759 protein-coding genes, 7 tRNA genes, 3 rRNA genes, 12 pseudogenes and 4 riboswitches (2 of these 785 only partly in view) are annotated in these 922746 nt (G+C 61.2%); of the genes and pseudogenes, 423 read left to right on the top strand and 358 right to left on the bottom strand.

From position 1 onward, the window contains the following. From KQ661_RS05120 to KQ661_RS05075, 10 genes are all read left to right on the top strand, one after another. Positions 1 to 1977: the 3' portion of a 7TM diverse intracellular signaling domain-containing protein gene (locus tag KQ661_RS05120; protein ID WP_216679652.1), read on the top strand. The gene continues 9 nt to the left of window position 1, outside the view; 1977 of the gene's 1986 nt are visible here — the last part of the coding sequence; its start codon lies beyond the left edge, outside the window; the stop codon is at positions 1975 to 1977. A gap of 490 nt (positions 1978 to 2467) precedes the next feature. Further along, positions 2468 to 4831 carry a glycoside hydrolase family 3 N-terminal domain-containing protein gene (locus KQ661_RS05115; protein ID WP_216685831.1) on the top strand — a complete coding sequence of 788 codons (2364 nt, stop codon included), beginning with the start codon at positions 2468 to 2470 and terminating at the stop codon, positions 4829 to 4831. 60 nt (positions 4832 to 4891) lie between these two features. Continuing rightward, positions 4892 to 8035 carry a SusC/RagA family TonB-linked outer membrane protein gene (locus tag KQ661_RS05110; RefSeq protein WP_216679650.1) on the top strand — a complete coding sequence of 1048 codons (3144 nt, stop codon included), beginning with the start codon at positions 4892 to 4894 and terminating at the stop codon, positions 8033 to 8035. A 19-nt stretch (positions 8036 to 8054) separates the two neighbouring features. Then, entirely contained in the window at positions 8055 to 9545 is a 1491-nt protein-coding gene (locus KQ661_RS05105) for a RagB/SusD family nutrient uptake outer membrane protein (protein ID WP_216685830.1), read from the top strand. A gap of 68 nt (positions 9546 to 9613) precedes the next feature. Further along, positions 9614 to 10870 carry a PKD domain-containing protein gene (locus KQ661_RS05100; protein ID WP_216679648.1) on the top strand — a complete coding sequence of 419 codons (1257 nt, stop codon included), beginning with the start codon at positions 9614 to 9616 and terminating at the stop codon, positions 10868 to 10870. Between the two features lie 51 nt (positions 10871 to 10921). After that, a complete protein-coding gene (locus tag KQ661_RS05095) occupies positions 10922 to 11791 on the top strand; it encodes a glycoside hydrolase family 16 protein (protein ID WP_216685829.1) in 870 nt (289 codons plus the stop codon). A 186-nt stretch (positions 11792 to 11977) separates the two neighbouring features. After that, positions 11978 to 12811: a glycoside hydrolase family 16 protein gene (locus KQ661_RS05090; RefSeq protein ID WP_216685828.1), complete on the top strand. Its 834-nt coding sequence runs from the start codon at positions 11978 to 11980 to the stop codon at positions 12809 to 12811. Positions 12812 to 12962: 151 nt separating this feature from the next. After that, a complete protein-coding gene (locus KQ661_RS05085) occupies positions 12963 to 14405 on the top strand; it encodes a T9SS type A sorting domain-containing protein (RefSeq protein WP_216685827.1) in 1443 nt (480 codons plus the stop codon). 240 nt (positions 14406 to 14645) lie between these two features. Then, positions 14646 to 15557: a LysR substrate-binding domain-containing protein gene (locus KQ661_RS05080; RefSeq protein ID WP_216685826.1), complete on the top strand. Its 912-nt coding sequence runs from the start codon at positions 14646 to 14648 to the stop codon at positions 15555 to 15557. 83 nt (positions 15558 to 15640) lie between these two features. Next, the gene (locus KQ661_RS05075) at positions 15641 to 16684 is read left to right on the top strand and encodes a YeiH family protein (protein ID WP_216685825.1); all 1044 of its coding nucleotides are present in this window, start codon (positions 15641 to 15643) and stop codon (positions 16682 to 16684) included. Positions 16685 to 16699: 15 nt separating this feature from the next. Here the strand turns inward: KQ661_RS05075 and KQ661_RS21940 are convergent, their stop codons facing one another. The 13 genes and pseudogenes from KQ661_RS21940 to KQ661_RS05020 all read right to left on the bottom strand — a co-directional run bounded on the left by KQ661_RS21940 (position 16700) and on the right by KQ661_RS05020 (position 29740). After that, positions 16700 to 16894 carry a hypothetical protein gene (locus KQ661_RS21940; protein ID WP_317196146.1) on the bottom strand — a complete coding sequence of 65 codons (195 nt, stop codon included), beginning with the start codon at positions 16892 to 16894 and terminating at the stop codon, positions 16700 to 16702. Next, positions 16842 to 17762 (bottom strand): annotated as a pseudogene (locus KQ661_RS05070) (pyridoxal-phosphate dependent enzyme). Before KQ661_RS05070 ends, KQ661_RS21940 begins: the two are co-directional and overlap by 53 nt. After that, a complete protein-coding gene (locus KQ661_RS21935) occupies positions 17734 to 18042 on the bottom strand; it encodes a hypothetical protein (RefSeq protein WP_235726926.1) in 309 nt (102 codons plus the stop codon). Before KQ661_RS21935 ends, KQ661_RS05070 begins: the two are co-directional and overlap by 29 nt. 143 nt (positions 18043 to 18185) lie before the next feature. After that, positions 18186 to 19247: a ketol-acid reductoisomerase gene (ilvC, locus tag KQ661_RS05065; RefSeq protein WP_216679642.1), complete on the bottom strand. Its 1062-nt coding sequence runs from the start codon at positions 19245 to 19247 to the stop codon at positions 18186 to 18188. An 82-nt stretch (positions 19248 to 19329) separates the two neighbouring features. Continuing rightward, a complete protein-coding gene (ilvN, locus tag KQ661_RS05060) occupies positions 19330 to 19932 on the bottom strand; it encodes an acetolactate synthase small subunit (RefSeq protein ID WP_216679641.1) in 603 nt (200 codons plus the stop codon). A 181-nt stretch (positions 19933 to 20113) separates the two neighbouring features. Next, positions 20114 to 21904 (bottom strand): biosynthetic-type acetolactate synthase large subunit, encoded by a 1791-nt coding sequence (gene ilvB, locus KQ661_RS05055; protein ID WP_216685824.1) that lies wholly within the window; start codon positions 21902 to 21904, stop codon positions 20114 to 20116. Between the two features lie 160 nt (positions 21905 to 22064). Beyond that, positions 22065 to 23774, bottom strand: coding sequence for a dihydroxy-acid dehydratase (ilvD, locus tag KQ661_RS05050; RefSeq protein ID WP_216685823.1), 1710 nt, complete (start codon positions 23772 to 23774; stop codon positions 22065 to 22067). A gap of 146 nt (positions 23775 to 23920) precedes the next feature. Beyond that, a complete protein-coding gene (locus KQ661_RS05045; RefSeq protein WP_216679638.1) occupies positions 23921 to 24808 on the bottom strand; it encodes a branched-chain amino acid transaminase in 888 nt (295 codons plus the stop codon). A gap of 303 nt (positions 24809 to 25111) precedes the next feature. Then, positions 25112 to 26233, bottom strand: coding sequence for a 3-isopropylmalate dehydrogenase (gene leuB / locus KQ661_RS05040; RefSeq protein ID WP_226915724.1), 1122 nt, complete (start codon positions 26231 to 26233; stop codon positions 25112 to 25114). Positions 26234 to 26242: 9 nt separating this feature from the next. Continuing rightward, positions 26243 to 26839: a 3-isopropylmalate dehydratase small subunit gene (leuD, locus tag KQ661_RS05035; RefSeq protein ID WP_216679637.1), complete on the bottom strand. Its 597-nt coding sequence runs from the start codon at positions 26837 to 26839 to the stop codon at positions 26243 to 26245. A gap of 136 nt (positions 26840 to 26975) precedes the next feature. Then, positions 26976 to 28370 (bottom strand): 3-isopropylmalate dehydratase large subunit, encoded by a 1395-nt coding sequence (leuC, locus tag KQ661_RS05030; protein ID WP_216679636.1) that lies wholly within the window; start codon positions 28368 to 28370, stop codon positions 26976 to 26978. Positions 28371 to 28398: 28 nt separating this feature from the next. Beyond that, the gene (locus KQ661_RS05025; protein WP_216679635.1) at positions 28399 to 28572 is read right to left on the bottom strand and encodes a hypothetical protein; all 174 of its coding nucleotides are present in this window, start codon (positions 28570 to 28572) and stop codon (positions 28399 to 28401) included. Between the two features lies 1 nt (position 28573). Then, positions 28574 to 29740, bottom strand: a complete 1167-nt coding sequence (locus KQ661_RS05020; RefSeq protein ID WP_216679634.1) for a 2-isopropylmalate synthase — start codon at positions 29738 to 29740, stop codon at positions 28574 to 28576. A gap of 165 nt (positions 29741 to 29905) precedes the next feature. On the opposite strand from KQ661_RS05020, the gene KQ661_RS05015 reads away from it, so the two are divergent. Beyond that, positions 29906 to 31450, top strand: coding sequence for a hypothetical protein (locus tag KQ661_RS05015; RefSeq protein WP_216685822.1), 1545 nt, complete (start codon positions 29906 to 29908; stop codon positions 31448 to 31450). Positions 31451 to 31495: 45 nt separating this feature from the next. Here the strand turns inward: KQ661_RS05015 and KQ661_RS05010 are convergent, their stop codons facing one another. Beyond that, the gene (locus KQ661_RS05010; RefSeq protein ID WP_216685821.1) at positions 31496 to 32731 is read right to left on the bottom strand and encodes an ice-binding family protein; all 1236 of its coding nucleotides are present in this window, start codon (positions 32729 to 32731) and stop codon (positions 31496 to 31498) included. A 141-nt stretch (positions 32732 to 32872) separates the two neighbouring features. Then, positions 32873 to 33448: a helix-turn-helix domain-containing protein gene (locus KQ661_RS05005; RefSeq protein ID WP_216679631.1), complete on the bottom strand. Its 576-nt coding sequence runs from the start codon at positions 33446 to 33448 to the stop codon at positions 32873 to 32875. A 537-nt stretch (positions 33449 to 33985) separates the two neighbouring features. Between KQ661_RS05005 and KQ661_RS05000 the strand changes: the two genes are divergently transcribed. Next, positions 33986 to 34522: a DUF4833 domain-containing protein gene (locus KQ661_RS05000; protein ID WP_216679630.1), complete on the top strand. Its 537-nt coding sequence runs from the start codon at positions 33986 to 33988 to the stop codon at positions 34520 to 34522. 141 nt (positions 34523 to 34663) lie between these two features. Further along, positions 34664 to 37987 carry a cyclic nucleotide-binding domain-containing protein gene (locus KQ661_RS04995; RefSeq protein WP_216679629.1) on the top strand — a complete coding sequence of 1108 codons (3324 nt, stop codon included), beginning with the start codon at positions 34664 to 34666 and terminating at the stop codon, positions 37985 to 37987. 83 nt (positions 37988 to 38070) lie between these two features. Here the strand turns inward: KQ661_RS04995 and KQ661_RS04990 are convergent, their stop codons facing one another. The 9 genes from KQ661_RS04990 to KQ661_RS21915 all read right to left on the bottom strand — a co-directional run bounded on the left by KQ661_RS04990 (position 38071) and on the right by KQ661_RS21915 (position 54809). Then, the gene (locus tag KQ661_RS04990) at positions 38071 to 39117 is read right to left on the bottom strand and encodes an adenylate/guanylate cyclase domain-containing protein (RefSeq protein WP_216679628.1); all 1047 of its coding nucleotides are present in this window, start codon (positions 39115 to 39117) and stop codon (positions 38071 to 38073) included. 86 nt (positions 39118 to 39203) lie between these two features. After that, positions 39204 to 39581, bottom strand: coding sequence for a response regulator (locus KQ661_RS04985; protein ID WP_216679627.1), 378 nt, complete (start codon positions 39579 to 39581; stop codon positions 39204 to 39206). A gap of 51 nt (positions 39582 to 39632) precedes the next feature. Next, a complete protein-coding gene (locus tag KQ661_RS21930; RefSeq protein WP_317196069.1) occupies positions 39633 to 41561 on the bottom strand; it encodes a tetratricopeptide repeat-containing sensor histidine kinase in 1929 nt (642 codons plus the stop codon). Positions 41562 to 41828: 267 nt separating this feature from the next. Further along, positions 41829 to 44198 carry an ATP-binding protein gene (locus KQ661_RS21925; RefSeq protein ID WP_317196068.1) on the bottom strand — a complete coding sequence of 790 codons (2370 nt, stop codon included), beginning with the start codon at positions 44196 to 44198 and terminating at the stop codon, positions 41829 to 41831. A gap of 2 nt (positions 44199 to 44200) precedes the next feature. Further along, positions 44201 to 46462, bottom strand: coding sequence for an ATP-binding protein (locus tag KQ661_RS04970; RefSeq protein WP_317196067.1), 2262 nt, complete (start codon positions 46460 to 46462; stop codon positions 44201 to 44203). Between the two features lie 2 nt (positions 46463 to 46464). Next, positions 46465 to 48861, bottom strand: coding sequence for an ATP-binding protein (locus KQ661_RS22730; RefSeq protein WP_317196066.1), 2397 nt, complete (start codon positions 48859 to 48861; stop codon positions 46465 to 46467). 2 nt (positions 48862 to 48863) lie between these two features. Continuing rightward, positions 48864 to 50246: an ATP-binding protein gene (locus tag KQ661_RS04960; RefSeq protein ID WP_235726925.1), complete on the bottom strand. Its 1383-nt coding sequence runs from the start codon at positions 50244 to 50246 to the stop codon at positions 48864 to 48866. Positions 50247 to 50384: 138 nt separating this feature from the next. Continuing rightward, on the bottom strand, positions 50385 to 52568 hold the full coding sequence (locus KQ661_RS04955; RefSeq protein WP_216679626.1) for a tetratricopeptide repeat-containing sensor histidine kinase: 2184 nt from the start codon (positions 52566 to 52568) through the stop codon (positions 50385 to 50387). A 3-nt stretch (positions 52569 to 52571) separates the two neighbouring features. Then, complete coding sequence (locus KQ661_RS21915) at positions 52572 to 54809, bottom strand: sensor histidine kinase (protein WP_226915717.1); 2238 nt, start codon at positions 54807 to 54809, stop codon at positions 52572 to 52574. Positions 54810 to 55350: 541 nt separating this feature from the next. Between KQ661_RS21915 and KQ661_RS04945 the strand changes: the two genes are divergently transcribed. Further along, positions 55351 to 55962, top strand: a complete 612-nt coding sequence (locus tag KQ661_RS04945) for an HD domain-containing protein (protein ID WP_216679625.1) — start codon at positions 55351 to 55353, stop codon at positions 55960 to 55962. An 87-nt stretch (positions 55963 to 56049) separates the two neighbouring features. On the opposite strand, the gene moeB is transcribed toward KQ661_RS04945, so the two are convergent. Beyond that, positions 56050 to 57153 carry a molybdopterin-synthase adenylyltransferase MoeB gene (gene moeB, locus KQ661_RS04940; RefSeq protein WP_216685820.1) on the bottom strand — a complete coding sequence of 368 codons (1104 nt, stop codon included), beginning with the start codon at positions 57151 to 57153 and terminating at the stop codon, positions 56050 to 56052. Positions 57154 to 57576: 423 nt separating this feature from the next. Between moeB and KQ661_RS04935 the strand changes: the two genes are divergently transcribed. The 6 genes from KQ661_RS04935 to KQ661_RS04910 all read left to right on the top strand — a co-directional run bounded on the left by KQ661_RS04935 (position 57577) and on the right by KQ661_RS04910 (position 67410). After that, positions 57577 to 58623: an acetamidase/formamidase family protein gene (locus tag KQ661_RS04935; protein WP_216685819.1), complete on the top strand. Its 1047-nt coding sequence runs from the start codon at positions 57577 to 57579 to the stop codon at positions 58621 to 58623. Positions 58624 to 58831: 208 nt separating this feature from the next. Then, positions 58832 to 59905, top strand: a complete 1074-nt coding sequence (locus KQ661_RS04930) for a tetratricopeptide repeat protein (protein WP_216685818.1) — start codon at positions 58832 to 58834, stop codon at positions 59903 to 59905. 154 nt (positions 59906 to 60059) lie between these two features. After that, positions 60060 to 62120 carry an OmpA family protein gene (locus KQ661_RS04925; protein ID WP_216679621.1) on the top strand — a complete coding sequence of 687 codons (2061 nt, stop codon included), beginning with the start codon at positions 60060 to 60062 and terminating at the stop codon, positions 62118 to 62120. 194 nt (positions 62121 to 62314) lie between these two features. After that, positions 62315 to 65971 carry a hybrid sensor histidine kinase/response regulator gene (locus KQ661_RS04920; protein WP_216685817.1) on the top strand — a complete coding sequence of 1219 codons (3657 nt, stop codon included), beginning with the start codon at positions 62315 to 62317 and terminating at the stop codon, positions 65969 to 65971. 56 nt (positions 65972 to 66027) lie between these two features. Next, positions 66028 to 66753 carry a LytR/AlgR family response regulator transcription factor gene (locus KQ661_RS04915; protein ID WP_216685816.1) on the top strand — a complete coding sequence of 242 codons (726 nt, stop codon included), beginning with the start codon at positions 66028 to 66030 and terminating at the stop codon, positions 66751 to 66753. Between the two features lie 33 nt (positions 66754 to 66786). Next, complete coding sequence (locus KQ661_RS04910) at positions 66787 to 67410, top strand: PKD domain-containing protein (RefSeq protein WP_216685815.1); 624 nt, start codon at positions 66787 to 66789, stop codon at positions 67408 to 67410. Between the two features lie 197 nt (positions 67411 to 67607). On the opposite strand, the gene KQ661_RS04905 is transcribed toward KQ661_RS04910, so the two are convergent. Beyond that, positions 67608 to 69083: a hypothetical protein gene (locus KQ661_RS04905; protein ID WP_216685814.1), complete on the bottom strand. Its 1476-nt coding sequence runs from the start codon at positions 69081 to 69083 to the stop codon at positions 67608 to 67610. A gap of 413 nt (positions 69084 to 69496) precedes the next feature. On the opposite strand from KQ661_RS04905, the gene KQ661_RS04900 reads away from it, so the two are divergent. The 4 genes from KQ661_RS04900 to KQ661_RS04885 all read left to right on the top strand — a co-directional run bounded on the left by KQ661_RS04900 (position 69497) and on the right by KQ661_RS04885 (position 73774). Beyond that, positions 69497 to 69904, top strand: coding sequence for a hypothetical protein (locus KQ661_RS04900; protein WP_216685813.1), 408 nt, complete (start codon positions 69497 to 69499; stop codon positions 69902 to 69904). Between the two features lie 205 nt (positions 69905 to 70109). Next, positions 70110 to 71735, top strand: coding sequence for an ABC transporter substrate-binding protein (locus KQ661_RS04895; RefSeq protein ID WP_216685812.1), 1626 nt, complete (start codon positions 70110 to 70112; stop codon positions 71733 to 71735). A 3-nt stretch (positions 71736 to 71738) separates the two neighbouring features. After that, positions 71739 to 72809 (top strand): ABC transporter permease, encoded by a 1071-nt coding sequence (locus tag KQ661_RS04890; RefSeq protein WP_216685811.1) that lies wholly within the window; start codon positions 71739 to 71741, stop codon positions 72807 to 72809. Beyond that, positions 72776 to 73774 carry an ABC transporter permease gene (locus tag KQ661_RS04885; RefSeq protein ID WP_216685810.1) on the top strand — a complete coding sequence of 333 codons (999 nt, stop codon included), beginning with the start codon at positions 72776 to 72778 and terminating at the stop codon, positions 73772 to 73774. Before KQ661_RS04890 ends, KQ661_RS04885 begins: the two co-directional genes overlap by 34 nt. A 781-nt stretch (positions 73775 to 74555) precedes the next feature. On the opposite strand, the gene KQ661_RS04880 is transcribed toward KQ661_RS04885, so the two are convergent. The 7 genes from KQ661_RS04880 to KQ661_RS04850 form a co-directional block, all read right to left on the bottom strand. Beyond that, on the bottom strand, positions 74556 to 75467 hold the full coding sequence (locus KQ661_RS04880; RefSeq protein WP_216685809.1) for an SDR family oxidoreductase: 912 nt from the start codon (positions 75465 to 75467) through the stop codon (positions 74556 to 74558). A gap of 74 nt (positions 75468 to 75541) precedes the next feature. Next, on the bottom strand, positions 75542 to 76195 hold the full coding sequence (locus KQ661_RS04875; RefSeq protein ID WP_216685808.1) for a peptidylprolyl isomerase: 654 nt from the start codon (positions 76193 to 76195) through the stop codon (positions 75542 to 75544). Positions 76196 to 76285: 90 nt separating this feature from the next. Then, positions 76286 to 77212: a hydroxymethylbilane synthase gene (gene hemC / locus KQ661_RS04870; RefSeq protein ID WP_216685807.1), complete on the bottom strand. Its 927-nt coding sequence runs from the start codon at positions 77210 to 77212 to the stop codon at positions 76286 to 76288. Between the two features lie 69 nt (positions 77213 to 77281). Next, on the bottom strand, positions 77282 to 78418 hold the full coding sequence (locus tag KQ661_RS04865) for a DNA polymerase III subunit (RefSeq protein ID WP_216679609.1): 1137 nt from the start codon (positions 78416 to 78418) through the stop codon (positions 77282 to 77284). Between the two features lie 77 nt (positions 78419 to 78495). After that, on the bottom strand, positions 78496 to 78891 hold the full coding sequence (locus KQ661_RS04860; protein WP_216685806.1) for a GxxExxY protein: 396 nt from the start codon (positions 78889 to 78891) through the stop codon (positions 78496 to 78498). Between the two features lie 93 nt (positions 78892 to 78984). Further along, a complete protein-coding gene (locus KQ661_RS04855; protein ID WP_216685805.1) occupies positions 78985 to 80184 on the bottom strand; it encodes a GlmU family protein in 1200 nt (399 codons plus the stop codon). 172 nt (positions 80185 to 80356) lie between these two features. Then, positions 80357 to 80626, bottom strand: a complete 270-nt coding sequence (locus tag KQ661_RS04850) for a type B 50S ribosomal protein L31 (RefSeq protein WP_168672421.1) — start codon at positions 80624 to 80626, stop codon at positions 80357 to 80359. 202 nt (positions 80627 to 80828) lie between these two features. Here KQ661_RS04850 and KQ661_RS04845 point away from each other — a divergent pair, with 202 nt between their 5' ends. The 7 genes from KQ661_RS04845 to secDF all read left to right on the top strand — a co-directional run bounded on the left by KQ661_RS04845 (position 80829) and on the right by secDF (position 87540). Beyond that, complete coding sequence (locus tag KQ661_RS04845) at positions 80829 to 81281, top strand: hypothetical protein (RefSeq protein WP_216685804.1); 453 nt, start codon at positions 80829 to 80831, stop codon at positions 81279 to 81281. 169 nt (positions 81282 to 81450) lie between these two features. Next, positions 81451 to 82032 (top strand): RdgB/HAM1 family non-canonical purine NTP pyrophosphatase, encoded by a 582-nt coding sequence (rdgB, locus tag KQ661_RS04840; RefSeq protein ID WP_216679606.1) that lies wholly within the window; start codon positions 81451 to 81453, stop codon positions 82030 to 82032. A gap of 106 nt (positions 82033 to 82138) precedes the next feature. Continuing rightward, positions 82139 to 82759, top strand: a complete 621-nt coding sequence (locus tag KQ661_RS04835; protein ID WP_216679605.1) for a uridine kinase family protein — start codon at positions 82139 to 82141, stop codon at positions 82757 to 82759. A gap of 226 nt (positions 82760 to 82985) precedes the next feature. Next, complete coding sequence (locus tag KQ661_RS04830) at positions 82986 to 83375, top strand: hypothetical protein (protein WP_216679604.1); 390 nt, start codon at positions 82986 to 82988, stop codon at positions 83373 to 83375. Positions 83376 to 83465: 90 nt separating this feature from the next. Then, positions 83466 to 83927: a DUF4268 domain-containing protein gene (locus KQ661_RS04825; protein ID WP_216679603.1), complete on the top strand. Its 462-nt coding sequence runs from the start codon at positions 83466 to 83468 to the stop codon at positions 83925 to 83927. Positions 83928 to 84014: 87 nt separating this feature from the next. Beyond that, positions 84015 to 84392, top strand: a complete 378-nt coding sequence (locus KQ661_RS04820) for a hypothetical protein (RefSeq protein ID WP_216679602.1) — start codon at positions 84015 to 84017, stop codon at positions 84390 to 84392. Between the two features lie 160 nt (positions 84393 to 84552). Beyond that, complete coding sequence (secDF, locus tag KQ661_RS04815; RefSeq protein WP_216685803.1) at positions 84553 to 87540, top strand: protein translocase subunit SecDF; 2988 nt, start codon at positions 84553 to 84555, stop codon at positions 87538 to 87540. A 397-nt stretch (positions 87541 to 87937) separates the two neighbouring features. Here secDF and KQ661_RS04810 read toward each other — a convergent pair whose 3' ends face one another. The 3 genes from KQ661_RS04810 to KQ661_RS04800 all read right to left on the bottom strand — a co-directional run bounded on the left by KQ661_RS04810 (position 87938) and on the right by KQ661_RS04800 (position 91520). Next, positions 87938 to 88540: a NifU family protein gene (locus KQ661_RS04810; protein ID WP_216679600.1), complete on the bottom strand. Its 603-nt coding sequence runs from the start codon at positions 88538 to 88540 to the stop codon at positions 87938 to 87940. A 182-nt stretch (positions 88541 to 88722) separates the two neighbouring features. Next, entirely contained in the window at positions 88723 to 89802 is a 1080-nt protein-coding gene (aroC, locus tag KQ661_RS04805) for a chorismate synthase (RefSeq protein WP_216685802.1), read from the bottom strand. A 188-nt stretch (positions 89803 to 89990) separates the two neighbouring features. Then, positions 89991 to 91520: a BatD family protein gene (locus KQ661_RS04800; RefSeq protein ID WP_216685801.1), complete on the bottom strand. Its 1530-nt coding sequence runs from the start codon at positions 91518 to 91520 to the stop codon at positions 89991 to 89993. A gap of 269 nt (positions 91521 to 91789) precedes the next feature. On the opposite strand from KQ661_RS04800, the gene KQ661_RS04795 reads away from it, so the two are divergent. The 7 genes from KQ661_RS04795 to KQ661_RS04765 all read left to right on the top strand — a co-directional run bounded on the left by KQ661_RS04795 (position 91790) and on the right by KQ661_RS04765 (position 97659). Continuing rightward, a complete protein-coding gene (locus tag KQ661_RS04795; RefSeq protein ID WP_216685800.1) occupies positions 91790 to 92545 on the top strand; it encodes a ferritin-like domain-containing protein in 756 nt (251 codons plus the stop codon). A 34-nt stretch (positions 92546 to 92579) separates the two neighbouring features. Next, the gene (locus KQ661_RS04790) at positions 92580 to 93461 is read left to right on the top strand and encodes a ferritin-like domain-containing protein (RefSeq protein WP_216679596.1); all 882 of its coding nucleotides are present in this window, start codon (positions 92580 to 92582) and stop codon (positions 93459 to 93461) included. 266 nt (positions 93462 to 93727) lie between these two features. Next, the gene (locus KQ661_RS04785) at positions 93728 to 94480 is read left to right on the top strand and encodes a ferritin-like domain-containing protein (RefSeq protein ID WP_216679595.1); all 753 of its coding nucleotides are present in this window, start codon (positions 93728 to 93730) and stop codon (positions 94478 to 94480) included. 27 nt (positions 94481 to 94507) lie between these two features. Further along, positions 94508 to 95422: a ferritin-like domain-containing protein gene (locus tag KQ661_RS04780; RefSeq protein WP_216679594.1), complete on the top strand. Its 915-nt coding sequence runs from the start codon at positions 94508 to 94510 to the stop codon at positions 95420 to 95422. 257 nt (positions 95423 to 95679) lie between these two features. Next, a complete protein-coding gene (locus KQ661_RS04775; protein WP_216685799.1) occupies positions 95680 to 96402 on the top strand; it encodes a ferritin-like domain-containing protein in 723 nt (240 codons plus the stop codon). Then, complete coding sequence (locus KQ661_RS04770; protein ID WP_216679592.1) at positions 96399 to 97250, top strand: ferritin-like domain-containing protein; 852 nt, start codon at positions 96399 to 96401, stop codon at positions 97248 to 97250. Before KQ661_RS04775 ends, KQ661_RS04770 begins: the two co-directional genes overlap by 4 nt. Before the next feature lie 211 nt (positions 97251 to 97461). After that, on the top strand, positions 97462 to 97659 hold the full coding sequence (locus KQ661_RS04765) for a hypothetical protein (protein ID WP_216685798.1): 198 nt from the start codon (positions 97462 to 97464) through the stop codon (positions 97657 to 97659). 62 nt (positions 97660 to 97721) lie between these two features. Here the strand turns inward: KQ661_RS04765 and queG are convergent, their stop codons facing one another. From queG to KQ661_RS04745, 4 genes are all read right to left on the bottom strand, one after another. Further along, positions 97722 to 98657, bottom strand: a complete 936-nt coding sequence (gene queG / locus KQ661_RS04760; RefSeq protein WP_216685797.1) for a tRNA epoxyqueuosine(34) reductase QueG — start codon at positions 98655 to 98657, stop codon at positions 97722 to 97724. 188 nt (positions 98658 to 98845) lie between these two features. Further along, entirely contained in the window at positions 98846 to 99901 is a 1056-nt protein-coding gene (gene ruvB / locus KQ661_RS04755) for a Holliday junction branch migration DNA helicase RuvB (protein ID WP_216685796.1), read from the bottom strand. A gap of 222 nt (positions 99902 to 100123) precedes the next feature. Beyond that, the gene (locus KQ661_RS04750) at positions 100124 to 100471 is read right to left on the bottom strand and encodes an HIRAN domain-containing protein (RefSeq protein WP_216679588.1); all 348 of its coding nucleotides are present in this window, start codon (positions 100469 to 100471) and stop codon (positions 100124 to 100126) included. A 379-nt stretch (positions 100472 to 100850) separates the two neighbouring features. Beyond that, positions 100851 to 102086 carry an acyl-CoA dehydrogenase family protein gene (locus KQ661_RS04745; protein WP_226915716.1) on the bottom strand — a complete coding sequence of 412 codons (1236 nt, stop codon included), beginning with the start codon at positions 102084 to 102086 and terminating at the stop codon, positions 100851 to 100853. Between the two features lie 209 nt (positions 102087 to 102295). On the opposite strand from KQ661_RS04745, the gene KQ661_RS04740 reads away from it, so the two are divergent. Beyond that, positions 102296 to 104059: an APC family permease gene (locus KQ661_RS04740; protein ID WP_216679587.1), complete on the top strand. Its 1764-nt coding sequence runs from the start codon at positions 102296 to 102298 to the stop codon at positions 104057 to 104059. 384 nt (positions 104060 to 104443) lie between these two features. Next, positions 104444 to 105508, top strand: coding sequence for an NAD(P)-dependent alcohol dehydrogenase (locus tag KQ661_RS04735; protein ID WP_235726924.1), 1065 nt, complete (start codon positions 104444 to 104446; stop codon positions 105506 to 105508). Between the two features lie 97 nt (positions 105509 to 105605). Here the strand turns inward: KQ661_RS04735 and KQ661_RS04730 are convergent, their stop codons facing one another. Further along, on the bottom strand, positions 105606 to 108119 hold the full coding sequence (locus KQ661_RS04730; RefSeq protein WP_216685794.1) for a TonB-dependent receptor: 2514 nt from the start codon (positions 108117 to 108119) through the stop codon (positions 105606 to 105608). 60 nt (positions 108120 to 108179) lie between these two features. Beyond that, positions 108180 to 108283, bottom strand: a riboswitch (TPP riboswitch). 162 nt (positions 108284 to 108445) lie between these two features. Between KQ661_RS04730 and KQ661_RS04725 the strand changes: the two genes are divergently transcribed. The 3 genes from KQ661_RS04725 to KQ661_RS04715 all read left to right on the top strand — a co-directional run bounded on the left by KQ661_RS04725 (position 108446) and on the right by KQ661_RS04715 (position 110871). Beyond that, positions 108446 to 108670 (top strand): hypothetical protein, encoded by a 225-nt coding sequence (locus tag KQ661_RS04725; RefSeq protein ID WP_216690831.1) that lies wholly within the window; start codon positions 108446 to 108448, stop codon positions 108668 to 108670. A gap of 267 nt (positions 108671 to 108937) precedes the next feature. Continuing rightward, the gene (locus tag KQ661_RS04720; RefSeq protein WP_216679584.1) at positions 108938 to 109711 is read left to right on the top strand and encodes a bacteriorhodopsin; all 774 of its coding nucleotides are present in this window, start codon (positions 108938 to 108940) and stop codon (positions 109709 to 109711) included. Positions 109712 to 109857: 146 nt separating this feature from the next. After that, positions 109858 to 110871, top strand: coding sequence for a Brp/Blh family beta-carotene 15,15'-dioxygenase (locus KQ661_RS04715; RefSeq protein ID WP_216679583.1), 1014 nt, complete (start codon positions 109858 to 109860; stop codon positions 110869 to 110871). 67 nt (positions 110872 to 110938) lie between these two features. Here KQ661_RS04715 and KQ661_RS04710 read toward each other — a convergent pair whose 3' ends face one another. Further along, positions 110939 to 112384: an aldose epimerase family protein gene (locus KQ661_RS04710; protein ID WP_216685793.1), complete on the bottom strand. Its 1446-nt coding sequence runs from the start codon at positions 112382 to 112384 to the stop codon at positions 110939 to 110941. A 132-nt stretch (positions 112385 to 112516) separates the two neighbouring features. After that, complete coding sequence (gene pnuC / locus KQ661_RS04705) at positions 112517 to 113164, bottom strand: nicotinamide riboside transporter PnuC (protein WP_216679581.1); 648 nt, start codon at positions 113162 to 113164, stop codon at positions 112517 to 112519. A 73-nt stretch (positions 113165 to 113237) separates the two neighbouring features. Here pnuC and KQ661_RS04700 point away from each other — a divergent pair, with 73 nt between their 5' ends. From KQ661_RS04700 to hrpB, 3 genes are all read left to right on the top strand, one after another. After that, the gene (locus tag KQ661_RS04700; protein ID WP_216679580.1) at positions 113238 to 113570 is read left to right on the top strand and encodes a rhodanese-like domain-containing protein; all 333 of its coding nucleotides are present in this window, start codon (positions 113238 to 113240) and stop codon (positions 113568 to 113570) included. A gap of 62 nt (positions 113571 to 113632) precedes the next feature. Next, positions 113633 to 114421 (top strand): YqjF family protein, encoded by a 789-nt coding sequence (locus tag KQ661_RS04695; protein WP_216685792.1) that lies wholly within the window; start codon positions 113633 to 113635, stop codon positions 114419 to 114421. Positions 114422 to 114430: 9 nt separating this feature from the next. Further along, a complete protein-coding gene (gene hrpB / locus KQ661_RS04690; protein WP_317196065.1) occupies positions 114431 to 117121 on the top strand; it encodes an ATP-dependent helicase HrpB in 2691 nt (896 codons plus the stop codon). Between the two features lie 97 nt (positions 117122 to 117218). On the opposite strand, the gene KQ661_RS04685 is transcribed toward hrpB, so the two are convergent. Beyond that, positions 117219 to 118850, bottom strand: a complete 1632-nt coding sequence (locus KQ661_RS04685; RefSeq protein ID WP_216685791.1) for a GMC family oxidoreductase — start codon at positions 118848 to 118850, stop codon at positions 117219 to 117221. A gap of 523 nt (positions 118851 to 119373) precedes the next feature. Between KQ661_RS04685 and KQ661_RS04680 the strand changes: the two genes are divergently transcribed. The 3 genes and pseudogenes from KQ661_RS04680 to KQ661_RS04670 all read left to right on the top strand — a co-directional run. Beyond that, positions 119374 to 120102 carry a DUF2490 domain-containing protein gene (locus KQ661_RS04680; protein WP_216679577.1) on the top strand — a complete coding sequence of 243 codons (729 nt, stop codon included), beginning with the start codon at positions 119374 to 119376 and terminating at the stop codon, positions 120100 to 120102. Between the two features lie 97 nt (positions 120103 to 120199). After that, positions 120200 to 120727, top strand: a complete 528-nt coding sequence (locus KQ661_RS04675; protein ID WP_216685790.1) for a hypothetical protein — start codon at positions 120200 to 120202, stop codon at positions 120725 to 120727. A gap of 15 nt (positions 120728 to 120742) precedes the next feature. Then, a pseudogene (locus KQ661_RS04670) lies at positions 120743 to 121111 on the top strand (fatty acid desaturase); the annotation flags it as partial. A 9-nt stretch (positions 121112 to 121120) separates the two neighbouring features. On the opposite strand, the gene KQ661_RS04665 reads toward KQ661_RS04670, so the two are convergent. Continuing rightward, a complete protein-coding gene (locus tag KQ661_RS04665; RefSeq protein ID WP_168672469.1) occupies positions 121121 to 121960 on the bottom strand; it encodes an FRG domain-containing protein in 840 nt (279 codons plus the stop codon). Positions 121961 to 122122: 162 nt separating this feature from the next. Continuing rightward, entirely contained in the window at positions 122123 to 122974 is an 852-nt protein-coding gene (locus KQ661_RS04660) for an oxidoreductase (RefSeq protein WP_216679575.1), read from the bottom strand. Between the two features lie 140 nt (positions 122975 to 123114). On the opposite strand from KQ661_RS04660, the gene KQ661_RS04655 reads away from it, so the two are divergent. From KQ661_RS04655 to KQ661_RS04610, 10 genes are all read left to right on the top strand, one after another. Further along, positions 123115 to 124521, top strand: a complete 1407-nt coding sequence (locus tag KQ661_RS04655; protein ID WP_216679574.1) for an alpha/beta hydrolase-fold protein — start codon at positions 123115 to 123117, stop codon at positions 124519 to 124521. An 89-nt stretch (positions 124522 to 124610) separates the two neighbouring features. Then, positions 124611 to 126089, top strand: a complete 1479-nt coding sequence (gene guaB, locus KQ661_RS04650) for an IMP dehydrogenase (RefSeq protein WP_216679573.1) — start codon at positions 124611 to 124613, stop codon at positions 126087 to 126089. A gap of 199 nt (positions 126090 to 126288) precedes the next feature. Continuing rightward, on the top strand, positions 126289 to 127785 hold the full coding sequence (locus KQ661_RS22725; RefSeq protein ID WP_216679572.1) for a PP2C family protein-serine/threonine phosphatase: 1497 nt from the start codon (positions 126289 to 126291) through the stop codon (positions 127783 to 127785). Positions 127786 to 127800: 15 nt separating this feature from the next. After that, positions 127801 to 128130 (top strand): STAS domain-containing protein, encoded by a 330-nt coding sequence (locus tag KQ661_RS04640; protein ID WP_168672474.1) that lies wholly within the window; start codon positions 127801 to 127803, stop codon positions 128128 to 128130. 96 nt (positions 128131 to 128226) lie between these two features. Then, entirely contained in the window at positions 128227 to 128640 is a 414-nt protein-coding gene (locus tag KQ661_RS04635; protein WP_216679571.1) for an ATP-binding protein, read from the top strand. A 184-nt stretch (positions 128641 to 128824) separates the two neighbouring features. Then, positions 128825 to 131140 (top strand): peptidylprolyl isomerase, encoded by a 2316-nt coding sequence (locus tag KQ661_RS04630; protein ID WP_216685788.1) that lies wholly within the window; start codon positions 128825 to 128827, stop codon positions 131138 to 131140. A gap of 253 nt (positions 131141 to 131393) precedes the next feature. Beyond that, the gene (locus tag KQ661_RS04625) at positions 131394 to 132785 is read left to right on the top strand and encodes a peptidylprolyl isomerase (protein ID WP_216679569.1); all 1392 of its coding nucleotides are present in this window, start codon (positions 131394 to 131396) and stop codon (positions 132783 to 132785) included. Positions 132786 to 132954: 169 nt separating this feature from the next. Next, positions 132955 to 133920, top strand: coding sequence for an AAA family ATPase (locus tag KQ661_RS04620; protein WP_216679568.1), 966 nt, complete (start codon positions 132955 to 132957; stop codon positions 133918 to 133920). 95 nt (positions 133921 to 134015) lie between these two features. Further along, positions 134016 to 134441 (top strand): hypothetical protein, encoded by a 426-nt coding sequence (locus tag KQ661_RS04615; RefSeq protein ID WP_216685787.1) that lies wholly within the window; start codon positions 134016 to 134018, stop codon positions 134439 to 134441. Between the two features lie 68 nt (positions 134442 to 134509). Next, entirely contained in the window at positions 134510 to 135061 is a 552-nt protein-coding gene (locus KQ661_RS04610; protein WP_216685786.1) for a GNAT family N-acetyltransferase, read from the top strand. Between the two features lie 57 nt (positions 135062 to 135118). On the opposite strand, the gene KQ661_RS04605 is transcribed toward KQ661_RS04610, so the two are convergent. Further along, positions 135119 to 136189, bottom strand: coding sequence for a hypothetical protein (locus KQ661_RS04605; protein WP_216679565.1), 1071 nt, complete (start codon positions 136187 to 136189; stop codon positions 135119 to 135121). A 391-nt stretch (positions 136190 to 136580) separates the two neighbouring features. Here KQ661_RS04605 and recA point away from each other — a divergent pair, with 391 nt between their 5' ends. The 5 genes from recA to KQ661_RS04580 all read left to right on the top strand — a co-directional run bounded on the left by recA (position 136581) and on the right by KQ661_RS04580 (position 141426). After that, the gene (gene recA / locus KQ661_RS04600; RefSeq protein ID WP_235727079.1) at positions 136581 to 137612 is read left to right on the top strand and encodes a recombinase RecA; all 1032 of its coding nucleotides are present in this window, start codon (positions 136581 to 136583) and stop codon (positions 137610 to 137612) included. A gap of 147 nt (positions 137613 to 137759) precedes the next feature. After that, positions 137760 to 138578 carry a DUF3108 domain-containing protein gene (locus KQ661_RS04595; protein WP_216679564.1) on the top strand — a complete coding sequence of 273 codons (819 nt, stop codon included), beginning with the start codon at positions 137760 to 137762 and terminating at the stop codon, positions 138576 to 138578. 128 nt (positions 138579 to 138706) lie between these two features. Further along, positions 138707 to 139402, top strand: a complete 696-nt coding sequence (locus KQ661_RS04590) for a response regulator transcription factor (RefSeq protein WP_216679563.1) — start codon at positions 138707 to 138709, stop codon at positions 139400 to 139402. 108 nt (positions 139403 to 139510) lie between these two features. Further along, positions 139511 to 140566, top strand: coding sequence for a sensor histidine kinase (locus tag KQ661_RS04585; protein ID WP_216679562.1), 1056 nt, complete (start codon positions 139511 to 139513; stop codon positions 140564 to 140566). Positions 140567 to 140712: 146 nt separating this feature from the next. Beyond that, complete coding sequence (locus KQ661_RS04580; protein ID WP_168672485.1) at positions 140713 to 141426, top strand: RluA family pseudouridine synthase; 714 nt, start codon at positions 140713 to 140715, stop codon at positions 141424 to 141426. Positions 141427 to 141583: 157 nt separating this feature from the next. Here KQ661_RS04580 and KQ661_RS04575 read toward each other — a convergent pair whose 3' ends face one another. Continuing rightward, the gene (locus KQ661_RS04575) at positions 141584 to 143050 is read right to left on the bottom strand and encodes a hypothetical protein (RefSeq protein WP_216685784.1); all 1467 of its coding nucleotides are present in this window, start codon (positions 143048 to 143050) and stop codon (positions 141584 to 141586) included. 268 nt (positions 143051 to 143318) lie between these two features. Between KQ661_RS04575 and rplM the strand changes: the two genes are divergently transcribed. The 4 genes from rplM to tsf all read left to right on the top strand — a co-directional run bounded on the left by rplM (position 143319) and on the right by tsf (position 146042). Next, positions 143319 to 143771 (top strand): 50S ribosomal protein L13, encoded by a 453-nt coding sequence (gene rplM / locus KQ661_RS04570; protein WP_168672487.1) that lies wholly within the window; start codon positions 143319 to 143321, stop codon positions 143769 to 143771. A gap of 108 nt (positions 143772 to 143879) precedes the next feature. Then, complete coding sequence (rpsI, locus tag KQ661_RS04565; protein WP_035563789.1) at positions 143880 to 144266, top strand: 30S ribosomal protein S9; 387 nt, start codon at positions 143880 to 143882, stop codon at positions 144264 to 144266. 18 nt (positions 144267 to 144284) lie between these two features. After that, positions 144285 to 145052 (top strand): 30S ribosomal protein S2, encoded by a 768-nt coding sequence (rpsB, locus tag KQ661_RS04560; protein ID WP_216679560.1) that lies wholly within the window; start codon positions 144285 to 144287, stop codon positions 145050 to 145052. A 153-nt stretch (positions 145053 to 145205) separates the two neighbouring features. Then, positions 145206 to 146042, top strand: a complete 837-nt coding sequence (gene tsf / locus KQ661_RS04555; RefSeq protein WP_216679559.1) for a translation elongation factor Ts — start codon at positions 145206 to 145208, stop codon at positions 146040 to 146042. A 350-nt stretch (positions 146043 to 146392) separates the two neighbouring features. On the opposite strand, the gene KQ661_RS04550 is transcribed toward tsf, so the two are convergent. The 3 genes from KQ661_RS04550 to KQ661_RS04540 form a co-directional block, all read right to left on the bottom strand. Continuing rightward, the gene (locus tag KQ661_RS04550; RefSeq protein WP_216685783.1) at positions 146393 to 147454 is read right to left on the bottom strand and encodes a DUF3089 domain-containing protein; all 1062 of its coding nucleotides are present in this window, start codon (positions 147452 to 147454) and stop codon (positions 146393 to 146395) included. A gap of 50 nt (positions 147455 to 147504) precedes the next feature. Then, a complete protein-coding gene (locus tag KQ661_RS04545; RefSeq protein ID WP_216685782.1) occupies positions 147505 to 148521 on the bottom strand; it encodes a hypothetical protein in 1017 nt (338 codons plus the stop codon). Between the two features lie 125 nt (positions 148522 to 148646). Beyond that, positions 148647 to 149048: a hypothetical protein gene (locus tag KQ661_RS04540; protein ID WP_216679556.1), complete on the bottom strand. Its 402-nt coding sequence runs from the start codon at positions 149046 to 149048 to the stop codon at positions 148647 to 148649. A gap of 168 nt (positions 149049 to 149216) precedes the next feature. On the opposite strand from KQ661_RS04540, the gene KQ661_RS04535 reads away from it, so the two are divergent. Next, the gene (locus KQ661_RS04535) at positions 149217 to 149666 is read left to right on the top strand and encodes a hypothetical protein (protein ID WP_216685781.1); all 450 of its coding nucleotides are present in this window, start codon (positions 149217 to 149219) and stop codon (positions 149664 to 149666) included. 70 nt (positions 149667 to 149736) lie between these two features. Here the strand turns inward: KQ661_RS04535 and KQ661_RS04530 are convergent, their stop codons facing one another. After that, positions 149737 to 151296, bottom strand: a complete 1560-nt coding sequence (locus tag KQ661_RS04530; RefSeq protein WP_216685780.1) for a tetratricopeptide repeat protein — start codon at positions 151294 to 151296, stop codon at positions 149737 to 149739. A gap of 197 nt (positions 151297 to 151493) precedes the next feature. Between KQ661_RS04530 and KQ661_RS04525 the strand changes: the two genes are divergently transcribed. From KQ661_RS04525 to KQ661_RS04505, 5 genes and pseudogenes are all read left to right on the top strand, one after another. Beyond that, positions 151494 to 152279: a hypothetical protein gene (locus KQ661_RS04525; protein WP_216685779.1), complete on the top strand. Its 786-nt coding sequence runs from the start codon at positions 151494 to 151496 to the stop codon at positions 152277 to 152279. Positions 152280 to 152282: 3 nt separating this feature from the next. Continuing rightward, positions 152283 to 152921 (top strand): hypothetical protein, encoded by a 639-nt coding sequence (locus KQ661_RS04520; RefSeq protein WP_216685778.1) that lies wholly within the window; start codon positions 152283 to 152285, stop codon positions 152919 to 152921. A gap of 168 nt (positions 152922 to 153089) precedes the next feature. After that, positions 153090 to 153290 (top strand): annotated as a pseudogene (locus KQ661_RS04515) (CsbD family protein); the annotation flags it as partial. Next, positions 153270 to 153524 (top strand): CsbD family protein, encoded by a 255-nt coding sequence (locus KQ661_RS04510; protein WP_317196145.1) that lies wholly within the window; start codon positions 153270 to 153272, stop codon positions 153522 to 153524. The pseudogene KQ661_RS04515 and the gene KQ661_RS04510, both read left to right, overlap by 21 nt. A 314-nt stretch (positions 153525 to 153838) precedes the next feature. Next, complete coding sequence (locus KQ661_RS04505) at positions 153839 to 154531, top strand: DUF1206 domain-containing protein (RefSeq protein WP_394369612.1); 693 nt, start codon at positions 153839 to 153841, stop codon at positions 154529 to 154531. Here KQ661_RS04505 and KQ661_RS04500 read toward each other — a convergent pair. After that, positions 154528 to 155751: an NAD(P)-dependent oxidoreductase gene (locus tag KQ661_RS04500; RefSeq protein WP_216685776.1), complete on the bottom strand. Its 1224-nt coding sequence runs from the start codon at positions 155749 to 155751 to the stop codon at positions 154528 to 154530. The genes KQ661_RS04505 and KQ661_RS04500 overlap by 4 nt on opposite strands. A gap of 281 nt (positions 155752 to 156032) precedes the next feature. On the opposite strand from KQ661_RS04500, the gene gcvP reads away from it, so the two are divergent. Beyond that, complete coding sequence (gcvP, locus tag KQ661_RS04495; protein ID WP_216685775.1) at positions 156033 to 158951, top strand: aminomethyl-transferring glycine dehydrogenase; 2919 nt, start codon at positions 156033 to 156035, stop codon at positions 158949 to 158951. Between the two features lie 72 nt (positions 158952 to 159023). Here the strand turns inward: gcvP and KQ661_RS04490 are convergent, their stop codons facing one another. Beyond that, positions 159024 to 159353: a hypothetical protein gene (locus KQ661_RS04490; RefSeq protein WP_216679547.1), complete on the bottom strand. Its 330-nt coding sequence runs from the start codon at positions 159351 to 159353 to the stop codon at positions 159024 to 159026. 231 nt (positions 159354 to 159584) lie between these two features. Between KQ661_RS04490 and KQ661_RS04485 the strand changes: the two genes are divergently transcribed. Then, positions 159585 to 160190 carry a DUF4136 domain-containing protein gene (locus tag KQ661_RS04485; protein ID WP_216679546.1) on the top strand — a complete coding sequence of 202 codons (606 nt, stop codon included), beginning with the start codon at positions 159585 to 159587 and terminating at the stop codon, positions 160188 to 160190. 547 nt (positions 160191 to 160737) lie between these two features. Here the strand turns inward: KQ661_RS04485 and lipA are convergent. Next, on the bottom strand, positions 160738 to 161631 hold the full coding sequence (gene lipA, locus KQ661_RS04480) for a lipoyl synthase (protein ID WP_168672505.1): 894 nt from the start codon (positions 161629 to 161631) through the stop codon (positions 160738 to 160740). 190 nt (positions 161632 to 161821) lie between these two features. Next, entirely contained in the window at positions 161822 to 162715 is an 894-nt protein-coding gene (locus KQ661_RS04475; protein ID WP_216679544.1) for a hypothetical protein, read from the bottom strand. Between the two features lie 109 nt (positions 162716 to 162824). Here KQ661_RS04475 and KQ661_RS04470 point away from each other — a divergent pair, with 109 nt between their 5' ends. Further along, positions 162825 to 163232 (top strand): OsmC family protein, encoded by a 408-nt coding sequence (locus KQ661_RS04470; protein WP_216679543.1) that lies wholly within the window; start codon positions 162825 to 162827, stop codon positions 163230 to 163232. 77 nt (positions 163233 to 163309) lie between these two features. Here the strand turns inward: KQ661_RS04470 and ytxJ are convergent, their stop codons facing one another. The 4 genes from ytxJ to KQ661_RS04450 all read right to left on the bottom strand — a co-directional run bounded on the left by ytxJ (position 163310) and on the right by KQ661_RS04450 (position 166841). After that, positions 163310 to 163654 carry a bacillithiol system redox-active protein YtxJ gene (gene ytxJ, locus KQ661_RS04465; RefSeq protein ID WP_216679542.1) on the bottom strand — a complete coding sequence of 115 codons (345 nt, stop codon included), beginning with the start codon at positions 163652 to 163654 and terminating at the stop codon, positions 163310 to 163312. A 108-nt stretch (positions 163655 to 163762) separates the two neighbouring features. Continuing rightward, positions 163763 to 164203 carry a hypothetical protein gene (locus KQ661_RS04460; protein ID WP_216679541.1) on the bottom strand — a complete coding sequence of 147 codons (441 nt, stop codon included), beginning with the start codon at positions 164201 to 164203 and terminating at the stop codon, positions 163763 to 163765. Continuing rightward, complete coding sequence (locus KQ661_RS04455; RefSeq protein WP_216685774.1) at positions 164124 to 164714, bottom strand: hypothetical protein; 591 nt, start codon at positions 164712 to 164714, stop codon at positions 164124 to 164126. The genes KQ661_RS04460 and KQ661_RS04455 overlap by 80 nt, the downstream gene beginning before the upstream one ends. A gap of 102 nt (positions 164715 to 164816) precedes the next feature. Beyond that, entirely contained in the window at positions 164817 to 166841 is a 2025-nt protein-coding gene (locus tag KQ661_RS04450; protein ID WP_216685773.1) for an alpha-ketoacid dehydrogenase subunit alpha/beta, read from the bottom strand. 491 nt (positions 166842 to 167332) lie between these two features. On the opposite strand from KQ661_RS04450, the gene KQ661_RS04445 reads away from it, so the two are divergent. Then, complete coding sequence (locus KQ661_RS04445; RefSeq protein ID WP_216685772.1) at positions 167333 to 168052, top strand: LytR/AlgR family response regulator transcription factor; 720 nt, start codon at positions 167333 to 167335, stop codon at positions 168050 to 168052. On the opposite strand, the gene KQ661_RS04440 is transcribed toward KQ661_RS04445, so the two are convergent. Then, positions 168049 to 170439 carry a PAS domain-containing hybrid sensor histidine kinase/response regulator gene (locus tag KQ661_RS04440; protein ID WP_216685771.1) on the bottom strand — a complete coding sequence of 797 codons (2391 nt, stop codon included), beginning with the start codon at positions 170437 to 170439 and terminating at the stop codon, positions 168049 to 168051. The two genes, KQ661_RS04445 and KQ661_RS04440, sit on opposite strands and share 4 nt — an antisense overlap. A gap of 332 nt (positions 170440 to 170771) precedes the next feature. Between KQ661_RS04440 and KQ661_RS04435 the strand changes: the two genes are divergently transcribed. Next, positions 170772 to 172025 (top strand): M16 family metallopeptidase, encoded by a 1254-nt coding sequence (locus tag KQ661_RS04435; RefSeq protein WP_216685770.1) that lies wholly within the window; start codon positions 170772 to 170774, stop codon positions 172023 to 172025. A 159-nt stretch (positions 172026 to 172184) separates the two neighbouring features. Here KQ661_RS04435 and KQ661_RS04430 read toward each other — a convergent pair whose 3' ends face one another. The 4 genes from KQ661_RS04430 to KQ661_RS04415 all read right to left on the bottom strand — a co-directional run bounded on the left by KQ661_RS04430 (position 172185) and on the right by KQ661_RS04415 (position 174571). After that, complete coding sequence (locus KQ661_RS04430; protein WP_216685769.1) at positions 172185 to 172559, bottom strand: hypothetical protein; 375 nt, start codon at positions 172557 to 172559, stop codon at positions 172185 to 172187. Between the two features lie 181 nt (positions 172560 to 172740). Continuing rightward, positions 172741 to 173163: a hypothetical protein gene (locus tag KQ661_RS04425; protein WP_216679534.1), complete on the bottom strand. Its 423-nt coding sequence runs from the start codon at positions 173161 to 173163 to the stop codon at positions 172741 to 172743. Positions 173164 to 173338: 175 nt separating this feature from the next. After that, a complete protein-coding gene (locus tag KQ661_RS04420) occupies positions 173339 to 173668 on the bottom strand; it encodes a hypothetical protein (RefSeq protein WP_216685768.1) in 330 nt (109 codons plus the stop codon). A 267-nt stretch (positions 173669 to 173935) separates the two neighbouring features. Then, positions 173936 to 174571 (bottom strand): hypothetical protein, encoded by a 636-nt coding sequence (locus KQ661_RS04415; RefSeq protein ID WP_216685767.1) that lies wholly within the window; start codon positions 174569 to 174571, stop codon positions 173936 to 173938. A 100-nt stretch (positions 174572 to 174671) separates the two neighbouring features. On the opposite strand from KQ661_RS04415, the gene pheS reads away from it, so the two are divergent. The 5 genes from pheS (at position 174672) to KQ661_RS04390 (ending at position 180506) form a co-directional block, all read left to right on the top strand. Beyond that, the gene (gene pheS / locus KQ661_RS04410; RefSeq protein ID WP_394369640.1) at positions 174672 to 175742 is read left to right on the top strand and encodes a phenylalanine--tRNA ligase subunit alpha; all 1071 of its coding nucleotides are present in this window, start codon (positions 174672 to 174674) and stop codon (positions 175740 to 175742) included. 85 nt (positions 175743 to 175827) lie between these two features. Then, entirely contained in the window at positions 175828 to 177141 is a 1314-nt protein-coding gene (gene rimO / locus KQ661_RS04405; RefSeq protein WP_216679530.1) for a 30S ribosomal protein S12 methylthiotransferase RimO, read from the top strand. A gap of 188 nt (positions 177142 to 177329) precedes the next feature. Continuing rightward, positions 177330 to 178925 (top strand): bacillithiol biosynthesis cysteine-adding enzyme BshC, encoded by a 1596-nt coding sequence (gene bshC, locus KQ661_RS04400; RefSeq protein ID WP_216679529.1) that lies wholly within the window; start codon positions 177330 to 177332, stop codon positions 178923 to 178925. Between the two features lie 14 nt (positions 178926 to 178939). Beyond that, positions 178940 to 179527 carry a 5-formyltetrahydrofolate cyclo-ligase gene (locus KQ661_RS04395; RefSeq protein ID WP_216685765.1) on the top strand — a complete coding sequence of 196 codons (588 nt, stop codon included), beginning with the start codon at positions 178940 to 178942 and terminating at the stop codon, positions 179525 to 179527. Between the two features lie 133 nt (positions 179528 to 179660). After that, entirely contained in the window at positions 179661 to 180506 is an 846-nt protein-coding gene (locus tag KQ661_RS04390; protein ID WP_216679528.1) for an energy transducer TonB, read from the top strand. A gap of 97 nt (positions 180507 to 180603) precedes the next feature. On the opposite strand, the gene KQ661_RS04385 is transcribed toward KQ661_RS04390, so the two are convergent. Together KQ661_RS04385 and KQ661_RS04380 are read right to left on the bottom strand one after the other, a co-directional pair. Further along, complete coding sequence (locus tag KQ661_RS04385; protein ID WP_168672523.1) at positions 180604 to 181155, bottom strand: GDYXXLXY domain-containing protein; 552 nt, start codon at positions 181153 to 181155, stop codon at positions 180604 to 180606. Positions 181156 to 181317: 162 nt separating this feature from the next. Continuing rightward, positions 181318 to 182604, bottom strand: coding sequence for a DUF2157 domain-containing protein (locus KQ661_RS04380; protein WP_216685764.1), 1287 nt, complete (start codon positions 182602 to 182604; stop codon positions 181318 to 181320). A gap of 279 nt (positions 182605 to 182883) precedes the next feature. Here KQ661_RS04380 and KQ661_RS04375 point away from each other — a divergent pair, with 279 nt between their 5' ends. The 3 genes from KQ661_RS04375 (at position 182884) to KQ661_RS04365 (ending at position 186064) form a co-directional block, all read left to right on the top strand. Then, entirely contained in the window at positions 182884 to 184188 is a 1305-nt protein-coding gene (locus KQ661_RS04375; protein WP_216685763.1) for an erythromycin esterase family protein, read from the top strand. Positions 184189 to 184367: 179 nt separating this feature from the next. Then, entirely contained in the window at positions 184368 to 185288 is a 921-nt protein-coding gene (locus KQ661_RS04370; RefSeq protein WP_216685762.1) for a sensor histidine kinase, read from the top strand. Further along, complete coding sequence (locus KQ661_RS04365) at positions 185285 to 186064, top strand: LytR/AlgR family response regulator transcription factor (protein ID WP_216685761.1); 780 nt, start codon at positions 185285 to 185287, stop codon at positions 186062 to 186064. The genes KQ661_RS04370 and KQ661_RS04365 overlap by 4 nt, the downstream gene beginning before the upstream one ends. Positions 186065 to 186135: 71 nt before the next feature. Here the strand turns inward: KQ661_RS04365 and mnmD are convergent, their stop codons facing one another. Next, complete coding sequence (gene mnmD / locus KQ661_RS04360) at positions 186136 to 186843, bottom strand: tRNA (5-methylaminomethyl-2-thiouridine)(34)-methyltransferase MnmD (RefSeq protein ID WP_216685760.1); 708 nt, start codon at positions 186841 to 186843, stop codon at positions 186136 to 186138. 21 nt (positions 186844 to 186864) lie between these two features. On the opposite strand from mnmD, the gene KQ661_RS04355 reads away from it, so the two are divergent. Next, positions 186865 to 187290, top strand: a complete 426-nt coding sequence (locus KQ661_RS04355; protein WP_216685759.1) for a thioesterase family protein — start codon at positions 186865 to 186867, stop codon at positions 187288 to 187290. Between the two features lie 6 nt (positions 187291 to 187296). After that, a complete protein-coding gene (locus KQ661_RS04350; RefSeq protein ID WP_216679522.1) occupies positions 187297 to 187905 on the top strand; it encodes a thiamine phosphate synthase in 609 nt (202 codons plus the stop codon). A gap of 30 nt (positions 187906 to 187935) precedes the next feature. On the opposite strand, the gene thiH is transcribed toward KQ661_RS04350, so the two are convergent. The 6 genes from thiH to thiS form a co-directional block, all read right to left on the bottom strand. Further along, the gene (gene thiH, locus KQ661_RS04345) at positions 187936 to 189045 is read right to left on the bottom strand and encodes a 2-iminoacetate synthase ThiH (RefSeq protein ID WP_216679521.1); all 1110 of its coding nucleotides are present in this window, start codon (positions 189043 to 189045) and stop codon (positions 187936 to 187938) included. Positions 189046 to 189129: 84 nt separating this feature from the next. After that, a complete protein-coding gene (locus KQ661_RS04340; RefSeq protein ID WP_216679520.1) occupies positions 189130 to 189912 on the bottom strand; it encodes a thiazole synthase in 783 nt (260 codons plus the stop codon). Positions 189913 to 189917: 5 nt separating this feature from the next. Continuing rightward, on the bottom strand, positions 189918 to 190541 hold the full coding sequence (locus KQ661_RS04335; protein ID WP_216685758.1) for a thiamine phosphate synthase: 624 nt from the start codon (positions 190539 to 190541) through the stop codon (positions 189918 to 189920). A 6-nt stretch (positions 190542 to 190547) separates the two neighbouring features. Then, complete coding sequence (locus KQ661_RS04330) at positions 190548 to 191294, bottom strand: hydroxymethylpyrimidine/phosphomethylpyrimidine kinase (RefSeq protein ID WP_216685757.1); 747 nt, start codon at positions 191292 to 191294, stop codon at positions 190548 to 190550. 148 nt (positions 191295 to 191442) lie between these two features. Next, entirely contained in the window at positions 191443 to 193320 is a 1878-nt protein-coding gene (gene thiC, locus KQ661_RS04325; protein ID WP_216679517.1) for a phosphomethylpyrimidine synthase ThiC, read from the bottom strand. A gap of 169 nt (positions 193321 to 193489) precedes the next feature. Beyond that, positions 193490 to 193693 carry a sulfur carrier protein ThiS gene (gene thiS / locus KQ661_RS04320; protein WP_216679516.1) on the bottom strand — a complete coding sequence of 68 codons (204 nt, stop codon included), beginning with the start codon at positions 193691 to 193693 and terminating at the stop codon, positions 193490 to 193492. 80 nt (positions 193694 to 193773) lie between these two features. Beyond that, a riboswitch (TPP riboswitch) is annotated at positions 193774 to 193872 on the bottom strand. 76 nt (positions 193873 to 193948) lie between these two features. Here thiS and rlmN point away from each other — a divergent pair. Then, entirely contained in the window at positions 193949 to 195028 is a 1080-nt protein-coding gene (gene rlmN / locus KQ661_RS04315; RefSeq protein WP_216679515.1) for a 23S rRNA (adenine(2503)-C(2))-methyltransferase RlmN, read from the top strand. Between the two features lie 89 nt (positions 195029 to 195117). On the opposite strand, the gene KQ661_RS04310 is transcribed toward rlmN, so the two are convergent. Both KQ661_RS04310 and KQ661_RS04305 read right to left on the bottom strand, forming a co-directional pair. Next, a complete protein-coding gene (locus KQ661_RS04310) occupies positions 195118 to 196128 on the bottom strand; it encodes a hypothetical protein (RefSeq protein ID WP_216685756.1) in 1011 nt (336 codons plus the stop codon). A gap of 161 nt (positions 196129 to 196289) precedes the next feature. Next, the gene (locus KQ661_RS04305) at positions 196290 to 197261 is read right to left on the bottom strand and encodes a YihY/virulence factor BrkB family protein (RefSeq protein ID WP_216685755.1); all 972 of its coding nucleotides are present in this window, start codon (positions 197259 to 197261) and stop codon (positions 196290 to 196292) included. Positions 197262 to 197426: 165 nt separating this feature from the next. Between KQ661_RS04305 and KQ661_RS04300 the strand changes: the two genes are divergently transcribed. Continuing rightward, positions 197427 to 198254 carry a hypothetical protein gene (locus KQ661_RS04300; RefSeq protein WP_216679511.1) on the top strand — a complete coding sequence of 276 codons (828 nt, stop codon included), beginning with the start codon at positions 197427 to 197429 and terminating at the stop codon, positions 198252 to 198254. Here KQ661_RS04300 and KQ661_RS04295 read toward each other — a convergent pair. Then, positions 198251 to 198991: a DUF3891 family protein gene (locus KQ661_RS04295; protein WP_216685754.1), complete on the bottom strand. Its 741-nt coding sequence runs from the start codon at positions 198989 to 198991 to the stop codon at positions 198251 to 198253. The genes KQ661_RS04300 and KQ661_RS04295 overlap by 4 nt on opposite strands. 136 nt (positions 198992 to 199127) lie before the next feature. On the opposite strand from KQ661_RS04295, the gene KQ661_RS04290 reads away from it, so the two are divergent. The 3 genes from KQ661_RS04290 to KQ661_RS04280 all read left to right on the top strand — a co-directional run bounded on the left by KQ661_RS04290 (position 199128) and on the right by KQ661_RS04280 (position 202883). After that, positions 199128 to 200033 carry an alpha/beta fold hydrolase gene (locus tag KQ661_RS04290; protein WP_216685753.1) on the top strand — a complete coding sequence of 302 codons (906 nt, stop codon included), beginning with the start codon at positions 199128 to 199130 and terminating at the stop codon, positions 200031 to 200033. A 100-nt stretch (positions 200034 to 200133) separates the two neighbouring features. Next, positions 200134 to 200901 carry a DUF475 domain-containing protein gene (locus KQ661_RS04285; RefSeq protein WP_216679508.1) on the top strand — a complete coding sequence of 256 codons (768 nt, stop codon included), beginning with the start codon at positions 200134 to 200136 and terminating at the stop codon, positions 200899 to 200901. 245 nt (positions 200902 to 201146) lie between these two features. Next, on the top strand, positions 201147 to 202883 hold the full coding sequence (locus KQ661_RS04280; protein WP_216685752.1) for a T9SS type A sorting domain-containing protein: 1737 nt from the start codon (positions 201147 to 201149) through the stop codon (positions 202881 to 202883). A gap of 147 nt (positions 202884 to 203030) precedes the next feature. On the opposite strand, the gene KQ661_RS04275 is transcribed toward KQ661_RS04280, so the two are convergent. Continuing rightward, positions 203031 to 204020 carry an NAD-dependent epimerase/dehydratase family protein gene (locus tag KQ661_RS04275; protein WP_216685751.1) on the bottom strand — a complete coding sequence of 330 codons (990 nt, stop codon included), beginning with the start codon at positions 204018 to 204020 and terminating at the stop codon, positions 203031 to 203033. Between the two features lie 122 nt (positions 204021 to 204142). Here KQ661_RS04275 and KQ661_RS04270 point away from each other — a divergent pair, with 122 nt between their 5' ends. Together KQ661_RS04270 and kbl are read left to right on the top strand one after the other, a co-directional pair. Continuing rightward, positions 204143 to 205219, top strand: a complete 1077-nt coding sequence (locus tag KQ661_RS04270; RefSeq protein WP_216679505.1) for a patatin-like phospholipase family protein — start codon at positions 204143 to 204145, stop codon at positions 205217 to 205219. A gap of 129 nt (positions 205220 to 205348) precedes the next feature. Next, complete coding sequence (gene kbl, locus KQ661_RS04265) at positions 205349 to 206545, top strand: glycine C-acetyltransferase (RefSeq protein WP_216679504.1); 1197 nt, start codon at positions 205349 to 205351, stop codon at positions 206543 to 206545. A gap of 156 nt (positions 206546 to 206701) precedes the next feature. On the opposite strand, the gene KQ661_RS04260 is transcribed toward kbl, so the two are convergent. The 3 genes from KQ661_RS04260 to folP form a co-directional block, all read right to left on the bottom strand. Further along, a complete protein-coding gene (locus tag KQ661_RS04260) occupies positions 206702 to 211102 on the bottom strand; it encodes a beta strand repeat-containing protein (protein WP_216685750.1) in 4401 nt (1466 codons plus the stop codon). A 344-nt stretch (positions 211103 to 211446) separates the two neighbouring features. Then, on the bottom strand, positions 211447 to 212259 hold the full coding sequence (cdaA, locus tag KQ661_RS04255) for a diadenylate cyclase CdaA (RefSeq protein WP_216685749.1): 813 nt from the start codon (positions 212257 to 212259) through the stop codon (positions 211447 to 211449). A gap of 180 nt (positions 212260 to 212439) precedes the next feature. Further along, entirely contained in the window at positions 212440 to 213321 is an 882-nt protein-coding gene (gene folP, locus KQ661_RS04250; protein WP_216679501.1) for a dihydropteroate synthase, read from the bottom strand. Positions 213322 to 213430: 109 nt separating this feature from the next. Between folP and KQ661_RS04245 the strand changes: the two genes are divergently transcribed. From KQ661_RS04245 to KQ661_RS04225, 5 genes are all read left to right on the top strand, one after another. Next, on the top strand, positions 213431 to 213967 hold the full coding sequence (locus KQ661_RS04245) for a DUF1599 domain-containing protein (protein ID WP_216679500.1): 537 nt from the start codon (positions 213431 to 213433) through the stop codon (positions 213965 to 213967). 222 nt (positions 213968 to 214189) lie between these two features. Then, on the top strand, positions 214190 to 215347 hold the full coding sequence (locus KQ661_RS04240) for a BT_3928 family protein (RefSeq protein WP_226915712.1): 1158 nt from the start codon (positions 214190 to 214192) through the stop codon (positions 215345 to 215347). Positions 215348 to 215523: 176 nt separating this feature from the next. Next, complete coding sequence (locus KQ661_RS04235; protein ID WP_216679499.1) at positions 215524 to 216582, top strand: ABC transporter permease; 1059 nt, start codon at positions 215524 to 215526, stop codon at positions 216580 to 216582. A 149-nt stretch (positions 216583 to 216731) separates the two neighbouring features. Then, entirely contained in the window at positions 216732 to 217316 is a 585-nt protein-coding gene (locus KQ661_RS04230; RefSeq protein ID WP_216685748.1) for a shikimate kinase, read from the top strand. A gap of 36 nt (positions 217317 to 217352) precedes the next feature. Then, positions 217353 to 218027, top strand: a complete 675-nt coding sequence (locus KQ661_RS04225) for a sterol desaturase family protein (RefSeq protein WP_216685747.1) — start codon at positions 217353 to 217355, stop codon at positions 218025 to 218027. 149 nt (positions 218028 to 218176) lie between these two features. Here the strand turns inward: KQ661_RS04225 and KQ661_RS04220 are convergent, their stop codons facing one another. The 4 genes from KQ661_RS04220 to KQ661_RS04205 form a co-directional block, all read right to left on the bottom strand. Further along, complete coding sequence (locus KQ661_RS04220) at positions 218177 to 218356, bottom strand: hypothetical protein (RefSeq protein ID WP_216679496.1); 180 nt, start codon at positions 218354 to 218356, stop codon at positions 218177 to 218179. Between the two features lie 188 nt (positions 218357 to 218544). Continuing rightward, positions 218545 to 219408: a TPM domain-containing protein gene (locus KQ661_RS04215; protein WP_216685746.1), complete on the bottom strand. Its 864-nt coding sequence runs from the start codon at positions 219406 to 219408 to the stop codon at positions 218545 to 218547. Then, the gene (locus KQ661_RS04210) at positions 219405 to 219863 is read right to left on the bottom strand and encodes a TPM domain-containing protein (RefSeq protein ID WP_216679494.1); all 459 of its coding nucleotides are present in this window, start codon (positions 219861 to 219863) and stop codon (positions 219405 to 219407) included. The genes KQ661_RS04215 and KQ661_RS04210 overlap by 4 nt, the downstream gene beginning before the upstream one ends. 81 nt (positions 219864 to 219944) lie before the next feature. Continuing rightward, positions 219945 to 220523, bottom strand: coding sequence for a LemA family protein (locus tag KQ661_RS04205; protein ID WP_168672560.1), 579 nt, complete (start codon positions 220521 to 220523; stop codon positions 219945 to 219947). Between the two features lie 214 nt (positions 220524 to 220737). Between KQ661_RS04205 and KQ661_RS04200 the strand changes: the two genes are divergently transcribed. Further along, a complete protein-coding gene (locus KQ661_RS04200; protein WP_216679493.1) occupies positions 220738 to 221739 on the top strand; it encodes a sugar phosphate nucleotidyltransferase in 1002 nt (333 codons plus the stop codon). A 108-nt stretch (positions 221740 to 221847) separates the two neighbouring features. Here the strand turns inward: KQ661_RS04200 and KQ661_RS04195 are convergent, their stop codons facing one another. Together KQ661_RS04195 and KQ661_RS04190 are read right to left on the bottom strand one after the other, a co-directional pair. Continuing rightward, a complete protein-coding gene (locus tag KQ661_RS04195) occupies positions 221848 to 222636 on the bottom strand; it encodes a hypothetical protein (RefSeq protein WP_216685745.1) in 789 nt (262 codons plus the stop codon). Positions 222637 to 223356: 720 nt separating this feature from the next. Next, positions 223357 to 223830 carry a hypothetical protein gene (locus KQ661_RS04190; RefSeq protein WP_216685744.1) on the bottom strand — a complete coding sequence of 158 codons (474 nt, stop codon included), beginning with the start codon at positions 223828 to 223830 and terminating at the stop codon, positions 223357 to 223359. 382 nt (positions 223831 to 224212) lie between these two features. Between KQ661_RS04190 and KQ661_RS04185 the strand changes: the two genes are divergently transcribed. The 3 genes from KQ661_RS04185 (at position 224213) to KQ661_RS04175 (ending at position 228802) form a co-directional block, all read left to right on the top strand. Beyond that, positions 224213 to 225283 carry a hypothetical protein gene (locus tag KQ661_RS04185; RefSeq protein ID WP_216685743.1) on the top strand — a complete coding sequence of 357 codons (1071 nt, stop codon included), beginning with the start codon at positions 224213 to 224215 and terminating at the stop codon, positions 225281 to 225283. A 71-nt stretch (positions 225284 to 225354) separates the two neighbouring features. Next, a complete protein-coding gene (locus tag KQ661_RS04180) occupies positions 225355 to 227583 on the top strand; it encodes a prolyl oligopeptidase family serine peptidase (RefSeq protein ID WP_216685742.1) in 2229 nt (742 codons plus the stop codon). A 190-nt stretch (positions 227584 to 227773) separates the two neighbouring features. After that, positions 227774 to 228802, top strand: coding sequence for an LLM class flavin-dependent oxidoreductase (locus KQ661_RS04175; RefSeq protein ID WP_216679488.1), 1029 nt, complete (start codon positions 227774 to 227776; stop codon positions 228800 to 228802). A 179-nt stretch (positions 228803 to 228981) separates the two neighbouring features. Here KQ661_RS04175 and ahcY read toward each other — a convergent pair whose 3' ends face one another. After that, a complete protein-coding gene (gene ahcY / locus KQ661_RS04170) occupies positions 228982 to 230301 on the bottom strand; it encodes an adenosylhomocysteinase (protein ID WP_216679487.1) in 1320 nt (439 codons plus the stop codon). Positions 230302 to 230430: 129 nt separating this feature from the next. Further along, a complete protein-coding gene (locus KQ661_RS04165; RefSeq protein WP_216679486.1) occupies positions 230431 to 231180 on the bottom strand; it encodes a DUF4397 domain-containing protein in 750 nt (249 codons plus the stop codon). 155 nt (positions 231181 to 231335) lie between these two features. Between KQ661_RS04165 and KQ661_RS04160 the strand changes: the two genes are divergently transcribed. The 4 genes from KQ661_RS04160 to metK all read left to right on the top strand — a co-directional run bounded on the left by KQ661_RS04160 (position 231336) and on the right by metK (position 235694). Then, positions 231336 to 231947, top strand: coding sequence for a hypothetical protein (locus tag KQ661_RS04160; protein WP_216679485.1), 612 nt, complete (start codon positions 231336 to 231338; stop codon positions 231945 to 231947). Between the two features lie 29 nt (positions 231948 to 231976). Beyond that, positions 231977 to 233188 (top strand): class I SAM-dependent methyltransferase, encoded by a 1212-nt coding sequence (locus tag KQ661_RS04155; protein ID WP_216685741.1) that lies wholly within the window; start codon positions 231977 to 231979, stop codon positions 233186 to 233188. 319 nt (positions 233189 to 233507) lie between these two features. After that, complete coding sequence (locus KQ661_RS04150; protein ID WP_216679483.1) at positions 233508 to 234242, top strand: SDR family NAD(P)-dependent oxidoreductase; 735 nt, start codon at positions 233508 to 233510, stop codon at positions 234240 to 234242. Between the two features lie 186 nt (positions 234243 to 234428). Beyond that, positions 234429 to 235694 carry a methionine adenosyltransferase gene (gene metK, locus KQ661_RS04145; protein WP_216685740.1) on the top strand — a complete coding sequence of 422 codons (1266 nt, stop codon included), beginning with the start codon at positions 234429 to 234431 and terminating at the stop codon, positions 235692 to 235694. A 120-nt stretch (positions 235695 to 235814) separates the two neighbouring features. On the opposite strand, the gene hpf is transcribed toward metK, so the two are convergent. The 4 genes from hpf to KQ661_RS04125 form a co-directional block, all read right to left on the bottom strand. Beyond that, positions 235815 to 236114, bottom strand: a complete 300-nt coding sequence (gene hpf / locus KQ661_RS04140; protein ID WP_216679481.1) for a ribosome hibernation-promoting factor, HPF/YfiA family — start codon at positions 236112 to 236114, stop codon at positions 235815 to 235817. A 38-nt stretch (positions 236115 to 236152) separates the two neighbouring features. After that, positions 236153 to 237031 carry a tyrosine-type recombinase/integrase gene (locus KQ661_RS04135; RefSeq protein ID WP_216685739.1) on the bottom strand — a complete coding sequence of 293 codons (879 nt, stop codon included), beginning with the start codon at positions 237029 to 237031 and terminating at the stop codon, positions 236153 to 236155. Positions 237032 to 237196: 165 nt separating this feature from the next. Continuing rightward, a complete protein-coding gene (rpsU, locus tag KQ661_RS04130) occupies positions 237197 to 237391 on the bottom strand; it encodes a 30S ribosomal protein S21 (protein WP_216679479.1) in 195 nt (64 codons plus the stop codon). Between the two features lie 177 nt (positions 237392 to 237568). Continuing rightward, a complete protein-coding gene (locus KQ661_RS04125; protein WP_216679478.1) occupies positions 237569 to 238714 on the bottom strand; it encodes an acyl-CoA dehydrogenase family protein in 1146 nt (381 codons plus the stop codon). A 250-nt stretch (positions 238715 to 238964) separates the two neighbouring features. Between KQ661_RS04125 and KQ661_RS04120 the strand changes: the two genes are divergently transcribed. The 6 genes from KQ661_RS04120 (at position 238965) to KQ661_RS04095 (ending at position 246918) form a co-directional block, all read left to right on the top strand. Continuing rightward, on the top strand, positions 238965 to 239936 hold the full coding sequence (locus tag KQ661_RS04120) for a polysaccharide biosynthesis/export family protein (RefSeq protein ID WP_216685738.1): 972 nt from the start codon (positions 238965 to 238967) through the stop codon (positions 239934 to 239936). Between the two features lie 75 nt (positions 239937 to 240011). Continuing rightward, entirely contained in the window at positions 240012 to 242510 is a 2499-nt protein-coding gene (locus KQ661_RS04115) for a polysaccharide biosynthesis tyrosine autokinase (RefSeq protein WP_216685737.1), read from the top strand. Between the two features lie 14 nt (positions 242511 to 242524). Continuing rightward, positions 242525 to 243295, top strand: a complete 771-nt coding sequence (locus KQ661_RS04110) for a tyrosine-protein phosphatase (protein ID WP_226915710.1) — start codon at positions 242525 to 242527, stop codon at positions 243293 to 243295. A gap of 83 nt (positions 243296 to 243378) precedes the next feature. Continuing rightward, complete coding sequence (locus KQ661_RS04105; RefSeq protein ID WP_216685736.1) at positions 243379 to 244401, top strand: NAD-dependent epimerase/dehydratase family protein; 1023 nt, start codon at positions 243379 to 243381, stop codon at positions 244399 to 244401. A 164-nt stretch (positions 244402 to 244565) separates the two neighbouring features. Continuing rightward, on the top strand, positions 244566 to 245963 hold the full coding sequence (locus tag KQ661_RS04100) for a tetratricopeptide repeat protein (protein ID WP_216679474.1): 1398 nt from the start codon (positions 244566 to 244568) through the stop codon (positions 245961 to 245963). A gap of 124 nt (positions 245964 to 246087) precedes the next feature. Further along, a complete protein-coding gene (locus KQ661_RS04095) occupies positions 246088 to 246918 on the top strand; it encodes a phosphosulfolactate synthase (RefSeq protein ID WP_216679473.1) in 831 nt (276 codons plus the stop codon). A 163-nt stretch (positions 246919 to 247081) separates the two neighbouring features. On the opposite strand, the gene KQ661_RS04090 is transcribed toward KQ661_RS04095, so the two are convergent. Both KQ661_RS04090 and KQ661_RS04085 read right to left on the bottom strand, forming a co-directional pair. Further along, a complete protein-coding gene (locus KQ661_RS04090) occupies positions 247082 to 249808 on the bottom strand; it encodes a T9SS type A sorting domain-containing protein (RefSeq protein ID WP_216685735.1) in 2727 nt (908 codons plus the stop codon). Positions 249809 to 250018: 210 nt separating this feature from the next. After that, positions 250019 to 250942 carry a bestrophin family protein gene (locus tag KQ661_RS04085; protein ID WP_216685734.1) on the bottom strand — a complete coding sequence of 308 codons (924 nt, stop codon included), beginning with the start codon at positions 250940 to 250942 and terminating at the stop codon, positions 250019 to 250021. Positions 250943 to 251365: 423 nt separating this feature from the next. On the opposite strand from KQ661_RS04085, the gene KQ661_RS04080 reads away from it, so the two are divergent. The 7 genes from KQ661_RS04080 (at position 251366) to KQ661_RS04050 (ending at position 258300) form a co-directional block, all read left to right on the top strand. Continuing rightward, complete coding sequence (locus tag KQ661_RS04080) at positions 251366 to 252028, top strand: DedA family protein (protein ID WP_216679470.1); 663 nt, start codon at positions 251366 to 251368, stop codon at positions 252026 to 252028. A 124-nt stretch (positions 252029 to 252152) separates the two neighbouring features. After that, entirely contained in the window at positions 252153 to 252914 is a 762-nt protein-coding gene (locus tag KQ661_RS04075; RefSeq protein WP_216685733.1) for a shikimate dehydrogenase family protein, read from the top strand. A 173-nt stretch (positions 252915 to 253087) separates the two neighbouring features. Continuing rightward, on the top strand, positions 253088 to 253744 hold the full coding sequence (locus KQ661_RS04070; protein ID WP_216685732.1) for an RNA polymerase sigma factor: 657 nt from the start codon (positions 253088 to 253090) through the stop codon (positions 253742 to 253744). Beyond that, positions 253734 to 255392 (top strand): hypothetical protein, encoded by a 1659-nt coding sequence (locus KQ661_RS04065; RefSeq protein ID WP_216685731.1) that lies wholly within the window; start codon positions 253734 to 253736, stop codon positions 255390 to 255392. Before KQ661_RS04070 ends, KQ661_RS04065 begins: the two co-directional genes overlap by 11 nt. A gap of 251 nt (positions 255393 to 255643) precedes the next feature. Further along, on the top strand, positions 255644 to 257683 hold the full coding sequence (uvrB, locus tag KQ661_RS04060; protein WP_216679466.1) for an excinuclease ABC subunit UvrB: 2040 nt from the start codon (positions 255644 to 255646) through the stop codon (positions 257681 to 257683). A gap of 56 nt (positions 257684 to 257739) precedes the next feature. After that, positions 257740 to 257964, top strand: a complete 225-nt coding sequence (locus KQ661_RS04055; RefSeq protein ID WP_216727930.1) for a DUF433 domain-containing protein — start codon at positions 257740 to 257742, stop codon at positions 257962 to 257964. Next, on the top strand, positions 257965 to 258300 hold the full coding sequence (locus tag KQ661_RS04050) for a DUF5615 family PIN-like protein (RefSeq protein WP_216685730.1): 336 nt from the start codon (positions 257965 to 257967) through the stop codon (positions 258298 to 258300). 13 nt (positions 258301 to 258313) lie between these two features. On the opposite strand, the gene KQ661_RS04045 is transcribed toward KQ661_RS04050, so the two are convergent. From KQ661_RS04045 to KQ661_RS21905, 3 genes are all read right to left on the bottom strand, one after another. Beyond that, positions 258314 to 259660: a metal-dependent hydrolase family protein gene (locus KQ661_RS04045; protein ID WP_216685729.1), complete on the bottom strand. Its 1347-nt coding sequence runs from the start codon at positions 259658 to 259660 to the stop codon at positions 258314 to 258316. A gap of 194 nt (positions 259661 to 259854) precedes the next feature. Beyond that, positions 259855 to 260193 (bottom strand): hypothetical protein, encoded by a 339-nt coding sequence (locus tag KQ661_RS04040; protein WP_216685728.1) that lies wholly within the window; start codon positions 260191 to 260193, stop codon positions 259855 to 259857. Between the two features lie 26 nt (positions 260194 to 260219). Beyond that, on the bottom strand, positions 260220 to 260984 hold the full coding sequence (locus KQ661_RS21905) for a transposase family protein (RefSeq protein WP_235726922.1): 765 nt from the start codon (positions 260982 to 260984) through the stop codon (positions 260220 to 260222). 78 nt (positions 260985 to 261062) lie between these two features. Between KQ661_RS21905 and KQ661_RS23255 the strand changes: the two are divergent. The 9 genes and pseudogenes from KQ661_RS23255 to KQ661_RS03995 form a co-directional block, all read left to right on the top strand. Next, positions 261063 to 261231: pseudogene (locus tag KQ661_RS23255) on the top strand (IS701 family transposase); the annotation flags it as partial. A 163-nt stretch (positions 261232 to 261394) separates the two neighbouring features. Beyond that, positions 261395 to 261934: pseudogene (locus tag KQ661_RS04030) on the top strand (transposase); the annotation flags it as partial. 336 nt (positions 261935 to 262270) lie between these two features. Continuing rightward, positions 262271 to 263638 (top strand): site-specific integrase, encoded by a 1368-nt coding sequence (locus KQ661_RS04025; RefSeq protein ID WP_216685725.1) that lies wholly within the window; start codon positions 262271 to 262273, stop codon positions 263636 to 263638. Positions 263639 to 263709: 71 nt separating this feature from the next. After that, positions 263710 to 264309, top strand: coding sequence for a hypothetical protein (locus KQ661_RS04020; protein WP_216685724.1), 600 nt, complete (start codon positions 263710 to 263712; stop codon positions 264307 to 264309). A gap of 70 nt (positions 264310 to 264379) precedes the next feature. Further along, positions 264380 to 264670, top strand: coding sequence for a helix-turn-helix domain-containing protein (locus KQ661_RS04015; protein ID WP_216685723.1), 291 nt, complete (start codon positions 264380 to 264382; stop codon positions 264668 to 264670). After that, entirely contained in the window at positions 264667 to 264981 is a 315-nt protein-coding gene (locus KQ661_RS04010) for a hypothetical protein (protein WP_216685722.1), read from the top strand. Before KQ661_RS04015 ends, KQ661_RS04010 begins: the two co-directional genes overlap by 4 nt. Continuing rightward, positions 264975 to 266126: an AAA family ATPase gene (locus KQ661_RS04005; RefSeq protein WP_216685721.1), complete on the top strand. Its 1152-nt coding sequence runs from the start codon at positions 264975 to 264977 to the stop codon at positions 266124 to 266126. The genes KQ661_RS04010 and KQ661_RS04005 overlap by 7 nt, the downstream gene beginning before the upstream one ends. 161 nt (positions 266127 to 266287) lie before the next feature. Beyond that, a complete protein-coding gene (locus KQ661_RS04000) occupies positions 266288 to 267343 on the top strand; it encodes a DUF6371 domain-containing protein (RefSeq protein WP_216685720.1) in 1056 nt (351 codons plus the stop codon). A gap of 129 nt (positions 267344 to 267472) precedes the next feature. After that, positions 267473 to 267955 carry a phage terminase small subunit P27 family gene (locus tag KQ661_RS03995; RefSeq protein ID WP_216685719.1) on the top strand — a complete coding sequence of 161 codons (483 nt, stop codon included), beginning with the start codon at positions 267473 to 267475 and terminating at the stop codon, positions 267953 to 267955. A 110-nt stretch (positions 267956 to 268065) separates the two neighbouring features. On the opposite strand, the gene KQ661_RS03990 is transcribed toward KQ661_RS03995, so the two are convergent. Both KQ661_RS03990 and KQ661_RS03985 read right to left on the bottom strand, forming a co-directional pair. After that, complete coding sequence (locus KQ661_RS03990; RefSeq protein ID WP_216685718.1) at positions 268066 to 268527, bottom strand: hypothetical protein; 462 nt, start codon at positions 268525 to 268527, stop codon at positions 268066 to 268068. 174 nt (positions 268528 to 268701) lie between these two features. Next, positions 268702 to 268774, bottom strand: a tRNA-Gly gene (locus KQ661_RS03985). A gap of 105 nt (positions 268775 to 268879) precedes the next feature. On the opposite strand from KQ661_RS03985, the gene KQ661_RS03980 reads away from it, so the two are divergent. From KQ661_RS03980 to KQ661_RS03970, 3 genes are read left to right on the top strand one after another with little or no spacing between them, the layout of a single operon-like run. Beyond that, positions 268880 to 269149, top strand: a complete 270-nt coding sequence (locus KQ661_RS03980) for a hypothetical protein (protein ID WP_216679459.1) — start codon at positions 268880 to 268882, stop codon at positions 269147 to 269149. A gap of 29 nt (positions 269150 to 269178) precedes the next feature. Continuing rightward, positions 269179 to 269724, top strand: a complete 546-nt coding sequence (locus KQ661_RS03975) for a GNAT family N-acetyltransferase (RefSeq protein ID WP_216685717.1) — start codon at positions 269179 to 269181, stop codon at positions 269722 to 269724. 24 nt (positions 269725 to 269748) lie between these two features. Then, positions 269749 to 270801, top strand: coding sequence for a hypothetical protein (locus KQ661_RS03970; RefSeq protein ID WP_216685716.1), 1053 nt, complete (start codon positions 269749 to 269751; stop codon positions 270799 to 270801). Positions 270802 to 270951: 150 nt separating this feature from the next. Here KQ661_RS03970 and KQ661_RS03965 read toward each other — a convergent pair whose 3' ends face one another. The 3 genes from KQ661_RS03965 to KQ661_RS03955 all read right to left on the bottom strand — a co-directional run bounded on the left by KQ661_RS03965 (position 270952) and on the right by KQ661_RS03955 (position 275066). Next, the gene (locus tag KQ661_RS03965; RefSeq protein ID WP_216685715.1) at positions 270952 to 273261 is read right to left on the bottom strand and encodes a B12-binding domain-containing radical SAM protein; all 2310 of its coding nucleotides are present in this window, start codon (positions 273259 to 273261) and stop codon (positions 270952 to 270954) included. Between the two features lie 216 nt (positions 273262 to 273477). Next, entirely contained in the window at positions 273478 to 274050 is a 573-nt protein-coding gene (locus KQ661_RS03960) for a helix-turn-helix domain-containing protein (protein ID WP_216679455.1), read from the bottom strand. A 419-nt stretch (positions 274051 to 274469) separates the two neighbouring features. Beyond that, positions 274470 to 275066, bottom strand: coding sequence for a thioredoxin family protein (locus KQ661_RS03955; RefSeq protein WP_216679454.1), 597 nt, complete (start codon positions 275064 to 275066; stop codon positions 274470 to 274472). 173 nt (positions 275067 to 275239) lie between these two features. On the opposite strand from KQ661_RS03955, the gene KQ661_RS03950 reads away from it, so the two are divergent. Beyond that, positions 275240 to 275506 (top strand): hypothetical protein, encoded by a 267-nt coding sequence (locus KQ661_RS03950; RefSeq protein WP_216685714.1) that lies wholly within the window; start codon positions 275240 to 275242, stop codon positions 275504 to 275506. Positions 275507 to 275632: 126 nt separating this feature from the next. Here the strand turns inward: KQ661_RS03950 and KQ661_RS03945 are convergent, their stop codons facing one another. From KQ661_RS03945 to KQ661_RS03930, 4 genes are all read right to left on the bottom strand, one after another. After that, positions 275633 to 276736 carry a DUF5074 domain-containing protein gene (locus KQ661_RS03945; protein ID WP_216679452.1) on the bottom strand — a complete coding sequence of 368 codons (1104 nt, stop codon included), beginning with the start codon at positions 276734 to 276736 and terminating at the stop codon, positions 275633 to 275635. 42 nt (positions 276737 to 276778) lie between these two features. Next, positions 276779 to 278776, bottom strand: coding sequence for a TonB-dependent receptor plug domain-containing protein (locus KQ661_RS03940; protein WP_216685713.1), 1998 nt, complete (start codon positions 278774 to 278776; stop codon positions 276779 to 276781). 160 nt (positions 278777 to 278936) lie between these two features. After that, positions 278937 to 279151: riboswitch (cobalamin riboswitch) on the bottom strand. Positions 279152 to 279309: 158 nt separating this feature from the next. After that, the gene (locus KQ661_RS03935) at positions 279310 to 280191 is read right to left on the bottom strand and encodes a transporter (RefSeq protein ID WP_216685712.1); all 882 of its coding nucleotides are present in this window, start codon (positions 280189 to 280191) and stop codon (positions 279310 to 279312) included. Positions 280192 to 280302: 111 nt separating this feature from the next. Beyond that, positions 280303 to 281664 carry an Nramp family divalent metal transporter gene (locus KQ661_RS03930; protein ID WP_216685711.1) on the bottom strand — a complete coding sequence of 454 codons (1362 nt, stop codon included), beginning with the start codon at positions 281662 to 281664 and terminating at the stop codon, positions 280303 to 280305. A gap of 274 nt (positions 281665 to 281938) precedes the next feature. Between KQ661_RS03930 and KQ661_RS03925 the strand changes: the two genes are divergently transcribed. Then, positions 281939 to 282934, top strand: coding sequence for a cation diffusion facilitator family transporter (locus KQ661_RS03925; protein ID WP_216679448.1), 996 nt, complete (start codon positions 281939 to 281941; stop codon positions 282932 to 282934). A 102-nt stretch (positions 282935 to 283036) separates the two neighbouring features. On the opposite strand, the gene KQ661_RS03920 is transcribed toward KQ661_RS03925, so the two are convergent. The 3 genes from KQ661_RS03920 to KQ661_RS03910 form a co-directional block, all read right to left on the bottom strand. Further along, entirely contained in the window at positions 283037 to 285655 is a 2619-nt protein-coding gene (locus tag KQ661_RS03920) for a gliding motility-associated C-terminal domain-containing protein (RefSeq protein ID WP_216679447.1), read from the bottom strand. A 280-nt stretch (positions 285656 to 285935) separates the two neighbouring features. Beyond that, positions 285936 to 286355: a transposase family protein gene (locus KQ661_RS03915; protein WP_216680677.1), complete on the bottom strand. Its 420-nt coding sequence runs from the start codon at positions 286353 to 286355 to the stop codon at positions 285936 to 285938. After that, positions 286343 to 286834, bottom strand: a complete 492-nt coding sequence (locus tag KQ661_RS03910; protein WP_216685710.1) for a transposase family protein — start codon at positions 286832 to 286834, stop codon at positions 286343 to 286345. The genes KQ661_RS03915 and KQ661_RS03910 overlap by 13 nt, the downstream gene beginning before the upstream one ends. Positions 286835 to 287543: 709 nt before the next feature. On the opposite strand from KQ661_RS03910, the gene KQ661_RS03905 reads away from it, so the two are divergent. After that, entirely contained in the window at positions 287544 to 292277 is a 4734-nt protein-coding gene (locus KQ661_RS03905) for a beta strand repeat-containing protein (RefSeq protein ID WP_216685709.1), read from the top strand. Positions 292278 to 292476: 199 nt separating this feature from the next. Here the strand turns inward: KQ661_RS03905 and KQ661_RS03900 are convergent, their stop codons facing one another. Beyond that, the gene (locus KQ661_RS03900; protein ID WP_216685708.1) at positions 292477 to 293880 is read right to left on the bottom strand and encodes a PQQ-dependent sugar dehydrogenase; all 1404 of its coding nucleotides are present in this window, start codon (positions 293878 to 293880) and stop codon (positions 292477 to 292479) included. A gap of 136 nt (positions 293881 to 294016) precedes the next feature. On the opposite strand from KQ661_RS03900, the gene KQ661_RS03895 reads away from it, so the two are divergent. Further along, positions 294017 to 294475 (top strand): GNAT family N-acetyltransferase, encoded by a 459-nt coding sequence (locus KQ661_RS03895; RefSeq protein ID WP_216685707.1) that lies wholly within the window; start codon positions 294017 to 294019, stop codon positions 294473 to 294475. 4 nt (positions 294476 to 294479) lie between these two features. On the opposite strand, the gene KQ661_RS03890 is transcribed toward KQ661_RS03895, so the two are convergent. Continuing rightward, positions 294480 to 295088: a DNA-3-methyladenine glycosylase gene (locus tag KQ661_RS03890; RefSeq protein ID WP_216685706.1), complete on the bottom strand. Its 609-nt coding sequence runs from the start codon at positions 295086 to 295088 to the stop codon at positions 294480 to 294482. Between the two features lie 107 nt (positions 295089 to 295195). Between KQ661_RS03890 and KQ661_RS03885 the strand changes: the two genes are divergently transcribed. Continuing rightward, positions 295196 to 296323, top strand: coding sequence for an IS4 family transposase (locus KQ661_RS03885; protein WP_216685694.1), 1128 nt, complete (start codon positions 295196 to 295198; stop codon positions 296321 to 296323). Positions 296324 to 296375: 52 nt separating this feature from the next. Here the strand turns inward: KQ661_RS03885 and KQ661_RS03880 are convergent, their stop codons facing one another. Both KQ661_RS03880 and KQ661_RS03875 read right to left on the bottom strand, forming a co-directional pair. After that, a complete protein-coding gene (locus KQ661_RS03880; RefSeq protein WP_216685705.1) occupies positions 296376 to 298352 on the bottom strand; it encodes a carboxypeptidase-like regulatory domain-containing protein in 1977 nt (658 codons plus the stop codon). Between the two features lie 95 nt (positions 298353 to 298447). Next, the gene (locus tag KQ661_RS03875) at positions 298448 to 299446 is read right to left on the bottom strand and encodes an aspartate-semialdehyde dehydrogenase (protein ID WP_216679441.1); all 999 of its coding nucleotides are present in this window, start codon (positions 299444 to 299446) and stop codon (positions 298448 to 298450) included. A gap of 120 nt (positions 299447 to 299566) precedes the next feature. Between KQ661_RS03875 and KQ661_RS03870 the strand changes: the two genes are divergently transcribed. Further along, a complete protein-coding gene (locus KQ661_RS03870; RefSeq protein WP_216685704.1) occupies positions 299567 to 302164 on the top strand; it encodes a lamin tail domain-containing protein in 2598 nt (865 codons plus the stop codon). Between the two features lie 134 nt (positions 302165 to 302298). Here the strand turns inward: KQ661_RS03870 and KQ661_RS03865 are convergent, their stop codons facing one another. Further along, positions 302299 to 302502, bottom strand: a complete 204-nt coding sequence (locus KQ661_RS03865) for a hypothetical protein (protein ID WP_216679439.1) — start codon at positions 302500 to 302502, stop codon at positions 302299 to 302301. After that, complete coding sequence (locus KQ661_RS03860) at positions 302499 to 303542, bottom strand: retropepsin-like aspartic protease (protein WP_216685703.1); 1044 nt, start codon at positions 303540 to 303542, stop codon at positions 302499 to 302501. The genes KQ661_RS03865 and KQ661_RS03860 overlap by 4 nt, the downstream gene beginning before the upstream one ends. Before the next feature lie 143 nt (positions 303543 to 303685). Between KQ661_RS03860 and KQ661_RS03855 the strand changes: the two genes are divergently transcribed. Together KQ661_RS03855 and KQ661_RS03850 are read left to right on the top strand one after the other, a co-directional pair. Further along, entirely contained in the window at positions 303686 to 305257 is a 1572-nt protein-coding gene (locus KQ661_RS03855; protein ID WP_216685702.1) for a DUF1800 domain-containing protein, read from the top strand. Between the two features lie 204 nt (positions 305258 to 305461). After that, complete coding sequence (locus tag KQ661_RS03850) at positions 305462 to 306676, top strand: DUF1501 domain-containing protein (protein WP_216679436.1); 1215 nt, start codon at positions 305462 to 305464, stop codon at positions 306674 to 306676. Positions 306677 to 307136: 460 nt separating this feature from the next. Here KQ661_RS03850 and KQ661_RS03845 read toward each other — a convergent pair whose 3' ends face one another. Beyond that, a complete protein-coding gene (locus tag KQ661_RS03845; protein ID WP_216685701.1) occupies positions 307137 to 307904 on the bottom strand; it encodes an alpha/beta fold hydrolase in 768 nt (255 codons plus the stop codon). A 40-nt stretch (positions 307905 to 307944) separates the two neighbouring features. After that, positions 307945 to 308964, bottom strand: a complete 1020-nt coding sequence (locus KQ661_RS03840; RefSeq protein ID WP_216685700.1) for a LacI family DNA-binding transcriptional regulator — start codon at positions 308962 to 308964, stop codon at positions 307945 to 307947. 260 nt (positions 308965 to 309224) lie between these two features. Here KQ661_RS03840 and KQ661_RS03835 point away from each other — a divergent pair, with 260 nt between their 5' ends. The 3 genes from KQ661_RS03835 to KQ661_RS03825 all read left to right on the top strand — a co-directional run bounded on the left by KQ661_RS03835 (position 309225) and on the right by KQ661_RS03825 (position 313925). Beyond that, positions 309225 to 312047 carry a bifunctional transaldolase/phosoglucose isomerase gene (locus tag KQ661_RS03835; RefSeq protein WP_216685699.1) on the top strand — a complete coding sequence of 941 codons (2823 nt, stop codon included), beginning with the start codon at positions 309225 to 309227 and terminating at the stop codon, positions 312045 to 312047. Between the two features lie 96 nt (positions 312048 to 312143). Continuing rightward, the gene (locus KQ661_RS03830) at positions 312144 to 313355 is read left to right on the top strand and encodes an AAA family ATPase (protein ID WP_216685698.1); all 1212 of its coding nucleotides are present in this window, start codon (positions 312144 to 312146) and stop codon (positions 313353 to 313355) included. A gap of 294 nt (positions 313356 to 313649) precedes the next feature. Next, entirely contained in the window at positions 313650 to 313925 is a 276-nt protein-coding gene (locus tag KQ661_RS03825; RefSeq protein WP_216685697.1) for a hypothetical protein, read from the top strand. A 54-nt stretch (positions 313926 to 313979) separates the two neighbouring features. Here KQ661_RS03825 and dxs read toward each other — a convergent pair whose 3' ends face one another. Further along, positions 313980 to 315926 (bottom strand): 1-deoxy-D-xylulose-5-phosphate synthase, encoded by a 1947-nt coding sequence (gene dxs / locus KQ661_RS03820; protein WP_216685696.1) that lies wholly within the window; start codon positions 315924 to 315926, stop codon positions 313980 to 313982. 313 nt (positions 315927 to 316239) lie between these two features. Between dxs and KQ661_RS03815 the strand changes: the two genes are divergently transcribed. Next, entirely contained in the window at positions 316240 to 319188 is a 2949-nt protein-coding gene (locus KQ661_RS03815) for a TonB-dependent receptor domain-containing protein (RefSeq protein ID WP_216685695.1), read from the top strand. Between the two features lie 141 nt (positions 319189 to 319329). Continuing rightward, positions 319330 to 320409 (top strand): lysylphosphatidylglycerol synthase transmembrane domain-containing protein, encoded by a 1080-nt coding sequence (locus tag KQ661_RS03810; RefSeq protein ID WP_216679428.1) that lies wholly within the window; start codon positions 319330 to 319332, stop codon positions 320407 to 320409. A gap of 104 nt (positions 320410 to 320513) precedes the next feature. On the opposite strand, the gene KQ661_RS03805 is transcribed toward KQ661_RS03810, so the two are convergent. Both KQ661_RS03805 and KQ661_RS03800 read right to left on the bottom strand, forming a co-directional pair. Continuing rightward, positions 320514 to 321641 (bottom strand): IS4 family transposase, encoded by a 1128-nt coding sequence (locus tag KQ661_RS03805; protein ID WP_216685694.1) that lies wholly within the window; start codon positions 321639 to 321641, stop codon positions 320514 to 320516. Positions 321642 to 321812: 171 nt separating this feature from the next. Next, the gene (locus tag KQ661_RS03800; protein ID WP_216679427.1) at positions 321813 to 322232 is read right to left on the bottom strand and encodes a hypothetical protein; all 420 of its coding nucleotides are present in this window, start codon (positions 322230 to 322232) and stop codon (positions 321813 to 321815) included. Positions 322233 to 322415: 183 nt separating this feature from the next. Here KQ661_RS03800 and KQ661_RS03795 point away from each other — a divergent pair, with 183 nt between their 5' ends. The 5 genes from KQ661_RS03795 to KQ661_RS03775 all read left to right on the top strand — a co-directional run bounded on the left by KQ661_RS03795 (position 322416) and on the right by KQ661_RS03775 (position 328066). Further along, positions 322416 to 322697, top strand: coding sequence for a LysM peptidoglycan-binding domain-containing protein (locus tag KQ661_RS03795; RefSeq protein ID WP_216679426.1), 282 nt, complete (start codon positions 322416 to 322418; stop codon positions 322695 to 322697). 200 nt (positions 322698 to 322897) lie between these two features. Continuing rightward, positions 322898 to 323013: riboswitch (SAM riboswitch) on the top strand. A 361-nt stretch (positions 323014 to 323374) separates the two neighbouring features. Next, positions 323375 to 324040 (top strand): peroxiredoxin-like family protein, encoded by a 666-nt coding sequence (locus tag KQ661_RS03790; RefSeq protein ID WP_216685693.1) that lies wholly within the window; start codon positions 323375 to 323377, stop codon positions 324038 to 324040. A 52-nt stretch (positions 324041 to 324092) separates the two neighbouring features. After that, positions 324093 to 325472, top strand: coding sequence for an O-acetylhomoserine aminocarboxypropyltransferase/cysteine synthase family protein (locus KQ661_RS03785; protein ID WP_216685692.1), 1380 nt, complete (start codon positions 324093 to 324095; stop codon positions 325470 to 325472). Between the two features lie 150 nt (positions 325473 to 325622). Beyond that, positions 325623 to 326651, top strand: a complete 1029-nt coding sequence (locus KQ661_RS03780) for a homoserine O-acetyltransferase family protein (protein WP_216685691.1) — start codon at positions 325623 to 325625, stop codon at positions 326649 to 326651. Between the two features lie 146 nt (positions 326652 to 326797). Further along, on the top strand, positions 326798 to 328066 hold the full coding sequence (locus KQ661_RS03775; protein ID WP_216685690.1) for a homoserine dehydrogenase: 1269 nt from the start codon (positions 326798 to 326800) through the stop codon (positions 328064 to 328066). Between the two features lie 104 nt (positions 328067 to 328170). Here KQ661_RS03775 and KQ661_RS03770 read toward each other — a convergent pair whose 3' ends face one another. Beyond that, positions 328171 to 329415 carry an alpha/beta hydrolase gene (locus KQ661_RS03770; protein ID WP_216685689.1) on the bottom strand — a complete coding sequence of 415 codons (1245 nt, stop codon included), beginning with the start codon at positions 329413 to 329415 and terminating at the stop codon, positions 328171 to 328173. 154 nt (positions 329416 to 329569) lie between these two features. On the opposite strand from KQ661_RS03770, the gene KQ661_RS03765 reads away from it, so the two are divergent. Next, positions 329570 to 330472: a S66 peptidase family protein gene (locus tag KQ661_RS03765; RefSeq protein WP_216685688.1), complete on the top strand. Its 903-nt coding sequence runs from the start codon at positions 329570 to 329572 to the stop codon at positions 330470 to 330472. A gap of 32 nt (positions 330473 to 330504) precedes the next feature. On the opposite strand, the pseudogene KQ661_RS03760 reads toward KQ661_RS03765, so the two are convergent. Continuing rightward, a pseudogene (locus KQ661_RS03760) lies at positions 330505 to 330900 on the bottom strand (DUF885 family protein); the annotation flags it as partial. A gap of 375 nt (positions 330901 to 331275) precedes the next feature. Between KQ661_RS03760 and KQ661_RS03750 the strand changes: the two are divergent. After that, the gene (locus tag KQ661_RS03750; protein ID WP_216685685.1) at positions 331276 to 336051 is read left to right on the top strand and encodes a beta strand repeat-containing protein; all 4776 of its coding nucleotides are present in this window, start codon (positions 331276 to 331278) and stop codon (positions 336049 to 336051) included. Positions 336052 to 336134: 83 nt separating this feature from the next. Here KQ661_RS03750 and KQ661_RS03745 read toward each other — a convergent pair whose 3' ends face one another. The 3 genes from KQ661_RS03745 to KQ661_RS03735 all read right to left on the bottom strand — a co-directional run bounded on the left by KQ661_RS03745 (position 336135) and on the right by KQ661_RS03735 (position 340173). Beyond that, positions 336135 to 337160: a M28 family peptidase gene (locus tag KQ661_RS03745; protein ID WP_216685684.1), complete on the bottom strand. Its 1026-nt coding sequence runs from the start codon at positions 337158 to 337160 to the stop codon at positions 336135 to 336137. A 118-nt stretch (positions 337161 to 337278) separates the two neighbouring features. Next, positions 337279 to 338799, bottom strand: a complete 1521-nt coding sequence (cysS, locus tag KQ661_RS03740) for a cysteine--tRNA ligase (protein WP_216685683.1) — start codon at positions 338797 to 338799, stop codon at positions 337279 to 337281. 57 nt (positions 338800 to 338856) lie between these two features. Then, entirely contained in the window at positions 338857 to 340173 is a 1317-nt protein-coding gene (locus tag KQ661_RS03735) for an endonuclease/exonuclease/phosphatase family protein (RefSeq protein WP_216685682.1), read from the bottom strand. A gap of 107 nt (positions 340174 to 340280) precedes the next feature. Between KQ661_RS03735 and KQ661_RS03730 the strand changes: the two genes are divergently transcribed. Further along, on the top strand, positions 340281 to 343811 hold the full coding sequence (locus KQ661_RS03730) for a DUF7948 domain-containing protein (RefSeq protein WP_216685681.1): 3531 nt from the start codon (positions 340281 to 340283) through the stop codon (positions 343809 to 343811). 83 nt (positions 343812 to 343894) lie between these two features. Here KQ661_RS03730 and KQ661_RS03725 read toward each other — a convergent pair whose 3' ends face one another. Beyond that, positions 343895 to 344719 carry a cyanophycinase gene (locus tag KQ661_RS03725; protein ID WP_216679412.1) on the bottom strand — a complete coding sequence of 275 codons (825 nt, stop codon included), beginning with the start codon at positions 344717 to 344719 and terminating at the stop codon, positions 343895 to 343897. A gap of 288 nt (positions 344720 to 345007) precedes the next feature. On the opposite strand from KQ661_RS03725, the gene mgtE reads away from it, so the two are divergent. Then, a complete protein-coding gene (mgtE, locus tag KQ661_RS03720; protein ID WP_168672642.1) occupies positions 345008 to 346384 on the top strand; it encodes a magnesium transporter in 1377 nt (458 codons plus the stop codon). Positions 346385 to 346491: 107 nt separating this feature from the next. On the opposite strand, the gene arfB is transcribed toward mgtE, so the two are convergent. From arfB to KQ661_RS03700, 4 genes are all read right to left on the bottom strand, one after another. Next, complete coding sequence (gene arfB, locus KQ661_RS03715) at positions 346492 to 346896, bottom strand: alternative ribosome rescue aminoacyl-tRNA hydrolase ArfB (protein WP_216679411.1); 405 nt, start codon at positions 346894 to 346896, stop codon at positions 346492 to 346494. An 81-nt stretch (positions 346897 to 346977) separates the two neighbouring features. Further along, positions 346978 to 347928, bottom strand: a complete 951-nt coding sequence (locus tag KQ661_RS03710; protein WP_216685680.1) for a 3-oxoacyl-ACP synthase III family protein — start codon at positions 347926 to 347928, stop codon at positions 346978 to 346980. A gap of 190 nt (positions 347929 to 348118) precedes the next feature. Next, positions 348119 to 348826, bottom strand: a complete 708-nt coding sequence (locus KQ661_RS03705) for a head GIN domain-containing protein (protein WP_216685679.1) — start codon at positions 348824 to 348826, stop codon at positions 348119 to 348121. Positions 348827 to 348968: 142 nt separating this feature from the next. Continuing rightward, the gene (locus KQ661_RS03700; protein WP_235726920.1) at positions 348969 to 350411 is read right to left on the bottom strand and encodes a carbohydrate porin; all 1443 of its coding nucleotides are present in this window, start codon (positions 350409 to 350411) and stop codon (positions 348969 to 348971) included. A 60-nt stretch (positions 350412 to 350471) separates the two neighbouring features. Here KQ661_RS03700 and KQ661_RS03695 point away from each other — a divergent pair, with 60 nt between their 5' ends. Both KQ661_RS03695 and KQ661_RS03690 read left to right on the top strand, forming a co-directional pair. Continuing rightward, entirely contained in the window at positions 350472 to 351308 is an 837-nt protein-coding gene (locus KQ661_RS03695; RefSeq protein ID WP_235726919.1) for an alpha/beta fold hydrolase, read from the top strand. A 133-nt stretch (positions 351309 to 351441) separates the two neighbouring features. After that, a complete protein-coding gene (locus KQ661_RS03690) occupies positions 351442 to 352152 on the top strand; it encodes an SAM-dependent methyltransferase (protein ID WP_216685678.1) in 711 nt (236 codons plus the stop codon). Between the two features lie 117 nt (positions 352153 to 352269). Here the strand turns inward: KQ661_RS03690 and KQ661_RS03685 are convergent, their stop codons facing one another. From KQ661_RS03685 to KQ661_RS03660, 6 genes are all read right to left on the bottom strand, one after another. Next, positions 352270 to 353631 (bottom strand): ammonium transporter, encoded by a 1362-nt coding sequence (locus KQ661_RS03685; RefSeq protein ID WP_216685677.1) that lies wholly within the window; start codon positions 353629 to 353631, stop codon positions 352270 to 352272. Between the two features lie 126 nt (positions 353632 to 353757). After that, positions 353758 to 354171 carry an ATP-binding protein gene (locus KQ661_RS03680; RefSeq protein WP_216679406.1) on the bottom strand — a complete coding sequence of 138 codons (414 nt, stop codon included), beginning with the start codon at positions 354169 to 354171 and terminating at the stop codon, positions 353758 to 353760. Positions 354172 to 354424: 253 nt separating this feature from the next. After that, positions 354425 to 354874 (bottom strand): IS5 family transposase, encoded by a 450-nt coding sequence (locus tag KQ661_RS03675; protein ID WP_216685676.1) that lies wholly within the window; start codon positions 354872 to 354874, stop codon positions 354425 to 354427. 229 nt (positions 354875 to 355103) lie between these two features. Next, positions 355104 to 355292, bottom strand: coding sequence for a hypothetical protein (locus KQ661_RS03670; RefSeq protein WP_216679404.1), 189 nt, complete (start codon positions 355290 to 355292; stop codon positions 355104 to 355106). Between the two features lie 75 nt (positions 355293 to 355367). Then, positions 355368 to 357527: a ferrous iron transport protein B gene (gene feoB / locus KQ661_RS03665; RefSeq protein WP_216685675.1), complete on the bottom strand. Its 2160-nt coding sequence runs from the start codon at positions 357525 to 357527 to the stop codon at positions 355368 to 355370. A 10-nt stretch (positions 357528 to 357537) separates the two neighbouring features. Further along, a complete protein-coding gene (locus tag KQ661_RS03660) occupies positions 357538 to 357816 on the bottom strand; it encodes a FeoA family protein (protein ID WP_226915708.1) in 279 nt (92 codons plus the stop codon). Positions 357817 to 358037: 221 nt separating this feature from the next. On the opposite strand from KQ661_RS03660, the gene KQ661_RS03655 reads away from it, so the two are divergent. After that, positions 358038 to 358937, top strand: coding sequence for a carboxypeptidase-like regulatory domain-containing protein (locus tag KQ661_RS03655; RefSeq protein WP_216679402.1), 900 nt, complete (start codon positions 358038 to 358040; stop codon positions 358935 to 358937). Between the two features lie 175 nt (positions 358938 to 359112). Here the strand turns inward: KQ661_RS03655 and KQ661_RS03650 are convergent, their stop codons facing one another. Together KQ661_RS03650 and KQ661_RS03645 are read right to left on the bottom strand one after the other, a co-directional pair. After that, a complete protein-coding gene (locus KQ661_RS03650) occupies positions 359113 to 360351 on the bottom strand; it encodes an alpha/beta hydrolase family protein (protein WP_216685674.1) in 1239 nt (412 codons plus the stop codon). A gap of 735 nt (positions 360352 to 361086) precedes the next feature. Next, entirely contained in the window at positions 361087 to 361704 is a 618-nt protein-coding gene (locus tag KQ661_RS03645; protein ID WP_216679400.1) for an OmpA family protein, read from the bottom strand. A 300-nt stretch (positions 361705 to 362004) separates the two neighbouring features. Between KQ661_RS03645 and KQ661_RS03640 the strand changes: the two genes are divergently transcribed. Then, positions 362005 to 362904, top strand: coding sequence for a carboxypeptidase-like regulatory domain-containing protein (locus KQ661_RS03640; protein ID WP_216679399.1), 900 nt, complete (start codon positions 362005 to 362007; stop codon positions 362902 to 362904). A gap of 265 nt (positions 362905 to 363169) precedes the next feature. On the opposite strand, the gene KQ661_RS03635 is transcribed toward KQ661_RS03640, so the two are convergent. Then, complete coding sequence (locus tag KQ661_RS03635) at positions 363170 to 364540, bottom strand: alpha/beta hydrolase family protein (RefSeq protein WP_216685673.1); 1371 nt, start codon at positions 364538 to 364540, stop codon at positions 363170 to 363172. A 274-nt stretch (positions 364541 to 364814) separates the two neighbouring features. Beyond that, on the bottom strand, positions 364815 to 367445 hold the full coding sequence (gene alr, locus KQ661_RS03630; RefSeq protein ID WP_216685672.1) for an alanine racemase: 2631 nt from the start codon (positions 367443 to 367445) through the stop codon (positions 364815 to 364817). A 243-nt stretch (positions 367446 to 367688) separates the two neighbouring features. On the opposite strand from alr, the gene KQ661_RS03625 reads away from it, so the two are divergent. The 5 genes from KQ661_RS03625 (at position 367689) to KQ661_RS03605 (ending at position 373189) form a co-directional block, all read left to right on the top strand. Continuing rightward, positions 367689 to 369131: a M16 family metallopeptidase gene (locus KQ661_RS03625; RefSeq protein WP_216685671.1), complete on the top strand. Its 1443-nt coding sequence runs from the start codon at positions 367689 to 367691 to the stop codon at positions 369129 to 369131. Between the two features lie 22 nt (positions 369132 to 369153). Then, the gene (locus tag KQ661_RS03620; protein WP_216685670.1) at positions 369154 to 370611 is read left to right on the top strand and encodes a M16 family metallopeptidase; all 1458 of its coding nucleotides are present in this window, start codon (positions 369154 to 369156) and stop codon (positions 370609 to 370611) included. Positions 370612 to 370906: 295 nt separating this feature from the next. After that, entirely contained in the window at positions 370907 to 371833 is a 927-nt protein-coding gene (locus KQ661_RS03615) for a hydrogen peroxide-inducible genes activator (protein ID WP_216679394.1), read from the top strand. Between the two features lie 376 nt (positions 371834 to 372209). Then, the gene (locus tag KQ661_RS03610) at positions 372210 to 372494 is read left to right on the top strand and encodes a hypothetical protein (RefSeq protein ID WP_216685669.1); all 285 of its coding nucleotides are present in this window, start codon (positions 372210 to 372212) and stop codon (positions 372492 to 372494) included. Between the two features lie 161 nt (positions 372495 to 372655). Then, positions 372656 to 373189 (top strand): hypothetical protein, encoded by a 534-nt coding sequence (locus KQ661_RS03605; protein WP_216685668.1) that lies wholly within the window; start codon positions 372656 to 372658, stop codon positions 373187 to 373189. Here the strand turns inward: KQ661_RS03605 and KQ661_RS03600 are convergent. After that, complete coding sequence (locus KQ661_RS03600) at positions 373107 to 373436, bottom strand: hypothetical protein (protein ID WP_216685667.1); 330 nt, start codon at positions 373434 to 373436, stop codon at positions 373107 to 373109. The two genes, KQ661_RS03605 and KQ661_RS03600, sit on opposite strands and share 83 nt — an antisense overlap. Before the next feature lie 44 nt (positions 373437 to 373480). Here KQ661_RS03600 and KQ661_RS03595 point away from each other — a divergent pair, with 44 nt between their 5' ends. Both KQ661_RS03595 and KQ661_RS03590 read left to right on the top strand, forming a co-directional pair. After that, positions 373481 to 373999 (top strand): sensor histidine kinase, encoded by a 519-nt coding sequence (locus tag KQ661_RS03595; protein WP_216685666.1) that lies wholly within the window; start codon positions 373481 to 373483, stop codon positions 373997 to 373999. A gap of 29 nt (positions 374000 to 374028) precedes the next feature. Beyond that, complete coding sequence (locus KQ661_RS03590) at positions 374029 to 375468, top strand: amidohydrolase family protein (RefSeq protein ID WP_216679390.1); 1440 nt, start codon at positions 374029 to 374031, stop codon at positions 375466 to 375468. 181 nt (positions 375469 to 375649) lie between these two features. Here KQ661_RS03590 and KQ661_RS03585 read toward each other — a convergent pair whose 3' ends face one another. After that, on the bottom strand, positions 375650 to 378298 hold the full coding sequence (locus KQ661_RS03585) for a DUF5686 and carboxypeptidase regulatory-like domain-containing protein (protein ID WP_216679389.1): 2649 nt from the start codon (positions 378296 to 378298) through the stop codon (positions 375650 to 375652). Positions 378299 to 378489: 191 nt separating this feature from the next. Here KQ661_RS03585 and KQ661_RS03580 point away from each other — a divergent pair, with 191 nt between their 5' ends. Next, complete coding sequence (locus KQ661_RS03580; RefSeq protein WP_216679388.1) at positions 378490 to 378996, top strand: regulatory protein RecX; 507 nt, start codon at positions 378490 to 378492, stop codon at positions 378994 to 378996. 126 nt (positions 378997 to 379122) lie between these two features. On the opposite strand, the gene KQ661_RS03575 is transcribed toward KQ661_RS03580, so the two are convergent. Next, the gene (locus tag KQ661_RS03575) at positions 379123 to 379755 is read right to left on the bottom strand and encodes a DUF4230 domain-containing protein (RefSeq protein ID WP_235726918.1); all 633 of its coding nucleotides are present in this window, start codon (positions 379753 to 379755) and stop codon (positions 379123 to 379125) included. A gap of 91 nt (positions 379756 to 379846) precedes the next feature. On the opposite strand from KQ661_RS03575, the gene KQ661_RS03570 reads away from it, so the two are divergent. Beyond that, entirely contained in the window at positions 379847 to 381097 is a 1251-nt protein-coding gene (locus tag KQ661_RS03570; protein ID WP_216685665.1) for a hypothetical protein, read from the top strand. Here KQ661_RS03570 and KQ661_RS03565 read toward each other — a convergent pair. The 3 genes from KQ661_RS03565 to KQ661_RS03555 all read right to left on the bottom strand — a co-directional run bounded on the left by KQ661_RS03565 (position 381094) and on the right by KQ661_RS03555 (position 385031). Beyond that, entirely contained in the window at positions 381094 to 382014 is a 921-nt protein-coding gene (locus tag KQ661_RS03565; RefSeq protein WP_216685664.1) for a 1-aminocyclopropane-1-carboxylate deaminase/D-cysteine desulfhydrase, read from the bottom strand. The two genes, KQ661_RS03570 and KQ661_RS03565, sit on opposite strands and share 4 nt — an antisense overlap. An 83-nt stretch (positions 382015 to 382097) precedes the next feature. Continuing rightward, the gene (locus KQ661_RS03560; protein WP_216685663.1) at positions 382098 to 384638 is read right to left on the bottom strand and encodes a YfhO family protein; all 2541 of its coding nucleotides are present in this window, start codon (positions 384636 to 384638) and stop codon (positions 382098 to 382100) included. Positions 384639 to 384764: 126 nt separating this feature from the next. Beyond that, positions 384765 to 385031 (bottom strand): DUF4834 family protein, encoded by a 267-nt coding sequence (locus KQ661_RS03555; RefSeq protein WP_216679384.1) that lies wholly within the window; start codon positions 385029 to 385031, stop codon positions 384765 to 384767. Between the two features lie 302 nt (positions 385032 to 385333). On the opposite strand from KQ661_RS03555, the gene KQ661_RS03550 reads away from it, so the two are divergent. After that, positions 385334 to 385409: transfer RNA gene (locus KQ661_RS03550), tRNA-Thr, on the top strand. Positions 385410 to 385481: 72 nt separating this feature from the next. Here KQ661_RS03550 and KQ661_RS03545 read toward each other — a convergent pair. Genes KQ661_RS03545 through KQ661_RS03535 form a run of 3 tightly spaced genes read right to left on the bottom strand, consistent with a single transcriptional unit; the run spans position 385482 to position 387483 of the window. Beyond that, a complete protein-coding gene (locus tag KQ661_RS03545) occupies positions 385482 to 386267 on the bottom strand; it encodes a geranylgeranylglyceryl/heptaprenylglyceryl phosphate synthase (RefSeq protein WP_216679383.1) in 786 nt (261 codons plus the stop codon). Then, positions 386239 to 387093 (bottom strand): hypothetical protein, encoded by an 855-nt coding sequence (locus tag KQ661_RS03540; RefSeq protein WP_216685662.1) that lies wholly within the window; start codon positions 387091 to 387093, stop codon positions 386239 to 386241. Before KQ661_RS03540 ends, KQ661_RS03545 begins: the two co-directional genes overlap by 29 nt. Before the next feature lie 12 nt (positions 387094 to 387105). Beyond that, the gene (locus KQ661_RS03535) at positions 387106 to 387483 is read right to left on the bottom strand and encodes a phage holin family protein (protein ID WP_216679381.1); all 378 of its coding nucleotides are present in this window, start codon (positions 387481 to 387483) and stop codon (positions 387106 to 387108) included. Between the two features lie 147 nt (positions 387484 to 387630). On the opposite strand from KQ661_RS03535, the gene KQ661_RS03530 reads away from it, so the two are divergent. Beyond that, positions 387631 to 388770, top strand: coding sequence for a DnaJ domain-containing protein (locus KQ661_RS03530; protein WP_216685661.1), 1140 nt, complete (start codon positions 387631 to 387633; stop codon positions 388768 to 388770). Positions 388771 to 388852: 82 nt separating this feature from the next. Here the strand turns inward: KQ661_RS03530 and KQ661_RS03525 are convergent, their stop codons facing one another. Then, a complete protein-coding gene (locus KQ661_RS03525) occupies positions 388853 to 389425 on the bottom strand; it encodes a fasciclin domain-containing protein (RefSeq protein WP_216727928.1) in 573 nt (190 codons plus the stop codon). Between the two features lie 218 nt (positions 389426 to 389643). Between KQ661_RS03525 and KQ661_RS03520 the strand changes: the two are divergent. Next, positions 389644 to 390317: pseudogene (locus KQ661_RS03520) on the top strand (IS1595 family transposase). 185 nt (positions 390318 to 390502) lie between these two features. Here the strand turns inward: KQ661_RS03520 and rrf are convergent. The 6 genes from rrf to KQ661_RS03490 form a co-directional block, all read right to left on the bottom strand. After that, positions 390503 to 390614: ribosomal RNA gene (gene rrf / locus KQ661_RS03515) — 5S ribosomal RNA — on the bottom strand. A 120-nt stretch (positions 390615 to 390734) separates the two neighbouring features. Continuing rightward, positions 390735 to 393654, bottom strand: a 23S ribosomal RNA gene (locus KQ661_RS03510). 183 nt (positions 393655 to 393837) lie between these two features. Then, positions 393838 to 393911: transfer RNA gene (locus KQ661_RS03505), tRNA-Ile, on the bottom strand. A 99-nt stretch (positions 393912 to 394010) separates the two neighbouring features. Next, positions 394011 to 395526 (bottom strand): 16S ribosomal RNA (locus tag KQ661_RS03500). The 16S, 23S and 5S rRNA genes sit together here with 1 tRNA gene alongside, the layout of an rRNA operon. Before the next feature lie 982 nt (positions 395527 to 396508). Beyond that, positions 396509 to 396808, bottom strand: coding sequence for a hypothetical protein (locus tag KQ661_RS03495; RefSeq protein ID WP_216685660.1), 300 nt, complete (start codon positions 396806 to 396808; stop codon positions 396509 to 396511). Positions 396809 to 397920: 1112 nt separating this feature from the next. Next, positions 397921 to 397993 (bottom strand) — tRNA-Phe (locus KQ661_RS03490). 172 nt (positions 397994 to 398165) lie between these two features. Here KQ661_RS03490 and KQ661_RS03485 point away from each other — a divergent pair. The 4 genes from KQ661_RS03485 (at position 398166) to KQ661_RS03470 (ending at position 403302) form a co-directional block, all read left to right on the top strand. Continuing rightward, the gene (locus KQ661_RS03485) at positions 398166 to 399569 is read left to right on the top strand and encodes a (Fe-S)-binding protein (protein WP_216679378.1); all 1404 of its coding nucleotides are present in this window, start codon (positions 398166 to 398168) and stop codon (positions 399567 to 399569) included. Between the two features lie 192 nt (positions 399570 to 399761). Continuing rightward, complete coding sequence (locus KQ661_RS03480) at positions 399762 to 400613, top strand: (Fe-S)-binding protein (RefSeq protein ID WP_216690803.1); 852 nt, start codon at positions 399762 to 399764, stop codon at positions 400611 to 400613. Between the two features lie 146 nt (positions 400614 to 400759). Beyond that, positions 400760 to 401290 carry a hypothetical protein gene (locus KQ661_RS03475; RefSeq protein ID WP_216685659.1) on the top strand — a complete coding sequence of 177 codons (531 nt, stop codon included), beginning with the start codon at positions 400760 to 400762 and terminating at the stop codon, positions 401288 to 401290. Between the two features lie 164 nt (positions 401291 to 401454). Beyond that, the gene (locus KQ661_RS03470) at positions 401455 to 403302 is read left to right on the top strand and encodes an OmpA family protein (RefSeq protein ID WP_235726917.1); all 1848 of its coding nucleotides are present in this window, start codon (positions 401455 to 401457) and stop codon (positions 403300 to 403302) included. A 105-nt stretch (positions 403303 to 403407) separates the two neighbouring features. Here the strand turns inward: KQ661_RS03470 and KQ661_RS03465 are convergent, their stop codons facing one another. After that, positions 403408 to 404868 carry an IS4 family transposase gene (locus KQ661_RS03465; RefSeq protein ID WP_216685657.1) on the bottom strand — a complete coding sequence of 487 codons (1461 nt, stop codon included), beginning with the start codon at positions 404866 to 404868 and terminating at the stop codon, positions 403408 to 403410. Positions 404869 to 405044: 176 nt separating this feature from the next. On the opposite strand from KQ661_RS03465, the gene KQ661_RS03460 reads away from it, so the two are divergent. Beyond that, positions 405045 to 406070, top strand: coding sequence for a DUF4476 domain-containing protein (locus tag KQ661_RS03460; RefSeq protein ID WP_216685656.1), 1026 nt, complete (start codon positions 405045 to 405047; stop codon positions 406068 to 406070). A 112-nt stretch (positions 406071 to 406182) separates the two neighbouring features. On the opposite strand, the gene KQ661_RS03455 is transcribed toward KQ661_RS03460, so the two are convergent. Further along, positions 406183 to 406656 (bottom strand): DUF4293 family protein, encoded by a 474-nt coding sequence (locus tag KQ661_RS03455; protein WP_216679374.1) that lies wholly within the window; start codon positions 406654 to 406656, stop codon positions 406183 to 406185. Between the two features lie 90 nt (positions 406657 to 406746). Here KQ661_RS03455 and KQ661_RS03450 point away from each other — a divergent pair, with 90 nt between their 5' ends. Further along, complete coding sequence (locus KQ661_RS03450; protein WP_216679373.1) at positions 406747 to 407952, top strand: thiolase family protein; 1206 nt, start codon at positions 406747 to 406749, stop codon at positions 407950 to 407952. 132 nt (positions 407953 to 408084) lie between these two features. Then, positions 408085 to 408852 carry a tRNA pseudouridine(38-40) synthase TruA gene (truA, locus tag KQ661_RS03445; RefSeq protein ID WP_216685655.1) on the top strand — a complete coding sequence of 256 codons (768 nt, stop codon included), beginning with the start codon at positions 408085 to 408087 and terminating at the stop codon, positions 408850 to 408852. Between the two features lie 138 nt (positions 408853 to 408990). Here truA and KQ661_RS03440 read toward each other — a convergent pair. Together KQ661_RS03440 and KQ661_RS03435 are read right to left on the bottom strand one after the other, a co-directional pair. After that, positions 408991 to 409732 (bottom strand): annotated as a pseudogene (locus KQ661_RS03440) (DUF5700 domain-containing putative Zn-dependent protease); the annotation flags it as partial. 36 nt (positions 409733 to 409768) lie between these two features. After that, on the bottom strand, positions 409769 to 409924 hold the full coding sequence (locus tag KQ661_RS03435; RefSeq protein ID WP_216679371.1) for a hypothetical protein: 156 nt from the start codon (positions 409922 to 409924) through the stop codon (positions 409769 to 409771). Between the two features lie 131 nt (positions 409925 to 410055). On the opposite strand from KQ661_RS03435, the gene KQ661_RS03430 reads away from it, so the two are divergent. Beyond that, on the top strand, positions 410056 to 411834 hold the full coding sequence (locus tag KQ661_RS03430) for an ABC transporter ATP-binding protein (protein WP_216679370.1): 1779 nt from the start codon (positions 410056 to 410058) through the stop codon (positions 411832 to 411834). Between the two features lie 95 nt (positions 411835 to 411929). Continuing rightward, positions 411930 to 412448 carry a hypothetical protein gene (locus KQ661_RS03425; protein WP_216679369.1) on the top strand — a complete coding sequence of 173 codons (519 nt, stop codon included), beginning with the start codon at positions 411930 to 411932 and terminating at the stop codon, positions 412446 to 412448. A gap of 83 nt (positions 412449 to 412531) precedes the next feature. On the opposite strand, the gene KQ661_RS03420 is transcribed toward KQ661_RS03425, so the two are convergent. The 4 genes from KQ661_RS03420 to KQ661_RS03410 all read right to left on the bottom strand — a co-directional run bounded on the left by KQ661_RS03420 (position 412532) and on the right by KQ661_RS03410 (position 413578). Further along, positions 412532 to 413029 (bottom strand): autotransporter domain-containing protein, encoded by a 498-nt coding sequence (locus KQ661_RS03420; RefSeq protein WP_216685653.1) that lies wholly within the window; start codon positions 413027 to 413029, stop codon positions 412532 to 412534. A gap of 30 nt (positions 413030 to 413059) precedes the next feature. Continuing rightward, the gene (locus KQ661_RS22480; protein WP_262898291.1) at positions 413060 to 413194 is read right to left on the bottom strand and encodes a hypothetical protein; all 135 of its coding nucleotides are present in this window, start codon (positions 413192 to 413194) and stop codon (positions 413060 to 413062) included. Between the two features lie 130 nt (positions 413195 to 413324). Continuing rightward, a tRNA-Pro gene (locus KQ661_RS03415) sits at positions 413325 to 413398 on the bottom strand. Between the two features lie 106 nt (positions 413399 to 413504). Beyond that, a tRNA-Pro gene (locus tag KQ661_RS03410) sits at positions 413505 to 413578 on the bottom strand. 177 nt (positions 413579 to 413755) lie between these two features. On the opposite strand from KQ661_RS03410, the gene KQ661_RS03405 reads away from it, so the two are divergent. Further along, positions 413756 to 414229 (top strand): T9SS type A sorting domain-containing protein, encoded by a 474-nt coding sequence (locus KQ661_RS03405; RefSeq protein ID WP_216685652.1) that lies wholly within the window; start codon positions 413756 to 413758, stop codon positions 414227 to 414229. 87 nt (positions 414230 to 414316) lie between these two features. Here the strand turns inward: KQ661_RS03405 and KQ661_RS03400 are convergent, their stop codons facing one another. Then, a complete protein-coding gene (locus tag KQ661_RS03400; protein WP_216685651.1) occupies positions 414317 to 414709 on the bottom strand; it encodes a VOC family protein in 393 nt (130 codons plus the stop codon). Positions 414710 to 414781: 72 nt separating this feature from the next. After that, positions 414782 to 416566, bottom strand: coding sequence for an ABC transporter ATP-binding protein (locus tag KQ661_RS03395; protein ID WP_216685650.1), 1785 nt, complete (start codon positions 416564 to 416566; stop codon positions 414782 to 414784). Positions 416567 to 416832: 266 nt separating this feature from the next. Between KQ661_RS03395 and KQ661_RS03390 the strand changes: the two genes are divergently transcribed. From KQ661_RS03390 to coaE, 8 genes are all read left to right on the top strand, one after another. Then, on the top strand, positions 416833 to 417924 hold the full coding sequence (locus KQ661_RS03390) for a Glu/Leu/Phe/Val dehydrogenase dimerization domain-containing protein (protein ID WP_216679362.1): 1092 nt from the start codon (positions 416833 to 416835) through the stop codon (positions 417922 to 417924). 151 nt (positions 417925 to 418075) lie between these two features. After that, positions 418076 to 419272 carry a transcription antitermination factor NusB gene (gene nusB, locus KQ661_RS03385; protein WP_216679361.1) on the top strand — a complete coding sequence of 399 codons (1197 nt, stop codon included), beginning with the start codon at positions 418076 to 418078 and terminating at the stop codon, positions 419270 to 419272. Positions 419273 to 419429: 157 nt separating this feature from the next. Further along, the gene (locus KQ661_RS03380; RefSeq protein WP_216679360.1) at positions 419430 to 419741 is read left to right on the top strand and encodes a YtxH domain-containing protein; all 312 of its coding nucleotides are present in this window, start codon (positions 419430 to 419432) and stop codon (positions 419739 to 419741) included. A 129-nt stretch (positions 419742 to 419870) separates the two neighbouring features. After that, positions 419871 to 420869: an isocitrate/isopropylmalate dehydrogenase family protein gene (locus KQ661_RS03375; protein ID WP_216679359.1), complete on the top strand. Its 999-nt coding sequence runs from the start codon at positions 419871 to 419873 to the stop codon at positions 420867 to 420869. 54 nt (positions 420870 to 420923) lie between these two features. Continuing rightward, positions 420924 to 421424: a DUF1573 domain-containing protein gene (locus KQ661_RS03370; protein ID WP_216679358.1), complete on the top strand. Its 501-nt coding sequence runs from the start codon at positions 420924 to 420926 to the stop codon at positions 421422 to 421424. Positions 421425 to 421450: 26 nt separating this feature from the next. After that, a complete protein-coding gene (gene yajC / locus KQ661_RS03365; RefSeq protein ID WP_168671715.1) occupies positions 421451 to 421786 on the top strand; it encodes a preprotein translocase subunit YajC in 336 nt (111 codons plus the stop codon). A 3-nt stretch (positions 421787 to 421789) separates the two neighbouring features. After that, positions 421790 to 422482 carry a YbbR-like domain-containing protein gene (locus tag KQ661_RS03360; protein ID WP_216685649.1) on the top strand — a complete coding sequence of 231 codons (693 nt, stop codon included), beginning with the start codon at positions 421790 to 421792 and terminating at the stop codon, positions 422480 to 422482. A gap of 37 nt (positions 422483 to 422519) precedes the next feature. Continuing rightward, positions 422520 to 423128 carry a dephospho-CoA kinase gene (gene coaE, locus KQ661_RS03355; protein WP_216685648.1) on the top strand — a complete coding sequence of 203 codons (609 nt, stop codon included), beginning with the start codon at positions 422520 to 422522 and terminating at the stop codon, positions 423126 to 423128. A gap of 53 nt (positions 423129 to 423181) precedes the next feature. Here the strand turns inward: coaE and KQ661_RS03350 are convergent, their stop codons facing one another. Then, positions 423182 to 423502: an ArsR/SmtB family transcription factor gene (locus KQ661_RS03350; RefSeq protein WP_216679355.1), complete on the bottom strand. Its 321-nt coding sequence runs from the start codon at positions 423500 to 423502 to the stop codon at positions 423182 to 423184. Between the two features lie 245 nt (positions 423503 to 423747). Here KQ661_RS03350 and KQ661_RS03345 point away from each other — a divergent pair, with 245 nt between their 5' ends. The 3 genes from KQ661_RS03345 to KQ661_RS03335 all read left to right on the top strand — a co-directional run bounded on the left by KQ661_RS03345 (position 423748) and on the right by KQ661_RS03335 (position 427386). Beyond that, positions 423748 to 424977: a Glu/Leu/Phe/Val dehydrogenase dimerization domain-containing protein gene (locus tag KQ661_RS03345; RefSeq protein WP_216679354.1), complete on the top strand. Its 1230-nt coding sequence runs from the start codon at positions 423748 to 423750 to the stop codon at positions 424975 to 424977. A 310-nt stretch (positions 424978 to 425287) separates the two neighbouring features. Further along, positions 425288 to 426031, top strand: a complete 744-nt coding sequence (locus KQ661_RS03340) for an LOG family protein (RefSeq protein ID WP_226915881.1) — start codon at positions 425288 to 425290, stop codon at positions 426029 to 426031. 155 nt (positions 426032 to 426186) lie between these two features. Further along, the gene (locus tag KQ661_RS03335; protein ID WP_216685647.1) at positions 426187 to 427386 is read left to right on the top strand and encodes a lycopene cyclase family protein; all 1200 of its coding nucleotides are present in this window, start codon (positions 426187 to 426189) and stop codon (positions 427384 to 427386) included. 290 nt (positions 427387 to 427676) lie between these two features. Here KQ661_RS03335 and KQ661_RS03330 read toward each other — a convergent pair whose 3' ends face one another. The 3 genes from KQ661_RS03330 to KQ661_RS03320 form a co-directional block, all read right to left on the bottom strand. Further along, entirely contained in the window at positions 427677 to 428360 is a 684-nt protein-coding gene (locus tag KQ661_RS03330; RefSeq protein ID WP_226929785.1) for an ABC transporter ATP-binding protein, read from the bottom strand. A gap of 129 nt (positions 428361 to 428489) precedes the next feature. Beyond that, positions 428490 to 428711 (bottom strand): DUF2795 domain-containing protein, encoded by a 222-nt coding sequence (locus KQ661_RS03325; RefSeq protein ID WP_035561220.1) that lies wholly within the window; start codon positions 428709 to 428711, stop codon positions 428490 to 428492. A 99-nt stretch (positions 428712 to 428810) separates the two neighbouring features. Then, entirely contained in the window at positions 428811 to 430130 is a 1320-nt protein-coding gene (locus tag KQ661_RS03320; RefSeq protein WP_216685645.1) for a DUF349 domain-containing protein, read from the bottom strand. Between the two features lie 365 nt (positions 430131 to 430495). On the opposite strand from KQ661_RS03320, the gene ettA reads away from it, so the two are divergent. Then, positions 430496 to 432160 carry an energy-dependent translational throttle protein EttA gene (gene ettA, locus KQ661_RS03315; protein ID WP_216679349.1) on the top strand — a complete coding sequence of 555 codons (1665 nt, stop codon included), beginning with the start codon at positions 430496 to 430498 and terminating at the stop codon, positions 432158 to 432160. A gap of 104 nt (positions 432161 to 432264) precedes the next feature. Here ettA and KQ661_RS03310 read toward each other — a convergent pair whose 3' ends face one another. The 6 genes from KQ661_RS03310 to panC all read right to left on the bottom strand — a co-directional run bounded on the left by KQ661_RS03310 (position 432265) and on the right by panC (position 436889). After that, on the bottom strand, positions 432265 to 432729 hold the full coding sequence (locus KQ661_RS03310; RefSeq protein WP_216685644.1) for a LuxR C-terminal-related transcriptional regulator: 465 nt from the start codon (positions 432727 to 432729) through the stop codon (positions 432265 to 432267). Between the two features lie 392 nt (positions 432730 to 433121). Then, the gene (locus KQ661_RS03305; protein WP_216679346.1) at positions 433122 to 433799 is read right to left on the bottom strand and encodes a zinc metallopeptidase; all 678 of its coding nucleotides are present in this window, start codon (positions 433797 to 433799) and stop codon (positions 433122 to 433124) included. A 105-nt stretch (positions 433800 to 433904) separates the two neighbouring features. Continuing rightward, positions 433905 to 434384: a D-glycero-beta-D-manno-heptose 1-phosphate adenylyltransferase gene (gene rfaE2, locus KQ661_RS03300; protein ID WP_216685643.1), complete on the bottom strand. Its 480-nt coding sequence runs from the start codon at positions 434382 to 434384 to the stop codon at positions 433905 to 433907. A 108-nt stretch (positions 434385 to 434492) separates the two neighbouring features. Then, complete coding sequence (locus KQ661_RS03295) at positions 434493 to 435542, bottom strand: lysylphosphatidylglycerol synthase transmembrane domain-containing protein (RefSeq protein WP_216679344.1); 1050 nt, start codon at positions 435540 to 435542, stop codon at positions 434493 to 434495. A gap of 84 nt (positions 435543 to 435626) precedes the next feature. Further along, positions 435627 to 435971, bottom strand: a complete 345-nt coding sequence (gene panD / locus KQ661_RS03290) for an aspartate 1-decarboxylase (protein WP_168671702.1) — start codon at positions 435969 to 435971, stop codon at positions 435627 to 435629. 69 nt (positions 435972 to 436040) lie between these two features. Further along, positions 436041 to 436889, bottom strand: a complete 849-nt coding sequence (panC, locus tag KQ661_RS03285) for a pantoate--beta-alanine ligase (RefSeq protein ID WP_216685642.1) — start codon at positions 436887 to 436889, stop codon at positions 436041 to 436043. A gap of 119 nt (positions 436890 to 437008) precedes the next feature. On the opposite strand from panC, the gene KQ661_RS03280 reads away from it, so the two are divergent. The 7 genes from KQ661_RS03280 to KQ661_RS03250 all read left to right on the top strand — a co-directional run bounded on the left by KQ661_RS03280 (position 437009) and on the right by KQ661_RS03250 (position 446027). Further along, positions 437009 to 437821 (top strand): glycogen/starch synthase, encoded by an 813-nt coding sequence (locus tag KQ661_RS03280; RefSeq protein WP_216679342.1) that lies wholly within the window; start codon positions 437009 to 437011, stop codon positions 437819 to 437821. Then, on the top strand, positions 437805 to 439301 hold the full coding sequence (locus KQ661_RS03275; RefSeq protein ID WP_216685641.1) for a DUF4270 family protein: 1497 nt from the start codon (positions 437805 to 437807) through the stop codon (positions 439299 to 439301). Before KQ661_RS03280 ends, KQ661_RS03275 begins: the two co-directional genes overlap by 17 nt. 71 nt (positions 439302 to 439372) lie before the next feature. Continuing rightward, positions 439373 to 441208, top strand: coding sequence for a glutamine--fructose-6-phosphate transaminase (isomerizing) (glmS, locus tag KQ661_RS03270; RefSeq protein ID WP_216685640.1), 1836 nt, complete (start codon positions 439373 to 439375; stop codon positions 441206 to 441208). 53 nt (positions 441209 to 441261) lie between these two features. Next, on the top strand, positions 441262 to 442749 hold the full coding sequence (locus KQ661_RS03265; protein ID WP_235726914.1) for a DUF6056 family protein: 1488 nt from the start codon (positions 441262 to 441264) through the stop codon (positions 442747 to 442749). A 60-nt stretch (positions 442750 to 442809) separates the two neighbouring features. After that, positions 442810 to 443193, top strand: coding sequence for a RidA family protein (locus KQ661_RS03260; protein ID WP_216679338.1), 384 nt, complete (start codon positions 442810 to 442812; stop codon positions 443191 to 443193). Between the two features lie 418 nt (positions 443194 to 443611). Beyond that, positions 443612 to 445162 carry a glutamate--tRNA ligase gene (gltX, locus tag KQ661_RS03255; RefSeq protein ID WP_216685638.1) on the top strand — a complete coding sequence of 517 codons (1551 nt, stop codon included), beginning with the start codon at positions 443612 to 443614 and terminating at the stop codon, positions 445160 to 445162. Positions 445163 to 445427: 265 nt separating this feature from the next. After that, the gene (locus tag KQ661_RS03250; protein WP_216679335.1) at positions 445428 to 446027 is read left to right on the top strand and encodes an alpha-ketoglutarate-dependent dioxygenase AlkB family protein; all 600 of its coding nucleotides are present in this window, start codon (positions 445428 to 445430) and stop codon (positions 446025 to 446027) included. Positions 446028 to 446439: 412 nt separating this feature from the next. Here KQ661_RS03250 and KQ661_RS03245 read toward each other — a convergent pair whose 3' ends face one another. Further along, entirely contained in the window at positions 446440 to 449166 is a 2727-nt protein-coding gene (locus tag KQ661_RS03245) for a TonB-dependent receptor (protein ID WP_216685637.1), read from the bottom strand. Positions 449167 to 449744: 578 nt separating this feature from the next. Between KQ661_RS03245 and KQ661_RS03240 the strand changes: the two genes are divergently transcribed. Next, a complete protein-coding gene (locus tag KQ661_RS03240) occupies positions 449745 to 451124 on the top strand; it encodes an FAD-dependent oxidoreductase (protein WP_216685636.1) in 1380 nt (459 codons plus the stop codon). Between the two features lie 340 nt (positions 451125 to 451464). Continuing rightward, complete coding sequence (locus KQ661_RS03235; RefSeq protein ID WP_216679332.1) at positions 451465 to 452172, top strand: LytR/AlgR family response regulator transcription factor; 708 nt, start codon at positions 451465 to 451467, stop codon at positions 452170 to 452172. Here KQ661_RS03235 and KQ661_RS03230 read toward each other — a convergent pair. Continuing rightward, positions 452169 to 452804 carry a 3'-5' exonuclease gene (locus KQ661_RS03230; protein ID WP_216685635.1) on the bottom strand — a complete coding sequence of 212 codons (636 nt, stop codon included), beginning with the start codon at positions 452802 to 452804 and terminating at the stop codon, positions 452169 to 452171. The two genes, KQ661_RS03235 and KQ661_RS03230, sit on opposite strands and share 4 nt — an antisense overlap. Before the next feature lie 73 nt (positions 452805 to 452877). On the opposite strand from KQ661_RS03230, the gene polA reads away from it, so the two are divergent. The 3 genes from polA (at position 452878) to KQ661_RS03215 (ending at position 456790) form a co-directional block, all read left to right on the top strand. Further along, a complete protein-coding gene (gene polA / locus KQ661_RS03225) occupies positions 452878 to 455769 on the top strand; it encodes a DNA polymerase I (RefSeq protein WP_216679330.1) in 2892 nt (963 codons plus the stop codon). A 101-nt stretch (positions 455770 to 455870) separates the two neighbouring features. After that, complete coding sequence (locus KQ661_RS03220) at positions 455871 to 456293, top strand: DoxX family protein (protein ID WP_216679329.1); 423 nt, start codon at positions 455871 to 455873, stop codon at positions 456291 to 456293. Positions 456294 to 456307: 14 nt separating this feature from the next. Continuing rightward, entirely contained in the window at positions 456308 to 456790 is a 483-nt protein-coding gene (locus KQ661_RS03215) for a DinB family protein (protein WP_216685634.1), read from the top strand. 69 nt (positions 456791 to 456859) lie between these two features. Here the strand turns inward: KQ661_RS03215 and KQ661_RS22475 are convergent, their stop codons facing one another. Next, complete coding sequence (locus KQ661_RS22475; protein ID WP_262898290.1) at positions 456860 to 456982, bottom strand: hypothetical protein; 123 nt, start codon at positions 456980 to 456982, stop codon at positions 456860 to 456862. Between the two features lie 331 nt (positions 456983 to 457313). Between KQ661_RS22475 and KQ661_RS22720 the strand changes: the two genes are divergently transcribed. After that, positions 457314 to 458939 (top strand): OmpA family protein, encoded by a 1626-nt coding sequence (locus KQ661_RS22720; RefSeq protein WP_216679326.1) that lies wholly within the window; start codon positions 457314 to 457316, stop codon positions 458937 to 458939. Positions 458940 to 459049: 110 nt separating this feature from the next. On the opposite strand, the gene KQ661_RS03205 is transcribed toward KQ661_RS22720, so the two are convergent. After that, positions 459050 to 461224, bottom strand: coding sequence for a sigma-54-dependent Fis family transcriptional regulator (locus tag KQ661_RS03205; RefSeq protein ID WP_216679325.1), 2175 nt, complete (start codon positions 461222 to 461224; stop codon positions 459050 to 459052). A 273-nt stretch (positions 461225 to 461497) separates the two neighbouring features. On the opposite strand from KQ661_RS03205, the gene KQ661_RS03200 reads away from it, so the two are divergent. From KQ661_RS03200 to KQ661_RS03190, 3 genes are all read left to right on the top strand, one after another. Continuing rightward, complete coding sequence (locus KQ661_RS03200) at positions 461498 to 462826, top strand: TolC family protein (RefSeq protein ID WP_216679324.1); 1329 nt, start codon at positions 461498 to 461500, stop codon at positions 462824 to 462826. A gap of 260 nt (positions 462827 to 463086) precedes the next feature. Continuing rightward, on the top strand, positions 463087 to 463512 hold the full coding sequence (locus KQ661_RS03195; protein WP_216679323.1) for a universal stress protein: 426 nt from the start codon (positions 463087 to 463089) through the stop codon (positions 463510 to 463512). A 110-nt stretch (positions 463513 to 463622) separates the two neighbouring features. Next, positions 463623 to 464726: an HlyD family secretion protein gene (locus KQ661_RS03190; protein ID WP_216685633.1), complete on the top strand. Its 1104-nt coding sequence runs from the start codon at positions 463623 to 463625 to the stop codon at positions 464724 to 464726. A 118-nt stretch (positions 464727 to 464844) separates the two neighbouring features. On the opposite strand, the gene KQ661_RS03185 is transcribed toward KQ661_RS03190, so the two are convergent. Continuing rightward, a complete protein-coding gene (locus tag KQ661_RS03185; protein WP_216679321.1) occupies positions 464845 to 465171 on the bottom strand; it encodes a four helix bundle protein in 327 nt (108 codons plus the stop codon). Positions 465172 to 465393: 222 nt separating this feature from the next. On the opposite strand from KQ661_RS03185, the gene KQ661_RS03180 reads away from it, so the two are divergent. Further along, positions 465394 to 466965, top strand: coding sequence for a DHA2 family efflux MFS transporter permease subunit (locus KQ661_RS03180; protein ID WP_216685632.1), 1572 nt, complete (start codon positions 465394 to 465396; stop codon positions 466963 to 466965). Positions 466966 to 467145: 180 nt separating this feature from the next. On the opposite strand, the gene KQ661_RS03175 is transcribed toward KQ661_RS03180, so the two are convergent. The 4 genes from KQ661_RS03175 to KQ661_RS03160 form a co-directional block, all read right to left on the bottom strand. Beyond that, positions 467146 to 468180, bottom strand: coding sequence for a hypothetical protein (locus KQ661_RS03175; protein WP_226915879.1), 1035 nt, complete (start codon positions 468178 to 468180; stop codon positions 467146 to 467148). A gap of 99 nt (positions 468181 to 468279) precedes the next feature. After that, positions 468280 to 469110 carry a class I SAM-dependent methyltransferase gene (locus KQ661_RS03170; RefSeq protein ID WP_216685631.1) on the bottom strand — a complete coding sequence of 277 codons (831 nt, stop codon included), beginning with the start codon at positions 469108 to 469110 and terminating at the stop codon, positions 468280 to 468282. 214 nt (positions 469111 to 469324) lie between these two features. Beyond that, entirely contained in the window at positions 469325 to 470719 is a 1395-nt protein-coding gene (locus KQ661_RS03165) for a M56 family metallopeptidase (RefSeq protein ID WP_216685630.1), read from the bottom strand. Further along, positions 470697 to 471104: a BlaI/MecI/CopY family transcriptional regulator gene (locus KQ661_RS03160; protein ID WP_216685629.1), complete on the bottom strand. Its 408-nt coding sequence runs from the start codon at positions 471102 to 471104 to the stop codon at positions 470697 to 470699. Before KQ661_RS03160 ends, KQ661_RS03165 begins: the two co-directional genes overlap by 23 nt. Before the next feature lie 449 nt (positions 471105 to 471553). On the opposite strand from KQ661_RS03160, the gene treF reads away from it, so the two are divergent. Then, a complete protein-coding gene (gene treF / locus KQ661_RS03155; RefSeq protein ID WP_235726913.1) occupies positions 471554 to 473209 on the top strand; it encodes an alpha,alpha-trehalase TreF in 1656 nt (551 codons plus the stop codon). A 368-nt stretch (positions 473210 to 473577) separates the two neighbouring features. Continuing rightward, positions 473578 to 474396, top strand: coding sequence for a porin family protein (locus KQ661_RS03150; RefSeq protein WP_226915702.1), 819 nt, complete (start codon positions 473578 to 473580; stop codon positions 474394 to 474396). Positions 474397 to 474775: 379 nt separating this feature from the next. On the opposite strand, the gene KQ661_RS03145 is transcribed toward KQ661_RS03150, so the two are convergent. Then, positions 474776 to 475363: a YfbK domain-containing protein gene (locus KQ661_RS03145; protein ID WP_216679314.1), complete on the bottom strand. Its 588-nt coding sequence runs from the start codon at positions 475361 to 475363 to the stop codon at positions 474776 to 474778. A gap of 33 nt (positions 475364 to 475396) precedes the next feature. On the opposite strand from KQ661_RS03145, the gene KQ661_RS03140 reads away from it, so the two are divergent. Further along, positions 475397 to 475846 carry a TonB family protein gene (locus tag KQ661_RS03140; protein WP_216679313.1) on the top strand — a complete coding sequence of 150 codons (450 nt, stop codon included), beginning with the start codon at positions 475397 to 475399 and terminating at the stop codon, positions 475844 to 475846. Positions 475847 to 475907: 61 nt separating this feature from the next. Here the strand turns inward: KQ661_RS03140 and KQ661_RS03135 are convergent, their stop codons facing one another. From KQ661_RS03135 to KQ661_RS03125, 3 genes are all read right to left on the bottom strand, one after another. Further along, positions 475908 to 476993: a proline iminopeptidase-family hydrolase gene (locus KQ661_RS03135; protein ID WP_216685628.1), complete on the bottom strand. Its 1086-nt coding sequence runs from the start codon at positions 476991 to 476993 to the stop codon at positions 475908 to 475910. A gap of 92 nt (positions 476994 to 477085) precedes the next feature. After that, entirely contained in the window at positions 477086 to 479353 is a 2268-nt protein-coding gene (locus KQ661_RS03130; RefSeq protein WP_216679311.1) for a transferrin receptor-like dimerization domain-containing protein, read from the bottom strand. A gap of 153 nt (positions 479354 to 479506) precedes the next feature. Continuing rightward, a complete protein-coding gene (locus KQ661_RS03125) occupies positions 479507 to 479890 on the bottom strand; it encodes a dodecin family protein (RefSeq protein ID WP_216679310.1) in 384 nt (127 codons plus the stop codon). A gap of 198 nt (positions 479891 to 480088) precedes the next feature. On the opposite strand from KQ661_RS03125, the gene fumC reads away from it, so the two are divergent. The 6 genes from fumC to KQ661_RS03095 all read left to right on the top strand — a co-directional run bounded on the left by fumC (position 480089) and on the right by KQ661_RS03095 (position 484332). Continuing rightward, positions 480089 to 481489 (top strand): class II fumarate hydratase, encoded by a 1401-nt coding sequence (fumC, locus tag KQ661_RS03120; RefSeq protein ID WP_216679309.1) that lies wholly within the window; start codon positions 480089 to 480091, stop codon positions 481487 to 481489. A gap of 148 nt (positions 481490 to 481637) precedes the next feature. After that, positions 481638 to 482231 carry a GNAT family N-acetyltransferase gene (locus tag KQ661_RS03115; RefSeq protein WP_216679308.1) on the top strand — a complete coding sequence of 198 codons (594 nt, stop codon included), beginning with the start codon at positions 481638 to 481640 and terminating at the stop codon, positions 482229 to 482231. Further along, positions 482224 to 482625 carry a diacylglycerol kinase family protein gene (locus KQ661_RS03110; RefSeq protein ID WP_226915701.1) on the top strand — a complete coding sequence of 134 codons (402 nt, stop codon included), beginning with the start codon at positions 482224 to 482226 and terminating at the stop codon, positions 482623 to 482625. The genes KQ661_RS03115 and KQ661_RS03110 overlap by 8 nt, the downstream gene beginning before the upstream one ends. A 96-nt stretch (positions 482626 to 482721) precedes the next feature. After that, positions 482722 to 483180, top strand: a complete 459-nt coding sequence (locus KQ661_RS03105; RefSeq protein WP_216679307.1) for a DUF6970 domain-containing protein — start codon at positions 482722 to 482724, stop codon at positions 483178 to 483180. Positions 483181 to 483265: 85 nt separating this feature from the next. After that, positions 483266 to 483757, top strand: coding sequence for a DinB family protein (locus tag KQ661_RS03100; protein ID WP_216679306.1), 492 nt, complete (start codon positions 483266 to 483268; stop codon positions 483755 to 483757). A gap of 50 nt (positions 483758 to 483807) precedes the next feature. Further along, positions 483808 to 484332 (top strand): gluconokinase, encoded by a 525-nt coding sequence (locus KQ661_RS03095; protein ID WP_216685627.1) that lies wholly within the window; start codon positions 483808 to 483810, stop codon positions 484330 to 484332. Positions 484333 to 484446: 114 nt separating this feature from the next. On the opposite strand, the gene KQ661_RS03090 is transcribed toward KQ661_RS03095, so the two are convergent. The 5 genes from KQ661_RS03090 to KQ661_RS03070 all read right to left on the bottom strand — a co-directional run bounded on the left by KQ661_RS03090 (position 484447) and on the right by KQ661_RS03070 (position 492843). Then, on the bottom strand, positions 484447 to 485283 hold the full coding sequence (locus KQ661_RS03090) for a DUF4382 domain-containing protein (protein WP_216685626.1): 837 nt from the start codon (positions 485281 to 485283) through the stop codon (positions 484447 to 484449). Positions 485284 to 485542: 259 nt separating this feature from the next. After that, complete coding sequence (locus KQ661_RS03085) at positions 485543 to 487087, bottom strand: TolC family protein (protein WP_216679303.1); 1545 nt, start codon at positions 487085 to 487087, stop codon at positions 485543 to 485545. A gap of 128 nt (positions 487088 to 487215) precedes the next feature. Next, positions 487216 to 488580 carry an HlyD family secretion protein gene (locus tag KQ661_RS03080; protein WP_216685625.1) on the bottom strand — a complete coding sequence of 455 codons (1365 nt, stop codon included), beginning with the start codon at positions 488578 to 488580 and terminating at the stop codon, positions 487216 to 487218. Next, positions 488573 to 489586, bottom strand: a complete 1014-nt coding sequence (locus tag KQ661_RS03075; RefSeq protein ID WP_226915700.1) for an ABC transporter transmembrane domain-containing protein — start codon at positions 489584 to 489586, stop codon at positions 488573 to 488575. The genes KQ661_RS03080 and KQ661_RS03075 overlap by 8 nt, the downstream gene beginning before the upstream one ends. A 230-nt stretch (positions 489587 to 489816) precedes the next feature. After that, positions 489817 to 492843 (bottom strand): AsmA family protein, encoded by a 3027-nt coding sequence (locus KQ661_RS03070; protein WP_216685624.1) that lies wholly within the window; start codon positions 492841 to 492843, stop codon positions 489817 to 489819. 544 nt (positions 492844 to 493387) lie between these two features. Between KQ661_RS03070 and KQ661_RS03065 the strand changes: the two genes are divergently transcribed. From KQ661_RS03065 to KQ661_RS03055, 3 genes are all read left to right on the top strand, one after another. Next, the gene (locus KQ661_RS03065; RefSeq protein WP_216685623.1) at positions 493388 to 494599 is read left to right on the top strand and encodes an OmpA family protein; all 1212 of its coding nucleotides are present in this window, start codon (positions 493388 to 493390) and stop codon (positions 494597 to 494599) included. Positions 494600 to 494690: 91 nt separating this feature from the next. Then, positions 494691 to 495743, top strand: coding sequence for a PorP/SprF family type IX secretion system membrane protein (locus KQ661_RS03060; RefSeq protein ID WP_216679299.1), 1053 nt, complete (start codon positions 494691 to 494693; stop codon positions 495741 to 495743). A 69-nt stretch (positions 495744 to 495812) separates the two neighbouring features. Beyond that, positions 495813 to 497081, top strand: a complete 1269-nt coding sequence (locus KQ661_RS03055) for an SUMF1/EgtB/PvdO family nonheme iron enzyme (protein WP_216679298.1) — start codon at positions 495813 to 495815, stop codon at positions 497079 to 497081. A gap of 165 nt (positions 497082 to 497246) precedes the next feature. Here the strand turns inward: KQ661_RS03055 and KQ661_RS03050 are convergent, their stop codons facing one another. Next, positions 497247 to 497948, bottom strand: a complete 702-nt coding sequence (locus tag KQ661_RS03050) for a ComF family protein (protein WP_216685622.1) — start codon at positions 497946 to 497948, stop codon at positions 497247 to 497249. 221 nt (positions 497949 to 498169) lie between these two features. Between KQ661_RS03050 and KQ661_RS03045 the strand changes: the two genes are divergently transcribed. The 14 genes from KQ661_RS03045 (at position 498170) to KQ661_RS02985 (ending at position 512626) form a co-directional block, all read left to right on the top strand. Next, positions 498170 to 498583 carry a carboxymuconolactone decarboxylase family protein gene (locus KQ661_RS03045; protein WP_216679296.1) on the top strand — a complete coding sequence of 138 codons (414 nt, stop codon included), beginning with the start codon at positions 498170 to 498172 and terminating at the stop codon, positions 498581 to 498583. Then, positions 498580 to 498972, top strand: coding sequence for a hypothetical protein (locus KQ661_RS03040; RefSeq protein WP_216679295.1), 393 nt, complete (start codon positions 498580 to 498582; stop codon positions 498970 to 498972). Before KQ661_RS03045 ends, KQ661_RS03040 begins: the two co-directional genes overlap by 4 nt. Positions 498973 to 499023: 51 nt before the next feature. Next, entirely contained in the window at positions 499024 to 499794 is a 771-nt protein-coding gene (locus tag KQ661_RS03035) for an exodeoxyribonuclease III (RefSeq protein WP_216685621.1), read from the top strand. Between the two features lie 167 nt (positions 499795 to 499961). Continuing rightward, positions 499962 to 503465: a DUF4175 family protein gene (locus KQ661_RS03030; protein ID WP_235726912.1), complete on the top strand. Its 3504-nt coding sequence runs from the start codon at positions 499962 to 499964 to the stop codon at positions 503463 to 503465. 162 nt (positions 503466 to 503627) lie between these two features. Then, a complete protein-coding gene (locus tag KQ661_RS03025; RefSeq protein WP_216679293.1) occupies positions 503628 to 504074 on the top strand; it encodes an ATP-binding protein in 447 nt (148 codons plus the stop codon). Positions 504075 to 504090: 16 nt separating this feature from the next. Continuing rightward, positions 504091 to 504588: an rRNA maturation RNase YbeY gene (gene ybeY / locus KQ661_RS03020; RefSeq protein WP_216679292.1), complete on the top strand. Its 498-nt coding sequence runs from the start codon at positions 504091 to 504093 to the stop codon at positions 504586 to 504588. Positions 504589 to 504735: 147 nt separating this feature from the next. Then, entirely contained in the window at positions 504736 to 505464 is a 729-nt protein-coding gene (locus KQ661_RS03015) for a GNAT family N-acetyltransferase (RefSeq protein WP_226929788.1), read from the top strand. A gap of 281 nt (positions 505465 to 505745) precedes the next feature. Beyond that, positions 505746 to 507614: a tRNA uridine-5-carboxymethylaminomethyl(34) synthesis enzyme MnmG gene (gene mnmG / locus KQ661_RS03010; RefSeq protein WP_216685620.1), complete on the top strand. Its 1869-nt coding sequence runs from the start codon at positions 505746 to 505748 to the stop codon at positions 507612 to 507614. Between the two features lie 113 nt (positions 507615 to 507727). Further along, positions 507728 to 508633 (top strand): class I SAM-dependent methyltransferase, encoded by a 906-nt coding sequence (locus tag KQ661_RS03005; protein ID WP_216685619.1) that lies wholly within the window; start codon positions 507728 to 507730, stop codon positions 508631 to 508633. After that, a complete protein-coding gene (locus KQ661_RS03000) occupies positions 508633 to 508899 on the top strand; it encodes a hypothetical protein (protein ID WP_216679289.1) in 267 nt (88 codons plus the stop codon). Before KQ661_RS03005 ends, KQ661_RS03000 begins: the two co-directional genes overlap by 1 nt. Continuing rightward, on the top strand, positions 508883 to 510514 hold the full coding sequence (locus KQ661_RS02995) for an Ig-like domain-containing protein (protein ID WP_216679288.1): 1632 nt from the start codon (positions 508883 to 508885) through the stop codon (positions 510512 to 510514). Before KQ661_RS03000 ends, KQ661_RS02995 begins: the two co-directional genes overlap by 17 nt. Before the next feature lie 928 nt (positions 510515 to 511442). After that, complete coding sequence (locus tag KQ661_RS02990) at positions 511443 to 511838, top strand: DUF4385 domain-containing protein (protein WP_317196064.1); 396 nt, start codon at positions 511443 to 511445, stop codon at positions 511836 to 511838. Continuing rightward, entirely contained in the window at positions 511826 to 511936 is a 111-nt protein-coding gene (locus KQ661_RS22715) for a hypothetical protein (RefSeq protein WP_317196063.1), read from the top strand. Before KQ661_RS02990 ends, KQ661_RS22715 begins: the two co-directional genes overlap by 13 nt. A gap of 204 nt (positions 511937 to 512140) precedes the next feature. After that, positions 512141 to 512626: a hypothetical protein gene (locus tag KQ661_RS02985; RefSeq protein WP_210427911.1), complete on the top strand. Its 486-nt coding sequence runs from the start codon at positions 512141 to 512143 to the stop codon at positions 512624 to 512626. Positions 512627 to 512811: 185 nt separating this feature from the next. Here the strand turns inward: KQ661_RS02985 and KQ661_RS02980 are convergent, their stop codons facing one another. Beyond that, positions 512812 to 514215, bottom strand: coding sequence for an inorganic phosphate transporter (locus KQ661_RS02980; RefSeq protein ID WP_216679287.1), 1404 nt, complete (start codon positions 514213 to 514215; stop codon positions 512812 to 512814). A gap of 255 nt (positions 514216 to 514470) precedes the next feature. On the opposite strand from KQ661_RS02980, the gene KQ661_RS02975 reads away from it, so the two are divergent. The 12 genes from KQ661_RS02975 (at position 514471) to KQ661_RS02920 (ending at position 532441) form a co-directional block, all read left to right on the top strand. Further along, a complete protein-coding gene (locus KQ661_RS02975; protein ID WP_216685618.1) occupies positions 514471 to 515973 on the top strand; it encodes a glycine--tRNA ligase in 1503 nt (500 codons plus the stop codon). A gap of 174 nt (positions 515974 to 516147) precedes the next feature. Beyond that, complete coding sequence (locus KQ661_RS02970; protein WP_216685617.1) at positions 516148 to 516396, top strand: DUF433 domain-containing protein; 249 nt, start codon at positions 516148 to 516150, stop codon at positions 516394 to 516396. 3 nt (positions 516397 to 516399) lie between these two features. After that, positions 516400 to 516654 (top strand): DUF5615 family PIN-like protein, encoded by a 255-nt coding sequence (locus KQ661_RS02965; protein ID WP_216679284.1) that lies wholly within the window; start codon positions 516400 to 516402, stop codon positions 516652 to 516654. Between the two features lie 222 nt (positions 516655 to 516876). Next, complete coding sequence (locus KQ661_RS02960) at positions 516877 to 519324, top strand: efflux RND transporter permease subunit (protein WP_216685616.1); 2448 nt, start codon at positions 516877 to 516879, stop codon at positions 519322 to 519324. Positions 519325 to 519476: 152 nt separating this feature from the next. Further along, positions 519477 to 522920, top strand: a complete 3444-nt coding sequence (ileS, locus tag KQ661_RS02955; protein WP_216685615.1) for an isoleucine--tRNA ligase — start codon at positions 519477 to 519479, stop codon at positions 522918 to 522920. 269 nt (positions 522921 to 523189) lie between these two features. Beyond that, the gene (locus KQ661_RS02950; protein WP_216679281.1) at positions 523190 to 523861 is read left to right on the top strand and encodes a lipoprotein signal peptidase; all 672 of its coding nucleotides are present in this window, start codon (positions 523190 to 523192) and stop codon (positions 523859 to 523861) included. A 283-nt stretch (positions 523862 to 524144) separates the two neighbouring features. Continuing rightward, positions 524145 to 524813, top strand: a complete 669-nt coding sequence (locus KQ661_RS02945) for a lipoprotein signal peptidase (RefSeq protein ID WP_216685614.1) — start codon at positions 524145 to 524147, stop codon at positions 524811 to 524813. A gap of 563 nt (positions 524814 to 525376) precedes the next feature. Next, positions 525377 to 527380: an ABC transporter ATP-binding protein gene (locus KQ661_RS02940; RefSeq protein WP_216685613.1), complete on the top strand. Its 2004-nt coding sequence runs from the start codon at positions 525377 to 525379 to the stop codon at positions 527378 to 527380. Positions 527381 to 527636: 256 nt separating this feature from the next. Further along, on the top strand, positions 527637 to 530120 hold the full coding sequence (gene rnr / locus KQ661_RS02935; RefSeq protein WP_216685612.1) for a ribonuclease R: 2484 nt from the start codon (positions 527637 to 527639) through the stop codon (positions 530118 to 530120). A 201-nt stretch (positions 530121 to 530321) separates the two neighbouring features. Continuing rightward, positions 530322 to 531293, top strand: a complete 972-nt coding sequence (locus KQ661_RS02930) for a polyprenyl synthetase family protein (protein WP_216685611.1) — start codon at positions 530322 to 530324, stop codon at positions 531291 to 531293. 115 nt (positions 531294 to 531408) lie between these two features. After that, complete coding sequence (locus KQ661_RS02925) at positions 531409 to 532071, top strand: rhomboid family intramembrane serine protease (protein ID WP_216679275.1); 663 nt, start codon at positions 531409 to 531411, stop codon at positions 532069 to 532071. Positions 532072 to 532171: 100 nt separating this feature from the next. Further along, a complete protein-coding gene (locus tag KQ661_RS02920) occupies positions 532172 to 532441 on the top strand; it encodes a PLD nuclease N-terminal domain-containing protein (protein WP_216679274.1) in 270 nt (89 codons plus the stop codon). A gap of 82 nt (positions 532442 to 532523) precedes the next feature. Here the strand turns inward: KQ661_RS02920 and KQ661_RS02915 are convergent, their stop codons facing one another. Beyond that, the gene (locus KQ661_RS02915) at positions 532524 to 533144 is read right to left on the bottom strand and encodes a hypothetical protein (RefSeq protein ID WP_216685610.1); all 621 of its coding nucleotides are present in this window, start codon (positions 533142 to 533144) and stop codon (positions 532524 to 532526) included. Between the two features lie 131 nt (positions 533145 to 533275). On the opposite strand from KQ661_RS02915, the gene KQ661_RS02910 reads away from it, so the two are divergent. Continuing rightward, a complete protein-coding gene (locus tag KQ661_RS02910; protein ID WP_216685609.1) occupies positions 533276 to 534127 on the top strand; it encodes a glycerophosphodiester phosphodiesterase family protein in 852 nt (283 codons plus the stop codon). A 274-nt stretch (positions 534128 to 534401) separates the two neighbouring features. Beyond that, positions 534402 to 534788, top strand: coding sequence for a helix-turn-helix domain-containing protein (locus KQ661_RS02905; protein ID WP_216685608.1), 387 nt, complete (start codon positions 534402 to 534404; stop codon positions 534786 to 534788). A gap of 616 nt (positions 534789 to 535404) precedes the next feature. Here KQ661_RS02905 and KQ661_RS02900 read toward each other — a convergent pair. Next, positions 535405 to 535716, bottom strand: a complete 312-nt coding sequence (locus tag KQ661_RS02900) for a DUF721 domain-containing protein (protein WP_216685607.1) — start codon at positions 535714 to 535716, stop codon at positions 535405 to 535407. Positions 535717 to 535788: 72 nt separating this feature from the next. Next, positions 535789 to 536904 (bottom strand): DNA replication/repair protein RecF, encoded by a 1116-nt coding sequence (gene recF, locus KQ661_RS02895; RefSeq protein WP_216679270.1) that lies wholly within the window; start codon positions 536902 to 536904, stop codon positions 535789 to 535791. Positions 536905 to 537197: 293 nt separating this feature from the next. On the opposite strand from recF, the gene pdhA reads away from it, so the two are divergent. The 12 genes from pdhA (at position 537198) to recJ (ending at position 551824) form a co-directional block, all read left to right on the top strand. Continuing rightward, a complete protein-coding gene (gene pdhA / locus KQ661_RS02890; protein WP_216727925.1) occupies positions 537198 to 538160 on the top strand; it encodes a pyruvate dehydrogenase (acetyl-transferring) E1 component subunit alpha in 963 nt (320 codons plus the stop codon). 57 nt (positions 538161 to 538217) lie between these two features. Then, positions 538218 to 538994 (top strand): tetratricopeptide repeat protein, encoded by a 777-nt coding sequence (locus tag KQ661_RS02885; RefSeq protein WP_226929789.1) that lies wholly within the window; start codon positions 538218 to 538220, stop codon positions 538992 to 538994. 194 nt (positions 538995 to 539188) lie between these two features. Next, positions 539189 to 539665 (top strand): 6,7-dimethyl-8-ribityllumazine synthase, encoded by a 477-nt coding sequence (gene ribH / locus KQ661_RS02880; protein WP_216679269.1) that lies wholly within the window; start codon positions 539189 to 539191, stop codon positions 539663 to 539665. 186 nt (positions 539666 to 539851) lie between these two features. Continuing rightward, positions 539852 to 540235: a TraR/DksA family transcriptional regulator gene (locus KQ661_RS02875; RefSeq protein WP_216679268.1), complete on the top strand. Its 384-nt coding sequence runs from the start codon at positions 539852 to 539854 to the stop codon at positions 540233 to 540235. Between the two features lie 153 nt (positions 540236 to 540388). After that, complete coding sequence (locus KQ661_RS02870) at positions 540389 to 542392, top strand: pseudouridine synthase (protein WP_216685606.1); 2004 nt, start codon at positions 540389 to 540391, stop codon at positions 542390 to 542392. 74 nt (positions 542393 to 542466) lie between these two features. Further along, positions 542467 to 543207 (top strand): type III pantothenate kinase, encoded by a 741-nt coding sequence (locus KQ661_RS02865; RefSeq protein WP_216679266.1) that lies wholly within the window; start codon positions 542467 to 542469, stop codon positions 543205 to 543207. Then, positions 543194 to 544525, top strand: coding sequence for an outer membrane protein transport protein (locus tag KQ661_RS02860; protein ID WP_216685605.1), 1332 nt, complete (start codon positions 543194 to 543196; stop codon positions 544523 to 544525). The genes KQ661_RS02865 and KQ661_RS02860 overlap by 14 nt, the downstream gene beginning before the upstream one ends. 26 nt (positions 544526 to 544551) lie before the next feature. Continuing rightward, complete coding sequence (gene lptC / locus KQ661_RS02855; RefSeq protein ID WP_317196062.1) at positions 544552 to 545130, top strand: LPS export ABC transporter periplasmic protein LptC; 579 nt, start codon at positions 544552 to 544554, stop codon at positions 545128 to 545130. Between the two features lie 22 nt (positions 545131 to 545152). Beyond that, on the top strand, positions 545153 to 545416 hold the full coding sequence (locus KQ661_RS02850; protein WP_216679264.1) for a hypothetical protein: 264 nt from the start codon (positions 545153 to 545155) through the stop codon (positions 545414 to 545416). 164 nt (positions 545417 to 545580) lie between these two features. After that, positions 545581 to 547707 carry a SurA N-terminal domain-containing protein gene (locus tag KQ661_RS02845; protein WP_216685604.1) on the top strand — a complete coding sequence of 709 codons (2127 nt, stop codon included), beginning with the start codon at positions 545581 to 545583 and terminating at the stop codon, positions 547705 to 547707. Positions 547708 to 547920: 213 nt separating this feature from the next. Further along, entirely contained in the window at positions 547921 to 549747 is a 1827-nt protein-coding gene (locus KQ661_RS02840; protein WP_216685603.1) for a tetratricopeptide repeat protein, read from the top strand. A gap of 337 nt (positions 549748 to 550084) precedes the next feature. After that, positions 550085 to 551824: a single-stranded-DNA-specific exonuclease RecJ gene (recJ, locus tag KQ661_RS02835; protein WP_216679261.1), complete on the top strand. Its 1740-nt coding sequence runs from the start codon at positions 550085 to 550087 to the stop codon at positions 551822 to 551824. 186 nt (positions 551825 to 552010) lie between these two features. Here the strand turns inward: recJ and KQ661_RS02830 are convergent, their stop codons facing one another. The 3 genes from KQ661_RS02830 to KQ661_RS02820 all read right to left on the bottom strand — a co-directional run bounded on the left by KQ661_RS02830 (position 552011) and on the right by KQ661_RS02820 (position 553718). Continuing rightward, the gene (locus KQ661_RS02830; RefSeq protein ID WP_216679260.1) at positions 552011 to 552421 is read right to left on the bottom strand and encodes a DUF4332 domain-containing protein; all 411 of its coding nucleotides are present in this window, start codon (positions 552419 to 552421) and stop codon (positions 552011 to 552013) included. Between the two features lie 288 nt (positions 552422 to 552709). After that, the gene (locus tag KQ661_RS02825) at positions 552710 to 553315 is read right to left on the bottom strand and encodes a hypothetical protein (RefSeq protein WP_216685602.1); all 606 of its coding nucleotides are present in this window, start codon (positions 553313 to 553315) and stop codon (positions 552710 to 552712) included. A gap of 40 nt (positions 553316 to 553355) precedes the next feature. Then, entirely contained in the window at positions 553356 to 553718 is a 363-nt protein-coding gene (locus KQ661_RS02820) for a DoxX family protein (protein ID WP_216685601.1), read from the bottom strand. Positions 553719 to 553896: 178 nt separating this feature from the next. Between KQ661_RS02820 and KQ661_RS02815 the strand changes: the two genes are divergently transcribed. Continuing rightward, the gene (locus KQ661_RS02815) at positions 553897 to 555057 is read left to right on the top strand and encodes an acyl-CoA dehydrogenase (protein ID WP_216679257.1); all 1161 of its coding nucleotides are present in this window, start codon (positions 553897 to 553899) and stop codon (positions 555055 to 555057) included. A 158-nt stretch (positions 555058 to 555215) separates the two neighbouring features. Then, positions 555216 to 556142, top strand: a complete 927-nt coding sequence (locus tag KQ661_RS02810) for a helix-turn-helix domain-containing protein (protein WP_216679256.1) — start codon at positions 555216 to 555218, stop codon at positions 556140 to 556142. Positions 556143 to 556292: 150 nt separating this feature from the next. Here KQ661_RS02810 and KQ661_RS02805 read toward each other — a convergent pair whose 3' ends face one another. The 3 genes from KQ661_RS02805 to KQ661_RS02795 form a co-directional block, all read right to left on the bottom strand. Further along, a complete protein-coding gene (locus KQ661_RS02805; RefSeq protein ID WP_216685600.1) occupies positions 556293 to 556862 on the bottom strand; it encodes a hypothetical protein in 570 nt (189 codons plus the stop codon). A 959-nt stretch (positions 556863 to 557821) separates the two neighbouring features. Continuing rightward, entirely contained in the window at positions 557822 to 558634 is an 813-nt protein-coding gene (locus tag KQ661_RS02800) for a hypothetical protein (protein WP_216685599.1), read from the bottom strand. Between the two features lie 149 nt (positions 558635 to 558783). Continuing rightward, positions 558784 to 559131: a DUF4157 domain-containing protein gene (locus KQ661_RS02795; protein ID WP_216679253.1), complete on the bottom strand. Its 348-nt coding sequence runs from the start codon at positions 559129 to 559131 to the stop codon at positions 558784 to 558786. 333 nt (positions 559132 to 559464) lie between these two features. Between KQ661_RS02795 and KQ661_RS02790 the strand changes: the two genes are divergently transcribed. From KQ661_RS02790 to KQ661_RS02775, 4 genes are all read left to right on the top strand, one after another. Further along, positions 559465 to 560181 (top strand): C40 family peptidase, encoded by a 717-nt coding sequence (locus tag KQ661_RS02790; protein ID WP_216685598.1) that lies wholly within the window; start codon positions 559465 to 559467, stop codon positions 560179 to 560181. Positions 560182 to 560450: 269 nt separating this feature from the next. Continuing rightward, entirely contained in the window at positions 560451 to 562202 is a 1752-nt protein-coding gene (locus tag KQ661_RS02785; protein ID WP_216685597.1) for a DUF1800 domain-containing protein, read from the top strand. A gap of 101 nt (positions 562203 to 562303) precedes the next feature. Then, positions 562304 to 563881 (top strand): DUF1501 domain-containing protein, encoded by a 1578-nt coding sequence (locus KQ661_RS02780; RefSeq protein WP_216685596.1) that lies wholly within the window; start codon positions 562304 to 562306, stop codon positions 563879 to 563881. Positions 563882 to 564066: 185 nt separating this feature from the next. Further along, positions 564067 to 564306: a hypothetical protein gene (locus tag KQ661_RS02775; protein WP_216679249.1), complete on the top strand. Its 240-nt coding sequence runs from the start codon at positions 564067 to 564069 to the stop codon at positions 564304 to 564306. 327 nt (positions 564307 to 564633) lie between these two features. Here KQ661_RS02775 and KQ661_RS02770 read toward each other — a convergent pair whose 3' ends face one another. From KQ661_RS02770 to KQ661_RS02755, 4 genes are all read right to left on the bottom strand, one after another. Then, positions 564634 to 565764: an energy transducer TonB gene (locus tag KQ661_RS02770; RefSeq protein ID WP_216685595.1), complete on the bottom strand. Its 1131-nt coding sequence runs from the start codon at positions 565762 to 565764 to the stop codon at positions 564634 to 564636. Between the two features lie 53 nt (positions 565765 to 565817). Continuing rightward, positions 565818 to 566477, bottom strand: coding sequence for a TonB family protein (locus KQ661_RS02765; protein ID WP_216679247.1), 660 nt, complete (start codon positions 566475 to 566477; stop codon positions 565818 to 565820). Positions 566478 to 566703: 226 nt separating this feature from the next. Further along, a complete protein-coding gene (locus tag KQ661_RS02760; protein ID WP_216685594.1) occupies positions 566704 to 569139 on the bottom strand; it encodes a penicillin acylase family protein in 2436 nt (811 codons plus the stop codon). Between the two features lie 235 nt (positions 569140 to 569374). Then, positions 569375 to 570262: a septal ring lytic transglycosylase RlpA family protein gene (locus KQ661_RS02755; RefSeq protein ID WP_216679245.1), complete on the bottom strand. Its 888-nt coding sequence runs from the start codon at positions 570260 to 570262 to the stop codon at positions 569375 to 569377. A 346-nt stretch (positions 570263 to 570608) separates the two neighbouring features. Here KQ661_RS02755 and KQ661_RS02750 point away from each other — a divergent pair, with 346 nt between their 5' ends. Then, a complete protein-coding gene (locus KQ661_RS02750) occupies positions 570609 to 571535 on the top strand; it encodes a DUF72 domain-containing protein (protein ID WP_216679244.1) in 927 nt (308 codons plus the stop codon). A gap of 144 nt (positions 571536 to 571679) precedes the next feature. Here the strand turns inward: KQ661_RS02750 and KQ661_RS02745 are convergent, their stop codons facing one another. From KQ661_RS02745 to KQ661_RS02710, 8 genes are all read right to left on the bottom strand, one after another. Then, entirely contained in the window at positions 571680 to 572270 is a 591-nt protein-coding gene (locus KQ661_RS02745; protein ID WP_216679243.1) for an arylesterase, read from the bottom strand. Positions 572271 to 572406: 136 nt separating this feature from the next. Beyond that, positions 572407 to 572709: a DUF4286 family protein gene (locus KQ661_RS02740; protein WP_216679242.1), complete on the bottom strand. Its 303-nt coding sequence runs from the start codon at positions 572707 to 572709 to the stop codon at positions 572407 to 572409. Between the two features lie 189 nt (positions 572710 to 572898). Next, positions 572899 to 573345, bottom strand: a complete 447-nt coding sequence (locus KQ661_RS02735) for a DUF6526 family protein (protein WP_216679241.1) — start codon at positions 573343 to 573345, stop codon at positions 572899 to 572901. Between the two features lie 113 nt (positions 573346 to 573458). Further along, entirely contained in the window at positions 573459 to 573857 is a 399-nt protein-coding gene (locus KQ661_RS02730; RefSeq protein WP_216679240.1) for a hypothetical protein, read from the bottom strand. 103 nt (positions 573858 to 573960) lie between these two features. After that, the gene (locus tag KQ661_RS02725; protein ID WP_226915695.1) at positions 573961 to 575199 is read right to left on the bottom strand and encodes an MFS transporter; all 1239 of its coding nucleotides are present in this window, start codon (positions 575197 to 575199) and stop codon (positions 573961 to 573963) included. A gap of 67 nt (positions 575200 to 575266) precedes the next feature. Beyond that, entirely contained in the window at positions 575267 to 576235 is a 969-nt protein-coding gene (locus KQ661_RS02720; RefSeq protein ID WP_216679238.1) for a cation diffusion facilitator family transporter, read from the bottom strand. A gap of 177 nt (positions 576236 to 576412) precedes the next feature. Continuing rightward, positions 576413 to 578845 (bottom strand): TonB-dependent receptor, encoded by a 2433-nt coding sequence (locus tag KQ661_RS02715; protein ID WP_216685593.1) that lies wholly within the window; start codon positions 578843 to 578845, stop codon positions 576413 to 576415. Positions 578846 to 578974: 129 nt separating this feature from the next. Beyond that, entirely contained in the window at positions 578975 to 579325 is a 351-nt protein-coding gene (locus KQ661_RS02710; RefSeq protein WP_216679237.1) for a hypothetical protein, read from the bottom strand. 141 nt (positions 579326 to 579466) lie between these two features. On the opposite strand from KQ661_RS02710, the gene KQ661_RS02705 reads away from it, so the two are divergent. From KQ661_RS02705 to KQ661_RS02690, 4 genes are all read left to right on the top strand, one after another. After that, entirely contained in the window at positions 579467 to 579973 is a 507-nt protein-coding gene (locus KQ661_RS02705) for a hypothetical protein (protein ID WP_216679236.1), read from the top strand. Positions 579974 to 580099: 126 nt separating this feature from the next. After that, positions 580100 to 581920 (top strand): molecular chaperone HtpG, encoded by a 1821-nt coding sequence (htpG, locus tag KQ661_RS02700; RefSeq protein ID WP_216679235.1) that lies wholly within the window; start codon positions 580100 to 580102, stop codon positions 581918 to 581920. A 123-nt stretch (positions 581921 to 582043) separates the two neighbouring features. Beyond that, entirely contained in the window at positions 582044 to 582403 is a 360-nt protein-coding gene (locus KQ661_RS02695; protein WP_216685592.1) for an AAA family ATPase, read from the top strand. Positions 582404 to 582641: 238 nt separating this feature from the next. Further along, positions 582642 to 583130, top strand: a complete 489-nt coding sequence (locus KQ661_RS02690; protein WP_216679233.1) for an AAA family ATPase — start codon at positions 582642 to 582644, stop codon at positions 583128 to 583130. A gap of 10 nt (positions 583131 to 583140) precedes the next feature. On the opposite strand, the gene KQ661_RS02685 is transcribed toward KQ661_RS02690, so the two are convergent. Further along, complete coding sequence (locus KQ661_RS02685) at positions 583141 to 583368, bottom strand: hypothetical protein (RefSeq protein ID WP_216685591.1); 228 nt, start codon at positions 583366 to 583368, stop codon at positions 583141 to 583143. Here KQ661_RS02685 and KQ661_RS02680 point away from each other — a divergent pair. Beyond that, positions 583345 to 583713, top strand: coding sequence for a hypothetical protein (locus KQ661_RS02680; RefSeq protein WP_216685590.1), 369 nt, complete (start codon positions 583345 to 583347; stop codon positions 583711 to 583713). The genes KQ661_RS02685 and KQ661_RS02680 overlap by 24 nt on opposite strands. Before the next feature lie 9 nt (positions 583714 to 583722). Here the strand turns inward: KQ661_RS02680 and KQ661_RS02675 are convergent, their stop codons facing one another. Then, positions 583723 to 584808: a hypothetical protein gene (locus tag KQ661_RS02675; RefSeq protein ID WP_216685589.1), complete on the bottom strand. Its 1086-nt coding sequence runs from the start codon at positions 584806 to 584808 to the stop codon at positions 583723 to 583725. Between the two features lie 196 nt (positions 584809 to 585004). Between KQ661_RS02675 and KQ661_RS22710 the strand changes: the two genes are divergently transcribed. Beyond that, complete coding sequence (locus KQ661_RS22710; RefSeq protein WP_216685588.1) at positions 585005 to 587104, top strand: alkaline phosphatase; 2100 nt, start codon at positions 585005 to 585007, stop codon at positions 587102 to 587104. A 141-nt stretch (positions 587105 to 587245) separates the two neighbouring features. Here KQ661_RS22710 and KQ661_RS02665 read toward each other — a convergent pair whose 3' ends face one another. Continuing rightward, positions 587246 to 588160: a class I SAM-dependent methyltransferase gene (locus tag KQ661_RS02665; RefSeq protein ID WP_216685587.1), complete on the bottom strand. Its 915-nt coding sequence runs from the start codon at positions 588158 to 588160 to the stop codon at positions 587246 to 587248. Positions 588161 to 588265: 105 nt separating this feature from the next. Between KQ661_RS02665 and KQ661_RS02660 the strand changes: the two genes are divergently transcribed. Continuing rightward, positions 588266 to 589240, top strand: a complete 975-nt coding sequence (locus KQ661_RS02660; RefSeq protein ID WP_216679228.1) for a YpdA family putative bacillithiol disulfide reductase — start codon at positions 588266 to 588268, stop codon at positions 589238 to 589240. 81 nt (positions 589241 to 589321) lie between these two features. Here the strand turns inward: KQ661_RS02660 and KQ661_RS02655 are convergent, their stop codons facing one another. Together KQ661_RS02655 and KQ661_RS02650 are read right to left on the bottom strand one after the other, a co-directional pair. Beyond that, positions 589322 to 590773, bottom strand: coding sequence for an SGNH/GDSL hydrolase family protein (locus KQ661_RS02655; RefSeq protein WP_216685586.1), 1452 nt, complete (start codon positions 590771 to 590773; stop codon positions 589322 to 589324). A gap of 41 nt (positions 590774 to 590814) precedes the next feature. Then, on the bottom strand, positions 590815 to 592131 hold the full coding sequence (locus KQ661_RS02650) for an OmpP1/FadL family transporter (protein ID WP_216679226.1): 1317 nt from the start codon (positions 592129 to 592131) through the stop codon (positions 590815 to 590817). Between the two features lie 150 nt (positions 592132 to 592281). Here KQ661_RS02650 and lptB point away from each other — a divergent pair, with 150 nt between their 5' ends. The 3 genes from lptB (at position 592282) to KQ661_RS02635 (ending at position 595102) form a co-directional block, all read left to right on the top strand. Continuing rightward, positions 592282 to 593013, top strand: coding sequence for an LPS export ABC transporter ATP-binding protein (lptB, locus tag KQ661_RS02645; protein ID WP_216685585.1), 732 nt, complete (start codon positions 592282 to 592284; stop codon positions 593011 to 593013). Positions 593014 to 593181: 168 nt separating this feature from the next. After that, positions 593182 to 594732: a GH3 auxin-responsive promoter family protein gene (locus KQ661_RS02640; RefSeq protein WP_216685584.1), complete on the top strand. Its 1551-nt coding sequence runs from the start codon at positions 593182 to 593184 to the stop codon at positions 594730 to 594732. Between the two features lie 136 nt (positions 594733 to 594868). Beyond that, the gene (locus KQ661_RS02635) at positions 594869 to 595102 is read left to right on the top strand and encodes a hypothetical protein (protein WP_216685583.1); all 234 of its coding nucleotides are present in this window, start codon (positions 594869 to 594871) and stop codon (positions 595100 to 595102) included. 17 nt (positions 595103 to 595119) lie between these two features. On the opposite strand, the gene KQ661_RS02630 is transcribed toward KQ661_RS02635, so the two are convergent. Further along, positions 595120 to 595902 carry a TIGR00266 family protein gene (locus KQ661_RS02630; RefSeq protein ID WP_216679222.1) on the bottom strand — a complete coding sequence of 261 codons (783 nt, stop codon included), beginning with the start codon at positions 595900 to 595902 and terminating at the stop codon, positions 595120 to 595122. Between the two features lie 148 nt (positions 595903 to 596050). Here KQ661_RS02630 and KQ661_RS02625 point away from each other — a divergent pair, with 148 nt between their 5' ends. Together KQ661_RS02625 and KQ661_RS02620 are read left to right on the top strand one after the other, a co-directional pair. Further along, positions 596051 to 596659 (top strand): toxin-antitoxin system YwqK family antitoxin, encoded by a 609-nt coding sequence (locus KQ661_RS02625; RefSeq protein WP_216685582.1) that lies wholly within the window; start codon positions 596051 to 596053, stop codon positions 596657 to 596659. Between the two features lie 196 nt (positions 596660 to 596855). Then, the gene (locus KQ661_RS02620) at positions 596856 to 597968 is read left to right on the top strand and encodes an IS4 family transposase (protein ID WP_216685581.1); all 1113 of its coding nucleotides are present in this window, start codon (positions 596856 to 596858) and stop codon (positions 597966 to 597968) included. 30 nt (positions 597969 to 597998) lie between these two features. Here KQ661_RS02620 and KQ661_RS02615 read toward each other — a convergent pair whose 3' ends face one another. Continuing rightward, a complete protein-coding gene (locus KQ661_RS02615; protein WP_216679220.1) occupies positions 597999 to 598388 on the bottom strand; it encodes a hypothetical protein in 390 nt (129 codons plus the stop codon). A gap of 199 nt (positions 598389 to 598587) precedes the next feature. On the opposite strand from KQ661_RS02615, the gene KQ661_RS02610 reads away from it, so the two are divergent. Next, on the top strand, positions 598588 to 600228 hold the full coding sequence (locus tag KQ661_RS02610; protein ID WP_216685580.1) for a hypothetical protein: 1641 nt from the start codon (positions 598588 to 598590) through the stop codon (positions 600226 to 600228). Positions 600229 to 600238: 10 nt separating this feature from the next. Here KQ661_RS02610 and KQ661_RS02605 read toward each other — a convergent pair whose 3' ends face one another. The 7 genes from KQ661_RS02605 to KQ661_RS02575 form a co-directional block, all read right to left on the bottom strand. Next, complete coding sequence (locus KQ661_RS02605; protein WP_216685579.1) at positions 600239 to 600937, bottom strand: hypothetical protein; 699 nt, start codon at positions 600935 to 600937, stop codon at positions 600239 to 600241. 266 nt (positions 600938 to 601203) lie between these two features. Continuing rightward, positions 601204 to 602472 carry a kynureninase gene (gene kynU, locus KQ661_RS02600; RefSeq protein ID WP_216679217.1) on the bottom strand — a complete coding sequence of 423 codons (1269 nt, stop codon included), beginning with the start codon at positions 602470 to 602472 and terminating at the stop codon, positions 601204 to 601206. A 64-nt stretch (positions 602473 to 602536) separates the two neighbouring features. Then, positions 602537 to 604015 carry a hypothetical protein gene (locus KQ661_RS02595; protein WP_216679216.1) on the bottom strand — a complete coding sequence of 493 codons (1479 nt, stop codon included), beginning with the start codon at positions 604013 to 604015 and terminating at the stop codon, positions 602537 to 602539. Between the two features lie 208 nt (positions 604016 to 604223). Then, a complete protein-coding gene (locus KQ661_RS02590; RefSeq protein WP_216685578.1) occupies positions 604224 to 605618 on the bottom strand; it encodes a hypothetical protein in 1395 nt (464 codons plus the stop codon). A gap of 235 nt (positions 605619 to 605853) precedes the next feature. Continuing rightward, a complete protein-coding gene (locus tag KQ661_RS02585; protein ID WP_216679214.1) occupies positions 605854 to 606903 on the bottom strand; it encodes an amidohydrolase family protein in 1050 nt (349 codons plus the stop codon). Positions 606904 to 607047: 144 nt separating this feature from the next. Beyond that, the gene (locus KQ661_RS02580; RefSeq protein WP_216679213.1) at positions 607048 to 607584 is read right to left on the bottom strand and encodes a 3-hydroxyanthranilate 3,4-dioxygenase; all 537 of its coding nucleotides are present in this window, start codon (positions 607582 to 607584) and stop codon (positions 607048 to 607050) included. A 31-nt stretch (positions 607585 to 607615) separates the two neighbouring features. Then, positions 607616 to 609166, bottom strand: a complete 1551-nt coding sequence (locus KQ661_RS02575; protein WP_216685577.1) for a DUF2079 domain-containing protein — start codon at positions 609164 to 609166, stop codon at positions 607616 to 607618. A gap of 124 nt (positions 609167 to 609290) precedes the next feature. On the opposite strand from KQ661_RS02575, the gene KQ661_RS02570 reads away from it, so the two are divergent. Next, entirely contained in the window at positions 609291 to 610082 is a 792-nt protein-coding gene (locus KQ661_RS02570) for an SDR family oxidoreductase (protein WP_216679211.1), read from the top strand. Positions 610083 to 610165: 83 nt separating this feature from the next. After that, the gene (locus tag KQ661_RS02565) at positions 610166 to 610909 is read left to right on the top strand and encodes a glycosyltransferase family 2 protein (RefSeq protein ID WP_317196061.1); all 744 of its coding nucleotides are present in this window, start codon (positions 610166 to 610168) and stop codon (positions 610907 to 610909) included. A gap of 201 nt (positions 610910 to 611110) precedes the next feature. On the opposite strand, the gene KQ661_RS02560 is transcribed toward KQ661_RS02565, so the two are convergent. From KQ661_RS02560 to KQ661_RS02545, 4 genes are all read right to left on the bottom strand, one after another. Further along, the gene (locus KQ661_RS02560) at positions 611111 to 612481 is read right to left on the bottom strand and encodes a hypothetical protein (protein ID WP_216685576.1); all 1371 of its coding nucleotides are present in this window, start codon (positions 612479 to 612481) and stop codon (positions 611111 to 611113) included. 45 nt (positions 612482 to 612526) lie between these two features. Further along, the gene (locus KQ661_RS02555; RefSeq protein ID WP_216679208.1) at positions 612527 to 613084 is read right to left on the bottom strand and encodes a hypothetical protein; all 558 of its coding nucleotides are present in this window, start codon (positions 613082 to 613084) and stop codon (positions 612527 to 612529) included. Next, positions 613074 to 613625, bottom strand: coding sequence for a carbohydrate binding domain-containing protein (locus tag KQ661_RS02550; RefSeq protein WP_216679207.1), 552 nt, complete (start codon positions 613623 to 613625; stop codon positions 613074 to 613076). The genes KQ661_RS02555 and KQ661_RS02550 overlap by 11 nt, the downstream gene beginning before the upstream one ends. 210 nt (positions 613626 to 613835) lie before the next feature. Beyond that, positions 613836 to 615188: a glycoside hydrolase family 16 protein gene (locus tag KQ661_RS02545; protein ID WP_216679206.1), complete on the bottom strand. Its 1353-nt coding sequence runs from the start codon at positions 615186 to 615188 to the stop codon at positions 613836 to 613838. A 256-nt stretch (positions 615189 to 615444) separates the two neighbouring features. Between KQ661_RS02545 and KQ661_RS02540 the strand changes: the two genes are divergently transcribed. The 4 genes from KQ661_RS02540 to KQ661_RS02525 all read left to right on the top strand — a co-directional run bounded on the left by KQ661_RS02540 (position 615445) and on the right by KQ661_RS02525 (position 621759). After that, positions 615445 to 617751: a hypothetical protein gene (locus KQ661_RS02540; protein WP_216685575.1), complete on the top strand. Its 2307-nt coding sequence runs from the start codon at positions 615445 to 615447 to the stop codon at positions 617749 to 617751. Between the two features lie 137 nt (positions 617752 to 617888). Further along, a complete protein-coding gene (locus KQ661_RS02535; RefSeq protein WP_216685574.1) occupies positions 617889 to 618863 on the top strand; it encodes a glycosyltransferase family 2 protein in 975 nt (324 codons plus the stop codon). 52 nt (positions 618864 to 618915) lie between these two features. Next, positions 618916 to 620250: a hypothetical protein gene (locus KQ661_RS02530; protein ID WP_216685573.1), complete on the top strand. Its 1335-nt coding sequence runs from the start codon at positions 618916 to 618918 to the stop codon at positions 620248 to 620250. Between the two features lie 66 nt (positions 620251 to 620316). Continuing rightward, the gene (locus KQ661_RS02525) at positions 620317 to 621759 is read left to right on the top strand and encodes an aldehyde dehydrogenase (RefSeq protein ID WP_216685572.1); all 1443 of its coding nucleotides are present in this window, start codon (positions 620317 to 620319) and stop codon (positions 621757 to 621759) included. Positions 621760 to 621895: 136 nt separating this feature from the next. Here the strand turns inward: KQ661_RS02525 and KQ661_RS02520 are convergent, their stop codons facing one another. Further along, positions 621896 to 622477, bottom strand: a complete 582-nt coding sequence (locus tag KQ661_RS02520) for a Uma2 family endonuclease (protein WP_216685571.1) — start codon at positions 622475 to 622477, stop codon at positions 621896 to 621898. A 92-nt stretch (positions 622478 to 622569) separates the two neighbouring features. Here KQ661_RS02520 and KQ661_RS02515 point away from each other — a divergent pair, with 92 nt between their 5' ends. From KQ661_RS02515 to rfbA, 6 genes are all read left to right on the top strand, one after another. Then, positions 622570 to 623202 (top strand): acyltransferase, encoded by a 633-nt coding sequence (locus tag KQ661_RS02515; RefSeq protein ID WP_216685570.1) that lies wholly within the window; start codon positions 622570 to 622572, stop codon positions 623200 to 623202. 29 nt (positions 623203 to 623231) lie between these two features. Then, positions 623232 to 624527 carry a nucleotide sugar dehydrogenase gene (locus KQ661_RS02510; RefSeq protein WP_216679199.1) on the top strand — a complete coding sequence of 432 codons (1296 nt, stop codon included), beginning with the start codon at positions 623232 to 623234 and terminating at the stop codon, positions 624525 to 624527. Between the two features lie 101 nt (positions 624528 to 624628). Next, a complete protein-coding gene (gene galE / locus KQ661_RS02505) occupies positions 624629 to 625645 on the top strand; it encodes a UDP-glucose 4-epimerase GalE (RefSeq protein ID WP_216685569.1) in 1017 nt (338 codons plus the stop codon). 80 nt (positions 625646 to 625725) lie between these two features. Continuing rightward, entirely contained in the window at positions 625726 to 626781 is a 1056-nt protein-coding gene (gene rfbB, locus KQ661_RS02500) for a dTDP-glucose 4,6-dehydratase (protein ID WP_216679197.1), read from the top strand. Between the two features lie 122 nt (positions 626782 to 626903). Beyond that, complete coding sequence (locus KQ661_RS02495) at positions 626904 to 627911, top strand: SDR family oxidoreductase (protein WP_216679196.1); 1008 nt, start codon at positions 626904 to 626906, stop codon at positions 627909 to 627911. Between the two features lie 86 nt (positions 627912 to 627997). After that, entirely contained in the window at positions 627998 to 628873 is an 876-nt protein-coding gene (gene rfbA / locus KQ661_RS02490; RefSeq protein ID WP_216685568.1) for a glucose-1-phosphate thymidylyltransferase RfbA, read from the top strand. Between the two features lie 92 nt (positions 628874 to 628965). Here the strand turns inward: rfbA and KQ661_RS02485 are convergent, their stop codons facing one another. Both KQ661_RS02485 and KQ661_RS02480 read right to left on the bottom strand, forming a co-directional pair. Further along, positions 628966 to 630624: an FAD-dependent oxidoreductase gene (locus KQ661_RS02485; protein WP_216685567.1), complete on the bottom strand. Its 1659-nt coding sequence runs from the start codon at positions 630622 to 630624 to the stop codon at positions 628966 to 628968. Between the two features lie 15 nt (positions 630625 to 630639). Further along, positions 630640 to 632040: an ATP-binding protein gene (locus KQ661_RS02480; protein WP_216679193.1), complete on the bottom strand. Its 1401-nt coding sequence runs from the start codon at positions 632038 to 632040 to the stop codon at positions 630640 to 630642. A 175-nt stretch (positions 632041 to 632215) separates the two neighbouring features. Between KQ661_RS02480 and radA the strand changes: the two genes are divergently transcribed. From radA to KQ661_RS02465, 3 genes are all read left to right on the top strand, one after another. Next, the gene (gene radA, locus KQ661_RS02475; RefSeq protein ID WP_216685566.1) at positions 632216 to 633613 is read left to right on the top strand and encodes a DNA repair protein RadA; all 1398 of its coding nucleotides are present in this window, start codon (positions 632216 to 632218) and stop codon (positions 633611 to 633613) included. A 240-nt stretch (positions 633614 to 633853) separates the two neighbouring features. Then, positions 633854 to 635470 carry a TlpA family protein disulfide reductase gene (locus KQ661_RS02470; RefSeq protein ID WP_216685565.1) on the top strand — a complete coding sequence of 539 codons (1617 nt, stop codon included), beginning with the start codon at positions 633854 to 633856 and terminating at the stop codon, positions 635468 to 635470. 124 nt (positions 635471 to 635594) lie between these two features. Continuing rightward, positions 635595 to 636614: an SPASM domain-containing protein gene (locus KQ661_RS02465; protein WP_216685564.1), complete on the top strand. Its 1020-nt coding sequence runs from the start codon at positions 635595 to 635597 to the stop codon at positions 636612 to 636614. A gap of 170 nt (positions 636615 to 636784) precedes the next feature. Here KQ661_RS02465 and KQ661_RS02460 read toward each other — a convergent pair whose 3' ends face one another. The 6 genes from KQ661_RS02460 to KQ661_RS02435 all read right to left on the bottom strand — a co-directional run bounded on the left by KQ661_RS02460 (position 636785) and on the right by KQ661_RS02435 (position 641475). Next, positions 636785 to 637126, bottom strand: a complete 342-nt coding sequence (locus KQ661_RS02460) for a hypothetical protein (RefSeq protein WP_216679187.1) — start codon at positions 637124 to 637126, stop codon at positions 636785 to 636787. 142 nt (positions 637127 to 637268) lie between these two features. After that, positions 637269 to 637481: a hypothetical protein gene (locus tag KQ661_RS02455; protein ID WP_216679186.1), complete on the bottom strand. Its 213-nt coding sequence runs from the start codon at positions 637479 to 637481 to the stop codon at positions 637269 to 637271. Positions 637482 to 637517: 36 nt separating this feature from the next. After that, positions 637518 to 638321: an inositol monophosphatase family protein gene (locus tag KQ661_RS02450; protein WP_216679185.1), complete on the bottom strand. Its 804-nt coding sequence runs from the start codon at positions 638319 to 638321 to the stop codon at positions 637518 to 637520. A 221-nt stretch (positions 638322 to 638542) separates the two neighbouring features. Beyond that, positions 638543 to 640354, bottom strand: coding sequence for an apolipoprotein N-acyltransferase (gene lnt, locus KQ661_RS02445; RefSeq protein ID WP_235726910.1), 1812 nt, complete (start codon positions 640352 to 640354; stop codon positions 638543 to 638545). Further along, entirely contained in the window at positions 640236 to 641006 is a 771-nt protein-coding gene (rsmI, locus tag KQ661_RS02440; protein ID WP_216685563.1) for a 16S rRNA (cytidine(1402)-2'-O)-methyltransferase, read from the bottom strand. The genes lnt and rsmI overlap by 119 nt, the downstream gene beginning before the upstream one ends. A 220-nt stretch (positions 641007 to 641226) precedes the next feature. Then, on the bottom strand, positions 641227 to 641475 hold the full coding sequence (locus tag KQ661_RS02435) for a 4a-hydroxytetrahydrobiopterin dehydratase (protein WP_216685562.1): 249 nt from the start codon (positions 641473 to 641475) through the stop codon (positions 641227 to 641229). 120 nt (positions 641476 to 641595) lie between these two features. On the opposite strand from KQ661_RS02435, the gene KQ661_RS02430 reads away from it, so the two are divergent. From KQ661_RS02430 to KQ661_RS02420, 3 genes are all read left to right on the top strand, one after another. Then, positions 641596 to 642099: a hypothetical protein gene (locus KQ661_RS02430; RefSeq protein WP_216679182.1), complete on the top strand. Its 504-nt coding sequence runs from the start codon at positions 641596 to 641598 to the stop codon at positions 642097 to 642099. Between the two features lie 93 nt (positions 642100 to 642192). After that, the gene (locus KQ661_RS02425; protein ID WP_216685561.1) at positions 642193 to 642366 is read left to right on the top strand and encodes a hypothetical protein; all 174 of its coding nucleotides are present in this window, start codon (positions 642193 to 642195) and stop codon (positions 642364 to 642366) included. A 102-nt stretch (positions 642367 to 642468) separates the two neighbouring features. Beyond that, the gene (locus KQ661_RS02420; protein WP_216679181.1) at positions 642469 to 643167 is read left to right on the top strand and encodes a metallophosphoesterase family protein; all 699 of its coding nucleotides are present in this window, start codon (positions 642469 to 642471) and stop codon (positions 643165 to 643167) included. A 42-nt stretch (positions 643168 to 643209) separates the two neighbouring features. On the opposite strand, the gene KQ661_RS02415 is transcribed toward KQ661_RS02420, so the two are convergent. Together KQ661_RS02415 and KQ661_RS02410 are read right to left on the bottom strand one after the other, a co-directional pair. Beyond that, entirely contained in the window at positions 643210 to 644007 is a 798-nt protein-coding gene (locus KQ661_RS02415; RefSeq protein ID WP_216679180.1) for an anti-sigma factor family protein, read from the bottom strand. Between the two features lie 173 nt (positions 644008 to 644180). Further along, on the bottom strand, positions 644181 to 644702 hold the full coding sequence (locus KQ661_RS02410) for an RNA polymerase sigma factor (RefSeq protein ID WP_216679179.1): 522 nt from the start codon (positions 644700 to 644702) through the stop codon (positions 644181 to 644183). Positions 644703 to 645146: 444 nt separating this feature from the next. Here KQ661_RS02410 and KQ661_RS02405 point away from each other — a divergent pair, with 444 nt between their 5' ends. The 3 genes from KQ661_RS02405 to KQ661_RS02395 all read left to right on the top strand — a co-directional run bounded on the left by KQ661_RS02405 (position 645147) and on the right by KQ661_RS02395 (position 649695). After that, positions 645147 to 646439, top strand: a complete 1293-nt coding sequence (locus KQ661_RS02405; protein WP_216679178.1) for a serine hydroxymethyltransferase — start codon at positions 645147 to 645149, stop codon at positions 646437 to 646439. Positions 646440 to 646614: 175 nt separating this feature from the next. Further along, positions 646615 to 647493: a twin-arginine translocase subunit TatC gene (gene tatC / locus KQ661_RS02400; protein ID WP_317196060.1), complete on the top strand. Its 879-nt coding sequence runs from the start codon at positions 646615 to 646617 to the stop codon at positions 647491 to 647493. Positions 647494 to 647754: 261 nt separating this feature from the next. After that, the gene (locus KQ661_RS02395) at positions 647755 to 649695 is read left to right on the top strand and encodes an ATP-binding protein (RefSeq protein WP_216685560.1); all 1941 of its coding nucleotides are present in this window, start codon (positions 647755 to 647757) and stop codon (positions 649693 to 649695) included. A gap of 156 nt (positions 649696 to 649851) precedes the next feature. Here the strand turns inward: KQ661_RS02395 and KQ661_RS02390 are convergent, their stop codons facing one another. Together KQ661_RS02390 and KQ661_RS02385 are read right to left on the bottom strand one after the other, a co-directional pair. Then, positions 649852 to 651903 carry a M13 family metallopeptidase gene (locus KQ661_RS02390; RefSeq protein WP_216685559.1) on the bottom strand — a complete coding sequence of 684 codons (2052 nt, stop codon included), beginning with the start codon at positions 651901 to 651903 and terminating at the stop codon, positions 649852 to 649854. Between the two features lie 742 nt (positions 651904 to 652645). Further along, positions 652646 to 652936 carry a hypothetical protein gene (locus KQ661_RS02385; RefSeq protein ID WP_216685558.1) on the bottom strand — a complete coding sequence of 97 codons (291 nt, stop codon included), beginning with the start codon at positions 652934 to 652936 and terminating at the stop codon, positions 652646 to 652648. A gap of 271 nt (positions 652937 to 653207) precedes the next feature. On the opposite strand from KQ661_RS02385, the gene KQ661_RS02380 reads away from it, so the two are divergent. Beyond that, entirely contained in the window at positions 653208 to 653636 is a 429-nt protein-coding gene (locus KQ661_RS02380; RefSeq protein WP_216685557.1) for a hypothetical protein, read from the top strand. Between the two features lie 87 nt (positions 653637 to 653723). Here the strand turns inward: KQ661_RS02380 and KQ661_RS02375 are convergent, their stop codons facing one another. The 14 genes from KQ661_RS02375 to KQ661_RS02310 form a co-directional block, all read right to left on the bottom strand. After that, positions 653724 to 655445, bottom strand: a complete 1722-nt coding sequence (locus KQ661_RS02375) for a M28 family metallopeptidase (RefSeq protein WP_216679172.1) — start codon at positions 655443 to 655445, stop codon at positions 653724 to 653726. 40 nt (positions 655446 to 655485) lie between these two features. Further along, positions 655486 to 655644, bottom strand: a complete 159-nt coding sequence (locus KQ661_RS02370) for a hypothetical protein (protein ID WP_216679171.1) — start codon at positions 655642 to 655644, stop codon at positions 655486 to 655488. Continuing rightward, on the bottom strand, positions 655623 to 656084 hold the full coding sequence (locus KQ661_RS02365; protein ID WP_216679170.1) for a TetR/AcrR family transcriptional regulator: 462 nt from the start codon (positions 656082 to 656084) through the stop codon (positions 655623 to 655625). Before KQ661_RS02365 ends, KQ661_RS02370 begins: the two co-directional genes overlap by 22 nt. A gap of 94 nt (positions 656085 to 656178) precedes the next feature. Next, the gene (locus tag KQ661_RS02360) at positions 656179 to 656856 is read right to left on the bottom strand and encodes a carotenoid biosynthesis protein (RefSeq protein WP_216679169.1); all 678 of its coding nucleotides are present in this window, start codon (positions 656854 to 656856) and stop codon (positions 656179 to 656181) included. 95 nt (positions 656857 to 656951) lie between these two features. Further along, complete coding sequence (gene crtD / locus KQ661_RS02355) at positions 656952 to 658457, bottom strand: 1-hydroxycarotenoid 3,4-desaturase CrtD (RefSeq protein ID WP_317196059.1); 1506 nt, start codon at positions 658455 to 658457, stop codon at positions 656952 to 656954. Positions 658458 to 658576: 119 nt separating this feature from the next. Continuing rightward, positions 658577 to 659776, bottom strand: coding sequence for a class I SAM-dependent rRNA methyltransferase (locus KQ661_RS02350; protein WP_216685555.1), 1200 nt, complete (start codon positions 659774 to 659776; stop codon positions 658577 to 658579). Positions 659777 to 659815: 39 nt separating this feature from the next. After that, on the bottom strand, positions 659816 to 660256 hold the full coding sequence (locus tag KQ661_RS02345; protein ID WP_216685554.1) for an SRPBCC family protein: 441 nt from the start codon (positions 660254 to 660256) through the stop codon (positions 659816 to 659818). A gap of 40 nt (positions 660257 to 660296) precedes the next feature. Continuing rightward, positions 660297 to 660503 carry a TolB-like translocation protein gene (locus KQ661_RS02340; protein ID WP_216685553.1) on the bottom strand — a complete coding sequence of 69 codons (207 nt, stop codon included), beginning with the start codon at positions 660501 to 660503 and terminating at the stop codon, positions 660297 to 660299. Further along, positions 660478 to 661188, bottom strand: a complete 711-nt coding sequence (locus KQ661_RS02335) for a TolB family protein (RefSeq protein WP_216685552.1) — start codon at positions 661186 to 661188, stop codon at positions 660478 to 660480. Before KQ661_RS02335 ends, KQ661_RS02340 begins: the two co-directional genes overlap by 26 nt. Continuing rightward, positions 661154 to 661378: a hypothetical protein gene (locus tag KQ661_RS02330; protein WP_216685551.1), complete on the bottom strand. Its 225-nt coding sequence runs from the start codon at positions 661376 to 661378 to the stop codon at positions 661154 to 661156. Before KQ661_RS02330 ends, KQ661_RS02335 begins: the two co-directional genes overlap by 35 nt. A gap of 199 nt (positions 661379 to 661577) precedes the next feature. Beyond that, positions 661578 to 664556 (bottom strand): DEAD/DEAH box helicase, encoded by a 2979-nt coding sequence (locus KQ661_RS02325; protein WP_216679163.1) that lies wholly within the window; start codon positions 664554 to 664556, stop codon positions 661578 to 661580. A gap of 130 nt (positions 664557 to 664686) precedes the next feature. Next, positions 664687 to 665919 (bottom strand): ABC transporter permease, encoded by a 1233-nt coding sequence (locus KQ661_RS02320; RefSeq protein WP_216679162.1) that lies wholly within the window; start codon positions 665917 to 665919, stop codon positions 664687 to 664689. 169 nt (positions 665920 to 666088) lie between these two features. After that, complete coding sequence (locus tag KQ661_RS02315) at positions 666089 to 666898, bottom strand: class I SAM-dependent methyltransferase (RefSeq protein WP_216679161.1); 810 nt, start codon at positions 666896 to 666898, stop codon at positions 666089 to 666091. Positions 666899 to 666999: 101 nt separating this feature from the next. Continuing rightward, positions 667000 to 667398, bottom strand: coding sequence for a ribosome-binding factor A (locus tag KQ661_RS02310; protein ID WP_226915690.1), 399 nt, complete (start codon positions 667396 to 667398; stop codon positions 667000 to 667002). A gap of 211 nt (positions 667399 to 667609) precedes the next feature. On the opposite strand from KQ661_RS02310, the gene KQ661_RS02305 reads away from it, so the two are divergent. Beyond that, on the top strand, positions 667610 to 669019 hold the full coding sequence (locus tag KQ661_RS02305; RefSeq protein ID WP_216685550.1) for a hypothetical protein: 1410 nt from the start codon (positions 667610 to 667612) through the stop codon (positions 669017 to 669019). A 62-nt stretch (positions 669020 to 669081) separates the two neighbouring features. On the opposite strand, the gene KQ661_RS02300 is transcribed toward KQ661_RS02305, so the two are convergent. The 3 genes from KQ661_RS02300 to KQ661_RS02290 form a co-directional block, all read right to left on the bottom strand. Continuing rightward, positions 669082 to 669675: a hypothetical protein gene (locus KQ661_RS02300; protein ID WP_216685549.1), complete on the bottom strand. Its 594-nt coding sequence runs from the start codon at positions 669673 to 669675 to the stop codon at positions 669082 to 669084. Between the two features lie 20 nt (positions 669676 to 669695). After that, complete coding sequence (gene selD, locus KQ661_RS02295; RefSeq protein WP_216679157.1) at positions 669696 to 670733, bottom strand: selenide, water dikinase SelD; 1038 nt, start codon at positions 670731 to 670733, stop codon at positions 669696 to 669698. Positions 670734 to 670819: 86 nt separating this feature from the next. Further along, the gene (locus tag KQ661_RS02290; RefSeq protein WP_226929797.1) at positions 670820 to 671368 is read right to left on the bottom strand and encodes a DUF2911 domain-containing protein; all 549 of its coding nucleotides are present in this window, start codon (positions 671366 to 671368) and stop codon (positions 670820 to 670822) included. A 285-nt stretch (positions 671369 to 671653) separates the two neighbouring features. Between KQ661_RS02290 and KQ661_RS02285 the strand changes: the two genes are divergently transcribed. The 3 genes and pseudogenes from KQ661_RS02285 to infB all read left to right on the top strand — a co-directional run bounded on the left by KQ661_RS02285 (position 671654) and on the right by infB (position 676988). After that, entirely contained in the window at positions 671654 to 672139 is a 486-nt protein-coding gene (locus KQ661_RS02285; RefSeq protein WP_226915689.1) for an LSm family protein, read from the top strand. A 153-nt stretch (positions 672140 to 672292) separates the two neighbouring features. Further along, positions 672293 to 673525, top strand: a pseudogene (gene nusA / locus KQ661_RS02280) (transcription termination factor NusA); the annotation flags it as partial. Between the two features lie 346 nt (positions 673526 to 673871). After that, a complete protein-coding gene (infB, locus tag KQ661_RS02275) occupies positions 673872 to 676988 on the top strand; it encodes a translation initiation factor IF-2 (protein WP_216685548.1) in 3117 nt (1038 codons plus the stop codon). A 207-nt stretch (positions 676989 to 677195) separates the two neighbouring features. Here infB and KQ661_RS02270 read toward each other — a convergent pair whose 3' ends face one another. Both KQ661_RS02270 and mscL read right to left on the bottom strand, forming a co-directional pair. After that, positions 677196 to 677645 carry a hypothetical protein gene (locus KQ661_RS02270; RefSeq protein WP_216685547.1) on the bottom strand — a complete coding sequence of 150 codons (450 nt, stop codon included), beginning with the start codon at positions 677643 to 677645 and terminating at the stop codon, positions 677196 to 677198. A gap of 240 nt (positions 677646 to 677885) precedes the next feature. Beyond that, positions 677886 to 678266: a large conductance mechanosensitive channel protein MscL gene (mscL, locus tag KQ661_RS02265; protein ID WP_216685546.1), complete on the bottom strand. Its 381-nt coding sequence runs from the start codon at positions 678264 to 678266 to the stop codon at positions 677886 to 677888. A gap of 244 nt (positions 678267 to 678510) precedes the next feature. Here mscL and KQ661_RS02260 point away from each other — a divergent pair, with 244 nt between their 5' ends. The 7 genes from KQ661_RS02260 (at position 678511) to KQ661_RS02230 (ending at position 687010) form a co-directional block, all read left to right on the top strand. Further along, entirely contained in the window at positions 678511 to 679302 is a 792-nt protein-coding gene (locus KQ661_RS02260; protein ID WP_216685545.1) for an enoyl-CoA hydratase/isomerase family protein, read from the top strand. A 107-nt stretch (positions 679303 to 679409) separates the two neighbouring features. Further along, positions 679410 to 680921, top strand: coding sequence for a lipopolysaccharide biosynthesis protein (locus KQ661_RS02255; RefSeq protein ID WP_216685544.1), 1512 nt, complete (start codon positions 679410 to 679412; stop codon positions 680919 to 680921). A 57-nt stretch (positions 680922 to 680978) separates the two neighbouring features. Continuing rightward, positions 680979 to 681413, top strand: a complete 435-nt coding sequence (gene dut / locus KQ661_RS02250) for a dUTP diphosphatase (RefSeq protein ID WP_216679151.1) — start codon at positions 680979 to 680981, stop codon at positions 681411 to 681413. A gap of 126 nt (positions 681414 to 681539) precedes the next feature. Continuing rightward, positions 681540 to 682550, top strand: a complete 1011-nt coding sequence (locus tag KQ661_RS02245) for a sugar phosphate nucleotidyltransferase (RefSeq protein WP_168671501.1) — start codon at positions 681540 to 681542, stop codon at positions 682548 to 682550. A 166-nt stretch (positions 682551 to 682716) separates the two neighbouring features. Further along, positions 682717 to 684537 (top strand): tetratricopeptide repeat protein, encoded by a 1821-nt coding sequence (locus KQ661_RS02240; RefSeq protein WP_216679150.1) that lies wholly within the window; start codon positions 682717 to 682719, stop codon positions 684535 to 684537. After that, entirely contained in the window at positions 684530 to 685318 is a 789-nt protein-coding gene (locus tag KQ661_RS02235; protein WP_216679149.1) for a DUF4292 domain-containing protein, read from the top strand. Before KQ661_RS02240 ends, KQ661_RS02235 begins: the two co-directional genes overlap by 8 nt. A gap of 171 nt (positions 685319 to 685489) precedes the next feature. Beyond that, positions 685490 to 687010 (top strand): murein hydrolase activator EnvC family protein, encoded by a 1521-nt coding sequence (locus KQ661_RS02230; RefSeq protein WP_216685543.1) that lies wholly within the window; start codon positions 685490 to 685492, stop codon positions 687008 to 687010. 271 nt (positions 687011 to 687281) lie between these two features. Here KQ661_RS02230 and KQ661_RS02225 read toward each other — a convergent pair whose 3' ends face one another. Further along, on the bottom strand, positions 687282 to 688226 hold the full coding sequence (locus KQ661_RS02225) for a GAF domain-containing DNA-binding protein (RefSeq protein ID WP_216679147.1): 945 nt from the start codon (positions 688224 to 688226) through the stop codon (positions 687282 to 687284). Positions 688227 to 688496: 270 nt separating this feature from the next. On the opposite strand from KQ661_RS02225, the gene KQ661_RS22705 reads away from it, so the two are divergent. The 9 genes from KQ661_RS22705 to KQ661_RS02180 all read left to right on the top strand — a co-directional run bounded on the left by KQ661_RS22705 (position 688497) and on the right by KQ661_RS02180 (position 706662). Continuing rightward, a complete protein-coding gene (locus KQ661_RS22705; RefSeq protein WP_216685542.1) occupies positions 688497 to 688910 on the top strand; it encodes a Sec-independent protein translocase subunit TatA/TatB in 414 nt (137 codons plus the stop codon). Between the two features lie 49 nt (positions 688911 to 688959). Then, the gene (locus tag KQ661_RS22700) at positions 688960 to 689430 is read left to right on the top strand and encodes a twin-arginine translocase TatA/TatE family subunit (RefSeq protein ID WP_216679145.1); all 471 of its coding nucleotides are present in this window, start codon (positions 688960 to 688962) and stop codon (positions 689428 to 689430) included. A 34-nt stretch (positions 689431 to 689464) separates the two neighbouring features. Beyond that, positions 689465 to 690895 (top strand): Asp-tRNA(Asn)/Glu-tRNA(Gln) amidotransferase subunit GatA, encoded by a 1431-nt coding sequence (gene gatA, locus KQ661_RS02210; protein WP_216679144.1) that lies wholly within the window; start codon positions 689465 to 689467, stop codon positions 690893 to 690895. Between the two features lie 319 nt (positions 690896 to 691214). After that, complete coding sequence (locus KQ661_RS02205; protein WP_216679143.1) at positions 691215 to 693263, top strand: LysM peptidoglycan-binding domain-containing protein; 2049 nt, start codon at positions 691215 to 691217, stop codon at positions 693261 to 693263. A gap of 118 nt (positions 693264 to 693381) precedes the next feature. Next, positions 693382 to 695652: an NADP-dependent malic enzyme gene (locus KQ661_RS02200; RefSeq protein ID WP_216690787.1), complete on the top strand. Its 2271-nt coding sequence runs from the start codon at positions 693382 to 693384 to the stop codon at positions 695650 to 695652. 277 nt (positions 695653 to 695929) lie between these two features. Beyond that, entirely contained in the window at positions 695930 to 696535 is a 606-nt protein-coding gene (ruvA, locus tag KQ661_RS02195) for a Holliday junction branch migration protein RuvA (RefSeq protein ID WP_216679142.1), read from the top strand. 227 nt (positions 696536 to 696762) lie between these two features. After that, on the top strand, positions 696763 to 704259 hold the full coding sequence (gene sov / locus KQ661_RS02190) for a T9SS outer membrane translocon Sov/SprA (RefSeq protein ID WP_216679141.1): 7497 nt from the start codon (positions 696763 to 696765) through the stop codon (positions 704257 to 704259). A gap of 166 nt (positions 704260 to 704425) precedes the next feature. Beyond that, positions 704426 to 704806 (top strand): glycine cleavage system protein GcvH, encoded by a 381-nt coding sequence (gene gcvH, locus KQ661_RS02185; protein WP_168671491.1) that lies wholly within the window; start codon positions 704426 to 704428, stop codon positions 704804 to 704806. A 32-nt stretch (positions 704807 to 704838) separates the two neighbouring features. Then, complete coding sequence (locus KQ661_RS02180; RefSeq protein WP_216685541.1) at positions 704839 to 706662, top strand: VanZ family protein; 1824 nt, start codon at positions 704839 to 704841, stop codon at positions 706660 to 706662. Positions 706663 to 706716: 54 nt separating this feature from the next. Here KQ661_RS02180 and KQ661_RS02175 read toward each other — a convergent pair whose 3' ends face one another. After that, positions 706717 to 707253, bottom strand: coding sequence for a hypothetical protein (locus tag KQ661_RS02175; protein ID WP_216679139.1), 537 nt, complete (start codon positions 707251 to 707253; stop codon positions 706717 to 706719). 354 nt (positions 707254 to 707607) lie between these two features. Beyond that, entirely contained in the window at positions 707608 to 708507 is a 900-nt protein-coding gene (locus KQ661_RS02170) for a YicC/YloC family endoribonuclease (protein ID WP_216679138.1), read from the bottom strand. Positions 708508 to 708802: 295 nt separating this feature from the next. Here KQ661_RS02170 and KQ661_RS02165 point away from each other — a divergent pair, with 295 nt between their 5' ends. From KQ661_RS02165 to KQ661_RS02130, 9 genes are all read left to right on the top strand, one after another. After that, positions 708803 to 710794, top strand: coding sequence for a TonB-dependent receptor (locus KQ661_RS02165; protein WP_216685540.1), 1992 nt, complete (start codon positions 708803 to 708805; stop codon positions 710792 to 710794). Then, positions 710709 to 711596, top strand: coding sequence for a TonB-dependent receptor domain-containing protein (locus KQ661_RS02160; protein ID WP_216727922.1), 888 nt, complete (start codon positions 710709 to 710711; stop codon positions 711594 to 711596). The genes KQ661_RS02165 and KQ661_RS02160 overlap by 86 nt, the downstream gene beginning before the upstream one ends. A gap of 323 nt (positions 711597 to 711919) precedes the next feature. Continuing rightward, a complete protein-coding gene (locus KQ661_RS02155) occupies positions 711920 to 712105 on the top strand; it encodes a hypothetical protein (protein WP_216685539.1) in 186 nt (61 codons plus the stop codon). Between the two features lie 30 nt (positions 712106 to 712135). After that, positions 712136 to 713251: an IS4 family transposase gene (locus KQ661_RS02150; protein WP_216685403.1), complete on the top strand. Its 1116-nt coding sequence runs from the start codon at positions 712136 to 712138 to the stop codon at positions 713249 to 713251. A 58-nt stretch (positions 713252 to 713309) separates the two neighbouring features. Next, complete coding sequence (locus KQ661_RS21865; RefSeq protein ID WP_235726909.1) at positions 713310 to 714182, top strand: hypothetical protein; 873 nt, start codon at positions 713310 to 713312, stop codon at positions 714180 to 714182. Beyond that, positions 714182 to 714826, top strand: a complete 645-nt coding sequence (locus KQ661_RS22465; RefSeq protein ID WP_317196058.1) for a T9SS type A sorting domain-containing protein — start codon at positions 714182 to 714184, stop codon at positions 714824 to 714826. The genes KQ661_RS21865 and KQ661_RS22465 overlap by 1 nt, the downstream gene beginning before the upstream one ends. A 275-nt stretch (positions 714827 to 715101) precedes the next feature. After that, positions 715102 to 718491: a TonB-dependent receptor gene (locus KQ661_RS02140; protein WP_226915688.1), complete on the top strand. Its 3390-nt coding sequence runs from the start codon at positions 715102 to 715104 to the stop codon at positions 718489 to 718491. A gap of 143 nt (positions 718492 to 718634) precedes the next feature. Further along, on the top strand, positions 718635 to 719831 hold the full coding sequence (locus tag KQ661_RS02135; protein WP_216685538.1) for a glycosyltransferase: 1197 nt from the start codon (positions 718635 to 718637) through the stop codon (positions 719829 to 719831). Between the two features lie 87 nt (positions 719832 to 719918). Further along, a complete protein-coding gene (locus tag KQ661_RS02130; protein ID WP_216685537.1) occupies positions 719919 to 721184 on the top strand; it encodes a lipopolysaccharide biosynthesis protein in 1266 nt (421 codons plus the stop codon). Between the two features lie 73 nt (positions 721185 to 721257). On the opposite strand, the gene KQ661_RS02125 is transcribed toward KQ661_RS02130, so the two are convergent. Beyond that, positions 721258 to 724599 (bottom strand): DUF7948 domain-containing protein, encoded by a 3342-nt coding sequence (locus tag KQ661_RS02125; protein ID WP_216685536.1) that lies wholly within the window; start codon positions 724597 to 724599, stop codon positions 721258 to 721260. A gap of 200 nt (positions 724600 to 724799) precedes the next feature. Here KQ661_RS02125 and KQ661_RS02120 point away from each other — a divergent pair, with 200 nt between their 5' ends. Continuing rightward, positions 724800 to 725852, top strand: coding sequence for a toxin-antitoxin system YwqK family antitoxin (locus KQ661_RS02120; RefSeq protein ID WP_216679130.1), 1053 nt, complete (start codon positions 724800 to 724802; stop codon positions 725850 to 725852). 180 nt (positions 725853 to 726032) lie between these two features. Here the strand turns inward: KQ661_RS02120 and KQ661_RS02115 are convergent, their stop codons facing one another. Next, on the bottom strand, positions 726033 to 726392 hold the full coding sequence (locus KQ661_RS02115) for a YraN family protein (RefSeq protein WP_216685535.1): 360 nt from the start codon (positions 726390 to 726392) through the stop codon (positions 726033 to 726035). 164 nt (positions 726393 to 726556) lie between these two features. Between KQ661_RS02115 and lipB the strand changes: the two genes are divergently transcribed. From lipB to porN, 10 genes are all read left to right on the top strand, one after another. After that, positions 726557 to 727366, top strand: coding sequence for a lipoyl(octanoyl) transferase LipB (gene lipB, locus KQ661_RS02110; RefSeq protein ID WP_216685534.1), 810 nt, complete (start codon positions 726557 to 726559; stop codon positions 727364 to 727366). 41 nt (positions 727367 to 727407) lie between these two features. Next, complete coding sequence (locus KQ661_RS02105; RefSeq protein ID WP_216679127.1) at positions 727408 to 727827, top strand: hypothetical protein; 420 nt, start codon at positions 727408 to 727410, stop codon at positions 727825 to 727827. A gap of 57 nt (positions 727828 to 727884) precedes the next feature. Further along, entirely contained in the window at positions 727885 to 728964 is a 1080-nt protein-coding gene (locus KQ661_RS02100) for an MraY family glycosyltransferase (protein WP_216685533.1), read from the top strand. A 36-nt stretch (positions 728965 to 729000) separates the two neighbouring features. Next, a complete protein-coding gene (locus KQ661_RS02095) occupies positions 729001 to 730170 on the top strand; it encodes a DUF4271 domain-containing protein (protein WP_216685532.1) in 1170 nt (389 codons plus the stop codon). A 75-nt stretch (positions 730171 to 730245) separates the two neighbouring features. Next, positions 730246 to 731064, top strand: coding sequence for a uroporphyrinogen-III synthase (locus tag KQ661_RS02090; RefSeq protein WP_216679125.1), 819 nt, complete (start codon positions 730246 to 730248; stop codon positions 731062 to 731064). Between the two features lie 186 nt (positions 731065 to 731250). Beyond that, positions 731251 to 732249 (top strand): PorP/SprF family type IX secretion system membrane protein, encoded by a 999-nt coding sequence (locus KQ661_RS02085; protein ID WP_216685531.1) that lies wholly within the window; start codon positions 731251 to 731253, stop codon positions 732247 to 732249. Between the two features lie 248 nt (positions 732250 to 732497). Next, positions 732498 to 733517, top strand: a complete 1020-nt coding sequence (gene porK, locus KQ661_RS02080; protein WP_168671474.1) for a T9SS ring complex lipoprotein PorK/GldK — start codon at positions 732498 to 732500, stop codon at positions 733515 to 733517. A gap of 81 nt (positions 733518 to 733598) precedes the next feature. Beyond that, positions 733599 to 734405, top strand: a complete 807-nt coding sequence (gene porL, locus KQ661_RS02075; protein ID WP_317196057.1) for a type IX secretion system motor protein PorL/GldL — start codon at positions 733599 to 733601, stop codon at positions 734403 to 734405. A gap of 52 nt (positions 734406 to 734457) precedes the next feature. Then, positions 734458 to 736059 (top strand): type IX secretion system motor protein PorM/GldM, encoded by a 1602-nt coding sequence (porM, locus tag KQ661_RS02070; RefSeq protein WP_216679123.1) that lies wholly within the window; start codon positions 734458 to 734460, stop codon positions 736057 to 736059. A 58-nt stretch (positions 736060 to 736117) separates the two neighbouring features. Beyond that, entirely contained in the window at positions 736118 to 737098 is a 981-nt protein-coding gene (porN, locus tag KQ661_RS02065; protein ID WP_216685530.1) for a type IX secretion system ring subunit PorN/GldN, read from the top strand. Between the two features lie 112 nt (positions 737099 to 737210). Here the strand turns inward: porN and uvrC are convergent, their stop codons facing one another. The 3 genes from uvrC to porW all read right to left on the bottom strand — a co-directional run bounded on the left by uvrC (position 737211) and on the right by porW (position 745288). Beyond that, a complete protein-coding gene (gene uvrC / locus KQ661_RS02060; RefSeq protein WP_216679121.1) occupies positions 737211 to 739052 on the bottom strand; it encodes an excinuclease ABC subunit UvrC in 1842 nt (613 codons plus the stop codon). A 227-nt stretch (positions 739053 to 739279) separates the two neighbouring features. Continuing rightward, the gene (locus KQ661_RS02055) at positions 739280 to 741577 is read right to left on the bottom strand and encodes a penicillin-binding protein 1A (RefSeq protein ID WP_317196056.1); all 2298 of its coding nucleotides are present in this window, start codon (positions 741575 to 741577) and stop codon (positions 739280 to 739282) included. Positions 741578 to 741853: 276 nt separating this feature from the next. Next, positions 741854 to 745288: a type IX secretion system periplasmic lipoprotein PorW/SprE gene (porW, locus tag KQ661_RS02050; RefSeq protein ID WP_216685529.1), complete on the bottom strand. Its 3435-nt coding sequence runs from the start codon at positions 745286 to 745288 to the stop codon at positions 741854 to 741856. A 172-nt stretch (positions 745289 to 745460) separates the two neighbouring features. On the opposite strand from porW, the gene KQ661_RS02045 reads away from it, so the two are divergent. The 10 genes and pseudogenes from KQ661_RS02045 (at position 745461) to KQ661_RS02000 (ending at position 753487) form a co-directional block, all read left to right on the top strand. Further along, positions 745461 to 745694 carry an AtpZ/AtpI family protein gene (locus tag KQ661_RS02045; protein WP_216679119.1) on the top strand — a complete coding sequence of 78 codons (234 nt, stop codon included), beginning with the start codon at positions 745461 to 745463 and terminating at the stop codon, positions 745692 to 745694. Between the two features lie 139 nt (positions 745695 to 745833). Beyond that, complete coding sequence (locus tag KQ661_RS02040) at positions 745834 to 746238, top strand: hypothetical protein (protein ID WP_216679118.1); 405 nt, start codon at positions 745834 to 745836, stop codon at positions 746236 to 746238. Between the two features lie 39 nt (positions 746239 to 746277). Further along, entirely contained in the window at positions 746278 to 747342 is a 1065-nt protein-coding gene (atpB, locus tag KQ661_RS02035) for a F0F1 ATP synthase subunit A (protein WP_216679117.1), read from the top strand. 127 nt (positions 747343 to 747469) lie between these two features. Further along, on the top strand, positions 747470 to 747739 hold the full coding sequence (gene atpE, locus KQ661_RS02030) for an ATP synthase F0 subunit C (RefSeq protein WP_216679116.1): 270 nt from the start codon (positions 747470 to 747472) through the stop codon (positions 747737 to 747739). 136 nt (positions 747740 to 747875) lie between these two features. Next, positions 747876 to 748376 carry a F0F1 ATP synthase subunit B gene (atpF, locus tag KQ661_RS02025; protein WP_216679115.1) on the top strand — a complete coding sequence of 167 codons (501 nt, stop codon included), beginning with the start codon at positions 747876 to 747878 and terminating at the stop codon, positions 748374 to 748376. A gap of 120 nt (positions 748377 to 748496) precedes the next feature. Beyond that, complete coding sequence (gene atpH / locus KQ661_RS02020) at positions 748497 to 749057, top strand: ATP synthase F1 subunit delta (RefSeq protein ID WP_216679114.1); 561 nt, start codon at positions 748497 to 748499, stop codon at positions 749055 to 749057. An 84-nt stretch (positions 749058 to 749141) separates the two neighbouring features. Beyond that, positions 749142 to 750725 carry a F0F1 ATP synthase subunit alpha gene (gene atpA, locus KQ661_RS02015; protein ID WP_216679113.1) on the top strand — a complete coding sequence of 528 codons (1584 nt, stop codon included), beginning with the start codon at positions 749142 to 749144 and terminating at the stop codon, positions 750723 to 750725. Between the two features lie 93 nt (positions 750726 to 750818). Beyond that, on the top strand, positions 750819 to 751703 hold the full coding sequence (gene atpG / locus KQ661_RS02010) for an ATP synthase F1 subunit gamma (protein ID WP_216679112.1): 885 nt from the start codon (positions 750819 to 750821) through the stop codon (positions 751701 to 751703). A gap of 253 nt (positions 751704 to 751956) precedes the next feature. After that, entirely contained in the window at positions 751957 to 752310 is a 354-nt protein-coding gene (locus tag KQ661_RS02005) for a T9SS type A sorting domain-containing protein (protein WP_216679111.1), read from the top strand. Positions 752311 to 752392: 82 nt separating this feature from the next. Further along, positions 752393 to 753487 (top strand): annotated as a pseudogene (locus tag KQ661_RS02000) (DUF7149 domain-containing protein). 298 nt (positions 753488 to 753785) lie between these two features. On the opposite strand, the gene KQ661_RS01990 reads toward KQ661_RS02000, so the two are convergent. The 4 genes from KQ661_RS01990 to KQ661_RS01975 form a co-directional block, all read right to left on the bottom strand. Further along, entirely contained in the window at positions 753786 to 754259 is a 474-nt protein-coding gene (locus KQ661_RS01990) for a hypothetical protein (RefSeq protein ID WP_216679109.1), read from the bottom strand. A 146-nt stretch (positions 754260 to 754405) separates the two neighbouring features. Then, on the bottom strand, positions 754406 to 754744 hold the full coding sequence (locus KQ661_RS01985) for an HAD family hydrolase (protein ID WP_317196142.1): 339 nt from the start codon (positions 754742 to 754744) through the stop codon (positions 754406 to 754408). Between the two features lie 21 nt (positions 754745 to 754765). Continuing rightward, positions 754766 to 754933: an HAD family hydrolase gene (locus KQ661_RS01980; RefSeq protein ID WP_216679107.1), complete on the bottom strand. Its 168-nt coding sequence runs from the start codon at positions 754931 to 754933 to the stop codon at positions 754766 to 754768. 60 nt (positions 754934 to 754993) lie between these two features. Next, a complete protein-coding gene (locus KQ661_RS01975; protein ID WP_216679106.1) occupies positions 754994 to 755161 on the bottom strand; it encodes an HAD family hydrolase in 168 nt (55 codons plus the stop codon). A gap of 69 nt (positions 755162 to 755230) precedes the next feature. Between KQ661_RS01975 and pafA the strand changes: the two genes are divergently transcribed. The 3 genes from pafA (at position 755231) to KQ661_RS01960 (ending at position 758698) form a co-directional block, all read left to right on the top strand. Further along, the gene (gene pafA / locus KQ661_RS01970) at positions 755231 to 756937 is read left to right on the top strand and encodes an alkaline phosphatase PafA (RefSeq protein WP_216685525.1); all 1707 of its coding nucleotides are present in this window, start codon (positions 755231 to 755233) and stop codon (positions 756935 to 756937) included. Positions 756938 to 757069: 132 nt separating this feature from the next. After that, positions 757070 to 757621, top strand: coding sequence for an inorganic diphosphatase (locus KQ661_RS01965; RefSeq protein WP_216679104.1), 552 nt, complete (start codon positions 757070 to 757072; stop codon positions 757619 to 757621). A 192-nt stretch (positions 757622 to 757813) separates the two neighbouring features. Continuing rightward, positions 757814 to 758698, top strand: a complete 885-nt coding sequence (locus KQ661_RS01960; protein WP_216685524.1) for a UbiA prenyltransferase family protein — start codon at positions 757814 to 757816, stop codon at positions 758696 to 758698. 55 nt (positions 758699 to 758753) lie between these two features. Here KQ661_RS01960 and KQ661_RS01955 read toward each other — a convergent pair whose 3' ends face one another. Continuing rightward, positions 758754 to 760283: an NAD(P)H-hydrate dehydratase gene (locus KQ661_RS01955; protein WP_216685523.1), complete on the bottom strand. Its 1530-nt coding sequence runs from the start codon at positions 760281 to 760283 to the stop codon at positions 758754 to 758756. Between KQ661_RS01955 and KQ661_RS01950 the strand changes: the two genes are divergently transcribed. The 3 genes from KQ661_RS01950 to sdaAA all read left to right on the top strand — a co-directional run bounded on the left by KQ661_RS01950 (position 760260) and on the right by sdaAA (position 762451). Next, on the top strand, positions 760260 to 760856 hold the full coding sequence (locus tag KQ661_RS01950) for an RBBP9/YdeN family alpha/beta hydrolase (RefSeq protein WP_262898289.1): 597 nt from the start codon (positions 760260 to 760262) through the stop codon (positions 760854 to 760856). The genes KQ661_RS01955 and KQ661_RS01950 overlap by 24 nt on opposite strands. 122 nt (positions 760857 to 760978) lie before the next feature. Continuing rightward, entirely contained in the window at positions 760979 to 761446 is a 468-nt protein-coding gene (gene msrB / locus KQ661_RS01945; protein WP_216679100.1) for a peptide-methionine (R)-S-oxide reductase MsrB, read from the top strand. A 102-nt stretch (positions 761447 to 761548) separates the two neighbouring features. Continuing rightward, a complete protein-coding gene (gene sdaAA, locus KQ661_RS01940; RefSeq protein WP_216685521.1) occupies positions 761549 to 762451 on the top strand; it encodes an L-serine ammonia-lyase, iron-sulfur-dependent, subunit alpha in 903 nt (300 codons plus the stop codon). Positions 762452 to 762535: 84 nt separating this feature from the next. Here sdaAA and KQ661_RS01935 read toward each other — a convergent pair whose 3' ends face one another. The 6 genes from KQ661_RS01935 to ispF all read right to left on the bottom strand — a co-directional run bounded on the left by KQ661_RS01935 (position 762536) and on the right by ispF (position 778478). Then, complete coding sequence (locus KQ661_RS01935) at positions 762536 to 771442, bottom strand: T9SS type A sorting domain-containing protein (RefSeq protein ID WP_216685520.1); 8907 nt, start codon at positions 771440 to 771442, stop codon at positions 762536 to 762538. A gap of 297 nt (positions 771443 to 771739) precedes the next feature. Then, positions 771740 to 772795, bottom strand: a complete 1056-nt coding sequence (locus tag KQ661_RS01930) for a hypothetical protein (protein ID WP_216685519.1) — start codon at positions 772793 to 772795, stop codon at positions 771740 to 771742. Between the two features lie 61 nt (positions 772796 to 772856). Next, positions 772857 to 774254, bottom strand: coding sequence for a LutB/LldF family L-lactate oxidation iron-sulfur protein (locus KQ661_RS01925; RefSeq protein ID WP_216685518.1), 1398 nt, complete (start codon positions 774252 to 774254; stop codon positions 772857 to 772859). A gap of 12 nt (positions 774255 to 774266) precedes the next feature. Continuing rightward, positions 774267 to 775943, bottom strand: a complete 1677-nt coding sequence (locus KQ661_RS01920; RefSeq protein ID WP_216679095.1) for a M28 family peptidase — start codon at positions 775941 to 775943, stop codon at positions 774267 to 774269. 159 nt (positions 775944 to 776102) lie between these two features. Then, complete coding sequence (locus KQ661_RS01915) at positions 776103 to 777767, bottom strand: M28 family peptidase (protein WP_216679094.1); 1665 nt, start codon at positions 777765 to 777767, stop codon at positions 776103 to 776105. Positions 777768 to 777998: 231 nt separating this feature from the next. Further along, on the bottom strand, positions 777999 to 778478 hold the full coding sequence (ispF, locus tag KQ661_RS01910) for a 2-C-methyl-D-erythritol 2,4-cyclodiphosphate synthase (protein ID WP_216679093.1): 480 nt from the start codon (positions 778476 to 778478) through the stop codon (positions 777999 to 778001). 327 nt (positions 778479 to 778805) lie between these two features. Between ispF and KQ661_RS01905 the strand changes: the two genes are divergently transcribed. The 5 genes from KQ661_RS01905 (at position 778806) to KQ661_RS01885 (ending at position 786356) form a co-directional block, all read left to right on the top strand. Then, the gene (locus tag KQ661_RS01905) at positions 778806 to 779420 is read left to right on the top strand and encodes a TetR/AcrR family transcriptional regulator (RefSeq protein ID WP_216685517.1); all 615 of its coding nucleotides are present in this window, start codon (positions 778806 to 778808) and stop codon (positions 779418 to 779420) included. 40 nt (positions 779421 to 779460) lie between these two features. Beyond that, positions 779461 to 781125 carry a TolC family protein gene (locus tag KQ661_RS01900; protein ID WP_216679091.1) on the top strand — a complete coding sequence of 555 codons (1665 nt, stop codon included), beginning with the start codon at positions 779461 to 779463 and terminating at the stop codon, positions 781123 to 781125. A 112-nt stretch (positions 781126 to 781237) separates the two neighbouring features. Continuing rightward, positions 781238 to 782371 (top strand): efflux RND transporter periplasmic adaptor subunit, encoded by a 1134-nt coding sequence (locus KQ661_RS01895; RefSeq protein WP_216685516.1) that lies wholly within the window; start codon positions 781238 to 781240, stop codon positions 782369 to 782371. A gap of 54 nt (positions 782372 to 782425) precedes the next feature. Then, positions 782426 to 785953, top strand: coding sequence for an efflux RND transporter permease subunit (locus KQ661_RS01890; RefSeq protein WP_317196055.1), 3528 nt, complete (start codon positions 782426 to 782428; stop codon positions 785951 to 785953). 136 nt (positions 785954 to 786089) lie between these two features. Beyond that, positions 786090 to 786356: an acyl carrier protein gene (locus tag KQ661_RS01885; RefSeq protein WP_216679089.1), complete on the top strand. Its 267-nt coding sequence runs from the start codon at positions 786090 to 786092 to the stop codon at positions 786354 to 786356. A 556-nt stretch (positions 786357 to 786912) separates the two neighbouring features. Here KQ661_RS01885 and KQ661_RS21850 read toward each other — a convergent pair. The 3 genes and pseudogenes from KQ661_RS21850 to KQ661_RS01870 form a co-directional block, all read right to left on the bottom strand. Beyond that, a pseudogene (locus KQ661_RS21850) lies at positions 786913 to 787050 on the bottom strand (YkvA family protein); the annotation flags it as partial. Positions 787051 to 787527: 477 nt separating this feature from the next. Continuing rightward, a complete protein-coding gene (locus KQ661_RS01875; protein ID WP_216679088.1) occupies positions 787528 to 788694 on the bottom strand; it encodes a S1 family peptidase in 1167 nt (388 codons plus the stop codon). A 76-nt stretch (positions 788695 to 788770) separates the two neighbouring features. After that, complete coding sequence (locus KQ661_RS01870) at positions 788771 to 789379, bottom strand: RNA polymerase sigma factor (RefSeq protein WP_216679087.1); 609 nt, start codon at positions 789377 to 789379, stop codon at positions 788771 to 788773. A 136-nt stretch (positions 789380 to 789515) separates the two neighbouring features. On the opposite strand from KQ661_RS01870, the gene KQ661_RS01865 reads away from it, so the two are divergent. Then, positions 789516 to 789749, top strand: coding sequence for a hypothetical protein (locus KQ661_RS01865; protein ID WP_216679086.1), 234 nt, complete (start codon positions 789516 to 789518; stop codon positions 789747 to 789749). Between the two features lie 102 nt (positions 789750 to 789851). Here KQ661_RS01865 and KQ661_RS01860 read toward each other — a convergent pair whose 3' ends face one another. From KQ661_RS01860 to KQ661_RS01840, 5 genes are all read right to left on the bottom strand, one after another. Continuing rightward, positions 789852 to 790730 (bottom strand): McrC family protein, encoded by an 879-nt coding sequence (locus KQ661_RS01860; RefSeq protein ID WP_216685515.1) that lies wholly within the window; start codon positions 790728 to 790730, stop codon positions 789852 to 789854. A gap of 91 nt (positions 790731 to 790821) precedes the next feature. Next, a complete protein-coding gene (locus tag KQ661_RS01855) occupies positions 790822 to 791010 on the bottom strand; it encodes a hypothetical protein (RefSeq protein WP_216679084.1) in 189 nt (62 codons plus the stop codon). Between the two features lie 54 nt (positions 791011 to 791064). Beyond that, on the bottom strand, positions 791065 to 791424 hold the full coding sequence (locus KQ661_RS01850) for a hypothetical protein (protein ID WP_216685514.1): 360 nt from the start codon (positions 791422 to 791424) through the stop codon (positions 791065 to 791067). A 114-nt stretch (positions 791425 to 791538) separates the two neighbouring features. Then, positions 791539 to 791916 (bottom strand): 5-methylcytosine-specific restriction endonuclease subunit McrB, encoded by a 378-nt coding sequence (locus tag KQ661_RS01845; RefSeq protein ID WP_216685513.1) that lies wholly within the window; start codon positions 791914 to 791916, stop codon positions 791539 to 791541. A 221-nt stretch (positions 791917 to 792137) separates the two neighbouring features. Next, the gene (locus KQ661_RS01840; protein WP_216685512.1) at positions 792138 to 792986 is read right to left on the bottom strand and encodes a hypothetical protein; all 849 of its coding nucleotides are present in this window, start codon (positions 792984 to 792986) and stop codon (positions 792138 to 792140) included. Between the two features lie 154 nt (positions 792987 to 793140). On the opposite strand from KQ661_RS01840, the gene KQ661_RS01835 reads away from it, so the two are divergent. Both KQ661_RS01835 and chrA read left to right on the top strand, forming a co-directional pair. Next, positions 793141 to 794115 carry an isopenicillin N synthase family dioxygenase gene (locus tag KQ661_RS01835; RefSeq protein ID WP_216679079.1) on the top strand — a complete coding sequence of 325 codons (975 nt, stop codon included), beginning with the start codon at positions 793141 to 793143 and terminating at the stop codon, positions 794113 to 794115. Positions 794116 to 794254: 139 nt separating this feature from the next. Continuing rightward, positions 794255 to 795562 carry a chromate efflux transporter gene (chrA, locus tag KQ661_RS01830; RefSeq protein ID WP_216685511.1) on the top strand — a complete coding sequence of 436 codons (1308 nt, stop codon included), beginning with the start codon at positions 794255 to 794257 and terminating at the stop codon, positions 795560 to 795562. 1 nt (position 795563) lies between these two features. Here chrA and KQ661_RS01825 read toward each other — a convergent pair whose 3' ends face one another. Together KQ661_RS01825 and KQ661_RS01820 are read right to left on the bottom strand one after the other, a co-directional pair. After that, a complete protein-coding gene (locus KQ661_RS01825) occupies positions 795564 to 796925 on the bottom strand; it encodes a lysophospholipid acyltransferase family protein (protein ID WP_216679077.1) in 1362 nt (453 codons plus the stop codon). A gap of 120 nt (positions 796926 to 797045) precedes the next feature. Beyond that, entirely contained in the window at positions 797046 to 797549 is a 504-nt protein-coding gene (locus tag KQ661_RS01820; protein ID WP_216685510.1) for a DUF6799 domain-containing protein, read from the bottom strand. Positions 797550 to 797939: 390 nt separating this feature from the next. On the opposite strand from KQ661_RS01820, the gene KQ661_RS01815 reads away from it, so the two are divergent. The 3 genes from KQ661_RS01815 to KQ661_RS01805 all read left to right on the top strand — a co-directional run bounded on the left by KQ661_RS01815 (position 797940) and on the right by KQ661_RS01805 (position 800243). Further along, a complete protein-coding gene (locus KQ661_RS01815; protein ID WP_216679075.1) occupies positions 797940 to 798887 on the top strand; it encodes a DnaJ C-terminal domain-containing protein in 948 nt (315 codons plus the stop codon). 33 nt (positions 798888 to 798920) lie between these two features. After that, entirely contained in the window at positions 798921 to 799244 is a 324-nt protein-coding gene (locus tag KQ661_RS01810; RefSeq protein ID WP_216679074.1) for a hypothetical protein, read from the top strand. Positions 799245 to 799631: 387 nt separating this feature from the next. Continuing rightward, entirely contained in the window at positions 799632 to 800243 is a 612-nt protein-coding gene (locus tag KQ661_RS01805) for a hypothetical protein (RefSeq protein WP_216685509.1), read from the top strand. A 151-nt stretch (positions 800244 to 800394) separates the two neighbouring features. Here KQ661_RS01805 and KQ661_RS01800 read toward each other — a convergent pair whose 3' ends face one another. The 5 genes from KQ661_RS01800 to KQ661_RS01780 all read right to left on the bottom strand — a co-directional run bounded on the left by KQ661_RS01800 (position 800395) and on the right by KQ661_RS01780 (position 803778). Next, positions 800395 to 801141, bottom strand: coding sequence for a ZIP family metal transporter (locus KQ661_RS01800; protein ID WP_216679072.1), 747 nt, complete (start codon positions 801139 to 801141; stop codon positions 800395 to 800397). A 183-nt stretch (positions 801142 to 801324) separates the two neighbouring features. Continuing rightward, positions 801325 to 801690 carry a hypothetical protein gene (locus KQ661_RS01795; protein ID WP_216679071.1) on the bottom strand — a complete coding sequence of 122 codons (366 nt, stop codon included), beginning with the start codon at positions 801688 to 801690 and terminating at the stop codon, positions 801325 to 801327. A 27-nt stretch (positions 801691 to 801717) separates the two neighbouring features. Further along, the gene (locus KQ661_RS01790; RefSeq protein ID WP_216679070.1) at positions 801718 to 802350 is read right to left on the bottom strand and encodes a hypothetical protein; all 633 of its coding nucleotides are present in this window, start codon (positions 802348 to 802350) and stop codon (positions 801718 to 801720) included. 116 nt (positions 802351 to 802466) lie between these two features. Next, positions 802467 to 803339, bottom strand: coding sequence for a carboxylating nicotinate-nucleotide diphosphorylase (gene nadC / locus KQ661_RS01785; RefSeq protein ID WP_394369604.1), 873 nt, complete (start codon positions 803337 to 803339; stop codon positions 802467 to 802469). Between the two features lie 76 nt (positions 803340 to 803415). Beyond that, entirely contained in the window at positions 803416 to 803778 is a 363-nt protein-coding gene (locus KQ661_RS01780; RefSeq protein WP_216685508.1) for a DUF4783 domain-containing protein, read from the bottom strand. Between the two features lie 210 nt (positions 803779 to 803988). Here KQ661_RS01780 and gpmI point away from each other — a divergent pair, with 210 nt between their 5' ends. Beyond that, a complete protein-coding gene (gene gpmI, locus KQ661_RS01775; protein WP_216679069.1) occupies positions 803989 to 805533 on the top strand; it encodes a 2,3-bisphosphoglycerate-independent phosphoglycerate mutase in 1545 nt (514 codons plus the stop codon). Further along, a complete protein-coding gene (locus KQ661_RS01770) occupies positions 805526 to 806107 on the top strand; it encodes a hypothetical protein (RefSeq protein WP_216679068.1) in 582 nt (193 codons plus the stop codon). Before gpmI ends, KQ661_RS01770 begins: the two co-directional genes overlap by 8 nt. Positions 806108 to 806248: 141 nt before the next feature. On the opposite strand, the gene KQ661_RS01765 is transcribed toward KQ661_RS01770, so the two are convergent. Continuing rightward, the gene (locus KQ661_RS01765) at positions 806249 to 807805 is read right to left on the bottom strand and encodes a hypothetical protein (protein WP_216679067.1); all 1557 of its coding nucleotides are present in this window, start codon (positions 807803 to 807805) and stop codon (positions 806249 to 806251) included. Positions 807806 to 808071: 266 nt separating this feature from the next. After that, positions 808072 to 809145, bottom strand: coding sequence for a peptide chain release factor 1 (gene prfA, locus KQ661_RS01760; RefSeq protein ID WP_216679066.1), 1074 nt, complete (start codon positions 809143 to 809145; stop codon positions 808072 to 808074). Positions 809146 to 809493: 348 nt separating this feature from the next. On the opposite strand from prfA, the gene thrA reads away from it, so the two are divergent. From thrA to KQ661_RS01735, 5 genes are all read left to right on the top strand, one after another. Continuing rightward, positions 809494 to 811947: a bifunctional aspartate kinase/homoserine dehydrogenase I gene (thrA, locus tag KQ661_RS01755; protein ID WP_216679065.1), complete on the top strand. Its 2454-nt coding sequence runs from the start codon at positions 809494 to 809496 to the stop codon at positions 811945 to 811947. 94 nt (positions 811948 to 812041) lie between these two features. Continuing rightward, entirely contained in the window at positions 812042 to 812968 is a 927-nt protein-coding gene (locus KQ661_RS01750; protein ID WP_216685507.1) for a homoserine kinase, read from the top strand. Between the two features lie 182 nt (positions 812969 to 813150). Next, a complete protein-coding gene (gene thrC, locus KQ661_RS01745) occupies positions 813151 to 814446 on the top strand; it encodes a threonine synthase (RefSeq protein ID WP_216679063.1) in 1296 nt (431 codons plus the stop codon). 72 nt (positions 814447 to 814518) lie between these two features. Further along, on the top strand, positions 814519 to 815211 hold the full coding sequence (locus tag KQ661_RS01740) for a c-type heme family protein (RefSeq protein WP_216679062.1): 693 nt from the start codon (positions 814519 to 814521) through the stop codon (positions 815209 to 815211). A 285-nt stretch (positions 815212 to 815496) separates the two neighbouring features. Continuing rightward, on the top strand, positions 815497 to 816801 hold the full coding sequence (locus tag KQ661_RS01735; protein WP_216685506.1) for a protoporphyrinogen/coproporphyrinogen oxidase: 1305 nt from the start codon (positions 815497 to 815499) through the stop codon (positions 816799 to 816801). 267 nt (positions 816802 to 817068) lie between these two features. On the opposite strand, the gene KQ661_RS01730 is transcribed toward KQ661_RS01735, so the two are convergent. The 11 genes and pseudogenes from KQ661_RS01730 to KQ661_RS01680 all read right to left on the bottom strand — a co-directional run bounded on the left by KQ661_RS01730 (position 817069) and on the right by KQ661_RS01680 (position 830154). Continuing rightward, positions 817069 to 817497: a hypothetical protein gene (locus KQ661_RS01730; RefSeq protein WP_216685505.1), complete on the bottom strand. Its 429-nt coding sequence runs from the start codon at positions 817495 to 817497 to the stop codon at positions 817069 to 817071. Between the two features lie 167 nt (positions 817498 to 817664). Beyond that, the gene (locus tag KQ661_RS01725; protein WP_216685504.1) at positions 817665 to 818546 is read right to left on the bottom strand and encodes a T9SS type A sorting domain-containing protein; all 882 of its coding nucleotides are present in this window, start codon (positions 818544 to 818546) and stop codon (positions 817665 to 817667) included. A gap of 829 nt (positions 818547 to 819375) precedes the next feature. Beyond that, the gene (locus KQ661_RS01720) at positions 819376 to 820455 is read right to left on the bottom strand and encodes a lipase family protein (protein ID WP_216685503.1); all 1080 of its coding nucleotides are present in this window, start codon (positions 820453 to 820455) and stop codon (positions 819376 to 819378) included. Positions 820456 to 820493: 38 nt separating this feature from the next. After that, the gene (locus tag KQ661_RS01715) at positions 820494 to 820814 is read right to left on the bottom strand and encodes a hypothetical protein (RefSeq protein WP_216685502.1); all 321 of its coding nucleotides are present in this window, start codon (positions 820812 to 820814) and stop codon (positions 820494 to 820496) included. A 32-nt stretch (positions 820815 to 820846) separates the two neighbouring features. Then, positions 820847 to 821380 carry a DUF6252 family protein gene (locus KQ661_RS01710; RefSeq protein ID WP_216685501.1) on the bottom strand — a complete coding sequence of 178 codons (534 nt, stop codon included), beginning with the start codon at positions 821378 to 821380 and terminating at the stop codon, positions 820847 to 820849. Between the two features lie 632 nt (positions 821381 to 822012). Further along, positions 822013 to 823428 carry an MFS transporter gene (locus KQ661_RS01705; protein WP_216685500.1) on the bottom strand — a complete coding sequence of 472 codons (1416 nt, stop codon included), beginning with the start codon at positions 823426 to 823428 and terminating at the stop codon, positions 822013 to 822015. A gap of 93 nt (positions 823429 to 823521) precedes the next feature. Next, positions 823522 to 825345 carry an alpha-amylase family protein gene (locus tag KQ661_RS01700; protein WP_216685499.1) on the bottom strand — a complete coding sequence of 608 codons (1824 nt, stop codon included), beginning with the start codon at positions 825343 to 825345 and terminating at the stop codon, positions 823522 to 823524. A 115-nt stretch (positions 825346 to 825460) separates the two neighbouring features. Then, positions 825461 to 826168, bottom strand: coding sequence for an SDR family oxidoreductase (locus KQ661_RS01695; protein ID WP_216685498.1), 708 nt, complete (start codon positions 826166 to 826168; stop codon positions 825461 to 825463). 14 nt (positions 826169 to 826182) lie between these two features. Continuing rightward, a pseudogene (locus KQ661_RS01690) lies at positions 826183 to 826604 on the bottom strand (GxxExxY protein). Between the two features lie 47 nt (positions 826605 to 826651). Next, on the bottom strand, positions 826652 to 828541 hold the full coding sequence (locus KQ661_RS01685; RefSeq protein WP_216685497.1) for an alpha-amylase family glycosyl hydrolase: 1890 nt from the start codon (positions 828539 to 828541) through the stop codon (positions 826652 to 826654). A 173-nt stretch (positions 828542 to 828714) separates the two neighbouring features. Then, positions 828715 to 830154, bottom strand: coding sequence for a hydrolase (locus tag KQ661_RS01680; protein ID WP_216679055.1), 1440 nt, complete (start codon positions 830152 to 830154; stop codon positions 828715 to 828717). Positions 830155 to 830668: 514 nt separating this feature from the next. Between KQ661_RS01680 and glgP the strand changes: the two genes are divergently transcribed. The 3 genes from glgP (at position 830669) to KQ661_RS01665 (ending at position 833651) form a co-directional block, all read left to right on the top strand. Then, entirely contained in the window at positions 830669 to 832321 is a 1653-nt protein-coding gene (gene glgP / locus KQ661_RS01675; protein ID WP_216685496.1) for an alpha-glucan family phosphorylase, read from the top strand. Between the two features lie 189 nt (positions 832322 to 832510). Continuing rightward, complete coding sequence (locus KQ661_RS01670; protein WP_216685495.1) at positions 832511 to 833173, top strand: SOS response-associated peptidase; 663 nt, start codon at positions 832511 to 832513, stop codon at positions 833171 to 833173. A gap of 106 nt (positions 833174 to 833279) precedes the next feature. Then, on the top strand, positions 833280 to 833651 hold the full coding sequence (locus tag KQ661_RS01665) for a hypothetical protein (protein WP_216679052.1): 372 nt from the start codon (positions 833280 to 833282) through the stop codon (positions 833649 to 833651). An 11-nt stretch (positions 833652 to 833662) separates the two neighbouring features. On the opposite strand, the gene KQ661_RS01660 is transcribed toward KQ661_RS01665, so the two are convergent. The 3 genes from KQ661_RS01660 to KQ661_RS01650 all read right to left on the bottom strand — a co-directional run bounded on the left by KQ661_RS01660 (position 833663) and on the right by KQ661_RS01650 (position 835823). Continuing rightward, positions 833663 to 834847: an alpha/beta hydrolase family protein gene (locus tag KQ661_RS01660; RefSeq protein ID WP_216685494.1), complete on the bottom strand. Its 1185-nt coding sequence runs from the start codon at positions 834845 to 834847 to the stop codon at positions 833663 to 833665. Positions 834848 to 835167: 320 nt separating this feature from the next. After that, positions 835168 to 835365: a hypothetical protein gene (locus KQ661_RS01655; protein WP_168671402.1), complete on the bottom strand. Its 198-nt coding sequence runs from the start codon at positions 835363 to 835365 to the stop codon at positions 835168 to 835170. Between the two features lie 59 nt (positions 835366 to 835424). After that, positions 835425 to 835823, bottom strand: coding sequence for a septal ring lytic transglycosylase RlpA family protein (locus KQ661_RS01650; protein ID WP_317196054.1), 399 nt, complete (start codon positions 835821 to 835823; stop codon positions 835425 to 835427). Between the two features lie 108 nt (positions 835824 to 835931). Here KQ661_RS01650 and KQ661_RS01645 point away from each other — a divergent pair, with 108 nt between their 5' ends. Then, entirely contained in the window at positions 835932 to 836162 is a 231-nt protein-coding gene (locus KQ661_RS01645; protein WP_216679049.1) for a hypothetical protein, read from the top strand. Between the two features lie 67 nt (positions 836163 to 836229). Here the strand turns inward: KQ661_RS01645 and KQ661_RS01640 are convergent, their stop codons facing one another. Further along, positions 836230 to 837087: a glycoside hydrolase family 25 protein gene (locus tag KQ661_RS01640; RefSeq protein ID WP_216679048.1), complete on the bottom strand. Its 858-nt coding sequence runs from the start codon at positions 837085 to 837087 to the stop codon at positions 836230 to 836232. 97 nt (positions 837088 to 837184) lie between these two features. On the opposite strand from KQ661_RS01640, the gene KQ661_RS01635 reads away from it, so the two are divergent. Further along, positions 837185 to 837460: a VF530 family protein gene (locus KQ661_RS01635; RefSeq protein WP_216685493.1), complete on the top strand. Its 276-nt coding sequence runs from the start codon at positions 837185 to 837187 to the stop codon at positions 837458 to 837460. Between the two features lie 5 nt (positions 837461 to 837465). Continuing rightward, a complete protein-coding gene (locus KQ661_RS01630; protein ID WP_216679046.1) occupies positions 837466 to 837798 on the top strand; it encodes a hypothetical protein in 333 nt (110 codons plus the stop codon). Between the two features lie 344 nt (positions 837799 to 838142). Here KQ661_RS01630 and KQ661_RS01625 read toward each other — a convergent pair whose 3' ends face one another. Then, entirely contained in the window at positions 838143 to 838529 is a 387-nt protein-coding gene (locus KQ661_RS01625; protein WP_216679045.1) for an Hsp20/alpha crystallin family protein, read from the bottom strand. A gap of 211 nt (positions 838530 to 838740) precedes the next feature. Further along, complete coding sequence (locus tag KQ661_RS01620) at positions 838741 to 840597, bottom strand: BamA/TamA family outer membrane protein (protein ID WP_216685492.1); 1857 nt, start codon at positions 840595 to 840597, stop codon at positions 838741 to 838743. A 296-nt stretch (positions 840598 to 840893) separates the two neighbouring features. Between KQ661_RS01620 and hemW the strand changes: the two genes are divergently transcribed. The 5 genes from hemW (at position 840894) to KQ661_RS01595 (ending at position 845143) form a co-directional block, all read left to right on the top strand. Further along, positions 840894 to 842039, top strand: a complete 1146-nt coding sequence (gene hemW / locus KQ661_RS01615; RefSeq protein ID WP_216685491.1) for a radical SAM family heme chaperone HemW — start codon at positions 840894 to 840896, stop codon at positions 842037 to 842039. Between the two features lie 142 nt (positions 842040 to 842181). Beyond that, the gene (locus KQ661_RS01610) at positions 842182 to 842616 is read left to right on the top strand and encodes a hypothetical protein (RefSeq protein ID WP_216679042.1); all 435 of its coding nucleotides are present in this window, start codon (positions 842182 to 842184) and stop codon (positions 842614 to 842616) included. A gap of 8 nt (positions 842617 to 842624) precedes the next feature. Next, complete coding sequence (locus KQ661_RS01605; RefSeq protein WP_216685490.1) at positions 842625 to 843287, top strand: alpha/beta hydrolase; 663 nt, start codon at positions 842625 to 842627, stop codon at positions 843285 to 843287. Positions 843288 to 843432: 145 nt separating this feature from the next. After that, complete coding sequence (locus tag KQ661_RS01600) at positions 843433 to 844206, top strand: cyclase family protein (RefSeq protein ID WP_216679040.1); 774 nt, start codon at positions 843433 to 843435, stop codon at positions 844204 to 844206. A gap of 268 nt (positions 844207 to 844474) precedes the next feature. Then, positions 844475 to 845143 (top strand): hypothetical protein, encoded by a 669-nt coding sequence (locus KQ661_RS01595; RefSeq protein WP_216685489.1) that lies wholly within the window; start codon positions 844475 to 844477, stop codon positions 845141 to 845143. Between the two features lie 89 nt (positions 845144 to 845232). Here the strand turns inward: KQ661_RS01595 and rpmA are convergent, their stop codons facing one another. The 3 genes from rpmA to KQ661_RS01580 form a co-directional block, all read right to left on the bottom strand. Next, positions 845233 to 845508, bottom strand: coding sequence for a 50S ribosomal protein L27 (gene rpmA, locus KQ661_RS01590; protein ID WP_168671389.1), 276 nt, complete (start codon positions 845506 to 845508; stop codon positions 845233 to 845235). Between the two features lie 102 nt (positions 845509 to 845610). After that, the gene (rplU, locus tag KQ661_RS01585; RefSeq protein WP_168671388.1) at positions 845611 to 845916 is read right to left on the bottom strand and encodes a 50S ribosomal protein L21; all 306 of its coding nucleotides are present in this window, start codon (positions 845914 to 845916) and stop codon (positions 845611 to 845613) included. A gap of 204 nt (positions 845917 to 846120) precedes the next feature. Further along, positions 846121 to 846411, bottom strand: a complete 291-nt coding sequence (locus KQ661_RS01580; protein ID WP_216685488.1) for a hypothetical protein — start codon at positions 846409 to 846411, stop codon at positions 846121 to 846123. 14 nt (positions 846412 to 846425) lie between these two features. Here KQ661_RS01580 and KQ661_RS01575 point away from each other — a divergent pair, with 14 nt between their 5' ends. From KQ661_RS01575 to KQ661_RS01555, 5 genes are all read left to right on the top strand, one after another. Further along, on the top strand, positions 846426 to 847385 hold the full coding sequence (locus KQ661_RS01575; RefSeq protein ID WP_216679038.1) for a ribonucleoside-diphosphate reductase small subunit: 960 nt from the start codon (positions 846426 to 846428) through the stop codon (positions 847383 to 847385). A gap of 871 nt (positions 847386 to 848256) precedes the next feature. Further along, the gene (locus tag KQ661_RS01570; protein WP_216685487.1) at positions 848257 to 850638 is read left to right on the top strand and encodes a ribonucleoside-diphosphate reductase subunit alpha; all 2382 of its coding nucleotides are present in this window, start codon (positions 848257 to 848259) and stop codon (positions 850636 to 850638) included. Between the two features lie 83 nt (positions 850639 to 850721). After that, positions 850722 to 851771 carry a hypothetical protein gene (locus KQ661_RS01565; RefSeq protein ID WP_216685486.1) on the top strand — a complete coding sequence of 350 codons (1050 nt, stop codon included), beginning with the start codon at positions 850722 to 850724 and terminating at the stop codon, positions 851769 to 851771. A gap of 193 nt (positions 851772 to 851964) precedes the next feature. Further along, entirely contained in the window at positions 851965 to 852210 is a 246-nt protein-coding gene (locus tag KQ661_RS01560) for a DUF433 domain-containing protein (protein ID WP_168671382.1), read from the top strand. After that, a complete protein-coding gene (locus KQ661_RS01555) occupies positions 852207 to 852515 on the top strand; it encodes a DUF5615 family PIN-like protein (RefSeq protein ID WP_216685485.1) in 309 nt (102 codons plus the stop codon). Before KQ661_RS01560 ends, KQ661_RS01555 begins: the two co-directional genes overlap by 4 nt. Here the strand turns inward: KQ661_RS01555 and KQ661_RS01550 are convergent. Continuing rightward, positions 852508 to 853371, bottom strand: a complete 864-nt coding sequence (locus KQ661_RS01550) for an IS3 family transposase (RefSeq protein WP_216685484.1) — start codon at positions 853369 to 853371, stop codon at positions 852508 to 852510. The genes KQ661_RS01555 and KQ661_RS01550 overlap by 8 nt on opposite strands. Further along, on the bottom strand, positions 853368 to 853652 hold the full coding sequence (locus KQ661_RS01545) for a transposase (protein WP_216679462.1): 285 nt from the start codon (positions 853650 to 853652) through the stop codon (positions 853368 to 853370). Before KQ661_RS01545 ends, KQ661_RS01550 begins: the two co-directional genes overlap by 4 nt. Positions 853653 to 853711: 59 nt before the next feature. Between KQ661_RS01545 and KQ661_RS01540 the strand changes: the two genes are divergently transcribed. The 3 genes from KQ661_RS01540 to KQ661_RS01530 all read left to right on the top strand — a co-directional run bounded on the left by KQ661_RS01540 (position 853712) and on the right by KQ661_RS01530 (position 855834). Then, positions 853712 to 854206 (top strand): transposase family protein, encoded by a 495-nt coding sequence (locus KQ661_RS01540; RefSeq protein WP_216685483.1) that lies wholly within the window; start codon positions 853712 to 853714, stop codon positions 854204 to 854206. After that, positions 854203 to 854643, top strand: coding sequence for a transposase family protein (locus KQ661_RS01535; RefSeq protein ID WP_216685482.1), 441 nt, complete (start codon positions 854203 to 854205; stop codon positions 854641 to 854643). Before KQ661_RS01540 ends, KQ661_RS01535 begins: the two co-directional genes overlap by 4 nt. 63 nt (positions 854644 to 854706) lie before the next feature. Next, complete coding sequence (locus tag KQ661_RS01530) at positions 854707 to 855834, top strand: acyltransferase family protein (RefSeq protein ID WP_216685481.1); 1128 nt, start codon at positions 854707 to 854709, stop codon at positions 855832 to 855834. On the opposite strand, the gene KQ661_RS01525 is transcribed toward KQ661_RS01530, so the two are convergent. Together KQ661_RS01525 and KQ661_RS01520 are read right to left on the bottom strand one after the other, a co-directional pair. Beyond that, entirely contained in the window at positions 855827 to 856690 is an 864-nt protein-coding gene (locus KQ661_RS01525; protein WP_216685480.1) for an IS3 family transposase, read from the bottom strand. The genes KQ661_RS01530 and KQ661_RS01525 overlap by 8 nt on opposite strands. Continuing rightward, positions 856687 to 856971 carry a transposase gene (locus KQ661_RS01520; RefSeq protein WP_216678982.1) on the bottom strand — a complete coding sequence of 95 codons (285 nt, stop codon included), beginning with the start codon at positions 856969 to 856971 and terminating at the stop codon, positions 856687 to 856689. Before KQ661_RS01520 ends, KQ661_RS01525 begins: the two co-directional genes overlap by 4 nt. Positions 856972 to 857438: 467 nt before the next feature. Between KQ661_RS01520 and KQ661_RS01515 the strand changes: the two genes are divergently transcribed. Further along, complete coding sequence (locus KQ661_RS01515) at positions 857439 to 858146, top strand: hypothetical protein (protein WP_216685479.1); 708 nt, start codon at positions 857439 to 857441, stop codon at positions 858144 to 858146. A gap of 295 nt (positions 858147 to 858441) precedes the next feature. Next, the gene (locus KQ661_RS01510) at positions 858442 to 859362 is read left to right on the top strand and encodes a bestrophin family protein (RefSeq protein ID WP_216685478.1); all 921 of its coding nucleotides are present in this window, start codon (positions 858442 to 858444) and stop codon (positions 859360 to 859362) included. Between the two features lie 227 nt (positions 859363 to 859589). Here KQ661_RS01510 and KQ661_RS01505 read toward each other — a convergent pair whose 3' ends face one another. After that, entirely contained in the window at positions 859590 to 861653 is a 2064-nt protein-coding gene (locus KQ661_RS01505) for an ExeM/NucH family extracellular endonuclease (protein WP_216685477.1), read from the bottom strand. A gap of 178 nt (positions 861654 to 861831) precedes the next feature. Here KQ661_RS01505 and KQ661_RS01500 point away from each other — a divergent pair, with 178 nt between their 5' ends. The 5 genes from KQ661_RS01500 (at position 861832) to KQ661_RS01480 (ending at position 865122) form a co-directional block, all read left to right on the top strand. Then, complete coding sequence (locus KQ661_RS01500; RefSeq protein ID WP_216679031.1) at positions 861832 to 862383, top strand: GNAT family N-acetyltransferase; 552 nt, start codon at positions 861832 to 861834, stop codon at positions 862381 to 862383. A 307-nt stretch (positions 862384 to 862690) separates the two neighbouring features. After that, positions 862691 to 863242 (top strand): GNAT family N-acetyltransferase, encoded by a 552-nt coding sequence (locus KQ661_RS01495; RefSeq protein ID WP_216685476.1) that lies wholly within the window; start codon positions 862691 to 862693, stop codon positions 863240 to 863242. Between the two features lie 30 nt (positions 863243 to 863272). Further along, complete coding sequence (locus KQ661_RS01490; RefSeq protein WP_216679029.1) at positions 863273 to 864040, top strand: creatininase family protein; 768 nt, start codon at positions 863273 to 863275, stop codon at positions 864038 to 864040. A 53-nt stretch (positions 864041 to 864093) separates the two neighbouring features. After that, positions 864094 to 864732 carry an HAD family hydrolase gene (locus tag KQ661_RS01485; protein ID WP_216685475.1) on the top strand — a complete coding sequence of 213 codons (639 nt, stop codon included), beginning with the start codon at positions 864094 to 864096 and terminating at the stop codon, positions 864730 to 864732. Between the two features lie 60 nt (positions 864733 to 864792). Further along, the gene (locus KQ661_RS01480; RefSeq protein ID WP_216727920.1) at positions 864793 to 865122 is read left to right on the top strand and encodes a DUF433 domain-containing protein; all 330 of its coding nucleotides are present in this window, start codon (positions 864793 to 864795) and stop codon (positions 865120 to 865122) included. 208 nt (positions 865123 to 865330) lie between these two features. Here KQ661_RS01480 and KQ661_RS01475 read toward each other — a convergent pair whose 3' ends face one another. From KQ661_RS01475 to KQ661_RS01460, 4 genes are all read right to left on the bottom strand, one after another. Next, entirely contained in the window at positions 865331 to 866992 is a 1662-nt protein-coding gene (locus KQ661_RS01475; RefSeq protein ID WP_216679027.1) for an MFS transporter, read from the bottom strand. Between the two features lie 208 nt (positions 866993 to 867200). Beyond that, a complete protein-coding gene (locus KQ661_RS01470) occupies positions 867201 to 868238 on the bottom strand; it encodes a LacI family DNA-binding transcriptional regulator (protein ID WP_216679026.1) in 1038 nt (345 codons plus the stop codon). A 304-nt stretch (positions 868239 to 868542) separates the two neighbouring features. After that, the gene (locus KQ661_RS01465) at positions 868543 to 869151 is read right to left on the bottom strand and encodes a pentapeptide repeat-containing protein (RefSeq protein ID WP_216679025.1); all 609 of its coding nucleotides are present in this window, start codon (positions 869149 to 869151) and stop codon (positions 868543 to 868545) included. 178 nt (positions 869152 to 869329) lie between these two features. Continuing rightward, positions 869330 to 871420 carry an ExeM/NucH family extracellular endonuclease gene (locus KQ661_RS01460; RefSeq protein WP_216685474.1) on the bottom strand — a complete coding sequence of 697 codons (2091 nt, stop codon included), beginning with the start codon at positions 871418 to 871420 and terminating at the stop codon, positions 869330 to 869332. Between the two features lie 286 nt (positions 871421 to 871706). Between KQ661_RS01460 and KQ661_RS01455 the strand changes: the two genes are divergently transcribed. Next, positions 871707 to 872954 (top strand): Gfo/Idh/MocA family protein, encoded by a 1248-nt coding sequence (locus KQ661_RS01455; RefSeq protein ID WP_317196052.1) that lies wholly within the window; start codon positions 871707 to 871709, stop codon positions 872952 to 872954. A 189-nt stretch (positions 872955 to 873143) separates the two neighbouring features. Continuing rightward, on the top strand, positions 873144 to 873560 hold the full coding sequence (locus tag KQ661_RS01450; protein ID WP_216679023.1) for a hypothetical protein: 417 nt from the start codon (positions 873144 to 873146) through the stop codon (positions 873558 to 873560). A gap of 52 nt (positions 873561 to 873612) precedes the next feature. On the opposite strand, the gene lysA is transcribed toward KQ661_RS01450, so the two are convergent. Then, the gene (gene lysA, locus KQ661_RS01445; RefSeq protein WP_216685473.1) at positions 873613 to 874848 is read right to left on the bottom strand and encodes a diaminopimelate decarboxylase; all 1236 of its coding nucleotides are present in this window, start codon (positions 874846 to 874848) and stop codon (positions 873613 to 873615) included. 48 nt (positions 874849 to 874896) lie between these two features. Between lysA and KQ661_RS01440 the strand changes: the two genes are divergently transcribed. Further along, positions 874897 to 875439: a DinB family protein gene (locus KQ661_RS01440; RefSeq protein WP_216679021.1), complete on the top strand. Its 543-nt coding sequence runs from the start codon at positions 874897 to 874899 to the stop codon at positions 875437 to 875439. An 80-nt stretch (positions 875440 to 875519) separates the two neighbouring features. Here KQ661_RS01440 and KQ661_RS01435 read toward each other — a convergent pair whose 3' ends face one another. Next, positions 875520 to 876611 carry an NADH:flavin oxidoreductase/NADH oxidase gene (locus tag KQ661_RS01435; RefSeq protein WP_216685472.1) on the bottom strand — a complete coding sequence of 364 codons (1092 nt, stop codon included), beginning with the start codon at positions 876609 to 876611 and terminating at the stop codon, positions 875520 to 875522. Positions 876612 to 877065: 454 nt separating this feature from the next. On the opposite strand from KQ661_RS01435, the gene KQ661_RS01430 reads away from it, so the two are divergent. From KQ661_RS01430 to KQ661_RS01415, 4 genes are all read left to right on the top strand, one after another. Beyond that, entirely contained in the window at positions 877066 to 877986 is a 921-nt protein-coding gene (locus KQ661_RS01430; protein WP_216679019.1) for a prephenate dehydratase, read from the top strand. 143 nt (positions 877987 to 878129) lie between these two features. After that, a complete protein-coding gene (locus KQ661_RS01425) occupies positions 878130 to 879332 on the top strand; it encodes a pyridoxal phosphate-dependent aminotransferase (RefSeq protein WP_216679018.1) in 1203 nt (400 codons plus the stop codon). Between the two features lie 44 nt (positions 879333 to 879376). Further along, positions 879377 to 880222 carry a prephenate dehydrogenase gene (locus KQ661_RS01420; RefSeq protein WP_216685471.1) on the top strand — a complete coding sequence of 282 codons (846 nt, stop codon included), beginning with the start codon at positions 879377 to 879379 and terminating at the stop codon, positions 880220 to 880222. Positions 880223 to 880419: 197 nt separating this feature from the next. Then, positions 880420 to 881490, top strand: coding sequence for a chorismate mutase (locus tag KQ661_RS01415; protein WP_226915680.1), 1071 nt, complete (start codon positions 880420 to 880422; stop codon positions 881488 to 881490). A 155-nt stretch (positions 881491 to 881645) separates the two neighbouring features. Here the strand turns inward: KQ661_RS01415 and KQ661_RS01410 are convergent, their stop codons facing one another. The 6 genes from KQ661_RS01410 to KQ661_RS01385 all read right to left on the bottom strand — a co-directional run bounded on the left by KQ661_RS01410 (position 881646) and on the right by KQ661_RS01385 (position 889475). After that, a complete protein-coding gene (locus KQ661_RS01410) occupies positions 881646 to 883373 on the bottom strand; it encodes a hypothetical protein (protein ID WP_216685470.1) in 1728 nt (575 codons plus the stop codon). 252 nt (positions 883374 to 883625) lie between these two features. Next, the gene (locus tag KQ661_RS01405) at positions 883626 to 885719 is read right to left on the bottom strand and encodes a M13 family metallopeptidase (RefSeq protein WP_216685469.1); all 2094 of its coding nucleotides are present in this window, start codon (positions 885717 to 885719) and stop codon (positions 883626 to 883628) included. 134 nt (positions 885720 to 885853) lie between these two features. After that, on the bottom strand, positions 885854 to 887206 hold the full coding sequence (locus KQ661_RS01400; RefSeq protein WP_216685468.1) for a M56 family metallopeptidase: 1353 nt from the start codon (positions 887204 to 887206) through the stop codon (positions 885854 to 885856). 8 nt (positions 887207 to 887214) lie between these two features. Continuing rightward, on the bottom strand, positions 887215 to 887595 hold the full coding sequence (locus KQ661_RS01395) for a BlaI/MecI/CopY family transcriptional regulator (protein WP_216679012.1): 381 nt from the start codon (positions 887593 to 887595) through the stop codon (positions 887215 to 887217). 134 nt (positions 887596 to 887729) lie between these two features. After that, the gene (locus tag KQ661_RS01390; protein ID WP_216685467.1) at positions 887730 to 888155 is read right to left on the bottom strand and encodes a hypothetical protein; all 426 of its coding nucleotides are present in this window, start codon (positions 888153 to 888155) and stop codon (positions 887730 to 887732) included. A gap of 63 nt (positions 888156 to 888218) precedes the next feature. Then, positions 888219 to 889475 carry a TCR/Tet family MFS transporter gene (locus KQ661_RS01385; protein WP_216685466.1) on the bottom strand — a complete coding sequence of 419 codons (1257 nt, stop codon included), beginning with the start codon at positions 889473 to 889475 and terminating at the stop codon, positions 888219 to 888221. Positions 889476 to 889600: 125 nt separating this feature from the next. Between KQ661_RS01385 and KQ661_RS01380 the strand changes: the two genes are divergently transcribed. Both KQ661_RS01380 and KQ661_RS01375 read left to right on the top strand, forming a co-directional pair. Next, a complete protein-coding gene (locus KQ661_RS01380) occupies positions 889601 to 890680 on the top strand; it encodes an acyltransferase family protein (RefSeq protein ID WP_216685465.1) in 1080 nt (359 codons plus the stop codon). Positions 890681 to 890865: 185 nt separating this feature from the next. Then, positions 890866 to 890938 (top strand) — tRNA-Met (locus KQ661_RS01375). A 443-nt stretch (positions 890939 to 891381) separates the two neighbouring features. On the opposite strand, the gene KQ661_RS01370 is transcribed toward KQ661_RS01375, so the two are convergent. The 9 genes from KQ661_RS01370 to KQ661_RS01335 form a co-directional block, all read right to left on the bottom strand. Then, positions 891382 to 891855 carry a hypothetical protein gene (locus KQ661_RS01370; RefSeq protein WP_216685464.1) on the bottom strand — a complete coding sequence of 158 codons (474 nt, stop codon included), beginning with the start codon at positions 891853 to 891855 and terminating at the stop codon, positions 891382 to 891384. A 1108-nt stretch (positions 891856 to 892963) separates the two neighbouring features. After that, complete coding sequence (locus KQ661_RS23010) at positions 892964 to 893341, bottom strand: MarR family transcriptional regulator (protein WP_394369602.1); 378 nt, start codon at positions 893339 to 893341, stop codon at positions 892964 to 892966. Then, positions 893334 to 893663, bottom strand: a complete 330-nt coding sequence (locus tag KQ661_RS01365) for an HNH endonuclease (protein ID WP_216685463.1) — start codon at positions 893661 to 893663, stop codon at positions 893334 to 893336. Before KQ661_RS01365 ends, KQ661_RS23010 begins: the two co-directional genes overlap by 8 nt. A 330-nt stretch (positions 893664 to 893993) precedes the next feature. Continuing rightward, complete coding sequence (locus KQ661_RS01360; RefSeq protein WP_216685462.1) at positions 893994 to 894911, bottom strand: hypothetical protein; 918 nt, start codon at positions 894909 to 894911, stop codon at positions 893994 to 893996. Positions 894912 to 894924: 13 nt separating this feature from the next. Continuing rightward, positions 894925 to 895269: a helix-turn-helix domain-containing protein gene (locus KQ661_RS01355; protein WP_216685461.1), complete on the bottom strand. Its 345-nt coding sequence runs from the start codon at positions 895267 to 895269 to the stop codon at positions 894925 to 894927. A 123-nt stretch (positions 895270 to 895392) separates the two neighbouring features. Continuing rightward, on the bottom strand, positions 895393 to 896424 hold the full coding sequence (locus tag KQ661_RS01350) for a hypothetical protein (protein ID WP_216685460.1): 1032 nt from the start codon (positions 896422 to 896424) through the stop codon (positions 895393 to 895395). Positions 896425 to 896427: 3 nt separating this feature from the next. Next, a complete protein-coding gene (locus tag KQ661_RS01345) occupies positions 896428 to 897696 on the bottom strand; it encodes a tyrosine-type recombinase/integrase (RefSeq protein ID WP_216685459.1) in 1269 nt (422 codons plus the stop codon). A gap of 267 nt (positions 897697 to 897963) precedes the next feature. Continuing rightward, positions 897964 to 898614 (bottom strand): methyltransferase domain-containing protein, encoded by a 651-nt coding sequence (locus tag KQ661_RS01340; RefSeq protein ID WP_216679009.1) that lies wholly within the window; start codon positions 898612 to 898614, stop codon positions 897964 to 897966. Between the two features lie 38 nt (positions 898615 to 898652). Continuing rightward, entirely contained in the window at positions 898653 to 901184 is a 2532-nt protein-coding gene (locus KQ661_RS01335; RefSeq protein WP_216685458.1) for an excinuclease ABC subunit UvrA, read from the bottom strand. Between the two features lie 307 nt (positions 901185 to 901491). On the opposite strand from KQ661_RS01335, the gene KQ661_RS01330 reads away from it, so the two are divergent. From KQ661_RS01330 to KQ661_RS01315, 4 genes are all read left to right on the top strand, one after another. Further along, a complete protein-coding gene (locus tag KQ661_RS01330) occupies positions 901492 to 902256 on the top strand; it encodes a hypothetical protein (RefSeq protein ID WP_216685457.1) in 765 nt (254 codons plus the stop codon). A gap of 93 nt (positions 902257 to 902349) precedes the next feature. Next, positions 902350 to 902742 (top strand): hypothetical protein, encoded by a 393-nt coding sequence (locus KQ661_RS01325; protein WP_216685456.1) that lies wholly within the window; start codon positions 902350 to 902352, stop codon positions 902740 to 902742. Positions 902743 to 902748: 6 nt separating this feature from the next. Continuing rightward, on the top strand, positions 902749 to 903222 hold the full coding sequence (locus KQ661_RS01320; RefSeq protein WP_216685455.1) for a hypothetical protein: 474 nt from the start codon (positions 902749 to 902751) through the stop codon (positions 903220 to 903222). Beyond that, complete coding sequence (locus tag KQ661_RS01315; RefSeq protein WP_216685454.1) at positions 903192 to 903770, top strand: hypothetical protein; 579 nt, start codon at positions 903192 to 903194, stop codon at positions 903768 to 903770. The genes KQ661_RS01320 and KQ661_RS01315 overlap by 31 nt, the downstream gene beginning before the upstream one ends. A 10-nt stretch (positions 903771 to 903780) precedes the next feature. On the opposite strand, the gene KQ661_RS01310 is transcribed toward KQ661_RS01315, so the two are convergent. The 7 genes from KQ661_RS01310 to pxpB all read right to left on the bottom strand — a co-directional run bounded on the left by KQ661_RS01310 (position 903781) and on the right by pxpB (position 911610). After that, positions 903781 to 904137, bottom strand: a complete 357-nt coding sequence (locus KQ661_RS01310; RefSeq protein ID WP_216685453.1) for a hypothetical protein — start codon at positions 904135 to 904137, stop codon at positions 903781 to 903783. Between the two features lie 8 nt (positions 904138 to 904145). Further along, positions 904146 to 905666 (bottom strand): NCS1 family nucleobase:cation symporter-1, encoded by a 1521-nt coding sequence (locus tag KQ661_RS01305; RefSeq protein ID WP_216685452.1) that lies wholly within the window; start codon positions 905664 to 905666, stop codon positions 904146 to 904148. 313 nt (positions 905667 to 905979) lie between these two features. After that, on the bottom strand, positions 905980 to 907569 hold the full coding sequence (locus KQ661_RS01300) for a glycerol-3-phosphate dehydrogenase/oxidase (RefSeq protein WP_235726908.1): 1590 nt from the start codon (positions 907567 to 907569) through the stop codon (positions 905980 to 905982). Between the two features lie 186 nt (positions 907570 to 907755). Next, positions 907756 to 908952, bottom strand: coding sequence for an NRAMP family divalent metal transporter (locus KQ661_RS01295; RefSeq protein WP_216679001.1), 1197 nt, complete (start codon positions 908950 to 908952; stop codon positions 907756 to 907758). After that, positions 908949 to 909731, bottom strand: a complete 783-nt coding sequence (locus KQ661_RS01290; protein WP_216685451.1) for a LamB/YcsF family protein — start codon at positions 909729 to 909731, stop codon at positions 908949 to 908951. Before KQ661_RS01290 ends, KQ661_RS01295 begins: the two co-directional genes overlap by 4 nt. A gap of 146 nt (positions 909732 to 909877) precedes the next feature. Then, entirely contained in the window at positions 909878 to 910879 is a 1002-nt protein-coding gene (locus tag KQ661_RS01285) for a 5-oxoprolinase subunit C family protein (protein ID WP_216685450.1), read from the bottom strand. Further along, positions 910876 to 911610 carry a 5-oxoprolinase subunit PxpB gene (gene pxpB / locus KQ661_RS01280; protein WP_317196051.1) on the bottom strand — a complete coding sequence of 245 codons (735 nt, stop codon included), beginning with the start codon at positions 911608 to 911610 and terminating at the stop codon, positions 910876 to 910878. Before pxpB ends, KQ661_RS01285 begins: the two co-directional genes overlap by 4 nt. Before the next feature lie 149 nt (positions 911611 to 911759). Between pxpB and KQ661_RS01275 the strand changes: the two genes are divergently transcribed. From KQ661_RS01275 to KQ661_RS01260, 4 genes are all read left to right on the top strand, one after another. Then, positions 911760 to 914300 carry a M1 family metallopeptidase gene (locus tag KQ661_RS01275; RefSeq protein ID WP_317196050.1) on the top strand — a complete coding sequence of 847 codons (2541 nt, stop codon included), beginning with the start codon at positions 911760 to 911762 and terminating at the stop codon, positions 914298 to 914300. Between the two features lie 119 nt (positions 914301 to 914419). After that, positions 914420 to 915859: an amidohydrolase gene (locus tag KQ661_RS01270; protein ID WP_216685448.1), complete on the top strand. Its 1440-nt coding sequence runs from the start codon at positions 914420 to 914422 to the stop codon at positions 915857 to 915859. Positions 915860 to 916046: 187 nt separating this feature from the next. Further along, the gene (locus KQ661_RS01265; RefSeq protein ID WP_216685447.1) at positions 916047 to 918113 is read left to right on the top strand and encodes a S9 family peptidase; all 2067 of its coding nucleotides are present in this window, start codon (positions 916047 to 916049) and stop codon (positions 918111 to 918113) included. Positions 918114 to 918322: 209 nt separating this feature from the next. Beyond that, positions 918323 to 918811, top strand: coding sequence for a peptide deformylase (locus KQ661_RS01260; RefSeq protein WP_216685446.1), 489 nt, complete (start codon positions 918323 to 918325; stop codon positions 918809 to 918811). A gap of 7 nt (positions 918812 to 918818) precedes the next feature. On the opposite strand, the gene KQ661_RS01255 is transcribed toward KQ661_RS01260, so the two are convergent. Further along, on the bottom strand, positions 918819 to 919340 hold the full coding sequence (locus KQ661_RS01255; protein WP_216685445.1) for a GNAT family N-acetyltransferase: 522 nt from the start codon (positions 919338 to 919340) through the stop codon (positions 918819 to 918821). Positions 919341 to 919835: 495 nt separating this feature from the next. Between KQ661_RS01255 and KQ661_RS01250 the strand changes: the two genes are divergently transcribed. After that, positions 919836 to 922746: the 5' portion of an HYR domain-containing protein gene (locus KQ661_RS01250; protein ID WP_216685444.1), read on the top strand. 1769 nt of this gene lie beyond the right edge of the window; only the first 2911 of its 4680 coding nucleotides appear in the window; it begins with the start codon at positions 919836 to 919838; the stop codon falls past the right edge of the window.

Raw genomic sequence — 922746 nt, 5'->3', positions numbered from 1 at the left:
AAGTACCCGCTATTCCGACTGGCCATCTTATTCCTCGGGCTGCTGCTGCCGGCCCGTGCCCACGCCACCCCCGAAGATACCCTGGCCGTGAACCCGGCCCAGCCAGCCCTCTACCTGGAGGAAAATTACTACAGCATGCTGGAAGACCCCACGGGCCAGCTGCATCTTGCCGATGTGCAGCTGCCGGAGTGGAGCCGCCGGTTTGTGGCCATGCGGGGCTCGGGGCACCCGCCCAACATCCAGCATCCGAGCAGCATCTACTGGCTGCGCATCACGGTGCGCCAGCGCCCTACCGACAATGCGGCGTGGTACCTCGAGCTGTACGACTCCCACATCGGCAACGCGATGTTCTTCAGCCCCCAACGCGGCTCAACTACCGCCTACGACAGCGTGGCTACGGGAGCCAACCAATCGTTTGCCACGCGCCCGCACCCTTACAAGAACTTTCTGTTTGACCTGCCGCCCCGGCCCGGCGAAACCGCCACCTACTACCTGCGGCTGCACTCCGACACCCGCACCAGCTTCCGGGCCATGCTGCACAGCGGGGCTGGCCTCATCCCGGAGCTGTCGCTGCAATACTGGCTGCTGGGCATTTTCTACGGCATCCTGTTCATCATGGTGCTCTACAACCTGATTCTGTTCTTCTTCCTGAGCGAGCGCACCTACCTCTACTACGTCCTATACGTGCTCAGCGGGGCCTTGCTGTTTCTCACCGAAGATGGCCTGGGTTTTCAGTACTTATGGTCCGATTTCCCGCGCCTGAACCACTTCATTGGGGCGCTGGCCCCGGTACTGCTGCTGCTCACGTTTGCGACCTACGCGGGTGGCTTTCTTGACACGGCCTCCCGGCTGCCGGGGCTGCACCGGGCGGGGCAGTGGGTGGTGGGCATCAGCACGACCCTTCTGGTGCTCGATGCGGCGGTGGTGCATTCGGGGTTTAGCTTCTGGCTCTACCTGTTGCCTTATGGCTTGCTGTATTATGCTGGCTTACAAGCCTATCGCAGCGGCCTGCGACCAGCCCGCTACCTGTTGCTAGCCCAGGCGCTGGTAGCTATCAGCCTCACGTTTCTCATCATGCGCAAGCTGGGCATCAATTTCTACAGCAATGTGTACACGGTATATAGCCTGAATGCCGCCTTTGTGGTAGAAGTAGTGATTCTGAGCTACGCGCTGGGCGAAAAGCTGAAGGGCCTGATGGATGTCGCGCTGCTCACGCAGCACCGCCTGCTGAAGCAGCTACGCAAAAAACACCAGGCCCAGGACCGACTGGTAGTGCAAATGCGCGAAAACCAAATCCTTAAAGACCAGCTCAATACCGAGCTGGGAGGCCTGGTAGCCCTGCGCACCACCGAGCTACGCCAGCAAAATGAAACTGTGGCCGCCCAAAACCGCGAGCTACTGCAAGCCAACGGCCTGCTGGCCCTGCAATCGGCCGCCATCGAGAAGCTCAACGGCGACCTCAGCCGCGACCTGCACGCGGAGAAGGCGGCGCGCATAGAGTCGAAGGAAGTAGACTTTGGCGAATTCAGCCAGATATATCCTGATAAGGATGCCTGTCTGCGCTACCTGGCCGACCTGAAATGGGGCCACGGCAGCTACCAATGCCGCAAGTGCGGCCACGAAAAGAGCTGCGAAGCCCGCGAACCCTACGCCCAGCGCTGCACCCGCTGCCGCTACGTGGAGTCGGCCACGACGGGCACCCTCTTGCAAAAGTGCAAATTCTCAATCGTCAAGGCACTGTATGCCGTCTTCCTGCTGCACGCTCACAAAGGGAACTACTCCCCCTCCGAGCTGGCCCGGGTGCTGGACCTGCGCCCGGCCACCAGCTGGACCTTTGCCCAGAAGGTACTGCAGGCCTTGCAGCGCCGCCGCCAGGCCACCGACTACGAGGACGGCGAACCATGGACCCACGTGCTATTGGATGCCTCAATGGAGATGGAGGTGGAGGAGAACGAGCCTACCAAAACCAGTAATTGAGCGCACCCAATACTCCGGCAACGTTTGTGACTAGCAGAAATAGCTTTTCAGGTATTAATAACTGCTCTGGCCGGCATTCAGCCTGATAATTCACTACTTGGGAATTATTCCCCGTTTTTTTTCAACAATAGCCGTTTTTTTTTGTTGTTTTTTAGCCTATCAGACAGAAGACCAAAACGCTCCGGCTACCCGAATCAAGCGAGAATCAGCAATTGACGCGTGTGTGGCAAGCGTATAAACCATTTTTGAAAATACCTCAAAACCTTCAAATAAAGCGTTTCAGGGCATTTATTGAGTTGTATTAGCTCAACACACTCTACTACATTTGGTCAACTGAATACTACAGATGCCTTTATTTTCCTCCCTGATTCGCCTTCGCATACTTGCCGGTTCGGGCTTGTCATCGGCAGTCCAGCCTTCCTTATTTGGATGGCGCAATCTATTACTAGCGGTGCCACTCCTGGCGGCCTGCCAGCGCGGGGTTGTCCCCATGGCCACGGTAGCTCCGCCTACCGTGAGCATTGCGGCTGAGCTACCGGCCGCCACCTTTAGCCCGCGTGTGCAGCAGCTGCTGGCGCAGATGACGCTGGAAGAAAAAATTGGGCAGATGACCCAGTTGAATATTTCGGCGATAAATCATACTGGCGCCGGTGGTGATGTCACCCTCGATTCGGCCAAAGCAACTGCTCTGGTTCGGGATTTTCACATTGGGTCCTTCATCAACGGGGAGGCTGTACCGGCCACGCAATGGCTGCGCTACTCGGCTGCGCTGCAACGCATCGCCCTGCGCGAATCGCGGCTGCACATCCCCATGATTTATGGCATCGACCACATGCACGGGGCCAGCTACGTGAGCGGCACCGCCATCTTCCCGCACAACATCAACATCGGCGCCAGCTTCAATCCGGAGCTGGCCCGCCAGACGGCCCGCGCCACGATACTTGAATCGGCTGATTTGGGGCATCACTGGGTGTTTGCACCGGTCCTGGACCTGGGCGTGAACACTTACTGGCCCCGCTTCTACGAAACCTACGGCGAAGACCCGCTGGTTGCCGCCACGCTGGGCAGCGCCTTCGTGCGGGAGATGCAGACCAACACAGAAATCGCGCCCTACAAAGTAGCGGCTTGCGGCAAGCATTTCCTGGGCTACTCGGACCCGCGCAATGGCTGGGACCGTACCAATGCCCTCATTCCAGACCAGCGGCTGCAGGAGTTCTTCCGGCCTTCGTTCCAGGCCGCAATCGATTCCGGCCTGAAGTCAATCATGATTAACTCCGGCGAAATCAACGGCGAGCCGGTGCACGCCTCCAAGGCCATTCTGACGGACCTGCTGCGACGCCAGATGGGCTTCAAGGGCGTGGCCGTGACCGACTGGGAAGACATTATCCGGCTGGTACGCATTCAGAAAGTGGCGGCTAATGAAAAGGAAGCCACCTGGATGGCCATTGACGCGGGCGTGGACATGGCCATGACGCCTTACACTACCACCTTCTGCCGCTATGTGAAGGAGCTGGTGCAGGAGGGCCGCCTCACGCAGGCCCGCATCGACCTTTCGGCCGGCCGCGTGCTGCAGATGAAGGATGGAATCGGGTTGTTTGAAAACCCCATGCCGCGTGCCGACCGGCTGAGCCGCGTAGGCGACCCAGCCCTGCGTGCCCAGGCCGTTGGTGCCGCCCGCGAGTCGGTGGTACTGCTTAAAAATGAGCAAAATATCCTGCCCATGGCCCCGGCCAGGGTGAAGCGCCTGCTGGTAGTGGGCCCCTCGGCCGACTCCCGCGCCAACCTGTGCGGCGGCTGGACCCTGGCTTGGCAGGGCCGTCCCGAAGAGGCTTACCCCAAGGACGTGCCCACCGTGCTCGAAGCCCTGCGCCGCGAGTACCCGCAGGCCAAAGTAGAGATGCTGCCCTACCGCGACGCCAAAGGCAACCTGCTGCTGGCCAGCATTGCCCGCGCCGCCCGGCAGGCCGATGCCGTAGTACTGGCCCTGGGCGAGCGCCCGTACACCGAAGGCCTGGGCAACACCTCCGACCTGACCCTGCCCGACGACCAGCAGCAGCTGGCGCGCACGGCCCAGGCCAGCGGCAAGCCCACCATTCTGCTGATGATTGGCGGGCGGCCGGGCATCATCCGGAGCGTGGCCGAGGGCACGCCGGCCATTATCTGGGCGGGGCTGCCAGGCTACGGCGGCGGCACGGCCCTGGCCGAAATCATCAGCGGGAAGACCAATCCGAGCGGTAAGCTGCCGTTTACTTACCCGCAGTTTGCCGGCCACATCACCAACTACCACCACGACAACAACGAGAATAGTCTTGATTTGAGCGACTTCGGCGCGGGCTTTGAGCAGCGCGGGGCCAAGTACAAGAGCTCGATGCTCACCGAATTCGGCGAGGGCCTGAGCTATACTACTTACGCCTACTCGGGGCTGGCGCTGAGCGACTCGGTGCTGACCGGGCCGGCCGCCAAGCTGCGCGCCACGGTGCGCGTGGCCAACACCGGTGCCCGCGCCGGCCAGGAGGCGGTGCTCTGGTTCCTGACCGATGAGGTAGGCCGCGTGGCCCGCCCGGTACGCCTGCTGAAGCACTTCGAGAAGCAGCCCTTTGCCCCCGGCCAGAGCCGCGAGCTCACCTTCGATATTGACCCGCTGCGCGACCTGAGCTACCCCGATGGCCAGGGCCGGCCCCAGCTGGAAAACGGCTGGTACACCCTGCGCGTAGGCTCCCAGATGATGCGCTTCCGCTATGCGGGCGGCCCGGTAGCCGGCACCACGCCGACCACCAGCAACACGACCGGCGCGGTGCGGCCCTCCGGCGGCCCGCTACCCGCCGGCGCGGCTACGGCCGCAACCTCCCGATAACCCAGTTTTTTGAATACCCAGTTGCTTCTAATTCCCACTATACCATTTTCAACTCTCACCATGAAGCGAAATTATTACCTGATTGCTCTGTTGCGCCGCTCTGCGGTGCTGCTGGCTTGCGGGATGCCCATCCTAGCGCACGGAGCTCCGGCTTCGGCTTCGCGCCCGGTGATGCGGCCTGTAGCCGATGTACCCGTAAGCGGGCGCGTGACCGACGGCAGCGGCGGCGGCCTGCCCGGCGTGACGGTGCTTGTAAAGGGCACCACGATTGGCACTACGACCAACGCCGACGGCAGCTTCTCGCTGAATGCGCCCGAGCGCAGTACCTTGGTATTTAGCTACATCGGCTACCGGACGCAAGAGGCCGTCGTGAGCGCCAATGGCACGGTATCCGTGTCGATGGCCGTAGACGAGCAGAAGCTGAACGAAGTAGTGGTAGTGGGCTACGGTACCCAGCAGCGCGGCAGCGTGACGGGGGCTGTATCATCGGTAACAGCGAAGGAGATTGCCTCCCAGCCAGTGGCCGATGCTACCCAGGCCTTGCAGGGCCGGGCGGCGGGCGTTACGGTAACTTCTAACGGTGGCGCGCCGGGCGGCGCGGCGGGCACTTCGGTGCGCGTGCGGGGTATTACATCGGCCGGCAACAACAACCCGCTGTACGTAGTCGACGGCTTCCCGCTACCCGACAACGGCAGCGAGAACCAACTGAACGCCATCAGCCCCAACGACATTGAAACCATTGACATCCTGAAGGATGCCTCGGCCACGGCCATCTACGGCGTGCGGGCCGCCAACGGCGTGGTCATCATCACCACCAAGCGCGGCAAGTCCGGGCAATCCACCATCAACGTGGATGCCTACCGGGGCGTGCAGGATGTATCGCGCAAACTGAGCCTGCTCACGGCCGAGCAATACGCGGTGATTAACAACGAAAACCGCCTCGCGGCGGGCCAGCCCATTGTGGTAGACCGCCTGCGCAATCCGCAGGCCCTGGGCACGGGCACCAACTGGCAGGACGAGGTGTTCCGCCGGGCGGCTATTCAGAACTATTCGCTGTCGGCCACGGGCGGCGGCGACAAGGCACGCTTTGCAGTTTCGGCCAGCTACTTTAAGCAGGACGGTACCATTGTGGGCTCTAATTTTGAGCGGTTTACGCTGCGCGCCAACGGCGACCTGCAGATAAACAAGATTCTGAAAATCGGCAACAGCATTTCGATTACCCACCTGGAAGACCGGCAGATTACGACCAATAGCGGCGAGTATGGCACGGTGCAGCAGGCGCTGCGCATTCCGGCCATTATCCCGGTGTTCCGACCCGATGGCTACTACTATGAGCCGCGCGGTGCCCAGGACAACTTTATTGAGGAAAACCCCATTGTAGCGGCCACCCTCAACAATCAGAAATTCACCCGCAACCGGGCCCTCACCACCTTCTTTGTGGAAGTGGAGCCCCTGAAAGGCCTGCGCTTCCGCACCAACGTGGGTGCCGACCTGATTTTTGACAACTTCAATTCTTTCCGGCCCACCATTCCCGAGCTGCGGGTGGGCACTGATGTGTACAGCACCCGCTACAACCTGGCCGGTGCCACGGCTACGGCCGGCTACACGCCGAGCTACCTGATTGAGAACACGGCCACCTACGACCACCTCTTTGCCAACAAGCACCAGGTAACGCTGCTGCTGGGCCAGTCGGCGCAGGCTTTCAACTTCAGCAACGTGGAAGCCTACCGCACGGGCTATCTGCGCAACGACCTGCAGGTGATTAACACCGGCCCGCTGAACACGTCGCTGGCCAACGCGGGCATTATCAACCCCACCTCGCACCTGGCCAGCTACTTTACCCGCCTCAACTACGAGTTTGCCGGCAAGTACCTGTTCTCGGCCATTGCCCGCTACGATGGCTCGGGCAACTTCCCGCCCGGCCAGCAGTTCGGCTTCTTCCCCGGCGTATCGGCCGGCTGGCGGGTGTCGGAGGAGGCATTCCTCAAGGGCAACGCTGTTATCAGCAACCTGAAGGTGCGCGTGGGCTACGGCAAGGTGGGCAACCCCAACAACGCCGGGCGCTTCGCCTACCTCTACTCCATCAACTCGGCCATTTCGTATCCCTTCGGGCCCAGCGGCACCATTCAGACGGGTGCCGCGCCTACGCGCCTGGCCAACCCCGACCTGCGCTGGGAAACCAACAACCAGACCAACCTGGGCTTCGACTTCGGCTTCCTCGACAACCGCTTTGAGGCCACCATCGACCTCTACGACCGCACCTCGCCCAACCTGATTGCGCCGGTACCCGTGTCGCTGGTGTCGGGCACCTATGAGAGTGTGAACCGCAACGCGGCCTCGGCCTACAACCGCGGCGTGGACGTGTCGCTGACCTCGCGCAACATCCAGGGCGGCACTTCGGGCCTGACCTGGACCACCAACCTGAACTTCTCGGCTTACAAGACCAAGCTGGAATCACTGGGTGCCGGGCAGCCTTATGATGGCCTGAGCAGCCTGAGCGGCGTGATTGTGCGCTACGACCAGGGCCAGCCCTTCGGCTCGTTCTTCGGCTACGTGGCCGATGGCCTGTTCCAGACGCCGGAAGACGTAAAAAACCACGCCACCCAAACCGGCGGCACCAACTCGCAAACCAGCACCGCCCCCGGCGACATCCGCTTCAAGGACCTGAACGGCGACGGCGTGATTAATGCCTCGGACCGCACCTACATCGGCAACCCCAACCCCAAGTTCACCTACGGCGTGAACAACAGCCTGACCTTTAAGGGTATCGACCTAAATGTGTTTGTGCAGGGTTCGCAGGGCAACCAGATTTACAACCAGAACCGCTACATCCTGGAAAGCGCCCTGTATGGCAACAGCAGCGGCAGTACCCGCGTGCTGGGCCGCTGGACCGGCGAAGGCACTAGCACCGACGTGCCCCGCGCCATTGCCGGCGACCCCAACAACAACCTGCGCGTGAGCAGCTACTACATCGAAGACGGTTCCTACCTGCGCATCAAAACCCTGACGCTGGGCTACAGCCTGCCCACGGCCCTGTCCAGCCGCATTGCCGCCAAGCAGCTGCGCGTGTACGTGTCGGCCCAAAACCTGGTGACCCTGACCAAGTACACCGGCTTCGACCCCGAGGTGGGCTCGCGCGGGGTAGACCTGGGCGTATACCCACAGCCGCGCGTGTTCCTGGCCGGCCTCAACCTGGGCTTCTAATCCTTAACGACTTACGACGATGAAACTCACCATTTCTCCTAAATTCGCCAGCAGCGCGCTGCTGCTTACCCTCGGCCTGCTTTCGGCCAGCTGCGGCAAGAAGTTTCTGGACGAGTCGCCCTCCGACCAGGTGACCGACGCCAACTTCTACAAAACAACCACCGACGCCATTCAGGCCACCAACGCTATCTATAGCGAGTTGGGTAAGGGCGGGCAGTACAACTATGCCCTGTGGGGCATCGGCGACATTGGCTCCGATATTTCCTACACCGGCGGCGGCGGGGGCGGCGACGGCATTGAGCAGCAGCAGCTCGATAACTACAACATTCCGGCCACCAACCCGCTCACTTCGCGCCTGTGGGGAGGCTGCTACATCGGCATTGGCCGGGCTAACATTGTGCTCCAAAAGGTGCCGGCCATGCAGATTGACCCGGCCATTCAGGCCCGCTCCATTGGCGAGGCCGAGTTCCTGCGGGCCAAGTACTACTTCGACCTGGTGCGGGCTTTCGGCGATGTGCCCCTGCTCACCACGCCGCCCACCACGGTGGCCGAAGTGAACGTGCCCCGCACACCGGTAGCCCAGATTTACCCCGTAATTGAGAAGGACCTGCTCGACGCCATTACCAAGCTGCCGGCCTCGTATAGCGGCGATGAGCTGGGCCGCGCCACCAAGTGGGCCGCCGCCGGCCTGCTGGCCAAGGTGTACCTCACCGAGGGCAAAATGGCGGAGGCTGCCACTCAGGCGCGCACCGTCATCAACAGCAGCGGCAAGAGCCTGTGGGCCAACTACGGCGACAACTTTAAGGTAGGCAACGAGAACGGCAAGGAGTCGCTCTTTGAGGTGCAGTACGTGGCGGGCCGCAACCAGTACACGTTTGATGGCCTGGGCTTTGTGGGCAACGAGTTCTTCGGGCCCCGCGGCCAGGGCATTGTGCCCCAGGGCGGCTACGGCTTCAACATTCCCGAAGACGCCTTTGTGGCCGGCTACGAAACCGGCGACCTGCGCCGCGACGTGACCATCTGGAAGCCCGGCGACGCCTACCCCGACGGCCGCACCCAGCCGGCTTCGCTGCCGGGCTCGCCCCGCGGCTACGGCTGCAAAAAGTGGTTTATCGGCAAGGTGAATACCAACGTCTGGGACTCGGAGCTGAACATTGCGGTGCTGCGCCTGGCCGAGATGTACCTGATTATGGCCGAGGGCGTGGGCCCCACGGCCGAGGGCCTGGAGGCCATCAACAAGGTGCGCCGCCGCTCGTTTGGAGAGGCTGTTGGCACGGCTGGCCCGCACGATTTGGCCGCCGGCCTGAGCGCCACGGCCTTCAAAACCGCCGTGTGGCGCGAGCGCAAGTACGAGCTGGCGTTCGAAAACGACCGGTGGTTCGATATGAAGCGCACCGGCGAGCTGCTGCAGTACACGGCCAAGGGCGTGAAGCCCTTCAACATTGTGCTGCCCGTTCCGCAGTCGGAGCGCGACGTGAACCCCGCCCTCACGCAAAATACTGGCTATTAAATGACCGCCGGGCCGGCGGCCTCCCCGCTGCCGGCCCCAGGCATCTCACCCCTCTCCTTTGAATTCCCATGAAAAATATACTTCGTACCGCCGTGCTGGGCGTGCTGATGACGCCCCTGCTACTGACTTCCTGCAAGAAAGCCGGCGACGATAGCAAGCTCGAAGGCCCCGTGCCCACCTCCACCTTTACCTCCCAGGTCAACACCACCGAGTTTCCGACCGTGGTGTCCTTCACCAGCACCAGCACCGCCGGCTTTCTCTACCAGTGGAACTTCGGCGATAATTCCATCGCCTCGGGGCCTACCGTGATGCACACCTACCCCCGCGGCGGCTCCTACCAGGTAGAGCTGACCACGGCCGGCCGCGGCGGCACCGGCATCTCGGCCAAGCAGACCGTGACCATTGCCGACCCCTGTGCCAATGCCACCTTCAGCAAGGTGGTGAACTGCGCGGGCAGCGGCATCCGGGTATGGGCGTTTTCGAGCCAGCCCGGGGCCATTGTGCGGGAAACGGCCGGTGGCGTGCCCATTTCGACCTCCACCACGCTACCCGCCTGCCAGCTCGACGACCAGTTTTCGTTCAGCAGCGCGTTTACCATCAACTACAACAGCGCCGGCCAGACCTTCCAGAACGGAGCCTGCGGCGCTTCGCTGAACTTCGCGACCGACTTCGTGTTCCGGCCCAATGCCAGCGGCAACCCGCAGATTGTGCTGAAAGGCAAAAAGACCTTCCTGGGCCTCACGGACTCGGTGGTGAACAAAACCTACGACGTACTGGAAGCCACTGATACCCGCCTGCGCCTGCGCGGCACCAACCCCGACGGTACCCGCACCACCCTCACCTTCGCGCCCTACGATGCCACGGCCCCCTATAAGCTGCTGCTCACCGGCGGCTCTTCCAAAACGTGGCTGCTGGACAATGCCGCCGACGCCCCCATTGTGGTAGGCACCGAAGCCGCGCCCACCTCCTACTTTGCCGGCGTGCTAGCCGGGCAGCTGCCCGCCTGCCAGTCCGATGACGAGTACAAGTTCTCGAACACCAACATTTTCTCCTACGATGCCAAGGCCGAAACCTTCTCGGCCAATGGCTACTCCTGCCAGGCTCCCCAGACGGGCACCTCGCCCTTCGTGTTTGGGCCGTCGGCCGGTACGGGGCTAGCGCAGTTCACCCTCACGCGGATGGGTGCCTTCATTGGCGCTACCGATGCCTCCGTCACCGAGCGGGTGTACCGCATCCTGTCCATCGATGCCCAGCACATGGTGCTGCGCGCTGGCAGCGGCCTCAACGGCGGAACCGTATTCACCATTAAGCTGGTTGCTAAATAGCTGAATATCGGTTTTTTATTCAGATAGAACCACTTTATTACCGTATTGCTTATGTTTAAATTAACCCCAGCTAGCCGCCGCAGCTTGTACCTCAGCACCAGCCTGCTGCTGGCGCTGAGCATGGCCGCCTGCACTGAAAAAGGCAGCAGCTTTACACCGGCTCCCACTACCCCAACGACTCCGACCACCGCCGCCAACGAGGACGCCCGCGCCTACGCCGACTACACGGACCTCATCTGGAGCGACGAGTTTACCGGCGGTGCCCTCGACCAGAGCAAGTGGGCCTATGAGCTGGGCGGCGGCGGCTGGGGCAACAATGAGCTACAGACCTACACCAACTCGGCCGACAACGTGTACCAGGCAGGCGGCAGCCTCGTCATTCAGGCCCGGGGGGCGGCGGGTTCCTACACCTCGGGGCGCCTCGTGACCAAGGGCAAGCAGAGCTTCCAGTTTGGCCGCATCGATGTGCGCGCCAAGCTGCCCAAGGGCAAGGGCGTGTGGCCCGCCATCTGGATGCTGGGGGCCGATATCGACCAGAATAACTGGCCCCGCTGCGGCGAAATCGACATCATGGAGCTGCGCGGCAGCCAGCCCCAGCAGTTCCTCTCGACCATGCACTTTGGCAACAGCGTGCCCGACCACCGCTACAAAGGCACCACCCAGGTGATGAACATGGACCTGTCGGCCGATTTCCACATTTACTCCATGGTGCGCAGCAAAGACCAGATGCGCTTCTTCGTCGACGGGCAGCAGTACTATGCCTTCACCGGGGCCGACGCCAGCCCTTACCCCTTCAACTATCCATTTTTCGTGGTGCTGAACGTAGCCATTGGTGGCGATTTCGATGGCAACCCCGACGGCTCTACCGCTTTCCCGCAGCAGATGCAGGTGGACTACGTGAAGTACCTGCAATACAAGTAATTGCCTGGCCATCGACCCTGCCCCGATGGTTTCTACCCTTTACTACGGTCACTCCGGCCGGAGCTTTGGTGAGTTCTCCGCCGGACTGGGCGTTGGCTGCCGGTCCAGTGGGCTGGCGGCCAATTGGGTTTTCTTTTCCTGTGCCCGTTTTGGGCCGGGCACTTCTCCCCGCAACTTTTCAATAGCATGATTTCTACGCTATTTACCGGCCTGCTGCTATTAGGCAGCCCATCCAAAACCGGCCCGCCCACGCCCCCGGCCACGCCCCGCTACACCTTCAGCAAGCTGGCCTGGGCCGACGAGTTCAACTACAGCGGCCTGCCCGATTCCACGAAGTGGACCTACGACGTGGGCGGCTCCGGCTGGGGCAATAAGGAGCAGCAGTACTACACCAAAAAGCGCCGCGAAAACGCCCGCGTGGAAAACGGCCACCTCGTGGTGGAAGCCCGCAAGGAGGCCCTGATGCCCGGCAACGACTATACCTCCGCCCGCCTGGTATCGCGGGGCAAGGGCAGCAGCCAGCTCTACGGCCGCTTCGAGATTCGGGCCCAAATTCCCGGCGGGCGCGGCACCTGGCCCGCCATCTGGATGCTACCCGACAAGAACCCCTACGGCAACCACGGCTGGCCCGACAACGGCGAAATCGACATCATGGAGCACGTGGGCTACGACCCTAACGTGATTCACGCCACCACCCACTGTAAGGCCTACTACTTCCGCATCAACACCCAGAAAACGGGCATCACCAAGCTGCCCGATGCCACCTCGGCCTACCACGTGTACGCCATGGAGTGGACGCCCGAAACCATCACGGCCTACATCGATGGCCAAATCTATTTCGCCCACCGCAACGAGGGCACCGGCTGGGAAACCTGGCCCTGGGACCAGCCCTTTCACCTGCTGCTCAACGTGGCAGTAGGCGGCGAGTGGGGCGGCCTGAAGGGCGTGGACGAAGCCGCATTCCCCCAGCAGATGCTGGTGGATTACGTGCGGTTCTATGAGATGAAAAAGGCCTCCTGAGCATCAGCTGTCATCCGGAATGACAGCTGGCGCTCAGCATAACGGGCTATTACCAAGCAATAAGCCACTTCCTACCCATCTACCACCGCTTTCCCGGCAACGGGCTTCTCGTTTCCCAATCAATTTTTCCCACATTTTCACCAATTCTCACATGAACAGCTTTACTCGTTTGCTGAGTACCGCAGCGCTGCTGACCTGCGCCACGGCGGCTTCAGCCCAGACCCTGTACGACAACTTTGAAAATACCCGGCTGGTGAGCTACCCCATAGTGGAGGGTACGCTGGTGCAGAACGCGGCCAACCCCGGCAGCAACCCTGTGAACACCAGCAGCATCTGCGCCAGCTACGCCCGGGCCGCCGCCGCCCAATACGCGGTGCTGGTGGTGAAGCCCAACAACGCCCGCATGGACAACGTGACCGCCTATACCACCGGCGGTGCCAAGCGCATCAGCGTGAAGTTCCGCAGCCCCGCTGCGGGCGTGACGGTAGGCGTGGTGTTGCAAAACAGCCGCTTGAACACGGCCAACTACCCTACCGGTAAGTTCGGCACCGAATACACGGCTGTGACCACCGTAGCCAACGCCTGGGAGGTGCTCACCTTCACCCCCAGCCCGGCCGGCGCGGGTAACTTCGACGCCAGCGTGACGGTGACCGACATCGACCAGATGCTGTTTCAGGTGGCCCCCAACTCCAACAACTCGGCTACCTATTTTCTCGACGACATTATGGGCCCAGAGCTGCTGGCCGTGGCTCCGCCCAATAATCTGGCCGTGCGCCAGCTCTATGACAACTACGATGGTACCCGCGTCATCAAGTACATTGGTGGCTCCAAAACATCGGGTGGGCTGAAGCTGGATACGCTGAACAATTCGGTAAGCGCCGGCAACACCAGCGCCCGCGTGGCCCGCTACACGCGCTCAACCAACCAATACGACGTGCTGGTGATGCAACCCCGGGGCGCGGCCCTGGCCGACGTAACCAACTTCAAAAGCACCACCGCCACCGCTCTGCACATGACCCTGAAGGTATTTAGTGTGGCTCCAGGCGTGCTCTACCAGATTACGCTGCAGGACTCGACTGTGGCCGGTGCCACCAACTATCCGGCCGGCCGCAACTCGGAGTACACCGCCACCACCACCGTTACCAACGGCTGGGAAAACCTGAGCTTCAACTTTGTAAACGCACCCAGCGCCACGGCCAATACCAGCATAAACGAGATTGTGCTGCTGGTGGCGCCCAACACCACCACCCGCCGCAAGGTTTACCTCGACGATTTTTACGGCCCTAGCCTGGTTGGTTTCGTGCCCACCGCCACCCGCACCATCAGCACCGATTTTGCCGCTTTCGCCCCGGCCTACCCCAACCCCACCTCGGGCCTCACGCAGCTGCCCTTCAGCCTGCAGAAGCCGTCGGTAGTGAGCCTGGCCGTGTTTGACAACCTCGGCCGCCGCGTGGCCCAGCTCATCAACGGTGAGCCCCGCGCCGCCGGCCAGTTCACCGCCGAGCTGAACGCCGCCAAGCTGGCCCCCGGCCTCTACACCTGCCGCCTCACCGTGGACGGCATGAGCCTGACCCGCCCGCTGAGCGTGGAATAGGTTCGCTTGATTGCCTGAACTACAAAGCCCTCGCCGGAACCGACGAGGGCTTTTTCATGCGTTTGAAGGTAGCATAACGAGAAGAAAAGAACGTCATGCCGAGCGTAGCCGAGGCGTCTCGCGTGCTACCACTAATCCTGACGATTGGATTGCTAATGCACGCGAGATGCCTCGGCTACGCTCGGCATGACGTTCTGAGGTTGTTCATAGAACCAACGTAACCCTGGCGTACTTTGGGCTATGTCTGATTTCCGATTGCGCGTGTTCGAGGCCGTGGCCCGACACCTGAGCTTCACCAAAGCGGCCCGGGAGCTGTTCGTAACGCAGCCCGCCGTCACCAAGCACATCCACGAGCTAGAGAAGCACTACGGCCAGCGCCTGCTGGAGCGGCGCGGCAACCGCGTGGCCCTCACCGAAGCCGGCCGCCTGCTCCAGAGCCACGCCGAAGCCGTGGCCGCCGCCGACCAGCTTCTCGCCGACCAGCTCCTGACCCTGCGCGACCCCGACGAAGCCGCCGGCCGCCTGCGCCTGGGCGCCAGCACCACCCTGTGCCAGTACGTGCTGCCGGGCCTGCTGCCGGCCTTTCAGGCCCGCTACCCCAACGTGCAGCTCACCCTGGCCAACGCCAATTCCGAGCACATTGCCGAAACCCTGCTGCGCGGCGAGCTGGACCTGGCCTTCGTGGAAGGCCGCTCCCGCAGCCGCGACCTGCACTACGAGCTACTGCTCCCCGATGAGTTGGTGGCCGTGCGCCGCGCCACCCCCGCCGGCCCGCCGGCCACGCCCCTGCTCCTGGCCGAGGCGCTGGCCCACCCGCTGGTGCTGCGCGAGCGCGGCTCGGGCACGCTGGAGGTGCTGGAGTTTGCCCTGCGCGAGCTAAAAATCAAGCTCAGCACCCTGCAAGTAGCCTTTTTTTTTGATAATACCGAAGCCATCAAAGGCTACCTCGAAGCCGCACCCGATGCGCTGGGCTTCGTATCGCGCCGGGCACTTGCCCGGGAGCTCACCGCCGGCCGGCTCGAAATCGTGCCCATTGTGGGCCTGCATCTGCCCCGGCAGTTTGAGGCGGTGTGGGTGCAGGGCAAGCAGCTACCCCGCGCCGCGCAGCGGTTTCTCAGCTTCGCCCAGCAGCAGTTGAAGCAGTTGTCATAACTACTGGTAATCTGAGATTACCTTTTTCAATTACCCCTGCGACTGGCTAAGTCGTAAATTTGAGGCACCTAATCTGCTGCTTCATGGCCCCTCCCACCCTGCCACCATCTACCCCGCCTGCCCCGCCAGAAACGGCCGAGTCGGCGGTAGCCACCGGCTTTTTCCGGCACTTGCACACGCCGCATCTGGTGGCGGGCTACCCGGTTACGGGGCGGCAGGTGGTATTTGGGGTGCTACTGGTGTTCTGCCTCACGCCCTGGGCCTCGCCGCCGGTAGCGCTGGCGCTGGGCCTCGTGCTGGCCCAGACGCTGGGCAATCCCTTCGCCAGTGAGACCAAGGCGGCCACGGCCAAGCTGCTGCAATACTCGGTGGTGGGCCTGGGCTTCGGCATGAATGCTCACGCGGCGGTGCAGGCCGGGCGGACGGGCCTTTTGTTCACGGTAGTGTCCATTCTCGGCACACTCATTCTAGGGTATTTCGCGGGGCGCTGGCTGGGACTGGGCAGGCGCGTCACGCACCTTATTTCGTGCGGCACCGCCATTTGCGGGGGCTCGGCCATTGCGGCCGTGGGGCCGGTGCTGGGGGCCAAGGACGAGGAAATTTCGGTGGCGCTGGGCACAGTGTTCGTGCTCAATGCCATTGCGCTGTTTACCTTCCCGCCCATCGGCCACGCCCTGGCCATGACGCAGCAGCAGTTTGGCCTGTGGTGTGCCATTGCCATCCACGACACGTCCTCGGTGGTGGGCGCGGCCAAGGTCTACGGCGACCAGGCCCTGCAGGTAGCTACCACCGTGAAGCTGGCCCGCGCCCTCTGGATTATCCCGGTCAGCATCGGCACAGCACTTATTTTCAAGCAAAAAGGTGTCAAAATCAAGATTCCCTATTTCATCTTCGGCTTCATCGCGGCCATGCTGCTGAATACCTACGTTCCCGCATTGCACCCGCTGGGCCCGGTGCTGGTGGCGCTGGCCAAAATCGGTCTCACACTCACGCTGTTCTTCATCGGGGCGGGGCTATCGGCCAAAACGGTGCGTGCGGTGGGGGCCCGGCCCTATTTGCTGGGCGTGTTGTTGTGGGTGGTCATTTCGAGCGCGTCGCTGTATGTGATTCTGCACACGGTGGCGTAGAACGGTCATACCCGGCTACACCAGCAGCGCCAGGAAATCGGGCTGGCCGTTCAAATACTCAAAATCAAAGCCCTCTGCCCCCATGCAGGCTTTGATGGCCTCCACGTCATGGGACCGTTTCACTTCGATACCGACGAAAACGGGGCCTTTCTCCCGGTTATCTTTTTTGATGTATTGGAAGTGAATGATGTCGTCGCCCTCGGCCAGCACCTGGTTCACGAAGCAGCGCACCGGGGGCTTGGTTGAAATTCACCATGAAGTAGTGTTTCAAGCACTGGTATTTGGCGGCGCGCTCCTTGATATCCTCCATGCGGGTGATGTCGTTGTTGGAGCCGCTCACCACGCATACCACGGTTTTACCCGCGATGCGGTCGGCAAACTGGTGCAGGGCTGAGATGGTGAGCGTGCCGGCCGGCTCCAGCACGATGCCTTCCTCGTTGTACATCTTCAGCAAATCGAGGCAGACCTGGCCTTCCGGCACCAGCACTACCTCGTCGAGCAGTTCGCGGCACAGCGCATACGTGAGCTGGCCGGGGCACTTCACCGCCGCGCCGTCCACGAAGCTGTCGATGCTGGCCAGCGCCGCATGCTGCTGATTGCGGATTGCATCGTGCATGAAGGACGCGCCCAGGGGCTGCACGCCAATGAGCTTGGTACCTGGGCTCAGCAGCCGGAATACGCTGCCCACGCCCGCCGTCAGCCAGCCCCCGCCGATGGGCAGAAAATAGTAATCGATGGGTCCGGTGGTGGCTTTCAGGATTTCCAGCCCCACAGTGGCCTATCCTTCCACAATAGCCAGGTCATCGAAGGGGTGAATAAAGGTGCTGCCCCGCTCGTCGCTGAACTCCCGGGCGGCCCGGAACGAATCATCGAAGCTGGCCCTGGTGAGGATGACCTCCACGTATTCTTTGCCGAAGAGACGCACCTTGTCCACCTTCTGGGCAGGCGTTTGGGCGGGCATGAAAATGTAGCCTTTCAGGCCCAACAGCTGGCAGGCGTAGGCCACGCCCTGGGCGTGGTTGCCGGCGCTGGCGCACACAATCTCGCGCTCACCGGCAATGGGCGACAGCGTGCTCATCTTGTGGTAGGCCCCGCGAATCTTGTAGGAGCGCACCACCCTGCAAATCATCCCGCTTGAGCAGCACCGTGGCGCCGTAGAGGCGCGAGAGGCCGTGGTTTTGCAGCAGCGGCGTCTTGTAGATGACGTGCTTGAGGTTGCGCGCCGCCCGCTCCACGTTTTTGAGCAGCACGGCGGGCGGGGCGGCGGCGGCGTTGGGCATAGCAATGGAAATCGTTGGGATAAAAAAGAACGTCATGCCGAGCGCAGCCGAGGCATCTCGCGTGGGATAGTAATCCAATCATCAGGATTAGTGGTGGCACGCGAGATGCCTCGGCTGCGCTCGGCATGACGTTCTGGGGTTGTTCAGCAGAACCGTTCCAAATTGGTCGTTCTGCCGGGTCGTTCAACGACGAGACGCGAAGTGTCGCGTCTCTACCTCGCCTACGCCTCTACCTTTTCCGCCGCCTTGGAACGCAGCTGGCGCACCGTGGCACCAGTCGCCCACAGCTCCGACTCGCGCACTTCCTTCAGCTCCGCGTCCAGCTCGGCGCGGTAGTTGGGCGTGGTGCCGCGCTCGATGGTGCGGCGGGCTTCCGCGCCGCTGGCCACACTGTCGTACAGCTCGTTGAGCACCGGCAGGGTGGCTTCGCGGAAGCGGCCTTTCCAGTCCAGCGCCCCGCGTTGGGCGGTTACCGAGCAGTTGGCAAACATCCAGTCCATGCCGTTTTCGCCCACCAGCGGCACGAGGCTCTGGGTGAGCTCCTCCACGGTTTCGTTGAAGGCCTCGGAGGGCGAGTGGCCGCGCTGGCGCAGCACCTGGTACTGGGCCTCGATGATGCCGGCCAGGGCGCCCATCAGCACGCCGCGCTCGCCGGTGAGGTCGGAGTACACCTCCTTCTTGAAGTCGGTTTCAAATAAATAGCCCGAGCCCACGCCAATGCCCATAGCAATGGCCTTCTCCCAGGCCTTGCCAGTGGCGTCCTGGAACACGGCGAAGGATGAATTCAGCCCGCCGCCGGCCAGGAACAGGCGGCGCAGACTGGTGCCGCTGCCCTTGGGCGCCACCAGAATCACGTCCACATCGGCGGGCGGAATGATGTTGGTCTGGTCGTTGAAGGTGATGCCAAAGCCGTGCGAGAAGTACAGCGTTTTGCCGGGCGTGAGCTTGCTCTTGAGCATGGGCCACAGGGCAATCTGGCCGGCATCAGACAGCAGGTTGCAGATGATGGTGCCACGCTCGGCGGCTTCTTCCAGCGAAAACAGGGTTTCGCCCTCCACCCAACCGTCGCGAATGGCGCGGTCCCACGAAGGCGTGCCCTGACGCTGGCCCACAATGACGTTGAAGCCGTTGTCGCGCATGTTCAGAGCCTGGCCCGGCCCCTGCACGCCGTAGCCGATAACGGCGATGGTTTCGTCTTTGAGGTATTCCAGCGCCTTTTCAAGCGGGAATTCGTCGCGGGTGATAACGGTTTCGTCTACGCCACCGAAATTAATTTGTGCCATGGGGTTAAGGGATGTAGCGCGGACTTTTCGTCCGCGCCGGGGTTAAAAGAATATCGTTTTACTCGCGGACTGAAAGTCCGCGCTACATCGTAAACACCGCGTCGCGGCTGTTCAGGAACTCGTTTTCGGCCACGTCCTCGCTGGGCTCGCGGCGCTCGAAATCGCGCAGCTTGTGGTTGAAGCCGTCGCTGGCCTTGATGATGGCGATGCGGGCGCTGCGCACAAACTCAATGAGCCCGTACGGCTGCAAAACCTTGATTAGCGCATCGGTTTCCTCGCGGTGGCCGGTCGTTTCAAACACCGTATAATCTTTGCGAATGACCACGGCGCGGGCCCCGTTTTCGCGCAGCAGACGCTCGACGGAGGCTTTTTCGGCAATCACATCGGTAGGCACTTTATAGAGGGCCATTTCCTGCCAGATTACGTCGGCGTTGGTGTTGTAGTATACTTTCAGCACCTCCACCTGCTTTTCAATCTGGCGGGCCAGCTTGCTCACCACTTCCTCGGTTTCGGTGATGACGATGTTGAAGCGGTGGATGCCTTCGATTTCCGAGGGCGACACGTTCAGGCTCTCGATGTTGATTTTGCGGCGCGAGAAAATAATGGCAATGCGGTTGAGCAGTCCCACTTGGTTTTCGGTGTAGGCCGTGATGTTGTATTCCTGGCGGTCAGGTTGGTGAGACATGGTTTCTGGGGAAATACTGACTTAATGGAACGTCATGCAGAGCGGAGGCGCAGCCGCAGTCGAAGCATCTCGCGTGCTTCAACTAATCCAATCGATTGAATTACTACCCCAAGCGAGATGCTTCGACTGCGGCTGCGCCTCCGCTCTGCATGACGTTCTTTTTTCGTTGTTCTATCGGTTATTAACGCAGCCTTATTTCCGCCACGCTGCACCCCTGCGGCACCATCGGGAAGATGTTATTCTCCTTCGCCACCAGCACCTCCAGCAGGAAGGAGCCGGGCTGCTCCAGCATCTGCCGCAGTGCGGGTTGCAGCTCGTCGCGAATTTCCACGCGCCGCCCGGCGATGCGGTAGCCGGCCGCTACGGCCACGTAGTCGGGGCTTTGGATATCCACGAAGGAGTAGCGGCGGGAGTTGAACAGCTCCTGCCACTGCCGCACCATGCCCAAGAAGCGGTTGTTGAGGATGATGATTTTCACATCAACCCCGGTCTGCATGATGGTGCCCAGCTCCTGAATGGTCATCTGCACGCCGCCGTCGCCGATAATGGCCACCACCGGCCGCTCGGGCGCGCCGAATTTGGCCCCGATAGCGGCCGGCAGCGCAAAGCCCATTGTGCCCAGTCCGCCGCTGGTGATGTTGCTGCGGGTATGGTTGAATTTGGCGTAGCGGCAGGCCACCATCTGGTGCTGCCCTACGTCGGTCACGATGATGGCCTCGCCGCCGGTCAGCTCGTTGAGCTGTTGCAGGACCTCGCCCATGGTCAGTTCCTCGCCCGTCGGAAACAACTCGTCGTTTATCACGGCGGACACCTCCTCGGCCATGTAGTCCTGGAAGCGCTGGTGCCATTCGGGATGCGTTTTCGGCTCGATGAGGGCAGTGAGCAGCGGCAGGGTTTCCTTGCAGTCGCCCCACACGGGCACGGTAACGGCCACGTTTTTATCGATTTCGGTGGGGTCGATGTCGAGGTGAATCACCTGCGCTTGCTTGGCGTACTTATCCAAGCGGCCAGTCACGCGGTCATCGAAGCGCATGCCAATGGCGATGAGCACGTCGCACTCGTTGGTGAGCACGTTGGGACCATAGTTGCCGTGCATGCCCAGCATGCCCACGTTTAGCGGGTGGTCGGTGGGCAATGCGCCCGCGCCGAGGATGGTCCAGGCAGCCGGAATGCCACTTTTTTCGATGAAGGCTTTAAACTCTGCCTCGGCTCTCCCCAGCACCACGCCCTGGCCCCAAAGCACGAACGGCTTTTTAGCCCGGTTGATAAGCGCCGCCGCCTCGCGGATGTACTCAGGCCGCACGATGGGCACTGGCCGGTAGCTGCGAATGTGCGTGCACGGCGCGTACGGCGCAAAATGAAAGGCTTGCAGCTGGGCGTTTTTGGTGATATCAATCAGCACCGGGCCGGGCCGGCCGCTGCGCGCGATGTAGAAAGCCTTGGCCAGCGCCTCGGGAATTTCCTCGGCCTTGGTCACCTGGTAGTTCCACTTCGTGACGGGCGTGGTGATGTTGATGATGTCCGTTTCCTGAAACGCATCGGTGCCCAGCAAGTGCGCGAACACCTGCCCCGTGATGCAGACCAGCGGCGTGCTATCAATCTGCGCATCGGCCAAGCCCGTGACCAGGTTGGTCGCGCCCGGCCCGCTGGTGGCAAACACTACCCCCACCCGCCCCGAGCTGCGCGCATACCCCTGCGCCGCGTGAATACCGCCCTGCTCGTGCCGCACCAGCACGTGGTTCAGCCGGTCGTTGAAGTCGTATAGCGCGTCATAAATCGGGATGATGGCCCCGCCGGGATAGCCGAAAATGGTGTCCACGCCCTCGGCCAGCAGGATATTCAGCACCGCCTCGGCACCCGTGGAGTTAGGCGCGGTTACTTCCGGGGCGGTGAGCACGGTGGTTTCCGGCTCGGCGGTGAGCACGGTGGTTTCCGGCTCGGCGGTGGCGGTGGTGGGCTCGTTGATTAACATGGGGTTGAGCTTAAAACGGCGCGACAGGGTCACCTCACCCCCTGACCCCCTCTCCAAAAAAGAGGGAGCACCGGTCCGTGAGGACGATTTTTCGCGCGGATTTATTAGGAGCATTTCCGGTGCCCCCTCTTTTTTAGAAAGGGGCCGTGCCCGGCAGGGGTCAGGGGGTGAGGTTGACGGGGAGGACGACCTCCTCCAGCAAATCAGTGATACACCCATGGCTGGCGTCGCTCACGGTGCGGATGTATTTCAGCAGCACGCCCTGACGCACGTTGGGGCGGGGGCGCTGCCACTGGCTCCGGCGCAGCTCCAGCAGAGCGGATTCAATTTGAATATCAATGGTATTAGCGGCGGCATCGAGGATAATCCAGTCGCCGTTTTCGACCAGGGCGATAGCGCCGCCATCGTAGGCCTCGGGGCAGACGTGGCCGACCACGAAACCGTGGGTACCGCCCGAAAACCGGCCGTCCGTAATCAGGGCCACCTTATCGCCCAGCCCGGCCCCGATGATGGCCGAAGTCGGCTTCAGCATTTCGGGCATGCCCGGCCCGCCCTTCGGCCCCACGTAGCGAATCACGACCACCTGCCCGGCCTTAATACTACCCTGCGTGATGCCCTCGTTCAGTGCCTCTTCCGAGTCAAACACGTTGGCCGAGCCTTCAAAGCGTAGTCCTTCTTTGCCCGTGATTTTGGCCACCGCGCCGCGCGGGGCGAGGTTACCGTAGAGAATCTGGATATGGCCGTCGGCTTTGATGGGGTTATCCAGCGGGCGCAACAGGTCCTGCTCGGGGCCCAGGGGTTTCACGTCGGCCAGGTTTTCGGCCAGGGTTTTACCGGTTACGGTCAGCAGGTCGCCGTGCAGCAGACCGGCGTCGAGCAGGGTGCGCATCACGGCGGGCACGCCGCCCAGGGCCGAGAGGTCCTCCATGAGGTACTTGCCGCTGGGCTTGAGGTCGGCCAGCACCGGCACGCGGTTGCTCACAGCCTGGAAATCTTCCATGCTCAGCGGCACTCCGGCGGCGTGGGCAATGGCAATGAGGTGCAGCACCGCATTGGTCGAACCGCCCAGGATGGTGATGACTACCAACGCATTATCGAACGCCTCGCGCACCAGAATGTCGCGGGGCTTGATGTCGCGCTCCAGCAGCCGGCGCAGGTAGGCCCCGGCATCGAGGCATTCCTGATTTTTCTCCACGCTCACGGCGGGCAGCGACGACGAGAACGGCACGCTCATGCCCATCGCCTCGATGGCGGCAGCCATGGTGTTGGCCGTGTACATGCCGCCGCAGGCCCCCGGCCCGGGACAGGCATTGTGAATGATGCCGCTGTAGTCCTCGTCCGAAATCTCCCCCTGCAGCTTCTTGCCATAGGCCTCAAAACACGATACAATATTGAGCTGCTGCCCCTTGAACCTGCCGCCCTTGATGGTGCCGCCGTACACCATCAGGCTGGGCCGGTTGAGCCGCGCCATGGCGATGAGCGCGCCGGGCATGTTCTTGTCGCAGCCCACCACCGTGGCCAGGGCGTCGTAGTTGTGCGCGCCCGCCATGGCCTCAATGGAGTCGGCAATAATCTCGCGCGATACCAGCGAAAACCGCATGCCCGGCGTGCCGTTCGTAATGCCGTCGCTCACGCCGATGGTGTTGAAGCGCAGCCCCACCAGCCCCTGCGCCTGCACGCCGATTTTCACGCCGTCGGCCAGCGCATCCAGGTGCATGTTGCAGGTGTTGCCCTCGAAGCCCGTGGAGCAGATACCCACGAACGGCTTACGCAAATCCGCATCCGACAGCCCCGAGCCGATGAGCATGGCCTGCGAAGCCGGTAAGCTGTCGTCCTGGGTGTAGATGCGGCTGTATTTATTGAGAATCATGTTAGGGTATTGGGGAATCGTGTGTCATGCCGAGCGCAGCCGAGGCATCTCGCTTGCATCGTTCAACGATTGAGTTTCTATTGCACGCGAGATGCCTCGGCTGCGCTCGGCATGACGGTCTTTTTTGTTGTTCTGCTTTCGTTCTTCTAAGCAGTCTGCGCAACCAGCGCGCCGGTCACCAGCGCCCGGTAGCGCTCGGCCAGTTGGGCCCCCAGCGTCTCGGAAAACGGCAGGCTGAATTCCAGCTCATCAATGGCGGCGATGCCCACGACTTCGGCGGCGGTACCGGTGTAGAATGCGCCGGTGGCGCCCTGTAGCTCATCGGGGGTGAAGAATTTTTCGGTGACCGAAATGCCGGCTTCGCGGGCCAAGTCAATAATGGTGTTGCGGGTGATGCCGCGCAGGATGCTGCCCTGCGGCGCGGTGAATAACTCGCCGTTTTTCTCGAAGAAGAAGTTGGCGCCTGGGCCCTCGGCCACGTAGCCGTTCATGTCCAGCAACAGGGCTTCGTCGAAGCCACGGCCCTTGGCTTCGGAGCTGGCAATGATGGAGTTGACGTAGTGGCCCGATACTTTGGACTCGATGGGAACGGCCTTGGGGTTGGGGCGCTGGTAGGGCGAGATGCTCAGGCGCAGGCTCTGGTCGCCGAGGTACTTGCCCCAGTCCCACACGGCAATAAGCAGGTTGCTGCTGCTGGCGTGCTTCAGGGTCATGTTGGGTTCGCCGGCGTACACCAAGGGGCGGATATAAGCGTCGGCCAGGCCGTTTTTCTCCAGCAGCTGGTAGGTGATGCTGGTCAGTTCCTCCACCGAGTAGCTGAACGGCAGGCCGATGCTGCGGCAGGAGTAGTGTAGCCGCTCGTAGTGCTCCTCGGCCTTGAAAATGCGGGTGCCGGCCGGCGTGGCATACGACCGAATACCCTCGAAAACGGCATAGCCATAGTGCAGCGACTGGGCGTAGGCACTCACCCGGGCGGCTTCGGCTTTGATGAATTCGCCGTCGACAAAGGCCAGGGTATCGGGGTTAAAATACATACTTCTGAAAAACGTTTAAGAGTTAGGAAATCAATAAAAAAGCCCTTCTGAGCGCGGGGCTTAGAAAGGCTTTTGCTAGGTTGCAACAAGCTGTTCCTACGCGCCCCGCGGGCCAGGAATAATGACAGTAAAGACCAGTAGGAGGTTTTTCATAGGTGAGTTTCTGGCAAGTTGAACGTCATGCAGAGCGCAGCGAAGCATCTCGCGTGGGGTAGTAATTCAACCGTTAGAAAAGGGTTAGTGGTGGCACGCGAAATGCTTCGCTGCGCTCTGCATGACGTTTCTTTTTCCCTCCATTAACCATCAAATAATCGTGCTCACGCCGATTTCCACGTTGTTCTTGTTCCACTGCTTTTCGTTGGAATCGGCAATCCAGAAGGCGATGTAGTTGCCTACTTCCTCGGTGGTGTAGGGAGCATTTTGATTCAGCTCGGGCGTCAAAATGCCGTTGTTCAGGGCTTCGTCCACGGCCTCGCGCACCAGGGCGGCTTCTTCGGGCAGCTCGAGGTGCTCCAGCAGCAGGGCGGCCGATAGAATGGCGGCAATGGGATTGGCGATGCCCTTGCCCCTGGCCTGCGGATATGAGCCGTGAATGGGCTCGAACAGCGCCACCGCCTCGCCTACCGAAGCCGAGGGCAGCAGGCCCATGGAGCCGGCAATGACCGAAGCCTCGTCGGAGATAATATCGCCGAACATGTTCTCGGTCAGAATCACGTCGAACTGCGTGGGGTTGAGGATGACCTGCATGGCGGCGTTATCCACGAAGAGGTAATCGACCGTCACTTCAGGGTACTGGCTGGCCATGGCGCGCACTTCCTCGCGCCAGAGGCGGGAGGTTTCGAGCACGTTGGCCTTATCCACCAGCGTGAGATGCTGGCGGCGGCCGGCAGCGGCCTGAAACGCCAGGTGCGCGATGCGGCGGATTTCGGTACGGCTGTAAGTACAGTGGTCGTAAGCACCTTCGCCATCGGCAGTGCGGCCCTTATCGCCAAAATAAATCCCGCCCGTCAACTCGCGGAAGATGACCATGTCGGTGCCCTGAATACGCTCTTTTTTGAGGGGCGAATGGGCCAGCAGCACATCGTAGGCCGTAACGGGGCGGATGTTGGCGAACAGGCCCAGCTCCTTGCGCAAGCGCAGCAGGCCCTGCTCGGGGCGCACTTTGGCGCTGGGGTCGTTGTCGTACTTGGGGTCGCCGATGGCCCCGAGCAGCACGGCATCAGCGGCGCGGCAGGCGTCGAGGGTTTCGTCGGGCAAGGGGTTGCCGGTGGCGTCGATGGCGCAGGCACCCATCAGGTGCGAGCTCAGGTCGAAGTGGTGGTCGAACCGTTCGGCTACGGCTTCGAGCACCTTCACGGCTTGCCGGCACACTTCCGGGCCGATACCATCGCCGGGCAATATGGCTATTTTCTTGCTTACCATCATCCTAATTATTTACCAGTTCCAGGTTCGGGTTTGTTCGTAGGCTTCGATGGCCGGCTTCTGGCTCACCAGATAGTCGATGTCGTCGTAGCCGTTAATCAGGCATTCCTTTTTGTAGGCGTCGAGGTCGAAGTGAAAACTGTCGCCGGTGGCAGGCACGTACAGCGTCTGCTCGGGCAGGTTCACCACGAATTGCGTGTCGGCATTCTGCTCTACCAGCGCGAAAAGCTGGCTTAGCTCCTCATCGGTCACTTGCAGGGGCAGCAGGCCGGTATTCAGCGCGTTGCCGCGAAATATATCGGCGAAGTAGCTCGAAATGACTACCCGAAAACCGGCGTCGTACAGCGCCCAGGCAGCGTGCTCGCGGCTGGAGCCACAGCCGAAATTCTTGCCCGCCAGCAGTATCTGGCCGGCGTAGCGTGGGTTATTGAGCACGAAATCCGGCTTGGGCGAGCCGTCGGCATTGCGCCGCCAGTCGCAGAACAAGTTTTCGCCGAAACCATCGCGCGTGGTCGCCTTCAGGAAACGGGCCGGGATAATCTGGTCCGTATCGATGTTTTCGAGCGGCAGCGGCACGGCGGCCGAGTGCAGGGTCTGGAATTTTTCCATTATGCTTGAACCGTTGGCACGTCATGCAGAGCGCAGCGAAGCATTTTGCCCGCTTCGTTGCAATTGCATTGATTACTAATGAGGTAAAGATGCTTCGCTGCGCTCTGCATGACGGTCCTTTTAATAACGTTCTTATCTAGTTCAAATACTGCGTGATATCCACAATCCGGCCCTGCACCGCCGTAATCGCGGCCACTAGCGGACTCGCCAGCAGCGTGCGCGACCCCGGCCCCTGCCGCCCTTCGAAGTTGCGGTTCGAGGTGGCCACGCAGTAGGCCCCGGCAGGGATTTTGTCCTCGTTCATGGCCAGGCAAGCGCTACAGCCGGGCTCACGCAGCTCGAAGCCGGCATCGGCCAGAATCTTGTCGAGGCCCTCAGCAATGGCCTGCTGCTCCACCTGCTTCGAGCCGGGCACGATGATGGCCTCGACGTGGCCGGCCTTCTGCTTGCCCTGTACGTAGGCCGCCACCGCCCGCAAATCCTCGATGCGCGAGTTGGTGCAGCTGCCGATGAACACGTAGTTGATTTCCTTGCCCAGCAAGGATTCGCCACGCTTAAACCCCATGTACTGCAGCGACTTATCGAAGCTCTCAGCTTCGCTGGCGGGTACTTCGCTGGGGATGTGGCCGTTCAGGGCGATGCCCATGCCGGGGTTGGTACCGTAGGTAATCATCGGGGTGATGGTCGCCGCGTCGAAATGATGCGCAGCATCAAAAACCGTGTCGTCGTCCGAATACAGTGTTTTCCAGTAGGCCACGGCCTGGTCCCAGGCGGCTTCCTTGGGGGCATAGGGGCGGCCCTCCACGTAGGCAAACGTCGTTTCGTCGGGCGCGATGAGGCCGCCACGGGCACCCATTTCGATGCTCATGTTGCAGACCGTCATGCGGCCTTCCATGCTCAGGGCGCGCACGGCGCTGCCGGCATACTCTACGAAGTAGCCGGTAGCCCCGCCGGTGCCGAGCCTGGATATTACATAAAGAATCAAATCTTTGGCCGTTACGCCGGGCCGCAACTCGCCGTCCACGGCAATGCGCATACGCTTGGGGCGGCTCAAGAGCAGGCACTGAGTGGCCATCACCTGGGCCACCTGGCTGGTACCGATGCCGAAGGCCACCGCGCCGAATGCGCCGTGGGTGGACGTGTGACTGTCGCCGCACACGATGGTGGTGCCAGGCAGCGTGAGCCCCAGCTCCGGCCCGATGACGTGCACGATGCCCTGCCGGGCGTGGCCCAGGCCGTACAATTCCACGCCGTACTTGGCGCAATTCGCAGTCAGCTTGTCTACCTGCGAGCGGCTCAGCGGCTCCTCGATGGGCAGGTGCTGGTTGCGGGTGGGCACGTTGTGGTCGGCCGTAGCGAGGATGCGCGCCGGGCGGAACAGCGGCAGGTCGCGGGCATCGAGCTCGTCAAATGCCTGCGGGCTGGTCACCTCGTGGATGAGGTGGCGGTCGATATACACGATGTCCAGGCCGCCGGACGCAGTTTTCACTACGTGCGCATCCCAGATTTTATCGAACAAGGACTTGGCCATTGGTTGGGGGAGGAAGGAAAAAAGAGGCTTAACGAGTAGTGGATTCAGTGAAATCGGCGGTAGTGGGTGCTACTTGCTGACTCATGGCGGCGGCGTAGCTAATCCAATCGGCGCAGCGCTGGGAGTGCGCTGCCGGTTGTTCGGGTTGGTGGTTTTCGGTGGCAGGCGTGAGGCTGATGTAAGGGGTTTCGGAGATAGTCATATCAGTCAGCAGTAACGAGTTTTTCCTGTTCGACCAGCATATGCAGGTCATTATCCACCACCTCGCGCTGACGGTCGGCCAGCTCCATGAAGCGGATGTAAGCTTTGTTCAAAGCAACTTTTTCGAAATCGTAACCCAGCTTCTGGAGGCGGTAGGCCAGGGCGGCGCGGCCGGAGCGGGCGGTGAGCACGATGGACGAATCGGCCACGCCGACTTCCCGGGGGTCGATGATTTCGTAGGTTTCGCGGTGCTTGATGATGCCGTCCTGGTGGATACCGCTGCTGTGCGAGAAGGCATTGGCGCCCACAATGGCCTTGTTGGGCTGCACGGGCATGGTCATGAGGTGCGAAACCATGGCCGAGGTTTCGGCCAGCAGGCGGGTGTTGATGTTGGTGTGCAGGTTGAGGGAGGGGTGCTGGCGCAGAATCATCACTACTTCCTCCAGGGCCGTGTTGCCGGCACGCTCGCCCACGCCATTTATCGTGCATTCAATCTGGCGGGCGCCGTTCATCACGCCGGCAATGGAGTTGGCGGTGGCCAGGCCCAGGTCGTTGTGGCAGTGCGTGGAGAGGCGCACGTTGTGGATGCCCGTCACGTTCTCGTGGAGGAATTTGATTTTCGCGCCGTATTCCTGGGGAAGGCAGTAGCCGGTGGTGTCGGGGATGTTGAGGACGGTGGCCCCGGCCCGGATGGCGGCCTCGCACACGCGGGCCAGAAACTCGTTGTCGGTGCGGCCGGCATCTTCGGCGTAGAATTCCACGTCTTCCACGAAGCTTTTGGCCAGCTTCACGGCCGCAATGGCGCGGGCCAGCACGTCCTCTCGCGTGGTGCAGAGCTTGTGCTGAATGTGCACATCGGACGTGCCGATACCGGTGTGGATGCGCGGGTAGCGGGCCGGGCGCAGGGCCTCGGCGGCCACGCGAATATCGTTTTCGACGGCCCGCGACAGGCCGCAGACGGTGGCTTCGCGGGTCTGGGCGGCGATGGCCTGCACGGAGGCAAAATCGCCGGGGCTGGACACCGGGAAACCGGCCTCGATGACGTCGACGCCGAGCTGTTCGAGCTGCCGGGCAATGAGAAGCTTCTCGTCGCGGTTTAGCTTGCAGCCCGGCACCTGTTCGCCGTCGCGGAGCGTGGTATCGAATATCTGGATTTGCTGGGTTGGCATACGATAATAGCCCGAAACGAAAGGCTGTAGTGGTGAATAGGTCGGCAAGAACCGCCCTACGCTCGCGCTGCAAAATCCTGTTTTCGGAAATTATACTATTTCCAAAAGCCGGATTTCATCAAACAACCATTTATCTATCAGCTACTTGCTTTCTCATTCCATACAATGCCTACCAAAAGCCAGGAGCCCGTATTTCAGTTAATTAAGTCCCTGACGCGGACCGAAAAGCGCCATTTCCGGCTGTTTACCAACCGGGCGGGGGCTAGCGAGGACCTCAAATTCCTGCTGCTTTTCGATGCCCTCGACGCGCTGGATACGGCCGACGACGCCGCCGTGCTCGCCCAGGTTCCCAGCCTGAAGCGCGTGCAGCTGGCCAATCTCAAGGCCAACCTCTACCGCCAGATTCTGGCCAGTCTGCGCGTGTACCACGCCGGCCAGAACCCCGATATTCAGCTCCACGAGCAGCTCGACTACGCCCGCGTACTCTACAACAAGGGCTTCTATCAGCAGGCCCTGCGCATGCTGGAAAAGGTGAAGCAGGGCGCGCGCCAGGCCGAAATGCCGCACATTGTGCTGCTGGCTCTCGATTTTGAGAAGCTGATTGAAAGCCAGTACATCACCCGCAGCCTGAAGGACCGGGCCGATACCCTCACCGCCGAAGCCACCGACACCGTGGCCCACCTGGCCAATCAGCATGCGCTCAGCAATGCCTCGCTGCGGCTGTATGGGCTGTACCTGAAAGCCGGGCACGCCCGCAACCGGGCCGACCACGAGCACATCACCGCATTTTTCCGGGATAATCTGCCGCCGCAGGTGCACAGCGAGGGTGGCTTTTTCGAGAAGCTCTACTTCTACCAAGCCCACGTGTGGTACCACACGCTCGACCAGGATTTTCGGGCCGGCTACCGCTACGCCCAGAAGTGGGTGGACCTGTTTGAGGCCGCGCCGCACATGAAAGAGCTGCAAACCATGCTCTATATCAAGGGATTACACAATTTGCTGGCCTCACTGTATAACATGTTGTACTACAGCAAATTCAAGCAGGTATTGAATACCCTCGAAGAGTTTTCGGCCAACCAGACCCGCCGTAGCAGCCCCAACACCGAAATCCTGCTCTTCCAGTACCTCTACACCAACCGCATCAACGCCTACTTCCTCGAAGGCCGCCTCACCGAGGGCCTGACTATTATCCCCGACCTGCTGGAGCAGCTGGAGCGCTACAAGCCGCAGCTCGACCTGCACCGCACGCTGGTGCTGTACTACAAAATCGCGAGCCTGTATTTCGGCAGCGGCGAGTTCGGGAAGGCCATTGAATACCTGAACCTGATTATCCAGCACAAGGAACTGAGTCTGCGCGAGGACCTGCAATGCTTCGCCCGCATCCTGAACCTGATTGCCCACTACGAGGCCGGCGACGATGCCAGCCTGGACTACCAGATTCGCTCGGTGTACCACTTTCTGGGCAAGATGGACGACCAGCAGCCCATGCAGGTCGAGATTTTTCGGTTTCTGCGCACCGTGGGCAGCATTGCGCCGCATCAGGTGCGCGAGGCGTTTATCCGGCTGCGCGATAAGCTCATCGTCATCGCCGCCACGCCCTACGAGAGCCGGCCGTTTCTGTACCTCGACATCGTGTCGTGGCTCGACAGCAAGATTGAGGGCGTGCCGGTGCAGGAGGTGATGCGCCGGAAATTTAGGGGTATGAAATAACCTCCTGCTGGCGCAAGCCGCCCCTGTCCCTGCCGGGCGCGACCGCTACTCCTGCACCAGGCGCAACGCCTGATGCAGAGCACCTTGCCGGAGCTGCACCAGATAAATACCCGGGCGCAGACTGGCGGCCTCGTTCAGTACCAGCGTGGTGCTGCCCGGCACCAGCACGAGTTGGCGTTGCGCCACCATGTGGCCGCGGCAATCGTTCAGCTGCAGTATCGCGGGGCCGGCCAGGGCCACATCCAGCTGCACACTGAAACCGTTCCAGGCCGGATTTGGATATGCCCGTAACTGCAGTGGCGAGCCCGTGGCTGGTACACCAGCCACCGTGCGAACGGGTGAGTAGATAACCGCCCCGTTGCTATCCACTTGCTTCAGCCGGTAGTACACTGCCGGGGCATACTGGCCCAGGTGCGCATCGGTCCACTGGTAGGCGTAGGGGAAGGTGCTGGTACCATGGCCTGCCACTCGCCCCACCTCGGCGAACGTGCGGCCATCGGCGCTGCGCTCCACGGCGAAGTAGTCGTTATTTTTTTCCGACGCGGTGGCCCAGCTCAGCTGCGCGGCAACGCCCTGCCGCTCCGCCACAAAGCGCGTGAGCTCTACCGGCAAGGGGCCAACATAAGGCAGCTCGGTATTGCTGACCTGGTTATTGTCCAGATTGATGGCCCCTGCCTTCGATAGCGCTTTGCCCAGCAACGTCGCTCCGTCTGCAAAGCTGATGGCCCCGGCCGGCGTGGCAATTACGGTACCCCTGAAAATCGAAATACCACCGGCGAAGGATACGGCCCCGGCCATGCGCCAGTACACATTGTCCAGCGTGGCACCGTTTATCAGCAAAACCCGGTAGGGAGAAGTAGTCGTGAACGCCCCGCCCACCTTAAAAATAAACAGCGGATTAATCTGCCCTAGGCCATCGAGAATCACGTCGCCGGATAAGGATACCGCACTGGGTATATTGTATACGCCCGGCGTAATAACCAGTCCTCCCATCGTGCTTGGCAGAGCCACCGGGCTATCAACATACGCTTCTATCTGGGCAACGGCCGCATCTATATCGTCGGCTACCTGGAGCAAGGTGGCGGCATCTAATTCGTGCTGAGCGGGCTGGATTCCTACCGGAGCATTATAGACCGGGTTAAAGCCAGTATATCCGCCGGTGTGCGTACCAAGCCGGCCGGTAATGATTGATTGGGTAGTGGAGTTGTTATCGCCCATAGCACCGGTGCGGGTGAACAGGCAATAGCCAGCCGCGCTGCGCATATTGATTGTTTGGGCCAAAACGATGTTTGCAGAAAAACAGCCCGCTATGAGCAGTGCAGCTAGTAGAAGTAGTCTTCGCATGGATGCTCAAGTAGTACGTAAATTAATTATACCCATGGCAAAAGCGCTTTTTTGCATGGTGCTGAGCAATTGCGAAAATCAATTAGCAATCCAAATACTTTCCAATGCTACGAATACCAGGGAAACAATCCGCATAAATCCACTGGTTGTCAAGCCAGTAGCTTTCTTAAACTGCTTACATAAATGGGCTACGCTGCTGTAGTTCAATTTGTAGGATATCTGCGTCAGCGTGAGTTTGTCGTAGCGTAATAATTCCTTTATGCGCTGGATTTTGCGGTAAATTATAAACCGCTCAATGGTGCTACCCGTCGCAATGGCGAACGTATTGGCGAGATAGGTGTAATTGTAATTCAACCTGCTGCTGATGTAGGCGGAATTCTTTGTTTCGCGCACGGTATCATCGTCGCCGTCCACCATTTCGACGATGACTGCTTCTATCCTTTCAATCAGTGTGGCCCGCTCGTCGTCCATCAGTTCCAGCCCCAGGGCTGCCAGTGAGGCTTTTAGCTCACAGTGCTGGTCCAGGGTTATGCGTGTTGGGATTTCCGCTTGCCCCAGAACCACTACACTTCCGGACAGGCCCAACGCTCCCAATGCCGCTTCCACCATCACGATGCAGCGCGGACTGACCATGAACTTGATATGAATTCTCATTAACTGATTGCGAAGTAGGAGTAATGCCGCTGCAACCTTTTAATTGCTCTTTATCCCTAAAAGCTTCCAGTCCAGCGGCGTGTGTTACACTAAGCGCAATGTTTTCACAGATAGAAGTAGTAGCAATATCTTCATATTGTGTCTCAAAGATACTTCCATTGATAATGGCACATGTTACACAATTCACAGACTGCTAAACAAAGCAAGCATTTAACGGTATCACGGATTTATTTTATTTTGCTGACTCCCCACGTCCGGTAGTCAGCGACATGCAACGGCGCCTGCATGCCAAGGCCCACCTGTTTGCAATTGGCCTTGCACCGGCCGTGCTCCATCCAAGCCGCGTCGGAAGGTGCTGTGCGCCAGTGGGCGAAATTAGCGGGTATCGCCGCCCTCAGCCGTGCCTCGTTTGCTCTCAGGGTCACCATACCGGCCGGAGGAATCAGTCGGCCCCGTTTTTTAATAGAGGCGCTGGGGAGGTAAGATGAGCCGTTGGCCTCAATCGTACCTTTGCCGCCTCATTGAATCCCCAAAACAATGTCGGCAACGACCCTCCTGCTGTTTTTCAACCTGCTCTTCGCCCTGCCGCCCGCGCCGAAGCCAACCGTCATCTTCCCGGTGCCCAGCGGCGTGCCCAACCAACTCTTCTACCTCCAGCGCGACCCGAATACCAATACCGTTATCTACCAGTTGAACGTGGACCGCGCCGGCCACCTCATCGAGGACGAGCCCGTGAACGTGTTCTGGCTGCGCTACGATGAGCACGGCGAGCGCAAGGACCTGAACTTCATCCAACGCAAGTTTGCCTACGGCCTCACGGCCGAAAAGCTGGCGGCCGATAAATACGAGCTGAAATTTGCGGCCTACAATAAGGTCCGGTTCTTCCTTCTGAAGTCGCCGACGGATAAGGCCTTCCACGTGTACACCACCATCGGCGGCAAACAGCTGCAGCTGGAGCGCGTATTTCTGCGCATCGAGGGCGGCACGTTCTGGGTGCCGAATGTGAAGTACATCGAGTTCAAAGGAATAAATACCGCGACCCGCGAGCCGGCAGCCGAGCGGATAATGCTGTAGCGCGGACTTTTAGTCCGCGCGTTGCCTGGGAAGCTCCTTGCCACGCACGGCTTGACCATACGCGGACTTTTAGTCCACGCTACATGCCTTAGCCCTATCTTTGGCCGGAGCCGTGCCCGGTGGGGCCGGCTGCCTCCGCGCATGATTCCGGCTACCTCTCTGCAACGTCTCTTCGGCATCAAAGCCAGCGAAACCCGCACCGTGGGGCTGTTTTTGCTGCACAATTTTCTACTCGGCATCGGCTCGGTGCTGGTGTACGTGGCGGCCAATGTGCTGCTGCTGGAGCACAACCCCGAGCACAGCCTGCCGCTGGGCTACATCATGGGCGCCCTGGCCATGATGGCCGTGGGAAAAATCTACACGCATTTTGAGCACCACCTGCTGCTGAAAATGCTGGTCGTGCGCGTGCTGCTAGCCGTGGTAGCCCTCACGGGCGTGCTGGGCGTACTGGTTGTGCTGGGCCATTCGGTGGCGGCGGCAGTGGCCATTATGGCGGGCTACCGGGTTATCTATCTGCTCACTAACCTGGAGTTCTGGGGCGTGTCGGCGGTGGTGTTTGATGTGCGGCAGAGCAAGCGCCTGTTCAGCATCATCAGCTCGGGCGATATGCCGGCCAAGGCCCTGGGGGCTATCCTGGCGGCGCTTATCCACGGCGATGCCCAGTTGCCGGTGCTGCTGGGCGTGGCATTTATGGCCTATCTGGGGGCCTTGTTCACGCTGCGGGCCACCCTCAAGTCGCACGTAGTAGAAGCCACGGCGCGGCCGGTGCGGGCCGTGGCCCAGCCACCAAAGAAGCTGGTGCAGCAGCTATTTGGCGGCAGCCAGCTGGTGCTGGCCATGTGCCTGAGCCTGGTGGCCATCGCGGCCGTGATTACGGGCGTGGAGTACATGTTTTTCCTGAACGTGAAGCACAAGTTTCACGAGGCCGAGGACGTGATGCAGTCGGTGGGCTGGATACTGGCGGCCACGTACTTAGCCGCCACGTTCTTCAAGCTGCTGGTGAGCCGGCAGGCGCTGGAGCGCTACGGCGTGCAATGGTCCTTGCGGCTGCTGCCAGTGGTAGCGCTGGTGGCGCTGGCCGTGTTCGGCGGTTTCAAGGTGGCTAGCGGCTACTCGCAAACCGGGCAGCTGGCCTTCTATTGCGGGCTGTACTTGTTGCTGGAAGTGCTGCGGCGCACCGTGTTCGACCCCGTGTTTCTGGTGCTGTTTCAGCCGCTGGCCCCGCCGCAACGGCTGGCGGCGCACACGCTGGCCAAAGGTTTTTATGAGCCGCTGGGCATGGCCCTCACGGGCGGGCTGTTCTTCGGCCTGCGTTCGTCGGGCCTGCTCGATGGCGGCCTGCCCCTGGTGTGGATGGGCGCATTATTAGGGCTGGCGCTGCTGTTTTTGCGCCGCACCTACCTGAATTATCTGGCCGAATTGAAGGAGGGCCTGGGCCGCCGCTTTACCGAAACCGCCGAGCTGGCCCTGCCCGATGCCGCCCGCCACGTCGTGCTGGCCCACCTGCTCAGCCCCCACCCCACCGAGGTGCTGAATGCCGTGGCCTGGCTACGAAAGCACGAGCCAGGGTCGCTGCCCGCCCATGCCCCGCGCCTGCTCGAACATCCCGACGAGCGCGTCCGGCTGGCCCTGCTGGCCACCCCCGAGGCACAGCCGCTGCCACTCAACACTTTGGCAGGATTAGCCCAGCACGACCCGGTTCCGGCAATACGCGAATTAGCCGCCCGCGAATTAGCCACTGCTACCCCACCCGATTCAGTTAGAGCAGTTCAGAATATGCTTTTGACCGGGATTGATTTGGCTGCCCGGCAGGGTGCTATTCAGGGATGCCTGACACTGGAAACGGGCAACGTGGCTGCCCGCAAAAGTTTGCGGGCCCTGCTGACCGATACGCATCCCGGCGCGCACCAGGCGGCACTGGCACTACTACGTTTCTACCCGCTGGATGTTCAGCAGCAATTGATTGAGCGCCACCTCGCCAGCTCCGAGCCGGAGGTAGCTCAAGCCGCGCTCCGCGCCATCGGTACCGTGGGTCATCTCGAACTGGCCCACCACCTGCTCGCCGCCCTCGATGATAAGCACCGCTGGGCCGGGGCCGCCGACAGCCTTGTGGCCCTGGGCCCGGCCGTGGTGCCGCTGCTGCGCCAGGTGCTACTGCAGGAGGCCGAGCCCGCCCACCCGCAGCGCCTGGCCACCGTGCTCGAACGCCTCGATACCACCGCCAGCCGCGCCGTGCTGCTGGAGCTGGCCCGGCACCCGCACCTGTTTTCGCGCGGGCTGGCGCTGCGGGCGCTGCGCCGCTTCCCGGCCCGCACCGCCGAGCGGCCCACCTTCGAGCACCTGCTGCGCGAGGAATTCAGCCTGGCCGCGCAGCTGCTGCAAGGCGTGGTGGCCGACGGCCGCCCGGCCCTGGCCGCAACCGTCGACTACGAATTGACCCTCTTGCACCAGCGTGTGTTTGGCCTGCTGGCCCTGCTCTACGATGCCGAACTGGTAGCCACGGCCCAGCGCAACGTGGCCCACGCCGCCCGCGAGCGCCAGGCCAATGCCCTTGAAATCCTCGACAACCTCATCCCCCGACCTGTATACCAGGGCTTGCAGGCGCTGCTCGACGACTCGCCCGTGGCCGAGAAGGCGCGGCTGTTTGCCGGACTCACGGCGGTACCGACTCCGGCCGCTCATCATCACACCCTGGTGCCAATGGGCGCCGCCGCCGGCAGCGCCGTGGCCCCACCGCCGCACGTGCACCACTACGCGCCGCCGCCCACGCCCGAGCCACTGCCCACGCTGCTGCTGCGCCACGGCCACACCGCCTTCACATCCTGGACGCTAAGCCAGGCCCTGCGCCACTGGCAGCCCCTCGAAACCGACGCGACCGCCCTGCTGCGGCCCTACTGCGCCTCGCCCTACCTGCTGTTACGCGAAAGCGCCGGAGTAGCGGTCCGGGCGCTGGCTGCCCACCGTGGCGTGCCCCTCTCCGAACTTCATCTTCCCCTCGAAATGAGCCACGCCCACGCCACTTCCGACGCTCGCATTTCTGCCCTGGAGCGGGTGGTGGTGCTGAAAAGCACCGCCCTATTTGCCACCACGCCCGAAAACGTGCTCAGTAGTATCGTGCCCATTATGAAGGAGGTAACCTTTCGGGAAGGCGAGGAGATTTTTGCCAAAGGCGACATCGGTACCTCGCTGTTCATCCTGCACGATGGGCAGGTGGGCATTTTCAACGGCCCGCAGCAGCTGGCCACCTTCGGGCCGGGCGACTTTTTTGGCGAGCTGGCCCTGCTTGATGCGGAGCCGCGCTCAGCCACGGCGGCGGCCCTGAGCGAAGTACTGGCCTTCCGCATCGACCAGGAAGATTTCTACGACCTGATGGAGGAGCGCGGCGAGGTGCTGCGCAATATCCTGCGCATGCTGTGCCAGCGCATCAGGGCGCAGAACGAGAAAATGCGCGAGCTGGCGGGGTAGAGGTCTGAGTTGGGTTTTAGGGTATAAAACAACGTCATGCTTCGGCTGCGCTCAGCATGACGTGCTCTGATTAGCGCTATTCCCTACTCCATTACTTCGTAAATCTTTACCGGCAACGCCTTGTTCTTGAGTACTACCTCATCAACATACTGGCAGTGAAAGGACCCTTTCACCTTAAAATACACGGCTTCGCTGATGATAACCTGGCCGGCTTTGGCGGCCGACTGCAAGCGCTGCGACATATTCACGACGTCGCCAATCACAGTGTAATCCAGGCGTTTGAGGGAGGCGGAGCCGATGTTGCCGGATACGACTTCGCCGGTGTTCACGCCGATGCTCACTTTGGGGCGGTAGTCGAAGCCGGGGGGCAGCGGGGCCTGGCTCTGCTGGAGCGCGGTGCGGGCCGAGAGAGCCGCATCGATGGCGCGGTCGAGGTGGTGCTCGCCCCGGAACACGGCCATCACGGCATCGCCCATGAACTTATCGACGTGGCCGCCCTGGGAAATGAACTCCTTCACTACCAAGTCAAAATACGTGTTGAGCAGGCTCACCACGTCGGTGGGCGGCAGCTTTTCGGCCAGCGAGGTAAAGCCGCAGATATCGAGAAAAACCACGGTGGCTTCCACAGTTTCGGAGGCCAGGAGGCGGTTTTCGAAGTCGGGCCGCGTCATGAAATTGAGCACGGTTTCATCGACGTACATCTTCAGGATGTTGTTTTCCTGGATGGCGCGGAGCGTGTCGCGCAGTTGGCGCACCTGCTCGGCGGTTTTTTCGATGGTGAGTTCCAGGTCGGCAAAATCGACGGGTTTCACCACGAAATCGAACGCGCCCCGGTTCATGGCGATGCGCAGGTTGCCCATGTCGCCGTAGGCCGATACGATGACCGTTTTCATGGCCGGGTACTCGGTGTGGGTGTGGGTGAGCAGGGTGAGGCCATCCATCACCGGCATGTTGATGTCGGAGAGAATGACATCGGTATCCGGGTTTTCGAGGATGCGGTCGAGGGCTTCCTGGCCGTTGGTGGCGAAGACAAACTCGTAGGTACTCTCCCGGATTTTGCGCCGAAACTTCTGCTTGATAAGCAGTTCGAGGTCGGCTTCGTCATCGACCACCAGAATCTTGGTTTTCATAAGGATTGGCAGAAGGCCGAATAGTTGGACAAAAATACGTCGGAAAAGGATGGCACTTAGATTACCGCTCCCCTTTCTATGTTGGCTTAGGGCAGCAGGTGCTGAAGCTTTTCCTTGAGCACGGCAAAATCGACGGGCTTGGTCAGAAAATCGTTGGCCCCCAGGCTCATGGCCTGCTGGTAGCTGGCATTGTCACCGTAGGCCGTAATCATTATCATGGTGGTGGGCGGCATCTCAAACTCCTCCTTGACGTGGCCGAGCAGGTCGAGGCCGCTCATGCCGGGCATGTTGATGTCGGAGAGAATGATGAGCACCTCGGATTGGTGGGCGCGCAGATACGTCAGGGCTTCCTCGCCCGAAAAAGCGAAGCTGAAGCTCATCTCGCCGTTGCGGATTTCGCGGCGAAAGCGCTGCAAAAACAGGTCGCGCACATCGGTTTCATCATCAACAACCAGAATTTGCATGGGGCGGAGGCTGGAAAAGTAGTCGGGGCCAAAGGTAGGGCGCGGACCGGCTTAGGCCGGCAGGCGGATGAGGAATTCGGTGCCCTCGCCCTCGCGGGTTTCTAAGGTGAGGGTGCCGCCGTGGCCCTTAGTCACTATTTCGTGGCTCATGGACAGGCCCAGGCCCGTGCCCTCGCCCACGGGCTTGGTGGTGAAAAACGGCTGGAATATTTTGGCTTTCACCTTGTCAGACATGCCCGTGCCATTGTCGCGAATGCTGATTTCGACCTGTTCCGCCACCACCCGGCTACTCACCGTGAGGGCCGGCTGGTACCCGGGCCCAGAGTGGCGGCGCTGGCGCTGCTGCATGGCATGAAAGGCGTTGGTAAACAGGTTAATGAGAACCCGAATCAGGTCCTGCGTCACCACCGACATTGGCGGCAGGGCGGGGTCGAGCCGGGTGATAAACTCGGCGTTAAAATCTTTATCCTTCGTGCGCAGGCCCTGGTAGGCCAGGCACAGGCTTTCCTCGATGAGGGAGTTGAGGTTGGTGGGCTCGCGCTGGCCGCTGCCGGTGCGGGAGTGCTCCAGCATGCCCTTGATGATGGACGTGGCCCGCTGCCCGTGCTGGCTGATTTGCTGCAGGTTCAGCTTCAGGCCATCCAGAATTTCGCGTTCCAGGGTGATGTCGCGGGCGGAGTTGTGGGGGGCGCCGTTGATTTCGTCTACCAGCTCGGCACTTACTTCGGCGAAGTTTTTCACGAAGTTGAGCGGGTTTTGCAGCTCGTGGGCAATGCCAGCCGTGAGCTCGCCCAGAAAGGCCATTTTCTCGCGCTGCACCAGCTGGTCCTGGGCCGTTTTGAGCTCGGCCAGCGACTGCTCCAGCGCCATGCGGACGCGCCGCTGCTGGCGGCCGTGCCGGGCCAGAATCACGGCCAGCACCAGCAGGCCCACCAGCCCGGCCACTAGCGCGGCAGTGCGGTAGCGGGCCCGCAGCGCGGCATGGCTGGCGGCCACTTCCTGCGTGCGCTGCTGCTCGCGGTAGTTGAGGCTTTGCAGGCGCATCACCTTCTCCTGGCCAAACAGCGTGTCCTTCATCACCAGCATGAGGCTCTGGTACTTGAGGGCGCTGTCGGGGCGGCCGCGCTGTTTAAAATCCTTGGTAAGCAGCGTGCAGGCGTTGAGCACGCCGCGCAGAAAACCATTGTTCTGGGCCGCCTGGCAGCCCAGCCGGGCGTAGTAAATACTGGAATCGGGCTGCCCGGTTTGCTGGTACAGCTCGGCCAGGCCCACGTAGGCGAAATTGAGGCTGCGCAGGTGGTGTACCTTCTTCGACTCGGCGATGCTTTGGCGGTAGTACGTGCGGGCCTGCGCCACCTGGCCGTTCTTGCGGGCCACGTTGCCCAGGCCGTACAGAATGTAGTTGGTGGGGGTGTGCAGGCGGCGGGCCAGGGCGTAGGCGCGTTCCTGAAAAATCCGGGCCGAATCGAGCTGGCCGAACAAGTCATACGCCAGGCCAATGTTGCTCAGCTCAATCACCGTGCGGTACTCGTCGTGCAGCTGCTCGCCAATTTTCAGGGCCCGGAAGTAGTAGGCCAGGCCTTGGCGCTTGTCGCGCAAGTACACGTAGATTATGCCGATGCTGCGCAGGTTCTGGGCAATCAGGCCCTGGTCGTGGGTGGTTTCGGCAATGTGCAAGGACTGCTGAAACACCTCCAGCGAGCGCGCCAGGTTGCTCTCGCGCAGGGCGGCCCCCAGGCGGTTGAGGGCCGCGCCCTCGCCCTGCCGGTAATGGATGCGGCGGGCCAGAGCCAAGGCCTTGTTGGCGTACACGGCGGCCGAGTCGGTGTGCTGGGTCCAGAGCTGGTCGCTGATTTGGCAGAGCAGCGTCACGCGGTTGAAGTCGGTCTGGGGCAGCGTCAGCAGGTGGCGCAGGCTGTCTACGGCCACTCCCGGCGACGGGATTCCGGCCACCACCGGCTTTGGGCCGGCTACCAGCACAGCCAACCAGATGCCCAGCCAGCCAAGCCTACGGAAAGCTGAAATCCGGGAAATAATAGAAATCAACGAATTGGTTCTAAGGGGAAAAAAAGTGACTGATACCGCCGGCGCTTATTCACCAAGCCACCGGCCAAAGCCCCGCCCAAACCGCCAAATACAGCCAATGGTTCAGTAGCTTAGCAGTGAAATCCTGTGGTAGAACCAGAAAAGAGAGCAGCACAGCGGCTGGTGTGCCGAGCAAGGCCGGGCCGGAGGCATTGCCAGTAATCAGCCTGTTTGATTAATAGGCAAGCTAATCAGAAACTCGGTAAAACTGCCTTCCTCCGACGTCACGGAGAGCGTGCCGCCGTGGCCCTGCGTCACAATATCATAGCTCAGCGACAGGCCCAGGCCCGTGCCCTCGCCGGTGGGCTTGGTGGTGAAAAAAGGCTGAAATATTTTGGCCCGCACGGCCTCGGGAATGCCCTGGCCGTTGTCGCGCACCCGGATTTCCACCTTCTCACCCACCCGCCGGGTGCTGATGCCCACGGTGGGCGCGTAGCCGGCCACGCCGCGCTGCTGGCGCTGGCGCACGGCATAAAACGCGTTGCTGAGCAGGTTGAGCAGCACCCGGCCCAGGTCCTGGGCAATAACCTCGACAGGCGGCAGGACGGGGTCGAAATCGGGCTTGAGCGTGGCGTTGAAGGTTTTGTCTTTGGCGCGCAGGCCGTGGTAGGCCAGGCGCAGGTACTCGTCGGCCAGCTGGTTGAGGTTGGTGGGCGTGCGCTCGCCGGAGCTGGTGCGCGAGTGCTCCAGCATGCCCCGCACAATGCTGGCCGCCCGCCCGCCGTGCTGGCTGATTTTGAGCAGGTTCTGCTTGAGGTCGGTCAGCAGCTCGGCTTCCAGCTCCAGGTCGCGGTCGGGTTTCTGTTGCTCTTCTTCCAGCTCGGTGATGAGCTCGGCGCTGACCTCGGCAAAGTTATTAACGAAGTTCAACGGGTTCTGAATCTCGTGGGCAATGCCCGCCGTGAGCTCGCCCAAACTCGCCATCTTCTCGGCCTGAATGAGCTGGGCCTGCGTGGTGCGCAGCTCCGTCAGGGAGGCGTCGAGCTGGTCGCGCTGGGTCTGCAGGCCTTGTTTCTGATGGGTGACGGCCGCGTTGAGCTCGTTGAGCTGCTCGTTGGCGAACTGCTTTTGGCGGTTGGCGCGCCAGAGGACGAAGCCCAGGCCCGCCAGCAACGCCAGCACCGCCAGCGTGGCCCCCAGCAGCAGGCGCTGGCGGCGGGCGCGGGCGGCGTCCTGCACCTGGGCCAAGCGCAAGGCGGCGATGCGCTGCTGCTGGGCCTGCTCGGCACGCTCGGCTTCGTAGCCGGCCACGTGAAAGGCGCCTTGCTGGGTGCTGAGCGAGTCGCTCAGGGCCAAGCCGAGGCGGCCGTAGCGGCCGGCGGGTTCGGTTTGCCCACGCTGGGCGTAGAAGTCGGCCAGCGCGCGCAGGTAGGACAGCCGCAGGGGCACCAGCTTGGCTTCGCGGGCCTTGCGGTAGGCCGTGAGCCAATCGGTTTCGGCGCGGACCGGCTCGTTACGGGCGACGTAGTAGCGCGCCCAGGTGGCATCGAGCTCAAAGTAGCCGTTGGAGGAAGTGAGGCCCATCTTGAGCGAGTCGGCCAAGTGCTGCGCCCGCACCAGCAAGGGCCCGGCTTCGGCCACGCGTCTCATATCGAGCAGCACCGCGCTTTTGACCACCAAGCCGCATGCCTGAACAGCTGGAACGTAAGCCGCATAGCTGCGGGTGGTGTCGGTGGGGACACCAGCTAAGGACAGGTTGGCATAGCGCAGGGCTGCGGGATAGTTGCGCAGCTGGCGGTAGGCCTGGGCCATGGCCCAGTACGTGTAGCTCTTCCAGTCGAAGCCATTGCGCCGGGGCAAGGTTGCATCCACGGCCAACGACTGGCGCAGGAAGTACAGGGCCTTGGTCGGGTTGCCCCACTCGGCGTAGCAGCTGCCCACTACTTGAAGCTCATTTTCTTGAAACGACCGGTCGTAGGTGACGGCCAAGTCCGCCGCGCGCAGGTAGTGGCTGATGGCCCGGTTGTAATCTCCCTGTTCCAAGAAAGGGCCGCCCAGCGCATGGTAGCTGTGGGAAGTGTTTTCCCGGGCACCGCGGGCTTGGTACCGTGCCAGCTTGGCTTCGAAATAGGCTATTTGCGCCGCCCGCTGCTTGAGCCGTCGGAAATAAGACGCCACCGCTGCGAGTACGAACGGAATGGGCCGCCCCACGCGGTCGAACACTTCGACCGCCGCCCGCAGGCTGTCGAGGGCGCGCGCGGGCTCCGCCTGGGCGAGCCGCGCCGCAGCATAGCTCAGGCGGAAGGCGGGGGCATCAGGACGCTGCTGCCGGCGCGTGAGCTGCACCAACTCCCCTAATTGTGGGCCTAAAGACACGTTAAAGAGGAGGCTCGGAGTATCGTAGAGGTGCAGCAGCGTGCGCAGGCGGGCCGTGTCGGCGTGCTGGGTGGCCAGCACCCGGCGCAGCGAGTCCGGGTTGGCCTCCCAGTAGCGGCGGCTGGACTGGGCGGCCAGCGGGCCGCTGAGCAGCAGGAGGAACACCAGCGGCAGCCAGCACCGGCGGGCCGGCGGGCGTGGGGGAAAAGAGGACACGGCTAAGCGGGTAAGGAAATGGTGAAGGTGGTGCCCTGGCCGGGCTGGCTCTCGACGGTGAGCGTGCCGCCGTGGCCTTGCACTACGATATCGTGGCTGAGCGAAAGCCCCAGGCCCGTGCCCTCGCCCGTGGGCTTGGTGGTGAAAAAAGGCTGGAAGATTTTCTGCTGCACCTCGGGCGGCATGCCCGAACCGTTGTCCGTCACCCGGATTTCGACGTGGCCGTTCGCGCGCGCGGTGCCCACGCCGACGGTGGGCGCGTAGCCCGCCTCGCCCGCCTGCTGGCGCTGGCGCACGGCGTAGAAGGCGTTGGTGAACAGGTTCAGCAGCACCCGGCCCAGGTCGCCACTCACGGCATCGACCAGGGGCAGGGCCGGCGCAAAGTCGGTTTCCAGCGTGGCGTTGAACGTCTTGTCTTTAGCCCGAAGCCCGTGGTAGGCCAGGCGCAGGTACTCGTCGGCGAGCTGGTTGAGGTCGGTCGGCGCGCGCTCGCCGGTGCTGGCCCGGCTGTGCTCGAGCATGCCCCGCACGATACCGGCCGCCCGCTGCCCGTGCTGGTTGATTTTGACCAGGTTCTGGGTCAGGTCGTCAGCCAATGCCATGACTTCTTCAAAGTCGCCTGCGGCCTGGGCTTCTTTCAGCTCCGTTAGCAGCTCGGCGCTGACCTCGGCAAAGTTGTTGACGAAGTTCAACGGGTTCTGAATCTCGTGGGCAATGCCCGCCGTGAGCTCCCCCAGGCTGGCCATTTTCTCGGCCTGAATGAGCTGGGTTTGCGTGGTCTGCAAATTCTTCAGCGCCTGCGCGGTTTCGTCGCGCTGGGCTTCCAGCTGCGCGTTGGCTTGCTGCTGGCGGCGATTGCCGCGCCACAACACGAAGCCCAGGCCGGCCAGCAGGGCCAGCACGGCCAGCGCGGCGCCCAGCAGCAGGCGCTGGCGCCGCGCCCGGGCCGCGTCCTGCACCTGGGCCAGGCGCAGGCCCGCGATGCGCGCCTGCTGGGTTTGTTGAGCCTGGTCGGTTTCGTAGCGCGTTACATTCAGGGCACCTTCGGCCGCCCGCAGGGTGTCGGCCAGGCCCAGGGCCGCCAGCGCGTAGGTGGCCGCCACGGCCGGCCGGCGGTGCTGCTGGTAGAAGCGGGCCAGCTCGTGCAGATAGGCCAGGCGCCCCGAGGCGAAACCGCCCTGCCGGACCGTGCGGGAAGCAGCCAGCCAGTAGCTTTCGGCGCGGGCGTTGTCGCCCAGGGCCTCGTAATACCGCGCCCAAGTCGCCTCCAGCTCCAAAGTGCCGTAGCCGCTGCGGAAAGGCAACTGGAGCGAGTCGGCCAGGTACTGGGCCGTGCGCAGCAGCGGTCCGGCTTCGCGCGGGCGCCGCTGCGCCAGCAGCACCGCGCTTTTTAGCACCAGTGCAATGGGTTTTAACGTAGCATCGTTGGTGGTATCACGGGCTGCGGCCGCCAGGGCCCGGTCGATGGCGTGCAGCGCGGCCGGATAATTATGCACTTGCAGCTGCACCGCGGCCATCTGCAGGTTCCGGTAGCTATCGTCCGGGTTGCCTTGCCCCGCCAGGGACTGCCGCAGATAATACAGCGCCTTGTCCAGGTTGCCCCACTCGGCATACAACTGGCCAGCCGCCGCGAACTCATCGCGGGAAGTGCCCCTACTAAAAGCTCGGTACCCTTCGGCCGCTTGCAGGTAATAGCCAATGGCCTGGTTGTAGTTGCCCAGCGAGTTGTAGTAGCCGGCCAGGCCATGGTAGCAGGCCGTCATGCTGACGGCATCGCCCCGCCGGCGGTAGGTAGCCAGCTGACTTTCGTAATAGGCCCGCTTGGCTTGCGGCTGGCCCGCGGCGTTGAACAGGAAGCGGATGGAAATCAGCTGCCACGGCACCGGCCGGTGCAAGCGGTCGAGCGCGGCAATGGCCGCCTGCAGGCTATCGAGGGCGGGAACAACCGCTCGGCGTGCAGCGAGCTGTTTGCCGTGCAGCAGCAGGCGGTAGGCCCGGTGCTCGGGCCGGTGCAGGCGGCCCGATAAGGCGCTCAACTCGGCGAGGTGAGCGATATTACCCTCTCCAGTATCCACCAAATGCATCAGCGTGCGCAGGCGGGCCGTATCGGTGCGTTGGGTGGCCAGCACCCGGCGCAGCGAGTCCGGGTCGGCCTCCCAGTAGCGGCGGCTGGACTGGGCGGCCAGCGGGCCGCTGAGCAGCAGGAGGAACACCAGCGGCAGCCAGCACCGGCGGGCCGGCGGGCGTGGGGGAAAAGAGGACACGGCTAAGCGGGTAAGGAAATGGTGAAGGTGGTGCCCTGGCCGGGCTGGCTCTCGACGGTGAGGCTGCCGCCGTGGCCTTGCACTACGATATCGTGGCTGAGCGAAAGCCCCAGGCCCGTGCCCTCGCCCGTGGGCTTGGTGGTGAAAAAAGGCTGGAAAATCTTGCTTTGGATGGCTTCGCTCATGCCCGTGCCGTTATCCGTCACCTGAATCTGGACCTGCTGATTGAGCAGCACGGTGCGCACGCCGACCTGGGGCTGGTAGCCAGGCTCGCCCTGCTGCTGGCGCTGGCGCACGGCGTAAAAGGCGTTGGTGAACAGGTTCAGCAACACTCGCCCCACGTCGGCGCCCACTAGCGTGACCCGCGGCAAGTCGGCCAAGAAGTCGGTGCTGAGGGCAGCGTTGAAGGATTTGTCCTTGGCCCGCAGGCCCTGGTAGGCCAGGCGCAGGTACTCGTCGCAGAGGCGGTTCAAGTCGGTGGGCTCGCGCTCGCCAGCGGCGGAACTGGAGTGCTCCAACATGCCCTTGACGATGCTGGCCGCCCGCTGGCCGTGCTGGGTGATTTTCGCCTGGTTCTGCCCCAGGTCGGTGAGTAAGTCGGTCAGTTCGGCCTTGTCCGCGGGCGTCCACTCCTCCGTGGCCAGCAGCGCCTGCGCCTCCTGGCACAGCTCCGTGCTCACCTCCGAGAAGTTGTTGACGAAGTTCAACGGGTTCTGAATCTCGTGGGCGATGCCCGCCGTGAGCTCGCCCAAACTCGCCATCTTCTCTTTCTGAATGAGCTGGGCCTGCGTGGTGCGCAGCTCCGTCAGGGAGGCGTCGAGCTGGTCGCGCTGGGTCTGCAGGCCTTGTTTCTGATGGGTGACGGCCGCGTTGAGCTCGTTGAGCTGCTCGTTGGCGAACTGCTTTTGGCGGTTGGCGCGCCAGAGGACGAAGCCCAGGCCCGCCAGCAACGCCAGCACCGCCAGCGTGGCCCCCAGCAGCAGGCGCTGGCGGCGGGCGCGGGCGGCGTCCTGCACCTGGGCCAAGCGCAAGGCGGCGATGCGCTGCTGCTGGGCCTGCTCGGCACGCTCGGCTTCGTAGCCGGCCACGTGAAAGGCGCCTTGCTGGGTGCTGAGCGAGTCGCTCAGGGCCAAGCCGAGGCGGGCGTAACGGCCGGCGGGTTCGGTTTGCCCACGCTGGGCGTAGAAGTCGGCCAGCGCGCGCAGGTAGGACAGCCGCAGGGGCACCAGCTTGGCTTCGCGGGCCTTGCGGTAGGCCGTGAGCCAATCGGTTTCGGCGCGGACCGGCTCGTTACGGGCGACGTAGTAGCGCGCCCAGGTGGCATCGAGCTCAAAGTAGCCGTTGGAGGAAAAGAGGCCCATCTTGAGCGAATCGGCCAAGTGCTGCGCCCGCACCAGCAGGGGTCTGGCCTCGGCTACGCGGCCTATGTCGAGCAGCACCGCGCTTTCGGCCACCAGCCCATAGGCGCGCATCGGAAGCACGAAACTGGCCATGTCGCGGAGGGTGTCAGCGGGGCTATTCGCCCCCGAGAGCCGGGCGTAGCGCAGGGCAGCGGGGTAGTCGTGCAACTGGCGATAGGCCTGGGCCATGCCCCGGTAAGTGAACGCCAGGGAGGAGGTGAGCCGGTCGTACCGGGAGGGGTGTGCAGCCAGCAAGGAGCGGTGTGCAGCCAGCGACTTGCGCAGATAGTACAGGGCCTTGGCCGAGTTGCCCCATTCGGCGTAGCAGTAGCCGACCACTTTCAACTCACTTTCTTGAAACCACCGGTCGTAGGTGACGGCCAAGTCCGCCGCGCGCAGGTAGTGGCTGATGGCCCGGTTGTAATCTCCCTGTTCCAAGAAAGGGCCGCCCAGCGCATGGTAGCTGCGGGAAGTGTTTTCCCGGGCACCGCGGGCTTGGTACCGTACCAGCTTGGCTTCGAAATAGGCTGTTTGCGCCGCCCGCTGCTTGAGCCGTCGGAAATAAGACGCCACCGCTGCGAGTACGAACGGAATGGGCCGCCCCACGCGGTCGAACACTTCGACCGCCGCCCGCATGCTGTCGAGGGCGCGCGCGGGCTCCGCCTGGGCGAGCCGCACCGCAGCATAGCTCAGGCGGAAGGCGGGGGCATCAGGACGCTGCTGCCGGCGCGTGAGCTGCACCAACTCCCCTAATTGTGGGCCTAAAGGCACGTTAAAGAGGCCCACCAACAGGAGGCTCGAAGTATCGTAGAGGTGCAGCAGCGTGCGCAGGCGGGCCGTGTCGGCGTGCTGGGTGGCCAGCACCCGGCGCAGCGAGTCCGGGTTGGCCTCCCAGTAGCGGCGGCTGGACTGGGCGGCCAGCGGGCCGCTGAGCAGCAGGAGGAACACCAGCGGCAGCCAGCACCGGCGGGCCGGCGGGCGTGGGGGAAAAGAGGACACGGCTAAGCGGGTAAGGAAATGGTGAAGGTGGTGCCCTGGCCGGGCTGGCTCTCGACGGTGAGCGTGCCGCCGTGGCCTTGCACTACGATATCGTGGCTGAGCGAAAGCCCCAGGCCCGTGCCCTCGCCCGTGGGCTTGGTGGTGAAAAAAGGCTGGAAGATTTTCTGCTGCACCTCGGGCGGCATGCCCGAACCGTTGTCCGTCACCCGGATTTCGACGTGGCCGTTCGCGCGCGCGGTGCCCACGCCGACGGTGGGCGCGTAGCCCGCCTCGCCCGCCTGCTGGCGCTGGCGCACGGCGTAGAAGGCGTTGGTGAACAGGTTCAGCAGCACCCGGCCCAGGTCGCCACTCACGGCATCGACCAGGGGCAGGGCCGGCGCAAAGTCGGTTTCCAGCGTGGCGTTGAACGTCTTGTCTTTAGCCCGAAGCCCGTGGTAGGCCAGGCGCAGGTACTCGTCGGCGAGCTGGTTGAGGTCGGTCGGCGCGCGCTCGCCGGTGCTGGCCCGGCTGTGCTCGAGCATGCCCCGCACGATACCGGCCGCCCGCTGCCCGTGCTGGTTGATTTTGACCAGGTTCTGCTTGAGGTCGCCCAGCAGCTCGGCTTCCAGCTCCAGGTCGCGTACGGAGCGGGTTTGCTCTTCTTCCAGCTCCTCCACCAGCTCGGCGCTGACCTCGGCAAAGTTGTTGACGAAATTCAACGGGTTCTGAATCTCGTGGGCAATGCCCGCCGTGAGCTCCCCCAGGCTCGCCATTTTCTCGGCCTGAATGAGCTGGGCCTGCGTGGTGCGCAGCTCCACGAGGGCCCCGCTCAGCTCCTGGGCCTGCTGCGTGAGGGCGGCGGTGCGCTCGGCCACCAGGCGCTCCAGCTCCACGTTCTGAGCTTCGATGAGGCGCTTGGCTTTTTCTTCCTCTTCGCGCAGCACCCGCTCTTTTTCGAGCTGCTTTTTCTGGCTGCGGGCAATGAAAACAAACGTAATCAGCCAGATGATGACAAAGCCCTGCGTTGTACCAAGGAAGGCATCGAAGCTCTTGGGAATCTTACCGTTGGAATCTTCAATAATGATTTCGAGCACTTTGTAGACCACAAACGGGGCCGTGGCAAACAGCAGCGTACGCGCCGGGCGGTAGTGCCGCACGGCCAGCAGCACGCCCAGCAGGGCAAACAATACCAGCAGCCAGTACACATCGCCCAGCACCGGCGATTTGAGCCTGAGCGCCACCGAAATGAACACAAACGCCGCCGCCGGCACCCAGATATAATTCAGCGCCCGGTGCCAGCGGGGCAGCCGCTGCGGCAGGTCCAGAAACCGGCTCAGGCCGCGCATGATGCCATACGCCATCGGAGCCAGGTAAAAAAGGTCGCCGTAACCAGCCGAGTGAGCCATAGGGGAAGAAGCGCAGAAGCAAGAAAGTAGAGCAGAGAAACGGCGCGCGGGCCACCGCAAAGTTGGGTAGTGCGGCTGAATTTTTCCCGGGCCCGGTTTCGGGCCCGCCCAAACGGCTGAAATCTACTACCCCCGCCGTTAAGCTTTGCCGCCAGTTGGCAGACTGATGATGAATTCGGTGCCTTTGCCCTCTTCGCTTTCCACGGCCAGGGTGCCGCCGTGGCCCTTGGTCACAATCTCGTGGCTGAGCGACAGGCCCAGGCCTGTGCCCTCGCCCATCGGCTTGGTGGTGAAGAAGGGCTGAAAGATTTTTTCCCGCACCTGCGCCGGCATTCCCGTACCGTTGTCATGCACGGTAATTTCGACGGTGCCGGCGGCGGTCTGGCGCGTCCCCACCGTCACGGTGGGCTGGTAGGCCACTTCGGCTGCTTCGGCCTGCTGGCGCACGGCGTGCAGGGCATTGGTGCACAGGTTTACCAGCACGCGGGTGAGGTCGGAGGGCACCACGGCTACCAGCCCCAGATTGGGGGTAAAGTCCTGCACCAGCGTGGCATGGAAGGTGGCGTCCTGCACGCGCAGGCCCTGGTAGGCCAGCGCCAGCGCCTCGGCCACCAGGGCATTGAGCTCGGTGGGCACGCGCGGCCCCGCGCCGGTGCGGGCATGAGCCAGCATATCGGTGATGATGGCGGAAGCCCGCTGGCCCTGCTGGCTGATTTTGAGCAGGTTCTGCTTCAGGCCAGCCATAATTTCCTGTTCCAGGCCGGCGGGCTGCGCGGCGGGGCTGTGGTCGAGCAGGCCCACGCTCACATCGGCAAAGTTTTTCATGAACGCCAACGGGTTCTGCAGCTCGTGGGCAATGCCGGCCGAAAGCTCGCCCACAAAAGCCCATTTCTCGGCCGCTACCAGCTGGCTCTGGGCGGCGTGCAGCTCGTCCTGCTGGTGCTTGAGCAGGGCGTAGGCCCGCTGCTTTTCGCGATTGTTGCGCCAGAGCACGGCGCTTAGGGTGCCCACGGCCCCCAGGCCCAGCAGGGCGGCCAGCAGCAGCCAGCCCTGCTGGCGGTTCTGGGATTGAATGAGCCAGCTGTTGCTAGTGAGCCGGCCAATCTGGGCTTGCTTCTTGGCCAGCTCGGCGCGGTATTCCAGCACGGCGGCCTGGCGCTGCAGGTCGCTGCTGTTGAGGGTGTCGCGATAGGCGCCAAACAACTTTTCGTAGCGGTAGGCGGCCGCAAAATTACCGCGCCGGGCCGAGGCCTGCGCCAGTATCTGGCTGGCGTCGCGGCTATATTGCCGGGCCCCACTGCGGCGCGTGGCCTGCAAGGTGCGCAGGGCGTAAAAAATGGCGCTATCCGGGCGGCCGATGTGTAGAAAAGTACGGGCCAGCACCAGCTCTGCCCGGGGCACTTCGCCCACGGCGCGCAGGCGCAGGGCGAGCCGCAAGCTGCGGCGGGCGTTGGCAAACGCTTCGGGGTAATGGCCCTGCCGCTCTTCCATATCAGCAACGTTAATTCCCTCGAACAACAGCCCGCCCTCGTCCTTCAGCTGCCGGAATATCTTGGCATCCTGCTCGTAGTTGTACTGGGCGGTGGCCCACTGTCCCTGGGTGCGGTAGAGGTTGCCCAGCCCGGAATAGGCATGGCCGATGCCGGGCTGGTCGCCCGAGCGCCGGGCCCAGCGCAGGCCCTGCATGAGGTAGCGCCGGGCATTCTCGTACTCGCTCAGATAGGTACTGGTAATGCCCAACTGGGTGTTGAGAAAGGCCAGCCATTTGGGACTGTGGACTGCCTCGGCCAGGGCCAGGCCACGCAGGTTGGCCTGCAAGGATTTGGCGTACAGGCCCTGTTCCGAGTACACGTTCGACTGGTTGTAGAGGCTGCGGGTTTGCCCGATGCGGTCGCCCACCCGCTCAAAATCGCGCCGGGCCTGCTCCGAAAAGCTCTCGGCCAAAGGGAACTCGCTGCGGTGGCGGTGGTAAAACCCAAGGCCCAGCTCGGCCTCGGCCGCGCCGGCGGTGTAGCCCAGCAGCTGCGCCAGCTGGCGCGCCTCCTCAAACAGGCTGGCCGACTCGTCGGGTGCGTTGTTGCGCAGCTCCAGGGCCAGGGCGTTGAGGCTGTTGACGCGAGAGGCATCGGGTTGGATATTAGCCTGCACCTTGGCCCGGAGGCGGTCGGTGGCGGGGTTTTGGGCGTGCACAGAAGGGGGGGTGCTCAGCAGCACGCCAATGGCCACGGCCGCGCGCAGGCCCCAATCCAGCGCCGCGCGGCGCAGGCCCATGGCCCAGCTGGTGGTGGCGCGGCGGCCCGTCTGGTTGGCTGGCTTCTCCACAGCTCAGGCGGGCAGGGTGATGAGGAATTCGGTGCCTTCGCCCTCGCGGGTTTCTACGGTGAGGGTACCGCCGTGGCCCTTGGTCACGATGTCGTAGCTCAGCGACAAGCCCAGGCCGGTGCCCTCGCCGGGCGGCTTGGTGGTGAAGAAGGGCTGGAAGATTTTTTCCCGCACCTGCTCCGACATTCCCGTGCCGTTGTCAGAAATCAGGATTTCCACCACCGGGCTACCGGCAGCGCGGCGGGTGCGCACCGTCACGGTGGGCTGGTAGTTGGCCGGCCCGCCGGCTCCCGGCTGCGCCAGGTCGCGCTGGCGCTGGCGCACGGCGTGCAGGGCGTTGGTGCACAGGTTCAGCAGCACGCGGCCCATATCCTGCGTCACCATCACTACCTGCTCCAGGCTGGGGTCGAGCTCCTTGCTCAGGGTGGCGTAAAAGTCTTTGTCGGTGGTGCGCAGGCCCTGGTAAGCCAGCGCCAGCGAATCGGCGGCCAGCGCGTTTAGGTCGCCGGGCACGCACTCGCCGGTGCCGGAGCGCGAGTGCTCCAGCATGTCCTTAATAATGGACGATGCCCGCTGCCCGTGCTGGCTGATTTGCTGGAGGTTTTGCTTCAGGCCGGCCAGAATCTCGGTTTCCAGCACCGGCACGTGGCCATTGTGCTGCGGGTTCATGCCGTCGACGAGGTCGGTGCTGACTTCGGCGAAGTTTTTCATGAAGTTGAGCGGGTTTTGCAGCTCGTGGGCAATGCCGGCCGTGAGCTCGCCCAGGAAAGCCATTTTCTCGGCCTGCACCAGCTGGCTCTGCGTTTGGCGCAGCTGGTCCAGGGTGCGCCGGTTCACCTGCAGCTGGCGATAGATAAACACGCCCAGGGCCGACACCAGCAGCACCGTGAGCAGGGCGCCCAGCAGCAGCCACTGGCCCAGGCGCAGGCGCATGGCCTGCACCGCCTGGTCCTGTTTCAGGCTGGTAATTCGGGCGTTCTGGGTTTGCTCCAGCCGCTCGCTTTCGTACTGCGCCACATGAAAAGTGTTCTGGGCCGCATTGAGGGTATCGGTGAGGGCGATGTAGGCGTGGGAGTAGCGCTGCGCCTCGGCCGGCCGGTTGCGGTCGTCGTAGAAGGCAATGAGCTGCTTCAGGTATTCGGGCCGCAGGCGCTCAACGCGGCCGGCCGTGGCCTTGCGATAAGCCTGTAGCCAGTGCTTTTCGGCGCGGGCATCGTCGTGCCGGGCCGTGTAATACCGAGCCCAGGCGGCATCCAGCTCAAACTCGCCGGGCCTGCCCGACATGGGGATGTGCAGCGAATCGTCGAGCTGCTGCGCCTGCTGCAGGAGCTGGCCCGCCGACGCTACCCGCTGCATTTGCAGCAGCACCCGCCCCTTTTGCACCAGCGCATAGGCCTGGCTGAGCTTGCGCTCGGCGGCATCGCCGCTGTGGGTGGCCAGCACCGAATCCACCATGCGCAGGGCGGTATTGGGGTGGTTGCCCTCGGCGTAGAGGCGCGACAGCGCCAGAAAGGTAAATACCCGCTCCAGGCCCTGGATGCGCCGAAACTCCGGCAGGCGCAGGGCCTGGCCCAGGTACTGCACGGCCTTGGCGCGGTTGCCCCAGTCGGCGTACACGGCCCCGGTCACCAGCAGCTCACGCACGTAGAGCAGCCGGTCGTAGGTGCGCACCAGGTCGGCGGCGCGCAGCACGCTGTTTAGGGTGCGATTGTAGTCGCCCATGCGCCGGTAGTAGCCGCCCTGCGACACGTAGCAGGCGGCGATGTTCTCGGTGGCGTTGTGCACCCGGTAGTAGGCCAGCTTTTTCTCGTAGTAGCGCTGGCGGGAATCCATGCGGCTCAGCCGGTTGTAGAGCGTCACCAAATCAATCAGCAGCCACGGAATGGGCCGGCCCAGGCGGTCGAATTCCGTCACGGCTACCTTCATGGTATCCAGGGCGGCCGCATCGGCGCCACCTTGCTGCCACAGCACCAGGCCGTTCCGCAGGTGCCGGTAAGGGGCCGCCTCCAGCAGCTGCAGTTTCTGGTTCAGACGCAGCAGCTGGTCGAGCAGCGGCAGGGCCTGTACGTTGGTGGGGTGCAGGTCTATCAGGTGCTGCACCACCCGCAGGCGGGCCATGTCAGAAGCCTGTTGCGGCAAGGCACGGGTCAGCGAATCATAATCGGCCTCCCAGTAGTGCTGCCGGCCAACCGCCGGCCCACACATCACCCAGAAAATCAACACCGTAAGAATCCATCTCATATACAAAGCTGGGGCTTGACGGCGACGGGGAAACGCGTGCCCTGTCCGTACTGTATTGCTGGTCGCGGCCACGGTAGCCGGAACGAAAAGCAATAGGATTGGCAGGACATCATCAGGGGCAGAAGCGAGTGGGAACTGGGCGAAAATTACGGCCAGACCGCCGGGGCGGACAACACAAACAGGGCCCGACGGTGTGCCGGCCCGCGTTGGTCGCACAAAGATGAATTAATTACGCCACTCCGCTTTTAACAGACATCATTAAGTCAGTATATTATCTTCATTTTCAATATATTACTTGCTAAAAACCTGTTTGACGAAATTAATTTTCTCCTTCATAACTAGCGGGCCAAATTCGATACCTAATCAAGGTAGCGAATAATTTTGCCTTGTAATAAATCATATCTAAATTTATTGCAGCTTCTTAATTTCTCAGCAGTAGTGCATTAGTAGCCGCCATTGGGCCCGGTTTTGACTTGCCCCTGCTTTTTCAACCGGCCTGCTCCGCCTCGTTTCATCCCCTCACCGCATTCGCCCCTTCCCTATGCAAGCCTCCTCTGCCGAAGCGTTTATTGTGCGCGAGCTGCGCCGGGGCCTGGCCCCCACCCTCTACTACCACAGCCTGGCCCATACCCTCGACGTGGCGCAGGCGGCCCAGACGCTGGCCGCCGCCGAAGGCGTAACCGATGCCGAAACCCTGGCGCTGCTCCGCACGGCGGCCCTGTACCACGATGCGGGCTTCCTGCACACGTACGCGGGCCACGAAACCCGGGGCTGCGAGATGGGCCGTGCCACGCTGCCGGACTTCGGCTACTCGCCGGGCCAGATTGAGCTGATATGTGCCCTGATTATCGCCACCCAGTACCCGCAGGCCCCCCGCTGCCACCTGGCCCAAATCCTCTGCGATGCCGACCTCGACTACCTCGGCCGGCCCGATTTCGTGCCCATCTCCACCAGCCTTTTCCGCGAGCTGACGGTCCGCCAGCTTATCGCCGACGAATTTGCCTGGTTTCAGCTGCAGGAGCAGTTCCTCACGGGCCATCGGTATTGGACGGCCACGGCCCTGGCCCGGCGCAGCACGCCCAAGCAGGCCCGGCTCGCGCACATCCGGGCGCGCCTGGCGGCCTGGCCCGGCCCGCAGCAGGACGGTGCTTAAGGAAGCGTTATCAGGCGATACCACCGGTCCGACCGCCTAGGGCGGTCCGACCGGAGCAGACGATTACTGCCGCGTAACAGCAGCTACTTAATAGTCGGCCAGGCCGTTGCGCAGCGAGTACACTTCGGCAAAGCCATTGGCCAGCAGCAGCTGCGCAGCTTTTTGGCTACGCACGCCGCTGGCGCAGTGCACCACCACGGGCACGTCGGACTCAAAGCCAGCCAATTGCGCTGCCAATTGCCCCAGCGGCACCAGCTGCCCGCCAATGCTGCGGCGGGCGTGCTCATGCGGCTCGCGCACGTCCAGCAGCTGCAGCGGCCAGCCGCTGGCCTGCCAGTCCTTCAGCTCATCGGCCGATATTTCGGGGGCGCGGGCCGGGGCGGCGTCGAGGGGCGCTTCGCCACAAAAAGCCGCGTAGTCCGGGGCCAGCGCGGTGAGCTGCTGATTGGCCGCCACGGGCTGGAAGCGGATGGTCTGGAAGCGCATGCTCAGGGCATCCACCAGCAGCAGGCGGCCACTCAGCACCTCCCCTATTTCGAGGATGATTTTCAGGGCCTCATTCGCCTGCATGGTGCCGATAAGGCCGGGCAACACGCCCAGCACCCCAATTTCGGCGCAGTTGGGGGCGTCGCCGGGGGCAGGCGGCACCGGGTGCAGGCAGCGGTAGGTGGGGCCGTTTTGGTAATTGAATACCGAAACCTGTCCCTCAAACTTGAAGATGGCCCCGAACACCAGCGGCTTGCCCAGCACCACGCACGCATCGCTGACGAGGTAGCGGGTGGCGAAATTATCGGAGCAGTCTACCACCACGTCGTATTCGGCAAACAGCGCCAGCGCATTAGCCGCCGAAAGCACCACCTGGTGCGGCTGCAACACAATAAAAGGGTTTTGGGCGCGCAGCTTTTCGGCGGCGGCTACGGCCTTGGGGCGGCCCACGTCGGCGGTGGCGTAGAGGACCTGGCGTTGCAGATTGCTGTCGTCCACGGTATCAAAATCGAGCAGGCCGAGCGTGCCCACGCCGGCGGCGGCCAGGTATTGGAGCACGGGACAGCCCAGGCCGCCGCAGCCCACCACCAGCACGCGGGCGGCTTTGAGCTTCTGCTGGCCGGCCGGGCCTATTTCGGGCAGCAGCAGGTGTCGACTGTAGCGGTTGGTTTCGGCGGCGGAAAGCGGGGCGGCGGCTGGGGTCATGGTGGTAGCGGAAATTACGTGCTTCAGCACAATTGCGTCGGTCTGCTGAAACAGTTGGCTGACGCAATTGGCGCAATGCTTCTGCAAATCTCGGGTGGGAGCGGCGCACCGGCAGCCGTTGCGGTCCTGACGTTGCTTGGGCAAGCGCTACCGTAGCGCATTGCATTCGGACGGGCCTCTGCCCTAAATTTGCCGAAGCACTCAAAACTACGGGTTGGCAAAACGAAATTTTTTCATGGGCGCTTTTTATTTAAAAAAATAGTTAAATGGCTTATCAAACCTCATTCTAAGCTCATAGGCCTGTTTTTTGGCGATGCGGAAACGGACGACTTCACCCAACGGCTGGCCCGTGCCCACCACCCGCCCGACCTGCCGCCCAGGCATCCGGTTGAACAACCGCGCCCCCGGAGCGAACTTACCGGCATGAAAGCTTGTCTCCCGTTTTTCGTCCTGGCCGCGCTGCTAGGCCTGTCACCCCGCGCCCACGCCCAGAAAGCCGCCTCGCACGAGTTGCCCATCACGCCGGCCACCGCCGCCTGGGGCTATTATGATGCCGCCGCGCCGCCGGTGCTGCGCATCAAATCCGGCGAAACGGTGCGGGTGCACACGCTCATTACCTCCACGCCATCGCGGCTGGAAGGCGCGGGCCTGCCCGCCGCGCAGGTCGAGCCCAACCTGCGCGACATCACCGAGCACGTAACCAACAAAGGACCGGGCGGGCACATCCTCACCGGCCCCATCTTCGTGGAAGGCGCCGAGCCGGGCGACGTCCTGGAAGTACGCATTCAGCGCGTCGACCTGGCCATTCCCTACGCCTACAATGCTTTTGGGCCCAAAAGTGGCTTCATTCCGGAGGATTTCGGCTACGCCAAAATGCGCATTATCCCGCTCGACGCGAAGCAGATGGTGGCGCATTTCCTGCCGGGCATTGATGTGCCGCTGCGGCCGTTTTTTGGCAGCATGGGCGTGGCCCCGCCGGCCGCAGCGGGCCGCATCAACAGCGCGCCGCCCGGCATCCACGGCGGCAACCTCGATAACAAGGAGCTGGTGGCCGGCACCACGCTGTATCTGCCGGTGCACGCGGCGGGCGCGCTGTTTTTTGTGGGCGATGGCCACGCCGGGCAGGGCAACGGCGAAGTTGATATTACGGGGCTCGAAACCTCGCTCACTGGCACGCTGCAGTTCATTGTGCGCAAGGACATGCACCTCACCCTACCCCGCGCCGAAACGCCTACCGCCTACATCAGCATGGGCCTGAACGAGGATTTAACCCTCGCCGCCAAAGACGCGGTGCGCGAAATGATTACCTTCCTAGTCACCGAAAAGCACCTCACCCGCGACGATGCCTACATGCTATGCAGCGTGGCAGGCGACCTCGACGTGACGCAGGTAGTGGACGGCACGCGCGGGGCCCACATGATTTTGCCGAAGAGCATTTTTGGGAAGGTGAAGGCAGCGAAGAAGAACTAGGCATTCTGGCGAACGTCAGCGGAATTTGGCCGTCATGCCGAGCGCAGCCGAGGCATCTGGCGTGGGGTAGTAATCCTGACCTTAGGATTTACTACCCCACGCCAGATGCCTCGGCTGCGCTCGGCATGACGGTCTCTTTTATTAGCCCAAACCCCGAAAATCCAATATCTTCGATACCCAAGCTTTCCATTCGCCCCGGCATCTGGCTATGATACAAAAAAGTCTGTTTTTATTCGTGTTGCTGGGCGCGCCGCTCGCCGTGCGGGCACAGGTCGATACCGTGCGGGCCAGCACCCTGCCCGGCCCGCAGCTGGCCGAAAAAGCCTATAACAGCGGCCTGGCCAGCTTCAGCGAGCAGCGCTACCCGGCGGCGCTGGCCAGCTTCGACCAGGCCATTGCGGCCAAGCCCGATTTTGCGGCCGCCTATACCAACCGCGCCGCCACCCGCTACGAGCTGAAAGAGTACCCGCAGGCCCTGGCCGACTACGACCAGGCCCTGAAGCTGGAGCCCGGCAACTACGCCGGCTACTTCGGCCGGGGCCGTACCCACGAGGCCCAAAACCAGCGCAGCGAAGCCGAAACCGACTATTCCGAAGCCGTGAAGGCCAAGGCCGATTACGCGCCGGCCTGGTACAACCGCGCCGTGCTACGCTTTGAGAAAGGCGACTACCAGGCCGCCCGCGACGATTTCGACGGGGCCATCAAGGCCGACCCCAAGCTGGCCTATGCTTACCACGACCGCGCCAGCACCCAGCAGAAACTCGGCAACTATGCCGCTGCGGCGCTGGATTATACCCAGGCCCTGACCTTGCAGCCCGAGCTGCTCGCGGCCTTGCTGAACCGCGCCACCGCCGAGCGCCACACCGGCCAGCTGCCCCAGGCCCTGAAAGATTACGACGCCTACCTGGCCAGGAAAACCGACGACGCCCTCGCCTATAACAACCGGGGTAGTGCCCGTTTCGAGAGCAAGGACTATGCCGGCGCCATTGCCGATTTCAGTCAGGCCCTACAAATCGACCCGAAGTACGCCTACGCCTGGAACAACCGCGCCGCCGCCCACCTCAAGCTGGAGAAATACGCCGATGCCGCCGCCGATGCCAGCGCTGCCCTCAAGCTGAAGCCCGACTACGCCGAGGCCTATCTCAACCGGGGCCACGCCCGCGAAATGCTCCGCCAGGCCGACGAGGCCTGCCAGGACTGGCGCAAAGCCGCCGAGCTGGGCATTGCGGTGGGCAATAACTACGCGGCCGCCGCCGGCTGCGCGGGCGAAGCGGCGGAGTAGAGAAAAACGAGCACGGAGCTAACAATCAGAACGTCATGTCGAGCGCAGCCGAGACATCTCGCGTGCAATAGCAATCCAATCGATTCAACGGCTTCGAGCGAGATGTCTCGGCTGCGCTCGACACGACGGCCACACTTATTCCTAATTATCTGCTATGTCCTTTCCTATTCGCCTGCTATTCCTCCTTTTCCTCGCCGGCGCGGCCCTGCCCGCCGCAGCCCAAAGCATTGCCTTTACCAAAGACAATTTTGGCAACGAAAAGGACGGCCTGCGCGAAGCCAACCGCAAGCTAAAAGCCGGCGACGACGACTACCGCGCCGACCCGCCGCGCTACGCCCAGGCCCTGCCGCACTTCCTGGCGGCCCAACTGTTCAACCCCAACAATGCGGCCCTGAACGTTAAAATCGGAGACTGCTACCTGAATTCGGCCACCAAAACCGCCGCCCTGCCCTACCTGCAAAAGGCCGCTAAGCTTGATGCCACCGCCGATGCCCGCACCCACTACCTGCTGGCCCGAGCCCTGCACCTGAGCGCCAAGTGGCGCGAGGCCATGGCCGAATACCAGCTGGCCCCGCCCGTGGCCAGCAACACCCGCAACGGCGACGCCGGCACCATCACGCCCAACGACTTGCAGCGCCGCATGCAGGAGTGCCGCAACGGCCAGCAATTGATGGCCCACCCCACCCGCGTGTTCATCGACAACGCGGGGCCGGAGCTGAATTCGCCGGCCTCCGACTACGGCCCGGTGGTATCGGCCGACGAGTCGACCATCCTCATCACCTCGCGCCGGGAGGGCTCGACGGGCGGCAAGAAAGACCCGGAGGGCAACGACTTTTTCGAAGACATTTACCAGTCGACCTGGAAAGGCAAGGCCTGGAGCCGCGCCACCAACCTGGGCGCGCCCGTAAACACCGACGACCACAACGCCACCGTGGGCCTGGCCCCCGACGGCCAGCGCATGCTGGTGTACGTGGGCACCAACGGCGGCGATTTGCTCGAAACCACCCTCAGCGGCAGCACCTGGGACAAGCCCCACCGCCTCAACAGCCGCATCAACACCAACGCCCACGAAACCTCGGCCAGCTACTCGCCCGATGGCCGCTACCTCTATTTCGTGAGCGACCGGCCCGGCGGCGCGGGCAGCTCCGACATTTATAAGGTGGACCTCGATGGCAAAAACACGCCCGTGAGCCTGGGTCCGGCCATCAATACGGCGTATGGAGAAGAGGGCGCATTTATGGCCCCTGATGGCAAAACACTGTACTTTTCCTCCGAAGGCCACAACTCAATGGGCGGCTACGACATCTTTAAATCAGTATTTGAGAATAGCAAGTGGAGCACGCCCGAAAACCTGGGCTGGCCGATTAATACGCCCGACGACGACGTTTTTTTCGTGACTTCGGCCTCGGGGCGGCACGGCTACTATAGCAGCGAGCGGCCCGGCGGCCTCGGCGCGAAGGACATTTACCGCATCACCTTTCTGGGTCCCGAAAAACAGCCTTTATTGAGCGAAGAAGACCAATTACTGGCCTCGCGCCTCGCGCCCATCAAGCAAATGGTGCTGGCGCCGGCCGTAGCGGTGGCCACGGCCCAGGTCACGATTCTGAAAGGCACCGTGACCGACGAAGCCACGCACCAGCCCGTGGATGCTGCCATCGACCTGATTGACAACACCAGCGGCCAGACCATTGCCAATTTCCGCAGCAACACCACCTCGGGCCGCTACCTCGTGAGCCTGCCCTCGGGCACCAATTACGGCATCGTGGTGCGGCAGGACGGCTACCTGTTTCACTCCGAAAACTTCGACCTGCCCGCCGGCGCGGCCTTTGCCGAAGTGGTGAAGGACATTCCGCTCAAGAAGGTCGAAATTGGCACCACCATCGTTCTGCGCAACATTTTCTTCGATACCGGCAAGGCGACTCTGCGCCCCGAAAGCACCGCCGAGCTGGAACGCCTGCAAAAGCTCCTGACGGAAACGCCCGCCCTGAAACTGGAAATGGCCGGCCACACCGACGATGTGGGCGAAGCTGCCCTAAACCAGGACCTGAGCCAGCGCCGCGCCCAGGCTGTGGTCACCTACCTCACGCAGCACGGCATCGCTGCCAGCCGCCTCACGGCCGTGGGCTACGGCGAAAGCAAACCCGAAGTGCCCAATACCAGCAAAGGCAACCGCCAGCTCAACCGCCGTACCGAATTCAAGGTGACGGCCAAGTAGGCTGTAGCGCGGACTTTTAGTCCGCGTATGAGAGCTGCCATACGCGGACTAAAAGTCCGCGCTACAGTCGGGCAAAACGCCGTGTTCATCGGGTTCTGCCCTTCGATAATCGGAAAGCCGGTTCGCCGCCAAATGGCCCGTTCTACCTTGCAGCGTCTAAACCGCTGCCCAATCCGGCAGGTAGCATTTTCCGCTTGAAACTACTTCTCCGCTTTCTCTATATGCGCCGGCTGGGGCTGCTGCTACTGGCGCTGCTCGGGCTGCTGCTGTTTTGGACGCGGCCGGCCAGTGCCCAGCAGGTCTATCTGCGCCAGTTTGGCCCCACTGAAGGCTTTCGCCCAGCCTTCGTGTACGCGCTGTTGCAGGACCGGCAGGGCTACCTCTGGCTGGGCACCGGCGAAGGCCTCATTCGCTACGACGGCACGCAGTTCATCACTTTCACGAAGGAAGACGGGCTGGCCGAGGATTTTGTGGTGTCGCTGCGCGAGGAGCCCGCCACCGGCCGGCTCTGGGTGGGCCACTACCAGGGCGGCATTTCGGTAAAAAAAACGGCCGCCGGCTCATTCAGCCCTGCCAAGCGCAGCGCCGTGCCCGCCGGCCTGCGCCTGACCGCCGACGGCCCGCCCCGCGTCGACACCGCCGCCATTGGCCACTACCTGAGGCGCTACCACCTGCGCCTGCCAGTCGGCACCGAAATCACCTGTCTGCTCGAAGACCGCGAGGGCAACGCCTGGCTGGGCACCGCCGGTCAGGGCCTGCTGCGGCATTCGGACCGGCATTTGCGAATGGAACCGTACCGGGTACCGACACCAAGCGACTTCCCCGTATTGGCTACTGTGCTCACAAACGGCATTGCAGAGGCTTGGCTTACGCAGTATGGCAATAGATTTTATCAATTAAGAGCAACCACTGATGTTCCTGCTGCGACTGGCAATCCGCGGGTTCCCCCTTTGCCTGACGAGGTGAAAGTGCTGCTGCCACGCCCGGCGCGGCTGGGCGGCGGGTTTTGGGTGGGAACTTCGACGGGGCTTTACGCTACTTCTAATCCCAACCACCTTCCACAGGCTATACCGGGCTTGTCAAACAACACTAATTTCAACATCACTGCTCTGGCTTACGCGCCCGGCTCCGGCCTCTGGATAGGCACCGCCGCCGACGGCATCTACCTATTGCCCGCCGATTCTTCGCTGCGCATCCGCCATTTCACCACCGCCAACGGCCTGCTGCACAACACCACCTACGCCCTGCTGGCCGACCGCAATGGCCGCGTTTGGGTAGCCACGCACGGCACCGGCATCGCCGCCTACGACCCCGCACTGGACGAATTCGTGCATTACCGCCTCGGCTCCGTGGGCCTCGATGCCAGCAGCCTGGCCGAGGATGCCGACGGCCGCATCTGGGTGGGCACCGAGGGCCAGAGCATCTATTGCCGCCAGCGCTCCGGCCAGTGGCAGCATCTCGCCGCCGTCAGCCAGCTGCCTTCCGACTATGCCTATGGCCTGCTGCCGCTGCCCGGCCCAGCCGGGCCGCAGCTGCTGCTGGTGCATCGCCAGGGCCTCACGCTGCTCGACTGCCGCACCCGCGTCTTCACGCCCCTCGCCGCCACCGACGACCCGCTGGTGCGCGACTGCCTCGGGCCGGCTGCCCTGGCCACCAGCCCCGGTACGGGTACCATTGCGTGGCTAAGCACCCGCACCGGCCTGCTGCGCGTGGACGTGAATGCCGCCCGCCACCTCGTAGCCGCCCGCCGGCCCGGCCTGGCCATTACCGCAGTCGAAATCGACGGCGAGCCCCGCGCCCTCGATGCGCTGGGCACCTTGTCGGCCACCCGCCACCGCGTCAATTTCACCTTCCAGGGCATCAGCCTCAATGCCGGCGAAGCACTGATGTACCAGCACCGCCTGCGCGGCCTCGCCGATGAATGGAGCCACCCCGGCCCCGCCGCCGAAGCCCAGTTTCCGGGCCTCGATGCCGGCCAGTACGTGTTTGAGGCGCGGGTACGGCGTGGTGATTCCGGCCCGTGGAGCCCGGTGGTGGCCGCCACTTTTAACGTGGCTACGCCGGTTTGGCGCACCTGGTGGTTCCGCACGCTGGCGCTGCTGGCGCTGGCTGGGCTGGCTTATGGGCTGATACGCTTCCGCGAGCGCACGCTGCGCCGCACGCAGTTTGCGCTGGAGCGCGCCGTGCGCGAGCGCACCGCCGAGCTGCGCCAGCAAAAGGCGCATATCGAAGACATCAACGTCGATTTGATGGTGGCCCGCGACGCGGCCGAGGCTTCGCGCCGGGCCAAGGCGCAGTTTCTAGCCAACATGAGCCACGAAATTCGCACGCCAATGAACGCCGTCATCGGCCTCACCAACCTGCTGCAAGCCACCCGCCCCAACACCGAGCAGGCCGAATACCTCACGGCCATCGAGTCGTCGTCGCAGAACTTGCTGGTGATTATCAACGACATCCTCGACAGCTCCAAAATGGAGGCCGGTAAGCTCACGCTGGAACAGGTGCCCTTCCGCCTGCCCGAAGCCGTGCGCCGCCTGGGGGCCATGTTCAAATTTGCCACCGAGAGCAAGGGCCTGTTTTTCGCGGTGAACGTGGCCGACAACGTGCCCGCCGCCGTGCTCGGCGACCCCGTGCGCCTCAACCAAATCCTGGTGAACCTGGTGGGTAACGCCATCAAGTTTACCCGCGCCGGCGGCGTAACGGTGACGGTCGAAGTTGTGCCCGGGCCGGATTCGCAAATCCGCCAATCCACCAACCCACTCATCCGCTTCGCCGTGCGCGATACCGGGATTGGCATCCCGAATGACAAGCTGGGGGCCATTTTCGAGGATTTTTCGCAGGCCAATACTTCCACCACCCGCGAGTTTGGCGGCACTGGCCTGGGCCTGAGCATTGCCCGCAACCTCGTGCAGCTGCACGGCGGCCAGCTCGGCGTGACCAGCGAGGAAGGCCAGGGCTCCGAGTTTTTCTTCGAGCTGCCCTACGAACTGGCCGATGCCAGCGCCGCCCGCCCCGACGCCCACGCCGGCCTGCTCACGCCCTTCGAGCCCGCCTTGCGCATCCTGGTGGCCGAAGACAACGCCCTCAACCAGCTCGTGGCCCGCAAAACCCTCGAAGCCTGGAACGTACAGGTCGTCATCGCCGAAAATGGCCACCTGGCCGTGGAGGCCATCACCGGCGCAACCCAGCCCTTCGACGCCATCCTGATGGACGTGCAGATGCCCGAACTCGACGGCTACGGGGCCACCCGCGAAATTCGCCGGCATTGTCCCGATGCCGGCCAGCTGCCCATCATCGGCCTCACCGCCTCCGTGCTGCCCGAAGACCGCGCCCTGGCCCTGGCCGCCGGCATGAACGATACCCTCGCCAAACCCTTCGAGCCGGCCGTGCTCTACGCCCGTATTGCCCACTTCACGGGGCGGAGCACTGTCGGCAATGAAGCGGCCACCACCCCCAACGAAAAACATCCCCGCATCACTACCAACCCACCAACCCACCAATCCGCCAATCCACCAACGCTCAAGCCCAATTGGCACCTCCTGGAGGAGCTGGCCGGCGGCAACGAAAGCTTCCTGCGCCAAATCATCACCACCTTCCTCACCGAAGCCCCGGCCCTGGAGGCCCTGCTGGCCGCCACCTACCCCCATGACCCCGCCGCGCTGGCCAGCACCGCCCACAAGCTCAAGGGCCAGGTGGCGTACTTTGGGGTGCCGGTGCTGCACACCCAGCTCGACGAGCTGGAGCGCGCCGCCCGCCACCCGGCCCTGCCCTACTGCGAGCCGCTGCTCCACACCATCCGCCAGCAGCTGGCCGAGCTGTACCCGCAGCTGGAGGAGCGGGCCGGAACTTGAAAATTGACCGGTACGCCCTACATTCGTTACCAAAATCCCCTCAATTTTGCTTGTATATGGCTGTTTCTAATCTGCGTTGCTTAGTGGTTGATGACGACCCGCTCTCAGTTCAGGTAGTGCTCAATTGCATCAACAACACGCCATTTCTGACGGCCACCGGCAGCTTCACCAACCCCATCGAAGCCGCCGAAGCCCTGCGTACCGCCCCCGTCGACCTGCTCTTCCTCGACGTGGAAATGCCGCTGCTTTCCGGCATCGAGCTCCTGGGCATGCTCCAGCACCCGCCGCTGGTCGTGCTCATCACCAGCAGCAAAGACTACGCGGTGCAGGCTTTTGAGCACGCCGTGGTCGACTACCTGGTGAAGCCCGTGAGCTACGCCCGCTTCCTGCAAGCCTCCCAAAAAGCCCTGGAAATGGCCGAGCGCCGCGCTACCAACACTCCCGATGCCATCGAGGTGCCCGACGCCGACGCCGATTTCACCTTCGTGAAAGTCGACAACAAGCTCGTGCGCGTGGGCTTCGACGAAGTACGCTACGTGGAAGCCCTCGGCGACTACGTGCACATCGTCATGGGCCAGAGCAAGCTCATCGTGTACAGCACCATGAAGGCCGTGGAAGAGAAGTTTCCCAGCAACCGCTTCGTGCGCGTACACCGCTCATTCATTGTCAATTTCAACCGCATTCAGGCCCTTGAGGACAACTCGGTCATTGTGGAAGCCAAGCACATTCCCGTGGGCCAGACCTACCTGCGCGAGGTCATGCAGCGCCTGAACAAATTCTAGCCACCGCGCTTTCCCCCTGTCTACTTCTCTGATATGCGCTTTTCATTAGCCGTTATTTCCGCCAAAGCCTCACTGCTGGCCGCCCTGCTCATGTTGGTGGGCTTTGCCGCCCAGGCCCAGCAGGCCGGCGATACCACCAGCATAAGTTGCGGCCCGCCGCTGCCCCGCATGCTGTGCGTAGACCTCGACGGCCGCCCATCAATCGACGAGCCCGCCGGCCCCTTCACCTACCAATGGCACATGGGCGATGGTACCACCCTCACCGGCCCCACGGTGAGCTACTGCTACAAGGAGCGCAAGAACTACGTGGTCGAGCTCGACGTCATCGTGGACAAAACCGGCGAAATCCGACGTGGCCAGAAGTACATCCCCGTCAACCTCGTGCAGCAGAATATCATCGATTTCACTACCACCACCACCCGCGTGCGCGTGGGCCAGCCCGTGTCCTTCGATTCGCCCGAGGCCCAGCTCATCACCTGCCGCAACGTGCAATATGTCTGGGATTTTCGCGATGGCACCATTATGCAGGGCCGCACGGCGCAGCACAGCTTCCGCCGCCCCGGCACGTACTCGGTGCGCTTCAGCATGCGCGGCTACGGCTCGCAGGACTGCGTGGCCAGCCACTGCGTTTCGCGCGAAATCGTAGTTGAGCCCTAAGCTGAGGGGCAGATACAACTCCCTGGCGGTGCTGATACCGTGTTATACTCGTCCCGAAGTAGAGTGCGGGGTCGTACCCTACTTCGTTTTTCGCAATCCACTTCGTGACGAGTATAACTAATAGAACGTCATCCTGAGCGGAGCGAAGGATGACAAGCGCTTAGAAGCTGTATTCTGAATCAATGCTGCCGCTCGTGCTACGGCGCTTCGTTTGGTACCGGCGGGCCTTCGCGCAGCAAGTCCAGCACCAGCTCCCACAAATGCTCATACGGGATGATTTCGACCTCGGCAAAGGCCTCCCCGGGTGGCTGCGTGTCGCGCAGCTGCTGGAGCAGGGCTTTGCCGCGCTCGGCAATGCGGTCGGCATCGAAATTCTTTTCCACGATAATCGGCAGCAGACGCAGAAACAGGCGGCTCCGCAGCGTATTGGCTTCGTACAAATGGCGCTGCTGGTACTTGCGCAGGCGTTCCAGGCGTTGCATCACGGCTTCCAGGTTGCGCTCGCGCAGGAAGTGCAGCAGCTGGAGCACCAGAATGGCCACGTTGTGGCCTCGCTTGTCGCGGCTGTATTCGGGCAGCATCAGCACCCATTGGGCCAGCTGCCGCTGGCGGGCCGTGTTATTGCGAGCGGGCGGCACCACAAAATCGACGTACGACCGATATAAGTCCCACCGCTGCAAGGCCGTATCCCGCTGAATGGAATAGGCCGGGTTCTTGGCGATAATGCCCATCAGCTGCTGCGCTCGCTCGTATTGCTGGGCGTGCAAAGCCAGCAACACGTAGTGCTCCTGAAAATAAAACCAGTTGCTGGACGACGGGTGAAAATCCCGGTTGTACTCCTCGGCCAGCCGCAGGCCCTGCACCGACTGCCGGCTGCGCAGGTAGGCATACACGCTCACAAAGTGGTTGAAGCGAATATCAAAGCGCCGGTCGTTCAGCTTGCCCGCCCGCAGCCGCCGCGAGGCCAGCGCCGTCACCCGAATCATCTCCTGATAGTTGCCTTGCAGCTCCTCGTAGGCCAGCCGGGCCCGGTACACAATGTTATAGGTAGTGAAGCTGCGGGCCCGGCGGTGCAGGGCATCGAGCTGGGCAATGCGGTCGGGCAGCACGGCCAGCACGGCCCGGCGGGTTGCCACGGTTCCGCTCAGGGCCAGCTGGGTTTCGGTGTGCAGCTGCTCGGCCTCGTCCTCCCAGACCAATACCTGCTGCGCGCGCTGAAATACCTTAGCTGCTTTCTTATAAAGGATAGTTTGCTGCCGCTCGGCGTGCAGGTTGCGCAGCATGCGGGCGCACATCACCACGTATTGCGTAAACTCGCCGGCTTCGGCCAGCCGCAGGCAGCGCTGCAGCAGCCGTTCCGACAGCTTGTACTCGCGCTCGGCATACAGAATACTCACCTTGTGCAGCAGGTCCAGGCATTCCAGCTCGTAGCGCCGCGACACCAGCAACCGGGGGTCGGAGTGGTCCAGGAAGTACAGCTGGTTGAGCAGCTTGCTGCGCACCCGCGACTGCAGCTTGTGCAGGGCCCGCACATTGGCCAGCGTAGTCTTGCCATATAAGGCTTTCACCATCTGTAATTGGGTGGCTTCCGGCGACTTATTCAGGGATTCCACGAACTGGTTCTCTTTGTTCGCCTGATTGTTCCGCAAATCCAGGATTGGCAGAGAAGACAAACTACGCGATGTCACAATTCGCGCCAAATTCGCAATTTCATTCATAGAAAAGGTGCCTTACAAGCCATAAATCAGACTTTTTATAAAATTTTTCCTCTTAAAACCGATGTCTTAAAAACCAGTATACTTTCCTTTTTTAATACCAACACAACAATCACCTTTGTATTGTGACGCAATGGGGTGTTTTTGAGCGATGATGTCACAATTTGGCTTTTTTTTCCCAAAAGTTCAAATAAAAATTGTGTGACTGCCTGTATCCAATAGCTTTTTCAGAAAAAAACTTTTTTTATTTATTTAATTTATCAATATAATTTTAGTCAGTTCTAGCCCAATATAGTCCTTTTTTAGGCCCCATGGAGGCCACAAATTTGTGTCAATCAATCACCTGACGCACCTTCTAACTCCTCCATATCGTGCTGAACCTCCTCGCCATCGCCCTCTTTCAAGTTGCCAGCTTTTCTTCTGTTGGCGCACAGTCAAACGTTGCCAAACAGGCTTCGACAGCCCCGGCTATTGTGACCTCAATTTTGCCAGGCGGCACGGGCGGCTGGGGCGGCGATGTTGCTCTTGATGGCGGCATCGGCGGCTGGGGCGGTGACATCGCCATGATTAAAGACGGTGGCACGGGCGGCTGGGGCGGCGACATTGCTCTTGATGGCGGCACCGGTGGCTGGGGTGGCGATGTTGCTGTGCTTAAGGACGGCGGCACCGGCGGTTGGGGCGGCAATGTTGCCATTACCAAGGATGGCGGCACGGGCGGCTGGGGTGGTGATATCGTCCTCGACGGCGGCACGGGCGGCTGGGGCGGCGACATCGCCTAAACGGGCGGCACAATTTCATCCTTATATTGCCTATTCACCTTGGTGAAATATGTAATATTCGATGCTCGTTCCAAAGAAAAATCCCTCAGGAGTTCTGCTTTGGCTTATCTTCAGCTCGCTGCTGGCTTGTAGCTGCTCCTCAAAAGGCAGCTCGCATGAAGCCATCCGAATAAGATGGGTCCACGACCCCGAAACCATTAACCCGATGGCCCTCACCAACCAGGCCGCCATTGAGGTAAACAACCTGCTTCATCTCAGCCTGATACAGGCCGAAGTAACAAACCACCAGTACGTGCCAGCTTTGGCCGCCGCATTGCCGGAAGTCCGGCTGGTTGGCGACTCGCTGATGCACATCACTTATGAGCTGCGGCCGGTGGCCGCGTGGGACGACGGCCGCCCCATACTGGGGAGCGACGTAGCTTTCACCGTCAAGCTCATGTTTTGCCCGGGCCTGCCCAATGAAGTAGTCAGGAACCAATACCACTTTATTAAAGCGGTAATTACGGACTCGGCCACCCCGCGCCGGTTCACCATTGTGTGCCGGGGGCAGACTCCGGAATACGTAAAGGCCACCGGTGATTTTTATATCCTGCCGGCCGCCACGCTGGACCCCGCCGGCCGCCTCAGCCGCTTCACCCTGGCCGAGCTGCAACACCGCGCGCCAACTGCCCCCGCCGATACGGCCCTGCAAGCCCTGGCCCGCCAATACCAGCAAGGCTATGCCGGCCACTCGCCGGGGCAACTGCCCGGCTGCGGGCCATACGAGCTGGTGAGCTGGGAAAAAGACCGTTTCCTGTATTTGCGGCGCAAGTCCCACTGGTGGGCCGACCAGCTGCACCCCACGCCCCTGATGCTCCGGGCCAAGCCACAGCAGCTGGAATACGTCATTATTCCGGATGTGGCCACGGCCATTCTCGCCCTGCGACGCGGCGAGCTGGATGTATTTCCGCAAATGCCGGCCCGCGAGTTTGAGCGCCTGCGCACCGCCCCGGCCACGCGGGCAGCACTGCAGTTTTACACCACGGACTCCTACAATGTGGTGACGGCGGGCTTCAATACCAGCCACCCGGCCCTGGCCGATGCCGCTACCCGCCGGGCCCTGAGCCGATGCTTTGATGCCGGCCGCCTGATGAAAGCCACCCAGCTGGGGGCCGGCCAGCGCACCGTGGGCTTCATCAGTCCCTCCGACACGGCGAACTACAATCGTGCGCTGTCCCTCATCCCCTTCGACCCCATTCAGGCAGCGGCCTTATTGCGCCAGAGCGGCTGGCGGCGGGCGGCCGCGCCCACGGCCGGCTGGTTCCGGCCGGGCCCCGGTGGCACGCGCCAGCAGCTGCGCCTAACCATGCGCTACCGCGCCGGCGACCCCTTGCTTACCACCATCGCGCTGCAGTTTCAGGCAGCTACGGCCCCGCTCGATATCCCGGTTTCGCTGCTGCCCACCGAAGCGGGGTCTTTTTCGGAGGCCCTGCGCGTCGGCGATTTCGACATGTATGCCCAGGTGCTGAAAGGCAATCCGTTTATGTTCAACTTCACGTCTTTTTTGCATTCGCAGGGCATTGGGGTGGGCAATTTCACGCGGTTCAGCACCCCGGCCAGCAACCACCTCATCGAAGCCATTGCCACCGCCAGCAGCAACGCCTCCCGGCAACGGCTTCTGCGCCAGTTCCAAGCCCTGATGCAGCAGGAGATGCCGATAGTGCCGCTGTTTTTCCTCCCCAGCCGCACGGTGGCCGATAAACGCCTGAGCGGGCTGAACGTGGGCAGCCTCAAGCCGGGCTACCTGGCCACTACCATCGTGCGCACGGCCCGGGCTACTCCTGCTCCGTAGTGCATGGCCGGCTTTATTTTCTGGCGACTAGCCCGCACTTTCCTGGCAATCTGGGCATTGGCATCGGGCGTATTCCTGCTGAGCCGCCACGACCTCGACACGGCCCTGCGCCTGTCGCTGCCCGATGCCACCAGCCAAGCGGGCTCAGGCGCGGCCCTGCTACCCGAGCGCCAGCAGGCTGCTCAGCAGGCCCTGCGCCGGCGATTTGGCCTCGATTTACCCGTTTTTTACGTGAGCCGCGGGCCGGCTTCGCCCGCCGGGGTGCGGCCCTGGCATTGGCATGGCGGCCGCAACCAGTACCACCAGTGGCTGCGGGGGCTGGCGCACGGCGATTGGGGCACCTCGTTTCGGACGGGCCAGGGCGTGGCCGGCCGCCTGCGCCACGCCCTGGCTTTCACGCTGCCGCTCACGGGCACGGCGGCCTTGCTCGCGGTGCTGAGCGCGCTGGCCCTGGCGCAGCGCCTAGCCACGGCCCCATGGTGGCAGCGCCCCCTGCGGGCGGTGCTGGTGGCCGTGCACGGGCTGCCGCTGTTCGTAGTGGCCTTGGTGCTGCTGCTGGTATTTGCCAATCCCGATGTGCTGGACTGGCTGCCCACGTATGGCCTCGGCAGCCCCAATGAACTGAACACGAGCACCACCCAGCAGCTGACCGATGGTTTCCTGCATTTAATTCTGCCCGTATCAGCGCTGGTTATTACGGCCGTGCCCGAGCTCACGCTTCAGCTCACCGCAGCCCTGCAGCAGGAGCTGGGCACCGCCTACGCCACCACGGCCCGCGCCAAAGGCTTGTCGGCAGCGGCCGTGGTGCGGCACCATGCCCTGCGCAATGCCTTGCTCCCCACCCTGGCCCAAATCGCCGAGTTCCTGCCCGCCCTGGTGGCTGGGGCTGTGGTGGTAGAGGTCGTGTTTGCCCTGCCGGGTATGGGCCGCCTGCTGGCGGAGGCCTCCGCCGCCCGCGACTATCCCGTGCTGATTGGCGGCGTGCTGCTCACCGGTGCAGTTCGCCTGCTGGCCCTGCTCCTCGCCGACTTGTGTTATTTATGGGCCGACCCCCGCATCCGTTGGCAGTCCTGACCGCCTTCCGCTTCACCTGGTGGCAGCGGCTGGCATTGGGCTGGTTGGTTTTGCTGGTGCTGGTGGCGGCAGCAGCGCCCCTGCTGCCCCTGCCCTACCCGCCGGGCCTGCCCGATTTGGCCAACATGGCCGTGCCACCATTCAGCGCCGCCCGGCACTGGCTGGGCACCGACCCTCAGGGGCGCGATGTGCTGAGCATTCTGGTATATGGTGCCCGCACGGCCGTGCTGCTCACGCTGCCGGCCGCCCTGCTGGCGGCACTGGTGGGGGGCCTGGCCGGGGCCGCCGCCGGCTTTTGGGAAAATTCTGCCCGGGTGCCCCTGACCTACTGGCTGGTGGGCACGGGCGGCACGTGGTGGGTTTTGCAGCTACCGTTGCCCACGCTCGGGTTGGGGCTGATGCTTATCGGCGCACTGTTGGCGTGGCTGGCGCGCTTACAAAACCGCCCGCTCCCTACCTGGCCACTCCCGGTCGATGCCCTGGTGGTAGGCACAGCCACGGCCCTCGACACCATCCCGCGCCTGATTGTGGTGGTGGCCGTGGTGGCGAGTATCGGGCTTTCGGCCCCCGGCCTGCTGGCGGTAATGGTTCTGACCGCGTGGCCGCCAATGGCCCGTTTGGTGCGGGCCCAAATGCTGCGCGTGCGCCAGCTGCCGTTTATAGAAGCAGCACGGGCGGCCGGCCTCCCGGAACGGCAGATATGGTTTCGGCACGCGCTGCCCCATGCCCTGCACCCGCTCCGCACCGCCTTGCCGCTGAGCGTTGCGGGGCTGCTGGGCCTGGAAAGCACCCTGTCGTTTCTGGGTATTGGCCTGCCCCCGGAGGTAGCCAGCTGGGGCCGGCTGCTCGCCACCGTGCGCGATGAGCCCAGTGCCTGGTGGGCCCTGCTTTTCCCATCTTTATTGCTCACCCTGAGCATATTGAGCTTAAATACCTTAAGCCGGATATCCACATCAAGGGCTTAATTCCCGGCGTATAAAAAGGGGCGGTCATTTAATAATTAAGCAGAACGAGGATATTAATCCGATGTCACAATTGGTTCTTTTTTCAGAGAGCTAAGGGCCTTTTACATCGAGCACCGATTACGACTATTCATCTGAAAATCATTTGTTTGACGAAAATACATTTTATATACGTTTCGTTTAATATGATTTTATCCACTATAAATTATCAGAAGCCACCACATTATCCGAATTTTTCAATGTCACAATTAATAGCACAATGTCCTTTTATGGGAATAAGAGCCGCCGTAACATTGTATTGATTTTAACCTAAGCCCTCGCTGCTTTCCCCAGGTAGCGCATCTTTATCTACCGACGTCTTATCTATATTCTTATGTACCTACTCATATACCCGTCATTGAGCACTCCTCGCCGGCCAAAAGCCCCGAAAGAAACCGCTCGCCCAACCTCAACGGGCCTCGATTTCGTCACTCCCGACGGAATGGCAGTACCCCGAGCTTTGGGCGAAGCTGCTTTGCTGGGCCGCACGGCCGTTTTGGTAGGAGGGCTTCTTGTTGGGGTATGGCCACAGGCGTAGCCTGTGCTTCCACTGCTGTTCTACCTTTCCTGTTTCTCGATTTCCAGCCCTCAACTACCCTTCCCGAATCTGGTATAATATGCTACCCATAATCCAGTATCTACCGCTCACCGGCTACCCCAGTTGAGCTTCAACCCGCCGTCTACCCCGGCGGGTTTTTTTTGTCCGGTGTGCGGCAAACAATGCCCCGCCCGATGCCAGGTGCTGCTAGCTGGCGGCCGTTTCGTTTTGGGCGCTAACCAGGGCAATGCCTTCGGCGAAGGTGTGGGGGCGGTAGCCGAGGTCGTGCCGGGCTTTGGCGATGAGGAAGCCGGTACGGGCCGGCCGCCGGGCGGGCTGCGTGAAGGTGCTGGCGTCTACTCGTTCAATCAGGCCCGCATCGAGGCCGAAATGCGCGGCTACGCGCAGGGCCATGGCGTGGGGCGTGAGCATTTCTTCGCCGCTGATGTGGTAGATGCCCTGGGCAGTCTGCCGAGCCAGCAGCCAGCAGCCCTGGGCCAGGTCTTCGGCCAGGGTGGGCGTGCGCCACTGGTCGGCCACTACTTTGATGGGTTTGCCGGCGCGCAGGGAGTCGCGCACCCAGATTACCAGGTTGGTACGACCATAATCGTGCGCCACACCATATACCAGTACGGTGCGGGCAATGGCCCAGGGGCCCAGGCTGGCCTGCACGGCCTGCTCGGCGGCCAGCTTGCTTTCGCCGTAGAAATTGACCGGCCCCGGAACGGCATCTTCGGCCAGGGGGCCGGCTTCGCCACTGAAAATAAAATCGGTGCTGAGGTGCGTGAGGTGAATTTGCTGCCGGGCGCAGGCCTGCACCAGGTGCTCCACGGCCGTGACGTTGTGCTGCCAGCAGGCTTCGCGGTTGAGCTCGCACTCGTCCACGTTGGTCATGGCGGCGGTGTGGATGAGGTGGGTGGGCTGCTCCCGGGCCAGCACCTGTTGCACCTGAGCGGCATCGCTCACATCCAATTCTATGAAACGAACGTCCGGGTATAAGCCGGCCAACTTGTTGGGGCCCCGCGATGTGGCGACGAGGGCTACGTCGGGCTGCTGCCGCAGTAAGGCCACGAGCTTCTGCCCGAGCAGGCCGTTGGAGCCCGTGAGAAGGATTTTCATGCGGTACGCCATTGCAATCAGTTATTACCTAATACCCTCACCTATGCTGATAATCAGCACGATACCTCAGTGCTTTACGGATAGGTATAGCCGTATTCTTTCGTGATTTTCTTACGTCGCATCTTCTCCACTTTCATGGTCATTTTGGCGTCGGCCAGGGGGTGGTCGCGGCCATCTTTGGGGAGCTTTGCAATTTTATCAATTACGCTGAGACCCTGAATTACCTGGCCGAAAACGGTGTACTGGCCATCGAGAAAATGGACACCGTCGTGGTTCTCAACCAAGTAAAATTGCGTGATGCTGCTGGGCGTACCGGCCGGGCCACCCATGCGGGCCGCAGCCAGGGAACCGTAGTTGTGCTTGTGGCCAGGCGCGAGCTCGGCGGGAACAGTGCCTTCGTTGGGCTGGCCCAGGCCGTCGTTGCTGGGGTCGGCATCTTTGGAATTGGCATCGCCGCCCTGAATCATGAAGCCGTCGATAACGCGGTGAAAGCTGGTGCCGTTGTAAAATCCGCTCTTGGCTTTCTTCAGAAAATTGGCTTTGTGCAGAGGCGTGTCATCGAACAAAACCAGGCGAATAGTCCCCTGAGCCGTGGTGATGGTTACGACTTCATCCTTGTTTTTATGCCTGGCGGGCTTGGCCGGCTTGTCAGCCGCGAAGGAGGGAGAAGTCAGCCACAACAGGGCCAGAAACAGCGTACTAGCCCAGGAGAAAAGAAAGGATTTCATAAAATAAAAATCAGAAATACGGGGTTAATGCCCCAAAACTACGTGGATTTGCAGGCCCCGACCAAGCGCCCGGGCCGCACCAAACAGCCCCTAGCCGCGGTGTTCGCGGATGCTGGCCAGAATTTCGCGCCCCCCGCGCCCCAGCACGGCATCGGCCACCGAGGTGCCCAGCGCCAGGGCTTCAGCGGTAGTTTCGACGGTCTGGATTTCCTCCACGTACTCCTCGCCGCCGAGGCTGATGAGGCCGCCATGCAGCCGCAGCCGGTCGCCGTCGAGCGTGGCCAGGGCGAAGGACGGGATGCTGCACCCGCCTTCCATGGTGTGCAGAAAGGCGCGCTCGGCCAGCAGGCAGGCATGGGTGGCGGCGTGGTCGAGGGCAGCTTTTAGGCGGGCTTTCAGGGCTTCGTCCAGGTCGGCGGCGCACTCGATGGCGATGCTGCCCTGGCCGGTGGCGGGCACAAACTGGTGGGCGGGCAGCGTGTGGCGCACCAGGTGCTCGTAGCCCATGCGGTGCACGCCGGCGTAGGCCAGCACCAGGGCATCAAACTGGCCTTCTTCGAGCTTGCGCAGGCGGGTTTGGAGGTTGCCCCGGGCTTCGGCGGTGGTGACATTGGGGTAGAAGCGGCGCAGCTGGGCCTTGCGGCGGGTGCTGCTGGTACCCAGCACAATGCCCGGCTTGTCGAGGGAAAAGTTCTCGTCGAAGCTGAGCACCACGTCATTCACTTTTTCGCGCTCCAGGAAGGCCAGCAGCTCCAGCTCGCGCGGGATGCTGCTTTGCACGTCTTTGGCCGAGTGCACGGCGAGGTGGGTTTCGTGGCGCAGAAGGCTGGCCTCCAGTTCTTCGGTGAATACGCCTTTGGAGCCGATTTTGGCCAGGCTGCGGTCCTGCACGGCATCGCCGGTGGTTTGCATGGGCACGATTTCGGTTTCGAAACCGGCTTTTTGCAGCAGTTGGGCAACGTGCTCGGTCTGCCAGAGGGCGAGGCGGCTGGCGCGGGTGGCGAGGCGGATGGTCATGGTTTGTTTGGGGTCGTTAGCACGTCATGCTGAGGGCAGCCGAAGCATGACGTGCTGTTTTCAATTTGCTCAAACTCTTAAAAAGCCGCCCAGCCGCAGCGAGCTATCCACAAACACCATTTTGGCGTTGGCGTTGCGCTCGATGTGGTAGTGGGCATCGGTCAGCTCTCTGGTTAATAAATCGGCGTTGCGGGGCGTCACAAATTTGGCGAAGCCGGTCACAAATTGCTGCTCACCGGTGGCCAGGTGGGGCACGAATTTTGGGTCAATGCCGAACAGCAGCACTTTGCGCACCAGCCCCAGCGAATAGCTAAGCAGCTCCTTCTGGTTTTCGCGGCCCAGCTTCTGAAATTCCTCGCTCTTCTTCAGAATTTCGCCAGCCTTGTTGCCGTAGCTGAAGCACAGGCGCATCCAGCCGCTAAAAAACTCGAAGTAGTCGTGGTCAGCGTTGGCGTCGCGGCTGGCGATGGCCGCGCCCAGGCTGCCTTCGGCCAGCTGGGCGACCTGGCGGGCTTTCACTTCGGGCACCTGGTAGTGCTCGTGCAGGAAATCGGTGATGTCATCCTCCGAAAACGGGCGCACCACCACCGGCTGCACCCGGCTGATGATGGTGGGCATGAGCTGCTCGGGCGCATGGCTCACCAGCAGGAAAATGGTAGCGGGCGGCGGCTCCTCCAGCAATTTCAGCACGGCGTTGGCGGCGGCGGGGTGCATGAGTTCGGGCAGCCAGAGAATTACTATTTTGAAGCGGGCCTCGAACGCTTTCAGGCTCACCAGCTTCAAAATCTGCACGGCCTCGTCCTTGCTGATGTTGCCCTGCTTGTTTTCGGCCCCGATGTGCTGCATCCAGTCGTTGAGGCCCTGGTAGGGATTGTCGAGCACGAATGCTCGCCACTCGCCCATGAACTTACTGCTCACCGCGTCCTTGGCCACCGACTTAGTGGTGGTCACGGGCACGATGAAGTTCAAATCAGGGTGGGCGAGCTTGGCCGTTTTGGTGCAGGCCGGGCAGTGGCCGCAACTGTCGTCGGCGTCGGGGGCACGGGCTTCGCAGTTCAGGAACTGGGCGTAGGCGAGGGCTAGGGCCAGCGCCGCGCCGCCCTCCTGCCCCCGGAAAAGCTGGGCGTGCGCCACGTGCTGCCGCGCCACGGATTGGCGCAGTAGGGCTTTAACGGCGGACTGGTTGGGAATATCAGCGAAGGTCATCTGAACCGCGGATTTATCGGATTGGTCGGATTTTGTGGCCGATTGTACTTCTGGTTGGCGAGGTTTGAAGAAAGCTTTTATACGTTTGGGCGCAAGGGGCGTGGGGCTTTGATGAATCGTTTGAAGCGAAGACTGCGTTCGCCAAAGTTGATGAGCAGACCGACTTCCAATTGATAGGCTTCGAGGTAGTTGATGATTTGGGCGTGGTGCGTTGGCGTGATTTCGTGCAGCGCTTTTAACTCAACCAGCACTGCAACCAGAAAGTCGACCCGGCGCGAGCCTACGTCCACGCCCTTATAAAAAAGAGGCATCTCTACTTCCCGACCGAAAACCAACCCGGCCTTTTCCATCTCAACTGCCAAGCTGCGCTGGTAGATAACCTCTTGGAATCCGCTTCCCAATGTTTTATGTACTTCCATCGCACAACCGATAACCAACCCAGTTATCGCCTGATATTTATTCTGAAGGAGCATGGCAGAAAAGAGAAATGCACGGCAACTGACTGTAGGAACTACCGCTTCGCCCACAAAATCCGACGAATCCGACGAATCCGATAAATCCGCGGTTCAGACATCGTTTCGGTCGGCTTTGGTGTCTTCAAACACCTTAGCCATAATTCCCTGCTCCACTGCATCATACGGCAGGCCACGTCGGGCCATCACCCGCTCAGCCACTTCGTTCACCTTCGGCAGCTTGAAGGTTTCGAAGCCCGCCGCGCCGCCCCAGCTGAAGCTCGGGATGAAGGTGCGCGGGAAGCCGGCCCCGAAAATATTGGCCCCCACGCCCACCACCGTGCCGGTGTTGAACATGGTGTTGATGCCACACTTGCTGTGGTCACCCATCATCAGGCCGCAGAAGGTCTGGCCGGTATCCACGAAGCGCTTGGCGGCGTGGCTCCAGATTTTGACGGGCGCGTAGTTGTTCTTGAGGTTCGAGGTATTGGTGTCAGCCCCAAGGTTGCACCACTCGCCGATGACGGAGTTGCCGAGGTAGCCGTCGTGGCCCTTATTGGAGTAGCCCATCAGGATGCTGTTGCCCACTTCGCCGCCCACTTTCGAGAACGGGCCCACGGTATTGTCGCCGCGCATTTTAGCGCCGGCGTTGATATGCGAGCCCTCGCACAGCGCCAGCGGGCCTTTGATGATGGCCCCCTCGTGCACCTGCGAGTTCTTACCCAGGTAAATCGGGCCGTCCTCGGCATTAAGAATCGCGGCGCGAATCTTCACACCTTCTTCAATGAAGATATTTTCGGCGCCATACACAATGGTATGCGCGTCGTTCACGGGCTGCGAGGTGCGGCCCTTGGTGAGGAGCGCGAAGTCGCGGCGGATTTCCACGCCGTTGCGCAGAAACAGCTGCCACGGCCGGTCAATCACCGTCACGGGCTCAGCTACCTGCCGGGTTTCGGGGATGCCGTCCTGAATGAGTTCGGCCACCAGCGAGGCATCGGCAACGTGCGCGGCCACCAGCAGCTCGTCGCAATACAGGGCCTGGCCGGGCTGCAGGGCCTGCACCTGCTTGGTCAGCAGGTCGTCGGGGCACACCGCGCCGTTGATGATAAGAGCCGGGCCGCTCACCTCGCCGGCCGGATACTTGGCCTGTAGGTAAGGCTGCGTGAGGTAGCCCACGGCATCAACCCCCAGCCGGTGCTGCCACTTTTCGGCCAGCGTGAGAATGCCGCAACGCAGCGCCGCCACGGGCCGCGTGAAGGTGAAGGGCAGCAGGTGCGGCCGAATGGCCGGGTCGTCGAAGAGGAGAACGTGCATTTTTCTTAAGCTATTAACTAATAGCCGTTAGCTGTTAGCTTCTTTTGAAATAGACCCAAATTTACGGCAGGCGACTTGGCAAAGGGCCAATAAAAAACTCCTTTCGGTATTCCCGAAAGGAGTTTTTAAAAAGCTAACAGCTATCAGCCATTGGCTAAAAGCTAAAAAGCAGCTATTCTTTATTGGCGCTGGCCTGCTCTTTCTTGGCGTAGCGGCTGCGGAATTTCTCCACGCGTCCGGCCGTATCAATGAACATGTTTTTGCCGGTGTAGAAGGGGTGCGAAGCGGAGCTAACTTCGATTTTCACCAGCGGGTACGTTTTGCCGTCTTCCATTACAATGGTGTCGGTCGGCTTCATCGTCGAGCGCGTGATGAACTTGAAATCGGAAGAAGAGTCCTGAAATACTACTTCCTGATACTCGGGGTGCGTGTCTTTTTTCATATCGAGGGCCTATTTTACCAGTTGAACCCGGCCGATTTTGCGGAAGGGACTGCAAAAGTACGGCTTAGCTCGGAAATACCCAACTCTGCGTCCAATATTTTCGCCGCAACGGCCCTCGCCACCCCGTGCGGCTGAGCTTGTTGGCTTTCTGAAAAGGTTGTACATTTGAATTCGACCTACACTCGGGGCCGGCCCGTTGCGTGTGCTGAAATCTGTACTCGTTCGCCATCTGTTGCGCCGTTCCGGCCCCGTAGCCCTGCTACTGGTACTGTGGAGCGTGGCGGTGGTGTATGCGGCCACGCTCACGGTGTTCACGGCGGCCTATTCCGGCGCCATGGTGCAGGTCGACTGGGAGGTGAACACAGAAACCGATGTCACCGGCTTCGAGCTGGCCCGCAAGGGAGCCACCGAAACCAGCTACACCGTAGTGAATACCACCGCCGTTACCGGCATGCGCCACTACCAGTACCTCGATGCCAACGTGTACCGCACCACCGGCGGCACCACGCCCGCGCCTTCGGCCGGCAATGGCCCCTATACTTATCGCCTCACCGTGCGCGGCCCCGGGGCCGACCAGAGCTACCTCACCGGGCTGGCCGGCACGCCCAGCGCCGTGCAGCGCTCCTGGGGCACTATCAAGTCGATGTTCCGGTAGGGGGAAACATCAGGCGCGTTTCATTTTACAGAACGTCATGCAGAGCGCAGCGAAGCATCTTGCCCGCCGCCAGTAATCCAATTGACAGGATTTACTATTGCGGTAAAGATGCTTCGCTGCGCTCTGCATAACGTTCTTTTGTGGCCTCATCAACAATCCCGCCTTATCCATGCGCCTCTGCTTCGCTTCCAACAATGCCCACAAGCTCGATGAAATCCGCCCGCTGCTGCCGGCCAGCCTGGAGCTGCTGAGCCTGGCCGACATCGGCTGCCACGAAGAACTGCCCGAAACCCAGGACACCCTGGAAGGCAACGCCCGCCAGAAAGCCGAATACGTGCGCCAGCACTACGGCATGGCCTGCTTCGCCGACGATACCGGGCTGGAAGTAATTGCCCTGGGCGGCGCGCCGGGCGTGTACTCGGCCCGCTATGCCGGCCCCCAGCGCCTGGCCGAAGACAACGTGGCCAAGCTCCTGCAGGAGCTGGCCGGCCAGCCCGACCGCTCGGCCCGCTTCCGCACGGTGGTGGCGCTGGCCGGGGCCGATGGCACGATGCACGAGTTCGCGGGCGAAGTAGCCGGCCGTATTACGGAAGACCAGCGGGGCACCGGCGGCTTCGGCTACGACCCCGTGTTTGCGCCCATCGAGGGCGACGGCCGCACGTTTGCCGAAATGAGCGGGGCTGAGAAGAACCGCATCAGCCACCGGGCGCGGGCCGTGGCCGGGCTGGTGGCGTTTTTGAATGAGGCGTAGGAACAATAGAGCCGAACGTCATGCTTCGCTGCGCGCTGCATGACGTTCGGCTTATCCCTCCTCCCCTACCCCATATTCTCCATCTCAACTGCTACCTTTGCCAGCTATGCAGACCCCCTACTTAATTGGCATTACCGGCGGCAGCGCTTCTGGCAAAACTACCTTCCTGCGCCGGCTGCTGGAAGCATTCCCGGAGGAACAGATTTGCCTCATCTCGCAGGACAATTATTACCACCCGCGCGAAAAACAGCTGCGCGACGACATGGGGGTTGAAAATTTCGACCTGCCGGCCAGCATCGATGCCACTGCTTACGCGGCCGATGTGCTCAGCATCAGCCAGGGCCACGAGGTGCGTCGCAAGGAGTATACCTTCAATAACGCCTCCGTGACGCCGCAGGAGCTGGTGTTCCGGCCCGCCCCCATTGTGGTAGTAGAGGGCATTTTTGTGTTTCACTTCGAGGAAATCGCCAAGCTCCTCAACCTGAAAGTGTACATCGATGCCCAGGAGCATGTGAAGCTGCACCGCCGCATCATCCGCGACCGCGACGAGCGGGGCTACGACCTGGCCGACGTGCTCTACCGCTACACGCACCACGTAGCGCCCACCTACGAACAGTTTATCGCGCCCTACAAGCATTACGCCGATATCGTTATTCCCAACAACCGCCACTTCGAGCGCGGCCTGGAGGTGCTGGTGGGCTTCCTGCGCACCAAGGTGAACGCCTGATAATAAGGTCTTTAGCAACGGACAGACTGCCGTAGAAGGCTATTGCTACGCAATACAGCTGGCTAAGCCGGCCAGCGCTTTTTGCGGCTTTCAGGTAATTAGCAGTTAAAATGGATTATATTGGACCAAAATCGAAACACAATCATTCCTGAAGGCGCACCGGTCGGGGTTGGCTCAAGGGTAGAATGTTCCGTATAATTCTCTTTTACACGCTATTCTTGCAACGATGAAGGGTTCTTTTCAACTAGTGGTGCTGGCGGTGGCGGGATTGGTGGGGCTGACCAGCTGTGACAAAAATGGCCAGTCCGGCGTGCTGCAACACCCGGCAGGAAACAAGGCTTTGCGCGTACCCGTGACGCCCGACAAGGAATACGACCAGGCCTTTGACGCATCGACCAGTAAGCTGAGCGACACCACCTATCTCATCATTACCAAGGCCGAGCGCGGCAGCATGTTTGCCGTGCACACCGGCCCGCTGCCCACCGCCGACCATGCCGTGTGCTTTGCCAGCACGTACAACCCCGGCTTCCGGGAGTGCGTGTCGGAGTATTACCAGAACGCGGGCGGTGTGGCTATTCAAAACAACGAAGCCGGCTGGTGGGCTACCCCATTGTGAGTTAAGAGTTGAGCGTTGAGAGTTAGGAACTGACATAAACACACTTCCTGACAACTCTTAACTCTTAACTTCTAACTCTTAACTCCCCCAATGTATAGCAAAGCAGAAATCACCCGATTGCGCCAGGCCTTCTGGACGGCGTTTGGGCAGTACATGGCCCCAGTGCCTTCGGCCGAAGGCGACACGACCAACTGGATAAACTACAAGACGGGCGTTAAGAACGTGTATTTTCGGATGCAGGCTGATAAGGCGCGGGCCAGCATCGCCATCGAGCTCACGCACCCCGACGCGGGCATCCGCGAGCTGTTCTGGGAGCAGTTTCTGGAGTTGAAGACCCTATTGCACGAAACCCTGGGCGAAACCTGGACCTGGGCCCCCGATACCACCGATGCCCATGGCCAGCCGCTGAGTCGCATCTATTACGACCTGCCCGGCGTGAACCTGTTCAACCGCGACGACTGGCCGGCGCTGATTTCGTTCTTTAAGCCCCGGCTTATGGCGCTGGACACATTTTGGGCCGACGCGCAGTATTCGTTTGATGCGCTGAAGTAGCGGGCTTTACGGCCCGGCTGGCGGGCTACATAATCATTTGCGCCCGTTCGCGTCAAATTGGTATCTTTGCAGACCCCGTTTGCCGCCATGTCCCAACTGATTGCTCGTTTTTGGTTTTCGCTCCGCTTCGCATGGCTTGCTGCCACGGTGCTGCTGGTGCTGGGCCTGAACCAGCGGGCCGTGAGCGTGCTGCGCCTGCCCCAGGGCACGGACCAAAACCACCTCGCCGCCCCGCCCAAGGCCACGGTGGTGAAGCAGAAGGTGCAGTTTGAAGCTACGGCTTCGCTCAAGCATTTCGTGGCCCCGCTGGCCGATGCCTGGCTCCCGCTGCCCACCATGGCCACTACCTGGCTGCCGGCCCTGCGCCGCGCTCTGGCCGTGCCGCGCCCCCGGGCGGGCGTACGGGCCGGCGAGATTTTCCGGGCGCGGCTGCTGGCCGTGGCCCTGTCCCCGCAGGCACCCTAATGAAGTGTTGAATTTTGAGGGTTAAATATTGAATGAGTTTTCGTCGCAGGGCGGAGAGCTCAGGCAACATTCAACCCTTTTCTTTTTCGCTTCGCTTACTCTCCGATTTCAACTCTGGGAATTCAACCCTCAACATTCAAAACTCAACCCTCCTAAGATAATGCGTAACAAAGGATTAATCATCGCGCTCACACTCGTCGTCACGGCGTTGTGCGCGTACTTCCTGTTCTTCACCTACATCTCGCGTGGGGTGCAGCAGAAGGCCGTGGCCTACGCCACCCACGACGGCAAACTCGACGAAGGCCAGCGCCAGCACTACCTCGACTCGGTGTGGCGGGCACCCGTATTCGGCCCCTTCACCTACCGCGAGGTGCGCCAGAGCGAGCTCGGCCTCGGCCTTGACCTGAAAGGCGGCATGCACGTAACGCTGGAAGTTTCGCCGGTGGAAATTGTGCGCGCCATGAGTGGCAACAGCAAGGACCCCGCCTTCAACAAAGCGTTGGAGCAGGCACAGCAAGCCCAGAAAACCAACTCGGGCACGCCCTTCACGGCGCTGTTTGCCCAGGCTTACCAGCAGAACGCACCCGGCCAGCCGCTGGCCCGCATTTTTGCCAACACCACCAACAAGAGCCGCAACATCGACATCAACTCCTCGAACGAGAAGGTGATTGGCGCGATTGATAAGGAAGTAGAAGAAGCCATCGACCGTTCGTTCAACATCCTGCGTACCCGCGTCGATAAGTTCGGCGTGAATCAGCCCACCATTCAGCGGGTGAAAGGCACTGGCCGCCTGCAAATCGAGCTGCCCGGCGTAGACAACCCCGACCGTGTACGCAAACTGCTGCAAGGCCAGGCCAAGCTGGAGTTCTGGGAAGTATGGAACCAAAACGAAGTAGGCCCCTACCTGGTAGCCCTCGACAAGCAGCTGCAAGCCCGGGACGCCGCTGCCAAAGCCGGCCCCGCCACCGCCACGGCTTTCGCCGACACCACGGCTACCGCCACCGCCGGCGACTCGACCTCACTGGCCGCCCAGCTCGCCAAGAAATCCGGCAAAACAGCCGCTGATTCGTCGACCACCGCCAATAAGGCCGGGGCGCTGGCCAAGCTCTTCACCATGCCCGGCCGCCTGGGCGTGAATCTGCGCGATACCTCGGCCATGAACACCATCCTGCGTTCGCCCGAAGCCAAGGCTACCCTGCCCCCCACCCTGGCCCTGCTCTGGAGCCTGAAGCCCACCACCATCGACAAGCAGGAGTACCTGGAGCTGATTCCGGTGCGCAAAACCCGCGATGGCGTGCCTCCCCTGGGTGGCGAGGTAGTGAGCGATGCCCGCTCCGACATCGGCCAGAACGGCCAGCCCGAAGTGCTGATGAGCATGACGCCCTCGGGCGCCCGTAAGTGGCAGAAGATGACCGCCGCCAATATCGGCAAGCAGGTAGCCATGGTGCTGGATGACTACGTGTGCTCGGCCCCCGTGGTGCAGAGCGAGATTTCGGGCGGCGGTACCAGCATCACCGGCAGCTTCACCATCGAAGATACCCAGGACCTTGCCAACCAGCTCAAGGCCGGTAAGCTGCCCGCCCCCACGCGCATCGTGGAAGAGGCCGTGGTAGGTCCGTCGCTCGGCAAGGAAGCCATCAACCAGGGCCTGTACTCGTCGCTGGCCGGCGTGGTGATTATCATGATTTTCATGGCCCTCTACTACGGCCGCGCCGGCGTGGTAGCCGACATCGCCCTGCTCTTCAACATCTTCCTGATTCTGGGCGTGCTGGCGCAGTTCGGCACGGCCCTCACCCTGCCCGGCATCGCCGGTCTGATTCTGGTGATGGGCACTTCGGTAGATGCCAACGTACTGATTTTTGAGCGGATTCGAGAGGAATTGGACCACGGCCTCGGCCTCACCGATGCCATCAACAAAGGCTACTCGCGGGCCTTCTCGGCCATCTTTGACTCGAACGTGACGACTATGCTGATTGCTGTGATTCTCGGCTTCTTCGGCACGGGTCCGGTGCAGAGCTTCGCCATCACGCTCGGCATTGGTGTGCTTACCTCGTTCCTGTCGGCCGTGTTCGTGTCGCGCCTCATCATCGAGTGGATGGTGAAGGGCAACGAGAACCACCCGATGACGTTCAGCACCTCGATTTCGCGCAACCTGTTCAAAAACCTGAATTTCGACATCGTGGGCAAGCGCAAAATTGCCTACACATTCTCGGCCGTATTCATTATCATCGGCTTCGGCCTGATGTACGTGCAGGGTGGCCCGAACCTGGGCGTGGACTTCAAAGGGGGCCGCGCCTACGTAGTCGACTTCAACAAAACGATGGTGGCTTCCGACGTGGCCGATAAAATCCGCCCCGCGTTCCAGGATGCCGGCCTCGAAGTGAAGCAGTACGGCTCGCCCGACCGCCTGCGCATCACCACCGGCTACCTGGCCGAGGATGAAAGCGCCGCCGCCGATGCCAAGGTAACGGCCGCCCTCAACCAGGGCCTGCAGCAGTACAGCGCCGATGCCCCGGCCATCAAGTCGACCTCGAAAGTGGGCGCGACCATTGCCGACGACATCAAGCGCACCTCGGTGCTCTCGCTGGGCCTCACGCTGCTGGGCATCTTCGTGTACGTACTGTTCCGCTTCGATAAGTGGCAGTACTCGATGGCAGCCGTAGTGGCCCTGTTCCACGATGCGCTGCTGGTTATCGCGGCCTTCCCGATTGCCCGCCTCTTCGGGGCGAACTACGAGATGGACCAGATTTTCGTGGCCGCCGTGCTCACGGTTATCGGCTTCTCGATGAACGACACGGTGGTGATTTACGACCGTATCCGCGAGTACCTGCGCGAAAACCCCAAGCTGACCTTCGCCCAGGTGGTGAACCCGGCCCTGAACTCGACCTTCTCGCGGACGATGATTACATTCACCACGGTATTCCTGGTGGTACTCGTGATGTACATCTTCGGTGGCGAAACGCTGCGCTCGTTCTCTTTCGCCATGATTATCGGCGTGATTTTCGGCACGTACTCGTCGCTGTTCATCGCCACCCCGATTATCCTCGACACCTACGGCAAGAAAGAGGAGCGTGAGCGCCTCGCCGCCGGTGAGGACGTGAGCAACCTCTCGGGCGACGCCCCCAAGCTGAGCACCACCACGGTTTAGTCTGAACCGCGGATTAAACGGATTCCTCGGATTTCGTGGCTGATTATTTCGATTGACCCTATTGAGAAAAGGCTGCCTTCGGGCAGCCTTTTTTTGTGCCTGCCGGACACGCGGTTGAGCCGTTTCATTAGCCGCAAAGCAGCGACACCTTGGTAGTCGACATGTTGTTGGCGGATGTTAAGCCGCAAAGTAGCGGCACCACTGTCGTGGGCGAGTGCCGCCGCTTTGCGGCTCTGCGCTGTTTTCAGCTTACTACTACCAACGTATCGCCGCTTTGCGGCTGATGAGGTGGGCCAGCCGTGTGTTTGTTCGCCACGGTCGATACAAACGAAAAAGCCCCGGCGACCTTGCGGACGTCGGGGCTTTTTCTGGCTGATATTGAGCCGGATAACGCAGATTACACCGTAATGCCTTCGGCTACTACGCTTTGCACTTCGGGCACCATGCGCTTGAGCAGGTTCTCAATGCCGGATTTCAGGGTGACGGTGGCCGAGGGGCAGCCGGAGCACGAGCCTTGCAGGTTCACAGTCACGATGCCTTCGTGGTAGCTTTTGAAGGTGATGTTGCCACCGTCCTGCTCCACGGCGGGGCGCACGTAGTTATCGAGCAGGTCGATGACTTTCTGGGCAATCTGACCGTCCTGCTGGGTGGGGTCGCCAGCAACGGCGGCCTGAGCTGCTTTCTGCTCGGCGGCGGGGTCGACGAGGAAAATGGGGCCGCCGGCCTCCACGTAGCTTTTCAGGAACTGGCGCAGCTCGGGAATGAGCTGGGTCCAGGCCAGCTCGGGCTGGGATTTGGTGACGGTGACGAAGTTCTGGGCGATGAACACGCGGCCCACGTAGTCGAAGCCAAACAGCTCCTGCGCCAGCGGCGAGTTGGTGGCGGCTTCGAGATTGGGGTAATCCACGCTCACGCCATCCACCAGCAGGTTTTGGTTGAGGACGAACTTCATGCTCTCCGGGTTGGGAGAGGCTTCGGCATAAATGGAAACAGCAGACATGGTTTCGGGGCTTAAAATCAGGGGAAAGCGCCGCCGTGGCGGCAGCTGCAAAGTTACAACCACAACGGGGTGACGGAGGTTGCAAATGTACGTACACGATTTTAGGCACCGTGGACGCTGCGAGTCCGCGCATGGAAGAGGACGTTTAACTATCGCCCACTCGCGGACTCGCAGCGTCCACGTTACAGCCGGTTGGCCCGCGCCCGCAGCAGCAAATCGGCCAGCACCAGCTGGGTCATGGCTTCCACAATGGGCACGGCACGGGGCAGCACGCAGGGGTCGTGGCGGCCCCGGCCCACCAGCGTAACAGCCTCGCCCTTATCATTGATGGTTTGCTGGGGCTGGAGCAGCGTGGCCACGGGCTTAAACGCCACACGGAAATAAATATCCTGGCCGTTGGAAATGCCGCCCTGGCTGCCGCCGCTGTGGTTGGTGCGGGTGCGCACGGCCCCTAGGGCGTCGGTGTAAAACTCGTCGTTGTGCTCGGAGCCCGGCAGCTTGGTGCCCTCGAAACCCGAGCCGAACTCGAAACCCTTCACGGCATTGATGCTGAGCATGGCCTGGCCCAACAGGGCGGGCAGCTTGTCAAATACCGGCTCGCCGAGGCCGGCGGGAACGTGGCGCGCCACGCCCGTAATCACGCCGCCCACGGTGTCGTGCGCGGCCTGTGCAGCCCGGATACGAGCTTCCATGAGAACGGCCGTTTCGGGGTGCGGGCAGCGCACCAGGTTGCTGTCGATAAGGCTTAAATCGAGCAGCTCGTAGCCCACGGGCACTTCTACCTCGCCCACGGCCGAAACGTAAGCTACGGTATCGATGCCGAAATGGGCCAGCAGGCGGGCGGCTACCGCGCCGGCGGCCACGCGGGCGGCCGTTTCGCGGGCCGAGCTGCGGCCTCCGCCGCGATAGTCGCGGCGGCCGTACTTGGCGTCGTAAGTGTAGTCGGCATGGCTGGCGCGGTAGGCGTGCGCAATGTGCGAGTAGTCGTCGGAGCGCTGGTCGGCGTTGGGAATGAACAGGCTGATGGGCGTGCCGGTGGTCACGCCCTCGAACAGGCCCGACTGAATATGCACTGTATCAGCCTCCTTGCGCGGCGTGGTGAGGTCGGACTGGCCGGGCCGTCGCCGGTCGAGCGCGGCCTGAATATGGGTGGCATCGACGGCCACGCCCGCCGGGCAGCCATCGATGATGACGCCGATGCCCGCCCCGTGCGACTCGCCAAATGTGGTGATGCGAAAGAGGGAGCCGAAAGTATTGGACATTTTTTGGGTGCTTGGTTTTTGGTGCTTAGTACTTGGTGCCTGTCATCCTGAGCTTGCTAACCGAAGGTCGGCGTAGCCAAGGACCTAATCAGGCCGGAACAGCTTGCCGCATACTCAAACAGCGAAGCGGTGATAAGGTCATTCGCGAGCTCAGGATGACAGGCGGACAGCCACAAGTCCTCGCAAAACTACGCCCGCCGCCCCGCCCGCCACCAGCCGAAGGCGGCCACGCCCGCCAGCCCGATGAGCAGCCAGTCGGCGTAGCGGCGCACGTCGCGGTACACGTCCAGCGACTGCATGGTGGTATCGGCCCCGGCCAGTGCCGGGCCATAGAAAGGGTCGTCCTCGGGCCGGGCCAGGGGCTCGACGGTGGCTACCACGCCCTGTACCAACGGCCGCAGGCCGGGGCGCAACACCTCGTAGCGCGCCACAGCGGGGTTGAATACGACCAACTGCAACAGACTATCGAGGGGCAGCACACCGGGCCGCCGGGCTACCAGCCGGTACCGAAACAGCTTGCGGCCGCCGCCCGGCGCGGGCTCCTCGCGCACGTCGGGGCCGTACACGTCCAGGCCCGGCCAGGGTGCCACCACCGGGGCCAGCACCGCCGACAAATTACCCGGCCCCGCCACGCCAAAGGTGTAAGTGAATGACTCGCCCACCCGGAACTTCGTCCGGCTGATAGCCTCCTGGAGCGTGAAGCGGCCAACGGCCAACGGGCCGCCCGGGGCCGCCAAGGGCAGCGGCTGCACGGCCACTACTATGCCGGGCGAAGTATAGGTTTTGTAGCCCGCCAGGCGGTTGTCCTGGCCGGGCTCTGGCTTTTTCAGAAGCTTGAACTTCACCATCGTCAGGGCCAGGGCCGGGAAGCGCAGGGGCTGGTCTGTGAGGGGATAATACAGGTTTTCGGCCAGCCGGAAGCGCAGGTATTTCTGGCCCAGGTGGCGCACGGTATCGGGGGTCACGCTGGGTTCGGGGCCGGGCTCCTGCCAGGCGGTGGGCTGGTGCAGCTCGTGGAGCAGGGGCGGCAGCTGGTCGTTAAAATCGTGGAAAGCCAGCAGGGCCTGGTCTTCGGGCTTGAGGTAGAAATACAGCCCCACGCGCACGCCCTCGCCCACAAACACGCGCGGCCGGTCGGCCACCACGGCCAGGAAGGCATGGTCGGCCCGCTCTTCGTAGAGCACCGGCTTGGGCTTGCCAAACATCTTGTCCAGGTCGGCCACGGCTTGCAGCGGCGCGCTGGGGTTAGCAGGCTTGGTGATGGCGCCGGGGTTGGGCGGAGCGGCCGGCACCACGCGCACAGTGGCCCCTTTGCTACGCAACACCACCCCATTCACCGTGAGTTGGAAGGGCTTGATAATGATTTCGCCCTCGCCGTAGGGCACGTAGCGCTGGGTAATGGTGAGGTCGGAAAACCGCCGGCCCTGCACAATGCGCGTGGTGGTGGTGCTGGTTTTGCCGCTTTTCTTGAAACTCTCCAGCTCCGGAAACTCTGAGTATTTGTCGAGCGCACCGCCGCGCAGCCGGAAAGCCAGCGTGAACACCCCCGTGACGGGCAGCGTGGCTGGCCCAGGTAATAGCTCTACATCGGCCGGCAGGGTGGCCGGGGGCCGAGGCTGGGCGGCCGGCGGGGCCGGACTCAGTTTGGGCGGGGCCTGGCCCGGTCCGGCCAGTAGTAGCCCCGGCAGCAGCCCCAATGCCCAAAAAAGTCCTCCCATAGTCACTAGCGCATTATCACCCCCTAAAAGTAGCGGAAAGCGCCGAATTCAGCCATTCCGACCAAAATCATACTCGGCATTTGTAAGCTAATCCCGGCCTCACTGCAAAAAATGCGGGCCAAATCAATCCTTTACCCCGGCAATTGCCGTATCTGGTCACAAATCACCTCACGGTAGCGGTTTTCTTCTCGCAGACGGGCTTTTGGCACCGTCCGGGATTGTATTGCCCTCTCCGCTGGTTTCAATTTTCACCCAATTAATCCACGCTCATGTCTGACAACCTCCAGCCCCGCGGCTCCGACGACACTTCGTTCGCTCAGCCGCTATACACTCCCATCAAGCGGCGTTCGTTCTTCATGTATGCCGGTGCTACGGCCGGGGCTTCGGCCTTGGTGCTGGCCGGCTGCTCGAAAGACAGCAACAATGCCACTCCTTCGTTGCCCGCCGGCAACAGCGTTACTTCCAGCGGTGCCATCAGCCTGGGTTCGGGCGATGTGGGCGTACTGAACTTCGCTTATGCCCTGGAGCAGCTCGAAGCCGACTTTTACAGCAAAGTGGCCGCTTTGCCCCAGGGCATCCTCACGGGCAGCGAGTATGCCTACTTCCAAGAAGTAGCTAAGCACGAAGCCATTCACCGCGATTTCTTTAAGGCGGCGCTGACCCGTGACGCCAGCGGCCAGGTTCTGCGTGGCCTCACGCCGAAGTACCCGGCTGCTACATTCACGGACCGCACCAATATCCTAGCTACGGCCAAAGCATTCGAAGACCTTGGCGTAGCTGCTTATAACGGCGCCGGCAAGCTCATCAAAACCCCCGCTTACCTGGTTATTGCCGGACAAATTGTATCGGTAGAAGCCCGCCACGCGGCTTATATCCGCGAGTTGGTTACGCCGGGCTCATTTGCTGCCGACGACATCGTAAATGCTACTTCCGGCCTCGACGACCAGAAGTCGCCCACGGATGTCATCGTCATCGCCCAAAACTTCATCACGGAGAAGCTGGACGCTAGCACGGTTGGCAAATAATCCCCCTTCCCTTCACTTGTAATCAATTTTTGTTATGGATTTCTTCAAAATAATTGACCAGCTTTCGGAAGTGGATGCTGACGTACTGGGCCGCTTTAACTCGCGCCGCGCTGTATTCGGTTCGCTGGGCACTGCTGCCAAGCGTTCGGCTCTGGCCGCTACGCCGCTGTTCCTGGGTGCCTTGTTCCAGAAGGCTTACGCTGGCACTGCTGCCACCGGCGTTGAGGTGCTGCAATATGCCCTGGCCCTGGAATTGTTCGAGCAGGACTTCTACGCTAAGGTGAAGGCTTCGTCGCCTTACGCCAACGCTTCGGCCGCTGATAAGGCTGCCATCGACCAAATCAAAAAGCACGAAGACTCGCACGTTACCCTGCTGCGCGGCGCTATCAGCGGCCTCGGTGCTACTCCGGTCACGGGCGTTACGTTTAAGGCGGCGGTATTCGCGGGTCTCACCACCTTCAAGAGCGGTGCGGCTGCTACCACTCAGCTCGGCATTGCCCAGCTGCTGGAAGACACTGGCGTGCGTGCCTACAAAGGCCGCGCCGGTGAACTACTCGGCACCGACCTGCTCACCGTGGCGCTGCAAATCCACTCGGTGGAAGCCCGCCATGCCGCCAAAATCCGCGACATGCGTGGCCAGCGCGCCTGGGTGAACCCCGCCGACGACCTGGCCGCCCACCCCGTGTACACCAGCGGCGTGACGGCCGGCTCGACCCCGGCAGCCTTTGGCCTTGTAGTGCCAGCGTACACGGCGGCCAGCCCAGTTGAGAACAATACGACCCAATCGGGTGTCGACATCAAAGCTGGTCTGGGGGCTACGTACACTGCCAGCGATGCTGCAGCGGCCTTCGACGAGTACCTGCAGGTTGCCGAAGTGCTCGATAACTCGCGCGCTGGTGGCCTGATTGGTGCCTAACCAACGAAGGCTTCTTTATTGAAGCAACGAATTCCAACAAAGCCGGCTCCGCTCACGCGGGGCCGGCTTTGCGATTTATACAGCCCGCCGGAGTCGGGGTTTCGTTTCCGGGCTGTACAACGAGTTAGCTTTGTATCGGCATCCCCTTACAGAATCCTTTTCGGTATTCGGAGGTAGTGGGCTGGTGGCGGCTTTCATACTGGTTCGCACCGGACCGCCGGCTTTCGTAGCTGCCCTTTCTTTTGCTCATCAAACGCTATTTTTTTATGTCCGATACGCTTCGGCCAACTGACCCTCAAAGCCCGCAGCCGGGGCAGCCCCTGCTGGCGCGCATCAAGCGCCGGTCCTTCTTCATGTACGCCGGCGCTACGGCCGGGGCCACGGCGCTGGTTTTGGCTGGCTGTTCGAAGGACAATACCACGCCCACCAGCACCACCACGGGCAACGTCAGCTTCGGCACCGGCGATGCCAGCGTGCTCAACTACGCCTATGCCCTGGAGCAGCTCGAAGCCGCCTTCTACGCCAAGGTGGCCGCCCTCACGGCCTCGCCCCTGCTGGCGGCCGAGGTGCCGTATTTCGCCAAATTAGCCACCCACGAGGCCATTCACCGCGACTTTCTGCGCACGGCCATCAACCGTGACTTCAACGGCACTATCATCCCCGACCTCACCCCAAAATTCGACAGCATTGATTTCACCAAGCGCGTGAAAGCGGCTGCCGATACCAAGCTGGGCATTCTCGATGCCGCCAAGGCCTTCGAGGACCTGGGCGTGGCTGCCTACAACGGCGCGGCCAAGCTGTTCAAAAGCGCAGTGTACCTGGGCATTGCGGGCCAGATTGTGTCGGTTGAGGCGCGGCACGCGGCTTATGTCCGCGACCTGATTCTGCCCGGCTCCTTTGCCACCAACGAAGCGGGCGATACGCTCGGCTTCGACCGCCAGATGACGCCCACCGCCGTGCTCGCCGTTGCGCAGACCTACGTGGAGCAAACGCTCAACGGCAGCACCATCGGCCAGTAATCTTCTTCTTCCGACTTCTCCTTTGCCATGAATTTCTTCAACATCATCGACCTACTGGCGGAAGCTGACCCCGACGTACTGGACCGTTTCAGCTCGCGCCGCGCCGTATTCAACTCGCTGGGCACCGTGGCCCAGCGTACGGCCCTGGCCACATCGCCGCTTTTCCTGGGCGCGCTGTTTCAGAAGGCCTACGCCGGCACGGCCTCCCTGCCCACCGACATCCTGAACTACGCCCTGACGCTGGAGCTCCTCGAAGCCGACTTTTACCGCCAGTTTCTCGCCGCCGGCCAGATTCCGGCCGGTGCCGCCTTCGATGCCATCACCGTCATCAAAACCCACGAGGACGTGCACGTTGCCTACCTGCGTACCGCCATCATCGCGGCCGGGGGCACGCCGGTAGCGGGCTCGGCCACCACGGGCATCCGCTTCAACCCCAGCCTGCTGCCCGCCACCTACGCCGACCAGCTGAAATACGCCCAGGTGCTGGAAGACACCGGCGTGCGCGCCTACAAAGGCCGCGCCGCCGAGCTGATTGGCACCGATTTCCTCACGCCGGTGCTGCAAATTCACTCCATCGAAGCCCGGCACGCGGCGCACATTCGCACCATGCGCGGCCAGCAGCCCTGGGTGAGCCTCGGCGACGACCTGGCCACCGATGCCCGGTTCCAAGCTGCTTACACCAGCGGCGTGGCCAGCAGCACGAAGACGGCCATCGCCCTGGGCGGCACTACCTACGGCATTCCGGCCTACAACCCGGCCCGGCCCAGCCCAGCCGAGAGCAACCAGCAGCAGGGAGCCGCCGGCACCAAGCTCGCCGTGCTCATTACCACGGGTATCGGCAGCACCACCTACCTGGCGGATGACGCCGCCGCCGCCTTCGACGAGCCCCTGCAGGCCGCCGAGGTGCTGGATAGCTCCCGTGCCGGGGGCCTGCTGGCGTAGGTACCGTTGCCGCTTAGCCGTTGTCATTCCGACGCAGAAGGAATCTGAGGCAAGCTTTTGCTGGCTTTATCCAGATTCCTCCTGCGTCGGAATGACAACGGCGGAGCAGCACTTTTTCAGCCGCCGGCCGGCTGTGCCCCTCCGCAGGGCGGGCTTTGTTTTTTAGGGCTTTGCAACCAATGGATGGGTAGCGAGTACCTTTGTAATGGCTGGAACCCGGCTTCTCGGGTTAGCGGGCTGGCTTGAATACTTTACCAATGTCTGACCACACTTTTTTGCCCGCCTGGCGGGAGCAGTCGCTGGGGCGACGCGTGTTTCTACGGGTTTCGGCGGCTTCGGCAGCCTCAGTGGCCCTGATTGCGGCGGGTTGCACCACCACCACCGTTACTCCCACCCCCGCCGACCCCTACCAGCTGGCGCTGCCAACCGGCGACCCGGGCCTGCTGTACTACGCCTACCTGATGGCCCTGGCCCAGACCACCCTCTACCAGAAGGTGATGGATGCCCCGCCCATCGACCTGACCGCCGCCGAGCGCGCCGTTTTTGTCGACCTGCGCGACCATAAAGTGGTGCACCAGCAAACCATCCGCTACCTCATCGACCCCACGGGCATCAATCAACTGCTGCCCACCGATTTTACATTCAGCCTCAGCAAGTTCACGCTGACCACCCGCGCCGGCGTACTGGCTGCCGCCCAGCAGCTGGCCGACCTGGCCGCCGCGGCCTACCCCGTGCTGCTGCCTTTGTTCACCAGCAGCAGCATTCCGAAGCGCACGCTGCTCCTCAAAATGTCATCGGTGCAGGCCCGCCACGCGGCGGCCGTGCGCGACCTGCTCACGCCCGGCTCGTTTGCCAACAGCGACGTGGTGGACAGCGCCGGCCAGCTGCTCACCAAAACCCCTACCGAAGTGACGGCGGCCCTGGCCCCCTACTTCGCTCCTTACGTTATTTCCGTGGCCGGCCTGGCTGTTCCTGTATGAAGCTGATTTCCCTTCTCGACCAACTGGCGGCCGCACCAGCCACTGCCGCGCCGGCCCCCCGCCGCGCCCTGCTGGCCCAGCTGGGCCGCGCCGCCGTGGCGGCACTGCCGCTGAGTGCCGCAGCCCTGCCCGCCGCCGCCGCGCCTACGGATACGTCGTACGATGCCGTAACGCAGCTGCTCTTGCTCGAGCGTACTCAGGTGGCGCTTTATACCCAGGGCCTGGCCGCTACCGGCCTAATTCCTACGGCCCAAACCGCCGATTTCCAGCGCCTGCTGGCCCACCAGACCCAGCACGCCGCCCTGCTGCTGAAAGCCCTCCAGGATGCCGGAGCAATTGTGCCGGCCCTGCCCCGGTTCGATTTCAGCGGCCGGCATAATGTAGCCACCAACCCGGAGTTGTTCCCGGCCGTGCTCACCAGCTACGATGCCTTCCTGGCCCTGGCCCAGCAGCTGGAAGACCTGGGTGTGCGCATCTACAAAACCTACATCTTCACCATCGCCGACCCGCAGCTACTCCGAGCCGCCCTGCGCATTCACGCCGTTGAGGCCGAGCATTCGGCCCACATTCGGGGGCTGCGCAAGGGCCGGGGCGCGGTAGTGCAGTACTGGCCCAGCGAGGAAGATGCCACCATTGTGCGACCCACTGCCGCGCAGGGCCTGACCACTGCCGCCACCGGCGGCGAGGAAACCGGCGTCCAGTACGTGACGCCGGGGGTGCCAGTGCCGTTCGCTTCGTTCCTACTCATCAGGGCCAATACGGCTATTCACGACCCCGCTCTGGCTGAGGCTTTTGATGAGCCCGTAAGCAGCACAGTAGCCCAGACCGCACTTAATCTGTTCGTCTGAGCCGGAGTTGTAAGATTTTGGCTTTTTATTCGAAAAGAGTGGCCCTGGCTGCTCTTTTTGCGTATCGGGGCAGCTGATATACCTCTTCAGGCACTTCAGGTATTATGAAAATACCAGTTATATATAGTAACTTTAATATCAGATAGCCCGGCTCACTAATATAACCGGAAGCGTATCTGCTCAGTATTCCGTCGTCCTTTTTCCTTCCGCTATGCTAGACTACATGAAAATGATTCTGATGAAAGTCAGCTTCAACAAGACCCTGTTTGAGAAAGAGTTGCGCAAGGCGCTCAATGTAATTCCCACCATTGAGGTACCTGATTTCCGTACCTGGTGCTACCAGCAATTTGCCCGCCTCTACCGGCGGGTGCTGAAGCGGGTGTTTGGCGAGCTTAGCTTGGGCGTGTAACACTGTGCGGTAAGCTTTAACTTGCCGTTAGTTAGTTGTTCGTTGATTCGGCAAGCGAAAGCTTACCGCACATCTGTTACAAACCTGATGTTCCGTTTCAGGCCTTCGTAGCCCGTGCGTTTCACGGCCGACTGCCGGAACAGCTCCGTGAATAATTCGTGGGTGATTTCGCGCCAGTCGCCGGGCGTCAGGTCTTTCAGGCCCGGCGCGGGGTTGAACTGGGGCTCATTGTGCGGCTTCGAGAAGCGGTTCCACGGGCACACGTCCTGGCAGATGTCGCAACCGAACACCCAGTTGCCGAATTGCCCGGCTACTTCGGTCGGAATCTGGTCCTTGAGCTCGATGGTGAAGTAGCTGATGCACTTGCTGCCGTCCACCACGTAGGGCTCGGTGATGGCCTGCGTGGGGCAGGCATCCACGCACTTGGTGCAGGTGCCGCAGTAGTCCCGGATGGGGCCATCGGCGGGCAGCTCCACGTCCACAATCAACTCGGCGATGAAGTAGAACGAGCCGTGGCCAGGCGTTATTAGGTTCGCGTTTTTACCTACCCAGCCGAGGCCCGATTTCTTGGCCCATGCCTTATCCAGCACCGGCGCGGAATCGACGAAGCAACGCCCGCCAATCTGGCCAATCTCGGCTTCCATATCGGCCAGCAGCGTTTTCATCTTGTCTTTAATGACGAAGTGATAGTCGCGGCCGTAGGCGTATTTACTGATTTTGAGGGTGTCGTCGGGCTGCTGGGTTTCGGGTGCGGGGTAGTAGTTGAGCAGCAGCGAAATCACCGATTTAGCGCCATCCACCAGCAGGCGCGGGTCGAGGCGCTTGTCGAAATGGTTTTCCATGTAGCCCATCTTGCCGTTCATGCGGCGCGTGAGCCAGGTTTCGAGGCGCGGAGCTTCTTCTTCCAGGAATTCGGCTTTTGAAATGCCGCAGGCCATGAAGCCGAGCTCTGCCGCGCGGCGCTTGATAAACGGGGCCCATTGGGACTGGGGGAGCATGGGCAACGGGGCTAAAGGGCCTGCAAAGAAACAGAAAACGCACAGCTGGAGGCGGCGCGTTCCTTATTTTGGATGATGTAGAGACGCGACACTTCGCGTCTTGTCGTTGCTGATGTTGTTTGTACGAACGATACAATCCCGGTCGTTCAACGCCGAGACGCGAAGTGTCGCGTCTCTACCTCGTTCTGTCAGCTCGTTATCTCATCAAACAGACTGGTGCCGTTGTTGCCGCGCAGGTGATTTGGCAGCAAGCGGCCCAGGTGCTGGTATGCGGCCTCCGTGGCCTCCCGGCCCCGCGAAGTGCGCTTGATGTAGCCTTCCTGAATCAGGAACGGCTCGTACACTTCCTCGATGGTTTCGCCTTCCTCACCGCACGCGGTAGCGATGGTGCTGATGCCCACCGGGCCACCCTTGAACTTGTCGATGATGGTGGTCAGGATGCGCTTGTCCATGTCGTCGAGGCCGCGGGCGTCTACGTCGAGGGCATTGAGGGCGAACTGCGCGATTTCGACCGTGATGGTGCCGTCGCCCTTGATTTGGGCGAAGTCGCGGGTGCGGCGCAGCAGGTTGTTGGCAATGCGGGGTGTGCCGCGCGAGCGCCGGGCAATTTCAAACGCGGCGTCGTCGTGAATGGGCGTACCAAGAATCTCGGCCGAACGCAGCACAATGGTGGTCAGCAGCTTGGAGTCATAGTATTCCAGGCGGGCCGAGATACCGAAGCGGGCCCGCAGCGGGGCCGTGAGCATACCCGAGCGCGTGGTAGCGCCCACCAAGGTGAATGGCGAGAGCGAAATCTGCACCGAGCGGGCGTTGGGGCCCGAATCGAGCATGATGTCGATGCGGTAGTCCTCCATCGCCGAGTATAGGTACTCTTCCACCACAGGGTTCAGGCGGTGAATCTCGTCGATGAACAGCACATCGTGCGGCTCCAGATTGGTGAGCAGGCCGGCCAGGTCGGAGGGCTTATCCAGCACCGGGCCGCTGGTCATCTTGATGCCCGAGCCCAACTCATTGGCAATGATGTGGGAGAGGGTGGTTTTGCCCAGGCCAGGGGGGCCGTGCAGCAGGACGTGGTCGAGGGCATCGCCGCGCAGCTTGGCGGCGGCCACGAAGACTTTCAGATTCTCCAGAATCTTCTCCTGACCCGTGAAATCATCGAAACTGAGCGGCCGCAGGGCCTTGTCAATGTCCTTATCGGTGGCATCGAAGTGCTCGTTGTCGCCGGTGAGATAGGCTTCGCGCATAGTGATATTACTAAAATGATTGGTCGCTTGTTACTAAGCTAATGAGTAACTTATTTGAGTGTAAAAAAGCTCCTTTGGCAAAGAATAAATAACGTCATGCCGAGCGCAGCCGAGGCATATCGCGTGGGGCAGTAACTCAAGCGATTGGTTTACTTGAGCACGCGAGATGCCTCGACTGCGCTCGGCATGACGGTCTTTTTTGGTTACACGAAATGCCTTAAGCTACTCGTGCAGCAGCACTTCAATATCAAGGTGCAGCCAGTCGGTTTCCCAGGATTTGTGATTGAGGCGGGCCGAAAGGTGCTTACCGGCATCGAGCAAGCGCGCCACGGTTTCGTTGCGGCCCTCGGGCAGGTAGCCGAGCCACACGTTGGCCGGGTCGGTGGCGGGGGCAGTGTGCACCTGCACGGCCCAGTCGTCGTAGTGGCTATCGGCCTCGCGGGTGAGCAGCAGGGCCTGACCGACCTCTAGCTCGGGCTCGTATTTCTCCAGATTGGGGCGGTGCGAGGTGCCGGCCACGAGGCATTCGAGCAGCACGAGGGGTTCGGTAGCGGGTACGATTTTCATCATAGGGCCAAATTACGGCATGGGCAGCGGTATTGGGCACTGGCGCGAGTTACGCTGCGCGAAACTCGCGCCGATAATGTTGGGAGGCTGCGCCTTCCCTGCCGCGCCAGCGGCAATCCGGGGCCGAACCGGCCGCGCCGTTCTACCGGGCCGTTCCATGGGAGGCACAGCCTCCCCCGAATGGTCGGCACGAGTTACGCTACGCTAAACTCGCGCCAGCATGGGCGGCTTTATTAAGAAGCTGTTTAGAAAGAATACTGGAAACGACGTACTACTTGACCAGTAACTAATGTTTATGCCAGAAAAAACGGCCGCCTCATTGCTGGGGCGGCCATTTTGCGTTTTGCTGGGCACAAGCGAAAGCATGCGCTACGAGACAGGCTTACTTAAACGCCTGAATACCCGTAATATCCGCGCCCGTAATCAGCAAGTGAATGTCGTGGGTGCCCTCATAGGTCACCACCGATTCCAGGTTCATCATGTGGCGCATGATGGGGTATTCGCCGGTGATGCCCATGCCGCCGTGAATCTGGCGGGCTTCGCGGGCCACGTGCAGGGCCATTTCGACGCTGTTGCGTTTGGCCATGCTGATTTGGGAGCTGGTGGCTTTGCCTTCGTTTTTGAGCACGCCCAAGCGCCAGGCCATAAGCTGGGCTTTGGTAATTTCGGTAATCATTTCGGCCAGTTTCTTCTGCTGGAGCTGGAAGCCGCCGATGGGCTGGCCGAACTGCTCGCGCTGGAGCGAGTATTTCAGGGCCGACTCGTAGCAGTCGATGGCCGCGCCGATGGCACCCCAGGCAATGCCGAAGCGGGCCGAATCGAGGCAGGAGAGCGGGCCTTTCAGGCCGTCGATGTTGGGCAGAATATTCTCTTTAGGGATTTTCACGTCCTCAAACACCAGCTCGCCGGTAGTGCTGGCGCGCAGGCTCCACTTGTTGTGGATTTCGGGCGTGCTGAAGCCTTCCATGCCGCGCTCCACGATGACGCCTTTGATGCGGCCCTGCTCATTTTTGGCCCAGACAACGGCCACCTGGCACTCGGGCGAGTTCGAAATCCACATCTTGGCGCCGTTCAGCAGGTAATGGTCGCCCATGTCCTTGATGTTGGTGGTCATGCCGCCGGGGTTTGAGCCGTGGTCGGGCTCGGTGAGGCCGAAGCAGCCCAGCCACTCGCCGCTGGCGAGCTTGGGCAGGTACTTGTGGCGCTGTTCTTCCGAGCCGTAGGCGTAGATGGGGAACATCACCAGCGAGCCCTGCACCGAGGCCGTGGAGCGCATGCCAGAATCGCCGCGCTCGATTTCCTGCATGATGAGGCCGTAGCTGATGTAGTCCATGCCGCCGCCGCCGTATTCCTGCGGGATGGTGGGACCGAAGGCACCCACATCGCCAAACTTGCGCACGATTTCGCTCGGAAAATGCGCGTCCTGCGCCCATTTCTCGATGTTGGGGCTGATTTCCTTCTTCACGAAGTCGCGGATGGACTGGCGGATGAGCAGGTGCTCCTCGGTCAGCAGACCGTCGAGGTCGAAATAATCGGTGAAGCCGTTGGCGTTGGTGCTGCCTTTTTGGGCGGTGTGGGCTTTGGCTTCGGGGGAGAGAACGTCGGCTTCGGAGGACATGGGCGGAGATTGGGAGTTGGAGGCGGGAATTTTAGCAAAGATAACAGGCCGGCCGCTGGGCGGTAGCGCCTGGGAGTAAGTACTAAAGCCGAATAATCGGCCGTCGGTTCGGCCACGGCCGGCAATTTCCCGTTTCTTTACCTGAATCCCACCCACCCGGGTGAGCCGCCGCTTATTCCCAACCATATTATGACTCCAACACGCTACTTATGCCCACTCCCCTACCTGCCGTTCATCATAAAAAGCTGAATCAGCTGGAAGCCACGGCCATTTGCGGCAACGACATTTCGTCGTCGTGCCTCTACGTGTCGGCGCTTTCCATCGGCTTTGCCGGGCAATACGCCTGGATTGCGCTACTCATTGTGGCGGGCCTGCTGTACCTGTTCCGCAAGATTTACGGCGAGGTAGTGGGCGCCCTGCCCCTCAACGGCGGCGCCTACAACGTGCTGCTAAACACCACCAGCAAGAGTAATGCCGCCATTGCGGCCTGCCTCACCATCCTCTCCTACATGGCCACGGCGGTGCTGAGCGCGGGCGAGGGCATGAACTACCTGTACCTGATTGCCCCCATTCCGCACCTGCCGGTGCTGTGGGCCACGGCCGGGCTGCTGGTGTTTTTCCTGCTGCTCACGTCGGCGGGCATGTCGGAATCGGCCATCGTGGCGGTGGTCATTTTTATTGCCCACCTCATATCGCTCACGCTGCTGGTGCTGGCGGGCGGGTGGTTTGTGTGGCAGCACGGCCTCACCACGCTGCACCTCAACTATGCGCAGCCGGTGGTGGGCGGCAGCATCCTGGTGGCGCTATTCCTGGGGTTTAGCGCGGCCATGCTGGGCATTTCGGGCTTCGAAAGCTCGGCCAACTTCGTGGAGGAGCAGGCCCCCGGCGTGTTCCTCAAAACGCTGCGCAACATGTGGCTGGTGGTGAGCTTCTTCAACCCGGTGATTGCCCTGCTGGCGGTGGCCGTGGTGCCGCTGGCCACGGTGGGCGAGCACCAGGAAACCCTGCTTTCTTACCTGGGCCAGCAAACCGGCGGCCCCTGGCTGGCCACGGTTATATCCATCGATGCCGTGACGGTGCTTTCCGGGGCCGTGCTCACGAGCTTCGTGGGCGTGAGCGGCCTGATAAAGCGCATGGCGCTGGACCGCATCTGGCCGCAGTTTTTCCTCAAGGAAAACCGCCGGGGAGCCAACTACATCATCCTGACCATTTTTTTCGCGCTGTGCGTGTCCATTCTGGCCATTACGCAGGGCGAGCTCGAAACGCTGGCGGGCGTGTACACTATCTCGTTTTTGGCGGTGATGGCCTTTTTTGCCGTCGGCAACTTCCTGCTGAAGGTGAAGCGCGGCAAACTGCCGCGGCCGGTGTACGCGGGCGTGTTCAGCGTATTTCTGGCCCTAGTGGGCGTGCTGGCCGGCCTGTATGGCAACATTCAGAAGAATCCGGCCTACCTGGTGGTATTCCTGCAGTACTTCATTCCGTCGGCCCTCATCGTGTATGCCATGCTGGAGCGCATTGCCATTCTCAACCTGGTGCTGGCCGGGGCTACGTCGTTCTACGAGGGGTTCCGGCGGGCGGCCATCAGCAGCCAGGTCACCATCCGACGCCTGGTACATGACCTTAACAAACAAGAGTTTGTGTATTTCACGAAGGGCGATAACGTGGCCAACCTCAACAAGGTGATGACCTACGTGGAGGAAAATGAATTCACCAACCGCCTCAAAATCGTGATGCTGCTGAAACTCGACCAAGCCGTGCCCGAGGGCCTGCTCACCGACCTGAACGTGCTGGACCGCGCCTACCCCAACATTCACATGGAGTTTGTGACGCGCATCGGCACCTTCGGCCCGGAGCTGATTGACGAGCTGTCGCAAGAATGGAGCATCCCAAAAAACTTTATGTTCATCGGCTCGCCCGGCGACAAGTTCCCCTACCAGATTTCGGAGCTGGGCGGCGTGCGCCTCATCATCTGACCACGGATTTTTCGGATTTTGTGGACGACATTCTGAACAGCAAGAAGGCCTGCCAGTTGGCAGGCCTTCTTTGATTGATGCCGGGCTAACAGATTCGCCCATGGAATCCGGGGAACTGCGGCTAACTGACCAAGCCGACTTTCTTTAACAACAGACACGCACTATTTTTTCCAGGTGAGTGACTTTCTATTAGTCAGTTACTAGCAAGCGGCCACGGGGGAGGTTAAGGGGGCGGGGCGGGCTTTTCAATTCAGAATCAGCTAACTCCATTGGCTGAACGTCCTTAGAAAAAGTTCACGGGCTGGGCCAATGGCAACATTTTCATTTAGTTGCAGCCTCAATGTTCAATCTTCACCTTATTATCCTCCCCCACGCATGGACGCAATGAAAACGAAAGCTTACGGTGCCAGCAACTCCATTTTCAACGGCCTTTCCGAGATGGAAATCGAGCGCCAGGCCCCCAAGGCCGACGAGGTGCACATCGACATTCTGTACTGCGGCGTGTGCCACTCCGACCTGCACCAGGTAAAAAACGATTGGCACAACACGATTTACCCCTGCGTGCCGGGCCACGAAATTGTGGGCCGCGTGAACGAGGTGGGCAGCGCCGTAACCAAGTTCCGGGTGGGCGACGTGGTGGGCGTGGGCTGCATGATTGATTCCTGTGGCGTGTGCCCCTCGTGCCAGGAAAAGGAAGAAAATTACTGCGAAGGCCCCGTGAGTTGGACGGCCACCTACAACGGCTACATGAAACCCCAGAACAAGGATTTCAACACCTTCGGCGGCTATTCGACCAACATCACGGTGAAGGAATCCTTCGTACTCAGCATCCCCGATGCGCTGGATATTAAAGCGGCCGCGCCCATTCTGTGCGCCGACGTAACGACCTACGCGCCGATGAAACACTGGAACGTGGGCCCCGGCCAAAGCGTGGCTGTGGTGGGCATTGGCGGGCTGGGCCACATGGCCGTGCAGTTGGCCCGGGCGCTGGGTGCGACCGTCACGGCCGTCACCCGCGACAAAGAGAAGCAGGCCGCTGCCGAGCAGCTGGGCGCGCACGAAGTGCTGATTTCGACGGACTCGGCGGCCATGAAGGCCCACGAGCTGAAGTTCGACTTCATCCGCCTCACCATCCCCGATGCCTTCGACATCAACGACTACGTGACGCTGGCCAAGCGCAACGGCGTGATTACAACCGTAGGCCTGCTCGGGCCCTACAAAGCGCCGCTCAACAACATGGAAGTGGCCATGCACCGCCGCTCGGTGGCCGGCTCGGTCATCGGCAGCATTGCCGAAACGCAGGAAGTGCTGGAATTCTGCGCCAAGCACAACATCGCGCCCGAAGTGGAGATAATTCCGATGCAGGACATCAATAAAGCCTTCGGTAAGATGATGGACGAGGAAGTGCGCTTCCGCTACGTCATCGACATGGCTTCGCTAAAGGAGTAGAACGCAATAAATAAAAGAACGTCATGCTGAGCGTAGTCGAAGCATGACGTTCTTTTTTAGCGGGGTCGGGCCATTCTACCCACCTATTTGTACGCACTCAAAACTTCAATCCAATCGAGGCCAGGTAGTTGCGCGTGGCCTGGGGGTAAAACCAGTTAAAGGTTTCCTGGTTGCCGCTGGCGCCTTGGTAGGTGTAGGTATAGCCGTTGGCCACGTACTCGCGGTTGAGCAGGTTGTTGACGAGCAGGCCCAGCTCAATCTCCTTCATGAAACGGGGGTGCAGGGCGTAGCGCAGGCGGAAATCGAGCGTCTGGTAGGGGTTGATACTGCGGTAGTCGTTCTGCGAGTTGTCGAGGTACTGGCGGCTCACGGTTTTGAGCAGCAGTGCCACGCGCAGGCCCTTCAGCGGCTGGCCTTCCAGCGTATGGGCCGATACCACGCCCGGCGAATACGAGATGGTGGACGTGCGCGCTTCGGCGGCATTGGTGGTGACAACGTAGGTTACCGTGTCGTAGCTATAGGAAACGTCCCGGTAGTTCAGGATGCGGTTCTGGCTCAGGGTGAGGGTACTACTGAGGCTGATTTTGTCGTTGAGCGACAGGAAAGCCGACAATTCCACGCCGCGCCGGTAGCTGCGGGCCACATTGGTGCGCAGGGCCGTGCCCACATCGTTGAGCTGGCCGGTGGCCACCAGCTGGTTGCGGTAGTTCATATAAAAGCCGTTGGCTTCGAAGCGCAGTACCCCGTTCGGACCCAGAAAAGCTAGGTCGGCGCGGTTGAAACGGTAGCCGCCTTCAAAGTCTTCGAGGCGCTCGGCCTGGGCCGACTGGTCGCCCACGGGCCGGTCGGTGAAATCGGAGCGCACAGGCTCGCGCTGGCCCACCGCGAAGCTGCCGTACAGCTGCTGGCCGGTGCCCAGGCTGAAGGTAGCGCCGGCCTTGGGGTTGAAGAAGGTGTACTTGGCGCGGGTGGTCACGTCCTGCTTTTTGGGTTCCAAGCCGTCGATGGTGTAATCAATGTGGCGCACCTGCATATCGCCATAAATGCCGAGCCGGTCCAGCACCTGCCAGGTGGCGCGGGCATAGGCGTTGTAATCGGTCTTGACGGCATTGTTGAAGTAGTAGCGCTGGCCGAGCTGGCTGTTCGAGGCATACTGCGCCCAGATGATTTCGCCGTAGTGGTCGCCGTCGTAGCGGTTCCAGGCACCGCCGAAGGTGGCTTGTAGCTTGCCGTCGGCGGGCTGGTAGTTGAGGGCCATCGTGCCGCCGTAGAAGTTGTTGTCGAGCCACTTGCGGTCCACCAGGTTGGTACGCTTGATGGTGGTGGTGCCCAGCACCACGTTGTCCAGGCCGTAATCAGCCAGCTTTTTATTGGCCCGGTAACTTTCGTAGTAGCCAAAGCCGCGCGTGAGGTGCAGCGCGCCCGCCAGGTTCCAGCGCTGGCCCAGACCCTGCGAAAGGTGCAGCTGGTAGTGGTTCTGCTGGTAGTTGTCGGTCTGGTTGCCGTAGGTGTAGGAGCTGTAACGCCGGCCCTCCTGGAGCACGCGGGCGGCATCGGCCTCCGTGAGCTCGCCGTTATTGATGAACGTCTGGAGCCGGGCGCGGTCGCCGGAGAGGGCTGGCTCGGGCACGCCGTTCCAGGCCTGGTAGGTTTTTTCGCGGCCCGAGAAGGTGATGAATTTCAGCAGCGTGTTCTTGGCCTGGTAGCCGGCGGCGAAGTAGTACGACTTCAAATCGGAAGCCGCCCGGTTCATGTAGCCATCGGAGGCAATGCGCGAGAGCCGCCCATCAACGGTAAAATGGCCGTTAATCAACCCCGTGCCAAACGACACGTTATTTTTCCAGGTCTGGTAAGAGCCGTAGGTGTTCTGGGTTTCGGCGTAAGCCTCGCGGCGGTTGTCGAGCGTGCTGATGTTGATGCTGGCTCCGAAGGCCGCGCCGCCGTTCTGGCTGGTGCCCACCCCGCGCTGGATTTGCAGCGAATTGATGGACGAGGCCAAATCCGGCAGGTTAATCAGGAACGCGCCGTGCGATTCCGGGTCGTTCAGCGGCACCCCGTTGATGGTGGTGTTGATGCCCGTATTGCTCGTGCCGCGGATGCGGATATCGGTGTAGCCGACGCCGGCCCCGGCGTCAGAATTCACCACCACCGAAGGCGTCTGGTTGAGCAGGTAGGGTAGGTCCTGCCCGAAATTCTGCCTGGCCAGCTCCTGCTTGCTCAGGTTGGTGTAGGCCGTGGCCGTGCGGTCGTTGGCGCGGGAAGCCATCACGAGGGCTTCGGGCGTGACCACCGCAAAAGCAGCTAAAACAATGTTGCCCAGCTGCTGAGGTTCAGCCGAGCCCTTTATAGTCACGGAGCTCGACGCAAAATCATCTCGTATCACCCGCAACTCGTGAGTACCCGGAGGCACTACGGCGATTGCAAACCCTCCGGTGGCACCCGTGGTGCCAACGACATTGCCATCAAGCAGAATAGTCGCATTAGCAACCGGATTAGCTTCGCTGATATGGAGCACATCGGCCAAAACGGTGCCGGACACGGGGCCTTGCGCCCACGCCGGCGCGGCGGCCAGCACGCACAGTGCCGCCCCCGCAAGGAGTACAGTTTTCAAAAAAATGAGATGAAAAGTAGAACGTGCCGTCGCCCCAGGGGTCGGAGCGGCCGCAGAATCGTCCGTGGATAGTTTATTCCCTTCGCCGGCATTACCCGGTTCAGGTTCGATGGGTATCATCTCAGCCAATGTTGTATACAACATCAGCACCCCTAAACATGCCGTAAAGATACGGCCCGTCAGACCAGGCCATATCTTTTTTTATTATTCGTTGGTTAAGAGAGTGGCGGTTTGCTGACTGTCAGTTAATTTAGGGATGTCGGCCGGCGGAACGTCGGGCCGGGGGCCGACGTTATAAACTCCGCACCGCTTTAGCCGCTTTCGTTATGTTCAGCTTAATCTACGCCGTTGCTTTTTGCGCCTTCTTCCTGTTTGTGCTGGTGCTGCCGCGCCGCCGCCGCGTAGTGCCGCCCCCGCCGCCCCACGACGGCGACGACGACGGCGGCGAACCCCATGACCCCAGCCTGCCCGACCTGGACCTGCCGCCCGGCATTTCGCGCCCCATCAACGACTGGGAGCCGGACTATAACCGCCGCCGGGTGGAAGTATAGTCGCTGAAATCCCCCCCCTATCCGTCATTCACCGCGAGCCCCCGCCGGCCGCCGCACCCCAGTGGGGTGCTGGCGGCCTGTAGGCTTCTGGTTTACCTGCAATTGCGAACCATAATTTCAAAAAATAGAAAGTGCCCAGGCGAGCTACTGGCGGGCATTTTATCATTTGGTTCGATTAAATACCCAAGCATATTAAACAATTATATTGCAAATATCTTACATTGGAGCCGTGCATATCGCACAATCCTTACCCTTACAATTTTTCCCATGCAAAACCTGTTTCTAGACATCATGCGCATTCCCGTGGACGACCCGGTGGCATTCACGTTTTTTACGGGATATATGGCAATGGCTGCGGCGGCCGTATTTTTCCTCTTCGAGCGCAGTACTGTAGCCGATAAGTGGAAAACGTCTTTGCTGATTTCGGGAATGATTACCGGCATCGCGGCGGTGCACTACTACTACATGCGCGATTACTATGTGAGTACCCATGAGACTCCCATAGCCCTACGCTATATCGACTGGACGCTAACCGTGCCGTTGATGGTAGTAGAATTTTACCTGCTGGTGCGAGCCGCCGGGGCCAAAATATCGCTGCTCTACAAGCTGATTATAGCGGCCGTCGTCATGCTCGTATGCGGCTACATCGGCGAAGCTTTCACCGACGGCTCCATGGGTCACTCGGTGCTGTGGGGCTCGCTCTCGACGCTGGGCTACCTCTACATTCTGTACTCGGCCTGGATGGGCGAAGTGGCAAAACTGGCAGCAGCTTCCAACTCGGTAGCCGTGCAGAAGGGCGTGCGCGCCCTGGCGTGGTTCGTGCTGGCAGGCTGGGCCATTTACCCAATTGGCTACATGGCTATGCCCGGTGGCTGGCTCGGGCCCGATGGAGCCGGCTTGCTCCGTCCCCAGGACCTCGACCTGCTGTATAACCTTGCCGATGCCGTCAACAAAATCGGCTTTGGTCTGGTCGTGTACGGCATCGCCCGCAGCGAGTCGGCCGTGAAAGAGGCTCCTGCTAAGGCGGTTTCGGTCGCCTAGCTTTGAGGGGGGCCGCCCAGCGGCGGCATCCTTTTCCGGCTCAGTGGCGGGCAGACTTGCCCGCCATTCACCCCCCGGCCTACAGGCTGAATTTCACTGCCTCGGCCGTGCGGTTCAGCCTGTAGTGCTTTTTTCCTCTTTCACTTATGACTAACTCGCTTGGCACATTGGCTTCTGACTGGTCTCAGCGGCGCTATTCCTACGCGGCTGTGCTGGTGCTGGTGGGGCTGGGCGCGGCCTTTCCGGGCCGGGCCGGGCTGCTGCTGGGTTTGCCGCTGGCCGTGGGCATGGTGGTGCTGGGCGTGGCGCACGGAGCCTGCGACCAGTTTGTGGTACCGGCCAGCCACCCGGGAAGCACGGCCGACGGCTGGCGCTACTGGCTGCGGTTTTTGGCCGGCTACCTGGGCCTGGCGGCGGCGGTGGGCCTGCTGTGGTGGCATTGGCCGGCGGCCACGGTGGCCGGCTTCTTGTTGCTCACGGTGTGGCACTGGGGCTCGGCCGATGCACCGGCCGGGCCATTGGTATCGGCCGGCTGGTGGCTGGCGCATAGTCTGCTGCGGGGCCTGCTGCTATTTGCGGTGCCCGCCTGGCAGTGGCCCGCCGAAACGGCCGGCATCGTGAACGGGCTGCTCCGGTTTGTGGGCACGGGCACAATGGGACCCGGCACGTTTGCGGCCGGGGCTACTGGCCTGGCGGTGGTAGTAGCGGTGGGGCACGTAGTACTATGGGCACGGTATGCCGCCCGGCAGCAGTGGCCGCTGCTGGTGGCCGAGCTGGGCGAAGTCCTCATCCTGGCGGTGCTGTTTGTAGCCTTGCCGCCCAAGCTGTCGGTGGGCGTGTATTTCGTGTTCTGGCACAGCCTGCAGCACGTGCTGCGCCTCACGGGCTGGCTTGGCTATGCCGGGCCGGGCCAGCTGCCGGGAACCAGCCGGGGCAATTTGCTGGCGCGGCTGGCTTTTTTTCTGCGGCGGGCGGCTCCGCTGCTGCTCATCAGCTGCGTGGCGCTGCTGGTATTGGGCCGCCTGCTGGCCGCCCACCTGCCCGACGAAACCGCCTGGTTCAGCCTGGCCCTGGTGGTGGCCTCCATCGTGACACTGCCCCACGCCTTGCTCGTGACGGTGGTAATGGATGCCCCGCAGTGGCGGCCGGCTGCGCGGTGAGGAAAAGCAAGCTAACCCGCTGCCCTACGGCAATGAGTCTGCTCACCATTTCCCTCATTACCAAGTATTAGCCCACCTCAATGGTGTAGGCGGCCGTGAAAACCTGGCCGGGCTCCAGGGTCAGGATGCCTTCTTTCTCGCTGAGCTCGCCGGGCTTGCCGGCGGCGCTGGCGATGCCGTGCCAGGGCTCGACACACACGAAACTGGCCCCCGGGCCTTTGGTCCAGAGGCCGAGGTAGGGAAAGCCGTCGAACTGAAAGCGCACGAAGTGGGCCGACTTGCGCGAACGCAGCGTGAGGCCGGAGAAATCGTAGTGCTTGAAAACCAGCGCATCATCGGCAAACAGGCTGTAGGTGAGCGGTAGCTGGCGCGCCTGGATGAGCACGGGGGCCGTTTGGCCCGTGAGCAGGCCGCCGGCCAGCAGGTGGCGCTCCAGGGTCACAGGGTGGTCGAACTCGAAGTAGTAATCCTCGAATTTTTCGTCCGGGCTTAGGGGGCACCGTACGGCCGGGTGCGCCCCGATGCTGAAAAGCAATGGCGCATCGGTGGCGGGGTTGCGCACGTCCCAGCGCACAGTGAGCTCGGCATCGCGCAGGGTGTAGGTGATAACGAGCTCGAAGGCGAAGGGGAATATGGCGCGGGTGGTTTCGTCGTGCTGGAGGCGGAACACCAGCTCGGTGGCCGTGTGCCGCAGCACGGCAAACTCCTGGTCGCGGGCGAAACCGTGCTGTGGCAGCTTGTAGTCGCGGCCCTCGTAGGAGTAAGCATCGTTGGGCAGGCGGCCCACCAGCGGAAACAGCACGGGCGCGTGCCGGGCCCACACGGCGGGGTCGGCGGGCCAGATGTATTCGAGGTCGTCGGCGGTGGTGCGCAGGCTGGTGAGCTCGGCCCCGCGGGCGACAAACGTGGCCTGGCAGGCGGGCGTGTTGAGGGTGTAGTAGGTAGGGTGGTACGACATGCGGGGTTCTTCTAAAACTTGAGCCGAGGCCTGAGCAGCCGTGCGCAGCAGCTCATCAACCAAGAAGCGAGCCTGGGCAAAGCGGCGCTCGCCGGAGCCGGCAATTTCGGCAAAGTTGGCCATGCGCTCGCTTAGCTCGCGCCGGTACAGGTCGTAAAAATGCTGGCGCAGGTGCGGATGCTCGCGCAGGGGGTCGGGCTCCCAGGGCAGGTCTACGCCCATGAGCAGGGCCAGGTCGTACTGCTGCTCGTCGATGGTGCGCAGAATCCATTCGGGGCAGGAGCCGAAGGAATGTTCGGCCCATATCTTTATCACCAGCAGGTCGCTATCGCAGAACACCAGGTTGTTGTGGGCGCGGGTGGCGGCTTCGGCTTCGGCCGCGAGCTGGCCCCGGGCTATTTCCTCCAGGTCTTCGGGAGTATAGTGCGAGCCGGACTGGGCCAGGTATTCGCGGGCAAACTCAGGGGCAAAAGAGGTACCGTAGTGCACCGCCAACTGGGTAGCCAGGGTCGATTTGCCCGTGGATTCCGGGCCGGTGAGGGAAACGCGCAGCAATTTACAGGGGGGGGAGAACAGATGCAGTAAAGAGAGAGGCAATGGTAACCATGCGCCGGAAGCCATTACCTGGGTGGATAATGGGGGTGCCTCCCGGCATAACAAATCAACTCAACAATAGTCTGCCGTTTTTCAGCCGGCAACGGATGCAGGCAATGCGGCTACGGGCCGGGCCAGCTCGCGCCGCCACTGCCGGTAGCCGTAAGCAGCCAGCCCCAGATAGAGGGCGTAGAGTATGCTAGTGGGATACAGGTCTTTGCACCAGAGCACGGGCACGTAAATCAGGTCGACCAGTATCCAAATCAGCCAGTTTTCGAGGCGCTTGCGGGTGAGCAGGTACTGGGCCACGATGCTGCCGGCCGTAGTAAAGCTGTCGAGGTGGGGCAGCGAGGCATCGGTATTGTAATGAAGGTAGTAACCAAAGCCCAACGTGAAGGCCACGACGAATACCGCGCCCAGCAGCCACTCGCGGCGGGTAGCATGCGTCACGCCCAGCTCGGTGGCATTACGCCCGCCATACAGCCACTCGTACCAGCCGTAGAGGCTCAGGACGATGAACAGGACCTGGAGGTAGCAGTCGGAATAGAGCCGCGCCCGGTAATAGACGAATACGTAGAGCAGGCAGCTGATGATGGCCACCGGGAAGTTCCAGATGGACTCGCGCGCGGCCAGCCATACGCAGGCAAACCCCGTAAGCACGGCCACCAGCTCCAGCGGGGTGGTGGCGTGCCAGTACTGCACAAACGAGGTCGGAATATCGAGCAACAAAAGAGCAAACACGCGGGCAGGTGCTGATAGGAAGCTGCAAGGTAGGGCGCGGCGGGCCTATTTTTGTCGTTCAACTCCCCGCATTATGCAAAACAGCCCCCTCGAAATCAGCCCCGAAGACCTGCACCGCCGCCTGCAGGCCGGCGACGACATCCAGCTCATCGACGTGCGCGAGGAAATGGAGTTCGAGTACTGCCACCTGCCCGGCAGCCTGTTGCTGCCCCTGGACGAGCTGCCGCGCCGCGCCGCCGAAATCCGCACCGAAGGGCCGGTGGTGGTCATTTGCCACCACGGGGTGCGCTCGGCCCACGCCCTAGGCTACCTGCGCCAGCGCCTGGGCCGCACCAACGTCAGCAACCTGCGCGGCGGCGTCGATGCCTGGGCCTTGCAAGTCGATCCGGCGTTTCCCACGTATTAGGCTGAGCCGCGGCCGCCACTTGCCGGGGTTTATTGTTATCCTGCCAACCGCCGCTGCTCCTCATGCCTGATTTTTCGCTACCCACCAGCCCCGCGCCTTCTCCCCACGCCCCCACCCTCTCGGACCGCCTGGCCCTGCGCGAGCGGCCCATGGGCCAGCCCCTGCTGCGCCAGCAGTGGAGCGACCTGCTGTTTCTGCACTGGCCCGTGCCGGCCGAGCTGCTGCAGCCGCACCTGCCGCCCCGCCTCAAAATTGACACCCACGATGGCATGGCCTGGCTGGCCATCGTGCCGTTTGAGATGAGCAAAGTGCGCACCCGCTTCACCCCGCCGGTGCCCGGCACGCAACAGTTTCTGGAACTGAACGTGCGCACCTACGTGCACCTGGACGGGGTGCCGGGCGTGTGGTTTTTCTCGCTCGATGCCACCAATGCATTGGCCGTGTGGGTGGCACGCGCGTTTTTCAACCTACCCTACCTGCGCGCCACCATGCACATGGAAAGCCCCAGCGCCGGGTTGCGGCAGTTCACGGCCCTGCGCACCCACGGCGGGGCCCCGCCCGCCAGCTTCCGCGCCACCTGGAAAATAGGGGCCCCGCTGCCACCCGCCGAGCCCGGCTCGCTGGCCTTTTTCCTCACCGAGCGGTATGCGCTCTACACCAGCAACAAGGCCCAAACTAAGCTGTACCGGGGCCGGATAGCGCACACGCAGTGGCCGCTCAACACGGCCCAGGTCCTGCACTTGGAGTCGACCCTGATTGAAGGCCACGGCCTGCCCACGCCCACGGGGCCGCCGGTGGTGCACGCCGGCGGCCCCGTGCAGGTGGAACTGTGGCCCATGCAGCGGGTGTAATTTTGGGCAGTGAATAAGCCGTTCGTCCTGCCGCCCCTCCCCGATTTGCCCATCATCGCGGCGCTGCCCGCGCTGCGGGCCGCCCTGGCGACCAACAGCCGCGTGGTGCTGGAAGCGCCGCCCGGCGCGGGCAAAACTACCGTGGTGCCGCTGGAGCTGCTGGCCGCCGAATGGCGCCACCCCGGGGACAAAATTCTGGTGCTGGAACCGCGCCAGCTGGCCGTGCGCGGGGCCGCCGCCCGCCTGGCCCAGCTGCTGGGCGAGCCCGTGGGCCGCACCATCGGCTACCGCGTGCGGCTGGACAGTAAGGTGAGCAAGGACACCCGCGTGGAGGTCATCACCGAAGGCATTCTCACGCGCATGATTCAGGACGACCCGGCGCTGGAGGGCGTGGCCGCCGTGGTATTTGATGAATTCCATGAGCGGAGTCTGAACGCCGACCTGGGCCTGGCCCTGGCGCTGGATGCGCAGGCCGTGCTGCGGCCCGAGCTGCGGATTCTGATAATGAGCGCCACGCTGGAAGCCCAGCGGCTGGGGCAGTGGCTGCCCGCGCCGGTGGTATCGTCGGCCGGTTTTCTGTTTCCGATTGATACGCATTACCTCGACCCGCGCCGCGCCTCAGCCCTGCCCAACAAGCCCAACGAGCGGCTGGCCGAGCTGGTGCCCAAGCAAGTGCGGGAGGCGCTGGCAACCCACGAAGGCGACATTCTGGTTTTCCTGCCCGGCGTGGGCGACCTGCAGCGCAGCGTCCGCAAGCTCGAATCATTAGCCGATAACATCGACCTGCACCTGCTGCACGGCGAGTTGCCCCTCGAAACCCAGGACGCTGCCCTGCGGCCTGCGAAAGCCGGCCGACGCAAGGTTATCCTCGCCACCAGCATTGCCGAAACCAGCCTCACCATTGAGGGGGTGCGGGTGGTGATTGATGGGGGCTTTGCGCGGGTGCCGCGCTTTGTGCCCCGCACCGGCTTCACTACCCTCGAAACCGTGCCCGTGGCCCGCGCCGCCGCCGACCAGCGCCGGGGCCGCGCCGGCCGCCTCGGCCCCGGCACCTGCTACCGCCTCTGGACCGAAGCCGAGCACCACCACCTGCCCGCCCACCGCCCGCCCGAAATCCACACCGCCGACCTCAGCAGCCTCGCCCTGGAGCTGGCCCTTTGGGGCGCTACGGAGCCCACCAGCCTGCGCTGGCTGGACGTACCGCCGGCGGCAGCGTTTAGTCAGGCGCAGGAATTGTTGGTTAGGCTGGGAGCTTTATCAGAGTTAAAAGTTAGGAGTGAAGAGTTAAGGGTTGATGCCAACTCGCCAACTCTTCACTCTTCACTCCTAACTTTTAACTCGGCGAAGCCAACCCCCCACGGCCGAAAACTCGCCGCCCTGGGCCTGCCGCCCCGCCTGGGCCACCTCGTAGTGCGCGGCCAGGAGCTGGGCCACGGCGCGGCCGCCGCCTCCCTGGCTGCCTTGCTGGCCGAGCGCGACCTGCTGCGCTGGGCCGCCCCCACCGACACCCGCCCCGCCCCGCCCGACCTGCGCCTGCGCCTTGAAGCGCTGCAAAGTGGCCGCCCGCCCCTGCCCGGCCTGGCCCTGCACCACGCCACGCTACAGCGGGTGCGCGACGTGGCCCGCAACCTCACCGGCCGCCTGGGCAAGCCGGCCCACCCACCCACCCACCAATCCACCCACCCACCCGTGGGCCTCCTCACCGCGCTGGCCTATCCCGACCGGCTGGCCCAGCGCGAAACCCCTGACCGCCTGCGCCTGATAACCGGCCAGCGCGTCAGCCTGAACACCACCGACGTAGACCCGCAAGCCACCTTTTTCGCGGTGGCGCATCTGGCGGGCACGGCCTCGGCGCCACGGGCCACGCTGGCCGCCCCGCTGGACCAGGAGGAATTGGAGCTGGCCTTCGCCGACCAGATTACAACCACCGATGAAGTGCGCTACGACACCACCACCCAGCGCGTAACCGGCCGCCGGGTGCGCCGCCTGGGCGCGTTGCTACTCGATGAAAAAGTCATCGGCCAGCCCGAACCGGCTTTGGTGGCCCGCGCCCTGCTGGCCTATTTGCAGGAAGCCGGTGTAAGCAAGCTGAACTGGACGCCAGCCGCCCGCCAGCTGCAGCAGCGGCTGGCGTTTCTGCAGCAGCACTTCCCTGCTCCCGCCCCCGGCCTGACAACTGATAACGAACAACAAACAACTACTGCCTGGCCGGCTTTTGATGATGCCACACTAGCGCTGGAGCTGGCCGACTGGCTCGGCTCGCACCTCGCCGGCCTCAAAACCCTCGACCAGGTGCAGCGCCTCGACCTCTACGAGCCGCTGCTGGCCCGCCTGCCCGGCGGCTGGAACCAGCGCCAGGAGCTGGACCGCCTAGCCCCGGCCGCGCTGGAAGTGCCCAGTGGCTCGCACATCACCCTGGATTACAGCGATGCCGCCGCCCCGGTGCTGGCCGTGAAGCTCCAGGAGTTATTCGGCCTCACCGAAACGCCCACCGTGGCCGCTGGGCGCGTGCCGCTGCTGCTGCATCTGCTCTCGCCCGGCGGCCGGCCGGCGCAGGTAACGCGCGACTTGCGCAGCTTCTGGGAGAAGGGCTATTTTGAGGTGCGCAAGGATTTGAAGGGGCGCTACCCGCGCCACCCCTGGCCCGATAAGCCGATGGAACATATTCCGACCCGGCTAACGAAGAAGCGGCTGGGATAATAAAGCGCTTGCCGGGCCGGGTTGCGTTTTGTCGCAATCCGGCCCGGCAAGCGCACCACTAAAATCCGGGCATAAAAACGAGGCGGACCGGACTACGTTATTCCGCGGCTGAGGCACCAGCCATGGCCAGGTCCTGAGCTATTGCGGCGGCGTCCAGGTCCTGCAATAGCAGGTCGGCGCACTTCTCCCCGATGACCATCGTCGGGATGTTGCTGTTGCCGTTGATGATGATGGGCATGATGGAGGCATCGGCCACGCGCAGCCCGGCAATGCCGTGCACCTTCAGGGTGTCATCGACGACGGCCAGCGCATCGTGGCCCATTTTGCAGGTGCCCACGGGGTGGTAGATAGTCATCGTGTAATCGCGGATGAAGTTTTCGAGGGCTTCGGGCGTGGTCACGTCGGGGCCGGGCAGGTGGCGTTCGCCGCGGTAGGGGGCGAACGCGGGCTGCTCGGCGATGGCGAAGGCGGCGGCCACGCTCTGCTTCATCAGCTCCATGTCGTGCGGGTCGCCGTAGTAGTTGGGGTCCACCAGGGCTTTGTCGAAGGGGTCGGCCGAGTTGAGGGTGACGCTGCCCGTGCTGTGGGGGCGCACCACGCCCGGCAGCAGGGTGTAGCCATGCCCGGCGGGGTTGCCCGCGCCGTGGTGGATGAACCAGCTGGGGCTGAAGTGAAACTGAATTTCGGGCGAGCCGTCGATACCCAAATCAATGAAGCCCCCGGCCTCACCGATGTTGGAGGTGAGCATGCCCATCTGCTCGTTCTGGAAGCGGGCCCCCTGCTCGGGCGAGGTGGCATCAGCCAGCGAAACCGGCTGGGTGCAGTGGTAGGCCACGGGCAGGAAAATGTGGTCCTGCAGGTTCTGACCCACGCCGGGCAGGTCGAGCTTCACCGGAATGCCGTGCTGGCGCAGGTGCTCGGCCGGCCCGATGCCGGAGAGCAGCAGCACTTGGGGAGAGTTGATGGTGCCGCCGCTGAGGATGACTTCGCGCCGGGCCCGCACCTGCTGCGGCTGGCCGTCGTGCATGTAGGCCACGCCCACGCAGCGGCCGTCCTCAATGAGCAGCTCCGTGACGTGGGCGTGGGTGATGGCCGTGAGGTTTTCGCGGGTCAGGGCGGGGTGCAGGTAGCCGCCGGCGGCGCTGCAGCGCATTCCGTTTTTCTGGGTCACCTGGTAAAGGCCAAAGCCGGTTTGCTCGCCGTCGTTGAAGTCGTCGTTGGGAGCGTAGTCGGCCTGGGTGGCGGCTTCCACGAAGGCCAGGCTCAGGGGGTTGGGGTCGCGCAGGTTGGCGATGTTGATGGGGCCGTTCACGCCGTGGTGGACGCTCTCGCCGCGCTCCTGATGCTGGGTTTTGCGGAAGTAGGGCAGCAGGTCCTGGTAGGCCCAGCCCCGGTTGCCCATTTCGGCCCAGCGGTTGTAGTCATTCGGATTGCCGCGCATGAAAATCATGGCGTTGATGGAGCTCGAACCGCCCAGCATCTTGCCCCGTGGGTTGAACTCGCGCCGCCCGTTGAGGCCGGCCTGCGGCACGGTCATGTAGTCCCAGTCAAGGGCCGTTTTGAAGAGGTGCGGGAAGGCGGCCGGCACGTGAATCTCCTGTTGGGCATCGGGGCCGCCGGCTTCGAGCACCAGCACCTGCAGCTCGGGCCGCTCACTGAGCCGGGCCGCTACCGCGCAGCCGGCCGAGCCGGCGCCAATCACAATGTAATCGTATTCTGTTGGAGTCATGGGTGGGAATTGGTTGGGTTGGTGAAGGCCAGTTGGAGCAGGCCCGTAAGATGCCTAAAGCTATGGAAAATAGCACACTATTCCAACTGGTAGCAGGTTGAACGCATATAAATTTTGAGGACTGAATCCAGCCTACCAAGGGGGGGGGTGTAATTCAAAACTACGCGCTGCCACCGCCAAGCAGAAGTTCGGACTGGTGTCTGATGCCCTTAGTGGAGCCCAGAGGCAAGGGCCGATGAATCATGAAAAGGGCAGCGCGTAGTTTTGAATTACACCCCCTACCAGGGTACTTTTTTATTTTGGACCTGACGCTTTTTTAAAACCTAAAATGCCCTGTGAGACAATGGAGGCCCATGACTCCATTTATATGCCTTCAACCTGAACTGGTAGCCAGCGCGCCCGGCCTAACCACACGATAAAATCCGAACCTTAATTCCAGCCAGCAGCGGCACCCGCTAACCAGTATTTATGGATGGCATGCAGCAAGAGGCAATATGACGCAACAATTACGTAACCTGAGGGGGTGAAACACCTCTTCCGCATCTTGCCGCTGGCCTTGCTGTCTGGCACCCCTGCGCTGGCGCAGGGTGGCGGGGCTCCCATGGGCTGGCTGAAGCTCAGCGCCGACCTGCCGCTGCGGGGGCGCTGGACCCTGTACTCGGAAGTAGAGAGCCGCCAAAGCAGTGCCCAGCTGGGCACCCAGCAGCTGGGGCGGCTAGGGCTGCGCCTGCACATAGCACCCAGTTTCAGCCTGAGCACCGGCTACGTACTGGCGGCCAACGAATTTGGCCCGGCCGATGGTCCCAGAGTGCCCGAGCACCGCTTTTACCAGGAAGTAACCCTCGCCGATATGAAAGGGCCGGTGCGCGCCAGCCATCGCCTGCGGGCCGAAGGACGGTGGCTGCGCCCGCTGCCGGAAGCCGCCTTTCGGTTTGCGCCGCGCCTGCGCTACCAGCTCCGGCTGGTGGTGCCGCTGCATTCGGGTGGCCTGCTGCCCGTGGGAAGTGCCTACGTGGTAGGAGCCGATGAGCTTTTTGCCAGCCTGGGCAAGCAGGAAGGCCGCAGCTTTCTGGAAGAAAACCGCGCCAGCGCCGGCCTGGGCTACCGCTTCAGCCCGCTGGCGACCATCGAGATGGCCTACCTGCACCAAACCCAGTCGGCGGGCAACCTGGGCTTCGCCCTGGCCCGCAACGCGGTGCAGCTCAGTGTGGCCGTGGCCGCTCCCAGCCACCGCTCGCTGGTGCGCCTCTAGGGCCTTCAAATGCCGGTTTCTCCTGCTTTGCCAGGCCGTTGCGGGTTGGAATTTCGGGCGCTACATTCGTAGTAGCAACAAAAAAACACCTGCTCCGATGCCGGATTTCACTCCCAATTCGCCCGTGCTAGCCGGCGACCAGCTTCGGCCGGGCTGGCTCCACAATAGCTGGATATACCTGATGCTGGCGGCCGCCCTGGGCTGGGGCTGGTCGAGCTGGTCGGGGCCGCGCGGACTGGCTTCGGCGGGGCTGGTGGTGCTCACGGTGGGGCTGGGGCACTCCATTGGCCTGCACCGGGGCATCATCCACCACGCCTACCGGTGCGGGCGGATTACGCGGGGCGTGCTGGCCTACCTGGCGGTACTGTCGGGACTGAGCGGGCCAATTTCCTGGCTGCGGGTGCATTATTTCCGCGACTACTGGCAGAACCGGCTCGACTGCCCACCCTACTTCCGCTACGACCACTCCCTGGCCCGCGACTACTATTGGAACCTGCACTTCGACCTGGTGCCCGGCGATATCAACCGCTACCAGATTCCGGCCGAAGACCTGCACGACCCCTGGTTCGTCTTCCTCGAAAAAACCTGGTACCTGCACGTTATCGGCATGGCCGGCCTCATCTGAGCCTTTTTCGGGTTTGAAGCCATGATAATCTGCGTGCCCGTGCGGGTGAGCGTGAGCATGCTGGGGCACTGGTTTGTGGGATTTATGACCCACAAATACGGTTACGCCCGCTACGCCATCGACGATGCCACGGAGCACGGCTACAACAGCTGGGTGCTGGGCGCGCTGTCGTTCGGCGAGGGCTTCCACAATAACCACCACGCCCACCCCAGCTCGGCTAAAATGAGTGCCGAATGGTATGAGCTGGACCTGGGCCGGTACCTGGTGGCCGGCCTGCGCGCCACGGGCCTCATCTGGGACGTGCAGGTGGTGGGCCACACCCCCACCCAGCGGGCGCGGGCCCAAAAGCATGCCTACCGCTGGCACTGGCCGTGGCAGGCCTAGCCCCGAAAGCTACCGCATCTCGTTGTCGTCCAGGAAGTTCTTGCCGTCGGTGCGGGGCGAGTAGTGGCGGTGCAGCCAGCGGCTGAGGCCCCCGAGGCCCGGCAGCAGCACCCGCTCGGTGATGTTGGCCTGGTCGAGCTTATCGCGCACTTCCCACTTCAGGCGGGCCGGAATAATGATGCGAAAATACAGTTCCGGCCGGTCGGCCAGCCAGTCGTGCAGCACGCTTTTGCCCGTGCTCATCAGCGAAAACAGGGCGTACTGGTGTACGATGCGGGCATCGAGGCTGGGCGGCTCCAGAAACAGCACGTAGGGCTCGGCCTGCAGCTCTTCCAGCTCGCGCAGGCTGCTGCTCACGGGCAGCAGCAGCTCGGAGGTGAACACGTTGGAACCTTCCTGGCGCAGGGCATGGCGCAGGCGCTGGGGCAGGTGCTCGGCCGCCTTCACGTAGTTCAGGGCCCAGATGATGCCGTCTTCGTGATAGGCGTCGAGGTCGTCGGTGGCGAAGTGCAGGGCCACGTAGGGCGAGTACGTCCAGTCGAGCAGGCGCGTAGGCAGGCCATGGTGCTGGGCCAGGGCCAGCCAGTCCCAGGTGCTGGTGTTGGCAGCAGGCATATCGGTTTCGCGAGCATACTTGCGGAAATTACGCAGCAGGTGGTGCTCCAGGTTATGGTACTCGCCGCCAAGGCGCTGCAAGCTGGTTTCGAGCTGAAAATGACGCGAGCGGCCGCCCCGGTACACAAACGGCGACCGGAACCGCCCAATGCGCGCATCCCAGGTGTCCTGAAACAGCAGCCGTTGCAGGTCTTCCCAGGAAGTGGCTTCGTAATCGTTGGCAGATAAGGGCATGGGGCGAAGATACGCGGAGCGAATAGCAGGTTGCTTATAAATAGAGAACGGTCATGCTGAGCGCAGCCGAAGCATCTCTCCCGCAGCAGTAATTGATTTTACTATTGCAGTAGAGATGCTTCGGCTGCGCTCAGCATGACCGTTTTGGGTCAGCAACCGAGACTACTCGCCGGCCGGGAAATCGGCGGCGTCGCCCATATCGGCATATTGCTCCACTTCCTTGGCGATGGCAGCGAATTTCTCGCGGGCACCCTTCACAGCGGCTTTGCCCAGGGGCAGGTGCAGGGGCGGGTTCTCCATTTGCACTACCTCGTACATGGCTTTGGCGGCACGCACGGGGTCGCCGGGCTGGCGGCCGCTGTAGCCCTGAATACCACGCAGGTTTTCGCCCACGGTGGCCTGGTAGTCATCAATTTCGGTGGTGGCAATAGTCGCCGACTCGCCCGCCCACTTGGTGCGGAAGCCGCTGGGCTCGATGTTGGTTACTTTGATGCCGAGCGGGCCCACCTGCTGGCTCAGGCTCTCACCAATGGCCTCCAGGGCAAACTTCGAGGCGTTGTAGATGCCCACGCCGGGGAAGGTTTTGAGGCCACCGATGCTGGTGATATTGAGCACGTGGCCCGAGCGCTGCTTGCGCAGCTGCGGCAGCACGGCCCGCAGCACGTGCAGCGCGCCGAATACATTCACGTCAAACTGGCGGTGCACTTCTTCGGCGGGTACTTCTTCGATGCTGCCCATCGAGCCGTAGCCCGCGTTGTTGACAATAACATCGAGCTGGCCAAAATGGGCGATGGCATCGGCCACGGCGGTTTTCACCTGGGCTTCGTTGGTCACGTCGGCCACTACGCCGAAGGTGCGGCCGTCGATTTTTTTGGTGAATTCGTCCGCCTGCTCAGGCTTGCGGAAGGAGGCGGCCACGCGGTCGCCTTTTTCGAGAACATAGTCGGCCAGGGCTTCGCCGAAGCCGGACGAGGCCCCGGTAATAAACCAGGTTTTGGCAGTTGAATCAGACATAATAAAGCATTCTTAAGAAATGGTAGCTGCTAAGACGGCATCGGGCGACGAATTGTTTGCCGGCGGCAGCAAGGGACTCCCCAGCTGTACCTTCGCGGCCCTGTTTTTTCTATCGCCTCATCCATTCCCACCCACTCGCTATGAGAAAGCTTTTCTCCCTGCTACTGGCGCTTATCGGCTTCGCAGCCCAGGCCCAGATTACCTTTAAAATCACGGCCGTACCAGCCAACACGCCGGCCAATGCCACCCTCTACATCGCGGGCACATTCAATAGCTGGAACCCCGGTAGCACGGCCCACGCCCTCACCCACAACGCCGACGGCAGCTACCAAATCACGCTGCCCGCGGCCACCGGCACCATGGAATACAAGTTTACGCGCGGCGCCTGGGCATCCGTAGAAACCAACGCCGCGAACGGCTCGGTGCCCAACCGCAGCTACACCTTCGGCAGCGCCCCGGCCACCGTGTTGTGCCAGGCACTGAACTGGGAAGACCTGGCTGGCGGCGGCGGCCCCACCTCCACGGCGGCAGCCAACGTGAGCGTGATTTCGACCACCTTCGCCATGCCGCAGCTGGGCCGCACCCGCCGCGTATGGCTCTATCTGCCGCCCGGCTACGCCACCAGCGGCCGCCGCTACCCCGTATTATATCTGCAGGATGGCCAGAACGTATTCGACGCCGCCACCTCCTTTGCCGGCGAATGGGGCGTAGACGAAGCCCTAAACCAGCTGGCCACCAGCGGCCAGGACCCCACCGGCTGCATCGTGGTGGCCGTGGACAACGGCCCCAACCGCCTCGACGAATACTCGCCCTGGAACAACCCGGCCTACGGCGGCGGCCAGGGCGATTTATACGTTGATTTCCTGGTGCAAACCCTCAAACCCTACATCGATACCAACTACCGCACCCTGCCCGACCGCGCCAACACCGGCATCGGCGGCTCCAGCATGGGCGCGCTCATTGCCACCTACGCGGCTCTGCGCGAGCCCACCGTATTCGGCAAAGTGGCTTCGTTTTCGCCCGCCTACTGGTTTGCCTACCCACAGCTGGCCGCCTACGCCCACCAGCACCCGGCCAACCCCAATACCCGCTTCTACTTCGTGAGCGGTACCACCGAAAGCGCCACCATGGCCCCCAATATGCAGGCGATACGCGACTCGCTGCAGCGCGGCGGCGTGCCGGCCACCAACCTCAACTTCAATACCCGTGCCGACGGCCAGCATGCCGAATGGTTCTGGAAACGCGAGTTCCCAGCCGGCTACTCCTGGCTGTATGCCGCCGCTACGGCCACGGCCGCCCGCCCAGCCCAAACCCTCGCCGTGAGCCTCTACCCCAACCCGGCGGCCCGGGAACTGCGCGTGGCCCTGCCCGCGAATCTGGCCGGCGAGGCCCTGCTCGAAATCAGTGATGCGCGGGGCCGGGCCGTGCTGCGCACCCGCGTGCGCAACGGCCAGGCCGTGGACGTGAGCCGGCTGGCCGTGGGGCTGTATCTCTCGCGCCTCACGGCCGGCAGCGCAGTGGGCACCAGCAAATTCACCAAAGAATAATCACAAGGCGGCGGAAAGTTAGGCGTCCAACCCAACTTCCCGCCGTACCTTTGACTGGCAAAAGGCACCAACCCCCAACCCCTTTTGCCATGGCGGATTCCGCAACCCCAAAATTTGCCTTCGAGGCCCTCACCTACGACGACGTACTGCTGCTGCCAGCGTACTCCGAGGTTTTGCCCCGCGACTGCGACACCGGCACCCGCCTCACCCCCAACATCCGGCTGCATACCCCGCTCATTTCGGCGGCCATGGACACCGTGACCGAAGCCGACATGGCCATTGCCCTGGCGCAGGAAGGCGGCCTCGGCATCATCCATAAGAACATGTCCATCAAGGCCCAGGCCGACCAGGTGCGCCGCGTGAAGCGCAGCGAGTCGGCCCTGATTCAGGACCCCTTCACCCTGCCGCCCACCGCCACCCTGGCCGACGCCCGCCAGCTGATGCGCAAGCACAACATCGGCGGTATTCCGGTGGTGAACGGCAACCAGGTGCTCGAAGGCATCCTCACCAGCCGCGACCTGCGTTTCGAAAAGGACATGAGCCAGCCCGTGACCACCGTGATGGTGCCCCTGGCCCGCCTCGTGACGGCCCCCGCCGGCATCACCCAGGCTGCGGCCGAGCTGCTGCTCACCGACAGCAAAGTGGATAAGCTGCCGCTGGTGGATGCCGACGGCCGCCTCGCCGGCCTTATGACCTACAAGGATATCCGCAAGCGCCGCCGCGCCCCCAACTCCAGCAAGGACAGCCTCGGTCGCCTGCGCGTAGGGGCCGCCGTGGGCGTGACGCCCGACCTGCTCCAGCGCGTGGCTGCCCTGGTGGAAGCCGGCGTGGACATTGTGAGCCTCGACACCGCCCACGGCCACTCCAAGGGCGTGATGGATGCCGTGCGTGCCATCAAAGCCGCCCACCCGACCCTCGATGTGATGGCCGGCAACGTGGCCACCGCCGCCGGGGCCCGCGCCCTGGCCGACGCCGGGGCCGACTGCGTGAAAGTGGGCGTGGGGCCGGGCTCCATCTGCACCACGCGCATCATCGCCGGCATTGGGGTGCCGCAGCTTTCGGCCGTGCTCGAAGCGGCCCGGGGCCTCGAAGGCACCGGCGTTTCGCTGGTAGCCGATGGCGGCATCAAGTTTTCGGGCGATGTGGTGAAAGCCCTCGCTGGCGGCGCAGCCGCCGTGATGGTGGGCTCGCTGCTGGCCGGCACCGAGGAAGCCCCCGGCGACCTCATCATGTACGAAGGCCGCAAGTACAAGTCCTACCGTGGCATGGGCTCGGTGGAGGCCATGGAGGAAGGCAGCAAGGACCGGTACTTTCAGGATGCCGAAGACGACGTGAAGAAGCTGGTTCCCGAAGGCATCGTGGGACGCGTGCCCTTCAAGGGCAATGTTTCGGAGGTGATTTACCAGCTGGCGGGCGGGCTGCGCGCCGGCATGGGCTACGTGGGTGCGGCCAATATTGAGGCCCTGCAGGCGGCTCAGTTTGTGCGCATCACCGGGGCCGGCCTGCGCGAAAGCCACCCGCACGACGTGCAGATCACCAAGGAAGCCCCGAATTATTCGAGCCGGTAGGTCGGGCCACTACATCTCCAAAGCCCGAATAGCGCTTTGAAATACAAGGGGCAATGCTGGCTACGACCAGCATTGCCCCTTTTTTGTGCCCCGCCCCGGATAGAGCCGTTTCGGGTAGCCGATTGTATCTTGCAAGCCGGTTGAGCACCCGCTACGGCGCGGCGGGCTGGTGTGATTGTGTTATTCCTAGTTTCTGTCTGTGCGTCATCCGTTGCTATACATTGGTTTTCTATTGGCGCTGCTGAGCGGAGCGCTGGCCGTCGGTAATCTATTGACTGATGGCGGCGGCGGGACCACGCCGTGGGCCATCTGGCTATTGCTGCTGGCCGACCTCGGCACCCTGGCGGTGCTGTTAAAACTGTTTTTGCGGCCATCGGCCGCACCCGCCAGCGCCACTCCGGCCGCCCTCCGCGAGAGCGAAATGCTGAGCCTGCAGCGCCTGGCCCAGATTGTGCAGCGGGGCCAGACCTCCACCGAGGTGTACCATGTGCTGCTAAACTCGGCCGTGGCAACCGTGCGGGCCGATGCCGCCTGGATTGACCTCAACCCCAACCATACGGGCACCGACGACACCAACGCCACCCAGTACTACAACATCACGCCCGTGCAGGCCGAGGCCCTGCGTACGAGCCTGCGGGCGCACCCCCCCGTGGAGGGCGAGTACGTGACCAACGACCTGAACCATCACTCCAGCTTTACCAGTGCTTCGCAGGCATTTCGCTCGCTCATCCAACTGCCGTTGCGGGGCCTGCATTTCAGCTACGGTACCTTGTACCTGCTGAAAGTAGAGCCCGGCACTTTCAACCGCGAAGACCTCAGCATTCTCCAGACCTTCACCGGTCAGGCCGTGCTCAGCATCGAAAACCTGGAGCTGATGCAGACCTCGCTGGCCAATCAGCGCACCCAGGAGGAGCTTAAAATTGCCTCCCAGGTTCAGGACAGTCTCATCCCAAAAAACCTGCCTACTGATAACTGGTTCGAAATCAGCTCGCACTCGCTGGCGGCGAAGGAAGTGGGCGGCGATTTCTACGACTTTCTGCACCTGCCGGGCCGGCGGCTGGCCGTTATCATCGGCGATGTGAGTGGAAAGGGCGTGACCGCCGCCTTCCACATGGCCCAGATGAAAGGAATTTTCCACTCGCTGATGCAGGAAAATCCCCTGGCCAAGAATGAGCGCGACAAGTTCCCGGTGCCCAGCAAGTTCATGGCGCAGGCCAATACGGCCCTCGTGCACTGCCTGGAGAAGTCATCGTTCATCACTTCTTCGCTCTATATTATTGATTACGAGCAGGGCGGATTCGTATTTGCCCGCGCCGGACACTGCCACACGCTCTACTACCACGCCCTGCGCGAAGAGGTTTTTTACTTCGATTCCACGGGCCTGGGCCTCGGCATCATTCGGAACGAGAGCTACGAGAAGCACATCAAAAACCAGTTTTACGACTACAGCCCCGGCGATGTGATGGTGATTTACACCGACGGCATTGTGGAGGCGCGCGGCGGCTCCGGCACCGACGAGTACGGCGAGGACCGCCTCAAACTGCGCCTGGAGGAAAGTTATTTTCAGGAGGCTGAGGACATTAAAAACTTCATTCTCGCCGACCTCAATGGCTTTACCCATGGCCATCCCATCCACGACGACCAGACGCTGCTCGTGATTAAATTCAAGTCGGCCCAACCCCTGCCACTGAGCTAACGTATCGCCCTCATTATGAAAGTTACCGCTCAACCCTCCGCCGATACCCTTACCCTCCTGCTCGATGGCGAGCTGGACGCTAGCTCCGCCATTGTCCTTGACACTGAGCTGGCTAAGCCCGATATTCTCAATTATCGCAAAGTCCTGATTGACTGCGCCAAGCTCAGCTATATTTCCTCGGCTGGCCTGGGCGTTTTCATTTCGCACCTCCAGCGCTTTCAGGATGCCAACGTAAAGCTGATTTTCTTCAACATGCAGGAAAAAGTATTCAACGTGTTCGAAATTCTGGGCCTTGATGCGCTCATGACCATCGTACCCAGCGTTACCGAAGCCGAAGCCGCATAAAGAGTTATGAGTTGTGAGTTGGGCAAATTGGTTTCCACCTGGCCTAAACACATAACGGACAACTTATAACTTCTACCTTTTAACTCATAACTCCACATGAAGTCTGCCCTCCGCATTGCCTGTTCGCGTGCCCACCTGCAACAGGTGCGCGACTTTGTGCGGACTTATCTCAACAGCCGGCAGCTTTCCGAAGTGACGGTGAACCAGGTGGTACTGGCCGTGGATGAGGTAGTGGCCAATTTCATCATTCACGCCAATGGCGAGGACGAAACCCAGTTTCTGGACCTCACCCTGGCCTTCGACCAGCACGACCTGAACGTGGAGATTGCCGACAACGGCGACACCATTTTCCTGCCCGGCCCCACGCCCAACCCCGATTTCCACGCGTACATCCAGCAGGGCCGCAAGGGCGGCATGGGCATGGCACTGGTGAACCGGCTGATGGACCGGGTGGAGTTTTTCACGCGCGGCAACCATACCGTGTGCCACCTCAGCAAGCACCTGACCTGAGCTTCGCGCCCAGGCCTTATTTTTGAGACCGTTGTGCCCCGCACGACGGTCTTTTTTTTATCCGGCGCATCCTACCGGCAACTTGCGTCATTCCCCCCGGAAATTACTTAATTTCGCACCGGTAATTTTATGCCCGCGCCGCTACTTACTACTGGCTTAGCGTTTTTGTCTTCTAACTTTTCCTATGCATAAACGCATTCTGTACGCCGGCGCGGCCGTTGCTACGCTGCTGGCTGGCTGCCAAACCTCCAAACCGGCCGCTTCGACCACTACTGGCGCTGGCGCTACCGGCCCGGCCGTTGAAACGCTGGGCACGTACCCGGTACCGGCCAACGAGTTTGCCTACGTCTATCGGAAAAACAACAGCTCGGCCCCCGACTACGGCACCCGCCAGAGTGTGAACGACTACCTGGACCTGTACACCAATTTCCGCCTGAAGGTGCTGGAAGCCGAGCAGAAGGGTCTCGATACCACGCAGGCTTTCAAGCGCGAGCTGGATGGCTACCGCCAGCAGCTGGCCCAGCCCTACCTCACGGAGAAGAGCGTGACCGACCAGCTAGTGCGCGAGGCCTACGACCGCATGAGCCAAGAGGTGAGCGCCTCGCACATTCTCATCCGCGTAGCGCCCGATGCCACGCCCCAGGACACCCTGATTGCCTACCAGAAGGTTGAGAAGCTCCGCCAGGAGGCCCTGGCCGGTGCCGATTTCGGCCAGCTGGCCCGGGCCAACAGCGAAGACCCTTCGGCCCGGGAAAACAGCGGCAAGCTGGGCTACTTCACGGCCATGCAGATGGTGTACCCGTTTGAGTCGGCGGCCTACAAAACGCCCGTGGGGAAGGTGTCGCAGCCCATCCGCACACGCTTCGGCTACCATATCATCAAGGTAAATGACAAGCGCGCGGCCCAGGGCGAAATCAAGGTAGCGCACCTGATGGTGCGCATGAACGCCAACGCCGCCAAGGCCGACTCGCTTACCGCCAAAAAGAAAATTGACGAGCTCTACAGCCGCCTGAAAAAGGGTGAGAACTGGGACAAGCTCGTGGCCCAGTTCTCGGAAGATGCCGGCTCGGCCGCCAACGGTGGCGAGCTGCCGCCCTTCGGCACCGGCCGCATGATTCCGTCGTTCGAGGACGCGGCTTTCAAGCTGCAAAAGCCCGGCGACCTGGCCCCGCCCGTGCAAACGCCCTACGGCTGGCACATCATCAAGCTGATTGAGCGCCAGCCCCTGGCCAAGTTCGCCGACATGGAGCCCAGCCTGAAGAGCAAAGTGGCCAAGGATTCCCGCTCGGAGCTCAACAAAGCCGCCTTCCTGAAGCGCGTGCGCCAGGAAGACCAGTTCATGGAAGTAGCAGCCGCCAAAGCGTATGTGTTCGCCAAAGCCGATACTGCTTTGGTGGCCGGCCGATTCAAGTACACGGCCCCTGATGCGGTGGTTAAGGCCCCAAAAGGCACTGCCAATGGTAATTCGACGCTGTTCAGCATCAAGGGCAAGCCTTATCTGGTGAAGGACTTCCTGGCTTACGCGCAGCAAAACCAGCGGGTCCGCACGGGCGCGCAGCCGGCTTTCGCCATGCAGCAGCTCTACGACCAGTACGTGGAGCAAAACCTGACCGAATTCGAGAAGAACAGCCTTGACACCAAGTATGAGGACTACCGCATGCTGGTGAAGGAGTACCGCGATGGCATCCTGCTCTTCCAGCTGATGGACGAGAAAGTGTGGAGCAAGGCCATTGAGGACACCGTGGGCCTGAAGAAATACTTCGCCGACAACCAGGCCAAGTACCAGTGGGACCAGCGCGTGCAAGGCTCAGTAGTGAGCGCGGCCTCGCCCGCCCTGCTGGCCCGCGTGCAGCAAGGCATGAAAGCCGGCCGCTTCCCGCTCACCCGGAGCGTGCCCCAGCGCGTGGCCTTCACCAACGGCACCTCAATGCCGAAAACGGGCACCATGGCGCTGGATGAAATTGGCAAGCGCATGGCCCAGGACACCAGCATGCTGGTAACCATCACCGGCCGCGTGAAGAAGGGCGAAAAGGCCAGCCTGGCCGCCGCCCGCGCCGATTCGCTGGTGCGCCAGCTGCGCCGCCGTGGGGTGGCCGCCAGCCGCATCCGCAAAATAGTGCAGGCCAAGCCGGGCACCGATAATTCGGCGCAGGTGGCGCTGTTCAGCAGCAGCCCCGCCGCCATCGAGTCGGAGCTGAATGAGAAGAACCCACTGTCGGTGCAAATCAGCCAGAAGGTGTTTCAGAAAGGTGACAACAAGGTGATGGACGACCTGATGACCAAAGGCCCCGGCACCTACAACGTGCAGAAAGACGGCCGCTACTACGCCGTCACCATCGACCGTACGCTGCCCGCCGGCCCCAAAACCCTAGCCGACGCCCGTGGCCAGGCCACGTCGGATTACCAGACCTACCTGGAAAAGGAATGGATTACCCAGATGCGCGCCGCCCGTCCCGTGAAAGTGAACGAGGCCGAGGTGAGCAAGCTGGTCACGAAATAGTGAGTTGGTGAAATGGTGAGGTGGTGATTTTGATGTTCCGTTTGCGCCAAATGCGCTACCAACAACATCAAAATCACCACCTCACCATTTCACCAACTCGCCTTTAGAGCCCCACTGCAACCTTCCGGGGACCGTTCGGCTCCTTGTTTTTGTCTGCCAACGGATTTATGGTGAAATTTGTGGGGCCGTTTGGGTGTTAGCCCCGCACGGACCAAGCCTTGGAACCTGTCCATTGGCTTTTCAATACGACTTTATGCTTGTTAATGTGAATCGCGCCGTGGCGTCGGCCCTGCTTACGCTATTGCTATTATTGGGCTTCGCGCCCGCTTCCCAGGCCCAATTGGGCATCAGCCGACCCAAGGGCCAGCAGCTGCTCGACGGCATCATCGTGAAGGTGGACAACCAGATTGTGCTGCGCTCCGAAGTGGAGCTCATCTACGCGCAGGAGGTGACCCGGGCCAACGGCAAGCCGCTGCCGCCCGATTTGAAATGCAAAATCCTGCAAAGCCTGGTGCTCAACAAGCTGATGCTGGCCCGTGCCGACGTCGACTCCGTGACGGTGGAAGACAAGCAGGTGAACGGGGAAGTAGACCGCCGCATGGCCTACTTCGCGCAGCAGATTGGCTCCGAGAAACGCCTCGAAGAGCAGTACGGCAAGTCCATCAAGGCGCTGAAGGATGACCTACGGCCCCAGATTAAGGACCAGCTCACGCAGCAGAAAATGCAGGAAACCATCACCGGCAAGGTGGCGGTGACGCCACGCGAAGTGGCGCAGTATTTCACCCGCATTCCGAAAGACAGCCTGCCCTACTTCAGCACCGAGGTGGAAGTGGGCCAGATTGTGATTCCGGCGCAGGTAAACGACAAGGCCAAGCAGGCCGCCATTGCCAAGCTCAACGATATTCGGGCGCAGGTGTTGGCAGGAGGCGATTTTGCCACTTTTGCCAAAGCCAATTCGGAAGACCCCGGCTCGGCCAAGGAAGGCGGCTACCTGGGTTTTTTCAAGCGCGGCGAGCTGGTACCGGAGTACGAAGCAGCGTCGATGAAGCTGGAGCCGGGCCAGATGTCGCCGGTGGTGCAGTCGCAGTTCGGCTTTCACCTCATTCAGTTTATTGAGCGCAAGGGCAATACGTATTCGACGCGCCATATCCTGCTGAAGCCCGAAACGGGCTCGGCCGACGTGAGTGCCTCGGCCCGCCTGCTGACCAAATTGCGCCGCCAAATTTTGTCCGACAGCATCACCTTCGCCAAAGCGGCCAAGGATAACTCGACCGACAAGCCCAGCAGCACCAACGGCGGCCTGCTGGCCAACCGCGCCGACGGCGGCTCACGCCTGCCTCTCGACAAGCTTGACCCGGCCATCTTCTTCACCATCGACACCATGAAGGTGGGCCACATCACTCCCCCCATGGCCTACCGCACCGACGATGGCAAGGACGCCATGCGCATCCTGTGGCTGAAATCGAACACCCCGCCCCACCAGGCCAACCTGCAGGACGACTACCAGAAAATTGCCGCCGCCGCCCTCAACGAGAAAAAGACCAAGGCGCTGGACGAGTGGTTTGCCAAGAACCGCGGCACGGTGTACCTCGAAGTGGAGCCGGAGTACGCCCAGTGCAAGGTGCTGGACGTGGCGGAGAAATAAGCCCGTGTTAAAAAAGCACGTCATGCCGAACGCAGCCGAGGCATCTCGCATGCTAGCACTAATCCTTTTTCAACCGAAGGTCGGCATAGCCAACGATTGATTTACTACCCCACGCGAGATGCCTCGGCTGCGCTCGGCATGACGTGCTTTCCCCTCCCCAACCATCCGAATGGCTCAATTCCAAAACGATAAAGAAGCCGCCGATGCCCTGGCCGCCTCCTTCCAGAAGCTACGCCAGGAAATCGGCAAGGTTATCGTGGGGCAAGACGAGGTAGTGCGGCTGGTACTCACGGCGGTATTTTCGCAGGGCCACAGCCTGCTGGTGGGCGTACCCGGCCTGGCCAAAACCCTGCTGATTCAGACCATTGCCGATTCGCTGGACTTGTCGTTCAACCGCATCCAGTTCACCCCCGATTTGATGCCCAGCGACATCGTGGGTTCGGAAACGATGAACCAACAGCGGGATTTTCACTTCGTGAAAGGACCCATCTTCGCCAACATCATCCTGGCCGACGAAATCAACCGGACACCGCCTAAAACCCAGGCCGCCCTGCTCGAAAGTATGCAGGAATACGCCGTGACGGTGGCCGGGCAGCGCTACCCCTTGCAACGCCCGTTCTTCGTGCTGGCCACGCAGAACCCCATCGAGCAGGAAGGCACCTATCCCCTGCCCGAGGCGCAGCTCGACCGCTTCATGTTCAACATCGAGCTGGGCTACCCGACCTACGCCGAGGAGCTGAACATCGTGAAGCAAACGACGTCCAACATCAAACAGACGGTCAACAAAGTCCTCCACGCGGCCGACATTCAGGCCTTTCAGGAGCTGGTGCGCCGCGTGCCGGTGGCCGACAACGTGGTGGAATACGCCGTGGGCCTCGTGCACAAAACCCGCCCCAACACCGAGCGCGCCGCCCCGCGCACCAACCAGCTGCTGGAATGGGGTGCCGGCCCCCGCGCCTCGCAGCACCTCATTGTGGGTGCCAAGTGCAACGCCCTGCTCAACGGCAAATATTCGCCCGACATTGAGGACGTACGCGCCGTGGCCGTGCCGATATTACGCCACCGCCTCGTGCGCAACTTCAAAGCCGAAGCCGAAGGCATCGGCGTGGAGCAGATTGTAAAAGAACTTCTTTGAGTTAAGAGTTAAGAGTTAGAAGTTAAGAGTTGGTGCTGATGCCCACTCCCTTTTCAACTCTTAACTCTTAACTTCTAACTCTTAACTCAACAAAGTTGGAAGCCCAAGCCTACTATCAGCAATTTGAGCGCAACGTGCGCATCATCCTCGACGCCCTGGCCGCCGGCCTCGACCTGCGCACCACGGCCCTCGAAACCAGCCTGCCCATTGAAGTGTACGTGCTGTGCGAGGTGCTGAACCAGGGAGCCGGCGAAGACTTCACCCTCACCGCCAGCGGCGTGGCCCGGCTGGCCGAGTTCCAGCAGCAGTTCATGAAGCATGAGGGCCAGACGCTGGCCGCCATACAGCGCGTACTAACCGACAAGCGTGCCACCATGCGCACCCCCGAAGGCCGCGTACTGGCGAAGGAAATGCTTATCCGCCGCCTCGAATTTTTTAACGAAGCCGCCCGGCAGGTGAACGTGATGCGGACCCAGCAGTCGCTGGGCAGCCCCAGCCAGTACGTGGGCGAGAACAAATAGCCCGTTTATTTCTTGTGAAAGGGCCGCTTCTGAGCACGGAGGCGGCCCTTTTTTCGTAGTACGCTGCTATGCTGCCCCGCGCCCCGCTCTATACCGAACGCCTCTGCCTGCGCCCCTACGAGCCAGCCGACGCCGACGCTTTCTTCGCGCTGCTGCACGCCGACCGTGCCCGCTTCCAGCCCTCCTTCCCCGACCGCCTTCAGGCTGTGCGCGTGCCCGCCGATGCCGTGACCTCCCTGCTCACCTTCGCCGAGGACTGGCGTACCGGCCGCTTCTACGTGTTCGGCATCTGGCACCGCGCTACAGCCGAATACGTGGGCGACATCTGCCTTATGCCCCAACAGAAGGGCCAGGCCGAGATTGGCTACTACCTGGCTGCTGCCGCCGAGGGCTACGGCTACGCCCGCGAGGCGCTGGGGGCCATCATCGACTTTGGGTTCACTGCGATGGGCAGCCAGCGTCTGCTGGTGCGCTGCTATGCCAACAACGTGCGCGGACAGGCCGTAGCCCGCGCCGTGGGCTTTCAGCTGGAGCCGCCGCTCAAACGGCCGCTCTGGTTCCTCAATTCTGATGCGCTGAACCAGATTCAACGATTCTGGCTGACACGGGATGCGGCATAAGCTTTAGCTTGTGCGTACTAACGTTAACACGCACAAGCTAAAGCTTATGCCACTGCCTTACTGCCCCACCCGTACGCGCTTGCCTACGTTGCCCAGCAGCCACTCCTGCCGGAAATTGAGGTACACGCCAAATGAGAAATCCAGCAGCTGGGCATTGAAATCATACAGCGGCTCGACGCGCACGGTGAGCGCCGCCGCATCGGAAATGCGAAAGTCGCGCAGCAGCCGCACCAGCAGAATCTTACGCTGGCGGTCCAGATACTCCGGGTTCGACACTGTGCGCGAGGCGCTCTGGTACAAGTCGCCCCCCAGCGGCGCCATGAAGCGCGAGCCCTGCCAGTAGCTCAGCATCACGTCGGCGTAGCGGGTCTCGAGGGTGGTGTTCAGGTACAGGCCCCGGCCGTATTTGAAGGGATTCTGGCCCTGCGTGGGCGAGTTGTCCTGAAAACCGAGCACGTAGCCGTTGAAGCGCAGACCGCGAATGAGTGAACTGCCTATTTGGCGCTGAACGGTGATGCCGACAGCTTCATTAAGCAAGGTTTGCAGCGGTTTGTCGAGTGTGTCAATCTGCCCACCGTGGTGGATGGCCGTGAACTGGAACGGCACTGAAACTTGCCAGTTGCTTCCGTCGCTACTGAGCTGGTAGCTACTGCTGAGCCCGCCCGCAATTTCCTCCTGATAATTGCTGTAGCGGTACTGTTGCCGCTGCCAGTCCACCCAGAAATCCATAAACAGCCGGTTGCCCAGGTAGCGGTATTGTAGGCCTTCCTCCAGCGGATTCTGCATCACTCGCTCGAAGTTGAACAGCGGCTCGATGTAGTTGTGGTTGAGATTGGCCCGGATATTCCCCAGAATGAACTGGTGGTGCCCCGTGGTCCAGGTGGCGCGGTACGTCGGGCGCACTTGCTTCAACTGCGGGTTGCCGAAGTCTTTCCAGAGCAACACACCCGCTTCGAGGCGCAGGTCTTTACTTGGATAATAGACGAGTTGGGGGTTTAGCTGGGTACCGAAGAGCGTATAACCGTCGACAATCTTGTTGAAGTATTCATTGTCTTTGAAGAAGGTGAAGGAGTTGAGTGAGAGCCGTAAGTCGCCACCAACAGGAACGCCACCAACTCCCGTTTTCACAGAATCAATAGCCGCCATTCTAGCCCAATCGCGGCCGGGTGCAGGCGAAGTAAACGCCCGATTATCCAGTTGCGCCTGCGCTGTTTCTACTCTAATTAGCACAGCCACAAGACCAACTAATATTTTTAGATAATTCCTCATATATTTCGCCTCTCAACGGCACCAAACTACTAACCCTTATGTTAGAAAAAGCCGCCGCAAAACAGCCCATTCAGTGCCTTTACCGAGGAATAGATTTATTCGATTGCGACCCGGCCAAAACCGTTAACTTTACCAAACCTAACCCGTTTTTCTTAAATACCCCCACATGGCACTAGCTACCAAAGCGGCTCCCAAGGCCGATAAAGTTGAAAAGGCTGAAAAAGGCGAAGTGAACACCGCCGCCGAAAAAATGAAAGCCCTCCAGCTCACCCTGGATAAGCTGGACAAGGCCTACGGTAAAGGCACCGTAATGAAGCTCAGCGACAATAAAGTGGCCGACATTCCGAGCATCAGCACCGGCTCGCTCTCGCTCGATATTGCTCTCGGCATTGGCGGCGTGCCCCGGGGCCGGGTCATTGAAATTTACGGCCCGGAATCGTCGGGTAAGACCACGCTCACGATGCACATGATTGCCGAGGCGCAGAAGAAAGGCGGCATGGCCGCGTTCATCGACGCCGAGCACGCCTTCGACAAATCCTACGCCGAGAAGCTCGGCATCGACACCACCAACCTACTTATCGCCCAGCCCGATAACGGCGAGCAAGCCCTCGAAATCGCCGACCAGCTAATTTCCAGCGGTGCCATCGACATCATCGTGATTGACTCCGTGGCCGCCCTCGTGCCCAAAGCTGAGTTGGAAGGCGACATGGGCGACTCAAAAGTGGGCCTGCACGCCCGCCTCATGAGCCAGGCCCTGCGCAAGCTCACCGGCACCATCAACAAAACCGGCTGCTGCTGCATTTTCATCAACCAGCTCCGCGAAAAAATCGGCGTGATGTTCGGCACCCCCGAAACCACGACCGGTGGTAACGCCCTGAAATTCTACGCTTCGGTACGCCTCGACATCCGCCGCATCGGCCAGATTAAGGAGGACAAGGACAACGTGACCGGCAACCGCACCAAGGTGAAAGTGGTGAAGAACAAAGTAGCGCCGCCCTTCAAGGTGGTCGAGTTCGACATCATCTACGGCCAGGGCATTTCCAAAGTCGGCGAGATTGTGGACCTGGGCGTTGATATGGGCATCATCGGTAAGTCGGGCTCGTGGTTCAACTACGGCGAAACCAAGATTGGCCAGGGCCGCGAAGCCGTGAAAACCCTGCTGCTCGACAACCCCGAGCTGGCGGCCGAAATCGAGAAGAAAATCCGCAACATGGCCAAGGGCGACGATGCCGTGATTCCCGTGGACATGAGCATTCTGGAGGATGGCGAGGACACGCTGTAATTACAGCTGCGCCTTCCGTAAATAATCCAAAGCCCGCTGCCACCGCAGCGGGCTTTTTTTTACGTTCGTACCTTTACCTTAGCTTTGGGGCTGGCATCAGGTTTGTGTAGGGTCAGGCTGCTCCTTCTTTTTATTATAGTTATTGCTATGACGCGCCGCTGGTTACTCTTTACTCCTGCTGTCCTGCTGCTATTGGTTGCCGCGCAACCGGCTTTGGGCCCTGGCGATGCCGTGCGCAACGTTCCACAGTCCAGCTTCGGGCGGGGCGAAACCATTAAATACACCGTTCACTACGGCCTGATTAACGGCGGCGAGGCCACCGTAGAAACCGGCGGCAGCCTGGAGCGCGTGAACGACCGGCCCTGCTACAAGGCCACCGTGAGCGGCAAAACCACCGGCTCGTTCGATTTTTTCCTGCGCATCCGCGACCAGTGGCGCGCCTACATCGACACGGCCAGCATTCTGCCCCTGCGCGCCCAGCGCGACATTGCAGAGAAGAACTACCGCAAGAAGGAAACCGTTGAGTTCGACCACCTGCACGACATTGCCGAAGTGCAGGACCACGACAAAGAGAATCCCAAGCACACCACCGTGAAGGTGGCCAACAACACCCTGGAGCTGGTGAGCGGCTTCTATTACCTGCGCACCATCAACTTCGACCGCATGAAAGTGGGCGACGTGGTGCGGATGCCCGGCTACTTCGACGGCGACAACTTTATCCTCGACGTGGTGTACAAGGGCCGGGAAGTGGTGGAAACCAAGGCCGGCGATGTGCGCGCCTTCAAGCTGGTGCCCAGAATGCCGAACAATAAGCTGTTCCGGGGCGAAAACGCCATTTCGGTCTACCTCTCCGACGACCGTAATAAGATTCCGGTGCTGTTTCAGGCCGAGATGTTTGTAGGCACCGTGAAGGTGGACATGGTGCGCTACCAGGGCCTGAAGTGGAAGCTGAACCTGGCCAACTAGACCACAGAATCCGTTCAATTCGTTGAAATCCACTTAATCGGTGGTCACATAATCGTAACATGATGACGGCCGCCGGGAGCGGTACTTTTGCGGAAACATTGCCCCGCTTCACCTAAGCCCCAAACGCCGTGACTGCTGCCAAAACGCCCGTGTATAAGATTCTCGTGGTTGATGACGACCCGGATATTGTCGAGCTGCTGGAGTTCAACCTGAAGAAGGAAGGCTACCAAACCGCTTCCGCCTCCGATGGCCGCAAAGCCATGGAAGTAGCCGCCGAGTTTCACCCTGACATCATCCTGCTCGACGTGATGATGCCCAACCTAGACGGCATTGCCACCTGCCGCCTACTGCGCGAAAACCCCAAGTTTAAGGATACCTACATCCTCTTCCTCACCGCCCGGGCTGAGGAGTTCTCCGAAGTGGCCGCCTTTGAGGCCGGAGCCGACGATTTCATCGCCAAGCCCATCAAGCCCCGTGCCCTGCTGGGCCGCCTGGCCGCCGTGAAGCGCCGCGACCAAGACCCCCACGCGGCCGTCGATGCCATCGACATCAACGGCCTACGCATCGACCGCACCGCCTTTGCCGTGTACCAGGAGGGTAAAAAAATAACCCTCCCCAAGAAGGAGTTTGAGTTGCTGGCCTTCCTGGCCGCCTCGCCCCACAAGGTGTTCAACCGCGAAGAGCTGCTTCAGAATATCTGGGGCAATGACGTATTTGTGCTGGCCCGCACCGTGGACGTACACGTGCGCAAAGTGCGCGAGAAGGTGGGCGACCACCACATTCAGACCATCAAGGGCGTGGGCTACAAGTTCAACGCGGACTGATTCTTTAAATATGAGAAATGTGCGGGATGGGGAAATGTGGAAATTGACCGTCCAGTAAACCGGCTTATTTTCACATTTTCCCATCCCGTACATTTCTCATATTAATAAATGAACCTCTCCTCTCGCACCATTGCCATTCTCATTGCGCTGCTGGTGGCGGGCGTGCTCACTACTTATGCTCGCATTGGCCCCACGCTGCCGTTTCGGGAAGCTTTTTTAGCGGCGGGCGTCACGGTGGCGGCATGCTTTCTACTGATATACCTGTCGTTCGAAGCCTTGATTTTCAAGGAAATCAACGGTATTTACGCGGGCCTGGAGCACATCAAACGCAAGGAATTTAAGCGGCTGAGCAACAAGTTCCTGTTCCGTCCCGAACCGGTGAAGCGCGTGCGCGACGAAATCCTGCAGATGGCCGAGCGCCGCCAGCAGGAACTCGACGAGTTGGTGCGCCTGCAGGCCTTGCGCCGCGAGTTTCTGGCCGATGTATCGCACGAACTCAAAACGCCGCTGTTTGCCGCCCAAGGCTTCGTGCACACCATTCTCGATGATGAGGACGACGAGATTGACCTCGCCACCCGCCGCAAGTTTTTGCGCAAAGCCGCCGCCAGCCTCGACACCCTCGATGCCCTGGTGCAGGACCTGGTCACCATCGCGCAACTCGAAAAAGGCGTGGTGCGCATGCGCCGCCAGCGCTTCGATTTGATTGTGCTGGTGCGCGAGATATTTGAGCTGCTGGAGCAACAGGCTGCCCGGCGCGGCACGCACCTGGAGCTATTCCCGCCCAGCCTGCCCGAAACCGGCCTGCTGGTAGTGGCCGACCGCAACCGCATCCGCCAGGTCCTCATCAACCTGATTGACAACGCCATCAAGTACGGCCGCGATAAGGGCCGCGTGGTGGTATCGCTGGTCGAAAGCGGCCGCGCGGTGCGCATTGCCGTGCGCGACGATGGCGCGGGCATCGCCCCCGAGCACCAGGGCCGCATCTTCGAGCGGTTCTACCGCATCGATAAAAGCCGCTCCCGCGAGTCGGGCGGCTCCGGCCTGGGCCTCGCCATCAGCAAGCACATTGTGGAGGCCCACAAGTCCGCCATCAAGGTAAAAAGCACCGTGGGCGAGGGCACCACCTTGGAATTCAAGCTGAATAAGCCGAAAATGGGGACTTAGGGAAGCGCGGCCTGATAAGGTCATGCAGAGCGCAGCGAAGCATCTTGCCCGCAGGCAGCAATTATTTACTTGCGCGGTAAAGATGCTTCGCTGGGCTCTGCATGACGGGGACCCCAAGTCCCTACCGGCTACCTTTGCAGCCTCTTATGAAGCTCCCGAATTTCTCCGACCTCGTTATTTTCGAAAACGACGATTACCTCGTCGTCAATAAGCCGCCGTTTCTGGCCACGCTCGATGAGCGGGTGGGCGGCGCGCCCAACATGCTGCGCCTGGCCCGCCAGCACCACGACGATATTCAGGCCGCCCACCGCCTCGACCGCGAAACCAGTGGCGCGCTGGCCTTCGCCAAAAACCCGGCCGCCTACCGCCACCTGGCCATGCAGTTTGAGAACCGCGAGGTAAAAAAGCAGTACCACGCGGCCGTGTGGGGCACCCCGCAGTTCGACCACCAGCTGGTGGAGCGCAGCATCGAAACCACCACGCGCGGCAAAGCGCGCCTCGCCTACAAGGGCAAAGCCGCCGAAACCTACTTCACCACCCTCGAAAACTTCACCCGCCACTCGCTCATTCTTTGCGAGCCTGTCACCGGCCGCATGCACCAGATTCGCCTGCACCTGATGTACCTGCAGGCCCCCATTATCGGCGATAAAGACTACGGCGGAGAGGATTTTTTCCTGTCTTCGCTGAAGAAAAAATTCAACATGAAGGAGGGCGAGGAAGAGCAGCCATTCATCAAGCGCTTTGCCCTGCACGCCCTCAAGCTCCAGTTCACCGGCCTCAATGGCGAAGAAATCAGCGTGGAAGCGCCGTACCCGAAAGATTTTCGGGTGCTGGTAGAAGCGTTGCGGCAGCTGGCATAAGCCCGGTAGCCGGCAACAGAATTATTGAACAGGAGCCCCATCGGGCCGACGCTCATTTAGCGAGTGTCGGCCCAATGGGGCTTTAGCGTTCTACCACATCCTGTTCTACTACCAACGTGCCGCCCCTACAAGGCTGAAATTCAATAGCCTGCAGCGCTTACTTAATGCGCTCGAACACCGCCAGCTGGCAGGTTCCCCGGTCGGGGTGAGTCGCATCCCGCACAAGGGCATCTTGCCAGCGCAGGCGGAAGGCCGGGTTTTGCTGCAGCATTTCCAGCGGAATGTGGGCTTCGGTCTGCGCATACACGTCGTCCCAGACGACCAGGGAGTTCACTGGCAGCGTTTCCAGAATGGGTTGAAAGTCTTGGGTTAAGGGCGGGCAGTGGGCGGCGTCAAACGGGTCGATACCCAGCGCGGGGGCCACGTAGGGAGCCGTGAAAGCGATGGGCGGCAGCGGCTGCCCCGCGTACGCCTGCTGCAGCCAGCCGGCGGCGCGTTGGGCCAGTTCCTGGTCGGGGGCGCGGCTGAAATCGCGCGCCGGCCGAATAGCATTGCGGGCCCCGGTAAAGAGCCAGCCGACTACCGCCACGGTTGCCACCAGGCGCACCCGGCGGCGGACCGTTTCGGTGCGGGTCCATTCGGTGAGCTGGGCCAGGCCATTGAGGGCCACCACGGCGGCCAGGGGCGCAATGCCGGCCAGCACCCGCGCCAGCCCCGCCGAATTAAATAATCCCTTGGCCCAGAAGACAGTATGAGCAGCTACAAACACCGTAATACTGCCGTATACCAACAGCAGCTCGGCCAGAAACAGCGGCGACTGGCGCCGGGTGGGCCGGCCCAAATCGCGCACCATGCGCCCGCCCCCCAGCACAAACAAGCCGGTGAGAACCCAGCCCAGCAGGTTGGGAATATTGAGCAGAAAGTGGCTCCACTCGCCGTGCCCGTATGCAGAAATGGTGTCGTACGGATTGTGCCCGAACACCCAGCCGAGCTCACCAAAAGCCACCGCGCCTATCCCACTGTACACCACGTAGCCCAGCAGCACCAGCGGCAAACTGCGCCATTGCCGCTGCCACACCAGGTACACCACCCAGATGCCAATCAGAATAAAGCCCTCGGAACGGGCAAATGGCAGCAGGGAAACCGCCGCCGCCGACCACCCCGGCCGGTTGGCCACGGCCAGCCGCACCGCCCCCACCAGCACCAGCCCAAACAGCGGCTCGGTGAGGCTGGAAAACTGTATCAGAAAGTAGTCCGGAGCCGCGTAGGCGAACAGGATGGCCAGCTCTGGCACGGGCAGCCGCAAGGCCTGCGCAATTCGGAAAGCGCACCAGGCCGAAGCCGCCACCACCACGCACTGAAATGCCTTCATGCCCATAAAACCGGCCTGTGCCGGCCCTGCCGCCAGCAGCGTGAGCAGGGGTTTCGCCCACGAATCCAGAAAATTTAGCGGGTGGGCAAACGCATACCGGGCAAAAAGGTAATGTTTGATGCTGTCGCCCGAATCATACGTGCCTTTGGTGAAAAATGCCACCGTGAGCGACAATGCGAATAGCCCGGCCAGCAGCAGCCGGGCGCGGCGGGCAGAAACAGCAGAAACCGGCACAACGGTAGCGTAAGGCATAGGCAATAGCAAACCGTAAAAATACACGCACACGCATCAGGCCCCTACTTAATCCCCAATTCCCGCTCGCCGGCCGGTGGCTGGGCCAGCAGCCCTCAATAGCCTACGCGGGCTACCGCTTGGTGTACGCTCCTAAGCTTTTACAGAAAAACTACTTGTCTGCATTTGTCTATTTCCCGATAAATCAGTACCTTTGTGTCCGTTTTTCCCGGAGCCTCAACGGCTCCGTACTCTTATTCAATAGTTTAGCATACCTTTTTTTCGACTCATGGACCACCTGAGCTTCAAGACGACCCACGTCAGTAAGGCCAACGCCCAGAAGAGCTGGGTTATCGTAGACGCCAGCGTCGCCCCTCTGGGCCGCGTTTGCTCGCAGATTGCCAACATTCTGCGTGGCAAGCACAAGCCTTCGTTTACGCCCAACGCTGATTGCGGCGACAATGTCATCGTTATCAACGCCGACAACCTGCGCGTAACGGGCAAAAAAATGACCGAGAAGGTCTACATCACCCACTCGGGTTACCCCGGCGGCCAGAAGCGTCGCACCGTGCGCGAGCAGATGAACCGCGATTCGCGTCGTGTAATCGAGCACGCCGTGAAAGGCATGCTGCAGGGCAACAAGCTCGGCTCGGCCCAGTACCGCAACATGTACGTGTACGCCGGCGACCAGCATCCGCACGAGGCGCAGCAGCCCGTTGCTATCGAACTGAAAAACCTGTAATTCTTTAGATGTGGGAAATGTGGTTCAATGTGAAAATGTGAGGAATTCCTCTTCGTTTTCATTTCCACATTTATCACATCAAGCACATTTTCACTTTTTTTTAACCTAATGGCAATTACCAACACCTCTGGTAGAAGAAAAACCTCGGTGGCCCGCATTTACATGCAGGCCGGGCAAGGGAATATCACTATCAATGACCGGGACATGAAGGCGTATTTCAGCAACGAGTTGCTGGAGAACGTGGTCAACCAGCCCCTGGCAATTCTTGAGCAAGTCGGCCAGTACGACATCAAAGTGAACGTGAAAGGCGGCGGCATTTCGGCTCAGGCCGAAGCTATCCGGCTTGCAATCACCAAAGCTCTGGTTAGCGACAACGAAGAAACCCGTCCTGCTTTAAAGAAGGAAGGTTTCCTCACCCGCGACCCGCGCATGGTGGAACGCAAGAAATTCGGCAAGCGCAAGGCTCGTCGCTCGTTCCAGTTCTCGAAACGCTAAAACCAGGAGGATACTATCATGGCTCAGACGACTTATAAGGACCTGCTCGACGCAGGTGCCCACTTTGGTCACCTCACCCGCAAGTGGGATCCCAAAATGGCGCCGTACATCTTCATGGAGAAGAACGGCATCCACATCATCGACCTCAACAAAACGTTGGTTTCGCTTGATTACGCAGCCACTGCTATTCGCAACATTGCGAAGAGCGGCCGCAAAATCATGTTCGTAGCCACCAAAAAGCAGGCGCAGGAAATCGTAACCACCGAAGCCGAGCGTTTGAAGATGCCTTTCGTCACCGACCGGTGGTTGGGCGGCATGCTCACCAACTTCGCTACGGTTCGCAAGAGCCTGAAGAAGATGGCCACCATCGACAAAATGGTGAAAGAGAACACGGCCTACGCCGCTCTCGCCAAGCGTGAGAAACTGATGATGACGCGTGAGCGTGCCAAGCTGGACCGCGTACTCGGTGGTATCGCCGACCTCGGCCGTCTGCCCGCTGCCCTGTTCATCGTGGACGTGAAGCGCGAGCACATCGCAGTTAAAGAAGCGCACAAGCTGGGCATCCCGGTTTTCGCTATCTGCGACACGAACTCGAACCCCGAATTGGTACAGTTCCCGATTCCTGCCAACGACGACGCCTCGAAGTCGATTCAGCTCATCGTGAGCGTGATTGGCAAGGCCATCGAAGACGGCCTGTCGGAGCGCAAAGTTGACAAAGAAGATGCTGAGCGTAAGGAAGCCGACGAGGCTGCCATCGCCGAAAAAACGGCTGCTGACGAGGAATAATCTCTTCTTAGCTCTTTGAAAAAAGGGAACCTTCGCGTAGTCTAGGCTCCGAAGGTTCCCTTTTTTATTTTGTAGCGCGGACTTTTAGTCCGCGACTCTTCTCAAAAATAACCATTCACTTAATTCGCGGACTAAAAGTCCGCGCTACTTCCAATGGCCGCTATTACCGCCGCAGACGTAAATAAGCTCCGCACCATGACCGGTGCCGGCATGATGGATTGCAAAAAAGCACTGGTGGAAGCCGACGGCGATTTCGAAGCCGCCCGCGACATTCTGCGCAAGCACGGCCAGAAAATCGCTGACAAGCGCGCCGAGAACGAGACGTCGGAAGGCCTCGTGCTGGTGAGCGTGAGCGAAGACGGCACCCAAGGCAAACTGGTGGCACTGGCTTGCGAAACCGAGTCGGTAGCTAAAGTGGCTAACTTCCGTGAGCTGGCTCAGCAAATTCTGGACACGGCCGTGCGCATCGACGCGAGCACGAAAGAGGACATCCTCGCTGCCAAAGCTGCGGACGGCCAGAGCATTCAGGAGCACGTGACGGACCTGATGGGCAAAATCGGCGAGAAGCTGGAAGTGACTTACGCTACGCTGACCGCTGAGAAAGTGGCTTCGTACGTGCACTCCGACAACAAGAAGGCCGTACTCGTGGGCCTGAAGAACGTGGGCGATGCCGACGCTGCTGCCGTGGGCCGCGACGTAGCCATGCAAATTGTAGCCATGAAGCCCATTGCCGTTGACAAAGACGGTGTGGATGCTTCCATTGCTGAGCGTGAGATTGAAGTGGGCAAAGAGCAGGCCCGCACCGAAGGCAAGCCCGAGGCGATGCTGGAGAAAATTGCCCAGGGCAAGCTCAACAAGTTCTACAAGGACAACACCCTGCTGAACCAGGAGTTCGTGAAAGACAGCTCGATGACCATCGCCCAGCTGCTCGACAGCAAGTCGAAAGGCATGACGGTTTCGGACTTCAAGCGTGTGGCTATCGGCGCTTAATTGCGGCTGACTGCTAAATTGAAAGCCCCGCTGGCATTGTGCCGGCGGGGCTTTTTTTATACTTTACTTGCAGGATGGACAACCTACGCAAAGCCACTTACTGAGGCATTCTATATAACTTTCTATTAAACATTCGCTCCGTTCCTACTCCGTTGACGGATGATACCCGCGCAATGAAACTTGGTAGATTTGCCGGCCCGGTGGCATACCAGCTACATAATTTGGCCCTTGCTTCCGTGAATGATTTTGCGGGGTTCGATGAAGCGAATTTTTGGAAGTCAATGGATGTCTTCAACCATAATAATCCTGACACTCAAATCACGAATTTGCGGACTCAATTCGAGCGTGACTTACTTGCTTCTTAGCTGCCACGCCCGCACCCGCGCCTGCGCATTCTCGCGCAGGTTCATGTAGAAGAGGGAGTAGTCGGCGATGTGGAAGGAGTGGCGGAGGATGAGCTCGCCGGGGAGCAGGAAGCGCGGGTAGCCGCCGGGTTTGGGTGGCGTGACCCAAAGGAGGCCGTCGTGGATTTTAGCATCGGTTACGTGCGGGTCGATACGCTTGAAGCACTGGCTGACGCCGCCCCGGTTGAGGCTGGCAGGAGCCCGCGCGGTATCGGTGGTCCAGGTGAGGGGGTTGGTGACGGCAACGTGGCTGAAGGGCGGGAATTCGTTACCGGTGGCCACGGAATTGTAGGCCACGAAGCAGCCCGTGGACAGCGAATCGGCGCAGGGTAGAATGGTCTGGTACTCATGCGGCTGCACCCTGAAGCCAATGAGGTAGGCGGCTACGAGCTGACGGCGCAGCTTGAGGTCGTTATCGAAGAACTCGTGGAGGAGGCGGGTGGCGTGGTCGGTGCCCTGGCTGTGGCCTGCGATGATGATGGGGCGGCCCTGGTTGTAGTGCGTGAGGTAGTATTGAAAGGCAGTACGCACATCGGCGTAGGCCAGGGCCAGAGCTTTGCGGCTGCTGCCTTCGGCGGTAGAATCGAAGAAGGAATATAGCGTGGCCTGCCGGTAGCGCGGGGCGTAGATACGGGCGGTGGCGTTGAACACGGTGGCCTGCTTGCGGATGGCACTGCGGTCGGTATAGCAGTTGAGGCGGGCATTAGCCACGCTGGCGTTCCAGGAGCCGCGCCAGAAGTAAGTAGTGGGGTGCACGAAAAACACGTCGGCTTCGGCCGTTGCCTGCTGGTCGCGCAGGGTGGTTTTGCGGGGCACGGCATCGGCCGGGTCGCAGCGGGTAGGCAGGGCAGCCCAGTTGCTGTCCTCGGCATAGTTGGGGACGGGGCCGGGGTGGTAGTAGGCAAAATCGTGCGGCGGCTTGAGCAGGCGGAGGCAGCTGGTGAGCGGTAATATTGATAATATGATTGCCCAGACGAGTAACCTCACCCCCTGGCCCCTGCCGGGCACGGCCCCTCTCCTGCGGAGAGGGAGAGCCTGATGATTGTTTTTGAAGGAACTCATGCTTCGCTTGAAACTGGCGGCCAGTGCTTCAGCTCTCGCGGGGTACTGTCCTGGTTGTAAAGCAGCGTCAGCGGATCGGCGGGTTTGGCTACTACGTCGGCGAGGGAGATGTTCCAGCGCTGCCACATTTCGGCCAGGGTTTGGGTGTAGGCGCTGTTTTCCCAGGGGTTGAAGATGGCGCCGGTCACGTCGTCGATGAGGGCGTCGAACACGATTTGGGTGTCGCCGGGGCGCGGGTGACGCGGGTAGATATCGGGCACGACGTGCAGCAGGTGGGCGGCATAGTACACGCGGGCCTTGAACTCGGCAATCTGCACGGGGTGCAGGGGGCGCTGGGCATCGGCGTAGACTTTGCGCATGGCCTGGCCTACCAAGGCGATATCGACCAGACAAGCAACCAGTACGGTTTTATCGAGCTTAATGCTGAAAACGAGGGTATTCAGGTCGTCGTCGTACTCGAAGGGTGTCACGTCCTCGGCGGGGTCGGCTTCGAGTACGAAAACGGAGCCGGGCACGAAATCGGCGTATTCGGTAGGCACGCGCAGGCCCTGCAGCAGCTGAAAAAAGGCCTGGAAGCGGCGCACCAGCGCGGCGTTTTCGGCCAGCGGGTACTTGGGCTTTATCAGGGGTTCGAACTCGTTCAGGAGCTCAGTAATGAAGATGCCATAGAACATTTTGCCCATCCAGAGGAACAGCGTGTCATCGCCGAGGGCGCGGAGGGCGGCGGGGCCCTGCGCGGCAGCGGCCTCTACCCTACTCTCCAGCGCTTCGATGCGCTGGCGGGCGGCGGGGGCGGCGGGCAGGCGCAAATCCTTGATGAGGACGGTGCGCTGGTCGAGGAGCTGAATGGGGCGCTCGGCCAGATTATACCGGGTTTGCAGCCATTCGGCGAACACGGGCACGGTATCTTCGGGGCCCACGGGCTGGCCGCTGAGGAAGCAGGTTTCGGGGCCGAAGCGCATGCCGTCGAACGGGTCGTAGGGCAGCAGGTCGGCGGGGGTGAAGGGGGCCATAGAAAAATCAGTAGCGCGAACTTGGTGGTTCGCGTCGCCACGCGGCCAGCCGGAACTTTCCGGGCGGCTGCGGGGACGCGAACTACAAAGTTCGCGCTACAATGGTTACGGCGAGGCGGAGCCGGCTACTTCGAGAGCGTATTACCGGCTTTAATGAGCTGCTTGCTCAGGTTGGTGAGCGGGGCGGCGTAGCCGCCGCCGGCCTCTTCGGCTACTTTGGCGGTTTCGGCCCCCAGGCTGGCGAGGATTTCGGCGATGTCGTGAGCGGGCGTTTTGGCATCGGCCAGCATATCGCTGAGCTGGCCGAGCTCCTGCTTGATTTTGGCCAGCCCGGTGCGTTCGGAGGCGGCCAGCACGGCAGCCCAGCGCTCAATTTCAACGATGCCCTGCGGGCCGGAATTGGTGGGCGTGCTGGCCGTGAGGAACGTGAGGGTATCGTCGAGCAGGGCGGTATTTTGCTGGTCGCTAACAGTCATGGGCACGGCGGGCGTGGCGGGCGTTTGCGGAGTGGCGGCGGTGGAATCCATGGGAATGCGAGATTGAAAAGATGCGTGAGGGCTATACTGCTACCGGCCGATAAAAGTTAGCTGAGCGGTTTGGGGCGGCTGGCCCGGGCGCAGGCCAACTTAGCGGATGGGTTACCTTTTTGACTAGTATTGATTAACGGTCAAATCTCACTTTCAAATCCACAGACCATGAAAATTTCCGTTAAAGCACTGTTCGTAGCCGCCGCCGTTGCCTTCACCGCCACTGCCTGCGAGCAGACCAAAACCACCGAAACCACCGTGGCCACCGACGGTACCACCGCTACGGTCGTGACCGATAGCACTGCCATGTCAGCTACCGAAGCTGGTGCCGCCGCCGGCGCTGCCGTCGACAACGCCTCGGCCAACATGAAAGAAGGCATGCAGAATGCCGGTGCCAAGATGGATGCCGCTGGTGCCAAAATGGATGCCAAGATGGAAGCCGCTGGTGCCAAAATGGATGCCAAAATGGAAGCCGCTGGTGACAAAATGGATGCCGCCGGTGCCAAGATGAACGCCAAAATGAACGCCGCCGGCGACAAAATGAACGCCATGGGCGACGCCGCCGCCAAATCGGCCCAGCAGACCAAAGACAACATGCAGGCTGCCGCCAAGAAGTAATTTCAGCCGGCCCTGATTATGAAAGAAGCCCCGCGCAGGAAATTGCGCGGGGCTTCTTTATGCGAAATGCTCAGGCATTGGCAATTTCCAGGAGCACGTTGTAATACGGGCGGCCCAGGGTGCGGGCGCGCAGCCAGGAGTAGAAGCTGATGACCTGCAAATCTTCGCGCTCCTGGGAAATGAACGCGGGCAGGTGCGTTACCCGATTGCCAAAGTCGTGGGTGTGCGCGGTGGCGGGGTTTTCGATGAGCTCGCGCACCAGGCTCAGATAGGTGAGCACGGGGTGATAGGGGCCGCCGGCGGGCACGGCTTCGGTAGCGGTGGCCGCGTCGGCGGGCACGGCGGGAAACAGGTCGCGGATAGTGCGCTCGATGGCGCGCAGGCGGGTCAGGGCCTGCTCGGCGTTGTCGAGCTCGATTTGAATGAGCATTTCGCCGATGTTGCGGTTCAGCAGCCACTCCAGGCCCAGGTGCTGCTCCAGCCAATGGTCGGTGCGGTTCAGGCTGAGCAGGGCCTGGTTGGCTTTGGCAAACTGGCCTTCGGCGAAGTAGTGAAACGTGAGCTGGAGACGGGCGGTGAGGTCGTCGGCGGCAGTGAGGGCTTTGGGGCCGCGCAAAGCGGCTTCGAGCAGGCCAATGCTTTCGGCATTGCGGCGCAGAAACGCGTAGTTGGCCGCAAGCAAGAAGGTGAAGCGCGGCGTAAACTCGCTGAACGGACGGCCCGGCCCGGCGCTCAGCAGGGCAGCACCTTTTTCCAGATATGCCACCGACTCGGCAAAGCGGCGCGAGCGGTACAGGGCGTGGGCCAGCATGTAGAGCAGCTTGAGCTGGTGCCCGCGCTGGGCCGGCGCAAAGCCGTGGCGGCGCTCCATAAGGTTGTAGCACCGCTCAATAAACACGGCAAACGACGTGAAATCGCGCCGCACCAGCATGGCGTTGCGCGTGATGGACATGAGCCGGCTGAGTAGCGCGGGCGAGCGGGCGAAGGCTTCCAGCAAGTCGTATTCGGCCAGAATATTTTGCAGAATGGCATCGACGGCCACTACGGCCCGGCCGCGCACCCGCGACTCGCGCAGGCGCTGGCGCAGCAGGCTGTCGGCAATATTGGCCCGCTCCTCCTCGTCGGCGGCCTTTTTGTTGAGGCGGTAGCGGGGCAGAATTTCGTCGAGCGGCTCGGCGTAGGGCGAGCTGGCGTGCTGAATCTGGAGGTTGTACACGGCGTTCAGCTGCTCGTGCTGCTCGGTTTCGCGGCCCAGCTTTTCGGCCTTGCGCAGGGTATTCCAGGCCAGGCGCGGAATACCGGCTTCGAAGAGGTACTGGGCCAGGGTGAGGTGGCCGCGCACGGTGGCGGCGGCGGTGGTATCGAGCTGGCGCTGGCGCAGCAGCAGGTAGTCGGTGAGGTGGCGCATGAGGCGCTTGCGCAGCGCGTAGTAGGCCACGGGATTGGGCTCGGCGGGGTAGAGCTGGGCAATGAGCTGCTCGGTTTTCAACTCCTTGGCCCGCACCAGCAGCTCGTAGAGGCGCGAATCGAGCCGGCCGATGGTTTTGCGGCGCTGCCGCTGAATGAAGCGGCCGAAATCGCGCCGGTCGTCGGGGCTGAGGGTGAGAAGCGTGGTGCGCAGGTCGTCCATTGATGCCGTAAATAGGTTTTTTTGATTATTTGAAGCGCATATTAATATCCTTTTATCACATCATTAAAACCTATCAATCATTGACTTAATAATAAAATTACCCACTGCATAAGGTCTAACAATGTGCAAAATACGGTTGAATTCGGGTAGTGAATACGCCACCTTTCATCATGTTTTCACCCTTAGCCCCCCGCGCCATGTTTATACGCCTACTCCTATTGTGTTCCCTGCTGGTGCTGCTGGTGGTTGGCCCGGCCTGCGCCCAGGACTTGCTCACCAAGCGCAACGGCGACGAAGTTGCAGTGAAGGTGGTCGAAATCACGCCTTCCGAAGTAAAATACCGCCGCGCCGACAACCCCGACGGCCCGCTCATCAGCGTGTGGCGCTCCGATGTATTCCTGATTCGCTACGCCAACGGCACCAAGGAAGTACTCAACGCGCCCCCGGCAACGGCCAGCGGCGGCGTGCCCGTATCGACGGCAGCAGCACACACGGCTTTCCCGGCCGATGTGCCCACGGTTAATAACCAGTCGCCCGACGATGCCATTCTGGACGAGCCCATCCGGCTCGATGGGCCGCGCATTGGCTTCACCATTCTCTCGGCCAATGTGCTGGACAAGGCCCGCGAAAGCATTCCCGACCTCAACCCCTTCCTGACGCAGTTTGGCTGGCAGTTCGAGAGCCGCCTGTTTCGACTGCCCAACGGCGTGAGCGGCCTGGTAGAATTCGTGCCGCTGGTGGGCGGGCTGGAGCAGGGCAAGTTTCTGCCCAGCGTGAGCGGCCTGCTGGGCATGCGCGGGGCCAAGGGCTTCGAGTTCGGCGTGGGCCCCAACCTAACGCCTCTGGGGGCCAACCTGGTACTGGCCATGGGCACCTCGTTTCGCTCCAATGGCATCAATTTCCCCGTGAACGTGGCCGTGGTGCCGGGCAATGGCGGCACCCGCGTCAGCCTGATGCTTGGCTTCAACGGCCGCCATCGCTAGGCCATGCGCACCATTGCCAAACCTACAGCCCTGTGGCATTTGCTGCTCCTGCTGCTCCTGGCCGGGGTGGGCCAAGCCCGTGCGCAGGCAGCCGGAACTACGGATGTTATCCTATGTGCCGATGGCAGCGAAGTACCGGGCCGGGTGCTCACCATCTCGCCCCTGGCCCTGACTTACCTGCCCCCCGCTGGCACCGACACCTTGCGCCTGGCTACGGCCGACGTGTTTCTGGTACGCTACGCCAATGGTACCCGCGAGGTGCTCCACCCGGCCCCTGCAACCGAAAAGCCGCTGACGTCCGACCTTCTACCGGGCCTGAGCGATGCCCAGCGCCGCACCAAAGGCCGCCAGGATGCGGCCCGTAGCTACACGAGCGGCGGCCCGTTTTGGGGTTCGCTGGCTGCTACGCTCTACGGGGGGCTGTTTCTGGGCGTGATGGCCCCGGCTATCATGGCGCCTCACGCCATAGCGGCGGCCAACCTGAAGGCTCCCGACCCCGGGTTGCTGGCCGACCCTGCCTACAGCCACGCTTACCGCGAAGAGGCCCAGCACCGCAAGCGCGGCCGGGCCTGGGGCGGCTACAGCGTGGGCGCGGGCCTGTGGATAGTGCTTCTGGGCAGCCTCGTAGCGGGCAATTTATAGCAGCTGCCGCAATGTGACCGGCCCGGGCTACGGATGCGCAGCAATGGGGGTGTAAGATTCTGGCATTCGTCCCGCGTCCTCAACGCGCCCCAAATGCCTTGCGTACAAAGCTCGTAACTGCTTCCCCTCCCACCCTCATTTCTTTCTAATTATACTTCCCTTTCAATCATGGACGTTAACAACAATAAAATCGGTGACAATACTGAGCTGCAAGGCCGCGGCAACTGGAACCAACTGAAAGGTGCCGCCAAGCAGAAATGGGGCAACCTGACCGACGACGACCTGACTTACAGCGAAGGCAAGCAGGACGAATGGTTCGGCCGCCTGCAGGAAAAAACCGGCGAAACCATTGGTGATATTAAAAACTGGTTCAGCAACACCACCAACGATGCCAGCGCTGCCGCCACCGGCAACAGCACTGAGCTGAAAGCTCGCGGCGACTGGAACCAGATTAAAGGCCAGGCCAAGCAGAAGTGGGGCAACCTCACCGACAACGACCTCGACTACGAAGACGGCAAGCAGGACGAGTGGTACGGCCGCCTGCAGGAGAAAACGGGCCACACCATCGACGACATCAAAGGTTGGTTCCAGCGCACGTTCTAAATTGACTTTTCCCCGATGAAATAACGCGCCTTCCCAATTCCACCGCCTTGTTTCATTAATAAAAAAAGCCCCTTCTGGCAGCAGAAGGGGCTTTTTTGCATCTATCCGCATGGCACTGCCTCAACCTTTGCGCCGGATTGCTGCGTAAGGAAATGCAGTATTTTGCCTTCTGCCGTTGTTATGTCTGCCACCGATAAGCTGCTTACCACTATTCCTCCCCTGCCTTCGTCCGGCATTAAAGCGCTGGCGAAGCTCGGCTTTGCCGCCATTGGCGTGGTGTATGTGCTCATGGGCGTGCTGGGCTCCTGGCTGCTATGGGGATGCGGCGCGGGGCCCGTGCCGACAAGCAGGAAGCCATGCAGCACCTGCAGCACCTGCAGCACCTGCAGCAGGTGCCCGGCGGCAGCGTGCTGCTGGGCCTGATTGCGCTGGGCCTGCTCGGCTACATTCTGTGGCGCTTCGCGCAGGCGCTGCTCGATACCGAGGGCAAAGGCACCAGCCTGAAAGGGCTGAGCTTTCGGTTCTGGTATGTGTGCAGCGGGCTTTTCTATAGCGGCCTGGCTATCTACGCCGCCAGGCTCGCCCTTCAGGGCCACGCCGACGCAGGCACCGATGCCACGAAAACACTGGCCACCGAGGTGCTGAGCTGGCCTGGGGGCGACTGGCTCCTGATTGTGGGGGGTGTGGTCACCATCTTCATCGGCTTGTACCAGGGGTACCGCGCCTTTTCGGGGCAGCTGCAGTCGGATGTAAGTGCCCGCCAACTTTCGGCCGCCGAGCACCGCCTCGTATTCCGGGCCGCGCAGGTGGGCGTCACGGCCCGGGGCATTGTGGTGGGCATCATCGGCTATTTCTTTGTGCAGGCGGGGCAGCAGTCGCGGGCCGGCGCAGTGGGCAGCACCGATGAGGCCTTCGACTTTCTGGCCACTGCGCCGGCCTCATTGCCTACGGCCTCAATTCGCTGGTACAGGCCCGCTATCCCATGCTGCGGAGCGTGTAGCGGCTAGGCCCGCACGGGCTCGGCCATGTAGTCGCGCAGGTATTGGTACGGCTCCGTCAGCTGGCCGCCTTTGGCGATGGTGGCGCGGGCAATCACGCCCTCGGCATCGTTGCCCAGCAGGTGGGGCAGCACCATGTCGATGAGCTGGCGGCCGAAGTCGCGGCTGGCGTTGCGGGGCAGCTCGCAGGGCAGGTTGTCCACGGCCATCTCGGTGATATTTTCCAGGCGGGAGTAGGCCGGTTCCAGCTCGCCGGTGACGGGGTTGTAGTCGAAGGCCGGGTCGGCGATGATGCTGCTACGCTTGGTGGTGGGCACCGAGCCGTTCACGTCGCAGGTCACGTCGGCAATGGTATTGATGCGGAAATCGGGCCGCCGGGTATCGGCTTCGCTGAAGAGCAGCGGGGCGGCCGGGTGCCAGTAGGCGCAGGCAATGAGCAGGTCGGTCACGGGCAGGAAGTTGCCGAACGTAGACTCGTACTCCTCGGGGTGCTGGTGGAAATCGGAGGTGTCCCACACGCGGCCGTCGCGGCGGCGGTTGTAGTCGGAGCTGCGCAGCTGCGTGTACACCGGCTCGTTGAAATTGAGGTACAGATAATCGTACACGCTCACCCGCCGGATGCCCATGCGGTCGAGCACTTCCAGCGCGCCCTGCGCCACGCGGCCCGAGCCGGTCACGGCCATCTTAATGGGGGGCAGCTTCTTCACCTTAAAAAATTCCTCCTGCATGTCGTCCATGTCCACGCATTGGTGGGCAGGCTTCAGGTTATAGAGGCTGTGCTTTCGGCCGTAGGTGAGCAGGCCATTATAGGCCCCCACGATGCCGGCGTAGCGCCCAAAGGCCACAATGCGCTCACCCTGGGCGTTGGTCAGCCGCTCGTAGTCAATCAGGGTAATATTCTTTTCGAGCACGGCCTGCAGCAGCTTGCGGTTGGCCGGCTGCTTCTTCACGGTGTGCGAGAAAAAGAGGTATGTTTTATTCGGAATAAGCTGGTCGTTGGGCACCTCCTTCACGCCCATCAGCACATCGCAGTCCGAAATATCGTCGCGCACTTCCAGGTCGAGGTCGCGGTATTCCTGGTCGGTGTAGCTACGGATGGCGCTGCTCTGCACCACGATGCGCAGGCCGGGAAAGGCCGACAGCGCTTCCCCGCATTTCTTGGGGGTGAGGGGCACGCGCTTATCGGGCGGGGTTTTGCCTTCGCGGATGAGGCCGATGGTGAGGGACATGGGTGGGAGTGGTGGGAATTGGGTGAGGCAAGAGATGTAGGCTGTCATGCAGAGCGCAGCGAAGCATCTTTACCGCAGGAAGTAAACCTGTTAATTAAATTGCATTGAGCGGTAAAGATGCTTCGCTGCGCTCTGCATGACGGTCTTCATTGCTATAAGACAGCCAAAATTACAGATTTACCCACAGTTCGCCGGGACGTTTCGGGCGTACCTTTGTTACGGAATCAAACTCTGTAATCCCACCCGCCTAACCGGCTATCCACCAATCTATTCCCCTCATTATGTCGTTGAAATTCTCGCCAGTCGACGTTTTTGAAGCCCGCCACAATGCGCCCGGGGCCGATGCCCAGGCCGCCATGCTCCGCACCATCGGCGTGGACAGCATCGAGCAGCTTATCGCCGAAACCGTGCCGCCCGCCATCCGCCTGAAGAAACCGCTCGACCTGCCCGCCGCCCTCAGCGAACGGGCTTTTTTGGCGAAGTTCAAGCAGATTGCCGGCCAGAACCAGGTGTTTAAGTCGTACATCGGCCTCGGCTACAACGACACCACCATGCCCCCAGTTATCCAGCGCAACATTCTGGAAAACCCGGGCTGGTACACCGCCTACACGCCTTACCAGGCCGAAATTGCCCAGGGCCGCCTCGAAGCCCTCATCAACTACCAAACGGTCGTCATCGACCTCACCGGCCTCGAAATCGCCAACGCCAGCCTGCTGGATGAAGGCACCGCCGCCGCCGAGGCCATGCACATGCTGCATAGCCAGACCAAGAAAAAGGGTGCCAACCAGTACTTCGTATCGGAGCAGGTGCTGCCCCAGACCATCGACCTGCTGCGCACCCGCGCCACGCCGGTTGGCATCGAGCTGGTAGTAGGCGACCACCGCCAGATTGACCTGAGCAACGAAGGCTTCTTCGGTGCCATGGTGCAGTACCCCGCCGCCGACGGTGAAGTTTTTGACTACAAAGACTTCATCGCCCAGGCGCAGAAGAACAACGTTTTCGTGGTGATGGCCGCCGATTTGCTGGCCCTCACGCTCCTCACCTCGCCCGGCGAGCTGGGGGCCGATGTGTGCGTGGGCAACTCCCAGCGTTTCGGCGTACCGATGGGCTACGGCGGGCCGCACGCCGGCTTTTTCTCCTGCCGCGAGCAGTTCAAGCGCGTCATTCCGGGCCGCCTCATCGGCCAGAGCATCGACGCAGCCGGTAACAAAGCCTATCGCATGGCCCTGCAAACCCGCGAGCAGCACATCCGCCGCGAAAAAGCTACCTCTAACATCTGCACCGCCCAGGTGCTGCTGAGCGTGCTGGCCGGCATGTTCACCGTGTACCACGGCCCGCAGCGCCTCAAGCAGTTTGCCACCAATACCCACCTGCTGGCCCAGACCCTGGAAGCCGGCCTGAAGAAACTGGGCGTCGAGCAAACCAACACGTCTTATTTCGATACCCTGAACCTGCGCCTCGAAAGCGCCGAAATGCAGCAGGCCCTGCAAAAGGAAGCCGAAGCCGCCGGCATCAACTTCCGCTATTTTGAGGATGTGCGCGTAGGCATCTCGCTGAACCAGAACACCGAGCTGCACGACGTGGCCAATATTCTGGACGTGTTCGCCAAGGTATTGGGCAAGGAAGCCGACCAGTTGGCCGGAGAAATTGAAGCCGCCGAGCTGCACGTCCCATCCAACCTGGTGCGCACCAGCGAGTACCTCACGCATCCGGTGTTCAATACCCACCACGCCGAGCACGAGATACTGCGCTACATGAAGCAGCTCGAAAACAAGGACCTGAGCCTGGCGCACTCCATGATTGCGCTCGGCTCGTGCACCATGAAGCTGAACGCCACCGCCGAGATGATTCCCGTGACCTGGCCCGAAATCGGCGGCCTGCACCCCTTCGCCCCGCGTGAGCAGGCCAAAGGCTACGAGCAGATTTTCTCCGACCTGCAGGCCTGGCTCTGCGAGGTAACCGGCTTTGATGCCGTGAGCCTGCAGCCCAACTCGGGCGCGCAGGGCGAGTACGCCGGCCTGCTGGCCATTCGCGGCTACCACGAAGCCAACGGCGACCATCACCGCAACGTGGCCCTCATCCCCTCTTCCGCTCACGGCACCAACCCCGCCTCCGCCGTCATGGCCGGCATGCAGGTAGTAGTGGTGAAGAGCACCGAGGACGGCAACATCGACGTGGCCGACCTGAAGGCCCAGGCCGACAAGCACGCCGCTAACCTGAGCTGCCTGATGGTGACCTACCCCAGTACGCACGGTGTGTACGAGGAAACCATCATCGACATCTGCAACCTGATTCACGAGCACGGCGGCCGCGTGTACATGGACGGCGCCAACATGAACGCCCAGGTGGGCCTCACCTCCCCTGCCACCATCGGGGCCGATGTGTGCCACCTCAACCTGCACAAAACCTTCTGCATCCCCCACGGTGGCGGTGGTCCCGGCGTGGGCCCCATCGGCGTAGTGGCCGACCTGGCCCCCTACCTGCCCGGCCACGCCGTGGTACCGGTAGAAGGCCGCACCAATGGCTCGGTTTCGGCTGCGCCGTGGGGTTCGGCCAGCATCCTGCCCATCAGCTACGCCTACATTTCGATGATGGGCGGCGACGGCCTACAGCGCGCCACGGAAATTGCCATTCTGAACGCCAACTATATCAAGGCCCGCCTCGAGGAGCACTACCCGGTGCTGTACACCGGCAGCCACGGCCGCTGCGCCCACGAGATGATTCTCGACTGCCGCCACTTCAAAAAGGCCGGCATCGAAGTCGAAGATATTGCCAAGCGCCTGATGGACTACAACTTCCACGCGCCTACCGTATCGTTCCCCGTGGCCGGCACGCTCATGATTGAGCCCACCGAAAGCGAAAGCAAAGCCGAGCTCGACCGCTTCTGCGACGCCATGATTTCCATCCGCAAGGAAATTACCGAGGTAGAATCGGGCAAGGCTGATGCCAAGGACAACGTGCTGAAGCACGCCCCGCACACCGCCGCCGCCGTGCTGGTGCACGAGTGGACGCGCCCCTACTCGCGCGAGCAAGCCGTGTACCCCATGGAGTACGTCCGCGCCAACAAGTTCTGGCCCAGCGTAGCCCGCATCGACTCGGCCTACGGCGACCGCAACCTGATTTGCAGCTGCACGCCGATGGAGGAATACGCCGACCAGCAGGAAGAGCTGGTGCAGGCCGACAAAGGCCCGTCCTATTGAGTTAAAAGTTAGGAGTTAAAAAGCCCGTCTGACGATTCAGACGGGCTTTTTAACTCCTAACTTTTAACTCATTTACTTCATCTTACGATTACCCCGCTCGTTGCCTCGCTCGCCGAAGCAGCGGCGGTCCATGTAGCCCACTTTGGTCTGGCCATCCTTTTCGAGCCGGACGCGCACGAAATAGGCATTGATGGTATCCGTCACCTGTACTTCATTGCCACTGGTGGTCTGGGCCAGCACAGTGGACGTCTTTTTCATGCCATCGTATACCGGGCAGTCCACAATAGTGTTATGCACTATGGGGGTACGGTCGACCGCCGCCTTGCCCATTTCGTCGCGGGTGGAGGTGCAGGCAGCAAGCAGACTGGAAACAACCAAAAAGAGTAGGGCAGTTCTTTTCATCAACAAGGAAAAAGCAAGGATGAGGATTTTGGAGGTAAGGTAGGACAAATTCGCGTGATGTCAATATTTTGTCTTCTTATTTACACTCGCTTAATATCCGGCCCAGCCCCCTGAAAATGGAACACTGCACCCCTCTTTTTCGTTATTATCATAGCTGCCAAAAACTGCCCATTCATCCTGATTGACCACTTTTTAGGGGCTCAAATCCATCCGTATTCATTCTTCCTTTTTATGAACCGCATCACCCGTTTCCTGGTCCATCCGGTGGCCATGGTTGCCGCCAGCTTAGTATTGTTACTGGGTCCCAGCGGTTGCACCACGGCCTCCCGCGTAGGTGTAACTAATGATTTTGACCACGCCGTAAATTTCCGGGCTTTCAAAACCTGGTCCTGGTACCCGCAGCAGCCCAAGGATGCCGAGGGCGGCCCGGCCAAGGGCTACGAATCGTTCCTCGATAAGCGCATGCGTGCCTCGGTAGCATCGGAAATGACCCAGAAGGGCCTCACCGAAGTAACCACCGCGCCCGACATCTACGTGGCCTACAGTGCCCGCGTGGAGGAAAAGCAGCAGGTTTCGCCCGGCTACGGTGGCTTGGGCTACCCCTACGGCTACGGCTATGGCGGCTTCGGGGGCTACCGTGGTTACTCGTCCGTGACGCAGTACAAGGCAGGTACCGTGGTCATTGACATCATCGATGCTAAGCGCAAGGAGCTGGCGTGGCGCGGCACCGGCCAGGCCCAGGTGAACCAGAACACCATTGACGAAGTGGAAACCCACCGCATCGTAAACGGCATTCTGAGCACCTACCCGCCGCAGGACAACAACGCCCGCCGCTAACAGCCGCTTGCTATTCGACAACAGAAAGCCCGCTCAATTTGAGCGGGCTTTTTGTTGTCTATCCTTGCTGACGCTGATTAAATACGGCCAAAATTCTTATCTGGCGGTCAGTAACCTCATAAATTACTCTATAAGGCCTCACCAATAATTATCTGATTTGTGGAAGGCCTGCCTTGGCATACAACGGGCCGCTAAACGGGAAAGCAACCAGCTGGTCGATGCGAGAGAATCAGGTGTCTACTACCTGAACTGCATACTCGGCAGAAGTAACTGACAGATATTCCCGGATTTTCAAGGCTTGGTCGAGGGCCTCATCAGTCCAGTGAATAACGCTCACTATTTCTTAATACCCTGAAGAACAATGCGCCGCGCTTCATCATGCGAAGTCAGTCGTCCAGCTTCAGCATCGGCCAAGCCCCGCTCGATAGAGCGCAACTCGTACAGCTCGTGCATTAAGTCCTCAAAAGTGGCACTGGCGGGCAGTTGCTCCAGCAACTGATGCGCTCTCTATTTCAACGTTGCTTCCATGGTGAGGGGAGAAATAAGTTTAAATCGGCACGTTAACATGGCGCTCGGCGTGGTAGGAGCTGCGCACCAGCGGGCCGCTCTCCACGTATTTCAGGCCACGGCGCAGGCCTTCTTCCTTGTAGTGAGCAAATTGGTCGGGGGTGATGAACTCGGCTACTTCGAGGTGGCGCTTCGTGGGCTGCAGGTACTGGCCGAGGGTGAGAATGTCGAGGCCATTGGCCACGAGGTCGTCCATGGCTTGGTACAGCTCGTCGGGCTTCTCACCCAGGCCCAGCATGATGCCGGATTTGGTGCGGTGGCCGGCGGCCTTGGTGCGGCGGATTTGCTCCAGGCTGCGGTCGTAGCGGGCCTGGGGGCGCACGAGGCGGTAGAGGCTGCCCACGGTTTCGACGTTGTGCGAAATCACTTCCTGGCCCCCCGAAATCATTACGTCGAGCGCGTCCCAGTTGGCTTTCACGTCCGGAATCAGGGTTTCGATGGTGGTGGTGGGCGAGAGCTGCTTGGTGAGCACCACGGTTTCGCGCCACACGCTGGCACCGCGGTCCTTCAGCTCGTCGCGGTTCACGCTGGTGAGCACGGCGTGCTTCACCTTCATCAGCGAAATGGCTTCGGCTACGCGGCGGGGCTCGTCGAGGTCGTACTCGGTGGGGCGGCCGGTGGCCACGGCGCAAAACGAGCACGAACGGGTACAGATGTTGCCCAGAATCATGAACGTGGCGGTGCCGGCCCCCCAGCACTCGCCCATGTTGGGGCAGTTGCCGCTCTCGCAGATGGTGTGCAGCTTATGCTCGTCGACGAGGCGGCGCACGGCGGCGTATTCTTCGCCCACGGGCAGCTTCACGCGCAGCCAGTCGGGCTTGCGGGGGCGGGCAGGAGCAGCCGTTTCGGGCTGGATAACGGGCAAATCAATCATTTTTTCAATGAGGAATGAGGAATGAAGAAAGAGGAATTACCCTCGGCCCATTCAATACTAAGCACAAACAAATTTACGGCGCAATTGATGCGCCTCGCCTATCCGGCAACGTACCAGTCCAAATTACCCATTCCTAATTCTTCATTGGCTCCGCCTTCCTTCGGTTCTCAATTCCTCATTGAGCGCAGCATTACGAGCGGTGCCCGAAATACAGCGTGAGGTACACCGAGGAGAAGAACTTGCGGTTCAGCGCGTCGGTATCGGAGAGGGTGCTGGGGCTGAGGATGAGCAGGCGCTTGGTGAAGCCCTCGACCAGGAAGCCTACTTCCAGGCCCGTCACGGCATCGCGGTAGCGGCCATACTCAAAGCTGAGGCCGCCACGCAGATGGAAACCGGGCACCACCTGCGTCTGGCCGATGCCGCTGAATAGGGGGCCGTGGTCAAGAATAGCGCCCGTGATGGTGTGCTTGTAGGGGTCGTACTGCTCGTTCACAATCTCATCGGTCGAGAGATTGATGACGTTTGTGCGCGTGGCCGTGCGGTCGTAACTGATGTAGTAAGGCATCAGCAGGCCGAAGGACGGGCCCACGCTGAGCAGGCCATTCACCTGCACGCCGGCATCGGCAGCCTTGCGGAACAGAATGCGCTGGATGCCCACAGAGGGCCGCAACACAAAGGCGTAGTTGGTTTTGCGGTTGATGTAGGTACCACCAATGAGCGAATTGATGCGCTCTTCCTTGGCGTTTTTCAGCATCACGCCCTCCACGCTCCAGAAGCGGAGCAGGCGGTCATCCATCACCCGCGAGGAGCGCACCGACGCGCCGCCCAGCAGGCCGCCCTGGGTATTAAAATTCACCCCAAAAACAAATTCCTTCTGATACGACTGCTCATCGGAGGGCACGTCGGAAATCATATCGGCCCGCAGCGGGGCTGATGCGGAGCGGGAAGCGGGCACCGCCGACGCGGGAGCCGGTGCAGCGGCCGGCGCGGGTGTGGGGCGGTCCTGGGCCTGCGCGCCAGCGGCCATGAGCAAGCCGGCAGCCAACAGGCCCCAGCGGTAAGTATGTGTAGAAAAAAAACGCATAATCTTCAACCGAAAGGGGACCCGAACCGACGCCGCAGACACGGCGCACCACGTAATACGTAATTTAGCAAAATAACAAACAACTTCGTAAAGGTAACTTCCTGATTTGATGAGCACCGCCACTGCCCGCTACGCGGGCCACCTCCGCACCGAAGCCACGCACGTGGCCTCCAGCAATATTATTCAAACCGATGCCCCTCTCGATAACCACGGCCGGGGCGAAGCCTTCTCCCCCACCGACCTCGTGAGCACGGCCCTGGGCTCGTGCATGATGACGGTGATGGGCATTGTGGCCGAGCGCCACCAGTGGAACCTGGTGGACAGCACCTTCGCCGTGCAGAAGCACATGAGCGCGGAAGCCCCACGCCGCATTGCCCAAATCGACGTGACGTTTACGCTGCCCGCCGCCCTGGCCCCCAACGAGCGGACCATCCTGGAACGCGCCGCCCACACCTGCCCGGTGGGCCTGAGCCTGCACCCGGACGTGCGGCAAAACATCGTGTTCGAGTACAAATAAAAAAGAATAAAAGAAATGAACGGCTGCCTGTTTCAACGCATGAAACCGGGCAGCCGTTCACTTTTTACTACGGGTTGCTAGCCTTGCACGGCCTGCTTCACATCGGCAAGGCGGATGCCCATGTGCGAGGCGTCGTAGGTGCACTCGCCGGCCTGAATGAGCAGGAGCTGCGGCGACTGATGGGTGACGCCAAACTGCTCGGCTATCTGGGCCGAGAGAGGCCGGAAGCGCAGCAAATCGAGGTAGTAGATGGGCAGGGTGAGGCCGCTATCGGCCCACTGACGCTCAATCTTGCCCTTGGCCGCCGCGCTGATGGAGCAGGTAGTGCTGTGCTTGAAAATGAGCACCGGCTGCTCGTGCGAGGCCTGCGCCAGCTGGGTAATTTCGTCGGATTGGGTGAGGGGAAGCCAGGGAGTGGACATTGCAATAATTAGTGATGATGAGGAGGCCTGCGGGCCGAATAAAAGAAACTGGACCGGCGCGCTGGTACACAACAACAACTTACGGCCGGTAGATTCCCACCGCGCGGCTCATTCTTTTTCGTGGGCCGCGTCCTTTTTGTTGCCGGACTGGGCGAACGGACGTTGCAGATTATTCTTTTTGCGGCGCAGGCCCAAGAAACCAGAAGGCTGCACGTTGGGCGCGGTGCCGGTTTTGTAGTCGAAGTCTTTGCGGGTTTCGGGCACGGCCTGGGTGCTTTGGCCGCGTTTGAGCTGCACGCGGGTCACGTCGAGGTGGCTGTCCTTATAGGGCGATTCGGTGGTGCGGTCTTCGCGCAGGGCGCGGCGGTTGGCGGCTTTTATTTTGCCGGGTTTAGTGGGCTCAATCTGGGCCTGGGCGGGGGCGGTACTCAGTAGAAAGACGGCTACGGCCAGCAGGCCCAGCAGCCGGCTAAGGCTTGCCGCCAGGTGCGGAGCTTGGCGCGGGCTCCGTAGTGGGCGCTGCTGGTGCGGGAGTGGGCATGGCTTCATCGGGCAATTCCTGTTCGGGCGTAGCGCTGGGCTGCTTGGGCGCCGGCCGGTGGTCGGGGCTGTAGTTGGGTTTTGCATGGAGGCCGTATTTGAAGAAGTTGCGGATAGACTCGATGGGATGGAAGCCCTTGCTCACTTTGTGGCGCTTGCGGCGGTTCAGCTTAGGCTTTTTCATGAGCCCGTGCTTGTCGTACCGCACCGTGGAGCGCTCCGGGTACACGCTGCCTTTGCTATCGGCGGTGCTGGCGCTGGCGATGGCCCCGGCGTTGCTGGGCGTCGAGACATCAGTAGCAGCTTCCGGGGTCGCATCGCCCGATTTTTTCCGGGCCGAGACGACCGATTTGGCCAAGTCGTTCTTCAGCTTTTCGTCCTCCTTTTTTTGTTTCTGCTGGGCAATGTATTCCGGCGACGGCTTGGGCGTGGGCAGCCGGTACGGGTGAAACACTTTGTGGTAGAGCGTGCAGCTGCCCAGCGCGGCCAGCAGCAGCACGCCCAGCAAGGACCGAAACACGACGGAGGGTAAACAGTATTTCACCACGCAGCGGGTAGAACCAATTAAATCAGAGACAGAAAGATACGCGGGCCACGCGCGAAAATCGCGCCAACCCGGCGGCTAGTAGTTGCGCAGGGCCAGCACCTGCTCGCGCAGGCGCTGCTGGGGCAGAAACGCGGCCTCCAGCGGCGGCGCAAACGGAATGGCGGTATCCAGCGAGGCCACCCGGCGCACGGGCGCATCGAGGTGCTCGAAGCAATTCTCGCCAATCCAGGCCGCGATTTCACCGCCGATGCCGCCCGTCATCGTGTCTTCGTGCAGGATGAGGATGCGGCCGTTCTTCTCCACCGTTTTGCGCACCGCCTCCTGGTCCCAGGGCAGCAGGGTGCGCAGGTCGAGAATGTCGGCCGACACGCCCAAATCCTGGCAGGTTTGCAGGGCCCAGCGCACGCCCATACCGTAGGTGATGATGCTCATCTCGGTGCCTTCGGCCGCCAGCGCGGCCTGGCCGATGGGCGTGGTGTAGTAGGCCTCCGGCACGGGGCCCGACAGGCTGCGATACAGCATCTTGTGCTCGAAATACAGCACCGGATTGGGGTCTTCAAAGGCGGCGCAGAGCAGGCCCTTGGCGTCGTGCGGGTTGCTGGGGTACACCACCTTCAGGCCGGGCACGTGCGTGAACCACGCCTCGTTACTCTGCGAGTGGAAGGGGCCGGCTGCGCTGCCCGCGCCGGTGGGCATGCGCACCACTACATCGGCGTTCTGGCCCCAGCGGTAGTGGCTCTTGGCCAGGTTATTCACAATCTGGTTGAAGCCGCAGGTCACGAAATCAGCAAACTGCATCTCGACCATGCTTTTCTTCTTCTTGATGCTCAGGCCCAGCCCGATGCCCACAATGGCCGACTCGCACAGCGGCGTATTCCGCACCCGCGCCTTGCCGAATTCAGCCACAAAGCCTTCCGTGATTTTGAACACGCCGCCATAGTCGGCAATGTCCTGCCCCATGAGCACGAGCTCGGGATAGCGCGTCATACTTTGCTTCATACCCTCGGAAATGGCATCGATGAAGCGAATTTCTCTGGGGTTAGGATTTGAGAGTGAAGCGTCAGGAACTGTAGAATTTCCACCAATTCTTAACTCTTCACTCTTCACTCCTAACTCCCCAACTGGCGCGTACATATCCGCCATTTCTTCGGCGATGTCGGGCGTGGGCATCGGCTCAGCGTCGGCTTCCTGGAGGCCGGCCTCGATGGCGGCCTTAATTTTCTCGCGGATGCCGTGCTTGGCGGTTTCGGTGAGGATACCTTCGGCCAGCAGCCATTTCTCGAAGTTTTCCACCGGGTCTTTGGCGGCCCATTCCTCCATCAGGCTCTGGGGCACATACTTGGTGCCGCTGGCTTCCTCGTGTCCGCGCATTCTAAAAGTCAATGCTTCCACCAGCACGGGGCGCGGATTCTGGCGGAGGTCTTCGGCCAAGCGCTTCACGGTGGTGTACACTTCGAGCACGTTGTTGCCGTCTACCTGCACGGCCTCCATGCCGTAGGCGGGACCTTTGTCTACGAAGGACTTGAAGCGGAACTGCTCGTTGCTGGGCGTGCTCAGGCCGTAGCCGTTGTTCTCAATCATGAAAATAACGGGCAGCTGCCACACGGCGGCCACGTTCAGGGCCTCGTGGAAGTCACCTTCGCTGGCCCCGCCGTCGCCGGAGTAAGTAAGCGTCACCTTCGGCTTTTTATCCAGCAAATCGGCCAGGGCAATGCCACCGGCCACGGCCAGCTGCGGGCCGAGATGCGAAATCATGCCCACGATGTGGTACTCGTTGGTACCGAAGTGGAAGCTGCGGTCGCGGCCCTTCGTGAAGCCCAGGCGCTTGCCCTGCCACTGCGCAAACAGGCGGCCCAGCGGCACCTCGCGGCCCGTGAACACGCCCAGGTTGCGGTGCAGCGGCAGAATGTACTCGTCGGCCTCCAGGGCCAGGGTGCTGCCCACCGAAATGGCCTCCTGCCCGATGCCCGAAAACCACTTACTCACCTTGCCCTGACGCAGCAGAATCAGCATTTTTTCCTCAATCAGCCGGGGACGCAGCAAGTGCTGGTAGAGGTGCAGAAGGGTTTCGTTGGAGAGGTCGTGGCGGTCAAAAGTCATGACGAAGTGGGTGGGTTAGGGTGGGCAAAGGTAGGAAAGCAGGGGCCGCGCCGGGCTACCTTTTGCGCAGGCTATCGGTTGGCGCTTTGCTTTTCGTCCGCACCCTGGCGGTAAGGCTCAGCTTGTCGAGGCACCTTTATTGTGCTGGCAATTGTTTACTGGTGAAGTAGCGGGGCTCCGCCAAACCCATCCCGACCGGCTAATGAGCTGCCAGGCAGCATCATTATCGCCCGCAAAACCCGCATCCGGGCAGCTTCCGGGGTATGAGCACGAGTAAGCGAAAATGCATGGGAGGGCAAAAAACGTAGGAATCTCAAGGGAAAATCAGCACCTTGAGGCCTGACATCCATTCCTTCTTTTCCCCCAACGCTGCAATCGTGTTTATCTGCTAATTTTTCATCATAATCCCCAGCAGCTTACCGTGGTAATTACCTGCCGCTGTCGGCGCACCCCACTCTTCCGGGCAGTTATCCGCTGCTTGCCGTCTATCTATGGTCGACTTAATCCCGCTTACCTGCGTCATCGTAGACGACAACGAGATGAGCCGCCTGGCCCTGGAGCATTTTGTGGCCCTCACCCCCGGCCTGGAGCTGGCCGCCACGCTGCCGGACGGCCTGGCCGCCCTGCACTTCCTGCAAACGCACCCACCGGTTGACCTGCTGCTGCTGGACATTGAAATGCCCCACCTCAACGGCCTGGAGCTGATTCGGATACTGCCCCAGCCGCTGCCGGCCATTGTGCTGGTTACCTCGCACCAGAACTTTGCCGCCGAGGCCTTCGAGCTGCCCGTGGCCGATTACCTGCTGAAGCCCGTGGACTACGTTCGCTTTTTGCAGGCCGTGCAGCAGGTGCGCGACTTCTGGCCGCGGGCCGCTACCGCCCCTGCGCCCATTGCCGATAATGCCAACATTTTTGCCAAAGTCAACGGCCGGCTGATTCGCATCAATTTCGACGAAGTATTCTATATCGAGGCCCTGTCCACGTACTCGGTGCTGGTCACGGCCACGCACAAGCACATTGTGCACGTCACGCTCAAGAGCCTGGAGGAGCGGCTGCCGTTCAGCCACTTCGTGCGGGTGCACCGCTCCTACATCGCCAACACCCACCGCATCGACGCGGTAGACGACCACCAATTGGTGCTGGGGCCCTATACCATCCCCGTGGGCAAGCTCCACAAAGCGGAACTGATGCGGCGGCTGGCCCCGCTCTAGCGGGCCGCGTCCAGGGTAGCCAGCTCGGCCGGCAAGGCGGCCAGTACCCGGCCTACCACGGTGGCCAGCTGCGCCACGGCTTCCGCCAGCAGTTCCGGCGCGGGCACCGGGCACTGCGCCTTGGGATGCGCCTGGTTGAGAATATCCAGCGGAGCAGTCACGCCCGTAACGCCCAAGGCCAGCAAATTGGGCTTGATGTGGTGCGCTATTTCGGCGGCCTGCGCCCAGTGCCGGGTGGCGGCGGCCGCGTGCAGCTGCGCCAGGCTCACCGGCATATTGGCCAGAAAGGAGCGCAGTATCTGCTCCACAAACGCCGGGCGGCCCTGCGACTGGCGGCGCAGGCGCGACAGGTCGTAGAGCGGCGCTGCCGGCACTTCGAGCAAGGCCACCATTTTGTGGTACAACACCTCCTCATCGAAGGGCTTGGCCAGGTAGTCGTTCATGCCGGCGGCGAGGTAATGCTCGACATCAGACTGAAACGCATTGGCGGTGAGGGCGATAACCGGCGTATTGGCCCGGCGCGCATCAGGCAGCTGGCGCAGGTGCCGGGTCACGTCCACGCCGCTCATGCCGGGCATCTGGATATCCATCAGCACGAGGTCGTAGGTATTGGCTTCGAGGCAGGCCAGGCCGGCGGGGCCGTCCGCGGCCTCTTCCAGCACCACGCCCCAGGGAGCCAGCGTCATCTGGGCCACGGCCCGGTTTATTTCGTTGTCTTCCACCATCAGCACGCGCACCCCGGCCAGCTGGCGGGTGTCGTAAGCGGCGGTGAAGCCTTCGTCCAGCATCGGTACCAAGGCTTTGGGCAGCATCACGCTGAACACAAACGTGGTGCCCTGGCCCACGGCGCTGGTCATGATGAGGGTGCCGCCCAGCTGCGCCACCAGCGCCCGGGCAATGCTCAGGCCCAAGCCGGTACCGCCAAACTGGCGGCTGGTATCGGCATATGCCTGGGTGAAGCTCTCGAAGATGCGCTCCTGCTGAGCCGGGGCGATGCCAATACCGGTATCGGCCACGCTGAACCGGGCCGTGAGGCTGTCGGCAGTTTCCGCCACCAGCTCACTCGATACGTTGATGGTGCCGCGCTCGGTAAACTTGAGTGCGTTGCTTACCAGGTTGATGATGATTTGGTTGAGACGGTGCGCGTCGCCAATCACCCAGGGCTGGGGACAGCTCGCGCGCAGCGACTTGCCCTCAAAAACCAGCCCTTTTTCGGTGGCCTGCAACGCCAGCGGCTGAAGCGCGGCGCTCACCGACTCGCAGAGGTTGAACGCCACCTGCTCCATTTCCAGCTTCCCGGAGCTGATTTTGGCCATATCGAGCACATCGTTCACCACGCTCAGCAGGTGCTGCCCGGAGCGCTGCATAATGTCGATGAGCTGCTGCTGGCGCGGGTCGAGCGGCGTTTTGGCCAGGTGGGCCGCCATGCCCAGCACGCCGTTGAGGGGCGTACGGATTTCGTGGCTCATGTTGGCCAGAAAGTTCTGGCGGGCCGTGGCGGCGGCTTCGGCGGCCAGCTGGGCCGCCTTTAGCTCGGTGATATCGGTGCTCACGCCCAGTACGTGCACGGTGCCGTCGGGGCGGTGCAGCGGGCGCTTCATCGAGTGGTACCAGCGCACGCTGCCATCGGGCAGGGTGAAGCAGTCTTCCACCACTATTTCCTGGTTGCCATCCATCACCTGGGCATCAATTGCGGCGAAGCGGGCGAGCTCAGCATCCCGGGTCTGGCGGCGGCTATCGGCATCGCCCTCCAGCCGGGCGGCCGCGTGGAGCTCCTGAATGGCGCGGTTCTGAAACAAGAAATTACCGGCCCGGTCGCGCACGAAAATCATGCTGGGCGTAGTGTCCAGCACCTGCCGCGTGAAAGCCTGCTCGTCGGCCAGGGCCTGCCGGGCTTGTTCCTGGTCAGTTACATCGAAGCCGTAGCCGATAAACCACACCAACGCCCCGTCCGGCCCAAACACCGGTTGCAGGCGGCGCAGGAACTGGCGCGGGCCGGTGGGCTTGGCCACCACTTCGGTCCACTCCACTACCTGGCCAGCGCAGGCGCGGTCGAACAGGGCGCGGTGCCGGGGGGTGAGTTCGGGTGGGCAGTTGGGCTGCGGGGCTAACTCGGCCAGGGTTTTGCCCTGGGCGGCCTGGCGGGCGGCGGCGTCGGCCATGGCGGCAGGGTTGAGGTATTGAAAGCGGAATTCAGTATCTACAACTCCTATTTCAGAGGGCAGGCTATGCAGAATAGTTTCGTAGAAATCCCGCTGCTGCGCGGCTGCCGCAGCTTCCTGGCGGGCCAGTGCCAGTGCTTCTTCGAGGGCCGCGATACGAGCCGCTGCCCCGGCAAGCGTAGCAGGGGCTTCAATAGCAGTGGCAGCAGGCAGCATTTCGGGCATAAAACAAAGGAAAGGGTAGCTAATAAAGGTCAGGAAGAAGCCGTATTTAGCGACTGGCAAGTACGCCAACGGTCGATTTGGCCAGACCAACGGCGTTTTTTTCTGGTTGAACTACCGGGCGCGGTTCCTGATAACGCCTTGGTCATCGATTTCGCGTATGTGGCTGCGCGCCCCTCCAAATGCCCGGGCACCGCCAGCAAAGGCAGCAGCATTGGCGGGCCGGTTTCCAAAGCCCGGCAGGTTTTTGGAGCCGCCGCAAACCCGCCGGGCTTTCCCGGGGTTAAGAGCCTTGGGCGTGGCTCGTACCTTTAACCCTTTCCATTACTTTTCCTATGATTCATTTCACCGAATTCACCCTCGATAACGGCCTGCGCTGCATCGTGCACGAAGATTTCAGCACGCCCATGGCCGTGCTCAACGTGATGTATGACGTGGGCTCGCGCGATGAGGATGCCGAGCACACCGGTTTCGCGCACCTGTTTGAGCACCTGATGTTTTCGGGCTCCGTCAACATTCCCAGCTACGACGAGCCGCTGCAGCGCGTGGGCGGCGAAAACAACGCCTTCACCTCGGCCGACGTCACCAACTACTACCTCTCGCTGCCCGCCGCCAACCTCGAAACCGGCTTCTGGCTCGAAAGCGACCGGATGCTGAACCTGGCCTTCTCCGAAAACGGCCTCGAAGTGCAGCGCAAAGTGGTGGTGGAGGAGTTCAAGCAGAGCTACCTCAACCAGCCCTACGGCGACGTGTGGCTCCAGCTCAAGCCCCTCGCCTACCACACCCACCCCTACCAGTGGAACACCATCGGCAAGGAGATTGCGCACATCGAAAACGCCGTGATGGACGACGTGCGCGGCTTTTTTAAGAAGCACTACGCTCCGCAGAATGCCGTGCTGGTGGTGGCCGGGGCCGTGAGTGCCGCCACCGTGCGCCAGCTGGCCGAGAAGTGGTTCGGGCCCATTGCCGGCGGGCCGGCCTACCAGCGCCAGCTGCCCCAGGAGCCCGCCCAGGCCGAGGCCCGGCACCTCACTGCCCAGGCCGAAGTACCGCTCAGCGCCCTGTATAAGACCTACCACATGCCCGCCCGGGGCGATGCCCGCTACCACGCCGTGGACTTGCTCAGCGACATGCTGGGCCACGGCAAATCGGCGCGGCTGCACCAGCGGCTGGTGAAGGAGCAGGCCCTGTTCAACAACATCTCATCGTCGCTCACCGGCTCGCTCGACCCCGGCCTGCTCGTCATCAGCGGCAAGCTGAACGAGGGCGTGGACCTGAAAACGGCCGATGCCGCCGTAGAAGCCGTGGTAGCCGAATTCCTGACCGGGGATGTGGACGCCTACGAGCTCGAAAAAGTAAAAAACCAGGCCGAAAGCAGCCTGGTATTCGGTGAAATTGACCTCCTGAACCGCGCCATGAACCTGGCCTACAGCAAGCTGCAAGGCGATGCCAACCTGGTGAACGACGAAAGCCGCCGCATTCAGGCCGTGACCGTGGCCGACGTGCGCGCCATGGCCCAGCTGGTGCTCCGACCCGAAAACTGCAACACGCTCTACTACGAAGCCACCGCCGTGGCGGAACCAGCGTAGGGTTTAGAACGTGTTGTTAAAACCAGTCATGCAGAGCGCAGCGAAGCATCTTGCCCGCAGTAAGTAATCCAATCATCATTGATTACTTACTGCGGGCAAGATGCTTCGCTGCGCTCTGCATGACCGTTTTGTGGCTCTAGACGACCAAGAAATGTCTTACTAGCGCTTGATTTTTGCCTTGGTTTTGCCGGGGGCTGCCGGCACGTTGCTGTCGCGGCTGAGGCTGCTGTTGGCGGGCTTCACGTAGCGGGGGCGCGGGGTGCGGTTGTCGTTGTAGCCGCCGTTGTTCTGGTAGCCCACCTGCTTGCGCATGGGCACGCCGGGCGCAAGGTAGGCCGTGCCATCCTTGATATCCTGCGACACGCCGGCCCCGTAGGGCTTGCCGGTGTGGGGGTTGATGTTGGAGGCCCGGCGAGCACCCCGCGTGGAGTAGGGCGCGATTTTTTTGCGGGCGGTACGGGTTCCGGTTTGCGCGTTGGCCCCGGTTACGGCAAACGTAACCAGCAGCAGCGTGACGAAAAAGTAGCGTAGCATCGATGGATTATTAAAAAAGTGAAGTGATGGGAAAGTGACTGCCCCGGCGGGCCGAAAGCGAACCGGCTCCCGTCATACGCACCACGGCCCACAGCGGGTGAAGTCGAACGACGGAAGCCGAATGGCAATACGCAAGGCGGCCCGGTCGGGATTTACCCAACCAAGCCGCCACCAGGCCGAATTAGTTGCCGAGCGTGGTCTGGCTGCTGGTGGCCGACTTGCGAGGCGGACGCACGCTGTAGGGCACCATGCCATTGCTGGTGCGCATGTGCACCGGCATACCGGGGGCCGCATACACGTTGGCGTTGTCGATTTCGCCCCGCGAGGTGCTCGCGCCTGGGGTAACAGCGCCCCAGCCGCCGTCGGTGGCGGAGGTGGTGCTGGCCACGGCAGTTTGCGTAGTTTCGAGGGGAGGCCATCCGTCGTTCATCACGGCCGTGGTGGGGGTAGTTTTGAGGGCTATGCGGCGGGCTTTTTTGGCGGCGCGGGCCGTGGCTTTTACCGATTTGGTGGTCTTCTTTTTGGCGGCGACGGGCGTGGTCTGGGCACTGGCTTCAGCCAATATGAACACCGACAAGGCAAGGGTAAGAATGGAGCGGAACATGGCTGAAGGAAAAAGCAGTGGGGGGAATAACAGTTGGTTCGGTTAGCTGTTGGGGTACATTTCGAAAAGCGTGCCAACTTTCTGTTTTTCCTGCCCGGCCCACACAAAACGGCCCGGTTGGTGCGCAAACGCATACTAATCGGGCCGTTTCATCGACAAAGTCTGGAATAAGACCTCAGCGCGGCGACAGCGTTGTGCCGCCTTTGGTGGTGTGGCGGCCGGCTGCCTTACCATCATACGGCCCAACTTTGCCCTCCGGCACTATAATGGGCTGGCCTGGAGCCGCATAAATACTTTGCGTCTGGCCTTTGGTGCTCGTCGGCAAATCGGCCATGGTACCGGTTGAGGTAGTGGTAGCCGGCCGGGCAGTGCGGGCCGGTTGGCGCATGGTAGCTTTGGTACGCGTGGTTTTGCGGGCGGCAGTTTTGGTAGCAGGGGCCGTTTGGGCGGAGGCTTCCGTAGCCAGGGCCAGCGCCAGGGTCAGCGTTAGGATGGAGCGAATCATAAGCGAGAGTTTGGGTAATGAGGGACAGGAGATTCAAAAAATCCGCGCCGCAGAGCGACCCGGTTCCAGGCATACGCGAAACCCGGAGGCGGGGTCCACGCCCACGGCCTACCCAGCGCCATCAGCCCGCCGCCGCACCATACTCATCAGAGATAGTATGAAAAACAGCAGAAAGCCCGGCCGGCCCTTTTCAGGACCCGGCCGGGCTTTCTGCTGTTTTGAAGATTTCAACGGGTAAACAGCCTTTCAGCTTACCCCGCACTACGATTACCAGCCCATTGGCTCGGGCGCTTTCTTTTTGGGGGCTGCCTTGGCAGGAGCTTTGGCGGGCGTACCGGCTTTGGGCGCGGCGGCCATGGGAGCCATTTCGGCTCCGTTGGCGGCATTGCCGGCACCGGTGCTGGCCTGGGCGGCTACTGGTGCAGCAGCGGCGGGAGCGGGCTCGGCCAGCATGAGGGCCGTGGCCGGGCGCGGGGGCCAGGGCTTCTCGTGGCGCGGCTTGCGGTTGAGACGGCGCTCGCGCATGGCGGCGGCGTCATCGGCCATCACGCTACGGCCACCGCGCATGATTACGGGCGCGCCGGGCGCTACCGAAATGCCCTGGCTACTGGCCACGCCACCACCGGATACACCACCGCCGCCACCACTAAAGCCACCTTTATCGGCCGGGGCCGCAGCCTCGGGGGCCGGCGCAGCGGCCGGCATTTCGGGTGCTACTGCGGCCGCGCCACCGTTCTGGGCAGCCTTTTGGCCGGCAGCCGACGAGCTACTTTTGGTGGTTTTCTTAGCCGGAGCCTTTTTGGGGGTATCCCAGCCACTCGGAGCATCCCAGCCTCCGCTTTGGGCGGCGGCGGAAGTAGCTAATCCTCCGCTGATAAGTAAAAAGAATAGAGCGCGCTTCATGGCAGGAGATTTTTGTAGATGATTTATAAATGGCGTAACTGAATGTGTTTGCGAAACGTTCGGCCAGGGCCGGACCCTTGCCGTAACTTTGCGGGCTATGATGCAGGAATCCATTGCCGCGCTGACGGCCGAAATTACGACGGCCGAACTGAATAATTCCGCCAAACTAGATGCTTTTCGCATCAGCTACCTCGGCCGCAAGGGCCGGCTGGCCGACTTGTTCGACCAGCTGAAGACCGTGCCAGCCGAGGACAAACGCGCTGTGGGCCAGCAGCTAAACACCCTGAAGCAGCAGGCCCAGGCCCGCTTCGACGAGGCCCAACAGGCCGCCGAAGCCACTGCCGACAACGCCCCCGCCAACCCGGATTTCGACTACACCCTACCCCCCGTGCCCAATGCCCTGGGCACCCGCCACCCGCTCTCGCTGGTGCGCGAGGAGATGTTGCGCATCTTCGGCCGCATTGGTTTCGCGGTGGCTGAAGGGCCGGAAATCGAGGACGACTGGCACAACTTCACGGCCCTCAACTTCCCCGAGAATCACCCGGCGCGCGATATGCAGGACACGTTCTTCGTGGCCCCGGCTTCGCGCACGGCCACGCCCGGCGACGTGCCCACCGGCGCGCCCGACCTGCCCCACCTCCTAAGAACCCACACCAGCACCGTGCAGGTGCGCGTGATGGAAACCGAGCCACTGCCCATTCGGCGGGTGATGCCGGGCCGGGTGTTCCGCAACGAGGCTATTTCGGCCCGCGCCCACATGATGTTTCATCAGGTGGAGGGTATTTTCATTGACGAGGGCGTGAGCTTCGCCGACCTCAAGCAAACGGTGTACTACTTCGTGCAGGAGCTGTTCGGGGCCGATATCAACATCCGGTTCCGGCCCAGCTTCTTCCCCTTCACTGAGCCCAGCGCGGAGATTGACATTACGTGCTTGATTTGCAAGGGCGCGGGCTGCAACATCTGCAAGTACTCGGGCTGGGTGGAAATCGGCGGCTGCGGCATGGTAGACCCCGCCGTGCTCGAAAACGCCAAAATCGATTCCGAGAAATACTCCGGCTACGCCTGGGGCATGGGCATCGAGCGCATTGCCATGCTCAAGTATCAGATTAAGGACTTGCGCCTGTTCACGGAGAATGACATGCGCTTCCTGCGGCAGTTTGAGGCCCTCTAAATCAAGCACAACCGAACCAATCTATGCCTGCGGGCATTCTATAACAACCGGCCCTTGCGGGCCGGCTCCGATAACTCAGTGATTCATGAAGGTTAGAAATCAGACCACCAATAAAGTAAACGTCATCACCCTTGGCTGCTCGAAAAACATCGTGGACAGCGAGGTTTTGATGGGCCAGCTCGTGGCCAACGACTTCGACGTGACCCACGAGGCCGAGAAGTCGGACGCCAACATCGTCATTATCAACACCTGCGGCTTTATCGACAATGCCAAGCAGGAGAGCATCGACACCATTCTGCGCTACGCCGACGAGAAGGAGGCCGGCCGCCTGGATAAGCTCTACGTGACGGGCTGCCTCTCGCAGCGCTACAAGGACGAGCTGGAGGTGGAAATCCCGCAGGTCGACGCCTATTTCGGCACCCTGGAGCTGCCCCAGATGCTGAAGGTGCTCAACGCCGACTACAAGCACGAGCTCATCGGCGAGCGCCTGATTACCACGCCCAAGCACTACGCCTACTTCAAAATTGCGGAGGGCTGCAACCGTCCCTGCTCGTTCTGTGCCATCCCGCTGATGCGTGGCAAGCACGTGGACCGCAAGATTGAGGACCTGGTGAAGGAAGCTAAGCGTCTCGCCAGCATGGGTACCAAGGAGCTGATTCTCATTGCCCAGGACCTGACCTACTACGGCTTGGAGGCCTACGGCGAGCGCAAGCTGGCCGACCTGCTCCGCAACCTGTCGGACGTGAACGGCATCGACTGGATTCGCCTGCAATACGCCTACCCTTCGCAGTTCCCGCTGGATGCGCTGGATGTGATGGCCGAGCGCGAAAACATCTGCAAATACCTCGATATGCCCTTGCAGCATGGCTCCGATGCTATGTTGAAAAGCATGCGCCGGGGCATCACCAAGCGCCGTACCATCGAGCTAGTGGACACCATTCGGCAGCGGGTGCCGGGCATTGCGCTGCGCACCACGCTCATCGCCGGCCATCCCGGCGAGACGGAGCAGGACTTCCGGGAGATGTATGATTTCGTGGAGCAGACGCGCTTCGAGCGCCTGGGCATTTTCACCTACTCGCACGAGGAGAATACTCACTCGCACACCCTCGTGGATGACGTGCCGGCCGAGCTGAAGCAGGAGCGCGCCGACGCCATCATGGAGCTGCAGCAGGGGATTTCGATGGAGCTGAACGAAGCCCGCGTGGGCCAGACCTACAAGGTGTTGTTCGACCGCAAGGAGAGCGGCCACTTTGTGGGCCGTACGGAGTTCGACTCGCCCGAGGTGGACAACGAAGTGCTGGTGCCGGTGGAACGCGACACGTTCGTGCGCCTCGGCGATTTTGCGAACGTGAAGATTACCGCCGCAACGGACTTCGATTTGTACGGCAAGCTGGTGTAGAAACGCATATTTGCGTCTCGTCGTTGGACGACGACATGAGAACGGCGCAAACGACGAGACGCAAAATGCTGCGTATCTACCCCGTTCAGACCGACCAAAAGCAACTTTTCCGGCGGGGCCGGGTTTTGTGCGGACTTTTGCCATTGGCACAGGTTCGCCCCGAACCCGGCCCCGATCGTATTACCCCCATGCCTACTCGTTGTACCACGCTGCCCTACGCCGAAACCGGCGCTTTTTCGGGCCTACTGACTGATTATATTGCCCAAAACCCGGCCCTGGCCCCGTTTTATAACCGCTTTCCGGCACTCGAGAATTTCGCCGCTCAAATTGAGGAGAAGCAAGCTGCTTACTCGCCCGAGGCACGGCAGCTGCTGGTAACGACGCTGCGTGAGCAATATGGCTCGAATCCTGTTCCGGCCATTGAAGCCAACATTCAATTAATCGCGCAGAAAACGACGTTTACCGTCACCACTGGCCACCAACTCAACCTGCTCACCGGGCCGCTGTACTTTATCTACAAAATCGTGTCGGCCATTAAGCTGAGCCGGGAATTGAAGGCGAAATACCCGCAGTACGATTTCGTGCCGGTGTACTGGATGGCCACGGAGGACCACGATTTCGCCGAAATCAACCACTTCTCGCTGTTCGGTAAAACCTATGCCTGGGATGCCGCCGGCACCGGCGGCCCGGTGGGCCGCCTCCCGCTTGACGGCCTGAGTGAGCAGCTGCTGAGCCAGCTGCCGCCCGAAGTGCCCACCGCTTTCCACGAAGCGTATTCCACGTCGAAGAACCTGGCCGAAGCCACCCGCAAGCTGGCCGATTCGCTGTTTGGCGAATACGGCCTGGTGACGCTCGACGCCGACCGCCCGGCCCTGAAACAGGCACTGGTGCCGCTGCTGACCAAAGAAATTGAGGCGCAGGTTTCGAACGCCGCCGTGCAGGCCACCAACGAGCGGCTGATAGCCGCCGGCTACAAGCCGCAGGTGTACTCGCGGCCCATCAACCTGTTTTTCATCACCGACGAGGGCAAGCGCGAGCGCCTGGAGCCCGACGCCAGCGGGGCCGACTGCGTGGAAGTAACCATCCGCAACACGGCCAAGTGCCACAGCCAGGCCGAATTGCTGGTTCTGGCCCAGGCGCACCCCGAGCAGTTCAGCCCCAACGTGGTACTGCGGCCGGTGTACCAGGAAATCCTGATGCCGAACCTGGTGTACATCGGCGGCGGGGCTGAGGTGGCGTACTGGTTCCAGCTGAAGGACGTGTTTGCGGCCTTTGGCGTGCCGTTCCCGATGGTGCTGCCGCGCAATTCGGCCGAGTACATCAGCCGGGCCAACGCGGGCAAGCTGAAAAAGCTGGGCCTGACCACGCCCGAGATTTTCCGGTCTCTGCCGGACCTCAAGAAGCAGGTGGGTGCCGCCCTGGGCCAGGAAGAAATCAGCCTGAAGGAGCAGCAGCAGGCCCTGGCTGCCGCCTTCCAGCAGGTGCAGGACGTAGCCCAGCGCCTCGACCCTACCCTGGTAAAAACCGTGGCCGCTGAAGCCCAAAAAGCCGCTGCCAGCCTCGCCGGCCTGGAAAAACGCCTCAGCAAAGCCGCCGAAACCAAGAACGAAACCGCCTACACCCAACTGGCGGCGCTCAAGGAAAAGCTATTTCCCGGCGGCGGCCTGCAGGAACGCAGCGAAAACGTACTCAGCATTCTGATTAACAACCCCAGCTTTATTGAGCAGTTGGTGGAATCCTTTGAGCCGCTGGCGCTGGAGTTTACGGTGCTGGAGGAAGAATAAGACAGCGCGTTGTGATGCAGGATAAAGCCGAACTGCGCCGCGCCGCCCTTTTCCGCCGCAAAGCACTGCCTGCCGACGAAATCGCGCAGCATAGCCAGCAGCTATGCGACCAGCTTTTCCAGCATTTTCCGGTGGCGGAGTGGCGCTGGCTGCACCTGTTTCTGCCGCTGGCCCGGTACAATGAACCGGACACCTGGCTAATTATCCATCGCATCTGGGCCGAGGGGCTGGCGGTGCGGCTGGCCGTGCCCATGGTGCAGGCCGATGGGATTTCGCTGCGCCATTACGAGCTGACGCCGGACACGCCACTGCACCCCAGCCATTGGGGCATTCCCGAGCCTGCCGCTACCGCCGAAACGGAAGTACCGGCTGCCGCTTTCGATGCCGTGCTGGTGCCCCTGCTGGCCATGGACCGGGCCGGCCACCGCGTGGGCTACGGGGGAGGATTCTACGACCGGTTTCTGGCCCGGTGCCGGCCAGAAACGCAGTTCATCGGCCTGAGCGTGCTGGATGAGGCACCCGTAGCCACCATTGCCGATGTGTTGCCCACCGATGTGCCGCTCACGGCCTGCCTCATGCCGGGTGGGGTGTGGCATTTTTGAGGCATCTTGATAAAACGGAATATCAGGCTATTTATTATTCAGGGCAGGAATATTTTTTATTCATAACAGTCTCACAATAAGATAATAAGGTATTGCGTTTCCCGGGTATATTTCACCTAATACTCGCAGCCTTATGATGACTAATGCCCAGCTGGCGACGGCCAGCCTCGACGACATCGTGTTCGATGGTCGTAACCGCCAGTACGGGGCTTACCAGCTCCGCGCCCACTACCAGCGCCACATGACGCGGGCACTGATTATCGGCTCGGTCATGCTGGCTTTGCTGCTGGTTTTTCCGTTGGTAGCGCAGCTGCTGAAGGAGGATGTGCTGGTGGTACCGACTGACCTTGACAAAGGCAAGGTGACGCTCATTGCGCCGCCGCTGGCCCCCGAAAGGGTGATTACGCCTCCCCCGACAACGGCCCCGCCCAAGTCGGTACTTCCGGCCGCACCGGCTCAGCACCTGGCTGCCACGCGCTTCGTTGAAATGAAGGTGACGCCCGATGACCAGGCTACGGAGGACGTACCCGACCAGAAGCTGCTGGCCAATACCACCGTTTCCACCATCACCAGCATTGGCGAGGCTTCCGCAACCGACCTGGGGCCGCTGACCGATACTGGCGGCACCAAAGAGATTGGGGCCGATGTGGTAAAAGAAACGACGTACGTTTATGTGGAGCAAATGCCGGAACTACCGGGCGGCGGTGGCCAGAAAGCCATTGTAGCGGCTATCCAGAAGGCAGCGAAATACCCGGCACTAGCACTTGGCAATCAGATAGAGGGCAAAATATACGTCAGCTTTATTGTGAACTCACTGGGCGATGTTTCCGATGTGAAGGTGGTGAAAGGCCTAGGCTACGGCCTGGACGAGGAAACCATCCGCGCTGTAAAAACCCTGCCCCGGTTCACCCCGGGCAAGCAAAATGGCCGGGCGGTGAGCGTGGCCTACACCGTGCCCATTAGCTTCAAAATTCAATAAGCACTTCGGACCGGCAGCATAAAAAACGTCCGGCTCCGCTTGCTTCGCCTGTGCGAACGCGAGCAGAGCCGGACATTTTTTATGCTGCTTATTTTGCTTACTTCAGCTCCGCCTCCACGCCCGTGATGCGGGCCTGGCCCCAGGGCGCGATGCTGACGCGCACCCGCAGCGGGTGCAGGCGGCCGGCTTTTTCGAGACGTAGGCCGCTGCCTTCGGGCACGTAGTAGCGCTCCAGGTTGAAGCGCAGGTTGAACGAGCTCCGGTACACATCCGTGACCCAGCCGCGCAGCACGGCCTGGCCCACGCCGGGCTTTGGGGCCTGCGGATACACGCCCACGGCGGTGCTGAGGCTATCGGAGCCGGTGGCCAGCAGCACGAACACCGCTTGGCGGCGCTGCGGGGCGGCGGGGCCTTGCCAGCGGCTCAGGGGCGTTTCGCTGATGGCGTAGTGCAGGCGCACGAAGTCGCCGTAGAGCAGGTCGCGCGGGTCGATGGGCGTGGTGGCCAGCATAACTTTCTGGCCCAGGGCCGTGGTGGCGTAGCCTGCGCCGGCCACGCCCAGCACGTAGAGCACCTGCGCGGCCACCAGGGCGCGCAGCATCGGGCGGCGGCGCGCCGGGCTTGAGAACCAAGAGAGCAGGTCAGTCATTCGATAATTATGAATTGAAGCTGTTTAGAAAGTCCCCGAACGGTCATGCAGAGCGCAGCGCAGCATCTTGCTCGCATCGTCACGTCCGTTCAACGATGCGAGCAAGATGCTGCGCTCTGCATGACCGTTTGAGGACCTTTTGTGACTTTCTAAACAACTCCATTATAAATTATGAATTGGCTCTGCGGTTTCGGAGTCATTGGCCGGGATGGGTGGGGTGCCCGCCTGCTGCGCTACGGCCGGGGCGGCGGCGGCCAGTACCTGGGCGTTGCGGCGGCGCAGGTACCAGCTCAGGGCCAGCAGCAGAATACCGCCAATCAGGAAAAACAGCGACTTATCCATGAAGCCCCAGGTGAGCTTGAAGTAGGCCACGGCGGTGGCGGCCACAAACAGCACCGCGCCGATGGTGAGCTGCTCCGGGTCGTGGTCACGGTTGGCGCGGGCCAGCACCGAGCCGGCGTGGGCATACAGCACCACCAGCGTAGCCACGGCCAGCGACAACCCGCCCGACAAGTAAAAGCCCGGCAGCAGCAGCAGCCACTCGGGCAGGGTAGCCAGGCTGCCCCGCGCCCGCTTGCCGGCTACCGATAGGGCCAGCACGGCCGCCAGCGCCCCCAGGTAAGGCAGCAGCGGCGGCCGCAGCACGTTGGCATAGGCATCGGCTTCGCCAAACACCGCCAGCCCGAACATAAATAGATAGGCCGCCACCAGCGGCGGCACCTGTAGGGCGCGGCCACCGAGGCGGTTGAGCTGCCAGTCGCCGGCCGTGTAGATGGCCATGGCCGGCACAAAGAACCAGGTAATTTTGGCGTGTAGCACGATGATGAGCAGGCCCGCCTGCCAGAGCAGGCCGGCGGCCAGCACGTAGCTGCCCACCACATCGGGCCGGCGCCACCAGTAGTAGCCCATGCCGCCCACCACCAGCCACGCCGTGACGTAGCTGAAGATACCCAGCGACTCGACGCAGTACGTTTGCACCGCTGCCCCGATGAGCACCGTGAGCAGCACCAGCAGCCGCGAGCCGTATACGTAGCTCAGGCCCACACCTGCTATTACCCAGGCCAGCAGGCCACTGGCATCGTAGCCCACCAGCTGAAAAAGCTGGCTGGTGAGAATGATGCTGGCCCCAAACAGCAGTAGCCCAAGCCCGATGAGGCCGTGGCCGAGGTCGGGGTTACCGCGCCGCAGGAAGTAGGCACCCGCACCGTAGCTGCCCACCAAACTGCCCAGCAGCAGCGCCAGCCGCAGGGCGGTGGGCAGGCCCTGCCAGTTGGCGGCTACCACGCTCAGTCCGCTCAGGCCCACCAGCACGCTGCCCAGGATGGGGAGCAGGCCCAGGGCCGGGGCCTGCTGCGGGTAGCGGGCCAGCAGTTGCTGCTGCTGCGCCTCGCTGATGAGGCCATCGGTGACCCAGCCGGGACTTTCGGTATCGAGAAATTTGCGGGACAAGGGGTAGGATGTGGGGGTAAGCGGATATGGAGGCAGGAGGGTAAGTGCGAAGGTAGGAGAATCCCCAACGCGTTGCGATGCTCTCCCCATTGCACCCGCTTGCCTCCGCATCCTCCTATCCCACCTTCCGGCCGCGTCATTTCGCGCAGACCGGGTGGCAACTCATGGGGTTTTTGCCGGGGTTCGGGGCTGATTTCAGTGGATTGAGGGCGGTACTAGCGGCGGCAGGTGGGCAGCGGGGCTTGTTTTGGGCATTCTTCACTCCCAAGCCCTACGCTTATGAAACTGCTGCACACGCTTCGCCGGCTGGCCCTGGCCCCGTTGTTCTGGCTGCCGCTGGCCAGCTTTGCCCAAACGCCCACCCCGGCGCAACCTGAAACAGTTTTTGCTGGCGTGCCGCAGGAAACCATCGCGGGCGAGGCCCCGGCATTCCAGCTCTTCGACCAGAAGTTCTACGACAACCAGTTGTTTTTGCTGGGCGAAGCGCACGGCGTGCAGCGGCCCCAGGAGTTAGATTTCGCCCTGCTCCAGCACCTGAACCAGCGGGCCGGCGTGCGTACCTACGTGGCAGAAGTAGACTGCGCCAAGGCCTATTACCTGAACGAGTACCTGCGCACGGGCAATGAGGCGACCCTGGACCTGATTTTCCGCAGCTGGCTGGCGGAAACCTCCCAGTGGGCCAACCAGGATTTCCGGGCCAAGCTCCGGCGCATCCGGGCCTGGAACCTGACGCTGCCCGCAACCCGCAAAGTCCGCTTTCTCGGCCTCGACCAACTCCAGGACCTGCCGCTGGCCGCTGATTACCTGGCGGCCCTGCTGCGGAAAAGCCCGCCGTCCCAATCCCTCCGCCCCCAGTTGGATTCGGTGGTTACCATGCTGCGGCAACCCACGGCCAGCCCAGCGCTGGTCGGCCTGGCCCGCCGCGCCCTGACTCAACCGAACAACTCCCCCGCCTCCGCCGACCTGCGCCACCTGCTGCTCAACCTCACCTACCCCCTGGGCAGCATGCGACAGCGCGAGCAGAACATCTTCATCAACCTGGAGGCGTTGTACCAGACTAAGCAGCTCACCAACGAAAAGCTGTACGGCATGTGGGGCCTGGCACATGTACTGCAAAGCCCACTGGTGGACGGTTACCCTTCGTTCGCCGCCCGCATTCAACTGAGCAGCTTGCCGCTGCGCAACCGGGTGGCCTCGGTGCTCTGCGTGTTCAGCGGCTGCCAGATGCTGTACGCCACCGCCGGCCTGCCCGCGCCCTGGCAAACGGCTGGCCATCCCTATAGCAGCACCGACAAATTCAACCACGATGGCCCGCTGGTAGTGCTCGATGGCCTGGCCGAGTTGAAGCAGCGTACCGCGCCGGGAAGCAGCACCCTGTTTCGCCTCGATGCACCGGGCGCCACCAGCACCCGCCAGCCCATTCGCCTGCAGTACGCACCGGGCATGCCGCCCAGCCAGCAAATGCAGTTCAGCCCGCAGGTACCGGCGGCGGCCTACGTACAGTACCTGCTGCTGGTGCGCGACTCGGGCCCGGTGCGGCCGCTACTGCCGGCGGCGGCAGCTGGCGCGGTGGGCCGCCGCTAGCCGGCCCCGACAGATGCATATTGCACCACCTTCCGCGTTTTCTGATTTCCATGTCGTTTCATTTCACTGCCCAACGCCCCTCCCGCTCCGACCTGGGCCTGGTGGCGGCCTACTGGCTGGTGGTGGCCCCGGTGCTGCTGCTCTAGTACCGGGCCGACAATGGCGCGAACCTGGGGCAGATGCTGCCTGAAGTAGGAGCCACGGTATTGTTTGATACAGTGGCGGTGGCCCTTCTGGTGGGCGGGCTTCTGCCCTTGTTTTTGAGCCGGCGGCGCTGGCTGGGGCTGGCGCTGCTGCCGGTATTTCTGGTCCTGAGCGGGGCCGGCTACCTGCTGCTTTACGGCCACCTGCTGGGGCATTCCACGGCGCTTTCGGGGACGCGGCTGGTGCTGGGGGCGGTGGCCCACGCCAAAAGCTACGGCCTGCTGGCCGTGCTGCTCACCGGCAAGCGCTACTTCGAGGCCCAGCGCCACGTGCTGCTGCTGCAAAAAGCCCAGACCGAAAGCGCGTTGCGCAACCTCAAGGCCCAGCTCGACCCGCACTTTCTGTTTAATAACCTCAACGTGCTGCGCGGCCTCATTCAGGAAGACCCGGCGGCGGCCAACGAGTTTGTGACCCGCTTGGCGGCGCTCTACCGCTTCCTCATCCGACACCAGCACGAGGATGTGGTGCCCCTGGCCGAAGAGCTGCAGTTTGCCGATGAGTACGTATTCCTGCTGCGCCACCGCTTCGGCACGGCCTACGATTTCCGGCAGACGCTGCCCCCGGCCGCCGACGTGGCCGAGCTGCTGCTGGTGCCCGGCACCATTCAGCTGCTGCTCGAAAACGCCATCAAGCACAATGCCGGCAACGAAGAAGCGCCCCTGCTCATCCGCCTCGAAGCAACGGCCACGGCCCTCACCGTGCACCACGCCCGCCGCCCCAAGCGCACGCCCGTGGAGTCGGCCGGCACGGGCCTGGCCAACCTGCGCGAGCGGTACCGGCTACTATTTCAGCAGGAAATCCGGGTCGAAGCCCTCGCCGATTCGTTCACGGTCACCATCCCGCTCCTGCGCCATGCGCGCCGGGCCGCATTGGCCCAACCACTCGTTAGCGAATGAATATTCTGATTCTGGAAGACGAAGAGCCCGCCGCCCGCCAGCTCACGCAGCTCCTGGCCCAGGCCGGGCACGCCACCCCGCCGCCCGTGCTCCGCAGCGTGGGAAAGGCCCTGGCCTGGCTGCAAGCCAATCCCCTGCCCGACCTGATTATGTCTGACATTGAACTGCTGGACGGCAACGTTTTTTCGCTTTATGAGCTGTTTCCCGTCGCCTGCCCCATCATTTTCACCACGGCCTACGACCAGTTTCTGCTGGCCGCGTTCCAGGGCAACGGCATTGCCTACCTGCTCAAGCCCTTCACCCTGGAGCAGCTGCAGGCCGCCCTGACCAAGTACGAGCGGCTGCGCACCAGCCTCGCGCCGCCCCCGGCCGCGCCCAGCCTGCCGCCCGATGTGATGCGCGAGCTCACCCAGGCCCTGCGCCAGCACGGCCAGCCGGCCTACAAGCAGCGCTTTTCGGTGCGGATGCGCAACGGCCTCTACCTGCTGCAAACCGCCGACATCGCCTACCTGCAAGCCGACGAGGGCGTGACTTTCGCCGTAGACAGTGCCGGCACGCGCTACCCCCTCAGCGGCACGCTGGCCGAGCTGGAGCGCCAGCTCGACCCCAGCCGCTTCGGCCGCCTCAACCGCTCCGAGCTGGTAAACGTGGCCTTCATCGAGCGGGCCGAGCCGTACTTCAACAACCGCCTCGCCGTGAAGCTGCGCGCCCCCGGCCTCACCCTCACCAACAGCGCCGCCCAAACCCCCGAGTTCCGCCGCTGGCTGGAAGGGTAATTGTAGCGTGGACTCTGCGAGTCCGCATGTCGTTCGGTCAACACGCGGACTCGCAGAGTCCACGCTACACCCTATTTCACGGCCCGCGTCATCTCGCGCTTGCCGGGGGGGCCGGGCAGCTTTTCCGTCAGCCAGCCGGCGGCGCGCAGGTTGCGGCGAAACTGACCCTGAGCGCAGTAGGTCACCAGTACCGCGCCGGGCGCGGCGGCGGCGTAGAGCTGGGCAAACACGGCTTCCGTCCACAGCTCGGGCTGCTTTTCGGGGGCGAAGGCATCGAAATAAAACAGGTTGTACTGACCGGCGGGCAGCGCGGCGGCTTGCAGCGACTGGTGCCGCTTGCGCAGCCGGAAGCCGGGCAGCAATTCCACCGGCGCATCCCAGGGCGCGGCGTGCAGCTCGGCAAACAGTTCTTTGATGGGGGTGCCGCGCTCGTCCCACTCGGGTTGCAGGGCGGCCACCACGGCGGGCGGCAGCGGGAAGGTTTCGAGGCCGTCGTACTCGATGAAAGCGCCGGCGGCCTGGGTGGCTTCCAGCGTTAATAGCGCGTTCAGGCCGGTGCCGAGGCCGATTTCGAGGATGCGCAGGGGCTGGCCGATTGCGGCGGCGGCGGGCAGCAGCGGGGCCAGCCCGTGCCGGATGAAGACGTGCGCCGACTCCTGCCGCGCCCCGTGCTGCGAGTGGTAATGCTCATTCAGGGCCGGCACGAAAAGCGTGGCCGAGCCGTCGGCCGTGCGGCGCACCTCTACCTTTGGCTCGCTGGAGAATTCCTGATTTTTCATTCCTCATTCTTCATTAAAAATATGCCCCGCGTAAAAGTAGCCCTGCCCGATACCTTCTCCTTCATCACCGAAATTCCGGTTCGCATCACCGACCTCAACTACGGTGGGCACGTGGGCAACGACGCCATGCTGGGAATCCTACACGAGGCACGGGTGCATTTCCTGCGCTCCATCGGTGTGCCGAATGACTACGATGCCGTCACCAAGCTCGGCCTCATCATGGTGGATGTGGCCGTGGAGTACAAGGGTGAAGCTTTCCACGGCGACGTGCTGCGCGTGCAGATGGCCGGCAACGACCTCAATAAATACGGCTTCGACGTGGTGTACCACGTGCACAACCAGGCCGGCAAGGAGGTGGCCCGCGCCAAAACCGGGATGCTCTGCTTCGACTACAACACCCATAAGCTGCGCCTGCTGCCCGAGGAGCTGGCCGCGCAGCTGCAATAGCCGCCCGTGTTTCGCCTCGTCCTCCTCACCGCGCCCACGGCCCTGCCCGATGAGGCACGCCTGCTCGCTGCCCTGCTCGGCGCGGGTTCCAAAACCCTGCACCTGCGCAAGCCCGGCTGGCCCGCCGCACCGGTCGAAGACCTGATTCAGGCCATTCCCGCGCAGTTTCACGCGCGGCTGGTGCTGCACGGGCACCCCGGGCTGGTACGGCGTTACCGCCTCGGCGGTCTGCACCTCACGGGGCAGCAGCGCGCCGCCACCGTGCGCCGCCCTACCCTCCTGCCCGGCCAGACGCTCTCCACGTCCTTCCACTCGCTGGCCGAAATCGACCGGCACCGCCGCCGCTACGACTACGTTTTTCTGAGCCCGATTTTCGACAGCATCAGCAAGGAGGGCTACGGCAGCACCTTCAAGCTGCCCGAGCTGCGGGCGTTTTTCCAGCGGCAGGCGGGCCGGGCCGGCTACCACGCGCCGGTGCTGGCGCTGGGCGGCATTGCGGCCACCAACCTGGCGCTGGTGCAGGTGGCTGGCTTCGCGGGCGCGGCTGTGCTGGGCACTATCTGGCAAAGCCCGGACCCGGTGGCGGCCCTGCGGCAGCTGCAGGAGCAGGTGTAGTGTGCGCTTTGCAGTACGCGGCGCGGTGGCTTAGGCCAGGGCTGCGTCCCAGTCTTTCCACACCGGCTCGTAGCCCTGGCGGCGCAGCATGGCTGCCACTTCAGCGGGGGTGCGCTCATCGGAAATCTCGAATTGCTCCAGCGACTCCGGGGCCACGGCGTAGCCGCCGGGGTTGGTTTTGGAGCCCGCGCTGATGCTGGTGATGCCCAGCTTAATGACGTGGTCGCGGAAAACCGGGCTTTCGCGGGTCGAAATCGACAGTTCCACCTCACCGTTCCAGATGCGGTAGGCACAAATGAGCTGCACCAGCTCGCGGTCGCTCATTTCCACTTTGGGCTGAAGCATGCCTTCGGCCGGCCGCAGACGCGGGAACGACAAGCTGTACTTGGTCTGCCAGTAGGTTTTTTCGAGATAATCCAAGTGCAGAGCGGTGTAGAAGCAGTCGGTGCGCCAGTCTTCAAGCCCGATGAGCACGCCCAGCCCCATTTTGTGGATGCCGGCCCGGCCCAGCCGGTCGGGCGTGTCGAGGCGGTAGTCGAAGTTCGATTTCTTGCCCTTGGGATGGTGCTTTTTGTAGTCGGCACGGTGGTAAGTTTCCTGGTACACCAGCACCGTATTCAGGCCCTCTGGAATCAGGCGCTCGTAGTCGGCCTGGTCCAGCGGCTGCACTTCCATGGAGAGATGCGCGAACTGCGTGCGCAGCGTACGCAGGGCCTTTTCGAGGTAGTCCACGCCCACCGTCACGTTGGCCTCGCCGGTCACGAGCAGCACGTGGTCGTAGCCCCAGTCCTTGAGCACGGCCGCTTCCAGCAGCATTTCCACGCTGCTGAGGGTGCGCCGGGCAATCTTATTATCGAGGCTGAAGCCGCAGTATGTGCAGATATTCTGGCACTCATTGCTCAGGTACAGCGGCGCATACAGCTGCAGGGTGTTGCCAAACCGCTTGCGCGTGAGCTGGTGGCTGAGCTGCGCCATCTGCTCCAGATACGGCGCGGCGGCGGGCGAAATCAGCGCCTTGAAGTCTTCCAGCGTGCGCTGCGGCGCGGCCAGGGCGTGCGCTACGTCGGCGGCCGTTTTGGCGTAGATGCTGGCCTTCACGTCGTCCCAGGGCTGGGCCTCGAAAATAGGTTGGAAGCTCATGTTGAAGGTTGTTTTTTAAACGTGAACATCATGCTTCGCTACGCTCTGCATGACGTTCTTTTCAAGTACCATCAGGACTCAACTTTACATATCCAGAAACGCCGTGAGCGGCGAGCTCGCCACCGCCTCGGTGTGCGCTACCGGCCCGGCCAGCCGCGCCTCGTAGGCCATGCGCCCAGCCTCCACGGCTAGGCGAAAGGCCGTGGCCATGGCTACCGGGTTGCCGGCCACGGCAATGGCCGTGTTCACCAGCACGGCATCAGCGCCCATTTCCAGGGCTGCCGCCGCGTGCGAGGGGGCCCCGATGCCGGCATCCACCACCACCGGCACCTTGCTCTGGCCGATGATGATTTCCAGAAATTCTCGCGTCAGCAAGCCCTTGTTGGAGCCGATGGGCGAACCCAGGGGCATCACCGCCGCCACGCCCACTTCTTCCAGCCGCTTGCACAGCACCGGGTCGGCGTGGATGTAGGGTAGTACCACGAAGCCCAGCTTCACCAGCTCCTCAGCGGCTTTTAGGGTTTCGATGGGGTCAGGCAGCAGGTACTTGGGGTCGGGGTGGATTTCGAGCTTGAGCCAGTTGGTTTCCAGCGCCTCGCGGGCCAGCTGGGCGGCAAAAACGGCTTCTTTGGCCGTACGCACGCCGGAGGTATTGGGCAGCAGGTGGAACTGCGGGTGCGCGAGGTGGCGCAGGATATCATCCTCGGCATTGGCCACGTCCACCCGTTTCAGGGCCACCGTCACCAGCTCCGAGCCGGAGGCCAGCAGGGCTTCCTCCATCAAAGCCGAGGAGCTGAATTTGCCCGTGCCGGTGAACAGGCGCGAGGTGAACTCCCGGCCGGCGATAACCAGTTTTTTAGTCAACATACTCGTTAAATGGCTTCTACCCCCGTTAATTCACGAACAAACTGCCCGGCTGCCACCGCCGGATTTTCGGCCGCCCCAATGGCCCCCGACACCGCCACGCCGTGCAGCCCCGTTGCCAGCAGCGCGGCCACATCGGCCAGCAGAACGCCCCCAATGCCAATAACCGGCACGGCAATGCCCGCCGCCCGGCACTGCTGCATGATATCGGCGTAGCCCGCCAGGCCCAACACCGGGCTTAGCTTTTCTTTTGTCGTGGTGAAGCGAAACGGCCCCAGCCCCACGTAGTCGACCCCGGCCGCCGCCAGCCGCTGCACGTCGGCAAAGGTGTTGGCCGTACCGCCGACGATGAAACGTACCCCCAGCATCTGGCGGGCTTCGTCAGGCGGCAAATCCTGCTGGCCCAGGTGCACGCCCCCGGCCCCGATTTCCTGCGCCAGCACCGGATTATCATTGATGATGAGCGTGGCCCCATGGCGGCGGCACACGGCCTGCGTTTCCAGCGCCAGCTGCTTCCAGATGGCGGGCGGCTGGTTTTTCACCCGCAGCTGCACCCAGCGCACACCGCACTGGCAAGCCAGCTCAGCCGCCTCGGGACTGGCGGTGATGTAGTGGAGGGAATTGATTTTCATTAGGAATTATGCGTTTGAATGGTACCCCAGCAGCGAATCGTTGCTGGCCAGAAATGCGGTGACATACTCCTTGCCCGTCCGGCAGGCTTCCACGAGCCCCTCCCCTTTCGCGAGCCCCGCCAGCACCGCCGACGACAGCACGCAGCCGCTGCCGTGCTTCTCGCCATGCGCCAACCGCGCCGCCGAAAACGCATGCCGCCGCCCGCCTTCCAGCAGCACGTCAGTCGACAGCTCGCCCGCCGCATGCCCGCCCTTCAGCAGCACCGGGCAAAAATTCGCCACGGCCGCCGCCGCCGCCTCAGCCGATTCACCGGGCCAGAGGCGCAGCATTTCGGGCTGATTGGGGGTGATGAGGGCCATTTCGGCGCACAGGGCGCAGATCAGGTCGCGGTCGATGGCGCGGTGAAACTCGTAGCCGGCCGTGGCTTTCAGCACCGGGTCCCACGCGATTTGCAGGTTTCGATTCTGGCTTTTCAGCCAGCCAATCAGCTCCAGCAGCTGTGGCAGGCTTTCAATAAGGCCAATTTTGATGAAGTCGACTTGAAAGCGCGCGAACAGAATGCGTAGCTGGTCGCGGATTTCAGCGGCCGGCACCCAGCGCACGCGCTCAAACGCCACATCGTTCTGCACCGTGAGGGCGGTGCACACGCCCAGGCCGTACACGCCGCTGGCTTCCAGCGTTTTCACGTCGGCCAGCAGGCCCGCGCCCGCGCTGGGGTCGAAGCCGGCAATGGTGAGGGCGTAGGGGCGCATGGGTGGTACTTGGTTTCTGGTGCTTGGATGAACGTCATGCTGAGCGCAGCCGAAGCATCTCTACCGCTTCGTTGAATCGGCTTGATTACTTGTGCGGTAGAGATGCTTCGGCTGCGCTCAGCATGACGTTCTTTTTTTCAGGAGGGCGTTAGAAATAAATCTCGCTACCCTTTTCCACAAATTCCTTCGACTTTTCTACCATCCCTTTCGCCAAAACCTCACTAGCCGTCATATCCTGCTTGGCCGCGTAGTCGCGCACTTCCTGCGTGATTTTCATCGAGCAGAAGTGCGGGCCGCACATCGAGCAGAAGTGGGCCACTTTGGCGCCTTCGGCGGGCAGGGTTTCGTCGTGGTATTCGCGGGCAGTGTCGGGGTCGAGGCTCAGGTTGAACTGGTCTTCCCAGCGGAACTCGAAGCGGGCTTTGCTCAGGGCGTTGTCGCGGTACTGGGCTCCCGGGTGGCCTTTGGCCAGGTCGGCGGCGTGGGCGGCAATTTTGTAGGCAATCACACCGTCCTTCACGTCCTGCTTGTTGGGCAGGCCGAGGTGCTCCTTGGGGGTCACGTAGCAGAGCATGGCTGTGCCAAACCAGCCAATCATGGCCGCGCCAATGGCGGAGGTGATGTGGTCGTAGCCCGGCGCTATGTCCGTGGTGAGCGGGCCCAGCGTGTAGAAGGGCGCTTCGTGGCACTCCTTCAGCTGCTTCTCCATGTTCTCCTTGATGAGGTGCATGGGCACGTGGCCGGGGCCCTCAATCATTACCTGCACGTCGTGCTTCCAGGCAATTTTGGTGAGCTCGCCCAGGGTTTCCAGCTCGGCAAACTGGGCCTCATCGTTGGCATCGGCGATGGAGCCGGGACGCAGGCCGTCGCCCAGCGAGAAGGCCACGTCGTAGGCCTTCATGATTTCGCAGATTTCCTCAAAGTGCGTATAGAGGAAGCTCTCCTGATGGTGTGCCAGGCACCATTTAGCCATAATGGAACCGCCCCGCGATACGATGCCGGTCACGCGCTTGGCGGTCATCGGTACATAGCGCAGCAGCACGCCGGCGTGGATGGTGAAATAGTCCACGCCCTGCTCGGCCTGCTCAATCAGCGTGTCGCGGAACAGCTCCCAGGTCAGGTCTTCGGCCTTGCCATTCACCTTTTCCAGCGCCTGATAGATGGGCACCGTGCCCACTGGCACCGGACAGTTGCGGATAATCCACTCGCGGGTTTCGTGGATGTTCTTGCCCGTGCTCAAATCCATCAGCGTGTCGCCGCCCCAGCGGCAGCTCCACACGGCCTTATCCACCTCTTCCTCAATGGATGACGTAACGGCCGAATTGCCGATATTGGTGTTGATTTTCACCAGAAAATTGCGCCCGATAATCATTGGCTCGCTTTCCGGGTGGTTGATGTTGGAGGGTATGACGGCGCGGCCGGCGGCCACTTCCTGGCGCACGAACTCGGCGGTGATGTGGCCCTCCGGCGTGTTGGCCCCGAAGCTGTGGCCGCGGTGCTGGGTGCGCAACGGGTCGTCAGCCGGCAGCTCGTCGAAGCGTTGGTTTTCGCGGATGGCGATGTACTCCATCTCGGGCGTGATGAGGCCCTTTTTGGCATAGTGCATCTGGCTCACGTTGGAGCCCGGCTTGGCGCGCAGCGGGGCCGCGATGTGCTCGAAGCGCAGGTGGTCGAGCTGCTGGTCGGCGGCGCGCTGCTGGCCGTAGTCGGAGGTGGTGCCGGACAGCTGCTCCACGTCGCCACGGTCCAGAATCCAGCTTTCACGCAGGCGGGGCAGGCCTTTTTTCAAGTCGATTTCGACGTTGGGGTCGGTGTAGGGGCCACTGGTGTCGTACACCGTCACGGGCGGGTTTTTCTCCGAAGGGAAGCCGAAATCGAACTGGCGCTCGGTATCAGCCAGGATGATTTCGCGCATGGCCACCCGGATTTCGGGATGCAGCTTGCCTTGCACGTAGATTTTGCGGGAGCCGGTGAGGGGCTGGCGCTCCACCAGCGTCTTCTGGGGGGCCTGGTCTTTCTTCTTCATCTATCTCTGTTGAAAAGTGTGATGGTTGATTGGTTGGTTGTCATCTGTCATCCTGAGCTTGCGAAGGACCTTATCACCGCCGAGCAATTTGCAGTAACTCAATCGATGCGAGCGTGATAAGGTCCTTCGCAAGCTCAGGATAACAGACGTGAGATGACAGGCGAAGCCCCTACCCGCCCTGCGTGGCGCGGATGATGGTAACCCGGTCTTGTTCGTGCAATTGGAGGGACGACCACTCGGCGCGGGGTACCACGGCGTCGTTCACGGCCACGGCCAGGCCGCGCGGCTCGGTGATGCCGCGCGCGGTGAGCAGGTCGATGAGCGACTGGTTATCAGCCGCTTCCTGAGGAGAATTATTGATATAGCAGACCATGCAACCAGAATTAGTTGGGACGGAGAAAGCCATAAACAATAGTGGGTGTCGGCCACGACCCGCCCCGAAAGGCAGCCGCAGGGCGGACCAGTACTTTTCCCTTCGCTGGTATTAGCCAGAATCAGGTTCCAAGGGTATCATCTCAGCTACGGCGAAGCGCAGCACCCCTAAAGTTTATGCAACAAAGATAGGCGACTTTTGCCAAACAACTAGCAACGCGGAACCCAACGCCCTGCCTGCTTGTATCTTTGCACTATGCTGCTAGAATTGCCCCTCGCCCCCACCGTTACCAAGCGCGACATTCGTAAAACCTCGTCCGACGAGCTCAAGGCCTTTATGGTGGAGCACGGCGAGAAGCCTTTCCGCGCCAAGCAGGTAACTGAGTGGCTGTGGAAGAATACCGCCGCCACCTTTGAGGAGATGAATAACATCTCGGTGGCCACCCGCGAGCTGCTGGACAAGCACTTCGCCATCAACGGCGTGACGGTACAAAACAAGCAGCTCAGCAACGACGGCACCATCAAATCAGCCTTCCGGCTGTACGATGGCAACGTGGTGGAGGGCGTGCTCATTCCGCACGATACACGCATGACGGCCTGCATCTCAAGCCAGGTAGGCTGCTCACTGACGTGCAAGTTCTGCGCCACCGGCTACATGGACCGCAAGCGCAACCTCGACGCGGCCGAGATTTACGACCAGGTGGTGCGCATTCGGGAGCAGTGCGAGGCGCAGTACGGCACGCCGCTCACCAACATTGTGTACATGGGCATGGGCGAGCCCCTGCTCAACTACGCCAACGTGGTGGAAAGCGTGCGCCGCATCACCTCGCCCGACGGCCTGAACATGGCCCCGCGCCGCATCACCATCAGCACGGCCGGCATTGCCAAGATGATTAAAAAGCTGGCCGACGATGACGTGAAGGCCAACCTGGCCCTCTCACTGCACGCCCCCACGGATGCCAAGCGCAACGAAATTATGCCCATCAACGAAGCCAACTCCCTGGCCGCGCTGAAGGAAGCCCTGCAGTACTACCACCAGAAAACCGGCCGCAAAGTCACGTATGAATACATCGTGTTCGACGGCTTCAACGACGGGCTGGACGATGCCGAGCACCTCTCCAAAATTGCCAAGTGGCTGCCCTGCAAGGTGAACCTCATCGAGTACAACCCCATCGAAAACGCTGATTACCAGAACGCGGCGGCCGATAAAATCACGGCCTTCCACAAGTACCTGGCCGACCGCGGCGTGCAAACCAACATCCGCCGCTCGCGCGGCAAGGACATCGACGCCGCCTGCGGGCAGCTGGCCGTGAAGGAGGAAAAGACGGCCGCGTAAGCAGCTTTTATCCGCGTTATTTTTCACGAAGAAGGCCCGTTTCCAGATTGGAAACGGGCCTTCTTGTCAATACAACAAACGCAACCGGCTTACTTCTTACTGCCGAAGCGAAAGGCAAAGTCCAGATACACGGGGATGATGTAAGTAGCGCCGAACTGACTATCTACGTGTCGGTTTGATGTATAGGGAAGGTACGCGCCCGTGTTGGGGTCGTAGTAGTAGTCGGTCCGCTGCTTGTCGTGCGAGAAGAGGTAGCCATAGGCCGCCGCCACGCCCAGGCTGGTGCGCCGCCAGTTGAACTTGACACCGTAGAGGCCGCCCAAGCCGGCTTTGCTGTCGGCCACGATGTAGTTTTCGGTAACCAGGGATATGCGGCGCGAGATGCGCTTCTGGCCCCCGAGCTGGATAACCGGCGTTTTGCCAATTTCGCCGCTGGTGAAGCCGTAGCCCAGGCCCAGGGTCAGGTTGTCGTCGGCCCCGCCGTAGGTGAGGGCGCCGTAGCCGATGCCGGCTCCGCCACTGTTGCTGTCATCGAAGGGAATGTTGGCGTAGATAACGCCCGCGCCCAGGTGCACCTTCTCGCTGATGGGGGCCGTGAACTTGGGCGATAGCACAAAGGCCTGCTGCGACAGCGAAACTCCCGGAATGAGCGAAACCGTGGCTCCAACGGAGAAATTATCGGTGATGCCGTATTCGCCCCCCACAAAAAAGAGGTAGGTGGTGAGCAGCGTGCCTTCGCCCCGGCGCACGCCCCGGGCGGTGGGCGCGTTGAAGAGGCGCGTGCCGTTGCCAATGTCGTAGTAGCCTGCTTTGGCGCGGCCGGGGGCTTCACCCTGCAAATCGGCGTGCCGGACCTGGTCGCGCTGCAGGCTGATGTGGCCCAGCTCCGGGCTGTCGAACTCCAGGCCATTGAGGCTGAGGCCCACCAGGCTACCGGTGAAGGTGGTGCCTTTGGTGGTTTCGACGCGGTAGGTGCGGCCCAGCAGGTACTCGTTGGTGGTGGGCGAGGCCGACGTGGGCGGGGAAGTGGTTTGGGCCAGTGCGGCGGCGGGCAGCGCCAACGCAAGGATACAAAGAAGGCTGCGGAAAGCTGGAGTCATATGAAGTGGAAATGAAATATTCCCCAAAGATGTCTCTTCACCGCCAAACCGTTGCAAAGCAAGCGTTAATCTTGCAGAACTTTTAGCCGCGTAAGCCTTTTTGGCTCAACCCATTCACTTCCCTTCGGCGCTGCGTCCCGATAGTGCGCCGTTGCGCCGCCCTATTTGCGCCACTTGCCCGTGGAGCGCGGGCGGCCGGTGGCCATTTCCTCGTCCGACTCGCCGGGGGCTATTTCTTCCAGACGCACGCGCACGGCGTGGGATTTGGGCTGCACCCGCTGGCCGAAGGCATCGGCAAATTCCTGGGTGAATTCGGCCCCGAAGAAGATGATGAGCGACGAATAGTTGACCCACAACAGCAGCACAATGGCCGAGCCCGCCGCCCCAAACGCCGAGCCAGGGTCGGACTTGGCGATGTAGAACGCGATGAGGAACTTGCCAATCACGAAGAGCAGCGCTGTGATGAAGGCCCCCACGCCTACATCGCGCCAGCGGATAATAGCATCGGGCAGAAACCGGTAGATGAGCGCAAAAAGCAGCGTGGTAACGCCCAGCGACAGCGCGAAGTCAACGATTTTGATGGCAATAATCCCGATTTCGGGCAGCAACTGCTGGAGCCAGCCGGTGAAGGCGCTGAGCACGGCACTCACCACGAAGGAGATGAGCAGCAGCAGGGCCACACTCAAAATCAGCCCAAACGACAAAAAGCGCTGCTTGAGGAAGGCCCGGATACCGATGCCGTTGGTTTTCACCTTCAGGTTCCAGATATCGTTGAGGCTCTCCTGGAGAGTGACGAAGAAGGTGGTGGCCGCAAATATGAGCGTAGCCACGCCGATGGTGGTGGCCAGCGGCCCGCGCTGCTGCACGGTGAACTTGGCAATGCTGTCCTGCAAAAATTTGGCAGAATCGGACCCCACCAAGCCCTTCAGCTGGCCGTATATCTGGCCCGTGATGGCCTCGCCGCCATATGCGGCGCTGGCTACTGTGATGACGATGAGCAACAGCGGCGGCAGGGAGAAGATGGTGTAGTACGACAGCGCCGCCGCATGCCGAAAGGAGTTATTGTTACTGAACTCGCCCGCCGAGGACTTGAGGACGGCAATAACGTCGGAAAACCTATAGTTGGTGGCCATGCAGAGCTGGATAGATAACAACGCCGAAAAGCAGAGGCGTGCTTGTTAATACGGCTGCACCGGGGCGGCGTTGGTAAATTTCGTTGTTCCCAAGACCTTCGCCCGCCGAATGCGTATCGGGAAAGCCGACCGACCTTGGCGGCCTCACCAAACCAACATTCCATTATGCGTCGCTTTACTCAGTCTTTATGTTTGGCCGGAGCGGTAGCCATCAGCGGCCTGCTCCTGGGCTGCCCGGCCGCCAAAGAGCCTACCGAAAATAAGACCCCGGCGGTCAATTCCTCCGCCACGGACCCCGCCGCCGAGGGCTTCGACCAAGCCGGCTCCGACCCCAAGGCCGTGGCCCTGGCCGACACTGTGATGCGTAAAATGGGGGGCTACGATGCCTGGAACAACACCCGCTACCTAGCCTGGAGCTTCTTCGGCGGCCAGTACCAGATTTGGGACAAGCAAACCGGCGATTTTCACTGGGAAAAAGACTCGCTGGTGGCCAACTATAACCTGGGCACCAAGCAGGGCCACGTCTACCGCCTGGGCAAGGACATTTCGGCCACGCCCGCCGGGCAGGAATTGCTTGGCAAGCTCACGCCCATTTGGAACAACAATTCCTGGTGGCTGCTCATGCCTTTCAAGTTGAAGGATTCGGGCGTGACCCTGAAGTATAAGGGCGCGGCCAAAACCATGGCCGGCCAGCCCGCCGAAGCCCTTCAGCTCACCTTCAAAAACGTGGGCACCACCCCCGAAAACGGCTACGAAGTGCTGGTGAACCCCACCACCGGCCTCGTGGATGAGTGGGCCTATTTCCCTGCCGCCGCCGACGCCCAGCCCGCTTTCCGCCGCCGCTGGGCCGACTACACCCGCCACGGCCAGCTCCTGCTGGCCGCCGACCGCAGCGAAGCCACCAAGCCCAGCCGCCTCGACAACATTGCCACCGCCCAAACCCTGCCCGAGGGCGTGATGAGCAGTCCCACCCCGGTCACCAAGCTGCGCTAGCCGGCGGCCAGCGTCCAGCGCAGTATATCAATGGGGGCGGCGCGCAGGGCGGCGGCCAGCTCGGCATCGTCTTTATATTGAAGCTGCGTGAGCACGCTGGCCTCCACGCTCACCTCCATTTCGGCGGCTTGAAAAGGCCAGGATTTCACCAGCACTGGGCCGCCGGCCACGGGCTGGGCCAGGGTATGCACGGTGCCATCGGGCCCGCGGTGGATTTCCACGGCGCGGCCCATTTCCGGGATTTCGTGGCGGCAGAGGATGAGGGAGAGGCGGTCGCACCAGTGCAGGAGGGCGTAAGCCTGGTCGGCTTCTTTTTTGGAAATTTCAAGTTGCCTCCGCCACTGCTGCTGGCTGGTTTTTAATTCGTCCAGGAAGGCATCAATGGCCTTTTTTTGGCCCCGTAGGTTTTCGTAGAGGCAACTCAGGTGCAGGCTGGTGAGGAGGCTGCGCCAGCGCCCCTGGAAGCGGGCGGCAGCCAGCACCCCGGCCGCCTGCTCCATGGAAAATTCCTTTTGGGTGAAATTGGCCGGAGCTCCGGCGGGCGTGAGGCCATGGTGGCCGCCGTGCCCGAGCCAGGCGGCCTGCTCGTCGTCGTGCTGCACGATGGCGGCCAGCAGGCCCACCCAGCGGGCGGGCGGCAGCGTGGGCGGCCAGGCGTAGGCAAGCTGCGCGGCCAGCAGGGCGTGGGCCTGTTGGTAGACGATTTGCCAGCCGACGGGGGTTGAGTTGACTATCATGGGGCGGGGAGCAGTGGGAAAAAGCAGCCTTGAGATTCAACTGGCAAACCGATTCCAGGGTTGCCGTAGCTTCTTTTGCAATTCTACATAGCTCACTCCTATTCCAGGCTCACCTTTCCCACTACCATCCCCGGCCATGCCTGCCCCCACTACTGCCGGAAGCCCCACCCCGCTCACCATTCGCCTGCCCGACGGCCGCCGGCTGGGCCTCACGCGCTACGGCAACCCCGCGCACCGGGCGGTGGTGTTCCATCACGGCTTCGGCTCCTCGGGGCTGGAGGTGCCCGATGATGCAGCGCTGCTGGCCCGGCTGCAGCTCCAGATTCTGGCGCCCGACCGGCCCGGCGTGGGGCAGTCCAGCGTGTACCGGCCGCTCACCTTTCCCTCATTTGCCGATGACGTGGTGGCCATGCTCGATGCCCTGGAAATAGCCGGGCCGGTGGGCGTGATGGGCTGGTCGGTGGGCGGCGTGCACGCGCTGGCGCTGGCGGCGCGGCACCCGGCGCGGGTGGCGGCGGCGCAGCTGCTCAGCACCTGCCTACCGCTGGGCGAGCGGGCGGTTTATCGGCATCTTTCGTGGGTGTGGAAAGGGCTGCTGTGGGGCCAGCTGGGCTTTCCGTGGCTGAACCGCACCACGTTTCTGTGGCTCAGCCGGCAGTGGGCCCGGCACCCCGACCGCACCCTGGCTTGGTTTATCCGCCTCATGCGGTCGGAAGAGGCACGCATCACGCCCCACCACTGCGCCCTGCTGCGCGATGCCGCAGTGCCGGGCTTCGCCAACCACGGCCGGGGCGTATTTGATGATGCCCAGGCCTGGTGCCGCCCGCCCGGCTTCCGCATCGAGGACGTGCGGGCGCCCGTCCGGCTCTGGCACGGCCAGGCCGATGGCGTGTGGGGACCCGGCAACATTCCCTACCTAGCCCGGCGGCTGGGCGGTGCGCCCGTGCGGCTGCTGCCCGCCCAAGGCCACATGCTGTACCTGGAAAACTGGCCCGCAATTCTGGAGGAAATGCGGGCGCTGCTGGAGGCTGCCGCAACGTAGGCGTTGTAGTTTGCGGCCCCAACCCGCAGCAAATGGCATCTTTCGCGGGCAGCGGCCGTTCCAGTAGCGGCCCATTTGGCTATGCCACAGCTTTTATTCCGTGAATCAATACGTCGAGCAAATTCTTCAAAACCCGCTGGCCTCGCTGGCCATCGTGGGCAACCTGGTCATCATCGAAAGCCTACTATCGGTAGACAATGCCGCCGTGCTGGCCACCATGGTGGGCGATTTGCCCAAAGACCAGCGCAATAAGGCCCTGCGCTACGGCATTTTCGGGGCGTATATTTTCCGGGGGCTGTGCATTTTATTCGCGTCATTCCTTATCAAATTCTGGTTTTTGAAGCCGCTGGGCGGACTCTACCTGCTCTACCTGGTGTACGACCATTTTAAGGCCCGCGCCGCAGCCGAGGAGGAAGAGGTTATCGACAAGCAGAAAAGCTGGCTCTACCGCAACACGCTGGGCTTGTTTGGGAAATTCTGGGCCACCGTGGCCCTGATTGAGCTCATGGACCTGGCCTTCTCCATCGACAACGTGTTTGCCGTGGTGGCCTTCACCGACAACCTGATTCTGATTTGCGTGGGCGTGTTCATCGGCATTCTGGCCATGCGGCTGGTGGCGCAGGCTTTTGTGCTGCTCATGGGCAAGTACCCGTTTCTGGAAACGGCCGCTTTTGTGGTCATCGGCCTGCTGGGCCTCAAGCTGATGCTGTCGCTGGTGGCGCACTTCCTGCCCGGCCACCCCGTGAGCGTGGCCCTCGAAAGCGAGGCTGCCGATGTGGGACTCACCGTGCTCACGGTGGCCACCTTCGCGGTGCCGTGGGCTACCTCGCTGCTGTTCAATGTGCCGCAACGCGCTGGCGGCAACTAAGCGACGCAGGTCCGACCGCGGGGCACGAATAAAAAGATACGGCCGCAGGTATCGCGCATCGGCTTGTTTTAGCACGATGCAGGCAAGTGGCAAACGGGGCTCACAAACCGCTCAACCACCCGGTCTGAAATAAAATAACAGCGGAGCGCAACCAAACTCGTAGTATTGCGCTCAGCACTAATGGATGAGCCGCTGCCGGATGGCAGCAGGAGGCCATCCATCCGACTGTTCATTTTTCGCTACCCATGAAAAAAAACACTCCCTGCCTGCGGGTCCTTTCCCTGCTGGCCCTGACTGCTATACCCGCGCTGGCCAACGCCCAGCACTGGCAATGGGCCAGCGCCCCCACGGCCATCAGCGGCCCCGGCGGCGCGGCTCACCCAGACGGCTCGGCCATTACTGCCACGGCGCTGGATGCCGCCGGAAATACGGTAGTAGCCGGCTATTTCTCGGGCACCTTCACGCTGGGCACTACCACGCTCAGCAGCGCGGGCGGCTCCGATATTTTCGTGGCCAAGCTCAGCCCCGGCGGCCAGTGGATACAGGCCGTGAGCGCCGGCGGACCAGGCCAGGATTACGCAAATGCCCTGGTTTTGAGCGGCGGCAGCGTGGTGGTGGCCGGGTCCTTTGGCGGCGCGGCCCCGACGGGCTCGCTCACCTCCTTTCAGTCTTTTGGCCTCACTACTACCGGCACCGCCCAGGCCAGCGATGCTTTCGTAGCCCAACTCGGCCCCACGGGCCAGTGGGTGATGGCCCAGGGCATGGGCGGCCCCGGCCAGGACGCTGCCAGTGCCCTGGCGCTGGATGGGGCCGGCAACGCCGTGGTGGCGGGCAGCTTTCAGAACACCGTCGGCTTTGGCACCTCCACCCTGGTGGCCGATGGCGTGACCACCGCCGTGTTTGTGGCCCGGCTCAATTTGGCCACCTCTACCTGGACCCAAGCTGCCCAGAGCACCTGCCAGTTTAGCACCATCCCTTTCCGGACCTACCCCACCGCGCTGGCTGTTGACGCGGCCGGCAATGCCGTGGTAGCCGGCACCTTTAGTACCAGCGCCAGCTTCGGCAGCACCGTGCTCAACACCCGCGACGATGGCCTGTTCGTGGCCCGGCTCTCGGCGGCCGGCCAGTGGACCCAGGCCGTGCCGCTGAGCGCCGCCACCAACGCAGGCAGCGGGGCCGGTGCTCCCCAGGCCCGCGCCGTGGCCTTGGATGGCCTGAGCAACGTGACCGTAGCGGGCTTGCTGGCCGAGCCTGTGAATGTGGGTGGCACGCTGCTCACCAGCGCCGGGGGCTACGATGTATTTGTGGCCCGGCTCAGTGCCGCCGGCCAGTGGACACAAGCCATACGGGCCGGCGGGCCGGCCAATGATTTTGCCACCTCCCTCGCCACTACCGCCAGCGGCGCAACCGTGGTAGCAGGCCTGTACGGCGGTATTTTTCCCGCCTCTACTACGCCTACTGTTTTCGGAAATTTCCAGCTTGCCAACTCGGGAACCTACGACGCTTTTGTGGCGCAGCTCAGCGCTGCAGGCCAATGGGACAGCGTGATGCCCATCGGCGGCATGGGTTGGGACGCTATTTCGGCGGTGGCCGTAGATGCGGCGGGCGCCGTCGCGGTGGGTGGCTTCTTCGATGCCCCCATCAGCGTTGGCCCCTTTGTGCTGCCCAATGCCACGGGCTACCGCACCGCCTTCACGGCCCGGCTAGCCAGCTCGGCCCTCGCTACAAATACGCGTGCCACCACACCGGCCGAAACGTTCACGCTGGCTCCCAATCCGGCCGCCAACGCCGTGCGCCTCACCTGGCCCGAGGCCAGCGCTACGGCTCGCCCAGTGCAGGTGCTCGATGCCCTGGGCCGCGAGGTACGCCGGCAGGAGCTGCCCGCTCGCACCGCCCAGGCGGCTCTCGATGTGGCCGGGCTGGCACCAGGGTTATACATGGTACGTTGCGGCGCGGCTACCAGCCGCCTGCAGATGGAGTAAATCAGTTAGAAAGGCCCATCCGGAACCAGGTTCGTTACTCCGGTCAGACCGATTGAAGTGAGCACGATTTCGCCCTGCCGACAACCGGTCAGACCGCTTAGGGCAGTCAGACCGGAGCAACGAACCTGGCAATCCAGACGGGCTTTCTTAGCTTTTCATTTCTTTCAAATGCAGCAGCATGTCGGCCGTCATTTTGTCGAGGTCAAAATCGGGCTGCCAGCCCCAGTCGGTACGGGCCTTTGAATCGTCGATGCTGGCGGGCCAGGAGTTGGCGATTTGCTGGCGGCCGTCGGGCTTGTAGGTCACTTCAAAGCCGGGCTCGTGCTCCTGGATGCTGGCCGTGATTTCGGCCGGCGAGAAGCTCATGGCTCCCAGGTTGTAGCTGGTGCGGACTTTTATTTGCTCGGCCGGGGCGTGCATGAGGTCCAGCGTAGCCTTGAGGGCATCGGGCATGTACATCATGGGCAGGTAGGTATCTTCTTCGAGAAAGCACTCGTAGTTCTCGCCGGCCACGGCGCGGTGATAGATGTCCACGGCGTAGTCGGTGGTGCCGCCGCCGGGCAGGCTCTTGTAGCCAATGAGGCCGGGGTAGCGCAGGCTACGCACGTCGAGGCCATGCTTGCGGTAATACCACTCGCACCACTGCTCGCCGGCCAGCTTGCTGATGCCATACACCGTGTTGGGATTCATGATGGTGACCTGCGGCGTGTTTTCGCGCGGGGTATCGGGGCCGAACACGGCGATGCTGCTGGGCCAGTACACCTGGGCCACGCCGTGGGCCACGGCGGCTTCGAGCACGATGAGCAGGCCGTCCATGTTCAGCTGCCAGCCGAAAAGTGGGTTCTTTTCCGCTGTGGCCGAGAGCAGGGCGGCGAGGTGATAAATCTGCTTGGGGCGGTACTGGCGGATAAGCTTGTCGAGGCGGGAGCGGTCGAGCACGTCGAGCAGTTCGAAGGGGCCACCAGCCAGCAAATCCGGATTTTTTGGGGGCCGCACATCGGCAGCTACTACCAGGTGGGGCTCGTAGCGCTGGCGCAATGCCGCCACCAGTTCCAGCCCAAGCTGGCCGCAGGCGCCGATAACCAGCACCGAGCCGGGTAATACAGATGTTTCAGTGTCGCCGGGAGTGGTGGCCATGCGCGGGGAGTTCGGGTTGAGATGGGGAGAGTGGGAGTTGGGCTGCAAAGATACCGGCGCGGTCGTGGCCAAACCATCGGCGCGGGTCCGCACTGCCTTACGGTATCTTTGGCCTCATGTTTATGCGGCTTGCCCTGTTCTGCCTCTTCTGCGTCGGCCTGCTGAGCGGGGCAACCCGCGCTCAGACTGCCCCTGCCCCGCCGCGCTACCGCAACCTGGTGATGGAAGGCGGTGGCATCCGGGGCATTGCCTACGGCGGGGCCCTGCTGGAGCTGGAGCAGCGCGGCGTACTAGCCGGAATTACGCGGGTGGGCGGCACCTCGGCGGGGGCCATTCAGGCGGCGCTGCTGGCGGTGGGCTACTCGGCCCAGGAAATTATTGATGTGGTGAATGCCACGCCCGTGCAGCGGTTGAATGATGGCCGGTTCATCTTTTTCGGTGGCACGCACCGGCTGGTGAAGGAATACGGCTGGTACCGGGGCGACGAGTTCAGCACCTACCTCGGCGAGCTGGTGGCCCGCAAAACCAAAAACGCCCATCTCACCCTGGGCGAGCTGCACGCACTGGCCCAAAAGGAACCCGCCCGCTTCCGCGACCTCTACACCACCGGCACCAACCTCACGCAGCAGCGCGTGCAGATATTCAGCTACGAAACCACACCCACCATGCGCGTGGCCGATGCCGTACGCATCAGCATGAGTATTCCGCTCTACTTCCGGGCCGTGCTGCTTGATGCGGAGAACAAGGTGATAACCGGCACGCCCGCCCCCGGCCAGCCCGTGCAGGTGCTCGTCGATGGCGGCCTGCTGGCCAATTACCCCATCGATTTGTTCGACTACCCGCGCTACCTGGCCACCGGCCCGGCCGCTGCGCCAGATGCCCACGGCCACGTCTTCAATCCCAAAACCCTGGGCCTGCGCCTCGACCGCGCCGAGCAGATTCCGCTGGATGGCGCGCCCGCCGGCCGCCAGCAGCTCGCCCCCTATGCCATCACCGATTTCAACACCTACATGGGCGCGCTCTACACCGTGGCCCTCGAAAACCTTAACCCCGTGCAGCCCGCCGACTGGCAGCGCACCATCAGCATCGATTTCCTGAATTTCAGCCCGAAAATCAAACGGATTTCGGATGCGCAGAAAAAGCAGCTGATGGACAGCGGACGCAAGGGTGTACAGGCGTTTCTGGCGCGTCAGAGGTAGGGGCGGGGCCTGCCCCCGCCCGTCGTTGAACGGAATCGTTAGAACGGTGCGAGCGGCGGGCGGGGGCAGGCCCCGCCCCTACCTCCGACAATGTAATTTTGCTTCATTAAACTTACCATCCCACCAACCATGTACGCCACTCTCCAGCCCGACCTCACCCAGCAGCTTCAGGAAATCAAAGACGCCGGCCTTTTCAAGAAGGAGCGCATCATCACCTCGCCTCAGGGCGCCGAAATTGAAACCGACGAAGCCGGCGAAGTGCTGAACTTCTGCGCCAACAACTACCTGGGCCTGAGCTCGCACCCCGAAGTTATCAAAGCCGCTAAGGAAGCCATCGACACGCACGGCTACGGCATGAGCTCGGTGCGCTTCATCTGCGGCACCCAAGACATTCACAAGGAGTTGGAAGCCAAGCTGGCTGAGTTCCTGGGCACCGAGGACACCATTCTCTACGCAGCCGCTTTCGATGCCAACGGCGGCGTGTTCGAGCCGTTGTTTAATGAGCAGGACGCCATCATTTCCGATGCCCTGAACCACGCCAGCATCATCGACGGTGTGCGCCTGTGCAAGGCTCAGCGCTACCGCTACCTGCACAACGATATGGCCGACCTGGAAAAACAGCTCCAGGATGCCCAGGCCAAGGGCACGCGCCACCGCATCATCGTCACCGACGGCTCGTTCTCGATGGACGGCACCATCGCGCAGCTCGACAAAATCTGCGACCTCGCCGATAAGTACCAGGCCCTGGTAATGGTGGACGAGTGCCACAGCAGCGGCTTCCTGGGCAAAACCGGCCGCGGCACCCACGAAATGCGCGGCGTGATGGGCCGCGTCGATATCATCACCGGCACGCTGGGCAAGGCCCTGGGCGGGGCCATGGGCGGCTTCACCTCGGGCCGCAAAGAGATTGTGGACATGCTGCGCCAGCGCAGCCGCCCCTACCTGTTCTCGAACACGCTGGCCCCGACCATTGTGGGCGCATCGCTGCGCGTGCTGGAGCTGCTGACGGAAAGCACCGAGCTGCGCGACCAGCTCGAAGAGAACACCAAATACTTCCGCGAGCAGATGACCGCCGCCGGCTTCGACATCACGCCCGGCGAGCACCCCATCGTGCCCGTGATGCTGTACGACGCCAAGCTGGCCCAGGAATTCGCGGCCAAAATGCTCGACGAGGGCATCTACGTGGTGGGCTTCTACTACCCGGTGGTGGCGCAGGGCAAGGCCCGCATTCGGGTGCAGCTGAGCGCGGCCCACACCCGCGAGCATCTGGACAAGGCCATTGCCGCCTTCACCAAAGTGGGCAAAGAGCTGAAAGTGCTGAAATAAGCGCGTATGCTCCGGTCCGACCGCCCTAGGCGGTCGGACCGGTTGAAGCACCACCGATTCCGCCCGCACGACAACCGGCCGGACCAATAATTGCTCACAAAAAAAGTCCCGCCGGCAGCTGCCGGCGGGACTTTTTACTTACTGCGGAACGCTACCCTATTCGCGTACCACGCGCTGAGTCAGCACGCCTTCGGTCGTTTTCACCCGGAAGGTGTACACGCCCGAAGCCAGGTGGCCCAGGTTCAGCGAGGCCGAGCCGGCGGCGATGATGCTGGTGTGCACCACCTGGCCCAGCGAGTTCAGCACCACCAGCTGCGAGGCCGTGGCGCGGGGGCCGCGCAGCTCCAGCGTGAGGCTGCCGTTGGGCGTGGGGTTGGGGTACACCAGCAGGCTTACGCCGGTGAGCGCCGCCGTTTGCGTACCGGTCACCGTTACCGAAATCGCATTGGAAGGAGCCGAAGCGCAACCGGAAGTAGCCGTCACCACCACGGTGTAGCTGCCGTTTTGCGAGCCCACCGGAAGCAGCAGCGTGTTGCTGGTGCCGGGGGCAGCCACGGCCACGCCGTTGCGGAAGAACTGATAGGTAACCCCGGCCAGGGCCGACGTGCTCAGCAGCACCCCACCCGCCTGGGGCGTCGAGGTGAGCGTGGGCGTCACCACCCCGAAGTTGATGGTGATGGTGGTGCTGGACGATGAGCCGCTGCACGCGCCCGACGTGGCCACCGTGTTGAGGATGGTGTACGTGCCGTCGCTGTTGGCATTAGTCAGGTTGATAACGCCCGTTACCGGGTTAATGCTCAGGCCAGCGCCCGTGGTCGAGAACGTGCCGGCCACCGCGCCGGGAGCCAGCACCGGCGCTACCGGAGTAGTAGAGCCCGTGCAATACGTGCCGACGGGGTAGCTGAAGGCCGCGTTCGGCGGCGTAGCCAGCGTGAGCACCACGCGGCCCGTGGAGGTGCACGGGGCCGTGGGGCCGGTGGGCGTGAGCGTGAGCGTCACGGTTCCGGCCGTTACGTCGGCCGCCGAGGGCGTGTAGGTTGCGTTCAGCGTAGTGGCATTGGGCGAGAACGTGCCCGTGCCGCTGGTGGTGTAGGTAGCGCCCGTAGCCGAACCGGCAATGGTGCCGGCCAGCTGGTAAGGCGTGCGGCCGCAGCTGGTAGCAGCGGCCACCGGCAGCGAAGCCACCAGGCCCGGCGTCACGTTCACCTGAATCGGGGTGCGCGAAGCCCCCACGCACTCGTTGCCAATCAGCAGGTTGAAGAAGAAGTAGTAGCTGGCACTGGCACCACCGGCCAGCAAACCGCCCGTAACCGATACCACGCCGCTGGGCGAAGTGTAGGGGTAGGTATTGCCCGTGAAATCGCGGTACAGCGTGGGCTGCGTGCCCGTAGCCGAGGTAACCAACCGGTAGGTGCCGGCAGCCGGCACGGCCAGATTCAGCTGCAGTACGGTGGGCATCAGGGCGGTGGTGCTGCCCGCCGCCAGTGCAAACGGACCAGCCGTGGAAACCAGGGCCCCGGCGTTGTCGCGTAGCTCCACAGTTAGCGAACCGGCGGTGGCAGTGGCATTGTATACCGTAGCCGCCTGAATGGAGGTGGGGCCGGTGGCCGTGAACACGATGCCGGTGTTGGTACCGCTGTAGCCGCCATCGGTCTGGATGGAAGCCGGCTTGCCGCCTCTTTCGGTGCCGCCCGCAAAGGCTTCGGCGTAGTAGGTCGTGTTGGCCGTGAGGGCCGGCGTCACGAAGGGGTTGCCGGTGCCGATGGCCGTGCCGCCGGTAGCCGTGGTGAAGTAGCGCACCGAAACGCCCGTTGGCACGGTGGACGACAGCGTAGCCGTACCGCCCGCGCAGGTGCTGAGCGGCGTGGGAGCAGCCGAAATCACGGGGTTGTTCACCATGATGGCGGCCACGTTGCTGTAGGTCGTGTTGGTGTTGCAGGTATTGCGCACACGGTAGTAAATGGTGCTGTTGAGCACGGGCGTGGTGTACGTAGCCGCAGTAGCGCCGACAATATCCGTGAAGGTGCCGGTGGCGCTGGTGCTGCTCTGGTACTGGATGCTGCCATTGGCTGCGCCGGCCAGGGCCAGCGAAGCGCTGCCGCTTACACAGATATTGAAGGACGCCGGGGACAGCACACCGGCCACCGGAGCAACTACCGTGCGGGTAGCGGCGGGTGTCAGCACGTTGTTGCTGGTGTTGGCATCGCCCACCACAGTGGCCGTCACGGCAAACGCGTAAGCACCCAGCGTGGTCATGTTCAGCGTGCCGGTGAGGGTCACGTTCAGGGTCGCGCCGCTGGTCAGGGTGCCTGTGCTCACGGTACCGGGGAAGGTTTGGGTAGTGCCGCCGGGCAGCGTCACCACTACCGATACTGCGGCCGGCGTGGTAGCGAAGTCAAGAGTCGAAGTGCCCGCGTTGCGAATCTGCACAATCACCGCCTCGGTAGCGCTGTAGCAGCTCGTGCCCGCAGCCGGGCCCAGGAGGGCCACTGGGGCCACATCCACGGCCACCGGCGTAAACTCATAAGCACCCAGGTCGGGGGCCGCGCCCCGAACCGCACCCGTGATGTCATCGGTTACGCGGGTGAGCGGCGTGCCGGCGTTGTTGAGCAGCACGTTGCTGGGCAGCAGGTTGCCGGTGCTGACCCCCACAAATACCGGGTCGGCCGACACGCTGTTCTGGTCGAAGGCATTGCTGTTAGCGGCCTGCAGGTTGGCCAGCGTCACCAGGGCAGTGCTGAAATAGCCCACGTTGCCGTTGGGCACGTAAATGTCGTTGTAGTTGCTGGTGGTCGGGGCTGTGGAGTAGTACACGCCGTACTTGGTGCCCGTGCTGGGCCGCGTGATGCTCACCACGTTGTTGCGGATATCAGCGCTGGCCCCGGAGTTGTAGATGCCGTAGGTAGTGTTGGTCGCGGCCGACTGGTCGTCCGCGTTGATGCTGTTGTTGTAGATGCGGCTAAACGCAGCGCCCGAGTTGTAGATGAGGTACTGCGTGCCCGAGCCGTTGATGTTATACAGCACGTTGTTCACCACGTCGTTGGTGGTAGTAGCCGTGGCGCCGGTGCTGGTAGCCAGGTAAATGCCGTACAGCGCGCTGGTCGAAGTCGGGTTGCCCGTGAACGGGTCGTGCAGGCGGTTCTTCTCAATGGTGAGGCTGCGCGACGAGGCGAAATTGTAGATGCCGTAGAACGAGCTGACCGCCGTGCGCAGCGGCCGGCTCACATCGTTGCCGATGAACTGAGCCCCATCCTGATACCCCGAGTAAATCCCGTAGGTATAGAAGTCGCGCACGTTGTTGTTGCGCACAACATTGCCCGTGTTCAGCGAAGTGGTGCTGTTGCCGTACAGCGTGATGCCGTAGTAGCCGCCGTTCACGGTGTTGCCCTCAATGGTGAGGTTGTTGGCCGAGTTGCCGCTGGTGGTGGCGCTGGTGGTCGAGCCGCTCACCACGATGCCCGCAAAGTTGGTCGACGTGGTGGCGATGTCCGCGTTGATGGTGTTGTTGGTGATGCGGTCGTTGTCGGCCGCACTGGTCAGCAGCACGCCGTAGCCGTAGGTGCCGCTGGTGCCGCTGCCACCGGTGGCATCAATGTTCAGGTTGTTGATGGTGGTGTAGTCGGTGCCGTTGAGCTGCACCACCGCGCGCTGCGTGCTGCTGGTCGAAGCATACCGGATGGTGCGCCCGCCGCCGTTCACGACAATGGTGTTGGTGGCGCTGGTGCCCGCTACTTCGCCCAGCAGAAACTGCTCGGTGTAGGGGCCGCCCGTAACCGTGAGGGTCACCGGACCGCTGATACCATCCTGGTTCAGGCGGCTGGCCGCATCGGTGAAGCTGGTAAAGTTGGTGCCCGCCGTGGGCAGCGCGCTGTTGATGGTGAAGGCCCCGCTGATGGGGTTGGCCGTCTGGCTGGTCACCGTCACGTTGTCAATCGTAGCCGGCGGCTGCGCGCCCAGCGAGCCATCGTTGCGCCAGGTAAAAATCAGGCGCTGCGTGCTGCCGCTGAAATTACCCGGCAGCTGGAGCGTGGTCCGCCCGAAGGTGGTTTGCAGGTTGATTTGGGCCAGCACCGTCACGCCGGCCGGAAGGGTGCCCGCCACCGGCGTAAACGTAGTGGGTGCCACCTGCACCAGCAGGTAGTCGTAGGTGCTTTCGCCGGCCGCTTTCCAGTCGAAGCCGAGCTGAATATTGCCCTGGCCGGCGGCCACGGTCACATCGCGGTACATGTGCGAAACCGCAGCACTGGTAATGGTATACGCATTGCTCACCCCACCATCGTTGGTGATGTATGCCGATTTGGTGCCGGCAGTAGTGGGGCCGTTGCCGCCCACCGTGCCCACAAACCACTGGTTGATGTTGGTAGCGGCACCGTTGACGAGCGTGAAGCTATTGGTAGCGCCTTCAAAGTCCTCATTGAAGACGGTGGTAGTTTGGGCTTGTGCCCCTAAGCCACCCAGCAGCAGGAACCCGGCACCAAACAGGCGCGTGAGCCGCTTCGGCGATGACAGGGCACGGGGCAGCAGACCCTGCTGCTCGCGGAGTATTTTTTTGTGCATAAGACAAAAGAGTAAAGTGAATGAATACGGTGGTGAAAAAAGGGGATGAATGAAAAAGCAACCGGGTGGTAGCGCAACAAACCGAGCCAGTGCCGGCCCTGGCTGGCAGCCGCATTTGGCTGACAAAGGCGATGGGTGAATCGCACCAAACTGCAACTACCTGAAAGGCACAGCACAGAACGCTCCTAGAAAAGTAAAAAACAAAAACTCAGAAACCTAATCAGTCCCCACCCGCCGCCATCGCCATCGCCTGCCAAATCATAACCCAAATATCTGACTATCAAATAGATGATATCAGGCAAATGAATTACAATGTTCTGCCTCACCCATTATTGCCGAAGGGGTTAGCGGGCACCGGCGGCATTGGCGGTGGGCACCAGAAGCCACTCGGTCAGGCGGGCGCGCAGCTCGCTGGGACCCAGGTTGCGGTGCACCTCGCCGTGGCGCACGAGGCTCATGGCCCCGGTTTCCTCGCTCACCACCAGCACCACGGCATCGGTGATTTCGCTCAGGCCGATGGCAGCGCGGTGGCGCAGGCCGAGCGAGGCCGGCACGTCGGAGTTTTCGCTCACCGGCAGAATGCAGCGGGCGGCCCGCAGCCGACCGTTGGTCACAATCACGGCCCCGTCGTGCAGGGGCGAGGTTTTGTTGAAGATGGAGAGCAGCAGGCGCTTGCTGATTTCGGCATCGAGCCGGTCGCCGGATTCGGCAAAGGGCGTGAGGTCGGAGGCTTGGGTGAAGCAGATGAGCGCGCCGGTGAACTTGTTCGACAGGCTTTTGGCGGCTTCCACGAAGGGGCCCACGGCCAGCGGGGTCGTTTCGGCGGGGCGGCCCCAGCTCCAGCCGCGCACCCGCTCCAGGGCCGTGGCCTTGCCCACGCTCAGCAAAAACCGCCGGATTTCCTGCTGAAACAGGATGATGCTGGCCAGCACGCCCACGCTCATGAACTGCCCCAGGATTTTGGTAAGCAGCTCCATGCCCGTGGCCTTCACCACCAAGTATAGCAGGTAAAACGACACCAGACCCAGCGCCACGTTCAGGGCCACCGAGCCGCGCAGCAGCTTATAGAGCTGGTACAGCAGCACCGTCACCAGCAACACGTCGGCCGCGTCAATCCAGCCGAAATGCAGGAAATTGATGGGGAATGGGCCGGTCATGGCGGTGGAGAAAAAGAGAAGGGCCTTAGATGAAGCATTCGTCATCCTCATCGGGCGTCCGCTTGCCAAGGACCTTGGCCGCGCCGAACAAGTTGCAGCGACTACCCGCTGCAGGCTATTCAGCGGTGCTAAGGTCCTTCGCGCTGCTCAGGATGACATACGCCCTTCAAATTACGGCCTTTATTCCGCCATCGGAAAGGTATTGGCAAATAATTGTATGGTTTGGTGGGCTTCGGCCACATCGTGCGCCCGCAATAGCTTAGCCCCGCCCTGCAGGGCCACCATGTGCAGCGCCGTGGTACCGTTGAGGGCCGTTTCGGGGCCGAGGCCGAGGGGGCCGTACACCATTTTCTTGCGCGAGAGGGCAGCCAGCATGGGCAGGCCCAGCGCCTGCAGCTCGGGCAGGCGGCGCAGCAGCTCGTGGCTTTGGGCAGCGGTTTTGGCAAAGCCGAAGCCGGGGTCGAGCAGCACATCGGTCACGCCGAGGGTGCGCAGGGCGGCCAGGCCGTCGCGGAAATAGCGCAGTAGCGTGAGCACCAGGTCGTCTTCGTAGTGCGTGAGCTTGCTCATGGTTTGGGGGGTGCCGCGCAGGTGCATCAACACGTAGGGCACGCGCAGGCGGCCCACGGTGGCAAACATATCGGCGTCGAGAGTGCCGCCGCCCACATCGTTCACCAGGTCGGCCCCGGCCTGCACGGCGGCTTCGGCCACGCCGGCCCGGAACGTATCGGCCGAGAGAAAGGCCTGCGGGAATTCTTTGCGCACCGCTGCCACGGCGGGCAGCAGACGGCGGGTTTCCTCGGCTTCGGAAACATCATCGGCTCCCGGGCGGGTGCTGTAGGCACCGAGGTCGAGCACGGCCGCTCCGGCTGTGAGCATGGCTTCGGCGCGGGAAAGCAGGTCTTTTTCGGAGGCCACGCGGCTGCCGGCAAAGAACGAATCGGGCGTGAGGTTGAGAATACCCATCACCTGCGGCCGGCGCAAATCGAGCAGGCGGCCGTGGGGGCTTCGTAGTGAATTGGTGAATTGGTGGATTGGTGAGTTAGCTACGGTTGGCGACATGGAACGACAGCGCTAGGTTGCGAAAGCGCCAATATCCATCTAATGCCCCGAACTTGCGGCGTGAGACGAGATTTCAAACTCACCTGTTCACTACCTCACCAGCTCACCCTTGACTACCCCCGAACAATACGACCTGCTGCTGGCCCGCTGCCGCACCCTGTTTCTGGCCAAAACCCACGACTACGGCACGGCGTGGCGCATTCTGCGCCTGCCCTCGGTTACGGACCAGATTTTTATCAAGGCCAACCGCATCCGGACCATTCAGGAAACCGGCGTGCAGCTCGTGGCCGATGATGTGAACGAGGAGTTCGTGGCCATCATCAACTACTGCCTCATTGCCCTGATGCAGCTGCACCTGCCCGGGGAAACCCCCCTCGACATGGCCGCCACCGCCGTGGCCGCCGCCTACGACCACGAAGCCGCCGAAAACCGCCGCCTGCTGCTGGCCAAAAACCACGACTACGGCGAAGCCTGGCGGCAAATGCGCGTGGCCAGCATCACCGACCTGATTCTGATGAAGCTGCACCGCGTGAAGCAGCTCGAAGACATTGGCGGCGCAGCCCTGGTGAGCGAAAGCGTGGAAGGCAGCTACCGCGACATGCTGAACTACGCCGTATTTGCGCTGATTCTGGAGGGCGAGGCGTAGCGTTTGTCATCCGTCGGCTGTCATCCTCATCTTGCGTACGCTTGCGAAGGACCTTATCGCGCTCGCCTCGGTTAGATTATTACAAATTATTCAACCGTGATGCGGTCCTTCGTCTCTGCTTTAAGTGCAGAATGCTCAGGCTGACAGCCAACGAATGGCAGGTCCGCACAACAACCCCACGCCCCGCCCCTGCGTTTCGCCCCCGGCTTACCTTTGCTCTCTATGTCTGTCCCTAGCTCCATTACCGCCGTTGCTCCTGCCTCGCACCCATTGCGCACCCTCACGCGGGTGTGCTGGTTTTTGCTTGGGGCGCTATTCATTTTTTCCGGCCTCATCAAGCTGAACGACCCGGTGGGCACGGCTTATAAGCTGGAAGAATACTTCGAGGTGTTCGCCGTTTCGCTGCCCAGCCTGGCGGGTTTTTTCCTGTGGTTCAAAGGCATTGCCCGCACGATGTCCATTCTCATGAGCTCGGCCGAAGTTATTCTGGGCGCGGCGCTGCTGCTGCGCTGGAACCTACGCATCGTGCTGTGGGCGCTGTTTGGGCTGCTGGTCTTTTTCACCTTCCTCACCTTCTATTCGGCAGCGTTCGATAAGGTGACGGACTGCGGCTGCTTCGGCGATTTCATCAAGCTCAAGCCCTGGACGTCGTTTTTCAAAGACCTGTTTCTGCTGGCGCTGTGGGCCATCGTGTTCACGCACCAGCGGTTTTTGCGCCATTCCTTCGTGCGGGGCACGTTTGGGGTGATGACCATGACCTTTGTCACGGCCATTGCCATTGGCATTGGGGTGCGGGCGCTGGGCCACCTGCCCTACTTCGATTTCCTGCCCTATAAAGTTGGCAACGACATTGGCCAGCTCATGAAGGCCAGCGCCCCGCTGCGCTACCAGTACACCATGGAAAAAGGCGGCAAAACCGAGGAGTTCACCACCTACCCCGACTCGACCTGGACCTACAAGAGCATGACGGCCCTCAACCCCGAAGCCGGCCCCAAAATCACCGATTTCAAGGTCTGGAACGATGAGGGCGACTATACTCCCGAGCTGTTGCGCGGCAACAAGCTGGTGCTCATCATCCAGAACGTAGACAAGGCCGACCGCGACCGTTACGACCAGATTAACAAGCTGCTCGACGATGCCAAAACCTCACGCCGGGGCATCACGCCGCTCGTCATCACCAGCAGCAGCCCGGCCGAGTTCGACGTGTTTCGCCACAGCGCCAACCTGGCCGTGCCCTTCTACTACGCCGATGCCACGGTCCTCAAGTCCATCATCCGCTCCAACCCCGGCTTCCTGCTGCTGAAAGACGGCGTGGTGAAAGGCAAGTACCACTACCACGATATTCCCAGCATCGGGAAGGTGGAGGAGAAGCTGCAGTAGTTGTTTTAATGTGGAAATATGGTGAATGTGAAAATGTATTGAATGTGCTGAAGGTGGAATATCTGCCAGGCAGTTGCACCTTCAGCACATCCAATACATTTCTCACATTTTCACATTCATCATATTTCCACATTCTCCACATTCTCCACATCTTCCTTATTTCCCACATCTAGAAATTGCTCCCTTTCATCCTCCGTCGTTTAGCCCAGGGCCTGCTTGTGCTGGTGGGCGTGGCGTGCACGGTGTTTCTGCTTTTCAATGTGCTGCCCGGCGACCCCGCCGCGCTGCTGGCCGGCCAGCGCAGCGACCTGGCCACCAAAGCCGCCATCACCGCCGACCTCGGCCTCGACCAGCCCCTGCCCACCCGCCTGCTGGGCTACCTCAACGATATTTCGCCCCTGGGCCTGCACCCGGCCGACTCGGCTGGCCGCGCCCGCTACGGCGGCGTGGCGCTGCTGCCACTTGGTTCCAAAGCCTTAGTGCTGAAAACGCCCTACCTGCGCCGCTCTTTCCAGAGCAACAAGGACGTGCTGCGCATTCTGCTCGATTATTTTCCCGGCACCATGTGGCTGGCGCTGGCCGCCATGCTCATTGCCAGCGTGGGCGGCGTGGCCTTTGGCGTGGTGGCGGCGCTGCGGCCCCAGTCGTGGCTCGACAGGGTACTGGTGAGCACCTCGGTACTGGGCATTTCGGTGCCTTCATTCGTGGCGGCCATCATCATTGCCGTCACGTTCGGCTTCTACTGGAGCCACTTCACGGGCCTGAGTCTCACCGGCCAGCTGTATGAAACCGACCCGTTCACCGGCGAGCGGCACCTCGTGCTGCGCAATTTGCTGCTGCCGGCGGTGGCGCTGGGCATCCGGCCGCTGGCCATTATCACGCAGCTCACCCGCTCCAGCATGCTCGATGTGCTGAGCCAGGACTACATCCGCACGGCCCGCGCCAAGGGCCTGAGCCGCACCGCCACCGTGCTGCACCACGCCCTGCGCAACGCCCTGAACCCCGTGGTTACGGCCGTATCGGGCTGGCTGGCATCGCTCATGGCCGGCGCGTTTTTCATCGAATACATCTTCAACTGGAAAGGCCTGGGCACCGTGACGCTGCGGGCCGTGGAGAACCTCGATTTCCCGGTGGTAATGGGGGCTACCTTGTTCGTAGCGGCTCTTTTTGTGCTCATAAATATTGTGGTAGATGTGCTCTACGCCGTGCTCGACCCCCGCGTAAAACTGAGCTAAGCATTTAGCATGTAGTCGCGAAGCGGTGCTTCGCGCCCTCCCCCACCCAGCGGGCTCCCCCAAACGGTGCGCATGCGCGAAGCGGTGCCTCGCGCATGCGCACCGTTTGGTACCTCACTATATAATCGCCCCAAACAAGGGCAGGAATTATGAAGCAGCTTCCTATCGACCCGCTCATTTCGCGCGGCGGCTCCGGGCACCTGAGCCTGGTAGGCCTGCCAGGCGCGGGCAAAACCACCCTCGGCCGCCAGCTGGCCGCCCACTTCAACCGCCCGTTTCTGGACCTGGACGTGGCCATTGAGGTCCGCACCGGTCGCAGTGTGCGCGCAGTCTTTGCCGAAGACGGCGAGGCGGCTTTCCGGGCCATAGAGGCAGCGGTGCTGCGCGATGCCCTCGCCCTGGCCGGGCCGCCGCTGGTGCTGGCCACGGGCGGCGGCACCCCCTGCTTTCACGATAACATGGCGCTGCTCAACCAGGCCGGCCTCACCCTCTGGCTCGATGTTCCCAGCGCCGTGCTGGCCGCCCGCCTGCCCCCCGAGGAAGTAGCCAAACGCCCCCTGCTGGCTGCCGCCGGCGGGGCCGAAGCCTGGCTGCGCGAAACCCTTACCGCCCGAAGTCAGTTTTATAGCCAGGCGCGGCTGCGCTGCTCGGCGGCGTGTACGCTGCCGGCCGTGGTGGCCCAGCTGGCGGGGGCGGGTTTTGCCCTGCCCGCCACATTGCCACCCGCTTCGTAATTTTGTTAATTGATTCGTTCGACGTTTGTTACCCCTATGCAATCAGTATCCACCGAAGAACCGGCTGTAAACGAGGCTCCTACGCCTGCCACAGCCCCCGTGCGGCCCAAACACAAGGGCTCAGCCCAGCTTTTCCAGAATCCGTTGCTGGAGCGGCTTTCGCACACGCACATCGCGCTGCCGGTGGGCATTTTTGCCGCCACGGGCATCATCAGCATGTATTACGGCCTCGTGCACGGCTTCATGACGGGCGTGGCCGCGCTGGGCCTGTTTCTAGTGGGCCTGCTGGCTTTCACGCTGATAGAGTACCTGGTGCACCGCTACTTGTACCACATTCCGGCCACCACGGCGGGACGCGCCAAGTTCCAGTACACCATGCACGGCGTGCACCACGAGTACCCCAAGGATAAAACCCGGCTGGCTATGCCGCCCATCATCACGGTATTTGTGGCGTCGCTGCTGTTTTTCATTTTCCGCTTCAGCTTTGGCTCGTATGCGTTTGGGCTGCTGTCGGGCTTCACGTTTGGCTACGCCATGTACCTGTTTGTGCACTACGCCATTCATGCCTACTCGCCGCCCAAAAACTTCCTGAAAGTATGGTGGACGCACCACAGCCAGCACCATTACCGGCAGGACGAAGTGGCATTTGGTGTGAGCAGCACGCTCTGGGACCACATCATCGGCACCATGCCCAGCAAGAAAAGCGCCTAGCTTTCCGGCAGGCTGAGACACAAAAAAAGCGCGGCTCCCTCACGGGGGCCGCGCTTTTTTGTGGGTTGAGGTTCAAAACCCGATGATGCGACGAATTGCCCATCGGGCTTCTTCGTACCACTACCTTTTGGTGGTTGCTACGCGCCGGATTAGGAGCGCGGGCCACGCATTTTGTTCACGATGAAGAACAACAGCGCCACCACGATAAACACGGCAATCATACCCGTGTAGGCCCCGGCTTTGAAGATGCCGGCAATGGCATCGCAGCCCGTGAGCGTGGTGGCCAAGGCGAAGAGGAATACGAAGAGGGAGAGACGGGAGGCGTTCATGGCGTGAAAGAGAAAGAGAAAGAAAGGAGGTGAAAGGCGCATAGCACGCAGGCTACGGGGTTAGGGCTGATACTGTGCCTACGCCAAAAAGGTTAGCCCCTGCCATTGCAAACGCTGGTTATCGACACAAAACAGCCCGGCGGAGGGGTTCTCGGCCGGGCTATTTTTCTATCAATTGCTGGTGCGCTTTACCAGTTGCCGCTGGCCCCACCGCCACCGCTGCTGCCGCCGCCAAAGCCGCCGAAGCCGCCGCCACCGCCGCCGCCAAAGCCACCACCTCCCCCACCGCCGAAACCGCCGCCGCCGAAGATGATGGGCGGGATAAAGCCGCCCCCGAAGCCCCGGTTGCCGCGCCCGCCACGCCCACCGCCGCCACGGTTACGCAGCATGGTGAAGATGATAACAATCACCAAGATAATAAGCCAGAAGGGAAAGCCGGAGCCCGAACCGTCGCGCCGGCCCTGGGGCCGGGCGTCGGCCGGGTCGGCCTGATACTCGCCTTTGGCGAGGGCAATGAGCTGGTCGGTGGCCCGGTCGAGGCCGGCGTAGTATTGGTTCTGGCGGAAGGCCGGCACCAGCGTGTTGCTGATGATGCGCTTGGCCAGGGCATCGGGCACGGCCCCTTCCAGGCCGTAGCCGGTCTGGATACGGGCGGTGTGCTCCTGCTGGGCCACCAGAATCAGAATGCCGTTGTTCTTGCCCTTGCGGCCAATGCCCCAGCTTTCGTACAGCTTCTGGGCGTAGTCGGCAATGTCGTCGCCGTCGAGATTGGGAACGGTGACGACGGCGATTTGCGACGACGAGCTGTCGTTGTAGGCCACCAGCTTGCGCTCCAGCTGGTCGGCCTCGCCGCCCTGCATCAGTCCGGCCAGGTCGTTGACGAGGCGCGGCGGGTTGGGGCGGGGCGGAATGTTCTGCGCCGCGCTGTTGAGGGCCGCAACCAGCCCCAAAAGCAGTAGCAGCAGCGACCACCACGATTTTGGCACGCCCGATTTCAGCAGCGGGAAGCGGAATAAAGTCGATATCCTGGCATCAGCCACGGAATTTTTCATGCGTCGGAAGACGGTTTTTGGCCGCCGAAAGAAATGGAATCGTCCAGCTCGTTCTGGTCGGTAGCGGCATCGTAGGGGAAGTAGCGCTTCAGCTGCTCGCCCACCATTTTGATGCCCTGCTCCAGGCCCAGCACGTAGTTTTCGTGCCGAAACTGATTTAGCACGGCTTCTTTGGTGGTTTCCCAGAAGTCGTCGGGCACGGCAGCATTGATGCCCGAGTCGCCCACCACGGCAAACTGCCGGCTCTGCCAGGCCAGGTAAAAAAGCACGCCGTTACGAGCGGCGGTTTTGTGCATGTCCAACTCCCCAAACACCTGGGCGGCGCGGTCCAGCGGCTCGGGTGTGGGGCAGTTATCTTCGATATGCACCCGGATTTCGCCGGAAGTCGTGATTTCGGCCTGCCGGATGGCCGCTACCAGCGCCGCATCCTGGGCGGGAGTGAGAGGAGAAGTCATGATTGAGTTAGGAGTTAAGAGTTGAGAGTTGAGTTTGGGAGGTATTTGCTAACCGGCCCTTACTCTTAACTCTTAACTCAATTAAAATTGAACAGTCGGGGCCTTGCTGGCGGCCGCGTCGGCCTCGAAATAGGGCTTGGGCGGGAAGCCGAACATGCCGGCAAACAGGTTGTTGGGGAACGAGCGCGTGAACGTGTTGTAGTCGTTGGTGACGGCGTTGAACTTGTTGCGCTCTACGTTGATGCGGTTTTCGGTGCCCTCAATCTGGGCCTGCAGCTCCTGGAAGTTGGCGTTGGCCTTCAGGTCGGGGTAGTTTTCGGACACGGCCAGCAGGCGGCCCAGCCCGGCCGACATCTGGCTCTGGGCTTCCTGGAATTTCTTGATGTTTTCGGGCGTCAGGTCGTTGGCATTCAGCTGCACGCTGGTGGCCTTGGCGCGGGCCTCAATCACGCTGGTGAGGGTGCCTTGCTCGAACTTGGCAGCCCCTTTCACGGTGTTCACCAAGTTGCCAATGAGGTCGTTGCGGCGCTGATAGGAGCTTTGCACGTTGCCGGCCTGGGCCTTCACGGCCTGGTCGCGCGTCACCATGCCGTTGTAGCCGCACGACGACTGGGTGAGCAACAGGGCCAGGCCCGCGAAATAGAGAAGAAAGCGTTTCATGATGGGTTGTGAAGGGTGTTAATGAAGGGGGTTAATGAAGGGTATTCGGGGTTGGTAATGGCGCGGCGGCAAAACCTGTGGCCGCTGCTCCGGTTTGCTACCGGGTTTGGGGCAAAGTACGCAGCTTAGCCCTAGTAGTTGTAGCTTGCTGCTTAGCTGCGCCAAACGCCTTCATATATCGTCCTCCCGCTTTCTCCATTACAGCCCCACCCCAATGAAAGCTGTTATTCCCGTTGCCGGCATTGGCTCGCGCCTGCGCCCCCACACCCACACCCAGCCCAAAAGCCTGGTACCGGTGGCCGGCAATACCATTCTGGGCCACATCATTGACCGCCTGCAGGCCGCCGGCCTCACCGAATTTGTGTTCATCGTGGGCTACCTGGGCGATAAAATTGTGCGCTACGTGCGCCGCCAGTACCCCGAGCTAAAGGCCACGTTTGTGGTGCAGGAGCCGCGCGAGGGCATCGGCCACGCCCTGTGGCTGGCCCGCGAAGAATTCCGCCACGACCCCGACGGCGTGCTCATCATGCTCGGCGACACCATTGTGGACGTGGACCTGCCCGCCCTCATGGCCACGCCCGGCTCGGTGCTGGCCGTGAAGGAGGTGAAAACCCCCAGCATGTTCGGCCTGGTCGAAACCGGGGCCAGCGGCCGCGTGAACAAGGTGGTGGAGAAGCCCAAAATCCCGAAATCGAACTTCGCCATGGTGGGCCTCTACAAGCTGGCCTACCCCGAAAAGCTGGCCGAGGCCCTTGAATGGCTCATCGATTCGGAAACGCGCACCCACGGCGAGTTTCAGCTCACCGATGCGCTCATGCACCTCATCGAAGAGGGCGAGGTGATGTCCACTTGCCCGGTCGACAACTGGTTCGATTGCGGCCGCAAGGAAACCCTGCTCGAAGCCAACGCCCGCCTGCTGAACCGCCCCGAGTTTCTGGAAGGTCACGACTACTCCGAATACCCCGATACCGTGATTATCCCGCCGGTCAGCATCGGGCGCGACTGCCAGATTTCGCATTCCATCATCGGCCCCAACGTGGCCATCGGCGACAAAACCATCGTCAAAAACTGCATCCTCAGCGACTCCATCATCGGCAGCTATTCCGAGCTGAAAGCCGCCGTAATGCACGACTGCATCGTGGGCTCCGACGCCTCGTTCCGGGGCATGAACCACTCGCTGAACATCGGGGATAATACCGAAATCGACTACAGCTAGCCGGAGGTCCAGGGGTCGGTGGATGTAGGGGCGAAGCGGTGCTTCGCCCGTCGTTGCAGATTCTATTCAACGACGGGCGAAGCACCGCTTCGCCCCTACATCCCTTCCTCAACCGCCCACGGGCAGCACGCGCACGTTCACGCTGGCTTTCTGGTCGAGGTCGTTTTCGAGCAGCAGGTACTGGGCCCCGGCGGGGCCGAGGTCGGCGGCCAGCACGCGGGCGGGGTGGCGAGGCGCGGTGGCGGCCAGGGCCACGCCGGGGGCGGGGGCATCGTCAGGCAGCAGCAGCAGGGCCACGCGCACGGCCCCGGCCGGGGCCGTCACCGTGAAGCTCAGGATGCGGTCGGGGCTCAGGGTGCTGTCGAGGCGCGTGACGCGGCGGGCGGGCGCGGCGGTGGCCGTTTTCGCGCCGGGGGCCGAGGCCTCGGCGGTCAGGCTGCGCTCCTCCGGCCCATCGGGGTAGAGGCGAAACAGGCGGCGCAGCGCGTCGTCGGCGCGGTAGGCCACCTGGGCGGCAGCATTCAGGGTCACCAGCTGGGTCCAGAGGGCGTTGAACTGGCCCACGTACTGGTCGGTTTCCACGGTGCCTTCGCCGTGCGCCACGTTCACATCCACGCCGCTGGTTTGGGCGATGGCCGCCAGCCGCAGCAGCTCGGTAATCTTGGCCTGGGGCATGCCGCCGGGTTTGAGCAGGGCGGCCTCGCGGGCCTGCACCTGCTGGGCGGCGGCTTGCAGGGCGGTGTTGAAGGGAAGGGGGCTGTCGCCGGCGGCGGTCACGGCGCGGTGGCCAAACAGGTCGTCGGCGTGGGGCGTGGTGGGATAGGCTTTCTTGGCGTAGAAAAACAGGTCTTGCAGCAGGGGCCGGGCCTGGTCCAGGGCCTCGTCGCGGCTCAGCACGGTTTGGTGCTGGTCGGCCTGGCGCAGGTCGAGGCCGGGCAGGGCCTGGGCGGCCGTGGCATCGGCGAGGAGCTGGGCAAACCAGGCCGGGGTGAGGTCGGCATCGGCGGCGGCCAGGTCTTTTTGCCGGGCCAGGCCCAGGCTTTAGAGGGAAAACGCGCGGGTAAGCGCGTCCTGGTAGGTACCCCCGAAGAGGCGGGTGTCGGTGTACGACATAAGGAATTGGGAAAAGAACGGATAGAAATCCCGCCGCACGCACGATGGTAGCCGGAAGATAGAAATACTTTCATTGTTTGTCCGTTCGAGCCGCCCCGCCCGCCCCCGTACCAGCCTCGCCCCTTGCCGGATGGAGACCGGACGCCCCCGTACCGGCCTCGCCCCTTGCCGGATGGCGGCCGGACGCCCCCGTACCGGCCTCGCCCCTTGCCGGATGGCGGCCGGCTGGCCTCGTACCGGGGTGCCGCAGCCCCGCACCGGGACCGCGCCGGCGTTTGCCGGGCCGTTTGGTGATGCTGGAAAACGTTCGTTTGTTGGGAGGCAAGGGTTCACGAAACGCATCCCCTCGGCGCGTTTCGTAAACGTTCATTCGTAGACGGGTTTCGTAAACTCACCAGGTGCTACAGTAGCTTGCCAGCACCTGGTAGCGGGCAGCAGCTGGTAGTTCACCGAAAAGAGGGTAAACTTAATCACATGAAAAAAGCCCTAAAACGACAGGTAAGCCTATTGCTTCGCTTGAAGGTTATCAACCTCTAGCTTGTAGCCAAACATATTCCTTAAGTTAGGCAACGTGGTCAACCCGTAACAGCTTTTTTTACGGCCCGTGAGCAGGACCCGCAATCCTTCCACCTGATATTGCGCCGGCAGCGGATGAACCGGTACCAAATAATTGTCAAGGAGGTACCGCCCACTGGAAAGGGCGGTTTCGTCCACAATCAGGCAATAGGTATCCAATTGGGTCTTGGTCACCACGGCTTCCCGGTTTTGATAAGAAGCCAACACGTGCTCATTATCACAGCTCTGCTGGGGCGCATTGCCTTCGTCTTTGCTACACCCGGCCATGGCCCCAAGAATCAGCAAAGCGGAGGTTATCAAGGCTTTCATGGCGCAGGGGGTGAAGGTTTCAAGAACGAGCGGGGCAACGGCTGATTGGTTGCGTGGGAAAATATACCACCAGAAAGCTTGTGGCACTTTCAAGAGGAATGCTGCACACCAAGTTGGGTCTACCACTTGGACCGGAGAACGGGTGACCAAGGCAAAATACTACCCGTGCGTTAACCAGACTTACTGTTCAAGAAAACGGTCTTTTTCTTACAAATAGGACTTACGCAGTTGAAACACTAACAAACTGAAAAACAGCAATATAACAAATATGCGTCTTGAATGCAAGTCGTTGATTTTCAAGTTACATAGCTTTTGAAGTGCGTAAGTCCTAACAAAGATTAACCCTCACCCGACCACCTGCCCCGTTACGTTCTCCTCCTTCGGCCATCACCGCAGCTGCTTATCGCCCCTGTAGCATCAAACCCATAATAAATAGCGCCCAAACCCGTACTTTTCCGGTAAAATCGCGCTGCTTATGACTTTTCGCTTCGTTCTGGCCTTTCTGCTGGCCCTCATGCTGTTCACCGCCCGCGCCCAAACGCCCCTCGGCCAGCCCTCGCTCGATGAATCGAAGGTGCAAATCTGGTGTGCCACGGTGCGCTTCGTGTACGACGATGCCGGCCGGCCCAACCTCAAAAGCACCGTGCGCTGCGAGGGCGGCAACCTGACGGCGCTGGCCGCCAGCATCCGGCCCGACAGCCTGCGGGTGTTCAGCGTGCTATATCAGCCCATTGAGGGCCGGGGCACCATTTACCAGGGTAAAAAGGACAATTCGGCCCGGCTCGCGGCGCTGGCCAAAGCCATTGTGAATAAGCTGAAAGGCTCGCCCGCCCGGCGCAAAGACCCTGCCCGCATGGCCCGCGTGGCCGCCCTCGAAACGGCCCTTACCAACTACGTGACCTCGGGCACGCCCCTGGGCGAAGTAGCCGCCGCAATGGCCCCGGAAATGGCCGACACCGCCGCCACCGCCACACCCGGCCCGGCCGAAGCCGCCGAGGCCCAGGCCGCCGCCGAGCGCGATGCCGCCGGCACGTCGGCGGTGGCCCTGCCGGTTACGGGGCCGGGCAGCTTGCTCTATCGTTTTGCGGCCCCGCTGGCGCTTATTCTGGGCATTCTGAGCCTGGTGCTCTACATTATGCTGCGCGTGACGCTGGGCCAGTGGCGCCGCCAGCAGCGCCGCGAAACCCTGGAAGCCAAGCACGCCGCCACCGCTGCCCAGGCCGCCGCCGCCGAAACCAGTGCCGCCGTGGCCGACTCCGTAGCCCGCGTGAAGCGCGCCGAAGCCCTGATTCTCGCGGCGGCCGCGCCCGAGGCCAACAATGCCCCGGCCGCGCCGGTTCTCGACCAGCTCAGCTCCGCCCAGCGCCTGGAAGTGGAGCGCCTGGTGAGCCAGCGCGTAGATGAGGAGCTGCGCTGGCTGCGCGCCAACCTGCCCGAGTTGGTGGCTTCGGCCATCAGCCATGCCCCGGCGGCGCACGACACGGCAGCCGCTGCCGCTTCCGGCCAGCCATCCGGCGAAGTAGCCGATGATGTGCAGATGGACTGATTTTTAATACGCTTTGTTGTTTCACTCTCTTTTTTCGGCTGGCAACGGCCTTCATCTTTCTTCCTTGTTTCATGAAAGCTGTCTTACCTCTGGCCGTCCTGCTGGCGGCTGCTTCGGCCTGTCGCGCCACGACTCCGCCCGCCCGCAATACCCTTCCCAACCACCAGGCCCTCACCGAAGCCACCATGCCCGAAACCGGCGAGCCCAGCCGGCGAGCCGGCCTGGAATTACCCACTCCCCCGCCCGTGAAATATCCCGCCACCCGCAAAACCGACTTCACCGACACCTATTTCGGCACCAAAGTAGCCGACCCCTACCGCTGGCTCGAAGCCCTCGATGCGCCCGAAACCAAGGCCTGGGTGACCGCCGAAAACGAAGTGACCTTTGGTTATCTGAAGCAGATTCCGTTCCGGGACAAAATCCGGGAGCGGCTCACCAAAATCTGGAACTACGAGCGGTTTGGCGTGCCCGAGCAGGTGGGTTCCGAGCTGGTGTTCAGCAAGAACGACGGCCTGCAGAACCAGGCGGTGCTCTACCGCCAGCGCGGCGCGGAGGAGCCGCAAATCCTGCTCGACCCCAACAAGTTCTCGGCCGACGGCACCACCGCCCTGGCCGGCACCGAGTTCAGCAACGACCACCGCTACCTGGCCTACGCCACCAGCGGCGGCGGCTCCGACTGGCACAAGGTCCGCATCCTGGACGTGGCCACCAGCAAGCTGCTGCCCGAAACCCTGGAATGGGTGAAGGTATCGGGCACGTCGTGGACCAAAAACGGCTTCTACTACGGCCGCTACGATGCGCCCAAGGCCGGCCAAAACGGCCTTTCGGGCAAAAACGAGTTCCACAAAGTGTACTTCCACAAGCTGAACACGCCGCAGAGCGCCGACCAGCTGGTGTACGAAAACGCGAAAATGCCCCTGGGCTTCCGCTTCGTTAATGCCACGGAAGACGAGCGGTTCCTGGCCCTGACGCTCACCGATGGCAAGGCCGACGGCAACCAGCTGCTGGTGCGCGACCTAGCAGACCCCAAGCAGGCCAAAACCTGGACTACGCTCATTTCGAGCTACGAATTCAACAGCAACATCATCGGCAACGTGGGCGGCGAGGTGCTGGTGTACACCAACTACAAGGCCCCCAACTACCGCGTCGTCCGCATCGACCCGAAGAAGCCGGCTGAAGCCAACTGGCACGACGTGCTGCCCGAAAGCAAGAACAAGCTGGAGAGCGTGACGCAAGTAGGCGGCCGCCTGGTTGCTGATTATCTGAACGATGCCAGCTCGCAGGTGAAAGTCTATTCCGAGCTGGGCAAGTTTGAGCACGATGTGAAGCTGCCGGCCATCGGCACGGCCAGCGGCTTTGGCGGCCGGCGCGATGCCAAGTCGGTGTACTACGCTTTCACCTCGTTCACCTACCCCACCACCATCTACAAATACGACCTCGCCACCAACACCAGCACGGTTTTCCGCGCCCCGAAGGTGGACGTGAACCCGGCCGATTACGTGACGACGCAGGTGTTCTACCCGAGTAAGGACGGCACGAAAATCCCCATGTTCATCATCCACAAAAAAGGGGTTGAATTGAACGGCAAGAACCCCACCTACCTCTACGCCTACGGCGGATTCAACATCTCGCTCACGCCGGGCTTCTCGGTGGCACGCATGCTGTGGCTGGAAAACGGCGGCGTGCTGGCCATCCCCAACCTGCGCGGGGGCGGCGAATACGGCGAATCCTGGCACAAAGCCGGCATGACGCCCAACAAGCAAAACGTGTTCGACGACTTCATTGCCGCCGCCGAGTACCTGAAAACCAACAAGTACACCGACTATGACCACCTCGCCATCGCGGGCGGCTCCAACGGCGGCCTGCTCGTGGGCGCAACCATGACGCAGCGCCCCGACCTGTGCAAAGTGGCCCTGCCCGCCGTGGGCGTGATGGATATGCTCCGCTACCAGACCTTCACCATCGGCTGGAACTGGGCTCCCGAATACGGCACCTCGGCCGACCAGAAGCAGTTCGAGAACCTGCGCAAGTTCTCGCCCCTGCACAACCTGGCCCCGGCCGTGTACCCCGCCACCATGATTACCACCGCCGACCACGACGACCGGGTGGTGCCCGCCCACTCCTTCAAGTTTGCCGCCGCCCTGCAAGCTGCCAACACCGGCCCCAACCCCACCCTAATTCGAGTTGATGTGAACGCCGGCCACGGCGCGGGCAAAAGCACCAAGCTACAGATTGATGAGTGGGCCGACGTGTGGAGCTTCTGCTACGCCAACATGGGCGTAACGCCGGAAGTGAAATAATGATGCAGCAGTAAAAGGCCGTCATGCTGAGCGCAGCCGAAGCATCTCTACCGCATAACTAATCCAATCGAAAGGATTTAGCACTGCGATAGAGGTGCTTCGGCTGCGCTCAGCATGACGTTTTAATACTCATAGACATTTCACTGTCCCAACGCTTCCCATTGCTTTCCCTACCGATTTATCCCCCCTTATGCAAATAGGCATCAGCTCTTTCGGCGAAATCGCCCCGGCTAACCTCGCCGGCCAAGACCATGCCGCCGCGCAACGCATGCAGGAGCTGCTGGCCATGGGTAAGCTGGCCGATGAAACCGGCCTCGACGTTTTCGCCCTCGGCGAACACCACCGCCCCGACTTCATCATCTCGGCTCCCGAAGTTATTCTGGCCGCCGTGGCCGCCATCACCAAGCGCATCCGCCTGAGCAGCGCCGTTACCGTCCTCAGCTCCGTCGACCCAGTTCGCACCTTCCAGAACTTCGCTACCGTCGACCTCATTTCCAACGGCCGGGCCGAGATTATTGCCGGGCGGGGCTCCTTCATCGAGTCGTTCCCGCTCTTCGGGCAGGATTTGAAGGATTATGACGCGCTGTTCATTGAGAAGCTCCAGCTGCTGCTGAAAATCAATGATAACGAAGTCGTGACCTGGCAAGGCAAACACCGCGCCGCCATCGATGCCAAAGGCGTGTACCCGCGCCCCGCGCAGCCCAAAATCCCGGTCTGGATTGGCGTGGGCGGCACACCGGCTTCCGTTATTCGGGCCGGGCAGCTGGGGCTGCCACTCACCATTGCCATTCTCGGCGGCGCGCCCGCGCAGTACGTGCCGTTTGCCGAGCTCTACCGCGAATCGGCCCAGAAAGCCGGCCACAACGTGGCCGCGCTCCAACTCGCCATCAACTGCCACCTGCACCTGGCCGACACCGCCGAGCAGGCCCGCGACGAATTCTTCCCGCCCTACTCGCAGCTCATGAACCGCATCGGCCGCGAGCGCGGCTGGTCGCCCATGGACCGCCGGCATTTCGACTACCTCTGCGGCCCGCAAGGCCCACTGCTGGTGGGCAGCCCCGAGGATATCATCGCCAAGCTGCTCTACCAGCGCCAGTTGTTCAACAACACCCGGTTCCTGGCCCAGCTTGTCATCGAAGGAATCTCGCACCAGAGTGTATTGCGTTCCATCGAGCTGTTGGGTACGCAGGTAGCGCCGGCCATCCGGACCACGGATTAGCACGGATTTTAGCGGATTTCACGGATTTTGTAGTCGGCGCTCGTGCCACGCATCGGTCCTCTCGCCTACCAACAAAAAAAGGCCACTCTCAGGAGTGGCCTTTTTTTGTTGGTAAACACAGCGTAAGCGAATAATAGCGCCGACTACAAAATCCGCTAAAATCCGTGCTAATCCGTGGTCTAGTAGCGGTACAGGTCCGACTTGAACGGACCTTCCACCGTTACCTTGATGTAGTCAGCCTGGTGCGTAGTCAGCTCGTCCAGCTCCACGCCGATTTTGGCGAGGTGCAGGCGGGCTACCTTTTCATCGAGGTGCTTGGGCAGGGTGTACACCTGGTTGGTGTACTGGTCGTTGCGCTCCCATAGCTCCAATTGGGCCAGCACCTGGTTGGTGAACGAAGCCGACATCACGAACGAGGGGTGGCCAGTGGCGCAGCCCAGGTTCACGAGGCGACCTTCGGCGAGGATAATCACCTCTTTGCCTTCGATGTTGTAGATGTCCACCTGCGGCTTCACCGTGTCCTTGGTGTGGCCGTAGTTGCCATTCAGCCACGCCATGTCAATCTCATCATCGAAGTGACCGATGTTGCAAACAATGGCTTTGTCCTTCAGGCTGCGGAAATGCTCCTCCGTCAGAATGTCGCAGTTGCCGGTAGCCGTCACCACGATGTCGGCTTCCTTCACGGCATTTGCCAGCTTCTTCACGGCGTAGCCGTCCATAGCTGCCTGCAGGGCACAGATGGGGTCAATTTCGGTCACGATAACGCGGGCACCCGCGCCGCTCAGCGAAGCGGCAGTGCCTTTTCCTACGTCACCGTAGCCGGCCACTACGGCTACTTTGCCGGCCATCATCACGTCGGTAGCCCGGCGGATAGCGTCCACAGCCGACTCTTTGCAGCCGTACTTGTTGTCGAATTTCGACTTTGTTACCGAGTCGTTCACGTTGATGGCGGGGAAGGACAGCGTGCCGTTTTTCACGCGCTCGTACAGGCGTAGCACGCCGGTCGTCGTCTCTTCGCTCACACCTTTGATGCCGGCGGCCAGCTCGGGGTAATTGTTCAGCACCATGTTGGTGAGGTCGCCGCCGTCGTCCAGAATCATGTTCAGCGGCTTGCGGTCCTCGCCGAAAAACAGCGTCTGCTCGATACACCAGTTGAACTGCTCTTCAGTCATGTCCTTCCAGGCGTACACTGCTCCGCCAGCGGCGGCAATGGCAGCGGCGGCGTGGTCCTGGGTTGAGAAGATGTTGCATGACGACCAGGTTACCTCCGCTCCCAGTGCCTTGAGGGTTTCGATGAGGACCGCCGTTTGAATAGTCATGTGCAGGCAGCCGGCAATGCGCGCGCCTTTGAAGGGCTGCGATGCGCCAAACTCCTCGCGCAGACTCATCAAACCGGGCATTTCGGCTTCGGCCAGGCGGATTTCCTTGCGGCCCCATGCGGCCAGCTCCATGTCCTTTACTTTGTACGGAACGTACGTCTTCGTCGTGGTTTCCACCATGATACGGTTTAATTTATTGTGTGGCGATTCAACTGCAAAGATACTGATTTTGTTCGCCTCAGCCCACAAAAAAGCCCGCGCCGGTTGGACGCGGGCTCGTAGCGTGGTAAAAGCCACGGCGGTATTGGGCTAATTATTCTGCGAAACAAAAGCTTTGAGCTTCTGGTCGTTGTTCAGGCTTCCATTGGTGCCGCTCACCAGTACGGTGTAGCTTTTACCGGCTTCATAGTTTTTGGTGCCCGTGCCGGCACCCGTACCATCACCCACTTGGGCGATGGTGGTGCCATTTGCATCAAGAATGGAAAGACTGTAGGTATTGGCCGTTACGTTCACGAATGGCGAAGCAACGCTGGCACCAACATTACTCACCACATCGGCAACTACCGGCCCGTTAACCGTGGTGGTGATTTGCGATAACCGAATGGGGTTGGTAACGCTCTGGCCCAAATTGATAACCCGGATGCGGGCTTTGGTGGCATCCGTAATGGTCAGGTCATCGGGGAAGAGCAAGCCGCCTACCACCGAGGAAGACTGCGCGGGCGCAGCTACAAACGTGTAGTTTTTATCTTTATCGAGCGCAAGTGACTGCGTAAAAGCCACCTGCCCGCTTGCAGTCACCTGCAAAGGCCGCGCACCGGTCTGGATGGTCTGGTAGCCCCCGCTGCTGGCGCCATAAGCCAGCGAAGCTTTCTCTGAGTTATCAATCAGGAACTTCAGCGTGGTGGGCGCAACGTGGGAGGCAGCATTGATGAATACAATTTTTCCGGTATCTGCAGCCGGTGTTGGCGTGGGCGTGTCGCTCTTGCTACACGCGGCCAGCAGCAGCGTAGCCGGCAAAATAGCCTGAATAGCGCGGCGAAATACGAGGGATGTTTTCATGGAAAAAAGTCGGTTGGATGGTAAAGTACGCGGCCGAGCGGATGATTAGCCGGCTCGGCCTGAACGTGTGACACCCTGGGTTTGTTGGGTTCGCGGCCAGAAAATATTGCGCGCCCGGTCTTTCCAGCCTTCTAAGCATCATTATATTTGTTACTATGCACGAAATCAACCAGCTGCGCCCAGTTAATTGGCAGCTCCATGGCGCAGCCACTATTATCCTATCCGTTAATCTATTAGCTCCTGCGTTGGCCCAGCAAGTCCCTGGCAGCGTTCGCCTCCTACCCGAAGATGAGGCCCGTGGCCTGGGTGGCCCCCAGCACAATTTTGATTTCCTGCCCCCCGGGGCCAGCAGCGACAATTACCAGACGGCCGGCTTCTTCGGCCAAAAGCTCCGCCCCTACCTGGCCGGCAATACCGCCGCCCTGGCCCACCTCAACGAATACCGCCGCCAGAAGACTTTTTTTCTGATTGACCGCCTCGTGGCCGTCGGGTCATTCAGCCTCTATGGCGAGCAGATTCTGGGCAACGGCGACCGGCAATACTTCAACTCGACGCAGCAGATTGCCGTTGGAGTATTCGTTACTAGCCTGCTGGCCACGGTTTTCATCAACCGCAACACCAACTCGCACCTACAGCGGGCGGTCAAATCCTACAATAACAATGTAGTTCACGGCGGCATCTGGCAGCGCCTGCAGCCGGCCGCCATGGGCTTTGCGGCCGCATCCACCGGCCAGCCCCTACTTTCGCTGCGCTGGGCGTTGCGCTAAGTGCTACTTTTTCCCGTATAAGGTCATCCATGGACTACCCCTTGCCCGAAGCGGCCCGGCGGTACGTGGCCGCGCACCTGCACGACGACCCCGCCCACCTGGCCCTCCAAGCCCGCCGCCACCCCGGCCTCCCCGTTCCTGAACTGGTGCGCCAGATTCAGGCCCGCCAAAAAGCCCGCGCCAAGCTCCCCGCCTGGGCCGATAACCTGGAACTGATTTTCCCGCCCGCCCTATCCGTCGAGCAGGCGTCGTCGGCCCGCACGGCGGCTTTCAAGGCCAATCTGGTCGACGGGCAGCGCCTGGCCGACCTCACCGGCGGCTTCGGGGCCGACTCGGCCGCCTTTGCCGCCCGCGTGGCGCAGGTCGACTACGTGGAGCGCGACCCCGCGCTGGCGGAAGTAGTGCGCTATAATTTCGGCAAGCTCGGTATTGATAATGTGACCATTAATGCCGCCGATGCGGTGGCATTTCTGAAAAGCACGCCGCATCATTACGACTGGCTCTACCTCGACCCGGCCCGGCGCGACACCGCCGCCCGCAAGATTTTCCTACTGCGCGACTGCGAGCCCGACGTAGCGAAGCTGTTGCCCCTGCTGCTGCACAAGGCCGATAAGGTGCTACTCAAAACCTCGCCCATGCTTGATATTGAGCACGCGGTGCAGGGCCTGGCCCATGTGCGCCGCCTCTGGGTAGTGGCCGTGGATAATGAGGTCAAGGAAGTGCTCTACGAGCTGGGTCAGGAGCCCGCCGTAGACCCCGAGCGCTATGCCCTGAACCTGCGCCGCGACGGCACCCAGCAGGAATTCCGCCTCAACCGTGCCCGCGAGGCCCGCGCCATCCCCCGCTACGCCGAGGCCCAGCAGTACCTCTACGAGCCCAACGCGGCCGTGCTCAAGGCGGGCGCATTCCGCAGCATCGGCACGGCGTTCGAACTGCTCAAGCTGCACCAGCACAGCCACCTTTATACCTCTGATGTGTTGCGGGCCGATTTTCCGGGCCGGGTCTTCAAAATCTTGGCCGTGGAAAAGGCCGATGGCGCAGCCCTCAAAGCCCACCTGGGGCCAGAGGCGCGCGCCCACGTCACCACCCGCAATTTCCCGGATTCGGTGGCCGATTTCCGCCGGCGCACCGGCATCCGCGAGGGCGGCGAAGTTTACCTGTTTGCTACCACCGACCTACGCAGCCGGCCAGTGGTGCTGGTGTGCGAAAAGCTCACGCCCCCGGTGAATGGCTTGGCCTGAAACCGGGAGCTTCGTGCCACTTATTTAATCCAAGCTGTACATATTGAACCTTAGCCCCACCGGGGCGGCATATCGGTAGCAAATAGTGCAGAAAACGTAATTGAATCCCCGGTGGGGCGACACTCGTTGAACGAGTGTCGCCCCACCGGGGATTCAAAACAACCAAGTCCTTCACCTAACTACCGATATGCCACCCCGCTGGGGCTGACGCTCAACAATCCACCACTTCGATTAGCCAGCACAAAAGCCGCCTCAGCCGGTTGTGCCCCGTAGAGTAGTTGCGCAGTCAACGCAATGCTTTTAATTCAATAATTCAACGATGCGTTTTACAGATAAAGTGTGCCTGGTAACGGGTGGAACCTCCGGCATCGGCCGGGCCTGCTGCGTGCGGCTGGGAGCCGAGGGCGGCACCGTAATAGCCCTGGGCCGCGACAAAGCCGAGGGCGCCGAAACCGTGCGCCTCATCACCAAAGCCGGCGGCAAGGCCCTGTTTATAGCCTGCGAGCTGAGCAAGCCCCGCGCCATTACCGCCACCGTGAACAAAGTACTGGCCAGGTATCACCGCATCGACGTGCTGGTGTGCAACGCGGCCATGATGACCTTTGACCACCTCGTAGACCTGCCACTGACACAGTGGGACCTGCTGATGCTGGTGAACCTGCGTTCGCTGGCCCAACTCACCCAGCTTTGCCTGCCGCATATGCCGGCCGGCAGCTCCATCGTGGCCATCAGCTCGGTGCACGCCCACCAAACCACGGCCAACGTAGTGCCCTACGCCACCAGCAAAGGTGCCCTCGAAGCCTTCGTGCGCGGCATGAGCCTGGAGCTCGACCGCAAGCAGACCCGCATCAATGCCGTAGCCCCCGGAGCCGTAGACACGCCCATGCTCTGGAGCAACCCCAATGTGAAAAACGGCACCGAAAAAATCGATGAAGCCGCCGTGGGCACCCCCGAGGAACTGGCCGCCGCCATTGCCTTCATGGCCTCATCAGAAGCCAGCTTTGTGCACGGCACCACGCTGGTGGTGGACGGCGGCCGGCTGGCGCAGCTATAATACCGCCGCTCAGTAGGCCCAACTACGGCTTCTGTTTCCCGTTGCCTGCTGACCCCTACTGCATTTCCTCGGCAACTGCATAACCACCAATAGCCCGAATTTCCGTACTTTTGCGTCGCGCCCGCCTGCCGGTTTCGGCTTGGTGGGCGCACTTCGTTTCTATCTTCCGCTCTTTTCGCGCACTCAATGCCCTATCTGTTCACTTCCGAATCGGTTTCGGAAGGCCATCCCGATAAAGTTGCCGACCAGATTTCCGACGCCATCCTCGATGAGTATTTGCGCCAGGACCCCACTGCCAAAGTAGCCTGTGAAACCCTCGTAACGACCGATTTTGCCCTCGTAGCCGGCGAAATTAAGTCCACAGCCCACGTCGATGCCGAGCCCATCATCCGCGAAACCATTCGCCGCATTGGCTACAACAAGCCGGAGTATCTTTTCAACGCCGACACCTGCGAGGTGATGAACCGCCTGCACGAGCAGTCGCCCGACATCAACCAGGGCGTGGAGCGCGCCAAGGATGAAGACCAGGGCGCCGGCGACCAGGGCATGATGTTCGGCTACGCCAGCCACGAAACGGCCAACTACATGCCGCTGGCCCTTGACCTCTCGCACCGCCTGCTGCAGGAGCTGGCCGCCATCCGGCGCGAAGGCACGGTCATGCCTTACCTGCGCCCCGACGCCAAGAGCCAGGTAACCATCCGTTACTCGGACGACCACAAGCCCGAGGCTATCGATACCATCGTCATCAGCACCCAGCACGACGAGTTTGATGCCTCCGAGAGCGTGATGCTGGACAAAATCAAAGCCGATGTGCTGGCCATTCTTATCCCGCGCGTGAAAGCCGGCTTGAGCGCCGATGCCCAGGCGCTGTTTACCGATAAAATCACCTACCACATCAACCCCACGGGCAAGTTCGTCATCGGTGGTCCCCACGGCGATTCCGGCCTCACCGGCCGCAAAATCATCGTGGATACCTACGGCGGCAAGGGCGCGCACGGTGGCGGCGCCTTCTCCGGCAAAGACTCCTCCAAAGTAGACCGTTCGGCGGCTTACGCGGCCCGCCACATCGCCAAAAACCTGGTGGCCGCCGGCGTGGCCGACCAAGTGCTGGTGCAAGTAGCCTACGCCATCGGCGTGGCCCAGCCCGTGGGCGTATTTGTGACCACCTACGGCACCATCAAGGTGAAAAACGCTGCAGGCCAGCCCCTCTCCGACGGCGAAGTAGCCGAGAAAGTAAATAAGCTGTTCGACCTGCGCCCCTACGCCATCGTGAAGCGCTTCGGCTTGCAAAACCCCATCTTCGCCCAGTCGGCGGCTTACGGCCACATGGGCCGCCAGCCCGGCACGGTGGACGTAGTGATGCCCAACGGCGAGAAGAAAACCTTCGAAACCTTCACCTGGGAAAAGCTCGACTACGTGCCCCAGATTAAGGCCGAGTTTGGACTCAATTAGCTGTTAGCCCTTCGCTTATAGCTTTTAGCAGTTAGCTTTTAAGCCAAACACTGAAAAGCCCCGCCTGACAAAATCAAGCGGAGCTTTTCAGTGTTTGGCTTAAAAGCTAACTGCTAAAAGTTAGTGCGTCAGCGTTTTCTCTTTGTGCTTCGTAATCTGGCGGCGCAGGCTATCAGTAGCGGCATCGGCGGCGGCTTCGAAGGAAGCAGCATCTTCCGTACTGAACAGGATGTTGCCGGGCACCAGCAGCTTTATCTCGATGGTTTTGTTGTCAATACCATCTTTATTGTTGAGGCGCATAATGACTTCGCCTTCGGTAACCTTGTCGTAAAAAGTTTCCAGCTTATTCAAGCGTTGCTGAACAAAATCAAGCAATTTCTGGTCGGCGTCAAAGTGCACCGAATGCATCTGAATTTTCATAAAGCGGTTGATTTAGAGGTAAAAGGGTAACACAAAACTCAGGCCCGTGGGTGGGCCTGTTTAAATACGGATTTCAGGCGGTCGACAGACAAGTGCGTGTACACCTGCGTGGCCGCCAGACTGGCATGGCCCAGCAACTCTTTAATGGAATTCAGGTCGGCACCCTTGCCCAGTAGGTGCGTGGCAAAGGCGTGGCGCAACGCGTGCGGGTGCTGCTGCGCGCCGGAAGTGGTAATCTGGCTCAGGTAGCGCTTCACGGTACGGTACACGAACTTTTCGTACATGGCCTCGCCCTTGTCGGTGAGCAGCAGCGGGCCGCCGGCGGCGCCAAACTCATGCGCCCGCCGGGCCTGGTAGCGCTCTATCACGAGCTTCAGTGTGGGGTTGAGGGGCACAAGGCGCTGCTTATTGCCCTTGCCGGTTACGCGCACGGTGCTGGCCCCCAAGCTCACATCATCGGCATGAATGCCGATGAGCTCCGAAAGGCGAATACCCGTGCCGTATAGCATTTCAAGCACCAGTTGGTCGCGCTGGCCGGCAAAGCCATCTCCAAACTCGAAGGTGTTCAGCAAGCCGTTCAGCGCCTCTTCGGGCACGAATTCGGGCAGCTTCTTCGCCATTTTGGGAGCCGTGATGCGCAGCATGGGGTTGGCCTCGATGCGGCCGGTGCGCAGCAGGAACTTGTAGTATGAGCGCAGGCAGGCCACTTTGCGGTTCACGGTGCGCGGGTTCAGGTTTTCCTGCATCAGCTCCACCACCCAGCCCCGGATGAGCGGGTGCGTGGCCTGGGCGGGGTCGGCCAGCTCGTAGGCCGATTTCAGGTAGGCGGCAAACTGACCCAGGTCCGTTTGGTACGACACCAGCGTATGCGGACTATAGCGCCGCTCAAAGCGCAAAAAACCGAGAAAAGCATCCATACCAACACCAAAAATGCCCGGCGGTGGGCCGGGCATCCAATGTAGCATTTTTTTATTTTACGCCAAGCTTTCCGTTCCTATACGGACGTGAAAAAACCGGCTAGCTTGCCAATAAAGGCAAACCAGCCGGTTTTCAACAAAGCTAAACGACCGAAAAATTTCGGGCTATTCGCCGGGCTGGCCGTAGGTGGCGAGCTTGTAAACAGCCTTCTGCTTCATCTTGCGCTGGGTGATGCTGGGCTTCTGGAAAAAGGTGCGACGACGCAGCTCTTTCAGAACGCCGGTGCGCTCGAATTTCTTTTTGAAACGCTTCAGAGCGCGGTCAACCGATTCGTTGTCTTTGATTTGAATGATAATCATATCAGGGAATGAGGGAGATTTTCAGAGGGAGGCGGTATAAACCGGGCCGCAAAGATAATCACGGATTTATCGAATTCAAACGGATTTCACGGATTTTGTAGTCGATTCATTTCCAACGCCTAGGCGAAAACGGCTGAACCGTACCTAAAACCCGCGAAACCCGCCAAAATTCACGGTTTACTTAAGCAGAGCGCGGGCAATCACCAGCTTCTGAATTTCGCTGGTACCCTCGCCGATGGTGCAAAGCTTGGCGTCACGGTAATATTTTTCGGCCGGGTAATCCTTGGTGTAGCCGTAGCCACCGAAGATTTGAACGCCTTCGTTGGCAGTGCGCACGCATACTTCCGAAGCGTAAAGTTTGGCCATGGCCGACTCCAGGTTCACGTTCAGGCCACGGTCCTTCATGTCGGCAGCGCGGTAGGTGAGCAGGCTGGCGGCTTCAATCTCGGTCGCCATATCGGCCAGCTTAAAGGCAATGCCCTGGAAGTTGCTGATGGGCTGGTTGAACTGGTGGCGCTCCTTGCTGTACTTGGTGGCGGCCTCCATAGCCCCCTGGGCGATGCCCAGGCTAAGGGCCGCGATGCTGATGCGACCGCCGTCGAGCACTTTCAAGCTTTGCACAAAGCCGTCGCCTACCTTACCAATGACGTTTTCCTTCGGCACTTTGCAGTCGGTAAAAATCAGCTCGGTGGTTTCGGAAGCGCGCATGCCCAGCTTGTCTTCCTTGCGGCCGGCCTCAAAGCCCGGCGTGCCGCGCTCAATGATGAAGGCCGTCATGCCGTGCGAGTCGCCCACTTCGCCAGTCCGCACGATAACCACGGCCACGTTGCCGGATTTGCCGTGCGTGATGAAGTTTTTTGCACCGTTGATAATGTAGTTTTCGCCGCTCTCGTCGAGCACGGCGGTGGTGCGCATGTTGCCGGCATCGGAGCCGGTGTTAGGCTCGGTGAGGCCCCAGGCGCCAATCCATTCGCCGGAGGCCAGCTTGGGCAGATATTTCTGCTTCTGCTCTTCAGAAGCATGCTGGAGGATGTGGCCGGTGCAGAGCGAGTTGTGGGCCGCCATGCTCAGGCCAATACTGCCATCAATCTTGGACAGCTCGGCAATGGCCGTCACGTACTCGACGTAGCCAAAACCGGCTCCGCCGTACTCCTGGGGCACGAGCACGCCCATCAGGCCCAGCTCGCCGAGCTTGTGAAACACATGGATGGGAAACTCCTGGCTCTCATCCCATTTCATCATATCGGGCTTGATGTGCTGGGCACCAAAGTCGCGCACCATCTGCGCTATCATGGTTTGGTTTTCGGTGGCTACGGCTTCCATGTAAAAGGAACTGAGGGTGGGATTTGAGATAATTCTAATGTCTTTGCTGCGGCAATGACCGTTTAGCCGTTTTCAGCCCACGAAAGTACGATTCAGGCAGTTAGCAACGGCAAGAGAACAGGGTATTGTAACCGCCTGTTTTTGAATGGGCGCGGCAAAAGCGTTACTTTTGAGGCTTTTTAGGGAGAATTTGTCTTGCGGGGCTGAAATTTTTCCTGGTTTTTGTTCGATTCAGCCCCAACTGGCCTTTATGCCGACACATCCTTTTCGTTATTTCAAGTCGCTGTGGCTGCTGGTCCTGCCCACGCTGCTGCTTTTTTCGTCGTGTACTTCCACTCGTTATTTCAACCAACGCACCATGTTCCGGCTCACCGACAGCCAGGGCCGCCAGTTGGATAGCACCAAGCTGCGGCTGGCCGTGAACCGTACGGCGCGCAACTACCTCATCCAGCCCAATGATTTTCTGGAGGTACGGGTGAATACCAACAAGGGCGAGCGCATTCTGGACCCCAACGGCGAATTACAGTTTGGTCAGCCCAGCGGAGCGCTACCCAGCCGTAGCACCGGTGCCGCCGCCAGCCCCAGCAGTGGTGGTGGCAACGCCCGCGCTGCCGGAGGCCAGCGCGCCACGGGCCAGACGGCCGGCAGCGCTACGGCCGGCTCCGAGTTTTTGGTACAAGCAGATGGCACGGTGGTACTGCCGCTGGTGAACCGGGTGAAGGTGAGTGGCTTGTCGTTGCTACAGGCTGACAGTATACTGCAAATCCGTTATAACGAGTTCTATAAAGAGAGCTTTGTAACCACGCGGGTGACCAACAACCGTGTTTTCATGCTGGGCGCTACCGGTGGGCAGGTTATCACGCTGGCCAACGATAACATGAACCTGATTGAGGTGCTGGCCCTGGCCGGCGGAATAGACGGTGGCGGTGGTGGAGGCGGCGGAAGTGTCGGCGGCGGCGGGTTCTACCGCTACGGCGGCAAGGCCAGCAATATTCGTATCATCCGGGGCGACTTGAAAAACCCACGTATTCAGCAGGTGGACCTGACCACGCTTGATGGGATGCGCCGGGCTAACCTGCAAATGGAGCCGAATGATATTGTTTACGTAGAGCCCGTACACCGCCCGGTGCTAGAAACCCTGGCCGACGCGGCACCCATTATCAGCTTCACCTCCCTTATTCTGACGACTACGTTGTTCATATACAGCATTGTAAAAAGATAATTCCATAAAACAGGAAACCACTGAACAGCTCGCTTCTCTTATCATAATCCAGCGCTCGCTGGCAATAATATTATAATGGCCGTAAACGAAAACTCGGAGTTGGAAGAGCTTATCCGAAATGCCAACGGCGGAGCCGTAGAGCCTTCGGTTGTGCCCAACGCCGGAGGAAATGAGGCTGACGAAGAATCCGCCAGCTTGGATGTGGCCACGTTGGTACTGGTAGCCCGGCGCAGCCTAATTTGGATGCTCTTGCTGATTATTCTGGGCGTTACGGCCTCGTGGCTGTACCTGCGCTACACCAAGCCGGTATACAAGTCGACTTCTTTGCTCAAAATTGACGAGCGCAACGAGGGCAGTGCCCTAGGTTTGGCTGGGCAAATGGCTCCAGCCGTGGTAGACAAAGGCCGCGGTAGTAAGCTGGCCGGCGAGGTAGAGTTAATTAAGTCTGACATCATTTACCGGCGGCTGAAGGACTCGCTGGACTTGGATGTGAACTACTACGTGCAGGGCACGGTGCTGGAGTCGGAAATGTACGGAACCTCTCCTTTCCGCGTAGTCTATAAAATCACTGATAACGCGCTGTATAACCGCAAGTTCGATTTGAAATTTGTGAATCAGCAGCGTTTTAAGCTCGACTTTACCAATCAAAACCGACCACAGGGCGGCGAATACGCGCTAGGGCAGACCATTGCATTGCCCGGCATTACGCTGCAGGTGCTGCCAACAGATAAGCTGAGTACAGACGCACTGGAAAGCAATTACCATTTCACGGTGCAGGACGACAACACCCTGAACGCCTATCTGGATAAGAACCTGACTGTTGAGATTGTTAACCCGGACGCCAATACGATTGGCATCTCGTTCAACGATTTCAATGCAGTGAAGGCACAGGACATCGTCAATAAGATTGATTCGGTATACCTCGTCGAAAAAATTGCCAGCAAGCAGGAAGCCACCCAAAAGCAGCTCCGGTTTCTGGATAAGATTTCGGAGGAGAACCGCAAAAGCCTGCAGGATGCCGAAGACAACCTCCAAAATTTCGTGCAGCGCTCCGGCACCTACGATGTGAAGGCCGAGGTAGGGACACTTAGCTCGAAGCTGGAGAAACTGGAAGAGGACCGAATTAAGCTTGCGCAAACGTTGACTTTGCTGAGCCAAGTTGCGCAGATGGCGCAGCAGGGCAACCTCACGCGCGACGAAAACCAGACCGTGCAGCAGAGCATTCCCGCGCTGGCCGAGATTGAAGACCCGCAGCTGGGCGACCAGTTGGCCGAGCTAAACAGCCTGCAGTGGAACCTGCGGCGACTCTCACGCTCCTATACTGATAAAACGGAGGTAGTGCAGGCCGAACAGGCTAAAATCACCTTTACTCGTAACAACATCCAGCGCCTGCTGCTGCAAAACCAGAAGCTGCTGCGCCGCGGCATGGACGAGCTCAACGCCCAGCGCGCCAAGCTGACCGGCGAGCTGCAGAGTTTGCCCGAAAAGGGCACCGAGCTGGCCCGCCTGCAACGCCCGCTGGACTTGTACGAAAAGTCCTTCCTGATGCTGCTGGATAAGAAGATGGAATTCAATATCGAGAAAGCCGGCACCACGGCCGACTTCCAGATTCTGTCACCGGCCTCGCCGCCCTCGCCGCCCATTTTCCCCAATCGGCTCATCGTGTATGCCGTGGGGCTGGCGGGCGGGCTGCTGCTGGGCCTGGGCCTGATTGCGGTGCGCTACTTCATGCACAACACGGTGACCAACGTGCGGGAGCTGGAGCGCAACACCCGAGCCTCGGTGCTGGGCATCATCCCGACCTACGATAAGGAGAAAATGGAAGTGTCGCGCCTGGTGGTGGACAAGAACCCAAAATCGGCCATTTCTGAGTCGATACGCTCCATTCGAACTAACCTGGATTTCATCAGCTCATCCAAAAAGAAACGCCTGATTTCGGTGACGTCTACCATCTCCGGCGAGGGCAAAACCTTTGTCACCGTGAACCTGGGCGGCATCATTGCCCTCTCGGGACAGAAGGTCATCATCCTGGACCTGGACATGCGCAAGCCCAAAGTCAACCTGGCATTTGGGGCCGAAAACACGCGCGGGGTAAGTACCATCCTCATTGACCGGCATAACGTGCAGGAATGCATTCAGCCAACAAGTATTGACTCCCTGCAGTTTATCTCGGCCGGCCCGACGCCGCCCAATCCGTCAGAGCTGATTCTGAGCGACCGATTCGATACCATGATTCAGGAGTTGTTCCAATTGTATGACGTCATCCTGATTGATACGCCTCCCGTGGGTTTGGTCACGGACGGCATTCTCATCATGCGCAAGGCTGATATTCCGCTTTATATTGTGCGGGCCGGCTATTCGCGCAAGGCCTTCATTAAGAACATGAACCGGCTTATTCGCAGCAATAACTTTACGCGCATGTGTACTATCCTCAACGATGCGCAGTCGGGTGGCGGCTATGGTTATGGCTACGGCTACGGCTACGGCTATGGTGCGTATGGCCAGGGCTACTACGAGGAGCCCGCGTCTAAAAAACTGACCTTCGGCGAAAAGCTGAAGAAGTTTTTCACCTAATACACACATCATAAATGGCTTCGCTCTGGCAACGTCTTTTTGGCGGGGCGACTTCCGCTTCGGTGGCTCCGGCCACGCTGGCAGCCCTGGCGACCGATATGCATTCGCACCTGCTGCCGGGCCTCGACGACGGGGCTGAAACGGTGGAGCATTCGCTGGACCTACTCCGGGCCTTGCGCGACCTCGGCTACCGCAAACTGGTGATGACGCCCCACATCATGGGCGACTTCTACAAGAATACGCCGGAAGGCATTCGGGCCGCGCTTAAGTTGCTGCGCGAGGCCGCTGCCGCTGCCGGCTTGCACGATGTAGCCCTCGAATGCGCCGCTGAGTACTACCTCGACGAGTTTCTGGGCCAAAAGTTGGCCGATGGGACTGAGATGCTCACCTTCGGCGGCGACAAGCGCTACCTGCTGTTCGAAACCTCGTACATGAACGAGCCGCTTAACCTTTTCGAAATTATTTTCGAGATGAAGGCTCAGGGTTACCAGCCGGTATTGGCTCATCCGGAGCGCTATACGTACCTCTACGGTCGCTTTGCCGAAATCGAGAAGATGCGCCGCGACTACGGTGTGCTGCTCCAAGTGAACCTGAACTCGCTGTCTGGCTACTACTCACCAGCCGCTAAAAAAGTAGCCGAGCAGTTGATTGAGGGCGAACTGGTTGATTTCGTTGGCACCGATACCCACCACCTGCGCCACACCGATACCCTGGCCCAGCGCACGCTCGTGCAGCCATACATGGAAAAGCTGCTTCGGCTTCCTTTGCTGAACAATACGCTTTAGCCAGTGGCCCGTTAGCAGTCGTTGGCAATTGAGTACTTCTGCTGACACTGCCTATTTGCCGTCAGGCATTAATCCTTGATTTCATGATATTTGTAACCGGCGGCACCGGCCTTATTGGTTCTTTTCTGTTGCGGGCGCTACGGGAGCGGGGGCTGGCCGTGCGCGCGTTGCACCGGGGCGCGGTACCTACCGGCGGTGCTCCCGGGGTGGAGTGGGTAGCCGGCGACCTGCTTGATACCGAACAGCTGCGAGTGGCCATCACTCCCGATGTCACGCATGTTTTCCACTGCGCGGGACTGGTATCGTACGCACCGCAGGACGAAGACCTCCTGCTGAGCGTGAACGTGCAGGGCACCGCCGCCCTGGTCGATGCCTGTCTGGAACGACCGGGCATCCGGCTGGTGCACGTATCTTCGGTGGCGGCGCTGGGCGGGCCGGCGGCGGCGGCGGTTGCGGCCCCAGGCGAGGCATTATCTGTAACCGAAAAGGCTTCCTGGGACCTGGGGGCGGCGCATCCGGCCTACGCCACCTCCAAATACCTGGGCGAGTTGGAAGTATGGCGCGGCGTGGCCGAGGGGCTATCAGCCGTCATCGTGAACCCGTCGGTGGTGCTGGGACCGGGCGACTGGCACCGCAGCAGCACCCGTCTGCTACGCTACGCGCACCAGCAGCACCGCTTCTACACCCGCGGCCTCATCAATTTCGTGGACGTGCGCGACGTGGTGGCCCAGCTACTGGCCCTGGCCTTCGACCAGCCTGCGGCCAATGGCCAGCGCTACATTCTGAGCGCCGAGGCCGTGCCGTTAGCCGATTTTTTTCGGCAGGCGGCGGCGGCCATGCAGCGCCGACCGCCCACCGTGGCCGTGCCCGACTGGGCCGCTGAGATTATCTGGCGGCTGGAGCACGCCCGCGCCGTGCTCACCGGAGCGCGACCGCTCATTACTAAAGATACAGCCCGGGCCGGCCGGCAACCGGTGGTATACAGCCACGCCAAAGTGCAAAGCGCTACCGGCCTAGCATTCCGGCCGTTAGCTGATACCCTGGCGTGGTGCGCGGCCAAGCTGGGAGCGAAACCCGGCAGCCTCGAACCGGTTATCGTATCTTAGCAACAATCAGATTGCACGGTTTTGGCCAATATTTGTTATTATTGATAGAGTACTGATAAAGTGGAGTGGAATGATTCCGGCGAGTAGCGCCACAAACGGTTCCGGCCGTTGGACTCAATAATCCACAAAACCAGATTAATCCACTTAACTGCGGTTTTATGCGCATGAACGAACATTTTGAAAACCACCGGACCGTGCTGGATACCGTGCGTCGCTTCGAGCGCATGGTTGCCCAGCAGGAGTCTGTTTTCTTCGACCTGGAAGACTTCGAGAACATCATCGACCATTACGTGACGAGTGCCGAGTTTGACAAAGCTCTGCAAGCCTGTGAAGCAGCCCTCGGCCAATACCCCTTTTCTACTGAGCTGCTGATTGACCGGGCGCAAGTGACGGCTATGCGCGGCGACTATACCGAAGCCGAGCGTCAGATTGATGCCGTAGCGGCCTTGGACCCTACTAATGCCGATGTGGCCGTAACCCGCGGCATCATCAGCACGCAGCGGGGCGAATTTGCCCAAGCTGTGGAGTTTTTCCGGACCGGCCTGGAGCAGGAGCCCGAGCGCGAAGACATTCACTTCAACCTCGGCCTGGCATTTCAGAGCTGGCAGAAATTCAAAAGCGCCGCCAAGCACTACAAGCAGAGCCTGCGCCTCAACCCTGATAACGAAACCGGCGTGCAGGAACTCCTGCACTGTCTCGACATTACGGCGCGGCTGGAAGAGCATGAGGATTTCTTCAGGCGCTTTACGGACGATGACCCCTACTCGGCCACGGCCTGGTACAACCTGGGCCAGTACTGGTACCGCCGCGAGGACTTTACGAAGGCCGCCGAGGCCTTCGACTTCGCCGTGACCATCAGTGCCGACTTCTACGATGCCCACCACTGGCTGGCCGACACCTTTGTGTGCCAGCAGGAGTACCTGAAGGCCATTCCGGAGTTCGAGATGGCTTACCCACCCGGCGAGCCCACCGATGAGGCCCTGTGCAACATCGGCGAGTGCTACGAAAAGCTACGCGAGTGGGAGCCCGCCCGCAAATACTACCGCCAGGCGCTGGAACTGAACCCAGAGATGGACGAGGCCTGGTTTGGCCAGGGCGTGCTGCTGCAGGAGCAGGAGCGCTGGTTCGAGGCCATTCATTATTTCCGCAAGGCGACGGAGCTGTATGCCGAAAGCGGCGAGTACTGGTCGGCACTGGGTGCGGCCGAAAACCAGGTGGGCAACGTGGTAAGTGCCCTCGAAGCCTATGAGAAAGCCACCGAAGTAGCCCCCGACGACGTGCAGGGCTGGGTGAACTGGAGCGCCATTCTCTACGAGCAGGGCCATTTCGGCGAGGCCGTGGACCTGGTGCGCCATGCCGTGGAGCTGCACCCGCACGAAGCCCATTTTCACTATATGCTATGCGCTTACCTGTTGGCCGATGGACGCATGCGCGAGGCTTACGAGACCCTAGAAACTGCCCTCACGCTCAATTATGAGCAGCACATCACCCTGTTCGACTACTTCCCCCAGCTGCGGGAGCAGCCGGGCCTGAAACGGCTTATTGACCAGTTTCGGAAATAACGTTTCGGCTTACCGCTACTTTTGTAACCGCCCGTCAGCCGACGGGCGGTTTTTCTTTGCCCGCGCCACCCTTTTTTTAGAGCGGGCAAGGCTTCCCCAAACACCCATATTTCACTTACCATTAATGAATTACGACCTCTCCCAACTGCCGGAGCGCACCCCCAAGCCCCGCGAGCAGGGCTACACCATGGTGATGGACAAAGGCCTGAGCCTGCGCGAAGTTGAAGATTTTCTGGAAGTAGGCGAAGCCTATACCGACGTGGTGAAACTGGGCTGGGCTACTTCCTACGTAGTGCCCAACCTGAAGCGCAAGCTCGAAATCTACCGCGAAGCCAATATTCCGGTGTACTTCGGCGGCACGCTGTTTGAAGCCTTCATCATTCGCAACCAGTTCGACGATTACCGTCGCCTGCTGGACACTTATGGTATGGAGTATGCCGAGGTATCAGATGGCAGCATCGACCTCGACCACGAGCGCAAATGCGAGTATATCCGTGAGCTGAGCAAGTACGTGCGCGTGCTGAGCGAAGTGGGCTCGAAGGATGCCGAAAAAATCATCCCGCCCTATAAGTGGATTTCGCAGATGCAGACCGAGCTGGAAGCCGGGGCCATTAAAGTAATCGGCGAGGCCCGCGAGGGCGGCAACGTGGGTCTGTTCCGCAGCACCGGCGAGGTACGCTCGGGCCTGGTCGAGGAGATTCTGACCAAGATTCCCTCGGAGAAAATCCTGTGGGAAGCCCCGCAGAAAGCACAGCAGGTGTGGTTCATCAAGCTACTGGGTGCCAACGTGAACCTGGGCAACATTGCCCCCAATGAGGTAGTGAGCCTCGAAACCATCCGCCTGGGCCTGCGCGGCGACACGTTCTCGCACTTCCTCGATATGGATGCCGTGGACCCCATGTTCCACCCGGCCGCCAAAACCGGCAAGCCCGGCACTTCCATGCCCCGCGGCTAGGAAAGCACGGCTGGTTTACTGCTTCAACCAATAAAACAAAGGCCCGTCATGCTGAGCATGACGGGCCTTTGTTTTATGCGTGCCCGGCTACCAGCATCCAATAAAAAAGAGCCGGCCTCCTTGCGGAGACCGGCTCTTTTATTGGCCGGAGCCGTGGCGCAGCTTATTGCTTCACCACTTTCAGGTTTTTCACTTCGCCGGAAGGCAGGGTGATTTTCACCAGGTACATACCAGCTTTCAGGTCGCCCATACCGGCTACCGAAGCATCGGTGAGACCGCCGGTCAGCACCACGTTCTGCTGCTGCAGGGTGCGGCCCATCATGTCGGTCACCAACAGCTTGGCCGTGCCCGTAGCCGCCGACTGCAGGGCTACGTGGAGTTCGTTGCCAGCATTGAGGGGGTTAGGGTAAGCCACGAAGTTGGAGGCTGGAGCCTTACCATCGAAGCTAACCACGGTCGGAGCGAAGAAAGCATCTTTGCCGTCCAGGTCAAGCTGGTGCAAGCGGTAGTAGCGCTTGCCCGTCTTGTTGGCTTCTTTGTCTACGTAGCTGTAGTTAGTCACTTGCGTGGTGTTGGGCGAAGCGCTCGGAACCGAAGTCAACGTGCGGTACTCGGTGCCATTGGTCGAAACCTGCACTTCGTATCCTTTGCTGTTCTCTTCCGAAGCCGTCTGCCAGGTCACTAGGGCATCATTACCAAGACGCTTAGCATCGAAAGCCGTTAGACGTACAGGAAGCGGGTTATCCCGGTCACCTAGGGTAAACGTAGCAAAATCAGTAACGTTGTTCTTGCTTACTGTGTAATTCACTACTGCGCCATCACGGCCCAGGCTACCGAAGGTGTCACCGTTGTTTTTTGAAAGAAAAAGCACAAGATTTTGCTCCGGAATGGTTGCGGTGTTTGTTGGGCTCAGGTTCTTGGTCTCGTTGGGTAGTACGCTGAACGTTACGTTGGCAAGCAAGTTAAAGCCAGCCTTACCCAGGTTAGATGGCTGGATGCCAAATACCCGACGTACGCTAATCCGGGTGCCGGAGAAGAAGTAGTTCTGCACAGTGCTCCGCGTGATGTTAATATCACCGGGGTCACTGCTACCCAAGAATTCGAAGGTGAAGCCAAGACCACCAAGTGTGCGCGGGGCACCTTCATTGGCGAGCACGTTAGCACGCCGGGTCTGAATCAGACCGAAAACGTAAGAGTTGTCCGTTTCGCCAACTATCTGAGCGCCCTGGGTACTGTTGACGGCAAGGCGGTCAGCCATTTGAATAAACGAACCACCAGGATTTTGCGAATCGGTGGTCACAATAGTATTGCCCATCGAAGAATCGAATACTAGCTGCTCACCAACGTTAGCTATCCCAGTAACGGCTTTGGTGCCGCCACCCGATACGGTCAGAGTGGCATAGTTAGCCTGACCAATGTTTTGAGGATTAGCGGAAGCAAACCACGTATTAGAGTTGTCGCGGGTGATGTAGCTCAGGAAACGGTTCGAGAAATCGCCGTAAATCTTTAAGACGCTGTTCGGTTGCAAACGCAGAATCGAACGGTCGATAGTGCTACTCTCCCCCAGCAAGCTCAGGTTACGGGCAAGTGCAGGGCCCGAGTTGGCGTTGTTAACCGTTACGCGCGTAGTACTAACCGTTGGGTTGGGCGTATTCAGGTACGACTGGTCGCTGAATATATTCGGATACGGTGATCCATTGCCGGTTGCGAAGTTAGGAATCACAACGTTAGTCATGGCATCAGGAATACGGTTTAGGTCCCAGTTGCTGGTATTGAACCAGTTATCATCGTTATTGCCATTCCAGGTAACCGTCTGGATAGGCGTACCAGTAGTGCTAAAAGTTGCCGTATAGTTAGCTCCGCCGTTGTTGTCAATCAGCGTTTCAAATGAGCCGTTGGCTCTCCGGACGTCCGAAGTGAAAAAGACTTGCACAAAGAAACTGCCGATGCCGGCGTTAGCCAGGTTAGCAATCAGGTTACGCTGCTCATTAGTCACCGAAAACTGTCTGGTGCCGCTGTTTAAAGAAATTTGCTGTAGTGGGAAGCTGGTGAAAGTGCCGGGGTTGCTGCCATTCTTGAAAACCCGAAAGTTCAGAATCGTATTCAGCACTGCATCGCCGCCACTCTCAAAAGTGGTGGCCGTACCGCCCTTCAAAATCAACTGGCCATTATTGATGTCGAAAGTGCCCAGATTACTCATGTTGAACATAGGCGTTCCAGGAGCACTAGCATTGTAGGTAACGTTACCATTGGTAACATTATTAGGATTGACAATTACCGTAGTGTTGCTGAGGCTGGTAGGAGGAATGGGAGCACCCGTAACCGTAAAAGTAGCTGAACGTGGAGGGGCATTATTAATATTGCCGAAAGTAACGTTATTGTCGTCAGCACGGAAGAAAAGGTCAAACGTATAATTAGTGCTAGCGCCACCAGTAAGTGAGGCCAGTAGATTTCTGTTTTGACCACTTACAGTAAAAGTGCGAACTCCGCCACTCAGGGTTCCCGAGCCGAGCGCAACGTCAATCAGACCTGAAGGGGTATTACCTGTCTGGTAAATTCGATAGCGAAGCACTGCACTATTGAAATTTCCAGTGGGGTCATTGATAGTGAGCGTGGCACCATTCAACGTGAACACGTCAGTTGGTGTAGCTAAATCGAATGTGCTGAAATTAGCTCCTTGAAATACGCCAGGACCGGGGGTAGTAGATTGCGTGTCGTAGGTACTGTTCGTGCCACGCACGTTCAAAGTAACAGTATTTGCAGTAATTGCTGTTTGCGCCAATACTGTTTGCGAAGCACTAAGCCCGACAAACAAGGCGAATAACGGAATAAGAGAACTTAGAAAGCGGCGCTGCCGCAGCAGCTTCTGGGTAAAAGTTAATGGTTGCATGGAATTGGGGATTGGATGAATTAGAGAGGAAAGCGCAGTAGCTCGCGTATCATGACAAGGCGCATGTACGTAAAGGTGAAAAAAAGGTCTGAGAATTCAGGGATAATTTTAAAAAATGCTCACTGCGTCCTAATAAGGCACTTTTTATATATAAAGAACGAATTCGATAAAATAATATAATTGCATTATTAAAGGTTTTAGTTAGCTCACCTAGTGCACGACGCTGTAGGGCACGGTCGCCAAAGCCTTTTTCTCGGCAGGTAGTTCCACACCGAGCAAATCATGTACACTTACCCGGATTTTATTAGAGAGTTGGGTGATGGGCAAATCGTTGCTGTCGTAGCCGAAGGGGTTTTCAATTTCGTTGCCAATCATCTCCAGGCCCAGCATGGCGTAGGCCCCAATCATGGTGACGGGCACCATCCACCAGCCGCAGGAATCGACCAGTACCAGGGGCATTACCATGATGAACACGGTGATGTAGCACTTGATGAAAAAACTGTAGGAGTACGGGATGGGCGTGGATTTGATTCGCTCGCAGGTACCGCTCACCGACATCATGGCCAGGTAGTGATGCTTGATGTTGATGAGGTAGATGGGGTCGAAAATCTGAACCTGCCGCAGCTGCTCCACGCTTTCCATGAGCACGGCGATGATGGTGGAGGCCACGCTTTCGGCTTTTTGCAGGCGCTCAATAATGTCGGGCGTGGCCTCCATCTTATCGAAGCGCATGCGGTTGCGCAGGCTGCCTTCGAGGGCAATGGGGAAGTTGGAGATGAGGGCGGCGAAGTAGCGGCGGCTGGATTTGGCCTCGCGCGGCAACAGGGCGTTCATTTCCATGGCCAGGCCCCGGCACTGCGATACCAGAACGCCCCAGACTTTGCGGCCTTCGTAGTACCGGTCGTAGGCCGTGTTGGTACGGAACACCAGCAGCAAGCTGAGCAGAATGCCCAGGATGGACAGGTATTCGCGCCCGATGCGGACGTTGAGGGTGTGAAAATCGAGACTGACAACGGCAATGCCCGAACCGTAGAGGCCCACCAGCGCCACGCGCTTCAACAACAGGCGGATGACGGCCGAAGTATGAAAGTGCCACAAGGCCCGCCACCAGTCACCGCCTTGATAAACAATCATTGAGTAAGAATTATTTTGTCCTGCAACGGCAAATCATTTGCCGGGGTTGGGCTTGCACAGCCGCACCGTAGAATAGTGAAAATGAGCTTTCGCCAAATCCGTAGCGGCACTACGGCAGGCTTTATCATAGGTCATGCCATATTCTGGCCGCCTGATACTAACCTGAACAGTATATCGGGGCTTCTAACAGGTTAACAACATGCCCACTACCCAGAACAGCGGGTTTTGTTTGCCTTGGAAAAAATATCGAATAAATACTGCGTTTAGAACCCGGCTGGTCTACCGGGCCGCAAAGGTAAGAACCACAGACTCGAGACGCTAACTACGGAAAACAATATACCGAATGCCCGGGCCGCTGATGCCCAGTGGCCGTAGCAGTTTCGGCGGCGACCGGTTTTCTTTGTGGCTCACTTCACGTCCGGCATGGAAATCATCAAACACTTTTTCGACCTTCTGCTTCATCTTGACAAGACCCTGGTAGATGTGGTACACAACTATGGCACCTGGACTTACATGGTGCTGTTCCTGATTATTTTTACCGAAACGGGCATTATCGTATTCCCCTTCCTGCCCGGCGATTCGCTGCTGTTTGCGGCCGGAGCCCTGGCCGCCCGCCCCGAAACCGGCCTGAACGTGTGGATAATCATTCCGCTGCTGATTGCGGCCGCGTTCATTGGCGACAATGTGAACTACACCGTGGGCGACTACCTGGGGCCCCGGGTGTTCCGCGAAGACTTCCGGTTTTTGAACCGCAAGTACCTCGACCAGACGCAGGCCTTCTACGCCAAGCATGGCGGCAAAACCATTATCATGGCGCGCTTCGTGCCCATTGTTCGCACGTTTGCGCCCTTCGTGGCGGGCATCGGCACCATGACGTACCGCTACTTCGCGTCGTACAGCATTATGGGGGCGGTGCTGTGGGTGGTGGTGCTCACGCTGGCCGGCTACCTGTTCGGCAACATTGAGGTGGTGCAAAAGAACTTTGAGCTGGTTATTCTGGGCATCATTGCGCTGTCGGTGCTGCCGCCGCTGTGGTCGTTTGTGAAAGGGAAGATGGCCGGCCCGGCCGATGCTCCGGCCCGGTAGCGGGCGAATGGCCGCGCGCCGCGCAGCTACACCGGGCTGCCAGTAGCAAGCCGTTTCGGATTTTTGTATCCGGGACGGCTTTTTGCGCTACTTTAGACTGCTTTTCAATTGCTATTTCGATTCTATGCGTCAGTTCGGGCTCATTGGCCGCACCCTCAACTACTCGTTCTCACAGACGTACTTCAACCAGAAGTTTTACTCGCAGAGCCTGGCCGACCATGCGTACGAGCTGTTTGAGCTGGCCACCGTGGACGAGCTGCCCGCCCTGCTGGCTGCCCACCCCGACCTGGCGGGCCTGAATGTGACCATTCCCTACAAGGAGAGCGTGGTGCCCTACCTCGATGAGCTGGCTACCTCGGCCCGCCGTGTGGGCGCAGTAAACGTGATAGAGTGGCTGCCCGACGGCCGCCTGCGCGGCCACAACACCGACCTGGTGGGCTTTCGGGAATCGTTGCGCCGGTTTTTCCCGGCTACGCCCGAGGCCCGGGCGCTGGTGCTGGGCGCGGGCGGCGCCGCCAAAGCCGTGAGCGTGGCCCTGAACGACCTGGGCATTGCCTACTGGCCTGTCACGCGCAACCCGCTGGGGCACGGCCTCACCTACGACGACCTGACGCCGCAGGTGCTGGCCGCGCATCAGCTCATCATTAACACCACGCCGCTGGGCACTTTTCCGCTGGTGGAGGAATGCCCGCGCCTGCCCTACGAGGCCCTGACCGAACAGCACTACCTGTATGACCTGGTGTATAATCCGGCTGAAACGGTATTTATGGCCAAAGGCCGGGCGGCCGGCGCACAGGTAAAAAACGGTTTCGAGATGCTGTGCCTGCAAGCCGAAGCCGCCTGGGATATCTGGAATAATCCGGGAGTAGAGAATGAGGAACGATGAAAAATCAACTTCCTTGATAATCTCTCTTGCAACCTTTTGGAATGGGCGTGCATCTCCCATGAGCCAGCCCGCCACAGGCCGGCTACTTTCTGACTGACACGCCTTTCTATGCAAGCGAAAATGGACTCCTCTACCCTTCTTCCCCTGGCCGGCACGGGTTACCGGGCGCGGGCATGAGCAGCGCCCTTACCTGGTTCGCGTTTGGGGCCGATGACGTGCTGCCCGACCAGTCCGCGGCGGCTCCGCGCCTCACGGCCAGCCGCAGCACAGCCGTGACCAGCCCGCCCACCGAAGCCGAGCTGATTGACGGCTGCCTGCGCGGCCGCCAGCTGGCCCAGAAACTACTCTACGACAAATATGCCGGCAAGATGATGGCCGTGTGCCTGCGCTACGCCCAAACCACCTTCGAGGCCGAGGACGTGTTGCAGGAAGGATTTCTGACGGTGTTTCGCACGCTGGCCAGCTTCCGGCGCGAGTGCCCGCTGGAATTCTGGATTCGCCGTATCATGATAAACGCGGCCCTGCGCCAGCACCGCCGCAACGCCTCGCTGGTGGCAGTGAGCGACGGCGACTATCCCGAAACGCTGTCCAGCGAAGAGTTTACCCTCAGTAATTTCAACTTCCAGGAATTGCTGGAAATGGTGCAGGAGCTAGCTCCGCGCTACCGCATGGTTTTCAACCTTTATGCTATCGAAGGCTATACCCATAAAGAAATCGGCGAATTATTGAGCATTACCGAGGGCACCAGCAAATCCCAATATTCCCGGGCCCGCGTCATCCTACAAACTAAACTGGAGCGCCTCAGTGCCCCAACCCGCCATGTCCGCTAACCCTATCGAAAATAACCCTACGCCTAAAACCACCGGCAGCCTGGAGGAATTATTCCGCCACCACCTGGGCGAGGAGGCCGCCGCGCCCCCGCGCCCCATGCTCTGGGACCAGATTGATAATTCGCTGTTGATTCGACAGAACGAAACCTACCGCCGTCGCCTTGCGGCTACGCGCTGGGTGGCGGCGGCCAGCCTGCTGCTGGCCACGCTGGCCGGCACCGGCTGGTGGGCCGGCCGCACCAGCGTGCTGGGTACCTCCGAAGAAATGGCGACGAACAGCCGGACGGCAACCGCCCCCCCCGTGGGCCGCGCCACCACGGTAGCCACGTTGGGCCTGAAAGATGTCGCGGGCCCGACCGGCGCTTCCAATAGTAACACGCCAGTGGCCAGCCAGCCCAGCAGTGCTACACTTGCAGCTAGCCCGGGCTACGCCAATGGGACGGGCGTAGCCGCTACCAACAGCAAGTACACCGGCTTCGGGCCGGCTTCAACGGTTCGCTACTCGGCGGGCCAGACTGGTCTGGCGGCGGGCGGCGGCACGGCGGCGGCAACTATTGCAGCCGTATCGGCGAGCGAAACGACGGCTTCGGCCACCAACCCGGCTACTGACCAGCCGAGCGCCGGGGAGCAGTCGGCGAACCAGCTGGCCGACCGGATGCTGGCAGCGGCTGACGTAGCGGGCACTGCTGCGGCCGGCACGTCGGCCGTCCTGGGCGGCGGCGCGGCCGGCGCAATGGGCAGCGGCGTGGCGGCCACCATATCGGTGGCGGCTACCGCTGCATCGGCCGCAACGGTAGCGCCCGAGGAAATGAGCCTGCTGGCAGTCCGTCAGACATCGTTGGGCCTGGCCAATGCGACTACCCTGCCGAACGGGCTGGCCACTGTGGCGATGGACGACCTACCGGCGGCAGCCGCGCAACGCTGGACCTATGGGGCGAGCTACACCGCCGGCGTGTTCAATCCTAATGTTAATTTCTCGCGGGCCGGCATCGAGCCGGCGTTCGACTATGACCGGGGCCCTGCTTTTGGTACCGACTCCCCTACCCTGACCGAAATAGCCGCCACCGAATACCGCAACAACCTGCGGCCGGGCCTGAGCCAGCGCATTGCGCTGCTGGCCACGCGCCACCTGCGCGGCCACTGGTCGCTGAGCACCGGGGCCGAATTCACCCAAGCCACGGCGCAGTCGGCATCGTCGGCATCTTTCGTGGGCGAGCAGTTGTTTGACCTGGGCCAGGCCGGTACCAGCCGCCCGCTGCACACCACCGATTTCCGCTACAGCATGGGCAGCATTCCGCTGGAAGTGCGCTACAGCAATCCCATGAAACACGGCTGGAGCCTCTACGGCCGCCTGGGCGGCGTGGTAACGGCTCTGCTGGGCGTGCGCAGTGACGTGGAAGGCGACCCGGAAGCTACCCGCACGTATTCCATTGCCTCCACGGGCGGGCCTTATCGCCGCGTGACGGGCAGCCTGCGCGGCGCGGCGGGCACCCAGTTCCGTACCAGCACGGGCAAGTGGGCCTTCACGATGGGCCCGGTGGCTGAAATTGGCCTGCTGGCCATGAATGCCCATCCGGTGCAGAATTATTTCGCTCAGAGCCACCCATATAGCTTTGGGCTGGAGGCGGGCGTGGAGTTTGGGCGGTAGGGCAGTTTGCTTGCTTTATGATATAAGCACAACTTAAGAACGTCATGCCGAGCGCAGCCGAGGCACCTCGCTTGTGGTAGTAATCCTTTTCAACGATTGGTTTACTGCTGCACGCGAGATGCCTCGGCTGCGCTCGGCATGACGTTCTTTTTTCTCCGGTTCTTCCCTACCCTTTTCCCATTCCCGCGAAACCCATTCCCCGGCATTCGGGTTAAGGTAGGCTGACCATTTCGGCCTACCTTTCGCGTTGCATGGAGTACCAACTGACCTCTGAATTTAAGCCTACCGGCGACCAGCCCACTGCCATTGCCAAGCTCGTGGAGGGCGTGAACAACGGCGAGCACGCCCAAGTGCTGCTAGGTGCCACCGGCACCGGCAAAACCTTCACCATGGCCAACGTCATTGCCCAGACGGGCAAGCCGGCGCTGGTGCTGTGCCACAACAAAACCCTGGCGGCACAGCTCTACGGCGAGTTCAAGGCGTTTTTTCCGAACAATGCCGTCGAGTACTACATCAGCTACTACGACTACTACCAGCCGGAAGCCTATATCGCCAGCACCGATGTGTTCATCGAGAAAGACCTGGCCATCAACCAGGAAATCGAGAAGCTGCGGCTGCACACCACCTCCACCCTGCTCAGCGGGCGGCGCGATGTGATTGTGATTGCCTCGGTGTCGTGCATCTACGGCATCGGCAACCCCGAGGAATTCGCCAAAAACGTTATTTTCCTCAAGCCGGGCATGCACTACACGCGCAATAACCTGCTCTATCAGTTCGTGCAGATTCTGTACTCGCGCACCGAGGTGGAATTCACGCGGGGCTCGTTTCGGGTGAAGGGCGACACCGTGGATGTGTTTCCGGCTTATGCCGACTACGCCATCCGCATCTACTTTTTCGGCGATGAGATTGAGTCAGTGCACAAGATTGACCCCGTGAGCGGCAAGAAGCTGAGCGACGAGGCCAGCGGCGTGGCCCTGTACCCGGCCAACCTGTTTGTGACCGGCAAGGACACGCTGAACGCGGCCATCAAGCAGATTCAGGATGACATGGTGCAGCAGCACGCCTACTTCGAAAAGGAAGGGCGCGACTCGGAAGCCAAGCGCATTATGGAGCGCACGGAATTTGATTTGGAGATGATTCGGGAGCTGGGCTACTGCTCGGGCATCGAGAACTACTCGCGCTACTTTGATGGGCGCACGCCGGGCTCGCGGCCGTTCTGCCTGCTCGACTATTTCCCCAAAGACTACCTGCTGGTCGTGGACGAAAGCCACGCCACCATGCCCCAGATTCGGGCCATGTGGGGCGGCGACCGCAGCCGCAAAACGGCCCTTATTGAGTACGGCTTCCGCCTGCCCTCGGCGCTGGACAACCGCCCGCTGACGTTCAACGAGTTCGAGAGCATGTACCAGCAAGCCGTGTTTGTATCGGCCACGCCCTCCGACTACGAGTTGACCCAAGCCGATGGCGTGGTAGTGGAGCAGATTATCCGCCCCACCGGCCTGCTCGACCCCGAAATCGACATCCGGCCCAGCGTGAACCAGATTGACGACCTGCTGGACGAAGTAGACAACCGCGTGAAAATGGGTGACCGCGTGCTCGTAACCACCCTCACCAAGCGCATGGCCGAGGAACTGAGCAAGTACATGGACCGCCTCGGCATCAAGGTCGAATACGTGCACTCCGACGTGAAAACGCTGGACCGCGTGGAGATTCTGCGCAAGCTGCGGCTGGGCGAAATCGACGTGCTGATTGGCGTAAACCTGCTGCGCGAAGGCCTCGACTTGCCGGAAGTGAGTCTCGTGGCCATTCTGGATGCCGATAAGGAAGGCTTCCTGCGCGACCAGCGCAGCCTGATTCAGACCATGGGCCGGGCCGCCCGAAACGACCGGGGCAAGGTGATTATGTACGCCGACCGCATGACCGGCTCCATGCAGCGGGCCATTGACGAGACGAATCGCCGCCGCGCCACCCAAGCGGCTTACAACGAGGAGCACGGCATCACGCCGCGCACCGTACGAAAGAGCCACGCCGAAATCATGGGCCAGACCTCGCTTTCGGACTACCGCGTGCTCGACACCATTACCTACGCCAATGCGGACGGCGGGGCCGCCCTGGCCATGGCCGCCGAGCCCGTGATAGCCATGATGACGCGCCCCGAGCTGGAGAAGCTCATCAAGAACACCGAAAAACAGATGGAAGCCGCCGCCAAAGACCTGGACTTCCTCACGGCCGCCAAGCTGCGCGACGAGCTGGCCGCGCTGAAAACCATGCTGAAGGGCAAGCGGGAATAACGGGCGGGCCGCAATTCGCCAATGGTGGTTAATATGTTGCGACGTATTTTTAATCCATAAATCCTCATTCACTCATCACCACCCGGCCGGGCATTCGCTTTGGCAAGCCCTGCGTGATGGGTACGCGCATTGCTGTGCAGGACATTCTGGGTTGGTTGGCTTCGGGCATGAGCAACGCCGAGATTATAGAAGATTTTCCAGAGCTAACAGAGGAACACATTCGGGCTGCGTTGGCTTTCGCGGCCAATCTGGAACAGCGCACCCGGCAGCTGGCCGCTTAAATGAAGTGGCTGCTGGATGCAAACCTATCGTACTGGCTGGTGAAGCAATTGGCTGATTTGCCAATTACGGTGATTCACGTAAGTCGCACTGGCTTGCCCGTACCAGCTGACGACCTCGGAATAGGGGACTGGGCCCGCATAAACGGGCATATCGTCATTACCAACGACGAAGACTTTTACCGCTTTGCCGGAGTACTGGGCTTCCCGCCTAAGGTTGTGATGCTGCGCACCGGCAACCAATCAACCCATTTCATGGCGGCGCTCCTGGCACATCACTTAGACAATATTAGCCAACTCTACTCTTCCCTGGAAAACGATGTGCTGGAATTGTTTTAGCCAATTTCGGCCGCTACGGCTGGCGGTAGAGCACGCCGCCTTTCATCACCAGCCGGATTTGGCGCAACGCAGCCACGTCCTGCGTGGGGTCGCCGGCCACGGCCACCAGGTCGGCCAGCAGGCCGGAGCGGATGGTGCCCCGGTCGGCGAGGTGGAAAATTTGGGCGTTGCCGCTGGTGGCCTGGCGCAGCACCTGCAGCGGCGTGAGGCCGTAGTCGCGCACTAGCAACTCGGCTTCGCGGGCGTTGTCGCCGTGCGGGAACACGCCCACGTCGCCGCCCTGGGCCAACGTCACGCCGGCTTTGAGGGCGGCGGCCATGCTCTGGTGCTTTTGTTGGATGCGGGGCGGGACCGGGTCGGTGCCTTTGTGCCAGCCTCGGTATTGGGCTACGGCATCGGAGGCGGCCACGGTGGGGCACAGGGCCACACCCTTCTTTTTCATCAGGGCGAAAATTTCGGGGGTACCGCCGTCGCCGTGCTCAATGGTTTCGACGCCAGCCAGGATAGCGCGGCGCATGCCCTCGGGGGTGCTGGCGTGGGCCACCACGCCCCGGCCGGTAGAGCGCGCCGTTTGCACAATCAGCGTCAGCTCTTCCTGCGAAAACGTGGGCTGGGCCGAGCCGTCGGGGCCCCAGCGGTAGTCGGCGTATACCTTGATGATATCGGCCCCCTTGCCAATCTGCTCGCGCACGGCCCGGATAATGCCATCCACGCCATCGGCCTCCTGGGCACCCTGGGGCACGTTTTCATCCACCGACAGCTTGGGGCCATAGCTACCCGTGGCCACCAGCGCCCGCGTGACCACCAGCAGGCGCGGCCCCGGAATAATACCTTGGTTGATGGCTTGCTTGATACCGACATCGGCAAAACCCGCGCCCTCGGTGCCCAGGTCGCGGATGGTGGTGAAGCCGGCCAGCAGTGTGCGCTGGGCGTGCACCGTGGCCCGCGCCACGCGCAACGCCTGCGATTCGAGCAGCACCTGGTCATCCCATTGGGTTTCGTTGTAGGGGTGCAGCAGCAGGTGCGAATGGCCTTCAATCAGGCCGGGCAGTAGCGTGAGGCCCGGTAGCTCCAGGGTGCGGGCACTGGGCGGCGGCACTACCTGGGCGGCAGGGCCGACCGCCGTAATTTTATCGTTTTCGACCAGCACAACCCAGCCAGGGTGCATTTCCTGGCCGTCGAACACGGCAGCGGGGCGCAGCAGCGTGGCGACGGCGGCGCTCACAGGTGGCCCGGCCTGGGCCTGGGTTGGGGCGGGCGGGCTGCCCAGGGCCAGCAGCCCACCCAACACCAGGCAGCGCAGACGGCAAGAGCGGCGAATGGAGCCCGATTGGGCAGCAATAAGTTGGGAATATCTCATAAACAGCAGCGGCTGCCCCAACGGTAAGCGGGCGGCCAAGCGAAGCTACTCTACCCGCGCGGTTTACACCGCTGGCCACGCCGCATTTGCGTGAGGCCCTACTCAGCGGCCATCTAAAAAGGCGATATAAGACAAGGGCAATGTTGAGCGTCCGGACCGGGGCAGCCCGCTTAAAACCCTATTCCACTGGCCTGTCATCGACTAACGGAATACGTGCGGTGCTGCGGCCCCACGCCAGTAATTTTCACCGCTTGCCAGCCGGTGGGCAGCGTGGCTTTGCGCTGCACAATGCCGCCCGGCGTAATATCCAGCCCGCCGAAGCCCATGAGCACGGCTTGCAGCACTCCGCCCGCGCCGGTGGCGAAGTAGGGATTGGTACCGCCCTTGGTTTCGGCGATGACGCGGAAGGGCGGCAACAGGTTGGGCTCGTAAGCATCTTTGAACCAGAGCTTCGCCTTATCGGCATTGCCCAGGCGGGCGTAGGGCAGGGCGAAAATGCCCTGCGTCATGGCCGGGGTGCCCTCGTTTGGCATGCGGGTTTCATAGTAGCTTGTGCGGGTTAATTGGTGGAATTCACGGGCGGGCGTACGAAATAGGCGCGGTGGGGGCTGCGCACGCGCAGGTTGTGCAAGCAGCAGGTCACGACCATGACCGTGTCGCGCACCCACTCGCCGCGCCTGCGCAACATGTTGCCGACCATGCGCAGGCGCTTGATGCCGCTGTGGGCGTGTTCGATGACCACGCGCAAGGCGCTGAGCAGCTGGCTATACAGCTTTTGGGCAAAGGTCAGCTCCTGCTTCGGGCGCTTTTTGTGGGGCATTTCCACCAGCACCCCGGCCGGGGCATGGTCCAGCAGGCCCAAATCCTGCCGCAACACGCTACCCGTCGGCAGCCGCAACGGGTACTCGTCGGCCATTTTCTTACCGTGCACCCGCCCGCCTTCCGTTGGCGAGAGAAAATACACGTACTGCGTCTCGTCGCTTAAAGTCCTGTTTTTTAGGCCATGCGCTTTTTTTACCACTATAGTCCTCGGCCTGGGCTTGGCCGTCCACTTGGCGCGGTATCCCACGCTCGACCCCCGTCGTAAGCGAAGACCTTTTCCGGGTGGTGCTCCAGCGACCGCGCCAGGGCGGCCCCGTCGCGGACCGGCAGCAACCCGCGCCGGTGCAGCACCTGGTTGAGCACGCCTAACAGGGCCGTGGCCAAGCGGCTCACGCGCGTCTGCGACACGCCAAAACTGGCGGCCCGATGCTACTGCAAACTGTTGCTTTTGAGGTAGATGAGCAGAAAAAGAGCTTCGTTTCGTTCCCTGCCAGCGTGGCATTGGCCTGCTCGGCGTGCGCCGGCAACCGCCGCTTGGCCCCGTCCAGCGTATAGTAGCGGTGGTAGCGCTCCCAGGCAGGGGCTGGTCAATTTGGGGCATAGCAGCGGCGAAGCCGGGGATTTCCTACCCCTGGATTACTGCACCTACACGCCCGACCAAGACGACCAAGACGACCAACGACCATTTTCTGGCCATGTTTGACCAGGTTGTGGCGGAGGGCAAACTACTGGCACGCACCATTTTATTTGATGAAGCTGTTTAGAAAGTCACAAAAGGTACTCAAACGGTCATGCAGAGCGCAGCGAAGCATCTTGCTCGCATCCTCAGGCCCGTTCAACGATGCGAGCAAGATGCTTCGCTGCGCTCTGCATGACCGTTTGAGTACCTTTTGTGACTTTCTAAACAACTCCGATTCCTGGTATGCGGGCAGCATGCATTTGAAACGCATTCATCATGCCGGTTGGACGTTTTTCACGACCCTGAAAAGCAACCGGTTGGTGAGCCTGGCCAAAGAAAGCGGCTACCAAGGCCTGACTACGCTAGCGCCGCCGCCCGGCAGTTGGAGTCAGGGCGTGGAAGTGCGCCTGAAAGAAGTGCCCTTTGGCGTAAAACGCTTCAAGCTAGTGGCCACGAACGGCGATATTGAATGGTTCATTACCAACTACTTGGCTGCTCATCTGACCCGCGAAATGGTGATTGAAGCCGTGCAGGTGCGTTGGCAGGTAGAGGAGTTTCACCGCAGCTTCAAACAGTTGACGGGGTCGGAGAAGTGCCAGTGCCGGAAGGAGATGGCGCAACGCAACCACTTGGCCTGTTGTTACTTGGCCTGGGTATCGCTGCGTCAACACGCCCGCCGCATGGGGCAAACTATTTATCAGGCGCACCAACAGCAATGGGCACCCTACCTGCGGCAGTTGCTCCAAGATTCAATCATTCAAGCACTTGTATAGTCGAGTGCGTAAGTCCTAAGTTAGCAAAGGAAAATTCTTATCACGGCTAAGCCTTGCCAGGGCTTGTATAATTCATAGTGTAATTGAAAAACAAAACAGCCACCTAGCAACTGAGCTAAATGGCTGATTATGAATGAGCGAGAAACGAGGCTCGAACTCGCGACCCTCAGCTTGGGAAGCTACACTTTGGGGGTTATCGATAATTGCTAATATGCCCTAGCAGTAAAAAAAACCGCGTTTTCAGCGACCCTAGCCTATTGGGGCTTATTGTCGTTACCCCCCTTTCTATTACATTTGTTTAAACCAGCGTTTAAACCAGCGTTGGAATAATCAGATATGGCAACGACGGAACACAAAGAGGGCAAGGCCACGGTCAAGGTCGTTTATTACACCTACAAAACGCTGGCCGATGGGACGCACCCGTTTATGGTGCGTATTACCAAAGACCGCAAGCTAAAGTACATTGCCACCGGCCAAAGCTTGCACCCGAAGTACTGGAATCCGCTCAAAAAGGAGGTTCGCAAAAGCTACCCCGAACCCGGCCGCGACAAGCTGCTGAAAGAGTTGGTTAAGTGGGAAGCCAAGTATAGCGGGGCCGCCGATACGCTGGCAGAAGCCGACGAACAACACGACGCGCCGGCCGTGGCTGCCAAAGCCATTGAAGGCCGTAAGGCCGCACGGCGGGTAAAGCTGCTGGCATATTGCGACGAGCTGAGCGCGGGCTACCTCAAAACCGGACAAGCCGGCAATGCCACCGTGTACCGCGACTTGCGCAACCAGTTGGCGAAGTTCGTCGGTGCTGAGGCCAACGCGCCCACACCGCCCACCGGCCGGGGGCAAGCCGACGCCTGGGCTGAATGGATAGGCCGCTACGATGTGCCCCTTGACCGGGTAAACGTGGCGTTCTGCCACGAATGGGAGCAAACCCTACGTGCTACGGGCATCAAGGAAATAACCTTGTCGCTGCGGTTTCGCACATTGCGGGCCGTGCTCAATCAAGCCATTGTGGCCGGGTTGGTGAAGCCCACGGCCTACCCCTTCGCCCGCACCGTGGCCGAAAAGCACAAGCTGCAGGTCGGCAAATTTGACGTGAGCACGGGCAAGCGGGCCATTAGCCGCGACGAGCTGCGCAACCTGGAAGCCTTGACGCCGGCCACCGACCGGCAACGGCTGGCAAAGGATGTATTCCTATTCTCGTTCTACGGCGGGGGTATCAATTTTGTGGATTTGGCCCAACTGCGTTGGCGCGACCTGAGCGGGGCCGCCGTGGGCACCGGCCACCCCGACCGCCTGCACTACGTGCGCCAAAAGACCGGGGGCAAGTTCTCGTTGCGACTGCTGGCACCCGCCGCCGCTATTGTGGCCGCTTATCGGCCGTTCACCTTTGCCACGCCCGACAGCTACGTGTTTCCGGTGCTGGATTCTGCCAAGCACGTCAGCCCCGCTCAGGTGAGCAACCGGCTGCACAAGGTGCTGGGGCAAGTAAATAGCGACCTGAAAACGCTGGGGCAACTGGCCGGCATTGCCACGCCGCTAACTACCTACGTGGCCCGGCACACCTTCGCTACCACGCTGCGCATGAGCGGGGCGGGCACGGCTGTTATCTCGCAAGCAATGGGCCACAAGTCGGAAGCCGTTACGGCCGTGTATCTGGATTCCTTCGCGTCAGAATTGGTCGACACGGCTTTTGAAGGACTACTGTAAAATCCCACTAACCTAACAACACTATGACACCGCTTACACCTACGGCCCTCCGAGACCTATATCGCAAATTGGTGAATTACCCAGCTTTGGCTTTAGCGTTAACCGGCTTTCAAAAAGTCGAGCTTTGGGAGTATGCTCAGGCCGAGGAGTTAATTGAAACCCGCCTGATAACGGAAATGATGGAATTAAATCCCGATTATCCTTATCCTGACGAATACAGAAATGGGCGTGAAGCGGAGTACTTATTGTACAAGCATAGCCCAGCGTACAGGGATAGTCAGTTCGTCCTGCAATTGTTGAGCGCCCCACCTGTCCGGCCCCTCGATACGTCAGCGTCCGTAGCCGTACCCGCGCCTGGGGCTACTGAGGTTGATAAGGAAAGCCATTTAAGTGTTAGTGAGCTTGCCTTACTCTGTGTCTATGCCGGACATTCCTTTACCAACGAAGACGCAGCGAAGCATTACTTGGAAGGAAGCGTGAAAAGTGGCCGCGCACTTTACAACAAGTTTATTTACTACTGTGAGCGTTCTAATCGTATTGGATTTGCTGACGCAACAGTCAGAAAGCGCAAAAACATGATTGCCCGTATTCAAAAGGTGTTGCCTAGACTTACCGACGAACAGAAAAAAGGCCCTGAAAGAGAGATAGTTATTCTTGAGGGGCAAAATTAGTAACCGATTATAACCGGTTGCGCCCTGAAGGCTGAACGGTGCTTTGCATCATCACTAACAAAGATGAGCAATGCACAACCCCTTTGATACCATCAATGCCCGGTTAAGCAACCTGGAAGCATTGACGCTGGAAGCCCTGAGCTGCCTGCGCACCACGGCCACCGCCGCGCCCGAAGTGGGCGGCATAGAGTTGGCCCAACAAGTAACCCGCCTGAGCAAGCCGCGCCTCTATGCGTTGGTATCGGCGCGGGGTATTCCTCACGCCAAACGCGGGAACAAGCTGTACTTCACCCGCGCCGACCTGACGGCCTGGGTGAACGCCGGTAAGCGGGGCGAAAACGAAACGGCCGCCAACGCATGAGCACGGGCGACCGCAACGCTTTGAACTTGCCGGGACAGCAAGCCAAAGATACCACCCCCAACGCCACCAACCGGGTACACCTCGCGGCCCTTCGCGGCTACCTACGTGGGCTGCCAAGCCTCGACTTTTCCGACAAGGGCCGCGCCAACGTCTGCGCACGGTTCGGGCTGAATGAGGACGAGCTGAGCGCCGCCGTAGCGGCCATGCAAGCCCGGCCCGGCCGCCCTACGGCTGCCTTACTGCGCACCATTGGCGCGGCCGTGGCCGCCTCGCACCGCACCAACGCCACGGGAGGGGCTGAGCCATGCTGAGCGCCGCCTCCGAAGCTGGCAGCTACAAAGCCCGCCTGCTGGCCGATGCCGACCGCCTGGCAGACGAGCCCACCAACGAGCCCGCCGAACCAGCTACGCGCATCCGAACCGCCGCCCAACGCCTAACCGACGCCCGCAACGCCCCGCCGTTGCGGCCACTGTTTGGCTGTCTGTGGGAAACGCCGGGCATTGCCATTCTGGCCGGCGACACGGGCGTTGGTAAGAGCGTGCTGGCCGTGCATATTGCCCACCTCATTACGTCCGACACCACGGCGCTGCTGGGCTTGCACTGTGTGGTGCGCGAACGGCTGTTGTACTACGATTTTGAGTTGACCGACCGGCAGTTTGAAAAGCGGTTTGATGGATTCCCCTTCACCGACGAACTGTTGACGGGCGACACCAACCCGGCCGCCGTAGATGTGGAAAGCTTCACGTTTGACCATATCTGTGCTGACCTTGACCGCACCGGGGCACGGATTGTGGTACTCGACAACATCACGGCCCTGGCATTGAAAACGACCGCCGACGCCGATGTGAGCATTGGAATTATGAAGGGCTTGAAACGGCTGCAATTAGAGCGGGGCGTTTCTAGCCTGGTATTGGCGCACACGCCGAAGCTGCCACCGGGCGCGGCCTTGTCCCTGAATCATCTGGCCGGCAGCAAGCACCTATCCAATTTTGCCGATAGCGTGTTTTTCATTGGCCGGTCGGTGCAAGGCCCCCGCACCCGCTACGTGAAGCAAGTGAAAAACCGCACCGACGAGGAATTACCGGGCGTGTTGGTCTGCGAGCTGAGCGACGAGGGCGGGCACCTGGGCTTTACGCTACGGGGCACCGACGACGAAGCCCCGCACCTGGCCGTGCCAGCGGAGGAAAACCCCACCACGCCCCGCAAGGCCCCGCTGGCTGACGTGCTGGCCGCGCTGCCGACTTGCTTGGCTCAGCCCCAACCGGCCGGCCAGCTTGAAACGCAACTAGCGGAACAATTCGACACCGACGCCCGCACCATCCGCAAGCGGCTGAAAGAATTGACGGAGCCGGCCGGCTATGTGCCTGACCTGAGCGGCCGCTTGTGCGCCGTGGCCAAAGAACAGCGCGGCCGGGAAACATGGTATTCGTTGCGGCCGGTGCCCGTGGGCGCATGATGTTGGAAACTGGAAATTTCCAACGTCAGCCTTTCCAACGTCAGCAATTCTAACGCCTGCCAACCGAACGTTGGACGTTGGAAACTGGAAAAAGCCCCTACTGGCAGATTTCCACCTTTCCAGTTTCCAACGTTCGCACGGCGGCCCCTTACTCCCTAGCCATGCCAACCCAAACCGCCCACCGCTACACCCTGCAACCTTACGCCGGCCCGAAGTCCCGCACGATGTGCCCGGCCTGTGGCAAGCCCCGTTGCTTTACCCGCTACCTCGACACCGACACGGGCGAACTACTACCCGACGAGTACGGCCGCTGCGACCGGGAAGCCAATTGCGGCCACCACCGCAACCCCTACCACGCCGGGCCGGGTGCGGCCAGCTATGCGCAACAAGTGCGCCTTGACGCAAAGCAGGAACGCCCCGCGCAAAGGGTGTCCAGCCGAACGGGCACCCCTTTGCCGGCTCCCACGCCCGTGCTCAGCATTCCCGCCGATGTATTCACGGCCACGCTGGGCCGCTACGACCGCAACGCCCTGGCTCAGGTACTACGCGGGCACTTTGGGCGGGGCGTTGCCGATGAGCTGCTGAGCCGGTTTCAGGTCGGCACGTCTGCGCACTGGCCGGGGGCCTGCGTGTTCTGGCTACTCGACACGCACGGCCGGGTGCGGGGCGGGCAAGTGGTGCTGTATGATGCCACCGGCCACACCGTGAAGGAGCCGCGCCGCTGCACTACGTGGGCGCACACGGCCCTGGCTCAGCACTACCAACGCCGGGGCCATCCCGCGCCGCCGTGGCTGGCTGACTACTCCCAACACGGCCAGAAAAGCCCGTGCCTGTTTGGGCTGCCTCAGCTTACCACCGCCCCGGCCGCGCAACCCGTGGCCCTGGTAGAAAGCGCTAAAACGGCCATGCTGGCAACGCCCTACTTCCCGCGCTACGTCTGGCTGGCAACGATGGGGCTGAGCTACCTCACACCCGACCGGATGGAGCCACTACGGGGCCGGCGCATTGTGCTCTATCCTGACGCGGGCTGCCTCGACAAGTGGCAGGCCAAAGCCGACGAGCTGCGCCGCCTGGGGTACGACGTGCGGGTATCCGACGAGCTGGAAAAGCTGGCCACCGACGACGAGCGCCGCGCCGGCCTTGACCTGGCTGACGTGCTGCTGAACGAGTGGCCCGGCTACCCGCCTAGCTGGGATGAAAAGTCGGAAAGGGGGTAGGGCGGGTAAAATCCTTAAAGCCTCGCCCCTGGTAACCGTTGAGTTCAGTCAAATAATTGCGTGTGCATAATTCAACCCCCAAAAAGTTGCCCACGCTTCTTTCACAATTCATCTTTTAAATTTCTTTGTATGCCTGCCGGACGCCCCCCCAAACCCACACACCTCAAAGCCTTAGCTGGCACGTTGCAGCCGAGCCGCACCAATGCCCACGAGCCCACGCCCACCGTGCTGCTGCCAATCCCGCCCGATTGGTTAAGCGACAGGGCCCGGCACTACTGGAGCGAGATTGGGGCCGTGCTACTCAATATGAAAGTTTGCACCGTGGCCGATGGCCCCGCCCTTCAATTGCTAACAGAGTCACTAGCCGAGTGGGCAGAAGCCCGACAGGCCGTGCAAAACCGGGGGTTAACTTATGAAACCACCACCGTTAGCGGCGGCATCATGCGCCGCCCAAACCCCGAAGTAGCCATTGCCGCCGATGCTTGGCGACGCGCCCTAGCGATGCTTTCACAATTTGGGCTGACCCCAGCCACCCGCGCCAAAGTAAGCGCACAAGTAGAAGGTGATGACGACGACCCTTGGGCTCAAATAGTGGCCGATATGAGGAGGTAACGTACCTGGTTTCAAAAATTAAAAAAGTCCCGCGCCCTCATAGAGGAACGCGGGGCTTTTTTGTTATTCGCTATTTCGTGTTTAGTGCCTTTATCGGCCCTTTTGCGATTTTAATTATTTCTAAACCGCTCATAATCGGCTTTGAACTTATGGAAGTCCTCAAAAGGCACAACCAATAGCTGGTTATCTGCAAAGTAGGCGGCGTAAGGCCCGTAGTGGGTCTGCCTTTGGTCTTGCGAAACCCAACTAGCGTAAACTGCTTTACCATCGTTGCGCATCTGATTTAAAACCAAGTCAGGAACTACATCAAGAAACCGCATTTTGGCGGCTTCTAACTGCTTCCTCTTTTTCTCCAGGTCTTTGGTCAATTCTATTAGTTGTGACTCATAGCGAAAGGCCTCTTGCAATTCCTGGTCATCTATTACCCACCCCGACGTCTTAGGTACATTGGCAGCAATGGCATTTAACTGCACTCCAGCAATGTCGATTTCTTCTTGATACTGAGCAATATCCGTCAGGGCCATTGCCATTTTTTCTCTAAGCATGCGGTAGAAGGTTAAGTAAAAGGACAAGATATAGCATTCTATTGCAGAAAAAAGGCACTCACAAATGTCGTTGTCCTAAAAGGAATAATAGGATGTGGTTGCAGAAGCCTCCCAAGCTTACACAAGGGTTGTTTAAACCAACGTTTAAACCAAAAACAAAACAGCCACCCGGCAATTAAGCTAAATGGCTGTTAATCAATGAGCGAGAAACGAGGCTCGAACTCGCGACCCTCAGCTTGGGAAGCTGATGCTCTACCAACTGAGCTACTCTCGCAGTAATATCTTGGTGGCACGAAATTACGCCAAAGAACCGGATTAGCAACGACCAAAAATCAAACGGCCAACCCCCGCTTTGCGGGCCGCGTATGCACTGTTAATTATGGCAACCCCTCCCCTCCCTCCTGCTACCCAACGTCTGGTTGGCCTGTTCCTTATCGTTAGTGGCGGGCTGATGGGCCTGGGTTTATTGCTAAAAGTAGCCGTGGGAGCCTATTCCTGGAATGCGGGCAGCCCCGAAAGCCCCTCGGCATTGCTACTGACAGTGAACCTGGTAGCCCTGCTGGCCAGCGGGTTCCTGATGCGCTGGGGCCTGCGGATGCGGCGCGGCACCAGCACGCACCGGGACCCCAACGCCGACGAAATACTCTAAATCTGCGGCGGCAACGCGACCTTTGCGCCATGTCATCTCCTCTGCGCATCTTGCTGGCCAAGGCCAATACCGCCACCGCCGCCCAACTGGCCGATTTGGGCCGCCAAACTTTTCAGGACACCTTCGCTGCTACCAATACCCCGGCGGATATGGCGGCGTACTTGGGCGAAAACTTCGGTCCCGATATTCAGCTGGCCGAATTGCAGGACCGCGAAAACACCTTTTTGCTGGCCCACATGCAGAACGAGCTGGTGGGCTACGCCAAGCTGCGCGATAATTCGGCCCTGGGCCTGCCCGAAGGCCAGGACGCCGCCGGCCGCCTCGAAATCGAGCGCCTGTACGTGCGCGACGACTGGCAGGGAACCGGCTTGGGCGCGGCCCTGATGCGCGGCATTCTGGCCCTGGCTGAACAACTGCACTGCTCGGCCGTGGTACTGGGCGTGTGGGAGAAAAACGACAAGGCCCGGGCTTTCTACCAGCGGTTTGGCTTCCGTGAAGTGGGCCAGCACGAGTTCCGACTGGGCCAGGACGTGCAGACCGACCTGATTTTGCGCAAGGGCATGGCCGGCCGCTAAAGGCGTCTATTTTTGCGAATGCCTATGCCAGCCCCCACGCACCCGACGAGCCGCCGTTTCCTTCGCCACAGCGGAGCATTGCTGGCCCTGTGCGTGGGTGCGCTTCTGGCGGCCTGCCAGCCCCAAAACGAGCAAGCGGCGGCAGCCGCCACGCCGCCGGTAGGGCACTACGAGGGCAGCCTTGGCGCGGCCGGGCAGGCCGGGGCACGGGCCACGCTCGACATTCGCCACCCCAGCCCCGGCCACTACGAAGCCGAGTTTACGGCTCCGGGCACGCTCAGCTTCGTGGCCGACACCATTGTTTTCAGCAATAACCAGCTGCGCCTCAGCCGGCCCGCCCGGCCCGGCCAAACTCTGGCCCTGACGCTGGACGGCGATTTCTGGCGCGGTACGCTCATGCTGGACTCCACGAAAGCCACTGCCCTACTGGTGAAGCGCGGCGTGCCCACGCCCACCGCCTACCGCACCGAAGAAGTGCCACAGGCCACTGGCTCGGCCTGGCTGTTTGCCCCCGCCGACACCGACACGCCCGGCGCAGCGCTGGTGCTGCTGCCCGATGCGGAAACGGCTCCCACGGCCGCTATCTGGGCTGATGCCCTGGCCCGCGAAGGCATCATCGTGCTGCTGCTCCCGCCCGCCGACTCGGCCACGGCCGCCGAGGAAACGCCACGCCTGCAAGCGGCCCTGCGCCTGCTACACAGCACCGGTGGGGCCGACACCACCAACATCGGAATGTGGGCCGCCGGAAGCCGGGCCGCCACGCTGGCCTCGCTGCTCACCGGCCCGGGCGCGCCCCGGGCCGCCTTCTTCATCGCCCAGAATACCGTGGTGGATGCCAATGCCCGCGCCGCGTTTCGGGAGCTGCGCAGCCGCAAAATGCCGCTGCTGACCCTGTATGGCGGGGCCGGGGCCCTTGCCCGGTCGGCCGCCATGCGCAACGCGCTGGGCGGGCGGCGCGGCACGGCCGTGCGGGTGTACCGCACCGCCGGCCCCGATTTATTGGTACCGGGCAGCTTGGGACCGGTGTTTGGGCCGGGGCTGCCGAGCGAGGTGGTGGAGTGGCTGCGCGGACGGTAGCGCGGTTTACATGTTGGTGTACCGGGCTGGACAGTAGCACGCACGCTGTAGTTCGCATCCCCGCGCCGTTTAAGTAAGCTAAGCGTATGCGCCGGTCGGACCGCCTAGGGCGGTCCGACCGGCGCATACGGGCACACGCGGAAGACTGGGCTACAGCAACAGCAGGCCCTTTTCGCGCAGCAGCGCCCAGGCCGGGCTTTGCAGAAACGCTTCGAATGAGCCTTCTGATTTCGGAAAGCTGGCGACAGCATCGCGCAGCAGCACTTTGGTGTCAAAATCCTGGCTGAGCTGGGTGAGGAGCTGGTGTAGCCAGCGGCCGGCGGCTTCGGTGGTTTTCACCTCGAAATCCTCGGCCTGCTCGTAGCAGGTGAGCACGGCGCGGGGGGCTTTTTTGCCGGGCTCGATGCGAATTTCGGGGGCGTTGCCGAGCCAGAACAGGCGCTGGTTTTGCCGGGCGAAGTCGGGTTTATCGGGGGCTTGCAGGGCCTGCTGAATGAGGTGGCGCGGGGTCGTCGTTTTCGGGGTTTTGAAATCGAACCAGCGAGCCAGGGGCTCATCCAGGGCCACGCCATGCAGGTAGTTGTAGAGCGACTTGGCCAGGCCGGGGCCGAAGGCTTCGTGGTCGGTACCCAGCGGGTCGTCGTGCCACAAGTCGTTCCAGGCAAAGCCGGCGGGCTCAGGGCCGATGGCCGCCACCTGGTACTTCGCCGGATTTTTACCCACGGGCGAGTGCGCAGTCATCGAAAAGCGGTGCCAGTAGCCGCTTTGCACCACGCCGGCCGCGAACAGCTGGCGCACTACTTCGAGGCTATCCACGGTTTCCTGCGCGGTTTCGGTGGGGAAGCCGTACATCAGGTAGGCGTGCACCATGATGCCGGCCTGAGTGAAGCCGTCCGTGACGCGGGCCACCTGGGCGATGGTCACGCCCTTTTCCATCAAGACCAACAACCTATCCGAGGCCACTTCCAGCCCGCCCGAAATGGCGATGCAGCCCGAGGCGGCCAGCAGCCGGCAGAGGTCGGGCGAGAATGTTTTTTCGAACCGGATGTTGCCCCACCAGGTGATGGGCACCCGGCGCTTGAGCAGCTCCACGGCCAGGTCGCGCAGGGCCAGCGGCGGTGCGGCCTCGTCCACGAAGTGAAAGCCGGTCTGGCCGGTTTGGTTGATGATTTGCTCGATGCGGTCCACCAGCAGGGTGCTGGGCGCGGTTTCGTAGCGCGAAATGTAGTCCAGCGTTACATCGCAGAACGAGCAGCGCTTCCAGTAGCAGCCGTGGGCCACGGTGAGCTTGTTCCAGCGGCCGTCGCTCCAGAGGCGGTGCATGGGGTTCAGCACTTCCAGCACCGAGAGGTACTCGGTGAGGGGCAAATCCGAATAGTCGGGCGTGCCCACCTCGGCATGCGGCACGTCGGGGAAGGGGTGGTTGATGTACTGGATTTCGCCAGTTTCGTCGCGCAGGAAGGTGCGCTGGAGTTTTGAACGGTCCGGTTGAACGTCATGCAGAGCGAAGCGAAGCATCTCGCTCGCATCGTTGGACGACAGGATTAGTGACGGCACGCGAGATGCTTCGCTTCGCTCGGCATGACGTTCTTTTTGTTGCTGCTGGCCCGCCAGATATTCCAGCAGCCGCAGCCAGGGGCCTTCGCCATCATCCAACGTCAGGTAATCAATGTAGTCGAAAAAGCGCGGCTCTTTGATTTCGCGCAGCTCGGTATTGGGGTAGCCACCGCCCATCACGGTCACGGTGGCGGGGCTGATTTGCTTGATGTGCTTGGCCAGCCGCAACGCGCCGTAGAGGTTGCCAGGGAAGGGCACGGTGAAGCCCACCATATCGGGCTGCACCCGGGCCAGCAGCGGCTCCAGCTCCTCCAGCAGCATGGTGTCGAGCAGGTTGGGGGCGGCGGTCAGCTCCTGGTGCAGGGGCTCGAAGCTGGTGGCGGAGAGGGCCAGCTTCTCGGCGTAGCGCGAGAAGCCGAAGTGCGGCCCCACGGTTTCCTTGATGAGGTCGGCGAGGTCTTCGAGGTAAAGCGTGGCCAGGTGGCGGGCCTGGTCCGTGAGGCCCATGGTGCCGAAGGCAGTTTCGAGGTCGGCCACGTTATCGAAGCGGCTGGCCTCGGGCAGGAAACGGCCATGGCAGATGCGCGGGGCCAGCGTGAGGTCTTTATTCTGAAGAAAACGGATGACTGGGGCGATGGTGGCCAGGTAGCGGTTTTGCAGGCGCAGCATGCGCGTGGCATTGTCGCTCAGGTCGAAACCACCGGCTTCGATTGCCTGAAAAACCCGCCGCAAGCCGGCCTCCGAAAACAGGCGCAGCACCAGCTGCAGGCCCATGTCGGCCTGCGTCACAGCGTAGCCGCGCCCCCCCAGAAAGCCCTTGATGTAGGCCGTGGCCGGGTACGGAGTGTTGAGCTGCGTGAGCGGCGGCGTGAGAAGCAGGATGCGGGGCGAAGCAGTAGGCACAGTGGAGACTAACCCGGTCGCGGGGCCCGGGGTTCAAATTGAGGAACAAAGGTCGGGGAGATGTGGCATACGCTTTGGCTTGTGCACGGCGGAGCGAGTAAACGCGTTGAACAGTGAGGCGCATTGTACTCGCTCCGCTCGTGCACAAGCCAAAGCGTATGCTACAAAAAAGCGCCGCTCTGGACCAGGGCGGCGCTTTTTTATCAAGCCAACGGCCTACGCCAGCGCATCCAGCGACAGGCGCTCGGGCAGCATGAGGCGGCGGAACTCGCTTACGGAGTAGCCCGTCACCTGCCGGAACTGGTTGCTCAGGTGCTGGCCGGAGCTGTAGCGCATCTGGTCGGCTATCTGGTTCAGGGTCAGCTCGCCGTAGCTGAGCATTTCTTTCACGCGCTCAATTTTGAGGCGGATGAGGTATTTCTCGATGGTGAGGTGCGCGGTGCGCGAAAACACCTTGCTCAGGTGCGAGTAGGTGGCCGCAAACCGGTCGGTCAGAAAAGCCGATGTGGTAAGCGGCGAGCGCGCCGTGCGCAGGTGCTCCAGGTATTCGGCCAGGGTGCCTTTGATTTGTTCAGTAAGCTGCTCAGCCCGGCCGCGCAGCAGCTCGAAGCCGGCGGCCTGCAGCAGCGGGGCCAGGTCTTCGGGGTCGGCGGGCGTGTTCTCGTCGAGCTCAGCGACGCCCAGCGTTACGGCTTTGGGGCTGTAACCAGCGCGCTCCAACAGGTTGTGCACGGCTTCTACGCACCGGGGGCACACCATATTTTTGATATGCAGTAGGTTGGTTTTCAAGGGCTTTAACGTGTTTCGGGCCGCCGCGAGGCAGCCGGTGGAGAAATAGAACGCGCTGCTGATGCGCCCGGAGCAGCTCGACGGGGCCGTGGGGCCGGCGTCGAAATTTCGGCCCATCCGCGTCCGAACCAATGCGCGGTGGCCCAACTCACGAAGGGTACCACCACCAGGAACGTAACGGCCAGCAGCCAGACCAATACGAGAAACGCAAAAAAAAGTCGACTAAAGAAATGGTCGCTTATGCCAAACAAATAAACTACCAGCATTAGTGCCAACAGCAGACTAACGCCGGCCAGCACGCCCACCCGCCGCCAGGGCCAGGCGGCAACGTGGTTCTGAAGGCGACGGCGCAGTGGCAAAGGCATAGATTAGGAATTGGGGAGGTGCAAAATAGGGGAATTTTTGGTTGAACCCCACACTTAGCCCAACAGTGCCAGCAATTCCTGCTGCATGGCCTGGCCATTATCGGCCTCATACCACGCATTCATGCCTTTTACTACCTGATTGACGTGCAAAGATTTATCACTGTGCAGCTGGTGACTCAGCACTTGCGCAGCAGCCGGGCGCGGGCCCCAGGTGCTGAGTTCGGTGCCGGTGGCTGCGTCGTAGCGAATGAGTTTGGGGATGCTGTTTTTGCCGTCGGTCTGGTGGGTGGCCATCAGCTCGGGGTGTTCGGAACGGAGCACGACGTGCAGCGTGACGCGGCCCTGGCTTTCGTCGGCCAGGTGGGCCAGAATGGGCAGGGCGTGGGCGGTGTCGCCGCACCAGGCTTCGCCCAGTACCAGCCAGCGCTCGGGGTGGGGCAGCTGGCGCAGCTTCTCAAGCAGGGCCGGAAGCAGGGGCCGGGCCTGGCCGTTGTCGAGGTGCGTCTGGTTCTGGTCGGTGTAGCGGATGAGGCCCGGCGTCTGCTCGGGGCCGGTGGTGCGGTGCTCGGCGACCAGCGTAGCCATCAGGGTGCGAAACTCGGGGTAAGTATAGACCGGGGCCGGCAGGGAGTCAGAAATCGGATTGGACATCGGGCAAATGGAAAAAAATAAATCGGGAGCGCGCAGTTTGGGGCAACCTTCGGCTGGCCCGCTCCGCTACAACCGTACCCGCGCCCAGTGGTTCGGGTTGCGGGCGGGCGGGTTATTTTTCTACCTTGCGCCATCATACGTTATTTATCCTTCACCTTCGCTTTTTTATGTCGTTGAAAACTTTCCTCCGCCCCCTCGCCGTGGCCTGCGCCCTCACCGCCACTTTTAGCGCCTGCAGCTCGGGCACCAAAGAGGGTGACACCAACGTGGAGCGCGGTTACAATAAAAAAGGCCCCGCCGCCGGCACCGACGGCGTAGCCGGCGGCGACTCGGCCACGGCTGGCCTGCGCCGCGACACCACCAACCGCCCCACCGGCAAAGAGCTCTACAAAGCCGCCGGCGACGCCAAAGACCGCAACCACGACGGCATCGCCGACTAGTTTCATTCGGCCGGCTTCAAATCCAGGACGCGCAAAAAAGGCCCATTCCTTTCGGAACGGGCCTTTTTCAGTATTTGCAGAAAGAAAGGAGAAGAAACGGGAAAGCTGGCGGCTGAGCGCCTTAGCTTAGAAGAACACGAAGCCGTTGGGGCCGGCGCCCACCACGGTTTCGTCGATTTTGGTGCCGTTGGGCTGGTAGCGCGTCATTTTATCGACCGAGAAGGTGCCCGTGCCGGTATAAACGGTGCCATCGACCGGGTCGATGCCCAGGCCGTAAAACAGCCCGTCGATGAACGGCGTCCCCGTGAGCGACGGCAAAGCGGCATCGGCAATGCCCAGACGCACCACGGCCCCCAGGTAGGAGTAGCCATCGGCGGCGCGGAAATAGAGCTGGTCGCCGGCCGGGTTAGTATGAATGTCGTTGGGCGCGTAGCGGTTGCTGGCAAATGTACGCGAGGTGGCCCCCACCGCAGGATTGGCCGGGTCGAGGCCGACGAGCTTGCCCGGCGTAGTGGCCGCGTAGTCGACGGTGTAGTTGGCGTTGTAGGCTATGAACCCGCCGCAGAGCACCCACAGGCGGTTGTTTTTATCGAGCGCGAAGCTATTGGGGGCATCGCCTACGGTCAGGGTATTGGTGACGCGGTTGGTGGTGGGGTCGATGACGGTGACAGTGTTGTCGCCCGAGTTGGCCACGAATACCTTGCCGCCAGCCACAGTCAGGCGCTCCGGCGTGGCGCCGGTGGCAATGCTATCGACCACGCTATTGGTAATCAAATCCACGATTTTGATGCCGGGCCGCACCGTGCTGTAGTTGCCCCACTGCGTCACGTAAGCGCGGCTGGTGCTGATGGGCAGGAAGTAGCGCGGATTTCTCAACCCGGTAATAACGCCCACCGACTTAAAATCGGGCAGCGACACCACTTCCACTTTATTGGCCCCGTTCACCACGATGTAGCCGCGCTTGTCGCGCACGGCCATGCTCTGCACCACGTTGCCCAGGCGGCGGCCCGCACCGTTCACGCTCGCGAACAAGTCGGGGGTTACGGCCTTGGTGCTTTTGTTAAACAACGTGACCGTACCCGTGCCAGTGGAGGAATAAGCGCCTTCGTTGAGCACAAACACGTTGTTATTGTCGGACGATGGGGCCACGGTCACCTCCTTGTCGGGGCTACAGCCGGCCAGGCTCACCAAAGCCAGTGCCGAAACAATCAGATAGTTAGAAAAACGCATGAGAAAACAAAAAGGAGAAAAATGAGTGATGAAATTTGAAAATCAGCGCCAGCTCAGGCGTAGGCTCACGCTCAGTGCGCGGGGCGGGGCCGGCCGGCCTTCGTAGCTGTCATAGGCGTGGTTGAGAAGGTTATTACCTTGCAGCAGCAGCAGCGCTTCGGCGCCGTGCAGGCGCAGCGCATAGCCCACGCTGCCGCCCAGCAGGCCATAGCCGGGCAGGAAGGCCCGGGCAGTGGCATCGATGTAGCGGTAGCTAGTGGTGCTGGTGGCGGCGGCCACACGCCAGGCGTGCCAGGCGTAGTCCAGGCTCAGGGTGCCGGTGTGGGTGGGCACGTAGGGCAGCGGCTGGCCCACGGGCACGGGGTCGTCGGGGGTGGCACGGCGGGTGCGGGCCTGGGTGAAGGCGTAGGCCGCCCACGCCCTCAGGTGGTGCGCCCCGCGCCGGAGCGTGAGCGCCGTGCTGGCCTCCAGGCCCTGCGTGAGCACCTGGCGCAGGTTGCGTGGCCGCCAGTAGCCTTCGGGGCCGGGCGTCCACTGCACCCAGTCGTCCACTAGTTGGCGGTAGCCGGTAAGCTCGGTTTGCAGCGTGGTGCGGGGCGCAAGTTGGGTGCGATGCAGCAGGCCGGCTTCGTAGCCCAGCCCGATTTCGGGGCGCAGGCTGGGGTTGCCGCCGGGGTTAAAAAACCGTTCGTTAAGCGTGGGGGCGCGGTAGCTGCGGGCCGCGCTGGCCTTGAAGGTGAGCTGGTGAAATGGTGATGTGGTGAGTGAGTCGGGGGCCGGGCCATTCGCCCAAAGGTCCCATTCCAGGCCGGCGGTGGGCGTGAGGGGGTTGCCCTGGGGCAGGGCGGCCTGGCGCAGGTTGGCCGTGAGGCGCAGGCGGGGCTGCGGGTCATAGCGAAACAGCGCGAACGCGGCGGCGCGGTTTTCGGTGGTCAGCGGGCTGGCGTATTCGCGGAAAGTGGTGCTGAAGTGCTGCACCTCGGCCCCCACGCGCAGGGAGCCGCGCGCGCCCACGGCGGCCGTGTATTCGGCCTGGCCCTGGGTGGTGCGCACCCGCGAGTCGCTCGTGATACCGTCGTCGTGGTAGTTCAGCACGTCCTCAAACGCGGCGGCGCGCACCAGCCACTGCGCCCGCGCCGAGGCCTGGTGGCGGTAGCTGAGCACCAGGCGGCGGCTTTGGTCGAGCTGCCGGGCGTGGCGGTTGGGGCCGATGACACCCGGCTGCACTTCCCGGTCGGTATCGGTAAACCACGCGCTGGCGGTGAGCTGGCCGGCCAAGCCCAGGCGCAGGGCTACTTCAGGGGCCAGGCTCCACTGGTGGCGCAGGGCGGCCCCGGCCAGCGTGCGCTGCACCGGCCCGCCAAATTCCTGGGTGATGTAGGGGTAGTTGTTGAGGGCCTGGCGGTAGCTGGCGGCCACGCGCACGGCCACGGCCGCGCTGGCGGTGCTCACCTCGGCGCTACCGCCGCGCAGGCCAAAGCTGCCGGCATCGGCCTGCACGCTGCCCCGCAGGCCGGGCTGCCAGTCGGGTGCGGTGTTCAGGAGCACGGCCCCGCCGATGGCCCCGCTGCCGTAGAGGGCAGCGGCCGGGCCGGGCTGCACGGCCAGGCGGGTATTGGCCCCCACGGGCAGCAGGGCAAAATCGTTCTGACCCAAGGTGGGCAGCATGATGTTCAGACCATTCCAGAGCACGGCCGTTTGCTGGGCCGAGGTGCCCCGAATGCTGATGGAGGCCAGCTGACCCGGCCCGTAGCTTTTGATATACAGCGGAGTACGGTCCTGCAGCAGCTCGGCCACGGTACCATCGCGATACTGGCTTAGGGTGGCCGAATCGGCGGCGTAGTGGCGGCTGCCGGCAGCAAACTGCTCAGGGCCCACGGCGCGCACGTTCACCTCGGCCAGCCGGTGCAGCCGGTGCAGCCGCCGGCTGAGCCAGACCGAATCGGGCGGCGCGGGGCGCGGCTGTTGGGCGCGGGCCACACCGGTTCCGGCCAGTAATCCGCAGACTACCGCCAACCGGCTGAGTGAAAAACAACGCATCCGAATCAAATTTTCGATTAAGAAAATTCGATTCAAAATCTACCGGAAGCTCTCTTCAATTGAAGAAAACCAACGCCAGACCGAGGCCGAAAAACAGAGGTAAGGTGGCTGCCCGGGGGCGGCCGCTGCTTTCTTTCTCCATTCGTCCTCCGCGAATGCTGAACCTGTGAATGTCCGGGCAGGTCTCCTGGCTTGCTTCGCCGAGCGGGCCGCCTTCCCATCCAACCAATTGACAATCAAAAGGTAAACAGTGGCATGTATGGCCCGCCCCGATGTGAAGCGTACAGTTGCGGGGACAGCTCCGGCATTGAACCGGATTCCCTTTTCAGCCGCGCCCCGCGATTGGGGTCTGGCACCTTGACGGGGCAAAGGTAGCGCGTAGCGTGGACTCGGCGAGTCCGCGTCCTGGTGGGGCGGCCCTCACGACGCGCGGACTAGCAGAGTCCGCGCGGCAACCGGTCTGACCGCCTAGGGCGGTCAGACCGGAACAACGATTTTGGGCTGACTTTCCAAACAGCTTCCACGCTACAATCTCAGCGCCGGAAGCTCATGCCGATGAAATATTCGCGGTCCACAGAATTGGTGATGGGCAGGTGGGTACCGAAATCGAGCTGCACGTTGTCGCTCACGTCGAGCTGCACCCCGGTGTTGATGGAGCTTAACCAGTAGGACTGGCGCACATCGCGGTAGCCCACCAGCTCTACAAAGGCCTGCACAAATTTGGTAAACTGATAGTCAGTGGTGAACGTGGGCGTGAGCTGCAGGTAGCGCGAGTGGGTTTCGCGGTCCCAGTACACCTGCGTGGCCACCTGGCCGCCAATGCTCCAGGGCTTGGTGAGCTGGTACACCACGGGCAGGACCGCGCCGTATTCCACGGCCCCGTCGCCGCGCGGGCCGCCGGTGGGCAGGGTGACGTAGCCAATCAGACCCAGGGCCCAGCGGCTGTTGTCGTCGCCCACCAGCGTGTGCTTCAGCCGGAGGTTTAGGTCGCCGAGGCCCCTGGCTACGGTTCTCTGGCCGGGGTCGGCATCGTCGTAGTTGCGGGTGTCGGTGTAGGAATCGAGGCCGACTTGCAGGTCGGTGCGGTTGGTGAGGCCGATTTTGGCGAGGGCGTGGTTGATGTACCAGTCGTGCCCGTAGGCCGTGCCCTCACGGCGCGTGAGCAGGCGCAGGGCATCGGTCTCGTACTGAAAATGGCCCGCATCGACCGAATACGGGCTTTCGGTGATGCCGGGGCGGTCGGGCACCATGGGGCGCATATACTTGCGCGGCGTGGGCCGAAACAGGCTGAACTGGTTTTTATCGACCTTAATTGTGTCGTTTTTAATCCCTTCCTGGGCCAGTGCCGCAGCTACGGGCACCAGCAGAAGCAGGCAAAAGATACAGCGACGAAGCAGGATACTGATTATTGGCATGGCCGCCTATACGCAAAGCTCCTCCGGACGGGCGATTTGCTCCTGAAATGACCCTACGACCTACGTCCGGCGTACCCGGCAGCCGCGCAAGGCGCTCCCCGCCCCAAAGCGCTATTCCGCAAAGGTCTGCCAGAGCAAAAACACGTTCAGGCAAATGATGATGCCGGTGACCGCCCAGGCAATGCCCTGCACCACCGGCCGGTTGGCAAACACGCCCATTTTGGCCCGGCTGCCCGTGAACAGCACCAGCGGCACCACCGCGAAGCTGAGCTGAAACGACAGAATGACCTGGCTGAGCACCAGCAGCTGCCCGGTGCCTTTTTCGCCATACACAATGGCCACCACAAGGGCCGGCACCACCGCAATGAGGCGGGTGATGAGCCGGCGTAACCAGGGCTTCAGCTTCAAATCGAGGAAACCTTCCATCACAATCTGGCCGGCCAGCGTGCCGGTCAGAGTCGAGTTCTGGCCCGAGGCCAGCAGCGCAATGGCGAATACCGCGCTGGCCGCGCCCGCACCCAGCACCGGTGTGAGCAGCTTGTGGGCGTCGGCAATGTCGGCCACGTCGTTGTGGCCCTTGCCGTGGAAGGCGGCGGCGGCCGTAACCAGGATGGCCGCGTTCACAAAAAAGGCCAGAAACAGGGCCAGCGTCGAGTCGATGGTGGCAAACTTGATGGCCGAGCGTTTGCCGGGCTCATCCTGCGGGAAGGCCCGCGTTTGCACGATACTGGAGTGCAGGTAGAGGTTGTGCGGCATCACGGTAGCGCCCAGAATACCAATGGCCACGTAGAGCATCTGCGGGTTGGTTACTACTTCGAGGCGCGGCACCAAGCCTTTGCTCAGGGCCAGCCAGTCGGGGTGCGAGGCGATGATTTCGTAGAGAAAGCACCCGAAAATCAACACGATAAGCCCAGCCACCAGGCTTTCGATAATGCGAAAGCCCTTGTTCTGGAAGAACAGCACCACCAGCACATCCAGGGTGGTGAGGACTACGCCCCAGGCAATGGGCAGGCCAAACAGTAGGTTGAGCGCAATGGCCGAACCGATGACTTCGGCCAAATCGCAGGCCGCGATGGCTATTTCGCACAGCACCCACAGCATCAGGCTGATGGGGCGCGAGTAATGGTCGCGGCAGGCCTGGGCCAGGTCGCGCCCGGTCACAATGCCCAGCTTGGCCGCCAGGTGCTGAAGCAGCATGGCGAACAGGTTGGAAATCAATACCACCGACAGCAGCGTATAGCCGTAGCGGGCCCCACCGGCCAGGTCGGTGGCCCAGTTGCCGGGGTCCATGTAGCCCACGGCTACCAGCAGGCCCGGCCCCCAAAAGGCCATCAGCTTGCGCCAGAACGAGGCATTGGCCGGTGGCACTTTGATGCTGGCATACACCTCGCTCAGCGAATTGGCCCGGCGGGGGTGGCGCCAGCCGGCATCCGGGTTGGTTGGCTGGGTATCAGTTAATGTAGAAGGAGGCACGTTAATCAATCGGTAAGGGCAAGGGCCTCTTTTTAGATTAGCCTAAAAATAATTTTCGACTGCCTTAAATACAACATTGCGGTAAAAAAGTTGCCATCAGGCGGCAATTTTTCGCGGCAGTGGCAACGTTTGCTAACTACGTAATGCGGCGGCTACCGAATCGTTTAGGTTTTGCCCGGCAGCCGCGGTGGTGGGTGTCCGCATAGAAGCCCGCGCCGGGCACGCCGCCCCGCTTGCGGCCGGTGCCCGACCTTTGTACCGAAAATCCCGCTGCATGACGTCCTCCCAAACCAAGTACCGCCTCGGCTTGCTGTCCCTCGTGGTTAGCATCGGGCTCGTGGCCATCAAGTTCTACGCTTACCACCTCACCCGCTCGCAGGCGGTGCTCACCGATGCGCTGGAGAGCATTATCAACGTGGCCACCAGTGGCTTTGCCCTCTATAGCCTCTACCTGTCCAGCCTGCCCAAGGATGAAAACCATCCCTACGGCCACGGCAAAATTGAGAACCTGTCGCTGGGATTTGAAGGGGGGCTGATTTTCATGGCTGGTGCCTTTATTCTTTACAGCGCCAGCGGGCACTTCCTGCACCCCCACCCCGTGGCCCGGCCCGACTGGGGCGTGGCGCTGCTGGCCAGCACCGCCGTGGTGAACCTGGCCGTGGGCCTGCTGCTGGTCCGCAACGGCAAGCGCCTGAAATCGGTGGCACTGGTGGGCGACGGGCAGCACCTCTACATTGATGCGCTCACGTCCATCGTCTCGTCGGGGGCGCTGGTGCTGGTGGCGGCCACGGGCATCGTGCGGTTCGACTCGGGCGCGGCACTGCTGCTGGGCGGCTTCATTCTGGTGAATGGCGGGCGGATGCTGCGCCACGCCGTATCGGGCCTGATGGACGAGACCGATACCGCCGTGGTGGCCGAGGTAATTGCCGAGCTCCAGGTCCAGCGCCGGGCTTCGTGGATTGACGTGCACAACCTGCGCGTGCAGCGCTACGGCGCCAACCTGCACATCGACTGCCACATGCAGATGCCCTACTACTTCACCCTGGAGCAAGTGCACACTGAGCTGCACGACATTGAGGAGCTCATCCAGGCGCGGTTCGCGGTGGAAGTCGAAATGTTCGTGCACGCCGACCCTTGCACCTTTGCCGCCTGCTCGCTGTGCCTGATGCCCGCCTGCCCGGTACGGCAATTCCCCCTGCGGCACGAAGTGACCTGGACCGTGCAGAACGCCGTGAAGAACGAGCGGCACCACCTCGGGCAGTCTGCCTGAACAAGCGGTGTAGAAGTAAGCAAACCAGCCTTAGCCACGACAAAAAAGGGTGCCGCGACAATCGCGGCACCCTTTTTTAGTGCATCTGGTGAGAAGGCAGGTTTAGCGCACTACCTCAATCCAGCCTTTGGTCTGCGCACCGTTGGAAGCCGTGAGCAGGTAGTAGTAGACCCCGGCGGGCTGGTTATCGCCCCCCCAGTTATTGGCGTAGCTGGCCTGCTCGTACACCTTGCGGCCCCAGCGGTTGAAAATCTCAATCTTGCTAGTGGTAGTACTAACGGTTGAAACCTTGAAGTAGTCGTTCTGGCCATCGCCGTTGGGCGTGATTACGTTGGGCACCTGCAAATCAGGCACCAGCACGATACGCTCCTTCACCGAAGGCGTACAGGTGGTGGTAACCCCGCCGTTGACGATGGACACCACCGTGGTGAGACGGATGCGGTAGTACCCGGCGATGCCCAGCTGCAGCGGGCCCGGCGTGGCCGAAGTTGTGCCGAAAGCAGTTTCCGTGCCCGTTACCCGGTTGTTGGCAATGTCGCGCACCCGCTCGTAGGTCCACTTGTAGGTGGTGGCGGCGCCCTGCGGCAGGCCGGTGATGGTCGAGGCGTCCTTGAAGGTGAAGATTACCGGCGGGCGGTTGGTGCGCTGGCCGTTGAGGCCTACCGAGTCGGCGGTGGTGAAGTTGGCTACCACGCCGGGCAGCACACGCACCAGCACCGAGGCCGTATCCGTACAGCTCGTGGGGGCGCTGCCCGAGGCCGTTACATAGTAGCGGGTGGTTACCGTGGGATTTACCGTAGGGTTCGCCTTCGTCAAATCGGCGGTAGCCAGGCCGTTGGCCGCCCGGAAGGCGTAGGTGTACGTGCCAACGGGGCTGCCGGTTGTAGTTGCCGACGCCTGGAGCGTGGCCGTTCCGCCGGGGCAGATGTAGGCATTGTTGGTAACCACGCGGGCTACCGGCGGGGCCACCACCCGCACCAGAATGGAGGTAGTATCGCCGCAGGCCCCCTGTGCAAAGCCCAGCGTAGGCGCAATGCTCAGGAAATAGCGCGTGGTGACGGTGGGCTTCACCGCGATATTCTGCACGTTGGTGACGACGGGCAGGCCGGTGCCGCCGGCCGAAGCCGTCCACTGGTAAGTGTACACCTGCGCCTGCGTCGTGTTGGTGGCCAGGCGGCGCACCGAGTCAGGCCGGATTACGCGGCCTTGCAGCGAAAGCGAGTTGCCCCGGCAGATTACCGCCGAGCCCAGGAGCGTGGAGCCGCCCACGGCCGCCACAGCCGAGGCGAAGTTGCCCCGCAGGACCTTAATGACGATTACCCGGTTCTGCAGGCCCTTTACCGGGCACGCATTGTCTTCCACCCGCACGTTGATGCGGATGGTGCGGCCCACCTGCGAAGGCGAGGGCTGGAAGAAGAAGACGCCGCGGGGGTTCTCGGTGCCGTTACCGGACAGGGTGAACGTGCCCACATCGCCCGCAGCCAGGTAGCTGGGGTCGGTGTTGATGTTCGTGGGCAGGGTTACCGTCAGGAGCTGGTGCGCGCTGGGGGTGCGCAGGTTGTCGGGGTCGGTGAAGTTTACCAGCACGCGCGAGTAGTTGCACGAATACACATTGATTTGGGTGGTATCGGCCGTGTTGATGGTGCCGGTGTTGGAGTTGGGCGTCTGGTTGGTGGCCTGCACCGGGTTGGGCGTGGTGTTGGCACCGCAGTTGATAACGATGAGCACGGCCTCGCGGCGCACGCGGCCCACAATGCGGCGCACGCCGTTGACGCGGCGGTACTCGGTCACTTCCACTACTACCTGATATTTGTTGCGGCCATCGGCGGCCGACGTGGCCGGGCTGTACACGTTCGGCGTGAACGTAACCGTGCGGGCCGACTGGTTGAGGCCGAAATACGGCACACCCTGCTTGATGGGGCAAATCCCGGTGGTGTCGGTAGCTACCGGAATGGGCAGCCGGGGCGTAAACAGCGTGCCGCCCGTGAGGCCGGGAATTTCCAGAATGCACAGCGGGCTGCGGGTGATGATGAATACACCGCCGGCATTGGCACCCGGGTAAGAGGTATAGACCACGGGAGTGCCGCAGGAAGCCAGCGGAGCGGCCAGGGCATACACCAGCGAGTCGCCATCGGGCTCAATGGCCGAGAAGCCGAAGGTGGTGCGCTGGTTCACGCACACGTACTGAATCGGAATATCCTGCGGGTCGAACTGGGGCGAGGTATTGGCCACCGTAGTGGTGCCGCTGCTGCGGTTGTCGAGGTAAGCCTCGGCATACAGGTCGGGCGAGCCCACGATGTTGGCGATGGTGGGGCGCGAGCCCTGGCTCGTGCTCATCGTCCACTGGCCGGGGGGCAGCGTCACGGTGGCTTCGTAGTTGGTGAAGTCGTAGAGCGGATAGAGCGACGACGGGTTGGCGCAGGAATTGGGCGTGCTGGGGCACAGTGGCGTGGCGGCCAATGGAACGCCCTGCTGCACGAGCGGAGCTGATACCGTTGCCGTTGCGTTGCAGCCACCGTTGCGGCACGAGAGTGTGAAGGGCGAAGCCGTAATACCGGAACAGTCGCGGTAGAGGCGGAATTTCACCCGGTACTGGTTGTTGCCCAGCGAGGTGTAGGTCATGTCGCAACCCAGCAAGTGGGAAGCCCGCGCCGACGGCAGCCCGCCCAGCAGGCTACACGCAAAGAGCAGGAGGATAAAAGATTGTAAAGTTTTTCTCATGGGTGAAAAAAGAGGGGGTGAGGGGGGTGTATTGGGTGTAAAAAAATACAAAACGGGTGGGTACTGACTAATCAGCGAACCAAGATACAGGCAGAAAGAGCGAGTTCAAAAAAAGCCATAAAACTATCACCACATATAGCAAATTAAGGGCCACAAACGATATTTTTTCAGCCAAAAATGAACTTATTTTCAGCTTTCCATTCTGCCAGCCCCACGCCGGGTAAGCTCAACGCTAACGGGACTTACGCAAATCGCTATTAGACTTGTTGCGAGCTATTAATCAAAGATTTAAGCTGAAATTCCACAAGCCCGCACACACTCCCAGCACGTCATTGTACAGGTTCAAATTATGCAAACGTAATCGGTCTTCCAAAATTCGATAACGTTTCAATCCGCCAATGCTATGCTCTACGGTAATTCGTTCACTTGCTTGTTTTGTATTTATTTCTCGTTGCTCATCGGTGAGTTCTTTCCCTTTCGGCTTTTTGATAGGAATAAAAACTTTCCGGCAAACGTAGTCTTTCGCGAAGCCCAAAAACCCCAGGTCCAACCGCACCTTGAACTTTTTAAACCACTCTTTATCAACTGGTAAAATGCTTTTTAGCACACTGTAGTCGTGGTGTCTTCCGCCGTAACAACGGCTGATAAAACCAATCCAGCGAATGGTCGTTGAAATAACTATCTCTTTTACGGCGTGCATTTTTTTTTACCGCTATAGTAGTCTTTTTGCATCTCTTTATTTCCTGGTCGTTGCTTGCGTTGCTCCGTTCCATCGACCAATAACGTCTCGTGTTCCTGAAAATAGGCTTCAAATTCGGCCACTGTCGTAAATTCCCGCTTTGGCGCATGCCCGGTTTGCTCCAGCGCTTCTTGGAGCACCGTAATGCCTAATTCCTGGTTGCGTTTCGCGTTGGAACCGTCCATCCCACTGACCAATCCCAACAAATCATACGTCAAGTTTGCTTTGAAGCTGAATAGGGTGAAAAGCAGTAATTCTTCTTCTGTTTTAAGGACTACTTCATACGGCGCAAAAGCCCCACGTTCAATCATATCTGTTCCATTCAACCGAAAATACGCCTGCTTAAAATGCGCCAAAAGCTGCGCAAAACGCTCCGCCGTGAGTCCCGTGGCAGCACGCCATTTACGCGAAGTAGTGAGGTTTTTTACGGAAAAGTTCATGTTCTAAATTTAAGTACAGTTTGTCGAAAATTCCGCACTTCACTCACTTCGCAACAAGTCTATTTGCTAAGCCACAGCAGAACTATCCATAAGTAGAAAGTTTCTGAAGTGTAGCAGTTACTCCCCCGCTTGTCAGGTTGAACGCATATAAATGGAGTCATGGGCCTCCATTGGAGTTGTTTAGAAAGTCACAAAAGGTCCCCGAACGGTCATGCTTCGCTGCGCGCTGCATGACCGTTCGGGGACTTTCTAAACAACTCCTTTATATGCGTTCAACCTGCCCGCTTGTGGGTAGTAGCGGCGAGCCAGTGCGCCGGGCAAGGGTGCTCAGTAATAAGGACGAAGCCAACTGACCGGGTGCACGCACGGGCACAAAGTCCCACCTTGCTACGATGACAGTTGAAAATCAGAAATAATACATATCATCCTTATTTAAGGAACATATTTATAATAAATAACCATATTATTTGAATATTAACACCCCTGAAAAGATAATTTTTCTGATAGCTCGGCTAGTAGTTATTAGAAAGAAGCTGGCAGCAGCAATTTGCCTTCGCGGTAAGTAAATGGTTAAAAGCAGGTAAGGTAGCCAAGCATTCGAGCTTTGTTTCTACATTACGACACCAAACCGGCAGGAGCGGCTGCTGGCAGTTGCGGCATTTCCCCACCTTTTCTCCATTTTTCTCCTCTTCACCCTACTCTCCTACTTATGACGACACTTCTACGTTCTTTCACGAGGCGGCACTGGCCGCAGACGGGGGCACTGCTGCTCGCGGCACTGCTTTTTGGTAGCGGGCCGGCCCAGGCCCAGACTACGGCCTACTGCGCAACGGGCCTGGGTGGCTCCTGCGGCGGCAACGATATTACTGACGTGGGCTTGTCGGGCACTACGCTCAACGCGACGGGGCTTAGCTGCGCCGCTACCGGCGGCCAGGCTTACACCAGCTACCCGGCCACCAGCACCAACACGGGCGCTATTTCGGGTGGCGTACCCTACACGCTGAGCGTGACCCTGACCGGCAGCAGCATTGTGTCGGTGTGGATTGACTACAACCATAATTTCGTGTACGAAGCCAGCGAATGGACCCAGGTAGCCACGGCCTCGCCCACGGGCACGCCGGTGAGCGCTACGCTGCTGGTGCCCACTACGGCCGTGCAAGGCACCACGGGCATGCGTATTCGCAGCCGGGGAACGGGCAACGCCAACGGCGCGGCCAATGCCTGCACCTCGTTTGGCAGCGGCGAAACCAAGGACTTTACGCTCACGGTGGGAGCGCCGGCGGCCTGCCCGAGCGTGAGCAACCTCGCGGTTTCGGGCATCACGGCTACGGGCGCTTCGGTGGCGTTCACGCCAGCCTCGGCGGCCACCACCTACACCGTGACGGTGACGCCGGCCGGCGGCACGGCCACCACTCAGACCATCACGGCGTCGCCCCTGGCGCTGACGGGCCTGACGGCCAGCACGAGCTATACCGTGAGCATTGTGGGCAACTGCGGCACCGGCTCGACTTCGGCCGCCAATGCCATTACTTTCTTCACGGGCTGCGCCAGCGCGCCTTATGCCCCCGTGAACAACACGACGGCCTACACCCAAGACTTTGAAGCCACCTGGCTGAACGTGTGCGCCACCCGCGATGCGCCCGATGCCAACTGGCGCGGCCTGCCCCTGACGGGCAACAACGCCTGGCGCCGCGACGACGACGGCACCAGCGCCGCCTGGAGTGGCAACTCGGGTGCTTATACGCCGGCCGGCAGCCCGCTGGGCACGGGCACCAGCCTGCACTCGGCCCGCTTCCACTCCTATAATGCTACCAGCGGCACCCGTGGCACGCTAGACCTGGCCGTGAACATGGCCGGCACTGCGGGCACGCCCACGCTGAATTTTGATTACATCAACACCTCGGGCACCGACTCGCTGAAGGTATTTGTGAGCACCAACGGCGGCACCACGTTCAACCCCGTGCTGCTGGGCCTGACCACGGTCGCTGCCTGGACCCGCCAGACGGTGAACCTGCCCGCCACTGGCCTCACGGCCACCACCATTATCCGGCTGCGCGCCACCAGCGACTTTGGCATTACCGACATTGGGGTGGATAACGTGCGGGTGAGCTACGTTTCCTGCCCCGCCGTGACGGCTGCTACGGCAACCGGCATCACGGCCACGGGCGCAACGGTGAGCTTTACGCCGGCTTCTGGCCCAACGACTTACACCGTGACGGTGACGCCGGCCGGCGGCACGGCCACTACCCAAACCATCACGGCGGCGCCCCTGACGCTGACGGGCCTGACGGCCAGCACGGCTTATACCGTGAGCATCGTGGGCAACTGCGGGGCCGGCTCGACTTCGCAGCCCACGGTGGTTACGTTCTCGACGAACTGCCTGGCCGCCCCCTATGCTACGGTGAACAACACCACGCCCTACACCCAGGACTTTGAAGCCACCTGGCTGAGCCAGTGCGGCACCCGCGAGATTCCCGGCGTGAACTGGCGCACGACGCCCCTGACGGGCAATACCTCGTGGCGCCGCGACGACGATGGCACCAGTGCCGCCTGGAGCGGTACCTCGGGGGCATTCACGCCCGCCGGCAGCCCGCTGGGCACGGGCACCAGCCTGCACTCGGCCCGCTTCCACTCCTATGATGCCACGGATGGCACCCGGGGCACGCTGGATTTGTCGTTGAACATGGCCGGCACTGCGGGCACGCCCACGCTGGAGTTTGACTACATCAACACCTCGGGTACCGACTCGCTGAACGTGTTTGTGAGCACCAACGGCGGCACCACGTTCAACCCCGCCTTACTGGGCCTGAATACGACCACTACCTGGGCGCATCAGCTAGTATCGCTGCCGGCCAGCCTCACGGCTACCACCATCGTGCGCCTGCGCGGCACGGGTGACTTTGGCTTCTCCGACATTGGGGTGGATAACGTGCGGGTGAGCTACATCGCCTGCGCGGCCGTGACCAACCTCACGGCTTCGGGCGTGACGGCCACCGGCGCAGTGCTGAATTTCACGCCGCCCGCCGGCCCCACCACCTACACGGTGACCGTGACCCCGGCCGGCGGCACGGCCACCACCGTCACCCCTGCTCCTTCATCGGCCCCGATAACGCTGACGGGCCTGACGCCCAATACGGCCTATACCGTGAGCATTGTGAGCAACTGCAGTGGCAGCACGACTTCCACGGCCACCACCACCAGCTTCACCACGAGCTGCGCGGCGGCCCCGTATGTGCTCATCAACAACACGACGCCCTACAACCAAGACTTCGAAGCGGCCTGGACCGGCCAGTGCGGCACCAACGATATTCCGGCCGTGAACTGGCGCAACACGCCCCTGACGGGCAACAACTCGTGGCGCCGCGACGACGACGGGGCCAGCGCCGCCTGGACCGGCCCGGCCTCGGGCGCCTACACGCCCGCCGGCAGCCCGCTGGGCACGGGCACCAGCCTGCACTCGGCCCGCTTCCACTCCTATAATGTATCGGGCCGCGCCCGGGGCAGCCTGGATTTGTTTGCCAACATGGCGGGCACATCGGGCACGCCCGCGCTCAGCTTCGACTACATCAACACCTCGGGTACCGACTCGCTGAACGTGTTTGTGAGCACCAACGGCGGCACCACGTTCAGCGCGGCGCTGGCCCGAATCGGCCAGGCCGGTACCTGGACCCGCCAGACGGTGAATCTGCCCGGCACGGGCCTCACGGCCACCACCATTATCCGGCTGCGCGCCGTGGGCGACTTCGGAACCACCGATATCGGCCTGGATAACGTGAACATCACCTACCTGGCCTGCCCCACCGTTACAGGCCTCTCTGCCAGCGGATTAACACCCACAGCAGCCACCGTGAACTTCACGCCCGGCACCGCCGCCACCACCTACACGGTGACGGTGACTCCTACCGGCGGCACCACCACGACCCAGACGGCCACGACTTCGCCGGTGAGCCTGACCGGCCTCACGCCTGGCACGAGCTACACGATTACCATTGTGAGCAACTGCGGCGCGGGCCAGACCTCGCCGGCCGCCACGCTCACCTTCACCACTCCGCCGGTAGCCCCGCTGAATGATGAATGCGCCGGGGCGCTCAACGTGCCCATTCAGTTTGGCACCTGCATCACCCAGACTACTGCCGACAACACCGCCGCCACCACCTCGGCGGGAGCCCCCACCCCAAGCTGCTCCACTACCCTGAACCGGGACGTGTGGTTTAAAGTGACGGTGCCCGTGAGCGGGTCGGTAACGGTGAAAACCGTGGCCCCTACCGCCGGCAGCAACATCACCGATACGGTTATCAACCTGTACGCCGGTACCTGCGGCAACCTGACGGAGATTGGCTGCAACGACGATACCAACGGCCTGTACTCGCAGGTGGCCCTCACGGGCCGCACGCCGGGCGAGGTGCTCTACATCCGCGCCTGGGCATATAGCAGCACCAACGCCGGTCAGATTGCGGTGTGCGCCACGGCGCCGTCGAACTGCGCGGCCCCCAGCGGCCCCTCGGCTACTAACGTGACCAACACTACGGCTACGCTCAGCTGGGTGGCCCCCACCGGCGGCCTGCCCGCCGGCAATACCTACGAGCTGGAATACGGCGTGCAGGGCTTCACGCAGGGCACCGGCACCAGCGTAACCGGCCTCACGGCCGCTACCTACGCGCTGACCAGCCTGCAGGCGGCTACCGACTACTGCTTCTACGTGCGCCAGAACTGCGGCACGGTGAATGGCAGCAGCACTTTCGTGGGGCCGACGTGCTTTACCACGCCGCTCACCGCGCCAGCCAACGATGAGCCCTGCGGTGCGGTTGCTCTGGGCACTACTACCGTTACCGGCTCGAACGTGGGCTCAACCACCAGCATCCAGAACGGCATCATCACGCCGGCCTGCTCGCCGGCGGCCCAGCCCAAGGATGTGTGGTTCTCCTTTGTGGCAACGACGACGACCCGCATCCTGACCATCACGGGTACGGCCGCCGGCATGGTGCGCGTGTACACCAGCCCCGACTGTGCCGCCGGGCCGTTCACCAGCGTGAAATGCCAGGCTGCGGCTAACAACAACCTCAACGTAGGCCCCGTGAACCTGACGGGCCTCACGGTGGGCACGCGCTACTACGTGGCCGTGAGCGGCTACGGCAGCTCCGATACGGCGGGCTCCTTCACCATCCTGAGCCTGCCCACCGCCACCCGCGCCCAGGCCGATACCGACGCGCTGCTGGTGTACCCCAACCCCAGCAACACCGGCCAGCTCACCCTACGCCTGAGTGGACTAAGCGGAACCGGCCAGGCAACCCTACTCAATGCCCTGGGCCAGGTAGTGGCGACCAAAGCCTTGAGCGGCACCGCCGAGCAAACGCTGAGCACCCACGGCCTGGCCACGGGCCTCTACACGCTCCGCGTGACGGTGGCCGGCCAGGTCCTGACCCGCAAAGTGGTGCTGGAATAACCTTCCGCACTACCCCGCAACGAAAAGGGCCGGCAATTTGCCGGCCCTTTTTTTGGTTGAATTCAGGTAGTCATGCAGCCGTGAGCGTATCTGGGTCGAGCCCGCCGGTCGGACCGCCTAGGGCGGTCAGACCGGAGTAGCCGAGCATTTCTGCACAAGTATTTAGCAAAGGTTACACAACACATTGTTTTTCAAAGCTTTATTCCACCACCAGCTTGCGGGTGCTGCGGCCAGCCGCGCCGTCGGCCTGCACCAGGTAGGTGCCGGGGCACAGGCTGCCGAGGTCCAGCGTGGCGGTGGTGCCGGTGGGGCGCACGGAATACACGGGGCGGCCCAGCAGGTCGCTGAGCGTGAGCAGGCCACCCGGCGCGGGCAGCCGCACAGTGGCCTGCCGGTGGGCGGGGTTGGGAAACAGGTCGAAGGCGAAGGCGGTAGCCGGGCGCGTGGCCGTAGGCACGTAGGCGCGATTTTCGAGGGTCAGAATGCGGTCATCGGTGGCGGCGGGGTTGCCCCGGCCGTCGCGGTTGCTGGTGCCGATGTACACCTTACCGGCCGGCGACACGCAAATGGCCCGCAGCCGGCCAAAGCCGGTGAGGAAATCGGTGCGGCTGGGAATGGTGAGGCCGGCCGCATCCAGCGTCAGCTGGGTGAGCTTGTGGTCTTTGAGCACGGCCAGCAGCAGGCTGCCCCGCCAGCCGGAAATGGCCGGATGGTCGTAGTAGGTGAGGCCGGCCGGGGCAATGGTGGGCGTCCAGACGGTGAGGGGCTCGCGCACGTTGTTGGCGGTGCAGAAGGTGGCTTCGGCGGGCAGGTCGCAGAGGCCCTCCACGTTGGGCCAGCCGTAGTTGCGGCCGGCTTCTATCTTGTTGATTTCATCGTCATTGTTGGGGCCGTGTTCCGAGCTGTAGATGCGGCCATCGGGCAGCCGCACCAGGCCCTGCGGGTTGCGGTGCCCGAGCGTGTAGATGGCGCTGCCGGCCGTGGGGTTGTTAGCCGGAATGGTACCGTCAAAATTCAGCCGCAGAATCTTGCCATTGAGCGAGGCGCGGTTCTGCGCCTCCGAGGCTACCAGCGCATCGCCGGTGGTCATGAGCAGGGTACGGTCGGGCAGCAGCAGCAGGCGCGAGCCGCTGTGATTGGTGGTGGCCACGATGTTGCCGAGCAGCACCACGGGGTTGCTCAGCGCGCCATTGGCGTAGGAATAGCGCACCAGCTTTTCCTTCAGGGTGCCCTGGTCGGTGTAGTTGTACACCACAAATACGCCGTAGGTACCGGCCGGCTGCCCTGTGGGCGTAGCATCGATGGCCATGCCCAGCAGGCCGCTCTCGTTGCTTTCGGTCACGTCGGCAATGGTGAGCAGCGGCAGCACCTGCCCGGTGGCCGGGTTCACGCGGCTGATGCGGCCGCTGCGCTCCGTCACCCAGATGAAATTATCGGGCCCCCACACCAGCTCCCATATAGTGGCTAGGTTGGAGGCCAGGGTCGAGGCCGTGACTGTAGTGGTGCCTACCGCGAAAGTGGTGAGGGCCGGGGCCTGGGCACAGGCGGCGAGCGGCAGCCCCAGGGTGCCCAGGGCCAGCAACGCATTACGTAGAAGTTTCATGGCAATAGGCAGGAGGGGATGAACGGATAAATCGGTTGTTTATCAAAAGATAACGAAACCCGGCCGTAACCGGATGCCGCCGGCCCGGCCCGCAGCCGGATTTTGTAGCTTGCAGCACCATTTACCGACTTCCAGCATGGCCGAATTTTTCACCGCCACCCACCCCACCGGCTACACCCTCAGCACCGACCCCGCCCGGCTCGACCTCGCTGCCATTCACCGCTGGCTGAGCGAAGAATCGTACTGGGCCAAGCACATTCCGCGCGCCACCGTGGAGCGCGCCGTGGCCAACTCGCTCAATTTCGGCCTCTACGCCCCCGATGGCCGTCAGGCCGGTTTCTGCCGCGTGGTGACGGACAGGGCCACGTTTGCCTGGCTCTGCGACGTATTTGTGCTGCCCGAGTTCCGGGGCCACGGCCTCGCCAAGTGGCTGGTGGAGCAGATGCTGGCCCACCCCGAACTGCAAAACCTGCGCCGCCACCTGCTCGCTACCTTCGACGCCCACACCCTCTACCAGCGCTTCGGCTACGAGCCGCTGGACCGGCCGGACAGATGGCTCGAAATCAAGCACCCTAACCCGTACCCGGCACCGTAGCCCGCTATTTCGCCGGGCTGGTCCACTTGCTATCTTCCAACCGGAAGCGCCACGGCAGCCCAGCCGCTTCGGCCCCGGCATAGGCCAAGCCTACCCGAGCACTGGCCACCACAGCAGCAGCGGCCACACTTTCGGCGTGGTCTTCAAACCAGATAATCTCGCCGGTAACCGGCTGGCCGGTGAGGGCGGGCGTGATGCCCAACGCCTGGCTCAGCACGCCCGGGCCGGCGGTGAGGGCGCGCATGGGCTTGGCCAGCCCCCGGCGGCGCAGCATTTCCTCCACGCCAATGAGCGGCTCGATGGCGCGAATGAGCACCGCGTCGGGGTGCTGGGCATCGTGCGTGGCAATGTTGAACAGCGCGTGGCGGTTATAAACGGTGTAGATGTAGGCGTGACCGCCGGGCACGTGCAGGCCCTGCGCCTGGTGGCGCTTGCGCTGCAAGTGCAGCGTGAGGGACTGGTCGCCCTCGTGCCGGTAGGCCTCAGTTTCGACGATGCGGCCGGCCGTCAGCACCCCATCAATGTGGGTGTAGAGGTGCTTGCCCAGCAGGTCGCGGGCAATGGCCATCACATCGGGGCGCTGGAAGAAGGCGGTGGGGAGTTTTTGGGGCATAATGGAGAGTAGTGGCGCGTTACTCTACCCTACTAAAAGTCAGGCAAGGCAAAAAAACGGGGCGGCCCGACCTTTGAGGTTCCTACACGCTCAACTCGTTCCGCCCCATGAAGCAACGCCTCATCGCCAAAATTACGACCGTTTTACAACACCTGCCGGTGGTGCGCAACCTGGCTCGCCAAAAGTTTGTGAGCCAGTTCATTATCGCGCTGATAAAAAGCCGCAACGTCCAATTCTGCGAGGTGGCCCAGCACTTGAACGATGCCGTCAAGTTGGCCTCGAACGAAACCCGGATTCAGGATTTTTTCCGCGAAACGGACCTGAACTATCTGGTGCTGGCGCAGTTAGTGCTGGGCCTGCTGCCGGCCCAGGGCAAGCTGCGCCTGTGCCTGGACCGCACGGAGTGGGATTTCGGCCAGTGCCAGGTCAATATCCTGCTCGTGACCGTGGGTCAGGGCGCGTTTCACGTGCCCCTCTACTGGGAACTGCTCGACAACCGCAGCGGCAATTCCAACGCGGCTGACCGCATCGCCCTGCTCCGGGTCTGCGTCCAGGTGCTGGGCAAAGACCGGATTGGCCTGGTGCTGGGCGACCGCGAATTCGTGGGCCATGCCTGGTTCAAATGGCTCAAGGACAACGGACTGCCTTTTGTTATGCGTCTACCCCGGCACCACCTGCTCACTCACCCGAGTGGCCGCCGGCAAGCCATTACGGACCTGGGCCTGGCCGTCGGACAGACCCGGCGCTTCGCCCAGTGCCAGGTCGACGGGGTCTGGGGACAGGTCTGGGGACAGGTCTGGGTCAAGGCCTTGACGGACGGGGATTTCCTCTTTCTTTTTGGCAACGTGGGCCTGCCGTACATGGGGCAGCTCTACGCCAAGCGCTGGACCATCGAGCAGTGCTTTCAGAACCTCAAAGGTCGGGGCTTCAACCTGGAGGCCAGTCACTTGCGCTGCCACCTGAAGTTGCGCAAGCTCGTGGCCCTGGTCAGTCTGGCGTACGCCTTTTGCCTGGGCGTGGGCACGGTAGCCGACCGGAAAAGCCAGCCCATCGGCCGCAAAAACCACGGCTACCGAGCCATGAGCCTTAGCCGACACGGCTTAAATATCCTGCGCCAGCTCAGCCGCCCCGGTACCGGGGCGGCTGAGAAGCTCGCCCGAATGGTGGAAACAGTATTGCGCTGGTTTTGCTGGCAAATTACTCGATATCAATTCACTAGAAAAATAGTAGGGTAGAGTAGTGGCGCGTACCCGAGTGTAGTGCGAAGCGGCGCTTCGCATTACGGCCTCACCGCAAGCGGTACAGCAGCCCGAGGCTGAACAACCAGGGCCGGGGCTGCCACGGCAGGGCAGCGGTGGGCTGGTCGTTGGTGCGCAGGCTTACGTCGGGGTGGGGCAAATCGATGGCGGCGGCGCTTCGGGTCAGGAAAAAACCGCTTTCCTCGGCCAGCTGCAGACGGGTGCGGGTGCGCAGCGGCAGCAGGTAGCTGGCATCGGCCACCAGTTCCAGCTTGTGGCTGAGCTCCAGGCCCAAACCCAGGCTGGGCTGCAGGGCCTCGGTCACGACTTGCAGCTGGGCGCTGAGCTCATCGGCCCTGAGGTGGGTGCCGGCCACGCGCAGGCCCGCATCGGGGTTGACGAAGGTGCCCAGGTCGCGGCCGGCGGTCTGGCGGGTGTAGGCCAGGCCGGCGCGCCCGTAGAGCGGGCGGTGCCGGGGCAGGAGGTTGCGCTGGTAGCTCAGCCCGGCCGCCCAGCCATCGGCGCGGAACTGCCCGTACAGGCGCTGCGTGGCCAGGCGCACGGCCAGCTCATGGGTTAACTCAAACTGATATTCAAACTGCGAATAAACAGAAAACGACTGCGCTTTCACCGAATTATCAGCCTGAAAACCAAACCCGTACCCATCCGGCGCATACACCACCGCCAGGCCCGCCGCCGCTACCGACAGCGGCCATGCTCCCACCGCGCCGCCGTAGCGAAAGCGGCTCAGAAATTTCCCAAACAGGGTTTGCGGCGCATTTTTAGCCGAAATTGAATCGCCGGCTGCCACCGGCCGAAACAACGAGTCGGCCCGTTGCTGGCGCTGCTGGTCGAGCAGGGTGTGGCGCAGGGTTTCGGGAGGCAGCAGCGTGGTGTGGCCCCGCCAGAAAGCCGAGTCGTAGGCCACGGCATTGCGCAGAAATACGTCGTGGTATTGGGCGCGCTCCAGGTAGCCGGGCCGGGCGGTTTGGGCCGTATCGATGGCCGTGGCCAGGAATTCGCCGAAGTAATTGAGCGGTGGGCCGATGGGCAGGCGGGCCCGGGTTTGCCACCACACGGTTTTGAGATGCCAGCGGCCGGCGTAGGGCTGGTAGGACACGCGCAGGGCACGCGAGTCGGCCACGTTGGGGGAATGCCGGAGGCCGGCGGACGTGTAGCGCCACTCGGCCCCCAGAAAGGCGTAGGAATCCTGGTCGATGTACATCCGGCCCGCAAAATCGGCGCGGCGGTTGGCCGCTTTGGGCGCGAAGGTGACCACGTACACCGGCCGGTCCTGGTAGCTGCTGCCGGGCGCGAGGCGGTAGTCGTAGTCCCGAAAGTGGGCGGGGTCGATAAACTGCGCCCGCCGGTGCACGAAATCCGCCAGGTGCGCAATAAACGGCCCGCCAGCCCAGTCAATTCGCACCAGCTTATCCGAGCGCAAATCGACCCGGCGCGACTGCTGAATCGTGACTTCGCCAGTACTCGTGCGCTGCGCGTACGGCGCTTTGTACACCGTCAGCAGCCCTTCCACCAGGTAGCGCGGCCGCCCCAGGCTGTCATTATCCGACTCCCGGTAGAAGCCCGTGAGCTGCGTGGGCCGCACCGGGTAGTTGCGCGGAATACGCGCCACGGCCTCCCGCACAATGCCCAATACCGAGCCCGTGACCCGCACCTCGCCCAGCGCGGCCGGGCTGATTTTCAGCTCAACAAGCAGCTCCGACCCCGGCAGCGGCGGCAGCACCCGGCAGTAGCTTTGGTAGCCCAGCAGGGCCACCGTCAGCTGTTCCCCGGCGTAGGCTGGCGGGATGCTCAGCGCAAAACGGCCGGCATCGTTGGTGCTGGTTCCGATGCGGTTATCAGCCACACCTACCTGCGCGTTGGGGACGGGCTGGTGGGTTTCGGCATCGAGCACCCGGCCACGCAGCACCATTTGCGCCTGCGCCGAACCGGCCAGCAGCACCAGCCACAGCAATAGAAAATGGCTCTTCAAAACGGGCATGGGCTGGACGCGGTAGAGACGCATGTTTGCGGCTCGCCGTTGAACGGCCAACACCAGAGGCGCAGGCATAATTATTCAACAACGAGACGCAAACATGCGTCTCTACAACGTTTCTGCCGCTACTTCGCCGGCACCTGCTGGCTCAGCAGGTACTCGGCAATCTGCACGGCATTGGTGGCGGCGCCTTTGCGCAGATTATCGGCTACTACCCACATATTGAGGGTTTTGGGCTGAGTTTCGTCGCGGCGCAGGCGGCCCACCAGCACGGCGTCTTTGCCGTGGCTGTCTTTGGGCATGGGATAGGAATTGGTGGCAGGGTCGTCCACCAGCTCTACACCGGCGGTGTTGGCAAGAATTTCGCGCACCTCGGCCATGTCAAACTCCTCGGCAAACTCCACGTTGAGGGATTCCGAATGCCCGCCCATCACGGGAATCCGCACGCAAGTGGCCGTCACGCGGATGCTGTCGTCGCCCATGATTTTCTTGGTCTCGTTCACCATTTTCAGCTCCTCCTTGGTGTAGCCGCTGGGCTCGAACACGTCGATGTGGGGCAGCACGTTCAGGTCGATGGGGTGCGGGTAGGCGGGGTTGCTGGCGGTTTGGCCGGCGCGCTCTTCGAGGAGCTGGTCCACGGCTTTTTTACCGGTGCCGGTCACGCTCTGGTAGGTGCTCACCACGATGCGGCGCACCTTGTATTTCCGGTGCAAGTCATTCAATGCCACCACCATCTGAATGGTTGAGCAGTTGGGATTGGCAATGATTTTATCCTCCGGCGTGAGGGTGTCGGCATTCAGCTCGGGCACCACCAGCTTCTTGGTGGGGTCCATGCGCCAGGCCGAGGAGTTATCGATAACGGTAGTGCCCACGGCGGCAAAGCGCGGCGCATGCTCCTTGCTAACGGAGCCGCCGGCCGAGAAAATGGCAATGTCGGGCCGGGCCGCAATGGCGTCGTCCATGCTCACCACGGAGTATTTTTTGCCCTGAAACTCGATAAACTGGCCCACCGATTTGGCCGAAGCCACGGGCAGCAGCTCGGTGAGGGGAAACTGGCGCTCGGCCAATACTTTCAACAGCTCGGTGCCCACCAGGCCGGTGGCACCCACAACAGCAATTTTCATGGAAAAAGCAGAAAAATAAAAAGGCGCGCCAATGAGCGCACAACTACAAATGTCGCCAGAAATCAATTACTTTAGACGCCGCATCTGCATTTTGCCGGCCTCATCATCTTCTGCACTCCCTTGCTGAAACACCTTTACTTCTTGCTCCTACTGCTGCCCGCTTTCGCCCACGCGCAGCTGGCCGATAATTTCAGCGACGGCAACTTCACCGCCAACCCCACCTGGACCGGCGACGCGGCCAGCTTCCAGGTAAATGCGCAGGTGCTGCAAAGCAACGGCCCGGCCGTCACCACCACGCAGATTGCCCTCAGCACCCCTTGCCAGGCCACTATCGGCACGGTTTGGGAGTTCTGGGCTAATCTGCGGGTAGTCACCACTTCGGGCAATTATGCCGATGTGTGGCTTATCGCCTCGCAGGCCGACCTCAGGGCGACCAGCAACTCCGGCTACTTTGTGCGCCTTGGCGGCACCGGCGGCAAAGTCAGTCTCTTCCGCAAAGACTCCACCCGCACGGCCGTACCGGTCATCGACGGTGCGCTCAACAGCCTGTCTACGACCAACAACCTGGTGCGCGTGCGCGTAACCCGTACCACGGCCAACCAGTGGACCCTGGAGCGCGACCTCATCGGCGGACGCACCTTCGTGGCCGAGGCGGCTCAGCCCTTCGATGCCACCTATCAGCGCAGCGTAGCCGTGGGCGTATTCCTGAATTATTCCTCCACCAACAACCGCAATTTTTACTTCGATGACTTTGTGGTGACCGATGCCACGCCCCCGCTCCTCGCCCGCGCCGTGCCCGCCGATGCCCGGCAGGTAGACGTGGTTTTCAACGAAGCCGTGGCCGCCGCCAGCGCCGGCCTGCCCGCCAACTACCGCCTGCAAAGCGGCGCGGTGCCGGTTTCGGCGCAGCTCTCGGCTACCAACCCGGCCGTGGTGCGCCTGGCCTTCGCCGCCGATTTTGCGGCTCAGGACGTGCTGGAGGCCCGCAACGTGGCCGACCTGTACGGCAACGTGGCGGGCGGGCCGCTCACGGCTGCCTTCACGTCGCTGCCCGCCGCTCCGGCCTTCGGCGACCTGATTATCAGCGAGATTTTTGCCGATGAAACGCCCCAGATAGGCCTGCCGCTCTCCGAATACCTGGAAATTTACAACCGCAGCACCACCAAAACCCTGAGCCTGCGCGGCGTGCGCCTGGGCAAAACCAGCAGCACCACCTTCGCTGCCTTCGCCGATACGGCCAAGCTCCTGCCCGGCCAGTACGCCATTGTGTGCGGCAGCACCCGCATCAGCCAGTTCACGCAGTACGGCAAGGTGTACGGACCCACCAATTTCCCTTCGCTCAACAACGGCGGCGACCAGCTCATCCTGCGTGGGCGCGACGGCCGCACGCTATTTGAGGTGGCATATTCCGACACCTGGTACCGCGACGCGGTGAAAAAGGACGGCGGCTGGAGCCTGGAAATGATTGACACCAACAACTTCTGCGCGGGGGCCGGCAACTGGACGGCCAGCACCAACGCCAGCGGCGGCACCCCCCGCCGCGCCAACTCGGTACGCGCCGCCAATGCCGATGCCCTGGCCCCCACCCTGCTCCGCGCCATCGCCCTGAACGCGAACACCGTGCGGGCCTATTTCTCCGAAAAGCTCGATAGCGCCACCGCCGCCACCGTGGGCCGCTACGCGCTGGCCACGCCGGGCCCGGCCATCACACGGGCCGCGCCCGTGGGGCCCGATTTCCGGCAGGTCGACCTCACGTTGGCCACCGCGCTGCTCCCCAGCCGCCCCAGCGTCCTCACCGTGCAAACGGCCACCGACTGCGTCGGCAATGCCAGCGGCGTGTTGCAGCCCGCCACCTTCGCCCTGCCCGAAACGGCCGTGAGCGGTGAGGTGGTAATAAACGAGCTATTGTTCAACCCTCGCGTGAGCGCGGTGCGGTTTGTGGAAATCATCAACCGCAGCAACAAATTTATCGATTTGCAGGGCTGGCAAATCGGGAGCGTGAAACCGGATGGTACCGCCAGTACCACCGTGCTCAGCACCGGGCCGCTGGTGCTGGCACCGGGACAGCTGCTGGCGTTCAGTAGCAGCCTGGCCATCATCATCACGCAGTACCCCACCAGCAGCGACGCGGCCAATCTGGTTCAGACGGCCAGCCTGCCCACCTTTGCTGATGTGGGCACGGCATTTTTGGCCGACGGCAAAGGTTTCGAAATCGACCGGTTTGTGTATAGCAAAGCGCTGCATCTGAGCCTACTGGCCACCCAGGATGGCGTGTCGCTGGAGCGCATTCGCACCAATGGGCCTACGCTGGGCAGCAACTTCCATTCGGCGGCCAGCGCGGCGGGCTATGCCACGCCCGGCCGGCCCAACTCGCAGGCCCAGGACGAAGCCGGCGGCGACCAGGAGCTAACCATAACGCCCGAAGTCTTCACCCCCGACGACGACGGCCAGCAGGATTTTGCCATCCTCAACTACCACCTCGACGCCCCCGGCTACGCCGCCAGCGTAACGGTGTACGACGCCCTGGGCCGCCTCACCCGCCACCTCACCCGCAACGAAACCCTGCCCACCAACGGCTTCATTCAGTGGGACGGCATTGACGAGAAAGGCCACAAGGCGGCCGTGGGGTACTATATTCTCTTGGTCGAGCTCTTCCGCCCCACCAGTGGCGAGAAGCGCGAATACAAGAAAACGGTGGTGCTGGGCGCACGGTTTTAAGCCGGATGCCTAAGTAGTCAGTCATCAACAATCGGTAGTCAGACAGGAATCAATAGACTGGTTTTTAGATAGATGGAGTCTGATTACTGACTACTTATTACTGACTACCTGCTTGGAAGCCTCTAAACAGCAGCCTACCACTTCCGAAATTCCAGCTGCTTGTTCACGTAGTCAATCGTGGTGCGGTACTGGCTGAGCAGCGGGTAGCCCAGCAAGCCCTGCAAGGGCGTTTTATCGGGGTTTTGGTTGAACTGAGATATGTCGGAGAATACGGTTTGCTGGTTGCGGAAGGGCAGCGGGCCGGCTAGGCGCACATCGGCCAGCTGGCCGCTGGTCACGGTGCGCAGCGCGCCATCGCCGCCGTGCAGGGTGCTTTTTCCGGCTTGCGCAGCTTATTGGCAAAAGCAGCTTCGAACTGCTGGTCGAGCAGGTTGTTCTGCGCCCCGCAGTCGATTCCCATCTGAAAGGTCTGGCCGTTGGCCGTCATGGCCACCACGGGCAGGTGGCCCCGTAGCGTGAAGGGCACGCGCATGAGCGGCGCGGGCAGGGCATCGGGGGTGGCGGGCTTGCGCAGCAGCACCTTTTGGGCGCGGTAGTCCAGGGTCAGGGCGTACGGATTCAGCAGGTTGAAGCCGATGATGCCCAGCAGCTCCACGCCGGTCTGCTGTTCGAGGCCGGTCAGGTCGAGCGTGGCTAAGTCTTTGTTTTCGAAGCGAATACCACTCCAGTCAAACGTTTTGGTGAGGTGGTACGACATACCGCTCACGGCCCCGTTCACGCCCTTGGCCCCGTTCACAGCAAGCGTGGTTTCGGTAGCGGCCGGCGGAAACGTCTTTTTATTCAGCATAAGGGCCGGCGCCCCCGAATCGAGAAAAAACCAGCCCCGGCAGCCATTGGCCTCGGCTTCCACCAGCAGCAGGTCGTGGCTGATGCGCACGGGTACGTCGAGGCTGGGCGGCGTGGTCAGGTCTTCGGGCTTGAAGGCAGTATCAATCTTTTTCAGACTGGCCTGGGCCAGGTTCAGCTCGGCAAACGTGCCGGCGGGCGTCAGCAGGAAATCGTATTCCTTATCGGCCCCCTTGCGGGTAATGGCGCATATGTAGCGCGTGTTGGCCCCTTCGGCGGTCTGGCGCACCACCCGGAAACCTTCGAGAGGCCCAAACTGCGGGATGAGCTGGGCCAGCACCCGCGCCGTGTAGGCCGGCGGCAGGCTGCCGAGGCGGGTTTCGGGCGTGAGGTAGGGCTGCAGGGGCTCCACCGATTTGGCATTGATGGCGGCCACCAGCTGGTCGAGGGGCGCCACGCCAGTAGCCACCTGGGCCAGCGCGGCAGCCAGAAAGCATAGATAGAAGCAGCCGGTCAGGAAAAGTTTTTTCATCGGGAATACCTGTTTTGGGCAACACCGTTGGGACGCAATAGCTGCCAGTAGCGCGTGCTAATGACCAGCCTACCGCCGCCGGAGTTGCGCCGGCAAGTGCCGGGCCGGCTTAAACCCCGTGCCCGGCCCGGCGTCTTACCGGTATGAACAGCACCCAGCAATTGCAGCATCTCTACTGGCGCGCCGGCTTCGGCCCGCGCCCGCAGGACGTGGCCGCCGGCCTCAGTCCGCGCAAAGCCCTGCGCCAGCTGCTTCTCGATTCGGAGCACTACGAGCCCCTCGCCGGCCCCACCCTGAGCTACACCAACCCGCAGGGCATGGTGATGACCGACCCGGCCTCGACCAAAAACAACCCCGTGCCTAACGGCATGGTAATCAAGCCTGACCTGCCCGCGCCCCCCGGTGCGCCGGCAACGCCCGTGGCCCTCATGCGGCCCCGCGCGGCCTTCAAGGGCGGCACCATTGCGGCCGGCGTGCCCCGCCTGCGCCGCGCCGACCTCACGCCCGCCCAGCGCAAGATGCAGAACGAAGGCATTCGCGATGCTTTTAATAACATGAGCACGGCCTGGATGGAGCGCATGGCCAGCTCGCCGGCGCAGCTGCGCGAGAAAATGACGCTGTTCTGGCACGGGCATTTTGCCTGCCGCGTGCGCCAGCCCGATGCCGCGCTCAGCCTGCACAACACCACCCGGCAGTACGCCCTGGGGAAATTCCCCGACCTGCTGCTGGCCGTGAGCCGGGAGCCGGCCATGCTCCAGTTCCTCAACAACCAGCAAAACCGCAAGGAGCATCCCAACGAAAACTTCGCCCGCGAGGTGATGGAGCTGTTCACCCTCGGGCACGGCAACTACACCGAAACCGACGTGAAAGAGGCCGCCCGCGCCTTTACCGGCTGGGGCTACGACAGGCAGGGCAACTTCCGGTTTCAGCAGCGGGAGCACGATGCCGGCCCCAAAACCTTCCTGGGCAAAACCGGCAACCTGACCGGCGAGGACGTGCTAACGCACATTCTGGCCCAGCCCGCCGCCGCTACGTTCCTGACCACCAAGCTCTACCGTTTCTTCGTGAACGACGTGCCCAACCCGGCGCACATCGAGCCGCTGGCCGTGGCCTTCCGCAAAAGCGGCTACGACATTGCCGACCTTATGGAGCGCCTGTTTTCGGCCGACTGGTTCTACGAACCGGCCAATATGGGCACCCACATCAAGAGCCCGGTGGAGCTGCTGGCCGGCATTCGCCGCACCCTGAACGTGAAGGTGGACAACGCGCAGCCGCTGCTGGGCTACCAGCGCGCCCTGGGCCAAAACCTGTTTCAGCCGCCCAACGTGGCCGGCTGGCCCGGCGGCCGCAACTGGATTGATTCGTCGTCGCTGCTGCTGCGCCTGCAGCTGCCGGCCATCCTGTTCAAAAACGCCGAGTTTGCCGTGGCCCTGAAGCAGGACGAAAACGATATCGCCCCGAACCAGACCAAGGCCGAGCGCACCGTGCGGCCCGGCGCGGGTGCCCACCTGCCCCTGGGTCCGCTCCAGCTGCTGCTGGGGGCTACGCCTACTGCACAGCAGCCCGAGAAGCTCAGCGGCTTCCTGCTCCAGGCCAGCATTCGGCCCGAAAACCTGCAATTGGTGCAACAGGCCGCCCAGCAAAAAGAGCCGACCGAGGCACTGCGCGCCACCTTAATGAACCTGCTGAGCCTGCCCGAATACCAGCTGGCGTAAGGTGAAACTTCCCTCCTTTTTTAAGGAGGGGGTGTTCGAGCCGCAGGCTCGGACGGGGGTGGTAAAGTCGTTGAACGATGGGCGAACAGTTCGGCCGCGAGTCGTTCAACGACTTCAACCACCCCAGTTTCAGCTTCGCTGAAACGTCCCCTCCTTTTTTAAGGAGGGGAGTTTGATGTTCTCTCAACCCTTACCAATAGAGCTATGGCTTCCACCCGCCGCGAATTCCTCCGCACATCCGCTTTAGCCAGCACCTTGCTGCTGATACCCAAGTTCCTGCACGCCCTGGACCGGGGGCCAGGCCTTGCCGGCCTGCGCGATGCCACCGGGGCGCGCCGCCTCATCGTGGTGCAGCTCGGCGGGGGCAATGATGGGCTGAATACCGTCATCCCCTACCGCAACGAACTGTATTACAAGGCCCGGCCCACGCTGGGCATCAAAGAAGCCGAGGGGATTCTGGCGCTGGATAAAGACCTGGGCCTGCACCCGGCCCTGAAAGGCCTGAAAGGCCTGTACGACCAGGGCCAACTGGCCGTGCTGAACTCGGTGGGCTACCCCAACCCCGACCGCTCGCACTTCCGCTCGATGGACATCTGGCAATCGGGCTCGGGCTCCGACCAGGTGGTGAGCACCGGCTGGCTGGGCCGCTACCTCGACTCCAACTGCCCCGACTGCCAGCGGCCCTACAACGCCCTCGAAATCGACGACACGCTGAGCCTCGCCCTAAAAGGCGGCCAGCGCAAGGGCCTGGCCCTGAAAAACCCGGATAAATTCCACCAAATCAGTCAGAACCGCTTGCTGGCCAAGGTGAGCAAGGAAACCGCGCCCGCCCACCAGGAGCAGGTTGATTACCTGTATAAGACGCTGGCCGAAACGGCGTCCTCAGCCGATTACCTGTACGACAAGTCCAAAATCTACAAATCGGCCGTGACGTACCCGAACTCCGACTTCGGCAAAAACCTGAAAACCACCGCCGAGCTCATCAACTCCGGCGTCGAATCGCGGGTGTACTACCTGGCCCTGAACGGTTTTGATACCCATGTTCGCCAGCACGAGCAGCAGCAGCGCCTCTTCACCGACCTCGGCAACGGCCTCGCTGCCCTGGCCGACGACCTGCGCCAGCACGACCAGTGGAACAACACGTTGGTGCTGGTATTCAGTGAGTTTGGCCGGCGCGTGGGCCAGAACGCCAGCAACGGCACCGACCACGGTACAGCCAACAACGTGTTCCTGGCCGGCGGCGCCCTCCAGAAAAAAGGCGTAGTAAACGCCGCTCCCGACCTCGTGAACCTCGACCAGGGCGACCTGCGCCACCAGGTCGATTTCCGCAGCATCTACGCCAGCATCCTCAAAGACTGGCTCGGGGCCGACGACACGGCCATTCTCGGCAAGGGCTTCGAGCGAACGTCTTTCATTTAACATTTAACAGCCGTTTCATCTGCCCGAATTGAGGAGGTAGAACGGCTGTTAAATGTTGGAGTTGTTTAGAAAGTCACAAAAGGTACTCAAACGGTCATGCTTCGCTGCGCGCTGCATGACCGTTTGGGGATTTTCTAAACAGCTTCAATAAGAGAACGGTGATTTTCCAAGCCGTATTTAGCACCAGAAACGGGGGCTGCTCAAAGAATCCAAGGATACGGGCTTGGCTAAACCAAAAAGACCATTCAGGCGTCAAAATCGGCTAAAATCTTTGACTACTTCTTATTCGGGAACAAGTCTTTTTACTAAAACCAGCAGGATACGGGGCCTGTCCCCACCCGCCGTTGCATGATGGCCCGGCTTTCTTTCAACGACGGGCGGGGGCAAGCCCCGCACCCTACTTCGCGCCGGGCATATCGGTGCTGATACGCTTGCAAAAGGTGGCGCAGCCTTCTGTAGCCTACCGCCCAAACACGGCCGCTGCCAGCGCCAGCACGGCCCGGCGCGTGGCCTCGGGCTGCTCCAGGTACGAGAGGTGCCCGCTGCCTTCCAGAAACAGCGCCGCGCCAACCGGCGGCAGGGCTGCCTGCCGCACAGCATCGTCGAAATGCACAGCCACGTCGTGCTTGCCGGCCACCAGCAGCACTGGAAAGGGGGCTTTGGCCAGCACCTGAGTGCGCTCGGGGCGGACGGCCATGCCGCGCAATGCGCCGGTGATGGTGGTTTCAGGAGTGGCCTTGCCAATTTCCTCGAGCAGGCCGCGGGCGTCGGTCAGCTTGTCGCGGTTGGAGGGCGCGAAAAGCGGGCGCACGAACGATTCCATGAACTTGCCCACCCCGTGGCGCTCCACGAAGCTGATGTTCTTCTCGCGGTTCTGGCGCTTCTCGTCGGTATCGGGCAGGGCCGTGGAGTTGATGAGGGCCAGGCCGGCCACGCGCTGGGGCCAGCGCTCGGCCAGGGCCAGGGCCACGTAGCCGCCCATGCTGTGGCACACCAGCAAGACCGGGTCGGGGCAGCCTTTCTGGTTAAGGTAGTCGATGACATAGCGGGCCTGCGCTTCCATCGAAAAATCGGGCACGGGGGCCAGATTGGTGCCGTGGCCCAGCAGGTTGGGCACCAGCAGGCGGTAGCCGTCGGGGAAGGCGCGGGTGAAGTCGGTCCACACCTCCCGGCTTTCGGCAAAGCCATGGAGGAAAACAATGGTGGGCGGGGTGGAGGCGGGAGTCATACGGGCAAAAGTAACGTTCCGGCCTTTTCGCCTCTACAATTTATTTTGCACCCTGTTCTGCCTGCCGCACCGACGACTCCCGCACGAACAGCTGCGGCTGCAACACCACCTGCCGCTGCGAAAACGCCGTGCCGTCGGCCGCTACCAAATCGGTGAAGAGGCGAAAAGCCGCCTGGCCCATTTCCTCGCAGCGCTGGTCCACGGAGGTGAGGTTAGGCTCGGCCACCATGGTCAGGTCCTCGTTGCTGAAGCCGGCCAGGGCCACATCCTGCGGCACGCGCAGGCCCCGACTTTTCAGCACCTGGAGGGCGCCGAGAATGGCCGAGTCGCCGGCCGCAAACACGGCATCCGGGGGGGTGGGCAGGGCCAGGAGCGTCTGCATGCACGCCCGGCCGCCTTCCAGCGTCATGTCGCAGTCGATAATCAGGCTTTCATCTGCGGCAAGGCCGTGGCTTTGCAGGGCGTTGAGGTAGCCTTGGCGGCGGTTGCGGTAAATATTGATGTGCTGCGGGCCGGCCAGGTGCGCTACGCGGCGGCAGCCCTGCTCCAGCAGGTGGCGGGTGGCCTGGAGGGCGCCATCCTGGTCGTTGAGCACCACGGCATTCACGTTTTCTCCCTCCAGCAGGCGGTCGAAGAACACCAGCGGCACCCCGCGCCTGAGCACTTTATCAAAATGCCGCAAATCGAGCGTGGTGCGCGAAACCGACACCAGAATACCCGCCACCTGCGCGCTGAGCAGCGTTTCGAGGTTCTTGCGCTCCTGGGCCACGTCTTCACTCGACTGGCAGATGATAACGCTATAGCCGGCCTTGCTGGCCACCGTTTCGATGCCGTGCACCACCGAGGCAAAGAAGCGCCCCTCGATGTGGGGCACAATCACGCCGAGCAGCGTACTGGTGCCCTTGCGCAGCGACGAGGCCATGCGGTTGGGCTGGTAGTTCAGCTTTTTGGCCAGCTTAAGCACGGCCTGCTTGGTGGCCGGCCCAATACTATGATGGTCACTCAGCGCCCGCGAAATCGTGGTCATCGACACGCCCAGCTCCCGGGCCAAATCGGCCATGGAAACCGAGCTGTGGCCTGCGTCAGATGGTTTGGCAGAAGGGCGGCGTCCAGCCATTTTAATGATGCGATAAATAGCAATGCAGTGCGTAAAGCTAGCAGAAGTGCCGCAACGATTGCCTGACGGCCTGGTGCAAACCCGTCCGCCCGCCGTATAAGGACGTAACTTTTTATCGTCAATCCCCCAATTACACCGGCCGAAACGGTACAACAACGCCCGTCTTTCCGGACCTTTGGCCCCTCTGAACCAATTGCGACTCTATGAACCCTCTCGTTGACATCCGCCAGTTCGACCAAAGCCTGTGGCTGGACTTTATCAGCCGCCCCATCATCATCGACGGCAAGCTCCAGCACCGCATCAGCGACGAAGCCCTGCGCGGCGTGACCTCCAACCCGGCCATCTTCGCCAAGGCCATCGGTGATACCGCCGACTACGATTCGGCCATCAAGGCGCTGGCTTTGCAGGGCAAAACCACCGACGAAATCTATACCAACCTGGCCGTGTCCGACGTGCAGGCGGCCACCGACCTGTTCCGCCCCCTCTACGACGGCCCCGACCACGGCTCTGACGGCTACGTGAGCCTCGAAGTATCGCCCGAGCTGGTGAACGACACCGAAGGCACCATCGCTGAGGCCCTGGCCCTGTGGAAAGCCGTGGACCGCCCCAACGTGATGATAAAAGTGCCGGCCACGCTGGAGGGCCTGCCCGCCATCCGCCGCCTCATTTCGGAAGGCGTGAACGTGAACGTGACCCTGATTTTCGGCCTGGAGCGCTACCGGCTGGTGGCTGAAGCCTTCATCGCCGGCCTCGAAGACCGCGCCAAAGCCGGCAAGCAGCTGGCCCGCATCGACTCGGTGGCCAGCTTCTTTCTGAGCCGCATCGACGTGCTGATTGACCCCATGCTGGAGAAAATCGCGGCTGAAGGCGGCGAGAAAGGCAAGCTGGCCGAAAGCCTCGTGGGCGAAGTGGCCCTGGCCAGCGCCAAACAAGCTTACCAGATTTACAAGGAGATTTTCTCGGGCCCACGCTGGGAGGACCTGGCCGCCAAGGGTGCCCCCACGCAGCGCCTGCTGTGGGCCAGCACCGGCAACAAAAACCCCAAATACGATAACCTGCGCTACGTGGACGGCCTCATCGGCCCGCACACCGTGAACACCGTGCCAGTGGAAACGCTGGACCTTTTCGGCAAAGAAGGCAAAGTAGCCGTGACCATCGAAGACAACCTCGACCAGGCCCGCCAGACGCTAAGCAGCCTGCCGGAACTCGGCCTCGACCTCGAAGCGCTGACCCAGCACCTCGAAGAAGACGGCGCGACCAAATTCAAGGAGCCCTTCGCCAAGCTCATGCAGTCCATCGAAAAGAAGCGCGCCCTAGCCGTGGAAGACCAGGTAGACGACTCCAAAATGGAGCTGGGGAAATACCAGGCTGACATCGATGCCCAGATTGCCAAATTCAAGGCCAATGATTTCGTAACCGGCTTCTGGGACAAAAAGGCCGACCTGTGGACGGCCGACGAAGCCGGCCAGCACAGCATCCGCAGCTACATGGGCTGGCTGCGCGTGGCCGAAACCATGGTGGGCCGCGTGACCGAAATTGAGCAGTTCGTGCATTCGGTGCAGGCCGCCGGCTTCAAGCACGTCGTGGTGATGGGCATGGGCGGCAGCACCATGGCCCCCATCGTATTCAAGTCGGCTTTTGAAAAAGGCGAAAATGGCCTGCCGATGTCGGTACTCGACACCACCGACCCCGGCGCGGTGCGCGCCATCGAAGCCTCGATTCCGCTGGCCGATACCCTGTTTATCGTGGCCAGCAAGTCCGGCACTACGGCCGAGCCGCTGGCCTTCGGCGACTATTTCTACGCCAAAGTGAAGGAGTTGAAAGGCGATAAGGCCGGCGAAAACTTCGTGGCCATCACCGACCCCGGCTCCAAGTTTGTGACCGATGCCACGGCCGCCAACTACCGCCACATCTTCCTCAACTTCCCCGAGGTGGGCGGCCGCTTCTCGGCCCTCACCTACTTCGGCCTGGTGCCAGCGGCCCTCTACGGCCTGCCGATTGGTGAGATTCTGGAGCGCGCCATTTTAATGATGCGCGCCTGCGGAGCCTACGGTGCTACCGACAAAAACCCCGGCCTGGAATTCGGCACTGCCCTGGGCGTGCTGGCCCAGCAGGGCCGCGATAAACTTACCATCGTAGTGCCCGATGCCCTGCACGACCTCGGTCTGTGGCTGGAGCAGCTCATCGCCGAAAGCACCGGCAAGGAAGGCAAGGGCATCCTGCCCGTGGCCGGCGAGCCCCTGGGCGAGCCCGCCATCTACGGCCAGGACCGCGTGTTTGTATACGTGGGCTACAAGGGCCAGCGCGACGAGGCCAACACCGCCAAGCTGGAGGCTCTGGCTGCTGCCGGCCACCCCGTCATCACGCTCTTGATGAAGGACGCTTTCGACCTCGGCCAGGAGTTCTACCGCTGGGAAGTGGCCACGGCCGTGGCCAGTGCCGTGTTCCAAATCAACCCCTTCGACCAGCCCAACGTGCAGGCCGCCAAAACGGCCACCGACAAGCTGATGAAGGCCGTGGAAGCCACCGGCCAGCTGCCTGAAGGCGACAAGCCCGCCGCCAGCGAAAACGGCGTAGACTACTACACCGCCGCCCACGGCGAAGGTGCCGCCGGCGTGCTGAAAGCCTTCTTCGCGCAAGCCAAGCCCGGCGATTTCATGTGCCTGCAGGCCTACCTGACCGAAACGCCCGCCGTGAGCGCCAGCCTGCTGGAGCTGCGCCAGCGTGTGCAGAATGCTTTGCACATTGCCACTACCTCGGGCTACGGCCCGCGCTTCCTGCACAGCACCGGCCAGTACCACAAGGGCGGCCCCAACACCGGCCTGTTCATCCAGTTCACCGATGACAACCCGCAGGACCTAGCCCTGCCCGGCCGCTCCTACACCTTCGGCACCTTCAAGAATGCCCAGGCCCTCGGCGACCTGCAGGCCCTGCTCGACAACGGCCGCCGCACCCTGCGCGTGAACCTGGGCTCCGATGCCGAGGCCGGCCTGAAGACCATGCTGGCCGCGCTGGAGTTGAAGTAACCCCCGTAGCTTCGGCTGCACACTGCCACGCGGCGGTTCCCGGCAACGGGGGCCGCCGCGTGTTACTTTTGGGCCCGTCCCTTTGTTGAAAATCCCATGAACGAGCAGCTAGTTGTCAAGAATTTCGGCCCCATCAAAGACGCCACCGTGGACTTCAAGCGCGTGACGGTTTTCATTGGGCCCACGGGCGGCGGGAAAAGCACGCTAGCGAAGCTGGCGGCGATTTTTCGAGAAAGGGACTTCTTGTTTGGTTTACAGCCAAAAGCTCGTTACACTTTGTTTGAGTCGCTTTTGAATGATTATGCAATACTCGGCTTCCGTAGTAGTAAGAGTGAAATGATTTGGGAATCCAGTCTATCCCGCTACACTATAAAAGGGAAGTCATTTGCAATTGATAAAACCAAACACACTAAGCTTGATAGTGAATTAACCCGTGCACTTAAAGAACTAGATGATTTTCACAATGGAGGGACCAGTATTTTCAGCCCTTTGAGTAATATTCTTTTTCTAGAAGAATTTGGCGCATCTATCGCTGAAGAATCAGCCAAAACGAACCTTCGATTTGCAGAGATAATCAGCGAATTCTTTACTTACCCAACTTATATTCCATCTGAACGTGTTTTTGCTTCTGCGATTGAAGGAGCAGGATACAGCTTGCGCAGAGCAAAAGTTGCTATACCTAATTCCTTGGAAAATTTTCTAGGGTTGTTTGAAATTGCCAGAAAGAATCACAATGAGTTTATTGTACCTGTATTCAATATGCATTACACCTATTCAAACGGTAAAAACTTACTAAATATTGGCAAGAAACATTTTATCGAATTAGCTGAAAGCGCGAGCGGAATCCAATCTACTTTGCCATTAATGCTAGTAGTAGAGGACTTATCAAAATACATTGATTCTCACAGCTTCATCATAGAAGAACCGGAGCTGAACCTATACCCCACGGCCCAGCAAGGGCTGCTGAACTGGCTAGTGGAAAAATGCACCAAGGGCGAAAACGACTTGACGATTACCACGCACAGCCCCTACATTCTCTCGCATCTCAACTTGTTGCTCTATGCTTACCAAGTGGGCAACAAAAGCGAGGAAAAACGCGCCAAGGTAAAAGCCATTATCCCAGAGGAATACTGGATAAACCCGGACGAGTTCGCGGCTTATTATGTGAATGGTCCGGAGGGAGAAAACGGAATTCATTCGCTAGTTGATGCCGAAACCAAGCTGATTTCGCAGAATGGGCTGGACACGGTTTCCGGCATTCAGGCTGACCAGTTCGACCAGCTACTCGATATCAACAGCGGGTTCTAGGCGATGATAAACGGAGTACGCGAGGCCTTCCGCGACCTCATGCGCGGTAACGCTTGCCAGGAAGCCCTGACTCATACTGAATTCTTTATCCAAGACCCGCCCAGTCCCAGCGAGGACCCTTGTTTCCACTACTTACCCCCGGCTCGCTCGCGCTTCGATTTGCAGGTAATAAACCAAGCCGGACGCTTGGTGCACTTGGTAAAGATTGACAAGTGCCTCTACACTTCCGGCGATTCGGCCCGTTGCGACTGCGCCCTTCTTACCAACGACCAAGCCTATTTCGTTGAGTTTAAAATGACCGATACAGAGGCCACTTCCGCTGGCAACGAGCGCTACGCTCGGGCCAGTGACTGCATGCGGCAGTTGGAAGCCAGCATCAAAGCATTTATTGAACGCGGCGCAATTCCTGTCGGCGCTTTGGTTATTGCTTGTGCCTGTGTTGGTAGAACACAACAAATACCCTATCCGGGAGCAGATTTTTTAAAGCTTAGCGCATCTTTTCGGGAAAGGTTTGAAGGTATTCCCATTCGGCTACGTTTGGTTATCAACAATTCCCTCACCTTATCATAGGAGAAGCCCCCGCAGCACTAGCTACGGGGGCTTCTCCTTGTCTCAAAAACTCAGCTACTGCAACACAGTCGCCAGTGAGTCAGCAGTCACTTTTGCCCCCAGCTCACGCACGGCCTGGGCAATGCCGGCGGCATCGAAGCCGCACTCCTTGTAGAGTTCATCCTGGGTGCCGTGCTCCACCACGCGGTCGGGGATGCCGAGGCGGACGACGGGCAGCTGGAAGCCGTGGTCGGCCAGGAATTCGAGTACGGCCGAGCCGAAGCCGCCGGGCAGGCAGCCGTCCTCCACAGTCACGATGGCGCGGTAGCGGCGGGCCACGTCGCGCAGCATTTCCTCATCCAATGGCTTGCAGAAGCGCATGTCGTAGTGACCCACCGAGAAGCCTTCGGCGGCCAGCGCCTCGGTGGCTTTCACGGCGTAGTTGCCGATGTGGCCGATGCTGAGGATGGCCACGCCGCCCTCTTCGCCTTCGCGCACCACGCGGCCCGTGCCGATGGCCACGCGCTGCAGCGGTGTGCGCCACGCGGGCATCACACCCTCGCCGCGCGGGTAGCGGATGCTGAAGGGGCCGGCGTTTTCGGGTAGGGTGGCGGTGTACATCAGGTTGCGCAGCTCCTGCTCGTTCATTGGGGCCGACACCACGATGTTGGGGATGCAGCGCATGAAGGCCAGGTCGTAGCAGCCGTGGTGGGTGGGGCCGTCGGCCCCGGCAAAGCCGGCGCGGTCGAGGCAGAACACGACGTGCAGGTTTTGTAGGGCCACGTCGTGCACCACCTGGTCGTAGCCCCGCTGCATGAACGAGGAGTAGATGTTGCAGAACGGAATCAGCCCCTGCGTAGCCAGGCCGGCCGAAAACGTGACGGCGTGCTGCTCGGCAATGCCCACGTCGAAGGCGCGGGTGGGCATGGCGGCCATCATAATGTTCAGCGACGAGCCCGAGGGCATGGCCGGTGTCACGCCCATGATTTTGTCGTTGGCCTCGGCCAGTTCCACCAGCGTGTGGCCAAACACGTCCTGGTACTTGGGCGGCTGGGGTGCAGTGGGCACCTTTTTGTAAATCTCGCCCGTGATTTTATCGAACAGGCCTGGGGCGTGCCATAGCGTCTGGTCTTTTTCGGCCAGCGCGTAGCCCTTTCCCTTCACCGTCACGCAGTGCAGGAGTTTGGGGCCGGGAATGGATTTCAGGTCGTTGAGGATGGTGACGAGGTGCTGCACGTCGTGGCCGTCGACGGGGCCGAAATAGCGGAATTTCAGCGCCTCAAACAGGTTGCTCTGCTTCATGAGGGTCGCCTTCATGGCGGCCTCTACTTTGCGGGCAATCTGCTGGGGGTTGGGACCGAATTTGGAGAGCTTGCCCAGCACGTTCCAGAGCTCGTCGCGCACCTTGTTATAGGTGCGGGAGGTGGTGATGTCGGTAAGGTACTCCTTGAGCGCGCCCACGTTGGGGTCGATGCTCATGCAGTTGTCGTTCAGCACGACAATCATGTTATTGTTGAGCACGCCGGCCTGGTTCATGGCCTCGAAGCTCATACCCGCCGTCATGGCCCCGTCGCCGATTACGGCGATGTGCTGGCGGTCGAACTCACCCTTGTAGTCCGAGGCCACGGCCATGCCCAGCGCCGCCCCGATGCTGGTGCTGCTGTGCCCCACGCCGAAGGCATCATACGGGCTTTCGCTGCGCTTAGGGAAGCCCGACATGCCCTTATAGCGGCGGTTAGTCGGGAAGTTTTCGCGGCGACCGGTGAGAATTTTGTGGCCGTAGGCCTGGTGGCCTACATCCCAAATCAGCTGGTCGTGCGGCGTATTGAAGACGTAGTGCAGCGCCACGGTCAACTCAACCACGCCCAGCGAGGCCCCAAAATGGCCGCCGTAAATACTAACGGAATCGATTATAAAGTCGCGCAGCTCGGTGCTGAGCTGGACTAACTGCTCGGGGGCGAGCTTTTTGAGGTCGTCGGGCGAGTCAATCGCCGCTAGCAGCGGGCCGGGTTCAACTATCATCGGGGCAGGCGTGGTGGGATGGGTGACGGAGAGTTAACCGCCTGACCCGCTAAAAGATTATCGGGCTGGCATAAAGGTACGACGCGGCGCGAAGTGCGGTTGTTGGGCGCGATGGAATTGGGGGTTTGGTCGGGGTTTGAGGTTTAGTAATCTAGTTTCCGGCGGGAAACATACTGGCAGCAAAGACCTTTACGTAATGCGCAAGCGCTGAATAGCGATACAGCGACCAATCAGCTCGCCTCACAAACAACAAAAGTACCGGCAGGATGCAACCTCCGGCCCCAATTACGGCACTTTGGCCGTTATGAATTGTATGAAACGAACCTTACCGGCTACTGCCTTATTACTCTCCGGCTTACTGGCAATCAGTCATTTGTCGTTCGCGCAGCAAGGTCCGCCCACGGGTGCCCGCCCGGCTTCGGCGGCTCCGGCCCGCGCGGCAGCGGGCCGCATCAGCGGCACCGTGACCGATGCCACCACCGGCAAGCCCATTTCCTACGCCACGGTGGCGGTGCTGGACGCGGCCGGCGCACCCGTGAACGGCGGCGTGGCCGGCGACGACGGCAAATTTGTGCTGGCCGGCATTCCGGCCGGCACTTACACGGTGCAAATCAGCTTCCTGGGCTACAAAAATGAAGACCGCCCCGGCGTAGTAGTGCCCGCCGGCGGCGTGATTAGCCTGGGCACGGTGGCACTCGGCACCTCGGCCCAGAAGCTGGGCGAAGTAGTGGTAACGGGCCAGAAGGCCATTATCGAGGAGCGGGTGGACCGCACGGTGTACAACGCCGAAAACGACCAGACCGCCCGGGGCGGCGACGCCACCGACGTGCTCAAGCGTGTGCCGCTACTGAGCGTGGATTTGGATGGCAACGTGAGCCTGCGCGGCTCCAGCAACATCAGAGTCCTCATTAACAACAAGCCTTCGACTATAGCGGCCAACAGCATTGCCGATGCGCTGAAGCAGATTCCGGCCGACCAGATTAAGACGGTGGAGGTCATCACCTCGCCCTCGGCCAAGTACGACGCCGAAGGTTCGGGCGGCATCATCAATATCATTACCAAGCAGAACAACCTGCGCGGGGCCACGCTGGGCATCGACGCCAGCGTTGGCGTTCGTAGCAGCAACCTGAGTTTGAACGGCGGCCTGCGCACGGGCAAAATGGGCTTTTCGCTGGGCGGCTTCGGGCGGGCGCAGTACAACGTACCGGGCGAGTTCTCGAACACGCAAGTGACGCGCAGCCTTGCCGACGACAAGGCTACCACCACCCTGCAATCGGCCAATACCCGCCTGCAGCAGATTTTCGGGCGCTACACGCTGGGCTGGGACTACGACATCGACAAGTTCAACTCCCTGCAGGCCTCGGTGGCCTACGGCACCCGCAGCGGCCGCAACTACCAGGATGGCCTGCTGCGCACCAGCTACAAAGGAGCCTTCGCCACCGGCACGCCCTCCGGCACCGACCTGCGCGACACCTACTCGAAAGACCTGTCGGGCACCGTGGACGCCAGCCTGAACTATACCCACAGCTTCGCCAAACCGCAGCACGAAATCAGCCTGCTCACGCTGTTCAGCCGCAACGACCGCACCAACAGCTACACCAACTCCATTCTGAACACGACGCTGCCCAACAGTCCGGCCAGCATCGTGAACGACAACCCCAGCTACAACGAGGAATACACCGTTCAGCTTGATTATCAGAACCCCATCAGCAAAACCCAGATTCTGGAAATGGGCGCGAAGAACATTCTGCGGCGCGTGAATTCGGACTATACCACTACGTCTTTCGGGGCCAGCGGCGAGGTGGTGCCGTCGGTGGGGCTGTCGACCAACAACATTTTCACCTACCGCCAGAACGTGACGGCCGGCTACGTGGCCTATACCCTGGGCCTGCCCAAGGGCTTCACCCTGAAGCCCGGCCTGCGCTACGAGTACACGGCCATCAGCGCCGATTTTGCGAATTCGGCCACGCCCGTTAGTATTCCCAACTACGACGTGCTGGTGCCCAGCGTGAACCTCTCGCGCAAGCTCTCGAACGGCAACGTGCTGAAGCTGGCGTACAACCGCCGCATTCAGCGCCCGTCGCTGCAGTTCCTGAACCCCAACGTGAACGCGCAGAACCCCAAGAATATCAGCTTTGGCAACCCCAAGCTGGCCCCCGAATACACCAACAACTACGAGCTGGGCTACAGCACCGCCTACAAGCGCCTGAACCTGAACTTCAGCACGTTCATGCGCAATACCACGGGCTCCATCGAGGCGCTGCGCACGGTGCGGGGTGCCGATACCGTGCAAACCAGCTACGCTAATATTGGCCAGCAGAACTCCTATGGCGGCAGCCTGTTCGCCAACATCAACAACGGCAAACTAAGCCTCAACGCGGGCATCGATGCCTATTATATCACCCTCACCAACAACGTGCCCGACCGCAATTTCAACGCCTACAACGAAGGCTTTGTGATGAGCGGCCGCGTGTTTGGCTCCTATAATTTCACGCCGGTGTGGGGCCTGCAGGCCTTCGTGTTCTATCGCGGCAACCAGGTGCAGCTGCAGGGCACCCAGAGTGGCTTCGGCGTATACAGCCTCAGCGTGAAGCGCGACTTTGCCGAGAAGCGCGGTAGCATCGGCTTCGGGGCCGAGAACTTCTTCACGCCCAGCATCACCATTCGCAACACCGTGGTGTCGCCCCTCATCGACCAGGCCAGCCGCAACGTGCTGCACAACATGAGCTTTAAGGTGAACGTGAGCTACCGCATTGGCAAGCTGACGGTGGCCCCGCCCACCCGCCGCGGCAAAACCATCAACAACGACGACCTGAAAAGCGGCGGCGAAGGCGGCGGTGACATAGGCGGCGGTGGCGCGCCCGGCGGCGGGGCATCCGGTGGTGGTGGCGCTCGCCCAACGGGTGGTGCCCCGTCCGGCGCGCCCTCCGGCACGGCCCGCCCCGGCGGCTACCCTGGCGCGGCTCCGGCCGGCGCTGGTGCCCGCCCCGGCGGCTACCCCGGCCAGCAGCGCGGCACCGCACCCGCCGACGGCACTTCCGGCAAGCCCGCTACCGACAGCACCAGCCGTCCCCAGCCCGGCCAGCGCCCCGGCGGCTACCCCGGCCTGCGCCCCACCACGGCCCAGCCCGCCGACTCAACCAATCGCCAAACCCCGGCCCCGGCCAACAACCCCATCAACGCGCCGGCCAATGCGCCCTCACCCGGCACCAGCACGCCCAACGGCACCGTACCGGCCGGCAGCCCCGGCGGCCGGCCCTAGCACAATGCTAAGAGGGTTAATACTGAAAAACGTCATGCTGTGCTTGTTGCAGCATGACGTTTTTCATATCTCCTTAATCCATTTTTAATCAGTCGTCGGCTGGCTACTCCCTACTTTTGCCCGGCTGCTTTATTTCCTTCGATGACCGATAAACCCCTCGCTCCCCTGCCCGAAGACGACGCGCATTTTTTGCAGCGCTTGCAGCCCTCGCGGCTCATTCTGCCCGTCGTGATTGGCCTGAGCGTGGTGGGGTTCATGTTCTGGCGCAGCTACAAGCCCGGCGATTTGGCCCCCCTGGCCCACGCCAGCTACTCGTGGCTGCTGGTTACGCTGCTGGTACTGCTGGGCCGCGATTTTGGCTACATCTACCGCATCCGGCACATCACCGAACGGGTGCTGAGCTACCGCCAGAGCCTCGATGTGATTATGATTTGGGAGTTTGCCTCCTGCGTGCTGCCCTCGGCGGTGGGCGGCACGGCGGTGGCTTCGTTCATTCTGAACAAGGAAGGCATTCCGCTGGGTAAGTCCATGGCCTACATCATGGTTACGGCCCTGATGGACAACCTGTACTACGTCATCATGGTGCCGCTGGTCGTTCTCATCGCCGGGGCCGGGCTCTACCCGCACGAGGCCATGCAGGGCGCCTTTATCGCCACGCTGCGCGTGGCGTTTGTCGTGAGCTACGTGGCCGTTACGGCCTACGCGGGCCTGATGCTGTACGCCATTTTCGTCAATCCGAAATCGGTGCGGCGGCTGCTGGTGCGGCTGTTCTCGTTCCGGCTGATGCGGCGCTGGCAGCGCTCGGCCTACAAGCACGGCCAGGGCATGATGGATGCGTCCATCCAGTTGCGCGGCAATCCGGCCATCTACTGGTGGCGGGCGGCGGGCAGCACCTTCTTCGTCTGGACGGCCCGCTACCTCGTCATCGGCTGCCTCATCGCCGCCTTCGTGCCGATGGACACGGACACGTTCCTGTTCATTTTCGCCCGCAACCTCACCTACAAAGTGCTGCTGCTGCTGGCCATCACGCCGGGCGGGGCGGGCATTGTGGAGGGCGCGTTTCCCACGTTTTTCGGCAAGTTTATCGGTACGGCCACGCTCACCAGCTTCATGGTGCTGCTGTATCGGGTGGTCACGTATTACCTGTATCTGGTGCTGGGCAGCGTGTTTTTGCCGCGCTGGGTGGGGCGGGTATTTGCGAAGCGGCCGGCACAGCAGTAACGCGAGCGTTGTAGCTCATATCGGAGTTGTTTAGAAAGTCGCAAAAGGTCCCCGAACGGTCATGCTTCGCTGCGCTCTGCATGACCGTTCGGGGACTTTCTACTCTACCCTACTATTTTTCTAGTGAATTGATATCGAGTAATTTGCCAGCAAAACCAGCGCAATACTGTTTCCACCATTCGGGCGAGCTTCTCAGCCGCCCCGGTACCGGGGCGGCTGAGCTGGCGCAGGATATTTAAGCCGTGTCGGCTAAGGCTCATGGCTCGGTAGCCGTGGTTTTTGCGGCCGATGGGCTGGCTTTTCCGGTCGGCTACCGTGCCCACGCCCAGGCAAAAGGCGTACGCCAGACTGACCAGGGCCACGAGCTTGCGCAACTTCAGGTGGCAGCGCAAGTGACTGGCCTCCAGGTTGAAGCCCCGACCTTTGAGGTTCTGAAAGCACTGCTCGATGGTCCAGCGCTTGGCGTAGAGCTGCCCCATGTACGGCAGGCCCACGTTGCCAAAAAGAAAGAGGAAATCCCCGTCCGTCAAGGCCTTGACCCAGACCTGTCCCCAGACCTGTCCCCAGACCCCGTCGACCTGGCACTGGGCGAAGCGCCGGGTCTGTCCGACGGCCAGGCCCAGGTCCGTAATGGCTTGCCGGCGGCCACTCGGGTGAGTGAGCAGATGGTGCCGGGGTAGACGCATAACAAAAGGCAGTCCGTTGTCCTTGAGCCATTTGAACCAGGCATGGCCCACGAATTCGCGGTCGCCCAGCACCAGGCCAATCCGGTCTTTGCCCAGCACCTGGACGCAGACCCGGAGCAGGGCGATGCGGTCAGCCGCGTTGGAATTGCCGCTGCGGTTGTCGAGCAGTTCCCAGTAGAGGGGCACGTGAAACGCGCCCTGACCCACGGTCACGAGCAGGATATTGACCTGGCACTGGCCGAAATCCCACTCCGTGCGGTCCAGGCACAGGCGCAGCTTGCCCTGGGCCGGCAGCAGGCCCAGCACTAACTGCGCCAGCACCAGATAGTTCAGGTCCGTTTCGCGGAAAAAATCCTGAATCCGGGTTTCGTTCGAGGCCAACTTGACGGCATCGTTCAAGTGCTGGGCCACCTCGCAGAATTGGACGTTACGGCTTTTTATCAGCGCGATAATGAACTGGCTCACAAACTTTTGGCGAGCCAGGTTGCGCACCACCGGCAGGTGTTGTAAAACGGTCGTAATTTTGGCGATGAGGCGTTGCTTCATGGGGCGGAACGAGTTGAGCGTGTAGGAACCTCAAAGGTCGGGCCGCCCCGTTTTTTTGCCTTGCCTGACTTTTAGTAGGGTAGAGTAGGGACTTTCTAAACAGCTTCATCATAAAAAAAGCCCCGAACCAGTCTGGTTCGAGGCTTTTCGTTGGGTTGAATCCAGAGTAATCTACTCCTTTTCCAGCATCAGCGCGGCACCGTCGGCCGACTTCAGGGTGAGTTTCTTGTCGGTGAGGGTTTCCACAGCGAAGGTGTTGCTGGTGGTAGCACCGTCGGGGGTCATGGTGATGGTTTTGCCGGCCTGGTCGAACGTGTATTTGCCCGACACGGCACCGCTGGCACCGGTCATGTTGTAGGTGCCGTTGGCGAAAATGCGCAGCTCTTCCTGTTTTTGAGCATCGGTTTGCTTCACTTTGTCGCCGCTGGTGTCGGTTTCCTTGGCGGTTTTCCACACCTTGCTATCGGTGCCGTACAGCATGTTCACGCCTTCCACCTTGCCCTTGTCGTTGCTGCAGGAAGCGGCAAAGAGCGACACAAGCAGCAACAGGCTGGCGAAGTAACGGAGCGAAAAAAGAGACTGAAGTTTCATGTGCACAAAGGGTAATGGTGAAAGAATGAAGATGACGCGCAAGGTGCGGACTCGTCGACTTACGACGCAGACGCAAAAGAGTTTAGGGCGTAACCCCGCCTAAGCTTGCCCGTATAGCAACCCCGTCGGCCCGCCTGCAAGCGTTTCCGGCAGAATCTATCTCTCCATTTAATCACCGAAACCATGGGACTCTTCGATTTCATCAGCGACAAAGGCGACCAGAAGCCCGTAGAGCCCGCGGCTAAGCCAGCGGCTGGCGGCACCGATTTTTTTGGCAATGCCAAACCGGATGCTACCGGCGATACGTATACCGTAGTAAGCGGCGACTCTCTTTCTAAAATTGCAAAGCACCACTACGGCGACGCCGCTAAGTGGCACCAGATATACGACGCCAACAAGGCGCTCATCGGCAACAACCCCGACCTGATTGAAATCGGTCAGGTGTTGACCCTACCTAGTCTCTAGGTACTTTTTTGCAGAAAAAAGGTGAGAAAAGCCACTCTGTTTCAGGGTGGCTTTTTTGCGTCTGGATGGGTAGGCCGAGAGGCCAAAATCATCTGCCTCTAAAAAATATTTTCGAGGGAATACTTGCTCATCCCAAAAATTCTCTCGTACATTTGCCGATACCAAACAGGTACTCCCCGCTAACGGTGGGCAGTTTTCAAGTTTTATACAGAAGTGGCGAGAGACTAGGCTCCGTGACCCACTGGCAACCTTCGCTCAACGAAAGGTGCCAATTCCTACCCACTAGCGGCCTCGGCCACGATGGGGCAGATGATTCGAGTGCCATGGAAAATTCTTCTCGTTCCGCTTTTTTCAACCCGAATGCTCCGGCTGCTTTGCGCACCATGGTTTCGGGTTTTGCTATTTCGGCCCCTTGCGGCCACAATCAGGTCGCCAGCCTCGCCCGAATGCGAATGTGTTGTTGTTGCCCGTGTTGTTGCTAAGCTGATTTCGGCTTAGCCCCCTCTCCTTTTCTTCTTCGTGGGAATGCCGTAGCGTCCGGGCGTGCCAATTGGCTACGCCGGCTGATTGGCTAAAACGGCCCTGCTTACCGCCGGCTCGCTGCGTACCGAACCAGGCAAATTGACCCTAGCGGCCAGGTCCTAACGAAGAAATCCCTTTTTTTCATTCCACTTCGTATGCCTACGCTCATCGCTCCTGCGTCCATTCAGCCCGAACTGGCTGCTACTGCCCAACACCTGGCCAATGTGCTGCCCGCTACCGCCAGCCAAACCATTGATGCCGGCATTGCAGCCGTACACGCGGCTGGTCTGGCTCAGCACAGCCTCCGCACCGGCCAGGTTGCGCCCGATTTCACCCTCCCCGACGCCAATGGGCAGCCGGTTTCGCTCGCCAGCCTGCGGGCAATTGGGCCGGTGGTGCTGGTGTTTTACCGGGGCAACTGGTGCCCATATTGCAACGTGCAGCTGCGGGCCTACAACCAGGCGTTGGCCCACTTTACCGCGAATAACGCCACACTGGTGGCCATTTCGCCCCAAACGCCGGACCTGACCAGCCTCACGGCGGAGGAAAAAAACCTGCAATTCCCGGTGCTCAGCGATGCTGGCAATACGGTGGCCAAGCAATACGGACTGGCCTACCAAGTAGGCGATGCCGTGTACCACACCCTGCACGGCGTGGGCATCGACCTGGCCGTGTTCAACGGCGACGACAGTGGCGAATTGCCTCTGACGGGCACCTTTATTATTGCCCAGGACGGCAGTATTGCGTGGGCCGCCACCGAGGCCAACTTCAAGGAACGTCCCGACCCGGCCGTGCTGCTCGATGCGCTGGCCCAGCTATAGCCCTGATTAAAACCTGAAATATTCAACGCTTCACGCTTAAAACCTCAGTATTATGTCCGTTCAGCCCCAACACTTCGAAACCCTCCAGCTTCACGCCGGCCAGCAGCCCGACCCCACCACCGGTGCCCGCGCCGTGCCCCTGTACCAAACCACCAGCTACGTTTTCAAAAACGCTGAGCATGGCGCTAACTTGTTTGCGCTGAAGGAGTTTGGCAACATTTACACCCGCCTGATGAACCCCACCACCGACGTGTTCGAGCAGCGCGTGGCGGCGCTGGAAGGCGGCATTGCCGCCCTGGCCACGGGCTCGGGGCAGGCGGCCCAGTTCATTGCCCTGAACAACATCCTGCAAGCCGGCGACAACTTTGTGAGCACGGCCTACCTCTACGGCGGCACCTACAACCAGTTCAAGGTGGCCTTCAAGCGCCTGGGCATTGAGGCCCGCTTCGCAGATGGCGACAACCCAGCTTCGTTTGAGGAGCACATCGACGAGAAGACCAAGGCCATTTACCTCGAAACCATTGGCAATCCCAGCTTCAGCATTCCGGATTTTGAGGCCATCGCGGCCATTGCCAAAAAGCATGACTTACCGCTGATTGTGGACAACACCTTTGGCGCGGGCGGCTACCTGTTCCGGCCCCTGGAGCACGGCGCGCACATTGTGGTGGAGTCGGCCACGAAGTGGATTGGCGGGCACGGCACCAGCGTGGGCGGCGTGATTGTGGACAGCGGCAAATACGACTTCGGCAACGGCAAATTCCCGCAGTTTACCGAGCCCAGCGAAGGCTACCACGGCCTGATATTCAACGACGTATTTGGTAAAAACAGCCCGTTTGGCAACATCGCCTTCATCATCCGGGCGCGGGTAGAAGGGCTGCGTGATTTTGGCCCGGCCATCAGCCCATTCAACTCCTGGCAGCTGCTCATTGGTCTCGAAACCCTGAGCCTGCGCGTGGACCGCACCGTGGAGAATGCCCTACGCGTAGCCAACTGGCTGGAGCAACACCCGCAGGTGGAAAGCGTGAACTACCCCGGCCTGGCCAGCAGCCCCTACCACGCTATTGCCCAGAAATACCTGAAGCGTGGCTTTGGCGGCGTGCTCTCGTTCCGGGTGAAGGGCACCAAGGAAAACGCTATGCAATTCATCGACAGCCTCAAGCTCATCAGCCACCTGGCCAACGTGGGCGATGCCAAGACGCTCATAATCCAGCCCTCGGCCACCACGCACCAGCAAATGAGCGAAGCCGAGCAGCTGGCCGCCGGCGTGACGCCGACCTCGCTGCGCCTGTCGGTGGGTATTGAGCATTTCGACGACATCAAGGCTGATTTGCAGGCGGCTTTCGATGCCATCGGCAACACGGCCAGCCTGCCGACGGAAGGTCAGGAAGTGGGCGAGCCCGAGCTGGAGCACGCCCAGCCGCTGGAAGTATAGTGGTTAGTGGTTAGTGGTTAACGCTTAACTACTAAAAAAGAATTGGTGCATCGGCCCGGGCCTCTTCCGTGATGGGAGGAGAAATGGGAGTGAGAAACTATTGTTCCGGGCCGATTCGCTGGTTCTAAAGCTGTGCTATTTAATTGAATTATGCCAACCCAACTATTTGAACTCCCTGACCTTAAGCTGGAAAGCGGCGAAACCCTGACCGGGGCGCATGTATCCTACCAGACCTGGGGCCAACTCAACGAAGAACGCGACAATGTGGTGTGGGTGTGCCACGCCCTCACGGCCAATGCCGACGTGCTGGCTTGGTGGCCGGGCCTGGTAGGGCCGGGCTGCCACTACGACCCTTCGGAGTGGTTTATCTTGTGTGCCAACGTGTTGGGCTCATGCTACGGCACTACCGGCCCGCTCGATGCCGACCCGGCCACCGGCCGGGCGCGCTTCCAGCACTTCCCGCTGCTCAGCATCCGGGACCTGGTGGCGGCGCACGAGGCACTGCGGGAGGAGCTGGACCTGGCGGATATCAACACACTGATTGGCGGCTCTTTGGGTGGGCAGCAGGCGCTGGAATGGGCCGTGCTGCGCCCCGATTTGTTCGACCATCTGATTGTCATCGCTACCAACGCCCGGCATTCGGCCTGGGGAATTGCTTTTAACGAGGCCCAGCGGCTGGCCATTGAGGCCGACCCGACCTATGCCGCCGGCCAGCCCGGCGGGGGCGACGATGGCCTGCGCGCCGCCCGCGCCATGGCCCTGCTCAGCTACCGCAGCTACGAGGCCTACGCCGAAACCCAGACCGACCCCGACAACGACGCGCTGCTACGCCAGCACCGCGCCAGCGCCTATCAGCGCTACCAGGGCGACAAGCTGGTGTCGCGCTTCGACGCTTATAGCTACGTGTCGTTGAGCCGGAGCATGGACACCCATAACCTCGGCCGCCACCGGGGCGGGGTGCCGGCGGCGCTGGCCCGCATTGGGGCGCGCACGCTGGTACTGGGCATTACGTCGGATGTGCTGTTCCCGCTGAGCGAGCAGCGCGAGCTGGCGGCGCACATTCCGGGGGCCATGTATGCCGAGCTGGACTCGCGCTACGGCCACGACGGCTTTTTGCTGGAAACGGCGGCCATCACGCACTTTCTGGAGCTGTTTTACGCGCCTACGTTCGTGCATTAACTAATTCCAAAAACAATCAGAACGTCATGCTGAGCGCCGCCGAAGCATCTCGCGTGCAGCAGCAATTCTTTTCTTATGATTGGATTGCTACCACACGCGAGATGCCTCGGCGGCGCTCGGCATGACGCATTTTTTTCCCTTTGAGAATGGACGTTGAGAAACAACCCCTGCGCATTGGCCTGATTGGCTTTGGCTGCGTAGGACAGGGCTTTTATGACATCGTGCAGCGGCAGCCGGAACTGGGACTGACCATTGCCCGCATTGCCGTGAAAAACCCCGATAAGCCCCGTACGCTGTCCGCCGGGCACTTCAGCTTTCGAGCGGATGACTTGCTGGCCGACCCGACGCTGGACGTGCTGGTAGAAGTCATCGACGACCCGGCCGAGGCTTTCCGGCTGGTGAGCGCGGCCCTGCGCCAGGGCCGCCGCGTGGCCACGGCCAACAAGGCCATGCTGGCCCGGCACCTGCCCGAGCTGGTGCAGCTGGAGCTGGATTTCGGTGGCACGTTACTGTACGAAGCGGCCGTGTGCGGCAGCATTCCCATCATTCGCACGCTGGATGGCTACTTCAGCCACGAGCCGCTGCGGGCGGTGCAGGGCATCTTCAACGGCTCGTCGAACTACGTGCTGACGCGTATGAGCGAGGAAGGCACTGACTACGCAACAGCCCTGGCCGAGGCCCAGGCCAAAGGCTTCGCCGAAACCGACCCGTCGCTGGACATGGGCGCGTTTGACCCGCGCTCGAAGGCCGTGATTCTGGCGGCCCACGCCTATGGGGTTTTTCTGGAAGCTGAGGAGGTAGTGAATTTGGGCATCGAAGGAATCAGCGCGGCGGATATTGCTTTCGCGGCGGCGCAGGGGCAGAAAATCAAAGTAGTAGCGGCCGTGCAGCGCCTGCCGGGTGGCCGCATCACGGCGCTGGTTACGCCGCAGCTGCTGGGGCCGGAGTCGCCGTTATTTACTGTCGAGCGCGAGTTTAATGGGGTGGTGATTGACGCCGAATACGCCGGCCCGCAGTTTCTGCGCGGGCGCGGCGCGGGCGGGCATCCCACCGGCTCGGCGGTGCTGGCCGATGTGCTGGCCCTGCGGCGCGGCTACCGCTACGGCTATGCCAAGCGGGCCGATGCCCCAGAAACGCAGCTGACCCACGCCTTGGAAATAGATACCTACCTGCGCCACGCCGACGTGGGTGTGCTGCGCGAGGTGCTGACCTGGCTGGAGCTGCCCGCCACCGCCCTACAAACTGACGCGAACGGACCTTATGCCACCGGCCCGGTAGCCCTCCAGCAGCTGTGGGCCTGGCGCCAGGAGCTGAGGACCAATGGTCTGTTCGTGGCGCGGCGGGGCGCAGTGCGGCCGCTGAGCGGGGCAGTGCAAACGGTGCAGGCCCGCACCGAGGCAACGGCCGGGGCATAATTCTCCCAAACACCAAATAGCCACGAAATGTCAGGAATATTTCATATCTATTTGTTTATCAATAAATTAATAAATCCTGTTAGCCGCAAAGCGGTTTGAGTTAATCAGCGAAACTCGATGCGAACCGGCGCCTGGCCAGGGAATTTCAGCAGGTAGATGCCGGCCTTGAGGGTGCCCCGTAGCACGTCCAGCGTGGGGGTGGTGGGGCTGATGGTACGCACCACGCGCCCGGCGGCATCGAGCAGCTGAGCCTCGGCAATATTGGCCCAGGCGGCGGGCAGCAGGATGCGGATGGCGTCGGCGGCGGGGTTGGGGTAGGCTTGGGCGGCGGGCGCGGGCGCGGGCGCGGCCGGGGCCTGGGCGGCCGTCACCACCAGGCCGGGCAGGGCCAGCACGGGCCGCAGAAAATCGCGGATGGTGCGGAAGGTCGTGTCGGCGTAGGCCGCATTAGTCTCGAAGGGAATGTGGCCCGCACCGCGCAAGGTGCGCAGCGTGTTACGAATGCCCAGGGCGGTGGCGCGGGGATTGAGCCGGCCGCTGCCATACACGTACTTGGGCGGCAGGAACGAGCCCACCCGGCCTTGCAGGTAGGGCACGGTGCCATCGGCGGTGCCGTGCACGCTGCACAGCGGCGCGTTGCCGGCCTCGATGTAATTGGGGCTTTCGGTGGCTCCGCTCAGGTTGAGCACGGCCTGGGGCAGACTGCTGTAGCCTGGGTTGCCGCTCACGCCCTCCACGCCGCCCAGGGCGACAATACCCACGTAAGCAGGCACTTCGGGGGCTTTATCAAGGTAACCGACTTCGAGCGCGGCAAACGCCCCAGCCGACGAGCCGCCCACGATGATGTAGCCGGGATTGACGCGGTAGGCGTTGGCAGTAGCCGCGTCTTTGCGGAAGAAGCGCACAGCGGCGCGCAAATCCTGCATCCCCCGAATGGCCGATTTGGCAATGTTCACGGTATCGAAACCACCGCCGAGAACGATGCTGAAGTCCAGCAGCCGGTAGTCGATGCTGGCCGTGACGTAGCCCAGGCGGGCAAACTTTGTGCACACGTCTACCATGTAGGCATCGGTGCGCAGGCCCGTCACGAAGCCGCCCTGGTGGGCGAAGATGATAACCGGCCGCCGGGCCAGCGCATCGCCGGTGGGCTGGTAAATATCCATAAGCAGCGCCTGGTTGGTACCTACCGAGTTTACGGCCGCGCCAAAGGCCACGCCCGAAGCCACGGTCACGTTGGGGAACAGCGGCCGGTAGTAGCGCCCGCCGGTGGTGTCGATAACGCCCTGGGCACTGGCCGCCTGGGCGGCCGTGAACAGCAGGGTGGCAAGGAAGAGAAAAAGTATTTTCATCACAAAAAGAGAAAATAGTAGCCGGATAATACAGCGGCGGCCGGTTTGGGCATCAACGCCGGCAGGCGAGCCGGCGTTGGGGTGGCCGGGTGGGGCCGCGCTGGTTCCGAAGATACAGCCTGCGTTATTTGTGGCTGCTTAATCCCGCTCCGTCATGTCCATTTCCATCCCTCCCGCCCTGCGCGCCGGTCAGCGCGTCGCCATTGTGAGTCCGGCTCGCAAAATCTCGGCCGCTGAGCTAGCCCCCGCCATTGCCACCCTGAAAAGCTGGGGACTGAAGGTGGTGCTGGGCGAAAGCGTTGGCGGCAACCACCACCAGTTTGCCGGCGACGACGACCTGCGCCGCCGTGATTTTCAGCAGCAGCTCGACGACCCGGCCATCCGGGCCATTCTGTGCGCCCGGGGCGGCTACGGCACGGCCCGCATCGTGGACGGGCTGGACTTCGCCGGCTTTCGTGCCCACCCCAAGTGGGTGGCGGGCTTCTCCGATATCACGGTGCTCAACTCCCACCTGCTGGCCCTGGGCTACGCCAGCATCCACGGCGTAATGCCGGTGCTGTTCCATCAGGCCGGCGGCGAGCTGGCACTGGAAACCCTGCGACGGGCGTTGTTCGGCGAAGCCTTTCAGCCCATCGAAGTGGCTCCGCATGCCCTCAACTGGCCCGGCACTGCTACCGGCGCGCTGGTGGGCGGCAACCTGAGCCTCCTGCAAACCATCACGGGCACGGCCTCGCAGGCCGGCTTTGCGGGCCGCATCCTGTTTCTGGAAGACCTCGACGAGTACCTCTACCACATCGACCGGATGCTGCTGCACCTGCACCGCAGCGGGCAGCTGGCCGGGTTGGCCGGGCTGGTGGTGGGCCACTTTTCGGCCATGCGCGACAATACCGTGCCCTTCGGCAGCACGGCCCTCGAAATCATCAATTCCTATGCCCGCCTCTACGACTTCCCGGTGGGCTACGGCTTCCCGGTGGGCCACGAGGCCAACAACCTAGCGCTGGTGGTGGGGCAGGAAGTGACCCTCACGGTGACGGCGGCCGGCAGCCGGCTGGCGTAGGCCGTAGCGCGAACTGGAAAGTTCGCGCTACTTCATTCCTTGCCCTGGGCGGCGTACACGGCCGCGATGTGGCGCGCCACCACTTCCAGCGGCAGGCCCAAGAGGGCCAGGTAAGCGGCGTGGAAGCGGCGCAGGTAGAAACCGGGCTGGCGCGCCAGGCGGGCCTTCATTTGCTCGCTGCGGTCGGTGCCCACTTTGTAGCTCAGGCACTGGCCCGGCCAGGTAGTAACGCGGGTGATTCCGCGCTCCGTGATGTCGTCCTGGCCCGGCACGTTGGCGGCCTATGTAGGCGCGGGCGTTCAGCCCCGGTCGTGAATGCCCATATCGAGCACCACGCGGGCCGAGCGCACCAGGTCCCACTCCCACTTGCCCGGCTCGGCTTCGGACTCACGGTGCAGGCCCAGGTCTTTGCCCAGGTACTCCACGTAGCAGCCCCAGCCCTAGGCATTGCCCGAGTAGAAGGTGAGGGCGCTGAGCGGCAAGTAGTGCACGGCCGATGTAGAGACGCAATAGCTGGCGTCTCTACATCGCTCACCCAATGCCATAGCGACCGCCCCCACCGGAACGGCGGCTTTTTTTGCGCCAGGCAAGCCACATCTTATGCCGAGTAAAGTGTTGGCAATCAGTTATTAGCGGAGCTAATAAAGAAACAGCCTTTAGAAGCTTTGTCCGGTGTTTAAGCTGAGCCATAAGTAATGCTCTATCTTTACATTAAGTAGTTTATTTTAATTTAATACTGGGCTCTCAGCGCTACCCGCTTTCGTCTTGGCCTCACCCCCGGACGTGGCGCTCCCGCTGATTGCATGCAATACCTCTACGCTTTGGCCGCGCGCGCGGCCCACACCACCCGCATGGCCCTGGCGGGCTGTTTGCTGGCCCTGCCACTGCTGCTGGCCGCCTGCACCACCACGCCCGCGCTGGTAGCCAGGCCGCAGCCGGTGGCCCCACTGGCCCACTGCCTGCCCTACGCTCCGACGGCCTTGCGAGTACGCCCCCTGGGCGTAGCGCCCGCGCCCCGTACCCAGGCCCCTATGCCGGCCGATACCTCGGCCCGGGGCATGGCCAACATCTGGGCCGACTTGCGCCGCCGCTCCTACTTCCTCGATGCGGCCGCCGACGCGCCCACGGCGCGGGTGGCCGGCAACGCCACCCAGCGCCTGAGCGCCCGCCTGGCCCCGGCCACCTACACCTTGGCCGCCGCCGTGCCGCTGCCCGCCCGGTCCCGGCCCGACCAGCGGCCTGCCGCGCCCCGGGCCGCTGGCCGACCGGCCTGGCAGGTGGGCCTCACGCTGCGCGGCATTGGGCGGGCGGGTCACCTGGCCCTGCGCCCGGCCGCCGTGCCCACCGTGGCCGCCGCCACCGACACGAGCGTGCGCTACCAGCACGGGGCGGCCTTCGCCCTGGAATACACCAACACCCCAGCCGGGGTGCGCCAGAACTACTACCTGGCCCAGCGCCCGGCCGGCGCCGGCGGCCCGGTGCGGGTCGAGCTGGCCTTGACTACCACCGGCCTGCGCCCGGTGGCGCAGGCCGACGGGCAGGCGCTGGCCTTTGTGCCAGCCGGGGGCGGGGCAGCCGTGCTGCGCTACGACCACCTGCGGGCCTGGGACGCCACCGGCCGGGTGCTGCCCAGCCGGCTGCGACTGCACGGACGCACGGCCCTGGCCCTGGAAGTGGACGACACAGGCGCGGCCTACCCGCTCACCATCGACCCGCTGGCCAGCACGGCCAGTGCCGTGCTGGTTGACCCGAATACAACCAGCACCGCCGACTACTTCGGCTTCAGCGTGGCCGGGGCGGGGGACGTGAACGGCGACGGCTACGCCGATGTCATTGTCGGGGCCCCAGGGGCCGCTACCACAACCAACGCGGCCGCCACCAACAACGGTCGGGCCTACTTGTACCTGGGCAGCGCGGCCGGGCTGGGCACCACGCCCAGCACTGTGCTGCTCGACCCGAACACCAATACAGCTACAGACTTCTTCGGCTACAGCGTGGCGGGGGCGGGCGACGTGAACGGCGACGGCTACGCCGACGTCATTATCGGAGCCTATTACGCAGCCACCCTCGAAAATACCCGCAGTAACGGTAATGGGCGGGCATATCTTTACCTGGGCAGCAGCGCCGGGCTGAGTAACACGCCCAGCGCCATTATACTCAACCCGAACACGACCAGCACCGTCGACTACTTCGGCAGCAGCGTGGCGGGGGCGGGCGACGTAAACGGCGACGGCTACGCCGACGTCATTATCGGAGCCTATTACGCAGCCACCCTCGAAAATACCCGCAGTAACGGTAATGGGCGGGCATATCTTTACCTGGGCAGCAGCGCCGGGCTGAGTAACACGCCCAGCGCCATTATACTCAACCCGAACACGACCAGCACCGTCGACTTCTTCGGCAACAGCGTAGCCGGAGCGGGCGATGTGAACGGCGACGGCTACGCCGACGTCCTCATTGGGGCATATAGAGCCGCATTAACGACTAATGCGGCCGCCACTGGCAATGGGCGAGTGTACCTGTACCTGGGCAGCAGCGCCGGGCTTAGTAACACCCCCAGCACCGTGCTCACCGACCCGAACACGACCAGCACCGGCGATGCCTTCGGCAGCAGCGTGGCGGGGGCGGGCGATGTGAACGGCGACGGCTACGCCGATGTCATTGTCGGGGCCTACGGGGCCGCCACCACGACCAACGCGGCCGCCACCTACAACGGCCGGGCGTACCTGTATCTGGGCAGCGCAGCCGGGCTGGTCAGCACGGCCAGTGCCACGCTGCTCGACCCGAACACGACCAATACCGGCGACTACTTCGGCATTAGCGTGGCCGGGGCGGGCGATGTGAACGGCGACGGCTACGCCGATGTGCTCGTCGCGGCCTATTGCGCCGCTACCGCGCCCAATGCGGCCGCCACCGGCAACGGGCGAGTGTACTTGTACCTGGGCAGCGGCACCGGGCTGAGTAATACCCCCAGCGCCGTGCTAGTTGACCCGAATACAACCAGCACCAACGACTACTTCGGCAGCAGCGTGGCGGGGGCGGGCGACGTGAACGGCGACGGCTACGCCGATGTCATTGTCGGGGCCCAAGGGGCCGCTACCACAACCAACGCGGCCATCACCAACAACGGTCGGGCCTACCTGTACCTGGGCAGTGCCGATGCGCTGCTGACTATCCCCACCACGTTCCGGAACGACCCAAACACGACCAGCACCGGCGATGCCTTCGGCAGCAGCGTGGCGGGGGCGGGCGATGTGAACGGCGACGGCTACGCCGATGTCATTGTCGGGGCCTACGGGGCCGCCACCACGACCAACGCGGCCGCCACCTACAACGGCCGGGCGTACCTGTATCTGGGCAGCGCAGCCGGGCTGGTCAGCACGGCCAGTGCCACGCTGCTCGACCCGAACACGACCAATACCGGCGACTACTTCGGCATTAGCGTGGCCGGGGCGGGCGATGTGAACGGCGACGGCTACGCCGATGTGCTCGTCGGGGCCTATTGCGCCGCTACCACGACCAACGCGCCCGCTGCGTACAACGGGCGGGCCTATCTGTACCTGGGCAGCAGCACCGGGCTGGACAGCACCCCCAGCCTTGTGCTCACCAACCCGAACACGACCAATACCCGCGACTATTTCGGTATCAGCGTGGCCGGGGCGGGCGATGTGAACGGCGACGGCTACGCCGACGTCGTCGTCGGGGCCTATAAGGCCGCCACCACGACCAACGCGCCCGCCACCAACAACGGGCGGGCCTACTTCTACCTGGGCAGCAGCACCGGACTGGCCAATACGCCCAGCGCCGTGCTGGTTGACCCGAACACAACCAGCACCACCGACTACTTCGGCTTCAGCGTGGCCGGGGCGGGGGACGTGAACGGCGACGGCTATGCCGACGTCATTGTTGGGGCCTACGGGGCCGCCACCACGACCAACGCGACCGCCACCTACAACGGGCGGGCCTACCTGTACCTGGGCAGCGCGGCCGGGCTGCCCAGCACGGCCAGTGCCACGCTGCTCGACCCGAACACGACCAATACCGGCGACTACTTCGGCATCAGCGTGGCGGGGGCGGGCGACGTGAACGGCGACGGCTACGCCGACGTCATCGTCGGGGCCTATAACGCCGCCACCACGACCAACGCGGTTGCCACCAGCAACGGGCGGGCCTACCTGTACCTGGGCAGCGCGGCCGGGCTGCCCAGTACGGCCAGCGCCGTGCTGGTTGACCCGAACACGACCAATACCGGCGACTACTTCGGCGTGAGAGTGGCCGGGGCGGGCGACGTGAACGGCGACGGCTACGCCGACGTCATCGTGGGGGCCTACGGGGCCGCCGCCTCGACCAACGCGGCCGCCAATAACAACGGCCGGGCCTACCTGTACCTGGGCAGCGCGGCCGGGCTGGTCAGCACGGCCAGCGCCACGCTACTCAACCCTAACATGTTGAATACTAGCGATTTCTTCGGAAACAGCGTAGCTGGAGCGGGCGATGTGAACGGCGACGGCTACGCCGACGTCCTCATTGGGGCATATAGAGCCGCATTAACGACTAATGCGGCCGCCACTGGCAATGGGCGAGTGTACCTGTACCTGGGTAACCAGGGGGCGGCCCGCCCCGGCGGCAGCTTGCGCCTCTATAACACCAACCTGAGCACCCCACTCACCGTGGCCAACCGGCCGGCCGCCCAGTTTGGCCTCGGCCTGACCACGCGCTCGGTGCTGGGCCGGGTGCGCGCCCGTCTGGTGTGGGAAGTGGCCGCCAATGGCCAGAGCTTCCTGCACGCCTCGCCCATCACCAACTCGGTGCAATACTCCGGCCGCGGCCCCTGGACCGACCTGACTGTGAGCGGCACCGAACTTAAACAGTTGGTGAGCAAAGCCGGCCACACTACTCGCGTGCGGGCACGCCTCGAATACGCCAGCGCCGCGCTGGCAGTTGGCAGCCCGGCCGCGGGCACGGGCGGAGTGGGCAGTGCCGCCCGCTACGGCCCTTGGCAGTACGTGGTGGCCCAGCAGCAGGCCCAGCTTAATGCCCTGCCCCTACCTGTGGAGCTGACGGCCTTCACCGCCGCCCTGGCCGCCCCCGCTGCCGTGCGCCTGGCCTGGGCCACGGCCTCGGAAAAGAGCAGTGCTTCTTTCAACGTGGAGCGCAGTGCCGATGGCACCGCCTTTGGTACCATTGGCACGGTGGCCGCGGCCGGCAGCAGCAGCGTCCCGCGCCGCTACGAGCTGCTCGACACCCGGCTGCCCGGCGGCGCGGCCCTGCTCTACTACCGCCTGCGGCAGGTAGACACAGACGGCACGTTCAGCTACTCGCCCGTGCGCACAGTGAGCCTGACGGGCGCGGCCGAAGGGCTGGCCCTGTATCCCAACCCGGCCCACGCCGGCGCGGCTACGCTCACGGGCGCACTACCCGGCACGCGGGTCACGATGTTCGACGCGCTGGGCCGCAGCGTGACGACCGCGACGGCCGATGCCACGGGCACGGCTGCGCTGGCCCTGCCGGCCGGGCTGCCGGCAGGCGTGTACGTGGTGCGCGCCGGCAGCAAAGCCCTGCGCCTGACGGTGGAATAAGGCAGCGGCTCGGACAGGCACGAAAAAGGGGCGGGCCAAATGGCCCGCCCCTTTTTCTTTTAGGCGCTGCTATCGGTATCCGCCTACTCCATATACAACACCTGCAACAGCGTCTGGCCCACGGCTTTCAGGCTCGTGCGGTCGATGATGTTCATATTGTCGGCGGTGGCGTGGTGGTAGGCCGGGAAGTAGTCGGTGGGCGAGTTGTAGTGGTAGATATCGATGGTGGGAATACCGGCCTTGTTCGTGTACACATGGTCGTCGGTGATGCCGCCGGTATCCTGAAAACGGAAGAAATTGGAGTAGCCGAGCTGGGCGGCAGTGTTCCAGATTTTGTCGAGCGCGGCGCGGGCGTAGGTGCGCGAAGTTTCCTCGCGGGTGAAAGTGGCGCCCTTGGCACCGACCATATCGAGCAGCACGCCATACTCAGCTTTGTAGCTGGCGGGCAGTAGGTGGGTAGTCCAGTACTGCGAGCCTAGGCACCAGGAATCGGTGCCGCTACCCTGGAGCTGGTCTTTCAGCTTGGCCTGCGTGGCATCGTCGTGCCCCCAGTCTTCGGCATCGAAGAAAATGAAATCGACGCCAACGTTGGGAGCCAGCGAATCGGGCTGCTGACTGAGCTGGCGGGCCATTTCCAGGGCCACGGCCACGGCGCTGGCCCCGTCGGAGGCCCCGTCCATGGGGGCATTTTTCTTCACCTTGTCGTTGTCGGCAAAGGGCCGGGTGTCCCAGTGGCCGAAGATGGCCACGCGCCGCGCCGCCTGCGGCTGGTACTGCGCAATGATGTTGCGGGCGTGGATGTTGGTACCGTCAAAGGTCATCGCCTCGAAGGGCTGCTCCATCACCTTGAGGCCGTAGCTCTTGAGCTTGGCCACCAGCCAGTTGCCGGTCGCAATATGGGCCTTGGAATTGGGCACGCGCGGCCCGAAGCTTACCTGCTTCGCCGTGAAGGCGTAGGCCGAGTCGGCGTTGAACACCGGGGCCTTGGGCAGCTTGACTTCAGCCGGGGCGCTACCCACGGTTTCGGCGGCCTTTTTATCGGGGCAGCCGGTGAGCAGGAAGAGGCCGGCCAGGGCGGCGAGGGGAAGGCGAAGGGAGCGAAAATTCATGTTTTAACTGTCATCCTGAGCGCAGCGAAGGACCTTATCGCGCCCGGGGTCGTGTAGGTTAGTAACTCAACCGGCGCAGGCGTGATAAGATGCTTCGCTGCACTCAGCCTGACAGATTTTAGTCTTCGCTATAGGCCCACTCCACACCGGCTTTGGTGTCTTTTATCACGATGCCCTGGTTTTTGAGGGCGGCCCGGATAACGTCCACTTTGTCGTAGGCTTTGTCGGCTTTGGCTTCGGAGTAGAAGCCGAGGGTGAGCTCCAGCAATTGCTCCACGTTGGCGCGGGGCTCGTCGCTCAGGCCCAGCACGTCCTGCACCATGGTGCGGTAGGTGGCGGCGGCCTGGGCGAAGGCCTCGGCGCCTACTTCGGCCAGCGCGGCGGGGTTGGCAGCCAGCGTATTGAAGCGCTTGAGCAGGTCGAACAGCGCAGCCATGGCGCGGGGCGTGTTCAGGTCGTCGTCGAGAAAATCGGCGGGCTTAGCGGCCAATGTAGTGAGCTGGTGAGCTGGTGAATTAGCGAGTTTATCATTCGCCTCATCACTCACTAATTCACTACTCACCATTTCACCACTAAGCTTATCCAGCAGGCGCAGGCCGTTCATCAGCTTGCGGTAGCCTTTACGGGCGGCTTGCAGGGCATCGTCGCTCACATCAACCGGCGAGCGGTAGTGGGCCTGCAGCAGGAAGAAGCGCACCACCATGGGCGAGTAGCCGAAGGCCAGCGGCCCAGTGGGCCCCTTGAACATATCGCCCAGCAACACGAAGTTGCCCAAGCTCTTGCTCATCTTGGTGCCGTTCACGGTTATCATGTTGTTGTGCACCCAGAAGCGGGCCTCGTCGGAATGCGAGTGGCTGCCCTGGCTCTGCGCAATCTCGCATTCGTGGTGCGGGAACATGAGGTCGAGGCCGCCGCCGTGAATGTCACTCAGCTCGCCGAGGTACTTGCGGCTCATGGCCGAGCACTCCAGGTGCCAGCCGGGAAAGCCCTCGCCCCAGGGCGAGGGCCAGCGCATGATGTGCTCGGGCGAAGCCTTCTTCCAGAGGGCAAAATCGAGGGGGCTGCGCTTCTCACTCTGGCCTTCGAGGTTGGCGCGGGTGCCGGCTAGCTGGTCTTCAATGCTGCGGTTCGAGAGCTTGCCGTAGCGCTTGCCTTCCTCGTCGTACTTCGGCACGTCGAAATAAACGGAGCCATTGACTTCGTAGGCCAGGCCATTGGCGATGATTTCCTCAATCACCTGAATCTGCTCGATGATGTGGCCGCTGGCCTGGGGCTCGATATCGGGCGGCAGGCAGCCCAGGCCCAGCATGTGCTGGCGGTAGCGGTTGGTGAAGTGCTGGGCCACCTGCATGGGCTCGATGCGGGCGGCGCGGGCGGCCTTTTCCATCTTGTCCTCGCCGGTATCGGCGTCGCTTTCGAGGTGGCCTACGTCGGTGATATTGCGCACGTAGCGCACCTGGTACTGCAGGTGGCGCAGGTAGCGCGTGAGCACGTCGAACACCACCGGGCCACGGGCGTTGCCCAGGTGGGCTTCGCTGTATACGGTGGGGCCGCACAGGTACACGCCCACCTGGGGCGCGTGCACGGGCTGAAATTCTTCTTTCTTGCGGGTAAGCGTGTTATAAAGCTGAAGCGACATGGTGCAAAGGTAGCGGGAGGATAACTCCCCTCCTTACCAAGGAGGGGAGTTATCGTACTACTCCATTAACCGATAAAGCCCTTCGACCGGGAAATGGTCGCTCCACTTGATTTCCCGATGCACCTTACAGCCCAGCACCTGCCACTGCTTGCTGGCAAACTGCTGGTCGATGCGCAGGCCGGGCAGTTTGCCATTATACGTGGCCCCGATGCCGAAGCCCACGGTGGCCCAGGCGTTCTGCATATGGTCGGCCAGTTGGTCGTAGACGTAGGAATAGGGCAGGTCATTGGTGTCGCCGGCCAGCAGCACGGGGTAGGGCGAACGGGCCACGCGGGCCAGCACGGTATCGACCTGCACGCCCCGGGCCACGGCCCCGTTGCGGAAGCGGCGCAGGAGGTTGGGGGCTTTCTGGCGCAGGCCGGCGCGGCTTTCGGTGGCGGTGGCAATGTCGCTTTCAGCCATGGCCATGCTTTGCAGGTGCACGTTGAAAACGCGAATGGTATCGGGTTGGGAGTGGCCGGGGCCGGCGGGGCGGGCCAGGTCGGCCCACATGGCGTGGTTTTGGGAGAGCTTGCCGAAGGCAATGGTGCCGCGCCGCACAATGGCAAAGCGCGAGAAAATAGCCAGCCCAAACTCTGCCCCAATGGCATTGGTGAGGCTGGGCGACACAAATGCGTGGCGGCCACTGCCGCGACCCAGCCGCTCTTCGGTGTGGAACACCTTGGCCTCGAAGCTGTTGCCCAGCGGCTCGTTGTAGTATTCCTGCAGGCAGAGCACATCGGCGGGGCTGGTGGCCAGCCACCGCACAAAGCCCTTGGACGAGGCAAAATCCGGGTCGCGCAGCTGGGCATACACATTGAAAATGCGCACGTTGGCCGACAGTAGGCTTACTTCGTTTGAATGAGGAATGAAGAATGAGGAATGAGGAATTTTGTTCTTGCCCACCTCCGCCTTTTTCGTCCCCAATTCCTCATTCTTCATCCCTAATTCTTCATTAAGCGAAGCGCGATTAAGCGGCGCGTGCAGCGCCAGCCCGCGCTGCACATGCGGCCAGGTGAGGCCCAGCGCCACAATAGGCAGCACCGCCACGCGCCAGTTGCGCCGCAGCCAGTATAGCGCCAGCACAAACGTGCATACCAGCGCCACCGGCGTGGTGAGCGCCCCAAACACCACCGGCCAAAATACCCGCGCGGGCACCTGCTCGCAGGCAATGGCCAGCAGCAGCCAGGCCAGGGTAAGCAACGTGAATTTGAAAGCGAAAGAGCGGCGCACGGTACAAGCAACGGAGCCCGCAAAGATAACGGCCACCCCCCGCTTCGAGTAGGTGCGAAGCGGCGCTTCGCACTGCATGCCCACGCCACACAAGACGCGCACGAATTTTGCGCGATTGCCATTCCGGCCATAGTCCGCGCCCAGAGCGGGCCGGGCGCTGCTTTTTTCCAATCTTTGCCTTTCCACTCCTTTCTGCCTCTGGCGTTTCTATGCCGATACCTCTCCGCTCGTTGGGCCGCTTTGTGCTGGCTTTAGTAGGTTGTGCTGCCCTATCGTGCCCGGCGCAGGCGGCACGGGGCGCGGCCACTGCCCCCACCGGCTCCAGCCTCGAATTTGTGCAGAACAAAGGCCAGTGGGATGGCCGCGTGCGCTACGAGGCTACCCTGCCGGCCGGCACGCTGTTCGTGCTGCCCACGGCCCTCACCTACGCCTTCCTGGACCCCGCCGCCCTGCACCACCACGATGGCGCGCCCCGCCCCAGCGGCGGCAAGGCCAAAGCCGACAGCATCGCGGCCCACTCCTACACCGTGCACTTCGAGCAGGCCAACGCCCGCGCCCGCCTCACGGCCGAAACACCCACGGCCGGCGAGCGCAACTACTTCATCGGCAACGACAGCCGGCGCTGGGCCAGCCACGTGGGCGCGTTTCGGCGGCTGCGCTACACCAGCCTGTGGCCGGGAATCGACCTGACGCTGTATGAAAATATTGGTAAGCAGCTCGAATACGATGTGCTGCTGGCTCCCCGCGCCAACCCCACCCGCGTGGCCCTGCGCTACGACGGGGCCAGCGCCCTGCGCCTGGACGCGGCCGGCAACCTCGTTATTAAAACCACGGTGGGCACTACTACCGAGCTGGCCCCGCAGGCCTGGCAGCTCGATGCCGCCGGGCAGCGCCAGGCCGTGGCCTGCCGCTACGTGCTCACGGGCCGCACCCTCACCTTCGCCCTGGGCGCCTACGACCACGCCCGCGCCCTGACCATCGACCCCACGGTCCAGTTCTCCACCCTCACCGGCTCGACGGCCGATAACTGGGGCTTCACCGCGACTTATGACAACGCGGGCAATATGTATTCGGGCGGCATTGTGGCCAGCAATTTGGGCGGCACCTACCCGGCCACGCCCGGCGCGTTCTACGCCGCCTTCAGCAGCGTGGAGGACATGGGCATTATCAAGTACAACACCAGCGTGAGCGGTGCGACGGCTCGGGTGTGGGCCACCTACCTGGGCGGCAACAGCAGCGAGTTTCCGCACAGCCTGGTGGTGAACGCGCAGAACGAGCTGGTGGTGCTGGGCAGCACCTCGTCAACCAACTATCCCACCACAACGGGGGCCTGGCAGCGCTTCTTCGGAGGCGGCTCATCCCTCGACCCTTTCACCGACGGCTTTCCGTACGACATGCCCAACGGCTCCGACCTCGTCGTGACCCGCTTCAGCGCCGATGGCAGCCGCCTGCTGGCCAGCACCTACCTCGGCGGCAGCGGCAACGACGGCGTATCGAGCGGCTTTGCGCTGGCCGCCAACTACGGCGACTGCTTCCGGGGCGATGTGCTGCTCGACGACGCCGGCAACGTGTACGTGGCCTCCTCCACCAGCTCGCGCAATTTCCCATTGGCGAACCAGAGTGGCGGGTTCAATGGTACCCTGGCTACGGGCACGGGCTCCGATGCGATGGTCTGCAAATTATCGGCAAATCTGAACGTTATGCTCTGGGGCGGCTTTTTGGGCGGCACCGGTTCCGATGCTGCCTACTCGATGCAGCGCGATGCCCAGGGACGGGTGTACGTGTGCGGCGGCACCACCTCGCGCGATTTCCCGGTCACGGCCGGCACGTTCCGAGGCAGTTACCAGGGCGGCGCCACCGATGGCTTCGTGGCCCGCATCAGCGCCGATGGCCGCACCCTCGAACGCAGCAGCTACGTGGGCACCAGTGCCTACGACCAAGCCTTTTTATTACAGCTCGATGCCGATGGCGATGCCTACCTACTGGGCCAGACGCTGGGACAATACCCCACTACACTGGGCCTCTACGCCACGCCCAACGGCACGCAGTTTATTCAAAAGCTGAACAAAGACCTCACCACCAGCCTCTACAGCACGGCGTTTGGCAGCGGGAGCAATACCAACGGCCCCAACCTGGTACCCACGGCTTTTCTGGTCGATGACTGCGAGCGGGTGTACGTCAGCGGCTGGGGCGGGCAGGTGAACGGCCGGAGCGGCGGCTACCTGGGCGGCAGCACCAACGGCCTGCCCACCACCGCCGGAGCCCTCCAGACCACCACCGACGGCTCCGATTTTTACCTGGCCGAATTCTCGGCCGGCATGGCGAAGCTGGAGTACGCCACCTTTTTCGGCCAGAACGGCGTGCCCGAGCACGTGGATGGTGGCACCTCGCGCTTCGATAAGCGCGGCGTGGTGTACCAGGCCGTATGCGCCAGCTGCGGCAGCACTCAGAGCTTCCCGCTGCCGCCGGGCGCGGGCACCTACACCGTGCGCAACGGCAGTTCGAACTGCAACAACGGCGCCTTCAAAATGAATTTTGAAGTACTGCAGGCCGACGCCGGCCCAAGCCGCTACCTATGCCTCGACAATGGCCCCGTGGCCCTGGCTGGCAGCCCGGCCGGGGGCGTGTGGGCCGGGCCGGGCGTGCAGGCGGCCGTGGGCGGCGGCTACCGCTTCGTGCCCACGGCCGTGGGGCCGGGGTACTACGTCCTCAACTATACGGTGGCCACCGCCGGCATTTGCCTGAGCACCCGCCGCGTGCGCTACGTGGTGGCCCCGCCGGTGGTGCCCACGTTTGCGCCCGTGCCTACGCAGTGCATAGTGGGCGCGGCGGTGACCCTGGCGGCCACGCCGGCCGGCGGCACCTTCAGCGGACCCGGCGTGAGCAACGGCCGCTTCGACCCAGCCGCGGCCGGCACGGGCACCCACACGCTCACCTACAGCATTACCGATTCGCTGGGCTGCGGCACCCTCAGCCAGCAGGTGGTGGTGAACCGCCTGCCCGTCATCACGCCCGGCCGCGACACCACCCTGTGCGCCGACCTGCGGCAGCCCTTCCAGCTGCGCGGCTACGCGCCGGCCGGCGGCGTGTGGAGTGGCACGGGCGTCACGGCCGGCGGCTTTTTCACCCCGCCCAATACCGGCAACCGGGGCGGCGTATTTCCGCTCATCTACACCGTGACGCAGGGCCCCTGCCAGGCCACAGCCACCCGCACGGTGGTGCTGGCCCCCGTATCATCGCAGGATGTGGGCCTGAACCTGCCGGAGTGCGCCGCCGCGCCGCGCTACGCCGGCCTCGCGCCGTTCGACTGCCCGCTCTCGCCGGTGCTGCTGGCCCCGCATGCCACCTACCGCTGGGATTTTGGCGATGGCAGCGAGCCCAGCACCGCTGCTGAGCCCACCCACCGCTACACCCAGCCCGGCACGTATCGCGTTACCCTCACGGCCCGCTACGGTAACTGCGAGGTACTCACCGGCTTCTCGCCCGTAGAAGTGGGCGACGTGTTCATGCCCAACATCATCACCCCCAACGGCGACGCCACCAACCAGGCCTTCCAGCCCCGCTTCAGCTGCCGGCCGGCATCGCTGGAAGTGTACACCCGCTGGGGCCAGCGCGTGTACCAAACCAACAATTACCACAACAACTGGGACGCCGCTGGCCTGCCCGACGGCATCTACTACTACCAGCTGCGCGACGCCGACGACCGCCGCGCCAAAGGCTGGGTAGAGGTGCGCCGCTAGGACGTAGTGCGAAGCGGTGCTTCGCGTTCCCGCGCGCAGCCCCCCGATTTCGGCGGCACGGAGCTGCGAAGCACCACTTCGTACTACGCCCCACCGGGCCGCACTTTGCGGCCGGCAATGTCAATTGCCTGGCCGGCTACCAGCACGTGCAGCTGCAAGCCATGCCCGCTGATAACCGCGCCATCGGGCAGGCCGGGCAGGTTGTTGTGAGTGGCCTGGGCCGCGTCGATAACCACCACAGCTTCCTCGCCGAATACCTGGGCGGGCTGGCCGGACCGGATGAGCAGACCGGTTTCCTCGCTCAGGCCGATGCCCAGCAGGGCCGGTTGGGCCAGCACGGCGTGCATGAGGCGTGCGTAGCGCCCGCGCTCGGCAAAGTGCTGGTCGAGCAGCACGCCGGGCAGCAGGTTCAGGCCGGGTTTCACCTCGATGCGGCCGCCCAGCAGGCTGCGCCAGCCGTGGCCGTTCACCAGCATATACTCGGCCACGGCGGAGGCCCCGGCGCTGGTGCCGGCCAGGATAAAGCCGGCTTCGGTCTGGTATTTCTGCTTGAGAATGGTTAGAAATTCGGTACCGAGCAGGAAATCGGTGAGGCGCTCCTGGTCGCCGCCGCTCATGAGAACGAGCGCGGCCCGGCGCAGGCGCGTGAGCGTGGCGGGGTCGTCGGCGGGGTGGTCTTCGTTTACTTGCAGGTGCCGGACGTGGGGGCAGCCCAGCTGATTCCAGGAGTGGGCGTAGGCGGCGGCGGTGCGGGCGGGCTGGCGGCGGGAAGCCGTGGTCAGCACCTCAATGGGCAGGTTGCGGTCGGGCAGCAGGCCGGCCAGCAGGGTCAGCAGGGGGTCATCGTCGCCGCCACCGAGCACGGCGAGCGTGCCCAGGGGCGCGGCAACGGGAGAAGCATCAGGCATAAATACGGGTTTGGGGCGGCAAGATGGGGCGGCGGCGGGGATTTGGGGGCGGCGGGCGGCAGGATTTCATCGTGCCCTCGAACGTCATGCCGAGCGCAGCGAAGCATCGCTACCGCGCAATGCCGCGCAATCGACAGAGTGACTGCGGGCAAGATGCGGCGCTCTGCCTGACGTTCTTTTCTCAACTTACGGCACCCATTTCCCATCCGGTTCGGCCTACTTTTGTGACGCTTATTCTCTCCATCAACCCCGCTTGCCTAGCGAAGCACCTCCCCTCCCCTCTTTTTCATGCAGCCGCATACCCTGGAAACCATCACGTCCCTGATTCAGGAGGGCGAATTTTTCAAGCTGAAACAGGTGCTCCGCGACTTTCAGCCGGCGGAGCTGGTGGCCCTTATCGAGGAGGAAGAGGAACGGGAACAGCTCATCATCTTCCGGCTGCTGCCCCTGAAGCTGGCCACCGAGGTGTTCGAATACCTCGACCTGGAGGAGCAGCGGCACTTCCTCGACAACCTGGCCCAGGATAAGATGGCCGACATCCTCAACGAGATGTCGCCGGATGACCGCACCACCCTGCTCGAATTCCTGCCCGCCAACTTCGTGGCCGAGCTCGTGCAGAGCCTGAGCGAGGAAGAGCGCAAGGTAACCCTGCAGCTGCTGGGCTACCCCGAATACTCGGTGGGCCGCCTGATGACGCCCGACTACATTGCCATTCGCGAGAACTGGACGGTGCAGCAGGTACTCGACTTCATCCGGCAGCACGGCGGGCAGTCCGAAACGCTGAGCATGCTCTACGTGACCGACGCGCAGGGCATACTGATTGATGACATCCGCATCCGGGAGTTTCTGCTGGCCGCGCCCACGGCCCGGGTGCGCGACCTCATGGACCGCCGCTTCGTGCAGCTCACCGTGACGCAGGACCAGGAAGAGGCCATCGACGTGTTCCGGCGCAACGACCGCAACGCCCTGCCCGTGGTAAGCGACCAGGGAATCCTGCTCGGCATCGTCACCATTGACGACATCCTCAGCATTCGGGAGCAGGAAGACACCGAGGACATGCAGAAGCTCGGCGGCTCGGAAGCCCTCGATGAGCCCTACCTCACCATGCCGCTCCTCACGCTGGTGCAGAAGCGGGCCGGCTGGCTGGTGGTGCTGTTTCTGGGCGAGCTGCTCACGGCCTCGGCCATGCAGTTTTTTGAGGGCGAGCTGCAGAAGGCCATCGTGCTGGTGCAGTTTGTGCCGCTCATCATCAGCTCGGGCGGCAATTCGGGCTCGCAGGCCACGTCGCTCATCATCCGGGCCATGGCGCTGGGCGAGTTCACGCTGGGCGAATGGTGGCGGGTGCTGCGGCGCGAGCTCATTACCGGCTCGGCGCTGGGCCTGATTCTGGGCCTGGTGGGCTTTGGGCGCATTGCCATTTGGCAGAGCATCACGCCCATTTATGGCGAGCATTGGGCGCTGGTGGCCCTCACGGTGGGCATTGCGCTGGTGGGCATCGTGCTGTGGGGCTCGCTGGCGGGCTCCATGCTGCCGCTGCTGCTCAAGAAGCTGGGCCTGGACCCAGCCACGTCCTCCGCGCCCTTCGTGGCCACGCTGGTCGATGTGACGGGACTGATTATCTACTTCTCGGTGGCCCTGCTGCTGCTGCGCGGCACGCTGCTGTAAAAGGTGAAATGGTGAGCTGGCGAACTGGTGAGTTTGATGTTCGGCTTGCGTAAACTGCGCCGCAGAAACGACAAACTCACCAGTTCGCCAGCTCACCATTTCACCTTTTATTCCAGCCTGCGCCGATTAGCCTTTTTCTCGCCCTGAATCTTTTTACCCTCCAGGCGCTTGCGCACGGCTCCTTTGCTGGGCTTGGTGGCTTTGCGGGGCTTGGGCCGGCGCAGGCTTTTCAATAATAATTCGTGGAAGCGCGCCAGCACAATTTCCTTGTTGCGGAGCTGGCTGCGGTCGTCCTGCGCGGTTAGCAGCAGCAGGCCATCGGTGGTAAGCTGGCCGGCCAGCTTCTCCAGTATCAGCTGCTTCTGGAGGTCGGTGAGTACCTGCGAATCCATCAGGTGCCAGCGCAGCTCCACCCGCGATTCCACCTTGTTCACGTTCTGCCCGCCCGGCCCGCTGGCCCGGCTGGTCTGGAAGGTAATTTCGGGCAGAAAGGCGGTAGCGGGAGGGAGCATAATGAAGGGTTGAGTTTTGAGGGCTGAATGTTGAGTTGAATATGTCAGGTTATTCGAAACTCAACATTCAGCCCTCAAAACTCAACCCTTATTCAAGAGCATCGCGCCATACGAGTACCCGCCGCCGAATACGGTGATAATCACTTTATCGCCACCCTTCAGCGTGTCCCACACTTCGGCCAGGCCGATGGCGGCGCCGGCGCAGCCGGTGTTACCCAGGCGCTCGATGTTGTTCACGGTACGCTCCAGCTCGATGCCAAGCTGCTTGGCCACATTTTTCGAGATGCGCAGGTTGGCCTGGTGCGGGATGAGGTAGGTTAGGTCGGGGGTGGCGATGTGGTGCTTGTCGAGCAGCGTCTGGGTGACGCGGGCCATGTAGGTACAGGCCTGCTGAAACACATCGCGGCCGAAGGGCATCACGATGCCTTTTTCTACCGGTTTCAGGGTCACGGCCTCGTCGGCTTTGCCTACGGGAGCCGCGCCGCCGGTGATGACTTCAGCAATGTGCAGGTCCTCGGGGCTGATGCGCTCCTTGCTGATGAGCAGGGCCGCCGCGCCATCGCCCCAGAGGTGGCCGGCCATGGTGTCGGCCTCGTTGTTGTAGGCGGTGTTGTGCTCGGTTACTACCACCACGGCGCGGGTGGCTTTGCCCATGGCAAAGTAGCCTTCCACAATTTCAACGGCGTTGAGCAGCGACGAGCAGGCCGAAGAAATGCTCACCGTCGGGATTTCGTTGATGCCCAAATCGCGCTGCACGGCGTGCGCGGCCGTAAAAATAGTATCGTGCGGCGTGTAGGTGCCGGCCACGATAAGGTCGACACTAGCCTGGGCAAAGCTGGGAGCGGCAGCCAGCGCGGCGCGGGTGGCGGCAATGGCCATGGTGTTGGCATTCTCGCCGGGGGCCGCTTTGCGGCGCTCCTGGATGCCGGTGCGCTCAATTATCCACTCGCTGACCAAGCCGTTGATTCGAGTGAAATGCGCATTGGTGACGACGGCCTCCGGGAGGTAGGCCGCCACATGATGAAGATACACGGGGTGGTATTGGGTGAAACGCAAAGCCGATTGGCGGCCCGGTAAAGGTACGGCCTGCATCCCCCGGCGGTCGGCGCAGGATGGTCATATGCCCGAATTTTACACCCGCAAGCCCGTATTAGTTAAGAGTGAGGAGCTGAAATCAGTGACGCTCCCATTTCAACTCTTAACTCTTAACTCCTCATTGACGCTATTCCTTCGTCACCCGGCCGCTGCCGTGCGTGTTGCTGCTAAGCTGGGCCCCGCCGGCCACGTACAAGCTGCCCGAACCCGAAATGGCCCCCTCGGCCGTGCGGCTGGCATACACATGGGCATCGCCCGAGCCGCTGATGCGGGCGCGGCTGATTTCGGTTTTCAGGTCGTGGGCCCGCACTTTGCCCGAGCCGCTGATGCGGATTTCGTTGCTGGGGCAGGTGCCGCCCAACGTCACATCGCCTGAGCCGGACACGGCCGTTTCGAGGCGCCCGGCCCGCAGCTGCGGCACCAGCAAATCGCCGGAGCCACTCACGGCCAGTGTCATGGCATCGGCTTCCAGCGGGCCGTTTAGCTCCAGCTTGCCCGAGCCACCTACGCGCAGCGCCGTGAGGCTGGGCACGGTCACGTACACCGTCACGGCGCCGTGGTTCTTGTAGTTGAACATGCCCTTGCCCGCGTTTTGGCGGTAGCCCAGGCGCAACTGGCTGCCTTTCACTTCGGTCTCAAAATCGGCCAGGTCTTCCTTGCTGGCTTCCACCACCACGCTTTGGGGGCTGCCCTGCTTCACCACCACATGGGCCGAGCCGCCGAGGCTGATTTCGGTGAAAGCGCCCACTGTGCGGGTTTCGCGGTCGGCCAGGGGCCGGGGCGCGGTGAAGGACGAGAGCGTGCCCATGGCCAGGGCCAGCAGGCTGGCGCACATTGAGGTAATCCGAAAATTCTTCCTGAGGAAAAAAAGGGGAAAGGGTGAAAAGGTGAGTGGACCCGGTTACCAGCAGATGCTGCGAACGTTACAGCGGTTGCCCGAAGTTATTTCTTTCTGCCTTTTTTTCTATTCCGTTTTCCTAAAACTCTACGTGCAGGCGAATGGCCACTACGTGCACCGGCCCGCTGCGGTCGCGGTTATACCCAGGGTTTACAACAAATTGATAATCAGGGCTAATTGATGCGTGATAGATGGGCAGCGCGAAGCTATAGTACACCTCGCCAATCTGCTCCAGGCCGTAGTTGAGGGCGCCATTGTTGGGCACGTAGCCCGTGCCGGGGCCGTCGCCCACCATGAAGCCGTAGCCGCCGGCCGCCAGGTAGGCGCGGTGCTCGGGGCTGATGCCGTTCACGACGATGGCCGCGCCAACGCGGTCGTTGGGCCGCTGCCAGCGGTCGCCGGTGCTCACAATGCCGAGGCTGGCACTCTGGTCGATTTCGGTGAAGGCCCAGGTTTCGTTCTTGCCATCGTTGTAGCTCACGCGGGCAAACAGGCCCACGTTTTTGGCAATTTCCTGCTCCGCGTTCAGGCCGAAACCGATTTTGGTGTGGCCGTCGCGGCGCACCAGCGTCACGTCGGGCTGCTCGCCGGTGAGCTGGGCCAGCCGGACGGCCGTGTTGTAAGTAGCCATCGCGGCCACGTTGCGGAAGCCCAGCGCCCGAATGGTGCCCTGCCGGCCCCGGAGATGGTACACTTTGGTTAGCTCCACGGTTTCGGCGTGGGCCGTGCCGTAGTGGAAATCGAGCGTGGGGCCATTGGCCTCGGTGGGCATTATCGTGGTGGCAAAACGGGCCGCAAAGCCGGGCGTCACGTACTCAAAAACCCCGCCCACGGTATAGCCACGGGTGTTGGCGGCGTAGTCCCAGCCGCCGGCGCTCATCAGACTCCAATTCAGAAACTGGGTGCGCGGGTCGTGCGAGTAGCTGTTCTGGTCGAAGAAATCAGCCGTGCTGAACTTGCCGACGTTGATGGCAAAGTAGCGCCGGGGCGTGGGGCCGGCCACTTGGTTGAGGTCGTCGTCGTCCTTATCGGTTTCCGAGCCCAACGCAAACACCTGGCGCAGGTACAGCCGGGCCAGGTATAAATTGGGGGATGGGTTGCCGATGCGGAACGTTTCGCCGTTGGTGAAGCCCGCGATGCCGCGCGCACCGCTCAGGCCAGTACCGCCCGCCACTTCGGGGTTGAAGTACACCGCCGCGCCCTTCCACAGCCGCCGGCCAATAAACAGCGTGCTCGTGAACGACAGCTTCGCCGATTCGCGGTCGGCCAGGCTAAAGGCGCCCGCATACGGCGTAATCAGGTCGTTATGCCATTGGTTTACAAGTGTTTGCTGAAAGTGCAGGCTCCATTTGCGCGGGGCCCCGGGGTCGTTCGGATTAGGAAGGTGCGCGGGCTCCTGGGCCGAGGCGGCATTGGGCGGCGAGGCGGGAGTGGTAGAGCCGGGGGGCGTGACCTGAGCGAAGGCCGGCGCGGCCAGCAGCAGCGCCCCAGCGAGCGGAAGAAAGAGGTGTTTCAGAACCAAAGAACCTGAGAAGGCCGAATAAAATAGGGATAAAGGTGCCACATTTCAAATGTGGAAAGGATGAAGTTAACCGGCGCGCACGGTTACGGCGGCCCCACGCCCTACTTTTGCCCCATGCCGCTACTTCATTACCTCGACCAGGGCCAGGGCCGCCCGCTGGTTATCCTCCACGGCCTGTTTGGCACCCTCGACAACTGGCAGACCCTCGCCCGCCGCTGGTCTACCGAAACCGACCTGCGCGTTATCAGCGTGGATTTGCGCAACCACGGCCGCTCGTTTCACTCGCCTGAGCATACCTACGCCCTCATGGCGCAGGATGTGCTGGCGCTCTTCGACCACCTGCAACTCGGCCCCGACACCACCCTTATGGGCCACAGCATGGGCGGCAAAGTGGCCATGCGCTTCGCCCTCGACCATCCCGAGCGGCTGGCCAAGCTCATCGTGGTCGACATCGCCCCGCGCTTCTCCAACATGGAGCACCAGGACGACATCGTGGCCGGCCTGCAATCCGTCGATTTCACCACCTGCACCAACCGCCAGGAGGCCGATGCCGCGCTGGCCAAGTACGTGCCCAACTTCGGCACCCGGCAGTTTTTACTGAAAAACCTCTACCGCAAGGAAGACAATACCTTCGGCTGGCGCATCAACCTGGAAGTGTTGGCCGCGCAGCTCGCCGCCATCGGAGAGGAAACCATTGGCATCGCGCCATTTATGAAGCCCGCGCTGTTCATTCGGGGCGGCAAGTCGGACTACATCACCGCCGAGGATAAGCTGACGAATATTCCGGCGCTGTTCCCCAACTCGCAGGTGGCGACCGTGGTCGATGCCGGCCACTGGCTGCACGCCGAGAAGCCGGAAGAGGTATTCGAAATGGTGAAGACATTCGCGCTGAGCTGATTGCAGCTTGGACTCTGCGAGTCCGAGCAACGAGCGCAGCGAGCACCTCGCGCTGAAAATCATCCAACCATCAACCTCTCGCGAGATGCTCGCTGCGCTCGCGCTCGGACTCGCAGAGTCCAAGCTACTTTTTATGTCCGGAACCCTCTTTCTCATTCCCACGCCGCTGGCCGATGACACGGCCCCGCAGGTGCTGCCGCCGCAGGTGGTGGACGCCGTGGCGGCCCTCCCCTACTTCCTGGTGGAGAATGCCCGCACGGCCCGCCGCTTCGTGAAAAGCGTGGCCCCGCACCGCGTTATCGAGGAAATCCGCTTCGTGGTCATCGACAAAGACAGCACCGATGCGGAAGTGCGCGCCGCCCTCGCGCCGCTGGTGAAGGAGGGAATTGATGCCGGCATTCTCAGCGAGGCGGGCTGCCCGGGCATTGCCGACCCGGGCGCAGCGCTGGCGCGGGAGGCCCACCGACAGGGCCTGCGGGTGCGGCCACTGGTGGGGCCGTCGTCGCTGCTGCTGGCGCTCATGGCTTCGGGGCTGAACGGGCAGCAGTTTGCTTTCCACGGGTATTTGCCCATTGAGAAAGCGCCGCGCGTGGCGGCCATCAAGGCCTTGGAGAAGGAGGCGCAGCAGCGGCAACAGTCGCAACTGTTCATCGAAACGCCCTACCGGAACGGGTCGCTATTCAGCGATTTGCTGGCGCATTTGCAGCCCGGTACCCGCCTGTGCGTGGCGGCTGATGTGACGGGCGCGGGGGAGTTTATCAAGACGCTGCCGGTGAGCGACTGGCGGCGGCTACCGGCCCCGGAGCTGCACAAGATTCCGACGGTGTTTGTGCTGGGGACGTAGAACGGACTCTGTCATCCTGAGCGCAGCGAAGGACCTTATCACGCTAGGACGACTTGTTCTGGCGTGATAAGGTCCTTCGCTGCGCTCAGGATGACAAGCGTGTTATAGCTGTTACGCCTATGCCCGCATCATCAGCATTGGCTCGACGGGCAGGGCTTCGTGGGGGGCGGGCAATACCGTTTCGCCGTGCTGGCTCAGGTCGAGGCCGTCGGCTTCGTGGGTGGCATTTACTCGAATGGGAATGAGGACGTTGGTTACCTTATAGAGCAGGTAAGAGCCACCGAAGGTGAACACCGAGATGAAGGCCAGCGCGCCGAGGTGGTGCAGCAGCAGCGTCCAGGAACCAGTGGTGGCCAGGCCGCCTTCCTTGGCGAAAATGGCCGTCAGAATCATGCCCACGATGCCGCCCACGCCGTGGCAGGGAAATACATCGAGGGTATCGTCGAGCGTGGTGCGGTTCTTCAAATCGACCGCACCGGCGCTGATGGCGGCCGAAACGACGCCGATGAACAGCGCCGGGCCGTAGCTAACGTAGCCCGCCGCCGGCGTGATGGCCACCAGGCCCACCACGGCCCCAATGGCCGCGCCCGCCGCCGAGGGCCGCTGCCCGCGCACGGCTTCAATCATCATCCAGGTGAGCATGGCGGCGGCCGAGGCCAGGTGCGTGGTGAAAAAGGCCTGCACCGCCGTGGCATTGGCCGCCAGCGCCGAACCGGCATTAAATCCAAACCAGCCAAACCACAGCAAACCCATGCCAATGAGGATGAACGGCACATTGGGGGGCACATGGGTATGGCCTTCGCGGTGCGAGTGGCGGCGGCCCAGGGCCAGCGCGCCCGCCAGCGCCGCGAAGCCCGCCGAGATGTGCACCACCGTGCCGCCCGCGAAATCGAGCACGCCCCACTTCATCAGGAAGCCGTCGGGGTGCCAGGTCCAGTGGGCCAGCGGGCAGTAGATGAGCAGGCTGAACAGGCACATGAACAGCAGGTAGCCCCAGAACCGAATGCGCTCGGCAAACGCCCCGCTGATGAGGGCCGGGGTAATGATGGCAAACTTCAACTGGAAGGCTGCGAACAGTACCAGCGGCAGGTTGGGGGCCAGGCGCGGATGCGGGGCCGTACCCACGTTGTTGAACATGAAGAACGTGAGCGGATTGCCGATAACGCCGCCGATGCTATCGCCAAACGCCAGCGAAAAGCCCACCACGTACCACAGCAAGGAGATGACGCCCAGCGCGATAAAGCTCTGGAGCATGGTGGAAATAACGTTGCGCTTACTCACCATGCCACCGTAGAAGAAGGCCAGGCCGGGCGTCATCAGCAGCACGAGGCCGGAGGCGGTGAGCATCCAGGCCAGGTCGGCGGGTTCGAAGGCGTTGGGCTGAGCATCGGGGTGATTTTGCGGCAGGAAGGCCGCGATGCCGGCTACCAATAGCAGCAGGCCCAGGCAGGCGGTAGCGATAAGTTGCTTACGAGTCATAGCAAGGTGTGATTTTTCCACTTAGCGAAGTTAAGTGACAATTTAAATCAACCCCCTATTTATCGAAGGCATTATTGTGTAAAAGTGTCATTTATTTCAAAAAACACCTTCATTATGAGGGGGTCATTATTTAAAATTAATGTTAAAGCCAGTGCGGCCGGCGGCATTGGTATCGAGCCGAAAACGAAAGCCGTGGGCCAGCAGCACATCGCGCACCAGCGTGAGGCCGATGCCCTGCCCGTCGCGCTTGGTGCTGAAGAAGGGTGTGAACAGGCGCTGCCGCACTTCGGGCGTGAGGGCGGGGCCGTCGTTTTCGATGGTGAGCGTGGGCGGGCTGAGCGTGGCGCTCACCCAGATGTTGCCGTCCTGGCCGATGGCTTCGAGGGCATTTTTGGCAACGTTCAGCAGGGCTTGCTCCAGCTGCTGGGCATCGAGGCTGATGATGAGCGGCTCGGCGGGCAAATTGAGGTGCCACCGGATGCGGCGCTCGGCGCTTTGGGGCTGCAGCAGGCGGGCAGTGGCGCGCAGCAGGGCGCACACATCGGTGAACTGGGGTGCGGTTGCTCCGGCTGGCCTTCAGCAGCATCAGGTGGATAACGCCGGCCGGCTGCTGGCTCAAATTGGCATCATCACGCCCGCTCTGGTAGCGCAAATCCTCAGCAGCGCAGCCCACGTCGCGGCCTGCAACAAGTTCGCCCACGACATGAAAACGGGTAAACACGCCAAATCACACTCCCTTTCCGGGCTACTACTAACCATACTAGAGCGTGAAGATAATTTAGCAATGATATATTTATCTAATCCAATCTATCATTGCCCCAATATGCCAGAAGGCCAGGAAGGAGACGACGGTTTTCTCGTAGCGGGTGGCCAGGCAGCGGTACTGCTTGAGGCGGCCAAAAAAGCGCTCGACTTTGTTGCGGTCGCGGTAGGTTTCCTCGTCCATCGGAAGGGGTTGAGTCCGGCCGGGGTGGCGGGGAATGACGGCTTCGATGCCCTTTTCGGCGCAATAGGCGCGGGTTTCATCGCTGTCGTAGGCCGTGTCGGCCAGCACCTTGCCCGGCGCCAGGTCCGCCAGCAGCGGCAGGACCTGCGGGCTGTCGCCGGCTTGCCCGCCGGTGGCAATCAGGCGCACGGCGTTGCCCAGCGACTCGACGCAGGCGTGGATTTTGGTGCCGATGCCGCCACGGCTGCGGCCCAAGCGCTCGGCGGCGGCGGCGTTGGATTTGAATTGAATCGGCAATGGCTCTGTCCATTTTCGTGCAGCAGGAAGGGAGGTTTTCCTATCTGTTGCCAAGCCGCGTGCCATTTATTTAATCAGTTGATTTTCAAATTTTTGTTAATTAATTCGATTCGCTGACAAATAAAAAAGGTGTCCATTTCTGAACACCTGCGCGCAAACCGGACAGTCACGATGTAATAGATGGGCGCCTTATCACTGCCCGATGGCATGAGAGCGAGGCAATGCCACCCTATTCCACATCCCTCCCGTACAGGTCGTCCTTCAGCGCCTCTTTGATAAACTGCTTCTCATAGTGGCGGTTGCGCCGACTCTTCTTGGCATCGGCCCGCTTGCCGTTGCGCTTGTCCACCACTATTTCGCCGAGCCGGTTGAGGTCGTCGATTTCCTGGATGTCGTTGGGCGAGTTGCGCTTGGCCATGGCTGCTTTTAGCCCAACCCGGCTCCATCCAAAAAGTTGGCTTTAGTGCCGCTTTTCCGGAACGGTACTCCGAAACTACGCCAGCACCTGGTACACCACGAACGCCGCCGCGTAGGCCAGCCCCGTCATATAAATCAATTGCGCCAGCGGCCAGCGCCAGCTCTTGGTTTCGCGGTAGGTCACGGCCAGCGTGCTCATGCACTGCATGGCGAATACGTAGAACACCAGCAGCGAAAACGCCCGTGCCGGCGTGAAAAACGGCTGGCCGTTGGCGTCTTTCTCAGCGCTGAGCTTCTGTTGCAGCGTGCCCATGTCGGCATCCTGCCCCACGCTGTAAATAGTCGAAATCGTGCCCACGAATACCTCCCGAGCCGCAAACGAGGTGAGCAGCGCGATACCTATTTTCCAGTCGTAGCCCAGCGGGCGGATGGCCGGCTCCAGCACATGGCCGAACTTGCCGGCGTAGGACGTTTCCAGCCGCGCCGAGGCTACCTGGCGGCTGGTTTCGGCGGCATCCCAGCCTTTCGTAGTTGCTTCCCGGCGCGCCTGCGCTTCGGCCGTGGCCTGCTGCTGGCCCGGCCCATAGCTGGCCAGCACCCACAGCAGCACCGATATAGCCATAATCACCCGGCCCGCCTGTAACACAAATGCCTTCACCTTCTGGTAGATGGTAAGCGCCACGTTCTTCCAGCGCGGCCACTGGTATACCGGGAATTCCATGATGAAGTAGCTCCGTTCCCGCGCCTTCAGCAGCTTCTTCAGCGCCCAGGCCGAGCCCAGCGCCGAGAACAACCCGAGCAGGTACAGCGACATCAGGGCCACGCCGCGCAGATTGAAAATGCCCCACGCGGCCTGGTCCGGCACCACCAGTGCCACCAGCACCGTGTACACCGGAATGCGCGCCGAGCACGACATGAGCGGCGTCACGAAAATCGTAATCATCCGGTCCTTCCAGCTCTCAATGGTGCGCGCCCCCATAATGGCCGGCACCGCGCAGGCCAGCCCCGAAATCAGCGGCACCACACTCTTGCCGCTCAATCCAAATGGCCGCATCAGCTTGTCCATCAAAAAGGTAACGCGGGCCATGTAGCCCGTTTCCTCCAATATGGCCAGGAAGCCAAACAGCAGCGCAATCTGCGGAATGAACACCAGCACGCCGCCCAGCCCGGCCAGCACGCCCTCGGTGAGCAAGCGCACCAGCGGCCCCGAAAAGTTGGCCTGAATAACCGCACTCAGCCCCGAAATGCCCTGGTCAATCCAGTCCATGGGGTACTGTGCCCAGGCAAAAATGGCCTGGAACAGCAGGAACAGAATACCCAAAAAAATGAGGTAGCCGCCCACCCGATGGGTCAGCACCTTATCAATGCGGTTGCTTATCGGCTCGCGCTTCTCCGTGCGCACCACCGTCACCGTCTCCAGCAGAATCTCGTTGATGCGGGCGTAGCGGCTAATGGTTTCCGCCGCCTGCGCGGTAGTGGCATCAAACCCCGCCTGCTGCACCAGCTCCTGGATGTGGGCTTTTTCTTCGGCGCTCAGAAAGCTAATCTGGCGGTACTGCTGGGCGTAGTGCAGCGCCAGGTAGTCGTTGTGCAGATTAAAGTAGTAGCGAAGCTGGCGCACCAGCGGCAGCAGCTGCTCATCGGGCTGCCAGAAGCCCACCGGCGGCGCGTCCAGCCGCTGGGCCATCACAATTTTTAGGGCGGCCACGCCAATGCCCTTCCGCGCATTCATCGGAATAATGGGCACGCCCAGCTCCCGCTCCAGCGCCGGCAAATCGATGTTTACGCCATGGCGCTCGGCCACGTCCATCATATTAAGGGCCAGCACGGCTGGCAGCCCCAAATCGCCGAGCTGCGTGAACAGCAGCAGGCTGCGGCGCAGGTTGTTGGCGTCCACCGTCACCACCACGAAATCGGGGTAGTTATCGGCCGCCTTGTCGTAGAGCAAATCGGTAATCACCTTCTCATCCAGGCTCTTGGGGTAGAGCGAGTACGTGCCCGGCAGGTCGATAATCTCGGCCCGCTGGGTGGGCGTGAGCTGGGCCACGCCAGTTTTGCGGTCCACGGTTACGCCGGGAAAGTTGCCCACCTTCTGGTTGAGGCCGGTAAGCTGATTGAAAAGCGAAGTTTTGCCGCTGTTCGGATTGCCGATAAGAGCAATGCGCAGGGGCCGGGCATCGGCCTCGGGGCCGGTTTGCGACGCTGTTGTTGCTGAACTACTTGCTGTTACGGCCATCGCGCATCTGCTACTCCTTTAGCAAAATGGTAGCCGCCTCACTGGCCCTAACCGACAGCGTATACTCCTGGTCGCCAAGCACCAGCATGAGCGGGTCGCCCAAAGGAGCCCGACCGCTCAGGCGTACCTGCACGCCCGGCACACACCCCATTTCCAGCAACTTAAGGGCCATTTCGGGGTCTTCAAGGCAGCAGATGGTGCCGGTTTCGCCCAAGCGCAGGTCTTTGGCAGTGCGCCGGGTAGCCGTACTGATAACGGCCTTTTGCGGGGAACGACGAAATAATGACACGGGCGTTGAACGGGCTGAACCTTATTTAGAAAGAATACAAACAAAGGTACGCTACTAAAAGCTTTTCGGCCCAGTGCCTTTTTTTGGCGGCCAACTATCCCTTTACGTCTCCCGCAAGCCCTTCCGGACAGTGATTTGGATTATTCGGTTGCATCTGCTAATAATTTCTGATAACTTTCGGCGCAGGAATTTGCAATTTTGTTCGGAATATACCGCCTCCTATGTCCACACGCCTACCACTTATAGCACTATTATTAGCCCTAGCTGCAACTTCCAGTTGGGGACAGCAAATTCAGATAAAGGGGGTAATCGTTGATAAAGACACCAAGGAGCCGCTGCCATTCACGTCCATCGGCCTGAAAAGCGAGCAAATTGGTGCCCTTAGCAACGAGCACGGCCAGTTCATCGTGCCCGCTCCCACCAAGAATACCGACGACTCCCTCATCGTGGTAGCGCTGGGCTACGCCCGGCGCGCCGTGCTCGTGAAGCGGGGCGTCGCCCTGCCCAGCCTCACCATCGAGGTACCCAAGCGGGCCGTCGAGCTCAGCAACGTGGTGGTGAAGGCCGGCAAGGTGAAGAACCTTGGCCTGGGGGCCCGTTCCAACGACCCGGGCGAGGGCATGATTCAGGGCCTGCCGGGCGCGCAGTACGCTTTCTTCGTGAAGAACGACAAGCAGAAACGCCTCGGCAACGTGCGCACCGTGTCCTTCTACATCGGCGAAAACGGTTTCCCGCGCGAGCCCTTTCGCGTGCGCCTCTACAAGGCCGATGGCAACTACAACGCCCCCAACACCGATCTACTCACCGAAAACGTAGTGGTTTCGGCCCCACAAGGCGGCCAGTGGTACACCGTCGACCTCACGCCCTACAACATCATGGCCCCCGAGGAAGGCTTTTTCGTAGCCATGGAATGGGTAGTGAGCGGCGATAAGTTCTTCGCTACCAACTTTATGGACGACTACACGCCCTACGGCCAGATTATGCGCCCCACCTTCGAGTTCAAGGAAAGCCGCACCTGGAATTACTCCATCGGCAAGGGCTGGAGCCTCATCACGGCCGCCAACAGCCAGGGCCTGCGCTACAATGCCATGATTAAGGCCGAAGTAGACATGATTAAGTAAATCACTGATTGCCGCAGATTAACCGTGATTGCGCTGATTTCTTTTCGGTAGCGGCATGAACACAGAGGCCCGGCTTAGGTACCTAAGCCGGGCCTCTGTGTTCATGCCGTAATCAGTGATGCCTACGCATAGCCGCAATCAGCGCAATCACGGTTAATCCACGCTAATCAGTGATTTATTTCTTCACCTCCAGCCCCACCAGCCATTCCCGGATGGTTTCCTGGGCTACGGGCGAAAACAGCGGCTTCATCTCCCCGTTCATCAGCGTCCACTCGGTTTTGGAAGGCTGAAACAGGTGGTTCACGCCCGGCAGGCGCTTCACCGTCACGTTGTGGTTCACGCTTTTGAGTTCTTTTTCCAGGGCCGCCAGGTGGAGGTCGGCCGGGGCTTCGGCATCATCGGTACCGCCGAGCAGCAGCACGGGGCAGTGCACCTGGTCGAGCTCCGCCAGGGGGTCGAAGGCCAGGAAGTACCGCCGCCAGGGCGTGAGCAGCTGGGCGGCCGCAGCCTGCGCCGCCAGCTGCTCCAGCGTGGGCTGGTCCTGCCGCAGCATATTGCTCACGATGGCCAGTGCCTGCGGCGGATTGGTTTGCCGGATGATGTCGTACATCGTCCGCAGCCGCTCGTAGGCCGCCTGTATTTCCAGCGGAGCCACTTTTCTGGCCCGCCGTTCGTCAACTAACTGTTGCAGAAGGGTTTGCTCACCGGGCAGGCCATAGCCCGCCAGCGATACCACAAAGGCCGGCGGCAGCGGCTGGGAAGCCGCCAGCAGCGCCACGTTGGCCCCTTCGCCGTGCCCCAGCACCCCAATGCGGTTGATGTTGATTTCCAGGCGCGCCCGCAAAAAGTTCAGCGCCGCCTGCACGTCGCTCACCAGCATGGCCGTGGTGGCGGTACTGGTGCTGCCGCCGCTCTGGCCCACGCCCCGGTCGTCGTAGCGCAGCACGGCCACGCCCCGGCGGGTGAGGTAGTCGGCCAATGAACCCATCAGGTGGTAGTTGCCCATGGTACCGTCGCGGTCCTGCGCACCCAGGTCGCTCACCATCACTACGGCCGGGAAAGGCCCCGGGCCGGCGGGTATGGTGAGCATACCGGCAAAATTCAGGCGGGCCGTGGGATTATTAAATACCACTTCTTCTTCGCGGTAGGGCGGGGCCAGGCGCGTGCCCTGGCCCGTAACCGAGGGCATGGGCGAATGCAGCAGCCGCACCGACGATTTCACGCCTGCCTGCGTCCAGACCCCGTTCAGCTCGCGCCTCACCGAATCGAGACGGGCAGCGTAGCGACTGCCAGCCGCCGGCATGTACAGCAGCACCGAGTCGCCGCGCACGGTCACTTCGGTCACCATGCGGCTCACCTTCTGGGCGGGCACGTCGAGGGCGGCGAAGTACTTGCCACCCGCCAGCGGAATCACACTAATGGTTAAATCCAGGTTGCCTCCCAACACCGGAAGCTTACCCTTCCACAATCCTCCCAGGGGCAAGTGGTCATGCGGAGCTTGGGCAGTGGCCCGGCCCAAAACGGTATTCGTTATTCCAAACAGTAGAAGAACGCATAGTAAACTTCTCCTCATTCTATAAAAACTTAACTCGACTTACAGGTTGAACGCATATAAATGGAGTCATGGGCCCCCATTGTCTCACAGGACATTTTAGGTTTTAAAAAAAGCGTCAGGTCCAAAATAAAAAAGCACCCTGGCAGGCTGGATTCAGTCCTCAAAATTTATATGCGTTCAACCTGCTCGACTTATGGCCCCGAAAGATAAGCAGTAGCATACCGTATATAATAAACTCATTTACTCAGTATTGAAACTTGAATGCTTAAAGCACCAATACAAAATAACAGATAAATATTTGCACTGTATTACCATTCCTCCAGGTAGAGGCAATCGGAATAATGGGGCACTACGCCCCGCTATTGCGCCGAGCTGCTCATATCCACCCTTGCCTGGAATTCTACTACCTCCCTCCCCCGCTGCGAAGTAGCCGTGTAGCAGTGCAGGAAACGCCACGATTCTTTGGCACCCCTTGTCCGGCTGGCTGCAAGCCTGCCAGCCGGACAAGGGGCCTACGCAAAGGGGGCCAGGCTGGCACACAAAAAGCCCTCGCAGCATGCTGCGAGGGCTTTTTGGCAGTATAGTCGGGGCTGCTTACTTGGTACGCACCGCGATTTCTACCCGCCGGTTTTCCTGGCGGCCGCTGGGCGTAGCATTCGAAGCCACGGGCATGGTTTCGCCCATCGGCTCCACGCTCACGCGATTGGCGGTAATATCGCCGTTGGCTACCAGGTAGTTCTTCACGGCCTCAGCGCGCTGCGCGCTCAGGTCTTTGTTGTAGTCTTTGCTGCCGCGCGAGTCGGCAAAGCCCATCACACGCACCTGGCTGGTCTTGTAGCGCTGTCCGATAGAACCGGTGATTTGCTTCAGGGCCTCGGCAGCAGTGGGCTTGATTTCGGCTTTGTCGGTATCAAAGAGCACCGTTTCGTCCACGCTATAAACATTATAGGTGCTGTCGCCACGCACCGATACGCCGGGCAGCGTGATTTCCTTGAATTTTACATCGGCGAGCTTGGCTTTGCCCATGTCCCAGGTATTATCGATGGCGGCACCTGCATCGCTGGCCATATCAGCCGCCGTTTTCCCATCGCGGGCCATCACGGCCGTGTCCTGACCGGCTTCGCTGAGCTGGTCTTTGGTATCAGAACGTTTTGTTTCGCAGCTAGCCAGCAGCACCGTTGCTGCCAACAGGAAAAAGAAGGATTTTTTCATGAAATGAGGTAGACAAGTTCCGGAAAATAGTTCCGGTCTCAATACGGGAAAGTATCCGATAATGTTAATTTTTTTTATTTTCCTACTGCCTGACCGCATTAAGCACGCGCTTGCACAAACCCCAGCTAGTAGGGTCTGATGGTATTGTAGAGCAATAAAATCCGTCTTCTGCTGTTACTCAGGGGAAAAAAATCTGCGTATAGCGCGCCATTATGTGTCCTGTATTAGCGAGGATGCTACGGGAGTGGTGCAAAATTTGTAAATTTGCCAGACTACCATCCATTATAATTATTTTTGGCGATGATGAAACGCATACCTTTTCTCGCTTTAGCCTTTCTGTTGCTGTTGCCAGCGCTAAGCTGGGCGCAAGAAAATCGCATTACGGGCCGCGTCGTGGATGCCAAAACCAAAGACCCGGTTCCGTTCGCCTCCATTGGCCTGCGTGAAGAGGGTACCGGGGCACTCACAAACGAATACGGCTATTTTCAGCTGGCCGGCCTCGAAAAAACTAGCCAGGACTCCCTCATCGTGATGACGCTCGGCTACGAGCGCAGCGCCGTGTTCATTAAGCGCGGCAGCACCGAAGACCTCATCATCGAGCTGAAAAAGCGCGTGATTGAACTGTCCAACGTGACCGTGAAGGGCGGCAAGCTCAAAAACCTGGAGCTGGGCTCGAAGTCGAATAACCCCGGCGAGGGCATGATTCAGGGCCTGCCGGGTTCGCAGTACGCTTTCTTCGTGAAGAACGACAAGCAGAAGAAGCTGGGCAACGTGCGTACCGTGTCCTTCTACATCGGCGAAAACGGCTTCCCGCGGGAGCCCTTCCGCGTCCGCATCTATAAAGCCGACGGCAACTACAACGCCCCCAACACCGACCTGCTCACCGAAAACGTAGTGGTTTCGGCCGCCCGGGGTGGCGAGTGGTACACCATCGACCTGAGCACCTACAACATTCCGGCGCCGGAAGAAGGCTTTTTCGTGGCCATGGAGTGGATTGTGGGCGGCGACAAGTTCTATACCACCAACTTCATGGACAACTACACGCCCTACGGCCAGATTATGCGTCCCACCTTCGAATACAAGGAAAGCCGCACCTGGAGCTACACCATCGGCAAGGGCTGGAACCTGCTGACGCTGGCCAACGGCCAGGGCCGCCGCTACAACGCCATGATTAAGGCCGAAGTGGACATGATTAAGTAAATCACTGATTGCCGCGGATTAACCGTGATTTCACTGATTTTGGGCATTATCCCAACAAAAAAAGCCCGGCTCAAGCCGGGCTTTTTTTGTTGGGATAATGCTTGTGCAAAACCACTCGTATGCTCCGGTCGGACTGCCTGGGGCAGCCGGACCGGCAGGCCCGAATCGCATACGGTTACTTATGCTTGGCTACCTACTCTCCATTTCGTTATCGGGTGAGTCATTCAATCAGTGGAATCACGGTTAATCCGCGCTAATCAGTGATTTACTTTTTGGCCTGCGCCACAATCCATTCCCGGATGGTTTCCTCGGCTTCAGGCGAGAAGTTGGGCTGGAGCTGGCCGTTGACAATCGGCCACTTGCTTGGGTCGGGCTGAAAGAGGTGATTGACGCCCACCAGCTTCTTGGCCGTGATGTTCTTGTTGTTTTTCAAGCCCTTGGTGAGGACCGCCATATTGGCATCGGCGTTGATAGTGAGGTCGGAGGTGCCGTTGAGCAGCAATACGGGGCAGTTGACGGCCGACAGCTTTTCAAGCGGGTTGAACGCCAGGAAGTAGCGGTAGCGGGCCGAAGTCATTTCGGCAGCGCTGGCCTGGGCCGTGGCATTGTCGATGGCGGCATTGTTCTGCTTCAGCATGTTGGCCACAATGGCCTGGGCCTGGGCATTGTCGGTGGTCTGCCGGATGATTTCGAGCATGGCCTGCTGGCGCTTGGTAGCCGCCTCAATCTGCGACGCATCGGTGCCCAGGGTACGTAGCGTGGTGGCTTGCTGCTGCACCACAATGTCGCGGCCGGGTAGGCCATAGGCGGCCAGCGTGACCACAAACGCAGGAGGCAAGGGCTGAGCCGCCGCCAGCAGGGCCACGTTGCCGCCCTCGCCGTGGCCCACCAGGCCCAGGTGCGAAAGGTCGATTTCGGGGCGGGTACGCAGGAAATTGAGGCCGGCCTGGGCATCGCTCACCAGGTCGGCGGTGGTCACGGCGGGGGTGCCGCCGGACTTGCCCACGCCCCGGTCGTCGAAGCGCAGCACGGCCACGCCCCGACGGGTGAGGTAGTCGGCGAGCTGGCCCAGGGGGGCGAAGTCGCCCACGGTGCCGTCGCGGTCGTGCGGGCCGCTATCGCTGAGCAGCACCACCGCCGGAAACGGCCCCGGCCCGGCCGGAATGGTGAGCATACCGCTGAGGCGGGCGTTCACCGTCAGGTTGCTGAACGTGGCTTCTTCCTCGCGGTAGGGCGGCGTGAGGCGCACGTTTTTGGCATTCATGGCCGGTATTGCGCTGAAGGTGAGCGTCATCGGCACTTTGAAGCCGGGCGACTGCCAGGTACCGGCCATCTGCTTGCCATCGGCCGAGACGCGGCCCACGAAGCGGGTGGCGGCTTCCTCGGCATACAGACGCACGGTATCGCCTTTGATTTCGGTTTTCACGCTCATGCGGCTCACCTTCTGGAGCGGCACGTCGAGGGTGCAGTAGTATTCACCGCCAGCGAGTTTCACAAAGCGAAAAATGACTTCGAGCTGGCCGCCGGGCACTTTTAGCGGGCCCTTCCAAAAGCCGTCGAGGGGCGGCACATCGGCCACCGCTACCGGGGCCGGTTGGGCATGGGAAGTGGCGTGCGCAGAAACCGCCAGTACCAAGCAGAGAAGGACGCTGCAGAATAAGCGAAGGGAACAGAACGTATTGGTTTTCATATTACTTAAAGAGCGTCACAAAGCTCTGGGCCACCCCAAAGGTATCCCGGGCACATTACACCAGCTATAAAGTAGCAAAATAAATACCTTGCCAACATTACGCGCGCGCCCTGCTGAGCAAAAAAATTACTTGTTTTGGCGTTGAACAGGGAAACTTATCGAATGAATCCGGCAGCCTGCCTCACATTGGAAAAAGCAGCAAGCGGGCAACGCTCCCCGTTTATTCGCTCACAAATACCCGCTTCACCCGCTCGCTTACGCTGGTGAGCAGCTCGTAGGCAATGGTGCCGATGCGGGCGGCCAACTCCGGCAGCGGCAGTCCTTCGCCAAAAATTACGGCCACATCGCCGGCCCGCGCGGCCGGGATATTCGTTACATCTACCATGCACATATCCATGCACACCGAGCCCACCAGCGGGGCCGCCTGGCCGTGGATGAGCACCGTGCCCGCGCCATTGCCAAAGCGGCGGTCGTAGCCGTCGGCGTAGCCAATGGCCAGCGTGGCAATGCGGCGCTCGGCGGCAGCGGCGGTGCCCCGGCGGCCGTAGCCCACGGTGGTGCCGGCGGGCAGGGTCTTAATCTGGGAAATGGTGGTGCGCAGCTGGCTCACGGGGCGCAGGGCAGCGAGGTCGGCGGTATTGCTGGCATCCACACCGTAGAGGCCGATGCCGAGGCGCACCATGTTGAACTGCGCCGCCGGGAAGCGCAGGATACCGGCCGAGTTCAGGGCGTGCTTGAGCACGGAGTGGCCCAGGGCGGCCTCCAGGGTGATGGTCATGCGGCGGAAGGCGGCCAGCTGCTCGTGGGTAAAGTCGTCGTGGCCGGACTCATCGGCGGCGGCGAGGTGGGTCATCATGCTGGCCACGGGCAGGCGGGCGGCGTGCTGGCGCAGGCGGGCAGCCAAGGCAGGCAGGTCGGCTTCGTCGAAGCCAAGGCGGCGCATACCGGTATCGAGCTTGAGGTGGATTTTGGGGGTGGGAAGTGGGGAGTAGGGAGTGGGGAGTGGGCTTTCGGCGGGAATATCGAAGGTGGCCAGGTACTCGTCCAGCATCTCCAGGGAGTAGATTTCGGGTTCCAGGCGGTAGCGGCGCAGTGTTTCGAAGCTGTCCGGGGCGGCGTTCATCACCATGATGGGCAGGCTGATGCCGGCTTCGCGCAGAGCGATGCCTTCGTCGGCGTAGGCCACGGCCAGGTAGTCGGCGCGCTGAAACTCAAGCAAGCTGGCTACTTCGTAGGAGCCCGCGCCGTAAGCAAAGGCCTTCACCATCACCATGAGCCTGGTGCCGGGGCTCAGCTGGCGGCGGTAGTACTGCAGGTTGTGGCTGAGGGCGTCGAGGTTGACTTCGAGCACGGTGCCGTGCTGCTGGGCCTGCAAAGCGGCCACAATACGCTCGAACCCAAAGCGCCGCGCCCCTTTAATAAGGATGGTTTCGTGGGCGAAATCCGTAGAATTCAGCTGGGCAAGAAAGGCCTCGGTGGTAGGGTAGGTTTGAATTAAAAATTGAGAATTGGAAGTTAAAAATGAAGCCGGGTCTGTCGAAGCATCGGAGCCAGATGGAGTGGCTTCAGACTCAATTTTTAATTTATAATTTATAATTTTTAATTCCCTCGAAATCTCCTCCCCAATGCCTATCAGCCGGCTCACGCCCGCCGCTGGCAGCAGGGCGGCCACGCGGGCGTACAGCTCCGCGCTGCTCAGGCCGGATTCGAGCACATCGCTGATAATGAGGGTGCGGCGACCGGGGCGGCTCTGCCGGGCCAGGGCATTGAGGGCCAGGGCCAGGCCGGCGAGGTCGTTATTATAGGTATCGTCGAGCAGGTAGGAATCGTGGCGGCCGAGCTTCATTTCCAGGCGCATGGCTACCGGGTGCAGGCGCAGCAGTCGGCGCTGAATCTCGGCCGGCTCTACCTGCCGGTGCAGAAGCACGGCCAGGCAGTGCAATGCGTTTTCGATGGACGGCTCATCGGCGAAGGGCAGCGTGAATTCGGCAGTGAGGCCGGTAGCAGGGTATTCGGCGCGCAGGCGGGTGGTATTGGCGGGGCTGCTAGCCTCGGTGGTGAAGCGTACGTCGGCGGGCAGTGTGGGCTGGCGCGTCCAGCTAAAGCCCAGGAGCTGCCGCGCCGCCACGGCGGCCCGCACCAGGAACTGGTCGGCACAGTAAAACAGCAGCTGAAAATCAGCACCTTGGAACAACGTCAGTTTTTCCAGCAGCTTCTGCTCCTCAGAGGCAAAACCGGCGTCGTGAGCCGTGCCGAGGTTGGTGAAAATTCCTTCGGTGGGCCGAATGATGCGGGCCAGCCGGGCCATCTCTCCTACTTCGGATATGCCGGCTTCAAAAATCCCCAGCGTGTGGCGCTCGGGGTTCAGCTCCCACACGCTGAGCGGCACGCCCACCTGCGAATTGTAGGAGCGCGGCGAGCGGCAAATATCCTCGTCGGGGCTCAGCAGTTGGGCCAGCCATTCCTTCACAATGGTTTTGCCGTTGGAGCCGGTGATGCCTATAACTGAGGCTGTAAACTGCGCCCGGTGGGCGGCCGCCAGCGCCTGCAAAGCGGCCAGCGGACTGGCAACTTCCATAATCCCAGCCTCGGGGTAGGCGGCGAGGCCACCGGGCAGGGCGGTATTTTCCTCCACGAAAAACAGGCGCACGCCCTGGGCGTAGAGGTCGGGCAGGTAGCGGTGGCCATCGTGGCTGGGACCGCGCAGGGCGAAGAAGGCCGCCCCAACGGGCAGGTCGGCCCGACGGCTATCGAGCAGCAGGTGGCGCACGGTGGCCGAGGCATCAGCGGGCGCCTGCCGTAGGTGGCCGGAAACGCGGGCGGGCAGGTCGAGGAAGGGGGGGAAAGACATGATGGCGCAAAGGTCCGGCAAAAAACGGCGCGGCCTTTCACGGAACTGTTTACTATCGAACGGCTCGCATTTGGGTGAGGGCAAGCAAAAACGGCGCGGGCCGGGCCGGAGGCAACCGTGGCGCACGTCGGCGCATCTGAGTTACGGAGGCTATTCGCAGGGGCTTAGCGCCTACGCGGCCGGGGTATTGCCCAATATTTTGTAAATCGAATACATGTTCTTCCATTTTACACCTTTTTGCCGATGAGACAGTTACCTGAACTTCGCCACAGCTTACTGTGGGGGCCGGCCGTAGCGCTGGCGCTGGGCGCGTGCAGCCAGCAGGCCACTTCCGTGGTCACGGCGCCGGCCAGCCCGGCGGCGCCCATGGCGGCCACGCCCGCACCCGCCGGGCCGGCTTTCGAGATTCCGGTGGAATACTACACCCTGCCGAACGGGCTGCGGGTGGTGCTCTCGCCCGACCACACCGCGCCCACGGCCACGGTGGCGGCGTACTACGCGGTGGGCTTCCGGACGGAGCCGCGCAACCGCACGGGCTTCGCGCACTTATTTGAGCACCTGATGTTTCAGGGCTCGCAGAACCTGGGCAAGGCCGAATTTATTCAGCTGATTCAGAAGAATGGCGGGGCACTGAACGGCTCCACTCGCTTCGACTTCACCAACTATTTCGAGGTGGTGCCGAGCAATAAGCTCGAAACCATTTTGTGGGCCGAAGCCGACCGGATGCGCGGCCTGGCCATCAACCAAGGCAACCTGACCAACCAGCAAGGGGTAGTGAAAAGCGAGGTGCGCGTGAACGTGCTCAACCAGCCCTACGGCGGCTTTCCGTGGCTCGACATGCCCCAGAAGGCCAACAAAAACTGGAACAACGCCCACAATTTCTACGGCGACCTGAAGGACCTGGACGCCGCTAACCTGGCCGACACCAAGGCATTTTTCAAAACTTACTACGCCCCCAACAATGCCGTGCTGGCCGTGGTGGGCGATTTTGAGCCCGCCGAAGCAAAGGCCTGGGTGGAGAAATACTACGGCAACATCCCCAGCGCCACGCCGCCGCCCAAGCCCGACCTCACCGAGCCGCGCCAGGAGCAGGAGCAGCGGTTTTCGAAGGACGACAAGCTGGCCAGCAAGCCCGCGCTGGCCTTCGCCTACCACATGCCCGAGCGCAACACGCCCGAATACTACGCCCTGATAATGCTCGACCAGATTTTGCTCCAGGGTAACGACAGCCGCCTCTACCAGGCCCTGGTGCAGAAGCGCGGCTACTCCGACGGCGTGAGCGGCGGTATCAATTCCGACCTCGGCAACCAGTTCAACTACAATGGCCCGATGCTGTGGATGGGCAGCATTATCTACGACCCCAGCGTGCAGGCCGACTCGGTGGTGAGCGTGCTCGACCAAGAAATCAGCCGCCTGGCCAAAACGGGCATCGACCAGGCCACGCTGGACCTGGCGATGGTGAAAATCCGCTCCGCTTTTTACGACCAGCTGAGCGGGTCCGACAACTTTGGGCGGGCCGACCTACTGGCCGCGTTTGCGCTGTTCGACAACGACCCGGCGCGCATCAACCGCATCGAGGGCGAGTTCCGCAAGGTGACGCCCGAGCTGATGCAGAAGACCATTCGCGAGTACCTGCGGCCCGGCAACCGGACCATTATCACCGTCAATCCGCTGGCCAAGAGCTAGCCCTGACTCCTACTTTTTCGCCATGAACAAGCTGATTATCGGGCTACTCGGTGCCGCCCTCGTTGCTACCACCGTAGATGCCCAGGCCCAGAAGCCGAAAGCCAAGTCCAAAATACCGGCCCGGCCCGCCGCCGCCGCCACGCCGGCAGCACCCAAGGAAAGCCCGCCCGAAGGCAGCGCCCCGCGCGACTTTGCCCTGCCCGCCAAGGAAGAATTCACCCTCGACAATAGCCTGAAGGCCCGCCTGGTGCCCTACGGTCAGGTGCCCAAGGTGACGATGATGGTGGCCATTCAGGCCGGCAACGTGCACGAAGCCGCCAATGAAGTGGCGGTGGCCGACCTGCTGGCCAAGCTCCTGCAGGAAGGCACGGCCAGCCGGTCGGCTACCCAGCTGGCCGAGCAAGTGGCCCGCATGGGCGGCACGCTCAGCATTTCGGCCGGCCTCGACCAAACCACGCTGTGGGCCTCCTGCCTGAGCGAGTATGCGCCGCAGCTGGCCGCGCTCATGGCCGATGTGGTGCTGCACCCGGCCCTGCCCGCCTCGGAGCTACCCCGCCTCAAAACCGACCTGAAGCGCCAGATGAACCTGGCCCGCTCCTATCCCGGTACCCAGGCCCGCCAGAAGTACTCGGCCGCCATTTACGGCAGCCACCCCTACGGCCGCCCCCTGCCCACCGATGCCCAGCTCGACGCCCTGACCCTGGAGCAGGTGCAGAGCTTCTACAAAAACCAGTTTGGCGGCCAGCGCACCAGCGTTTACGTGGCGGGGCGGTTTGATGCCCCGGCCCTGCGCCAGGCCATCGGCAGCGCCTGGAAGGATTTCCCGCAGGGGCCGACCCCGCGCATCGAAATTGCCAAGCCGCTGACCAAGGGCGACGTGCTGACTCTGGACCGGCCCAGCGCGCCGCAGTCGACCATTGTGGTGGGACTGCCGGCCGTGGACCCCTCCAACCCCGATTTTATTCGGCTGCGGGTGATGAACTCGCTGCTCGGCGGCTCGTTTGGCTCGCGCATCACGCGCAACATCCGGGAGGACAAGGGCTACACCTACTCGCCCTACAGCTACGTGGAAACCCACTACCGTACCGGCAACTGGACCGAAAACGCCGACGTGACCACCGCCGACACCTATAATTCGCTGCGCGAAATAATGAGCGAAGTGGAGCGCCTGCAAAAAACGCCGCCCACCGCCGAGGAGCTGCAGGGCATCCAGAACTACGAGGGCGGCATGTTTGTGCTGCGCAACTCTACCCCCGGCGGCATCATCGGCCAGCTCAATACCCTCGACCTGCACGGCCTGCCCGAAACCTACCTCACCGAGCAGGTCAGGAACATCAACGCCGTGACGCCCCAGCAGGTAAGCGAAACCGCCCGCAAATACATGCGCCCCGAAGCCATGACCATTGTGGTGGTAGGCGACAAAAAGCAGATTGACCCGCAGCTGAAGAAGTTTCAGGCTGAGCGCAAGAAACCACTGTAATTGAGGGCGAAGCACGAAGAAACGCCATACTGAGCCTGCCGAAGCAGCTCTATGAGATGTAGAGATGCGATACTTCGCGTCTCCTCGCTGCCCGACTCCCACGCGAGGAGACGCGAATTGTCGCGTCTGCACACTCCATACACTGACCTGAAAGCTGCTCTGATTTCTTGCGTGGCAGAGTGGGTGGGGGGTGAAAACGCCAGAACAATGCGCTTTATAAAAATATCCTGCCGCTCTACCCATAATTTAAAATGATTTAATTCATATTTTTATAATCGCAGGTTATATTTGAAGCATGAACCTGCAACAGCTCACCTACCTCGTAGCCCTCGATACTCACCGCCAGTTTGGCCTCGCCGCCGAGAAAAGCTGCGTGAGCCAGCCCGCCCTCAGCGTGCAGGTGCAAAAGCTGGAGGAAGAACTGGGCGTGCTGCTCTTCGACCGCACCCAGCGCGGGGCCGAACCCACCGCCGTGGGGGCCAAAGTCATTGCCCAGGCCCGGCGTGTACTGCGCGAGGCCCAGCAGCTGCGCGAGCTGGTGCAGGTAGAAAAGGGCGAAATAGTGGGCGAGCTGCACCTGGGCGTCATCCCCACGCTGGCCCCGTACCTGGTACCGCGCTTCCTGGGGGGCCTCACCACGGCTTACCCCAGCCTGCGGGTGCACATTGAGGAGCTGCGCTCCGAAGAAATTATGCAGCAGCTGAAAGACCACCGGCTGGACGTGGGCCTGCTCGTGACGCCCCTCGACGACCGGCAGCTACGCGAGCTGCCGGTCGTCGATGAGCCCTTCCTGCTACTCGCTTCCGAAAACCACCCACTGGCCGCCCACGCCACTGTGCAACCCGCCGACCTCCAGCAACCCGGCCTCTGGCTGATGCAGCAGGGCCACTGCTTCCGCAGCCAGGTGGTAAACCTGTGTGGCGCGGCCTCCCCCACCGGGACCATCGCCTACGAAAGCGGCTCGATTGAAACGCTGCAAGAGCTGGTGCGCCGGCAGGGCGGCTACACCCTGGTGCCAGAGCTGGCCGTATTGGAAGAGGTGGAAACCAATCGGCTCCTAAAACGGTTCGTGGCCCCGGAACCGGTGCGCGAGGTGAGCCTGGTGGTGCATCACGGCTTTGTGCGAACGCAGCTGCTTACGGTATTGCGCGGCCTTATTCTGGCCAGTGTACCGGCCCGGCTACACGCCCGGGAATCGGGTGAAAAGGTGCGCTGGCGGTAGCCGGACTGGTTCCATTTTTTATCCATTAGCACCATTATGTTGGTTTGTTTGCCGTGTAGCCAGCAAGCCGAATATCTTATTTTACGTACCTGTCTGCAATTAGCAAGCCTGGGTGACGTTCCTATTACGCCTGGTTTTTGCAAGCACTTCCATCTTTCCGCTTCCTACTTTCCGTTCTTTCAATGCCTGCCTCAGCCGCACGCCTGCTGCTACTCATATTGGTTATTCCTTAGTGGCTGGGGGCTAAAGGCACGCGCCCAAAGCCCGGCTACCGATAGCCTGCGGCGCGTGCTGCCCCCCCACCCCCGACTCGGCCCGGGTGCTGCTACTACTGGAGCTGGGCCACACCTACCGGGCCTAGAAGCCCGACTCGACAATGTACCTGGCCCAGAAGGCCTGGCAGCTGGCACGGCAGCTCAACTTCGACAAAGGCCGTGGCCGGGCCCAAGGCGTGATTGGCATGGTGCTGCGCGAACGCGGCGAGCTACCCAAGGCCTACGCCAACCAGCAGATTGCCCTCCAGCTCAGCTGCCAAAGCCACAACCCGGAAGGCGAAGCATCCACCCTGAACGGCCTGGGCAACATCAGCCTCGACCTGCGCCAGTACCCGGAGACCATTGAGCACTACCGTGCTTCGGAGGTGCTGTACCGCCGCCTGTAGCGGCTGCCGTGGGTGGCGGGCACCCGCACCAACCTGGGCAGCTGCTACGAGAAGCTCAACCAGCTCGACTCGGCTCTGGCCCTGCAGTAGCGGGCCGAAACGCTCATTGCCCGCAACCTCCGGCCCCGGCTGGCCGTGGCCGGAGGTTGCGCAACATGGGCATGGTGCAGGCCCTCCTGGGCCACTCCCCCGAAACATTTGCCCACTACCGCCGGGCGCTGCACGAAACCCAGGCCACCAACGACTTGCGCAACCATGCCATGGCGCACTACCACATGGCCCTGCTGTTTGAGCAGCTGCACCAGCCCGATCCGAGCCTGCTGCCCGCCCGCCACGCGCTGCGCAATGCCCAAGCCGTGTCGTACCGCCTTACGGTGATGAATGCCGGGGCGCTGCTGGCGCGGCTGTACCAGGCCCGCCACCGGCCAGACAGTGCCTTTCATTACCAGAGCCTGGCCGGGGCAGCACGCGACAGCCTCTATGGCCCCGAGAAGTTTCAACAGCTGGAGCTGCTGGCCTTCACCGAGCAGCTGCTGCGGCAACGGGCCCTGCAACAGCAGCAAACTGCTAATTACCAGCGCAGCGGCTTCCTCAGCCTGCTGGCAGTGCTGCTCACGGTGGCGCTTGCTGGGCTGGGCCAACCGCCGCCATCGCCGCGCCAACCGCCTGCTGAACGAGCGCAACGCCCAGATTGAAGCCCAGCGGAATGCCCTGGACGAGGCGCTGACCGAAGTGCGCGCCGTTCAGGCGCAGCTGGTGGCGGCCGAGAAATGGGCCTTCGTGGGCGAGCTTTCGGCGGGCATTGCCAATAAGCTGCAGAACCCGCTGGCCTTCATGCGCAAGTTTGCCGATGTGAGCTTGGGCCTGCTCGACCACGACACTACCACGCCCACTGCCGGCCTGGAGCAGCAGATACAGGACGGCCTGAAGCAGAATCTGCACGAAATAAGCGCGCACGGGCGGCGAGCTCGGCCATCATTGCCGATATGCTGGCCCATGCCCGCCCCGGCCCCCGGCAGCCCGTGTCCACCGACCTCAACGCCCTGGTGGCCGAGTACCTACGCATGGCCTACCAGGGTGCGCCGGGCCGACAGCTCACGCACGCCGTGGAGCTCGAAGTTCATTTCGACCCGGCAGTGGGCACCGTGGCCGCCGTGCCGCAGGAGCTGGGCCGAGCCATGCTGAATTTGTTTGCGAATGCTTTTTATGCGGTGCGGCAACACCAGCAGGCCAGTGGCCCCGGCTTTCAGCCCCAGATGAGCGTGCAGACGCGGCGCGAGGGCGACTCGGTAACGATAGAAGTGTACGACAACGGCTTTGACATCCCGGCCAGTGTAGCGGAACGGGTGTTTCAGCCATTCTTCACCACCAAGCCTGCTGGCGAAGGCACGGGCCTGGGGTTGTCGCTGGCATACGACATTATCACGAAGGGCCACCAGAGCACGCTGACCGTCGAAACGGAGGAAGGAGAGTTCACTCGGTTCACGGTACGTTTACCCGCCTAACTTTGCCGGCACCGCTTGTCATTGCCCGCATGAAATCATCCCGAGTTATTTTTGGTTTACTGGCGGCCGTGCTGCTAACCACCTGCGCCCGCCGCCCCACCAAGCTGGAGATTTACGACGTGGTTATCAACCACGTAACCATTGTGGATGTACGCACGGGCCAGCTCACACCCAACCAGGTGGTGGCCATCGCGAAGGGCAAAATAGTAAGTGTGGGACTGGCCGATAAGGACAGCTACGCCGCCAAACAGTACGTGAACGGCAACGGCCGCTACCTGATACCGGGCCTGTGGGACATGCACGTGCACTTCCGAGGCGGCGACAGCCTGGCCGCCGCCAATAAAAAAAGCCTGACCCTGTTTCTGGCCCACGGCATCACCACGGTGCGCGACGCGGGCGGCGACCTCACGCCCAGCATCTTCCAGTGGCGGCGCGACATGGATGCGGGCCACCTGGCCGGGCCGCGCATCTTCACGTCGGGCCCCAAGATTGATGGGCCGGGGGCCTACTGGCCGGGCTCGTTGGAAGTGGAAACCAAGGGCCAGATTCGCAAGGCGCTCGACTCGCTGCAACGGTTGAAGGTGGACTACGTGAAGATTTACGACAGCAAGATTTCGGGCGCGGCCTACCTCGAAACCATCCGGCTGGCGCAGCGGCGCGGGATGAAAACCACCGGCCACATGCCCTACTCCGTGAAGCTGAGCGACGCCGTGCAGCGCGGCCTCGATGCCACCGAGCACCTGTACTACGTGTTCAAGGCCTGCTCCGGCAAGGAGGACAGCCTCACCACGCTGGTGCGCAACAGCTTGGTCACCAGCAAGCCGCTGGGCCTGTTCGCCATGCTGCCGGCCGTGTACGACACGTATAGCCCGGCAGCGGCGGCCCGCATCTTCGCCCTCATGGCCAAGCGCCACACGGCTGCCGTGCCCACGCTCTACATCGGCAAGACGCTGACGGAACTGCCCGAAAACGACCACGCCCGCGACTCCCTGCTGGCCTACATCGACCCAAAGATTCAGGCTACCTACCAGCGCCGCCTCGCCAGTGCCCGCACGCAGCCGCTGGCCAGCCAGAATTTCAGCCGGAAGCTGGAAACCAAATTTATAAGCATGATTCCGACCATGCAAGCCGCCGGCGTAACCCTGCTGGCCGGCTCCGATAGCGGCCCGTTCAATTCGTTCATCTACCCCGGCGCCTCGCTTCAGGAAGAGGTAATTTTGCTGGTGAAAGCCGGCCTCACGCCGCTGCAGGCGCTGCAGGCTGCCACCCTCAACGGAGCCCGCTTTATGGGCGTGGCCGGACAAACCGTCGCCATCGCCCCCGGCAAAGACGCCGACCTGGTGCTCCTGACCGCCAACCCGCTGGAAGACATCAGCAACATCAAAAAAATCGACGCCGTGATTTCCCGTGGCAAGGCCTACCCGGCCGCCACGCTGGCCAGTATGATGCGCGCCATCCGTAATAAATAGGACCACTGATTAGCACGGATTTTAGCGGATTTCGCGGATTTTGTAGTCGAATCCCAGTATAGCTTTGGTTTCCGTTTGGCTGGATTTATTAGCACCCCGCACCCTATTTCGGAGCGATTATAGTCGTAGCAATCGACTACAGAATCCGTGAAATCCGCTGAAATCCGTGCTAATCAGTGGTCTAGAAACCCACCCCTATCCGAAACCCCGTACCCAGCCGCTGGCCGCTTTGCAGGGCCGTATAAAAATCAACCCGCAGCACTTTGAAGATGTGCTCCACGCCCGCGCCCAGCTCCACGTAGTGGCCGGCCTGGGCGGTAGTGAGGTAGTTGAACGAAACTACTTCCTGCCATTTCAGCTTGCGAAAGAGCGGGACTTTATTGAAGATGAAGCCGTTGAAGTGGTGGTCGTAGTGAGCTTCGAGGTAGGTATTGTTGGTGCTGAAGCGGTAGTAATCCAGCAGCTGGAACTCGCTGAAATTGCCAGCGAGCAGAGTTTGGTTGCCGGAGAAATGGCGGTAGTCGATGAAAGTCATCCCCTCCTGCTTGCCCACGAAGCCGCCCACGCTCACGCGGAAGCTGCTGGCACCCAACAGGCCCAGCGGCACATTGTCGCGCACGCCGGCTTGCAGCAGCAGGTAGCGCACATCGGCCCCCAGCGCGTGCGGCACGGCCAGGCGGCCCTGTACGTTGAAGGTAGGCCACTTTGAGCCGAGGTTGAACTTGCCATCGGGCCGGCTGATGTAGCGCTGGCCAGGCTTGAAATCAGCCGAGAGCGCCACGGTAAGAATGCGGCTGCGGCCAAAGCCGGTATCCGCCAGCTCGTCGCTCACGGGCCGGTTGGGGGTGAAGGCGCGGCCGGGCACGTCGTAGATAAGCCGGTCGGTGGTGTTGTACAGCTCATGGCGGTCGAAGTAGGCGGCGGTGGTGAGCAGGGTCAGGCCGTTCACCGGCTCCGTCAGGTAGCTCAGCTCGGCCCCGTCGCGGCGGTAAAGCTTGGCGTAGTTGCGGTTATCAAACAGCGTGTAGAGCGTGTTGATGAGCGGCGTCACCTGCGAATTCTTGTCAAAATTCTCGATGGTACGGCCGGCTTTCAGGCCGATTTGCTGGCGGCGGGCCGGGTGCAGCTGCCAGCTAGCGTCTAAACTGGGATTCAGCTCGTTGCTGCTGAAACCGTAGCGCAGCACCGGTGTGATGCTGAAATTCCGTCGGTCGTCGGTACGCTTCCGGAAGGTAGCCTGGGCGTTGAGCACGGCGCCTTCCACGGTGTTGTACTGGAAAATACGCGATACCGGCAGCACGTAGAACGACGTCTTCTTGAAGCTGTTGACGTACGTGTAGCCGCCCATCAGCAGGTTGATGGGCTCGAACTCGTTGCGCTTGCGGTCCATCGAGTCCTGGTAAGGGCGCGAGCGGCGGAGGACTTCGGTGCTGTCCTTCACCTGGTAATCCTTCGTTTCCTCGGCCGTGAGGGGCACTGGGCGCACGGCGTCCCAATAGGCCAAGTCGCGCTCGTTCACGCCTTTTTCTACCAGCTGCACCTGGCCGCGCGGCATCTGGGCGAAGATGTCGTTTTTGAGAGAATCGCGCGCGGCCTGCTTCACTTTTTTGCGCACCTGGGCATTGAGGCCGCGCAGGTCGGGCTTGCGTTTGCGGATTTGAGCGGCGGTTTCCTGGCCCACGGGGGCGGCGTTTTTGCCCTCGACTATCACGGGCGGCGCGGCTTTGGGCGCGGGCGGCGTGGGGTAGGTAGGCACCACGTTGGCATAGTTGGAAAGCACGGCCGTGATGTAGCCCGAACCCTTAAAACCCAAGCCCGATAAGTTGGCTGTAACCTGCTGCGACTGAATAAGCCAGACGTTGGCATTGCCCGGCGCGGGCGCGTACTGCTGGGCCAGGTGCAGTTCGTCTACATAGTCGAGCTGGGCATCCTTATCGAGGTGCAAATCGACGGAGTGGATGCGCCACGAGCCGTCCACGATGTAGATGTAGCCCGCAAAAACGGGGTCAGTGCGGCGGCGCGGCAGCACCCGTATTTTGTGCACCAGCACTCCGCCCTGCGGGGTACTGCCCACCAGCTCGTACTTGTAGAACAGCATGGCATTGCCCGCAATGGGCGACACAAAGCCGCGCTCCGAAAACCCGGGGTTTATCAGGTTTTCATAGAAAGTCAGATTGCGCCCCGCGCTGGCCCGGTTGAAGCTAATGCCCCGCGAGTCGCCGCTGATTCGGCTCGACAACATGCGCTCCTTCACGATGTTGGGCTGCGTGAAGCTGAAATCGGACAGGGTTTCGGACAGGTAAAAAATACCTTTCTTAATGTCCGGCCCCAGCTTAAACAAGCCCATAATTTTGGCCGGCGTCTCGTTGATGCGGCCCAGGGCTTTGATGTAGATGCGGGCGCGGTAGGCGGCCACCTCGCGCTTGTGGTAGGCCCGCCACTGCTGCGCCTCCTGGATGATGGCATAAGCCGGGTCGCGGTCGGAGGATTTCACCAGTACCTCGCCCAAGCTGTAGGCCTCGGGCTGGAGCGTGATGTTGACGGTGAGCGTAGAGTCACCGCCCGGCACGCGCACCGGCTCAATATGCTGCTTGTAGCCCACATACTGGAACACCAAATCGTACTGTCCAGCCGGCAGCCGCAGCAGGAACTGGCCCTGCTCGTTGGCCCCCGTGCTAGTGGCCGCGCCGCGCACAGCCACATTGGCAAAGGCCAGGCCCGCCTTGTTGGCCCCGCTCACTGTGCCCCGGATTACGCCGGCGCAGCTGAGAAATGGCGCGGCAATCAGCAGCAGCGCAAGAAGTAACCAGCGTAAAGAAATTTGCAACATAAAATCGATGGGCAGAAAAAAGGCACCCCCAAGGTACGCCCCGCCCGCAACTGATGCATGCGGAGGGCCCAAAGGTTGCCTGACATTGTGCCGCCCGGCCGATGGCAGCGCGTAATAATCAGTACCGGAATTGGTAACGAACCGCCCGGCGCGTTGTTTTCCATTACTTGCCGCCCGAAACCCTGCCCCTCATGTTCAAAAATTCCGATAAAGCCCCCAAGCAGTACACGCCCGGCGAGGCCCTGCAAAAAATCGCCGCCTTCTGCGCCTACCAGGAGCGCAACCAGAAAGAAGTCGAGCAAAAGCTAAAATCCTACGGCCTCGACGAGGACGAAGCCGGCGAAATCATCATCCGCCTGAGCCGCGAAAAGCTACTGGACGAGGAGCGGTTTGCCCAGTCGTTCGTGCGCGGCCACTACCGAAACAAGAAGTGGGGCCGCCGCCGCATCATACAGGAGCTGAAGCAGAAAGGCATCAGCGAATACTGCATCAAATCGGGCCTGAAGGAGATTGATGGCGAAGAATACTACCAGAACCTGGTGGACGTGATGGAGAAAAAGGACCGCCAGGAAAAGGAGAAAAACCCACGCGTGCGCCGCATGAAAATCTCGCAGTACCTCACCGGCAAAGGCTACGAGCAGGACCTGATAAAAATGGCGCTCGATGAGCTGGGCAAAGCGCCGGAAGACGATGAGTAGCATAGAGCGTTCCGGAACGGTCATGCCGAGCGCAGCCGAGGCATCTCGCGTGCCACCACTAACCTATTCTATCAATTGAGTTACTACTCCATGCGAGATGCCTCGGCTGCGCTCAGCATGACCGTTCTACTGCTTCGGCCCCACTCTTGGCATCACCAATTGCTGCCCGATTATCACCCGCCGCCCGGTGAGCGTACGCAGCATGGGCACGAGAATCTGCTCGGCGTTGCGCTGGGTTTCGGCCAGGATGCCTGATTGCAGGGCGGCATTGCGGACCTGCTTTTCGGCGTATTTGTAGCCCTGGTCCACAAGGTCGGCATCCTGAAAAAAGCCGTTTTCGGTACTGAATACGCGGCTTTGGTCGTGGTTCACCTGGAAGGAGCACAGCTCCGGCGCAGGCAGCACCACGCGCACAATGGAGTCGCCCTCAAACACGACATCCTGCGGGCGGATTTTGCGCAGGTCGAGGCAGCCCACGGCTTCGCCGCCCACCACGAGGGCCACTTTGGCATCGGGCAGCAGCGGGTAGCGGCTGGCCCGGCGGTACTCCACAATGTCCTTGAACTTGTAGCGCACCAACTCCAGCTTGCCCAGGGCCTCTACCTGGGTGAGAACCGTGTTGTGCGTCACGGTGACTTTGGGCTCGGTATTCAGCGGGTTGAGGTCGGCGAGGGTGGGGCCTATTTTCTTCCAGAGAAACCAGCCGAGGGCAAGCAGAAACAACAGGGGCAAGAGGCGACGCATGAGGCGGGGCAGCATAGGTGTTAGGATTAGCATCTACTTGTACGAGCGAATTGCCAAAAGCTACTGCTTATCCGGGGTTGTGGCAGCCACAGTGTAGCTTTGGCCGGTGACTCTTTCTTCCTCTCCCCCCGCCCCGGGCCTTGGCCCACGCCTGTGGCGCGGGCACGGCTGGCTGTTGCTGGCCCTCTGGCTGATGGTGCAAGTGGCTTTCCTGCTGCGCTATCACGGCCCGCACTACGCCAACGACAGCGGCCGCTACCTCGAATACGCCGCCAACCTGGCCGAGCACGGCTACTATAAAATCGAACCGGGCACGGCCCCTACGACCATTGCCAACAACGGCATCGGCAATTTTCAGTACGAGCACAACCAGCGTTACATCCTATATCCCTGGTTCCAAAGCGTGTGGCTGCGGCTGCACGCGGGGTGGTGGGGCATTGTGCTGGGGCAGCTGGCTGTTTCGGGCGTAGCTGCCAGGGCCCTGTACCAAGCATTGCGGCAGCTACTGGCCGGCCGGCGCGGTGCGGCCGCGCTGGCAACCGGCTTGTTTATTCTGTGGCCCGACGTGCAGCAGTTCAACAGCTACCTGCTCACCGAATCACTATTCATCAGCTTATCGGTCCTCTCCTTCTGGGCCTTTGTGCAAGTACGCAATGGGGGCTGGCAAGCCTGGGTTACGCTCATCATCCTGCTGTTGCTCACGGCCCTGGTACGGCCCAATGGCTTTGTGGTAACCGGCGCAGCCGTTCTGGCTGGGCTGGCCTCGCTCTACAGTCAGCGCCGCCGGCTATTCTGGCTGGTGGTAGCCGGAGCGGTGCTGGCTACCCCATTGGCAGTGTGGTGGCTTAATTATCAGCTGGTCAGCTTTTTTATCGTCGAAACGTATTTGCGCGGCGAGCTCATGTTTGCTACGCCGGTGTGGGCTATCCACCCAAGCACTCCGTTAGTGTTGCCCCCAGCTGGCCTGGGTCAGATGTCTCGAGTGCTCCACTTTGCGGCCCACAACCCGGGCTTTCTGGCCCGCCTGATGGCCGGCAAGCTGCTAGTATTCTTCAGCAGTGTCAAGCCATATTATTCGCTGGCGCACCGGCTCATCAGCGTACTGGTGCTCTGGCCACTGTACTACCTGGCGTTTCGCGGAGCGCGCCAGGCGCGGGTATGGCTGCCGGCCCGGGCCTTTCTGGTAGGTGTGCCGTTGCTACAGGCCGGCGTTGTCATGCTCACGGTCGATGACTACGACGTGCGCTTCCTGGCCCCGGTGCTGCCCTTCATTTTTGTACTGGCCGCGCTGGAACTACAGCGGCTTTGGCCTGTAAGAACGGTTGCCAAATACGGTCCGCTGCTGGCTAGGCCCTAGCCTCGCGCCCCAAACCGCTCTTCCCAGCCCGCCCAGGCCTGCTGCCCGCCGGTGTGAATAGCCACCACCGTACTACCACGCCGGAAATAACCCTTCCCCACCAAATGCAGCACCCCAAACAGCAGCTTGCCGGTATAAATCGGGTCGAGCAGCACGCCGTGCTGCACCTGAAACTGCTGAATAAACGCCAGCAGCTCGACCGAATACTTGGCGTAGCCGCCGAAGTGATAATCGGTCTGAAGCGAATAATTATCGAAAGCCTGTCCAGCCGTCGCCTGGGTCAGCGCATCAATTTCCGTGCGTAAAAAACCGCCGTTTTTCAGGGCCGCCACGCCCACGGCGTGCTGCTGGCCAGCCAGGCCAGTGAGCAGGCCCGCCAGGGTGCCGCCGGTACCCACGGCCACGGCCAGCGCATCAAAATCAACCTGCTGTCGAATCTCGGCCACCAGCTCGGCGCAGCCGGGCAGGGCCAGCGCATTAGTTCCCCCCTCGGGCAGCACGTAGGCCGGGCCAAAGCGGGCCAGATGCTCCGTCATAAACTCCGGCTCGGGCCGGCGGCGGTAGGCCGTGCGGTCGAGGTAGTGCAGGGCCATGCCATCGGCGGCGGCCCGGACCAGCGTGGGGTTGAGCGTGGACCCCGCCGCCGGCTCATCGCCCCGAATCAAGCCGATGGTGCGGAAGCCCAGCAGCCGGCCGGCCGCCGCCACGGCCGCAATGTGGTTGGAATAAGCCCCGCCAAAAGTGAGCAGCGTGTGGTGGCCCTGCGCACGGGCCGCCGCCAGATTGTACTTGAGCTTGCGGGCCTTGTTGCCGGGCAGGTCCGGGTTCACCAGGTCGTCGCGCCACAGCAGCAGGCGCACGCCGTGGGCGTTGGCTACCGGCTCATCGAGCAGCTGAAGAAGGGATGTAGGCAGCATCGGGACGGCGGTAAAACGAGAAAGGGGACCAAAGAAACAACCGTTCCCCCATCCCCTTTCCCTGATTTTGCACAAAGCAGAAGCTACGCCAGCACCGGCGCGTCGTTCAGCAGCTCGTCGCCGCTGCGCTCGCGGCGGCGTGCTACGTACACGCCCGTGCCCACCAGCACCAGCAGCAGCGCAATGCTGGCCACCAACGACACCGCATTGCCCACAGCGTAAGACTTCGGCTCAAACTTGAACTCAATGGTGTGCGCGCCAGCCGGCACCTGTAGGGCCCGCAGCACGTAATCGGCCCGAATGTGCGGCACCGGCTTGCCATCGATGAAAGCCTGCCAGCCATCGGCGTAATAGATTTCGGAGAACACCACCAGGCCGGCCTGCGTAGCATTGTAGCGGTATTTCAGCTCGTCGGGGCTATAGTTGGTGAGAGCGATGCTGGAGCCGGCAATGTCATAGGTCGCGGCTTTTTGCTGCGGAAATTTGCTGGCATCCACCACCGCTTCGGTGGCCGGGCTCAGGGTACTGAGGGCCGCCATCTCGGCATCGGGGCTGGCCACGGGCTGCACTTCGCTCACAAACCAGGCATTGCCCAGCGCGCCGGGGTTGCGCTGCACTGGCTGCTTGGCGTCACCGGTGATGAGGTAGCGCATGTTCAGCATATTGAGCACCTGCTGGTTATTGTTTGAAATCTGGCGTTCGATAAGGTCCTGGTAGCGGCGCAGCTTGGCCCCGTGGTAGCCACCAATGCTCTTGTGGAAGTATGAAGTCTGGGCTTCGTTGAAGGGATTTTGCACGTTGAGCACGCGGTAGCTCAGGTCCTTATCCTGCAAAATCAGCTGGTCGGCCGGGCTGAGCTGGAATTCCTCGGCAATGGTTTCGCGCTGAAATTTATTGTCGCCGAGGTAGCGCTTATCCACGCCCCACAAATCCACCAGCACCAGCACCACCATAATGGCCGCCGCCGGCACCACTTTCAGTTGTCCTTTCAGGTGGAAATACAGCACGCCCAACGCCGCCCCAATAAAGAGCAGCCCACGCCACACGTCGTTGCGGAGCAAATCGGCGCGGTCGGCGCGCAGCGCGCCCAGCAGCTGCGGCGTGAAACCCTGCTTGGTCAGCTCCCCATCCACGGGCGCGGCAAAATCGAAGCTGAAGCTGGCCAGATAAGCCAGCACGCACAACCCGGCCGCGATAGCGCCGGCATACAGCACCTTGGGCAATAATGCCGAAGCCTCGGCCGAAAGGGGCGCTTTGGTACCCAGTAGCGTGGGCGCAGCGGCCGGCCGGGGCCGCAGGATGCGGCTCAAGGCCAGCGCACCCAGAATGGGCATGGCCAGCTGCGCAATCACCAGCGCCATGCTCACGGCCCGAAACTTATTGTAGCCCGGCAGCAGGTCAAAAATCAGGTAGTTAAACGTTTCAAAGTTCTTACCCCAGGCCAGTAAAATGGACAGCACCGTGCCCGCCAGCAGCCAGTAGCGCGTACGCTTTTCCACCACAAACAGCCCCAGAATGAACAGAAAGCATACCACCGCGCCCATATACACCGGCCCGGCCGTGTAGCTCTGCTGGCCCCAGTAGGTGGGCATCGAACCCAAATATTCCTGCGGCAGGCCTGCTTTGGCCAGGTTAGAATCGGTGCCGAGCGGCATGGAGCTGGCCCCGCCGTAGAAATTGGGAATCAGGAGAGTAATAGTTTCGCCCACACCGTAGCTGTACTGGAACGCGTAGTCGCGGTCCACGCCCGAGCCGGCGTCCTCCGGGTTGGCGGCCGGGGCCTGGCCGGGCGCAGTAGGCGCGGCCGACTTCAACTCACTCGGGCCCCGGTTGCTGTATTTGCTATATTCGGCGGTGGTGTAGAGGCGGCCGAAACTCACACCCACGGCCAGCGCCGCGCCCAGCGCCAGCAGCGCCGTGCGCTTGGCAAAATCGGGCAGGCGGCCCGCCCGCACCGCCGATACCAACTCGATAATGCCGAAAATAGCCACCAGCAGCAGCAGGTAGTACGTAATCTGAAGGTGGTTGACGTGCACGTTCAGCGTGAGGCCCACGGCAAAAAGCGCGGCTCCCAGCCACTTATCGCGGCGGTACGTCACGAGCAGGCCGCCCAGCACCAGCGGCGCGTAGGCCAGGGCCAGGCTCTTGGTGTTGTGGCCAGCGGCCAGAATGGCCAGGTTGTAGCTCGAAAAGCCCAGCGCCACCGCGCCCGCCACCGCAATGAGCGGCCGCACGCCCAGCGCCACCAGCAAAATGTAGCCGCAGAGCAGCGCCAGAAACAGGTTGGCTACCACGGCGGGTAGGCCCAGCGTCATGGCCTTCTGCAAATACCCGGACCAGTCGCCCGGAAAGTGCAGGCTGATAAGGTACGTGGGCATACCCGAGAACATGGAATTGGTCCATAAAGCCTCTTTGCCCATGGCTTTAGCGTACTCCTGCGCCTCGTGCGCCCCCCCTTGGAACTGGGTAATGTCGTGCTGAGCCAGGGTTTTGCCATCGAACATGATGGGCGCGAAATACGCGCAGGCAAGCACCACGAAAAACAACACCGCCAGCACATGCGGCACAGCCCGCTGCCACCACGGCGCGGACGAAACAGAAGGAGCAGAAGCAACAACAGCCATCAGGGCAATTTTGGGGAAAATGAAAACGTGCCCGAAGGTACAGTAGAACCACCCGTAGCCGCTAACGTCCCGGAGTCAATCCCCAAATCCCAAGGCCACTCCAATCTTCCTGAAATTGACCCTACCCTACTTTACTTCCTCAAAATCAATGTATTCCCCACCCTTAAAGTCGTGTGGTTGTTTGCCCTGTTCTGCCACGGGCGGCACATAGTCCACCCGCACTTCGCCGGGCTGGGCATTAGGGCTGCTATCGGGCCGTGCCTGGGGCGGCACCACAAAGCCTCCGTTGCGCATCTGCTTGCGCACAAAGCCGCTTAGCGCCAGCCGCAGCACAATGGGCAGCAGGTATCGAACCGCGAAAAAAATCAGAATGAATATGAGCCAAAATTTCATATAGCTGGAAACGTAAACGCCGCCACAAAGTACGGTCAGCGCCTGCTGACGTGCACTCGGCACTTTTGCTTTACATAAACGGCCCGCTCCGGCTTATCGGTTCCGCAGCGCGAGGGCAACAGTACCATCCAGACCAGCGGTAGGTGAGCGCAGTGATTTCGGGGGAAGCAGGAAAGACTGTTTCCTAATGCAAACGCACGGCCCCGGGTTCGGTTGCTAAATTTTTCTCCAGTTGTGGTTGCGTGGCTTCCGGCCTATTGCCTATCTTTGCAGCCCCATCCAAAACCGTTGGTCGGGAACAAGCCGCTTTAGCTCAGTTGGTAGAGCAGCTCATTCGTAATGAGCAGGTCGTTGGTTCGAGTCCAATAAGCGGCTCCAAATAAAAAGGCCCTGAAACCGCATTGCGGTTTCAGGGCCTTTTTATTTGGAGCAAAGCCATCTGCCGCGCAGTTATTGGAAAACGCGCTGCGAAGCCGCCACTTGGTTGAACGAAGCGACCACGCCCACCGCCTCGGCCAGAAACTCCGGGTTGGCCTCAATATGGTTGCCCACCACCACCACGTCGGCCCCGGCTGCCAGGGCTGCATACAATCTCTCGCCTGAGTTCAGCCCGCCACCCACAATGAGGGGCGCACTCACGGCTTCGCGCACGGCCGCAATCATCGCACCGGATACCGGGTTTTGAGCCCCGCTGCCACCGTCGAGATACATCAGCTTCAGCCCCAGCTGCTCGCCAGCCAGTGCCGTGCAGGCCGCGATACCCGGCTTATTGTGCGGCATGGGTGCGGTACCACTCATGTAGGAAGCCGTGGTAGGCCGGCCCGAATCGACCAGCATATAGCCCGTCGACAGCAGTTGCAAGCCGCTGGCCTTGAGGCGCGGCGCGGCCACCACGTGCTGGCCAATCAAAAAATCAGGGTTGCGGCCCGAGATGAGCGAGAGCAGCAGCAAGCCATCGGCCGGGCCATCGAGGTGCATGCTGTGGCTGGGAAACAGCAGCACCGGCACATCAGAATGGGCCTTGATTAACGTGATAAGGGCAGCTTGGTGCGAACTAAGCACCAGGCTGCCCCCCACAAAAAAGTAATCGACCGGATGCGCCTCACTCAGGCCGAGCAGGTGCAACAGGCTGGTTTCATCCAGGTTGTCCGGGTCGAGCAATACGGCCAGCGCTTTGCGGCCATGCTGCTGCCGGGCACGCAGCGCATCATAAAGACTTAGAAGGGTTAGACGCATCCGAGGAATCAGAAGGAGCAGACGAGGCGACGGGAGAAGCCCCCGTTTCGGCTGTGCCGTAGCCGGGAGAAGTCGCAAGGTCGGCATTTTTGTCCGCCGGGAAAAACTCGCCTACTTTTTTCGTCACCATGGCCAGGGCTACAGCCGCCGCCTGAGCCACCAATACCTTACCGGTATCAGACTGCAGAAATGCCTGAAATACCGAGCCCACTATGCGCGAGCGGGATTTTTTAGCGCAGCCAGCCGGTGCGGACTCGTCGAAAGCCTGCGAGGCAGGCAGCCGGCGGCTGTCGTCGTAAGGCAAATCCTGAAACGGGTCTTCCTCAAACTTCTCATCCGCGTAAGTCGAACCCGCGACAAAGGGCGCGGCAGCAGCCGTCTCCGACGGATTCTCGTCCGGATGCGAAGCCGTGGAGCCAAAGCCCAGGTCATCGGCTTCGTGAGCGTACTGCTGGTATTGCACAAAAGCACGGGCCGATTCTTCTGCGGACTTGTGCGCCAGGTTATCACCTTTTTTGCCCTTCTTATCCTTCTTGCTTTTGCTGTTGGAATAATAATCGGTACCAAACTCGTAGTCGTTATCGGCCGCGCTATGGTCGGCCACGTACTTCTGCTGAACACGCTTGCGCTTCTTGCCGCCAATCAGCTTCGTGATGAGCCATACGCCACCGGCCAGGCCGGCACATACCAGCGCCACCTTGCCCACCACCACCGATTGCTCCTTGATGTGGTCCACGTCGCCGCGCAAGGCGCGCTCATACTCCAGTTTTTTGCGTTCGAGAAATTCTTTTTGCTCGTCGAACAGGGGGTTTTGCAACTCACTCATAAGAAGGTCGGCTTAGGCTTGGCGTTTATCAGATTTGTAAATGGTGTCCTTGAGCACCTTGTTGGCAAGACCTTGGAAGGCCGTTTTATCAACGCCCACCAGCACCAGCACCATCAGTACCAAGTAGAAGCCAGCTACGATACCAAAGCCCCAGTAAGGACTATTTAGCGCGGAATTGAGCGCCAACCCGGCAAATACGCTCACAAAGATTACAAACAACAACCCCAGAATGGCCAGGGTAGCGCCGTGAATAGTGCCCACAAAAATAGTGGATACTTTTTGCTGTATTTCCAGCCGAACCAGGTCGATGCGGGTATCGAGGTAGCCCGTTAGATTACCAATCAAGCTGTCGTTGCGAGGGGTTTTGGAAGTATCGTCGTCGTTAAACATGCGGCGCGAAAAAGGGGTGACACAAGAAAAAATGAGCCCGGCTGTTTCATTGATTTAACAAGAAAAAAAGCATCCGACCGTACCGGTTCTACGGAAAATTTCGGCGCGTGGCTGACTTTTGCCCCCACCTTTGTGTTTGCCGTTAGCGTGAGTCAGAATCATTACCAAGTTCTTGGAGTTGCCCCCACCGCCCCGGCCGCCGATATCAAGCGCGCCTACCGGCAGTTGGTGGTGCGCTACCACCCCGATAAGCACGGCGGCGATGTGCGCTATGAGGAGCAGTTTAAAGCCGTTGCCGTGGCCTATGGCATCCTCGGTGACCCTGCCCGACGGGCCACCTACGACTTCCAGCTAACCCAGGCAGCCCGCCGCGCCGCCGAAGCCCAGCGCCAGCAGCAGCAGCGGCCCGTGTCGCAGCACGTCTACGGCGTACCCATGCCTCCCCCCGCCCCGCTCCGCACCCGTCCTCCCGCTGGCAGCCGCGAGCGGCACTACCAGCGCATTCCGCACCAGCGTCCTTCCTTCAATCGGCGCGACTGGCTTTTCACCCTGCTTTTCATCGCGGGAATTGTGCTGTTTGCCATGGCCGTAAAAGTGACCATGGACCACGTCTCCGCCACCAGCAACTACGCCGATGGGCTGCGAGCCTACGTGCGCGGCGATTGGTCGGCAGCATCCAGCTACCTGGACGAAACGCTGCACTTCCGCCCCGACTACGCGCCCGCCCTGCGACGGCGCGGCGAGCTGGCGCGTTTTCACCTCCACGATGCCCGCGCCGCCCGCGCCGACTTCCAGGCCGCACTCCAGCAGCCCCAATCCCGTCGCCTCACCGCCGACCTGCTCTACCAGCTGGGCCGCTGCGAGGCCACCCTCGGCCGCGCTCGCACCGCCGACTTCAATTACACCCGCTCCCTGGCCCTCGACAGCACCCGCAGCACCGTCTACCTCGCCCGGGGCGAAACCCGCCTGCTCGACCTGCACCAGCCAGCCCTAGCCGTAGCCGATTTCACCACTGGCCTGAGCCAATACCAACGCGCCGGGCGCAAAGCCCCCTGGCATTACACCCAATTGCGTGGCGTGGCCTTCGCCGCCCTCGCCCGCTACCCCGAAGCCCGTTCCGACTACTTCCGAGTGCTCCAGGCCAATCCCACCGATGGCCGCACCCACTTCCTGCTCGGCAAGCTGGCTGCTCACACCAACGATTCCACCGCCGCCTGCGAGTTCTATCGCCGCGCTCTGCAGCTGGGTTACGAATACGCCCGAACCGCCAAGGCCGCCTGCCGTTAGCCCCATCCCCACTACGCAAACAACCGCCGCCGGCCAAAGCCAGCGGCGGTTGCCGAAGTTGCATTCAAAAGCTCAGAAAGCCTTACTGGGGCATCAACACCGTGTTCACTACGTGGATAACGCCGTTGCTCTGCATTACGTCTGCGATAGTCACAGTCGATATGCCGCCTTTTTCGTCCTTCAACTCGATGGTTTTGCCTTTAATCATCGCCGTAAGAGTACCACCGCTCACCGTCTTCAGCGTAGCCTTGCCACCACCAGCCTTGATGGCTTTCTTGAGGTCAGCGGCAGTCATACGGCCAGCCACAACGTGGTAGGTCAGGATTTTGGTCAGCGTAGCCTTATTCTCAGGCTTCACCAGCGTTTCTACCGTGCCAGCAGGTAGTTTGTTGAAGGCTTCGTTAGTAGGAGCAAATACGGTGAAAGGACCAGCGCTGCTTAGCGTTTCAACTAGGCCTGCGGCTTTCACAGCAGCCACCAGCGTCGTGTGGTCTTTCGAGTTAACTGCATTTTCCACGATGTTTTTCGTGGGGTACATAGCCGCACCACCTACCATTACGGTACCGGGCATTTTTTTAGTTTGGGCCGAAACATTGGTAATAGCAGCAGCGCTGAGGAAAGTAACCAAGGCAAGGGAGAACAAAGACTTTTTCATCGGTATAAAGAAATGGTTAGTTTTTTTGATTGATGCATCACCTACGCCATTCCTTCGCCCAGCGGATTGCATCGCCGATAAGTTTTACTAGAAAAATCGTCCAACGCTGATTTATGTCAGCGATTATAAATGACTTGTTCATGCAAGTGGTCACGCATAGCGCAAATACTTAGGGGCTTAGGAAGCAAAATTCAAAAAATGGGGCATAACTCACTGTTGTGCAATCAGCTAACCGCTATTATAGGTACAGCAAAATTTTGGAGGTCAAATTTCGCTACTTGCTGCGCCTGTTTGCCTTGGATTTGACGGCCTCGGATACGGCCCGCCTCATAGGCCTGAGCGTGCGGGCCGTCAATGACCTCTACCTACTGTTGCGCCACCGACTCCTAGCCTGGAGCCCCGCGCCGGCCGAACTCGACGGAGCGGTCGAACTTGACGAGAGCTACTTCGGTACGCGCCGGGTGCACGGCAAACGCGGCCGCGGAGCCAGCGGCAAAACCATCGTCTTCGGCCTGTTTAAACGCGGCAGGCAGGTATCACGGAAATCGTGCCCGACTGCTCGAAAAAGACCTTGCAGGCCATCATACGCGGTAAAATCGACGTAGCCGCGATGGTCAACACCGATGGCTGGCGCGGTTATGATGGGCTGGTAGACGTGGGCTTTGACCGCCACTTCCGCGTCCGCCATGGCCAAGACGAATTCGTGCAAGGCGCCTCGCTCATCAACGGCATCGAGTCCTTCTGGAGCTTCACCAAAGCCCGCCTCCAGTTCAAGGGCGTGCCCAGGCACACCTTCTTACTGCATTTGAAAGTGTCTGGATTTCGCTTCAATCATCGCTACGGGAACCGCTATAAATTGCCCCTTAAATTACTTCGCCAACAGCCCCTATAAACCTGTTTGCTTCCTAAGCCCCATACCTATTCAACATTGTTAGCTTCGGCGTAATCACCATTATCAAGCATGAAAAGTATTTGACAAATGGTAACAACCCAGTCCAAACTCTTTCTGCATCATCGCAGACAGCAAAAATCCTCTTGGTTGCTGGTGAAAGCATCCAAGAGGATTTCCTGTTGTAAGGTTGGCGGCGACCGACTCTCCCACCGGTGAAGGCAGTACCATAGGCGCACCGGGGCTTAACGACTCTGTTCGGAATGGGAAGAGGTGAACACCCGGGCTAAAGCCACCATTGCTGGCGGGGAGTGTGCGTGTTCTATTGCCCTGCTTGCGCAGGAACACACTCCTCAATAACTCGACATAAGGGGACAAAAACGAAACGTATTGTGCGCGCTCGACGCCATCCTCGCGGATGAAAAGAAGCCCTCGGCCACTTAGTACGGCTCAGCTATTCTATTTCTAGTTTTTCACCTGCCGCCTATCAACGTCGTCATCTCCGACGGGCCTTCCATTGGGAAATCTCATCTCCAGGTGAGTTTCGCACTTAGATGCTTTCAGCGCTTATCTCGTCCCAGCGTAGCTACCCGGCGCTGCACCTGGCGGTACAACCGGCGCACCAGCGGCTGGTCCATCCCGGTCCTCTCGTACTAAGGACAGGTCCTGTCAAATTTCCAACGCCCACCACAGATAGGGACCGAACTGTCTCACGACGTTCTGAACCCAGCTCGCGTGCCACTTTAATCGGCGAACAGCCGAACCCTTGGGACCTTCTCCAGCCCCAGGACGTGACGAGCCGACATCGAGGTGCCAAACCTCCCCGTCGATATGAGCTCTTGGGGGAGATCAGCCTGTTATCCCCGGCGTACCTTTTATCCTTTGAGCGATGGCCCTTCCATGCGGAACCACCGGATCACTATATCCGTCTTTCGACCCTGCTCGGCTAGTCGGCCTCACAGTCAAGCCCACTTATGCTATTGCGCTCTGCGTACGGTTACCAAGCGTACTGAGTGGACCTTTGAAAGCCTCCGATACTCTTTTGGAGGCGACCACCCCAGTCAAACTACCCAGCAGCCACTGTCTCCCGGTATTCCGGGATTAGGCATCAGGCACGGCAAGGGCGGTATTTCAACGTTGGCTCCCCGAGAACTAGCGTCCCCGGCTCAGCGCCTCCCGCCTATGCTACACATGCCGAACCCAACACCAATGGCAACCTATAGTAAAGGTGCACGGGGTCTTTCCGTCCCGTGGCGGGTACTCGGCATCTTCACCGAGACTACAATTTCACCGAGCTCACGGCTGAGACAGCGCCCAGATCGTTACACCATTCGTGCAGGTCGGAACTTACCCGACAAGGAATTTCGCTACCTTAGGACCGTTATAGTTACGGCCGCCGTTTACCGGGGCTTCGATTCAAACCTTCGCCTTGCGACTAAGTTCCCCTCTTAACCTTCCGGCACCGGGCAGGTGTCAGACCTTATACGTCCGCTTGCGCGTTAGCAAAGTCATGTGTTTTTGTTAAACAGTCGCCTGGGCCTTTTCACTGCGGCTTCTCGTCTTGCAACGAGGAAGCGACCCTTCTCCCGAAGTTACAGGTCCATTTTGCCGAGTTCCTTGGCCGTGATTCACTCGAGCGCCTCAGGATACTCTCCTTGACTACCTGTGTCGGTTTGCGGTACGGGTAATAATAGCATTAAAACGCTTAGCAGGTTTTCTTGGCAGTCCGATTAGGCACACTATCCGCGTGACCCGAAGGTCGTACGGTACTATCAGCTTTCGGCTAGGTCCGCGTACTTAACTACGGTCCCAATACCTACGGCCTTCAACGGGCACTTCCGTCCGCCCGCGGTGCTTTCACTTCTGCGTCACTGCATCACTTGCTACCATTAGTACAGGAATATTAACCTGCTGTCCATCGAGTGCACCTTTCGGCTTCCCCTTAGGTCCCGACTAACCCAATTCCGATTAGCGTTGAATTGGAAACCTTAGTCTATCGGCGTGCGGGTTTCTCACCCGCATTATCGTTACTCATGCCTACATATGCTTTTCTCCACGCTCCAACATGCCTGACGACACGCCTTCACCGCAAGGAGAATGCTCCCCTACCACGTGATGGTCTTGCACATCACATCCAAAGCTTCGGTACTAGATTTGATGCCCGCGTATTATCGACGCCCGCTCGCTCGACCAGTGAGCTGTTACGCACTCTTTAAAGGAATGGCTGCTTCCAAGCCAACCTCCTGGCTGTCAAAGCAAGTGGACCTCCTTTGTTCAACTTAATCTAGATTTAGGGACCTTAGCTGTTGGTCTGGGTTCTTTCCCTCTCGGCCGGGGACCTTAGCACCCCAGGCCTCACTGCCGTGTATAGCCATTGGCATTCGGAGTTCATCAGGATTCGGTAGGCTCTGACACCCCCTAGTCCTATTGGTAGCTCTACCTCCAATGACCTCAACCACGACGCTGTACCTCAATACATTTCGGGGAGTACGAGCTATTTCTCAGTTTGATTGGCCTTTCACCCCTACCCTCAAGTCATCCAAATCCTTTTCAACGGAAACTGGTTCGGTCCTCCAGTGCGTGTTACCGCACCTTCAACCTGCTCAAGGGTAGCTCACAAAGTTTCGCGTCTACCCCCCCCGACTGCACGCCCTATTCAGACTCGCTTTCGCTGCGGCTCCGCGCCTTAAAGCGCTTAACCTTGCCGGGGAGGAGTAACTCGTAGGCTCATTATGCAAAAGGCACGCTATCAGGACACTAAATCCCTCTAACTGCTTGTAAGCACACGGTTTCAGGTTCTTTTCACTCCGGTATTCCCGGTTCTTTTCACCTTTCCCTCACGGTACTAGTTCACTATCGGTGTCTCAGGAGTATGTAGCCTTAGCGGATGGTGCCGCTCGATTCAGACGGGGTTTCTCCGGCCCCGCCCTACTCAGGATCCCACTACCGTGAATCAGAATTGTCGCTTACCGGACTCTCACCGTCTATGGTGCCGTTTCCCAACGGCTTCAGCTAACTCGATTCAATCAGATGTCGTGGTCCTACAACCCCGGATTGGCCGTAACCAACCCGGTTTGGGCTCCTCCCCGTTCGCTCGCCACTACTTGGGGAATCATTGTTATTTTCTTTTCCTGCAGGTACTTAGATGTTTCAGTTCCCTGCGTTTGCCGCCGCCAGTCAAGCTGGTCAGCTCTCACATCTTCCATGTGAGGGGTTGCCCCATTCGGAAATCTGAGGATTATCGGGTATGTGCCCCTACCCCCAGCTTATCGCAGCTTATCGCGTCCTTCGTCGCCTCTGAGACCCTAGGCATCCCCCGTGTGCTCTTTCTTACTTCTTTTTCGTAAACGCTGCTTCTATTACTAGAAGATGCTTTCTCTATTGCTAGAGCAAGCGCGCTACGCTTCGTTTTTGTTACCCCTTACGTCAAAGAACGTGTACTACTCTAGTATTTAGTAGTGTCGAAGTTGCTTTCCTATTGAAAACAACCAGTATTGCTAATAACTTGGTTAAGCCGTTAGAGTGGGCCTGCCTGGACTCGAACCAGGGACCTCTACATTATCAGTGTAGCGCTCTAACCACCTGAGCTACAAGCCCAAAACCAGTATTAATATTATTTGAATGAAGGAAAAGACAATCAGTAAGTTGTAATTACTGTAACACACTTTATTGAACTCACGAGTCGAACTGCTCCAGAAAGGAGGTGATCCAGCCGCACCTTCCGGTACGGCTACCTTGTTACGACTTAGCCCTAGTTACCTGTTCTACCCTAACTGGCTTCGTTGCGGAGCACCAGCTTCAGGTCTACCAAACTTCCATGGCTTGACGGGCGGTGTGTACAAGGCCCGGGAACGTATTCACCGCGTCATTGCTGATACGCGATTACTAGTGATTCCAGCTTCACGGAGTCGAGTTGCAGACTCCGATCCGAACTGAGAACGGCTTTTCGGGATTGGCGCACCATCGCTGGTTGGCAACCCGCTGTACCGTCCATTGTAGCACGTGTGTAGCCCTAGGCGTAAGGGCCATGATGACCTGACGTCGTCCCCGCCTTCCTCACTGCTTGCGCAGGCAGTCTGTCTAGAGTCCCCATCATTACATGCTGGCAACTAAACATAGGGGTTGCGCTCGTTGCGGGACTTAACCCAACACCTCACGGCACGAGCTGACGACGGCCATGCAGCACCTTGCTTTGTGTCCCGAAGGAAAGGCTCATCTCTGAGCCGGTCACGCGCATTCTAGCCTAGGTAAGGTTCCTCGCGTATCATCGAATTAAACCACATGCTCCACCACTTGTGCGGGCCCCCGTCAATTCTTTTGAGTTTCACTCTTGCGAGCGTACTCCCCAGGTGGGATACTTAACGCTTTCGCTAAGCCAGTGACCATCTATCGCCACCAGCGAGTATCCATCGTTTACGGCGTGGACTACCAGGGTATCTAATCCTGTTCGCTCCCCACGCTTTCGTGCCTCAGCGTCAGTTACAGTCTAGGCAGCTGCCTTCGCAATCGGTGTTCTGGATACTATCTATGCATTTCACCGCTACAGTATCCATTCCGCCACCCTCGTCTGTACTCAAGTCCTCCAGTTTCCAGGGCAGTTCCACTGTTGAGCAGTGGGCTTTCACCCCGGACTTAAAGAACCGCCTACGCACCCTTTAAACCCAATAAATCCGGACAACGCTTGCACCCTCCGTATTACCGCGGCTGCTGGCACGGAGTTAGCCGGTGCTTATTCATCAGGTACCGTCAGTAGAGGACGCATCCCCTTTTTTCTTCCCTGATAAAAGCAGTTTACGACTCAGAAAGCCTTCATCCTGCACGCGGCATGGCTGGGTCAGACTCTCGTCCATTGCCCAATATTCCCTACTGCTGCCTCCCGTAGGAGTCGGGCCCGTATCTCAGTGCCCGTGTGGGGGACCAGCCTCTCAGCTCCCCTAGCCATCGTCGCCTTGGTGAGCCGTTACCTCGCCAACTAGCTAATGGCACGCAACCCCATCTGAATCCAATAAATCTTTAACTGTTACTTGATGCCAAGCTGCAGTTTTATGCGGTATTAATCCGCCTTTCGGCGGGCTATCCCCCAGATTCAGGTAGGTTGGTTACGCGTTACGCACCCGTGCGCCACTATCTCTATTGCTAAAGACCGTTCGACTTGCATGTATTAGGCCTGCCGCTAGCGTTCATCCTGAGCCAAGATCAAACTCTCCATTGTAAAATGTTCTACACCAGTTCGAAAACTGGCTGATGTCGAGTGCTAATCCGACTCGTATTAACGAGTTCATGTATTCGTGTTACGCTTGTAATTGCTGCTCCCTGCATCGCTGCAAAAAGCCCTTACTATTTGTCTTTTCCAAACATTCAAAGAACGTGTATCAGCCCAGTTGGCGTGATAGTGTGGCGGTGTAAACTGCCTGTTTTTCTTTCTCTCAATTCCCTTTCCTGCGATTGGGAGTGCAAAGGTAAGAGGAAGTTTTTAACTGACAAGCAAAAGATGAAAAGTTTTTATTTTTCCTTTTCGCTTGCTTTGCGGCGAGTGGCACTCGGTTAGTGCGATTCGGGGTGCAAAGGTAAGAAACTTTTTTGATTTCCAACTTTATTTTTCAACTTTCGTTGCAATAAAAAGACTGGCTTCAAAGCCGTGAATCCGTTCGATTCGTGGCGGGGTGCAAAGGTAAGGGGGTTTTTTCAAGAACCAAGACCGGCGACAAATTTCTTTTTCGCTTGCTTTTCTGCCCGCCTCCGTTCGATTTGGGAGTGCAAAAGTACGCGAGATTCTTGAATAAGCAAGGCGAGGCGCCGAAATAGTTGAGATTATGGCAGCTTTTTGCTGGTTAAAAAGGGATGGCAACAGCTAGTGATTCGTGCAAAAGCGCCTTGTATGTATGCTGACGGTATATTTAGGGGTGAAATGGATTGCCAGCAGATAGGCATATGGGGTTCGGTAGTTTCGCTTTTTATGCGAATCTGGACGGAGTAATCGCTGGCAGGACGGCTGTGGTGTTGACCTGAATACGAGCAGCGCCGGCTGAGATGCTCGTATTCAGATTGGGGAAGCCCCAGCGGAAGGTCGAGCAATGGCTTTTCCCTGCCTTTCTTAACGTACTCCTTGCTACCGCACCACTTCAACCCAGCCGCGAAGCAACTGTTGAATGGAGGCTTGGCGCATTAGGGGGAGTAAGTACCTAGCAGTGACATCATGCCCCATACACTACGGTATTGCCTAGCAGTGTAGAAGTGATGTCTTCACGGTTGTAGTCATCGAGGAATTGGTTTCCTGCCAAGCCGGCTGGCGGGAGTTGCTTGTTGAGGCCGTCGCCATCGGGGGGCACGATGCTGGGGATGAGGCGGTAGCTGCTTGATGATATATGCCGACTAGCCGACCGTATACCGCCGGCCAAGCTACGCGCCAGCCCATACAGGCCCTTGGCCTGCACCAATAGCATGGCAGCGGTTGACCCGTTTGACCAGCGGTAGGTGGTTCCGAGAGCGGCCACGGCAGAGATACGCAGCAATAAGGGGCTACATCGCAAATCGTAGCATCGGCCTTCAGGGAGAAGGGGCATTGGCTGCTTCGCATGCCCGGTTCGATGAGATTGACTGGTACAGTTGCCTGGAGCAGGTACCGGCGCGCAATAGTTACCCGGCTGGGTAATGGTGATAGCGGGGGAAGTGGCAGCAGTGCTCCATATAGTAAGAGGTAACAAAGGCATTGCCGACGGCAAGATATGAGATGCTACCGGGGCACGGTAACCAATCATTGATACTAACTGCTGTTGGAGGCTACCGTGGGGGGCTACCGCGTAGAGCCACCGGGGAAGGGGGCAGCGACAGGATAGTGCTGTGCGTAACCGAAAGTGTGGCGGTAGTGGGCTCCGTATTCCGATGGAAGGCGCGGGGGCGGGGGCCGCAGCGGCCCGAAGTTGGGCTGGGTTGCTTCCCACCAGGCATACCTGTGCGGGTCGGGTATTCTGCAGTGAAGGGGGTATTACGGTGACCTGAGCGGATGCTAAGCATCCTATACTATAATGAGCCGCTAGCCAGCCCCCCCCCTTTGCCTGGGAACGCGGCCTTAGTGACACTACTCTATAGTAGTAGCGATGGGAGCAAGAACTGTAAACTGCACGGAGGACCCATCACATCCTATTAGTGTATTCCTGAATGCGCGGGACCGACTGGAGAGCGGTAATACGATAGAGGTGGCTGAAGCACTTTTTTCACCGATGAAGTTGGCCGGGGTTCTACCAAAGATGCAGGCTATGTAAACATTGCTGCTTTGCATGGCCATTGCACCGCCATCAAGTCCAAACCTGCTATCCCGCTTGCTAATACCAAGGATGCGGTAGTGCTTGGGCCCGTAGGCTACCGGCACTGGACAGAACCCGCGGGTTGACAGGCGTGAGGTGACAAAGGCTGGGATTTCCGACTTTCAAAGCGAGAATTATAGTTCCGCTCTTCACTTCGTGATAAGCATCGTTTCTGTTGCGGGAACGCCGGCATTTTCAATCATTGCTGAGCAGGCCCCAGAACCGGTCAGCCTGTGCTGTACTGGGTTCCGTTTAAGACATAAACAAAAAACCCCTTCACAAGCTGTGAAGGGGTTTTTCTGTGGCAACAGTTGGAATCGAACCAACGACACCAGCATTTTCAGTGCTGTGCTCTACCAACTGAGCTATGTTGCCGTCTCCCCGCAGCGTCTTTAGGTTGCTTAGGGGACCGCAAAGGTACGAATGCAATGCAATGACGCAAGAACCTGAGCAAAAAAAGTGTGAATAAGTGTACAGTTTTTGAAAAGTAGTAGGCATGCCGAGTATATTGCGTCCCCAAACGTTTCCACTTGCTTACCTTTACTGCATGTTGCAATCCATCCTCTTTCTACTGCTCCTGGTAGCGGCTTTTGGCTTTTTCGCGTGGCAGGTCCGGAAAATACGGGCCAACATTCTGGTTGGGCGCGAGCGCGACGTGAGTGGCAACGCGGCTGAGCGGTTTCAGAAAACCATACTGGTGGCCTTTGGTCAGCAGAAAATGTTTAAGCGCATGACGCCGGCTTTGCTGCACCTGGTGGTGTACGTGGGCTTTCTGGTCATCAATATTGAGGTGATTGAGATTGTCATTGATGGCCTATTTGGCAACATTTTCGGCTTTCATCGGGCACTGAAATTCCTCGGACCGGTGTATGATTTGCTGATGGCGACCAATGAAATCCTGGCGGCGCTGGTGATTGTGGCCGTGGCCGCATTCTGGTGGCGCCGCAATAGCAACCCGCCCCTCAAGCGCTTCACGGGGCCGGAGCTGCGGCTGTGGCCTAAGATGGACGCCAATATCATCCTGTATGTTGAGGTGGCGCTGATGCTGGCCCTGTTCTTTATGAACACCGCCGACCTGAAGCTGCACGCCATGCGCGGCGAAGACCTGCCCGGCACTTTCCCCGTGAGCAACCTGCTGGTGGGCCTGCTGCCCACCAACGAAGGCACGCTGCACGTACTGGAGCGCCTGGGCTGGTGGATTCACATCACCGGCATCCTGCTGTTCCTCAACTACCTACCCAGTTCCAAGCACTTCCACATCATCCTGGCATTTCCGAACGTGTGGTACTCGCGGCTGGTGCCGCAGGGGCAATTTTCGAACGTGGAGAGCATCACCAACGAGGTGAAGGCCATGATGGACCCTAGCTTTGTGGTGCCGCCCGCTCCTACCGCGCCCGATGGCTCGCCGCTGCCGCCCGCGCCCTTCGGTGCCAAAGACGTGGAAGACCTGCCCTGGACGAACCTGCTGAACGCCTACTCCTGCACCGAGTGCGGCCGCTGCACTTCGGTATGCCCCGCCAACCTGACGGGGAAGCTGCTCTCGCCGCGTAAAATCATTATGGACACGCGCGACCGGATGGAGGAAAAGTATAACTCGCCCCTCATCTTCCGCCCCAACGTGTACGGGGCCGAAGCCAAGCACGAGCCCGTGACCGACCTGATGGAAGCCACCCTGCTGCGCGGCAAGGTGACACCGGAGGAGCTATGGGCCTGTACTACCTGCAACGCCTGCGTGGAAAGCTGCCCCGTGAACATCAACCCGCTCGACAGCATTATTGAAATGCGCCGCTTCCTGGTGCTGGAGGAATCGGCCGCACCTAACTCGCTGAACGTGATGTTCTCTAATATTGAGAACAACGGTGCGCCGTGGGCTTTCTCGCCTTCGGACCGGTTTAATTGGGCCGATGATTTGTTTGCGGCGGAGAAGGCAGGCGCTACTGCGGTAGCTTAGATTACTCAAAAGGCGGTCATACTGAGCGAAGCCGAAGCATCTCGCGTGCCACTACTAATCCTATTGTTGTTACGTCATTGATTACCACTGCACGCGAGATGCTTCGGCTTCGCTCAGCATGACGTTCTTCTTCAAGCATTCCCTACTATGACTCCTGAAGCACCAACCAAAAAGCAAATCAATGTTCCCGTTATGGCCGATTTGGCGGCCCGCAATGAGTCGCCCGAAATCCTGTTCTGGGTGGGCTGCGCCGGCGCGTTTGATGACCGGTACAAGCGTGTGACCCGCGCCTTCGTGCGCATTCTGGAGCATGTGGGCACCAAGTACGCCGTGCTGGGCCTGGAAGAAAGCTGCACCGGCGACCCCGCCAAGCGGGCCGGCAATGAATTCCTGTTTCAGATGCAGGCTATGCAGAACATCACAACGCTGAACGGCTACGGCATTAAGAAAATCGTGACGGCCTGCCCGCATTGCTTCAACACCATTAAGAACGAGTACCCGGCGCTGGGCGGCGACTACGAGGTTATTCATCATAGCACCTACCTGCAGCAGCTCATCAACGAAGGCAAGGTGGGCGTGACCGGGGGTGAGAGCTTCAAGGGCCGCCGCATTACTTTCCACGACAGCTGCTACCTGGGCCGAGCCAACAACATTTACGAAGCCCCGCGCGACGTGCTGGCCGCCCTCGACGCCGACTTGGTGGAGATGAAGCGCAGCCGCGCCAACGGCCTGTGCTGCGGCGCGGGCGGCGCCCAGATGTGGAAAGAAGCTGAGCCCGGCAAAAAGGAAATCAACATCGAGCGCACCGAGGAAGCCCTGGCCACCCTCAGCGGCAAGGCCGAGGCACTGGCCAACCTCGGCGGCGTGGAAACCGAAACCAGCGCCCCCGGCCCGCATGATTTGCAGGGTAGCATCATTGCCGTATCGTGCCCCTTCTGCATGACCATGATGAGCGACGGCGTGAAGAACAAGGAGCAGGAAAGCAAGGTGCAGGTGTTCGACCTAGCCGAGCTGGTAGCTTCGGCTGAAGGCATCAACGCCTAAATTTTACGGGTGCACATTCGGTTTCGGGGGTAAGCGAGGGCAAGAAAATACGCTTGCCTTCGTTTACCCCCATACCTTTGAAAGACTGGGCTGCCCACCTTCGGGGAGCAGCCTGGTCATGCTCACTGCCTTAAAACCGACCTTCTATGTATGTTGCGTTCGACCAGCTTCCGCCCGAAGCCCGGGTATGGATTTACCAGGCCAGCCGCCCGCTCAGCGGGACGGAGATTGTGGGCATGATGCCTGGCCTAGCCCGTTTCGCCGAAGAATGGACCAGCCACGGCCGCACCCTGCTGGCCTCGGGCGAATTCCTGCACCAGCAGTTTCTGGTGATTGGGCTGGATGAAGGCGTGGCCGGCGCAAGCGGCTGTTCCATCGACGCTTCGGTGCGCTTTGTGGCCCAGCTTGAGCAGTACCTGGGCGTGGAGCTGCTGGAAAAATCCCGGATGGCTTTTTTGCAGGCCGGCACGGTGCAGCTGCTGAAGCGCGGGGAATTGAAGGAGGCCGTGGCGGCTGGGACAGTAGGGCCGGACACGTTTTATTTTGATAATACGCTAGGGACTAAGGGTGAATTGGATACCCACTGGCCCCGTCCAGCCAGCGAAACCTGGCTGGCCCGCTACTTTGGGCAGGAAGAAAAAAAACGGACTGCTTACGTGAATCCTTTTCAAACGTAGTATTATTGCTAACCCAAAAATATCTAATCGGGAATATTCCTGATTCCTCCCTCCCCTCACCCTCCCCACACCACCACCCCACTTCACCTATGAGGAAACTATTATTCGTCTGCACCGCGGCTGGCTCCGTCGCGCTTTTGAGCGGCTGTGCCACTACCGGTGGTATGAGCAAGGGTGACAAGCAGTTCGCCCGCGGCCAGTATGAACTGGCTATTCCCTTGTATAAGGCCGATGTGGCCAAAGGTAAGGGTGCCGCCATTTCCAACTTCCGCATCGGCGAGGCTTATCGCCTCTCGAACCGGGTTGAGGAAAGCGAGCCTTTCTACAAAGCTGCTATCGATGGCGGAGTAAAGAACGCCGACGCTGGCTTCCGCTACGCTGAAGCGCTGAAAGCTAACGGCAAATACGACGAGGCCGCGGCGCAGTTTGCGAGCTACGGCAGCAACGGCGGCAACCGCACCCTGGCCGCCCGCGCCGAAACGGAAAGCAAGAACGCCGCCGCCAGCAAGGCCGTGGCCGCTATTAAAAACAAGTATGAGGTGATGCCCGTGGACGCGCTGAACTCGGCCGGCTCCGACTTTGGCGGCACGATGATGGCCGGTACCGGCGACTTCGTGTTTGCTTCCGGCCGCGATGGCAAGAAATACCTCGGTAACGGTGAGAACTTTAACGACCTCTATGCCATCAAATTTGATAACGCGGCGGCCATGACCGGCGGCACGGTGCGCAAGCTCGAAGGTCCTTTCAACACCGAGAACAAGCACGAAGCCAGCGCCACCTACACCCCAGATGGCAAGACGATGGTGTTTGCCCGCTCGAACGACGGTAGCAAGAAAGGCTACCTGAGCGTTGACCTGTGGATTTCCTACCTCAAGGCCGGGGCCTGGAGCGAGCCGGTGCTGGCCAACATCAACGACCGGACGGCCGATGACTTTGCCCCGGCTTTCGGGCCGGACGGTACCACGCTGTACTTCGCCTCGGGCCGCAAGGGCGGGCAGGGCGGCAACGACCTCTACAAAGCCACCCTGGGCCCGAACGGCCGCTTCTCGCCGGCGGAGAACCTTGGCGAAACAATTAACACGGCCGGCAACGACAACTTCCCCGGCGTGGCCCCGGATGGTACGCTGTACTTCGCTTCGGACGGACGCCCCGGCCTGGGCAAGCTCGACCTCTTTATGGTGAAAAACGGCCAGCCCGTGAACCTGGGGGCCGATGTGAACAGCACCGCCGATGATTTCGCCCCGGTACCAATGGCCGGCGACATGGGCCTGTTCAGCTCGAACCGCGCCGGTGGCAAGGGTTCGGATGACGAGTACATGTTCAAGAAGAAGGCCCTCAAGCTGGTGACCTTCTACGCCGACGGTACCGTGCTGGAGCGCGACGACAAAGCCAAAACCACGCTGCCCCTGGCCGGTGCTACTGTGACGGTGACCAGCTCCAACGGCCAGCGCCTGAGCGCCGTGAGCGGCCCGGACGGCAAATTCAACCTGAAGCTGGACTCCGTGACCAGCTACAACATGCTGGCTGAGCGCGCCGGCGACTTCTCGGCCCGCACGGCCCTGAGCACCGTGGGCCGCAAGCTCAGCCAGGATGCCCTGCCCAACCTGACCAACGACATTCAGCTGCCGGTGACCCTGACGCTGAACAAAATCATTCTGGCCAAGGCTATTGAAGTCAAAGATATTCTCTACGACTACAACAAGTACGACATCCGGCCGGATGCTGCCATCCGCCTCGATACGCTGGTGCAGACCTTGATGGATAACCCCAAAATTTCCATCGAGTTGAGCTCGCACACCGACCAGCGCGGCAAGGACGCTTATAACATGAAGCTTTCGCAGCAGCGCGCCCAGGCCGCCGTTGACTACATCGTGAGCAAGGGCATCGATAAGGCCCGCATCACGGCCAAGGGCTACGGCGAAACCCGCCCCCTTGTGCTGAAGCCGACGACGGAAGAAGAGTACCAGCGCAACCGCCGCACCGAGTTCAAAGTGACTCGGATAGCGAAGTAGCCTGAGTAGTTAATTTTGATTTGAGAAGCCCTCGTAGCCAACGCTGCCTTGTCCTTACCCAAAACTCAAAAAGCGCCGGCCGACAGGTCGGCGCTTTTTTGTCTGTTATTCGTCAAGTAGTTGCGCCGCCATGTTCACGCCCTCCACGAGCAGGCGCAGGCTCCGGCGGCCGAGCCAGAGGGTTTGCCAACCGGGTGGGCCGTCCCCTTTGCGGCCCAGGTGCCCACCCAGCGCGGCCAAGGCCAGGTAGACGGCGCGCACCGTGTCCAGGGGGCGGCGGCTTTGGTGGCGCAGCACCCGCAACTCGGTGGCCGTCAGGCCGGCCGCCTGGGCCGGCAAGTCCGGTTCGAGCCGGCTTTTCTCGCGTAAATCCACCAGGGCCAGGGCCACTACGCTCAGCAGGGCCACGGCGGCGAAGAGGCGGGCCGCCGTTTGCAGCTGCAGCTTTTCGGCTCCCAGCCCCGTTTTCAGGGCCTTGTGAAAGTCCTCAATGAGCCAGCGGCTGGCGTACTGCCGGGCGCACACCAGGGCCTGGGCGAAGTCGGTGACGGGCTGGTCGCAGAGCAGCAGCCACTCCAGGCCGGGTCCCGGGGCATCCGGCCCCTGTTCTTCCCAGACCCGCACCAGGCCGACGGGCACGGGCGCTCCCTTTCCCGTGGCCCCGCCCGGCCGCTGCGGGGCCCGCAGGGCCAGGGCCGGGCTGAAACTTACCTGCAACACCACCGCACGTGCCGGCTGGCGGGGCCGCCCGCGCAGGGCCAGGGAAAACGTGCCGGCGCTGCGCTGCGCCCGCGCCTGCTCGAAGAGGCGGCCGGCGGCCGTTTTGTCCGCCCCGGCCACCAGGGCCCGGTTTTGGGCGGCCCGCACCACGAAGCCCAGCCCCTGGGCCTGGCACTGCTGCAAGTGCTCGTAGATGTCGGCCCCGCGGTCGGCCACCACCACCCAGCGCGTACCGGCCGGTGGGCACCCGACGGCCCGCAGGCTCTGGGCCCACAGGGCTGACTCGCGGGGCCGCCCCTGGCGGGGGCGGGAGCCGCCGTGGGGGTGGGCCTTCTCGGCGTCGGGCACGGGTTGGCGCACGTGAAACTGCTGGTCGAGCAGGCCCAGCAGCGGCAGGGCCAGCCGTTTGGCCGCCGGGTCGGGGTCGGTGGCGGGCCAGGCGGCGGCCACCAGCGAGTGCAGCAGCACGCCCTGGCTATAGGCTTTGCCCGGCCCCACCGGCCCGAGGCCCGCCCGGCGCTCGGCCGCTTCGGGCCAGCTCAGCTCGGTCGTATCTTCGACCAGCAGGTAGGTGCCGGGCGCCTGCAGTTGCTGGCCCACGTGTTGGCGGTGAGGGGCTTGCAGCGCGTCCGGGGTCGTCTGCGCGTGGCCCAGCAACTGGTAGGCGGCTTTGCCGGCGTAGGCCTGCCCCTGGCTCAGGCACGGAATCGTCGCTCCCGGCTCCCGCGCCCAGCCGGCCGCCAGCGTCACCACGCGTCGGTTGCGGCGCACGTCGCCCAGTCCTACCCCACTAAAGTGCGTGTGTGCCCACTGCGGTGCGTTCCCAAAGTCCGTCGAAATACTCATGCGCGCAAGCTACCCGCTAAGCGCAAAAAAAGCGCCGGCTTACCGGCCGGCGCTTTGCAAAAGTTTTGGGTAAGGACAAGGTAGCCAACGCTGCGGGGGCTTTTTGCTGCGCCACGAAATGGGTAGGGCGCGGGGCTAGCTCCCGCACCCTACAATACCCACCGCCTTACCGAAACGTGGCACAGGTTTTGGAAATAGATGAGCAGCGGCCGGAGTTTCCGGCCGAAACCTTCTCCTTTACTGCAATGAAAAAGGCGCTACTTCTGGCACTGGCGAGCTTATTTGCCGCCGTATCTCCCGCGCTGGCTTACCCGCCCGTACCGGCAAATGTCAACTTTTCGTCGGAGCGCGGGGTACCGTTTGGGTTGGTGCTTGATGGGCGGCCCCTCACGCGGGGCCTGGCCCGGCAGGTGCACGTCGACCAACTGATGCCCGGCCAGCACTGGGCCGATTTCAGCGTGCCCACGGCGTATGGCGGGGCCGTGCGCTTCCGCAGCCGCGTGTGGCTGGAGCCCGGCCTCGAAACCACGTTTGTGCTGGTGACGCGGCCGGGCCGGCCGCTATATCTGCAGCAGGTAAATGCCGTAGCGCTATACGCGCCCGGCTATGGCGGCAACGGCTACTACAGTGGCGGTGGTGGGCACTACAACAGCCCCGCGCCCTACGGCCAGGGCTACGGCAGCAACGAACCGTACGACGACTACAACGATGGCGACAGCTACAACACCACTCCGGCCCCCAACGGCGGCTACGGCAATAATCCCAACGCGCCCAGCAACGGCGGCTACAACACTACTCCGGCCCCCAACGGCGGCTACGGCAATAATCCCAACTTGCCTAACAACGGCGGCTACAACAACGGCCCCACGCCCGGCAACTACCCCGGCACTGCTACGAGCAGCTACCGCAGCCTGGCCCCGCAGGACGTGGATGCCTTGGTGAAAAACGTGCAGGGGCGCATTGCCGAAGCCAGCAAGCTGAGCGCGGCCAAAGAAGGCCTGGCCCAGCGCAGCCTGCGGAGCGATGACCTGAGCCGCCTGCTGCGCAGCATCAACGCCGAGGCCTGCCGCATAGATTTAGCCACGTTTGCCTACACGCACATCAGCGACCCCCAGAATTTCAACCGCGTATATGATGCCTTTGAAACGGAAAGCGGTGCCAAGGCGGTAGAGCAGGCCGTGAATAATACTTCGCAACGCTAGGAGCCGTTTCCAACGGCGCGGGCTGTCTGCAGTTACACACAAAAGGGCCGCTGTCATCACGACAGCGGCCCTTTTTCATTCCGATTTTCCGCGTACCGAGCGGCACAGCTGCTTAGCGCAGGCGGTCGGCGCTGCGCACCAGCTGCTCGTCGCGGCGAATGAAGCGGTTGGCCAGCAGGTTGAGCAGCAGGGCCAGCGTGGGCAGGTAGAAAGCGAGCAGCACCTGGCCTTCGAGCTTGATGTTGAGTAGCTGCTCGCCCTTGGTCTGGAAGTAGAACTCGGCGCCGAGGGTGGCGGTGATGAGCAGCAGGTTGATGGAGCCCAGCATGAGCTGGCGCATGCGGGTGCGGAACTGGAAAATCTCATAGAACGCCAGCGCGGCCGAGGCAGCAGCCAGGGTGCCAATAAGCCAGACCGGGCCGATACCGGCTGGTACGGTAAGGCCCTGGGCATCGAACCCAAAGGCCGTGAGGGTTAATTCCTGATGAGTGAGGCCGTCGACTTTGTGCCACAGGGGCAGCGCCAGCAGGCTGAGCATGGCCAGGGCCAGCAAGAGCAAAAACACGCTTTGGATTCTTTGTATCATCTTTGTTGTAGTGTTGAACAGGTCCGAACCAGTGCCCGGGCCGCAAATTTAATTCCATTCGGCGCTTGCGCCGCCATTATTACCTTACGAATGCCAACTGCTTATATCGTGGACGCGGTGCGTACCCCGATTGGAAAATTTGGGGGTGCGCTCAGCAGCGTTCGCCCCGACGACCTGGCCGCCCATGTGCTCCGCGAGCTCATGCGCCGCAACCCAACCGTTGATAAGGCCGCCATTGAGGACGTCATCATCGGCGCCGCCAACCAAGCCGGGGAGGACAACCGCAACGTGGCCCGCATGGCCGCGCTGCTGGCCGGCCTGCCCGTTACGGTGCCCGGCAATACCGTGAACCGCCTGTGCGCCTCGGGCCTGCAGAGCATTATGGACGCGGCCCGCGCCATTAAGTGCGGCGAGGGCGACGTGTACTTGGCCGGCGGGGCTGAGAGCATGACCCGCGCCCCGTTTGTGATGGCCAAGTCGGAATCGGCGTTCGGACGCGAGCTCACGGCCCACGACACCACGTTGGGCTGGCGCTTCATCAACCCCCGCCTCACGCAGCTGCACTACCCCTTTGCCATGGGCCAGACGGCCGAGAACGTGGCCAAGCAGTACAACGTGACCCGCGAGGAGCAGGATTTCTTCGCCTTCGAGAGCCAGCGCAAGTATGCCCGCGCCCTGGAGAAAGGCCGGTTCCGCAAGGAGATTGTGCCGGTGTTTATTCCGCGTCCGAAGGGCGATACGGCTCTTTTTGATGCCGATGAGCAGCCGCGCTTCTCGCCCCTCGAAAAGCTGGCCACCCTCAAGCCCGCCTTCCAGCCCGAGGGCGGCACCGTGACGGCCGGCAATTCGGCCGGCATCAACGACGGCGCGGCGGCCGTGCTCATGGTGAGCGACGACGCGCTGAAAAAATATAACCTGAAGCCCCTGGCGCGGGTGGTAGCCTCGGCCGTGGCCGGCGTAGACCCTTCGGTGATGGGCCTCGGGCCGATTCCGGCGACCCAGAAGGTGTTGCAGCGCGCCGGCCTCACGCTGGCCGACATCGACCTGATTGAGCTCAACGAAGCCTTTGCCGCCCAGAGCATTGCCTGCGTGCGCGAATTGGGCATGGACATGGCCAAGGTGAACGTGAATGGCGGCAGCATTGCCATGGGCCACCCGCTGGGCAGCTCGGGCGCACGCATCACGGCCACGCTGCTGCACGAAATGCACCGCCGCGGCGAAGGCATGCGCTACGGCCTGGCCGTGATGTGCGTGGGCGTAGGCCAGGGCGCCGCCGTGATTTACGAGAAGCTGTAACGCTGTAGAAACCCTTATAGGGGCGGGGCTTGTCCCCGCCCGTTATTGCACGACCGTTTTTAGAACGGCGTACACGGCGGGCGGGGACAAGCTCCGCCCCTACTCTTTTGCGCAGCCGTACTTTTGCGCATCATGCGCTATTTCCTGCACCTTGCCTACGACGGCACTTCCTACTGCGGCTGGCAGATTCAGCCCGGCATGCCCACCGTGCAGGCCGAAATTGACCGCTGCCTGACCCAGATACTGCGCCGGCCCACTTACTGCCTGGGCAGCGGCCGCACCGATTCGGGCGTGCACGCCAGCCACCAAGTAGCGCACTTCGATGCCGACCTGCCCGAAACCCTGCCGCTCGATGTGCTGCTCTACCGCCTGCGCCGGGCCCTGCCGCCCGACATCGGCGTGCTACGCCTGCACCCCGTGCCGGCCAATGCGCACGCCCGCTTCTCGGCGGAGGAGCGCAACTACGAGTACTTCGTGGTGACCCAGCCCAACCCCTTCCGGCGCGACCAGGCCCTGTACGTGGACCGCCCGCTAGACATTGCCGCCATGAATGAGGCCGCCGGCTATATGGTGGGGCAGTTCGATTTCACGTCCTTTTCGAAAGTGAAGGGCGGCGAAAACCACTACGTGTGCTACTGCACGGCCGCCGGCTGGCACCCGGCACCCGGCGGCTGGGTGTTCCGCATTCGGGCCAACCGCTTTGTGCGGGGCATGGTGCGGCTGGTGGTGGGCACCCTGCTCGACGTGGGCCGGGGCAAGCTCACGCCGCGCCAGTTTCAGGAGCTGCTGTGGGCGCAGAAGCGGGTAGATGCCGGCAGCGCCGCGCCAGCCAAAGGACTTTTCCTGAGCCGGGTGGAGTATGAGGACGGTGTGGTGCCGGCGGCGGAAATCAGCGCGTAGCCGTAGCCAGGGCCGGGGGTACTTGCGGTCCAGCACTTTGAGGTAGCGCATGGCGGCTTCAGAGAAGCGCGGCAGCGGGGTTTTATCCTTCTTCGCCGCTTTCTGGTAGAAGTACACGAAGGCGAAGGGGGCGTCGGACTGCGCAATCAGCTGCTTGCCGTAGCCGTTGCGCACGATGGCCGACGACATGAAGAAGCCCGGCAGATGCCCCGGTGGAACCGTCGGACAGCCGCCGGTACCACCGGCCCGATGCCGATGCCCCGCCCCGCGCCCGCGATTGCAGGGCGGAATCCAGGCGCTGGATAAACGTGGGGGCCGGCGTGAGCCCCCAGTCGCGGATGCCGCGCGGGTCACCGGGCTGAGCCATTTTCAGGGGCTTATCAATCTGGTCGGCAATGCCTTCGTGCTGCATGCTGGCCATTATTTCCAGCAGCCCCTCATCGTCGGGGGCAATGGGGCCGAAATCGCGGCTGGACTGGAGCTGGTGGTATATTTCGTGGCCTTCCATCAGGCCGCGCTTCACCTCATTGGCATCGAGCACGGCGCGCAGGCTGTAGAATATTCCCTCTGCCTGGGAGGTAGCATCATTGCCCAGGGCCTCGTAGTAGATATTGAGGTTGGATACCCGTTTGCGGGCCGCCGGGGGCAGCTGCTGGTAGGCGTACTGGTACATCAGGTCGAGGGCAGAGGTGTTTTGGGCGAGGCTGGCCACGTAGCGGCGGCAATCGGGCTCGCGCTCCTTATAGTCGTTCACCATCAGGTAGTACCACACCTTGGCTTGCAGCTTGGCCTGGCGCAGCGAGTCGTAGCGCGGCATGTACACCACTTCGATGGCCCGGCGGTAGCGCATCAAATCGGCGGCGGAGTAGATGCCGCGCACGTAAATCTTATTGCCCGGAATCTCCAGGAATTCCTGCTACGCCTGGTCGGTGAGGGGGCGGTTTTGCCGCAGCCCGTCGGTTATTTCCCAGTACCGGGTCACGGCGTCGGTGTTGATGGTTTGGGCGCGGGCGGCGAAGGCAGCCAGCAGCAAGCCCAAACAAAAGCCTATGCGGCGTAGCAACAGCAGCATAAAAAGGATGGAAAGGATGTGAAGCAGGCCCTAAAGATGGGGATGCCGTTCGAAAAAGCAAACCGCCACTTACCAACCCGCCGCGAACTCCGCTCGCCACTGCTTGTTCTTACCGACCTTTGCCCCCACTTATGGACCCCACCACTTCCGCCCCCAAAACCGGCCAGGTCTTCGACTGGGCCGTGCTGCGCCGCCTGCTCGGCTACGTGCGCCCCTATCGGCGCGTCTTCATCGGCCTCATTGTGCTCACCGTAGCCACAGCCGTGCTGGGTACGCTGCGGCCCTTCCTCATTCAGCGCATGGTCGATGTGAGCATCGAGCAGGGCGATATGAAGAGCCTGAACTTCATGTTTATGCTGCTGCTGGTGCTGCTGGTGGCCCACGCCGGCGTGAGCTACCTACAGACGTACTACGGCGGCTGGCTGGGCCAGTACATCGTGCGCGATATCCGCACCGACCTCTATCAGCACCTGCTCAGTCTCAAGCTTAAGTTTTTTGACCAGACGCCCATTGGTGTGCTCGTAACCCGCAACATTTCCGACGTGGAAACCCTGTCCGACGTATTCAGCGAGGGTCTGGCGGCCATGGTGGGCGACATTCTGCAGCTGCTTTTCATCATGGCCTTCATGTTTTACATCGACTGGCGGCTCACGCTCATCAGCCTGTCGGTGATTCCGCCGCTGCTGTTCAGCACGTACGTGTTCAAGGAGAAAATCAAGGGCTCGTTTCAGGATGTGCGCACGGCCGTGGCCAAGCTCAACTCCTTCGTGCAGGAGCACCTCACGGGCATGAACGTGGTCCAGATTTTCAACAACGAGGAGCGCGAGTTCCGCAAGTTCGAAGCCATCAACAAGGAGCACACCGATGCCAACATCCGCTCGGTGCTCTACTACAGCATCTACTTTCCGGTGGCCGAGGTGCTGGGCGCTATCGGAGTGGGCCTGCTGGTGTGGTACGCCGCCCAGGGCCAGATTGAGGGCTCGATTTCGAAGGGTGCCCTCATCGCCTTCATTATGTACAACGCACTGTTTTTCCGCCCCATCCGGCAGATTGCCGACCGGTTCAACACCCTGCAGCTGGGCCTGGTGAGCACCGAGCGCCTGCTCAAGCTGCTCGACAACCAGGACATCATCGCCACCACCGGCACCTACGCCCCCGCCGAGCTGCGGGGCGATGTGGAGTTCAAGCACGTCAAATTCGCTTACAACGAGCCCGACTGGGTGCTCAAGGACATCAGCTTCCACGTCAAGCCCGGCCAGACCATTGCCTTCGTGGGAGCCACCGGCGCGGGCAAAACCAGTATTATTAACCTGCTCAGCCGCTTCTACGATATTCAGGAAGGTAACATACTGATTGATGGCCGCGACCTGCGCGACTACGACCTGAGCCTGCTGCGCCGCCAGATTGGCGTGGTCCTCCAGGATGTGTTCCTCTTTGCCGGCAGCATCCGCGACAACATCACCCTCGGCAACCAGACCATCACCGACCAGCAAATCTGGGAAGCGGCCGACCTCGTGGGGGCCCGCCGCTTCATTGAGCGCCTGCCCAACGGCCTCGGCTATCCCGTGATGGAGCGCGGCGCCACGCTCTCGGTGGGCCAGCGCCAGCTCATCAGCTTCGTGCGGGCCATGGTGTACCAGCCCCACATCATCGTGCTCGACGAAGCCACATCCTCCGTCGATTCCGAAACCGAGGAATTGATTCAGGAAGCCATCGAAAAGCTGATGCAGGGCCGCACCTCGCTCGTCATCGCCCACCGCCTGAGCACGATTCAGAAAGCCGATAAAATCATCGTCCTCGACAAGGGCGAAATCAAGGAAACCGGCACCCACGAAGAGCTCCTGCGCATTGAGGGCGGCTACTACGCCCAGCTCTACCGCATGCAGTACGTGGTGGCTAGCAGTGACTGAGTAAGTGAGCAGATGAGTAAGTGAGTAAAGTGGCCCGGCACCGCTTTACTTACTCATCTACTCACTTACCCATTTACCCATTTACTCACTTACTCATGCGCTACCTCTTCCTCGCCATCATCCTGCTCACGCTCATCGCGGCCAGCACCTACGCCTACCTCGGCGGCACCCGCGAGCCTAAAATCACTCTCGAAACCACCGCTGTGCCGCTGTATCTGGCCGGCCAGCCCTTCCACGGCAAGGTTACCGGCGATTCCTTCGGCAACCTGTTCCGCCAGGCCAAGGATGCCCAGATACGCCTGCACGGCGACCTCGCCAACCTTTACCTCAACGACCCCGAAACGGCCCACGACACCATTCAGGCCTTCATCGGCCTGGCCCTGCCCGATACCACCCAAGCCCTGCCCGCCGGCTTCCGCTACCGCGTGGTGCCGGCCGGGCAGCGTATCCTAGCCGCCCGCCTCACGGGCGTGAGCTACCTGCTGGCCCCCAACAAGCTCTACCCCGCCGCTTTCGAGGCCGTGAAAAAGCAGAAGCTGACGCAGCGCGGCGACTTCTACCTGGAGCGTTTCGGGGCCAACGAGGAGTCGGAAGTGTGGGTGGGCGTGAAGTAGCAGCAGGCAACGGCACCACAGCGCACAAAAAAGCCTTCCGGCCAATGGGCCGGAAGGCTTTTTGCTGTTGCAAACACCTCCGTTTAGCGGCCGAAGTAGTAAGTGCCACCGAACTGCAGCTGGCTCAGGCCGAAACTCGCGCCAAAATCGGTGGTAACTGGCTCCCCGCTAGTAGGTGTTTCCTTTAGCCGGCTGTAGGCCAAGCTGCCTACGGTGGCACTAATACCCAGCTTCGGAACAGGGAAGCAAATAATGCCCGGCGTCAGACTGGCATAATACCCCTTCTGCTTTGTTTCACCAGAATTCATGTTTCCAGCCGGCCCATAAATGTAGGTGGTGCGATTGTACTGATAGCCGCCTCCGAGGGTACCTACCAGCCCAAACTGGTCAGTCAGCATTTTGCAGTACTGCACATAGGCACCGCTCCGGAAAGTTGTATTAGGGGCAAGGTCCGAGAGATTATTCGAAAAGGTGCTGTTATAAGTGTTTTTAGTGGCCGTATAGCCCAGGCTCAGGCCCACAGCCAGATTGTCGGCCACGAAATAGCCCACCGAGGGCGCAATCTGGAATTGGCTATTCACCGATTCGCTGCTTAAGTTGGAGCCCGTCACCTAAGCATTGGTGGTATGCCGGTAGTATCCCACGCTGCCCCCGAGCGACACGGTGCCAGCCGGAATAGCAGTTTGGGCGTGCGCTGCCGTGGCGGTGCCACCCAGCAAGGCAAGCAGTAGAAGGTTGTTTTTCATGGAAAAGAAGGAGGAAAAAGTGGGGATAAAATGATGGAAAGCGCCGAAACGCGCTTAAGCTGCATTCCGGTATGTATATGAGCAAAAAAAGGCCCTCTCCAGCAATGGAGAGGGCCTTTTCATTCTCGGGTCGGGGTGGCAGGATTCGAACCTACGGCCTCGTCGTCCCGAACGACGCGCGCTACCGGGCTGCGCTACACCCCGAAAGCAGGCCGATGGGGCGGCCTGTTTCTATTTCCAATATTAAGCGGCCGAAAAAAGCCTCCGAACCCGAGAGTTCGAAGGCTTTATAAGAGCGGCTGCTCTTCCGTCGGAGTGGCAGGATTCGAACCTACGACCTCCAGCACCCCATGCTGGCGCGATACCAGGCTACGCTACACCCCGTTTGGTATTGGAGCGACAAAGGTAAGATTATTTTTGATTCATGTGCAAGCTCTGCGAAAATAAAATTTTGCCCACAGTGGCCTGTAGCCGGTTTTTGGAGCGGTTTTGGCCCAAGCGGTTTCATAATTGCTTAGCTTTACGCAAGCCAATTTACCCCATCTTGTTCTTATCCTACTTATGAAAAAGTTATTACTACTTGTGTTGGCCAGCACGTTGGCTTCGGCGGCGGCGCAGGCCCAGGCCCCGACATCCGCCAGCCCGGCTACGGCCGTTGCTGCCCCCGCCAAAGAAGAAGCAATTTTGCCCAGCGGCGTAATAGCAGCCCCTCCGGCAGCTCCCGCTGCCTCAGCGCCGACAGCCGAGGGCACGGGCCGCATCGCGCTGGCCCCCGAAACCCCGGCCGCTAACCCCAACGCCATTAAGGTGAAAGCCGATGCCGTAGCCGGCCATCTCACCGTGAAAACCGACAATCCCGGCCCCACCCGCGTGGAAGTGACCGATACGGGCGGCCGCCCCGTCATCACCCACACCATGATGAATGGCCAGACCCCGGCCGTGCTCAACGTGAGCCAGCTGCCGGCCGGGGCCTACATCGTGCGCTGCACGGCGTATGAGAAAACCGGCATGCGCCGCGTCATGATTGGGCAGTAGCCCAAGCCCACACCCTCGCCAGCCAATAAACCAAACGGCCGCCCTGCTCAGCAAGGCGGCCGTTTGGTTTATTAGCTGGCATTTCTTTTAGCCCAACGGCTCCAGCAGGTCCCACTTGTTACCGTACAGGTCTTCGAATACGGCTACGTGGCCGTACACCTCGCTGCGCGGGGTTTCGAGAAAGTGCAGGCCGCGGGCCTGCAGCACCGGGTGGTCGCGCCAGAAGTCGTCGGTGTGCAGAAACAGCCAGACGCGGCCGGCCCCCTGCCGGCCCACGGCTTGTTTTTCTTCGTCGGTTTTGGCTTCGGCCAGCAGCAGGCTGCAGCCGGCGGGGCCGGGCGGCGCTATCACTACCCAGCGCTTGCCGTCGCCCATATCGAGGTCGGAGGCGAGCATGAAGCCCAGCACGGTGGTGTAGAAGGCAATGGCTTCGTCGTATTCACGAACGAGCAGGGTGACGTGGGCGATGTGTTGGTTCATAAGCAGTAGCGCGGACTTTTAGTCCGCGAGTGAGATGGTTGGATTCGCGGACTAAAAGTCCGCGCTACATCGCTACGCTTCTTCGGTTTGGAGCTGTCGGTCGTAGAGGGCGCGGTAGAGGCCGGTGGTGTCAGCCATGAGGGCATCATGGGTGCCGTGCTGCACGATGATGCCATCGTCGAGCACCAGGATTTCATCGGCCAGCTTCACCGACGAAACGCGGTGCGAGATAATGAGGCTGGTGCGCGCCGCCATAATGCGCTGGAGGCTGCCGAGGATGGCATTTTCCGTCTTAGTATCGACGGCGGAAAGCGAGTCATCCAGAATCAGAATTTTGGGCTCCTTTACCAAGGCGCGGGCCATGCTCACGCGCTGCTTCTGGCCGCCCGAGAGCGTGATGCCCCGTTCGCCCACTTTGGTATCGAAGCCCTCGGGGAAGGCGCGGATATTCTCGTACACGTCAGCATCCTTCGCGGCTTGCAGCATGCGGGCCTCGTTGGGCTCATCGAGGCCGAAGTTGATGTTGTTGCGGATGCTGTCGGAGAACAGGAACACGTCCTGTGGCACGTAGCCAATCTGGCCGCGCAGGGCGCGCAGCGAGTAGTCGCGCACATCGGTACCATCAATTTTGATTTTGCCAGCCGACACGTCGTAGAGGCGGCAGAGCAGCGCGGCCACGGTGGTTTTGCCCGAGCCGGTATTGCCAATAACGGCCAGCGTCTGGCCCGGCTTCACGCGGAAGCTGACGTTTTTCAGGGCCTGGATGCCGGTATCGGGGTAGGTGAAGGACACGTTTTCGAACACGATATCGCCTTCCAATTCTCGCTGCACGTCCTGGCGCGAGATGATGTCGGTTTTCTGGTCCAGAAACTCGTTGATGCGGGCCTGCGAGGCCTCGGCCCGCTGCACCAGCGACGACGTCCAGCCCAGCGCCGTAACCGGCCAGGTGAGCAGGTTCACGTAAATCAGGAACTCGGCGATGGTGCCCGTGGTGATGGTGCCGCGAATAACCTCCTGCCCACCTACCCACACCGTGATGAGCGTGCTCAGGCCAATGAGAAACAGGATGAGCGGAAAAAACAGCGAGTTCACGAAGTTCAGGCTCAGCGACTTTTCCTTGTACTCGTTGCTGGCGGCGGAGAATTGCGCGTGCGAATCCTGCTCGCGCACAAAGGATTTCAATACCCGAATTCCCGAGAAAGCCTCCTGCACGAAGGTAGTCATGCCCGACAGCGCCCGCTGGATTTCGTCGGACTTGCGCTCAATCAGGTTGTTAACATAGAAGATGCTGACTGACAGTACCGGCAGCGGCAGCAGCGTGTAGAGCGTCAGCTTCACGTTCACCATGAGCATGAGCGGCACGATGAGCAGAAACAGCAGCACCAGCTGCAGGAAATACATAATGGCCGGCCCGAGATACATGCGCACCCGGCTCACGTCCTCACTGATGCGCGACATCAAATCGCCGGTGCTGTGGCGGCGGTAGAAGCTGAGCGGTAGCGACTGGTAATGCTGGTAAATCTGGTTCTTCTGGTCGTTCTCAATGTGGCGCGACATCACGATGAGCGTCTGGCGCATGAAGAACAGGAAGATGCCCCGCAGCAGAGCCAGCACAATGATGAGCACCCCGTAGAACAGCACATTACGCCCAAAAAGCTGGTACACGCTGCTCTGGGCCTGCGTACCGGCGTAGAGATGGTAGAGGTCGATGCCCTCGTTCACCAAATCGAAGGCGTAGCGCACCAGCTGAGCCGGAAAAATGGCCAGCAAGGTACTCAGTGCTACGAACAGCAGCCCGGCGAGGAAATGCCACTTGTAGCGAAAGATGAAGGGGTTAACGGCGTTGAGAGCGCGCACGGGCAAGGATTGAAAGGGGCCGGTTCAGGAAAATAGCGGTACTTTTGCGGCTTGAAACGTAAAGTCAATAGTCAATCCGAACGTCATGCTGAGCTTGTCGAAGCATCTCTACCGCAATAGTAATTATTTACTTACGCGGTAGAGATGCTTCGACAAGCTCAGCATGACGTTCGGGTTTTTCCGTATAGCTAGAACGCAACAAAGTTACGCCGTACTGTTCTCACCCATCCATCCCACAATTCCCACCAACCTTCAATTCATTTCCCATGATTGAAACCCAGATTGTCGCCCCCGAGTCGATTTTCGGCCAGATTGCCGAGCATCAGCACGAGCAAATCGTGTATTGCCACGACCACGAGACTGGCCTCAAGGCCATTATCGGCATTCACAATACCGTGCTCGGGCCTGCCCTCGGCGGCACGCGCATGTGGCACTACGCTTCCGATGCCGAAGCCTTGAACGATGTGCTGCGCCTCTCGCGCGGCATGACCTACAAGGCCGCCATCTCGGGCCTGAACCTAGGCGGCGGCAAGGCCGTCATCATCGGCGACGCCGCCACGCTGAAGACCGAAGCCCTGCTGCGCAAGTTTGGCCGCTTCGTGAAGAACCTGAACGGCAAGTACATCACGGCCGAGGATGTGAACATGACCACCAAGGACATGGAGTACATCCGCATGGAAACCAAGCACGTCGCCGGCCTGCCCGAGAGCATGGGCGGCAGCGGCGACCCCTCGCCGGTGACGGCCTACGGCGTGTACATGGGCATGAAAGCCGCCGCCAAAAAGGCATTTGGCTCCGAGAGCCTGGCTGGTAAGCGCATCGGCGTGCAGGGCACGGGCCACGTGGGCACCTACCTGCTGGAGCACCTGCAGAAAGAGGGCGCCAAGCTCATCGTAACCGATTACTACGAAGACCGCGCCCTGGACGCGGCCAACCGCTTCGGCGCTACCGCCGTGGGCCTCGATGCCATCTACGACCAGGAAATGGACATTTACTCGCCCTGCGCGCTGGGTGCCACCCTCAACGACGACACCATTCCGCGCCTGAAGGCTCGCGTGGTGGCCGGCTGCGCCAACAACCAGCTCAAAAACGAAAACCAGCACGGCCCCGAGCTGGTGCGCCGCGGCATCGTGTATGCCCCCGACTTCCTCATCAACGCCGGCGGCCTCATCAACGTGTATTCCGAAGTAACCGGCGGCAGCCGCCAGGGTGCCCTCACCCAAACCGAAAAAATCTACGATTTCACCCTCCAGGTGTTGGCCAAGGCCGACGAAGAAGGCACGCACCCGCAAGCCGCCGCCATCCGGCAGGCTAAGGAGCGCATTGCCAACGTGGGCCGGGTGAAGTCGACATATTAAGAAGAACGTCATGCTGAGCGCAGCCGAAGCATCTCGCTCGCTTCGTTGCAATCATTATTGATTACTACTGCACGCGAGATGCTTCGGCTGCGCTCAACATGACGTTCTTTTTTCCGACTACTGATTACCTAATACTGATTACCAGACCAATATGCTCAACCGCCGCCTCCTCCGTATCAAAGTCATGCAGTCGCTCTACTCCTACCACCAGGCGGTGGGAGCCGATTTGATGCTGGCACAGGACCGCATCGCGGCTGCTTTCGAGCCCGACCTGACGGCCAAAGAGGCCCCCGACCGCCGCCAGCTGGAAGGCCAGCGCAAGATGGGCGAAGCCCAGCTGCGCGACTGGTACCGCACCGGCACAATGCCCGAAAAGACGGACGATAAAGCCGTGGACAAGGCCGTGACCGATGCCATCAACTCCTTCCAGAACCAGGTGAAGAAGGACGGCGAGTTCTACGGCGGGCAGCTGCTGGTGGGTGCCGAAAGCATCCACGACCAGTACCTGCACCTGCTGAACCTGCCCGCCGCTTTGCTCGGCGTGATTGAGGAGGAGCAGAGCCGCGAGGGACGCCGCCGCCTCGGCCCCCGCGAGGATGCCCAGGATGCTACCCGCCTGCACCGTAACATGTCTATTGCCAAGCTGATGGCCAACGAGCAACTCCAGACTCAGACCATCCGGCGCAAGCTGGCCTGGGAGGGCAATGAGGAGCTCGAAGCCCTGCGCGCTGCCTGGGAGGAGATGAAGGCCGACGAAACCGTGCGGGCTTACCTCAACGGCAAGGACATCGACCAGCCCGAGATGGACTACGACACGGACCTTGAAATCCTGCGTCATATCTATAAGGACTTCGTGTTTAAAGGCGAAGCGCTGCCGCGCCAGCTCGAATCCGACGACCTGAACTGGGAGGAAAACCGGCCCATCGTGCGCAACCTGGTGCTGAAGACGCTGAAAATGCTACCCTTCGCCGCCGAGCCCACGCAGGAGCTCATGAACCTCTCGGCCAACTGGGCCGACGACCGCGAGTTTGCCGAAACCCTCTATAAGCAAACGCTCATTGAGGATGACAAGATGGAGAAGCTCATCGCCGGCTCGGTGCAGAACTGGGATGTGGAGCGCGTGGCGTTGCTCGATAAAATAATCCTGAAAATGGCGCTGACCGAGATGCAGCTGTTTCGCGGCATTCCAGTGAAAGTCACTATCAACGAGTACATTGAAATCAGCAAGCTCTACAGCACGCCCAAGAGCAAGCAATTTGTGAACGGCATTCTGGACAAGCTGGCGACGGATTTGGCCGCCAGCGGCGACATTCGTAAATCGGGCCGCGGCCTGCTGGATAACCAATAGCACAGCAATGCGGGTTTCAGCCGGCAGTGTCAACCCACAGGCCTGACCTGAACCACGTACTGAAGCCCGCACTACGCTACTTTTGCATCTACGGCCCCGCGTTTCTGCGTAGGCAATACTGAAAACACTCTCACCCCTCTTCCCTAACCCAACGACCATGGCCAGCAAAACCACCACCGGCATCCTGTGCTTCGCGGGCGGCGCCCTCACCGGCGCGGCCCTTGGCTTGCTCTATGCCCCCGAACCCGGCACCGAAACCCGCTCCTGGCTCAGCTACCAGCTCGAAAAGTACCGCTCGGTACTCGCCGACCTCACCGACAGCCTCGTAACCAGCCGCGAAGGCATTGGCCAGTCTACCGCTAAAAGCGAAGGTCAGCGCGTGATTTCCGATGCCAAATCGAAAGCCGAACAGCTGCTCGGCGATGTTGACCAGCTCATCAACCAGATTAACTCCCGCAAAGGCGCTTAATTTTTTTTACGGGTGCCTAAGTGATTGACGGAATGGGAGAATGAGTGACCGGCCGATGAAAATTCAGTCTTCACTCATTCACTCATTCCGTTCTTTGCTTTCTCATTCAGTCATTTATTACCAATTACGATGCACCTAGTAACCCTTATTCCCGGCGACGGCATAGGCCCCGAAATCACAAAAGCAGTAACCGCTATTTTTGCTGCCGCCCAGGTGCCCATCGAGTGGGAGGAGCAGAACGCCGGCCAGACCACGTTCGACCAGTCGGGCGAGCTGATTCCGAATTCTTTGCTCAAGTCACTGGAAAAGAATAAGGTGGCCCTCAAAGGCCCGATTACTACGCCCGTGGGCAAGGGCTTCCGTAGCATCAACGTGACGCTGCGCCAGAAGTACGACCTTTACCAGAACGTGCGACCCAGCAAAACCACGGCCGGCATTCATACCCGCTACGAGGGCATCGACCTCGTGCTGTTTCGCGAAAATACCGAGGGCCTGTACTCGGGCCTCGAAGTATGGGATGAGCGCCTCGGCATTGCCGATGCCATTGCCCGCGTCACGGTGGAAGGCTCGCGCAAAATCTGCCGCGCCGCCTTCGCCTACGCCGCCAAGCACGGCCGCAAAAAGGTGACGCTGGCCCACAAAGCCAACATCATTAAAATGGCCGGTACGCTGATGCTCAACGCCTGCAAAGAGGCCAGCAATGAGTTTCCACAAATTGTGTTCGAGGACAAAATCATCGACAACATGTGCATGCAGCTCGTGAACAAGCCCGAGCAGTTCGACGTGATTGTGACCACCAACCTATTCGGCGACCTGCTGTCCGACCTCTGCGCCGGCCTGGTGGGCGGCCTGGGCGTGGTAGCCGGCGCCAACATCGGCGACAACATGGCCATTTTTGAGGCGGTACACGGCTCGGCCCCCGACATTGCCGGCCAAGGCAAAGCCAACCCCACGGCCCTGCTCCGCTCGGCCATTATGATGCTGCACCACCTCGGCGAGCACGCCAAGGCGGAACAAATAGACAAAGCCTTGGAAGCCACCCTCATGAACCAGGAAGAGTGCACTGGTGACCTCGGCGGCAAAGCCAGCACCAGCCAGTTCGCCCAAAGCATTATCGACAAACTGTAATTTTTGGTTATCGTGCTTCATAGGCCCAGCATGACAACCAACTTTAGATTTTCTATGAAACAGTACCTGATTCTGGCCGCCGCCTTATCCTTGGCAGCCTGCAACCGCGACAAAGCCCCCGAAGCGGGCACTGCTGGCATCAACGCCGCCGCAACCGTGGAAACCGACGCGGCTAACCCCACCGTGGACAACCCCAACGTGGTGAGCGACAACGAAACGCCCAACCCCAACGCCCCGGTGATGAAATTTGCCGAAGCCGAGTTTGACTTCGGCGACATTCAGCCCGATTCCAAAGTTCACCACACGTTTACCTTTACCAACACCGGCAAGTCGCCGCTGCTGATTGAAGATGCTACCGCTTCCTGCGGCTGCACCACGCCCAGCTGGACCAAGGAGCCCGTGGCTCCCGGGGCCGAAGGCAAGATGGAAGTGCAGTTTGATAGCCGGGGCAAGCAGGGCATCATCAGCAAGCAGGTAGCGATACGGGCCAACACCCAGCCCGGCATCACCACCCTGCTCATCAAAGGCAACGTACTCACTCCCAAGGCTAATTAGCCATCCACGCTTTTCATTCAAACGCCATGTTTCTGACTTTTTTACTGAAAGCGGCCGGTGGGGCCGACTACGCCCAGCCGCTGTTTCTGCTGATTGCCGCTGGCGTCTTCTATTTTTTTATGATTCGGCCGCAACAGAAGCGGGCCACCGATGCCAAAACCTTCCGCCAGTCGCTGGCTAAGGGTTCGCGCATTGTCACTATCGGTGGCCTGCACGGGCTGGTGGTGGAGCTCACCGACGACACCGTGGTGGTGGAGGTGGACCGAGGCACCAAGCTGCGCTTCGACCGCTCGGCCATTGCCCGCGAAGTAGGCAACAAAGCCAACACCGGCACTGGAGCCGACACCATCGGGGCCGCTTAACCCATGGACGGGCCGCTGAATCGGGCAGGCTGGCTGCTGCGCTGGTTCGTGCGGCCCTTTGCGGGCCAGGAGCCCAGCTTTTACCGGGCCATCACGGCCTGCCTGCTCGCGGCGGGCCTGTTCTGGCAAATGAATGCCCTGAACAAAACCTACACCACCCGCCTGAACTACCCACTGGCCTGGCACTACGACTCGGTGCACTACGTGCCAATGCGGTCCTTACCGACGGCACTACCCGTCACGGTTACGGGCCAGGGCTGGCGACTGCTGCGGGCCAACCTGGGCTGGGGCACCCACCCCGCCGACCTGCGCCCCGTGCCACTGCCCGGCACCCGCTACCTGCCCGCCACCGCCTGGCGCCGGGGCCTGCAAAACGCGCTGGAAGGCGTGCAGATAACCGAGTGGGCCGGCGATACCCTGCGCCTCACCTTCGACCGCTATGCCAGCCGCCGGCTGCCGCTGGCCCTGCCTCCCGACTCGGCCAGGCGCTACAGAGCCAGCTTCACGCCCGCCATGGTTACGTTTCGGGGGCCGGCCAGCCTAGTGCAGGCGCTGCCCAACCCCTACCCCATTGCACCGCCCCAGGCTTCGGCCCCAGGCAAGGCGGAGGAAGTAGAGGTTGAGGCCATTGTGGTTACGCCGGCCCGCATCCGGGCGTCTGTGCCCACGGTGCAGCTACGCCAGACGCGGCGATAGTTTCAGCTGCTTATTCACATAAATCTCAGTTTTCCTCATGCTACGCATCGGCATCACCGGCGGAATCGGCTCGGGCAAAAGCATTGTCAGCCGCTTGTTTCATGCGCTGGGCGTGCCCATCTACGATGCCGATACGCGCGCCCGCTGGGTGATGGAAAACGATGCGCAACTACGGGCGCAGCTCATCGCCGCCTTCGGCCCTGCTACGTATGATGCCGCCGGCCGCCTCAACCGGCCCGTGCTGGCCGGCACCGTGTTCAACAACCCGGGGCTGCTGGCCCAGCTCAATGGCTTGGTGCATCCGCACGTAGGCACCGATTTTGAGCGATGGGCCGTAGCACAGGCCCGGGCCGGCCACGCCTACGTGCTAAAAGAAGCCGCACTGCTGTTTGAGGCCGGCTCCTACAAGCAGCTCGACCGCATCATCACCGTATTTGCGCCGCTGGCGGTGCGGGCGGCCCGCGTACTGCGCCGCGACCCGCACCGCTCGGCCGCCGATGTGCAGGCCATCATGGCCAAGCAGCTTAGCGAGGAGGAGAAAATGGCACGGGCCGACTACGTGCTCACCAACGACGATGTGCTGCCCCTGCTGCCGCAGGTGCTGGCCCTGCACGCAGCCTTCGGGGTTCGGCCAGCCGCCCTATAAATAAAGAAAGGCTACCTCTTGCGAGGCAGCCTTGTCCTTCGGACGTTGGTAGCTTAGATGCGGGCGGAGTAATCCTCCAGGGTATCAATCACTTTCAGGAGCTGGGGCACCGCCAGCGAATAATAAATCTTCGTGCCGACTTTGCTGGACTTCAACACACCCCGGTCTTTGAGGGTGATGAGGTGCTGCGAGGCAATGGCTTGGGGCAAGTCGAGGGCCTGGTAAATATCGGTCACCGACATTTGGCTGTCTTTGCCCTTTGTCTTCCCTAGTAGGTCCACAATGGCAAGCCGCTTAGGATGAGATAGAACCTTGAGCATAGCCGCGGCGCGGTCCAACTGTTGCGCTTCTACACGCGAATGCAATGGTTTCATGAAATCGATAAAAAGTGAAGGGAGAAGTGGAAGAGTAGAATAAGTGCAATACAGTAGTACTACATATGTAGTTCCGAACCATTACGCAAAATAGGGATAAAGGGGTTTGTTATTCCTAAAATACTATAATATTTATTCATTTTTATTTCTTGCTGAAATGCTATTTCCGACGTCCACCCACTTCAGGGGCGGGCGCTACCTTTGCGGGTCTGCTTATTGGCAGATTCTTTCACTATTCCCACCCTATGCTTGACCTCCTCACCAAGTTTGAAAACAAGCGCCCCGAAATCGTCTTCGAATGGAAAGACGCCGAAACCGAAGCCGAAGGCTGGGTCGTTATCAACTCCTTGCGGGGCGGAGCCGCCGGCGGTGGCACCCGCATGCGCAAGGGCCTGGATAAGCGCGAAGTAGAAAGCCTGGCCAAAACGATGGAGGTCAAGTTCACGGTATCCGGGCCGGCCATTGGCGGGGCCAAGTCAGGCATCAACTTCGACCCGCAGGACCCCCGCAAGCGCGGCGTGCTGGAGCGCTGGTACCGCGCCGTGTTCCCGCTGCTAAAAAATTATTATGGCACCGGCGGCGACCTAAACGTGGATGAGATTCACGAAGTCATCGCCATTACCGAGGAATACGGCCTCTGGCACCCGCAGGAAGGCGTGGTGAACGGCCACTACCACGCCACCGAGCCCCAGAAAATTCAGAAGCTCGGCCAACTCCGCCAAGGCGTTATCAAGGTGGTGGAAGATGCCACCTTCTCGCCCAATCTGGCCCGCAAGTACACCGTGGCCGACCTCATCACCGGCTACGGCGTGGCCGAGGGCGTGCGTCACTACTACCGCCTCTGGCCCGGCACCGAGCTGCGCGGGCAGCGTGCCATCATCCAGGGCTGGGGCAATGTGGGCGCGGCGGCGGCCTATTACCTGGCCGGCCAGGGCGTGCGCATTGTGGGCATTATCGACCGGGCCGGCGGGCTGCTGAACGCCGAGGGCTTCGGGCTGGAAGAAATCCGGGCGCTGCTGCTGGCCCGCCAGGGCAATGCGCTCACGACCGACAACTTGCTCTCCTTCGAGGAAGTGAACGAGAAAGTGTGGTCCATGGGGGCCGATATTTTTATTCCAGCCGCTTCGTCGCGCCTCGTGGCGCGTGGGCAGGTAGAGCAGCTACTGGCCGGCGGCCTCAAGGTGATTAGCTGCGGGGCCAACGTGCCGTTTGCCGACCCCGAGATTTTCTTCGGCCCCACCGGCGTCTTTGCCGACGAGCGCACGGCCGTTATCCCCGATTTTATTGCCAACTGCGGCATGGCCCGCGTGTTTGCTTACCTCATGGAAACCGGCGCCGAAATCACCGACCAAGCCATTTTTGCCGATACGTCGCGCATCATCGGCGCGGCCCTGGAGCGCACCCACGCCGAGAACGCACAGCCCACCGGCATTGCGCAGCGCTCGTTCGAAATGGCACTGCGCCAGCTGGTATAGGGTTATTTGGTGCTATCCAATTCGTCAGGCTGCGCTGCGCTGTGCCTGACGAATTGGATAGCACCAAATCCTTTCAACCCACAGCATTTTTATTTGATAACAATTCGATAACTTTGACGCCCTACTTTTGGTCGCCCCGCATCCGGGGCGATTTTGCTTTTGAAGGAATTCCCAATTGAATAATATGTCTACAATCAAAAAAGCTAAGACCAGCAAAACCAAACTCTCCGACGACATGCTGAATGCCGGCAGCGGCAAGACCATCACGCAACCCAACGTCAACGACGACAAGCTCACCTCCATCACGGAGATGCGCCAAACCACCAATGGCCAGACCGCCATGGCCATCGATGATGAGCAGCGCCTGCGCAAAGCCTTCGTGGACAAGGACTGGAATGAGATTAAAATCGCCGACTCCTGGCAGATTTTCAAGGTGATGGCCGAGTTCGTGGAGGGCTTCGAGAAGATGTCCAAAATTGGTCCTTGCGTGAGCATCTTCGGCTCGGCCCGCACCAAGCCCGACAACCCTTACTACCAGCTGGCCGAGGAAATTGCCTCGAAGCTGGTGCGTCACGGCTACGGCGTTATCACGGGCGGCGGCCCCGGCATCATGGAAGCCGGCAATAAGGGCGCCCGCGCCGAGGGCGGTAAGTCGGTGGGCCTCAACATTGAGTTGCCCTTCGAGCAAACCCACAACATCTACATCGACCAGGACAAGTGCATCGACTTCGACTACTTCTTTGTGCGGAAGGTGATGTTTGTGAAGTACGCGCAGGCCTTTGTGGGCATGCCCGGCGGTTTCGGCACCCTCGACGAACTGTTTGAGGCCATGACGCTAATTCAGACCAAAAAAATCAGCCGCTTCCCCATCGTACTGGTGGGCTCGGCCTACTGGAACGGCCTGTTTAAGTGGATTGAGGACGTGATGCTGCACGAGGAGCACAACATCTCGGCCGAGGATATGCAGCTGGTGCAGATTGTGGACGACGCGAGCGAAGCCGTGAAAATCATCGACGACTTCTACCACAAGTACCTGTTGTCGCCGAACTTCTAGGACCACGGATTTTTCGGATTTTAGCGGATTTCACGGATTTTGTAGTCGGTACTATTCGGTTTCGAAACCATTGCATTGGAAAGCCGCTTCTTCGGGAGCGGCTTTTTTTGTTACTAGCTTCGTTCGTTTGCCGCCGGTTTGGCGGGTTTTCTCTTATGTCATCAACTGCTGCCGCCACTAATTCAGAATTTGATTACCTCATTGTGGGCGGCGGCGCGGCGGGGCTTAGCCTGGCGTACCACATTGCGCAGGAACCCCGGCTGGCCGGCAAGAAAGTCCTGATTATTGAGCCCGATGCCAAGATGCAGAACGACCGCACCTGGTCGTTCTGGGCCGATGAGCCGGGGATGTTCGACGACATTGTGGCGCACGAGTGGCGCAAAATAGCTTTCCGTAGCCCCGGCTTCGAGCGCGTGATTGACCTGGGCCGCTACCGCTACAAAACCATCAACGGGCTGGATTACTACCGCTTCGTGCAGAAGGCGCTGGCTGATAATCCGCAATTCACGCGGGTGCACGGCAATGTCGAGCAGTTGGAAAACACACCGGCTGGCACACACGCCACCACGGCGAATGGCGATGCCTACACCGCCCGCTACGCCTTCGACAGCCGCCCGCCCAACTTAGCGCAGCGGCGGCAGCCCGAGAAGCATCGCTACCTGCTACAGCACTTCGTGGGCTGGGAAATCGAAACCGAATCCGACGTTTTCGACCCCGCCACGGTGGAGTTCATGGACTTTCGCGGCGCCCAGCAGCACGAGGCCCGGTTTATTTACGTGCTGCCTTTCTCACCACGCAAAGCCTTGGTTGAATACACGTTGTTTTCGGGAACCGTATTACCCAAAGCGGAGTATGAAGCGGCAATCCGCACGTATCTGAGCGAAACCCTCGGGCTGAAAACGTACCGCATTGTGGCTGAGGAAATAGGAGCAATTCCGATGACCGACCACCCGCTACCGGCCCGCAACGGCGCGCACATCATCAATCTGGGCACGCGGGGCGGGCGGGCCAAGCCCAGCACCGGCTACGCCTTCAAGCGCATTCAGCAGCACTCGGCGCGGCTGGTAGCGGCGCTGGCCACCACCGGCCACCCACCCACCAACGCCACCGGCGACAAATGGCAGTTCCAACTGTTCGACACGCTCTTGCTCGACATCATGCAGCGGCGGGGCGAAACGACCCGCGACATCTTCCGGCAGCTCTTCGAGCGCAACCCGGTGGAGCGCATCTTCCGCTTTCTGGATGAGCAAACTTCCTGGGCCGATAACCTGCGGGTGATGAATTCGGTATCGGCGGGGCCGTTTATGCGGTCCATCGGGCAGGTCCTGCGCGGCCGACCGGGAAAAAGGAGTTAGGAGTGCAGAGTTAATGGGTAGGGCCATTGCACCAAATGCACAGTTAGCGTTGCTATAGTTGAGCTAATACTCACAACGCATTGACCAATAACATGCTTTGAACAAGGCAAGTTGTGAGGAGGCTGTTGTAACTATTTGAGCAACCAGTAAATCATTTCACCGAATCCTGGCGCTGGAAAGGGCCTTCCGATTCAGCAATCGACACATGTTTTTTTAAGCTCAACCAGAAAACGCTAACTGTGCATTTGGTGCAATGACCCTAGTTAATGGGTACTACAAACTCTGCACTCCTAACTCTTAACTCCCAACGGCGCCTGCTCCAGCCATGCTCGGGCCTCGCGCACCGTAGCTTCGGACAGGGGGCGTAGCTGCGGCTCCGGCTCCGAAAGGTTTAGTAGATAGCCGGTGAGGGCGGGCAGGTTGTCGAGGTCGTGGGTGCTGCACAGCACGGTTTTGCCCTGCTGGGTGGCCCAGTCGTGCACGAGGCTGAACACCTGGCGACGGTAGTACACATCAAGCTGCTGGGTGGGCTCATCGAGCAAATACACTTGCGCATCCTGCAGGCTGAGCTGGGCCAGCCACACCAGTTGCTGCTCGCCACCGGAGAGCTGGGTAAAATCGCGGGCGCCCAGATGGGCCATGCCCACTCGGGCTAAGGCAGCATCGGCCAATACATAATCAGCTAGTGAATAGGCGCTTAGCAAGCCGTGGTGGCGGTAGCGGCCCATCACCACCAGCTCGCGCACGGCAATGGCAAAGTCGAGGCTGCCGCGCTGCGGCAGGTAGCCCAACAGGCCAGCCGTCGCGGCGCGGCGCAGGTCGCGCACTTCGTGGCCGTGCAGCCTGACGCTGCCCTCATAGGGTAGCTGGCCTGTGAGTACCCGGAAAAGCGTGGTTTTGCCGCTGCCATTGTGTCCCACCACGGCCACGAAAGCCGGCGCGGGCAGGCACAAAAAAAGGTTGCGGACCAACACCCTACCGGGGTAGCCCGCAACCAAGTGTTGAATGTTGATTGTTGAGGGTTGAGGGTTGAGTGACGAATTATTACTCGTCAACAAGTCAATGTCATTCATTCAACCCTCAACATTTAACATTCAACACTTCTAATATTCGTCCTCGTTGAACATGAAGTCCTCCTTGGTCGGGTAGTCGGGCCATACTTCCTCGATGTTTTCGTAGGGCTGGCCGTCGTCTTCCAAGGCTTGCAGGTTCTCAACTACCTCCATGGGCGCACCCGAGCGGATAGAAAAGTCAATCAGTTCGTCTTTGGTGGCGGGCCAGGGAGCATCTTCCAGGTAGGAAGCAAGTTCGAGTGTCCAATACATAATGAAGCGGATAAAAAAGGGTTGGCGAAGGTAACAGTTTCCCGTCAAGATACAAACGGCGGGGCCGTTGAAACCGACAACACAAAATGTCGGCCAAGGTTAACCTGCCGTCTGCGCCTGTTGGCTGAACAAGTCAATAAGGTCGTTTTTCGTGCGAATTTTGCGCTCAAACGACCGGATTTTGGTTTGCAGCATCTGCAGGAAAGCATCGTTGGCGGCGCTGGGGCTGAGGTTGTCGAGGTTGGCACGCAGCGTGTTAAGCTCCTCGTGGTCGTCCTTGAGCAGCTCGCGCAGGGTGCTGGCCCGGAACCGGGCGCGCTCGGCCGGAGCAGTGGGCATGGGGGCCCCATCGGCGCGCTTGCGCAGGTGATATTCGAGGGCGCTGAGCTCAAAAATCTTATCACAGGCCACCATAAAACGCTGCCAGATGCGGTCCGACTCCTCGCCACGCACGGTGCCCACCTGCTTCCACTCGGCTTGCAGGGACTTGGCCTGATGAATGGCTTCCTGCGGCGGGATGGCCATCAGGGCTTCGGCGCGCTCGGCCAGGGAGCGTTTGCGGGCCAGCAGTACTTCGGGCGTGGCGGGGGCACCGGGCGCACCAGCCGACTGCTGCACGGCAATGTGCACCTTGAGGCGCTCGAAGAAGTGGTTGTTGGCGGCCCGAAAGCGCGTCCAGAGCTCGGAAGCCTGTTTTTTAGGCAGGTTGCCGTTGACGTCGCGCCAGGCCTGCTGCAGCACTTTGAGCTGGCGCGAGGTGGTTTCGAACTGGTCGGAGTTTTTGAGGGCTTCGGCCTGTTGAATAAGGTCGCGGTAACGGGTTTGCACCCGGTTGGCCATGGCCTTCTTATCGGACTGAAAGGACTTGCGGCGGTCGAAAAACACTTGAATGGCCGTCTGGAAGCGGTGCTCCAGCTCGTCGGTCATGGCTTTGTCGATGGGGCCGGTCTTGAGCCAGCCCTGGCGCAGGTCCTTCACCTTCTCGCTGGCCGATATCCACTCCACGCTTTCGCTGAGGGCTTCGGCTTCGTGGATGAAGCTGATTTTGGTGGCCAGGTTTTTTTCGCGGTTGCGAACCACGGTCACGGCAATGGCATCCTCGGCCTCGGTGAGGCGGCGGTGCAGGCTGGCAAAATCGCCGAGGCCGTCGTGGGTCAGGAGCTGCTCTTTGAGGTGCAGCGCCTTCATCAAGAAAGAGCCTTTGTTGTCGCTGGCCTGCATTTTTTCCAGCAGCGAATCGACTTTGGCGCGCAGGGTTTCAAAACGTTGGCTGAAGTACCGCAGGGCGGCATCGTCCGAATCTTTGACTAAGCCAATCTGGCGGGCGGGCTGGCCCAGCACGGGGTGTAGCCATACGCCGTCGGCTTCCACATAGCCGTAGCGCTTGGCTTCGGCCAGTAGGTGGTCGGTTGGTTCCATAACAGATAGTAAGCTCGTGGGTAGGAGGGTGGGATACATGGGTAGGACGGGCAACAAAGAACGCAGGAGCTGCAGTTGAAACGCAGACTGGGAAGGGAATACAAGTTTACGGTAAAAACGTGATGAAAAGATGTACCATTCGTTAAACCCGGGCGAAACCGGCGCATTCGGCGGTATCGGCCAGACCAATCCAATTATGGATGTTACGCAGGGCTCTTCGTGCCGCTCGCAGTAATGTATTCTGGTGCTGGTTGATGAACGATTGCCAAATAGAAACTAGCAACCCGAAGGTCCGAGTGTGGGTTGCAAGCGGCGGCTGTCGTTCTTTGCAGCTGCATTTCTTTCATTAGCCCCACCCCCACCCCATGAGCGACCAGACCATTATTTTCAGCATGGCCGGCGTGAGTAAGATTTACCCGCCGCAGAAGCAAGTTCTTAAAAATATCTACCTCTCGTTTTTTTACGGGGCCAAAATCGGTGTGCTGGGCCTCAACGGCTCGGGCAAGTCGAGTTTGCTGAAAATTATTGCCGGCGTTGATAAGCAGTTTCAGGGCGAAGTGGTGTTCTCGCCGGGCTACTCGGTGGGCTACCTGGAGCAGGAGCCCCAGCTCGACCCCACCAAAACTGTGCGTGAGGTGGTGGAAGAAGGCGCCGCCGAAACCGTGGCCCTGCTGAAGGAATACGACGAAATCAACGACGCCTTCGGGGCCGAAGATGCCGACTTCGACAAGCTGCTTGACCGCCAGGGCAAAGTGCAGGAGCGCCTCGACCAACTCGACGCCTGGAACCTCGACACCAAGCTGGAGCGCGCCATGGATGCCCTGCGCACCCCGCCGCAGGAGGCCATTATCGGCAACCTCTCGGGCGGCGAGAAGCGCCGCGTGGCGCTGTGCCGCCTGCTGCTACAGGAGCCCGACGTGCTGCTGCTGGACGAACCCACCAACCACCTCGACGCCGAAAGCGTGCTATGGCTGGAGCAGCACCTGCAGCAATACAAAGGCACCGTGATTGCCGTGACCCACGACCGGTACTTCCTCGATAACGTGGCCGGCTGGATTCTGGAGCTGGACCGTGGCTCGGGCATTCCGTGGAAGGGCAACTACAGCAGCTGGCTGGAGCAGAAAACTGACCGCATGGCCAAGGAGGAAAACTCCGAGAGCAAGCGCGCCAAAACCCTGCAGCGCGAGCTGGAGTGGGTGCGGATGTCGCCCAAAGCCCGCCAGAGCAAGGGCAAAGCCCGCCTGGCCAACTACGACAAGCTGGCCAGCGAAGAAGCCAAAGACAAGGAGCAGAAGCTGGAGCTGTTCATTCCGGACGGCCCGCGTCTGGGCGCGCAGGTAATTGAGGCCGAAGGCATCACCAAATCGTTTGGCGACAAGCTGCTGTTCGAAAACCTGAGCTTCTCGCTGCCGCAGGGTGGCATCGTGGGCATCATCGGGCCGAACGGCGCGGGTAAAACCACGTTGTTCCGCCTCATTACGGACCAGCTGCAGCCGGATGCAGGCACGTTCGAAGTGGGTCCCACGGTGCTCACTGCCTACATCGACCAGCAACACGACACGCTGGACGGCACGAAGTCGGTGTTCGACACCATCACGGGCGGCACCGAAACCATGCTGCTGGCCGGCCGGCCGGTGAACTCCCGCGCCTACGTGAGCAAGTTCAACTTTGGCGGCGGCGACCAGGAGAAGAAAGTGGGCACGCTCTCGGGCGGCGAGAAAAACCGCGTGCACCTGGCCATGACGCTCAAGCAGGGCGCTAACTTATTGCTGCTCGATGAGCCGACCAACGACCTGGACGTAAACGCCATCCGGGCCCTGGAAGACGCGCTGGAGAACTTCGCCGGCTGCGCCGTTATCATCAGCCACGACCGGTGGTTCCTGGACCGGCTGGCCACCCACATCCTGGCTTTCGAGGGCGACTCGGAAGTGGTTTGGTTTGAGGGAAACTTCTCGGACTATGAGGAAGCCAAGCGCAAGCGCCTGGGCGACGTGGAGCCGAAGCGCGTGCGGTACAAGAAGCTGGGGTAGTAACCTGTGCATAAATAAAAGCCCGGGCCGCTGGAAAATTCCAGTAGCCCGGGCTTTTTATTTATCAAGTAGCGTAGCGCGAAAGAGTGGGCGCCCCTCGCTACTCACGCCACCCAACCCTCGCGCACGGCACGGGCGGCCAGGCCTACCAGCGTGCGGGTGCCGGCTTTTTGAAGCAGCATGCGGCGGTGGCTTTCCACGGTGCTCAGGCAGAGACAATTGGCAATTTCCTCGTTGCAATGGTCGGCCACTACCAGGCGCAATACCTCCAACTCGCGCCGGCTGAAAGGGTCGGGCACGGCGCAGGCCCGTGGGGAACGGCTGGTGCCAGCAGGGTCGCCTGGCGCATCCAGCCATTGCGCCAGTGCCCCAACCAAGGCGTGGGGCAGCACCTGGGGAGACAACTGCAGGGGCTGGCCGGTGGCAAAGCGGGCAGCTGGTGGTCCGTCAGCACCACCGAGCGCAGGCCGGGCCCGTTGCAGCCGGCCGAGCAGCTCGGGCAGGTTCCGGCCGGGCAACTGCTCATCCAGCACCAACAGGCTGAAGGCATAATGACCGACCAGCTCCACCAGCTGCGTGGCATCGGCGGTGAGGGTGAGCTGGAGCTAGGGCCATTGCTCCGGCAGGGTTGCTACCAGGCCCTGCCGAAGTAGTGTGGGCGCGGCCGCCACCAGGGCCGTGGGGGTAGAAAGAATCATCGCATTGGCAGACACCATACAGTGAACCCACTGACCAATAAGCTGTCGGAGGCTAAGCCATGGTGCAGGCAACAGGAGGAAAGGGCTGACAAATTAGTAGTTTTGATTTTGGAAAGCAATAATACTTAATATTCAAATATTATATTTTAAAAAGGTCAATCAGCTTATCCTATTCACCATTTCCTACCCATGGGCCGGCCATAAAAAAAGCCGCCACGCTGCAAACAGAATGGCGGCTCTTTTAGCAAAAATGCAACAGTATCTTACCGGCGGCGCATAAAAATGCTCACGTAATAAAGCAGCGTGGCCAACGAGGCCAGGGCCGCTACCACGTAGGTCATGGCAGCCCACCACAGCGCGTCTTTGGCCATGGCGTGCTCCTGCACGGTTACCACGCCGCGCTTGTCCATCCAGGCCAGGGCCCGGCGGGAGGCATCGAACTCGACCGGCAGCGTGATGAACGAGAACAGCGTGGTGAGGGCAAACAAGCCAATGCCCACGCCCAGCGGAATCACGCTCCGGTTAATCATAAAGATGCCCGCAATTAGAATGAAGGGCATCCACTTCGATACTGCCGTGAGGGCCGGCACCATGGCCGACCGGAATTGCAGCATGGAATACGCCGTGGCGTGCTGCACGGCGTGGCCGCACTCGTGGGCCGCAATGGCCGCCGCGGCCGCGCTGCGCTCGGCGTACACGCCTTCGCTCAGGTTCACGGTTTTATCGGTGGGGTTGTAGTGGTCAGTGAGCTGGCCGGTGGTGCTGATGATGCGGACATCGTAGATGCCGTGGTCGGCCAGCATACGGGTCGCGATTTCGGCCCCGCTCAGGCCCGAGCTCAGGCCCACCTGGGCATACTGTTTAAACTTGCTGCGCAGCCGCCATTGAACGGCCCAGCTGGCAGCCATCAACACAATGATGAGCAAATAGGAAGAAGACATGGGGAGGGAGTGAAATGAAGAAGCACTCGCGGCAAAATGCCGGGGTTTGCTATCAAAACACCATCTCTGCAAAAAAGATGCAGTCTTTCGGTCCTGCCAAAGTGGCTACTGCGTGGCAATGATGTGCTCCACAATGCGCGAGGTGCTGTAGCCCGCCACCAGCGGCACCGTGAGTACCTGCCCGCCCCGGGCCAGCACCAGCTCGTGGCCCACTATGCGCTCCACGGCGTAGTCGTCGCCCTTCACCAGGATATCGGGCTGCACCAGCTCGATGAGGGCCAGGGGTGTGGGCTCGCCAAAGAGCACCACGGCATCAACGAAGGCCAGCGCGGCCAGAATACGGGCCCGCGCCTCCTCGTCCTGAATGGGCCGGCCGGGCTTGAGGCAGCGCACCGAGGCATCGGTGTTCAGGCCCACCACCAGGGCGTCGCCCAGGTGCCGGGCCTGCTCCAGGTAGTCGACGTGGCCGAGGTGCAGCAAATCGAAGCAGCCGTTGGTGAACACCACTTTGCGGCCTTGCGCGCGCCAGTCGGCCAGCGTGGCCGGCAGCTGCGCGCGGGTCAGGATTTTATCTTTCGTCCACATGGGAAGGGAGTTAAGAGTTATGAGTTAAAAGTTAGGCGTTAAGAGTTGCGGATGAGCGCCGCCATCGACCGCTCGCTCATCCGCAACTCTTAACGCCTAACTTTTAACTCATAACTCAGATGTAAGCGGTTCGTCGGCCAGGGCTTCGGCTTCGGTGAGCAGGCTGCGCTTGTCGGCGGCGGCCACGGCCACGAAGCTGATGCCACCCATGAGCACCACCAGCAGCGTTTGGGCCCCGTGCACCACCAGAGCGTAGGCGATACCGGCCTCCTTGCTCACGCCGTACACCAGCAGAATGCCCTGCACCATTACGTGGAACGGCCCGATGCCGCCCGCCACCGGCGCGGCCATGCCAAAGGCTCCGAAGGTGAGCACGGCCAAGCCGGCCTTCATGTCGAGGTTATAGGTTTCGGGAAAGCAGAAGAAGGCCAGGTAATCCATGAGGTAGTACACACCCCAGGTGAACAGGGTATGCAGCAAAAACACGCCCTTATTTTCCATCTTCAGAATGCTGAATACCCCTGCCAGTAGGCCTTTCACAAACAGCACGCCTTTGTTGAAGAAAGCATTCTGCCGCAGGCGCTCCAGGTTGCGGAACAGCGCGTAGCCTGTGGCCAGCAGCAGCACCCCGCCAATGATGGCCGCGATGAGCAGTGGCGTCCGGTTGCGGGCCAGCGCCTCGTAGCGCCCGCCCAGCACCTGCACCGTCACAAAATTCCAGAAAGTATTGAAATCAAGCAGCAGCAAGCTGGTAATCAGACTTAATAGCACTAGCACATCAATCACGCGCTCCGTCACTACTGTGCCCAGCGCCACCTGCACGGGCACGCCGCTCGTGCGCCGTAGCACCGAGCAGCGGATGACCTCGCCCATGCGCGGCAGCACCAGATTGGCCAGGTAGCCCACCATCATGGCGTGGTACACGGCCCAGTACGGGGCCGGCGTTTGGGAAGCATTGAGCTGCATCTGCCAACGGTAGGCCCGGCTGAAATAGCCCAGCGCCGATAGCGTGAGCGTGAGCGTGAGCCAGAAATAGTTGGCCGTGGCAATGTAGTGCCCGATGCGCGACAGGTCCTGCCCCCGCACCGCGTACCACATTAGCGCCCCCGAAATACTCAGCAGCAGCAGGTACTTAACAATCGTCAGCAGGTGTTTCATCAATTACAATGGATGAATGGGCAAATGAGTGAATGGGTGAATGAGTGCGAGAATTATTCGCTCATTCACCCATTCACTCATTGGTTAAAGCCGGTTGTGCTCGTTGGGGAAAATGACCGTTGGCTTGTGTTGCCGGGCTTCGGCAAAATCCACCAGCGCGTAGGAGAAGATGATAACGACATCTCCCACCGCCACTTTGCGCGCCGCCGGGCCATTCAGGCAAATAGTGCCCGAGCCCCGCTCCCCGCGAATGGTATAGGTTTCAAAACGCTCGCCGTTGTTCACGTTCACGACGGTCACCTTTTCGTTTTCCACGAAATTGGCGGCATCCAGCAGGTCTTCGTCAATTGTCACGCTACCCACGTAGTGCAATTCGGCCTGCGTGACCGTTGCATGGTGGATTTTGGACTTCATTACTTCAATGTGCATAGCTTGGCCCATTAGGCTTTGGTTAGGGGCACAAAGATAAAGCCCTCCTCCGCCCCGCTTCGGTTGGACCTAGCCGCCCACTACCACGTTGTCAATCAGCCGCACGCCGCCCAAGTGAGCGGCCAAGCACAGCACCACAGCCCGGCCGGGCACGTAGCTAGCCAGCGGCTGCAGGGTCTGGGCATCGGCTATTTCCACGTATTCGGGGATGATGCCGGGCTCCCGGGCCAGCGTAGCAAAGGCGTCAGCCTGCACCTGGGCCGGGGCCACCCCCTGCTGTACCTGGGCAGCGGCGGCGCTCAGCACCTGGTAGAGCAGCGGAGCCACGGCCCGGGCGGGCGCATCGAGCCGGCGGTTGCGCGAGGACATGGCCAGGCCATCGGCTTCCCGAATGGTGGGGCAGGCCACAATCTCCAGGTCAAACGACAGGTCGGCCACCAGCTGCTTCACTACAGCCACCTGCTGCCAGTCCTTCTGGCCAAAATATGCCCGGTGCGGGCGGGCCAGATGGAACAATTTGCTCACCACCGTGGCCACGCCATTGAAATGGCCGGGCCGGTGCGCCCCTTCCATCACTTGTTCCAGGGCCCCGAAATCGAACCGCAACACTGCGGACCGGGGGTACATTTCCTCCACCGAAGGCACGAATAAGGCCGTGCAGCCAGCCGGGGCCAGCAGGGCCGCATCGGCCTCCGGCACCCGGGGATAGAGCCGAAAATCATCGGCATTGTTGAACTGCGTGGGATTAACGAAGATGGTGGCTATTACCTCGTTGCATTCGGCCCGGGCAGCCTGCACCAGCTGAATATGGCCGGCGTGTAAGGCCCCCATGGTGGGCACCAGTCCCACCCGTTGGCCAGCCTGGCGCGCCTGTTCGGTGTAGGCTTGCAACCCGGCGGCGGTAGTTAGTATCTGCATAGAAGAGGAAGGCAATTGGAACGGCCCCCAAAGTAGCTTTTATTGATTTTCCGCTCAAAATTGTTTAATTTTGTGCACCCATAGCATGGCCTTGTTCCATTCTCTTCAATAATTTCTTTATGTCGAAGCTACGAATCCTTTACGCGGCCACCGAAATTGACCCCTTTCTCCAGACCACCAAGGTGGCTGAAATGCTGCGGCGCCTGCCCGCAAGCATGCAGGAGATGGGCTGCGAAATCCGGATTTTCGTGCCGCGTTTTGGCATTATCAACGAGCGCAAGAACCGGTTGCACGAGGTAGTGCGCCTGTCGGGCATCAACATTGCTGTTGGCGACGACGAAAAACCCCTGGTCATCAAAGTTGCCTCGATTCCGACGGCAAAGTTGCAGGTTTATTTTATCGATAACGAAGATTATTTCCACCGCAAGTCGGCTTTGGTCGACAAAAACGATAAGTTCTACGCCGACAACGACGAGCGCGCCATCTTTTTCTGCAAAGGCGTACTCGAAACGGTAAAGAAGCTGGGCTGGTCGCCCAACATCGTGCACTGCTCCGACTGGATGACCGGTCTGATTCCGTTGTACCTGAAAACCACCTACAAAAAAGACCCGGTGTTCAAGGATGCCAAGTCGGTATTTTCGATTTACAGCAACGAGTTTCAGGAAAAATTTGAGGGCAATATCCTCGAAAAAGCCAAGATGCTTGACATCGACGATTCCATGATGGCCTCGTTGAAAACGGCTGATTTCAGCGGCTTTATTAAAATGGGCATGGAGTATGCCGATACCGTAGTGCGGTCCGACGAAGATTTTTCGGACAACATGAACGGCATGTTTCACGAATACGCCCTGCACAACAAGCTTAGCCAGGTGGCTACCGACGAAAACCTGCACTCTTCTTACCTAGCGCTCTACAATGAATTGGCTAACTAGCCGCTGTGCCCCTCTGGTGGCGTTTGCCGCACTGGCCCTGACGGGCTGCGACACGGGCACCGCCCTCAACGTGGACCTACCCGATACCTCGGGCATCAGCACTCAATACCTGGACCTGCCCGTGACGAGCGGCACCGTGCGCCTCGCGCCGGTGCAAAGCCTGAAAAAGGACCGTTTCCTCATCGGCCGCCTCAACGACAACGTGGCTGGCCTGACCGAAGCCCGGGCCTATTTCAACTTGCTTAACGGTGCGGTGGCCGACTCGCTGCCTTCTAAATTCACCACGCCGGTAATGGACTCGGTGGTGGTGGTGCTGGGCTTCGACAAGGTGAATGGCAGCACGACCCCGGTGCAATACGATGTCTATCAGCTTGCTAACCCGCTCGACGACCGACAGGTGTACGACGCAGGCACCAGCACTCCGCTGGGAGCGCTGCTGGGCCAGAACCTGACCAGCCGCCTCGACCGCACCCAGGTGCAAACCGTTACGGCAGCTATAGCGGCCACCACCGCCAACCCCGCCGTTCCGGCAGTGACGACCATTGCGCCGGACCCCACCGTGCGCCTGATACTGCAACGCACTACGGCTGCCGCTGGTCAGCCGGCGGTGTCGTCGGCATTTTTCACTAATTTTTTCCAGCAGCTTCAGCAGACCAATTTCACGCAGGCCCAACTCAATGCGTTGCTGAAAGGCCTGGCCATCACTCCCAGCGCCAGTCACAACGCTAACATCCTGAGCTTTGGCCAAAACGGCGTGCCGCGCCTCGTTGTGTACTTCCACTCGACGGGCGCTACCAACAATGTGCTGAAGCACTTTTACCCGATTTACTTCGGGGCGGTATCTGCCTATTTATCCACCGGAGCTTCTACCGCTAGCGACCCCCGCTACTACACTCAGATTATTAACACGTTGCCCCCTGCGCTTCAGGCGCTGGCTACCCGCCCTGGTTTTGTGGCCTCGGGCGACCTCAACAACACCAGCTACGCCCAGGAAGGCACGGGGCTGGGCACGCGCATTGCCTTCACCGGCCTGGCTGCCCTAGCCGCAAAGCCCGGACTGACCGTAAACCGCGCCGAGCTGCGCGTACCGGTAAAGCCTTTTTCCAACGCGCTGTTTACCAACCCTACCCGGCTTTATGCCCTGGAAGTGAACACCGCGAATGAGGTGCTGCAACGCATCGTGAACTATACGACCGTTGACCGGGTAGTGCAGGCCGATGGAACGCCCCAAGTAGGTGCAGGCTTCCCCGCCTACAGCCTGCTGGTTGACGGCACGTCTAGCCAGCCGTACTACAGCATTCCAGTTACTAGCTACTTACAGGCTTACCTGAACAATAAACTCGACAGCACCCCTGATGCCCTGGTGCTGGTGCCCAGCCTTCGCTCCTACGGTAACCTGAACTCGAATACCCTAACCCTTGACCGGGCTGCCATTGATGCCGCAAAAATAACCTTGCGCGTATACTACTCCCAGCGTTAGCGCCGGGCGGGTGACCTGCATCCGGCCACTATACTCAATACCTGACTTTCAATAACTTAACCCCATCTGCCATGTGCGGCATTGTTGCTTATTTGGGCCATCGTGAGGCCTGCCCCATCATCCTCAAAGGCCTGCATCGGCTCGAATACCGCGGGTACGACTCGGCGGGCGTAGCGCTGCTCAACGGCGACCTGAGCGTTTATAAGAAGAAAGGCAAAGTCGCGGAATTAGAAAATTTCCTGAGCGACAAAAACACCCACGCCAATGTGGGTATGGGACACACCCGTTGGGCTACCCACGGCGAACCCAACGACGTAAACGCTCATCCGCACTTCTCTACGTCAGAGCGCATTGCCATCATCCACAATGGTATCATCGAAAACTACGCGGCGCTGAAAACGCACTTGCAGCAGCAGGGCCATGTTTTCCATTCCGATACGGACACGGAAGTTTTCGTGAACCTGATTGAGGAAATCCAAAAGCAGAACCATTGCTCGCTGGAGGAGGCCGTGCGCCTGGCGCTGCACGAAGTGGTAGGGGCTTACGCCATCGTGGTGCTCAGCAAGGATGCGCCCAATCAGCTCATCGCCGCCCGCAAAGGCTCGCCGATGGTGATTGGTATTGGTGAAGGCGAGTTTTTCATTGCCTCCGATGCCACGCCCATCATCGAGTACACCAACGAAGTGGTGTATGTGAATGATTACGAAATCGTGGTTATCCGCGATGGCCAGCTGGAGATTCGCAGCAAGGAAGATGTGAGCCAGACGCCCTATATCCAGAAGCTGGAGATGGAGCTTGACTCCATTGAGAAGGGCGGTTACCCGCACTTCATGCTGAAAGAGATTTTCGAGCAGCCCCGCTCCATCCTCGACTCCATGCGCGGCCGCCTGGAACTGGAAGCCGGCCACCTGAACATGGGCGGCATCCGGGCCTACGAGCAGAAGTTTATCAATGCCCAGCGCATCATCATCGTTGCCTGCGGTACTTCGTGGCACGCCGGCCTGGTAGCCGAGTACCTGATTGAGGACCTGGCCCGCATTCCGGTAGAAGTAGAGTACGCGTCGGAATTCCGCTACCGCAACCCGATTATCACGGAGCGTGACATCGTGATTGCCATTTCGCAGAGTGGTGAGACGGCCGATACGCTGGCCGCCATCGAACTGGCGAAGAGCAAGGGTGCCACCATCTTCGGTATCTGCAACGTGGTGGGCAGCAGCATTGCTCGCGCTACGGACGCTGGTGCATACACCCACGCCGGCCCCGAAATTGGGGTGGCTTCGACCAAAGCCTTCACGGCGCAGGTTACCGTGCTCACGCTGCTGGCCATGATTATGGGTCAGAAGCGCGGCACCATCACCGACACCAAGCTGCGCGAGCTGATGGTGGAATTGGAGACGATTCCGTCGAAAGTAGAGAAGGCCCTGCTGCTGGATGCCCAGATTCAGGAGATTGCCGAGGAGTTCAAGGATGCCACCAACTTCCTATACCTAGGCCGCGGCTACAACTTCCCAGTAGCACTGGAAGGCGCACTCAAGCTCAAGGAAATCAGCTATATCCACGCTGAAGGCTACCCCGCCGCCGAGATGAAGCACGGCCCCATTGCCCTGATTGACGAGAACATGCCGATGGTAGTGATTGCCACCCGCGACGGTTCTTACGAGAAGGTGGTGAGCAACATTCAGGAGGTGAAAGCTCGCAAGGGCCGTATCATCGCCATCGTGAGCGAAGGCGACACGGTGATTCCGGCCATGGCCGAGTACGTGATTGAGGTGCCTCATACTTCGGAAGTGCTGATGCCGCTGGTGTCGGTGGTGCCGTTGCAGCTCCTCTCCTACCACATCGCCGTACTACGCGGCTGCAACGTCGACCAGCCCCGTAACCTGGCCAAGTCGGTGACGGTGGAGTAATATTAAAATAGCCCAATGGTTGCTGCTACTAAGCAAGCCATTCATCCTTCTTAATGAGCAACTCATTAGAGTCGGTTCCCGGATTTTTTCAACGCCACCAAAACCTACTGATTACCGTCAGTTTGGTATTGGTGGCGTTGCCATTTGTGGCGCTGTCCTTTTTCAGCCACCCCTGCCTCGATGACATCTTGGATGCTGTGATAGTACGGAAACTAGGGTTTTGGGCAGCGCAAAAATACTTTTACGTGAGCCATACCGGCCGCTATACTACTACGGTATTGCTGGCCCTGGTGAACCCGCTGATTTACACCCGGCTGGAGAGCAATTGGTGGCCAATGGTGCTGAGCTTTATGCTGGGCACATTGCTGGTGCTGAGGCTCTGCCTGGGCACGCTGCTGCGTATTCCCAACGGAACGGCTTGGCGCGGGGCAGGTTTGCTGCTCTGCCTATGGCTGGCATATGCCCCAGGGCAGGCGGAGGGCTTGTACTGGTTCACCGGAGCTTATACCTACATCGCATCGGCCTGGCTGGCGTTTATCTGGTTGGCCGCCTTTGCACAGCATAGGAAAGTGCGGCAGCGGGGGCAATCCGGTGTGGGCTGGGGGGCAGCGCTGGTTGGGCTGACGGTGGCGGTGGCGGGCACTACCGAGCCGGTCGCTTTTCCGTTTCTGCTGGCGCTACTGGCGGGTGCCCTGCTGAGATGGTGGCGCAGCCGAAGCTTATTCATCGCAGCCCTAGCAGCCCTAGCCATGGCGGGGAGCATCGTTTCATTCACGGCACCCGGCAACTTTGCGCGCATGAGCAGCATGGGAGAGTCGTTTGGCGTAGTAAAAACGCTGCTGTACTCGGGCGTAACCACAGCTTACCTGCTGCTGACCTGGGCCGGCAACCCCTTGCTCCTAGCTTTGTCGGCGCTGCTGCTGCCCACGCTCCACCGGATAGCCCGGCAACGAGACCAATTGCTGGTAGGCTTGCTAAGCCACATCCCGGCTGGCGTGCTGGCCCTTTTTCTGAGCCTACTGCTGGCGGCGGCCAATTACCCGGCCTTTTATGCCAGTGGCACGGGGCTGCCTTTGCGGGCGCGCACCACCATGTATCTGTTTTTTGTCGTCGGTTGGTTTGGGGTACTGCTGGCCTGGTGCTGTCGGCAGGAGCAGGCATCGGCCGTAGTCGCGGCCCTGACGGTGCCGCCTCTGCGGCTGGTATGGATGGGCTTGCTGGTCGTATTCTTTTTTACCGACTTCAATGTGCAGACCCGTCGCCGATTGGCGGGGAACGGCAGCAACAATGCAATGCGGGCTTATCAGCAGTGGCTCGGCGGCGATGCGGCCCGCTACGATGCCGAGCTACGGGCTCGCTACCAGACCCTGGCTGCCGGCAGGCCCACTGTTACGATATACCCGCTGCACACTCGCCCCAGCTTGCTGTATTGCTTCAACGTAGCGGGCACGAGAAATCAGGCTTTCCTGCGGGACTACGCCTATTATTTTGGCGTGCCGCAAGTACTGACCACGCCGGAAGTCCCGGACTTAGCGCAATAACCCGCCAGTATATCCGCCGCATACTTTTACTTTGGCTCCTAATCACTCAACCCCATACCAATGTCCCACCAGATTATCCTCACCGACCAGGCTCCGGCCCCCATTGGCCCCTACTCGCAAGCCGTGAAGGCGGGCAATACCGTGTACGTTTCGGGTCAGATTCCGCTCGACGCCGCCGGGCAGCTGGTAGAGGGCGACGTGGCCGCCCAGACGCACCAGGTGCTGAAGAACCTGACCGCCGTGCTGGCCGCCGCCGGCCTCACCCTGACCGATGTGGTGAAGTGCAGCATCTTCGTAAAAGACCTCGGCAATTTCGCCACCATCAACCAGGTGTATGGCTCTTACTTCGATGAAGCCACTGCGCCCGCCCGCGAAACCGTGGAAGTAGCGCGCCTGCCGCGCGATGTGCAGGTGGAAATCTCCTGCATCGCGGTAGGAGCGTAGCACAAGCATTAGCTTGCTCATACTACCGAACTGGCTTCATCGTTAGCCGCTGGAACAAGCGAATACGCGTTCTACTGCTTATGAAAGAACTTGGACTCGGCCTGCTCATTATTGGGCTTATTTCGCTGGCGCTGCCACTCATCAACCCCAATATTCACTACGTCTTCCTGACGTAGATTGACCAGTGGAGTGCCGCTGTGGCCTGGGGCATCAGGGGCGGCATTACGCTGCTCGGACTGGTGCTCTGGCTGGGTTTTAAAAACCGGGACTGATTTTCATTTAACAATTACCATTTAACAGTCGTTCTCATTGTGCCAGCTGGTCAGCCAGGACGGCTGTTAAATGGTAGTTGATAATTGTTAAATGACCCCGACCTTTGTGGCGCGTTCCGAGCTCCGGGACGCGCTTTTTTTCTGTTATGACCGAAAGAGAAGTTCGGGTGCGTTTCGCGCCCTCGCCTACCGGCCCGCTGCACATTGGCGGCGTGCGCACGGCCCTGTATAACTACCTGCTGGCCCGCAAGCTGGGCGGCAAGATGCTGCTGCGCATTGAGGATACCGACCAGAACCGCTTCGTACCCGGCGCCGAACAGTACATTCTGGAAGCGTTGGCCTGGTGCGGCATCGTGATTGATGAAGGCCAGGGCGTGGGCGGGCCCCACGGCCCCTACAAGCAGAGCGAGCGCAAGCCCATGTACAAGCAGTACGCCGACCAGCTCATCGCGGCTGGCCATGCCTACTACGCCTTTGATACCCCTGAGGAGCTGGATGCCATGCGCGCCCGCCTGCAGGCCGCCAAGGTGCCCAATCCGCAGTACAACAGCATCACCCGCGCCCAGATGCGCAACTCTCTCACCCTGCCCGAGGACGAGGTGAAGACCCTGCTGGAAGGCGGCGCGCAGTACGTAATCCGCCTGAAAGTACCTCGCAAAGAGGAGATTCGCTTTCAGGATTTGATTCGCGGCTGGGTAGTGGTGCACTCCAGCGCCGTGGACGATAAGGTACTGATGAAATCGGACGGCATGCCGACCTACCACCTGGCCAACATCGTGGACGACCACCTGATGGAAATTTCGCACGTTATCCGGGGTGAGGAGTGGCTACCTTCGGCCCCGCTGCACGTTCTGCTATACCGCTACCTGGGCTGGGAAAGCACCATGCCGCAGTTTGCCCACTTGCCGCTACTGCTGAAGCCCGACGGCACCGGCAAGCTGAGCAAGCGCGACGGCGACCGCCTGGGCTTCCCGGTATTCCCGCTGGAGTGGCACGGCACCGACAGCGAAACCGGCGAAGCCACCGTCAGCAAAGGCTATCGCGAAGAGGGCTACCTGCCCGAGGCAATGGTGAATTTCCTAGCGTTTCTGGGCTGGAATCCCGGCACCCAGCAGGAGATTTTCTCAATGGATGAGCTGATTCAGGCCTTCTCAATTGAGCGGGTGAGCAAGTCGCCGGCCAAGTTCGACCAGAACAAGGTGAAGTGGTTCAACGAGCATTACCTGCGCGCCAAATCCAACGCCGAGCTGGCCCCCTATCTGCTCACGGCCCTGCATGAGCACGCCATTGTGTGCAGCCAGAAGAAAGCCGAGCAGATTGTGGGCGTGATGAAGGAGCGAGTGAGCTTCCCGAAGGACTTCTGGCAGGAAGCCAAATATTTCTTCCAGGCCCCGACTGAGTACGACGAAACCGTGGTGAGCAAGAAGTGGAACGCCCCCGTGGCCGCCGCCCTCACGGCCTACGCCGAGGCGCTGCCCACCGCATCCGAAGTTTCGGCCGAAGGCCTGAAAACCCTGTTCAACGATACGATGGCGGCCCAGGGCCTCAAGCCCGGCCAGGTGCTGCAAGCCCTGCGCGTGGCCGTGACCGGTGCCGCCGCCGGCCCCGACCTGTTCGAAACGCTGGTGATTTTGGGCGTGCCCGAGGTGGCTCAGCGCCTGCACACGGCCGTGGCCAGCATTCCCGTGGCAGCGTAATACCCCGGACTTCGCGCCCGTTATACCCAGGCCTTCGGTCTGCACTTGTTCAGCACACGGCTTAGGCTGATGGTTGGACGGGGCAGGACGGAGGCCTGTTTGTGTCCGGTTTGTCGCTTGGTGTACGGCGCCTTTTCAAAGGCACTCCCACCGCCGGGGCGCTTTACTGCCGTGGTGCCCGGGGGTTCTACTTGAATTTCGGACCGCGTTTTTTTGATTTACCGCTCGCACCCGCATGAGTGGACACGAATATTTTTCGTTTGCTATGGCCCTCTTACCGTTGCCCCTGCCCCAAGCCGAGCTGTTGTTCGACCCTGCTTTTTTGCCGGCCACGGCGGCGGATGCACTGCTCGCGCAGCTTACCGCCGCCGTGGCCTGGGAGCAGCGGTCCATCCGCATCTTTGGGCAGGAAATTCCGCAGCCACGCCTCACCGCCTGGTACGGCGATGCGGAGGCCCGCTACACCTACTCGGGCCTGACCTGGGAGCCACGTCCCTGGCTGCCGGCCCTGCAGGCGTTGCGCCAGCGCCTCGAAGCCACCACCGGGGCCCGATTCAACAGCGTGCTGCTGAACCTGTACCGCGACGGCCGCGACAGCATGGGCTGGCACGCCGACGATGAGCCCGAGCTGGGGCCCGGGCCGGCCATCGCCTCGCTTAGCCTGGGGGCCACCCGGCGCTTCCGCCTGCGGCCTCGGGCCGGACTGGCCCACGCCCCCTTCGGCCTCGACCTGCCCAGCGGCAGCCTGCTGCTGATGCGTGGCTCCACCCAGCAGCACTGGCAGCACGCACTGCCCAAAACCGCCCGGCCCATCGGCCCACGGCTCAACCTCACGTTTCGGTGGGTGGCGGGGGCAGCCGGCTAGTAGCGAATGCCCGGGTGGCCATGCAGGCGCGGGCAGTAGCCGTCGCCCACCTTCGTATTCGCCCACTCGCAAAACCGGGGTTGAGATGAGCTGTACCTCCTTTGCCTCGCCGGGCCGGGCGGCAGCCGGAGGCTCATCTGCAGGGAGGGATGACTCGGGCAGGGCAGCGGGCGGGTGGGCCGGGCGGCGGGCAGCAGTAGAACGGGGCATAAACAGGATGAATAATAGCGGTAAGAAGCGCTGGTTATCTCAACCGTTTTCCAGCTTGCTTGCAGCTGCGGCAGCCGGGCGTTTACAAGGAGCGTACCAGCTTGGCTGCCAAGCGCCACAGTAACGAAGCCCGTCATTCGATGGCCATAAAAAAAGCCCCAACCAGAAACTGGTTGGAGCTTCCCGTCAGCAATATTTCTTTCTACTTGATGTCGAACAGCAGCCCGAAATAGCCGATGCGGCCGTAGCTGGGCGCGCCGTACACCTGCAGGTTGGCGGTATCAAAGAGGTTGGTGACGCCGGCTTGCAGCGTGGTATGCAGCGCCTTGAGGCTGTAGCCCAGCTGCGCATCCACGGTCTGGGCCGTGGACACGGTGCCGGTGGCGAAGGTGGACTCGTAGAGGAAGCTATCGACCCAGCGGTAGTTCACGTTGTAGCTCAGCGCCCGGTTCAGCAGCTGGCCATCGAGGCCGAAGTTGAACTTATGCTTTGGCGTGTTGAAGAACGACTGCGTGCCAGCCTTCAAATTCTTCGTAATGAGTTCGTTGTAGCTATAGTTGCCATTCAGGGTGAGGCTTGGAGCGAAGGCGTAGCTCAGCGTGACGCCCGCACCCTGGCTCTGCACGCGCTGGTCTACGTTGGCCGCAATCTGAATTACGCGCACGTTGCTGCCGGGAGCATTGGTGGTGGCCAGCTCGGCCGGCGCGGGACGCGTACCATCGAGGCGGCCCACAAAGTTCTGGGTAGCAATGAAGTTGTTGTACGTGCTGTAGAAGTAGTCCACGTCGATGTAGAGCTTCTTGAACAGCTCGGCGCGGTAGCCCACTTCGTAGCTGTTCACTTCTTCGAGGCGCAGCTTGTCGGCGTGGTAGAGGTTGGCGGCATCGGCCGGCGACGCGCCCTTGAGCACATCCAGCGTGTAGCCGTCGAAACCGCCGCGCACGTTGCCCAGCAGGAAGGCCCGGCCCACGTCGAGCTTGATGTACTGGTCGTTCTGCGTGGGTGCCCGGAAGGCCCGGCTAAAGCTGGCGCGGAAGTTCTGGAGCTTATCGGCTCCCGGCGAGAAAACAACCGATGCCCGGGGTGAAAACGCCATGCCGAAGTTCTGAAACTGGTCGACGCGGCCGGCGGCAGCCAGCTTCAGGTGGCTATCGAACAGGGCTTTGGTGGCTTGGGCGTAGGCTCCGTACTCATAGTTTTTGATGCGGTCGCCGCCCTTGGTATCCTCAAACAGGCTGCCATCGGAGCCCAGCAGGTACTGGCGGTAGGCCGCGCCCACGGTCAGGTCGGCAATGCTATTGTTGAAGGTGTACTGGCCGCTGCCCTCGTTGAGAATGGAGCGAATAACCAGCAACGCGCCCTGCCCGGGCGTTGGGTCATGGATAACTTTGTTGCGAGCTTCGTCAAATAGCTGGGTGCCGGGCTGCAGCAAGGTAGCGGCTGCCCCGGAAGCAGCATTTGCAACGGGCAAGCCCGCCGCCAGGCCGCCCAGGTAAGTGGCCACGTAGCGCTGGCCGTAGGTGGTGGTGGTAGCGCCGGGCACCACCTGATTTTGCAGGAAGCCCCCCAGGAAGCCGAGGTTGTAGGAACCATCGGCCTGCGCCCCGGTGCCGCCCGAGAAATCGTGCGTTGTGAAGGCGCGCACAAACCAGTTGCGGCCTTCCAGCTGCACCCGGCCCTGATGCGCCCCACCATTTACGAAACGGTAGCGGCTGGCACTCTGGTACGTAGTGGTGGCATTGGTGTACTTATAGTCGGCCGTGGCCTTGATGCTGTTGGTGAGGAGCACCGACAGGCTGGGCGCGACTTTGTAGGAATGGGTTTTGTTGTCGCCGGCCACCAGCTCGCTTTCGGAGAAGCCGGGCAGAAACAAGGTTTTGCCGCGCAGCTCGGCCGGCGTCGGAATGGGCTGGCCCTGGGCATTGGTGTAGGGCTGACGCGTGGCCGGGTTCACCAGCACATTGGCAAAAACGTAGCCCGTGTTCACATCGCCGTAACGGCTCACTGCGTCGTAGCCCGCCGCCGAGCCGGGCTGATTGTTGGCTGGCTCAATCAGGGCCGAAGTTGCGTCTTTATTGTCGGCAATAAAATCGTTGGCCACCGTAGCGCCACCCGAGATTTTGAATGCCACCCGCTCGCCGATTTTGGTGGCGTAGCGCAGCTGGCCGTCCAGCAGGTCGCGGTTGCCGCCGCGCAGGCGCACCGTCAGGCCGGGTTCTTTGAAGGGGTCTTTCGAGTTGGTGAGCAGTACGCCGTTGAAGGCGTTGGCCCCGTAGAGGGCCGAGGCCGGGCCGTGCACAATCTCCACGCTGGCCACGTCGAGCACCGGCGCACCCAGCAGGTTGCCGAAGTAGCTGCTCAGGCTGGGCACCTGCGTGTCCATATAATCCGAGAGTTGAATGACGCGCTCCGAGCGCGAGGAGTTGAAGCCCCGCGTGCTGAAGCTGGTGGTGAGCAAGCTGGAGCTGCTCACATCAATGCCCTTGAAGCGGCCGAGACCGGCCACCAAATCGGGAGTCGTAATTTGCTCCACCTGCCGCTGGCTGAGCTTTTCCACCGTCACCGGCACCTGGCCGATGCTTTCCTCTACGCGGGAAGCGGCCACCACCACCTGGTCGAGCACGGCGCTGGGGCGCAGCGTTACCACCAGCGCATTGTCGGGCTGAGCCAGGGTGAGCATCTGGGTTTCGTAGCCCACAAACGAGATGGAAAGCACCTGCGGTCCCTTGGAAAAATCCGCTTTTATCTGAAACTGACCTTCCTCGTTGGTGCTACCGCCATTGTAGGTGCCTTTGAAGAAAATAGTGGCCCCTGGCAGGGGCATTCCGGCCTCCGTTTGCACGGTGCCGCTGATGGTTTGGGGTACCTGCGCCCAGCCGGTCAACGCCAGCATCAGGCATATGATAAGAAAAAAGTAACGTTGTTGCATTATTTGGGAATTTTTAAAAACAGTACGCAAACCTACTACTTATTCCCGGTATCAAGCGCAGCATGCGCTTATTTCATCGTCCCAATAGCCGAGCTATATATTCTGAATAACAATCATTTAGTATCTGATGTCGGGGTGTCCGGTCAATTGCGGGTCTCCTTCTTCCCCCACCAGGCAATTTCCAATCTGCAGCATAACACGGATGGGAACCGGCGGCACCACTACGGATTGCGTGCGCCACCACGCGGCCGTGCAAGGTGCACACCGGCTAGCAGCTGCCAGGGGCAATACCAGCACCGCCGTCCGAACCTGGGCCGTCCGGCACCGCCACCGCGTATAGCCTGCTTGCTTGTATCGGAATCAAAAATGCGTCATAGCAAAAGTTGTTTTAGTTCTAATTCATCAAAGGTCCGGCAAACGTTGTCTGACCAGCTGATTTTACGACCAATTATAAACTTTAAACGATGAATGTAATTGATACCTCGTCGGGTTTTTTTGAGCCCGCCGCGCTAACCGCACGGGCCGTAGTAGCTTCGTCGCGGCTTCGGCCCCACCCCCTACTTCAAGCACCGCGCTCTATGGCCACCCCCGCCCCCGCCCACCCCACCACCGAACGCATCACCGTAATGGGTGCCGGGCTGGTGGGTTCTTTGCTCTCGTTGTACCTGGCCCGTCGCGGGCACGCCGTGGAGGTATTTGAGCGGCGGGGCGACCCGCGCCGCGCCGGCTTCCAGGAGGGCCGCTCCATCAACCTGGCCCTGTCGGACCGGGGCTGGAAGGCCCTGGGCGGCGTGGGCGTGGCCAACGACATCCGCCAAGTGGGCATTCCCATGAGTGGCCGCGTGATGCACGACGTGCAGGGCAACCTCACCCGCCAGCCGTATGGGCACGACGGGCAGGCCATTTACTCCGTGAACCGGGGCCACCTCAACCGCCGCCTGCTCGACCTGGCCGAGGGCCAAACCGGGGTGACGTTTAACTTCGGCCAGCAGTGCCTCGGCATTGACTTGAAAACCAAAGAGCTGCGCCTGCGCGACACCGAAACCCAGGAGGAGCATACCGCGCCCTACACCCGCCTGTTTGGCACCGATGGGGCCTTTTCGGCGGTGCGCAGCGCCTTGCAGCGCACCGACCGCTTCGACTACTCGCAGGACTTTCTCGATTACGGCTACAAGGAGCTTACCATTGCCGCCGGCCCGGGCGGCGCGTGGCAGATTGAGAAAAACGCCCTGCACATCTGGCCGCGCGGGCAGTACCTGATGATTGCGCTGCCTAACCTCGACGGCTCTTTCAATGCCACGCTGTTTTTTCCCTACGAAGGTGCCGAGAGCTTCGCCGCCCTGCAAACGCCGGCCGAGGTCGCGGCCTTTTTCGACCGCGTGTTTCCCGATACCGTATCCCTTATGCCGGCCCTGACGGAGGAGTTTTTTGCGCACCCCACGGGCTCGCTGCTCACCATCAAGTGCTTTCCGTGGAAGTACAACGACGACGTGCTGCTGCTCGGCGATGCGGCGCATGCCATTGTGCCCTTCTACGGCCAGGGCATGAATGCCGGCTTTGAGGACTGCACGGTGCTCAATGCGCTGTTCGACGAGTACGGCGACTCAGCCTGGGACACCATTTTTGCCGAATTTCAGGCCGAGCGCAAGCCCAACAATGACGCCATGGCCGACCTGGCCCTCTACAACTTTGTGGAGATGCGCGACCGCGTGGCCGACCCCGTTTTCCTGCTTCAGAAGAAAATTGAGGCAAAAATCTCGGGCCAGTTTCCCGGCCAGTGGGTTCCGCTGTATTCGCAGGTCACCTTTTCCGATACGCCCTACGCCGAGGCCCTGGCCGCCGGCCAGCGCCAGGATGCCATCATGGCCCGCCTCATGCCCCACATTCAGGCCGAGGCCGACTACGACCAGCCGGCGGTGCAGGCCCTGGTGCAGCAGGAAATGGCCGGCCGCCACTAGGCTATATATGGTATTTTCAATTAATTAGTCCTGCGCCAGCGTGAGCGGCTTGGGGTTGCCAACGGCCCGGGCTCCCGCAACGCACGCCCATCCCATCAACACAAGCCCCGGGGTGCGTGCCCGCATCATAATCCGAAAAGCTAAAGCCGGTAGTTCAGTAGCGCCTTTATATATTGCGTACTACCCTCCCGAAACCTAAATAGCGCCGGTTCCGGTGCCTTCATACTTCCGGGTATTTACCGCGTTTTGCCCCCTGAGTGGTTACTTTATATCGTCAAAGAATTAGACTTCCTAACTTCCACTACCCGGTTCGCGCCCTTTTCGATTCCCTTCCTCTCCTATGATGACCTGCGCTATTATCGACGACGACGAAATCAACCGGCTGACGCTGGAGCACTACGTCGAACTCACGCCCAACCTGAAGCTGGTGGCTTCGCTAAACGACGGCATTGCCGGGCTCACCTTTTTCCGCGAAGGCAATAAAGTCGATGTGCTGTTTCTCGACATTGAGATGCCGCACCTCAGCGGCCTGGAGCTGCTGCGCGTACTCACCAACCCGCCCGAAGTCATCATCACCACCGCCCGGCAGGATTTCGCCGTCGATGCCTTCGAGCTGCGCGTGACCGACTACCTGGTGAAGCCGTTCGATTTTGCCCGTTTCACGCAAGCCGTGCAGCGCGTGGCCTCGCGCCGGGCCCCGGGCGCCGCACCCGTAGCCGACATCCCCACCAGCGCCGACCTGTTTGTGAAGGTGAATAGCCGCATGGTACGCATCGATTTCGATGAAGTGCTGTATGTGGAAGCCCTATCTGACTACGTCAACATCGTGACGCCCAAGCACAAGTACATCGTGTACACCACGCTTAAATCGCTGGAAACCCGGCTGGGGTCGTTCCCGAACTTTATGCGGGTGCACCGCAGCTATCTGCTCAATACCCAGCACATCGAATCCATTGAGGACAATACGGCCAACCTGAGCGGCGGCCACTTTGTGCCCATCGGCAAGTCGTACCAGGAGGCCTTCTTCAAGGGTTTGCAGCGCATTTAAGCTTCCCGGGGTGCTTCGGGTACCTGGAGCGCTTCGGGAGCCGGCACCTGCTTGTACACCGGCAGTTCGTAGAAGGGCCGGAGCAGGCGCACCACATCCAAGGCATCGGCGAGGGCCTCGTGGGCCACTTCGCGCTCCAGGCCGGCGCGCGCCTTGCAGATGCTCATGCTGGGCAGGCGCGCGTCTTTGCGCCAGTTGAGGTAGAAGGCGGCCGGGTCGAGCATGGCGGGCTCGGCGCGCACGAGAGCGCCCCAGCCGGGCAGCTCTTTCAGGAATCCCAGGTCGAACACGCCGATGTTTTTGCCGGCCATGGTGACCGAAAGACAGTCGTTTTTGTCGGGCCGAAAGCCCTGTAGCAGCAGGAAATCGCGCAGCTGGGGCAGCAGCTCGGCGGGCGTGCACAGCTCGGGGTTGGGCTCCTTACGGGCCAGCTCCGCGAAAAGGCGGGCATTGAGGGCAATGGCGCCGGCGGTGCCCGCGTACTCGGGGTGGCGCACCACGCGGCGGAAGGCGGGCAGCTCATTCAGCGGCAGCGGGTGGCGGGAGTCTTCCACCACGGCAGCCAGCTCCAGAATCTGGTGCCGGGCGGGGTTCGAGCCGGAGGTTTCGAGGTCGAGGGAAACGTAGCGCATGGCGAGAGTATACGTAAGAAGCCACGCAACGCTGCCGAGCCAGCACTTTCCCGCCCGGCCGTACCTTCGCCTTATGTCTGACACCGCCGCCGCCGCTCCCAAGAAGCTCTTCCTGCTTGATGCCTTTGCCCTCATCTACCGCTCGCACTTCGCGTTCAGCAAAAACCCACGCATCAATTCCAAGGGCATGAACACGGGGGCCGTGCTGGGCTTTACCAACACGCTGGTAGAAGTATTGCAAAAGGAAAAACCCACCCACATCGGGGTGTGCTTCGACGGGCCGAAAAAGACTTTCCGGCACGAGCAGTACGCCGAGTACAAGGCCCAACGCCAAGCCATGCCCGAGGACATCGGCATTGCCCTGCCCTACATCAAGAAAATCATCGCGGGCTTCCACATTCCCATCCTGATGATGGACGGATTTGAGGCCGACGACGTGATTGGCACGCTGGCCCAGAAGGCCGAAAAGGAAGGCTTCGAGGTGTTTATGATGACGCCCGACAAGGACTACTGCCAGCTGGTGACGGAGAACATCAAGATTTACCGCCCCGCCTTCATGGGCAACGCGGCCGAGATTCTGGACGTGGCCCACGTACTGGCCCGCTTCGAGATTGAGCGCGTGGAGCAGGTGATTGACATTCTGGGCCTCCAGGGCGACGCCTCCGACAACATTCCCGGCATCCCCGGCATCGGCGAGAAAACGGCCAAGACGCTCATTCAGAAGTACGGCTCGGTGGAAAACCTGCTGGCCAATACCCACGAGCTCAAGGGCAAGCAGCAGGAAAACGTGCGCAACTTCGCCGAGCAGGGCCTGATGAGCAAGGAGCTGGCCACCATCCACGTCAACGTCCCGCTCGATTTTGAGGCCGACAAGCTGGTGCTCGATGCACCCGACGAAGCCACCCTGCGTGAGCTGTTCGACGAGCTGGAGTTCCGGCAGCTGGCGGCCCGCATCCTGAGCGGCAGCGGCCCACAGCGCACCCCGGCCAGCGTGGCCGCGCCCGGCAGCACGCCCACGCGCCGGCCCAAGCTGGTGCCCGGCGGCCAGGCCTCGCTGTTCGGCAGCAGCGAGGACGCGGCTGTAGCCATCGGGGCCGAGGAGGGAGAAACCGACGGCTACGGTGCACCCGGCGGCCCGCGCAAACGCCTGGAAGACGTGCCCTACCAGTACCACCTGATGGACACGCCCGAGCTGCGCCAGTCGCTGCTCAGCTTCCTGCTGCAGCAGGAGGAAGTGAGCTTCGACACCGAAACCACCGGCCTCGACACCATGACGGCGCGGCTGGTAGGCATGAGCTTCGCCTGGCTGCCGGGCGAGGCCTACTACGTACCCGTGCCGGCCGACGACCAGGAAGCTACCCAGGCCATCGTGGACGAGTTCTGCCCGTTTTTCGAGTCGAAAACCATTCTGAAAATCGGCCAGAACATCAAGTACGACCTCACCATTCTCAAGCACTACAACGTGCGGATTTCGGGGCCGCTGTTCGATACCATGCTGGCCCACTACCTGATCGAGCCCGACATGCGCCACAACATGGACGTGCTGGCCGAGACGTATCTGCACTACTCGCCGGTGCCCATCACCGACCTCATCGGCCCCAAAGGCAAGAAGCAAATCACGATGGCCGACCTAGCACCCGCCGCCGTGAAGGACTACGCCTGCGAGGATGCCGACGTGACCCTGCAGCTTAAGCACGTCTTCGAACCGATGCTGAAGGAGCTGGGCCTGCTGGGCCTGCTCAACGACGTGGAAAACCCGCTGGTGCCGGTGCTGGCCGATATCGAGTACGAGGGCATCCGCATCGACAGCGAGGCCATGAACGAGTACTCGGCCGAGCTGCAAGGCTACATCACGGAGCTGGAAACCCAGATTTTCCGGGAGGCCGGGCAGGAGTTTAATATCGGCTCGCCGAAGCAGCTGGGCGAAGTGCTGTTCGATAAAATGGACATCGGCAAGGGCAAAGTCAAGAAGACCAAAACCGGCCAGTACGCCACCGGCGAGGAAATCCTGAGCCAGCTGGCCGCCGAAAACCCCATCGCCGCCCTCATTCTCGAATACCGCCAGCTCACCAAGCTGCGCAGCACCTACGTGGAGGCCCTACCCCAACTGGTGAGCGTGGTCGATGGCCGCGTGCACACCAGCTTCAACCAGGCCGTGGCCGCCACTGGCCGCCTTTCGTCTACGAACCCCAACCTGCAGAACATCCCCATCCGCACGGAGCGTGGCCGCGAAATCCGCAAAGCCTTCGTGCCGCGCGACGACCAGCACGTGCTGCTGGCCGCCGACTACTCGCAGGTCGAGCTGCGCATCATGGCCGACTTCTCGGGCGATAAAACCATGATTGAGGCCTTCCGGCTGGGCATCGATGTGCACGCCAGCACGGCCAGCAAGGTGTTTCACGTGCCCATCGAAGCCGTGGATTCGGAGATGCGCCGCAAGGCCAAAACCGTCAACTTCGGCATCATCTACGGTATTTCGGCCTTCGGGCTGGCCCAGCGCATCGGCATCAGCCGCAAGGAAGCCACGGATATCATCGAGACGTATTTCCAGGAATTCCCATCGGTAAAGGCGTTTATGGACGACAGCATCAACCGCGCCCGCGAGCTGGAATACGCCGAAACCCTGCTCAAGCGCCGACGCTACCTGCGCGACATCAACTCGCGCAACGCCACGCTGCGCGGCTACACCGAGCGCAACGCCATCAACGCCCCCATCCAGGGCACGGCCGCCGACATCATCAAAATGGCCATGATTAACATCCACCACTGGCTGCGCGAGGAAAAGCTGGGCACCAGGATGATACTCCAGGTGCACGACGAACTCGTGTTCGACGCCGTGGCCGAGGAAGTGGCCTACATCACCCCCAAAATCAAGGAGCTGATGACTACGGCCTTGCTCCTGCCCCGCGGTGTGCCGTTGGAAGTGGAAGTGGGCAGCGGGCGCAACTGGCTGCAGGCGCATTAAGAACGATATCAGCGCGTCATGCTGGTTTGCTCAACGATGAAGCAATGCACCCGAACCACCGGCCGGCCGTATAGGGCCTACAATTCACTTTCCGGAAAGCTATGCGACAGAAACCCCACACCACCACCCTCCAAAATGTAGCCCGTGGGCTGCTGGGCACCTTTATGGTGGTGGCCGGTGCCGGCCACCTCACCTTCGTGCGGCAGGACTTCCAGGCCCAGGTGCCCGATTTTGTGCCGCTGGACAAGGATACCGTGGTGCTGCAATCGGGCGTGGTGGAAATTGTGCTCGGCCTGGCGCTGCTGCTACTGAAAGGCAAAAACCGGGTGCGAATGGGCATCGGGCTGGCCGCGTTTTATGCGGCGGTGTTCCCCGGCAATATTCACCAGTACACCCACCACCTTTCCGCCTTCGGCCTCGATACGGATGCCAAGCGGCTGGGGCGGCTATTTTTCCAACCCGTGCTGATTGGCACGGCCTTGTGGAGCACCGGGGCCTGGCATGCCTTGAAGAAGCGGAAATAACGCCCAACATTACAATGGACAGACCCAACCAGAAAGCCCTGCTGGCGGAATTAACCAGTCTGCTCACGAAGGGCAACGCCCACGTCACCTTCGAAGAAGCAACCGCCGACCTCACGCCTAAAACCTGGAACCAACGCGTGCCGAACGCGCCCTATACCATCTGGCAGCTGGTCGAGCATATCCGCATTGCGCAGTGGGATATTGTGGAGTTCTGCGTCGAACCCGAACACCAATCGCCCAAATTCCCGGAGGGTTACTGGCCGGCATCCACCGCCACCGCCGATGAAGAGCAGTGGCAGGAAGCCCTGAAGCATATCCGGCAGACCCGTCAGCAGTTTCTTCATCTGCTGCATGCTCCGGGCACCGACCTGCTGGCCCCCATCCCGCACGGCACCGGCCAGACCATTCTGCGCGAGGCCATGCTCATTGCCGACCACACCGCCTACCACGTCGGCGAAATCATCCTGATACGCCGCCTGCTGAAAGACTGGGAATAATGGCCGCTTTCAACCATAAAAGAGCCCAGCACATCCAACGCGCCGGGCTCTTTTAAGGTTGAAAAAAACCTACTTCTTCTGGGTTTTAACGGCTTTGCCCGAGGGCTTGTCCTTGATAACCTCTTCGTTCTGCTTCTCCTTGCTTTTGGTAGCAGGGTCGGTGTGCTTGGGAGTGCTGATGGTATTGACCATGCGGGGGAATGGTTAAAGGTGAAAAGTCCACGAGTGTACGGCTGGGCCGGGTGGGCGGCCACGTTCCCGCAGTTTATGTTCTTGGCTCCGGCCCCGATGAAAAACCTACTTCCGGTACTTCTATTTGTTGAAAATGGCGAATATGGGAATGCCAGGGTTTGGCGGACAATGCCATACCCTCCCAGATTCGGCGACCGCCCGGTGCCTGACTTGGCGGGCCCCGACCTAACCGCTCATTACCCCATCCATCAACCCCAGGTGGCACCGTTGCGTAAGCAAACCTGCCAAAGCCCTGGTTTATCTGGCCGAAGCACCACCTTTTTCGTTCTTTATGAAACACCTCCTCTCAACAACTGCCCTGGTAGCCTGTGGCTTAGCCGCTGCAGCACCACAGGCCCACGCCCAGTCGGCCGACCGCAAATGGGGCATCAGCGGCTATGTGAGCACCCTCCAGTACCGCGGCGACCTCGGCCGGGGCTACCTCAACACCAAAAACAACATCTACGGCGGGGGCCTCACCCTCAGCCGCTACCTGAGCAAGGGCCTCGACATTAACCTGTCGGCCAACCAGTCGGTACTCCGCTACCCATCCGACGGGGTTGGCTTCACGCCCTCGGGCAACCGCTTCGATGCCAACATCAGCAGCTTTGGGCTGGGCTTTAAGCTCAAGCTCAACAATGGCTGGGCCATCAAGGAGGATGCCGTGGTGCAGCCTTACATCTTGCTCCAGCCGGGCTACAGCTACATCTACACCCATCGCAGCGACAATTTCTCAACCGTCAACCAGAACAGCAACTACGGTTCGTTTGATGCGCAGGGGGCCCTGGGCCTCACGTTTCGTATCACGCCGGGCTTTAGCCTGTTTGCTCAGGCGGGCCAGCACGTGCTGTTCAGCGACGATGCCCGCCTAGATGGTGTGGCCGGCATTGGCGGCGATGGCTTCTTCAATAAGTACGACCAATACCTGCAGTTTTCAGCCGGATTCACCGCCAACCTGGGCAGCACTCCCGACACCGATGGCGACGGTGTGAACGACAACAAAGACAAGTGCCCCGGCACCCCCAGCGGTGTGAAAGTGGACGCTAATGGCTGCCCCCTCGACACCGACGGCGACGGCGTGGCCGACTACCAGGACAAGTGCCCCGACGTGAAGGGCCTCGCTGCCCTCCAGGGCTGCCCCGATGCCGACGGCGACGGCGTGGCCGACAACGACGACAAATGCCCCAACACGCCCGCCGGTATTCGCGTGGATGCCAGCGGCTGCCCCCTCGATGCCGACAACGATGGCGTGGCCGACAACCTCGACAAATGCCCCAACACGCCCGCCGGCGTGAAAGTAGATGCCAATGGCTGCCCGCTTGACCGCGATGGCGACGGCGTGCCCGACTACCAGGACCGTTGCCCCGACCGCGCCGGCCCCGCCAGCAACAAAGGCTGCCCCGAGATTAAGGCCGAGGACAAAAAAGTGCTGAACGAGGCCACTAAGTACATCAACTTCGACTTCAATAAGGCCACGCTCAAGCCCTCCTCGTACCCGAAGCTGCAGCAAATGGTGAAGATTCTGAACGACTATCCGGATTACAGCATGAGCATTGCCGGCCACACCGACAGCAAAGGGGCCGACAACTTCAACCTGGGCCTGAGCTACGAACGTGCCAACACGGCGCGCACTTACCTGCTTAGCAAAGGCATCGCGGCCGACCGCATTGAGGCCCGCGGCTATGGCGAAACCCACCCCATTGCCACCAACGATACCGAAGCCGGCCGCGCCCTCAACCGTCGCGTCGATTTCGACCCCTACCTCACCGGCGAAACCAACGCCGCCGAAGTGAAGTATGGCCCGGCTCCGACCATCACGGAAATTAAAGCCGCCGGCAAGCCCGTGCCGACCCGCGCCAACAAGGTGGTGCCCAAAAAGGCCTCCATGAAGCGCAAGGCCCCGATGAAGCGCAAATAAGCGCCTCGCGTTTAATCAAAAAACGGCCCGCTCGATGAGAGCGGGCCGTTTTTTTGTGGGCGTGTTTGAGCCGTCTGACCAGGCTGGCTAAGGGATAAAAGAGGTACTCATCACGCCACCCCCACCGTGCGCCGGATGCCCAGCTTTTTCATGCGGGCTTCCAGCGTTTTAGGGTTGATGTCGAGCAGCAAAGCCGCGCCTTGCACGCCGCTTACCCGGCCGCCGGTGTGCGTGAGCGCCGCCAGAATGTGGTCGCGCTCCTGTTCCTTGAGCGTTTTGATGGGGGCGACGGTGGGAATGGCGGCAGCACTTGCGGCCAGCCCCAACGGCACGGCCGCAAAGCCCGCGAACTCCAGAAACTGGCCTTGGCTGACAATGATGGCCTGCTCCAGCACGTGCTCCAGCTCGCGGATATTGCCGGGCCAGGAGTACGCCTGCAGGGCCGCCAAATCGCTGGGGCGCACCTGGCGGATGGGCTTGCCCAGGCGCTTGCTCAGCCGCTGAATGAAATGGCGCAGCAGCGGCTCGATGTCTTCGCGGCGCTCGCGCAGGGGAGCCAGCTCGATGGGGAAAACGTTGAGGCGGTAGTATAAATCGGCGCGGAAGCGGCCGGCGGCCACCTCGTCGACCAGCACACGGTTGGTAGCGGCGATGACGCGGGCATCAGAGTGCAGCACCTTGGTGCCGCCCAAGCGCTCATACTCGCGCTCCTGGAGCACGCGCAGCAGCTTGGCCTGTAGGTCGAGGGGCAGCTCGCCGATTTCATCGAGGAAAATGCTCCCACCATTGGCCAGCTCAAACTTGCCGATGCGGCGCTCTACGGCGCCGGTAAAGGCTCCTTTTTCGTGGCCGAACAGCTCGCTTTCGATGAGCTGGGCGGGCAGGGCGGCGCAGTTGAGCTTGATGAGGGCACGGGCGTGGCGGGGCGAGGCGTTGTGCAGCTCACGCGCCACCAGCTCCTTGCCAGTGCCGGTTTCGCCGGATATCAGCACCGTGGTATCCGTGGGGGCCACCAGGCTAATGCGACGCTCCACCAGCTGCAGGGCCGGGCTGCTGCCGATGAAAGTACCTGAATTGTCCCCGAAGCGGGCCGAGGTATTGATTTCATCAACCAGATAGGTGCGCTCCTGCTCTACCTGGGCCTTGAGTTCCTCAATCTGCTCGAAGGCGAAGAGGTTTTCCAGCGCCAGGGCAATCTGCGGGGCGAGGGCGACCACCGTGGCCAGGTCCTCCAGGCTGAAGGCGGTGGGGTTGGGCGAGGCCAGCATGAGCACGGCCGCGCCATCGGCCCGCTGCCAGATGGGCACAATGAGCATGGCCCGCGTGCCGTACTCCTCATACACGTGCCGCAACAGCGGGTAGCGCTGGGCCTGGGCCCGGAAATCATCGGCGGCGTAGAGGCCCGGCACCTTCAGCAAGTCATTCAGCTGTTGGTACATGGCCGACGTATCGAGCTGGTTCAGGCCGTTTTGGCGGTTGGGGTCGAGGGCCAAAAGCGGAGCATCCGGGCCTCTGCCGGAGCGTGAAAACTCGGCGAAGCCCTCGAACGGCTCCTGCCGCCCGGCCCGCTGCACCCGCAGGCCAAAGTAGTCGAACCGCACCACCTGGCTCAGGGCCCCGGCCACGGCCCGGAACAGCGGCTCGCGCTGCTTGATGCTGAGCAGGGCGTTGGTGATGTTGAGCTGCAGGGTGCGCTCCTGCTCGCGGCGGGCCACTTCCTCAAAGGCCAGGGTATTGGTAACGGCCACGGCGATGAGGGAGCCGATTTTTTCCAGCAGCTTTTCGTCGGCGGGCGTGAGGTTGGGATTGCGCCGCGAGGCCAGGGTGAGGAAGCCCGCGAGGCGGCCGCCGAGGTGCAACGGCACGGCCGTGAGGTGCGTCACGCCCAGCTTTTCAAACTTGTTGTAGGGCGCGTAATTCGGGTAGTTCGCCATGTACTCCCTCGGCGTGAACTGCCGCACGCGGGGGTCGGCCACGAGTACTTCGAGGGGCGTGCCGGCAATAGGCGAGAACTGCTCCAGGCCATCGGGCAGGGCGGGGGCTTCGTCGGCGCCGTAGTAGTCGCGCAGGAATAAGCGCTTGTACTGCAGGGTTTCATCGAAGACATTGATGCCGATGAGGTCGAAGGGGAAGATGAGCCGCAGCTTGGTCGTGACCACCTTGAACAGCTGGTCTTTGTCGCGGATGGTGGCGATGGCCTCGTTGAGGTGGAGCAGCAGGGTTTCGTCGGTGGTGGGCATGGAATGCAGCGCATGCTTCAGCTTGCGCGTGGTTAGGCTGTACAAACTGGCATAAGCTAAAGCATATACCACACATTTCCTCAAATATCAGGAGTAGAAACAGGTAAATTCCTGCCATTTGAGGAATAAAACCAGAACATGCCAAAGACGTAATATTCTATAATTCGCCGAAATTAATTTTAAACACTTAGTATTCAATGGATAAATATGATACAGCTCTCTCCAATTGGTGCTGGCATGGCTTTCGGTAAGGGCGATGCACACCCTAAGCCACCTGGCCTTATGTTTTCTTCTCAATCTTTAAGAGGTTTTGCCGGTTTGTCGCTGCTTGGCGGCCTGTCGCTGGCTCAGCCGGCGCTGGCCCAGAACCAGCCTAGCGTGCCGGCTGCCGCCCAGGCCATTGGTCTGGCCAGCGACTCCCTGACCCTCGGCGCGACGCTGCAGGCCGTGCTCGACGCCAACCCCAGCATCACCAACCTCACCGAACTGTCGGCAGCCTCGACCAGCCGCCTGAGCCAGACGCGGGCCGGCTTCCTGCCCCAGGTGACGGGCACGGCTACCTACGCCCGCATCGACCCGGTGGTGAAGCTGCCGTTTCAGGGCGAAACCCTGCAGTTTGCGCCCAATAACAATTACGACTTCCACCTCACGGCGCAGTACCTGCTGTTTGATTTCGGCAAGAACGATGCAATAGTGAAAGTGGCCGAGTCGCAGGTGCAGACCGCGCAGGACAACATCACGGTAGCCCGCCGCGACCTGGCGTTCAACGCCGCGCAGGTGTACTACAACATCCTGTTCATGCGCGAGAGCATTAAGGTGCAGGACCAGCAGATTGCCTCGCTGCAAGCCCACCGCGACGAAATGAATAAGCGCGTGCAGGCCGGCGTGAGCACTAAGTTTGACGTGACAACCACCGATGTGCGCATCACCCAAGCCCAAAGCACCAAGCTCGACCTGCAAAACCAGCTACGCAACCAGCAGGTGCAGCTGGCCCGCCTGCTGCACAAGCCCGCCCAGGCCGACATTCCGGTGAAAGGCCGCCTCACCTACGAGCCGCAGCCCGTGGATGTAGAGGCCGAGGTGACCAAAGCCAGCAACAACCGCCCCGAGGTGAAGCTGGCCCGCGACGCCGAAAACGCGGCCGCCATGCAGGCCCGCCTCATTGAGAAAAGCAACATGCCCAGCCTGGGCGCGGGCGTGCAGGCCGGAGCCAAAAACGGCTATATCCTGCCCGATATCAACCGGATTCGCTTCAATACAGTGGGCGTCATTCAGTTATCGGTGCCGATATATGACGGCAACAAGAACAAGAAGCAGCGCGTAGAGGCCGCCGCCATCTCCCGCGCCGCCGTGGCCCGCACCGCCGACACGCAGGAGCAAATCCGCGCCGACGTGCGCCAGGCCGTCAACAACATGGATTTCAGCCAGGCCCGCCACGAAAACGCTCAGCAGCAAGTAGCCCAGGCCACCCTGGCCCTGAGCAAAGCCCGCGACCGGTACCGCTACGGTGTAGGCCAGAACCTCGACGTGCTGGACGCCGAAACGCAACTCGCCCAGGCCCGCCTAGCCTTGGTGCAGGCCGAATACAGCTACACGCTCGGCCAGTACCAGCTCCGCCGCGCCACGGGCGAGCAAATATGGCTGTAGGTGAGATAGTTAAATGGTGATTTTCGGTGAGGTGTGAGATGGTGAAATGTGAGTTTATTTTTCATTCTGCATCAGTTGCGCCAGTTGCGCAGACAAAACGAAGCTGTTTAGAAAGTCCCCGAACGGTCATGCTTCGCTGCGCGCTGCATGACCTTTTGAGTACCTTTTGTGACTTTCTAAACAACTCCAACATCAAAATCACACCTCACCACCTCACATCTCACCGAAACTCACATCCCACCATTTCACTATCTCACCATATGACCATCCTTTGCCCGCTCGATTTCTCGGCCGCTTCGGCTGGCTTAGTAGCCTACGCGGCGGCCCTGGCCGTGGCGATGGGCGCTGAGCTGCGGCTGCTGCACGTGTGCGAGCCGCAGGAGGACCCCACCGGCCAGCGGCCCGATGCCACGGTGTTTGCGCCCTGCAACGGCCGGATGCAGGCCCTGCAGGCTGCCGCCCAGGAAGCCGGAGTGGCCCACGTGCACACCGGCATGGTGCGCGGCGAGGCCGCCCCCGCAATTGTGGCCGAAGCCACCCGCCAACAAGCTGATTTGATTGTTATTGGCGCGCACGGCCAAACAGGCCTGACCCGCTTTTTGATGGGTACTACCGCCGAAATCGTGCTCCGCACCGCCCGGTGCGCCACCATGCTGGTACGCGCGCCTTTGCTGGATGAGGAATGAAGAATGAGGGCTGAAGAATTGTCTTTGCCGACGCTTCAACCCTACCTTCTGCTTGCTCACCCCTCTTTCTGATTCTTCATTCTTAATCCTTCATTCTTAATTCTATTAAGATGGCCCAGACCGAAACTTCCGTTCAAAACGCTCCGGCTCCCTACCCTAATGCTACCAGCGAAAGCGAGCATGTAGAAGAGCCCAAAAAGCGCAATCCGCTTTTGCTCATCATAATGACCCTGGTGCTGCTGGCGGGCGGCTACTATGGCTTCACGCGCTACCAGTTTGCCAAAGCCCACGAAAGCACCGACGATGCCCAGGTAGAAGGCGACGTGTACCCGGTGCTGCCCCGCGTGGGCGGCCCGGTGCTGGAAGTGAAAGTGGACGACAACCAGCCCGTAAAAAAGGGCCAGGTCCTCGTGACCCTCGACCAGGCCGACTACCAGCAGCGCGTGAACGCCGCCGAGGCTGCCCTCTTTGCCGCCCAGGCCCAGGTAACGGCCGCCCGCGCTGGCGTAGGCACCGCCAACGCCAACGTGCGCACCGCCCAAACCGGCATTGGCGTGAGCCAAGCCAACCAGGAGCGCCTCCAGAAAGACCTCAAGCGCAGCGACTTGCTGCGCAAGCAGGACATCATTCCGCAGAGTGAGTACGATGCGGTGCAGGCCAACCTGAAGGCCACGGCCGCCCAGCGCGCCACCGCCACCGACCAGGTGAGCGTGGCCCGCCAGCAGGTAGCCGTGGCCGCGCAGCAGATTGCCGTGGCCCAGGCCGTGGTGAAGCAGCGCCAGGCCGACCTCGACAACGCCAGGCTGCAGCTGAGCTACACGACCATCGTGGCTCCGCAGGATGGCATCATCAGCAAGAAGAACGTGCAGCCCGGCCAGGTAGTAGGGCCCGGCCAGCAGCTGTTCGGCATCGTGGGCAGCGCCCGTACCTGGGTGGTGGCCAACTTCAAGGAAACCCAGCTGGAAGACATGAAAGTGGGCCAGCCCGTGAAGCTGGAAGTGGATGCCTACCCGCATGAGGAGTTCCAGGGCCACATCGAGAGCCTTTCGGCCGCTACCGGCGCCCGCTTCGCCCTGCTGCCCCCCGACAACGCCAGCGGCAACTTCGTGAAAGTAACCCAGCGCGTACCCGTAAAAATCGTGCTCGACAAGGAGGATGCCCAGCACCCCCTGCGCGCCGGCATGAGCGTGAACGCGGTGGTAACGGTGAAGTAGGTTTCGGTGAGGTGTGAGATGGTGAGGTGTGCGTTTGATGTTTCGCTTGCGCAAATGGCGCAATTGGCACAGTTAAAACATCAAACGCACACCTCACCATCTCACACCTCACCGAAACTCACCGTTGGGCTTTTTTGCGGGCGCTGGCTAGAATGGATACAATCTCCAAGTATTCCTGCTCAATACTGGTTAACCGAATTTTGGCGACTATACCCGAATCGCCGAGGAGTTCGAGCCAAAAAAGGGTTTCATCGGCTTCCTCTACACAGATACAGCGCTTCGCATACCACTCGGCCGTAGAACGGCCCCGGCAGGCGGCCCGGAAATTGGCAGCTACTGAAGTAGCAGAACGCAATAGCTGCTTCCCTAATACAGCAGCTTCGCCCGTGCGTGGCAGCTGCTGAAATACCCGAATTATTCGCAGCGATGCCTCTTTGGTGCGCATCCGCACCGCTTCATTAAATGAAGCTGTTTAGAAAATCCCCGAACGGTCATGCTTCGCTGCGCGCTGCATGACCGTTTGAGTACCTTTTGTGACTTTCTAAACAACTCCAGTGACAAGCGGGGAACAAACAATTCTTCTTCCATAATAACAGTGAACCAGTGAGTTGCTAAAGCGCAAATAACGCCTATCAACTCACCATTTCACACCTCACTATTTCACCATATGGAGACCGGTTTTAGAAAATGGATTATCGTGGTGACGGTGGTGCTTTGCGTGCTGCTCGAGCTCATCGATACCAGCATTGTGAACGTGGCCCTGACCCAGATGATGGGCAACCTCTCGGCCACGCAGCAGGAAGTGAGCTGGGTGGTGGCCTCCTACGGCATCGCTAACGTGATTGTGATTCCGATGACCGGCTTCCTGGCCGAGCAGTTCGGGCGCAAAAACTACTTCTTCTTTTCGGTGATTCTGTTTACGCTGGCCTCCATGGCCTGCGGGCAGAGTACCAACCTGTGGGAGCTGGTGGCCTTCCGCTTCATTCAGGGTGTGGGCGGCGGCGCCCTCATGGCCACGTCACAGGCTATTCTGATTGATACTTTTCCGCCCAAGCAACTGCCTCTGGGGCAGGCCTTGTTTGGCATGGGCGTAATTATCGGCCCCACCATCGGGCCCACGCTGGGCGGCTACATCGTGGATAACTACGACTGGCCCTGGATTTTCTACGTGAACGTGCCGGTGGGCATCATGGCCGCCATCTTCACTTGGTTGTTCATTAGGGACCCGGAGCGCATCAAAAACGCCATTCCCCGGCCCCTACGCGAAATTGACTGGTCCGGTATCGGCCTGCTGATTCTGGGCGTGGGCTCGCTGCAGTTTGTGCTGGAGCAGGGCGAAACCAACGACTGGTTCGACGACTCCACCATCGTGCTGTTTACCGGGCTGTCGGTTATCGGCATCGTGGGCTTTATCTGGCGCGAGCTCACGGCCAAGGCCCCCATCGTGGACCTGCGCGTGCTCACCAAGAGCCGCAACCTGGCGGTGGGTGCTTTTCTGTCGTTCGTGCTGGGCTTCGGCCTATTTGCCTCGGTGTTTGTGTTTCCCATCTTCACGCAGCGCATTCTGGGCTTCACGGCGGCCCAAACGGGCTACCTGTTGCTGCCTGGTGCCCTGGCCTCGGGCTTCATGATGCCCATCATCGGAAGGATGCTGGTGAAGGGCGTGCCCCAGAAACTGATGATTCCGATTGGCTTCACCATCTTCTTCCTCTTCACGTTCTGGATTGCCGCCCGCCTCACGCCCACAGCCGGCGAGAGCGACTTCTTCTGGCCCCTCATCTTGCGCGGCGTGGGCCTGGGCCTCATTTTCCTGCCCATCACCACCATGAGCCTGGCCGGCTTGCAGGGCAAGGACGCGGGCCAGGCCGCCGGCCTCACCGGCATGATTCGCCAACTCGGCGGTTCGTTTGGCGTGGCCATCGTGGGCACCTACCTGGAACGCAACATTGCCCAGAACCGGGTGGCGCTGCTACCCAACATCTCGCTCTACAACGAGGCCACGGTTCAGCGCATCCAGGCGTTCACGCAGAACTTCTTGGCGCGCGGCTTCCCGCTGGAGCAGGCCCGGCAACAGGCCTACGCCGCCCTCGAAGGTATTCTGATGAAGCAGGTTGCCATTATCACCTACGGACAGGTATTCACGGGCCTGGGGCTGTTCTTCATCGCCTGCGTGCCGCTGGTGCTGCTCGTCAAGCGCAACAAGTCCGGTGCCGCCATCGACCTGAACGCCGCGCACTAGCGGTGAGGTGTGAAATGGCGAGGTGGTGAGTTTGATATTCACTCGTCTATCTGCCACTGTTTTTTCAAGCAAAGAAGCCCCTGACAGTTAGCTGTCAGGGGCTTCTTTGCTACTCATTAAAATGTTACGCAGGGTGCTTTAATGTCAAACCCACCACCTCACCATTTCACACTTCACCACCTACTGATACTGAATGTACAGCGGCGAAGGTGTGAGGGCAATCACCTCGCTGGGCGTCATGATGTGGTGGGGCTTGGGGCGGGCGTCGTACTCGTAGAACAGCTTGAAGCCGGTGTACTGCACGGGCTCGGCCTTGATGTAGGCATCGTAGGAGTCCTTTTTCAGGGTCGGGTCGCCGTGGCCGTCCATGTGCATTACCACCTGCACGCGGGGGTCGAGCTTGATGTTTTTGTAGTTGCTCAGCATTTTGCGGGTGAAGCGGTGCACCGTCAGCACCTTGGGTGGCAGGTGGTTTTCGCTCACAATGCGAGCCAGGAAGTTGATGGTGAAGTTCACGTCCTTGGCATCGAGGGTGCCGATGCGCTGGTTGGGGCGCACGCCGGGCATGGTGGCCAGCGAAAACTCGGGGTCGATGCCCAGGTGCACAATGGGGTCTTTGAGGTACTGCTCCAGCTTGGGCAGCTCGGCCTGCAGGGTGCTGTGGCCGGGCTGCACGTCCAGAAACAGAATGCAGTTGTGCTCCTTGGCCCAGGAAATCACTTCCTCAATCGTGGATTTGGAGTTCATCAGGCGCCATTTGCCGTCTTTGCCGGCGGTGCCCTGGGCTGTGATGGTTACGTTGTGCAAAGCCGGCTGCACCGGGATGCTGGGGTCGGCGGCCTGCCACTCCTTTATCACGCCCGCAAATTTGCGGAACATCTGGTCCTTGGGCTCGCGGCCCAGAATACCCATGCCCTTCGAGCGGATGTTACCATAAAACGCCACAATGCGGTGGCCCGGCAGGATGGCGCCCGGCAGCTGCCCGTTTTTCTTGGCAATACTGTCGGCCTTCAGCGAATCGCGGCGCATGGCCATCGCCTGAATCTTGATGGTATCGATGGGCGCCGGCTGGGCGGCCGTGTCGCCACCGGCGGTAGCGGTGCCGGCCGTGCTTTTTTCACCCTCGGCGGGGCGGGTGGAACAAGCGGGCAGGGCGAGGGCCGCAAAGAGGCCCAGCGAAGCGACAAACGCGCTAGGGGTGGCTTTTAGAAACACTGACAATGGAGGACAATACGAACAATAGATATAGCTCAAAGGTAAGGGTTTCCGTGTCGCTCGGCCCGTCGATGCCTTGAGATTCACCAAAACTACACCTTACCGGGCAGGCTGGCGCGTAACCGGCTGGATGGTTACCTCAAACCACGCCGTGGGGTCGGCGAGCGGGTCGGGCACCTGCGCGGGCAGCAACGTGGGCGAGTAAAGGGCGCACAGCGTGTTTTCTACCTGCACCAGCTGGCCAGTGGCGGCCGCGGGCAGCCCATCGAGCAGGCCGGCCAACACCTCCCAGCGCGGCTCGCCCGGCTGGCGGCTGGCATCGTGCCATACAACTATAGTATTCGGGCCCACCAGGTACTCAAACACGCGTCGGGTATCGGTCCGCACGGCCTCATAGCGGTGGTCGCCGTCGATGAAAATCATATCAAACGGCCCGCCCAGCGCAGCAAAGTCGTAGGTGGCCGAGTTGCCGTGCAGGTGGCGCACGTTGGGCAGTGGCTTCGAGAAGAAGCCATGCAGCTCGATGTATCGCTCGGGCAGGCCCAGGGCGCGAATTTCTTCATCCGACAGGTTCAGGGTGAAGACTTCGGCGGCTACTTCGGCTACGTTGGCGGCGCTCTCGCCACGCCAGGTGCCAATTTCGAGGTAGCGGCAGCCGGGCACGCGGCGGGCCAGGGCGCGCAACAGCAGCAAATCCGTGGGCAGCGAGCCGCCCTCTCGGAAGGCAAACGGGCGCACCGTGGTATCGGCCGGACTCAGAAAATGGGCCAGTGATACCATCGGCAGGCCTTTGGCCGTGAGCTGGCGGCCGGCATGGGCCAGCGCCCGGCGCTGCCACTCGGCCACATCACCGGCAATGACGTGGTTGAGCAGTGAGGGGGTGCGGGCCAGGCTGCGCAGGGCCTGCAGGGCAACAGATAATCGGGACATGGTTGGTAGTCAGGTGCAGGTTGCCAGTGGACAGGCCACCACCGACAAGGCAGGCGCAACCGGGCAGCGGGCAATTAAAAAGCAGCTCTGACCGCTGCTTCCGGCCCTAAAGTTACTTGAGGAGCTGCGGCCGGGCTTCTGCGGAGCCATCAACGCAGAAAGGCCCCGGCGCAGACCGGAGCATTTCGAGCGGTTTCTCTCGGTTTTGCCAGGTTTAGTGGCTAATAATTTTGCCCTGTTCGCCGCTGGGAGGAGTGGAGACGTCTATGGTCCCGACAAATAGCAAAGGCACAGTAAACGAAACGTTTACCGCTTTGCCATCTTTCATCCCGGGCACAAACTTCGGCAACTGCCGAATGGCGGCTATCACGGCTTCATCGTAGGCGGGACTGAGCCCTTTTATGACCTTAGCCGCTTGTACCTCGCCCTTATCCGTCACGATGAAGGAAGCAAACACGCGGCCCATGTGCTGTTCGGCCGCAGGCACTTTGGGGTAAACCAGGTGCTGCTGGATATTGGTCACGATAGCCGCCGGCCCGCCTCCCCCCGGCAGCTCCGGCATCTGGTCAACCATATCATATACAACCGGAGGGGCCGGCGGGGGCGGCAATAGTGTTGTTTCGGAGCCTTTGTGAAGAACAAGCCGGTTCTGGCCGTCAATTTTTACTAACTCCAGTTTTTCGGCTGGTGCGGCGGGCGGCGCGGCTTTCTCGCAGGCTATGGCAACGAATAACACGCCTGCCAGCGGCAGGGCAAGCCACTGTTTCCAACGGCGGATGGGATTGGTTTTCTGAATCATGGCAATGCGACTGAGTGTTTGGGAATGGGAGAAGGAGTGCGCAAGCGGAACCGAGAAACCGAGGCGGCTGGCCACTTGCCGGGCCAGCAGTTGGGAGTAGGAAGTGGACAGGGAAGGCGTAGGCGAGAATTCATCGTGCAGGGCCGCTTCATCGGCCAGGTACTCGTGGGTGAGGGCCAGCGCCCGTCCGCAGAAGTGCACGAAGGGGTTGAACCACAGCGCGGCGCGTAGCAGCTCCAGCAGCAGCCGGTCGTAGGTGTGGCCTTGCCGAACGTGGGCCAACTCGTGGCGCAGCACCTGACGGGCTTCGGCCGGGCTCAGGGCCAGGGTTTCATCCCAGAACACGATTCGGCCGAAGGAGCTGGTGGGCAGCCGGCCGTGGGTTTCTGCCAGCGTGTAGCCGGGGTGAGCGGTGCGGGGCAGACGGCGGGCCGTGTGCCACAGCCCCGCCAGCCCGTAGGCCAGGCGGGCCAGCATCAGAACTGCGCCGGCTAGGTAAATCATTAGTAACCAGAACGTCCAATTGGGGCCGGTTGCCACGACGGCCGCACCGGGCGCGCTCACTTCTACCGTCGGCAGCAGCACGGCCGCCACACCGGCCAGACCCGCCGGGCCGGTGCCCCACCAGCCAGCTGGCCAGGCCAGCGGCAACAGCGGCAGGCCAGCGGCCAGCAGCGGCCCCAGCGCCAGAAAGGCCCGGTTGTAGGCGAAGCTGCGCTCCGGGCGCAGGGCCAGGCGGTAGCAAGCCCACCACGCGCCGAGCAGCGCGGTGCTGAGCAGCATCCAGTTAAGCAGGCTGAGCTGGGTCATGGTCTTCGGGGGTTTGGGGGTGGGCGGCGTGGCGCAGCAGCTCGTCGAGCTGGGCGGCATCGAGGTTTTCTTCCTTGGCGAAAAACGAAACGAGGCGGCTGAACGAGTTGCCGAAGTGGCCGCCCAACAGCTTGCGCAGCGAGAAGCGGCGGTAGTCGTCCTGGGCCACCAGCACGAAGTAGCGGTGTGTGCGGCCGAAGGCTTCGTGGTCCACGAAACCCTTGGTTTCGAGGATGCGGATGATGGTGGAAACCGTGTTGTAGGCGGGCTGGGGCGCGGGCAGCTCGGCCAGCACGTCCTTCACAAAGGAGGGGCCGAGGCGCCAGAGCACCTGCATCACTTGTTCTTCGGCGCGGGTGAGTTCGGGGAAAGCAGAGGGGTCCATGTTGGAAGGTTGAGTCAGGGTAATGCAAACGTACAACTAATATTTTAGTTTTCAAACTATAAACTTAGTTTTACAGGTTATCCACTATCAATCAATGACAATCAGCAAACCATAATGACACAGCCAACCCAAGTTGCGCAGTAGCCGGGTAGCGGCCAAAGGTTGGAGCAATCTCAGGCAGCACATCGAGAAAGCCGCATGGCGGTGGCAGAAATAACCCGGCTGTCTGTTACCGCTCTACGTGGCTTTGACGTTCCTTTAGCTGGTTGGCTACGAACCTGCCACCGCTACGCGGCTGCTCCGCAACTTTAGTTACTTATTGCGGTGGCGGGACGCAACACAGCGCGGCGGCAGGCGCTACGAAGCCAAAGACCGCTCTCAGCCGTAAACCACCCCGAGCCTGCTCCTTGTGCACTGCCGCGCAGCCCCGAACCACTAGCTCCCTACTTATGCTGAAAACCGTATTCTGCTCGCTGGTAGGGCTACTGGCTACCCAACGCGGCTGGTCCCAGACCGAAACGGCTGCGCCGATGGCCCCCAAAGCGGCCGCCGCCACACCGGTAGTACCGAAGCCAGCGGGCGTGCCGCTTTCGCCCCGGCAGCTGTTTCCGGGCCTGTTTGAGGCGGTGCAGCTGGGCCGCGTTTTCCCCGACAACAAGACCTTTGTGGATGCTGCCCCGAAGCAGCGGCCGGCCACCATTCTGGCGGCCTGGCGGCGCGAGAAAACCCAGCCGGGCTTCAACCTTAAAGCCTTTGTGGAAGCCCATTTCACACTGCCAACCGATGGCTCAGTGCCTTTCCAGAGCGACCTGAAAGCCGGCCTGCGTCACCACCTCGACACGCTGTGGACAGTGCTGGCCCGCCCCGCCGCCCCGGCCGCCGACGCGACCGATTCGCTGGCGGAATTCCGCTCGCTGGTGCCGCTGCCCAAGCCCTACCTGGTGCCGGGCGGACGCTTCCGGGAGGTGTACTACTGGGATTCCTACTTCACCATGCTGGGGCTGGCCGAGGCCGGCAAAACCCAGCTGATGAAAGACATCACCGATAATTTTGCCTACCTCATCGGCCGATTCGGCTTTATTCCCAACGGCAACCGCACGTATTACCTCACCCGCTCGCAGCCGCCCTTCTTCGCCAACATTGTGCAGCTGCTGGCCCAGGACCTGGGCAACGGCCAGCTGTTGCGCTACCGCCCCGCCCTCGAGGCCGAGTACCGCTACTGGATGCTGGGGGCCGAAACCCTGAAGCCCGGCACCGCCGCCCACCGCGTGGTGCGCCTGCCCAACGGCAGCCTGCTGAACCGCTACTGGGACGAGAGCGACCAGCCCCGCGAAGAATCGTACGCCGAGGACGTGGCCGCCGCAAAAAAGAGCAAGCAGCCGGCCGCCCAGTTCTACCACCACATGCGGGCGGGCGCAGCCTCGGGCTGGGATTTCAGCAGCCGCTGGTTCAAGCCGGGGGGCGGGCTGGAAAGCATTCAGACCACCGATTTGATACCAGTCGATTTGAACTGCCTGCTCTATAATCTCGAAACGGTGCTGGCCGAGGCGGCCCGCGTGGCCGGCCAGCCCGCCCAGGCCCGCCTGTACGATACCAAGGCTGCCCAGCGCAAAATGGCCCTGCTGGCCCTGAGCTGGGACCCCAAAGCCGGCTGGTTTCAGGACTACAACTGGCGCCTGAAGCAGCGCTCGCAGGTGCGCAGCCTGGCGGGCACGTTCCCGCTGGCGTATGGACTAGCCACGCCAGAGCAGGCCCGGCGCGTAGCGGCCGGCCTGCAAACCAACTTCCTCAAGCCCGGCGGCCTCGTGACCACGCTATCGGCCACCAGGCAGCAGTGGGACGCCCCCAATGCCTGGGCTCCGCTGCAATACCTGGCCATCGAAGGCCTGACGCGCTACGACCATAAGGCCCTGGCCGACACCGTGGCCCACCGCTGGGTGCGCCTCAACAGCCGCGTGTATAACCAAACCGGCAAGCTGCTGGAGAAATACGACGTGCAGAACGTGAACCGCCCCGCCGGCGGCGGCGAGTACCCGCTGCAGGACGGCTTCGGGTGGACCAATGGCGTGCTGCTGCGCCTGCTGAACCGGGAGCAGCCCCGGTAGCGGCGGGGCTTGCCCCGCCCGTGGCGGAAGGGTACAACCGAGTCAGCACGCTCGGGCCGGCGGGAGCCAGCCCCGAAACGCCGGGGGCTGCTGGCTTTTCGCGCTTTCCCGCTGCTAAGCCGAGCTGCTTTTGAGCGGTTCGGTTTTTTGCTTTTTGAACCGCCGGACATTGGTCGATTTCGTGCGGCCGTTAATCCGAGATTTGGCGGCTTTGGTCTGCTGCCCAGAAAACCGGGACGCGAACGGAGAGCTTCTGCGAAACGGTTTGGCACGGTTTTGCAATGCATCCCTGCATCGGCCCAATAGCCGGGCCGGTAGTCCGGCCCCGAGCGGCCGGTTTCTTTCACTCGTTTCAACCAATGCTGGTTATGAAAATTTCACGCCTTTCGGGCGGCCTGGCCGCAGCTTGCCTATTGATTTCGGCCACCTGTTCTACCGCTTCGGCCCAGGGGGCCCGCGATGCCTACGGCAACCCCAAGGCGGTACCCTCGCCCCGCCCCATGGGCTCGCCCACCACGCGCCGCACTCCCAGCTACGCCAAGCAGCCCACGTATTCGACTTCTAATTCCACTACTTCCGGCGTGCGCTTCGGCTTCCGGGCCGGCCTGAACATGGCTGATTTGCAGGGCGATGCCGTGCAGAGCTTCACCACCCTGGCCGGCTACGCCCCCGACGGGTCCATCAGCAAGCAGCTGCGCCCCGGCTTCTACGCCGGCTTATACGCCACGCTGCCCATCGGCCCCGGCTTTGCCATCGAGCCCGGAATTACTTACGCCGAAAAAGGCGCGGTGCTCAGAGGCACGCTGCCCTTCCCGGCCCTCGATTTCCTGAACGCCAACGTGACCGGCACGGCTCGCCTCGCCTACATCGACGTGCCGGTGCTGGCCAAGGTGTTCATCACGCCGGGCTTATACCTCTACGCCGGCCCGCAGGCCTCGTTTCTCGTTAGCGGTAAGGCCCGGGTAGATGCCAGCGTGCTCGGCTTCTCGGCCTACAAGCAGGATTTCGACGTGTCGAACCAGCTGCGCAAGGTTGATTTTGCCGCCGTGGCCGGCCTGGGCTACCAGTTCGAAAACGGCTTCGGCCTGAGCGCTGGCTACGACTACGGCCTCACCTCGCTCGATGCCAACAACCGCTTCAGCGCCTACAACCGCGTGGCCAAAGTCGGCCTTAACTACTCCTTCTAATTATTCAAGCCGATTACCGGCCATTTTATTCCTCGATTCTTCGTTGCCGATTTAGTCGTCAGTATCCGAGATATGTTATTGAAAAGGCCCTTCTGCTGCATCGGAAGGGCCTTTTTGGTTTGTCGACCGTCATGCTGAGCGCAGCCGAAGCATCTCGCGTGCCACCACTAATCCTTTTTTTAACGATTGGATTACTACCACACGCGAGATGCTTCGGCTGCGCTCAGCATGACGCTCTTCTCTGCTGTTCCGCTACCGCACGCCCACCGTGCCACTGCCGCTCAGGCCCTGGGCCAGGCGCACGAGGCGTACGAACTCGGCGCGATAGCCATCGGTGTCCTGGCCCCGGGCTCCGTCGGCCAGCTGCTCCGGTGGCGGCCTAGGTGGCGGTGCCGCGCTGCTCGCTCTGGCGCAGCAGCATGCCGAACTGGACCACGGCGGCGGCAAAGCGGAAGTCGGGCGAGGCTTTTTCGATGGCCAGCGCGGTGCCGGCCAGCGGCTGGGCCAGGAGTTTACTGGCGCTGCCCTGCGGCTCTTTGTGGCGCAGCTTCACGGTCAGTACGTCGTTGGTGAGGAACCGCTGCATGGTGGCGGTGGTGGGCTGGGCGGGCTGGTATTTCAGGTCGTCAATCAGCGGCTGAGCACTGCCCGCAGGCACTATTTCGTAGAGGGCCGTGACGGTGTGGCCCGCGCCCAGCTCGCCGGCATCCTTGCGGTCGTTGTTGAAATCTTCGGCGGCCAGCAAGCGGTTTTCGTAGCCCACGAGACGGTAGCTGGCCACGCGGGCGGGGTTGAATTCGATTTGCAGCTTCACATCCTTCGCCACGGTGAAGAGCGTGCCGCCAAACTGCGCCACCAGCACCCGGCCAGCCTCATCGAGGTTATCGAGGTAGGCATAGTTACCGTTGCCTTTGTCGGCCAGGGTTTCCATGCGGCTGTCGCGCAGGTTGCCGCGCCAGCAGCCCAAGCCACCGTCAATTCCACGGCAGAAACCGCCGCGATGCTGACTAAAACGACCTCGGCCGATACGCTGGCCAATGCCAAAGCAGCGCGGGCCAGCCGGACACTCGCTGCCAAATCCAAGACCATTGCCGCCAATCAATTGACGGGCAATACCGCTGGCGCAAGCGTGATTAATACGCCCATGCCGGCCACTCCAACCTTCCAGCCCGCGCCGGTGGGCGGCACGCCGGCCCTGCGCAGCTACCTGCACCGCGAGGCCGCCGCGTTTGAACCCGGGGAGGGCGAGCGCCCCCTCAATGGCACGGTGCGCCTCCGGTTCATGGTGAGGGCCGATGGCAAAATCAGCAACCTGAAAGTGGTCGGCGGCCTGCGAACAAACTATGACAACGAGGCCCTGCGCATGGCGCGCGAGGGCCCGACCTGGCAGCCGGGCATTGCCGCCGGCCGCCGCGCCGACCTGCCCATGGAGCTAACAATCACTTTTTAAGGTTGTTGCACAGCATTTGCTCCGGTCCGACCGCCTGGGGCAGTCGGACCGGAGCAACTGGCTACAGGGCGGCGGCGGGCTGCACGGTGCCGGCATCCGCCGCTTTCAGGAACTTGATGAGGCCGGTGAAATAGGTTTGCTGGTCGTCGTACATGCTCATGTGGCTGCCTTGGGGGCAGATGAGGGAGTTACCCTTTTGCACCTTGCTGGCAATCATGCGCATGTGTTCGGGGTCCATGGTGTCGTATTTGCCGCCGATGCTGAGGACCGGCACCGTGAGCTTGGGCAGGTCGGGAACACGGTTCCAGTTCAGGAGCTTACCGGACACACCGAACTCGCTGGGCCCCTGCATGGTAACGTAAAGCGACCGGTTCATTTTGCTGAACGAGCGGTTCACCGGCTCGGGCCACTGGTCAAGCGGAATGCGGCAAATGTGCTCAACGTAAAAGTTGGGCAGCAGCAGCTCCATGTAGCGGGGGTTTTCGAAGTCCTTTTTGGCTTCAAGCTTGCGGATTTCGGCCAGCACTTCCGGTTTCATCTGCTTGGCCAGCACGTTATCGGCGTATTTCCCGTAGTCCGGGATGCTCATCATCATATTCGAAATGATGAGGCCTTTCATGTTTTGCTGGTACTTGAAGGCGTATTCGGCGGCCAGAATGCCGCCCCAGGAGTGGCCCAACAGGTAGAAATTGGTCTTGTCGAGCTTCAGGGCCTGGCGCACCTGCTCCACTTCCTCCACGTAGCGCGGCAGGCTCCACATGGACGTATCCTTGGGATTATCGGAATTGCCGCAGCCCAGTTGGTCGTAATAAATGAATTCGATGCCTTCCTTCGGCAGGAAGTTTTCGAAGCACTCGAAATACTCGTGCGTAGCCCCCGGCCCACCGTTCAGCAGCAACACCTTGATTTTGGGGTTGTTGCCATACTGCTTGGTCCAGACGTTGAACTTGCCCTTGGGCGTCGTTATGGGAATCATCCGCACGTTGCCGTCCTGCACGCCGGTTTCGGGGTTGTCGAAGTAGCTGGCCAGGGTGGCCGAGGCGGTAGAAGTACCGGTTTCAGCACTGGCATTAGGCTGGCTGCAGCTCGTAGCAAGAGCGGCGGCGAGCGCCAGAGCGGCCAGACAGGGGAGGGTAAAAAGCTTCATTGGACAGGGAGATTGGGTATTTTGAAAGAACAATCAGGTCAGAACCGTCCTGCTGAGCTTGTCGAAGCAGGACGGCCAAGTAAAGTCTTTGACTACTGGGCCGGGCCAGGGCTGGCCACCGCCGTTGCCCGGCTCACCTGCGTCGAAAACCGCTCTATGGCCGCGGCGGTGCGCTTTATCTGCTCGTCGGCTTCGGCCCATTTGCGCTCCTCCACGGCCTCGCGGATGCCGGGCAGGGTTTTCACGCCGTAGCCCGTGTAAAAGCCTGGGGCGTAAATCTGGTGGCGATACCAGGGGCGGCGGGGGAGGCCCTCGGCGCTCATCAGCTGCTGCTCGGCTTGGTAGAGGAGCTGGTCGAGCTCTTTCTGACGGGCGGCGGGCAGGGCGGGATTGGCTTTGCGGGCCTGGGCGTAGGCCTGGGCGCTTTGCTCCAGCTTCACCAGCGCGTTGTCGAGAGGGGCGAAGTTGAGGTAGGGCACCGCGTCTTTGGCCGTGGGCGGCAGCAGGGTTTTAGTGGGGTCAGCCACGGCTTCGTAGCGTTTTTCGGCCAGCAGCTTGGTTTGCTTGTCGGTTTCGGTGCGCATGGTTTCGGCCAGTTGCTTCACCTCGGTGCCGTATTTGGCCACGGTGTTCGAGAAGTTCTGGAACTCGAAGGGCAGCACGTCGGCATCAGCCAGGCGCAGCACGCAGCGGCCCATGGTTTGGGCCAGGGCCACGCCGTAGGCAAACGTGGGGTCTTTGAAGCGGGTGAAGTCGTCGAACGAATCGAAAATAGTGTGGTATTCGCCGCCCTGGCCTTCGCCGCCAAAGCCCACGTTCATCGACGGAATACCCAGATGCTGGATGTAGGGCGAATAATCGGACCCCGCGCCCAGCGCCCCAATGCGCAGGTCGGGCCGGTCGCGGGCATCCTTCTGGACGTCGGGGCTGCCTTCCACCAAATCATAGGCCCGGCGGCGCTCGATGATGGACAGACCGGCCTTTTCCGGGTCGGGCACATCGCGGCCCACCTGGTTGAAAAACTTTTCCAGCGTGTGCGAACCCGCCACGCCCAGGAAGCCCCGGTCGCTGTTGTCGGTGTTCAGGTAAGCCACTACGTGCGCCTGAATGGCCTTGGCGTTGGTTTCGGCCCATTCCGTCGAGCCCAGCAGGCCGGGCTCTTCGCCGTCCCAGGCGCAGAACATAATGGTGCGCTTGGGGCGCCAGCCGGTTTTCACCAGCTCGCCCAGGGCACGCGCCTCTTCCAGCTCGGCCACCATGCCGCTGAGCGGGTCGTTGGCTCCGTTCACCCAGGCGTCGTGGTGGTTGCCGCGCATTATCCACTCATCGGGCAAGGTGCTGCCTTTCAGCGTGGCGATGACGTTGTAAACCGGCTCCGTTTTCCAATTGAAAGCCAGCTGCAAATGCACTTTGGCCGGGCCAGGCCCGAGGTGGTACGGAATGGGCAGCGCCCCGCGCCAGTCGGCCGGAGCCATGGGCCCGGCCAGGGCGGCCAGCAAGGGCTGCGCATCGCCGTAGGAAATCGGCAAACACGGAATTTGTGTGATTGTGGGGGCCGTTTTGTAGTCGAGGCGCTTGGCGTTTTTGGTCGAGCCGTAGCCGGGCGTGAGCGGGTCGCCGGGGTAGGTGGGCATGTCGAGCACCGAGCCGCGCTGGGCCCCGGTTTCGGGCTTGAAAGGGCCTTTGGGGTACACGTCGCCCTGCCCGTAGCCGTCATCCTTCGGGTCGGAGTAAATCAGGCAGCCGATGGCACCCTTTTCGGCCGCCACTTTTGGCTTGATGCCGCGCCACGAGCCGCCGTACTTGGCAATCACGATTTTGCCCTTCACGTCGATACCGCGGCGCTCCAGCTCCTCGTAATCCTTCGGCACACCGTAGTTCACGAACACCAGCTCGGCGGTCACGTCGCCGTCTCTCGAGAAGGCATTGTAGGTAGGCAGCTGCTCGGCCGTCTGGCCCGAGGTGGCATCTTCGGCCACGGGTTTTTCTGTCAGGCCAGCCACGTAGCGAGTGGGGGCCACCAGTTCCAGCACCCGCAGCTTGGGCGTGGGAAACAGCACGTACGACACGTCGATGCGGGTTTCGTAGCCCCAGCTGCGGAACAGGCCGGCCATAAAATCGGCGTTGTCCTTGTCGTAGGGCGAACCCACGTGATGGGGGTGGGCAGCCATGCGCTTCATCCATTCGCGCAGATTATCGGCCTTGAGCTGGGCATCAAACTGCTTTTCGAGCTGGTACTCAGTGGCGACGTGGGTGGGCTCGAAACCCAGCAGCGGCTTGGTTTCGAGCGGGGCAGTTTGGGCGTGGGCGGCCGTGGCCAGCAACCCGGCGGCCAGCAGAAGGGTGTAGCGTTGCAGCATATTATCAATCGGGAAGAATGAATTTGGGCGCCGCATCTCGGCGTCTCGTAGGCCGGCACAAGGTAGGGCCCGCCAGCGGTTTGCGCCGCACCCGACCGAACGCAAAAAAGGCCACCCCAGGGCGGCCTTTCTAAACTTGAGCGAAATACCGACCTAGCCGCTGTAGCCGCCGCCACTTTCGGGCTCGGTGGCGCTGCCGTTTTCGGGCTCGGTGGGAGTGGGCAGGTCGGGCTGGGTGGGCAGGTCGAGGTGGCTGTAGTCGGGCGCGCCGTTGCCGGCCGGCTGGGGCATTTCATCGAAGGTGCGCTCAATGTCCGTCATGTCGAACTCCTCCACGGGCGTGCCGAAGCTCACTTTGGCCGTGATGCGGTATTCCACAATGCGGTTGTCGCGCACCTTGCAGCTCTGGTCCTTCACGTAAATGGAGGTGATGTTGGGCACCGAGCTGCTCAGGGTTTGTACGGCGCGCTGGAGGGCATCTTCGAAGCTCTTTTCGGACGAGGCCAGGATTTCAATAACTTGTTTGATGGAGGACATTCTTTCTTAATATGAAAATGTGAAGATATGAAAAGGGGAGAATGCTCTGCCGTTTTCCCGGTGAGTGTACGCTGGCAACAGCTTTTCAGCCATTCGGGGCGCAGTAAGCGGTGGGTTTCCAACGTGGTGTACTTTTGCAAGCTGTTGACACCGAATTCTGCACTTCTTCACATTCCCCCATTTTCACATTAAGAAAAAATGGCTTTCCGCACCGAAAAGGATACCATGGGCACCGTTCAGGTACCTGCTACCGCCTACTGGGGCGCCCAAACCCAGCGCAGCATCGAAAATTTCCCCATTGCGCAGGACATCAACCGGATGCCCAAGGAAATTATCGCCGCCTTCGCCTACCTCAAGAAAGCTGCCGCCCTCACCAACCGCGACGCCGGCATCCTCTCGGCCGAGAAAGCCGAGCTGATTGGCAAAGTGGCCGACGAAATCCTGGCCGGCCAGCTCGCCGACTCGTTCCCGCTGGTGGTGTGGCAAACCGGTTCGGGCACCCAGAGCAACATGAATGTGAATGAGGTGATTGCCTACCGTGGCCATGTGCTGCAGGGCGGCCAGCTCACCGACGAAAAAAAGGCCCTGGCCCCCAACGACGACGTGAACAAGAGCCAGAGCTCGAACGACACGTTCCCGACGGCCATGCACATCGCGGCCTATAAAATCCTGACCGAGCTAACCATTCCGGGCATCGAGAAGCTGCGCGACGCGCTGAAAGCCAAGTCGAAGGAGTTCATGCACATCGTCAAAATCGGCCGCACCCACTTCATGGATGCCACGCCGCTCACGCTGGGCCAGGAGTTTTCGGGCTACGTTTCGCAGCTCGACCACGGCCTACGGGCCATCAAGAACACGCTGGCGCATTTGAGCGAGCTGGCTCTGGGCGGCACCGCCGTGGGCACGGGCATCAACACGCCCAAGGGCTACTCCGAGAACGTGGCCAGGCACATTGCCGACCTCACGGGCCTGCCTTTCGTCACAGCCGAAAACAAGTTTGAGGCCCTGGCCGCCCACGACGCCATCGTGGAAGCCCACGGCGCCCTCAAAACCGTGGCCGTGAGCCTGATGAAAATCGCCAACGACATTCGCATGCTCAGCTCCGGCCCCCGCGCCGGCATCGGCGAAATCGACATCCCGGACAACGAGCCCGGCTCCAGCATCATGCCCGGCAAGGTGAACCCCACCCAGTGCGAGGCCATGACCATGGTAGCCGCCCAGGTAATGGGCAACGACGTGGCCATCACCGTGGGCGGCTCAATGGGTCATTTCGAGCTGAACGTGTTCAAGCCGATGATGATTTACAACTTCCTGCACTCGGCCCGCCTGATTGGCGACGTGTGCGTGAGCTTCACCGACAAGTGCGCCGTGGGCATCACTGCCATCCTGCCCAACATCAAGAAGCACGTCGATTCGTCGCTGATGCTCGTGACGGCCCTCAACCCACACATCGGCTACTATAAGGCCGCCGAAATTGCCCAAACGGCCCACAAAAACGGCTCGACGCTGAAGGAAACCGCCATCAAGCTCGGCTACGTGACCGGCGCCGAGTTTGATGAGTGGATGAAGCCCGAGGAAATGGTGGGCGAAATCAAGTAGCCCGCCAACCACCCCCGTCATGCAGAGCGCAGCGAAGCATCTTTACCGCAGCAGTAATCATTTTTACTATTGCAGTAAAGATGCTTCGCTGCGCTCTGCATGACGGGGAGGGTGGCTTTTCTTTTTAACCCGTCATCTTTGCACTCCCATGGATTTCTCTGCTCAAGTAGTACTCGAAAATAACCGCGTCCGGCTGCGCCCGCTTGAGCTCACCGATTTTGAAGCCCTCAAGGCCGTGGCTTTTGATGCCGACATCTGGAAATACACCCTCACGCGGGGCGACGATGCCGTGAGCCTGGCCGCTTACCTGCGCCAGGCCGTGGAAGCCCGCGAGCAAGGCCTGCGCTACCCCTTCGCCATCATCGACCGCGAAACCGGCGAGCTGGCCGGCAGCACCAGCTACTACAGCGTGGTGGAGGGCGACCAGCGCCTCAGTATCGGCTACACCTGGGTGGGCACCAGGTTCCAGCGCTCGGGCCTGAACCGGGCCTGCAAGCACCTACTGCTCTGCTACGCGTTCGATACGCTGGGCTGCGAGCGGGTGGAGCTGGAAACGGACTCGCGCAACAATAAATCGCGCACGGCCATGGCTCGCATGGGCGCTACGGAGGAGGGCACCTTGCGCAGCCACCGCCTCACGCAGGGCGGCGTGCGGCGCGACACGGTCATTTTCAGCATCATCCGGCCGGAGTGGTCTGGCCTGCGCAAGACTGTTTTCAACGATTTTGACGGCCGTGGCTGAGCTTAACTCACAGGCCCCAGACCGGCTGCGCCCCCCGGAAGGGCTGTGGCGGCGGCGCGTGGCCAGCTTCGGCCACGCTGGGCGCGGCGTATGGACGGCGTTGCGCTCCGAAGTGCATCTGCGCTTTCACGCGCTGGCTACCGTGGTGGTTATCGGGCTGGGGTTTTATTGCCGCATCACCCGCCTGGAATGGGCGCTGGTGGCCATTTCGGTGGCCAGCGTGTGGGCCGCCGAGCTGGTGAACACCGCCATCGAAGCCCTCACCGATTTGGTCTCGCCCGCCTACCACCCGCTGGCTGGCAAGGCCAAGGACGTAGCCGCCGGCGCGGTGCTGCTGGCCGCGCTGGGGGCCCTGGTGGTAGGGGCGCTGGTGTTCGGGCCGCACTTTTTTTAATGCCTGATTACGGGCCTTCGCTCAACTATTGGCCGCGCCGGGCGTACCCATAGCAGCCCCCGCCTGGGGGCCAGCCACGCTTCTTTCTTAAATCCTATGCGCTTGCTCTCTTTTGCTGCCGCTTTGCTTCTCACGTCGGCTTGCGCCCACCAACAGGTGAGCGTGACCACGCCCACCACGCCGCCGGCCAGCGGCAGCGTATCGGGCACCGACACGCCCGCCCCCACCAGTGCCAACACCGTGGACCCCGTGAGCCGCTACGTGCCCGAATCGGACACCACCGCCCGCCCGCAGTGGCTGAAGGCGCGCATTGCCGCCGTACTGGCCGAGCGCAAGCGCAACCCCATCACCCGCATTATGCGCTACCAGTACGAGGGCAAAACCGTGTACTACCAGTCGGCCCCGTGCTGCGACCAGTACTCGCAGGTCTTCGATACGAAAGGCAAGCTCATCTGCCAGCCCGATGGCGGCATCACCGGCAAGGGCGACGGGAAATGCCCCGATTTCGAAAAAAACAAATCCAACGAAAAAGTGGTCTGGCAGGACCCACGGTAGGGTTAGGAGTTAGGAGTTGAGAGTTGTCGGTTGGACAAGTCGTGACCTCAACTCTTAACTCCTAACTTTTAACTCTTAACTCATTATGATTAACACGATTGCCAAGCTCGGCGCTTTCAACGTCTGGGCCAACGAAACGCTATTGCGCCGCCTCGACTCGTCGGTGGCCGCCGGCCAGCAAGCTCCCCAGCCGGCCCTGCGCATCTTCAGCCACCTTATCAATGCCCAAGCCATCTGGATTGCCCGCCTCTCCGGCACCCCAAGCCCCCTGAAAGTATGGCAGGAGCACGACCTGGCCGGCCTGCACCACTGGCACGAGCAAACGTCGGCCCGCTTCGCGCAGCTGTGCGAAACCACCGACGAGGCCGAGCTGACCCGCCACATTCAGTACACCAACTCGCAGGGCGACGCCTTCGACTCGCAGGTGAGCGACATCCTGACCCACGCCGTGACGCACGCCACCTATCACCGCGGCCAAGTGGCCACCAAAATGCGCGAAGGCGGCCTGGAACCCGTCAATTCCGACTTCATCACCTACTGCCGCGAGATGAGCGGGCAGGTGCAGCCGCAGCTGTAAGCCGCAGCTGTAAGCCGCAGGCTTTCCTTTTTTCACCTTAATCTCTGGGTATGGTCTGCATCATCATGGGCGTTTCGGGTTGCGGCAAAACTACGGTGGGCCAGGAGCTGGCCCCGCCGTTCGGGCTGCCATTCTACGATGCCGACGACATCCACCCGGCCGCCAACATCGATAAGATGAGCCACAACATTCCGCTCACTGATGACGACCGGCGCGGCTGGCTGGCCACTCTGGCCACCAACCTGGGCCAGTGGGAAGCCACCGGCGGCGCCATTCTGGCGTGCTCGGCCCTGAAGGAAAGCTACCGCACCACCTTGCAAGGCGGCGTGAGCAGCCCCATCCACTGGGTGTTTCTGGACGGCCCGCGCGAATTGCTACTCGAACGCATGGGCGGCCGCAAAGGCCACTACATGCACCCCGAAATGCTCGACTCGCAGCTGGCCACACTGGAGCGCCCAGCCTACGCCCTAAAACTGTCCATCACGGCCACGCCGGAGGAGTTAGTGCAGGAGATTGTGGCCGCAAAACAGCAGGATGCTACTTTCGGCACCAAGCCGGCAGCGCAGCCGGCATAGTCTGAACAACGCTATTTCCAGGAACCAAAATAGGCTGCCCCATGGGGCAGCCTATTTTGGTTAAAGCAACTACAAAATCCGTGAAATCAGCTAAAATCCGCGCTAATCCGTGGTCTAGTTAAGGCTGGTAGTGCCCAGCAGCGTTACCTGGTCGTTCACCACCGTTATGCCGGTGCGCACCACGTTGCGGTAGGCCGGCTGGCCCGTGAGGGCCGTGGTGCTGGGGAAATATTCGACGCGGTAGGTACCCGCCGGCAAGCCGCCAATCTGATACGCGCCCGAAATATCGGCCGAAGTGCTCACCGTGTCGGGCCCGAGGATGGTGCTGCGGATGGCCAGAATCTGGGGACGGGCCGCCGCCGTCACCGTGCCGCTGATGCCCCCGCGCAGGTCCTGGGCAATTACCCGAATAACGGGCTTGAGCAGGTACCGCTCTTTTTTGTCGTTGCCGGGCTTCCAGCCACCGCGCTCCACCACGGATTTGGCCACGTCGAAATCGAGCAGCAGCTGGAAGGTTTCGCGGGTTTTGAGGGTAGCTTTTTCCAGTTTTAGCTTCACGCCCGAGGTCTGGCCGCTGGGCGTTTTCAGGTCGTATTGCTGGCCGTCGCGGCCCACCACGTAGCTGTTGGGCCCCAGGATGAGCCGAATTTCCTTGAGGTCGCCGGGGGCGAAATCGTCGCTCACCAGCAGGGCCGAGCGGCCGTTCACGTAGTCGAGCACGTTGATGGCCTGCGGGCTGAAGCCGAGGGTTTTCCAGCCGTCCGGGTCGCCCTCATCCTTGAGGTGCACTTCCACCTGGCGCACGTCGAGCACCACGCTCTGGAAGTCGCCCGGAGCATCCGTCAGCCGCACTTCCAGCTTGGCGGTATCAGCATTTTCGGAAGTTTTTGAGCAACCGGCAAGGCCCAGCAGGGCAGCGCAGGCAAACGGCAGGAGACCGCGGTATTTCATACGTTTACAAATTAGTTTATTGTTGAATTAATGCAATTATTAAGCTAACAATTAGGTTAGCGAAGCGTATACTTCAATAATACGACCAAAGTTTCCTCATCCTGCTTATCAGGCTCACTTACCAGCCTTTACTACCTGATACCCAATGCCTGAAAAGCCTGTCGGCACCCTTCTGGTATCCTGACAGGCTGATTGCCTATTCCCAACAAAAACTGTAAAACCAATAAATTCGATTCTGGATGGCGTGCCCGCCGCCTGCCTACCGTGCCGCCGCCAGCGACTGCATACCGGCGTAGTAGTACAGCTCGGCCCGCGACTTCTCGTAGCTGGCCCGCAGGCTTTCCTGCTTAATGCGCAGGTCGATAAGCTTGGTTTCGCGGGCGTTGATGAGGAAGATGGTGCTTTCGCCCAGCTCAAACTTCTGCAGCTCGGCTTGCAACAAAAGGCGCTGGTTGGCAATGGTTTGGGCTTGCAGGGCCAGCTGGCGCTCGTAGGCCCGTAGGGTATTGAACACAGTGTTGACCTGCGTGACGATGGTGCGCTGGCTCTGCTGGCGCTCCAGGGCGACTTCCTTCAACTGAATACGGGTGTATTGCAGCTTGCCGCGCTCGGCGCGTAGGAACAGCGGAAAGGCAAAATCGACGCCCACCTTATAGTTGTCGCGGCCGAAATTGTAGGCGGCGGGCACTTCCGACTGGTAAAAATTACCCTGGCTCAGCAGCACGCCGCTCACGTTGAGCTTGGGCTTCAGCATTTCGCGGCGGTACCGCTCCTCAATGCCCAGCTGGCTGATTTTGGCTTCGAGCTTGCGCAGCGTGGGGTGCTGGGCGGCGGCAAAATCGGCGAGGCGGGCCAGCTCGGCGCGGCTCACACTGTCGAGCGATGGTACCTGGGGAATAGCGTAGGCGGGCAGCTCGGCGGGCTGGCCGGCGGGCGTCCAGAGGTGGTTGGAGAGGATGAGGCGGGCGTTTTGCAGGTCTACGCGCAGCTGCTCGGCCTGCACCTGGCGGTCCTGCACAGTAATCTGGGCCTCTACCGAGTCGATGGGGGCCTGGTCGCCAATCTGGGCGCGGCGGACGGTACCCTGGAAGCGCCGGTCGGCTAGTGCCACGCCTTCCTCAATAAGGGCGGCCTGCCGGAAGGTGTAGTACCAGTTCCAGTAGTCTTTGGCGGCCTGCAGCCACACTTCGTTTATCTGCTTCACGCGTTCGGCTTCGGCAGCGCCTTGCAGCACGCGGGCCTGGCGCAGGGTGCTGCGGCGGGCGTCAATCAGCAGCCCCGCCCCGATAGGTACCGATAGGCCGATACCAGCCAAGCCTTGGCCGGAAGTGCGGCTTTCGGGATTTACGTAGGTGCCCACGTAACGGTCGTAGCTGGCTTTCAGATCGATGCCGCCGGGCCAGAGCGGGATTTTCAGCTCGTTGCCCCAGTTGTTGTAGTAGTCGGTGCCGCCAAACTGCTTGCGGTAGAAATCGGCCCCCAGCTTGGGGTCGAAGCCGCCCCGGGCCTGCAGCACCTGACTGCGGGCCTCGTCGCTGAGCAGGGCCGCCTGCTTCACGATGGGATGGTTGGCAAATACCAGGTCGGCCAGGTTTTGCAGCGAGAATACCCGCGCCGTATCGCCGGGCGCAGCAATGCTCAGCTGCGTGGTTTGCAGGGGTGCTTTTTCCAGCCCCGCGCGGCGTTCGGGCAGGGCAGGGGTTTGGGCGAAGGCCGGGGTAGTGCAGGCGGCCAGCAGCAGCCAAAGCAGCCAGCGGCTACTGCGTTGGGGTTGGGAAAGCCTGTTGGATATGAATGATAACATCTTGATTTATAGAATTCGTATTGCGCGACCGGTTCACCTCACCCCTACCGGGCACGGCCCCTAGCCCCCGCTCCCGTGGAGAGGGGGCTAACATGAGAACCTAACGGCTCTGGGGGTAAGGAGTGAGGTTACTTCCCGCCTTTCACCGGCGTCACGTCGGGCTCGGTGTCCAGCGTAGGGGGGAAGCCGTTGAGCTGCCGCCAGATTTCGTACCATACGGGCACCGAATCAAGAATGACCCAGCCCTGCACGCCCGAACCCAGGCGCAGCTGACGCGGCCAACGCTTGTCGCCGGCCTGGGGCTGGGCGGGGCGCACCAGCAGGCGGTACTTGCCGCCGCCGCTGCTCACCACGTCAATCACCGATACGAGGCCACCGAACGTGCCCACGGCCGCCGAGGGCCAGCCCGAAAACTGAATGGCCGGCCAGCCATCAAATTGCAGCCGCACCTGCCGTCCATGCTGAATGAGCGGCACATCCATGGCCCGCACGTACATCTCAGCCGCCAGCAGCGGCGAGTCGGGCTGCAGCGTGGCAATGGATTCGCCCTCCTTGATAGTCTCGCCGATGCCGGCCTTCAGGGCCCGCACGATGTAGCCCGTCTGGGGCGCCCGCACCACGTATAGGCCGCGCCGGACCATCACGTTGCCGATTTTGTTGCGTAGCGCGGCCACTTCGCCCTCCGAGCTGGCCTGGCTCGACACGGCCGAGCTACGGTCCGACATCGTTTTGGCCAGGTCCTGGCCGTATTTGGCGCGCAGGTTCGATAGTTCGATGCTGGCGTTGGCCAGGCTTTGCTGGCTGCTGGCCAGCTTGTTGCGCTGGGCCGTCACCTTGGCTAGGTCTTCCTGCAGCTTCAGGCGGCGGGTTTCAATGTCAGTGAGCGAGAACAGACCGTTTTTGTAGCCGTCCTCGTAGCGAACCAGGCGGGCCTGGCTGGTCTGGTAGAAATTCTGCACGGCCACAAGGTCGGCGCGGTCGCTGGCCAGGGTATTTTCAGCCTGCTCCACACGGTTGCGAGCCGATGATAGCTGCACTTCCAGGGTGGTGCGCAGCGCGGCCAGCTGCTGGTTGGTGGCATTAATTTTGGCGGTGTTGGCGGCCACGTTGCCGCGCTTGGCGGCCAGCTGCTCGCTCAGGCGCTCGGGCAGGTTGGGGTCGAAGTATTCATCCTTTATTTCGGAGATGGTGAGCAGCGTATCGCCCTTGCGCACCAGCTGGCCCTCGCGCACGTTCCAGTGCTCGATGCGGCCGGCAATCTGGTTCTGCACGTTCTGGGGGCGGTCCTGCGGGGTGAGGGCCGTGAGCGAGCCCGCGCCGTAAATCGTCTGCCGCCAGGGCAGAAACAGCGCAATCAGAAACAGGATGCCTACCACCAGCAGGATGCGGCTCAGCCGGCGGCTGCCATTGGTACGCAGCAGCTCGGGGCGCGACTGCCGAGGCACCTTTTCCCAAACTTCTTCGGGTACGTGCTGGTTTGAAAGATTAAGCATGACCGATAGGAGCGTGTTGAAGGTCGAGGGGCAGGTCGGTGACGGCCGCCATTTTTTCCACCCCCGTCAGAATATCGAAAATGGTGCCCACGCCCGTCATCAGCTTCTCAATCGAGCCGCTGATTTGGACGATGAGGACCTCGGCGGCCACAAACTGGCCCAGCGTCATCTGGCGCGATACCACGAACAGCGTGCCCGCCACCAGCAGCCCCGCCGTGAGTACCGTGCGCAGGGCCGTGGCGTAGCCGTAGTACGTCTTCAGCACATGAAAGTGGGCATTGCGGGCGTGCAGGTAGCTGGCGGTCAGCTCGTCGGCCCGGGTCAGGGCCTCGTCTTGCTGGGCGTGGCTGGCGCGCACTTCGGGCAGGCGGCCGGCCACTTGCTCCAGCCAATCCACCAGCTCGTATTTGTAGGCCGATTCGGCAATGCTGGTGCGCAGCGCGCCCCGGTAGTTCAGGGCATAAATGAGGAGGAGGGCAATGATGGTGAACAAACCCAGGGCAATAAAAATGGGATGATAGAATGCCAGCACCAGCACCCCAAACAGGATTTGCATGCCCGCAAACATCAGGTCAATCAGCAGCTTGGTGAGGCCCTTCTGCACCGTGAGCACGTCGAAAAAACGGTTCACCAGCTCCTGCGGGTTCTGGCCTTCCAGGGCTTCGGGCTTGATGCGCGGCAGGCGGTAGGCAAACTCAATGGCCGCCTTGGCAAACAGGCGCTGCTCAATGGCCTCCACCATGGTGAGCTGCCCGATAAGCAGCACGCTGGCCAGCAGCACCCCGCCCACCACCACGGCAATGAGCAGGTAGGTCGAGCCGAACACGGCCCCCGTCGAAACCAGGTTGAAAACGGCCTGCGTGCCCAGCGGCAGCGACAGACTGACGACGCCCGCCACCACGGCGTACCAAATGATGTGGCGAATCGTATTGCGCTCGGTATCGAGCATCCGCATCAGCCGTTGCCACGGCGTGGGCGGCGGAAAAGCACCAGCATGTGAAGCCATTAAGAGGGGTAAAAAAGTGGAAGTACGTGCGCGCAGCCCGGAGACCGGGGCTGCAAAATTCATTCCTTAAATTAGCGTTTCAATATCTTTGTTATGGGTTTTCGCCAAATTAATACCCTTTTAACCAGTCATTAATGCCGCTTTAATTTCGCCTCCCGCCCTTCACCGCGCACCAAAAAGCCGCCTCACAATCATTTCGAGGCGGCTTTTTAGTGCGTATTCCAACCGCTTTATTTTTTGGTAGTATCGGCGGGCTCCACCGGCTTGGGCTTGGGCTTCGGCTTGTTGAACAGGCTATTGAAGCCCTTCGATAATTGCTCCCGGGCCTTGTTGGCCGCGTCGATGCGCTGCTGCTGCTTGTCTTTGGCGGCTTGGGCGGCGGCCTCCTCGGGCGTCTGGCCGGCGCGGCGCACGCTGTCCTCCTTGCTCACGACGCGGGGCTTGACGCCCAGCAGGTCGAGGGCTTTTTGCTTGGCCACGTTTTGCACCAGGGTTTTGCCCTGGTCCTTCATGCTGCCGCTGGTAAGCTTCACCACCGGGCTGCTCACGGTGCCGCCAATGTTGAGGCCCAGCGTCACGCGGTCGGTGCCCTGAATGTTGCTCACGCCCGTGAGGCGCGTGAGCTGGCTGCTCATGGCCGTGCCCAGCTTGCCGGTGGGCACGTTCAGGGACGTGACGTACGAGAGCACTCCCGCCAGGCTGTTCGAGCCGCCGATGTTCATCTTCACGTCGCCGATGGTCAGGTCGAAGGGTTGCACCACTAGGTTGCCATCCACGATGTTAGCCTGGATTTTCTTGTCCACCACCAGCAGGGTTTTCAGCTCGGGCAGGGTGGTCAGACTGGCAATTTTGGTCATCACCTCCGATTGGTTGATGGCGGCCCGCACCACGTCGAACACGCCCTTGCCCGTGAGCGTGGCCAGGTTCGGGAACATATCCGGTCCCATCTCGCCGCTCACGTTGAACGTGGTGCCGAAGATGCCCTCCACCTGGCTGGCCAGCGGCACCAGCGTCTTAATGGTGTTGAAGGCCGAAAAGGCTTTCTGAAAGCTCAGGTTATTGATTTTCAGGCCGAAGTCAAATTTCGGGTGCGCCAAATCCTTGCTACTGTAGCTGCCCGTGGTGCCAAAGCTGCCCCCCAACGTATTAAACGTGAGGTTTTTGAGCGTCGCCGTCTGGTCTTTCACCGTCACAATACCCTTGGCGTCGGTCAGCTTCAGGTTGTCGTAGGTCACGTTGTCGACGTGGCTGTTCAGCACCAAATCGAAGAATTTCGGAATCTGCAGCACGCCGTTGGCCTTGGCCGGGGCCGCGCCGCCGGTGGCCGTGGGCTTGGCCGATACCTCATCCACCATCCACTCGTTCACGTTGAAATTGCGCGAGTTCACCGTCAGGTTGCCTTTCAGCGACTGCCCCGGCGTGAAGAGGTAGCCCAGGTAGTTGCTGATGGTGCCCGACGCCGCAAAGTCGGAGCTACCGGCCACGCCGTTCACGCCTTGCAGCGCAATCTGGTTGTTGTTGAAGATAGCCGTGCCGCTGCTGATTTTCACGCCCTGCGGTAGGTCCTTGCTCTTGTAGGTCACGTTGCTGGCCCGCACCGTGCCGCTGGCCACCACGTTCTGGTAGCGGCCGGCATCCACGTCGGCCATGTTGCCCTTGGCGGCAATGTCGCCGGCCACGCGGCCCGTCACGGTCATGCCTTTCAAGGGGAAAATCTTCGTGATTTTGGTCAAATCCACCGTGCCGCGCACGTTGGCGTCAAATACCGGCTTGTCGATATTGTGCGCGCTCAGGCGGCCTTCCAGCGGCTCGCCTTCCAGCACCATCTTAAACTGCGGCAGGTTTATCTGGGTATCGTTCACCTGGCCCGTGGTGTTCACCACCGTACCGCTCAGGTTAATGTTCTCAATCGGGGCCGGAAACTGGGCCGATTTCACGTAGCCGTTGGCCAGTCGAATGGCCGTGTTCACCACCGGCATCTGCGTTTTCGAGTAGATGCCCTTGGCCGTGCCGTCCACAAAAAACTGCCCGCGCATGGCCAAATCCTTCACCGGGTACACTTTCAGGGCCTCCTGAAGGTTCACGTTGGCCTTCACGCGGCCGTCCACCTTCATCGGGTTCAGCCCATCAATGGCCATATTGCCATCAATCGGGTCGGGGCCGAGGTCGAGGTGAAACTTCGGGATGTTGATTTTCACGTCATTGGTCACGCCCGTGGGGTTGTCCACCTTCATGGTCAGGTTGATGTTTTTGGCCGCCTGGGGCAGCTCGGGGTACTTGAACTGGCCGTTGGTCACGGTCAGGTTCACGCCGTAGCCGGGCAGGTGGTCGGCATTCTGCACGCCCTTGGCAAAGCCGTCAAACGCCACTTTGCCGCTGGTTTCAATGTTCTTAAACTTGTCGGTATAAGCGCCCGGCACCAGGCTGAGCAGGGTTTTGAAATCCGTTTCCAGCGCCTTGAAGGTAATGTCGTAGGTAATGTCCGTGGCATTGGGCAACCCAATGCCACCCGCGAAGCTGAACGGGAAGTCGTTGAGCTTAAATTTATTATCCTTGAACGTATACAGGCTCTTGTTCAGGTCCATGTTCAGGGTCACATCGGCGTCTAGCTTCTTATCCGTCACGTACGCCACGTTGTTGTAACTCATGTCGAGGTCGGTGGCGGTGGTCTGCGAAGTCATGTCGAACACGTTGCTAGCGAAGTCGCCGCTGCCGGTGTGGTTCACGCCCCGGGCCTCCATGCGGAAGGGCAGGGTCAGGTCCTCGTAACGCAGGTGGCCATCGGTCAGCTTCCACTTCTTAATGGCCAAGCTCACCTGGCTGGTATCCTGGCCCTTGGCCGCGGCGGCCGAGTCCGAAATTATCACGTCCCAGTTGGCCAGGCCGCTTTTCAGGCGGCGCAGGCTCAAGTCGGGCTGCTCCAGCTCCACGTTATTAATCTTGATTTCCTGGCCCCTTATTACCGTCATCACGTCCAGGCCCACGCGCAGGCTGGGCAGGTAGGCCAGCGTATCGCGGCTGAACGAGTCAAGCCCAATTATGCGCAGGTTCTTGATATCCAGCGTCAAATCCGGAAAGGAATGAAACACGCTCACGTCAATATCGGCCGGATTGTAGAGCACCTTGGCCCGCACGCGCTGCGCAATCTGCTTATCGGCCACGGCCCGCAGCTTGTCTTTAAACAGAAACGGAGCAGCAATGGCCGCCACCACCAGCACGACAACCAAGGCCAGCAACCCCAACAAAATCTTTCGCATAGCAAGTGCTTTTAGATGAATGAATTCCAACAAAGGTAAAACGCTGGATGTGCCACAATTTGAGGCAAAATCGACGAGCGGCCCGTTTTAATCGAGCGGTAATAACGGCGATAGGCTCAACATTTGGCGGCGATGCCACTCGGTTCGTCCTTCACCAAGACCAACTATTTAGGCTCTCCTATCAAAAAAGTGAAATTATTAGATTAGATTATTCATAAATAATTATCTAATTATTCTATAACAATTTCTGCACTATCTTTGGCCTGGGGTGAATAATGTTAATGCGGGAAAAATGCTTATATGCACAAACAGACGATTTGCAACAATGCGTCTTGGGATGCTTTTCGGCCACTGCTGAATCTCGCGCATTAATCTAACGCATTATTCCGCACAAGCTTTAATAATTTGGGCATCTATTTGGTGTCAGGCACCTATTCAAACTGCTCGAATAAAGCCAGCAGCCGGCCATTACCCATCTATCTACTTATATACCAAAACCTTGCTTTTTCTGACCATGGTTTTACGCCCCTATTTCTGCATTCATATGAAGCGTTTTTTACCAGCTATTCCTTTGGTCGTGCTGGGGTGGCTACTGGGAGCGGCCCAGCCCGCCCAAGCCCAAAATCCGGCCATGAGCCTGATGGGCAGCGTGCAATCCGATTCGCAGGCCCCCCTGCCGGGCGCGGCCATCACCGTCATCCACCTGCCGTCCGGCGTGCGCCACGCCGCCGCTACCGATGCGGCCGGCCGCTTCATGGTCGCCAATCTCATGGTGGGCGGTCCGTACCTGATACGGGTGGGCGAGGGCGGCTACCGCCCGCAGACGGTCGAGAATATTTTCCTCGAAACCGGCAAAACCACCAACTTCACCGGCACGCTGAACAAGCTCAGCGATGCACCCGGCAAAGCCAGCAGCCGCAACAACGCCCCCAGCGCCCCCACGCTGGCCCTAGCCGATGAAGCCGTAATAGGCGGCCCCGTACTGGTATCCACCCTCAGCGGTGCCCCGCGCCCTGCACCCGCTGCGGCCAGCACCAAGCCCACCGCCAGCCACGCCACGAGCAAGGCCGCCCCAGTGCCCGCGCCAGCTGCAGCCCCGCCCATGCCGGCCGCTTTGGCGCCAGCTCCCGCTCCCACTACCCCGGCAGCAGCTGCAGCCCCCGCCACAGAACGGTACCCGCGCTACAGCCGCTACCCTGCCCGCCGCCCAGCTACCCGCGTGGCTGACCCCATCGTGCCGGGTCATTTTGATGCCAAAACCGGCAACTACTTATACGAAACCGGCCAGCCTACCACCCTAAAGCTGCCCGGCAGCGGAGCCATCTCGAACGTGGGAGCCAATTCCACCGAAAGCTACCTGTTCCGCTTCCTGAGCAACCCGCAGGTGCAGGTCGACTCCGTGGACCTGACCCGGGGCTGGTACAATTTTGACCGGGTATATTTTGAAGCCGGCAAGGCCACGCTCACGCCCGAGTCTATCAGCCAGTTGCGCAACATCGCCAAGCTGCTGCGCGCCTACCCTAAAGCCCGCATCAAACTCGGTGGCTACACCGACGACACGGGCAACGACAAGGTAAACAAAGAATTGAGTGAAGCCCGTGCCCGCACGGCCTGGGCCAGCCTGGTCGAGATGGGCATCAGCGCCACCCGCCTCGACGCCCGCGGCTACGGCCCCAACTACTCCATCTCCTCCAATGCCACTGAGGAAGGCCGCGCCATGAACCGCCGCCTGAGCGTGAAAGTGCTGCAGAAATGAGCTCCTGCCATTCCGGCCTTCGCGGGGCCGGGACGTATCTTCGCCAGGTCGGTGCACTAATTCGCGCCAGCCTGGCGTTATGCCGTTTCGTATGCCAGAGCCTCCTTACCTGTTGTTTAGCAAGCTGATACGCCCCGCATTGCTGGCCGGGCTGCTGGCTGCGGGTGCCACCAGTGGCGCCCACGCGCAGGATGTCTTTTTTTCACAGCCCTTTGCCACCCGGCTGCACACCAACCCGGCTTTCACAGGCCTGGTCGATGATTACAGCGTCACGCTGAGCTACCGTAACCAGTTTCCCAGCCTGGCGGGCTCCTTCGTGAGCACCCAGCTCGCGGCCGACCTGCGCACCAACTCGCCCGGGCAGCACCACGCCCTCGGCCTGCTCCTCAACCAGGACCGCACCGGCGCGGTGGGCTACACCCGCCTCGAAATCGGCGGCCTCTACGCCTACCACACCCGCCTCACCAAAACCATTGCCCTGAGCGGCGGCCTGCGCGCCAGCTACGGCCGGCAGCGCGTGGGATATGACAATTTCGTGTTCGGCGACCAGATTCGGGAAGACGGCAGCGTGGGCGGCCCCTCGGCCGAAGCCCTGGACTTTGCGCCCGTCAACTATTTCAGCGTGGGCACCGGCGTGGTGGTTTATTCCGAGCAGGGCTGGCTCAGCCTGGCCGGGCAGCACCTCAACCAGCCCAGCCTGGGCTTTCGCCAGCAAAGCCAGCTACCGCTCTCGCTGAGCATCTCCGGCGGCTATAAGTTATTCGTTATCAAGCCCGGGGCGGGAGTGGCCACCCGCGAGGTCAGCTACACGCCGGTGGCGGCCTACACGCGCCAGGGCGGCTCGCAGCGCATCGAGACCGGCGTGTACCTCACGGCCTCACCCGTGACACTCGGCGCGGTGTATCGCAATATTTCGCTACCCGGTAGCGTTAGCCCCCAACACGTACTGGCCGTAGTGGCGGGCATTCAGGCCGGTGGCCTGCGCCTGGGCTACAGCTACGACGTGGGCCTGAGCCGCCTAAGTGCCGATTTGGGCGGTGCCCATGAGGTGACGCTGGCGCTGCGGGCGTTTGACCGATTGGAAAATGCCCATCGTCGCCTAAAAAGGAGTGTTTACCCGGCGGCCCCTTGCCCGGTATTTTAATATTTTGTATTATTGCGTCCTAATTGCGCTTGCTAACCCCTCCTCACCCATACGGATTTTAACTTTGTTATGAAATTAAATAATTATCTACGCTTAGTCTTGGTGGGCGCAGTAGCCCTCGCCGGCTGTAGCAAGAAGGGTCCGGCCTCAGCCACAAACCCCGGTAAATATTCCTCTACGACGGGTATCGAATACAATACGGAGAAGGGCATGGCAGTTGCCAATTTCAAGAAAATTCCCGAAGGCCCCGGCCTCGTGTTTATCGAAGGCGGCCGCACGGTACTGGGTTCGGGGGAGGAAGACGTAACCATGTCGCACGACAACATCGAGCGCACGGTGACCATCGCCTCATTCTACATGGACGAAGCCGAAGTAGCCAACATTCACTGGCTCGAATACCTGCACTTCATCCGCACCGACTCAGCGGAAGAGTTCTATAAGTCGGCCCTGCCCGATACCACCGTTTGGGCGCGCGACCTGTCGTTCAACGACCCCTACGTGACCTACTACCTGCGTTACCCCGGCTTCCGCTTCTTCCCCGTGGTGGGCGTGAGCTGGCTACAGGCCGATGACTACTGCACCTGGCGTACCGCCAAGGTGAACGAGCGTCTGGCCTCCGGTGGCGACAGCAAATCGGGCAAAGGCGGTCTGTTTGGAAAGAAAAAAGACAAAGGTGCTGCTGCCGGTGCCGAAGGCACTGCCAGTGCCGCTGGTGCGCTGAGCGACGGCAAAGGTGGAGCTTCCATCGAAAAAGGCAACACGCTGCCCAACTACCGCCTCCCCACCGAGGCCGAGTGGGAGTACGCCGCTCAGGCCCTCATCGGCACCCAGGAAGTGGGCAACGAGAACCAGGAGGAGAAGCGCATTTACCCCTGGGATGGCAAATCGACCCGCAATGCCTACGGCCGCAAGCAGGGCCAGTTTCTGGCTAACTTCAAGCGGGGCCGGGGTGACTACGCCGGCATCGCCGGTAGCCTGAACGACGGCGCCATGATTACCGAGCAGGTGTACGCCTACCCGCCCAACGACTACGGCCTCTACAACATGGCCGGCAACGTGAACGAGTGGGTGCAGGACGTGTACCGCCCCCTCTCGTTCCAGGACGTGGAAGACCTGAACCCCTTCCGCCGCAACGGCGTGGGTGACCCGGCCGACAAGTACGACAAGAAAGGCTATCAGTCGCTGATTGACGACCATGTGCGCGTGTACAAAGGCGGTTCGTGGCGCGATGTGGCCTACTGGCTCTCGCCCGGTACGCGCCGCTTCATGGCCGAGGATTCGGCCACGGCTACCATCGGTTTCCGTTGCGCCATGATTAACGCCGGCAGCAACAAGTAAGACCACGGATTTTAGCAGATTTCACGGATTTTGTGAACGTCGCCCGAACAAAAAAGGCTTGCCATCTGGCAAGCCTTTTTTGTTGCCTAAATATCAGTAAAACAGCCTACTACCGCCGTCCACAAAATCCGTGAAATCCGCTAAAATCTGTACTAATCCGTGGTCTTAGCGGTCCGCACAGGCAATGGCCGCGATGCTGACTTCGGCCGCGCCGGCAGCCAGCAGCACCGCGCCGCAGGCTTCGAGGGTAGCGCCCGTGGTAAGCACATCATCAACGATGAGGATGCGGCGGCCGATAATCGACGCTGGATTCTCGACTTCAAACACCGTGGCCACGTTTGCCCAGCGTTGGGCGCGGTTCTTTTTGGTTTGCGTTTTGGTGTTGGTATTGCGGCGCAGGGCGGTGTTGGCAGCCGGCACTTTCAGGCCCTCGGCCAGGCCGGTGGCGAAGGCAGCAGCCTGGTTGTAGCCGCGCTTGGCCAGCTTGCGCGGATGCAGCGGCACGGGAATAATGAGGTCGAAATCGGTGGCCAGGCCCGCCGCGAGCAGCTCGGCCCCGTAGAGTTGGCCCAGAGCGGTGCCCACGTCGCGCTGGCCCTGGTACTTAAGCTCGTGCAACAGGTGCTGCACCCGGCCGTGGCGCACAAAGCGCAGGTAGCTCAGAGCGTGGCGGATGGGCAGCTTGCCCCAGAAGCGGCGGCCCAATGGGTTCTGGTCGGGCGGCAGCAGGTGGTAGTCGGTATAGGGCAGCTCGGCCCGGCAGCCGGTGCAGAGATGGTTTTCGCCGGTCACGAGGGGCTCGCGGCAGGCCAGGCACAGGCGCGGGTAGATGAGGCCGACGAAGTCCTGCCACAGGGTGCGGAGCATGGTGGTAGAGTGGGGGAAGGGTTTGGAAGTAATTTTGGAGAAGCAATGTAGCCGATAGTACGACGTCATTCACTATAAGCCCGTCATGCAGAGCGTAGCGAAGCATCTTGCCCGCAGGCAGTAATCCAATCGACAGGAATTAGTGGTGGCGGGCAAGATGCTTCACTCCGCTGCGCTACGTTCTGCATGACCGTTCTTTTTTCTCAGAATATCCAACTAAAATGTCCCAAGTAACCGAATTCAACGAGTACCGCCAGCGGATGAATGCCACCATCCTGGCGGCCGATAACAAGGTCATCAAGCGGTTTTTCAACCTCGACACCAACACTTACGCGGCTGGCGCGCTCGACGTGAAAACCAAGGAAATGCTGGGCCTGGCCTGCTCCATGGTGCTGCGCTGCGATGATTGCATCAAGTACCACGTGGGCAAATGCTTCGAGGAGAAGCTCACCGACGAAGAGATTTACGAGATATTCGCCATCGCCAACATCATCGGCGGCAGCATCGTGATTCCGCACTTCCGCCGCGCGGTGGAGTACTGGGAAATTCTGAAATCGGAAGCGGGTGTCGGTGCGCACGATGGCGAAGCCCTCGCCGCCCACAAAGCCGCCCACGACGGCCAGCCTACCGTATGAGCGACGACCTGAACCACGCTGCTCCCGCCGAGCACCCCGAGGCCGAAGCCGATTTTGAGGCCCGCTGGGAAACCCTGATGGTGGAAATGGAAGCTCGCTTCGACAAGCGCCCCGACCTCAATGCCCTGCTGCTGCTCATCGGCATTCAGGAGCTGAACCAGGGCATCGCCACCTTCACCAAGGAGGAAAAGCAGGACCTGATGCACATCGCTACATGCCGCCTCTTCAGCCTCAGCGGCCACTACGAGCAAACGCACGTAGACGCCGACGGCTGGCCCCACTACAAGCTGCTACGCCCCGTGCCCTTCGCCAACCTGAAGGAGCAGGAGCGCATGCTGAAGTGGCACGCACTGGAGTATTTCGCGCTGGACCCGGGCGATGACTTGTAATTAGTTCTTGAGCCAGTTGAACGTCGTGCTGTGTTAATCCCATACAATTGAATGAAAATCGTTTCCTACAACGTCAATGGCCTGCGCTCAGCCCTCAGCAAAGGCCTGCTGGACTGGGTGGCCGAAGCTGCGCCCGACGTACTGTGCCTCCAGGAAATAAAGGCCAGCCGCGAGGCTATGGATGTTTCCGGCTTTGAAAAGCTGGGCTACCACGCCTACCTGCACCCGGCCCAGAAGCCGGGCTACAGCGGCGTAGCCACGTTCTCGAAAATGGAGCCTAAGGCCGTCATTCATGGCTGCGGGCAGAGCTGTTATGACGATGAGGGCCGCGTATTGCGGCTCGATTTCGAGCAGGTATCGGTGCTGAACACCTACATGCCCTCGGGTACCAGCGGACCGGAGCGGCAGGCCTTCAAGGTGGAATGGCTGCACTTTTTTCGCAATTATGTGGCCAAGCTACGAGCCGATGGCAGCACGCCACCATTGCTCATCGGCGGCGATTTCAACTGCTGCCAGACGGCCATCGACCTGCACAATCCCAAGGCCAACCAGAACAGCCCCGGCTACACGCCCGAGGAGCGGCAGTGGTTTAAGGATTTTCTGGCCGATGGGCTGGTCGATACCTTCCGCCACCACCACGGCGAGGCCGTGGGGCACTACTCCTGGTGGAGCTACCGGGCCGGCTCGCGCGGCCGCAACGTAGGCTGGCGCCTCGACCATTGGCTGGCCGACGCAGCTTTGCAACCCCGCCTGACCGGCGCGGGTCTGTTGCCCGACGTGGTGCATTCGGACCACTGCCCGGTGTGGGTGGAAGTACAGTGAGGTGTGAAATGGTGATGAGATGGTGAGTTTGATGTTTCGACGGCGCAAATGGCGCATTTAGAACATCAACCTCACCACCTCACCATTTCACACCTCACCAAAAACGAACCAAGCGCCCCGTTTCAGATGTATCTTTCCCGACTAAGACCTGATTTATGGCGATGTTGATGGAGCGCGGCGCTGCGGCAGGCCAATACCCCGCCCTGGCGCGGGTACGGACGGAGCTGGAGGCCTTCAAGCGCAAGTTTTACCTGAACCTGCTGGTGCGTGGATTGCTGGTGGCCGGTGGGCTGCTGCTCACGTTTTTCGTGGTCTTCAACGGGCTCGAATACTTCCTGTACCTGCCCACGGTGGTGCGGGCCGGGCTGCTGTTCGGCTTCATCGGCCTCACGGTCTACAGCTTCGTGCGCTGGATTTGGACGCCGGTGGCCGCCCTCACCAACCTGCGCCGGCTGCTGAGCGACGAGCAGGCCGCCCGCCGCGTAGGCGAGCTTTTTCCCGAAGTGCAGGACCGGTTGGTGAATGCCCTGCAGCTGCAGGGCCAGGCCCGCGACAATGCCCTGATTGCCGCCAGCTTGGAGCAGCGCGCCGCGCAGTTCGGCCAGTATTCGTTTGCCGAGGGCATCAACATTCAGCAGCAGAGCAAGCCGCTGTGGAAGTACGCGGCCATTCCGGCGGCAGTGCTGCTGGCGCTGCTGGCCTTTTATCCCAGTTTTCTGGTGCAGGGCACGGAGCGCATCTGGCACTACAAGCGCGCCTATTCGCCGCCCGCGCCGTTTCAGTTTTTGATTAAGAATGCGAAGCTGACGGCGTTTCGGGGCGAGGATTTTACGCTGGACGTGGGCGTGGCGGGGGCAGCTTTGCCGGCCGAGGTCAGCATCGCGATGGATGGTGGCGAGCGGCGGCTGAGCAAAGTGGCCGGGCGCGGCGATGCGTTCCGCTACACCTTCGAGCAGCCGCAGGGCGACGTGAGCTTTCAGCTGAAAGGGGCGGGGTTTACTTCGCCCGAATACCAGCTCACGGTGCTGGAGCGGCCCAATCTGCGCGACTTCAAAGTCAGCATAACCTACCCGCCCTACACCGGCAAGGCGGCCGAAACCATCGAGAACGGCGGCAACCTGACGGTGCCCGAGGGCAGCACGGTGCGTTGGGAATTTACCACCGCCGCTACCGATGAGCTGGCGCTGGTTTTCCAGAACCCCGACGAAACCCTGGCTGCCAGCGGCGACGACGGCACCTTCACGGCCACGCGGCGCATCCTGCGCTCGCAGCCCTATTTGCTGCGCCTGAAAAACCCGGCCAGCCTCAACCGCGACCCCATTTCCTATCAGCTCACGGCCGTGCCCGACTTGCCGCCCTCGCTCACGCTGGAAGCTTTTTCGGATACCGTGACGCGGCGCTTCCTGGCGCTGGGCGGCACCGTGCGCGACGACTACGGCCTGACCCGCCTGGAGCTGCACTACGCGTTACGCCGCGCCGGACAGGGGCCGAATTCGGCCCCCAGCCGCCAGGGTGCTACGCCGCTGGGCCTGCCCCGCGAGAGCGCCGGCACCTACGCCTACACCTGGAACCTGAACGCGCTGAACCTGCAACCCGGCGACCGCCTCGAATACTTTGTGGAAGCCTGGGACAACGACGGCGTGCACGGCCCCAAAGCCACCCGCACCCGCCCGGCCGAGTTCCGCCTGCCCAGCCGCCGTGAGCTGCGCCAGGAGATGAAGGCGCAGGCCGAGTCCGTGGCCAGCCAGATGAGCCAGGCCGCCAAGCAAAGCGAGAAGCTGGAGCGCGAGCTGGTCAAAACCCAGGACAAGCTGAAAACCAAGCGTGACCTGAGCTTTCAGGACCGCAAGCAGCTGGAAAACATGCTGGACCAGAAAAACCAGCTGAACCAGCAGATGGAGCAGATGCAGAAGATGTTCGAGCAGCTGCAACAGAAGCAGGACCAGGCCAGCCCCAAAAGCGAGGAGCTGGCCAAGAAGGCTGAGGAGCTGAAAAAGCTGATGAACGACCTCCTCGATCCCGAAACCAAGAAGCTCTACGAGAAGCTACGCAAGCTGCTGGAGGAGCAGAAGCAGCCCGACGCCGAGATGCAGAAGCTACTGCAACAGCTCGAAAAAAAGGAAGATACCCTGCAAAAGGAGCTTGACCGCGCCCTCGAAATGTTCAAGCAATTGCAGCTGGAGCAAAAGGCTGAAGAAACCGCCAACAAGCTCGACGAGCTGGCCAAGCAGGAAGAAAAACTGGCCGAAAAAACCGACCAGAACGACAAGGAAAACCCCGATAACAAGCTCTCGAACCAGGAACAAAAAGCCAAGCAGGAGCAGCTGAAACAGGAGCAGGCCCAGAACCAGAAGGAGTTTGAAGACCTGAAAAAGGAGCTGCAGGACCTGAAGCAGATGGACAAGGAGCTCGACAACCAGAACGGCATGGACGAGCAGAAGCCCGACCAGGAGCAGACCGACCAGGACATGCAGGAAAGCCAGCAGAGCCTGAGCAAAAACCAAAACAAAAAGGCAGCCGGCAAACAGAAAAGCGCCGCCTCCCGCATGAAGAAGATGGCGCAGAAAATGCGCGACCAGATGAGCGAGGAGGAGAGCGACCAGGCCCAGCAGAACATCGAAGACCTGCGCGATATCCTTGATAATCTACTCACCCTCAGCTTCGACCAGGAAGGACTGATGAAGGAATTTCGCAAAGTTGACCAGTCCGACCCGCGCTTCGTGCAGTTGGGCCAGACCCAACGTAAGCTGCGCGACGATGCCAAAATCATTCAGGATTCGCTGTATGCACTGGCCAAGAAGGAGCCCAAGATTCAGAGCTTCGTAACGCGGGAGGTGGGCGAGATGAACGGCCGCATGGACGAGTCGCTCACCCACATTCAGCAGCGCGATTTGGGCCGCGCCACCGCCACCGAGCAGCAGGCCATGACCAGCATGAACAACCTGGCCCTGATGCTGCAAAGCTCCCTGCAACAGATGCAGCAGGAGGCCCAGGCCGGCAAAGGCCAGCCCAAAGACGGCCAGGGCAAGCCCGGCAAGAAAAAGGGCAAAGGCAAAGGGCTGGGCCAAGGCAGCAAGCCCGGCCCTGGCAACATGGGCAAGATGCAGCAGCAGCTCAATGAGCAGATTCAGCAGCTGTCGAAATCGGGCAAGTCGGGCCGCGAAATGTCGCAGGAGTTGGCCCGGCTGGCCGGCCAGCAGCAGATGCTGCGCCAGGCCATGCAGCAGCTCGACAAATTGCAGCAGGGCGGCAAGCCCGGTGGCTCGCAGGGCCAGGGCCAGGGCAAGGATGGCAAAGAAGGCAGCCAGAACAACCCGAACGGCAAGGACGGCAAAGGCGACCAGGGTGCGGGCGGCACCGGCGACCTCAAAAAAATGATGGAGCAAACCGAAACCGACCTCGTGAACAAGCGCCTCACCGAGGAGACGATGATGCGCCAGCAGCAGATTCTTACCCGCTTGCTAGAAGTGGAAAAATCGGCCCGCGAGCGCGACCAGGACACCAAGCGGGAGGCGCAGGCGGCTCAGTACAAGCCCCCGGTTTTCCCGCCGGCGTTCGATAAATACCGAGTTAGTAAGGAACGCCAGACCGAATTGCTACGTAGTACACCCCCGAACCTCACGCCGTATTATGAGCGCGAAGTGGGGGAATATTTCCAGAAAATCAAATAATCCGAGCGGCTTCCTATCCAAGCGGGCGGCGGTTTCGTTAACCAATTAGTGTACTGTTAGAACCATGCCCGATGGGGTCGCAGAAATAGTTGCGGTGCTTTGCCTTTAAAAGACTATTTTTACCGCCCCAAAGAGCTACCGCTCTTCCCATCAAACCACCCTATGAAGCAGGTAAAAATTCAGATTCCGTCGCTTGTTGAGAATATCCGCGTCGTTGAAAGCTTCATCGATAATTCCAAGGATACCTTTCAGATTGAGGACGATATCTACGGCAACATTATGGTGGCCGTGACCGAAGCAGTGAACAATGCTATTCGCCACGGCAATAAGTTCGACAAGGACAAAAACGTCTACCTATCGCTCTACGTGGAGCCGCAGCAGCTCAAGTTCGAGATTGAGGACGAAGGCACGGGCTTCAACTACGATAACCTCGACGACCCCACGGCCCCCGAAAACCTGGAGAATCCGGGTGGTCGCGGCATCTTCCTCATTCGCCACCTCGCCGATGAGGTGGAGTTCAGCAAGGAAGGCCGCTGCCTGCTGCTCACGTTCCAGCTGGCACCCGCACCTGCCGACGAAGCCGCCGCCGCCGACCACCTCGCCGCCTAAAGCCGCCTGATTCCGCATGAACAGCACCCCGCCGCTGGGCCCGCCCCACAACGAAAACTTCCCGCCTGGCGAGCTGCACCACGAGGCTCCGGGCGTCGAGTTCATGGTGGAAGATGCCCCCGATTTTGAGCTCTCCGACGCCGAAAGCCTGCTGGAGTGGATTGAGCGCGTAGCCAAGGTGCACGAGCACCGCATTGTGCAGCTCACCTACATCTTCTGCTCCGACGACTACCTGCACCGCCTCAACGTGGAGTACCTGGCCCACGATACGCTCACGGACGTCATCACTTTCGATAACTCCGATGACGCAGATATCCTCGAAGGCGATATCTTCATCAGCATAGAGCGCGTACGCGACAATGCTCAGGACCTCGGCATCCCGTTCCGCGACGAGCTGCACCGCGTCATGATTCATGGCGTGCTGCACTTGCTTGGCTACCATGACAAGGACCTGCTGAGCCAGACCGCCATGCGCGCCAAGGAAGACTACTGCCTGGCACTGCGCAGCTTCTAGTGTTTTCTGATTTAAGAACGGGTAGAGACGCATCCTTGCGTCTCGTCGTTGAACGGCTCGTACAGCCACCGCTTGGCGGAGCCGTTCAACGACGAGACGCAAGGATGCGTCTCTACCCGTTGTGTCTGCTTCATCTGACCATTTGTTATGGCCGCCTCTTCTTCTGCTGAATTCCCCGTCATCCGGGGCGATGCGCTGGATTTCTACCTAGCCCAGGGATATTACCGCATGCAGCAGGACCTCTTCACCTGCCAGTTTGTGCCCTTCGATGGCCGCCTCTACACCGCCCACTGGCTGCGCCTCGACCTGGCCCGCGTGGCGTGGGGCCCCGAGCAGCGCCGCCTGCTGCGCCGCAATGCCCGCTTTGCCGCCACCATCCGCCCGTTTCGCCTCACCGACGAATACGAGGAGCTGTACGCCCGATACCGCGCCGCCATTACCTTCGATGCCGCGCCCACCATTGAGGCCGTGCTGCTGGGCGGGGCCGCCCACAACGTCTTCAACACCCAGATTATCGAGCTGCGCGATGAGGGCAAGCTTATTGCCGCCGGCGTGCTCGACTACGGCGAGCGCACCTTCGCCGGCATCCTCAATTTCTACGACCCCGCGTATCACAAGCACAGCCTCGGCAAGTACCTGCTGCTGCTGAAAACCGACTACGGCCGCCGGCTCCATTTCGACTACTACTACCCCGGCTACCTGGTGCACGACTACCCCAAATTCGACTACAAGCTCTTCGCCTGCGCGGCGGCCACGGAAGTTTTCGACAGCATCGGCGGCCAGTGGCTGCCTTATTCCCGGGAAGCGGTGCAGGCCAATTCGGCCGAGCTTTTTGCCGAGTGGCTGCCCGAGGATTTGCAGGGTCTGAACGAGTAGGGTGCGGGGCTTGCCCCCGCCCGTCGGTGCACGATTCAGCCGTAAACCGTCCGACGACGGGCGGGGGCAAGCCCCGTACCCTGCTCGTTCAAATGCCCATTTCGTTGCAGGTGACGATGACGGCCGGGCATGGATTGCGTAATTTTGTAGCTATCAACGCCGCGCGGCATTTTTTCGCGCCAGGTTTCGCCAAGTTGAAATCAAGTTTCGCAAAGCTTGGTTCTTACTTCTATCGCCTTGGCGAGACTCCCATTTTAAACTTCGCGAGACTTCGCGCGCCTATGTTTCAGCAAGAAGATTACGACGTCATTGTAGTGGGCGCGGGCCACGCCGGCTGCGAAGCCGCCGCCGCTGCCGCCAACCTCGGCTCGAAAGTGCTGCTGGTGACGATGAACATGAACACCATCGCCCAGATGTCGTGCAACCCGGCCATGGGCGGCGTGGCCAAGGGCCAGATTGTGCGCGAAATCGACGCGCTGGGCGGCCAGTCGGGCATCATCACCGACCAGACCATGATTCAGTTCCGCATGCTGAACCGCTCGAAAGGCCCCGCCATGTGGAGCCCGCGCGCGCAAAGCGACCGCATGCGCTTCGCCGAAGCCTGGCGCCTGACCCTGGAAGGCATCGCCAACGTCGATTTCTGGCAGGAAGCTGTGACCGGCATCGTGGTGGAAAATGATACCTGCGTGGGCGTGAAAACCGCCCTCGGCATCGAGTTTCGCGGCAAGTCGGTGGTGCTCACGAACGGCACGTTCCTGAACGGCCTTATTCACATCGGGGAGAAGAATTTCGGGGGCGGCCGGGCGGCTGAGAAGGGCAGCCGCGGCATCACCGAGCAGCTGGTGGAGCTGGGTTTCGAAGCCGGCCGCATGAAAACCGGTACCCCGCCCCGCGTGGACGGCCGCAGCCTTGACTACTCGAAAATGGAAGCCCAGGGCGGCGATGAGGTGCCGAATAAATTCTCCTACCTCGACACGCCGCGTCTGGTCAATCAGCGCCCCTGCTACATCACCTACACCAACGAGCGGGTGCACGACATCCTGCGCGAGGGTTTCGAGAAGTCGCCCATGTTCCAGGGCCGCATCAAGGGCCTGGGGCCGCGCTACTGCCCCAGCGTGGAGGACAAAATCAACCGCTTCGCCGACAAGGACCGGCACCAGATTTTTGTGGAGCCCGAGGGCTGGAGCACCGTGGAATGCTACGTGAACGGCTTCAGCAGCTCGCTGCCCGAGGACGTGCAGTATCGCGCCCTACGCGAAATCGCGGGCTTCGAAAATGCCAAGATGTTCCGCCCCGGCTATGCCATCGAATACGACTTTTTCCCGCCCACCCAGCTGGCGCCCACGCTCGAAACCAAGCTGATTGCCGGCCTCTACTTCGCGGGCCAGATTAACGGCACCACGGGCTACGAGGAAGCCGCCTGCCAGGGCCTGATGGCTGGCATCAACGCACACAACAAAGTGCACGGCAAGCAGCCGTTCGTGCTCAAAAGGAGCGAGGCCTACATTGGCGTGCTCATTGATGACTTGGTGAACAAAGGCACCGACGAGCCCTACCGCATGTTCACGAGCCGCGCCGAGCACCGCATTCTGCTGCGCCAGGACAACGCCGACCTACGCCTCACGCCCCTGGGCCACGAGCTGGGCCTGGCTTCGGATGAGCGCCTGGAGCGCGTGCGGATGAAGGAAGGCCAGACGGCCGAAATTGGCGTGCTGTTCCAGAAATTCGCCATCGAGCCGGCCGAAATCAACCCGCTGCTAACGGAGCTGAGCTCGGCCGAAATCCAAGAGAAAACCCGCGCCGTGAACCTGCTGCGCCGCCCCAACGTGGAGCTGGCCGACCTGCGCCGCGCCCTGCCCGCCCTCGACGAAGCGCTGGCCGCTTACGATGCCGAGGCGCTGGAGCAGGCCATCATCAACATCAAATACGAAACCTACCTGCTGAAGGAGCAGCAGCAGGCCGAGCGCATGCAGGAGCTGGAAAACTTCGTGATTCAGGGCCGGCTCGACTACCGCGCCATGCCCGCCCTCTCGCACGAGGCCCGCGAAAAGCTGCTCAAGATTCAGCCCGAAACCATCGGGCAGGCCTCGCGCATCAGTGGCATCTCGCCGGCCGACGTGTCGGTGCTGATGGTGTACCTTGGCAGGTGAAATGAATTAAAAATTGAGAATTAAAAATTAAAAATTGAGCCTGCGCAGACCAAACAGCGCCAATCAGTCCAATAATTTTTAATTCATAATTTTTAATTTTTAATTAAAAAAGAGTGTCCTACGAACGATTAGAGAGTTGCCCGGTTTGTGGCAAAACGGATTTCAAGAATAAGCTGGTTGTCGAAGACCGCACCGTGAGCCACGAGAGCTTCGCCATTGTGCAGTGCGCGGCGTGCAGCTTCCAGTTTACCAACCCCCGGCCGCAGGAGGCCGAAATCGGCAAGTATTACGAGTCCGACGCCTACGTGTCGCACAACAGCGCGGCCCAGGGCTTCGTGAACCAGGCATACAAAGTGGCCCGGTTTTTCACGATGCGCCGCAAGGTGGGGCTGCTGAACAAGCTGGCGCCGCGCCGGGGCAAGCTGCTGGATTACGGCTGTGGCACGGGGCATTTTCTGAAAGCCGCGAAGTCGGCGGGCTGGCAGGTAGCGGGGCTGGAGCCCAACGCCCGCGCCCGTGAAGAAGCCAGTCAGCGCCTCGGCCAGCCGATAGGGCAGGAGAGCCTGGCCTCGTTTCCGCCCGGCACTTTTGATGCCATTACGCTTTGGCATGTTCTGGAGCACGTGCACACCCTCAACGAAACGCTGGCCCAGCTGGTGGCGCTGCTGAAGCCCGATGGGGTCATCCTCATCGCCGTGCCCAACGTGGAAAGCCTCGACGCCCAGCACTACCGCGAGCTGTGGGCGTCCTACGACGTGCCGCGCCACCTCTACCACTTCGCGCCCAAAACCATGGCGCAGCTGCTCAAAAAGCACAAGCTGGCTATAACCCAGACGCTGCCCATGCCCCTCGATGCCTACTACATCAGCATGCTCAGCGAGAAGCACAAGGCCGAGCGGGCGGGCGGCCTGCTCACGGTGCTCAAGGCCGGCTACAAGTCCAATACGTACGCTGAAGAGCACGAGGGCCAGTATTCGAGCCTGCTGTACGTGGCCAAGCGCCGCACCCCAGCGGCCTGATGCGGCCGGCGGCACGGTGGCGGCTACTCGTGGCGGCGGGCCTGCTGGCCACCGCCGCTCGTGCCCAAACCGTGCCCGTGCCGCTGCCCGATTCCGTCAAAAAGCCACCGCCGACCTTTGTGGCCGATACCGCCCGGCACGTTGTGGTCGTTAACCCCCCCGAGCCGACCAACGAGGTGACGCGCCGCACGGGGCTGCGCATCGGGGCGGCCATTGTTGTCCTTACGCTCACCACGCTGCTGTTGTATAATGTCCGTTCGCGCTGAATTGCTGGCTTTGCTGGCGCTGGTTGCCCTGCTTGAAAGCTGCGCCGCCGTGGCCCCGCCCCTGGGCGGCCCGCGCGACCGCACCCCACCGCGCCGCATCAGCAGCTCGCCCGACAGCGCGGCCCGCAACGTGAAGCAGCAGTTTGTGCGGCTCAATTTCTCGGAGGCCGTCATCACCAAGGAGCTGAGCAAAAACCTGCTCATCACGCCCCAGCTGCCCGAAGACAACCCCTACAAGCTGCGCGAAGACCGTAATTCCATCACGCTGCTTTTTGATAAGCCGCTTGATGCCAACACCACCTACAGCTTCAATTTCCGGGAGGCCGTGGTGGATATCACCGAGGCGCTGCCGGCCAAAAATGCCTACCTCACCTTCAGCACCGGGGCCGCGCTCGACTCGGGCAAGGTGCGTGGCACGCTCACCGATGTGCTCACGGCCCGGCCCGTGGAGGGCTCCAGCATTGGCCTGTACCGCGAAGGCGACACGCTGGGCGTGCGCAAGGGCCGCCCGTACTACACCGTGCTCACCGACAAAGCCGGCAAGTTCAGCCTGAATTTTCTGAAAGCCGGCACCTACAAAATCTACGCCGTGGCCGACAAGAACAACAACGGCCGCTACGACGAAGGCGAGAAGATTGCCTACCTGCCCGCGCCCATCACTATTGCGGGCAGCACCGGCCAGGAGATTGCGCTTGTGCTCACGCAGCCCGATAAGCGCCCCCCGCTGGTCAGTTCGCGCACGCCCAGCCCCACCCAGATTCGCCTCAGCATGAGCGAAGGCCTGCGCACGGCCACGCTGGCTCCCCTGGATAGCCAGGCCCCTCCCGCCGCCGTAGCTGAAGCCATTCAGCTGGCCGACCGGGGCCGTTCGGTGGTGCTTTTCAAAACCCCCGAGGTGGGCGATGGCCGCTACGTGCTCACCGCCACCGACAGTACCGGCAATGTGGGCCACGACACGCTGCAAATCAAGTTTCCGGTGCCGGCCGCTGCCAAAAAAGCGCCCGCCCCGTCGCTCTACACCGTGGAGGGCGGCGCCCGCGCCGTGTACCCCCAGGGCCAGATAAAATTCCAGTTCTCCGTGCCCGTACGCATGGCCAAAGACCGGCCCTTTGGCACCCTGGTGGAGGACTCGGTGAAGCGTCGCCCCCTGCGCCTGCCCGCCGACGGCCAGCTCAGCCCCGACCGTACCGAACTGGTGGTGCGCTTCAACTCTAAGGCCAAAAAACGGCTTGAAATCCTACTCGACAGCACCGCCATCACCGCCATCACCGCCCAGAACCTGCGCCTGAAACCCTTACGCCTCGGCATCAGCGAGCAGGATGTATCTACCAGCCTTTCGGGCACCATCACGACCAGCGAAAAGAGCTTTGAGCTGCAGCTGCTCGATGAGAAGTTCCAGGTGGTGGCCAGCCTGCTCTCGCCCAAGGGCACCTACCTGTTCTCGGATATGGCTCCCGGCACCTACCGCCTGCGCGTGCTCATCGACACCGACGGCGACGGCCGCTGGCGCGGCGGCGACCCCAACCTGCTGCTGGTGCCCGAGCCGGTGTACCTCGACCCCAAGCCCCAGCAGGTGCGGGCCGGCTTCGACATCGTGGAGCCGTTGAAATTTTAGCCTTTCCGTTTCTTTTTTACCCTTAGTGGCGGAGCTGCCGGCCGGGCAGCTCCGCGTTTTTCGTTCGCTGATGCACCTCTGCCGGCCGCTAATGCGGGGCTTTTGCAGCCTTTCGATGCGGGCTATCGGGCTACCAGGCCATTTTAGGCCGGTGCAGAACTCCACCGGCCCTTCTATTTCTGACTGCTTAAAAACACGCCAAACACCCATGCTTTTCCACATTAGTGGATAACTAAATGCTTTTTCCAGTTACTGAGCGCATTTTTCAGTCGTAATCCCCCGGTTTTCCACGGGTTTTTCCACATTGATTTTGCCGTGGGGATGATTTCGGGGATAACCTGGGGGAAACAGCCCGGCAGCGCGGGGATAAGTGGGGTAGAAGTTTTTTTGGCTGGCAGGCTGCCCGCACAGGTCAAACCGGGCGGGGATAACCGTGGATAACTTTCCCCGGAGAAAACGCCTTCCCACACTGTGCTTTTTCAGGGGATAACAAAAATGTGGAAACGTGGTGGATATGTTGAAAATCCACCCAACGCATTACATAACAGCGCTTTGTTTTCCACAATGCCGGTGTATAGCCCGTGGATAAAACCGGTATTACCCCCACGTTATCCCCAGCGTGGATAACCTCGCTGACTTTTCCACTTATCAACCGACCTAATGAGTAGAAATAAAAAGAGTCTTTTAGAAAAAAATTTAATCAAAAAATAAGAGTGGGGAAAACTGGAAAAGGGGTTTGTCCTTGCTCAAGGGCTGGAGTGCCGCTTTGAGAATTTGAGTGCCGAGGGGAAAAAGGAAGTCAGGCCCAACGCTAAAAATAAAGCGGCCGAAAAAATCAAGCCCCGGGTTCGAGATTTCTTGAAAGCGGGTATTTCGGTTTTTGCGCGAATCCGTATGGGTTATGCACAAAGCCCCAGGTCTTATCCCCATGCCGTTCGATTACACGCTCGATTTTCATTCCGTTGATTTCCGCCAGCACCCCGAACTTTACCGCGTGGGCCGGGGCGAGCAGGGTGTGCTGCTGGTACAGCCCTACAAGGCCGAAATTCTGCCCCACTGGCGCTTCAAAGACGTGGCGGCGGCCCGTGAGTCGTCCGAAACGATTTACGGCCTGTTTGAGGCTTATTTGAAGGCCCACGACTTTGTGGGAGCCGACATGGCCCGCAAATTCATCCAGATGGGTTTCACCCGGGCCCGGCGCTACGCCAACCACGCCGGCGGCAAGAAATACGCCGGCCCCGTACCCGCCGACAAAAAAGCCAGAGCGGCGCCCACGGCCGGGCCGAATTGCCCCATAATCCCCATCCCGATGTGGATAAAGTAGAAGCCGCCGCCATTTTCAAGCGCAAGTGGGACGAGGCCAAAGCACACCCGGAATACCTGCGGCAGAAGGAGGCGTTTATTGAGAAATATGGGAAGTAGGGGATAAGTGTGTGGATAAAAAGACCGTCATGCAGAGCGCAGCGAAGCATCTTTACCGCACAACGCAACTCAATCGTAGGAAAGGATTAGTGACTGCGGGCAAGATGCTTCGCTGCGCTCTGCATGACGTTCTTCTCCATTGTTGCCCGCCGAACACCCGGCCTCCCTGCCTACCTTTGCTTACTACCCTTCACCCCAACCCGCATGAGCACCCCCCAACCCTCCAGCATCGAGGAAAACGAAATCATTCTGGGCACCGGCATGGGCCCCCTGCGCTTCGGCGCCACCATGGACGAAGTGCGCACCCTCGTGGGCGAGCCCGAGGAAATTGAAGAGTCCGACGACGACGACGACTTCGAGCACCAAGCCTGGAACTACCACGAAGAAGACTACCTGCTCTCGCTGTACTTCGACCGCGAGGACGACTTCCGCCTGAGCTGCATCGAAACCGACAACCCCAGCATGCGCCTCTACGGCGAGGCCATCTACGGCCAGAGCGTGGATCAGGTGAAGGCTCTTATGGAGCGCCATGGCCAGGCCACGCCCGAGCTGGAAACCATGGAGGAAGGTGCCATCCGCCTTTCCTACGAGAAGTCGATGATTGACTTATACTTCGAAGAAGGCGAGCTGCAGTTCGTCAATTTCGGCGTGTTTATCAATGACGACATGGAAGTGCAGTGGCCTAAGTAAGGTCGGCTTATCCACATTCCGGCTGTTTTAAGCTGTGGATAAGTGGATAAGTAGGTGAAAACGGGGTGTTTATCCCCTTTTCTGGATGGCCGGCTCAAAATGGGTCAGCACCCTTCTCAATTGCCAATAAAAAAGGCTGTCTCATTATGAGACAGCCTTTTTTGTGTTTTGGCCGGTCGGGCTTATTAACCCAGCACTGCGCGGAATAGCAGAAAGAGCAGGCCCGAGAGCACCATGGTAACCGGCAGGGTGAGCACCCAGGCCAGGGCAATGTTGCGCACCATGCCGGGGTTGATGTTCTTCACGCCGCGGCTGGCCACCATGCTGCCCGCGATGCTCGAAGTGAGCACGTGCGTAGTCGACGAGGGCAGGTTGAGCCAGGTGGAGGAGCCAATCATGAGGGCGGCCACTAGTTCCGAAGAGGCGCCCTGGGCATAGCTCAGGTGCTCCTTGCCGATGCGCTCGCCAATGGTTTTTACGATGCGCTGCCAGCCAATCATGGTGCCGCAGGCCAGCGAAAGGCTCACCATCAGCAGCACCCACCAGGGGGCGTAGTCGGTGAAGGTTTTCATCTCCTTGGAGGCATCTTCGTAGCTTTTGCGGTCGGCCGTGCTCAGGCTTACTTTCTCGGAGCCGAGGAGTTTTTTGGCGCGGTTGGTGAGCAGTAGCACGTCGCGACGGATTTCGAAGCGCGTTTGCTGGGGCAGCTGCTTGATGTCGGTTTTGCCAGCAAAAATGCGGTCGAGGTCGGCCGTTTTCTCCTGAATCTCGACCAGGCTTTTCTGGTCGGTGGGGCTCAGCTCGGCGCGGTTTACGCGGCTGATAACGTACTCCACCTTGCCCAGCGACTCGCGCAGGTCGAGGGGGTTTTTGCTTTCGTCGAGGGCGAAGCGGAAGGGCACGATGCCAATCAGAATCAGCATGACCAGGCCCACGCCCTTCTGCCCGTCGTTGGAGCCGTGGAAGAAGCTTACCAGCGTGCAGGTGGTGATGAGCAGCAGGCGAATCCAGATGGGCGGGGGCTTGCGCTTGTGTGGCTCCTTGAAGATGGCCTTGCTGGGCGCAAAGCGCTTGAACAGGAACATCATGCCGATGGTGAGCGCAAAGCCCAGCAGCGGGCCCACCAGCAGAGCAATGCCCGTTTCGCCGGCTTTGGACCAGTTTACGGCCGTGCCGCGCGACTCGGGCAGCAGCGAAAACGCAATGCCCACGCCCAGAATGGAGCCGATAAGCGCGTGCGAGCTGGAAGCCGGAATTCCGTAGTACCAGGTACCCACGTTCCAGATAATGGCGGCCAGGATGAGCGCGCCCACCATGGCAATGCCGTGGTACACGTTGGCATCAACCAGGCTTTCGACGGGCAGCAGGTACACAATGCCCATGGCCACGCCAATGCCGCCGGCAAACACGCCGATGAAGTTCCAGAAAGCCGACCAGACCACGGCGACCCAGGGCCGCAACGCGTTGGTATAGATAACGGTAGCCACGGCGTTGGCCGTGTCGTGGAAGCCATTCACGAACTCGAACGCGCAGGCGGCCAGCAGGCACACGCCGAGAAGCAGCAGCACGTGGGGTTCTAAACCAAACATAAAGAGGGGGTTGGTGGGTAATTAGGTTGAATCAAGCGGCAAAGGTAGGGAGGATGGCCCGGGGTGGGTATGTTACTTAATTGTGACGGCGTCTGTCATCCTGAGCGTAGCGAAGTACCTTATCACGCCTGCGCCGCTTGCAATCTGCAAATAGTTCTTTGGGTATAAGGTCCTTCGCTACGCTCAGGATGACAGACGGACGCGCCTTCTACGCACAAGTTTCAGCTTCCGCCGTACCAGCCTACTTTTGTGGGTATGAACCCAGCAATCGAAACCACCCAGCTTAAGGATATTGTGGCCCACGCCAAGGAATACGGCTTCGTGTTCCAGTCATCGGAAATCTACGACGGCCTGGCCGCCGTGTACGACTACGGCCCCAACGGCGTGGAGCTGAAAAATAACCTCAAGCGCCTGTGGTGGGAAGCCATGACCCAGCTGAATGGCAACGTGGTGGGCATCGACGCCGCTATTTTCATGGACCCGCGCACCTGGGAAGCCAGCGGCCACATCGCCGGTTTCAACGACCCGCTGATTGACAACCTCGACAGCAAAAAGCGCTACCGCGCCGACGTGCTGCTCGAAGAAAAAGCTGCCGAGTACGAAAACGCTGGCGACCCCGCCCGCGGCGCGGCGCTGACCGCCGAAATGGGCCGCCTACTCACGGCCAACGACCTGGCCGGCGTGCGCGAACTCATCATCAATGAGAAAATTCTCTGCCCCGTCTCCAAAACCGGCAACTGGACCGAAGTGCGCCAGTTCAACCTGATGTTCTCGACCCAAGGCTCGGCCGTGGACTCGGACGCGCCGCCCGTGTACCTGCGCCCCGAAACGGCCCAGGGCATTTTCGTGAACTTCCTGAACGTGCAGAAATCGGCCCGCATGAAGATTCCGTTCGGCATTGCTCAGATTGGCAAGGCCTTCCGGAACGAGATTGTGGCCCGGCAGTTCATCTTCCGGATGCGAGAATTTGAGCAGATGGAGATGCAATTCTTCGTGCGCCCCGGCACCGAAGACGAGTGGTACGACACTTGGAAAGCTTCGCGCCGCAAGTTTCACGAGGCCCTGGGCCTGCCCGCCGCCAAGCTGCGCTTCCACGACCACGACAAGCTGGCCCACTACGCCAAGGCCGCCGTGGACATCGAGTACGAATTCCCCTTCGGCTTCAAGGAGATGGAAGGCATTCACTCGCGCGGCGATTTCGACCTGACCCAGCACCAGAACCTGAGCCGCAAAAAGCAGCAGTATTTCGACGCCGACATCGACCCTGCCACCGGCAAGGCCTACGGCAACTACGTGCCCTTTGTGGTGGAAACCTCGGTGGGTGCCGACCGCCTGTTCCTGGCCACGCTCTGCAACGCCTACCAGGAGGAAACAATCACGGAAGGGGAGGGCGACGCCCAGACCACCAAAATCCGCACCGTGCTGAAGCTGCACCCCGCCGTGGCCCCCGTGAAAGCCGCCATCTTCCCACTGGTGCGCAAAGACGGCATGCCCGAGAAAGCCCAGGAAATCTTCGATGCCCTGAAGTTCGATTTCCGCCTGGTAATGGAGGAGCGCGACGCCATTGGCAAGCGCTACACCCGCCAGGACCTCATCGGCACGCCTTTCTGCATCGTGGTCGATGGCCAGACCTTGGAAGACGAAACCGTAACCGTGCGCCACCGCGACTCGCGCGAGCAAACCCGCATGCCAATTTCGGAGCTGCGCGCCTACATCGGCGATGCCGTGAGCTTCCGCCGCATCTTCGAGCAGCTGTAAGTAGTAGCGCGGACTTTTAGTCCGCGAGTGAACAAGCCGCTGAAACGGTGCCACTCGCGGATTAAAAGTCCGCGCTACTTTTTGGCAACATTCTGACGCCTTGAATAAAAAAGTCCGCTTGCACCTTTTACCGCTTGCGACACGTTATTTTAGTCAGCCTAACTGTTGAAAACCATGCTCCGCTATATCCACGACCGCATCACCGTTCATCCTGATTTGTGCGGGGGGCGACCCACTATTCGGGGCCACCGCCTCACGGTGCAGCAGGTATTAGAATCGTTGACAGCGGGCGATACGCCAGCGGAAATTCTGGAGGACTTCGATTTTTTAGAGCCGGAAGATATTGCTGCCTGCCAGCAGTTTGCGCTTAAAATTGCTTTGGAAGCCCTGCGCCAGCGCACGTACCTGCCCGCGGCTGCTTAGCGCATGGCCGAGTTTCTGATTGATGCCAATCTGCCCAAACGAATGGCTTTCTGGCACGACGGCTCGTGCGAAATAGTGCCCGATACGCAGTGGCATGATTCCCGTATTTGGCGCTACGCCCGGCAGCACGGGCTAACAGTAGTGCCCCGAGATGCCGACTTTGAGCGGCTGGCGCTGCTGGAAGGGCCACCGGTTGTTATTCTGTTATGTGTGGGTATGGCGAATTGGCGGGAAATCTGGCAGATTCTAAACCAGTAGTGGACCACGGCGCAGGCCGCCAGTCGGCAGCCCGGCTGCCGGATGGTCCGGGTGTATCCCGATTGGATAGAGGTGGTAGCTACTGAAGCTGCGGGATGATTCTTGATGGAGCAGAGCGGGCTATCGGTTGACGTCAGGCTTCCCTCTCCGCGGGAGAGGTGCCGGGGGTGAGGTTAGCCCCGCGCCGCGCTTACGTAACTTTGCCTCTTATACAAGGACTTTATGTGGGAACAGCTCGCCTTATTCATCATCCGATTCCGTCTGTCGCTGGTCGCGATACTAGCTGCCATCACCGTCTTCATGGCCTACAAGGCCAAGGACGTGGAAATGACCTACGACTTCGCCCAGGTAGTGAGCGAGAAGGACCCGGATATGCTCTATTTCCGGCAGTTCAAGCGCACCTTTGGCGAAGATGGTAATGTGCTGGTTGTCGGCCTGCAGGACAGTTCTATCTACAAGCTCGGCAACTTCAACGAGTTCCGGCAGCTGACCGATACCCTCGCCAAAATAGAGGGCGTGAACGGCGTGCTCAGTGTGAGTAAGCTCCTGAATATTACCAAAGACACGGCAAACAACAGCTTCAAGGCCGCGCCCATCTTCAAAAACCCGCCCCGCAGCCAGAAGGAGCTCGACAGCCTGATGCGGGTGGTAAACAGGGTGGAGTTCTACAAAGGTCAACTCATCAGCCCCAATACCGGGGCCACGCTGCTGGCCCTCACCATGGACTCAAAGTATCTGAACTCCTCGAAGCGCCAGGCGGTGATGAACAAGATTCTGGGCTTTTCCGGGCAGTTTGAGAAGAAAACGGGTATCAAGCTGCACTACGCCGGCCTGCCCTACGTGCGCTCTACCATGACCAGCAAGGTGGCCGGGGAGATGAAATTCTTCACCATTCTGGCCATGATTGTGACCGGTATCACGCTGCTGGCCTTCTTCCGAACGTGGTCGGCGGTGCTGTTTCCGCTCATTGTGGTGGGTATTACGGTGGTGTGGTGCATTGGCTCTATTGTGCTGCTGGGCTTCAAAATCAACCTGCTCACGGGCCTGATTCCGAGTATTATCATCGTTATCGGCATTCCGAACTGCACCTACTTGCTGAGTCGCTACCACTATGACTACCGCAAATCGGGCAACCAGATGCTGGCCATGACGCGGGTAATGCGCAAAATCGGCCTCGTGACCCTGATGAACAATACGACCACCGCCGTGGGCTTCATCGTGTTTGCTTTCACCGACATTGCCATTCTCTACCAGTTTGGCCTGGTGGCTACCATCAATATTTTCGCGGCCTTCATCATCAGCTTTATTCTGATTCCGGCCGCTTTCACCTACCTGCCGCCTCCTACCGCCAAGCAGCTGGAGCACCTCGACGCCGCGCCCCTCACCAAGCTGCTGGAGTTTTTCGACCACCTCGTGCTCGACCGGCGCGGCACGGTCTACATCGCGGCGCTGGTGCTGGTGGCAGGGGCCGCCATTGGCATTTCGCGCATCGAGTCGGTGTCGTACATGGTGGATGACCTGCCCAAGAAAAGCTCGGTAAACTCCGATTTGACCTTCTTCGAAAGCCATTTCAACGGCGTGATGCCGCTGGAATTTGAAGTCGATACCCACAAGAAGCGCGGCCTGCTGAAGCTTAAAAATCTGGAGAAAATCGACCAGTTCGAGAAGTACCTGCGTACCCAGCCAGAGCTGTCGCCGCCGGTCAGCCTGGTTACCTTCCTCAAGGCCACCACCCAGGCCTTCTACAACGGCGACCCCAAGTTCTTCCGCCTGCCCGATAACTCGGAGAAAAACTTCATCCTCAGCGCCCTGGCCAATTCCAAAGGCAACACCACGGGCGCGGGCATGAACAGCAAGCTCCTGCGCTCCTTCGCCGACAGCACCGGTCAGAAGGCCCGTATCAGCCTGAAAATCGCCGACATCGGTTCCCAGAACCTGGACACGCTGATGAACACGAAAATCATCCCGGAGATGAACCGCATCTTTAAAGGGACGGGCATGGATATCCGGCCTACGGGCACGACCATCATCTTCACCAAGGGCAACGAATACGTCATTCACACCCTGCGCGACAGCCTGTTTATGGCCTTCGGGCTAGTAGGTCTGGTGGTGTTGCTACTGTTCCGTTCCTTCAAAACGGTTCTTTTCGCCCTCATCCCCAATGCCGTGACGCTGATTCTCACGGCCGGCATCATGGGCTATTTCAACATCGCGCTCAAACCCAGCACAGCCCTCATTTTCGTCATTGCGCTGGGCATTGATGGGGATAACTCCATCCATTTGCTGGCCAAATTCCGCCAGGAAATGGTCCTGAACGGCAACCGCGTGCGCGAAGCTGTGTCAGTAACGCTAAGCGAGGCGGGCACCAGCATGATTTACACGAGCATCGTGCTGTTCGTGGGTTTCAGCATCTTCGCCTTCAGCGAATTCGGCGGCACCAAAGCCTTGGGAATGTTGATGTCGGCTTCGCTGTTGATAACCAACTTCTCCAACCTAATTCTGCTGCCCTCGCTGCTCGTCACCTTCGAGCACGGCAAGGGCGGCGATATGGATACCAACGCCCTCATCCGGCACTACGACGAGTCGTATCACGAAGAAGACGATGACATCGATTTGAACCTGAAAAATATGCAAAAAGCCGCCGAGTACGAAGGCGACTACACCATCTAGAACGTCGTCATGCACCACCCGAACGTCATGCAGAGCTTAGCGAAGCATCTCGCGTGTGGTAGTAGCTGATGACGCCAAAACGATTGATTTTACTGCCCCACGCGAGATGCTTCGCTGCGCTCTGCATGACGGCCTTATTGACCGAGTAACCAATGAAATACCCCGAATTTAAGCAGCCGCTCAACTACGGCCAGCTCGGCGAGGACATCCTCGCCTGGTGGAAGGAGCATGGCATCTTTGAAAAGAGCGTGAGCAGCCGCGAAGGCCAGCCCACGTTCGTGTTTTACGAAGGCCCGCCTTCCGCAAATGGCGCGCCCGGCATCCACCATGTGATGGCGCGCACGGTGAAGGACATCTTCTGCCGCTACCAAACGCTGCTGGGCAAGCAGGTGCCCCGCAAGGGCGGCTGGGATACCCACGGCCTGCCCATCGAGCTGCAGGTAGAGAAGGAGCTGGGTATCACCAAGGAGGATATCGGCCACAAAATCAGCATCGCCGACTACAACCAGCGCTGCAAGGAAACCGTGATGCGCTTCAAGACGCAGTGGGACGACCTGACCGAGAAAATGGGCTACTGGGTCGACCTCGACGACCCCTACGTGACTTTCGAGCCCGAATATATCGAAAGCTGCTGGGCGCTGCTCAAGAAGCTATACGACAAAGGTTTGCTCTACAAGGGCTACACCATCCAGCCGTACTCGCCGGCCGCCGGCACCGGCCTGTCGTCGCACGAGTTGAACCAGCCCGGCACCTACAAGGACGTGAAGGACACGACCGTGGTAGCGCAGTTCAAGGTGAAGCACGGCCCAGTTTCGGAGAAGCTTTTCGCTGCTGCTGGCGCTGACGCTAATGTGTACATCCTGGCTTGGACGACGACGCCCTGGACCCTGCCCGCCAACACCGGTTTGGCGGTGGGCAAGAACATTCCGTACCAGCTCATCCGCACCTTCAACCCCTACACCTACGAGCTTATCTATGTGGTGCTGGCGAAGGCGTTGGCTGGTCGTTATTTCACCGAAAAAGGCGCTACAGTGCCGCTGGAAGGCTACGCCGAAGGCGACCACAAGGTGCTGCCCTGGCGGTTGGAAGCCGAATTTACCGGTGCCGACCTCATCGATATCAAGTACGAGCGCCTGTTCGATTTCACGCCTTTTGAAGGCGAGGAGCGGGCTTTCCGCGTCATCAACGGCGACTTCGTGACCACGGAGGACGGCACGGGCATCGTGCACATCTCGCCCACGTTTGGCGCCGATGACTTCCGTGCCGCGCAGCTGGCCGACATCCCCGCCCTGATGGTGCCGGATGCCGAAGGCACGCTCGGCCCCATCGTGGACCGGACGGGCCGCTACGTGCCCCAAATGGGCGAGTTCGCGGGCCGCTGGGTGAAGAACTACGACGGCCACGACGAAACCGGGGCCGATTACAAGACGCTGGATGAAAGCATTGTTATCAAGATGAAGGGCGACGGCACGGCCTTCAAAGTGGAGAAGTACGAGCACACCTACCCGCACTGCTGGCGCACCGACAAGCCCGTGCTCTACTACCCGCTCGATTCCTGGTTCATCAAGACCACGGCGGTAAAGGACCGGCTCATCGAGCTCAACAAAACCATCAACTGGAAGCCCGAAAGCACCGGCACCGGCCGCTTCGGCAACTGGCTGGAGAATCTGGTAGACTGGAACTTAAGTCGCTCGCGCTACTGGGGCACGCCGCTGCCCATCTGGCGCACCCAGGACCGGACGGAGGAAATCTGCATCGGCAGCATCGCCGAGCTGAAGGCGGAGATTGACAAGGCCGTAGCGGCCGAAATCATGACCCACAACCCCTACGCCAACGGCGAAAAAGTGGACCTGCACCGGCCCTACGTCGACGATATTTTCCTCGTTTCGCCCACGGGCCAGGCCATGTACCGCGAGGCTGACCTCATCGACGTGTGGTTCGACTCGGGGGCCGTGCCCTACGCCCAGTGGCACTATCCGATTGAAAACGCCGAGAAATTTCAGAAGAATTTTCCCGCCGATTTCATCGCCGAAGGCGTGGACCAAACGCGCGGCTGGTTCTTCACGCTGCACGCCCTGGCCGTGATGCTGGAAGACTCTGTGGCCTTCAAAAACGTGATTGCCAACGGCCTGGTGCTGGCCAAGGACGGCCAGAAGATGAGCAAGCGCCTCGGCAACGCCGTCGACCCGTTTGCCACCATCAAGCAGTTCGGCCCCGATGCCACCCGTTGGTACCTCATCGCCAACGCGCCGCCGTGGGACAACCTCAAGTTCGACTCGGCCGGGGTGACCGAGGTGCAGCGCCGTTTCTTCGGTACGCTGTTCAACACGTACTCGTTCTATGCGCTTTACGCGAACCTGGACGGGTTTGAAATCGACGAAAAAACCCGTACTCCACACGCCGATTTGAGCGAGCTGGACCGCTGGATTCTGAGTAAACTGCAGTCGCTGATAAGCGAAGTGCGCGGCCACCTGGATAGCTACGACCCCACGAAGGCCGCCCGCGCCATTCAGGATTTCGTGACCGACCAGCTCTCGAACTGGTACGTGCGCCTCTCACGCCGCCGCTTCTGGAAAGGCGAGCTGACCACCGACAAGCGCGCCGCCTTCGAGACCCTGAACGAATGCTTGCAGACCGTAGCGCAGCTCATGTCGCCCATCGCGCCCTTCTTCGCCGAGTGGCTGTACCGCAACCTGACCTTCGGGGAGTTAAAAGTTAAAAGTGAAGAGTTAAAAGGAGATGATTCTTCAACTTTTAACTCTCAACTTTTAACTTCTAACTCTCCTGAATCGGTGCACCTCATGCTGCTGGTCGAAGCCGACGAAACCCGCATCGACCACAAGTTGGAAGAGCGGATGGAGCTGGCTCAGCGCATCAGCTCGCTGGCCCACTCGCTGCGCAAAAAGTCGGTGCTCAAGGTGCGGCAGCCGCTGCTGCGCATCCTGGTGCCAGTGCTCAACGACACGACCAAGGAGCAAGTCGGCCTCGTGGAGGATTTGATTTGCGCCGAAATCAACGTGAAACACATCGAATTCCTGGACGATACCAGCGAAAGCGGCGTGCTGGTGAAGTCGGTGAAGCCCAATTTCAAGCGCCTCGGCCAGCAATACGGCCCGCGCCTGAAGGCCGTGGGTGCCCGCATTCAGCAGATGACGGCCGCCGAAATCAGCCGACTGGAGAAGGAGGGAAGCCTCGCCGTGGAAGTCGATGGCCAGCCCATCACCCTGGCCCCCGACGACGTGGAAATCCGCACCGACGACCTGCCCGGCTGGCTCGTGGCCACCGACGGCCCCCTCACCGTGGCCCTCGATGTGACCCTGACCGACGACCTGCGCCAGGAAGGCCTCGCCCGCGAGCTGGTAAACCGCCTGCAAAACCTGCGCAAAGACTCCGGCCTGGAAGTGCAGGACAAAATCCGCGTCACGTTGGCAGATGGCCAGCCCGAGCTCACGGCCGCCGTGGCCGCCTTTGGCGACTACATCCGCACCGAAACGCAGGCCCTCGCCCTCACCTTCGCCGCCGATGTGAACGGCGGCTCGGTGCTCGAGTTTGATGACTACTCCGTGCCCGTGTATTTGGAGGTTGCAACTGCCTGATGCTGAACGACTCGCCGGGAGGTGAAATCCCCGGCGAGTCCTCTGCCGCACAAACGGTCGATAAGCTCGTCTTTACGGGTTTAAAACATCAGATAATCAGCTATAAAAGGTATAAAATAGAACGTCATACCGAGCGTAGCCGAGGTATCTCGCATGGAGTAGTAAACCAATCGTTCAACGAAGTAAGCGAGATGCCTCGGCTACGCTCGGCATGACGTTCTGTTGAATCCTAACGACTCAATTCCCGCTTTCTTCCTGCTCCTGCCTTAATGCACCCAACCCTCACCAATCGCCAGCAGTCTGCGGCTAAATTCTTCCTACTGGCGCTGTTCGTCATTGCCCTCGACCAGCTGTCGAAGTGGGCCGTGCACACCTACATGCAGCCCGGCATGGCGGGCGAAATCCCGCTCATCGGCCACTGGGCCAAGCTGCACTACACGCTGAATCCCGGCATGGCCTTCGGCGCCGAGCTGCCCGCGCCGTATGGAAAGCTGGTGCTCAGCGGATTCCGGCTGCTGGCCGTGTTTGGCCTGAGCTACTACATTATCCGCCTCTGCCGGCAGCGCGCCGCCGCCGGCTACATCGCCTGCATGGCCCTCATCCTCGGCGGCGCGGTCGGCAATCTGATTGATTCCATTTTCTACGGCATCATTTATGACAACTCTCCGTTTGGCTCGCCCTCGCGCTGGTTCTATGGCCAGGTTATCGATATGCTCTACGTGGACATCTACGAAGGCTTCCTGCCCCAAAACTGGCCGTTGCTAGGAGGGAAGTACGTCTCGCTCTGGCCCATCTTCAACATCGCTGATTCGGCCATTTTTATTGGGGTAGCCGTTATTCTGCTCAACCAGAGCCGTTTTTTCAAGCAGGACGAGCCTGCGGCTGTAGCTGAGAATCACAGCGAACCGCTGGTAGCTCCCGACTCGGAGAATCTGGCGTAGCGAACTGTGCCGTGGACTCTGCGAGTCCGCGCGTGGGTCGGTCGTTCACGCGTCCACCTCACCCCCTGACCCCCTCTCCAAAAAAGAGGGGGCACCGGAAATGCTTCAATGAGGCAGTACAAAGCAGAGAGCCCGCTATTCAGCGGGCTCTTTTTGCTTTCAGTGGTTTCGTCCTCACGGGCCGGTGCCCCCTCTTTTTTGGAGAGGGGGTCAGGGGTGAGGTTGACGCGGAGGGCGATTCCGTGCAAACGCACCGTTCTTTGCAGTTCCAACCCCCACCGAAATGCTCCCAACGCTCACCATCCGCCAGCATTCCGTGGCTAAATTCTTTCTGCTGGCCCTGTTCATCATCGTGCTCGACCAGGCCTCGAAGTGGGCCGTGCACACCTACATGCAGCTCGGTTCGGCCGGCGAAATCCCGATTTTTGGTCAGTGGGCCAGGCTCACCTACACGCTGAACCCCGGCATGGCCTTCGGGGCCGAGCTGCCCGCGCCCTACGGCAAGCTGGTGCTCACCGGCTTCCGCATGCTGGCCGTGGGCGGGCTGATTTACTACATCATTCGCCTCTGCCGCCAGCGCGTGGCCGCCGGCTACATCGCCTGCATGGCCCTCATCCTCGGCGGCGCGGTAGGCAACCTGATTGACTCGATTTTCTACGGAATTATCTACAATAACTCCCCGGTAGGTTCGCCCACGCGCTGGTTCTACGGCCAAGTCATCGACATGATTTTCGTGCCGCTGTACGTGGGTTATTTCCCCAAATCCTGGCCCCTCATCGGCGGCTCGTACAGCAACGGCTTCCCTATCTTCAACATCGCTGATTCGTCCATCTTCATCGGCGTCGCCCTGATTCTGCTCAACCAGAGCCGCTTTTTCAACGAATCGCAGCCCGCCGCCGCTCCCAACGAGCCCCAGCCTCTAGTCGCCGCCGATGCTGAGAAGCTGGCGTAGCAGGGGAGAGGCCCGGCCGTTGAACGGTAATCGTAGAACGTCACGCTCCAGAAGGGTCATGCTGAGCGCAGTCGAATCATCTTTACCGCGTGACTAATCCCATTCAATAGATTCAGTATGTGATGTAGCTTCGGCAAGCTTAGTATGACGTTCTTGCTTAAGAAAAAACGTGTTTTACACATATGCAGACGCTTGGCCTCTTACTTTTTGGCGTGATGTTCACTCACATCTTCGCCTTAGTCGTTTTTAACAAGTACCGGGTTAAGCAACTCATCAAATACATAAGCTTAAGCAGGGGTAGAGAACTAACAGAACGTGAGTTTCTAGAATTACTGGATAACTACACTTCTTTTCTGGGCTATTCATCATTCTCTCCAAGCAAGAAATATTATCCACGCCTCTATACAAATCAAAAGTTTGCAGCTTTTGCCAAGAGGTCAAAAGACATAATGATTTACATATTTTCAGCTTTGGCAGTAGGCGTAGTTGGAAGCGTAATTGTTGATTCTTTGCAACGATAAATACGCCTTTCGAATATTTCTGAATCTCCTTTAATTCCCTCCGTGCCCAACCCGCTGCTCACCGTTTCCAACCTCACCATCGACTTCTCCAGCCACCGCGGCGACGTGCGGGCCGTCGACAACGTGTCGTTTGAGCTGCACCGGGGCGAAACGCTGGCCATTGTGGGCGAATCCGGCTCGGGCAAATCCGTGACGTCGCTGGCGCTGCTGGGGCTGATTCCGATGCCGCCCGGCCGCATTGCCAGCGGCCAGGCCATCTTCCAGTCCGAAAAACTGGGCCAGACCGACCTGCTGAAACTCTCCGAAACCGACCTGCGCCAGGTGCGCGGCAACGACATCGGCATGATTTTCCAGGAGCCGATGACCTCGCTGAACCCCGTGTACACCTGCGGCAGCCAGGTGGTGGAAGCCCTGCGCCTGCACACCGACCTCACCGGGCCCGCCGCCAAGCAGCGTACCATCGAGCTGTTCACCGAGGCGCAGCTGCCGCGCCCCGAAGCCATTTTCGGCAGCTACCCGCACGAAATCTCGGGCGGCCAGAAACAGCGCGTGATGATTGCCATGGCCATGGCCTGCCGCCCAGCCCTGCTCATCGCCGACGAGCCCACCACCGCCCTCGACGTGACGGTGCAGGCCCAGATGCTGCGCCTCATCGACGACCTGCGCCGCCAGCGCAACACGGCCGTCCTCTTCATCACCCACGACTTGGGCGTGGTGGCCGAAATCGCCGACCGCATTCTGGTAATGTATCGGGGCAAGGTCGTGGAGCAGGGGAGGGTGCTGGATATTTTTTCAAATCCGCAACATCCGTACACAAAAGGCCTTTTGGCGTGCCGTCCGCGCCTCTCGGTAGGCAAAAAACGCCTCCCCGTGGTGGCCGATTTCATGGGGGAAGACGCCAACGGGCAGCTTTTCGCCCAGCCCGCTCCCGTGGTTGCGCTGGAAGATGAGGCGCTTACGGATTCGTCGCCCGAAATCGAGGCTCAGCAGCTACACGATAAAACTGATACCGCCAAAATGTTCCCCGTGGAACATGGCGTTTTGGGGGGTGTTCCACGGGTGGAGCTTGGTACTGCGCAGGCGTTCACCTCACCCCCTGACCCCCTCTCCAAAAAAGAGGGGGCACCGGTTCGTGAGGACGATTCTTCAACTGAACTCACCAAGAGCATTTCCGGTGCCCCCTCTTTTTTGGACAGGGAGTCAGGGGGTGAGGTTTCGTCCGCGCCCCTCCTCGAAGTCCAGAACCTCCAGGTCTACTTCCCCCTCCGCAAGGGCTTCTTCCGCCGCGCCACCGATTACGTGCGGGCCGTCGACAACGTCAGCTTTACGCTCTACCCCGGCGAAACCATCGGCCTCGTGGGTGAATCTGGCTGCGGCAAAACCACGCTCGGCCGGGCGCTGCTCCGCCTCACGGAACCAACGGCGGGCAGCATCCTGTTTGAAGGGACTGATTTGGCGAAGCTGTCGAGCGGGGACCTGCGCCGCCGTCGGCGCGATTTGCAGCTGGTGTTTCAGGACCCCTACGCCGCGCTGAATCCGATGCTGACCGTGGGCGAGGCTATCTGGGAGCCCATGCGGGTTCACAACGTGGGCGGCACGCGCCAGCAGCAAAAGGCGAAGGTGTTGGAGCTGCTACGCACCGTAGGGCTGCGCGACGAGCATTTCCAGCGCTACCCGCACGAGTTCAGCGGCGGGCAGCGGCAGCGCATCTGCATTGCCCGGGCGCTGGCTTTGCAGCCCAAATTGATTGTCTGCGACGAGTCGGTTTCGGCCCTCGATGTTTCGGTGCAGGCGCAGGTGCTGAACCTGCTCAACGACCTCAAGCGCGAGTTCGGCATCACCTATCTGTTCATCACGCACGACCTGTCCGTGGCCCGGTTTATGAGCGACCGGCTGCTGGTCATGCACCAAGGCCGCATTGTGGAGAGCGGTCCGGCGGCCGCCATCTACGCCGCCCCGCAGCACGAATACACGAAGGGCCTGCTGGCCGCTATTCCCAAAGACAGCCTGGCCGACATCGAAGCGGCCGTAGCCAGCCGGGCGTAACGTAGCGCGGACTTTTAGTCCGCGAGTTCAACCTCCCGCCCTGAACTCGCGGCCAACTGATACCTTGCATCAGCAGATGCAGCTTCAGTTGCTCGTTTCTGATTTAACCATTGTCTTGCCACGCGCGGACTAAAAGTCCGCGCTACAACCTCTCGGCCCGTCCCGCGTTTCACTAAGTGGCACGGCTCTGCCGGCCCATTCATTTTCCGCTCTCGCCGCCTGCGACCAATCAACTTTTCGGCGGCTACTTTTTTACATGAATACCCCCGAAGAAAACCCGAAGGCTCCCCGCGCCAAGCGCGAAAAGCCCGACCCCACGGCCATCACCCAGGACCAGGTCCTGCACGTCTTCGCCGACAACCCCACCAAAGTCATCGCCTACCGTCAACTCTCGCGCCGCCTCGGCGTGACCACCAAGGGCCAGCGCGAGGAGATTTTTGCCCACATCAAGGTGCTGCGCAAAAATGGTCTGATTACGCTGCTCCAAAACGACGAGTACCGCCTTGCTGATGCCGACGCTGTTGCGGCGGCCCTGATGCCGTCCAGTGCCAAAAAATCGACTAAAAAGAGTGACTCGGCAGTGAAGCCCCCGCGTAACATCTCGGTGCAGGACCAGTTCGGCCGCGACCCCATTGTGCACCGCCGCCGCGAGGCCGGTTTCGACTACGTCGACGGCGACGACCGCCCCGAGCGCGCCCCGTCTAACACCATTATCGGCACCGTCGATTTGGCCACGCCCAACTTTGCCTTCGTGGTGCCCGAGGGCGTTGATGGCGGCGATGACATCCGCGTGTTCACCGACCAGCTCAAGTTTGCCCTGCAGGGCGACGTGGTGCGGGTGAAGGTGCGTAGTGGCTCGCGCGACGGCCGGCCCATGGGCGATGTGGTGGAAGTGCTCAAGCGCGTGCGCCCTGAAGTGGTGGGCCGCATTCAGATTCAGGGCACGCTCGGCTTTGTGAAGGCCGACAACCGCAAGGTGTATTTCGACGTGTTCGTGCCGCCGCATCTGCTGCACGAGTCGCGCAACGGCGACAAGGTGCTGGTCCGTATCACCGAATTCCCGACCGACCCCAACCGCCAGCCGGTAGGGGAGGTCATCCGCAACTTCGGCCAGGCCGGCGGCAACGAGGCCGAGATAAACGCCATCATGGCTGAGTTCGGCTTGCCCTTCGAATTCCCGGATGAAGTGCAGACCGAGTCCGAAGGCATCAGCGAGGTGATTCAGCCCGATGAGATTGCCCGCCGCCGCGACTTCCGCGCCATCACCACCTTCACCATCGACCCCGCCGATGCCAAGGATTTCGACGACGCTCTGAGCATTCAGAAGCTGGAAAACGGGCATTGGGAAATCGGCGTGCACATCGCCGATGTTACCCACTACGTGCGCCCCGGCACCGAGCTGGAGCGCGAGGGCAAGCACCGCGCCACCTCCGTTTACCTCGTCGACCGCGTGATTCCGATGCTGCCCGAGCGCCTCTCCAACGGCCTCTGCTCGCTGCGCCCCAACGAGGACAAGCTGACCTTCTCGGCCGTGTTCGAACTCGATGAAGCTGGCAAGCTCTACGAGTCGTGGTTTGGCAAAACCATCATTCACTCCGACCGCCGCTTCAGCTACGAGGACGCCCAGGAGCGCATCGAAAGCAAGGAGGGCGAGTACGCCGAGGAGATAAATATCATGAACGACATGGCGCACAAGCTGTGTGCGCTGCGCTTCAAGCAGGGCGCCATCACCTTCGAAACCCAGGAAGTGAAGTTCCGCCTGGACGAGAATGGCAAGCCCCTCGGCGTGTATGTGAAGGAGCGCAAGGACGCCCACAAGATGATTGAGGAGTTCATGCTGCTAGCCAACCGCAAGGTGGCCGAGTTCGTGTTTAACCTCAAAAAGACTAAGCCGCGCTTTACCATGGTGTACCGCACCCACGACGCGCCCGAGCCCGAACGCCTCCAGACTTTCGCCCTATTCGCCCAGAAATTCGGCTATAAGCTGAAGCTCGAAAACCCGAAGAAAATCAGCACCGAGCTCAACAACCTTAGCTCCGAGGTGATGGGCAAGCCCGAGCAAAACGTGCTCCAGGGCCTGGCCATTCGCACCATGAGCAAGGCCATTTATACCACCGAGCCGCTCGGTCACTTCGGCCTGGCCTTCGACCACTACTCGCACTTCACCTCGCCCATCCGCCGCTACCCGGATATGATGGCCCACCGCTTGCTGGAGCACTACCTGCTCGGCGGCAAGAACGTGCCCGTCGACCCCGTGGAAGAAGAGTGCAAGCACTCCTCGGCCCGCGAGAAACTTGCGGCCAACGCCGAGCGCGCCAGCATCAAATTCAAGCAGGTCGAGTTCATGGCTAATGAAATCGGTAACGAGTTCAAGGGCGTGGTATCGGGCCTCACCGAGCGCGGCATGTACATCGAAATCGAGGAGAACAAGTGCGAGGGCATGGTCCGCATCAGCGACATCCCCGGCGACTTCTTCGAGTTGGATAAGGACAACTACCGCATCGTGGGCAAGAATAACAAGCGCATCATTCAATTCGGCGACGAGATGATGGTCATCGTAAAATCCGCCAACCTGCTCGACCGCACCATCGACTTCGAGCTGGTGGACGACCGCCCCGACCACGTAAAAAAGCGCGAAGCCGACGAGCGCAAGCAGCGCAGCAGTGAGCCTCGTGGCTACCGCGAGCACAGCGGCGGCAAGGGCGGGAGCAAGGGCGGGTTCAAGGGGAAGCGCCGGTAGGCTCACCTCACCCCCGACCCCTCTCCTTGGGGAGAGGGGAGCCTGACGGTTTCTAAAGTCCCGACTCAACCCAGAGTCGGGACTTTTTTGTTGATGCGAATAATACCGGGACCTCATCTGCAGGTGCCTCTCGGTTCCCCTCTTCCCAAGAAGAGGGGCCGGGGGTGAGGTTCCCCGCGCCTGCCGTTATTTGCACCACCTATGACCCCAGCCGACTTCCCCGCCACCATCACCGCCGCCCTCGCCCAGCTCGACTACGGGCAGGCCCCGGAAACCCTCTACGCCCCCATCCGCTACATCATGGGCCTTGGCGGCAAGCGCATCCGCCCGCTGCTCACGCTGCTCGGGGCGCACCTCTTCACCGATGACCTCAGCGGCATTCTCAAGCCCGCCTTGGCCACCGAAGTCTTCCACAACTTCACCCTCCTGCACGACGACCTGATGGACCAGGCCCCCCTGCGCCGCGGCCAGGCCACGGTGCACGAAAAGTGGAATCCCAACGTGGCCATCCTTTCCGGCGATGTGATGCTGGTGCGCGCCTACGAGCTGTTCCTGGACGTGAAGCCAGAGCTACTGCCGCGCATCCTCGCTCGCTTCAGCCAGACGGCCGCCGAGGTCTGCGAAGGCCAGCAGTGGGACATGAATTTCGAGACCGAGCCCCAGGTCAGCATCGCCCAATACCTGGACATGATTCGCCTGAAAACGGCCGTCCTCCTTGGTTTCTGCCTGGAGCTGGGGGCTCGCCTAGCCGGCGCTTCCGAAGACGATGCTGAGCACCTCCGCCAGTTTGGTACCGACGTTGGCCTGGCCTTCCAGCTGCGCGACGACCTGCTCGACGTGTACGGCGACGCCGCCACCTTCGGCAAGCGCGTGGGCGGCGACATCATCTCCGACAAGAAAACCTTCCTCCTGCTCTCCGCCCAGGCCCAGGCCAGCCCCGCCCAGCAGGCCATCCTGGCCCGGCACATCGGCCAGCCCGTCGCCGACGCCGAAGCCAAAGTAGCCGCCGTGCGCGCCATCTACGACGAGCTCCAAATTCGCCCCCAGACGGAAGTACTCATCAACGACTACTTCCAGGATGCCCTGCAGCATCTGGAGCGCGTAGCGGCCTCTAACGAGCGCAAAGTGCCCCTGCACCACCTCGCCCTCCAGCTCATGGACCGCGAACAGTAATGCGGGCTTCAGCCTGCAGTTGCCTGTTACACGCTACTGCAATCCGGGCTGCCTGCGCTGTCGCTTATTTCTGTTTCTCTATTTTGTTTCCTGCGGGCTGAAGCCCGCAATACTTATGTTCAACCCCATCCTCATTCTCGTCGGCCTCACGGTCCTCGTTTCCGCCTACGCCTGGTCCAACCACGACCTCATGGAGTCGTGGATACTGCGGCCCTACCGCATGGCCCGCGACAATAGCCAGTGGTACCGCTTCCTCACTTCCGGCTTCCTGCACGCCGACTGGGGCCATCTGCTCTTCAACATGATTGCCTTCTACTCCTTCGGCGGCCTTGTGCTGAGTGTGCTGGCCAACGGTACCGGCGCACTCGGTCTCGATGGCTTCGGAGCCTTAGGTGGTATCTGGCGCTTCCTGCTGCTCTACCTGGGCGGCATTGTGGTGTCCGATATCCCCACCTACTTCCGCCACCGCGACGACCGCGACTACGGCAGCCTCGGTGCCTCGGGAGGCGTGGCCTCCGTGCTCTTCGCCGGCGTCATCTACTCGCCCCTGAATAAAATCTACATGATGTTTATCCCGGTGGGCATTCCCGGCTTCATCTTCGGCTTCCTCTACCTGGCGTATTCCTACTACCAGGGCCGCCGCCGGGGCGACAACATCAACCACGATGCCCACTTCTATGGGGCCATCTACGGCGTGGTACTCACGCTACTCTTCATGCCGGCCGCCGGAATGGAGTTTGTTCGCCAAATAGGTGGTTTTGTTGGGTTAAATAACTGATTTTTAACTAGTTAATATCGAAAAAGCCGCATTTGTATATCTTATTCTGAAATCCTTGCGTAATGGGGCAATACACTCTTTCACCTTGCTCCCCTGTCTCATGCAAACCCTTCGTCATTACGCCTCCCGCTTGCCACTCGTCGCGCTCATGCTGCCACTGATGCTGGTAGCCACCTCCTGCAGCCGCTACAACGACAATGGCAGCCTTTCCATTGCTGGCGTCATCTACCTCATCCTGGCCATTGCCGCTATCATCAGCCTGCTCAAGCAGGACTGGGATGTTACCAAAAAAATAATCTGGGGCGTAGTCATCTGGTTCTTCCCCATTGGCGGTTCCATCATCTACTTCCTGTTCTCAGGCCGGAAATAACCTGGCTCACACCAAAACGCAAAGAGCCCCGGCCAATGACTGGCCGGGGCTCTTTGCGTTTCAATACTATGAGGTAGCCGGGCTAGTTCAGCAGCCGCTTCTTTTCGAGGCGGGCCACGCCGCGCAGCAGCTCCGCGCTGTTCGTTATTTGCGTCATCTGCCAATGGTCGCCCAGGCGGCGCATCTTCACTTCCACCACCATCGTGGTATCGTATTTGGGCTGCGTCACCTCCAGGCCCACGAAAGCATTGTCGCCCTCCTCCCGGGTGTATTTGATGCCCTTGAACTCACTGTCCGGGCTCACAATTTTGTTGGCCAGGCCCGTGAGCGATACGCTGACCATGCGCTTCGGCGCTGCGGCTGCGGCCGCCTCCAGCGAGCCCGTTTCTACGTAGCGCTGCACTTCCTGGTGGGCGGCTTTGGCCAGGGCGGGCTTCAGCAGGCGCATGGCTCCGCCCATCATCAGGCTGCCGCCGGGCATCAGCGAAGTCAGGGCCGAACTCTGTTGGGCTACGTCATCCACAAGGTGGCTGGTCACGCTGCTCACATCAACGTACTTCTCAAACATCGCCATGTCGTGTGTCTGCACTGCGGCAGCGGCCGAAACCAATGCGCCACTCGGCCCTTGCTTCAGGTTTCGGTAGTAATAATACCCGCCGGCTGCCAGAGCCAGTAACACAACAAGTAGCAGTAGTTTTTTCATGGATTCGTAAGTGGTTAAGTTGAGCTGTAAAATTACCCCAAACCACGTAGCTAACACCGCCCGCCGTGCGCGACCCGCGCACGGCGGCGCCCAACGCGGCACTCTTCAGTTTCACATCACCCCTCCACTCTATGCCAGCCCCTTCGCATTCCCGCATTCCGGAGCTTCATGGCCATCGTGGCTGCCGGGGCCTGCGCCCCGAGAACACCTTGCCTTCCCTCCTTCACGCCCTCGCGCTGGGCGTCGATGTGCTGGAAATGGATGTTATCATCTCTGCCGACTACCAGGTTGTCGTTTCCCACGAGCCCTGGCTCAACCCTGCCATTTGCCTTGACCTGGAGGGCCAGCCCATCGAAAGCAGCCCCACCCCGCGCTTCAACCTCTACCAGATGCCCTATGCCACCATTCGCCAATGCGACTGCGGTCTGCGGCGTCATCCGGCCTTCCCCGAGCAGGTTTCGGAGCCAGCCCACAAGCCCTTACTCCGCGAAGTACTGGCGGCTGCCGAGGTCGTAGCACGACCCGCCGGCCGCCCACCAATCCGCTACGCCATTGAAATAAAAAGCGCCCCAGACGGGGATAATATCTTCCACCCAACCCCCGACTACTTCCTGTCCCTGGTCCTAGCCGAAATCAACAAAGCCCGGGTTTCAGCCCGTGCCACTGTGCTCTGCTTTGACCCGCGCATTCTCCGGCTTGCGCATCAGCGCCAGCCAGACCTGGCCACCTGCCTCCTCCTCGAAGCCGACCAGCCCTGGCTTGCCAGCATCCAGGCGCTAGGTTTTGTGCCCACCACATTGGGTCCCGATTTCGCCACTGTTACAGCCGCATCCGTGCAGCAGGTGCGGAGCCTGTACCCAAGCCTGCGGCTTGTACCCTGGACCGTAAACCAACCGGCCGATATGATGCAGTTAATCGCCCTCGGCGTGGACGGTATCACTACCGACTACCCCGACCGGTTTTTGGCCCTAACAATCGGGTAGCATCATGCCTGCAGGCAGGCCGCATTTTGTTCCGGGCTTGTGCTGTATCGTTCTGACCGGATAGTTGCCTGTTGTATCAAGTAGCGTTTGTACCCATGTTACAGCTGTTGATTGTAACGCGTGGCAAATAACGACTGTATCAGTATTTTGTAATAATGTAACAATACTTCCTGAGCAAAACAACATTGTTACAAGTGTAATTTTTGTGTCACTGTATTTGTTTAATCGGCTTTCATTAAACATATTTACATAAGCGTTACGTAATACCTTTTCTATGCCACATCAGGGCGAAATCCTTCAAGATGCCATCAAAAACAGCGGTATTTCAATTACTCGTATTGTCGAGGAGTTGGGTATTACACGCCCGACTATCTACCGTAAATTCAAGGATGAAATAGTTGATTACAGCTTTGTAAAGAAAGTCGGCGATATAATCAATTACGATTTTTCAACTGAATTTACTGTGTTACAACAGGCCGATTCATCGGTTGTAACGCCGTTTGCTAAAGAGGCTGTTGCAAATACTGTTACACCTCGTATGATACAGACGCTTAATGCCGACCCTGACCACTCTAAACAGCTATTAGCGCTTCAGATTAAGTACATAGCCCTCCTTGAAGCTTATAATGAGCTCTTGCTAAAAGTGTATGGCCCGAAGTGACAAAAATGTTCCACGTGAAACATTTTTGTTTTAACAACTTCTTTTATAGTCCGATACAGAAGCGCTGTCGGAACAGAAGGGTAGGGGTAAGCTCGGGAGAAGTAACCGTCTGCTGAAGCTGGCTTACCGTCCATAACTGATTCAATCTAGACCAGTATCAGTATTGCTACACGGCATGTAGAGCCGCGATACTTCGCGCCTCCTTGCGTGGGAGTCGTTCAACGAGGAGCCGCGAAGTGTCGCGGCTCTAACATGCCGTGTACGTGTAGCTTTGGATAGCGCGCTATAGGCTCTGCTCCCATTGTGAGTATTATCCGTGGCTCGACTGGCCGAGCCCGTTAAATAAATTGCCAGCAGGGTAAGGGGGCGAATCGGTCAGTGTCGTGCCGGCAGACAAACGCTCGGCCAGGCTGAATCACTAAACTGCTGCGGTTTTTTAAAGTATACGCCGAGTGCAGAGCCCCCCCCTTCACTACCTGCCGAGGGGCGGACAGTATTCGGAATTACAGCTTGCTCGTCGCGCAATGGATTACGAACACCTGGTGGATATGTGAGGTGCACAGTATGGCAGCCCTATCGCATTCCAGAAATCCGCAATGAATGATAGGGTGGGAAGCTAGAGAAAGATTACTTCCGTTACGACCTTCTCCCCAACCTCCTCATTAATGAGTTCGGCCACGCGGGTCTTGGCCATGAGCAGCTCGTGCTTGAGCGGTGCGGAGCTGAGGCGCACAAATAGCCGGCCTTTATTAACGTACACCTCCTGGGTCTTCAACGCCACTGCCTTCCCCATCACCCGCTCCCAGCTCGATACCACCGTTACCTCGTTGAGCTTGCCCTGGAGCCGGTATGCCCGAACCAATGCTTCGAGGCCTTCCTTGAGCGGAATGATATCGCCGGAGCGGGAGAAAGCGGAAGGTTTTTTCACGAGGGTTCAGAGCAAAGTCAGCCAGCGGAAGGATGCCGGTTGAGCAGCCACAAAGGTACTGCCGCCCGCTGCCTAAACGGGTGCCACGGTACCATTCTGCACCCGAAACCTAAGGATGGGAACGGTTACTCGCGCCAGGGCTTGGTCGGTGCGTTCCAGGTTGGTATCGGTCAGAAAAACCTGGCCGAAGGTTTCGTCGGCCACCAGCTCCAGCAGGCGTGCAATGCGCTTGTCATCGAGGCGGTCGAATATATCATCGAGCAGGAGCAGGGGCTTGTTGTGCTGCTTGGCCGCCAGCAGCTCAAACTGGGCAAGCTTGAGGGCAATGGCAAACGACTTCTGCTGGCCCTGAGAGGCGTAGCTTTTCACGGGCAGCTCATTCATCAAAAACACAAAGTCGTCGCGGTGCGCGCCCACGGTGCTGCGTTGCAGCACGAAGTCCTTGCGCTCATTCAGGCGTAGCAACTGGGCAAAGTCGGCCCCTACCAGCTGGCTCTTATAAGTAAGCATTACCTGCTCACGGCCGTCGGCCAGCTGCTCGTAGTGCCGCTGAAAGATGGGGAGGTAGTCGATAAGAAAAGCCTCGCGCAGCGCCGTGAGCTGTTGGCCCAACGGCGCCAGCTGCTCATCGAGCGCCAGCAGGTAGTCGCGGTCGAAGCCGTGGGCGTTGCTGTACCCGCCTTGCTTGAGTACGGCATTGCGCTGGCGCAGCAAGGAGTTGTAGGAGATGAGCTGCTCCAGAAACGCGTGGTCGAGTTGCGCCATGAGGCTGTCGAAATACTTGCGGCGCTCTTCGCTGCCCTGGCGAATAAGGTCGGTATCATACGGCGAGATAAGCACGGCAGGGTAGCGGCCAATGTGGTCGGCCATGCGCTCATAGGGCTGTTTATCGTGGGTAACGGTCTTTTTTTGCCCCTGGCGCAGGCTCACCTGGATGGTTTCTTTGTCAGGCGTCGTATTTGAAGAAAAAATACCCTTAACTACAAAGAAATCAGCGTCTTGTTTTATACAAAGGGCGTCGGAAGCCGTGATGGCGCTTTTGGTCAGCGATAGGTAATGAATGGCATCCAACAAGTTGGTTTTGCCGCTCCCATTGTCACCGATGAAGCAATTGAGGCCGGGCGATAAACGAAGCGCGGCATCGTCGTAATTTTTAAAAAAAAGAAGCTGGAGGGAGTCAAGAGTCATAAGGTGCGGATTTGCCAGCAGTTTTACGTAATTTCGCCCTCCCAACGCGAATTATTTCTTTCTTTAAAACTGCTATGGCGGATACGAAAGTAAAAGCTGCTTCTAAAAAACCGACGGCCTCAAAGGCTACCAATGGTTCAGCCGCCAAAGCTGCCAAAGGAAAGAGAAACGGTGTAATCACCGCGCCCCAGCCCGAAGCCCTCCTGCCCGGAACCGATAAGCCCACTGCGGCTGCTTCGGGTTCTGCTACGACTGTGCCCGCCTCTACGGCTACGTTCCCGAAGGAGACGTATATGCAGTGGTACGAGCAAATGCAGCTCATGCGCAAGTTTGAGGACAAGGCCGGGCAGCTCTATGGTCAGCAAAAAATCAAAGGCTTCTGCCACCTCTACATCGGCCAGGAGGCTTGCGTAGCCGGTGCCGTGTCGGCTTTGGAAAAAGGCGACAAGTACATCACCGCCTACCGCGACCATGCCCATCCGCTGGCGCTGGGCACTTCGCCCAATGCCGTGATGGCCGAGCTGTTTGCCAAAGCCACCGGCTGCTCGAAAGGCAAGGGCGGCTCGATGCACATGTTCGATAAGGAGGTTGGTTTCATGGGTGGCCACGGCATTGTGGGTGCCCAGGTGCCAATGGGCGCGGGCATTGCCTTCGCCGAAAAGTATAACAAGACGGGCAAGCTCTGCATTTGCTCGATGGGCGATGGCGCGGTGCGTCAGGGTGCCCTGCACGAGGCCTTCAACATGGCCATGCTGTGGAAGCTGCCGGTCATCTTCGTAATTGAGAACAACGGCTACGCCATGGGCACGTCGGTGGCCCGCACATCGAACGTGACGGACCTCTATAAGATTGGCCTGAGCTATGACATGCCTTCCGAGCCCGTGAACGGCATGCGCGTCGAAGACGTGCACGAGGCCGTGGCCCGCGCCGCCGAGCGCGCCCGCGCCGGCGAAGGCCCCACGCTGCTCGAGTTCAAGACCTACCGCTACAAGGGCCACTCGATGAGCGACCCGGCCAAGTACCGCACCAAAGAGGAGCTGGAGGACTACCGCCACCGCGATGCCATCGAAGGCGTGCGCCACACCATCCTCACGAATAACATGGCAACGGAGGCCGACCTCGAAGCCATTGATGAGCGCATCAAAGCCGAAGTACAGGCTTCGGTGGAGTTCGCCGAAAATTCGCCCTACCCCACGCCCGACGAACTGTACAAGGACGTGTACGTGCAGACCGACTATCCCTACATCCACGACTAATTAACCGGGCCCCCCGGCCCCCCGGCCGGCTTGCGGGCCGTCGTAGCACCCATTGTAATGTCGAAGATTCCCTACACTGGCAAGAGCCAGCAGGCCCGCCAGGGGCAAGCAAACCAGCCGACCAACGTGCCCGCCGACCCGCTGGCCCCGGCTGAAGAATTTGTTCCGTCCGAAAACCCGCTGCTGGAAGACCCGGACGCCCTGGCTGCCCGCCTGGCCGAGTCCGAGGATTTTGTGCGCAACAACCGCAGCCTGCTGCTGGGGATTCTGGCCGTGGTGGTGTTGGCCGTGGTGGGAGGCTTTGGCTACTACACCTGGCGCAACCAGCAGGACTCGAAGGCCCAGGCCATCATGTTCCGCGCCGTGAACAACTGGGAGGCCGACTCGCTCAGCAAAGCCATCAAAGGCGACGGCAAGGCTCCTGGCCTGACCACCGTGGCCAACGAGTACGGCAGCACGAAGGCCGGTAACCTCGCCAATTTCTATGCCGGCGTGGCTTCCCTGAAGCAGGGTAAGTTTAAGGAAGCCCTCGATTTCCTCGAAGATTTCAGCTCCGACGACTATCTGGTGCAAAGCCGCGCCTACTCGCTGATGGGCGATGCGCAGCTGGAGCTGAACAAGCCCAAGGAAGCCGCCGACCTCTACGCCAAAGCCGCCGACCACAACGCCAATGAGTTTTTCTCGCCCGGCTATTTGTTGAAAGAAGGCACGGCCCGCGAGCTTGCCAAAGATGACGAAGGCGCCGTGAAAGCCTACGACCGCATCATCACCGATTACCCCACGGCCCAAGAAGTGGCGGAAGCCCGCCAGTACAAAGCCAAGCTGGAAAAATAAATCACTGCTTTTTGCGGATTAACCGTGATTTCGCTGATTATTATTGCGCTTCCCCAAACTTTGGGGAAGCGCAATTTTTTTAAGTAGCATTGAAAAGTAAAGGAAAAGCCCTTTTACAAGGCACAGACGGTCGACGCGGGCAGTGGCCATGTAAATCTGTGTAATCACGGTTAATCAGCGAGAATCAACGATTTATGGCGACTTCCCTTCAACACCTGAGCGAATACGACGCTTCTGCATTCATCGACATCAGCAACAAGCGGTTTGGGCTGGTGGTGTCCGACTGGAACCGCGAGATAACCGACGTGCTCAGCACCGGGGCCTACGATACCCTGATAAAGCACGGGGCCGTGGCCGACAACATTTACCGCAATAGCGTGCCCGGCAGCTTTGAGCTGACCCTGGGCGCACAGTTTCTGGCTCAGCACGAGGAGATTGATGCGGTCATTTGCCTAGGCGTGGTCATTCAGGGCGAAACCAAGCACGACGACTATATTTGCCACGCGGTGGCACAAGGCATCACCCAGGTAGGCCTGAAGTTCAACAAGCCCGTAATTTTTGGGTTGGTGACCACCAATACCCTGGAGCAGGCTCTGGACCGGGCTGGTGGAAAGCACGGCAATAAGGGAGTAGAAGCCGCTGTGGCTGCTATCCAAATGCTAAGCTTTTAATATTGGGCGGAAAAGCGCGCCGAACCGCGTAACTTTGAACCCGCAAAAACAAGCATGCAAGGGCTTGGATTGGTGGTGATAATGGCTTTTACAGTTTGCCAAATGATTTAGCAGGCTGCTGCGTTGCGCGGTAGCTGCCACTAGTAATTTCTTAACATTCTCTAGCAGTCCTTTTTTCTCAATTCAATGAACGACGACAACATTCGCTATTCGCGGGAGGACTTGAATGAGTTCGACCAGATTATCCAGGAAAAACTGACATCTGCCCGCAAGGAACTGTCTTTCATCAAAGAAACCCTGAACCGCAGCAACGAATCGGGTACCGACACCACGGCCTCATCGGCCAAAGTATTGGAAGACGGTGCCGAAACTGCTGAGAAGGAAAGCATGAACCAGCTGGCCTCGCGCCAGCTGAAATTCATTCAGCAGCTCGAAAACGCGCAGATTCGCATCAAAAACGGCACTTACGGCGTGTGTATCGGCACTGGTAAGCTCATCCCCAAGGACCGCCTGCGGGCCGTGCCCCATACCCAGCATTCTATTGAAGCCAAAATGGCCCGGCGCGACTAAGCCGCCGCTTTTTTGGTAGTCGGTATTGAATAGCCGGTAGTCAGAATTTTATTCGGGTTGATTTTGTTGACCCCTTTCTGACTACCGGCTTTTCAATACCGACTTCTTTTTTTAACCTGTACCGTAGCGATACGGCACGCAACTTTTTTCCCCATGGGCAAGAAACATTTTTCAGAAGATAAAGCGGACCGTCGCGGCGGCCGCAGTGCCGGCGGTCCCGGTGGCTTTGGTGGCGGTGCTGCCGGCCGGAGCGAGCGGCCTGGCGCAAGCCGTGGTGGTGAGCGTGGTGGTGAGCGCAGCAACGACCGTGGGAATTCCGGCGGCAACGGCCGCCCGGCTTCAAACGGCGCATTTGGCCGCCCCGCAACCAATGGTGCCTTCGGCCGCCCATCGGGCGGAGCCTTTGGCGGTGGTAGGAAATTTGACGGCGGTGGCGAGAAGCGTCCCTATGGCAGCAGCTACGGTGGCGGCGAGCGTCGCGAAGGCGGTAGCAGCTTCGGCGGCGGCAAAAGCTTCGGCAACGACCGGCCTTTCGAGCGCCGCGACGAGCGGCCCCGCTTGGGCAAGGAGCAGCGCACCGGCACCAGCTACGGCCGTAGCGCCGAGCCCCGCCCCGAGCGCGGCAGCTTCGGTGGCGACCGCGACCGCAGCGACCGTGGCGAGCAGCGTGGCCCCGCCACCGATGCCCGGCCCGTGCGCCCGTATCAGCCCAAAGAAAACTGGAATGGCCAGCCCTACCGCCGCGACGGCGAAAAGGCCGTGCCCCGGGGCGAGCCTGGTGAGCGCAACCGCAAATTCCAGAAGAGCAACCCTTACGAGCCGGCCGCCGACAGCAGCCCGCGCGGCGGTGGCAGCTTCGGCCGCAGCACGCCCCGCGAAACGGAAAGCTTTGACCGCAGCGAGAGCCGCAGCGATGAGCGCGGCCCGAACCGGCCCATCCGCTCGGCCCGGCCGTTTGAGGCCAACCCGCCGCAGCCCCGCGAGGAGCGTGGCGAGCGCAATGAGCGCCGCGATGCCAACATTGAGCGCGCCGACGCCGGCAATGCCGACTACCGCGCCGACCAGGCCGCGTTTGGCCGCAAGTTCACGCCCGGCGCCTTTGGCCGCCGCGATGGTGCGCCGGCCGCTGGCCGCAGCACCGGCGAGCGTCCCGGTGCCTACGAAAAGCGCAGCACCGAGCGTTGGACGCCCGCACCCGGCAGCTTTGCCGAGCGCCGTGAGGCTCTGAAAGCGCAGGAACGTAGCGTGCGCCGCTCAGGCACGGGCTATGGTGCCAGCGTGGACAAGCCCCGGCCGGCCCGCCCCACCGTGCAGGAAAACCGCGCCGACAAGCCCCGCTTCGGCGAGCGTCCCGGCGAGGCGCCCGACTACAAAAACCTGAAGCACTACGAGCAGGACAAAACCCGTGGTAACAAGCGCCGCCGTGAAGAGGAAGATGATTCCAACACCGACGAGCTGCGCCTGAACCGCTATATCGCCAACGCGGGCATTTGCTCGCGCCGCGAGGCCGATGCCCTGATTGCCGCCGGCGAAATCAAGGTAAACGGTGAAGTGGTTACCGAGATGGGCTACAAAGTGCTGCCCGAGGACACCGTGCAGTACGGGAAGACCAACCTTAACCGCGAGAAGTCGGTGTACGTGCTGCTGAACAAGCCCAAGGACTTCATCACGACCACGGAAGACCCGGAGGGCCGCCGCACGGTGATGGACCTGGTGGCTAGTGCCTCGAAGGAGCGCATTTTCCCGGTGGGCCGGCTCGACCGCAACACCACGGGCCTGCTGCTCTTCACCAACGATGGTGAGGTAGCCCAGAAGCTTTCGCACCCTTCGCACAAGAACAAAAAAATATACCAGGTAGAGCTGAGCCAGCCGCTGGCCGAGGAGGACCTGCGCAAGATTGTGGAAGGCCTGGAGCTGGAAGATGGCAAAGCCGAGGTGGACGATGTGGCCGTAGTGGCCGGCAACGCGCACTTCGTGGGCATTGAAATCCATATTGGCCGCAACCGCATCGTGCGCCGCATTTTCGAGCACCTCGGCTACGAAGTGGTGGCCTTGGACCGTGTGCAGTACGCCGGCCTCACCAAGAAGGACCTGCCGCGTGGCAAATGGCGCTTCCTGAGTGAGCAGGAGGTGATTCGTATGAAGTACTTCCTGTAGGAGTTTGTCGGACAACCGGATAAAGAACGTCATGCTGAGCACAGCATGACGTTCTTTTATTCAACCCCAACCTAATGCGGACACTGGTTCTGGACATTGGCAATACGGCCGTGAAGGCGGGCAGCTTCGATGGCCCGCTGCTGCGCGAAATGGTGGCCGGCCTCACGCCGGCATCGGTGCGGGAGCTGGTGCTGCGCTGGCAGCCCTTGCACGTCATCGTGGCCTCGGTGGCGGAGGCGGCGGTGCTGGCCGTGGAAGAGTTGCAGGACATCGTGCCGGGCCAGGTGCTGGGCTTTAGCCCGGGCACTACGCCCGTACCGCTGCGCAATACCTACGCCACCCCCCACACGCTGGGGGCCGACCGGCTGGCGGCCGCCGTGGGCGCGGCCGGCCTGCGCCCCGGCCAGGATACGCTCATCATCGACGCGGGCACGGCCCTGAAATTCGACCTCGTGACGGCCGACGGTACCTACCACGGCGGCAGCATTGCGCCGGGGCTGGCCATGCGGCTGCAGGCGCTGCACACCTTCACGGGGCGGCTACCGCTGCTGGAATTACCCGCTCCCGATGCAACGATTTCGCTCCTTGGCGACTCCACTACCGGGAGCCTGCTGAGCGGCGTAGTGAACGGCACGGTGGCCGAAATCACTGGTTTAGTGGCTCGTTATCAGCAGCAATACCCCGGTATTGGGGTGTTGCTGACCGGGGGCGATGCGGCGTTTCTGGCAGCGCGGCTCCCGGCTCGTATCTTTGTAGTGCCCGAGCTGGTGCTGCTTGGTCTTAATCGGATTCTAGTTTATCATGTTGACAAATAAAGAGATGAAGCGTTTGGTGCTGGCAAGCCTGGTGGTAGTGGTGGCGGGCGGTGCGCAGGCGCAGGGCCTGGGCAACTCGCCATACTCACGCATCGGGCTGGGTGAATACAACGCCAACACCGGCGGCGTGCGCCAGATGGGCATGGGCGGCGTTGGCCTGGCGGCCCCCAATTCTGTCAATGTGAACGAGTTGAACCCGGCCTTGCTGTACTACACGGGCCGCACTACGTTTGAGGCGGGCTACAACGGCCAGTATAAAACCGTGAAAAACGCTAGCGCCTCCAGCCGCAGCGGCAACGGTACGCTGGGCTATTTCGCGCTGTCGGTGCCGCTGAGTACGAAATGGGGCGCGGCCGTGGGCCTGAAACCCGTCAGCGCGGTCGATTACGAGTCGAACATCGTGAAGGACGTAGCCAATACGCCTACCGGGCAGCCGGCGCAGTCGCTCACGCAGCTGAAAGGCACAGGCGGCGTTTCAGAAGCCTATCTGGCCCAGGGGGTTCGCATCACCAAGGCATTCACGCTGGGCTTCACCGCTTCGTACGTATTTGGGGTGGTGGATGAAACGGCCGGCACTACGGTGGTAGTAGCCAACAGCACCAATTCGCTGCAAAAAGCCGTGGACCGTGCCCACACCCGCTACTCGGATTTTGCCTTCCGGGCCGGCGCGCACTACCGCCAGAAGTTGGGTAAGTCGTTGAACGTGAACCTGGGCGGCGTGTATAGCTTCGCGCACAACCTGAACGGGCAGCAAACCATTACCAAGGAAACCGAAGATACCAACGGTACCCTCATCAGCACGGCCACTACGGTGAGCGACGGCCGCGGCCGCACTTTCGTGCCCGCCCTGTCGCAGCTGGGTGTCAGCTTCGACAACGATAAGAACTGGAGCCTGAACCTGGATGTGGCGCAGCAGCAGTGGTCGAAATACCGCAGCTTCGACGGCACGGGGCCGGGCCTGAGCAATACCCTGCGCTTCGGACTGGGTGGGGAAATTACGCCGGACCCGGGTTCGGTGGAGCACTACTTCCAGCGGGTGGCCTACCGGGCCGGCATCTCGCTGGCGCAGCTGCCGTACCAGCCGGGCGGCAAAATGCTCTACGACCGGTCGGTGAGCTGGGGCTTTGGTTTCCCGCTGCCCACGGCCACGCCACTCGAAGCCACGACCATCAGCCTGGCCTTTACCTACGGCGTGCGCGGCAATACAGAATTGCTGGGGGGCACCACGGGTAGCAGCAACGTGCAGGAAAATTACATCCGGGGCCAGCTAGGCGTTACGCTCAATAACCGTTGGTTCATCAAGCGCCGCCTGCAATAAGGCGAGCGTAACTAATTAATATTCAAGTGAAAGCATCGTGGCGCGTGGCAGGAGTGGGGGCGGTGCTGGCCGCGCTGGCGCTGGCTGGCTGCGACAAAAAAGCCGCCACCGGCCCCATGCAGGTCTACACCGGCCCGCTGATGGAAACCACCAACGTGCTCACGCTGGTGAGCGACTCGGCCAAGCTGAAGTTTCAGCTGACCGCGCCGCTGGAGCAGCAGTTTGAGAACGGCGACATCATTTACCCCAAAGGTATGGTGGTCACGTTCTACTCGGCCGATGGCAAGAAGAACGTTATCAACATGCTGAAAGCCAACTACGGCAAGTCGGACAAGGCCAAAAACCTCTACATCATGCGCGGCAAGGTGAACGTGATGAACGTGCCCGAGCAGCAGAACATGGACACCGAGGAGCTGTTTTTTGATAAGACCAAGCAGCTGATTTACACCGATTCGGCCATGTTCGTGAAAGTCACCACGCCCACCGAATACCTGACGGGCTACGGCCTGAAGGCCAACCAGAACTTCTCGCGCTACAAGATTACCCGGCCCACCGGCGTGTTTGCCGCGCCGCAGGCCGCAGCCGCGCCTCAGCCGGCGCGCTAACGGCTACTTAAACAGCAATCCCATGAAATTCGACAAAGACCTGTTGCGCACCGTGTTCTTCGCCGTGGGCGTGGTGGCCATGGTAATTGGTGTTTACCAGACGCTGCTGTTCAACGACCTGATGCGCAACTATTGGATTTTCATGGTGGCCATGGCCTGCTGGATGCCGCTGCTCTACTGGCGGCAGCAGGAGCGGCTGGAAGCAAAAATTGCCGAGCAAAAAGAGAAGCAGGCCCAGCAGGCCCGCGCCAAAACCCCGGCCAAATCGACCAAAAAACGCCGTTAGGCCAGCTTTGGGCCCAAATGTGGCCTTGGCCGGCGGGGCACCGCAATCGGTTGGGAAGGTTTGAGCGAAGACTTTAAAAACCGTAAAACTTTGATTGCCGGCCAAATTCTGGTTATTTTGCGCCTCTTTTGACCAACACAGACTTCGATTCTTTTGACAAGTAAATGGCTTTAATTAACACGATTCGGGAAAAATCTGGCTGGGCGGTAGGTACCGTAGCCGTCGGGATGCTGCTCTTCATTGTGGGCGGCGACCTGGTGGGCGGCAAAAACAAGCTTTTCGGCGGCAACGACCAGACCGTAGGTGAGGTAGCCGGCAAGAAAGTAGAGCTGGCCGATTACAACAACGCCCTGGAGCAGGCCAAGCAGGCGTTCATTGCCCAGCAGCAGCGCCAGCCCGACGACCAGGCCATGGGCTACCTGCGCGACCAGGCCTGGAACCAGACCATCTACCGCATGGCCTTCCGGCCGGAGTGGGACAAGCTGGGCCTGACCGTGAGCGACGATGAATTGGTGGACATGGTGCAGGGCGACAACATCAGCCCCGGCATCAAGCAAGCCTTTACCGACCAGAAAACGGGCCAGTTCGACAAAGCTCGCCTGGTGGAATACCTGAAAAACCTCGACAAGCTGCCTCCCGAAAACCAGGCCGCCTGGCACAATTTCGAAGACAACCTGCCCGCCGAGCGCCTCGCTAACAAGTACAACGCCTTGCTGAAAAACTCGGTGTACGTGACCACGGCCGAAGCCAAGCGCTTCGACGCCAGCCAGAACACCAAGGCCACGGTGAAGTACCTGTTCGTGCCCTACGGCAGCATCTCCGACTCGGCCGTGAAAGTGACCGACGCGCAGCTGCAGGCTTACCTCGACAAGAACAAGGGCAAGTACAAGGTGGAAGACGGCCGCTCGGTAGAGTACATCACCGTGCCGGTGGTGGCCTCGAAGGAGGACAGCGCCGCCGTGAAAACCTCGATGGGCGAGTTCGCCACGCAGTTTGCTGCGGCCCCGGTCGATTCGCTGTTTGTGATGCAGAATTCGGAGCAGCCCTACAACAAGGCGTTCCGCAGCCCCGCCGACCTGCCCGAGGAGCTCCGCAAACAGCTGCCCCTGGCCGCTGGCAAAATCTACGGCCCGTATGCCGAAAACGGCACTTACTCGCTGTATAAAGTGACCGGCACCAGCACCGGTAAAGAGCCGGCTGCCCGCGCCAGCCACATCCTCATCAAGGCCGACGGCACCACGCCCGAAGCCAAAGCCGCCGCGAAAGCCAAGGCCCAGGACATCCTGAATAAAATCAAAGGCGGAGCTGATTTTGCGGCCCTGGCCCGCCAGTTTGGCACCGACGGCACCAAGGAGCAGGGCGGCGACCTCGGCTGGTTTGGCAAAGGCCGGATGGTACCGGAGTTCGAGAAAGCCATTTTTGGCGCTACGGCCACTGGCCTGCTGCCCAACGTGGTGGAAACTTCGTTCGGCTACCACATCATTAAAGTAACCGCCGCGCCTACCAATCAGACCTACCAGGTAGCCGAGGTGAAGAAGACCATTGCCCCGAGTGACGCTACCCGCGAAGCCGCCTACGCCAAGGCGCAGGAGCTGAAAGGCGAGGCTACCGACCTGGCCAGCTTCCGCGCCCTGACCACCAAAGACAAGACCCTGCAAAAGCAGGAAGCCAAAAACCTGGACCGTGGCGCCCGCAGTGTAAACAACCTGCAGAACGCCCGCGAGCTGGTGCGCTGGGCCTTCGGCTTCAGCCCGAACGGCTCAGAAACCAAGGTGGGTGACATCTCGGAAGTGTACGAAATGGGTGACCAGTACGTCATTGCTGCCCTCACCGACGAGCGCGCCAAAGGCACGGCTACCATTGCCAACCTGAAGCCCGAACTGTCGGCCATGGTGCGCAACGAGGAGAAAGCCCAGCAAATCATGGCTAAGCTGCCCAAGACCGGCAGCCTGGAAGAAATGGCCACCAAATACGGCCCCACCGCCCAGGTAGGCACCGCTGACAATGTGATTCTGGGTCAGGGCAGCATTGCCAACATCGGCTTCGAGCCGCTGGCCGTGGGCAAAGCCTACGCGCTGAAGCCCGGCCAGAAGTCGGCCCCAATTCAGGGCGAGCAAGGCGTGCTGGTGATTGAGCCCGTGAGCGTGTCCGAGCCGCAGGTGGCCAACACCAACCTGAAGGCCGTGCAGCAGCAGCTGGCGCAGCAGCGCGCCCAGCAGCAGGACGGCAAGATTTACGAGGCCGTGAAGGCCCACGCCAACGTGAAAGACAACCGCACGAAGTTTTTCTAGGTCGTCAATCCGCGCGTTTGAAAAGGGCCGTACCTTCGGGGGCGGCCCTTTTTCGTTTTTCGGGCAAGCGTTTTTCGGGGCCGGGCCGGTGCTTCGACTTTGAACGAAGCGGCCGTGGTCCGGCGTTTTGGAGCTGGCCGCTGGCCGCTGGCCGCTGGCCGCTGGCGGTGCTTTGCCGGCCCACTATTGCTTCGTGAATTGACTTTTGAATCTATGCGCTCGTCTTCCTTCCTCGTCGCTGCTGCACTCCTGCTGACTTTGCCCGCGCACGCGCAGCCCTCCAAAGGCTGGGCCCCCGTGAGCAATACCGCCCTGGCCCAGGACTACGCCCGCCGGGGCGAGCATGAGAAAGTAGTTTTTCTGTTTGAAAAGCTGCCGCTGGAAGAGCAAACCAGCCTGGCCACCTTCCCGGTCTACATCGCGTCGCTGCAGGCGTTGAAGCGCTATAAGGATGCCGAGAAGCTGGCCAAAAAAGCCATGAAGCTGCGCTCGGACGATGCCACGCTCGGCGTAGCGTTGGGCGGCGCCTATCAGGCGGCCGGCGATAAGCCAGCAGCCGAAAAACAGTGGCAGAAAGTGCTGAGCCAGCTCGCGCCCACGCAGGTGCAGCCGGTGGCGGCCGAATTCAGCCGCCGCGAGCTGCCCGAATGGACCGAGCGCACCTACCTGCGCGGCCGCGCCCTGGCCAAAAACGACACCGAGTATGCGCCGCAGCTCATCCAGCTTTACACTCAGGCGGGCGACCAGCCCAAAGTGCTGGCCGAAACCCTGCGCCTGATAGCCCAGGACGACCGGCAACTGCCCTACGTGCGCAACATGCTGCAAAATGCGCTGCACGAGGAAAAAGACTTCGACGCGCTGGAAAAACAGCTGATTACCGCCATCCAGGAGCACCCCGACCAGTCGGCTTACAGCGAGCTGCTGCTGTGGCTGCAGGTGCAGCGCCGTGACTTCGGTGGGGCGCTGGTGCAGGCCCGCGCCCTGGACCGCCGCAGCCGTAGCGAGGGCGTGCGGGTGCTGGAGCTGGCGGCCATCGCGCAGCAGAACAAGGACTGCGAAACGGCCATCGAAGGCTTTGCCTACGTGGTGAAAGAGTACCGCAACGGCCCGTACTACAACGGGGCCCGGCAGCGCCTGTTGCAAGCCCGCGAAGCCCAGGTGCGCGAAACCTACCCCGTAGACCAAGCCAAAGTACGCGCCCTGGTTACCGAATACGAGCAGCTGCTCACCGAGCTGGGCCGCACGCCCGATACCGCCCCCATCATCCGCAACCTGGCCAATCTCTACGCTTTTCAGTTGAATGACCGCGCCAAGGCCATGACGCTGCTCCAGCAGGTAATCGACATGCCCCGCGCCAGCGACGAGGTAGTAGACGAAGCCAAAATCACGCTGGGCGACCTCTACATTTTGAAAGGCGAGCCCTGGGAGGCCACGCTGCTCTACTCGCAGGTCGAAAAATCGCATAAGGATTCGCCGTTGGGCTACGAAGCCAAATTGCGCAACGCCCGCCTGAGCTATTATGCTGGTGATTTCAAGCTGGCCCAAAGCCACCTCGACATCCTAAAAGAAGCCACCACCCGCGAAATCGCCAACGACGCCATGCAGCTCTCGCTGCTGATTCAGGACAACACCGTGGAGGACACGCTGGGTCTTGGCCTGAAAGCCTACGCCGCCGTAGAGCAGCTGGTGTTCCAGAACAAGATTCCGGAGGCCATTAAAGGACTGGATGCGCTGCTGGAACGCTTCCCCGGCCATTCGCTGGCCGACGATACGTACTACCTGAAAGCGCAGCTCCAGCGCCGCACCGGCGACTTCCCCGGCGCCATTGCCACGCTGGAACGCATCACCGCCAATCCCCAAACCGACGTGTTGAGCGACGACGCACTATACCTGCTGGCCCGCATTCAGGAAGAAGACGTGAAGGATAAGGGCAAAGCCCAGGAGTTCTACAACCAGTTGATTGCCAGGTTTCCCGGTAGCATCTATGTGGCTGAAGCCCGCAAGCGCTTCCGCAAGCTGCGCGGCGATGGCGTGCAGTAGGAGGGAAGCAATAGAACGTCATGCTGAGCGCAGTCGAAGCATCTCTACCGGGGAAGTAATTGATTTACTCTCACAGTAGAGATGCTTCGACTGCGCTCAGCATGACGTTCTACTTGCCGTTGCGCCCTACCTAAAAAACACGAACATCAGTGCCAGGGCCAGGATAAACACCCCGTACATCAGCACATCGGTTCCGATGTATTGGCGGTATTGGCGGTAGAAATCTCGGAGCTCTTTCATGGTGCGCGGGGCTGGCAAAACGAAGCGCGAAGGTACGGCCGCCGGCGCGGGGGAGGGGTTTGGTCGTACTTTTGGACCCATTTTGACGAAGTATCCGATGCCCGTATCCGCTAGTAAACGCTGGAATTATATCCCCGACCCCGACCCTGCCCAGGTCCATAGCCTCACCCAGGCCCTCTTCATTGCCCCCGAGATAGCCGCCCTGCTGGTGCAGCGCGGCATTGCCACGCCCGAAGCCGCCGCCGCCTTCTTCCACCCCGACCTACGCCAGCTGCCCAACCCGCTGCTGATGCGCGACATGGACCGCGCCGTGGCCCGCCTGGCTTACGCCCTGCAAGCCGGCGAGAAAGTGCTGGTGCTGGGCGACTACGACGTGGACGGCATCACGTCGGTGGCCACGGTGATGAGCTACCTCACGCCGCTATTCGGCGTGGAGCGGCTGCGCGACTACATCCCCGACCGCTATACCGAGGGCTACGGCATCTCGCACAAAGCCATTGACACGGCCGCCGATAACGGCTTTGCCCTCATCATCGCGCTCGATTGCGGCATTAAAGCCGTGGAGCAGGTGGCCTACGCCAGCAGCCGGGGCGTCGATTTCATCATCTGCGACCACCACCTGCCCGGTGAGGAACTGCCGGCTGCCGTGGCCGTGCTCGACCCCAAGCGGGCCGACTGCGAGTACCCCTATAAAGAGCTGTCGGGCTGCGGCGTGGGCTTCAAGCTGATGCAGGCGCTGGGCGAGCACCTGGGCCTGCCCCAGGCCCCCCTGCACGACTTGCTGGATTTGGTAACGGTGAGCATTGCTGCCGACATCGTGCCCATCACCGGCGAAAACCGCATTCTAGCCTCCTACGGCCTGCGGCGCTTCAACGAAGATGCCCACTTGCTGCGCCCCGGCCTGGCCGCCCTGCGCGAGCTGGCCACCCTGCGCGAAGGCCCGCTGGGCATCAGCAGCCTGATATTCGGCTTCGCGCCGCGCATCAACGCCGCTGGGCGCATGGGCGATGCCCGCCGCGCCGTGGCCATGCTGCTGGCCCCCGACCAGCAGGAAGCCCGCTACACCGCCGAAGTGGTGGACCAGATGAACCAGCAGCGGCGCGGCTCCGACCAGCACACCACCCAGGAGGCACTGGATATGATTGCCAGCGACCCCACGCTGCAAAACGCCCGCGCCACCGTGCTCTACAAGGCCGACTGGCACCAGGGCGTGCTCGGCATCGTGGCCTCGCGCTGCCTGGACCAATACTACCGCCCCACCGTCATTCTCACGCAGCGCGATGGCAAGGCCACCGGCTCGGCCCGCTCCGTGGCGGGGTTCGATGTGCACGAGGCGCTGGAATCCTGCTCGGCGCTGCTCGACCAGTTTGGCGGGCACCGCGCCGCCGCCGGCCTCACCCTGAAGGTGGAGAACGTGCCCGCCTTCCAGCGCCAGTTCGAGCAGGTAGTGGCCGATACGCTGACCACCGAACACTTGGTGCGGCCCGTGGAAATAGCCGCCGTGCTGCCCCTGAGCCGCATCACCGAAGAGTTTTTTGGTGAGCTGCGCCGCATGGAGCCTTTCGGGCCCGGCAACCCCAACCCGGTATTTGCCTCGCAACGGCTGGTGGCCGTGCCGCACAGCGCCCGCGTGGTGGGCCAGGGCCACCTCAAGCTGCGCCTGGCCCTGGCCGATGTGCAGGGCCCGGCCGTGGACGCCATCGGCTTTGGCCTGGCCGATTACCTGCCCGAGATTGAGCAGGGCCGGCCCTTCAGCGCCTGCTATACCGTGGAGCTGAACGAGTACCGGGGCCAGCGCAGCGTGCAGATGCGCCTGCTGGACGTGCGCTGGGAGTAGGTTTGCTGCACGAGTGAATACCTTGCTTCGTCTCACGGGTACAGGTCGCCGGTAATGCGGCACAATCATCTGGCTTCCCTCTCCTGTGGAGAGGGGCTGGGGGTGAGGTGTCGGCCGGGTCGTTTCAAACACAAAAAAGCTGCCTTGCGAACAAGGCAGCTGGCAGCTTTTTGCAAACGGAAAGGATTAGCGGTAAGCTACTTCCGGCTCCATGGCTTTGGCGTTGTTCACCATATCGACCACCTTCATCATGTCGGGCACCATGTTCACGATGTGATGCTCGTGGTTGGTGGACACCAGCTTGCTGTGCAGGCTAAACGGCGAACGGCCGCGCAGGTCCAGCAGGGTGGTAATGCCGACTTCCTCGAGCAAGCCGGTCAGCTCGGGGTCCAGGCCGTCGACGCGGGAAAGGTCGGCGTAGTTGACCCACTTAAATAGATTGATTTCCTGGATGCCGGTGGCCTTGGCCAGGGCACGGCGAGCGGCGGGCGTGCGGCCTGCGCTTAGTAGCGCATCGGCGGTGGTAATGCCCTGCTCTTTCAGCTTTTTTATCTGGGCGTTGGGGATACTCGTAATCTCATTGATTTGATATTGCATTATGATTGATTAGGTGAAAAATTGTTTATATCTGATACAAATGTACGAAAAATATATCAAAAATGCAAATTTAATGCTAAATTGGCAAGATATAGTGACATTATAATGCTTGCAAACGGCCCAATAAGCCCCTAGCCCCCAGGGGATTATGGCAGGGTATTTTCGAAGGGAAAAAAGCCGCCGAAAAACGAGCTAATGCGTTGTTTTTCATTGAAAAACCAAAGAGCATAGCCGAGCAGCCCGGCCTGTCGGGCGGGCGCGGAGGACCATCCGGACGATGAACTGCTGCTACTCGCCGGCCGGGCGGGGGCGGAAGAAGTAGCTCGTTTGCTGCCCCCCTTTATAGACCAGCGAAACCGACGAGAAAATGTAGCGCAGATAAACGCCGCGCACGAGCAGCCCGCTGCTCACCGGGGCGTTAAATGACTCATTGTACTCGAACAGCTCAAGCCGGGTCAGTTGGTGCCCTTCGTAGCGCTCGGTGAGCACCTTACGGCCTTTGGCATCGTGGTACACTACTTTCTCCAGCTCGATGCCGTAGCGTTGCTTGATGGTCTGCTCCTTTGCTACGCCCGAACTGGTTTGAACACCCACGGCATTGACCATGCCTTTGGGTGTGCCAGCATAGCTCCGCACCTTGCGGTGGAGCCCGCCAAAGGAGCCCTGCGTGGCTTTAAAGGAAGAAACACGGGCTTCGGCCTGGCTCCGCGTGCGTGCCACACGGTGCAGGAGCGAATCATTGGCTGCCGCGAAGGAGTTCAGGTTGAGGGCCGCCGGCTGTACAGGTGTGGGTGGTTGCGGCGCGGCCGGGGTGTTCTGGGCGTTGGCTTGCGGGCAGGTAGCCAGTAACAGTACCGTGAGGACCGGAAGGAAATTCTTGGCGTTTGTTGGCATCTGGTAATGGTAGAAAATGCGCCCGCAATACAGGCTGGTACTACCGCTGGCGCATTACCCGCCACACCCACCACAGTAGCGGCAACTGCAAGGGCAGGCGGCCCCAGGCTAGCCAGCCAGGAATGTGCAGCTGCTCATGAATCAGGGCCATGTGCACATTGGCCGGAAACACGGCCACCAGCAGCGCCAGCAGGCCCCCGCCGGCCAGCCGCCTGGTCCGGGCCGGCAGCAGCCCCAGGCCGCCCAGCATTTCAAAAAAGCCACTCAGGTACACCAGGGCCAGTGGGACTGGCAGCATGGGCGGCATAATGGCCAGGTAAGTGGCCGGGTGCACAAAATGCCAGATGCCGGCCAGCGTGAATAATAGAGCCAGCGCGTAGCGGCTGAGGATGCGAATGGTCATATCCGGGTAAAAGTCGTGCAAAGACTCCGGGTCGCTCCAGAAGGTTGTTTAGGCAGAAAGGCCACAATCTTTTGTTGGCTAACGGCTGTTAGGGGAGCTGAGGGCAACCGTTCACCTTGTCCATCGTGCCCCAAGGCCGTACTTTTGTACCGTTAAATTAATTATTCCCACCCCGTCCATGCAAACCGCCACATCCTCCAATATTTACCAACTCAATGAAGAGCAGCTGGCCGTGCGCGACGCTGCCCGCGACTTTGCCCAGAGCGAGCTTTGGGCCGGTGTAATCGAGCGCGACGAGCACCAGAAATTCCCCGCCGCGCAAATCAAAAAGATGGGCGAGCTGGGTTTCATGGGCATGATGGTGAGCCCCGAGTACGGCGGCTCCGGCCTCGACACCGTGAGCTACGTGCTGGCGATGGAGGAAATTAGCAAGGTTGATGCTTCGTGCTCGGTTATCATGAGCGTGAACAACTCGCTGGTGTGCTGGGGCCTGGAGCAGTACGGAACCGAAGAGCAGAAGCAGAAATACTTGCCCCGCCTATGCTCGGGCGAAATTATCGGGGCCTTTGCCCTGAGCGAGCCCGAAGCCGGCTCCGACGCCACCAGCCAGCGCACCACTGCCGAGGACATGGGCGACCATTACCTCCTCAACGGTACCAAAAACTGGATTACCAACGGCACCACCGCCTCGGTGTACCTCGTTATCGCCCAAACTAACCCCGAGCTGAAGTCGCGTGGCATCAACGTGCTCATCGTGGACAAGGACATGCCCGGCTTCATCCAGGGCCCTAAGGAGAACAAGCTCGGCATCCGCGGCTCCGACACCTGCTCGCTCATGTTCACCGACGTGAAGGTGCCCAAGGAAAACCGTATCGGGGCCGACGGCTTCGGCTTCAAGTTTGCCATGCAGGTGCTGGCCGGTGGCCGCATCGGCATTGCGGCGCAGGCGCTGGGCATTGCCTCCGGCTCGCTGGAGCTCAGCCTGAAATACGCCAAGGAGCGCAAGGCCTTTGGCGTGCCGATTTCGCAGCACCAGGCCATTCAGTTTAAGCTGGCCGACATGGCGACCAACGTAGACGCGGCCCGCCTGCTCTGCCTGCAAGCCGCCGCCGACAAGGACAACCACGCCGACTATGGCAAGTCGGGGGCCATGGCCAAGCTCTTCGCCTCCAAAGTAGCCATGGACTCGGCCGTAGAGGCTGTCCAGATTCATGGTGGCTACGGCTTTGTGAAGGAATACCACGTCGAGCGCTTCATGCGCGACGCCAAGATTACCCAGATTTACGAGGGAACTTCGGAAATTCAGAAAATTGTGATTTCGCGGGATATTCTCAAGTAAGCGGGGAATTGCCTAAAATTCAGATTCATTGCACAAAACCCAGCCACTATTTGGCTGGGTTTTTAGTTTTTGTGAATTTCAAGCTGTTATATTGCATTGCGGTAGCCACCCAGTTACCCCACCCGCATCCCTCAAGGCCCTCTCGGGCCACCTGAATTATGGAAGATTACAATAAAGTCATCGAGTCGTTGGGCGTTCGCTACATCAAGGCCAAAAACTTGGTGCTGCACCAGCCCTTCACCGTGCGCAATTCCTACGACGTCGGCAACAACCTGATTCTGCTCCACAAAGGCCTCCTCACGTTTGGCGAAGAAACGATGGTGGTAGAGGAAGGCGAAATGCTGTTCATCCCCGGCGGCCGGCCCACCCGCGTGAGCTACGGCGAGGATACCAAAAACCGCGTCATTACCAACGATGACCTGATTTCGAACAAGGACAAGTTCTTTCATTCCAACGACAGCCTCGACCTCATCGGCGACGCCGAAGAAAGCCACAGCTTTGTGAGCTTCGAAGCGAAGGTGTTCGACTCGGTGAACTTCTTCGCCTCGCTCGACGTGCCGGCTTTCCTTATCTCGGGCCAGGCCAAGCTGGCCAACCTGGTGATTAAGGTGGTGGAAGAGAGCATGCAGGACCTGCCCGGCCGCGAGCGCCTCATCAACATTTACACCGAGAACATTGTGGTGGAAGTGGTGCGCTACGTGCTGCGCAACAACATGTTTGTGGAGCAGTTGGCCACCAACAGCACCTACTTCAAAGACCCCCGCCTGATTGACCTGTTCAACTACATCAAGGAGAACCTGGGCGGCGACCTCTCCAACAAGGTGCTGAGCGGCGTAGCCAACGTGAGCGAGGACTATGTGGGCCAGTATTTCAAGATGCTGACCAACATCAACCCGCAGGATTACATCGAATACCAGCGCATGGAGCGCGCCGTGTTCCTGCTGCGTACGACAAAGAAAAGCATCCGCGACATCGGCAAGGAAGTGGGCTATAAGGACACCGCCTATTTCTGCCGCCGCTTCAAGATGATGTTCGGCATTCCGGCCGGCAAGATGCGCCGCCGCGAGTCGGCCATGAATATTTAGCCGTCAAAGCTTCATGGAATGTCAGTTTGCCCGCTTCCTGTATTAGTATAGGAGGTGGGCATTTTTTTAATCCCTGCCAACGCCAAGCCCAGCATGAAGAAGTGTTTCATGGGCTAAACGGGAAAAGTGAAAAAAGTTGGTGACCGCCTTTTATGGCTGCTGGCGGTCAAAGCGCCCATCCGTAACCTGGATGGTTTTACTGGGGTCAAGGTTACTGACCGCAGTAAACTCAAAAGTGCCAGCCGCAATGCGCTTTACACTCACGTTGGTTAAGTCCACATAGGTGAGGCGAACGGTGCCAGTGTGTTGCACATCAGTGATATATGCCTCCCTCGGATTGTCATTGGGGAGAAACACTGCGTAATTAGAACATTGGTCTAAAGCAGCAGCGGGCAAAATGGGAGTTGTTTGATTGAGGGCGTATGCGCTAATCAAAAGTTGTTTCTTATAATCCGGGACGCTATTCAGAAAAATCTGTAAGCTTCCTTCCCGATTGCCAAACTTCCCATTCAGCCGCAGGTAGTAGGCGCTATCGTACGCGAACCCCCCGCCGATGCCCTGCACTTTTCCCAGCCCGCTTCCGTACCCCGTGGCCACAAAGGGCTGCCCGTTGATGTAGCAACCGGCGGTATTGGCCCCTGTGTGGGTGGCCGCCGGCAGGTCAGCTGCCGGGTATCTTTCTTGCAGCTGCTGGCAAGGAGCAGCAACGAAACCAGACAATACAAAGCGACTTTCATAGCTGATGGATTAAGAGTTAGATGATTTGAATAAAGATAGAGGAGTTGATAATGAGATTGGATTATAAAATGTAGCAGTAACGGACTTTTAAATTCAGCTTTTCCGTAGTGGCATTATGACTTCAGGCGCAATAGTGGCACATTATGGCTGCAAAAGCGTCCCAAAAAAAGGACTTTACGAAAGGGCGTATTTACCTTCTAGTGCAATAAGGCAAAGGCAAACAGGGGGCAGGAGCGTTACCGGGAATAGCTTGGGCTTGCAGTGAATCAAAGCACACTCCTAGCAGCCTCAAAAAAGGACACAATGGAGTTGTTTAGAAAGTCACAAAAGGTACTCAACCGGTCATGCAGCGCGCAGCGAAGCTTCTTGCTCGCATCGTTGAACGGGCCTGACGATGCGAGCAAGATGCTTCGCTGCGCGCTGCATGACCGTTCGGGGACTTTCTAAACAGCTTCAATACACTTGAATGTGACTGGTGCTTTTGAGCTATTTTGTAAAACTATAAAAGCAACTGTTTTAAAACGCTTCCTCCTCGCCCTATGAGGTCAGTTTACTGGCACCATATCTCACGAAAAGCAGGCACATTAAGACATTGCAGGGAAAAAGTTAGCTAGAGGGGCGGCGTTCGTTCGGTCCCGGCAGGGCGCTGGTGCCGTCGTGGCGCAGGACCACGCATCAATCGGCCTGACTATCCAAGAAATGAAGAAAGCAAAAAGCCCCGCTTCGATGAGAAGGCTTGTCCTTACCCAAAACTCAAACGCCCTTCCGGCCATGTGGCTAGAAGGGCGTTTTTGCGCGGTTGCCTAGTTGGTTTGCCGCTTTTCAAGCGGGGTCAGCCAGCAAAAAAGGTCCTCTGCGTTACCTCGGGGAAGTTAGAAAAAGATTTGGGTAAGGACAAGATTCGATGAGAAGCGGGGCTTTTTGTTTAGAAAATCACAGGGCTATTCGATGCTACGGAAACCGTCGTCTTTCGAGTGGGAGCGGTGTTCAGAAGCCTGCGCGCCGTGGTCGGTGTGGGCCGAGGCGCTGGGGCTGCTCTCGCTGCGGCCGCTACCCGAGTGGATGCCGGTGTTGCCGGACGACTTGGGGGCGCTGGCATCGGTGCTGGAGCCAGTGCTGCTGCTACCGAAGCGGCTGCCACCGTTGGCATAGACCGAGCCGCTATCGGAGCGGCCAGTGGTGCCGGCGGCCGGGCGGCTGGTACTCGCGTCGGGGGCCTGGTAGCCGTAGCTGCGGCGGCCGTAGCCGGCATCGCGCTGGCGGCCATAGTTATAGGAGCTGCTTTCGCTGCTGCCGGACTTGCTCTTGCGGGTAGCCAGCCAGGCAACGCCACCGGCCAGAATAGCGCCGCCCACTACTTTCTGGGTCGTGCTGAGGCCGTTGACTTTATCGAGGGCGCGGGTGCCGAAGTCCTTGAGCGACTGCGGCAACTGGTTCACGCTGTTGAGCACGCCGGAATCCTCAATCCACTTTTTGCCGCTGTTCAGGGCCGTATCAACCAGGGAGCCGGCCTGGTCGTTGGTTTGCTGGCCTTCGCCCTGGCGGTTATCGCCGGCGTTGGCTGTGGTTTGGTTCTGCGCGTCGGGAGTAGGAGAGGAGCTTTGGGCGCTGGGCGTGGGGGTCGATTTGCGCGAAGCGGCCGAAGCGCCGCTGGCAGTATCCGGCGTGGTGGCCGAAGATTGGGCGTTGCGCTCGGCGTTGCGCTCGGCGTTGGTCGGGTTCGAAGTTCCGAGCTGGTCTTTCTGGTTATCCATGATACTGAGACGGAAAGGGGGGTGGAGAGAAAAAAGCAAAGCCGGACACCGCAGTACCCCAGGCGTTAGATTTATTCGTAATCAGCTACCGGTTAGTTGCAATTCGCCGACTTTATTTTGGCTTTCGCGGTTCTTAACCCCCCCCAAAATCAGGGCTGCGCGTGGCGCGGCAGGGGGCGTAGTACGTGGGCGGGGTCGGCCAGCACCACGCGGCGGGCTTCCTCGCGGGCTTCCACTTCAAACTTGTTGTGGTAGTAGCCCACGCGGGCCGACTCGATGAGGTATTTCCAGAGGAAGGGAAGCAGGCCGTGCTCTTGGTACTGGCGCAGGTGCACGGCCTCGTGGGCCACCCACTCGGCATCGGCTAAGAATTCCTCGCGGGAGGCTCCGCTCAGGTGCACGGTTTGGCCCACCACCATGGCCACGCGCCGGGCTTTTAGCACGCGCCGAGCAATGAAAGCGAGGGGAGAATTGGTCCAGGTCCGGAGTTTTTGCATGAAGTAGGATATATGAATATTCTGACCGCGCAGATACGAAGTAAAGAGGAGCTTGGTTGCAAGCTATAAGGTTAATATTTGTTGATAAAATTATCTTTTGTAAAGTATTTTTGCCCTTTTTAAAGAAAAAGTGCCGGACTTACGAAAAGTTTAACCTAGCTTTACCCTGTGACCTGTTCTACGAACAATAGAAATTATCGGGTACAACTGTTTTTCATCACATCTTCACTTGGCTGCAGTCAGCCTTGCCTATCGCCTAAGAAAGCTACTACTCCGGCTCTTCCGCCCTCACCTTGGAATCCGGTTTTTTGCCCCCAATCCTAACGACGGACAATGAAACACAGCCTCCTGTATTGCCTCGCCGCTACCTCGCTGGCCCTCTCCTTCTTCTTTGAACGCGCCCCCGAAGCTTCGGTTATGGCCCGTGCCTCCTTGGCACCGGTCGTGGCCGAAGCTTCGCTGCTTCCGGCCCTGACGATAGGAAAGCCCGCCACCGAGCCCCGCGACTTTGGCAACCCACCGGCCACCAGGCCCACTGCCGCCGAGCTGGCCGCCTCCCGCGACTCGCTCACCTACCACTACTACGCCCAAACCCTGGGCCTGCACCTGGCCTTCGACGAAAACAAGGACTTGCTGCGCATGGTAACCGACTGGATTGGCACGCCTTACAGCTACGGCAGCAATTCGCGCAAGGGCACCGACTGCTCGGGTTTTGTAACCCGCGTATTCCACGAAGTATATGGCATCAACCTCATTCACTCGTCGCGCGCTATGTTTAGCAACACCAAGCGTGTGGCCAAGAGCGAGATGGAAACCGGCGACCTGGTGTTTTTCCGCCGGGGCAAGGGTCCGATTTATCACGTTGGTATTTACCTGAAAGACGGCAAATTTGCCCACTCGGCCTGCAATGGCGGCGTAATGGTGAGCTCGCTGAACCAGCCCTATTACCACCGTAATTTCTACGCCGCCGGCCGCGTGCCCGCCGCCGTAGCCGCCGATGCTGCCGCGCTGGAAGAAGCCGCCACGGCCCTGGCTTCCGCCACCGAATAGGAAATTCGCGCCTGCCAAAGCGCCAGACAGAGCGCCTGACCCTTGTGGTTGGGCGCTTTTTTTGTGGCCGCCCGGAGCTGGCAACCCGGGCCAGGAGGCGGCTGAAACGGCCACCGCTTCATGCGATGCCCATTAAAAGAAACCCATACTTGCATTAAACCCGAGGCGAAGACTGTAGTCTTTGCTAAACAGCCGGTTAATGCCGTCGTATTCGGCGGCTGAACGGTGCCTTGTAGCAACGTTTCTGGCCTCATTTTTCGCGCTTATTTATGAACCGTCGACATTTCCTCCAACGAAACGCGGCCGTAATTAATACCCCGGTGGCGGCTGTGGCCGGGCGGCCCGCGCCGCTGGCCGGCCCTGCGGCCGACCTGGCCCAGCAGGACCCGCCTGAAACCGTGAGCCGCTACGCTAATAAGGAACTGCCCACCGGCCTGGCCCGCACCACCAGCACGCTCACGCCCTACGCCGGCCCCTGGGGCTACGAGCAGGCCGCGCACCTGCTGCGCCGCTGCCTGTTTGGCCCCACCCGGCCGGAGATTCTGGCGGCGGCCGGCTCCAGCCTCACGGCGGTGCTCAATGGCCTGCTCACGGCCCCCGCCACCGCCCCCGACCCGCCCGTGAACGTGTCGGCCACCGATACCAGCGTGCCCATTGGGCAGACCTGGACGGCGCAGGTGTTCGACCAGAACTTTGAGGGCGTGCGCCGCACTTCGCTGCGCGACTGGTGGCTGGGGCAGGTGCTGGGCCAGGGCACCACGCTGGCGGAGAAGATGACGCTGTTCTGGCACAACCATTTTGTGGTGGAAATCAGCAACATTAACGATGCCCGCATGGGCTACGAATACGTGCGCCTGCTGCGCGAGCACGCCCTCGGCAACGTTAAGCAGCTGGCCAAGGACGTGACCGTGACGCCCGCCATGCTGCGCTACCTCAATGGCAACCAGAGCGTAGTGGGTGCGCCCAACGAGAACTACGGCCGCGAGCTGCTGGAGCTGTTCACGGTAGGCAAGGGGCCGCTCATCGGGCCGGGCAACTACACCAACTACACCGAGGCCGACGTGCAGGCCGCCGCCAAAGTCCTCACCGGCTGGCGCGACCTGGCTACCGTGCCCGTGGGCAGCTACTACACGGCCAGCCGCCACGATACCACGACCAAGGTGTTCTCCTCGGCCTTTGGCAATGCCAGCATTGTGGCCAGCGGCAACACCGAATACCAGGCGCTTATCAACCTGATTTTTCAGCAGGTGGAAACGGCGCGGTTTATCGTGCGCAAGCTGTACCGCTGGTTTGTGTACTATCTGATTGATACGCAGGTGGAAACGGATGTTATTCGGCCGCTGGCTACCATCCTCATTAACAATGGCTTCGATGTCGTGCCGGTGCTGCGGGCGCTGTTCAGCTCCGAGCATTTCTTCGATGCCCTGAATATGGGCTGCCTCATCAAAAGCCCGCTCGATTTCACGGTGGGGCTGTGCCGGCAGATGCAGGTGGCGTTTCCGCCCGCTACCAACGTGGCCGTGCAGTACGGCATGTGGAACTACCTCAACGGTCTGACCTTTGTGCAGCAGCAAACGCTGGGCGACCCGCCCAACGTAGCCGGCTGGGCCGCCTACTACCAGACGCCGCAGTACCACGAACTCTGGATAAACGCCGTGACGCTGCCGCGCCGCAACCAGGTTACGGACCTGTTCATTGGCTCGGGCTATACGCGCAGCGGGGTCAAAATTGCGATTGACGTGCTGGCGCTCACGCAATCGTTCCCGGCCGCCACGGCCTCAGACTGCAACCTGCTGATTGACGAGTATGTGAAGCTGATGCTGCCCATCGCCCTCACTACCAACCAGACTGCCTTCCTGAAAACCGCGCTGCTGCCTGGCCTGCCCGATTTTGAGTGGACCGTGGAGTGGCAGCAGTACCTGGCCGCGCCCACCAACACGGCTAAAAAAGCCGCTGTGACCACCAAACTGCAAGCCATGCTGCGCGCCCTAATGGGCCTGGCCGAATACCATCTTTCTTAAGCTGTTAGCTGACAGCTATTGGCTGTTAGCTTCCGCAATATCTCATTCGTCAATTGAAGCTGCTGGCTAACAGCTAACAGCTATTAGCCAGCAGCTTCATTATGAAACGTCGCGAATTTCTACAGACTACGGCTGCGGCCTCGGTTGGTACTGCTTTTCTGAGCGGGCTGCCCATTGGGGCCTACGGGCATTCGGCCCAGCTGGCGGCCCTCACCAATGCTACCACGGTTTCGGATAAGGTGCTGGTCATCATTCAGCTGCAAGGCGGTAATGATGGGCTGAACATGATTATCCCCCTAGACCAGTACCCGGCCCTGCTGGCGGCGCGCAGCAACATCGCTCTGCCCCAGACGGCCGTGTTGCCGCTCACCACGGCCACCGGCATTCATCCGGCCATGGCCTCGCTCCAGAACCTGTACCAGAACGGCAAGTTGGGCGTGGTGCAGAGCGTGGGCTACCCCAACCCCAACTTCTCGCACTTCCGGGCCACCGATATCTGGACCTCGGGCTCTGATTCGAACGTGACCTGGACCACGGGCTGGGCCGGCCGCTACCTCGACGGCGAGTTTGCGGGCTTCCCCACCGGCTACCCCAGCACCCAGAACCCCGACCCGCTGGCCATCAGCATTGGCTCGGTGGTGAGCAACTGCGTGCAGGGTCCCACCGTGAACATGGGCATGGCCATCGCCAGCACGTCGTCTTTCTACCAGCTGCTTAGCGGTGGCGTTGATGCCGCGCCGAACACGCCGGCCGGGCATGAGCTCACTTTTATTCGGCAGGTGGTGAGCCAGACGCAGGTGTACACCACGGCCATTCAGGCGGCGGCCGGGCGGGCCCAGAACCTCTCGCCCCTGTACCCCACGGCCGGTCAGAACTCGCTGGCCGACCAGCTCAAAATAGTGGCCCAGTTGGTGGCCGGCGGCCTGAGCACCCGCATCTACGTGTGCCAGCTCGGCGGCTTCGATACGCACACGCTGCAAGTGCCCAGCACGGGCAGCACCACCGTAGGCACCCACGCCACGCTGCTGGGCAAGATTGCGGAGGCCGTGAACGCCTTCCAGGACGACCTGCGGCGGCTGGCCATCCAGGACCGGGTGGTGGGCATGACGTTCTCGGAATTCGGGCGGCGCATTCGGTCCAATTCCGGCTTCGGCACCGACCACGGCGCGGCAGCCCCGCTGCTGGTTTTTGGCACCAAGGTGAACCCCATTGTGCACGGGGCCAATCCCACGCTGCCCACCAGCGCCGGCGTGAACGACAATATTCCCATGCAGTTCGACTTCCGCAGCATCTATACCAGCATTCTGAAAGACTGGTTCCAGGTGACGCCGGCCACGCTCACGCAGCTCTTCGGGCAGCCCTTCACCTACGTGCCGGTATTGCGGCCCGGGGCTGCCACGGCCACAACGGCGGCGGCCGAGGTGGCCGAGTTCACGGTGTACCCCAATCCAGTGACGCGCGACGGCCGCACCACCGTAGCCTACGAAAGCGCCGGTGGCCACGTCCAAATCGTGATGCTCGATACCCTGGGCCGCGAGGTGCGCCGCACCGTGGACCAGGTGCTGCCCCGCGGCCCCCAGCTGCTGCCCGTGGACCTGAGCGGCCTGGCGCCAGGCGCTTACTACTGCCAGGTGCGGGAGGACCGGCGCACGGGCTCGCGCATTGTGGTGATAGAGTAAAGCGAGGAATTGTCAGGTAATGTGTTTTGGTAAATGCTGCTGATAATGAATGATTTGCATTTTGATATTGTGGATTGTTTTGGTTCTCGACCAGAAAAAAGGCAGCCCGGCCCGGCTCTTTTCCGTACAGCGAGTCAGGGGCGGCAACGGCCCTGTTTCACCTCTCCCTATTCAATACCAGCTTTATGGAAGCGCAAATCGAAAAACAACTCGAAGACATCCTGCCCGAAGACCTTGCCCGCACTTTCGAGAGCGCCTACCACGTATTTCAAGGCAAAACCGAGCACGTTGACGACCTGCTGAAAAACGGTGGCGTGCTTCTGCGCAAAGCTGCTCAGCGCTTCACGCCCACGCAGATGGTGCTCGGCATTGCCGCCATCGCCGCCGTGACGGTGGTGCTCATCAACCGCGCCAGCAACGACTAGCTGATAGCTGGCTTTCTGCTGTGGAACAGCGGATTGCCAGTCTGATATACCAAAGGCGGCCTTCTGCGGAAGGTCGCCTTTTTTGTGTCTTGCCGAAGTTGCGGAGGACCAAACCTTCGCCCCGGAGGGGCGGCATATCGGTCGTAATAATGGTGAAAATGAACGTCAAAGCCCCATCGGGGCGATATTTATTAGATGGGTGTCGCCCCGATGGGGCTTTAAAAACAGTAATCAGCGGGTTGTGCTACCGATATGCCGCTCCTCCGGGGCGAAGGTTTGATCCTCCGCAATTTCGGTGGCCTAAGGGATATCGTAAGCTGCGTCGCCTCAGCGAATGTCAATCAGGACCGGTACGGCCAGGCGTACGGCGACCGGCTGGCCGTTATGGCGACCGGGCTCGAAGCGGGGGAGGCGCAGGGCAGCCGCTAACACCGCCTCGTCCAGGGCGCTATTGATGGGCTTGAGCATGACCGGGCGCGTGACACGGCCATCGGGCTCCACCACGAAGCTGATCTGGCCCTCGCCGCTGCTGGCGCGCTCGGGGTATTCAATTAGCTCCGGCAGGGCGGCTTGCAGGCCATCGGGGCCGCTGCGGCCGGGCAGCACGGGCATCTGCTCGACTTGGCTGTACACCTGGTTTTCGGGTACCGGTGCGGCCTGGCCGATGGGCGGCGCGGGCGGGCTGAACGAGATGTTCACCACCTGGTACATGGCCACGGGCTGGTCGTCGTAGCCCAGGGCGGGCTGCCAGCGCGGGAAGCCGCGCACGAGGCGCAGGGCTTCGTCGTCGCAGCTGGGGCAGAGGGGGTTAATGACTTCGCTGGCCCCGATGCGGCCATCGGCCTTCAGCACGAAGCGCACCGCGACGCGGCCCTGGAGGTCGCGCTGCTTTACTTCGGCGGGGGTGGCTTTGTTCTTTTGCAGGTATTGTTCCAGGGCCACATCGCCGCCGGGGAACCGGGCCGGCCGGGTGACTTCCGTGCTGGTAAATACGTGGCGTGGCGACAGGAACATCACCGGCACCGTGAGCAGCACCGCCACCGGCTGGCCCTGGTAGCGGCCCGGCAGCAGGCGCGGCATGCGCTTCACGGCGGCCAGCGCGGCGGCATCGCAGGCAGGGCTGAGCGACTGCACCACGGCTGCCTTTCGCCCCACGCCACTCACCCCCACCACCACGCGCACGAATACTCGCCCTTCAGTGCGGCCTTCGCGCACTTCCAGCGGCAGCTGAAGCTGCTTCTGCACGGCCTTCACCAAGGCCAGGTTGCCGCCGCCGTCGGGCAGGGTGGGCACCTGGTCCACGTAGTTGAATATCTGCGTGGTATCGGTGGCGTACTGGCCGTAGGACTGGGTAGCGGCGAGCCTAGGAAGAATAGTAAGGAGTAGAAAGAACAATCCACCCAACAGCCAGGGGCGGCGGTACAGGGGGCGCAGTCGCTTTAGTTGGTCGGTATTCATGCGGCAAATTTATAGCCGGGCGTAATCTGCGGCCACCCCAGTAGAGGTCCCATTCAGGGTTTTTGCGGCAGCCGGCCAAACAGCACGGGCACGGTCATGCTCACGGAGGCGGGCAGCCCGTTTAGCTTGCCTCCTACGAAGCGTGGCAGCTGCTTCACGGCGGCCAACGCGGCGGCATTGCAGTTGGCGCTCAGCCCCCGGATTACTTTAACGTCACGAATCACCCCGCTGGGGCCGACGATGAATCCCACGAATACCTTGCGGAGCAAAGAATCATTGGCTACCTCAGCGGGCATCACCAACGCCCGTTGAATGGCTTGGGCAATGGGGCGGCTACCCTCCCCGGACGGGAGGCGCGGCATCTGGTCGACCAGTTGGTAAATGCGAGTCAGCGTGTCGGCAGCTACGGATTTGGTGTCCTGAATATTGAACGTGACGGGTACCGTGAAGGAAACTGATACCGGCCTGCCCTGCTGGGTGCCGGGGATAAAGCGAGGTAGAAGCCGTACGGCGGCCAACACTTCCTCATCGCACCCCCCTCCGATGCCCTTGACAATCTTGCCGTTCCGCACCTCACCGCTTTCCGTTACCAGAAAGCTGACGAATACCCGGCCCTGCAACTGTTGCCGTAGGGCCGCTGCCGGGTAATGTACCAGCCGCTGAAGCGCTTCCACAATGGCCTTGTTGCCACCGCCGCCGGGCAATTGCGGCATTTGCTCCACATATGTATATTTTTTTCCCACAACCCGTTCAACTTCAGGGCTGGCTGGCGCAGTCGGGGTGACCTGAGCTACGGCAAACCGGGGTGCCGCCAGCCCCAGCAGTAAACAGAAAGCGGGAAACACAAGGGTTTTGGTGGAAAGCAGAGTAGGTTTCACCAGCGTTAGATTGAAGAGTTAAAACTTAAGAATTGGCGACGATTGGTCAGCTTCGCGCAAATTACTTTCCCTGCAGCGTCCAGCTCATAGCCACCCGCGCATTCGGCTCCTCCGCGTTGCGCAGGAACACCAGCTCGTCGAGCTGGCCCACGCGCCAGGTTTCCAGTAGGTTATTGTAGAAGGGTGAGCCGGGGTTGCCGCTCTGGCCGCCGGGGTACACGCCGTAGGCGCGTACCTGGGGGCCCAGGGCCACCACCATGCGCCAGCTGGGGCCCTGGCGCTCGGTGGTGGCGTTCACGATGCCGGAGCCGCCGCCGCAGTCCACATCCATCTGCCCGAAGCCGGGGAGACTGAGCAGGTGCAGGATGTCGGTGCTTTTCTGGCTGGCCCAGCGCCATTTGGGGCCTTGCGCGCCGTATTTGCGGGTGAGGCTGTCCACGGCCCAGCGCAGGCTTTGGCGGGCCAGCAGGGGCAGGGTTTCGCGGGTGCGGGTGCGGCGGTCATCAATCCAGCGGCTGCTGTCTTCGGTCAGAATCAGGTTGTTGGTGCGGTCGCGGGCGGGGCGGCGGTAGGCCGGGCCTTTGGGGTCGGAAGGAAAATCATCGTCCCAAAGGCGCTTCACCAAGTTTTCGTACCACAGCTCAAACAGGCTGGGGCCCACGGCATCGGCCGTGTATTGGTAGTCCCAGCGGCGCAGGGCGGCCAGGGCCTGGCCTTCGGGCGTGGTGGCAGCTTGTGCGCCGGCCAGCGCCAGCATGCGCGGCAGCATCAGCTGGGCATTCAGGCCGAGCACGTCGTTCTGGAGTAGGCGCAGGCTGTCGGCCGTGACTATGGGCATCTGGCCGAGGCGTTGGTTAATGCGCCGGCCGCGCTCCGACGAGCCGTAATCCCAGTTCATATAATAAGGATAGTCCTGGGGCCGCACCGACGACTGGTTGGCCGACGACACGAAGCCCCGGGCCGGGTTCTTGGCGTGCGGGTTCTGGGCGGCCGGAATCCAGCCCTGCCAGTCCTGGGCCGGGTCGCGGCCGTCGAGCAGGTACTTGCCCTGCTCGTGCCACTTTAGCGGCAGGTGGCCGTTGGGCCAGATGGCAATGTCCTGGCCGGCATCGGCAAACACGAAGTTCTGGGCCGGCGCGCCGTAGCTGGCCAGCGCGGCCGTGTAGTCGGCGTAGGTGTGGGCGCGGTTGAGCTGGTAAAACGTCCGGAACTCGTTGGCCGCGTCGTGGGCCGTCCAGCGCGCCGCGTAGCCGATGGGCACGTAGGTTAGGAAGGGCTTCTGGGGGCGGTCATACACCACCGGGCCGTGGTGGGTATATAATACGGTATCGAGGCGGTCGGGCTGGCCGCGCACCCTAATGCGCTCCACCACGCGGCGCACGGGCTTCCATCGGCCACCGTGCCAGTACTCGCGCTTGTGAGCGTCCCGAAACTGCACCTGGTACCAGTCCAGCACGTCGGCGTAGGTGTTGGTTACGCCCCAGGCCGCCTGCTCATTAAAGCCGATGATGGCCATCGGCGCGCCCGGAATCGACACGCCGTACACGTTCACGCCCGGTGCCGTCAGCTGCACCTGGTACCAGATGCTGGGCAGGTTGAGCTGCAGGTGCGGGTCGTTGGCCAGCATCGGAAAGCCAGTGGCCGAGCGTGCCCCGCTCACCGCAAAGTTGTTGGAGCCCAGGTCGCGCGAAGGCTCCTGATTGGGCGCATAGGGCGCTTCGGCCGCCAAGAAAGCCGGCGGCACGGGCGGCGTGGCCTGGGGCTTAAAGTCGAGCGTCGTACCCGCCGGAATCACCGGCGACTCGCGGGTGGGGTAGTCCGGAAACAGGTCGCGCATCACCGCCGGACCGTACTTGCGCAGGGCATTGCTCATGCGCAGGTCGTCGGAGCGGCCGGTGAGGTCGAAGGCCATGTATTTGAGGATGAGGGCGCTTTTCAGCGGCTCCCAGGGCTCGGGCGCGTAGTCGAGCAGCTTGTACTCAAACGGGTAAGTGGCGGGCGTGAGGGTGTTGATATAGGCGTTGATGCCGTCGGAATAGGCCCGCGCCACTACGCTGGTCACGGGGTCGGCCAGCACGGCGGCCACCGATTTCTGCGCTCCGAAGCCCAGGCCCATGCGCCGGAAAAACCGGTCCGTTTCCAGCCGCTCCGGCCCCAGAATTTCGGCCAGCCGCCCGGCTGCTACGTGCGCCACAAAATCCATCTGCCAGAGCCGGTCGCGGGCCGTGAGGTAGCCCTGGGCCAGGTACAGGTCGTGGTCGTTTTGGGCGAAGATGTGGGGCACGCGGCGGTCGTCGTAGCGCACCGTCACGGGCTGTTGCAGGCCCGCGATAGCCAGCTGCTGCCGGGCCGGAAAGTCTTCGGGCCGCTCGCCATTCTGCCAAAAGCCCCGGTATGGGCTCAGCAGCTTGCCGAAGGGCGGCAGGTTGCCCTGTTTGGTATTCAGCACCCAGATGAGGGTGAGGCACGCGGCGAGGGTCAGTAGCGCTTTGAGCATTCGGGTTTTGGGTGTCAGGGTAAAAGCAGAGCCCAATTAACGACAATGTTGCCGTTCTGTCCTTAAAACCAGCCGCGTAGCGGCGGCAGGTTTGTAGCCAGTGGGTCATTCATAATGATAAAAGCCGCGTAGCGGCGACAGAATCCACGCGGGTTTTCTGTCGCCGCTACGCGGCTTTTATCGGTTGTGATTGGTTTGCTACAAATCTGTCGCCGCTATGCGGCTACTTATATCGTTATCGGAGTGCGACTTCGCGCACCAGCCCACCGATGCCCCACACCAGCAATTGCTGGCGAATGGCTTCGGCCTCGGGGCGCTCGCCAAACTGGCCCACGAGCACGCGGCTGCGCTGGCGGCCATCGAGCAAATCTTGGGAGATGGTCACTTTAAGCTCGGGCAGCAGCGCCTTGATGCGGGCCTGCACCGTCTGGGCATTGGCGGCATCAATAAAAGAGCCGGCCTGAATGAGGAAGCCCGCCGGGCAGTTCACCGATTCGGTGGCCGTGATGACCTCGGCCTTGCTGGTGGTGGAAGCCGCGATGAGCTTTGCCGTAGCGCCAACCCGGGCCACCGAGTCGGCGGGGCTGATGAGGGCTTCCGGGGTTACGGAGTAGGTGGTGAAGGCGGCGTCGGGGTTGGGGTCGGCGGCGAAGAGGGCGGCCAGGTTTTCGGGGGTGGAAGCGGGGCCGAGGGGCGTTTCGGGGGCTACTACTTCGGCTACCACGGTGGCGGCACCGCATTCAACCACGCCCAGGGGCTTAGCGGCAGCCTCGGATAAATCGATGATGCGCTGGTGGCGGTAGGGGCCGCGGTCGGAAACACGCACCACAACGGATTTGCCATTCTTCACATTCGTAACCCGCAGGCGGGTGCCGAAGGGCAGGGTTTTGTGCGCGCAGGTGTATTTGAAGCGGTTGTAGCGCTCGCCGCTGGTGGTGCGTCGGCCTTGGAAGTAACTGCCATACCAGGAGGCCCGGCCGCGCAGCACCGTGGTGGCGGTGCGAGAGGCGGGAGCTACTTTGGTGGTACCGGGGGCGGTATGCGCCGAAGCGCCCAGCAAAGTCAGCAGAAAAAAGAAGCAACTGGAAAGGGCGAGTACTTGTAGGCGACGAAATAAAATCATGCGATTCGCAGGTGGTGAGCATGACAAACATAGACCTATCCATTTGAGCAATGCTAAAAATACGCTGACCTCTACTAACCGAATTAGGCTAAAAATTGTCCTTTATCCAGAAATTTTGCATTTAATTAATCTTCATGTTGGGGTTAAAAGTAGCCGTGAGGTTGTCTCAAAGTATATTTTGCCGAATGAGGCCTTTGGCATTGCGTAGGTGCGAAAATTAGATTATGCGACGGGTGTAAAATTTGGGCATCGCCCCCACGACTACCTTCGGAACCGGGTTGCGCGAGTCCGTTTTTTTTCGTAAGAGTAGTAGCCCACCGCCGGGCCCCAACCCTACCTTTGCCCCATGGATTTTGGCCGCCTGCCTGACCTTCGCTATGTTGATTTTAGCCTGCCGCCCGACCACCCCGAAACGGCCCGCGTGCTGGCCCGCGCCCGGCCCACGCAGCCCACGCCGGCCCGCATCTATGTCGGCTGCCCCATCTGGACGAACAAGGAGTGGCTGGGTACGTATTTCCCCGCCGGCATCAGGGAGCCCGACTACCTGCGCTACTATGCGCAGCAGTTCAATAGTATCGAGCTGAATACCACGCACTACCGCATCCCGGATGCCACTACCGTGCGGCGCTGGCGCGAGGCCGTGGGGCCGGCTTCGGGCTTTAAGTTCTGCCCCAAGCTGCCGCGCAGCATCAGCCACGAGCGGGAGCTGTTTCAGGCCGACGACCTGGTGGTGACCACGGCGCGGGCCTTCGAAGGGCTGGGCGAGAACCTGGGCTGGGCCTTTTTGCAGCTGCCGCCGCACTTCGGCCCCGAGCATTTGCCGCGCCTGGAGCGCTTCCTCGTCGACTTCCCCACTACCGTGCCGCTGGCTGTGGAGCTGCGCCACCCGCGCTGGTTTGCCGACCCGGTTTTGGCCGATGCCGTATTCGCCACCCTCGAAGCCCTGGGCAAAACGCTGGTGATAACCGACGTGGCCGGCCGGCGCGACGTGCTGCCCCTGCGCCTGACCACGCCCACGGTCTTTATCCGCTTCAACGGCCACGGCCTGCACAGCACCGACTACCAGCGCGCCGACGCCTGGGCCGAGCGCATTGCCGCCTGGGTGGCGCAGGGCGTGCACGAGGTCTACTTCTTCATCCACCAGAAAGACGTGCGCCACGCGCCGGTCTTCGCCCAGTACTTACTGGAGAAAATCCGGGGGCTTACCGGGATTGTGGTGCCGCCGCCGCACATTATTCCGCAGCCGGTGCAGGGAAATCTGTTTGGGTTTTAGGGGCTGAGCGACCCGTACGTCTGTCATGTAGAGCGCAGCGAAGCATCTTTACCGCACAACGCAATCCAATTAAAAGGATTACTGGTGGCGGGCAAGATGCAGAGCTGCGCTCTGCATGATGGACGTGCTTTAAGCAACTTCCTGTTACTGAGCAACCGCTTGCTGCAACAGCGGCCCCAACACCTGCCACACGTTTTCAGCCAGGATTTTTTGGCCCGCCGCGTTGGGGTGCACGCCGTCGGCCAGGTTCAGCGCGCGGTTTCCCAGCACGCCTTGTAACAGGAAGGGCACGAAGGGCAGCGTGTTTTTATCGGCCAGGGTGCGGAACAGGGCTTTGAACTCGGTGGCGTAGTGGGCCAGGCGGTGGCCGCCGAGCGGGCCGAGGTCGAAGGGAAACTCCAGGCCGGCCAGCACCAGTTGGGCCTCCGGATGCTGCCGCCGCACGGCGTCGATGATGAACTGCAGGTTTTGGGTGGTTTCGCGGACCGGAATGCCCCGGATGCCGTCGTTGGCCCCCAGGGCCAGCATAAACACGTCAATCGGGTGGCGGGCCAGCACGGCGGACAGGCGCTGGCGGCCCCCGGCGCTGGTTTCGCCGCTCACGCCGTAGTTGTAGGCTTTATAAAGAAGTGGTTGGTTATCGAGCCGCTGCTGAAGGAGGCTGGGGAAGCTGTTGGCGGCTGGCAGGCCGTGGCCGGCCGTGAGGCTGTCGCCGAAGAAAATGATGTTTTTCATATAGTGCTGATTTAACAGCAAACGGGGCGTTTTCGTGCCCGGTGTCACCTCACCCCCGGCCCCTCTCCGCAGGCTTCGCGCTTCAAGCGAACCGGGGCCGGGGGTGAGGTTCCCGCGTGGGGGGCAGCAAACAAACTTACTCCACCACTTCCAGCACGGTGCGGAACGAGACGTACTTGCCGGCGAAGTGTTTTTCCATGTCGGCGCGCAGGGCCGGGGCGCAGATGGCTTGGTACTCTTCCAACTGCTCCAGGCTGAGGCAGTAGTATTGGGCGGCGTAGGTGATGCCGCCTTCTTCCTCGTCGAGCAGGCGCAGAAGCTGGCTCTTGATGAAAAACCCGGTGTCCATTACTTCAGGAATGTGGGTGGTGCGCATGTAGTCGAGCCATTCGTCGGCGGCGGTGGGCTCGAGGCTGCTGGTGACGTTGTAGAGAATCATAATTCGGTGAGATAGTGAGGTGATGAAATGGTGAAGCTGTTTAGAAAGGCACTCAACCGGTCATGCAGAGCACAGCGAAGCATGACCGGTTGAGTGCCTTTTGTGACTTTCTAAACAGCTTCGGGTGAGTTGAGAGACGGAAATCAAGGGAAATAACTTACTATTCCACCATCTCGCCATTTCACCATTTCAGACGCGCATGGCGTCGAACTGAAAGTCGGTGATACGGGCCTGAATGTCTTTGGGTGTAAGGTTAGACGTGACGGCGGCCTGGGCCAGGGCGGGCAACTCGGCGTCGCCGGCCAGGCGCAGGCTCAGGATTTGGCCAGTGCTGAGCTGCTGTTCGAGTGGGGCGAAGCGCTGGCCGCTCACCTCAAAATAGCGCTGGCGCACTTCGAGCCGGCAGATGCGGTCCTGCAATTGCAGGGCATAGTGCTGGCGCAGCATCACGAGCACTCCGAAGCCGATGACGGCCAGCGCCGCCACGCTGAACCAGAGCCGGGCCGTCTGGTCGTCGTCGCCGGCTACTTTGGTATAGTGCACAATGGTGTAGCCGGCCATAAGCAGGGCCAGCGGCAGCAGCACAAAATGGTGCCACGGATAATACATGGCAGTGTTTTTAGTAGGCGTGGCCATACGGGTAAGAGGGGTTGAGGTGGGCGAAAGTAGGGGCGCGGACTGATAAGCGGGCAATAAAAAACTCCGGCCGAAGCCGGAGTCTTTATGCATACGACGGAATGGCCGCTTCGTTATTTCATTTCCTTGGCGCGTTTCTTTTCGGCCTTGGCCGTGTCGCGGGCGGTGCGCTCCTGCTTCTTGGCTTCCTTAGCGGCAGTGCGCTGCTCTTTAAGCTGTGCTTTCTGTGCTTTCTCTTGCTTGCGCTGCTCGTGGAGCTGCTTTTTAAGGTCCGATTGCTGGTTGGCGGTTTCTTTCAGCTGGTTGCGGCTGTCGCGAACGGCCTGGTCGCTGCTGTTGGTCTGCTGCTTTTGGGCGTCGTAAGTGGCTTTGGCGTCGTTGGCGCGCTGCTGCTGCTGCTCAGCGGTGAGAGCCGGCTCAGCAGTGGCGGGAATGGGAGCTAGGGTAGTCTGGGCGTGGGCAGAGAAGGCCGAGGCCACAATGATGGCCAACAGGCCGAGTGTTTTTTTCATGGGGAGGGGTGGTGAAACCCGTTAGATTCGGCCTGTGTACGCCGGGCCTAAAACAAGGTTCTCAGAATTGTAGCTTCGGATAAAGTTCAGCCGAAGCCGTTGGCTATTCTTCCACGTAGTCCAGGTCTTTGCCGTAGCTCTCGGGCAGGGTGCTCACGGCCCAGAAGGCCACCAGCAGCGAAATGCCGCCCAGCACCGCCGCGCCAGGCACAAAGCCCAACACCCCGCTCAGGTACTTGAAAGCCGGCACCAGGCCCACCACCGCGCCCCGCGCAAAGTTGGGCGCGGTGGTGGCCACCGTGGCCCGCAGGTTGGTGCCAAACTGCTCGGCCGCCACTGTCACAAACAAGGCCCAGAAGCCCACCGAAATACCCATCACAAAGCACACGGCATAAAAGGTAGTCGGCGAAGCGCCCTCAATTCCGAACAGGTACACGCCCACCAGCACGGCGCAAAATACCAAAAACACCTGCAGCGCCTTGTTGCGCGAATGCCACAGCTGGCTGAGCGCCCCACTGATAAAATCGCCAAACACCAGCCCGAAGTAGCACCAGAACACCGCCAGCCCGGCCGTGACCTCGCCCGTGAGCCCCAGGGCCCGCCCAAACTCGGGCGCCAGCGTCACCAGAATGCCCACCACGAACCACAGCGGCACCCCAATCAGCAAAATGCGCAGGTACTTGCCCAGCCGCGCCGGGTTGGTAAACAGGCTCAGGAAATCGCCCCGCGATACCGCCGCCTGGGCCTGCAGCTGCCGGAACATGCCCGACTCGAATACGCTCACGCGCAACAGTAGTAGCGCCAGGCCCAGCCCGCCGCCCACGAAGTAGGCATTGCGCCAGCCCAGCTTTTCGCCCACCCAGTAGCCCAGCATGGCCCCGCTCACGCCCACGGTGGCCACTATCATGGTGCCGTAGCCGCGCTTTTCCTTGGGCAGGCTTTCGCTGACCAGGGTGATGCCCGCGCCCAGCTCGCCGGCCAGCCCCACGCCCGCAATGAGCCGCAACCAGGCATACTGGTCGATGGTCTGCACGAAGCCGTTGGCAATATTGGCCAGCGAATAGAGCAGGATGGAGCCGAACAGCACCGAAAGCCGGCCCTTCTTGTCACCCAATATGCCCCACAGGATGCCGCCGAGCAGCATGCCGCCCATCTGCATGTTTATCAGGAACAAACCCCGGTCTGTGACGGCGGCTTTGTCGATAATGCCCAGGTCGTTGAGGCTCTTAACCCGCACGATGCTGAACAGAATCAGGTCGTAGATATCGACGAAATAGCCCAGCGCCGCCACAACGACGACAGCCGTGAACACGGTGGTTTTAGTAGGGTGGGAAGCTTGCATGGCCGAAATGTAGCGCGGACTTTTAGTCCGCGAGGCCATTGGCACCCCTTGCTGTATCCCGTGCGGACTAAAAGTCCGCGTTACCGGCCTTTAGCTCGCAGTGGCTGTGGCAGCCGCCGGGTAGCTCGCCATCTTCCACCTGCACGGTGCAGTGACGGATGTTGAATTCAATTTCGAGGCCCTTGGTGAGGGTGGCCAGCCAGGCGGCATCGGCCCCACCGGGGCGCACGAGGTGGGCCATGAGGGCGGCATCGTGGCCGGCGCTGCTCAGGCTCCAGATGTGGAGGTCATGCACGGATTCGACTTCGGACTGCTGCAGCAGGTAGTTGCGCACGGCTTCGGGGTCGATGCCATCGGGCACGGCCTGCAGGCTCAGGCGCAGGCTGTCGCGCAGCAGTCCCCACGAGCTGAAGACGATGATGCCCAGGATGATAAAGCTGATGGCCGGGTCGAGCCAGGTCCAGCCGGTGAGCAGCACTAGGCCACCGCCGGCCACTACGCCCGCGCTCACCAGCGCATCCACCATCATGTGCAGGTAGGCCCCGCGCACGTTCACGTCGGCCTTCTGCCCGCTGCGGAAAAGCAGGGCCGTGACGCCGTTCACCAAAATGCCAACGCCGGCCAGCAGCATCACCCAACGGCCGTTCACCGGCTCCGGGTGGCGCAGGTGGTCAATGGTTTCCCAGAGGATAAAGCCCACTGCGGCGTAGAGCAGCGCCGTGTTCAGCAGCGCCGCCTGAATAGTTGCGCCCCGGTAGCCAAACGTGTAGCGCCGCGTGGCCGGCCTGCCTGCCAGCCAGGCTGCGCCCCAGGCCAGGGCCAGGCTCAGCACGTCGCTGAGGTTGTGGCCGGCATCGGAGAGCAGGGCGCTGGAATTAGCCCAGAAGCCGCCAATGGTTTCGGCAATCACAAAGGCCAGGTTGAGGCCGATGCCAATGGCAAAAGCGGCGCTGAAGCCGCCGCCGGGCGGCGGGGCGGCATGCTGGTGGCCGGCGTGCGAGTGGCCGGGGGCAGAATGGTCGTGGTCGTGGGGCACTGGGCGGAAAACTATTGGGGGCTGCGTCCTAAACGCAGGGCGGCGGGTTTTGGGTGCATCGCTACCGTCAGCCCTTGGCCGCTGGAAACCAACACGCCCTAATTCAAAAAAAGCCGCCCGCCCTCCCCGGCGGGGAGAACGGGCGGCCTGACCTGGGGCAGTGCCGCCGCGTCGTCGTTACTTGAACGCCAGCGGCACCACCAGCCGTACGCTCACATTCCGGCCTTGGTTAAATACGCCGGTGCGCCCGTTCGCCACATTCAAATCGGCGTATTTCAACCGGCTCAAATGGCTCTGGTAGCCCACGTCGAACAGGTTATTGGCCGTGATGAACAGCGAAAAAAGCGTACGGCCCCGGGCATCGGCTAAATCGGTGCCGATGCCGGCGTTGATGAGCGTGTAGCCGGGCGTGGCCGTCTCGGTATCGAAGGCCGAGAAGTAGCGGTTCTGGGTGAAGGTGTGCTCCAGCTGCACGCGGGCGTAGGGATTGGTGATGCGCTGGCCCTGGCGGCGGAAGTTGGCCCGCAGCTCCGATTGCAGCCGGTCGCCGGGGATGAAGGGCAGGTATTTCTCGGCGGCGGCCACGTTCAGCTGCTCGGCGCGCACCATCGAGAACGAGTTTTCGAAGTGCAGCCAGTCGAGTGGGTGGGGGTGGAAATCGAAGCTGACCTCGCCGCCCACCAGCCGGGCCTGGCCCTGGGCGTACTTATAGGCGCGGGTGTCGTTGCGCAGCGAATCGCCCCCGCTGGCCGTGAGCAGCCGGCGCGTGAAAATGTAGTTGCTGATGCTGTTCTCAAACGCATCGACGCTGAACCGGACGTGGTCCGTGACGTAGCTCACGCCGGCATCCACCTGCAGGCTGGTTTCGGGGCGGAGGTTGTCGTTGCCGATTTCGTAGCGAATCGTGCCTTCATGCTTGCCGTTCGAGCCCAGCTCGGCAATGTTGGGGGCCCGGAAGCCGCGCGAGAGGTTGGCCTTCACCGTCAGCTTCTCATTCAGATTATACGCCGCGCCCAAGCTGCCGCTGTAGTTGCGAAAAGTGCTCAGGAAGCCCGGAAACTTGGTTTCGGCATCGGGATTGGCGCTAGTGGTGGGCCGCTCGCGGCCGTCGAGCAGCAGCTTGTCGGCCGCAATCTGGCGCACGTCATACCGCAGCCCGCCGCTTATATCCAGCGCACCAATGGTTTTCTTGGCCACGCCAAACACGCCGCCCTCGCTCACGCGGTAGGCCGGAATCAGGAATTCCTGGCCCAGGTTCTGATTTTGCTGGTGCAGGCCGCTGGTGCCCACGGTCAGGTTCCAGCCGTTGCGCTCGGGCAGGAAATAGCGCAGCGAGTAGTCCACGGTGCGCAGCTGGAAGTAGAGCGAGGTTTCACTGGGGTCGAGCACGTTGCCGTATTCGCGGCGCAGGTTCTGCTGGTAGCTCACCTGCAGGCCGATGCGCCCGCCGTTCGGGCCCAGAATGAAACTGTTGTCGGTGCCGATGCGCAGGTGGTTAATCTGCTGCTGGGGCACGGCCAGGCCGTAGCCGCGCAGGTCGCCGTCGGTCACGGGCACGCTCTGGGTCGAGTCGCCGCTGGGTACGTCTTTCACGAAGCGGCCGGTTTGCGGGTCACGGGCGCCCTCGGTCAGCCCCAGCCGCTGGTTGAACGTGCTGAAAGTCAGGTGCGAATAGCCCCAGCTTTTATTCACGCCCACGTAGCCGTTGGCGTCCCATTCATTAAAGCCCGAGTTGTACACCCGGCCGTCGTAGCGGTTCTGGTAGTCGCCGGCCACCTTGCGGGTACCCCGCGCCAGCCAGTTGAAGCCGTTGAGGTTGCCCGCGTTCTGAAAAGAATAGGCTTGCAGGTTGTTGTTGGTCTGGTAGTTGGCCGTGGCCGTGCCCGTGATGTGGCCTTCGGCAATGGGGTCGGGGGCCACGAAGTTGATAACCCCGGCCATCGCATCGGAGCCGTACAGCAGCGAGCCCGGCCCTTTGATAATCTCGGCCCGGTCCACGCTAAACTCGTCAATCTCAATGCCGTGCTCGTCGCCCCATTGCTGGCCTTCCTGCCTGGCCCCGTTGTTCAGGGTGATGACGCGGTTGTAGCCCAGCCCGCGCACCACGGGCTTGCTGATGGCCGCGCCGGTGGTAATCTGGCTCACGCCGGGCGTGTGCGCAATGGCATCCACGAGGTTCGAGCCGGCCGTCTGGTTCAGCCGTGTATGGTCCACCACCGAGGTGGGGATGGGCGAGCGCCGCAACTGGGTGGCCTGCGACACGCCCGTCACCACCACCTGCCCAATCTCAGTGGCCGCCACCGTCAGCTTGAAATCGAGGGGTTGGCCGCTGCCCGTGTCCACGGTCTGCGACACGGTGTTGTAGCCCAGCGAGCGCACCTGCACCGTGAAGCGCCCCCGGGGCAGGCTGCTGAAGCTGAACGAGCCATCCGGCCCGGCCGCCGTGCCCTGCTTCAGGTCGTCGAAAATAATATTAGCCCCCGGCAGGCCCTCGCCGGTAGCCGCATCGGTAATGCGGCCGGTGAGGGGCGGGGCCATCGGGCGCACCCGCGCCGCCACGGGCGGGGCCGTTTGGGCAACAAGCGCCGTGGGCACTGCCGCTAGGCCCATCAATAAAGAAAACCGGGAAAGATTGAATGACATAAAAAAGCTAAAGCAGCCCGGCCCGCCAGCCGCTGCAAAAGCGCGGCTGCGGACAAGGTAGGGTATCACCAAAAAGAAAAAGGAATGCGCCGGAAGCTAGGCGCGGCAGGGCGGGCCGCGCAGCGACCGCGCAAAAAGCACCTCGCCCGCCGCTGGCCGCACGGGCGGCAGGGGCGGCGTGGCGGCGTAGTGCCGGGCCACGCGGTGCTGGGGCGCCGCCACCGGCCCTGCCGCCTGAAACGCTACGTTGTAGAATTGCTCTACGTCGCAGTGCTGGTGCCGGGCGCTGACGAGGGCCTTGCCCTTGTGGCGAAAAGCCGGGGCCTGGGCCGGCTCCTCGGTGGTGTGGGCGTGGGGGTGCAGGGCCAGAATCCACGCCTCGGGCAGCAGCGTCCGCACGAGGCAGAGCAGCAGCAGCAGGGCTAAAGGTGAACGCAGGGCTTGCACAATACAAAGATGGCGGTAAACGCCGGAAGTTGCTCCGTAAATAAATTGCACGCGGCGTCACAGTTCACAAATCATGGGCAGCGCATTTCTCGTATCGGTGCACTATCTTGCTGCCCGAGCGGCCTTTTAGCGCCTTTTTTTGTGATAATTAGCAATATTCCCGACTTGTCTTTGCAATACGACGAACAGCTGAGTCTGTTACGCATTGAATGGGCCTCCGGGGCCGACACTCGTACCCTACGCCAAAGTGCCGAGCAGCTCCTGGTCCTGGACCGGGAGCTGGGCGTCCGCAATTTGTTGTTCAACATGAATACCTTTCCCGACATCTCGGTCTACGACCAGGTGTGGCTGGGCGTGAGCTGGATGCCGGGCATTGTGAAGCTGCCGCTGGAGCGCGTGGTGCTCGTGAACCACCGCCACCGCGTGCACAACCAACTGGCCATCGACTCGCTGCTGGCCATGTTCCGGAGCATCATCAGGTTTGATATTCAGTATTTCCCCCAGCCTGAGCCTGGCTTGCAATGGCTGGCCGACTATTCGGCGCGTCTGCCCGAGCTGCAGGCCGAGTGGGATGCTGTATTTGGTCCCGGCCTGGTGCAGGCCGGTAGCCTCGAAGCCCCGCACCGGCACCAGCCCGAGCGGCTGTAGCCCGCCGCCGCTGTCAATCTGACAGTCAAGTACCCCTTGGAACGTCCTTTGAAAGCTCCGGAAACCGTGGCCAGCGCCCGTGCGCTCGGCCATTCCGTCTGTATTCAACCGTTTCCCCTTTATACCATGCAAGAAACCGGCTCCATCTCCATCCACACCGAGAACATCTTCCCGATTATCAAGAAGTTCTTGTATTCCGACCACGAGATTTTCCTGCGCGAGCTGGTCAGCAATGCCGTCGATGCCACCCAAAAGCTGAAAAGCCTGGCCCAGCTGGGCGAGTACAAAGGCGAGCTGGGCGAGCTGAAAGTGCGCGTGACCGTGGACAAGGAAGCCCGCAAAATCACGATTTCCGACCACGGCCTGGGCATGACCGGCGAGGAAATCAAGAAGTACATCAACCAGATTGCCTTCAGCGGCGCCACCGAGTTTGTGGAGCAGTACAAGGACAAGGATGCCGCCACTAAGGACCAGATTATCGGGCAGTTCGGCCTGGGTTTCTACTCCGCGTTCATGGTGGCCAAGGAGGTTGAAATCTTCTCGCAGAGCTACAAGGAAGGCACCGAAGCCGCCCACTGGACCTGTGATGGCAGCACGTCCTTCACCCTGGAAAGTACCGACAAGGCCGAGCGCGGCACCGACGTGGTGCTGAACGTGGCCGAAGATTCGGACGAGTTTCTGGAGGAAGCCCGCCTGCGCACCATCCTCACCAAGTACTGCAAGTTCCTGCCTATTCCGATTGAGTTCGAGGGCCAGCTAATCAACGATACCAACCCTATCTGGACCAAGCAGCCAAGCGAGCTGACCGATGAGGACTACAAGAAATTCTACCAGGAGCTCTACCCCATGAGCATGGACGAGCCCCTGTTCTGGATTCACCTGAATGTGGACTACCCGTTCAATCTCACTGGTATTCTGTACTTCCCGAAGGTGAAGGACGAGCTCCAGTTTTCACGTAATAAGATTCAGCTGTACTCGCGCCAGGTGTTCATCACCGACGAGGTGAAGGACGTGGTGCCCGAGTTCCTGATGCTGCTGCACGGCGTGATTGACTCGCCCGACATCCCGCTGAACGTGAGCCGCAGCTTCCTGCAGGCCGATGCGGCTGTGCGCAAAATCAACACCTACATCACCAAGAAAGTGGCCGATAAGCTGAGCAGCCTGTTCAAGCAGGACCGGCCCGGCTACGAGGAGAAGTGGTCCGACATCGGCATGTTCGTGAAGTACGGCATGCTGAGCGACGAGAAGTTCTACGACAAGGGTAAGGACTTCGTGCTGCTCAAGAATGTGGACGGCAAGCTGTTCACCATCAGCGAGTACACTGAGCATATTCAGGCCAACCAGCAGGACAAGGACGGCAACACCGTGGTACTTTATACCAACGATGCCGAGCAGCAGCACGGCTACGTGGCCGCTGCCAAAGAGCGCGGCTACGACGTGCTGAACTTCGACCACATTCTTGACCCGCACTTCATCGGCCAGCTCGAGCAGAAGCTGGAAAAAACCAGCTTCAAGCGCGTGGATGCCGACACGGTGAGCAAGCTCATCGAGAAGGAAGGCACCACCGAAAGCGTGCTGACCGAAGACGACACCAAGAAGCTGGAGGAAAGCTTTACTACGGCCATTGCCAACCCGGCCATGCACGTGAAAGTGGCCGCCCTCAGCCCGCAGGACGCCCCGGTTACCATCACCCAGAACGAATTCATGCGCCGCATGAAGGACATGCAGCGCACCGGCGGCGGCGGCGGCATGCAGATGTTCGGGGCCTTCCCCGAGTCGTACGACGTGACCGTGAACGCCAACCACCCGCTGGTAGCCAAAGTACTGGCCGACGGCGGCGAGAAGCTCGCCAAGCAAGCGTTTGATTTGGCCCTTCTGGCCCAGGGGATGCTGAAAGGCGAAGCCCTGACGGCGTTTGTGAAGCGCAGCACGGAGTTGCTGGGCTAACGGACGTAGCGTGGACTCTGCGAGTCCGCGAACCATAAAAAGCGGCCCCTGGCAATTTGCCAGGGGCCGCTTTTGCGTTAGCAGGCCGGCCGTTTGTACGCCCAATCTCCTACCTTGGCTTTCATGCTTACGTCCCTCCGCACTCAGAATTTTCGCAGCATCCGCGACGCCTCGGTAAAGCTGGGGCAAGTCAACCTGTTTATCGGGCCGAACAACTCGGGCAAGTCGAATTTCTTGAAGGGGATTGAAGTAGCGGCTGCTCTACTATCAAACACAAATAAGGACGGAAATATTGGGCGCAATAATCTGTCGAAATCATTGCAAAATAGGCCGTATGATTCTCCTGCTACTGTAGCTTTTATAACGGGATTCCGCGGTAATAATGGTGAAGAGGCAATTGTCACAACAGCCTTAAAAGATGACACTATCAGTCAGTACATAGCTGCTTCGGTAAAAGTGCTGAATAAATCAAGGTGTCATTAACCCCGAGTTACTTGATGGCCAGTTTCAAGCAACCCCGGCAGAAATTAGACAAGCAACGCAGGGTACAATCATATATAATATCAATCCGGAAAATCTGCGGGCAAGTGCTGGTCTGAAGAATATGCTCATGCCAAGCGCTGATGGAGCAGATTTGGTAATATTTTTATTTTATTTGGAACAGAATTATCGGGCTCAGGCGAAGAGGATACAAACAGATTTCAGAGAGTGTATTCGGGATTTGGTTCACGTTTCAACCGCTCCGGTTCCAGACGAACCGGGTAAGCTCAAGCTCAAATTCTTCGACAAAAACGACGTCGGCTACTGGGCCGAAGAGGTATCCGAAGGTGTCCTCTACTTCCTGGCGCTACTCTGCATCGTGCACCAGCCCGACCCACCGAAACTATTGCTGCTGGAGGAGCCGGAGAAGGGCATTCACCCTCGCCGCATCAAGGAGGTGATGGATTTCATTTTTGAGCTGGCCGAGCTGCGGGGGATTCAGATTATTCTGACTTCGCACAGCCCCTATGTGGTCGACCATTTTGCGGATATTCCGGAGTACATTTCCGTATTCGACCGCGAAAATGACGAAACGGTGATTCGCAATGCCGGCGACCTCATCAGTGAAAGCAACGCGCAGCTGGCCGCCGAAGGCAAGCCGCCCATTCGCTGCACCGATTCGCTGGGCGAGCATTGGGTATCGGGCTTCCTGGGAGGCGTGCCGGCATGAGCAGCATTCGCTAGGTTTCTTTGGGGAAGACGACGCGCAACGGCTTTTTCTGCAGCACTACCTGACTGCCCTGACGGCCGATTCGCCGCACCGTTTCGAATTCGATGAAGCCTTTGCCCTCCGGTTTCGGGCCACCAACAAAAAGCAGGTTGACGACCTTTTTGCTGAAGCCTGTACAGTCGGACTGTCGCAGTATTAGCAGCAATGCTTTTTTGTGGGCCGCGACCTGGACGACCACGACCCCGCAGCATTCTCCCGGAAGCTGCAGGAAATGCGATTGCGGCTGGAAGGTCGCGGAGTAGAGGCGGTGCTTCTATTGCCGGTGCAGTGCATCGAGCACTGGCTGTGGTACCTGAAATGGCACCGGGAAAATCCCGGTCAGACCAAAAATATCAGCTTTGAAACCCAGCCCCGGCCAGAGGCTAAGCAGGCGGTTTGCAATGCCCGCAAGTGTCTCACCAAGCATTCTAACCCAATAGTGGCGGAATTAGTGGCCGGACTGGATATTGACTGGCTGGCCAGTCGTTCTGCCAGCTTTCTGGCATTTCATACGCAAGTCCAGGAATACGTGGCGGCCCTGTAGCCGTGCATATTACCTCATCGGAAGTCGCCGGCTTTGCGAGTTGAGGTTCGTTGTCAGAGTTGTTTGAGGAGCTGTCTTCAGCGCAAACTGCCGAAACCCCTTAGCTGTGAGCACTACCACGCCCTCCGGTCCCGCCAGCCACAGCCGCTGCTGCTTGTCTACGGCCAGCAGGGTAGGGTTGCCGGCGCCCGGCAGCGCGGGCAGCGGCTGCAACAGGCGCTGCGGCTCGATTTTATCGGTAGCGGCGGCGAAGTCGGGGAGGGGCGTGGTGGGCGCATCGGGTAGCAGCAGCAGGCCCTGGGCGGTGGCAAACAGGCGGCCCGCGCCGGGCACGTGGGCCACGCCGAACACCTCGTTGCCGGGCCGGCCGATGAACTTCACGGTGGGCAGCTCGGCCTCGGCCGCGCCGCGCTGGCCGCTCTTTTCGAACACGCAGATGGCGTCCGACATCACCACCCAGAGGTTGCCGTCGTTGTCGGGCAGCAGCTTTTCCACGATGTTATCGGGGATTTCGTGGTTGGCCACGCCTTCCTCGTTGTAGCGCGTCCACTCGGGGCCCTGCTTGCGGCTGAGGCCGATGCTGGTGGCAATCCAGACAGCGCTGTCGGCCGTGGCCACGCCGCCGTTGATGGCAGGCGTATGCAGCTCCTGAACAAACGCGCCATTGGCCCGGCGGAACACGCCCGCGCCGTTGGCTCCCACCCAGAGCTGGCCCCGGGCATCGCCAAACAGCGCCGTTACGTTGGGCGCGGCCACGCCGGGCAGAGCCAGCGGCTGCGGGCGGAAGGTGCGCGGGCTCAGCCGTAGCAGGCCCTGGCGCGTGCCCAGCCACAGGGCCGTATCGTGGGTCGTGGCGCACTGAATGGCGGCTTCGCTCCGGAAGTGGCGCACGAGCCGCCGGCCTTCGAGCCGCAGCACGCTGTGCTGGGTAACCAGGTAGGTGGCTTTGCCAGCGTGCAGCAGGGCGACGGGCTGCTCGTGGCCGGGCACCGCGTAGGGCGGCCGGGGGCGGGCCTGCATCGCCGGGCTGGCGCTGAGCAGCAATAGCCCCGGCAGCCACTGGCGAAGACACGGAAATTTCAGGAAAAAAAGCATGGTGCCAGGACAGTTTGATGATTCGTGCAAAGGTAGAATTGCCTGCGCAACCAGCTGATTACTTAATGATTAATTAAGTGTTTGGTTGGTGCGGCTTTCATAATGCAGGCTTGATGAATGAGTAACCATGGCCTCACGGCACTCGCCCAATTTTGCGGCCGGTTAGTATTCCATTCATCAACTTCAACCGGCTTTTATGAAAGCGAAAATTTTACTCGGTGGCCTGGTGCTGGCGGCAGTGGCAGGACAGGAGGCGCGGGCCCAGGCATCGGCCACCAACAACAACGTCATCATCTACATCGGCGACGGCTTTGGGCTGGCCCCGAAAACAGCGGCGCGCATGGCCATGGGCCAGGGCACCACGGGCAAGCGCTTCACGTCCGATGCCGGGTTCCAGGTGCTGGCGCTCGATAAGCTCAAGTACAACGCCACCGTCACCACCCACTCGCTCAACTCCTGGATTACCGACTCGGCCCCGGGGGCGGCGGTGTACGCCTGTGGCAAGCCCGGCAAGCAGGACAACGAGGTGATTTCGCTGAACCCCGGTTCGGGCGCGGCCATCGAAACCATTCTCGAAGCCGCCAAGAAGCAGGGCTATGCCGTGGGCCTCGTAAGCACGGCCCGCATCACGCACGCCACGCCGGCCGCCTTCGCCAGCCACATCTGGTACCGCGACCTGGAGGACTACATCTCGGCCCAGTACATTGCCTCGACGCAGACGCAGTATGAGGCCATTTTCAACAGCAGCCCCACTACGTCGTACCGCTACACGGCGGCCCGCGACTGGGTGCTGCCCACGCCCAAAGTAGGCGTAGAGCTGGATGTGATTCTCGGCGGCGGGGCCCGCCATTTCATGCCCCGCTCCCGCACGGCGGCCAGCTCCTACGAAACCATCTTGGACCGCAACGGTGCGGCCATCATCGACCCGGCCACCGGCGTGGCCGCCACCCTGAAAGGCAACCGCGCCGACGATGTGGACCTCGTGGGCTACGCCGTGAACCAGCGCAACTACGGCTACGTGAACAGTCGCGACGCCCTCAACAACATCAATCTCAGCCAGTATGGCCCCGGCGGTAAGAAGCTGCTGGGCCTGTTCAACTCCTCGCACGTCAACTACGAGCAAGACCGCCAGACCAGCGCCGCCTGGGAGCCCTCGCTGGCCGAGATGACCCACATGGCCATCGAAGTCCTCAAGGCTAAGAGCAACGGCAAGGGCTTTTTCCTGATGGTGGAGGCCGGCCGCATCGACCACCTGGAGCACGCTAATACCGGCGGCATCACGGTGGTGGCTAACCCCGCCGGCGGCAACCAGTACACCGTCGATTCGGACAAGCCGGCCTACCTGACGGGCGGCGGCGAGGCCAACTACATCGCCACGCCCGCCATGCCCCGCACCACCAGCGTGTACGCTTCCGATTACATGATTAAGGAGGTAATGGCCTTCGACTACGCCGTGGCCGAGGGCCGGGCACTGCTCGCCACGCCCGCCGTAACCGGCAAAACGCTGGTCTTTAGCACATCCGACCACGAGTGCGGCGGCTTCACCGTCACGGGCCTGCACGACGAGGCCGATGCTCAGCAGAACGGCACCAAAATCCGCACTTACTCGGGCCAGATTACCAAGTCGGTAGCGGCCGAGGCGGGCTATGCCACCCCCACCAACCTGGTGCGCGGCGACGGCGGCGCGGGCGGCTGGTTTCCTGATTACATGATGAATACCTTCCAGGGTAAGGACTACCCGCAGCCGGCTTCGGTTACCGGCCGCCGCATCGTGGTGGCCTACGGCTCAAATCCCCTCACCAACGGCAACGGCACCCGCGCCAGCACCGGCGTAGGCAGCAACCAGGGCGCCACGCCCGGCAACCACACCCCACAGGACATTTGGGTAGGAGCCGAAGACAACACCAATACCCACGCCCAGCAGATTACCGGCCGCGGCCTGCTCGACAATACTGCCATCACGCCCATCATGGCCGACTTCCTGAATCTCAGCGCCTTCGGCACTACGCTCGGCCTGCGCACCAGCAGCGCCGACCCCAAAGCCCAGCTCCAGCTCAGCCCGGTACCGTTCGTGAATCAGTTCGAAGTCGGCTTCACGCTGCCGACGGCCGGGGCCGTTACGGTTGAGCTGTTCGACGAAATGGGCCGCCGCGTGCAGAGCGTGTTGAGCGATAAGCGTTTCGCTGCGGGCACTCACTCCGTCGCCGTAGATGGCAGCCGCCTCAGCGCCGGGCTTTACATCGCCGCCGTCACGGTGAATGGGCAAGTGGTGAGCAAGCGCACGATTAAGCTATAACCTCACCCCCGGCCCCTCTCCTTGGGGAGAGGGGAGCCTGACGATAAAGAAAAATGCCCGCTGCATCTGCAGTGGGCGTTTTTTATAGAGCTGGTGTCATTCGCGACGCGGGGGGCTCGTGAGGGGACGCCGTTGGGGAGGTTACTTTACGTTCCGCGCCACCACAAACATCCGGTCGCCAAACCGTCCCGTCAGCTTGTTGAGATAGTATGTTGGGTACTGCCCGGCCAGCTTGCTCACCTTCTCCACCACGCTGCCGCCGAGGCGAATGTTCTTCGGCGGCTTCACCGGGTTCAGCAGCTCCACCACTTCAAATCCCTGCTTTTTGAGCATCCTGGTGATGGTAGCCGGCGTGAATTCGAACAGGTGGTAGGGCGGAATATCCATCTTGCGCTCCTTGCCCAAAGCCGCGTAGGCGGCAAAGCCCAGGCGCACCGCGGGAAGATTGAGCGTGGCCGGCAGGGCCAGCACCAGCAGCCCGCCCGGCTCCAGAATGCGGTGGAACTTGGCCAGCGTGGCGGCGGGCGAAAGCAGGTGCTCCAGCACGTCGCCCATGTAGGCGAGGTCGAACTGGTTTTCGTGGAAGTCCTCGGTGGTTTCGATGTTTCCCGTGACGACGGGCAGGTGCAGCTCGCGGCGGGCGAAGTCGGCCGCGTGCTCGGATATTTCGAGGCCGTGGGCTTCCCAGCCCAGGGCCTCCAGGCTTTTGAGGGTGTAGCCAGGGCCGCAGCCCACGTCGAGGTAGCGGAACCTGCGGCCGGGATATTTGGCCAGGATGTAGTTGGTGAACTTGTCGGGCCGAACCTGGTTTAAAGCAGCCTGCTTCTGGCCTTCCTCGATGAAAACGACCTCCTGCTGGGTCCGGTCATAGTTGGGGCGCTCGGTGAAATAGTCTTTGCCGTAGAGCCGCTCCAGCTGTGCGGGCGTGGGCTGGGGGTCGAGAAACATCAGGTTGCAGCTGCGGCATTGGGTGCCTTGCAGCTTTTGGCCTTCAAATTCGTAGTAAAAGGGCAGCTTCTTAAAATCGGTGCTGCCGCACAGGTCGCAGGTACGCATGGAAGTAGCGCGAACTTTGTAGTTCGCGTTGCCGCACGGTCAATTTCGTAACAACAACGCGGGGACGCGAACTGCAAAGTTCGCGCTACTTCGCCCAAGATTCTTATGCTCGACGTTCTCATCATCGGAGCCGGCCCCGTGGGCCTGGCCTGCGCCCTCGAAACCCAGCGCAAAGGCCTCAAAGTGGCCATTATCGAAAAGGGCGCGCTGGTCAATTCCCTGGTGGGCTACCCTACCAACATGGAGTTTTTCTCCACGCCCGAGCTGCTTGAAATCGGCGGCTACCCCTTTCCCACGGCGCACTACAAGCCCCTGCGTGAAGATGCCCTCGACTACTACCAGCGGGTGGCCCGCGACGAAAAAATCGACATCCGCCTGCACGAGAAAGTGCTGAGCCTGCGCGGGGAGCAGGGTGATTTCATTATCACCACCAGCAAAGGGGAGATTCCGACCCGCAACGTGGTGGTAGCCACCGGCTTCTACGACCTGCCCAACCCGCTGGGTGTGCCCGGCGAAGACCTGCCCCACGTCAGCCACTACTACAAGGAGCCCTACCAGCACGTAATGCAGCACGTTGTGGTCATCGGGGCCAAAAACTCTTCGGCCAAAGCCGCCCTGCAAATGACCCGCGCCGGGGCCAAAGTCACGCTCATCGTGCGCGGCTCCGAAATCAGCGATTCTGTGAAATACTGGATTCGCCCCGACCTCGTCAACCGCATTGCCGAGGGCCGCATTACGGCGCACTTCAACACCACTGTCGCCGCCATCACGCCCGAGGCCATCGAAGTGCTCACGCCCGACGGCCCGCTCACCATCCCCACCGATTTCGTGTACGCCCTCACCGGCTACCACCCCGACGAGGCCCTGCTCGGCCGCCTCGGCATTGAGCCCGACCCCGCCGACGAGGCCCGCGCCCCGCTCTTCGACCCCGCCACCCACGAAACCACCCAGCCCGGCGTGTTCGTGGCCGGCACCGTGTGCGGCGGCCGCGCCACCAGCCGCTGGTTTATCGAAAACGGCCGGCACCACGCCCAGCTCATTGCCGCGCACCTGGCCACGCAGGCTACTGTGGCGGCCTGATTTTCGGCGAATTTCATCATAAAAAAAGCGCCTTCCCCAGCCGGGGAAGGCGCTTTTTGCTGGTGGTTGCCCACCCGTAGGTTACTGCGGGAAAACGACGCCGCGGTAGTTGTTGGCGTTCACGCCCTGGAAGGAGCTGCCATACTTGGCGTTGATAACCTTCAGCATTTCGTTGGCGATAATGGCGTAGCCGCGCGGCGTAGGGTGCACGCCGTCGAGGCTAAATATGTAGCCCGAGAGGTAGCCGGTCGTGTTGTTGGCGGCATTCACCACGTAGCCACCGGCCGCTACCGTGCGGAAGAAGGCATAGGCATCGAATACGGCCAGATTGCGCGCGTTGGCTGCCGCTACCAGGGCCGCGTTGAATGCGGTGGTAGCTGTTGCTACAGTCGTCTGCTCGGTGCCGTCCAGCACCAGCGTGCTGGGGAAGGGGTTGCCCGCGCTCTGGCCGAAGGCCTGAGTGGTATCTACAGCCATGCCTCTCAAAAAGCCATTGTAGACCGGGTCGGAGGAGCTTGTTGGATACGCGCCAGTTGCTTGTTTGTAGAAATCGCGCCAGTATTTACCAGTGGGGCGACCGTAGAGACCGGCGTAGGGCGAGGCCGTCAGGGTTAGAAGCAGGTTACCGTTGCCGCTGGCATCACGAATGCTAGCAAGCGTAGTGCTTACACGGGCATTAGTGCCCGGCGTAGCGCTTGGGGCCAGTATGCCAGTAGTGTACACAAACGGTGCTGCGCTGGGTACGTTGGCTGCCGCCAGCGTGGCGCGGAACGATGGGCCCACGGTGGTGAAGAACGGAATACCAGTTACGTCGGGAATGGTCGAAACCACACCTTTGGCCCCACCAGACACCAATACATTCAAAATCCGGTTGGTCTTGAGGGTGAAGGTATCAGTACGGGTTATTGAGTTGGCCCCACCGCCGGCGGTGGCGTAGCCCAGCACGTCGTTGTTGCCCAGCCATTCGGTGAAGAAGGTCGGCTTCAGCGACGCTACCGTAGCCTGCACGCGCTGCAGGTAGGTTTGCCCGGCCGCGGCTGCGGGCGTGATGCGCTCAAAATATGGGTTGCCCAGCGTGCTGCCGTACCCCACGGTCTGAATGTCCGACATGCGAATGCCGGGCACGCCCAGGTTGTTCACTGGGTCGAGGAACTGCGTGTAGAGCGGGGCTGCTGCCGTGCCGCCGCGCACGGCCAGGTTGGTGGTCACGTTGGCCGTGATGGGCGAGCCCGTGGCCGTAAACCCGGCAAGCCGCAGGTACCCCGAGCCATTGCTCTGAGCCTCCGTAAAGAGGGGCTGGACAAAGTTGCCGCCGCCGGCCTTGGCAAACTGGCTGGCCAGGATGCTGGGGTACGAGCTCAGCTGGCCTTCGCGGTACAGGCCGCCGTCGGAATAGCCGGCCGTGAGCGAGTTGCCTACGGCGATGTAGCTGGAAAAATCGGCCGAGCCGGCCGAGGTCGAGGGCGCTTCAATATCGGGCTGGCAGCCGGCCAGGCCCAGCAGCGCGAGTGCCGGCGCGGTACGTTTAATCATTAGGTTCATGTCAGGAGGAAGCTAAAGTCGGGTGGGAGTGATTAAAACTTGTAGTGCAGGCCGATGCCGGGCACGTAAACCTGGGTTTTGTAGGTGCCGGCCAGGCGGTCGGTGGTGCCGTTGTCGAGCAGCTGGGCCTGGGTCTGGGTACGCTTGAGGAAGTCCTCGAACAGGAAGGACGCATCCACGCCGAAGTGCTCGGTTACCTGGTAGCTCAGGCCAGCCGTCAGGATTACGCGGTCGGCATCGGGCGTTTCGGGGCCCACGTACCCGTCTTTTACGGCCGTGAAGTCGTAGCTCGCGCCGGCCCGTACGGTCAGCTTGTCATCCACTTTGTACTGGCCGCCCAGGCGGAAGGCCAGCGCGTCCTGGTAGTAGCGCTTCGAGGAACTGAGGCTGCTGCCACCCACCAGACCGGTGTTAGCATCGGTAGCCGTGCCGGCGTTGCCGTTGTTGCCGCTGAAGCCAAAGTCCAGGGTGCGGTAAGCGCTCCAGAACGTGAGCGAGGCATCCAGACCGATGGTCAGTTTCTCGTTCGGCGTCACGCCAACGCCGATGTTGGCCACGGCCGGCAGCGGCAGCGTAGCCGTGAAATTGGTAGCCGTGAAGCTGCGGTTGATAAGTGCCGCGCTGGCACTGCCCGCCGCGGGCAGGCCCGAATAGGTCACGCTGCCATTGTCTACGGTTGCGTCAATTTTCGAGCGGTAGCTCACGCCCACGCTCAACTTCTCCGACGGCTTAAAGAAAATGCCGGCGTTGTAGCCGAACTGGGTCTTGGTTTTACCGTCGAGGGTGATGTGGCCCGTGCCGGTGGGCAGCGGAATATCCTTCTGCAGGTTCACCGAGCCGTAGGCCAGAATGGTGAGGCCCGCGCCCACGCTCAGCGTCGGCGTGATGGCGTAGGAAGCCGTGGGCTGCACATATATCGCTTGCAGCGTGATTTCGGTGAGGGCGTAGCGGCCTTCCCAGTCACTGGCGTATTTCAGCGTGCTGCCGTAGGGCGTGTACGCGGCAATACCAAACTTGTACTTCGCGTCCTTCGGGCCAAAGCTGGCGTAGAAGTTGAACGGAAACACCACCTGCTTCTCGAGATTGCGCTGCGGGGTGCTGTTGTCGCTGCGGAAACTCACGCGGGCCAGGGCAGCATTGAAGCCCACCTGCACGCCGTTTTCGCGCACCATGGCCAGGGCACCGGGGTTGTAGAACATGGCGGCCTGGTCGAGCGACAAGCCCACGCCTACGCCACCCATACCGATGTTTTTCTGTCCGCCAAGGTTTACCTGGAAGCCGCTGGCCGACGCCGCCGACGCGCTGACCAACAGGGCGCCCCCCGCGAGGAGTAGTTTTTTAACCGTCATAAAATGTGAGATTGAGGGTGGGTTAGATTGTGGGGGTTAAAAGTAGGGGAAAATTTTAAGGGATTTGTTAGGCAAGCCGAATAATTTGTTTCGTTCAATCGTTTGTTTGGCGGTTCTGCTCCCCTGCCGCTGCCCCCTACCTTTGTGCCCATGATTCTTCGCGCCGACCACCTCGTTAAAAAATACAAAGCCCGCACCGTCGTCAACGACATGTCGGTGACCGTGGAGCAGGGCGAAATCGTGGGTCTGCTCGGGCCCAATGGGGCCGGCAAAACCACCTGCTTCTACATGATGGTGGGTATGGTGAAGCCTAATTCCGGCCGTATATTTTTGGATAACACTGAGATAACGACTATGCCCATCTACCAGCGGGCGCGCCTCGGGGTGGGCTACCTGGCCCAGGAAGCCAGCGTGTTCCGCGACCTGAGCGTGGAGGAAAACATCATGGCCGTGCTCGAAATGACCAGCATGAAAAAACAGGCCCGGCAGGATAAGGTGGAGGAAATGCTCGAAGAGTTCAGCCTGACCCATGTGCGCAAAAACCTGGGCAAAGTATTGAGCGGGGGCGAGCGGCGCCGTACCGAAATAGCCCGCGCCCTGGCCGTAGACCCCAAATTCGTGCTCCTCGACGAGCCCTTTGCCGGCGTCGACCCCATTGCCACCGAAGAAATCCAGGGCATCGTGTCCAAGCTCAAGCACCGCAACATCGGCGTGCTCATCACCGACCACGACGTGAACTCCACCCTCAGCATCGTGGACCGCGCCTACCTGCTCTTCGAGGGCAAGCTCCTTAAAGCCGGCACCGCTGAAGAGCTGGCCGGCGACGAAACCGTGCGCCGTGTGTACCTGGGCAAGAATTTCGAGCTGAAGCGGAATGTGTAGTTTTTTTAAATGTGGGAAGGTGCTGGGTGTGAAAATGTGAAAATGAAATAAGCGAGATTGGCAGAAAAGCTGGCCTTGGTACTATTGTGGGCTAAAACCAGGCTCCACCCCCACAAATTCAGGCTCTTTCCTGCATTTCCACATCATCACATCTCCACATTAGTAAAGATGCTCGACCAGCTCGTCGCCCACGCCGTTCAACTCAGCAGCCTGCCGCGGCTGGCCCGCATCCGGCAGCAGCCGCATGAGGTGCAGGCGCGGCTGCTGCGGGGGCTGTTGGGGCGGGCGCAGGGCACGGAATGGGGCCGGCGCTACGGCTTTAGCGAGAAAATGACGCCTGCCGAGTTTGCCCGCCGCGTGCCCGCCAACACCTACGAGCAGCTGTATCCGGAGCTGGAAAAGGTGCTGCGGGGCCAGCCCGATGTGCTGTGGCCCGGCCGCCCGCAGTGGTTTGCCAAGAGCAGCGGCACCACCAATGCCCGCAGCAAGTTTATCCCCGTCACGGCCGAGGCCCTCTACCACTGCCACTACCGCGCCGGGCGCGATATGCTGGCCCTGAGCACCCATCTCTACCCCCGCGAGCGGCTGCTGGCCGGCAAAACCCTGTCGTTGGGCGGGGCGCACGCGCCCAACCCGTTCCGGCCCCACGAGCCGGCCTCGCGGGTGGGCGACGTGTCGGCCGTCATCATGGCGCAGCTGCCGGGCTGGGCCGAGCGGCTGCGCACGCCGCCGCTCAAGCTGGCACTACTGGAGGAGTGGGAAGAGAAGATTGAGCGCATTGCCCGGCACGCCCTGCGGCAGGATGTGCGGGTGCTGGCCGGCGTGCCCACCTGGATGGTGGTGCTGCTACGCCGCGTGGTGGCCCTGGCCGGAGCCGACAACATTACCCAGGTGTGGCCGCAGCTACGGCTGTTTTTGCATGGCGCGGTGGCGTTTGGGCCGTACCGCGAGCTTTTTCGACAGCTTATTCCGGATGCGCGCATGCGCTACCTCGAAATCTACAACGCCTCGGAGGGCTACTTCGCCTTGCAGGACGAGCCTGAGGGCGAAGACCTGCTGCTGCTGCTCGACCACGGCATCTACTACGAGTTTCTGCCCGCCGACCAGTGGGCCGCGCCCGACCCGCGCCCCGTGCCCCTGGCCGAAGTGGAGCTGCACCGGCCCTATGCCTTGGTCATCAGCACCAACGCCGGCCTGTGGCGCTACGTGGTGGGCGACACCGTGCGATTCACCTCGCTGGCCCCGTACCGGGTGCGTATTACTGGCCGTACCAAGCACTTTCTCAATGCCTTCGGCGAAGAAGTGGTGATTGAAACCGCCGAGGCCGCCGTAGCCGCCGCCAGCCACGCCACCGGTCTGCTGGTGCGCGATTTTACGGCCGCTCCGGTCTGGTTCACGGCCGACAGCGCCACCTCGCGGGGCGGGCACGAGTGGGTGATTGAGTTTGCCGACGCGCCCGTTGTGCCCGACCTGGCCCGGTTTGGGGCCGTGCTCGATGCCACCCTGTGCGCGCTCAATTCCGACTATGCCGCCAAGCGTCACCGTAGCTTGGCCCTGGCCCCGCCCAGGGTGCGGGCCGTGCCCGGCGGCACCTTCGAGGCGTGGCTGGCCCACCAGGGCAAGCTGGGTGGCCAGCACAAAGTGCCGCGCCTGCTCAACTCGCGCGAGGTGCTGGAGGCCGTGCTGCGCGCTGCCAGCGTAGCCGCACGACAGGCGTAGTAATCAATTTGATAATCTGCTAATCATCATTTGTGGAGCCAAATAGGCGTTTGGTAAAGATTGTTTAGACTTTAGTCGAGTCATAGTGATATATATTGGAATTTAGGCAGTAATATTACCGTTGCATTCCCGCCCAATGTTCTATACCACCGAATTACCAACTGCCCAGAAGTCAGCTTATAAGCGCCCTTATAAGTCCCGCCAGCAGCGTCGCGAAACCGACCGCCGCAAGCATGATGAATCCAGCGATGTTAAATTTTTGGTGCGCGTAGGCGTGGGCGTGGCCCTCGTGCTGGCCCTGACCCTGGCATTTATGCTCAAGGGGGCCATGAGCCCCGCCGAGCCCGTGACTACCGGAGCGCAGCAATAGTAGCCCCGAAGCCGCTGCTATTCGTCCATCATCCCATTAAACAGGCCGCCCAATACGCCGCCGCTTTCTTTTTGGGAATTGCCGCCGCCCGGGGCCAGTGCCCGGATGAGCTTTTTGACGGGCATGGACTGCAGCCACACGCGGCCACTGCCGCGCAGGGTGGCCAGCAGTAGCCCTTCGCCACCAAATATCATGGATTTGAGGCCGCCCGCCCGGGCCACGCTGAAATCAATGCCCGGCTCGAAGGCCACCACGCAGCCGGTATCCACGCGCAGCAGCTCGTTGTTGAGGCGCTTTTCGATGATGGTGCCGCCCGCGTGCACGAAGGCTTTGCCGTCGCCGGTCAGCTTCTGCAAGATGAAGCCCTCACCGCCAAACAGGCCGGCTCCTAGTTTCTGGTTGAAGTGCAGGCTGATTTTGGTGCCCCGCGCGGCGGCCAGGAACCCATCTTTCTGCACGATGAGGCCGGCGGGCATCTCCCGCAAATCGACCGCGATGATGGTGCCGGGATAGGGAGCCGAAAAGGCCACTTTACTCTTGCCAAAGCCACCCCGGTGCGTGAAGTGCGTGAGAAACAGCGACTCGCCGGTGATGAGGCGCGTGCCGGCCGAGAATAGCTTGCCCATCAGGCCCTGGTCGGGCTCGGAGCCATCGCCCATCTTGGTTTCAAAGGCAATGGCTTCTTCCATGTACACCATGGCCCCGGCCTCGGCAATGACGGTTTCGTTGGGGTCGAGCTCAATTTCGAGCACCTGAATATCGGAGCCGAGGATGCGGTAGTCAACGTCGTGGGAAGTCATGGCAGCGGGAATGGTTGGGGTAGCCAAAGATATAGGTGAAGGGCTATTTGCAATGGGATGAATAGCGACGGGCGCAATATTTTTTTGCAAATGCGTTGAAAAGGCTTCTGTTAACTAGCTTTATAGTTAGCTCCTTTTTCTTCCGCCGATGACGTCCTTCCGACTCCCGTTACTGCTTGTATTCAGTGCCTTACTGAGCGGCTGCGTCGGCTCACGCTTTGCGCTTGCGCCGCCCGCGTGGGCCTTTTGGCTGCCCAACCGCTTCGACCGGCATGGCCTCGAAACCGGCCGCTGGCGCACCTACTACGACGATGGCCGCCACCGGCCCCATACCGCCGGGCGCTACCGCCACGGCCAACCGGCCCGCACCTTTCAGTACTACGACCCAGCAGGCCAGCTTGACCGCACCGAAACCTACCGCAAGGAGGGCTACTGTGAGGTGAGCTACTGGCATCCGGGCGGGCAACTGGCCCGGCGCGGCCCGGCCCAGTGGGTAACCGGTAAGGGCCAGGTCCCGCGCTTCTACTGGTACGGCACCTGGACGAGCTACGCGCCCGATGGGCAGATTTCGGCCGTGCAGACCTATGCCGATGGCAACATCACCCGCGCCGAAACCTACGAGAACGGCCAGCTCACGCAGATTGAAACCTTCGACCGGAACAAGCGCACCCGCCTCGAAACCTATGCCGACGGCCAGCTCATCAAAGTAGAGTCCTTTGAAAAAGGCCTGCGCATCGGCACTACCAATACGCTGTGATTAATGGACTTACGCAGTTGAAACACTAACCAGCTGAAAAACAGCAATGTAACAAACATGCGTCTTGAATGCAAGTCGTTGATTTTCAGGTTACACAGCTTTTGAAGTGCGTAACTCTACCCTACTAAATTTTAGGGCATAAAAACGGGGCAGCCCGACCTTTGGGGTTCCAACCACCAAAAACCCGTTCTGCCCCGTGAAGCAACACTTCGCCGCTAAAATTACGACGCTTTTGCAACAGGCCCCGTTTGTGGGCCACTTGTCCCGCCAAAAGTTTGTGGGCCAGTTTATTCTTGGCCTGATAAAGAGCCGCAACGTGCAATTCGGCGAGGTGGCCCAGCACCTCAATGACGCGGCCAAGCCCGCCTCGAACGAAACGCGCATTCAGGACTTTTTCCGCGAAGTAGACCTCAATTACGTACTGGTGGCCAAGCTTTTACTGAGTTTGTTGCCTGCGCAGGGCAAGCTGCGCTTATGCCTCGACCGCACGGAGTGGGACTTCGGCCAGTGCCAGGTGAACATCCTGCTCGTCACCGTCGGCACGGGCGAGGTCCACGTGCCCCTTTATTGGCACCTACTCGACAACCGCAGCGGCAACTCCAACGCCGCCGACCGCATCGCGGTGCTCGAAAAATGCGTGGCCTTGCTGGGCAAAGACCGCATCGGCCTGGTCGTGGGCGACCGGGAATTTGTCGGCCATGCGTGGTTCAAGTGGCTCAAAGACAACGGGCTTAATTTTGTCATGCGCCTGCCCAAGCACCACTGCCTGACCCACGCCGACGGCCGCCGGCAGGCCGTGGCCGACCTGGGCCTGGTGCCGGGGCAGGTGCGCCGCTTCGCTCACGTGCAGGTCGACGGGGTTTGGGGGCAGGTCTGGGTCAAGGCCGTGGCGGCGGACGCGTTTGTCTTCCTGTTTGCCACGGCCGGCCTGAACCACCTCGCGCAACTCTATGCCAAGCGCTGGACGATTGAGCAATGCTTTCAAAATCTGAAAGGGCGGGGCTTTAACCTGGAAGCCACCCACTTGCGCTGTTTCCAAAAGCTGCGCAAGCTCGTGGCCCTGGTCAGCCTGGCCTACGCGTTTTGTCTGGGCGTGGGCGCGGCCGCCCACGGCGGCCGCCAGCCCATTGCCCGCAAAAACCACGGCTACCGGGCCGCCAGCCTGAGCCGCCACGGCCTCAATCTGCTCCGCCAACTCGCCCGCCCGCTGACCCTGCCCGAGGACCCATTGGCCTGCTTGGTTGAAACGCTACTGAACTGGATTACGAGGCAACTTGCTAAAAATCAATTACTAAAAATAGTAGGGTAGAGTAGAAGTGCGTAAGTCCTACATTAAAAACTATTCCTCTGATGGGGGTTCGCCGCGGGTGTCGGCGGTTTCCTTTTCGGGGTCTCCAACGGCTTTTTTGCGTTTGGCCTCGCGGCTGGTGCGCTTGATGAAGTCCTCATCCGACTCTTCGGGCTCGGCCTGGCCGTCTTCGATGGGGAAGTTTCCATCTTCGGGGTCATCATCGCCGGCCTTTTCGCCGAACTGGCCGGCGCGGTCCACCAGCTTTTTGTCGCGCACGTGGCGGCCCAGAAACTGATTTATCTGCTCGATGGAGTAGTTGGAGGTGATTTCGCCCAGTGGGTTCACCCCAATCTCAAAGCCTTCGAGCTCTTTGTGCACGCGGGCCTTTTTGGCGGGGTCGGTAGCAGCTTTTTTGGGTTTGACGGGTTTCTTGGCCATGATGGGAGGGAGCAGAAGCAGGGAGTACTCTAGGACTGTACGCGAAACTGCCCCGGTGGGTGGCAGCCCCGGCCGATAACAGGCAGGCCCGCCAGGTAAAATTGCTGCCCGAGTGGGAAGGCTAGGTCCTGGCGAAAGTACTTTTGAGAAGTTTTTGGCCGGTACTACCCAAAACCGCCTTTCCCACTGGTCAGCCCTCATGCTTCCTCTCCCCCTGCGCACTTTTTTTGCCGCTCGGCAGCGCTCCTTCTACGTACGGCTTTATTTTGGTCTGCTGCTGTTGGTGGGCCTGTTTTGCTACAAAGACTACGGGGTATCGTGGGATGAGCCCGTGGACCGTACCAACGGCATGGTGAGCGCCAAGTACGTGGGGGGGCTCGTGGCACCAGAATGGACGAGCAACCAGGCGGCGTTTACCGACACGCCCGACATTCACGGCTACCGGGAGAACGACCACGGCGTGCTCTTTGAAATGCCGTTGGCCTTTGTCGACCAGCTCATTGATATCCGCGACTCGCGCACCTACTACCTGCTCCGGCACTTTGCCGTGTTCCTCGTATTTTTGGCCGGCACCTGGGCCTTGTACCACATTGGGCGCGTGCGCTTTAATAGCTGGCGGCTGGGCTTGCTGCTGAGCACGCTGCTGGTATTATCGCCCCGCTTCTTTGCCGAAGCCTTCTACAACGGCAAGGACATTGTATTTCTGGCATTTTTTACGTTGGGCGCCTACACGCTGGTGCGCCTGCTGCAACGGCCGTCGCTGGCCCGCGCGGCGGTGCACGGCGTGGCCACGGCGGCGGCCATCGACGTGCGTATTCTGGGTATTCTGCTCATTGCGCTCACCGTGGGCATGGTGGGCCTGGAAGTGCTGTTCGGGGACGATGCCAAGGCTCGGCGCTGGCAATTTGCCCGGGCGCTGCCGGTTTTTGGCGTGGTGGTGGTGGTGGCTGTTATCATCGGCTGGCCTTATTTGTGGGAGGCCCCGGTTGACAACTTCCTGACCTCGCTCGAAAACATGAAGCGTTTTCGCTGGGACGGGGAGGTAATCTACCTGGGCGAGCGGGTTTCGACGCTGGCCCTGCCGTGGCACTACGCGCCGGTCTGGATTGCCGTTACCACGCCCGTGGCCTACATCGTGGCCTTCCTGCTGGGCTCAGTGGCCACCGGCTACGCGTTGCTGCGGCACCCCATTGCCACGCTGCGCACTTTCGAGGGGCGGCTGGACGTGTTGTTCATCGGCTGGTTTGCGCTTCCCATTATCATGGTAATTGCGTTGCAATCGGTCATTTACGACGGCTGGCGGCATCTGTACTTTGTGTATCCGGCCCTGCTGCTGGTGGCCTTGCGCGGGGCCCGGGCACTGTGGCAGCAGGGGCAGCGGCTGCGCTGGCTGCGGCCGGTGGCGGTAGGAGCCGCCGGGCTGGCCGGGCTCGAAATGGTGTACACTGTTGGGCGCATGGTGCAGGCCCACCCCCAGGAGCAGGTGTACTTCTCCTTCCTGCCGGGCGAGGAAGCTGACCGGTTGTTTGAGCGCGATTATTGGGGGCTCTCGTACCGGCAAGGGCTGGAGTGGGTGGCGCAGCACGACCCCGCCGTCCAACTCAACGTGATGGGCCAGAACGGGGGGCTTATTGAGAACAACCTCGCCATTATGAAGCCCGAGGTGCGGGCGCGTTTCCGGGTGTGGCAGCCGGGCCAGGAGCAGGAGGCCGGCAAGCAGCTCTACTTTCTGGGAGCATACCGCACCCATCCCGAGGCGTATCCGCCGAGCTTAGGGGGCGAGATATACACCCTGAAGCCCTACGGGGTCACGGCGCTGTCGGTGCTGCACCCGTGGTAAGCCGACGGCCCTACTCCTTCGGTATCATGCGCTCAAATTCCTGCTGCATTTCCTTGGGCTGCTGCTTCAGCATATAGGATTGGAAGTGCTGGGCCCCGTAAGCCAGGGCAAAGCACAGCAGTAGCGGCGGTAGCCAGCTACGGTTGCGGTACACCGGCTGCCCCACGTAGCGCGGCCAGAACCACAGCACGTAAGCCAGAATAGCGGGCAGGTTAAACAGCGGCCCGTACCACGGGCTCAGGCCGTAGCGGGGCAGGGCCCAGCTCAGGGCCAGCACCCCGGCCAGCAGATAGGTCACAATGAAGACCACCAGCCCCAGTAAGGCCTGCTTGCGGCCCAGCCGCCACAGGTTGAGGCCCAGTAGCACGCCGCCTGCTATAAAGGTGAATGGAATGGAAAACAGCACGATGGTCACCGGCGAATACAGCGCGGGCGCAGTTTCATCGGGTTCAATGGCATCGGGGGTTTCAGCCGGCCGGGTCCGGTCTTGCGCAGCTTCGGCGGCGGCTTCGTCGAGGGGGCGCTGGGCGGCGGCTCCGGCTTCGAGGGCGGGGCGCAGGGCGGCTTCCTCGGGGGCGGGCTGGCCCCGGCGGCGCAGCTCATCGAGCGCGGCGAGCACGGCGGCCTCGCGGTACTGGACATGGCCGGTCACGTATTCGCGCAGGGCCACGTCGGTTTTGAGCAGCATCTTAGCGGCGTAATCTTCCATCTTTTCTAGTTAAGAGTTGTGAGTTAAAAGTTGTGAGTTGAAAACTGGAGTTGTTGGAGTTGTTTAGAAAGTCACAAAAGGTACTCAAACGGTCATTCAGAGCGCAGCATCTTGCTCGCCTCGTTGAACGGGCCTGAGGATGCGAGCAAGATGCTTCGCTGCGCGCTGCATGACCGTTCGGGGACTTTCTAAACAGCTTCGTTGAATGAAAACGGGGCTTGGCAGTCATCGGCAGCAAGGCGGTTTCAACTCACAACTCCTAACGCTTAACTGAAGAAGCGCGCCAGCGCCGCGCCCACCCGTTCCACATCCTCAAACGAATTATAGAGCGGGACGGGTGCCAGGCGGATGACATTCGGTTCGCGCCAGTCGGCGATGATGCCCTGGGCGGCCAGGAAATCGAATAGCTCGCGGCCCCGCTCGTGCACCAGCACCGAGAGCTGGCAGCCGCGCTGGGCCGGGTCGGCGGGCGTGATGATTTCGAGCTTATTGGCCGGCAGGCCCAGGCCGTGGATGAGGCTTTCGAGGCGGGCGGTGAGCTGCTCGCTTTTGCGGCGCAGCGCGGCCATGCCCCCGGCCCGGTCCACGATTTCGAGGCTGGCGCGGTGAATGGCCATTGGGAAAATCTGGGCGTTGGAGAGCTGCCAGCCGGCCGCGCCGGCCATGGGCCGGAAGCCTTTTTTCATCTGGAAGCGCACCGAGGCATCGTGACCCCACCAGCCGGCCAGCCGCACAAGGTCGGGCCGCTGGGCAAACCGCTCGTGCACAAACACGCCCGAGGTGCCGCCGGGGCCGGAGTTGAGGTACTTATAGGTGCACCAGCAGGCAAAATCCACATCCCAGTCGTGCAGGTGCAGTTCCAGGTTGCCGGCGGCATGGGCCAGGTCGAAGCCCACGTAGGCCCCCACGGCGTGGCCCGCCCGGGCAATGGCGGCCATGTCGAAGGCCTGCCCGGTGTAGTAGTTCACCCCGCCGATGAGGACGGTGGCCAGCGAGTCGCCCAGCTCCGCGATTTTGGCTTCAATGTCTGCTGTGCGCAGGGTGTGCTCGCCGGGGCGCGGTACCAGCTCCACAATGGCCTCGGCGGGGTCGAGGCCGTGCAGGCGGGCCTGGCTTTCGATGGCGTACTGGTCCGATGGAAATGCGCCGCCTTCCATCAAAATCTTGTAGCGCGAGCCCGTGGGGCGGTAAAACGACACCAGTAGCAAGTGCAGGTTTACGCTCAGGTTGTTCATCACGACTACCTCCAGGGGCAGGGCGCCCACCAGCCGGGCCGTGGCCTCGGTGAGGGTGTCGTGGAAGTGCATCCAGAACGAGGGGGCCTGAAAATGGCCTTCCACGCCCAGCCGCTCCCAAGTGGCAAACTCCTGCTCGACGGCGGCTCGGGCAGCTTTCGGCATCAGCCCCAGCGAGTTGCCGCAGAAGTAGGCGCAGGGCCGGCCATCGGGGCCGGGCGGCAGGTGAAACTCCTGGCGGAAAGCGGCCAGCGGGTCGGCAGCGTCGAGGTGGGCGGTGGAGGGGGCCAAAGGATTCATGACTGAGTGGTAATAAGCCGCCGAAACGGCAGGCGGGCAAAAAATAGCGTTGTTTGGCAGGGAGTTACCACGTCACGACTTTTGGCGGCCCGACTTCCGGCCGCTGCCATTTGAAAACGTAGCGAGGAGCTTTGTCCAGGCTGAGCTGCATATTGGTCGATACGATGAAGCAGCTCACTACCACGGTGGCATACAGGGCCACGCCGGCCAGGTGCTGACGCAGGTCGCTGCGCCGCCAGAAGGCCAGCGGCTGCGCCCCAAACGCAAAGCCCGCGTAAAGAATGAGGTGTATCGGCAATAGAAAGCGGCATTCCATGGCCACCGGCAGCGTAGCCAGGCACGGGCCGAGAAAGGCTGCCAACACTAGCGCAATGGGCACATAGCTGCGCCAGGGCCGACGGCGCACCCGACTGGCGAGCACACAGAAGCCCCCAAATAAAACCGTGTAATTCAACCAGGCAAGGCCCCAGGTAGAAGCATAAACCCGCTGAACGTACGGGGTGGTATACTGTAAATCCAGGCCATTGAACAAGTGAACCAACCATATGGAAGCCACCGTGAGCGGGGCCGATTGGGCAATTTGCCCGTACTGCGCATAGGTGGTTAGTCTGTTCAGGCCACTATCTGTCCACAGCTGATAACCTTCTCTGCTCCCAAAAACCATGGGCGGAATCGGGTAGTCGGCGGCTATGCTGGTTTCGTATTTCTGGTAGCGCAGCCCCCACTCCAGCTGATTAAGATACAAGCTGGGCTTCCCGGGCCGGTCGGTGAGCACAAATGGGCTGCGAACGCCAAAATGCTCTTGGTTGACGGCTACCTGGGGAGCCATTACCAGGGCCATGCCCGCTACCACGGCCAGCCCGCGGAACCAGACCAGCCATTGGGGCCGTGCTGCCCCGGGCTGGGGCCACAGGCTGAGCAGGAGCACTAGCGGCAGCGTGGCCGCATATACCGGCCGGAAATTAGCCGCCGCTGCCACGCACAGGCCCACCAGCAGCCCGCTCCCCACCGACCGGCTCCGCACGGCCATCCACAGGCCGCCGGCCAGTGCCAGCAAGGCCGGAAAATCGCTGAGCGGAAAATTGAAGTAGCCACGCCAGAACGCAAAGCCCAGGGCTCCAAGCATTAGGCGCCGGCCCAGGGGCACCGGTGGGCTGCCCATCGGCTGGAGCGCCCGCCACAGGCCGGGCATCACCACGCCAAAGAGCAGGCCCGCCGTAACTGCCCCCATGGCCCTGGTCAAATCGAGCGGGGTCAGGGCGACGTGCTGAAGCAGCCAAACCAATCCCGAGAGCAGCAGTGGAAACAGGTAGCCCCGCAACACGCTGTCGAAAGCCAGAAAGCGGAAATCTCCGTTGGCCCGGTATTTCTCGGCTAGCTGCCAGTACTCTTTCGCATCGTAGATAATAGGTAGCGGTTCACTGCTAAGTAAATAAATGGAAAACAGGAGGGTCAGGACCAGCCAAGCCAGCCAGCCCGGATGGCGGCCGACCCAGGCAGTGATGCGGGAAGGGGAAGTGGTTGCAGCGGAATTGGGTAGCATTCTAAAAGGCATTATTCACATTAAGTCAAGCGTACTGGTCCGACGGGAGCGTGCCACCTTCCATCAGAATTTTGTAGCGCGCGCCGGCGGGGTGGTAAAACGACCGTAGCAGCAGCAGGTGTGGGTTCACGGTCAGGGTGTTCATCACCACCACTCCAGGGGTGTAAAGGTCGGAGCAAAGGCCGCGCCGATGCTAACAAAATATGGCCTACCACGACCCCGGCACGGGCTCCTGCCACTTGAAAAGCAGGCGGGGCTTCGCTTCCAGCTGGCGCTGGGTACTGGCCGAAACCGCAAAACTACCCACCACCAACAGCCCGTAGAGGGCGAAGCCGGCGGCCCGCCGGCCCAGCGAAGCCGCCCGCCATTGCCGCAGCGGATGAGCCCCAAAGGCAACCATGGCGCACAACAGCAGGTGCAGCGGCATCAGAAACCGGCATTCCATCACCACCGGCAAGGTAGCGGCGCACGGCCCCAGTAAAATGAGCAACACAATAATGGCCGGGCCGCGGGACCACGTAAGCCGCCGCCAGCCCAGCCGAACCAGCACTAATATTCCGGTGATGAGCACCAGGTAGTTGGTGAGGGCCAGGGCAGAGGTGTTGACAAATATGGCCTGGGGATAGGGCGTTGGGTATTGCAGGTCGAGCCCGTTGAAAAGGTGCCGGAGCCAGAGCGCCAGCAGCGGCCCCGGGTAGTGGCCGGCCATGGCCAAGTAGTCCGCAAACGACATGTCGGGCGGCAGCTGGGCCTCGGTGGCCAGGGCATCGCCGGTGGCATCCCGAAACACCACGCTGGGAGTGGGGTAGTCTACCCCCACCGTCGTTTCGTATTTCTGGATGAACAGTCCCCCGTGCACCTGCGAGAGGTACAGGTTGGGGCTGTCGGGCGGGGCCGTGAGCACCAGCGGGCTATTGCTGTCGAAATGCGCCCGATTGATGAGCAGTTGGGGAGCCAGCACCAAGGCAACGCCGAGCAGGAAAGTGCCCCCCCGCACCCAATGCAATGCCCCGAGCCACCTGCCGCCAGTAGTAGGCCGCTCGCGGGGCCACACGCTCAATAGCAGCACGAGGGGCAGGGTGGCCGCATATACGGGCCGAAAGTTGAGGGCTGCCCCCACCGCCATACCGGCTAATAAGCCGCCCCAAACCAACTGCCGGTGCCGCAACAATGCCCAGATGCCCGCCAGCAGGGCCAGCAACGCCGGAAAATCGGTGAGGGCAAAGTTGAAATAGTCGCGCCACATCAAAAAGCCCAGCAGGCCAAATACCAGCCGGCGGCCCAGCGGCACGGCCGGGGCCAACGGCCCACGCAGCGCGCGCCACAACCCGGGCCCCACCACGCCAAACAGCAGCACCGCCGTGCCGAGCCCAAACCCCCGGGTGATGTTAATCGGCTTCCAGCCAAAGTAGGCCGTGAGCAGGGTGAAAGGCGAAATTAGCAGGGGAAACAGATAGCCCCGCAGAATATTGTCGAAGGATAGCAGCTCGACGCGGCCGGTGCCCCAGTATTTGTTGGCCAGTTCCCAGTAGCCCTGGGCATCGTAATGGTTTTCGTGGTATCGGTTGGTATACAGGTGAATGCCGAACAGAATGCCGAGCAATACAACCGCCCCCCAGGCAGGGTGCTGAGCAAACCAGGCGGCAGCCCGCTTCCGCGCCGGTTGGGGGGCGACGGGGGCAGGGGGGAGGACTTGTGACAAGTGGTTGGAAGGATAGAAGGCTTGCGCCGGGCAGCAGGAAAGGGTAATCCGTAACAAAATAAAGTGCCACCACGCAGAGATGAGCCCGGCGTTAGCATCCACGCTCAGCAACGTACTTTGTGGCGGGGGCAGGCGCTTACCGCGCGGCCGTCAGCGGATGAGAAGAGTACCCAAACTGCCCGGCCGTCAGCCCCAGCCAGTCCAGCGCGTTCTGGCCCAGCATCCGGGCTTTGATGTCGTCTGAAAACGGCATGGACTTGATGAGCTGGCCCGGCTCCAGCTCGCCCAGCGGAAACGGGTAGTCGGTGCCGAGCGTGATTTTATCAGCCCCCAGGGTTTTCATCAGGTAGTCGAGCATCAGCGGGTCGTGCACCAGCGAATCGACCCAAAACTTGCCCAGGTACCGGCGCGGGTTGTGCGGGTTGTCGACGGCGCAGAGGTCAGGCCGCACCTGCCAGCCGTGCTCGATGCGCCCAATGGTGCTGGCAAATGAGCCCCCGCCGTGGGCCACGGCCACGCGCAGGTTGGGCAGGCGCTCCAGCACCCCGCCAAATATGAGGGAGCAGAGGGCCAGCGTGCTTTCGGCGGGCATGCCCACCAGCCAGGGTAGCCAGTATTTGGGCATTTTCTGCTGGGCCATCATGTCCCAGGGGTGCACAAATACGCAGGCACCCAGCTCCTCGGCGGCGGCGAAGATTTCGAATAACTCCGGCGCGTCCAGGTTCCAGTCGTTCACATGCGAGCCAATCTGCACGCCGGCCAGCCCGATTTTCATGCAGCGCTCCAGCTCCCGGATGGCCAGGTTGGGGGCCTGCATCGGGATGGTGCCCAGGCCCACGAAACGGGTAGGGTAGCGCCGCACCACGTCGGCAATGTGGTCGTTGAGCAACTGGCTGAGGTCGAGGCAGTCCAGCGGCTGGGCCCAGTAGCTGAACATGACGGGCACCGTACTCAGTACCTGCACCTGCACCCCAAACTGGTCGTACTCGCGCATCCGCACCTGCGGGTCCCAGCAGTTGTCCTGCACTTCGCGGAAGAACTTGTCGTCCTGCATCATGCGAGCGCAGCAGGGCTTGTGGTGGTCGAGCCGGATAAAGCCCCCGTAGCCATACCGCTCGTGCAGGTCGGGCCAGCGCTCGGGCAGAATGTGGGTGTGGATATCGATGCTGAGAGGGTGGGGCAACACGGCGGGGCGGGCGAGGGGGGTGGAGGTGGGGTGGGGAAAAAGACCGTCATGCTGAGCGCAGCCGAAGCCTCTCTACTGCGCAAGTAATCAGATTTACTGTTGCGGTAGAGGGGCTTCGACCGCGCTCAGCATGACGGTCGGCAATTATTCGGCGGCTGGCACTACCGGTGCGGGCGCCTCCATATAAGTGCCGCACACCTTGCAGGTGCGCAGGTCGTCGTTGGCCCAAAAGGCATTCATGATGGGCGGCAGCTGGGCCACGATGTCGGTGATTTCGGCAAATTCCTCATATAGTTTGTTGCTGCAGTTTTCGCAGTACCATTGGAAGCCGTCGAGCTCGCCGGCGGTGCGGTAGCGCTCCAGCACCAGGCCCACGGTGCCGGCCGGGCGGCGTGGCGAGTGGGGCACGTAGGGCGGCAGCAGAAACATCTCGCCTGGGCCGATGGTGATATCGACCGGCTGGCCGTCCTCGATGATTTTCACGGTCATCGTGCCCTCAATCTGCCAGAACAGCTCCTCGCCGGCATCCACGTGGTAGTCTTTGCGGGCGTTGGGGCCGCCCACCACCATCACGATGAAATCCTGGTTGCTTTTGAAAACCTGCATGTTGCCCACCGGGGGCTTCAGCAAATGGCGGTGTTCATCAATCCACTGCTGGATGTTGAAAGGGCGGGCTATCATGGGTGGGGTGGGGTTAGTTGCAGGGGCTAATTTACTGCCGGGCACCCGGCCCGCGCGTGGAGTCACTTCCGCCCATACCCCGACGCTCGAAAAAACGCCGATTGGGCACAGGCAGCGGGTGGATACGCTGCAATATCCGCAGGGGCGGCTGGTCCAGCAACATGCGCCAGCGGCTACTACCTTGGTATTCGGTCAGCTGCGAATCGAGGGCGGCTACAGTGAGCGGGTAGGTCGACTCTAGGCGCAAGGCTACGATGTAGTCGGCATCGCCCACGTAGGGAAACTGGTAGATGTAGGGTCGGGCCGCCAGGTGGGGCACCAGAGGCGAGGTAGCACTTACCCGCGCGTTGGCCGGTATCAGGGCCAGGGCCCGATGTACCGCTCCGGCATCAAACTCGCGATGATAGTGCCGGCTACGGAAAAACTGGGCCGCACTCTTGTCGTACCCGTGCGCTTTGCGTACCTGCATCGATACAATGGTGGCGGCAAGGGCCAGCGTGGCCGCGCCTATGGCCAGCCACTTGGCACGGCGAGGGGTGGCCGGGGCCAGCCAGTGGCTCAGGGCGGCATGCAGCACGGGCACGAACTCTACCGAGTATTGTGCACTAATGCCCCAGTGTGCAATATTGCCCGACAGCAGCTTCTGCCCATAAATGGGGGCCAGCATGAGCAGGTAGGCCGGGCGGCGCAGCAGGGCCAGGCCACCCGAGAGCAATACCATGATGTGCAGCTCGGCCTTCACGTAGTCGCCGTTGGGGTCGGCCAGGTGGTTTTTGAATAGCAGCCCCAGTACGTAGCTTGGCCGCGTAAGCAGCGTATTCAGGGCCTCGCCCGCCGAGCGCCCCACCGCAACATACTGCTGTTGGTAGAGGTAAGCATCGCCCGAGCCCAGGCCCGGAATAATGAGCTTGACCACGACCAGGAAATAAACGGCCGTTGCCCCGGCCACGGCCAGCGCCCAGCGCCGCCGCGCCGGCTCGCGCCAGTGCAGCACGGCCAGCCCCAGGGCAATAAAAACCAGCCAGAGCGCCATGTTTTCCTTGCTGGCCGCCATCAGCACGGCCACCCCGGTGGCTCGGCCGCGGCGGTCGGCTTCGAGCCAATACAACAGCCAGGGCAGCAGCATGGCGGCCAGCACATTGTCGTGGTAATCAAACGCCAGGGCCGAATAAATGCCCCAGGTACTCAGAAACAGCACTAAAAGGCCCAGCGCCGCGCCCGCCTGCCGGCCCTGAGTGCGCAGCAGGTGCAGCCGGTAGGCGCCGTAGCCGCCGCCCAGCACCAGCGTAATTTGCACCAGCACCAGCGTGTAGGAGCCAAACAGGTAGTATAGTGGGGCATACAGCAGCTGCACCAGCGTGAAATGGTCGCCGAGCAAATTGTTGTAGCGCATCACCGAGTTGGTGTTCAGGCGCAGGTGCGCGTAGTCCCACAGGGCCTGGTTATAAATGCCCAGGTCGTAGGCGTAAGTCCGAAACAGGTAATGATTCACCAGCGCCAGCGAGCCGTAGGCCGCGCCAAAAATGGCCACTATCAGGAGCGCTACGCGGCGGTTTGGTAGCTTTGCTTGCGATAAAAACATGGAATAAACGCGTAGAATGAGCGGGAAGCCGCCGGCTGGCTTGCAGGCCCGTTGAACCCGCCTGCGCGAGCTCCGCTACAAAGCAACATCTCAATCCCCTTTGCCCCATCCCCAGCCCCTGACTATGGCCCTTCCTCTCTCCTCCCGCTGCGCCCTGGTGGGCGGCTCCACGCAAGGTATCGGCCGTGCCGTGGCCGAAGCCCTCGCGGCCCAGGGCGCTACCGTCACGCTGCTGGCCCGCAACGAAACCACGCTGCGCGAAGTGGCCGCCGCCCTGCCCATACCCGCCGGCCAGACCCACGACTACCTGGTAGCCGATTTCGACGCCCCCAGCCACTTGGCCGAGGTGGTGCAGGCCTACCTGGCCACACACGCCAATGGCTTTCAGATTCTGGTGAACAACACGGGTGGACCGGCCGGTGGCCCCTTGCTCGATGCCCCGATAGACGCCCTGCTAATAGCTTTTAACCAGCATGTTATCTGCAATCACTTGCTGGCGCAGGCGGTGGTGCCGGGCATGCGGGCCGCCGGCTTCGGGCGCATTATCAACATTGTGAGCACCTCGGTTAAGATTCCGTTGGCTGGCCTGGGCGTGAGCAATACTATTCGCGGGGCGGTGGCCAGCTGGGCCAAAACCCTGGCCAACGAGCTGGGCCCCCACGGCATCACTGTGAACAATGTGCTGCCCGGCGCCACCCTTACTCAGCGCCACACGTCCCTCATCGAGAAAAAAACGGCCCAGACCGGCCAGACCACCGCGGCCATCGAAGCCGACATGCTGAAAGCCATCCCGGCCCGCCGCTTTGGCCTGGCCGAAGATGTAGCGGCGGCTGTCGCATTTCTGGCCTCGCCGGCGGCCGGCTACATCACCGGCACCAGCGTGCCCGTGGATGGGGGCCGCACGGGCACGCTATAGGTGTTCGTTTTCAGTTGTTAGTCCGGTGCTTAAAAAAAGCTCGGCAACCAACAGCGAACCACTAGCTTTACGGCTCCTTTGTCGTGCCCAACCTTTTTCCTGTGGTAAAATTCGATACGCTTTCCATCGTTATTCCGGTCTACAACGAGGCCCGCACTATTCACCAGATTCTGGATTTGCTGCGCGAGCTGAAGCTGGTGAATAATATCGGCAAGGAAATTATTCTCGTCAACGACTGCTCAACGGATGCTTCCGGCGAGCGCATTCGGGCCTACGCGGCGCGCTACCCCGAAATGGGCCTGCGCCTGCTGGAGCACCCCGAAAACAAGGGCAAGGGCGCGGCGCTGCACACCGGCATCCGCGAGGCTACCGGCGACTACGTCATCATTCAGGATGCCGACCTGGAGTATGACCCCGAGGAATATAACCTGTTGATAAGACCGGTATTGAAGGGCTTTGCCGACGTGGTATTCGGCTCCCGGTTTATGGGCGGCAACCCGCACCGCATCCTGTTCTTCTGGCACAGCATCGGCAACAAGATGCTCACCTTCATGTCGAACATGATGACCGACCTGAACCTGACCGACATGGAAACCTGCTACAAGATGTTTCGGCGCGACATCATTCAGGGCCTGGTGCTGGTCGAAAACCGGTTCGGCTTCGAGCCCGAGGTAACCGCCAAAGTGGCCCGGGTGAAGGACACCCGCATTTACGAAGTCGGCATCAGCTACTACGGTCGCACTTACGCCGAGGGCAAAAAAATTGGCTGGCGCGATGGGTTTCGGGCCATCTATTGCATCATTAAATACGGCCTGCTGGGTCAGTAGGCCGCCGGGCTTACCCGCTTGGCTCGGTACTTCATATGTCGGTTGGGTGTAGGGGCGGGGCTTGTCCCCGCCCATCGTTGAACGAAATCCGTCGGAATGGCGCGAACAACGGGCGGGGGCAAGCCCCGCCCCTACACCCAACCGACAACCTGCCAAAGTAGAGCTATGAAGTACCGCGCCAAGCGGGTAAGCCTGGCGGTCCTACGCGGCGGTGGCCGGCACCAGCGGCGGCAGGACCGCCGGCGCGCGCTTATCGGCCCGGGGCGTGGTGGTGGCCAGCCCGGCCCCGGTCATCATCACCACAAATACCGAAATGAACAGGCCCAGCGACTCCAGGTAGGCGTAGGGCGTCTGGATAAAAGCGTAGAACGTGGCCAGGTAGAACTTTAGCGCGATGAGGGCGAAAATGCGGTAGTCGAAGCGGTGGCGGAAGTAGTAGTAAACCCCGGCCGCCAGCACCACCGCTCCTATTGAAAGCAGGGCATCGGCCGCCTGAATAAGGCTGATGCGGGCATTCAAATCATCGGGGCCGTAGGTGAAGAACCACGCGGCCAGGCCCACGCCGCCGAAGAGCTGCGGCGGCAGGCCCCCGGCCCCGTCGGTGCGGCCCCACTCGCCGAGGGTCGAAATGCGGTATTCGCTCAGCGCGTGGGTGAAAATCGTCCAGTCTTTGCTCAGGAAGGGCACCACGTAAATGCCCACGATGCCGGCCAGCACCAGCCCGGCCACTAACAGGGCGTGGCGGCGGCCCTCCTCACGCCACAGCACCCACAAATAAAACGGCACCCAGAACACCACCGAGTAGCGCGATAACAGGCACAGCACCAGGGCGGCCCCCTGCAACAGCGCCGACCGGCTCAGCACGCTGGCCGCCAGAATGCAGTAGTAGGCAATGATGGTGGGCTCGACGGGGTGCGCGTACAGCTGCCCATCGCGGGAGATGAGGCGGTAGAGCACGTAGGCTGGCAGGGCCACCTTGAGCAGGAAATTGACCAGGCTGAGGGGCTGCCGCGCCAGCGTGGCCTGGTAAGCGCCAAACCCCACCAACAGCAAAATGCCCAGCGCCCACCAGCGGTAGTCGATGCCCAGCTGGTCGGCGGGTACGTAGGGCAGCCACTGGAGCGGTAAGTGGTTCGGAAACAGCGGGTACGGCAGGGTGGTGATGTAGCGGTACACCACCTCGCCCGCGCGAAACCGGCTCACGTCGGCCTGGAGAATAGGGATGATGTCGGACGAGCGCACGTCGATGGCCTGCGTCGCAATAATCGGGGCCTGCACATAAAGCACCTGCACGGCACCGAGCAACAGCCCAATCCAGGCCAGCGGAAAGCGGCGGCTGGTGCGCTCCGCATCGGCCGGGGCCACGGGGCGGTCGAGCCAGTAGAGGGCCGCAAACCCGCACAGGAACACCGAGGACAGGTAGAACAGCACCGGGTTCAGAAACGGGCCATAGTTCAGGCGCAGGTCGGTGAACAGGCGCAGCTCGGCCCAGAAGCTGAGGTAGAGCCCCCCTTGCCACAGCCAGGCGCGCCGGAATGGGCCCACGGCCCCCAAAGTTGGAAGAAAACGCATCAGCAGAAAGGATGTGGCCCGCGCAACGTGCCGGCCCGGCAGCAATTACTCCAGGGCCTTCACCCGCAAGTCGTCAAGGTAAGCCGTTGCCTGGGTAGCATTGCGCCACAGGAAAATGCGCAGGTGCGCATCGCCGGGCAGGCCCGCCGGAAAGGCAAACTCCTGCCGGACGCGGGTCCACTTCGCGGTTTCCTTCACCTGGTCGGCCAGCTTGATGCTGCCCGCAAAGCCCATGCGGCTGTCGGGGCCGGCCAGGGGCACCTGCACTTCGAGCGAAGCGGCGGCCTCCGGCGTGGGCAGATACACCCAGGCTTCCACGGCCACACCCTTGAGCGTGTGCACGCTGGCATCGCGCAGGGGCAGGTCGAAGGTCAGGCCGTATTCGCGCTCGGGGCCCACGTAGGTGGCAAACTGCCCGGAGTGCGCGTGGTCGCGGGTGAGGCTGGAGGCATCGGGCAGCCAGCCGCGCATGGCCTCAAAGTCGTTGTCCGTCACGTAGTCGCCCACCCAATGGCCGGCGTCGGACCCGGAGCAGGCCGCAACGAAGCACAGGAGCCCCGCTGCGGCCAGCCGGCCGATTTTTCGGAGAAGTTTATTCGCCAACGCTCAGGGTCATATCATCAACATAGACCGATTCGCTGTTGCCGGCCCGCCACAGGTAGCATTTCAGGTGATTGGTCGACTGCACCGAATCGGGCAGGGTAAAGGTCTTCGACACGTGCTGCCAGCTCTTGTACTTGGTCACGTCTTTGCTCAGGTCGATGCCACCGTAGTATACTGCCGTGTTCACCATGGTGGAGTGGTTGATGGAAACCACCAGGGTGCTGGACGCCTGCGCGTTGGGCACCCAAACCCAGGCCGAGAGGGTCAGCTCCTTTATTTTCGTCGGGCTCATCTGGCCCAGGGTCTGCGAGTAGGTGTAGGCATACTCGTTCTGCGGCCCGGTTTTTATCGAATATTTGCCCGAATGGGCCTTTTCGGTGTTCACGCTAATGTCGGTGGTGCCGCCCCAGCCCAGTACCGCTTCAAAATCGTTGTGGGTTACCAGGGTGCCCTTCACCTTGTCTTCGTCTTTGGAGCAGGAAACTAACAGCAGACTGGTGCCGGCCAGTACGACCAGCGAATTGAGAATATTTTTTCTCATTGTATTAAAGTGGATGGAGAATAATGGGGGTAAAACTACAGCATTCAGCCCACTCACCCTGCTCTTGGCCGAACGAGAATTAGTAGCCCGCACTAATAAATACGGGGAAATAAGGAATTGTAAATTTGGCAACTACCACCAGATGCCGGGTTGCGGACCGTCGAAAAAAGGGAGCAGCCGGCCCCGGGCCCCCGGTGCGGGCAGGGCAGCTCATTCGGCGTCCAGTGGGACTATGGCCGGCTTCTGCCACACACTATCGGGCGCCGAATGGACGGCCCGGCCTATGATGTTGAGGGGCTGCACAGTAGCTGCCGCGCCCTGGCGCAGGTGCAGGGCGTAGGCCCCGGGCGGCAGGGCCGCCAGGCAGGGCCGCCACGTACTGCCGCCCGGGCTGGTGCCACTGCCAACAAATTGTCCAAAGGCATCACGCATTGTCCAATGCAGCGAGTCGGGCGCGGGAATGCGCACGCGCAGCTCGGGGGTGCCATAGGTTTGCGTCCAGGTGGGGGCCCAGCGGCCGGCTACGGGCAGCGACATGTGCAAATCGCAGGTCGGATTATAGTTGTCCGTGAGCTGAAGCGTGAGCTGCTGCGGGGCGCGGCGGGCCGGGGCCAGTAGCCAGTCCTGGCGGGTGGCCTGGTCGGCCCGGCCGGGCTGCGTTTCGGCCGGCATCCAGTCCTGTTCGTTGTGCGGGTACTCGGCTCCCGGGCGCTGCACCACGGGCACGGGCGGCAGCCGGCGGGGCCGGTAGATGCGGATGTAATCGACGGCCATGGTATCGGTGGCATGCCGGGCCCAGTCGACCACGCCCAGATTCAGGATAACGGCCATGCCGCAACCGGTCGGAATGTACCGGGTTTCGTGGCGAATGGGAATGCCGTCGTAATAGAAAATAACCCCGTCGGGCATCCAGCTCATGCCGTAGGTATGAAACTGGTCGTGCAGGTTGCCGGAGGGGTCCACGTTGTAATATTCGCACTGGCAATCCATCGATTTTTGCCTCGATGGCCGCCAGTACTCGTTCGCCGCCAGATGAAAATTATTGCTGAAGTTGTCGGCGGCGGCTTCGAAGATGTCAATCTCATCAGGAACCCCCCCAAAGAGCCAGAACGCGGGAAATGATTCCCGGTGCAGGGGCTGCCGTAGCCGCACCTCAAACAGCCCGTAGCTGAAGCCCTCGCCGGCGTGGCAGTTGTAGGGCAGGAGCGAATCAACGGGGTGCCGGCTCATGAGCATGGGGGTATCGTAGCGCATGTTTTTGCCTCGGTAGGGCCGCGGCTCGGCCAGCTCGGTCATGGTCATGTTGAGCAGGCCGTCGCCGGTATGCAGGCCCTCGCCGGTGTAGTAGCCCGCCTCAAACGATGGGTTGATGACGTGGCCCCAGGGATAGAAGAAGCGCCACCGCTCGGCCAGCTTGGCGGTATCGATGGGCGTATTGAATTCTTCGGCCCATTCCAGGCGCCAGTTGGCGTAGTTCACCGGGCCCTGGGCCCTGCCGGGGAGGGTGCCGGCTCCCAGCAGGAGGATGAGAACAATAGCTCGGATTACGGAATTCAGCGCCATGGCAAATGCAGGGAAGGAGCAGGAGGCGATGCAGAGCTGGTGCCTGGAGGATTCGCCCGAAGTCATTGCTCGGGCTGCTAGCCTATGGGCAAAAGTAGAAGCGCAACCCGGATGAATAATGCGGGCTCGGGGATTGGGCTGTAGTTTTGAAGCGTGTAAATACCGAGTATTCAGGCCGCATTTGAAAGCGGGCTGAAAAGTGTCCGGTATTCTTTGCTGTTTCCAGACGGTCTACCGGCCACGTATTCCTTTCCGTATGAGTCCAACTTTCCGCAATGCGCACCGGCTGGGTATGGCCGGGGTGGCACTGGTGGCTGCCCTGCTAACGGCCGTGCTATTCTGGCCGATACTGGTTAACCCGAACGACTACTTTTTCAAAGACGGCGGCGATGCGCTGCAAAGCTATTTCGCCACGGCTTTCTACACCATGCACGATGTGGGTAACCGCTTCACGGGCATGAACTACCCCTACGGCGAGCATTTCAACTACCCCAACCTCCAGCCCCTGCTGGCCACCATAATGGGTTTTTTGCAGCGGCACGGGGTGCCCACGGGCCGCTACACGGTGGCCATCACCAACTTGCTGCCCCTGGTTTCGGTCGCCTTCACACCGGTGGTGATGTATGCCATTCTGCGTCGCACGCGGCTGCCGGTTCTGTACGCGGCAGTGCTGGCCTTGCTAATCGGCTTCATGTCGCCGCAAATTCTGCGGCTCGACGGCCACATCTCGCTCAGCTACGCCTGCTTCGTGCCCCTGCTCTGGTACTGCATCATCCGCATGCAGGAGGCCCCGCGGCAGTGGCGCTGGTACGTGCTGTTTGGGGTGGGCACCCTGCTGATGGGCGGCATGATGCTGTATTTTCTGGCCTGCGGCTGCTTTTTTCTGATGGGCCACATTGCGGTGCTGGCCTGGCAGCAGCCCCGTATGCGGCCCTGGCTGGGGCGCATGGTGCTGGCGGCGCTGCTGCCGCTGCTGCTGTTTCGGGGCTACATCTGGGCCACCGACCACGTCGCCGACCGCCCCCCCAATCCCTACGGGCTCACGGTGTACATCTCCAACACCCAATCGGTATTTACGCCCGTGCTGGGGCCCCTGCATGACTGGTGGCAGGCGCACTGGCCGAGCGACGAGTACAACGATGAAGGGTTTGCCTATGTCGGGCTGGTGAGTACGCTCACTCTGGCGGTGTCGGTGGTGCTGGGCCTGGTGGCCGTGGTGCGCCGCCGCCAGTGGCAGCGGCTGTGGCGGCCCGCCCTGCCGCTGCACCTGCGCACGGGGCTGTGGGCGGCCAGCCTACTGCTGCTGCTGGCCTTCGGTATGCCGTTTAAGTGGGAGTGGTTCGCGTGGGTGACGGACCATGCGGGACCCGTGAAGCAGTTCCGCTCGCTGGGCCGCTTTGCCTGGCCTTTTTACTACGTAGCCACTACCTACACGGCCTACTGCCTGTACCGCATGTGGCGGTACCTGCGCCGCCAGCGCGTGCCCGCCCTGGCGTGGGTGGGGCTGCCGCTGCTGCTGTTTTGGGCCACCGAGGCCTGGCTGCAGGTATCCACCAAGGCCGACCAGGTGACGGTGGGCACCGGGGCCAGCACCTTTCTGGACCCCGCTACTGGCGTGGTTTCCCGGCTGTCGTGGGCAGGGCGTCAGCTTTCCGATTTTCAGGCTATTCTGCCGGTGCCATATTACAATATGGGCACTGACAAGTTTGACCTGAGCGGAAGCAGTAACTCAATTTACCAGGGCGATAAGGCGGCGGCCACCACCGGCCTGCCCCTGCTGGCCACCTACGTATCGCGGGCTTCGGTGGGCCAGGCCATGCAGCATATTCAGCTGTTCAGCAGCGACATGGTTCCCAAAGAGCTGCTGGCCCACTTCCCCAACGATAAGCCCATTCTGCTGCTCGTCACCCCCGACTATTATACCGAAGCCGAGCAGCGCCTCATCAAGCTGGGCCACCTGCTGGTGGAAACGCCCGAGGCCTCGCTCTACGAGCTGCCGATTGCGGCCCTGGCGGCCACGGCCCTGCCCCGGGCGCGCATCCTGGCCGATTCGCTGCTGCCCACGCTGCCGGTGCGCGCCGGGGGGCTGCGCGCCACTACCCCGGCCGGGGTGCTGGTGCAGTCGTTCGACCAGGCGCCCGACCGGCGGGGGCGGCTCGGGGCGGGGGCCTATTACCAGGCCGCCGACGGTTTCTCAACGCTGTATGATGGCCCCGTGCCGGCCCCCGCCGATACCGGCCGCTACGAAGCCTCGGTGTGGATGAACGGGAAGTCGGACTATGGCTACGGCAACATGCAGGTGAAGGCCTATAACGCCAAAGGCGAAGCCACCGCAACCGTGGTTGATGGGCGCAAAGCCACCGAGGTGCTGGGCAACTGGGTGCGGATAATTGTGCCGTTCCGGGTGACGCCGGAGGTCGTACGCATCGAAGTCATCTACCAAAACCGGGACCTGCTGGCCGACGACCTGCTTATCCGGCCCGTCAATACCGATGTCTATTACTACGTTGGCACCGGTAGCCATCGCCGCTTAATCAAAAATACCTACCCGCTCACGCCCTGAGGGCGCGGGCGGGCTTTTCGGGGCGAAACCATACTTTTGCGCATCATCGGCCCCGCCCGGCAGCTATGATGCGGCGGAAAGCGCCGGATAGGTATCGGCTGTACTTTGGAACCATTGCTATTCAATAACTTGCCCGCATGGACTTATCCGTCATTATTCCCATTTACAACGAAGAGTCCAATATTGCCGAGCTGTACCGCCGCCTGCAAGGCGTGCTCGACGGCATGAGCCTGCCCGGCGGCTACGAGTTGATTTTTGTCAACGATGGCTCGCACGACCAGTCGCTCACCATGTTGAAAGCCCTGGCCGCGCAGGACGAGCGGGTGCGCTACTTCGATTTTAGCCGCAATTTTGGCCACCAGATTGCCGTTTCGGCCGGGCTCGACCACGCGCGGGGCGAAGCTATTTCCATCATCGATGCCGACTTGCAGGACCCGCCCGAGCTCATCGTGGACCTGTACGCCAAGCTGCAGCAGGGCTACGACGTGGTATATGCCAAGCGCCGCTCGCGCCAGGGCGAGAGTTACGCCAAGAAGCTGACCGCGAAGCTCTTCTATCGAATTCTGGCGCGAATTACGCGGGTTTCCATTCCCGTCGATACCGGCGACTTTCGCATCATTTCGCGCCGCATTGTGCTCACCCTGCGCCAGATGCCCGAGCAGCACAAGTTCCTGCGGGGGCAGATTGCCTGGGTAGGCTTCCGCCAAACCTTCGTGGAGTATGACCGGGCCGAGCGTGCCGGGGGCGAAACCGGCTACACCTACCGCAAGATGCTCAGCTTCGCCCTCGACGGCATCACCAGCTTCTCCGACGCACCGCTGAAGGCGGCCACGGTGATGGGGTTCACGGTGTCGGGTGTGGCATTTTTGCTCATGCTTTACACCCTGTATGCCCGCCTGGTACGGCACGACTACGAGCCCGGCTGGGCCTCGCTCATGATGAGCATTCTGTTTCTGGGCGGGGTGCAGCTCATTGCCGTGGGGGTTATTGGCGAGTACATGGCTCGCCTTAGTGCCAACGTGCGCCAGCGCCCGCTCTACATCATCGCCGAATCGAACCAAACGCCCGCCGCTCTCGAAAGCACCCCGGCCCAACCGTTACTCACGCGCTAGCCGCAGTATTTTATTGCCCGGCTTGTTGCGGGCACCTGTTTTTTTGACACCAATGGGTACTCTTTCATTTCGTCGGCAGGCGGCCTATACTATTCTGCTTTTCTCGCTGCTGCTGCTGCTGCTGCTGCTGCTGGTGCCCCGCGCGGGCCACGACAGCGACATGAGCTTTTGGGTGGCCTGGGGCAAGGATATTTTTTACCAGGGGCTGGGCAACGTTTGTAAGACGCCAAGCAACTCATACAATCCCTTGTATCACTACATTTTATGGTTTTTTGGGTGGGTGCTGGGCGATGTCGATAAGTTCATCTACTACCGGCATTGGCTCAAGGCGTTTACCCTGGTGTTCGATTTTGCGGGGGCTTTTTGGGCGGCGTCGCTGGTGCGCGAGCGCGACCGGCGCTTTGGCCTGGTGCTGCTGCTGTTGTTAAACATCGGCTACCTCTACGACACGCTGGTGTGGATTCAGGTAGATGCCATCTACACGTTTTTCGCGTTTGGGGCCGTGGTGCTGGCCGTGCGGCAGCGGGCGGTGCCCAGCATGCTGCTTTTCGTGCTGTCGTTGGCTGCCAAGCCCCAGTCCATGATTTTCCTGCCGCCGCTGCTGCTGCTGTGGGTACCGCTGTGGTGGCAACGGCCCCGGCAGCTGGTAGTGGCCCTTGTGGCCGGGGCGGCACTGATGACCTTAATCCTGGCTCCCTTCATTTGGGGCGGCGAAGAGAACTATCTGCCGCGCATCATGGAAATTAACCTGGGTGCGGCGAATTTCTTTCCGTACCTGTCCATGAATGCTTTCAATATCTGGCATATTCTGGTTCCAACCCCCGACCCGCTCACGGCTCCCGATTCCCAGCTGTTCGCCGGAATCACGTACCGGGCCTGGGGGCTTTTGATGTTCTTCGTGGCGTCGGCGCTGGCATTGCTGCCGCTGTTGCTGCTCACGGTGCGCAACCTGCGCCAGCAGCGCATATCGCCGTTCGTGGCCGCTGCATACTCGCCGGACGACTTTGCGCAGGTCTTGCTCAGCATCGGGCTGATTCCGCTCCTGTTCGCGTTCTTCAATACCCAGATGCACGAGCGGTACTGGCACGCGGCCGTGCTCTTTTTGGCGGCCTACGGTTTCCTGCGGAGCGATTACGTCCTTTATATTATCGTTTCGGTGGCTTATTTCCTGAACCTTGAATCGGTGTTACGATACCTGGAGCTGAGAAAATATTCCGTCCTGGTGTTCGAACCTCGTTTCGTGGCCAGCTTGTTTGCGCTGGCCATCGTGGTGGGCCTGGTAAAGCTGTACCGCCTCACGGCCTGGCGGAAGGAATGGCACCTTATCAGTCAGCCGGTTCGTGAGGAAATCGTTCCTGATTTATCTGCTGGCTATCAGCCTGTTTAGCAAAATATTATGCTTGGTAGCCCCGGTGAAATTGCAAAGCGAACCTGAGTTTACGGCCAAATTATCATGCTCCGCATCCAGAACTACCTCAACGGCCAGCTCGTGCCACCGCAAGCCGGCCGCTACCTCGATAACGTAGACCCCGCCACCGGCCAGGTCTACGGCCAGATTCCCGACTCCGGCCCCGAGGATGTGGCCGCCGCCGTGGCCGCCGCCGAAGCCGCTCTGCCCGCCTGGCGCGCGCTTCCCGCCGAAGACCGGGGCCGCCTGCTGGTAAAAATCGCCGACCTCATCGATGCCAACCTCAACCGTCTGGCCCGCGCCGAAAGCCAGGACAACGGCAAGCCCCTGAGCCTGGCCCGCGTGATGGACATTCCCCGAGCGGCCAGCAACTTCCACTTTTTCGGCACTGCTGCCGGCCACTTCGCCACCGAAGCCCACGTGCAGGAAGGCGTGGCCGTGAACTACACCGTGCGCCACCCCGTGGGCGTGGTGGGCTGCATCTCGCCCTGGAACCTGCCGCTCTACCTCTTTACCTGGAAAATTGCGCCGGCCTTGGCCGTGGGCTGCTGCGTGGTGGCCAAACCCTCGGAAATAACCCCGGCCACCGCTTTTTTGCTGAGTGAATTATGCATGGAAGCCGGCTTGCCGGCGGGCGTGCTCAACATCATCCACGGCAACGGCCCCAACTGCGGGCAGGCCATTGTGGAGCATCCGGGTATCAAGGCCATCAGCTTCACGGGCGGTACGGCCACCGGGCGGCACCTGGCCGCTACGGCCGCGCCCATGTTCAAAAAGCTCAGCCTGGAGCTGGGCGGCAAGAATCCCAACATCATCTTCGCCGATTGCGACCTGGCCGCCGCCGTGGCCACCAGTATCCGCAGCAGCTTCGCCAACCAGGGCCAGATTTGCTTGTGCGGCTCCCGCATCTTCATCGAGCGCCCGATTTACGAGGCCTTCAAAACGGAGTTTCTGAAGCAGCTGCAGGACCAGAAAATCGGTGACCCGCTCGAAGCCGATACCAAACAAGGTGCCCTGGTGAGCGAAGCCCACCTGCACAAGGTGCTCGATTACATTAAACTAGCCCACGCAGAAGGCGGCACGCTGCTGGCCGGCGGCCACCGCGCCACCGTGCCCGGCCGCTGTGAAAGCGGCTATTTCCTGGAGCCCACCGTGTTCGAGAACCTGCCCTTCGACTGCCGCACCAACCAGGAAGAAATATTCGGTCCCATGGTCACCCTCACGCCCTTCGACACCGACGAGGAAGCCCTGTTGATGGCTAATAGCACCGACTACGGCCTCTCGGCCACCCTTTGGACCCGTGATTTGCAGCGCGCGCACCGCGTGGCCCACCAACTGCACACCGGCATCGTCTGGATAAATACCTGGCTGCATCGCGACCTGCGCACACCCTTCGGCGGCATGAAAAATTCCGGCGTCGGCCGCGAGGGCGGCCTGGAAGCGTTGCGGTTTTTTACCGAGGCGCAGAACGTGTGCGTGAAGCTCTGACCATGGATTTATCGGATTTCACGGATTTCGTGGGTGATTTTTCGCGCACACGGATTGCCGTGTTCAGGATAGTTGATTCCGTCCTGGCACCACCCACAAAATCCGAATAATCCGCTAAATCCGCTAAATCCGCGGTTCAGACCCCCGCATATACCTCCGCCAGCGGCACCTGGCAGCCGATGCTGCTCAAATCCAGCGTGGCGCTCAGGTCGCGGGTTTCGGTAAGGACCCAGCGGCCCAGGTCGTCCAGCGTATGTAGCTCGGCGTGAATGGCCTGGGCATCCAGCGTCAGGTACTGGCGGAGGCTGGGCACCTGGCGGTAGAGCATGAACTTTTCGCTGCGGTCGTACTGGCTGGTAGTGGGCGAAAGCACTTCCACCAGCAGCGTGGGATTCAGCAGCGTATCGGGCTTTTTTTCTTCGTTGAATTCCGGCTTGCCGCACACCACCGTCAGGTCGGGGTACACGAAGGCGCTGCCGCTCATGATTTGCAGGCGCTGGTCGCTGCTCACCACCGAGCAGCCTTGGCTGCGTAATCGGCTATAAAGTTCGCCGGTCAGGTTCGCGCAAATCAGGTTGTGCGCGTAGCCTGCACCGGCCATAGCGCGGGTTTCGCCCTGAAAATATTCGTGCTTGAATTCCGCCTCGCGTTCCAGGCGCAGGTATTCTTCGGGCGAAACGTAGCTGGTGGGTTCGGTTTGGAAGGCGGGCTGAGCCATAATACAAGGACAATAAGGGAATTACCCAAAAGTACGAAGCTAACCCCGCCCTTCTCCTTACCTTTGCGGGCTGAACCGTCCGACCGCCCCGAATGCCTCATACTACCCCCGATTATTACGCCCATCCCACGGCCATCCTCGACGAAGGGTGCCAGATAGGCCGGGGTAGCCGCATCTGGCACTTTAGCCACGTCTGCGCCGGGGCCGATATCGGCGAAGAATGCAACCTGGGTCAGAACGTGTTTGTGGCCGACGGCGTGACCCTGGGCCGCAACGTGAAGGTGCAGAATAACGTGAGCCTCTACGGTGGCGTCGTCTGTGAGGACGACGTATTCCTGGGCCCTTCCGTGGTGTTCACCAACGTAAAAAATCCGCGCAGCGCCGTGCCCCGCAAAGGTCCCGGCCAGTACCAGACCACTTACCTGGAGCAGGGCGTCACAATTGGGGCCAACGCCACCATCGTGTGCGGCACGCGGCTGGGCCGCTACGCCTTTGTGGGCGCGGGCAGCGTAGTCACGCACGACGTTCCGGCGTATGCCCTCGTATACGGCACGCCCGCCCGCCCACAAGGCTGGATGAGCGCCTACGGCCACCGCCTCAGCTTCGACCAGCAAGGGCACGCCACTTGCCCCGAAAGTGCCGAAAAATATGAGCTGAGCGCCGACGAGCAATCGGTGCGGCCCGTGGTAACAACCACCGCCAGACGGCCCCGGGGGAATTCATAATTCATAATTCACAACCCATAAATTTAGCAGTGTACGACCAACTATTGCGCAAAGAGGCCACGCTGGCCGTTATCGGCCTCGGTTACGTGGGCCTTCCCATTGCCCTCGAATTTGCCAAGCAACTCAAGGTGATTGGCTTCGACATCAACGCCGGCCGCGTGGCCCAGATGAAAGAAGGCATTGACCCGAGCGGTGAGTTGGAAAAGAAGGATTTTGAAGGCTGCGACATCACCTTCACCGATTCGCTGGAGGTGCTGCGTCAGGCGCAATTCTACATCGTGGCCGTGCCCACGCCCATCGATGAGCACGCGCAGCCCGACCTTAAGCCGCTGCTTGGCGCCTCGGGTTCAGTAGGTAAGGTCCTGGAAAAAGGTGATTATGTGGTGTTTGAGAGCACTGTATACCCCGGCTGCACCGAGGAGGACTGCATTCCGGTAATGGAGCGCCTCTCGGGCCTAAAATTCCCGACTGATTTTAAAGTGGGCTACTCGCCTGAGCGCATCAACCCCGGCGATAAGGAGCACACGTTGCGCCGCATCGTGAAAGTGGTGTCCGGCAACGACGAGGAAGCCCTCGATACCGTGGCCAAAGTGTACGAGCTGGTGGTAGATGCCGGCGTGCACCGCGCCAGCAGCATCCGCGTGGCCGAGGCTGCCAAAATCATCGAAAACACCCAGCGCGACGTCAATATCGCGCTGATGAACGAGCTGTCGATGATTTTTGACCGCATGAACATCAACACTTACGAGGTGCTGGAAGCTGCGGGTACCAAGTGGAATTTCCTGAAGTTCTCGCCCGGTCTGGTGGGTGGCCACTGCATCGGCGTGGACCCCTACTACCTGACTTACAAAGCGAAAGAGCTGGGCTACGACGCCAAAGTCATTCTTTCGGGCCGCACCACCAACGATAATATGGGAGCCTACATCGCCCGCAAAACGGTGCAGATGATGATTAAGAAAGGCAAGGACGTGGCCAAAAGCCGCGTGCTGGTGATGGGCGCTACCTTCAAGGAGAACGTGGAAGACATCCGCAACTCGAAAGTGGCCGACGTAATCCAGGAGCTGAAAAACTTCTCGGTGAATGTCGACATAGTGGACCCGCACGCCGACTCCGACGAACTGCACCACGAGTATGGCTTCCGCCTGACCCAAAACGACGATGTGCGCACCGACTACGACGCCGTGATTGTAGCCGTGAGCCACGCGCCCTACGCCGCCAAAGACGAGGCCTACTTCCAGTCCATTACTTCCGAAAATGCCGTGCTGGTCGACATCAAAGGCCTGTACCGCGGCAAGATGAAAGACCTGCAATACTGGAGCCTGTAATTATTTAGCGGTTAGCCATTAGCTTTTAGCTGTTAGCCATTTCTGTGGAGTAGCAGTCAAAAAAGCTAACAGCTAATGGCTTTCAGCTAATAACTAATAACATGAAGATTCTTGTTACCGGCGGAGCCGGCTACATTGGCTCCCACACGGTAGTTGCCCTTCAGCAGGCCGGCTATCAGCCGGTTATCGTAGATAATTTCAGCAACTCGGAAGAGTCAGCCCTGGCCGGTGTCGAGTCAATTCTGGGCGTGAAGGTGCCGACTTACCGCATCGACTGCGGTGATGAAGCTGCGCTGCGTGGCGTGTTTGAGGCCGAGAAGGATATCAAAGGCGTGATTCATTTCGCGGCTTACAAAGCCGTGGGCGAGTCAGTGGCTAAGCCATTGGCCTACTTCCAGAACAACGTGGGCTCGCTGCTGACGCTGCTGGCCGTAATGCCGGACTTTGGGGTCGAGAACCTGGTGTTTTCGTCGTCGTGCACCGTGTATGGCATTCCCGATGCGCTGCCCGTGACCGAGGCCACACCTACCAAGCCGGCCTCGTCGCCCTACGGCCGCACCAAGCAGATGTGCGAGGAAATCGTGCATGATGTGTCGGCGGCCCCGACCAACAAGCTGCGCACCATTCTGCTGCGCTACTTCAATCCCATCGGGGCGCACGAATCCGCCAAAATCGGCGAATTGCCCCTGGGCGTGCCGAATAACCTGGTGCCCTACATCACCCAAACGGCGGCCGGCATCCGCGAGAAGCTGACCATCAATGGCAGCGACTACGACACGCCCGATGGCACCAATGTGCGCGACTACATCCACGTTGTGGATTTGGCCAAGGCGCACATCGTGGCCGTGCAGCGCCTGCTGGACCGCAAAGCCAGTGAGTCCGTCGAAACGTTTAACGTGGGCACTGGCCACGGCAACTCCGTGCTCGAAGTGGTGCAGGCATTCGAACAGGCCAGCGGCCAGAAGTTGAACTACAGCATCGGCCCGCGCCGCCCCGGCGATGTGCCCGCCATCTACGCCGATGCCACCAAGGCCGCGCAGGTGCTGGGCTTCAAAACCGAAACTTCCCTGGCTGATTCCCTGGCCAGTTCCTGGAAGTGGCAGCAAACCCTGAAATAAATATGAGAAATGGGGAAATGTGCTTGATAAATAGCCATTGCCATCATTTTCACATCAGTCACATTTTCACATTTGAAATCATGAAAATCCTCATCACTGGCGGCGCCGGCTTTATCGGCTCCCACGTAGTTCGGCTCTTCGTTACGAAATACCCCGAGCACCAGATTATCAACCTCGACGCGCTGACCTACGCCGGCAACCTGGAAAACCTGCGCGACATTGAGAAGGCTGAAAACTACCGCTTCATTAAGGGCGATATTTCTGACCAGTCATTTATCGACCAGCTGTTTGCCAACGAGGAGCCCGATTCCGTGATTCACCTCGCGGCCGAATCGCACGTCGACCGTAGCATTACCGACCCGATGGCGTTTGTGAAAACCAACGTTATCGGCACGGTGAACCTGCTGAACGCGGCCCGCAACCTGTGGCAGCCCGGCGGCTACGATGGCCACGTATTCTACCACGTGAGCACCGATGAGGTGTACGGCTCGCTGGACTTCGGCCCCGAGATGTTCACGGAGGAAACTTCTTACGACCCCCGCTCGCCCTATTCGGCTTCGAAAGCCAGCTCCGACCACTTTGTGCGCGCCTGGCACCACACCTACGGCCTGCCCATCAAGCTTAGCAACTGCTCGAACAACTACGGCCCCAACCACTTCCCCGAGAAGCTGATTCCGTTGGCTATTCACCGCCTGCGCACCGGCCAGCCGGTGCCGGTGTATGGCAAAGGCGAAAACGTGCGCGACTGGCTCTTCGTGAAAGACCACGCCACGGCCATCGACGCGGTGTTCCACAACGGCAAAAACGGCGAAACCTACAATATCGGTGGCGTGAACGAGTGGCAGAACCTCAAGCTCATCGAACTGCTCTGCGACGTGGTAGACGAGAAAACCGGCCAGGCGCAGGGCACTTCGCGCAAGCTTATCAAGTTCGTGACCGACCGCGCCGGCCACGACATGCGCTACGCCATCGACTCCAGCAAAATTATGAACGAGCTGGGTTGGAAGCCGTCCGTGACCTTCGAGCAGGGCCTCGCCCAGACCGTGGACTGGTACCTCGCCAACGAAGAGTGGCTGAACAGCGTAACGAGCGGCGCGTACCAGGACTACAACCAGAAGCAGTACGCGGGGCGCTAGCGCTTCAGTTAAGAGTTATGAGTTAAAAGTTAGGAGTTGATGCAACAGCAGCTCTGGCTACCAAGACTCAACTCTTACCTTTTAACTCATAACTCATAACTCATAACTCATAACTAAACGAAGTGTACGAAAACCCCTTCCATGAGCAGCCGCTCGACAAGCTGACCTTTCTCGTTACCGGCGGCGCGGGCTTCATCGGCTCCAACATCGTGGAGTATCTGCTGAAATACGGCGTGAAGAAAGTGCGGACGCTGGACAACTATTCCAACGGCTTTCACAAAAATCTGGCGCTGTTTTCAGATGATAACCGCTTGGAAATCATCGAAGGCGATATCCGCGACGCGGCTACCTGCGCCGCTGCCTGCGCAGGCGTGGACGTGGTGCTGCACGAAGCCGCGCTTGGCTCGGTGCCGCGCTCCATTAAGGACCCGGTGCTGACGAATGATGTGAATGTGGGCGGCTTCGTGCAGATGCTGACCGCCGCCAAAGACGCGGGCGTGAAGCGCTTCGTGTACGCGGCCTCGTCGTCGACCTACGGTGACCACCCCGGCCTGCCCAAAGTGGAAGACCGCATCGGCAAGCCGCTCTCGCCCTACGCGGTGACAAAATATGCCAACGAGCTGTATGCTGATGTGTTTGCGAAAACCTACGGCATGGAAATCGTTGGCCTGCGCTACTTTAATATCTTCGGCCCGCGCCAGGACCCCGGCGGAGCCTACGCGGCGGTAATTCCGCTGTTTATCGACGCTATTCTGCAAAATACGCCACCCACGCTGAACGGCGACGGCGGCCAGACCCGCGATTTCACCTTCGTGGAGAACTGCGTGGAGGCCAACATCCGCGCCGCTCTGGTAACGAACCCCGAGGCCCTGGGCCAGGTGTACAACATTGCCGTGGGCGACCGGACTTCGCTGGTGCAGATGTACGACATCCTGCGCGAGGAAGCGGGCTCGGATTTGGCTCCGGTTTTTGGGCCGGACCGCGCCGGGGATATCCGCGACTCTTTGGCCGATATCTCGAAGGCCAACCGGTTGCTGGGCTACCAGCCGCAGGTGCGCATCCGCGAGGGTTTGAAGCAGACGCTGGCGTGGTTCAAGGCCAATCAGGCGTTCATTCAGGAACGTAATTAATTTGTAGCCTGGACTCTGTGAGTCCGGGCGTTAGTCCAGATTCTCCAATACCCGGACTCGCAGAGTCCAGGCTACAATTCTTACCTATGAAAGGAATTATCCTCGCCGGCGGCTCCGGCACCCGCCTGCATCCGCTCACGCTGGCGGTCTCGAAGCAGTTGATGCCCGTGTACGACAAGCCGATGATTTATTATCCACTGTCGATTCTGCTGTCGGCTGGTATTCGGGAAGTGCTGATTATCACCACGCCCCACGACCAGGAGCAGTTTAAAAAGCTTTTGGGCGACGGCAAAAACCTAGGCTGCAATTTCCAGTACGTAGTGCAGGAAGTGCCCAACGGCCTGGCCCAGGCCTTCGTGCTGGGTGCCGATTTCATTGGCAAAGATAAGGTGGCCCTGGTACTTGGCGACAATATTTTCTATGGCGCGGGCCTGGAGGAATTGCTGAAGTCGAACAACGACCCCCAGGGCGGCGTGGTGTTCGCCTACCATGTACACGACCCCGAGCGCTACGGCGTGGTGGAATTCGATGCCGACAAAAATGCCCTCAGCATCGAAGAGAAGCCGGAGAAGCCTAAGAGCAACTATGCCGTTCCCGGCCTTTATTTCTACGACAACGACGTGGTGGAAATCGCCAAAAACCTCGAAATGAGCCCACGCGGCGAATACGAAATCACAGACGTGAACCGCGAGTACCTCAAGCGCGGCACGCTGAAAGTGGGCATCCTGGGCCGGGGCACGGCCTGGCTCGATACCGGCACGTTTGAAAGCCTGATGCAGGCGGGCGAATTCGTGAAAGTAATTGAGCAGCGCCAGGGCCTGAAAGTAGGTTCCATTGAGGAAGCCGCTTACCGCCAGGGTTTTATTGATGCCGACCAGCTCCGCGCCATTGCCGCCCCGTTGCGCAAAAGCGGCTACGGCGACTACCTGATGAACCTGCCCGACCAGCTGATGCTACAATAGTAAAATGGCAAATGAGTAAAGTTGACGTTCTGTCTGCACATTTTCAGGCAGTTGAACGTCAACTTTACTCATTTACTCATTTGCCATTTTACCTACTCGTCTAAGTACTGGTGCACGAATTTGATGGCCATGCTGCCCTCGCCCACGGCTGAGGCCACGCGGGCCATGGCCCCGGCACGGCTGTCGCCAGCGGCGAAGATGCCGGGCACGCATGTTTCTAAAAGATACGGCTCCCGGTCTTTTTTCCAGACTTCGGCGTAGCGCGGGTCTGTCACGAGGTCGCGGCCGGTGAGGAGGAAGCCTTTGCCGTCGCACAGCACCTGGTCGCACACCCATTCGGTGCTGGGCTTGGCCCCGATGAAGACAAATAGCGCGCGGGCCGGCCGCTTTTCGACGGTGCCATTCACGTCCACCATCACGGCTTCGAGGTGGTCTTGGCCGCATACTTCCTTGATTTGGGAGTATGGCAGCAGCTCGATATTGGGCGTAGTGCGAATCTGCTCAATGAGATACGCCGACATGCTGGCTGCAAGGTCGGCTCCGCGAATGACGATGAACACCCGGCGGGCGTAGGTGGCCAGGTACATGGCCGCCTGCCCGGCCGAGTTGCCGCCGCCCACGATGTACACGTCCTGCTCATCGCAGCTGCGGGCTTCGGTGCGGGCCGCGCCGTAGTACACGCCCGCGCCGCTCAGGCGCTCCATGCCCGGTACGTCGAGGGTGCGGTAGCTCACGCCGGTGGTGAGGACTACGGCTTTGGTGCTGATTTCACGCCCATCGCTCAGGGTCAGGACTTTGTAGCCGTCCTGAATGCAGAGTTCGGCCACTTCCTGCGGGGCCAGGAACTCGGCCCCGAGGCGCACGGCTTGGGTCCAGGCACGAAAGGCCAGGTCGGCCCCGCTCAGGCCGGTGGGGAAGCCCAGGTAGTTTTCGATGCGCGAGCTGGTGCCAGCCTGCCCGCCGGGCGTCTGGCGCTCGATGATGAGGGTTTTGAGGCCTTCGCTGGCGCCGTACACGGCGGCGGCCAGCCCCGACGGCCCGGCGCCCACTACCACCACGTCGTACAGGTCCTGCAAAGGTTGGTTAGCGATGTTCAAATGCTCGGCCAGGGCGGCTTTGGTAGGATTGGCCACGGCCTGGCCATCGGCGCAGATAACCAGCGGTAAGTCGGTGGACGTGAAGCCCCGTGCTTTCACCAAGGCTTTGGCTTCGGGGCTGGTTTCGTAGTCGAGCCACTGGTAGCCCACCATGTAGCCGCTCAGAAAATCCTTGAGCTCGTGCGAGAGCGGCGACCATTGAAAACCAATGAGCCGGATGCCCCCAAACTTAGGCCTATAGGCGGCCTGCCAGGCCGTGAGCAAATCGTGCAGAATCGGATAAAGCAGATTTTCGGGCGGGTCCCAGGGCTTCATCAGATAATGGTCAAGCCGGGCCGAGTTGATGGCGCGCACGGCGGCCTCGGTATCGGCGTAGGCGGTGAGCAGCACGCGCTTGGCATCCGGGAAAAATTCGCGCGAGGCCGTGAGCAGCTCCACGCCTTCCAGCTCGGGCATGCGCTGGTCAGCCACGATGAGGGCCAGCGGTTCCTCCTTCTCATAAAGCTCCTTGATGGTGGCCAGCGCCTCGGGGCCGGAATTCACGCGCAGAATGCGGTACTCGGCGCTAAACTCCTGGCGCAGGTCGCGGGCAATGGCGGCCAGTACCTGCGGGTCGTCGTCAACGGCGAGGATGATGGGTTTTTTGTCAGGCATAATACAGATGCTGAATTAATTAGCTATTGGCAGCCAGGCGCAGAATTCGGTGTAGTCGGGTGCCGACTCAACCTCCAGCCGCCCATCGTGCTGCCGGATAATCTGCTGCGCAATGTCGAGGCCGAGCCCCGAGCCGTCGCCGGCTTGCTTGGTAGTATAGAAAGGCTCGAAGATGTGCGGCAGCACGTCGGCCGGAATGCCACTGCCGTTGTCAATCAAAAATACGCGCACAAAGCCGCCTTCCAGCTCGGTGCGCAGCGTGATTTCGCCGCCCTGCGCGGGCAGTGCATCAATGGCATTATCAAGCAGGTTGGTCCACACCTGGTTGAGGCTACTTACCTGCCCGCGAATAGCAGGAAGGCCGGCCGCATAATCGCGGACAACCCGCACATTCTTTTGCCGCAGCTGGAAGCCGAGCATATTGAGAGTGCTTTCCAGGCCAACCGTTACGTCGATGGGTTCGAAGACGCCGGCGCGGTCCATGTGCGAGTACGTTTTCACATCGGCCACCAGCTTGCTGATGCGGCCGCCGGCCTCCTGCACGTCGCGTACCAGCTGCATGGTGGTGAGCTGGCCTTCGAGCCAGGCAAAAGCCGCCGGGCGGGCGGCGGGCGGCAGCAGTTCGGCCACGGCGGCCAGAGCGGCGGGCAAGAGGCCGGCTTCGAGCAGGGCGGGGGCGAGGTGGTAGCCGTTGGGCACGCCGTGGGTGGCGAGCCAGTCGGTCAGCTCGTCTTCGCGGTCGGCGCGGGCCAGGGCACTTTGTGGGGGCTGGGCTTCGGCGGCGGGCACGGCTAAGGCGGTGAGGGCCAGCATGGCGGCGGGTGAGGGGCAATGGCTCACCAGCTCCACAAACAGGGCGGGCTTGGCCCCCACGCGGTTGGCCAGGGCCTGGGCGGCGCGGGCAATGGCGGCGGCGGGGTTGTTCAGCTCGTGGGCCAGGCCGGCCGAGAGCTTGCCCAGGGCGCGCAGCTTGTCATCGCGCTCCTGGCTGCGCACCTGGTCGCGGCTGCGGTCGTTCATAATGCCCACGAGGCGCTGCACCAGCTCGGGGCTGACTTGCTCCAGGGCCGGAAAATGGTCGCGGTGCAGCAGGTAAAGCACCGTTTCGCCGGTGGCGGTGCCCTGGTTTTTTACTTCGCGCAGCCGGGAATAAGGCAGCACGCCCGATACCTGGCCGGTTCCGACGCGGAACACCGGCGTGGACGGTCCGCCCTGCCCGGCGTAGAACTGAATGCCGCCGCGCACTACGGCCATCATAAAGTCGGCGGCCGCGCCTGCTTCGATAATGACTTCATTGGGTGCGTAGCGGTTGGCCTCGCCGTGGGCCAGCAGCCACGTTAGCGTGTCGGGCGCCAGGCCAGCGAAGGCGATGATGGGGGCGAAGTCGGCGGCGGTGAGGACGAGGGGTTCAGGCATGGCAAAGCAACCCCGCGAAGGGAAGAAGGTTAAGTGGGCATGGGCCGGGGCTGGCCGTACCTTGCACGAGCAATTATAGACGGATAGCCGCCTATAATGCTTCCGTTAGCAGGCAACTTTTTTGCTGCCGTCGGTCTTATAAATATTCACTCAATTTAGCAAAAAACACCCTTTCATGGCCAAAGCCAGAACCGTCTATTTCTGCCAATCCTGCGGTGCTCAATCATCGAAATGGATAGGCCGCTGCCCCGTGTGTGGCGAGTGGAATACTTACGTTGAAGAAGTTATCCAGAAGGAAACCGTGGCCACCACCACCGGCCAGTGGAAGCCCGCCAGCACCGTGCCCGGCGGCAACATCAAGAAAGCCGCCAAGTCCGTCCCGCTCGGTGATATTCTGGCTGAAGACGAGCCCCGCATCATCACGCCCGATGGCGAGCTGAACCGCGTGCTCGGCGGAGGCATCGTGCCGGGCTCCATCATCCTCATCGGCGGCGAGCCGGGCATTGGCAAGAGTACGCTCATGCTGCAAATTGCCCTGAGCCTGCGCCAGATGAAGGTGCTGTACGTGAGCGGCGAAGAAAGCGAAGCCCAGATAAAAATGCGCGCCGAGCGCATGGCCGACGGCCAGCACCCCGGCTGCTACATCCTGACAGAGACAAATACCCAGAACATTTTCCGGCAGATTGACCAGGTGCAGCCTAATATCCTCGTCATCGACTCCATCCAGACCATGCACTCCACGCTGGTGGAGAGTGGCGCGGGCAGCGTGAGCCAGGTGCGCGAATGCACCGCCGAATTCCTGAAATTTGCTAAGGAAACCAGCACGCCGGTCATGCTCATCGGCCACATCACGAAAGATGGCAGCATTGCCGGCCCCAAAATCCTGGAGCACATGGTGGACACCGTGCTGCAGTTCGAGGGCGACCGGCACATGAGCTACCGCATCCTGCGCACCACCAAAAATCGCTTCGGCAGCACTTCAGAATTAGGGATTTACGAAATGCAGGGCGACGGCCTGCGGCAGGTGAGCAACCCCTCCGAAATTCTGCTCTCGCAGCGCGGCGAAAGCCTGAGCGGCATGGCCATCGGGGCTACGCTGGAGGGCAACCGCCCGCTGCTGGTGGAAGTGCAGGCCCTGGTATCGCCCACGTCCTACGGCACGCCGCAGCGCAGCAGCACCGGCTTCGACGCCAAGCGCCTGCAAATGCTGCTGGCCGTGCTGGAGAAGCGCGCCGGCCTGCGCCTGGGCCAGCACGACGTGTTTCTGAACATTGCCGGCGGCCTGCGCCTCGACGACCCTGCCCTGGACATGGCCGTGTGCGCCGCCGTGGTTTCCTCGCTCAATGATGTGCCCATTCCCGGCCACGTTTGCCTGGCCGCCGAGGTGGGCCTGAGCGGCGAAATACGCGCTGTCTCGCGCCTCGACCAGCGCCTGGCCGAAGCCGAAAAACTGGGTTTTCAGGAAATGTACGTATCCCGGTTTAATGGCAAGGGATTGGACTTAGCTAGGTTTGGCTTGAAAGTGCACGCGGTGAGCCGGCTCGACGAAGTGCTGGACGGATTATTCGGTTGAGGAAAACCTGCTTGATTATCAGGCATCAGCCGCAGGGGTTTGCGGCTGGTGGAAGCCGAAGTGCCGGGCAAGCCGTGAAAAGCCAGAATTTTGATTTGGATTTTATAAATCAAAAAGCCTTATCTTCGGAGTACTGATAGGCTTTTGCCGCGAATGGCCTGGTAAACTCCGTTGGTTCTATCCATTGTCTAGGTAGCTGCTGAGGTTGTTAATAACTGCTCGGAGCTGGTTCTTATTGTCATGATATCATCTTTCGTCACTTGTACGCGCCGGCTGGTCGGAGCAGTTTTGGTTCTGGTCCCGTTGCTGGGCCACACCCAGGGCCGGACTACCACGGTAGTGGGTGCTGCCGCCAAAGCGGTTCCGGCTGCGGCTGCTGCCTCGGCGGGCATGGCCACCCTCACCGGGCGGGTGAGTGGTCCTACCACTGACTCCGTTGCGATTTCGCTGCGCGAAAACCCGCTTGACCCCAAGGAAAAGCTGTTTCGGGTGCCGCTCAGCGACAAGGGCGATTTTAAGGTGGTGGTGCCCGTGAGCGGTGCCACCAAGGCCGACCTGGTGTATGGCGACGACGTGGCCCCGCTCTTTCTGGACCCCGGCACCGACATGGACGTGCGCTTTAAGGGCAGCGACATGTCGGGCACGCTGAAATTTAAGCCCAATGACGTGCCCTCCGGCTTCGCCACCAAGCTGCGCAACCGTGCCAACCTGACCGACGAGCAGCGCCATCGCCAACAAGCCGCCAACGCCAACAACTACCTGGTGGAAGCCGATGCCCAGTTTGTGGAAAATGATGGTTTTCAGGTGCTGCCCGATAATATTCAGCTTTACGAAGCGCCGTTTCTGTCCTTCCTGGAGTACCGCCGCAAGCACGAATACGAGTTTCTGGAAGACCATGCGGCCAAGCAGTCGTTCACGCAGGAGTTTTATAACTATGCCCATGCCGAAGTGGTGTATGCCTACGCCAATGATAAGCTGACCTTTCAGGACCTGCGCGAGCAGGTGGTGAACACCGAGGGCCGCCTGAAAATGGCTCCTGACTACTACAACTTTCTGCGCGAGCCCGGCCTGCTCAACGAGCCCAACGCCGTGCAGAGCGAGCTGTACCACGAGTTCCTGCTCAACTACGTGCACTTCACCGTGAGCCAGGACCACCACCAGCGCTCCGACCCCGACTTTTACCCGGCCTGCTACGCGCTGGCCAGCAAGAAGCTCACCGGTCCGTCGCGGGCTGTTATTCTGGGCCGCGTGCTGCAGGAGTCGTTCCGCTTTGGGCACGTGAAGCAGTCGGCCGCCATGCTGGCCGATTTCCGCAACTACGACCCCAAAAATCAGTTCTATCTCACGCTGCAGGCCGATTTTAATCAGCACAAGGATTTCGCCATCGGCGCCCCGGCTCCCGATTTTAAGCTGCCCACTGCCAACGGCGACACCGTGCACCTGCACGATTTCGCCGGCAAGCTGGTTTACCTCAACTTCTGGAAAAGCACCAACGGCCTGTGTCTGCGTGACCTGGCCTACGCACAGGAGCTGATGCGCAAGTTTGAAGGCAAGAACATCACCTTCATCAACATTGCCTTGGACGAGAACGAGCAAGCCTGGCGTTCGCTCGTGACCGTGAAAAAACTGCCCGGCGTGCAGGTACGCATTCCTGGCGGCGGGCTGCGCTCGGTGGTAGCCAAGGAGTATGCCTTGCAGGAAGTGCCCACCTACATGCTGGTAGGCGAGGATGGTACCTTCCTCAACACCAAGCCCAAGCGCCTGAGCAGCCGTGCTGCCGTGGACGAAATCAACCAGTCGTTTGGCAAGGCCAGCACCTATACCAGCGCCATCGATTTCCCGGCCACTAAGAAATAAGCGTTCGACTGAATGCAACCGAAGTAGCGCGAACTTTGTAGTTCGCGTCCCCGCGCCATCGAACTCCCTAACGGCGCGGGGACGCGAACTACAAAGTTCGCGCTACTGCTTTTAGCCCCTTTCTATGTCCGTGCTCACAGATAGCCTCAATGTTTTGTCTAAAGCCACCCCGCTGCGGGTCTGGAACGCGACGCAGATTGTGGGCTCCTATATCCTGAGCAAGATTACCGGCAAGGCCCGCCTGCGCGGCCTGCCCATGGCGCTCAGCTTCGAGCCCACCACCAGCTGCAACCTGCGCTGCCCGGAGTGCCCCAGTGGCCTGCGCTCGTTCACGCGGCCCACGGGAATGCTGCCGGCCGATTTGTTCAAGCGAACCATTGATGAAGTGGCCAGCCGGCTGTGGTATCTGATTTTTTACTTCCAGGGCGAGCCCTACCTGCACCCGCAGTTCCTGGAGCTGGTGAAGTACGCGGCGGATAAGGGCATTTACACCGCCACCAGCACCAACGCCCACTACCTGAACGACCAGAACGCCCGCAAAACGGTGGAAAGCGGCCTCGACCGCCTCATCATCTCCCTCGATGGCACCACGCAGGAAGTGTATCAGCAATACCGCGTGGGCGGCAAGCTGGAAAAGGTATTGGAGGGCACCCGTAATATCGTGAAATGGCGCAAGGAGCTGAAATCGAGGACGCCCCGCATCATTTTCCAGTTCCTGGTGGTGCGGCCCAATGAGCACCAGATTGACGATGCCCGGCAACTGGCCGACGCCATGGGCGTGGACGACGTGTGGTTCAAAACGGCCCAGATTTACGACCACGCGCAGGGCTCGCCGCTCATCCCCACCATCGACTATTACTCGCGCTACCAGAACAACGGCGATGGCAACTGGAGCCTGAAAAACAAGCTGGTAGACCACTGCTGGAAAATGTGGCATTCCTGCGTCATCACCTGGGATGGGCTGGTCGTGCCCTGCTGCTTCGACAAAGACGCCGAATACCGCCAGGGCGACCTCAAAACCGAAACCTTCCGCCAGCTCTGGCGCGGTCCCAAGTATCAGCAGTTTCGCGGCAGCCTCCTCAAAGGCCGCGACCAGATTGACATGTGCCGCAACTGCTCGGAAGGCACCAAAGTGTGGGGATAAGGTTAATTATAAATATTGAATTATAAATTATAAACGGCCATTCGGCAAATTCATAATGTAGTTGTTTAGAAAGTCACAAAAGGTACTCAAACGGTCATGCTGCGCTGCGCTCTGCATGACCGTTCGGGTACTTTCTAAACAGCTTCAATTTATAATTCATAATTATACCCCTATTTGTCTTTCTTTGTCAGGTCTTTGCCTAGGTCTTCGACCTGCTTGAGGAAGTCGTCGGTGTCGGAGTCGGCGTAGGTGCCGTAGGCGTTTGAGATGGTGCCTTTTACGCCGTCGTGGGTCGCAATGGCGTAGAGGACGGACATGTCGTCGGGGTTGCTTTCGCCCTCGAAGCGGTAGAAATCCACGATGGTTACTTCGTCAGCAGCATAGCTCTTGTTTGAGTCGCTACCAATGGTATGCAGGCGGCCATCCATGACGTTGAAATCCTGGGTGAAACCGTCCTTGTTCAGTTTGTTCTCAACGTTGATAAGCGACTGTTCTTCTTCTTTGTCCTGCATGGCGGTGGGGTGTTTGGGTAAGGATGATGCGGTGCGGGGGGCGCAAAACCCGTTCCCGCCCCGGCTATACGCAGCCGGGGCGGGAACGGGTTATCCCAAAGCCATAGAAAAATGCAGAAGCACTATTTATCAGCGCCTCTCGCTATTTGGTCGCCGCACGCGCCTCAATGGTGCGCTGCAGGTTATCAATATCCAATTGCCCGCAGGCCCCGCCGCAGCCCTTGGCGCAGCCGGCCGCCGTTTTGCTGAAAAACGCACGGTAGAAAATGCGCCCGACGTAAAACGCCGCCGCGATGAACAGCACGCCAATCAGCAGGTACTGAATTTCGACGGAGGTGATGGCAAGCAGGAGCATGATTGGTAAACTATGGATGAAAAAGAATAGTTTGCGCTACTGCCAGAACTCGCCGATGGCGGCCTGCATCTCGGCGTGAATAAGCCCATTGCTGGCTACCAGCTCACGGCCGAACAGCGGGTCGCCATCGGTCAGGAATTGGGTGACGTGGCCGCCCGCCTCGCGCACCAGCAGAATGCCGGCCGCCACATCATAGGAGTTCAGGTTGAACTCGAAGAAGCCTTCGCAGCGGCCGGCGGCCACGTAGGCCAGGTCGGCGGCGGCCGAGCCGAGGCGGCGCACGCCGTGGCTGCGGGTGAAAAACGAGCCGAGGATTTTCAGGAAATCATTCATCTTGCCGAAATCCTTGTAGGGAAATCCGGTGGCGATGAGCGAGTTATTTAATTCGGCTACGTCGGTGACGCGGATGGGCTGGTCGTTGCAGAATGCGCCGCCGCCGCGCACGGCCCGGAAGCTTTCGTCGCGGCCCACCTCGTGCACCACGCCTACTGCCAGCTCCCGGTGCTGCACCAGCGCCACGCTGATGCAGTACACCGGCAGACCGTGCACGAAATTGGTGGTGCCGTCGAGCGGGTCGATTATCCAGATAAATTCCTCAGTGTGCGCGTCGGGGCCGGCGGTGCCTTCTTCGGTGATGAAGCCGGCTTCGGGCAGCAGCAGGCGCAGGCCGGCCACAAGGCGGCGCTCGGTTTCCTGGTCCACGTAGCTCACGAGGTCGTGCACGCCCTTGTGCTCAATCTTGGCGCGGTTAAACGTGGTGGCTTCCTCGCGGATGAACTTGGCCGTGGTGCGGCACAGGGCGGCGAGGTCGTGGGAGAGTTGGGTGAAATCGAGGGACATTGAAAGCGTCGTAGAAGGAAATACTCCCCTCCTTCTTTAAGGAGGGGATGTGAGCGCCGAAGAGGCGCGAACGGGGGTGGTTGCGGCGTTGGACGAGGTGAGAACGAACGGCTGGCTAGGGTTTTAATCGATTTTTAGCGAATGCAGCTAAGCGTTAATTAGTTGCCGTTCAACGCCGCAACCACCCCCGTTCGCGCCTCTTCGGCGCTCACATCCCCTCCTTAAAGAAGGAGGGGAGCTTTTTTCTTTCTCGTCCAGCCTACCACAATGGCAAACCCGAGCAGCAGCACTAGCACCTGCGCGCCCCGCCCAATCAGCTCCCCGAAGCGCACATAGAAAGTCACTTCATCATTGAGGTGCACGGTGGCGCGGCTGGCGGTGGCAATCCAGGCCGGCTCGCGCTGGATGATTTCGCCCCGCTGGTTGATGAAACCGGTGAAGCCGGTGTTGGCCGCCCGGGCCAGGTCGCGGCGGGTTTCAATGCAGCGCAGCTGGCCGTAGCTCAGCAGCTGGCGGTAGCCGGGCGAGTCGTGCCACCAGGCATCGTTGGTGACGAGGCCCAGCAGGGTGGCCCCGTTGGCCATGTACTCGCCGATAAAGTCGCCGTAGATGGATTCGTAGCAGATGACCGGGGCCACGCGCAGGGCCGGCGCATTGGCCGGGGCCGGATACACAGTGCGCTCGGCCTGGCTGCCCACGCTGCCTACGGTGCCGCCCAGGTCGATGTGCGCGATGAGCGAGGCCAGCACGGGCGGAATCTTCTCCACGCCGGGCACGAGGCGCGACTTGTGGTAGAAGACCACCGGTGCGGTGGCACTGGCGAAGTACGCGCCGGTGTTGAAGAAATCGTAGTAGCCGAGGTCGTCGCGGTAGCGGGCCGTTTCGCTGGCTGCCTCCTTGCTCGGGTAGGAGCTGAGCGTGGTGATGCCCGTGAGCAAGGCTACGCCGGGGTGCCGCCCCAGCCACTCGCGCACACGGCGGATTTTGGGGTTGTTTTCGATGGTATTCTCCCAATAGGGTTCCTCCAGCGCCGTTTCGGGCCAGAGCACGAGGCGCGTGGCGGGCGTGAGGTGCTGTTCGGAAAGTGCCAGCAGGCGCGTGAGCTGCTCGTCGTAGGGAATGAATTTGGGGCCGCCCTCGAACTTCTCCACGTAGGGGTCGAAGTTGGGCTGCACCACTACGACTTCGGCAGTGGGGCCTTTTTCCTGGTACTTGCTGCTTATTAGGTAAGACAGCGCCAGGGGCAGCAGGATGAGAAAGAGGGGCGTATTGAATGATGGCTGCCACTCAAAAGCTGACTTTCGCCCGGTTTCGATGCTGGTTGCTTCAGCCGCCCCGGTAGCTGCGGGCTGGAATGCCAACCCCGGCAAGTGCTTCAGTAGGGCCTGGAAAAACAGCAGATTCACCACCCACACCCACACCGAGCCGCCCAGAAAACCGGTGTACTCGTACCACTGCACCCACTGTGGCGCGGCCGCGAAGCCGTTGCCCAGCGTGAGCCAGGGCCAGGTAATGTCCCAATGCAAATGCAGCTGCTCGAACGCAATCCAGTAGATGGGCAGCGACAGGTAGCCCCAGCGGTTGCCCAGCCGCTTCTTGGTCTGGCGGAAGGCCATGAGCGGCAGGCACATGAGCAGCGCATTGAGTACCACGGCGGCAATGCCGGCGGGCAGGTCGGCGTAGCTTACCCACCAGGTAGTGAGGGCGTTCCAGCCCACCAGCATGAGGTAGGTGCTGGCAAACACGCGGCCCTTGCGGGCTCCCGTGAGCGTGAGCTGCCGCTCCATGAGCAGGTACGGCACCCAGCCGATGAACAGCAGCGGCACCAGCCAGGCCGTGGGCCACGGGGCCCAGCCACCGCTTAGGAGCAAGGCCCCCAGCACGGCCAGTACCAGCGGCTGCTGCAGCAGGGGTTTAGTCTTCGTAGGCGGTGTCGTCGTCGTCGTCGTCGGCAGCGCGGCGGTATCGGTCTTCGCGGCCGGGGCGGGGCTCGCGGGGGGGCGGGATGAGGTTTCCTTCGACGACAACGACAATTTCTCCTTTAATAGCGGGCCGGGCCGCGAAGTCAGCCTCCAGGCTGGCCAGCGTGCCGGTCACGGTTTCTTCAAATAATTTAGTCAATTCGCGGCTGACGGAGGCCGGCCGCGTCGGGCCCAGCACCTCGGCCAATTGGCCCAGTGTCTTCACAATGCGGTGCGGCGACTCATAAAAAATCATGGTCCGGGTTTCCGAGGCCAGCTGTTGCAGGCGTGTCTGCCGGCCCTTTTTTGCCGGCAAAAATCCTTCAAACGTAAACCGCTCAGCCCCGAAGCCCGATTTCAATAGCGCCGGCACAAAGGCCGTGGCGCCCGGCAGGCACTCCACACCCAGGCCCCGCGCCAGGCACTCGCGCACCAACAGAAACCCGGGGTCGGAGATTCCCGGTGTGCCGGCATCAGAAATCAGGGCCATTATTTCGCCCTTCTCCAGGCGCTCCAGCAGGCGCGGCACCTGCTGGTGCTCGTTGTGCAGGTGGTAGGAGAGGAGGGGCTTCTTGATGCCTAGGTGCTGCATGAGGCGGCCGCTGGTGCGGGTGTCCTCGCAGAGCACGGTACCCACTTCCCCCAGAATGCGGATGGCCCGCAGGGTAATATCTTCCAGATTGCCAATAGGCGTGGGCACGAGGTATAGAACCGTGTTGGGCATAGCGACAAAGGTAGAGTAGGTTGAACATCAAACTCCCCTCCTTACCAAGGAGGTGATGCCAGCGCGTAGCGCTGGCTGGGGTGGTGGCACCGCAGGGTGGCGTTGCGCAATATGTGTCCGATTCGTTCTATTCTCGTCCAACGCCACCCTGCGGTGCCACCACCCCGTTTTTCGTTGGCGCGAAAACATCCCCTCCTTGGTAAGGAGGGGAGTCGGTTACTTACTGCACCTCATATCGCGCCGCCACCGTATCAATGGCCGCCGCCAGGCGATGGTCGCGGGCCGTCACGGCATTGCTGGCATCGTGGGTGCAGAGGCGGAATTCCACCACGTTGTACTCGTTGCTGAACCACGGATGGTGGTCGAGGCGCTCGGCCTCGGCGGCTACTTCGGTGAGGAAGGCAAAGGCCGTTTTAAAGTCACTGAACCGGAAGCTGCGGCGGAGGCTATTGTCGACGTTATTCCACATGATTTGTTCTATATTTAAGAAATGAGGAAGGAGGTGTGAGCAGGGCGTTAGACAACCCAAATGCTTAAACCAAAGTACACCTTTTCTACACGCACTATCACACAATCACTTTCAATTCCCATGGCCATCGACCCCAATAACCGCCCCATTCGCGTCATCAACGACGATACGACTAACGAAGAAATGGAGGCCGGCCATCACATTCCCAACGCCGACCCGCCCAAGAACGAAGCGGCCCGTGGTGGTTTCGGCAACCGCGACGGCAAGGAAGGCTTCGGTTCCGACACCTCCGGCGGCTCGACGGCCGTGGGCGTGAACGAAAATGCCGACGACATGGTCCCGCCCCGCGACAACATGCGCTCGGAGGACGAAGGCCGGCCCGACCGCCCCAACCAGGACATGCCCGCCCTCGACGACTACACCGATACCATTGTGCCCAGCGGCCGTCCCATCGATGAGCTCGACGCGCACGACCACCGCCCCGGCGTTGATGAAATGCTGAACCCCAACTCCCGCGTGGGCATGGGCCAGATGGAGCCAAAGCCCATCAAGCCCATCACCGGCACCGATACCAATGCCGAGCTCAACGACCCTGATGCCGCCGATACTGCTATCAGCCAATAGGTTGAGGTAAAAGTGCCTGGCTATCTTCTCACTATTTTTCCCCTCCAATCATGTTCAATACGAAATCCAACCAGCAATCCAGCGAAAACAAGGGTGCCCCCACCCAGTCCGAGCAGCCCAAGGGTGCCGGCGGTGCCCGTATCGGGCATGGATGAGGAAACCCGCAAGCGCCTGGAGCAGGAAGCCCTCGACGCCGGCATCCAGGACCCCAACCGCAACCTCGACAAACCCGAGCTGGACAAGCCGGCCTACGGCGGCGGCCACTAACTGCCGCTAAGCCGTGCCATTGGTCCGGTTATAAAGAACGTGTCGAATTAAAAAGCACGTCATGCGGTGTATGGCGTGCTTTTCTTGTTGTAATTGCCTGCCATGAGCCGCTACGCCACTACCGACCTGCACGGCTGCCTGCACACCTTCCGCCACTTGGTTGAAGTAGCGCTCAAGCTCAGCCGGAAAGATGAGCTTTACCTGCTGGGCGACTACGTGAACAAAGGCCCCGACAGCCGTGGCGTGCTCGACTACCTGATGTATCTGCAAGCGGCTGGCTACCAGGTGCACTGCCTGCGTGGCAACCACGACCAGGCCCTGCTCGACGCCGCCCGCCACCGTTGGCGCTGGGACTGGCTGGGACCGCGCGGCCGCTTGCCCACGCTGCGCAGCTTCGGCGTGTCGCGCCTCTCCGACATTCCCGCGCCCTACCTCGACTGGCTGGCCAGCTTGCCTTATGAGATTGAGCTGCCCGATTTCATGCTCGTGCACGCCGGCTACAATTTCGCCCTGCCCCCCGCCGAAATGCGTCAGGACTACACGACCATGATGAACACCAAGAGCTACGTGTACGACCCCGGGCGGCTGGGAGGCCGCCGCCTGCTGCACGGCCACGTACCCACGCCCACCGCCCAGGTGCGCGCCAAAGCCGCCACCCACCCCGGCGCGCTGGGCCTCGATACCGGCTGCGTGTACCGCCACAACCCCGAGCTGGCCCACCTTGCCGCCCTCAACCTCGATACCTGGAAGCTGACCCTGGTGCCTAACTGCGAGCCCGCCTACACCATCGGCAAGCGGTAGCGGCACCGTATCTTCATCATTCCGGGCAGGAGTTAAACTGCGCTACTGCCCGTCGAGCACGCCGGCCGCTACTACCCGCCGGGCCGAGGCGCGGTAGGGGCTGAGCGAGTCGGCGGCCACGGCGCACAGGGTAACGAAGGCGGGAGCCAGCTCCTGGGCCTGCCAGTAAGCCATGCCGAGGTGGTAGCGGGCACGGCGGGCCAGGGCACTGGAAGCGGCGCTGTCGTCGCTCACGCGGCGCAGGTAGAGCTGGGCGGCATTGCCCTGGCCCTGGCGCAGCAGCATCATGCCGCGCAGGTAGAGCAGGGTGTCGGCCCCCACGCTTGTGGCGCTCACGCGGCCCAGCGAGTGCAGGGCGGCCGGGTAGTGGCCCGACTGATATTGGTCGAGGGCTTCGGCCAGCAGGGGGCGGGTATGCAGCAGGCCGGTGGTCACGGCGGGGCCGGGGTCGGGCTGGTAGTAGGCTTCCCAGTTGCGGGCGGGCCGGGCCTGGGTGGGGCGGGCCAGGTACCAGGTGGCTACGCCGGCGGCCAGCAGCAGCACCGCGCCCAGGGTGCCCCACACGGCCCAACGTCGCTGGCGACGCTGGGTGAGGTGGTGGGCGCGGGCCAGGGCGGTGCCGCGCTCGTTCATGCGGTCGTCGAGGGCTTGCAGGCGCAGGCGCAGGGCGTCGTGCCCTGCCGCCCAGCGCAGGTCGGCGGTCAGCTGCTCGTAGGCGGCGTGGGCGTCGGCCAGGGCCTCGTCCTGCTCCAGCCGCAGCTCGAAGGCATCCTGCTCGGCCGGGCTCATCTGGCCATCGGCGAAGCGTTCGAGCTCATCGAAGTAAGGGCGGAGGTCCATGGGCACAGGGCGAAGGGTAGTTTGATAAAGGGCCGTCATGCTGAGCGCAGCAAAGCATCTTTACCGCAATAGTAATTCAATCAAAAGGATTAGTGGCGCGGTAGAGATGCTTCAACTGCGCTCAGCATGACGGCCTTTTCATCAACGTTCCGCTTATTAACGTTCAGCTACCCTTACGCCCCGCCGCTGTTCATCGGCTCATACCCGCCGCGCACCAAGTCGTAGAGCTTGCGCAGGCAGGTGCTTTTCTGGCGGCGGGCCACGGTGGCGTTGGGGAAGCCCATTTTGCCGCCCATCTTCTCGAAGTGGTAGCCCCGAAAATAAAAGTAGGTGAGCACCTGCTGGCAGTCGGTGCTGAGTTGGCTGAACTGGGCGAGCAGGCGCTGGCGGCGGCTGGCCTCGGCGGCGGGTAGGGGCTGGTGGGCGGGCACCTGGGCCGCAATGCGCTCCTGGGCCATGCCGTAGAGGTAGGCGCGCAAGTCCTCGGGCATGCGGGTGATGCGGCCGTCGGCTACGTGGTCGTAAAAATCGAGCAACGTGTCCTGCAGCAGGCCGTGGGCCTTGTCGGCGGGCAGCTGGTGCTTGCGCTGCGCCCAGCGGGCAAATAGGTGCCGGCTGCGCTGGTAAAAGTCAACCAGAGATTTCTGATTGCCGATGCGCAGCTGGGTAATGGTTTCGGCAAGGGGCGTGGACATAGCAGAAAGTAAAGGCTCTAGCAAGTAACGACGGAAATAGGGAATAGGGGGATAAGGGATAGGGAAAAAGGGATAGTGAAGAAGGGATAGGGAAAAAGGGATAGGGAATACAAAGGGAAAAGGTCGTCATGCCGAGTGCAGTCGCGGCATCTCGCGTGCAGCAGTAATCAATACGATTGCAACGATGCGAGCGAGATGCCGCGGCTGCGCTCGGCCTGCCGGCCCTTCTATTTCCTTGCAGGTTGAACGCATATAAATTTTGAGGACTGAATCCAGCCTACCAGGGTACTTTTTTGTTTTGGACCTGACGCTTTTTTAAAACCTAAAATGCCCTGTGAGACAATGGAGGCCCATGACTCCATTTATATGCGTTCAACCTGATTTCCTTGCCACCCATTCGTATCCCTTATTCCCTATCCCTTATCCCCTATTACCTTTACGCCCATGCAAACAGCCGCCCCCGCCCGCCTCCTCGATACCGCCGTTTTCGACCTCATTGCGCAGGAGAAAACCCGCCAAACCCACGGTCTGGAACTCATTGCCTCCGAAAACTATGCTTCGGAACAGGTGATGGCCGCCCAGGGCTCCGTGCTCACCAATAAGTACGCCGAAGGCCTGCCTGGCAAGCGCTACTACGGCGGCTGCGAAATAGTAGACCAGGTGGAGCAATTAGCCATTGACCGCGTGAAGGAGCTGTTTGGTGTGCAGTGGGCCAACGTGCAGCCCCACTCCGGGGCCCAGGCCAACGCCGCCGTGTTTCTGGCCTGCCTCAAGCCCGGCGACAAAATCCTGGGGTTTGACCTAAGCCACGGCGGCCACCTCACCCATGGCTCACCGGTCAATTTTTCGGGTAAATATTTCGTGCCCAGCTTTTATGGCGTGGAGCGCGAAACCGGCCTCATCGACTGGAGTAAAATCAAGGATATTGCCCGCCGCGAGCGCCCCAAGATGATTATCTGCGGGGCCTCGGCCTACTCCCGCGACTGGAACTACGCCGCCCTGCGCGAAGCCGCCGACGAAGTGGGCGCCCTGCTGCTGGCCGACATCTCGCATCCTTCGGGCCTCATTGCTACGGGCTTGCTGAACTCGCCGTTCGACCACTGCCACATCGTGACTACCACGACCCACAAAACCCTGCGCGGCCCCCGCGGCGGCCTCATCATGCTGGGCAAAGATTTCGATAATCCCTTCGGCCTGAAAACCCCAAAGGGCGAAATCCGCCCCATGTCGGCGCTGCTCGACTCCGGCGTATTCCCCGGCACCCAGGGCGGGCCGCTGGAGCACGTCATCGCGGCCAAGGCCGTGGCCTTCGGCGAGGCGCTCACCGACGACTTCAAAACCTACACCCAGCAAGTGGCGCGCAATGCCCAGGCACTGGCAGCCAGCTTCGTTGGCCTGGGCTACGATATCATCTCGGGCGGCACCGACAACCACCTCATGCTGATTGACCTGCGCTCGAAGGGCCTCAGCGGCAAGCTGGCCGAAAACACGCTGGTGCGGGCCGATATCACCATCAATAAAAACATGGTGCCTTTCGACGACAAGTCGCCTTTCGTGACCAGCGGCATCCGCATTGGCTCGGCCGCCGTAACTACCCGTGGCTTGGGCGAGTCCGACATGGTCCGCATCGTGGAGCTGATTGACGAAACGCTGATGAACCACGACAACGACACCCGCATCGGGCAGGTGCGCCAGCAGGTGAATGCCTGGTTGCAGGACTACCCGCTGTTTGCGTAATTTTTTACGTATGTAGGGCTGAATAGTCAGAACGTCATGTCGAGCGCAGCCGAGACATCTCGCGTGCAGCAGTAATCCAAAGCTGTTGCAACGAAGCGAGCGAGATGTCTCGGCTGCGCTCGACATGACGTTTTAGTTTCCGCTCTCTCCAAAATTTAATCCCCTATTCCCCTCCGTGCAACCTCAACCGCAACAACCAAAACCGCTGGGCGAACAGCACGAAATGTCCTTCATCGACCACCTGGAGGCGCTGCGCTGGCACATCATCCGGGCAGCTATTTCGGTGGTGGTGTTCGCCACTGGGGCGTTTTTCGCCAAAGACTTCCTGTTTCACGACCTGATTCTGGGCCCCTCGCGGCCCGATTTCTGGACGTACCGCATGTTCTGCAAGTTCGGCGAGTGGGTGCACGCGCCGGATTTGTGCATCGATAAAATCGGCTTCGTCATTCAGAACCGTGAGATGAGCGGGCAGCTCACCATGCACATCAGCACGTCGTTTATCGTGGGTATCCTGCTGGCGTTTCCGTATTTGTTCTGGGAAATCTGGCGCTTTGTGAAGCCCGGCCTCTACCCGCACGAGCGGCAGAACTCGCAGGGAGCCGTGTTTTTCGTGTCCATCCTCTTTATTATGGGTCTGATGTTCGGCTACTACATTGCCGCGCCGCTCAGCATCAACTTCCTGGCCGGCTACGTGGTCGATGCCAGCATCGAAAACCAGATTGATATGCAGAGCTACCTGAGCACGCTCACCACCATGAGCGTGTCGTGCGCCTTCGTGTTTGAGCTGCCCATGATTGTGTTCTTCCTGGCCAAGGCGGGGCTGGTGTCGGCCGAAATCATGCAGGTCTACCGCAAGCATGCTATTGTGGTCATTCTCATCATCGCGGCCGTCATTACCCCGCCCGACATCTCGGCCCAGATTATCGTTACCATCCCCATCATGCTGCTCTACGAGCTCAGCATTCACATTGCCCGCGTGGTGCGGCGCGGCGACGCCGCCCGCCTCAATACCAAGCTGGCCCGGCAGGCCGAGCGCAACGCCGCTCAGCAATAAATACCCCTGAACTAGGCTGGCGGGCCAGTCCGGCCAGTTTGGCTCAGGGCAATTAGGTGCCGTATAGAAATTGTATCGCCATAACCTGAATCTGATTTTGGTAATGGGCAGCATCTGCCTTAATCGGGTAAAATCAGGAGTTATTCTGCATTTATACTATTTTTTGACGGGTTTCAGTTCCAGAATGAGAATTTGCGACGTTTTAAAAATAGCATTAAAGCGTGAAGGTTAACCGGGTGTTGCTTATCTTTGGCTAGCACTATGCAGCCATTTATGACGCGGCCCGGTTTTTTGCTGAGATGGCTGATAGCCTTGGGGTTGCTGGTGCCGCAGGTGCCCGCCGGGGCATCCGTGCCGGTCAATCCCGAGGTGCTCCGCCAGCGGCTGGCCACCCGCCTGCCCGATACCACTCGGCTGCGCCTGCTCACGGCCCTGTGCTACCGGCTGCACGACGAGCAGCCCGCCCGCGCCCTGCCCTACGGCGAGGCCGCCGTGGCGCTGGCCCGCACCCTGCCCGCCGATGAGCAAGCCCCCGGCCTGCTGCGCAGCCTGCTGAGCCTGGCCAGCTGCTACGCCAATCTCTCCAACGGCCCGGAAGCCCTGAACCTGCTGAGCGAAGCGCAGGAGCTGGCCCGCGCCCAACACGATACCGACGCGCTGGTGCGCACCTACACGGCGCAGGGCAGCATCTACCACGAGCGCGGCGACTCTACTACGGCCTGGCGCCAGTACCAGCGGGCGCTGCAGCTGCATACGCGGCCGGGCGTCACGGCGCATTCCCGCATGGAGTTGCTGGGCAACGTGGGCAGCCTGTTCTTCTACCGGCGGCAGGTGTCGCAGGCCCTGCACTACGATTCGCTGGCCCTGGCCCTGGCACGCCGCCAAAGCGACTCCACCGCCGAGTCGACCTACCTCTCCAGCCTGGCTACCTACCAGATGCAGCTGGGCCGCCTGCCCCGGGTGAAACGGCTGCTCACGCAGGCGCTGGCCATCAGCCGCCGCCAGCACGCGATGCGCAACCAGGCCGAGCAGCTGATTTTGTTTGCGATGTACTACATCCAGACCGACCAGCCTGACCGCGTCGACGCCGCCGTGCGCGAAGCCCTGAGCATCGCGCGCCAAAGCGGCTACCTGGAGCGGGTGCTTGATGCCTACAGTATTCTGGCGGCCGAAGCGGCAGAGTACGACCACTACCGCGAAGCCTATGAGTGGAACAAGCGCTACGTGGACCTGAACGATACCCTGAACAACCGCCAGACCATGCAAACCCTGGCGGCCGCTCAGGTCAGCTACGAAACCCAGGAGCGGGCCCGGCGGCTGCGCCAGCTCACGGCCGAGCAGGCCGAGCAGGGCTGGCACAACCGCCTGCTGGGCGCGGCCGTGGCTGTTCTGGCTTTGGGCTTGCTGGTGGCCGTGTACCTGCACCGCAACCTGCGCCGCAGCCGCACCGCCCTGGCCGCCAACAACCGCGCCCTGGAAAAGGCCTCGGAGGAGCTGCGCACCGTGGCCGTGTTCAAAGACAAGCTCTACGCCATTGTGGCCCACGACCTGCGTGGCCCGGTCACGGCCTTTGCCGGCGTCACCAGCCTCATTGATTCCTACATTGCCCAGAATGACCAGGCCGGCCTGGCCCGCCTGCCCGCCCTGGTGCGCCAGGCCTCCGAAAGCCTCAACCACCTGCTCGACAACGTGTTGAACTGGGCCGTGAGCCAGACCGGCGAGCTGGAGTGCCGCCCCACGCCCCTGCTGGTAACGGACCTGTTTGCCGAGTGCCAGGCCCTGTACCAGACCACGGCGGCCGCCAGCTGGCAGCATATCACCATGGCTGCTTCCCCCAGCCTGCGCCTGCTGGCCGACCGCAACATGACCCGCACCATTCTGCGTAATCTGGTGGGCAACGCCCTGAAATTCATGCCCGCCGGCGGCCACGTCTACCTCGAAGCCGCCCCCGACCCCGACGACCCCCGCATGGTCCTGCTCAGCTGCACCGACACCGGGCCGGGCATGAGCGCCGCCACCGTTTCATCGCTCATGAGCGGCTCGGCGCTGCCCGAGCCGTCCCTCATGCCCCAATCCACCGGCCTGGGTTTGGGCCTGGCACTGTGCCGTGCCTTCGTGCACCGGCACGGCGGCACACTGGTGATTCAGAGCCGCCCCGGCGCGGGTACCAACGTGACGGTGAGCCTGCCGGCGGCGAAGTAGGCGCGATACCGAAAGGGCTAAAAAAAACGTTATGCTGAGCGTAGCCGAAGCATCTCGCGTGTGGTAGTAACTCAATCGAATGGGTTTACTATTGCACGCGAGATGCTTCGACCGCGCTCAGCATGACGTTCTTTTTACCGACCTATTCTACCCAGCTTACCAAATTATCACGCGCGTCGAATCGGGCCGGTAGAGTTTCTGGCCGGGCTTAATGCCGAACGCTTCGTAGAAGGCCGGCACGTCGGCCATCGGGCCGTTCACGCGGTATTGGGCGGGCGAGTGCACGTCGGTGAGCAGCTGCGACGCCAGGCTCTCGTCGCGCACATGCATCTGCCAGCCCAGGGCGTAGCCCAGGAAGTAGCGCTGCGTAGGCGTGAGGCCGTTGATTTTTTTGCCCTCTTTGTACTGTTTGGTCTTTTTGAAGGCATCGAGGCCAATGACGATTCCACCGAGGTCGGCGATGTTTTCGCCGGCCGTGGCCTTGCCGTTGATGTGCAGCGAATCGAGCAGCGTATAGTCGTTGAATTGCTTCACGATGCCATTCACACGCTCGTTGAAGCGCTTGCGGTCTTCTTTGCTCCACCACTCGTGTAGGTTGCCGTGGGCGTCGTACTGGCTGCCCTCATCGTCGAAACCATGGGTAAGCTCGTGGCCGATGGTGCTGGCGCCAGCGTAGCCGTACACCAGCGCGTCGTCGGCATCGGCATCGAGCAGGCCGGGGATGGCGAAGGCGGCGGCCGGCAACACAATCTCGTTGTTAGAGCCGTTGTAGTAGGCGTTGTAGGTCTGCGGCGTCATGCCCCATTCGGTGCGGTCCACGGGTTTGCCCAGCTTGTTCAGCTCGTAGTTGTGCTGCCACAGGTTGGCGTGCATTACATTGGCGGCCAATGAGCTGCGGTCAATGGTCAGGGCCGAGTAGTCTTTCCACTTATCGGGGTAGCCCACTTTGGGGGTGATTTTGTGGAGCTTATCCAGGGCCACTACTTTGGTGGGCGCGCTCATCCAGTCCACTTTCTGGATGTGGTCGGCGAAGGCGGATACCACGTTTTTCACCAGGGTGTCGTAGCGGGCTTTGGCTTCGGGCTTGAAGTATTCTTTCACGAAAAGCTGGCCCAGCGCATCGCCCAGGGCATTCTCCTGCATATCCAGCACCCGCTTCCAGCGCGGGCGGATGGCCGTGGCCCCGCGCAGCACCGTGCCGTAGAAATGGAAGTTCTCATCCACAAACGGGCCGCTGAGCGTGGGCGCATACTCGTGGGCTACGTGCCAGGCGAGGTAGGCTTTCCAGTCGTCGAGCGGCTTGGTTTTCAGCAACTGCCCTACCGTTTGGTAAAATTCGGGCTGGCCCACGATGACGGTGTCCACGCTGGTTCCGCCCATCTGGCCGAGCCAGGTTTTCCAGTCGATGCCGGGCGTGAGCTTGTCGAGCTGCGCGATGCTCATTTTGTGGTAGTTGGCATACGGGTCGCGCAGGGCTTCGAGCTTGCGCGAGGACTTGGCCAGCGTGGTTTCCAGGGCCATTACCCGGGCAGCGTTGGCCTGGGCCGTGGCGTCATCCTGGCCCAGCAGCCGGAAGGTGTTGGCAACGTGCTTCACGTACTCGGCGCGGATGTTTTTGGTGCGCGAGTCGGTGTTGAAGTAGTAGTCGCGGTTGGGCAGGCCCAGGCCCGCCTGACGCAGGTAGAGGGCCATTTTGTCGCTGTTCTTATCGTCCTGGCCCACGCGCGGGCCAATGAGCGCATTCACGCCCAGCGGTATTTCGTGGCCGATAACGCCCGGTACTTCGGCTACCGTTTTCATGGCCGCGATACGGTCCAGCTCCGGTTCCAGGGGCGTGGCCCCGAGTTTATCGGCCTTTACCGAATCCATGCCCACGGCCCAGAAATCGCCAATTTTCTGCGCGTTGCTGCCGGGCGTGGCATTTTGGGCCCCGGCCGCCTCAATGCTAGTCTGGCGCAGGCGGGCATATACCTCGTCCTGCACTTTTTTGCCGATGCCCATATTGCTCTCCGACGCCGGGATGGGGTTGTTCTTAATCCAGGTGCCGTTGGCGTAGGAGAAAAAGTCGTCGCCGGGAGCCACGGTCGTGTCCAGAGCCGCGTGTAGGATGTCGGGTTTATCGGCAGTGCTGGCCGTTTTCAGGGAGTTGGAGGGGCAGCCGGTGACGGCCGCAGCCAGCAGGGGCAGGAGAAGCAGAGATTTTTTCATGCAGGGAAACGGCAGGGCTTGATGATAATACGAATAGGAGAATTTGGCAAAGATGTAGGCAACGACAATTGTCAATCTATAAAAGATGCTTGCGCGGGTAGATTCTGCAGGGTAATAATCCCAAATATTTTTGATTTAAAACAATTCTAATATTGAATATTGATAAAATAATATTTCATATTTGATTTATGAAATATTATGCCCTATTCGCCTGCCTGCTGGTCGCGCTGAGCGCGCCTAGTTGCCAAACGTCTGGTTTGTTAGTGAGAAGGCTCGCGTCTACGGAGTATAGGTTTGCCAATGACGGTATTACTAGGGATAGCGCCCAGAAATACGCGGATGCCCATTCGGTAAAATTGCCCCCCACAAGTGTCTCCAACGGTGACCAGGTTGAACGCATATAAATGGAGTCATGGGCCTCCATTGTCTCACAGGGCATTTTAGGTTTTAAAAAAGCGTCAGGTCCAAAATAAAAAAGCACCCTGGTAGGCTGGATTCAGTCCTCAAAATTTGAAGCTGTTTAGAAAGTCCCCGAACGGTCATGCAGAGCGCAGCGCAGCATGACCGTTTGAGTGCCTTTTGTGACTTTCTGAACAACTCCTACAACAATACCGCGCCTCCGAGCTTCAGCGTGCCAAATGACATTACGTTGACCCGGCAGTAGCACGCAGTGAGTTCAGTAAAAAAAACGCCGGCCCGTGATTACGGGCCGGCGTTTTTTTTATTAGCGGCGTGGCCAGATTTACAGAATAAACCGTGTGCTCAGAAAGCTGCTTTCCTGGCCGTCTACAAGCCCATTGAGCAGGTGCTTGTTCGCCTCCGTCTGCTTGGTGGCCACCACCGTGCGGATGCTGAAAGAGCGCAGGGCGTCGTTCACCGAGAGGGTGCCTTCGGTCGAGTCTTTGCGGCCGGTGAAGAGGAAGGTGTCGGGGCCGCGCTGGTACTGGGCGTTGATGTTCACGCGGCTGACCTGGTTCACGAGCTGGTCGATGAGGTCGGCCACTTCCTGCGATTCTGGGCCGAAGATGCTCACCTACTGGCCGTGGTCGGAATTGATGAGGTACTGAATGGCCTCCTGGGTGTGGGCGAAGCGGGCCACCGGCACCACCGGGCCGAACGGCTCCTCACGCTACACCTTCATGCCGGCCTGCACCGGGGTAAGCAGGGCCGGAAATACCAGCGGACCATTGGGCACGAAAACCACGCACCGTTCGCGGTGTTTACCGCGTTATTTACGGGAGCGTCTGCGCAGCACGCAAGCCCTCGAAAACTGCCATATCCCGACCAAAAATAAATTTTAATTTATGACGCTTCACCTGCTGCTGTTGCTCAATTTTGCCGTCGCGGCCTGCCTCACCGGCCTCATCTGGACGGTGCAGGTGGTGCACTACCCCAGCTTCGGGCTGGTGCCCAAGGCGGCGTGGCCGGCCTTCCACGCGGCCCACACCCGCCGCATGAGCTACGTGGTGCTGGCCCCCATGGTGCTGGAACTGGGCCTGGCCGGCTGGCTGGCCTGGGCCGGCCGCACCGCCCTGCCCGGCGGGGCCGGCTGGTGGAATCTGGGGCTGGTAGTGCTGATTTGGTCGGCCACGTTCTTTATCTCAGTGCCCTTCCACAATCGCCTCGAACAGGGATTCGACTACGTAGCCATCGACGGCCTCACCCGCACCAACTGGCTGCGCACGCTGGCCTGGACGGTGCGGGCCGGCCTGCTGGGCTGGCTGCTGGTGTAATAAACGGATTAAACAAAAGCCCCGGCGGGGTGACACTTGGCTGACGAGTGTCGCCCCGCCGGGGCTAAGGAAGGTACAGAAAGTGTCCTATTTTCCCGGCCCACTCTTCTCCCGCGTGGCCTTGAATTCCGAGCCGTCCTTCCACTTCGGAAACGTCGTTTCGCCGGCCAGTTTCTGGCCCACGCGGAACATCAGGCGGGCATCCTCGGCCGCGCCGCGCAGGTCCCAGGTGGGGTCGTACTGGTCGGCGGGCTGGTGGTAGGCTTTCTCCTCGAAGTCCTTGCGCTGCTTTTCGGCGAAGGCTTTGCCGTGCAGGCGGCTCTCAAACTGCCCGCTGGCATAGAGGGCCGGAATGCCCACTTTGGCAAAGCTGAAATGGTCGGAGCGGTAGAAGCTGCCGGTTTCGGGGTGCTGAAAGGGGATGACGTAACGGTTCTGCTCCTTGGCGGCGGCGCGGGCGTAGTCGTCCAGCTCCGACTGCCCGTAGCCTACCACGGTCACATCGCGCATCGGCCCGAAGGCCAGCAGCTCGTCCATGTTGATGTCGGCCACCGTGTTTTTTACCGGAAATAGCGGGTGCTGGGCGTAGTAGTCAGAACCCAGCAGGCCCTGCTCCTCGCCGGTTACGGCCAGGAATACGATGCTGCGCTGCGGCTTTTCCTGCGCCTGCTTAAAGGCTGTGGCAATGGCCAGCAGGCCGGCGCAGCCGCTGGCGTTGTCGAGCGCGCCGTTGTAAATTGAGTCGCCGGCAATGGCTTTGCCCATGCCCAGGTGGTCCCAGTGCGCCGAGTAAATGATGTATTCTTGCGGGCGGGTGGTGCCAGGCAGCACCGCTACCACGTTTTTCGAAGTTTTGCGGGTGACTTTGTTGCGGATGGTCGTGCTGAGGTTCAGCCCCAGGGCCTTGCCTTTAAAGCCGCGCTTATTGGCGGCGGCGTAAGCTTCGTCGTAGCTCTGGCCGGCGGCCGTGAAGAGGCGCTTGGCCGCGTCCAGCGTCATCCAGCCTTCCAGGGCCACTTTGCTGGCCCCGTGGTCGGGCGTCTGGGGGTGCAGCTTGGCACCGCCGTTGCTGCTTTGCACCACCGTCCAGGGGTAGGAGGCCGGCTTGGTGTCGTGAATGATGAGCAGGCCGGTAGCGCCGTGGCGGGCGGCCTCTTCGTACTTGTAGCCCCAGCGGCCGTAGTACGTCATGGCCTTGCCCTTGAACATCGTGGAGTCGTCGCCCGCATTGCCGGGGTCGTTGATGAGCACCACCACCGTCTTGCCCTTCACATCGAGGCCGGCGTAGTCGTCCCACTGGTATTCGGGGGCCGTCACGCCGTAGCCGGCAAACACCAGCGGCGAATTCTTAATGGTGACAACCGGCTTTTCCTGCTCGGTGAGGAACATAAAGTCGTCGCGGTATTTCAGGCTCAGGGTTTTGCCGTTTCCCGTCACCGTGGCAATCGAGTCGGGCTTGCCCGCGATTTCCACCAGCGGCACCGCCTGGAAATACGAGCCATTGGTCCCCGGCTGCAAGCCCAGCTTCTTGAATTCCGAAGCCAGATAAGCCGTGGCTTTCTCCTCGCCCGCCGTGAACGGCCGCCGGCCCTGGTACTCATCCGAAGCCAGCACCTTGATGTGCTGCGCGATGAGCGCCGGCGTGATGCCGTCGTTCGGGGCCGCCACGCTGGCCGTGTCGGTGGGGGCAGCTTCGGTCTCGGCCGTGGTCGTGGCCGTTTCCGAAGTTGAGGTTTTGCCCTGGCAGCCCGCCAACAGCAGGCCCGCAGCGGCCGGCACCAGCCAGCCGCTTAGTATTGATAAACGCATCGGTACAGAGAGTTAACCCTGGTCGCGACGCCAGGGCTGCCTACAGCCGAGCAAAATGCTCGGCCGCAATCCGCGCGCCGTCATCGGTGCAGATGCCCCGAATGTAATACAGGAAGATGCTGCGAAAAACCTCGCGCATGTTGTAGCGGTCGGGCGGGAACACCTGGGGGTTCAGCATCACGTTGAGCTGCTCAAGCAATATCTGGGTAAACAGTTGAATATTAATGTATTAACGAAACAGATGGCTACCAATTTCGTCGTTGAGCAGCTGTTAAAGCTGGGGGGCGAGTAGGAATTCAGTTGCTCCATCACGGCATCCCAGGTGAGGGGAAAGCCGGTTTGCAGGTCGCCGTAGTACTGGCCCGGAACGGCTGCCAAGTCGCGCAGTCCCAACTGCAACAAACCATAAAGGCGCTCCACGGCCGACGAGTACTGTACATACAGGGCAACGTGCTCGCGCTTCTGGCACTCCATATCGGCCAGCATGACTTGGTGTACCAGTAGCTCGCGGCTGGGGAACTGGGCCGCCAGGTCGGGCTCGGTGGTGTTCAGGGCCTTGGCCAGGGCCGCGTCGGACGCATCGCGCAGGCCGTAGCGGTAGAAAACCGAAATGGCGGCTTCCAATGAAGGTGTGGACAAGGTAAAATCACGCATCTGCAAAAAGAGACAGGTCTGTTCTCAAAAAGAAGAATGAGGGGCCGAGCTGGCTCCGCGCCGGGCATTGCCACGCTGCCTAGAGAGCTCCGAGCAGGAAGAAAAATAGCAGCTGCGTAATGTAGACCAGCGGCACCAGCGGGTTGCGTTTGGGGAATGTGGTGCGGTTAAACAGCATCTGCAAGATACAGGCAAAGATGAACCAGTCGCGGAAATTCTGAAACGGAATGACGTTGGCCGACCAATGCCAGAAATCGAAACGCCCGGCCACCGGCTCCATGCAGGCATCAAGGCCCACCATGAGGGCCGCCGCCAGCAGAATGCGCGGCAGCTCGCCCAGCGGCAGGTAGCGCACCAGCATACCGCACAAGTACGTGGTCACCACCCAGTTGAGGGCAATCATCGGCGGCACGCCTTTAAAGGGTTGGGAATCAAAGAGCTTGAAGCCCAGGGTGTCGCCATACGTGTAGTGCCCAAAAAACCGGCCCGTGTTCACGCCCACAAACTCGGCCCCAAAGCCCAGCAGCGCCACCGTGAGGCAAAAGCCCCAGAAGCTGGCGTTGCGTCCCGGCTGAAACCAGAGCAGCAGCAGCGCCGTGAGCCCGAGCGTGAGCGGCGTAAAGCGCAGGTAGAAATCGGGGTTGTTGGAAAAAGCCAGTCCTACGAAACCAGTGAAATGAAACAGCAACACCAGGCCCTGGGCCACACGCAGCCGGCGGTTAGTCGCGGCCGGGAGCGGCTCGGTGTAATCAACCATGGAAGAAAAACGGAATAGGGAACAGGGGATAGGTCGGCAATGGAAAGCAGGACGGCGAGCAGCGGCGGTAGCATTCGGTCGCCGTTCCTTGTTCCCTATCCCTCATTAATTAACGACGAAACGATTTTGGCCGACAGCAGGCACAGCGGAATGCCGCCGCCCGGATGCACCGAACCACCACAAAAGTACAGCCCGTCGAGCCGCCCCGAAAAATTCGGGTGCCGCAAAAACGCCGCCAGCGGATTATTGCTGGAGCTGCCGTAGAGCGCACCGCCAAACGACGAGGTATCGGCCGCGATGCCGGGCGGCGTCCAGGTTTTTTCGGCCGCAATTAGCGGCTCGATATCCGTGCCAAGGGCCTGGCTCAGCTTGCGGAGCACGGTGGCGCGGGTTTTTTGGGTGAGGGCGTCCCAGTCTTGGCCCTGGTCGTGGGGCACGTTCACCATCACAAACCAGTTTTCGTGGCTGGGTGGGGCATCAGCGGGCGTTTTTTTGGAGGTGATGTTGACGTACACCGTCACGTCGTCGGCCACGGTTTTCTCCTCGAAAATGGCCTTGAACTCGGCCTGGTAATCGGCCGAGAAGAAGATGTTGTGCACATCCAGCTCCGGAAACGCGCGGGCAATGCCCCAGTAAAAAATCAGGGCCGAGGAGGAGCGGGGCTGCGCCAGCGTGCGCTCCGGCGCGGGCTGGTGCGGCAGCAGGCGGCGGTAGGTGGGCACCACGTCCATGTTGCTCACCACCCGGCCGAAGTCGTACACGTCCAGCGCCGTGCGCAGGCCCGTCACCTGCTTGTCGGCGATGATGATTTCCTCCACGGCTTCGTTGTAGCGGAATTTTACGCCGAACTCCGTGGCCAGTCGTTGCAGGCTTTCGGCAATGGCGTAGATGCCGCCCTCGGGATAAAAAGCGCCGATTCCGTGCTCCAGGTGCGGAATCATGCTCAGCGTGGCGGGCGCCTGGTAGGGGTCGGAGCCGTTGTAGGTGGCGTAGCGGTCGAAAAGCTGCACCAGCCGTGCATCTTGGCCAAAGGCCGTTTCGTGGCGCTGGTGCATGGTGCCCAGCAGGCCGAGCTGCGGCAGGGCGGCCACGGCTTTCAGGGTTTCGGGGCTGAAATAGGTGCCGGCCTTGTGCAGCGACTTGTGCAGAAACGTGCCCGCCGTGGCGTCATACGCCTTCCCAGCGCGGCTCAGAAACTGCGTGACCTCGGCTGCCGGTGTGCCAAGCTTGGCCTCCACTTCGGTCGCAAACTCCCCGGCATCGGCCCAGGCGGTGAGGCGGGTGCCATCGGCAAAAAAGTACTGGGTGATGGGGTCGAGGCGCTCGTAGCGGAAGTAGTCTTCGGGCCGGCGACCAGCCAGCCGGAAAATGTCATCCACCAGCTGCGGCAAGGTGAAGAGCGACGGCCCGGCATCGAACCGGTACCCGCCGGGCAGCGCAAACTGCTGCATCTTACCCCCGAATGTGGGCCCGGCCTCAAACACCGTGACCGGGTGGCCGGCCGCCGCCAGCCGCGCCGCCGTGGCAATGCCGGCAATGCCCGCGCCGATGATGGCCACGGACTGCTGTGAAGGCGTTATTTTGGTTGTCTTTTTAAACACTGAACTGCTAACCGCCGTAGCGGGGGGAGAAGTTTTGTCGAAGCTGCCAAAAATAAAGTGGCGCTCCGGCCCGGACGTTCTCTGTCCGGGCCGAAACGCCATTTTATTTTTCAGACAGGCTATTCTACCGCCAGCACCAGCCCCTTCAAATAAGCCCCCTCGGGGTGAAACAAGCTCACCGGATGGTCGGCCGGTTGGGTGAGGCGGTGCAGAATACGCGCCGGCCGCCCGGCCTCAATTGCCGCCGCCAGCACCGCGCCCTCAAACAGTTCGGGGCTCACCACTTGTGAGCAACTGAACGTGAACAGCAGCCCGCCCGGCGCGAGGTGCGCAATGCCAGCCGCGTTCAGGCGCTTATAGCCCATGAGGGCGGCGTGGCGCGCGCCCATATGTTTGGCGTAGGCGGGTGGGTCGAGCACCAGCAGGTCGTACTCGGCCGAGTGGTTTTTGAGGAAGCCCAGCACGTCATCGGCATAGGCGGCGTGGCGGTCGGCGTGGTTCGAAAGCTCCGCGTTGCGCTCGGTGAGGGCAATGGCTTTTTTGCTCGAATCGACGGAGTGCACCAGCTCGGCCCCGGCTTCCAGCGCATAAACAGAGAAGCCGCCGGTGTAGCAGAACGTGTTGAGCACCTTGCGACCGGGCGAGTAGCGGGCCAGTAGGGCGCGGTTGTCGCGCTGGTCGATGAAGAAGCCGGTTTTCTGGCCCGTTTCCCAATCCACGGCAAACTGGTGGCCGTTTTCCATCACCAAATGCTCGGTGCCGGTGCTCTCACCAAAGAGGTAGCCGTTTTGGGCATCGGGCACGGCGTTGCCGGGCACGGTTTCGGCGCTCTTGTCGTAAATGGCGCGCAGCTTGTGGCCGAATACCACTTGCAGGGCCGCCGCAATTTCGGGGCGGGCACGATACATGCCCACGCTGTGGGCCTGCACCACGGCCACGTCGCCATACACATCAATGATGAGGCCCGGCAGGCCGTCGCCCTCGGCGTGGATGAGGCGAAATACGTTGGTATCGGCCGTGCCCGTCAGGGCCAGGCGCTGGCGCAGGGCGTAGGCATTGCCTAGCTTGGCCTCCCAGAATGCGGGCGTGGGCAATTGGGCGTTCTGGCCAAAGTCCAGCATGCGCACGGCAATGGAGCCGCCGCCCGAGAAATGGCCCACCCCCAGCAGCTCGCCATCAATGGCTTCCACGCGCACGGGGTCGCCCTCCAGGGTTTCGCCCTGCTCGCGGGCAATGGCCCCCGAGAACACCCAGGGGTGACGGCGGCGTAGGCTGTGGTCTTTTCCGTTTTTGAGGACGATGGTGGCGGGATTTAGCATAGGTCCGCAAAGGTACGGCCCCGCGCCGGGCCGCCCCACCTACCGGAACCAGCGCCGGTAAATAGGCCGCCGCCAGGCAAACTGCGCCCACATGGCCGGATAAATCAGCGCATCGAGCAGGCGCGAGGCCGTGCGGTACTCCAGTGCATCCACAATCACGCTGCCGCCCTTGGAACCAGGCTGAATAAGATGCCGGTGCCGCCAGAATCGCAGCGGTGGCGGTAGTATCTGGCCCTCATCTACAAAAAAATGGGTGCCGTCGGGCTGCACACCATCGTCCACAATCAGCGAGGTCCAGGATAGTCGCTTCACTAGCGTATCAAGCTCGATTTCAACCCGGTCGCCGGTGTGGCAGCCATCGAAGCGGAGCAGCCGCAGCCGGGGAAAGGGCGGGGCCAGGGCCACAAATAATTCGCGGGTGAAACCGGCCATCACCACGGCCGGGGACTGCGAAACGGCGGTGCGGAGCGTAACGTGCATGGTTTGCTAACTTCGGCCGGCGGTAATTGTTGGCCCGACGCTATTTGTAATCGGGCAAAAAGGCGTTGGTGAACAGGCGGGTGCGGTTCCTGCCGTCGAGGTCAGCTGTCCATACTTCGGGCGGTGCAACTTCGTCGGTAGTCCGATTCACGAAAATCAAGTGAAATCCATCGGGAGCGAAGCGCGGGGTCAGGTCATTGGTGCCCAAGGTTTTGCCGCTGTTATTGGTGCCCGATGATAGGTCCACAGGCGTTCCGGTTCCATCGGTGCGGCGGCTGAAAATGCGCGCGTCCTGCTGCCGGCCAGCGGCAGAGTTGAAGCCTGCTACGTCCCGCGTGTACACAATCGTCAGTCCGTCGATGCTGAAGCTGGGCGAATCGACCCGGCCCGGCAGGTTGCCCACCAGCAGCCGGGGGGGTGGTGCCATCGGTATTGTAGATGTAGAGCTCGGAGTCGAAGATATCCGCGCCCACGGTTTGCACCACCAGGTGGCCGCCATCCTCGGCTGTCCAGTCGCACTCACGGAAGTTGCGGCTGGCGGGCGCGGTAGCCAGTTCTACCCGCCCGGTGCCGTCGCGGTTGATGCGGTAGAGCTTGTCGTTGTGCGCGTAGATGAAATATGCGCCATCCGGCGACCAGCGGTAGCCCACGCCCCGATTGTTGTATACATCCACATCCAGCGTGGTAATCTGGCGTGGGTTCGAGCCGTCGCGATTCATCGTGTACAGCTGGTATAGGCCCGTAGCATTGGACGTGTACGCAATCAGGTCGCGGGTGGGGCTGAGCTGCGGGGCCGTTTCCACGGTGCTCCCAAAGGTGAGCTGCACCGGCATAGCAGTACCATCTGCCGAGTAAATGTCGGTGTTGCCCACTACGGTTCGGGCAAACAGGTAGCGGTTAGTAGGAAAGGCAACGGTCTGAAAACTCCACACCGGACCCCAGGTGCGCCCGCTGGCGCTGCGAAGCCACTGAGTCGGCTCGGAGCAGGAGGCGCAGTGCCTCCTCCATTTTCTGGGGCGACAGCTGGTTTGGGGCCGAAGCTGGTGCTACGGGCTTGGTTTGGGGCTCCGGCTGGGTGGTTTGGGCATGGCCCGCCGTGGTAGCCAGCAGCAGGCAAACCAAGCCGCACCATTTCCGCCTAGTGGTTTTCCAACGCGGATGCAGTGCAGAAACAGGAGCCATATATTCAGCGCTGGCCTAAGAGAAGAAACCCTGAGAGAAGAAAATGGAAAAGCGAATGGCTTTTTTTACGGAAAAAGCCGGGCAAAAATATGCTTAAAAGTAAATTGAAAACGGGAATGATTAAATAAAATCTGCTCACTTACCCCAGCAGTTCCTCAATATCCTCCCGCGTGAGGTGCTTAATCACGGTCTCGTCGGTAGCGATGAGCTCGCTCACCAGGGCCAGCTTGCGGCGTTGCAGGGCCAGGATTTTTTCCTCAACCGTGCCCTGCGTGATGAACTTGTAGGTGAACACCGGGCGCTGCTGGCCAATGCGGTGGGCGCGGTCCACGGCTTGGGCTTCCACGGCCGGGTTCCACCACGGGTCTAGAATGAAGACGTAGTCGGCGGCGGTAAGGTTGAGACCCACGCCGCCGGCTTTTAGGCTGATGAGGAAGATTTTCAACTCTTCCGTTTCCTGAAAACGGGCTACTTCGGCGGGCCGGTCGCGGGTCGCGCCGTCGAGGTAAGCGTAGGGCATCTGCCGTTCATCGAGCGCGGCACGTACTAGGGATAAATGCTGTACGAATTGGCTGAATACCAATACCTTGTGCCCTTCGGCCACTACGTTGCGAAGCATGCGCAGCACTTCGCGCAGCTTGCCCGACTCGTGGACGTAGTTTTCGTCGGCCAAGCGCGGGTGATTGGCAATTTGCCGCAGCCGGGTTAAGCCCTGCAATAGCAGAAACTGGGTGCTGGCCGGACCGTGCTCATCGAGGTTGCGCAGGATTTTGTTGCGGTAGAAGCTCTTGGTTTCCTCGTAGGCGTGGGCCTGCTCTTCCGTCATCTGACAGTAGCTGAGCTGCTCCGTTTTGGCAGGCAATTCTTTAGCCACCTGGGCTTTGTGCCGCCGTAGGATAAACGGCTTAATGAGCGCGTGCAGGCGGCGCGTGCGGCCTTCGTCCTGGTCTTTCTCGATGGGCTTGAGGAATTCCTTGCGGAAAAATGCCTGCGTGCCCAGCAAGCCCGGGTTGATGAAGGACATCTGCGACCACAAATCCATCGTGCTGTTTTCCACGGGCGTACCCGTGAGAATGAGCCGGTGCTTGGAGTGCAACTGCCGCACGGCCTGCGAGGTGGTACTCGACGGGTTTTTGATGGCCTGCGACTCGTCCAGAATTACGTAGTCGAACTTGTAGCCGGCCAGCAGCTCCGTATCCAGTCGCACGATGCCGTAGCTGGTCAGCACCACATCATAATCGGCGAAGCGGTCAGGGTTTTTGTCGCGGTAGGTGCCGGTGTAGGCCAGCACGCGTAGCTCGGGGGTGAACTTCTGGGCTTCGTTCAGCCAGTTGAAAACCAGGGAGGTAGGTAGTACCAGTAGCGACGCAGCTCCTTGAGCCTCGCCACTTTCGCGGCGGTGCTGGAGCATGGCCAGCGTTTGGATGGTTTTGCCAAGCCCCATATCGTCGGCCAGGCAGCCGCCGAAATGGTAGTCCTGCACGAAGCGCAGCCAGTTGTAGCCGGCTTTCTGGTAGGGGCGCAGCTCGCCGAGGAAGCCTACAGGCAGCGGGTGGTCCTCCACTTCGGCAAAGTCGCGGAGCTTTTCCAGCTTGCGGCCCATGCGCACGGTGGCCAGTTCATTGCTTTGCAGGTCGGCCACCAGGGCTAGGTGGTGGCGGCGCAGATTAAGGCCGTCCTCGGTTTCTTCGCCGAAGGCAAACAGCTCCAGGTAGTCCGTAAACCACTCGTCGGGGATGATGGCAATCTGGCCATTGGGCAGCTTGAACTCGCGCCGGCGTTGCAGAATGTGCCCCCGCAGCCGGATAAACGGCACTTCGATGTCACCAAAGCGCACCGTGCCGCGCACGTCAAACCAGTCGCCGGCTTCCTGAATGCCCACCTGCACGCTGGTCGGGCCGATGAAGTAATTCTTGGTGGCCGTAGCGGCGGCTTCCACCGTGTAGCCCAGCTCGGCAAGGGCGGGGGAGTTGTCGTGCAGCCATTTAAAGGCCTCGGCCTTGGGCAGTGAGCCGTGGCCATTGGCCACGGTGAGCCGGCGCGTCTGCAGCTCATCTACGGTGGCCTGTTCTTGCTCGGGGCTGCGCAGCAGGCGGTGGAACACGTAGCTGTCGGCCGTCTTTTCGAGGTGCACGCTCACGGGCTTGCTGGCACCCAGCGGCATGAGGTGTGGGCCGTAGCGGAAGCTCAGCTCGAAATGAATCTGTTCGGTTTCGGCTCCGGTGAGCAGGGGCGCAACGGGTTTGGGCAGCGGGATGCGGCCCCGGCGCGGCGGGCCAGGTGGGCGCACTGGTGCTTCGGGCGCGGGCAAAGCCGGCTGCGCATCGCTGAACGTGAGCCGGGGCCGCGCTACGTAGCGCTCCGACCGAATGTCGAAGCCCCGGGCGTGCACCTCAAACGACTCCATGAGCGGGGCCACGAATTTCTGGAAATAGCTTTCCTCCACCTGCCGGGGCACCACGATGAATTTTTTCTTCAAAAACGGCAGGAGCTTGCGGCCGTCCACCTCGGTGCGGAAGGAGTAGAGCAGGTCGTTGAGCAGCAGCCAGGCCGGCTGCAGGCAGACTAGTACCGCGTCTTTGTGCTGAAAATCAAGCTTCTGGCCCTGGTACTGGATGGTGGGGAAGTAGTGGGTGCCTTCCTCGTTGCGGCGAAAGTGAAACAGGATGGATGCCTTGGCCGGGGCGAGGGCAATTTCCTTCCACGTTGGCTCGCCATCGCGGCCCATAATGAAGACCTGCTTGCCCGCCAGGCGCGCCAGAATACCGGCCATGCGCGTTTGCACGTGCTTGGAAATGAGCTCCTGAAGTGGTTTGTCGCCCTTTTCGGCGTTGTAAGTCTTGAGGAAAAACTCGGCCGTGGCAATTTTGCGGGGCCAGAATTCCTTCACCACGGCTTCCTGCTGAATGTGGTCGCAGAGTTCGACCAGCTCAAAGTCAGTGGCATCGAGACCGGCGGCAAACTCGTGGGCATTTTTCCCCGAAACGGTTTGGTGCTGAAGGGTTAGCTGGCCGCGGGGGCCTAGCTGGACCACGTAGGCCGCAAACAGGTGGCCCAGGAACTCATGTTCGAAGAGCGAGTAGACGATTTGAAACGGTTCTGCGGTAGATACTTTCATAGCTGGGCACGCGGAAGGCGCAAGGTAGGGCAGAAAGCGTAAAATTGGTATAGTAGCGCTTTTCTGCCAGGAGCGAATGCCATGTTCTTACGCCAGAAAATCACCGGAGATGACCAAAAGTCGATAAACGCTATAAATTATCTCGCAAGTCCAACTTGCTTGCATTCAGGGCCGGGCGTATGCTCACGGCCAAGGTGATGACGATAATGGACACGCACGTAAAAATCAGGTCCGAGGCCTGCATTTTTACCGGGTAAGCGTCTACCACGCTCGTGGCCATGCCCATGCTCACGAAGCCAAACTGCTGTTGCAGCCAGCACAGCGTGACGCCCAGAATGAGCCCGGTGGCCGCGCCCACCAGCGCCACAATGGCCCCCACGTACAGGAAGGTGCGCCGAACCGTTTTCTGGCTCGCACCCATGGCCAGCAGCACCGAGATATCCTTTTTCTTGTCGATTACCAGCATCGAGAGCGAGAAAAAGATATTGAGCGAGGCGATGAGCAGGATGAGCGTGAAGGTGATGAACACAAACAGCTTCTCCACTTTAATGGCCTTGAACAGGCTGACGTGCTGCTCGTCGGAATCCTGCACTTTGAAATCGGGCCCCAGCAGCTTGCGCACCTGCTTTTTCACCTTTTCGATTTCGAAGCTCTGGCCCACCTTCACGTAGAGGGCCGTGCGGCGGGTGCCGTAGCCCAGCAGGCGCTGGGCAAAAGTGAGGGGCACAAAAATGTAGCTGTCGTCGATGTGCTGCTCGATGAGGAAAACGCCACCGGCCGTCAGGTTTTGCTCGTTGAAGGCGTTTTCGGGGTTGAAGTCGAGGGTTTTTTTGCCGGGCGTGTTGCGCGGGTACAGCAGGCGCATGGGCGCCAGGCGGTTATTCAGGGTAATGCTGAGCTCGTGCTGCACGCCGGCCCCCACCAGGGCCAGCTCCAGGCTGTCGCGGCGCAGGCGGTGGTCGCCCTCGCGGATGTTGGCATCAATCTGGCTCTGACCGAAGTAGTTATCACTCAGGCCGCGCATTTTCACCACCATCTGGCGGTCGTGGTATTGCAGCAGGGCATTGTCTTCGATTACCTCCGTGAGCAGGGCCACGCCGGGGGTGTTTTCCAGCTTCATCAGGAAGGTGCGGTCCACGTCGAAGGCTTTGCCCTTGGTGGCGGAGATGACGAGGTTGGGGTCGGACTTGCCGTAGAGCGTGCGCACCAAATCCTCCAGCCCATTGAACACCGAGAGCACGATAATCAGCGCCATGGTGCCCACCGCCACCCCAATCATCGAAATGTTGGAGATGATGGTGATGATGTTGCGCTTATTCTTGGACCGAAAGTAGCGCCGGGCAATGAGGATGGGGACGTTCATAAATCACGGACTCGTCGGGTAGGTCACGGATTATCCGGATGGGGCAGACGGCTCCTGCGTGGGTTTTATCGGGGCGCTTTACGGGGTTAGCGTTCGGAAAGCTAAGGCAAAATGCGGGTTAAACGGTAACGAGCACAAATTCAGGTGGTTTGCCCGCTTGTGTTACGGCTTACTTCCAGGCTTTCACGATGAGGCCGGTGCCGGAGTCGTGCACCGTGCGGGCATCGAGCCAGTTCAGCAGCAGGCAGAACGGGAACGTGATGAGGTAGTAGAACGGCAGCACGATGAAAAACAGGCGCGACTTGCCCAGCATCAGAATGGGGTATTTCATGCTGAGGCGCCACGAAATCTGGCCCGGCTCACCGTAAGCATAGCGGGCCTCGATGCGCTCGAAACCGGCGGTGCGCAGCTTCTGCTGAATCTCGCGAATGTTGTAGCCGTCGCGCACGTGCTCTTCGATGAAGCTGGTTTCGCCGTCGTCGTGCACGTCGGAGCCGCCCTGGTCGCTGGGGGTCGAAATCAGTAGCATGCCGCCGTCCTTCAGCGAAGCGTGAATATTGCGGAACACCTCCACATCTTCCAGAATATGCTCCATCACATCGACGGACAGGGCCAGGTCAAAAGAGTTGGGCTCCTGATAGAGCACCAAATCCTGCACGGCAAACTGCACGTTCTTGCGGCCAATCTGCTGGAAAAAACGGTTAGAATCGGCTACCTGGTCGTCCTTCACGTCCACGGCCAGGATGTTCCATTTCGCGCTCAGCCCGCTCAGCCAGTACGTGTACTGCCCGTAACCGGAGCCGGCATCGAGGATGTTCAGCGGCTCCTGGGTGCGGCCCTTGGCCCAGCGGCGCAGCTCGCGGTGCACGTGCCAGGTACGCAGCAGCAGTAAATCGAGCAGGTGGTAGAACAGCCGGCGCAGCCACGGCGTGCGGTTGAATACCTGGCCGAGCGTCTTCTTAATCGGGTCGTAGTACAAAGTGGTGAACTAGTGAAATAGTGAAATAGTGAGTAGTGAGTTGGCGAGGTTGATGTGCTGACCGAGTGCAGGCACTTCAACCTCACCAACTCACCATTTCACTACTCGCCTTTGAATAAACGCGGGCGGGTGGGCTTTTCCTCATCGTTCGTAGCGTCGTCCTTCGGCGCGGCTGGAATGTCGAGCGTGCCCAGTACCTCGTCCATGTGGGCGGCGTAGGCGGCGCTATCGTCGTGGAAAAAGATGAGCTCGGGCACCACGCGAGCCGTTTTGCGAATGCGCTTGGCCAGGGCATGGCGGATTTCCTTGGCGTTGTCACGCACTATTTCGATGCGCTCGTTGGCATCGTTGCCCAGCAGCAGGCTCAGGTACACGCGGGCCTGGCCCAGGTCGGGCGTCACCTTCACCATGCTGATGCTGGGGGCCATTCCGCCCCCGAACAGGTGCGGCAGGTCGCGCTGCAATACGGCTGCCAGCTCCTGCTGGAGTAGGCTGGCCATTTTTTGTTGTCTTTTGCTATCCATAATGACTGGCAAAGGTACGAGGTGTTTTTAGGGTGTGAGGGTGTGAGGGTAGGAGGGTAGGGGGGATGGGGGCCGGAAGGCATAAAAAGAATAGCTGTCAGCGTTGGGGTCGCACAATACCTTTGCGCCACCCTCGCATCCTTATACCCTCCTACCCCCACACCTTCTTACCCTCATACCCTAACGAGTGCTTCGCTTTTTCAAAAGCTCGTTGCCTACGCAGCTGCTGGCCTTGGTGCTGCTGGTGCTGGCCCTGCGCCTGCCGCTGCTCTGGGCCGGCCTGCCCCTGACGGCGGCCGAGCTCCGGGCCCTGCTGGTGGGCGAGCGGCTGCACGGCGGCGCCATGCCCTACCGCGACCTCTACGACGGCACCGCGCCGCTGGCCGCCGCCACGTTTGCCGCCCTCGATGCCGTGCTGGCGCGGCCCGTGTGGCTCTACCGCATGATGGCCTTGGGGCTGCTGTTCATGCAGGGCCTGCGCCTGAACCTGGTGTTCAACCGCTACGATGTGCACCCCGAGCGCGGCTACGTGGCCGCCCTCACCTACCTGCTGGTGGGCAGCGTGAGCACTGATTTGGACGCCCTCTCGCCACTGCTGCTGGGCAATACCTTCATTGTATTTGCGCTGAGCGCGCTGCTGCCTACCTCCCGTGAAGGCTACGACAACCGCCGCCTCTTTCGGGCCGGCTTCCTGATTGGGCTGGGGGCGCTGTGCTACCTGCCCTTGAGCCTGTTTGTGATAGTGGGATTGTTTGCGGTAGTGATTTTCGCGGCCAATTCTTTTCGGAGCTCGCTGCTGCTGCTGTGCGGGTTTTTCTTTCCGTATGCATTGGTAGCCACGTTCTTCTTCTATACCGGGGCGCTGCCGGGGTTTGCGCAGTTCCACCTGCAGCCGGGCCTCACCGACCTCATTGCCAGTGGCCTGCCCGCCGGCCTGCAATTGCGCCTGCTCATCGTGCCCATGCTGGTGCTGGGACTGGCGCTGCTGCGGTCGCTGGGCACGTCGCTGGGGCTGGTATTCCAGATAAAATTCCGCCAGATGATGTTGGTCTGGCTGGTGGTGGCCGGGGTGGCTGCCGCCGTAGAGCGCGGCGCGGCCCCCGGTGCGCTGGTGCTGCTGCTGCCGCCGCTGGCCTATTTCAGCCTGTTTCTGTGGCAGCGCTACCGCCAGAGCTGGCTGCTGGAGTTGCTGCTGCTGCTGCTCATCAACTCCGTGTTGGTGCTGCGCTACCGCGCCCAGGTACCGCCCCTCGAAAGCCTGCTGCACATGCCTGCCGAAAGCCGCTTCGGTCTCGAGCCCGACCCGCGCTACGCCGCCCTGCGCGGCCAAACCCTGCTCATTCTCGGCCCCGACGACCGGGCCTATTTCAATAACCACCCCGCCACGCCCTACCTCGACTGGGCACTGTCGCAGGTCGATTTCGGCCACCTCAATGAGTATGCCGCCGTGGTGCGCGTAGCTCAGAAAATGGCCCCCAATCCCCCCACCTACCTGCTCGACCAGAGCCGCATAGTGCCCCGCCTGAAACAGCTGCTCCCCGGCATCTTCAGCGCCTACGAGCCCACGGAAACGCCCGGCCTGTACCGCAGGAAGTAGGGCCTGAAAGCCCATCATGCTGAGCGGAGCCGAAGCATGATGGGCTCATATAGCCAGCTCCGCTACACCCAGCACCAGGCTTTAATGCGCCGGTCCGTTGGCAGGCTGCGTAGGAATACCGCCAGCGGCTCCAGCTCCGTGAGCAGCGAGGTGAGGGTAATGCTGCGGCCATCGTGCAGGTGCAGCGTCAGGTAGTCATATTTTGCCCAGAAGGTGCGGCGGGCGCTGCACGTCATGTGCTCCACGCAGGCCAGGTCGCGCCGCTCGAATGGCAGCCGCTGGCCCGCCGCATACACTTCAAACCGATTATCAACGGGCTGAAAAACCAGCACCGTGTCGTGGTTCAGCACCCAGTAGCGCAGATGCAGCAGCAGCGCCGGTCCGCTCAGCCCCAGCGTGAAGGCCATAAAGCCCAGCGTCAGGGCCCACTCGAACCCGCTCACCGGCGTGCTGCTCATGGCCACGGCCGGCAGCACGCTCAAGCCCGCGCCCAGCGCCAGCAGCGGCCAGAATAGCAGCCGCATTTGCCGCGCCGCCGTGGTCTGGTACACCTGGGTACGCTTTGCGAACAGGCCCGTCACCCAGCGTGCCGCCCCCAGCACCACAAACAGCACGATGGCCGCTTCGAGCAACGGGCGGAAGAAAGTCGATTTCATGCCGAAAAAACTGCCCGGCGCTACGCCTGCACCTGCACCCAGGCCTCGCCGTCGGTGTGCGCGCGCAGGTGGCCAAAGCTTTCCAGCGCCAGCCCAAACCGGGCAAATACTTCTTCCACGGCCGCACGCCCGGCTGGGTCCACGCACACCAGCAGCCCGCCCGAAGTCTGCGGGTCACAAAGCCACGCCCGCTGCTCGTCCGTCACCGCACCTATTTTGTGGCCGTAGCTGGCCCAGTTGCGGCCTGTGCCGCCGGGCACGCTGCCCTGCTTCAGGTAGTCTTCGGCTGCCGCGATGCGCGGTACTTTATTGAAGTCGATTTCAGCCGTCAGGTGGCTGCCTTCGCACACCTCGGCCAGGTGGCCAAGCAGGCCAAAGCCCGTCACATCCGTCAGGGCCGTCACGGCGGTTAGCTTGCTCAGGTCCGCGCCAATCTTGTTCAGCTGCATCATCTGAGCCGGCGCGATATCGGCGTCCTCATCCCGCAGAATACCTTTTTTCTGAGCCGTCGTCATGATGCCCACGCCCAACGGCTTGGTCAGAAACAATTCTGAGCCAGCCGTAGCCGTATCATTCTGCTTCAGGTCTTTAACATCAACCATGCCCGTCACGGCCAAACCAAAAATAGGCTCCGGTGAGTCGATGCTGTGCCCGCCCGCCAGCGGAATGCCCGCCTCGGCGCAGATGCTACGCGCCCCTTCCAGCACGCGGCGCGCTACCTCGGGCGGCAGCTTATCCACGGGCCAGCCCAGCACGGCAATGGCCAGCAGCGGCCGGCCGCCCATCGCATACACATCCGAAATAGCGTTGGCCGACGCAATGCGCCCGAAATCATAGGCATCATCCACGATGGGCATAAAAAAGTCGGTAGTCGAAATCACCGCCTGGCCGCCGCCAATGTCGTACACGGCCGCGTCGTCGCGGCTGGCGTTGCCCACCAGCAGGTTGGGGTGCTGGGGCTGGGCAATGCTGGTGTGCAGCATCTGGTCGAGCACGGCCGGCGCGATTTTGCAGCCGCAGCCCGCACCGTGGCTGTATTGAGTGAGCTTGTATTCCATGGGTTGCTAAAGTCGAGCGAAAGCATAAAAGTAAGCGGGCGGCCCACCATGGGCCGCCCGCTTACTTTCCATTCAGTAAATAGCGGCTATTTGATGGCCACGGGCAATTCTACGTTCTCCCAGCGCAGCACCAGGGCCTTGGGCGTCACCTCATAGGCCAGCCGCTCGGTGAGGGCCGTTTTGCGGGGCGTCACCATCACGCGCAGCGCATCCTGCTTCTCATCGTACTTGAAAGCGCCCCACTGGTTGGATACCTTATTAAAGATGACCGTCCACGCTCCTGCGGTCGGAATCACGAAGAAGCCATACTTGCCGGCGGGCAGGGCTTTGCCTCCCACCGTCACGGCTTTGCTGAATTCCACCGTGGTGGCCTCGTTGGCCCCGGCGCGCCATACTTTGCCATACGGCTCCAGCCCGCCGAAAATCTTGCGGCCTTTCACGCCCGGGCTGCTGTATTTCACGGTCACATCGGCCGCGCCAATCTTGCCGGTTGTGGTGGCCGCCGGGCTGGGCTTGGCTGCGTCCTTAGCGGGAGCCGACATGGTGGCGGGCATTGTTTGGGCGTGGGCACCGGCACCGGCCAGCACCAGCGTCAGGCCGAAAGCAGCGGTGCGAAGAATCGGGAAAGCTTTCATGAAAAAGAGATTTGAAAATGAGGGTGAACGAGGCCGTGAAGGTTGGCCGGCGACTCGCAAACCCCACATCAGCCGCCGAGGTTTACCAACGCCAGCGATTGCCGCTGGCGTTGCCGCAATCATTTCCTTACGCCCGGCACTTTGGCCGTTCGCCCCGCGGGAGCAGGGGAGGGGCCGCCGCACGGCTCCATCTTGCTTTCGGCGGCCAATTGTCGTACCTTTGCCCCGAAGTTGGTATTCAATCTGATAAAGAGGGGACGCGCAGTCCCCTCTTTTTTTGCCCGCTTGTTTCAAAACCCTATGCACTTCGACCGCAACCTGCTGCTGGAAATGCTCCACGACGCCATCGGCGAAGAAGAGCTGTTCATCGTGAGCCTCACCTTGTCCGATTCGGTGCTGCCCAAGGTCACCGTCACCCTCGACGGCCCCAACGGCCTCGCCATTCAGGCCTGCGCTACCATTAGCCGCCGTCTGGCCCGTCGCATCGACGAGCACTACGGCGAAGAATCCGCCTATTCCCTGGAAGTCACCAGCCCCGGTGCCGACCAGCCCCTCACCGACCCGCGCCAGTACCCGCGCCATATCGGCCGCTCGCTGGCCCTCAAGCTGGCCGACGGTACCGAGAAAACCGGCACCCTCACCGCCGCCACCGCCGAGGGCGTGGAAATCGAAGAAGTTATCAAACAGAAAACCAAGAAAACGACCCTGCCCGCCGCCTTTTTTCCTTTCGGGGACATTCAGGAGGCCAAGGTTGTTATTTCCTTCAAGTAATAATCACTGATTTTAGCGGATTTTAGCGGATTTCACGGATTTTGTAGACACCGCCCCCAGCGCTCTATACATGTCCTAAAGCAGAGTACCTCTGCAACGAAATCGACTACAAAATCCGTGAAATCCGTGAAAAATCCGTGAAATCAGTGATTTATGAACAGCCACGAACTCATTGAATCCTTCGGCGAATTCGCCCGGAGCAAGAACATTGACCGGCCCACGATGATGAGCATCCTGGACGACGTGTTTCGTACCATGATTCGGAAGAAATACGACCAGGACGAAAACTTCGACGTTATCATCAACCCTGATAACGGTGACCTCGAAATTTGGCGCAACCGCGAAATCGTGGACGATAACTCGGAGGATATTTGGGACCACGATAAAATTCCACTGGCCGAGGCGCAGAAAATCGAGCCCGACTTTGAAGTAGGCGAGTCCGTGGCCGAAGGCGTGAAGCTGGAGGATTTCGGCCGCCGCGCCGTGCTCATGGCCCGCCAAACGCTGATTCAGCGCGTGAAAGACCTCGAGCGCGACAACCTGTACCAGAAGTACAAGGACCAGGTAGGCGAAATTGTGACCGGTGAAGTGTACCAGGTGTGGAGCCGTGAGGCTCTCATCATGGACAAGGACGACAACGAGCTGGTGATGCCGAAAGGCGAGCAAATCCCCAAGGACCGTTTCCGCAAGGGCGATACCGTACGGGCTGTAGTACACCGCGTGGAAGTGATTAACGGCACGCCGAAAATCATCCTCTCCCGTGCCGCACCCGCTTTCCTCGAGCGCTTGTTCGAGCTGGAAGTGCCCGAGATTTACGATGGTCTCATCGTTATCAAAAACGTAGTGCGCGAGCCCGGCGAACGCGCCAAAGTAGCCGTAGAAAGCTACGACGAGCGCATTGACCCCGTGGGTGCCTGCGTGGGCATGAAGGGCAGCCGCATTCACCCGGTGGTGCGCGAGCTGGAAAATGAAAATATCGATATTATCAATTATACTGATAACTTAGAGCTTTATATTGCGCGGGCACTATCGCCGGCCAAAGTAGGTTCTATGAAGATAAACCAGGAGAACGGCCGGGTTTCCGTATTCATGAAGCCCGACCAGGTGAGCCTGGCCATCGGCCGTGGCGGTGCCAACATTAAGTTGGCCAGCCGGTTGGTGGGCATGGAAATCGACGTGTTCCGCGAAGCCATCGACTACGAGGAAGATATTTCGCTGGACGAGTTCCAGGACGAAATCGAGCCTTGGGTACTGGCCGAGCTGAAAAAAATCGGTTTGGATACCGGCCGTGCCGTACTGGCGGTGAAGAAAGACGACATCGTGCGCCGTACGGAGTTGGAGGAAGAAATGGTGGACGATGTGTACCGCATTATCCGTCAGGAATTTGCCGACGACGAAGACCTCGACGAAAACTCGTTGGAATCGGCTAAAAACCGCGTTGCTACCGGCAAAACGGTTGAAGTGGCCGAGGAAGAAGCTGCGGTCACGCACGCTTCGGAAACCGACACAACCCCCGAGCATACCCCTCTGGTGACTGAAATGACCAACGAAAACCAACCAACGATTGAGGAAGCGGGCGCGAGCTCTCCCGCCGAGCCAGCCCAATGACGGCCGCGCGGCCGGTACGGCAAGGGTAACAAATCGAGCCAGTAGGCACGGTTTGCAACCTGCTGGCAAGATTTAATGTAATACCTTTGCACCTAGAAGCGTATCGTTACGCGAGAAAAGATAAATGGCGGAAGCAACCCCGAAACGGCTACAACAGGCAGCCAAAGACCTGAATATTGGAATGGACAGGGTGGTAGAAGCCCTGGCCAAGAAAGGTATACAAGTAGAGAACAAGCCGACTACGAAACTCACCGGTGAGCAAGTGGCCTCGCTGGAGAAGGAATTCGCGGCCTCTGCCCACGACCGTCAAGAAGCCCAGAAAGTCATTCAGGCCAAGCGCCAGAGCGACCTTGACGCCGCGCCTAAGCCCCCCGCGCCGGCCCCCCGGCCTGCGCCCGTGGCTGTGCACGCCCCGGCCCCTAAGCCCGCCGCGCCCGTGGCAGCTCCGGTAGCTGCCGCTCCGGCGGTGGCTCCGGTTGCCCCCGCGCCAGCACCGGCTCCGGCCGCGCCTGCTGCTCCGGTAGTGGCCGCGCCAGCCCCTGCTCCCAGCGTACTCGGCCTTAAAGTGCTGGGTAAAATTGAGCTGGACAGCAAAGGCCGTGTGGTTCCGCCCCGGGCCGCTGCCCCGGCTCCCGTGGCTGCCGCTCCGGCTGCTGCGGCACCCGCTCCCGCTCCCGCTCCCGTAGCTCCGAAAGTGGAGGCTCCGGCTGCTTCCGCGCCGAAAGCAGAAGCTCCGGCTGCCCCGGCACCGGTTGCTGCTCCGGCACCCGTGGCCCAGCACGTAGCCAAAGCTGAGCCGGTGGCTCCGGCTCCGATTGCCGCTGCGCCGGTAGTTGCCGCTACTCCGGTTGCTGCTCCTGTCGCTGCTGCACCAGCCGCTCCGGCCGCCGTAGCACCTGCTGCTGTGCCTCCGGTTGTGCCAGCCGAGCCCGCTGCTGCGCCCGAAGATACCAGCACCATCGTAGCGAAGTCGGACACGCTGAAAGGCCTGACCGTTCTCGGTAAAATCGACCTGTCGTCTATCAACAATGACCGGCGTGGGCCGGGTGGCCGTGGCCCCCGTCCCATTGCTTCGTCTGATGTGAGCAAGCGCGGTCTGCCCGCTGGCCCCGGCCAGAAGAAGCGCACCCGCTTGCCCGGCCCTCCCGGCAGCACCACCAGCCCGCCCAGCCCCGGCTATCAGGGCAACCGCCCTGCAGGTGGTGGCACGGGTGGTGGCTATCAGGGCAACCGGCCCAATAATGGTCCCGGCGGTAACCGTCCCAGTGGTCCCGGCCAGCGCCCCGGCCAGTCGGCTCCCAAGCCTAACGCTCCCGCACTCACCCCTGAGCAGGCTGAAAAGCAGATTCAGGAGCAGATTAAGGCCACGCTGGCCAAGCTCGGTGGCAACAAGGGCGGCAACAATCAGAACCGCGCCAAGTACCGCCGCGACAAGCGCAGCATGCTGGCAGAGGACCGCGAGGCCCTGCGCGCACAGAACGAGCTCGACGCCAAGACCCTCAAGCTCACCGAATTCATCTCGGCCAATGACTTGGCCTCGCTGATGGACGTGAACGTGAACGAGGTAATCAAGGTGTGTCTGGGCATGGGTATGTTCGTGTCCATCAACCAGCGTCTAGATGCCGAAGCCATTACCGTGATTGCCGATGAATTTGGCTTTGACGTGGAGTTCCTGTCGGCTGAGGAAGAGGAAATTGATGTTGACGCCGGCGATGCCGAGGAAGACCTCAAGCCCCGTGCCCCCATCGTGACCATCATGGGCCACGTCGACCACGGCAAAACGTCGCTGCTTGACTACATCCGCGATGCGAGTGTGGCCAAAGGCGAAGCCGGTGGTATTACGCAGCACATTGGTGCCTACGAAGTGCGCACCAAAACGGGCCAAGCTATTACTTTCCTTGATACGCCTGGTCACGAAGCCTTTACGGCCATGCGTGCCCGTGGTGCCAAGGTGACGGATATTGCTATCATCGTGGTAGCCGCCGACGACTCGGTGATGCCGCAGACTAAGGAAGCCATCAACCACGCGCAGGCTGCCGGGGTGCCGATTATCATCGCCCTCAACAAGATTGACAAGCAGTCGGCCAACCCCGAGAAAATCCGTGAGGAGCTTTCCCAGATTAACATTCTGGTGGAAGAGTGGGGTGGTAAATACCAGAGCCAGGAGGTTTCGGCCAAATCGGGCATTGGTATTGAGGAGCTACTGGAGAAGGTGCTGCTGGAGGCCGAATTGCTCGACCTGAAAGCGAATCCTGACCGCGGTGCCATCGGTACCGTGATTGAAGCCTCGCTTGACAAAGGCCGTGGCTACGTAACCACCGTGCTGGTGCAAACCGGTACGCTGAACGTGGGCGACATTATCCTCGCCGGCCCGCACTTTGGCCGCGTGAAGGCCATGACCGACCATCGCGGCAAGAAAATGAAGACTGCGCCGCCCGCTACGCCGGTGCAGGTGCTCGGCTTGACCGGAGCCCCGCAGGCTGGCGACCGTATCCAGGTAATGGAAACGGAGCGCGAAGCCCGCGAAATGGCTACTCAGCGCCTCCAGTTGGCCCGCGAGCAAACCATCCGGACCAAGAAGCATATCACGCTGGACGAAATTGGTCGCCGTTTGGCTATCGGTTCGTTCAAGGAACTCAACATCCTGGTGAAGGGCGACGTGGATGGCTCGGTGGAAGCACTTTCCGACTCGCTGCTGAAACTAAGCACGCCGGAAGTGAAGGTGAACATCCTCTCGAAAGGGGTGGGTGCCATCTCGGAAAGCGACGTGCTGCTGGCTTCGGCCTCCGACGCCATCATCATCGGCTTCCAGGTGCGGCCCTCGCAGAGTGCACGCAAGCTAGCTGAGAACGAGCAGATTGACATCCGTTTGTACTCCATCATTTACAACGCCATCAATGAGGTGAAGGATGCCATGGAAGGCATGCTGGCCCCAACGGTGCAGGAAGTGGTGACTGCCAATGCCGAAGTACGCATGGTGTTCAACATCACCAAAGTGGGCACCATTGCCGGCTGTATGATGACGGAAGGCACCCTGACCCGCAAAACCAAGGTGCGCGTGGTTCGCAACGGCATCGTGATGTACACCGGCGATATCCAGGACCTCAAGCGTTTCAAAGACGATGTGAGTGAAGTACGCCAGGGCTACGAATGTGGTATCTCCATCAAAGGCTTCAACGAGCTTATTGAAGGTGACAACATCGAAGGCTTCGAAGAAAAGGAAATCAAGCGCACACTCTAGACCACGGATTAGCGCGGATTTTAACGGATTTCGTGGATGACGTAGAAAAGCAAAAAGGCTTACCACACGGCAAGCCTTTTTGCTTTTCTATACTCAATTAATCCTCACTTAAAAGCAAAAAAGGCTGCCCTGTAGGGCAGCCTTTGTGATGTTTACAATCGTCCACAAAATCCGTGAAATCCGTTAAAATCCGCGTTAATCCGTGGTCTAGAAGAATAGAAGCTTGTGTTTGCTTTTGTGCTTGTGTACCAATGGCTTGCCAGCCGGATTGGAGCTGCCAGCGGTGTGGCCCATGCCGCGCTTACTCACGTAGCCGGGCTTGCCGGGCTGGGTCTTGAACTTGCGAACCATGAAGCCGTTGCCGCTACGGTTGGAGTCGAACTGGCGATCGGGGCCGCGGGCACCGAAACTGGTGTTGCCGGTGCGGGCTTCGAGCAGCTCAAGCTGCTGGTCGCGCTTCACTTCATCGGGCGACATGGCGGCGCGGCGCTGGTTGCGGGCCAGCTCCTGGGCATTGTTGGCCGTGGTGACGCGGGCATCTTCTTCGCTGGATGCTTTGCCGGGCATGGGGAAAGCGGGGCCGGTCTGGGCGTGAGCTACCGAGGAAGCTCCGAAACTCAAGCCGCCGAAAAGTGCGGCAACAAACAATACTTTCATGGGGCGCAATGGGAGTGAGGGGAGCAGGATAGCGGCCTAACGATTGAGACAATGGGGTGGTTCAATACGGCTACCTAAAAGGACGGCCCGGGGCGTTAGGTGGCCCCTAAGTTGGCAACTTATTTTGAATCGACCAATTAACTGCCTTGAATAAAACGAATGGTTGAAGCAAAAAAGGCGAAAACCGTGGCCTGCCACTCGGCAAACCACGGTTTTTTTCGGTTGAACGGAATGGGCAACTTAGGCGCGGCCGGCGCGCAGCGAGTCGCGGATTTCCATGAGCAGCTGCTGGTCGGTGGTGGGCGGCGGGGACGCGGGCGCGGCTACTACCTCAAGCGGTTTCTTCTTGATGCTGTTGGCACCCTTCACGATAAAGAAGATGATGAGCGCCAGGATGAGGAAACCCACAACGGCATTCATGAATAAACCGATTTTGACGGGGCCGACGTTAATCGCCGAAAAATCGGGCTTGCCACCAATCAAGCCCACAATCGGCATGATGACATCGTCGGTGAGCGAGGATACGATTTTGCCAAATGCGCCGCCGATGATAACGCCGACCGCTAGGTCGAGCACATTGCCTTTGGAGATAAATTCTTTAAATTCGGAAACAAAGCCCATAGTAGTTAAGGAGTTGGGAGTGAAAAAGGGGTAGGTCTGGCGCCAAACTAAGTATTTAAATTCAAATACTTACTTCTGTTTACTGTTGCAAAGGTGGGTTGTTTCGGAAAGTGTTGGGGCCGGTTTTGGTTGAAATGGATGCGCCAGGCGTTGAGCCGGGTAATTATCCCGACCGGCATGGGCCGGTGCGTGTCCTATCTTTGGCGCTGCCAACCGCATTTCGGGGCCTCTTTATTTCGCTGCTATGTCTGCTTCTTTCGAAAACCTGCTCTACGACCTGGATGCTGCCAGCGGCATCCTCACCATCACCATCAATCGCCCCACCAAGCTCAACGCCCTGAACGCAGCCACCATAGCCGATATCGACGCGGCCGTGCAGCAGGCGCTGGCCGAGCCGCAGGTGCGCGGCATTATCCTGACGGGCAGCGGCGAGAAGGCGTTTGTGGCCGGGGCCGATATTGCAGAGCTGGCCGCCCTCACGCCCGACCGGGCCGGTCGGGCTTCTTTAGCGGGGCAGGAGGCGTTTGCCCGCATCGAGGCCAGCACGAAGCCTGTGGTGGCAGCCGTGAACGGCTTTGCACTGGGCGGCGGCTGCGAGCTGGCTATGGCCTGCCACATGCGCGTGGCGTCGGACAATGCCCGGTTTGGGCAGCCTGAAGTGAACCTGGGCTTACCTCCCGGCTACGGCGGCACCCAGCGCCTGCCCCAGCTCATCGGTAAAGGCAAGGCCATTGAGCTGCTGCTGACGGCCGACATGGTGAAGGCCGACGAAGCCCTGCGGCTGGGCCTGGTGAATCATGTGGTGCCCCAGGCCGAGCTGCTGCCCTTCTGCACGCAGCTGTTGACGAAGATTCTGGGCAAGGCCCCGCTGGCCGTGGCCCTGGTGCTGGACTGCGTGAACGCGCACTACGCCAAGAATGCCGACGGCTACGAAACCGAAGCCCAGGCGTTTGAGCGGGCTTTTGAGAGCGAGGATTTCAAGGAAGGCACTACGGCCTTTGTGGAGAAGCGCCCGGCGGTGTTCACGGGGAAGTGAAATTAAAAATGAATAATTAAAAATTAAAAATGAGCAGCAGAACTGCCAAGTGCCCACCATTTGAGCCAATTTTTAATTTTTAATTCGCAATTTTTAATTTGTTTCGAATGAGTGTAGCTAAAAAATTAGCCTCCCAGACGGCGGTGTACGGCGTGAGCAGTATTGTGGGCCGGGTGCTCACGTACTTGCTGGTGCCGATATACACAGGGGCATTTGCGGCGGCCGAGTATGGAGTGGTGACGGGGCTATATGCCTACGTGTCGTTTCTGAACGTGTTGTTTACCTACGGTATGGAAACCACGTTTTTCCGTTTCGCCAACCGGCCTGGCACCGACCGCAAGGAGCTGTACGACCGGGTGCTGAGTCTGTTGTTTGTGAGCACGGCCGGGCTCACGGTGCTGCTGGTGCTGCTGGCGCGCCCATTGCTGGGGCTGCTGGAGATTCCGCCCGGCCACGAGCAGTATGCCGTGTGGGTGGCCCTTATTCTGGGGCTGGATGCGCTGACGGCCATTCCGTTTGCTCGGCTGCGGCTGGAGAACAAGGCGCGCAAGTTTGCCGGTATCAAGCTGGCCGGCATCATCGTCAATGTAGCGCTGAACCTGTTTTTCATCGTCCTCTGTCCGGCCGTGATGAGCGGTAAATGGCTGCCGGGCCTGCAGCCACTAGTGGCGCGGGTGTATGACCCGTCGGTGGGTGTGGGCTACGTGTTTCTGAGTAACCTGTTTGCCAGCGGCCTCACGCTGCTGCTGCTGGGGCGCGAGCTGCTGGATTTCCGCTTCCGGCTGAACGTGGTATTTCTGAAGCCGTTGCTGGGCTATGCTTTTCCGCTGATGCTGATGGGACTGGCTGGCATGGTGAACGAAACGCTGGACCGTATTCTGCTACCCAAGTGGCTGCCGGATAATTTCTACCCGGGCCAGAGCAGCCTCACGGCGGTGGGCATTTACGGAGCGTGCTACAAACTGAGCATCTTCATGTCGCTGGTTATTCAGGCGTTCCGCTACGCGGCCGAGCCGTTCTTCTTTGCCCAGAGCACGGAGAAGAACTCGCCGGCTATGTTTGCCATGATATTGAAGTGGTTTACGCTGTGCTGCGCGGTGATATTCGTGGGCATCAGCCTGAACGTGGAAGACTTCGGGCAGCTGTTTCTGCGGCGGCCGGAGTATTTGCAGGGACTAGTGGTGGTGCCCATTCTGCTGCTGGCCAACCTGTTTCTGGGCGTTTATTACAACCTGTCGGTGTGGTTCAAACTCACCGATAAGACGTACTACGGCACCTATATAGGGGCGGGCGGGGCGGTGCTCACCATTGCCCTCAACTTCCTGCTGATTCCCCTGCTGGGCTACTTAGGCTCGGCCATTGCCACGCTGGCCTGCTACTTTATGATGGCCGTGCTGTGCTGGCAGCTGGGCGAGCGGCACTTTCCGGTGCCGTATCCGGCGTTGCGGCTGGGACTGTGGCTGGTGTTTGCCTCGGGGCTGGTGGCACTGGGCTGGTGGGTGCAGCCAGCGGGCTGGTGGCTGCGCCACGCCTGGCACGCGGGCCTGACGGTGGCCTTCCTGCTGGCGCTGTACGGGGTGGAGCGGCCCCGGCCGGCAATGCGTGTTGCCGAGGCATAGACAGGTTAGGATAGTATAGGCATGGGACTATCTTTGCCCGTTCCCTTATCACTGCTCATGCAAATTCCCGTTATCAATAACTCGGGCCACCCGCTGCCCGAATACCAAACGCCCCACGCTGCCGGCCTCGACCTGCGCGCTCATCTCACAGCTGGCCCCGTCACGCTCGGGCCGCTGGAGCGCCAGCTTATTCCTACCGGCCTGAGCCTGGAAATTCCGGTGGGCTATGAGGCTCAGGTGCGCCCCCGCAGCGGCCTGGCCGTGAAGCACGGCATTGGCATCGTGAACAGTCCGGGAACAATTGATGCCGACTACCGGGGCGAAATCCGGGTGCTGCTCGTGAATTTATCCAACGAGCCTTTCGTGGTAAATGACGGCGAACGCATTGCCCAGCTGATAGTTGCCAAACACGAAACCATTGCCTGGCAGCCCGTTGAGGAACTGAGTGTAACCCAACGCGGCGCGGGCGGGTATGGAAGTACGGGCGTGTAGTGCGAAGCGGTGCTTCGCGGCTTCTTGCTGCTTAATTAGTCAGAGCCGTTGGTATTTGCGAAGCACCGCTTCGCACTACACTTGCTTTGCACCCATAACTATTAACCAACTCTCTTTAAAATAAATATGAAAATCATCGTTCCGATGGCCGGCATGGGCAAACGCATGCGCCCCCACACCCTCACCGTTCCCAAGCCCCTCATTCCCATTGCGGGCAAGCCCATTGTGCAGCGCCTCGTGGAGGATATTGCCAAGGTGTGCGGCGAGCCGGTGGACGAGGTGGCCTTCATTATTGGCCGCTTTGGGGCCGAGGTGGAGAAGAGCCTGGTGAAAATTGCGGAATCGGTGGGGGCCAAGGGCACCATCGTGTACCAGGACGAGCCGCTGGGCACGGCCCACGCCATTCTGTGCGCCAAGGATTCCTTGACCGGCCCGCTGGTGGTGGCTTTTGCCGATACGCTGTTTAAGGCCGATTTCACGCTGGATTCCAGCGTGCCCGGTACCATCTGGGTGCAGCAGGTGGCCGACCCCAAGCCCTTCGGCGTGGTGAAACTGGATGCCCAGGGCCGCATCACCGATTTCGTGGAGAAGCCCCAGACATTTGTGTCGGACTTGGCCATCATCGGCATCTACTATTTCCAGGACGGCGAGTACCTGCGTACCGAGCTGCAATACCTGCTCGACAATGACATCAAGGACAAGGGCGAGTACCAGCTCACCAATGCCCTGGAAAATATGAAGAACAAAGGCACCGTCTTCGTACCCGGCCGCGTGACCGAGTGGCTCGACTGCGGCAACAAGGACGCCACGGTCTTCACCAACCAGCGCTACCTGGAGTACCTGAAGGAGCGCGGCGAGTCGCTGGTGCACGAGTCGGCTAAAATCACCAATTCGGTGCTGCTGGAGCCAGTGTACATCGGCGAGGGCGCTATCATTACCGATTCGGTGGTGGGGCCGCACGTTTCGTTGGGTGCGCACTCCAACGTGCGCGACTCGCGCCTGTCGAACTCCATTGTGCAGCAGTCGGCCTCGGTGCTGAACGCGGTTATCAGCAATTCGATGATTGGCAACTTCGCCACCGTGACCGGCACGCCCGATGACCTGAGCCTTGGCGATTATAACCAGCTGCGGGTGTGATGGCCAGCGGCGGGCAGTGAGAAGCGGGAAGTGGGGTGAAATTAATTGGTAGCTTATCCCGTTATGGGTGAGAGCGGCAATTACCACGCCTCACTTCCCGCTTCCCGCTGCCATTACTATTCCCCGTAATTTCGTGGGCCGGACCTCAGGTCCGGCTTTCTTGTATATGCGTCAAGTTGTTCTGAGTCTGCTGTTTTGGGTGGGGCTGACGGCCCCGGGGTACGCGCAGGCCCCATCGGGGACCCTTGGGCCGCCCGCCAAGCTGAGCCGTAAGGAGCAGCGGGTGCTGGAAAAAGAGCAGCGCGAGCTGGAAAAGAAAGTAGCCGAGCTACGGGCGAAGCGCGCCACCGCACCCGCCCTGTCGGAGCGGGAGAAGGAGCAGAGCGAGGCGTTGTTTGTGGAAGGCGTGAAGTACGTGCTGCTGGAAGACTACGCCAAAGGCCTCGAAAACCTGCTGAAAGCCCATGCGTTGAGTCCCGACAACGCGGCTGTTAATTACAAGATTGCCGAAGCCAGCCTGCTGAGCGGCAACCTGCGCGACGCCACTAATTACGCCGAAGCAGCCACCCGCCTCGACCCGAAAAACGCCTATTACTACTTGCTGCTGGCCCAGGCGCAGGCCAGCCAGAAGCAGTACGAGGCGGCCACCAAAACCTACGCCGCGCTCATCAAGCAAGTGCCTAACTCGGGCAGCTACCTGTTCAATCTGGCCGACCTGTACCTGGCCCAGAACCGCCTGCCCGAAGCCCTCACCACCCTGGACCAGGCCGAAAAGGAATTTGGCCAGGTTGATGAGATTTCCTTTAAGAAGCAGCAGATTTACCTCAAGCAAAATAAGCTGGACTTGGCCCTGGGCGAGGGCGAAAAGCTCATCAAGGCCAACCCCACTGAGCCCCGCTATGTGCTGGCCCAGGCTGAGATGTACGCCAGCAACAATCGCCTGCCCGACGCCGTGCGCGTGACCCAGCAGGCCCTGCGCCTCGACCCCGACAACCCCCAGGCCCACCTGATACTCTCGGAAGTATACCGCCAGCAGAAGCAGGACGAAGAGGCCGACCAGCAGCTGCGCCAGGCCTTCGCCAGTCCCGCGCTGGATATTGACGCCCGAGTGCGGATTCTGGTGGGCTACATCAAGCAGCTGCCCAGCCCCAAGGAGCCGCTGAACCAGCTGGTGCGCGACCTGGCCGCGGCCACAGTCAAAGTTTATCCGAAGGATGCGAAATCCTACGCCGTGGCCGGCGATGTGCAAACCCTGACCGACCATAAGAAGGAAGCCCGCGATACCTACCTGCAAGCCCTGCGCTACGATAATTCCAAGTTCCAGGTATGGCAGCAGGTGGTACTCATTGATGCCGAGCTGACCCAGACCGATTCGCTGCTCGCGCATTCGGGCCGGGCGCTGGAGCTGTTTCCCAACCAGGCGTCGCTGTGGTTCTACAACGGCGTGGCCCACCTGCTGAAAAAGCAGCCCCAGAAAGGCGTGAAAGCCCTGGAGCACGGCCGCCGGTTGGTGGTGAATAACGCGCCGCTGCTGGGCCAGTTCGATGCCCAGCTCGGCGATGCCTACCACGAGCTACACGAATACGAAAAGTCGGATGCGGCCTACGAGTCGGCCTTGGTGAGCGACCCGGACAATGTGCAGGTGCTGAATAATTACAGCTATTTTCTGTCGTTACGGGGCGAAAAGCTGGACAAGGCCAAGCAGATGTCTGGCAAAGTTGTGAAACAATTTCCCGACAATGACACCTATCTGGACACGTATGCCTGGGTGCTCTACAAGCAAAAGGATTATAGCGGGGCCAAAAATGCCCTGGAAAAGGCGCTGCAAACCACCAAGGACGGCTCCATTATCGAGCACTACGGCGACGTGTTATTCCAGCTCGGTGACAAGGATAAAGCTGCTGTGGAATGGCAGCGGGCTCACAAAATCGGAGGAACTTCCGACCTGCTGGAGCGAAAATTGAAAGACCATAAATTGTATGAATAAAGTTACGCTACTGCTGGCCCTGGGGCTGCTGGGCAGCTGCGCCCGCAAGGCCGTGCCCACCACTGCCTCGGCAGCCGGGCCGGGCACCTCCACCCCCATAATGGAGCCCACCCTGCCCTCGGTACAGGCCATCAATACTACCTTCATCTTTCTCAATGCCAAGGGGAAGGCCCAGATTAATATGAAGGGCAATAAGCAGGGGGCTAACCTGGCGCTGCGCATGCGCCGCGACAGCATCATCTGGGTGTCGGCGGGCCTGGCGGGTATTGAGGGCGTGCGCGCCGTGCTCACCCACGATTCGGTGCGGGTGATGAACCGGCTGGACAAAACCTATTTCTCGGGCGGCTACGACTACCTGAGCAAGCTGCTGAACGTGCCCGTGAGCTTTGCCCAGATGCAGGCCCTACTACTCGGCGACTACCTGCCCGCCCCTACCGGTACCAAGCCCACCGTGGCTGCCGAAGAGGCTGGCCGCCAGCGCGTGAGCTACCCCCTGGCCGATGTGCTGGTGGAGCGCCTGATGCAAACCGCCACTGGCCGCGTGCAGCAGCTGAAGATGAGCGACGAAGCCACCAAGCGCAACCTCACCGTCGATTATGCCGACTTCCAGCCGCTGGATGAGCCGACGGGCCTGCCTTTCGCATACTCCACTGTTATTCAGGCACAGCAGTCGTCGGCGGGCGTGGTCACGGCCGACATCAACTACAATAAAGTGAATACCGGCCGGGAGCGGCTGAGCTTCCCTTTTGCCGTGCCCAAGAGCTTCCGGCGCATCAGGTAGCCGGTCTGGAAGTGGGGGGTGAGTGGTTGTTGGTTGTTATTAACAATCAACAACCACTCACCCGATTACCTTTGCCCTGCCATATAAGTGGTGGGTTTTGAATGGTACACGTTGAATAAGCAGGTAGTACAGGCTGAGAAGGCACTTATTTCAGAAGCGAAAGCTGGCGCGATGGCTATTCGCGGCCGGTGGTGGCTATTCGCCCTGCTGGGGCTGCTGCTGGCCGGGCCCGTAGGCGCGCAGAACCGCAAGCCCAGGAAACTGGCTAAGCCGGCCCGGCAGCCCGCTAAGTCAGCCCGTAGCACTAAGCCGACCACCCGCACCCGCCCAAAGGCTGCCGCCAGCCCCCGGCCGGCCCGCGCCAAAAGCAAGGAGCAGCTGGAGCGCGAGCGCCAGACCAACCTCCGCCAGATTCAGAAAACCAGCCAGGCCCTGAACCAGACCCAGGAAAAGAAAAAGGTGAGCCTGGGCCAGCTCCACGTCATCACCGAGAAGCTGACGGTGAAAAAGCAGGTTATTCAGGGGATTTCGACGCAATTGCAGGGCATCGAAACCAACGTGCACCAGACGGCTAAGCAGGTTATTCAAACCCAGCAAACGCTGGCCCAGCTCAAGGCCGAATATTCACGGCTGCTTTACACGGCTTCAAAAACGGCCAACGGCTTCAACCGGCTTATGTTTTTGTTTGCCTCGGAGTCATTCAACCAGTTTGCGCTGCGGCTGCGCTACATCCGGCAGTACACCGAGGAGCGGCAGCGGCAGGCGGCTCGCATCATGGGCACGCAGTACCGGCTGCACCAGGAGCTGTCGGGCCTGACGAAGCAGCAACAGCGTAAAAGCAGCCTGCTCAACAGCCAGCTGAGCGAGAACAATAACCTGCTCAGCCTCAAGTCGAAAGAAGACGACATGGTGCAGCAGCTCAGCCAGCAGGAGCAGGGCCTGCGCCAAGAGCTGGAAGAGCGCCGCCAGGCCGTGAACCGCCTCGATAACCTGATTGCCGAGCGGGTGCGCGAGGAAATAGCCCGCGCCGCCCGGGCCGCCCGCCTGGCTGCTCGCCGCGAAGCCGCTCTGGCTGCCGCCCGCGATGCCCGCCGCGCTGCCGCCGCCCGCAATAGCGCCGGCGTGGCCCGCACCCGCCGCGACCCGGAAACCGCCAGCAGCTCCGATACCGACAACGCCACGGCCGCTCCCGAAAGCGACGCGCCCGAAACGGCCGCCGAAGCCGCCGCCGACCGCCGCGCCGTTCGCATTGCCCTCACGCCCGAAGCGGCGGGCCTGTCGTCTTCCTTTGCCGGCAACCGGGGGCGGCTGCCCTGGCCCGTGAGCCGGGGCTTCATCAGCCAGCGCTTTGGCCGGCACCCGCACCCGGTGCTGAAAAATGTGACGGTAGAAAACCGGGGCGTCGACATCCAGACCGGGGCCGATGAGGCCGTGCGGTCGTGCTTCGATGGCAAGGTGCTCACCATTGCCAACATCGCGGGCATGAACACCATCGTCATGATTCAGCACGGCGATTTTTTCACGGTGTATGCCAAGCTGCGCTCCGTGAGCGTGCACGAGGGCCAGCACGTAAGCGCCAAGGAGGTCATCGGCACGGTGGCCACCGATGCCGAGGGCACGTCCGAAGTGCAGTTTCAGGTGTGGCACAACTCGTCTAACCTGAACCCTGAAAGCTGGCTGGGCCACCGGTAGCCGGGCCGTTGGGCCATCGTAGGCTCCATCCGCTTTCTCAGGCCAAACCGGGCTGAAATAAAAAAACCCGCTCCAAAGGTGCGGGTCTTTCTGAGCTATGAAAACAAACTTAGCTGTCGGCCGCAGGGGCTATTAGCCTGCCGCAACCGATAACTATAGCAAAGATGGTGGGCTGAGCGGCCTGTTACCCGGGTAACTCGGTGAAAGGAGCCATTGACGCGGCGAACGTCAGCTTTGTCGGGTCTGGAGCAATTGCAGCAGCTGGCCGGGCCTAAACCAGCGTGAGCCGATTGAGCAGCCCAGCTTTGTAGGAGCTGCCAATGGGTACGCGCATGGGCGTGCGGACAGGGCCGTTGGCCGAGCTGCCGTCGAGCAGCGCCGCATCGGCCTCGATGGCCACAATACGGTCGAGCCGCACAATGTATTTGCGGTGAATGCGGGCGAAATCACGGCCGGGCAGCTTGGCTTCGAAATCCTTCATGGTGCCGTACACCGTGAGCCGCTCGCGGGTGGTGTGCAGGTTCACGTAGTCGCCAAGGGCCTCCACGTACTGCAACTCGGCGGTGGTCACGCGCACCAGGCGCTGGTCCTGCTTCACAAAGATTTCGGCGCGGCCGTTGCTGAACAGCGAATCGCCGGTGCTGTTGGCCATGCGCAGCATGCCGTCCAGCTTCTGGCGCTCGTCTTCGAGCTGGGCGCGCACGCGACGCAGCTCCAGGTGGGCCATTACCTGGCGGGCCAGCACGCGCAGGGCCTCGCGCTGGTCGGCGGTGAGCTGGCGGGGTACGGTATCGAGGGCGCACAGCGTGCCCAGGGGCTGGCCATCGGGCGAGAGCAGGGGCGCGCCGGCGTAGAAGCGGATTTTGGGATTGCCCGTCACCAGCGGGTTGTCGGCAAACCGGGGGTCGAGGGCCGCATCGGCTACTTCGTACACACCGGGGGCCCGCATGGCATACTGGCAAAAGGCATGCTCGCGGGGCGTTTGCTGCATGTCGAGACCCACGCGGGCTTTAAACCATTGCCGCTCGGTATCAATCAAAGAAACCAGCGACATGGGCGTGCCGCAGATAAACGCCGATAGCTGCGCCAAATCATTAAAAACCTGCTCCGGGTCGGTATCGAGAATGTTATAGCTATGCAGCGTTTCCAGACGCTCGGGCTCGTTGACCTGCCGCAACGGAACAGCAGCAAAATTCGTGGTCTTGGATGATTTCACAACGGATTGGGTTAAGGAAGCACAGCCTAACTCCTTCGCAATGAGAAAGACTGGTTTATGGAATAACAAAGCTAGTTGGCGATGACAAGTTAGATGCTGTGATGTCGGCCAACCGTAATTATAGCCCGTTCAACCCCGGCAAATCCTCCGCCGAAGGTGTCCTTCGTCATCTAAACAGCTCTATTGGGTATCTTTGATACTCCAAAAGGCGTTCGGCTGCGTATATCTTCTTTTCTCACCCTTTACTGGGCCCAAGTGCCCCCCTTTTCTATGCTTCATTCCTTGTTTCTGATTGGTAGCTTCGGGACCACCGAAATGCTCCTTATTCTATTCGTTGTTATTCTGTTATTTGGTGCCAAGCGTATTCCGGAGCTGTTCAAAGGCATGGGCCAGGGCGTGCGCGAGTTCAAGGACGCCAGCACCAAGCCCGAAGACCAGCAGCCGCAGTATCGCGACCAGCCGGCTCCTCTCTACCAGCAGCAATACCCCCAACAGGGCCCTCCCGCTCAGGGCTACCCGCAGCAGGGCTACCCCCAGCAGGCACCTCCCGCTCAGGGCTACCCCCAGCAAGGCTACCCCCAGCAGCCGCAGCACAACACGTATGCGCAGCCGGGCCAGCCGGGCTACCAGCAGCCCGCCCCGCCGGCCTACAACCCCAATGACCCCAACCAGCAGCTCGGCTAAGCCACTGCTCGTTTCTATATTTATCTAGTTTAACACGTAGTTAAAAATCATGCAAACCCCCCTCATTCTATTTCTAGGCGATATCGGCGGCTCGGAGCTGATGCTGATAATGGTTGTTATCCTCATTTTCTTTGGGGCCAATAAGATTCCGGAGCTGGCCCGGGGCCTGGGCAAAGGCATCCGCGAGTTCAAGGACGCCAGCACGGAAATCCGCCGCGAATTTGAGCAGGCCGGCCAGCCCGGTCAGCCCAACTACAACCAGCAGCCCAACCCCAACTACCCCCCTCAGCAGCAGTACCCCACGCCGCTGCCGCAGGCCCCGGCCCCGGTGGCGGAAGCCGGCTCCGGCTTCGATCCTTGGGCTACGCCTGCTGCGGCAGCCGTTACCACCGCTCACCCCGAGCCCACCAGCTACCCCACGGCCGATGCGCCCTACGTAGCCCCCGCGCTGCCGCCCAACATGGCCCCCGAAGGCACCCAGCCCCGGCAGCCCTACATCCCCGCCAACCCCGACGCTTAATTCCTGAATCGGTCACCTAAAATCTGCAAATAGTTTGAAGCGTTTTCAGTCTTTATCCGAAGTTCGTAGCGAGCTGACGGCGGGCACTATGTCCTGCCGCCAGCTCGTTGAGTATTACCTGGGCAACATCGAGCGCCAGAACCCCACCCTCAACGCTTTCCTGGAAGTGTGGCCCGACGAGGCCCGCGCCCAGGCCGATGCCGTGGATGCCAGGTTAGCTGCCGGCACAGCCGGGCCATTGGCCGGTATGGTCCTCGGCATCAAGGACGTGCTGGCCTATGCCGGCCACTCGCTGCAAAGCAGCAGCCTGATGCTGGACGGCTTCAAGTCGCTGTTTACCGGCACGGCCGTACAGCGCTTGCTCGATGCCGATGCCATCATCATCGGCCGCCAGAACTGCGACGAGTTTGCCATGGGCGGCTCGAACGAAACCTCGTACTTCGGCCCGGTCCGTAATGCCGTGGACCCCAGCCGGGTGCCCGGTGGCTCGTCGGGCGGCTCGGCTGTGGCGGTGCAGGCTGATATGTGCCTGGCCTCGATTGGCTCCGATACGGGCGGCTCGGTGCGCCAGCCGGCTGCGTTCTGCGGCGTGGTGGGTTTTAAGCCCACTTATTCGCGCATTTCGCGCTACGGCCTGGTGGCCTTTGCGTCGTCGTTCGACCAGATTGGGCCCATCACCCGCTCGGTGGCTGATGCCGCGCTGCTGACCGAAGTAATGGCCGGAGCCGATGGCATGGACAGCACCGCCAGCCAGCGCGAGGTGCCCGCCTACAGCCAGCAGCTCACGCCCGCCGCGCACTACCGCATCGGCTACATCGCCGATGCCGTGAACAGCCCGGGCCTGAACCCCGAAATAAAGGCGGCGATGGAAACCCAGCTGGACCTGCTGCGCGGCCAGGGCCACGTAGTAGAGGCGGTGGATTTCCCCTACCTCGATTTCATGATTCCGACCTACTACATCCTCACCACCGCCGAAGCCAGCTCCAACCTGGGCCGCTTCGATGGCGTGAGGTACGGCTACCGCGCCCCGGATGCCACGGACCTGGAATCCCTCTATAAAAAGAGCCGCGCCCAGGGCTTCGGGGCCGAAGTGCAGCGCCGCATCCTGCTCGGCACATTCGTGCTCAGCGCTAACTACTACGACGCTTACTACACAAAGGCTCAGCGTGTTCGTCGCCTCATTAAGGATAAAACCGACGAGCTGCTACGCCAGTACGATTTCCTGGTGCTTCCCACCACGCCCACCACGGCCTTCAAAATCGGCGAGAAGCTGGACCCGGTTTCGATGTACTTGGCCGATATTTTCACGGTGCAGGCCTCGCTGGCCGGCGTGCCCGCCATTTCGGTGCCGGTAGGGGAGGACGCCGCCGGCCTGCCCATTGGCCTGCAGGTAATGGCCGGCTCCTTCCGCGAGGCCGAGCTGCTGGCTTTTGCCGGCACCCTCACCGAGGAAGTGGTAGCTTAACGCTTGTTATTCAGTAGTCAGTCGGCGTATTGCCCGCTGGCCCCCACGAATGCCCCGGCCTGCTGGCCGGGGCATTTTTGTTGAAAGGTCATCCCCGAAGGGCCTGGCTACGTATCAGGATTTTTTTGTTGGCATCTCTACAAGTTCTTTACCTATAGCCTATCTTAGTGCTATGAAGCAAGGGATTAAGCACGTAAAAACCTCCCGTTCCCGCCCCCTTTGGCTGGGACTGGCGCTGCCTTTTCTGTTGTTGCAGGGTACGGTTGCCAAAGCCCAACGGGGGACGCAGCGCGATTCGACGGGCCGGGTAATTTCCACAATGCCAGCCCTGTTGGATGATACCATGCGGGTGCGCCTGGAATTGCAGCCCGACTCGTTGGTGGCCGTGCCGGTACCGCCCGTCGACTCGGCCCGGCTGGAGTGGCTGCGCACCCCGCCCACCGTGCGCGACCTGGTGGGCGACCGGGTGGGCTGCATTGAAACCGATGCCCCGCACCAGTTCAATAATGCGGTGATGGCCTACGTCACGCTCTTCACGGCCCGCAACCGCAGCTACATGCAGCGCGTGCTGGAGCGCGAAAACCTCTACTTTCCACTTTTCGAGAAATACCTGGCGCAGTATAACCTGCCCCTCGACCTGAAATACCTGGCCGTGGTGGAATCGGCCCTGATACCTACGGCAAAGTCGCCGGTGGGCGCTACTGGTCTTTGGCAGTTTATGGGGCCCACGGCCGGCGACCTGCGCCTAAAGCGCGACGAGTGGATTGACGAGCGCATGGCCCCTGAGAAGGCCACGGAGGCTGCCTGCAAGCACCTGCGCTACCTCTACGGCGTGTTTCACGACTGGGAGTTGGTGCTGGCCGCCTACAACTGGGGGGCGGGCAGCGTGCAGCGCGTGATACGCCGCACCGGTAAAAAGACCTTCTGGGACCTGTACCCCTACATGCCGGCCGAAACGCGCAACTACGTGCCCACCTTCACGGCCATCATGTATAGCATGAAGTACGCCGAGGCCCACGGCCTGCGCACGCCCACGCTGCGCTACCAGTATGCCGAGCCGATGGACACGCTCAGCCTGCGCGGCCGCGCCTTCGACCTGCGCCGCCTGAGCCAGGCCTGCGGCTACGATGACTCGCTGTACCTCACGCGCTTCAACCCGGAGCTGCGGCGGGCGGCGCTGCCGGCCGGCTACCGGTCCTACGTGGTGCGGTTTCCGGCGGCGGCGGCGGTGCATTTTGGCGAAGCCGACCGCAATACGTTGCTCGATTACTGCCAGCCGGCTACCGAGCTGCCCCGGCCGCTGGCCTTTCTACCACCCCGCCTCGAAGGCGTGGAGCCGTGGGGGAATCGCTCGCTGCTGGCCGCCACCACCGGCCCCCGGGCCGATGACGCGGAAGCCGCGCCCCGCTTCCGGCGGGTGCCGCACAAAGTACGGCGCGGCGAAACTCTGGCCAGCCTGGCCGAGCGGTTTGACGTGAGCCAAAGCCAGCTGCGCCGCTGGAATGAGCTGCCCAAAGGTCGTTCGCTGAAGCCCGGCCGTGAGCTGGTGGTATTCGTGCCGATTCCCGTTGCGGCCCCCGGCAAGTCCGCAGAATCCATCGCGGCCGTGCCGGTAGCAATGCCGGTTCCTGCCGTGCGCGTGCGCCCAGCCGTGTCTGATGAGGAAGCGGTGGCCCGCCATGAGCAGGCCGAGGCCAATGCCCGCGAAGTAGCGCGGCTGCAGGAAGTAATCCGGCGGGAAAAAATGCAGGAAGTACACTTAGCCGCCATCAGGCAGCGGCAGGCCGTGCAGCAGGCGGCTGCCGAGGCGCAGGCCCGGATTGCGGCCCGCCGACAGGCGCAGGTTGCCAGTCTCGCTGCCAGTGCCAAACGTGCCGAAGCTAAATCCGTGGTGCCCGTGGCCGAAACGGATACGGAAGCTCCGGTGCAGACTGCTTCGGCCGCTGCGCCCAAAGAAATCAGGGAAAATTTCGGTCCTTACCTCGTGCGCAAGGGCGACAATCTCACCAAGCTGGCCCGCGAGCATAATCTGACCCTGGCGCAGCTAATGGCCTGGAACGAGTTGGAGAGCGAAACCGTAACACTTGGCCAGCGGCTGGTATTTCAGGCTCCGGCCGAGGATGCACCCGCACCGCGCAAGGCGCTGAAAAATGCCTCAGCCCCCGCTAAGAGTGCCGTAGCGGCCGCGCCGCGCCCGGCTGTAGAGAAGCGGCTGCCGGCCTCGCAGGTGCATCTGGTGCAGCCGGGCGATACGCTGTTCAACATCTCGCGCCGCTTTGGTGTGAGCGTGCAGGTGTTGCGCGAGCTCAACCACCTGGCTTCCGATGAGGTGAAGCTGGGCCAGAAGCTGCTCGTGCCGCAGAGCTAAAGGGGTTGTATAACAGGTGTTAAGAAACTAAACCCAGCCTTGCCGCGCTTTTCGCGCTAATTTCGCCTTAGACGGCCGCGCTGCCCGCGTGGCCGTTTTCATGTTTGAAGAATTCCCGATGCTGAAAATAAACAAGCAAGACGCCCTCAATTACCACTCGCAGGAGCCCGCCGGCAAGCTCGAAGTGGTGCCCACCAAACCCATGAGCACCCAGCTCGACCTGGCCCTGGCCTACTCGCCCGGCGTGGCCGAGCCCTGCAAAGCCATTGCCGAAAACCCCGACGACGTGTACAAATACACCGCCAAGGGCAACCTGGTGGCCGTGATTTCGAACGGCACGGCGGTGCTGGGCCTAGGCAACATTGGCCCGGCGGCCAGCAAGCCGGTGATGGAAGGCAAAGGCGTGTTGTTCAAGAAGTTTGCGGGCATCGACTGCTTTGATATTGAGATTGATGCCACCGACCCCGACGAGTTTATTCGCATCGTGAAGTCGCTGGAGCCCACGTTTGGCGGCATCAACCTGGAGGATATTAAGGCGCCGGAATGCTTCCGTATTGAAACCGAATTGCGGGAGAAGATGAACATCCCGCTGATGCACGACGACCAGCACGGCACGGCCATCATTACCTCGGCCGCGCTGCTGAACGCGCTCGAAATCGTGGGCAAGAAAATCGACGAAGTGAAGCTCGTGGTGAGCGGGGCAGGGGCGGCGGCCGTGTCGTGCCTGCGCCTATATCTGGCGCTGGGCCTGAACAAAGACAACGTGGTGGTATTCGACAAGGACGGCGTCATCAACGCCCAGCGCACTAATCTGGACCCCATTCAGATGCAGTTTGCCACCAGCCGCGCCGTGACCACGCTGGAGGAAGCCATGACCGGGGCCGACGTATTCCTCGGCCTTTCGGCGGCCAACGTGCTGCCGGCCGGCCTGTTGCTGCTGATGGCCGACAATCCCATCGTATTTGCCCTGGCCAACCCCGACCCCGAGGTGAGCTACCAGCTGGCCATGGCCACCCGCGACGACCTCGTGATGGCTACTGGCCGCTCCGACCACCCCAACCAGGTGAACAACGTGCTGGGCTTTCCCTACATTTTCCGGGGCGCGCTCGACGTGCGCGCTACCGAAATCAACGAGGCCATGAAGCTGGCCGCCGTGCGCGCCCTAGCCGAGCTGAGCAAGGAGCCCGTGCCCGAAATCGTGAACAAAGCCTACGGCGACAATACGCTGGCCTTTGGCCGTAATTACCTTATTCCCAAGCCCCTCGACCCGCGCCTGATTACCAGTATCAGCCCGGCCGTGGCCAAAGCCGCCATGGAAAGCGGCGTAGCCCGCCTGCCCATCGAGAACTGGCTGGCGTATGAGGACCAGCTCCGCGCCCGCCTCGGCGTGAACCAGAAGCTGATGAACCGCATCACCTCGGCGGCCCGTGCCAACCCCAAGCGCGTGGTATTTGCCGAAGCCGACAACTACAAAATCCTGAAAGCCGCGCAGATTCTGCTCGATGAGGGCATCTGCAAACCCATTCTTCTGGGGCCGCAGGAAAAAATCGAAGCCATTGCCCGCGAAAGCAGCCTCGACCTCGAAGGGTGTGAAATCATCAACATTCTGAAGCAGGACGTCAAGCGCGACGAGTATGCGAGCATTCTGTACCAGAAGCGCCAGCGCCGGGGCATGACGCTCTACGAAGGCCGCCGCCTGATGCGCGAGCGCAACTACTACGCCGCCATGATGGTGGAAACCGGCGAGGCTGACGCCTGCATCACCGGCCTCACCAAGGACTACGGCAAGAGCATTATTCCCTCGTTGCAAGTCATTGGGACCGAGCAAGGCGTGAAGCGCGTGTCGTCGATGTACATCATTCAGCACAAGAAAGGCCCGTATTTCTTTGCCGATACCACGGTAAACATCAACCCCACGGCCGAGGAAATGGTCGAGATTATTGGCCTCACGGCCCGCGCCGTGCGCTTCTTCGACGCGGTGCCGCGCGTGGCGGTTATCAGCTATTCCAACTTCGGCTCGAACGCCGGGCCGCTGCCCGAAAAGACTCGCCGTGCTACCGAGCTGGCCAAGCAGCGCTTCCCCGACCTGCTCATCGACGGCGAGATGCAGGCCAACGTGGCCCTGAGCCCCGCCCTGCTGCAGGAGCATTACGGCTTCTCGCCGCTGGCCGAAAAAGGCGCTAATACCCTGATTTTTCCCAACGTAGAGTCGGGCAACATTGCCTACAAGGTGTTGCAGGAAATCAGTGGTACGGAGGTAATCGGACCGGTGCTGATGGGCATGCGCAAGCCGGTGCACATTATGCAGCTCGGGGCCAGCGTGCGCGACATCGTGAACATGGCCGCCATTGCGGTAGTGGATGCCCAGACGGGTAGCAAAGCGCTGTAAAAGCCGCAGCCAAATCCAGCTCGAACGTCATGCTGAGCGCAGCCGAGGCATCTCGCGTGTGGTAGTAACTCAATCGCTGGATTTAGTACTGCACGCGAGATGCCTCGGCTGCGCTCGGCATGACCGTTTTATGGGCTCTCGATTTGGATGCTCACATCTTCTTCATTTGACCCAAAATTTTTGGCTGAAAAGCCAGTAAATTTGGGAGATAAAAACCGGAAACTGGTGTTGCCATAGCAACACTTGTGTCTCTCTCTTCTCTTCCTTTCGCCGGCTTATGATTGCCTACCTCGACGGTAAACTCGCTTACAAAGACGCCACCCTTGCCATTGTCGACATTCTCGGCGTGGGCTACGAAGTTCGGATTTCGCTGGCCACCTACTCCAAGCTGCCGGCTGAGGGCGCGGCCACCAAAATATACACCTACCAGCACATCAAGGAAGACGGGCAGACGCTCTATGGCTTCCTCGACCCCAGCGAAAAGGTGCTGTTCATGCTCCTGATTTCGGTGTCGGGCATCGGGCCGGGCACGGGCATCGTGATGGTGAGCAGCATGAGCGTGGGCGAAATCCGCGAAGCCATTGTGAGCGAAAATGTACGGGCCATCCAGAGCATCAAGGGCGTGGGGCCGAAAACGGCCCAGCGCGTGATTCTGGAGCTAAAAGACAAGCTGCGCAAAGACGAGCTGCTGGCCAAAGCCGGCGTGGACACCGTGCCGCTGGCCCGCCAACACAATACGCGCCGTGCCGAAGCGTTGCAGGCCCTGGTAACCCTGGGCTTTGCGCGGGCCGCTGCCGAGAAACAGCTGGACCAGATTCAGCACAAACACGGTGGGGAGCTAAGCGTGGAGGAATTGATTAAATTTGCTTTGAAGTCGCACTGAGTCAGGATGGTTTTTAGCTGTTAGCGCATAGCTTTTAGCTGCTAGCTCTTACCTCGCTATTGGGGCGACTATGGGCTGACTCAATTTCGATTCGTTTCCGAAGGATTACCGACTATCGCCGATTCTAACCGGCTACCAGCTAACAGCTAGGGGCTAACAGCTCCAATAGCTACATCCACCTATCCTGCTTGAAATCCGGACAGAAATTACTCCCCGCGTCGGTTGTTATGGTTGCGTCGTTGCTGGCGTGGTGGGCTCAGGCTGCCCCCATTGCCGGCCCGCGCGCGACCAGCCTGTGGCTGCGCGCCAACCGGGTCCTGGCTGCCGATACTCCCCGGCCTGCCGGGGCGGTGGTGGATACCACGGGGCCCTATAAGCCGAGCCGCCGGCCCCGGGTGCGGGTGCACGACCGCCCGGGCAGCCCGTTCGGGCCGCACCGCCGCGAGTCGCCGCTGATTCTGCCCCTGCCCAAAACCGTGAAGCTTAATGTGGCCGTCGACGACAGCCTGACGCAGTTTGAGGTGCAGGAAAAAGTGGGCAAGGAGGTGGACTACCGCGACCCCAGCGTGCTGAGCTACAAGCAGTACACGGAATTTCAGCGGCGGCAGGCCATTAGCGACTACTACCGGCAAAAGGCCAAGGGCGGCATTACGGGGCCGGCCGCCGCCGCCGGCTCGGCCCAGGCGCAGCGCCTGATTCCGAAGATTTACCTCGGGCCGATTGCCAACCGCATTTTCGGGGGCAATTACGTCGACATCCGGCCGGCGGGCTCGGTCACACTCAAGTTTGGGGCGCGCTTCAACCGCAACGAAAACCCGGCCCTGACTTTGCGCCAGCAGAGCGTGGGCGATTTTTTGTTTGAGCAGAACATCAACGTCAACCTGTCGGGGGCCATTGGCACCAAGCTCAAGCTGGTGTTCAACTACGACACCAAGGCCGCGTTCGACTTCGACAACCAGATGAAGTTCGACTACGCGGGTGAGGAAACGGACATCATCCGCAAGGTGGATTTGGGCAACGTGAGCCTGCCGCTCACCAACTCGCTGGTGCAGGGCGGGCAAAACCTGTTCGGCATCAAGACCCAACTGCAGTTTGGCAAGCTGGGCGTGACGGCTGTGGCCGCCACCGTGCGCGGCACCGCCGACGAGGTCCGCATTCAGAACGGCGCGCAGAGCCGGCAGTACGAAATCAAGGCCAGCCAGTACGAGAAGGACCGGCACTTTTTCCTGGCCCAGTTCTTCCGCGACCGCTATGATGTGGCCCTGCGCAGCCTGCCCACCATCCAGAGCCAGATTACCATCAACCGGCTGGAGGTGTACGTGACCAACGACAACCGCACCACCGAAAACCTGCGCAACGTGGTGACGCTGATGGACCTGGGCGAGCCATTTCGGCTATACCAGTACGATAAGTACCACATCGGCACCCCCAGCATTCAGGCCCCGGCCAACAACCCCGCCAACAGCGAGTATGGCACGCTAACCGGGCCGGGCGCTACCCGTGATAACATTCAGGTCGACAACTTCTTGCAGGTAAATCAGGGACTGACCAAGAACGTGGACTTTGAGCGCGTGCGGGCCCGCAAGCTCGATGCCCGCGAATACACCTTCAACGCCCAGCTGGGCTACCTGAGCCTGAACACCGCCCTGCTGCCCGACCAGGTGCTGGGCGTGAGCTTCGAGTACATCTACAACGGCAAAACCTACAAGGTGGGGGAGCTGTCGGGCGACTACAACAACGTGATGCCCGACCAGGTCATCTTCCTCAAGATGCTGAAGGCCAGCAACCCCGGCGTGGGCATTGCCGACCCCACCCGGAACCCGAACAACCTCAACCTGCTCACGCTGAATACGCCGACCTGGGATTTGATGATGAAAAACATCTATCCCCTGAACGCCTCGCAGCTGCAGCGCGACAACTTCCAGCTGCAAATCATCTACAAGGACGACGCGACGGGCGTGGACCTGATTTCGCTGAAGGAAGGAGCCCAGGTAGCCAACCGGCCGCTGATTGAAGTACTGAACCTGGACCACGTTAACTCCAACAACGACAAGATTCCGGACGGCAACTTTGACTATTTCCCGGGCATTACCATTGACCCCGAGCTGGGCAAGATTATCTTCCCGAACGTGCAGCCGTTCGGCTCCTTCCTGCAAAGCCGGTTTACGGGCGAGCAGGCCCTGATTGACAAGTACGTTTACAGCGAACTGTACAACCAGACCCAGAGCGACGCCCAGCAGCGCCAGGAAAAGGACAAGTTTTTCTTGCGCGGGCGCTTCCAGGGCGGGGCGGCTTCGGACGAGATTAACCTGCCCGGCATTGGCATTGCGCAGGGCTCGGTGCGGGTGCGCTCGGGCTCGACGCTGCTCACGGAGGGCACCGACTACCAGGTGTTCTACGACCAGGCCAAGGTGAAAATCCTGAACCCGGCCTACCTGAACTCGGCCAATGAACTGCGGGTGGAGTTTGAGAAAAATGCCCTGGTGCAGGTGCAGCCGCGCAAGCTGCTGGGCGTGCGCCTCGACTACCGCCTGAACAAGGACGTGACCATCGGCGGCACGGCCCTGCACTTGCTGGAAAACCAGGCCCCCGGCATCAACCGCGTGAACATCGGCGACGAGCCGGGCAACAACACCATCATCGGGTTGGATGGCAGCATCCGGAAAGACAGCCGGGTGCTCACCAAGTACCTCGACATGCTGCCCTTTGTGTCGACGAAGGAGATTTCGACCATTGCCTTCAGCGGCGAGTTTGCCAAGCTGCTGCCGGGCCGCTCGCAGCTGGGCAACGGCGAAAACGGCGTGTCGTACATCGACGACTTCGAGAATGCCCGCACGCCTTATACGCTGGGCGGGCTGGCTTCTATTCCGGCCTGGCGGCTGGCCTCTACGCCGCTGCCCATTAAGAACAGCTCGGTGGGCGGGCTGGCCTACAACTACCAGCGCGCCAAGCTGGCCTGGTACACCGTGGACCAGAGCTACTATACCGGCGGCAGCATTGTGCCGGGCAACATTGGGGCCGGCGACCTGCTGAACCATTACACCCGGGGCATCAAGCGCGACGAGGTGTTTCCGAACAAGGACCTGGGCTCGACCGGCAACGGCTTCGAGTATAGCTTCGACCTGGCCTACTTCCCCGGCGAGCGTGGCCCCTACAACTACAACCCGAACGTGGGCACCGACGGCAAGGCGTTCAACAACGGCGAGCGGCCCGAAGACAAGTTTGCCGGCATCAGCCGGGCCATCACCTTCGATACCGATTTTGATAACGCCAACATCGAGTACCTGGAGTTCTGGATGATGGACCCCTTCCTGAAGAGCACCAACCCCAATGCCCCGGCCAGCCGCGTGAACATCACCGACCAGGATGGTAACGACAAGGCCAACGTGACCGGTGGCGACTTCGTCATCAACCTGGGTAATGTGAGCGAGGATGTGCTGAAGGACGGCAACCAGCACGAGTTCGAGAACGGCCTGCCCGTGACCAATGACCCGCAGGCCGTGCAGGACAACACCAACAATACGGTGTGGGGCCGCGTCACGCGCCAGCAGTTTCTGACCGATGCCTTCAACGCTGCGCCCGGCGCCCGCACGGCCCAGGACGTGGGCCTCGACGGCCTGAGCGACGACAACGAGCGGAATTATTTCAGCAACTACCCGCTGGCGCTGGGCACCGTGGCCCCGGTGTACGGCACCCTGCCCGACCCGTCGGGCGACGACTTTCGCCACCACCTCGACCCGAGCTACGACCAGAACAACACTAAAATCCTGGGCCGCTACAAGAACTACGACGGCTACGACGGCAATTCGCCCGAGAACAGCCAGCTCAGCTCCACCGCCTTTCCCGATAAGGAGGACCTGAACCGCGACAACGTGGTGCAGGACGTGGAGCGCTACTACGAATACAAGATGTCGCTGCGGCCCGGCAGCCTGAACGTGGGCTCGAACTACATCATTGACAACGTGAAGAACAACGTCAACGGCGAGGACGTGAACTGGTACCTGTTTCGGATTCCGGTGCGGGAGGGCTACAAGGTGCAGGGCAATGGCGGCAAGGATTTCGGCTTTAAGTCCATCCGCTTCCTGCGCATGTACATGACCAACTGGCAGGACCCCGTGGTGCTGCGCCTGGTGCAGCCGCAGTTTGTGGCCAACCAGTGGCGCCGCTTCCTGTACCCCATCGTGGATGCGCGCCAGGGCGGCATTTCTCCGGGCGGCAGCCTCACCGATGCCGACGCTTTCAATATCTCGACGGTAAGTATTGAAGAAAACGGCATTGCCGTGGCCAAGGGCAATAAAATCCCCTACGTGTCGCCGCCCGGCATCCTGCGCGATAAGGAGTACGGCAGCAGCAGCACCTCGCGCCTGCAAAACGAGCAGAGCCTACGCCTGGCCGTGGTGAACCTGCGCGACGGCTTCGCCAAGGCAGCCTACAAGAACATTGCCATCAACATGCTGCGCTACAAGCGCCTGCGCATGTTCCTGCACGGCGACAGCGACGACCCCACCACGCTCAGCGGCGACGTGCAGGCCTTCCTGCGCATCGGCACCGACTACAGCCAGAACTACTACCAGTACTCGCTGCCGCTGAAGCTGACCGCCGTGGGCGACCAGAGCCCCGCCGGCGTGTGGCCCGTGGAAAACCGCATTGATGTGTCGTTTCAGGATTTCATCGATGCCAAGGCCAAACGTAACCAACAGGTTAATCCTAACCTCCAGATTCCCTTCACGGTAACGCTGGCCAACGGCGCAACCATTACCGTACTGGGCAACCCCGACTTCTCGGCGGTGCAGGGCGTGATGCTGGGTATTCTGAACCCCACCGACCCCAGCATCGCGGAGAAAACCGTGAACCTGTGGGCCGATGAGTTCCGGGTGTTTGACTTCGAGCAGCAGGCCGGCTATGCCGCCACCGCCCGCCTCAACGTGAAGCTGGCCGACGTGGCCAACGTGACGGCCACGGGCAGCTTCACCAGCGTGGGCTTCGGCGGCTTGCAGGACAAAGTGCAGCAGCGCTCCGTGGACGACGTATTTCGTGGTGACCTGAACACGACCGTGGCGGTAGAGAAATTCCTGCCCCCGCAGCTGAACCTGCGCCTGCCGGTGCTGCTCCAGATTGGCCGCGAAAGCCGCTCGCCCCTCTACGACCCCCTCGACCCCGATACCAAGCTGGAGCAAAGTCTGCAGAAGTTCAAGAACACCGACGGTAGCATCAATACGTCGGCCCAGGCTGAGTACCGCAACAAGGTCATCGACCAGACCACCAGCCGCAGTATCTCGGTGCTGAACGTGCGCAAGGAGCGCGCCCTGCCCAAGCCCGGGGCCCTGCCCGCCAAGCCCAAACCCTGGGACATCGAAAACGTGGCCCTGAGCTACTCGATTACCGACCGCCTGCACTCCGACATTCGCACCGACCGCGACTACACCAAGGCCTACACCGCCGCCGTGGCCTACGTGTACCAGACCACGCCCAAGAACTACATGCCGCTGGCCAATTTCAAGGCGCTGGACAACCCGTACCTGAAGATTTTCCAGCAAATTAACTTCACCCCGCTGCCCTCGCGCTTCTCGTTCCGCACCGACCTCGACCGGCGCTACAACGAGCGGTTCCTGCAGCGCGTGCTAAACCCCGGCGAAGTACCCACTACGGCCGGTATTGCGCCCGTTATTCAAAAATCCTTCTTTATCAGCCGCATCTACGACCTGAAGTGGGACCTCACCAAAAGCCTGATATTCGACTACACCGCCACCAACCGGGGCGTGGTTGACGAAGGAGCCGGCCGCACCATCGGGGTGAGTGACGAGGCCATTCGCAACCGCAGCCAGCTGCAGCAAAACCTGCTGCGCGGCGGCCGCACCGTCAATTTCAACCAGCTGGTCGCGCTCACCTACCGGCTGCCGCTCGATAAATTTCCCCTCACCGACTGGCTGAGCGCCGATACCCGCTACGCCGCTACCTACGGCTGGCAGGCTGCCGTGCAAGGCCAGCGCGCTCTCAACAACCCCACCAGCGCCACCGACACGTCGACCTATCGAATCAACGTCGGCAACACGATTCAGAACAACGCCGAAATCAGCGCCAACGGTAAAATCGACCTGGTGAAGCTCTACAACAAGGTCAAATTCCTGAACATCATCAACAACGCGCCGCCGCCCCAGGGCCGGCCGGCGGCTCAGCGGTCCGCCTTCGGCGAGGCCAACGCGGCCACCCGGGCCGCGCCGGCCGCCGATACCACCCGCGAAAAGCTGCGCTTCGTGAAAGCCGTGTTGCGCTCGCTGATGACGGCCCGCTCCATCAACTTCACCTTCAGCCGTTCCAATGGCACGCTGCTGCCCGGCTACCTGCCCAAAACCAAGGCCTTTGGCCTCGATGAAACTTTCACCGCGCCCGGCGTGCCGTTCATATTAGGGCAGCAGCCCGGCCTGCAAACCCTCTACGACCGCGCCAGCATTAACGGCTGGTACACCGACCGGAGCGAGTTTCTGAACACGCCCCTGAGTTCGCTGCTCACGCAGTCGTTCACGCTGCGCACGGCGCTGGAGCCGTTCCGCGACTTCAACATTCAGGTGGATGCGCGCCAGCAGAAAGTCAAGAACCTTGATGCCTACTACCGGCACACCATCAACGAGCAGACCCTGCTGCCACTGAAGGACCAGTTCGATAATTACCTGCCCATCGTGCCCCAGACCCTGGGCTCGGGCTCGTTCCAGACCTCGACCATTACCATTAACACCCTGTTTGGCGACCTCAGCGCCAATGGCGAAACGTCGAAGGCCTTCCAGCGTTTTGTGGATAACCGCCTTTTCGTGCGCAACAAGCTGGCCTTGGCCAACCAAAGCCCCAACGCCACCTACGGCTACAACTCGCAGGATGTGCTGGTGCAGAGCTTCATCGACGCCTACCACGGCCGCTCGTCGGACGGCTACAAGGCCAAGGAGTTCAGCCCCTTCGCCGTGATACCGCTGCCCAACTGGCGCGTCGACTACAACGGCTTCGCCCAGCTGCCGCTTATCAAGCAGTATTTCAGCTCGTTCACCCTGAACCACGCGTACTCGTCTATCTACAGCATCGGTAGCTACACCACCAACAACATCTACTCCGCTGAGCCCACCTTCGGCTCGCCGGGCCTCCCGCCGACTACTCCCTTCAAGCCGAATGCCAGCAATCAGTACCAGCCCTACTACGTGGTGGGCCAGGTTAGCATTGTGGAAACGCTGGCTCCGCTCATCGGCGTCAACTTCCAGACGGTGAGCAAGGTAACCGGTCGAATCGAGTACCGCACCAACCGCACCGTGGCCCTGAACATTACCAATGCCCAGGTCACCGAGCTCTCGACCAAGGAGTTTGTGATTGGCTTCGGCTACGCCACCAACAGCCTCAAGCTACCCTTCAAAGTGGGCGGCGAGCAGCGCGTGCTGAGAAACAACCTCACCGCCCGCCTCGACCTGAGCATCCGCGACAACATCACCATCCAGCGCAGCATCATCGACTCGGCCGACCCCAACCCCACCAACCCCCAAGGCTTCGTGGGTCGCGCCCAGGGCCAGATTACCAATGGCTCGAAGACCTTCCAGCTGCGCCCCACCGTCGACTACTTGCTCAATACCCGTCTCAACCTGCAGTTCTACTACAGCCAGACCATCACCACGCCACGCATCAGCAACGCCTTCCGCAACTCCAACTCCGAAGGCGGTGTTCAGCTGCGCTATAGCCTGACGCAGTAGAAGTTAAGAGTGATAAATTAGGCGTTAAGAGTTGAGGTTTGGTAAATTATGGCAGGCAAAAAGCTCTGGCTACGGTTGCCGGTTCTACTTTTGAGGAATCGCCGCCGTTGGTTGCTCACTCCCGCCAACTCTTAACTCCTAACTCATCACTCTTAACTCCTTAAAAATGAACCTGCCCGCCACCCTGCACTACACCAAGGACCACGAATGGATTCGCGTTGAAGGCGACGTTGCCTACGTGGGCATCACCGACCACGCGCAGAAAGAGTTGGGCGACATCGTTTATGTCGACATCGACACCCTCGACAAAGACGTAGCCCAGCACGAAGTATTCGGCACCGTAGAGGCCGTAAAAACGGTTTCCGACCTGTTCAGCCCCATCACCGGCACCGTGCTGGAAGTAAACGACAAGCTGGGCGACGCCCCCGAAACCGTGAACTCCGACCCTTACGGCGACGGCTGGATGGTGAAAATCTCCATCGCCAAGCCCGAAGAGTTGGCCGAGCTGCTCAGCGCCGAAACCTACGGCGAGCTGGTGGGAGCCTAAAAAAGTAGCACGGCTTTGGCTTGTGCGTTGTGATGTCTGATTTCGACCAACCCAAGCTAACCTCCCCGCTACCCCGTTCCCGCCGCCCCTACGCTGCCTTGCCGTTGGCATGGGCCACTGTGGTGCTGGTACTTACGCTTACCCCTTCTGCTGAAATGCCGCGCACGCCCGTGTGGGAGCTGCTGTCGTTCGACACAGCCGCCCATGCGGGCGTGTTCGCCGTTTTGGCAGGTCTGAGCTGGTTTTCGCTGCACCGGCAGCGCCGCTGGCCCCGGCTGGCCCGCCACGCCGGCGGGGTAGTGCTGGTCGGCAGCATCCTGTTCGGAGCCCTCATCGAAGTGCTGCAAATGACCATGCGCCTGGGCCGCCACGGCGAATGGTCGGACCTACTGAGCGACGGTATTGGCGCGGCCCTGGCCGTGGGCATGGCCGCCGTCTGGTCGGCCCGGCAGGATGGCGGCCGCGCCCGGCCCCTGGCCAGCGGGCTGTGGCTGGTGCTGGCCGCCGCTGCCACGCTTAGCGCCGTGCCAATGCCAGCGCGGGCGCAGAATGCCTACCTGCTGCGCGCCCGGGCCCGCCGCACCATCAAGGCGCTGGCCGCGCCTAACCTTTACGGCCGGGGCTATGTGAAGCAGGGCGAGCATCTGGCCGCCGCCTACCTGCGCGGGCAGCTGGCTCAGTTGAAGTTAACGCCGTTGGCCCCCAACTACACGCAGCCTTTTATCCTGGACGTAAACACGTTTCCCGGCGTAGTCAGCGCTTCCATCAAAGCCGATGGCCCCACCGGCAAGCTGACGAATTGGCAAGCTGGCACGGCCTGCATTGCCGCGCCCAATTCGGGCACCGGCACCGCCAAGGGCCGCCTCGTGCTTCTCGATACCCTCGTCTTCACCAGGCCCACGGTGCAGGCCCGCTACCTGCGCACGGAGTGGCGCAGCCGCATCCTGCTGATGCGCGCCGCCGATGCCAGCCAGTTGGCCACGCTGCCCGCTGCGCTGCGCCAGCGCCTGAACGCCGCCGCCGCCTGGATTACGGTGGTGCCCAAGCTCACCGCCTCGCTGGCCGCTGAGCAAGCTGCCCAGCCCCGGGTAGAAGTGCTGGCCGAAAAGATGCCGCTGTGGCTCGATAAGGCTATTTTTGGCGATACTGCCACCGGCGCGCCCCAGGGCCGTACCGTGTGGAGTACCGTGCGCGTCGACGCCCAGCTCCAGCGCAATTACCAGACCCAGAACCTGGCCGCCGTGGTGCGCGGCTCCATTCGGCCCGATTCCTTCCTCGTCGTTTCGGCCCACTACGACCACCTCGGCATGATGGGCAAGGACGTGTACTTCCCGGGGGCCAACGATAACGCCAGCGGCGTGGCCCTGCTCCTGGAGCTGGCCGCCCACTACGCCCGCCCCGAAAACCGCCCGGCTTATTCCGTCGTGTTCCTGCTGTTTGGGGGCGAGGAAGCCGGGCTGGTGGGCTCCAGCTACTTCGTGACGCACCCGCTGGTGCCGCTCAAAAGCATCAAGTTTCTGTTCAACCTCGACCTGCTGGGCACCGGCGAGCAGGGCGCTACCGTCGTGAATGGGAAACTGTTTGAGGCCCCATACCACCGCCTTCTGGCCCTTAATAATGCCCATCACTACCTGCCCGCCCTGGGGGCCCGCGGCCGCGCCGCCAACTCCGACCACTTCCCGTTTTCCGAAGCCGGCGTGCCAGCCTTTTTCATGTACACGCGCGGCGGCAGCGCCGCCTACCACGACGTAAATGACCGGCCCGAAGCCCTGTCGCTGGCCGGATTTGCCGGGGCCTTCGGGCTGGTGCGCGACTTTTTGAACGAAGCAGGCGCGGCCCCAGCGGCAAAAAAATAGTCGGTGGCCGAACTTGCGTTCAACCACCGACCACGATACTGATTTGCGGGGATATTAACCTTTGGCTTTCAGCGAGAGCATGATTTGCTTGGCAATGGGCTCCCACTCGGGCTTCTGACGGTCGGCACAGTTGAAGGTGCAAATCATCAGCTTGCCCTCCACGTCGGTGAAGAAAACCAGCGTGTAGACTTCGTGACCCATCTCGGGCTTCATGAATTCGAGGTAGCCCACCTTGCGGTTGTTGATGTTCTTCACACCGTCGCCAAACCAGGTGGCGTCCTTGTACTGCTTATGGTAAGTCTTGCCGAACGAAGCGGAGTAGATGTCCACCATGTCCTGGTCGGCATCGTTGTCGCTGTAGTTGAAGGCGAGGCTGATGAGGTTGTTGTTGGTGAAGATAACGCTCGGGCGACTCTGGGCTTTGGCATAGGCAAAGTCCATCTGCTGCTCGGTCATTACCTCGAAGCCCTTGGGAATGAGGATTTCAACCCGCTCGCTGAGCACCCGCTTCTTAACGAGCTCAATCTCGGATGCGGGGCGCGCAGCTGTTAAGAAAAGCCCCAGAATACAGAGTAAAAATGTAGATTTCATACTAATGGGGGATAAGGGGTTGGTAACTAACGGCCTATTTGTAACCCAAGCTAGATACAATAATCAGATATCCAACTTTGAAGGCACAAATATTGCGATTTTTTTTTCAAATGCGGACTGGGCCAGGTTTGAAATCACTAATAAATGCCTATTAATCGCGCCGTTGAAGGCATGATGGCCCAGATGCAAGTACTGCATAATTTTCTGGCCATATAGTAAAAGGGCCATTGTCAGATTTTGAAATTAGTTGGTAAAATCTAATTTGCCTTATCGATTTTCGTTCAACTGAGCCTTTTGCTGGGCGAACGGAAGAGCCATAGAGGCCAATGTGACCGGTTAAAAAAAGGGGACTGGCTAGAGAATATTATTCAGCTGCTCTTTGATTTTTTCCAGCTCCTCCTTCATGCCCACCACCAGGTGCTGCACGGTGGCATCGTTGGCCTTGGAGCCGATGGTATTGATTTCGCGGCCAATCTCCTGGGCCAGGAAACCGAGCTTTTTGCCCACGGCCTCGTCGGGCTGCAGCACGGCCTGCTCGAAGTAGGCGAGGTGGGCGGCGAGGCGCACTTTCTCTTCGGCAATGTCCAGCTTCTCAATGTAGTACAGCACCTCCTGCTCGAAGCGGGTGGCGTTGAACTGCTCGTGGCTGGTGAGTTCGGCGAGGTGGCCGGCCAGGCGTTGGCGCACATGCTCGATGCGGGCGGGGTCGTGCTGCTCCACGGCGGCCAGCTGCTGCCGGATGGTGGCAATGTAGCCCATTATCTCGGTGGTGAGGGTGTGGCCCTCGTCCTGCCGGAACTGCTGCATGGCGGCCAGCGCCTGCATGAGCAGCGGCTGGAGCTCGGCCCAGGTCACGTCTTCGGCGGCTGGCTCGGCATCGCGCGCCTCGTTGGCGGTGGGGATGACGCCCGGCAGGCGCAGGGCGGCCAGCAGGGTGGCTTCGCCGGTGGGCAGGCCCAGGCTTTGGGCTACGGCCTGCAGCTCGTGGTAGGCGGCGAGCAGGGCTTCGCGGTTGAGGGTGGCGGCGGCGCGGGTGGCGGCGGGCCGCACAAAATCGAGGGTGAGGTTGACTTTGCCGCGTAGTACCGCTTTGGCCACGGTGTTGCGGATTTCGAGCTCGTGCGGGAGCAGGAAGCGGGGTAGGCGTAGGGTCAGGTCGAGGGTTTTGGAGTTGAGCGACTTGACTTCGAGGGTGGCGGTGTAGGCGTCGGTTTCGTGGTGGGCCTGGCCGTAGCCGGTCATGGAGAGGAGCATCCGAAAGAGAATAGCGGTGAGCAGGAAGCAGGACTACCGGCCGGGGCCGGTGGTTGAGACTGCAAAGGAACGGCATTCGCGGCGGGCGGCTGGCCGCGTGCCCCGGCGGGCTGCCAAAAGGCGAAAAAGACCGCAAAAGTAGTAGCCCCCGGCGGCCCGTGCAGCCCTGAAATCAGCGCATAACAATAGGGTAATGTGTGGGCTACTATGCCGTAATAAGGCCCCGGTAATTTTACTTCATCAAACCAGCATGAAGTGTATGCGGTATTATCTACTTTGATTTTTGTGGTTGTTTGTGAGTGGCTTAGCTCTGGCCCAGCCGGGTACACTGGCGGGTAAAGTGACCGATAAGAAGACCAGTGAGGGTGTAATCGGGGCCACGGTGCTGGTGACGGGCACCACGCTGGCCGCCCCCGTGAACGTGGACGGCACCTACACGCTGCCCCTCGACGCGGGCACCTATAACATTACGATGACTTACGTGGGCTACAAGCCGCTCACCTTTCCGGGCATCGTCATCAAAAGCGGCCAAACCACTGCCTTGAACGGCCTGATGGAGGAAAGTGCCACCAGCCTGACTGAGGTGACCGTGACCGGTGTGAAGCAGACCGGCACCGAAGTGGCCCTGATTCAGGACCTGAAAAAAAGCGAGGTGGTGGTGAGCGGCATGAGCAACGACCAGATTGTGAAGACCCTGGACCGCGACGCGGCCGAAGTGGTGAAGCGCATTCCGGGGGTGACCATTCAGAACAACAACTTCATCGTGATTCGCGGCCTGGCCGAGCGGTACAACACGGTGCTGCTAAACGATGCCCTCACGCCGAGTGCCGAGGTGGATACCCGCTCGTTCTCGTTCGATATCCTGCCCTCGTCAGTAATTGACCGGATTCTGATTTTCAAATCGGGCGCGTCGGAGCTGCCGGGCGAGTTTGGCGGCGGCGTGGTGAAGGTGTACACCAAAAACTCGGTGCTGGAGAACACGACCAACTTCAGCATTTCGGGCTGGGGCCGCTCGGGTACCACTTTCGGCAGCGGCTACCAGCAGAGCTCGCGCAGCAGCACCGACTGGCTGGGCTTCGATAACGGCCTGCGCAAGGTGCCAGCCGCCATTGGCGACCAGCCCTACAATAGCAAGGCCGAGCTGAGCCGCGACCAGCTGCAGCAGGCCATTGGCGACCTGCACAATGAGTGGAAACCCGCGCTAAGCACGGCTCTGCCCGATTTGCGCGCCTCATTGGGTCTCACGCGCAAGTTTGAAATCGGGAAGGTGTACCTGAGCAACGTGACTTCGGCATCTTATTCGAATACGCACGAGCAGTACGACGTGCTGCGCCAGCGGCTGGAAACCGGCAGCGGCTCCTACAGCTACAATTACAACGACTTGCGCTCCCTGACGGCCAGCCGCCTGGGCGTGATTCACAACTGGCAGGCCCGCCTGAACGACCATAGCCGCATCGACTTCCGCAACTTCCTGAACCAGTACGGCACCGACGAAGTGGTGCGCCGCACGGGCCTCGACTACGTGCAGAGCGGTAACGGCCGCGAGCGCGACAACTATGCCCTACACTACCAGAGCCGCACCATTTACTCGGGGCAGCTGGGCGGCACCCACGATGTGGGCGCCGCCCGCAACTCGACCGTAACCTGGGCCACGGGCTACAACTATGTGTTTCGCGATGAGCCCGACTACCGCCGCTTCCGCACCGGCCGCGATGTGCCGAATCCCGGCGAGCCTCAGATGCCGTTTCGGGTGGAAATCAGCCAGGTGGGCTCGCAGCAGGACAACTCCACGTACTTTTCCAAGCTGAAGGAGAACACCTACATGGCCAGCGGGCAGTGGGAGCAGCGCCTCACGGGCCGCGACTCGACCCGCGCTAACCAGTACAAGCTGCGGGCCGGCTTCTACACCGAATACAAGGAGCGCAACTACGCCAGCCGCTTCTTCTCCTACGTTCCCGGCAACGAGGAATTCCACAACTACGACCTGGATACGCTGTCCATTGACAAGATTTTCGCGCCCCGGAACCTCGACCCCAAAACCGGCTTCGTGCTGAAGGAAGGCACCACCAACTTCGACAGCTATCGCACCGATAACACACTGGTGGCCGGCTACCTGAGCGCCGTGGCTCCAATTTCGGACCGGTTCAGCATTTCGGGCGGCGTGCGGCTGGAGTACAACCGTAAGTTTCTGCGCACGGGCGATTCCGCCACGCCGGCTTACGAGGAGAAGCGCTACTTCTTCCTTCCTTCCTTCGCTGAACGCCACCTACAACTTCAACGACCGTAGTCTGCTACGCCTGGCTGCCAGCCAAACGGTGAACCGCCCGGAGTTCCGCGAAATCGCCAACTACTCGTACTACGATTTTACCAACAACGCGAATATCAAGGGTAACAACAAGCTGCGCACGGCCAAAATCTACAACGCCGACCTGCGCTATGAGTTTTACCCGTCGAAGTCGGAGCTGCTGTCGGTGGGCGTGTTCTACAAGCATTTCACCGGTGCCATCGAGCAGGTAACCAATAGCACCAACGGCTCGACCCTGGACCTGGGCTTCCTTAATGCCGCTAGCGCCTATGATGTAGGCGTGGAAGTAGAGGCCCGCAAAGGCCTGGTTGAGCTGACCGAAAACCCCTTTCTACAGCACATTTCCTTTGTGCTGAATGCCTCCTTCATCAAGAGCCGCGTGTCGCTGGCCAGCGGCGACGACACCTCCGTGGACAACAACCGCCCGCTGCAGGGCCAGTCGCCCTACGTGGTGAACACCGGCATTTTCTATCAGGATGATGACCGGCGCTGGCAGGTGTCGGCGCAGTACAACGTGATTGGGCCGCGCATCCTGTTTGCCAGCAGCAACAAGCAGAACTTTTCGCTTTTCGAGCTGCCGCGCCACGTCATCGACCTGGCCGTGACCAAGGGCTTCGGCCCCCACCTCGACGTGCGCGTGGGCATCCAGGATTTGCTCAACCAGTACACCCGCCAGTACTACGACTCGGACCGCAGCGGTGGCATTAGCAGTGCCGACCGGGGCGCGTTTGGGCGCTTCCGTCGGGGGCAGTATTCCACGGCCGGCCTCACGTATAAGTTTTAAGCCAGAGGAATTTCGGCGTAGGGGCGGGGCTTGCCCCCGCCCGTCGGTGAACGGAATCGTAATGGCGGTGCCAGCGTCCGGGCGGGGGCAAGCCCCGCCCCTACAGCGTTCAGCTGAGCCCCGATGTTACCGCAAAAAAGCCCGCCGTGCGTCCTGTGCGGCGGGCTTTTTTTGCGGGCTGGTCGGGCCGGGGCAACACGATAAGATAATACCCCTCTAACCCAATGGTAACCCCGGGCTGAGCTGTCTGATGGGCTGCTGAACAGACCTTTTTACCGGTAATCATCATTCCTTCATCCATCGCCATTTCACCCCGATACCCTATGAAAAAGCTTGTACTCTCGGCCCTCGTGGCCCTTGCCGCGATAGCCGCCGCCACCCCGCAGGCCCAGGCCCAAACCACCTGCCCCGTCGCTCCTACGCCCATCGTGGTATCGGGCAGCATCACGGCCTACTCTACCCTACTAAAAGTCAGGCAAGGCAAAAAAACGGGGCGGCCCGACCTTTGAGGTTCCTACACGCTCAACTCGTTCCGCCCCATGAAGCAACGCCTCATCGCCAAAATTACGACCGTTTTACAACACCTGCCGGTGGTGCGCAACCTGGCTCGCCAAAAGTTTGTGAGCCAGTTCATTATCGCGCTGATAAAAAGCCGCAACGTCCAATTCTGCGAGGTGGCCCAGCACTTGAACGATGCCGTCAAGTTGGCCTCGAACGAAACCCGGATTCAGGATTTTTTCCGCGAAACGGACCTGAACTATCTGGTGCTGGCGCAGTTAGTGCTGGGCCTGCTGCCGGCCCAGGGCAAGCTGCGCCTGTGCCTGGACCGCACGGAGTGGGATTTCGGCCAGTGCCAGGTCAATATCCTGCTCGTGACCGTGGGTCAGGGCGCGTTTCACGTGCCCCTCTACTGGGAACTGCTCGACAACCGCAGCGGCAATTCCAACGCGGCTGACCGCATCGCCCTGCTCCGGGTCTGCGTCCAGGTGCTGGGCAAAGACCGGATTGGCCTGGTGCTGGGCGACCGCGAATTCGTGGGCCATGCCTGGTTCAAATGGCTCAAGGACAACGGACTGCCTTTTGTTATGCGTCTACCCCGGCACCACCTGCTCACTCACCCGAGTGGCCGCCGGCAAGCCATTACGGACCTGGGCCTGGCCGTCGGACAGACCCGGCGCTTCGCCCAGTGCCAGGTCGACGGGGTCTGGGGACAGGTCTGGGTCAAGGCCTTGACGGACGGGGATTTCCTCTTTCTTTTTGGCAACGTGGGCCTGCCGTACATGGGGCAGCTCTACGCCAAGCGCTGGACCATCGAGCAGTGCTTTCAGAACCTCAAAGGTCGGGGCTTCAACCTGGAGGCCAGTCACTTGCGCTGCCACCTGAAGTTGCGCAAGCTCGTGGCCCTGGTCAGTCTGGCGTACGCCTTTTGCCTGGGCGTGGGCACGGTAGCCGACCGGAAAAGCCAGCCCATCGGCCGCAAAAACCACGGCTACCGAGCCATGAGCCTTAGCCGACACGGCTTAAATATCCTGCGCCAGCTCAGCCGCCCCGGTACCGGGGCGGCTGAGAAGCTCGCCCGAATGGTGGAAACAGTATTGCGCTGGTTTTGCTGGCAAATTACTCGATATCAATTCACTAGAAAAATAGTAGGGTAGAGTAATCACGGCCAACACCACCTGGACCAACAACAATATTTACCTGCTGCAAGGCTTTGTGTTTGTGGAAAGCGGCGCTACGCTCACCATTCAGTCGGGCACCATCATCAAGGGCGACCAGGCTTCGAAGGGCACGCTCACCATCAAACAGGGCGCCCGCATTGATGCCCGGGGCACGGCCGCGCAGCCCATCGTGTTCACCTCGAACCAGCCGGCCGGCTCGCGGGCCCGGGGCGACTGGGGCGGACTGATTCTGCTGGGCCGCGCCACCCAGAACATTCCCGCCACGGCCGCCCAGCCGCTGTCCAAAATTGAGGGCGGCCTCACGCCCGATACCTTCTTCGGGGGCACCGACGACAACGACAACTCCGGCACGCTGCAGTACGTCCGCATCGAATTTCCCGGTGTGGCCTTCATCACCGATAACGAAATCAACGGCCTGACCCTGGGTGGGGTAGGGGCGGGCACCACCATCGACCACATCCAGGTTTCGTACTCCGGCGATGACTCTTTTGAGTGGTTTGGCGGCTCGGTGAATGCCAAGTACCTCATCGCCTTCCGGGGCATTGATGACGAGTGGGATACCGACAACGGCTTCCACGGCAAGGTGCAGTTTGGCGTAGCCCTGCGCGACCCCAACGTGGCCGATGCCTCCGGCTCGAACGGCTTCGAGAGCGACAACGACGCCCAGGGCTCGAACAACCTGCCCCAGACCTCGGCCATCTTCTCCAACATGAGCAACTTTATTGTGCCCACCAGCGGCACGCTCAATACCAACTACAAGCGCGGCATGCACCTGCGCCGCAACTCGGCCCTGAGCGTGTTCAACTCGGTGGTGGCCGGCTACCCCGTGGGCCTGCTGCTGGACGAGGGCACCGCGCCCTTCTCGGCTACCAACTTGGCGGTGAACGCCACCAACGGCACGCTCTAGTGCTGAAAAATAACGTGTTTGCCGGCTTTGCCCGGGGGGCGGTAGCCACCCGCGTAAACGGCAGCACCTACAACGTGAAGCAGTTTCTGGGCGCCACCAACGACACCACCTCCACGGTGGCTTCGCTGAACCTGAATGCCAGCAACTTCGCCCTCACGACTCCCGGCTTCGTGCCCCTGGCTACCACGCCCCTGGCCACCGGCGCTTCCTTCACCGATGCCAAGCTGGCGGGTAGCTTCTTCACGCCCGTGACCTACCGTGGGGCCTTGGCCCCGGCCGGCACCCCCAACGCCGACTGGACCGCCGGCTGGACCAACTTCAACCCCCAGATTACCTGCTACAACCTGGCCGGCCAGACCCTGGCCGCCAAAGCCGCCGCCGATAAGTCGCTGGAGCTGGGCGTGTACCCCAACCCCGTGGCCGGGGCCGCCAAGCTGTCCTTCACGGTAGCCACGGCCACCACCGCCACGGTGCGCGTGCTGGATGCCACCGGCCGCCTCGTGGCCACGGTAGCCACGGGCCGGAAGCTGGCCGTCGGCCCGCAAATCATCGCCCTGCCCGCCGGCCTGAAGCCCGGCCTGTACATGGCCACGGTAGCCACCGCCGAAACTACGCAGTCGGTCCGCTTCGTGGTATCGCAGTAAATATTTGATATAGAGTGTTTTGATTAATTATGGGTGACGTATTGTAGTCCGACTAGGAGCCTGCTCCATTCGTGGGGCAGGCTTTTTTATGGGTGGCTGGTTGGTGCCGACGCAAGAATGGTTGTTGCCTTATTGTTACCAACCATTCTGAGGCATAACAATTTCATGAATCAATCTTCATGTTAAGCCTTTGGATATCGCCGGAACTTTGTGGCTCAAACATTCCCCCCTTCATCATGAAGTATGTTATTGGACTGCGAGCCTCTCTTTTCAGCTTGCTTTTTCTGCTCATTCAACACTTGGCTTCGGCGCAGGTAACGACATCCGCACTGAGCGGAAAAGTGACTTCCGACAAAGGCGAAGACCTTATTGGGGTGACCGTGGTGGCCACTAACCTGCCCACTGGCACCAAGCGCGGCACCGGCACCGAGCCCGACGGCCGTTTCACGATTCCGAACCTGGCCCCCGGCGGGCCTTATGAAGTAACCGTAACCTACGTGGGTTACAAAGAGCAGAAGATTGACAACGTATTCCTGACCCTGGGTAATACCACCCGCCTCAACTTTGTGCTGGCCACCGAGAGCCAGGCCCTGAACGAAGTAGTGGTGGTGGGCAACACGCAGGCTACCAAAACCGGGGCCGGCACCACCGTGGGCCGCGAAGCGCTCCAGCAGCTGCCCACCATTTCGCGCAGCCTGTCGGACTTCACGCGCCTCGACCCGCGCAATGCCAACGGTTCGTTCGCGGGCAGCTCGTTCCGCTACAACAACGTGACCTTGGACGGGGCCGTGAATAACGACGCCATCGGCTTTTCGCCCTCGCTGGGCGGGCAGAGCGGCACCAGCGGCCTGCCCGGCGGCTCGGCCCGCGCCAACCCGATTTCGCTTGACGCCATTCAGGAAATTCAGGCCTCGGTGGCCCCTTATGATGTGAAGCTGGGCAACTTCACGGGCGGCTCAGTGAATGCCGTGACGCGCTCCGGTACCAACGAGGTTACGGGCTCGGTGTATGGCTACGGCCGCAACCAGAACGTGACCGGCCGTAGCATCGACGGCGAAAAGGCCCGCATCGGCTCGGATTACCACGACTACCAGACGGGTTTCCGCATCGGCGGCCCCATCATCAAGAACAAGCTGTTCTTCTTCACCAACGCCGAAATTGCCCGCCGCCAAGAGCCGCAGTTCTACGCCGCCGGCACGCCCGGCTCGCCGGTAACCACGGATTTGGCCCAGGCCATTACCAGTAAGCTGAATAACTACGCGGTACGCAACGCCGATGGCTCGTTGGGCACGGCCAGCTACAATGTGGGCGAGTACGGGGCCTACAACATCCACGCGAACAGCAACAAGATTTTCGGGCGTATTGACTTCAACCTGAACGATAAGACCAGCATTGCGCTGCGCCACAACTTCATCACCTCGGAAGCCACTAATCTGGAGCGGTCGGGCAGCCTGTTCAAGTTTGGCTCGCAGGACTTCACCCAGCACAACGTGCAAAACTCGACGGTGCTGGAGGTGAAGAGCAACTTCAGCAGCAAGTTTGCCAACAACCTGATTCTGGGCTACACCAATATCCACGACTACCGCGACCTGCTGGGCGGCCAGGCCAACCTGTTTCCGTCGGTGCAGATTAACAACGTGGGCACTACGCCGGGCACGCTCGGTACTTCAAGCTACTACTCGGGCTCGAACCAGATTCTGCTCGGCTCGGACCGCGAGGCCAGCATCTTCAACACCCGCCAGAAGACGTTTGAGCTCACCGACAACTTCACGTACTACGTGGGGGCGCACGCCCTCACGCTGGGCACGCACAACGAGTTCTACAACATCGACTACGGCTTCATCAACTCCTGGAACGGCCGCATCGAGTACAACAACGTGAACGACTTTCTGGCCGACAAGCCCAGCCGCATCCGCGGTACTTACAACAACGGCACGGTGGGCGACAACTCCTACCAGTACAACTACAACAACCCGTCGGCGGCCTTCAACATCAATTTTTACAGCGCCTACCTGCAGGACGAGTGGAACGTGACCGATAAGCTGAAAATTACGCCCGGTATTCGTTTCGATATTGCCTCGCTGCCCACCAAGCCGGCCCTGAATACGGCCCTGGTGAACAACCCGCAGAACGACGTGAATACGCTGAACCAGACGTACTCGCATACGCCCTGGACGCAGCTGAATAACAATTACCTGGGCCAGGTGCAGTTCTCGCCCCGCCTGGGCTTCAACTACGATGTGAAGGGCGACCAGTCGTTCGTGATTCGCGGCGGCTCGGGCATCTTCACCGGCCGCGTGCCGTTTGCCTGGTTTGGCTATGCCTACTATAACAACGGCGTGAATTTCAACTCGGTAGACTACAATAACATTCAGTCGGCCAGCAACACGGGTCCTAAAACCATTTACCTTAACACCAACCCGAACAACATTTACAGCCAGCTACCCACGGCCAACTATAACCCTAACAACCTGAAGGGCAGCCCTACCGAGGCAAACCTGGTGGACAACAACTTCAAGATGCCGCAGGTGTGGCGCTCGTCGCTGGCCTTCGATGTCAAGCTGAAAACCGGCACCCGCTTCTCGGTGGAAGGCCTCTATACCAAGACCTTGCAGGACGTGCAGTTTGAGAACATCAACCTGAACGACAAGGTGACCTACCTGGCCAACGGCCCCACCGAGAGCCCCGTGTACGCCAGCGGCAAGGTGAATTCGGGTTTCTCGAACGCCTTCTTTCTGACCAACACCCAGAAGGGCTACCGCTACCAGCTCACCGGCTCGGTGGGCCAGACCATTAACAATCTGGTGGATGCCTCGGTGGCCTACACCTACGGCCAGAGCCGGGACATCAGCAACGGCATCCGCAACTCGCCCCAGAGCAACTGGGAGCTGAACCCGGCCCTGAACGTGAACAATCCCGCCCTGGCCTACTCCAACTTCGACCTGCGCCACCGCGTGGTGGCTTCCATCAACCTGCACAAAACCTTCGCCCAGCGCTTCACCGGCTACTTCACCTCGGTGCTGACCTATGCCAGCGGCTCGCCCTACACTTGGGTGTACAACAACAACTTCTTCGGCAACGGCCAGCAGAACGTGCAGCTGGCTTACATCCCGACTTCGGGCTCCGACATCGTGTTTGTGAATAAAGGGGCCGGCCCCGTGGTGCCCACCACCAACCCCAACGGCTACGGTGTGGATGCCTCCGGTGCCCAAAGCGCCGCCTTCAACAGCTTCGTGGACAACGACAGCTACCTGAAAACCCGCCGGGGTCAGTACACCGAGCGCAACGCCGGCCGCACCCCCTGGAACAACCAGGCTGACATCCGCCTGATGATGGATGTGAAGCTCGGCAACCTGGAGGCCAACGCCGCCGGCATCACGCCCAAGGCCCACACCATCCAGGTGTCGCTGGACATCATCAACTTCGGCAACTTCCTGAACAGCAACTGGGGCCGTCAGTACTTCGTGCCCAACACCTTCAACTCGACGCTGGGCACCGGCCTCACGCAGGTGGGCTACGCCGATGGCGCCGGCGCCATCTCGACCAGCTACAACGCCAACTCGTTCAACCGCCCGGCCTTCACCTACGGCACGCCGGCCACCTACTCCATCGACCAGCTGGCCTCGCGCTGGCAGGGGCAGCTGGGCCTGCGCTACTCGTTCTAATTCGCAAGCCTGCCACTCTTCAAGCCGTCGCTTCCCTTGGGAGCGGCGGCTTTTTTATGCGTCGGCCCTTTGCCCAGGCCGTAACTTGCCGGCCCATCGGCCCATTCATTCTCCGCATTTCTCCCTTGAAATTGCCCCGTGTTTTGCATCTTCCCAAGTGGTACCCCAACCGCTACGACGACCAGGATGGCGACTTCGTGGCGCGGCACGTAGCAGCCATCGCGGCGCATGGCGGAGCAGACGTGGCGGTGCTGTTTGCGGCCGTGGCGCGGGGGCCACTGCCGGGCTTGATTGCGGCCGACGAGGATTTTAGCGGCCCGTGGCCCACGCTGCGCTACTACTACCGCGCCGCACCCACCGGCCTGGCTTTGGTTGATAAGCCGCTGAAGCTGCTGCTGTATTTCTGGTGCCTGGGGCGCGGCTACCGGCGGCTGCGGCGGCACTGGGCCGGGCAGGCGCCCGATTTGGTGCATGTGCACGTGCTGCTGCGCACGGGCCTTTTTGCGTGGGCGCTGCGGGCGGTGCGCGGCATCCCGTTCATCGTCACCGAGCACTGGACACTGTATTTGCCTGAGCGGGCAGGCGGCATATCATGGCTGCGGCGGGTGCTCACGCGGGCGGTGGTGCGGCGGGCGGCGGCCCTGCACACCGTATCGGATGGGCTGCGGCGGGCTATGGCCGCGCTGGGCTTTGTGAACCCGCGCGCTGTGGTCATTGCCAACGTGGTAGATACCGGGCTTTTCCATCCTAACTCACCAACCCGCCAACTCGCCAACCCGCCAACCCACCAACCCACGTTGCTGCACGTTTCGGCATTTCACGACCAGGTGAAGAACATCTCCGGCGTGCTGCGGGTGGTGGCGCGGCTGCGCACCGCTTCGCCCGGCCTGAAGCTGCGCATTGCCGGCTACGGTCCCGACGAGCAGGCGCTGCACGCCTACGCCACCGAGCTGGGCCTGCTGGCCGATGGCACCGTAACCTTCCTCGGCAAGCTGTCGCACGAGGCCGTAGCCGCTGAGATGGCCCGCGCCACCGCCCTCGTGTCTTTCAGCCGGGCCGAAACCTTCGGCTGCGTGCTGCTGGAGGCGCGGGCCAGCGGCTGCCCGGTAGTGGCTACCCGCACCGGCGGCGTGCCGGAGCTTTTTCAACCCGAAAATGCCTTTGGCCTGCTAGTGAATCCTGATGATGAAGCAGCTTTGGAAAATGCTATCAAACAGGTGGTTGACAAAAATATTCGCTTCGAGCCAATGCAGCTGCGGGCTGATGTTACGGCGCGGTGTGCACCGGCAGCGATAGGGCAGGCCTTTGGAGAATTGTATCAAAAAGTATTAAACGAGTAATAAAAGTACAGAACCGGTACAAAGGCCGGCGTTTTGGCTTCAGCAGGTGTCTGCCAGCCGGAAGCCGACGAATACCTGCCCTCCTCTATGATTAAGCGCATTCTTCAGCATTTTGCGGCGCGGGTACTCACGGCGGGGCTCAGCTTCGCGGTAGTGTGGCTCACGGCGCGGTGCCTGGGGGCGGCGGGGCGCGGGCAGGTCAGCCTGTTTGTGACCGATGTGTCGGGGCTGGCGCTGCTGGCCGGGCTGGTGGGCGGCTCATCCTTAATATATCTGGTGCCGCGCCGCAACGTGTGGCTGCTTTTGCTGCCAGCCTACGGCTGGGGCGCGCTCGTGAGTCTGGGCGGGGCGGCCCTGGTGGGCCTGCTGCGGCCGGTGAGCACGGCTTATGTGTTGCACCTCGGGGCGGTGGCGCTGGTGCAGGTTCTGCTGTCCATCAACGTGTTTCTGCTGCTGGGTCGGCAGCGGGAGCGGACCTACAACGTGCTCACTACCACGCAGGCCGGTTTGCTGGCCGTGGCGCTGGCCGTGGCGTTCGGGCCGTTGCGCTGGCTTTCCATCGATGCCTATTACTATGCCAACTACCTGGCCTACGGCCTGCCGTGGCTTATCAGCACGGCGCTGCTGCTGCGCCTGCCTGATGCCTGGGGCAGCCGGCGCATCCGTCGCCGGGCGGCGGCCCGCGAGCTGGCCCGCCACAGCCGGGGCGCGCACCTGTCGAACCTGCTGGCCTTCGCCAACTACCGTTTCAGCTACTACGCCGTGGTGTACCTGGCCGATACCCGGGCGCTGGGCATCCTCTCGGTGGGGGTGGCGCTGGCCGAGGCCATCTGGCTGATTCCGCGCAGCACAGCGCTCATTCAATACGTGGCCCTAGTGAACGCGCCCGACAAGCGCGAGCAAACCCACGCCGCCCTGCGCGGCAGCCGGCTCACGCTGCTGGCCACGGCAGCGGCGGTGCTGGTGCTGGCCACCGTGCCGGCCGGGTGGCTGGTCGCCATTTTCGGGCCGGAGTTCGGGGCGGCGCACGGCGTCATTATGGCGCTGGCACCGGGCATTCTCATCAATGGGGCCGGCATGCAGGCCAGTACCTACTTCGCCGGTACGGGCCAGTACGGCATCAACAACCGCGCTACGCTGCTGGGGCTGGCCGTGACGGTACCCGCGTGCCTGCTGCTGGTGCCGCCGCTGGGTATTGTGGGCGCGGCGCTGAGCATGTCGGCTTCCTACGCGGCGGGGGTGCTGTACCTGGTGGGGCGCTACCGCCGGGCTATCGAGGCGACGTGGGCGGATATTCTGCCCGGCTGGGCCGATGTGCGCTGGCTGTGGCAGCGCATGGTTTTTCGGGCGTAATGAGGCTTGTTAGCGGGTCATGCTTCGCTGCGCTCTGCATGACCCGCTAGGCTACTCCCTCGCTTTGGAGGTGCTATCGGCGCACCTCCAGCCAGCCTTTCAGCTGCTGCCCATCCGGATAAGTGGCCAGGTAGTAGTACACGCCGTTGGGCTGGCCGTCGGCATTCCATTCGTCGTGGTAGGCGGCCGCTTCGAATACCTTCTGGCCCCAGCGCGAAAATACCTGGAGGTGCGGCGCGCAGCCGGTACTGAATTGGAAGGTCTGGTTCTGGCCGTCGCCATTGGGCGTGATGATGTTGGGTACGGGTTTGCGCTCTTTCACCTCTACTGGCGGTGTGGTTGCCGTCGTTTCGCAAAGGTTCTGGCTGTAGCGCAGCCGCACACGGGGCTGGTAGTTGCCGGGCGTGGTATAGGTATGCACAGGGTTCGCTTCCGTCGACTGCGTGCCATCGCCAAACTCCCAGACTACGGCGGGCGTCGCAGAATTAGTGGAGCTAACCAGCAGAAAGCGCAGCGTGAGCGGAACCTGGCGGTTTTCGGGGCAGGCCACGGGTTGCCAACTGGCTTGTACCGCCGATATTGGAACTACCGATACCCGCCGGGTAGTCGTGCTGGCCCCCGAGCAGGTGGCATTGGCAACGGTATAAGTTAGCGTGGCAACGCCCGTAAAACCGGCCGGCAGCGTGAACACGAAGCCCGAAGCCACGCTGCCCGTCACGCCCGGCCCCGTAAACGTGCCGCCCCCTGGCGTGCCGCTCAGCCGCACGGCCAGCGTGCTGCCGGCGCACAGCATGGTATCGGCCCCGGCCGTGAGCGGGGCCAGCACCGTGATGCGGCGCGTGTCGGTGGTGGTGCACAGGCCAGTACTCAGCACCGTGTATGTCACGGTATTCACCCCCACCAGCGCGAGCGTGGGCGTGAACACGAAGCCCGTGGCCACGCTGCCCGTGACGCCCGTTCCGCTGAAGGTGCCGCCGCCGGGCGTACCCACCAACGGCACCGGGCTACCCGTGACGCACAGGGCCTGCGCCGGGCCGGCATTGGCAATATTGGGCTGAAAGTTGAACACAAATGCGGCGTTGTTGCAGCCGGCCGGCCCGCCCAGCGCCCCGCTGTTGTTGGTGGTCGAATACGTGTTTGCGCCCGGCGGAATGGGAAAGCCCGTGTAGGCAAAGCACGAGCAAACCGCCTGATACACCACCCCGCGCGGGTCGAAGCGCGAGGTGCCGCCATCTACGTGCTCGCCTTCGCCGTTGGGGTCCACGTTACCATAGTACGTGCCGTAGGTGAGGGCCGTGAGGCCGGCCGAAAACTGCGCCAGGTAGAAGTCGTTGCCATCGGTATTGGATTGCAGCGCGTCGGCCGTGAGGGGCAGGCGGGTGGTGCTGCCGTTGCCCTCCTGGTAAGGGTTGGCGGCCGGAAAATCGGGCAGGTAGCGGCCGTTCACCATGCCGCCCCAGCCGCACACGTACACCCGGTCGCAGCGGTCGACGAGGAAGGCCGTGGGGTCGAGGCTCACCCGGCCCGCGTTGTCGGGGTCGAGGCTGCCGAAGGAGGTAGTGAGCAGGCTCTGGTTCAAGTTGGCGTCGAGCTTCTGAATAAACTGCGTGCCATTGGTCGTGCGGAACAGGCCGGGCGTGGTGGGGAACTGGCCCAGCGTCTGGCCCAGCAGGTACACGCCGCCATCGGTGCCAATTTGCAGGAAATACGCCTGGTCGTAGCCGGCCGTGCCCACGTAGGTGGCGCGCAGCACGCTGGTGCCGGCCGCTGCAATGCGCAGCGCAAAGCCATCCACGTCGCCAAGCGGGGTGGTGCGGTAGGCCCCGGCCGTGGCCGGGAAGTTGGGGCTGGTGGTGCCGCCGGCCACGTACACATCGCCGCTGCCGGGCTCCAGCTGAATGGAATAAGCGGCATCGGCCCCCGTGCCGCCCAGGTAGCTGGCCCAGGTGATGGCCGTGAGGGTGGGGGTGAGCTTGCACACCACGCCATCGGAAGTGCCGCCCCGGTAGGTGTTGCCGAAGCCCCGCGCCACCGGAAAATCGGTCGAAGCCGTGTGCGAGGCGATGTACACATTATCGGCCGCATCCACCAGAATATCGCCCCGGAAAGGGTCGCCGTAGTTGTGCACCAGCTGTTTTTGCGTGGCAAAGGGCGAGAGGTTGCGGTCCAGGGGCAGTACGCCGTCGTTGCCGCTGCCGCCCAGGTAGGTCGAGCCCACCAGGGCCGTGGCGTTGGCATTCAGGCGGGTCACGATGAGGTCCGAGCCGGTGGGCATATCGTACGGCGGTCCATAATTGCCAAACGGCTCCGCCGCCGTACCTCCGCCAAAAGTGCGCTGTATAGCCCCGGCCGTAGTCGGATAGTTGCTGGAGCCCGTCGAGCCCAGCACCAACAGCTCGCCCTGGTTATTCACCACCAGGCTGTGCGGAAAATCCGGCCCGTTGCCGCCCAGGTAGGTGGCCCACACCCGCGCCGCCGGCCCATTCACCCGGGGATTGTACTTGATGATGGCAATATCAATAAGACCCGCAAACGTGGTCCGGAATGCCCCCGGGCTGGCCGGGTAGCCGGCACTGAAAGCAATGCCGCCCGAGTACAGGTTGCCCTGCGCATCATAAGTTGCCGTGAAGCCCCAGTTATCGGCCGTCGAGCCAGTGTAGGTGGCAAATACCACCACCGGGTCGATGGTGAGCGGGCGGGCGGTATCGTAGCTGCCCAGGGCAAAATGCACGGTGCGCCCCGCCAGCACGTAGCGGCAGGGCACGGCCCGGCGCTGGCCGGCCGCGTTGGTCTGCCAGGCCCGCGGGGCCCGCTCGGTGAGGTTGCCCACGCTGGTTTTCACCACCAGGTTGCCCTCGCCGTCCAGGGTCAGGGCATCGGCGCCGTCGTGTCGCAGGCCGATGGCCGCCGGATTGGCCTGCGGGGCCAGCGTGAAATCATACTCCAGGCGCTGGTCGGCGCTTTCATACACCCGCGCCCCAATGCCCGGCCACAGCCCGGCGTAGCGCAGTTGGCGGTAGCTGCGCACATCACCGGCCCAGTGCGTGGGGTCGGCTCCGAGGAAGTAGCTGCGGTGTTCGGTGGTGGGCGTTTCGGCCGTGAGCAGGGCCGAGCCAGCGTTTTCGAAGTGCAGGGTGAGGGCGTGGCCCCGCACGGCCTGGTTGGCCGGGGGGGCGTCGTGGGCCGTGTGCCGCCCGTGGTGGGCCACGTCGTCATCGGCCAGCAGCGCGAAGGTCAGGCCATCGGTTTCGGCAAACAGGCGGCCGCCGGGCAGGGCCGCCGCGTAGCGGGCGTGGCCGTCCCACTGGCCTTTGTTCTCAATAAATTCGAGACTTGAGGTGGTTGTTTCCTGCGCGCTGGCATCAGCAAGCCGGCTAAGCAGTAGCACAGCCGTAAAAAGTAGCGTTGGCTTCATGGAGCAAGGCGGCAGGGAATAGGAGTCGCTAAAGATAAAAAGTATCCGCCATAATAGACAGGCCTTACGTACGGGCTCCGGAGCTGCCAGCCGCCGTGCTGGACTGGCCGGCACTCGTTTTTCTATTTCAGGGCCTCGATTGCCGGGCACCAAACCCGCCTACCTTTGCGTTGATGCCGCGAAAATACCCCGTGCGATTCATGCGTATTATTAGTCTGTGGCTCCGGCCGCTACGGTTTCTGGCCCTGGCCCTGGTGCTGCTCACGCTGCTGCCGTGGGCGTGTACCCGCAAAGCCGTTTCCTTCAACAGCAACCCCGAGCAGCCCGTAGTGGCCGCGCTCGGCACCGACACCCTCACGCGGCCCGGCGACTCGCTCAACGGCAAGCCCTCCCTCAGCACGGCCCGCAAGGTGGTGCTCACCAAAGCGCAGGAGAAGGCGGCCAAGGATGCCGAAAAGGACACCCAGCGCAAGTCGAAAAAGAAGAAGAAAAACGTCTTCCTGGGCGAAAGGATGAAGCGGGCTTTCACCAAGACCGGCCCCAAGGGACGCAACCAGATTATTGAGATTTTCTACTTCCTGAAGTATCCGAAAACCCTCAATGCCTACGCGCCCGCCCACTATTACTACGACACCAAGAAGCACCGGGTCCTGAAGATGGCCGCCGTGGAAGAAGACGCGGCCAACCTGAAAATTCTGCACGGCCCCTACAAGAAAATGCAGAACAACAAGGTGCTCGAAACCGGCTACTACGCCCTCGGCACCCGCCACCTGCGCTGGGAGCGTTTCGATAAAAATGGCGTGCTGCTGGCCAAAACCCACTACGAAATGGGCTTCCCGCGCGATGCCAACGTGAGTTACTACGGCGAAGACCGCAGCCTCATCAACGAAGTGGTGCCCTACGTTAATGGCAGGCTGGAAGGCGATTACGCCAAATTCCTCATCAATGGCCAGCCCGACTGGCGCGGCCAGTTCGAAAACGGTAAGCGCGTGGGCATCTGGACCAAGTACTGGGGTTTCCGCGCCCGCCGCCACTACGAGTACCAGTACGGCGAAACGGGTTATGACCCCGAAGTAACTGAGCCCGAGCTGGTGCGCGAGTACAACCGCAACGCCGTCCTCGTCTTCGACAAGGAAAAGAATATCGAAAAGCGCGGCCAGCCTGACGTGGAGGACCGCCCCAGCCAGCGCCGCACCGTAGCCCCGCGCACCGTGCCCCGCGCCCCGGCCAAAGTACTGCCCAAGCGCCGGTGATTTTTTGATGTGGAAGATGTGGAAGATGTGGAAATGTGATGATGTGGGAAATGTGGAAATATGGAAGATATGATGGAATGACTACATCTAATACATTCCCCATATTCCCCATATTTCCATATTTCCCACATCATCACATTTCCACATCATCACATCTCCCACATCATCACATTCCCCACATTAGTAAAAAGCGTCCTCGAAGTGCTCGATGCGGAAACCCTGGCTGAGCAGGGTCAGGGCCACGATGTCGAAGCGGATGTCGCCGTGCCAGTCCAGCTCCTCCTGCAAGTGCGTGGCCGCGAAGCGGAACAGTTCCTTTTTGCGGGCCGATACAAACGTCTCGGGTGCGCCGAACTGGCCCGAAGAGCGGGTCTTGACTTCTGCAAATACCAGCAGCTCGGTGCCGCGCCGCAGCACCAGGTCTACCTCGGCTCGGCCGTGGCGGTAGCCGCGGGCCAGCACTTCGTAGCCCAGGGCTAGGAAATGGTCGGCCGCCGCTGTTTCGCCGGCCTGGCCTAGTTCGTGAGGGGCGTGAGCCATGGGCGGGTAGCGGGTAAAGACCGGGGTGATAGTAAGAGCAGGGGAGGGGCCAGGCGTGGCGCAAGCTAACAGTTTGGGCGGTGTGCGCCAACAACTATGCAATGGGTCAGGCTAAAGCCTACCGCGCTTAGTACCTTTGCGTCCTGTTTCATCAACTCCCACTCATGGCCTCCTTCGTAGAACAGTTCCCCCCGCAACTGCTCGACGCCGCCGCTCCCGACGACGCCCGCCCCGCTCCCAACCGGCTCCTGCACGTGCAGCGCCTGGGCCTGGTCGACTACGTGCCCACCTGGAAGTTTCAGGAGCAGCTCATGGATGCCACCCTGGCCATCAAGGTCCGGAACCGCGCCGCCGAAACCACCGGCGAAGCCCCGCAGCCTACCCTCAACCACCTGCTGCTCTGCGAGCACCCGCATACATATACGTTAGGCAAGAGCGGTAAGCCCGAGCACCTGCTCCTCGATGAAGCCGCCCTCGCGGCGCACGAAGCCAGCTTCCACCGCATCAACCGCGGCGGCGACATCACCTACCACGGCCCTGGCCAGCTGGTGGGTTACCCCATCCTCGACCTCGACAACTTCCGACCCGATATCCACTGGTACCTGCGTGTGCTGGAAGAAGCCGTCATCCGCACCCTGGCCGACTACGGCCTGAATGCCGGCCGCATTGCCGGCCTCACCGGCGTGTGGCTCGATTGGGAGGAAGGTGCCCCCAACCCGCGCAAAATCTGCGCCCTCGGCGTGAAGTGCAGCCGCTGGGTCACGCTCCACGGTTTCGCCCTCAACGTTAATCCCGACCTCTCGTACTTCGGCCACATCGTGCCCTGCGGCATCACCGACAAAGCCGTGACTTCCCTGGCACGGGAGTTGGGAAGCACCCGGTCCGTGTCCGTTGCCGAAGTGCAGGAGCGCCTGCTGCCCCACCTGCTGGCGCTGCTAGAGGCAACCAACAGCGAGGAGCCGGCAGCCACCTGAAATCCGTTGCAATCCCCTAAAATCCGTTAAATCTGAGGTCCGTGAAGCAAGACATTTCCTTTGACCCCGTAGAAGGCGTTTCCGTAGCCGTAGTACCCGCCGAAGACCATGCCGTCACGCCCGATGGCCAGCCCATCTGGCAGGTGTATTTGCTTAACCACAATGGGTTTCCGTTGGAAAACGTCATCATCAACGCCAACGGCTACAGCCAGCCCGAAGACGGCGAGAAAGTCCGGACATCCACCCTGCGCTACCTCTTCGAAGTAGTGCCGCCCCACTCTGCCGTGCCCATCGAGCCCCTCGATTCGGCCCTGCTGCACCTCAACAATCAGTACTGGGTGAGCTACTACCACGGCCCCCAGATTTTCGACAAGAAATTCATCTTCGTGCCCGATTCCATCGTGCCCGACAATTTCACCCACATTGCCCTGCTCAACCGGGTGGGCGTGCTGCACAGCTAAATACGTCGCGTTGGCAACCGGCCAGTACTTCACTCTACCCTATTTACTGTATTGTCTATGACTCATTTTGATATTCCACTAGGCCTGTCCTGGATGTGGGCGCTGCTGGTGTCCCTATTCGCCGTGCCGTCCATCATCTACATTGCCCACCTCAAAAACATGCTCGATACGCCCAACGGGCGCACCGTGCACCAGTCGCTCACGCCGCGCCTGGGCGGCGTGGCCGTGTTTGCCGGCTTCATGTCGGCCCTCACCATCTTTGCGCCCCTCGAAAACGGCGTGAAGGAGCTGCTGGCCGGCTGCATCATCCTGTTTTTCGTGGGCCTGAAGGATGACCTTGTAGGAATGTCAGTCTCCAAAAAATTCGTGGGCCAGCTACTGGCCACCGGCATCGTGATGATAATGGCCGACGTGCGCCTCACCAGCTTCCAGGGCATTCTCGGCATCGGCACCCTGCCGGTGGGCATCAGCTACGCCTTCACCTTCTTCGTGATTGTGGGCATCACCAACGCCATCAACCTCATCGATGGCCTCGATGGCCTGGCCGGCACTATCGTGCTAATCATCTGTAGCACATTTGGTTATTATTTCTACCAGTACGGCGGCGCCAGCTACGGCAGCTATGCCTACGTGGCTGTGTGCCTCATTGGCGGCCTGCTGGGCTTCCTGCGCTACAACTTCCACCGCGCCCCCATTTTCATGGGCGACACGGGCTCGCTCGTCTGCGGCTTCATTGTGTCGGTGCTGGCCATCCAGTTCATCGAAATGGGCCTGCGGGTGGGGCAGCCTTTTGGTTCCTCGGCCCCGTCGGTAGCCGTGGGCATCCTGTTCGTGCCGCTGTTCGATACCATGCGCGTATTCTCGCTGCGCATGGCCGCCGGCAAGTCGCCCTTCTCGCCCGATAAAAACCACATCCACCACCGCATTCTGGCCATGGGCTTCCAGCAAATCAGCACCGTGCTGCTGTTGGGCCTGCTCAACATCTTGGTCACGCTGTCCGTTATCCAGTTCGCTTACCTCGGCAATACCGTTCTCATCACTGCCCTGGCCATCTTCTCGGCGCTTTTGAGTATCTTTTTCGGCGTGTACCAGAGCCGTATTTCCCGCCGCCTGCTAGCCGCCGAAAGCAGCAATTAGCACCCAGCACCCATGCAAACCCCGGGCTTGTGGCGTATGCGGTGGCTGCTCGCCATCGGTTTGTGGCTGGCGCTCGTGGCCCGGCCCGGCCCGGCGTGTGCCAGCGAGTACTATCAGCTGCCCCCGGCCTCCCCAACGTCTCTCTCCGCCGACTGGCTCCTCCACGATGCCGGCCGCAACCGGCTGATTTTCTACCTGCCCGGCTACCACCAGCCGGCCCATGCCTACTATCAGTGGGTGCGCGTCAGCCATACGCAGCCTTTTCCGCTGTCCTTCGCAGCCCTGCGCGGCCTCAGCCTGTTTATTGATAATCAGCTGGTATTCACGGCCCGCACAGCTGGCAACTATTCGTTGGACCTGGCCCGGCTGTTGCCGGCCACGCTCCCTTCCGGCAAGCACCTGCTCGCCGTGTGGCAGCCCGATGGCTACCCGGCTCTGGCCTCGTTTTCAGGAGTGAGCAACGCCCATGCCGATACCAGCCCGTTGGCCAAAGCCCGTATCGGCCAGGCCCAGCCTCGCCTGCGCGGCCCCCAGGGGCAAAACGTTTACCTGGGCTTTCTCTTGGTGCTGGGCCTGTCTTACGGGGCCGTTCGCACAACCTACCAACCCGGCATGGCGCGTATTTTTCAGCTCGATGAGCTATTCAACGGCAGCAGCGACCAGCAGACCTTTCTGGCCAAGCCGGCCTTTTCGCTGCTCAACTTATTGTTGGTACTGCTCTTTTCGCTGTCGTTTGCGCTGCTGCTCACCGCCATCCACACCGACCTGCAAAACCTCCCCCTGCTCCGCCGCTTCTTCGACGTGCCCGAAACGGCCATCGTGGCCCGGGTGCTGCTCTACACGGCGGTTATTACCACCTTTGTTTTTGGTAAGTACCTGTATGTAAAGATAATGGGCTACATATTTGGCCTGGAGCCTTTGGCCGATATTCAGTACCGCGAGTTCCTGCGCACCACCTTATTGGCCGGTTTGTTTCTGCCGCTGGTGCTGCTGCTCTACCTCAGCCTCAATGGCAACTGGCCCAATGCCGTAGCCTGGACGGCCAGCGCGGCCATTGGCATTTTGCTGGTCGGTACGGTGCTGCGGGTGGCCCGCACCCTGCACCACCACACCTCCCTCCTGAATCTACATTTGTTTGCTTATCTTTGTGCTACTGAAGTATTACCTTTATTGGTTTTACTTAAACTTATTGTTTTTACGTACTGATTGTCCTTGAACAGGCAGTTTCGTTCAGCTCTTTCGTCTCTCTTATTGTCCTAAGCATTACCCTTTCCTACCTGTATGGCCGATAGTGCAGATAAGCCGGGTACAGGCCGGCATGCCAAGCGCATAAGCAGCATTCTGGTTACCCAGCCCAAGCCCACCAACGACGTTTCCCCCTACTTCGCCATTGCCGAGAAATACGGTATTCAAGTGGATTTTCGGGAATTTATTGATGTGCAACCCGTATCCTATAAGGATTTTCGTCGGGATAAAATCAATATTCTGGAATACACGGCCGTGATTTTCACGAGTCGCAACGCCGTCGACCACTTCTTCCGGATTTGTCAGGAAGCCAAGCTCGAAATGCCCGCAGAAATGAAATATTTCTGTATTTCTGAGCAGACCGCCAACTACCTTCAGAAATACATCGTCCTTCGCAAGCGCAAGCTGTTTGTGGGCGAGCGTACGGCGGCTGACTTGTTCGACGTCATCAAGAAGCACAAGGGCGAGAAGTTCCTGTATCCCTGCTCCGACATCCGCAAGGATGACCTGCCGGTGTTCATGCGGGCCAACAATCTCAAGTTTTCGGAAGCCGTCATCTACCGTACCGTCGCCAGCGACCTGTCCGACCTGTCCGACGTGAAATACGACTGCATTGCGTTCTTTAGCCCTTCCGGCATCAGCTCGCTCTTCATCAACTTTCCCGATTTCGTTCAGGACGGTACCCGCATTGCCGCCTTCGGCCCCACCACGGCTAAAGCCGTGGTCGATGCCGGCCTTATTCTCGACATTGAGGCGCCCCATCCCAATGCTCCTTCCATGACCGGTGCCATCGAAGCCTACATCCGATTGCATGCCCAAACCGATGTCGGAAAAGCCAACGCTAAAAACCCCTAATCCAACGGATAGTTTCCGTAAGCAACTGAGAACCGGCGCAACCCACCCTTGCGCCGGTTTTTTTTGGCCGAATTTTTTAGCGCCGGTTTTTCCCTTACATTTGGAAGCTGTACTTCTATATTGTGCCCACCCAGCACTATTTCGCACACCCACCGCCCTCTTCTTTCACCATCACCACCCCGCCTTATGAAAGGAACGTTACTCGTTACTCTGCTGCTCACGGCTGCGGCTGGCTCGGCGCTTGCCCAACAGCAGCCCCAGTTCACGCATTACGGCTTGAATGGCATGTATTTAAATCCGGCCTACGCCGGTATTAAAGGCCAGGGGGAGGTCAACCTCATCGGCCGCTACCAGTACTACAACTACAACGGTACTTTCGACGGCAACAACGGCTCGCCGCGCACGGGCATGATTACGGTTTCGCTGCCCGTTCTGGCCCTCAACGGTGGGGTAGGCCTGGCCGTGTACTACGACCAGGTAGGCCAGTCGAAAATGACCAATACCGCCCTTTCCTACTCGCAGCACGTCAAGCTGGGTTCGGGTAAGCTGGGCTTTGGCATCCAGGGCATTTATACGTACCTAAGCAAAGGCACTTATATAGCCATCGACCAAAACGACGTGAACGTGCCCAGCGGCGCTTCCGACAGCAAGTTCGATGCCGGTGCGGGCATCTGGTACGAAGCTCCAAAGTTCTACGCCGGCATCAGTGTCAATAACTTACTGCGTTCGGAGTACTCCTTCAAAAGTGCCGGTGCCGCCGGTACGCCCAGCAAGTACATCGCGGAGAATCACGCTTATTTCACGGCCGGCTACAATATTGAGGCATCCTCTTCCGTTATCGTAACGCCGATGATTCTCGCGAAAGCGGTATTGCCGGGTGATTTCTCCAACTCCAGTAAATTTAACAACTCTAAGAACTACTCTTTCGAAGGTGGCGTTCGTGCCACAATCGATGATAAGTATTGGATTGGTGCCAACTATCGCACCGAAGAATCCGTTTCAGGACTTCTTGGCTTAAGCTTTGCAAAGGACAATGCTGTGCGTCTGGGCTATGCGTTCGACTTCATTGCCTTTAACCAGGATGCCCGGGCGTTCAGCTCGCACGAAATTATGCTCTCCTACCGCTTGCCCAAAGCGACGATTAATACCCGACCAGCCATTCGCACGCCTCGTTATAGCTTCTAATTCTCCTATTTTCTTATCTTGTACTCAGGATGAGCATTGTCCTATTCAGTTAGGATAAAATTTAGTCGGCCTCGCAAACAATAAAACGGATTAACCGATTTATTTACGCTATTCAGCGTGTTTACCCTCAATTTGGTCGCCTTTTACGAAAGGCAGGTATTGCACCGCGACCTAAAAAAGTGTAGATTTGCCTGCCCATCCAAATGTACTTTAGCGGTATCGGCAATTAAACAGAATTTCTAACTCTCATGAACAAGCTTCTAGCAATATCCCTTTTCGCTATTTCCGGGGCATTATTAGGCGGGTGTGGATTTGGCAAAGGCCCTACGGGTGACCTGGTTGGCTCCGAGGACCGTCCGTTCTTTAATCCTCAGGAAGTGCCATTTGGAATGGTCCCCTGCCCAGGAGGCACGTTCCACATGGGCCAGACCGACCAGGATATTTCCGCTTCGATGGTCAACATGAACAAGCAGGTGACTATCGCCGGCTTTTACATGGACGAAACAGAGATTACCAACAACGAGTACCGCCAGTTCGTCGATGCCATCAAACAGGACTCTCTGGATGTACTGGGCGAAGAGTACGTGATGACCGAGCTCTACCCCGATACCACGGTGTGGGTGCGCGACTTCACCTACCACATGGGCGACCCGCTGCTGGAGTACTACTACACCCACCCGGCATTCGACGACTATCCGGTGGTTGGCGTCGATTGGTTTGCCGCTAAGTATTTCTGCAACTGGCGTACCAAGTTCCGCAACGCCGCCCGCGAAGAAACCGGCTCGGCCAACGACCCGAACTTCCGTTTGCCTTCCGAGGCTGAGTGGGAGTACGCCGCTCGTGGCGGCCGCGACTTGGCTACTTACCCTTGGGGTGGTCCTTACCTGCGCAACAGCAAGGGCTGCATGCTGGCCAACTTTAAGCCCGGCCGTGGCGATTATGCTTCCGACGGCTTTGCCTACACTGCGGAAGTTGGCTCGTTCTTCCCCAACGATTTTGGCCTGTACGATATGGCCGGCAACGTCTCGGAGTGGTGCGATGACGCCTACATGGAGGCTTCGGTGCCGGTGGTTTGGGACTTGAACCCTACCAACCCGGACGATAACGAGCCCCGCAAAGTGGTGCGTGGCGGTTCGTGGAAAGACATTGCGTACTTCCTCGAAACCGGTACCCGCAATTTTGAATACCAGGATTCGGCTCGCTCCTACATCGGTTTCCGGTGCTCGATGATTCAAATCGGGATGGGTACGAACAGCTCCCTCAACTAAAATTTCAACCGGCTGACGCCAACTCTCAACCACCCTCCCCCCTTCCAACACCTCTTCAACCCCTTTCAATCGTTAATCCTCATGGCAGCTAAAAGTTTTCTCTATGATACGCTGATGCCCAAAATCTACGGCCTCGGTGCAGCAGTTGTAATCGTCGGTGCATTGTTTAAAATTGAGCACTGGGCTGGTGCTGACATAATGCTGATTGTGGGTCTTGGTACAGAAGCAGTAATCTTTGCCTTGAGCGCATTCCAGCCTACCGCTCACGAGCCTGATTGGGCATTGGTTTACCCGGAGCTGAACGACGGCTATGACCCTTCGACCAGCAGCCGCCAGGTAGGTGGTGCCAGCGATGCCAAAGGCCTGACGATGAAGCTGGACGACATGCTGAAAAATGCTAACGTAACACCGGAAGCCCTCACTAGCTTGGGCCAGGGCCTGAACCGCCTCAGCACCACCACTTCGCAGATGTCGCAACTGGGCGAAGCTGCTAACGTGACCGACGAGTACACCAAGAAAGTGCGTTCGGCTGCCGATTCGCTCGACAAAATCAACGTGGCTTACGGCAACACGGTAGAAGCTATTTCGGCCATGTCGAATGCTACTTCGGACGCCAAAGAGTACCACATGCAGGTACAGAACGTGACCAAGAACCTGGGCGCGCTGAACGCCGTGTACGAAATGGAACTGCAGGATGCCAACACGCACCTCAAGTCCATGAACCAGTTCTACGGTACGCTGAGCCACGCCATGGAGAACATGACGCAGGCCGGCAAAGACACCGAGCAGTTCCAGAAGCAAGTAGCCGACCTGACGGGCAACCTGACGTCGCTGAACCGGGTGTACGGCAACATGCTGAACGCCATGCGTGCCCCGGCCCAGGCCTAAGCACCGACCAGCGCATCAGATAGTTCTCATCCAATTTTAGCGGAAACAGATAATGGCAGGCGGAAAAGAAACCCCGCGGCAGAAGATGATTGGCATGATGTACCTCGTGCTGACCGCTCTTCTGGCGCTCCAAGTGAACTCAGCGATTCTGCTGAAGTTCAAGTTCATCGACGACAGCTTGATTGACGTCAATGGCAAAACCAACATGGCGGCCGATAATACCGTGAAAGGTATTCAGGCTGCTGTTGACAAGAACCACAACCTCGCTAGCGATGTGACGGTGCTGAAGCAAAGCGAGGAAATCCGGACCAAGACGAAGGCAATGATTGCCTATCTGCAGGACGTTCGCGACAAACTCATTGCTGGCACGGGCAACGTTAAGGGTGCCCCCGACTTTAAAGACCCGGACGCCAACAACAAAGTGATGCCAATCATGCTGGGCGGCAAAAAGAATGGCCTGGCATACCCGCTGAAAGCGGAGTTGAACAGCTACTCGACCTTCATCAAAACCTACGTGCCGGATGCAACTCCGCTGGCACTGGACGGCAAAGAGGATTCGCGTATCATCAACTCCAAAGAGCATACGACCATGGAGCAGCGCAACAAGGATTTTGCTGAGCTGAACTTTGAGAATACGCCGCTGGTAGCTGCCCTGGCAGTACTGTCGCAAAAGGAAACCGCTGTGCTGAAGCTGGAAGCTGATGCCCTGTCGGAGCAGGCGAAGAAAGTAGGTGCTACCATCATCTCGTTCGACAAAATCGGTGCTTTTGCCAGCGCAGAGTCGAACACGGTGGCTGCCGGCACCAAGTACAAAGCCGAGCTGTTCCTGACTGCTTCGGCCACCGGCCTTCAGCAGAAGATGACGCTGAACGGCAGCCCGCTCGCAGTAGGTGCCGATGGCCACGGCAAAGTAGAGTTCACGGCCCGTCCGGGTGGCTTCGATGCTTCCGGTAATGCCAAGGCTTCGTGGGAAGGTCGGATTAAATTCAACCAGAATAACCGCGATACTACTTTCATAGTGAAAGTGCCTTATACCATCACCAAGCCGGTGATGCAGATTCAGTCGGCTTCGGTGCAGGCGCTGTACTTCAAGTGCGGCAACAAGCTGAACGTTTCGGTGCCCGCTTTGGGTGCTCAGTATAAGCCTAGCTTCTCGGCTTCGGGTGCTTCGGCAATCCAGGGTGCCAAGACTGGTGACGTAACGCTGGTCCCCAGCGCAAGAGAAGTAACTCTGAATGTTAGCAGCGGTGGCAATGCCATTGGCTCGCAGACTTTCCAGGTGCGTCCTATTCCTAAGCCCACCATTGAGTGCTGGGTGGGCGGCCGTCAGGCCAACGAGAAGCAGGGTACCCCCGGTACGGCTGTGCGCTCGCTGAACCTGCGCGCTATCCCGGATGCTGGCTTTGCTACCTTCCTGCCCGACGATGCGAAGTTCCGCGTGTCGCGCTACGAAGTGACGCTGGTACGTGGCCGTCGTCCGGCTTTGCCGACGAAGACCGTGAGCGGCCCGCAGGCTGACCTGAGCGATGTGGTGAATGCCTATCGTGACGGCGACCGTCTGTACATCGAAGTGAAAGAAGTGCAGCGCCAGACCTTCCAGGGCAGTGTTGAGCCGGTAAGCGTTTCGAAACAGTTCAATATCCCGTTGCTATAATATCTACACCGTAGTTACGTTAGCGAACTATCTTACAATCAATTTGCTTTTGCCCGTTATGAAATCCATTCACACCTTGGCCGCTATCGCGGTGGGCCTGTCGCTTTCGCTTTCGCTGTCGGTTTCGGCGCAGGAGCAGGCCACTACGGCGAGCAGCACCGGCTCGCACCGGCCGATTCCGCTATCGGACCAAATGTTTCGTAAGAGCATCTGGCGGCAGGTAGACCTGCGTGAGAAGCAGAATAAGCCGATGTTTTCCGAAGGCAAAGAAATCAGCCGGGTGATTCTGGAGGCAGTGAAGCGGGGCGAATTGCAGGCATACAAAAATGATTCGCTTACGTCTACACTCAACCCGCAGGAAATCTCGTCCAACATGTCATATGCCGATGAGGCAGTGAAACTGAGCGACGAGGAAAAAGCAGCTGGCTTTAGCCAGTCTGACCTGGGCGGTGGCGGTGATGATTGGGGCGCTCCTAAAAAGACATCCAAGAGCACGGCTAAAACGGTTCGCCAGCCTAAAATAGGTGCCAATGGCAAGCCGATGAAGGATAAAAAGGGCAAGACCATTTACGAAACCATAGCAGTTGCTCCGGTGGCCAAGCCAGCTCCTCCGGCCAACGAATACCGGTACAAAGACCTGTATGAGATGGAGTTGAAGGAGGATATGATTTTCGACAAGAAACGGTCGCGGATGTATCACGACATTAAGTCCATTGGTCTTTTTGTTCCTTCGACGCTGCGCGCCAACACGTCGGGCATTGAGAAGCCCATTGGCTACTTCAAGTACAGCGACTTGGTGAAGGTGTTCCGCAACAATCCGCAGAATGCCATCTGGTTCAACGCCGAGAATGATGCGCAGCACAAGAACCTTGCTGATGCGTTTGAGCTGTGGTTGTTTAACTCGTACATCACCAAGGTGTCGAACGCTGGCGACAGCCGTTTGGACGACATCTACGGTGGCGCTCAGCAAGGCATCCTGGCTGCTCAGCAGACGGCCGCTGACTTGGTAGAGTACGAGTATAACCTGTGGTCCTTCTAAATCACGGATTTCGCAGATTTAAGTGGATTTCACGGATTTTGTAGTCGATTCGGTTACCATCTAAACAGAAAAAGCCCTTGCAGTGATGCGAGGGCTTTTTCTGTTTAGATGGTTAGGCTGGTTTGGGAAGCTGGCGGGGGGGCATGGGGTGGGCGGGGGCTTCGTTTTCGGCGAGGTAGGTTTGGAGGATTCGGGCTTTGGACTTGCCTACTTCGGCGATTAACTCGGCTTCGGTGAGCTCGCGGATTTTCTTGACGGACTTGAACTTGTTGAGGAGTTTTTCGGCGGTGACGGGGCCGAGGCCTTTGACGTCGGTGAGCTCGGTTTTGAGGGTGCCGGCGTCGCGAAGGGAGCGGTGGAAAGTGATGCCGAAGCGGTGTACTTCGTCGCGCATGCGCTGGAAGAGGCGGAGGGATTCGCTGCGTTTGTCGATGTAGATAGGCAGCGGGTCGTTGGGGACGTAGATTTCTTCGAGGCGCTTGGCGATGCCGATGATGGCAATCTGGCCCCAGAGGTTGAGGTCTTTCAGGGCCTTGACGGCCATGCTCAGCTGGCCCTTGCCGCCGTCGACGATAACGAGCTGCGGGAGGCTTGCGCCTTCATCCACCAGGCGACGGTAGCGGCGGGAAACGACTTCGTACATGGAGTCGAAGTCGTTGGGGCCGATGACGGTTTTGATGTGGTAGTGGCGGTAATCGCGCTTGCTGGGCTTGGAGTTGCGGAAGCAGACCATGGCGGCCACCGGGTTATCGCCCTGGAAGTTGGAGTTGTCGAAGCACTCGATGTGCTTAGGAAGCTCGGTAAGGCGCAGGTCCTTTTTGATGGTTTCCATGATTCGCACCTCGTTGCTGTCCTTGCTCTTCTCATTCATGCTTTCCTTTTCCTTGCGGGCGTAGAGCACGTTTTTGATGGCCAGTTCAAGTAGCTTGCGCTTGTCGCCGATTTGGGGCACGGCGAGGTTCACGCCGGGCAGCGGGAGTTCGACAGCCACATTGGTGAGGATTTCCTTCGACTCGCTTTCGAACTCCTGACGCAGCTGCATGATGAGCGGGGCGAGGATTTCGGCATCCTCCTCATCGAGCTTTTTGGTGACTTCCAGCGACTGCGTGAGGATGATGCTGCCGTTCATCACCTTCAGATACGTGATAAAGCCCGCTTTCTCGTTGCTGGCGATAGCGAAGACGTCGATGTTAGTGAGCGTGTCGCTCACGATGGTGGACTTGGCCTGGAAGGCTTCGAGCTTATCGAGCTTGACCTTGAACTGGTGGGCCAGCTCGTACTGCATGTCCTGGGCGGCGGCGCTCATGCGCTCGCGGAAGTACTGCTTGGGGATGCGCAGGTCGCCGTTGAGGATGTTGCGGATTTGCTGGATGTAGGTGTTGTAGGTGGCCTCTTCTTCGCGGGCGACGCAGGGCGCGTTACAGTTGCCGATTTGCAGCTCCAGGCAGGGCTTGAACTTGCCGGCTTCGACGTTGGCGGCGCTGAGGTTGTAGTTGCAGGTGCGGAGCGGGTAGAGGGCCCGGATGAGCTCCAACAGCACGTTGAGGGCAGTGCCGTTGGCGTAGGGGCCGTAGTAGCGCGAGCCGTCGTTAATCTTATTGCGCGTGGGAATGAGGCGGGGGAACCGCTCGTTGGTGAGGCACAGGAAGGGGTAGGTTTTGCCGTCCTTCAGCAGGATGTTGTACTTAGGTTGGTGCTGCTTGATGAGGTTGTTTTCGAGCAGGAAGGCATCGGATTCACTGTCGACGATGGTAAACTCCAGGCGCTTGATGTTGCGGACCAGCTGCTGGGTTTTCTTGTTGTGGTCCTGCTTGGTGAAGTAGCTGCTCACGCGCTTGCGCAGGTCGATGGCCTTGCCCACGTAGATGATGCCCTCATCATCAAAATACTTGTACACGCCGGGCTTGTGGGGCAGGGCGGAAATTTGGGCTTGCAGTTCGGGGTTGGCTGCCATAAATCGCAGATTGTCGCTGATTAACCGTGATTACGCTGATTCAGCCGGCGTGTTGGGAAGGAGGGAGGTGGGGCGCTAAAAAGGAGTCCCCTTGGAGGGCAAAGAGGTGTCATCGATAACAAAAAATGACCGGCAAAAGTCGCCGGCCATTCCTTATAAAACCGCCGCTTGCGTGATTCAGCTAAAAGAATCAGCGAAATCACGGTTAATCAGCGGTAATCTGTGATTTATATGTCCTTATCGTCCAGGTCGCCGGCGTCGGGCACCTGCATTTTCTGGTCTGCGGGAATGGTGTCGCGCTGGCCGCCGTAGTATTTCGAGCAGTCGATTTCGATGCTGAGCGGGGTGGCGGGCTTGGGGAAGGGGCCGGTGTTGATGCCGATGCGCTTGTCCTTGTACACTTTCTGCATGAATAGGCCGTAGAGCGGCAGGGCCTCGCGCGCGCCTTGGCCGTAGGTGCCGGTGCGGAAGTGGATGCTGCGGTCTTCGCCGCCCACCCACATGCCGCACACCAGGTCGGGGGTGATGCCCATGAACCAGGCATCGGAGTAGTTGCTGGTGGTGCCGGTTTTGGCCCCGATTTCATATGGAAACTTGAAGCCGGTGTGCAGGATGGTGCTGGTGCCGCCGGGCTCGGTGGTGCTGGCCTGCAGCATGTTGGTCATGATGTAGGCCGTTTCTTCGCTGAGCACTTCCCGGGTGCGGGGCACGAACTCGCGCAGCACGTTGCCATTCTTGTCCTCGATACGGGTCACCATGATGGGAGTGGTGTAAACGCCCTTGTTTACGAAGGTGGAATAGACACCGCACAGCTCGAAAATGCTGCAATCGGAGGTGCCGAAGCCCATCGATGGCACAGCATCGACCGGTGAGGTGATGCCGAGGCGCTTGGCGTAGGCGGCGATGGTTTCGGGGGTGAGCTTCATCACCAGCCAGGCTGTGATAGAGTTCATGGACCGGGCCAGCGCCTGGCGCAGGGTGAAGGTGCGGCCCGAGAAATTACCCTCGAAGTTGTGGGGCGTGTAGGCCGCCCGGCCCGCCACGGCGGGGAAGGTGGTGGCCACGTCGGGGCGCGGGTAGCAGGGCGAGTAGCCCTGGTCGATGGCCGCCACATACACGATGGGTTTGAACGTGGAGCCGGGCTGGCGCTTGCCCTGCCGCACGTGGTCGAACTTGAAGAACTTGTAGTTGGGGCCGCCCACCCAGGCCTTAATCTGGCCGTTGAGCGGGTTCATGGCCATGAAGCCGGCCTGCAGGTAGCGCTTGTAGTACTCGAGCGAGTCGTAGGGCGACATCAGCATCTCCTTCTCGCCCTGCCAGGAGAATACCTGCATCTTGTACTTCTTATGCAGGTAGTAGTTCACCGAGTCGCGGTTGCCGTCGTACTGGGCCATCAGCGACTTGTAGCGCTGGGTGCGGCGCATGGAGTTCACCAGGAAGTTGGGGATGATTTTGCCGTTTTCGTCGCGCCAGGGCAGCTGGCCCTTCCAGTGGGCCGAAAACCACTTCTGCTGGAGCGTCATGTGTTCGGCCAGCGACTGCTCGGCGTGCTGTTGCATGCGCGAGTCAATGGTAGTGTAGATTTTCAGGCCGTCGGCGTACAGGTCGTGGTCGGTTTCCTTGGCCCAGCTTAGCAGCGATTTCACCACCTCGGCCCGGAAATAGGGGGCCAGGCCCTTGCTGGGGTTCTCCACGGAGTAGTGCAGCACAATGGCCTTGGCTGTGTCCTGGGCCAGCTCGGTGGTGGTGATGTAGTTCGACTTAGCCATCTGGCGCAGCACCCAGTTGCGGCGCTTGCGCGAGCGGTCGGGGTGCACCACGGGGCTGAAGCGGCCCGGTGCGTTCACGATGCCCACTAGCGTGGCGGCCTCGGGCGTGCTCAGGTTTTTGGGCGACTTGTTGAAGAACGTCTTGGCTGCCGTGTTGATGCCGAAGGCGTTGGAACCGTATTCCACGGTGTTGAAGTACATCCGGATGATTTCGCGCTTCGTGTAGTTGCGCTCCAGCCGGATGGCCAGAATCCATTCTTTCGTTTTGGTGATGAGCAGGCCGAGCTTGCCGGTGCCGTTCAGGGTGCCGTCGTTGAGGTCGCCCCGGGTGCGAAACAGCACCTTGGCCACCTGCTGCGTGAGCGTGGAGCCGCCGCCGTTGTGCGAGAAGGTGAGCACACCGGTTACGGCCCGTAGCACGCTCTTGGCATCAATGCCCGAGTGCTGCTCGAAACGCACGTCCTCGGTGGCGATGAGGGCGTCAATCAGGTTCTGGGGCAGCTCTTTGAAATCGACGGGCGTGCGGTTCTCGCGGAAGTATTTGCCCAGCAGTATACCATCGGCCGAATAAATCTCGGAGGCCAGCTCCGAGCGCGGGTTTTCGAGGCTTTTGAGGTTGGGCATGCGCCCGAACAGGTCCAGGAAGTTGCCGCTCACGGCCAGCACAAACAGCGCCAGCCCCACTACACCCACGCCAAACAGCAGCCACATGGTGCGCACAAACGCCGTAAATCGCCCCGAACGAACCGGTTTCAAAGGTTGGGGCTTGGGACGACGGGCAGGAGGGGTATTGGGCATTGAGGGAGTTAAGAGTTAGGGGTTAAAAGTTAAGAGTTTAGGACTTATGCAGTTGAAACACCAACCAGCTGAAAAACAGCAATATAACAAATATACGTCTTGAATACAAGTCGTTAATTTTCAGTTTACACAGCTTTTGAAGTGCGTAAGTCCTAGCGTTAAAACTTAGGCCGGCCTAACCACGGTGCAAAGGTCCGAATGCCAACTCGTAACTCATAGCCCCTAACTTTTAACTCATTTATACACGCGCTGGTAGAAGGTCAAATACCCCGCCAAATCGCCGCTAATCTGGAGCAAAGCCAGATTTTCGGGGCTAATGACGAGCGTCTGATAGCCCGCGCCGTGCAGCTTGCCCAGTGGCGACTGCGGCCCGCGCAGCTTGGTGGCGTAGCTCTGGGCTATTTTGGCCCACGGCAGCGCTTTCACCACCACTAACTCCTGGTCGGCTCCCAGCGGCACCGATTCAACCGTGAGGTTATTCGCCTTGAAAAAACGACTGTTGTAAGTAGCCAGCTGAGCCGCCAGCCCCGTGGTAGCGGGCGAGTCTTTCGGAAACACCAGCACCACCGTGTGCGGACTGTTTAGCTGGGTGGTGTAGGCCACGGCCGGGGCCGACGAAGCCGTACTGGCCCCGGCTACGGGCGTGGGCATAGCTGCCGGAGCCGTCGTTGCGGGAGTTGGGGTGCCCGGTGCAGGAGCCGTAGTGCCGGGGGTAACACCCGCTGCCGCCGCCGCTTTGGCAGCGGCAGCTTTCGCGGCAGCCTCGTCGGCCAGCTGCTTGCGGGTGGGCCGGCCCTTGCGGACCGGGGCCGCCGTTGTGGGGGTAGTTGCCGTCGGGGCACCGTTGGTAGCGGCAGCGGGAAGTGGTGCGGCCGTTGGTGCGGTAGGAGTGGGGCTGCCACCCGTAGCAGCCGGCAAAGTGCCCGCCGCCGAAGCTGCTGCTGCAGCGGCTGCTTTTTTCGCCGCCGCTTCATCGGCCAGTTGCTTGCGCGTGGGCCGACCTTTCCGCACCGGAGCTGCCGCAACTGGTGCCGCTCCCGGCGTGAGGGCCGCGTTGGTAGCCGGAGCAGTACCCAGGGCCGCCGTTGAGGGGGGCATAGTTGAGCCTGTGGCTTCGGCCGCGCTCTTCGCTTCTTGCCGGATATCAGCCGCCGAGCGCCGGGGCATGGCCCGCATCGCATCCGGTGCGGGCGTGGCAGGGGCCGGCGCTGCTGGGGCCGGGGCTGGCGTAGTCGGACCCAGGGCTTTGGCCGGGCTATCCCCTTCGCGATACACAATGCGCATTCGGTTATCAATTTCGCCGGGGCGGAAGATGGACACCACGGGCTTTTCGGTGGAAGCCAGCGCGCCGGCAATCTGGCCATCGTCCTTCTTCTGATAGGTGGCGGCCAGCGCCTGGGCCTGCGGCACTAGGGGGCTTTCCGGGAAATCCTTGTAGAATTTCTCCACCGAGGAGCGGGCCGTGAGCGGCGGCTGGGTTCGAATCACCAGCAGCGTTTTCAGGTAGGCCACCCGGTCGTTGAGGTCACTTTTGGGGTATTGCTGCTCGGTGCGCGCCAGTACGGTCGTGGCCTTGCGGAACTCCTGGTTCTTGTAATACGTGAAGGCCGAATCGACGCGACTGGCCACGGCGTTGTGCAGGGCCAGCTCGTGCTCGCGGTACAGCGGGTCGGCAATCAGCTTGGCGTAGAGTGACTTCGGGAACTCGCGCTGCAGCGCCGCCGCGTATTGGGCAGTTTTGGCCGCGTCGGGCTTGTCTTTGTAGTAGAGGTATAGCAGGTAGTAGGCATCGGGGGCATGTTCACCGCGCACGTAGCGGGTCACCTGCTTCTCGTAGGTTTCGAAGCCCTTTTCACGCTCCTTCAGCTGCTCTTTGTAGATGCCGCCCAACTCGTACAGCGCGCCTTCTACCTGCGTATCGGAAGCCGCCAGCTGGGTGGGCGTGGTGGGAATATCCTTGCGGTACTGCGCTACCAGGGCATCCTTGGCTGCGTTGGGGTTGGCGGCGGCGGCGGCCACGGCCGCCGAGTCGGACCGGCCGCCATTCACCAGCGTGCTGCCGTTGCCGGTGATGGAGATGGGCGCACCACCATTGGCGATGTTGTTGGTCGAGCTGCTGCCCGTGCGGCTGGTGCGCCAGTTGTCCTGCAATGGTCGGTTCTGCCATTTGCGCAGAAAGTCGGCGCGGGCCGTGCCCAGCGTGGCGGGGTTGTCGAAGTACCACTGCGCACCCGAAGCCACCGCCGTCGGGTCGAATGACAGCGGGTCGGCGCTGGGTGCGCCACCGGGCAGGTTGCTGCCCAGGCCACTGCTGCTGGAACTGGTGCGGCCGGCAAACTCGGCGGCGGCCGCCTGTTTCTTTTGCTGAGCCGCCAAGCGGTCGGCGGCCACTTTCTGGGCTGCCAGCTCAGCCTCGGCGTAGGCAACGAGCTGCTGGTTAAGGGCATCGGGTGCCAGGCGGGCCAGCGCCTGCAAGCTGTCCTGCGTTTCGATAATGGTGTACTGTTTGGCAAAATCCTTCAGGATGCCGCTGCGCTCCTTGATGGCGGCGTAGGTTTTGGCTTCCTTGTTCAGGTTCTGCACCGTGCTGTCGTAGTAGGCCGCCGCGAGGCGGTACTTCTGCAGGTTTTCGTAGTATATGCGCCCAGCCAGCAAGTAGGTATAGCTTTTCTGGAGGCGGCTGGTGGTGGTGGCTTTAATAGATTGCCGCAGCAGTTTCAGCGCCTCCGGGTATTTCTTTTCGCGGTAGTTCAGCCGCGCCATCTCATAGTATATCTTGTCGCGGTAGTCCTTGTTCTTTGTGTCTTTCAGCAGGTTGACAAAGTTCTTGTTCAGCTTCACCCGGTCGGTCGCGCTCAGGTCCGATACCTGCGGCAGCATCAGCTTGGCCTGGAAATCCAGCTCGTACGGCGGGTTGCGAGCGATAATCTGGTCGAGCTGCTCGTAGGCCTTTTTATTCTCGCCGGCATCTTGGTACAGCTGCGCCAGAATGTAGCGCGTGCGCGACTGCTCGTTCTTAAACTCAATCAGCGGAATAGCCTTTTCCAGCTCCGGAATGGCCTTGGCCGGTTCCTCCGTGCGGATGTAGTAGTCGGCCCGCGTCAGAAATAGCTGGCGCGCATCCTGCGGCAGGCCCTTTTCCTTGTCCAGCAAGTCCGATACCGCTTTGGCGCTTTCCAGCTCGCCCTGCGCCACGAAGGTCCGCATCAGTCCAATCAGCGCTTCGTGCTTGGCATTGGCGTCCTTGCCGGTCGAGTTTACGTACTTAAACGTCTGGCCAGCATCGTCAAACTGCATCAGATAGAAGCGCGCCCAGCCCACCAGTATGTAGGCATCATCGGTCCAGTCCGAGCCCGGCCGGTTCTGAATCGGCATCGATGCCTTCTTGATAATATCGTTCAAATCGGCGCGGTTGGCCTTCACGCTGGCGCTGTCCAGCGTCGGGAACAGCGGCAGCGTCTGGTTGTAGTCGTTCACGCGGGCCGCGTACATCTTGTCCTCGGCCGTCTGCAGCTTCACGCGGGCCAGGAAGTAGGCGTTGTCGCGGGCGGCCACGTTGTTGAAGGCGTGAGCCACCAGGTTTTTGTCCGATGCGCAGCCCGCCGCTCCCACGCCCAGTAGGAAGGCGAGCAGCGCGGCCCAGCGATATGTCAGCGAATAATGTGTCAAAATCAAAGCAAGGGAAAGGACGGCCCGGAGCAGCCGGAACGCCCAAAGCAGCCGGAAATGTTCGACGGCTCTGCCAGATAACGAAGCCGCACGGGTAAAATTACGTTTTTCCCCGGGCAAACGTAGCCCCGCCCGCGCCGTAACTTTGCCAGCCGTCTCTCCCTCACCGCCCATGTCCACCCCGCCCGACCCGCAGCCCGCCGGCACCAACCGCCTGCAGGCCGTCATGAAATACTCCGGCCTGGCCTTCCAGATGCTGGCCATCATCGGGGGCAGTGCTTGGCTGGGCACCTGGCTCGACGGCCGTTTGCACACCCAGCCCTGGCTCACCATTGGGCTGCTGCTGCTGGGCGTGTTCCTGGCCGTGTTTCAGGTTATCCGCAGCCTCACCAAAGAATCGCTTTAAGTACGAACCCACTGTCATGCCGAGCGCAGCCGAGGCCTCTCGCGTGCAATAGCAACTCAATCGTTGAAAGATTAGTGGGGGCACGCGAGAGGCCTCGGCTACGCTCGGCATGACGTCGTATCAGCCCCAATCTATGTCTATGTCCAAGTTCCTGCGTCAGTTTCTGCTCTTCACCGCCGCGCTGGGACTGCCCATCTACGTCCTGCAACGCCTCTACGGCGCGGCCGTAGTGCACCCGCGCACTGGGCTCATTTTTGCCGTCATGGCCGCGCTCACGTACTTCGCCTACACCCTCACGGCGCGCCTTGTGGCCCGCTCGCCCGATAACCTCGGCACGGGCTACCTCATCGGCATGACGGTCCGGCTGCTGGTGTCGCTGGGCCTTGTTACTTGGCTGCTGGCCGGCGGCATTGCCCGCGAGCCGAGGGGCATCTGGACCTTCCTCGGAGCCTTCTTTATCCTGTACTTTTCGTGGGCCGGGTTTGAAATCTGGGCTACTTTGAGTAACTTGCGGCCGATTTCAGGAAAGCAAGTAACGCAATGATAGTGCGTTAGCCCGGAATTAGTCATTAATTAACTTTGAATGAAGCGTTTACTCTCGATTCTCCTCTGCTTCGTCTCCCTGTCCGTTTTTGCTAACGAACCCGCTGCCGAGGGCGAAAAAGCCGAAGGCTTCAATCCCGGTGAAATGATTTTGCACCACATCGGCGATTCGCACGAGTGGCATTGGCTGGCCACCGATACCGGCAATTTCACCACCTACCTGCCCATTATCGCCTACCGCCCCGGCAAAGGGGTTTCGATATTCTCCTCCGAGAAAATCTCGAACGGCGAAGGAGAAGCCAGCGGCAAGGAGTATGATGGCCTAAAGCTCGACCACGAAAAGCTCGTGAGCACCGATGGCAGCAAGCTCTACGACTTCTCCATCACCAAAAACGTTGCCGGCCTCATCGGCAGCGCCGTGCTGATGCTGGTGGTGTTTATCTCCGTAGCCAGCGGCTACCGCAAGAACCACGGCCATGCCCCCAAGGGCATCCAGTCGTTCTTCGAGCCCATCATCGTCTTCATCCGCGACGAAGTAGCCAAGAAAAACATCGGCCCCAAGTACGAGCGCTACATGCCGTACCTGCTCACGGTGTTCTTCTTCATCTGGTTCAACAACCTGCTCGGCCTCACGCCCGGCGCGGCCAACCTCTCCGGCAACATCGCCGTGACCATGGTCTTGGCCCTGATGACGCTGGTTATCACCCTGGCCTCGAGCAATAAGTACTACTGGGCGCACATTTTCGCCACGCCCGGCGTGCCCAAGCCCTTGCTGCCCATCATGATTATCGTGGAAGTAATTGGTATTTTCACCAAGCCCTTCTCGCTCATGATTCGTCTGTTCGCCAACATCACGGCGGGCCACATCGTGGTGCTGAGCTTTATCAGCCTGGTGTTCATCTTCAAATCGTGGGCTGTCGCTCCGGTGACGCTGGCTTTCGGCCTGTTCATCAACGTGCTCGAATTGCTGGTGGCCCTGCTCCAGGCGTTCATTTTCACTTTGCTGACTTCGATGTACATCGGCGGCGCAGTAGAGGAGCATCACGATGCCGACATGCAAATAGGCTACAGCGACGACTCGGAAGCTGCCCACGCTGCCCACTAATCTGATTTAACCGGCCGGGTGCCCGCCACCCGCCAACTGGCTGTTTCGGCCAGCCCGTGGCAATCCCCCCCCCCTCCCCGCCGCGGGACTGACGAACTTTTTCTTTTTCCCCTTTTTCTTTTTTATTATGCTTCTCTCTTTGTTTTTGCAAGCCATGGCGGCCAACTACGGTCCCGGTCTGGCAGTAATGGGTGCCGGTATCGGTGCAGGTCTGGTTGCTTTGGGCGTTGGCCTGGGTATCGGTCGCATCGGCGGCAGCGCCATGGATGCTATCGGCCGTCAGCCGGAAGCTTCGGGCAAAATCCAGACGGCAATGATTATCGCCGCCGCGCTGATTGAAGGTCTGGGCCTGTTCGCAGTCGTAGTCTGCGTGCTTATCTGGACCAAACTCGTTTAGTAACGGGCCGGGCTTTGGGCCCGGAAGTAGTTGGAAGCCCGCCGCCCGCTGCTGCAACATGCAGTTGGCGCGGCGGGCTTACCTGCTCCTAATCTGCCTAATTGATTAGTTGACATTTTTTAAAAATACCCTATCAATGCTGCCAGCTTTTTTATCCCCTGAACTCGGCCTGATTTTCTGGCAACTGGTCATCTTCCTGCTGGTGTTGTTCCTGCTGGGCAAGTTTGCCTGGAAGCCGATTCTGCTCGCCCTCAAAGAGCGTGAAGACAACATCGAAGGTGCTCTGCGCATGGCCGACCAGGCCAAAATCGAAATGCAGCAGCTGAAAGCCGGCAACGAGAAGTTGCTGACCGATGCCCGCCTCGAGCGCGACCGAATGATGCAGGAAGCCGCTCAAATGGCCAACCAGTACCGCGAAACCGAAAAGGCCCGCGCCACCGCCGAAGCCAACACCATCATCCAGCAAGCCCGCGAAGCCATCCAGCAGGAGAAAAACGCAGCCCTGGCCGAGGTGAAAAATACCGCCGCCAAGCTCTCGCTCGACATTGCCGAGCGCATCCTGCGCCGTGAGCTGACCGACCCTGCCGCCCAAACGCAGCTGGTCGATTCTTACCTGAAAGACGTCAATCTTAACTAATGTCTGTCATGCTGACGAAGGAAGCATCTTATCGCGGCTGCTTTCGTCAGATTTAGCTTACCGAGCGGCGCGAACCTGATAAGATGCTTCGCCAGCTCAGCATGACAACCTCAAAATAATATGGCTGACCAACGAGTAGCGGCCCGCTACGCCAAGTCGCTCCTCGACTTGGGCAAGGAGATGGGCACCCTGAGCGCAGTGAAAGCGGACATGGACCTGCTGAGCAAGACCATGGCCCAAAGCCGCGACCTGCGCCTGCTGCTACGCAATCCGATTGTGAAGCACGACAAGAAACTGGCCATCCTGAACGCCATTTTCGGCGGTAAGGTATCGGACATGACCCTGCGCTTCTTCACTATTCTGACCAATAAAAACCGCGAGTCGGCGATTGAAGGGATTGGGCCGGAGTTTCTGGCGCAGTACAACAGCATGCAGGGCATTCAGTCGGCCGAAGTAACGTCGGCCACGGCCCTCACGCCGGCTGCCCGCGCCGAAATGCAGGCATTGGTGACCAAGCAGACCGGCCTCACCGAGGTGCAGCTCACCGAGAAAGTTGACCCCGAGCTTATCGGTGGCTTCGTGCTGCGGGTGGGCGATAATCAGATTGACGATTCCGTGCGCACCAGCCTGCGCAAGCTGCGCACGTCGCTGCAAGAAAATTCTTACCAACAAAAACTGTAGGGTGTAGGGAAGTTGGGATAGGGGACACGCTCCCGCCGTCCCCACCCCATATCCCGAATTCCCTATACCTTATTCCCCCCAAAAATGGCAGAAGTACGTCCGGACGAAGTCTCCGCAATCCTGCGGCAGCAATTGTCCAATTTCAAGTCGGAAGCCGAGCTGGAAGAAGTCGGCACCGTATTGCAGGTCGGCGACGGCGTGGCCCGCATCTACGGCCTGAGCAAAGCCCAGGCCGGCGAGCTGATTGAGTTTGAGAACGGCCTGCAGGCCCTCGTGCTCAACCTGGAAGAAGACAACGTGGGTGCCGTGATGCTGGGCGACTACTCGGAAATCCGGGAAGGCTCTACGGTGAAGCGCACCAAGAAAATCGCCTCTATCAAAGTGGGCGAGGGCATTGTGGGCCGCGTGGTAAACACGCTGGGCCAGCCCATCGACGGCCGGGGCCCCATAACGGGCGAGCTGTATGAGATGCCCCTGGAGCGCAAAGCTCCCGGCGTAATCTTCCGTCAGCCCGTAACCGAGCCGATGCAAACCGGCATCAAGTCGATTGACGCGATGATTCCGATTGGCCGTGGCCAGCGCGAGCTGATTATCGGTGACCGCCAGACCGGCAAATCGGCCGTGGCCATCGATACCATCATCAACCAGCGCGAGTTCTTCGAGGCCGGCCAGCCGGTGTATTGCATCTACGTGGCCATCGGCCAGAAGGCTTCTACGGTGGCCCAGGTAGTGCAGGCCCTCACCAAGGGCGGTGCAATGGACTACACCGTGGTGGTGGCCGCTTCGGCTTCCGACCCAGCTCCGCTGCAGTTCTACGCGCCCTTCACGGGTGCTGCTATTGGTGAGTTCTTCCGCGATACGGGTCGTCCGGCCCTGGTGGTTTACGATGACTTGTCGAAGCAGGCCGTAGCTTACCGTGAGGTGTCGCTGCTGCTCCGTCGTCCTCCGGGCCGCGAGGCATACCCCGGCGATGTGTTCTATCTGCACAGCCGTTTGCTGGAGCGGGCCGCTAAAATCAACTCTTCGGACGAGATTGCGAAGAACATGAACGACCTGCCCGAGAGCATCAAGCACCTCGTGAAAGGCGGCGGTTCGCTGACCGCCCTGCCCCTGATTGAGACGCAGGCCGGCGACGTATCCGCCTACATCCCGACCAACGTGATTTCGATTACGGACGGCCAGATTTTCCTCGAGACCAACCTGTTCAACTCGGGCGTGCGCCCGGCCATTAACGTGGGTATCTCGGTATCGCGCGTGGGTGGTAACGCCCAGATTAAGTCGATGAAGAAAGTGGCCGGTACGCTGAAGCTCGACCAGGCCCAGTTCCGCGAGTTGGAAGCCTTCGCCAAGTTCGGCTCCGACCTCGATGCCTCGACCAAGCTCACCATCGAGCGCGGCCGTCGCAACCTCGAAATTCTGAAGCAGCCCCAGTACTCGCCCGTGAAGGTGGAGGACCAGGTGGCCATCATCTACGCCGCCACCAACGGCCTCCTCGACAACGTGCCCGTGAACCGCGTGCGTGAGTTTGAGAAGGAATTTGGTCAGGTGATGAACTCCCGCTACCCCGACGTGCTGAAGGCTCTGAAAGCCGGTAAGCTCGACGATACTGCCACCAAGGCGATGCGCGAAGTAGCGAAGGACGTGTCGGCGAACTACGCGGTGAAGTAAGTTAAAAGTTAAGAGTTAGGAGTTAAGAGTTGCCACTTAGTGGTTCTTAGCTCCTAACTCATCACTCTTAACTCCTAACTCTTAACTCTACAAATGGCCAGTTTAAAAGAAGTCCGTAGCCGCATTCAGTCGGTGAGCAGCACGCAGCAGATTACCAAAGCCATGAAAATGGTGGCGGCGGCCAAGCTGCGCCGTGCCCAGGACAACATTATCCGGATGCGGCCTTATGCCCAGCGGCTGAACGCCATCCTGACCAACCTGACGCGCAATGCCGACGACGACATTGTGAGCGAATACGGCGTGGCCCGGGAGGTGCGTAAGGTGCTGGTGATTGCCATTACCTCGGACCGGGGCCTGGCGGGCGCGTTCAACTCGAACGTGTTTAAGGGCGTGAACGCAGCCATTGCTTCGCGCTACGGCAACCTGCCGGCGGCCAGCATTTCGGTGATGGCCATTGGCAAGAAGGCGCATGACTACTACGGCCGTCGCGGCCAGACGGTGGGCGACTATACCCATGTCTTCACCAAGCTGTCGTTTGAGACGGTGCGGGCGGCGGCAGAAGTGGCCATGGATGGTTTCCGCAACGGCACTTACGACGAGGTGGTGATGGTATACAACGAGTTCCGGAACGTGGCGACGCAGATTATCCGCACTCAGCAGCTGTTGCCGCTGGTGCAGGAGCCCGCGCCCGTCACGGCTACGCCGGAGTCGAATGTGGACTACCTGTTCGAGCCTTCGAAAGAGGACATCGTGCAGACGCTGATTCCGCAGTCCATCAAGATTCAGCTTTACAAGGCGGTGCTGGAAAGTAATGCTTCGGAGCACGGTGCCCGCATGACGGCCATGGACAAGGCGACCGAGAATGCCGGGGAGCTGCTCAAGGCCCTCAAGCTGACTTATAACCGGACGCGTCAGGCGGCCATCACGACCGAGATTCTCGAAATCGTGGGTGGTGCTGAAGCGCTGGCGGCGGGGTAATTTCTGGCTTCCTGCACAATTTTAAAGGTCCCCTTCCGTTGGAAGGGGACCTTTTTTTTAGGGGGAATCGGTAAACGCGCACTTCAGCACTTCAGCACTTGAGTATGGGGAAAGGAGGGCTGACGAGGACGGCGGGGCGGGCAGGGCCGGTGCCCAGACGAACAATGATTTCAGCCCGGAGCGTCTGATGCCAGGATATGATGGCGCTTATTGCCGGTGGTCCCGGCGTTATTTTATCTAACCTATCCACGCTATGAGAAGCATCGTGTTATCGCCCCGTTTGGGTATGCTGGCAGTTCCGGCCTTGCTGGAACTGTGGGCACCGACAGCCCACGCGCAGGACCTGGCCCCGCTGGCCGACGTGAGCGTGTACCCCAACCCGGCGCACATTCGGGCCACGGTGCAGGTGCCGGCGGTGCCGGGGGCCGATACGGCCACTGTGACGCTCACTGATGCGCTCGGGGCCACCGTGTTTGAGCAGCCCGTGAGCCTGACCGGTGCCGGGGGCACCGCCGAAGTGCCGCTGCTGGGCCGCGTGCCCGGCCTGTACCGGGTGCAGGTGCGGGCGGGGGAGCAGCGCATAATGCGCACACTGAAGGTGGAGTAGGGGCGAGGCCTGCCCCCGGTCCGACCGCCCTGGGCGGTCGCGGGGCATCGGCCCGCACCCGCCCCGCCCTACATTTGCCCCCATGCTTCTACCCAGCCTGCTTACCCCCGACGCGGCCACTGCCCACCTGCGCCGCCTGCGACCCACTCCCGAACAGCTGGCCGAATTCCGCGCCCACCTGGCCGAGCTGCTGCGCCACCTCGACCCCACCAAGATTGAGCGGCACGGCGAAACCCACATTCTCGACTTCCTGCGCAGCGTGACCCGGCCCGCCGAGGGCGGCAGCCGCTACGGCAACGTGAACGGCAAGCGCGACCTGGTGCTGCACCTCGGCGACACGGCCGACTCGCCGGTGGGGGTGGTGCTGGAGGTGAAGGGCCCCAAGAACCCCGGCGAGATGCTGGCCCCAGACGACCTCAACCGCAAGGCTTTCCAGCAGCTGCTGCTCTACTACCTGGAAGACCGCACCGACGAGAAGGCCGACGACTTAAAGCGCCTCATCATCACGACGGGCTACGAGTGGTACGTGTTCGATGCCCTCGACTTCAACCGCCTGTTTTTCCGTGACAAGACGTTTGTGAAGGCCTTCCGCGACTGGAAGGCGGGCGCCAAGGCCGCCACCGATACCGCCTTTTTCTACCACAGCATTGCCGGCAAGCAGCTGGCCGCGCTGGCCGGCGAGCTGCGCGTGGCCTACGTGGACCTGCGCCCCGGCCTGCCCACCAAGCCCGCCGACCTGCTGGCCCTCTACCGCCTGTTTCACCCCGCCTACCTGCTGAAGGAGCCCCTGACGGGGCGACGCGACCCCAACACCCTCAACCAGGAGTTCTACAACGAGCTGCTGTACCTGGTGGGGCTGAAGGAAGACAAGCAGGGCGGCCTGCGCCGCATTGGCCGCTGCCCGGTGGGCGAGCGCCAGCCCGGCTCGCTGCTCGAAAACACGCTCAGCAAGCTGCACATCGGGCAGGGCTTGCAGAACATGCCCGCCGCCGAGCGCCCCACCTACGGCAACACCCTGGAAGCCTAGCTGGAGGAAGTGGCCCTGGCCCTGTGCCTGGTGTGGGTGAACCGCCTCCTGTTTCTGAAGCTGCTGGAGGGGCAGCTGGTGCGCTACCACGATGCCGCCGATGCCGCGCTGTATGGGGTGGCGCTGCCGGGGGCGGGCGGCGCGCTGTAGCGCGGACTTTTAGTCCGCGAGGGGAATCAGGGGGCTCGCGGCCTACAAGTCCGCGCTCCGACTGCCCCGAAACCCGTGCCAAGCGGGTTTAATCCCCCTGCCGAACGGGTTTCGGGCGGCGTGGGGCGGCCCGAAACCCGTTCGGAGGGGGTTAAATCCCCTTCCGAACGGGTTTTTGCGCGTTCGGAAGGGGATTCGGGGGGGCGGGCGGGGCAAAAAAGAAGCTCCGAACGGGTTTAAAGCCGTTCGGAGCTTGCAGGGGGCCGGGCAGCGCGGCGGAAAGGGGCGGCGGGGCGGGTTAGGCCTTGCTCGGGACGGTTTTGGCGGGGCGGCCGGGGAAGCGCTGGCGCAGGTCGTCGTAGGCGGCCTGGGCACCGGGCTGCTTCTGCTCGGCCAGGAACTTGATGTTTTTGTAAACCGGCGAGGCCTGGGCCATGCCTTCGGCCCCGGCCAGCATGGTGGTGCTGCCGAGGTCGAGGGCGAGCTGGGCGGCAAACTGTTCGAGGGGGGCCAGGTCGGCGGCCAGGCCCACGTCCTGCTTCAGCTCGTCGAAGCTGATGAAGGCGGGCACGAAGGCGGGGGAGTTGGCCGCGTAATCGAGAATTTTGGCCATGAAGCCGACGGATTTGTCGCCCATTTTCGCCAGGTTCTTGCGCTCGTCCGGCGTGAGGGCGTGCAGGTAGGGGGCGAGCACGGCGCGAGCCTGCTTGAGGTGGTCGAGGGCCTTGGCCAGCTCGGCGGGGGGAATGGCAGCGGTAATCTGATTAGACATCGGAAAGATGAGTGGTAGGTAGGAAAAAGAGAACCGGCGGCCCCAGCTGCCGGGCCCCGGGCGGGCCACGCGGCCCGCGTCGGAAAGGTGGGGATAAAATGTGGGATGTGCTGTCGTTCAACGGGGTGAGGCGCCCCGTTGCACGACTACCCGCGTCCTTTCCGGGCCTTCGGCGCTGCGGGCTGCTGCGCCAGCAGCTCCAGCAAGTGCTCGGGCGTGAAGCCCGTGAAGTCCTTGATGACGGTGAGCGGGGCCTGGAAATCTTTCGCCGCCAGCGTGGTGGCCACGGCCACGCAGCGCATACCAGCGCGGTAGGCGGCCTGCTCGCCGAGCACGGCATCTTCGAACACGATGCAGTCTTCCGGCTGTGCGCCCAGCCGGGCGGCGGTGCGGGAATAGGTGTCGGGGTGGGGCTTGCCCCGGGGCACGTCGTCTTTGCCGGCGACCACGTCAAAATAGCAGCGCAGGTCGAGGTGGTCGAGGATGTAGCTGAGCGTGGGGCCGCCCTAGCCGGTGCCGAGACCGATTTTAAAGCCCTCATCGCGGGCCGCTTGCAGGAAATCAACGAGGCCGGGCAGGGCGCGGCGCTTGCTCCGGTACAGGGTGCGGTAGAGGAGCTCGCGCTGCTCGGCGTAGCTGTCGCGCTGCTTTTTGGGGATGGCGTGCCGGAACATGCGTTGGATATTGAAGCTGTTTAGAAAGCGTAGAGACGCAAATATGCGTCTCTACGCTTTCTAAACAGCTTCAATATCGTCGGCGGGCATGCCGTTGAGGCGTTTGAGCAGGGGCCGGGCTTGGGTTGTGAGGCCCAGGTCGCGGAAGAGCAGCTGGAAGGCGCGGGCCTGCACAGGCGTGTTGTCGACGAGCACGCCGTCCATGTCGAAGAGGAGGGCTGGTTTCATAACCTGGCGTACGCACGGCGGGGCAAGCGCGGCGGTATCTTTGCCGGGCTTTCGCTCAATTGCCATTTCATGAAGAAACTTCTTGCCTTAGCTTTCCTGGCCTTGCCCACGCTGGCCGCCAAACCCGAAGACCCCGTGCCGCGCCCCAGGCTGGTGGTGGGCATCGTGGTCGACCAGATGCGCTACGACTACATTTACCGCTACTGGAGCAAGTACCCGGCCGGCGGCTTCCGGCGCTTGCTGGGCGAGGGCTTCAGCTACGAAAGCTGCCACTACAACTACGTGCCCACCTACACCGGCCCCGGCCACGCCAGCGTGTACACCGGCACCACGCCGGCCGTGCACGGCATTATCGGCAACAACTGGTGGGTGCGCGAGGAAGGCCGCGAAACCTACGTGACCGAGGACAAGACCGTGCAGGCCGTGGGCGGCACGGCGGCCGCCGGCCAGATGTCGCCGCGCTATATGCTTAGTACCACCATCACCGACGAGCTGCGCCTGGCCACGAATTTCCAGGCCAAAACCATTGGTGTGAGCATGAAGGACCGGGGCAGCATCCTGCCCGCCGGCCACTCGGCCACCGCCGCCTACTGGTACGACGGCACCAACGGCGCCTTCATCAGCAGCACCTTCTACCAGCCCACTTTGCCCGATTGGGTCACGAAGTTCAACGCCGCTGGCCACGCTGCCGAGTACCTGGCTAAGCCCTGGAACACGCTGCTGCCCATTGCCGGCTACACCGAAAGCTCGGCCGATGACGTGCCGTGGGAAGCCGCTTTCAAGGGCGAAAGCAAGCCCGTGTTCCCGCACGATCTGCCCGTGCTCTCGGCCGGGGCCCCCGCCTCGGTGCAGCCCGTCCTCAAAAACTCGGGCGATGGCAAGAACCCCCAGCCGCCCACCCAGAACCTCGACCTCATCCGCAGCACGCCTTTCGGCAACAGCCTGACCACCGACTTCGCCCTCGAAACCCTGCGCCAGGAGCAGATGGGCCAGCGCGGCATCACCGATTTCCTGGCCCTGAGCTACAGCAGCACCGACTACGTGGGCCACCAGTTCGGCCCCAACTCTATCGAAGCTGAGGACACCTACCTGCGCCTCGACCGCGAGCTGGCCCGCCTGTTTGAGGCCCTCGACAAGCAGGTGGGCCGGGGCCAGACCCTCGTTTTCCTCACTGCCGACCACGCGGCGGCCCATGCCGTGGGCTTCTCGCAGGCCCACCGGCTGCCCGGCGGCGGCGTAGGGCCGTCCGTTATCCGCGACTCGGTGCAGCGCGCCCTCACCCGCCAGTACGGCGCCGGCCAGTGGGTGCTCAGCTACGAAAACCAGCAGGTGTACCTCAACCGCCCGCTGCTCAAAAAGAAGAATATTGACCTCGGCAAAGCCCAGCAGGACGTGGCCGCCGCCCTGCTCACCCTGCCCGGCGTCACGCAGGCTCTCACCGCCCTCGACCTGCAGCGCGCCCACTGGAGCGAGGGCCTGGGCATGTACCAGGAAAACGGTTTCTACGCCCCGCGCTCCGGCGATGTGCTCACCGTGCTGGCCCCCGGCTGGCTCGAAGCCTACGCCTATCCCGTAGTGAAAGGCACCACCCACGGCTCGGCCGGCGCGTATGATACGCACGTGCCGCTGCTGTTCTGGGGCTGGGGCGTGAAGCACGGCGAGTCGTCGGCTGCGGTGCACACCATTGACATCGCGCCCACCATCGCGCAGTTTCTGCACATTCAGGAGCCCAGCGGCTGCTCGGGGGTGCCGCTGCGCGAGGTGCTGGGAAGGTAACCGTAGTTCCCGTCTGCTCGCTGCGCTCACGCGCGGACTCGCAGAGTCCGCGCTACATTTTTATTAACAAACTCCCCCATCCGCTTGTAATTTTGTCATTGGCCGTCAGATAGGCGGCTGCTTTCCCTGAATATGACCCACTTCAACCCCTGGCACGACGTGTCGCGCGGCGACGAAACTCCTACCGTCGTCCAGTCCATCATCGAAATTCCTAAAGGCAGCAAAGGCAAGTACGAGCTCGACAAGGAAAGCGGCCTGCTGAAGCTCGACCGCGTGCTGTTCTCGGCCGTGCACTACCCGGCCGCCTACGGCTTCATTCCGCAAACCTATTGCGACGACAAAGACCCGCTGGATATTCTGGTGCTCTGCTCGGTTGACATCGTGCCCATGTGCCTGGTGGAGGCCAAGGTCATCGGCGTAATGCAGATGGTGGACCAGAACGAGGAAGATGATAAAATCATCGCCGTAGCTGCCCACGACATTTCGGTGAACCACTACAACGACATCTCCGACCTGCCGCCCCACACGCTGCTCGAAATGCGCCGCTTCTTCGAGGACTACAAGGCCCTGGAGCACAACAAGCACGTTACCGTGGAGCGCTTCATGGGCAAGGAAGATGCCTACCGCATCATCAACGACAGCATCAAGCTCTACGAAGAGACGTTCGGCGACCGCAAGGCGTAATCGCCGTTTCGGAATCGCTGCGCTATCGCGCGAACTGAACGTTCGCGCGATAGCGCAACCGGACACAGGCCCCGAAATTTTCTTTCGGCCCGCCAGAACGATTCGACCGATTTCGTTCTGGCGGGCCGAAAGGAAATTTTGGGGTTCGCGTTTCAGGCCCACCCAACGGGCCCCGCCTTCTACCTTCGCTCCGTGGATGCTTCCGTTTCCGTCGCTGCCCCCGGGGCCGGCCCCCGCCTGTGGCGGCGGGTCCTCGATGCCATACTGTTTAGCAGCGTGTGGCTGGCCGGCGCGGCGGCGGCCCAAACGGCGGCCTCGTTCCGGCGCTGGCCAGCCGCCGATGGCGGCGTGAACGGCCGGGTGGTGGCACTGGTGTTTTCCGCCACTCTCCTGGTGTATAACCTCGATGCCGTGCTGCCCTTCAAGCACCGGCAGCCGGCCGCCGGCTCGGGGCGCAAGGCCTGGCAGCAGCGGCACCGCCAGCTGCTGGCGGGGCTGGCCGGCGCGGCGGCCCTGGCGGCCGGCTACCTTTTCCTGGTTGATGGCTGGTGGCGCTACCTGCCGGCGCTGCTGCCCCTCACGCTGCTGGCGCTGGTGTACTCGTGGCCGCTGGTGCGCTGGCAGGGGCAGCGCCGGGCCCTGCGCGAAGTGCCGCTGCTAAAGGGCTTTCTGATTGCCGGCGTGTGGTCGGCCATCACGGTGGGACTGCCCGCGCTGGCCCAGCACCGCCCGCTGGCCGAGGTGCTGGGGCTGTTGGCGCAACGCTTCTGCCTGGTGCTGGCCATCACCATTGTGTTCGACATCCGCGACCTGAGCCGCGACCGGGCGGCCGGCACCCAAACTTTCCCGGTGGTGCTGGGCGTGGCCGGCGCGCGGGCCGTGGCGCTGGCCTTCCTGGCCGGGGCCATGCTGCTGGGTTTCGAGCGCGGCGTGCCGCCGCTGGGGCTGGGGCTCACGGGGCTGGCGGCGGCGGCCGTAATTCTGCTGGCCGAGGAGCGGCGCTCCGACTACTTCTACGCCCTGCTGGCCGATGGCGTGCTGCTGGTGCCCGCCGTGCTGTACCTGGTGGGGAAGTAGCACCTGCTTCAGCTTCCGCCAGGACCGCACAACGATGCACCAGCTAAAGCAGGCGCTACACCTCGGCCAGCGCCGGGCCCATGTGCCGCACAATGTCGCTGGCTACCAGCCCGGCCTGGCCGGTTTGCGCGGCGGCCCGGTCGCCGGCCCGGCCGTGGGCGTACACGCCCAGCCGCACCGCCTCGAATGCCGGCAATTGGGCGTGGGAGCGTAGGGCCAGCAGCACGCCCGTGAGCACATCGCCGCTGCCGCCGGTGGCCATGCCGGCGTTGCCGGTGCTGTTGAAGTGCAGCTCGCCGCTGGGCGTGGCCAGGCAGGTGTAGGCCCCTTTCAGCACCACCAGGCAGTGGTATCTGGTGGCGAAATCGCGCAGCAGTTCCAGCCGGTGGTAGTCGTCGCGGGTGGGCTCGGTAAGGCGCTCGAACTCCTTGGGGTGAGGGGTGAGCACCGTGTTTTCGGGCAGCAGGTTCAGCAGTTCGCGGTGGCTGCCGAGCAGGTTCAGCGCGTCGGCGTCGATGACGAGGGGGAGGGGCTGGCCGGTTTTTCCGAGTGGCTTGGCGGCCGCTTCCAGCAGTTGGCGCAGCACGGCGAGGCTGGCCGCATCCTGCCCCAGGCCCGGGCCGATGCCCACGGCCTGGTAGGGTTGCAATTCCGGTAGCTCGCTGATAAAATTGGCCTGCGCATCGGTCAGGCACATGGCCTCGGGCTGGCTGATTTGGAAAATGTCGTAGCCGCAGCCGGGAATGTGGGCCGTGAGCAGGCCCACGCCGCTGCGCAGGCACGCGCCCGCTGCCAGCACGGCCGCGCCCATCTTGCCCCGGCTGCCGGCCAGCAGCAGCGCGTGCCCAAAGGTGCCCTTGTGGCTGAATTTGGGGCGCGTTGGTAGCTGGCCAGCCACGGCGGCGGCATTGGTATAGTGCCAGGGCGTGGCGGTATTGGCGATAAACTGTGGGCTCAGGTCGATGTCCTCCACCTCCCATTCGCCCACGAATTCGGCATTCTGCGGCAGCAGGAAAGCCAGCTTGGGCAGGCCGAAGCTCACGGTGTGCCGCGCCCGCACCACGGCGCTGGCGGCCGGCTGGGGCGCATCGGCGAAAAGGCCGCTGGGAATATCCACGGCTACCACGCGGGCCCGGGCCGCATTGAGGTGGGCCACCACGGCGGCGGCCAGTCCCGCCAGCGGCCGGCTGAGGCCGGTGCCAAACAGGGCGTCGACCACTACGGTATCGGCCGAAATAGCGGGCAGGGCTTCGGCGCTGATTTCGGTCACCGGCACGGCGGCGGGCAGGCGCTGGCGGTTGTGCTGCCAGTCGGCCGAGTAGCTGTCGGCGGGCAGCAGGGCCACGCGCACGGCGTAGTTGGCCCCGTGCAGTAGGCGGGCCAGGGCCAGGCCGTCGCCCCCGTTGTTGCCGGGGCCGCAGAGCAACAGCGTATCGGCGGGCACCCGGCCGTGGCCATAGTGGTCGTAAAACCAAAACAGCAGCTCCTGGGCGGCGCGCTCCATCAGCTGCGCCGAGGTGATGCCCTGCCCGGCAATGGTGGCCTGGTCGAGCGCACGGGTTTGGGCGGCGGAAAGAATTTTCATGGGGAAGAAGGAATCCGGAAGCTACTTTTGGTTATGCAAGAAACCACTCGCGTCTTTATTGTACCCGGCCTCGGCAGCTCGGGCCCCGACCATTGGCAAACGTATTTCGAACGTACGCAGCCGGATTTTACCCGAATTGAGCAACGCGAATGGGACGTGCCCGACCGCGCCGAATGGGTCGCCCGCCTCGAAGATGCCCTCGACGGCGAAGACCTGAGCCAGGTGGTGCTGGTGGCCCACAGCCTGGGCTGCGCCACCATCGCACACTGGGCCGGCCAGTACGGCCACCGCATCAAAGGTGCGCTGCTGGTGGCCCCCAGCGACGTGGAAACCGCCCGTTACGCCGCCTTTCCCACCACCGGCTTCGCCCCGATGCCGCTGGCCCGGCTGCCTTTTCCCAGCAAAGTGGTGTTCAGCCAGAACGATGATTGGGCCACGCCCGCCCGCGCCCGGCAGTTTGCCGAGGCCTGGGGCAGCGAGCTGGTCGATATCGGCGAGGCCGGCCACATCAACACCGCCAGCGGCTACGGCGACTGGCCGGCCGGGCTGGCGCTGCTGGAGTCGTTGCTGTAAGGAACGGGGTGAAATAGCGTCTGACCAAGGCCGCTGAAAACCTCCCGGGCCCGGTCGCGTTTTATTAACTCCCTTGTTGCCGAACTCATCCGGCAAGCTAAAGCTTACCTCACAATCCCGATATGCAAACCTGGAACGACGTTATCCGCCTCGCCAACCATCCTACTCCTTCGCCGCGCCGCGTGGATAAAACGCCCGCCGAGTGGCGCGCCCTGCTCACGGCCGAGCAGTTCCACGTCACGCGTGAGCACGGTACCGAGCGCGCCTTCACCGGCGAGTACTGCGAGGCCCACGAAGCTGGCCTCTACGCCTGCGTGTGCTGCGGCACGCCGCTCTACGACTCCCGCACGAAGTTCGAATCCGGCACCGGCTGGCCTTCGTTCACGCAGCCCGTGGAGGAAAGCGCCATCCGCTACAAGAAAGACACCAGCTACGGCATGACCCGTATTGAAGTGCTTTGTAATGTGTGCGATGCCCACCAGGGTCATGCCTTTCCCGACGGCCCCGCGCCCAGCGGCCTGCGCCTGTGCATCAACTCGGCCAGCGTGAAGCTGGTGCAGCAGGAGCCCGCCCAGCAACCCGCCGCGTAGCCGCCACCTTGCGCCAATCCCGTAGCTTTAAGCCCCGGTCGAAGACACCTTCGGCCGGGGCTTTGCGTTTATAGCTCACTTCCCGCCTCAATCCCACCCGCCATGTCTTTGCTATTTAATGATTTTGCCTCTTGGGGCGCGCACTGCGCCGAAACCGGCGAACTTCTCTACCAGCCCGTCCTCGCCTACGAAATCGAGCAGAAGGGCCGCACCGAAGAAGAAATCTGGACCGGCCTGCAACGGGCCTACGACGTGATGCGCGACGCCGTGAAGGAAGGCTTGACCGGCGACATGACCTCGCGCTCGGGCATGATAAACAACGGGGCCAAGAAGATTGCCGCCTCGCCCGTCACCGTGCTCTCGCCCGAATTCAAGCAGCTTATCACCCGTGCTTTGGGGGCCAAGGAGGTAAACTCCTGCATGGGCCGCGTGGTGGCCGCGCCCACCGCCGGGGCCTCGGGCATTTTGCCCGGCGTGCTCGTTACCATCCAGGATTTGCACAAGCTGAGTGACCGCCAGATTCTGGAGGGTCTGCTCGTAGCGGCCGGTATTGCCCTCATCATCGAGCAGAATGCCTCGCTGGCCGGGGCCGTGGGCGGCTGCCAGGCCGAAACTGGCTCGGCAGCCGCCATGGGTAGCGGGGCCATTGTGTACTGCCTGGGCGGGCCGGTGGAGCAGGTGTTTGCCGCCGTGGCCGTCACCATCCAGTGCATGCTGGGGTTGATATGCGACCCCGTGGCCGGCCTTGTGGAAGTGCCCTGCGTGGTGCGCAACGCCTCGGCGGCGGCCATTGCCTTCTCGTCGGCCCAGATTGCCATTGCCGGCATCGACCCGGTTATTCCCGTCGACCAGTGCGTGGCCGCCCTCGGCGAAGTGGGCCAGAGCATGGAAACCCGCTACAAGGAAACTGCCCTCGGCGGCCTGGCCGCCACCAAGCGCGGCAAGGAAATCGAGAAGATGGTGCTGGTGCAGGACGTGAACATCCTGCCCGACGAGGACGCCTGAGTAACCAGAAATCAGAAACCAGAAACCACAAAAAAAACCCACTGGCATTGCCAGTGGGTTTTTTTGTATCGAGCCTAATCGTGGCTACTCGCGCACCAGGCGGCGGGTTTCCACGCCGTCGGTGTTGCGCAGGCGCAGCAGGTACACGCCCGTGGCCACACCCGTCAGGTCGAGGGTGCGGGTGGCGGTACCGGTGTTGGCCGGTAGCAGCTCGCTGAGGATAACCCGGCCCAGCGCGTCAAGCACCGTGAGCTGGGTGGCGAGGCGGTAGCCGGTCAGCTCCAGAGTTACCTGGCCCGTGGGCGTGGGGTTGGGGTACACCTGGAGGCTGGCCCCGGCAATGCCGTTGCGGGCCGCCGTGATAACCAGCGGGGTCGAGGGCAGGGAGGTGCAGCCGTTGGTGTTGGTCACCACCACGGTGTAGGAGCCGTACTGGGCGGGCAGGCCGTTCACCACATAGGTCTGGCCGGTCGCGCCCGCAATGGCCACGCCGTTGAGGAAGAACTGATTGCCGGTCGTGGCGCTGGAGGTCATCGTCGTCGTGGTCCCGTTGTACACCACGCTGAGGGTGGGCGTGGCCGGGCGCGGGTTCACCGTGAAGGTGGCCGTGGCCGTGGCGGCGGCGCAGCCGCCGGCGGCGACCACCGTGTTGGTCACGGTGTAGGTGCCGGCCGTGGAGGTCGCCAGGGTAATCGCGCCGGTGGTGGCGTTAATCACCAGGCCGGTGGTCGAGGCGTAGGTGCCGGCCGTGGCCCCGGTGCCCAGCGTGGGCGTTACGGCCGTGGTCGAACCCGCGCAGCCCGTGGTAGTAGCGTAGCTGAACGTGGCCGTCGGAGCCGCCGTGATGGTCACCGTGGTGGTGGCCGTGGCGGTGGCGCAGCCGCCGGCAGCGGCCACCGTGTTGGTCACGGTATAGGTGCCGGGCGTGGACGAGGCCAGGGTAATCGCGCCGGTGGTGGCGTTCAGCGTCAGGCCCGTAGTCGATGAGAACGTACCGGCCGAAGCACCGGTGCCCAGTACAGCGGCCGGAGCCGTGGTGCCGCTCACGCAGTAGGTCGATGCCGTGCCGTAGCTGAACGTGGCCGTCGGAGCCGCCGTGATGGTCACCGTGGTGGTGGCCGTGGCGGTGGCGCAGCCGCCGGCAGCGGCCACCGTGTTGGTCACGGTATAGGTGCCGGGCGTGGACGAGGCCAGGGTAATCGCGCCGGTGGTGGCGTTCAGCGTCAGGCCCGTAGTCGATGAGAACGTACCGGCCGAAGCACCGGTGCCCAGTACAGCGGCCGGAGCCGTGGTGCCGCTCACGCAGTAGGTCGATGCCGTGCCGTAGCTGAACGTGGCCGTCGGAGCCGCCGTGATGGTCACCGTGGTGGTGGCCGTGGCGGTGGCGCAGCCGCCGGCAGCGGCCACCGTGTTGGTCACGGTATAGGTGCCGGGCGTGGACGAGGCCAGGGTAATCGCGCCGGTGGTGGCGTTCAGCGTCAGGCCCGTAGTCGATGAGAACGTACCGGCCGAAGCACCGGTGCCCAGTACAGCGGCCGGAGCCGTGGTGCCGCTCACGCAGTAGGTCGATGCCGTGCCGTAGCTGAACGCAGCAACTTGGCCGGCGGTGATGGTCACCGAAGCTGTGGCCGAGCTGCCGCAGGCCCCGGTCACCGTGTAAGTCACGGTGTAGGTGCCCAGGGTCGAGGCGCTCAGGTTGATGGCACCGGTGCTGGAATTCAGACTCAGGCCCGGCGTCGAGCTGAACGTGCCGCCGGCCGTGCCTGTCACCGTAGCGGTGGGGTTGGTGCCGCTGGCGCAGAACGTCGCGCCCGAGTAGGCGAACGTGGCCGTGGTGGCCGGCGTGATGGTCACCGTGGTGGTGGCCATAGCCGCCGCGCACGAGCCCGAAGCCGTAATCGAGTTGGTTACGGTGTAGGTGCCGGCCGTGGAAGTGCTGAGCGTGATAACGCCGGTAGTGGCGTTAATGCTCAGGCCCGTGGTGGAAGTGAACGTGCCCGCCGAAGCGCCGGTGCCCAGCGTGGGCGCAACGGTGCTGGTGCTGCCGGCGCAATACGTGGTAGCGGCCGGGTAGGAGAACGTAGCAACCGGAGCCGCCGTGATGGTCACCGAAGCTGTGGCCGAGCTGCCGCAGGCCCCGGTCACCGTGTAAGTCACGGTGTAGGTGCCCAGGGTCGAGGCGCTCAGGTTGATGGCGCCCGTGCTGGCATTCAGGCTCAGGCCCGTGGTGGAGCTGAACGTGCCGCCGGCCGTGCCCGTCACCGTAGCGGTGGGGTTGGTGCCGCTGGCGCAGAACGTCGCGCCCGAGTAGGCGAACGTGGCCGTGGTGGCCGGCGTGATGGTCACCGTGGTGGTGGCCATAGCCGCCGCGCACGAGCCCGAAGCCGTAATCGAGTTGGTCACGGTGTAGGTGCCGGCCGTGGAAGTGCTGAGCGTGATAACGCCGGTAGTGGCGTTAATGCTCAGGCCCGTGGTGGAAGTGAACGTGCCCGCCGAAGCGCCGGTGCCCAGCGTGGGCGCAACGGTGCTGGTGCTGCCGGCGCAATACGTGGTAGCAGCCGGGTAGGAGAACGTAGCAACCGGAGCCGCCGTGATGGTCACCGAAGCTGTGGCCGAGCTGCCGCAGGCCCCGGTCACCGTGTAAGTCACGGTGTAGGTGCCCAGGGTTGAGGCGCTCAGGTTGATGGCGCCCGTGCTGGCATTCAGGCTCAGGCCCGTGGTGGAGCTGAACGTGCCGCCGGCCGTGCCCGTCACCGTAGCGGTGGGGTTGGTGCCGCTGGCGCAGAACGTGCCCGTGGCGTAAGCAAACGCCGCCGAAGTAGCCGGAGCAATGGTTACCGAAGTCGTAGCCGAAACGGCGGCGCAGGTTCCGCTGGCGGCCACCGTGTTGGTTACGGTGTAGGTGTCGGCCGTGGACGAAGCCAGCGTGATAACGCCGGTGGTGGCGTTAATGCTCAGGCCCGTAGTGGAAGTGAACGTGCCCGCCGAAGCGCCGGTGCCCAGCGTGGGCGCAACGGTGCTGGTGCTGCCGGCGCAATACGTGGTAGCAGCCGGGTAGCTGAAGCTGGCTACCGGAGCCGGGCTGATGCTCAGCGTGAAGGTGGCCGTAGCAGCCGGGCAGGGCGTCGAACCCGCCGAGGTCAGCGTAATGGTCACCGAGCCGGCTGTTACGTCAGCCGCCGAGGGCGTGTAGCTGGCGGTCAGCGTAGTAGCATTGGGCGAGAAGGTGCCCGTGCCGCTGGTGGTATAGGTGCCACCCGTGGCCGAACCACCCACCGTGCCAGCCAGCTGATAGGCCGAGGTGCCACAGGTGCTGGCCGTAGTGTTCGGGAACGAGGCCGTGGCCGGCTGGGTCACATTCACCTGAACGGCCGTGCGGGCAGCTGCGCCAACGCACTCGCTGCTCACGCTCCAGTCGTAGAAGTAGTAGTAGTAAGCGGCGCCCGACGAGAACGTATTACCCGTGATGCTCACCGTGCCGCTGGGCGAAGTGTAGGGGTATACCCCCCCGGCCGTATTGCGGTAGAGGCTAGCCGTCGAGGTCGAGGCATTGGCCAGCTGCAGGCCCGTGCCAGTCGGCAGCGGGAAATTAAGCGGTACGAACGTCTTGACGTTCAGGTCAGCTGCCGTAAACGTTGCTGCGTAGGTTTGCAACACTGTGCCGCTGCTGTTGAGCAGCTGAATGTTGGTGATGCCGGCAGCCGTTGGGAATACAGATACCCCAAGCAACGTAGTGGGTGCGGTTACATTGAATACCAGGGCGTAGTAGTTGTCGGTGACGCCGCCAGTGCTAATCGTATTGTCGGCCGGGCCCACCCGCTCGCTGCCGCCGCTGTAGGCTTCGGCGTAGTAGGTAGTCGAGGCCGTGAGGGCGGGCGTGGTGTAGGTGCCTGGCGTAGCCGTGGTGAGGGCGGTGCCGCCCGTGGCCGCGCTAAAGAAGCGCACCAAGCTGCCCGCCGAAGCCGTAGCCGTGAGCGTAGCCGTGCTGCCCGAGCAGATGCTAACCGGCGTGTTGGTAGTAGCTACCTGTGGGTTGTTCACCGTGATGGTGCTGACGTTGCTGGTCGCAACACCAGTGTTGCAGCGCACCTGGGCGCGGTAGTAGGTAGTGGCCGAAATAACGGGCGTCGTATACACGGCACTGCTAGCGCCGGCGATGTCCGTAAACGTCACGTTATCGCCACTCTGCTGATACTGAATGCTGCCATTGGCCGCCCCCGTAAGCGTGAGCGTAGCCGTGCCACTGATGCAGATTGCCGAAGCGGCCGGCGCCAGGGTACCGGCTACTGGGGTCGCTACCGTGCGCGTGGGCGCTGGCGTGAGCTGGTCGTTGGAAGTATTGCCGTCGCCGGTTACCGTAGCGGTAATGGCAAAGGAGTACGTGCCCACGGCAGTCATGTTCAGCGTGGTGGGCAGGGTTACTGTCTGAGCGGTGCCGCTGGCCAGCGTCCCCGTGTTGATGGTCGTGGTCAGGGTTTGGGTGGTGCCGCTGGGTGGCGTTACCACTACCGTGATGGTAGCAGGGTTCAGGCTGAAATTCAGCGTGCCTGTGCCGGCATTGCGAATGCTGACGCTTACGGCCTCGGTGGGGCTGTAGCAGGTGCTGCTGGTAGCCGGAGCCACCAACGCCACCGGGGCCAGGTCGGAGGTTAAGGGCGTAAACTCATACGCACCCATATCGGGCAGGGCGCCGCGGGTAGTGTTGCGGAAGTCTACCGTAACGCCGCTGATGGGCGTGCCGACATTATTCAGGGCCACATTGCCGGGAGTCAGGTCGTAGGGGAGGGTCGTGGTTTGCACAAATTGCGGGTCCACGCTAATGGACTGCGCCTCCAGGGAGGTGGCAGTGCGCCAGTCGGCCAGCGTAGTGGCATCCAAGCTGTTGAGGCGGCCGATACGGGCCACGCCAGCGGCGCCGGCCGTCACGTACAGGTCGTTGTAGTCGAGGGTGCTGCCCGCGTAGCTGGCCAGCGTGGTGTAGTGGGCATACAGCGGAGTAGTGGCCGCGCCCGTGCCGCCAATAATACTGAAGATGTTATTGCGCACATCGATGTTGGCCGCGGCCGTGGCGGAGATGCCGTTGCCGTTGCTGAAGGCCGCCGAACCAGCCGAGCCAGTGCTGAGCTGGCCGCTGAGGTACACCGTATTGAAGTAATACTGGTCGCCGTAGCCGCCATTGTTATTGATGCCGCTGGTATTCCAGGAGGCGCTGCTAGCCGTTGAGTTCAGGTTGTAAACCAGGTTGTTGTCGAAGCGGTTGGTCGAAGCATTTGCCGCCGTGTTGAAAGTGCTGGTCGAAATCTGGGTAGAGATGCCGTAGAGCTTAGCGGTGCTTGTGCCGTTATAAGTCAGGTTATGAACCGAGTTGCGGGTCACGCTACCGGTTTTCACGTCCTGCAGCAGAATGCCGGTCATGTTGGAGGCAAACGTAGTAGTAGGGTTCACAATGTTCTGCACCTCATTGGCGCTCAGCACCGGACTGATGGCGCTGCCCACTACAATACCATATTGGTTGATATTGGCCCCGGAGGTAGCCGTAGCTGGCCCCACCAGGTTGCCCGTGATAACCAGATTGTCGAGTCCGCCGGCCGAGGCATTGGCCGTGCCAAAAGCCTGGATGCCGGTCGTGACGCCCTGCACACTGTTGTTTTGCAGCGTCACGTTGTCGTTGTCGGCTCCGTTGAGGAGAATGCCGATGGTTGTGTTGGCCGTAATGCCACCGCCGGTCACGTTCACATTGCGTACCGTGGCAAACAGATTCGATGGCGTAATACCCGTCTGGGTAAGCAGGCCCAGGCTATAGGTGCTGGCCGTCTGCGAGGTATTGGCCAGGGTCAGGTTGCGGGAGGTGCCGACTGGGGTGCCGCTCCCGTTCGAGCCATCGATGGTGACGTAGCGGGTACCAGCCAGCACGAGCACACTGCCGGCCGCGGTTACCACCGGCGAAACGCCGGTGTTAGGCTTAACCAGCAGCGTATTGGTAGCGTTGGCATCGGGGTTGTTGAAGAATATCACCGGGAAGGTTTCGCCCGTAGTAGCCGAATAGGCATTATCGAGCAGCAGGAACGTTACCGGCCCACTCATGCCGCTGGAGGAATACGCATTGGCGGCTGCCGTGAGGGTCGCATAGGTGCGGGAGGCATCCGGCGAAGTGCTGGTACCCACGTAGTAAATTCCGTTCAGGGAGGTCAGAATAGTGTACTGAAAAAACGAAGCAGGTATCGTGCTGAAGGTGCCGCCCGCCGGACTCGACGAAACGTTGCCGGGCACGTCCTGTGCCACCACGTAGTACTGGATGACATCGCTCGGCACCACGCCGCCCAGGGCCGCGTAGTTGAGCGTGAAGGTGTACGCGCTGCCGCTCACGCTCGTGGCCAGGGCCGAGGTAAAGGCCCCGCTCGTGCCCTTGCGGTAAAACAGTCGGGGAACTGCGCTCGCCGACACGCCGCTCGGGTCTGTAATGGTAGTGGATAGGATGCGGTTGGCCGTGCCGGAGGTGCTGCCCAAGGCCGTAAACACGATGGATGGGCCCGTCAGGTCCAGCGGGGCAAAGGTGCCTTCGTCGGCGCCCAGGTCCGGGGTGCTGCCGTTGCGGGTATCGCCATCAAAGTCGGTCGTAATATCCGTGATGGGGGTACCGGCGCTTTCGACCTGAGTTGGTATGGCCGGGTTGATGTGCAGGAAGGTAGCCGCCGTGCCCGTCGTGCTCAGGAATGGCACGTCTTCGGTAGCCGAGTTGCTCTCCCGGCTTGCCACCAGGGCTTTGTAAGCCGTCAGGGTCTGCTGCGCATTGGTAGCGGTTGTAGTGCCCTCCACGTAAATCAGATTGGTAGCCGAGGGCGTGCCAACGAAGTACAGGTTGTTGTTGGTGGTGGTGGCCAGGTTGGCCGGGGCTGTGCCCGCCGTGCCGCTCACGCGGCGCAGGGCGGCCGTGTAGGCTCCCGTGCCGATAGCCGCGCTTTTATTCACCACAATGTTGTTGCGCAGGTCCAGGGTAGCACTGGTCGAATTCAGGTAGATACCCGACGTGCCGAACGTGGCGCCCGTGCTGTTGGCATTGAGTTGAATGGTATTGTAATAGGCATTGATGGTGGTGCCGCCGCCCACGTACAGGCCCGCCACGCCCAGCAGGCTGGTGCTGGCCGGGGCCGTAATATCGCCAATCAGGTTGTTGCTGGCCGTAACGGTCGTGCCCGACACAATGAAGAGGCCATAAGCCACCCCGCCGCTGGTACCCGCCGAAATGCCATAGATTTTGTTGCGGTTCAGCGTAACTGTAGCCCCGGTTGCGGTGTAAATGCCGTAAGCAATGCCGCCGGCCGGAGTCGTCAGATTGCCAAGGGTATTCTGGCTGAAATTTTTAACCGTCGTGGATACCGGGTTGCTGTTGATACCCCCTACCGCATGGCTCGTGGAAGTAGAGGTGCCGCCTACCGTCAGGTTGGTAAAGGTGTTCTGGGTAACCGTCTCGGCCGTGGGCGAGCCCAGGTTGTAGTATCCGTAGAGAAGGCCCGAAATCGTGCCCGCGGTGATGATGCTGTTGTTATTCACCGTGTTGCCCGTCACCGTAGCCGCCGTAGTCAGCGCCTGAATACAGTAAAAGCTGCCCGACGTGGTTGCCCCACCCGTTTTGGTGTTGCCGGTGATGATGTTATTAGTCACATTAAGCGTCGTCGGCGAGCCTCCGTACACCAGTGCCACCGTGCCGCTGCCGGCAGTCGTGTTGTTGGTCACCGTGTTCGAGCCCAGGTTTACCGTCGTGCCTGCCCCGAAGTTATATACCCCATAAAAGGTGACTGAGGTCGTGGTTGCACTGCCCATGTTATTGGCAGTTACCGTATTGTTTGAGATGTTTATCGTCGCGGCCGAGGCCGTGTTGTAGATGCAGTAAATGATGGGTGAGGTAGCCGTAGCATACGTACAGTTCGTCACGGTATTACCCGTGATGTTCACCGTATTGCCGGCGGCCGTGCTCCCCGTACCGTTCTCAATACCTGACATCTGCGATGAGGTTGCGCCGCTGGCCAGGGTAATGGTATTGTTGGTAATGTCAATGTTCGAGGAAGTGCCGGCGGGCGTGTAAATACCACGCAGCGTGCTCGTTACCGTGCTGGCTGCTATCGGGGTTGAGGCCGTGGCCGACGTGTAGTTCAGCGTACTGTTAATGGTATTGCCCGATATTTTCAGGCCGTTCTGGTAAGTGCCGCCCGCTGCGTAACCCGTAGCCGTGCCGCCAAAGTTGCCAATGGTGTTGCCGGCCGTTACCCCAATTTCGTTGTTCTGGTCGTAGTTGGCAGTGGTGGTGGATGACGAAGCCGCGAAGTAGATGCCCGTCAGCGAGTTGGTTACCACGTTGCCATATACCCGGTTGCTGGTATTGGCTCCGCTGGTAGCGGTTGCCGCCACGGCCGTCGCCGAAGCTGCCGTAGAAGGTGCTCCGTAGATGCCGATAGTGCCAGTGTTGGTTTTGTTCAGCGTCACCACGCAGTTGCGAATAGTGTTGAACTGGCACCCGTCCGTGGCCGAGGGCCGGAACAGGGCGTAGCCGAATTCCATTTGGGTAGTAGCCGTGGTGTTAGCCGCGTTCTCGGCTACATCCAGGCCGTCAATGGTGACATAGTCGGAACCCGATAGGCTGATGATGGCGTCGAGGTTGGTGGTGGTGCCCACGCCGGCCGTGATTTTGGGGTTGGCCCCGGTCCCGCTCTTCTGGAACAAGATGGGGTTGGCCGCCGTGCCAGTGGCCGTGATGGCCCCGGCCGTGGGCGAGGCGAAGGTTTCGGAATAGCCCGCCGGCACGTTGAACGTGACGCCGCCCGCCCCCACGCCCTGGGCGTTGAGGGCCGTGATGGCAGCGGCCACGGTGGCATAGTCTGCCGGGATGGCCTTGGTACCCGTGAGCTGGGCGCGTGCCGTCGTGGCGCTCATCAGCGCCAGGAGCGTCACCGCCAGCCACCGGCCCAGCCGATTGCTTAGAAAAGGTGTGTGCATAGAGGTTTGGAAATAGGGTTTGGGGAAGAGGGTTAGGGAAAATGAAAAACAGAATGGAATAAGCCCAGTAAATGGGGGCGTAAATTAATCAAGATTTCAGCTCCTGACTATTATCATTGTTCAGGGCGTAATCCTCCTCGTTGCAGAAATTATACAAAACCCCTTCTGCGGCTGTGTCAGTCGGGTTTTTAGGCGCAAAATATATTCAACCCAAGCCTTTAGGCGGCGCATGGTCGTTCTTAAGACCCCGCCTGCGCGGGCACCGCACTACTTGCCGGAATTACTTTCCGTCGGGCGCTATGTCTTGCTTCTTACCCCCGGTGCCATGGTAAGCTGGGCCAGGAAACGAAGGGCCGTGGTGTAGCGGCTGCGCAGCTCGCAGTAGCGCCGCCAGGCATCGGCCCGGTCTTCGCAAACTTTCAGGCCGTTTTTGGTCAGCTCGTCGCAGGTGAGGTCGAAGTCGGCCCGGTTCGGCGCGTCCTCTTCGGTGAGCAACAGGCTGCTGGGCTCGGCCCTGGCCTTATTATCAAAAAAGCGGTACATCCGGTTCAGGGCCAGACAGCCGGCCTTGAAGGTAATCTGGGCCTGCCGGGGCTGGTTGCCATCCACGGCGGCAAAAAGCAGGGCGGCCGTGTCCAGAATCAACCCGCCCGCCGTGACCCAGGAGCGCCCCGGCTGCGGCGAGCGGAAAAAAGTGAGAACGGGCAGCGACGTGTGGCTTTCCTCAATCTCCACAAACCAGCGCTCCCACTCGGCCCACTGCTGGTCGTCGTTCTGCACCGAGCCATCGTGGTTAAGCCAGGCGAGCAGGCAGGCGGCCGTGGGCGGCGTGCCGGCTCGTAGCTCCAGTTGGGCCACGGTGGCCTCGCGCCGCGAAAATGCCTGGTAGATGGTGGGTAGGTAGGAGATGAGCAGCGTGAGCAGCAGCAGGCCCAGCGTGGCCTCGGAATAGCTGAGGGCCGAGATGAGCAGGTGGTGGCTATCGGTGGTGCCAAGCGTGAGCAGCGAGCTGCTGCTCAGCTTGTAGCATTGCTTCCAGGTGCCCTCGTCCAGCGCCCAGTACAGGCTGGTGTAGCCCAGGCTCACGAGGGCTTCCCAGAATACGGGCAGCGCTACCAGCGCCACCGGTGCGTAGTGGGCCATAATTTTGTCGCGCCGCTCGTACGAATTGGCCAGCCGGGCCGCCGCGTCAAAAATGGTGCGGATGCCCATGAAAGCCCACACGTTCATCCGCACCACCTCGTTGCGGGGCAGAATGAATGAGCGAATGGCCGCCGACAAGGTGGTGATGACCAATATCACGCCGCCCATTCCGGTAATGATGCGCAGCGCGAGCAGGAGGTAAGGAGGCATAGTCGGTAAAAATGCCTGATACGCACAACAGCCACAAACCGCCGGACGCCGCCCAGCCAGTCTAACGCCCCGCCCGCGCCCGCCACAGCTCCCGGAATGAGGGCCCGGCAATGTGCAGGCTCTCGCGGCGCTTGCTCCAGCCCACCTGGCCCAGCAGGCGGCCCAGGCTCCAGTCTTTCAGCTTTACGGGCAGCAGGTCGAGGGCCCAGCGGTGCTGCATGCTCCACTTCCAGAGGCCGATGGCGAGCTTCTCCTCGGTGGGCGCGTAGCCTTCCGCCACGCTTTGCTGGCGGTTGAGTAATAGCAAGCTATGCAGCGGAATGCGTACCGGGCACACCGTGGTGCAGGCGCCGCAAAGGCTGCTGGCGTAGCTCAGGTGCTTGTGCTCGGGCAGGCCGCTCAGGTGCGGGCTGATGACCGAGCCGATGGGGCCGGAATATGTGGTTTCATAGGTGTGGCCGCCGATGTTCTTATACACCGGGCACACGTTCAGGCAGGCCCCGCAGCGAATGCAGCGCAGGGCGGCGCGCTTATCGGGCTGGGCCAGCAGGTTGGTGCGGCCGTTGTCGAGTAGAATCACCACCATTTCCTCTGGTCCATCCACTTCGCCGGGCTGGCGCGGGCCGAAGTACACCGTGTTGTACACCGTGACCTGCTGGCCGGTGCCGCTGGTGCTCAGCAGCGGCCAGAACAGGTCCAAATCCGTGAGCTGCGGAATGACTTTCTCAATGCCCACCACCGCGATATGCAGCTTGGGGAAGGTGGCCGACAGGCGGGCGTTGCCCTCGTTCTCGGTCACGGCCACGGCTCCTTCCTTGGCCAACAGGAAGTTGCCGCCGGTCACGCCCACCTCGGCGCTGGTGTACTTGCCGCGCAGCAGGTGGCGGGCCGTGAGCACGAGCTCCTGGGCATCGTCGGTCGATTTCGTGCCCAGGTGCTTCACAAAAATGTCGTTGATGTCGGCCTTGCTCAGGTGCATGGCGGGCGTCACGATGTGGTAGGGGCGCTCGCCGTTTAGCTGCACGATGTACTCGCCCAGGTCGGTTTCCACCGACTCAATGCCCTGGGTGCCGAGGTAGTGGTTGAGGTGGATTTCCTCGGTGGTCATGCTCTTGGCCTTCACCACCGTTTTGGTGTTGCGGGCCTTGGTGAGCTTGCCGATTTCAGCCAGCGCCTCATCGGCGTCGCGCGCCCAAACCACGCGGCCGCCCCGGGCCGTGAAAGCGGCTTCGAACTGCAGCAGGTACTCGTCGAGCTTCTCCAGCACGGTGGCTTTGAGGTAGGCGCCGCGGTCGCGGGCCAGCTCGTGCTGGTCGTACAGCTTCAGGCCAGTGCTCACGGCCGCATCGTACTTGCCGATGTTGAAGCGGATTTTGCGGCGATGCTCGCGGTCGAAGGCTTTGCGCTCGGCGTCGAGTTGGAACTGGCTGGCTTTGGAGGCTTTTGCAGTTGGAGTCATAGCGGCGGCAGCTTAGGGTTTGTTCGAATCAACCACAATGCGGTGCTCGCGATTCGCCAGCTCCCAGGCCGTGTGGAAAACCAGCCGGGTCCGTTCCGCTAATTTATCGAATTCTATCTTCTCCACGTCATCCGTGGCCCGATGATAATCCGCATGCTCGCCGGTGGTGTAAAAAATGACCGGGATTTTGCGCCGCGCAAAGTTGTAGTGGTCGGAGCGGTAGTAGATGTGCTCCGGCTCGTCGGGTACGTTGAAATGGTAGTCCAGCTCCAGGTGCGTGTAGTCGCGGTTGGCCGCTTCGTTGATGGCGTGCAGCTCCGACGAGAGCTTATCCGAACCCACAATGCACACGAAATGCCGCTTGGCGCTGTGCTTGCGGTCGGTGCGGCCCACCATGTCAATGTTGAGGTCGGCGATGGTGCTGGCCAGCGGCAGCACCGGGTGGGCCGTGTAGTATTCCGAGCCAAACAAGCCTTCTTCCTCCGCCGTCATCAGCACAAACAGGATGCTGCGGCGCGGGCCGTGCCCGTCCTTTTTGGCCTGGGCAAAGGCCTCGGCCAGTGCCAGCACTGCCACCGTGCCCGAGCCGTCGTCGTCGGCCCCGTTATAAATCGTGTCGTGCTTCACGCCCAGATGGTCGTAGTGGGCCGAAACCACCAGCACCTCGTCCTTTTTGTCGCTTCCTTCCAGAAAGCCCAGCACATTCTCGGTGGTGAGCGGCTGCTGATTTTGGGGCAGATACACCGCCGCCGCCGGGCCTTCAAAGCGCGGCACTACCGGCCGGCCGGCGCGACCCAGCGCCCGCACGTAGTCAATCAGCCCGTTCAGGGTGGTGCCCGCCATGGCCAGCCCCAAATCCTGCGAAGTAAAGTACACGCCGATGCCCGGCGGGATATTCTCGGCCACCGTGTCGATGATTTCCGGGCCGGGGTCTGGCAGCGAAAACGCGGGCTCGCGCAACGACTCGCCCAGCTCGGTCGTCTGCTTCCGGAAATCGGCCGTCGGGGCAAACGTCATCAGGAAAATGCTGCGGGCGCCGTGGGCCTTGGCCAGCGCTGCCTTACGCAGGCCCGACTCCCAGTAGTCGGCCTTGCGGCCCATGGACTTCAGCAGCTTGCGGCCGCGCTCGTCCTGCGGCTCGCCCATGATGACGACCACATCGCGCCCCTTCACATCCAGCCCCGCGTAGTCCGAATACGCGCCCTGCTCCACCCCAAAGCCCGCAAATACCGGCTGCGAAGCCGTTTCGGTGAGGAAGGGCGACGGCATGGGCCCGTAGCTGAACCAGTCCTTCAGGTAGTCGTAGCGCCGGCCGTTTGCCTTAATATAGCCGCCCGGCGCATAGGTGCTGTGCGTAAGCTGGAAGTGCTGTAAATACGGGTTGTCGCTGTCCGAAACTGGTCCTTGCAGGCCAATTTCAGCCAACTGCCTCACCAGGTATTCCGCTGCCAGCTTCTGGCCCGGCTGGCCCACCTCGCGCCCCTGAAACGCATCCGAAGCCACCACCGTGAGGTGCGCGCGCAGGTCGGCGGGCTGGATGAGGGCGGCGTAGGTCTGGGAGAGTGTCGGCGCGGCGGGGGTAGGGGCCGGGCCTTTGGTTTTCAGCTTGATTTTGGTGGGGGCTGGCTGGGCGGCGGCGGGTAGCGCGCCGGCCAGTAGCAAGGCTGCCAGCGCATAAGTTTTTAGCATGGAGGAAGGCGAGAAAAGGAGAATAAAAAGAACGTCATGCCGAGTGCAGCCGAGACATCTCGTTCGTGGTAGTAACTCAATCGAATGAATTACTGCGGCACGCGAGATGCCTCGGCTACGCTCGGCATGACGTTCTACGACATGCGCAAAATCCTGGCGCTACGGCTTGTTCGAATCAACCACAATGCGACCGTCGCGGTTGGCCAACTCCCAGGCGGTGTGGAACACCAGCCGTGCCCGCTTCTCCATCTTGGCAAACTCGATTTTCTCGATTTCGTCGCTCTGCTGGTGGTAGTCGGCGTGCACGCCGTTGAAGAAAAACGCCACCGGCACCTTGTTCACCGCGAAGTTGTAGTGGTCGGAGCGGTAGTAGAAGCGGTTGGGGTCGGCGGGGTCGTCGAAGCGGTAGTCCAGGTCGATGGGGCCGTACTGCTTGTTCTGCGCCTCCAGAATCACCTTCAGCTCCGAGGCCAGTTTGTCGGAGCCGATAACGTACACGTAGTCGGGCTTGCCCTCGTGCTCCACATCGGTGCGGCCAATCATGTCCACGTTCAGGTCGAGCTCGGTGCTGGCCAGCGGGAAAATGGGATGCTTGGAATAATATTCGGAGCCAAACAGGCCCTTTTCCTCGCCCGTCACGCTCAGGAACAGCAGGCTGCGGCGGGGGCCGTGGCCTTCCTGCTTGGCCTTGGCAAATGCCTCCGCCATCGTAATAATGGCCGTCGTGCCCGAGCCGTCATCATCGGCCCCGTTAAACACCTGCCCGTCGTGCTTGCCAAGGTGGTCGTGGTGGGCCGAAATCACGATGATATCCTCCTTCTTATCGGTGCCCTCGATGAAGCCCAGCACGTTCTGCGTATCCAGCTTTTCGCGCTTGCGCTCGGCCTTCAGCTGCATCGGCACCACTTTAAACGTAGCCGCCACCGGTTGCTTGGTCGCGTTGATTTTGCTCAGGTAGGTCTGCATCGCCGCGTCCGTGGTGCCCAGTACGGCCAGCCCCACGGCCGGCGAGATGAAGAACGAAGGCGTGCGGCTCGGCTTGTCGTTGCCCACCATCACCATCGACGGCCGCGAAATGTACGGAGCCATCCGCGCCGTTAGCTTGGCGAAGTTGCTGGTAGGGTTGAAGCTCACGAAGAACACCGTGCGGGCCCCCTTCTGGGCGGCCAGCTGGGCCTTGCCCCGGTAGTCGGTGCCCCATTTCGTAGGCGCGCCGTCGGCGCTGAGCAGTGCTTTGCCACCGTCGCCGGTAGGCTCCCCCATCAGCACCAGAATGTCCTTGCCTTTCACGTCCACGTTGGCATAGTCGGAGTAGCCGGGCTGCTCAATGCCGTAGCCCACAAAAACCGGCTTCACGCTGGTTTCCTGCGCAAAGGGCGAGTCGCCGAGGCCGTAGAAATCCGTCAGCCAGGCGTAGCGCGTTTTGCCTACTTTCAGCGTCGCGCCATCGGCCCAGGTCACCTGCTCCACGTCGAAATGCTGCTGGTAGGGGTCGGTTCCGGTGGTCACGGGCCCGGTCAGGCCGGCGGCCTTAAACTGCGTGGCCACGTAGTCGGCGGCCATGTGCTGGCCTTTTTGGCCGGTTTCGCGGCCTTCGTACTCATCCGACGCCAGCACGGCGAGGTGGGTGCGCAGGCGCTCGGCGGTTACCTGGTCGGCATACTGCACGCTCCAGTCTTTCTCGGCGGGCGCGCTGGTGGTCTTGATTTTAGTAGCGGGCGCATTGGTCGCCGGCTTAATTTTTACTTTTACCTTGCCCTGAGCGTGGGCCGGTGCAGCGCTGGCCAGCGCAAGAAAGGCCAGCAGGAGAGGGGTTTGCTTCATTGATGTTGAGTAGTGGGAATTAGGTTTTTATATGGTTCGTTATGCCGAGCGCAGCCGAGGCATCTCGCGTGCTGAAGTAATCGGAGTTGTTTAGAAAGTCACAAAAGGTGCTCAAACGGTCATGCTTCGCTGCGCGCTGCATGACCGTTCGGGGACTTTCTAAACAGCTTCATCAATACCATAGCAACGGAGCGAGCGAGATGCCTCGGCTGCCCTCGGCATGACGGGTAATTACGCTTTTACAATCAGTACGCTGGCGTAGGCGGCCACGCCCTCGCCTGTGCCCACAAAACCCAGTTTTTCGGTCGTGGTTGCTTTGATGGAAATATCCTCTTCGGCAATGCCCATCACGGCGGCCAGCACGCGCTGCATTTCCGGGATGTGTGGGTTCACCTTGGGGCGCTCCAGGCAAATGGTCGAGTCGATGTTACCCACCTCGTAGCCGCGCTCGCGCAGCAGGCGCATCACGCCGGTCAGCAGTTTCTTCGAGTCGATGCCCTTGTACTGCGGGTCGGTGTCGGGGAAGTGGAAGCCGATATCGCGCAGGTTGGCCGCGCCCAGCAGCGCATCGCAGATAACGTGGATGAGCACATCGGCATCGGAGTGGCCCAGTGCGCCGTGGGTGTGCGGCACCTCAATGCCGCCGAGCCAGAAGGGCAGGCCTTCTTTCAATTGGTGAACGTCGTAGCCGAAGCCGGTCCGGATTTTCATAGGAACAAATGCAAGTGGGCCACCACGGCCCGGCGCAAAAGTACCCGCGCCCAGCATTTCCGTCACGCAACGAGTGCCGGCCGAGTTCACAAATAAATAATGTGATTATCGAATACTATTAAACTAATTTTATTAGCTGTATATTACTATTTAAATTAGTTGGATATGCGACCTGCGTCTCACTTTTTTTCGAGGGTAACTAAAGTATCCGAAGCCGGTGTGCGTCAGGCAGGGACGAAAAATGCCCGGAGTAGCAGAGAATGCCAAAAAGAAAGTGGAAACTTTGAGCACAATAAAAGTTTCCGTTGTATCTTTGCGGCCTTAGCTATGGAAATCAAAGACCGAATCCTGAACCACGCCCATCAGCTTTTCATGCGCAACGGCATCAAAAGCGTGAGCATGGACGATATCGCCGCCGACCTGGCCATGTCGAAAAAGACCCTCTACAAGTGGTTCGAAAACAAGGACCAGATTGTGGAAGCCTCCATGACCCGCCACCTCGCCGGCACCCAGAACGAGTGCACGGTGATGATAAACGCCGCCTCCTCGGCCATCGACGAGCTGTTTAAGATGCTGGCCTGGATTAAGCAGGAGTTTGGCAACGTGCACCCCAGCATTTTTTACGACCTGCGCAAGTTTCACCCCGCCACCTGGCAGCTCTGGCAGGCCCATAAAAACGAGTTTATCCTCTCCCAAATCAAGGAAAACCTGCGCCGGGGCATCGCGGAAGGCTTGTTCCAGGCCAACCTCGACATGGAAGTACTCTCGCGCCTGCGCCTGGCCCAGATTGAGCTGCAATTCGACCCGGAACTCTACCCGACCCGCGATTTTGCCAAAGAGCGCGTGTCGGTCGCGCTGCTCGAGCACTTCATGCTGGGCGTGGCCACCATCAAGGGCCACAAGCTCATCAACCAGTACCGCAACGTCACCGACGAAGAATAACCCGCTTATCCCCGCTTACCCGTTTCTTTTTTGCTGTTTTATGAACACGCTGTTTCGAACCAGATTCTTGCTGCTGGCCGCCCTGAGCGCGGCCGCGCCGCAGGCGCTGCTTGCCCAAAGCCAGCCGGCCGCCCTGCCGCAGGCCCCGCCCACCACGGGCACCATGCCGCTGAGCCTGCAACAGGCCGTGAGCTACGCCGTGCAGAACAAGTCGTCGCTGCTGGCCACCCGCCTGGGCGAGGCCACGGCGGCCGCTAAAGTGGGCGAAATCAAGAGCGCCGGCCTGCCGCAGGTGAATGTGGCTGCTACGCTGTCCGACAACTTCAAGCTGCAAAAGAGCCTGGTGAGCTTCCCGCTCTCGCAAACCGTGCTCACGCAAAGTGACCTGGCGGCAGCCCAGGGCGGGCAGCAGCAGGTGCTGGGTACCCAGCAGCTGGCCCTGCCGCCGCAGCCGTTCGCGTTCGGCCTGCAATACGCCGGCAACACCAGTGCCTCAGTGTCGCAGCTGCTGTTCGATGGCTCGTATCTAATTGGTCTGAAGGCGGCTAAGGTGTACACCGAGTTGGCCAAAAAGCAAACCCAGCAGGCCGAGATAGACGTGGTGGAGCAGGTGAGCAAGGCCTATTACAGTACGCTGGTGGCCCGCTCGCGCCTGAGCCTGCTGGCCCGCAACGTGCAGCGCCTCGACACGGTGCTCTACCAAACCCAGAAAATTTTCAAGGCCGGTTTCGCCGAGAAACTCGACGTGGACCGCCTGCGCGTGCAGCGCAACAACCTGGTGGTGGAGCAGCAGAAAGCCCAGCGCCTCACCGAGTTGAGCGTGGGCCTGCTCAAGTTTCAGATGGGCCTGCCCCAAAGCCAGAACGTGCAGCTCACCGACTCGCTCAGCGCGGCCGTGGTGGATGCCAGCGCCCTGCGCCAGCGCCTCGGCGTGGCCAGCCTGACCAACGGTGGCGGCGTGGATGGCCTCGGAGCGGTGCCCACCGCGCCGGTAGTGCCCGGCGGAGACAACACCGCCGCCCAAAACCGCCTCGACCAGCAGAATGCCCTCTCCGGGGGCCAGCCCATGGCAGCCCGGGGCGCGCTCAACTACAATAACCGCATCGAATTCTCGACCCTCGAAACCCAGCAGGCCCTAGCCGGCCTCGACCTGCGCAACCGCCAGGCCGGCGCGTATCCGCGCCTCGTGCTCACGGGTGCCTACGGTTTCACGGGCTCGGCCAAAACGGCGGGCGAGCTGTTTGCCTTTCGCGGGCCGACTTCGACCAACTCGGCGGGCTTCGCCAACCAGAACTGGTTCGGCTTCGGCAACGTGGGCCTGAGCCTGCAGGTGCCGGTGTTCGACGGTTTCCGCCGCAAGTTCCTGGTGCAGCAAAGCCGCCTGCAGCAGCAGACTATTGAGAAAGGTTTTGAAACATTGAAGCAAGGCATTGACTTACAGGACGCCCAGAGCCGCACCACGCTCATCAACGCCCTGGATGTGCTCGACAACCAGCAGGCCAACCTGACCCTGGCCACCGACGTGGCCCGCGTCACGCGCATCAAATTCAACGCCGGCGTGGGCTCCAACCTGGAGGTCATTACGGCTGAGACGGACCTGCGCTCGGCTCAGACCAACTACTACGGCGCGATTTACGATGTGCTGGTAGCCAAGGTCGACCGCGACAAAGCGACTGGCGAGCTGTTCAATCAGGCTAAAAAATAACGAGTAGGGGCGGAGCTTGCCCCCGCCTGGCGTGCGCGCCGCCTCAACGATTTCGTTCAACGCCGGGCGGGGGCAAGCCCCGCCCCTACGCTTAAAATATCCCCGCTTACCCATGCGCTTTAATTCAACTCAACCGGCCGCGCTACTTCTCGCCGGCACCCTGCTGCTCGCCTCCTGCGGTGGCGAAAGCAAAGACCCCAAAGCTCAGCTCGAAAAGCTGAAGAGCGAGCAGGCCGCTACCCAGGCCAAAATTACCGAGCTCGAAGCCAAAACCGGCGGCCCGGCCGAAGCGGCTGCCACGCCGGTTTCGGTGATGAACGCCAAGCCCGAAAGCTTCAAAAGCTACCTCGAAGTGCAGGGCCGGGTCGATTTCGACCAGAACGCCACCGTGGGCAGCCGCGCCGCCGGCTCGCTCACCAGCATCCGCGTGCAGCGCGGCGACCGCGTGGGCAAGGGCCAGGTGCTGGCCACCGTGGATGCCAGCATTCTCGATGCCAACATGGCCGAGCTGCGCACCCGCATGGACCTCGCCAAAACGATATATGAGAAGCAGAAGGGCCTGTGGGACCAGCAGATTGGCACCGAAGTGCAGTTTCTGCAAGCCCGCAACAACTACCAGGCCCTGCAGCGCAACCTTGCCACCCTCAACCAGCAGCGCGCCCTCTATAATGTGGTGGCCCCGTTCGCGGGCAGCGTGGATGAGGTGCTGCCCAAGCTGGGCGAAATCACCGCGCCCGGCGCGCCGGTGGTGCGCCTGACCAGCGGTACGGGCGGCAAAATCCTGGTCGATGTATCGGAAGCCTACGGCAACAGCATCAAGGCCGGCGACAACGCCGTGGTGACCATTCCGGACCTGGGCGGCGAGGAAATTCCCGCCACGGTGCGCGTCGTGAGCCGCAGCATCAACGCCACCAGTCGCACCTTCACGGTGGAGCTGCGCCTGAAGGAGCACACCACCGACCTGCGCCCCAACATGGTGGCCACGGTGCGCATCCAGAACTACAGTGCGGCCAATGCCATGGTTATTCCGGTCGACATCGTGCAGCACGACGAGCAGAACAGCTACGTGTACGTGGTGGCCCAGGAGGCCGGCAAAGCCGTGGCCAAGAAGCGCATCATCAAAACCGGCAACACCTACAACGGCAAAGTAGAAGTAACCAGCGGCCTGACGGCCGAGGATAAAATCATCTCGGGCGGCTACCAGAACCTGAATGAAGGCCAGAAAGTGGTCGTGCAAGGGGCGTAGGGGCGGGGCTTGCCCCCGCCCGTCGTTGAACGGAATCGTTGGCTTCGCTAACGTTTGGTTGAACGACTCACCATCAGCAATGCTCATAAAATTCCGTGCAACGACGCGGGCGGGGACAAGCCCCGCCCCTACAAGCTAAAAGCCATGCAGGACATCGAAAAAGAATTCGGCCCAACCAGTTGGTCCATCAACAACAAGACCAGCATTTACATCATCACGGTGCTGCTGTGCGTGGCGGGCATTTTTGCCTACATCAAGCTCGGCAAGGAGAAATTCCCCGACATCGTGATTCCGCGCATCATCGTGGCCACGGTGTACCCCGGCACCTCGCCCACGGACATCGAAAACCTGGTGACGCGCCAGCTCGAAAAGGAGATTAAATCCGTGAACGGGGTGAAGCACATCAACTCCACCTCGAACCAGGATTACTCCATCGTGGACGTGGAATTCACCTCCGGCGTGGATGTACAGGCCGCCAAGCAGCTCATCAAGGATGCCGTGGACAAGGCCAGCACCGAGCTGCCCAACGACCTGCCGAGCGCTCCGCTGGTTAAGGAAATCAACATTTCCGAGCAGCCTATCATGTTCGTGAACCTGAGCGGTAACCTGCCCGCCGCCCAGCTCAAAAAGTACGCCGACGACTTCCAGGACAAGATTGAGGCGCTGCCCGAAATCACCCGCGTCGATATCGTGGGGGCTCTCGACCAGCAGGTGAACGTGGACGTGGACCTGAACAAGCTGCGGGCCTCGCGCCTGAGCTTCTCGGATATTTCCCGGGCCATTGGGGCCGAGAACGTGACCGTTTCGGGCGGCAGCATCGACGTGGGCGGGCAGAAGCGCGCCGTGCGCGTGGCCGGCCAGTACGTGCGGGCCGGCGACATTGCCGACATTCAGGTGAAGAACCTGAACGGCTCGCCGGTGCGCCTCGGCGACATCGCCACCGTGACGGACGGCTTCAAGGACCGCGAAAGCTATGCTCGCCTCGACGGCAAGCCCGCCATCACGCTGAACGTGGTGAAGCGCGCCGGCGAAAACCTGCTCGACGCCTCCGATAAAATCAAGGCCATCATCAAGGACTCGAAAGCCAACCTGCCCAAAGAGCTGAACGTGACCGTGACCGGCGACACCTCGAACGACACCCGCGTCACGCTGCACGACCTGCTCAACACCATCGTCATCGGCTTCCTGTTGGTGACCCTGATTCTGATGTTCTTCATGGGCACCACCAACGCGCTGTTCGTGGGCCTGAGTGTGCCGATTTCCATGTTCCTGGCCTTTCTGGTCATTCCCATCTTCGGCTTCACCCTGAACACCATCGTGCTCTTCGCCTTTCTGCTGGCCCTGGGCATCGTGGTCGATGACGCCATCGTGGTTATCGAAAACACCCACCGCCTGCTGCACGAGCACCCTAACCTGTCCACCCCGAAAGCGGCCAAATTTGCCGCCGGCGAGGTCTTTGTTCCGGTGCTGGCCGGCACCCTCACCACGGTAGCGCCGTTCGTGCCGCTCATGTTCTGGCCGGGCATCGTGGGCTCGTTCATGTTCTACCTGCCGGTCACGCTCATTATCACGCTCATGGCCTCGCTCATCGTGGCTTTCATCATGAACCCGGTGTTTGCCGTGAGCTTTATGGAGCGCGAGGAGCATTTCGAGGAGGATATGCACAGCCGGCCCAAGCTGACGCGCAATTTCCTGATTGCGATGGGCGTGCTGCTGGTCATTGCCATCATTGGCTACGTGGCGCATTCCACCTTCGTGGGCAACCTGGCCATCACGCTCATCCTGCTCTGCTTCCTCGATAAGTTCGTGTTCGTGAAGATGATTGGCTGGTTCCAGACCCGCGCCCTGCCGCGCTTCCAGAACGGCTACGCCAACCTCGTGCGCTGGGCTCTTAGCCACCCGGCCCTGGTGATGGTGGGCGTGCTGGTGCTGTTCGTCGGCTCGTTCGTGGCCGTGGGCATCCGCAAGCCACACGTCGACTTCTTCCCCAAAGGCGACCCCAAGTTCATCTACACCTACCTGAACATGCCCGTGGGCACCCGCGTGGCCGTCACGGACTCGATTACCCACGTCCTCGAAAACCGCATCTACGGCGTTATCGGCAAGAACAACCCCGATGTGGAGTCGGTGATTACCAACGTGGCCATCGGCGCCGGCGACCCTTCCGAAGCCACGGCCTCGGGCGTGTCGCAGTCGCACATGGGCAAGGTGGCCGTGGCCTTCAAGGAGCTCAGCGAACGCAAAGGCCCCAAAACCAGCACTTACATGGATAAAATCCGCGAAGTGGTGAAGGGTATTCCCGGCGCTGAAATCTCGGTCGACCAGGAAGCCAGCGGTCCGCCCCAGGCCAAGCCCATTGCCATTGAAGTAGCCGGCGACGACTACAAAGTACTGGCCGCGCTCTCGAAGAAAGTGACCCGCTACGTCGATTCGCTGCACATTGGCGGCGTGGAGGCCCTGCGCTCCAACCTGCAGGACCGCAACCCCGAAATCGCCGTCAACATCAACCGCACCCGCGCCAACCGCGAGGGCATCAGCACCGGCCAGATTGGCCTGGAAGTGCGCACGGCCATCTACGGCACCGAGGCCAGCAAATTCAAAACCGTCGACGACGAGTACCCCATCCAGGTGCGCTACGCCGAGCCTTACCGCTCCGACGTGGACGCCGTGATTAATGCCCCGCTCACCTTCCGCGACGCCACCGGGGCCGTGCGCCAGGTGCCCATCTCCTCGGTGGCCGATGTCACCTACGGCTCCACCTACGGCGGCATCAAGCGCAAAGACACCAAGCGCGTCATCACCATCTCGTCCAACGTGCTCAACGGCTATTCCGGCCCCGACGTGGCCAACGCCGTGCAAACGGCCCTCAAGTCGTTCCGCACGCCGCCCGGCTACACCATCGACATGGGCGGTGCCCAGGAAAGCCAGAAGGAAACCACCGACTTCCTACCCATGGCCGGTATCGGTGCCCTGGGCCTCATCTTCCTGATTCTGGTCACGCAGTTCAACTCGTTCAGCAAGCCGGTCATCATCCTCTCCGAGGTGCTGTTCTCCATCGCCGGCGTGTTCTGGGGCCTTGCCATCACGGGCCAGAACGTCAGCATCGTGATGACGGGCGTGGGCATTATCGCCCTGGCCGGCATCGTGGTGAAAAACGGCATTCTGCTGGTCGAATTCATGGATATGCTGCGCTCGCAGGGCATGCCGCTGCGCGAAGCCATCGTGCTGGCCGGCCGCACCCGCCTGAACCCGGTAATCCTCACGGCCACGGCCGCCACGCTGGGCCTCATCCCACTGGCCATCGGTCTGAACATCGACTTCTACGAGCTGTTCGCTTCGGGCAATCCGCACTTCTTCATCGGTGGCGAGTCGGTTACCTTCTGGGGCCCGCTGGCCTGGACCATCATTTTCGGGCTGGTGTTCGCCACGGGTATCACGCTGGTGGTGGTGCCGGTGATGTATTTGCTGAGCGAATCATTAAAAGGAAAAATAACCGGAAAAAATCCGGATGACATTGCAACCATTCAGCAGGAGGTGGACTCTGAGGAAGTACAGGCGGCTACGCCGCCTGTACTAGCCTAGCTTTTCAGGCGTCGAGTGCCCGCTGGCCGGCTGTTGTTGCAGCAGCGGCCGCCGGTGGGTACTCTCCCCGGCGCGACGCCAACGGAACGGCCGGTTACTACCTGCCCCGCTTACCATCTTTTTCCGCAACTTTATTATGTACGTATCCACCACTAGCGCCCACCACACACCTACTATCGAGCAGCAGGTATTCCGCATTATCAGCAAGCGCAAGGCCATCCGGGCCAGCCGCGTGCGCAAAACCGCCAGCCTCGCCCGCGACCTGCGCTTCGAAACCCTCGACGTTGTTGATATTATTCTGGAGCTGGAGCGCAACTTCAGCATCACCATTCCCGACGAAGTACCGCTCTACACCGTAGGCGATTTCGTTCGCTTCGTGCGCGACCACGCCGCTGCCGCTTAGCATTATTTTACCCTGCAAAAAAGCCCCCCCGCAACCTGAGTTGCGGGGGGGCTTTTTTCATTCCGGGCTTTTGCACCAGAGTCAGGTATTCCAACCCCAACCCTTATCCAAAACTGTTTGACGGCTCGCCATAGGTGAGTACGGCCGCTGTGCCTTATAGCTAAAGCTGTTGTGGCGCTTAGCGCACGTTCCCGCCGGTATTGGTGGCTGTGGTGCTGGGCTCGCGGCTGCTGTCGGTGGTGTGAGCTGCCACGCTTCTGGTACCGGCGTGCTTAGCCGATTCTTCGGCTATCTGCGCGGTGGGCGCGGCGGGGTCGTTCGAGTGCGAGGGCTGCGCGGCGGGAGCCATGGCAGCTTGCTCATCGAGGGCATCGGCCGCGTGCTTGGCTTGGTTGCTGGCCGAAGCCGTAGCCGTAGCAGCGGCGCTGGCGGCCGAGGCCGGGGTTTCTTTATCGGAAGGAGCATAGGCCCCGGCCGTGGTAACTTCGGTCGGGCGGGTCAGCTCCCACTCGTGGAACTTGTCCATCTCACCTTTCAGAGTAGTCGAGAACCAGGCTACCAGGGCCACGTCATCGAGCAGGCCCAGCACCGGAATGAAATCCGGAATCAGGTCAATTGGGCTGATGAAGTAGATGAGTACCGCCACGGCCGCCGCCACCGTGGTGCCGGGCACACCCGTATACTCTCCCGACATCGACGCCTTGATGAGCCGGAACATGGTCTGGAGGGTTTCCCATGCCTCGTGGGCCAGCGTGCCCACGTCGTTTTTCTCGCTGGCCTTTTTGTAGGCATCGGTCAGCAGCTTCTTCAGGCGCGAGGGCTGCTTGATGTAGCCCTCGGCGGTGTTCAGAAACTTCTTGAAAATGGCCGAGCCGGCGACATCGTTACTGGAAGGCGGGGTTTGTTGATTTTTAGCCACGGAGTGCGGAGGTTAAGGAAGACAGAGGGATTGAGAGACAAGCACTGCTTATCTAAGTCTGAATACTAGATTGCAGGGCCTAAGGTTATGAAAAAGGTCCGCATTGGCTCCCCCAAACAGCGGAATAATCAGCGTATTCTGACGGACTGCGGATAATAATCGGCGCACCCGAAAAGTCATTACAACGCAACGGCCTGCTTCGGTAAAGAAACAGGCCGTTGTGCTACTTGTGCTTGAAAAGGGCGTTCCGGCCTATTCAAAAACCTTTACTACGAATACATAGTCCTGCAGCTTCTTGAGCTGCTGGGGCCGCCCGGTGCCGGCCAGCTGGCCAAAGCGGGGCAGGCGGTAGGGGTTGGCGGGCTTGGCCGCTTCCAGTGAATCAACCAGCCGTACCAGGTACGACGACTTGGTAGCGAAGGCGGCGCTCTGCGCGTCGTTCTGCCGGCCGCTCACCACCCCAATCAGGTTGCCGCGCTCGTCCATCAGCGGGCCGCCCGAGTTGCCGGGGTTCACCGGAATGCTCACTTGGTAGAAAGCCGTATCGCCCTCGAAGCCCGAACGGGCGCTCAGCGAGCCTTCGCCGTACACCACGTCCTCACGCGGGTAGCCCAGCGTGAACACCCGCTCGCCCAAATCGGCCTGGCCCGATTTTACCGCGTAAGGCAGCCGGCCGAAACCGGTGAACTTCTTGTCGGTAATGCGCAAAATGGCCAGGTCGTGCTTGATGTCGGAATACACCGGCTCGGCGTGGTAGCGCTGGTGGTTGCGGCCCTCAATCAGCAGCGAGTCAGCACCCTGAATAACGTGGTAGCTGGTCACGATATAGCCTTCCGAAGTCAGGGCGAAGCCCGTTCCGCTAAATTTGCTAACCGGGGCCAGCGGTGGCGTGGCGCTGCCATCAATCCGCTTGATGGTGCTATTTAAGACCTTCTGGTTGTGCTTGAGGCTGTTAATCTCGCGGCGCATCACGTTGTAGCCATACAGCGAAGGCTGTACCTTGGAGTTGCGCCAGATATCCAGCCCCAGCAGCGTGGCAAACACGGCCATCACAGCCACCGAAGCGGCCACGCCCACGGTGGCGCGGTGCCCGCTCCAGAACTCGCGCAGCCGGCGCTCGGTGCGCGAAATACGCAGTATCGGGTGCACCGTGTGGGTGAGGCCGGTGGTGGGCAGCGTAATTTCCTCAGGGGCATCGGCGGCCAGCATGGCGGCGTGGATGCTGCGCAGCTGCTGCCGGGCCTGCTGGCGCTGGCCGTAGGCGCGTAGCGTATCGGTCATCTCGCTGAAGTCGGCATAGCGCAGGGCCAGGGCCGGGTCAGCCGCCAGGCGCGCTTCGAGATTGGCGCGGGCGGGCCCGGCCAGCTCGCCGGTGGCGTAGGCTTCAAATAAGGCGTAATAGTCTGCTTCAGTCATCATGGGTAAATGCTGCCGGGCGGGGCGGCGGCGGTAAGCGGATGGGAGTTTCACCGGCTACAACCGGCGGCTAACGATATCAGATAGGCTCTTCTTTATAATGGGCGAAGAATAATTTTTTCAGGCGCACGAGGCACTTGTATTTCTGGTTTTTGGCATTGTCGGCGTTGGTGTAGCCAAACTCTGCCGTGAGGTCCTGCATCGACTTATCGAGCAGGTAGAAGCCTTCCAAAAGTGAGCGGCACGGTTCGCCGAGGTGGTCCAGGGCCTCGCTCATGGTGGCGAAACGGCGGTCCTGCTCCTCAGCGGCCAGCAGGTCTTCCTCGGCTCCCGTGTTCAGGTACGGGCCGTGCTCCTCGTCATCCAGCAAGCGCACGCCGAAGCGGCTTTTGCTGGTCAGGCGCTTGAGCCACAGGCGGCGGCACACGGCGTAGAGGTAGGTCTTAATCTGGCAGCTGAGCTCGAGGGAGCCGTCGCGTACTTTTTCATAAAACACCATCACGCCCTCCTGGTACACGTCCTGGGCATCGTCCTCGGTGCCGCTGTTTTGCAGCACGAAGTGCGACACCATGGGCCAGTGCAGCCGGTAGAGGTGGGCCAGGGCCCGCTCATCGCCGCTGCGAATGGCGGCAATCAGCGCGTCGTCGGTAGGAGTCAAAGAAGAGGAAGTTGGATTGCCCCTGCTCATTCACTTTGGGGGTTAATACAGGCAAAGGCTACAAGTAACCCGCCGAAATAATTTTTTTCCGGGCCGGGTTACCTTTCCAGAGACTGAGTATAAAGGGCGTTTTAAAGTTAACCCGTTTTCAAAATTACCTCCAAAGATGAAAAATCTGTTTAAAGCTGCTGCCCTGGGCTTCGCCCTCACCGCTGGTCTGACTTCGTGCGGCGAAAAGAAGACCGAGGAAACCACTACCGTTGAGACCCCTGCTACCGGCACCGAGACCACCACTACTACCACCACCGACAGCACCGCAATGGCTGCTCCCGCTGCTGATAGCACTGCTATGGCTCCTGCTGCTACCACCACCACGACTGTAACCGAAGAGAAGAAGTAGTTTGTTGCCGGCCCCTGGGCCAGCGCAAACCTTCGTCATTCGACACTAACAGCCCGGATTTTCCCAAGCGGAAAATACGGGCTGTTTTTTTATGCCTTGGGGTTATTTATTCCACCAGCCGCAGCAAATCGGCGGCAATGCCGGGCCAGGGCTGGTGCAGGTTGAGCGTGATGACGCGCACCGGGTGCCCGCCCAGGGTGTAGCGCACGTCCACGTCCTGCGTGGCGGCCGGATACAGCAATAGGACTTACGCAGTCGAAACACTAACAAACTGAAAAACAGCAATATAACAAATATGCGTCTTGAATGCAAGTCGTTGATTTTCAGGTTACATAGCTCTTGAAGTGCGTAAGTCCTAAGCAATATGCTTTCCAGAACCTGGCCGGGGGCAGGGCGCTGGTTCTGGAGGTAGGCGTAGAGCTGGTAAAGGTGCGGGGCAATGAGGCGCTGCCGGTCGTAGCGCGGGCGCAGGGTGGCAGCGTAGTACTTGGTGTCGAGAATTATTTTGCGGTCGGGCGCTTCCAGCGTGGTATCGGTGAGCATGGTGGGCAGCAGGGCGAGGTCGGCGGCCAGCGGGGCTTCGGCCTGCCAGGCAATGGTTTCGGCAAAGACGCGGTAACGGCGCTGCTCGCGACGGAAAAAATTGCGGGTGAACTGCTCGAAGATGCGCGCCATCAGCGCTTCGTCGCGCCGGAAATCGGCGAAGCGCTTGCGGCCGGTAGCCGTGGGCTCGGGTAGGGCCGTGAGCCACACCAGCTCGCAGACGTGCACCAGAAACGCGGCCTGGCTATCCGGCCGCTGCCGCCGCAGCTCCCGAAACGTGGCGGCCGTGGGGGGAGGCAGCATAGCATTGAGCAGCCCCGTCGGAAACCGCTGGCCGACTTGGTGCAACTCGCGGCGCAGCGCCGGGGGCAAAGCTGCTGCCCGGCCCAGCGTGCCCAGCGTTTGGGCGGTGCAGGGGCGAGGCCGTGCCCAGTTCATCGAAGGCACAGATGACGCGGCCCTGGCCCAGCAGGCCCCGGCCCAGCGTGGGGGCCAGTTCCACGCGGCCCCGCAGGCTGGTAAGCTCGGCCTACTGCGTTTGAAACGTACGCGGCAGGCCGTTGCGGAGCAGGCGGCGCGTGGCGTGCAGCAGCACCTGCGCCAGCAGCCCCAGCGGCCGCTCGAAGGGTGCGGCTTCGCTGGCCAGCAGTACAGCCGGCTCAGGCAGCCGGTTCCAGGCGTAGCAGAGGAAATAGTAGAGGGTAGGGAGGGGTATCAATTGAATTGGCTGTTTTTTTAACAGAAAGGCGTGTACCAAAAATCCCTTCACTTTTTATTGCTCAATAACCAAACGCTTGCCCAATACTAACCAATAGGGAAATCCATTAGCCTCCGCGAAATGAAGCAGTAGTTGCGATGAAGAATGCTCATCGGGATTACCAATTACGGCAACGAAAGTCCGATTAGCAGGTTCAATAAGCAGATAGACGGTACACATTGAGCCTATTACTGTCAATCCCAATTCGTCTTCTCCATAGGGCAGGTCCTGGAATACCCTACGCAGGCACCGCGTACTTTTCTGCTCGATGCAGAAGCCAATGCGAGCTATTGTCTGTGAATTAGCGGCCGCATGACCTAATACATGTGCTTTGCTTATGCGCCCTACAACCTGCGCTTCCAGCAGTAATTCCAAACACCTGCGATGATACTTTTTATCGGACCAAGATGCCGCGCGGGTACCTGATAGTATGTCTATTAAGTTCATTTTGCTTCAATAGTAGGTATGGCTATTGGTCTTGAACCTGTTCTACGCCAGTAGCTTGCGCAACTGAGCCGCTGCCGTAGCTGGCTGCTCGCGCCAGTAATCAGCCAGTAGCGGACCGATTTCCTGCTCAAAAATCAGGCGCAGCCATTCTGAAGCCTGTCCCGGCTGGGCCGGCGGCTGGCAGAAGTAGCTGTGGCCGATTACAAAATCCGGCCCCAGCTCGGGGTCATCGGCGATGGCTTGGTTGAGGGATGCCATGCGGGTGCACAGTTGCTCGATGAGGTCGGCGGGCACCTGGCGGGCCGCCAGCTGCTGCCGTAGCGGTGGGCCAAACTGCGGCCGGGTTGGCGGTGGCCAGGCGGTAGGCCAGCTCGGCCGCGGCGCGGGGTGGGTAGCGGCGGCCTCGGTACACCAGCTCATACACGGTGCTGGGCGGTAGCGGGCGGCCTTCGCGGGTTATCTGGCGCAGGGCGCGCAGCACCTGCTTGCGGGTGAGCAGCGGGGCAGAATCGGAAGGGGCAACGGACATAGTGGGCAAGGTAGAACCGGAACAACAAGTGCGGGGAAGCAAAAAAAGTCCCCCGGCCGGGCCGGGAGACTTTTTTTGGAGAAACCGTAACGAAAAAATAACGTCCTAAACGTTAGGGAGCTACCGTAAACGTGCGGGTTACCGAGTTGTACGGGCCGGCAATCATGTTGCCGCTGCCGTCTATCAACTCCAGCTTCACCGTGTTTTCGCCAGCAGGCAGGCCCTCCATCTGGTAAGGCAGCCACTGGTCAAGTATAAATTCGGTGCCGTTGATGGTGGCGCGTACGCGGTTTCCGCCGGGCTCCAGCTTGGTATTCACCAGGTAAAAATCCAGCATGATGCGCTTGGCATCAACTCCCGAGTACGTGTCTTTTGGGCGGCTATAAAACAGGTTCGGAGCCTTCACATCGATGATGGGCGTGGCCGGAGCCGGGGTGTTGCCCACGTTAATCACGGTCAGGTCGTAGGCCCCGAGGTGCTTCAGACTCTCGTGGTACGAGCGCGACAGGAACGACAGCACCACGTGCTGGCCATCGGGAATAGCCTTGGTGAATTTGGTATCGTAGTGCGCCGTATAGGGCTGGTTGTCCACGATATTGTGGATGTGCTGGCCCTTCATCGAGTTGGCCATTTCGGCCATGTGGGGGCCGCCGCTCATTTTAGTGAGCTGGAAATTGGTGGTTTGGTAGTCAAATGCCACCTCACCGCTGGGCAGCGTAGCGCCGGCAACGGGGGCGCGCATCTGCATCTGAGCTTCGGGGAACTTGGGCGAATCGCTGAAGGGCGTCAGGCGGATACCGTTCGATTCCATGCTCTCGCCGCTGGCGGCAGTGCTGGTAGCACCGGGGGTATTGCTGCCGGCAGTAGCGCTAACATCGGTAGCGGGCTTGCTCGTTTCGCAGCTAGCCAGAAGTGCCAGCGTAATGGTGGTGCTGCACAGCAGCCAAAGAGGACGTTTCATAGACTCAAACCTTGAAAAAAAAGTGGTAGTGATTTATTGAATAGTATCGATGAGCGGGGTCGTTTACGATGAAGGACCGGTGCCGGGTTTTGCTTAACTTGCGCCGTTGCCCACCAAGAGTCTTACGTAGCCTCAAAGTAAACTCAATTTTATTATGCAAGACCAACTTCTTGACCATATTCCCTCGCTCGACCTCGCCGACTTCCGTTCCGGCGACGCCGAGCGTAAGGCTCGTTTTGTGCAGCAGCTCGGCGAGGCCTACCAGAACATCGGCTTTGTAGCCCTGAAAAACCATGGCCTCAACGACGAGCAAACCCGGCAGCTATACGCCGATGTGCAGGCGTTTTTCCAACTGCCCGACGAAGCCAAGCAGTGCTACGAAAATCCCGAGCTGGCCGGCCAGCGCGGCTACATCAGCAAAGGGAAGGAGCACGCCAAGGGCCGCAACACCGGCGACCTGAAGGAGTTCTACCACGTAGGTCAGGAAGTGGAGGAAGAGGACCCCATCAAAAACGAGTACCCCGACAATATCTGGCCCCAGGAAATTCCGGGCTTCCAGAAGAGCACCTTCACGGCTTACCGCACGCTGGAAAGCGCCGGCCAGGACGTGCTGCGTGCCATTGCGCTGTACCTGCACCTACCCGAAAACTACTTCGATGATAAGGTGAAGCACGGCAACAGCATCCTGCGCCCCATTCACTACTTCCCCATCGAAGACCCGGACGCGGTGCCCGCCGATGCCGTGCGCGCCGCCGAACACGGCGATATCAACCTCATTACCTTGCTGATGGGGGCCAGCGCCGACGGCCTGCAGGTGAAGCGCCGCGACGGCAAATGGATTCCCATCACGGCCCTGCCCGACCAGATTGTGGTGAACGTGGGCGACATGCTCCAGCGCCTCACCAACGGCGTGCTGAAATCTACCATTCACCGCGTGGTGAACCCGGCCCGCGAAAAAATGAACACCTCGCGCTTCAGCATCCCGTTCTTCATGCACCCGCGCTCCGAAATGAGCCTGGCTGCCCTGGAGCACTGTGTGACCCCCGACAACCCCAAGAAGGAAGCCGACATCACGGCCGGCGAGTTTCTGAACGAGCGCCTGATTGAGCTGGGGCTGAAGAAGAAATAAGGAAGAAGTTCAGAACAATAACCAGCACGTCATGCTGAGCGAAGTCGAAGCATCTCTACTGCGCAAGTAATCCAAGTTGGGGTAACGAAGCGGAAGAGATGCTTCGACAAGCTCAGCATGATGTTCTTTTTTGTTCCGCATGACCGTTCCAACGCCACCTACTGCCCCGCACCCCGCCGCACCCGTTTCCCTCACGCCGCCCCTGCGGCGCTCGGGCAAGCGCACGCGGCGGAGGCGGGGCATTATTTTTCTGAAGGATGTGGCCGTGCTGGCCCTCACGGCCTTTGGCGGACCGCAGGCGCACCTGGCCATGTTTTTCCGGCTGCTGGTGGATAAGCGCCGCTACATCAGCACGCCCGAGCTGCTGGAATTGCAGGCGCTGTGCGCGCTGCTGCCGGGGCCCACGTCCACCCAAACCATTACCGTTATCGGCTTCCGGCTGGGTGGGCCCAATCTGGCCTACCTCACGCTGCTGGTCTGGATGGCTCCGTCCGTGACGCTGATGACGCTGGCCGCCCTCGCCCTGAACCATCTCGACCCGGCCCGGGTGGCGGCGCTGGTGCAGTTTGTGCAGCCGGTGGCGGTGGGCTTTGTGGCGTTCTCGGCCTACAAGATTGCGGAGAAGGTCATTCATACCAAAACGGCCGTGGGGCTGATGGTGGCCGCCGCCATGATGGCCTACTTTTTCCAGCTGCCCTGGATGCTGCCGCTGCTGCTGCTGGCCGGCGGGGCCGTAACCACGGTGCGCTACCGCAAGCACGCCATTGTGCAGAAAAAAAAGCCGCTGCGCGTGGAGTGGGCCAATTTTGTGCTGTGGCTGGGTATTCTGGTGGGGGCGGCCGTGCTGGGGCACTACACGCAGCTGCTGCCGGTGCGGCTGTTCGAGAATTTTTACCGCAACGGCTCGCTGGTATTTGGGGGTGGGCAGGTGCTGGCCCCGCTGCTGTATGCCGAGTTTGTGGAGTTCAAGCACTACCTCACGGGAACGGAGTTTTTGTCGGGCCTGGGACTGGTGCAGGCCATGCCAGGTCCTAATTTTTCCATCGCGGCCTACATCGGGGCGCTGGCCATGCGGCCGGCGGGTGGCAACGGCATGCAGGTGCTGGGGGCACTGGTGGGCGCGGCGGGCATCTTTCTGCCGGGCACGTTTCTCATCTTCTTCGTGATTCGCTTCTGGGACCGGCTGCGGCAGTACCGGGTGGTGCAGGCCTCGTTGGAGGGCATCAACGCCGTGAGCGCGGGGCTGGTGTGCGCGGCCACCTTCCTGCTCTACCACCCGCTGCCCGACCGCCTGCTGGAGCTGCCGTTTCACCTCGGCCCCATCGATTCGCTGCCCCTGAACCCGCTGCTGGTGGGGGCCACGTTCCTGCTGCTGCTTTGGGAGAAGGTGCCCAGCGTGGTCATCATTGCCGTGGCGCTGCTGGCCGGCGCGCTGCTGCCTGCCTGACTCAGGCCTCCGCCCTGGCGGTTAGGTACGCCATCCGGGCATCTTCCAGCTCGGTTAGTAAAGCGGTGCGTTGCTGCAATAGTGCGGCACCAACGGCTGGCGTGCGCCGGAAAAAGCGGGCGGCGCGCAGCCGCCGCAGGCGGGCTGCCAGCGTATTCCAGTAGCTCAGGGCATAAAAACCGGTGAGGGGCAGGCTGAGCACGTACAGTGCGGTCAGCCGCCAGTCGTGAGTGAAGTAGTGCACGGCTGCTGCCTGCAGCACGTAGGCCAGCGGGAAAGTCAGCATGCCCATCACCAGCATGATGGGAGCCACAAACTCCACATCCTTGGTAGCCCGCTTAGCCACGGCCGAAGGCAGGATGTAAGGCAGGTAGTTATTAACCACGCCATACAGCCATACCGGCGCGCCAAATACCAGGTTGAGCAGGCCGGCCACGGAGCCGCGCCGCTGGCTATCCAGCGCTTCGTCGCTGAGGTTGTGGCGGCGCAGGTCGGCCAGGTAGGCGGCAAACTGCGCGCGGGCGGCGGTGAGGCGCTCGGGGAAGTGCTGCTCGGCCCAGGGCAGGGCCTGGAGCAGGGTGCGGCTCAGCAGGAAGTTGTCGTAGAGGGTGTCGGGGTCGTCGTCGGGGTTGAGGTGGTCGCCGAAGGTGCGCTCAATCTGCTGCACGAAGGTGTCCTCGGCCGCGTCGCGGGTGATGACCAGGCGGCGTTCCAGCGCCACCCGAATGGCCTCGGTGAGCTGGTCGGCGGCCTCGTCGGGGTCCTGGGCGTAGGCGGCGGCATAGTCGGCTACGACGATGGGCGGGGCCACGTTCAGCAGCACATCCGAGCGAAACTTGCTGGGGTCAAAGTAGTTAGTGGCCACCGGCACCACTTTCAGGCCCAGCTTAAACTTATGGCGGGCTTCGGCCCCCAGCGCAATGCGGGCCGCGCCGGTTTTGAGGGGCCGCAGGCGGCGCTCGCTCACGCTGGTGCCCTCCGGAAAAATCATGATGGTGCCGCCCCGGCCCAAGTAGTCGTAGCAGCGGCCGAAGGTGGCCTCGTTCTGGGCGGCGCGCTGCTCGGGCGTGACGGGGCCGCCGGTGCCCGCGTCCTGCGCCCGGTAGATGGGAATGGAGTTGCCCGACTGCATGATGGCCCGCACGATGGGATTGCTGAAAAACGTGCTTTTGGCCAGAAAGGCAATGGGCTGGCGGCAGTTCACGGCCGCCAGCAGCGGGTCCATGAGGGTGTTGGGGTGGTTGCCGGCCAGCAGCAGCGGGCCCGGCAGGTGCAGGCGTTCGGGGTGCCGCACCGCGATGCGGCGGAAAAAGACCCGCAGCGCAACCTGCACCAGCGGTTTCATCACAGTATAAAAGAGCATGGGCGGCAATACGGCGTGTGGCCCCGAAAGATAGGTGGCTGCCGCTGCGAACCATCGCAACGCCAAAGCGCCGCTTCCCATTCGAGGGAAGCGGCGCTTTGGCGTTGGGCAGCACGCGGATTACTTTTTCTTCTTCTTTTCGGCTTTGGCCTTGGCCTTGGCTTTTTCTTCTTCGCGCTTGGCTTTGTCCTTGGCTTTGCGCTCGGCTTCGGCCTCCATTTTCTTGCGCTTGCCGGGGTATTTGGCATCGAAGACCATGACTTTGGCAATGCTGTCGGCGTCGGCAACGGCCCGCCGGCTCGTTACGCGGCCGGTGAGCGAAACGTAGTCGCCCTCCGTAATTTGAGTGGTGGTGCCATTGGGCGTCGTCACGATGCCGGCCGGGGTGATGATAGTGCCGTTAACCAGCTTTTTATCAGCTGTAAGCGGGTTGCTAATGCCGAGCTCGGTGAGTACGGTACGGCCCTTCTGCATCGAAATGCCATCCTTGATTCCCTCGATGGCCGATGCGGCTACGCGCGGCTTGGGCTGCACACGGCCCGGGCGGGCCGTTTGAGCCTGCGCTGCGGCAATATTCAGAAAAGCCAACGCAAAAACACCGAAGGATAGATTCTTGATTTTCATGGAAAGGTTAAAAATGGAATAAGGAAAAGCGCAACGATAAATGCTTTCAATATGCAAATATAAGGCTTTTTCGGAAAATGCTAATTGTATTATGTTCCCGGGGAGTGCAAAATTGGCTCTGGGATGTAGGGGTTGGAAAGTCAACATTCTGTTGGCGCTTTCGTTCAGCTAGCATACCCAATTTTGATGCCGAAAACCAAGCGTCCCCGTTTCTTGGCTGCCCCATCTCACTATACGAGAGCGGGTGGGCGGTAACGTGATGCGCCGCGTAAAATTGTCAGCGGCGGAAATTGGCTGGTAAATGACGAATTTGCAGTGCGGGCCGCCGCCGGCCGCTTTCGCAGCTGCCAATGACCGACGAATAATTCCATCGCATTTCTCCCTCTTCAAGTGGATTACAAAGACTATTACAAGGCGCTGGGAGTAGATAAAACCGCTACGCCCGAGCAGATTAAAAAGGCGTACCGCAAGCTGGCCCGCCAGCACCACCCCGATGTGAACCCCAACGACAAGGGCGCGGAGCAGAAATTCAAAGAAATCAACGAAGCCAACGAAGTCCTCAGCGACTCCGAAAAGCGGAAGAAGTATGACCAGTTCGGGGCCGACTGGCAGCGCTACCAGCAGCAGCCCGGCGGCGGCGCGGGCCGCGGCGGCCAGCCCGGCGGTGGCTTCGACTGGAGCCAGTACACCCAGGGCCAGGGCGGCCAGGGTGGGGGCGGCAATCCGTTTGGCGAAGGCGAGGATTTCTCGGATTTCTTCGGCTCGCTCTTCGGCAACATGGGGGGCGGTGGTGGCCGGCGGGCTGGCGGCACCCGCCCCGGCGCGGGGGGCGACTACCAGGCCGAGCTGGAAATGAGCCTGGAGGAAGCCTACCACGGCGGCCCGCGCACCATCACGGTGAATGGCAAAAACCTGCGCCTGACCATCGCGCCCGGCGTGGCCGACGGCCAGACCATCCGCCTGCGCGACCAGGGCGGCCCCGGCCGCAACGGCGGCCCCAACGGCGCGCTGCTCATCACCTTCCGCATTCGGCCCGATGCCCGTTACGCCCGCACCGGCGACGACCTCACCCAGGACGTGCCCGTGAGCATGTACAAGGCCCTGCTGGGCGGCGAGCAAACGGTGGAAACCCTCAGCGGCTCCGTCAAAATCAAGCTCAAACCCGAAACGGCCAACGGCACCCGCCTGCGCCTGCGCGGCAAGGGCTTCCCGGTGTATAAAAAGGACGGCCAGTTCGGCGACCTCTACCTGCGCCTCACCATAGCCTTGCCCCAGAACCTCACCGAACCAGAAAAAGAGCTGATTCAACAGCTAGCCGACTTGCGCGCTGCCGAGTAGGAACCTGAAGCCCAACCCATCGCCTTATTCATCATGGAAGCAACCTTCATCACGCTCACTTTCCAGGAATGCTCGGTGCGCTACGGCCTGGCCCCGGCCGACTTGCGCGACTTCCTGCAAGCCGGCCTGCTCCGCGCCGCGCCCGCGCCCGAAACCGTCATCGTCGACGAGCCCGACGACCTGCCGCGCCTCGCCCGCCTGCACCACGAGCTGGGCCTGGCCCCCGAGGCGCTCGACATCATCTTGGCCATGCGCCAGCGGCTGGTGCGCCTGCAAGCCAGCCTGGCCCGCGAAACCGCCCGGGCACGGCAGTTGGAGGATTTCCTGCTGGGCGGTGGAGAAGTGTTAGAATTATGAATAACGAAAGAAACTTGCTTAATCTAGGAAGAAGTACAAAGGCTTTTCCCTAGCTGTTCCTTGAAAAAATTACTTAACATAATGTCAGTTATAAGCGCACTCTTGGAATCGCACCGGGTGCGCCCGCCTGCGCCGGCTTGCACTTTGGCGGGGACTAGGCTCCTACGGTCGCGTTTACGAAACTCATCCCCTCGGCGCATTTCGTAAACTTTGAATCGTAGACGAGTTTCTTAAACTCGCCCGGCCCTATTTGGGCTAGGTGGCCACCTGGTGCTGGCCAGCTGCTCGGCGTTTACCGAAAGGAGCGTATGTTTACTATGCACCCTGGCTTTCGTTCCCCTGCCTATGAAGACCTGCTTTTCTTCCCCGGGAGGGGCGCTCCGATGGATGGCCGCAGCCCTGTTGCTGGGCGGGTGTGCGGACCACGACGGCGAGGGGCCCGCGACAGTGAGCGGGCAAGTGGTCAGTGAAACCACCCGGCAGCCCGTGCCGCGCCCCCCGCAGGTGCAGCTCTGGCAGCGGGCGCAGTCCGCCGGCAGCCTGACGGGCGGGGCCGCCTACGCCCCGCTCGGGGCCCCGCACGCCACCGACGCGCAGGGCCGCTTTGCTTTCTCCTTCGAGGCCGAGGCCCGGCGTGAGTACGTGCTGCGCGCCGCCGGCGGTTTGGGCTACTACACCGACTGGGCCCGCGCCCCGGCCCTGCGCGGGGGCCAGCAGAACACAGGCGTGCAGGTGCCTGCTGCGGCCCCGGCCTGGATTCGGCTCGACCTGGTCGACGAGCTGCCCCGAAATCGGGTCTGGATGTTTTTTTCCGGCTTCGGCGGGGGCGGGCTTCAGCTTCCGTTCCCCCGCGACACGTCGGTCGTATTTCCTTACTTGGCCGGCCAAGAAAACTTTATTTACTGGCGGATTACCAATGCGCAGGGGCAAGAGACGACGGGCCAGCGCACGTTTACACAGGCCCCCCTTGATACGCAGCGTGTACGAATTGCTTTCTGACCACAGCCATCAACGCGGAGATGGTGCCCAAACTAGTTCAGCCAAACGGTGATTTAAATAAGACAAGGGGGCTTTTACATACTACAAACGACCGGTTATAGCACGTAAAAGCGAAACTATAATAGGACCCGACTCCAGCCTACAGCGTCGCTCACGCTACGGCCAGCGCCAGCAGCAGCCCCGACAGCGTTGCGGCCATCTTGGGCCAGTTGAGGCGATGCTCGGGGCTGGTTTCAAACAGGATGGTGGTCGAAACGTGCAGGAAATTGCCTGCCACCAGGCCCAGCAGCGCCGCGTACCAGCCGCTGCTCAGCAGCTGCGCCAGCACCACGTAGTTGCTGAAAATGATGCCGATTGGCGAGGCCAGCGCGAAAATCAGCAGGCCCGGCCACACCCGCCGGAAGCTGCCCAGCCGCAGCCGCAGCAGCGTGGCCAGCGCAAAGGCCGCCGGCATGTGGTGCAGCGCCACGCCCACCACAATGGCGTAGAAATTCCGGCTGATATCGCCCACTTCCGGCGTGTGCACCAGAATGCTGCCTTCCAGAAACGAGTGCACTACCAGTGCCGCCAGCAGTAGAAAAGGCACCCGGCCCACTGCGTCGTGCCCATGGCCGGTTTCGGCGTGTACGTGCCCGTGCTCCACGCCCTGCGAGAGCACCTCCAGCAGCAGCTGCCCAAAAAAGCCCGCCAGCACCCAGTAGCCCACCCGCGTGGGGTGCTCGGGCAGCAGCTGCAGCGCTTCGGGCAGAATATGCGTGACCGTGAGCGTGAACAAATACGCCCCGCTGAAGGCCAGCAGCGGCTTCAGCCACTGCCCGCTCCGCGCCACCGGCACCCAAGCCGCCGCCGCGCCCGCGCCCAGCACGGTGAGCAGCAGCAGAAAAATTGCAAACCCCATACAGAAAAAATGAGGAATGAAGAATGAGGAATGAAGAATGAAAGACCGACGGCCAAGGCGTCAATTCTTCATTCTTCATTCCTCATTCTTCATTCTGAAAAGACGCAAAGCGGCAGCTCTGCTACCGCCAGCCAGCGGGCAAAGCTGCCACCCAAACGAGAATAACCTAATGAGCCGCGCGCCTTAGCGCTGGATTTGGTGGCCGTTATCGGCCGTATCTGCCTGGCCCGATTTGCCGGCGTCGTTCATTTTACCGCGCTTGCGCATGCCTTCCTCAGCGTTGGCCGACATGGCCGCCTCGGCCGCCGGATGTGCATCGGCATTCTCTGCGGTTTCGCCTTTAGCGGCCTTGATGAGCGGCGAATCGGCGTTTTCGATGGAGGCGTTCGGCACCGATTTGTCAAAGTTTTCGGTATCGCGGGTGCCGGGGGCTACCAGGTCGACCGATACTTTTTCGTCGGGGCGCCAGTCGGAGGGCTCGCTGCTGCAGGAGGTAAGGGCCAAAGTAGCGGCGGAAACGGCCAGCAACAGGGTGGAGGTCAATTTCATCGAAGTAAAATTAGCAGGGGTTGGAATTTATACGGTAGCTGCGCCGGCCTCGGCTGGCAACAGGTTTTTGCGGCGCAACATCGATTCAAACAATCGACGGTCGTTATCGGCGTTGAAAATTTTGAAAGGCAAATGTAAAAACACCGGCACATCGAACGTGCGCGCCAGCCACAGGCGCCAGGCAGCTATGCCCTCCGGCGGCGTGCCGGGCTTGAGGTACAATACGTACGCATCAACATCGCGGCGCACGCGGCCAATCATGTCCCAGGTCAGCTGCATGGCTTTGCCTTCTTTGTCGGGGCCCACGCGCAGCAACAGCTGCTTGTTGTCTATCTCAAACGCCATGCGCTCAAACAGGGGCTTGCTCTGCTCCATCTGGGTCACGCCCGTTACCTGCGCCGAGCGGAACAGCACGAACAGGATGGTGAGCACCACGGCCAGCACAATCCACCACCAGGAGTGCACAAAAATGGCCGGCAGCAGCCCCAGCGCAAACGGAATGAGGGCGTACACCCAGTCTTTTTTCCACACTTCGCCCATCACCATCTTGGTGTAGGTGTCGGTGGTGAGCTGGGTTTTCTTGGTGCGAATGGCCAGCGACGGAGCCTGCTGGGACTGGCGGAAGCCGCCGCCGCCGCCGCGTTGATTTGGTTGGTTCACGGGAGTAATGTGAAAATGTAGTGATGTGTTGAAATGTGAGAATGTATCGGCTGCAAAGAGGTGGAATGGTCTACAGTGCAGCACATTTCCACATCCGCACATTCTTCACATTCTTTTTAATATGCTTTCAGGCTCAAATCCAGGCTTTTGACGGAGTGCGTGAGGGCCCCCACCGAAATGTAGTCGACCCCGGTGCGGGCCACTTCGGCAATGGTTTTTTCGGTGATGCCGCCGCTGGCTTCCGTGGGAAAGCGGCCGGCGATGAGCTCCACGGCTTCACGCAGCTGCTCGGGGGGCATGTTGTCGAGCATAATGCGGTCGATGCTGCCCGCGTCCAGCGCCTGCTGCACTTCATCGAGCGAGCGGGTTTCGATTTCGATGGGCAGCTGCCGGCCGGTTTGCGTGAGGTAGGCGTGCGTGGCCGCAATGGCCTGCGCAATGCCGCCCGCGTAATCGACGTGGTTATCCTTGAGAATAATCATGTCGAACAGGCCGTAGCGGTGGTTCACGCCGCCGCCAATCAGCACGGCCCACTTTTCGCAGAGGCGGAAATTGGGCGTGGTCTTGCGCGTGTCGAGCAGCCGGGCATGAGTGCCGGCCAGCAGCGTATTGAGGTGCGCGGTGTAGGTGGCAATGCCGCTCATACGCTGCATGCAGTTGAGCACCAGGCGCTCGGCGGTGAGGATGCTGCGGGCCGGGCCTTCCACGGTGAAGGCGATGTCGCCGTGCTTCACCAGGTCGCCGTCGGCGAGTAGGGGCGTCATCGTCAGCGAGGTATCTACTTCCGCAAAAATGAGCGGGGCTAGGGCCATGCCGGCCAGCATGCCTTCGCCCTTCACCAGCAAGTGGGCGCGGTTGCGCGCGGCGGCCGGAATGGAAGCCAGGGCCGAATGGTCACCGTCGCCCACATCCTCGGCCAAAGCCGTGCGGATGAAGGTGGTCAGCGCCTCGGGCGTGAGATAGGAATAGGGAGCAGAGATAGTTTGCACGGCGCAAAGGTACGGCCCTTGCGGCGGTGGCGAAAGCTCACAAAAAAGCCCCAACCTGTGGGGGTTGGGGCTCAGCTTATTCTTTCGTGAAATCCAGCGTGTCAATCACCGGTGCGCCGCGCGAGGGCTTGAGCTTCACAAAGACGCGGTAGGTGCCGTTGCGGCCCGCATAGCGGCCAATGGCGTACTGAATGTGCTCCTGGCTTTCGCCCTGATGAATAAACTCGAAGCTGCTGGGAGCATTTTTGCCGAAAAAATCTTTGATGACAATTTCGGCCTGCGTAGCGTTGTACCCCTGCTTGTCGCCATCGAAACCAATTTCAACGGTAGCGGCAAAATATTGCGACAGCTCGCGGGAAGACCCGTTGCGCAACGCTGACCGAACGGCTCCGAGGTTATCGGCCTGCGCGTGAGCCGCCACAGAGCCGAGCAGGAACAACCATCCGATGAATAGAGTCCTAATTAAATAGCGTTTCATTATAGCGGTAGTAAGTGCGTCATACGCAGAGAGAGTCAAGCGAAAATGGTGCCAGTAAGTGCTGGGTGGCGTTGAGCTGGTTGCGGAATGACCGAAAAATAACCGGACTTAAAGCGGGTGCGAAGGTAGAATATTTCAACCAGAGGCGCAGGGCCGCCGTATCTTTGCAGCATGAGTAAGCAGGTATTATTGGTAATTCTCGATGGGTGGGGCATTGCCCCGAATACGGCAGTTTCGGCAGTAGATGCGGCTAGTACGCCGTTCTTTCACGAGCTGTTGCAACGCTTCCCGCACAGCACGCTGCAAGCCTCGGGCGAAGCCGTGGGCCTGCCCGAGGGGCAGATGGGCAACTCCGAAGTGGGCCATATGAACATCGGGGCCGGCCGCGTGGTGAACCAGGAGCTGGTACGCATCGGCAAGTCCATCCGGGAGCGCAAGCTGGGCCAGATGCCCGCGCTGGTAAAAGCCTTTGAGTATGCCATTGCCAATGATAAGCCCCTGCATCTGATTGGTTTGCTTTCTGATGGCGGCGTGCATTCGCACATCGACCATGTGAAGGCGCTCTGCACCGTTGCCCACGAGGCGGGTGTACGGCGCGTGTTCGTGCACGCCTTCACCGATGGCCGCGACACCGACCCCAAGAGTGGTGTGCGTTTCGTGAATGAGCTGGAAGAGTCGATAGTGCGCAGCGGGGCCAAAATCGCCTCGGTGGTGGGCCGCTACTACGCCATGGACCGCGACCGCCGCTGGGAGCGCGTGAAGGTGGCCTACGACTTGCTGGTGAACGGCATCGGCACGCCCTCGCAAAACTTGATTCAAACCATTCAGGAGCAGTACAAGGACGGCGTGACGGATGAGTTCCTGAAGCCCATCGTGAAGACCGGGGCCGATGGCCAGCCGCTGGCCACCATTGAGGACGGCGACGTGGTGCTGTGCTTCAACTTCCGCACCGACCGGGGCCGCGAAATCACGGAAGTGCTGACACAGCAGGACATGAACGCCTTCCAGATGCAGCGCCTCAACCTGCATTATCTCACCCTCACCAACTACGACGACACCTTTGTGGGCGTGACGCCCATTTTTGAGAAGGACAACCTGAACAACACGCTGGGTGAAGTGCTGGCTGCGCACGGCAAAACCCAGATTCGCATTGCCGAAACCGAGAAGTATCCGCACGTCACGTTCTTTTTCTCGGGTGGCCGGGAGAATGAATTTGCCGGCGAAACGCGAATCCTGCGGGCCTCGCCCAAAGTGGCGACCTACGACCTGCAGCCCGAGATGAGCGCCGCCGAGCTGCGCGACGCCCTGATACCGGAGCTGCAGGCCAAGTCGGCCGATTTCGTGGTGCTGAACTTCGCCAACCCCGACATGGTGGGCCACACCGGCGTGTTCGAGGCCGTGGTGAAAGCCGTGGAAACGACCGATGCCTGCGCCCGCGCCGTGGTAGAAGCGGCCCTGGAGGCCGGCTACGCCAGCATCATCATTGCCGACCACGGCAATGCCGAGTTCATGCGCAACGCCGACGGCTCGCCCAACACCGCCCACACCACCAACCTGGTGCCCTGCATTCTGGCCGACAGCGACTACCACGGCACCCTGGCCGATGGCAAGCTCGGCGACCTGGCTCCCACCATTCTGGAGCTGATGGGCGTGCCCAAGCCGGCCGAGATGACGGGCCTGAGCATGCTGCGGCCCAACACTCCTGCGAATGCGTAAGCGCGGCCTGGTAATAGGCGGGTGGGCTACGGGCGTAGTGCTGCTGGCCGGCTGTGGCGATGCCGGCCCGGCCGCGCCCGCTGCCCGCCAGCCGCTGTACTTCGATGTGAAAGGCCTGCTCACGCAGCAGGTAGCGCAGCTGGAGAAGCGCCATGCGGCCGTGACCAAGCACGTAAGCCTGCGCGGCAACGCGCCCGAAACTGTGCGCGTGCCCGCCGTGAAATGGAATGACGAGCTCCAGATTTTCTTCCAGGCTGATATCAACAAAGCCGCCCTGCGCGGGGCCTATGCCGTCGACTCGGTGGCGCTTCCCGATGGACGCCTGCGCCGCACCTACACGCGCCGGCCGGGCCAGCCCAACGCGCCCGTGGCCAGCCTGACAGTGGTGCAGCAAGGCGCGGTACCGCAGGAAATCGCGGCTACCATTATCCAGAACAACCCGCTGTTTTCGGCGCAAAAGCAGCTGCGCGTGCAGCTGGAAAACGGCCAGCTGCGCACCTACAAAGTGGTGGGAACCCAGAAGCTGGTGCTGTTCGACACGCTGCACTATTCGGCGGCCGGGCGGGTGGAGTAGTTTCCAGGGTGGTGCATCGGGCCGGATAGTAGCGCGAACTCTGTAGTTCGCGTTTTCGTGCCATTCGAACGGCTTTTAGCGGCGCGGGGACGCGAACTACAAAGTTCGCGCTACGGCTAGAATAACCTGATTCAACGGCGCTTACTTGTGCTCGTAGGCCCCCAGGCTGGGGAATGTCAGGTTGCGCGGCAGGTTGATGAGGTCGCGAGGGGGCGTGGTAGAGCCAATGGCTTTGGCGCGGCGGGGCGCGGTAGCCGGCGAGGTGGCTTGCAGGGTGTAATCGGGCCGGCTGCTGCTGAGCGACGTGCGGACAAACAGCGGGTCGATGTTGACGATATTGAAGCGGGTGGGAAAGGCCAGACCGGGGGTGCCGGTAGCGTCCGAAGCAGCGCCGTACTCCTTGGTACGCAGCAGCGAATTCAGGATGCTGAACGTAAACGTGGGGTCGCCGTTGTTCTGCAAATACAACTCGTCCTCAAAAGAGCCCCACACGATGGAATTGCGAATGGTGACACTAGTTGGCAGTTTTGGCGGGGATTTCAGGGCGTCGTCTACGTTGGTGAACGTGAGGGAGGACGTTTCGCGCCGAAAGGCCGGCGTGTAGTTGGCAATGGTGCAGAAGTTCAAATCGTAGGAGCCGCCGATGCCCACCATCGCATATTCGCCGCAGTTGGTGAAGAGGCAGTTGGTGGCCGCCACATCGCCGGAATAGCTGATGACGCCGCCGCCGGTACCGGGGTTTGCATTGGCAAATGACACATTCGACCCCGAGATATTGCGAAAAACGGTGTTATTCAGGGCCAGGGTGGGGTGGGGCGTCAGGCCGTCGCGGTTATAGAGCAGCGCGCCGAAAGTGGCGTTCTTGATTTCGGTGTAGCGAATGCTGTTGTTGCGGCTGGTGCTGCTGAAAATAATGCCGCCCCACTGGCTGGGAATGTCGCCGTAGAACGGCTCCAGCCGGTCGCCCTGGAAGCGCACGATGTTGGCGTTGGTAGCCTTCACGGTATCGGTCGCGCCGGAGCCGGGCACGAAGTCGTCGTTCACCCGCAGCGTGCCGTTCACCTGCAGATAGGAGCCGGCGTGGGCGTAAATGCGGGCACCTTTGGGAATAGTCAGCGTGACTCCCTGGCCCACCAGCACCCCGAATGAAACGGGAGCTTGGCCCGGCGTCAGCACCCGGTTGGCATTGATGATGACGTGGGGCTTGTCGGTGCGCCAGGTAGTGCTGGTGGTGACATAATCGGCGCGGTGGAAATAGGCATTTTGCCCGAAGGCCACCACCTTCACGTTCTGCTCGTTGCCGTTGGTGCGGAAATTCACTTGGTCTTCCAGCAGAAAGGGCTTGTCCTTGCCGTTGTCGCCGAGCACGGCGCGCACCAGCACCAGCAGGCTGTCGTTGCCCCGGATGGTAATGCCGCTGATGGTGGCGCCGGCATCGCCATTGATAATCAGCGAGTACGTGGAACCCAGCCTGCCGGCCAGGCTCACGTCGGTTTTCACCGCGCCGCTGTTGCGGTTGTACACCCACAGGCGCTTCGTCACCGTCTGGATGGTGGTGAATACCGTGTCAAACTTCACCGTGTCGGTGGCAAATGCCAGGCTACCGGATGTTTGCACCAAGTCTTCCTTCGGCTCGCAGCCGGGTAGGAAGGTGAGCAGGCAGCTCAGGACCAGAAACAGCGGGAAGAGGTGGCGCATAGAAGGCGTTGGGCGGTCAACTCCCCTCCTTACCAAGGAGGGGACGCGGCCGCGAAGCGGGCGCTGGGGTGGTTGGGGGCGTTGAACGCTGGGCGTTGGGAAATGAGTATGTTTAAGGAAGTGCGAGTGTGAAGGACGGTATTGTTCAACATCAGTCGTTCAACGCCCCCAATCACCCCCGTCTTTGCTTCGCAAAAACTCCCCTCCTTGGTAAGGAGGGGAGTTGGTCGTTGGGGCAGTTCCCGCTCCTCACTTCCTGCTTCCACTTATTTCGTCACGCCTTCCTGCAGGCGCTCGGCGCTTTCGGCAATGCGGAGCTGCTCTACGAAGTCGTCGACGTTGCCTTCCATCACGCTGGCCAGGTTATACACCGTGTAGCCGATGCGGTGGTCGGTGACGCGGCCCTGGGGGTAGTTGTAGGTGCGGATTTTATCGGAACGGTCGCCACCGCCAATCATGCTTTTGCGCACTAAGCCGTCGGCTTCGTTCTTCTTGGCTAGCTCCATGTCGTACACGCGGGAGCGGAGTACGGCAAGGGCTTTATCGAAGTTTTTGAGTTGCGATTTCTGGTCCTGGCACTGGGCCACGAGGCCGGAGGGCAAATGGGTGAGGCGCACGGCCGAGTACGTGGTGTTTACGGACTGGCCGCCGGGGCCGCTGGAGCAGAAATAGTCCTTGCGGATATCGCCCATGTTCAGCTCGATGTCGAACTCTTCGACTTCGGGAATAACCACGATGGAGGCCACGCTGGTGTGAATACGGCCCTGGGTTTCGGTGGCCGGCACGCGCTGCACGCGGTGCACGCCACTTTCAAACTTGAGCTTGCCGTACACATCCTCGCCGCGCACGGCCACGATGATTTCCTTGTAGCCGCCGGCGGTGCCTTCCATGGCGTCGATGAGCTCCATTTTCCAGTTCTGCTTTTCGGCGAAGCGCATGTACATGCGCTGCAAATCGCCGGCAAACAGGGCGGCTTCGTCGCCGCCCGCGCCGGCCCGGATTTCCATGATGACGTCCTTGGAGTCATTCGGGTCCTTGGGCAGCAGCAGGTCTTTGATGAGCACTTCGAGGCGCTCCTGCTCGGGCATCAGCTCATCGAGCTCAGCCTTGGCCATTTCGCGGAAGTCCTGGTCTTTTTCGGTGGCCACGACTTCGCGGGCATTTTCGATGTTGCTGAGCACCTGCTGGTAGTTGCGGTACTGCGTCACAATCTTGCCCAGGTCCTTGTATTCCTTGTTCAGGGATTTGTAGCGCTTCAGGTCCGACATCACGTCGGGCTGCATCAGCTCATCGTTGACGTTTTCGTAGCGCTGGTTGATGGCTTCTAGTTTATCGAGCATCGGGTGTTCGGGAAATAATCAGATAGTGTGCAAAGATACGGATTCTAAACACCGCTATTCAGCACGTTGGTTCGCGGGATTTGACGGGAGAAGCCCATCGGCGGGCCGGTACCCCGAATAAACCGCAGAATGGATGCGGGAAATGGCCGTGCCGCGCCCTACATTGCGCCTGTCTGTTTGGGTGTGGCCGGGGCCGGGCAATGGAGTAGCAAGGCTATTCCGGCCCGGTTCTTACCCTACCAAACAGTTTTTTTACGCCCTTGGGCGTTTCCGCTCAAGCTTTCAAACTCTTCTGGTTTCGCACTTCCCACCCAAGCGGCACCGCAACTTCACTAACCAGAAACTGCAATGCAAGTGTTGAAATTTGGAGGCACGTCGGTGGCCTCCGCCGAGAATATCCGCAAGTCGCTGGCCATTGTAGCCACGGCTGCTGAGCGCGGGCCAGTTGTAATGGTCGTGTCGGCGCTGGGTGGGACCACCGATGCGCTGATTAACGTAGGGCGAACCGCTGCGACTGGCGGCAGTCTGCGAGACATCGACGTTAATAAGATGCTAACCGATATACTGCAGCGGCATGGAGACGCAGCGTATCAGCTATTGCCTGATACGCCAATGGAAGAAATTGGCGATTTAAGTAATCAATTCGTTGAGATAATCAATATTTACAAAGGCATTTCTGCTCTTGGTGAACTATCTAAACGCACCCTTGACCGGCTGATGAGCTACGGCGAGCTGCTGTCGTCGCAACTGATTGCCGCGACTGCGCAGGCGCAAGGTCTGGATGCCGTATGGGCCGATGCCCGGCAGCTCATTCGCACCAATTCCCACTTCGGAATGGCCGAAGTGGATATGGCCACGACTCAAAAGCAAGTGGCTGATTTCAAGTCCCAAAACCCGGCGAAAATCTGGGTCGTGCCCGGCTTCATCGCCGCCGATGCCCACGGCACCACCACCACGCTGGGCCGCGGCGGCTCCGACTACACGGCGGCGATTCTGGCCGCCGCGCTGGATGCGGAAAAGCTCGAAATCTGGACCGACGTGAGCGGCATGATGACCGCCGACCCGCGCCTCGTGCGCAGCGCCCGGCCCATTGCGCACATTTCGTATCAGGAGGCTATGGAGCTATCGCACTTTGGGGCGAAGGTGCTTTATCCGCCTACTATTCAGCCCGTCATGCAGCGCGGAATTCCGCTCTGGATTAAAAACACTTTCGCGCCCGACGATTACGGCACGCTGGTGGAAGTGGAGCCGCCACGCACGCCGGCCGTGGTGCAGGGCATTTCCAGCATCGGCAACCTGACTCTGCTGAACCTGGAAGGCAGCGGCATGGTGGGCATCCCCGGCTTCTCGAAGCGGCTGTTTGAGGCGCTGGCCCGGGAGCGCATCAACGTGATTCTCATTACCCAAAGCTCTTCCGAGCATTCTATTTGCGTGGGCGTGAACACGCCGGATGCCGCGCCGGCCCAGGTGGCCGTGGATGAGGAGTTTGCCACGGAAATCGCGGCCGGCCGCATCGAGCCGCTGCGGCCCGAGCGGGACCTCGCCATTGTGGCGCTAGTGGGCGAGAACATGAAAAATCACCCCGGCATCAGCGGCAAGCTGTTTGGGGCACTGGGGCAGAATGGGGTGAACATCCGGGCCATTGCGCAGGGCGCTTCGGAGAAGAATATTTCGACCGTAATTCGGGCTGCTGATGTGCGCAAGGCCATCAACGTGCTGCACGAAGCCTTTTTTGAGTCTACCAAGAAGCAGGTGAACTTGTTTATTCTCGGGCCGGGCAACGTGGGCAGCAAATTGCTGGAGCAGCTGGCGCGGCAACAGGCACACCTACTCGAAAAGCTGGGCTTGCAGGTGCGCGTGGTGGCCATTGCCAACAGCCGCCACTGCCTGGTGGATGAAAACGGCCTCGACCTCACGGCTTGGCCCGAAGAGCTGGCCCAGGCCCCGGCCCAGACGCTGGCCGAGTTTACCCAGCTTATCATTGCCCGCAACCTGCGCAACTCCATCTTCGTGGATGTGACAGCCAACCCGGCCGCCGCCGGCATCTACGCCGATTTGCTTGCCAAGAGCGTGGCCATCGTGGCTTGTAATAAAGTGGCCGCCTCGTCGGACTACGCGCACTACGCCCGCCTCAAAATCCTGTCGAAGGAGTTCAACGCCAGCTACTTGTTTGAAACCAACGTGGGCGCGGCCCTGCCCATTATCGGCACGTTGAACGACCTCACGCGCAGCGGCGACGTGGTGCGGCGCATGGAGGCCGTGCTTTCGGGCACGCTCAACTTTGTGTTCAATAACTACGACGGTACCCGGCCCTTTGCCGACGTGGTGCGCCAGGCCCAGACCGAAGGCTACACTGAGCCCGACCCGCGCCTTGACCTGAGCGGCTCGGACGTAGCCCGCAAAATCCTCATCCTCGCCCGGGAGGCCGGCCAGGTAATGGAAATGGCGGATATTGAAATCGAAACTTTCCTGCCGCCGGCCTGTCTCGAAGGCGACGTGGAAGCTTTCTATACCCAGATGGCGGCGCACGAAAGCCACTTCAAGGCGCTGTATGAGGCGGCTTCGGCGGCCGGCAAGCGCCTGAAATTCGTGGCCCGCTACGCCGATGGCCACGCCGCCGTGGGCCTCCAGCAGGTAGCGCCCGGGCATGATTTATACGACCTGCGCGGCAAGGACAACGTGGTGCTGTTTTACACCGACCGCTACGTCGACCAGCCGCTGGTGGTGAAGGGCGCCGGGGCGGGAGCGGAGGTCACGGCCTCGGGGGTGTTTGCAGACATTATCCGCGCCGCAAGGCTTTGATTTAATTAACAGTTAACAGTTAACAGTTAACAATTAACAATTGGGTGATGAAGGGTGCCGGGCATTCCTAATTCTTAATTGTTAATTCAACATAATGCCTGATTCCGTTCTCGTTCATTCCCCTGCCACGCTCTCCAACCTTGGCTGTGGTTTCGATGTATTTGGCCTGTCGTTGGCCGCGCCCTACGATACCATTCGCCTCACGCGCAGCGCCACGCCGGGCGTCCGCATCCAGCATCTCGACCCCTATAACCTGCCCACCGACCCGCTGCACAACGTGGCCGGTGTGGCCCTACTGGCGCTGCTAAAAGAAGTGCCGGAAGCTGTGGGCTTCGACATGGAAATCACCAAAGGCATCAAGCCGGGCAGCGGCGTGGGCAGCAGCGCCGCCAGCGCCGCCGGCGCGGTGGTGGCTGCTAATGCCCTGCTGGGCAACCGCTTTACAAAAATGCAGCTCGTGGATTTTGCGATGGAAGGGGAGGCCGTAGCCTCCGGAGCACGCCACGCCGATAACATCGCGCCGGCCATTTTCGGCGGCTTCACGGTGGTGCGGGCCTTGGAGCCGGCCATTGATATTATTGCCTTGCCCGCGCCGCCACTGTGGGTGGCCGTGGTGCATCCGCAGATTGAGCTGAAAACCAGCGACTCGCGCAAGGTGCTGCCGGCCACCGTGCCGCTGGGCCTGGCCGTGCGCCAGTGGGCCAACGTGGCCGGACTGGTAGCCGGCTTTATGATGGCGGATTACGACCTTATCGGCCGCTCGCTCGACGACTACATTGTGGAGCCGGCGCGGCTGCCGCTCATTCCCGGCCTGGCCGAGGCGCGGGCGCGGGCGCTGGCGTTGGGGGCCATTGGCGGTGGCATCTCGGGCTCGGGGCCGTCGATTTTTATGCTGAACCGGACGGAGGCAACGGCGCAGGCCGTGGGCACGGCCATGGGCAGCGTATTCACGGAACTGAAAATTGAATGCAACGTGTACGTGGGGCCGGTGGGCACCACGGGGGCGCGGGTGGTGGGGTAGTCGTTCGCCCATTCGCCTCACCCCCTGCCCCCATCTCCGATGGAGAGGGGATACCGGAAATACTCTCCACGACTTATGCCGTAACGTCGTCTTCACGAATCGGTTCTCCCTCTCCATCGGAGAGGGGGGCAGGGGGTGAGGCGAATGGGCGAACGACGCTTTTGCATTTATAAAGCCTGAAAATGAAATACTACAGCCTCCGCCACCAGTCGCCGCTGGTTGATTTTCGCACGGCCACCATCACCGGGCAGGCTCCGGATGGCGGCCTGTATTTCCCCGAAAGCATCCCGAAATTCTCTGCGGATTTCCGGCGCGAATTGCGCAGCCTGAGCAAGGCTACCGTGGCATTCAATGTGATGCGGCCTTACGTGGGCAGCACCATTGCCGAGGCCGACTTGCAGCGCATCTGCGCCGAGGCGGTGGACTTTGACTTTCCGCTGGTGCCGGTGGTGGCGGGCGTGTCGGCGCTGGAGCTGTTTCATGGGCCTACTTTGGCGTTTAAGGACGTGGGGGCGCGGTTTATGAGTCGCTGCCTGGGCTACTTCGCCCAGCACGGCGACACGCCGCCCGTGACCGTGCTGGTAGCCACTTCCGGCGATACCGGCGGGGCCGTGGCCAGCGGCTTTCTGGGCGTGCCGGGCGTGGAAGTGGTGATACTCTACCCCAAAGGCAAGGTGAGCCCCGTACAGGAGCAGCAGCTCACCACCCTGGGCCAGAATATTACGGCGCTGGAAGTGAGCGGTACGTTCGACGACTGCCAGGCGCTGGTGAAACAGGCGTTTCTGGACCCCGAGCTGGCGCAAAAACGCTTCCTAACCTCGGCCAACAGCATCAACGTGGCGCGGTGGCTGCCGCAGCAGCTCTACTACTGCTTTGCCATGCAGCAGTGGTCAGCCGGGGCACCCGCGCCGGTAGTGGCGGTGCCGAGCGGCAACTTTGGCAACCTGTGCGCGGGGCTGCTTGCCCAGGCCTCGGGGCTGGGATTGGGGCACTTCATCGCGGCCTGCAACGCCAACGAGCCGGTGCCCGCCTACCTGCGCACGGGCACCTACGAGCCCCGGCCGGCCGTGCCCACCTTTTCCAACGCCATGGACGTGGGCAACCCCAGCAACTTCGTACGTATTCTGGAGCTGTTTGATAACGACCTGAATAAGCTGCGCGCCGCCCTCGGTGCCGATACCGTGAGCGACGCCGATACGGTGGCCGCCATCCGGCAGGTGTGGGAGCGAGACGAGTATCTGCTCGACCCGCACGGTGCGGTGGCCTACACGGCGCTGCGCCGCTACCAGGCCCAACACGCGGGCGCGGCGGGCCTGATTCTGGCCACGGCGCACCCCGTGAAGTTCCCCGACGTGGTAGAGCCCATCCTCGGCCGCGCCATCGAGCTGCCGGCCGTAGTGCAGGTCTTGCAGGGGCGGGCTAAACGAAGTGTGCCGCTGGCGGTTAACTACGAAGAGTTGAAAGCCTACCTGATGTAGCCCGGCGATGGCCCTGGCCATTGGTGCGGCGGTTCAGACTTTTGTGTAAAATCAGTTCTAATGCCCGTGTTCGTGAAATCCCTGTTGTCCAAAATTGCCTTGTCGGCGCTGGTGTTCGCCGCCGCTGCCGCCTGCCGCCCCGACCAGGTGGAGCACCTCAAAGACAGCAAGCGCATCGGCATCGAGGCCGAAAACTGGGAGGTGAAGCGCATCATGCCCAAGGACCTGCTGCACGCCACCCGCTGGGCCGGCGATTCCCTCACGGCCACCGCCGACTCGCTGCTGCGCCGCACCCTGGCCCGCGAGCTGGCCGCCGGGGGCGTGGCCCGCGCCATGGCTTTTTGCAAACCCGAAACTTACCGCGCCGTCGACTCCCTGGCCGGCGTGCTCAAGGCCACGGCCCACCGCGTGAGCGAGCGGCCCCGCAACCCCGCCAGCCAGGCCCCGCTGCTGGCCGAGGAAATGCGGCCCGATACGGTGCGGACCATCAAGCGGCTGTCGCAGGAAGTATTCTTTTACCAGCGGCCCATTGTGCTGAATAACCAGCTGTGCCTGCGCTGCCACGGCGAAGTAGGGAAGGATATTGCGGCGGCTGATTATGCCCTCATCAAGCAGAAATTCCCGCAGGACCAGGCCACCGGGTATAAGATGGGCCAGCCCATGGCGGCCTGGCAGCTCAGCCTGCAACGCAACGGCGTGGCCGAGTTCTGGACGATGAAAACCCGCAAGAAATGGAAGGAGCACAAGATGCCCAAGCTGTTTTAAAAGCAGCTTTAGGGTCATTTGTGTTGGTTGTGAATTACTGAAGCTGTTTAGAAAGTCCTCAAACGGTCATGCAGCGCTGCGCGCTGCATGACCGTTTGAGGACCTTTTGTGACTTTCTAAACAACTCCACTGTCGTCCTGAGTATTCTGCTTCAATCGCAGAATGCTCAGGACGACAGACGCTTGAAAAACGTCACTCCGTTATAACCTCAATTAGCCCAACCTTTCGCGCCCCGCGCCGTGAAATGCGGAGCAAGCTGCGCGAAATTCTGTTTGCTACTCAATTATGACTCCCTCTGATTCTAACCCCGTTATCATCATCGGGGCGGGCATGGCCGGGCTGGCCTGCGCCACCTGGCTGCACCGCGCCGGCCATGCCGTGCTCGTGCTCGAAGCGGCCGATGCCGTGGGTGGCCGCGTGCGTACCGATATCACGCCCGATGGCTTCCGGCTCGACCGGGGCTTTCAGGTAATGCTCACCAACTACCCCGAGGCCCGGCGCATCTTCGACTACAGTGCGCTCAACTTGAAAAGCTTCCGCTCCGGGGCCGTAATCCGGCTGGCCGATGGGCGTGAAACTACCTTGCAAAACCCATTGCAAGCCCCGCTGGCGGCGTTTTCGGCGCTTACTTCGCCAATTGGGACGCTGCCTGATAAGCTGCGCATCCTCAGTCTGGTGCGGCACTTGCTGAAATACACGCCCGAGGAATTGCTGGCCCGCCCGGCCACCGATACCCTCACCTTCCTGCAACGCTACGGCTGGAGCGAGCAGATGATAAACGCGTTTTTCAAGCCGTTTTTCGGCGGCGTTTTCCTGGACAGGGAGCTGACTACGGCCAGCAACTTCTTCGAATTCGTGTTCCAGCAGTTCGTGACCGGCGAGGCGGCCGTGCCCGCCCTGGGCATGCAGCAGCTGCCCGAGCAGCTGGCGGCCCGCCTGCCCGCCGGCACGGTGCGCCTCAACTCGCCGGTGGCGGGCGTGGTCGATGGCACGCAGGTGCGCCTCACTACGGGCCAGGTATTGCACGGCTCGGCCGTGGTGCTGGCCACCGATGGCCTGAGCACCCTGCGCCTGCTGACCGGCCGCAGCGGCAACCCCGACGACAGCCTCACGGCCCAGAACGCCACTTTTCCCACGGCGGCCCGCCTCACCACCTGCACCTACTTTGCCACGCCCGGCGGCCACTCGCCGGGCCGCAATGACAAGCTGCTGCGCCTGAACGCCGGCCCCAGTGCTCTGGCCCATAACGTGGCCTTCCCCGCCGATGTGAGCGGCGCCTACGCCCCCGCCGGCCGCTCGCTGATATCGGTGAGCACCCACGGCGAGCGCAGCCTCAGCGAGGAAGAGCTGACCGCCCGCCTGCGCGAGGAACTGGCCGCCTGGTTTGGGCCGGCCGCCCGGCAGTGGGAGCACCTGCGCAGCTACCGCATCCCCACGGCGCTGCCGGTGTACCTGCCCGGCCAGCCCGTAGAACAGCCCCTGAAATTGGCCGAAACCCTCTACCGCTGCGGCGACTGGACTTCCTATCCCTCGCTGAACGCGGCCTTGTCCACCGGACGCGAAGTGGCTGAGTTAATTATCAAGAGTTGATAACCGCGCCATCTTTTCCTTAGGGCAGGACCATAAAAAAACCGGTCTGAAGTGGTGCGACACCACTTCAGACCGGTTTTGCACCACCTGGGACCGGTTCCGCACCGCTCAGGAGCGGTGTTGCACGACCTGAGAGTGGTTCCGCACCGGTCGCGACCGGTGCTACAACACTTGACACCGGTTCCGCACCGGTCGGGACCGGTGTCGCACCACTCCTGAGCGGTGGCGTACCACCCGCGACCGGTGCGGCACCCCGGCCAGCCGGGGCTACGCCGCTTTGGGCGCGGGCTTGGCTTTGGCGGCACCCAGGCGCTGGGCGTAGCGCTTTTTCATGATTTGGAGGGGGGCCTGCACGGCGGCGGTTTCGCCGTTGTCCTTGCGCAGGTCTTCGTAGATGTCGTCGGCGGTCACCATCACGTCGGCTCCGGCCAGGCGGTAGGTGTCCTCCACTTTCTGAACCAGCGGCCCGAGCACGGCCCGGATGCCGCGCAGGGCATCCATGAGGGCCACGTCTTTTTCAAACTCGGCCAGGTCGAAATTGCGGCGGGTGAAGTCCACGCTGGCCCGCACGGCATCGAGGCCGGCCTGGGCGAAGGGGATGCCGTCGAAGCCGATGTTGCGCAGGCCCTTGCTTTCCTCGGGCTGCAGGGTGATGAGGAAGGGCAGCAGGGCTTCGACCTGGTGCAGGGCATCCACGATTTTTTCGCGTCGGCGGCAGAGAGGGTTTCGGAAATGCGGTTGCCTTGTTTCATGGGTAAACGGGGGTAAAATGAAATGGGAGAATGGGAGTGAAAAAGAACGGGTGGCCCGGCCCACCAGGCCGAAGCCACCCGCGTAGGGCCGTAAACGCGGGGAGCCGGCTATTATTTCTCGATGCGCAGCTGCTGGCGGCTGAGCACCTCCCGGCCCCGCAGAATGTGCACGAAGTAGAGCCCGGCCGGCAGCTTATCCGTGGTCAGGCGCACCGAAGCCGCGCCGGTGCTGGTTTGCTCGGCCCGGGCCCGGCCGTAGCCGTCGAACAGGCGCACCGTGACGGGGTGGGCGGCATCGGCGTTTTCGACGTGTACGTCCACGGTTTCCTTCGCCGGGTTGGGGTAGAGGGTGGCGGTGGGGGCGGCGGCGTTTCGGGAGAGATACTGCGGACAATTCTCCAAGCCGTTGCGCGTGTAGTAGTCCTGCGAATAGAAGCCTTCTATCGGGGTACTCCCTCCGCAAGTAGCCGGGCTGGCCACGCTCACATCTAATCGGTACTGCTGAAATGGCAAGTTGGAAACCGTTATCTGTCCGGTACCTTGCCCCGAGGAGATGGTGCCCGCGCTCACTTGCCAGGTGTAGGGGCTAGGTGCCCCGTAGCTGGTCGTGATGGCAAACGTGGCATCCGGCACGGCACAGGTTGGGGTGTTTTTGCTGTCGTTGATGAGCATAGACCCCTCGCCCACCGCCACCGTGCGGCTGGCCGTGGTGCTGAAACAGCCGTTGCTCAACGAAGCGGTCAGGGTCACTATGCCACTGGCCCCGGACGCGGGCACCAGCGTCACGCTCGTAGCCCCCGCCGTGGGCGTAGTGAAGGTGGCCCGGCCGGCGGGGGATACCGTCCAGCCCGTCACGCCGCCGAAGGGCGGGGCGACGCTGAACGTGGTGCCCGTGCTGCCCGTGCAGATGATGTCCGAGCCGGTGATAGATACCGGGGGATATAGGTTGCACTCGGTGGAACAAGAAACGGTAGCGTTCGATTGCAACTGCATTTCGTTAAAAATCCACTGCGCCTGCCGGCCGGGGAAGAACGGGTGGGGTAATTGAATTTTTGCCCACCCGCTAAGAGCGTATAGCTCTTCTGCGCGATGAAATGGGGAGGAACCGGCCGGATGGGACTTGAAGTCAGGTCGCTGACGTAGCTGGACCGGGCCGTGATGTTATTGATGGGAACATCGAGGGCACTGGCCGTGGGCACAAAGCAGAAATCGCCGGCCGTAGAAAAATTTCCTTGGATACTGCTAAACCACAACAAGCTGAAATGGGGCGTTGGTGGGTTGATGCGAGCTTGGTCACTCACGTTTTGAGTGCCGCCTGGTAAGCCGTCCCAAGCCACGGGGTTAACCGAAGGGGAATCGAGAGAGGAATTGATAAAGTATGCGTGAAAGCTGAAGACAGATAGTATTCTCACTTGAACATATACACGCAAGCTCGATATGCGCTCGACCCGGCCAGAATTGGGCATTGCATTTACCAAGATTTCCGTTTTGTAGCTATGGCGAATTATCCACGGCACGGGGGATATAAATCCCGAAAAGTTATAGCGCACCAGCTCATCGTAGGGGCTAAGGGAGCCATTGCCGCACTGCGACCCCAGACTGGTGGCCACGAACTGATACGGAAACGAACCGCTTACTACGGGCTGATATTCGTTGGCGATAAACGTGTTGTAGGTGGTACTGACCGACGAAAACGGCCCGAACCCTGAGCGCGAGGCCCGCACTAAAAGCAGCTGCTGGGTAGCGGGCGCATCGGCGAGTTGTTCGCCCTCGAATACTTCCGGGAAAATATCAATTCCATACAGGCTGTTGATGCCCCCCACTAGCTGCAGGCCCAGCGTGGCATTTGCCTGCGCCACCAGGGCTTGCAGGCCCAAGGGCGTATTAGCGCCCCGGTGGGGCTGTCGTGCGTCACGAGTAGGCGGGTATCGGAGCTGTTGGGCGCGGCCCGCTCCATTTGGGCCAGGCCGTAGCGGGCCACCAGGCCCCCCATCGAAATGCTCAGCACCACGTTTTTCTCGGTGCTGCCGTTGGCCGCTTTTTCCTGGTTCACCCAGTTTACCACGTCCTTGAACAGAGCCGCGTTGCGGCGGATGTCATCGGTGCCATTGGCGTAGTCGATGAACACGATGTCGTAGCCGGTGGCCCCAGTGGGCAAGCCGTTGGGACGCGGGGCGCTTTCTAGGGCGTTGTATAAATTGAAACCGGGCGAACTAATATCATCCAAGAAATTCTGGATGCTGTAATTATATTTCTGCAAGTGTGGCGCTACACTGGACGCATCGTACCCTTCCGCTACAATCAGGGGCCTAAGCAGCTGCGTGCGGTTAACATCGCCGTAGCGGATGTACACTTTTCCGCCCGAATGCGCCGAGGTTGGACCAAAGGGCACCATGCGGCCGGAGTCAGTGTAGCGGACAGCGGGGGCGCAGCCGGGAGCGCGCACGTCGAGGTCGAAGTGGCTTTCGTAGCTGGTGTAATAGCCGGGCACCGCCTGTGGCTGGGCCCCGCCGGTGCCGGTGCTGGCATTGGTAGTGGCCCCAAACCGCGTGGACTGAAAATAGGTCACGCGCACCTTCACGCGCTTGGTGCCGGCCGTGCAGTAACTGGCCCCAATGGGCTGGCCCCGGGTGGCGGTGAGGTAGCCCCGGCCATCGCCAAAATCGAGGCTCAGGTTACTCACGCTACCGCCCCCGCTTTGCACATGCAGGCTCTGGGCAAACACAAAGCTCACGTCGCCGGTGGCGGCCACGTTGCATTCGGGGCTGGCCATAAACAGCACACGCGCCAGGTAGGGGCTTTGCGCGCGGCCGGCTACGTCGTAGAGCTGCTCGCTTTGGGCCGTGAACAGGCCGGCCGTGAGGGCATCGGGCCGTAGGGCGGCGTAGTTGATGCGCTGCACTATGATGGGGATGGCCGGGGAAGCCGCCGCCTGCGTCTTCAGGCGGGTGTGTTGAGGTCGCCGAGGGTCGGCAGGCCGTTGCTGCCCGTGATAAAGCTCGTAAATACGCTGGCGTAGGCCATGCGCCAGGCCTGCATGTTGGTCAGGCTGCTGTCGGTGAGGGTGCCGTTGAACACGTCGAGCGGCAGAAAGCGCAGGCCGTATTCTTCCAGGAACGGCGCGGGCACCTGGGTTTTATCTACCTGGGCAAAGAGGTGGTCCAGGTGCTGGCGCAACGAATCGGGCGGTGGGGTTTGGGCATACACCGTGGCGCAGCCCCAGAGCCAGCACAGGGCGAGGAACGTAAAAAGTTGTTTCATGGGAAAGGAAGGGGTTGGGTGAAAAAATGGGACTAGAGCTTCTTGTCAAAGCGGCCCTGCGTGACCCGGATGGAATCGCAGCCCAGCTTGTAAAGGGTAAAAGCAAACGTGCCCGACACGATACCCGCTTGCAAGTCCAACCGCGTAATGGTTAATGTGCCCCGTCGGTATTGATTCCCATTCTGATAGAATTCGCACTGCCCACTGCTTCCGTGAAACAATGCTTCCTGATGATTAGGAATTGTCAAAGGATATTGCCCTACAGCGGAGATGCTGTCAGAAAAGAGAATAATATCTTGACGAGATGTAGCACTTTCTGACTGATACCGGTAGGCGGATACATTTAATGTCCCTTTTCGGAAAGTTGGGTCGTAGTAAACACTGTAATTTGCAGTGCCACTATTGCCTCGCGGCAGCCAGACTTGTCCATTAACGAGGCAGCCAAAGGTGCGCTGGCCGGTCTGGGTTTCGGGCGGCAATTGGTCCACCGGGTAGGGGTCATTCTTTTTGCACTGGCTTAGGCCCAGCAGGGCAGCCAGCAGCAGGAAGGGGGGAAGCTTGTTCATGGCGATAAGGGGTTAGGGTTTGTGAAAAGCGGCCATCCATCATGCAGACAGAATCGCAACCTAGGGCCGGTATGATTCAAGGAGGCCAGAGGACACACGCTTCTTGTCCACGCGGTAAAACACCGCATTGGTGGAAAGTAAAATCCGTGATGAATATCATGCCCTCGGGCGGCGCTAGCATGACGAGGCCCGGTTGCCGGGCGGCGCTACTGCCGAGAGCAATTGATTGGTTCATGGCTGGGGATGGGTAGATTCCGAAATGCCGCAGTGCCTGACGGTGGAGCGTCAGCACTCATCAAACGTACAGGGCTTTGCTGTCGAGAGCAAATAAATATTTCTACTAATCAGACTTTTAAATTCAGCTGTCGCAGGGGGGGCAGAAGATTTAAGTGCCTTCCGGCGCACTGGCGGCCCATTGCCACGCCTGAGAAAAGGACTTTAGCGCATTGAAGCCTTTGCCGAATTATGCTTTAAAAAGCACGCCTTTACCCCAACAAGAAGCCCCGGCCGCTGACGCAGCCGGGGCTTCGGGAAACCGGCGGAACCGCGCCGGACTGCGGGAGGGCGCAGCAAAAAGGGCTGCCTTCCCGGTGGGGAGGCAGCCCTTGGCGTGGCGCGGTTTGGTGGGCAGGCTACACCTGCGGGTTGGCGGGAGCCAGGGTATCGTAGCCCAGGGTTTCGGCGGGCTCGGCTTCGGCGGGCAGGCGGATGTCGTCGGCATCGTGCACGCGCAGGGTCAGCAGGCCCGCCATTATCATGGACGCGCCGCCGAGCACCAGCGTGAAGATGGGCTGGTCGTGAAACACATGCTTCGTCAGCGGCCCCAGAATTAGGCCGGCCACGCCCTGCGGAATCACGATGAAGAAGTTGAACACGCCCATGTAGTAGCCCATTTTGTTGGACGGCAGCGCGCCCGCCAGCATGGCGTAGGGCACGCTCAGGATGCTGGCCCAGGCAATGCCCACGCCCACCATCGAAATCAGGATGTAGTGGTAATCCTGGATGAAGTAAATCGAAATCAGTCCCACGCCGCCCATCACCAGGGCCAGCATGTGGGTGAAGCGGCGGCTGGTGGCGCGGGCCACCACGGGCAGCAGCAGCGCCACCACCGCCGACAGGCCGTTATACACCGAGAAGCACACGCCCACCCAGTCGCCGCCCTTGTTGTAGAGCGCCGAGGCGGTATCCGTAGTATGGAAAATGTGGCTGGTAACGGCCTGGGTGGTGTAAATCCACATCGAGAACAGTGCGAACCACGAGAAGAACTGCACCACGGCCAGCTGGCGCATGGTTTTGGGCATGTGGAAAATGCCATCGAACGACTCTTTAAGTCCGTTGGCGAAGCCGGCGGTGCGGGCCTTCTCAGCCTCGAACTCGGCCAGGTTTTCAGGCGGGTATTCCTTGGTGCGGATGATGGTCCAGAGCACGGCCAGGAAGAACACCAGGCCGCCCACATAGAAGGCGTATTTCAGCGAAAGCGAGATGTGGCCGGGCTCGGGCGTGTTGGAAACGCCGAACCAGTTGGCAAACATCCACGGCAGCGACGAGCCCACGATGGCCCCCACGCCGATGAAAAACGTTTGGGCGCCGAAGCCGGTGGTGCGCTGCTGCGAGGGCAGCAAGTCGCCGACCAGCGCCCGGAAGGGCTCCATCGAAATGTTGATGCTCGAATCGAGAATCCAGAGCATGCCGGCGGCCATCCACAGGGCCGTCACGTTGGGCATCACGATGAGCGCCAGCGAGGCCAGCAGCGCTCCCACGAAGAAGTACGGCCGGCGGCGGCCCCAGCGCGGGCTCCAGGTGCGGTCCGAGAGGTAGCCGATGACGGGCTGCACCAGCAGACCCGTGATAGGCGCGGCCAGCCAGAGGAAGGCAATTTCGTCGGTTTTGGCCCCCATTGTTTCAAAAATCCGGCTCATGTTGCTGTTTTGCAGCGCAAAGCCGAACTGAATGCCGAGGAAGCCGAAGCTCATGTTCCAGATTTGCCAGAAGCTAAGCCGGGGTTTTTCGCGGGTACTGGCGGTGGCGACGGCGGTGGGAGCAGCCATGTGGAGGAGAGGGAGAGGTGTGGGAGATGCGCCCTGAAAATGAGCGCAGTACGGACGTTAAAATTAATAATTTGCCCGAATAAATGGGCATCGTTACCGGGACTTTATCTCGAAAATATGCGCCGATAGCGGGGCCAGCGTCACGTTGAGGGCGTTGCGGGGCTCGCCCTCGGCGAGGAGGTCGGTGTAAGTATAGAATTTCTTGGTGCTCAAGCCCATGGCCGTCATGGCATCGGCCGGGATGGTGAGGACGGGCTTGTAGGTTTTATCGGCGCTGAAATTGACGACGATGAGTAGCCGCTGCTTGTCGGTGTAGCGCAGATAGGTGTAGAGATGGCGCTGGTTGTACTCCTTGCCCAGGTTGTTGGCGTCCTGCAGCTCGTAGAAGCGGCCTTTGCGGATGGCCTCACTGGTGCTGGTCACCGTCAGGAGGCGGCGGTAATAGTCGCGCAGGCTTTTTTGCTCGGGGCTGAGCTTGCCGCCATCGAACTTGCCCTGGTTCAGCCATTTCTGGTGCTCGGGCACGCCCCAGTAGTCGAAGATGCTGGTGCGGCCGTCTTCGCTGCTGAAGCCTTCGGAGCCCTGGCCGGGCTCGCCTACTTCCTGCCCGAAGTAGAGCATGACCGGGCCGCTAGCCAGGGTGGCCGTCACGGCCATGGCCGGGATGGCGCGGCGCGGGTCGGTGGCGAAATCTTTGCTGGCAATGCGCTGCTCGTCGTGGTTTTCCAGGAAGCGCAGCATGTGCGAGGAGAAGCCGTTGCTTTCCTCTTTCCATACTTTGGTGATGTCTTCGGTGGTGCCTTCCTGACGCATCAGCTTGCGCAGGTCGTCGTACAGGCCCACTTTATCATAGAGGAAGTCGAAATGGCCCTTCTCCAGGTAGGTGCGGTATTCCCTGGGGTTGTAGGCTTCGCCGATGAATACCAGGCCGGGCTTCACCTTTTTCAGCTCGGGAATAACCCAGGCCCAGAACTCGACGGGCACCATCTCCACCATGTCGCAGCGGAAGCCGTCCACGTTCTTGCCGGTCCAGAATACGAGAATGTCGCGCATCTTCTTCCAGGTATCCGGCACGGCCTCGAAGTGCGTTTGGCGGCCATTGACGTAGTCCACGCCGTAGTTCAGCTTCACGGTTTCGAACCAGTCGTTCACACTCGGCGCATTCGTGAATACGTCGTTGCCGGTGGCCTTGGCGGGCATTTCGAAGTACTTGCCGTCCTCGCGGGGGCCTTTCAGCGGGCCGAGCGGGTTGTAGTTGGCGGGCACCACGAAGGCCTTGCCGGGCAGGTAGTAAAAGTTGTTGTTGGGCACGAAGGCCTTGGTTTTGTCATCGGTCGCGCCTAGGTCAACCACGCTCAGCGGCTTGGCATCCGACTTATAGGAGCGGGCCACATGGTTGGGGATGAAGTCCATGAGGACCTTCAGGCCGTGGTCGTGGGTGCGCTTGATGAGGGCTTCGTACTCCGACATGCGGTTTTTCACCGTCACGGCCAGGTCCGGGGCCACGTCGTAGTAGTCCTTGATGGCGTAGGGCGAGCCGGCGCGGCCTTTTACCACGTCGGCATCGTCGGCCGGGATGCCGGCGCTGGTGTAGTCCGTCATGGTGGCGTGCTCAATCACGCCGGTGTACCACACATGGCTTACCCCCAATGCTTTGATTTCGTCGAGGGCCTTGTCGGTGATGTCGTTGAACTTGCCGCAGCCGTTCTCGCCGATGGTGCCGTAGGGCTTGTTCAGGGCCACCTTGTTGCCGAACAGGCGCGTCATCAATTGGTAAATGACGAGCTTATTATCCTTCGGGACTTCGGCGGTGGTGTTGGGGTCGGTGGCTTGGGGATGTTTCTTATTCACGGGCGGGTGAGGCAACGAGAAAGCAGCCAAAGAGAGGAGGCCGCCGGCCAGCAACAGTTTTTTCATGATGCGGCAAGATAAGGGAGTTTTGAGTGTTGATGGTTGAATGTTAAGTGTATGATATCCTGCAAAACAAGAGCTAACTCAACATTCAACCCTTAACATTCAACATTTCAACCGGCTACCATTCCTGCGTGAGCGGGTGCAGCATCAGCTCATCCACTACCACGTGGGCGGGGGCTTGCAGCACGTAGCACACGGCCTGGGCAATATCGGCGGGGCGGAGGTGGGTTTGCGCAGCCTCGGCACTGCCGGGCGTGGTGTCGTTGAAGTAAGTATCGACCAGCCCGGGGTAAATGGTGCTCACCTTGATGCCGTGCGGGCGCACTTCCTTGCGCAGGCTGGCCAGCACGGCATCCTGGGCAAACTTGCTGGCCCCGTAGGCCGTGCCGTGGGCGAAGGTGCGCTTGGCCACGTCGGAGGTGATGCCCACGACGTGGCCTTTCTTCTGGGCTTTGAAGTGGGGCACGGCGGCCTTGCACAGCAGGAAGGTGCCCTTCACGTTGGTATCGAAAATCCGGTCCCACTCGGCGGCGCTGAAGTTTTCCAGCTCGGCAAACGAGCCCACGCCGGCGTTGCAGATGAGGACATCGAGCCGGCCGTAGTGGCGCAGGGTTTCCTCGATAATGCGCTGGGCGTCGGCTTCGTTCGAAACGTCGGCGACGATGCCCAGGCCCTGGGTTTGCTGGGTGAGCTCCAGGAGTTCTTCTTCGCTGCGGGCTACTGCTACTACTTTGGCTCCCTGCTGGGTCAGGAGTAGCGCGATAGCCTTGCCGATACCGCGGCTTGCGCCGGTGACGATGGCAACTTGGTTAGTGAGGTTGGTCATTGTTCTTACTGTTTTTAGCCCGCAGAAGGCGCAGAGGTTAGCGCAGATGACGCAGATTGTTCTTCCAGGCCGTTCGCTTTGCGAAAAATGCCGCTTTTAATGAGAGGCACGTTGAAATTGATGAGTAAGCCGAGCTTATGCCCCGAGCGTTTCAGATAAGTAAGCAGTTGTATGTGATGCACCTCAAGCAGTGTTTCGACGGATTTCAGTTCAACCACTACTTTGCTTTCGACCAGCAGGTCGATACGAAATCCGTTTTCTAGCTTCAGCCCATCGTACACAACCGGTAATGCTACCTGAGTCCGAACTTTCGCAATTCGTGCGCCAATAACATTTCGTATACCGATTTCAATAGCCCCGGCCCCAACGCCTGGTGGATATTGAAAGCGCTCTTCCTAATCAAGAAGGAAATATCATTCTCGTGCTTCTGCGTCATCTGCGTAAACTTCAGCACCCTCTGCGGGCTAAGCGTTAAAGAACGAATTACTTCCGTAACTCCACCACCCAGGCCGTGTGGGCCGGCACCCGCAAAGTATTCAAATCCGAAATCACCGCCCCGCTCACCACCTCTACGCCCGACGAAAACCCGGCAAACCGCTCCGCAAACCGCGTTCCGTCCACTTTCTTCTCGTCCTTGGTGTTGTTAGCGATAATCATCACGCACGCGCCATCGTCGTACCGGAAGTAGGTGTACACCCCATCCTGCGGGATAAACTGCATCAGCTTGCCGGAGCTCAACACGGGGTGCGATTTCCGGTAGTTTGCCAGCTTGCTTACGTAGTTGAACGCCTCGCCGGCCTGCCCCGGCCGGGCAGTGAAATAGTTCGTTTTATCGTCCGCAAACCCGCCGGGGAAGTCCTCGCGCACCTTGCCGTCGGGGTCCGAGAAGTTCTTCATCAGCACCTCGGTGCCGTAGTAGAGCTGGGGCGTGCCGCGCAAGGTGAGCAGCCAGGCGATGCCGGTTTTGAACTTGCCGAAGTCCTCCCCAATCACCGAGTAGAAGCGGCTCATGTCGTGGTTGTCGAGGAAGGGCACGTTGCGGGTGGCGTCCACATACAGCCAGTCGCCCTGCAGGGCGTGGTAGAGCTTGCTGAGGTCGCCGTTTTCGGTTTTCAGCGCGTCCGAAATCGCGAAGCTGATTTGAAAATCCAACACACCGGGCAGGTTCGATTTGAAGCCGTTCACCGGCGGCAGAATGTTCTGGGCGAAGAAGGCCTGCTCGGCCTCGGTGCCCTCCCAGGCTTCGCCGAACTGCGCCAGCTTGGGGTATTCGTCGGCAATGGCTTTGCCCCAGGCCATTAGGAAGTTTGGCTCGGAATAGGGGTATGTATCAATGCGATACCCATCGATACCCGTCGATTCCACCCACCACAGAAAGTTCTGGATGATGTAGGTGGCCACCAGCGGGTTGCCCTGGTTCACGTCGGGCATGGTGGTATCAAACCAGCCGTCGTTGAACAGCGTGTAGTCGCGCTTCGAGCCGTAGGGGTCGTTCAGGGCGAAGGCGTTGTAGTTGCTGCGCGTGAAGGTGGGGAAGGCGTGGAACCAGTCGGCCGCCGGCTTGTCGAGAAACAAGTGGTGGTAGCTGCCCCAATGGTTGAGTACGATGTCCTGCACCACCTTCAGGCCGTCGGCGTGGGCAGCTTTCACAAATTGCTGGTACTCGGCGTTGGTGCCGTAGCGTGGGTCAATCTGGTAGCAGTCCGTCACGGCATAGCCGTGGTAGCTGGCCTTGGGCATGTCGTTTTCGATGACCGGCGTGGGCCAGATGGCCGTGGCCCCCAGCTTTTTGAAATAGTCGAAGTGGTTCTGGATGCCGCGCAGGTCGCCGCCGTGGCGGGCGTACATCGAGTCGCGGGCAATGTGGTTCACGCGGGTGCCCTTCACCACGTCATTCTTCGGGTCGCCGTTCGAGAACCGGTCGGGCATCAGCATGTAGATGAAGTCGGCCTGCGTGAGGCCCTGCGTGCGCTGCGGGTCGGTGTTGCGGGCGCGCAGCTCGTAGGTGTAGGGGCGGTAGGTGTTGCCGCTTTTCAGCCCCAGCTTCAGCAGGCCGGGCTTGGTAGCGGGGGCTATAATTAGATTAATGATGAGGTAATTAGCACTCTCCAGCTTTTGCTGGCTCTCAATGGTCACGCCTGGATAGGCGGCCAGAATAGCCATTGTGTTCCCAATGCCGGGCGCGTTCACCAGCAGCTGCAGCTTTGGGTTCTTCATGCTCACCCACCAGTAAGTGGGGTCGATGCGGACGGCCGGGGCGGCTTTGGCAGTAGCGTTGGGCCCGGCTGCCGGGCTGGCCGGGCCAGCCGTGGCGGATGATGAAAAGGGCAGCAGCAGCACCGCCGCAGCCAGTAAAAAGGGTGGGAATTTCATGGTAAAAAGAGCGCAAAAACAACCGTAGGACCAAAAGTACGGCATTCCCGGAAGGGCGCTGATGCGCAACCGTTTCCACTTTTGGAATATATTTTTCGCCCATAGCAAGCCCACGAAAAAGCCCGCCCCCGAATCCGGGAGCGGGCTTTCACCATTCAATGCAGCGATAAAGCTTACTGCTGCTGGGCGAGCCAGAGCGAGGCGTTCAGGTGCAGCTTGGCGTGGCTGGCCAGTTCGGTCCAGCCGGGGTACACGGTGTTGCCGGGGCTGCCGGTGCCATCGTCGGCCGGCGACGAGTCGGTGATGCACACCACGCGGCCCGTGCCGTAGGTGCTGCTCAGGCACATGATGTTGGTGTTGCCCTGGCTGGCGGTAGTCTGCCAAACCAGCGGCGTGGCCTGCGAGCCCGTGGTTTTGGTCATCGTCGCACCGTTCGAGAACTTGAGCTGCGTCACGGCACCCTGCGAACCGTTCAGGATGGTGTTAGTGCTGCTGGCCAGTATGTTGCTGGTGGTTTCTGAAATGTTGGTGAGGGCGATGCTATAGCCGAAGGGGTCGGCCTGTACCGAATTGTTGGTCATCAAATCGTTCCAGATGGCCGGCGAATCGTAGCCGTCGTTGTTGCGGTCCGAAACGGTATGGTCGGAAATCATGAACAGACCACCGCCGTTTTTCACGAAGTTGATGATGGCCGTTTTCTCCGTAGCCGTGAACAGCGTGTTCGGCTCATCCACCACGAATACGTTGTAGTTAGCCAAATCCTGGGGGTTCGAAGCATTGCCGTAGGTGATGGCCGTGCCCGAAGGCAGGTTCTCCACCGAGTTACCCAGCTTCACGAGGGCTACGCCCCACGAGGAAAGGGCGGCCGTCCAGTAGGTTTCCGGCGTGCTGGCCGTGATGCCCGACGCGGCTGGCGTGGGGTAGCGCGGCACCACGCCGGCATCTACATCCAGCACCCAGTCGGCGTTGCCGGCCGTTTCGGCATGGCTGGCATCGAACAGGAATTTCTTGCTGCCGGTAGGCGGCGGCGTGCCGCCGCTGTAGCTTTCCACGGTAATGTTATCAAAGTTCAGGCGGTTGGTGCTGCCGTCGGTTTTGCGCACCTGCAGGCGCACGGTGCCGGCCAGGTTCACGGCGAAGGAGGCCGTGCTCAGGCTGGCGCTGCTGCTGGTGATGGTGCTGCCCACTTTGGCGTAGCTGCTGCCGCTGTTGCCGCTGGCCCACAGCTCCCAGGTGCCGCTGGCATCGGTGCCATAGAGGGCGTGGCCCACCGTAACCACGCCCGCGCCGCCGGTCAGGTCGAAGTTCATACTCAGCATGCCGCTATTGCGCACGCGGGCCGACCAGGTGCCGGTGTGGGCATCGGATGTCGTATTGCCGATGAGGGCATCATTCAGCGTCCACGAGCCCGAGCCCAACGTGACGCTGCCCGTGGTATAAGCCGTTTTGGTGCCCGTCTCAAAGCCTTCGGGGAAGCCCGGTGCCGACACGTTTTGCAACGCGGTAGCCGCCGCCGGGGCCTCCGGGGTAAGCTCCGATTTTGAACAGCCGGCAAACAGGATAGCGCCCAGCAAGGGGGCCACCATGTAGCGAACAGAAAGTGACAGACGCATGGGGTGCAATGGGTTAAATGTTGGTAACAAAGCCCCAAAGCTAGAGTGGTCAACAGGGGTAATTGCAATAAGATATGTTAAAAGATTGTGGCCTTTTTTGAAGTATCATCAATTAAACGGCTTTTCATGCGGTCGATTTTAATAATATCAGAAAAAATATTGTTATAATTTAAAAATTCATTATTAATTCATCTTCGAGATTGGGTATGTGAATGGGCTGAGTTGTTGGCAAGACGAAAGCAGGGCTGAGAAACTGCGATACTGGTACTTTGTGCCGGCCGCGAAGAAAATTTGCTAGTAAAGCGCTGGCTGATATTACCTTGAAAGTGTAGGCGTTGGGCCAAATGCTAACGTTTGCGTAAGTCGGGCCTCAATATCAGGGGGTTGCGATTTTTCCGGAATGCTTCGGACCTTGCGCTTTCAATGGAAGCAGCCTTTGGGGTTGCGCTCCTTTTTCTCAACCCGAAATTTCCATTTTGGCGTGGGCCCCGGCCCACGCCTTACCCCTCAATAAATGGCTTTCACTTTTAAACCCTACACGCCCGCCGCCAAGTACAAGACGGCTGCCGCGTATTTCTCGATGGAGTTCGCCGTCGACCAGGCCCTCAAAACCTACTCCGGTGGCCTCGGCTTCCTGGCCGGCTCGCACATGCGCTCGGGTTTCGAGCTGAAGCAGAACCTGTTGGGCATCAGCATTCTGTGGACGTTCGGCTACTACGACCAGGACCGCGACGCCGAGCAGAGCATGCGCGCCGAGTTCCGCCACAAGCACTACTCCTTTCTGGAGGATACGGGCATCATCTTCCCCATCACCATCCACGGCGCCGATGTGCAGGTGAAGGCCCTGTACCTGGCCCCGGAGGTGTTTGGCACGGTGCCGATGTTCTTCCTGACCACCGACATTCCCGAGAACGACTACCTCTCGCGCACCATCTCGCACCACCTCTACGACCCGGACTCGGCGGCCCGCGTGGCTCAGAGCATTCTGTTGGGCGTGGGCGGTGGCAAGCTGCTCGATGAGCTCGGCCGCAAAACCGACGTGTACCACCTCAACGAGGGTCATGGCCTGCCGCTGGCCTTCTACCTCTACGAAAAGCACGGCCGCGACCTGGCCGAGGTGCAGAAGCGCCTCGTGTTCACGACGCACACCCCCGAGCTGGCCGGCAACGAGGAGCGCCCGATGAAGCTGCTCACCGACATGACCTTTTTCGGCAGCGTGCCCGAAGAGGAAGTCCGCCGCGTGGCCCGCATCGGCCACGGCGATACGCTCAACTACACCCTCACCGCGTTGCGTTTTGCCCGTAAGGCCAACGCTGTGAGCAAGGTGCACGGCACCGTGGCCAACGAAATGTGGGGCCACTACGAGGGCATCTGCCCCATCATCCCCATCACAAACAGCCAGAATGGCAGCTACTGGCGCGACCCGCAGCTGGCCGCTGCCCTCAAAAGCAAGGACGACGCCGCCCTGCTGGCCCGCAAGCAGGAGCTGAAAAAGGACCTGTTTAAAATCGTGGCCGACCAGACCGGCAACGTGTTCGACCCCAACGTCATCACCATCGTGTGGGCCCGCCGCTTTGCCGCCTACAAGCGCGCCGACCTTATTCTGCGTCACTTCGAGCGCTTCGTGGAGCTGGCCAACAATGCCAAGCACCCCATTCAGATGATTTGGGCCGGCAAGCCCTACCCGAAGGACTTCGGCGCAGTGGCTTTGTTCAATGAAATTGTCAAGCGCACGGCTGGTCGGAAGAACTGCGCCGTACTGACGGGCTACGAGTTGGGTCTGTCGGCTGCCCTCAAAAAGGGTTCCGACATTTGGCTGAACACGCCCCGCTTCCCGCGCGAAGCCAGCGGCACCAGCGGCATGACCGCCGCCATGAACGCCAGCGTGAACCTGAGCATTGCCGATGGCTGGATTCCCGAATTCTGCCGCGACGGCGAAAACGGCTTCCTCATTCCGATTGTGGACGTGACCCTGCCCGATAACGTGAAGGACGATTCCGAGGCCACTGCCTTGCTCGACGTGCTTGAAAATAGCGTATTACCCCTGTACTACGACCAGCCCGAAAACTTCCTGAAAGTGGTGAAAACCGCCATGAAGGACGTGGAGCCCGAGTTTGAATCCGGCCGCATGGCCCGGGAGTACTACGAGCTGCTGTATAAGGCCTAACCACGGATTAGCACGGATTTCAGCGGATTCCACGGATTTTGTGGACGACTAAAAACAATGAAAAAGGCTTGCTATCGGCAGGCCTTTTTCGCTGAAGGGAGAATTGAAAGCAAGGATGACCAGACGACGGCAACTAATCGTCTACAAAATCCGTGAAATCCGCTAAAATTCGTGCTAATCCGTGGTCCTATGTGTGGTCGCTATACCTTCATCGCCCCCGCGCCCGCTGCTGAAAAGCGCTTCGACGCCAAGTTCACCGAGCCCGCGCCTACTACCTACAATGCCGCGCCCTCGCAGCGGCTGCCCATCATCACTAATGCCGCTCCCGGCCAGATTCAGCTGCTGAGCTGGGGGCTGGTGCCCAGTTGGAGCAAAGACCCAAGCGCCGGCTCCAAGCCCATCAATGCCCGGGCCGAGACGCTGGCCGAAAAGCCCAGTTTCCGGCAGCTGCTGGGGCGGCGGCGCTGCCTGGTGCTGGCAGACAGCTTTTTTGAATGGCAGGCCACGCCCGCCGGCAAGGTGCCGCATCGCATTCTGCTGCGCAACGAGCAGCCCTTCGCCTTCGCCGGCCTGTGGGATGAGTGGCTGGACCGCACCACCGGCGAGCTGCACCCCACCTTCACCATCATTGCCATCGAGTCCAACGCGCTGATGGCCAGTATCTACAACCGCATGCCCGTCATCCTGCCCACCCGCGCCGCCGAGCACGCCTGGCTCGATGATGGCCTGGGGCTGGCAGCGCACCAGCAGCTCCTGCTGCCCTACGACGCGGCCGCCATGCAGGAATACGTTATCAGCAAACGGGTAAACTCACCGGCGAATAATGACCCGGAAGTGCTGGCAGCTGCTTGAGCGAGCAACTTGAGGCATAAGAGGACCGTCATGCCTCGGCTGCGCTCGGCATGACGGTCCTTTGAGAGGTGTTCTTTTATAGCTGCCACTGCGTTACTTTGCCCGCATGAACTGGCGCAACCCCTGGCTTTTACCGATTCTCATTCTCGTACTGGCCTCGGCCGTGCAGCTGGACCTGCCGTGGTGGAGCCTGGCCGTGGTAGCGTTTGTGGTGGGGCTGGCTATTGCGCCCACGGGTCGGGTGGCCTTTTGGGCGGGCTTTAGCGGGGGCGGCCTGAGTTGGGTATTGCCGGCCGCCTGGCTGGCCTACCAAAACGACGGCTTGCTGGCGCACCGCGTGGCGCAGCTGCTGCCGCTGGGCGGCTCCCCGGTGGTGATGGTGTTGGTGGCGGGTATCGTGGCGGGGCTGGTAGGTGGGCTGGCGGCTTTGGCTGGCTGCTGGCTGCGCGAGGCCTTTCGCTCGCCTTCAGCCGCGTAGCGCCCCGGCTACTATTTCACCTGTTGCATCACCCACTCGCCCACGGTTTCGAGCGCGTTGGTAGCGGCCGTGGGGCGCACGGCGGTGCCGGCTGCCAAAGCTTGCTCACTGATGGGAGTCTGAAACTCGTGGTTCAGCCCATCCAGCTTCTGCGCATTCACGCGCTTATTGGCTTTAAGACCTTTTTCCAGGGCCGGCAGGTTGGCGGCCAGGGGCACCTGCGTGTCGGCGGTGCCGTGCAGGAGCAGGGTGGGGCAGGCCACTTTGGCCAGCTCCGCCTGCGGGTTGAACGTGAGGAAGGCGCGATACCACGGGCTGGTGAGCTGGCCGGCCCGGACCTGCGCCGCCGCCGGGCTCATCACCGGATAAATCTGCTTCAGCATATTGGCCACGATGGCCTGCGCCTGGGCATTGTCGGCCGTCTGGCGAATGATTTCGAGCAGCGCGTACTGGCGCTTATACAGTGCATCGTTGCGCTTGCGGGCTTCGGTGGTCAGGCGCAGCTGCTCCTGGGCAATGTGGAGCTGGGTTTGGGCGGGATTGGCCCCGGTGGCCAGCAGCTTTTTGGCTTCGTGCCGGGCCGCGGTCATTGCCCGCGCTACCTGGGTAGCCCAGGCAATTTGGGCGGTATCGGGCTCGCCGGGCTGGTTTACCAGCGAGGTTTGCCGGGCCAGCAGCTCCTGCCCATTCACGTCGGCCGCCCCCAATGCCACCAGGAAAGCCGGCGCGGCGGCCCCCGCTCCGGCCAGCAAAGCCACGTTGGCCCCTTCGCCGTGTCCCAGCAGGCCCACGCGCAGCGGGTCGATGCCTGGCCGGGCCCGCAGGTAGGCCATGGCCGATTGGGCATCGGCCACCAATTGGGTGCCCGAGGTAGCGGCGGCCACTCCCACTGAGTGGCCGGTGCCCCGGTCATCGAGGCGCAGCACGGCCACGCCCTGCCGGGTTAGGTAGTCGGCCAAGGCATTCAGCAGGCTATAGTCATCCGTAGCGGGGGCGGGAGAATGCACGTCGGGCAGCAGCACGATGGCCGGAAACGGACCCGCGCCCCAGGGAGTGCGGAGGGTGCCGCCCAGGCCTATTTCGGGCGCGGGGCTGCTGGGGCTACTCACATGTATCTGCTCGGTTTTGTAAGCGGGCGCTTCGCGGGTTTCAACGGGAGCTGCCTGAACCTGGGCTGGATTCAGCAGGCATACCATTAACAGGACAATGAACGACGGCAGTAAGTACTTGTTGGCCAATGTATTGATTAAATATGTTTTGCAGAATCAGGTAGCGTAACAGCGCTTTTATGAATGCTTGCAAGTCAAAAATACAATTAAATATTATTTAATAAACTATTTAAAAAATTGATTTATAAATAAAAAATAGTTGCAAAGTTTTATTGGCAGGTATTGCCTATCTCCGGGCATTGCCCTGGCTTTGCACCAATGGACGTAAAAAAGCCGCCCTCCAGGCTTGCTGCAATAGCAAGTGGAAGGCGGTGTAGTGTCCTGATAAATAGCCGGATTGATTGCCGCTACACAATTTTGCTGTACCAGGCCAGGATTTCGAGGCCGGCGGCATCGGTTTCGGCTTCCACTACTTCGGTAATGACGTACTGAATTTCATCATCGGACCAGTCTTCGTCTTCGGCGGCGGGCACCCATAGGTCGAGGGCGGCGTAGCGGTTGGTGGCGGGCGGGAGCGTCCAGGTTACTTTTTTGCGGATATTCATGGCAGGGAGGCCGGTGGGGTGGGGGATGAACGATTGAGAAGTGAAAAAGGGCCGGCGGCCTAATGATTGTCGGCGGCTTCGCGGATGACGGTAACCTGCACCGGCACTACCCCGGCCTGGATGATATCGAGCTGCACGGCGGCGCGGCGCGATACATCCACGATGTAGCCTTTGGTGTGCGGGCCGCGGTCGGTCACGGTCACGTCGACGGAGCGGCCGTTGCGGGTGTTGGTGACGCGGATGAGCGTGCCGAAGGGCAGCGTGTTGTGGGCGGCGGTCATTTGGCCGGGGCGGTAGGTACTGCCGCTGGCGGTGGGTCGGCCGTTAAACTTGTCGGCGTAGTAAGAGCCCAGGCCCGACTGGGTAGTGCCCCGTGCGCCTTTGGTGCCCTTGCTCACGCTGTGGCTGCTGCCGCAGGAAGCCAGCACCAGGACTAGCAGAACTAAAAGGGGTAACACCCCGAGGTGCATAATTTTGGCTTGTCTATTCAACTTCATCCAACCTTTATTTTCGGTGATAACCTTTCGGCCATAATTCTCTCATAACCCCTTTTTTCAAACAATCCCATGAACAAATCCCTCAAAATCGTAGCTGCCCTCGCTTTTGCCACCTGCTGCTTCAATGCCAGTGCTCAAGGTACTAAGCCGATGGCCAAGGATGGCAAAATGGAATCCAAATCGGAAGAGAAAATGGAGACCAAGAAGATGGAGATGAAAGAGAACAAGATGGAAGCCAAAGGTGGCAAGATGCACAGCGGCAAAATGCACAGCGGCAAGATGACCAAGGGCAAAATGTAGTTTTTGCAACTTGCGGGCCAGCCGCCCGGTCCACATTCCTTGCGGAATGATGGGCCGGGCGGCTTTTTTATTTGGCTTTGCCAGCGCGGGCCGGCTGCGACGGCCCGATGGCCGGAATGCGCAAGGCCTGCAATGACTCAAAATTGCCCTTAAAAACGTTGAAATCGACCACGCCACGAATGCCGGGCACGTAGGCTTCGTCGGAATGCTGCCAGATTATCCACTTGCTGGGGGGCAGGGTGGGGCGCTCCACCTCGTAGTGGGCCAGCCAGAGTGGGTAGTCGTCGAAGTGCCCGGCGAGGTGGCGCTTGTAGAAGCTGTGGTTGGAATAGAGGATGGGCCGCACGCCGTAGTGCGCCTCGATGAGGCGCAGCCAGCGGGCCACCTCGCGCCGCAGCACGGCCACGTCGTGGAAATTGGCGGCTTCCACGTCGAGCACGGGCGGCAGGTCGCCGGGGGCGAGGGGGACTATTTTGGCAAATAAGTCGGCCTGCAGCTTGCCGTCGCGGTTGGGCAGGAAGTAGTGGTAGGCCCCACAGAGCACCCCGGCTTTGCGGGCCTCGCGCCAGTTGCGGGCAAAGCGCGGGTCGCGCAGCGTAGCGCCCTCGCTGGCCTTGATGAAGGCAAACCGTACCCGGTTGCGGGCCACCTCGGGCCAGTCGATGCGGCCCTGGTACGACGAAACGTCGATGCCGTGCACGGAGTAGCCGGCCAGCAGCGGCGTTTTTTCGCGGCCGGTGAGGCCATTTTTGGTAAATGTGGCCCAGGCCCGGCGGGCGTAGCGGTTCAGCTGCACCTGGTGACGCAGGTAGTAGGCGCCGCCCAACAGCAGGGCCAGCAAAACGGCAGCCAGCAGGCCGCGCCGCCACGGCCGCCGACGGGCGGCGGGTGGGGCAACAGGAGCGGTGCTGGACAGTGGCGGCATAGGCAGGGACTCCAAAAATAACGCCGCGCCGGGCGCCATCGTGCGCCGGGTCCCTGCTTTTCGCGAACTTTGTGCTTTCAGCCCCCTAAATTCGCCTATGTCTTTCCTCCGCGCCGCCGATGCCCGCGACGAAATCGGCCACCTCATCAGCGAGCTGCACGGCGTGAAGCTGGCGCAGATTCTGGAGTACCTCGTGGCCGCCTACGGGTGGCCCGAGCTCGATGAGCGCCTGCGCATGAACTGCTTCGCCGATAACCCCAGCATCAAGTCCAGCCTCACGTTTTTGCGCCGCACGCCCTGGGCCCGTGCCAAGGTCGAGGAGCTGTACATCAAGGCCCGCAGCGCGGAAGTGCAGGGCCGCCCCCGCCCGTAAGCATCATGGCCGATGTCTCCGAAAAATCGTCCGGGCCGGCGCTGCTGGTGGGCCTGGGGCTCTTCATCGCCTTCGAAACCGTGGCCTTCTATGGCCTGCAGTTCCTCACCTCGGGCCTGGGCGAAGCCAACCAGAACCAGCCTGAGAATACCATTGTGAGCAATTGGGTGAAGACGATGGTGTTTTTTGTGGCGCACCTCACCCTGGTCATCGCGGCCATGCTGGTGCTCAGTAACCGCCTGCCGCGCCGCTACCGCAGCCAGATGATGGGCTGGTTTTACCTGGCCGTGCTGATGAGCTTCGTGCTGATTATCCCCTTGTTCGGGACCACGGATTAGTACGGATTTTAGCAAATTTCACGAATTTTGTAGTCGGCCATCAATCCATTGAACACGAAAAAGGCTCGCCATGTGGCGAGCCTTTTTTCATTGGTCTTTGTGCCTGCAATCGACCACAAAATCCGTGAAATCCGCTAAAATCCGTGGTCCAAAGCAAAACCACCGCTGTGGGCGGTGGCTCAAGAGTTAAAACCCGGAAATTTGGTTGTTTTCGGCCGGTCGGTCCCGGCAATATTAGTGGACTGCGGTGCCGGTCGGTCCCGGCGTTATAAAAAGCGGTGGCGAGGAGCGGCCACGGAGCCGGCGGCCAATCATTGGCCGCCGGCTCTCGCTGGCGGTTGGCTCTACTCGTTGCGCTTGATGTCGATTTCGCGCTGCCGGCCATCCGGATTCAGGAACGGAATGCGGACCCGCAGCTCCTGGCCTTCGTGAATGGCGTCGATGCGGCCCACGTCGAGGTTGGCGGGCAGGTCCAGGGTCTGCACGAACAGTGGGGCGGCCAGCTTATCGTCGGGCTCGTGGCGGTACTCGCCAAATACGGTGAGCTTCTGCTGGTTGAGCACTACGCGAAAGCTGTCGGCGGTTACGGTGGGCATGGCCACGCGCACAATCACGCCTTTCGGGTGCTGGTCTACGCGGAGCTGCGGCTGGGCCACCCCACCACCAATGGTGTTGAGCAGGTCAAGCTGAGGGGCAATGCTATGGATGAATTTCGAGCTGATAAGTTTCATGGCAAGGGGCCGGCTTTAGAGCGGCTTCGGTCTTGCTATTACAAATGATGTACCAATCTGAATCAGGGCTTATCTGTGCTGAATATCAGTCACATTGGCGGTGTTTTCAGGGAACTTTTTTGATTTCCGCCAAGCTGGCTGGAAGTAGGGTTCTTGTCTGAATTTCCGGACGAAATGGCGCAATTATGCTACCTGCCCGGTAGTTGGCGGCTTAAAACCTACTTGTCAGACCAAAGTGAATTTTGGAGGATTTTAGCTCAAATGCCTGATTGTTAGCCCGGCCTACCGAGTACACGAATTGGAACAAACCCGCCGCCGTGCGAAAGCTCAGGCCCGCACCCACGCCGGTGGGCTGGTCATTGAACCGGTCGTTGTCGATATCGTGGCGCAGGTAGGCCTGGTCGGCAAACAGAAACGCGTAGGAATCCGGCCCGATGAACTGCCGGAACTCGGCCGTAGCCACGGCATAGGAACTGGTGTAAAACTGGTTCTCATTAAAGCCGCGCAATGAATTCAGCCCGCCCAGTCGGAACAGGTCGTTGACAAAAAGGCGCGAATTGAGCAGGCCCTCGCCCCGCAGGCGTAGTAGCAGCACGCCCGCCCGCTTCACGGGGAAGTAACGCTCGGCGCGCAGCCCGAACGAGTACTGTGTGGAGCTAAGCGGGATGCCCGCGTACAGCTCGGGCCGAAGCTGGGCGTTTTTGGTGATGGTTTTGGTGCCCAGGGCCGACTGCACATTCAGCAAGCTGCCCCGGTGCGGAAAAAACAGGTCGTCGAGGTTGGCCCAGGCGTAGGACAAGCCGTAGGAATTGTACTGCGAATCGAGGTTGGCGGGCAGTACTGTGGTGTCTTTCAGCGCATCAACAAACGATGCCCGTTGCTCGGCAAAGAAGCTGATGCGGCCCGCCCGCGCCGTGGGGTAGGTAACCTGCACGCGGGGCCGGGTGGTGGTGAACGCCTCGTTTTGCTTGTAGAGGTTGAACGTGGCCGATACTTCGAGCGGCGTGCCGAAGAAATTGGGGTGCACGTACTGGGCATCGAGAAGCTGTGAAATAGCGTCGGTTTTGCGCCATTGCAGGCCCAGCTGCTTGCCGCCGCCCTTGATGTTGCGCAGGTTGATGGTGACGTCGCCGGTGAACTGCACGCCGGTCTGGTTGGCGTTGGCGTTCGGCAAAATGCCCACAATGGCGTCGAACTGGTTGCTGGGCCGGTCGTCGAGCAGCAGGTACACCCGCGCCCGGCCCAGGGCGAAGCGCACTTCGGGCTCGGCGCGCAGCTTTAGGTAGGGCAGCTGGCGCAGCAACTGGGCGGCGGCGGCCACGCGCTGCTGGCTGAAGGGCTGGCCGGGAAAAATCTGGAGGTATTTGGTCAGGAAGCGCTTCTTGGTCTTGCTGTTGCCCACAATCTGGAGCGAGTCGAATACCACCACGCGGCCGCGCTTCAGCACCACGCGGCCCGAAATGTCGTGTCCGTTCAGGTGAATGGAATCGAGGCCGACCGTGGCAAAGGGGAAGCCCTGGTTTTCGGCTTCGGTCAGGATGCGCTCCTGCAGCTTCACCCAGTCTTCGGGCACGAAGGGCGTGCCTCGGAAAAACTTCTCGCGGTAGCCGGCTCGGGTCAGCAGGCCATCGCCGAGGTTGCCGTTGCGCAAGTAGGCCCAGCGGAACTGCTCGCCCACGTACAGGCGCACCCGCACGGTATCGCGGCTCCAGTGCAGCTCATCGGCCGAGGCCGTGAGGTAGGCATCGCCCTGCAGGCCCAGCACCAGCTCGCGCACTGCGCGCAGCGCACTGAGGGAATCGGGCACGCTGGCCCGTACCTTGTAGCGGCGCAGCACCGGCCGGTCGGCGGCTTCGGCCTCCAGCACCAGCAGGCGCGGGTGGGCCAGCACCCGGCGCGTGGCGGCGGCCGAGGCCGGCGTGGCGCGGGGCGGCAGGGTAGGGGTGGCCAGGCCGGGCTGGTTGGGCACGTTGGGGTCGAGGCTGGGCGTTTGGGCGTGGGCGGCCGGGCTGGTCAGGCCAGCCAGCAGCAGCGTCAGTACCCAAAAGCGCAGTAGAACCCTCATCATTCGGAAGCACAACGCGAAAGCCAGCGTTTAATTTCCCGAAGGTAGCCCCTCGGATAAAGTTGCGCTCTGTCGTGCGGTCAGGCGGTATCTTTGTGGTCTGGGCGGGCATCTTCTGTATACAAATCGGGTTCACTGTTATACTCGTCACGAAGTAGCTTGCGAAAAGCGAAGTAGGGTGCGGGGCCTGCCCCCGCCCGTCGTTCGCACTGTTTCAACGATACCGTTCAACGACGGGCGGGGGCAGGCCCCGCACCCTACTTCGAGACGAGTATAACTGCTCATTGTTAACTGAAAACATGGCCGGTCTCTATCTCCACATCCCCTTCTGCAAGCAGGCCTGCCACTACTGCGACTTCCACTTCAGCACTTCGCTGGGGCTGAAAAGCCGTCTGGTCGAGGCCATCGTGCGGGAAATTGAGCTGCGGCGCGACTATCTCGGCGCGGGCGTGGCGTTAGAAACCATCTACTTCGGCGGCGGCACGCCTTCCCTGCTCACGGCCGATGAGCTGGCGCAGATTTTTACGGCCATTCACCGCCACTTCGCGGTTGCGGCACAGGCCGAAATCACCCTCGAAGCCAATCCCGACGACCTCAGCGCCGCCAAGCTGCGCGAGCTGAGCCAGGCCGGTATCAACCGCCTCAGCATCGGCCTGCAAAGCTTCTACGAGCCGCACCTGCGGATGATGAACCGCGCCCACACCGCCGAGGAATCCACCACCGCCGTGCGCCGCGCTCAGGATGCGGGCTTCGAGAATATCTCCATCGACCTGATATACGGGGTGCCCGCGCCCGGCCATCACATCTGGGAAGCCGATTTGGCCAATGCCTTTGCGCTGGGGGTGCCGCACGTTTCGGCCTATGCGCTCACCATTGAGCCGGGCACGGCCTTTGGGCATCGGTTGCAGAAGGGCACTTTCAAGCCCGCGCCCGATGAGTTTGTGGCCACGCAGTTTGAAATGCTGCTGGCCGCCATGCGCGGCCACGGCTACACACAGTACGAAATCAGTAATTTCTGCCAGCCCGGCCGCGAGAGCCGCCACAATGCCAACTACTGGCGCGGGGTTCCCTACCTCGGCCTGGGCCCCAGCGCCCACAGCTACGACGGCCAGAACCGCCAGTTCACCCTCGCCAACAACCCGCAGTACGTGGCCGCCGTGCTCGAGCGCGGCGAAGTGCCCGTGACCCTCGACCAGCTCACCGCCACCGACCGCGCCAACGAGTACCTGCTCACCACCCTGCGCACCGCCCGGGGCTGCGACCTGGCCCACCTGCGCACCCACCACGGCCTCGACCTGCCCGCCACCCGCGCCACCTACCTCGCCGAGCTGCAAGCCAGCGGCTGGGCCACTATCCAAAACGAAGTGCTTACCTTGACCGATGCGGGCAAACTGCTGGCTGACCACATCACGCTGGAGCTGTTTCAGACCACGACCACCGATTAAGTGGATTTCGATGGATGAAACAGATTTTCCGGGGTTCCGTCCGACATGACCTGATGGCTTCGCTTTACATTTGCGCCGAACCACAAAAAACCTGTTTCATCCGTTGAAATCCACTCAATCTGTGGTCAAATCCATTTAATCTGTGGTCAAACTACTGAGCGACAGCATTGCCGACGACGCCGACTTCTTCGTGGAGCAGATTCACGTCGTGGCCATCGTCTTCGATAATACCGACGATGTGACCGTGTGGGCCACCACGTTTTTCGACAACGACACCCATTTCTTCCACCTCGCGCTGCCCTTCAAAGCCCTCGATACCCTTCTCAGCCTCGCTCACACCCGCGCCGAAGCCCTCCAGGAAGAAGTAGCCGACGCCCTGGCCACCGCCAACTGGCCCGCCCTGCTCGAATACAATTCCGACGACCAGCCGCCCGTGCCCCTGCCCAGCGTGGCCCTGAAGCTGTCCGTGACCTACCCCGCCACTGAGGATGGCGAGCTGGACGACGACGACCCCGACGACCCACAGCCGCACAACATCTTCTACCTCGAAGGCGTGTTCGTGCGTCTCGATACCTAGCGCCCGCCGTGGCCGCGCCCGTTTTTTACCTCATTCCCGGTCTTGGGGCCGATGAGCGGGTGTTCCAGTTGCTGCGTCTGCAAGGCGAAGTACACGTCTTGCGCTGGCTGCCGCCGCAAGGCCCGGCCGAATTGCTCCCCGCCTACGCGGCCCGTTTGGCGGCTGCGGTGCCCGAGGGGCAGGCTTGCTGGCTGGTCGGCGTTTCGTTCGGCGGCGTGCTGGCCCTGGAAGTAGCTCAGCTGCGGCCCCTGGCGCGAGTGGTATTGGTTTCCAGCTTCACGGGGCCCGCGGAGCTGCCCTGGTTGGGGCGGCTGGCCCGTGCCACCGGACTGCACCACTTGGTGCCGCCGCAGCTCCTGCCTCGGCTGCCGCGCGTGGCCCAATGGTTTTTCGGGGTGAAAAATGGCCGCGACCACGAATTGCTGCGCCAGATACTGCGCGATACCGACCTGCCTTTCACGCGGTGGGCCATTGCGCGGCTGTTGCAGTGGCCGGGGCGGTCCACCCCGCCGGCCATCCGCATCCACGGCACCACCGACCGGCTACTGCCCAACGGAGCCGCGCACAGCCAGTACCAGCTGCCGGGCGGACACCTCATTATCATCAGCCGCGCTGCCGAAATCAGTCAGATTCTGAACGGGCTGGCGGCTGCTACCGAAACGTCATGCTGAGCAAGTAGAATCATATTAATCAATTAGTTGCAAGTAATTTATAGTAGTTTTAACAGGTGATTCTCGCTCTGCGTACCTCCGCGTTTTTCCTCTGCGCACCTCTGCGAGAAATTTCCAATCGAATTCCCTTCAACCCGCCAGCCAAATGTTCCCCACCTTTCCCTTTGCCGGCCGCTCCTACACCTACGACCCCGCCGCGCCCCTCGACATCTCTCTACCCTTAAAACCCGGCGAGGACCAGGTGAATTGCTTCTGGGCCGAGCCCGTGCAGTTCGATACCATTCGGGTGGGCAGCTTTGTGGGCAGCGTGGCGCTGGGCGGCAGCACCAACTACCAGCGCATCCACGTCACGCCGCACGGCAACGGCACGCACACCGAGTGCTACGGCCACATCTCGCCCGACCCCGCCATCACGCTCAACCAGTGCCTGCGCCGCTTCCTGTTCGTGGCCCGGCTCGTGAGCGTAGCCCCGGTGCCCCAGCCCAACGGCGACCTGGTCGTCATGCTTGCCGACGTGCAGGCCGCCCTCAGGGCCCAGCCCGACCGCACCATTGCCGAGGCACTCGTCCTCCGCACCCTGCCCAACGACGCGGCCAAGCGCCAGCGCCACTACTCCGGCACCAATCCCACATACACCGAGCCCGCTCTGGCCGAGTGGCTGGCCGAAAACAACGTCCGGCACTTCCTCCTCGACCTCCCCAGCGTAGACCGCGAAGAAGACGCCGGCCAGCTCCTGGCCCACCACGCCTTCTGGCAGTATCCCGCCCAGCCCCGCCGCGAAGCCACCATCACTGAGCTCATCTTCGTGCCCGATGAAGTCGAAGACGGCCTCTACCTGCTCAACATCCAAATCACCAGCCTGGAGCTGGACGCCAGCCCCAGCAAGCCGGTATTATACCCGCTCATACCTGTTCAGTAAGCTGCCACAGCGGCATCCGCAGCTGCCCATAGCCCAGAAGACATTCCTTCCGTTGCTGCCGGCCTGCTTTCAGATGGAATTCATGCGCTTCGGCATGCCGATTAATGCTGCTCAGCCAGCGGTAGTTGGACAATCACAGATTAAGCCCGATATTGCTTAACCGCTGAAAATTAAGGTTAAAGCCATTGCGGTTAAACTGCTTTCTGCACTTGTCAGGCGAATTCTCCGCATATCCATGTTGGCAGCCCGTATTTTAAGGACGTTGGTATTGAGCGCCATCCTGCCCGCCGGTTTCACCGGTGCGGTTCATGCCCAAACGGCCCTCGCTCAGTCGGTGCCGGCGCTGCCGGCCGCGCTTACGCAGCCTAAGCTGGCCCTCAAAGCCGGGATGCGGCTCACGCATCTTTTCTGCCTGCCCGGTAGCAGCGGTACCTGGCAGATAGTGCTGCCCTCATCCTTTGGCATCGAATACCGGTTGAAGCCCCATCTCAGCCTCTACGCGCTGGCCGAAGCCGACATATCGGCCGGCCGTGCCCCACGGGGCCGCCGTGGGGCCACCGCCCTGCCCACGCCTACCACCGATGTGAGCGTAGGTACGCGCTACTACTTCAACGAAGCCAGCAGCGCCACTCCCTGGGGCAACTACCTGGCCCTGGAAGGCAGCGCCGAGCTTTCCCAGCTGGCCGTGCGCGGGCGGGGCCGCAAAGCCCGGCCTACTGCCCGCTTCACGCCCGGCGTGTTCGTGCTTTGCGGTACGCAGCACCGGGGGCCAGGCCGCCGCCTGCTCTACGATTTGAACGCCGGTCTGGGCATTCAGGCTCCGCCGGCTTACACCGCCGATGCCACCGTGCGCCCGCCGTGGGACGTGGCCGCCCAGCTCAACCTGCGCGTGTACCTCGTGAACCAGCCGCACAGTCCCCGCCAAGGCCGGCGGTAGGCTTCGGTGCTGCCACTCTTACAACTACTCCAACGCAGAAAAGGCTGCCCCGAAAGAGGCAGCCTTTTCTAGTAAGAAGGGACAGGCAATTAAGCCGGAACCGATACTACTTCGCGGGGAATAACCGTTACGAACGAACGGTCTTTACGGCCCTTGCGGAACTGCACTTCACCGTCAACGAGGGCGAACAGCGTGTGGTCCTTGCCCATGCCAACGTTGGCACCGGGGTGGTGGGCCGTGCCGCGCTGACGCACGATGATGTTGCCAGCTACGAGAGCCTGACCACCGAAAATTTTCACGCCGAGACGTTTGGAATGCGATTCGCGGCCGTTGTTGGACGAGCCGACACCTTTCTTGTGAGCCATCTTGAGTTATAAGTTAAAAGTTAGGAGTTAAGAGTTGGCTGTTAGGATGCGAATCAGCTTGCTGCCAACTCTTAACTCCTAACTTTTAACTCATAACTGACCTTAGCCGATGCTGTTAATCATTACTTTCGTGAACGACTGGCGGTGGCCGTTCATCTTCTGGTAGCCTTTGCGGCGCTTCTTCTTGAAGACCAGAACTTTGTCGCCTTTTACATGGGCGAGGATAGTGCCGGTTACGGCTACGCTTAGCTCGGGAGCACCAACGGTAATGGTGCCGTTGTCATCGGTCAGCAGGGCGTTGCCCAGCGTTACGACGTCGCCAACGTTGCCGGCCAGTTTGTGAGCGTAAACGAATTTGTTGGCCTCAACCTTGGTCTGCTGGCCAGCTATGTTAACAATTGCGTACATCAGCTTTCGCGGGTTTTTCTGAAATGGGAAGGCAAAAGTACGACTTTGATTCGGGAAATGCAAACCCTAAGTTCTTAATCATCATTGGCTGGCTGGGGTCAGCCGTCCCAAAAGGGCCTCCGCGTGAACGGAGCGCAGATTAAGCTAAGATTAAAAAATGAGGTAAATCGGCCCGTAAATTGGCTGGTTTGGGGACAAGTAGGTTTATCCACAGTGATAATGTGGATAAGTGGCAGCGAAATGACTGATTTTGAAGAACATTTCCCTGCTCAGCTCAGCTAAGAAACCCGGCAAAAACCATTGCAAATGACCTGAAAAAAATGTGGGCTTAGCTAAAAAAGAGTGAATAAAAAAGCTAATCGGGTGGGCAATTGGCCTGGCTTGCGGGCTTATATTTGGTGTTGGAAGGCTGGCTGCATTTCTGGTGTTTGAGTCAAACATCTGCCCGAACAAGCGGGTTAGCCTGCCGACTTCCACGCCGAAAACCGCTAACAATACCCTGAAATATTATGGAGCCGCTCCTCGCCGAAAACCCCAACCGATTCGTGCTTTTCCCCATCCAGAACGATGAGGTGTGGCAGTTTTACAAGAAGTCGCAGGCCTCGTTCTGGACGGCCGAAGAAATCGACCTGAGCCAGGACCAGAAAGACTGGAACAACCTGAACGACAACGAGCGCCACTTCATTAAGCACGTGCTGGCCTTCTTCGCGGCCTCCGATGGCATCGTGAACGAAAACCTGGCCGTGAATTTCATGCAGGAGGTGCAGATGCCCGAGGCGCGCTGCTTCTACGGCTTCCAGATTATGATGGAAAACATTCACAGCGAGACGTATTCGCTGCTGATTGATACCTACATCAAAGACCCTAAGGAGAAAGACTACCTCTTCAACGCCCTCGAAACCGTGCCCGCCGTGCAGAAGAAAGGCGAGTGGGCCCTGAAATGGATTAACTCCGAGAACTTTGCCGAGCGCCTCATCGCCTTCGCGGCCGTGGAAGGTATTTTCTTCTCAGGCTCGTTCTGCTCTATTTTCTGGCTGAAAAAGCGCGGCCTGATGCCCGGCCTCACGTTCTCGAACGAGCTGATTTCGCGCGACGAGGGCCTGCATTGCGACTTCGCCTGCCTGCTCTACAGTTACCTGCAGAACAAGCTGAGCGAGGAGCGGGTGCAAGCCATCATCGCCGACGCCGTGCGCATCGAGCAAGAGTTTGTGACCGATGCCCTGCCCGTGAGCCTCATCGGGATGAACGCCAAGACCATGGCCCAATACATCGAGTTTGTGGCCGACCGCCTGCTGGTGTCGTTGGGCTGCGCCAAAATCTACAATGTCACTAACCCCTTCGACTTCATGGAAATGATTTCGGTGCAGGGCAAGACGAACTTCTTCGAGAAGCGCGTGGCCGAGTACCAGAAAGCCGGCGTGATGAGCGAGCGCAACGACAACGTGTTCTCGCTCGACGAGGATTTCTAAGCCCCGATGCAACGGCTGGGGAGTGGTGGCGGTCAGGTAGCAAATGCTGCTAGCGAAACCTACACTGCTCTTGCCATGCTAGCTCGCCGGTTCTTTGTTTCGCTTTTGCTGTTGGTCGGCTTGGCCGCCTGCAACAAATCAGCCTCCTCGCCTTGCGGCGAGGGCTACCAGAATGCCACCGTGATACGGGGGCGCAACGGTTGCGACCAGAATGGCTTTTTGCTTCAGTTGGCCGGAAATGCTACGCTGCCACCTGACTCGCTACCGGCAGGGTTCCAACAGGCTGGGCTAAATGTCTGCCTCAAGTACACGACCTACGAGAACCTGCGCATGTGCGCCTGTTGTGGCGGTACGCGGTTGAGAATACGGCAGATACAACGCTAATAATTGACCAGTTGGTAATTACCGCAACGCGGTTGCCCGAAATCAGAAAGATTTCGGGCAACCGCGTTGCGGTAAATGGTGGGTTGGGATGAGTAACGGCCTGTTCCTCTCTGCTGCGGGCGGTCATGCAGCATAAGCTTGCCAAGTCAGTCGACTTGAGCGCGATACTGACGTGTCAGCCAAGGCTAGTCGGTGCTGCTAACCGGCAAATCAGCCAAATAGAATACTTGCTATTATCCTTTTTGACGCTCGATTACTTGAAAAAGCGGCCGGGCGGGCCCGTTTGGCGGTATGTGGAAAACTTCCCCATTTTTTCCTTGTCCTTCGGAAACACAAGCGGTAATTTCCGGGGTTGAATACCGGCGGGCCGCCACAGCTCGCTGCCTCCCGCTCTGCCCTTTCACTACTGAATGAACGACTTGCCGCCGGACTGGTTCCGCGCCGGCTACTTTCTATACGCAAAAACCCACACCAAAACACTACTGGTATGCTAGTAATTAAACGCGACGGTCGTCGCGAATCCGTGAAGTTTGATAAAGTCACGGCCCGGATTGAGAAACTGTGCTACGGTTTGAACATGGATTTCGTGTCGCCGATTGTCGTGGCCATGAAGGTGATTGACGGCATCTACGACGGCGTGACCACCGTGGAGCTCGACAACCTGGCCGCCGAGACAGCCGCCTCGCTCACCACCAAGCACCCGGACTACGCTATTCTGGCGGCCCGCATCGCGGTGAGCAACCTGCACAAGGTGACGAGTAAGTCCTTCTCTTCGACCATGAAGCGGCTGTACACTTATGAAGACCCTAAGAACGGCGACAATGCTTCGCTGCTGGCCACCGACGTGTGGGAGATAATTCATAAGAATGCCCATACCCTGGACTCGGCCATTATTTACGACCGCGACTACAACTACGACTTCTTCGGCTTTAAGACGCTGGAGCGCTCCTACCTGCTGCGCCTGGAGGGCAAGGTGGTGGAGCGGCCCCAACACATGCTGATGCGCGTGTCGGTGGGCATCCACAAGGATGACATTGAGTCGGTACTGAAGACCTACAATCTGCTGAGCGAGCGGTGGTTTACCCACGCTACGCCCACGCTGTTCAACGCGGGTACGCCGAAGCCGCAGATGTCGAGCTGCTTCCTGCTCACGATGAAGGACGACTCCATCGACGGCATTTATGACACCTTGAAGAACTGCGCGCTGATTTCGCAGTCGGCGGGCGGCATTGGCTTGTCGGTGAGCAACGTGCGGGCCACGGGCTCCTACATCAAGGGGACCAATGGGCAGTCGAACGGGCTGGTGCCGATGTTGAAGGTATTCAACGACACGGCCCGCTACGTGGACCAGGGCGGCGGGAAGCGCAAGGGCGCGTTCGCCATTTACCTGGAGCCCTGGCACGCCGATATTTTCGAATTCCTGGACCTGAAGAAGAACCACGGTAAGGAGGAAATGCGCGCCCGCGACCTGTTTTACGCCATGTGGACGCCTGACCTGTTCATGAAGCGCGTGGAGGAAAACGGCGACTGGACGCTGATGTGCCCCCACGAGTGCCCCGGCATGGACACCACCTGGGGCCCCGAGTTCGAGAAGCTGTACCTGAAGTACGAGCGCGAAGGCCGGGGTCGCAAGACCATCAAGGCGCAGGAGCTGTGGTTCGCCATTCTGGAAAGCCAGACCGAGACGGGCACGCCCTACATGCTGTTTAAGGACGCGGCCAACGGCAAATCGAACCAGCAGAACCTGGGCACGATTAAGAGCTCGAACCTGTGCACCGAGATTATTGAGTACACCGACAAGGACGAAATCGCGGTGTGCAATCTGGCCTCGCTGGCGCTGCCCCGCTACCTCGTGACCGATGCACAGGGCAACATCACCTTTGACCACGACAAGCTGTACGAGGTGACCTACCAGGCCACGCTGAACCTGAACAAGGTGATTGACGTGAACTACTACCCGGTGCCCGAAACCGCGAAGTCGAACTTCCGCCACCGGCCCATCGGGCTGGGCGTGCAGGGCCTGGCCGATACGTTCATTGCCCTGCGCATGCCTTTCGAGAGCGACGAAGCCTCGGGCCTGAACAAGGATATCTTCGAAACCATCTACTTCGCGGCCATGACGGCCTCGAAGGACCTCGCCATCAAGGACGGCTACTACGAAACCTTCCCCGGCTCGCCCCTGAGCCAGGGCAAGTTCCAGTTCGACCTCTGGAACGTGGTGCCCGACTCGGGCCGCTGGGACTGGGAAAGCCTGCGCGCCGAAGTGGTGAAGCACGGAGCCCGCAACTCGTTGCTGGTGGCGCCCATGCCCACGGCCAGCACCGCCCAGATTCTGGGCAACAACGAGTCGTTTGAGCCCTACACGAGCAACATTTACGTGCGCCGCGTGCTCAGCGGCGAGTTTATGGTGGTGAACAAGCACCTGCTGAAAGACCTGGTGGCCCTGGGCCTCTGGAACGACGGCATGAAGCAGGAAATCATCGCGGCCAACGGCTCGGTGCAGGGCATTGCCCGCATCCCGCAGCACATCAAAGACCTGTACAAGACGGTGTGGGAGATTTCGCAGCGCCGCATCATCGACCAGGCCGCCGACCGCGGGGCCTACATCTGCCAGAGCCAGAGCCTGAACCTGCACGTGCAAAACGTGAACTTCGGCAAGCTCACCAGCATGCACTTCCACAGCTGGAAGCGCGGCCTGAAAACCGGCATGTACTACCTGCGCACCAAAGCCGCCGCCGACGCCATCAAGTTCACGGTGGAAAAGCAAGCCGCCGAAACCCTGGAGCCTCTGGCCCTGATTGAGCAGAACCAAAGCGACATGAGCTGCTCGCTGGATAACCCGGAGGACTGCGAGGCCTGTGGGTCGTAAGGAAAATTTAAAAGCCGGTAGTCAACAACTACCGGCTTTTTATTGCCATAAACATTTCATCTGTAATAAGTCTACCCCAGAAAATGAAAGTAGCATTCCTAGTTGGTAATGGTTTCAACTATATGGTTGAATCGATAATTCGTAAACATTTAACAGGTCAAGAAACACCAGAACAATTGATTGAAAAGCGAGGTACTGCGGATAGTATCATAGCTATTACTGCGCTTTGGAAAAAGTTTGACGAAGTTTTTAAAGAATTAAGTGAGCAGTTCAAACAGAGGGGGATTAGGGTGTCTCATGAAGAACTTATAAGGATGATTTATACAGTCATCAATTTGTTCTCTAGTATGACTGGTTTTGAACAAATACTGACTCCTGAAGACTTAGAACGCTTAAAATCTGTATTTGACGGATTCTTGCTTAGCAAGATTCGAGAAATAGCCCAGGAATTTCAGGAACACCAAAAGAGCGAGGCGTACGGTAAGATTAGGAACTTCTTTCCGGTTTTTCCTGGTAGCGTGACAGATACTATTTCTGAACGCAGTTTAGGAAAAGTGAGAATATTTACGACTAATTATGACGGCATTTTGGATACGATTTTTACCAAAAGGCCATCAGGTTTCATCTTTTCGGATGCATTTATAAATTCGGCGTCCTACCAAGACTTGCTGGAGTTGGAGCCGCCCTACGTATATCGGAACGACCTTATTCTAGCTCATATCCACGGTTCTTATCGTTTTACTAAACGATATGGAAAAACATATAAGACCAGAGAAAACACGGAGAACCGTGAACCGGTGATGGTTTTTAACAACCCTGATATGAAGGAAGAAATCGTAAAGAACGACAACGTTCTGTCCGAATATTATAGGTGCTTTGAAGTAACTCTGGCGAAAGTGGATAAGCTCGTAATTCTAGGCAATTCAATGGAAGCAGAGCCGCATCTGAAAAAGGCCATAAAAAAGTATTTTGACAGGCCTGGTACATCGATAACTGTCAGTTCACGAAATCCTAGCAGTGTTAAGGACCAGCTTTTTAACTCCTATAAACAACCTATTCACGAAGTTTCAACGAGTGGAGTTGTTTCGGAACAAGACTTGATTGACTTATTTGATAATTTTTTGACTGTATAAAAAGCATCGTTAAGTACTTTCCGAAGTGCAGCTTCTAATGCTTCGCCAGCCGCTTCCGCCCCGGGAGCGGCTGGTTTTTTTTGGGGGAAACCCACGCGGAATTGCAAGAAACTCCAGCTTCTTCCAGCCGCTGGCGCGCCGGGGGCGGCGGGGGTGGCGCTGGGGGCCGTGGGGCCGGGCGTACCTTAGCTGCATGGAAACGCCTCGCTCCACCGCCCACCCGCGCATTACCATCGACCCGAACATCTGCCACGGGCAGCCCACGGTGCGCGGCCTGCGCTACCCCGTGCAAAACGTGCTCGAATACCTGGCCTCCGGCATGACGGAAGCCGAAATCCTGGCCGACTACCCCGATTTGGAGGCCGAGGACCTGCGCGCCTGCCAGGCCTACGCGGCCGACATGCTGCAAGTGCGGTCCATCTTCCGGCTGGCGTCGTGAGCCCCGCCGAGCCGCTGCGGTTTCTGATCGATGCGCAGCTGCCGAAGCGGTTGGCCGATTTTCTGGCCTTCCACACCGGCTGCGACTGCCTGCACACGCTCGACCTGCCGGCGGCCAACCAGACACAGGACGGCAGCATCACCCGGCTCTCGATGGCGGAGCAGCGCATCGTCATCACCAAAGACGCCGACTTTGTGAACAGCTTCCTGCTCCACGGCCAGCCCTACAAGCTGCTACTCGTTTCGACGGGCAACATCTGTACTACTCCCCAAAAACTGGACAGTTTAGCGGGGCTTGTTAAGTAATATTGTTATGATTGAATGTTGTGTTGGTTTGGTAGACGTGGGCGGGCGTTTGGCCCCCGAGACTTTGATGGGGTCGGCGATGATTGTAGTAGGCAAAGTACGCGGTTAATTGCTGGTGCAGGTGCTGGCCGTCATCGGCCGGGTTAAGATAGATATGTTCCCATTTGACCGTGCGCCAGAGGCGTTCGATGAAGGCATTGTCGGTGGCGCGGCCGCGGCCGTCGCGGCTGATGCGGCAGCCGGCGTCCAGCAAAGCTTGTTCGTAGGCGAGGCTGGTGAACTGGCTGCCCTGGTCGGAGTTGAAGATGTAGGGAGCCGGAGCATGGCGCAACGCATCGCCCAGGGCTTGCAGGCAAAAGTCCACGTCGAGCGTGTTGGAGAGCTGCCAGCTGAGCACGTAGCGCGAGTGCCAGTCGAGCACGGCGGCCAGATAGAGAAAGCCCTTGGCCATGGGCACGTACGTGATGTCGGTACTCCATACCTCCTTCGGGGCGGTGGCCGGGCGGTCCCGCAGTAGGTACGGGTAGGGCGTAACGCCTTGACCAGGAATGGACAAGCGCGGTTTGGGATAAATCGGCTCGTGGCCCATCAGGCGCACGAGGCGGCGCACGCGCTTGGCATTGACGGCGTGGCCGGCCAGGCGCAGGTGGTCGCGCAGGCCGAGCACTCCTTTGAAGTTGTGGTCGGTAAACTCCTCATCGAGCAGGCGCATGAGCTCCAGGTTGTAAGCACTTTCTCCGCAGGGCTGGTAGTAGAAGCTGCTGCGGGCCAGGCCTAGGGCCTGGCAGCGAGCGGCGACCGAGCTACCGGCCGGGTCCGAGGCCTGAACCAGGACCCGTTGTTGGGCCGTGCTCATCGGGGTAGCGTTTTTTTTAGCAGCGCGTTTTCCATTTGCAACCGACCGATGGCCGCGTAGAGGGGCTCGACGTCGGGTAAGGGCGTGCCGGCCGCAGGCGCTTCGGTGAAAACCTGGGTGGCCTGCTCACGCAGTTGCAGCTTCCAACGGGTGATTTGAGCGGTAGCCAATTGGTAGTGAGCGGCCAGCTCGGCCAATGGCTGGCGCTCGGTGAGGGCGGCTAGCGCCACCTCCGCTTTGAACTCAGCCGTATAGCGACGGCGGGTGCGTTTTGGGGTCATAATCGAGCTAAGCTAGCCCGCTTAACCTGTCCAGCTTTTGGGGAGTACTACAGAATTATTTGGCCCTACGCGAGCGGCCGACGCAGTTTCTGGCCTTAACCAGTCTGCTGCCCGCCGAATTTGACGACCTGCTCACCGACTTTGCGCCCCGTTGGGAACGGCATCAGCGCTACCACACCCTCGACGGCACCCGGCGGCGCATCCCGGCCCATCGGGAGCGGGCCAATGCGACCTTGTCCGGTACCGACACGAAGCTTTTCTTCTTGCTGAACTATCTCAAAACCAATTCGTTGCAAGAGTACCAAGCCGCCAGCTTTGGCGTTTCGCAGACCCGCGTCAGCCGCCTGACGGGCCCGTTGCTCAACGTGCTCAACCAAACGCTGGCCGCCCGCGGCCTGTCGCCCGTGCGCGACGGCGCGCAACTGGCACAGCGCCTGGCCGCGCACCCCGATAAGATCTTTACCTACGACGGGGTGGAACGCGGTATCCCGCGCAACGCGGACCGGGAAGGGCAAGAAGAAGAGTATAGTGCTAAAAAAAAGTCCATGCCTTGAAAAACAACACCTTGTGCGACGATACGCAGTATCTGCACTACCTCTCGCCCACGGAATCAGGGCGCATGCACGACAAAAAAGTGGCCGACGAATACCCCTTGCACCTGCCGGCGGGCAGCGTGCTGCGGCAGGATTTGGGTTTGCTCGGCCATCGCCCGCCGGGGGTGCTGGTCGAGATGCCGCACAAGAAGCCCCCGAAGGGCGAACTGACCTTTTCCCAGAAACTTTACAACCAGCTGCTGAGTCCCTTACGCGTGGTGATTGAGCACGTGCACAGTGGCATCAAACGCTTGCGCATGGTGCGCGACAAGCTGCGGGTCCGCGGCGACTGGTTTCGCGATACGGTCATGGTGGTGGCCTGCGGGCTGCATAACCTGCGCGTCCGCAGCCCACACCGGGCTTATCTCGCACACGAGCACGCGAATCCCGCTAATTAAGCCGCATAAGTTTTACTATACAAACCTGTAAGTTTGTAAGCCAGACTAAACAACCCTTTCTACTTGGAACAAGAACCACACAAGGCCCCGCTTCGCTATCACGAAATCGATTTAATGCGGTTTGTAGCTGCACTATCTGTTGTCATCTATCACTACACCTTCGTCGGCTTTCATTTCAACAAGCAGTCCCCGATTCAGTACGAAGAAATAGAAGGCATAACACAATACGGTTACATGGGTGTTGAGCTCTTCTTCATTATAAGCGGCTACGTGGTGCTCATGTCCGCTTATAAGAAAAGTGTCCGGCAGTTTTTTCTTTCCCGAGTAACGCGCCTATATCCTGCCTTCTGGGTGAGCTGCACTCTAACCTTCCTGGTGGTGAGTTGGGACTATGCGCATTCAGGTGGTGCTGGCCTGCTACACCAACTGAAAGTGGGAACTAAGCTCTACGCATATAATATGACCATGCTGGAAGAGTTTTTTAGCTACTTCCCGCTCGATGGTTCGTATTGGACGCTCAGCTATGAGATTGTGTTCTACTTCCTCATCAGTGTGCTCATCGGCTATGGCCTGATGAAACGCCTGGATTTATTTCTGGCGCTATGGCTGCTATGCTCGGCGTTGGTAGGACCAGGCCCAGGTATGAAAGGCGGTTTCTTTCGCCTTTTCATCACCGACTACAGCCCATTTTTTGCTGCGGGCATGGTGTTTTACCTGCTTCAAAGAAAGCTGTTCACGCCTTGGAAGCTGTATGCGCTACTCGTAGCATCCTATATGCTTTCACTTCGTTGCGTTCGGGCCACAGCCAGTACCTATAGCAAGTTGTTCCAAGTGCCATTTTCCTTCCCGATAGTAGCGGCCGTGATTACGGTAATGTTTGTGCTATTTGCGCTGGTAGCGTACCGGAAAATCAATCTACAGTATAACTGGCTCAGCTATCTGGGGGCCTTGACCTACCCGCTTTACTTGCTGCATGCTACCATCGGATTTGTTCTCTTCCGCAACTTGGCTGGTCATACTAACAAATACCTGTTGTTAGCGGCTGTCATATTACTTATGCTGGCTTTAGCTTATGCTATCCACGTCCTAATTGAGAAGCAGTTCAGCAAGACGCTGGGCTATCAGGTAAATAAGCTGTTAGATTGTACTACTCCCCAAAAACTGGACAGTTTAGCGGGGCATGTTAAGTAATATGGTTATGGTTGAATGTTTGATTGGTTCGGTAGACGTGGGCGGGCGTTTGGCCCCCGAGACTTTGGTGGGGCCGGCGGTGATTGTAGTAAGCAAAGTACGCGTGTAATTGCTGGTGTAGGTGCCGGCCGTCGTCGGCGGGGTTGAGGTAGATATGCTCCCATTTGACGGTGCGCCAGAGGCGTTCGATGAAGGCATTGTCGGTGGCGCGGCCCCGACCATCGCGGCTGATGCGGCAGCCGGCGGCCAATAGGGCCTGCTCGTAGGCCAGGCTGGTGAATTGGCTGCCCTGGTCGGAGTTGAAGATGTACGGGGCGGGGGCTACGCGCAGGGCATCGGCCAGGGCTTGCAGGCAAAAGCCGACGTCGAGCGAGTTGGAGAGTTGCCAACTGAGCACGTAGCGCGAGTGCCAGTCCAAAACGGCGGCCAGGTAAAGAAAGCCCTTGGCCATGGGCACATAGGTGATGTCCGTGCTCCAGACCTCATTCGGAGCGGTGGCCGGGCGGTCGCGCAGCAGGTAGGGATAGGGCGTAACACCTTGACCAGGAATGGACAATCGCGGCTTGGGGTAAATCGGCTCGTGGCCCATCAGGCGCACGAGGCGGCGCACGCGCTTCTCGTTGACGGCGTGCCCGGCCAGGCGCAGGTGGTCGCGCAGGCCGAGTACACCCTTGAAGTTGTGCGTGGTGAACTCCTCATCGAGCAGGCGCATGAGGTGGAGATTATCGGCGCTTTCCCCGCAGGGCTGGTAGTAGAAGCTGCTGCGCGCCAGGCCCAGGGCCTGGCAGCGGGCAGTCACCGAGCCGCCAGCTGGGTCTGGGGACTGCACCAGAGCGCGTTGCTGGGTCGTGCTCATCGGGGTAGCGTTTTTTTTAGCAGCACATTTTCCATTTGCAATCGCCCGATGGCCGCGTAGAGCGGCTCCACATCGGGGGCTGGCGCAACGGAAGCAGGGGCTTCGGCAAAGACCTGAACGGCTTGTTCGCGCAGCTGCAGCTTCCAGCGCGTGATTTGGGCCGTGGCCAACTGATAGTGAGCGGCCAACTCAGCCAGCGGTTGGCGCTCGGTGAGCGCGGCCAGCGCCACCTCGGCTTTGAACTCGGCCGTATAGCGACGGCGGGTGCGTTTTGGGGTCATAATCGAGCTAAGCTAGCCCGCTTAACCTGTCCAGCTTTTGGGGAGTACTACAATCAGTACGAACGATTTATTGGCGCTTTTCCGGGAGTTTCTGCCGCAGCTCACGAAGCTGTTTGCGCATCACTCATACCTGGAATTGTCGCGCACGCTGCTGGTGACGCACCGATAAACAGAAACTTCAAGCTTCCCCAGCCGCTTTCGCGCCGGGGGTGGCTGGGGCGGCCCCACGAGGTATTCGGGTGCCTGACTGGCTTACGGGACTGCCCCGCGAGGTATTCGGGTGCCCGACTGGTTTACGGGGCGGCCCCACGAGGCAAACGGGCACCCAACTGGCTTACGGGGCGGCCCCGGAGTACGGTCGGGCATCCGTTTGGGCTACGGGGCGGGCGGCGGGTAGGAAATGGGCGGGAATTGCGATACATTGGCGGTTGAATCCCTTTCATTTTCAACCTTTTTACCCCATTTTCATGTCGCCTACCACACCCGGCGCTTCGGCTGCTACTGTCGCTACCCCAGCCAAGCCCAACAAGAAAGAACGGCTGCCCACCAGCCAGCTGGCCCTCGCCACGCTGGGCACCGCCGCCGCCAAAGCCTGGCTCGCCGCCGAGCTACCCGCGCTGCTCTTCGTGAGCAAGGCCGCCTTTAGCAGCCAGGCCGCCGCCTACGCCGCCAGCCTGAACACCGCCGACGAGGCCGGCGACGGCCGCAGCCCGCAGGCCAACCGCCTGAAAACGCTCGACAAGCTCATCACCAAAAACCTGGGCTTCGTGAAAGGCTACCTCGCCGAAGACCACGACGAGGACGGCGGCGAGGCCTACTACGCCGAGTTTGGCATCGTGCGCGAGGGCAAAAACTTCCGCCTGCCCACCGGCCGCACGGCCCGCGCCGGCGCGCTGGGCAAGCTGGTGGCCGCCCTCACGGCCCACAAGTACGACAAGAAGAAATTCGGCACGGCCGTCTGGCAGCCCATCGCCACCGAATACGCCCAGCTGGCCAAAGACAGCGGCGAGCTGCGCGGCGCGGCCTCGGCCGCCGTGGGCCAGAAAAATGCTCTCGAAGCGCCCCTGCGCGTGGCCCTGGGCTCGCTGGTGGGCAGCATCAAGGCCAACTACCCCGACGAGGATGCCCAGCGCGGCGTGCTGCGGGCCTTCGGCTTCCAGAAGGAGGTATACTAGCGCCCGGTTCGAGATAGAGTCGGCCAGCCGCTCCCGGTACCGGGGGCGGCTGGTTTGGTTTGGGGGGTAGCAGACTATTTTTACGTCATCTTCCACGGTATACTTCCCTCCTCCATGAAAGCATTTGTGGAAGCTGTTTAGAAAGTCCCCGAACGGTCATGCTGCGCGCAGCGCAGCATGACCGTTCGGGGACTTTCTGTGACTTGCTAAACAACTTCCACTTTTATGCCGCGCCACAAGCGCAGTTTTACTGCCTTGGCCAGTTGCTTTACCTACGCTGCCCGTACACCGGGGCATGATTATTCGTGAGAAAGACAATTGGTTTCGCCTGCTCCTGGCCTGGCACGGCTCGGTGCTGCCCCAGATACTGCCGCGCCTGCTGGTGCTGTTGGGGCTTTCTGTGGCGGTAGTGGCCGCCCACGTAGAACTGCCCTACTACAAAGTGCCGCTAAGTGCCGCGCCCTTCACGCTGTTCGGTTTCACGCTGGCCATCTTTCTGGGCTTTTACAACAATGCCAGCTACGACCGTTTCTGGGAGGGCCGCAAGCAGTGGGGGGCACTGCTGAACACCACCCGCTCGCTGGCCCGGCAGGCCCTCACGCTGAGCGGGCAGCCGGCGGGCGCGGCAGGGCCCCGGGCATTCGTGCGGCTGCTCATCGCCTTCACCTACGCGCTCAAGCACCAGCTCCGGCGCACCGAGGCCGGCCCCGACCTGGCCCGCCTGCTGCCCGCGCCCCTGGCCGAAGCCACGCGGGCGGCCACCTTCCAGCCCGTGCAGCTACTGCTGGCCATGAGCCGCTGGGTGCAGCAGGGCCGCGAAGCCGGCCAGCTCGATACCACCATCCAGCTGGCCTTCGACCACCATTTCAACCAGCTCGCCGATATTCTGGGGGCCTGCGAGCGGCTGGCCAACACGCCCATTCCGTACACCTACAGCGTGCTGCTGCACCGCACGGTGTACCTCTACTGCTTCCTGCTGCCATTTGGGCTGGTGGACAGCACCGGCTGGATTACGCCGCTCATCGTGGCCTTTGTGGGCTACACGTTTATGGCGCTGGATGCCATTATGCGCGAAATCGAGGAGCCTTTTGGGTTGGAAGACAACGATTTGGCCCTGAATGCCATGAGCCACACCATTGAAGCCTCCCTGCTGGAAATGGTGGGCGAGCCCATGCCGCCGGCCCCGGCGCGCTCCCACCGCTACGTGTTCGATTAAGCCGCTGCCGGCCCGCGCACGGCCGCCGCTTCATCATCAAAAGAGCGATACGTGGGCGGCAGACCCTGCACGTCGGACGATACCAGCTAGTGCGCAGAACGCCGGCGGGGGCCATCAGCACCTCGCCCGCATTGTGCGCAAAGTACAGGCTGGGCAAAGGGGAAATCATTGCGCCAAAGGTTCCGGGCATTAGCATCGGGCTGCTGCCATTGGCCAGGCCGGGGCCGCTACTCCTTCATCACCCGCTGGATTTTCTGATAGCCCAGCCCGCGTAGCGTCACTACATAAATGCCCGGTGCGAGGTGGGCCGTGTAGCCGTTGAGCTGGCCGCCCAGCATGGCCGGTGTGCCGTGCAGCGAGAGCAGGCGGATGCCGCCCTGGGGCAGGGCAAAATCCAGGGTGAGCGTGCCGGCGCTGGCGGGCACGCCGTCCAGGCTGAACGGCTGCGGCCCGGCGGCCGGCCCGGGGTACACAAACAGGCGGTTGGCCGCACGGTCGGCCGTCGCGTTGCGAATGCCCGCGAAATTCACCCCAATCAGCACCGGGTCGTGGTCGGAAGAGCGGAAGGGCGAGGTGAGGTCGGTGGCTTCGCCGGCCTGGTCGTATTCGAGCACGCTGGGCTCGGCCGAGTTGATGTGCCACTTCTGCACATCCACGAAGCCCACCAGGTTGGGCGTCACCACGGCATGGTCGAGCGAGCCGGTGAGGCCCTTGAACACATACGATGCGCTGGTGGGCGGCGTGGCCGGCACCAGCCCGGCGGCCCGCATAATGTCGATGGGGTCTTCCTCGTAGTTGGCGTTGTAGTCGCCGGCGCTCACGATGCGCGCGGCCCCAGCCGGCATCACGGTTTTGTTGATGAACTCGACCAGGGCCACGGCCTGGTCCTTGCGGCGGGCATTGGAGCCGCCCTGGCCGTCGTGCTGGTCGGCATTGGCCCCGCTGCCGCTGCTCTTGCTCTTGAAGTGGTTCACGATAAAGCCCACGGTATCGGGCCGTTCCTTGCGCCGGGTGATGAACACCTGCGCCAGCGGCGGCCGCTCGAACACGCCCGGCACGGTGGCCACCATGGGCGGCCCCAGTGGCCTCACCACGGCCGGCTTGTAGATGATGGCGCAATGAATAAGGTCGGTATTGTTGGTCTGGCGCTCGGCGTTGCCGTCGTTCACGAAGATGTAGGTGCCCGCGCCCACGGCCTTGTTCAGGCCATCTACCAGGTCCTGAATGGCGGCCGTGGAACCGTTGCCGTCGTTCTCAATCTCGGTGAGGCCCACGATGTCGGCGTTCATTTGGGCGAGGGCGAGGATGATTTTGGCGCGCTGGCGCTGGAAGTCGGCGGCCGTTTTGGCCCCGCGCGGCGTGGGGAAGCCGCCGCCCGCCCCGTCGCCATTAAAGTAGTTGAGCACGTTGAAGCTGGCCAGCTTCAAATCGAGCGGGCCGAAGGCGGGCGGCGTCAGCGGCCGGACTACGCTAATGACGGGGGTCTCGGCCCCGGCCAGCGGCTGCAGGCGCCATTGTCCGTAGCCATAGCCCAGAATGCCGCCCATGTCGCTCAGCGTGCTGCCGATTCGCACGGTGCGGAAGCGGGCATCGAGGTAGGGTGTGGGGGAGGGGTTGGTGGCCGAGCTGCCATCGTCCAGCACCAGGCTGCGGCGGTCGTTGGCGGCCTGGTAGGCATTCACGGCGGCCAGGTTGCTGGTGCCGCTGCTGCTGGTGCCGGTGGCGGGGTTGTCGTTGGGGTCGATGAACTGCGTGGCCTGGTAGGTCAGGCCTTCGGCCGATACCGTGAGCTCGCCGCGCTGCTGCAGGCTGTAGTTGTCGGTGACGGTGAGGGGCGCGGTGAATTTCACCCGCATGCCTTCGTAGCGCTCCGCCTTGTCGGCCGCAAACTCGCTGTTGACGAGGCGCACAAAATCGGGCAGCGCATTGCCCGAAGAAATGACCGTGAAGGCTGCCTCCATCAGCACGGCCTGGCCGAAGGAGGGGGCGGCATCGTCTTCGTGCACCGTGCCGGTCACGCGCACTTTGTCGCCCACCTTCACGTTGGGGTCGGCCTGCACCACGAACAGCGCGTCGGAAGTAGCGGGGTTGCCATCGGCGGTGGCGTTATCGTCCTGAATGTAGAAGCCGGCCGGTTTCAGGCTGGCGTAAATGCCCGTCACAATCGCCTCCACGGTGTAGGTGCCGGCCCTGGCCGCCGCGCCCGTGCCCTGAATGGAGCCAATGGAAGTAGCGCTAGCCGTGTGGGTTGCCAGCAGGATAGCCGTGTAGAGTAAGATTTTGAAGTACATAGCGCGGGATGAAAAGTGCAGGGGCGTGGGTAGTAAAGATATTCGGAAGGGCTGAACTTTGTTAATTATTCAATTTGGGCTTAATAAAATAGCGTTCCGGCCTTTTCCTGGCCCGCCCACGCCTAAAAATGCTGCCCCCGGGCCGCCCACCGGCCATTTGCGCCGTATAATGCAGCCTATGATTCCGCTCATCACCCACACCCCGCACCTCCAGATTCTTGCCGCCAGCCGCGCGCTGCTCACGGCCGCGCTCCACAAGCCCCAGTATTTCCCCCTGCTCCTGGGCGCGGCCCTGCCCACCGACTGGCCCCCCGCCCAGCACGACCGCCCCACGCAGGAGCATGTGCTGGAGCAGCTCACGGCCGGCGGGCGCGATGCCGCTGGCTGGTACGGCTGGTACGCCCTGCGCAAAGCCGACGACACCGCGCCCCGCACCCTGGTGGGCGCGGGCGGCTTCCTGGGCCGGCCCACGGCCGATGGCATGGCCGAAATTACCTATTCCATCGCGGCCGACTGGCGTGGGCAGGGCCTCGGCACCGAGCTGGTGGCCGGCCTGGTGCAGCAGGCCGCCGATACGGGTCTGGTGCGCCAGCTCATTGCCCACCCGCCCGCCGACAACCCCGCCGCCCAGCAGGTGCTGCTTCGCAACGGCTTCGTGGCCGCCGGTACCGATGCCGAAGGCCGCCCGCGCTTCGAGCGCGCCGTGGAAGCCGTGACCCAGGCGGCGTAGCTGGCACGGAAGCTGCCAGTGGGCGGCTGACTTGCCGCTCCCAAACCTCCGCCTGCTTTCCTTCTGATAATGGAGTTGTTTAGAAAGTCACAAAAGGTCCCCGAACGGTCATGCAGAGCGCAGCGCTCTGCATGACCGTTCGGGGACCTTCTAAACAGCTTCGATATTTCCTCCAACGACACCGGCGGCGGCGGCTTCGACAGTGGCAACGATAATAGTGGCTCGTGGTAGGGTAGTGCGTTTTGGTGCGGGAGCTTCTGGTTTCAGGAAAGCCGAAGATTTGCCCGGCCGGCCGTAAGTTGCCACCATGTCTTTACCCCACACACCTCCCTCGGTAGTGCCGGTGCTGGAAACCAGCCGCCTGCGTTTGCGGGGCTTCCGCGCCGATGATTTTGATGCCTGGTTTGCCATGAGCCGGCAGCTGGCCTACCACCGTTATTTCACCCCCGAGCCCATGCCCGCCGAGGAAGTATGGAAGCTGGTGCTGCGCAGTTCCGGCCATTGGCTGCTAACGGGTTACGGGTTCTGGGCAGTAGAGGAAAAGGCCAGTGGCCGGTTTGTGGGGGCCGTAGGATTTCTGCACCTGAAGCGCGACCTTGAGCCGCCTCTGGGCGACACCCCGGAAATCGGCTGGGTGCTGGACCCGGCCATTCACGGCCGGGGCTATGCCTCGGAGGCGGTAGAAGCCGTACTGGCCTGGGGCGAAAGCCACTTTGGGCCGGTGCGTACCGTGTGCATCATTCACCCCGAAAACGAGCCCTCGCTGCGCCTGGCGGCCAAATTTGGCTACCGCGAATACGCCCGCGCCACCTACCACAACCAGCCCATCGTGCTGCTGGAGCGGCTCGGGGCGGCATAAGTACCCTTCTTCTATTTCCCCATTCCCGCCATGGCGCCCCGTCCCTACATCCTCGCCGAAACCACCTGGAAGACCGTTCAGGAGGCCAACTATGAAGTGGTCATATTGCCCTGGGGTGCCACCGAGGCCCACAACTACCACCTGCCCTACGCCACCGACAACATTCAGGCGGACTATGTGGCCGCCGAGGCCGCCCGCAAGGCCTGGGACCAGGGCGCGAAGGTGGTGGTGCTGCCCTGCATTCCGTTTGGGGTGAACACCGGCCAGCTCGATATCACCCTCGACATGAACCTGAACCCCAGCACCCAGTTGGCCATTTTGGGCGATATTGTGCACACGCTGGCCCGGCAGGGCATCCCGAAGCTGGTGATTTTGAACGGCCATGGCGGCAACGACTTCCGCCAGATTCTGCGCGAGCTGCAGGCCGATTTCCCCAACGTATTCCTCAGCACCCTCAACTGGTTCAAGGCCGCCGACCGCAATCAGTACTTCTCGGCCCCCGGCGACCATGCCGATGAGCTGGAAACCAGCGTGATGCTCCACCTCACGCCCGACCTGGTGAGCCCCCTGAGCGAAGCCGGCAACGGCGCGGCCCGGCAGTTCCGCATTGCGGCGCTGCGCCAGGGCTGGGCCTGGGCCCAGCGCGAGTGGAGCCAGGTTTCGGCCGATACCGGCGTGGGCAACCCCGCCGCCGCCAACGCCGAAAAAGGTGCGGCCTTCCTCGAAGCCGTGACCACCAACATTGCCCAATTCCTGGTGGAGCTGGCCGCCGCCGACCCGCAGGATTTGTATGAATAAGCGCCCGCTTTCTGCCGGCCCCCATTGCCTTTGCCGGCGCTCAATCCGCTCCCATGCCCGACCATTTCGACAGCGTAATATTTGACCTCGACGGCACCCTGTGGGATGCCTCGGTGGCCATCACCCGGGCCTTCCAGGCTGCTAAAAACAGCGTTGACTACATTGAAAATGATGTGACCCTGGCCCAGGTGCAGGCCGTGACCGGCCAGCCCTATACCGTGGTATACGAGCGCCTGTTTCCCAACCTGCCCGCCGATAAGCTCGAAGAATACCGCGCCCTCTGCGCCCGGCAGGAGCTGGCCGCCGCCGTAGAGCACGGCGGCACGCTCTATCCCGGCCTCGAAACGGCCCTTCGTTACCTGCTGAATCAGGGCTACCGGCTTTTCATCGTGAGCAACTGCCAGCTGGGCTACGTGGAGGGCTTTTTCAGGCACAGCGGGCTGGCCCGCTACTTTGAAGGCCACCAGTGCTTCGGTACCAGGCTGCTGCCAAAATCGGAGAACATCCGAGAAATCGTTGCCGAATACGACCTGCAGGCACCCGTGTACGTGGGCGACACGCCCGGCGACCTGGCCGCCAGCGCGGCGGCCGGCGTGCCGTTCATCTTCGCCACCTACGGCTTTGGCCGGCTCAGCGAGGCCGAAGCGCCGCTGCGCATCAACCAGCCCGGCGATTTGGAACGGCTGCTGTAGCGTACCTGGGGTGGCGCATTTCGGCGCGCTGCGGTACTTTGGGGCAGGAATTCCCCAGCCATTCCCCGCATCACCATTCACCCGGCCATCTGCGAAGGGCAGCCCACCGTGCGCGGGCTGCGCTACCCCGTGTGGCAAGTGCTTGAGTGGCTGGCTTCCGGGTTGAGTGCTGACGAAATTCAGGCCGCTCATCCCGCACTGGAGCCGGAGGATTTCCGGGCCTGCCTGGCTTTTGCCGCTGGCCGCCTCAAGCCCCTGGGCCGGGTAGCCGAAGCGCCGCAGGACGAAAAAACGGAGCAGTGGCTGCTGGGGCGGCAGGGCCAGTGGCTGGCCGAGCAGGAGTTTCTGAAGCAGCTCTGGGAGCGTAGTCCGGCCATTAATCCGGCGTAGCGCGGCTGCGGGCCCGGAGGGGTTGGCCGCCGCCGGTGCCAATACCCCGCCAGTCTGGGGCCGCGAAACCGCCTTAGAGCAGTTCCTTACTTAGTGTGCAGTTTTTAAACAACTCCGAAGTTAAAAGTTGAGCGTTAAAAGTTAAAAACTTGTCCTTTTAACTTTTAACGCTCAACTTTTAACTAGAGAAATATACCGTAAAACCGCATTAGCGCTGGCTTTCCAGCGTGGCTATGGGCGTGGCTACTTCCACGTTGGAGGTGGCGGGGAAGGCCAGCAGGTGCGTCACGCGGGGTGCGTCGGGGCCGGAGTGCAGGCGGCGCACGGCGGCTTCCACCACTTGGTCTTCGCGGGTGAAGCGGTGGTACTGGCGCTGGTGCTCGCCCCAGGTGGCCACGTAAAAGAACTCGGAAATGCGCGTGGGGTGGGCCACATCGGCAAATACGCCGGCGCGCAAGGCCCCATCGCGCAGGCGCAGGCGCTTGAGCTGGGCGGCGGCCGCGTGGAAGGCGCCCCAATTGGCCGGCTCGACGTGGTACTCGATGGTAACCATCACGGGGCCACTGTCGGGGTCGATGGCATCCTCGTCCACGGTGTGCGGGCGGTCATCGGCGGGGTCCAGGTTCAGGCCCTCGGCCGAGCGCATGGGGAAGGGCACGGCCAGCAGGGTGCTGGCCAGCATCCAGCCGGCGGCGGTCAGCAGCGAGGTGCGGAGCGAAAGATGGTCGGCCAGCTCGCCCCAAACCAGGCTGCCCACCGATAAGCCGGCCTGAAACACCAGCATGTACACGCTGATAACCCGGGCCTGCACCCAGCGGGGCACGCTCAGCTGCACGGTGGTGCTGAAGCTGGTCATCACCAGCAGCCAGGCAATGCCCGACACGAACATCACCGCGTATAGAATAAAAATCTGATTGACCAGCGCCAGCGCCACGTTAGTGCCCACAAAAGCCAGCACGCCCAGCAGCACCCGCTGGTTGAAATTGAGCCGCGAGCCGGCCCGGCCCATCAGCAAGGCCCCCGTTACGGCTCCCGCGCCCAGCCACGAGAGCATCACGCCGTAGTGTCCCGAGCTGAGGTGCAGCCGCCGCGCCACCACCACCGACACCAGCCCCCACATGGCCGCCGCCCCAAACGAAAACGCAAACGTGCGTGCCAGCACCCCATAAATGGCCGGCGAATACTGCACGTAGCGCATGCCGGCCCGCAGTGCCCCAATAAAGTTCTCGGCCGGTCCGCTGGTCACGGTGGGCTGGCGCTTCCAGAAATACACCACTGCCCAGGTGCCCAGAAACGACACCCCGTTCAGCAAAAACACCCAGCCCGACGAATAATACGCGATAATGGCCCCGCCAATGGCCGGCCCAATGGCCCGCGCAATGTTGTTGCTCACTCCGTTGAGCGTAATGACCGACCCCAGCGCCGGGCGCGGCACTAGCTCCGTGGCAATGGCCTGCCAGATGGGCGCATTGAGCGCCGCGCCCATGCCCAGCAAAAACGTGAAGCCCAGCACCCCATAGGCCGAAATGCCGTTATTCAACGTGAGCACGCCCAGCCCCGTGGCCACCATCGCCATAAAGCCCTGCGTGAGGAGCAGCAGCCGGCGGCGGTCCACCAAATCGGCCATCACGCCGGCCGGCATGCTCAGCAGAAAGGCCGGCAGCGAGGTGGCCGTCTGCATCAGGGCCACCAGTAGGGCCGAGGTGGTGAGGGTGGTCACAAACCACACGCCGGCCACGTTCTGCATCCAGGTGCCCACGTTGCTCACCAGCCCCGCAATCCAGATGGCCCGGAACAGGGCGTACATGAACGGGGTCCAGAGCGTGACTTGGGCGGGGGGAGCAGGGGACGTAGCGACGGAATCAGACATCTGGCGGCAAGGGTATTTCGCCATTGATAACAGCGAAGCAGCACAAATGACTTCCTACGGCTTTCGACGAGGAAAGGAGAAATACAGGCTGTCATGCAGAGGGCAGCGAAGCATCTTTACCGCAGTCACTCATCTTTTCAATTGAGTTGCGTTGAGCAGTAAAGATGCTTTGCTACGCTCTGCATGACGGCCTTTTGACTTTTGTTTGCTACCGCCGTTTCTGCGACGACTCGCGTACCAGCAGCTTGGGCTTGAGCACAATGGGCTTGGGCGGGCCGGTGCGGTTGGGGCCGCTTTTCAGCATTTTCTGCAGCAGCTGCACCGCCGTTTTGCCCATTTGCTCGCAGCGCTGGTCCACGCTGCTGAGCATGGGCTCGGTGAGGGACGTGAACATCTCGTTGCTGAAACCCACGATGGCTACGTCTTCGGGCACGCGCAGGCGCTGCGCTTTCACTACTTGCAGGGCGCCCACGGCGGCCATGTCGTTGCTCGAAAATACGCCGTCCGGGCGCTGGGGCAGCTTCAGGAGCTGGCGCATGGCCTGGGCCCCGTTCTTCTGGTTCAGTTCGAAGCAGGCAATCAGGTTATCGTCCACGGGCAGGCCGTGGGCCGTGAGGGCGTCGCGGTAGCCCTGGTGGCGGTTTTTGTGGATGCTCAGGCGCAGTGGGCCGGTGAAGTGCGCGATGCGCGTGCAGCCCTGCTCGATAAGGTGCGTCACGACCTGATAAGCGCCCTGGTAGTCGTCAATCACCACGGCGCTCACGTTGCTGCCCTGGAAATCCTCCACCATGCGGTCGAAAAATACCAGCGGGATGTTCTGCTGGCGCACCGCCTCGAAGTGGCCGAAGCTCTGCGTAGTGTTGGCCAGCGAAACCAGGATGCCCTCGACCTGCGAGTTCATCAGCAGGTCGATGTTCTTCTGTTCCTGCTGGGCGTCCTCGTTCGACTGGCAAATCATCACGTTGAAGCCCAGCTTGGCGGCCTCGGTGGCGATGCCGTGCACCACCTGCGGGAAAAAGTGCCCCGTGATGTGCGGCACCAGCACGCCCAGCGTGTTGCTGCGGCCCCGGCGCAGGGCGGCGGCCAGCTGATTGGGCTGATAGTGCATCTCCTCGGCCAGCTGGCGCACGCGGGCCTTGGTGGCCTCGCTCACGTCGTCGTGGTCGGAGAGGGCGCGGGAAATAGTGGAAGGCGAGAGGCCTAGCGTTTTAGCCAGGTCGGTAATGGAAGCGCGGCGATTGGCCATCTGGTCGTTGTAGCGAAGTGAGAAAATACCCGCGCGCTGGCAAGTGCGGCCAGCGGCGACGGATTCTGGCCCGGCCGAAAACGAGGGCCGCAGGGCCCAACCGTACTGCGGCGCGGGGTGCTGACAAGTAACCGAAAGTAGGGAGCTCGTCTGGTCGTCAGGCGGTGGCTTTCGGGCAGAGATGGGAATTCGAACGCAATTTACTAGCCGAAATCGAAACCGGAAGTTTGGTCAACAGGGAAAGCCGGTTTTCTGGCTAAAAAGGGGGGCTTTTGCGAATTCTCCGGCGGTGTCTGACCCGGGCTTACTCCACCACCAGATTGTACTTGGCTACCACGCCCAGCAGGCCGCTCAGCGTGAAATGCGCCCCGGTGATGACGTTGCTTTCGGGGTCGATGACGAAGCCGGTGGCACTGCGGAAATCCGCCTCGGCCAGCCGCGTGTTCTGGAACGTGGCCCCGGTCAGCGCGCAGCCCTGGAACACGGCCGCCGAAAGGTCGGCATCGGCAAAATCGGCTTCTTCCAGCGTGCAGCCCACGAAGCGCGTGCCCGGCATCACGCGCCCCGCAAACGAGGCGTAGCGCAGCTGGCACTGGTCGAAATGCACCCCGAACAGCATGTCGCGGCAGGCCGTGAACTGCAGGCCCAGCAGCTTGCAATCGGCAAAAGCCACGTTTTGCAGAGCCGTACCCGCCAGCTTGGCCGAGCTCAGGTTGCAGTGCTCAAAGAGGCAGTCGGTGAACCGCAGCCGGCTGAAATCGGCCCCGCTGAAATCGCAGCTCACGAAGTGGAACTCATCGAACTCGGTATGGCCCAGCAGGTGGCGGGCATCCCAGCGCTCGGCCACGTTTTCGGCGGGGAAATGGGTGGGCTTGCGGAGGACGGTGGGCTTGCGGCGGGGCTTAATGGCCATCGGAATGGGGGTTTCTATCTATCAGACAAAAAACATCGTGCGAACAAAGCAGAACGTCATGCCGAGCGGAGCCGAGGCATCTCGCGTGCAGCAGTAAACCCAAACGCCGGGGTTACTACCACAAGCGAGATGCCTCGCGGCTCCGCTCGGCATGACGTTCTTCTAGCTCAACGTAAAGCTACAGTTTCACCACGCGCTGCACCTGGCTGAAACCGGTGCCGCTCAGGCGCAGTACGTAGGTGCCGGCCGCCAGCCGCGCCGTGCGCGGCCCAATTGCAGCCTGCAGTTCCTCGGCCGTGCCGTGCAGCGCGAGCAGTTGCTGGCCCAGTACCGATATCACTTCCAGCGTCATCGGCTGCGCCGCGAAGCCGCTGAGGCGGAGGTTGAACGCGCCGGGCGCGGGGTTGGGGAAAATGTCGATTTGCCCACCCGTGGTGGCCCGGCCGGTGGCCGTGACGGTGGTGCGGAAATACAGTCCGATGAGCACCGGGTCGTGGTCGGAAGAGCGGAAGGGGCTGGTGATGTCGGTGGCCGCGCCGGCTATGCTATACTCCAGAAACTCGGGCTCGCTGGCATTGATGTGCCACTTTTCCACGGCCGCGTGGCTCACCAGGTTGTCGCTGAGCACGGCGTGGTCGAGGCTGCCGCTCAGGCCGTTGAATAGGTAGGAGGCGCTGCTGGCGGGGCTGGGCAGCACGAAGCCGGCGGCCCGCATAATGTCCATCGGGTCTTCCTCGTAGTTGGCGTTGTAGTCGCCCACGCTCACCACGTAGCGCGTGCCTGCGGGCTTCACCACGGTGTTGATGAATTGCACCAGGCCCGTGGCCTGGCTCTTGCGGCGCGGGTTGGAGGCACCCTGGCCGTCGCCCTGGTCGGCGTTGGTCCCGGTGCCGCTGGCTTTCGACTTGAGGTGGTTGACGACGAGCGCAAACGTGTCGCGGGCGGCCGTGGCGCGGTTGGTAATGAAAATCTGGGCCAGCGGCGGGCGCTCAAAAATGCCGGTTGTCGTTACCAGCAGGGCCGGGCCGTAGAGCGTTACCGCCGCCGGTTTGTAGAGGATAACGCAGTGAATGAGGTCGGTATCGTTGGGCTGGGCGTTGGCGCCGCCATCGTTCACGAAGGCGTAGGTGCCCGCGCCCATGAGCTGGTTGAGGCCGTTCACCAGGTCCTGCACGGCCGAGTTGGCCCCGGTGCCGTCGTTCTCCACCTCCATCAGGCCCAGCACGTCGGCATTCATCTGGGACAGGGCCACGAGAATTTTGCTGCGCTGGCGCTGGAAGTCGGCCAGCGTTTTGGCCCCGCGCGAGGTGGGGAAGCCCGCCCCCAGGCCGTCGCCGTTGAAGAAATTGAGCACGTTCATGCTGGCGATTTTCACGTCAGTCGGCCCGAAGGTGGGCACCGGCGGGCGCACCGAAATCACGGCCGGCGCGTCGGCCCCGGCCAGGGGCTGGATGCGCCACTTGCTGCTGCCGTAGCCCATGATGCCGCGCAGGCTGGCCACGGTGCTACCCACCCGCGTGGTTTGGGTGGTAGCGTCGAGGTAGGGGATGGGGGTGGGGTTGGTGGCGGCGCGGCCGTCGTCCAGCAGCAGGCTTTTGTTCACGTTGTCGGCCTGGTAGGCGTTCACGGCGGGCACGTTGCTGGTGCCGCTGCTGCTGGTGCCGCTGGCGGGGTTGTCGTTGGGGTCCACGAACTGTGTGGGCTGGTACACGAGGCCGCGCAGGGAAATGTTCAGCTCGCCGCGCGATTTCAGCGCGGCTACGTCCGACACCGTAATTGGGGCCGAAAACTGCACCCGCATGCCTTCCAGCGGCTCGGCGTCGGCCACCGAGAACGTGGCGTTGTCGATGATGGAGAAGGCGGGCTGGGCACTGCTGGCTGCCAGCACCGTGATGGTGGGCGAGGTGAGCACGGCCTGGTTGAACGACGGGGAGGCGGGGCCTTCCTGCACCGCGCCGGTAATGCGCAGGCGGTTGCCCACGGCCACCGTGGGGCTGGTTTGCACCACAAACAGGGCATCGGAAGTGGTGGGGTTGCCGTCGGCGCTGGCCGCGTCGTTCTGTATGTAGAAGCCGGCTGGGCTCAGGTCGGCGTACACGCTAGTCACCACGCCCTCAATGGTATAGGTGCCCGTCGTGGCCACCGCCCCGGTGCCCTGGATGGTGCCAATGGACGTGACGGCCGTTTGGGCCTGCGCTAGGGCCGGAACCAGACTACCGGCGGCTAAGGCAACAATAATGGGAAAAAACGAGCGAGTAAAGTCCTTCATCAGCAAGTTAAAAAGTGAGTAAACCCAATGCGGGGCTAAATATACTAGGGTTTTATTGGTTGGAAATACTTGCGTAAAACCGGGACAATAAGCCCAGCCGCACGGTGGCACGGGGCAGCTTTAGTCCCGGCCGGGCACGTAAGCAACCCTGCTGATACCCAATCCCCGCCTTTCCCTGCCCCAACCCCATGTTCCAGGAAAACACTGCTTTCAATACCGCCTTCAGTGCCGAAGTCGAAAACGGCTACGACGAGTCGCGCCGTCATTTTATCAACCACGCCGGGCGGTGCCTGCTGGCCGTGGGTGTGGCCAGCAGGCACCGCCCATCGCCGCCTCCGAAGCCCACCAAGCCGCCGAAGCTGCCGCCGCGCCCGCTACCGGCCCGCTCGATATCAAGCTGCCGCTCCTCGAAGCGCCCACCGACCCCAAAGGGGCCGAACCCTTCAACCCCGACGCGCCCGACCGCCGCGTGGGCTACGCGCTGGTGGGTCTGGGACACCTCACGCTCAATGAGATACTGCCCGCCTTCGGCAAAAGCAAGCACGCCCGGCCGGTAGCGCTGGTGAGTGGCGACGCCGACAAAATGGCCAAGGTGGCCAAGCAGTATGGCATTAAACCAAGCAGCTGCTACTCGTATCAGACCTACGATAAGCTCAAGGACAACCCCGAAGTGGAGATGATTTACATTGTGCTGCCCAACTCCATGCACCACGAATTTACGCTGCGCGGGGCCAAGGCCGGCAAGCACATTCTCTGCGAAAAGCCGATGACCAACTCCGTGAAAGAGTGCGAGGAAATGATTGAGGCCTGCAAAAAAGCCGGCAAAAAACTTACGATTGCCTACCGCATTCAGTGCGAGCCCCTGAACCGGGCGGCCATGAAACAGGTGCGCGCCAAAACCTACGGCGCCACCAAGATGCTGCAGATGATGAACACCCAGAACCAGGCCCACGACCAGCAGTGGCGGCACAAAAAGGCGCTGGCCGGCGGCGGCTCGCTCCCCGACGTGGGCCTGTACTGCCTCAACACCACGCGCTTCCTGCTGGGCGAGGAGCCCACCGAGGTTTCGGCCCAGATTTACAGCACGCCGGGCGACGACCGGTTCAAGGAAATTGAAGAGAACGTGAGCTTCACGCTGCGCTTTCCCAGCGGCGCCATTTCGCAGTGCATGACGGGCTACGGCTCTTTCAACAACAAGAGCTACACGGTGTATGCCGAAACCGGCAGCATCAAAATGGACCCCGCATTCCCCTACCACGGCCTGCACCAGGAGCGCATTCACGCCCCCGATGGCCAGCAGGTTAAGGAAACGCCCAACGACCCGCAGAAAGACCAGTTTGCCCTCGAAATGGACCACATGGCCGAGTGCGTGCGCCAGAACAAAACGCCCTGCACCCCCGGCGAGGAAGGCCTGCAGGACCAGCGCATCATGGAAGCCATCTACCTGTCGGCCAAAGAGAACCGGCCCGTGCAACTGCCCGCCGTGGCGAAGCTGGACGCTTTCCGGGGCGCAGCACCGAAGGATGAAGCATAGCCCGGCGCCCTGATGCCGCATCCGGCTTTGGGCAGTAGGTGCGGGCATCTCAATAAAAAATCGCCCAAAGAATAACCCCGGCCGGGGTTATTTGGTTAGGACACGCGGGCGTTGGCCCGGAACCAGGCTTTTGGGCCGGAGGCCGGGCCAATGCCATTGGTTTTGATTCTTAAGTTGATGTCGTCGCCTGTGTCCCGTTCCCTTTATTTTGAAAACAGCGCCGGGCGCATTTGGGAAGAAGCCTCGGGCTATCTGCGGCTCGATTACAAAGCCGGCCCGCGTGATATTGTGCAGTTTCGGGCCATTCTAACCCACCTCATGCAGGCCATGAGCCGCCACCGCTGGTCGCGCGCCATGATTGACCAGCGCCTGATGTCGCCCTATACTTCCATCGAGCAAACCTGGATGAGTGAGGAATGGCTGCCCCGCGCCGTGCACGAGCACGGCTACCGCTACGGCGCCGCCCTGGTGGCGCAGGATGTGTTCGCCCGCCTCGCCATGAATCAGTTTGTGCTGTCCAACCGCAGCCTGCCCCACACCTACCGCTCCTTTGAAACCGAAGAAACGGCCTTGGCCTGGCTGGAGTCGATGAGCGGTCAGCACTAGATAAACTGGTTGGAGCGGTGGGCGCTGGCCGCAGGCTAAGGACAGCGTATGGTTACTCGGCCTGCGCCGGCACTCCGGCCGCTACGTCAATCTGCCCGGCAAGTAGGTCTTCAAACGTCTGGCGCTTGCGAATCAGGCGGAGCTCGCCGCTGGCGTCCAGTAGTACTTCGGCGGGGCGGGTGCGCGAGTTGAAGCTGCTGCTCATCTCGAAGCCGTAGGCCCCGGCGTTGTGGAAGGCCAGCAGGTCGTTTTCGTGGATTTCGGGTAGCAGCCGGTCCCAGGCGAAGGTATCCGTCTCGCAGATATTGCCCACCACGGTATAGAGCCGCCCCGTGCCGGTGGGGTTGGTCAGGTTGCTGATGTGGTGGTAGCTGTCGTAGAACATGGGCCGAATCAGGTGGTTGAAGCCCGAGTTCACGCCCGCGAACACCGTGGCAGTGGTTTGCTTCACCACGGCCACGCTCACCAGCAGGGAGCCGGCTTCGCTCACCAGGTACTTGCCGGGCTCGAACCAGCATTCCAGCGGGCGGCCATATTCTTTCTCGAAGGTTTTGAAGGCTTCGGCCACCTGCACGCCCAGCGTGGTCACGTCGGTTTCGGGGTCGCCGGGCTTGTAGGGCACTTTGAAGCCCGAGCCGAGGTCCAGAAAATCCAGGTCGGGGAAGCGGCCGGCGGCGTCGAACAGGATTTCGAGCGAGCGCAGGAACACGCCCACGTCCTTGATTTCGGAGCCCGTGTGCATGTGCAGGCCGCGTACGTGCAGGCCAGTGCCCTTCACCACGCGCTCCAGGTGCCGCAGCTGATGGATGCTGATGCCAAACTTGGAGTCGATGTGGCCGGTTTGAATCTTGTAGTTGCCGCCCGCCTCAATATGCGGGTTCAGGCGTACGCACACCGGATACGAGCCGCCAAACGTGGCCCCGAACCGCTCCAGTAGTGAGATATTATCAATGTTGAGATTCACGCCCAAGTCCTTGGCTTCCACCAGTTCCTCAAACGTCACGCTGTTGGGCGTAAACAGAATGTTCTCCGGTGCGAAGCCCACATGCAGCCCCAGTCGTACTTCGTTGATGCTCACGCAGTCCAGTCCCGAGCCCAGGCTGTGGATGTGGCGTAGAATGGCTACGTTGCTCAGCGCCTTGCAAGCGTAGAAAAAACGGGTTTTATGGCCCGCAAAGGCTTTAACCAGTTTTTTGTACTGCCCCGTGATGGTGGCCGCATTATACACGTAAAGAGGGGTGCCGAACTGGTCGGCCGCAGCGCGCAGCGCATCGTTAATACCTGACATAATTACAAAAGTACGGCCTAAGCAGCCGCTCCGAATACGGTACAACCAATGAGTAGCCTAACGTTCCCGTCCCCGCCGCCGCTTGCAACCCGCGAAGTATGGCTACGCGGCCCACTTCCCGCCGTGCCGCCGCTGCTTCAGCCCGTGGCTCACGCCCTGCTGCAAGCCCGCGAAGAGCTGACTAAGGCGCTGCGCGGCTTCCCGCCCGCGCTGCTCAACGAGCGGCCCGGCGGTGTGGCCTCCGTGGGCTTCCACCTCCAGCACCTGGCCGGCGTGCTCGACCGCACCTTCACCTACGCCCGCGCCGAGGCGCTCTCGGAAAGCCAGCTGGCTGCCTTGGCCGCTGAAAATCCGCCGCTGGCCATTGAATCTGATATGGTGCAGACGCTGGTGCAGCGCTTCGACGCGCAGGTTGATAGCGCCCTGGCGCAGCTTCGCAGCACCGACGAGGCTACGTTGTCAGAAACACGCGGCGTGGGCCGGGCGCAGCTGCCGTCCACCGTCGTGGGCCTGCTGGTGCATGCGGCTGAGCACACCACGCGCCACCTGGGCCAGCTGCTGGTAACGGCGAAGTGGGTGCAAAGCACGTAGCGCGGACTTTTAGTCCGCGAGTCCACAGCATTGAAAAAAATGTGAATGGCTGGAACCCGCGGACTAAAAGTCCGTGCTACTTACCGCTGTCCAGCTGCCGAAGCCACGCGCGGCTTAGCGCGCTCATACTGTGCCGGCCACACCACCTCCGCGCCCAAATCCTGCGCCGCGAAGAGCGGGAAATACGGCTCGCGCAGGAACTCGCGGGCCAGCAGCACAAGGTCGGCCTGGCCGCTGGCCACAATGGCTTCGGCCTCGGCCGGCGTGGTGATGAGGCCTACCGCGCCGGTCAGCATCCCGGTTTCTTCCTTAATGCGCTCGGCAAACTGCACCTGGTAGCCGGGCCCTACGGGAATGGGCGCTTTGGGCACGTTGCCGCCCGTGGAGCAGTCAATCAGGTCCACGCCGCGCGTTTTGAGCAGGGCCGACAGCTGCACCGATTCGTCGGCGTTCCAGCCGCCTTCGGTCCAGTCCGTCACGGAGAGGCGCACGATTAGGGGCAGGTCTTCGGGCCATACCTCGCGGGTGGCGGCCACTACTTCCAGCAGCAGCCGGACGCGGTTTTCGAAGGTGCCGCCATAGGCATCGGTGCGCTGGTTGCTCAGCGGCGACAGAAACTCGTGCAGTAGGTAGCCGTGGGCTGCATGCAGTTCAATCACCTTGAAGCCTGCCGTGAGTGCCCGTTGGGCGGCGGCGCGGAAATCGGCAATCACCTTCTGAATACCGGCCGCGTCGAGGGCCGTGGGCACCGGATAATTGTCGTTGAACGCGGTGTCGCTGGGGCCGACTACCGGCCAGCCGCCATCGCTTTCGGGCACCACGCCCTCGCCCGACCACGGCCGGTAGGTGCTGGCCTTGCGGCCGGCGTGGGCCAGCTGCACGCCGGGCACGCTGCCCTGCGCCGTGATGAAGGCGTTGATGCGCTGGAGCATGGGCACGTGCTCATCTTTCCAGATACCGAGGTCTTCGGGGCTGATGCGGCCCTCGGGCGATACGGCGGTGGCTTCCTGAATAATGAGGCTGGCTCCGCCCACGGCGCGGCTGCCCAGGTGCACGAGGTGCCAGTCGTTGGCCAGGCCGTCTTCGGCGCTGTATTGGCACATAGGCGATACCACAATGCGGTTTTTTAGGACAACGCCGCGCAGGGCGAGGGGTTCAAATAGCTTAACCATGGAATAAATACTAGAGGAGATGCGAAGCTGGGTAAACCGGATTTGGGGCGTTTGGGTTATGGTGGTACTTTGATGGAGAAACCCAGCACGACGATTCCATTTGCTTTTCCCAAATCCGGCCTTACCTTGCAGCTGCAAACGCCTTAACCATGTTCCAGACGCGCTACTTTTTTGGCTATTATACCTTCTACGCCACCGCGTAGAACGAGCCGCCGTTTGTAGCTAACTCCCACAAACTTCTCCAGCGCCGCTCGTTCTTCGGGAGGTGCTTTTTTAATGCCCGGTTTTTCGATGACCACCCTGCACCACGTCTTTTTTACCTATTGCTATTACTTCTTCTATCTGAAGAAGCCGGCCCTTTGTTGCCAGTGTTAACCACTACACTGCCTGCCAACAAACTCAGGGCCATCGCACAGCGAAGGCCCTTTTTTATTGCTCAATAGTCTCACGTATCATGCTCCAGCACGTTTCCATCCAGGGTTTTCAGGGAAGCTTCCACGAAGTGGCGGCCCGGCAGTATTTCGGCGCGCAGCCGGCGCTGCTGCCGTGCGCCACCTTCGGCGCGGTGGTGGCGCACGTCGTTAGCGGCACCGCCGATGCTGGTCTTATGGCCATGGAAAACTCGTTGGCCGGCAGCATTCTGCCCAACTACCTGCTGCTGGAGCGCCACGCCGTGCGCGTGACCGGCGAGGTGTACCTGCCCATTCATCAGCACCTGCTGGCGCTGCCCGGCACCACGCTGGCCGACGTGCGGGCCGTGCACTCGCACCCCATGGCCCTGCGCCAGTGCGGCGAGTTCTTGGACCAATACCCGCGCTGGAAGCTGGTGGAAACCGACGATACCGGCCACAGCGCCCAGCTTCTGGCCGAGCAGCGCACGCTGGGCGTAGCCGTGGTGGCCGGCGCCCAGGCCGCCGAGCAGTTCGGCCTGCAAATCCTGGCCCCCGCCATCCACGACGACCCGCACAACTACACCCGTTTCCTGGTGCTGGAGCGGGCGGCGACGGTGCAGTCCGACCCGCTGGCCGATAAAGCCTCGCTCTATTTCTGTGCGCCGCACGCGCCCGGCAGCCTGGCCGCCGTGCTGGCCCGCGTGGCCGCGCAGGGCCTGAATTTGAGCAAGCTGCAATCGTGCCCCCGGCCCGGGCATGCTCGTACCCCGGTAGGGGCCTGGCACTACGGCTTCCATGCCGATGTGGAGTTTGAAGAAATGAGCCAACTGACAGCTCTGCTGCAGGATTTAGCCCCCGTGACGGAGGAGCTACGGGTGCTGGGAGCCTACCGGCGCGGCAGCATGGCCGAGGCAATGGGCGACGACACTCCCCTTCTTACCAAGGAGGGGATGCCGGCGCAAAGCGCCGGCTGGGGTGGTTAGGGCGTTGAACGACACCCGAACGATTGATTATGCGATAATTTCCAACGAAGCCAACGCCCCCAACCACCCTCGTTTTCGCTACGCGAAAACATCCCCTCCTTAGTAAGGAGGGGAGTTTACCCAAACTGCTTCAACCGTTACACATGAACATCCCCATTGCCAGCCGCTTAGCCCACACCGGCGAATACTACTTCTCACGCAAGCTCCGCGAGCTGGCCGCGCTCAATGCGGCCGGGGCCAACATCATCAGCCTGGGTATTGGCAGTCCCGATTTGCCACCGCATCCCAGCGTGATTGCGGCGCTGGCTGCTTCGGCCGCGCAGCCCACCGCGCACGGCTACCAGGGCTACCAGGGCACGCCGGCCCTGCGCGGGGCGATGGCCGAATTCTACCAGCGGCATTACGGCGTGGCGCTCGACCCAACTGCTGAAATCCTGCCGCTGCTGGGCTCGAAAGAGGGCCTGATGCACATCGGGATGACGTTTCTGGAAGCGGGTGATGCCGTGCTCATCCCCAACCCCGGCTACCCGACTTACCGCGCCGTGGCCGAAATATGCGGGGCCGAGGTGCGCGAGTACGACCTGACCGAGGCCGCCGGCTGGCTGCCCGATTTAGATGCGCTGGCCGCTACCGACCTCTCGCGGGTGAAGCTCATGCTGGTGAACTATCCACACATGCCCACCGGCACGGCCGCCGATTTGCCGTTTCTGACGCGCCTGGTGGCCTTTGCCACGGCCCACAACATTCTGCTCGTTCACGACAATCCCTATGGCTTTATCCTGAACGAGACGCCGCCCGTGAGCCTGCTGGCCGTGCCCGGGGCCCGCGAAGTGGCTATCGAGCTGAACTCGCTCAGCAAGAGCCATAACATGGCGGGTTGGCGCGTTGGCCTGCTCGCCGGCCGCGCCGATGTCATCGCCAACGTGCTCCGCTTCAAGAGCAACATGGACTCGGGCATGTTTCTGCCGGTGCAGCAGGCCGCCGTGGCCGCCCTGGCGCTGGGCGACGAATGGTTCCGGGAGCTCAATGCCACTTACCGCGCCCGCCGTGAGCTGGTGCTGGAGCTGCTGCGCGCCCTAGGCTGCCAGCCCGCGCCGGGCCAGACAGGCTTGTTCATTTGGGCGGCGGTGCCGGCTGGTTTCGCCGATGGCTACGCCCTGAGCGATGCCGTGCTGGCCGAAGCGCGGGTGTTCCTTACGCCGGGCGGCATTTTTGGGAGCAATGGGCTCGGCTACATCCGGGCCAGCCTGTGCCAGCCGGAAGCGCTGCTGCGCGAGGCGGTTCTGAGGGTTAAGAGTTATGGGTTAAAAGTAAGAGTTGACTCTGGCAGAATCCTAAGCTCTTAGCACTTACACCCAACTTCCCCCGCAACTCTTAACTCCTAACTCAAATGACCGTCACCATCATCGGACTGGGCCTTATCGGCGGTTCGCTGGCACTGAGCCTGCGGCAGCACGGGCTGGCGCAGCACCTCATCGGGGTTGAAAACAGCCCGGCCCACGCCCGGCGTGCTTTGGAATTAGGCTTGGTCGATGAAATCGAAACCGACCTGACGGCCGCCGTGCGCCGCGCCGACCTCGTGGTGGTAGCCGTACCTGTGGATGCTATGGTAGCCGTACTGCCGCCGGTGCTCGACCTCATCACCCCAAAGCAGGTGGTTATCGACGTGGGCTCGACCAAGCAGGCGCTGCTGGCGGCCGTGGCCGGGCACCCGCAGCGGGGCCGTTTTGTGGCTGCGCACCCCATGGCAGGTACCGAGCATTCGGGGCCGGAAGCGGCCATTTTGGGGCTGTTTGAGGGTAAAACGGTGGTGCTGTGCGACGTGGCTGCTAGCGACCCCGACGCCGTGCAGCTGGTCGAAAAGCTGTTCCAGGCGCTACCCATGCGACTGCTGTACCTCGATGGGGCGGCACACGACCTGCACACGGCCTACGTTTCGCATATCTCGCACATTACCTCATTTGCCCTGGCGCTCACGGTGCTGGAAAAGGAGAAGGAGGAACAGCAGATTTTCGACCTGGCCAGCGGCGGATTTGAGTCGACGGTGCGGCTGGCCAAGAGTGCGCCGGCGACCTGGGTGCCGATTTTCCGGCAAAACCGGCTCAACGTGCTCGATGTGCTCGATGAGCACCTGTACCAATTACAGCACCTGCGCGAGCTGCTGGCGCGGGAAGACTACGAGGGGCTAACGGAACAGATTCGGCAGGCCAACCACATTCGGAAAATTTTGCCGTGAGAGGATTTAAAAAAGAGAACGAAGAAAAATAACGTCATGCTGAGCGCAATTGAAGCATCTCTATCTCAATACTTAATCTGATTACTTCCGAGGTAAAGATGCTTCGCTGCGCGCTGCATGACCGTTCGGGGACTTTCTAAACAGCTTCGACAGCTAAAATCAATCAACACTAAAAAAGCAATACCATGAACCCAACCATGAAATCCGCCCTCTTCAATCGTCAGCCCGACGACAAGCCCTACCTCATTTCCGGCCCATGCTCGGCCGAAACCGAGGAGCAGGTGCTCGAAACCTGCCAGCGGCTGGCTGCTACCGGCAAGGTGCAGGCCCTGCGCGCCGGCATCTGGAAACCCCGCACCAAGCCCGGCGGCTTCGAGGGCGTGGGCACCAAGGGGCTGCCCTGGCTCAAGAAGGCCAGTGAGCTGACCGGCCTGCCCATTGCCGTGGAAGTGGCCACGGCCAAGCACGTAGAAGACTGCCTGGCCTTCGGCGTGGACATCCTATGGGTGGGCGCACGCACCACGGGCAACCCGTTTTCGGTGCAGGAAATTGCCAACGTGCTGCGCGGCGTGGACGTGCCGGTGCTGGTGAAAAACCCCATTCACCCCGAGCTGGAGCTGTGGGTGGGCGCCGTGGAGCGCCTGCAAAAGGCCGGCCTCACGCACGTCGGCCTCATTCACCGGGGTTTTTCGAGCTACGGCAACACCGACTTCCGCAACGCGCCGATGTGGCACCTGCCCATTGAGATGAAGCGCCGGATGCCCGAAATGCCGCTGCTCTGCGACCCCAGCCACATCTGCGGCCGGCGCGATACGCTGGCGGCCGTGGCCCAGCAGGCCCTCAACCTGGGCTTCGATGGCAACATGATTGAAAGCCACATCGACCCCGACAATGCCTGGAGCGATGCCAAGCAGCAAATCATTCCGGAAGTGCTGCGCGACCTGATTCAGAACCTGGTGTGGCGGCACGAAACCACCAACGCGCAGGAATTCCTTTCGGCCCTCACCGGCCTGCGCGAACAAATCAATCAGCTCGATGCCGAGGTGATGCAGCTGCTGGGCCGCCGAATGGCCGTGGCCGAAAAAATTGGTCTGTACAAGAAGGAAAACGACATCACCATCCTCCAGACCAGCCGCTGGAACGAGGTGCTGGAACGCGCCCAGCGCCAGGGCGCATCAGTGGGCCTCACCACTGATTTCGTGGAGCAGTACCTGGCCGCCGTGCACCTGGAATCCATCAGCCGCCAGAATAAGGTGATGGAAGGGTAGGCACCTGTCATTGCGAGCGGAACGCAGTGAAGCGTGGCAATCCGTCCTGTGAACACCAGACGCTCTTTTACGCGACAAGCCCCGGCACTGCATCGTGTCGGGGCTTGTCGCGTAAAAGAGGCCGTCATTGCGTCGCTGCGCTCGCAATGACGGCCTTACTCCACCACCAGACGGCGGGCAGCCATGGCCTTGCCGGCCTGCACGGCGTAGATGCCGGCGGGCAGCCCGGTAAGGCTAAGCTCGTGGCGTAGGCCGGCGGTGGGCAGCGTCACGATGGTCGTCTGCACCGCCCGGCCCAGGGCATCGCGCAGGGTGAGAATGGCCGTGGCGGTGCCGGGCACGCCGGGCATCGTGAGGGTGGTGGCGGCGCGGGCAGGGTTGGGAGCCAGGGAGAAACTCAGGGTGCCTTGTGCGGCCATGGTGGCGGTGAGGGTGGGGTCTGTGAGGGAGGCCAGGAAGCTGGTGCTCTCCGGGGAACCGCTAGGGCCGGGAATGGCGAAGCTGCCGAAGCTGGCCGGGGGCCTGGCCGAACCGCCCACCAGCAGCTGCTGGCCGCTTATCCACAGCGCAGTCGCATTATCGCTGCTGGTGCCGCCGGCTTGTTGGGCCCAGGCAAAGTTGCTGGTAGGGCCGGCATCGGTGAGGCGGCCAACAAAGACATCGGAGGCTACCACGCCGGCATTGGTCAAGGTGTTGGGGCCGAACGTGGCCGTGGGGCTATCGAAGCCGCCGGCCATGTACACGGCAGTGCCTGCCACCACCAGGGCCTGGGCTTGGTCATCGCCGGTGCCGCCGGCCCGCTGGGCCCATGCGTAGCCGCCGGTAGGGCCAGCATCGGTGAGCTTGGCCACGAAGGCATCGTAGCCCCCGGCGCTGGTGAGCGTGGTGCTGCCGAAGCAGGCTGCTCCCGCAAAGTAGCCGGCCACGTACACATTGGCCCCGTTCACGGCCACGGCCCAGGCCTCGTCGCGCCCGGTGCCGCCGGCCGCCTGCGCCCACACAAAGCTGCCCGTTGCGCCCTGGTCCGTGAGCTTAGCCACGAAGCCATCGTAGTTGTTCCCGCCCGGGCTGCCAATGCTGAGCTGCGTGCTGCCAAAGCTGGCCGAGGCGCTGTTGAAATAGCCCGCGAGGTACACATTGGTACCGCTGGCAGCCACGGCCCATGCGCCGTCGACGCCCGTGCCCCCGGCCCGTTGCGCCCAGACAAACGTGCTGGCGGTGCCCAGGTCCGTGAGCTTGGCCACAAAAGCATCGGCACCCCCGCTGTTCAGCAGGGTTCGAGTGCCAAAGCTGGCGTCGGTGCCCGAAAACGACCCCGCCACGTACAGGTCGGCCCCGGTGCGGGCTAGGTCGGTGGCGCGGTCGTCGGAGAAGCCGCCGGCGCGTTGCACCCAGACAAACGTGCCGGTGGCACCCAGGTCCGTGAGCTTGGCCACATACGCATCGGTACCGCCCGCGCTGGTCAGGGCCTGTCCGCCGAAGCTGGCTGTACTTGAAAAATCCCCGGCCACGTACACGCCGGTACCGGCCACCGCCACGGCCACTGCCCCGTCCAGGTTAGGCCCGCCTATGCGCTGGGCCCACATGAATGTGGCCGTGGTCGGGCTCCACTTGGCTACAAAGGCATCGCTGCCCCCGGCGCTAGTGAGGGTGGTGGTACCAAAGCTGACCGTGCCGGTAAAGCTGCCCACCACAAATACATTGCCGCTGGCATCGGTCGCCGTGGCGCTTGTTCCAGAACCATTATAGCCTGCCGCCTGGCTCGGGGTTATGAGTGACTGCCAGGCCGGGGCCTGCGCCCGCGCCGCCGGCCCCGCCAGCCACATAAGAACCAAAAGCGCAGCAGAGAGGCCGCCGCGTAGCAGAGAGGAAAGGTGTTTCATGAAAAGGAATGGTGTGCCATTGGTAGAATGCCGGGGTAAGTATAGCAGCATAAAGAAGCTCCGATGCGTGGGCACCGGAGCTTCTTTGCGAACGATAATCAGGCATCCCCGCTGGCGCGCGTCTGCGACGCGCTGCCCACTGGTTCCGAGCCTGCGGCTCGGGTAAAGGCTGCGTTCGGCAACGGCTTCAATGCCCGAGTCACAGGCTGGAAGCCAGGCGGCAGCGCGTCGCAGACGCGCGGCAGCGGTTGATTACCAAATCACGGCGCGGTCGGCCGTGCTGCGGGTCATCTTGCTTCCTTCGGGGCAGCCAAAGGCCTGCTGAAACTGCGGCATATTCATCAGCGGGCCGATGGTGCGGTACTGGCCGGGCGAGTGCGGGTCGGTGGCAATTTGCTGGCGCAGGGCCTCGGGGCGAATATTCTGGCGGCGCAGCTGGGCCCAGCTCAGGAAGTAGCGCTGCTCGGGCGTGAAGCCGTCGTAGCTGGGGCGCGGGCCGCTGCCGTAGCGCTGCTGCAATTGCTTCTCCAGGGCCCCGTACACCACGGTGAGGCCGGCGAAATCGGCCAGATTTTCGCCCATCGTGAGTTGGCCATTCACGTGCACCGAATCGAGGGGCGAGAAGGCGCTGTATTGCTTGCCCACAATGGCGGCGCGCTGCGTGAACTCGGCCGCGTCGGCCGGCGTCCACCAGTCGCGCAGGTTGCCTTCGGAGTCGTACTGCCGGCCCTGGTCGTCGAAGCCGTGGGTCATTTCGTGGCCCATCACCCCGCCAATGGCCCCGTAGTTGATTGCATCATCGGCCTTGGGGTCGAAGAACGGAGGCTGCAGGTAGCCGGCCGGAAACACGATTTCGTTCATCGGCGGGTTGTAGTAGGCGTTGATGGTGGGCGGCGTCATGCCCCACTCGTTGCGGTCGATGGGCCCGCCAAACTTGGCCGCCTCGCGCCGGTTTTCCCACCGCCGGGCCGCCAGCAGATTCGTCAGGTAGCTCTCGCGGGCAATGGGCAGGGCCGAATAGTCCTTCCACACATCGGGGTAGCCGATTTTTACCCGCAGCGCGTTCAGCTTTTTCAGGGCTTCGGCCTTGGTGGGCGCACTCATCCAGGTGTTGGTCTGGATGTGCTCGGCCATGCTGGCCTTGATGTTGGCCACCATTTCCAGCGCCTTGGCCTTGGCCTCGGGCGAGAAAGCCTGGTCCACGTACAGCTGCCCGAAGGCCTCGCCCAGGCTCTGGTCCGTGGCGGCCTGCATGCGTTTCCAGCGCGGGGCCTGCTGCTTGGCCCCGGTCAGGGCCTGGCTGTAGCGGAAGGCCGCCTCGGCATACGGCGTGGGCATTGCCGACGCCACCGAGCGCACCAGGTGCCAGCGCAGGTAGGTTTTGAGGTCGGGTAGCGTTTCGGTTTTCAGCACCGCGTTCACCTCATCGAAGAAAGCCGGCTGACCGATAATGATTTCCTGCGCCTTGCCCAGCTGCATGCCCGTCAGCAGGCTCTTGGGGTCGAGCACAGGGTAGCGCTGTTGGGCGGCGGCCACGGTCAGCTTGTTGTAGTTGGCCTGCGGGTCGCGCAGCTCCACGGGCGTGCGCGAGGCCTTGGCCAGGCGCGTTTCAATGCGCTCCACTGTAGCCGCGTCGAGTTTGGCCACGGTGGGGGCCGCGCCCAGCAGCTCAAATGCCTGCGTCATGTAGGCGCGGTAGGCGGCTTTCACCTTCTCGGTGCGGGCATCGGTTTTAAAGTAGAAGTCGCGGTTGGGCAGCGTGAGGCCGCTCTGGTTCATCTGCACGGCATATTGCGTGGTTTTTTTCTCGTCCACGTCCACCCCGGCCCGGAAAAACGGACTGGCTCCCAGCTCCTGCAGGCGCACAATTTCGGCGCGCAGGCCGGTCGCGTTGCGCACGGCGGCCACGCGGTCCAGCTCCGGTTTCAGCGGCGCGAGGCCGGTCCGGTCGATGGCCACGGTGTCCATGGCGCTGGCGTAGAAGTCGCCCACTTTCTGGGCGTTGCTGCCCGGCGCGGCGTTGCGGTTGGCCGCCGCGTCCTCCAGAATCTTACGCAGCAAATCCTGGGTGCGGTTGCCCAGCAGGTTGCGCGGCCCCCAGCTGCTGGCGTAGCTCGGAATAGGGTTGGCCCGCAGCCAGTTGCCGCCCGAAAACTGAAAGAAGTCCTCGCACGGATTCACCGAGCGGTCAATGTCGGCCATGTCGAGGCCCACGCCTTTGGGGGCTGGGGCGGCCGTCGCTACCGGCGCGGCAGCGGCCGTAGTCACGGCGGCGGGCTTGGTACTGGTGCAGCCTGCCAGGGCCAGCAGGGCCGCCGTTCCGGCCGAGAGGTATCGGTTGTTCATAAAAGCAAAGCGTTACGTTACTGCAAAAGAGCAACAAAGAGCCCAAGTAACAGCGCTAGCTTCATTGGCAGACATGAAAAAGCCGCTCCCAGTTGCGGAAGCGGCTCTTGCGGTCCGCGGTTTCTAACGGGCCATTACGGCTTCACCGCGTTGCCTTTCTCATCAAAGTAGGCGTAGTGCGGCCGGGTGCCTTCGGCCAGCTGCACTTTGTAGCGCACTTCTCCCGTGCTGGGGTAGCTCAGCTTTGTAACGCCGATGATGCGCGAGTTGGGGTGGGTTTTGGTGATGTAAGCCAGGGCGGTTGGCGTGAGTACATTCACTTCGGCCTTCGTTTCGGTGCCGGGCACCAGCGGGGCCACTTTGGCAATTTTGTCGTTCAGCGCCCGCACCTCGGCCGCGTTATCGTGGGCTTTCGTGACCACGATAACCACGCCGCCCGTCGCCGAGCCAAATACCTTACGGGCCGTTTCTTCCTTCAGCACGTTCATGAAAACAATGCTTTTGGAGTCAAGGGCATCCACCGTGGCTTTGTCGCTCAGCTTGCCATCGAGGTAGTACACGGCCGGGCCGGGCGCGGCCGCCAGGGTTGCCGGCGCGGCGGCAGCGGGCGACAGCACCGCGCCCACGCCCACGGCCAGACCCAAGGCCAACGGCAGGGCCAGCAGGTAGCGCCCGGAGTGGGCCAATGCGGAAGCCGGAGAATTCATCATAAGTACACGGTTTTTGAGGGTTGGAAATGTGAAAGAGGAAACGAGAGAAGGAGCCGCCGCTGCGTGGCTGAGGCGCAGCAGGCTGTATTGGTAAGCGCGGCGGTCAACTAGGCCGGTTTTGAGCACGGCCTCATCGGCCAGGTATTCGAGGTTGTCGAGCAGGGCGCGGCGCAGCAGCCACGCCGCCGGGTTGCACCAGGCCACTGCCAGGGCCAGCTGGGCCAGCAGCACGTCCAGGGTGTGCCACTGGCGTACGTGCACCTGCTCGTGGCGCAGCACGGCGGCCAACTCGGGGGCGGGGTGCAGCGCGGGGTTCAGGTAAATGGTTTGCCAGAAGGAAAACGGGCTGACGGCCTCGGCCAGCGCCCGCACCGGCAGGCCGTGGGCCACCACCGGCCGCGCCCGCGCTCGCAGCCGCCCCAGCGCCAGCAGCTGCCCCAGCAGCCGGGCCAGCAGCACGGCCACGCCCGCCGCGTACAAGGCCACTCCCACGGCGGCCCAATCTACCGCTGGGGCCGCGGGCCCCGCCGGAGCGGCACCGGGGGCGGCCCCCGTAGTCCCCACCAACGCAAAGACTACGGTGGGAGTGGCCTCGGCCGGCAGCAGCGCCGGCAGGGGCAGGGCCGGGTACCCGGCCGCAAACAGCAGCGCAAACACCAGATAAGCCCGGTTCAGGGTGAAGAACGTGAGCCGCCGCAGCAGCCCGAAATAAGCCGCCGCAAACAGCAGTAGCGCCACGTTGGCCTTCAGCAGGTACAGCAGGATGGGCGTCCACATCGACATGGCTAATCCTCCTTTTTGCTTTCGATGAGCCGGATAATCTCCTGCAAATCCTCGGTGCTCACCTTGTTTTCCTGCGCGAAAAACGACACCAGGTCCTTGTAGGAGTTCTGAAAATGCTGCTTTACGAGTGTACCCAGCGAGCGACGCTGGTAGTCGTCGGCCGTTATCAGGGGCACGAAGCGGTAGGAGTTGCCCAGCTTTTCGCTGCGCACGTAGCCCTTGCGCTCCAGGTTGCGCAGGGTGCTGGCCAGCGTGGTGTAGGGCGGGGGCGGCGCGGGCAGGCCGTCGAGCACGTCTTTAACAAAGCCGCCGGCGGGCAGCGGCCAGAGCACGCGCAGGGCGTCTTCTTCGGGTTGGGTGAGGCGTTCGAGGGACGTGGCCATTAGGAGCAATACGATTATGTCGTAAATCTACGAAAGTTTCGTAATTATGAAACGACTGGTTCTGGAAAAAGATTTCCGGTAAAGCAAAAACCCCTTTTTCGAGCTGAAAAAGGGGTCTTGTAAGCTGAAAAAAATTAGTAGAGTCCGCTCTGCTGCATTTGCAGCCAGCGAATGGCTTCGCCCTCATCGCCAAAAAACGAGATGGCGAAGGGCTTGCCGTCATAGGCCTCGGCCGATATGTAGCCGGGCTGCTGCAGGATGGCCTCTTGCAAAGTAGGCCCCACCAGGTAGGCTACAAACAGCCGGCCGCCCAGCCGTCGGGCCATGCCGGGAAAAAAGTCGTTGAGCAGCCAGGCCGTCGTCTGCGGGTCGTTGAGGGTGCGGCGGCGGATATCCTGGAGCCAGAACCGGCAGTTTTCTGCCAGCGCCACGGTCTCAACGTGCTGATACACCGCCGGAAGTTCGGGCTGCACTGGCTGATACGCCCAGCGGCCCACCAGAATGCCCAAATCGGGGCGGTGGGCAAGCTGAAGCAGCGACTGCGGAGGTTCGGGCATCATAGGCGAAGAGATTGAGCAGTAAAGTAAGGCCCATCCGGCGGTTGCGGCGGGGCAGTTGCGCGGCTAGTGCGCCGGTATCGCCTCAGCCACAGCCGCACCGATGGCCACCGGTGGATGCTTTTTGAGCGAATACACGGCCAGCGCCACGCTGCCCAGCGCCAGTACCGCCCCCAGCATGAAGGGCGCTCCCGGAAAATAAACCGGGCCCCCTTTGCGGGTAAATTCGCCAAACAAGTAGCTCATCATCAATGGCCCCACTACGCCCGTTACGCTGATGAGGCTGGTGAGTGCGCCCTGCAGCTCGCCCTGTTCGGTGGCTGGCACCTGGCCCGAAATGGTGCTTTGCAGCGCCGGCCCCGCAATGCCGCCCAGGCAATAGGGGGCAATGAAGGCGAGCATCAGCCAGCCCTGGGAGGCGAAGGCAAACAGCACGAAGCCCACCGTGTAGCACAGCAACCCGATAACGATGGCCCGGGCCGCGCCCAGCTTCGGAATGGCCACCCGCACCAGGCCGCCCTGCACCAGCCCCGTGCACAGCCCCACCACGGCCAGCGAAATGCCCACCAGCCGCTCGGTCCAGCCAAACTTGAGCATGGTGTAAAACGTCCAGACCGACTGCGTGGCCGAGCCCGCCAGGTACAGCAGCACCAGCGCGGCCACCAGGCCCAGCGTGGCGGGGTACTTGCCCAGCCGCAGCAGCGAGGCCACGGGGTTGGCCCGTCGCCACTGAAACGGCCGGCGCTTGTCGGGGGGCAGCGACTCCGGCAGCACAAAAAAGCCGTACAGGAAATTGCACAAGCTCAGCCCCGCCGCCGCCATAAATGGTACCCGCGCCCCGTAGCCGGCCAGCAGCCCGCCAATGGCCGGCCCGATGATGAAGCCAATGCCAAACGCCGCGCCCACCATTCCAAAGTTCTGGGCCCGCTTCTCGGGCGTACTGATATCGGCAATGTAAGCCGTGGCTGTAGTGAAGCTGGCCCCCGTGATGCCCGCCACCACGCGCCCCACAAACAGCCAGGCCAGCGTGGGCGCAAAACTCAGAAATACGTAGTCGAGCCCCAAACCCAGCAGCGCGGCCAGCAGCACCGGCCGCCGCCCCAGCTTATCGCTGAGCCCGCCCACCACCGGCGCGAAGCAAAACTGCGCCGCCGCGTAGGCAAACGTCAGCCAGCCCGAATAAATCGCCGCCCGGCTCAGCCCTTCGCCCGTTAGCTGCTGAATGAGCTTGGGTACCACCGGAATGATGATGCCCAGCCCGATAACATCAATCAGGATGGTGATGAAAATGAAGCCCAGTGCGGGCGAGCGTTTATCAGACATAAGCAAACAGGCAAAGCAAACCGGGGCACTACCCACCTAGTAGGCGGGCCGCAAAGGTCGGCACAAAGCAGGACCCGGCCTGCGCTGTCCCAGGGGCGCGTATTTTGCGGGCCCATCTGTTGGTTATGCCCTTGCCTGCGTCTGCTACTACCCTCGTCTTTCGGCCCGAGCTCAATGGCCTGCGGGCCGTGGCAGTGGGCGTGGTGGTGCTTCAGCACTGGGTGCGGCCGCCCTTTCCGCTTGGTGAAATCGGGCCGAGCCTGTTTTTCGTGCTTAGCGGCTACCTCGTGTCAGGCATTGTCTGGCGCTACGGGGCTTATGCAGGCGCGCCAGGCCGGTGGTGGCCACGGGTACGCACATTTTATGTGCGGCGGGCACTACGCATTGTGCCAGCCTATTACCTGGCGCTGGCGGGCGGCGCGCTGCTGCCGCTGGCCACCCTGCATGAGCACCCCGGCTGGTTTCTGCTGTTGATAAATAACGTGTTGATTTATAAAGCAAAAGGCTGGGGCGATGGCATCGGCCATTTCTGGACTATTGCCGTTGAGGCACAGTTTTACTTATTGTGGCCCTTTGCCTTGGGATTGCTGGGCCGCCGCCTGCAGGGCCTGCTGGCACTGGCCCTTGCCGGCTGGTGCTTCCGGGTGCTGTGGGCACTGTGGGTGCAGCTGGATATGGTGCATTTGCTGTTGCCGTCCAGCCTCGATTTGTTTGCCTTGGGCGGCGTGCTTTGCCTGGCTGAGGGAGCGCCCTGGTTGGTCCGGCTAGCACGGGGGCGCTATGTGCTGCTGGCTTGGCTGAGCTGGACCGCGCTCCGTTTTGCACTCGACCCCGGCCCGTGGGCTGCCGCGTGGGCCGTAAGTGAGGGCTCGGTGTTGGCCCTGGCCGATTTCCTCACCATTGGCTGGCTGCTGCATGTGCCTGCGGCCGGCCGGCGTCTGGGCCTCACCAAGCCGGCCATGCAATGGCTGGGCCAGCGCAGCTATGGCCTCTACCTCTACCACCTGCCCCTGTTCGTATTCTGGCAGCGGCTGGTGTATCATTTCGTGCCCGATGCCGCCGGGCGCGCCGCCTGGATGGGGCCGCTGCCCACGCTGCTGGTGCTGGGCCCGGTGCTGGCCGGGCTGGCCGCCGCATCCTGGCATTTCGTGGAAGAACCCCTCGACCGGCTCAAGAACCGCTTCCGGTACCGCAAGGCTTCCTAAGCGGTGGTTGCTGCCCATTAGCCAACCGCAAAGCCTTCAGCCGAAACTTTTATGAGGGCTTAACACTCGGATAACCAGCTTACCACCCTTGTGTTGGATTGATAAATGCCCGTGTCGTAGCAGAAATGCAGTTGGCAGGCTTGTATCGGCCAAAAACTTGTGCTACCTTTGTAACACCAAAACAGTGCGGGGTGGAGCAGTTGGTAGCTCGTTGGGCTCATAACCCAAAGGTCACTGGTTCGAGTCCAGTCCCCGCTACCTAAAAGGCCGTTTCCAATCTGGAAACGGCCTTTTTTCTTTTCAAGGGTACACGTAGGGGTACACGCCCTAACTTTTTGCTTGTTGGCGGTGGTTCTCACAGGTGCCAGCAAGGGAGAGGTAAAGGGCGTCTTTGCTTATCTTTACCTAGCCAGTAAGGTTTGTAGTTGCCAACTCAGCCACTGGTGCAAAAAGCCCCGGCGCGTAATGTGTCGGGGCTTTTTTTTATTCGTCGTCCTCTACGGGCTGGCTTAACTCAGTCAATGGAAGTGGCGAATTCCCGCCCCCGTTAATCCTATACGTGGCTCCCGTTCTTGTATCCAATATTATGCCTCCGTAGGCAGTTTGGTATCGACCATTTTTGCTAATCTGATGCATGAAAAATAATGTGGCACAGCCCCACAAAACTCCGAGTGCAAGCAGGATGGTTTTAGGTGAATTACTCATTGTGAAGATGATTCGGGGTAAGTACGATTGCTTCCTCCTATTGTGTAGAAATCAATAATAAGGCTTGCAATCAGAGATGGGGGAAGGCCAAAACGCTTGCTTTGCTCCAAGAAAAAAGCCGAGTCATCAACTGCAGTGGCCGTATTCTCCTCATAGCGATTATATGTTACGGGCAATAATGTTTCCATCCCAGACAAGAATGTATCTTGTCCTAATCCGTTAAAACGCTCCTCAAAGCTCCGAATAAGCTGCGCAGTCGTATCAACACCAATCCGATATTTAGTGGCCACAAGGACAACTACAGGATACGTTTGCCAAGTCCTAGGGTCATTTTTGGCTAGTTGGTGCTTGCCTGCATTTGGGTCTTTAGATTTTTGATTAGGTGGCGCAGAAGCGGTAGAATGTCCGCAAGCCACTAAGGCAATACAGAGGCTAAACGCTTTGATTGTGGGAACTATGATTTTCCGCATAAGTTGGGATAAGGAGGACTACAACATCGGCCCGAATATAGAATACCATTAATCAGTTGCAAGATTATGGGCGCGAAAAAGCCCCGACTGGTGAGTCTGGGCTTTTTCTATACTTTTAAGGAGCATCAGAAACTTGGGTACCCGTAGAATCGGTGAAAATACAGCAGCGAATGAGTTGCCCTGAATCTGCTTGCGGTGGGGCTCCCCTTATCTCGCTGACTTTCTCCGTTGCCCTTGCCCACTGCTGGCAGCCGGTGGCGTGGCTTCTGTCAGGATGTGCTCAGTGGGGGCGGTGGCACTCGACGGAGGGGCACCGGGCTCAGAGGGTTCGGTTGCCCACGTTGGGGCATGGCTGGCAGAATACCCCGTAGGTCAATCCGCGTACCTACACCGCATTTTCGTGTAACCAGCGGAGGAGGGCATGGTATTAATTAGTTGAAAAAAGTGCAGGCTTAGCTAAAAAAGAGCGAATAAAAAAGCTATTCATATGAGCAATCCCCCTTGCGCCTTATGGTATCTTTGTCAATATCACACGAGTAGTCCCACACCGGGTGTCGTTTATCCTCAATTGGGGGAAAAGCGAAGCCCCTGCGTTTGGCGACACAGGGGCTTCAAGAAGTGGGTGGCTGTAACACCCTTTCTTCTGACTCTATGAAAAAGGATCGTGTGTTAAAACTACTGAAAGCGGCTGCTGTAGCTGTCTTTTTAGGGTTAATGGGTGGCTTAGGTAAAGGCGTTGGCCTTTTCTTAATCACTCATGTACTCCGGTAACTCCGATAGTTTGATTGGGGCAGTCTGGCTGTATGCTGGGCTGCCCCTTTTTCGTGTAGCGTTTCACAAATCTAGTCAATGTTTACGAATCCTGGACAGGTATCGTTCAAATTGATTTGATAGTTACGTGCTATTTGCAGCCCATAACGTTTTGATAAACAGCGGCCCTGGCCCGAAGCATTGAGGCTATAAATTCAACTGTTTCCTCATTTGGCTTCTGCTACGTTGGTAGCAGGTGAGCATGAAGGCGGCAGGCTTGGCGGCCGATAGGCCGGGCGGTTTCTTCTGTGAGGTAAAACGGGGAGGGGGTTGGGCTTTCAATTGGCTTGCGTAGATTTTAATCGATTGACTGTTTGCGTTCGTATTGCCGTGCCCCGCCTAAAAGGTGCCGCTGATACTGCATGACGATACCAGCGCCGGCAAGGGTAATCCGTAGGCGGGCGCGGCCCCGGTGGGTGTAGCGTTCGACCAGCCCCGCCTTTACCAGCCGCGCCAGGTACTTCCGTAGGAGGCTCGGGGACATTAAACGGGCCTCGTATAGCTGCTTCGGGGTGATAATTCCACCTAATTCATGCAGCGCGGCCACTGTAACGAGCACAATTACCGCCCCGCTTGGTAGTCCGTTGGCCCTACTCACCCGGCGGCGGGCCTGACGTTCGGAAACGGCGATAAAGAGCGCCCAGCCAGTGGGGTACAGTTTCGGCCCGCTAAGCATTGGTGTCGGGTTTTGAGCACGAAGTAGGCACCGGCTCGAAGTGGTAAGAGCGCGGTTTTGCTTGGTAGTCCTTCACAGGTGCACAGAATCCGCGAATAATCGGCAAGGCGGCGGCTTGTGTATAGCGCGGTGAAAGGCCCGTTTCCCTTGCGTGAGTGTCGTTCTCCTTTGCCGTTACCCATTCCAGATTGCAAGCGCGGCCATCGTTTTTATTGCCGTTTTTGTGGTTCACGTACAGCTTGTGCTCGGGGTCGGGGTTGTGGACGAATTGCAGGGCGACTACACGGTGGGCCAACGGCCGCGCATAACTGTCATCATCCATTTTTAGGCCCGTTTGTAGGTACCCATCCGTTTGCGGGGTGGGCCGTAGCAGCCGCTTTGACCTTTCGGAGTAGATAGCCCCGCATTTGCTGACGTAATAGCGGCTCGCGCCTTGAATCTGGTGTAGGTAACGGCCTTCTTTGAATATTATGAGCATTGGGTAAGGGCATGAGGGGGCCGGGGTGCCCTTTTTAGGGGTGCCCGACTCGCGGTGAAATGATGATTTGGGGGTTGTGGGGCCGGGTGGATTACCCTAGCCGGGGTGCTGCCTGAAAAGGTGGTTTGCCAATTGATTACAAGGGTGGCAAACACCCCCATTTATGGGCAGCGGTCAGGCAGCGGCAGCCAGTTGGGTAATGCTTGCCAGCTCGCGGGCAAAAACGGCATCGTAGGGGTGCGGCTCGGTGCGCTCGCGCAGTAGGGCCGTGGCTTTGGCCTTGTTGCGGGTGTAGGTGCTACGGGCTTGCGTGGCTCGCATGGCTTCCCAAAAAGCAACGTCCGTAGCGGCGTGTAGTAGGGCGGCATCAGCAAGGGAGAGGTCGGCGTAGTTCATGTGTTGTCGGCGTTGGGTGGCGTTCCAATGAAGGCGCAGGTGATTGGCAAAGGCAGCCATTACCGGCGGGCGGGGTAGGTCGGCAAGGGTCAATTCTGACAGGCCGGTTACGGTGAGCATGGGCCGCTTCCGTTCAAAAACAACCTCGTAGCGCAGCAAGTGCGGGGCGGCGGTGTTGGGCGGGTGGCGGCCCTGTAGTCGGCTGTAGAGTCCTTTGTCGTAGAATTTCAGCCGATACGCCGCATGGTGCGCCCCGTACTCTAATGGGCGGGCGGCCCCGGCCGGTGGTTTGAGTGCCACAAACGGGCTGTTTTTGTGACTGGCAAGGCTTTCGAGGAACTGGCGCGGCGAATCAGCTACAGGAAGGTTCAGGCCAACCTCTAAACGGTGCACCGTTAGCCGTTCGGGCGGCACATCGAGTACGCCCGCCAACTCGGCGCAGGCGGCCCGCGCCTCGGCTGCGGTGAAGGTGCCCAGATTGTGGCCGTGGGCGAAGGTGTGAAGGGAGCCGCGAACCTGTAGAAAGCCGGTAGCCGGGGCGTACTTCAACCGCAATCCTCGGTAAGCTGCCCCGATTCGGCCGCGCTCGTCGGGCTGGCCGTCCGATTCGGCAAAGGCAACGGAATTGGCAAGCCGCTGTTCCGCGCCGGGGTCGTTGCCGGGCAAGGTCAGGTGCAGGGCGGCGTTATCGTACACGAGCCGGGGCGCATTAGGCTACTGCGGGCCGTTGTGAACCTTTGCGGGCCGTGGCACCCTTGCCCGGCTTCTCGCTCCGTTGGTGCCCTTGCAAAGCAGCCAACACATCGGTCTTTTTAATGTAGGTGCGGCTTCCCAGCTTGTGATACTTGAGCAGCCCGCGCCGTTTCCATTCGTGTACCGTTTGGATGGTCACGCCTAACATTTCGGCCGCTTCTCGGATGCTCAGTAGCTCGTCGGCGGGCGGGGTGCCAGCGGCGGTAGCAACTGGGGCGGCGCTTCGCTCGTGTCGGATTAACGCTCTAAAGTCATCGAGCATTTGGGCGTAAGTAACGCCTACGGGGATAATTACTTGCATTTATGTGGCCCGCCGGGGAGTGTGTCGGTCGAGTGATGCAAAGCAATTACACCTATTGCCCGCTAATGAAAAAGGCTTGTATTAGCAGGCAATAGGGGTCAATAGAAGGTGTTAAAAGTCCTTTTAAGATTGATTTTCCCGCCAATCACTCACCCATGTCTCAGCTTCATCTACTCCTTTTTTGAAAGGCAATGATGAAGTAGCCGCAGCTTTGCCGTGACCGGTTAACTCTATGTTTTGGGCCGTTTCACCAATTGCGGCCCCATAAGCAATATGAAAAGCGTTTACCCATTCGGCATTATTAGAAGTAGAGTCCATTAACCCCCGCCGATGTAGCACGCGGTATGCAGCTGTGAATTTGCTTCGCAAGCCCTGTGCTTTGCCTCTTAAATCGTTTGTCAAGCAATTACCCCGTGAATCAATAAGGCGCAGATGCTGCAATAGATTGCTCAGGTCTGCTGGCGTAAATGGAGATATGCAAAGCTCGGCTATCGTGGCTTTCGAGCTAACCGTAACAGTAGCCGGGGTGGTGCTTTTATTCGGGGATATGGATTGCACTCCCACCGCTAGGGGAGCGGTGTAATAGGCTGGCAGGTTGGGGCGAATGGCAAACTGTTTAGGCATATGGGCCTCATAAAAAGCGCGAGCATATTGGTAAAGCTGGATAGTTGCTCCCAACTTATTACGGTAGTAAACAGCTCTATTACGGGCAGTAGATGCCTCTTCAAAAGGTGGTAAGATTCCCCATAGAATTTCAACTGCTTTGTCCTTGCGGACCTGGCCTTGCGCCGCCAGCCACATTGCAATCTCTTGGGGTGAATCAGGCAGCGGGGCGGTGCTTGGTATATAGTTGCTGGCTTCATCTTCTATTCTGTCTATTTCAAGCCGGATAGCTAAGCAAAAAGCATCGGCTAGGTCAGCCGCGTCGTCTGGATTGTTATCAAGCAATTTTTTAAATGTGCGCCCTACTTTAACAACCTCATCGTGAAAGTTTGACTGACCCAAAACGCCATTCGCCCATACTGTATAAAATTCAGCTACGAAACTTGTAATCGATTCTTTTACATCGGGATTGAGTGTACTAACTATCCCGACAATGCTCTCCGCTCTAGCAATATCAACGCGGGTGGTATTGCCTACTACATGATGTCCCATTGTCTATTCTGGCATTTCGTGGAAACGGGCAAATTCTTCGGCTACTCGTTGCGGCGTGAGGTTCACGTAACGCTGAAAGGACTTGTACGAAGTGTGGCCGGTCAGCTTCATTACAAACTCGGCGCTCATGCCCTTGCCAAGATTCAGGGTTACAAAGGTTCTACGGGCTGTGTGCACAGTCAGCTTCTCATATTTGGGGGCTGTAGTAACGTCGGCAATGCCGCCCCGGTATCGGATTACTTCGATAGGCGAATCAATACCGGCCAGCTTGCCCAGCTCTTTTAGGAAGCGATTTAGCACCGGGTTTGTAATTGGCCCACTCTTTACCGTGGCAAGCTCACCGGCCAGCAGCCGGTTTACGATTTCAAGGGCGCGGGCGCTCAGTGGCACGTTCACCACGGCGCGGGTTTTCTTTGCGGTCAGGCGCAAGTGAGCCGGAAGCGTAGCCGTGGCGGGGCGCAGGTGTTGCGGCTTGATGCTTACGAGGTCGGAGTACCGCAAGCCACTATAGCAAGCCAGCAGGAACCAAGCGCGGGCTTTCTCAAGGCGGGAGCCTATGGCAAGCGGTAGGGTTTCGAGGGCAACCAGTTCGGCCGCGCTCAGGGCCATTACGTCGGGCTCGCGCCGCGCCCACGTTACTTGTGTTAGAGCGGCGTTGTCAGTGTAGCCTCGTTTGGCTGCCCACTTCATAAAGGATTTGAGGCGGCCCAAATGCTTGTTTATTGTGTTGTCAGTGAGCCCGGCCACGTTCAGCAGGTAAGCGGCCCACCTATCGCCCACGGTGGGCGTGAGGGTGTCAAAGTCAATAGCGTAACCCTGTGCTTGGCTGAACTCCCGAAGGTGCCGCCCGGCGGTGGCGTGTGCTTGTGCGGTGCGAACGGTGCCAGCGGCGCGGGTGTAGTCTACCCATTCCTCATAGCGTTGCCAGAACAACCCGCCCACCGGAACGGGCGCGGGCTCGTCGGGGCGTTCAGGCGCGGCGGCTTCGCGTAGGGCGGCGGCCGTGGGCAAGGTGCCGGTGGCTAGGCTTTCGGCATGGGTTAAAAGCAACTGCTTTTCCATATCGCTCAGCGCATCGTTCAGCAGTCCGTTTAGCTCGTTGCCCTTGCCCCGCACTTGCGCCCGCTGTTCGGCCTTTATCCACTTGTCGGGGTGAATGCTTCGCCCGGTGTAGACTTTGATGCGGTGCCGCCGGTCAATGGTCAGCAGGGCATAAATGGCCGTGGGGCGGTCTACCCCCGGCTCTTTCAGGTGAAAGGAAACGGTTGCCATAAAGTGTGTCTGTAGTTGCCGCTATAAATATAGGGTGTGTACCCTTGCCGGGGTACACGTAAGGGTACACACTGCGACATTTTAACCGTATTCAGCCCGATTTAGCCCGACAAGGAAGGTAGCAAAAAGCTGTTTACAGCATAATTGGGCTGCTTTTTCAGTCGTTCGCAATCGGCCTAGAAATGTAGGTTGTACTCCAGTCCCCGCTACCTAAGAAAAGGCCGTTTTCCACATGGAAAACGGCCTTTTTCTTTTCCTGCCATCGCCTTACGGCATGAGCCCGGCGTTGGTCCGGGCCACCACGGCAAACAACGGGTCGGAATGGCCGGGCGGCTGCGGGCTGCGGTCGAGCAGCTCAATGGCTTGCCAACCGCCCGCGGCCAGTAAATACTGACGCACCAGGGCCAGGTGGCCGCGGTCGTCGAGGGCATGCCAGGCGGCCACGGCTTTGCTGGGAAAGCAGCGGTTGGAGAAGGTGATGACCAACGGGGCCCCGGGGCGCAGCACGCGGGCCAGCTCGCGCAGCACGGCTACTGGCTGGGTCAGGTAGTCGATGGACACGCAAATAGAGGCACCGTCGAATTGCTGGTCGGCGAAGGGCAGGGTGGGTTGCGCGTTCAGGTCCTGCACCACGTGGGCGTTGAGGCGTGGGTTGGCGCGAAGCTCGGCGGCGTTCATGCCCAGTCCTACTACATGGCGGTAGGCAATATCGGCCGGGAGGTGGCTCACCCAACTGCTCATCAAATCGAGCAGCGTGCTGTCGGGCGCGAAGTACTCGCGGTAGAGCTGGGTGACGGCGGCAATGGCTGCGTCGTCGATGTGCGTGACGAAGCGCGGGTGGTGGTAAAACTCCGCGTCGGGGGTTTCGTCCTGGCGAACGAAGAATTTGTCGGGTAGCGGTGGGGGAGTGGGATTCATCTTTTTTAGGGGATGTCGGGCTACGTTCTACCGCAACCTCATCCCATGAACTGCCTTAGGTACGGCGCGGTTTGGCTGCCCTTGGCCAGGGCCACCGTGCGCGGCGGGCCGGCGGCTACCACGCGGCCGCCGTCTTCGCCCGCGCCGGGGCCGATGTCGATAACCCAGTCGGAGCCGGCTACTACGCGCATGTCGTGCTCCACCACGATGACGGTATTGCCGGCGGCCACCAGGCCTTCGAGCTGCAGCATCAGCTTCTCAACATCCGAGGGGTGCAGGCCGGTGGTGGGCTCATCGAGAACGTACAACGTGTTGCCGCGCCCAATGCGCTGGAGCTCGGTGGCCAGTTTGATGCGCTGAGCCTCGCCGCCGCTCAGCTCGGTGGCGGGCTGGCCGAGGCGCAGGTAGCCCAGGCCCACCTCGCGCAGCACGGTGAGGGCGCGGAAGATGGCGGGCTCGTCGGCGAAGAATGCCCAAGCGTCGTCCACGGTCAGGCCCAGCACTTCGGCGATGTTGAGGTCGCGGTACTGCACCTCGAGGGTTTTGGCGTTGTAGCGCGCGCCGTGGCACACTGGGCAGGGCGCGTACACGCTGGGCAGAAACAGCAGTTCGACCATCACGAAGCCTTCACCGGCGCAGTTTTCGCAGCGGCCCTTGGCTACGTTGAAGGAGAAGCGGCCGGCATCGTAGCGGCGCTTGCGGGCCTCGGGGGTGGCGGCGAAGAGCTTGCGAACGTGGTCGAACAGGCCGGTGTAGGTGGCCATGTTGGAGCGCGGCGTGCGGCCGATGGGCTTCTGGTCGACGCGCACCAGGCGCTTGATATTTTCCAGCCCGGCGGTGATGTGGCCGCCGAGGGTGACGGGCGCGGGCTGCGCCAGGGCATCGGTTTCCTCTTCCTCTGGGGCGATTTCCTGCCCCAGGCTTTCGGCCACCAATTCTACCAGCACCTGACTCACGAGGCTGGATTTGCCCGAGCCCGACACGCCCGTAACCGTGGTGAACACGCCCAGTGGAAATTCTACATCAAGCTGGATGAGGTTGTTGCGCGTCACGCCGGCCAGCTTCAGCCAGCCGGTAGGGGTGCGCGGCGGCTGGTCGGGCAGGGCGGGCGCATCGAAGAGAAACTGCCGCGTCTGCGATTCGGCGATGGCCTTGAGGCCTTCGGGCGGGCCGCTGTAGAGGATTTGGCCGCCCTTCTCGCCGGCGGCCGGGCCCACGTCTACGAGCCAGTCGGCCTGGCGGATAACGTCTAAATCGTGCTCGACCACGAACAACGAGTTGCCGGCGCGCTGCAGGCCGGCCAGGGCCTGCAGCAGCGCCTCGGTATCGGCCGGGTGCAGGCCGGCGCTGGGCTCATCGAGCACATATACCACGCCGAAGAGGTTGGAATACAGTTGCGTGGCCAGTCGCAGCCGCTGCAATTCGCCGGGCGAAAGCGTGGGCGTGCCGCGCTCCAGCGACAAGTAGCCCAGGCCTAAATCGAGCAGCACCGTAAGCCGCGCCGCCAAATCTTCGGCAATGCGCCGGGCCACGATGGCCTGCTCCGGATGCTCCGTATCGTGCTGCTGCTTGCCGGCTTTGCCCTCGGCAAAGGGCTGCAACAGCGCTGCTAGCCGCTTGAGGGGCAGGCGCGACATTTCGGCAATATCCAGCCCGGCAAAATTCACCGACAGCGACTCCACCCGCAGGCGCTTGCCGTGGCAGGTGGGGCAGTCGGAGCCCAGCATGTACTGGGCTACGCGGCGCTTCATCAGGGCGCTTTGGGTGGTGGCGAAGGTGTGCAGCACATGCCGTTTCACGCCCGTGAACGTGCCCATGTAGTTGGGCGGCTCGCGGCGCTTGATGGCCCGCTGGGTTTGCTCGGGCGAGTAGCCGGGGTACACCGGCAGCACGGGCTGCTCGTCGGTGAAGAGAATCCAGTCGCGGTCCTTTTGCGGCAAATCCTGCCAGGGCGTGTCCACATCATAGCCCATGCTCACCAGGATGTCGCGCTGGTTCTGGCCGCCCCAGGCCTGCGGCCAGGCCGCAATGGCCCGCTCCCGAATGGTGAGCGTGGGGTCGGGCACCATGGTCTGCTCCGTCACTTCATACACGCGGCCCAGGCCGTGGCAGGTGGGGCAGGCCCCCTCGGCGGTGTTGGGCGAAAAGGCTTCGGCGTAGATGATGCCCTGGCCGGCCGGGTAGTCGCCGGCCCGCGAGTAGAGCATGCGCAGCAGGTTGGCCAGCGTCGTGACCGAGCCCACTGACGAGCGGGTGCTGGGCGCGCCGCGCTGCTGCTGTAGGGCCACGGCCGGCGGCAGCCCCTCAATGCTGGTAACTTCGGGCACGGCCATCTGGTGAAACAGCCGCCGGGCGTAGGGCGACACCGATTCGAGGTAGCGGCGCTGGGCCTCGGCGTAGAGCGTGCCGAACGCCAGGCTGCTTTTGCCCGAGCCCGATACGCCGGTGAACACCACCAGCGCATCGCGCGGAATGTCGACATCGACGTTTTTGAGGTTGTGCTCGCGGGCGCCGCGCACCCGCACGAAGCCGGTGAAATTGGTGGGGGAGGGGGAAGGAGTTGTTGGCATAATGGGAAAAAGCCCCGCCGGAACCAGGCAGGCAACGCTGCTATACGCGGGCTGCGGCCTGGCAGGCCAACTATTGCCGCTTACGGGGTGGCTGGTGCCGCATTTGTTGCCCGGGCCGAAATCTCCGTAGTTTTAGCCGCACCTTTTCACCGCTATTTCCAATTCAATGCGTCCATTCTACTTCTGCCTGTGCTGCTGCCTGTTGCTGAGTGCGCCGGTTTTTGCCTAGTTTTCCCGCACCATCGCCGAATTCAAGCGCGACCGCGACCAGGAAACCCAGCTGCTGCGGACCCAACCGCTGCTGGTAGTGTTGAAGCAGGAGGACGAAAAACAGTTGAAAAAGCTGGCCAAAAAGCCCGACGGCCTGCGGGCTTATCAACAATCTATTGCCTTGGGCAACGCGCTGCTAAAAGAGGTGGCCGGCCCGGGCTGGACGTTTTCCCCGAAAGTGGAATATAAGTTAGAGGCTGAGCTGGCGGCCTTGGTAGCGGCCAATACCGGCCAGCTCAACGTGCTTGATTTTGATGCGGTTGACTACCTCGATGCCCCGCCTCCCATGCGCCGCTATGGCGAGCCTGGCCCAGTACTAGCGGGGCACCGCGACGAATTGCTGAGCTTCCGCCTGCGCATATTCCTGAAGCAGATTGATTTTACCGTGCACAATGAGCCCCTACTCAATAACACGCCGAACCCGAGCGACGCACTGTACTGCGTGAAAATACTGGAGCAGTACGCCGCTGGGACTGGCCCGCAGCGCGTGAAGTCGGGCAGCACGCCCCCTTTGTTGCTGTTGTGTCAGGACGACCGTGCGCCCGGCCTGACCGACGCGCAGATAAAGCAGGTCTATCCCTATTCGTATCAGTTCGTAGCGCGGCCTGAATATGAAAAAGCCGTGCACGAAGCCTCTCCGGGGGTAGCCTTCGTGCGGATGGCGTGGCAGGCTTACGGCACCATCTCGCCAATGGCTTATGCCTTGCCCGGCTTCGGCATCGTGAGCGACTTACACCGGCTAAAAGGCCCGTTGATTACTCTGCAGGATTTCAAAAGCTTTAAGAAAACGTTGTTGCGCTAAGCGGCTCCCGCGCCGCCCGGCCCTTCGGTATCTGCCGGGTCGGTAGTCCGGGAAATCGTGCCTAATCTTGAGGCTGCAATCGCCTTCCTTTCCGTGAAATTATTTCTACTTGCGGCACTGCTGGCCGGGGTCAGCCTCAGCGCCCGCGCCCAAACCTATTACCTCGACCTGACCAATCAGGCCCTGACGCTATCCGACAACACGCTGGGGGTGGAGCAGGTGGTGGACGGCCGCGCCGGACAGCCGCCCATCGGCATCGTGTATCGGGGGCTGAATGGAAAATCGGCCGCCGTGGCCTTCCGGCAGGGGCTGGAAACGGAGCTCACCAGTTTTCTGCAAATTCAGCTGCCCGTGCGGGCGGCGGGCGGGCATACCGTGGTGCTGTGCGTGCGCAGCCTGCACATTGGCGAAATCATGGGGGGCAAAAAGCAGCAGGCCATTGCCGAGCTGACGGCCGATGTGTACGAGCAAATTACTGATGGCTAACATTTTGTGCGGGGTGTTGGGGCGCATGCCAGCGCCTACGGATACGAAACCACCGGCCGCCACGCCGGCCACTTGGCCCAGCTGCTGAGCCAGTGCCTGGGCCAGACCACCGATGCCGAATGGGCTACCGTGGCCCGGCAGCCTGCCCGCACCATGGCCCAGCTGCCGGCCGACGCTCCTGCTGCCCTGGGCACGGCCGGCCGGGGCGCGGCCATTCTGCGCGAAGCACCGCGCCGGGGGCTGTACTACCGGTTCGAGCATTTTCTGGCCAACCGGCCCGATACTGTTTCGCCGTTTTTGTCGATACCATCCGGCGGCGCTACAAGAGCGCGCTGGCCACGGCCCAGTGGCTGCGCGTGGCGCGGGTGCGGCCGCTGGCGGGCTCGGCCGCGCACCACGGCGGTGTGCCGCCCGACCTGTGGGGCTTCTCGGATGGCCGGTAGGTATTCGTGCTCCACGACAAGCAGTTTTTCCCGCTGATGCGTCAGGGGAGCTTTTTCACGTTCGTCGGCGAGGCGCTTGATGACCAATTGTACGCCGCCGCCCAAGCCCAGAGCCAATCGAAAGGAATGTTGATTGCCGGGGCGGTAGGGGCGGCCCTGGCCCAAACCTACATCCCCGACCATAGCGCCGAGCCCACGGCCTACGGGCTGGATATGCGCACCGGGGCCATTGCGCCCTACCCCGGCGCGCATACCTCAGTGCGGACCGATACGGCTTACATCTACGTGTACCGCCCGGCCCAGGCCGCCGGCGCGCCCCCGCTCAAAGTGTATGTTGATGGCCACGAAATGGGCACCCTCGGGGCCGGGCAATACCTGGAGCTGCCTTGGGCGCGCTTCGGCAAGCCCTTGCAGCTGTGCCTTGGCAGCTGGCCCGTGGCCAAGCCCTGCCAGTTTGTGGTGCCCAACACCACGCGCCTCAACTACCTGAAAGTGAATGAGCCCGCCGCCCCTCAGCCCTGGCAGTGGATGACGCCGGCCCAGGGCGCGGCCGACCTCGACGAACTGGACAGGCGCGCCAGATAGGTGGCTGGCTTCAGGCGGCCGGCGGGGTTGGGTTCAGCAGGGCCAGCACGGCGGCCGGGTCTGCTACTTCGATGATGAGCTGGTGGTAATCCTCATCGTACAGGTCGATGATGACGGCGTGGTCGATGTTGGCAACGTCCCAGAAAATCTGCTGGCCTTCGAAGTAGAATGTGCCGGCCGTGAGCAGGCCCGGTACGTGGGTGCCCACGCGCCAGCCTTTCCACCAGCGGCCCACGGCTTTGGCATCCTGCCGGGCCCCGCGAATGTGGGAGCGCGGGATGGTGAGCTGGCTTTTCAGGGCCCAGAGCTTGTGCATGCCCTGTACATTGAACACGACGACATCGCCCTGCGGCTTTACTTCTACCATGAGGAAAGTTATCGGGGGATTGAAGAAAATGCCTCGGCCAGTACGCCGGCCGGCGCTGCGGTTTCGGTAGGCTGCCCACGCATCAACAGCATATAAACTGCCCCCGATACCCCAAAACCCACAAACCAGGCGTAGTTGTACACGGCTACCAGCGTCGGCCACACCGCGCCTTTTTCCAGCACGCCAATGGCCGTGAGGAAGCCCGGCACGTTGGGCAGCACCCCGATGACGAGGGCGATGATGGCGGCCGGATTGAAGCCGCCCCGGTAGGCGTAGCGGCCGTGGTACTGGTACAAATCGGGCACGTTAAGCTGTTGGCGGCGGATGAGGTAATAATCGACAATCATGATGCCGCCAATGGGCCCGAGCAGCCCCGAATAGCCCACCAGCCAGGTGAAAATGTAGCCCGAAGGGTCGGTAATGAGCTTCCAGGGAAATATCAGCACGCCCAGCACGCCGGTGAGGTAGCCGCCGGTTTTGAAGCTGATGCGCTCGGGTGAGAAGTTGGCGAAGTCGTTGGCGGGGCTCACGATGTTGGCCGCGATGTTGGTGGCCAGCGTGCTCAGGGCCACGGCAATCATGGCGAAGCTCACCAGCAGCTTGCTGTCGAAGCGGCCGGCCAGCACCACCGGGTCCCAGATGGTTTTGCCGTAGATGATGAAGGTGGCCGATGTCACGACCACGCCCACAAACGAGAATAACGTCATGGACGCGGGCAGGGCCAGCGCCTGCCCCAGCTGCTGCGCCCGCTGGCTGACGGCGTAGCGCGTGAAATCCGGAATATTGAGCGAGAGCGTGGCCCAGAACCCCACCATGCCCGTGAGCGAGGGAAAAAAGAAGGCCCAGAACTGCGCGCTGGTCGTGAATTTGCTCGGCTGCGCCAATATCGGCCCCAGCCCGTGCCCGGCCGAAATAGCCCACCACAGCAGCGCCAACGCCGCCAGCGGCAGGAAAAATGCCTTGAACACCAGTAGTTTGCGAATGCTCTCGACCCCGAGGTACACCACATACATGTTCAGCAGCCAGAAGAGAAAAAACACCAGCGCCGGCCCCGTGGCCAGGCCCCAGCTGGCCGGGAAAATGGCCGGCAGCGTGCCCAGCGCGGGCACCCACAGCACGGCCATCTGATACAGCGCGTAGCCCCCAATCCAGGTCTGAATACCGAACCAGCCACAGGCGATGATGGCTCGGAGCAGGGCCGGCACGTTGGCTCCGCGCACCCCGAAGCTGGCGCGGGCCAGCACCGGAAATGGGATGCCGTAGCGCGTCCCGGCCCGGCCATTGAGCAGCATGGGGGCCAGCACAATGGTGTTGCCGAGGAAGATGGTGAGCAGCGCCTGCCACCAGTTCATGCCGCCCTCGATGAGCGAGCTGGCCAGCATGTAGGTCGGGATGCACAGGCTCATGCTAATCCAGAGCGCGGCGTAGTGGCCCGTGCCCCAGGTGCGCTCGGCAAAAGGCACCGGGGCCAGGTCGAGGCTGGTGAGACCGGGGGCGGGCGGGGAGGCGGTTTCCAGTGAAGGGCTCATGCGATTATCCGTAAAAAGGCCGGGCTAATGTAATCACCTAACCCATAAGTGCATCATGTCGAGCGCCGCCGACATATCTCGCGTGCCGTCACAGCCAAGCAGAAATACCGGTATGCTCCGGTCCGACCGCCCTAGGCGGTCCGACCGGTTGAAGCACCCCCGATTTCGTCCTCACGACAACCGGTCCGACCGCCTAGGGTGGTCGGACCGGAGCTTACGGGTACTTCTGCACAAGTGCCTGATTATTGGGGTACTGCTCCGAGCGAGGTGTCTCGGCGGCGCTCGACATGATGTTCTGTGTTTTTCTGATTCATTAACTGGCCAACTGGTATCCCCGCGCCAGCTCCGCGAAGGCCGCCACCTGCCCGGCTTGCCAGGCGGCATCGTGGCCCAACTCCTGGACCAGCAGGGCGGCTACGGTGGGGGCGGCGCGTATTGCAGCGGCGGCATCCAGAAACAGCAGGCGTACACGCCGGGCCAGTACGTCTTCTACGGTGCGGGCCAGCTCGTGGCGGGCGGCCCACACTACTTCGGCCAGTAAGAATTCAAATGCTGAATCCAGCTTCGCGCCCAGCGCCGGATTGTCGGCAATGAGTTTTGATAGCGCCGGCTGGTCGCTGCCGTAGGCAGCTAAGTGGGCTGGGCCGCCGGAATTTTCGGTTGATGAGGCCGCGCCGTGAATGGCCAGGTGCGCCGTGTGGCTGGCGGCGGCCGGCAGCTGGTGCAGCTTAATAGCTTGGTCGATGGTATCCTGGCCCATGCGGCGGTAGGTGGTCCACTTGCCGCCCGTGATAGTGATGAGGCCGCTGGCCGAAGCCACGATTTTGTGGCGGCGTGATACCTCCTTGGTTTTGGTGGAGCCCGCAGCTGAGGCCGCTAGCGGGCGCAGGCCCACGAAGATGCTGCGCACATCGGCGCGGGTAGGCGCACGGGTGAGGTACTGCGCGGCGGTGCGCAGCAGAAAGTCGATTTCGGCTTCCTGGGCGCGGGGTTCCAGGGTGGCAGTGGGCACGGGCGTATCGGTGGTGCCCAGCACGATGCGGCCCTGCCACGGCACGGCGAATAGCACGCGGCCATCGTCGGTGTGCGGAATCATGAGGGCCGCTGTGCCGGGCAGAAATGCCTGGTCCAGCACGAGGTGCACGCCCTGGCTGGGCTGCACCAGCGGCCGGGCTTTCAGTTCGTCAAGCTGCCGGATTTCATCCACGAAAATGCCGGTGGCATTTACTACGGTTTTGGCCCTTAGCTCATATTCGCGGCCGGTTTCGAGGTCGGTGGCGCGCACGCCGGCCACGCGGCCGTGGGCGTCTTTCAGCAGGCCATGCACCGCGCAGTAGTTGAGGGCCGTGCCACCGTGGTCGAGGCAGGTCTGGGCCAGGTTTATGGCCAGGCGGGCGTCGTCGAACTGGCCGTCGTGGTACAGCACGCCGCCGCGTAGGCCGGCCGGGCGTAGAGTGGGCAGCTGCCGCAGGGTTTCGGCCCGGCTCAGGTGGGTGGATGTGCCCAGGCTGAGGTGCCCGGCCAGCAGGTCGTATAGCTTCAGGCCGATGGTGTAGAACGGACCGCCCCACCAGGTATAGTTCGGGATGATAAACGCCTGATTGTGGCACAGGTGCGGCGCATTCTGCAGCAGCAGGCCGCGCTCGTGCAGCGCCTCGCGCACCAGCCCGATATCGCCCTGCGCGAGGTAGCGCACGCCGCCGTGCACCAGCTTGGTGCTGCGGCTGCTGGTGCCTTTGGCAAAATCAGCCTGCTCCAGCAGCAGCGTTTTGTAGCCCCGGCTGAGGCCGTCGAGCGCCACGCCCAGCCCCGTGGCCCCCCCGCCGATGACGATGAGGTCCCAGGCGGGGGTATCGGTCAGCTGTTGGATTAGCGTTTCGCGGCGGTAGGGGGGGAGCATCATGTCGCTTTATACGGCGCAGGCGGCGGAACCTCACCCCCGGCCCCTCTCCAAAAGAGAGGGGAGCCATGGCGGCACGGGCATTTTTCTAAACGGTTTCGAAATCCCAACCTAGAGGCCGTTCGGCTCCCCTCTCTTTTGGAGAGGGGCTGGGGGTGAGGTTTTACGTCAGGCGGCGATTCAAACAATTCACCGCAGCATTCCGCCCACCTGGTCTACCAGCACGGGGATGCTCAGGCCGCCCATCACCATCACTACTATCCAGCCGGCGGCCAGCATCCAGCGCGGGTGGCGGTAGTTGCCCATCAGGCGGCGGCTGGTGGCTGCTACCAGCACGATGCCCAGCGCGATGGGCAGAATCAGCCCATTGATGGCCCCGGCGAAAATGAGCAGCTGCGTGGGCTTGCCGATGAAGACAAAAATACTGGTTGATAGAATGATAAACACTGAAATGCACGCCCGCTCATACCGCGCAAAAACCGGGTGAAAGGTCTTGAAAAACGATACCGACGTGTACGCCGCGCCCACCACCGACGAAATAGCCGCGCTCCACAAAATCACCCCGAACACCCGGAAGCCCACCTCGCCTGCCGCCGCGCGGAATACGCCCGCCGCCGGGTTGTCGGCCTCCAGCACTGCCCCGTGGCTGAGCACGCCCACAATGGCCAGAAACAGCACAAACCGCATCACCGTGGAAATAACGATGCCGCTCACGGCACTACGCGTCACTTCCGCTTGGTTTTCAATGCCCTTGATGCCCGCATCGAGCAGCCGGTGCGCGCCCGAAAACGTGATGTAGCCGCCCACCGTGCCGCCCACAATCGTCACAATAGCGGCCGCGCTGATTTTGACCGGCAGCAGCGTGTGGTGCAGTGCCTGCAACAGGGGAGGGTGCGCGCTGAAGGCAATGCCCAGCGTGAGCAGAATCTTGACGGTGCCGAGAATCTTGGTGAAGCCGTCGAGCATCTTCCCGATTTCGCGCACCCAGAACAGCAGCAGCGCCACCCCGCAGCTGATGATGGCGCCCTGCTCGTAGCTCAGGCCGGTGAGCACATTCAGCCCCAGCCCGCAGCCCGCAATGTTGCCGATATTGAAGGCGAAGCCGCCCAAAATAACCAGCGCTGCCAGCAGGTAGCCCAGTCCCGGCAGCAGCCGGTTGGCCAGGTCCTGCGCCCGCAGCTCGCTCACCGTGAGGATGCGCCAGGTGTTGAGCTGCGCGCCTACATCGAGCACCACCGAAATCAGAATGACAAACCCGAAGCTGGTGAGCAGCTGCTGGGTAAATACCGTAGTCTGGGTAAGAAACCCCGGCCCGATGGACGAGTTGGCCATCAGAAATGCCGCCCCCAGGCTGGCCCCACCGAATGTGCGAAACTTCGGCTTCATCGGGCGCTTTTTGAGTTGGTGGCTTGCAGCTGCACGCCGGCGGCGCGTAGCTCTGTGTTCAGGCGCTGGGCAAATTCGAGGGCGTGGGCCCCGTCGCCGTGCAGGCACACGGTATCGGCCCGGATGGCCATGTCGGTGCCCTGCTGGGTGCGTACGCCGCCGCCTTGCACCATGCGCAGCACCTGCGCAATGGCCACGTTGGCATCGGTGATGAGGGCGTCGGGCTGGCGGCGCGGGGTGAGGGTGCCGTTGGCCTGGTAAGTGCGGTCGGCAAATACTTCGTGGGCGGTGCGCAGGCCCAGCTGCTCGCCGGCTTTGGTGAGCTCGGAGCCGGCCAGGCCGTAGAGCACCAGCTCGGGCTGCACCTTGTACACGGCTTCGGCAATGGCGGTGGCCAGCGCGGCGTTGGTGGCGGCCATGTTGTAGAGCGCGCCGTGGGGCTTGAGGTGGTGGAGGTAGCCGCCCTCGGCCTTCGCCACGGCCTGAATGGCTCCCAGCTGATACACCGTCATATCAAAGGCTTCTTCGGGCGAAATGGCTATGTCGCGCCGGCCGAAGCCCACCAAATCGGGCAGGCCGGGGTGGGCCCCAATGGCCACGTTGTGCTGCAGCGCGGCCCGCACGGTGGCGCGCATCACGGCCGGGTCGCCGGCGTGGTAGCCGCAGGCAATGTTGGCCGAGGTGATGAAGGGCATGAGCGCGGCATCGTGGCCCAGGGTCCAGGCCCCGAAGCTTTCGCCCATGTCGCAGTTCAGGTCAACGGAGTGGGTTGGGGGCATAAGCAGGGAAAGAGGAATAAATAAGCCAATAAGAACGTCATGCTGAGCGCAGCCGAAGCATCTCGCGTGGGGTCGTAATCAAATCGATTCGGAATTAGTGGTGGCACATGAGATGCTTCGGCTGCGCTCAGCATGACGTTCTTATTTCAGACTCGAAAAACCGCTGCAATCCCGCTTTGCAACCCGCGCAGCCGCGCTTCCTGCGCAAGGTACAGCGCCTGCGCCTCGTCCAGCGTCAGTTTCTCAAACCGCAGCTGCTGCCCCGGCCGCGCCTGCGCCAGCGCCGAAAAATCGGCACTGATAACCTGCGCCAGGCGGGGGTAGCCGCCGGTGGTCTGGTGGTCGGCCAGCAGCACAATGGGCTGCCCGCCGGCCGGCACCTGCACCGTGCCGAGCGTAACGGCGCTCGACAGCAGCTCCGTCGCGGCGGGCCGCTCAAGTTTCGGCCCCTGCAGGCGGTAGCCCATGCGGTCGGCCTCGGGCGTGATGGTGAACGGCTCCCGCCAGAAAGCCCGCTGGCTGGCGGCCGAAAACTGCGCGTACTCCGGCCCGGGCACGGCGCGGATAACGGGCTCTGGCCGGGGCATTGGGCACAGGTACGGGCCGGGCGTGAAGCGGGCCTGGTTCCATTGTTCTTGGCTGTTGAAAAGGGAAGCCCGAATTGCCGCGCCAGTGGCGGAAGACTCACCAATTGGCAGCTCATCACCCGCCCGCAATGCCCGGCCATCCAATCCTCCAAAGCCAGCCCGTAAATACGTGCTGCGGCTGCCCAGCACCAGCGGCACGGCCACGCCGCCCGCCACCGCCAGGTACGCCCTGCATCCCGCCACGGCCGGCCCAAACGCCAGCTCCGCGCCGGCCGCCACCCAAATGGCGCGGTCCCGCCCCACCGGCTGTCCGTTGAGGGTGGGGGAAAAGTGCGCCCCGGTAAGGGCAATAAGGTGGTTGGTTTCGAAGCGGATTTTTGGGCCGAGCAAGGTGCTTTCGAGGCCGGCGGCATTGTCCTCATTACCCACCAGCAGGTTGGCCACGCGCAGGGCCACGGCATCCATCGCGCCACTCACGATGATGCCATGCTGCTGGTAGCCGAAGCGGCCGAGGTCCTGTACGGTGGTCAGCAGGCCGGGACGGAGAATGTGCAGACTCATGGCTGCGGCGGCTGAATCTCCGCAAACTCCGCCTCTGAAATTGCCACAAACCGCAGCTTTTGCCCCGCCCGCAGCCGGCTGGGCTGCTCCCATCCGGCATCGAACAGCGCCAGGGGCGTGCGGCCAATAAGCTGCCAGCCGCCCGGCGTGGGCAGCGAGTAAATCCCCGTTTGCGGCCCCGCGATGCCTACCGTGCCGGCCGGTACCAGCGGGCGCGGCTGCGGCCGGCGCGGCGTGGCCAGCCGCGCATCGAGCCCGCCCACGTAGGGGAAGCCGGGTGCGAAGCCAATCATATGCACCAAGTATTCGGGGGCCGTGTGCAGGGCAATTACTGCCGCCGGGCTCAGTCCGGTGTGCTGGGCTACGAAGGCTAAATCCGGCCCGAACGCGCCGCCGTAGCACACCGGGATTTCCACTACTTCGGTTTCTTCGGCGGCTTCAGCTTCTCCAGAAACCGGGAGTAGCTCGCGCAGCTGGGCCGCCACCCGCTCGTAGGGCATGTGCTGGCCGTTGCCGCTGGCCAGCCACGGGTCGTAATACACGGTGAGTGTAGTGAAGGCGGGTACCATCTCGCGCAGGCCCGCAAACGGCTGCCGCAGCAGCCGGGCGCTGAAAGCCGCGATGGCCCGGTGCGTAGCCGCACTGATATCGTTGCCGAATTCCAGCACCACGGCCGCATCGCCTAGCGGGTACAGCCGCACGGGCAATGACATGGCAGACGGCGGCAGCACGGTACTCACGAAGCAGCGGTTACTTTTGAAGCTCTCAGCACTGGCCTATTCCAATGACATTTCGCTTTTGTAAATATGGCAGGGCCGGGGCGGTTCTGCTCGCACTGCTTGCCACCGCCTGCCACCGCGCGCCCATGTTCACCACGCCCGTGACCACTGCGAAAGCGCCGCTGCCCACCGAGCCCACCGAGCCCGACCCGCCCGTGACCACCGGCGTCTCCGAAATGGTGGCCGTGGCGCGCAAGGCCACCATCAGCGGGGTGGCCTATAACCTTAGCCTGCATGTTCCGGCGCTGAAAACGGAGCCCATTGAAGCCATTGAGCAGGTTTCCTTCAATCTGAAGGATAATCGCCACCCGGTACAGCTTGACTTTAAAGCCCCCACCGGCAACCTGCACAGCCTCACCGTCAACGGCCAGCCCGTGGCCCTCGACCACCGCAACGAGCACCTCGTGCTGCCTGTCGCCGCCCTGCGCCGGGGCCATAACGTGGCCGAAATTCGCCTGCGGGCTGGCGAGCAGTCACTCAATCGCAATGACGATTACCTCTACACGCTGCTGGTGCCCGACCGCGCCCGCACCGTCGTGCCCGTGTTCGACCAGCCCAATTTGAAAGCCACGTTCACGCTGGCCCTCACCGTGCCCGCCGGCTGGCAAGCCATAGCCAACGCCCCCGTGCAGGATTCGACCCTGAATGGAGCAACGAAACAGTATCTTTTTGCTGCTTCCGACAGCATGAGTACCTACCTGTTTTCCTTCGCGGCGGGCAAGTTCACGCGGCTAAACCGGACGCTGAACGGCCGGGCTATGAGCCTGCTGCACCGCGAAACCGACTCCACGAAGCTGCGTCTGAGCCTCGACCCCATTTTCCAGCTGCACGCCGATGCGCTGGCGTTTATGACTGCGTACACCGGCCTGCCGTACCCGTTTCAGAAGTTTGATTTCGTGGCCATTCCCGACTTCCAATACGGGGGCATGGAGCACGTGGGGGCCATTGATTACAAGGCCTCTACGCTGTTTCTGGACGAGGGCGCGACCCAGGACCAGGTGCTGGCCCGCTCCAACCTGGTGTCGCACGAAACGGCGCACATGTGGTTCGGCGATTTGGTGACCATGCAGTGGTTCAACGACGTGTGGATGAAGGAGGTATTCGCCAATTTCATGGCCGATAAAATCACGCAGGTGGCCGTCAAAAACTCGAACTACGACCTCAAATTCGTTATCGACCACTACCCCGCCGCCTACGGCATCGACCGCACCGCCGGGGCCAACCCCATCCGCCAGCCGCTGACCAACCTGCAGGACGCGGGCTCGCTCTACGGCAATATCATCTACCACAAAGCGCCCATTATGATGCGGCAGCTGGAGCGCCTGATGGGGCCCGAACCCTTCCGCGACGGCCTGCGCGAATACCTTAAAATCTACGCCCACGGCAACGCCACCTGGCCCGACCTCATCAAAATCCTCGACGCCCGCACCCCCGCCGACCTGCAGGCCTGGAACCAGGTGTGGGTGAACCAGCCCGGCCGCCCTGTCTTCACCGCCGACCTGCAAACCAGCGCCAATAAAATCACCAGCCTCACCCTCACCCAGCGCGCCGAAGATGGCTCCGACCGCCTCTGGCCCCAGCTGTTCGAAGTATTGCTGATGTACCCCGACGGCCACACCAAAGAGCTGACCGTGAACATGAACGCGCGTACCGTGCCCGTAACCCAGGCCGTGGGCGAGCCCGCCCCGCGCCTCGTGCTTTACAACTCGTCGGGCCTGGGCTACGGTGTGTTTCCGACCGCCCCGGCGCTAACCGCGCAGCTTTCGAAGCTGAAAAACCCGGTGGCCCGCGCCGCCGCCTACGTCAACCTCTACGAGAACATGCTCAACGGCCAGGTTATCCGGCCGCTGGCGCTGCTCAGCGTGTATCGGCAAGCCCTTACCCTGGAGCCCGAGGAGCTGAATCTGAAGCTGCTCACGGGGCAGGCCAGCGCTGTTTTCTGGCAGTTTCTCACGCCCACCCAGCGGCTGGCCGTGGGGCCGGCTTTGGAGAAGGACCTGTGGGCGGCATTGCAGAAAAACCCCTCGGTCAATTCCCAGAAGCTGCTTTTCAAAACCTACCAGTCCGTGGCACTCAGCCAGCCGGCGCAGGCCCGCCTCTACCACATCTGGCAAACCGAAAAAGCGCCCGCCCGCGTGAAGCTGACCGAGGACGACTACACCGCCCTGGCCCTGGCGCTGGCCGTGCGCGACTATCCGGCCGCTGAGCCCATTCTGCCCGCCCAGCTCGCCCGCATCAAAAACGAAGACCGCCGCCAGCGCTTGCAGTACCTCATGCCCGCGCTTTCATCCGATGTTGCCACCCGCGACACCTTTTTCGAAAGCCTGAAAACGAAGCCCGGCCGCGCCAAAGAAGCTTGGGTCACCGCCGCGCTCGGCTACCTGCACCACCCGCTGCGCCAGGCCACGTCGGAAAAATACCTGCCCGCCAGCCTTGATTTATTGCAGGAAATTCAGCTCACTGGCGATATTTTCTTTCCCTATGGCTGGCTACAGGCTACGCTGGGCAGCTACCAAACGCCCACAGCGGCGGCCACCGTGCGCACCTTTCTGGCCGCGCATCCGGACTACAACCCGCAGCTACGCGCCAAGCTGCTGCAAGCCAGCGACGACCTGCTGCGGGCTGAGAAGCTGGCGCGGTAAAGCCGGCCGGCGCGAATGCCTCCAGCCCGATTAATTGCGCCGGCTGGTGGCGGTTGCTATCGGAAAGCCAGGAGTTGGATAACCAGTTAAATATTAGCGTACTTCGCCACATGCATTCGATGAAAAAATACACGACCCTGACCCTGTTGACGGCCGCCCTGCTGGCCGCCTTCCGCCCGGCCCAGCCACCCACCGAAGCCCTCAAAACTGAAGCCCTGCAGGATTTGCAGGCCCACTACGCCGAGTATCAGCAGGTGGCGCAGCGCATCTGGGGCTTTGCCGAGATGGGCTACAAGGAAACCAAAAGCTCGGCGCTGCTGCAGGAAACGCTGCGCAAAAACGGCTTCACGGTGCAGGCCGGCGTGGCCGACATTCCCACGGCGTTTGTGGCCACCTACGGCAGCGGCCAGCCGGTTATCGGCATCTTGGCCGAGTACGATGCGCTGCCGGGCCTGGCCCAGGAGGCCGTGGCCGATAAATCGCCCATTGCCGGGCAGAACGCGGGCCACGGCTGCGGCCACAACCTCTTCGGCACGGCCAGCGTGGCGGCCGGTATCGAAATCAAGAAGCTGATGAAGGAAGGCAAGCTGCACGGCACCGTGAAGGTGTACGGCTGCCCGGCCGAGGAGGGCGGCAGCGGTAAGGTGTACCTGGTGCGGGCCGGCCTGTTCAACGGCGTGGATGCCGTGCTGCACTGGCACCCCGGCAGCGAAAACGCCACGATGGTGGGCAAGTATATTGCTAATTCGTCGGCCAAATTCCGGTTTCACGGCGTGGCCGCGCACGCCGCCGCCGCGCCCGAGCGGGGCCGCAGCGCCCTCGACGGCGTGGAGGCTATGGACAACATGGTGAACATGATGCGCGAGCACGTGCCCCAGGAAACCCGCATTCACTACGTCATCACCAACGGCGGTAAGGCCCCCAACGTAGTGCCCGATTTCGCCGAGGTGTACTACTACGTGCGCCACCCCAACCGCGCTGAGGTAGAGGCCGTGTTTGCCCGCGTGGTGAAAGCCGCCGAGGGCGCCGCCCTGGGCACCGGCACCACCATGGACTATGAAATCATCGGCGGCACGCACGATTTGCTTATCAACGAAACCCTGGCCCACACCCTGCAGCGCAACCTGGAGCAGGTGGGCGGCGTGAGCTACACGGCCGAAGAAGCCGCTTTCGGCAAGAAAATTCAGGAGTCGCTGGGCGCGCCCGCGCCGCCCGTAGCTCAGGCCGCCGAAGTATCGCCTTACCTGCTGCGCGACCTCGGCGGCAGCAGCGACGTGGGCGACGTGAGCTACGTGGTGCCCACCGTGGGCCTGATGGCCGCCACCTGGATACCCGGCACACCCGCCCACAGCTGGCAGGCCGTGGCGTGCAGCGGCAAAGAAATTGGCAGCAAAGGCATGATGGTGGCCGCCAAAACCATGGCCCTCACCGCCATCGACCTGTTCAGCGATGCCGAATTGGTGGCTAAGGCGAAAGCGGAGCTAAAGCAGAAAGTGGGCAGCTACGTGTACAAACCCCTGCTCGGCGACCGCAAGCCGGCGCTGAACTACCGCGACTAACGCACCCGCTGCTTTGAAAAGCTGGGTGGCAGCCGTCCGTCATGCTGGAAACAGAACGTCATGCCGAGCGCAGCCGAGGTATCTCGCTTGGGGTAACAACTCAATCGTGAGGACGATTCGAGCGCGATGCCTCGGCTGCGCTCGGCATGACGTTCTTTATCACTATATTTTAATCATCTCTCGTCCCATGAAAAACTTCTCCTCCTGGCACCTGGCCCTGCTGTGGCTGCTGTTGCTGCCTACGGCGGCCCTCCGGGCTCAAAATCGCCCTTTTGAGCTGGGCGACCTGGCCAAAATGACCGGCTTGGCCGACCCGCAGTTTTCGCCCGATGGCAAAAGTATTGCCCTGGTGGTGACCACGCCCGACTACGCCGAAGACCGGTTTCTGACCAGCCTGGTACTGGTGAACCCGGCCAACGGGGAGCAGCGCACGCTGGCGGCCGGCCGCCTCGGCCTGACGCAGCCTCGCTGGTCGCCCAACGGCCAGGAGCTGGCTTACCTGGTCAAAACCGGGGCCGGCAAGGACTCGGTGCCGCAGCTGTTTGTGCAGGCCCTGCGCGGCGGCGAACCCCGCCGGCTTACCAATGCCCGCAGAGGCGTGCAGCACTACGCCTGGCGGCCCGACGGCGGGACGGTAGCCTACGTGACGGCCGACAAGGCCAGCAACGCAGCCGGCCCGCCCGACAAGGGCTACGACGCGTTTGAGGTGGGCAACAACGACCTGTTTCTGGGTGCCGCGCCTACGGTTTCGCACATCTGGCTGGTGCCGGCGGCCGGTGGCGCGGCCACCCGCCTCACCTCCGGCGCGTGGAGCCTGCCGGTGACCATTCCGCCGGGCGCCCCCTCGTCGCCCCTGTCCTGGAGTGCCGATGGCAAGTCGCTGACCTTCGTGCAGGTGCCGGGGCCGTATTCCGGCGATGGCAACCAGCGCACCGCGCAGGTGCTGAACGTGGCCGATGGTACTGTGCGCCCCCTCACCGGCCGCAAGATGCTGGAGGGCTACCCCACGTTTTCGCCCGATGGCAGCCAGCTTTCCTACTGGTACCCGCGCCAGGGCAACACCAACAACATCAACGAAATATGGGTAACGCCCGCGGCCGGCGGCGAAGGTCGCAACCTGACCCCAGCCCTAGACCGTGACGTGTTTCGCACCATCTGGATGCCCGATGGCAAGAACCTGCTCCTGGGCGGGCTCGATGGCAACCGCACCGCCCTGTGGCTGCAGCCGCTGAAGGGCGGCGCGGCCCGCAAGCTCAACCTGGGCACGGTGAGCCCGAACTGGTCGTTTTGGGTAGATGTGGCCGTGAGCCGCACCGGCGCCCTGGCCTTCATCGGCACCGACCCCGGCCACCCCGCCGAGCTTTACTACATGGCCTCGCCCACGGCTGCCCCCAAAGCCCTCACCGACTTTCATAAAGAGGTGCGCGCCCTGCAATTGGGCAAGGCCCAGACCCTCACCTGGCAGTCGGACGGCGTGACCAACGATGGCGAGCTGACCTACCCTTCCAACTACACACCCGGCAAAACCTACCCACTGGTGCTCGTTATCCACGGCGGCCCTACGGCCGCTTCCACGGCTACCTTTTCGGCCCAGGCCCAGCTGTTTGCGGGCCGGGGCTACTTCGTGTTCGAGCCCAACTACCGGGGCAGCGACAACCTCGGCAACGCCTACAAAGCCGCCATTACCCACGATGCGGGCGCCGGCCCCGGCCGCGACGTGATGGCCGGCCTGGCCCAGCTCAAGCGCAGCGGGATGGTTGATACTTCCCGCATTGGCGTGAGCGGCTGGAGCTATGGCGGCTACATGACGGTGTGGCTGCTGGGCCACTACCCCGCGCAGTGGCAGGCCGCCGTGGCCGGCGCGGCCGTCACCGACTGGCTCGACCAATACAACCTGGGCGACTCCAACGTGCAGCGCGCCGCCGCCATCGGCCCCTCGCCCTGGCTGAGCGAGGCCAATTTCCAGAACTACCGCGAGCAGTCGCCCATCACCCTGGCCGGCCGTATCCGCACGCCCACCCTCATTCTGGCCAATACCGCCGACCCGCGCGTGCCCGTCACGCAGTCGTACAAGCTGTTTCATGCCCTGAAAGACAATGGCGTGACCACCAAATTCATCGCCTGGCCCGTGCCCGCCCACAACGCCAGCGACCCCGTGCGCCAGCGCGAACGCAACCGCTTCTGGCTGGAATGGATGGACACCTACTTGCAGCCCGGCCGAACGGCGGAGGCCGGGAAGTCCGGTTCAAACTGAGGGTAGGAGTATGATTTTCTGAGCGCCGTTCAGCGTCGTTGAGTACAGTCGAGCGTCATGCTGAGCGGAGTCGAAGCATCTCTACCGCAGTAGTAACCAACATTGGTTGCAACGAAGCGGTAGAGATGCTTCGACTCCGCTCAGCATGACGTTCTTTTCTTTTGTTAATTTCCATTCCGTCCATCCTTCGCCCTAACCCACCCAACCCCATGAAAACCCTCGCCGACATGGTGCTGCTGGGCGACCCGCGCCTCTACGAAGTGTGCGCCCCCGTGACCGAAGCCGACCTGCCCCAGGTAGCCGGCTGGGTGGCCGACCTGCACAACGTGATGCAGGAAGTGCGCGCCAAATACCACTTCGGCCGGGGCATTGCCGCTCCACAGCTTGGCGTGATGAAGCGCCTGGTGTACCTGCACCTCGACGGCCGTCCCATCGTGCTGCTCAACCCAGCGCTGACCGACCTGAGCCCGGAGCTATTCGAGATGTGGGACGACTGCATGTGCTTTCCCAACCTGTTGGTGCGGGTGCAGCGGCACGTGTCCCTCACCGTGACGTACCGCGACGAGCACTGGCAGCCCCAGCGCTGGGAAGTGCAGGGTGACATCGCCGAACTGCTCCAGCACGAATGCGACCACCTCGATGGGGTATTGTGCACCATGCGGGCCATGGATGCGCAGTCGTTTCGCTGGCGGCCGTAGCCGGAAGCTACAGCGATTTCTCCAGCACCAGCAGCACCAGCGGCTGCTTCGGAATGCCGTAGCGTGGGTCCGTGGGGAAGGGCTCGGTGGTGCCGGTGAGGTGGTAGCCGCGCCGCTCGTAGTAGGCAATCAGCTCGGCGCGCACGGAAATGACGGTCATTTTGCTAGTGGTACAGCCGTGCTGGCGGCCGTAGTCCTCGGCTGCGCTCAGCAGGAATTTGCCCACGCCCTGGGTCTGGCCGGCAGGGTTCACGGCCAGCATGGAGAGGTAGAGCAACTCGCCTTTGGCCTGCGCGTGGAAGCTACCGAGCAGTTCCCCGGTTTCGCTCTGGCAGAGCAGGATGGCGGCGTGGGGCAGGGCCAGCATGTCGCGCAGGCCGGCTTCGTCGATGCGCTGGCCGTCGAGCAGGTCGGCTTCGGTGGTCCAGCCCTGGCGGGCGGTGTCGCCCCGGTAGGCGGCGTTCACAAATTGGGTGAGGCTGGGGGCATCAGCAGCCGTAGCGGTGGTGAGGACAAACGGTTTCTTCATCCCCAAATCTACACCGGCCGGGCAAGGGGAGGCTCAGGCATCAAATGCCCCCTGCCCAGGCAGCATCTTCCCTGAGAAAGCAAATAGAACGTGTGGTAATGAAAAATTAGAATAGTTAAATCTATAATTTGCCTCCGTGCGACAGTTTTTTGAAAATACTTCTTGTGTTTTTCACTGATAAACTATGTGATGAGTGCAAAAATATTAACTTATAGTTATTGCTAATAATATAATCTGTTGATATTGTATTTGATGAATTTGCCAAGTTTTAAACGGGAGTAATTGCGAAAATCGTCAACTGTCAGAGTTGCATTTGCGGTTTTACGTAAAACTAACATTTGTATTTTAGGCGAATGAAATTGTAGGTTTGCTGCCCCGGTACAGATTAGCTTTTAAAATTTTCATATAATAAAAAATCTAAAATCTAGCCTAAAGGGATTGCCTCTCGCTTTCGTTAGTCTTACCATTCAATTTTCACCCCTGCTCAACTTCTTCATGGACAACACGCTTACTCATTCATTCATTGCCCCAACGGGAAGCGCCGGCCAGCCGATGCGTGCCAGTTGGCCGACGCTAGGGGCCGCCTGGCGCTTGGTGCTGCTGTGCTGCGTACTGGCTTTGGGCGCGGCTTCGCCGGCCCGCGCCTCGCACTTTCGCTACGGCAACATTACATGGCGCACGGTTACTACTGATGCCACTGGGCGCACCGTGCAGCTAAAGGTCAGCGAGTCGTTTCGCCGCAGCTTTTTTAGCGGTAATATCGTCGTGGGCTCGGTCGTTTCGGTGGCTGATAATCTGTATTTCGGTGACGGGGGCGTCACTTCCATCAACCTGACTGTGACATCCGTAGATGTGGCTGCTGATAACTTTTATGGCGAGTTTACGGTCACGCACACCTACCCGGCCGCTATTAACTACACGGCCTACTTCAGCAGCAGCGCCCGCCTGAGTACCCTCTTCAATAATGCCAACGGAACGTGGTACGTCAAAACCATCGTAAATGCCGGAACTGGGAATAACTCGCCGGTTTCGACGCTGCCCCCGGTGGTGAACCTGGCCACCGGCCAGGCGGCTGCAGCCTTCCAGCTGGCCGCCAACGACCCCGATGGCGACCCCCTCACATATAGCCTGGCCACCTCAGCCGACCTGAACGGTACCGCCTTCACCAATGCGCCTGGCCTGGCCATTAATGCCACTACGGGCGGCATTACGTTTAATACTGTGAGTGCCCCGGTGGGCCGCATATACGATGCGATGGTAAAGGTGAGCGATGGAAAAACCGTTGTTCTGGTCGATTTTATTATCCAGATTACCAATGTTTCGGCCCCGCCGAAATTCGACTACAGCATTACTCCTTCCAACAACTACGTGTACCAGGTGGCTCCTGGTACCCCCATCAATTTCTCGGTGCGGGCTACCGATAGCGACGCGGGCGACATCGTGACGCTGAAAGGCATTGGCTTGCCCCCCGGCGCCAGCATGAGCCCAGCTCTGCCCGCCACCGGTAACCCGGTGCTAAGCACGTTCTCCTGGACGCCCACCACTAGCACACTCGGTACCAGTGTTATCACATTTGTGGCGCAGGACGCGGTAGGGGTACAGACCAACACCTCCGTGACCATCCAGGTAAGCACCAAGCCGACGTTTGACGTGCCACCAACGCCGTCTAACGGGAGCATCGTGCAGATTACGCCGGGCACACTGGTAACCCGTACCATTCAGGCTTCGAATGTAGACCCCGGTACGCTGGTGCGTATTATGAGTGCCACGGGCCTGCCGGCCAGCGCCAGCTACTCGCCCGCCCTGCCTACCCCGGCCGCTAACCCCACCAGCACCCAGTTGAACTGGACGCCCGTAGTGGCCGACTGGGGCCTGAAGGCGGCCACCTTCACGGCCCAGAACACGAACTCCAGCGACCAGAGTACCCACAGCCTGCAGTTTGTGGTGAACTCGGCCCCGAGCTTTACCTCGACCCCCGCGCCGGCTTCGCTGTCGGTGGTGGCCGGGCAGCCGTTCAGCTACAGCATCTCGATGACTGACCCAGACCTGCCCTACGGCGACAAGCTGGAGATAGAAACGCCGACCCTGCCCGCCTGGCTGACGCTGGTGGACAATGGCGACGGCACGGGTACCGTGAGCGGCACACCCGCCGTGGCCGATGCCGGCAGCAACCCCGTGACCCTGGTAGCCGCCGACCTCTACCACCACGGGGCCAGCTACGGCCTCATCACGCAGTCGTTCAGCATCACCGTCATTCCCTGCACGGTGCAGGCCCACGCCACCCCGCTCACGCTGGTACTCGATGCCAATGGCACGGCTACGCTCACGACTGCCCAGTTTGATGGCGGCTCGACGGCTTCGTGCGGCATTGCTTTGATGACGCTCTCGCAGTCGGCCTTTAGCTGCGCCAACTACGGCGCTAATCCGGTGACGCTGACCGTGACCGATGCCAACGGTAACGTTAGCACCGATACTCAGACCGTGCTGGTGGACGACACGATGGCCCCTACGGCTGTGGCCCAGAACGTGACCGTATACCTGGATGCCAACGGGCAGGCCAGCATCACGGCCGCCCAGGTCAACAACGGCAGCAGCGACAACTGCGGAGCTATTACGTTGAGCCTTCAAAAGCAGGGATTGGTATCCGCATTTAGCCAGGCGCAGGAGCACAGTGTACTCACCCTTTCGGCTCCGGCCGGGGCGGTATTCACCGCCGTAAACTTTGCCAGTTACGGTACGCCCAACTTCGTGAATGGGACGTTTCAATATGGTAACTGCAACGCCACCAACAGCCAGTCGATAGTAGAGTCGTATGTGCTGAACCAGAATACGGCTTCTATCTTGGCTGACAACTCGGTATTCGGTGACCCCTGCTACGGCACCTTCAAGCGCCTCGCCGTGCAGGCTACCTACACTTTGGGCAGCCCCGTCCCCCAGCTGGCCTATACCTGCGCCAACGTAGGCTCGGCCAACAACCCGGTGCTATTGACTGTGACCGACGCCTACGGCCACGTAAGCACTGCTACCGCCAACGTGACCGTGCTGGATGCCATTGCCCCAACGGCCGTGGCCCAGAACGTAACCGTGCAGCTCGATGCTAATGGCCAGGCTAGCGTAACCGCCGCCCAGGTCAACAATGGCAGCGCCGATAACTGCGGCGTGGCTAACGTGAGCGTATCGTCCGGCAGCTTCACTTGCGCCAACCTGGGTGCCAACCCGGTAACCCTGACCGTGACCGATGCCAGCGGCAACGTTAGCACCGCTACTGCTACCGTAACGGTGCTGGATAATATCCTGCCTACCATCACGGCCCCCGCTGCCTTGACTGTGAGTGCCGATGCCGGCCAGTGTAGCGCCACCGGCGTGGCCCTGGGCACGGCTACGGCGGCCGACAACTGCTCGGCTA

This window comes from Hymenobacter siberiensis (genome assembly GCF_018967845.1).
In the GTDB taxonomy this organism is placed as follows: Bacteria; Bacteroidota; Bacteroidia; order Cytophagales; family Hymenobacteraceae; genus Hymenobacter; species Hymenobacter siberiensis.
Note: the sequence above shows the minus strand (reverse complement) of the source record. Positions and strands in the feature narration are given on the sequence as shown.

Bases quoted from the DNA above. Each gene is read 5' to 3' on its own strand.
- KQ661_RS05115 (WP_216685831.1), top strand. From the start codon at position 2,468: ATGGCCACGGTAGCTCCGCCTACCGTGAGCATTGCGGCTGAGCTACCG.
- KQ661_RS05110 (WP_216679650.1), top strand. From the start codon at position 4,892: ATGAAGCGAAATTATTACCTGATTGCTCTGTTGCGCCGCTCTGCGGTG.
- KQ661_RS05105 (WP_216685830.1), top strand. From the start codon at position 8,055: ATGAAACTCACCATTTCTCCTAAATTCGCCAGCAGCGCGCTGCTGCTT.
- KQ661_RS05100 (WP_216679648.1), top strand. From the start codon at position 9,614: ATGAAAAATATACTTCGTACCGCCGTGCTGGGCGTGCTGATGACGCCC.
- KQ661_RS05095 (WP_216685829.1), top strand. From the start codon at position 10,922: ATGTTTAAATTAACCCCAGCTAGCCGCCGCAGCTTGTACCTCAGCACC.
- KQ661_RS05090 (WP_216685828.1), top strand. From the start codon at position 11,978: ATGATTTCTACGCTATTTACCGGCCTGCTGCTATTAGGCAGCCCATCC.
- KQ661_RS05085 (WP_216685827.1), top strand. From the start codon at position 12,963: ATGAACAGCTTTACTCGTTTGCTGAGTACCGCAGCGCTGCTGACCTGC.
- KQ661_RS05080 (WP_216685826.1), top strand. From the start codon at position 14,646: ATGTCTGATTTCCGATTGCGCGTGTTCGAGGCCGTGGCCCGACACCTG.
- KQ661_RS05075 (WP_216685825.1), top strand. From the start codon at position 15,641: ATGGCCCCTCCCACCCTGCCACCATCTACCCCGCCTGCCCCGCCAGAA.
- ilvC (WP_216679642.1), bottom strand. From the start codon at position 19,247: ATGGCACAAATTAATTTCGGTGGCGTAGACGAAACCGTTATCACCCGC.
- ilvN (WP_216679641.1), bottom strand. From the start codon at position 19,932: ATGTCTCACCAACCTGACCGCCAGGAATACAACATCACGGCCTACACC.
- ilvB (WP_216685824.1), bottom strand. From the start codon at position 21,904: ATGTTAATCAACGAGCCCACCACCGCCACCGCCGAGCCGGAAACCACC.
- ilvD (WP_216685823.1), bottom strand. From the start codon at position 23,774: ATGATTCTCAATAAATACAGCCGCATCTACACCCAGGACGACAGCTTA.
- KQ661_RS05045 (WP_216679638.1), bottom strand. From the start codon at position 24,808: ATGTATTTTAACCCCGATACCCTGGCCTTTGTCGACGGCGAATTCATC.
- leuB (WP_226915724.1), bottom strand. From the start codon at position 26,233: ATGATGGTAAGCAAGAAAATAGCCATATTGCCCGGCGATGGTATCGGC.
- leuD (WP_216679637.1), bottom strand. From the start codon at position 26,839: ATGGAAAAATTCCAGACCCTGCACTCGGCCGCCGTGCCGCTGCCGCTC.
- leuC (WP_216679636.1), bottom strand. From the start codon at position 28,370: ATGGCCAAGTCCTTGTTCGATAAAATCTGGGATGCGCACGTAGTGAAA.
- KQ661_RS05025 (WP_216679635.1), bottom strand. From the start codon at position 28,572: ATGACTATCTCCGAAACCCCTTACATCAGCCTCACGCCTGCCACCGAA.
- KQ661_RS05020 (WP_216679634.1), bottom strand. From the start codon at position 29,740: ATGCCAACCCAGCAAATCCAGATATTCGATACCACGCTCCGCGACGGC.
- KQ661_RS05015 (WP_216685822.1), top strand. From the start codon at position 29,906: ATGCCTACCAAAAGCCAGGAGCCCGTATTTCAGTTAATTAAGTCCCTG.
- KQ661_RS05005 (WP_216679631.1), bottom strand. From the start codon at position 33,448: ATGAGAATTCATATCAAGTTCATGGTCAGTCCGCGCTGCATCGTGATG.
- KQ661_RS05000 (WP_216679630.1), top strand. From the start codon at position 33,986: ATGTCGGCAACGACCCTCCTGCTGTTTTTCAACCTGCTCTTCGCCCTG.
- KQ661_RS04995 (WP_216679629.1), top strand. From the start codon at position 34,664: ATGATTCCGGCTACCTCTCTGCAACGTCTCTTCGGCATCAAAGCCAGC.
- KQ661_RS04990 (WP_216679628.1), bottom strand. From the start codon at position 39,117: ATGAAAACCAAGATTCTGGTGGTCGATGACGAAGCCGACCTCGAACTG.
- KQ661_RS04985 (WP_216679627.1), bottom strand. From the start codon at position 39,581: ATGCAAATTCTGGTTGTTGATGATGAAACCGATGTGCGCGACCTGTTT.
- KQ661_RS04960 (WP_235726925.1), bottom strand. From the start codon at position 50,246: ATGGCTCACTCGGCTGGTTACGGCGACCTTTTTTACCTGGCTCCGATG.
- KQ661_RS21915 (WP_226915717.1), bottom strand. From the start codon at position 54,809: ATGAGATGGATTCTTACGGTGTTGATTTTCTGGGTGATGTGTGGGCCG.
- KQ661_RS04945 (WP_216679625.1), top strand. From the start codon at position 55,351: ATGCAAGCCTCCTCTGCCGAAGCGTTTATTGTGCGCGAGCTGCGCCGG.
- moeB (WP_216685820.1), bottom strand. From the start codon at position 57,153: ATGACCCCAGCCGCCGCCCCGCTTTCCGCCGCCGAAACCAACCGCTAC.
- KQ661_RS04935 (WP_216685819.1), top strand. From the start codon at position 57,577: ATGAAAGCTTGTCTCCCGTTTTTCGTCCTGGCCGCGCTGCTAGGCCTG.
- KQ661_RS04930 (WP_216685818.1), top strand. From the start codon at position 58,832: ATGATACAAAAAAGTCTGTTTTTATTCGTGTTGCTGGGCGCGCCGCTC.
- KQ661_RS04925 (WP_216679621.1), top strand. From the start codon at position 60,060: ATGTCCTTTCCTATTCGCCTGCTATTCCTCCTTTTCCTCGCCGGCGCG.
- KQ661_RS04915 (WP_216685816.1), top strand. From the start codon at position 66,028: ATGGCTGTTTCTAATCTGCGTTGCTTAGTGGTTGATGACGACCCGCTC.
- KQ661_RS04910 (WP_216685815.1), top strand. From the start codon at position 66,787: ATGCGCTTTTCATTAGCCGTTATTTCCGCCAAAGCCTCACTGCTGGCC.
- KQ661_RS04895 (WP_216685812.1), top strand. From the start codon at position 70,110: ATGGCCCTCACCAACCAGGCCGCCATTGAGGTAAACAACCTGCTTCAT.
- KQ661_RS04890 (WP_216685811.1), top strand. From the start codon at position 71,739: ATGGCCGGCTTTATTTTCTGGCGACTAGCCCGCACTTTCCTGGCAATC.
- KQ661_RS04885 (WP_216685810.1), top strand. From the start codon at position 72,776: ATGGGCCGACCCCCGCATCCGTTGGCAGTCCTGACCGCCTTCCGCTTC.
- KQ661_RS04880 (WP_216685809.1), bottom strand. From the start codon at position 75,467: ATGAAAATCCTTCTCACGGGCTCCAACGGCCTGCTCGGGCAGAAGCTC.
- KQ661_RS04875 (WP_216685808.1), bottom strand. From the start codon at position 76,195: ATGAAATCCTTTCTTTTCTCCTGGGCTAGTACGCTGTTTCTGGCCCTG.
- hemC (WP_216685807.1), bottom strand. From the start codon at position 77,212: ATGACCATCCGCCTCGCCACCCGCGCCAGCCGCCTCGCCCTCTGGCAG.
- KQ661_RS04865 (WP_216679609.1), bottom strand. From the start codon at position 78,418: ATGACCTTCGCTGATATTCCCAACCAGTCCGCCGTTAAAGCCCTACTG.
- KQ661_RS04860 (WP_216685806.1), bottom strand. From the start codon at position 78,891: ATGCTCCTTCAGAATAAATATCAGGCGATAACTGGGTTGGTTATCGGT.
- KQ661_RS04855 (WP_216685805.1), bottom strand. From the start codon at position 80,184: ATGCACGTTCTCCTCTTCGACGACCCGGCCATTCGGCCGCACCTGCTG.
- KQ661_RS04850 (WP_168672421.1), bottom strand. From the start codon at position 80,626: ATGAAAAAAGACACGCACCCCGAGTATCAGGAAGTAGTATTTCAGGAC.
- rdgB (WP_216679606.1), top strand. From the start codon at position 81,451: ATGCGCCTCTGCTTCGCTTCCAACAATGCCCACAAGCTCGATGAAATC.
- KQ661_RS04835 (WP_216679605.1), top strand. From the start codon at position 82,139: ATGCAGACCCCCTACTTAATTGGCATTACCGGCGGCAGCGCTTCTGGC.
- KQ661_RS04830 (WP_216679604.1), top strand. From the start codon at position 82,986: ATGAAGGGTTCTTTTCAACTAGTGGTGCTGGCGGTGGCGGGATTGGTG.
- KQ661_RS04825 (WP_216679603.1), top strand. From the start codon at position 83,466: ATGTATAGCAAAGCAGAAATCACCCGATTGCGCCAGGCCTTCTGGACG.
- KQ661_RS04820 (WP_216679602.1), top strand. From the start codon at position 84,015: ATGTCCCAACTGATTGCTCGTTTTTGGTTTTCGCTCCGCTTCGCATGG.
- secDF (WP_216685803.1), top strand. From the start codon at position 84,553: ATGCGTAACAAAGGATTAATCATCGCGCTCACACTCGTCGTCACGGCG.
- KQ661_RS04810 (WP_216679600.1), bottom strand. From the start codon at position 88,540: ATGTCTGCTGTTTCCATTTATGCCGAAGCCTCTCCCAACCCGGAGAGC.
- aroC (WP_216685802.1), bottom strand. From the start codon at position 89,802: ATGTCCAATACTTTCGGCTCCCTCTTTCGCATCACCACATTTGGCGAG.
- KQ661_RS04800 (WP_216685801.1), bottom strand. From the start codon at position 91,520: ATGGGAGGACTTTTTTGGGCATTGGGGCTGCTGCCGGGGCTACTACTG.
- KQ661_RS04795 (WP_216685800.1), top strand. From the start codon at position 91,790: ATGTCTGACAACCTCCAGCCCCGCGGCTCCGACGACACTTCGTTCGCT.
- KQ661_RS04790 (WP_216679596.1), top strand. From the start codon at position 92,580: ATGGATTTCTTCAAAATAATTGACCAGCTTTCGGAAGTGGATGCTGAC.
- KQ661_RS04785 (WP_216679595.1), top strand. From the start codon at position 93,728: ATGTCCGATACGCTTCGGCCAACTGACCCTCAAAGCCCGCAGCCGGGG.
- KQ661_RS04780 (WP_216679594.1), top strand. From the start codon at position 94,508: ATGAATTTCTTCAACATCATCGACCTACTGGCGGAAGCTGACCCCGAC.
- KQ661_RS04775 (WP_216685799.1), top strand. From the start codon at position 95,680: ATGTCTGACCACACTTTTTTGCCCGCCTGGCGGGAGCAGTCGCTGGGG.
- KQ661_RS04770 (WP_216679592.1), top strand. From the start codon at position 96,399: ATGAAGCTGATTTCCCTTCTCGACCAACTGGCGGCCGCACCAGCCACT.
- KQ661_RS04765 (WP_216685798.1), top strand. From the start codon at position 97,462: ATGCTAGACTACATGAAAATGATTCTGATGAAAGTCAGCTTCAACAAG.
- queG (WP_216685797.1), bottom strand. From the start codon at position 98,657: ATGCTCCCCCAGTCCCAATGGGCCCCGTTTATCAAGCGCCGCGCGGCA.
- ruvB (WP_216685796.1), bottom strand. From the start codon at position 99,901: ATGCGCGAAGCCTATCTCACCGGCGACAACGAGCACTTCGATGCCACC.
- KQ661_RS04750 (WP_216679588.1), bottom strand. From the start codon at position 100,471: ATGATGAAAATCGTACCCGCTACCGAACCCCTCGTGCTGCTCGAATGC.
- KQ661_RS04745 (WP_226915716.1), bottom strand. From the start codon at position 102,086: ATGTCCTCCGAAGCCGACGTTCTCTCCCCCGAAGCCAAAGCCCACACC.
- KQ661_RS04740 (WP_216679587.1), top strand. From the start codon at position 102,296: ATGCCCACTCCCCTACCTGCCGTTCATCATAAAAAGCTGAATCAGCTG.
- KQ661_RS04735 (WP_235726924.1), top strand. From the start codon at position 104,444: ATGAAAACGAAAGCTTACGGTGCCAGCAACTCCATTTTCAACGGCCTT.
- KQ661_RS04725 (WP_216690831.1), top strand. From the start codon at position 108,446: ATGTTCAGCTTAATCTACGCCGTTGCTTTTTGCGCCTTCTTCCTGTTT.
- KQ661_RS04720 (WP_216679584.1), top strand. From the start codon at position 108,938: ATGCAAAACCTGTTTCTAGACATCATGCGCATTCCCGTGGACGACCCG.
- KQ661_RS04715 (WP_216679583.1), top strand. From the start codon at position 109,858: ATGACTAACTCGCTTGGCACATTGGCTTCTGACTGGTCTCAGCGGCGC.
- KQ661_RS04700 (WP_216679580.1), top strand. From the start codon at position 113,238: ATGCAAAACAGCCCCCTCGAAATCAGCCCCGAAGACCTGCACCGCCGC.
- KQ661_RS04695 (WP_216685792.1), top strand. From the start codon at position 113,633: ATGCCTGATTTTTCGCTACCCACCAGCCCCGCGCCTTCTCCCCACGCC.
- KQ661_RS04685 (WP_216685791.1), bottom strand. From the start codon at position 118,850: ATGACTCCAACAGAATACGATTACATTGTGATTGGCGCCGGCTCGGCC.
- KQ661_RS04675 (WP_216685790.1), top strand. From the start codon at position 120,200: ATGCCGGATTTCACTCCCAATTCGCCCGTGCTAGCCGGCGACCAGCTT.
- KQ661_RS04665 (WP_168672469.1), bottom strand. From the start codon at position 121,960: ATGCCCTTATCTGCCAACGATTACGAAGCCACTTCCTGGGAAGACCTG.
- KQ661_RS04660 (WP_216679575.1), bottom strand. From the start codon at position 122,974: ATGTCTGATTCAACTGCCAAAACCTGGTTTATTACCGGGGCCTCGTCC.
- KQ661_RS04655 (WP_216679574.1), top strand. From the start codon at position 123,115: ATGAGAAAGCTTTTCTCCCTGCTACTGGCGCTTATCGGCTTCGCAGCC.
- guaB (WP_216679573.1), top strand. From the start codon at position 124,611: ATGGCGGATTCCGCAACCCCAAAATTTGCCTTCGAGGCCCTCACCTAC.
- KQ661_RS04640 (WP_168672474.1), top strand. From the start codon at position 127,801: ATGAAAGTTACCGCTCAACCCTCCGCCGATACCCTTACCCTCCTGCTC.
- KQ661_RS04635 (WP_216679571.1), top strand. From the start codon at position 128,227: ATGAAGTCTGCCCTCCGCATTGCCTGTTCGCGTGCCCACCTGCAACAG.
- KQ661_RS04630 (WP_216685788.1), top strand. From the start codon at position 128,825: ATGCATAAACGCATTCTGTACGCCGGCGCGGCCGTTGCTACGCTGCTG.
- KQ661_RS04625 (WP_216679569.1), top strand. From the start codon at position 131,394: ATGCTTGTTAATGTGAATCGCGCCGTGGCGTCGGCCCTGCTTACGCTA.
- KQ661_RS04620 (WP_216679568.1), top strand. From the start codon at position 132,955: ATGGCTCAATTCCAAAACGATAAAGAAGCCGCCGATGCCCTGGCCGCC.
- KQ661_RS04610 (WP_216685786.1), top strand. From the start codon at position 134,510: ATGCTGCCCCGCGCCCCGCTCTATACCGAACGCCTCTGCCTGCGCCCC.
- recA (WP_235727079.1), top strand. From the start codon at position 136,581: ATGAAAGCCCTCCAGCTCACCCTGGATAAGCTGGACAAGGCCTACGGT.
- KQ661_RS04595 (WP_216679564.1), top strand. From the start codon at position 137,760: ATGACGCGCCGCTGGTTACTCTTTACTCCTGCTGTCCTGCTGCTATTG.
- KQ661_RS04585 (WP_216679562.1), top strand. From the start codon at position 139,511: ATGAACCTCTCCTCTCGCACCATTGCCATTCTCATTGCGCTGCTGGTG.
- KQ661_RS04580 (WP_168672485.1), top strand. From the start codon at position 140,713: ATGAAGCTCCCGAATTTCTCCGACCTCGTTATTTTCGAAAACGACGAT.
- KQ661_RS04575 (WP_216685784.1), bottom strand. From the start codon at position 143,050: ATGCCTTACGCTACCGTTGTGCCGGTTTCTGCTGTTTCTGCCCGCCGC.
- rplM (WP_168672487.1), top strand. From the start codon at position 143,319: ATGGACCACCTGAGCTTCAAGACGACCCACGTCAGTAAGGCCAACGCC.
- rpsI (WP_035563789.1), top strand. From the start codon at position 143,880: ATGGCAATTACCAACACCTCTGGTAGAAGAAAAACCTCGGTGGCCCGC.
- rpsB (WP_216679560.1), top strand. From the start codon at position 144,285: ATGGCTCAGACGACTTATAAGGACCTGCTCGACGCAGGTGCCCACTTT.
- tsf (WP_216679559.1), top strand. From the start codon at position 145,206: ATGGCCGCTATTACCGCCGCAGACGTAAATAAGCTCCGCACCATGACC.
- KQ661_RS04545 (WP_216685782.1), bottom strand. From the start codon at position 148,521: ATGGCCCCCTTCACCCCCGCCGACCTGCTGCCCTACGACCCGTTCGAC.
- KQ661_RS04540 (WP_216679556.1), bottom strand. From the start codon at position 149,048: ATGGATTCCACCGCCGCCACTCCGCAAACGCCCGCCACGCCCGCCGTG.
- KQ661_RS04535 (WP_216685781.1), top strand. From the start codon at position 149,217: ATGAAAATTTCCGTTAAAGCACTGTTCGTAGCCGCCGCCGTTGCCTTC.
- KQ661_RS04530 (WP_216685780.1), bottom strand. From the start codon at position 151,296: ATGGACGACCTGCGCACCACGCTTCTCACCCTCAGCCCCGACGACCGG.
- KQ661_RS04525 (WP_216685779.1), top strand. From the start codon at position 151,494: ATGTTTATACGCCTACTCCTATTGTGTTCCCTGCTGGTGCTGCTGGTG.
- KQ661_RS04520 (WP_216685778.1), top strand. From the start codon at position 152,283: ATGCGCACCATTGCCAAACCTACAGCCCTGTGGCATTTGCTGCTCCTG.
- KQ661_RS04505 (WP_394369612.1), top strand. From the start codon at position 153,839: ATGGGGATGCGGCGCGGGGCCCGTGCCGACAAGCAGGAAGCCATGCAG.
- KQ661_RS04500 (WP_216685776.1), bottom strand. From the start codon at position 155,751: ATGTCCCTCACCATCGGCCTCATCCGCGAAGGCAAAACCCCGCCCGAT.
- gcvP (WP_216685775.1), top strand. From the start codon at position 156,033: ATGTCGTTGAAATTCTCGCCAGTCGACGTTTTTGAAGCCCGCCACAAT.
- KQ661_RS04490 (WP_216679547.1), bottom strand. From the start codon at position 159,353: ATGAAAAGAACTGCCCTACTCTTTTTGGTTGTTTCCAGTCTGCTTGCT.
- KQ661_RS04485 (WP_216679546.1), top strand. From the start codon at position 159,585: ATGAACCGCATCACCCGTTTCCTGGTCCATCCGGTGGCCATGGTTGCC.
- lipA (WP_168672505.1), bottom strand. From the start codon at position 161,631: ATGATTGATTTGCCCGTTATCCAGCCCGAAACGGCTGCTCCTGCCCGC.
- KQ661_RS04475 (WP_216679544.1), bottom strand. From the start codon at position 162,715: ATGCGTTTTTTTTCTACACATACTTACCGCTGGGGCCTGTTGGCTGCC.
- KQ661_RS04470 (WP_216679543.1), top strand. From the start codon at position 162,825: ATGAGCACCGCCACTGCCCGCTACGCGGGCCACCTCCGCACCGAAGCC.
- ytxJ (WP_216679542.1), bottom strand. From the start codon at position 163,654: ATGTCCACTCCCTGGCTTCCCCTCACCCAATCCGACGAAATTACCCAG.
- KQ661_RS04460 (WP_216679541.1), bottom strand. From the start codon at position 164,203: ATGAAGCCATGCCCACTCCCGCACCAGCAGCGCCCACTACGGAGCCCG.
- KQ661_RS04450 (WP_216685773.1), bottom strand. From the start codon at position 166,841: ATGACTTTTGACCGCCACGACCTCTCCAACGAAACCCTTCTGCACCTC.
- KQ661_RS04445 (WP_216685772.1), top strand. From the start codon at position 167,333: ATGGTCGACTTAATCCCGCTTACCTGCGTCATCGTAGACGACAACGAG.
- KQ661_RS04440 (WP_216685771.1), bottom strand. From the start codon at position 170,439: ATGCCCGAAATGCTGCCTGCTGCCACTGCTATTGAAGCCCCTGCTACG.
- KQ661_RS04435 (WP_216685770.1), top strand. From the start codon at position 170,772: ATGATTCATTTCACCGAATTCACCCTCGATAACGGCCTGCGCTGCATC.
- KQ661_RS04430 (WP_216685769.1), bottom strand. From the start codon at position 172,559: ATGCTACGCTACTTTTTCGTCACGCTGCTGCTGGTTACGTTTGCCGTA.
- KQ661_RS04425 (WP_216679534.1), bottom strand. From the start codon at position 173,163: ATGTTCCGCTCCATTCTTACCCTTGCCTTGTCGGTGTTCATATTGGCT.
- KQ661_RS04420 (WP_216685768.1), bottom strand. From the start codon at position 173,668: ATGATTCGCTCCATCCTAACGCTGACCCTGGCGCTGGCCCTGGCTACG.
- KQ661_RS04415 (WP_216685767.1), bottom strand. From the start codon at position 174,571: ATGAAGCGCGCTCTATTCTTTTTACTTATCAGCGGAGGATTAGCTACT.
- pheS (WP_394369640.1), top strand. From the start codon at position 174,672: ATGCAGGAATCCATTGCCGCGCTGACGGCCGAAATTACGACGGCCGAA.
- rimO (WP_216679530.1), top strand. From the start codon at position 175,828: ATGAAGGTTAGAAATCAGACCACCAATAAAGTAAACGTCATCACCCTT.
- bshC (WP_216679529.1), top strand. From the start codon at position 177,330: ATGCCTACTCGTTGTACCACGCTGCCCTACGCCGAAACCGGCGCTTTT.
- KQ661_RS04395 (WP_216685765.1), top strand. From the start codon at position 178,940: ATGCAGGATAAAGCCGAACTGCGCCGCGCCGCCCTTTTCCGCCGCAAA.
- KQ661_RS04390 (WP_216679528.1), top strand. From the start codon at position 179,661: ATGATGACTAATGCCCAGCTGGCGACGGCCAGCCTCGACGACATCGTG.
- KQ661_RS04385 (WP_168672523.1), bottom strand. From the start codon at position 181,155: ATGACTGACCTGCTCTCTTGGTTCTCAAGCCCGGCGCGCCGCCGCCCG.
- KQ661_RS04375 (WP_216685763.1), top strand. From the start codon at position 182,884: ATGAAACTGCTGCACACGCTTCGCCGGCTGGCCCTGGCCCCGTTGTTC.
- KQ661_RS04370 (WP_216685762.1), top strand. From the start codon at position 184,368: ATGCTGCCTGAAGTAGGAGCCACGGTATTGTTTGATACAGTGGCGGTG.
- KQ661_RS04365 (WP_216685761.1), top strand. From the start codon at position 185,285: ATGAATATTCTGATTCTGGAAGACGAAGAGCCCGCCGCCCGCCAGCTC.
- mnmD (WP_216685760.1), bottom strand. From the start codon at position 186,843: ATGAAAAATCAGGAATTCTCCAGCGAGCCAAAGGTAGAGGTGCGCCGC.
- KQ661_RS04355 (WP_216685759.1), top strand. From the start codon at position 186,865: ATGCCCCGCGTAAAAGTAGCCCTGCCCGATACCTTCTCCTTCATCACC.
- thiH (WP_216679521.1), bottom strand. From the start codon at position 189,045: ATGAGCTTCCAACCTATTTTCGAGGCCCAGCCCTGGGACGACGTGAAG.
- KQ661_RS04340 (WP_216679520.1), bottom strand. From the start codon at position 189,912: ATGTTGACTAAAAAACTGGTTATCGCCGGCCGGGAGTTCACCTCGCGC.
- KQ661_RS04335 (WP_216685758.1), bottom strand. From the start codon at position 190,541: ATGAAAATCAATTCCCTCCACTACATCACCGCCAGTCCCGAGGCGGCT.
- KQ661_RS04330 (WP_216685757.1), bottom strand. From the start codon at position 191,294: ATGCGCCCCTACGCCCTCACCATTGCCGGCTTCGACCCCAGCGCGGGC.
- thiC (WP_216679517.1), bottom strand. From the start codon at position 193,320: ATGAAGAAGAAAGACCAGGCCCCCCAGAAGACGCTGGTGGAGCGCCAG.
- thiS (WP_216679516.1), bottom strand. From the start codon at position 193,693: ATGGTCTGCTATATCAATAATTCTCCTCAGGAAGCGGCTGATAACCAG.
- rlmN (WP_216679515.1), top strand. From the start codon at position 193,949: ATGCTGCTAGAATTGCCCCTCGCCCCCACCGTTACCAAGCGCGACATT.
- KQ661_RS04310 (WP_216685756.1), bottom strand. From the start codon at position 196,128: ATGACTCCAGCTTTCCGCAGCCTTCTTTGTATCCTTGCGTTGGCGCTG.
- KQ661_RS04305 (WP_216685755.1), bottom strand. From the start codon at position 197,261: ATGGCCACCAACTATAGGTTTTCCGACGTTATTGCCGTCCTCAAGTCC.
- KQ661_RS04300 (WP_216679511.1), top strand. From the start codon at position 197,427: ATGCGTCGCTTTACTCAGTCTTTATGTTTGGCCGGAGCGGTAGCCATC.
- KQ661_RS04295 (WP_216685754.1), bottom strand. From the start codon at position 198,991: ATGATAGTCAACTCAACCCCCGTCGGCTGGCAAATCGTCTACCAACAG.
- KQ661_RS04290 (WP_216685753.1), top strand. From the start codon at position 199,128: ATGCCTGCCCCCACTACTGCCGGAAGCCCCACCCCGCTCACCATTCGC.
- KQ661_RS04280 (WP_216685752.1), top strand. From the start codon at position 201,147: ATGAAAAAAAACACTCCCTGCCTGCGGGTCCTTTCCCTGCTGGCCCTG.
- KQ661_RS04275 (WP_216685751.1), bottom strand. From the start codon at position 204,020: ATGGCCACCACTCCCGGCGACACTGAAACATCTGTATTACCCGGCTCG.
- KQ661_RS04270 (WP_216679505.1), top strand. From the start codon at position 204,143: ATGCGGCTTGCCCTGTTCTGCCTCTTCTGCGTCGGCCTGCTGAGCGGG.
- kbl (WP_216679504.1), top strand. From the start codon at position 205,349: ATGTACGCCACTCTCCAGCCCGACCTCACCCAGCAGCTTCAGGAAATC.
- KQ661_RS04260 (WP_216685750.1), bottom strand. From the start codon at position 211,102: ATGCACAAAAAAATACTCCGCGAGCAGCAGGGTCTGCTGCCCCGTGCC.
- cdaA (WP_216685749.1), bottom strand. From the start codon at position 212,259: ATGACCGGCCCATTCCCCATCAATTTCCTGCATTTCGGCTGGATTGAC.
- folP (WP_216679501.1), bottom strand. From the start codon at position 213,321: ATGTCGCCAACCGTAGCTAACTCACCAATCCACCAATTCACCAATTCA.
- KQ661_RS04240 (WP_226915712.1), top strand. From the start codon at position 214,190: ATGTCTGTCCCTAGCTCCATTACCGCCGTTGCTCCTGCCTCGCACCCA.
- KQ661_RS04230 (WP_216685748.1), top strand. From the start codon at position 216,732: ATGAAGCAGCTTCCTATCGACCCGCTCATTTCGCGCGGCGGCTCCGGG.
- KQ661_RS04225 (WP_216685747.1), top strand. From the start codon at position 217,353: ATGCAATCAGTATCCACCGAAGAACCGGCTGTAAACGAGGCTCCTACG.
- KQ661_RS04220 (WP_216679496.1), bottom strand. From the start codon at position 218,356: ATGAACGCCTCCCGTCTCTCCCTCTTCGTATTCCTCTTCGCCTTGGCC.
- KQ661_RS04215 (WP_216685746.1), bottom strand. From the start codon at position 219,408: ATGAAAAATTCCGTGGCTGATGCCAGGATATCGACTTTATTCCGCTTC.
- KQ661_RS04210 (WP_216679494.1), bottom strand. From the start codon at position 219,863: ATGACTTCTCCTCTCACTCCCGCCCAGGATGCGGCGCTGGTAGCGGCC.
- KQ661_RS04205 (WP_168672560.1), bottom strand. From the start codon at position 220,523: ATGAAACGCTTTCTTCTCTATTTCGCGGGCCTGGCCCTGTTGCTCACC.
- KQ661_RS04200 (WP_216679493.1), top strand. From the start codon at position 220,738: ATGAAAGCTGTTATTCCCGTTGCCGGCATTGGCTCGCGCCTGCGCCCC.
- KQ661_RS04185 (WP_216685743.1), top strand. From the start codon at position 224,213: ATGACTTTTCGCTTCGTTCTGGCCTTTCTGCTGGCCCTCATGCTGTTC.
- KQ661_RS04180 (WP_216685742.1), top strand. From the start codon at position 225,355: ATGAAAGCTGTCTTACCTCTGGCCGTCCTGCTGGCGGCTGCTTCGGCC.
- KQ661_RS04175 (WP_216679488.1), top strand. From the start codon at position 227,774: ATGCAAATAGGCATCAGCTCTTTCGGCGAAATCGCCCCGGCTAACCTC.
- ahcY (WP_216679487.1), bottom strand. From the start codon at position 230,301: ATGGTGGAAACCACGACGAAGACGTACGTTCCGTACAAAGTAAAGGAC.
- KQ661_RS04165 (WP_216679486.1), bottom strand. From the start codon at position 231,180: ATGAAAACATCCCTCGTATTTCGCCGCGCTATTCAGGCTATTTTGCCG.
- KQ661_RS04160 (WP_216679485.1), top strand. From the start codon at position 231,336: ATGCACGAAATCAACCAGCTGCGCCCAGTTAATTGGCAGCTCCATGGC.
- KQ661_RS04155 (WP_216685741.1), top strand. From the start codon at position 231,977: ATGGACTACCCCTTGCCCGAAGCGGCCCGGCGGTACGTGGCCGCGCAC.
- KQ661_RS04150 (WP_216679483.1), top strand. From the start codon at position 233,508: ATGCGTTTTACAGATAAAGTGTGCCTGGTAACGGGTGGAACCTCCGGC.
- metK (WP_216685740.1), top strand. From the start codon at position 234,429: ATGCCCTATCTGTTCACTTCCGAATCGGTTTCGGAAGGCCATCCCGAT.
- hpf (WP_216679481.1), bottom strand. From the start codon at position 236,114: ATGAAAATTCAGATGCATTCGGTGCACTTTGACGCCGACCAGAAATTG.
- KQ661_RS04135 (WP_216685739.1), bottom strand. From the start codon at position 237,031: ATGGATGCTTTTCTCGGTTTTTTGCGCTTTGAGCGGCGCTATAGTCCG.
- rpsU (WP_216679479.1), bottom strand. From the start codon at position 237,391: ATGATTATCATTCAAATCAAAGACAACGAATCGGTTGACCGCGCTCTG.
- KQ661_RS04125 (WP_216679478.1), bottom strand. From the start codon at position 238,714: ATGGAAGCCGTAGCCACCGAAAACCAAACCATGATAGCGCAGATGGTG.
- KQ661_RS04120 (WP_216685738.1), top strand. From the start codon at position 238,965: ATGCCGACACATCCTTTTCGTTATTTCAAGTCGCTGTGGCTGCTGGTC.
- KQ661_RS04115 (WP_216685737.1), top strand. From the start codon at position 240,012: ATGGCCGTAAACGAAAACTCGGAGTTGGAAGAGCTTATCCGAAATGCC.
- KQ661_RS04110 (WP_226915710.1), top strand. From the start codon at position 242,525: ATGGCTTCGCTCTGGCAACGTCTTTTTGGCGGGGCGACTTCCGCTTCG.
- KQ661_RS04105 (WP_216685736.1), top strand. From the start codon at position 243,379: ATGATATTTGTAACCGGCGGCACCGGCCTTATTGGTTCTTTTCTGTTG.
- KQ661_RS04100 (WP_216679474.1), top strand. From the start codon at position 244,566: ATGAACGAACATTTTGAAAACCACCGGACCGTGCTGGATACCGTGCGT.
- KQ661_RS04095 (WP_216679473.1), top strand. From the start codon at position 246,088: ATGAATTACGACCTCTCCCAACTGCCGGAGCGCACCCCCAAGCCCCGC.
- KQ661_RS04090 (WP_216685735.1), bottom strand. From the start codon at position 249,808: ATGCAACCATTAACTTTTACCCAGAAGCTGCTGCGGCAGCGCCGCTTT.
- KQ661_RS04085 (WP_216685734.1), bottom strand. From the start codon at position 250,942: ATGATTGTTTATCAAGGCGGTGACTGGTGGCGGGCCTTGTGGCACTTT.
- KQ661_RS04080 (WP_216679470.1), top strand. From the start codon at position 251,366: ATGGAAATCATCAAACACTTTTTCGACCTTCTGCTTCATCTTGACAAG.
- KQ661_RS04075 (WP_216685733.1), top strand. From the start codon at position 252,153: ATGCGTCAGTTCGGGCTCATTGGCCGCACCCTCAACTACTCGTTCTCA.
- KQ661_RS04070 (WP_216685732.1), top strand. From the start codon at position 253,088: ATGAGCAGCGCCCTTACCTGGTTCGCGTTTGGGGCCGATGACGTGCTG.
- KQ661_RS04065 (WP_216685731.1), top strand. From the start codon at position 253,734: ATGTCCGCTAACCCTATCGAAAATAACCCTACGCCTAAAACCACCGGC.
- uvrB (WP_216679466.1), top strand. From the start codon at position 255,644: ATGGAGTACCAACTGACCTCTGAATTTAAGCCTACCGGCGACCAGCCC.
- KQ661_RS04050 (WP_216685730.1), top strand. From the start codon at position 257,965: ATGAAGTGGCTGCTGGATGCAAACCTATCGTACTGGCTGGTGAAGCAA.
- KQ661_RS04045 (WP_216685729.1), bottom strand. From the start codon at position 259,660: ATGAGATATTCCCAACTTATTGCTGCCCAATCGGGCTCCATTCGCCGC.
- KQ661_RS04040 (WP_216685728.1), bottom strand. From the start codon at position 260,193: ATGCCAAACGAGGGCACCCCGGCCATGACGCAGGGCATTTTCGCCCTG.
- KQ661_RS21905 (WP_235726922.1), bottom strand. From the start codon at position 260,984: ATGCCACGCTGGCAGGGAACGAAACGAAGCTCTTTTTCTGCTCATCTA.
- KQ661_RS04025 (WP_216685725.1), top strand. From the start codon at position 262,271: ATGGCAACGACGGAACACAAAGAGGGCAAGGCCACGGTCAAGGTCGTT.
- KQ661_RS04015 (WP_216685723.1), top strand. From the start codon at position 264,380: ATGCACAACCCCTTTGATACCATCAATGCCCGGTTAAGCAACCTGGAA.
- KQ661_RS04010 (WP_216685722.1), top strand. From the start codon at position 264,667: ATGAGCACGGGCGACCGCAACGCTTTGAACTTGCCGGGACAGCAAGCC.
- KQ661_RS04005 (WP_216685721.1), top strand. From the start codon at position 264,975: ATGCTGAGCGCCGCCTCCGAAGCTGGCAGCTACAAAGCCCGCCTGCTG.
- KQ661_RS04000 (WP_216685720.1), top strand. From the start codon at position 266,288: ATGCCAACCCAAACCGCCCACCGCTACACCCTGCAACCTTACGCCGGC.
- KQ661_RS03995 (WP_216685719.1), top strand. From the start codon at position 267,473: ATGCCTGCCGGACGCCCCCCCAAACCCACACACCTCAAAGCCTTAGCT.
- KQ661_RS03980 (WP_216679459.1), top strand. From the start codon at position 268,880: ATGGCAACCCCTCCCCTCCCTCCTGCTACCCAACGTCTGGTTGGCCTG.
- KQ661_RS03975 (WP_216685717.1), top strand. From the start codon at position 269,179: ATGTCATCTCCTCTGCGCATCTTGCTGGCCAAGGCCAATACCGCCACC.
- KQ661_RS03970 (WP_216685716.1), top strand. From the start codon at position 269,749: ATGCCAGCCCCCACGCACCCGACGAGCCGCCGTTTCCTTCGCCACAGC.
- KQ661_RS03955 (WP_216679454.1), bottom strand. From the start codon at position 275,066: ATGTCCAATCCGATTTCTGACTCCCTGCCGGCCCCGGTCTATACTTAC.
- KQ661_RS03945 (WP_216679452.1), bottom strand. From the start codon at position 276,736: ATGCGTTTTTCTAACTATCTGATTGTTTCGGCACTGGCTTTGGTGAGC.
- KQ661_RS03940 (WP_216685713.1), bottom strand. From the start codon at position 278,776: ATGCGTTGTTTTTCACTCAGCCGGTTGGCGGTAGTCTGCGGATTACTG.
- KQ661_RS03935 (WP_216685712.1), bottom strand. From the start codon at position 280,191: ATGCCAATAATCAGTATCCTGCTTCGTCGCTGTATCTTTTGCCTGCTT.
- KQ661_RS03925 (WP_216679448.1), top strand. From the start codon at position 281,939: ATGACGTCCTCCCAAACCAAGTACCGCCTCGGCTTGCTGTCCCTCGTG.
- KQ661_RS03920 (WP_216679447.1), bottom strand. From the start codon at position 285,655: ATGAGAAAAACTTTACAATCTTTTATCCTCCTGCTCTTTGCGTGTAGC.
- KQ661_RS03915 (WP_216680677.1), bottom strand. From the start codon at position 286,355: ATGCACGCCGTAAAAGAGATAGTTATTTCAACGACCATTCGCTGGATT.
- KQ661_RS03910 (WP_216685710.1), bottom strand. From the start codon at position 286,834: ATGAACTTTTCCGTAAAAAACCTCACTACTTCGCGTAAATGGCGTGCT.
- KQ661_RS03905 (WP_216685709.1), top strand. From the start codon at position 287,544: ATGACGACACTTCTACGTTCTTTCACGAGGCGGCACTGGCCGCAGACG.
- KQ661_RS03900 (WP_216685708.1), bottom strand. From the start codon at position 293,880: ATGAAACTTCTACGTAATGCGTTGCTGGCCCTGGGCACCCTGGGGCTG.
- KQ661_RS03895 (WP_216685707.1), top strand. From the start codon at position 294,017: ATGGCCGAATTTTTCACCGCCACCCACCCCACCGGCTACACCCTCAGC.
- KQ661_RS03890 (WP_216685706.1), bottom strand. From the start codon at position 295,088: ATGCCCCAAAAACTCCCCACCGCCTTCTTCCAGCGCCCCGATGTGATG.
- KQ661_RS03885 (WP_216685694.1), top strand. From the start codon at position 295,196: ATGAAGCAACGCCTCATCGCCAAAATTACGACCGTTTTACAACACCTG.
- KQ661_RS03880 (WP_216685705.1), bottom strand. From the start codon at position 298,352: ATGCGTCTCTACCGCGTCCAGCCCATGCCCGTTTTGAAGAGCCATTTT.
- KQ661_RS03875 (WP_216679441.1), bottom strand. From the start codon at position 299,446: ATGAAAATTGCTGTTGTGGGTGCCACCGGCCTGGTGGGCACCGAGCTG.
- KQ661_RS03860 (WP_216685703.1), bottom strand. From the start codon at position 303,542: ATGAAAAAACTTTTCCTGACCGGCTGCTTCTATCTATGCTTTCTGGCT.
- KQ661_RS03855 (WP_216685702.1), top strand. From the start codon at position 303,686: ATGAACAGCACCCAGCAATTGCAGCATCTCTACTGGCGCGCCGGCTTC.
- KQ661_RS03850 (WP_216679436.1), top strand. From the start codon at position 305,462: ATGGCTTCCACCCGCCGCGAATTCCTCCGCACATCCGCTTTAGCCAGC.
- KQ661_RS03845 (WP_216685701.1), bottom strand. From the start codon at position 307,904: ATGACTCCCGCCTCCACCCCGCCCACCATTGTTTTCCTCCATGGCTTT.
- KQ661_RS03840 (WP_216685700.1), bottom strand. From the start codon at position 308,964: ATGGCCGATTTGGCCCGGGAGCTGGGCGTGTCGATGACCACGATTTCG.
- KQ661_RS03835 (WP_216685699.1), top strand. From the start codon at position 309,225: ATGAACCCTCTCGTTGACATCCGCCAGTTCGACCAAAGCCTGTGGCTG.
- KQ661_RS03830 (WP_216685698.1), top strand. From the start codon at position 312,144: ATGAACGAGCAGCTAGTTGTCAAGAATTTCGGCCCCATCAAAGACGCC.
- KQ661_RS03825 (WP_216685697.1), top strand. From the start codon at position 313,650: ATGACCGATACAGAGGCCACTTCCGCTGGCAACGAGCGCTACGCTCGG.
- dxs (WP_216685696.1), bottom strand. From the start codon at position 315,926: ATGATAGTTGAACCCGGCCCGCTGCTAGCGGCGATTGACTCGCCCGAC.
- KQ661_RS03815 (WP_216685695.1), top strand. From the start codon at position 316,240: ATGAAACGAACCTTACCGGCTACTGCCTTATTACTCTCCGGCTTACTG.
- KQ661_RS03810 (WP_216679428.1), top strand. From the start codon at position 319,330: ATGACCGATAAACCCCTCGCTCCCCTGCCCGAAGACGACGCGCATTTT.
- KQ661_RS03805 (WP_216685694.1), bottom strand. From the start codon at position 321,641: ATGAAGCAACGCCTCATCGCCAAAATTACGACCGTTTTACAACACCTG.
- KQ661_RS03800 (WP_216679427.1), bottom strand. From the start codon at position 322,232: ATGAAACTTCAGTCTCTTTTTTCGCTCCGTTACTTCGCCAGCCTGTTG.
- KQ661_RS03795 (WP_216679426.1), top strand. From the start codon at position 322,416: ATGGGACTCTTCGATTTCATCAGCGACAAAGGCGACCAGAAGCCCGTA.
- KQ661_RS03790 (WP_216685693.1), top strand. From the start codon at position 323,375: ATGCCTACGCTCATCGCTCCTGCGTCCATTCAGCCCGAACTGGCTGCT.
- KQ661_RS03785 (WP_216685692.1), top strand. From the start codon at position 324,093: ATGTCCGTTCAGCCCCAACACTTCGAAACCCTCCAGCTTCACGCCGGC.
- KQ661_RS03780 (WP_216685691.1), top strand. From the start codon at position 325,623: ATGCCAACCCAACTATTTGAACTCCCTGACCTTAAGCTGGAAAGCGGC.
- KQ661_RS03775 (WP_216685690.1), top strand. From the start codon at position 326,798: ATGGACGTTGAGAAACAACCCCTGCGCATTGGCCTGATTGGCTTTGGC.
- KQ661_RS03770 (WP_216685689.1), bottom strand. From the start codon at position 329,415: ATGAAAATACTTTTTCTCTTCCTTGCCACCCTGCTGTTCACGGCCGCC.
- KQ661_RS03765 (WP_216685688.1), top strand. From the start codon at position 329,570: ATGTCCATTTCCATCCCTCCCGCCCTGCGCGCCGGTCAGCGCGTCGCC.
- KQ661_RS03750 (WP_216685685.1), top strand. From the start codon at position 331,276: ATGCAATACCTCTACGCTTTGGCCGCGCGCGCGGCCCACACCACCCGC.
- KQ661_RS03745 (WP_216685684.1), bottom strand. From the start codon at position 337,160: ATGAATTTTCGCTCCCTTCGCCTTCCCCTCGCCGCCCTGGCCGGCCTC.
- cysS (WP_216685683.1), bottom strand. From the start codon at position 338,799: ATGTCGCTTCAGCTTTATAACACGCTTACCCGCAAGAAAGAAGAATTT.
- KQ661_RS03730 (WP_216685681.1), top strand. From the start codon at position 340,281: ATGCCGATACCTCTCCGCTCGTTGGGCCGCTTTGTGCTGGCTTTAGTA.
- KQ661_RS03725 (WP_216679412.1), bottom strand. From the start codon at position 344,719: ATGCCTGATGCTTCTCCCGTTGCCGCGCCCCTGGGCACGCTCGCCGTG.
- mgtE (WP_168672642.1), top strand. From the start codon at position 345,008: ATGCAGCCGCATACCCTGGAAACCATCACGTCCCTGATTCAGGAGGGC.
- arfB (WP_216679411.1), bottom strand. From the start codon at position 346,896: ATGCTCCCTCCCGCTACCGCCTTTCTGCCCGAAATTACCTTCCAGACC.
- KQ661_RS03705 (WP_216685679.1), bottom strand. From the start codon at position 348,826: ATGTGCGCCAGCCTGCTGGCCCTGGCCATGGGCACGCTCTCGTCCTTC.
- KQ661_RS03695 (WP_235726919.1), top strand. From the start codon at position 350,472: ATGAAGTTAACCGGCGCGCACGGTTACGGCGGCCCCACGCCCTACTTT.
- KQ661_RS03690 (WP_216685678.1), top strand. From the start codon at position 351,442: ATGTCCGGAACCCTCTTTCTCATTCCCACGCCGCTGGCCGATGACACG.
- KQ661_RS03685 (WP_216685677.1), bottom strand. From the start codon at position 353,631: ATGACTCGTAAGCAACTTATCGCTACCGCCTGCCTGGGCCTGCTGCTA.
- KQ661_RS03670 (WP_216679404.1), bottom strand. From the start codon at position 355,292: ATGGCCAAGCGCAACTCGCCCAACGACATCCAGGAAATCGACGACCTC.
- feoB (WP_216685675.1), bottom strand. From the start codon at position 357,527: ATGGCCGTAACAGCAAGTAGTTCAGCAACAACAGCGTCGCAAACCGGC.
- KQ661_RS03655 (WP_216679402.1), top strand. From the start codon at position 358,038: ATGTCCACACGCCTACCACTTATAGCACTATTATTAGCCCTAGCTGCA.
- KQ661_RS03645 (WP_216679400.1), bottom strand. From the start codon at position 361,704: ATGAAAAAATCCTTCTTTTTCCTGTTGGCAGCAACGGTGCTGCTGGCT.
- KQ661_RS03640 (WP_216679399.1), top strand. From the start codon at position 362,005: ATGATGAAACGCATACCTTTTCTCGCTTTAGCCTTTCTGTTGCTGTTG.
- alr (WP_216685672.1), bottom strand. From the start codon at position 367,445: ATGTCTTTCCCCCCCTTCCTCGACCTGCCCGCCCGCGTTTCCGGCCAC.
- KQ661_RS03625 (WP_216685671.1), top strand. From the start codon at position 367,689: ATGAGACAGTTACCTGAACTTCGCCACAGCTTACTGTGGGGGCCGGCC.
- KQ661_RS03620 (WP_216685670.1), top strand. From the start codon at position 369,154: ATGAACAAGCTGATTATCGGGCTACTCGGTGCCGCCCTCGTTGCTACC.
- KQ661_RS03615 (WP_216679394.1), top strand. From the start codon at position 370,907: ATGAACCTGCAACAGCTCACCTACCTCGTAGCCCTCGATACTCACCGC.
- KQ661_RS03610 (WP_216685669.1), top strand. From the start codon at position 372,210: ATGTACCTGGCCCAGAAGGCCTGGCAGCTGGCACGGCAGCTCAACTTC.
- KQ661_RS03605 (WP_216685668.1), top strand. From the start codon at position 372,656: ATGGTGCAGGCCCTCCTGGGCCACTCCCCCGAAACATTTGCCCACTAC.
- KQ661_RS03595 (WP_216685666.1), top strand. From the start codon at position 373,481: ATGCTGGCCCATGCCCGCCCCGGCCCCCGGCAGCCCGTGTCCACCGAC.
- KQ661_RS03590 (WP_216679390.1), top strand. From the start codon at position 374,029: ATGAAATCATCCCGAGTTATTTTTGGTTTACTGGCGGCCGTGCTGCTA.
- KQ661_RS03585 (WP_216679389.1), bottom strand. From the start codon at position 378,298: ATGTTGCAAATTTCTTTACGCTGGTTACTTCTTGCGCTGCTGCTGATT.
- KQ661_RS03580 (WP_216679388.1), top strand. From the start codon at position 378,490: ATGTTCAAAAATTCCGATAAAGCCCCCAAGCAGTACACGCCCGGCGAG.
- KQ661_RS03575 (WP_235726918.1), bottom strand. From the start codon at position 379,755: ATGCTGCCCCGCCTCATGCGTCGCCTCTTGCCCCTGTTGTTTCTGCTT.
- KQ661_RS03565 (WP_216685664.1), bottom strand. From the start codon at position 382,014: ATGCTGCCTACATCCCTTCTTCAGCTGCTCGATGAGCCGGTAGCCAAC.
- KQ661_RS03560 (WP_216685663.1), bottom strand. From the start codon at position 384,638: ATGGCTGTTGTTGCTTCTGCTCCTTCTGTTTCGTCCGCGCCGTGGTGG.
- KQ661_RS03555 (WP_216679384.1), bottom strand. From the start codon at position 385,031: ATGAAATTTTGGCTCATATTCATTCTGATTTTTTTCGCGGTTCGATAC.
- KQ661_RS03545 (WP_216679383.1), bottom strand. From the start codon at position 386,267: ATGCGTCTAACCCTTCTAAGTCTTTATGATGCGCTGCGTGCCCGGCAG.
- KQ661_RS03540 (WP_216685662.1), bottom strand. From the start codon at position 387,093: ATGAGTGAGTTGCAAAACCCCCTGTTCGACGAGCAAAAAGAATTTCTC.
- KQ661_RS03535 (WP_216679381.1), bottom strand. From the start codon at position 387,483: ATGTTTAACGACGACGATACTTCCAAAACCCCTCGCAACGACAGCTTG.
- KQ661_RS03525 (WP_216727928.1), bottom strand. From the start codon at position 389,425: ATGAAAAAGTCTTTGTTCTCCCTTGCCTTGGTTACTTTCCTCAGCGCT.
- KQ661_RS03485 (WP_216679378.1), top strand. From the start codon at position 398,166: ATGTTGCAATCCATCCTCTTTCTACTGCTCCTGGTAGCGGCTTTTGGC.
- KQ661_RS03480 (WP_216690803.1), top strand. From the start codon at position 399,762: ATGGCCGATTTGGCGGCCCGCAATGAGTCGCCCGAAATCCTGTTCTGG.
- KQ661_RS03475 (WP_216685659.1), top strand. From the start codon at position 400,760: ATGTATGTTGCGTTCGACCAGCTTCCGCCCGAAGCCCGGGTATGGATT.
- KQ661_RS03470 (WP_235726917.1), top strand. From the start codon at position 401,455: ATGAGCAAGGGTGACAAGCAGTTCGCCCGCGGCCAGTATGAACTGGCT.
- KQ661_RS03465 (WP_216685657.1), bottom strand. From the start codon at position 404,868: ATGAGTATTTCGACGGACTTTGGGAACGCACCGCAGTGGGCACACACG.
- KQ661_RS03455 (WP_216679374.1), bottom strand. From the start codon at position 406,656: ATGATACAAAGAATCCAAAGCGTGTTTTTGCTCTTGCTGGCCCTGGCC.
- KQ661_RS03450 (WP_216679373.1), top strand. From the start codon at position 406,747: ATGCCAACTGCTTATATCGTGGACGCGGTGCGTACCCCGATTGGAAAA.
- truA (WP_216685655.1), top strand. From the start codon at position 408,085: ATGCGCTATTTCCTGCACCTTGCCTACGACGGCACTTCCTACTGCGGC.
- KQ661_RS03435 (WP_216679371.1), bottom strand. From the start codon at position 409,924: ATGCTGCTGTTGCTACGCCGCATAGGCTTTTGTTTGGGCTTGCTGCTG.
- KQ661_RS03430 (WP_216679370.1), top strand. From the start codon at position 410,056: ATGGACCCCACCACTTCCGCCCCCAAAACCGGCCAGGTCTTCGACTGG.
- KQ661_RS03425 (WP_216679369.1), top strand. From the start codon at position 411,930: ATGCGCTACCTCTTCCTCGCCATCATCCTGCTCACGCTCATCGCGGCC.
- KQ661_RS22480 (WP_262898291.1), bottom strand. From the start codon at position 413,194: ATGAAAAACAACCTTCTACTGCTTGCCTTGCTGGGTGGCACCGCCACG.
- KQ661_RS03405 (WP_216685652.1), top strand. From the start codon at position 413,756: ATGAAAAAGTTATTACTACTTGTGTTGGCCAGCACGTTGGCTTCGGCG.
- KQ661_RS03400 (WP_216685651.1), bottom strand. From the start codon at position 414,709: ATGAACCAACACATCGCCCACGTCACCCTGCTCGTTCGTGAATACGAC.
- KQ661_RS03390 (WP_216679362.1), top strand. From the start codon at position 416,833: ATGATTGAAACCCAGATTGTCGCCCCCGAGTCGATTTTCGGCCAGATT.
- nusB (WP_216679361.1), top strand. From the start codon at position 418,076: ATGCTCAACCGCCGCCTCCTCCGTATCAAAGTCATGCAGTCGCTCTAC.
- KQ661_RS03380 (WP_216679360.1), top strand. From the start codon at position 419,430: ATGGCCAGCAAAACCACCACCGGCATCCTGTGCTTCGCGGGCGGCGCC.
- KQ661_RS03375 (WP_216679359.1), top strand. From the start codon at position 419,871: ATGCACCTAGTAACCCTTATTCCCGGCGACGGCATAGGCCCCGAAATC.
- KQ661_RS03370 (WP_216679358.1), top strand. From the start codon at position 420,924: ATGAAACAGTACCTGATTCTGGCCGCCGCCTTATCCTTGGCAGCCTGC.
- yajC (WP_168671715.1), top strand. From the start codon at position 421,451: ATGTTTCTGACTTTTTTACTGAAAGCGGCCGGTGGGGCCGACTACGCC.
- KQ661_RS03360 (WP_216685649.1), top strand. From the start codon at position 421,790: ATGGACGGGCCGCTGAATCGGGCAGGCTGGCTGCTGCGCTGGTTCGTG.
- coaE (WP_216685648.1), top strand. From the start codon at position 422,520: ATGCTACGCATCGGCATCACCGGCGGAATCGGCTCGGGCAAAAGCATT.
- KQ661_RS03350 (WP_216679355.1), bottom strand. From the start codon at position 423,502: ATGAAACCATTGCATTCGCGTGTAGAAGCGCAACAGTTGGACCGCGCC.
- KQ661_RS03345 (WP_216679354.1), top strand. From the start codon at position 423,748: ATGCTTGACCTCCTCACCAAGTTTGAAAACAAGCGCCCCGAAATCGTC.
- KQ661_RS03340 (WP_226915881.1), top strand. From the start codon at position 425,288: ATGCGCCAAACCACCAATGGCCAGACCGCCATGGCCATCGATGATGAG.
- KQ661_RS03335 (WP_216685647.1), top strand. From the start codon at position 426,187: ATGTCATCAACTGCTGCCGCCACTAATTCAGAATTTGATTACCTCATT.
- KQ661_RS03325 (WP_035561220.1), bottom strand. From the start codon at position 428,711: ATGTATTGGACACTCGAACTTGCTTCCTACCTGGAAGATGCTCCCTGG.
- KQ661_RS03320 (WP_216685645.1), bottom strand. From the start codon at position 430,130: ATGGAACCAACCGACCACCTACTGGCCGAAGCCAAGCGCTACGGCTAT.
- ettA (WP_216679349.1), top strand. From the start codon at position 430,496: ATGAGCGACCAGACCATTATTTTCAGCATGGCCGGCGTGAGTAAGATT.
- KQ661_RS03305 (WP_216679346.1), bottom strand. From the start codon at position 433,799: ATGTCTTCTTCCTATTTGCTCATCATTGTGTTGATGGCTGCCAGCTGG.
- rfaE2 (WP_216685643.1), bottom strand. From the start codon at position 434,384: ATGTGGACGAAAGATAAAATCCTGACCCGCGCGCAGCTGCCGGCCACG.
- KQ661_RS03295 (WP_216679344.1), bottom strand. From the start codon at position 435,542: ATGAAACACCTGCTGACGATTGTTAAGTACCTGCTGCTGCTGAGTATT.
- panD (WP_168671702.1), bottom strand. From the start codon at position 435,971: ATGCACATTGAAGTAATGAAGTCCAAAATCCACCATGCAACGGTCACG.
- panC (WP_216685642.1), bottom strand. From the start codon at position 436,889: ATGCAGATACTAACTACCGCCGCCGGGTTGCAAGCCTACACCGAACAG.
- KQ661_RS03280 (WP_216679342.1), top strand. From the start codon at position 437,009: ATGTCGAAGCTACGAATCCTTTACGCGGCCACCGAAATTGACCCCTTT.
- KQ661_RS03275 (WP_216685641.1), top strand. From the start codon at position 437,805: ATGAATTGGCTAACTAGCCGCTGTGCCCCTCTGGTGGCGTTTGCCGCA.
- glmS (WP_216685640.1), top strand. From the start codon at position 439,373: ATGTGCGGCATTGTTGCTTATTTGGGCCATCGTGAGGCCTGCCCCATC.
- KQ661_RS03265 (WP_235726914.1), top strand. From the start codon at position 441,262: ATGAGCAACTCATTAGAGTCGGTTCCCGGATTTTTTCAACGCCACCAA.
- KQ661_RS03260 (WP_216679338.1), top strand. From the start codon at position 442,810: ATGTCCCACCAGATTATCCTCACCGACCAGGCTCCGGCCCCCATTGGC.
- gltX (WP_216685638.1), top strand. From the start codon at position 443,612: ATGACCGAAAGAGAAGTTCGGGTGCGTTTCGCGCCCTCGCCTACCGGC.
- KQ661_RS03250 (WP_216679335.1), top strand. From the start codon at position 445,428: ATGGCCCTCTTACCGTTGCCCCTGCCCCAAGCCGAGCTGTTGTTCGAC.
- KQ661_RS03245 (WP_216685637.1), bottom strand. From the start codon at position 449,166: ATGCAACAACGTTACTTTTTTCTTATCATATGCCTGATGCTGGCGTTG.
- KQ661_RS03240 (WP_216685636.1), top strand. From the start codon at position 449,745: ATGGCCACCCCCGCCCCCGCCCACCCCACCACCGAACGCATCACCGTA.
- KQ661_RS03235 (WP_216679332.1), top strand. From the start codon at position 451,465: ATGATGACCTGCGCTATTATCGACGACGACGAAATCAACCGGCTGACG.
- KQ661_RS03230 (WP_216685635.1), bottom strand. From the start codon at position 452,804: ATGCGCTACGTTTCCCTCGACCTCGAAACCTCCGGCTCGAACCCCGCC.
- polA (WP_216679330.1), top strand. From the start codon at position 452,878: ATGTCTGACACCGCCGCCGCCGCTCCCAAGAAGCTCTTCCTGCTTGAT.
- KQ661_RS03220 (WP_216679329.1), top strand. From the start codon at position 455,871: ATGCGACAGAAACCCCACACCACCACCCTCCAAAATGTAGCCCGTGGG.
- KQ661_RS03215 (WP_216685634.1), top strand. From the start codon at position 456,308: ATGGACAGACCCAACCAGAAAGCCCTGCTGGCGGAATTAACCAGTCTG.
- KQ661_RS22475 (WP_262898290.1), bottom strand. From the start codon at position 456,982: ATGGTCAATACCATCAGCACTCCCAAGCACACCGACCCTGCTACCAAA.
- KQ661_RS22720 (WP_216679326.1), top strand. From the start codon at position 457,314: ATGAAACACCTCCTCTCAACAACTGCCCTGGTAGCCTGTGGCTTAGCC.
- KQ661_RS03195 (WP_216679323.1), top strand. From the start codon at position 463,087: ATGACCATCCTTTGCCCGCTCGATTTCTCGGCCGCTTCGGCTGGCTTA.
- KQ661_RS03190 (WP_216685633.1), top strand. From the start codon at position 463,623: ATGGCCCAGACCGAAACTTCCGTTCAAAACGCTCCGGCTCCCTACCCT.
- KQ661_RS03185 (WP_216679321.1), bottom strand. From the start codon at position 465,171: ATGCGCACCAAAGAGGCATCGCTGCGAATAATTCGGGTATTTCAGCAG.
- KQ661_RS03180 (WP_216685632.1), top strand. From the start codon at position 465,394: ATGGAGACCGGTTTTAGAAAATGGATTATCGTGGTGACGGTGGTGCTT.
- KQ661_RS03170 (WP_216685631.1), bottom strand. From the start codon at position 469,110: ATGTCCCGATTATCTGTTGCCCTGCAGGCCCTGCGCAGCCTGGCCCGC.
- KQ661_RS03165 (WP_216685630.1), bottom strand. From the start codon at position 470,719: ATGACCCAGCTCAGCCTGCTTAACTGGATGCTGCTCAGCACCGCGCTG.
- KQ661_RS03160 (WP_216685629.1), bottom strand. From the start codon at position 471,104: ATGGACCCCTCTGCTTTCCCCGAACTCACCCGCGCCGAAGAACAAGTG.
- treF (WP_235726913.1), top strand. From the start codon at position 471,554: ATGCTGAAAACCGTATTCTGCTCGCTGGTAGGGCTACTGGCTACCCAA.
- KQ661_RS03150 (WP_226915702.1), top strand. From the start codon at position 473,578: ATGAAAATTTCACGCCTTTCGGGCGGCCTGGCCGCAGCTTGCCTATTG.
- KQ661_RS03140 (WP_216679313.1), top strand. From the start codon at position 475,397: ATGCTGACTAAAACGACCTCGGCCGATACGCTGGCCAATGCCAAAGCA.
- KQ661_RS03135 (WP_216685628.1), bottom strand. From the start codon at position 476,993: ATGAAGCTTTTTACCCTCCCCTGTCTGGCCGCTCTGGCGCTCGCCGCC.
- KQ661_RS03130 (WP_216679311.1), bottom strand. From the start codon at position 479,353: ATGCTGCAACGCTACACCCTTCTGCTGGCCGCCGGGTTGCTGGCCACG.
- KQ661_RS03125 (WP_216679310.1), bottom strand. From the start codon at position 479,890: ATGTCCTCCATCAAACAAGTTATTGAAATCCTGGCCTCGTCCGAAAAG.
- fumC (WP_216679309.1), top strand. From the start codon at position 480,089: ATGGCTTTCCGCACCGAAAAGGATACCATGGGCACCGTTCAGGTACCT.
- KQ661_RS03115 (WP_216679308.1), top strand. From the start codon at position 481,638: ATGGATTTCTCTGCTCAAGTAGTACTCGAAAATAACCGCGTCCGGCTG.
- KQ661_RS03105 (WP_216679307.1), top strand. From the start codon at position 482,722: ATGCGCTTGCTCTCTTTTGCTGCCGCTTTGCTTCTCACGTCGGCTTGC.
- KQ661_RS03100 (WP_216679306.1), top strand. From the start codon at position 483,266: ATGATTAACACGATTGCCAAGCTCGGCGCTTTCAACGTCTGGGCCAAC.
- KQ661_RS03095 (WP_216685627.1), top strand. From the start codon at position 483,808: ATGGTCTGCATCATCATGGGCGTTTCGGGTTGCGGCAAAACTACGGTG.
- KQ661_RS03090 (WP_216685626.1), bottom strand. From the start codon at position 485,283: ATGAAATACCGCGGTCTCCTGCCGTTTGCCTGCGCTGCCCTGCTGGGC.
- KQ661_RS03085 (WP_216679303.1), bottom strand. From the start codon at position 487,087: ATGTTATCATTCATATCCAACAGGCTTTCCCAACCCCAACGCAGTAGC.
- KQ661_RS03080 (WP_216685625.1), bottom strand. From the start codon at position 488,580: ATGCTTAATCTTTCAAACCAGCACGTACCCGAAGAAGTTTGGGAAAAG.
- KQ661_RS03075 (WP_226915700.1), bottom strand. From the start codon at position 489,586: ATGGCTTCACATGCTGGTGCTTTTCCGCCGCCCACGCCGTGGCAACGG.
- KQ661_RS03070 (WP_216685624.1), bottom strand. From the start codon at position 492,843: ATGCGAAAGATTTTGTTGGGGTTGCTGGCCTTGGTTGTCGTGCTGGTG.
- KQ661_RS03065 (WP_216685623.1), top strand. From the start codon at position 493,388: ATGAAGCGTTTTTTACCAGCTATTCCTTTGGTCGTGCTGGGGTGGCTA.
- KQ661_RS03060 (WP_216679299.1), top strand. From the start codon at position 494,691: ATGCCAGAGCCTCCTTACCTGTTGTTTAGCAAGCTGATACGCCCCGCA.
- KQ661_RS03055 (WP_216679298.1), top strand. From the start codon at position 495,813: ATGAAATTAAATAATTATCTACGCTTAGTCTTGGTGGGCGCAGTAGCC.
- KQ661_RS03050 (WP_216685622.1), bottom strand. From the start codon at position 497,948: ATGCTCCGCACCCTGTGGCAGGACTTCGTCGGCCTCATCTACCCGCGC.
- KQ661_RS03045 (WP_216679296.1), top strand. From the start codon at position 498,170: ATGTCCCAAGTAACCGAATTCAACGAGTACCGCCAGCGGATGAATGCC.
- KQ661_RS03040 (WP_216679295.1), top strand. From the start codon at position 498,580: ATGAGCGACGACCTGAACCACGCTGCTCCCGCCGAGCACCCCGAGGCC.
- KQ661_RS03035 (WP_216685621.1), top strand. From the start codon at position 499,024: ATGAAAATCGTTTCCTACAACGTCAATGGCCTGCGCTCAGCCCTCAGC.
- KQ661_RS03030 (WP_235726912.1), top strand. From the start codon at position 499,962: ATGGAGCGCGGCGCTGCGGCAGGCCAATACCCCGCCCTGGCGCGGGTA.
- KQ661_RS03025 (WP_216679293.1), top strand. From the start codon at position 503,628: ATGAAGCAGGTAAAAATTCAGATTCCGTCGCTTGTTGAGAATATCCGC.
- ybeY (WP_216679292.1), top strand. From the start codon at position 504,091: ATGAACAGCACCCCGCCGCTGGGCCCGCCCCACAACGAAAACTTCCCG.
- KQ661_RS03015 (WP_226929788.1), top strand. From the start codon at position 504,736: ATGGCCGCCTCTTCTTCTGCTGAATTCCCCGTCATCCGGGGCGATGCG.
- mnmG (WP_216685620.1), top strand. From the start codon at position 505,746: ATGTTTCAGCAAGAAGATTACGACGTCATTGTAGTGGGCGCGGGCCAC.
- KQ661_RS03000 (WP_216679289.1), top strand. From the start codon at position 508,633: ATGCGGCCGGCGGCACGGTGGCGGCTACTCGTGGCGGCGGGCCTGCTG.
- KQ661_RS02995 (WP_216679288.1), top strand. From the start codon at position 508,883: ATGTCCGTTCGCGCTGAATTGCTGGCTTTGCTGGCGCTGGTTGCCCTG.
- KQ661_RS02990 (WP_317196064.1), top strand. From the start codon at position 511,443: ATGCCGTTCGATTACACGCTCGATTTTCATTCCGTTGATTTCCGCCAG.
- KQ661_RS02985 (WP_210427911.1), top strand. From the start codon at position 512,141: ATGAGCACCCCCCAACCCTCCAGCATCGAGGAAAACGAAATCATTCTG.
- KQ661_RS02980 (WP_216679287.1), bottom strand. From the start codon at position 514,215: ATGTTTGGTTTAGAACCCCACGTGCTGCTGCTTCTCGGCGTGTGCCTG.
- KQ661_RS02975 (WP_216685618.1), top strand. From the start codon at position 514,471: ATGAACCCAGCAATCGAAACCACCCAGCTTAAGGATATTGTGGCCCAC.
- KQ661_RS02970 (WP_216685617.1), top strand. From the start codon at position 516,148: ATGCTCCGCTATATCCACGACCGCATCACCGTTCATCCTGATTTGTGC.
- KQ661_RS02965 (WP_216679284.1), top strand. From the start codon at position 516,400: ATGGCCGAGTTTCTGATTGATGCCAATCTGCCCAAACGAATGGCTTTC.
- KQ661_RS02960 (WP_216685616.1), top strand. From the start codon at position 516,877: ATGTGGGAACAGCTCGCCTTATTCATCATCCGATTCCGTCTGTCGCTG.
- ileS (WP_216685615.1), top strand. From the start codon at position 519,477: ATGAAATACCCCGAATTTAAGCAGCCGCTCAACTACGGCCAGCTCGGC.
- KQ661_RS02950 (WP_216679281.1), top strand. From the start codon at position 523,190: ATGCACCCAACCCTCACCAATCGCCAGCAGTCTGCGGCTAAATTCTTC.
- KQ661_RS02945 (WP_216685614.1), top strand. From the start codon at position 524,145: ATGCTCCCAACGCTCACCATCCGCCAGCATTCCGTGGCTAAATTCTTT.
- rnr (WP_216685612.1), top strand. From the start codon at position 527,637: ATGAATACCCCCGAAGAAAACCCGAAGGCTCCCCGCGCCAAGCGCGAA.
- KQ661_RS02930 (WP_216685611.1), top strand. From the start codon at position 530,322: ATGACCCCAGCCGACTTCCCCGCCACCATCACCGCCGCCCTCGCCCAG.
- KQ661_RS02925 (WP_216679275.1), top strand. From the start codon at position 531,409: ATGTTCAACCCCATCCTCATTCTCGTCGGCCTCACGGTCCTCGTTTCC.
- KQ661_RS02920 (WP_216679274.1), top strand. From the start codon at position 532,172: ATGCAAACCCTTCGTCATTACGCCTCCCGCTTGCCACTCGTCGCGCTC.
- KQ661_RS02915 (WP_216685610.1), bottom strand. From the start codon at position 533,144: ATGAAAAAACTACTGCTACTTGTTGTGTTACTGGCTCTGGCAGCCGGC.
- KQ661_RS02910 (WP_216685609.1), top strand. From the start codon at position 533,276: ATGCCAGCCCCTTCGCATTCCCGCATTCCGGAGCTTCATGGCCATCGT.
- KQ661_RS02905 (WP_216685608.1), top strand. From the start codon at position 534,402: ATGCCACATCAGGGCGAAATCCTTCAAGATGCCATCAAAAACAGCGGT.
- recF (WP_216679270.1), bottom strand. From the start codon at position 536,904: ATGACTCTTGACTCCCTCCAGCTTCTTTTTTTTAAAAATTACGACGAT.
- pdhA (WP_216727925.1), top strand. From the start codon at position 537,198: ATGCAGTGGTACGAGCAAATGCAGCTCATGCGCAAGTTTGAGGACAAG.
- KQ661_RS02885 (WP_226929789.1), top strand. From the start codon at position 538,218: ATGTCGAAGATTCCCTACACTGGCAAGAGCCAGCAGGCCCGCCAGGGG.
- ribH (WP_216679269.1), top strand. From the start codon at position 539,189: ATGGCGACTTCCCTTCAACACCTGAGCGAATACGACGCTTCTGCATTC.
- KQ661_RS02875 (WP_216679268.1), top strand. From the start codon at position 539,852: ATGAACGACGACAACATTCGCTATTCGCGGGAGGACTTGAATGAGTTC.
- KQ661_RS02870 (WP_216685606.1), top strand. From the start codon at position 540,389: ATGGGCAAGAAACATTTTTCAGAAGATAAAGCGGACCGTCGCGGCGGC.
- KQ661_RS02865 (WP_216679266.1), top strand. From the start codon at position 542,467: ATGCGGACACTGGTTCTGGACATTGGCAATACGGCCGTGAAGGCGGGC.
- KQ661_RS02860 (WP_216685605.1), top strand. From the start codon at position 543,194: ATGTTGACAAATAAAGAGATGAAGCGTTTGGTGCTGGCAAGCCTGGTG.
- KQ661_RS02850 (WP_216679264.1), top strand. From the start codon at position 545,153: ATGAAATTCGACAAAGACCTGTTGCGCACCGTGTTCTTCGCCGTGGGC.
- KQ661_RS02845 (WP_216685604.1), top strand. From the start codon at position 545,581: ATGGCTTTAATTAACACGATTCGGGAAAAATCTGGCTGGGCGGTAGGT.
- KQ661_RS02840 (WP_216685603.1), top strand. From the start codon at position 547,921: ATGCGCTCGTCTTCCTTCCTCGTCGCTGCTGCACTCCTGCTGACTTTG.
- recJ (WP_216679261.1), top strand. From the start codon at position 550,085: ATGCCCGTATCCGCTAGTAAACGCTGGAATTATATCCCCGACCCCGAC.
- KQ661_RS02830 (WP_216679260.1), bottom strand. From the start codon at position 552,421: ATGCAATATCAAATCAATGAGATTACGAGTATCCCCAACGCCCAGATA.
- KQ661_RS02825 (WP_216685602.1), bottom strand. From the start codon at position 553,315: ATGCCAACAAACGCCAAGAATTTCCTTCCGGTCCTCACGGTACTGTTA.
- KQ661_RS02820 (WP_216685601.1), bottom strand. From the start codon at position 553,718: ATGACCATTCGCATCCTCAGCCGCTACGCGCTGGCTCTATTATTCACG.
- KQ661_RS02815 (WP_216679257.1), top strand. From the start codon at position 553,897: ATGCAAACCGCCACATCCTCCAATATTTACCAACTCAATGAAGAGCAG.
- KQ661_RS02810 (WP_216679256.1), top strand. From the start codon at position 555,216: ATGGAAGATTACAATAAAGTCATCGAGTCGTTGGGCGTTCGCTACATC.
- KQ661_RS02800 (WP_216685599.1), bottom strand. From the start codon at position 558,634: ATGGATAACCAGAAAGACCAGCTCGGAACTTCGAACCCGACCAACGCC.
- KQ661_RS02795 (WP_216679253.1), bottom strand. From the start codon at position 559,131: ATGCAAAAACTCCGGACCTGGACCAATTCTCCCCTCGCTTTCATTGCT.
- KQ661_RS02790 (WP_216685598.1), top strand. From the start codon at position 559,465: ATGAAACACAGCCTCCTGTATTGCCTCGCCGCTACCTCGCTGGCCCTC.
- KQ661_RS02785 (WP_216685597.1), top strand. From the start codon at position 560,451: ATGAACCGTCGACATTTCCTCCAACGAAACGCGGCCGTAATTAATACC.
- KQ661_RS02780 (WP_216685596.1), top strand. From the start codon at position 562,304: ATGAAACGTCGCGAATTTCTACAGACTACGGCTGCGGCCTCGGTTGGT.
- KQ661_RS02775 (WP_216679249.1), top strand. From the start codon at position 564,067: ATGGAAGCGCAAATCGAAAAACAACTCGAAGACATCCTGCCCGAAGAC.
- KQ661_RS02770 (WP_216685595.1), bottom strand. From the start codon at position 565,764: ATGAATACCGACCAACTAAAGCGACTGCGCCCCCTGTACCGCCGCCCC.
- KQ661_RS02765 (WP_216679247.1), bottom strand. From the start codon at position 566,477: ATGCCGCAATTGCCCGGCGGCGGTGGCAACAAGGCCATTGTGGAAGCG.
- KQ661_RS02760 (WP_216685594.1), bottom strand. From the start codon at position 569,139: ATGCTCAAAGCGCTACTGACCCTCGCCGCGTGCCTCACCCTCATCTGG.
- KQ661_RS02755 (WP_216679245.1), bottom strand. From the start codon at position 570,262: ATGATTTTATTTCGTCGCCTACAAGTACTCGCCCTTTCCAGTTGCTTC.
- KQ661_RS02750 (WP_216679244.1), top strand. From the start codon at position 570,609: ATGGATTTTGGCCGCCTGCCTGACCTTCGCTATGTTGATTTTAGCCTG.
- KQ661_RS02745 (WP_216679243.1), bottom strand. From the start codon at position 572,270: ATGAAAAACATCATTTTCTTCGGCGACAGCCTCACGGCCGGCCACGGC.
- KQ661_RS02740 (WP_216679242.1), bottom strand. From the start codon at position 572,709: ATGATTCTCTACAACGTCACCAGCAGCCTCGAGCCCACCGCCGCCGAC.
- KQ661_RS02735 (WP_216679241.1), bottom strand. From the start codon at position 573,345: ATGGCCACGCCTACTAAAAACACTGCCATGTATTATCCGTGGCACCAT.
- KQ661_RS02730 (WP_216679240.1), bottom strand. From the start codon at position 573,857: ATGAAAAAAACACTCGGCCTGTTGGCCATCATTGTGGCCTCGGCCTTC.
- KQ661_RS02725 (WP_226915695.1), bottom strand. From the start codon at position 575,199: ATGCAAGCTTCCCACCCTACTAAAACCACCGTGTTCACGGCTGTCGTC.
- KQ661_RS02715 (WP_216685593.1), bottom strand. From the start codon at position 578,845: ATGGGCCTAGCGGCAGTGCCCACGGCGCTTGTTGCCCAAACGGCCCCG.
- htpG (WP_216679235.1), top strand. From the start codon at position 580,100: ATGCAAGAAACCGGCTCCATCTCCATCCACACCGAGAACATCTTCCCG.
- KQ661_RS02695 (WP_216685592.1), top strand. From the start codon at position 582,044: ATGCTTACGTCCCTCCGCACTCAGAATTTTCGCAGCATCCGCGACGCC.
- KQ661_RS02675 (WP_216685589.1), bottom strand. From the start codon at position 584,808: ATGCTTTTTTTCCTGAAATTTCCGTGTCTTCGCCAGTGGCTGCCGGGG.
- KQ661_RS22710 (WP_216685588.1), top strand. From the start codon at position 585,005: ATGAAAGCGAAAATTTTACTCGGTGGCCTGGTGCTGGCGGCAGTGGCA.
- KQ661_RS02665 (WP_216685587.1), bottom strand. From the start codon at position 588,160: ATGCGTACCTGCGACCTGTGCGGCAGCACCGATTTTAAGAAGCTGCCC.
- KQ661_RS02660 (WP_216679228.1), top strand. From the start codon at position 588,266: ATGCTCGACGTTCTCATCATCGGAGCCGGCCCCGTGGGCCTGGCCTGC.
- KQ661_RS02655 (WP_216685586.1), bottom strand. From the start codon at position 590,773: ATGATTAAACGTACCGCGCCGGCACTCGCGCTGCTGGGCCTGGCCGGC.
- KQ661_RS02650 (WP_216679226.1), bottom strand. From the start codon at position 592,131: ATGACGGTTAAAAAACTACTCCTCGCGGGGGGCGCCCTGTTGGTCAGC.
- lptB (WP_216685585.1), top strand. From the start codon at position 592,282: ATGATTCTTCGCGCCGACCACCTCGTTAAAAAATACAAAGCCCGCACC.
- KQ661_RS02640 (WP_216685584.1), top strand. From the start codon at position 593,182: ATGCTCGACCAGCTCGTCGCCCACGCCGTTCAACTCAGCAGCCTGCCG.
- KQ661_RS02635 (WP_216685583.1), top strand. From the start codon at position 594,869: ATGTTCTATACCACCGAATTACCAACTGCCCAGAAGTCAGCTTATAAG.
- KQ661_RS02630 (WP_216679222.1), bottom strand. From the start codon at position 595,902: ATGACTTCCCACGACGTTGACTACCGCATCCTCGGCTCCGATATTCAG.
- KQ661_RS02625 (WP_216685582.1), top strand. From the start codon at position 596,051: ATGACGTCCTTCCGACTCCCGTTACTGCTTGTATTCAGTGCCTTACTG.
- KQ661_RS02615 (WP_216679220.1), bottom strand. From the start codon at position 598,388: ATGGCCAAGAAACCCGTCAAACCCAAAAAAGCTGCTACCGACCCCGCC.
- KQ661_RS02610 (WP_216685580.1), top strand. From the start codon at position 598,588: ATGCTTCCTCTCCCCCTGCGCACTTTTTTTGCCGCTCGGCAGCGCTCC.
- KQ661_RS02605 (WP_216685579.1), bottom strand. From the start codon at position 600,937: ATGGAAGATTACGCCGCTAAGATGCTGCTCAAAACCGACGTGGCCCTG.
- kynU (WP_216679217.1), bottom strand. From the start codon at position 602,472: ATGAATCCTTTGGCCCCCTCCACCGCCCACCTCGACGCTGCCGACCCG.
- KQ661_RS02595 (WP_216679216.1), bottom strand. From the start codon at position 604,015: ATGCTACCCAATTCCGCTGCAACCACTTCCCCTTCCCGCATCACTGCC.
- KQ661_RS02580 (WP_216679213.1), bottom strand. From the start codon at position 607,584: ATGATAGCCCGCCCTTTCAACATCCAGCAGTGGATTGATGAACACCGC.
- KQ661_RS02575 (WP_216685577.1), bottom strand. From the start codon at position 609,166: ATGTTTTTATCGCAAGCAAAGCTACCAAACCGCCGCGTAGCGCTCCTG.
- KQ661_RS02570 (WP_216679211.1), top strand. From the start codon at position 609,291: ATGGCCCTTCCTCTCTCCTCCCGCTGCGCCCTGGTGGGCGGCTCCACG.
- KQ661_RS02560 (WP_216685576.1), bottom strand. From the start codon at position 612,481: ATGCGTTTTCTTCCAACTTTGGGGGCCGTGGGCCCATTCCGGCGCGCC.
- KQ661_RS02550 (WP_216679207.1), bottom strand. From the start codon at position 613,625: ATGAGAAAAAATATTCTCAATTCGCTGGTCGTACTGGCCGGCACCAGT.
- KQ661_RS02545 (WP_216679206.1), bottom strand. From the start codon at position 615,188: ATGGCGCTGAATTCCGTAATCCGAGCTATTGTTCTCATCCTCCTGCTG.
- KQ661_RS02540 (WP_216685575.1), top strand. From the start codon at position 615,445: ATGAGTCCAACTTTCCGCAATGCGCACCGGCTGGGTATGGCCGGGGTG.
- KQ661_RS02535 (WP_216685574.1), top strand. From the start codon at position 617,889: ATGGACTTATCCGTCATTATTCCCATTTACAACGAAGAGTCCAATATT.
- KQ661_RS02530 (WP_216685573.1), top strand. From the start codon at position 618,916: ATGGGTACTCTTTCATTTCGTCGGCAGGCGGCCTATACTATTCTGCTT.
- KQ661_RS02525 (WP_216685572.1), top strand. From the start codon at position 620,317: ATGCTCCGCATCCAGAACTACCTCAACGGCCAGCTCGTGCCACCGCAA.
- KQ661_RS02520 (WP_216685571.1), bottom strand. From the start codon at position 622,477: ATGGCTCAGCCCGCCTTCCAAACCGAACCCACCAGCTACGTTTCGCCC.
- KQ661_RS02515 (WP_216685570.1), top strand. From the start codon at position 622,570: ATGCCTCATACTACCCCCGATTATTACGCCCATCCCACGGCCATCCTC.
- galE (WP_216685569.1), top strand. From the start codon at position 624,629: ATGAAGATTCTTGTTACCGGCGGAGCCGGCTACATTGGCTCCCACACG.
- rfbB (WP_216679197.1), top strand. From the start codon at position 625,726: ATGAAAATCCTCATCACTGGCGGCGCCGGCTTTATCGGCTCCCACGTA.
- rfbA (WP_216685568.1), top strand. From the start codon at position 627,998: ATGAAAGGAATTATCCTCGCCGGCGGCTCCGGCACCCGCCTGCATCCG.
- KQ661_RS02485 (WP_216685567.1), bottom strand. From the start codon at position 630,624: ATGCCTGACAAAAAACCCATCATCCTCGCCGTTGACGACGACCCGCAG.
- KQ661_RS02480 (WP_216679193.1), bottom strand. From the start codon at position 632,040: ATGCCTGAACCCCTCGTCCTCACCGCCGCCGACTTCGCCCCCATCATC.
- radA (WP_216685566.1), top strand. From the start codon at position 632,216: ATGGCCAAAGCCAGAACCGTCTATTTCTGCCAATCCTGCGGTGCTCAA.
- KQ661_RS02470 (WP_216685565.1), top strand. From the start codon at position 633,854: ATGATATCATCTTTCGTCACTTGTACGCGCCGGCTGGTCGGAGCAGTT.
- KQ661_RS02465 (WP_216685564.1), top strand. From the start codon at position 635,595: ATGTCCGTGCTCACAGATAGCCTCAATGTTTTGTCTAAAGCCACCCCG.
- KQ661_RS02460 (WP_216679187.1), bottom strand. From the start codon at position 637,126: ATGCAGGACAAAGAAGAAGAACAGTCGCTTATCAACGTTGAGAACAAA.
- KQ661_RS02455 (WP_216679186.1), bottom strand. From the start codon at position 637,481: ATGCTCCTGCTTGCCATCACCTCCGTCGAAATTCAGTACCTGCTGATT.
- KQ661_RS02450 (WP_216679185.1), bottom strand. From the start codon at position 638,321: ATGTCCCTCGATTTCACCCAACTCTCCCACGACCTCGCCGCCCTGTGC.
- rsmI (WP_216685563.1), bottom strand. From the start codon at position 641,006: ATGCCCAACACGGTTCTATACCTCGTGCCCACGCCTATTGGCAATCTG.
- KQ661_RS02435 (WP_216685562.1), bottom strand. From the start codon at position 641,475: ATGTGGAATAACGTCGACAATAGCCTCCGCCGCAGCTTCCGGTTCAGT.
- KQ661_RS02430 (WP_216679182.1), top strand. From the start codon at position 641,596: ATGGCCATCGACCCCAATAACCGCCCCATTCGCGTCATCAACGACGAT.
- KQ661_RS02420 (WP_216679181.1), top strand. From the start codon at position 642,469: ATGAGCCGCTACGCCACTACCGACCTGCACGGCTGCCTGCACACCTTC.
- KQ661_RS02415 (WP_216679180.1), bottom strand. From the start codon at position 644,007: ATGGACCTCCGCCCTTACTTCGATGAGCTCGAACGCTTCGCCGATGGC.
- KQ661_RS02410 (WP_216679179.1), bottom strand. From the start codon at position 644,702: ATGTCCACGCCCCTTGCCGAAACCATTACCCAGCTGCGCATCGGCAAT.
- KQ661_RS02405 (WP_216679178.1), top strand. From the start codon at position 645,147: ATGCAAACAGCCGCCCCCGCCCGCCTCCTCGATACCGCCGTTTTCGAC.
- KQ661_RS02395 (WP_216685560.1), top strand. From the start codon at position 647,755: ATGCAGCCATTTATGACGCGGCCCGGTTTTTTGCTGAGATGGCTGATA.
- KQ661_RS02390 (WP_216685559.1), bottom strand. From the start codon at position 651,903: ATGAAAAAATCTCTGCTTCTCCTGCCCCTGCTGGCTGCGGCCGTCACC.
- KQ661_RS02380 (WP_216685557.1), top strand. From the start codon at position 653,208: ATGACGCTTCACCTGCTGCTGTTGCTCAATTTTGCCGTCGCGGCCTGC.
- KQ661_RS02375 (WP_216679172.1), bottom strand. From the start codon at position 655,445: ATGCGTTTATCAATACTAAGCGGCTGGCTGGTGCCGGCCGCTGCGGGC.
- KQ661_RS02360 (WP_216679169.1), bottom strand. From the start codon at position 656,856: ATGGTTGATTACACCGAGCCGCTCCCGGCCGCGACTAACCGCCGGCTG.
- KQ661_RS02350 (WP_216685555.1), bottom strand. From the start codon at position 659,776: ATGCTAAATCCCGCCACCATCGTCCTCAAAAACGGAAAAGACCACAGC.
- KQ661_RS02345 (WP_216685554.1), bottom strand. From the start codon at position 660,256: ATGCACGTTACGCTCCGCACCGCCGTTTCGCAGTCCCCGGCCGTGGTG.
- KQ661_RS02325 (WP_216679163.1), bottom strand. From the start codon at position 664,556: ATGAAAGTATCTACCGCAGAACCGTTTCAAATCGTCTACTCGCTCTTC.
- KQ661_RS02320 (WP_216679162.1), bottom strand. From the start codon at position 665,919: ATGAACGTCCCCATCCTCATTGCCCGGCGCTACTTTCGGTCCAAGAAT.
- KQ661_RS02310 (WP_226915690.1), bottom strand. From the start codon at position 667,398: ATGGCCAGCCTACTCCAGCAGGAGCTGGCAGCCGTATTGCAGCGCGAC.
- KQ661_RS02300 (WP_216685549.1), bottom strand. From the start codon at position 669,675: ATGAAATCGACTTTCTTCCGCCCGTTGCTCGAAGCGGCCATCGTGCTG.
- selD (WP_216679157.1), bottom strand. From the start codon at position 670,733: ATGGAATACAAGCTCACTCAATACAGCCACGGTGCGGGCTGCGGCTGC.
- KQ661_RS02290 (WP_226929797.1), bottom strand. From the start codon at position 671,368: ATGAAAGCTTTCCCGATTCTTCGCACCGCTGCTTTCGGCCTGACGCTG.
- infB (WP_216685548.1), top strand. From the start codon at position 673,872: ATGGCGGAAGCAACCCCGAAACGGCTACAACAGGCAGCCAAAGACCTG.
- KQ661_RS02270 (WP_216685547.1), bottom strand. From the start codon at position 677,645: ATGAAAGTATTGTTTGTTGCCGCACTTTTCGGCGGCTTGAGTTTCGGA.
- mscL (WP_216685546.1), bottom strand. From the start codon at position 678,266: ATGGGCTTTGTTTCCGAATTTAAAGAATTTATCTCCAAAGGCAATGTG.
- KQ661_RS02260 (WP_216685545.1), top strand. From the start codon at position 678,511: ATGTCTGCTTCTTTCGAAAACCTGCTCTACGACCTGGATGCTGCCAGC.
- KQ661_RS02255 (WP_216685544.1), top strand. From the start codon at position 679,410: ATGAGTGTAGCTAAAAAATTAGCCTCCCAGACGGCGGTGTACGGCGTG.
- dut (WP_216679151.1), top strand. From the start codon at position 680,979: ATGCAAATTCCCGTTATCAATAACTCGGGCCACCCGCTGCCCGAATAC.
- KQ661_RS02245 (WP_168671501.1), top strand. From the start codon at position 681,540: ATGAAAATCATCGTTCCGATGGCCGGCATGGGCAAACGCATGCGCCCC.
- KQ661_RS02240 (WP_216679150.1), top strand. From the start codon at position 682,717: ATGCGTCAAGTTGTTCTGAGTCTGCTGTTTTGGGTGGGGCTGACGGCC.
- KQ661_RS02235 (WP_216679149.1), top strand. From the start codon at position 684,530: ATGAATAAAGTTACGCTACTGCTGGCCCTGGGGCTGCTGGGCAGCTGC.
- KQ661_RS02230 (WP_216685543.1), top strand. From the start codon at position 685,490: ATGGCTATTCGCGGCCGGTGGTGGCTATTCGCCCTGCTGGGGCTGCTG.
- KQ661_RS22705 (WP_216685542.1), top strand. From the start codon at position 688,497: ATGCTTCATTCCTTGTTTCTGATTGGTAGCTTCGGGACCACCGAAATG.
- KQ661_RS22700 (WP_216679145.1), top strand. From the start codon at position 688,960: ATGCAAACCCCCCTCATTCTATTTCTAGGCGATATCGGCGGCTCGGAG.
- KQ661_RS02205 (WP_216679143.1), top strand. From the start codon at position 691,215: ATGCCAGCCCTGTTGGATGATACCATGCGGGTGCGCCTGGAATTGCAG.
- KQ661_RS02200 (WP_216690787.1), top strand. From the start codon at position 693,382: ATGCTGAAAATAAACAAGCAAGACGCCCTCAATTACCACTCGCAGGAG.
- ruvA (WP_216679142.1), top strand. From the start codon at position 695,930: ATGATTGCCTACCTCGACGGTAAACTCGCTTACAAAGACGCCACCCTT.
- sov (WP_216679141.1), top strand. From the start codon at position 696,763: ATGGTTGCGTCGTTGCTGGCGTGGTGGGCTCAGGCTGCCCCCATTGCC.
- gcvH (WP_168671491.1), top strand. From the start codon at position 704,426: ATGAACCTGCCCGCCACCCTGCACTACACCAAGGACCACGAATGGATT.
- KQ661_RS02180 (WP_216685541.1), top strand. From the start codon at position 704,839: ATGTCTGATTTCGACCAACCCAAGCTAACCTCCCCGCTACCCCGTTCC.
- KQ661_RS02175 (WP_216679139.1), bottom strand. From the start codon at position 707,253: ATGAAATCTACATTTTTACTCTGTATTCTGGGGCTTTTCTTAACAGCT.
- KQ661_RS02170 (WP_216679138.1), bottom strand. From the start codon at position 708,507: ATGCTCCTCTCCATGACCGGCTACGGCCAGGCCCACCACGAAACCGAC.
- KQ661_RS02155 (WP_216685539.1), top strand. From the start codon at position 711,920: ATGAAAAAGCTTGTACTCTCGGCCCTCGTGGCCCTTGCCGCGATAGCC.
- KQ661_RS02150 (WP_216685403.1), top strand. From the start codon at position 712,136: ATGAAGCAACGCCTCATCGCCAAAATTACGACCGTTTTACAACACCTG.
- KQ661_RS02130 (WP_216685537.1), top strand. From the start codon at position 719,919: ATGATTAAGCGCATTCTTCAGCATTTTGCGGCGCGGGTACTCACGGCG.
- KQ661_RS02125 (WP_216685536.1), bottom strand. From the start codon at position 724,599: ATGAAGCCAACGCTACTTTTTACGGCTGTGCTACTGCTTAGCCGGCTT.
- KQ661_RS02120 (WP_216679130.1), top strand. From the start codon at position 724,800: ATGCGTATTATTAGTCTGTGGCTCCGGCCGCTACGGTTTCTGGCCCTG.
- KQ661_RS02115 (WP_216685535.1), bottom strand. From the start codon at position 726,392: ATGGCTCACGCCCCTCACGAACTAGGCCAGGCCGGCGAAACAGCGGCG.
- lipB (WP_216685534.1), top strand. From the start codon at position 726,557: ATGGCCTCCTTCGTAGAACAGTTCCCCCCGCAACTGCTCGACGCCGCC.
- KQ661_RS02100 (WP_216685533.1), top strand. From the start codon at position 727,885: ATGACTCATTTTGATATTCCACTAGGCCTGTCCTGGATGTGGGCGCTG.
- KQ661_RS02095 (WP_216685532.1), top strand. From the start codon at position 729,001: ATGCGGTGGCTGCTCGCCATCGGTTTGTGGCTGGCGCTCGTGGCCCGG.
- KQ661_RS02090 (WP_216679125.1), top strand. From the start codon at position 730,246: ATGGCCGATAGTGCAGATAAGCCGGGTACAGGCCGGCATGCCAAGCGC.
- KQ661_RS02085 (WP_216685531.1), top strand. From the start codon at position 731,251: ATGAAAGGAACGTTACTCGTTACTCTGCTGCTCACGGCTGCGGCTGGC.
- porK (WP_168671474.1), top strand. From the start codon at position 732,498: ATGAACAAGCTTCTAGCAATATCCCTTTTCGCTATTTCCGGGGCATTA.
- porL (WP_317196057.1), top strand. From the start codon at position 733,599: ATGGCAGCTAAAAGTTTTCTCTATGATACGCTGATGCCCAAAATCTAC.
- porM (WP_216679123.1), top strand. From the start codon at position 734,458: ATGGCAGGCGGAAAAGAAACCCCGCGGCAGAAGATGATTGGCATGATG.
- porN (WP_216685530.1), top strand. From the start codon at position 736,118: ATGAAATCCATTCACACCTTGGCCGCTATCGCGGTGGGCCTGTCGCTT.
- uvrC (WP_216679121.1), bottom strand. From the start codon at position 739,052: ATGGCAGCCAACCCCGAACTGCAAGCCCAAATTTCCGCCCTGCCCCAC.
- KQ661_RS02045 (WP_216679119.1), top strand. From the start codon at position 745,461: ATGTCCACCCCGCCCGACCCGCAGCCCGCCGGCACCAACCGCCTGCAG.
- KQ661_RS02040 (WP_216679118.1), top strand. From the start codon at position 745,834: ATGTCCAAGTTCCTGCGTCAGTTTCTGCTCTTCACCGCCGCGCTGGGA.
- atpB (WP_216679117.1), top strand. From the start codon at position 746,278: ATGAAGCGTTTACTCTCGATTCTCCTCTGCTTCGTCTCCCTGTCCGTT.
- atpE (WP_216679116.1), top strand. From the start codon at position 747,470: ATGCTTCTCTCTTTGTTTTTGCAAGCCATGGCGGCCAACTACGGTCCC.
- atpF (WP_216679115.1), top strand. From the start codon at position 747,876: ATGCTGCCAGCTTTTTTATCCCCTGAACTCGGCCTGATTTTCTGGCAA.
- atpH (WP_216679114.1), top strand. From the start codon at position 748,497: ATGGCTGACCAACGAGTAGCGGCCCGCTACGCCAAGTCGCTCCTCGAC.
- atpA (WP_216679113.1), top strand. From the start codon at position 749,142: ATGGCAGAAGTACGTCCGGACGAAGTCTCCGCAATCCTGCGGCAGCAA.
- atpG (WP_216679112.1), top strand. From the start codon at position 750,819: ATGGCCAGTTTAAAAGAAGTCCGTAGCCGCATTCAGTCGGTGAGCAGC.
- KQ661_RS02005 (WP_216679111.1), top strand. From the start codon at position 751,957: ATGAGAAGCATCGTGTTATCGCCCCGTTTGGGTATGCTGGCAGTTCCG.
- KQ661_RS01990 (WP_216679109.1), bottom strand. From the start codon at position 754,259: ATGTCTAATCAGATTACCGCTGCCATTCCCCCCGCCGAGCTGGCCAAG.
- KQ661_RS01980 (WP_216679107.1), bottom strand. From the start codon at position 754,933: ATGTTCCGGCACGCCATCCCCAAAAAGCAGCGCGACAGCTACGCCGAG.
- KQ661_RS01975 (WP_216679106.1), bottom strand. From the start codon at position 755,161: ATGAAACCAGCCCTCCTCTTCGACATGGACGGCGTGCTCGTCGACAAC.
- pafA (WP_216685525.1), top strand. From the start codon at position 755,231: ATGAAGAAACTTCTTGCCTTAGCTTTCCTGGCCTTGCCCACGCTGGCC.
- KQ661_RS01965 (WP_216679104.1), top strand. From the start codon at position 757,070: ATGACCCACTTCAACCCCTGGCACGACGTGTCGCGCGGCGACGAAACT.
- KQ661_RS01955 (WP_216685523.1), bottom strand. From the start codon at position 760,283: ATGAAAATTCTTTCCGCCGCCCAAACCCGTGCGCTCGACCAGGCCACC.
- msrB (WP_216679100.1), top strand. From the start codon at position 760,979: ATGCAAACCTGGAACGACGTTATCCGCCTCGCCAACCATCCTACTCCT.
- sdaAA (WP_216685521.1), top strand. From the start codon at position 761,549: ATGTCTTTGCTATTTAATGATTTTGCCTCTTGGGGCGCGCACTGCGCC.
- KQ661_RS01935 (WP_216685520.1), bottom strand. From the start codon at position 771,442: ATGCACACACCTTTTCTAAGCAATCGGCTGGGCCGGTGGCTGGCGGTG.
- KQ661_RS01930 (WP_216685519.1), bottom strand. From the start codon at position 772,795: ATGCCTCCTTACCTCCTGCTCGCGCTGCGCATCATTACCGGAATGGGC.
- KQ661_RS01925 (WP_216685518.1), bottom strand. From the start codon at position 774,254: ATGACTCCAACTGCAAAAGCCTCCAAAGCCAGCCAGTTCCAACTCGAC.
- KQ661_RS01920 (WP_216679095.1), bottom strand. From the start codon at position 775,943: ATGCTAAAAACTTATGCGCTGGCAGCCTTGCTACTGGCCGGCGCGCTA.
- KQ661_RS01915 (WP_216679094.1), bottom strand. From the start codon at position 777,767: ATGAAGCAAACCCCTCTCCTGCTGGCCTTTCTTGCGCTGGCCAGCGCT.
- ispF (WP_216679093.1), bottom strand. From the start codon at position 778,478: ATGAAAATCCGGACCGGCTTCGGCTACGACGTTCACCAATTGAAAGAA.
- KQ661_RS01905 (WP_216685517.1), top strand. From the start codon at position 778,806: ATGGAAATCAAAGACCGAATCCTGAACCACGCCCATCAGCTTTTCATG.
- KQ661_RS01900 (WP_216679091.1), top strand. From the start codon at position 779,461: ATGAACACGCTGTTTCGAACCAGATTCTTGCTGCTGGCCGCCCTGAGC.
- KQ661_RS01895 (WP_216685516.1), top strand. From the start codon at position 781,238: ATGCGCTTTAATTCAACTCAACCGGCCGCGCTACTTCTCGCCGGCACC.
- KQ661_RS01885 (WP_216679089.1), top strand. From the start codon at position 786,090: ATGTACGTATCCACCACTAGCGCCCACCACACACCTACTATCGAGCAG.
- KQ661_RS01875 (WP_216679088.1), bottom strand. From the start codon at position 788,694: ATGATGACTGAAGCAGACTATTACGCCTTATTTGAAGCCTACGCCACC.
- KQ661_RS01870 (WP_216679087.1), bottom strand. From the start codon at position 789,379: ATGAGCAGGGGCAATCCAACTTCCTCTTCTTTGACTCCTACCGACGAC.
- KQ661_RS01865 (WP_216679086.1), top strand. From the start codon at position 789,516: ATGAAAAATCTGTTTAAAGCTGCTGCCCTGGGCTTCGCCCTCACCGCT.
- KQ661_RS01860 (WP_216685515.1), bottom strand. From the start codon at position 790,730: ATGAACTGGGCACGGCCTCGCCCCTGCACCGCCCAAACGCTGGGCACG.
- KQ661_RS01845 (WP_216685513.1), bottom strand. From the start codon at position 791,916: ATGAGCTGGTGTACCGAGGCCGCCGCTACCCACCCCGCGCCGCGGCCG.
- KQ661_RS01840 (WP_216685512.1), bottom strand. From the start codon at position 792,986: ATGAAACGTCCTCTTTGGCTGCTGTGCAGCACCACCATTACGCTGGCA.
- KQ661_RS01835 (WP_216679079.1), top strand. From the start codon at position 793,141: ATGCAAGACCAACTTCTTGACCATATTCCCTCGCTCGACCTCGCCGAC.
- chrA (WP_216685511.1), top strand. From the start codon at position 794,255: ATGACCGTTCCAACGCCACCTACTGCCCCGCACCCCGCCGCACCCGTT.
- KQ661_RS01825 (WP_216679077.1), bottom strand. From the start codon at position 796,925: ATGCTCTTTTATACTGTGATGAAACCGCTGGTGCAGGTTGCGCTGCGG.
- KQ661_RS01820 (WP_216685510.1), bottom strand. From the start codon at position 797,549: ATGAAAATCAAGAATCTATCCTTCGGTGTTTTTGCGTTGGCTTTTCTG.
- KQ661_RS01810 (WP_216679074.1), top strand. From the start codon at position 798,921: ATGGAAGCAACCTTCATCACGCTCACTTTCCAGGAATGCTCGGTGCGC.
- KQ661_RS01805 (WP_216685509.1), top strand. From the start codon at position 799,632: ATGGCCGCAGCCCTGTTGCTGGGCGGGTGTGCGGACCACGACGGCGAG.
- KQ661_RS01800 (WP_216679072.1), bottom strand. From the start codon at position 801,141: ATGGGGTTTGCAATTTTTCTGCTGCTGCTCACCGTGCTGGGCGCGGGC.
- KQ661_RS01795 (WP_216679071.1), bottom strand. From the start codon at position 801,690: ATGAAATTGACCTCCACCCTGTTGCTGGCCGTTTCCGCCGCTACTTTG.
- gpmI (WP_216679069.1), top strand. From the start codon at position 803,989: ATGAGTAAGCAGGTATTATTGGTAATTCTCGATGGGTGGGGCATTGCC.
- KQ661_RS01770 (WP_216679068.1), top strand. From the start codon at position 805,526: ATGCGTAAGCGCGGCCTGGTAATAGGCGGGTGGGCTACGGGCGTAGTG.
- KQ661_RS01765 (WP_216679067.1), bottom strand. From the start codon at position 807,805: ATGCGCCACCTCTTCCCGCTGTTTCTGGTCCTGAGCTGCCTGCTCACC.
- prfA (WP_216679066.1), bottom strand. From the start codon at position 809,145: ATGCTCGATAAACTAGAAGCCATCAACCAGCGCTACGAAAACGTCAAC.
- thrA (WP_216679065.1), top strand. From the start codon at position 809,494: ATGCAAGTGTTGAAATTTGGAGGCACGTCGGTGGCCTCCGCCGAGAAT.
- KQ661_RS01750 (WP_216685507.1), top strand. From the start codon at position 812,042: ATGCCTGATTCCGTTCTCGTTCATTCCCCTGCCACGCTCTCCAACCTT.
- thrC (WP_216679063.1), top strand. From the start codon at position 813,151: ATGAAATACTACAGCCTCCGCCACCAGTCGCCGCTGGTTGATTTTCGC.
- KQ661_RS01735 (WP_216685506.1), top strand. From the start codon at position 815,497: ATGACTCCCTCTGATTCTAACCCCGTTATCATCATCGGGGCGGGCATG.
- KQ661_RS01725 (WP_216685504.1), bottom strand. From the start codon at position 818,546: ATGCAGTTGCAATCGAACGCTACCGTTTCTTGTTCCACCGAGTGCAAC.
- KQ661_RS01715 (WP_216685502.1), bottom strand. From the start codon at position 820,814: ATGAAACAACTTTTTACGTTCCTCGCCCTGTGCTGGCTCTGGGGCTGC.
- KQ661_RS01710 (WP_216685501.1), bottom strand. From the start codon at position 821,380: ATGAACAAGCTTCCCCCCTTCCTGCTGCTGGCTGCCCTGCTGGGCCTA.
- KQ661_RS01705 (WP_216685500.1), bottom strand. From the start codon at position 823,428: ATGGCTGCTCCCACCGCCGTCGCCACCGCCAGTACCCGCGAAAAACCC.
- KQ661_RS01700 (WP_216685499.1), bottom strand. From the start codon at position 825,345: ATGAAAAAACTGTTGCTGGCCGGCGGCCTCCTCTCTTTGGCTGCTTTC.
- KQ661_RS01695 (WP_216685498.1), bottom strand. From the start codon at position 826,168: ATGACCAACCTCACTAACCAAGTTGCCATCGTCACCGGCGCAAGCCGC.
- KQ661_RS01685 (WP_216685497.1), bottom strand. From the start codon at position 828,541: ATGAAATTCCCACCCTTTTTACTGGCTGCGGCGGTGCTGCTGCTGCCC.
- KQ661_RS01680 (WP_216679055.1), bottom strand. From the start codon at position 830,154: ATGCGTCTGTCACTTTCTGTTCGCTACATGGTGGCCCCCTTGCTGGGC.
- glgP (WP_216685496.1), top strand. From the start codon at position 830,669: ATGGCTTTCACTTTTAAACCCTACACGCCCGCCGCCAAGTACAAGACG.
- KQ661_RS01670 (WP_216685495.1), top strand. From the start codon at position 832,511: ATGTGTGGTCGCTATACCTTCATCGCCCCCGCGCCCGCTGCTGAAAAG.
- KQ661_RS01665 (WP_216679052.1), top strand. From the start codon at position 833,280: ATGAACTGGCGCAACCCCTGGCTTTTACCGATTCTCATTCTCGTACTG.
- KQ661_RS01660 (WP_216685494.1), bottom strand. From the start codon at position 834,847: ATGGTATGCCTGCTGAATCCAGCCCAGGTTCAGGCAGCTCCCGTTGAA.
- KQ661_RS01655 (WP_168671402.1), bottom strand. From the start codon at position 835,365: ATGAATATCCGCAAAAAAGTAACCTGGACGCTCCCGCCCGCCACCAAC.
- KQ661_RS01645 (WP_216679049.1), top strand. From the start codon at position 835,932: ATGAACAAATCCCTCAAAATCGTAGCTGCCCTCGCTTTTGCCACCTGC.
- KQ661_RS01640 (WP_216679048.1), bottom strand. From the start codon at position 837,087: ATGCCGCCACTGTCCAGCACCGCTCCTGTTGCCCCACCCGCCGCCCGT.
- KQ661_RS01635 (WP_216685493.1), top strand. From the start codon at position 837,185: ATGTCTTTCCTCCGCGCCGCCGATGCCCGCGACGAAATCGGCCACCTC.
- KQ661_RS01630 (WP_216679046.1), top strand. From the start codon at position 837,466: ATGGCCGATGTCTCCGAAAAATCGTCCGGGCCGGCGCTGCTGGTGGGC.
- KQ661_RS01625 (WP_216679045.1), bottom strand. From the start codon at position 838,529: ATGAAACTTATCAGCTCGAAATTCATCCATAGCATTGCCCCTCAGCTT.
- KQ661_RS01620 (WP_216685492.1), bottom strand. From the start codon at position 840,597: ATGATGAGGGTTCTACTGCGCTTTTGGGTACTGACGCTGCTGCTGGCT.
- hemW (WP_216685491.1), top strand. From the start codon at position 840,894: ATGGCCGGTCTCTATCTCCACATCCCCTTCTGCAAGCAGGCCTGCCAC.
- KQ661_RS01600 (WP_216679040.1), top strand. From the start codon at position 843,433: ATGTTCCCCACCTTTCCCTTTGCCGGCCGCTCCTACACCTACGACCCC.
- rpmA (WP_168671389.1), bottom strand. From the start codon at position 845,508: ATGGCTCACAAGAAAGGTGTCGGCTCGTCCAACAACGGCCGCGAATCG.
- rplU (WP_168671388.1), bottom strand. From the start codon at position 845,916: ATGTACGCAATTGTTAACATAGCTGGCCAGCAGACCAAGGTTGAGGCC.
- KQ661_RS01575 (WP_216679038.1), top strand. From the start codon at position 846,426: ATGGAGCCGCTCCTCGCCGAAAACCCCAACCGATTCGTGCTTTTCCCC.
- KQ661_RS01570 (WP_216685487.1), top strand. From the start codon at position 848,257: ATGCTAGTAATTAAACGCGACGGTCGTCGCGAATCCGTGAAGTTTGAT.
- KQ661_RS01565 (WP_216685486.1), top strand. From the start codon at position 850,722: ATGAAAGTAGCATTCCTAGTTGGTAATGGTTTCAACTATATGGTTGAA.
- KQ661_RS01560 (WP_168671382.1), top strand. From the start codon at position 851,965: ATGGAAACGCCTCGCTCCACCGCCCACCCGCGCATTACCATCGACCCG.
- KQ661_RS01550 (WP_216685484.1), bottom strand. From the start codon at position 853,371: ATGAGCACGGCCCAACAACGGGTCCTGGTTCAGGCCTCGGACCCGGCC.
- KQ661_RS01545 (WP_216679462.1), bottom strand. From the start codon at position 853,652: ATGACCCCAAAACGCACCCGCCGTCGCTATACGGCTGAGTTCAAAGCG.
- KQ661_RS01525 (WP_216685480.1), bottom strand. From the start codon at position 856,690: ATGAGCACGACCCAGCAACGCGCTCTGGTGCAGTCCCCAGACCCAGCT.
- KQ661_RS01520 (WP_216678982.1), bottom strand. From the start codon at position 856,971: ATGACCCCAAAACGCACCCGCCGTCGCTATACGGCCGAGTTCAAAGCC.
- KQ661_RS01515 (WP_216685479.1), top strand. From the start codon at position 857,439: ATGTCGCCTACCACACCCGGCGCTTCGGCTGCTACTGTCGCTACCCCA.
- KQ661_RS01510 (WP_216685478.1), top strand. From the start codon at position 858,442: ATGATTATTCGTGAGAAAGACAATTGGTTTCGCCTGCTCCTGGCCTGG.
- KQ661_RS01505 (WP_216685477.1), bottom strand. From the start codon at position 861,653: ATGTACTTCAAAATCTTACTCTACACGGCTATCCTGCTGGCAACCCAC.
- KQ661_RS01500 (WP_216679031.1), top strand. From the start codon at position 861,832: ATGATTCCGCTCATCACCCACACCCCGCACCTCCAGATTCTTGCCGCC.
- KQ661_RS01495 (WP_216685476.1), top strand. From the start codon at position 862,691: ATGTCTTTACCCCACACACCTCCCTCGGTAGTGCCGGTGCTGGAAACC.
- KQ661_RS01490 (WP_216679029.1), top strand. From the start codon at position 863,273: ATGGCGCCCCGTCCCTACATCCTCGCCGAAACCACCTGGAAGACCGTT.
- KQ661_RS01485 (WP_216685475.1), top strand. From the start codon at position 864,094: ATGCCCGACCATTTCGACAGCGTAATATTTGACCTCGACGGCACCCTG.
- KQ661_RS01475 (WP_216679027.1), bottom strand. From the start codon at position 866,992: ATGTCTGATTCCGTCGCTACGTCCCCTGCTCCCCCCGCCCAAGTCACG.
- KQ661_RS01470 (WP_216679026.1), bottom strand. From the start codon at position 868,238: ATGGCCAATCGCCGCGCTTCCATTACCGACCTGGCTAAAACGCTAGGC.
- KQ661_RS01465 (WP_216679025.1), bottom strand. From the start codon at position 869,151: ATGGCCATTAAGCCCCGCCGCAAGCCCACCGTCCTCCGCAAGCCCACC.
- KQ661_RS01460 (WP_216685474.1), bottom strand. From the start codon at position 871,420: ATGAAGGACTTTACTCGCTCGTTTTTTCCCATTATTGTTGCCTTAGCC.
- lysA (WP_216685473.1), bottom strand. From the start codon at position 874,848: ATGTCAGGTATTAACGATGCGCTGCGCGCTGCGGCCGACCAGTTCGGC.
- KQ661_RS01440 (WP_216679021.1), top strand. From the start codon at position 874,897: ATGAGTAGCCTAACGTTCCCGTCCCCGCCGCCGCTTGCAACCCGCGAA.
- KQ661_RS01435 (WP_216685472.1), bottom strand. From the start codon at position 876,611: ATGGTTAAGCTATTTGAACCCCTCGCCCTGCGCGGCGTTGTCCTAAAA.
- KQ661_RS01430 (WP_216679019.1), top strand. From the start codon at position 877,066: ATGCTCCAGCACGTTTCCATCCAGGGTTTTCAGGGAAGCTTCCACGAA.
- KQ661_RS01425 (WP_216679018.1), top strand. From the start codon at position 878,130: ATGAACATCCCCATTGCCAGCCGCTTAGCCCACACCGGCGAATACTAC.
- KQ661_RS01420 (WP_216685471.1), top strand. From the start codon at position 879,377: ATGACCGTCACCATCATCGGACTGGGCCTTATCGGCGGTTCGCTGGCA.
- KQ661_RS01415 (WP_226915680.1), top strand. From the start codon at position 880,420: ATGAAATCCGCCCTCTTCAATCGTCAGCCCGACGACAAGCCCTACCTC.
- KQ661_RS01410 (WP_216685470.1), bottom strand. From the start codon at position 883,373: ATGAAACACCTTTCCTCTCTGCTACGCGGCGGCCTCTCTGCTGCGCTT.
- KQ661_RS01405 (WP_216685469.1), bottom strand. From the start codon at position 885,719: ATGAACAACCGATACCTCTCGGCCGGAACGGCGGCCCTGCTGGCCCTG.
- KQ661_RS01400 (WP_216685468.1), bottom strand. From the start codon at position 887,206: ATGTGGACGCCCATCCTGCTGTACCTGCTGAAGGCCAACGTGGCGCTA.
- KQ661_RS01395 (WP_216679012.1), bottom strand. From the start codon at position 887,595: ATGGCCACGTCCCTCGAACGCCTCACCCAACCCGAAGAAGACGCCCTG.
- KQ661_RS01390 (WP_216685467.1), bottom strand. From the start codon at position 888,155: ATGATGCCCGAACCTCCGCAGTCGCTGCTTCAGCTTGCCCACCGCCCC.
- KQ661_RS01385 (WP_216685466.1), bottom strand. From the start codon at position 889,475: ATGTCTGATAAACGCTCGCCCGCACTGGGCTTCATTTTCATCACCATC.
- KQ661_RS01380 (WP_216685465.1), top strand. From the start codon at position 889,601: ATGCCCTTGCCTGCGTCTGCTACTACCCTCGTCTTTCGGCCCGAGCTC.
- KQ661_RS01370 (WP_216685464.1), bottom strand. From the start codon at position 891,855: ATGCGGAAAATCATAGTTCCCACAATCAAAGCGTTTAGCCTCTGTATT.
- KQ661_RS23010 (WP_394369602.1), bottom strand. From the start codon at position 893,341: ATGCTTAGCGGGCCGAAACTGTACCCCACTGGCTGGGCGCTCTTTATC.
- KQ661_RS01365 (WP_216685463.1), bottom strand. From the start codon at position 893,663: ATGGATGATGACAGTTATGCGCGGCCGTTGGCCCACCGTGTAGTCGCC.
- KQ661_RS01355 (WP_216685461.1), bottom strand. From the start codon at position 895,269: ATGCAAGTAATTATCCCCGTAGGCGTTACTTACGCCCAAATGCTCGAT.
- KQ661_RS01350 (WP_216685460.1), bottom strand. From the start codon at position 896,424: ATGGGACATCATGTAGTAGGCAATACCACCCGCGTTGATATTGCTAGA.
- KQ661_RS01345 (WP_216685459.1), bottom strand. From the start codon at position 897,696: ATGGCAACCGTTTCCTTTCACCTGAAAGAGCCGGGGGTAGACCGCCCC.
- KQ661_RS01340 (WP_216679009.1), bottom strand. From the start codon at position 898,614: ATGAATCCCACTCCCCCACCGCTACCCGACAAATTCTTCGTTCGCCAG.
- KQ661_RS01335 (WP_216685458.1), bottom strand. From the start codon at position 901,184: ATGCCAACAACTCCTTCCCCCTCCCCCACCAATTTCACCGGCTTCGTG.
- KQ661_RS01310 (WP_216685453.1), bottom strand. From the start codon at position 904,137: ATGGTAGAAGTAAAGCCGCAGGGCGATGTCGTCGTGTTCAATGTACAG.
- KQ661_RS01305 (WP_216685452.1), bottom strand. From the start codon at position 905,666: ATGAGCCCTTCACTGGAAACCGCCTCCCCGCCCGCCCCCGGTCTCACC.
- KQ661_RS01300 (WP_235726908.1), bottom strand. From the start codon at position 907,569: ATGATGCTCCCCCCCTACCGCCGCGAAACGCTAATCCAACAGCTGACC.
- KQ661_RS01295 (WP_216679001.1), bottom strand. From the start codon at position 908,952: ATGAAGCCGAAGTTTCGCACATTCGGTGGGGCCAGCCTGGGGGCGGCA.
- KQ661_RS01290 (WP_216685451.1), bottom strand. From the start codon at position 909,731: ATGCCCCCAACCCACTCCGTTGACCTGAACTGCGACATGGGCGAAAGC.
- KQ661_RS01285 (WP_216685450.1), bottom strand. From the start codon at position 910,879: ATGAGTCTGCACATTCTCCGTCCCGGCCTGCTGACCACCGTACAGGAC.
- KQ661_RS01270 (WP_216685448.1), top strand. From the start codon at position 914,420: ATGAAAAAATACACGACCCTGACCCTGTTGACGGCCGCCCTGCTGGCC.
- KQ661_RS01265 (WP_216685447.1), top strand. From the start codon at position 916,047: ATGAAAAACTTCTCCTCCTGGCACCTGGCCCTGCTGTGGCTGCTGTTG.
- KQ661_RS01260 (WP_216685446.1), top strand. From the start codon at position 918,323: ATGAAAACCCTCGCCGACATGGTGCTGCTGGGCGACCCGCGCCTCTAC.
- KQ661_RS01255 (WP_216685445.1), bottom strand. From the start codon at position 919,340: ATGAAGAAACCGTTTGTCCTCACCACCGCTACGGCTGCTGATGCCCCC.